This is a genomic window from Rahnella variigena (genome assembly GCF_003610915.1).
GTDB classification, from domain to species: domain Bacteria; phylum Pseudomonadota; class Gammaproteobacteria; order Enterobacterales; family Enterobacteriaceae; genus Rahnella; species Rahnella variigena.
The window spans coordinates 2,188,909-3,111,654 of sequence record NZ_NSDJ01000001.1 but is presented as its reverse complement, the minus strand read 5'-3'; the positions used below and the strand labels follow the sequence as shown (position 1 = coordinate 3,111,654).

Genomic DNA, 922,746 nt, shown 5'->3' with positions numbered 1-922,746 from the left:
CCCCTTATTGATCGGCGTAATTTCCATCAGATCAGAAGGGTTTGTTTTCAGGCCAGCACCGACGTCAGAACAGTAACAGAGATAAAGTCAGCGCCTGCAGCGACTCCGGGACGTAATTCGACTACACTGGTAGCCACTTTCCTCACAGGATGCAGTAACCATGAAAAGACTGACTCAACAAGATATGACGGAAAGCGAGCAGCGTGAGCTGAAAACTCTGCTGGATAAAGCCCGTAAAGCACAGGGCCGTGAGCTGACGAATTCGGAAAATAACCGGATTAAAGATGATTACATCGATACATTGATGGCAGAAAAAGAAAAAGTGGCTGCTAAAGCCCGTGCTGAAAAGCGTCGTAATAAAGCCGTTCCAAGTACCTCCGCAACCTATGACTGGACAGCCCGCACCCATCCGCGCGGCCGCCGTTAAGTATTAATGCAGCCTCTGCGTTCCTCACGCAGAGGCCACAGCGTTAAGCCTGACCTGCTAATAACGTAAAACCGTGTGTCCCGTCCTTCTCCAGTTGCGCAACTAAACCATATTCCCAGTCGAGATAATCCTGCATGGCCTGCGGGCTGACATTCGTTCCTTCATACGGACGCTTATAGCGATCCTGTGCATTGTCCAGATACGCCGATTCACCGCGTTCAAGAGGCAACCCGGCTGCAATCCAGCCTACGGTTCCCTTCTCCAGCAGATAAACTTCTTTACCCGTCAGTGCGGCCACTTCGGTGACAGCGTAACGTGCCAGTAACCCGCTGGTGCAGGTGATCACCCAGCGCTGTTTTTCAGGCTGTGCAGCGATAATCTGCGGGATGTTAGCGCGTGTGGTCCAGACAGCACCGGGAATACGGCGGTTCAGGAAGTTGACACTGGTGGTCAGATCAAGCACGCCGGTGTTTTCGTCACTCAGCCAGTTTAGCAGTTGCTCGGGTTTAACCGACTCAACCGCCGGAGCGGGCGCCACCTGTGCCTGCCAGTCGCCTTGCTCATTCAGATCATCCGGCTGAACATCGGCCACATACACTTCCCAGTTCATCTGCGCCAGCCAGGAAGCCGCCATTCTTGCGCGTACACCGTCATTATCTACCAGCACGATGCGGGCACCGCGCACGCTCGCCGTGTGATCGGTTTCCTGAACCAGCTGACCGCCAGGGACGTGGCGTGATCCAGCCAGATGACCGGCGCGGTATTCCTCAGCGGTACGCACATCAAACAGATACAGCGTGCGTGAATCATCCCGCTGCCAGTCATGAACTTGTGACAACGTCACAGAGCGCACGCCTGCCCGAATAGCCAGAGCCTGCGCACCTTTCAGGGCAAAAGTTCTTGCGCTTTCGCTGAGCTCAGGAAAATGCGCCAGCTGATTATGCGCCAGAGACTGACCTGCCAGCGTCCATCCAATTGTCCCGTTACGTAAGGCGGTCACCGGCTGGGTCACTCCGGCATTGATCAGCGACTGCGTGCCGATGATACTGCGGGTGCGTCCGGCGCAGTTGATCACGATATGTGTCTTTTCGTCCGGCACCACATCGCGCAGACGCAGCGCCAGTTCGCCGCCCGGAACGCTGACGCCACCGGGAATGCTCATGGCCTGAAACTCGTCAAAGCGGCGGACATCCAGCACTACAATGTTTGCGCCCTGCTGTTGCAGCGCCTGCACCTGTTCTGCGGTCAGCGATGGCGTTTGGTAATGATGTTCCACCCATTCGCCAAAGGCTTTACTTGCCGCATTCACGTCAATAAAGATTTCGCCGCCAGCTTCGCGCCATCCCGCCAGATCGCCAGCCAGCAAAGCGATATCCTGATAACCCAGCGACTTCAGAAATTCAGCAGCACGCACCGCTTTACGCTCACCACGGGCCTCATCGTAAAACTCACCATTGTCGTACAACGTGATCGCTGTGCGACGATTTGGAATACGATCCAGCACGTCCAGTTCCAGCTTCGACAGTGAAAGATTAGCGGCAAACAGCGGATGTCCGGTGGCAAATGCCGCTTCCTCGCGCACATCAATCAGTGCCACTTCCTGCCCTTCGCGAAGGGCTTCATGCAGCCCGGAAAAATGGCGCAATGGCCACGCATGCAAATCAGTCATGAGTTTTCTCTTTGGACAGATCCCATATATTGGGAAGACAGGAACCGGAATAGCCGGAGATAAAGGTTTTCTCAGTGCCATCAGGCAGATAGACCGCCCGCGATACCGCACCAATATTGTCGCCGTAAACATGAATACTGACCGATACCCGGTCGCTGTAGACATTGCTCACCTGATGAATATCCAGCACATCCGGCGCAATTTTCTCGACATCACCCGCTTGCAGGGTGACGGGTTTGCCCTCCGGTTGCAGTGAGCCATCGGGATGACGCGCGTAGTTCTGACTGATTTCCGCGCCCCGCAGCATGCCAATCAGTCCCCAGACCCGATGGTCATGAATCGGCGTTTTTTGCCCCGGCCCCCAGACAAAGCTGACGACGGAAAAGCGCGAAAGCGGATCGGCATACAACAAATATTGCTGATAATGCTCAGGATGCGGTTGTGCAAACTCGTCGGGCAGCCAGCTGTCATGGCGGATAAGTTCGCCCAGCAGACGACTTCCCTGCGCCAGAATTTCTGTCTGCCCGTGCGGTTCCTGCACCAGCCGCGTGAAATCCGCCAGGAATTGCCGCAGCGGCGCGACCTGTAATGTTGTCATGGCTTTCCTCTTCTCTTTATCTCATCAGAGACAACTCAGCACCGTTATCACCACAGGCTAGCACCGGCGAAACACAACCAAAATTCATTTTATGGATAAGCTAATATGCAAATCACACATAAAATTGTGCATCAGGATCCAGCTTCCCGCTTAAAATTGATTTATTCTGCCTGACTGACCAATGACGATATCGGGCAAGAAAATGCCTGTAGAAATGGCCAATTAAGCGAGCCAATTACATAAAGAGTGCTGATGAAAATTGAAGACCTGACTGCTTTTGTGGCAGTGATACGCCTGCAATCCACCCGCCTCGCTGCCGATGAACTGGGGCTGACGCAACCGGCCATTACCCGCCGGGTACAGAATTTCGAAGAATCGCTGGGCATTGCGCTTCTCAACCGCCAGACCAAACCGCTGAAACCTACGCTGATGGGCAACCGTGTTTATCAGCAATGCCGTCATATTTTGCGCGAAGTGGATGCCCTGACCGATCTGGTTGCCGCCGACAGCCCGCCGTCCGGCCTGTTGCGTCTTGCGGTACCACAAAGCCTGAGCGAAAGCAGTCTGCTGCCTGCACTGAAAAAACTCTCATCGCAGTTTCCGGAGATCCAGCCACGTTTGTCGAGCGGCTGGGGCGAGGAGCTGTTATTGCGCGTGCAGAGCCAGGAGCTTGAAGCCGCTGTCGTGCTGTTTCCGCTCAGTAAACAGTTTCCGGAAGGTGTGGAAAATCAACCGCTGGGCGCGGTGGATCTGGTGGTTGTCGGACCGAAGGATCCGCAGGCTTTGCCGCAGAGACTGGAAGATTGCTATCAGCGCGGATGGATCCTGAATCCGCAGGGGTGTGGTTTTCGTGCCGCGTTACAACGTGCGCTGACCGAGCAAGGGTTGCCGCTGCTGATTAATCTCGAAGCGTTTGGAACGACGTTGCAGTTATCACTGATTGCCGAAGGTCGCGGACTGGGACTGATGCCCCGCGCTCTGGTTGAACACCACGCGCTGCGCGATCAGCTGGAATTGTATGCCCTGAAAGATTTCGCCCCGCGCAGTCAGCTGTGGCTTATCTATCCGAATGTCCCGGCCAGTCAGATCCCTGCAATCGATGCGTTTGCGGCAGCGATTGCAGAAGGATTAGATTTGGCAGACGTGCATAAGCCTTCAACCTGCTAAGCGGATTCCCTTTCCACCAGCGCCGGAGGCACAATGATGTTTTGTGCTTCAAGATTTTGTCCGCCGATCCGCAGCAGCAGACGCCTTGCCGTGGCATGACCAATTTCACGGGCTGAGTTGGCAATCGACGTCAGCGGCGGTTCGGTCAGTTCAGACTCAGGCGCGTCTTCCATGCCGATCAGGGCGATTTTCTGTTGATAAAAACTGTCTACCGCCCCGCCGCCGACTTCAGCGCCGGTGCGCAACACGCCAAAGTAGGCGCCCAGAGCAACAGACGATTTATGGCAAACAATGGCGCTGATTTTCGGGTAGTGCGACAGCAAGGTTTCTGCTGCATCGGCCGCACATTTTTGCTGATAATCGCACTCGATAATCCATTCACTGCGAAACGGCAGCCCGTACTGTAATAACGTGGCACAGAAACCGCCGAGACGTTCGGCGCGGGTTAACGAATGGCTTTCGCCGCCAAGATAAGCAATTTGTTTGTGACCATGTTTGATCAGGTATTCGGTGGCCATTTTTGCGGCCAGCATATTATCGGGGCGCACCACATCGATACCTTCAATACCGCCGGAACGCGCGGCACACACCAGCGGCACGCCCTGCTCTTCAGCTCTTTCTTTCAGCCCTGCGACTGAGTTCACCCCACCGGCTATCACAATACCGTCCACGCCATGCGTAAGTAAGGTTTCAAAACAGCGCATCAGCCCTTTGCCGGTTGAACCGCTTTGCAGCAGAAATAACACTTTCCCCTGCGCTTCAAACATTTCGCTCAGACCCGCGGTCATTTCGGCATAAAACGGCTCACAGATATCACGCACAATCAGCCCGACAACCCCGGATTCACCGCCCCGCAGCGTACTGGCCTGACGGTTACGCACGAAACCCAGTTCATCCACAGCGCGGTTCACCCGCTCTGCCGTGGTTTGAGAGATCCGCCCTTTTCCGCTGAGCACCAGCGAAACGGTAGTGACCGAAACACCGGCATGTTGCGCCACATCGATAATGGTTATTTTTTTATGATTCATCAGACATTGTCGTTCATATCAAACTCCATGAAACGGGATCCTTTCCCGTCCGCTGCATTGCCCGCGGAATTCTACCGCAGGAAAAATTAGCGTGGTCAGACAGTTATACCTAATTTGACGTAATGAGTAAAACGTTTAACCTCAACTTTACCAGCGCTGTGCGGGCATGATCGAATAATGTGAGGTACAACACGTATTATTTAGGTAAAACGTTTTATCTTAGCCGCCGTCACCACACAGCCTAATAAAACAACTCAGGGAGCGGGTATGCCTGCCACTAAAAAACAAAAAATTACACTTTGGGAATTTTTCCAAAGCTTAGGGAAAACCTTCATGTTGCCGGTCGCCTTGCTGTCCTTCTGCGGCATCATGCTGGGTATCGGCAGTTCATTAAGCAGTCACGACGTGGTTACGTTGTTGCCTGCTTTAGGTAATCCCATTCTCCAGCTGATTTTCGTCTGGATGAGCAAAGTCGGTTCGTTCGCGTTCAGCTTCCTGCCGGTGATGTTCGCTATCGCTATCCCGCTGGGCATGGCGCGTGAAAACAAAGGTGTCGCCGCGTTCTCCGGCTTCGTCGGTTTCGCAGTGCTGAACCTGGCGATCAACTTCTTCCTCACTGCTAACGGCACGTTGCCGACAGTGGATCCGGCGGTTCTGAAAGCCAACAACATTCAGATGATCCTCGGGATCCAGTCTATCGACACCGGTATTCTGGGCGCGGTCATCGTCGGTATCATCGTTTACATCCTGCATGAACGTTACAACACCATCCGTCTGCCGGATGCACTGGCGTTCTTCGGCGGTACCCGTTTCGTCCCTATCGTGACGACCGTGGTGCTGGGTCTGGTTGGTTTGATTATCCCGCTGATTTGGCCTTTCTTCGCCGCAGGGATCAACGGTCTTGGCCGTCTGATCCAGGGCGCGGGCGTGTTTGGTCCGATGATCTTCGGTTCCGGTGAACGTCTGCTGTTACCTTTCGGTCTGCATCACATTCTGGTTGCGCTGATCCGCTTCACTGAAGCAGGCGGCACGCTAGATGTTTGTGGTCGCGAAGTAAGCGGCGCACTGACTATCTTCCAGGCGCAGCTTTCCTGCCCGACCACTCACGGTTTCTCTGAAAGCGCGACGCAGTTCCTGTCTCAGGGTAAAATGCCAGCCTTCCTCGGCGGCTTACCGGGTGCGGCACTGGCGATGTACCACTGCGCGAAACCAGAAAACCGTCATAAAATTAAAGGCCTGCTGATTTCCGGCGTAGTAGCTTGTGTGGTTGGCGGTACGACTGAACCGATCGAATTCCTGTTCCTGTTCGTGGCACCGGTTCTGTATGTTATCCACGCACTGCTGACCGGTCTGGGCTTCACGATCATGTCGGTTCTGGGTGTAACCATCGGTAATACTGATGGCAACATCATCGATTTCGTGGTCTTCGGTATCCTGCACGGTACAGCGACCAAATGGTATCTGGTGCCGCTGGTGGCTGCTATCTGGTTCGCGGCTTACTACGCAATCTTCCGCTTCTCCATCATGCGCTTTAACATTAAAACGCCGGGTCGTGAATCTGAGAATATGCCAGCCGCAGCAGCCGTACCGTCTTCCAGCAAATCTGGCTACAACGTGCCGGTTATTCTGAGCGCGCTGGGCGGTGCCGGTAACATCGTTTCACTGGATAACTGCATCACGCGTCTGCGTCTTTCGGTTGCGGATATGTCACTGGTTGACGATGCTACGCTGAAAGCTAACCGTGCGATTGGTGTCGTGCATCTTAACGAGCACAACCTGCAAGTGGTTATCGGCCCGCAGGTGCAGTCGGTGAAAGATGAGCTGGATTACCTGATCCGCACCGCGGCCAGTCACAGCGCACCGGAACCGGTCACCGCGTAAAATTCTGATTAACAGGGCGACTTATGTCGCCCTTTTCTGCTTTATTCAGGGAGTGAAACGAATGTCCTCAGCTTCTTTTGATTTCGATACCGTGACCGATCGTCATGGCACCTGGTGTACTCAGTGGGATTATGTCGCCGACCGTTTTGGCAGCGCCGACCTGTTGCCCTTTACCATCTCAGACATGGATTTCCCCGCCGCGCCGTGCATTCTTGATGCGCTGCAAAAACGCCTGCAACACGGCGTTCTCGGTTACAGCCGCTGGCATCATGACGATTTCCTCGGCGCGGTGGCGCACTGGTATCAGCAGCGTTTTAACAGCCAGATTGACACTGACATGGTGGTGTATGGCCCGTCAGTGATTTATATGGTTGCGCAACTTATCCGCCAGTGGAGCCAGCCGGGTGACGGCGTGGTGACATTTACGCCCGCCTATGACGCATTCTTCAAAGTAGTGGATGGCAATCAGCGCCAGATGCTGGCCTGTCCGCTGATCAAAAACGGTAACGACTGGTCGCTGAATGCTGAACATCTGGAAAGCCTGCTGGCGCAACCGGCCTGCTCCTTGCTGTTACTGTGCAGCCCGCACAATCCGACCGGTAAAGTCTGGACGCGCGAAGAACTGACGCTGATCGCTGAGCTGTGTGAACGTCACAACGTGCGGGTGATCAGTGATGAAATCCACATGGATATGGTCTGGGGCGAAAATCAGCATACGCCGTGGAATGAAGTTGCGCGCGGTGAATGGGCATTACTGACGTCAGGCTCGAAAAGCTTCAACATCCCTGCGCTGACCGGCGCTTACGGGCTGATCAGCCACAAGGCACAGCGCGAAACTTACCTGCATCAGCTGAAAGCCTGCGACGGGTTATCGTCTCCGGCGGTGCTGGCGGTTCACGCCCACGTGGCAGCGTATCACCACGGTGAACCCTGGCTGGATGCGTTACGTGAATACCTGCAAGCCAACCTGCTTTACGTCGCAGACCAGCTGAATGCCGCATTCCCGCAGCTGAACTGGCAACCACCGCAGTCTACCTATCTGGCGTGGATTGATTTACGTCCGCTGGGACTTGAGGATAAACAGCTGCAAAAAGAGCTGATCGAACAACAAAAAGTCGCGATCATGCCGGGTTATACCTACGGCGAAGAAGGCAACGGCTTCCTGCGCCTGAACGTTGGCTGCCCGCGTTCGAAGGTGGAAGCCGGTGTACAGGCTTTGATCCGCGCAATAAAAAACTTGCAGCAATAACCGTGCAGCTCCCTCCCCTGCGAAGGGGAGGGTTGGGGTGGGGTATCACAAGAGAAACAACGGGTTAAGTGACCCCACAGGCAATGGTCTGGTCTGTGAAACCCCCTCCTGACCTCCCCCTACGAAGGGGGAGGAGCTTAGTTGCGCAACAACATTTCATTCAGGGTGATTCTACAGTTATAATACCCCGCACATTTCAATAATAATGAGTGCACACCATGATCGACACACGCCTTCCCCTGACCGATATTCACCGCCACCTTGATGGCAACATCCGCGCTCAAACCATTCTTGATTTAGGCCGTCAGTTTAATCTGACCTTGCCTGCCAATGAACTCGAAGCCCTGCGCCCGCACGTGCAGGTGATGCATACCGAGCCGGATCTGGTGAGTTTTCTGCAAAAACTCGACTGGGGCGTCAAAGTGCTGGGCGATCTGGATGCCTGCCGCCGTATTGCTAAAGAGAACGTTGAAGATGCCGCGCGTGCCGGTCTGCATTACACCGAACTGCGTTTCTCCCCTTACTACATGGCGATGAACCACAAACTGCCGGTGGCGGGCGTGGTGGAAGCGGTGATTGAAGGGATCCGTGAGGGTCAGCAACATCATGATATCGATGTGCGTCTGATCGGCATTCTGAGCCGTACTTTTGGTGAAGACGCCTGTCTGCAGGAACTGGAAGGTCTGCTGGCGCACCGCGATAGCATTACCGCGCTGGATCTGGCCGGTGATGAACTGGGCTTCCCCGGCAGCTTGTTCCTCAGCCACTTTAACCGCGCACGTGACGCGGGCTGGCGCATTACCGTTCATGCCGGTGAAGCGGCAGGTCCGGAAAGCATCTGGCAGGCTATCCGTGAACTGGGTGCAGAACGTATCGGCCACGGCGTGAAAGCGGCGCAAGACCCTGAACTGATGGACTTCCTGGCGAAGCATCAGATTGGTATCGAATCCTGTCTGACTTCTAACATTCAGACCAGCACCGTCGGCTCTTTCGAAAACCACCCGCTGGCAGTATTCCTGCGCCACGGCGTGCTGGCGTCTATCAATACCGATGACCCGGCGGTTCAGGGTATTGAGATTGCCAACGAATATAACGTTGCCGCGCCAGCTGCTGGTCTGACTCAGGAAGAAATCCGTCAGGCGCAAAAGAATGGCCTGACTATGGCGTTCCTGACTGAAACTGAGAAACAGGCAATTCGCGATAAAGTGTCCGCGTAACTGTTTTTTAAGCAATAAAAAGGGCGGGACATATTCCCGCCCTTTTCTTTTTTATTCAGTGTTAAACCGGCTTAACTTCTTCTTTCTTCACTACCGCTTCAGCTTCTTCACGCGCCACACGTTTGGCATAACGCGAAGCCAGCACCGCGCAGACCATCAGCTGGATCTGATGGAAAATCATCAGTGGCAACACCATCGCGCCCACAGCCGCCGCCGGGAACAGCACATTCGCCATCGGAATACCGTTCGCCAGACTTTTCTTCGAGCCGCAGAACACAATAGTGATTTCATCTTTGGTATTGAAACCAAACAGACGGGCCACGTAGGTGTTGATAATCAGCACAATCGTCAGCAGCACAATTGAACAACCGAGGATCGCCAGCAGTGACCATCCGTCGATCTGATGCCATATCCCTTCAACCACGGCAGCGCTAAATGCCACATAAACCACCAGCAGTATCGAAGAACGGTCAGTAATATTGACGATTTTTTTATGACGCTGCACCCACGCACCAATCAGCGGACGGCACAGATGCCCGATAATAAACGGCACCATCAGCTGTAAAACGATAGATCCGATGGCGTGCAAGGTGTCACTGGTGCCGCCCTGCGTGTGCATCAGCAAGCCAACCAGCACCGGCGAGAGGAATACGCCGAGAATACTGGATGCCGACGCGCTGCAAATCGCCGCCGGAATATTACCGCCCGCCACTGAGGTATAAGCAATCGCCGACTGCACGGTCGCTGGCAGTGCGCAAAGATACAGGAAACCGTAATACAACGTCGGCGTCAAAATACCCACCGGCACCAGCCATTTCATGCCCAGACCCAGGAGCGGGAACAGCGCGAAGGTGCTGAGGAACACCACCAGATGCAAGCGCCAGTGGCTGATCCCCGCCATAATGGCTTCACGGGAAAGCTTCGCCCCATGCATAAAGAACAGCAGCGCGATAGCGGCCGTGGTCAGGTAGCCGAAGAAGGTTTTATAAATCCCTTCACACGGGAAAAATGAAGCGATGACGACGACACAGACCAGGATCAGCAAAAATTTGTCGATTTTCAGACGTTGTAACCAGGACATGAACCTTCCTTGCAAAGTGAATAACAAATGAAAAATAAAAGTGCCACGAAAGTGACACTTCATAAACGCAGACGACTTATTAGTTCTTAATGACTTTCAGCGTCGCCTGTTGTTCTGAGGACTGGATCCCCAGTTCGATCATTTCCATGACGCGGATAGCATCTGCGGCCGGTACCGGATTATCGCCCTGTCCGTTAATCGCATCGCGCACACCGGCATAATAGGCCGGATAATTGCCCGGAATGGTCTGCAGTGATTTCTCAGCCAACACGCCATCGTGACTCAGCGTAATCACGCCATCTCGTTTGTCGAATCCCCAGTCAGCTTGTGGTAAACGTTCACCGGCCTTCAGTCGATCCTCCTGTGGATCCAGACCAAATTTCACGTAGCTGCCCTTTTCCCCCTGCACGATAAAGCGCGCTGTTTCTGCCACTGCATACACGGTGCTGTGCAGCACGACGCGACGGCGCGGATACGTCAGCACCGCGTTAAAATAATCCACCGCTTTGCCGCCGGGACGCAGCACGGCCAGATCAGCCTGCAAGGTTTCCGGCACACCGAACAGTTGCAGCGCCTGATCCAGCAGATGCGAACCCAGATCAAACCAGATACCGCTGCCCGGTGCATCGCTTTCACGCCAGCGTTCCTGCACCTGTGGTTTATAGCGGTCGTAATGGGATTCGAAATACACAACCTCGCCGAGCGCGCCTTCTTCAATCAGCGTTTTAACCGTGAGGAAATCGGAATCCCAGCGACGGTTATGGAACACCGACAGTATTTTGCCTTTTTCACGTGCCAGCGCATCCAGCTCGCGGGCTTCTGCCAGCGTGACGGTAAAAGGCTTATCCACGATCACATGTTTACCGGCTTCCAGCGCCAGCTTAGCCAGAGGGAAATGCGTGGTATTAGGCGTCGGGATCACCACCAGATCGATGGAAGCATCAGCAAACAGCTTTTCCGGCGAATCGACTACCGCCACATTGGGCCAGTCGGCATGGACTTTACCGGCATCGCTGCTGGAAACCACGGCAAGTTCCAGACCGGGCGTACCGTCGATCAGCGGGGAATGAAAAGTTTTACTGGCGAAACCGTAGCCGATGAGGCCTACGCGGAGGGTCTGGGTCATATGATTTCCTTTATTTAACGGTCTTGCCCGTCAGGACGCTAATCATCTGATTTGACACCAGCTTACAAAGCTGGACAAGAGAAATTTTTCGTGGGCTTGCTGCCCACACAGGCCAGAGAATTGGGTTCGCCGCCCAAACGGGCCTTAAGGTCAAGGTCAAGGTCGTGGGCTCGCCGCCCACACTGGCCTTAGGGGGGGCTTATCGCCGCCACCCCTAAGAACCCCGGGCTCTTTCACTGCGCGTTATCACAGGTACGACGGACATGTTCTGGTGCATCAGTGAGTGGCGCAAATCCAGGTGCTTCGCACTTCCTTCTCTCGGTCTTCAAGCCATAGGTCTTGAAGCCGCTCCGTTCAGCTGAATTTTGAGGACGCCAATCCATTTTTATAAAAGATGAATAACAGTCTGCCGTTGATTTTCAGATCATGCGGGCGATTCAGAAATCTTGCTGAACGGAGCGGCCTGGAGACCAAAGGCTCCAGGACCGAGTGAAGGCACCGCGCAGCGGCAAGATTTCCAGCCTGTCACTGCGGTAACTGAAACATAGCCAGCGAGCGGAGCGCGCAGTTAAAAAAACGCAGGATTCCAAAGGGTTTCGTTTAAAACCCTTTGGGCCCGTGTGGGCGGCGAGCCCACGGTCTTGACCTTAAGGCCCGTGTGGGCGGCGAGCCCAAGGTCTTAACCTTAGGGAAGGCAAGTCAGATCATCGGCAGGTTCAAATGATTCCGTTCTGCGCACGCCTGCGCCTGATCATACCCCGCATCCGCATGGCGCATCACTCCCGTCGCCGGGTCATTCCACAGCACGCGTTCAAGGCGGGCAGCCGCTTCTTTGGTGCCGTCGGCCACGATCACCATACCGGCATGTTGCGAGAAGCCCATACCCACGCCGCCGCCGTGATGCAGACTCACCCACGTTGCGCCACCCGCGGTATTAAGCAAGGCGTTAAGCAGCGGCCAGTCGGAAACCGCATCCGAGCCGTCTTTCATGGCTTCAGTTTCCCGGTTTGGCGAGGCTACAGAACCGGTATCCAGATGATCACGGCCAATCACCACCGGCGCTTTCAGTTCGCCGTTGCGTACCATTTCATTGAACGCCAGACCGGCAATGTGACGCTCGCCCAGCCCAAGCCAGCAAATACGTGCCGGTAATCCCTGGAAGGCAATCCGCTCACGCGCCATATCCAGCCAGTTGATAAGATTGGCGTTATCCGGGAATAACTCTTTCAGTTTGGCGTCGGTTTTATAGATATCTTCCGGATCCCCGGAAAGCGCTACCCAGCGGAACGGGCCTTTACCTTCACAGAACAGCGGACGAATGTAAGCCGGTACAAAACCCGGGAAATCAAAGGCATTAGCAACGCCTTCGTCTTTAGCGACCTGACGGATATTGTTGCCGTAATCCACGGTCGGAATACCCATCGCATGGAAATCCAGCATCGCCTGAACGTGTTTAGCCATCGACGCGCGCGCGGCTTTTACCACAGACTGCGGGTCTGACTGACGTGACTCCTGCCATTTCTCCAGGCTCCAGCCTTCCGGCAAATAGCCGTTCAGCGGGTCATGGGCAGAAGTCTGGTCAGTGACGATATCCGGGCGCAAACCGCCGTCTTTGGCACGTGCCACCAGCTCTGGCATGATTTCAGCGGCATTACCCAGCAGGCCAACAGAAATGGCTTTCTTCTCAGCGCAGGCTTTTTCAATCATCGCCAGCGCTTCATCAATGCTGTGCGCTTTGTAATCGAGATAACGGGTGCGCAGACGGAAATCAATGCGCGATTCCTGACATTCAATCGCCAGCACGCAGGCACCGGCCAGCACGCCCGCCAGTGGCTGAGCACCGCCCATGCCGCCCAGACCGGCAGTGAGGATCCATTTGCCACGCAGGTCGCTGTTGTAATGCTGACGCCCTGCTTCCGCAAAGGTTTCATATGTACCCTGCACGATGCCCTGCGCACCGATGTAAATCCAGGAACCGGCGGTCATCTGGCCGTACATCATCAGACCGGCTTTATCCAGCTCGTGGAAGTGATCCCAGTTCGCCCAGTGCGGCACAATGTTGGAGTTGGCAATCAGCACACGTGGTGCGTCAGTGTGGGTGCGGAAAACACCCACCGGTTTGCCGGACTGCACCAGCAGGGTTTCGTCTTCGCGTAGCTTGCGCAGACTTTCGAGAATGCCTTCAAACGCAGGCCAGTTACGCGCTGCTTTACCAATCCCGCCATACACCACCAGATCTTCCGGGCGCTCAGCGACATCCGGGTCCAGATTGTTCTGGATCATGCGGTACGCCGCTTCAATCAGCCAGTTCTGGCAGCTCAGTTCTGTGCCATGTGGCGCACGGACAACACGGGCAACCGCCGTTTTTTGTGGAGCGTTCATTGTCGTTTCCTCTAAAATTCAGATTCGGATTCAGAAATAGTTTCAGGCAAAGCTTGGCAGCAGCGCTTCAATCGCAGCCGGCCAGTGTTCACGGGAAGCCCACTGACGCATCATTTCCACGTCCGGCGCCATCAGGCGGTCTTTCTCCAGGAACGCCACGTTCTGGCGGATGGCTTTCATCTCATTTTCCAGCGTGGCCGAACTTTGCAGCGGACGGTGGAAGTCGATCCCCTGAGCCGCCGCCATCGCTTCAATGCCCACCACGACGCTGGTGTTAAAGCACATGTCACCCAGGCGGCGTGCGGCGTAGGTCGCCATAGAAACATGATCTTCCTGATTCGCCGAAGTCGGCAGGCTGTCCACGCTGCCCGGATGTGCCAGTGATTTGTTTTCTGATGCCAGCGCAGCGGCCGTCACCTGCGCAATCATAAAGCCGGAGTTCACCCCGCCGTCGTTGACCAGGAAAGGCGGCAGACCGGAAAGTCCCGTATCCAGCAGCAGTGCCATGCGGCGTTCGGAGATCGCACCGATTTCGGCAACAGCCAGTGCGATGATGTCAGCGGCGAACGCCACCGGCTCGGCATGGAAGTTACCGCCGGAAATCACATCCCCGTTTTCAGAAAACACCAGCGGGTTATCGGACGCCGCATTGGCTTCGATACGCAGAATGCGCGCGGCATGGTGCAGGTTATCGAGGCAGGCGCCCATGACCTGCGGTACGCAGCGGATGGAATACGGATCCTGAACACGGCTACAATCCGCATGAGAAGTGACAATGTCACTGCCGGTCAGCAAGGTCATCAGAGCCGCCGCCACGGCGATTTGCCCGGCCTGTCCGCGGGCTTCATGAATACGCGAGTCCAGCGGTCTGACTGAACCTTTGATGGCTTCCAGCGACAGCGCACCCGCCACCAGCCCTGCGGAGAAGACACGCTCGGCTTCGAACAAACCGGACAGCGCCAGCGAGGTCGAAACCTGCGTACCATTGAGCAGCGCCAGCCCCTCTTTCGGACCCAGTTCGAAAGGCTTCAGACCGGCGGTGGCCAGCCCTTGCGTGGCTGACATTCTTTCACCTTTTGCTGTCACCTGACCTTCACCAATCAGCATCAGGGAAAGATGCGCCAGCGGCGCTAAGTCACCGGAAGCCCCGACGGAACCCTTCTCAGGAATGCACGGATAAACGCCAGCGTTAAACAGCGCAATCAGCGCATCAATCACTTCGATGCGGATACCGGAATGCCCGCGTGACAGGCTCAGCACTTTGGTCGCCATCACCAGACGCACCACATTGTCAGCCAGATCCTTGCCGATACCCACACTGTGCGACAGCACCAGATTGCGTTGCAGTTCCGCCAGACGCTCTGCCGGAATACGCGTTTGCGCCAGCTTGCCGAAACCGGTGTTAATGCCGTACACCACTTTGCCAGACTCCACGATGCGGGTGACCGTCTCCTGCGATGCCAGCACGCCTGCACGCGCCTCCTCAGCCAGTTCAAGGCGAACATTGCCCTGATAAATCCTGCGCAACATCGGCAAGTCAACGTGACCCGGTTGCAGGCGGCAAAGGGTGAATTCAGTGGATGAAGAAGCCATAATCTATTCCTGTATAGACAAGTGAAACGGGAAGTAAACCCGGCTAAGAACGCTGTCCGCCGGGTGTTTATGTATTCATGACAATGCTAAAAACTAAGGTACAGAAACGTGTTCCGGTGCAATCATCGATGCCCACAACAACAGGCACCCGTCCACTTGTTCAACGGGTTTCAGAGTCAGTGACTCCCTACGATGTTCTGCCGGTTCAGACCAGTAATAACCCTCACCCGCCCGGATCAGCGTGCCATCCTGACGTTGCCATATCCCGCTGATGACATAAATTACCCCGCCTTTCTCAAGGCTGAAGTACAGGCTTTCCCTGACAGGCACGACCCGCGCGGCGCAAACTGTACGGCGTGTCATCACGTTGAAATCTGTCGTCACACCGCCCGTCAGACGGGCGCTGAGCGCGATATCCCCGCTAAATGAAAAGGGTTCGCCGGTAACAGTGAGAGCATGGTCGATGTCCGGCAATGCCTGTAAATACACGCCATCACCGCTGAGCAAAGTAATGGAGCGGTCAATACCCGGAAAGGCCGAAAACGGGCCGTCCTGCGCGACAGTGGCAATGCTGATGCGCCAGTCAAAATCACTTTTACCCGGCGGATAGCTGATGATTTCGCGGGTCTCACCACCGCCGTTGCGCCACGGGCTGACCGGCAGACTGTCAAAGGTGAAATGCTGCCAGCCGGTCATACAGCGTCCTCCGCCAGCTGATCCAGCAGGTGCAGAAAGTCCGCAGCCGCAGCCTGTTGTTGCTCATGCTGCCCGTCTGTAATGCGCGCGATACCGCCGACATAGACATCGCGGATTTGCCCGGCATTACCGGCAAACAACCAGCGGTTAAACAGCTCGCCGTCTTTTGCCGCAGCCAGATAAGGACTGTTGCCGTCGAGTACCAGCCAGTCAGCGCGATACCCTGCCGAAAGCTGTCCGATGGCTGCCCCGCAGGCCTGTGCACCGCCCTGCAATGCCTGGCTATACAACACGTCCCCCACTGAATTTTGTGCAGGAGTGGTCAGGCGGTTGCGGCGCTGGTCACGCAAACGTTGCCCGTATTCAAACCAGCGCAGTTCTTCCACCACATTGAGTGATACATGGCTGTCAGAACCAATACCCCAGCGGCCAGCGTGAGTCAGATAATCCACACCAGGGAAAATCCCGTCGCCAAGATTCGCTTCAGTGGTCGGACACAGCCCTGCCACCGCCCCACTTTTTGCCATGCTCGCCAGTTCAAAGCGGTCAGCGTGAGTGGCGTGGATCAGGCACCAGCGGGCATCAATATCCAGATTGTCATAAAGCCAGCTGATCGGGCGCTGACCGCTCCAGCCCAGACAGTCATTCACTTCTTTTTGCTGCTCAGCGATGTGGATATGCACAGGCACATTTTTGTCACCGGCGTTCAGCACCTGTTGCATTTGCTCAAGCGTCACAGCGCGCAGGGAATGGAAACACAGCCCCTGATTTTGCAGCGGATTGCCGTTCAGTTGTTTGCGGATAATTTCCTGTTGCTTCAGATAACAGTCTGCATCCTGTATGAAACGTTTTTGCCCTGCCTGCGCGGGCTGAGCGCCAAATCCGGCATAACTGTAAAGTACCGGCAACATCGTCAGGCCGATGCCCACCTGTGTGGCGGCGTGGCTCAGATGCGCGGTCATTTCACCGCGATCGGCATAGGGCTGCCCGTTGATGTCGTTATGCAGATAGTGGAATTCAGCCACCTGCGTATAGCCGCCCTTGAGCATTTCGATGTACAGCTGGCGGGCAATCACACCGACCTGTTCGGGTGTAAGACGCTGCACCATGCGATACATCAGATCACGCCAGGTCCAGAAACTGTCCTGCGGATCGCCGGCAACTTCTGCCAGCCCGGCCATCACCCGCTGAAACGCATGGGAATGCAGATTAGGCATTCCCGGCACAACCGGGCCGCTGAGGCGCTGGCAGCCCTGCGGATCACTGTCAGGCGTTACAGCAGAAAGGTATCCGGTAACATCTACGTCCAGACGCACATTGTGTGCCCAGCCCCGGGCAAGTAAGGCGCGAGAAGCAAAATAAGCAGGCATAACAGCGTTCCAGGTCAGCAAGAAAAACATAAGCGCAATTTTCCTGAGACAATTGCGAAACCTTTAAGCAACTTGTCTATACATATACATATGCCTGATTGCGCTGTAAACTTGCAACTGTCCTTTTTTTATAAAATTAGTTTTCCGTCACGCCCTCTTTGTTTAATTTCCTCCGGGGGAAACTAACGTGCAGACTGGTAAAACGTTCACGGCACGCCCGTACATTTGCTCGTTGAGATAAAAGTGGGCTGAGATAAGAGTCGGGTGAGATAAAAATTGAGGGAGAGAAAAAGTTGAGTGAGGTAAATGACATGCCGGAGACCACGCCACTATCGCAGACGGGTACCGCGCAAGAGGAAGTGTCCCGGCAGACATTGTCCGAACTGGCGGGCGCCATGAGCGATACGCCCGCGCCGATTTATCAGCGGGTGAAACAGGCAATCATCAGTCAGATCCGTGCCGGTGTCTGGAAACCGCACCAGCGCGTGCCTTCTGAAAGTGAACTGGTGAACGAGCTTGGCGTCAGCCGCATGACCATCAACCGCGCCCTGCGGGAGCTGACCAGCGAAGGATTTTTGATCCGCATGCAGGGGGTCGGCACCTTTGTTGCTGAAGCCAAGGCTTATACCCCGATGCTGGAAGTGCATAACATTGCCGATGAAATCGCCCGGCGGGGGCATCAGCATGACAGCAGGATCCTGGTGTGTGAGGCCAGGCTGGCCGATGCCGATCAGGCGCTTCAGCTGGGGATCGCGACCGGTGCCCTGCTGTTTTATTCGCAAATTGTGCATTACGAAAACAATGTACCGGTACAAATCGAAGACCGGTTTGTGAATCCCGAAACTGCGCCAGACTATTTGCAGCAGGTGCTGAACAAGCAGTCGCCTTATACCTATCTGATGGAAATCGCGCCGCTGACTGCAGGTGAACATCGCGTGGAAGCGATCAGCGCCAGCGATGAACAACGCGAATTGTTGCAACTGGGCGAACATGAGCCCTGCCTCCTGATCCACCGCCGTACCTGGAGCGGCAGCCGCGTGGTCACCTCAGCACGCCTGATTTATCCGGGTTCCCGCTATCAGTTATTCGGCCGTTTCTCCAGCCACGGCTGACCCCGGCACACCTTAATAGCGGCGTTGAGCGCCGCTATCTCTTCATACAAACCTTCATCCAAATCTTCATTCAAATTTTGGAAGACATCTCGTAATAAGAAAAAACTATTGCTGGCTGCCTTGCCGCTTTGTGGGTTATGCGTTAGGTTGACTTTAGTTGTCTATACAAGATGAATTCAGCCTGGAGTCTTTGTCATGCCGATAGCCCTCTCCCCACAATTTTCCTCCGCCCCCCCCTCTGACTGCGAAAGTGTATGGCGCGGTGCCACGCTGGTGACTATGCAGGACGGACATTACAACCTGATCGAAAACGGCGTAATTGCGGTTACCGGCGGAAAAATCGTCTGGACCGGCAGCGCCGACCATTGCCCGGATTTTCCCGGCGCAAAAGTGCATGAATTTGAGGGCGGCATCATCACGCCCGGCTTTGTCGATTGTCATACGCATCTGGTGTTCGGCGGAGATCGCAGCGCAGAGTTTGAACAGCGGCTGAACGGTGTAAGTTATGCCGACATCGCGGCAGCTGGCGGGGGGATTTTATCGACCGTCAACGCCACCCGTGAAGCCAGCGAAGACCAGCTGCTGGCGCAGGCGCTGTTTCGCTTACAGCCGCTGCTGGCAGAGGGCGTGACCTGCGTTGAGATTAAATCCGGTTACGGACTGAGCGTAGAAAGTGAGCTCAAAATGTTGCGGGTGATCCGCAGATTAGGCGATATGTTGCCGGTCGACGTGAAATCAACCTGTCTGGCAGCTCATGCCCTGCCGCCAGAATTCAAAGGGCGTGCCGATGACTACATTGATCTCATCTGCGATACGCTGTTACCGGTCGTCGCCAGTGAAAATCTGGCCGATGCGGTGGATGCGTTTTGTGAGCATCTGGCCTTTTCTGCGCCACAGGTTGAGCGGGTATTTATCGCCGCGCAGGCTTTGGGTTTGCCGGTGAAATTACACGCCGAACAATTGTCTTCGCTGCACGGCAGCGCACTGGCGGCACGGCACCATGCGTTATCCGCCGATCATCTGGAATACGCCACACCCGAAGATGCACAGGCAATGGCTGCCAGCGGCACCGTGGCTGTTTTACTGCCCGGTGCCTATTATTTACTGCGCGAGACACAATGTCCGCCGGTTAATGAGTTTCGCAAACATCACGTGCCTATGGCGCTGGCCAGTGATGCCAATCCGGGGACATCCCCTGCACTTTCTCTGCGTCTGATGCTGAACATGGGCTGTACCTTGTTCCGCCTGACGCCTGAAGAAGCGCTGGCAGGGATCACCTGCCACGGCGCGCGGGCGCTCGGGTTACAGGATACGCACGGCACGCTGGAAGCCGGAAAAGTCGCTGATTTCATACACTGGCCGCTGTCGCGTCCTGCTGAGCTGGTTTACTGGCTGGGCGGTCAGTTGCCCTGCACCGTTGTCTTTCGTGGAGAAGTCCGGGGAGAGTTTCGTTCATGAGCCTGTCAACTGACACTGTTATCGCCGAACCTTACCAGTTTACGCAAGGTACCGCGCCATTACTGATCAGCATTCCCCACGCCGGAACGCACCTGACGCCAGAGGTCGCCAGCGGTCTCAGTGATGCGGCACTTCCGCTTTCAGATACCGACTGGCATATTCCGCAGTTGTACGACTTTGCGCGGGCGCTCGGTGCCAGCATTCTGGTCGGTCAGTATTCGCGTTTTGTTATCGACCTGAACCGGCCTTCAGACGATAAACCGCTGTATACCACTGCCACGACGGGCTTATATCCCGATACGCTGTTTGATGGCCGCGCTACGTTCAAACCGGGTATGACGCCAGCAGATACCCGGCGCCAGCAATATCTTGAACAGATCTGGCAGCCGTATCACCAGAAAATCCAGTCAGAACTGGCGCGCATGAAGCAGGAATTCGGCTACGCGCTGCTGTTTGACGCGCATTCCATTGCATCAGTCATCCCCCGTCTTTTCGACGGTCAGCTTCCCGATTTAAATCTCGGCACCAACAGCGCCGCCAGCTGTTCACCGGCGCTGAGTGAAATCCTCGAACGCACCTGTAACCAGCAATCGCGGTTCAGTCATGTCCTGAATGGCCGGTTTAAAGGGGGCTACATCACCCGTGCTTACGGTCAGCCGGACCTGGATATTCACGCCGTTCAGCTGGAACTGGCGCAGGTGAATTACATGGAGGAGATCGAGCCATTCGCTTTTGCGCCTGATAAGGCAGCTGAATTACAGGTGTTGTTGAAGCGGTTGCTCGAGGGGATGGTGAGATGGGGGGAGGATGCTTATAAACAGGGCGCTGTTTAATTTCGCTTTTCGCTGACCACTAAGGGCAAGGTCGTGGGCTCGCCGCCCACACGGGCCCAAAGGGTTTTAAACGAAACCCTTTGGAATCCTGCGTTTTTTTAACTGCGCGCTCCGCTCGCTGGCTATGTTTCAGTTACCGCAGTGACAGGCTGGAAATCTTGCCGCTGCGCGGTGCCTTCACTCGGTCCTGGAGCCTTTGGTCTCCAGGCCGCTCCGTTCAGCAAGATTTCTGAATCGCCCGCACGATCTTAAAGTCAACGGCAGACTATTTTTCATCTTTTAGAAAAGTGGATTGGCGTGCTCAAAAATGGCACCGAATGAATGGTTCGAGACCAGAGGCTCGACACCTGAAATTCGGGGATCGCGCAGCGATGACATTTTGCGCCACTCACTGATGCCCCAGAACATGTCCGTCGTTCCAGCGATAGCGCGCAGTTTAAGACGAGGGAGATCCAAGAGGGGCCCGTCATGGCCCCTTTTGGGCGGTTTCGGCGCAGCGCGATAAGTGATCTCTGCTATTGAGAAACCGAAATCATCTCGATCCAACCACCGCTGCAAACGTTCTGTAAGCGAGAAAAGCCTCGCGCCAGCGCCCCCCCCTAAGGCCCGGTCTGGCATTACTTAAAGTCCGCATACGGCACTAACGGCTCCGGCGGCATATCCAGATCCCCCTGCCAGCCGCTCATCGAATATCTCGCGTACAGCAGGAAATGGCTTGGTGTGTAATCTTTAGCCTGCTGAATATCGATACCGCCGCCGACCGTCCAGTGAGAGCTGACACGGCGCTCAAGCAGTGCCTGCACGGTATATCCGAAGCCAGAACCGCTGCTGCCGGTTTCGATGGCGCTTTTATCCGGTAACGAATCCGGGATCAGATTTTGTATCGGATAACGCTTTTGGTCACTGGTCGAAGAGCGCGACCAGGAAACCGAACCGCCCAGCTGCCATGACCAGTTCTCAGTACGCTGGCGATAATTAACCGGCACGGAAACCGAGAAATATTGCTGCGGACTGTAATAGCCGCCCTGTCCCAACGTATAGCCGCTGAGATCTTTCTGGTAATGCCAGACCATCGAACTCAGACCAACGGTCGCGCGGCGGTTATCCTCATTGATGACTTTGTAGTAATACCCGCCCATCAGGCGCTCACGGGTGTTGTCTTCGACATTTTTACCCGTCAGCTGATGCGCACTCAGATCAGCCCAGATGCCGTTTGCCAGCCCCTGATCGTAGCTCAAACCCAGACTGCCACCGGTGGCGATAACGCCGCCCCAGGTGGTGCCTGTACCCGGATCTTTTGCGCCGGCAAACGAGAGTAACGAGCTGGAGACCGGACGCCGCGAAACGGTGGTCGTCCAGCCAATCTGGTCCCAGTCGCCGCTGTAAGCCAGTCCGCCGACCCAGTTGACCACCTGGAAGCCGAGCGGCGTGGTGCCCAGATCCCCTTTCCATTTGTCATTTTCCCAGCCCGCGCCCAGGCTGAGACCATTGGCTGTCTGGCTGCGATAACTGCGGCAGTTTTGATCGCTACAGGTACCGAAGCTCGCCTCATAGTTGCCGTTTTCATTGTCGAACGTTCCGGCATCCATACGCACCCAGTCAGCACGCAGGAATCCGCGTCCCTGATAAACCGGCATATCGGCCTGGAACATGGTGGTGTTCGCAGTGAGATCGGATTTACCCGGCGTCCCGCTTGAGGTCCAGGAATCCGTATCCACGGTAAAATTCACGTCCTGCTGGCGGTACAAATCATGCGCGTCAGAACGGATGCCGCGTTTAAGCCAGTCATCCCCCGCATTGTTTCGCGTCAGCCGCGTATAACCGTCGTTGTCCTGCGGCAATTTATCGGTGATGCCGCTGGCGACCATCGCCTGTTCATAATCCTCTCGCGCCAGCTGCGGCTGACCGAGCTGTTGTTCAACATTGGCAGCGTTACGATAGATCAACGCCTTATCCTGTCCTGCGGGTTGTGATGCGGCGGCAGCTTTCAGCGGTTGTAACAACGATGCCGCTCTGCTGGTTTCACCGACATCCAGCCACGCCATCGCCACACGACGCTGCTGATTGAGGCTCAGGCCCTGAAGACTGGCCTGCTGTAATTCCTGTTTTACCTGCGCGGTATTTCCCGCAGCCAGCGAGGCATCAATTGCAGTGAGCGTTTTGTCCAGCCGGATGCGCTGCGCCATTTCGCGCATATTCTCGTCCCATCTGGCTTCCGGCAAGGTGTGCAGATGACGCAGTGCCGCATCATCGCGGTCTGAACCAGAGAGATACAGCGAATAGGCGTAAACCTGTTGCGGGTCGGAAGGATGCTTCGCCGCAAACTGTGCGAAAACAGCATCGGCTTTGGCCGGTTCGCCTGCTTCCCTCAGCGTTTCAGCGTAGTGATATGTGGCCCAGACATCATCCGGATTGAATTTCAGCACGTCGGCATAACGGTTCGCTGCCTGATTCCAGTTGCGTTCGGCGGCGTATTTTTCCGCCTGCGCAGTGACAATGTCACTTTGTAAACCGCGCTGTTTGTCACTGAGTTTTGCCCGTGACGCCGCCGGTAATGAATTGATGTAATCAAGAGCTTTTTGCGGCGACTGTCGCTGATAAATGTTTGCCAGTCCGCGCTGGGCGCTGCTGTTATCACGCTCCAGCATCAGCGCACGGCGATAAGCCTGTTCGGCTTGTGGATCGTTTTTACGTGCCACCGCCACATCACCCAGCCCGACGGGTGCCCACGGGTCGCGCGGATCAAGGCGCTGCGCCTGCTGATAAGCCGCTACGGCCTGCTCGAGCTGACCGGCCTTCAGCGCCTTATCGCCCTGATCGACTTTCAGCCAGTAGCTGTTGGTCTGGATCAGGCTGTTCCATTTTCCGGCATTATAGCCATCGGTTTCTGCGGCTTTAGCGCGCTGGAACATCGTCAGTGCCTGCTGGCGGTTACCGGCGCGGGAATAGGCCAGCCCCATCGCGCCCAGCACTTCGGCATCATTTGGCGTAGCCTGTAAAGCCTGTTTCAGCGGTGCGATCGCGCCGGTTGAACCGCCTTTGTCGATTTGCGCCAGACCGCGGATACGTGCCTGATAACGCGGATCGGCCAGTAACCCCTGCTGACGCTGGAGTTCCTGCTGTGCCGCAATCACCTGCGGACCGGTATCAAAGGTAGCAATAAACTGCTGCAGGGCGTCGACGCTGGCATTACCTGCCGGCTGGTCTTTAATGCGCGCCAGCCATAAATCGGCGGCGGGTGAACGCCCTTCATTGGTGGCTGCAACCTGTTTGATCAGCCCCACTGCTCTGGCGTCATCACCCTGCTCAAAGGCCATCTGCGCCAGTTGCAGACGCAGCTGAACATCGCCCGGATACTGGTTATTCAGCGCCTGAAGCTGCGCCTGAGCGCGGGCTTTTTGCCCCGGGAGGCGGGCGATCAGTTGCCAGTATTCAACGGCCAGATCCAGCGTCGGCGGCTGGCCGCCAAAGAGTTCGTCGTACTGCGCTTTGGCTTCATCCAGCCGCCCTGCCGTAGCCAGCAGACGCGTCTGTTGCAACTTTTGCTGCATCTCCGGCGAGGCGATTTTCAGGCTGAGTTCTGCCTGCCGGTAATCGTCGGAGCCGGGCGCCACCTGTTTGATTTTTTCCAGTTGCTGCTGCGCTTTGGCCTGATCGCCTTCACGCAGAAGCAAACGCAAACGGGCCGAAAGCACTTTAGGATTTTGCGGATCCATCAGTTCGAGGCGGAACAGCGACTGGCGCACTAAATCATCCTGATGGCTGGCCTCCCCGACCCGCACCTGTTCAAGCAGCCACTGTTCGGGAGAAACCACCGGCGCTGAAATCGCCGGCGCAGCCAGCACAGCCAGCCCTAACGTCAGGGCCAGCCGGTTGAGAGGAAAACGCATTCTGTGACAGGTGTTCACGTGCTTATTCCTGGTCATCATCAGACAGACGACGACGCGCAAGATAACGCAGGCCGGTCCACAACAGAATCGCTGCCAGCAACACCACGATCACCGCCATCACCGCCAGCAGCACCGGATGAGTCGCCAGCGCATTCCACACACGTTCCCACCATGGCAGATGACCGACGTAGTAAGTGTCGCCCACTCTCAGGCTGCTGACGCCGGAATCACGCACCACGCTGACCGATCCGAAGACCTGCGCGCGTTGTTTAGTGTCCTGCATCGAGGTGTTGAGCATTTCAAAGCCTTGCGGGCTGTTCGCCATCAGCGCCACGACGCTGCGCTGGTCAAAATACGGTGACTGCATACCGACGACTGCGGCTATCGGGCCCTGCGCCGTGATTTGCGCACGGGTATCCACCTGAGCGTCACTCGCCGGTGCCGTATTGTCCGGCAGCGGAGTCTGGCGGATGGGCGTATTCACGGCGTCGCGTGCTGCGGTGATCAGCAAATTGGCTTTTTTGTCATCGCGCATACTGTCGTCACGCAGACTTTCCGGCAGACTGCCGATCACCAGTAAATCCGCATCGGTCGATTTGGCTTTAGCAGTATCTTCCGTCAGCCCCACGCCGAGCGCCGGATACCCGGTGAGCGCGCCAATATTGCCCATCGCATCAAGCAGCGTAGTCAGCTGCACCGGCTGCGGTTGCCCCTGAACCAGCACCAGCGTCTGGGACAAATCGGCCATGCGGCTGAACGGGAAACCAGCATTGGCGAACGCACGTAAATCCGGCATCGCCATAAAGTGACGGTAACCGGAGAAGTCGATGGTTGAACTGTCGTCAATCACCACATGATTTGGCACCGTGGTGTAGGTTTCGCAGCGACCTTCCGTGCCGCTGGCCAGCAGCGAGGTGTAGTCGAAATCAAAGCGCATCTGGTTCACGGCACCGAGTTTCAGCGCCGGAATGTTCAGGTCTTTGCTGCCATCGAGCAGTCCCTGCAACAGGGAAAGATGCAGCAGTTGTGAATCCTGATCGTGACCGGTTTTCAGCGTCAGATCCTGCACAAACTGGTTATTCAGGCTGATGCTCAGGCGCGAGGTATTTTTCAGCTGCGGCGACGTATAACGATATTTCAGCCGCATATCGATACCGGTGCTGTTGATGAGGAACAAGTCCGGCGGCAGATTGATATTGAGCGTAATCGGGTTCGGCTGAATACCGTCTGACTGCAACTGTTCGGCGTACTGTTTCAGTTCACCAAAGTTCATCGGGCGGTCGGTGCGCACCCAGTTTGGCGCATCGTACGGCTGACGTGGCTGAGCCTGGTCAACATTATCCACGCCGATGGCTTCACCACGGAACAGGATGTTGCCCTGCGCGATGCCTTTCACCGCCGTCAGCAGATCCTTATCGTCACGCCCTAAAATCAGCAGCATTTTCACGTAAGGATTATCCGGGCGGCTGACCATCTGCACCACCGGCCCTTTCACCTGCGGCAACGCTTTGAGGAAATCCGGGCGCTTGTCATTGGTGGCAAACACAATGGCATGACTGTCCGGCATCTGGTTATACAGCGTCGGGAACGACTGACCGCGCCACTGCGCTTTGGTCCCGAACCAGGAGGCAAGAATTGCCGCCGCCTGTTGCTGGGTGGCGTCCGGCGACCCGGCAAAGACCATCGGCAAATCCAGCGGACGACTTTCACGCGCATCAAAGAACGGCACCGGGAAATGCGCCAGATCGTTGCTCAGCGGCAGTTTTTGGTATTGCAGACTCAGCGAACTGCCCTTGCCGATCTCCAGCCACAGCGTGGTATTGGCCGGGTTCTCACAAACATTCTGGTAATGGCCGATAAATTCCAGACGGATGCGGTTGAAGTCTGTGACATAGCGCGGATCAATCGCCATCTGTAAGTGGTTTTTCTTGCCGAGCTGATCTTTGTCGATCACTTCAACGCCCATCAGCTGGTCATTGAGATACACCTTAAGATGCGACTGTACCGGGATCAGCGACGGTGACGGTGTGAATTCCAGATTCAGCATCGCCTGTGTGACCACTTCATCACTGCGCACACCGAATTCAATCTGACCGTTAGGCTGAATGCCGCGCAGGGTAATCGCACCCGGCGTCGGCGCCACATCCGCAAACGGCAGCGTGACACTGCGCACCGGCGCGCCCGGAATGATCATCGGATCGACTGCCGGTGCAACCACCGGTAATGTCACCTGCGTCTGAGCCGACGGCGTGATATTGTCCGCAGAAACTTCGGGAACGGGTTGATTGCCTGCACTGGCTGGAGCTGGCGCACCGAAGGCCGGAGCCACTGAACCCACCGCCAATGACATCAGGGCGGATGCCATCAAAATTGTTAGAGGAAGTCTTTTCATTATTTGGTCATCATCAGGTTGGGTTCATCAGGCTGAACGGACAGCGGCGGATTTCGCGGCGCGAAAGACAGCAGCCAGCCGCCAAACGAGCGGGTGCGGGAGGCCAGCGGACGGAAGCGTTGCGGCGCAATATCCAGCATCCGCAGGTAGCCGCGGATACCGAGTCCCAGCACTTCACGCAGGCTTTCCATCGGTTTGTCTTCAGGGAAACTGTCTTCGCGCAATACCCAGCTGTCAGCCCGGGCAAAAGTACATTGAATGAAATCGATATGTTGTTGCGTGGTGAGCGGCAGAAGCTGCATTCCCATGCTGTTACCAAACACACGACTGATTTGCATCGGGAAAGTGTATTCCTGCTGACCGCGGTGCAACAGCAACGTGACGTTGTCACCGGCTGTAAACTGGCTGGCACTTTCTGTTTCCAGCCCGACGCCGTTGTCCGAATAATCCTGCACGGTACACACATAAATGTGGCCGTCCGGTTTTATCAGCGAGGCTGGCATTCTGGCTTCGACACGATGCGCCTGACGCACCTGTTTCGATTCAAACGCCACCGCAATCGCCCCGCCGAGAATAATCATGTTGTAAATCACCCAGGCCATACTCACCACCACGGTCAGGATTTCATCGGGGCGACCATAAATAATGCGGTAAATGCCGAAGAATAATCCGGCCAGGTTAAGCAGCATCAGAATCTGATACGGGCGGCTGATTTTCCAGTCAACGTAGGCGTGTTTGTTCAGGCCACCTTTGGCGGTGACGTTAAATTTACCGGCGTGCGGATTAAACAGCGCCACGGTAGTGGGTCGTGCGATATACCACGCCAGCACGGTTTCGTAGATTTCATTCCAGAAAGAATGGCGGTATTTCCCCTGCACGCGGGAGTTAGTCAGGCTGGCGTGGATCATGTGCGGCAGGACATACAGCGCTATCGCCATCGCCGGGGCATAAATGATGTAGGCGTGTAATAACAGAAACGCCAGCGGCGCGGTCAGGAAGATAAGCCGCGGGATCCCCGCCAGGAAGTGCATCATGGCGTTGGCATAACACAGCCGTTGTGCCAGTTTCAGCCCTTTGCCAAACAGCGGATTATCAAGGCGGAAAATCTGCACCATTCCGCGCGCCCAGCGGATACGCTGACTGACGTGGGCGGAAAGGCTTTCAGTCGCCAGCCCCGCCGCCTGCGGAATACGGATATAGGCTGAACTGTAGCCGTGTCGGTGCATACGCAGCGAGGTATGGGCATCTTCGGTGACGGTTTCCACCGCGATACCACCGATTTCATCGAGCACATCACGGCGTAACACCGCGCAGGAACCGCAGAAGAAGCTGGCATCCCACAGGTCGTTGCCGTCCTGCACCAGCCCGTAAAACAACTCGCCTTCGTTCGGCGTGCGGCGCATACGTCCCAGATTTCGCTCAAACGGATCCGGCGAGAAAAAGTGATGCGGCGTCTGCATCATGCTGAGTTTTTTATCTTTGAAGAACCAGCCGACGGTCAGTTGCAGGAAAGAACGGGTCGGTACGTGGTCGCAGTCAAAAATCGCCACCAGCTGGCTTTTTGCCTGTTTCAGGGCGTTATTGATGTTACCGGCTTTGGCATGCTCATGGGTTTCACGCGCAATATATTTGATGCCAATTTCATGAGCAAAATCGGCGAACTCCTGCCGGTTGCCGTCATCAAGCAGGTAAATAGTCAGTTTTTCACGGGGCCAGTCCAGGCCGAGCGCCGCATACAACGTCGGTTTTACTACGCTGAGGTCTTCGTTATAAGTGGGGATCATCAGATCAACCGTCGGCCAGGTCGAGACATCCTCAGGCATCGGCACCGGTTTACGGTTAAGCGGCCAGATGGTCTGGATATAACCGAGCACCAGCACGGTCCAGGAGTAGGTTTCCGCGCCCAGCAGCAGTAAACCGCAAATCAGGCTTAGCGGATCTTCCCAGTTCAGGGTTGAGGTATAGCGCCACCATAAATAGCGGCAGGAAATGGTCAGTGACAGAACAATCATCATCAGCGCCGGGAAACGCCCCGGAATGCGCCTGATAATCATCGCAATGCTCCACAGCAGCACCACGAAAATAAACTGGGCAATATAACCAAATGGCTGGGAAATGCAGAACATAGCCAGCGTAACCGCCACCAGCCCCACCATCAGCATCAGAATGCGCCTGCCGGCGCGGTTCATTTTTCCGATACGACGTGTGATACGGGTTTCGAGCGGACTTTGCGTCACCCGTTTTGGCAACGATTCCAGCCAGAGATGGATCCTTTCCCGCAGCCGTTGCGGCCACCGGCTATAAACGATGCCGCCACGGGTTTTTCCTGCCGGGATAATGATCATTAACCACAGACTCTGAACGAGATAACGCAGCGGATCGGCAATACGCACCCGCGAAGGCGAAATTTGCGGATACCAGCGGGTTCTCTGCGCACCGACACGCTGCCAGGCAGGTGATTCAAAACGCAGAAACAGCCAGCACAGCGCCACACAAACAATCATCATGCCGGAAGCAATGCGTGAAGATTTTGCCTGCCGGTAACGGCGGTAACGGTGCTGCAATTCCTGCATGACGGGCGGCACAAAAAACAGGTTCAACAGGCCGTTCATTTTGCCGGACTCCGCACCGCTTGCGGCTGACGAAGATTGAGCAGGAACCAGTTTGCCAGCGTATTCATTTCACGGGCGATCTTGCTGTTATCTTTCCATTCCCCGACCGGTTGTTTCGCCGCCAGCGATTCCGCCATGGCTTCATCACGATGTAAAATCACCGGGATCAATGCTGGCAAGGTTTCTTGCCATAACAGCAAAATATCTTGCTGTAACTGGCTGGAGGGAACGAACTGATTGAGCAGATAGCGCCCGTTTGGCGCTAAGGCGTGCTGGTGTAAACGAAGATGCGACTGGGTATCGGCGTGCAGAAGTACCACCGTGCTGTCGGCCAGCGACTGCGCAGGCAGAGGATCAGCCGCCGGAGAATCAATCAGGATCCAATCATAGACGCCGGTATTTTTGAGCTGCGTGAGCGCTTTTTGCCAGTCGAAATCGGCCTCACTGACATCGTCAGCTGAAACATGACCGTAAGGCAGAAAGTCGAGACGTGCGTGGTAACGCATCGCTGATTGTTGCCAGGCTTCTCCGGCTTTATGCGCGGAACACCAGCCGCGCGACTGAGCGTAAGGCATACCAAAATGCAACCGCAGCACGTTTTCAGGCGAAAAGTCGATCACCAGCACTTTTTCATTCAGTTGTGCGAGCCCCCAGGCCAGCGCTGCGGTCACCGAGGTGGCACCGGTACCGCCACGAAACCCCTGTAACGCGATGACAGCCATATTATTTTTTCTCCGCGCCGTGTTCAGCGAATTGCGCCAACTCAGCCAATAATGGCCAGCGGGACATTAGTTGCGGAATTTTTTCTTTACGGGCTATATCTACGTAATGTAATTCTGACAAAGCAAAAAGGTGACTCAGCGCATAAAAATCATCATCACTGGACGGTTCGGATTCTTCTGAGTCTGCAATATTGGCCGCCACCGTTTCTCTCCCTGCTTCAATCCAAATGCTGATACTTCAGCACAGCCAAAAATTGCCCATCATGATTAGGCATTTTAGTATCAAACATTATTGTGAAGAATTATGATTATTTAATGTAGCAATGATAGAATTTATTATACTCACATTTATCAGTGTGTCCCAGCAGACTTTTAATCAAAACCGAACAGAAGCAGATTAACAATATGGCACTCTCCTTTTCATTGGGTATGAAGCAATTCTGGAATGGTTTAGGCCAGATGCAGGCTCAGGGGCTTTACTGGGTCAACACCGACAGTCAGGAAGCGGCATATCGTTTGAGTGGTCAGGTACTTGAAGCTCAGCGGGGAGAAATCCCTGTCAGCCTGTTTTTTCCACAGCACAATTTAATTTGCTCTGATGATAAAAATAGACTAGCTGATGACAATATCCTTCTCACACATTTGCATAAATACCCCAGGCAAACGTTTTATTATCAGCACGCGGAAGGAAAAAAAGCGTTACTGGGATTGCCCGCCGATATTAATCGCCTGCCTGCCCCCCCTGCTTCTTTAATGATTTTATTACTTCCTGCCGTGCGCTGTCAGGAAGTAAAAGATAAACAACTTTCCCGCTGGCTGAGTGAAATTCAGTCAGGCGCTAATAGTAAAGGGGCGACGCTGCTTATTATCTGCTTCGGCGATGGCATTAATGCGGTTAAATCCCGCTTACATTTATTCCACCACAATATATATGGCCTTGCAGATTTAAAAACCGATGTGAACCCAAACCAGTGGGGCATCTCCTGGTGGCATGACAGTCTGGGTGCTGAAGCAAATACGCTTTATCCTCTCATCCCGCGCACGAACGGTTGGGAGATCCAGAAAGACGCCTTATCTTCAGCTTCAGCCCAAACCGGTGATGATCAGTGGATGTTGCTGGCAGAGCGTTCGGTGCTGGAAGGTGCGCCTGCACTTTCCGAGCGCTGGTTCCTGTTCGATGGCAACGACGCGCTGACCGAAAGAGCCACGCACGCCCGTTCTGCCACCGTTATTTTTGCGCTGGCGGGTAACGATGAAGTGGAAGTGCTCGCACGGCAGATCCACCTTTTGCGCATTCAGCGCGGCAATGGTTTGAAAATTGTGGTGCGCGAGATGAATTCTTCCCTGCGCTATGTCGACCAGCGTCTGTTGCAGGCCTGCGGTGCCAATCTGGTGGTGCCGCACGCTGCACGTCTTTCCAACTTTCTGACCTTGCTGGATGACCTGCAAAATCTGACATTCACCCGTCATGTCCCGCAGGACATCGACGTGCTGCTGGACAGCCGTTTACCCACGCATCATAAGGGATATCTGCCGCTGCCGGTGTTCTGCGACGTGATGCGCGATATCTGGGATCACGCCGCGCTGGCGACCGAATCACGCGGGATTTTAATTTCACTGCGCCCTGCCGCCGGGATCAGCCCGCAGCAGGCGATGTCGCTTTGTTCGCTGCGCCGCGACGGCGATATTCTGACCGTGACAGAACGTCATCTGTATTTGTTCCTGTCGAACTGTCAGGTCAGTGATGTCGAAAACGTTCTGGCCTTCCTGTTTAATCTGCCGGTGAAAGAAGTCTTTAGCAGTCAGACTTTCTGGAGTCACGAGCTGGATATTCAGACAGAAGTTCGCCGTCTGGCCGCCAAACCGCCGATGGCAAATCCCGTGTCAGAAGCACAGCCTTTTGTGGCGCATAAATCTGAACCTTTGAAACGTGCGCCCGTTCATCAGCCCGTTCCCATCACGCTGGCCGTGAGCGATACGCCCGTTATTAACACGCCGGAGTAAGAGAAATGGACATTCAGGACATTATCGAAATTTTCATTCTGGCGGCGGTGATTTTTCTCCCGCTGGGATATGCCCTGCGCAGCCGGTTGCCGCGCTGGAAAAACCGCTTTGCGACGCGATTTCTTTCGCCGCGTTATTTAACCCCCATGACCATCAGCAGCATCAATAAGAACCGCAAACGCTCCGCGACTTTGCCTGAAAATTCTGCGGCTACAGGGAAATCCAAAACTTCACTATGAACGAATCGCACTCTTCTTCTCCGCGCTTGCGGATCTGGCAATCCTGGCGCGGTCTTGGTGCCTGGAACTACTATTTCTTATTGAAATTTGTTCTGCTTTCACAGGGTTATCTGAATTTTGACGCGCTGAGCAATCTGGTTTTTGCGGCCGTATTATTATTCCCGCTTCGCTCCCTGCGTCTGCATCGCTGGCGACAATGGGTTGCCCTGCCGTTCGGCCTTGCGCTGCTTTATCATGATACCTGGCTGCCGGGCTGGCGTTCCATTGTCAATCAGGGAGCTGACGTCGCAGGTTTCAGCGTCAGTTATCTGCTTGAACTGGCTGACCGTTTCATCAACTGGCAGTGGATTGCAGTCGGTTTCGCCCTGCTGGTCGGTTATCTGTTTATTTCACAGTGGTTACGCCTGACGACATTCACGGTGATAGCCCTGTTATGGGTGAATCTCAGCGGTGTGATCACGCCGTTGTTTACGCATACACCGGCACCGGTTATGGCGCAAAATACCGCGGCGGCTCCGGCACAAGTCGCGCCATCCGGTACCGATAATACCGTCACGGGTCCGCCGACCAATGCCAACCTGAATGCGTATCTGGATCAGTTCTACCAAAACGAACGCCGCAAGGCGACGAAGTTTCCTGATGCCCTGCCAGCCGATGCTCAGCCTTTCGATCTGCTGGTGATCAATATCTGTTCGCTGGCCTGGGCTGATCTGGACGCGGTGAATCTTTCGAATTCGCCGCTGTGGTCGCGTTTTGATTTTGTGTTCAGTAATTTCAACTCCGCCACCGCATACAGTGGCCCGGCTTCGATTCGCTTGCTGCGTGCGAGCTGCGGTCAGCCATCCCACCACGATTTGTACCAGCCAGCCGGTCAGCAATGTTACCTGTTTGACGATCTGGCGCGTCTGGGCTTTACCTCGCAGCTGGCGATGGATCACACCGGCGTGTTCGGTAATTACATCGGCAATCTGCGTGATGACGCGGATATGAAAGCCCCGCTGATGTCACAGGCTGGTCTGGGTTATGAACTGACCTCTTTCGACGGTTCACCCATTTTCAATGACGGGCAGCTGTTCTCACGCTGGCTTGAGAATCAGGAAAAAGCCGGCACCGCACGGACAGCAACCTTCTTCAACCTGATCCCGCTGCATGACGGCAACCGTTACGTCGGCAGCAATAAAGGTGCGGACTACCATAACCGCGCACAGACACTGCTGAACCAGCTGAACACCTTTATGGATCAGCTGGATAAATCGGGTCGTAAAGTGATGCTGGTGGTGGTGCCTGAACATGGCGCGGCGCTGGTGGGCGATAAAATGCAGATTTCCGGCCTGCGTGATATCCCGAGTCCGGGTATCACTCACATCCCGGTCGGCGTGAAGTTCTTTGGTATGCAGGCACCGCATGCGCCGTCGCCGATGAAAATCGAAGGCCAGAGCAGCTATCAGGCGATTTCAGAAATGGTCGCCCGCGCAGTCGATGGCAAAGTCTTTACCACACCGACCATGGACTGGAAAAACTTCGCGTCGAACCTGCCGCAAACGCCGCTGGTGTCTGAAAATGAGAACTCGGTGGTAATGGAATATCAGGGGAAAATCTATATTCGCCTGAATGGCGGGGGATGGGTGCCGTATCCGAGCTAATGCTATTTTGTGGGCTTGCCGCCCACACGGGCAAAACCTTGGGTTGGCACCCAAACTGGCCTCTAGGTCAAGACCGTGGGCGTCGGCCCACACCGACTTTGGGCAAGGTCAAGTTCAACACCTTGGGTTGGCACCCAAACTGGCCTTAAGGTCAAGACCGTGGGCTCGCCGCCCACACTGGCCCAAAGGGTTTTAAACGAAACCCTTTGGAATCCTGCGTTTTTTTAACTGCGCGCTCTGCTCGCTGGCTATGTTTCAGGTACCACAGTGATAGCCGCAAAATCCCGCCGCTGCGCGGTTCCCTCCCTTCGGGTTGCAACCCGCGTAAAAAGACACGCGGTTTTCCACCTCTCGTCCGGCGGTATTTTGGAACCGGCCTCAGGCCTTTACTTCACAACCTTACTTGTTCTGTTTTGTTTTTAAAAGCCAAGGGCGGTTCAGAAATCTTGCTGAACGGAGCGGCTTCGAGACCTTTGGCTCGAAGACCGAGAGAAGGCACCGCGCAGCGGCAAGATTTCCAGCCTGTCGCAGTGGCACCTGAAACATAGTGTCCAGCGATAGCGCGAAGTGAAAAAAGCGCGGAGTCCAGAGGCCCGCGCGTTACCGGGTCTCTGGTCGGTGTGGGCCGACGCCCACGACCTTGACCTTAAGGCCAGTTTGGGTGGCAACCCAAGGTTTTGATTTAAAAGCCGCCTGTGTCCGGCATTGACACTATCACTCCGCAAATAACTGGTCATACACATGCTGTAAATGCCTTGCCATCCTTGCTTTCGCCCCCGCGCCATCTTTCGCCAGAATCGCGTCCAGGATCCCCTGATGGTCGGCATTCATTTCACGGGCGAAATCGACTTCGGTGTAATGGCTTTCTAAGCGCATAAACCGGCGTGAGCGGCGTTTATCCCACAGGTAGCCCATCATATCGTGCAGCACTTCATTGCCGGTCATCTCACTGATCATCAGATGGAACCGGCGGTCAGCTTCGAGGAATGCGTCGTTGTTGGCATTCAGCTTATTCAGCTCATCGGCAATTTCTTTCAATTTCACACGCTGCTCTTCAGTACCGTTAATCGCTGCCAGTTCCGCCGTCATCGCTTCATAAACCTGTCGCGCTTTCACCAGCGACTGCAGGCTGAATTCTTCTTCATGACTGACCGTCTGCTGTGCGGATGGCGTTGCCTGTGGCAGCGGGTCGCTGACGTATACGCCGTTGCCGGTGCGGATTTCCACCCAGCCGGTGATCTCCAGTGCAATCAATGCTTCGCGGATAGAAGAACGGCTGACGCCCAGCTGTTTGGACAGGTCGCGCTCGGACGGGATCATCGCCCCCGGCGCGAACTGACCGGTGTTGATGCAGTTAATCAGTACGTTTGAAATCTGGCGATACAGCCGTTCCACTTTCAGGGTTGGTAATTCCATTATTGTCTCCGTGTTCTTGCTGAATCGCAGATCTGTTATCCAGGTCACATTAATCATCGGTTTGATACTGAATCATATGTTGGTCTGATGGCCTGACCAGCAGACCACCTGACCAGACCGCGCATTAAGATTGAACTTATCACCGGCCATGCGTCAACTACATTCAGAGAGTCAGTTAACAATTTTAAGGAAAACACATGGAACAGACATGGCGTTGGTACGGCCCGAACGATCCGGTTTCGCTTGATGATGTGCGTCAGGCTGGCGCAACTGGCGTGGTCACTGCCCTGCACCATATTCCTAACGGTGAAGTGTGGCCGGTAGAAGAAATTAAAAAGCGTAAGGCGATCATTGAAGCCAAAGGTCTGGTGTGGTCAGTTGTCGAAAGCATTCCGGTACATGAGGAAATCAAAACCCGCAGCGGAGATGTTGAGAAGCACATTGCGAACTATCAGCAATCTATTCGTAATCTGGCGGAATGTGGGATTTATACGGTCTGCTATAACTTCATGCCGGTTCTGGACTGGACGCGTACCGATCTGGGTTATCTGCTTCCGGACGGTTCACGCGCCCTGCGCTTCGACCACATCGCTTTCGCGGCCTTTGAATTGCATTTGCTCAAACGTGAAGGCGCGACGTCGTATTACAGCGCTGAAGAACAGAAACAAGCGGCAGAATATTTTGCGGCGATGACGCAGGCAGAGAAAGACCAGCTGGTGTCAAACATCATCGCCGGTCTGCCCGGTGCAGAAGAAGGTTATACGCTGGATCAGTTCCGTGCCCGTCTGGCGACGTACGACGGTATCGATAAGGCCAAACTGCGTGAAAACATGGCGCACTTCCTGCGCAGTATTGTGCCAGTGGCGGAGCAATGCGGATTAAGTCTGGCGGTTCATCCGGATGATCCCCCGCGCCCTATCCTCGGTCTGCCGCGCATTATCTCCACCATTGAAGATATGCAATGGCTGAAAGAAACCGTCGACAGTATCCATAACGGTTTCTGCTTCTGCACCGGTTCTTACGGCGTACGTGAGGATAATGACCTGGTGAAAATGATGACCGATTACGCCGATCGCGTTCACTTCATCCACCTGCGCGCCACGTTGCGCGAAGAAGTTCCGGGCAGCTTCCATGAAGCCGACCATCTGGACGGTGATGTGGATATGGTCGCAGTCATCAAAGCCATTCTGACCGAAGAGCAAACCCGCCGCCGCGCAGGTAATTTGCGCGCTATCCCGATGCGCCCTGATCACGGCCATCAGATGCTGGATGACTTGCACAAGAAAACCAATCCGGGGTATTCGGCGATTGGACGTCTGCGGGGACTGGCGGAACTGCGGGGTGTAGAGCGGGCGTTGAAACAGAGCTTCTTTGCCGAGTAAACTCGCTGGATATATTAACTTCCGACTGAGATAATTTCGGTTTCTTAATAACGGTTATCACTCGGCCTTTCGCGCTGAAACCGACCAAGAGGGAAAATGCTTTTTCCCTCTTGGATCTTCCTTCGCTTTTTCAACAAGCGCTTCCGCTCGGTGGCTATGTTTCAGTTACCGCAGTGACAGGCTGTAAAGCTTGCCGCTGCGCGGTGCCTTCATTTCGGGATTGCAGCCTCAGGTCTGCAACCTCTCATTCAGCAAGATTTCTGAATCGCCCGCACGCTCTTAAAATCAACGGCAGATCGTCTCTTTTATCTTTTAGAAAAGTGGATTGGCGTGCTTAAAATCCAGCTGAACGGAGCGGCTTCGAGACCTGTGGCTCGAAGACCGAGAGAAGGCAGTGCGAAGCACCTGGATTTTCGCCACTTACCAATGCGCCAGAACATGTCCGTCATACCCGCGACAGCGCGCAGTGAAAAAAGCGCGGAGTCCAGAGGCCCGCGCGTTACCGGGTCTCTGGTCGGTGTGGGCCGACGCCCACGACCTTGACCTTGACCTTAAGGCCAGTTTGAGTGGCAACCCAAGGTGTTGTTGACCTTAAACGGCCGCCCCTTTTGCAGCGGCCCACTCTGCAAAACTCAAAAATGATACGCCACCGCGTTTTCCTGCTCCGGCCACGGATGTGACTTGTACGGTTTAGCCGGATAGTTAATCTCAACACTTCTGCGGCGGAAATCACTTGGGCTGACCCCTACCCGTTTGCGGAATACCCGCGAGAAATACAACTGATCGTCATATCCCACCACACGGCCAATCGTCGCTATAGATTCCTGAGTCGTCTGTAATAACAGTTTGGCGCGGATCACCCGCTGATCTTCACGCCAGCGCAGGATGTTGATCCCCACCTGCTCACGGAAAAGATGTGCCAGCCGTGACGGCGACAGGCAAACATGACGCGCCACTTCGTCGATACGCAACTCTCCGGCCAGATTTCCGGTGATGAACTGGCAGGCTTCGATAACGCGCGGATCCATAATTTTTTGCGGACTCTGCGGATCTTCTTCCATTGCGCGCAGCAACAGACGCTCCAGCAGATTCATCCCTAACTCTTCGCAGAAACGACGGCCTGATTTTTGAGTTTGCTCGATATTGGCAAACAGGCGGTCGAATTCCAGTAATAAGGTGTTATTCGGTAAGGAGAGACGCCCGACGTCGCGGGTTTTGGTGTGCCACTCCAGCCAGTCTGCCCAGTAGGCACGCGGGCGGAAATACACCCAGCGGTGATACCAGGAATCGGCGTTAGCGGAACGGCTGTAGAGATGACGGGCTTTCGGCGGGAATAACAACAGATCACCGGGGTTGCAGTAGAACGTATCTTCGCCGTCAAAAACTTTACCCTGCCCTTTTACGGTCAGGTTGAGAATGTAACCTTTCATGCCACCCGGACGGTCAATGGCAAAGTCCAGTGGCCCGTCAGCAAGGATCGGTGTCATACCGGCGACCAGATAGGCGTTGAAACTGTAACCCGGTAACAGCGGGTTTTGCTGCTGATCCTGAATCATACGGTGATACATCGAACCTCCCAAAACTTCACGTGGCTATGGACTTTTTATCTATTCTAATCGCCGATGAAAACGCTGCCAATAAATGTTACTTTTTTGTGAACAACCACGCGTTTTTGCGGCATTTAACCGGTCTGAGCGTTAAATGCCGCGGGTAGTAAGCTGTGAAAGCGTTATCACAAAACCGGTTTAAACGGTCTTTTTGGCTTTCTGTTTGTAACGGTCGAAGATAACCGCCGCCAGCAGGATCAGACCACGTACCACATACTGCGAGAACGGAGATATATTCAGCAGGTTCATGGCATTTTCCACGGTACCCAGGATCAGGATCCCCGATACCACGTAGGAAATCTTACCGATGCCGCCTTTCAGCGAAACGCCACCCAGCACGCAGGCGGAGATGACGATCAGCTCAAAGCCCAGCGACGTCATTGGCTGACCGCTGGTCATACGTGAAGCCAGAATGATCCCCGCCGCCGCCGATACCAGACCGGACAGTACGAAGATAATGATTTTAGTGCGCACCACCGGCACACCGGCCAGACGCGCGGCATCTTCATTACCCCCAATCGCCAGCGTGTTTCGGCCAAACGTGGTTTTGTTAAGCAGCAGACCAAAGATAATCAGACAGCCGACCGTCAGCCAGATTGGTGCGGGCAGTCCCAGCCAGTTGGCGTAGCCGAGTGCGAAGAAGCGTTCGTCTTCGATGCCCACTGCTTTACCGTCAGAAATGATGTACGCCAGACCGCGCACAATCTGCATGGTGGCAAGCGTGGTGATCAGCGCGTTAATTTTCAGGCGGGCGATAACAAAACCGTTGAGCAAACCGGTCAGCATCCCAAGCAGTAAACCGGCAGCGACGCCAATCCACAGGCTTTCAGTCATGTTGATGACCACCGCGGTTGTCACGCCCGCACAGGCGATGACGGAGGCGACGGACAAGTCAAAGTCACCGGAAGCCAGACAGAACAGCATCCCGCAGGCCACCATGCCGGACATCGAAATAGCCAGTCCCAGCCCTTTCATGTTGATGAAAGAACTGAAGTTCGGCACGAAAATCGAACAGGCGAGAAACAGTACGGCGAACACCACTAACATGCCGTAGCTGTCCCAGATACGCATCAGGCCTTGTCCGCTGCGCGATGCAGCTGAAGGTTGATCCGGTTTGGCTGAATTGGTTGTCATACTCGACATAATATTTTTGCTCCTCAGTCAGGCAGCGTCAGGGGCAGAATCAAGGTCTAGTGTCCGCAACATGGCGAGCCCCAGCGCTTTTTCTTCGGTGGCTTCATCGTGGGACAGTTCGCCGGAGACAGCGCCTTCGCGCATCACCACAATTCTGTCCGCCAGACCCAGCACTTCCGGTAAATCACTGGACGCAAACAGCACCGCAATGCCTTGTTTCGCCAGTGAATAAATCACGTTGTAAATTTCATGCTTGGCGCCGACGTCAATCCCGCGCGTCGGTTCGTCGAGCAAAATGACTTTCATGTCTTCCGACAACCAGCGCCCCAAAATGGCTTTTTGCTGATTACCGCCGGAAAGGTTCATGATCAGCTGCTGATCGCTCGGCGTTTTGATATTCAGCGCCTCGATGTGCTTGCGCGCATTTTTCGCTTCCCAGGCGTTGTTGATCAGGCAACCCGCTTTCACCGTTTTCCGGCGGGCGCTGATGTTGATGTTGTCACGTACCGAGTGAACAGGAATGATGCCGTCGGCTTTGCGGTCTTCAGGACACAGCATGATGCCCTGGCGGATCGCGTCTGCCGGTTTGCGGATGTTCATCACTTTGCCATCGAGCCGCAGTGTGCCGCCGGTGACGCGCGTGCCGCCGAATAACCCCTTCATCAGCTCACTGCGACCGGCGCCTACCAGCCCGAACAGGCCGACGATTTCTCCCTGACGCACGCTCAGGCAGATCGGCGTTTTCACGCCCGGTGCTTTGACCTGATCCAGCTGCAAACGTATTTCGCCGTGCGGACGCGGCGCGTAGCCGTAAATGTCGTCCAGATTACGGCCGACCATCGCCTGCACCAGCTTGCTGTTATCCACCTGTGTCATGTCGTCAAAGGTACGCACATAGCGGCCGTCTTTGAAAACGGTGACAGCGTCACTTAATGCAAAAATCTCTTCCATACGGTGTGAGACATACAAAATCACACGCCCTTCTGCCCGCAACTCACGGATGACACGGAATAATTGTTCGATTTCACGTGCTGAAAGTGAACTGGTCGGCTCATCGAAAGCAATGATTTTGGCGTTACGCGCCAGCGCTTTAGCGATTTCCACCATCTGCCACTGGCCGATGGAGAGATATTTCAGCGGGGTATCGGGATCGATATCCAGCCCGAGGTGTTCGAGCTGAATTTTGGTTTCATAGCGCAGCAATTTGCGGTTCACAAAACCGTGTTTGCTGGGCAACTGTCCGAGATAAATGTTCTCTGCCACCGTCATTTCCGGCACCAGATGCAATTCCTGATAAATGATCGCCACACCGGCATCGAGCGCATCGGTGGTGTTATTGAAAGCGACCTGCTGCCCTCTGATATGAATATTGCCCTGTGAAGGCTGATAGTTGCCGCTGAGGATTTTCAGAAGCGTCGATTTACCCGCGCCGTTTTCGCCCATCAGCGCATGGATCTGCCCGGCATAACAATTGAAAGAAATCCCGTCCAGCGCTTTCACACCTGGAAAAGTTTTGCCAATGTCATGGAATTCCAGATACGGCGTGGCCGCATCAAACTCCGTCAGTGACGGTGTCAGCAAAGGCGTCTTGTTTGAAGATTGCTGAGTCATAGGGGCTACCTGGAAATTAAGTAAAGTTGAATGCACGCCACTGCACAGCAGAAAACAGTTCGTAAAACTTCCTGTCGTCCACTCTGCAGCAGCGTTATCTAATGCTCGTTTAACTCGCTATTCCTCTAAATCATTCGGGTTGCAGGAAGGCGGCAAGTTCGTGAATCCCCGGGAGCTTACATAAGTAAGTGACCGGGGTGAGCGAACGCAGCCAACGCATCTGCAGCCCGAAGGATGACGAGGAAATTACATTAAGCCTTTCTTCTTCAGTTCTTCTTTGAAGTTGTCGCGGGTGATCAGGACAACATCAGTGACTTCGGTGAATTTCGGTGGTTCAACGCCTTTGGTGACCCATTCGTTCAGCATCTGGATACTTTTATAACCGTGGATATCCGGGCTAGGTAACAGGGAACCGTAGAAGCCGGTTTGCGCGCTTTTTGACAGCTCATTCACGGCGTCCACACCGTTGATACCGATACCGATCACATTAGCGGCTTTGAATCCCTGACCTTCTGTTGCACGCACACCGCCGAGAACGGTGTTGTCGTTCATACCGATGATCAGCCAGTTCTTCACTTCAGGATGTTGGACTAACAGGGAGTTACCGGCATCCAGTGCGCCAGGAATATCGTTGGATTTGGTCGGAACTTTATAGATTTGTTTTTCCGGAAAACCGGCAGCTTTCAGCGCGTCCATTGAACCGGAAGTACGGCGGCGTGCAGTGTCCAGCTCATCAGCGGTAATCGCCATCACGCCGGTATCTGCGACTTTCCAGCCACGTTTTTGCATTTCTTTATACAGTTCCTGTCCCTGACGTTCGCCGATTTTGGTGGCGGCCATCATCACTAATGGCACCTCTTCCATTGGCTTGCCTTTGGCATTCACGAACTGGTCATCCACCTGGATAACTTTCATGTCATAGCTGCGCGCTTTCGCCATGATGGCAGGCCCCAGACGCGGATCCGGCGTACAGATAACAAAACCTTTCGCACCGTTTGCCGCCAGACTGTCGATGGCATTCAGCGTTTTTTCACCGTCTGGCACAGCAATTTTGATGACCTCAAAGTTCAGATCCTTACCGGCTTTATCTGCAAAGCGCCATTCAGTCTGGAACCACGGCTCTTCGGGCTGTTTAACCAGGAAACCCAGCTTTGGATTTTCGGCTGCCATAGCTGAATGTGACATAACGGCTGCTAACCCTACCGCCGCTAATGCCTTAGTGAATTTATGCATGATGTTCTCCGACTTTTATTGTTGTTTTTCACAATCGCAGTCTCATATCTGTTGGTTTGCCGCAATCATGAAAACGTTATCAGTAGCGTAAAGAAACAAAGTGAAAGTGCGGCGAAGTCCGGTATGTAGCGGATTTACGTCACACTCTCTTGTAAGACGGGTTAAGTTTTAGCGGTAATTTTGCAGCGGAATGTAGAGCGCTATCACACGGCGGGAAAACAGCAGGTTTGTACATAGATATAGCGATTTTAGCCAAACGCTAACATTTGACCAACCTCACAGAAACATCATTGGGAGCAGATTTGTGCATACTTCCAGCTAACGCCTCCTCACTCACTTTTTTGCATCCTCCTACTGTTAGAGCAATTCGATTCGCCGCCGTAATGACTACGGCAAACCTGAAGGAGTGAGAAAGAATGACGCAAGGTGCGATTGCTCTTGGTCTTGATTTTGGCAGCGATTCTGTCCGGGCACTGGCTGTGGATTGTCAGACCGGTGCGGAGATGGAAACTGACGTGGTTTATTATCCGCGCTGGACTGAAGGCCGTTACTGTGACGCGGCAATAAACCAGTTCCGCCACCATCCGCTCGACTATATAGAAGCGATGGAGCAGGCAATCAAAAACGTCGTGCAACGTCTGGGCAGTGAACGGGCGGCGCGCGTGGTAGGGATCGGTGTGGATTCCACCGGTTCCACGCCTGCTCCTGTAGATAATGAAGGCAACATTCTGGCGCTGACGCCTGAGTTCGCCGAAAACCCGAACGCCATGTTCGTGTTATGGAAAGATCACACGGCAATAGAAGAAGCCGAAGAAATTAACCGCCTGTGCCGCAGCGGTGAGTTCCCCGACTATTCCAGCTATATCGGCGGCGTTTACTCCTCTGAATGGTTCTGGGCAAAAATCCTGCATGTTTCCCGCGCGGACGCTGCCGTTAAAACAGCCGCGGCTTCCTGGGTTGAACTGTGCGACTGGGTGCCTGCCCTGCTTTCCGGTACCACCGCGCCGGACAAAGTGGTGCGTGGCCGTTGCAGCGCCGGACACAAAATGCTCTGGCATCCGTCATGGGGCGGTTTGCCGCCAAAAGATTTCTTCGCTGCTCTCGATCCTTTGCTGGTCGAAAACCTGCCGTATCCGCTGTTTACTGACACCGTTACCGCTGAACAGGCAGTTGGTACGCTGACCTCTGAATGGGCAGAACGCCTTGGTCTGCCTGCTTCCGTGGTGCTTTCCGGCGGTGCATTCGACTGCCATATGGGCGCAGTCGGCGCGGGCGCACAGCCTTATACGCTGGTGAAAGTGATCGGGACTTCCACCTGCGACATTCTGATCGCCGACAAAGAGCGTGTAAACGACCGCGCGATTGCCGGGATCTGCGGTCAGGTCGAAGGCAGCGTGGTGCCGGACATGATTGGGATGGAAGCCGGACAATCCGCTTTCGGTGATATGTATGCCTGGTTTAGCCGTCTGCTGAGCTGGCCGCTGATTCAGGCCGCCAAAGTGCATCCTGAAATGGCACCGCAACTGACCAGCCTGCAAAAAAATCTGCTGTCCGATCTCACCGCAGCGTGGGCGGCCAGTCCGAAACTCGATCATCTGCCGCTGGTGCTCGACTGGTTCAACGGTCGCCGTACGCCGTTTGCCAATCAGCGTCTGAAAGGCGTCATCACCGATATCAATCTGGGCACGCAAGCGCCGGAACTGTTCGGGGGCTTTATCGCTGCCACCGCCTTTGGCGCACGCGCCATCATGGAATGTTTCGAACAGCAGGATATTCCGGTGGAGAACGTCCTCACGCTCGGCGGTATCGCACGTAAATCACCGGTCATCATGCAGGTTTGCGCCGACGCGATGAACCGTCCGCTGCAAATCGTCGCCTCCGATCAGTGTTGCGCGCTGGGTGCGGCAATTTTTGCTGCCGTCGCCGCCGGGGAATTCAGCGACGTTCCGGCCGCACAGGAAAAAATGGCCTGCAGCATAGAACGTACGCTGCTGCCGGATCCACAGCGCGTCGAACAATATCAGCGCCTGTATGAACGTTATCAGCAATGGTGTGCCACCACTGAACCGCTGTTTGCAGCGAAACCGGCACATTAATGTCTGTCTCATAAATTGCTATTTCACACCTACGATATTCAGGAGTAATAAATGGACGCGTTTAAACATCTCGAAGTGTGGTTCGCCATTGGCAGTCAGCATCTGTACGGACCGGAAGCATTGCGTCAGGTAAAAGAGAACGCCGAGAAGGTGGTCAGTAGCCTGAACAGCGAAGCCGGTTTGCCGGTTAAACTGGTGCTTAAACCGCTGGTCACCACGCCGGATGAAATCACGGCGCTGTGCCGCGACGCCAACTACGACAATGCCTGCGTGGGGATCATCACCTGGCTGCACACCTTCTCTCCGGCCAAAATGTGGATCGCGGGCTTAAGCATTCTGCATAAGCCACTGTTGCAGTTCCATACACAGTTCAACGCTGAAATTCCGTGGGACACCATGGACATGGACTTCATGAACCTGAACCAGACCGCACACGGCGGCCGCGAGTTTGGCTTCATTGGTGCCCGTATGCGTCAGCAACACACTGTGGTCGCGGGTCACTGGCAGGATGGCGAATCACATCGCCGAATCGCCCAATGGATGCGCGTCGCTGCCGCGAAAAACGAAAGTCAGCATCTGAAAGTGGCGCGCTTTGGCGACAACATGCGTGAAGTTGCCGTGACAGAAGGTGACAAAGTGGCCGCACAAATCCAGTTCGGCTACAGCATCAATGCTTACGGCATTGGCGATTTGGTCAGCGTCATCAACGAAGTCAGCAAAGGCGATATCGACACGCTGGTGGAAGAATACGAAGCCACTTATCGCCTGACCGATGCGGTTAAACTTAACGGCGAACGTCGTGAAAACCTGCTGGATGCGGCGAAAATCGAACTGGGGATGACGCATTTCCTGGAGCACGGTAAATTCGGCGCATTCACCACCAACTTTGAAGATCTGCACGGCATGAAACAGTTGCCGGGGCTGGCGGTACAGCGTCTGATGCAAAAAGGCTACGGCTTTGGCGGCGAAGGCGACTGGAAAACTGCGGCACTGCTGCGCATCATGAAAGTGATGGCCAGCGGCCTGAAAGGTGGCACGTCGTTCATGGAAGATTACACCTACCACTTCAAGCCGGGTAATGACCTGGTAGTCGGTTCACACATGCTGGAAGTGTGCCCGTCGATTGCTAAAGAAGAAAAACCGTTACTCGATGCGCAATATCTCGGCATAGGTGGCAAAGCGGATCCGGCGCGTCTGATCTTCTCCACGCCGGCAGGCCCTGCGGTTAACGCCAGCGTCATCGACATGGGCGACCGTTTCCGTCTGCTGGTCAATCTGGTGGATACCGTCGAGCAACCGCATCCGTTGCCAAAACTGCCCGTCGCCCGGGCTATCTGGAAAGCCCAGCCTTCACTGGCGACAGCGGCAGAAGCCTGGATCCTTGGCGGCGGCGCGCACCATACCGTGTTCTCACAGGCACTGGATATTGATGCGCTGCGGTTATATGCGGAGCTGAGCAATATTGAATTGCTGGTGATTGATAACGAGACGACGCTGCCGGACTTTAAGAATCAGATCCGGTGGAATGAGGTGTATTACAAACTTTGCAGTCGTTGATTTGCTTGCTCCTCCACTTCAAAGAGCCTTTTTTCTTTGCTCCTCCCCCTGCGAAGGGGGAGGCCGGGAGGGGGTTTTAAAGCCAAACACTCTGTAAAAGCAAACTTCAACTCTTTGATTTTTCGTTAATACCCCACCCCAACCCTCCCCTTCGCAGGGGAGGGAGTCGCCCCAGCCAGTCTTCACAATTCTTACGCATCCTCGACAAGAACGAACAGAAACTGTCATTTCCCCGTCACATTCCCCCTTTACGCTCACCCCCACAAATAAATCCCAAAGAGGATAGTACCAACCATGATCATTCCAGCTCATACCGGCGGGAATGCGCCTGCGCGCATGTCTTCTCCCCCTGCCATCGCTATTCATCAGGTGTCCCATTACTTTGGGAGCAACCCGGTACTCAATCATGTCAATTTATCCGTGCCGGAAGGTACGATCCTCGCCCTGCTTGGCCCTTCGGGCTGCGGGAAAAGCACGCTGCTGAAAATGCTGGCGGGGCTACTCCATCCCGCGTCGGGGCAAATCAGTTTTGATGGCGAAATCGTCGCCAGCGGGAAACTCAGCGTGCCGCCGGAAAAACGCAATCTCGGGATGGCGTTTCAGGATTACGCCCTGTGGCCGCACATGAACGTGCGCCAGAACGTGGCGTTTCCGTTGCAAATGCGCGGGATCCGTGGCGCAGCTCAACACGAGAAAGTAATGGCCGCGCTGGAGCGCGTCGGGCTGGCGGATTTTGTCTCGCGCCGCCCTTCTGAACTTTCCGGTGGTCAGCAGCAGCGCGTGGCGCTGGCACGGGCGATTGTCGCCGAGCCGCGTATTTTGCTTTTCGATGAACCACTGTCAAATCTTGACCGCGACCTGCGCGAAAGCCTGTGCGAAGAAATGGCGACATTGTTGCGCCAGCTCGGCACCACGGCGGTGTATGTCACCCACGATCAGCACGAAGCTCATGCACTCGCTCACCGCATTGCGCGCATGGACAAAGGCGCCATCGCCAGCATCGACCAGATTGACCCTTCCGTTGTTTCACCTTTTGTTGCTTAACCTTTGATGGAATGAAAATGATGAACCCCACACACAACACACAGACAAAAACGTTTTCCCGTACCAAAACAGGCGTAATGACAGCAATGACTCTTTCTCTCGCAATGGCAGCCGGCAGTGCTCAGGCACTGACGCTCTACACCGCCGGGCCGGGTTCACTGGCAAAAAAACTGGCAGCAGGCTATGAAAAACAAACCGGCGTAAAAGTCGATGTGTTCCAGGCAACAACCGGCAAAGTCATGGCGCGGCTGGAAGCCGAACAGGCTAATCCGCGCGCGGACGTCTTAATTTCAGCGTCCTGGGATACCGCAACCGACCTCGAGCAACGTGGCTGGCTGCTGGAATATCAAAGCCCGAATGCAGAACAGGTTCCGGCACAATTCAAAACGCCGTATTACGTCGCGCAGGGTATTTCCGCGCTGGGTATCGTGTGGAACACCAAAAGCGGTACTACCGAACCAAAAGACTGGGGCGATTTAGCCAAACCGGAATTCAAAGACAAAGTCACCACGCCGGATCCGTCGCTTTCTGGTGCTTCTTTAGATTTGCTGATCGGGTTACAAAATGCGCATGCACAGCAGGCCTGGAAGCTGTTTGAAGATTTGAAAGCCAACGGCATGATTATCGCTGGTCCGAATGCGCAGGCGCTGACGCCGGTCTTGCAGGGGGCAAAAGCCGCGGTATTCGGCGCAGTGGATTATGTGTCTTATGGCAGCGTGCAGGACGGCGAATCAGTCAAAGTGATTTTCCCAAGCAGCGGCACGGTTATCGCGCCGCGTCCGATGATGATCCTCAAATCCAGCCAGCAGCAGAAAGAAGCCAAAGCATTCATAGATTACGCGCTCTCGCCTGAAGGCCAGAAACTGGTCGCCGATGCGTGGCTGATGCCAGCACGCACGGACATTGATGCCAAACGCCCATTGTTTAAAACATTGAAATTGCTGCCAGAAGCCTCACAGGCTTCAGCATCCCGTAAAGACGTTCTCGAGCGTTTTGCGAAGCTGTTCGGCCAGCAATAATCCTTTCACGGGCTGTCGCTAAAACAGCCCGCTTCTGAGATTTGATCAATGAATAGAAACGCTTTTTTACCGGGCGTAACGGGCATCGCGCTGCTGTTACTGGTCGCGGTGCCGGTGGCATTTGTGGTCTTGCAGGCGGTTTTTCCGCATCTGGATACCGGCAGTTATTCGGCGCCATTCAGCACTTTTACCCGCGTTTTTGCCGAACCTTCGTTGCAGGCACTGTTTGCCACCACGCTGAAAGTCGGACTGGGCGTGGCGTTATGCAGCGCGCTGATCGGCGTGCCTCTGGGCGCGCTGCGCGGATTATTCGCCCTGCCCGGCGCCGTTCTGTGGGATGTGGTTTTTCTGATCCCTTTTTTAATACCGCCTTATATCGCTGCGCTGTCGTGGATGCTGGCGCTGCAAACCAACGGTTACGTACAGCAATTGCTGCCGTGGCTGCATCTGAATGATTTTCTGTTTTCACTGCCGGGTATGGTGGCAGTGATGACGCTCAACGTTTTTCCGGTGGTCTATTTTGCTGTCTCGCGCAGCATGGCCGCCAGCGGCAGCCGTCTGGCGGATGTGGCGCGTATTCATGGCGCAGGCCCCTGGCGGGCATTTATCCGCATCACGTTGCCGATGGCCTTACCGGCCATGGCCTCCAGTCTGCTGCTGGCGTTTACCCTGTCGATAGAAGAATACGGCGTGCCCGGCGCGTTAGGTTCGCGAAGCGGCATTCTGATGCTGACGACCGGTATCGAACAGCGTCTTGCCGACTGGCCGATTGATATGCCGGGAGCTGCGGTGCTATCGCTGCTGCTGGTGGCGATCGCACTTTGCGCTTACAGCGTACAACGCGCGGTGCTGGCCGGTAAAAATGTCGAGAGCATGACCGGCAAACCGGCTGATGTGACACAGAAATCGCTGGCAGGCTGGACGTTGCCGGTGATGGCGTTATTTACCGTCGTGGCGTTTATTGCGGTGGCGCTGCCGATTGTCTCCACACTGGTGACGGCATTTTCCGGCACCCTTTCCGGCGGACTGACGCTTTCCAATTTCACATTACGGCACTTTGGCAATCTGTTTGCTGCGCATAGCGATGCGCTCGGTGCGCTGTCGACCAGTCTCAGTCTGGCGCTGGGCACGGCGCTGATCGCCGGTGCGACGGGATTTCTGGCGTCATGGCTGGTGGTGGCACGCAAAATTCGCGGGGCGGCGTTGATTGACGGACTTTCGCTTTTTCCGGCAACGCTGCCGGGTATCGTGGTGGGTGTCGGGCTGATCCTGGCCTGGAATCGCAGTTTCTGGCCCGTGACGCCGTATAACACCTGGGGGATCCTGCTGTTGTCATATTGCTGTCTGCTGCTGCCTTATCCGGTGCGTTATGTCAGCGCGGCGCTAAAGCAGATTGGCGGTAATCTCGATGCGGCGGCACGGGTACACGGCGCGACTGCCGCGCAGGCATTGCGGATGATCCTGCTGCCGCTGGTGTTCCCGAGTTTACTGGCGTCAATGATGATGGTATTTGCGGTAGCGTCGCGTGAACTGGTGACGTCGCTGTTACTGTCACCGGCAGGTGTGCAGACGGTTTCCGTGTATGTCTGGCGGCAGTTTGAACAGGGTTCGGTGGGCGACGGGATGGCGATGGCGTCGATTGCCGTACTGCTGAGCCTGACGCTGATGTTAATCGCATTCAGGCTACAGCAGCGTCAGACGTCTTAACTTTCCCGCTGCGCTTCACGGCGCGGGCGGTCGCCAGACGGGATTAGCAAACCGGCGGCGACCGCCAGCACTGAAACCACCGCCGACACCACGAATACCCAGTGCAGCGAAGCGGCCACGCTGTCGGTCAGCATATTCAGCTGTCCAGCGTCCATCGCGCTGCGCGTGGCTTTTTCCATCAGTTGCTGAACCGGATCGTTCACCTGCGGCAGCCGGTATTCCAGATTAAGATTCAGCGTCGCGCCCAATACCGCCGTGCCGATGGCTGAGCCAAGCATCCGCGTGAACAGCGTCGACGCGGTAGCAATGCCGCGGATCGCCGGTTCTGCGCTGTTCTGCACTGAAACGATAAATGTGGTGTTAGAAAGCCCCATGCCTGCGCCGATAGAAAACGCCGCGATGCGCGCCATCCACAATCCCGACGACGGCGAAAGCAATAAAAGCGCCAGACTTCCGCCCACCAGCAGCAATCCCCCCGTCACCGCCGTGGTCCGATACGACGTTGCCTGCATCATGCGGCTGCTGAACATGCTTGCCAGCGGCCAGCCGATGGACATCAGCGCCAGCGTGGTGCCCGCCTCCAGCGGTGTTCCGCCGAGAACGCCCTGAACGTAAGTCGGCAGGAACGCGCTGATCCCCATCATGGTCGCGCCGATAATCAGACCACCGACATTACCGGCAATAATTACTTTGCTGTCCCACAGCGCCAGCGGGAACAGCGGTTCAGGCGTTTTACGCTCCTGACGCACCAGTAATCCGCCGTTGACAACAGCAAACGCCAGCAACGCCAGCGCCCAGTAGCCCAGAGCTTCGGCCTGTAACAGCGCCAGTAATAAGGAAGCGACGGCGAGCGTGAGATAAGTGGTTCCGGCAAGATCCAGCTGATGCGGTTTACGCTGACCGTCCGGCGGCAGGTATTTGATCAGGATCGCCATTGCCACCAGGCCGATAGGCACGTTCACCCAAAACACCACCGCCCACGGAAAATGGGAAACAATAAACGCCCCCATCAGCGGGCCGACTATCGCCGACACGCCCCAAACGCTGGACAAATACCCCTGCGCTTTCGCCCTTTCCTGCGGACCGTAGACATTGGCAATCAGCGTCGTGGCAATGGGCGTAATGGCGCCAGCGCCCAGCCCCTGCAACGCACGAAAACCGATCATCCAGCCCAGCGACGGCGCGAAGCCGCACAGAACCGAACCAATAAGAAACAAGGTGGTGCCGATGAAAAACATTTTCCGGCAGCCGTACAAATCCGCCAGCCGCCCGTAAATGGGCACCGTAATCGCCTGCGTCAGAAGATAGACGGCGAATACCCAGCCAAGCAGTGAAAAACCACCGAGATCGCCGATGATGGTCGGCATCGCGGTCGCGACAATGGTCACTTCTACCGCGGCCATAAACATCGACAACATGCAGGCAATGAGGATCAGCGGACGGTGGGAAGATTTAACAGCAGATGTTTGGACTTCAGAATGATTGACGGCCATGTTCTTTGTTTTCTTAAGAATTGTGTTGATGAATGCACTCAGGCAGATTTCAAATTATAGACGTAAAAAAGGCTCCGGGTTTTGCACTCAGAGCCTCCGAACTGGCAAAATTTTGTGACAACGTCACCGTCAGGCGTGGGTCATTGTTTTGAGATTGAAGCTGGACAGGTCGATATACCTGGCCATATCGCGGCTTTCAGCGCGGGGTAAATACGGAATTTCCCCCAGAAGCGGTGCTGAAATATTGGCGCTTATCGCGTCAATCGTTTCCTGATAGTGAGCCAGGCACGGATTAATGCGATTTGCCACCCAGCCAATCAACGGTAAACCATCAGCAATAATTGCCTGCGCTGTTAATAATGCATGGCTGACGCAACCTTCCTGAATACCGACCACTAATACCACCGGCATATTTTGCTGGCGTACCCAGTCAGAATAAAAAAGATGCGGAGTAATCAATGTTCTCCAGCCATCACATCCTTCAACAACCACTGAATCCGCCTCTTCACGCATGAAATTAAGACCATTGGTCATTATTTCAAACACATTCCCGGGGATCTGGCTGGCATAAATATCTTCATCCGCCAACGCCAGAGGGGTTATTTTATTAAAAGGATAAGAAATAGAAGATGACTGCTGGAGAGTTACCGCATCTTTATTTCGAACCCCGTCGGCCAACTCCTGGCTGCCTGTTGCAATAGGTTTATAGCCTAAAACGCAGCGGTCCTGCGCGGCTAAGGCCTGAAGCAAGGCACGTGTGACAATGGTTTTACCTACACGGGCGTCCGTACCCGTGACGAAAAAGTGCGTTAACATGGAATTCAGGCTCCGGGATCTCTCCGTCTTATTGAAAGATAGTCGCCGGTAAGAAAACACCACCAGAGACAAAGTATCGACAGAAAGTCTAGGCGATGCGAGATGAGAGCAGTTTGCGTTAGCGCAATGTTTTGTCGACTCGGTGAGCAAAAATGCCGGAAGGCTTATAGCTATTTTATTAAGATAAACAACCTAACGTTATATAAAACTTAGCCTTGCAGTAATTTTATTATCAGGGAGCCGCTGTATAACGCGTCTTTGACTAATGCCGCACCGGGCATAGTTCCCTGATTATAGAATTGCGTCGATTCGAGTTTGATATTCTCGCTATATGCAGGAAGTGACTGCTGCTGAATACAGGACATTATCGCGGGATGGAGAATATCCTGAGATAAATTAAGCGGCGAGCCGATCAGCACTTTTTCCGGATTAAACAGATTCACCATGATCGCGAGAATTCGCCCTACGCTCTGACCGACACTGATAATCACATCGCGCGCCAGTTGATCGCCACGGTTAGCGGCGTCGCATACGGCCTCAATGGTCAGCGAAACCCCATGCAGTAAGCTGGCTGGAACCGGTACCGTCAGACGCTGACGTACAAGTTCGAGAATACTGTCCGTGCTGGCCACCGTCTCCAGACACCCATGATTGCCGCAATAACACCGCCTGCCGTAAGGATCCACCTGCGTATGACCAATTTCCGCCACACTGCTGCTACCCGCATGCAGAACGCGTCCGCTGGTGATAACGCCCACACCGACATTGTGATCAATCACTACCTGAACGACGTTTTTACAGCCACGGGAGGCGCCATAAAGCGACTCCGCCAGCGTCCACGCACCGATATCGTGCTGCACATAAACCGGCAGACCGGTATGTACGGAAAGCGTGTCGCCAAGCGGCATATCAAACACGTCATGGTAAAACGGCATACGGTGAACAATGCCCCTGCGTGCATCTATCATCCCCGGCAGGGTAATGGCGATGGCGGTAAGGCGTTCGAGTTTGCGCTGATGACGGATAAAGAACTGATCGATTTCAGAGATAATACGTTTGAGCAGCGGTTCCGGAGCCTGAACCGGCAATGGCAGCACTTCTTCCACTACCAGTTTACTGCTCAAATCCCGCAAACCTAAGGTCACGGTTCCGGGACTGATACGGGCAGAAAGGTAGTGCCAGGCCTGCGTATCCAGCGCCAGACCAATGGCCGGACGCCCGCGACTGCCGGGATCCTGAAACTCCGTTTCCAGCACCAGATGAGCCTGTAACAACTCGCGGACAATCTTGGTGATACTGGCCGGAGCCAGCTGTGCTTTTTTCGAAAGCTCGATACGCGAAATGGGACCAAACTGATCTATCAGGCGGTACACAGCACCGACATTGGTTTGTTTAATCTGGTCGATATGTCCTGGTTGCCCGTCGGGGATCACTCAAGGAGCTCCTGTTATTTTCGCGCTTCAAAATAAAGATTAGGGGTATGTTGGAGTTTTTGTTATATGTCGTCAACTATTTGATTCGTTATGTGATTTGGTGCACAAATTGCGTGAAAACACCCTCAGAATTGACTGGAAAAACAGCATGTTCTCAATAAGAAATCCGTCAGTCATCGTGGAGCAACAATGCCATAAACGCGCGGGTCGCCGCCGTAAGAGGACGAGTCGCATGATTCACCAGCCATAATTGCGTCGTGCCATGCAAATTGCCGAAGCGCAGATAGCGCACGCCTTCCACCTGAATCCGCAAATAAGACGCCGGTAAAATCGATACGCCCAGCCCTGCCGCCACCAGCCCGATGATCGTCAGTGGTTCCCCGACTTCCTGGGTGATAAACGGCGTAATGCCCTGCGCTTTCAACTGCCCGAGAATATCGTCGTACAGCGATGTACCGACATCTTTAGAGAAGAACACAAATGGCTGATCGGCCAGATGCTGAAACGTCAGTTCGCCCTCGGCCAGCGCATTAAGCGGATGGTCTTTATGGACTACCGCAATCAGGGGTTCAGTCAGTACCAGATGATGTTCCAGTTCCGGCGGCAGCTCGCCGTTGCGCATCATCCCCAGATCCAGTTTTCCTTCCAGCAGCGGTTCGATTTGCTGTTTGCTGTTGAGCTGTTCGATGCGGATATTCACGTCAGGATACGTCAGGCGAAACCGATGCAACGTACTTGAAACCCGGCGTAAAAACGGCGCCGAAGACGTCAGCCCGAGTGTCAGATTCCCGGATTCCCCGCGGTGAATACGCGCCGCCTGCGCCGAGGCCTCATCCACACGTTGTAAAATCTGACGCGCTTCTGACAGAAACACCTGACCCGCCTGCGTCAGCCGCACGGTGCGGTTACTGCGATAAAACAGTGCCGCGCCGACATGCGCTTCCAGCGCCTGAATTTGCTGGCTCAGCGGCGGCTGGGAAATATGCAAACGCTCCGCCGCCCGGCCAAAATGCAGTTCATCCGCAACCGCGATGAAATAACGTAAATGACGCAGCTCAATGTGACTCATAACGATGTCCGGTTGTTCCTGATTGATACTTTAAACATATCGTTTTCGATTGATTAATATATTAGACAATACAACGACTACTGTTAAAATTTTCATACATTTTAAAATTTAGTTTTACAGCCCATCGTATTAAGGATTTCCAGTGAAAACCTCCCGGCGGATTTCCGCTGCACCTGCTCAAGATTCTGTTAATGACGACGAATTAAATCCTGACTCGCCTGTCGCCCGCTCCGGTCTGAAAACTCCTTTTATCAAACGTGGTACGCCGCAATTTATCCGCGTTACGCTGGCTCTGTTTTCTGCGGGTCTGGCGACATTTGCGTTGCTGTATTGCGTGCAGCCGATTTTGCCGGTGTTGTCTCATGATTTCGGCGTATCACCGGCCACCAGCAGCCTGTCGCTGTCGTTATCGACCGGTCTGATGGCAATTGGGCTGTTGTTTACCGGGCCGGTTTCTGACGCCGTCGGGCGAAAATCGGTGATGGTGGTGGCGTTACTGCTCGCCGCAGGCTGCACGCTGGTTTGTTCCTTTATGCAGAGCTGGGACGGCATTCTCATCATGCGCGCGCTGATCGGTTTATCGCTCAGCGGCGTGGCAGCGGTAGCAATGACTTATCTGAGTGAGGAAATCCACCCGAGCGTAGTCGCCTTCTCGATGGGTTTATACATCAGCGGGAACTCGATCGGCGGCATGAGTGGCCGTTTAGTCAGCGGCGTGCTGACCGATTTCTTTTCATGGCGTATCGCCGTCGCGGTCGTCGGTTTCTTCGCCCTCGCCGCCGCGATTATGTTCTGGCGCATTCTGCCGCCTTCTAAGCATTTTCGCGCCAGCTCGCTCAAGCCCCGCAAACTGCTGATCAACTTCAAGCTGCACTGGCGTGACAGCGGTTTACCGTTACTTTTCGCCGAAGGTTTCCTGCTGATGGGCAGTTTCGTGACCATGTTCAACTACATCGGTTATCGTCTGCTTTCATCGCCTTATAACCTGAGCCAGGCCATTGTCGGGATACTTTCCATCGTCTATCTGATGGGGACTTACAGTTCGCCCAAGGCAGGCGTACTGACCGGCGTCTATGGCCGCGGCCCTGTTCTGATCGGCTCGACAGCCATCATGCTGCTGGGAATTTTGATCACCGCTTTTTCGCCGGTATGGCTGATTTTCATCGGCATGATCCTGGTCACCGGCGGGTTCTTCGCTGCGCACTCTGTGGCCAGCGGCTGGATTGGCCGTCGTGCGCGCCGTGCTAAAGGTCAGGCTTCGTCTTTATATCTGTTCAGCTACTACGCGGGATCGAGCGTCGCCGGGACGCTGGGCGGCTTCTTCTGGCATGCGTACGGATGGTACGGGATTACCGGGTTTATCAGTCTGATGCTGATTGTTGGCGTGGGTGTTGGGTTCCGGTTGATGCGGCTTTCTGAGGCAAAAGCCGCTTAATGCCATTTTGTGTGCAGAGGCCGCTGCAAAGGGGCGGTTTTTAAATCCACTTCGACTTCAAAATCAAAATCAATACCTTGGGCTCGCCGTCCAAACTGGCCCAAAGGTCAACACCTTGGGTTGCCACCCAAACTGGCCCTAAGGTCAACACCTTGGGTTGCCACCCAAACTGGCCCTAAGGTCAACACCTTGGGTTGCCACCCAAACTGGCCCTAAGAGGCGCCTATCGCCGCGCCTCTTAGGAATCTCCGGCTCTTTTACTGCGCGCTCCGCTCGCTGGCCATGTTTCAGGGACCACTGTGACAGGCTGGAAATCTTGCCGCTTTGCGGTTCCTTCACTCGGTCCTGGAGCCTCTGGTCTCCAGGCCGCTCCGTTCAGCAAGATTTCTGAATCGCCCGCACGATCTTAAATTCAACATCAAACTGATGTTTATCTTTTAGAAAAGTGGATTGGCGTGCTCAAAAATGGCACCGAATGAACGGTTCGAGACCTATGGCTCGAAACCTGAAATTCGGGAATCGCGTAGCGATGACATTTTGCGCCACTCACCAATGCACCAGAACATGTCCGTCATACCCGCGACAGCGCGCAGTGAAAAAAGCGCGGAGTCCAGAGGCCCGCGCGTTACCGGGTCTCTGGTCGGTGTGGGCCGACGCCCACGGTGTTGACCTTGAACTTGAAGTTGAAGTTGAAGTTGAAGTTGAAGTGGAATTTAAAAGCCGCCCCATTGCCACGGCTCTGGCAAAAAAAGCTTTGTTACAACGCTGGGCAGGAAATGTTCTGTGATGTAGCACGGGAGGAATTGACGCACATCGGCGCAAATGATAATTGTTATCATGTAAATTCATACCGTCAGGCAGGTTGTAATGGCACCGAATACAAAGTCCGCAGCAGCGTCCTGCTGCATCGTCGGCGGCGGTCCCGCAGGATTAATGCTGGGATATCTTCTGGCACGTAAGGGAATTGACGTCACCGTGCTGGAAAAACACAGCGACTTTTTGCGTGATTTTCGTGGCGACACCATCCATCCTTCAACGCTCGACATCATCTGGCAACTGGGATTTCTTGATGAATTCCTCGCCCTGCCGCATCAGCGTGCGGAAAAGCTGTACGGCGAAATCAATGGCAAAGAAACCACGCTGGCAGATTTCAGCCATTTACCCACGCAGTGCAAATTCATCGCGTTTATGCCGCAGTGGGATTTCCTTAATTTCATCGCAAGCAAGGCCGCACAACTGCCGAACTTTCATCTGATCCACAACGCGCAGGTGCTGTCGTTGCGGGAAGATAAATGTCAGGTTTCCGGTGTTCTTGCAGAAGTGAACGGCGAAACGCAGCATTTCGACGCTGATTTAGTGGTGGGTTGTGATGGCCGTAATTCCATCGTGCGTGAACAGGCCGGGATGGAAATCCGCCGTTATGGTGCACCGCGTGACGTGCTGTGGCTGAAAATCAACAAGCGCCCAGACGATCCGCAGTGGTCGATGGGACATCGTGGCCCGAAGAAAAACTTCATCATGATCGACCGCGGCGATTACTGGCAGTGCGGTTATTCGATCCCGAAAGACAGCCTGGATGGACTCAAAGCACAAGGCATCGCGCCTTTTCTCGACCTGCTGGCGGAAGTGTCACCATTTGAGCGCCCGCGTTTAGCCGACGATATTCTCAGCTGGGACGACGTCCGCCTGCTGGTGATCCGCATCGACCGCCTGAAAGAGTGGTCAAAACCGGGGCTATTGTGCATCGGCGACGCAGCCCATGCGATGTCACCGATTGGCGGCGTCGGGGTGAATCTGGCGATTCAGGATGCGGTTGCGACGGCGAATATCATTACGGAACCGCTGAAAGCCGGACGTCTTACGCTGCGGCATTTGAAGCGCATCCAGCGCCGCCGGACGTTCCCGACGTGGGCGACGCAGGCTTTACAGATTATGATCAGTAAAGCAGGACAGAAACAAAGGAAGCGCGCCCCTTCACGGCTGGAAATGTGGCTGCGCGGGCGGAAATTTATACCATTCCTTTTTGGACGCCTCATCGGAGTCGGGTTTTATCGGGAAATCCCGAAGCTTTGATTTTGGGTTAGCCATCCGAACTGGCCTTAAGATCTAGGTCTAGGTCAACACCTTGGGTTGCCACCCAAACTGGCCCTAAGAGGCGCCTATCGCCGCGCCTCTTAGGAATCTCCGGCTCTTTCACTGCGCGCTACCGCTCGCTGGCTATGTTTCAGGTATCGCAGTGACAGGCTGGAAATCTTGCCGCTGCGCGGTTCCTTCATTTCGGGATTGCAGCCTTGGGTCTGCAACCTCTCATTCAGCAAGCTTTCTGAAACGCCCGCACGATCTTAAATTCAACGGCAGACTGTTTTTCATCTTTTAAAAAGGTTGACTGGCGTGATCAAAAATGGCACCGAATGAACGGTTCGAGACCTATGGCTCGAAGCCTGAAATTCGGGAATCGTGCAGCGATGACATTTTGCGCCACTCACCAATGCGCCGGAACATGTCCGTCGTACCTGCGACAGCGCGCAGTTAAGAGCCCGGGGGGTCTTGGGGGGTGGCGGCGACAGGCCGCCCCCAAGTCGGTGTGGGCCGACGCCCACGGTCTTGAACTTGAAGTTGAAGTTGAAGTTGAAGTTGAAGTTGAAGATTGTTTGGTACGCCCCCGTGATCCCCATCAATCATCACAAATTTAAATATCCCCCCGCCTTTCATCACCCATAATTGATGAGCGTCATTACGCCCGTACCGTTATTTCGGCAAAGTTCCCGCCTTTCACTTGGATCCACATTTAATCTCGGGGAATACAATCATGCTGGAATTACTGATCGGACTGGTGGTCGCCGTGTTTGTCGGGCGCTATATCATCAAAGGCTATTCGCCCACCGGCGTCCTGATGGTCGGTGGTTTGTTGCTGCTGATTATCAGCGCAATCATGGGTCACAGTATCCTGCCGGAAGGCACTAAGAGTACCGGCTGGAACGCGACGGATATCGTCGAGTACGTCAAAATTCTGCTGATGAGCCGTGGTGGCGATCTCGGCATGATGATCATGATGCTGTGCGGTTTCGCGGCCTATATGACCCATATCGGCGCCAATGATGTGGTAGTTAAGCTGGCGTCGCGTCCGTTACAGATGATCAACTCGCCTTACATTTTGATGGTTGCGGCTTATATTCTGGCGTGCCTGATGTCTCTGGCAGTGTCTTCGGCGACCGGTCTGGGCGTGTTGCTGATGGCTACCCTGTTCCCGATTATGGTTAACGTCGGCATCAGTCGCGGTGCGGCGGCGGCGATTTGTGCTTCCCCTGCGGCGATTATTCTTTCTCCGACTTCAGGTGATGTCGTGCTGGCCGCGCAGGCCGCGAATATGCCGCTGGTGGATTTCGCCTTTAAAGTCACCCTGCCGATTTCCATAGCGGCCATTGTGGCAATGGCGGTCGCGCACTTCTTCTGGCAACGTTATCTGGATAAACGCGATACCACCACGCAGCTGGATGCCGTTGATTCCAATGCAGACGATGTGGTCGAAACGAATGCCCCCGCTTTCTACGCCATTTTGCCTTTCACGCCGATTATCGGTGTGCTGATTTTCGACGGTAAATGGGGCCCGAATCTGCATATCATCACCATCCTGGTGATTTGTATGTTGCTGACCGCCATTATAGAAACGCTGCGTAACCGTAACGGCAAAGCCGTCTTCGCCGGTCTGGACGTCGCTTATCGCGGCATGGCGGATGCCTTCGCCAACGTGGTGATGCTGCTGGTCGCGGCCGGCGTATTCGCGCAAGGACTGAGCACCGTCGGATTCATCAGCAGCCTGATCGGACTGGCGCAAAACTTTGGTTCAGGCAGCATTGTGATGATGCTGGTTCTGGTGGTGATCACCGTGCTTGCCGCCATGACAACCGGTTCCGGTAATGCCTCGTTCTATGCGTTCGTCGAACTCATCCCGAAACTGGCGGCAAAAATGGGCATTAACCCGGAATACCTGGTCATCCCGATGTTGCAGGCGTCTAACCTCGGCCGCACTATTTCTCCGGTTTCCGGCGTCGTGGTAGCCGTGGCCGGTATGGCAAAAATCTCGCCTTTCGAAGTGGTTAAACGTACCTCCGTTCCCGTGCTGGTCGGTCTGATCGTGGTGATCGTCGCCACCGAAATTCTGGTGCCGGTGCATTAAACCTCCCCGATTTTAATACCTGAAACATTCAGGCTGTATCAAGGCGGCAACTGAGTAAGTCCCCGGGAGCATACAAAAGTATGTGACCGGGGTGAGTGAAGACAGCCAACGCAGAGACGGCGTGAAGGATTAAGGTATTGATCACATAAATACGATAACGAGAATGCCTCTCACGGGTTAAGCTACTGCGCCTTGAAGGTCGGGGAACTCTCCCCGTGCTGATTTGATGGCGAAACCAGCGTGAGAAAAGCTTTTATGTCGAATAATCCGGGCTATAAACGTATTGGCGGGTGGTTACTGGCCCCGATGGCGTATCTGATTGTGACGCTGCTGAGCGTCGTATTAATGCTATTTTTGTTTTCAATGGCATTATTTGTGCCGGAATCGCGTGAATACTTATTCACCAACTCGCAGGCATTTACCCTGCAATGGTATTTCTCCGTGGTGACCACGCTGGCGATGGGGGCATTTACCGTCGCGGTATTGTGGCAATTCTGTAAGCGCGCAAGAGCCTTACCGAAAATGTATATTATCTGGTTATTATGTACGGTGCTTCTGGCGGTAAAAGCCTTTGCATTCTCGCCAGTTACTGATGATTTGGCCGTGCGTAACTTATTGTTACCTTTATTGGCCGCCGCCGTCTTTGTGCCTTATTTCAAGCGCTCATTGCGGGTAAAAGAAACCTTCACGGAATAACCCTGAGGTTTTTAATGTTTATTATGTCCGGGCAATTGTCATGACCTCTTATTTATTACTTTTTGTCGGCACTGTGCTGGTAAATAACTTCGTACTGGTTAAGTTTCTTGGCCTGTGCCCATTTATGGGCGTTTCCAAGAAACTGGAATCCGCTATTGGTATGGGGCTGGCGACCACGTTCGTCATCACCCTGTCGAATATCTGCTCGTGGATCGTCAACACTTTCATACTGATGCCGCTGGGACTGGTGTATCTGCGCACCATGGCCTTTATTCTGGTGATCGCAGTTGTGGTGCAGTTCACCGAAATGGTGGTGCGTAAAACCAGTCCGTCACTGTATCGCCTGCTGGGTATCTTCCTGCCGCTGATTACTACCAACTGCGCCGTGCTCGGCGTGGCGCTGCTGAACATCAACCAGCAGTTCAACTTTATGCAGTCCGCGCTGTACGGATTTGCCGCATCGCTCGGTTTCTCGCTGGTGATGGTGCTGTTCGCCGCCATTCGTGAACGTCTGGTGGTGGCTGACGTCCCTGCTCCGTTCAAAGGTTCTTCGATTGCGCTGGTCACGGCTGGCCTGATGTCATTAGCCTTTATGGGCTTCACAGGTCTGGTGAAATTCTAATGTTTGAATTATGGGAAGCGATTGGCGCGCTGACCGCTCTGGCGCTGGTTTTTGGCCTGCTGCTGGGCTACGCCTCGCGTCGTTTTGCGGTCGAAGGCAATCCGGTTGTCGATCAGATCGATGAGATCCTGCCACAAAGCCAGTGCGCGCAATGTGGATATCCCGGCTGTAAGCCTTACGCTGAAGCGGTTGCCAATGGCGACAGCATCAATAAATGTGTGCCGGGCGGCGAAGCGGTGATGCTCAAACTGGCGACCCTGCTTAACGTCGAACCGCAGCCAATGGGCGAAGACGCCGCTGCGGCAGTACCAGTACGCAAAGTCGCCTACATCGACGAGAGCAACTGTATCGGCTGCACCAAGTGCATTCAGGCTTGTCCGGTTGATGCCATTGTCGGTGCCACCCGCGCCGTGCATACCGTGATTACCGATTTATGCACCGGCTGTGACCTGTGCGTCGCACCGTGCCCGACGGACTGCATCGAAATGCTGCCAATAAAAACCACCACCGCAAACTGGAAATGGGATTTACAGTCCATTCCGGTTCAGGTCATCCATGCGGAGTAACATGTTTAATCTGTTTGCCGCGCTCAAAAAAGACAAAGTCTGGGACTTCGACGGCGGTATTCATCCGCCGGAAATGAAGAATCAGTCGAGCCACGTTCCGCTGCGCAACGTGCCGCTGCCTGAGCGCTTTATCATTCCTCTTCAGCAACACCTTGGCCCAGAAGGCGAGCTGTGCGTGAAAGCTGGCGACCGCGTATTAAAAGGTCAGCCGCTGACCACAGGTCGTGGCCGCACCGTGCCGGTTCATGCGCCGACATCCGGCGTAATCACCGCCATCGAGCCGCATATCACCGCGCATCCTTCCGGCCTGAAAGAACTGTGTGTGCTGATTGAAGCCGACGGCCAGGACACCTGGTGCGAGCGTGAATTCATTGCCGATTATCGCCAGCTTTCTGCCGATGAACTGAATCAGCGCATCAGTCAGGCCGGTATCGCCGGACTGGGCGGCGCAGGTTTCCCGACCGCCAGCAAACTGGCAGGCGGCCTGACGTCTACCCGCACGCTTATTCTCAATGCTGCCGAATGCGAACCTTACATCACCGCCGATGACCGGCTGATGCAGGAGCACGCAGCGGAAATCCTCGAAGGGACGCGTATTCTGTGCCACATGCTGCAACCGGAACGCGTGCTGATCGGTATCGAAGACAATAAACCGGAAGCCATTACCGCCTTTAAACACGCTATCAAAGCTGAACAGGCTGAAGGTGTGCGCATTGAACTGCGGGTAATCCCAACCAAATACCCTTCCGGTGGTGCCAAACAGCTGACCAAAATCCTGACCGGCCTTGAAGTGCCGAAAGGCCATCACTCGTCGTCCATCGGCGTGCTGATGCAAAACGTCGGCACCGTATTTGCTATCAAACGCGCGATTATCGACGGCGAACCACTGATAGAACGCGTGGTCACGCTGACCGGCGAAGCGATGGCAAAACCCGGCAACGTCTGGGCGCGTCTGGGCACACCGATTGAACATCTGATGCGTGAAGGCGCATTGCAGCCGCAGGGCGACAAAAAGATGGTGATTATGGGCGGCCCGCTGATGGGCTTTACCCTGCCATCGCTGAATGTCCCGGTGGTCAAAATTTCCAACTGTCTGCTGGCACCGTCTCAATCCGAACTGGGTGAACCGGAACCGGAAGAAGCCTGTATCCGCTGCAGCCTTTGCGCCGAATCCTGTCCGGCCGGTTTACTGCCGCAACAGCTTTACTGGTTCAGCAAAGGCGAAGAACACGAGAAAGCGCGTAAGCATAATCTCTTCGACTGTATCGAATGCGGTGCCTGTGCGTACGTCTGCCCGAGCAATATTCCGCTGGTGCAGTATTACCGTCAGGAAAAGGCCGAAATCCGCGCCATCGATGCAGAGACTGCCCGCGCCACCGAAGCCAAGGCACGTTTTGAAGCCAAACAGGCGCGCATGGAACGCGAGAAGTTAGCGCGTGAAGAGAAACACCAGAAAGCGGCAGTGAAACTGGACGAAGCACCGGCAACAGAAGCGCCATCTGCTGAAACAGCGGCACAGCAGCCTGCCGAAGCCGATCCGCGTAAAGCGGCGCTTGCTGCGGCTATTGCTCGTGCGAAAGCGAAAAAAGCCGCCGCTGAGCAGGAAATCCCGGTGGCTTCTGAGCCGGTGCCTGAGACTCCGCCTTCTGCGGAAGACGACCGCAAAGCCGCCGTGGCTGCGGCTATCGCCCGTGTGAAAGCGAAGAAAGCCGGCAACAGCGGCGTTGTGGTCGAAGCGAAAGAAAGCGAACTGGCCGTTGCCCCGCAGGCGCCGGCAGAGGATGATCGCAAAGCCGCTGTCGCCGCGGCCATTGCCCGTGTGAAAGCCAAAAAGGCCGCTGCGGCACAACCTGCAAATGGCGAAGAAAACGTGACAGCGTCACCTGCCGAGCCCTCCGCAGACGATAAACGCAAGGCCGCTGTTGCCGCGGCGATTGCCCGTGCTAAAGCAAAAAAAGCTGCTGCACTGAGTGAAGCGCAGGACGCTGAACCGGAAGAAAAAGAAACATCACAACAAGAAAGCGATCCACGCAAAGCCGCTGTGGCTGCTGCGATCGCACGAGTTAAGGCCCGTAAAGCCGCTCAGACAATGTCGAACGAGGAATAAATGGCCTTCAGGATCGCAAGTTCACCTTTTACGCATAACCGCCAGAACACCAGCACCATCATGATGATGGTAATTCTGGCGTGTATTCCCGGCCTGATCGCTCAGGTCTGGTTTTTTGGCTACGGCACGCTGGTTCAGCTGACGCTGGCTATCGTGATTGCCCTGCTGGCGGAAGGCGCGGTTTTACAGCTGCGCAAACAGCCGGTAAAAAAACGTCTGGGCGATAACAGCGCCCTGCTGACTGCGGTTTTGCTGGGCGTCAGCCTGCCGCCGCTGGGTCCGTGGTGGATGGTGGTTCTCGGCACGATTTTCGCCATCATCATTGCCAAACAGCTTTATGGCGGTCTGGGTCAGAATCCGTTTAACCCGGCCATGGTAGGTTACGTTGTTTTGCTGATTTCGTTCCCGGTGCAGATGACCACCTGGCTGCCGCCGGATGTTTTACAGCATCATCACGTCGGATTCACCGACACGCTGCTGACCATTTTCACAGGGCATAACAGTCAGGATCTGACCGCGTATCAGCTGAATATGAACGTTGATGGCGTCACGCAGGCGACACCGCTGGATGCGTTTAAAACCGGTCTGCGTTCCGGTCATACAGCCGATCAGATCCTCGGAACCCCGCTGTTCAGCGGCACGCTGGCCGGTCTGGGCTGGCAGTGGATTAACCTCGGCTTCCTGGCCGGTGGCCTGTTCCTGATGTGGCGCAAAATCATCAGCTGGCACATTCCGGTTGCCATGCTGGGTATGCTGGCCTTCTGCGCGGGTATCGCGTGGGGTCTGGCACCAGAAAGCTATTCCTCGCCGCTGGTCGGGCTGTTCTCCGGTGCGACCATGCTGGGCGCGTTCTTTATCGCGACCGACCCGGTTACGGCATCTACCACGCCGAAAGGCCGCCTGATTTTTGGTGCGCTGATTGGTTTGCTGGTATGGCTTATCCGCAGTTACGGCGGTTATCCGGATGGCATCGCTTTTGCGGTTTTACTGGCGAATATCACCGTGCCATTGATTGATCACTACACACAACCACGTGTTTACGGGCATCGCTGAGGAAGAATTATGTTAGCTACAATGCGACGCCACGGCCTGATCCTGGCTTTTTTTGGCGCACTGATGACCGGCATGACAGCGCTGGTCAATCTGATGACCAAACCGACGATTGAACATCAGGCGCTGTTACAGCAAAAATCCCTGTTTGATCAGGTGATCCCGGCCAGCGTCTACGATAACGACATGCAGAATGAATGTTACAACGTCACCGATGAATCACTCGGCACCGCCACCCCGCACCGCATGTATCTGGCGCGCAAAAATGGTCAGCCGGTGGCGGCTGTGGTAGAAACCACCGCGCCTGACGGCTATTCCGGGGCGATTCAGTTACTGGTTGCCGCTGATTTTCATGGGAAAGTGTATGGTTCCCGCGTGCTGGAACAGCATGAAACACCGGGACTGGGTGACAAAATCGAAGTGCGCATTTCCGACTGGATCAAACATTTTGCCAATCAGACCATTAACGGTCCGACCGACGAACGCTGGGCGGTGAAGAAAGATGGCGGTATGTTTGATCAGTTCACGGGTGCGACGATCACGCCGCGCGCCGTTGTGCGTTCAGTAAAACGCACTGCATTATTTATCGGGACGGTACCGTCTCAGCTTTCCCACCTCACCCCTTGTGGAGCCCGTGATGAGTGAAGCCAAAAAGATAATCGTTCAGGGTCTGTGGACCAATAACTCCTCGCTGGTTCAGCTGCTGGGGCTTTGTCCGCTGCTGGCCGTGACGTCCACCGCCACCAACGCCCTGGGTTTAGGTCTGGCGACCACGCTGGTGCTGACCTGTACCAACGCCATGATTTCCGCGTTTCGTAAGTGGATCCCAGATGAAATCCGCATCCCGATTTACGTGCTGATTATTGCCTCGGTGGTGAGTACCGTGCAGATGCTGATCAATGCGTACGCGTTCGGTCTGTATCAGGCGCTGGGGATTTTTATCCCGCTGATCGTCACCAACTGTATTGTGGTCGGACGCGCCGAAGCCTGCGCGGCCAGCAGCCCTGTCCATCTGGCTGCCCTCGACGGTGCCATGACGGGTCTGGGCGCGACCTGTGCGATGTTTGTGCTTGGTTCGATGCGTGAAATTCTCGGCAGTGGCGTGTTGTTCAACGGCGCAGATCTGCTGCTCGGCAGCTGGGCGAAAGTGCTGCGCGTGGAAGTGCTGCATCTGGACAACCCGTTCCTGCTGGCGATGTTACCGCCGGGCGCATTTATCGGCCTCGGCCTGCTGCTGGCCGCCAAATACCTGATTGATCAGCGCATGAAAGCGCGCAAAGCCGTGCAGCATGTCGCGGCTGAAGAAAGTCTGCCAAAGGGAAGTGTTCATGAATAAGGAAAAGCGCATCGAAATTCTCAGCCGTTTGCGGGATAACAACCCGCATCCGACCACTGAACTGGTGTACACCACCCCGTTCGAGCTGCTGATTTCGGTTCTGCTTTCCGCGCAAGCCACGGATGTCAGCGTAAATAAGGCGACAGCAAAGTTATATCCGGTCGCCAACACCCCTGCATCCGTTCTGGCGCTTGGCGTGGACGGCGTGAAGGAATACATCAAGACCATCGGCCTGTTTAATGCTAAAGCCGAAAACGTGATCAAAACCTGTCGTATCCTGCTGGAAAAGCACAACGGCGAAGTGCCGGAAGATCGCGCTGCTCTGGAAGCCCTGCCGGGCGTAGGCCGTAAAACCGCCAACGTGGTACTGAACACCGCTTTTGGCTGGCCGACCATCGCCGTCGATACGCACATTTTCCGCGTCTGCAACCGGACGAAGTTTGCACCGGGGAAAACTGTCGATGACGTCGAAGAGAAATTACTGAAAGTGGTGCCCGCCGAGTTCAAGCTCGACTGCCATCACTGGCTGATCCTGCATGGTCGCTACACCTGTATTGCGCGCAAGCCGCGGTGCGGGAGTTGTCTGATTGAAGATTTGTGTGAGAGTAAAGAGAAGGTTTATGCGGAGTGAAAGGGCTTCCCTTTGAATCCCTTTAAATGGCTTTAAAAGCTTTAAATAGAATTGAGTAAATTTCGGTTTTTCAATTACGGTTATCACATGGCCTTTCGTGCCGAAACCGACCAGAGGGGAAAGGCTTTTCCCCTCTGAACTCCCCTCGCTTTTTCAAACACGTGATCCGCGCGCTGGCTATGTTTCAGCAACCACAGCGACAGGCTGGAAATCTTGCCGCTGCGCGGTTCCTTCGTTTCGGGATTGCAGCCTATGGTCTGCAACCTCTCATTCAGCAAGCTTTCTGAATCGCCCGCAGGATCTTAAATTCAAAAAGCAGAAGGAATTTATCTTTTAAAAATATGGATTGGCAACTCGGTCTGCTCCCTCCCCTGCGAAGGGGAGGGTTGGGGTGGGGTATTAAATAAAAATCAAAGAGTTAAAGTTTGCTTTGACTGCTATTTTATCTGCTAAACCCCCTCCCGACCTCCCCCTTCGCAGGGGGAGGAGAAAGTCAAAATCAAATAAATGATTTCGCCTGCTTCAGCACCACATCACACGCTTTAGTTTTTACTTTCTCTTTTACCTGCGTCAGGCCGCTGCCGAGATTGTTCAGATCCACACTCTGATCTTTACCGGTTTTCAGTAAACCGCCCAGCCCTTGCTGATAATCCTGACTTTCTGCGCCGGAAGCACTCTGGATCCCCAGTTTGTTCAGCAACTGGTCTTTCACGTTTTCAGTGCTGGCTTTGGAAAGCACATTATTTTTCACGCAGTATTGCAACACACCCGCCGCGTTGGATGCGCTGGTCGAGGTCAGGGCGCTGTCGCCGCCGCTGAGCAGGGATGTCAGCGAAGAGGTGGTACCCGTTGAACCGGTTTTGCTGGTGCCATTCAGTCCGTCGCTGGCAGCCTGCTGCAGTTGTCCCAGAAGATTATTTGAGGCCTGTGCGCCTGCAGAAAGTAAAATTCCCGCAGAGGCCATCGCCAGAATAACCGCTTTCAAAGTTTTCATGTCTTACTCCATCCATTTCACATAAGTATTGCGGCAAATCTTGGGCTTAAAGTTTCATGACATCAATAGGAATACCGGAGAGAAACGGCCGGAAATGTTTATTTCGCGGACTTCTGCATTTGCTGCTGCGCCAGCCAGGCACCCGCTGCGGTGAAGAAATGCTGCGCCAGCGGCGTTGCTCTTCCCCCTTCGGCGACCACCAGCGCGGCGTGGCGGCTCATCGGGGTGATATCCAGCGGACAACGTTTCAGCGCAGGATGCATTTCATCAATCAGATGCCCGCGCGGTACCAGCGCGCAGCCGATACCGACAAAAACGCCCTGCATCAGCTGGAAAATAGAGGTACTTTCCAGCGTCGGATGCAATTCCAGCCCGGACTGGCGGAAGAAATTATCCAGATAACGCCGGAAATAACGGCTCGGTTCAGACAGACATAACGGCAATGCAATCGCCTGTTCGGCAGTCATCAGTTCAATGTCCTGCAACTGCGGGAAATGGTCCGGGTGATACACCACGTCAACACCGCCATCGTCGAGCGGCACCAGCTGGAAACGCAGCTCATTTAGCGTCGAGAACTCAAAGAAACCGATCCCCACATCTACCGAATGACTGCTCAGCGCTTCAATCAGCTGATCGGCGCTGACTTCCGAAACACGGTAATCCAGCCCCGGATGCGCTTCGCTGACAGCTTTGATCAGTTGCGCCAGTGACACGCTGCATTGCGGCATGACGCCGATACGCAAGGTGCCGCTCATGCCCTGTTTCAGCGATTCAACTTCCAGTTTCAGGCCTTCATAGACGGCGACGATTTCACGCGCCCAGCTGAGGACGCGCAGCCCTTCAGCGGTAAACCCCTCAAAGTTATTACCGCGATTGATCAGATTAAGGTCGAGTTCTTTTTCGAGGTTCTTGAGACGCATCGACAGCGTCGGCTGGCTGACAAAGCTGGCTTCCGCCGCCCTGCCAAAATGCCGTTCACGCTCGAGGTTACAGAGATAGATAAGTTGTTTGATATCCAATTGAGTGTCTGATTCAGCCGGTAGTTTTGCCTGATTGAGTGTTGCCTATTATAAGCCAAAGTCATGGGTATGACGCAGCGGATTAAAACCGGCTAAGGCATCCTGACGCTGTTTACGGGCACGGCGGGCCAGAGCATACGCCGGATCGCCATTGAAACCGTGGAATCCGCCCGGATAGATGCTGAATTCTACCGGCACGCCAGCGCGGATTAACCGGCGGGCATACTCAATATTCTCATCCAGGAATAAATCAATCGAACCGACACCCATCCAGACCGGAGGTAATCCGCCGAGATCTTCCGCGCGGGCAGCGGCTGCGTAGCAGGAAATTTCAGGCAAACCCGCCTCATGCCCGAGATACGCGTGCCAGCCGAAACGGTTGTCCTGACGCGTCCACGAAAACTCGCCGGTGACCGGATTGGGGTTGGGATCGGTGACGGTACGGTCGTCGAGCATCGGGTACATCAGGTTCTGAAACGCCAGCTTTGGGCCACCACGGTCGCGGGTCAGCAATGCCAGCGACGCTGCCAGACCGGCACCCGCGCTGTCGCCCATGACGCCGATATGCGAAGGGTCAATGCCAAGTTCATCTGCCTGTGCGGTCATCCAGACCAGCGCGGCATAGCAGTCTTCCAGCGGACCGGGGAAAGGCGTTTCCGGCGCGAGCCGGTAATCTACCGAGACAATCACGCAATCCTGCTGCGCCGCCGTCGGGCGCGTCAGTGGCATCGACTGTTCCGGACTGCCGAGCACATAGCCGCCACCGTGAATATGCAGGATGCCCATCCGCCCTTTCCGTTGATGCTGCGGCGAAATCACCACCACACGCACTGCGGGCGAATCTTCACCTGCTGAAATGTGATGTTGAGTCACCGTCACCGGCAATCCGTCATCATGTAACAGACTTTCCAGTGCCGCCGCCTGACGCTGCTCACGCATGGCGGGTAAATCGGAGGCTTCAAGCACGCGATCCGGCATATCTGCCAGCAACGGGCGCAGCTCGGGGTCAACAAGATGGGCAGTTTTCATTGCGGGAACCCTGTGAGAAATTATTTATCCCGTTATTTATAACGCCATCCGCCGGTTTTAAAAAGTCTGAATCGTTATGGCTTATACCTGATTAGGTTCAGTATTTACTGTTGATCAGAATACAAAAAAGGGGCCGAAGCCCCTTCCGTCATTTAGCAAAGTGCGATTATTTATTGCTTTGTTTGGTCGCAAAACCTTTGTTCAGTTTGCGCCAGTACACCAGCCAGGTGATCAGCGCACAAACCACGTAAAACACCAGGAAGACTTTCATCGCGCCAGCCGGTGAACCGGTCATCGCCAGTGAAGTACCGAACGCTTTAGGAATAAAGAACCCGCCAATCGCGCCGATTGAAGAGATAAAACCGAGCGCCGCAGCAGTATCCGTCACCGCTTCACGCAATGCTTCATCATCACTAGCACCGCGTGCTTTAGCCTGATCGGTAGTCAGTTTACGGAAGATCACCGCAATCATCTGGTAGGTGGAACCACTGCCCAGACCGGCCGTCAGGAACAGCACCATGAATACGGCGAAGAACGCCGGGAAGTTACCGCCCACGCCGCCAACCGGCAGGGTCAGGAACAGCAGACCTGCAAAAATCGCCATCACAATGTAGTTCACCAGCGTCACGCGGATACCGCCGAGACGGTCAGACAACATGCCGCCCGCAGAACGCGCCAGCGCACCGAAGAACGGGCCGAAGAAAGCGAATTGCAGAATGTTTACTTCAGGGAACTGAGTTTTAGTCAGCATGGCAAAACCGGCAGAGAAACCGATAAAAGAGCCGAACGTAGCCAGATACAACACGCTCATGATCCACAGGTGGCCGCGCTTGAGCACCGGCAACTGCTGGCGGATTGACGCTTTAGATGACGCCAGATCATTCATGCCGAACCATGCTGCAATCGTACCGATCAGCAGGAAAGGCACCCAGATCCACGCCGCATTTTGCAGCCACATGTCTGAACCGTTCGCCAGCGTTTGTTTGTCACTGAACGCCGCGAAAACGCCAAGGGAAATCACCAGCGGAGCAACCAGTTGCATCACGCTCACGCCCAGATTACCCAGACCGCCATTAATACCCAGTGCGCCGCCCTGCTTCGCTTTAGGGAAGAAGAAGCTGATGTTGGACATGCTCGAGGCGAAGTTTGCACCACCGAAGCCGCACAACAGCGCGATGATCAGGAAGACGTTATAAGAGGTGCTGGTATCCTGCACCGCAAAGCCCAGCCATGCACATGGCAGGATCAGGAAAACGGTGCTGATTGCTGTCCAGCGACGACCGCCAAACAGCGGGATCATAAAGGAGTAAGGTACGCGCAGCAGTGCGCCGGAAACTGACGGGATCGCTGTCAGCATGAACAGCTGATCGGTGGTGAAGTTAAAACCGACTTTGTTCAGATTGACAGAAACCAGGCTGAACAGCATCCAGACACAAAAACCCAGCAGCAAACAGGGAACAGAAATCCACAAATTTCGGCTGGCCACTTTATGCCCGGTCTTTTCCCAAAATTCCGGATCTTCCGGACGCCAGTCCTGCAAAAGGCGGGACGGTTTTTCCGCCGGTGAAGCTGATGTATGTGACATGTTTACCTCGGGTGGCAACGCATTGTTGTTGTAATGATTAAGTTATGTCGCACACACTAGGTAGAGCCCCGCCTCCCGATGTTGATACAAATCAACGCAACAGCAGGTGGATCATGGCCAGAAAATGACCACAAATCCTTTATGAGTATTCGGCGAGTTTCCAATAAACTGCTAATATTCATAAAGTTGGTAAAGAGTTCCCTGCCCCATTTTTACCGGCAAGACCCACATGGAAATAAAGGAGTAATCATAAAGAGGTATAGGGAAACGCCCTGTGATCATAAAAAATGCCCACTCCGTACAGGACTGTGGCGATCCACACTTTTAACTATCCCGATAAATTCCAGGAATTCGATTCATGCTTAAACGTGTTCTGCCTTCTCTTTCGCTGGTCAGCCAGACAACATTACTGATGTTGCTGCTCGGCCTGCTGGGTATTGGCGGAATGAGTATGGCAGCGTGGATGGCGGGTAGTATCGAAGGCAACGCCCACGCGATTAATAAAGCCGGCTCGCTGCGTATGCAAAGCTACCGGTTGTTGTCCGAAGTGCCGCTCGAAGGGAAAAACACCGCGTATATTCGCCAGATTGAAGCCGACCAGAACAGTGTCGATTTGCTGCAGGCGGTAGAGCGCGAAAACCTGCAACCGCAGTTCCAGGCACTGCGTAATTACTGGCAAACAACGCTGCGGGATCAGATTCTGACCGCGAAGCATCCGCAGGACGTCTCGGCCAATATCGCGGTCTTCGTGGGTCAGCTTGATGTGCTGGTCGCCGAACTGGAACATAAAACTGAATACCACTTACAGCAGATTTCGCTTATCCAGCGCGGTCTGGTCGCTGTAACGCTTCTGCTGCTGGCGCTGACCATCTGGTTTCTGCGCCGTCATTTGCTGGCCCCGTGGAGAAGTCTGCTCTCACAGGCCAGTGCCATCACCGCCGGTGATTTCAGCCATCGTTATCAGCGCAAACGGGTTGCCAATGGTGATGCACATAATGAAATGGATATTCTCGGCGACTCGCTGAACAGCATGTCCCTGGCGCTGGCGGAGTTGGTCGATAATCTGGCGCAGCGTGTGGCGGAGAAAACCGCTGATTTACAGCAGAAAAATCAGATGCTGGATTATCTGTATCGCGTGAGCCGTCAGCTTCACACCAGCGAGCCGCTCGAAGCGCGAATGGAACCGGTGCTGAAAGAATTGCAGTCGCTGACTCCGCTGAGTGGCGTGCAACTGCGGCAATACGAAAATAACAGCGCCGAAGTGTTCAACGAATTCAGCAATGCTTCACCACGTCAGCCTGTCAGTCCGAAAGTCGGGGAACATGCGAATGACGGTGGCGAGTCTTTGAGCTGGAGTCTGCGTGATGAGCGTGAAAATTACGGCGTGTTACTGGCGCAACTGCCGCCGGGCAAGAATCTGAATGATGCACATCAGCAGCTGATAAGTACCTTGCTTGAGCAACTGACCAGCACGCTGATGCTGGCGCGTCAGGCCGAACATCAGCAACAGCTGATGCTGATGGAAGAACGTTCGGCAATTGCCCGCGAGCTGCATGATTCGCTGGCGCAGTCGCTTTCCTGCCTGAAAATTCAGGTCGCCTGTCTGCAAATGCACGCTGCTGCTTTCAGCGAAGAAGATCAGAATGTGCTGCAACAAATGCGCGATGAACTGAGTACGGCTTATCGTCAGTTGCGTGAATTGCTGACCACGTTCCGCCTGACGCTCAATACTCCCGGCCTGCGGGCTGCGCTGCAACATACGGTCGATGAATTCTCACGCCGCATGGGACTGACGATAGATTTTGATTACCAGATCCCGCCGCGTTCCGTGCCGGCCAATCAGGGCATTCACCTGCTGCATATCGCCCGTGAAGCGCTGAACAATGCCTATAAGCACGCTAACGCCACGCAGGTTTCGCTTTCACTGCATTGCGTCGACGGTGAAATCACGCTGCGCATTTGCGATAACGGCGAAGGTATTTCGCCGAATGTTGAACGACAAAATCATTATGGTCTGATCATCATGCAGGATCGCGCCAGCACCTTACACGGTAAATGTCGGGTTGCCCGACGCCCGGACGGCGGCACAGAAGTGACAGTCCGTTTTCGTCCGGAAGCACTGCCCATTAATCCCCAGGAGCAAGTATGAACGACATGACCCCTTCCACTATTTTGCTGATTGACGATCATCCGATGCTGCGCAATGGCGTCAAACAGCTGATTGCGCTGGATACCAGCCTGAAGGTGATTGGCGAAGCCAGCAACGGCGAACAGGGAGTGGAACTGGCGAAACAGCTCGATCCCGACCTGATCTTGCTTGATCTGAACATGCCGGGCATGAACGGCCTTGATACGCTCGACAGTATGCGTCAGACCTCGCTTTCCGGCCGCATTGTGGTGTTCAGCGTATCGAATCATGAAGATGACGTGGTGACGGCACTTAAACGCGGCGCAGACGGCTATTTACTCAAAGATATGGAGCCGGAGGATTTGCTGACGGCGTTGCACAACGCCGCCGCCGGAAAAATGGTACTGAGTGAAGCCCTGACGCCAGTGCTGGCCGCCAGCCTGCGGGAAAGCCGCCCGAGCGGCGACCGCGATATCCAGTCTCTGACGCCGCGCGAGCGCGACATCATCAAACTGATCGCAGAAGGTTTGCCGAATAAGATGATCGCCCGCCGTCTGAATATCACCGAAAGTACGGTGAAAGTTCACGTCAAACATCTGCTGAAAAAAATGAAGCTAAAATCCCGCGTCGAAGCCGCAGTGTGGGTATTGCAGAGTAATGTGCTTTGACAGTCGTTAGCCTTTAAAAACCCCCTCCCAACCTCCCCCTTCGCGCAGGGGGAGGAGCAAAAGCAATTCGCCTTTCTGCCTTAGCTAAAAATTCAGCCCCGCATCGTCACCGTACTGCGGTTGTGCGGTCAGCGGCGGGGAGACAGTGAGCGTAATCCAGTTCGATGTCACTTTCTGGGATTTGCTGTCTTCGACCGTGACGGAAAGCCGGTAGCTGTTGGTCGCACCCGGCGAGTTATCCCACGGCGGCACAATCACACTCCAGCCATCAGGGTTACGGTTATTCGCCGGTGGCGTCAGGCTCAGTGCCTGCGTGTCACCCTGCCAGCTCAGCGCCACGATGGAATTCATCGCACGTAATTGCAGTTTGAGCGGCACTGTTTCGCCCGGCTGTAATGACCACGGCGGCGTGGCTAAAAACACCGATAACGTTTTGCGCTGCTTAAATTCCATCACCGGCATGTTATTGCGATCGACCATATCCATCCGGCTGCCGCGCAGCGATCGCGCTGCCGCCACATTCTGCGGTGACAACTGCTGAGCCAGCGGCACGCCCAGCCGGTAGTTCAGCGTCAGTTTAACCAGATCCTGATTATCGCCGTCCTGCCCCGCCTGATGCTCCGCCATCACCGTCACCAGCGGAACCGGCGTGTAATTGAGTCCGAACGACACCGCCGACGGATTGCTCTGGCGCGTTCCGTTACCAAATAAATCGACCTGATCGCCAAAATACTGTTCGTAACTGAGCGACGCACCCAGCTGGCGATAAAACGGCAAATACCCTTTGGTGGAGATGTCATAACCGCGAGCCTGACGGCGCAACTGCGTCGACGTAATGCTGTCGGCTTTCCAGGAGGACAACGGCTGATAATAGTTGGTCGAGAATCGCAGATAGTCTGTCCAGGCTTCCGCACCCAGACTGCCCCGCGTCAGCTGACGGTCAAAATCATTATCGATAAACGCGTTGTAGCCCAGCATCCACGGGCCGGTATTGATGCGCTGCCCTAAACCGAAGTTACCGACCGTGGCGTCAGCCGCGCTTTGCAGACCGATCTGACTGTAGACCAGATTGTTTTCAGAATTGTATAACGGGCTGAAAAGCTGACCGGAGCTGCCATCAAGATTATGGCCGGTCACATCCAGCGTGGTACTGACCGTGCCCAGCGGCGAAAGCAAGCTGCTGGTTTCTTTCTGCACCAGTTTGGCGGCCTGAGTCAGCGCCAGCGTTTCGGCCTGTATGCGCAGCGGATCGTCGCTGTCAGTGGTGGTGGTTCCCAGTTCTTTCAGGGTGGTTGCCAGCTGTTTTTCAGTGGCACTCGGGCCGGTATCATTCTTTATGTACTGGCTGCCCAGACTCGGCAGAACATTAGTCTGCGGCGCAGTGCCGGTATTAAACGTTGAATGATTATCGCTGGCCGGCAGGAAACCGGTAAGTTTATAGCTGAGGCCGCCGTATTCGGCAGGGTCTGCCGTCAGCGCACTGGCGCTTACAGCATAGAGAGCAGTTCCCCCTGCGAGAATGGCAGGGACCGCGCAACGCTTCAATAAATCAGAAAAAAAATCTGTGACGTTTGTCATGCCTTACACATTTTGCAGGTAATATTCGATCTTACCTCACGAGCAGCATAATTCAACCTTCATGCCACAAAAGGTCACACAACCCTTCTCCTTAAGTGAAATCATTTGAATTCATTTCCTTGATGAATACATGGATGATGTGTCATCAGATCACAAAATCTCATCTAAAATTACATCGAAATAATCAATTCACACACATTTCATAACATTTTTAACACACTAACCATTTATCTTTACAGTCTGTTTTCATTTATCCTTAGCAGGTTAACGATTTCTGATGCCACCCGACTGCTTTAGCAGAGCGTATCTCAAATCATAATGGCGTTTTTCCGTGGAAGTTTTATCCGCCGGTAACAGGCAGGACCAACGCCATTTATAGCCAGTTGTTGCAACACATAGCCCTTCTAAAAAACAGGGAACATAAATGAGCAAAAAAACATTGCCCGGTGTGACACGCCGGCAGATTCTCTCGTTCACGGCAGCCTCAGCGGTATTGGGCGCAGCCAAAGCCGCAAACGCAGTCACGCTCAAAGGTACGCCCGTGTGGAGCCCCTTCGATGCGAGTCCGCCACCGCAAATTGACATCGATGGCTGGGCGTTCTTCACCGACGCTGAAGCCGCCGCAATGGAAGCCATCGTTGACCGGCTGGTGCCTGCCGATAATCTGAGTGTGGGCGGCAAAGATGCCGGTTGCGCTGTGTTTATCGACCGCCAGCTGGCTGGTTTCTACGGCACCTACGCCCGCCTTTATATGGAAGGGCCTTTCCAGGAAGGCACGCCGGAGCAAGGCGATCAGTCTCCGCTGGTTCCCCAGCAACGCTACCGTCTTGGCCTGGCCGCACTGGATAAATATACCCAGTCTCAGCATCAGAAGTTGTTCAAAGACCTGCCCGGTGACCAGCAGGACCAAATCCTGTCCGGTCTGGAAAACGGAAAAATAGCCCTCGATGGGATCGATTCCAAACTGTTCTTCGCCATTGCGCTGAAAAACACCATGGAAGGATTCTTTGCCGATCCGATTTATGGCGGTAACCGCAATATGGTGTCGTGGAAAATGCTGGGCTTCCCTGGCGCACGCTACGACTACCGTGAATATGTCGGCAAACATAACCAGAAACTCGATCTGGAACCGCTGAGTATTTCGGGCGGCGACGCATGGAAAATGAAAAGCTAAGGGCAGAACAACATTATGGCAAAGAAATTACCTAAAACTGATGTGGTGGTGATCGGGCTCGGCTGGGCCGGTTCAATCATCGCCAATGAATTATGCGACGAAGGCCTCAACGTAGTGGCGATTGAGCGCGGCCCGTGGCGCGATACCGCCCGTGATTTCAACGTAGCCACCGTCACCGACGAATTGCGCTACAACAGCCGTCAGGAACTGATGCTGCGCACCCGCCAGAACACCATCACTATCCGTAACAATCCGGCGCAAACTGCCCTGCCAATGCGCGAATGGGGTTCTTTCCATCCGGGCAACGGCACCGGCGGCGCAGGCAACCACTGGGCGGGGATCACCTTCCGTTTCCAGCCGGATGAATTCCGTCTTAAAAGCCATCTGACCGAACGTTACGGCGCTAACGCTATCCCGGAAGAACTGGTGTTGCAGGACTGGGGCACCGACTGGGATGAAATGGAACCGCATTACGCGTCTTTCGAACGCCTTGCCGGGGTTTCCGGGAAAGCCAGCAATGTGAAAGGCGAACATCATGATGGCGGTAACCCGTATGAAGGGATGCGCTCGATTGAATATCCGACCCGTCCGATGGATCAGCCTTATGGTCCGACGCTGTTTGCTGAAGCCGCGCGCAACATGGGATACAAAGCGTTCCCTGTACCCTCTTCGCTGATTTCCGAGCCTTACACCAACCCGCTCGGCGTGAAAATGGGGCCGTGTACTTACTGCGGTTTCTGCACTAACTACGGCTGCGCAAACTACTCGAAAGCCAGCGCCATCACCACCGTTTTACCGGCGCTGATCCGCAAAGAGAATTTCGAAGCCCGCACCAACTGTGAAGTGATGCAGGTGCTGACCGATTCCACCGGCAAACGCGCCACCGGCGTGGTTTACATCGATTCTTCCGGCGACGAGTGGGAACAGCCAGCAGATCTGGTGATTGTCAGCGCATTCACCTTTGAAAACGTGCGTCTGATGCTGCTTTCCGGTATCGGCAAACCGTACGATCCGGTGACGTTAAGCGGCACCACGGGTCGTAATTATGCTTATCAGACCGCCAACGGCGTGCAGCTGTTCTTTGATGACAAAAACTTCAACCCGTTCATCGGCGCAGGCGCGGTCGGTATGGGCATTGATGATTTTAACAATGACAACTTTGACCACAGCGGTCTGGGTTTCTTCGGCGGCGGCAGTATCCGCGTGACGCCAATCGGTGGCGCGCCAATCGGTTACCGCCCTGTTCCGCCTGGAACGCCGAAATGGGGCAGCGAGTGGAAAAAAGCCACGGTCGCTAACTACCTCAGTTCTATGTCGATCGGTTGTGAGGCCAGCAGTTACACCACTAAAACCAACTATCTGTCGCTCGATCCAAACTATAAGGATCGTCTGGGTCGTCCGCTGCTGCGTGTGACCTTCGACTTCCCGGAAAATGACCTGAAGATGGCCGCGTATTGCACCGGTAAAGTCGCTGAAATCGCCAAGGCAATGAACCCGCGCCAGCTGGTTGCTAACCCGATGAAAGGTCACTGGAACGGTACACCGTATCAGTCTTCCCACGTGGTCGGCGGTTTTGTGATGGGCGCGGATCCTTCCACCAGTTCCGTCAACAAACACCTGCAAGTCTGGGATGTACCTAACCTGTTTGTGGTCGGCGCTTCCGCCTTCCCGCAAAACCCGGGTTACAACCCGACCGGCACCGTTGGCGCGCTGGCGTTTAAAGCTGCCCATGCCATCCGTAACTTCTATCTGAAAAAACCGGGAGAGATGATCGCATGAAGAAATTAACGTCATTCTCACTCGGATTACTGGCACTGAGCGTTCCCGGTCTGGCACATGCCGCGGGTGACGGCTCTTTCGATCAGGTAGAACGCGGGCGTTATCTGGCCACCGTGGGCGACTGCGCGGCCTGTCATACGGCCTCAACGCCGGATGCCAAACCTTTCGCCGGTGGCGTGCCGATTGAAACGCCATTTGGCCGTCTGGTCGGCGCAAACATCACGCCGGATCCGGAAACGGGTATCGGTAAATGGAGCTTCGACGACTTCCAGCGCGCGATGTCCGAAGGCATCGGTCACGGCGGAAAACGTCTGTATGGTGCGATGCCGTTCACGGCGTACACCAAAGTCACCCGTGACGATAACGCCGCCATCTGGGCTTATCTGCAAACCCTGCAACCGGTGCATCACGAAGTCGAAACCAACCAGCTGCCGTTCCCGTTCAACGTCCGTACCAGTCTGATGGGCTGGAACTGGCTGAACTTCAACAAAGGCGAATTCAAACCGCAGATGGATAAGTCTGCTGAATGGAATCGCGGCGCCTATATTGTTGAAGGCCTGGGACACTGCGGAACCTGCCACACGCCGAAAAATATGATCGGCGGCGATAAAGACAGCGAGTTCCTGCAGGGCGCCGTGGTGGAAAACTGGGTTGCTCCGGACATCACTACCAATAAACACACCGGTATCGGCAACTGGACGCAGGAAGATCTGATGCAGTATCTGAAGACCGGTTCTAACCGCTTCGATATGGCATCAGGCCCGATGGCTGAAGAAGTAACGAATTCTTCACAGCACTGGACGGATGCGGATCTCAAAGCCGTGGCGGTTTATCTGAAAGACAGTGGTCACGACAGCGGGAATAAAGCCCCTGCGCCGGTGAAAGCGGAAGATAACGCCATGATGGCCGGGAAGCACATCTATGCTGACCGTTGTTCTGCGTGCCATACGCCGGACGGCAAAGGTCAGGATGGACTGTTCCCGCGTCTGGCTGATTCCGCGCTGATTAATCAGACCAATGCCACATCGCTTATCCGCGTAGTGCTGACGGGAAGCCGTCCGGTCGCAACGGACAGCAAACCAACGGCGCCGTCTATGCCTTCGTTTGATGCCAACATGAGTGACGCCGATGTGGCGAACGTGCTGACGTATATCCGTAACAGCTGGGGAAATGCCGCTGCGCCGGTGTCAGCCTCAGACGTGAAAGACCTGCGTGCAGAACTGAAGAAATAAGCAGGAAACTGCGCATTCAGCATGATCTGAAAATGAGAAAGGCCGCGCAAGCGGCCTTTCTTTTTACAAGCATCACGGATAAATCAGTGCCTGGAAGGCATCTGCATAATCTGCACTAACAGATGATCGTTATTCTGACTTAATTGCACCAGATGTTTGCATTCCACTTTAATCGCAGTGAGCTGTTCTTCGGTCAGTGAGTACGGCAGGTTAATATCAATGCTGTACATATTTTGCTGCTCTGCCAGTTCAATCAGCCGGACGATATTGGTTTCATCGCTGACCTGCGTGGATACCACCTGTAAAGCCAGTGCGCGTAAGGCTTCCTGCCGGGAATTTTCTTTTTTAGAGCGGGATTTCAGTACCATGCCGAAGAACGGCATCACACCGTAAATCGCGTCAACAAAGCTCCATTTCTTTTTGCAGGATGCGGACAAATACTCCATATAGTCAAAGGTCGCTTTTTGACTGCGCGCATCAGGTACCAGGCGGTTTTCATTCATCCCCTATTCCTCTTCCTGGTCAGGGTCAATCAATTAGGTAAATCAATCTGTAACGATGAAGATATTCACCTATATAATGGCATAATTCACCGATACTTTGCCAGTCGGTTCGGGTGCTTAAGTTTGAGCAATTATTGCCTGATCAGACAAAATTTATCATTTCAGAATTTATCGAAAGTATTTCGCGTATATGGAATTTACGCCGCAAAACTGACATGTTCTATTACGCTCGCAGGATGGCGTCGCCAGCCGGGTCACGCTATCCTAATCACCGGATTTCTTAAAGCAGCAAGCCAATGAATAAAATCGTTTTTGTAGAAGATGATGTAGAAGTCGGCAACCTGATCGCCGCCTATCTGGGTAAACACGATATTGATGTTCTGGTTGAGCCGCGTGGCGATACAGCGCAGGCGCGCATTGAGAAAGAAAAACCCGATCTTGTCCTGCTGGACATCATGCTTCCCGGCAAAGACGGCATGACGTTGTGCCGCGATTTACGGCCGATATTTCCGGGGCCCATCGTATTGCTGACCTCGCTCGACAGCGACATGAACCACATCTTATCGCTGGAAATGGGCGCTAACGATTACATCCTGAAAACGACGCCACCGGCAGTGCTTCTGGCGCGTTTGCGCCTGCATTTACGCCAGAGTCCGGCGCAGACCCTGCAGAGCGAACAGCCGGTTCAGACCCTGAAAAGCGGCAATGCCCTGCACTTTGGCCAGTTATGTATCGATCCGGTGAACCGCGAAGTCACGCTGGTGGATGAAACTATAGTGCTTTCCACTTCCGACTTTGATTTGCTGTGGGAACTGGCGACCCACGCAGGCCGCATTATGGATCGCGAAGCTTTGCTGAAAAATCTGCGTGGCGTCAGCTATGACGGGCTGGATCGCAGTATCGATGTGGCGATTTCCCGCCTGCGTCGCAAGTTATATGACAACACACTTGAGCCCTTCCGCATTAAAACCGTGCGTAACAAAGGCTATCTGTTTGCCCCTAATGCCTGGGAGTCACTGCAGGAATGAAAAAGCTTTTCATCCAGTTCTTTTTGTTACTGCTGGTCTGCTTTATGGTCATGGCGATGCTGGTCGGGCTGGTCTATAAAGTGACCGCGGAGAAAACCGGCCGGCAGTCCATGAACGACCTGATGAAAAGTTCGCTCTATTTAATGCGCAGTGAGCTGAGGGAAATCCCGATCAAAGACTGGAATAAGACCATTAATACGCTGGATCTGAATCTGTCTTTCAAACTGCACATTGAACCTCTGGGCAAACGCAAACTCAGTCCGCTGCTCGATCAGCGCCTGAAAGACGGCGAAATTGTCGCGCTCGATGATGAATATACGTTTATCCAGCGGGTGCCGCGCAGCCATTACGTGCTGGTGGTCGGTCCGATCCCGTATCTGTTTTACATGCACGAGATGCGCGTGCTTGATCTCGTTCTGCTGATGTTCATCGGCCTGTCGCTCGCTTTACCCGTTTTCCTGTGGATGCGTCCGCACTGGCAGGATTTGCTGCGTCTGGAGAACTCGGCGCTGCGCCTGGGTAACGGGCATCTTGACGAGCGCATTGATTTTGATTCGACCTCCAGCCTGAACCGTCTGGGTGTGGCATTTAATCAGATGGCGGACAATATCAGCACGCTGGTGGCCAGTAAAAAACTGCTGATCGACGGCATTGCGCATGAGCTTCGTACACCGCTGGTTCGCCTGCGTTACCGGCTGGCGATCAGCGAAAATTTACCCGAGGCGGAGCAAATCGCCATCAACCGGGATATCGGGCAGCTTGAAGCGCTGATCGATGAACTGCTCACGTATGCGCGCCTTGACCGGCCGCAGGTGACGCTGAATCTTGAAAAAGTGAATCTGGCAGAATGGCTGGAAGACAAAGTCGATGATTTCCGCATGATCACCGAGCGCACGATCCTGTATGACGCGCCGCAAAACAGCGATTTCGGCGGCGTGGATTTACGCCTGATGGAGCGCGTGCTGGATAATCTGGTCAATAACGGGCTGCGTTATTCACAGGAAACCCTGCGCGTCAGCCTGTGGCTGGACGGTGAACTGGCCAGCCTGCAAGTCGAAGACGACGGGCCGGGCATTCCGCAGGAAGAACGTCAGCGGATCTTCGAACCTTTCGTGCGTCTGGACCCAAGCCGCGATCGCGCTACCGGCGGCTGCGGGCTGGGGCTGGCTATCGTACATTCCATCGCCGTGGCCTATCAGGGACGCATCGCCGTTGACAGCAGCCCGCTGGGCGGTGCCAGTCTGCGTTTCAGCTGGCCGGTAAAACCGACATTTAATCTGGCTGTTGAGCAGCCTAATAACGAAAATCAGGAAGGGAGCCACAATGACCATCGCTTATAAAAAACTACACGACACCTTCGCCCGCCTCTCCCGCTTTGGCCACTTATCGGCAATTGCAGGCTGGGACGCCGCCGCCATGATGCCACCGGAAGGCGGACAAGCCCGTTCGGAAGCACTGGCCGAACTGAGCGTGCTGACGCATCAGATCCTCACCGCGAAACAGGTTGGTGAATGGCTGGAGCAGGCGGGCGGCGAACAGCTCAACGACGTGGAGCAGGCAAACCTGCGTGAGATGCGTCGTCATTACCAGCAGGCCGCCCTGTTGCCGGAAAGTCTGGTGCAGGCAAAATCACTGGCAGGCGCGCGTTGCGAGCAGGCATGGCGCATTCAGCGCAAAAGCAATGACTGGGAAGGTTTCGCTGATAACCTGAAAGAAGTGGTGAAACTGAGCCGTCAGGAAGCGCAGCTGCGTTCAGAAGCCGCGGGCATCAGCCGCTACGATGCCCTGCTCGATTTGTACGAACCGGGTATGACCTCGCAGAAACTCGACGTGCTGTTTGGCGATTTGAAAACCTGGTTGCCGGATTTGTTGCAGACCGTGGTCGAAAAGCAAAAATCTGAAACCCGCATCGCGCCGCAGGGTCCGTTCGACATCGAAAAACAGCGCCAGCTCGGGCTGAAAGTGATGGAACGTCTGGGCTTTAACTTTGGCGCCGGTCGTCTGGATGTCAGCGCGCACCCGTTCTGTGGCGGCGTGCCGCAGGATGTGCGTATCACCACGCGCTATAACGAAGATGAATTCCTCAGCGCCATGATGGGTGTGATCCATGAAACGGGTCATGCGCGTTATGAGCAGAATCTGCCGAAAGAATGGCTCGGTCAGCCGGTTTCAAACGCACGCTCAATGGGCGTGCATGAATCTCAAAGCCTGCTGTTTGAGATGCAATTAGGTTGCAGCGAGCCGTTCCTGAAGTCAGTTTACCCGCTGGTAATCGAGCAATTCGGCCATCGCGAAGGGCTGGATGAAAGCAACTTTATGAAACTGAACCAGCGCGTTCAGCCTGGTTTCATCCGTGTTGACGCCGATGAACTGAGCTATCCGGCTCACGTGATTTTGCGTTATGAAATCGAAAAAGCACTGATGGAAGGTGACGTTGAAGTTGACGATATTCCGGCCTTGTGGAACAGCAAGATGAAGGAATATCTGGGCATCAATACCGTCGGGAACTACCGCGACGGTTGTATGCAGGATATTCACTGGACCGACGGCGGATTTGGTTATTTCCCGACGTATACGCTGGGTGCCATGTATGCCGCACAACTGTTCCAGACGGCCAACAAAGCGATCCCTACGTTGCAGGACGATATTGTACGCGGCGACCTGACGGCGTTGTTCCAGTGGTTGCAGCAAAATATCTGGCAACACGGCAGCCGTTTCTCAACCGATCAGCTGATCAAAAATGCCACGGGCGAAACGCTGAATCCTGCGTTCTTCCGCGCGCATCTCGAAAATCGCTATTTGTAATTCATCTGTAATTCAGCTGTAAAAAACACCTCCTTTTCGCAAAGGAGGTGTTCTTCAACGACCTGCTACCTGACCACTTCATTCCGCGACGTGATATTTCAGCCGGTATTCGCCAGAGCCAACCTCTGCGGTAAACCCTTCTGCATTACGGATAAATTTCACGCCATCGGCTTCCAGTAAAGTTTCAGCGCCCGTCAGCACCAGAGTGGCTGAGGTATTTGCCGGAACATTCACGCAAAGACTCACGTCCTGACCACTGACTTCCCAGCGCACACCTATAGCGCCGTAAACCGACTGATAGCGGGTTTCCAGCCAGTTCAGGCCACCGCCGGTCAGCGGTTTGATGACGAAATGCTTGAATCCGGGCTGTTCCTCGTCCGCTTCAATTCCCGCCGCCACACGGTAAAGCCATTCGCCCACTGCGCCGTAAGCATAGTGATTGAAGGAATTCATGTCGGCACTCCACATACTGCCGTCCGGTTTAATGCCATCCCAGTGTTCCCAGATGGTGGTGGCACCGGCTTTCACCTGATACAACCATGACGGGAAATCGTCTTTCAGCAGCAAATTCCACGCTTCTTTGACGCGGCCATTCTGGCTGAGTGCATGGCAGAAATACGGCGTACCGACAAAACCGGTGACCAGATGGCCGTCGTGTTCTTCGAGCAGTTCAACCAGCGTATCAGTCGTTTTCTGGCGAAACGCCTCGGGTACCAGATTGAAATACAGCGCCAGAATATGAGCGGTTTGCGTTCTGGCCGTCAGCCCCCCGGACGGTGTGAAGAATTCCTCCTGAAAACGCCCGACAATCGCCTGATGCAGGGCAATGTAATGCTCATAGTCTGCGTTGCGTTTCAGCACTTTGGCGGTTTTGGCGAACAATTGCGTGGAGTAAGCGTAATACGCCGTACAGGTCAGGTCGTTTGGCGTAGCACCGAAGTAACTGCCCTCTTTTGCATCCAGCGCCACCCAGTCGCCGAACTGCAATTTGTAGCGCCAGATATGGTTTTCGGCATGGTCAGTCATGAAATCAATCCAGCCTTTCATGCTGGCGTACTGATTTTCCAGCACGTTGGTATCGCCATACATCAGGTACATCGTCCACGGATTGATCACCGCCGCATCCGCCCACGCCGATGCGGAATGAGTTCCACCTTCCGACAGCAAACGGTCTTTGCCACAATAGCCGGTAAGGATATCCGGGATAACGTGCGGCACGCCGCCTTCCGGTGTCTGGTCATAACGAAGATCGGTCAGCCATTTGGCGAAGAAATTGCGGGTTTGCATCAGATAGCTCGCCGTGCGGCAAAAAATCTGTGCATCGCCCGTCCAGCCCAGCCTTTCGTCACGCTGCGGGCAGTCCGTCGGCACATCAACAAAGTTACCTTTCAGGCCCCACAAAATGTTGTGATGCAACTGATTTAATTCAGGATTTGAGCAGGCGAAATAGCCGGTCTGTTCCATTGCGGAATGCAAAACAATCGCAGTGAAATTATTCAGATCCAGCGGTGCCGGATACTCCTCTACTTTCACAAAACGGAATCCCTGCCAGGTGAAATGCGGATGCCAGGTTTCTTCGCCCTCACCTTTGAGAACATACTCAGTGCGCTGCGTGGCTGAACGCAGGTTATCAAGATACACATTGCCCTGCGCATCCAGCACTTCAAAGTGGCGCAGCACCACTTTATCGCCCGCTTTACCCCGGACCGTAAACTCCACCCAACCGCTGAGATTCTGACCAAAATCCATGACCGTATCACCCTGCGGCGTGGTGATAAGCGCAACCGGTTTAAGTTCTTCCATTTTTCTGACCGTGTTACTTCCCTGCGCGACCAGCGTGGATTTTTCATGCGCCACACGACTGACCGGCCGCCAGGCATTGTCAGAGAAACCTTTCGCGCACCAGCCGGGTATTTCCCGGCGCGCATCATAAATTTCGCCGTCATAGATTTCTGAAAAAAGAATGGCGGAGTCGTGGCATTTCCAGCTTTCATCACTGACCACAACCTCCTGAGAACCGTCTTTGTAATTGATGACCAGTTGCGAAATAAAGGCAGTTTGCTCGCCGTAATAGTTACGATGACGGCTGAACCCCATATCGCCTTTGTACCAGCCTGCACCTGCAATGGCGCCAATGACGTTTTCACCCTTTTCCAGATGGCTGGTCAGATTATAGGTCTGATAAAGTAAGTGATTGTGATAACTCGTCCAGCCCGGCGTCAGGGCATCTTCTCCGACTTTCTGGCCATTAAGATGTAATTCATAAAGCCCGAGCGCGCTGACATGAATAAAGGCTGACTGAATATCTTCACTACAGTTGAGGACAAACGATTTTCTCAGTAATGTGCCCGCGGACTGATCTTTATCTGCCGGTGTTTCAGCAGAAATAAAATCAGCCTGCCATTCATGAGAATAAAGCACCCCTGATATCATCTCTGCGGGAGAACTCCAGTTACTGGTCTCGCCATAATTATCACGCACCTGCACACGAATAAAATAATGCTGGGAAGAGGTAAGCATTAATTCCATTAACGGAACATTATTTGAACAATCACTTTCCTGCCATTCGCCGCGAAGCAGAACATTATCAAAACTCTGTTGATGGCTAATCTGAATCCGATACGCCGTTTGCCGGACGTTTCTGTTGTGGCTTTCAATCTCCCAACCCAATACAGGAAGTTCCTGCACGCCTGATAATGCGGATTCCTGATTCAGTGTAAGTCTGGTTACTGCGAGCATAATTCGTGACTCCTTTCGTAATTTCGGTGAAATAGATAACTAAATTTGTTTAACAGCGGATGCCGGATATTCAGGCGTTGTATCTTTTATGAGCACTTCGGCCTCACTGTTAAATTCGTTTCGTTGTTTACTGTGAAAACAGATCCAGCCGATCAATAATCCGGAAGCCACTGTCGCGGATAACAGGGTATAAAGCACCTGCGGTCCGGCTTCCAGTAACAGCGGCGTAATAAAGGCCAGCACACCGCATAACAACCGGGAGATAGCGACAATAATACCTTGCGCCGTAGACCTCAGCATGGTTGGGAACGATTCCTGTGACCAGACTTTCATGATTCCTTCGAAAGCCAGTCCGCTGCCTATAGCAGTAAAGAATAGACAACAAAACCAGGAGGCAGGTGAGAAATTAAATAATACCGGCAGGAAGAATCCGCCCGCGAAACAAATAGCCCCCAGAATAAATGCGGGAATACGTTTCGGCGTATCAACAAAGCGCATAAACATGATCCCGGCGAATACACCGACCGGCATGGTCAGCAGATTCCACAGCGAATTTTGTTCAACGGAAATACCCACCACATTTACCGCGATATAGGTGCCAAACAGACCACCGGTATTCGCGGCAAGATTGGTGAAAGCATAAAACAAACACAGCGCAATAAACGGCCACAAATATTTTCCGTGGATGAGATCTTTAAATGAGGCTTTCTGAGCCCGCACCGTCACAATGCCTGCACGCCTTTCGTTTTTCGCGATCAGCCATAATGGGGATTCCGGGATGGTCCAGCGCAACGCCAGCAAAACGACGGCCACGGCGCAGACATGCAGATACATGATCTGCGCACCGGGCCGCCCCCAACCCCCTACGACGGCAGAAATTGCCATCGTGCTGCCAATCCCTAAGAACCACAGTAGATTCGACAGGCCGATAATCTTGCCGCGGTTTTTGTCTGTTGCCGCTTCGGCAATTGTCGCCAGAGAAACGGGTAAATCTGCACCAGTGGCCAGCCCGACCAGCAATGTTCCCGCCAGCAGCAGCGCAAAAGTGTCGCCGAATGCCAGAAACAACGTGCCGATAATGATCATTATCATGGTGGCAATAAACACTTTGCGTCTGCCGTAACAATCGCCCAGCCTTCCGCCCGTCAATGCCCCCAGCGCAATGCTCAGCGTGAGTATTCCTGAAAGTATTCCTATCTGAACTACCGTGGTGCCGATCGTTTTCTGATAAATAACCAGAGCCGTTCCGTTTGAAACTATAGCAGCAGAATCAATATATGACGCCATGCCGGAAACCACCCCGACGTACCAGGGATTAGGTTGTTTAGTGGTTGACATAATAATGTCCTTCAGAGGTGTACGTGAATTAAATGATCCTTGAGAGGTCCTTTCTGTTTACTGTTATTATGGTTTGATATTATTACTTTGAACTATTGCTTTAAATTGTTTCTTTAAATTACTGCTTTAGATTAACGGAACAGGTTATTAATGCGTGGTTGAAATAACACTGTTACTGACTCTCGTCCGTTCCTGAGAGGGTGTTCTTTGAAACTGTTTTTTGTACGCTTCCGTCAGGCGGGATGTGGTGGAAAATCCACACAGCGTGGCTATTTTCCCTATGCTTAAATCCGAGGTGCGTAACAACTCCTGCGTTTTTAATAAACGGTAGCGCTGCTGGAACCTTTCCGGTGTAAAGCCGGTGATCTCCTTTATAAACCTGAACATGGTTCTTTTAGCGACACCACTTTCTTCGCATAAATAATCCCAGTTAATCGTGCAGGTATAATTTTCGCGCAGATGATTCAGAAGATGGCGCTTCCCAGATTCTGTCTCACTGGCACGACATTCTTTACGCATGGCACACTGGTAAAGCATCACTATCATCGATAATAAATAAGACTCTGCGGTCGCAAAGTAGGCGTTATCATATCGGGCATCAGATTGCCGGGTGATTTTATCCGTCAGTTCAATCACTCTGGCCAATTCTTCATCCGATAATCCCGTACGACGTTTCTTCATCGACCCGGTATATTCTTTGATCCCCGCCGTCAGTTCAGCGATGTTATTGATAAAATGAAAAGGTCGTTCTTTATGTAGCAGAATATTGATTATTGACAACTTATTAGTAGATTCATAACAGTGAACATCGTGTGCGCTGACGATAAAAAAGTCGCCTTTATGAATAAACTCCACCTGATCGTTGATGATATGAAAGCCGCTGCCATTTCGGACAATAACCAGTTCATCAAATTCATGCACGTGTACATCTTCCATCGACTGTCGGTTCATATCGAATAAACTGAAAGCATGATGTTCTGATAGAAAGAAATCACTGACCTTGAGTATTTTCATGCATTCACCGAGTTAATGATTAATATAATTCACTGTAACTTTATCGGGTCATTTAAATATATCGTGTCGATGAAAAGATTAGACCGTAATAATTATGACAAGTCTATACGATGCACTGGCACTGTGGCGTAAGCGCCCGTGACATTTGTTTCATTTTTGTATCAGAAATCTCATTTCAGGATCGACAGACGTAAAAAAGCGCAGAAAATCTGCGCTGTGTAAAACGTAGTGCAACGGTTCACAAACCGTTATGTCTGATGCAACCGGTGCTTATGCCCTTTCATCAGGCTCAGCGACGCAGAAAAAGCGGCACCTTCATCCCCGGCCATAATGGCTTCGTAAATCCTCTTATGTTCATTCAGACACATGCCCCCTTCTTTTGAGGAATACTCAAAAAACCATTTGAATATAGTGGTCAGCACGTTGCCGAACGGCACATAAAAACAGTTACCGGAGGCAATAAAGATCATCCGGTGAAATTTGGTATCGATATCCACCCACTGCTCAGCATCAAAATTTTCAGCGACATGACACATCTGTCGGTAGATCCGCGAAAGTTCGATGCGCTGTTCTTTGCTGGCATTCACGGCGGCCAGCGCGGTAGCGTGCGGTTCAATGGCTTTGCGAAATTCCAGAAACTGGTGATAGATTTCTTCTGTCGCTTCCATGCCCTGCATCCATTCCAGCAACTGCGGATCCAGCATGTTCCACTGTGCGCGCTCTTTAACCCGGGTGCCGATTTTAGGCCGCGACTCCAGCAGCCCTTTGGATGTCAGCAGTTTCAATGCCTCGCGCAGTGCGGTACGGCTGACGCCAAACTGTTCGCCCAGCTCGATTTCACTTGGCAAAATGGCTCCCGACGCCAGTTCGCCCGACAGGATTTTACGTGCAATATCACGTGCGATATGGGTATTCAGGCCACGGGTCATGCCTGCGGCGGTTTCAAACTGCAACGTCATGCTCTTCCCTTTTTACTGTGCAGATTGCCGACATCATAGTTCAGGCGACGGCACGCTGCATGCTGCCGTCGCACTAAGACACCCAAACTGTGCGCTACGGCGCCATCTGACCGCCATTAATGTCTAATATCTGGCCGGTGATGTAACCGCTACAGGCGTGCGAGGCGAAAAACAGGTAAGACGGTGCCAGCTCTTCCGACGAACCGAAACGTCCCATCGCAATAGAGCCGGCGATTTTCTCACGCACTTCTGCACTTTTATCCGCGTGGAACACGGTGTCGATAGTGCCCGGCGCGATAACATTGAAACGGATATTGTCTTTAGTGAATTCCTTCACCCAGTTACGGTGAACGTTGTGCAGCCAGGCTTTTGAGGCCGCGTACAGACTCGCTCCCGGCCCGCCGCCTTCACGTCCTGCAATGGAACCGGTGCTGATCACCGACGTAGTTTTGCCGCTTTGTTTCGCCGCATGACGTAAATGCGGAATGGCGAATTTTGTGACCATCAGCGCCGAACGGGCATTCAAATCCATCACATGGTCATAAAAATCGTCGTCGATGTTTTCCAGCCCCTGACGCCCGCCAAGACCGCCGGCGTTATTAATCAGTACATCTATTCCGCCAAAACGTTCGACAAAGTTCGCCACCAGCGCTTCGCATTCGGCAGATTTCGTGACATCCGCGCCAAAGTACGCCACTTCGCCGCCATTTTTAGCGATGTCAGCCGCCAGTTCATCGAGGCTGGCATCATGACGATGGCCGTTAATCCCAACCTTTGCGCCCGCCGCCGCAAATGCCTGCGCCGCCGCCAGACCGATGCCTTTAGTTGAACCGGTAATCAAAACACGCTGACCTTTCAAATCGTTAAACATAATGACTCCTTTATGATTCAGGGATGTTCAGAGGTGAGACGGATTGCCACGCCACGCTGAACGCGTCTTCCGCTGCCGGTGCGGCACGGTTACTGATGCAAACGTTCAATGTGCGATTATTGGCAAAGAAAATATTCAGTTCGGTTTGCTCATCGTCATGGCTCACCACGATAATGCGTTCGGCCTTACCGCGCGCATCAACAGACGTTTCGGTGGCTTCGTCGAAAAAACCGTGGGTTTCAAATACGCTGGCAAAAATGGCATTCGTGCCGTGAGTACGCAGCAGTAATGCCGGTTCGCAGCGCAGGTTGAAATGTGGGTCGTTCGCACCGGTACGGGCGACAATCAGTTCGCCGCCTTCAGGGAAAGCGCTGACCAGCGTGCGGTAACTGTCGCCATCGAGCCAGCTGAACAGTGCCGAATCCCCCGCGGCGATTTCAGCGCGCCCGCAATCCCATAAGTGCTGATAACCGTGATCTTTGCCCAGGGGTTTCAGCTCGCCGGGCACCTCCAGGGCAGCGTCTGTACGGACAAACTGACCGAGATGATGCAGCGAATAATCGTAACGATGTGGCTGTGCGCTGGTCAGGCGGAAAACGTCCACCATCAGCGGTGATGAAAGTTCCGGCAGGCTGAGCATCAGCACCGTCCGTTGCTGGTCGACTCCCGGCGTGTAGTTTTTCAGCCGGGCGCTCATACCCTGTTTTTCCGGATTATCCGTCACGAAGAAATGCAGTTCGCCCCAGCGTTTTTCAGCCTCAAGGCTGTCTCCATGATTCTGGCTTTGCCCGTCCACCACCACTGTATTGTGCGCGACGGTTTGTTTGCAGTAGCTGTTATTTTCAGGGATGTATCGTCCGCCGAATTTCGGCTCGACGTTTACCCAGCGGCCAAAACCGTAATCACGCAGGAACTCACGTCCGCGGCTGAACAGGCTAAGATGCAGGCCGTCAAAGTGTCCGTGATTGAGTGCCGAATGCAGGCGCGGAATACTGCCGTGCTGGCCGTACCACATCAGCGCCATATCCTGATTTTCTGTATTGCTCCGCAAAATTCCGATGCCGCCCTGCGTCCCTTCGGGGCCATCACGCAACTGGACGCTGCCCCACTTCACAGGCCGCGCGGGCGATTGCTGCAACGCGGCGGATAATTCCAGCGCGGCGGCGCTGACCCAAACGGTGTGCTGTTGTTGGGCGACGGCAATCCACTGCAGATTGTGGCCGTAACGGGAATAACAGACGCTGGCGGCGATCACCGCGCCATCATCACGGATATTGATGGTTTTCGAGGAATCATTCAGCGCAGGCCAGGTTCCGTCGGGGAAAGCGGTCTGCATCAGGGCTTCACAAGTTTTCCTGATGATCTGCCCGCGGAACGTATAAATCTCCAGTTCCGGCTGGCGACGTTCGATGGTCTCACTCAGCAACAGCAGCGGGCGCAGCGCAAAACGGTGATAATACGGGCCTTCGATGTAATATCCGTCCGGCGAGAAAAGCTGGTTCAGCTGGGCAAAAAAACCGCCACTTTCACTGTCGCCTTGCAGTCCGTATAGCGCCTTTTCCACCAGCACTGAATCGCCCAGCACGTAACCGCTGATTGCCGCCGCCGCCACCGACCAGATGCCGTGGTTGTGCACGATATCGAAATCTTTGGTATGCCGGTTCAGCGCGTCATCCGCCATCACCTGAAACAAGTTTGTTTCAATATTTTCCCGCTGAGCCTCGCTGAGCGCCGGGACCAGGCAGTGATAGCCTTCGACGGCGTACAGCCAGAACATGTTTTCATTCAGCGTCTGATGGAATAAACGGCCTGGCGAATTACTGTCTTTGCTGATGGCACTGCCCAGCGACGGATAAATCGCGGCATAACCGTTCAGCAGCGCCAGCGCATAATCCAGGTAACGCGGCTCACCGGTAATCAGATATAAACGCCCGGCCAGATTGATCGCCTGGTAGTTTTGTTTGTGCTGCGTATGCTCAGGCCCGCCCGCTTCGCCGTGACCGGGAATATTCAGCGGTTGCGCGAGCATTTGTTCCAGTGTGACGATGTGCGCACGCAGCGCCGCGCCCAAAGGGGAATCCGCGTTAATCTGTTCACGCAGTTTCTCCGCTTCACTGACGCTTATCAGCAACGGCTGCCAGTCATTCATTTTTTATCCTCCGGCGCCTGTGGCGCGACGTACCCCGTCGCAAAGGAAGGCAGTGAAAGCAGCCAGGTTTCTCTTTCAGCTTCCATGACTGCACCGCGGGTAACGTCTTCGTGATAGCCGCCGGAAGCGGGTTTCACCGCTCGCGGCAGAGTGAATGTTGCGCTGCGAATTTGCTGCTCGTAGCGTTTTTCACCGGTGGCATTATCCGCCCAGGAAAGTAACGGCACCGGACGAACGCGGATCTGATCAAGTGATTTGTACGGCCAAGGCAGCGCCGGATCGGTAAAGCGCGCCATGAAATCCAGCGATTTGAGCACACTGCCCCCCTGCGACGTGCGGTAATGCCACAGGTCGATACCATTTTTCTGCGCCAGCACCGCCATCATGCTGATCGCCTGCAAATTGAAATAGCTGTAATGAAACGATCGCGTCCGCGCCAGTTCAGCGGGCTGCGTGCCATCGGGTTTCAGCTGCACATCCAGCTTACTTTTCATCAGCTTCGCCATCTCGCCAATCACCGCTTTATCGCCCAGATACCACGCAATACCGGAAACCTGCGTCACATACCAGTTACCGTGATTGTTCTCCGTGCGTCCTTCCTTTTTAGCGATTTTGCTGCCCTGCAACCACGTCAGATAATCCTGCATCCACGCGCGCATTTGCTGTTCGTCGTTGCCGGTCCACGCCGGATTACCCCGTAACAGAACCAGAGAATCCACAATCCGGGTGGAGAAATAGCGGCCATCCAGCACTCCGGCATTGCGCCCGGGCGAGATACCCGGCACGCCCTGCGCGTAATTCAGATTCGGGTTCATTCGCGTTTGTGGGGTGATAAACCAGGTGCGCAGCAGGCTGGCGGCTTTATCCGCGTATTTCTGTTCGCCGGAAAAATACCAGGCCAGCGTCAGGTTCTGCACCCGGGCGGTAAAATCAGCCAGCCGCACGCCATCACTCTGATCATTTTTGCTGGCGGGATTCACATGACCGTCTTTACGGATCCACGGCAGGCCATCGGGTTTGCTGTCATCCGGCCACCAGTACGCGCTCAGGCTGAGATAATCATGTTTCGAACCGCCCGGCGGCGTCATACCTTTGTCGGTCACGCTCAGTTCAGGCTTTTTCAGCGCGGAATCCGCCGCCGCCAGCAGATGCTGATACGCGTCGGTGGTTTGTGGCGCGGCATTGTGGTCACGCAGTTGCTGGCGGACAACGGCCATCTGCGCCGGATTCAGAAACGCCGGTTCAGCGGCCAGTACGCCCGCAGAACCCGTCATCAGCCCCAGCAGCAGCGTTGCGCCGGTCGTGATTCTGTTCACGGTTCTTTTCACCTTTTTGCCCTGCATTAACTTCATGTTTTCTCCCGGCTCCGCGCCATTGCCCCGATGAGATCTCACGCTTTAGTCATACTAATAAAGCAATGAACGTTCAGTTTCGCCAGTCAGAATTGACTTAAATATCCACATTACGCCTGACAAGTGACCGGAATCACAATTTGATAACAAACTAAGCATTTCTTATTTGTCCGACTTTTAATTTCATTTACCTCTTCTACGCTTGCTCAATACATAACCAAAAACATCTCACCCTACAAACGAGAGAGTCACGACAATGGATATCAACGTTCTGGTCATGATCGGTTACTTCGTCTTAATGATTGCCATCAGTTATGCGTTCAAAAAGATGGCATCCGGCTCGTCCAGCCACTATTTTCGCGGCGGCGGGCGAATGCTCTGGTGGATGGTCGGCGCGACCGCCTTTATGATCCAGTTCAGCGCCTGGACGTTTACCGGTGCGGCCGGACAGGCTTACCGCTACGGGTTCAATGTCGTCAGCGTGTTCGCCGGTAACGTGTTCGGCTATCTGGTCGCCTGGTGGTGGTTTGCCGCCCGCTTGCGTCAGTTACGGGTTGATACTGCCACAGAGGCGATTAACCATCGCTTTGGCAAAGGTAACGAACAATTTTTCACCTGGATGATTATCCCGCTGAGTATCCTCAGTGCGGGCGTGTGGCTGAACAGTCTGGCCGTGTTTGCCAGTGCAGTATTCCAGCATGACATTACACTGACGTTATGGGTGACGGGCATCGTGGTGCTGGTGATTTCGCTGCTGAGCGGCGCATGGGGCGTGGTGGCGAGTGACTTTGTGCAGACGCTGGTAGTGGCGATTATCTCCATTGCCTGCGCGGTGGTGGCGTTGTTTAAAGTCGGTGGCCCGGTGAAGCTGGTGACAGAATTCCCTTCCGGCTTCTTTACCGGTCCGGATGTCGGCCCGCATTATATTTCACTGCTGGTAGCCTGCTTCCTGTTCTTCTTTATCAAGAACGTGCAGAGCATCAATAACCTGCAAGATTCCTACCGTTTCCTGAATGCCAAAGACAGCTTTAATGCCAAAAAAGCAGCGCTGTTTGCGCTGGTACTGATGCTGGTGGGCACGATTATCTGGTTCATCCCGCCGTGGGCGGTGGCGATCCTTTATCCTGACGCGGCTACGGCACATCCGGAACTGGGCAAAAACGCCACCGATGCGGTGTATCTGATTTTCGCTGAACGCGCGATGCCAGTGGGCACCGTCGGTCTGCTGATGGCCGGCTTGTTCGCCGCAACAATGTCTTCGATGGACTGCGCGCTGAACCGCAACTCGGGGATTTTCGTGCGCAGCTTCTGGACGCCAATCATTAACCGTAACAGCGAGCGCAGCGATAAATACCAGCTGCGCGTGGGTCAGATTGCCTGCGTGGTGAATGGCGTGCTGGTCATTTTAGTGGCGCAATACATGCACACCATGCAGACCGTCAGCCTGTTCGACCTGATGATGAAAGTCGGCACGCTGATGCAGGCACCCATTGTCGTGCCCCTGTTCCTCGGCGTTTTTATCCGTAAAACGCCTGACTGGGCGGCGTGGGTCACCGTGTTGTTTGGTTTATGCGTGTCTTACGTGGTCGCGAACCTGTTCACCGCGCCGGACGTCGCCCGTCTGCTGGGCATCACACTGACCAAACGCGAACTGCTGGACGTCGCCATCATGTGGAACATTTTTGCCCATCTGGTGTTTACAGGCGGCTTCTTCTGCCTGACGACGCTATTTTATCGCGAGAACGCCTCGGCGAGAAATACCCAGCGTCAGCAATTCTTCACTGATATGGAAACGACGGTCTATGCCGACCACGAACAGGATGAGTTTGACCGGTTACAGCGCGATAAAATCGGCCGCATTTCGATGTACATGGGTGCGGGTTTACTGCTGATGGTGCTGGTGCCGAATCCGCTGTGGGGACGTATTTTATTCCTGTTGTGCGCCCTGTCCATTCTGCTTTTCGGCTGGATTTTACATCGCAGCGCAGAGAAAGGAATGAAAGCGGCACAGGCTGAAAAAGCATTGAAGAGGAATGTGGCGACGTCACAGAGATAGGGTTATCGGGTCAAAAATACAAATGCAGGATTTCCCCCGGAACTCCTGCATTTTTACTCACAACGTGATTTAAAGCAGTCCGCGCTGTTTTAACGTAATGCGCGTGGCGTCGTTCAGATCATATCGGCCTAAGTCTTCCTGGCGTACCCACGCAAAAGCTTCAAATTCATCGTTCAGGGTAATGGCAGTATTCTTCGCATGACAATGGAAGATCAGGTAAATCATATAGATTTCCTCTTTCCGTCCATCCGGATAGGTTTTGATGCGAATGTCATCGCGGAACGTCCAGGGTGTGATATGCGTCAGTTCCAGCGCTTCACCGAGCTCTTCCCGCACTTCGCGCAGCAAGGCCTGTTCTATGGTTTCTCCCGTTTCAACGCCTCCCCCTGACAACGCCCACTGACCGGGAAACACACCACGGCCGGATGGCATTTTGCACAGCAGATACGTTCCTTCATGTTCTATCAACGGACAGACGATGGTTCTCTGGCGCACAGTGACTTTCCTTAGTTCCGGTTTATCATCGAGCCAGAAAGTACCATAAATCACCGTTTCTGCCCGCGATACCGATCATAAAAAACCCGCTTTATCAGCGGGTTTTAATGTCAGACAAAAAAGAGAGCACCGGATTTACTTCGGAAGTTCTGTTACCTGTTTCACTTCAGTTTTGCTGATCTGCTGTTTCACACCGTTTGCATCGGTGTATTCCAGCAAGCCGGAATCGGCTTCTTTTGGTTTGCCGTCACTGATGATGGTTCGCGCATCATTCGTCTGGATGGCATAACTTGTGCGTGTACAGCCCGACAGCGCAGCGACACATAACACAGCTGCTAAGGGTAAAAGTAATGTCCTATTCATGATCTTCATGATCTTCTCCTTTCGTTATACGTTTCCGGATAAATCAGTTATCCAGTTCGCTCATGTTTTTAACCTGATCGCGATTAATCTGCTCGGTCTTACCGGTTTCCGCATTGGTATAGGACACCAGACCTGTATCGTCATCTACCTGAGGTTTTCCGTCCGTCACGATGGTTTTTCCGTCCGTCGTTTTAATAGCCTGGTTCGATGCACAGCCCGCCACAAACAAAATTGAAACGGCGGCCAGCGATGCGGCGATTAGGTTATTCCTCTTCATACATTTCCTCCTGAAAGGGTTCTGACTTAACAATTAGCTTAGTAAGTATAGTCACTCTTTCGGGAGGCCTTGAAAAATAGGACAAACGGAAGTTTTTTGACTGTTTTATCAGCGACCTTTAAGGCGCTCGATGGCCAGTTGCAGCGCATCATTAGGCTCGCCAATGGCATCAACCGCCTCTTCCTGAGCGCGACCCAGCCATAATGCCAGTCGCTCACGGCTAATTTCCTGGCCGTTTTGCGCAAACATCAGACAGCACTCACCCACCATACGGCAGGCTTCCTCAAAGGCCATTTTTGAATTTTCCACCGCCACTCCCTTCAACACCCAAAAAAAGACACACATTGTTTAACGGCAGAGTCAGGAAAAAGTTGCCCTTTTTTACCCAACCTTTACCATAATGCTTTCTGAGTTGTTGTTTACGGATGAGTACCCATTCCCCCCTCTGATGACTGACAACTGTCCCGATTCAGCTAAAAACCGCTTAAGAATATTCTGCATTAGTATCCATTATTCCTAAAAATACCTGTACAACTTTGTGCATCTTGTATAACTTTATAGTCACACAAGTAATCATTAACTACGCACACATTAACAAGAGGATATGTCATGCGTCAGAACAAGCACGATGGATTGTCTCCGGAGACCTCCCCTTCTTTATATGGTCAGGGTTTTTCTAAAGAGGAAACAATGGGACGCGTTGTGGTTGAAATTCTGGAAGCAGGCAAGAACCTTAATCGCAAGGCGTTGTGTTCAAAACTGTTGAATCGTGTTGAATCCGCTGGCAGCGAAGAAGAGGAAAAGCACTATATGAAGCTAATCCGTCTGGTTCTTGAGCGTGACTCATGATTTGTTGAGATTTAAGTAAAGATTGGCTTCATAGAATTTCGGTTTGACATATTATGCGGGCTTGATTAATTCATAGCCTACCAATACTTTATTCCCGATGTTGTTGTTCCTGGTGGTTTGAAGTAATAACTCTGAACCTGAAGCTAATCTGCCCAAGACCTTTGGTCAGCGTATATTCAGAGGCTGATAATATGTATAGAAGTAATGAAGAAAAGTTAACGGACAAGCTGATTGGTGAGGCAGTAATATCCTTACTTAAATCTAAAAGTCCAATTTCAATCGACAGACTCATTAAGCAGTTACAGTTTATGGCTGTAAATGCTGAGAACTTAACTCGAAAAAGCGCCCTGGAGCAGATCATAAATGAGATGCGCCACGATCAGGCTGATAAGCGTGCGCGTGTCAGTTATGAAGTACGGGACGTCGACAATGTACGACACTTTTTCAATACTGAAGGGCCGTCCGATGACCAGAAAAAACATTGATACATCAAACGAGTGTGCCGTGAGCCACAACGACTCGATGGTATCAAACTCATCTCAGTCGATGACAGACGCAGTCAATCAAACAGGGATTTTTCAACAATTTTCTAACGTGAGCGAACTCTACTCCAGTGAAGCCGAAGTTCTGGGTGCCGCAATTCGTCTGATTCTGGCGAAGAAAGGTACGGTGACCCATAAAGCCATCATCATGCATCTGATCAATCAGCTTGAAACCACATCAGATGTTGTGCAACTGGATATTCTGCGCGGCGCACTGGAAATGGTCGTGGGCATGACGCCCGATGATGCCGGGTTCTGATTCCTTAACAAGGGTCTACTCTATTATTCGCTTCGCGCTCAGTCTTAGTAGTCACAGACGGGCGCGGAATCTTTCAAATAACAGGTTCTGAAGAACAAACGCGGAGGGTATTAAAATGCAAGATGTGTCTTATACTCATGTAACATTGGCTGATTATATTCTGGCAGAAGACCCTGAACTTTTGGTTGAAAACGAAACGGTCATCCGTCTTTATCAAAACTTAAAAAAACAAAAAGAAGTAGTTACTCATAAAGATATTATTCTTTGTCTGATTCAGAAGATTGAGCAGGAAAGTGATGCAGGTAAGCAGGATGTCTACCTGGAAGCACTTGAATATGTCGTCTACCGCACACCTGATGATGATATTTTATAAATTAACAGCAACGTATTATGAAATGAGCCCGGCAAATATCATTTGCCGGGCTCATTCATTTATAACTTATGCGCTGCTGACAAGTTCTCAGAGAGCCTGATTGCCCGACTGGTATTCATAGGTGACTTCCGGCCAGGTAATTACCGGCGTCCCCTTCAGTCTTGGCTCAGCAAACAATTCGCCCTGGAAATTACACACTCCTGCCGCATCCAGCCACATCCACTCTTCTGGTTTTTCAACACCTGTTGCGATGACTGAGACTTCTAACGAAGAGCAGAATCTGATAATTGCCTGAACGACGGCCTGTTTAGGTCCACTGGTATGGATGTCACAAATCATATTGCGATCAATCATAATTTTGTCTGGCTGGCATTGAGTCAGCAGCAGCAATCCGGCGGAACCTGCCCCGAAATCGTCAATTGCCAGACGCATTCCTGAAGCTTTCAGCTGTTTCATCGCGTTAGAAAACTTGTCTTCACGGGTAATGACGCCGTTCTCGGTGATGGCCACCACAATCTGTTCAGGAACCAGGCCACTCGCGGTGATGTCATTAACCAGAGACTCCACAGCATCTGGCACCATCACCAGTGTCATAGGCAAAAGCTTGATAGAAAGCGTTTTGTCGCTGATCCCCATTTTCTGCGCCATAGCAAAAGCCAGCTTTTTGGATTTGAGATCTGCCTCGTAGATTGTTGTTCCGGACAGCCGGGAGTAATACTCCATCGCTGAACCGCCTTCCGGCCCGCGTATTGTCGCTTCATAAGAGATTATCTCGCGACTCAGCGGATCGACTATCGGCTGGAATGCAAAATTGTAGTCCTGCATTTCAGGAAAGATAAATTCTACTTCTGGTTTCAGGGACTCATCAGCGATGAAAGACCAGGAATCCGCCGGAAGGATTTCGAGATAATTTTCCTTCTCACGAGCCTGCACAAAGGTACATAAAAATTGCAGCGCCCTGTCTTCGTAAGTGAGCTGATATTTAGACGTTCCTTTATCAAGCACTGCCTGAAGCACCTCATCTTCGTGATGATGTCTGAGGTCAAAAAGCTCCATACCGACATTGCCGAAACGGCGTGACTGCGCATAGTCGCGCATCAGAACCACCACGTTGTGATGCCGCTGATCTTTACAAATCTCACTGTAAAGGGCATCCACTGCCTCTTCCGCCCCTTCCAGCAGCTGGAAGAAGTGCATCCCGTCAAAAAGCAGGATCCCGGTAATGCCTAAAAGTTCGTTGTTTACTTTGGCTTGCGACACCATTTCGACCAGTGAACCAGACTGTACATGTTCACTAATGTGGCTGCGGTAAACGAGGGTTAAAAGCATCGGGCTGTTCCAAAAGGATCTGGTTAAGACCATCAGGGTAGCAGAAATTTTGTGTATGGAAATATCCGAACAGATCATTTTACCTTATGTTTCAGGGTAAAATTGGCGGCAAAGCCCTTCAAAGCTAGCAATTTTAAGGATGGGGAAGATTTGTAAATCTCACTTTATTTGACCGGCAAATATTTTGCCTTTCTTTTGCTGCTCCTTTTCGCAATCAGCTTAGACGAGGGACAGCTATAAAACGCGCTGACATTCGGCGGCGTAATCCGTATCATACGCGCCACAACGCCGTCCGGGCGGAAGACATGAGCAGCGGGCAGACAGAAATGTAAAATGCTGAACTCGCGCTATGTCGGCCAGCCCCTTCTGGTGCCCCTTTTTGAGTCAGAGTTATTATTAATGTCAGAAATTCAATCAGTTGATAAAAAAGCTCAGTACAATCTGAACAAATTACAGAAGCGCCTGCGCCGTGACGTGGGGAAAGCGATCGCCGATTTCGGCATGATCGAAGAAGGTGACCGCATTATGGTATGTCTTTCCGGCGGGAAGGATAGCTATACCATGCTGGAAATCTTGCGCAATCTGCAACAAAGCGCACCGGTGAACTTCTCACTTATCGCGGTTAATCTGGATCAGAAGCAGCCAGGCTTCCCGGCGCACATCCTGCCGGAATATCTGGAAACGCTGGGCGTGGAATACAAGATTGTCACTGAAGACACCTATTCCATCGTTAAAGATAAAATTCCGGAAGGCAAAACGACTTGTTCTCTGTGCTCACGTCTGCGTCGCGGGATTTTGTACCGCACCGCCACCGAACTGGGCTGTACCAAAATTGCACTCGGCCATCACCGCGATGACATTCTGCAAACCCTGTTCCTCAATATGTTCTATGGCGGCAAGCTGAAAGGCATGCCACCAAAACTGATGAGTGATGACGGCAAACACATCGTGATCCGCCCGCTGGCGTACTGCCGCGAGAAAGATATCGAGCGTTTCGCGATTGCGCGCGAGTACCCGATCATCCCATGTAACCTGTGCGGTTCGCAGCCTAACCTGCAACGTCAGGTTATCGGCGACATGCTCAAAGACTGGGATAAAAAATATCCGGGACGCATCGAAACCATGTTCAGCGCGATGCAAAACGTGGTGCCTTCCCATCTCAATGACATGAATCTTTTTGATTTCAAAGGAATTAAACACGGTGGTGAAGTGATTGACGGCGGAGATCTGGCCTTTGATCGCGAAGATATTCCGATGCAGCCTGTCGGCTGGCAACCGGAGGACGATGAAACCGTTGCGCCGGTTGAACGTCTGAATGTGTTAGAAATTAAATAATTTCCACGTCTGCGCTTTGCATCTCGTAAGCCCGCTTAAAAGCGGGCTTTTCTATTTTCAGATTTTAAGACCAGAGCTTCAGGTTTTCAGGCCAGCGTAAAAGTATCAGTCCAGTTGTAGTTGGTCATGACCAGTTTCACCGGCAGACAGAGTGAACCAAAGTTTTTGTTCTGGTTCTGCAGGAAGAATTCCCGCAAAGACGACGGCAAATATTGCGCACCGTATCGCATGAGCGTGCTGTGCCAGAAGATTTGGGGGATCTCGGTATTTGGGAACCGCTCACGTATTTTACCCGCCCATTGCGTGCTGAGAAGGTGTTCCACCAAGGACTGACGAACTCGCAAACTTTCCTCATCCGGAAATCCCGCCAGCAGCAACTGATCCGGCAATGCAATCAGTCGCAAATCGCTGATACGCATAATATGTCCACGACAATACTGATTGAAAATCTCAGTCAGTTCGCCAGCATTTTCCGCATCTTCAGGGCGGTCGTACAGCGCCTGCGTCACAGCAAAGAAAGTAAAATGCATACCCTCCACCGGTGCGACATCCGCCAACACATCGCCCTGCGCCGCCGCTGCGATATCCGCCAGCAATCCGCTCATCGACGGGCCTGCGCGGTTGCCGCTGGTGATAGCCAGACGGTGAGGATGATAAAAAGGTTCCGTTCTCACCGCGCCCGTTTCCGGATGCTCATTCCATATAGTCAGCGTTTTACTGTTGGTATTTTGATATGCCTGTTGAATCATTTCCCGGGTATGCAAAGCAAACTCCTGTTTTGTCCCAAAGTGAGCGCAATCCGGCGAAAGTGCCTGATGATGCCCTTCACAGAGGAGAAACCTCAAAAAGATTGAGCGAAATCAACATTAGAATCGCGGAATCGGTGCAATATCTATTTCGCAGGTGAATGCAACGTCAAGCGATGGGCGTTGTGCTCCATATTGTCTTATTTCCAAATTTTTAGAATTAATGCATAGCACAATTTAATTCGAACGACGCCGGTCTTATGACCGGCTTTTTTTTGCTTTTTTTCAGCCAGTTAGCGCTTTATAACCAGCGACTTTTCTTCATCCACAACGCTACGCCACCGCCTAATGCCACCAGACAGGCGCAGAAAATCCCGAAACCAAAGGGTGACGTGTTTCCCGGAATGCCGCCTAAGTTAACGCCAAACAGGCCGGTCAGGAATGTCGCGGGCAGGAAAACCATCGCCAGCAAAGACATGGTGTAGGTGCGGCGGTTCAGGGAGTCAGCCATCAGTGAGCTGATTTCATCCGACAACACCGCCGTGCGCGCAATGCTGGCATCAAGATCATCCAGCCCGCGCCCCAGGCGGTCGGAGATTTCCTGCATCAGACGGCGGTCATCGTCATTCATCCACGGCAGACGTTCACTGGCAAGACGGGAAAACACATCGCGTTGCGGCGCCATATAACGGCGCAAAACGATCAGTTGTTTACGCAGCAACGCCATCTGACCGCGCTCCGGAACCTGCTGTTCCATCAGATCATCTTCGATATCGATGATTTTATCGTGCAAATCTTCGATAAAATTACTGGTCTGATCGGTCAGCGCATCGCAAATCTCAACCAGCCAGCGTCCGGTATTCTTAGGCCCGCTGCCGGATTTCATATCACCAATCATTTCCTCCATCGAAAACACCTTACGGTGACGGGTGGAGACGATCATTTTATCGGTGAGATAAACGCGAATAGTGACCAGCTGATCGGGACGCGAATCCGCATTGAGATTAATGCTGCGCAAGGTGATTAGCGTGCCTTCGCCCACGCGCACTACTTTTGGACGTACGCTGTCACCGGCCAGCGCCTGACGGACGGTATCGGGCAGCACCGGCGTGTTATTAATCCACTGCTCACTGGCGGGCAGCGTGTAATCCAGATGCAGCCAGCAGGGTTTTTCTTCGCTGGCGACGCACTGCGGGCTGATATTATTCACCCCGCCCTGACCGTCCATCTGCAAGGCGTAGACCGCATCTGAAACCTGTAATTCTTTTCCCTTAATAACTTCCACGACATTCCTCGCTTTTTCTGCGTTATCTTTTTAAGTCTAGCGTTAAGTGACTGAAATTCAAAAAGTCAGTTCAGGTGAAATTCACTCTCCTGAAACATTGCAAGATCATGCCACCGGATTTGGAAAAAAGTGTTAAGGCTAATAGGTTTAGTGTTTCGTGATATAGCAGAATATTTCTATCCGCCCGGCGCCTGCATTTCTGCCAGTTCCGGCATCACACTGCGCATCATTTCAAGAAATTTACGTAACCGGGCCGGATAATAGCTGGAATACGGATACACCAGATACACCGGCAATGGCAATGCGTTCCAGCCGGGCAATACGCGCTGCAAACGCCCTGCTTCAAGGTCTTCTTTCACCACCCATGCGGAGACAATACCCGCCCCCAGTCCGGATAGCGCGGCCTTACGCACCGCGTATAAACTGTCCGTCGCCAGACGCGGCACGATGGGAGAACTTTCCATATGTCCGTCATTATCACGACGCAGCGTAACGTCGTTACGATAAAAAGTACTCAGGGAAATCCAGGGTAAGTCTTTTAGCTCACTGAACTGTCTGACCGGATGTTGCTGCAATAATCCCGGAGTCGCGACCACAATGCGCGGAACTTCCGCCAGCAGGATGGCCACCATAGAAGGATCCGGCACATTCCCGACCTGGATCGCACAATCAATATCTTCAGCGATAAAATCCGGCGTGCGGTCGTTGAGCATCCAGTCCACCGAAAGATTCGGATAACGCTGCAAATAACGGGTTAACGGTGCGATAAGCTGATCCTGTCCGAACGCGTGCGGCGCACGTACACGCAAAATGCCGACCGGTTCATCCCCTGCACCGCTTAGTTGATCTTCCAGCGCTGCCCAGCGCTCCAGCACGAGTTTTGCCTGTTCATAGCAGCGCTCACCGTCGTCGGTAAGTTTCATGGCGTGCGTGGTGCGCAGAATAAGCTTCGCGCCAAGCAGGCGTTCGAGTGATTGCAAACGGCGGCTGACCGTCGGCTGGCTGGTGCTCAGTTGTACGGCGGCGGCGGAAAGGCTGCCGCTTTCGACAATGCGCACAAAAGTTTGCATCAGGTCGATACGATCAATGCCGCTGGTGACGGTCGCCGGGATAGATGTGTTCATACGCCTCACGTATAACTGTTTTACATTTATGCAGGCTACCACTTATAACCAGTTCCGTGAAGAATGCTTTCAGCGCGCACCACCTCACAAACTCATTCATCAGGAAATTACGTTATGTCAGAACTCACCAGTACATCAGACGTTAGCGGCTCAGCACTTTCCGGCAAGATCATATTTACTCTGGCTGCCGGTGCCGGACTGAGCGTCGCTTCGATTTATTACAGTCAGCCGATGCTCGGGATCATGGGTGGCAATCTGAACGCCAGCACCACATCAGTCGGTTTGATCCCGACGCTGACACAGGCCGGTTATGCGCTGGGCATTTTGTTTCTCATTCCCCTGGGCGACCGTCATGACCGCCGCACGATTATCCTGCTGAAAAGTATTTTACTGGCTGTCGCCCTGCTGCTTTGCGGGTTTGTGCCGGGTATTCACGGGCTGCTGGTGGCGAGTCTGGTCACCGGCATTGGCGCAACCATGGCGCAGGATATCGTCCCCGCCTCAGCGCACCTTGCGCCACCCGCGCAGCGCGGTAAAACCGTCGGTACGGTGATGACCGGTCTGCTGGTCGGGATCCTGCTCTCGCGGGTGTTGAGCGGTTTTGTCGCCGAGTATTTTGGCTGGCGGGTGATGTATCAGCTGGCGGCACTCAGCGTGGCACTGATTGGCGTGGCACTGTGGCGGGTTCTGCCGCGTTTCACACCGGATACGCGCATCAGTTATGCCGGTCTGTTGCATTCGATGTTTGGCCTGTGGAAGAACTACAAAACGCTGCGCCATGCGGCACTGGCTCAGGGTTTGCTATCGGTGGCATTCAGTGCCTTCTGGTCCACGCTGGCGATTATGCTGAATGAACAGTTCCATCTGGGCAGCGCAGTAGCCGGTGCGTTCGGACTGGCGGGCGCTGCCGGTGCATTAGCGGCGCCACTGGCCGGTGCGTTAGCCGATAAGAAAGGCCCTGCACGTGTGACTCAGATGGGTTCCGCGCTGGTGATGATGTCTTTCGCAGCGATGTTCCTGCTGCCACTGTTGTCGCCACACGCTCAGCTGGCGCTGATTGTGCTGAGCGCTGTCGGTTTTGACTTAGGTATTCAGGCCACGCTGGTTGCGCATCAGACACTGGTCTACGGCCTTGAGCCGGCGGCACGTGGCAGACTGAACGCCCTGCTGTTCACCGTAGTGTTTATCGGTATGTCAGCGGGCGCGGCGCTCGGCAGTAAAGCGCTGGAAGCCGGCGGCTGGTCAGGCGTGGTGCTGCTGGCGACCGTCGCCGCGGGTGCCGCGTTACTGGTTCGTCTGATCAGCCGCAAAAGCTGAGCAGTGAGATAAAATAAAAGCGCCCGCTGTTATGTGCAGCGGGCGCTTTTTATGACGGAAATTTACCCTGACTTTAACCCCGAATATTAGCTACTCCGGATATCTGTCAGTGCTTCAGGGTGTACATTTCCTGACTGTAAGCGACGTCTTCCGGATTGGTGATCGGGTATCCTTTCACCCACGGTTTAATCAGGCGCCCGTTGGTGTACTGATAAATCGGCGCAATCGGCGCTTCTGTGGCGATGATCTGCTCGGCTTTATTGTAATCGTCATTTCGGCGTGCTTCGCTGGTTTCACGACTGGCATCGGCAATGACTTTGTCGTAATCCGCACTGCTGAATTTGCTGATATTGCCGTTGTGCGTGGAGGTCAGCAGCGAAAGAAACGTCGAGGCTTCGTTGTAATCTCCGACCCATGAAGCGCGAATGACATCAAAATTGCCGGTATTACGGCTGTCGATATACGTTTTCCATTCCTGATTCACCAGCTTCACGTCCGCACCCAGCGTCTTTTTCCACATTGATGCGACGGCGATGGCAATCTTCTGATGGCTTTCAGACGTGTTGTACAGCAGCGTCAGATGCAACGGTTTTGACGGGCCATAACCTGCCGCCGCCAGCAGGCTTTTGGCCTGTGCATTCAGCTCTTCCTGCGAATACTGTTGCAGCTCACTTTCGGCCGGTTTGAAACCACTGGTGACATCGGGTGTAAAACGCCACGCCGGTTTTTCGCCTGTGCCCAGTACTTTTTCCGCGATGATTTTACGGTCAATACTCAGGGAAAGCGCCTTGCGAACGCGCGCGTCGTCTGTCGGTGCGCGCTTCGTGTTGAAAGCGTAATAGTAAGTGCCAAGCTGATATGGCGTGTAAACCTGGCCCGGTAAATCATGCATCAGCTTTTTGTACTGGTCTTTTGGGAAGGATTCGGTGATATCAATATCGTTGGCCAGATAACGCTTGGTCGCGTTGGATTCTTTGTTGATCGGCACGAAAGTGACTTTGGTCAGCACGGTGTGCGCGTGATCCCAGTAATGCGGATTGGGCTCCAGCACCAGTTTTTCGTTCACCACGCGGTCTTTCAGCACATACGCGCCGTTACCGACCAGATTGCCCGGTTTAGTCCAGTCATCGCCAAACTTTTCTACCGTAGCTTTATGCACAGGGAACAGGCTGAAGTTCGCCAGCAGGCTGACAAAATACGGTACGGGTTTATCCAGCGTGACACGTAAAAGCGTCGGGCTGACGGCGGTCACGCCCAGTTTATCCACCGGCATTTTTCCGGCGATGATGGCATCGGCGTTAGAAATTCCGGCCAGCGCAGCGAACCAGGCACCGGTCGCGGAACCTTTAGGATCGACCAGACGCTGCCAGCTGTAGACGAAATCCTGCGCCGTGACCGGATCACCGTTCGACCATTTGGCATCTTTGCGCAGGGTGAAAAGGAAGACCTGGTTGTTCTGGTTTTGCCAGCTTTCGGCGACGCCCGGAATACTTTTACCGGTTGCGTCCTGATTTACCAGCCCTTCGAACAAATCGCGGGCGACCTGCGCCTCAGGTAAACCCACCACTTTGGCAGGATCAAGCGAAGCGGGTTCGTCTTTAATGTGACGGACAATTTCCTGTTTTGCGGCGAGTTGGGTACCGGTGGGAACCTGAGCGGCGTTAGCCTGACCGAAAGTCAGCGCCACCAGCGCAGCGCATACGGAATAAGATAAAAGCGGAAATGATTTTCCCTGCGGCATAAATTCTCCTGAACGGACAAAGGGCTGCGCCCTGAAACATTCAGGAGTTTTATCATTACCTGCCGTAATCCCCTATAAGAAATCATTACAGATTTGCCTTCGCGCACAAAACCGCATTATCTGGGGATAAAATTCAGGCAGAACCGGCAATATCAATGCCGCCGCAATGAAATTTCAGTGCGGGTTCGACATCCTGCGCCAGCCAGGTCGGGCCATCGAGATCGACAAATTTTGCACCAGCGGTCAGCGGAAGTGCCGCTCGAATCGCGCGCGAAGTGCATAACATGCAGCCAAGCATGATATCGAATCCCGTTTCACGCGCCGCCTGCGCCAGCTGAAGTGCGCCAGTCAGACCGCCCGTTTTGTCCAGCTTAATGTTGATCATGTCATAACGATTTTTCAGGGCAGGCAAACCCTCCACGGTATGACAGCTTTCATCAGCACAAATCGGCAGAGGATGGATGAAGTTTTCCAGCGCGGAATCTTCACCTGCCGGAAGTGGCTGTTCGAGCATCAGAATGCCCAGATCGGCTAGCAGCTGACAACGTGCCGCGAGTCCGTCGCTTTGCCAGGCTTCGTTGGCATCGACAATTAACGAAGCATTCGGAACGGCGGCGCGAACAGCCACCAGACGTTCGGCGATCAGACGATCGTCGAGTTTTATTTTCAGCAATGTTGCGCCCTGCTTTTGCAGCGCCAGCGCGGCTTGTGCCATTGCTTCCGGCGTGCCAATGCTCACAGTCTGCGCCATGCTGATTGAAGCCAGGGGTTCGGTAGCAGTCAGTTGCCATAAATTCAGGCCGCGGGTCTGAGATTCCAGATTCCACAGCGCGCAGTCGAGCGCGTTTCTCGCAGCGCCTGCCGGCAGCAGATGTTGCAGCTGTTCGCGACTGGCGCCCCGCTCAATGGCTGTTATCACGCTGGCGATTTGTGCCATCACGGAGCTTTCGCTTTCGTCATAACGCGGATACGGCGTGCATTCGCCAATGCCGCGAATACCATTTTCTTCGATTTCAACTGCCACAACGCGGGCTTCGGTGCGGGTTCCGCGGGAGATCACAAACGGCGTATGTAACGGCCAGGCTTCCGGATAAAAGCGAACACTTCTCATAGCGTCTCCAATAGTGAAATGCGCCTTGCGGGATACAATCAATAGATACAAGTAATTAACAAATATTCTATATCCAACATAGCATTGTTACCCTAAACTGAAAGCCGTTTGACTCCAATGGACATAGGAAATAATCATGACCCAGACAGTACACTTTCAGAGCAACCCGGTAACCGTTGCGGGCAAAATCCCACAAAAAGGCGACGTCGCCAAGCCTTTCAGCCTGGTCGCAAAAGACCTTTCTGATGTCAGCCTGAGCAGCTTCGCAGGCAAACGTAAAGTCCTGAACATTTTCCCAAGCATTGATACCGGCGTTTGCGCCACCTCCGTGCGTAAATTCAACCAGCTGGCGGGTGAAATCGAGAACACAGTCGTGCTGTGCATCTCTTCTGATCTGCCATTCGCGCAGTCGCGTTTCTGCGGTGCGGAAGGCCTGTCTAACGTTGTTACGCTGTCTACCCTGCGTGGCGGTGATTTCAAATCTGACTACGGCGTGGGTATCACCGATGGCGCATTGTCTGGTCTGACTGCCCGTGCGGTTGTGGTTCTGGATGGTCAGGACAACGTGCTGTACAGCGAACTGGTGAACGAAATCACCACTGAACCTGATTATGAATCTGCGCTGGCTGTGCTGAAGTAATTTCTGCTTTCACAGGCAACAGATGAAAAAAAAGCAACGGCGCTAACCGTTGCTTTTTTATTGGGCGCAGTTCCTGAGAAGAAAATTACTCTTCGCTTTCGCCCGTTTCACCGCGACGGCTGCTGAGCCCGTATTCACGCAGTTTATTGGCGATGGCCGTATGCGATACGCCCAGACGCTTCGCCAGTTTACGTGTGCTCGGATAAGTGCGGTAAAGACGGGTCAGCACGGAACGTTCGAAACGTTTGCTGATATCGTCGAGTGAACCGTTCAGCGCTTCTTCACCAATCGTCACTTCTGCGTCAAAGTCCGGCAGAACGATATCCTGCGGTCGCAGTTCGCCGCCTTCCAGCTGCGTCAGTGCGCGGTAAATCGCATTTTTGAGCTGACGGACGTTGCCCGGCCAGCCGTAATGCGTCAGGTAATTCGCCAGCTGGGACGACAGTTTTGGCCGCGGCATTCCCTGCTCATCGGAGAAACGCGCCACAAACAGTTCGGTCAGCGGCATCACATCGGCAGGACGCTCGCGCAGCGGCGGCAGCGTCAGGCTCAGCACGTTCAGGCGGTAATACAAATCCTCCCTGAACTCGCCACGCTGCACCAGTTCCACCAGGTTTTTCTGGGTGGCGCACATGACGCGAACATCTACTTTCACTTCATGCTCTTCGCCCACACGGCGGAACGTGCCGTCATTGAGGAAACGCAGCAGTTTAATCTGCATTCTCGGTGACATTTCACCAATTTCATCCAGCAGCACCGAACCGCCATTAGCCTGTTCGAAGAAGCCTTTTTTACCTTCCAGTGCATTCGGATAGGCACCGGCGGCATAGCCAAACAATTCGCTTTCCACCACGTCATCTGGCAGCGACGCACAGTTAAGGCCAAGGAATGGCTTTTTACCGCGTGCGCTGCGCACATGACAGGCGTGAGCCAGCAAATCTTTACCGGTGCCGGTATCGCCGACAATCAGCAGCGGCGCGTCCAGCATCGCGAGTTTGCGCGCCTGATCCAGTACATGACGCATTTTGGTGCTGACCGCGACGATGTGGTCGAATTCACTGTCGTCGTTAACCGTTAAGTCCTGCAACTGACGGCCCATGCGGGCAGCTGATTTGAGCATCACCACTGCTCCGGCAATTCCGCCTTTACCATCCTCATCGTCTATATGGATAGGCGTGAGATCCATCAGGAAATCCTGGCTGCGGATCACAATACGTTCTGAGTGCGGCTGTGCATTTTCGCTTTCCAGCCAGCGCGTGACGTTGTAACCGGTGATCAGGTTCGCCGCCGTCACGTTGCGGATTTTATCTTCATCGAGTTCAAATAAAGCCATCGCAGCCGGGTTGGCCTGCTCGACTTTGCCCTTCATATCAATGGAAAAAACCGGTTCCGGCATGGAAACCAGTAAAGCGCGTAATGCCCGATGTTCGCGTTCGGAAGGCATGAACGTGACGGTGCGGACATCCGTCACGCCTTCGATACGGCGAATTTCAGCCATCAGGGCGCGAAAAGTGTCAAAATCCAGTTGGGAAAAATTCAGGTAAATGCGGCCAATCGAGGCAATCTCGATACCACGTAAATCAATACTGCGTAAAACCAGTAAATCGAGGAGTTCACGGGTGAGACCCAGGCGGTCTTCGCAAAAAACTTCCAGACGCATCAGTGTTGACCTTTTTCTGCCGGTGCGGAAATCGCTACAGGCATAATACTCTTTCATGTACACGGGAAGAAGAGACTGTCACGAAAAGTTGACAAAATAATTCTCCGAATGAAATCCATTTGCCATAAATTTCAGGCAGACGTTGTGCTTTTACAGACGTTTATTCTGGCGTTGAAACCTGATTGTCATTCATCGCGATTTCGCCATTACGCCCTTTTTCTGCTACTATCGCGCTTCTGATTTCATCGCCAAATGGTTCCCGACTATGAAGTTCGTCTCCTTTAATATCAATGGATTGCGCGCCCGCCCGCATCAACTTGCGGCAATTATCGAACAACACCAGCCTGACGTGATCGGTTTGCAGGAAACCAAAGTCCATGACGACATGTTCCCGCTGGAAGATGTCAGTCAGTACGGTTATCACGTGTTTTATCACGGCCAGAAAGGCCATTACGGCGTTGCCATGCTGACGAAGCAGGAACCGGTGGCTGTACGCCGTGGTTTCCCGGGTGATGACGAAGAGTCTCAGCGCCGTATCATCATGACCGACATCCAAACGCCACAGGGCATTCTGACCGTGATCAACGGTTACTTCCCGCAGGGCGAAAGTCGCGACCATCCGACCAAGTTCCCGGCCAAAGAGAAGTTTTATCGCGATTTGCAGGATTACCTGACCACCAGTTTGTCCGTGAATAATCCGGTAGTGGTGATGGGTGACGTGAATATCAGCCCGACCGATCTGGATATCGGTATCGGTGAAGACAGCCGTAAACGCTGGTTGCGCACCGGCAAATGTTCTTTCCTGCCGGAAGAGCGTGAATGGATGGAACGCCTGAAAGGCTGGGGTCTGATTGACACTTTCCGCGCCGCGAACCCTGAAACTGCCGATAAATTCTCATGGTTTGATTACCGTTCACGCGGCTTCGATGAGAACCGTGGTCTGCGTATAGATCTTATCATGGCGAGTACGCCGCTGGCGGCACGTTGCACTGAGACTGGCATCGATTACGACATTCGCGGCATGGAAAAGCCGTCTGACCATGCGCCAATCTGGGCGACGTTTGACCTGAAATAACGACCATGAAGATGATTGACGTGGTCGCCGCCCTGATTGAGTGCGAGGGCAAATTGCTGCTGGCCCGTCGGGATGCGTCCAGCGATCAGGCTGGTTTATGGGAATTCCCCGGCGGGAAAGTGGAAACCGGAGAAAGTCAGCCCTCTGCTCTGGTGCGCGAGTTGCAGGAAGAATTGGGTATCAAGGCCACGGTGGAAGAATTCATCACCACCAGCGAATCACAGCAACCCGCCAGGCTGATTCGTTTGCACGGCTGGCGGGTCAGCGGATTTACGGGGACGATTACGTTACGGTGTCACTCTGAAATCCACTGGGTTGCGCCCGACGACGTGCTGTCGTTTGATCTGGCACCTGCGGATATTCCGTTGATCGAGGCGTATCTGGCGAAATTCGCCGTGTAGCTGTATCAACCCTTCAAACAAAAAGGCGCGAAACTGGAAACAGTCCGCGCCTTTTCTTTGTCAGAAGTATTGAGAAATCAGAAGCCTTGAGAAAATCAGAGGTCTTGAGAAAATCAAAAGCTTTAAGAAAGTCTTATTTCTTCAACACTTCCCATTTGAGTGCATTGGTACCAACCACATTCGGGTCGCGTGAGCATTGCAACACTACGCTGTCCGCCGTCACTACCGCGCCTTCGCTGTAACTCTGGTTATTGTAGATGCAGCAGTTATGGCAGGTCGGCGCACTGTTATTGTTGCTGCTGCCGCTGTTTTCCCAGATTTGCGGCGGCAACGGCACCACGATATCTGCGCCGTTACCGATATTACTGCGGTTTGCCATCGCCGGTGCAGACAGCAGCGCGGAACCGGCCAGTAACACCATCAGCACATTTCTCACCAGTACATTATTCATCACTGTTTGCTTCCTTCCCTTTAGTGCTCGCTTTACGGCGTTTGGGGGCGCTTTTGCCTTTCGCCGCAGCGGCCGCCGGTTTGGAAGGCAGACTGCGGAATGCCGAAGACACCCGGTTCGTTTTGGCCTGCATGATGAGATTCTGCAACGTCGCGACCAGCGGTTGCATGAAATCCTGATAACGGCAGCTCTTTTCACTGATACGCGTCAGCGTTGATTCCCAGTCGGCGGTCATATCTGGCCGCCCTGCAATATCCGGCAGCGAGTGGATCAGTGCGCGTCCGGTATCGCTGGAATGAATATAGCGCCCTTTCTTGTATAAAAATTCACGACGGAACAGCAGCTCGATAATCCCGGCACGCGTGGCTTCTGTGCCCAGACCGTCCGTCGCACGCAGGATTTTTTTCAGTTCTTTATCCTGCACAAAACGCGCAATCCCGGTCATGGCAGAAAGCAGTGTGGCATCGGTAAACGGTCGTGGTGGCTGAGTTTGTCGCTCAACCACTTCCCCGCGCTCGCATAACAGTTCGTCACCTTTGGCGACCACCGGCAGCGGCGTGCCTTCGTTTTCTTCGTCGCGTTCTTTACTGCCCAGCAAAGTACGCCAGCCCGCTTCCGCCAGGAAACGCGCCTTGGCGATAAATTTTCCGCCCGCGATATCCAGATCGATAACGCATTTGCGATACACCGCATCCGGGCAAAACTGCATCAGATACTGACGTGCCACCAGACCGTAAATTTTGCGTTCGTCTTCGGTAAGATTCACGTTACTGCTGCGCGCAGTCGGGATAATCGCATGGTGAGCATCAACCTTTTTGTCGTCCCAGCACCGGTTGCGTATATCGGTATCCACCACCGGTTGCGGCATCAGATCCGGCCGGTGAACGCCGATGGCGTTGATGACAGAATGACGACCGGCAAAATGCTCCTCTGGTAGATATCGGCTATCCGAACGAGGATACGTAATCAATTTGTGCGTTTCATACAATTTCTGACAGATATCAAGAATTTGCTGAGCACTCAGACCAAAGGCTTTCGAACCTTCAATCTGCAATGTCGAAAGCGAAAACGGCAGCGGAGCAATATCATTCTCACGTTTATCATTATAGCCGGTGACCATCGCCGGTTGTCCGGCAATACGCGCCACCACGTGGTCGGCCAGCGGACGATGCAACAAACGCCCTTCTTCATCCTGATACGGCTCGCAGGAATCGCTCGGCTGCCACAGCGCTATAAAACGCTCGTCGGCAGGCGTGACGATATGCGCTTTCACTTCAAAGAAATCTTTCGGCACGAAGTTTTCGATGTCTTCGTCGCGGCGCACCACCAGCCCGAGAACCGGAGTTTGCACACGCCCGACGGACAGCACGCCGTTATAGCCCGCGTTGCGGCCAAGAATGGTATAAGCGCGGGTCATGTTGATGCCGTAAAGCCAGTCCGCGCGGGCACGGGCCAGCGCAGAAACACACAGCGGAATAAAATCGCGGTTGTCACGCAGGCGGTCAATGGCACGTTCGACGGCTTGCGGGTTGAGATCGTTTATCAGACAGCGCTGGGTCGCGTGACGTTTTTCCGGCGTCAGTTCCAGATAATCCAGCACTTCATCCACCAGTAACTGCCCTTCACGATCCGGGTCACCGGCGTGGACGACCTGCGTCGCCTCCAGCAACAGGCGTTTAATGACATTGAGTTGTTTGGCGACGGAAGAACGCGGCTGAAGCTGCCACTTTTCAGGAATAATAGGTAAATCTGCCAGCGACCAGCGCGCAAAGCGGCTGTCGTAAGCGTCGGGCTGAGCCTGTTCGAGTAAGTGGCCGACGCACCAGGTAACAACCTGATCGTTGCCGCAGGCAATATACCCGTCGCCGCGGCGATGAGGTTTTGGCAGGACATCCGCAATGGCGCGGGCAAGGCTGGGTTTTTCCGCAATGAACAAACGCATCAGGCCGTACCTGCCTGCAGGGTGATCGCTGTAAAAATTTCCATTATCCCATCCTTCATTTCACTACGTCCTCATCATGCAGAGGTGGCTATGTTAGCCGCTGGCGGCGCAATTAGTAAGACGGATAGAAGGATCCGCAGCGATGGTCGCTCAAATAGGCAGCAAAAACCGGTTTTATCGGAAAAGGCCGATGTAAACCGGTTAATTTACGAACGGATGAATTTTTAAAAATGGCTCACAAAAGGTGTGCTGTCAGCCGGGATGACCTGCAAATTCGCTTTCAGTTGCGGTGTGCCGAGATACAGGAAACCGACAATTTTATCGTTTTCAACGCACTTGAAAGCCTTGCGCACATCCGCATGTTCAGTCCATGCGCCGGTACGCCAGATGCCGTTGAAACCCTGCGCCAGCGCCGCCATCTGCATGGCGTGAACAGCGCAACCGGCGGAAAGCAACTGTTCCCACTGCGGCACTTTCGGGCTTTCTTTACAGGCCGCGATAACGGTAATGATTTGCGGCGCACGCAATGGCGCCTGCGTGGCTTTCTCGATGGCTTTTTCATCCGCACCATCTTTAATGGCGGCAGCACGCAACACTTCACTAAAACGGGTCAGCCCGTCGTTCTCTGCAATCACGAAACGCCAAGGTTGCAAGGCACCGTGGTCTGGCGCGCGCATACCGGCGTTGATGATGTTTTGCAGCGCCTCGCCAGCCGGCGCAGGAGCAGCCAGACGGGAAGCGGAACGGCGGTTAAGTAACAAGTCCAAAGCGTCCATTTTAATCTCCTGAGAATAATTGCTATTTACCTTACGTTAACATAGCCGCTACGCCTTTTTCCAACGCATCAGGCGCTTTCAAATAATGCGTCGTTGCCAAATCCTGACATGATTTAAAGCTGACTTTTTTCCGGCGTGTCATTAGGATAGCGATACTTAACTGTCTTGTTGGAGAGACCATGCGCACATTGTGGCGAATTATCGCCGGTTTTTTTAAGTGGACCTGGCGTCTTCTTAATTTCGTCAGAGAATTCATTCTCAACGTTTTCCTTATTCTGATCATTCTGGCTGGCGTGGGCATCTGGTACGCCGTGCAGGACAAACCCGTCGACACCACCAAAGGCGCGCTGCTGGTTGACCTGAGTGGTTCCGTGGTGGATAAGCCTTCGGTGAATAATAAAGTCCGTCAGTGGGGCCGCGAATTACTGGGCACGTCGAGCAGCCGTTTGCAGGAGAATTCCCTGTTTGATCTGGTCGATACCCTGCGCGCCGCAAAAGATGACAAAAACGTCACCGGCATTGTTTTGCAGCTGACCGATTTCACCGGCACTGACCAGGCTTCTATGCAATATATTGGCAAGGCGCTGCGTGAGTTCCGTGACGCGGGCAAACCGGTTTACGCCATCGGCGACAGCTATAACCAGTCGCAATATTATCTGGCGAGCTACGCCAACAAAATCTACATGTCGCCACAAGGCGCGGTGGACTTGCACGGTTTTGCGACCAACAATCTGTATTACAAATCCCTGCTTGAGAAGCTGAAAGTCACGACCAACATTTTCCGCGTCGGAACCTATAAATCCGCCGTTGAACCGCTGATCCGTGACGATATGTCCCCTGCAGCACGCGAAGCAGACAGTCGCTGGGTGGGTGGATTGTGGACCAACTATCTCAATACCGTGTCGGCAAACCGTCAGATCACACCTGAGCAATTGTTCCCTGGCGCAGCAGGTGTATTAGCGGGTATGCAGGCAACCGGCGGCGATATGGCGCAATACGCGCTGAAAGCAAAACTGGTGGATGCGCTGGCTTCCCGTACCGAAGCGGATAACGAGATGGTGAAAGCCTTTGGCTGGAATAAAGACACCAAAGACTTTAACTACACCAGCATCTACGATTATTCGCCGAAACCAAAACCGGACAATAACGAGCCACAAATCGCGGTAATCTTCGCGACCGGTGCGATCAATGACGGTGAAGAACAACCGGGTGCAGTCGGTGGCGACACGACCGCGCAGCAAATTCGTGATGCCCGTCTGGATCCGAAAGTGAAAGCGATTGTCTTACGCGTTAACAGCCCGGGCGGCAGCGTCAGTGCCTCTGAAGTGATCCGCTCTGAACTGGCTGCTGCGAAAGCCGCAGGCAAACCAGTGGTGGTTTCCATGGGCGGTATGGCGGCATCCGGCGGTTACTGGATTTCAACGCCAGCGAACTACATCATCGCCAGCCCGAGCACCCTCACCGGTTCCATCGGTATCTTTGGCGTGATCAACACCTATCAGAACACGCTGGACTACGCCGGCGTTCACACTGACGGCGTGGCAACATCGCCGCTGGCGGATATTGCCTCCACCAAAGCGCTGCCACCTGAGTTCTCGCAGATGATGCAGCTGAACATCGAGAATGGTTATAAAACCTTCCTAGGTCTGGTTGCCGACTCACGCCACAAAACGCCTGAAGAAATCGACCAGATTGCGCAAGGCCACGTTTGGATTGGTTCTGACGCCAAGGCCAACGGCCTGGTGGATGAGCTGGGTGATTTCGATGACGCCGTGAAAAAAGCCGCTGATCTGGCGAAGCTGCCGAAATGGCAACTGAACTGGTATGTCAGCGAGCCAAGCCTGAGCGACCTGGTGTTCTCACAAGTGAGTGCATCCGTTCATGCCATGCTGCCAGCAGCGATTCAGGCTTATCTGCCTGCGCCGGTGGGCAAAATGGCGATGGAGCTGAAATCCCAGGCTGACCTGTTTAGCAACATGAATGACCCGCAAAACCGTTACGCACTTTGCCTGACCTGTGGTGATGTGAAGTAACGTTCCGTTTTGGGATTAAGCGGAATAAAGTCGGATAAAGATCCACCCTAATTCACTGCCCGGAGTGCTCACTGAGAACTCCGGGCTTTTTTATGGTGGGACACCCGTCGCGAAGCCTTTATACTTAGCGCAGTTGCTTTCACCTTTCTAAAAAAGAACATCGTCGATGACTAAAAAATCTATTTACGTTGCCTACACCGGCGGCACAATCGGTATGCAGCGTTCTGAACAAGGTTACATTCCGGTTTCCGGACATTTACAGCGTCAGCTGGCACTAATGCCTGAATTCCATCGTCCTGAAATGCCTGAATTCACCATTCAGGAATATGCGCCACTGATGGATTCTTCCGACATGACGCCGGAAGACTGGCAGCATATCGCCGATGATATTCAGGCGCATTACGACGAGTACGACGGTTTCGTCATCCTGCATGGCACGGATACCATGGCGTTCACCGCTTCTGCGCTGTCTTTCATGCTGGAAAATCTCAGCAAGCCGGTGATTGTGACAGGGTCACAAATCCCGCTAGAAGCGTTGCGTTCCGACGGGCAGATCAACCTGCTGAACTCGCTTTACATCGCGGCGAACCATCCGGTCAACGAAGTCACCCTGTTCTTCAACAACCGTCTGTATCGCGGGAACCGCAGCACCAAAGCACACGCAGATGGTTTTGATGCCTTTGCCTCACCGAACCTTTCGCCGCTGCTGGAAGCCGGGATCCACATCCGCCGCCTTTCTACGCCGTCGCTGCCTGTTGCTCCCGCCGCAAAGCTGAAAGTTCATCACATCACCCCGCAGCCTATCGGCGTGGTAACGATTTATCCGGGCATTTCCGCAGAAGTTGTGCAGAACTTCCTGATGCAACCGGTGAAAGCCCTGATCCTGCGCTCTTACGGTGTCGGTAACGCGCCTCAAAAAGGCGATTTGCTGAAAGTGCTGAAAGACGCGTCTGAACGCGGCATCGTGGTGGTTAATCTGACGCAATGCATCTCAGGGCGCGTCAATATGGGCGGCTATGCGACCGGTAATGCGCTGGCGCATTCCGGCGTGATCAGCGGGTTTGATATGACCGTCGAAGCGGCGCTGACCAAATTGCATTATCTGCTCAGCCAGACACACACTCCGGAAGAAATCCGCGAACTGATGCAGCAGAACCTGCGTGGCGAACTGACCGAATAAATAAGGGACGATATGAAATCTGCTTTATTGCTGGTCGATCTGCAAAATGACTTTTGTCGCGGCGGCGCGCTGGCGGTCACGGACGGCGATGATACGGTGGCGGTGGCTAATCAGATGATGGCGTGGTGTAAAAGCCATGGCATCCCGGTGCTGGCATCACAGGACTGGCATCCTGCCGGCCATCGCAGTTTTGCCACTAACTCGCACGCAGAGGCCTGGACATCGGGCGAACTGAACGGGCTGCCGCAAGTCTGGTGGCCGGTTCACTGTGTTCAGCAGGAACCCGGGGCTGAGTTTCATCCTGCCCTGAACCTGCCGCTGGTAGACTTCGTCGTACAAAAAGGCACAAATCCGGACATCGACAGTTACAGCGCCTTTTACGATAACGGGCACCGCGCAGCAACTGTGCTAAACGACTGGCTGAAAGCGGCGCATGTAACGCATCTGTACGTGATGGGACTGGCCACCGATTACTGCGTAAAATTCACTGTGCTCGACGCACTGGAACTGGGCTATCAGGTGACGTTGCTGACCGATGGTTGTCGTGGCGTGAACTTACAGCCGGAAGACAGCGCACAAGCGGTTGAAGCGATGCGGGCTGCAGGGGTGAAGGTCAGTACGTCCGTAGCGGTAACGGCGTGAATTTTGTCGTCCTGCTAAAGGATTAGCAGGACGATAAAGAACAGCGAAATCTTTAACCCGCCCGCCACTTCAAAGCAGAAAACTACTCAGCGCAAAAATAACCAGTAATCCCCCACCTGCTATATTCACGACCTTTTTCAGGGTAACGGTGTTTATCTTATTCGCAGAGAAAATAAGAGCCCTGCTGACAGCGATAAGCCAGACGGACATCACCGCAATATGCACGGTCGCCAGAATCATATAATGACTGATTTCACCCTGGCTGCCGGCAAATTGCGACACCACGGTGAGATAAAACATAATGGCTTTTGGGTTGAGTACATTCGCGAGCCAGGCATCTTTTAATGTTACCGCTGACCCGCTGCTGTCGAACACTATTTCACGCGCATTGAGGCCACTGCGGATAAGCTGGATCCCCAGCCAGAGCAGATAGGCCGTGCCTGCAATTTTCAGCATTGTGAATAGCATCGGGGATGCCACCAGCAAAGAGGTAATGCCCAGCCCGATAAGAATTGCATGGGTATAAATGCCGAGAGCGGTTCCGGTGAGCGTCTTAAAAAGCCCTTTCCGTCCGCCTGACAGCGCACTGTTCATGGCAAGCGTAAAACTTGCGCCGGGAGAGAGTGCAACGGGAAGTAGTGCGGGGATAAAACCAGCTAAATTGATGTCCATATTGGGATAAAATTGAGCGTTTATTCCTTTATTATCTGAAGGTAACATCAATTTCAAAAGGCGCTTTGTCGCGCCCTTTTTTATTCTGCTGAAGCAGTCGTTACTCAGGTTTCAGCTTTATCAGCGTTTCCTGCGCAAACTGCTGTTTCAGTTCCTGCTTACTTTTGGTGACGATCTGCCCGTCAGTGCCGATGCTCATGTGCTGGGCATCGACGTTGTGACGTGACTGATACAACATCACGGCCTGCAGGCTGTGGTCTTTCTGTTCCGGCGTCAGCGCCACGCCATCTGGCCACTTGCCGAGTTCAACGGCCTGCACCAGGCGTGCATAGATTTCCGGTGTCATTACATCAATGAGTTGATTAATTTCCATCTGACTGAGCCCTCAGCTCCACGCTATTATTCAAACGGTTTTGAATAATAGCTGAATCGATTTTGTCGGGTAAATTACATCGTACTTTTAAGGCACTCTACCCGGCGGTTATGTCACCACTCTGACCATCAGTAAATCGCATTGAGGCCGAATTCACACAGTAACGTTCGCCTGTCGGCTTAGGACCATCCGGGAAAACGTGCCCCAGATGCGCTTCACACCCTGAGCAGCGTATCTCAACGCGCTGCTTATTATGAGCTTTATCAGTGAGATATTTAATCGCATCAGGTTGTACTGGCTGATAAAAACTTGGCCAGCCGCAGCCGGAATCGTATTTAGTATCGGAATAAAACAACGCGGTTCCACAGACTACGCAATGATAAATGCCTTCACGGCGGTTGTGCAGTAACTTTCCGGAGAAAGGAGGTTCTGTTCCGTGATCTTGCGTGACATAACGTTGAATTTCAGTGAGTTGCTCGGGTGCAGGGGAAGATTTGGTTATGATGCTCATGTTTATCGTTCTCTGACGAATATAAAAATCAACTAAAATAACAGTTTATAATAACAAAAAATTAACAACAGGTCTGCCCCTTTTGGCCTAAACTGTATGGCATCAGCGTTACCTGACTCGCAACTTGTGATGGCGATCACACTCCTGATCTTCCGGTACTTTATATTCAGTTTTTCGCCCCCATGTGGTTGTAAGCCGATTAAGAAAACGGAACGTGCAATAAGCGAGCAATAGTAGGTCGTCGCTTTGACTTACAGCAATAATTGACACGATTCCGCTTGACGCTCAGCAAGGTTTTTGTAATTTTACAACCAACCTTTTATTCACTAAAAAAATAGCTGGTGGAATATATGACTATCAAAGTAGGTATCAACGGTTTTGGCCGTATCGGTCGCATTGTTTTCCGTGCTGCTCAAGAACGTTCTGACATCGAGATCGTAGCAATCAACGATCTGTTAGACGCGGACTACATGGCATACATGCTGAAGTACGACTCAACTCATGGTCGTTTCAACGGTACTGTTGAAGTTAAAGACGGTCACCTGGTTGTTAACGGCAAAACCATCCGTGTTACCGCTGAGCGTGACCCAGCTAACCTGAAATGGAACGAAGTTAACGTTGACGTTGTAGCTGAAGCTACTGGTCTGTTCCTGGATGATGCGACTGCTCGTAAGCACATCACTGCAGGCGCTAAGAAAGTTGTTCTGACTGGTCCTTCTAAAGACAACACCCCAATGTTCGTTATGGGCGTTAACCATAAAGAATACGCAGGTCAGGAAATCGTTTCTAACGCATCTTGCACCACTAACTGCCTGGCACCACTGGCTAAAGTTATCAACGACAACTTCGGTATCGTTGAAGCGCTGATGACCACTGTGCATGCAACTACCGCAACTCAGAAAACTGTTGATGGCCCGTCTCACAAAGACTGGCGCGGCGGCCGCGGCGCATCCCAGAACATCATCCCTTCTTCTACCGGTGCTGCTAAAGCAGTAGGTAAAGTAATCCCAGCTCTGAACGGTAAACTGACTGGTATGGCGTTCCGCGTTCCTACCCCTAACGTTTCTGTTGTTGACCTGACTGCACGTCTGGAAAAACCAGCGTCTTACAAAGAAATCTGCGCAGTAATCAAAGCAGCTTCTGAATCAGGCGACCTGAAAGGCGTTCTGGGTTACACCGAAGACGACGTAGTATCTACCGACTTCAATGGCGAAAAACTGACTTCCGTATTCGATGCGAAAGCAGGTATCGCTCTGAACGACAACTTTGTGAAACTGGTTTCCTGGTACGACAACGAAACTGGCTACTCCAACAAAGTATTGGATCTGATCGCTCACGTTTCCAAATAATTGGCAATGTGAATGAACTGATTGAAGGGCGACGCAAGTCGCCCTTTTGCTTTCTGTCGGATGCACTTTTTTATCAGCACATGAGTGCGATCAAACAGAGGGATTGGGTTCATGTGTAGTCTTGGTTCAAAATCTTAGAAGTTTTAACCCTGACAGGACTTTAGATAATGACAGAACAACTCTTTTCTCTTCCAGTCGTAAACCAGATCACTACCTCCGTCAGCCAGCGTCTTATCGACGAACTGCCGGTGCTCGTTGTTACCCATCCAAAAGTTCGTGCTGCAATTGCCCTGCAAGGCGCGCATCTGCTGTCATGGCAGCCTGAAGGTGAAGAACCTGTGCTTTGGATGAGCAGCGCCAGTGCGTTTAAAGAAGGCGTCGCTATTCGTGGCGGTATTCCAATTTGCTGGCCATGGTTCGGTCCGGCAGGTAAACCCTCACATGGTTTCGCCCGTAACATGCCATGGGAACTGACGGATCATCAGGAAACTGACGAAGGCGTTGTTCTGACCTTAACGCTGAAAAGTTCTCCTGAGACACTGGCTCTGTGGCCGCACGAATTTACGCTGACCGCACGCTTCACGCTCGGCGCAACCTGCCATATCGAACTGGAATCTACCGGTGATTTCGACGCTAACAGCGCCCTTCACACTTATTTCAATATCGGTGATATTGCCAGTGTGTCTGTCAAAGGTCTTGGCAACAGCTTTATCGATAAAGTCGATGGCGCAAAAGCTAAGCAGACCGAAGGTGATTTGACCTTCACTGGCCAGACTGACCGTATCTATACCCAGCCGCAGGCTACCAGTGAAATCGTCGATCCGGTGCTGAAACGCACGCTGGTTGTTGCACACGAAAACAACTCTGACGTTGTTGCCTGGAACCCAGGTTCTGAATTGTCTGTCAGCATGGCGGATATGCCAGACGACGGCTACAAAACCATGGTCTGCGTTGAAACTGCGCAGGTTTCAGACAAACACATTTCTACACATGCTGCACCAGCGCGCCTGGCGGTGACGTTCTCCATCCGCAAATAATCGCTTTGAGATTGCAGCATAGATGACAAAGGGGCCAAAAGGCCCCTTTTTGCTGTCTGATGCAGGATGATATGAATGGGAGATTTCAGACCATATCCAGCGGCGTTTTATGATCAGGGGCGGTGAAAGCGGCGTTAATTTGCGCTATTTCCTCCTGAGACAAATCGAGCGTCATCGCTGCGGCATTCTGTTTTACATGCTGCGGTTGCACGGCCTTTGGGATCGCAATCACGTTACCCGAGCGGATCACCCAGGCCAGCGCAATCTGTGAACTGCTGACGCCACGCTCCTGCGCGATGTTCTGCATCACCGGTGACGTCAGCACGTCGTGGCGTAACTTTCCCGCCTGAGCCAAAGGACAATAGGCCATCACCGGCACACTGTGTTCTTCGCACCACGGCAGCAAATCGAATTCAATACCGCGCGCAGCCGCGTGATACAGCACCTGATTCGTCATACATTGTTCGCCACCGGGAATTTTCCACAGCGCCTGCATGTCGTCAGTATCAAGATTGGAGACTCCCCAGCGGCGGATTTTGCCTGATTTTTGTAATTTCTCCATCGCGGAAACCGTGTCATGTAGCGGTATCGAACCACGCCAGTGCAACAGGTAAAGGTCTATACAATCGGTTTGCAATCTTTTGAGGCTTTGCTCACAAGCTGTTATGGCTTTCGCGCCACCGGCGTTGTGCGGATAGACTTTGGATACCAGAAACACATCATCCCGCCGCCCTGCTATCGCTTCGCCGACCACTCTTTCCGCGCCACCGTCTGCATACATTTCTGCGGTGTCGATCAGCGTCATACCGGCATCCAGCCCTTGTCTTAACGCATTCACTTCAGCGCGAATATCACTGCTTCGCTCCCCCATATACCAGGTGCCTTGTCCGATTGCGGGTACAGTTTTCCCGTATGGGAATTGCACGGTTTTCGCTTTCATCTGTTTCCTCCGGTCGGGTCGTGAGTCTTTTTGTCGATATAGTTAATGAGCCATAAATGTGCAAATGGGGCGAAACGCCCCATTGATGTGCAATGTCAGCACCGTAGCGGTGCATTGCATCAGAAGGTGTAAGTGACACCTGTCCAGACAATCGCCGAATATGACTTATCGACCATCGGGCTGTCTTTAACTTCATCCGCTAAACGAATATAGCGACCAGTGAAGAATGCCTGCCAGTCACGGGTGAAATTATAACGAGCAGAAAGCTCAGCGTATGGGCTAAAACTATCATCAGCAGAATAGCTGCTCAGACCGCTGCGACGTGATTCACCTTTAGTCACACCATAGTAATAGTCATTCTGATTGCTGCTGTTGAACATCACACCGAACCCAGGCACCAGCGCCCAGTTATCCTGATGGATTGGATACAGATAAGCAGCGTCCGCGACCAGACCATTACTGTTGTTCAGTACATCACCATTGAAGGTCGCGCGCAGCGTACCCCAGTCTTCAATATGTGAATACGCAAGACCAGCGTATAACGTGCCGCGACGTTTGTTCAGATGTTTCATCTGATGATCATCGCTGTCATCCGGGTCAAACCCAAATGGAACGTATGTCGTCGTAACACTGAACTTATTCCTGTCGTCTTTCCACAGGTAGTAACCCGCAGTCAGTGATTTGAAATAGAAATCATCACCCTCATAAGACACCAGCGGTACCGGATAAACTTTGTTGTCATATCCACGATACGGGTTGACGTCACCCAATGCTGATGCGCCAAGTGACCAGGTGCCAGCCACGGCTGCATGGCTGCAAAGCACTGCCGCGCCCACGATGGACAGTGTTTTAAGGTTTGAAATTTTCATTGTCTTAATTCCATTAAGTAAAAAATCGTCGCTAGTGTAAATGAACGTTAAACATTGCGCTTAGCATTTACAGTTTTTCAGAATGTCCTGAACCGGTTTCATTACGTAAAACAGAGGCGATCGCATAATTTATCTGCAAAATATGAAATAAAAATGACTAAAGAAACAACATCCGCGCTGCAAAGCACGCCCTGTAAGGCTTTCCAGAGCATTGCCGACAACTGAGTCATTGATATGGCTTAAAAAACGCCCAACCCATAGAGGAAATTTTCTTAATGCCAAACTACGCTTATAAATAGATGAAAGACTTAGTCTGAACGGTTGCCCGTCCCACCGGGTCTGACAGTTAACAAATCATCGTGACTGTCGGCTTTGAAGGGTTCTGCAAGTTGGCATAAGGGTTGCTGTAATTCAGGTGGGAGATCTTTCTTCCGGGAGCGCTGAAAAAGCTCTCATTAACCTGTGCTATATCCAACTCATTGGAATTGCGGTCAAACAGCGGTTCCAAGGACGAAGGGTAAAATAACGAAGGACGGGCATCGTATGAACATATTTGACCACTATCGCCAGCGCTATGAGGCTGCCAAGGACGAAGAGTTCACACTGCAGGAATTTCTTACCATTGCACGGCAAGATCGCAGTGCTTATGTCAATGCGGCGGAACGTCTGTTGATGGCAATCGGTGAACCAGTGATGGTAGATACCGCGCTTGAACCACGCCTGTCGCGTTTATTCTCGAACCGTGTTGTTGCACGTTACCCTGCATTTGAAGAGTTTTACGGCATGGAAGAGGCTATCGAACAGATTGTCTCCTACCTGAAACACGCCGCGCAGGGCCTGGAAGAAAAGAAACAAATCCTCTATTTACTGGGCCCGGTGGGTGGCGGTAAATCGTCACTGGCCGAACGGCTGAAATCCCTGATGCAACGTGTACCGATTTATGTGCTGAGCGCCAATGGCGAACGCAGCCCGGTAAACGATCATCCTTTGTGTCTGTTTAACCCGCAGGAAGATGCGCATATTCTCGAAAAAGAATACAACATCCCTCCGCGCTATCTCGGCACCATCATGTCGCCATGGGCGGCAAAACGTCTGCATGAATTTGGCGGTGACATCACCAAGTTTAAAGTGGTGAAAGTCTGGCCGTCTATTCTGGAACAAATTGCCATCGCCAAAACGGAACCGGGCGATGAAAACAATCAGGATATCTCTGCGCTGGTCGGGAAAGTGGATATTCGTAAACTGGAAAACCACGCCCAAAACGATCCTGACGCTTATGGTTATTCCGGTGCGCTGTGCCGTGCAAACCAGGGTGTGATGGAATTCGTCGAGATGTTCAAAGCCCCGATAAAAGTGCTGCACCCGTTACTGACTGCAACGCAGGAAGGTAACTATAACGGTACCGAAGGGATCTCCGCCCTGCCGTTCAACGGCATTATTCTGGCGCACTCCAACGAATCTGAGTGGGTGACGTTCCGTAACAATAAGAATAATGAAGCGTTCCTTGACCGTGTGTACATCGTGAAAGTGCCTTACTGCCTGCGCGTGTCTGAAGAGATGAAAATCTACGACAAACTGCTCAGCAACAGTGAACTTTCCCATGCTCCGTGCGCGCCGGGAACTCTGGAAACACTCGCGCGCTTCTCGATTTTATCGCGGCTGAAAACACCTGAAAACTCCAGCAGCTATTCCAAAATGCGGGTTTACGACGGTGAAAGCCTGAAAGATACCGATCCGAAAGCCAAGTCCTATCAGGAATACCGCGACTATGCGGGTGTGGACGAAGGGATGAACGGGCTGTCGACGCGTTTCGCGTTTAAAATTCTGTCCCGCGTTTTCAACTTTGACCATGCAGAAGTGGCCGCCAACCCGGTTCATCTGTTCTATGTTCTGGAACAGCAAATCGAGCGCGAACAGTTCCCGCAGGACATCGCTGAAAAATACCTGGAGCACCTGAAAGGCTATCTGATCCCGAAATACGCTGAGTTCATCGGCAAAGAGATCCAGACGGCTTATCTGGAATCCTATTCAGAATACGGACAAAACATTTTCGACCGTTATGTGACGTACGCTGATTTCTGGATACAGGATCAGGAATATCGCGACCCGGATACCGGACAACTGTTCGACCGTGAATCGCTGAATGCTGAGCTGGAGAAAATTGAAAAACCGGCCGGTATCAGCAATCCAAAAGATTTCCGCAACGAAATTGTCAACTTCGTGCTGCGTGCCCGCGCTAACAATAGCGGCCGCAATCCAAACTGGACCAGTTACGAAAAACTGCGCACGGTCATTGAGAAAAAAATGTTCTCAAATACCGAGGAATTACTGCCGGTTATCTCGTTTAACGCCAAGACGTCGACCGATGAACAGAAGAAACATGATGATTTTGTCGACAGAATGATGGAGAAAGGATATACACGCAAACAAGTTCGCTTGCTGTGTGAATGGTACCTGCGCGTAAGAAAATCCTCGTAACAGAGGATCGTTGGCAACGTCGTTTGGGGGAAATATGACGTATTTCATTGACCGTCGACTGAATGGCAAAAACAAAAGCGCGGTGAACCGCCAGCGCTTTTTGCGCCGCTATAAGTCGCAAATCAAACAGTCGATTGCTGAGGCCATCAACAAGCGTTCGGTTACCGACGTGGACAGCGGGGAGTCGGTTTCGATCCCCAATGCTGATATCAACGAACCCATGTTCCATCAGGGTCGCGGTGGCTTACGCCACCGTGTTCACCCCGGCAATGACCACTTTGTGCAGAATGACCGCATCGAACGACCGCAAGGGGGCGGTGGCGGCGGCAGTGGTCAGGGAGAAGCCAGTCAGGACGGTGAAGGCGAAGATGAGTTTTCATTCCAGATCTCCAAAGACGAGTATCTCGATCTGCTGTTTGAGGATCTGGCGCTGCCAAACCTGCGTAAAAACCAGCATAAACAGCTGAACGAATTCAAAACCCACCGCTCCGGTTATACGTCTAATGGCGTACCGGCGAATATCAGTGTGGTGCGCTCTTTGCAAAACTCGCTGGCCCGCCGCACGGCGATGACCGCGGGTAAAAAACGGGAGCTGCGTGAGCTGGAATCGACGCTGACCGAGGTCGAGCACAGCGAACCGGCACAGTTACTCGAAGAAGAACGGTTGCGTAAAGAAATCGCCGAGTTGCGGGCGAAAATCGCCAAAACACCGTTCATTGATACCTTCGATTTACGCTATCGCAACTATGAGCGTCGCCCCGAGCCATCAAGCCAGGCGGTGATGTTTTGTCTGATGGATGTCTCCGGTTCGATGGATCAGGCGACCAAAGACATGGCCAAACGTTTCTATATCCTGCTCTATTTGTTCCTGAGCAGAACCTATAAAAACGTCGATGTGGTCTATATCCGTCACCATACACAAGCCAAAGAAGTGGATGAACAGGAGTTCTTCTACTCACAGGAAACCGGCGGGACTATCGTTTCAAGCGCACTGAAACTGATGGATGACGTCATAAAGGAACGTTACGATCCGGCGCAGTGGAACATTTATGCGGCGCAGGCTTCCGATGGTGATAACTGGGCTGACGACTCCCCTCTGTGCCACCAACTTCTGGCACAGAAGATTTTACCGCTGGTGCGTTATTACAGTTATATCGAAATCACCCGCCGCGCCCACCAGACGCTGTGGCGTGAATACGAAGTGTTGCAGGAGAAATTCGATAATTTCGCCATGCAGCATATCCGCGAACAGGAAGATATTTATCCGGTGTTCAGGGAGCTGTTCCATAAGCAGGTTCAGGATCACTAATCTTTAGCTTTTTAAAACAGCGGATTGTTTATTAATGACCCGCTGTTTTTTTATCTCTTATAAAATCTCATCAGACTTGGGGTATTTTTTGAAATACCGTCTAAACTTCAGAAGAGCAAAGCAATTACTTACCTCTACAAAAGGACGCTGTATATGAAAAAAATTACTTTAGCTACTACCCTGTTGATCTCTGCGTTTTCTTTCAGTACTTTCAGTGCATTGGCTGCCGATCAGGTATCCAAAGAAGAAGTCGCCCACTATAAACTGGTAAAAATCGGCAACATTCAGGTGGCTGAATCAGGCGGGAAAGTCGGTTCTCCAAGCGAGTTGCACGAAGAGTTATCAAAGTTAGCGGATGAGAAAGGCGGTAAATATTACCATATCATCGCTGCCGGCCAGAAAGGCCCGAACTTTGAAGCGATAGCCACAGTATATAAAGACGCAGAGAAATAATAACTGCTCAGAAATAACAAAACCACGCCAGAGTGCGTGGTTTTTTTTGCGCAAAAACCTGCACGTCACACAGAAAATATCCCATAAAAAAAGCCAGAGGAATAATCCCTCTGGCTTTCTTGCATTATTTCCCAAACGGGAAATTACATGCCGTACACCAGGTTTACAGACGTCACGGTATCGGTTTTATCCGGCGCGCTGGCTGGTGGTTTGGTGTTATAGGTTACGTCATACGCCACTTTCAGGGAGAAGTGGGAGTTGATCGCAACGGTCAGCGCAGTTTCAGAGTTCAGCGTGGTTTCATCGTTCGCTAAAACTGAAACGCCCTGCGTGAAGCGCGCAGTGTCGCTGATCTGATAACCGTAAGTGCCTGAAGCATAAGCCAGGGCACGGGTGGTATTACCGCCCTGCTGAAATTCATCATGACGAACACCCGGACCCGCTTCCAGGTTCAGCGTGTGAACCGGACCGCTCCAGATCTGACGACCATAACCCAATGTACCGACAGTACGTGAACGGTAACCGTTATAACGGTCGCTCAGCCAGCTACCCTGACCGAAAACATAGTTCGCGTTATCAAGGTTATAACGGGTACGGCCACCGGCCTGGTACTTCTCGGATGAACGCACACCGGAAGAAGAAGTATTACGCGCAGAACCCCACAGGCTGTAAGCCGTGTTGGTATCAAACCAGGTCATGGTGGTATCAGCATTCAGCGTGGAGTTGCTGGTGTTACCAGTTTGCGCACTGTAACCCGCCTGAACGTTACCCTCGAAAGGCTTTTTCGCCTGAGCAGGGTCATCTAACGCAGTGAAGATGGTGGTGTCTGCAAGGCTTGAGATACTGAACAGCGCTGCACCACAGACGATGGCACAAGCTGGTAGACGACGTACAACCCGAAAAAACATTTTGTTTCCCCAATAAGACTTAAGGCAAATAACGACATTAAAACCACACGATGTATGCCATTAATTAGGATCCGTTAATCAAGCCTGGCAACTCCATTTCGATGGCACATGCATACACATATTTCTACCGCAACAAATATAACGCACTCAGCCCAGGATATCTTAATAAAGCGGCTTTTTTAGATAGTTCCGAATGACATATATTTCCTGCAATAGAAATATACGGAATCATTACATTTCCCTTCATTGATCTCTTATTTTCAACGCCGGTCAGTAATTACTCATCGTGTGCCACTCTTTACTTCTTTCCTGCCGCTTTGGTTCGAAATGTTGCGAGCCGGCAGCGTACAGATTTCCGCCGAACTCTTCGCTGAATCTTGTCCTTTTGAGCGATGCGGGGTAGTTTTATCCTGATAACGTCTTATTTTTGCCTCGGGTTCCTCGAAGGCAGCCTTCAGGAGGAGTGGTCATGGCTTTACAAAAAGAGATTATTCAGGCTCTGCACGTTAAACCGCATATCGATGCCGCACAGGAAATCCGTGTTAGCGTCGATTTTCTCAAAAGTTATCTGCTGGCCCATCCGTTCATCAGGACACTGGTGTTGGGTATCAGCGGCGGGCAGGATTCTACTCTCACCGGCAAACTTTGCCAAATGGCAATTAGCGAATTACGCGCAGAAACTCACGAAGCCGATTATCAGTTCATCGCTGTCCGTTTGCCGTATGGCGTGCAGGCTGATGAATCCGACTGTCAGGATGCCATCGCGTTTATCCAGCCTGATCAGGTTCTGACTGTCAATATTAAGAATGCCGTACTGGCAAGCGAAGCGACATTGCGCGAAATTGGTATTGAGCTAAGTGATTTCATTAAAGGTAATGAAAAAGCCCGCGAACGCATGAAAGCGCAGTACAGCATTGCCGGAATGAAAAAAGGTGTGGTGGTCGGAACCGACCATGCGGCAGAAGCCGTGACCGGATTCTTCACCAAATACGGCGATGGCGGTACTGACATTAACCCGATTTTCCGTCTGAACAAACGTCAGGGTAAAGCGTTGCTTAAAGAGCTCGGTTGCCCGGAACATTTGTATACCAAAGCCCCGACGGCGGATCTGGAAGAGAACCGCCCTGCTTTGCCGGATGAAGTTGCTCTTGGCGTGACCTACGAGCTGATCGACGATTATCTCGAAGGCAAAAAAGTCGACGATAAATATGCCACGATTATCGAAGGCTGGTATCTGCGTACAGAACACAAACGCCAGCCACCGGTCACGGTGTTTGATGATTTCTGGAAGAAAAAATAATCTTTCCGGTATCTCTGCGTTAACGGACACTGACAGGTGTCCGTTTTTTTTCACAAGTCCTTCCCGCACGATTATCACAAGCTACTTTCCATTCTTTAACTAAATCATTACCCTTAGCCTCCCTTCGGATGACTGACAGTGATGTTTTCAATGCAAAAATTCCTTTTCCTGCTGCTGAGCCTGGTACTGCTTGGCCCTCTGGGTATCGACCTTTACCTTCCGGCGATCCCGGCGATTGCTCTGGGTCTGAACAGCACCGAGGCGGTCATTCAGTCCTCAATTTCACTTTTCATTCTGGTGATGGGCCTCGGCCAGCTGGTTGCCGGGCCGCTGGTTGATAAATTCGGACGCCGTCCCATCGCCATCATCGGCGTGGTGATTTATCTGGCAGGCGCGATCGTCGCCGCTACAGCCATCGCACCGTGGATGTTTCTGCTCTCGCGCGTCATTCAGGGGCTGGCAGTCTGTTGTACATCGGTGGTGATTTTCAGCGGGGTTCGTGACCGGATGAGCGGCAACGATGCCGCCCGCGCGTACGGTTTTCTCAATGGCACGCTCAACATCATCCCGGCTCTGGCGCCGCTGATTGGCGGACTGATTGCCCAATATTATGGCTGGCGTGCGCCGTTCTGGGCGCTGGCGGGGTATACGCTGGCAGTTATGCTGCTGGTCATTTTCAAATTGCCAGAAACCCGTCCCGAAGGAACGCAAAACAATACCGGACTGCCGTTCCGTCAGTACGCTCGTATCTTGTTTAATGCCCGCTTTATCACTTTCGCACTGGTTAATGCCGGCGCAATGGGTATGGCACTGACGTACGTTTCGCTGGCACCGACGGTACTGATGAATATTGCCGGCCTGACCCCACTGGAATTCTCCCTGGTGTTCGGTGCAAATGGATTCTGGATCATGGGGATGAGTTTTATCGCTAACCGGATTATCCGCAAAGTGGGACGTCCGGTATGCCTGAAAACGGGTGGGATTCTGATGTTTATCGGCTGTCTCGGACTGATTGCCGGGATAACGCTGGTTCCGCCTGCTGAACAGACCGCAACCTGGTTGTATATGTTGCCGGTGGCCAGCGCCTGCGCCGGTCTGGCGTTCCTGATGGGGCCTGCAACCAGCTATGCGCTGGAACCGTTCTCTGCCGAAGCAGGTATGGCTTCCGCACTGGTCGGTTCGGTGCAGATGGCCGGTGGCGCGTTGCTGGGGTTTATTGCGATGGCGTTGCCGTTGCAGCCAAAGCTGAGTCTGGCGCTGGTGATGCTGGCGGGAGGATGTCTGGCGATGCTGGCACGTCGCGCCAGTAAGAAATCGACGGGCCGTCTGACCCGTCTGGAACAATAAACGGTCTCTTTAATCGATTGTCGTCACCGGTACGCGGGGTGCCAGCGCACTCAGCAGCTCATAGCCCAGCGTACCGCATGCCGTCGCCACATCATCTACCGGCAAATGATTGCCCCATAACTCGACCGGTGAACCGATTTTCGCCTGCGGACACGGCGTAAGATCAACAGCCAGCATATCCATGGATACCGTCCCCACCGTCGTTGTGCGCACGCCATCCACCCACACAGGCGTTCCGGACGGCGCATGGCGCGGATAACCATCAGCATAGCCACAGGCGACCACCCCTACGCGCTCCGGGCCGCTCACGTGATAACGGCCGCCATAGCCCACGCGGTCACCCGCTTTAAGTTCCTGCACGGCAATCAACTCGCTTTTTAACGTCATCACCGGTTGCAGACCGGTATCAGCGATATCTTTCCACTCACCGCTTGGCGACGCACCATAAACAATAATGCCAGGGCGCACCCAGTCATAATGGGTTTGCGGATGCCACAAGGTCGCCGCCGAGTTCGCCAGACACCGTGGCCCGCGGATATTTTGTCCGGCCAGATTAATCGCCGCCATCTGGGCATCAACACCTTCAACACTGTCGGCGGTGGCAAAATGGCTCATCAGGGTGAGTTCGCCTGCCTGTTTCAGTTCACGCAGTTGTTGCCACACAGCACCCGCCCGCTCAGGGGAAAATCCCAGACGGTTCATGCCGCTGTTCACTTTCAGGTAGATATCAACCGGCTGAGTCAGTTGTGCTTCAGCCAGTGCTTTAATTTGCCAGTCACTGTGTACGGCAGTCGTCAGGCGATATTTATCAACGATCATTAAATCCTGAGGAGTGAAAAACCCTTCAAGCAGCAAAATCGGCCCCTGCCAGCCGGCTTCACGCAGCAAAATAGCTTCGTTGAAATCAAGTAATGCAAAGCCATCCGTGGAGGACAAACTGCGCCAGATGCGCGAAATTCCGTGGCCGTAACCATTGGCTTTGACAACAGTCCAGACCTTGCTGTCAGGAGCAAACGCACGAATGATGTTCAGATTTTGGGTTAATGCAGAAAGAGATAATGTGGCAGAAATCGGGCGAGGCATACCGGCTCCGGTAATTAGCAAAGTAATGCCCATGCAGCGTCAGGCACTGCATGGGAAATAATGTCAGCAGACTCAGCCTACCGGATGCATTTTATGCGGCCCCGCAGGACGCGCGATAAAATCCGGGCTGTAACGCTCAACCGATAAATCATCAGACGGAATGGCCGGCGTCACGCCCGACATAATATCTGACAGCAATTGCCCTGAGCCACAGGCCATCGTCCAGCCCAGTGTGCCGTGGCCGGTGTTCAGATACAGATTTTTGATGCGCGTGCGTCCGACAATCGGCGTACCGTCCGGTGTCATCGGGCGAAGACCGGTCCAGAACGTCGCCTGTCCGACATTTCCGCCATTCGGATAGAGATCTCTTACAACCATTTCCAGCGTTTCACGTCGCGCCTGTGCCAGTTTCAGATTGAAGCCGACTATTTCCGCCATGCCACCGACACGAATACGGTTATCAAAACGGGTGATGCCAATTTTGTAGGTTTCATCGAGTACAGTTGAAACCGGCGCGGAAGCAGGATCGGTAATCGGGATGGTCAGGGAATATCCCTTCAGCGGATAGACCGGGATGGACACAAGGTCGCGCAACAACGCTGTGGAATAGGATCCAAATGCCACCACATAAGCATCAGCTTTCACCACCTGATCGCCGCACTGCACGCCGGTGATTTCGCCGTTTCCTACATGCAGCTTATCCACCGTGCGGTTAAATTCGAAGACAACGCCCGCCTGACGCGCCATGTCCGCCAGCTTGCGGGTAAACATCTGGCAGTCGCCGGTTTCATCATTCGGCAAACGCAGACCGCCGGTCAGCTTGTGTGCGACCTGCGCCAGCGCAGGTTCTGCGGTGGCCAGCTGACTGGACTCCAGCAGCTGATACGGCACACCTGCATCGTCAAGAACAGCAATATCTTTGGATGCACTTTCAAACTGCTGCGCGGTACGGAAAAGTTGTAACGTTCCGCCCTGACGACCTTCATACTGAATGCCGGTATCGTCACGCAGTGCCTTCATGCAGTCACGACTGTATTCCGCCAGACGCACCATACGACTTTTGTTGGTCTGATAATGGTTCATGTCGCAGTTGCGCAGCATCTGCCACATCCATTTGAGCTGGAACTGCGTGCCGTCCAGACGGATTGCCAGCGGTGCATGTTTCTGGAACATCCATTTTACCGCTTTCACCGGAACACCCGGAGCCGCCCACGGTGCGGCATAACCCGGAGAGATCTGGCCTGCATTTCCCGCGCTGGTTTCCTCAGCCGGACCGGACTGACGATCAATGACCGTAACCTGATGACCCGCCTTTGCCAGATACCATGCACTGGCGACACCGACCACACCACTGCCTAAAATGACCACACGCATATCAACTCCACTCCACACCCAAACAAAGCATAATATTCTGATGACAGGAAATTAACCTGACTGAGAAAAATCACCAACACAGTCACTCATAACCGTGAGGTCTTTCACAATTATTTATCGTTCATGACGGCATTTATTTCAATAGGGTGAAATAAATAACGATATCTCGCAACATTTCATCCATCGGGAAAGAAAATTATGGTCTTATGATAGCAATGACTGCACTGATGTCACGAATCAGGGGGCGCATCAAAGCCGGTTTATGGAAAGGTTTTTATTCTTCAATAAAGCCATTAAACCAGAATAAAAAACCACAAAAATTCACAGTAGTGATATTACCTCACGGATTGAGAATTTTTGCGATTCAGGGCGAGTGGGTTTTTATAAAGGGGTGAAAAACGAGACATGGGACTGATAACACGGATGCCACTCTCATCAGCGGCATTTTATGACACAAACCTGGCTGATAAGGGAAATTGACAGCCATCAGCCATGAGGATATAGAGTTAATCAGGAAGGGATCCATGGTGTTTATCTAACAGCACACTCAGATTGAGCTACGATTATCAATGGACGTGCGAAATCTTAAGAAAAGGTTGTGAATCAAACACTCTGTAGCGTCCATAACTGAATGAGGGTGCGGCTTATGACAACAGTGACCCAGAAGCAAAAAACTGAGGACAAACGTCTCAGCGACGGACCGGACTGGACGTTTGAGTTATTGCAGACCTATCTTGCGGAGATCGACCGGGTGGCCAAGTCTTACCGGCTTGAAACCTATCCCCATCAGATCGAAATCATCACCTCCGAACAAATGATGGATGCCTACTCCAGCATCGGCATGCCGATTAATTACACTCACTGGTCGTTCGGTAAGAAATTCATTGAAACTGAGCAACTTTATAAACACGGACAACAGGGTCTGGCGTATGAAATCGTCATCAACTCTAATCCGTGTATCGCCTATCTGATGGAAGAAAACACCATCACGATGCAGGCGCTGGTCATGGCTCATGCCTGTTACGGCCACAACTCTTTCTTTAAAAATAACTACCTGTTTAAAAGCTGGACTGACGCCAGTTCGATCGTCGATTACCTGTTATTCGCCAAACGTTATATCAGCGAATGTGAAGAACGCTACGGGGTCGATGAGGTTGAACGGTTGCTCGATTCCTGTCATGCGTTGATGAATTACGGCGTCGATCGCTACAAACGTCCGCAAAAAATCTCCTTGCAGGAGGAACTGGCGCGGCAGAAAAGCCGTGAGGAATATCTGCAAAGCCAGGTAAACACGCTGTGGAAAACGTTGCCGCGCAAGGACAGCGTTGATGCACCTGAACAGGCGCGACGCTTCCCTTCTGAGCCGCAGGAAAACCTGCTGTATTTCATGGAAAAAAATGCGCCTCTGCTTGAGTCCTGGCAGAGGGAGATTTTGCGTATCGTGCGTAAAATCAGCCAGTACTTTTATCCGCAGAAACAGACTCAGGTGATGAATGAAGGCTGGGCGACGTTCTGGCATTACACCATACTTAATCATCTTTATGATGAAGGAAAAGTCACCGACCGTTTCATTCTGGAGTTTCTGCACAGCCACACCAATGTGGTGTATCAGCCGCCTTATAACAGCCCGTATTACAGCGGTATCAACCCGTATGCGCTGGGCTTTGCGATGATGCAAGATATCAAACGTATCTGTCAGGAACCGACGGAGGAAGATCGTTACTGGTTCCCGGATATCGCGGGTTCAGACTGGCTGGAAACACTGCATTTTGCGATGCGTGATTTCAAAGATGAAAGCTTTATCAGCCAGTTCCTGTCGCCGAAAGTGATGCGTGATTTCCGGTTATTTACCGTGCTGGATGACGACCATAATAACTATCTGGAAATCGCGGCGATTCATAATGAGGAAGGTTATCGTGCCATTCGTCAGGAGTTATCGGCGCAGTATAACCTGAGTAATCACGAGCCCAACATTCAGGTCTGGAATGTCGATTTGCGCGGTGACCGCTCGCTCACGCTTCGTTATATCCCGCAAGATCGCGCACCGCTCGATAAGAGCCGCCGTGAAGTGATGAAACATGTTCATCGTCTGTGGGGCTTCGATGTCTTTATCGAGCAGCTCAACGAAGACGGCAGCGTTGAATTACTCGAACGCTGCCCGCCGCGTCCGACTCCGCTATAAACCTCCCATATTCAGACATTAAAAAAGGGCGCTAAGCGCCCTGTATTTATTGTTGCTTCCCGAAATCATTCGAATTGTATCAAGGCGGCAACTGAGTGCGTCCCCGGGAGCATACATTAGTATGTGACCGGGGTTCATGAAGGCAGTCAACGATGAGACAGTTTGAAGGATGAAGGGAATTAACGGTGTTTTTGTTCGGTCAGATCACCCGGCATCGCGCTCTGCATGCTGTGCCAGATTTCACCACTCTGACGGCCATAATTACGCACGCAATCGACAATCTGCTCGTAGCTTTTCTCGTGGCAGATATCAGACAACTTTTTATAGAAAGTGATCGCCAGTTTACGCGCTTCAGGATTGGAGAAGTAATAACGTCCGACGCGGGTATAAAGACCTCGCAGTCCGTTGATAATCAGACCGTAAATCGGGTTGCCGGAGGCAAATGCCAGACCACGGAAAATGCCGTAATCGAGCGCCGTAAAGGCTTCGGCATGATCTTCAACTTCCGCCGCTTTAGCCAGTACCTGCTGGGTTTCTTCAGGATTGGTTCGCATCGCTTTACGGATAAAGATTGTTGCGATGTTGGTACGCACGGACAGCAAATTATCAATGAGCTGTGGAACACTGTCGTGATCGAGACGCGCCAGAGTTTCCAGAATATTCAGACCCGACGTTTCCCAAAAATTGTTCACCTTGGTCGGTTTTCCATGCTGAATTGTCAACCAGCCATCCCGGGCAAGCCGCTGTAACACCTCACGCAATGTGGTTCGGGTCACGCCAATGAGTTCGGAAAGTTCTCTCTCTGCAGGCAAAATTGAGCCCGGAGGGAAGCGGCTGTTCCAGATACTTTCGATGATATACTCTTCGGCAAAACCGGCAGGACTTTGTGCCTTAATAACCATGTGTTTGTCGTTCCGTGTGGGGCTTTTATCAGGGATATAGTTCAGCTCATCATACCAGATGAAAAACGCCTGTTATAGCCGTCAGTCAGAACAAATGTTGAAACTGTGCAGGGGTTTGCAGAATTTCACATTTCTTAATGGCTTATAGGATTGTTCGTTCCGGTGAAAAATTTCTGTCAGACAATTACACTGACCTATGCTTTTGATACCACTATAAATTACAGATAAAGGAGAACTGGGGAATATGGAAACAAGCTACAGTCGCGCATTTATAAAAAACTTTTTAGGGCAGTCCCCTAACTGGTACAAAATTACCATTCTGGCCTTTCTGATTATTAACCCGTTGATTTTCTTTTTGGTCAGTCCGTTTTTAGCCGGATGGTTGCTGATCATCGAGTTCATTTTTACCCTGGGCATGGCGCTCAAATGTTATCCACTTCAGCCTGGCGGTTTGCTGGCTATCGAAGCGGTCATGATTGGCATGACCAGCGCAGAGCGTATCCGTGAAGAGATTTCGGCCAATCTGGAAGTGCTCCTGCTGCTGATTTTTATGGTGGCGGGCATCTATTTTATGAAGCAACTGCTGCTGACCGTATTTACCAAGCTGCTGCTGAATCTCAGAAATAAAATTGCGCTGTCACTGGCCTTTTGTTTTGCTGCCGCTTTCCTTTCTGCCTTCCTCGATGCCCTGACCGTTATTGCTGTGGTGATCAGCGTTTCAGTCGGTTTCTATTCGATTTACCACAACGTCGCCTCTAATCAGAGTGAAAACACGGATGTAACCGACGACAGCTCGTTTACAGGCAATCAGCAACATCAGGCCGTTCTTGAGCAGTTTCGGTCCTTCTTACGCAGCCTGATGATGCATGCCGGCGTGGGTACCGCGCTCGGCGGCGTGATGACCATGGTGGGCGAGCCGCAGAACCTGATCATCGCTAAAAGTGCAGACTGGCAGTTTGTCGACTTTCTGATCCGCATGTCTCCGGTCACCGTCCCGGTGTTCATCTGCGGTTTCATTGTCTGCGCGCTGGTGGAGCGTTTCCGTTTGTTTGGTTATGGCGCAAAACTGCCGCATCCGGTTTATGAAGTTCTTAAAAAGTACGATCAGAAAAACAGTGAAAACATTACGAAGCAAGACCGCATTAAGCTGGCGGTACAGGTCGTCATTGGTGTATGGCTGATTATTGCCCTGGCTTTCCATCTGGCAGAAGTCGGACTGATCGGTCTTTCAGTGATTATCTTTGCCACCGCATTTTGTGGCGTCACTGATGAACATGCGATTGGTAAAGCATTCCAGGATTCTCTGCCCTTCACCGCCCTGCTGACCGTCTTTTTTGCTATCGTTGCCGTGATTGTCGAACAGCATCTGTTCACTCCAATCATTCACTTTGTGCTTCAGTCAGCGCCATCAAACCAGCTGTCATTATTCTATCTTTTCAACGGATTGCTTTCTTCAGTGTCTGATAACGTTTTTGTCGGCACTGTTTACATCAATGAAGCAAAATCTGCACTGGTTAATGGCGTGATTGACCTGAAGCAATTTGAATTGCTGGCGGTCGCGATTAATACCGGCACAAACCTGCCGTCGGTTGCCACGCCCAATGGTCAGGCGGCGTTCCTGTTCCTGCTGACTTCCGCCCTCGCCCCGCTTATCCGTCTTTCATACGGCAGAATGGTGTGGATGGCGCTACCTTACACGGTGGTCATGACGCTGGTGGGTTTGCTGTGCGTGCAATATCTGCTGCCGGATATGACGCAGTGGTTTACGGATATGGGATGGCTGAGCTTGCCACCCGCCAGTGAAGTTCTCATGCCTCACTGAGACACCGACTTCGTGTAGGTCATTCTCTGGCTGCTCCATAGTCCAGAAAATTATCGAAATTAAAGTCGAATTGTCCGGTTTATATTAATTATTTACCTATTATTTATTCTGACAGGCTGGCAGCAGGGAGCAATTGGTTTACACTGCGTATCAGTAGCTAACTGCAGGGAAAATTTTCTATGTTGCAATATCTTAACCGCTGTTCACAAGGCCGCGGTGCATGGCTTCTGATGGCTCTGACAGCTCTGATTCTTGAGCTGGTTGCGTTGTATTTTCAGCACGTGATGCTTCTTAAACCTTGCGTCATGTGTATTTATGAACGCTGTGCGTTGATGGGTATTTTGGCTGCCGGGCTGGTCGGGGCGATTGCACCTTCCACCTGGTTACGTTATGCCGGTATACTTATCTGGATTTACAGTGCTTACGAAGGGATCCGTTTGTCATGGGAACACACCATGATCCAGCTGCATCCTTCTCCGTTCGCGACCTGTGATTTTGCTGCCCGCTTCCCGACCTGGCTGCCACTGGACAAATGGTTCCCGTGGATGTTTATTGCCAGCGGTGATTGCGCGGAAAAACAGTGGGAATTCTTGTCACTCGGTATGCCGCAGTGGCTGGTGGTCATTTTCAGCGTGTTTATGGTCATTGCGATTCTGGTGCTGCTGGCACAGTTCGTAAAACCTAAACGACGTGACTTGTTCGGTCGTTAATTTCAGTAAACTGAATTCATAAAGGCGCCTCCCGGCGCCTTTTCTATGACCTTCAGTATCATCATGCAGGGAATGCAGACTTTTTAATCAGAATGATTTACATGACTAATTTGGAATCTGCAATGAAAAATCTCCCTGTCGGGCTGGTCTGGATAATCTCCGTCGGAGCCTGTCTCCTTTTCTGGGTCGTAGTCGGTTTTATTTTTTATGGCTTGTTCAGATAAAGCTACGCTGACGGCCTGTCCTGGCGAGAATCAGCTGGCAGGTTCGCTCATTACACTGTGCAAAAAAAGACCTGGATTTGTAAAAACCTCAATGAGTTCTATGCTACGAGGGCAAAAAGGTTCATCAGAGGAACAGATATGGTTGTAAAAGGGTTTTCAAAAGGGTTTTTCATCGCGATTCTTTTAATCGTTACTTTGGCTTTTTTTGATGTATTGAGGCCTTATTATTCTTCCGTACTATGGGCAATTATTCTTGCGGTGATTTTCAATCCGCTGAAAAACCGGCTTAAACAATTTGTCGGTGATCGCAACGGTGTCGTTTCTTTATTAACCGTCTTGATTATTTGTTTGATTGTATTCACACCGCTGGCAATTATTACTTCTTCGCTGGCGATCGAATTCAATGCGGTATACACCAAGCTTCAGGCGAATGATTCCCAGTTGCCGGCAATGCTGACCGATACCATCCACCATTTACCACGATGGGCCAGACATTTTCTTGCAGAGCATAATCTGGACAGCACAACTGAAATTCAGAAAAAGCTTTCTGATGTCGCGCTGCAAGGCAGCCAGTATCTGGCAGGTAGTGTTTTTGTCATTGGTAAGAGCACGTTCGGCTTTGTTGTCGGTTTCGGCATCATGCTGTACATCCTGTTCTTCCTGCTGAAAGATGGCGCTTATCTGGTCAATCTGACGCTGGAAGCCCTGCCGCTTTCCCGCCACGTTAAACATCATTTGTTTATGAAGTTTGCGGCGGTATCCCGTGCGACAGTTAAAGGTACGGTGGTGGTGGCAATCGTTCAGGGTGCACTGGGCGGGCTGGCATTTTACATCGCGGGTGTGGATGGCAGCCTTCTTTGGGGCGCGCTGATGGCCTTCCTGTCAATCATCCCTGCGGTTGGATCAGCCATTATTTGGGTACCGGCTGCCATCTATTTCTTCGCTTCAGGAATGTTGTGGCAGGGGATCTTTATCGTGGTCTTCTTCGTGGTGGTTATCGGTATCGTGGATAACGTTTTACGCCCGCTGCTGGTTGGCAAAGATACCAAAATGCCGGATTACCTGATCCTTATCACCACGCTGGGTGGCATGGAAGTTTATGGCATTAATGGCTTTGTGATTGGTCCGTTGATTGCGGCATTGTTTATCGCCTGCTGGAACATCCTTTCCGGGCGTGACCATCGTAACAATACCGATGAGATTGACGAAGATTTCATTGAGGAAGGTAAAAATCACCCGGAGACATGATACGCAGGGCATTTTCTCTAAATGCCCAATCCGCGCATCGTTATCGTCGGTCTGAGTTTAACGGGCGGTTGCTACAAACCGCCCAGTTTTACCAAATATGATTATGCAGTTTTCAGAACCTGGCGTAGAAATAAATGGCAACTTACACTATCGATCTGCAGGGGTAATAAATGAAAAATATCATTTTAGGTATGATCGCAAAAATCTCCCGTATGGAAGCAGACACTAAACAGCTTACCGCTCAGGTTGAGGCGCAGTCACTCCTTCTCGGGGCTATTTTCATCACTGTTGGGAAAAATGGCGGGCCGCAGGAAATCATCGAAAGCGTTAATAAAGCCATTAACTCTGTGCTCGACTCCGATGACGAAGTCCTTAAATCCGACGCCAAAATTTTGTTTGAACAGTTTCAGGCACTGATTGAAATGACGCGATTTATCGACAAGGCCGATCCGGAGCTGGATTCCGAAGCGCTGAATGCGCTGGGTGCTGTCCGGCCTGATTCAGAGATCTGATATCAAATCCTGGAATAAAAAAAACCCCGGCATTTGCCGGGGCTTTTTCATTTCATATCCTGAAAGAGAAGCGAGCTTATCTCGCCCAGCTTGGCTTATTCATAATGTGATCCTGCCAGTCTTCGACGTCGTCTTCGCGCACAGCGATGTAACGCACGGAGATCTGCGCCGTATGCATGGCAGATTTGGATGCTTTATTCAGCAGCGGATGCCACGGGAGCAAAGGCTTGCCCTCGCCTATCAGACGATATGCGCAGGTAGGCGGTAACCAGTCGAAAGTGGTCAGGTTTTCACGCGTCAGTTTGATGCAGTCTTCTTCAAGCGTAAAACGACGTTCGTAGTTGCGGCACTGACAGGATTTAATATTGAGCTGGTTACAGGCGACGTTGGTGAAGTAAATCTCGTCCGTATCTTCATCAATCAGCTTATGCAGGCAACATTGTCCGCAGCCGTCGCACAATGCTTCCCATTCTTCGTCAGTCATTTCAGACAGCGTTTTTTGCTGCCAAAAAGCGGGTTCAGTCATGATGTGCATCCGGTATAAATAAAATGAGGGTGCTTATATAGACGCTTTAGCCGTCAGATGCAAGTAAAGCCGCCGGAAAGCTGTTCCGGCGACATCATTGCGTTGCGCTAAATCACGCGGGTAGTCACTTGCTTACCATTGAGTGTAGCTAAGATTTCATCGCCAGCGTGGAGCGGCCCGACACCATGAGGTGTACCGGTCAAAATTATGTCACCTGCCCGCAAAGTGAAGAAACGGCTCATATAGGCAATCAGCGGCAAAAGCGGTGTCAGCATGTTACGGGTATTGCCTGACTGACGCGTTTGCCCATTGATCTCCAGCAGCAACTCAGCCTGCTGCGCATCGCCAAATTCGCTGACCGGAATAAACCCGCTGATGGGACAGGATCCGTCAAACCCTTTGGCTTTTTCCCAGGGTTGTCCGGACTCTTTAAACCGGGTCTGCAAATCCCGCAACGTGAGATCCAGTGCCAGCCCGTAACCGGCGATGGCATTCGCAACGCGATCTTCTGTTGCCTGTTTCAGCGGAGTGCCGATCAGTACCGCCAGTTCGACTTCATGATGTACAGCGCCGAAATCCTTCGGGATAGCGACAGGCTGACGGATATCGCAAAGCGCCGTTTCCGGTTTGATGAACACGACCGGCTCAGCCGATCGCTGACCGCCCATCTCTTTGATATGGTCGGCGTAGTTATTGCCGACACACACCACTTTGTTCACCGGAAAATCGAGTAATGCGCCATGCCAGTCTCTGTGTTGGTACATACAGCCACTCCTTGATATGAGGAATATCAGCCGCTGAACGGATTACGAGGTGCCGGCGCTAAAGGTGCTGAAGACGCCGGTGCTGCCTCGCCGGAAACTACCGGTGTTTGCGCACCCGCCACGCCATCTGCCATCATGCCGATACTCAGCGCGAAATAGGTTGAACGGTTCCAGTGCATGATCGTACGGAAATTATCGTAAACTAGGAAAGCCCGACCTTGCGTATCATCCGGAGTGATAATCCATGCGCGGGTGGCCGTGGATGTCAGCGGGCTGCCATCTGCTTGCGTCACGCCAAGTTGCTGCCAGTATCGGGCCGGATGCATCTGGTTATTCTTTAATCCTGCCAGATTACCGTCAAAGTTAGCGGGCAGTTTTACTTCCTGACCCCAACCCTGGTCGCCCTTCCAGCCTTCTTTAGATAAATAATTGGCCGTTGAGGCAAAGACATCGTCGGTATTTTTCCAGATATCGATTTTGCCGTCGCCATTACCGTCAGCGCCGTAGGTCAGATAAGAGCTTGGCATAAACTGCGACTGCCCCATCGCACCGGCCCAGGAACCTTTCATCATGTCGCTGGTGGCTTTACCTGAATCAACGATTTTCAGCGCCGACATAAATTCTTTGGTAAAGAACGCTTCACGACGACCTTCGAAGGCCAGCGTCGCCAGCGCAGAGAACACATCTTCTTTCCCCTGAATCTTGCCGAAGCTGCTCTCCATCGCCCACAGCGCCACAATGTACTGCGGCTGTACGCCATAACGGTCGCTGGCTTTTGTCAGCGCAGGCAAATTGTTCTGCAACTGCTCTTGTCCCTGTTTGATTTTCCATTCAGGCAGCACGCGGGTCAGATAATCGTCGAGAGTAATTTTCTTCTCTAACTGATTGCGGTCAGAATTAATCACGCGGTCGACGAAATGAATATTCGCAAAGGTGCTGTCGATAGTCTGCTGGCTGATCCCCTGAGAGAGCGCTTGCGCTTTGAGTTGCTCCACATAAGCCGGGAATTCAGCGGGGTCCCGTCCCTGTTCTGCCAGAGACGTTTTGCCTGAAGGCGCTGCCGGTGCGGCAGCAGCAGGCTGTGTTGCCGCAGTGGATGGCGTGGTGGTTTGCCCTGAGGTGACTTTTTGCGCTGCACAACCGCTGAGGATGATCAGCGGTGTTAACACGGCCAGTGCCGACAATTTCATCAATTTCTTCCTTTTGACTTCTGCAAGTGATTCATCGTTCTAAGCTTTGAGCACTACAACGATGAATGCAAGTCATGACGTCCGAAAGTTCGAGGATTGCCGAAACAAATGTCTGGAATGCGTTATTTACTGGCGTCGTTCAGATGAACATTCAATAAACTTTCTACCGGAGGTGGAACCTGCAGATAATAACCCTGCTCTTCAAGAGACTGACGTACTTTGACAATATCCGCAGTGGCGAGTTTTTCACGGTTGGCCAGATTTAGCATCATTGAGAACTGAGGCACGCCAAAACCTTTGAGTAATTCTTCAGGCACACGGGAAAAATCGTCTTTTTTTTCGACATACAGATAAGTCTGGTCACGTTTAGTACTTCTATAGATCACACAAAGCATTTTTTTAACTCTATTTTATTGAAACGGTGGCTTGCCTAGATATAACTGTAACTATAACATGCTTATCGTACATCGGAATATCGCCCCCCGAGTGGTATTCCGGGGATTTAGAGTTGCTGAGACTGAGTCAGGATAGATGTCACAATCGCCAATAGAACTAAAAGGCAGCAGTTTTACCTTATCGGTTGTTCATTTACATAGTTCACAACCAGAGGTTATTTATCAGGCATTACAGGAAAAAGTGGAGCAAGCTCCGGCCTTTTTGAAAAATGCCCCTGTTGTTATCAACGTTGCTTCACTCACAGGTGCAGCAAACTGGAAAGACATTCAACAGGCTGTCGCTTCTGCAGGCTTTCGCGTTGTTGGCATCAGTGGTTGTAAAGACGAAGCGCAAAAACGCGCACTTTCCCGCACCGGTTTACCGCTGCTCAGTGAAGGTCGTGCCCAGCGTATCGCTGCTGAACCACCGGTTCCTGTCGTGCCCGACAATGCCCCGGCCAAGACACGCATTGTCAGTACCCCGGTCAGATCCGGCCAACAAATTTATGCCCGTAACAGCGACCTCATCGTGACCAGCAGTGTCAGCGCAGGTGCGGAACTGATTGCCGATGGCAATATCCACATCTACGGCATGATGCGAGGCAGAGCACTGGCAGGCGCCGCAGGCGATGCAAATTGTCAGATTTTTTGCACGCAATTAGGCGCTGAACTAGTCTCTATCGCAGGGCAATACTGGTTGAGTGATCAAATCCCGGCCGATTATCTCGGTCAGGCAGCACGCCTCAGCCTGATAAATAATGTGTTAACCATACAACCTTTAAACTAAGCCCTTTTGACAAGGAATCCTTTCATGGCACGCATCATAGTTGTTACATCGGGTAAAGGGGGCGTTGGCAAGACCACTTCAAGCGCGGCCATTGCTACCGGTTTAGCTCAAAAAGGCAAAAAGACCGTTGTTATCGATTTCGATATCGGTCTGCGTAATCTCGATTTGATTATGGGCTGTGAGCGCCGGGTGGTTTATGATTTCGTTAACGTGATCCAGGGTGATGCCACGCTGAATCAGGCGCTTATTAAAGATAAACGCACTGAAAACCTGTTTATTCTTCCGGCCTCCCAGACGCGCGATAAAGATGCGCTGACTCGTGAAGGCGTGGAGAAAATCCTGAACGATTTAGCCGAGATGGAATTCGATTTCGTTGTGTGTGACTCCCCGGCGGGTATCGAAACCGGCGCGCTGATGGCATTGTATTTCGCCGACGAAGCCGTGATCACCACGAACCCGGAAGTCTCTTCCGTTCGCGACTCCGACCGTATTCTGGGTATTTTGTCATCAAAATCCCGTCGTGCGGAACAAGGACTGGAGCCTATCAAAGAACATCTGCTTCTTACCCGTTATAACCCGGGCCGTGTCAGCCGTGGTGACATGCTGAGCATGGAAGATGTGCTGGAAATCCTGCGCATTCCACTGATCGGGGTTATCCCTGAAGATCAGTCTGTACTGCGTGCGTCCAACCAGGGCGAGCCGGTCATTCTGGATCAGGAATCCGATGCAGGGAAAGCGTATGACGATACCGTCAGCCGTCTGCTTGGGGAAGAACGTGCATTCCGTTTCATTGAGGAAGAGAAGAAGAGTTTCCTGAAACGCCTTTTTGGGGGATAAACCATGGCATTGTTAGATTTCTTTCTGTCCCGCAAAAAATCGACAGCCAATATAGCCAAGGAACGGCTACAGATCATCGTAGCCGAACGGCGTCGAGGGGATAGTGAACCGTCGTATCTGCCTGAACTGAAACGCGATATTCTCGCGGTCATCTGTAAGTACATTAAGATTGACCCGGAAATGTTACAGGTTCAGTTCGAGCAAAAAGGTGACGATATTTCCGTACTGGAACTTAACGTCACCCTGCCAGAGTCGGAAGAAGCGCCTAAATGACAGCAGTCCATTTAGCCTGTTTACAGGTGCTTTTTTCAGCATAGCGCCCTCTGTTTCCTCAGAGGGCCACTGCCTTTTTCACATTCCTTTCTGTTATTTTTATTTTTCCTTTATATAACCACTGTATATAAACACACCCCGAGAATTCATTTCCCGTCTTTTTCCATTTATTCCTCAAAATTTTGATTAAGACTCATCTCATTCATGCTGGAATTTAATATCCATAGACTGCTTTAAATCGGCATAATTTATGACAATCTGTTATCCGCTAACTTGTTATTCACAGTTGTCTTGTCAGCAAAGAATAAAAAAAGAGCGGGATATTAGCCCGCTCTTTTTTATTCACTCTTGGATTGACTATGCCTTCATAACGAAGGGATCAATAATTGCTCAGAATTTCATTCAGCCTTTCAGCTAACAATTTCCCGCGCCAGCCACTGATTAATTCCGGCTGAGATTCTTTATCTTTTAACTTCCAGTGATGGGTCAGCAGCTGGTTAATCTGACGACGTGACGCCAGTAATTCAACGCTGAGTTTGCTCTCTTCGCTCACAGCCTGGATCAGTGCCTTGATATCTTTGAAGACTTTACGATAACCGGGCTGGTCGATAAGGTTCGAAATCGGTGCCGGCAGTTCAGATTCATCCAGCGCATTGGATTCTTCCACCAGCGCCAGCAGTGTGCGTCCGTGATAGCGGATTTCCGGACCACTCAGGCCCAGCGCTTCCAGTTCGCCCAGTGAGGTCGGCTGATAGCGGGCGACCTGCCACAGATTTTCCTCGCGGACCACAAAGTTAACCGCCAGGTCACGCTGACGCGCCTGATTAAGACGCCAGGCAGCTAACAATTTCAGGCAGCCTAACTGGCGCGGACGCAGCTGGAATGCATTGCCGATTTCCAGATAGGCCAGCTCAGGTTGCAGCACTTCACTGCGACGACGGCAGAGCGCCAGACACTCGTCCAGAGCCGCATCCATCCACCCTGCTTCTTCGGTTTCACGCATCAGTTGATCGGCCAGCGGCAACAGATACCACACGTCAGCAGCAGCATACACACACTGTTTTTCGCTCAGCGGACGGGCAATCCAGTCAGTGCGCGATTCACTTTTATCCAGCTCTACGCCGGTCGTTTCCGCCACCAGACGGGCAAAACCACAGGAAAGCGGACGCCCGCTAAACGCGGCCAGGATCTGCGTATCAATCAGAGGTGAAGGCATAACACCAAAAGCATTCAGAAAAACTTCGAGGTCTTCACTGCCCGCATGGAGGAATTTGATGACATCAGGATTAACCAGCAAATCAATGAAAGGCTGCCATGCGGTGATCGGTAAAGGATCGATAAGGGTGAGCTGTTCGCCGTCAAAAAGCTGGATCAAACCCAGTTGAGGATAATAAGTACGGGTACGAACAAATTCGGTATCCAGCGCAATTTTGCTGTGCGCTTTGGCCTGAAGGCAAACCTGCTCCAGCGCGTCATTGGTGGTGATCAACTGATAATTCAAATCTTAATTCTCTTAATCATTACTACGTTATAACGTGATAACGCCGGACATCGCCGGCGTTAAGAATCTGACAATCACTGAACAAACGTGTGAACCGCTATGCTGCATCCTGCTTCGGATCGACTTTTGGTTTTGCCTGTTCATCGCGAAGTTCCCGTCTGAGGATTTTACCGACATTTGACTTCGGTAATTCATCACGGAACTCAACAATCTTAGGTACTTTGTAACCGGTTAATAACCGGCGACAGTGTGCCAGGAGTTCTTCGCTGGTCAGTGAAGAGTCTTTTTTCACCACGCAAATTTTGACAATTTCACCCGACGACTCATTCGGCACACCAATGGCGGCAACTTCGAGAACTTTGTCGTGTTGTGAAACTACCTCTTCAATTTCGTTAGGGTAAACATTGAAACCGGAAACCAGGATCATGTCTTTTTTACGGTCAACAATCCGTAGGAAGCCCTGCTCGTCCACTGTAACGATATCGCCCGTCGATAACCAGCCATCTTTTAGCACCTCATCGGTTGCCGACGGCCGCTGCCAGTAACCCAGCATGACCTGAGGACCACGTACCCACAACTCGCCCGGCTCGCCCGGCGCAACGTCGTGACCGTTATCATCCACCAGACGTACCTCTGTCGACGGCACTGGCAAACCGATGCTGCCACTGTAATGTTTCAAATCGTACGGGTTTCCGGCCACCAGCGGGGAACACTCCGTCAGACCGTAACCTTCCAGCAAATGTTTACCCGTTAGTTTTTCCCATTTGTCCGCCACAGATTTTTGCACGGACATCCCGCCACCTACAGAAAGACGCAGCGTGGAGAAATCGAGTTCGCGAAAGTCTTCGTTATTGAGCAGCGCATTAAACAGGGTATTTACCCCGCTGATGGCGGTAAACGGATATTTGGCCAGCTCTTTGACCATACCTGATACGTCGCGCGGATTGGTGATAAGCAAGCTCTTACCGCCCAGGTCGAGGAACAGCAGGCAGTTCACCGTCAGGGCAAAGATGTGGTATAGCGGAAGTGCTGTCACCACCAGCTCATGTCCCGGCTGCAATAGGGGTGCGTACGCCGCTTTTGCCTGTTCAAGATTCGCCTGCATGTTTCGGTGCGTCAGCATCGCGCCCTTCGCCACACCGGTAGTTCCGCCGGTATATTGCAGAAATGCCAGGTCGTCATTAATGATGTCGGGTTTGATGTATTGCAGACGACGCCCGCGCTGTAATGCGGTACGGAAGGAGATCGCGTTCGGAAGGTGATATTTTGGCACCAGCCGTTTGATGTATTTCACCACAAAGTTGACCAGCGTGCCTTTCGCGGCAGAAAGCTGATCGCCCATGCGGGTCAGAATGACGTGCTTGACCTGCGTTTTGTACACCACTTTTTCCAGCGTATGGGCAAAGTTGGAGACAATGACAATTGCACTGGCGCCGCTGTCATTCAGCTGATGCTCAAGCTCACGCGGCGTATACAGCGGGTTAACATTAACCACGACCATGCCAGCGCGCAAGACGCCGAACAGCGCAATCGGGTATTGCAATAAATTCGGCATCATCAGTGCAACACGATCGCCCTTCTGCAGACCCAGTTCGTTTTGCAGATAAGCAGCGAAAGCCCGGCTGCGTTCTTCAAGCTTGCGGTAGGTCATCGCCTCGCCCATGTTGATGAATGCCACACTGTCAGCGTAACGCAGCGCGGAATTTTCAAACATTTCGACCAGCGAACTGTAGCGGTCAGGGTCGATGTTCTCAGGAACATCTGCCGGATATCGTTTTAGCCAAACCTTTTCCAAGGTATCACTCCTGAAATCATGTTCTGTTGCCGTCTCTATTCGACGAGTTTTATCACGTCTTTAACAATATTTTAACTCAGCTTACCAGTTGCGTTTCAAACAATGTCGAGGTTGAGAGGCGGGTCACTTTTTCTGCGCCCTTGCTTTGCCAAACCATCCATGGCTTAAAAGAAAAAGGCGGCAATTAAGCCGCCTTAACAACTACAACAACTACTGCTGTTACTGCTTTGATGGCGGCGGCACGGGATGTGCCGGAGCCGGTTTCATTGCCGCCGGTGGGTGCCCGCCAGAATGTGGCGGTGGTGATCCATGCGGCGACGGAGGTCTATTCGGTGACGACGCTTTCGACCCGTGCGGGTGCCGTGTTATACCAACCGGGCCCCCAGCCGGGTCCAAACCCGCGCCCCCATGAATCATAAGGGCCGCCGTAGCCATAACCCCACGGACCAATCGGCTGCGGAGGCATTACAACCTGTTGCTGTATACGCCAGCGTTTATAGCTGTTGACGTTAACGGTGACAAAGTCATAGGAAGTCTGGCCAATTTTGCCTTTCTCCACACCGGCAATCGGCCCGACGACTGTCACCAGCTGATTGCGATAATCGACAGGATCCACAAAGCCGTTGATGTAAGCCATGATCCGCCCGCGCGACGCTGCGCCTAAGACCGGCCTTGCGCCTTCATCGAGCGGTACCGTGGCAATTTCCAGGCGGGTTTTGTTTTGCAAATTGGTCACAGAGACCACTTTGCCGCCAAAACGCGACTCCTGACCGACATAAAGACCCGGTGCGCCCTGCACTGCCTGTAAATTCATCTGCGGGGTGGCCGTGGTACCGCGAATTTCATCCGGCACCGTGACACAACCCGATAACACCAAAGCACTCAGTGCAACCGCACTCAGCGCCATTTTTTTACCCGTTTCACCCGATAACTGCTGAATTACAGACCACTTACGCATTGCGATGACTCCTGTGCAAACTCTTCATTTTGACCATTTTTCAGAGCACAAGTTGCCTGACTTTACCGTCATTTACCGTCCTGGCAGCTTTTTCCACGTCACTTCATTGCGCAGATAAGTGGGTTCGGCCTCTTCCGGATTAACACGGATGCCATTTTCCCAGAGCTGGAGTGCCAGCGGCAGCATATCTTCCGCATGAGGCAGTAACATTTTGCCATCAAATAATTCAGCGACCGGAGATTCACCCAACAGATGAGGATAAGTCTCCCAACCGGTTCCCACCGTCGCAAAACGGCCAGATAATTCAGCGGCGCGCGCCAGAAGTTGTTCTGGTTTGATGACCTTCTCGGTCTCTTCACCACTCCAGACGCCCTGCGCATTGCGGCTGAATTCACCCCAGTAGACTTCACCCATGCGGGCATCAATGGCTGCGAGAACGTTATCAGCACCGGTCAGGCGATACGCGCCCTGCGCCATCGTCTGTAACGTAGACACTGGCAGCAAAGGCAATTCCGCGCCCAGCGACAATCCCTGAGCCATACCAATGCCGATACGCACGCCGGTAAAACTGCCCGGTCCGCGACCAAAAGCCAGCGCGTCGAGCTGAGTCAGGGAAAGTCCTGCTTCGGCGAGAATTTGCTGAACCATCGGCAAAATGCGCTGCGTGTGCTCGCGGGCACACAGTTCAAAATGAGCGAGCGTTTCGCCCTGATTATAAAGCGCAACCGAACAGGCTTCTGTCGCCGTATCAATTGCTAAAATTCGCGTGGACATGCCAGACCTCAGGCGGGGAAATTAATAAGTTGTACCCTATATACTTCGGGTTGCAGAAAGGCGACAAACTCGAGCATCCCACGGAACTTAGATAACTAAGTGACTGGGGTGATTGAGCGCAGTCAACGCATCTGCAATTTGAAATATGACGGGTATAAGAGCCTTTTTCGGGGCGGCATCTTAGCATAAACAAAGGGCTATTTCTGCTCTTCGACATCCTGTAAAAAGCGGATCGCTTGTGCCAGGTCACGCGTGCGCGGGGTTGGCGGCAAACTATTAAGGAAAACTTCGCCATAAGGACGCATCACCAGCCGGTTATCGCAAATCACCATAACACCCCGGTCAGAGGTATCACGGATCAAACGCCCGACGCCCTGTTTCAGCGTAATGACCGCATCAGGTAATTGTACGTCATTGAACGGGTCTCCGCCGCGCAAGCGACAGTCTTCAATACGGGCTTTGAGCAGCGGATCGTCAGGTGACGTGAACGGCAGTTTATCGATGATGACGCAAGACAGCGCATCGCCCCGCACATCCACGCCTTCCCAAAAACTGCTGGTCGCCACCAGCAAGGCGTTACCTGCTTCGACAAACTGCGCGAGAAGCTGGCCTTTACTGGTTTCGCCCTGCAATAAAACCGGCAACGTCAGGCTGGCCCTGAATTCCTCAGCCAGTTCGCGCATCATTTTGTGTGACGTACACAGGAAGAAGCAGCGGCCTTTGTTGGCTTCAATCAGCGGACGCAACATACGCGCCAGCTGCTTCGAACTGCCGTTGACATTCGATTCAGGCAGAAAACGCGGCACGCATAACAGCGCCTGTTTGGCGTAATCAAACGGACTTGGCAGCAGTAATGTTTCTGCCTCATCCAGCCCGAGACGTTCGGTAAAATGATGCAGCTGATCGTTCACCGAAAGCGTGGCAGAAGTGAAAATCCACGCGCCGGGTTTCTCTTTCATCATTTCGCTGAATTTATCGGTTACCGACAACGGTGTCAGCGCCAGCACGAAATGGCGTGAGTTACATTCATACCAGTAACTGTAGCCGGGAATGGACACATCCTTCAGACGTTTCAGGCGATTGCGGTAAAGCGTGGCGCGTTCGAAAGCAGCATCGAGCAGCGCAGAACGCCCGAGCGACAATTTCACCACGTCATAGCAAAGTTCCAGCGCGTCATCGAGTAATAACAGCGCACGCTGGATAGCGGGCTGGTTAAGCACATCGCGCAGATTACCTCGAAAACCCGGCTCGCCGAGCGCCAGACGAAAATCCATCGTGCTCTGGCTCAGACGATCAGCACTTTTTTGTAACTGCACGGAATCACGGACTTCCGTGCGGTAAGCGATCGTGATGTCTTTCGCCATATCCAGCAGCTGACGGCTGGTCACCTGCTGCCCAAAATACTGGCTGGCGATATCAGGGATCTGATGGGCTTCGTCGAAAATCATGACATCCGCTTCGGGAATAAGCTCACCAAAGCCGCTCTCTTTCACCACCATATCCGCCATAAACAGGTGATGGTTAACCACCACCACATCGGCGTCCATAGCCTTACGGCGGGCCTTTACGACAAAGCATTCTTTATACAGCGGACAGTCACTGCCGAGGCAATTGTCGTTGGTGCTGGTCACCAGTGGCCAGACAAAACTGTCTTCCGGCACCACGTTGCAGGTGCTGATATCGCCTTCTTCCGTGCTGCTCGACCAGTGACGCAGATGTGCCAGTTCGCTGAGCGCCTGGCTGGCGAGATCGCCGCCGGAGAGTGATTGCTGTTCCAGACGTTCCAGGCACAAATAGTTTGATCGCCCTTTCAGCAGCGCCAGACGACCTTTGAAATTCAGTGCGCTGGCGACTTTAGGCAAATCGCGGGAATACAGCTGATCCTGTAAGTTTTTCGAACCAGTGGAGATAATGACTTTTTTGCCGGAACGCAGTGCCGGAGCAAGATACGCATAAGTTTTACCGGTACCTGTACCGGCTTCGACCACCAGCCCCTGCTTACCGGTGATGGCTTTGCTGACAGCCTGCGCCATCAGACGCTGAGGTTCACGCGGTTTAAAACCTTCAATTTTCTGCGCCAGTGCGCCGTCTGTTGCGAAATCGTCTGTCACTCTGTCTCTCTACCTGTACGGATCAGCAGTGATTATGCCAATCCCTTGGCTTCACTACCACCGTCATCTGCCAATCCAACGCATTCATCCTTTGTGATACCCTTAGCGCCATCATAAGTATGTGACTAACCGGAGTTAAAAAATGACCATCGAACGTATTCGCCCTGAGCCACGGATGTCCGACATCGTTATCCATAACGACACCATTTATTACACCGCGGTACCGGAAAATCTGGACGCGAATGCGAAAGATCAAACGGCGGAAACGCTGGCGATTATCGACGCAGCGCTGACTGAAGCGGGCTCAGACAAAAGCAAAATTCTGGATGCCACGCTGTTTCTGGTGAATAAAGAAGATTTCCCGGCCATGAACGAAGCCTGGGACGCGTGGGTATCGCCGGGCAATGCACCCGTACGTTGCACCGTGCAGGCCAACCTGATGAATCCGAAATACAAAATTGAAATCAAGATTATCGCTGCACGTTAATCACTGATTTTCGGACATAAAAAAACCTCCCGCGGGAGGTTTTTTTATTATCAGCGTAATGCTTTATTACGCTTTTGCACCCGCTACAGCTTCTTTAGCGAGTTCGGTGATTCGTGCATAATCACCGCTTTCCAGTGCATCAGCCGGCACCAGCCACGATCCACCGATACACAACACGCTTTTCAGCGCCAGATAATCACGGTAGTTCGCCGGTGAAATACCGCCAGTCGGGCAGAAACGCACCTGCGGGAATGGCCCTGCGATAGCCTGCAACGCTTTCACGCCGCCGTTAGCTTCCGCCGGGAAGAATTTAAATTCACGCAGACCAGCATCCAGACCCATCATCAGTTCTGAAACAGTGCAGATACCCGGGATCAGCGGGATTGAACCGGCATTCGCAGCCTTAAGCAATGCATCGGTCAGACCCGGGCTAATCGCGAACTGCGCACCGGCTTCGGTCACTTCGGCCAGTTGTTCAGGATTGAGCACAGTCCCTGCGCCAATAATGGCTTCCGGCACTTCTTTGGCAATCGCACGGATCGCATCCATCGCACACGGGGTACGTAAGGTGACTTCCAGAACGCGCACGCCACCGGCAACCAGCGCTTTGGCCAGCGGAACGGCATGTTCCAGTTTATTGATAACAATCACAGGAACGACCGGCCCTGAGGTCAGAATTTGTTCCGCGCTTGTTTTCCAGTTTTTCATCTTGCTCTCCATTCATGCCCGCAGGCACCGTTGTGATTGATGGCGCGCCCCTGCCACAGGGACCAGTGATTTTTTCACAACGAAAAAATCACTGGAAACCGACCACACCCGATTGGACGATACTACCCTCCCCGTCATGTCTGAAGCCGCTGCGGCGTTGGCTACATTTGTTCACCCGAATCACTGACTCATGTCAGCTCATCGGGACTCACTCACTTGCCGCCTTGCTGCAACCTCAAACATTTTGGGGAGTAATGACTCAATAAATTATTCGTTATTCGAACTCATTCCAGGAACGGCCGTCGCGGGTAATCATCGCCACAGAAGCCACAGGCCCCCATGTCCCGGACTGATACGGTTTTGGTGCTTCGCTTTCTGCAGCCCATGCGTTCATGATGGAGTCGACCCATTTCCAGGCTTCTTCCACTTCGTCACGACGCACGAACAGCGCCTGGATGCCACGCATGGTTTCCAGCAGCAGACGCTCGTAAGCATCTGCAATATGTTGCTCATTGAAGGTTTCAGTGAAGCTCAGATCCAGCTTGGTAGTTTGCAGACGGTGTTTGTGCTCCAGACCCGGTACTTTGTTCAGTACTTCGATCTCGATACCTTCATCCGGTTGCAGACGAATCGTCAGTTTGTTCTGCGGCAGCTGCTGGTACGAATCACGGAACAGGTTCAGTGCCGGGCTCTTGAAATACACCACAACTTCTGAACATTTGGTCGGCAGACGTTTACCGGTACGCAGGTAGAACGGCACGCCCGCCCACTGCCAGTTATCGATATCCACGCGGATAGACACGAACGTTTCGGTGCTGCTGGTTTTCTTCGCGCCTTCTTCTTCAAGATAGCCAGGGACTTTCTTGCCCTGCACGAAGCCGGCAGTGTACTGACCGCGTACGGTGTTTTCACGTACGTTAGACTGATCGATACGGCGCAGTGAGCGCAGTACTTTCACTTTCTCATCACGGATACGGTCGGTACTCAGATCAGCCGGTGGAGACATGGCGATCATGGTCAGAATTTGCAGCAAGTGGTTCTGGATCATGTCACGCATCTGACCCGCATCATCGAAGTAACCCCAGCGGCCTTCGATACCCACTTCTTCAGCAACGGTGATCTGCACATGATCGATAGTGCGGTTATCCCAGTTGCTGGCGAACAGGTTATTGGCGAAACGCAGTGCCAGCAGGTTCAGTACCGTTTCTTTACCCAGATAATGGTCGATACGATAAACCTGAGATTCTGCGAAATATTCGGCAACCTGATCGTTAATCACCTGAGACGACTCCAGCGAGTGGCCGAGAGGTTTTTCCATCACGACGCGCGCAGGCTCTTTGTTCAGCCCGGCTTCGCCCAGACCGCGGCAAATAGCCCCGAAGTGGCTTGGCGCAATCGCAAAGTAGTTAATGGTGGCACGATTTTTCTGGTCGAGCATCTTGCCCAACACTTTGAAATGCTTCAGATCATTGACATCAAGGTTACAGAAATCAAGACGGGCACTGAGTTTGTCCCACAGTTCCGGATCAATTTTTTCTTTCATGAAGGTGGTCAGTGCTTCTTTAACCACTTCGGTATAGGCCGCTTTGTCCCATTCCGCACGTCCGACACCGATAATGCGGGTATCCGGGTGAATGTGACCCGCTTTCTCTAACTGATACAGGGAAGGCAACAGCTTACGGCGCGCAAGATCGCCTTTCGCACCGAAAATTACCAGATCACAAGCCTGGGCTGTCTGAGTTACCGCCATGTTCTTCTCCTCAATGCAGGAATACCTGACATATTTCTGGTTGCTTCGCCGGAGCTGCAACTCGAATTATCCCGGGTACATATTGTAATTTTATTTCAGCAACAATGTACTCTGATTGCCCGTGAGCCGTAAACCATGATCTGACAAGGTAATAACTCTGCGGAAAACCTTATTTTTATCATAAGTCTCTCAGGTGCTGTTAAAACCCACAACATCCTGTAATTTTATGACAAAACTGAACAGAATTTACCATACTGAAAGTTAGATCTCGGTCAAACTCTGACAAAAAAAGCCGTAAATTCGCCTGGCTGACGCTGCCAACGGCATTAAGCGCGTAGTATATTTTCATCAAATCAGTCCGATTTCCTCTTTTCAAAGAAATCGTTGAAACCTATGAGTGGCATGCTTATGAATACGTTGGAAAAAATCCAGACTCACCTTGACATTCTGAGCAAGTCAGAACGCAAAGTTGCTGAAGTTATCCTGGCATCGCCGCATGTTGCTATTCACTCCAGTATTGCCACCCTCGCCCGCATGGCCGACGTCAGTGAACCTACTGTAAACCGTTTTTGCCGTCGTCTCGACACAAAAGGGTTTCCGGATTTTAAACTGCATCTGGCACAAAGTCTGGCAAATGGTACACCTTATGTGAACCGTAACGTGGATGAAAGCGACAGCGTCAGCGCTTACACCAGTAAAATTTTCGAGTCCGCCATGGCCAGCCTTGACCAGGTGAAGAATACCCTGGATATCGCCGCCATCAATCGTGCCGTCGATTTACTCACACAGGCTAAGAAAATTTCCTTCTTTGGCCTGGGCGCTTCCGCCGCGGTCGCCCATGATGCCATGAACAAGTTTTTCCGCTTTAACATTCCCGTGGTTTACTTCGACGATATCGTCATGCAGCGGATGAGTTGTATGAACTCCAGCGAAGGCGACGTGGTGGTACTGATTTCGCACACCGGACGCACCAAAAATCTGGTCGAACTTGCCCAACTCGCCCGTGAAAACGATGCCACGGTGATTGCGATCACTTCTTTTAATACACCTCTGGCCCATGAAGCGACGCTGGCTTTGTTACTGGATGTTCCCGAAGACACCGACGTTTATATGCCGATGGTTTCGCGAATTGCCCAGCTCACGTTGATCGACGTGCTGGCAACCGGTTTTACTCTGCGCCGTGGCGCAAAATTCAGAGATAACCTGAAGCGGGTCAAAGAAGCGTTGAAAGAATCGCGCTTTGATAAAGGGACAGTCGTCCCGACCCTGCATGAGTGAGCGTGTTCAACAGGCAAAGGCATAAATCATTCAACAAACGAATGAATAAAGCACCATTGATTTAATAGGGAGTCTGGCCGGAAATCTTCGCGCAACGTGCGCAAGACGAAAGCCAGACATAAGGCCAGCGGGTCACACAGGTGAAACTCTTTTGTATTACAATTACACCTCCGGCAAAGTGGACTCGTTGTTTTTTGCATTACCATGTTTCATCAGTTAACGGAGTTAGGCATGTCCAGAAGGCTCAGAAGAACGAAGATCGTTACCACCCTCGGTCCGGCAACTGACCGCGACAATAATCTTGAGAAGATCATTGCAGCGGGCGCAAACGTTGTACGTATGAATTTCTCTCACGGAACTGCTGAAGATCACATCCTTCGCGCTAACAAAGTGCGTGAAATCGCCGCCCGCCTTGGCCGCCATGTCGCCATTCTCGGTGACCTGCAAGGTCCTAAAATCCGCGTTTCTACCTTTAAAGAAGGCAAAGTCTTCCTCAATATTGGCGACAAATTCCTGCTCGATGCCAACATGAGCAAAGGTGAAGGCGATAAAGAAAAAGTCGGTATCGACTATAAAGGTCTGCCTGCTGACGTCGTACCGGGCGACATCCTGTTGCTCGATGATGGTCGCGTGCAGCTCAAAGTGCTCGAAGTTCAGGGCATGAAAGTGTTTACCGAAGTCACCGTTGGTGGCCCGTTGTCTAACAACAAAGGCATCAACAAACTGGGCGGTGGTCTTTCTGCTGAAGCCCTGACTGAAAAAGATAAAGCAGACATTATTACTGCGGCCAAAATGGACGTAGATTATCTGGCAGTTTCATTCCCACGCACCGGCGAAGATCTTAACTATGCGCGCCGTCTGGCCCGTGATGCAGGCTGTAACGCGCAGATCGTGTCTAAAGTTGAACGCGCTGAAGCCGTTGCCACCGACGCCGCAATGGACGACATCATTCTGGCTTCCGACGTAGTGATGGTCGCCCGTGGCGATCTGGGTGTGGAAATTGGTGACCCTGAACTGGTCGGTATCCAGAAGAAACTGATCCGCCGTGCCCGTCAGCTGAACCGTGCAGTGATCACTGCGACTCAGATGATGGAATCGATGATCACCAACCCGATGCCAACCCGTGCTGAAGTGATGGACGTGGCGAACGCCGTACTCGATGGCACCGATGCGGTCATGCTTTCAGCAGAAACCGCCGCAGGTCAGTATCCGTCAGAAACGGTTGCGGCAATGGCACGCGTTTGTCTGGGTGCTGAGAAAATCCCAAGCATTAACGTATCCAAACACCGTCTGGACGTGGAATTCGATAACATCGAAGAAGCCATTGCGATGTCAGCGATGTATGCGGCCAACCACCTGAAAGGGGTGACGGCGATCATTTCCATGACGGAATCGGGCCGTACTGCTCTGATGTTGTCCCGTATCAGTTCTGGCCTGCCAATCTTTGCCATGTCCCGTCATGAGCACACCCTGAATCTGACTGCCATTTACCGTGGCGTTACGCCGGTCTTCTTCGACAGCGTGAACGACGGCGTAGCGGCGGCTCAGGACGCGGTAAATCTGCTGCGTGATAAAGGTTATCTGTTGTCAGGTGATCTGGTGATTATCACGCAGGGCGACGTCATGAGCACCATCGGTACCACCAATACCAGCCGTGTGCTGCGTGTTGATTAAACTCAATATGTAATTAAATATGTATTAAGGGCCGATCATTATGATCGGCCTTTTTATTTTCTCTTCTGTATGATTTTCCCCTGAAACAGCCTGGTTACTTACCCGTCTTAATTTGATCATTATTTTGCCATCTGGGCGAAATAATTTGCTGCCCTGCTCTGACAAAAAATTTTTTAAACGAAATAGGCCCTCATTTAGTGTGTATTAATATAACTTTTTATATTGATAGAAACGGTTATTTGCGCGCATAAACGAATAACAAATACAGAATGCTCCCATGTGAACAAATCTTTTTATGACCAAATCGACTGATAAATGTGACTTGCATCACATTAAACAAGCTTAACTGAAGCAATCATCCAAATGTTCAATGCCGTAGTTGAATGATAATGATTTGCATTTATAATGATTCTCATTCGTTAAAACCTTGTATAAGTCCGCACTAAGGAAATCAAACAAGACGTAAACGCTGTTATTTGCGATAAGAAAACAGATAAAACTACACACCTGACAGGCGTGGCCTTAAGCCCTGCCTGCTAATACACACGTTCACTGAAATCTCCTGACTTTACCGGGTGGCCTCCCCTTGCCCGTAGTAAAGGGAACGGAAAAACAGAAAGGGTCCAAGATGAGCCAGATAAATAATTGGGAAATAATGCAGGACAGCACCAAAGACCTCGTCATCACTCAGGCTAAAATAAGTGAAAATAAGGGTTATATATTCAATCAAAATAGCACGCCGGAATGGCAGGCCCAGATTGAACAAGGGATTGAATTAATTAAATCTCACATTAACCACACGGAAAAACCTTTTTCCGGTGTATCTCCCGCTGAATTAGCAGAACAATTTCGACATATTGATCTGACCAAACCCCTTGCAGGAACACGTCTGGCCCTGGAAGAACTGGATGATTTATATCTTCAGCACGCGGTTTATTTTCATCACCCGAAATACCTCGCACATCTGAACTGTCCGACGGTGATTCCGTCCCAGCTGGCAGAGCTTTTTATCAGCGCGATTAACTCCTCCGTAGACACCTGGGACCAAAGCGCAGGTGGCACGTTAATCGAGCAAAAAGTCATCGACTGGACTCTCGCCCGTATAGGTTTTGGCGCACAGTCCGACGGTATTTTCACCAGCGGCGGTACGCAATCCAACCTGATGGCGATGCTGCTGGCGCGTGACAGTCACTGCAAACGTACCCGTCCGCAACACAGCATTAAATATCAAGGTCTGCCGCCGGAAGCTAACCGCTGGCGTATTTTCAGTTCTCAGGTCAGCCATTTCAGCATTCAGAAATCCGCTGCCCTGCTCGGCCTGGGTTATGACGCCGTGGTGCCGGTGGCTTGTGACAGCGCATTCCGTATGGACATAAACGCGCTTAAAGCCGAAATCGAGCGCTGCCACGCAGAAGGGCTGATCCCGATCGCCGTGGTGGCCACTGCCGGGACCACCGACTTTGGCAGTATCGACCCGCTGAATGAAATTGCTGAAATCTGCTGCAAAGAAAAAATCTGGATGCATGCCGACGCCGCTTACGGTTGCGGATTACTGGTATCGCCTCAGCATCGTCAGCGCATCGAAGGCATTCATCTGGCGGATTCCGTCACCGTGGATTATCACAAATCCTTCTTCCAGCCGGTCAGCTGCAGCGCGTTCCTGGTTAACGATCACAGCCATCTGGAGCATGTTACTCACCACGCCGAATACCTGAATCCGTTGAGTGCAAAACTCGAAGGCACACCGAACCTGGTCAACAAAAGTATTCAGACCACCAAACGTTTTGATGCCCTCAAAATGTGGCTGACGCTGCGCATCATGGGCCAGCAGGCGCTGGGTGAATCCTTTGATGTGCTGCTGGAACGCGCCACTGAAACCCATCAGATGATGGAACAGAACCCGAACATTGAAGTGCTGCATAAACCGGAGATCAGCACGCTGGTGTTCCGTTTCGTGCCGCGTATGTCCATGAATCATGAGCAGATTGACGCGATTAATGCCGGTATCCGTAAAGCGATTTTCCGCGACGGCAGCGCCGTGATTGCCGGTACCAAAGTGCATGACCGTCAGTATCTGAAATTCACCTTGCTGAACCCGACCACCACCACGGAAGACGTTGCCGATGTGCTCAGTCTGATCACGCATTACGGCAAAGAACTGACTGCCACTGCGCTGAGCGCCGCCAAAAACCGGTAAAAGGAGCCGCACCATGAATATGAATTCAACCGAACAAATGTATGATTTTATCGCCGTGGGCATCGGCCCGTTTAACCTCGGCCTGGCCTGTCTGACTGAACCCGTGAAAGAGCTGAAAGGTCTGTTTTTAGATCAGAATGACAGCTTCGACTGGCACACTGGCATGATGCTGGAAAGTGCGCATTTGCAGACGCCGTTTATGGCCGACCTGGTCACGCTCGCCGATCCGACCAGTCCTTACAGCTTTCTGAATTACCTGAAACTGCAGGGAAAACTCTACTCATTCTACATCCGTGAAGATTTCTTCATGATGCGCAAAGAGTTCAACCAGTATTGCCAGTGGGCGTGCAGCCAGCTAACCAGCCTGCAATTTTCCACACGTGTGGAACTGGTGACCTGGGACGCAACGCGCGAATGCTATCTGGTTCAGACGCGCTCGACCAAAAGCAACGAGAATCAGATTTACCGCACTAAACGACTGGTGCTGGGCACCGGCCCGTCGCCGTGGATGCCAGCCTGCGCCCGTGATGCGGGCAACAACGTGCATCACTCTTCGGCCTATCTGCCGAACAAAGAACAGGTACAGAATTCCAAATCCATCACCGTCGTCGGCAGCGGTCAGAGCGCAGCGGAAATTTACTATGACCTGCTCTCTGATATCGATAAGCATGATTACCATCTGACATGGGTGACCCGTGCACCGCGTTTCTATCCACTCGAATACAGCAAACTGACGCTGGAAATGACCTCGCCGGAATACATCGACTATTTCCACGATTTACCGATGGCCAAACGCGATCAGCTCAACCGTGAACAGAAGTGCCTGTATAAAGGCATAAATATCAGTCTGATCAACGATATCTACGATCTGATGTACATCAAGCGCCTCGACGGCCCGCTGAACGTTGATTTGTACACCCATTCAGAACTGACATCGCTGACCCGCAACCGCCATGGTGAACTGGAGATGAACCTGCTGCACCACGAACAGCAGCAGGAATACCGGCACCGCACGGAGTCAGTGATCCTCGCCACCGGATACGGCTATCAGCCGCCGCAGTTTGTCGAAGGCATTTACAACCGCATTCAGTGGGATGATGCCGGTCGTTACGCCGTCAACCGCAATTACAGTATTGATGCCCATAACCAGATTTTCGTACAAAACGCCGAGCTGCATACCCACGGTTTCGTCACACCGGATCTGGGCATGGCATGCTACCGCAACAGTACGATTATCCGCGAAATGCTGGGGCGCGAAGTGTATCCGGTGGAGAAATCCATCGCCTTCCAGACCTTTTGCACCCGTAACCTTGCCGGAAACTAACGGAGAATTTACCGATGACTGATGCTATTCCCAGTTCCGTATTTTCCTGCCAGCGTGCCGCAGGAAAACTGTCCTTTCGCCCTCTTGCGCTGGAAAAAGATGCCGCCATTTTGCATGGCTGGATGATTCAGCCCTACGCGCATTTTTGGGGGATGCAAAACAGTACCGTCGCCGAAGTGGATGCGTTTTACCGCGACCTGACAGCGGGAAACCCACGAGCCGCGCTGATGGGTGAAATCGACGGCCAGCCGCAGTTCCTGATTGAATGCTATCCGGTTCAGGACGATCCGCTGCGTGAACATTACGACGTTCAGCCCGGCGATATGGGCATGCATATCCTGCTTTCTCCCGCTGACAAACCTGTCGCGGGTTTCAGCTGGCAGGTATTTTCCGCAGTCATGGAATACCTGTTCAGCCAGCCGGACGTAAAACGCGTGGTGGTCGAACCCGATGTGCGCAACGAGAAAATTCACAAGCTGAACAAGCGCGCCGGTTTCCGTTATCAGAAACAAGTTCAGCTGACACACAAAACGGCATGGCTGGCATTTTGCCAGCGTGAAGATTTTATTCAGGCCAGCAAGAAGGAAAAAAACAGTATGACGCCATCCACTATGCAAACAGGCCAGCATCTGCAACCTGAAGTCTGGGCAAAAGCCAATGCCCTGCTGCTGCGCAAATGTTTGTCCGAACTCACGCACGAGCGCCTGCTCGCCCCGCAGGCATTGGAAACTACCGGCACCTGGACGGACTATCAGCTGGCAGTACCGGCCTCGGAAATCGAATACCGTTTCCGCGCGCGCCAGTTGCCGTTAAATGACTGGATGATTGATCTCGACAGCATTCAGCGCCTGGATAATCTCAGTCCGCAGCCGCTGGATGCCGTGAAATTCATCATTGAATTCGCTGAACAAATCGGCATTTCTCAAGCCATGCTGCCGACCTATCTGGAAGAAATCAGCAGTACGCTTTACAGCAGCGCCTACAAACTGGTGAATAACCACACGACGGCAAAACAGCTGTCAGAAGCCGATTTCCAGACCGTTGAAACCAGCATGACCGAAGGCCATCCGAGCTTCATCGCCAACAACGGTCGCATCGGTTTTGATGCCGGTGATTATGTGCGTTACGCGCCGGAAGCAGCCAATCCGCTGCAACTGGTCTGGGTAGCGGTTCACCATGACAAAGCACATTTCGCCAGTGTTGAAGGTTTGCCGTATGAAAAACTGATCGCCGAGGAACTGGGCGACGCGCAGATTTGTACCTTCACGCAGAAGCTGGTCGATATGGGCGTGGATCCGAAAAATTACTATTTCATGCCTGTTCATCCGTGGCAGTGGCAGAATAAATTGCTGACCGTTTTCGCCCCGGATATTGCCCGTCAGTTCCTGATTTATCTCGGTGAAGGCAATGATGAATATCTGGCACAGCAGTCAATCCGCACCTTCTATAACGCCAGTCGTCCCAAAGCGCGATACGTCAAAACCGCTCTGTCGATTCTGAATATGGGCTTTATGCGCGGGCTGTCGCCGTATTACATGGCGACCACGCCGGGCATAAACGAATGGCTGGCGGAACTGGTGGAAAACGATTCCTATCTGCAATCCACCGGTTTCAGCATTTTGCAGGAAGTCGCTTCTATTGGTTATCACAATCATTACTTCGAAGAAGCGATTAAAGGCGACAGCGCGTACAAGAAAATGTTTGCCGCCTTGTGGCGTGAAAATCCGGTTGCGCAGTTAAAGCCGAATCAGCGACTGATGACCATGGCCGCCCTGCTTCACACCGACAAACATGGCGATGCGCTGATTGTCGAGATGATCAAATCCTCCGGCCTGGCGACCGGTGACTGGCTGAAACGCTATATGCACGCCTACCTCAGCCCGCTGCTGCACTGTTTCTATCAGTACGATCTGGTGTTCATGCCGCACGGCGAAAACCTGATCCTGCGTTTTGAAAACAATATTCCGGTGAATGCTTTCATGAAGGATATCGCCGAAGAAATTGCGGTAATGAATCCCGAAGCTAACCTGCCGGAGAAAGCCAAACGTCTGGCCGTCGATGTGCCGGAAGACCTGAAAATTTTGTCGATCTTCACCGACGTCTTTGCCGGCGTATTCCGCTTCATCGCCCGTATTCTGGAAGAGAACGGCAATTATCCGGCCGGTCAGTTCTGGCAGGTGGTGGCGGAAGTGGTGCGTGATTACCAGATTCAGTATCCGGAACTGGCCGGGAAATTTGCGCGCTATGACATGTTTGACGCCGAGTTCACGCACTCGTGCCTGAACCGTCTGCAACTGGCGAATAACCAGCAGATGATCAACCTGTCAGATCCGGCGCAGAATCTGAAATTCGCCGGTACGCTGGAAAACCCGATTGCGGCGTACGCTAACCGCTACTGAGCAACACTTTAAAGTGATGAAGCTTTAATGTGATGAAATTTTAATGCGACAAATAGTTGCGCGGCTTTTACAGGCCGCGCTTTTTTGATTTTGAGTACCGGAGAGTGAATGTTATGTCGTCCGTTTCTGAACCCGCCTCACGGCTGAATTCCCGCCAGTGGCTGTTCCCGCTGTCGCTGGTGCTTTTCGAGTTCGCCACCTATATCGCCCACGATATGATCCAGCCAGGCATGTTGCAGGTAATCAGTGATTTCAGCGCCAGCGCCGACTGGGTATCCACCTCACTGACCGCGTATCTGTGTGGCGGAATTCTGCTGCAATGGCTGCTGGGTCCGCTTTCCGACCGCCTCGGACGCAGGCCGGTATTACTCGCGGGCGTGGCCTTTTTCACCGTTACCTGCCTGCTGACCGTTTTCACCCAAAGCATCGGGCAGTTTATTCTGATGCGGTTTTTGCAAGGGATGAGCCTGTGCTTTATCGGTGCCGTTGGTTACGCCGCGATCCAGGAAGCGTTCAGCGAAACGCTGAGTGTCAAACTGATGGCACTGATGGCGAACATCACGCTGATCGCCCCGCTGCTCGGGCCACTGGCGGGTGCGGCGTTCATTCATTATGCACCGTGGAAAGCCATGTTTGCGCTGTTTTCCATCATCTCCGCTCTGGCGTTCTGGGGCTTGTGGCGCAGTATGCCGGAAACCGCTTCCGGTCGTGATGGCCGCTTTTCAATGCGCAGACTGCTGGCCGATTACCGTGAAGTGTTCTCCAATAAAGGCGTGGTGATGGGCTCACTCGCCATCGGATTGATCACCCTGCCGTTGCTGGCATGGGTCGCACAGTCGCCTGTTTTGCTTATCCAGGACGCAGGTATGACGCCATTACAATATGGCTGGTTGCAGGTTCCGGTATTCACCGGCCTGATTATTGGCAATATCACCCTGAGCAGAATCAGCGGCAAAGTGAATATCCGCACACCGGTCTGGCTCGGGATTGTACCGATAATTCTCGGTTTGTCGGTCAGTGCGTTCGCGGCATTGTTTATGGCGCATGCCTGGTTCTGGATGACTGCCGGGCTGAGTCTTTACGCGCTGGGTACCGGACTGGTGAATGCGGGTCTGTATCGCCTGACACTATTTTCCAGTCTGACAGGAAAAGGCACCGTTGCGGCGGCACTAGGGCTGATGACTATCGTGGTGTTTACAGCCGGAATTGAAATCGCTAAACAGCTGTATTTTGCATTGGGTAACGGCATTTTCATGCTCGCAGGCCTTATCGCTGGCGTGGCTGGCACAATGTTGATTGCGGCATTTTTAAAGCACTCATCGAAAAAAGCATAAAAAAAAGCTGAGGTGTGAGCCTCAGCTTATTTTCAAATCCAGACGGTCATTTCTTCGGATACAGCTCTTTACGCGAATACGGCTCAGGCTCACCCGGCTTGCGGGTTTTAAGCAGTTTGAGGATCCAGGTGTACTGTTCCGGATTCGGGCCAACCAGAATTTCCACTTCCTCGTTCATGCGTCGCGCAATGTAGTTATCATCCGCAGTGGCCAGATCGTCCATCGGCGGTCGGACGTAAATATCCAGACGCTGTTCACGACCGTTATACACCGGGAATAACGGGACAATGGCGGCGCGGCAGACTTTCATCAGACGCCCCACTGCAGGCAATGTCGCCTTGTAGGTCGCGAAGAAGTCCACGAACTCGCTGTGTTCCGCACCGTGATCCTGATCCGGCAGATAATAGCCCCAGTACCCCTGACGCACAGAACTGATGAACGGTTTAATGCCGTCATTACGTGCGTGCATACGACCACCAAAACGACGACGTACGGTGTTCCACAGATAATCGGTCAGCGGGTTTTTCTGGTTGTGGAACATCGCGGCCATCGGCTGACCGCCAGCGGCCATCAGCATCGCAGGAATATCTACAGCCCACCCATGCGGCACCAGAAAAATCACGTTCTGCCCCTTCGCCTTCATCTCATCGATAATTTCTTTGCCATGCCAGTGTACGCGCTGCATGACGTTTTCCGGATTACGGATTGCCAGTTCAGCCATCATCACCATCGCCTGCGGCGCGGTGGCAAACATTTCATCAATGATGTGTTCGCGTTCAGCTTCCGGAGTTTCAGGCAGGCAATACAACAGATTGATTTGAGCACGACGTCGGGCGCCTTTGGCAAACTTACCTGCCAGACGCCCCAGACTGCCTAACACCGGATCACGGACTTTCGCGGGTAAACAGGCCATAGTAGCCATCGCACCGACGCCCAGCCAGACGCCCCAGTAACGCGGATGGTAGAAGGCTTTCTGAAATTGCGGAATAAATTCTACGGAAGATCGTTTTTCTTTTTCTGGCTGCATGCTCAGGCTCTTATATCAAATTCTGGCTTAATGATAAGTGCCGTGAGTTATTTTGCAATAAATCACGGCAGCTAATCATTAAAACCTAAGCGGTCAGTCCAGCTTCAGTTGAGGAACAACCTGACGAACGGTGGCCAGATAAGTCGCACGGTCTTTACCGGTCAGCCCTTCGGTACGTGGCAATTTCGCGGTCAGCGGATTCACGGCCAGCTGGTTGATCCACATTTCAAAATGCAGATGCGGGCCGGTGGAACGACCGGTGTTGCCGGAAAGGGCGATGCGGTCACCGCGTTTAATTTTCTGACCTGGTTTGACCAGAATTTTGCGCAGGTGCATATAACGGGTCATGTACTGACGACCGTGGCGGATCGCCACATAGTTACCTGCCGCCCCGCCATTCTTGGCAACCACCACTTCGCCGTCACCGACAGCCAGAACCGGCGTGCCGACAGGTACTGCGAAATCGACGCCACGGTGCGGCGCAATGCGGCCGGTAACCGGGTTCAGACGACGCGGATTAAAGTTGGAAGAAACGCGATATTGTTTACCGGTAGGGAAACGCAGGAAACCTTTAGCCAGCCCGCTGCCTGAGCGGTCGTAAAACTTACCGTCTTCCGCGCGAACTGCGTAATAATCTTTACCGCCAGTGCGCATACGCACGGCCTGTAATTCGCTTTGTTCGTTTTTGCCATCCAGCACTTCGTGGGACATCAGAACCGCAAAATCATCGCCTTTCTGTAACTTACGGAAATCGAGTTGCCATTGCAGCGCTTTGATAACAGCACTGACTTCACCGCTGCTTAGCCCTGCGGCTCTGGCGCTGGTGACAAAACTCCCGTTCAGCGAACCCTTAATCACCGTGTCTTTCCATTCCCCTTTCAGGGTTTCCAGAGAAGCTTTGAAGGTGCTGCCGGAACGGTCAAAGGTATAGGTTTCGCGGCGCGATTTTTCCCAGGTCAGACGCTGTAAATCCCCGGCATCATTCAGTGTCCAGGAAATCTGCTGACCGACTTTCAAATTACGTAAATCACGGTTGGCGTCAGACAGCGCGGCAATTTCTGACATATCAATGCCGTACTGATTCAGAATGCTGCTGAGGGTATCGCCGGTCGAAACCACATATTCATGGACGCCCGCTTCATTGGCCGTTTTGTCGTCAAGATCATCCTGCGGGATGTCATCGTCAGCCGGTGGGGTCTGATCGATAGGTTCGCTGGCTTCGGGAAGCAAAGAACGTAATTGCTGATTATCGAGGGTGATATTTTTAACCAGCGGTCTGGTATCAGAAAGGTCATTGTCCGGGTGGTAAGCTAACGGTTTCCATACGGCCACAGCCAGTGTGACGACGGTAAGAGACCCCAGCATAATGCGGTGGGGCCGTGGAAGGTTGCTATACGCCAGAGCGATAGATCGGGCTATCAGCTGCACTTAAATTCTGTCCTTTTAGCTTACTTCAGGCAGCTCAGGTACTGGTTCGCCAGCTGTGACAAAAAGTTCACATAGCTGTCCGCATCCAGTTCAATGCCGCTCCCCAGCGGATCCAATGTGCCCATACGCACTTTTGTTCCCTGGGCAACAGCCGTTATGACGGCCGGCCTGAATTGTGGCTCAGCAAAAATGCAGGTCGCTTTTTGCTCAACCAACTGTGTTCGAATGAGATGTAATCGCTGTGCGCCGGGTTGAATTTCAGGGTTGATCGTAAAGTGACCAAGTGGCGAGAGGCCGAAGTGTTTTTCAAAGTAGCCATAAGCGTCGTGAAAAACAAAATATCCCTTACCCTGCACAGGCTGCAGCATAGTACCAATATTTTTGTCAGTTTTTGTCAACCCATCTTCAAAACGTGCCAAATTTGCATCTAATTGTTGCTTTTTCTGCGGAACTAGCTCCACAAGTTTGTCATGGATCACAATTGCGGCTTCACGGGCGATTTCAGGTGATAACCAGACATGCATATTGTACTCACCGTGATGGTGCTCATCCCCGTCGTTCTCATGGGCATGATCGTGGTCATGCTCATCCTCACCGCCTTTCATCAGCAACGGTTTGACGGCCGGTAATGTCGCAATTTCTACCTGACGGTTTGGCGGTAACTGTGCGGCGGATTTGGTCATGAAGGCTTCCATTTCGGGCCCAACCCATACCACAAGATCGGCGCTGCGCAGGCGTGCAATATCGGAAGGACGCAGGGCAAAATCATGCGGTGATGCGCCGTCAGGCAGCAAGACCTCTGTTGGCATGACGCCGTCGGCAATCGCTGATGCAATGAATCCCAGCGGGCGTACGGAGGCCACTACGTCGGCCTGCGCGCTGAAAACCGCACCTGAAGTCAATATTGCGGCTGCCAGAAACATCCGTTTAACGCTTTTTTTCTGTATCATGCTGAGTGAACTCATCTTCGTGTGGGGGAAACTGGTTATTTTTCGCGAAACGCAATATTATAACATCCGATTTGTTCTGCAAGACCCTATGACATGCCCACATTAGCTACGCTCCAAAATATATCAGTGACTTTCGGTTCCCGACGCGTGCTGTCTAACATCTCGCTGAGCCTTCAACCGGGGAAAATCCTGACCCTTCTCGGCCCGAATGGGGCGGGGAAATCCACATTAGTCCGTGTAGTGCTTGGCCTGATTGCGCCCACTGAAGGCGTCATGACCCGCGAACCGGGCTTGCGTATCGGCTACGTTCCGCAAAAAATTCACCTTGATCCGACCATGCCGCTCACCGTCAGTCGCTTTATGCGTCTCAAACCTGGCGTGAAGAAAAGCGATATTCTGCCTGCGCTAAAACGCGTTCAGGCCGCGCATCTGCTGGATCAACCGATGCAAAAGTTATCGGGTGGCGAAAACCAGCGTGTCCTTTTAGCGCGGGCATTAATGAACAGCCCGCAGTTACTTGTACTGGATGAACCCACGCAGGGTGTTGACGTCAACGGACAACTGGCGCTTTACAATCTGATCGACAGCCTGCGCTGCGAGCTGGGTTGTGCGGTACTGATGGTGTCGCATGATTTGCATCTGGTGATGGCGAAAACCGATGAAGTGCTGTGCCTGAATCAACATATCTGCTGTTCCGGTTCACCTGAAGTGGTGTCGACGCACCCCGAATTTATTGCGATGTTCGGCAACCGTGGTGCAGAGCAACTGGCAATTTACCGTCACAACCACAATCATCGTCATGATTTAAAGGGAAAGATTATTTTGCGTAATACCGGAGGTCGTGACGCATGATTGCGCTGTTATTACCGGGCTGGCTGGCCGGTGTTTTGCTGGCTATTGCTGCGGGACCGCTGGGTTCATTTGTGGTCTGGCGACGGATGTCATATTTCGGCGATACGCTGGCACACGCCTCACTGCTGGGCGTTGCGTTCGGTTTGCTGCTCAATATCAATCCTTTTTATACTGTTATCGCCGTCACCTTATTACTTGCCGTATTGCTGGTGGCGCTGGAGCGTAAACCGCATCTCGCCGTCGATACGCTGCTGGGGATTATGGCGCACAGCGCCCTGTCGCTCGGGCTGGTTGTGGTGAGCCTGATGTCAGGTGTTCGTGTTGATCTGATGGCGTATCTGTTCGGTGATTTGCTGTCTGTGACTTACAGCGACATCTGGATGATTGGCATCGGTGTTACGGTAGTGATTGCCGTGCTGTGCTGGCAATGGCGCGCCTTGCTGTCGATGACCATCAGCCCTGAACTGGCCCATGTAGATGGCGTGAATCTGCAGCGTTCCAGGGTTGTTCTGATGCTGGTGACCGCGCTGACGATTGGTCTGGCGATGAAATTCGTCGGTGCGCTGATCATTACCTCTCTGCTGATTATCCCTGCGGCAACGGCACGCCGTTTTGCTAAAACGCCCGAACAGATGGCAATGGTGGCAGTTGCAATTGGCATTATTGCCGTTACCGGCGGCCTGACATTTTCAGCATTTTACGATACGCCGGCAGGCCCTTCTGTCGTGCTCTGTGCCGCCGCGCTGTTTATGCTCAGTCTCAGCAAAAAACAGATTGCCTGACCGCCACATCAGAAAGAAAAACGGACGCCCTGAGCGTCCGTTTTTTTAAGCCTCTTTTTCCTGCTCTTTTTCCTGCTCTTTTTCCCGCGCTTCACGTTCTTCCCTTGCGGCCTCCTGTCTCGCTTTACGCCAGCTCAGCACCGGTGAAACGGTCAGCCCGTGAATGACTACGCTGGTCACAATGACGGTAAAGGCAATATTGGTCATATAGTTGGCCTCTGCCCCGTGTAAACCGTGCGTCCAGGCGTAAGCGATGTAGTTCATACTGCCGATACCACGAATACCAAACCAGCCAATCATCAGCCGCCGTCCCTTCGGCACATGCACGCCAAGCGTGGTGATATACACCGCCAGCGGCCGGATCACGATAAACAGCAACGCAGCAATCAGCAGACCCATCGGTTCCCAGTGCTCGGCCAGCGTGATACCGAGCACCATGACGATACCCGCCGCAAAGATACGTTCAATCGTATCGCCAAAAGAGAGTGCATCACCGACCATCAGCCCGATAGAATTGCGCGGCATTTCGGCCTGCATGGAGTGGCGCTGATGCGGATTGACCATCACTTCCGCCGGTGGCGGCCGCGAGCCTTCTTCCACATCGTCTGGCGGATGCAGGGAAACAACGCGCACTTCTGCGCTGCGAAGCCCGACACCGGCGGCAAAGGCGGCGAGAAAACCGGAAGCATCCAGACTCTGCGCAGCGGCGTAACTTAGTGCGATCAGCGACAGTGCCAGAAAATCACTGGGTGCGACCGTTCGCTGACGGCTGTGAAAACGCGTGGCACTCAGCCCGACCAGCTTACCCATTGCATAACCAATCGCCAGCCCGCCCAGTAATGCCCAGACAACATCACGCCACGCCCAGTGCCAGATGGCCTGCGAAGACAGTCCTTCATTCGCGGTAAACAGCATCAGCGCCAGCATCAGGATCGGCAGTGCGGAGCCATCATTCATGCCTGCTTCGCTGGAAAGCGCAACGCGTAAACCATCGTCATCGTTAGCATCATTCACCGCAATCATGCTGGCGAGCACCGGATCCGTTGGCGCGATAATAGCACCCAGCGCCAGTGCCAGCGGCCAGGAAATACCGGTGATGTAATGCGCAATCCCTGCGACACACAAAACAGTAAGCAGCATAGCCGGAAACGCCAGCAACACGCCTACGCGCCAGCTTTGCGCGCGAAAAGGTAACCTCAGTTTGAGCCCGGTAATAAACAGAGACGCCGCCATGGCGATTTCAGTGAAATGAGCGGTGAGCGTGGAATAGGCCACCAGATCGATATGCAGTAAATCCAGAACCCAGGGGCCACAGACAATTCCCGCCGCCAGATATAAACCAAAAGTCGTCACCGGGCCGCGGGAAATCCACCCCGACGCCAGTGACATGATCAATAGCAGTCCTCCGACTGCCGCTGTCCAACCTAAAAATCCCATGCGTATTCCATACTAAATATCAATCTATTAAGCATAGTACATATGAGCAGATGAATGATTTTTCAGATAAATATCATCGGGCACAAATGGCGAGGCGCGACCGTGACCGGTACGCTAAAATTGATTTTTATCCGTAAACAAGACGAGAAACGACGTGATCAAATACAGCGTGCTTTACCCGAACATTAAAGGCGGAACCTTCGACCATGATTATTACCGCGATGTGCATTTACCGCTGATCAAACGCCGCATGGGCGAGTATTGCCATTCTTATGCCATCGACAAAATGCCCGAGGGCGCACCGGCAGAGACCCCATTCATTGCTGCCTGCCATATCTATTGCCACTCAATGGAAGACTTCGAGAAAGGCATGAAAGATAATGCTGCAGATTTCGTTGCGGATGTGGCGAACTTTACCAATATCGGACCGGTGAAGATGATTTTCGACGTTGTTGTCTGAAGTTGTTGTCTGAATAAGTCACCCTGCTCTTCTGATAAAAAAGGCGATTACCCGAAAGGTTAATCGCCTTTTTTATCGCCCTTCAGCTGCGGCAAAACATCCTGCCTGCTGCGTTATTTGTTCAATAGCTTTTTGATCGCCGGGCTGGGTTCACGTTTAATCGTATGCAAAAATTCCTGCACTCTGTCATTGACGGCATAGTCGGCAGTCACACCAAAATCCTGCACTATCGCCCACTTTTCAAATAATGCTTCATCACTGTTGCGCATGAACCAAAGCATTCTGACAGCAGTAACGGCCACTTGTGGGATTTGCGTCACCGTGCCGTTGATCCACTTATTTAACGTGCTGCGCGGCAGTCCCAACAGGATACACAACGCGGGCTGATCAATATCCAGCCTCCGGACATAGTCCAGGAACTCATTTGCGTTATCTGCCATTCACTTATCTCCAATTTCTTTAACCCTGCATATTGTACAAGAATCCCGTAGAGAATTCATCCTGTCGCTATTCGCTACGAAAATTCTTAGGTTTTTACATTCCAGATACGCCATTTCGTGTCCACTAGCGACAAATAAGCGCGCTAAGTGAAACAAATTCATGTAGCGCTATAACTTTACGTTTCTTGACATAAGTCAAACGTTAGGTGAATGCGTGAAGCAAGTCACATTCACCGCATGTATGATTTTGGTAAGGAGACAAAAATAGCGTTCTGATAACGCTTCTTATTTGTCGCTAACAGATACTTATTTTATGGCCGGAAAAAACAGATGAATTCTTCAAGCAGTCGTAACACTCAAATAATTTCAGTTTTCGCAGCAGGGCAAACCAGCAAAACCGAACTTGCTAATATTTTCGGTGTTTCGCTCTCGACAATCCGGCGTGTATTAACGTCTGCTGCGCTGGCTGGTGTAGTTATAGGTACGGCTGTTGCACCAAATAATGCAGAAGCTGCTTTATCAGGGGCTGATAAAGCAGCAGCAGATAACTATTTTTCAACCAATCCTGAAATTGCACAGTTCAAACCAGAATTGATCACAAGAGTTTATGAGTCTGATACGCTGCAACAGGCTAATGATGCTCTGAAAGGAAATAGCTATTACACCGGTTATGACAATGGAGACAGAGTTGTACAGGTCTTGCCAATCAAACCGACTCAGGATGATGCTCAAAAACCACAAACCCCACTCGCTCCCATTGCCCCGGTTGAGCCAGTTGTCACTCCATCAGATGCGCAATCCACCCATACTGATAGTCAGCTGACTGATGAACCACCTGTTCTAAATACACCAGCCAAAACAACATCACTTGCCGAAAAATTAGCCTCCCGCTCAGGGTACGACCAGTTACAAGACGTGAAGATCAACAGCATCAAAACAGCACAAACAACACGTGATGAAGGTCAGGATCTGAAAACAGAACAGGCGAATTCAGCAGCGGCTTTTGCTCTAGGTCGCGCTGATGCTGCGCATAAAAATGCAATGGACAATGAAGCGGTATTAGACGCAAAGATTGACCAGAATAAAGATGACCAGCAAGGCATCGATGGCAAGCAGGATAACGATATCAAAGCCGCTTCAATGGGCGTTAATTACGCCCGCCAGCAGATTGATAAAGAAACTTCCGCACGTCTGGTGAGCGATAATAACCTGCAAGCTCAGATCGATGGCGCTGCAATGCAGCAGGCAAACAGAGATCGTACTGCTCAACAGCATATTTCTCCGGTAGCTGCCGTAGATGGCACTAATGGTCAAACAGGTCCAGTAGGTGCAGATGGAGCGAAAGGTGCTGACGGCAAAGATGGTAAAGATGGTGCTAAAGGCGATACCGGCGCTGCGGGTCAAAATGGCAGAGACCTCACTCAAGATCACTATTCACGCATGAATGCTGCCGCCACCTTGGCTGCTTCTCACGTCGAACAGGACGAAATCGATCAAAATAAATCTGCTTTAAGTGATGTAAAGGGGACGGCTGAACAAGCTGCTAATGATGCAAAAACAGCACAAGACACAGCGGAAGGTGCGGCTAAGCAGTTACAGATGGTTCAGAGTGATAAATACCAGCGCATGGTGCAGGCCAAGACCCAGGCTGAGATCGATGCATCGGCTCATGCCACACAACAGAAAGTTGCTCAACAACAGCAAGCAGCAGAGAAGAAGTCTGCAATGGCCGCTAAGCAACAAAAAATCGAGAGCGTGTATTACGGGGAGCAGATCCAAACCCTGGCACAAACACAGCAGGAACAGCAAGGCGAAATCTTAGCTGAATCTCACAGCCGAGCGGTGGCAGATGCACAAACCCTGGGGCAGGCAAATGACTATACCAACAAGAAATTCAACGACCTGAAATCTGAGGTTGATGGCAATAAGAAAGAAGCCGCCGCAGGTTCTGCTTCTGCCATGGCACAGGCCAACATTCCTCAGGTGCAGGAATCTCAGCAATTCGCGGTCGGTGCCGGTGTCGGTGGCTACGATTCACAGAATGCAATTTCCGTCGGTGCATCATTCCATGCAAGCCGCGCTACCATCGTGAAAATGTCAGTTTCAGACGATTCACAAAGTAACTTCGGTTACGGCGCTGGCGTGAGTGTTGGCTGGTAAAAATTCAGGGGGGACTCGTCCCCCATCTTTCCAATACGGGTAAATCAAAATGAAAAAACTTTTAGTCATTGCTGCGCTGACCGTCCTTGCAGGCTGCTCCACTCAGGCCTCCAGAATGGCGGACTGTCAGTCACAAGGCGTTTCAAAAGATACGTGTTACATGGCAGAGCAAAATCGTCAGACGTCTATTCAGAGCGTGGCGCTGAAGCAGGCGATGGAAAACTCGGCGAAGCAGTATGCACAGGCAACCAAAAAAGTCGTTCACGCCCGCATTAAAGGGATTGATGTCAAAATCTTTCCCGCTGACAAGCAGGGATATATCGAAGGGACTGCAGCATACCTTGATGAAGATAACGCGGATGCTCAGGTCTATCGCAAAGGTGTTTTCACAGCGATTTATTACAAGCGCACCCATAAGCTGGTTTTGATGCGTGACGGCCAAATTTACGGAAGGATGCCGATATGAAGAAACGCCACACCGATCAGTTCAAACATCTGCCACCGGAGCAGCAATTTACCTGTCTGAAAATGCTTCAGCGCGTTGAAGAAACCCCGCTGGATCACGGCATTACTGGCGTTGCCGTATCGGTCATGATGAAAGACGGTCATACCGCCACTCTCAGTAAATTCATCGCGCAACCCGATGAAGTCTCAATTCTGGTCAGTTGGGAAAAAGAAAGAGAATAATGCACTCTGACTACGTTTTATATCTCCCCCTTCTCTCCCGCCAGTCCCGCACTTCTGTTCTAGTATATAGAGGTGCGAAACCCACCTTCTCTGCACCTTTGCCCTAATTAATTGATGAGCCTGTTCAAAAATTTGCGTTTGTAACTCACGTCTTATGCGCGGACGATGAACACTCTTGCTCATGACAACCGCCGTGCAGGCGCAGGAGTCAATGTGGGATTTTTAAGCGAATTTTTCGCCCGTATTACCGGCTCTAAACCAGCGCGTGATACGGAAAAAACATCACCTCAACAGGAGTTAAAAATGGCAAAAGTACTGGTTCTCTACCACTCTATGTACGGTCATATTGAAACGATGGCGCAGAGCGTTGCCGAAGGCGCACGCAGCGTTCCCGGGGTTGAAGTCACGATAAAACGCGTCCCAGAAACGATGCCTGAAGAAGCCTTTAAGGCTGCCGGTGGCAAAACCGGTCAGACGGCAGAAGTTGCGTCTCCCGCAGAACTTGGCGATTACGATGCCATTATTTTCGGTACACCAACCCGCTTTGGTAACATGACTGGCCAGATGCGTACTTTCCTCGACCAGACCGGCGGCCTGTGGGCCAAAGGCGCACTGGCCGGTAAAGTCGCCAGCGTATTCAGCTCCACCGGTACCGGAGGCGGTCAGGAAATGACCATCACCTCCACCTGGACCACCCTCGCCCATCACGGCATGATCATCGTTCCCATCGGTTACACCACACCTGAATTGTTCGACATTTCACAGGTTCGCGGCGGCACACCTTATGGCGCCACCACTATCGCCGGTGGCGATGGCTCACGTCAGCCAAGCGCAGAAGAACTGCGCATTGCCGTGCATCAGGGCAAACACGTGGCGACCATCGTCAGTAAGCTGGTCAGCTAGATAACCGCGTAAAATAAGGCGCAGAATTCTGCGCCTTAAATTCCCATCACCAGTAAGTCCAGCGCTGCAACAACATCCGCCCGATGAATATCTGCATTTAACACCGGTTCATGACGTAATTGCGTCGCACTTACGCTGGTCAGGAGATTAGTCATAAGCACGTATTGATGATTTTGGATCCTGATAAGGGGATGAAGATGCCTGATGGGTTTCAGGTTGCTAAGTGCAGTTAGCGGCACAACGATCCGCTCATTAAGTCTTTCAAATAAGGGATTCTGAATATCCATAAAATAGGGATAAAGATTTTTACCTTCTCCCTGATTTTCGTACACATCAAATTGCGCCATTACAACACTCCACGTCCCTGAGAGAAGAGTCCTGCCTTTTCAGTAAAGGCGTTGCAGGAATCCATTGCTTGCTGATTTTCCTCTAAGAAAAGTTTCCTTTGCTTCTCTTTCACCGCTTCTCCTAACGCTTTATCAAACGTTGCTGAAAGATTAATGCCGAACACTTTGGCCTGTTCTAGTAAATCGGCACTCAGCGTGACATTCGTTCGTTTTTTATTTCCTGTTACTGATGACATAACACCCTCCTCATACACACCTGAGATGCGCATTAGAGTGTCACACAATGAAGTCATAAACTATTAAATCCTTTTCTGCGACCAAAAAAAACGGCCCTTGCGGACCGTTTTGTCAATGGCGGAGATTACGCCGGTATTGCTTATTTGCCACGCGACGCAATAATGTTTTCAGCGACATTGCGCGGTGCCTCGGCATAGTGATTGAACTCCATGCTGTAGGTTGCACGACCTTGCGACATCGACCGCAAAACGGTGGAGTAGCCAAACATTTCGGAAAGCGGCACTTCGGCTTTAATAATTTTACCGCCGCCGCCCGCGATTTCTTCCATGCCCTGCACTGTACCGCGACGCGAGGACAAATCGCCCATCACGCCACCGGCGTACTCCTCCGGCGTTTCCACTTCGACTTTCATCATCGGCTCGAGGATCACCGGATCTGCACGTTTAGCCGCTTCTTTGAAACCAAAGATCGCCGCCATTTTGAACGCCATTTCCGAGGAATCGACCTCGTGGTATGACCCGAAGGTCAGTGTCACTTTCACATCGACCACCGGATAACCGGCCAGAATGCCGTTGTTCAGCGCCTCCGTGACCCCTTTCTCTACCGCAGGGATATAGTCGCGCGGCACTACGCCACCTTTTGTAGCATCGACAAACTCAAAGCCAGTGCCTGCCGGCAAGGGTTCGAGCGTGAAGACCACGTGGCCATACTGACCTTTACCGCCGGACTGACGTACAAATTTCCCTTCCACATCTTTCACCGTTTTACGCACCGTTTCACGGTACGTTACCTGCGGTTTACCGATGTTGGCTTCCACACCGAACTCACGTTTCATGCGGTCGACAATGATTTCCAGATGCAATTCGCCCATCCCGGAAATAATTGTCTGGCCGGATTCCTCGTCGGTACGGATGCGGAATGACGGATCCTCTGATGCCAGCCGTGACAACGCGATCCCCATTTTTTCCTGGTCGGCTTTAGTCTTCGGCTCGATAGCCTGCGAAATCACCGGATCCGGGAACTCCATGCGTACCAGCGTAATGATGTCGGTCGGATCGCACAGCGTTTCACCGGTCGTCACATCTTTCAGCCCGACACAGGCAGCGATATCACCGGCACGGATTTCATCAATTTCGATACGGTCATTCGCGTGCATCTGCACAATACGCCCGATACGCTCTTTCTTACCGCGCACCGGGTTATACACGCTGTCGCCTTTTTTCAGCACGCCGGAATAAACTCGGACAAACGTCAGCTGGCCGACATACGGGTCAGTCATCAGTTTGAACGCCAGCGCCGAGAACTTCTCGTTGTCATCGGAATGACGGAACACTTCGTTACCGTCTTCGTCAGTGCCCGCTACCGGTGGAATATCCAGCGGAGACGGCATCAGTTCGATCACGGCATCAAGCATGCGCTGTACGCCTTTATTCTTGAACGCACTGCCACACAGCATCGGCTGGATTTCACCGGCAATGGTGCGCAGACGCAGACCTTCGGTAATTTCATCCTCGGTCAGCGTGCCTTCTTCGAGATATTTATCCATCAGCGCATCGTTGGCTTCAGCAGCGGCCGACACCATTTTTTCTCGCCATTCTTCCGCCAGCGCCTGAAGTTCTGCCGGGATCGCTTCATAGGTAAAGGTCATCCCTTGTGTCGCGTCGTCCCACAAAATGGCGCGCATTTTGCGCAAATCCACCACGCCGGTAAAATGCTCTTCTTTACCGATCGGAATGACAATCGGCACCGGATTGGCTTTCAGGCGATCGACCATCATCTGGCGAACACGGAAGAAATCTGCGCCCTGACGGTCCATTTTGTTAACGAAAGCCAGACGCGGCACTTTGTATTTATTGGCCTGACGCCAGACGGTTTCAGACTGTGGCTGCACACCGCCGACGGCGTCGTACACCATTACCGCACCGTCGAGTACGCGCATGGAACGTTCCACTTCAATGGTGAAATCCACGTGCCCCGGAGTGTCGATAATATTAATGCGATGCTCATCGAATGAGTGATCCATCCCGCGCCAGAAACAGGTGACAGCAGCGGACGTAATGGTAATGCCGCGCTCCTGTTCCTGAGCCATCCAGTCTGTGGTCGCACCGCCGTCATGCACTTCTCCCAGCTTATGATTCATACCGGTATAGAAAAGAATACGCTCGGTGGTGGTGGTTTTACCTGCGTCGATGTGTGCTGAGATACCGATATTGCGGTAGCGCTCGATTGGCGTTTTGCGAGCCATATGACGTCCTTACTGGTTGATGGCTAAGTTGGCGGAGAGTGGTTATCACGTCCCGTCACAAAGTAATGAGTACTAAACTTCTTAATGCGGAGAGTATACTACAATTGTACGTGTATATTCGTACAATAATTTTATTCTATCGATGAAATTGGTGAGAGGCCATCGCGTTGTACAGCAGCAGAGGGATAGGCTATATTGCGCGGCCGTTGATTTTTGTACTTTAAGAGGATAGTCCGATGATAGCCAACCACCCTGAGCGCGGGCAGATCCGCCTCGAAAATGTTCTGACTGCGCTGGGCAATCCGCTACGTCTGGCAGTGGTGCGCACGCTGGCAAAAGGCGGCGAGCATCCTTGCGGAACCTTATTGCAGGGACTGTCGAAATCGACACTGACTCACCACTGGCGCGTATTGCGGGACAGCGGCGTGATCTGGCAGCGCCCGGATGGCCGCGCCAATTTGCTTTCACTGCGCCGCGAAGATCTGGACGCCCGCTTCCCCGGCCTGCTCGATTCGCTGCTCAGCGCCATCGAATCTGACGGCATTACGCTGGAATCCACCCAGAAACATATTTCTGAGCAACATCTTTAATGCGCAGATAATCACTGCACCGTTAATTGCGATTTCACCAGCGCACAAAACGTATTGATTATAGCCGATGAATGGCTGTCCTCCCGCCGCGCGAGATACAGCGGCGCACTGAGTTGCGTGGCGGCATCCAGTGGCAGAAATACCACGCCATCGCCGCCGAGGCGGGTCATGGATTCAGGCACAATCGAGATCCCCAGCCCCGCGCCGACCAGACTCAGGCACGATGTTAACCGCGGCGCTTCCTGCACGATGTGCGGGCTAAAACCGGCACGGACATACGCTGCCAGTATGGCGTCATACAATCCCTGCCCGGCACGACGACGGTACAACACAAAAGGCTCGTTGCTCAGTTCTTCGAGTTTGAGCGGCCTGGCGGAAGTCCGCGATGCCAGTTTGTGTCCGGCCGGAACCGCCACCCACATCGGTTCTTCCAGCACTTTTTCCATTTCTAATTCGGGCATATCTTTGACCCGCATACGCACAAATGCGACATCCAGCTCGCCCGCCACCACAGACGCCAGTAACTCACCGCTGCCGCTTTCCTCCAGCTGCGTGCTGACCGCCGGATAAATCTCCCGGTAGCGGCGCAACAGTGCGGGCACAAAGGTATGCAGCGCGGCCGAGCTGGTGAAACCGATGCGCACGCGCCCTTGTTCTCCCTGTGCGGCACGATGCATCGCGGCGCTGAGCTGAGCGGCCCTCGCCAGCACCGCACGGGCTTCCTGCAATAACACCTCGCCCGCTTCGGTCGGGATCACCCCGCGCGGCAAACGTTGTAACAAAGGCACGCCAAACTCCTGTTCCAGCCCCTGAAGCAGGCGTGTCAGCGGCGGTTGCTGGATAAACAGCAGTTCTGCGGCGCGGGTAATGCTGCCCGCTTCCACCACAGTGACGAACGCATTCAGACGTTTCAGTTCAATCATATCCATACCCTCAGGGTATCTTTTATCATTATTAAAGGCATTAGACATCATGGCACATCCACGCGCATGATCCTTAACAGAATTTACGCCTCTGGCGGCTTTGAATTATATTTGAGGGAGAGAGTGAAAATGTCGGCACAAACGCAGGATAAATTAATGCTGGATACAGAAGATGGGACAGCGCCGCAACCTGATTGCGGACAACTGTTTAAAGGCTTTTTCATTCTTGGCCTGACCGGTTTCGGCGGCGTGCTGCCGATGGCGCGGCACATGCTGGTGGATAAACGCCGCTGGCTGACCGGCGATCAGTTCACCGAACTGCTGGGTCTGTGTCAGTTTTTACCGGGCGGCAATATCATTAATTTATCCGTCGCGCTGGGAATGGAGTTTCGCGGGCTGCGCGGTGCGCTTTCAGCCATTCTCGGCCTGATCCTGGCACCGACGATTTGCGTGGTGCTGCTCGGACTGGTGTATGCACGCTATCAGAATGAACCGCTGGTGGAACATTTGTTTGCGGGGATGGCAGCAGCGGCGGCCGGTTTGCTGCTCTCGACCGGCCTCAAGATGCTGGCACCTTTGCGGGGAAAATGGCTGCAACTGGCGCTGGTCGCCGCAGGCGTCATTGCCATCGCAGGATTTCGCATCCCGATGCTGCAGGTGATGCTGGTGCTGGCTCCGGTCAGTATTTTCATCTGCGCCAGGAGTAAATTCTGATGGCCGTTTTACTCTCACTCGCCCTGCTGTTTACTGAGCTTTCCCTGCTGGCATTCGGCGGCGGTAATACCATTCTGCCGGAGATGCAACGTGCTGTGGTGCAGGTGCATCACTGGATGAGCGCGCAGGAATTCAGTGCATTGTTCGCGCTGGCGCAAGCCGCTCCCGGACCGAATATGATGATCGTGCCGCTGATTGGCTGGCAGGTTGCGGGATGGTCCGGTCTGCTGGTGTCTTCGCTGGCAAAATTTGGTCCGTCTTCCGTGGTGACGCTGATCGTGATGGGGGGCTGGAAGCGTTATAAAGACCGTCCGTGGCGTCAGGTTATTCAGCGCGGACTGGTGCCGGTCACCGTCGGGCTGGTGGTGTCGAGCGGACTGTTGATCGCCAAAGCTTCAGCCACCACGCTGTCACTTGCGGGTGTGATCGCCCTGTGTACCGTACTGGCACTTAATAAGCGGATCCACCCGTTATGGGTACTGGCAGTCGGCGCGTTACTGGGAATGGTGCTTGGCTGATAGCATTTGAGAACCTGATCGCAATATCAGTCAGGTAAATAGGTTATTCCTTAAGCATTAAGTTTCTATATTTATCAATTCTTTATAGACACAAAATAATTAAGGATGATGATGAAAATCAAACCTCTGAACCTGGCTGTTTCTGCCCTTCTGTTTTCCACACCGGCTGCTTTTGCTGATACCGATCAGCCCGAACTGAGTCAGCGGGAAGTGACATTGCTGACCATTGATGGCCTGCAATTTAAAGATCTCAATCACTCCGGCAAACTCGAACCTTATGAGGACTGGCGACTGACGCCGGAAGAACGCGCGGCGGATCTGGTAAAACGTATGACGCTGGAGGAAAAAGCCGGGGTGATGATGCACGGCTCCGCACCGACGGCCAACAGTCCGATCGGCGCCGGGACTCACTATGATATGGCGGCGGCGGAAAAGATGATTTCCGGCGCGAAGGTCAACAGTCTGATCACCCGGTTGTCAGCGGAAGACCCTGCGGTGATGGCAGAAGAGAACAATAAACTGCAGCAGATTGCTGAAAAATCACGACTCGGTATTCCGGTCACCATCAGCAGTGATCCACGCAACTCGTTTGAATATCTGACTGGCGCGAGCACGGCTTCCGGCAAATTCACACAGTGGCCGGAAACATTAGGGCTGGCAGCAATTGGCAATGAAAAACTCACCCGCCGCTACGCCGATATCGTCCGTCAGGAATATCTGGCCGTCGGCATTCGCGAGGCACTTTCTCCGCAGGCCGATCTTGCAACAGAACCGCGCTGGGCGCGGATCAGTGGTACTTTCGGTGAAGACCCGACGCGGGTGCATAACATGGTGCGCGGCTACATCGAAGGGATGCAAAATGGCAGCGATGGCCTGAATCAGGGCAGCGTGATTTCGGTGGTGAAGCACTGGGTCGGCTACGGCGCGGCGGAAAACGGCTACGACAGCCACAACGTTTACGGCAAAAACGCGGTGTTCCCGGGCAATAATCTCAAAGAGCACATCTATCCGTTTACCGGCGCTTTCGAAGCCAATGTCGCCAGCGTCATGCCCACCTATTCCATTTTGAAAAATGCATCCTTTGAAGGCAAACCGCTGGAACAGGTTGGTGCCGGATTCAGCCATCAGTTACTGACGGATATCCTGCGTGGTCAGTATGGTTTCAAAGGGGTGATCCTCAGCGACTGGCTAATCACCAGCAATTGCGAAGACGAATGCCTGAACGGTTCGCCGGAAGGCAAAGAACCGGTCCCTGGCGGTATGTCCTGGGGCGTTGAAAACCTGACGCCACAGCAGCGTTTCGTAAAAGCGGTGAAGGCCGGTGTGGATCAGTTTGGCGGCGTGACTGACTCCCAACTCCTGGTGAATGCGGTCAAAGAAAAACAGCTGACGCAGCAACGGCTGGATGAATCCGTGGTGCGCATCTTAGAACAGAAATTCCGCACCGGACTGTTTGAAAATCCGTTTGTGGATCCTCAGAAAGCGGTGAAAACCGTCGGACGCGCAGACTGGCAGAAAGAAGCCGATGCGGCGCAACGTCACTCCCTTGTTTTACTGCAAAATACCGGTGACCTGTTACCGCTGAAAAAAGGCAAAAAAGTGTGGCTGTATGGTATCGAACCGAAAGCCGCACAGGCCGCAGGTTTCACCGTGGTTGATGCGCCTGAAAAAGCCGATGTCGCGTTGATCCGCGCTCATGCACCTTATGAACAACCGCATAAACAATGGTTCTTCGGTAAACGCCACCATGAAGGTTCACTGGCCTTTACCGATGACAATGCCGATTATCAGGCCATCGTAAAAGCCAGCAAAGCGGTACCCACGGTGGTCACGGTGTACCTCGACCGCCCTGCCATTCTGACCAACGTGAATGACAAAGCAAAAGCGGTGATCGGTAATTTCGGGGTCAGCGATGCGGTGCTGTTTAGCCGTCTGACCAGCAGCGAAGCGTATACCGGCAAACTGCCGTTCGAGCTGCCGTCATCGATGGAAGCCGTGCTTAAACAACAGTCGGATATGCCGCATGACAGCGAAAACCCGCTGTTTGACATTGGCTTTGGTCTGGCGCGTTAACGCCCGCGTTTAGCTGACTACCCTCGCCAGCACAAAACCGTCCCAGCCTTTGCTGCCGACGGTTTGCAGCGCGGTGGCAGATAAGCGGGGTTCCTGCTCAATCATCTCAATAAAGCGGCGAACGCCTTGTACACGGGCGTCGTCGCTATGCGGATCGACAACCGCGCCGTCCCTCACTGCATTATTTCCCGATCTCGGTCGTGAACTTTTTCGATTTTAATAAACTCACTCTTAAAGCTAATCCGTAACTGCGGTTTTGTCTGCGTTTTCAAGGGAATTCTTCAGATTTAGCGATGCGGCAGGCACATCCGATATCCATTGCCTGAGTAAGGTTGTTCGTAAAACAATCAAAAAGCCCCTGCTTTTCATCATGATAAACCTGCGCCAGTTCACACTTTTAGAAGAAACCCCCCATGAATTTGTAAAATAATAATGATAACAATTATCATTAAGTTTAACATTCGTCTCGTTTTCGTTAAGCCATACCGCGTTATTGCACCACGTCTTTCGCGCGGAACCCTGTTGGCTTTTTGGGTCTATTTCACACGCATCAATTAATCACCTGATGATTTATCAGGTTATTTATAGGGAATATGAATATGTTGTTGGCTTTCCCCCTCAAACGCTCGGTGCTTATGTGCGCCATGGCGCTGGCCGTTCCGGCTGCATCAATGGCTGCCGAAGATACGGTGGTTGTCAAAGCCGCACCTGCTGATACCGCAGATGCCCCGACGCAGGGTTACAGTGCAAAAACCAGTAAAAGCGCGACCAAAACGGATCAGCCGCTGATCACTACCGGTCAGGCCGTGTCTGTCGTGACCCGTCAGCAAATGACCGACCAGAACGCCACCACGGTGAACGCTGCACTGAACTATACGCCCGGCGTCTTCACCAACTTTGCCGGTGGCGCAACGCGTTATGACACAATTTCCCTGCGCGGTTTCCACGGCGGTGACGTCAACAACACCTTCCTTGATGGCCTGCGTATTCTCAGCGATGGCGCAACTTACAACTCCATTCAGGTTGATCCGTGGTTCCTCGAACGTATTGATGTGGTGAAAGGCCCGTCTTCTGCGCTTTACGGCCAGAGCATTCCCGGCGGTGTGGTGATGGAAACCACCAAGCGCCCGCAGTTTGCTGAAGAAGGTCACTTCCAGCTTTCCGGTGGTACACAAAACACCAAAGGCGGCGCGTTCGATTACACTAACGCGATCAACGATCAGCTGGCATTCCGCCTGACCGGTATGACCCGCAGCAGCGACACGCAGTACGATCACCAGCGAGAAGAGCGTTACGCGATTTCTCCGCAATTACTGTGGACGCCGGATGAAAACACCTCCCTTTTACTGCGGGCTTATCTGCAAAAAGATCCGTCCGGCGGTTATCACGCCGCAGTGCCTGCCGACGGCAGCCTGTACGGTCAGAAACTGAGCCGTGGTTTCTTCGATGGCGAAACCACCCGCAACCAGTTCAAACGCTGGGAGCAGATCTACAGCTACGAATTCCAGCACGCGTTTAACGACGTATGGTCATTCCGCCAGAACGCCAACTACACCCATTCCAATACCGAACTGGATCAGGTGTATCAGGCTGGCTGGAACGCAGACCGTACGCTGATGAATCGCTACTATTCCGGTGAGAAATCGTCTCTGGATACGTTTGCTATCGACAACCAGCTGGAAGCCGATTTCGCCACTGGCGAACTGGCACATAAAGTGGTTCTTGGCTTTGATTATTCCCACTTTATCAACGACGTGAAATCTGATGGTGCCACCGCTGAGCCACTTAACCCGTACACCGGTGTGGGCGGCGATGCCCTGGATTATTACAGCCATTCACGCGGTAAAAACCGTTATGAGCAGATGGGCACTTATCTGCAAGATGAAATGAGCTGGAACAAGTGGTATCTGACCCTGTCAGGCCGTTACGACACGCTGAAAACCTCCAGCCGCAGCTACGAAAGCATTTACGGCACGCAGAGCAACAGCGAACGTAAAGACGAACACTTCAGCAGCCGCGCTTCCCTGCTGTACGCCTTCGACAGCGGGATTTCTCCGTACGTTAGCTACAGCCAGGCGATGACCCCATCTGCCCTGCCGGGCGCTGATGGCACCCTGCTGAAACCGATGCAGAGCGAGCAATACGAAGCCGGTATCAAATACCAGCCGGTCGGCACGTCCGATATGTACAGCGCGGCGTTGTATGATCTGACGCAAAAAGACGTGGGTAACCGCGTGGTGGTCGGCAGCTATTACGAGCCGGCAGGGAAAATCCGCTCACAAGGTCTGGAGCTGGAAGCCAAGAAACAGGTTACCGAACGCTTCAACGTGATGGCCGGTTATACCTATAACAAAGTGCGTATCCGTGATGCCGCCGAAAACAACGGCAACACGCCGTATGTGACGCCAAAACAAATGGCGTCCATCTGGGGTCAGTACAACACGCCGATTGGTGTGGATATGGGTGCGGGCGTGCGCTACATCGGCACACAATGGGCGGATAACGAAAACACCCGTCATATGCCTTCCGCCACGCTGGTTGATGCATCACTGCGTATGAATCTGGTGCAGTTTAATCCGCAGCTGAAAGGCGCGTATGTGCAGCTGAATGCCAACAACCTGTTCGACAAGAAATATGTCGCAGCCTGTTACGGCACCAGCTACTGCTACTGGGGTCAGGAACGTACTGTGGTTGCTACAGTAGGTTATGATTTCTGATAGATTTTTTCAGCTCCTCCCCCTGCGAAGGGGGAGGCTGGGAGGGGGTTTTAAGGGCTAACACCTTGTTTAAGAAAACCTTAACTTTTTGATTTAGAACTTAATACCCCACCCCAACCCTCCCCTTCGCAGGGGAGGGAGCGATTCTGAGAGTTTATTCTTCCGGCAAATTCAGCCGCGCTTTCACCGTCTTCCGCGCATTTCCCAGCAACGCATCCGAAGCTTCACGATCCGGTTCGCAACGTGCCAGCGACAAGCTGCCCATCAGCTCTGCACTGACTGATATCGCCGTGGTGTGCGGATCCTCAACGCCCATCTCTGTCAGCTGACGTAAAATCATCCCACGGATCCGTTCGATTCCCCGCGCAAACTCCGCCTGGCAAGCTGCCGGCATACGGGGTGTTTCCGAGGCCAGCGCTGAAACCGGGCAGCCCTGCGCACGGTTATCACGGTGCCATGGCGACAGATAGAAATCGATATACCCCGCCAGTTGCTGCTGTGCGGTCAGCCCCTGATTATCTTTATCCCAGCGCGCCATCACCTGATTAAACATCTGTGTGATAGCCGCTTCGATCAGGGCATCTTTCGAGGCAAAGTGCGCATAGAACCCGCCGTGCGTCAGCCCGGCTTTACTCATCACGCCAGCCACGCTGACCTGCAACGGCCCTTTGGCGCGGATAGCTTTCGCCGCTTCTTTCACGATCCGCTCGCGGATTTTAGGTTTATGTTCACTTTCATAGCGCATAGTCAGGCCCTGATCATCAGAAAATTGCCGTCATAGTTTACCTGACCGCATCGGTTAACGAAACGCGGGCATCCACCGATAATCCCGGACGCAGCGCCGCTAAATCCGGCTGACCGGCATCGAGACGAATACGCACCGGCACCCGTTGAACAATTTTGGTGAAGTTACCGGTGCCCGGCTCAAACGGCAGCAGCGCAAATGTCGAACCGGAACCCGGCGCGAGGCTGTCGACTTCACCGCGAAACGTCACACCCGGCAGCGCATCGACATGGACATCCGCCCGTTGTCCCGGTTGCATTCTGCCGGTCTGCGTCTCTTTAAAATTGGCTGTCACATAAATTCCCTGCTCCGGCACCAGCGTCATCAGCCGCTGACCGGGCGTGACATAATCGCCCACCTGCACCTGACGATTTCCCGCCACGCCATCCACGGCTGCAAAAATCGTGGTGTGATTGAGATCCTGTTGCGCCAGATCTTCCGCCGCCTGCGCTTTCACGACTGCCGCATTCGCCAGCGCCAGCGCGGCTTCAATCTCAGCGCGTTTTGCATGTGTGACTGCCGCCTGATTTTGCGCCACATCCAGCATGGCAGCGGCGTGTGCCGAGGTCTGTTCAGCGGTCACGGCGGTGGTTTTATAGCGGTCGGCATCATTACGTGACGTCGCGCCGCTGACCGCCAGCGACTGATAACGCTGCTGTTCGGCTTCGGCATGCTGCTGCTCGGCGCGGGAGGAACGGATTGCCGTGCGTGCCGCGTCAATCTGAGTCAGTGCCAGCTGTTCCTGCGCCTGCTGGCTGAGCAATGCCGCCTGCTGTTGGGCGACCTGCGCCCGCGCATCTTGAAGATCGCCGCGTGCCGCATTCAGGCGTGCTGTAAATTCCTCGCTGTCGATCATGACCAGTTTATCCCCTGCATGAACCTGCTGGTTGTGCCGCACCAGTACCTTTGCCACAAACCCCTTCACTTTTGGCGCGACGGTGGTCGCATCAGCCGTCAGATAGGCATCGTCGGTTGATTCCGATGCAGGCGCGGCCAGCAACCAGGCAGCACCGCCAAGGGCAACAGCCAGCGCAATGCCGCTAACCACAAAGATCCGCTTTGAACGTTTACCGGATTTTTTTGCCGGAACCGCGATCCCTTCACCTGCTGTGGTTTCATTCATTTTTATTCTCGCTCATTGCATGATGGTCATCATATTAATATGATACTCATCATACAAACAAGCCCCGGAATCTCACAAAAATGTCTGCCACTCTGACACCATCCGCAACGCTCTCGCCTGCGGATTACCCGACCTCACGCAAGTTTCTGATTTTCAGTATTATGGCGTTCGGCATGTTCCTGGCGCTGATCGACATTCAGATCGTCGCCGCCTCGTTAAACGATGTGCAGGCCGGGCTGTCTGCCGGACCCGATGAGATCAGCTGGGTACAAACGTCCTACCTGATCGCCGAACTGGTGATGATCCCTTTCTCAGCGTTTCTGACGCAGGCGCTTTCCACCCGCTGGCTGTTCAGTGCCTCTGCCGCCTTGTTCACGCTCAGCAGTATCGGTTGCGGATTGTCGTGGAATATTGAATCGATGATCTTCTTCCGCGCTTTGCAGGGCTTTACCGGCGGCGCGATGGTACCGACTGTTTTCGCCACCGGTTTTGCCATGTTTCAGGGTAAACAGCAGGCACTGATCCCGGCGATCCTTGGCATGGTCAGCGTGCTAGCGCCGACGCTCGGGCCGACGGTCGGCGGCGTGGTCACGCAGTTACTCGACTGGCGGTGGATTTTCTTCATCAACATCCTGCCCGGCATTCTGGTGGCGACCGGTGCGGTACTGTTCATTCATGTTGATAAGGCTGATTATTCGATGCTTAAACGCATTGACTGGGTGCATTTATTGTCGATGGCGATAGCCCTTGGCTGTCTGGAATACGTGCTGGAAGAAGGTCCGCGCAAGAACTGGTTCAGCGATCCACAGATCCAGATATCAGCCTGGTTCTCGCTGGTGGCTTTTGTCCTGTTCCTCGAACGCTCCTTTTATTCCAAAAACCCCATCGTGCGCCTGACGCCTTTTCGCGACCCAACGTTCACCTTCGCCTGTCTGTTCAATCTGGTAGTCGGGTTCGGGCTGTATGCCTCTACCTATCTGACCCCGGTGTTCCTTGGCCGCATCCGCGATTTCAACAGCCTGGAAATCGGGACGACGGTGTTTGTGGTCGGCGTCGGGCAGTTTTTCAGCACGATTATTGCCGCCAGATTAATCAACCGCGTTGACCGCCGGTTGCTGATCGCCGTGGGATTATCCGGTTTCGCACTGAGTCTGTGGCTGACCACGGCTGTCACCACATTCTGGGGATCGGAACAGTTTTTCTGGCCGCAGGTCGTGCGGGGATTATTTATCATGTTGTGCATCGTACCGAGCGTGAACATGGCGCTGACCGCGTTTCAGGGGCCGGAACTGCGTTACGCATCCGGTTTGTTTAACCTGATGCGCAATCTGGGTGGCGCGATTGGTATTGCTACCGTGAATACCTGGTTGCAGGACTGGACACGGGTACATGCTGCGCGTTTCGGTGAAAGTCTCGGACAATATAGCGACAGCGCGCAGGAAGTGATTGGTTCGCTGGCGCAAAGGATCGGTCATCTCATGCCCGACACCGCGCAGGCCTTACTGATGGCGAAAGGTTTGTTCGGCGCCAAAGTGGCCGCGCAGTCTCTTACCCTGGCCTTTAACGATATTTTTCAGGTGATGGCCTGGATGTTCCTGGCGGCCCTGATCATGGTGCCGTTTTGCCGTAAATGAGCAGACGAATGTAAATAAATGTGGAGCCTGCGTCAAAAAATGCGTTTAGCTGAGGGAACTTTTCCAACAAGGTGAGAAAGCTTTGGCCTGTTTGAAATAAATCCTTATAATTAGCGGCCCTGAAATGCGATTCGTTACACATACTGAGTCCCTTTCAAGTGCTATGTGCAAGTACACTATCTTTCCGGCCGGTTTAGACTGCGTCGGGGGGGAATTAACATCCTGACAACAACTGCCAGTGTGGCATTAACGACCAACGAAAATATGAAAATGAGCATTCGCGCAATCCTTACCCTGGTTTTGGCAGTTGCTGCATATAGCCAGGCGTCTTTTGCTGTGGTCTACCCTCTTCCGGCCAATAACGGTCGTCTGGTCGGTGAAAACATCACAGTCACTGTTCCTCAGGGCAGCAGCCTGCCACTGGAACATTTCGCAGCGCAATACCAGATGGGTTTGAGCAACATGCTCGAAGCCAACCCTGGCGTTGACCCGTTCCTGCCAACTCCTGGCACCGTGCTGACCATTCCTCAGCAACTGATCCTGCCGGATACTCCGCACGATGGCATCGTGATCAACAGTGCTGAAATGCGTTTGTATTACTACCCTAAAGGCACCAACACCGTAGTAGTTCTGCCAATCGGTATCGGTGAGTTGGGCAAAGACACCCCGATGAACTGGGTAACGACCGTTCAGCGTAAAAAAGCCGGCCCGACCTGGACGCCAACCGCGAAAATGCATGAAGAATATGCTGCACGTGGCGAATTCCTGCCAGCCGTCTTCCCTGCTGGTCCGGACAACCCGATGGGCCTGTACGCGCTGTACGTGGGTCGTCTGTATGCCGTTCACGGCACCAACGCCAACTTCGGTATTGGTCTGCGCGTGAGCCACGGTTGTGTGCGTCTGCGTGATGCTGACATCAAATGGTTGTACGACAACGTGCCGCAAGGTACTCGCGTTCAGTTCATCAACGAACCGGTGAAAGCCACCATTGAGCCAGACGGCAAACGTTACATTGAGATCCACAACCCGCTGTCCTCTAACCAGGAAGAGTTTGATTCCCAGCAACCGCTGCCAATCACTCTGACCGGCAGCGCAAGCAGCGTTGCGATGGATCCTGCGGTTAACCAGACTGTGGTTCAGCGCGCGATCGAGATGCGTTCCGGTATGCCGGTTCAGGTCAACTGATAGCGTCTTTGATGTCTTTGTGAAAAAGCTCCGATCTTCGGGGCTTTTTTTTTGCATAGTGCCGATGCAAAGGGCGGCGGCTCAGTTGCACTGAAAAGCTGTGCCGAGAAAGTTTCGGTTTCTCAATTGCACTGAAAGCCGCAAAATCCCGCCGCTGCGCGGTTCCCTTCGTTCGGGTTACAACCCGCGCACAAAGACGCGCGGTTTTCCACCTCTCCTCCGGCGGAATTTTGGAACCGGCCTCAGACTTTTACTTCACAACCTCACTCACTTCATTCTTTAAAAAGCCGCGGGCGATTCAGAAAGTTTGCTGAACGGAGCGGCCTGGAGACCAGAGGCTCCAGGACCGAGTGAAGGAACCGCAAAGCGGCTAGCTTTCCAGCCTGTCACTGCGGCAGCTGAAACATAGCCAGCGAGCAGAGCGCGCAGTAAAAGAGCCCGGGATTCTTAAGGGTGGTGGCGATAAGCCACCCTTAAGGCCAGTTTGGGTGGCAACCCAAGGTATTGACCTTGAAGTTGAAGTTGAAGTTGAAGTTAACCCCCAGTCTCACCACCAACCCGGTGCCTGTCATTAAACCGTCACAACTCTCCCTTAACCTTCCGGTAACAAAAAATATCTATATGTGTTTTTTTATTTCCGACGGTTTATAAAAAGGAGTTTTGACAATGCAACAATCTGTATCTCTGATCGCCCGTGCAGTGACTGCCGCCCTGCTGCTTTCCGCCTCTGCCGCCTCCCTCGCCGCTGAAACTGACACGCTGACTGACCGCGCCGCGAAAGGCGTGCTGACAGAACCGGGTGGCGCACGCCGCCTGAGCGGTGATCAGACCGCCGCGCTGAAAGCATCGCTGTCCGACAAAACGGTGAAAAACGTCATTTTGCTGATTGGCGACGGCATGGGTGATTCTGAAATTACCTCTGCGCGTAACTATGCCGAAGGTGCAGGCGGCTATTTCAAAGGCATTGATGCCCTGCCGCTGACTGGCCAGTACACACATTATTCTCTGGACAAGAAAACGCAGAAACCGAGTTATGTGACTGACTCCGCCGCTTCCGCCACTGCCTGGACAACTGGCGTCAAAAGCTATAACGGTGCGATTGGCGTGGATGTAAACGGTAAGGATCACCAGACCATTCTCGAAATTGCCAAAGCGGCGGGTAAAGCCACCGGCAACGTTTCTACCGCTGAATTGCAGGATGCCACACCGGCAGCGCAAATCGCCCATGTCACCTCGCGCAAATGCTACGGCCCGGAAGAAACAGCAGAGAAATGCGCCAGCAACGCCCTGGAAAACGGCGGACGCGGTTCCATCACTGAACAATTGTTGCAGGCTCGTTCGGATGTCACGCTGGGCGGCGGCAGAAAGTCATTCAGTCAGCTGGCGAAAGCCGGTGAGTTCCAGGGGAAATCACTGAAAGACCAGGCGCTGGCGCAGGGTTATGTCTGGGTAGAGAACGCTGAACAGCTGAGCGCAATCACGCAGGCAGACCAGAAGAAACCGGTGCTGGGCCTGTTTTCCGAAGGCAACATGCCGGTTCGCTGGCAGGGGCCGAAAGCCACTTATCACGGTAATATAGATAAACCTGCCGTGACCTGTGAAGCCAATCCGCAACGCACCGCAGATATCCCGACGCTGGCGGCGATGACAGAAAAAGCCATCGACCTGCTGAAAACCAATCAGAACGGTTTCTTCCTGCAAGTTGAAGGCGCATCAATTGATAAGCAGGATCACGCCGCCAACCCATGCGGACAGTTTGGTGAAACGGTCGATCTGGATGAGGCCGTACAGAAAGCGCTGGAGTTCGCCCGTCAGGATGGCAACACGCTGGTTATCGTCACCGCCGACCACGCCCATTCCAGCCAAATAATCGAAACCGACGCCAAAGCACCGGGCCTGACGCAGACGCTGACCACCAAAGACGGCGCGCCGATGACCATCAGCTACGGCAACTCCGAAGATGATTCGCAGGGACATACCGGGACTCAACTGCGCATAGCCGCGTTCGGGCCGCATGCGGGGAATGTGGTCGGTCTGACAGATCAGACAGATTTGTTCTATACGATGCGGGATGCCATGGCGATCAAGTAATGTAGGATAGCCGCTGCATTTGGGCGGCTTTTCAAAAGCCTAAAATTCTAAAACCTTGGGTTGTTATCCAAACGGGCCTTAGGGTCAAGACCTTGGGTTGCCACCCAAACTGGCCTTAGGCTCAAGGTCGTGGGCTCGCCGCCCACACTGGCCCAAAGGTCAACACCTTGGGTTGCCACCCAAACGGGCCTCAAGAGGCGCCTATCGCCGCGCCTCTTAAGGATCTCCGGCTCTTTTACTGCGCGCTCCGCTCGCTGGCTATGTTTCAGGTATCGCACCGACAGGCTGGAAATCTTGCCGCTGCGCGGTTCCTTCTCTCGGTCCTGGAGCCTCTGGTCTCCAGGCCGCTCCGTTCAGCAAGATTTCTGAATCGCCCGCACGATCTTAAATTCAAAAACGGAATGGATTTATCTTTTAGATGAGTTGATTGGCGTGCTCAAAATTCAGCTGAACGGAGCGGCTTCGAGACAAGAGGCTCGAAGACCGAGAGAAGGCAGTGCGAAGCACCTGGATTTGCGCCACGCACGATTGCATCAGAACATGTCCGTCATACCCGCGACAGCGCGCAGTGAAAAAAGCGCGGAGTCCAGAGGCCCGCGCGTTACCGGGTCTCTGGTCGGTGTGGGCCGACGCCCACGGTCTTGACCTTAAGGCCAGTTTGGATGACAACCCAAAGTCTTGGCCAGTTTGGGTGGCAACCCAAAGTCTTGGCCAGTTTGGATGGCAACCCAATGCCTAAACCTTAGTGCAATAAATTATCCAGTCTGTCGTCATCAATCCCGTCCGGCTCCAGATGTGCCGTGACATCCGCTGACTTGAACAGTTTGCTTACCGCCATTTCAGCGGCATCACCGATATCGTGGCCGATATCCACCGTCAGTGCGCCATCAACCTCAACGTGAAACTCGACAAATACGCGGTCGCCGCCGTTGCGGGTGCGAATGTCATGCACGCCGCGTACACCTTCGACACTTAATACTGCCGCTTTCACGCGCTTACGGTCATCGGCACTCAGTTCCCTGTCCAGCAGTTGTTTCAGCGCATCCGCCGCCATACCGCGGGCGTTCCAAAGCATGTAGAAGGAAATCAGCAGTGCGCCGATGGAGTCGGAACGCGTCCAGCCGAAATAGCGTTCGAAAATCAGCGCCAGAAGAACAGCGATATTCACCGCGACATCCGTCACGTAGTGCGCGCGGTCAGCAGCAATCGCCGTCGAGCCGGTGCGTTTCACCACGTACGTTTGCATCAGCACTAAACCGGTGGCCGCCAGAGAGCTGCCGATGATGACCCAAATCCCGAGACCAAGCTGCGCCAGAGGTTCCGGGTTAATGATACGGCCGATGGATTCACCGCCCAACACCAGCCCCGCCGCACCCAGCAGCAAAGCCTGAACAAAGGCGGCAACGGCTTCGGCTTTGCCGTGCCCGTAGCGATGGCCTTTATCTGCTGGCCGGATGGCGTAACGCACACCGATTAACGTCACCATCGACGCAAGCACATCGACCAGACCGTCGGCTGCTGACGTCAGCAACGCAATCGAACCGGTGGCAGCCCATGCCCAGACTTTTACGCAGACCAGAACCAGCGCCACACATAGGGAAACCAGCGAGGCAATACGTGTCAGCCCTTTGTAGGACGGTGCTGGACGGCTCATGGTTTGCTCCTGCGGAGCAGATATTTTTGGGAAGTGATCACAAGAATTTCCTGAAGCAAAGAATCAAATTTATTTGATAAATACAAATACCAGGTCAGCAGTATAACCCATTTCGTTATTTTAAGACCTTCCCTATGGTTTGGATCTTCGTGCTCTCACTGAGGTTTATTGACCTATATTTACTTGCATTTACATCAATACAATCTAGCTTAAAACAAGATTTCTTTGTTCCGGCGCGCGCGCACCGATAATCAGATGAGCATTATGACAAACGAAAAAAATAACCAGCCTTCCGCGTCTGAAGACGCACACTCAGAACTCGATTCCAGCCAGGTCAAATCAGGAGAAGGTTACAAGCAAGACACCAAAGACCAGAAAGGGTCCGATAAAGAGTCCGATAACGATAATCAGGATAACGATGAAAAGCGCAAAGGTCCGGGCAAGAAGCCGCTGATCATCCTCGGAATTGTCGTGGTGGTGATGGTGGTCGTGTCACTGGTCTGGTGGCTGATGACCAAAGATCAGATAAGCACCGATGACGCCTTCACCGAAGGCGATGCCGTGACCATCGCGCCGAAAATCGCCGGTTATGTGACGAATCTGGCGGTGAAAGATAACCAGTTCGTCAAAAAAGGCGATCTGCTGGTAGAAATCGACCCGCGTGATGCCACCGCACAACGCGATCAGGCACAGGCGCAGCTCGGTCTGGCCGTCGCCCAGTTGCATCAGGCTCAGGCGCAGTACGACCTGGCGAAAGTGCAGTATCCGGCGCAGCTGGCGCAGGCTAAAGCTCAGCAAACCCGTGCGGAAGCCAATTTGCTGAATGCTACCGCTGATTTCCGCCGCCAGCGCGGTGTGGATCCACGTGCCACCACCCAACAAAATATTGATACGTCCAATGCGCAGGTGCGTTCTGCAACGGCCGATCTTGAAAATGCCAAAGCGCAGGTTCAGGTTGCCGCTCAGGTGCAGCTGAACATTCGTCAGGCTGAAACTAACGTTGAGGCACGCCAGCAACAGGTTGAGCAGGCAAAAGCTCAGCTGGAAACCGCGACGCTGAATCTTTCCTATGCGCAGGTTCGGGCACCGTTCGACGGCTATGTCACCAAACGTAATGTGCAGGTCGGCACGCTGGTTCAGGCCGGTACTTCTCTGTTCTCCGTGGTGTCGAAAGATATCTGGATCGCGGCGAACTATAAGGAATCGCAGCTCGAACGTATGCGTCCCGGCAACAAAGTGGAAATCACCGTTGATGCCTTCCCTGACATCAAACTTCACGGCCACGTTGACAGTATTCAGCAAGGCACCGGCTCGCGCTTCTCGGCCTTCCCGGCTGAAAATGCCACCGGTAACTATGTGAAAATCGTTCAGCGCGTGCCGGTGAAAATCGTCATCGACAGCGGGCTGGATGAAAATCATCACCTGCCGCTGGGTCTGTCAGTCGAACCGACGGTGACCGTCGAATGAATGAAGATCGCAGCTACTGGAAACCCAAGGCCAATCCGTGGGCAGTTGCCGCCGTTGTAACCATTGCGGTGTTCATGGAAATCCTGGACACCACCATCGTTAACGTGGCGCTGCCGCATGTCGCCGGATCGCTGTCTTCCAGTTATGACGAATCCACCTGGGTGCTGACGTCCTATCTGGTGGCGAACGGCATCGTGCTGCCGATTTCGGCGTTTCTCAGCCGCGTCATGGGGCGTAAAACTTACTTCCTGATTTGTATCGGCATGTTCACCGTCTGCTCCTTCCTGTGCGGGGTCGCCACCGAACTGTGGCAGATGATTCTGTTCCGCATCCTGCAAGGCTTTTTCGGCGGCGGTTTGCAGCCGATTCAGCAATCGGTTCTGCTTGATTACTTTAAGCCGGAAGATCGCGGTAAGGCGTTTGGTCTGTCTTCCATTGCCATCATCGTCGCGCCAGTTGTCGGCCCGACGCTGGGCGGTTACATCACCGATAACTTCAGCTGGCGCTGGGTGTTTCTGATCAACATTCCGGTGGGCATTATCGCCCTGCTGGCGATTTATCAGCTGCTGGAAGACCCACCGTGGGAACGTAAGGCCAAAGGCAAGCTCAGCATCGATTACATCGGTATCGGGCTGATTGCACTGGGCTTAGGGTGCCTGCAGGTCATGATGGACCGCGGTGAGGATGACGACTGGTTTAAGTCTGGCTTTATCGTGACGTTCGCTGTGCTGGCCGCTACCGGGATTGTCGGGGCGATTTACTGGCTGCTGTACGCCAAAAAGCCGGTGGTCGATTTGCGCTGTATGAAAGATAAAAACTTCGCAGTGGCCGGTTTGCTGATGGCCGGGATGGCGATGATTCTGTACGGCAGTTCGGTGGTTATTCCGCAACTCGCGCAGCAACAGCTGGGGTATACCGCCACGCTTTCCGGGCTGGTGATGTCGCCGGGCGCGATACTGATTGTGTTGTCGATACCGCTGGTGCTGAAACTGATGCCCATCGTGCAGACGCGTTACATCATTGCGTTTGGTTTCTTCCTGCTGGCCGCCTCGTTTATCTATTCGGCGACGCTGACGCCAGATGTCGATTTCACCACGCTGGTGATGTATCGCAGTGCGCAGTCCCTCGGCCTGGGTTTCCTGTTCGTACCGCTGACCACTATTGCGTTCATTACCATTCCGCAAAGGATGAATGCCGACGCAGCGGCGCTGTTTACCATGTTCCGTAACGTCGCGGGGTCGATTGGTATTTCGCTGGCAACCGCCGGTGTGACTGAGCGGACGCAGGCGCACAGCGCCCATATGGCGCACAACATGTCGCCGCTCAATGAACAGTTTAATCAGGCGGTCAGTAAAAGCGCTGAGGCTATTCGTGATTTTGCCCACATCGTCGGCGACCCGATGCAGCTGGCGACCGTGCGCATGTATCAGGAGATGATTTCGCAATCGCGCATTCTGGCCTACATCGATGTGTTCGGTTATTGCGCCATCGTCGCCGTTATTTTGATCCCGTTTTGTTTCCTGCTTTCGCCAGTTAAGAGCGAAGGTAATGCCGGAGCACATTAAGTTGATTACGACCCGGAAGTTTAAAAAGACTCATGTTATTGCCCTGTCGGCCATTGCGGTTGCACTGGCCGGTTGCTCCGTTGGCCCGGATTATCAGAAGCCAAACCCGGTGACGCCGACGGCGTACAACGATATGACGCAGCCGAAAGACAAAGACGGCGCATCGATTGCGCTGCCTTCTGAGCCGAACCCGTTGTGGTGGAAAGCGTTTAACGATCCGCAACTCGACAGTCTGATCACCCGCGCTATTGCCGGGAATATTTCCCTGCAACAGGCAGTATTGCGTATCGCCGGTGCCCGTGAGCAGGTGAAACAGGCTGAAGGCGCATGGCTGCCGTCAGTTCAGGGCAGCGCAAAAATGACGCGTCAGCAGCTCGGCCTGAAAGGTATTCTCGATTCCAGCGGCGCATCCCAGCAGCTCAACGAACTCGGTCCGGAAGCGTCCGGCGCCATTGATACCGCCACCCGACCTGTGAATTTATATCAGGGCAGTTTCGACGCCAGCTGGGAGCTGGATTTATTTGGCGGCACACGCCGTCAGGTCGAAGCCGCAAATGCGCAGACTCAGTCTTCTATCGAACAGCGCAACGATGCGCTGGTCTCGCTGCAAGCCGAAGTTGCCCGCGCTTATCTGCAACTGCGTGGCGCGCAAAGCGTGACGGCCGCCATACAGACGCAAATCGACGTGGCGCAGCAAACTTTAGATCTGACGCAAAACCGTCAGCAGAACGGGTTGTCGCCGCAATTAGATGTGGAGAATGCCCGTGCGCAGTTAGGTTCGCTGCGCGCTCAGCTGCCGCAATATCAGGCTCAGGAACGTCAGGCGATGAACGGATTGGCGGTTTTACTCGGTCAGACACCGGGTTCGCTGGATGCCGAACTTTCCGCGCCGAAACCGATGCCTGCCCTGCCCGCAGCCGTACCGGTCGGCGTGCCGTCACAGCTGGCACGCCGTCGCCCGGACGTGCGTAAAGCCGAAGCAGATTTACACGCAGCAACCGCCAATATCGGGGTTTCCGTCGCACAGCTATTCCCGAGTATTTCGCTGACCGGTCAGTTCGGTATGCGTAATACTGACGTGAGTTATCTCGATAACTGGAGCAGCCATTTCTACTCGTTTGGTCCGCAGATTTCCCTGCCGATTTTCCAGGGCGGACGTCTGGTGTCCAGCGTGCATCTTTCCCGTGCGCAACAGGCCAATGCAGCGCTGAATTACCGTCAGACCGTGCTGACGGCGTTGCAGGATGTCGATAATGCGCTGGTGAATTACCGCACCGATCAGGATCAGGTCAGCGGTTTAGATCAGACCACCGAAGCGTTGCAGACCGCTTTTGATCTGGCGAGCGACAGCTACCGTCAGGGGCTTTCGACCTTCATCAACGTGCTGGATGCCCAGCGCCAGCTGGCACAGGCGCATCAGCAATCCGCTGAAGCGAAAGTGAAAACCAGCACCGATCTGGTGTCATTGTATAAAGCGCTGGGCGGTGGCTGGGAACCGTACCAGAACGTTGATTTGCCGACCTATACCGTGTTTGGTCCGGCGGCGACGCCAGATGTGAAAGTACAAACCACGTCCGGCGTGACACCGTAACGCCGGTGTTATACAAAAGGATTAATGCGAAGAGATAAAATCAGACGGCGTGGACGGGGCAGGCAATGAAAAATCTGTCAGGATAACCGTTACAAAGTGATTCATCTTTTAAGATTCCCGGTCAGCGCTTTTCTATCAGACTGCGCTATTCTGTTCAGACACTGAAATCATCCTGCCTGCGGGCAGGATTTTCGTCTGAATAACAATCGGGTAAAACAATGAACTCCATTTCCAACGAAGATAAAAAACCCAGCTGTGATTCAGTGATCAACAGCGTGGCCTACCGCGACGGTAAGCGATTGCAGGATGTGACGGTCGAAGACATCAGCGAAGTACTAAAAGAACCGGATACGTTTGTCTGGCTGGGATTATGGCAACCTGAAGATGCCTACATGCGCAGCATTCAGGAAGAATTCGGCCTGCACGATCTGGCGATTGAAGATGCACTGACCGCCCATCAGCGCCCAAAGATCGAGCAATACGGCGAATCCCTTTTTATCGTCACGCACACTGCGCAGAAAGTAAATGAAACCATCGAGTACGGCGAGACACATCTTTTTCTTGGCAAAAACTTCCTGATCACCGTGCGTCACGGCGCGTCATCCAGTTACAAAGAAATTCGTAAACATGCCGAAGAACGCCCGGAAATGATGAGTAAAGGGCCGGCTTATGCGCTGTATTGCGTGCTCGATTCCATCGTCGATAACTATCTGGAAATTTTGCATCAGTACACCGGTCAGTTTGATGCCATCGAAAAAATGATGTTCCAGAACACTTTCAATCAGCAGGCGGTACAACAGGTGTACAGCCTGCGACGCGATCTGCTGTCACTGCGCAACGCCGCCGTGCCGATGGAAGATATCTGTAATCAGCTCAGCCATCATTATGAAGAGCTGATGCCCAAAAGCCTGCGCGCCTATATCCGCGACGTACAGGACCATGCCAATCAGGTGGTCCGCACCACCGACGACGTGCGCGAAATGCTGTCCAACGCCATGCATGTCAATCTGGCACTGGTGTCCGTGCATCAGAATGAAGTGGTGCAACGCCTGGCAGGCTGGGGCGCGATCCTGGCAATCCCCACGGTGATTTTCAGTCTGTACGGCATGAACTTCAAAAACATGCCGGAACTGGACGACTGGTGGGGATATCCGCTGACACTCGGCGTCACCGTGGTTGGTTGCGGATGGCTTTACTGGAAACTGAAAAAATCCGGCTGGCTTTAAAATCAAGACCTTGGGCTCGCCGCCCACACGAGCTCAAAGGTCAAGACCTTGGGTTGCCACCCAAACTGGCCTCAAGGGGCGCCTGTCGCCGCACCCCTTGAGAATCCCGGGCTCTTTTACTGCGCGCTTCGCTCGCTGGCCATGTTTCAGGTACCTCTGTTACAGGCTGGAAATCTTGCCGCTGCGCGGTGCCTTCATTTCGGGATTGCAGCCGATGGTCTGCAACCTCTCATTCAGCAAGCTTTCTGAATCGCCCGCACGATCTTAAATTCAAAGACAGACTGTTTTTCATCTTTTAGAAAAGTTGATTGGCGTGATCAAAATTCAGCTGAACGGAGCGGCTTCGAGACCATAGGCTCGAAGACCGAGAGAAGGCAGTGCGAAGCACCTGGATTTGCGCCACTCACCAATGTGCTGGAACATGTCCATCGTCCCAGCGATAGCGCGCAGTGAAAGAGCCCGGGGGTCTTGGGGGGTGGCGGCGATAGGCCGCCCCCCAAGTCGGTGTGGGCCGATGCCCACGGTGTTGACCTTGACGTTAAAAACGGGCGCGGGTAGCCAACCCCGCACATTTCACTCTTCCATCGGAGCAACCCTCTCTGCCGGTTTCTCCAAAATCATCGTCTGCGTCTGACTCAAACTGATCCCCGCTGCCCGCAGCATTTTGAGGATTTCGTACAGCAAATCGCTGCGCGTGCCGCTGACCATGCGCGGGCTGTTCACATAGCCGGTCACGCTCAGCACAATCCCGGTCGGGCCCAGTTCTTTGAAACTTACCGAGGCCGGTGGATTTTCCAGAATAGATTCGTGCAGGTTGTAGGCTTCCAGCAGCAAGGTCTTAACCTGTTCAGGGTCGATATCCAGCGGGAATGTCAGTGCGATAGTCGCCACGCCCTGCGCGTTGCCCATGGTGGCGTTACGCACGTTCTGCGATATCAGCTGGGAGTTCGGCACAATCACGGTGGATTTATCACTCAGCTGAATTTCAGTAGCGCGGACATTAATACGACGGATGTCCCCTTCTACACCGCTGATGCTGATCAAATCCCCTACTTTCACCGGACGCTCGGTCAGCAGGATCAGACCGGAGATAAAGTTCTTCACAATTTCCTGCAAACCGAAACCGATACCGACCGACAACGCACTGACGATCCACGCCAGTTTGTTCCACTCAATACCCAGCGACGACAGCGTCAGCAGGATGATCAGCACATAACCCACGTTGGTGAACAGCGTCACCAGCGAGGCGCGCATTCCTCGGTCCATCATAGTTTTCGGCAGGAAATCGTTATCCAGCCAGCGGCGTGCGGAGCGCAGAATATACCAGCCGACCACCAGACACAGCACCGCGTTAACCGCGTGCGCCGGAATGATGTTCATGCTTTCGAGGCCCTTTCCGCCCCAGATATCGACCACTTTTGCCAGCAATTCCAGCGGCGTCGTGGTACCGAACGTACCGTTAAGCAGCGCAATCGCGGCCATCAGCAGCAGCGCGGTTTTACCGATTGCCGAGAATAATGTGGCAGCCAGAGACAGATGGCGGTCATTGACGCTCAGCGTGCCTTTGAGGATTTTGCCGCTGTGCGTGGTCGGTGAAAACACGCTTTCGCAGAGATCAACAACGAAGTGGATCAGCAGGTACAGGCAGCTGACCACCAGACCAATCCATAGCAGCTCGAAGGTCACGAAACGCGCCAGCGGGATGTAACCGATCAGCAACGCCATCAGAATGACAAAAGCAGTCAGGCTGATCACCAGATGAATAAGCCCTGCCAGCGTGGATCGCGCTTCGGTCTGCTCGCCTTCTGCCTTCATTCTGCGGCGCATACGGTTCACGCGAACCGGTGCAATCAGACAGTTGAGCGCCACCAATAACGCCGCTAATCCGTTGCCAAATAAGGTGGCAGAGACGCTGGCACCGACCAGGTTATTCAGTTGTTCAATAATGCCGAACAGGAAAATAAAGCCCGCCAGCAAAACCGGGAATGATGCCAGCGTTTTCGCCAGCGGATCCGCAATTCCCGGCAGACGCCATGACGGATGGTTATTGGAAAGTAACGCAATACCCAGCCCGGCGATCACCGCAGAGAAATAGGTCAGCTCGACCAGTTGTTCGGCGAATTCTGTCACCCACGGCGAAGTATCCGGCAGCCGGGTGAAAATATAGCCCAGCAGCTGAACGCTGATCCCCAGCGTAAACGTGGTGCTCAGCGTGGTGAAACAAGCCAGGAAACTGCGACGGAAACGCCCCTGCGGCAGCCAGCGCGGCAGGATCCAGTTCATCGGTTTATCCAGCACGCGGCGGCCAAACACACCAATCACCAGCGCCAGGAACAGATAAATGCCGGTGCCGACGCGCCAGTCATCACTCCACGCCTGCGTCCAGGCATCTTTAACCTGCGAACCAAAATCATCAAAACGTGCCGCATCATCATCGTTTGGTGTAATCAGCGGTGCCCAGAAATTGCTGCCAAGAATGCTGCCGGTATTGAGCGCAATCTGGGTTTTCAGTGCGTCACGACGTAAGCCAGCGATTTGCGAAGACAGATTTTGTGCGCCAACGGCAATCGCTTTGGTCTGCTCGAGTTGTGTGGTCATCAGCGTTTTGCTGGCGTTAAGCTTATTGCGCTGGCTGATCACCTGCGGAGTTTCAGTGAGCGTGCCCGGCGCAGGTGCCGGGCCAAGAACGTCCAGCTGTGCCTGCACCTGCGCCAGCTGAGGGGTCAGCGCGGCAGTCAGCTTGTCGGCATCTTCTGCCAGTTTCTGTGCGGCATCGGTCAGGCCGGTATATTTCTTATCCGTTTTCGCCGATGAAACCTGCTGTTTCAGCTGATCCAGACGCTTTTGTAACGCCGGTAAGGCGGTGGTGACATTCACTTTTACCGGTTGTTCTGCTGTGTCAGGCTGACCGGTACTGTCGTCCGCGTAACTGTGTACAGGCGTCAGGAATAAACATGACAACAATGCCAGCAGCAGCGGCACTCTTAACATTTTTTGCATAGAAGGATGATTCCGGGAGCTCGAAAAATTATTTTTTTAGAAATGCGGGAGAAGAATACTCTTTCTTATTAAGAAGAATAGTAGGGATTGTCTGTTTGTTTCACTGTCTGAAAACGGACAGCCCGCAGAAAGGGCTGCCCTTTTTCAGATTAGTCGTTTTTACCCAGCATCTGGCGGAGGATCGCCGCGGAATCCGCCGGTTGCAGAGCCAGAATGCCTGAATACAGACTGATGGAAATTTCACAGACTTTTTCGCGATCGACATCCGGTTTGGTCAGGTCGCTGAACATCTGCAATTGCTCGCCGTACATATTCGCCAGCGCCTCACGCACCGGCGCCATCATCTGCACCACTTTTTCGGTGCTGACGGCCTGAGGCTGCGTCGTCTGCCCGCTGCCAGTCGCCAGCAGTAAATCATTCATGGTGTTGAGATCTTTATGGAACAATGCCGGTGGCAGAACCTCCGCAGTATTAATCCCGCCGCTGACCTGCGGATAAAGGAATTTAAAGCAGCTGCCGTCTTTGCGCGCCTGCAACGTCTGCATTTCTTCCAGATTGACCTGCATCGCCTCGTTCACATTGGCGTCCGGCGCATGGGTAATACGCTGCGAGAGCAGTACGGACACCATCGGTTTCACGGTGTCGATCGCGTCCTGCTGCGATTTTCCCTCTTTCTTCATGTTCAGAATATTGCTGCGGATTTGCGCGTAAAGCGCCGGTTCCTGCATTTTGATGGTGTTATACAGCGGCAGAGCTTCCAGCGCCTGGTCGATCTTCTGCTCTTCGCTGTTGCCTGCCAGACGCGGTTTGATCACACCGCCCCATAAAATATTGCCGCCGACAATCAGCACCAGAAATAGAACGACCGCCGGGATGCGCCCGATTTTGCCTCTTTTGTGTAACGCTCCAAGCAGCGAGCCAACCACCACGCCGCCGATGCCCCACACCATCACTTCTGTCCAGTTCATAATCCGTTGCCTTCAGAAAAATTTAGTGACTTCCAATTTGTGCGACCGCATCACGGCTGGCGTCAATACGCGCCTGCCCGTGCAGTTCTGTCAGTTTGCCCGTCCGCATTTCCAGCAGGCGGTCAGCGTGTTCAAAATAGTGATCATCATGACTGATTGCCAGCACGGTTTTCCCCATATCACGCAATTGTGGCAACAGCTCACGGTAGAACGTCCGGCGGAACTGCGGATCCTGATCGGCTGCCCATTCGTCGAGCAGCAGAAAGTCTCGCCCTTCTGCCGCCGCCAGCAGCAACGCCACGCGCTTACGTTGCCCCTGTGACAGTTGCAGGTTAGTGACTTCGTTGCCGCTGAACTGGAGTTTTTCTTTCATTTTCAGTCGTTGCAGCCAGTCTTCCACGACCAGCGGATCCGGCTGTCCGCCTTGCGGGCCAATCAGCTGTCCAAACAGATGGAAATCAGTAAAGACTGCCGAGAAGATCTGCCGATACTGTTCAGCATTTTCTGCCGTAACCGGCACGCCATCGAGCAGGATCTGCCCGGAACGCGGCTGATACAGGCCGGTCAGCAACATCGCCATGGTGGATTTTCCGCTGCCGTTGCCGCCAATCAGAAAGACCAGTTCTCCGCGGGTAATGGTCAGATTCAACGGACCTACGCCAAAACCGGCGCCCTCTGATTTGCCTTCATAACTGAACACCAGGTCGCGTAACTCCAGCGTCTGCCACTGTTTTGCAGCAATGGCTGGCGTAAACGCCTCATTATATTCCGCCAGTTTCAGCGATTTCAGTTTGCCAAACGCCACCTGCGCGCTGAGCAGCGTCGGCAGTGCGCCGACCGCCTGCAACATCGGTGTACGCAGGAATAACAACGTCAGGGAATAGGTCGCCGCCACTTCGGTATTAGACCAGCCCATGCCGTTGGCCATGAAGAACACCAGGCCAATTGCGCCCAGCATCATGATATTCGACCAGTTCACGGCGCTCAGATGGAAAGTATCCGCGCGGATAATGTGGTGGCGATACTCTTCAGCATCTTTGCGGTAAACCTCGTCGAACAGATGACGCGCCCGCTCGCGGTTCAGCGCCAGCTCTTTGCGCCCTTCAATCACTTTCTGGTAATCGGTTTGCAGTTTGTCTTCCGCCTCGCGCACTTTCGCCAGATGGCGGTAAACGTGAGACACCAGCTTAAAGCCGCCAAAAATAGTGATCACCAGCCAGATAACCGTTACCAGCAACATTTCCGGCGACAACCACGCCAGATATCCGGCGCAACCAATGGTCAGGATAATCCCCTGCACCAGTTCCGGCAGGCGCACGAACGCCAGTGTGATATTGCGGATGTCACTGCCAAGGCTCGCAAGCAGTTGTGCATTACCGATCTGCTCGATGCGCTCAATATCGGTGTCTAAAATACGTTTGATGAATTGTCCGCGCAGGCGGTAAATGAAGTGGTGCCCCAGCACGGTCAGGGCCAGCTGGGAACCCAGCGTCACGGCCATCAGCAGCAGTAACAGCCCGAGAAATTCCGGCAGAACGATTAAAGAAGCCTGTGTGGTTTGAATCAGTTTCAGATTGATAAACGCGATCAGGCCAATGCCCAGAACGGCGCTGAGCAAACTCAGCGCCATCACCCCTAAAAACGGCCAACGGTATTGCTTAAAAACAACGCGTAACAACTCCATGAATTTTTCTCGTTCTGAATGCAGGAAAATGATGCTGCACGCAGTTTAATGACACATCTTGTCATATCAAGAACAATTCTCATTTTCCCGATCATCCGGTCGGATCACCATGCGCTCAAACTTGCCCGCCACCACCAGATAGCCAAACATGCCGAGTAAACCGTGTGCGCCAACAAACCACAACGCGAGGTTAAAGGAACCGGTCGCTGCCACGATATAACCGATTACTACCGGCGTAATAATCCCGGCCACATTGCCCAGACAGTTAAACACCCCGCCGCTCAGTCCGATCATTTTCTCCGGTGCCGTATCGGACATCACCGCCCAGCCAATCGCTGATAAACCTTTGCCAAAGAACGCCAGCGTCATTAGCGCAATCACCGCCGCATCAGTGGAAACAAAGTTCGCCATCGCCAGCATGGCGGCAAAAAACATACCCAGCACAAACGGTGTTTTACGCGCTTTTGACGGACTGACGCCGCGGCGGATCATGTAATCCGACATCACACCGCCCAGCACACCGCCGGTAAAGCCACAAATCGCCGGTAACGCGACTACCCAGCCGGCCTGCATGACCGTCATCCCGCGCCCTTTGATCAGGTAAATCGGGAACCAGGTCATAAAGAAGTAACTCATCGAGGTAATGCAGTACTGACCGATATAAATGCCCCACAGCGTGCGACTCTGGAAAAGTTGCATCACTTCACGGAAGGTGAATTTCTGGCGCGAAGCACGGCGGTTGAGTTCGAGATCCACCAGCGCACCGTTGCCGCGGATGTATTCGAGTTCGGCAGGTTTGATGTGCGGACTGCTGTGCGGTTCTTTATAAAAGGCGAACCATAAAATCCCGGCGAACAGCCCGACCGCGCCCATCCACAGGAACACATGTTCCCAGCCGAGCGCGTGAGTCAGCCACGCCATGATCGGCGTGAATACGCCAATCGCCATGTATTGCGCGGAGTTAAACAGTGATGTCGCCGTGCCGCGTTCATTGGTCGGGAACCAGCAGGCGACAATGCGTGCATTAGCGGGAAATGCCGGAGACTCCACCAGACCGAGCATAAAGCGCAGGAAGAACAGCATGATAGCCGCCGAAATCCCGCTGACGCCGAACCAGCCAACGGTACCCTGTAACATCGTAAACACTGACCACAGTATCAGGCTGCAACCATAGACCCGCCGTGCGCCGAATTTATCCAGCAGCCAGCCACCGGGGATCTGCCCGATCATATATGCCCAGGCAAACGCCGAAAAAACCATGCCGAGCATCACCGGATCGAGGTTCAGCACCCGCGACACTTCCGTACCGGCAATCGACAGCGTGGCGCGGTCGGCGTAGTTAATCACCGTGATGGCAAAAATCATTCCAAGGACCACGTAACGGAAATGACCCGGTTTCACCGCCTCTGCAGCCGATTCGCGGATCAGCGGTTTGGCGTTATCTGACACATCTGTAGGGGACGTCATGTTTTCTCTCCAGACTTATGAGTGCATTCCTTGCTTTTTGTGACCGGTGACACAGTTTTTGCCGTTCCGGTCACGCCATTTAGATCTAAAAAATCCAAATTAATTAACAGAGTAGAAACATTTAACGATACGGTCTAAGTTAAAAAGACAATGGAACAAGTCAAAAATTGAATGATTGAATTAAACCAGTTGCGCTGTTTTGTGGCGGTCGCGGAGGAATTACATTTCGGACGCGCGGCGAAAAGATTGTTTATGACGCAGCCTCCGCTGAGCCGTCAGATCCAGTTACTTGAACATGCGCTTGGCGCGTGTTTGCTGGAAAGAACCAACCGGCACGTCAGCCTGACGGCCTCGGGAAAGACGTTTTTGCGCGATGCAAAACTGATCCTCGAGTTCACCGGACAAGCACAGGAAACTGTAAAACGCGTCGAGAAAGGGGAAATCGGGAGGCTGATGCTGGGGTTCACTGCCGTCAGCGGCTACTGGCAAATTCCGCAGATTATTGCGCTGGCGGCGCAGGAACTGCCGGAAATTACGCTGGTGCTCAAAGAGATGGTGTCTTCCGCGCAGCTTCAGGCGCTGGCGGCGCGCACGCTGGATATCGGCTTTGTGCGCCAGCCGGTGGCGTTATTTCCCCTCGCCTATCAGTGTGTGCTGCGCGAGCCATTATGCGTGGCGCTTCCCGCGGCCTCCGTTCTTGCGGCGAAAACGCGTATCCGTCTGCGCGACTTTGCTGGTCAGCCGTTCATTATGTATTCCGCCACTGAAGGCAAATACTTTTACGATTGCGTGGCCGGGCTGTTTGCTCAGGCCAACGTCGTGCCACATTACGTGCAACATTGCAGCCAGACCCACACCATTCTCGGGCTGGTACGCGCCGGTCTCGGGCTGGCGATTGTGCCGGAAAGCGCCCGCCAGCTTGGCTTTCCTGATATTGAGTTCCGCCCGCTCAGCCACCCCGATGCCTTCGCGGAGATTTACATGGCCTGGCGGCAGGACAGCGAAACTCCGGCGCTGGCCGCTTTCCGGCAACTGGTGACGGCACACAGCACCGCAAGTGGCGCTATCGCAAGAAAAAAGCTGACAGGCCGCCGCACCCTTCCTAAACTGAGGTAATGGATAAAGAACAAGAACTTCGCCGAAGTAAACGTAACGCGCTGGGGCTGCTGCTGATTGCCGCCGCCCTGTTTGTCATCACCCTTTTCCTGCCACCCAACTTCTGGGTTTCCGGGCTGAAAGCCATTTCCGAGGCCGCGATGGTCGGCGCAATGGCCGACTGGTTTGCGGTCGTGGCACTGTTTCGCCGTGTGCCGGTGCCGTTCGTCGCCTCACACACGGCGATCATCCCTAAAAACAAAGACAAAATTGCCGATAATCTGGCGGTTTTCGTGCAGGAGAAATTCCTCGCCCCCGCGACGCTCATCACGCTTATCCGCCAGCATGATCCGGCACGGATGCTGACCGACTGGCTGAATGCGCCCGATAACGCGCAGCGGTTTGCGAAATATGCCGTGAAGATGATCCGCGGATTTCTGGATGTCACCGACGATCAGCGCATCGCGCAGCTTATGCGCCGCGCGCTGTATCGGGTAATCGACAAAATCGACCTGTCAGCCTCAATTGCCACCCTGCTGGAAAGCCTGACTAAAAACGGACGCCATCAGGAGCTGCTGGATCAGGCGATGGATCAGCTGGAAATCTTGCTGGCAAAAGACAGCACGCGGCAGTTTATTTCTGCGCAGATTGTCGGCTGGATGAAACGGGAACATCCGCTGACCGCCAAACTGCTGCCGACCGGCTGGCTGGGACGCAACGGCGCGGACTTAGTGTCCAATGCAGTGAATTCAGTGCTCGACGATATGGGCAATGATAAAACCCACGCCTTCCGTAAAGGGTTTGACCGCTCGGTGCAGAACTTTATCTGGAAGCTGCAAAATGACCCCGCGACGGCGCAGAAAGCCGAAGACATCAAGCAATACCTGAAAGATGACGAGAAGCTGAATGCTTACGTGTTGCAACTGTGGGGCGATATGCGTAACTGGCTGAAAGACGATTTAGAAAGCGAAGATTCACGGGTGTTCGCCAAAGTCACCGAATCCGGGCAATGGCTGGGCAATGCGCTGGCACAAGATGAAAAACTGCGCCTCTCGCTGAATCAGCAGATGGAAACTATTGCGGAAAAAGTCGCACCGGAGTTTGCCGAATTCCTGACGCGTCATATCAGCGACACGGTAAAAGGCTGGGATCCGCGTGATATGTCGCGGCAAATTGAGCTGAACATCGGCAAGGATTTGCAGTTTATCCGCATCAACGGCACGCTCGTCGGCGCCTTTATCGGTCTTGCGCTGTATCTGCTTTCGCAACTGCCAGTGGCGCTCCCGTGGGTGATGGCGCGGATTTAACACCCGCAAAACTACCTTAGCGTTAGCCCTAATCCCCTTCCGGCCTCCCCTTCACAGGGGAGGCACCAGCCAGCAATTACTTCACAGATTTACTGAATGCATCTACCGCCAGAATAGCGTTCGCTACGTCTTCGGCAGAAAGAGTGTGGTTGAGGTTACCCAGCGTATCGCCCTCGCCGCCTGCCAGCGCGCCGACTTTCACCAGGTTGGCAAAAGATTCGTTTTCCAGATGCATTTCTTTCAACGTGGTTGGCATTTTGATGGAACGGTAGAAGCGAACGTATTTCGCGATCTCTTCGTCAGGACGCTGTTCGAGTACCATTTGGGTCAGCGTACCGTACGCCACTTTTTCGCCATGGGTCAGATGATGAATGTCACCTGAAATCGCGGTAAAACCGTTGTGGATGGCATGTGCGCCCGCCAGACCGGCATTCTCAAAGCCCAGACCGGAAAGCAGTGTATTGGCTTCCACGACCGCTTCTACCGCCGGTGTCACCAGTTTCTGCTCAACCGCGGTATAGGCGCTGTAACCGTAAGTCAGCAGAGTTTTCTCGCACGCTTCTGCTATCGCCATACCGGCAATTGTCGGGTCGCCGCCCACCATTGAATGAGAATGTGAACGCAGCACAGCCTGCGCCTCAACAAACGTCGCCAGACCGTCGGCAATACCGGAAGCAAACAGGCGTACCGGCGCCTGTGCGCAGACATGGGTATCAACCAGTACCAGATCCGGGTTTTTGTTGTAGAAGCGATAAGATTCGAAAACGCCTTCATCCGAATAGATAACGGATAGTGCGCTGCACGGCGCATCAGTGGAAGCCACGGTCGGCACAATCACCACATTTTGCTTCAGTTCATCGGCAATGGCTTTTACGGTATCGAGTGTTTTACCGCCGCCGAGGCCGACCACCACCTTTGTTCCCGCATCGCGGGCGATGGCGGCAAGACGGGTAATTTCGTTGGCCGAGGCTTCTCCGTTAAAGCGTTCATAATGGAATTCAACGTCGGCTTTTTTCAGTGACGCGTTAACGCGACCACCGATAATTCCCCAAACGACATCATCAGCTATCAGGAATGATTTTCCGCCCAGAGCAGGCAGATAATCCCCTAATTCATCCAGAACACCGCTGCCCTGAACGTATTTCCTTGGCGAAGAGAAGATAAATTTACTCATGATAAAAACCTCTTTTCGTTGATAATGCATACGTGAATAACTACCCCGAGGGTAACGCAGCGCGGCAGGAAGCCCAACCCTTTTAATTCACATTAACAGCATGACTCGCAAAGAAATTTTTCAAATAATGAAGATGATTCAAATATTGAGGGAAATAATTCTCCGATCACGTAATACCCCAAAATGATTATATAAACCGGCATGATTTCCTCACAAAACTCATTCCGTCGAGTGTTAGCTTTCATCTATTGAATACATCAATAAAAGCGACTTCCGCTTATCAGCCAGTCACGTATTATTCACTTCATTGGCAGCACGTCGTAAGCAGTGGTCATTAGCCAGCTCGCTGTTAGCCATTCCATTAATATTTCGAACATTAATAAGGGAACAGCATGTATAACTTTCAGCGCTACAATGCCAAAGAACTGGCGCTTGCCTATATGAGCAGCAAACCACACGATTTTTCGCCAAATGAATTTTTACAGCAGTTGAAAGAAGTCGAAAAATCTTTCGATGCTGCGCTGAGAAATCCTCAGCAACAGCCGCAGAACGGAATGCTGGTGAAGGCGTTTTGATTGCCATCCTGGCCTTCATCAGTTGAGTACCGTGCGTTATCCTTGCTTTACCCGTTAAAGCATTTTGCAAGATCCTGTGTCTGGTTCACCTGCAAAAAATAATAATGTAGAAAAGCAAAAGCCCCGAATTATGGACTGACCCCATAAAGTTGGACAGTTCATGTTAAGCGGCTTTCAGGGCCTGGGTTCGGTATTCTACCGGACTCAGGCCTTTTAATTTCAGGCTTATTCTTTCGTTGTTGTAGTAATGGATATACCCCTCTATCGCCTCCCTCAGTTCCCTGAGACTCCCGAACTGGCTCAGGTAAAAACACTCCGATTTCAGCGTACCGAAGAAGTTCTCCATTACAGCATTATCCAGGCAGTTTCCTTTACGCGACATACTTTGCGTTATGCCCTCTGCCTTTAATTTTGCCTGATAGGCTGCCATTCGATACTGCCAACCCTGATCCGAGTGCAACAACGGGGCATCTTCTGGACTGAGCTTTGCGAACGCATCACGCAGCATGGTATTCACCATTTCCATCACCGGTCTTTCCGACAGGCTGTATGAGATGATTTCCCGGTTAAAAAGATCGAGAACCGGTGACAGGTACAACTTTTTACCCTGTATCGAGAACTCTGTAACATCCGTAACCCACTTTTCGTTGGCTTTTGATGCACTGAAGTCCCGACTCAGGAGGTTGGAGGCTGCCTTGCCCGCTTCCCCTTTCCAGGCGCGATATTTCTTCACCCTGATAAGCGACCGGAGCGACACCTCTGCCATCAGCCGCTGTACTGTTTTATGGTTCACCAGCAGCCCCTGCTTTCTCAGTGAGAGCGTGATCCTGCGGTAACCATAACGCCCTTTATGATGGTGGTATATCTCTCTGATTTTGTCTTTCAGTCCGGCATGCCTGTCCACTCGCTTCAGCGCGTTCATATTGTGATACCACGTACTGCGGGACATCCCCGCTGCACGCAGAAGGTCACTAAGCGCATAATTACGCCTTAGCTCACTGATTATTGCGGCTTTTTGCCGTTTTTCTCGCTTTGAACTAAGGCCTTTAGCTTTTTTAGGTAGGCATTCTCTGCACGCAGGTAACGGAGCTCAGCCCGCAGCTCTTCGGGAGATAACTTTTCCAGCGCCTCATCGGTAAGTGGGGATGCTTTTTTGGGTTTTGTCATGCCTTTGCTCCGGCCGGGTTTTATGCTCAGAAGTCCATTCTCACCAGCGTCTTTGTAGACATTAACCCAGTGCCGGACGACGGTCTCGTTTGAGATATTAAACCGTGCGGCAGCTTCGCGCATTGAAAGTTCTTCACCGAGAACAGTCCGGACAACAGCAATCCGGAATGCCGGAGAATGGCGGTCATTTTTCCAGGTAATGCCATCAATACCGTGTAATTGCCAGGCTCTGACCCAGCGACGAACGGATGTTCTTTCGACACCAAAACGTTCTGCGGTCCGTTGTGTCCCGTCATTGCCGTAGAGGTAATGGCTGACCACAGCCACTCTGGTTTCGAGGGTATATTTTGGCTTCGCCATAAAAAACTGCACCTTACTCAGTTGGGTGTCCAACTTTTGGGGTGCAGTCCAATTATCGGGGCTTTTTGTATTTATTAATCACCGCTCCCCTAAATCATTCAGGTTGCAGGAAGGCGGCAAACGAACGAATCCCGATGAGCTGACTAAAGTCAGTGATTCGGGTGAGCGAATGCAGCCAGCGCACCTGCGGCCTGAAGGATGACGGGGACTATTTCGTCATTTTTCGATCGTCTATGTACTTGCGTTTTTCCGGCGCGGGCGGGAAATACTGATACAGCCAGGTTTCTGACAAGGCGGTCTGTCCGTTGCGCAGGAACATACGCAACTCAACCGGTGCGACAGAATCGCTGTCCGGATACCAGTCGAACAGAATGCGATAACCATCGAACGGCTGCACATACAGAATCTCGATATTTTTGATTTTCCCGTGAGAGACGTTGATGACCGGCTCGATGCCTTTATCCGCAAAAGCTTTCAGCTCGCCGCCAACGAAATCGATGGCAAAACGGCGCGCCCAGACCTGCGGATAGTTTTCGCCTGGTGCCCAGCCTTCCGGGAAACCGCCCATACCGGTACGGGTCGCCAGCACATTGGCCAGCGGGCTGCGGTGCGGCGGCTCAGAACTCCAGTACAGTTTGTAGCTGAAGCTGAACTCAGCGCCGGATTTCACCGGTTTTTCCGGCTGCCAGAAGCACACCACGTTATCCAGCGTTTCGCCGGTCGTCGGGATTTCCATCAGGTTAACCGCGCCCTTCCCCCAGTCTCCGACCGGTTCGACCCATAAACTCGGGCGTTTGTTATACCAGCCAATGACGTCCTGATAATTGTCGAAATCATGGTCAAGCTGCAACAAACCAAACCCTTTCGGGCTGTTATCGCTGAATGCGTTGAACTGCAAACTCTGCGGGTTATTCAGCGGACGACAAATCCATTCGCCGTTACCGGTCCACATTTCCAGTCGATCTGAGTCGTGAATTTGCGGATGGATCGTATCGCAACGCCCGCGTTCACTGGTGCCACAGCTGAACATACTGGTCATCGGAGAAATACCCAGCTGTTTGATGTCCTCGCGGGCATGCAGGTGGTTTTCGATTTCCATCACCACGCGGGTCGGTTCGCAGTGGATCACGAATTTATAGGCCCCCGTGATGCTCATGCCGTCCAGCAGCGCATAAACGGTGAACGTCGTATCGCCGGGTTTCGGAGTATCAAACCAGAATGCGGTGAAATCCGGGAATTCCTCCGGCTGATCCGTGAAGGTATCCACCGCCACACCGCGCGCTGACAGGCCGTACTGGTAGGTATCATCCACCGCACGGAAATAACTGGCGCCGAGGAAAGACACCACGTCGCGACGCGTCAGTTCCGGCGCTTTGTTGACTTTAAAACCGGCGAATCCGAGGTTTGAGAAGCCTTCCAGCTGCTTTGTATCCACACCTGCATCGTGATAGTTGAACAGTTCAGGGCGGAAATGAATCTCACGCGCCATATGTTTCACCGGATCCACGGAATACATGCGCACACGGCGCTTAAAGCCCATGCCGACGTGGAATAATTCCACATCCAGCTGGCGGTCCGGCAGACCATTCCACAGTGAATGCGCATGATCGTACTGAATGGCGTTGTAAGCCTGCGGCGTCAGTTCAGCCAGCGTTTTAGGCAAGGGTTGAGGCGCGCCACCGTAGGGCTTGTCCGCCAAATCTTTCGCCATTTTTTTCAGCGCATTGAAATCAAACGGCAATTCGCCGCCGTCTGCCACATTCGCCTCTGCCGCTTCTGCGGAACGGGTGAACAGTGTGGACATTGCCGGCACACCACACCAGGCGGCGAGTGCCATAGATGCTTTAATAAATGCTCTTCGTTCCATGCCAGAATCGTTTCCTGTACTGGGCAAAAAATCTGGGGCTTCGTCACAAAAACGCAGTCCCCGCGTATTCAGAATTTTCGACCCTAAGGCTAACGTAAAATTCACAAGCCGAGTACAAGAAATTGAATGCATTCAGCTAATATTTCGCTTGAAAAAGTGAGCGCTTATGACTGTGCTCATCCCCCGTATGGCAAGGGCTGAGAGGGTTTTTGGAAACAAGGGATTGAGCCGTAAAGAATACCCTGTTTAAGGGAAACAACTGCAGAGGACTTTAGGAGCATTCTGTTAGCGCAAAGTTAAAACCTTTTATGTGACAGTGTCACTCATTAATTTCCCACACTGTCTTATAGATGTTATAAATTTGTAAAGCCAAAATTCCTCACAGCGGAGTTAACGCATGTCAGATGAACTTATTCAGAAGAAGGCTCGGGCGCTGTACGCTCAGCTCACCGGCGAGATTTCACTTTCCTGTTCGCTTCATATTAACGGCGCAGGAAATCTGCCGTCTTATTATCCGGTCACCCCGCTTATTACCGCATCATTGGCATTAGCCGGAATGGGGCTGTCGCGGTTACTGGCGCTCAGACATGGCGGACATGAAACCGTAACCGTCGACCGCCGGCTGGCGTCCCTTTGGTGTAAAACCAGCATCAGGCCAGAAGGCTGGGAAATTCCTCCCGCCTGGGACAGTCTGGCGGGTGACTACGCGACAGCAGATGGCTGGATCCGTTTGCATACCAATGCACCTGCGCACCGCAAAGTGGTGGAAACGCTGCTCGGAAAAGCACAAAGCCGCGAAGCACTGGCACAGCGGGTCATTATGTGGAAAAAGGCTGAACTGGAACAGGCCGTGGTGCAGGCGGGAGGATGCGCCGCGCAGATGCTCAGCCCGGAACAATGGCAGCAGCATGTTCAGGGAAAATCCCTGCACAATGAGCCGTTGTTTCAGCGCTCCTTAACACCGGCAGCCATGCTGCCGCAATGGGCATTATCCCGTGAAAAACCGCTGGCAGGCATTAAGGTTCTGGATCTGACGCGGATCATCGCCGGGCCGGTCGCCACACGTTTTCTGGCCGGACTGGGTGCCGATGTGTTGCGTATCGATCCCTTTGGCTGGGATGAAACCAGTCAGGAAGCCGATGTCACTTTGGGTAAACATTGTGCGCGGCTCAATTTGCATAACCCGCAGGACCGGCACCGGTTCGAAGAATTATTGCGTGACGCAGATGTGATTGTTCATGGCTACCGTGCCGGTGCGCTGCACAAACTCGGCTATGGCAGCGAGCAGCGTCGTGCTATTGCGCCGGGTCTGGTGGATGTCTGTCTGAACGCCTATGGCTGGAGCGGGCCGTGGCGCGAGCGCCGCGGTTTCGACAGTCTGGTGCAGATGAGTTGTGGCATTGCGCAACAGGGAATGAAGCTGTCTGGGAGCAATAAACCGGTGCCTCTGCCGGTTCAGGCGCTTGATCACACCACAGGTTATCTGATGGCCGCAGCCGTTTTGCAAGGTTTAGCGCAACGGGTGGAGACCGGTCAGGGCAGCGAATTCCGCCTGTCGCTGGCACGTACCGCCCGGGAACTGATGGAAAATGGCGCATCCGCCGCCAGCGACGAACCGCTGATTGGATCCGCAGAACAAGCCGACTTCTCTACGGAGGCGGAAATCACCGTCTGGGGTAATGCCCGGCGTTTGCTTGCGCCAGTCTGGCTGGAAAACACGTCGCTGCAATGGGGTTTACCGGCTTCACCGCTCGGTTCCTCCCCCGCTGGCTGGCAGTCAATGTGAGGATTTCACGGTAATAATGAAAACGCCGCCTTGCGATATTGCAGCGGCGTTTTGCCGATCATTTTCTTAAAACGGGTGATAAAATACGGCGCGTCAGAAAAGCCGCATTGCAGCCCGATCTCTTCAACCGAACGGTCGGTTGACCGCAGCAGTTCACAGGCGCGTTTTACCCGCCGCGTGGCGAGATAATCCTGAATAGAGCCGCCCGTTTCCTGTCCGAATACCCGTGATATATAGCTTTCTGAAAGACCCAGCGCAGCCGAAAGGTCTGCCAGTGAAAACTTCTGCACGTAATTTTCTTCGATCCATTGCATCACTTTCGAGGCCGTCGTGCGACTGATGGTTTTCGGCTGCCCGTCTTCCGCAGGCATAAATACCATCAGTTGCAGGATAAGCATGGCGATTTCTTCCCATTGATCCGCCTGCGATTCGGGCAACTGATTAAACTGTTCGAGGATCACTTCTATATGGCTGGCATGATCGCTCAGATCAAAAATCGGCGCGGGACGGTCGGCATCCCACAGACTGGCGAATCGCCTGCGGCGCTGCGGGAATGATTGCAGACAGCCATCCAGCAACTGATGATCGAGATGAATGGTGGTGCGCAAATACGCGTTCTTCTCGTCCGCTTCCACAAAAACTTTATGCAGTTTGAATGGCGGGAAGACAAACATCCGACCCGGCCGTAGCGTGTATTGCTGATTATCGACAATCACAATGCCGTAGCCCTGACTGACAAAAAGTAATTCCAGGCACTGATGCCAGTGAAAATAATTGGCGCTGCCGCGGCTCATCCGGTTAAAAGAGACCTGACGTTCGTTAAGGGCAATACGTTCGAGATAATCAGATGCGGGCATTTGGGTGTTTCCTCGCAGTGTATTTTTGCGTCTTTTTTCTTCAGGACAACAAAACACAATTTTCAGTCAGCTTTTTATAATTTAAGCCCTTTTACCCGCCATTTAATAACCACAATTTTAAAAATCACGCCATTCTGTGAAGCAGTTAACAATCAGCACTTCTCACTTCTCTATATTTCAATCTCGGCGCAGAGAATTGAAATAATATTTCAAATTAATAAACCCTTATTTTCTGGTTCCCATTCAGTCACCGGGAGAACTTTGATGACCCTGAATATTGTGAATATCGATAATCCGTTGCGTACCCGCGACGATGTGCAGCAACTGCTTAATGAACTTCTCTCGGCGGTGTCGCCTTATACAGAAGAAGGTAAAAGCGGCATTGATCTGGGAAACTCCACCACGCATTACGGTAAAGAGGTCGCCAAAATGGAGGCGCTGTCGCGCATGCTGTGGGGGATTTTCCCGCTGCTGGCCGGTGGCGGCGAATGTGCAGATCTGCCGTTCTACCTGAATGCCATTCGCCTGGGTACCGACCCGCAGCATCCGCAGTACTGGGGGAAAGTCCGCGATTTCGATCAGCGCTGTGTAGAAATGGCCGCCTTCGGTGTCGGGCTGACGCTCCTTAATAAGCAACTCTTGCAGCATTTCACCCCGCAGGAACAGCAGAACCTGGCGGCGTGGCTGGATCAGGGGCGTGATGCGACCATTCCCAATAACAACTGGAATTTCTTCCCGATCATGGTGCAGATGGGCTTTAAGAAGAGCGGTCTGCCCTGGGATCAGGCTGCCGCAGGCGCCCGTTTTGAACTGATGGAAAGTTATTATCTTGGCGATGGCTGGTATTCCGATGGTCCGGGTCGTCCGCGTGATTACTACATTTCAATGGCGTTTCATTATTACGGGCTGCTTTACGCACAAAATATGGCGGATGCGGATGCTCCGCGTGCCGCCATGCTTCGTGAACGTGCGCAGCGTTTCGCTCAGGATTTCATCACCATGTTCTCCGCAGAGGGTGCGGCCGTGCCTTTCGGCCGCAGCCTGACCTATCGCTTCGCCGAAGCGGCTTTCTGGAGCGCCGCCGCGTACAGCAAACTGGACGTTTTCACGCCGGGCATCATTAAAGGTGTGATCCTGCGTCATCTGCGGCACTGGCTGAAAGAGCCTATTTTTGACCGTGACGGCGTTCTCAGTATTGGTTATCACACGCCAAATCTGGTGATGGCCGAAGACTATAACGCGCCGGGTTCTCCTTACTGGGCGTGCAAACTGTTTCTGGTGCTGGCCCTGCCACAGGACGATGCGTTCTGGCAGGCCGACGAAGCACCACTGCCGGGACTATCCCGCGCTCACTGCATTCCTCATGCCAGTCAGATCCTGACCCGCGATGCCGAAGGTGAGCATGTGGTGATGCTGACCTCCGGGCAGCTTGAGCTGAATAACTTTGTAAATACCGAAGCCAAGTACACCAAATTCGCCTATTCCAGCCAGTTCGGTTTCACACTCGATCGTGGCCGTTACGGGCTGAATCACGCCGGTTGTGATTCGATGCTGATGTTCTCTGAAGGCGACGGATATTTTCGCGGACGTCGCGACTGTGCCGAAACCCGCATCACCGGCTCGATGATTTATTCCCGCTGGCTGCCGTGGCATGACGTTTGCGTCCGCACCTGGCTTATTCCTTGCGGCGACTGGCATCTGCGGGTTCATCACATCGAAAATCAGCGTCCGCTTGATACAGCCGAAGGCGGATTTGCGGTCATTCAGGAACCTTCCACGCAAGCTGAATTCACCGGCGATCGCCGTGCGATAACGGTCACAGCACGTAACGGCATCAGCCGGATTGTCAGCCTGGAAAGTCACGCTGTGCGGGAAGCCGGTGTGGTGATCACACCGCCGAACAGCAGCATTATGTTTGCCGAAACGGCGGTCATTCCGGTGTTGCAAAACAGCCTTCCCGCAGGTTCACACTGGCTGATCACCGCCGTATGTGCGTCGGCAAGCAGTGATATCAGCAACAAAGACGTGCCGGAAGTCAGTCTGGAGGGCGCGCAACTGCGCTGGCAGTCTCCCGGCCACAGCGGCCAGATAACGTTAGGTTAACCGTCAGAGTCCGTTTCAGGAGTCACTATGAAAGCCATAAAAACTGCCAGTAAAACGGCTTACTATAAAATGAGCAGCTTTATATTCCTGTATTTCTTCACCTGGTCTTCCAGCTTCGGGTTGTATGCCCTGTGGCTGGGCCAAAAGGCCGGCCTGGACAGCGTCAGTATCGGCACGGTGTTTGCCATCAACGGCGTGTTCGCGGTGATCATGAAGCCGGTTTATGGCTACATCATGGACAAAATCGGCATGAGCAAATCCCTGCTCTATTTTGTCGTGCTGGTTTCCGCGCTGATGGCGCCGTTCTTTATTTACGTTTATCAGCCCCTGCTGGAAAGCCATCTGATGTTTGGGATTATCGCCGGTGCCCTGTATCTGAGCCTTGGCTGGTACGCCGGTGTGGCGGCTTCGGAGTCCTACGCCGACCGCTTCAGTCGCCTGTATCACATGGAATTCGGTCAGGTGCGGATGTGGGGCTCGCTCGGCTGGGCGCTGGCGGCCTCGTTTTCCGGCGTGCTGTTTAATCTGTCTCCGGCCTGGAACTTCGGTCTGAGCAGCGCCACCTCGCTGGTGATGTTAGCGGTTCTGCTGTCGCTGAAAATTGGTGATGAAGAACTCAAAAATAATGACGTGATTTCTGCGCAAAAGATTGTGTTCGGTGACGTTATTCTGCTGCTCAAAAACCGCAAATTCTGGATGTTCTCAATGTATGTCGCGGGTGTGGCGTGGATGATGTTTGTCGCTGAACAGCAGTTCTCACGCTATTTCGTCACCTTCTTCGACACCAAAGAGCAAGGCAACGCCTGGTACGGGTATCTCAGCACCTTGCAGTCCGGAATGGAATTCCTGATGATGATGGTGATCCCTTTCCTGGTGAACTATTTCGGTGCCAAGAAAGGCCTGCTGTTTGTCGGGGCGCTGGTGGGATTACGGTTGATCGCTTCCGGACTGACCAGCGATCCGCTGCTTATCTCGATTATCAAACCGTTCTACGGGCTGGAAATCGCCCTGCTGCTGGTATCCGTATTCAAATATATCGCTGAGCATTTCAGCAAACGCGTCAACGCCACCATGTACCTGCTGGGTTATCAGGCAATGATTTATGTTGGCTCAATCGTGGTTGCCCCGCCTGCCGGTTACTTCTATGACCGCATTGGTTTCGAACACACGTATCTGGTGATGGGCGGCATTGCACTGTGCTTCACGCTGATTTCTGCTTTCACGTTATCTGCCTGTCACAGCCTGCGTTCCGGCACGCCAGCCCCCGCAGAACCTGCCGAAAACAACGGCGAACTCGCGCCGCTGAAATGACCGACTGAAATCCATCCAATGACTCTAAAACATTTATTGCTCTGCAAAAGGGAGACGTTATGACGCTTAACATCACGAAAGAAAAGTTACTGCCCGTTGAACTGAACCAGCTGGACAGAATTGCTTTCGCGCAAAAATTAGAGCGGGCACGCCAGGTGGTGCTCAGTAAAATTTCCCGCAATCTGGATAAGTTTGGCGATAAGTTTCCGGCAGAAACCTGCGAAAACGGCCACTACAAACTGACGGAAAATGTGGAATGGACCACCAGTTTTTGGACCGGACAGCTGTGGCTGGCGTATGAGATGACCGGCGACGACCGTTACCGGCTGGCGGCAGAAAAACAGGTGACGTCATTTGGTAACCGCATCGCTAACCGCATTGATACCGCCACGCACGATCTCGGATTTCTCTACAGTTTGTCCTGCGTCAGCGCCTTTAAACTGACGGGCAATCGTCAGGCACGCGGATTTGCCCTGCTGGCGGCCGAAGCCCTGATGGAGCGCTTCAATAGCAAAGCAAAAATCATTCAGGCATGGGGGGATTTAAAGGATCCGGAACAGGCCGGGCGCATGATTATTGACTGCAATATGAACCTGCCATTGCTGTACTGGGCAAGTGAACAAACCGGTGAACCTCGCTTTGCCGACGCGGCGCGAGCCCATGCGGAGCAGGCTGCGAAGTATATTGTGCGACCGGACGCGTCGACGTATCACACGTATTACATGGATACCGTGACCGGTGAGCCGCGTTTTGGCAACACTCATCAGGGTTATGCCGATGATTCCTGCTGGTCTCGCGGTCAGGCCTGGGGCATTTACGGATTCCTTCTCAGCTACCGTTATACCGGTGATGAAGAACAGGTCGAGCTGTCACGCTGCCTGGCACATTATTTCCTTAACCGTCTGCCGGAAGATGATGTGTGTCACTGGGATTTGGCGCTGCTGGGCACCGATGCCGTTCGCGACAGTTCAGCCGCTGCCATTGCGGTGTGCGGCCTGCTGAGTCTGGCAACGACCCTGCCCGCCACGGACGTCAAACGCGCCTGTTATGAGGAAATGGCGCTTCGCATCATGGATTCACTGACTGAGAATTATCTGACCGGTGAGCAGGAAGATTGTGACGGACTGCTTAAGCATTCTGTGTATCACATGGCAAGCGGCAAAGGCGTGGATGAGTGTTGCAGCTGGGGCGATTATTTTTATGTTGAAGCCCTGACGCGCCTGACCCAGTGCTGGCAATCCTACTGGTAATCACAGTGACGCAGCGCTGACACGCTGCGTCCGCTTTTGTTGCCATTTTTCATTCGTGAATTGTTTTTAAGCATAAGCAGCATCATCATCTCCCTGCGAAGTGTTACAGAGTGTTACTGTAACACGCCTGTTATTAAGCCTTTCTTCTATGTCCTTACATCCATTAAGAATAATCCGAATTAGTTTCCTTTTTTTGTTCAGTTACAAAGTTAATCCTGACATAAACCAAATTAATCAAAAACCTCCCTGTCTGTGGGTGGTTGAAAATAACACTTCCAACCGGTCAACTTTCATGCAAAAAGTAGAACCAGCGCGCATTCTTTGCGCTTTGTGCTGACACCAAAGAATCCAATCATTATGCAGAACAAGGACGTCCTACGAGGACTTACTATGCAAACGATAATCTTGGATCCATGCCGGTATACCCGTCTGGGCTTGCAACAATTACTCACCAGCGAACAGGAGATCAGTTACGCCAGCAGTTTTGACCAGCTACAGGCCGGATGCGTCAGACTCAAACCCTCTGTGGTGTTTATTAATGAGGATTGCATGTTGTCTCAGTCGCATAACAAAGAGCGGCTGGGTGAACTGATTACTGACTGCCCGGAAACATTATTTTTTATCTTCATGTCGCGTACGCGTATCCATTTTGAAGAATATATTTTTGTTCGTAAGAACGTGATTATCACCTCGAAATCAATTAAGGCAGCAACACTCCGGCAGTTACTGAATCATCCGTCACTGCCGCAGGCACAGGATCCGGCAAGTTGTGCGGCGCTGGATATCAGACCAGTGATGCTCAGCCGTTCAGAATCCGCCATGTTAAGAATGTGGATGTCAGGTAACGGAACGATTGAAATATCCGATAAGTTGCAAATCAAAACAAAAACGGTGTCTTCATATAAAGGAAATATTAAGCGGAAAATAAAGTCACCGAATAAACATATTATTTATCACGTTGTTCGTTTGTGTGATCAACTCACCAACGGAATATACGTGAATTAGCCCCTCTCCGGTCCCCGCTACAGGCTGTGTCTTGACGTAGCCTGTAGCGAACGCAATAAATCTGCAAAAATGCGATCTGCGCCACAAATATAAACTGAATCCCTCCGCTTAAATGCCGATGAATCTTATTGGCGCTTTCTTTTCGTCACGGCAGGACTTGCCCGCTGGCAAAGTCTACATCGCTGTTACTTACCGTCCGGAACCGACGGTATGCAGGATCAACAGAGCGGAATAAAATAATATGGATACTCCTACCCTTTCAGATTCCAGAACGTCTTTCATCAGCAATATTCGACTGATTACCCTGATTAGCCTGATCCTCACCGGGATCCTGTTTCTTTTCGCCGTTTCCATCGGTACATCCAGCTTCTTTCTTAAGCAAAGCAATGCCGCACTCGCGAATGCCACGCAGGAACTGCAAATTCGTCTGGCGCTTTCTAACAGTTCTAACCATCTGCGCACGGCGCGTTTGTTACTGATCCAGGCCGCGGCTGCTGCCCGTGTCGGCGATCAGGATGTGTTTAATCAGAACCTGACTGACGCCGCCAGCCGGATTAAACAGTCGCAGTCTTCTTTTGAGAGCTATATCAACCGCCCGAATAAAACAGAAAAGGATCTGGCGCTCGATGAGCCGCTGAAAAAAGCTTACAACGATTATCTGACTAAAGGCATGGCGCCGATGCTGGAATCGGCCAAACAGGCGCATTTTGAAGAAGTCATTTCTCAGGAAGCGGAGACCGTGCGCAACCTCGATCTGGCCAACAACATACCGTTACTGGCTGCCATCGCCTATCGCACCGAGACCGCCAACGCCATTAATGACAAAGCCCAGCGTAACGCCGTTCTCGGTTATACGCTGATGGCGGGCGGTTTCCTGCTGGCGCTGGTCCTGACCTTCATCACCTATCTGGTGATGCGCAAAGTGATCATTAATCCGCTGAACCGTCTGGTGACGCGTATTCAGAAAATCTCTGAAGGCGACCTGACTCAACCAGGTCAGAGCAATGGCCGCAATGAAATCGGTGTGCTGAGCAGCAATGTTGAGCAGATGCAGCACTCTCTGGCGTCCACGGTGCTGACCGTGCGTGAAGGTGCCGTGTCAATTTATCAGGGTTCAACGGAAATCGCTTCCGGTAATACCGATCTTTCCTCCCGCACCGAGCAGCAGGCCGCCGCGCTGGAAGAAACCGCCGCCAGCATGGAACAACTGACCGCAACCGTGAAACAGAACTCGGAAAATGCCCATCACGCCAGCAAACTGGCCGCTGATGCTTCGCGCAAAGCGCAAAAAGGCGGCAGCATTGTGGAAGATGTGGTGACGACGATGGATAAAATTTCGCGCAGCTCATCCAAAATTGCTGAAATCACCAACGTGATTAACAGTATTGCTTTCCAGACCAATATTCTGGCGCTGAATGCTGCGGTGGAAGCCGCACGCGCGGGCGAACAGGGCCGTGGATTTGCCGTTGTCGCCAGCGAAGTGCGCAGTCTGGCGCAGAGAAGTGCCCAGGCCGCGAAAGAAATTGAAACGCTGATTGAAGAATCGGTCGATTACGTGGGCGAAGGCTGCATTCTGGTCGGCGACGCAGGCGATACAATGTCTGAAATCGTCACCGCCGTCGGTCACGTTACGGATATCATGGGTGAAATCGCTTCCGCCTCTGACGAACAAAGCCGCGGGATCAGTCAGGTCAGCCAGGCTGTGTCAGAAATGGACGGCGTCACTCAACAAAACGCCTCACTGGTGCAGGAAGCCTCTGCGGCGGCGGCATCGCTGGAAGAACAGGCTGCTCGTCTGACTCAGGCCGTGGCGGTATTTCGTCTTGAGGGCACCACTCAACGTGCTCCGGCAAAGCGCCAGCCACCGGCACGCACCCTTTCCGCCCCGGACTCGCGTTCATCCAAACAGGCCAGCGAACAGCCTAACTGGGAAACGTTCTGATCCCGCAACATCGCCGTAAAAGACAGCCTTAAAAACAAAAACACCGGCGGCATTTGCCCCGGTGTTTTTTTATGCCGACAACCTGTTTGCAGGCGAAGTCTATTCGGTGCCTTCACGCGGTTCGACGAATGTACCGTCTTTGCTGTCACCTTCATTGAAGAACCAGATGCCCGCCGGATAATCTTCCAGCGACACCAGATACATGATGCCTTCGTAAAACTCTTCAACGGCTAATACTTTACCCGGACGGCGCGGTCCGCCGTCGGTTTTCACTGTCACAAGATCATTAACTTTCATCAGGTTATCCCATGGTTTTCAATTAAGTTTATTGTAGTACAGACCGCCACACAAAAGCAGGTGGCGAAGGGAAAGTTAGCCTGAAAAGAAGAAAATAACCCTACGGCACTAATTTGCATTTCCTTAACATATTGCGGCCAGAATCCTGACTTTGATATCCACTATACTGACAGCGTGCTCACCCCCGAGGGAGTACAACAATGAATGTCATAAGAAATATTTTTGCCCGCCACTATGCGGGCTTTTTTTTGTTCTTTTGCCAGCACCTTCCGGCAAAGCAGTTATTGCAGAGCAAACTCCGCCTTCTCCATCTGCATCTGCATCTGCATCTGCAAATGACATCCTGACACAGGATCCATAAGCCAGATCGACAAACTACAGACGTAAAAAAACCCGCGCATGCGGGTTTTTGTTATCTTTACGTTTATCGCTGAAACAGCGGTAAAGCAAGATTAGATAGCGGTAACGTTAGCCGCAGACGGACCTTTAGCACCGTTCTCGATAGTGAACTGTACGTTCTGGCCTTCAGCCAGGGTCTTGAAACCTTGATCCTGGATAGCGGAGAAGTGTACGAACACATCTTTGCTGCCGTCAGCAGGAGTGATGAAGCCAAAGCCTTTAGACTCGTTAAACCACTTAACCTGACCTTTCATCATTGACATAGGAATTACCTTTTAAAAATAAATTTCGCCACCATGGGCATGTTATAGCCGGATTTCAGTCGTTACTTATGGAGGCACTAAGAAGGAAATTCGTCAGAGCAGGGTTATCATGGATAACGCTTTAAATTGGAACAACTTTACTCAGGATGTCGTGCATAAATAGGTCTGTACCACAGGCCGGTATGTATTTACTCATGACTGCCCTTTAATAGCAACTCTTTTTAATGCAATGGTGAGGTAAACCCCAAAAATAGTCGAAATACGTACCAGATAGTACAATCATTGAGCAGTTATCAGGCTATTTTTCAACAGGTTGGGAAGTATCGGCCTCAAGAACCGCTCCGCAATGCGCGCAAAATTTTGCATCAATTTCATGTCTGGAATGCAGACAAATCTGACAGGAACGCGCCGCACGTCCTTTTTCCAACTCTTGTGACATATAAGCGGTCAAAATCCCGGTAGGAACGGCGATGATGGAATACCCCAGCAGAATAAGCACCGATGCCAGCATTCGTCCCAGGGCGGTATGCGGCGTGATATCACCGTAACCGACCGTGGTGAGCGTGACGACCGCCCAGTAAACTGAGGTCCCCAGTGAGCTAAACCCGTCATTCCCCCCTTCTACCGCAAACATCAGTCCGCCAAATAAACACAAGATGATCGCCACAAAGCCGAAGAAGATGCCCAGTTTACGTCGCGCGCGCATCAGGCTGCGCCACAAGATCCCGGCATCACTCATATAGCGCAGCAATTTGAGCACCCGAAGTACGCGCAGGACCCTCAGCAGACGTATCAGCACCATCAGATTCGCTGACAAAGTAAGCGACGGCATCAGCCAGATGATGTACATCGGCAACACAGTACAAAGGTCGACAATCCCGAAAAAGCTCAACGGGTAGCGAGTTTTTCGTGGTGAGGAAATCAACCGCAGCAAGTATTCAACCGTGAACACGGCGGTGAACACCACTTCCATCAGGCCGAGCTGTAACAATATCTTCGGCGAATTGGGGAAGAGATCGCTGGCGCTCGACTCAATGAACAAAGAAAGAACGCTCAGCATCGAGATAACAATCCAAAACGTTTCCATGCGGCGACCGCTGCGTGTGCGGTGATCAAATAAAAGGGCATAACATCTGCGTCGTGCTGACGCGAAACAGCGGTAATCCTGAGACATAAACGACACCGGCAAAAATAGTTAGGGCAAGAATAGACGCTTTTAGACGCCGCGCCTATGGGTGAGAAAATCCAAAAAAAACGCCGGTCACATATTGTCTTTAAAAGACCCGGTGACCGGCGTTTTACAGCACGATTGACGCGTGCTGGATTAATCCATGAGCTCTGAAACTGCATTACGGACATAAGCCGTAATTTGCGCGACATCTTCTGCGTCAGCACTGCCGCCGCCGATTGACCGCACGGTGTTCTCCAGATGGCCAATATCCTGTTCGACTTTCTTCGCAATCTGCACTTTAACAATCGTGTCGACAGAAGAAATAAAAGCCCGCATCACGGCTTTCAGGGCGAAAATCTCACCGAAAGAATCGTACGCAGGTTTGTCCGCAGCGGTTGGTTGCGCTGCACGTGGCGGCAGGTCTTTCAGCCTGTCCACATGTTCAATCATCAGATCCATGTCTCTGATGAGTTCATCAAAACTCTTAGCCACTGGTTTTCCTTCGCCCGGCGAAAGGCAGCAGGATACCACCGCGCTTTCAAGCCGAGAAGTCACAGAAACGTGTAAAGAGTAAATTTCGCCACAATGCGCCTGCCCTGCTGATTTAACTCAATATTCAGGACAGACGCATTAGGTCGCTATTTAACCAATATTGCTATTCAACGCGTAATAAATGCTCTTCAGCGTGCAATACACGCTATCCAATGCGCAATCCACGCGTTTCAATGCGCAATAAGGGTTAACCGGCGTTTTTCAGTGAAGCCATATCAACAACAAAGCGGTATTTCACGTCGCTTTTCAGCATACGTTCGTAAGCGCCGTTGATATCCTGCATGTCGATCATTTCCACATCACAGGAAATGTCATGCTCAGCACAGAAATCCAGCATTTCCTGAGTTTCCGCGATACCGCCGATCAGGGAGCCGGCAACGGTTTTGCGGCCCATGACAAGTTTACCGCTGTGCAGCGCAGGTTCGATTGGCTCGATCAGGCCAACCAGAATATGCGTACCATCGCGTTTCAGGGTTTCCAGGTACGGATTCAGGTCGTGCGGGTTCGGTACCGTGTCCAGAATAAAGTCGAAGTGACTTTTCACTGCGGCCATTTGTTCTGCATCGGTAGACAACACCACGTGGTCAGCGCCCAGACGGTAAGCTTCCTGCTCTTTGCCTTTAGAACGGGTGAACAACGTCACATCCGCACCCAGCGCTTTAGCGAATTTCAGGCCCATGTGACCTAAACCCCCTAAACCAACAACCGCGACTTTATGGCCTTTACCTACTTTCCAGTGCTTAAGCGGAGAGTAAGTGGTGATACCGGCACACAGCAGCGGTGCGGCAGATTTGATATCCAGCTTTTCAGAAACGCGCAGTACGAATTTTTCTGAAACAACGATTTCTTCAGAATAACCGCCATAAGTCATCATGTTGTCATGACGATCAAGGCTGTTATAGGTCATGGTAGCGCCTTCTTCACAGTACTGTTCCAGGCTTTCTGCGCAGGACTCACAGTGCTGACAAGAATCGACCATACAACCGACACCGACGGTATCGCCGACATTGAAGCCTTTTACTTTCGCGCCAATGTGTTTAACGCGACCGATAATTTCATGGCCCGGAACCATCGGATAAATGCTCTGATGCCATTCGTTACGAGCCTGGTGGATGTCTGAGTGACACACGCCACAGTAAAGAATGTCGATCACAACGTCGGTATCACGCGGGTCACGGCGAACAAAGTTATGAGGCGCGAGAGGCGCATCCGCTGAATGTGCAGCGAAACCACGAACGTTAAGCGTCATTTTTTTCTCCTGGTAGGCAAACGGAATACTTCATGCCCGCACGAACTGCAGGCACCAGGAAATTATGCGGGTTTTAGATGACAAACAGATATAACGATTCTCGCTATTGCTTGCCTGAATCTGTTTTTTTCAGGATTTTTTGAAAGGATTGTACAGTGACTAAACAGTGGCGCCCTGCAGGCAAAGCGCCATGTTTTCAGAAAGGATTAAATCAGACCCGCTTCTTTCAGTTCGCTTTTCATATACGCGTAATAGATAGGTGCGGCCACGACGCCGGGGATACCAAACGCAGCTTCAAAGACCAGCATAGCCAGCAGAACTTCCCAGGACTTCGCCTTAATACGGCTGCCGACAATACGCGCATTCAGGAAGTATTCCACCTTGTGAATAATGATCAGATACGCCAGAACCAGCGCGCCGACCCACAATGAAAGGGAAAGACCAACGATGAAAATCAGCGTGTTAGAAATAAGATTACCGATCACCGGTAGCAATCCGCACACGAACGTCACCACCACCAGCGTTTTTGCCAGCGGCAGATGAATGCCGAACAACGGTAAAATCCCGAACAGAAAAATACCGGACAAAACGGTGTTGATCAGCGAAATCTGGAACTGAGCAAACACAATATTGCGGAAGGCTTCACCCAGCAAACGCATCCGCTGCAACAGTTCCTTTTTCAGCGGCGCATGATGTTCACCGTGATTCGGTTGCTGAAGCGAAATAATCGCGCCGAGGATCATGCCGATAATCATCGTCAGAAAAACATGTGCCGCGTTCTTGCCGAAAGCCTGAATCATCACAATATGCTCGCGTAACCATTGCAGGAAACTGCGCTGTAACTCTTCAATATTGGCGGGCAGATAATGCAGCAATACCGGCGACAGACGGCTCTGTGCGTCGGAAAGCAAACGCGACACCATGGCGTTAAAGGCCACCGGATTTTTCATATCTTCCATCAGAAAATCGGCAATACCGGCAATCGCCACCGTCAGGAAACTGACGACCAGCGTACCGATAACCGCGACCACAACCCAGCGGGCACGTTCTCCGCTGATGATTTTCTGAAAGTACGGCGTCAGGGCGTTGATGAGTTCAAACACTAAAAAACCGGCAATAAAACATGCCAGTAAATGAAGAGGAAGAATCAGTAACAGCCCGCCCATCACAATCAACACACTGAGCCAGCGAATTTGATTCGATCTCATAATCTGCATTACCTGTTTCCTTAAAATCTCTGTGTAGCGGGCTGTGCCCTGCAATCATCCTTATCATAGCACTGAACAATACACCGCCCTTCTACGCAAGCGTAAACCCGCAAGAAAATTTTGACAGTCACGCTGGGTTCTCTATGATCGGAGCGTATTAATAGATAAAGAAAATCCTACATTCTGGTGAACAACAATGTCTGAACTCATCCGCGAAAAGCTCACACTCCCTGAAGGTCACGATAAATTGCTGCTGCACTCCTGCTGTGCGCCCTGTTCAGGTGAAGTGATGGAAGCCATTCAGGCGTCAGGTATCGATTATACAATCTATTTCTACAACCCGAATATTCACCCGCAGAAAGAATATATGCTGCGCAAAGAAGAAAATATGCGTTTCGCTGAGCAGCATGGCATTCCATTTATTGATGCAGATTACGACACCGATAATTGGTTTGAGCGCGCTAAAGGAATGGAAAATGCGCCTGAGCGCGGCGAGCGTTGCACCATGTGTTTTGATATGCGCTTTGAACGCACGGCGCTTTATGCCTGGGAAAATGGTTTCAGTGCCATTACCAGTTGTCTGGGTATTTCGCGCTGGAAAGATATGAAACAAATTACCGGCTGCGGCGAACGTGCGGCCGCGCCTTATCCGGGCATGGTGTACTGGGATTATAACTGGCGTAAAAAAGGCGGTTCAGCGCGAATGATTGAAATCAGCAAGCGCGAGCGTTTTTATCAGCAGGAATACTGCGGATGCGTTTACTCCTTACGTGACAGCAACTTACACCGTAAATCGCAGGGGCGCGGACTCATCAAACTCGGCGTGAAATATTACGGCGACGAGGACGACGAATAACCGCTTTTCTCTTTCCTGTCCTTCCTGCAAACCCGGCCTCAGCGCCGGGTTTATTATTCTGCTATTTCTCCCCTCATCTGTCAGATACACCAGATAAAAATCTTCCGTCAGTTATTTATATTGCAGGATTAATTCACTGCATTATTTAACCATTCCCCTGTGAGATTTTTCGCATTTTTTCCATCTTGCGTTCAGCCATCACGCTTGTTACTTTCCGCTTCACGCATTTTTATGCGAATTAGATCTATGTAATTACACAGGGTTATTACCGGTGTATTCACCAGGCAGAGAACCATCAAAAATATAAAACAAACACAACAACATTGAGGGACACACCATGTGGGTTTTAATTGGTATTCCGATCGTCGTGCTGGGATTCGCACTGCGGTTTAATCCATTATTAGTGGTCACCGTCGCCGGTATTTCAACCGGGCTGGCGGGCGGTATGCACACCGTTGAGATTATCAGCGCTTTCGGCAAAGCCTTTACCGATAACCGTTATATGGGCCTGATCTGGCTGACGCTTCCTGTGATTGCCATTCTTGAGCGCAGCGGCCTCAAGGAACAGGCGCGGCATCTGATTTCGAAAGTCCACGCTGCCACCACAGGCCGTGTGCTGATGTTGTATTTCTTCCTGCGCCAGATGACCGCTGCGCTGGGACTCAATTCTCTTGGCGGCCACGCGCAGATGGTTCGCCCGCTGATTGCACCGATGGCAGAAGCGGCGGCTACCACCAAATACGGTGATTTACCCAATGATGTGCGCCAGAAAATCCGTGCTCACGCCGCGGCGGCGGATAACGTTGCGGTATTTTTCGGTGAGGATATCTTCATCGCCGTGCAATCCATCCTGCTGATCAAAGGTTTTCTTGAGCAATACGGTATTAACGTCGAGCCACTGCATCTTTCGGTCTGGGCAATCCCGACGGCCATCGCTGCGCTGATTATCCACTTTATTCGTTTGTGGCTGCTTGACCGCTCGCTGGCAAAACGTTTTGACGTTCATCACGGGAGCGCAGCGAAATGATCAGCTTACAAACCGTTTATATCCTTGCAGGACTGATGTTTTGCGCTTACGCCTTCTTTAACCTGCGCGATAAAAGCAACGCACGCCGTTACGTAAACGCGCTGTTTTGGGGCATTTACGGCATTACCTTCCTGTTTGGCGGCGAGTTACCGCATTTCGTCACCGGTTGCATGGCGATATTACTGGCCATTATTGCCGGTACCGGAAAACTCGGTAAAGGCAAAACAGATAACGATCAGCCGGAAATGGTAGAAAAACGTGAGGCGGGTGCGAAGCGTTTTGGCAACAAACTGTTTATTCCCGCCCTGCTGATCCCGATTGTGACCCTGATTGGCACCCTGACGCTGAAATATACGCCGCTGGTGGAAGCCAAAAACGTCACGCTGATTTCACTGGTGATCGGCACGCTGGTGGCGTTTATTGCTGCGCTGATCATGCTGCGCGATTCGCCGGTTAAGGCGATTAAAGCCGGCGGTCAGACGATGGATACCGTGGGCTGGGCGGCCATTTTGCCGCAAATGCTGGCCGCACTCGGCGCGTTGTTTGCACTGGCGGGCGTCGGCGGCGTGGTGTCTGAACTGGTGAAAAACATTATTCCGCTGGGATCTCCGCTGGCAATTGTTGTCGCTTATACCTTCGGCATGGCGCTGTTCACCATGATTATGGGTAACGGGTTCGCCGCATTCCCGGTGATGACAGCGGGTATCGGCTTGCCGCTCATCGTTAATCAGCTGGGCGGAAACCCCGCGATTATGGGCGCTATCGGGATGTTGTCCGGTTTTTGCGGAACACTGATGACGCCAATGGCTGCGAATTTCAACATCGTTCCGGCGGCGTTACTTGAATTGCAGGATAAAAATGGCGTGATCAAGGCACAGTGGAAAACCGGCGTATTGCTGTTGCTGGTCAACACCGCCTTTATGTATCTCTTTGTGTTCCGTTTCTGATAAGGGAAAAGATGACAACGCAACCGACGACGACCCTGACGCCTGAAATGGCGTCCCGTTTTGCCTCGCTGGCGCTCAACCATTTAACACGCGAGTATCCCAATAAACTGATGCACGCCATGAGCAGCGCGGCGGATGCGCAGACTCCGCGTCAGCTGCATCCGATATTTTACGGCAGCTACGACTGGCATTCCTGCGTTCATGGTTACTGGCTGTTATTGCGCTTACTGAATCGCTTTCCTGATCTGCCGGAAGCCGGAAAAATCATCAGCGTGGTGAACGAGCATTTCACCGCCGAAAACGTCGCGGGTGAGATGGCGTATCTGCAACAGCCGCAAAATAACGGGTTTGAGCGTCCTTACGGCTGGGCGTGGTTTCTGGCGCTCACTCAGCAGTTGCATGAAATGGTATTGCCGCAGGCCGCTGGATGGGCCAAAACGCTGGCGCCGATGAGTCGCTTCTTTGAGAAAAGCTTCACTGACTTTCTGCCAAAAGCCACGTATCCGCTGCGCGTTGGCAGTCACTTTAATACCGCCTTTGCTCTGGCATTGACGCTCGATTATGCGCGCAGCGTTAAACATTCTGTGCTGGCATCAACCATCGAAGAAACGGCACTGCGCTGGCATCTTGACGATGTGCATTGTCAGGCGTGGGAACCGGGCGGTGATGAATTCCTTTCCCCTTCACTGATGGAAGCCGAACTGATGCGCCGCGTGTTACCTCGCGACGCCTTTGTCACCTGGTTCGGGCGTTTCCTGCCGGAACTGGCACACAGCCAGCCCGCGACGTTGTTCACACCGGCGACCGTGACTGACCGCAATGATGGCAAAATCGGCCATCTCGACGGACTCAATCTCAGCCGGGCCTGGTGTCAGCGTTCGCTGGCGTCGGCGTTACCTGCGGGTGATCCGCGTGCGGCGCTCCTGCGCCAGACCGCCGAAGCGCATTTGCACAGCGCACTGGATCACCTCGACAGCACCTATATGGGGGAACACTGGCTGGCGACTTTCGCGCTGTTAGCCCTGGAAGCCTGACTGACCTTTCCTCCGTTCAGCGCACAATCCCGCGTGCTGAACGGAGGAAGAATTCATTGAAGTGGCACAGCAACGGATATTCAACACTCAGACGTCCGATCTCCAGTCTCACTTTTTCGACCGCCGCCTGCTGGTGATAAAGCAGGTCATACAGATAATGGATCACCTCGCGCACAGCGGGTTCCGCCTGCCTGAAGGCTCCGGCCTGTTCATTAATTCCTTGCGGCGATGCGCGGTTCCCACCCGCCTGAACATAAGGCGGCACATCCTGCACAACGCAGGATCCGGCCAGCAAGCGGGCTCCCGTGCCAATAATGCAAAACTGATGCACCGCGCACATGGCTTCAATGCAAGTGTCATCTCCCAGCACAACGTGTCCGGCCAGTCCGCTGTTCTCGCCCATAAACGTGGCATTCCCTACCAGACAGTCATGGCCGATATGCACACCGCGCTCGAAAGTATTGTCATCACCGATACGGGTCAATCCCCCGCCCTGTGCGGTTCCCCGGTGCAATGTCGCGTGACGGCCGATCCTGTTGCGATTGCCAATTTCGAGCCAGGCAGGTTCTCCTGCATATTTCAGATCCTGACTGATTTCGCCAATCGAAGATCCCATGCCGATCTGGTTATCTGACCCGATTTTCGTATTGCCGTTGATGACCGTATGCGAAGAAATAATGGTCCCTTCACCGATTTGCACACCGGCGGAAATAATACAAAAAGGCCCGATAACCACCCGCGGGCCGATAATGACATCCGATTCGATGATACTGCTGGCCGCGATGGTGGCCGAAGATGAAATCAACACAAACGTCCTTCTGACAGCCGGTAAGCCGCCAGTGGTGAATTAAACGTGTCAGGAGTAATCAGGGAAGGTCAAAATGAGCGGAAGAAACGCGCTCAGAAAGGCTTAAACGAAACGGTTTCTTATTGAACAGCGTCGCGCTATACCGCACAGGATAAGGGGTCTGGAGGAGAAAACTGGCTAACTATATTTTATTTATTTTCTGAACCTTTTCTAAAAACCCATCACGTTAAACATTTATGACACTCCCGTTAAGGCTTTCTTAAGCTTGAACTAATATGATTCCTGCCATTCATTTCTGCACGTTATGTTTGCCTCGCATTACGTTGGCTTTTTCACCCCTTTTGGGAGTTTGCATTGCGCTATTTATTGCCAAAAATCAGCTATTTCAAGCTGACCTTGCTCTTAACGCTGTACTTCACTTTTGTGGTCAACCTGCCGATTTTGCTGCACTTTTACCGCATTCTCCATGCGTTGCCGGCTTATAACCTGGCTTTTGCCCTGAGCATTCCTGTCGCCCTGTTTGCTGCGCTGAACTTTGTGTTCACCCCTTTTAGCTTCCGGCCGTTGCTTAAGCCCTTCTTCATCATTGTGCTGCCGCTCAGCGCCCTCGCCAGTTTTGCCATGATGACCTTTCAGGTCGTTTTCGACCGAAGCATGATTGAAAACATTATCGAGACACAATCAGCTGAGGCGACGTCGTATCTCAATCTGAAGGTGGTGCTGTGGTTTGTGTTTACCGGCATCCTGCCCGCTATTCTGTTATTCGTAACGCCGGTAAGCTATGAAAAGACCCGCCTGCGCCGTCTCGGTGTGCGTCTGATGTCGATGGTGATTTCACTGCTGGTAGTGGCGTCGATCGCCGGTGTTTTCTATAAAGATTATGCGTCTGTGGGGCGTAACAACCGCACGCTCAATCTGGAAATCGTCCCGACTAACTATCTGTACAGCGCTTTCCAGTACATGAATCACCGTTATTTCACGCCGAAAATACCGTTCCAGACGATTGGCAACGATGCAAAACTGGTACAACAGCCTGGTCAGAAACCGAATCTGGTCTTCCTGGTGGTAGGCGAAACTGCACGGGCGCAAAACCAGTCGTGGAACGGTTATGGCAAACCGACTAATCAATACACGCAGGCCATTGCGGATGTGGTGAATTTCAGCAAAATGACGTCATGCGGCACAGCGACAGCGATTTCCGTGCCGTGCATGTTCTCTAATATGAAACGCACCAGCTACGACGCTAACCGCGCCCGAAACAGCGAAGGCTTGCTGGATATCCTGCATAAAGCTGGCGTTTCCGTTTTCTGGAAAGATAACGACGAAGGCTGTAAAGGTGTCTGTGACCGCGTGCCAAACGTCATTATCCCCATTAAAAATGACGGCAAATATTGTGACGGCGACACCTGCTACGACATGGCGCTAATGCAAAATATCGATGAGGATATTAAAAACGACGGGAAAAACACCCTGATTGCCCTGCACCTGATTGGCAGTCACGGGCCGACGTATTCCAGACGTTATCCGCCGGAATTCCGTAAGTTCACGCCTGACTGTCCGCGCAGCGACATTGAAAACTGCACACAGGAACAGCTGGTGAATACCTACGATAACACCCTGCTCTACACCGATTATCTGGTGTCTCAGGTCATTGAAAAAGCAAAGCAGTATCAGGACAAATACAATGTGGCGGTGATTTACCTTTCTGATCACGGTGAATCGCTGGGCGAAAACGGTCTGTATCTGCATGGCACGCCATACAGCGTGGCACCTGCGCAGCAGACACATGTTCCGATGCTGTTCTGGCTTTCCGATAATTATGCGAAAGCGCAGGGAATCGACATGCAATGCCTGAAAGACAATGCGGCGGACAAAGATGTCTCACAGGACAATCTGTTCCACACCGTGCTCAGCGCGATGAATGTACAGACGTCGGAGCGTGACTCTCAGCTCGATATTCTTGCCGCCTGTAAAGCGTCTCGCTGACCGGGACAGCGTTATGAAACGGTTTGCTGCCAGATTTCACGGCAGCAAACTGCACTCCTGCAGAATACTTTTCGCCAGCGCACTGACCGTCTGATCATAGCGCTGCGTTTCATCATCCAGCACCATATACAGCGACGTTTGCCTGACGGTTCTGGCTGACAGCATCAGGCGGCTGAGCAATCCGTTTTTCAGCGCGTTATCCACACTTTCCAGCGGCAGCCAGCCGTAACCGACACCCACTGTAATTGCTTCCAGCGCCGCACCGACCGTGGTGAATGTCCAGTGTGCCACCGTGCCTGCCGGATGTTTATCTTCAGGCGGCGCGTGACGGTCAGCGACGCTGATCAGCGGGAAACGCGCCAGATCCTGAGCGGTCAGCGGAGCGGGCAAAGACAACAGCGGATGATCGCTTTTCGCCACCGGAACAAAGTCCACATCCAGCAGAAAACGGCCATGGATTGCGTTTTCAGGCGCGAGCGTGGTGATGTACAAATCGGCCGATTGTTCGCTGAGTTGTGCAAGACTTTCCCCGCGCAAAATCTCAGTCAGATGCACCCGCGTATCCGGGAACTGCGACTGAAAGTATTTAAGCGCGCGGAACAGCCTGTTTTTGGGAAACACGCTGTCGACCACCAGACTCAGCTCAGTGCGCACACCGTCTTTCAGCCCGGCAGCCCTGTGTTCAAGCTGTAAAAATGCCGATATCAGCGGTGTTGCCTGCGCCAGTAAAGCGCGCCCCTGTTCGGTCAGCGTCGCCTTTCTGCCGTTAATTTCCAGCAAGGGTAAACCGATGCGTTCCTGTAAGCCGCTCAGGGCATAACTGACCGAAGACTGACTGCGGTTGAGCACCGTTGCCGCCTGCGCGTAACTGCCTTGTTCAATCACCGTTTGTAACACCACCCATTGCTCCAGAGTGGTTCTTGGCAACGCCATATCGTGATCCCTTCAGAATAAAAACACATCTATATTTTAGATGATTTCAATCTGAAATCAGCGTTTTTTTATCAGTTTTTTAAGATGTAATATTCTTCTCAACGAAACGAAATGTTTCATTCCAATACTGAGTTAAGGAGAAATATCATGAGCACATTTGATAAACATGACCTGAGCGGTTTCGTTGGCAAACATGTGGTTTACACCTACGACAACGGCTGGAATTATGAAATCTACGTCAAAAACGCGCACACCCTGGATTACCGTATTCACAGTGGCCTGGTCGGCAACCGTTGGGTGAAAGATCAGAAAGCGTATATCGTGCGGGTAGCATCTGATGTGTACAAAATTTCCTGGACTGAACCGACCGGGACTGACGTCAGCCTGATTGTGAATCTGGGCGATAACGTGTTCCACGGCACCATTTTCTTCCCACGCTGGGTGATGAATAATCCGGAAAAAACCGTCTGCTTCCAGAACGACCACATTCCGCTGATGAATTCTTACCGTGATGCGGGTCCGGCATATCCGACTGAAGTGATCGACGAATTCGCGACCATTACCTTCGTGCGTGATTGCGGTGCGGATAATGACACTGTGATCGACTGCGCTGCGAGCGAACTGCCAGCCAATTTCCCGGATAATCTGCGTTAATCACGCCGTTCTGCAATACCAATAAAAAACCGCAGCCCGTTCATTCAGGCTGCGGTTTTTCATTATTGAAACGGAAAACAGAGGAAATCAGCGTGACAGCGTTTTCAGCAATGCCGCGTTAAATTTTTCCGGTTCTTCCATCTGCGGCGCATGGCCGAGGCCTTTAAATTCGATCAGTTTCGCATGAGGGATCAGTTTCGTGACCTGTTTACCCAGCACGTTGTAGTGACCGATTTTGGCTTTTACCGCAGGCGGCGCAATGTCGCTGCCAATCGCTGTAGTATCGGCAGTGCCGATCATCAGCGTGGTCGGCACGCGCAGATTTTTGAACTCGTAAAAGACCGGCTGCGTGAAAATCATGTCGTAAATCAACGCAGAGTTCCAGGCCACCAGTTTATGTCCCGGCCCGTTATTCAGCCCTGCCAGCATATCGACCCAGCGGTCGTATTCCGGTTTCCACTTATTCACGTAATAGGTTTTGAGTTCATACTGTTTAATGCTGTCCGCCGAGGTTTTCAGCTCACGGTCGTACCACTGATCCACGGTACGATAAGGCACGCCCTTGGCTTTCCAGTCTTCCAGACCAATCGGATTCACCAGCACCAGTTTCGATACTTCCGGTGCAAACATCAGGCTGTATCGCGTCGCCAGCATACCGCCGGTGGAATGCCCGACCATCACGGCTTTGGTTATTTTCAGGCTTTTCAGCAACTCATGGGTATTGGTCGCCAGTTGCTGAAAACTGTACTGGTAATGGGAAGGTTTGGTCGATGAACAGAACCCGACCTGATCAGGCGCGATCACCCGATAACCTTTACTCACCAGCGCCGAAATGGTGTCGCCCCAGGTCGCGGCACAAAAATTCTTACCGTGCATCAGCACGACAGTCTGACCATTTTTATGCCCGGTGGCCGGTACGTCCAGATAGCCCATTTGCAGCGGAGCACCCTGGGAATTAAAAGAGAATTGTTTCAGCGGAAAAGGATAGTCAAAACCCTGTAGTTGCGGCCCGTAGCTCGGCGCATCAGCAGCAAATGCTGAGCCGGAAAAGACTGCACCTGAAAAGGAAAAAGACAACACAGCGGCAGAAAGAAGCACTTTAAAACGGGGAAGCATCGGATAGTCCTGGTGTCGGTGACTGACAGACGGCGTAAAGTCTTATGCTACAAACTTTATGCCGCCAGTAAAACCCGATAACACTCAAACCGCACAAACTGACGCAGACTTGAGATCCAGCTCAAAACGGTAAATCAGACCGCCCGGTTCACTGGAATAACGGCACCGCAGTGCTTCAGCCGGGATAACACGCTGACCCTATTTGATAGACACAAAAAATAGTTAAACAATGAATCATTCATGATTTGCATCAAAAGACAGGCTTATCAATGGCGTGAAATTAACCTTCTTATCCAGCTGTAACAATGGTTAACACCATTATGGGTTATATTAACAGAACAAAACTTCTTGCTCCGTCTCTCACTGGTGGATATCTCTTTGGGCTCAAACTGGTTAAACCGACCCTCTATGCGGATTTGCCTCGCGCTGCTTGCGTTCACGTTGGTCGCGGCAGTCGGGATACTGGCTATCTCGTGGCAAACCTCGCAGGGATTACGGCGCGATGTGAGCGCCAGCCTGCAACAATCAGTGAGACTGGTGGACATGACGCTGGATAATGCCGCGATCGCCGCCGGCGCGGTGGAAAATCTGATTGGTGCACCTTGTGATCAGCCGACCATTCAGGCGCTGCGCTGGCAGGTCGCCAAAGTTCCCAACGTGCGCACCGTCAATTTATATCGCCAGCATAAGGTTTATTGCGCCTCTTTATTCGGTGAACGAGACGATACGATTTCCACTCAAAATTACGTCGATGGAAAACTGATGCTGATGAGCGGCAATATAGTGACGCCCGATCACCCGCTGATTGCCTATCGTCATGATGTTAACGGCAGTGGCGTACTGGTCGGGGTCGATGGTTATTTCCTGCATAATATTCTGCAATTGCTCAGTACCCACGCGTATCTGATCCTGCAAGTCGGCGACAAGTGGATGGACAGCCAGGGCAAAATTCATACTTCTGAAATCTGGCCTGATGGCGAAAAGATGTCGCTGAAATCCTCGTTTTATCCTTATGAAATGCAACTGGTGATCCGCCCGAGCGATCACTGGCGTTATATTTTTGACTACGCCACTGTCAGCCTGATCCTGTTCCCGCTGATCAGCATCTTCATTGCTTTTATGACCTATGCGCTGCTTGGCCGGTTGGGTGGTCCGGTTGCGGCACTGAAAAACGCGCTGGGGAAAAAACAATTTATCCCTTACTTGCAGCCGGTCGTGGATGGAACAAACCATGAAATCACCGGCGCTGAAGTTTTGATGCGCTGGCAGCATCCGCAGATGGGGCTGATCCCGCCATATCAGTTCATCCCTCTGGCAGAAGAAAGCGGGCTGATTGTGCCGATGACCCGCCAGATGATGGCGCAGGTGCGCGATCAGTTCGGCCCGCTGGCCGCTCAGTTGCCGAAAAATTTCCATTTCGGGTTCAATATCTGCGCCAGCCACTTTAAAGACCTGACGCTGGTCGAAGACTGCAAAGCTTTTATTGACGCCTTCCGGGAGAACCCGATCAATCTGGTTCTGGAACTGACAGAGCGCGAGCTCATAGAGCCTTCAGAAACCACCCACAGCCTGTTCAGTGCCTTGCGCCGTATGGGCGTGCTGATCGCCATGGATGACTTTGGTACCGGCCATTCCAGCCTGGCTTACCTGCAAAAATTCCACATCGACATTTTGAAAATCGACCAGAGTTTCATAGGCCGGATCGGCACCGATGCGCTGGCCGGACATATTGTCGATAACGTTATTGATCTGGCCAAACGCCTGCAAATGGTCATCGTGGCGGAAGGTATAGAAACGCAAAAACAGGTGGATTATCTCGCCCCCTATCGCCTCGAATACCTGCAAGGCTACTTTTTTGGAAAGCCTGTTGATCCGTCTGAATTTATCGATAAGTGGATCAGGCATTAACCCTTCCCCGCGCCCGCTGTACGTTTCGATGCGGCGGGCACGTTGCGCGCTCTGTGACTAGAATAATAACGTGAGCTACGTCTGATTAGACGTGTGCACATTTTGCTTAAAATCTCATGATGTGTAACATCCATTCAGAATTGTCCCGATACGCTGCTAACCTGTTGAAGTTACTTGTATTGGTGTAGTCTGAGGCAAACCCTGCTGATAAATCGAATGATCACTTTGCGAGCAAGATGATGATTAAGTGGCCGTGGAAAGCGAATGAACTGAAAATTGAGAAATCAGACGCGTGGAATGACGCTCTGAATATCCCGCTGTTGTCCTCCCTGAACGAGCAAGAGCAACAACGTCTGATTCAGGTCGCCAGCCAGCTTTTGCATCAGAAACGACTGGTTCCTTTGCAGGGAATTGTGCTGACTGAACAGATGCAGGCACGCATTGCGTTACTTTTTGCGCTGCCGGTGATGGAACTTGGTGCCTCGTGGCTCGATGGTTTTCATGAAATTTTGCTCTACCCTTCCCCTTTTGTTGTCGATTCTCCGTGGCAGGATGAAAACGGACTGGTTCATGCCGGAACGCAAATTCACGCTGGTCAGAGCTGGGATCAGGGCCCGATCGTGCTGAACTGGCAGGATATTGAAGACTCGTTTGATAACTCCGGTTTTAACCTGATCATCCACGAAGCCGCGCATAAACTTGATATGCGAAACGGTGGCGAAGTGAGCGGCATCCCGCCGATTCCTTTACGCGAAGTGGTGGCCTGGGAGCATGATTTACAGGCGGCGATGCAGAATTTGCAGGATGAAATTGACACCGTTGGCGAAGAAGCGGCCAGCATGGATGCCTACGCAGCGACCGATCCGGCAGAGTGTTTTGCCGTACTTTCTGAATATTTCTTTAGTGCCCCAGAATTGCTTTCGGAGCGTTTTCCGCTGGTATACGGTCATTTCACCCGTTTTTATCAACAGGACCCGCTGGCAAGGCAACTTCGCGGACAGCGTTGTGATTGTTAAAAGGCAGAATTAAACGGTTTTCCTTGTCAAAAAAGTGAAGTTTTATGGCTATATTGATTAGTTGCTGAGCAGTCGCACTGCTTTTCAGGAAATTGCCGTTGACACTCCACAGCCCTCTGGATATTATGCGCCCCGTTCACACGATTCCTCTGTAGTTCAGTCGGTAGAACGGCGGACTGTTAATCCGTATGTCACTGGTTCGAGTCCAGTCAGAGGAGCCAAATTAGAAAAGCCCGCTTAAGGAAACTTAAGCGGGCTTTTTGCTTTCTGTGGATTTGACAGTCCGTTAAGAAAGCTTTTATTTTTTCGTGGGTTCCCAGACGCACGGAACCCCGCAAACTATTTCAATAAATTTGCATAGAGCCGCAGCGCCCTCTTCAATTGTGTTATAGGGTTCTGAACCATAAATTTCGTTTTTACCCTTAAACCGACTACGTTGTTCTGGGAAAACCTCCACAGAAGTGAAACGCCTCAGACTATCTGGGCTAGTACGGATACGGAACCCACCATTTTTATCGCGTTGAAGCATATGCACACCAGTTGTATTGTTACCTTTCGTGTTCGCAAGATTAATCATTATCGGTCCCAACTGTGATAGCTTTATTAATTAACAAACTCGGAGTTGCTTACTGTTTACAGCCCGCATTTTTTGAGTGATAAAAAGGTTTAGGGTCAACAGCCTCTCGGCTGGCCTTTTCGAAGATTTTGTTGTTGTCGATTTCTTCATAATCTGTAATTTTATCAGGGTCACTGTAAAACTTCATGTAACTAACACTAATCTTTCCATTACTCGCGTATTGAACAATGTCTATTTCTTCCAAATTATCCCGACTACGAAAAATAGTGTTTGTAAGAACTGGAGTAGTGGCTGCGTTAGAATTATATACCGGATAAAGTACACCACCCATAATCAACCCTTTCTCTGTAATGCGCATAGGAGACGGAGAGACATCTTTACAAGTGAAAGGCTTAGACAGGTCTATAGCGCTATCGAACATGCCAGCATGGGCGGGAATATACAGAGCCAACAGGGTACAGCTGATAAGAATAACTTTAGTAATAGGGTTCTTCATTCAATATTCTCTTCTTAACATAAAACATGTTAAAAATTGACGCATAGATAAAAGGCTTTAGGATAAAGATATCAATGTGACTTTTACCAGATGACTGCTTTAAAAGGCCTGTATTGTAGCAAGAAAAATATTCTGAACCCTCTATTTTTGATAACTCTGAACATTTATAGGCACAGAAAAAACCCAAATAAAAAGCCCTTCCGGGCTTTTTATTCATCATCAGCTCAAACCGCTTATTACCACATCAAATCATCTGGCACTTTGAAATCTGCATACGGATCATCTTCGTCCTGCTCTTCCTGACTCAGTGCGCTGTTTAATACAATGCTGTTGGCATCACGCTGCGCGATTTTATCCGCTACGCTGGCAGGGATAATGGCGTATTCGCTCTCGCCGCTCTTTTCAGAAACCAGACGCGCAATAGCGAGACGACCGCTGATCAGCTGCGCCTGAGTGGTTTTATCCACGGCGATGCGTTTAATCAGTTTGTCGTCGGTGAAGTTGAAATCGATATTGCCTTTCGAAATGACGATTTTATTCATTTCAATCAGCTGTTTTACCTGAGCTTTATACTCTTTAGACAGCGCCGCCTGCTTTTGTTCTTCGCTCAGCTGTTTATCACGCTCCAGCTGCGCTTTTTTATTTTCTTCCACAGCCGCACGGGCTTCACGTGCCTGAACGCGTGATTTTTTTGCCGTTCTCTGCACTTTGTCCATCTTTTTGCTGCTGACTAATCCCGCTTTCAGCAACTGTTCTTGTAAGGTGAGTTTTGACATCGTTGTTTCTAAATCCGTTGAAAAATTTCAGCGATTATAACCGTAATTTTTAAGCCTATACAGGCCGGAGAACCTGAATGCTGAGTGACAGGTTCTTAGTCGTCGAATTGTGCCCGATAAAAAGCCCGCCTCAGAAAACTCCAGCGGGCTTGGGCTTACCGGTTCTGCTTATCCCTTAGCGAAGTTCGCCTGAATGCGCTGTTGCAGATAGTCTTCGGCACTGATGGCCGGATACTTCGCCTGCGGCCCCAGAATTTCTACGTCTTTATTGGCCTGACAGAAAAACGCCAGGCTGTAGCGCGCGCCCTGATACTCACCGGGCAGCGGGCTTCTGACGCGATGGAAGTTAGATGGTAACTGATCGTCGCTCCAGCGCATCAGCATGTCGCCGATGTTGCAGGTGATCACCTCTTCGCGCGGCTCGATGCTGGTCCATTGCTGGCTTTCGCTGTCTTTGCCCGGACAAACCTGCAATCCGCCCTGACCGGGACGCTGGAAAAGCAGCGTCAGGCAGTCGAAATCCGTATGCGCACCGGCGCGCCACATGCCCTGCTCCGACTGTTCGGTGGCATAGTAGTGCAGCATACGCAGCGTACTCTGGTAGGTTTGCTCGTCCGGATTGTGCGCCTGCTCGAAAAAGTGTTCCGGGAAGCCCAGTTTCAGCGCGAAACAGGAAAGCAATTTCATGCCCAGTTGCCAGCATTGCGATTCAAAACTCAGCATGGTGTCTTTGAACGCTGGCAGTTCCTGTTCGCCTGGCCACAGTTTGTCCATCAGCGGGCGGGTGATCTGATAGGACTCTTTCTGATCCGGCGTTTTGGTTGACGGCCGCACCTGCGATTTATTCTCCCAGCCAGCGTTACGCGCCAGCGGATACTGCGCTTTTACCGCGTCGGGCAGCGAGAAGAAATCTTCCGTCATGCTGAATGCCTGACGGATATCGCTCAGTGCGATGCCGTGATTGCTCACCTGGAAGAAACCGATTTCAACGGCTGCTTTCCACAGTTCATCGGCGATCTCACTTTTACGGTTTTCGAAATCTGACAGGTCTATGCAACGGACTTCACGGGCAAACGTCTCTTCGCCCATCGCGCCCATTCCGGCTTCTTTTTCCAGTTCCTGTAATGCATAACCTGCTGTTTGAGCTGACTGTGTTTGAGTTGATTGCGTCATTATTCTTATCCTTCTTAATCAATGGGGTTAGCGCGCAGCGCGCTGTTGCAGGGTACGGACAGCAGACATCGCGTCATGGCGCATGGCGTCCAGATCCAGACCGGGGATGACATCGTTTTCGACGATCACGCGGCCATTGATCATCAGCGCCTTCAGTGAGGCGCGACCGCCACAGGCCACCGGGCCGATTGCCATGTCGTGCAGGCCGAAATAACGCGGGTCGTCGAGCCGGTAAATGGCGATATCCGCCAGCATGCCGACCTGCACGGTGCCGCTCTGTTGCAGACCGAGGATCTGCGCCCCGCCCGCGCTGCCCCAGCGAACCACATCTTCGATGGATGCCGCATCGCCGCCGCCTTCAAAAGTGCCGCCGTTATAGCGCGGTATCGCCAGCATGCCTTTCCGGGCGCGCTGTAACAGCCACGCGGCATGCGCTTCACTTTGCATGTCGGCGGCTTCGTTGGATGCCGCGCCGTCTACGCCCAGCGAAACCAGCACGCCCGCCTGTTCCAGCGCCAGCAGGTCGGCGATGCCGCTGCCCAGACGTCCGTTGCTTTGCGGACAATGCGCAATGCCGGTGCGGGTCTGTCCCAGCATGGCGATCTCCTGCGGCAGTAACTTAACCAGATGCGCAAACCAGACGTCGTCCCCCAGCCAGTCGTGTTCGGCGCAAAACTGCACCGGCGTCATGTCGAATCTGTCACGCGCTGCATCGAGATAATCCACCGTTTCCGACAGATGGCTGTGCAGGCGGATCCCCAGACTGCGCGCCAGTTTGGCCATTTCGCGCAACTGCGCGCCGGGCGCAGAATGCAGCAAGGTAGTCGGTGCCATGACCACGCGGCGCAGCGACGTCGGTTTCGGATCGTGATAACGCCCCACCAGCCGTTCCATGTCCGCCATGTAATCATCGAAATTTTCCGGTCGCAGCGCCTGCGGTAAATCTTTCTCAATCGCCCGCCCCTGCGTTGCGCCACCACGGCATAAGACAATGCGCATTCCCAGCGCTTCCCCTTCGCTGAACAGAATTTCCGAGGTATCGAACGCCATATCCGGCCAGTAAAGGTAATTGTGATCCGCCACCGTCGCGCAACCGGAACGCAGCAACTCTGTCAGGCCGATACGTACCGCGAGACGGAATGTGGATTCATCGAACGTGGCGCGAAAGCGATAAGGCGTGGCGCTTAACCACGCGGTCAGGCTTTTGTTCAGCCCCTGAGGTTCGCCTTTCAGTAATGACTGAAACAGATGATGGTGAGTGTTGACCCACGCCGGATACACCACGCAGTCGCGGGCATCAACCAGCCGTTCGTCCGGCAATGCCGTCAGGGAGCCCATCGCCTCAATCACGCCATGACGCACACGGATATCCGGCCCGGCGTGACGCGCCCCGTCGCCCGGAAGCCCGGTCAGAATGGCGTGAGCATTTTTAATCAGTAAAGAGTCAGATGACATCGCAACGCTCCTCATGGTTTAACCTGCATGTGCTCAACAAATTCGGTGGTATACGCCTGCTTCCAGTCGGTATCTGCGTTTAGCAGTTTGGCATTGACCATGAAATCACGGGTTTTCTGCCAGCGCGCTTCAGTCATGGTGCCCCAGCCCTGCGTCGCCGCATCGCCGCCATCAATCAGGTGATGCTCTTTGATTTGCTGAACGCCCCAGGCCAGCAGGTCGTCAGTCATCTTCGGGTTATCCTTTTTGATCAGCGCGTTACCGGCTGCCGGGTTTTGCAGATAACTCACCCAGCCTTCCATCGATGCCTGCACAAATTTCGCCATTGCCTCTTTGCGGCTGCTGATAAGATCAGGACGGGTGATCAGAATGCCGCCATAAGGCGGATAGCCGTGCTCCGAGAACAGGAAGAAATTGGATTTCACACCTGCCTTTTGCGCCTGAAACACTTCAGAGCTGACGTACGCCTGCTGCGCCACGTTATCGTCCGCGACAAAAGGCTGAATGTTGAAGGTGTACGGGCGAACCTGAGAATCGCTGAGCTGATAGCGTGCTTTAAGCCACGGCCACCAGGTCGATTGCCCGGAGCTGGAAACCAGAATAGTTTTATCTTTCAGGCCGTCGAGGGACGTCACGGAGGCGTGGGTCAGTAACCCCTGCGGGTCGAACTGGAAGGGAGCTGCGATGGCTTTGGCCTGAAAACCGCGCTGCACCGATTCGAGCAACTGGAGGTCATAACCGATGATCACGTCAGCGCGTTTTGATAACAGCAGCTGCATGCCGTTAATCTGCGGGCCGCCGGACTGAATGCTGACATCCAGCCCGTAACGTTTGTAAATGCCCGTCGCCAGCGCCTGATAATAGCCGCCCTGTTCAGCCTGCGCGTACCAGGAAGTCAGCAGCGCGATTTTCTCATCGGCCTGCGCCGACAGTGAGAAAACGCCAGTGATCAGCGTGCTCAGCACGCAGCAAGACAGGGGAATGCGGGAAATTGACTTCATTGCTCCTCTCCTAATCATCGCCGGAGGGAGGATAAGCAAACGCGGCTCAGCCCCCCTTACCGGCTCAAAATGAACCGCGAAATGGTTGCTGAGCAATGTCCCGCGCAGTTGCCTGCACTGACCGCTTCTACTCACTTTTAACTATACAAAAACGATGCCAACTTCGCAGATGCGCTTTCCCTGCGCCTTGTCGGGATAATTACGTCTCACGCCCTGCAACCTTTGATTCATCACAGAGCGTGAGGCACCAAAAGCGTGCAATCAGTGCCGTTCACGCCCCGCCGTTTGGATCTGGCTGAATAACATCTCCAGTTGTTTGAGCATCATCGAAGCGGCCAGAGAAAGCTGCCGTGAAGGGGCAACGCACAGGGACAGCGTGAAGGTTTTTAATTGCGGATCGGTCAGCGGAATAAACTGCAACTCGTCGCTTTCCACTTCATCCATGATATCGAGCCAGCACAGAATGCCGATGCCCATTTTCTCTTTAATCAGCGAACGGATCATGTGGATGTTATTGGACACCGCGACTTCGCGAACCCTGTCACCGTTGATATTCATCAGCGCCTGTACCGGTTCGGCCAGCATCAGCGGTGCGGCGGGCAGGATAAACGGATATTCCATACACTGATTGAAACGCACGCCGCTTCTGTCGCCCAGCGGATGCCCTTTGGGCACCACAATGCCCAGCTCAATTTCGGCGAAAGCGCGCACCTGCAACTCACGGGAACTTTGCGGATTCAGCATCAGTCCGAAGTCAGCATCGCCGGACATCAGCGCCTGCTGAATATCCACGTTATTCATAGTGGTCAGCGTGAACGAAATATTCGGATAATCGACGTGCACTTTTTTGAGCATCGACGAGAAAAATTGCCGGTTGATGGCATCAATGGTGGCAATCCGTACGTGCCCGCGCCGCAACCCGCGCAGATCGTCGAGCTGTTCCAGAACACGCGAAAAATCCTTTTTCCAGTTATTGGCAGAATGCAGCAACAGCTCCCCCGCCGCCGTCAGCCGTAAACCTGTGGGATGACGTTCAAACAGCGGCATCGCCAGTTCCTTTTCAACCCGCAATATCTGCCGGTCAATTGATGATGCGGCAACATGCAGGGTTTCGGACGCCTTACGAAACGATCCCTGACGGGCAACCTCGGTGAAGTACAGCAGAAATCGGGAGAATGCGAACATAGGGAGTGCTCTCTTTTATGCAACGGGATGTGCGAATCAAAGCGCTGGACGCAACAGTTTTATAACAATAACGTAGCTTTCAATGCAACGGGAACAATCGTTTCACCGCTTAACAGCCCGGCTCTGCGCAGTAATGTACTTAAGACAGCGGGTTATGCGGTGAACGGATCGATGCCCCCTTTTATGAATGATTCATCAGAGAAAATACGGTAAATGACGATGAAAGATGCCGGATTAATTCCTGTCATAATTAAAACTGTGAAGTTAAATGGTGCGGGAAATATTTCCTTGCAGCTTATTTCGCAGGAAGGAAATCTATTACCGCCTTATTCTCCCGGCGCACACATTGACGTTTTTATTCCGGAACTCGGTCCGCGGCAATATTCTCTTTGCGGTGAAAACGGCAACGGGGAGTATTACGAAATCTGCGTGAAACTGGCGGAAAACTCCACCGGCGGCTCGCACTTTATTCATCATCATTTCCGCCCCGGCGACAGCCTGACCATTTCGGCGCCGCGCAATCATTTCCCTTTGCCCGACGCCGGTAAATATCTCTTCTTTGCCGGTGGTATCGGCATCACGCCGCTGCTGGCAATGGCGGAATATATTGCAAATCAACAGATTGAATTTGAACTGCATTACTTTGTTTCAGACAGTGAACACATCGCGTTTCTGCCGCGCTTAACTGCGCCCGCCTTAGCGAAAAATGTCTTTATACATGACAGCAGCGCAAACGATTCCCTGCGCCATAACACGCCGCTGAGTTTATGTCAGCCGGATGAGAATACGCGGGTAGTGGCCTGTGGCCCGGACGGATTTATTCAGCGCCTTGAAGACATTATGCGCACCCATCACTGGCAGGAAAATCAATTATCTTTCGAGCGGTTCAGTAATGCGAATATTGATAAGGATGCAGAAAATCAGGCATTTCATATCCAGCTTAACTCCACCGGGCAACGTTATTTAGTCGGCCCGAAACAGAGCATTGCTGAAGTCTTATTAAGCGCCAGAGTCGATATTATGCTGTCGTGCGAACAGGGTATTTGCGGTTCCTGTATTACTGACGTGATCGACGGTATTCCCGATCACCGCGACTGCGTGCTGACAGATGAAGAGAAAGCGGAGAACACGTAAATAACACTGTGCTGTTCGCGCTCCAAAAGTCCCGTTCTGGTTCTCGACCTGTAATGTCAACACGGAGCGACACAATGAACCTACCTGATACCGCCACACCGCTGAACGGCATTGCTAACGTTCGTCTGCCCGCGTGGCTGCTTCCCGCCGGATGGCCTTTGCAGGCTGGCGAACCGGTTACGGCAGATCTGCGTTTTGACGCAGGCAAAATTGCATCCGTGACGCCTTATCAGCCAGATCAAAATGATTTGTGGAACGCGCACGGCACACTGGCGCTGCCGGGGCTGATTGAACCCCACGCACATCTCGATAAAACCTTCACCATTGCCCGCAGCCGCCCGTCGACACCCGGTCTGCTGGCGGCGATTGAAACCCTGCATCAGGATCGTCAGCACTGGACGGCGGATGATTTGCGTCAGCGTGCCCGCAAGGGACTGGCGTGGGCAGCGGCGAATGGTGTGACCCGTTTACGCACCCACATTGACTGGTTCGACGTGGCTCCGCCGCTGGCCTGGCTGGAGCTGGGCGAGATGCCGCACACGAGCGTCACACTGGAACGGGTGGCACTGGCACCGCTGAGCTTTTTCGCCGACGCCGGCGCGGCTGACCGCATTGCCCGCGCAGTCGCAGAAAGCGGAAAGCATTGTCTGCTCGGTGGATTTATTCACTCCTCAAACTGGGATCCGGCGGCAATGCGCAATCTGATGCAAAGTGCCTCACGCTGGAAACTGAATCTGGATTTGCATATCGACGAAGAGCTTTCGCCGGTGGCGCACGGCCTGAGCTGGCTGGCTGATTACCTGTCACAAACTGATTTCAGCGGCCACATCTGTTGCAGCCACGGCTGTGCGCTGGCTTCGGGCAGTGAACAACAGGCGCAGGAGATTCTGAGTTTGCTGGCGGCGCAGCGCGTCACGCTGATTGCGCTGCCGATGACCAACCTGCTGTTACAGGATGCCGTCACCGGCCGCACGCCGCGCCAGCGCGGCATCACCCTGCTGAAAGAAGCGCAGACGGCGGGCGTTCCGCTGCTGCTCGGCTGCGATAACGTACAGGACGCTTTTTGTCCGGCGGGCAGTTATGACCCTCTGGATACGCTGACCTGCGCCCTGTTCGCACTTCAGCTTGATAACGTTTTTGATCAGCAGTCACGGCTTATTTGCGATGTCGCCGCCCTGACCGGTGAGGCGCCAGCCGCCCTGCCGCTTTCCCCAGGCAGCGATGCCAGTCTGGTTATCTTTCCGGGCAGCGACAGCCTGACCTGGCCTTTACACAGCGCAGCCCGCCTGGTTATCCGCCACGGCAGGCTGACCCACCAACGCACCTGGAATCAGGAGTTATCCCATGAGTCTTGAAGCGGGAGCGGGCAAACCGCTCGCCAGATATGCCGCATGGCGTCGCGCCGGTGATTTCGTTTTTCTCTCCGGCATCATTCCCGTCAACCCGCAGACAGCAACTATCGTGCGTGGTTTTCAGGATATCCCCGCCGAAGCGCGGCTGCTGCTGGGCGAAACCGGCGAATTCTCCACTGACGCCAAACAGGGGCCGATCCTCGCCCAGAGCTGGTATGTGCTGGAAAGCATCCGCCACACCATTGAAGACGCGGGCGGGCAAATGAGCGATGTGATCAAACTGGTGCAGTATTTTCGCAATCTCGATCACTTCCCGTATTACAGCCGGGTCAGAAAACTTTTTTATCCCGGACAACCGCCGGTTTCCACCGTGGTGCAGGTCAGTGAAATGCTGCCAGATGCCGGGGTGCTGATTGAAGTCGAAGCCACCGCCTGGTTACCGCAATCCCGCTCAACCCAATAACGTCAGACCCGAGGCACAGCATGATTAACGGTTATATTCCTGCAAATCGTTTTCTCCCTTTTCTGAGCTGGACGGCCATCGCTGCCCTGCCTGATAAAGCCAATACGGTGATCGTCCTGCCGACCGGCGCGATTGAGCAACACGGCCCGCATCTGCCGTGTTCGGTGGACAGCGTGATCTCCTCCGGTGTGGCGGGTCATGCGCTGGCGCGGCTGGCGCAAGATATTCCGGCTTACGCCATTCCACCGATCACCTACGGCAAATCTGACGAACACCTGAATTTCCCCGGTACGCTGACCTTAACCGGCGACACGCTGTTGCAGACGATTTTAGAAATTGCCGAATCGCTGTACCGCGCCGGGTTCCGCAAGCTGCTGATGATTAACGGTCATGGCGGGCAACCGCAGGTGCTGCAAATGGCCTCGCGGGAAATGCGCCTGCGTCACGGCGACATGATCATGATCCCGCACGACGTGTTCCGCGTGCCGAATGTCGAAAACCAGTTCCTGAGTCCGCTGGAGCAAAAAATGGCGATGCACGCCGGTCACAGCGAAACCGCGGTGATGCTGGCGCTGGCACCGGAATGTGTCCACATCGAACACGCGGTCGCTAATTATCCGCCGGAGTTCCCGTGCCCGACGCTGTCATCAGGCCGCCCTGCCGCCGCCTGGGCTTCCTATGATTTTGGCCCGAGTGGCGTGATCGGCGACCCGACCGGCGCGACCGCTGAACAGGGTCATGCAATTCTTGATTCGCTGGCGGCGAGCTGGGCGCAGGCGATCACCGAAATCCATCACATGCAATGGAAAGCACGCAGTGAGCCCACCTGGGGAAAACACCACTGGAACGGCTTTGTGCAAACCAGCTTCACTCCTCCTTCGTCTTCTCTGGCCTCTGAATAAAGGAATTCTCACGATGAAAACACAGCGTCCCTTCACTTACAGCCTGCTGGCCATGCTGCTGGCCGGGGTTTCCACCTCCGGCATGGCGGAAGAGAAATTTACCTTTCTGACCAACTGGTACGCGCAGGCGGAGCATGGTGGTTTTTACGAGGCGCAGGCCAAAGGGTTGTACAAAACTGCCGGGCTGGATGTCAGCATCAAAATGGGCGGCCCGCAGGTTAACGTGATGCAACTGATGGCCGCCGGACAGGCTGACTGTACGCTCGGCGACAACGGTCAGGCGCTGGAAACCTGGCAGGCAGGCGTACATGCGGTGACTGTGGCAACAGTGTTCCAGCATTCGCCGACGGTGTTTATCAGCCATGACAAAGTGGAGAAAGGTCAGGCGCTGAAAGACAAAACCTTCCTGCTGGCGACCGAGGCTTATACCTCTTTCTGGCCGTGGGCGAAGAGTGAACTGGGGCTGGGGAGCGCCAAAATCCGCCCTTACACCTTCAGCGTGCAGCCCTTCCTGGCGGACAATAATCTGGTGCAACAGGGGTATGTCACCTCCGAGCCTTTCTCGATCGAAAAAGGCGGCAAACCGTTCTACGTCTACATGCTCAGCGACTGGGGTTATCCGCCGTACGGCAACTCGATTATCTGCATGGCGGATACCGTTAAAAAACGTCCGGCAGCGGTGGCGGCTTTCGTGAAAGCCTCGATGCAGGGCTGGAAAGAATATTTGCAGGATCCGACCGCGGGCAACCAGCTAATTACCCAGGCCAACCCGCGTATGGGAGCCGACCAGATTGCCTTCGGTATCGCGCAGATGAAGAAGTATGAGCTGGTGACCGGCGGCGACGCGCAAACCAGCGGTATCGGTATCATCACGGAACCACGTCTGAAAAAGACCTGGGACATGCTGGTGAAAAACAAACTGATCGACGCGGATAAAGTGCCGTTTGAGCAGACTTATACCCTCGACATGATCAAAGACGCGAAGGTAATGCCATGAATTCAGCCCCCAAACTGACCGTGATGAGCGATGTCCGCTCCGCAAATCCTCCGCCGGTTCCGGCTATCGAAGTGCTGTCGGCGGAGAAAATTTACAGCAACGGCACGCGCGCTCTATTGCCGGTCAATCTGACCATCAATCAGGGCGAATTCGTCACCCTGCTCGGCCCGTCGGGATGTGGCAAAAGTACACTGCTGAAAATGGTCGCCGGGCTGACGGAACCCAGCGACGGCAAGCTGGTGCTGTGGCGGCGCGACAGCCGGGAAAAAACACAGGTGCCGCTGTCGTTCGTGTTTCAGGAAGCCACGCTGATGCCGTGGAGCAATGTGCAAAATAACGTGCGCCTGCCGCTGGATCTCGCCGGTGTTCCCCGCGCCGAAGCCAACACCCGCGTCAGTGAGGCGCTGGAACTGGTCGGTCTGGGTAAATTTGCCAGCGTCCTGCCACGCGAATTGTCGGGCGGTATGCAGATGCGCGTGTCGATTGCCCGCGGCCTGGTGACGCGTCCGAAACTGCTGCTGATGGATGAACCCTTTGGCGCACTGGATGAAATCACCCGCAACAAGCTCGACAGCGATCTGCTGCGCCTGTGGCGGGAACAGGGGCTGACGGTGGTGTTCGTCACCCACTCGATCCACGAAGCGGTGTTTCTTTCGCAGCGGGTGATCATGATGGCTGCCCGTCCGGGGCGCGTGGTGGAAGATATCGCCATTACCGAACCCTTCCCGCGCAGCGAAGATTTCCGCGTCAGTCCGGCGTTTTCACGCTATGCGAAGCAGTTACAAGACAGCCTGCTGCAAGCCAGCCAATCGGGTATGGAGTAACGGTATGCAAACTCAAAAAGCTTCTCCGTGGATCAACAACCCCACGTTTCGCAAAGTGCTGTATCCGGCGGTGGTCGCCGTGGTGGTGATTTTACTGTGGCAGGGTTGGGTGAGCTATTTCAAAATCCCCCAGTTTCTGGTGCCTTCACCGGTGGTGATGCTGCAAAGCCTGTGGACCAATCTGGGTTCGCTGATGATGTCGCTGCTGTTTACGCTGAAAATCACCCTGATCTCGTTTTTGCTCTCGATCGTCATCGGTTCGTTAGTGGCTTTCGTGCTGGTGCAGAACCGTTTTGTGGAAACCGCACTGTTCCCGTACATCGTGTTTTTGCAGGTGACGCCGATCGTGGCCATCGCGCCGCTGATCATCATCTGGGTCAAGGACACCACGCTGTCGCTGGTGGTGTGTTCGACACTGATGGCGGTGTTCCCGATTATTTCAAATACCACGCAGGGACTGCGCAGCGTATCACCGGGCCTGCTGAGTTATTTCCAGCTGAACCACGCCAGCCGCCTGCAAATTCTTATCCGTTTACGCATTCCTTCTGCCCTGCCGTATTTTTTCGGCGCGCTGCGCATTTCCAGCGGCTTGTCGCTGATCGGTGCCGTAGTGGCTGAATTCGTGGCGGGCACCGGCGGCAATAACACCGGTCTGGCCTATCAGATATTGCAGGCGGGATATCAGCTGGACATTCCGCTGATGTTTGCCGCGCTGCTGCTCATTTCACTCACCGGTATCGCCCTGTTTGGCGTGATGTCGTGGATTTCGAAACGCGTCCTCAGCGCGTGGCATGAAAGCGAAGCCGTGCAATCTCATTAATCTCATTTAATTCAGGCAGGAAGAATATGAACAGTGAACAACGTCAGCACGCGCTTGCCCTGATTCAGCAGGCGCTTCCCGATCTCGACTGGACTTTGCAGGCGACGAAGGTCAAACGCCTTTCGCGCGATTTTCACTGGTTCAGTCCCGTTCTCAAACAGCAACTGGAAGATAAACAGGCCGATGCGGTGGTCAGGCCGCGCAGCGAAGAAGAGCTGATTTTGCTGGTGAAAGCCTGCGTTCAGCACCGGTTACCGCTGATTTTGCGCGGTGGCGCGACCGGCAACTACGGCCAGCTGGTGCCGCTGGAAGGTGGCATTCTGGTGGATATGACCGGCTTTAATCAGGTCTGCGAAATGGCTGACGGCGTGGTGCGTGCCCAGGCGGGGATCCGGCTGGCGGAGATTGAAACCCTGACCCGTCCGGCAGGCTGGGAGCTGCGCTGTATGCCCTCCACTTACCGGCTCGCCAGCCTCGGCGGCCTGTACGGCGGCGGTTTCGGCGGTATTGGTTCCATCAACTACGGCCCGCTCGGCGCGCCGGGCAATGTGCTTAGCGTTAAAGTCATGACCATGGAAGCCGAACCGCGCATTCTGCACGTTCCTGCCCCGCAGGCGCTGCTGCTGCATCACGCTTACGGCAGCAACGGCATTGTTCTCGAGGTTGAACTGGCGCTGGCACCGGTTCATCAGTGGATTGAACGGCTGGACGTTTTCGATGATTTTACCGATGCACTGGATTACGCCAATGCCTTTGCCCGATCACCGGGGCTGGTCAAACGCCAGCTGGCGCTGTTCGCCGCGCCGATCCCGTCATACTTCAGCCATCTGAACGGACATTATCAGGCCAGCCAGCACGCGGTAATCAGCGTGATTGCGCAGGAAAGCGAAGGTTTTTGCGCCCCTCTGCTGGAAAAGTACCGCGGCCACAGTGCCGTGCGTCAGTCCGCCGGAGAAGCGCGCGAGGCCAATGCGTCGCTGATGGAATATTGCTGGAACCACACCACCTTGCACGCGCTGAAAATCGACAGCACCCTGACCTATTTACAGACGGCGTTTAATTATACGAATTATCGCCAGCAGATTATCGATATGGCGAATTTATTTGGCGATGAAGTTATGTCGCATATTGAATTCCTGCGTGACAATGACGGAAATATAACCGCCAGCGGTTTACAATTAGTGCGTTATTCCACTGAAGAAAGATTGAACGAAATAATGATGACCTTCCGTGATAATGACGTAAAAATAAATAACCCGCATGTTTATCAAATTGAAGATGGCAAACAGGGAGAAATTAAACCTGACGTCGTTTCAGTTAAAAAGTGCCTTGATCCCAGTGGGTTACTCAACCCCGGCAAACTCCGCGGCTGGGATGTCCGCGACACCCTGATATTAGATAACGATCCTCTGTTATTGAATGAATGAATGAATGAATGAAAAAAAACCCGCTTAACAACATTAAGCGGGCTTTTTGCTTTCAAACGATTATTTCAGATCAAAGTTCAGATCAAAGCTCGAATCTGTCCAGATTCATCACTTTGGTCCACGCCGCGACAAAGTCTTTCACGAACTTCTCTTTGGCGTCACTGCTGGCGTAAACCTCAGCGTTGGCACGTAATATGGCATTCGAGCCAAACACCAGATCGGCACGCGTGGCGGCGAATCTGACTTCTCCGCTGACGCGATCACGCCCTTCGAAACGTTCACCGGTGCTATCCGTTGGTTTCCATTCGGTACGCATATCCAGCAGATTCGCGAAGAAATCAGTGTTCAGTTCACCGGTTTTTTCCGAGAAGACGCCCAGATTGCTGCCGTCGTAGTTAGCCCCCAGCGCACGTAATCCGCCCACCAGCACCGTTAATTCCGGCACGGTCAGGGTCAGTTGCTGCGCCTTGTCGATCAGCAGATTCTCCGTCGAGGTATTGGCTGATTCACCGCGGTAGTTTCGGAAACCGTCCGCTTTTGGTTTCAGCAATTCGAACGACTCAACATCCGTCTGATCCTGACGCGCATCCACACGACCTGGCGTGAATGGCACTTCGATATCAACGCCAGCCGCTTTCGCCGCCTTTTCAACACCGACCACACCCGCCAGCACGATCACATCCGCCAGTGACACTTTCTGCAATGACTGCTGGATAGATTCCAGAGCCGGCAGCACGCGGGCTGCAACGGCATTCACGTCCCAGTCTCTTTGCGGGCGCAGCGCCAGACGCGCACCGTTTGCGCCCCCGCGTTTGTCGCCGCCACGGAAGGTTGACGCCGACGCCCACGCCACTGACACCAGTTCACTGACGCTCAGATCCGACGCGGCAATTTTCTCTTTCAGTTGCGCGATATCCGCACCTGTCGGGTGATACACCGGAACCGGCAACGGATCCTGCCAGATGAGATCTTCTTTCGGCACTTCCGGTCCGATATAACGGGCTTTTGGCCCCATATCGCGGTGGGTCAGTTTGTACCATGCGCGGGCAAATGCTTCGTTAAAGGCCTGAGGATCGCCGTGGAAACGACGGGAAATCTTCTCGAATTCCGGGTCAAAACGTAGCGTCAGGTCAGTCACCAGCATGGTCGGTTTGCGTTTTTTCGACGTATCGAACGGATCAGGAATAATATCCGGCGCATCGGCGGCTTCGAACTGAATCGCACCCGCCGGACTGCGGGTCTGCACCCACTCGTATTTAAACAGGTTCTCGAAGAAGTAATTGCTCCACTGCGTCGGGGTCTGCGACCAGATCACTTCCAGACCGGAGGTGATGGCATCCGCGCCGACGCCGCTGCCGTGGCTGCTTTTCCAGCCCAGACCTTGTGATTCAATCGGTGCGGTTTCAGGGTCAACACCCACCTGATCGGCAGGACCTGCGCCGTGCGTTTTACCGAGTGTGTGACCACCGGCAATCAGCGCGACGATCTCTTCATCGTTCATGCCCATATTGCCGAACGTGGCACGAATGGCCGGCGCAGCGGAAGCCGGATCACCACTGTGGTTCGGGCCTTCCGGGTTGACGTAAATCAGCCCCATTTCCGTAGCGCCCAGCGGCGATTTCGCCAGTTCCTCAGGATGACGATGTTCCAGCCAGGTGGTTTCATCGCCCCAGTTGATATCCTGATCCGGTTCCCAGACGTCTTCACGCCCGGCACCAAAACCGAAGGTGCGGAAACCGGAGTTTTCCAGCGCCACGTTACCCGCCAGAATATACAAATCGGCCCAGGAAATTTTCTGACCGTATTTTTGTTTCACCGGCCACAACAGTCGGCGTGCTTTATCCAGACTGACGTTATCCGGCCAGGAGTTGAGTGGTGCGAAACGTTGCTGGCCGCGACCTGAACCGCCGCGCCCGTCAATGGAGCGATAAGTTCCTGCGCTGTGCCATGCAAGACGAATGAACAGACCGATATAACTGCCCCAGTCCGCCGGCCACCAGGGCTGCGAAGCAGTGAGCACCCCTTTGAGGTCGGCTTTTAATGCGGAGTAATCCAGTTTGGCGAATTCTTTGCGGTAATCAAAAGTTTCGCCCAACGGGTTTGAGCGATTTGAGTGCTGGTTCAGCAGGTCAACCCTGAGCTGGTTAGGCCACCAGTCACGATTATTGGTCCCGCCGCCAGAGGCTTTATTGGTGTTTCCTTCATGGAAAGGACATTTACCGGTACCGGCTTCTCTGTCTGCTTCAACAATTGGCTTTGCGTCGTTTGCTTCTTCATCAATAGAACTGCTCATGCTCACACTCCTGTTATGTAGTCTCATTGCTACTCTATACGCGGATTTAAACAACTCACATCTGAATCACCCTATGTATTTGATAGACTTTGCCTTAGGACTTATGTGCGATTTTTGCGTGTTTAATCATCAAAATGCTTTTTGCTCTGATTATAGAATAGCCACTTAATCGCCGGGGCTTCTTTGCGAGTGTCGCAAAATGAAAAAAGCCCGCTGAGTTTCCAAAGGCGGACTTTTGTTTTCTTAAAACTTTCTTCAGCGGTTATTCACGCCAGCCCATCGCAGGCGCAACGTGTTTGAGAATCGATTCAATCACATGCACGTTGTAATCCACGCCGAGCTGATTCGGCACGGTGAGCAATAACGTATCGGCTTCGGCAATCGCTTCATCCTTTTTGAGCTGTTCGATCAAAAACTCAGGAGAAGCCGCGTAGCTGCGTCCGAAAATTGCCCGTGTCTTCTCGTCGAGGAAACCGACCTTATCGCCGTCATTACTGCTGCCGCCGAAATAAGCACGGTCGCGGTCATCCATCAGGGCAAAAATGCTGCGACTGACCGATACCCGTGGCGTACGGGTGTGTCCCGCTTCGGCCCAGGCTTCGCGATAGGCGCGAATTTGTTTCGCCTGCTGAATATGGAATGGCTCGCCGGTTTCGTCATCTTTCAGCGTCGAGCTTTGCAGATTCATCCCCAGTTTCGCCGCCCATACGGCAGTGGCGTTCGAACCCGCGCCCCACCAGATACGATCACGCAAGCCTTCAGAATGCGGTTCCAGACGCAACATTCCCGGTGGATTTGGAAACATCGGTTGCGGATTCGGTTTCGCAAAACCTTCGCCACGCAGCGCATCCAGCAGCACTTCAGTGTGACGCCGCGCCATATCCGCTTCCGTTTCCCCTTCTGCCGGCTGGTAGCCAAAATAGCGCCAGCCGTCGATCACCTGTTCCGGCGAACCCCGGCTGATACCCAGCTGTAAACGCCCGCCGGAGATCAGATCTGCCGCGCTGGCGCTTTCCGCCATATACAGCGGATTTTCGTAACGCATATCAATAACGCCGGTGCCGATCTCAATCTTGTTGGTCTTCGCGCCGACCGCTGCCAGCAGCGGGAACGGTGAAGCGAGCTGACGGGCAAAATGATGCACGCGGAAATACGCGCCGTCCGCGCCCAGTTCTTCGGCTGCGACAGCCAGATCGATAGATTGCAGCAACGCATCCGCCGCCGAGCGGGTGCCTGACTGAGGCGATGGTGTCCAGTGACCAAATGATAAAAATCCAATATTTTTCATCGTAAATGCATCCTCAAAGTGCGCAAAGCGATGTGCCAGCCCGCTCGTTTGAGGACTGGCGCAATGATACGTTTACTTTACGCGCCTCAGGATGAGAATAAATATCAGTTGTTTAACAAAGCGGTTCAGTTTATTTGAAGGACATGGGTCATTTTTGCTTATTTTTTAGTAACCTGAACAAAAACTCTCCCATCGAAACGCAGAAGTAAAAAAACCGTTGCTCCCGACTTCATCCCCCGTTATTATGCGCCCCGTTCACACGATTCCTCTGTAGTTCAGTCGGTAGAACGGCGGACTGTTAATCCGTATGTCACTGGTTCGAGTCCAGTCAGAGGAGCCATATTAGAGAAGCCCGCCTAAGGAAACTTAGGCGGGCTTTTTGTGTTTGGGAGATTGAGGTCGCAGGGGAATGGCGTTAAAAACGTATAGACGCGATTATTCATAAATTTTTTCGCCGATTATAAATATCGATAACAATCATTCATTACAATAGAACCTGTTTAAAAAACGAGAAAATTTAGTTGCAAATCAATAAAATAATTAATTAGTAGTTATTTTTGACACCAAATGATTAAATTGTATTTATGAACCTATTTTACATTTTTTATTTAAGGGTTCTGATGGTAAATAGAGGGTGCGATAATAACATTAGCTCCAAATTTTTCAGGGTATTAATCTTATCGAATTCAGCTTTAACTATAATGATTGGAATGCTACGTTTTTTGGCCTCCTCAAGTTCCCAACGAACCCACTTTGAAGAAAATATTGAATTTGAAGCAATTAAAATAATTAAATTTGCTTGCAATAACATGAACTCGACATGGCGCTGTTTATCTTTAGCAGTATTATGCAACAGATCAATATAGCAATGACCAACGGTTGATAGAACATCAGATATAGACTCTAATAGTTCTTTATCAATATAATCATCTCTGGTCGTATAGCTCACAAAAATATTCATACTACTTACCAAAGTGTACATAGAAAAGCCATCCAACAACCTCAATGAAGGCAAATGCATAGTAAAGAACCATTGAATGATTAAATGCTGCTTTACGCCAGGTTACATCAAGATTCTCAGAAGGATAGTTTTCAATAGAGTTCCGAGTAGCTAATGCAAGCAACTTTTTATTCATAGCAATGCGAGTTTTTCTCTGAAAATAATATGCAGAAAAATCAGCAATCCAGAAACCAAAACATAGAATGAATGTAATATAAAAATAGGAGTGATCGAGTTTACCATCGGTAAGCTTTGCTAATACAGCTAACGTGGCGCCTATAAGTCCTACGCATATTTTTTTGAACTCAAAACAACTTTTACTCATTTGAAGCGTTGCTTCATGGAGTTGATTGATGATTACCCAATCAAGTTCGTCCTCACAAGATTTCTTATACTCTTCCATTTATTTTAACCTTCTTTCCTAATATTGGTAAAAGCGTCATAAGACTACAGAAGTGAAATTACCTTTGTACAAAAATTGTTTCATAAATGAAACATGAGTTTTATAGAGAGTTAGTTCCCCTTACACCTCACCATACGATTACCTAAGCTAGCGCTATCGCAAAAATTATTCAACAGATTACTGCTAACCAATTGAATTAATGCAGGTAATATCAATGATTCTAACGTAGAAACTAAGACATCTGTACCCTTCAATTTAAACACCAGAATGTTGACCACATCTTCAGCTGATACAAAACCAACATTCAGCCCTCTTAATCTATCCCCTAACCAAAGCCCACTGTCTGACGAGAGGGCTTAATCCCAAAGCAATAATGTCCGCTGATATTGAAAATTGCGCGATGAAAAGATCCTTGAAGGGTGTGATGCAGAAAGCCCCGGTGATGCAGGATGAAATATTTGGTTCCTACCCTCTGCACTTACTTCAAAAGTAAGTGCATTTATTGAATTCTTAGAAGCTGAGATACAAGCCACACGCCAAGCAATTGTCCTGCCCGGATTTCATGCCCTTATAAACATTACACAATCTTATGTATCTAGCCATTTCCGACTGAAATCCTGGCATTGAGAGTCTGAATCGTCGTCACCCCCGCTACAAACCTGCCTGTCGGCTGCTTGAATTCGGTCAGTCACTCGTCCGTTCTCTCCATAAGAAATGTCATTTTCAGTAATGGCGAAAAAATATTTTTAATCATTAATTTCAATTAATTAAAAACATCACACTGACTGATGCTGGTGAGAAAAACACGACACCCTGCGACATAACCCATTGAGATTTCATTGACTTGCCACTTGCAGCACTGCACATCTCCTCTTTTTTCGCTGCCAGATAATTCTTAATATTTTTTTATGGGTTGATTGATCTTCTTTGCTTTGTTGCTATTGTTGATTAAGTCAGCAATGACGCGCAGCGAAAACAATAATTAGCTCTCATTATGGAACACATACTCATATGAACATTTGACTGTGTTTTTTAAAAAAGGCGTGCCTGCATGTCAGGACATGTCGCTGATAATAATCATTCCACTTTGCCCCTTTGAAATATTAAGGTCTCGCAGACTATTGCCCGAAGTTATTTATGGCAGATACTGTGACACCCTGCTCCCAATATCAGGCTGAAAAAGTTTGGTTTCTGTTTATTCAACAAACTAACTTAACAATGATTCAATCATTGTATGGATCCTGATGGCATTCTTTCTCAATGCCATTTGCGCAGCCTTATGTCTGAATTTTATTGGGTGCCGATGATATGACTACACAAACTTATACAGCAGATGAAAAAAGTATTATTAAAAATGTTATCAACCAGTATGGAAATAAAGGGGTTTTTATTATTGAACCCGGCAACACTGAGTTGGTGAATTTTTATGATATCCAGCTAAAACTTTCCGGTTTGACATCGGGTCGCTCCCCCCAATTTACGCAATGCTGGCAGGAAACCAAACGACTTAAACGCAGTGCCGGCCTGCTGAGCCAGGCAGCCACTGACACCGTCAGGCCGGTATACAGCATTGTGCGCGTTGATACTGTGGACGGGAAAAACTACCGTACCGATGCCGTTGGCTCACTGCCCGTTTCTGCCACCAATGTGACACAAACGCTGGGATTATTTGACGGCGAGGCCAGCAATACCGGTGCGGTGAAATATACCCAGAACTTCGTTAACGCGTCAGACTGCGTGATCAGCGCAGACGGCGTATATCCGGGTGTAGCCGGTTCCCCGGTGACGGTAATTTACACTTTCGCGCAAACCATTAATAATCAAACCTTTTACGGCGCGGAAATCATTACTACCCAGAGTTACCCGAAAGAAATATTCAATGACTCCCCGCGAACGATTAAAAATCCCAACGAAATTAAAATCTGCTTAACGCGCGACGAGCCTGACTGCGATTACCGGCAAACCAGTTCATGGGACGGCATCGTCAGCGTCCCGATTAAAGGCTACGTCACCTACGGCGGGGATATCGATGTCAGCGGCGGCAAACCGGTCAACGGAATGAGCAGTATCTACCTGATACGCACCCGCGCCGGCGGCGACCCGATCCTGCCCTACGCAGGCTTTGATTTCTTCGATGCTAAAAACTCTTCTGTTGCCGGTAACAAAATCAACTGGGATCTTAACTGGTTAAAGTTTAATAAGGTCAACTTTGATTCCGGCGAAATGGTTTATTATGTTTTCAAGCTCATTATTAATGTTTCAGGCAAAAGCATCGCGGCATTTATCACCAACGCGCCCAAAAACATTGTTCCCGGCCAAATGTTTTTAAATACCGTGACTATTAAGCCGATGAAAATCGTTTACGGCTGCCTGCACGAAAACACCAAAATAATGATGCATGACGGCAGTGAGAAAGTGATCTCAGCGATCAGAACCGGCGAAAGCGTCAAAACAATAAATAACGGGTCGCTGAGGGTAGAAAACATCACCACCGGTCAGGAAAAGCATTGTATTAAAATCTCTGCGCGGGATCGGAATAATAATACACTCAACGTCATTACCAGCCCCGGTCATCCATTTATCACCCCTGTGGGCATTATTATTGCCCGACAACTTAAATTAGCGGACAAACTGCTCACCCTCACGGGCGAGGCTGAAATAACTGACATTCAGCCACAGAACGATGAAGCGACGGTATATAACCTGCAACTGTCTGCTGAAAAGACAGATGAAAATACCCTGTACGCCAATCATATTTTGGTGGGTGATATCCAGATGCAAAGATTGCATGAAGATAAATATCATCAACAGCCCGTGAATATCCTGAGCCAGCTCCCCGAAGAATGGCATGAAGATTATCAAAACCATCTCAACGCAACGGGTGAGTAACATCATGTATCAGGGATATCCGGACTTCCAAAATATGATAACGACTGCCACGCAGCGGTTTATCGGCAGTTATCTGCAGAATGATGCTTATTACCTTTATCCTGAATCTCTCGGTATTCAGGCGGCTGACCCGTTGCCCTTCTCTCTGGATATTGTCCGCAGCAGCAGTGCAGACAGTATTTATGGCTGGCTGAATTTCACGACTGAACTTCAGTATGCCAGCGGAGAAAGCCTGGCAGAATTTAAGCAACAGCACCCGGATAAAGCGGTGAATATTCTGCCACTGGTCGCGGGCAGCCTGGGGTTTGACGTGCCGGTTGAATATCACAGTGCCCTGCGGGAACAGAGCTTTGATGCGACCTGGTATTCGGCACAATACATCCAGTTTATTATTTTGCTGAATTCAGACAGTACTCAGCTGATCGAAAATACCCTGCTGGATAAAACGGTCGGATTTAATGCGCGGGTGGACGGCTTTGTTCAGGGCGTGTCTCCGCGCCTGCCTTATTCCGTCGAATTTGATCCCCATGCGCTGATGCTGACGTTAACCCGCGATGTGCCGGGCAAACCCACGGCTGACGGCAGTCAGGTCGCGTTCAGCTACGACCAGCTGACCCAATATCTGTACCAGAATATCCGCCTGCTGCCGCTGACTGTCAGCCCCGCACTGCCGGATAACGATCCCGCCGCGATCCGGCTTTTCTGTCAGGCATTCCTTGACCGGCTATACGAGCAAACCGGTTCACCCTGTGCGGGTCCGGCGAATAACAATACGGCCATGATCTGCCTGCAAGCCCAGCCGCAAAGCGGGCGGGTGATATTCAACCTTGATACCGAAATGCTTGCCCTGCGTCCGTTATCCTTTTTGCTCGATCCCTTCGCCGCTGCGCAACAAATCGCAAAAACTGCGCCGGATACCATTATCCACCGTTCCACCACGCCGCCATTACCGGAAGGCAAACGGGCGATCGACGTTTTCTATACCGCCCCGACCGGGCTGGACAGCAGTGTCTCTGTGGATATTCAGCTCACCTTACCGGCGGGTGATATTTATCCGCAGAAACAGACCCAGACCCAGATACTGACGCCGGATCAGAGCCGTTTGTCGTTTAGCTTTTTTACCAGTTCCCTGGCTGCGAGCCCCTTTTTCTACCAAATCCGCGTTAACTATTCGCAGGGAGGAAAATGGCACAGGCGGGAGAGTGATGCACTGCCCTGCAATGACGCTTTCCTGGTGCTCGATCCCGCTGCCTTGCCGTGTCAGTTTCTGACTATCAGCCTCGATGAAGGCTTTGCCCTGCAAAGTACGCTTCACGGAACCTGTCATTCTGACGGCTGGCCGCTGGAGTTCGTGTTAACCGCAAAAACGCCCGTTTTCAGCTATCCGGTTATCGGCAATACCTTTGCCGACGTGGAAGCCCGCGCGTTATCAGGATCCGGCGTGGTCCCGCTACCCGCGCCGGTGACGCTGACCACCACTATCGGAGCCTACAGTTTCCCGCAGTTCGGATCACAACAGGCGCGGATAACGGTCAATTTGCCGGAAGGCATAACCGCGGCAACATTCGAATTTGAACCGCAAATTCCAATACACATCACGCCCCGGAGCTTCACTCATCAGCAAAACACATTCGACTACAAGTGGACGGTCACTTCTGTTTTTGCCTGCGGATATCGCTACAGAAGCGAAGGAGACCCGTGGTCGGCTGTGGTGACCGGCGATCAGACGATTGATTATAAAGGTGAAAAATGAACACTGACGCGAACAACCCGCAACACATGTTGCAGAACTTCTTCCTGCTTGGACGGGCCTTTGCCTTTCACGACCAGACGCGGCCACCGCAGGACTACACCTATGGCAGTTTTATCCCGCAGGTTGTACAGGACACGCCCGCAGGGCAAATCAGCGCACTGCATTTACTGACCAGCCCCGGCGGCGGAATGGCAACTTTTATCGCGCCGAATCAGCCCGTCGATACCGCGGCGCTGGAAGCCTATATCAGAGCGCATTTCATCCCGTCGCCGGGTGAAATAAACCTGATACAGGCCGATGTCAGTCAGTCACTGTTTTTGCGCTTTATCCGCCAGCCTGAAACGGACAGCTATGACGTTGAGTTCGAGGAATCCCGTATGGCGCTGACCCATGCGGAAAGCGCACAACTGGAGAGTGCGATCAAAGGGGACAAAAACCGGGTGTATCTGCTACCCCGCAGCCAGTTCAGTGTCAGCAGTCGTGCGGCGGCCAGGCTGGAAACGGACTGGGTGGCATTTTTAACACTGGCGTTCAATGAAGATGCGCGCCAGCCGGATGCTGTCGCCCTGCTGCTAAATCAGCAAATTGATGCCGGGGTGATCACCATGCCGGAGCAGTTTGATAATACCCCGTCGGAACAGACACAGGATCTGGTGAGAAATTCGCTGGTCAGCACGGCCTCCCTGCTGGTCTGTAATACGCTGCGTAATATCCATTCCGTGGATGAGATCCCCAACCACATCAGCTATGACGTCAGTTACAGCAACAGCGTGCCGCAACAATATCTACTGGCACAACAACAGGATATCGCTGAGCTGCTGGGCAAGTTACCCGCCGGTAACATCATCAGTTTTACCCCGACGCCATTGCCTGAACCCAGCCGCCCGGACAAACCGGTGGTTACCCGCGAATGTCACGTCAGCCTCGGTTTCACCCCGTCCGGCTTCAACATCATGTCGGTTGATTTGTGTTACGGCGATGAGCAGACGCCGATGCCGTGGCCCAACTTCACACCGGTCACGCTTAAAACCACATCGGACATCAGCACAATCACGCTCAGGGTGAAATTTTCTGACTACAGCGATTACGAGACGCAGCTTCGCTGGCAGGACGATATCGCGCTTACGCCGCAGGAACTGGGTTTTTACAGCGTCCTGTTTGAAGCCGAATCCCTGAAAAAAGACTTCAAATCAATCAAAGGCACGGCCACGTATCAGCCTGCCGGTGTGGCAAAACGACAATCTTTTAACCTCGCCTTTTCCGGTCAATCGCAGTGGCAGGCCAACTGGTGGATCAACACGCATTTTGCCGGTCTGAACGGCGAAATTGAGTACAGCTGGATCGGAGATTTGAAAAATACATTGTTTCCCAAAACCTACGACTCTGGCCGCCTGAAGGCCACCGTCAGCCCCGTCAAACTGCAATACAACAAGTGATATAAACAAGAGGAACACCCTATGTTAACTACCGCTTTGCAGCAGTCGATCAAAATCCCTACTGATAAGTATCTGGGCGAAACTGAGTATATCTGTACCTGTTACGGCGACAGCCTCGACAAGAACACGTATTACGTGGTGCCAGAAATTCCGGTATTTGTCGCCAGGGATGACAAAAGCCCCAGCTTTATGTTTTACAAGTATCGCGGCGAAGATATGCAAGGCGGTTATACCCAGTTTACCGTGATGTTGCCGCTGCCTTCCGAAGACCTGCAAATCAAAATCCGCGCGGAACTGTACGGCAATATTCAGGGCCAGCTGACGGCGAAATCGACGCTGATTGTCACCTATGTGAAAGCTGAACAGGCCTCGGTGGCGGATCCTGAAAACCAGACCAAGAAAGCGGCTATGGACACGGCGCTGAAAAATACCGGTCTGAATGCTGAGCAGGCCAGCAAGTTTGTCTCGCTGTACGACAGCAGCAAAGGCAATGATCAGTTCCTGCCGGAGTTGTTGCCGGAAGAAGCGCAAAAAATCAATCTGTTACAGCCGTCGTACACCTCGGCGCAGGCCACGTTAATTCTTGATGATAATGAGAAATTCTATCGTCAGATCCCGACCCCATTATCGCCATCTGGTCTGGGCGATAACCGTACCGTGTTCGGCCTGACGCTGACCGGCGAAGGCGCCACCCTGTTTGAAAATGTGCTGACCGGCACGGATAAGAACTCCAGCGTGGGCGTTCGTTTTAACTTCAATCTGGATGCCTCCCTGCCCGCAGCCAAAGTCACGGTCAGCTACGACAGCGAGATCACCAAGTCCGTCACGCAAACTATTTCTTACCATACGTGGTCGGCGGATGAGAAAAAAATTGAGCGGGAATACATCGAAAAAGGCGCGATCAAAATTGATGTCCAGGTCGGGCTGACCGCAGCAGAAATGGGCATGACACCCGATCAGTACATTAAATGGAAAGAAGGCCTGACGGCGTGGGGACAGAAGCAGGTTGAGCAAATCCTGAGCAGTCAGACCGGGCTGGACATGAGTCTGGATATGCTTAATGACGCAGGCAACTTTGGGAAATTCCAGGAAAGCCTGAGCCAGACCAAAAGCTTTACCCGCGTTTATGACGAAAACTCGGTCGTGTCGTTTGCTATTGCGCCGCAGACCCAGTTGCCGTCTATTCAGTCCATCGTGGGTGAAGACAATCTCAAAGAATATTTCAAAGAGTACGACCTTAACGATCCTTTCTATCAATACATACAGCCTGAATTTTTTGTCACCCAGGATTTGTCCACCTATAACATTGCCAATATTGTCGTGACCGCCATCTACGACAAAGACAATCAAAGCACCCTGCAGTTTAGCCCTAAAGATATGGATCCGAAAAAAACCGGCAAATGGTATATCAAGCCTGAACTGGGTCGCGCCTTTAAATACTCCTATACCGTCAATTTCAGCGGGTTACAGGCTAAACCCTATCATTCTGGCGAGATCCAGAGCGACCGGGATCTGATTATCACCATCAATACCGCCCAATGCGGCGTAGTGTTTGCCGACATTTCCACTCTGCTCGATCCGCAGGGATGGAAAGTCTTCAGTCAGGTGGTGGTTAAAACCCAATATTCCGATCCGGATAAAGGCGTCGAACTTAAAACCAGCAGCCAGGTGATCAGCGCAAGCGTGCCACCTAAGCCTTTCATTTATCCGATCGGCACCGCCGTGGAAAAACCCATTTATTACTCCGCCGACTACTATGCCATCGATGGCGACAGCCTGACTTACATTCCCACTGGGGTTGAGACCAGTCCGCAGTTACCGGGCTACGGGCTGATACATGGCAACCAGATCCTGATCGCTAACGCCCTGCCGAAACAGCAGAAGTACACCATCATCTTCAAATATACGCAGAAGGAGGTGTCGCTGATCACCTTTGAAATGACGGTCAAATACCCGAAATGGGACTTCAGCGAAACGCAAAGCCTGGTGGTGACCGAATTTGACAGCAAGTCGCTGACCCAGTCCCTGACCTTCGATCTCATGCAGGCAGAAAGTGGTAATGAGCCGGAGATAACCTATACCTCGACCCTGTACTACGGCGATCAGGGCGAAGAAAAAACCATCGACAAGACGGTGTCGAATACCACCTCAATCGTGGTGGTGAGTTTCTGATGCTCTGAAAAACGCAGGGCAAGAAGTCTTTGCCCTGCCTTTACTTTCGCAACGCAGGATTGTCGCTATGAACAGCCAGATCGTAGTGCAAAACATTTGTTTTATCCGTGCCGACCCGGACAGCGCTCTGTATTTTTACTGCGCCGCTGCGCCGTGCATCAAAGTGACGCACGACAATCAGCCCGCCGTTCAGCTACAGATTTTCAGAAACAGCCGCGAACCGGCCACCGTTTACTATGCCACCTTGTCATTGCAGACCTTGTTGTCCAGCAGCCCGGAGGCCGCGCGCGCGGCGGCCGATGCCAGCCCGGACATCCCGCGCGATGCCATTCTTTTACCGTTGCAGGCGATTTCGTGCAGTGCCACGCTGGATATTCCCGGCTTCATCAGCGGGCAGACCAGCAAGACGGCGTTAAACGACCAGCAAAATTGTTATCTGCTGGCCAGATTGTCTGAGCAAGCGGATATCGCCCTGCTGGCGAAGCTGATGGAAACGCCGGAAGCGACACCGGTCGCGGTCAGTTACAAAATCGATTATCTGCAACAGTTACCCCCTGCCAGCTTTGAACTGGAGGCGAGCTGGGACAAGGTTTATGAATTCCTGCAGGAATCATTCGGCTTCAGCCTGCTGGTTTTTTCAGTGGATATCGAGAAAACCTCGTCGCGTCTTATCAGCGAAAAAGTGGTGACCATCAAAGTCAGGGAAACCGATCCCGACGGGCATATCGCCCAGGCGGGTGCTGAACTGACGCAGATCCTGCTGAGTGAGTTTTTCACCCCGGTGTTTGCCGATGTGCCTGCGCAAACCCAGCCCCGCGCGGGTTTTTATCTGCAACGGGTGTCGGTTAAAGACATTGAGCAACGTCGTTTAAGCGGCAAGCTGAGCGAAACCACAGTAGTGCAACGCTCACTTTATCCGCAGGCGTTGTTCGGTGAACTGGTCAAAGGCACCGACTATCAGCCTGGTCGGGTGATCAGCCAGAGTGATTTACAGGATGATTTCTTTGCCAGCCGTAAGGTGCAAATCAGCTTACTGACGCCCGAACTGGACAGCAATGTTCAGCTGGTGATGGCGCGCCTGCGTTATGGCGAAAATATTCAGCAATTTACTTTTCGCAACGGCGATGTGCAGCCAAAGCATTTCAAGGCACCGAGCATTCTCGACCCCAAAACCGGGAAAATGCTCTGGCCGGTCGGGTACGATTTTACCGTCTATTTTAATCAGCCATTCGGCGGTGTGAATTCAGTCAGCTCCGGCGAGCTGTACACCGAACTGGACGATATTTACCTCGATCTGGATTCAGTCTATGCCCGCTATGATTTTCTCATCGCGGCAGCCAGCCAGTTTGACTGGAACTGGTATCAGTCCGTGCTGGTGACCCTGCGCTGTCGTCATATGCTGCTGCCTGCCTCCGTCGTCTCGAAAAGTTTTCAGATAACCGCCGGTTCGCCGCCGGTGCATTATCCGGTCACGCTGCCCAATCCCGATTTGTATCTGTTTGAGGTCATCAAGGATTACAGCAGCGCCGTCAATTCTCCTCACATACCGGCGAAGATGAATGAGCCGACCAGCCAGACTGTTTCCCTGTTCTCCAGCCTGTATCACCAGCGGGTGTTAATGCTTTCTGCCACCCTCGACTGGCAGGAGGTCGGGGAAGTGATCGTCTCGGCCAGTTATGCCTGGTCGGCAACTGACAGCAACGCCACCCTGCAACAAGTTTTTAAATTTACCGAATCCGACGCCGCCGCTCAGTGTTTTAGCGCAGATCAGCCCGACCCTGCACGACTCAGCGTCGATCTCGATATCTGGTTCATTTACCAGCCGGGACAAGGTAAAGACAAACCCGAGCACATCCAGACCACCACCGTTCAAGACAGTATCGATATCGCCAACCTCAATTAAGGAAACGCCATGTTATTACTCAGAGAAAGAACCCAAACCATCAATAACATTACCTTCTTTGCCGATGATTCTGATGACTCACAGTTCTGGTATTTACCCGGTGACATTCACATCGCGCAGAATGATAAAAAGCCGGTCTTTTCATTGATCAAATACACCGGTGACGGCAGCAGTCAGCAAGGCGGATACATCAATTTTGAAGTGGATACGTCCATTGAAGAAGATGTGCTCGACAGCGCATTTAAAGAGTATCTCAGCAAGCTCAAGGTTAAGCCGGTGAACCCCCGCAAGGCTCAGGTTCCTTTCGATAAAGGCACGGTGAATTTCTTTGTTCTGGGCGCAGAAGGCACCAATGGCGAGCTGATCAGCGCCCAAAGTCCCAGCCTGTTTGGCAAGAACAGCGCCATCTTCAGCGCCAAACTGACACCGGAACAGGCGGTCATTCTGGAAGCCGCCTTTAATCAGGCGCAGGCACCGGCGGCGGTAGCCTACAACCTGAGTTTTACCGGCATCACGCCTGCTTTAAAAGTGGAAGTGGAAGCCAAATTTGAAAGCCTTTATAAAGAATTCGATCTTAAATTTGGCGCTAACATTCCGATCCCGGTAGAAACGCCTGCCAGTTTCTGGCTCGGTTTTGACAGCGTCATCAAGAAGTTGCAACAGGATCAGAAACTGGTGATCAAAATCACCGAAAGTATGCCGGGTGATCAGGCGGAAAAGGAAAAAGAATGGGCGTTGCAGTTCGTCAAAGAAGAGATCCTCAAAAGCTTCTTCACTGCCTCGCTCAGCCTTAACGATGACAGCAATACCCAGGCAAAATCCGCCAGTTCTTCCATTCTGGATTCTCTGATCGCCAGCGATAAGAAAGAAGACGGAGAAGAAGGCGGTAAAGGTGGCCTGTTCCCCAGCGGCTCGCTGGAGATAAAAATGGTGCGCATCGAAGAAACCAAAGCACTGAACTTTAACTACATCTCATCGAAAGCCATCAGCCAGTCAGCCGTGCCCCAAAATTTTATTGGCAGCGATATCCTGCACGCCAAAAAAGAGGCGCCCTACTTTATTGAAGTCAACGTCAACGATCCGTTCTTCCAGAAAATTGATTTCACCGTACTGGGGCCGGACGGCTTTGATGAATATGGCATTAAAGCCGCGACTTTTAAAATCGGCTACAACAAACAGGTTTACACCGCTCCGGCGTTCACCGCCGATGACGGCACCTGGAACCAGAACATTTCCCGCAGCAGCAACGTCAACGAATTGTTTGATATCCAGAGTGAGTTTGTTTTCAAATCCGCCGCCACCTCCGGCTGGGAAGGAAGCAGCAGTTACCAGCCAAAATCGCAATCGGCTTCAACCTTGCTGAACCTCGACCCCGCCGCCGTGCTGACATTCAACGAAATCTCCATTTTACTCGACAAGAAGTTCTCGTGGGAAAACTGTAATCAGGTGATCGTCGAACTGACCTATCTCGACGACAAGCAGAGCAAAAAAAGCAAAAAGTACACCTTCAGCGAGGATAAAAAAGACCCGCAGACCTTCAGATACCGCTGCCTGACCGAGAAGCCCTGGCTGGTTAATTACAAGATTACGTACTTCCTGGTCGGCGGTAAAACCTCGACGCTCGAAGGCAGTGAAAACCCGGTGGGCATCGTTATTCCGGCTGTGGCGTAAGCGGCTGACGATGACCGAACTCAATACCGTACTCCCGGTGGCATGGAACGCCCTGGTGGATGCGCTTTGCCGGGCAGCGCCTCATTTGCGGGCAACGCTGGCACCGGAGATCGCCCGTTTTAGTCAGGCGCGGCTGACCTCCGGCGGCTTGTCTGCGGCATTCAATACCAGCCTGCTGGCCTATAACGGCTGCCCGCTGGAATTCACGGTCGCGACCTCAAAACCGCATGCGCTGGCCTGCACGCTGGATCCTTTTCTGCCGCGCTTTACCGAAAACCGCCGGATGGCGGCTTTCTCCCGGCATGTGCAGCATATCGTTGCCGGTTCGCCGCAGGATAACGTTGAAGCCTGTTTTGCCGCGATGGAGGAAATACAAAGCCGCAGCACGCAGCCGTTGCGGTTTGGCTCCTGGCTGGGGCGAAAATATTCTCCTGACGGTGTGAAAACCAAGGTGTATTCGGAAGTGCATGGCGATGCGTTGGATGAAGTCAGCTTGCCCGGCGCGGTGGAAAAGTTTTCTGCCGCTGCCTGCCGGCGGGCAGGTTTGTCATTACTGATGGTCGGCTATTACCCGCAGCAGGCTGATGCGCCGCGTGAGTATTATTTTCAGTGGCACAGCGCACGCATCACCCACGCGGATATTGCCACCGTGATGCGTTTTTTCGAATGCGGATCCCTGTTACCGGCGCTGACGTCCTTACTGGAAAAGGCACTGGCACAAACTCTGAACGGACAGACTTTTCCGCCAACCACCTACGGTTTTAGTCTGTCCTGCGGTCAGGATGGCGCGCCGGAAAGCGTGACGCTGTTTGTGATGGCCGCGAGCTTCTTTGGTGACAACTCGCGGGTATTCCCCGGCGTACAGGCGTTGCTGCGGCAAAACGATCACACCCTGCCTTTGTTCCAGCAGGTGATGACCGGTGAAATTCCCGTGCAGTTCAACGTAGTGGGTTTTTCGGTGGACAGGCAACACCGCAGCGGACTCAGTTGCACCTTCAGTCCGCAGAATTCGCGTTTTAACGTCCTGTCGTTAAAACCGACCTCTTCCACCGCGCAACCCGACAGTCCCGGTCTGAAGACGCTGCTGGCGCAACAGTGCGCCAGTGGTGCCTTTGCGTCACATGTCAGAACCCCCGACGGGCGCTGGCATCAGGACGAAAATGCGTTTGTCACGGCGCAGGTATTACGCACGCTGGCATACACCCCGCAGACGGCAGCGTGTATCGAAAAGGCGCTCGATTTTTTAACTGCCTGCGAAATCCGTCCGTCTCACTTCAGTTTCTGGCCGCCGGACGCTCATCCCCAATGGATGAAGAACCAGAAAATCTGCGCCGATATTGATGACACGGCCATCATCACCGAGCTGCTTTATAAGTTTGGTCGAATTTCACGGATGCAGGTCAGGCAAACGCTGGCGCAGATGAACAGTTATCAGGTGAGACAGGTTGATCCCCGACTGGCGGCCGGACAGCACCAGTGGGCGGAGTGTCAGAGTTTTTACACCTGGATGCAGGATGACAACAACATCAGCCAGCTTGATTGCTGCGTTAACACTAATGCGCTGATTTTGCTGCATCGGCTTGCGGACGACGGCGGTGTCATGCCGCCTGCCTGTACGCGCATTCTCAACATGCTGAGTCAGGCGGTGCAATGGAGCGGTGATGATTTCGACAGGCTCAGTTTGCTGACGCCTTATTACGCCCATCCCGGCGAATGGCACGCCACCTTGATCTACGCCAGACAAGCCGGCGTTCCGCAGCTCACGCCGGTGATCAATGCACTGGCCCGCTGGCAATTACCTGCCGGTCAGCCGGAAAGCCCGCTTTACCGCCGGCACGACGGGCGATACCTGTGGACGTCACCCAATCTGAACCACTTCAGAACGCTGGCTCAAACCGAATATGCTGAGGAAAAAGATGAATATATTTCTTAATAACCTGGTGACGCTGAACCAAATTATCCTGCAAAACGCCCGCGAACAATTTCCGGATATCAGCGAAAAGCACTTACGCTATCGGGCGGTACAGGCCGTGCAGGCAGACGATCTGGCCGCCAAAGTCTGCACAGAAGTCGTTTCAGGAGAAACACGCTACGAGATTGCCACCAGCACCGACGGCACAAGCTGGAAGATGATGCTGAATTTCACGCTGAGTCGCCAGGTACCTCAAATCCCCTACGTTGTGCTGAGCTACAGCACCTTCGGTAATCCCGAAGAGATGATCTTCGATAAAGTACTTAAGGCCGGAACGGACAATACCTATGAGGCAGAACTGGAGCTGAATGAGTTATCACAACGTGATGCCCTGTTGCGCGCCCTGTCGGATTTTGATGCGCAGACCACGCTGGTGATTGCCATCACCACCGATCACAGCATTATCAATACCATTACCGACCCAAAAGTTTTCTACTTTGCACAAAACTACTATCCGTATATTTATCAGGGCATTCTGCCGCCGCCAGCACGCTTGCAACTGACGCTCCTGCCGCTGGTTTATCACAACGTGGCGTACAACTATTATCAGGATTATGTCCTGAAAAGTTACCTGTACTATCTGCCCGATACCTTCGAGGTGGGGCTTGGGACTGACCTTAAACCCATGCTGTCGTTTTCATTCTCAGCACCGGAAAACGCCACCAGCCTGGATCAGGTTACCGTGTCGCTGGATTATTTTTTACTGCCAAAGGTTAATCAGGACCGCATCGCCAATGCCCGGGATCAGTTTTTGCAAAAACAGTCAGACGGCAAACTGGTGCCGTTTGCCAACGCCGATACGCTGACGTTGCAGCTGGAACTCCCCGTAGGCAAGACCGAGGAGAAAAATGCGCTGATCAACCTGCAAAGCGGGATTGCCGATTCATTCACCCTGCCCGTCAGTCAGTTTGTGACAATCTGGGACGCGCTGTTTTCTAAATCTCAGCAAAGCTTGTTACTCAAAGGGGAAGTGGAGGTTCAGTTCACGGGATTTAATCCTGACAAACTGCCGATGAAAATTGCGTTAGACGACAAATACAAAGATAAACCGCTCGATTTTATTACCCAGTCGGCACCGGTAGATATCTCCAATACGCTGACCTTTAAAAGTGATCCGAAAGCTTACAGTTCATCCGGACCGCGGCCTATCGCCCGTATGCTGGTCAATATCAGCAACCAGACATTTGAGTTAAATGAAGCCAGTCCGGACCATGACGTCACGGTGAAAGTCCCGGTTATTGACCTCATCCTTCATCCGGATAAAAAGACGGTTTATAAATACGATGTGCAAATCCGCTACGTCGACGGCAGTAAAACGGACCTTAATAACCAAACCTCAACTTTTGAGATTATTTATGTTCCGTGAATTTATCCGATATAAACGCCGGTAAATAAAGACATTCAAAAATCCGGTTAATAACAACCTGCTCAGGAGTCATGCCTATGCGAAAAAGCTGACGTGAAACTCACGACGTTAACCCTGTTACCTAACGTTTAACGTTCAGAGAATATTCAGTTTTGTAATCTATCTGTATCCAATTTATGAGAAATGACAATGCAGACATTCTGCATCGTCACCACAAAAACACTCTGTTATCGAGGTTCTGATGAAACACAAATATATGTTCGTTATTGCCGCAGGTATGTTGGTATCCGCACAAGGTTTTGCGAAAGTGAATGATGTGCCAAAAGGCGCGCTGGTTGTCCGTTACGGTGCCGCCAATACGGATGCGAATTACGCCACTCAGGATGGTTATCCGGGTAGATTACAAAACGTTTCAGCACTCTGTACGAAAACCGTTTCCGGCGTTGATAAGGCCAAAGTCGAAGCCTTAATTGCCACAGATCCCGGTCATCCGGTCGGCCTGAAACAGGCTGGTGGAACAAACGCATCCACACTGGTGAATAAAAATGCCACCGTCTCCACCGATCCGCTGCCAAATAGCCCTAACCACTGTCTGATCAGTAATATTGAACTGAAGAATATTAAAGGTGCATGGCAAATGTTTGCGCTGAATTAAGTCAATAATAAAAACCCCGCACAACATAAGGCGGGGTTTTTATAAATCAATTTTTCATAAAATCAAACGTGCGCAATCTTCTTCGCATCCAGCGCTTTATGGATCGCCGCTTCCAGCTCGTTAATTTCGAATTTGGCCACGTAGCCGTCGGCACCGACTTTGCGCACGTGATCTTCGTTGGCGCTGCCGGATAATGAGGAGTGGATAATCACCGGGATATTTTTCAGGAACTCATCACGCTTGATATTGAGCGTCAGCGTAAAACCGTCCATTTCCGGCATTTCCAGATCGGTAAGAACGAAGGAAATTTTATCGGCGATTGGCAGCCCTTCTGCTTTGCACTCTTCGGCCAGTTTGCGGATTTTATTCCAGGCTTCCAGACCGGTCACGTGCATCTGCGCCGGGATCTCCATCATGTTCAGGCCTTTTTCCAGCATCTGACGCGCGACTTTCGAGTCTTCCGCGACAATCGCCACCGTGCCCGGTTTCAGTTTGAACGCGCTGGTTTTCTTCTTGTCCATGTCGATATTGCTGTTCGGAATGATGTCATGCAGGATCTGCTCGACGTCGAGTACCAGCGCCAGACGGGTGCTGGATTTATCGCTATCCAGACGCGCGATACTGGTGATGTTGCGGCTCTTGACGCCGGATTCGGCAGCCAGCACCTGACTCCATTCGAGACGCACGATATCGTCCACTGATTCCACAGCAAACGCCTGCGTGCTGCGGGCATATTCCGTGACCAGCAAAATGTTCAGCCCGGTTTTCGGCACGCAGCCGACCACCGCGGGCAAATCAATCACAGGAATAATTTCACCACGAATATTCGCCATGCCCATCATCGGCGATGACATGCCTGCGGCTTTGGTCAGTGCCGGCATCGGCACGATTTCGCGCAATTTAAAGACGTTGATACCAAAGAGTTCAGATTGTTCGTCTTCCGGCGAGGTTCCAAGACGGAACAGCAAAAGCTCAAACCGGTTTGATGAAGTGAGATTAGTTCTCTCATCAATTTCTTTCTGAAAATTATCCATACTTTCCCCATGCCTGTCGTTATTCGTTTTTATCGGTGTTTGCGCTGTGCGTCGTTCGGAAAATAAGGAATTCCGTTCTCTTTTTGTCTCAGAGGGACGTTGTATTTATCGGCTGGTTTGGGGAAATTCTTTAGCGCGGCGGGAAAATTGAGCGGGGAAAACACCCCGGCATCGTTAAAATGCCGGGGCTGAACAGGGTTAACCGCCGATTTTCACCAGCGTTCTGCCCTGAATTTTATTATTCAGAAAATCTTCGGCATACGCCGGTGCCTGCTCCAGCGTAATCTCCGTCGCAGCCTGCTGATAGAAGCTTTCAGGCAGCGTACTCGCCAGACGTTCCCACACTGCCGCACGGTGTTCAGCGGGCACAGAGACGGAATCCACGCCCTGTAAACGCACGTTACGCAGAATAAACGGCATCACGGTGGTTGGCAGACCAAAGCCCCCCGCCAGACCGCAGGCCGCCACGCAGCCGCCGTAATTGGTTTGTGCCAGCACTTTAGCCAGCACTTTGTCACCTACAGTATCGATGGCACCGGCCCACAGCTGTTTTTCCAGCGGACGGGTTTCGGCAAACTCATCGCGGGACAGAATTTCGCTGGCACCCAGTTTGCGCAGGTAATCATGCGTGGATCCACGTCCGGTCACGGCCGTGACAGTGTAACCGAGGGTATGCAGCAGTGCCACGGCGGTACTGCCGACGCCACCGCTGGCACCGGTCACCAGCACGGTGCCGCTTTCCGGCGTCACGCCTGCGTCTTCAAGCGCCATCACGCATAACATGGCGGTGAAACCGGCGGTGCCGATGATCATTGCATTGCGTGCAGGCAGCGTTTCCGGCAGTGCGACCAGCCAGTCACCTTTGACGCAGGCCTGTTCTGCCAGTCCGCCCCAGTGGTTTTCGCCCACGCCCCAGCCGGTGAGGATCACCGCTTGTCCCGCCGAATATCGTGGATCGTTACTGCGTTTTACATGGCCGGTGAAATCAATGCCCGGCACCATCGGGAACTGGCGGATGATTTTGCCTTTGCCGGTGATCGCCAGCGCATCTTTGTAATTGAGCCCTGACCAGCTGATATCCACCAGCACGTCACCCGCGGCCATTTCCGGCAGTGCGATGTCTTTCACTTCGGCCAGAGTGGCTTTGTCTTGTTGTTCGAGAACCAATGCTTTCATTTCATTTCCTTTATCAGTTCAAAGATTTCTTATGGTTTTGTCGAAACCTACGCCCCTTTTTTCTGTGAGACAACCCCCGCCGATCCCCTGCAAAGCAAAAAGCCCGCTCGGGACTACCGGAGCGGGCTCGCATAAAAGCATTAGTATGTTGTAACTATTTTTCGTTCACTGTCTCGCGGCGGGTTTCCTGCACGCTGTAACGGTTGATTTTAAACGGAATGTCCAGCCGCTCGCGCAGGGTTTGCGCCTCTGACGGATGCCAGTAACCCCGCGCCGCCAGCACCGGCAGAACCAGCCGGGTGATATCGTCCAGCGCTTCCGTCAGCACCGGTCCGCTGATGATAAAGCCGCTGGCACCGCCCTCTTCCACCCAGCGGATCAGGCGGTCAGCCACCTGTTCCGGCGTACCGAAGAATTCACCGCGCGGCAGCGTGGTCTGATAGGCGATTTCACGCAGCGTGAGGTTCTCTTCCCGCGCCAGTTTCTTGATGCTGTCAGTGGTCGAACGGAAGGTGTTTTGTCCTAAATCACCCAGTTCCGGGAACGCACCGTCCGGCGGATACTGGCTGAAATCATGATGGTCGAAGAAGCGCCCGAGATACGCCAGCGCGTCATCGAGCGAAAGCAGGGAAAGCAGATACTGATATTTTGCCTCGGCCTCTTCTTCGGTTTTACCGACTATCGGGCTGATGCCGGGGAAAATCCCGACCGGATGACGACCATTTTTCGCGACCTGCGCCTGCAATTTTGCAGCGTATTCCTGCGCTTCTTCCAGCGTGCGGGCGTTAGTGAATACCGCATCGGCAGATTTGCCTGCCAGCGCGATACCGGCATCAGACGCACCGGCCTGGAATATCACCGGCTGTCCCTGTGGCGAGCGCTGAATATTCAGCGGCCCTTCCACCGAGAAGAACTGTCCCTGATGATTCAGTTTGTGCAGCTTCGCCGCATCAAAAAACACGCCGCTTTCACGGTCACGCACAAACGCGCCGTCTTCCCACGAATCCCACAACCCCTGCACCACATTGATATATTCTTCCGCAATCTGATAACGCAGCGCGTGTTCAGGATGATCTTTGCCGAAATTTTTCGCGGAACCGGCCAGCGGTGATGTCACCACATTCCAGCCCGCACGTCCCTGACTGATATTGTCGATGGACGCCAGCTGACGCGCCACCGTGAACGGGTCGCTGTAAGACGTTGAAATGGTGCCTGCCAGACCAATGCTGTGCGTGGCTGATGCCAGTGCAGAAAGCAGTGCCACCGGCTCGAAACGGTTCAGAAAGTGTGGCAGCGATTTTTCGTTGATGTGCAGACCGTCGGCGACAAACAGAAAATCAAATCCTGCAGCTTCAGCGCGCAAGGCTAAATCGCGGAAGTACGGAAAATTCACACTGGCATCGGCAGGCGCTTTTTCATGTCGCCACGAATTCATATGTCCGCCCGCACCGTGCAGCATCAGACCCAGCTTTATACTTTTTGAATTGCCTGAATGACTTGAATGGCTCATGAAAACTCCTTAATGCTGGCCTGCCAGCAATTCGATGGACTTCAGACGCACCGCGGCATCTGTCAGTGGGGTGTGGATCACAAATTCATTCACGCAAAGACGGCGCTGAATATCGCGCAGTTGCTGATGGATATCGCCGGGCGTGCCGTGCAACACGCTGAGCTTCTGCTGCTCAATCTGGTAGTGCGTTGCGCCCGCCTGTTGTACAAAGGCCTCCGCCTGTTCGCGGGTGCCCACCGTGACGTGCCGGTCGCCCACCGTGACCCGAAAATTATGTTGCTCAGCCACCAGCGCTTCCGCCCGTTCGCGGGTTTCTGCTGCCAGCACCGCCAGACTGACCAGCGCCTGCCCTTGTCCGGCAGAATATTCGTGAAAGGCCAGCACGGATTCCGTCATCACCTGTTCCGAGGTATTGATAAAACCGGCGAACACAAAATTCCAGCCGAGCGATGCGGCCAGCCGCGCGCTTTCCGGGCTGGCACCCAGCAGAAATCGCTGCGGACTGACGGGCGGACTCGGCAACGCACGGGCTTCAGTACCAGCCAGATGGTCATCCAGATGAGTCAGATAATGCGTCAGTTGCTGTAACTGCGCGGGAAATCCGGGCGCGGAATCTGCCGGTGTATGACCGCGCAGGGCTTTGGTAGAAAGCGGCAATCCGCCGGGCGCTTTGCCGATGCCGATATCCACGCGATCCGGCGCCAGCGAGGCCAGCAGATGGAAATTCTCGGCCACTTTATACGGGCTGTAATGTTGCAGCATCACGCCGCCTGAACCGATCCGCAGCCGGGATGTACGCGCCAGCAGCCAGGCAATCAGCACTTCCGGCGAGCTGCCTGCCAGCCTTTCGGTGTCGTGATGCTCAGAAACCCACAGGCGGTGATAACCCAGCGCTTCGGCTTTTTGCGCAAAAGTGAGCGTCGCTTCCAGTGCCTGCGCCGCTGTCTGCCCGTCGTTGATCGGGCTTTGATCTAATAAACTCAGTCGGTAATTCACCTGGGCATCCCTTTTATTCATTGTGACAAAAAGAGTTCCATGAAATACGACCAAAGCTAAATAATAAAAACACGTTTCTATAGTCAGTAATTTGCTATGCACTCGTGTGTGCAAAATGACTATAAATTATAGCGACTGAGTATTTAGTTATTTCCCTCGCTCTGGCTAGCATGAAATGAACCGCTACATTTGGGTAACAATCATTTTCAGACAATAAGGTTATTTCGCCATGAGCATTTCACTTGCCGAAGACACGAAAAACATCGCACCTGACAATTTATCAGCAGACAATTCATCAGCAAACATTTCATCAGCAGACAATCCATCAGGATTAGAAGAACAACTCATCGCCTGGCGCCGTGAATTACATCAGCATCCGGAATTATCCAATCAGGAGTTTGTTACCACGCAAAAAATCACCCAATGGCTGAATGCAGCCGGGATCCGCATTTTATCCCTCGGGTTGAAAACCGGCGTGGTGGCGGAAATCGGACCTGAACACGGTCCGGTGGTGGCGATTCGCGGTGACATTGATGCCCTGCCGATTGAAGAAACGTCCGGCGTGCCGTTCAGTTCGCAACAACCCGGTGTAATGCACGCCTGCGGACACGATTTCCATACCTCGGTTATTCTGGGTGCTGCCCATCTGCTTAAAGCACGTGAAGACCAGCTACCGGGCCGCGTGCGGTTGTTTTTCCAGCCAGCGGAAGAACGGTTCGGCGGCGCGTCGCAGCTGATTAAAGCCGGTGCGCTGGAAAATGTGGATGCTATTTTCGGTCTGCACAATGCGCCGGAATTGCCGGTCGGCACTTTCTCCACCAAAGGCGGCGCGTTCTACGCCAATGTTGACCGCTTCCAGATAACCGTGACCGGCAAAGGCGCGCACGCCGCGCATCCGGAAGAAGGCGTCGACAGTATCGTCACCGCCAGCCACATTGTGACCGCGCTGCAAACGGTGGTCAGCCGCAATGTCAGCGCGCAGGAAGCGGCGGTGGTCAGCGTCACCCGCATTGAAGGCGGCAATACCTGGAACGTGTTACCACAAACCGTTGAACTCGAAGGCACGGTTCGCACGCACAACAGCGAAATCCGTGAGCAAATTCCGCAGCGCATCCGCAAAGTCATCGCGGGTGTCGCAGAAGCGCTGGGCGCAAAAGCCGAATTGCACTGGTTTGGCGGGCCACCGGCAGTAGTCAATACGCCGCGCTGGGCCGAGTTCAGCCTGAAAGCAGCGGATGAATTTGGCTATAAAACCGAAGTCGCGCAGGCACAAATGGGCGGTGAGGATTTTGCGTTTTACCTGCATCACGTACCGGGTGCGTTTGTCAGCATCGGCTCGGCCAGTGATTTCGGTTTGCATCATCCGCAATTTAATCCCGACGAATCGGCTATTTATCCGGCGGCAGAATATTTCCAGCAACTGGCTGAAAAAGCACTGGATGAATTAACCAGGGAAAAATAAAGTCTGTTCGTATATTGGCGAAGATACGCCCGGCTATTCCGGGCGTTTACCTCTTTGACTTAAAAGAAAGGCTTAAATGAAATCTGTAATATTTATAAATTTGTCAGCAACAGGACTGCCCGTCGGCAAAATCATTGTTATTTAAACATTAACGTTGCGAATTTTATTGGGATTATCCATTTACCATATCAATATGATTTTTATGATTCATCATCGCGACTCTGGCACGTATTTTACTTTCAAGCTGGTCAATTATTTTATCGTTGTCAAAACGTTCTTTCTGACGTACGCCTCCTTCATAAAAACTGCTTTTATTATGACCTCCGGCAACGCCTAAGGTTGATACCAATGCTTCACCCGGACCATTCACGACACACCCAATAATTGACACATCCATCGGAAGGGTAATATCTTCAAGGCGTTGTTCCAGTTCATTAACGGTTTTAATCACATCAAATTCCTGCCGGGAACAGGTTGGACAGGCTATAAAGTTAATACCACGGGAGCGAATACGCAGGGATTTTAAAATATCGAATCCTACCTTCACTTCTTCGACAGGGTCAGCGGCGAGAGAGACACGCAGAGTATCGCCAATCCCTTCTGACAGCAGCATACCAAGTCCAATCGCCGATTTTACGGAACCACTGCGCAATCCGCCTGCTTCAGTGATCCCCAGATGCAGAGGTTGCACAATTTGTGCCGCCAGCAAACGGTATGACTGTACCGCCAGAAAAACATCTGACGCTTTTACACTGATTTTAAACATATCAAAATTCAGACGATCCAGAATATCTACGTGACGCATCGCAGATTCCAGCAAGGCTTCCGGTGTGGGTTCGCCATACTTTTCCTGAATATCTTTTTCCAGTGAACCGCCATTGATGCCGATACGGATAGGAATATTTTTGTCACGTGCGCAGTCAACGACTGAGCGAATACGGGCTTCATTACCAATATTACCGGGATTTATTCTCAGGCAATCAGCACCGTATTTTGCGACCTGCAACGCTATACGATAGTCAAAATGAATATCTGCAATCAGGGGAACATTCACCTGTTCCTTAATCATTCTGAATGCCTCCGCCGCATCCATAGTTGGGACTGATACACGAACAATGTCTGCGCCTGCTTTTTCAAGAGCATTAATCTGACTCACCGTGGCATTCACATCATTCGTATTGGTATTCGTCATTGACTGTACCGTTATTGGCGAATCTCCGCCGACAGGCACTTTGCCCACATAAAGTAATGTTGATTTACGTCGTACGATTGGACTTTTTTGAGCATCGCTCATGGATATATCCTTATAAATAAAAATCAGGAAAACTTAAAAATCACTTCCAAATGAAAGTTTATTCTACGTGCTTCAGGGGATCCCCTTACACCGATAAATATGAATATTTTAAGGTGAATCTCAAAAATAACATGTGCCTCTTTATTTTTTCTTTTTTGAAAAACTCAGCCCAAAAGGTATCAATAATGTTGCTGGCCTTTATCACTTATGTTTCGTCGAAGCCCTTTGCGTATGGCATTTCTATTTTCTCTCTTTGATTATTTAATTTTGTTGTTTTACATCCCTGTAACACTCGGGAATAGTGAAAGCGTCACTTCACGGTCATCACCCCTTAAAATAAGAATGCAGGGTAAAAATAATAATGATGAAACATAGCGCAACCATCACAGCCACCGCCATCGCGGCAATATTAAGTTTTTCATCAGCGGCATACGCCGCGCCAGGTATTGATCTGATTGCCAATGAAACCCCCATTAATACGCCGAAAAGCCCGGAAGCCGTGGCAAAAATCCCGGCGAACTTTAAGTTTGTCGAACCGGGCACGCTGACCGTGGCACTCGCGGTTCTTGGGAGCGCCCCGCCGTTCGGGCTGTATGCCCGCGATAACAAAACCGTGATCGGCAGCGAAGCCGATATCGCCCGTCTGGTGGCGGACGGTTTAGGCCTGAAACTCAAAGTGGTGCCGGCTTCATGGGAAGACTGGCCGCTGGGTGTGACGTCGGGGAAATATGACGCTGCCATCTACAACATCACCGTCACTAAAGATCGCAAAACCAAGTTTGATTTCGCGACCTATCGTCAGGACACGCTGGGCTTTTACGTGAAAAGCGACAGCAAAATCACATCCATTACTTCTGCGCCGGATATCGCCGGTAAACGCATCATCGTCGGTTCCGGCACCAATCAGGAAGCCGTGTTGCTTGCCTGGGACAAAGAGAATCAGGCTAAGGGATTACCGGCACTGAAACCGCAATATGTCACCGATGACGCTGCTGCCACGCTGGCGATCCAGTCCGGTCGCGCCGATGCCACTTTCGGGCCTAACGTCACCGGTGCGTATAAAGCGCTGCTGACTGGCAAAACCAAACTGGTCGGCACGGTGCCGGGCGGCTGGCCGAAAACCGCCAATATCGCAGTGACGCTGAAAAAAGGTAACGGACTGGTGGATGCCGTGCAGGCGTCGCTGAACAGCGCCATTGCCAGCGGGGCTTATATCAAAGTTCTGGACCGCTGGGGTGAGAGCGTCGAAAAAATCGATCATTCAGAAATTAACCCGCCTGGACTGGGCGATTAATCAGAGGACGCCACGATGAGCGAAGACGTATTTATCCAGACCGTAGCGGAAGATCCGCTGATTGCGCCGGTGATTCAGGGTTTATTCGGCGAATACCGTGAACGTTACGGCGACTATTTTGCCAGCAAGGAACCTGAGGATGACAGCGTGTTCGCCCGGCCCGACGGCGCATTTATTGTCCTGCTGCGAAACGGAGCGCCCATTGCGATGGGCGCGTATAAGCGTTACGACGCCGAAACCGCCGAGCTAAAACGCATCTGGACGCACCGCTCGCTGCGCCGTCAGGGGCTGGCACAGAAAATTTTGCATGAACTGGAACGCCGCGCTGCCGCTTACGGTTACCGGCAGGTGTTTCTCACCACCGGTTTCCGCCAGCCGGAAGCGGTCGGGTTGTACTTATCTCACGGTTATCAGCCGCAGTTCGATACGCGACTGGATCCGGAAGTCTATTCCCGGCCTCCTTATGACGGTCGTCTGCCGTTTACCAAGAAACTGACCGCCGACGTTCCGGTGTCGTAATCAGCAGCAAACAGAAAGAGAAAGACTATGAGCGAAAATGCCCTTTCATCTGTGAATCATCCCCCGCTGAAAGTGGTGCCGGCGCGTTATCCGTGGCGGCTGGCCGGTGCCGTCTTTTCAGCGTTTATTCTGCTCGGGATTATTCAGTCGATTGCGACAAATTCCCGCTGGGAATGGGGCGTGTTCCGGCAATGGTTTTTTGATCCCGTGATTTTATCGGGTCTGGGCAAAACGCTGTTACTCACCCTGCTGGGCACCCTGTTTGGCGTCATTTTCGGCACGGCTCTCGCCCTCGCCCGCCTGTCGAAATCTTATCTGCTGAATGCGCTGGCCTGGGGCTATATCTGGCTGTTCCGCTCATTGCCGCTGTTGCTGGTATTAATCATCCTCTACAACTTTTCCTATCTGTACGACAACCTGTCGCTGGGCATTCCGTTCACTACAATCTCCTTTTTCAGCACCCCGACGGTGGATTTGCTGGATCAGTTTTCGGTTGCCGTTCTCGGCCTTTCGCTGGTGCAGTCCGCCTATACCGCAGAAATTATCCGTGGCGGGATTTTAGGCGTTGAGCACGGGCAGCATGAAGCCGCCGCCGCGCTGGGATTACCGGCTTACCGTCGCACCTTCCGCATTATTTTGCCGCAGGCGCTGCGCTCCATTCTGCCGACCGGATTTAATGAAGTGATCAGCCTGGCGAAAGGCACGTCGATTGTTTATGTGCTGTCGATGCCGGAACTGTTTTATACCGTGCAGGTGATTTACAACCGCACGCAGCAGGTCATTCCGTTGCTGATGGTGGCGACGATCTGGTATCTGCTGATCACCACCGTGCTGTCTGTTTTGCAGTATTACGTCGAACGTTATTTCTCCCGCGGCACCGTTCGTCAGGTCGCGCCGACTCCGTTGCAGCGTCTGCGTCAGTGGCGCGTTGCCCGTCCTCATTAAAGGGAAAATCCTATGTCCGAAGCCTTTGATTTATTCGTTAACCGCCCGGCAGATGCTCCCGCAGAACGGCAATTTGTGCCTAAACCGCACAGCGCAACCGTCGGGCGCATCGACATCAGCAATCTGAGTAAATATTACGGCGCACATAAGGCGCTGGATAACGTCAGTCTTAGCATAGAACCGGGCACGGTGACGGTGATCCTCGGCCCTTCCGGCTCGGGAAAATCCACCCTGCTGCGCACCATTAATCATCTGGAACGCGTAGATGAAGGTTTTATCCAGATTGATGGCGATTACATTGGTTACCGGCGCAAAGGCGACACGCTGTATGAACTGAAAGAACACGCCATTCTCAAGCAACGTACTCACGTCGGGTATGTGTTCCAGAATTTCAATTTATTCCCGCACATGACCGTGCTGGATAACATTATCGAAGCGCCGGTGGTTCACGGATTGCTAAGCCGCAAACAGGCCATCGCCCGTGCGTATGAATTGCTCGACACCGTCGGCCTGCGTGAAAAAGCACTGGCATGGCCCCGACATCTGTCAGGCGGACAGCAACAACGCATCGCCATTGCCCGCGCGCTGGCACTCAATCCGAAAGTGATGTTATTTGATGAACCCACATCAGCGCTGGATCCCGAACTGGTCGGCGAGGTGCTGGATGTGATCAGGAAACTGGCTCAGTCAGGCGTCACGCTGGTGGTAGTGACGCATGAAATAGGCTTTGCGCGTCAGGTGGCCGATCAGGTGGTGTTTATGGTGGATGGTGCAGTGGTGGAAACCGGCAGCGCGGCGCAGGTGCTCGACCGTCCACGTCATGCGCGTACCCGCAGGTTTCTGGAAAAAGTGCTGTAAATACGGGTTGCTGGTGATGTGAAGAGATGAAAGCCCGGACAGTCCAGTCGCCGGGCTTTTTACTGAAACATGGGAGGAATTAAGAGTACGCGTGCAGCGTATGTTTACACAGTTCTGAACGCACGCAATCCTCTTTGCCAAACTGAATGATGCCAACCATCTCGTCTTCTTCGAAGCGGGACATTGCATCGCTGAGCCCCGATACTACGCCGCGTGGTAAATCGCACTGGGTAATATCACCGTTAACGATCACCGTCACGTTTTCACCGAGACGGGTCAGGAACATTTTCATCTGACTGGCCGTGACATTCTGGGCTTCATCCAGAATAACCACTGCATTTTCAAAAGTTCGCCCGCGCATATAAGCGAATGGCGCAATTTCAACTTTGCCTATTTCCGGTCGCAAGCAATATTGCAGGAATGATGAACCCAGTCGACGTAATAAGATGTCGTAAACCGGACGGAAATAAGGCGCGAACTTCTCAGAAATATCGCCGGGTAAGAAACCGAGATCTTCATCGGCCTGCAATACCGGACGTGTCACTATAATTCTGTCGATTTCTTTATGAATTAATGCCTCTGCCGCTTTCGCAGCGCTGATAAATGTTTTGCCGCAGCCCGCTTCGCCGGTGGCAAAAATTAACTGCTTATTCTCTATGGCTGATAAGTAATGACCTTGAGCTTCAGTACGCGCTTCGATGACGGAAGTATCGCGACTGTCGCGAGCCATTCCGATCGATTCCAAACCGCCCATCTGTACCAGTGACGTCACAGACTCTTCCTCGCGCTGGCGGTGACTGCGTGAATCATTACGAATAACACGTTTTGCTTCACGACGAGCTTTGATCACTGCTTTCTGTCTTCCCATAGTGGCACCTTACAGTTTGATTCACTTAACGCTAAGGCATAATGCCCGCACGATTATGTTTCACTAACAAATGAGGTTTTGGTCTCCTTTTAGACCAAGTAGAGCCAATGAATAACGTGAAGAGGAAAATAAACCAAAGCGATTGGATAATAATCTCCTGGTTGTTTTCTGTTCACGAGGAGGCATTGCCAATGTCGTCAATAATGACAAACCGCTGACCCATAAAATGAGATATCCAGGATAAAAGCCAGTGATATTCACATCATTTTTATCAACAATTGAGGGGTCATTTAAAGAACAGGGTTGAGGTTGCGTGGATGATGATTGTTGTAAAAAGCGGCAGGAATAAACTGAAAATGATGACGTCAATATTGGAGAGACGGTGGCCTTGCCCTCGTTTGCATTTAAGCGACAACAACGAGTCAGGCAGTGAAGCATGTTATTTTCATTCACCAGCCCAAACATGGACTTTACCATTCGCGCTCCCCGCAGTGTTATTAACGGCACCTGCCGTACACCTTGTGAAAACCTGTCTTGTACATCTTAAAAACTATCGCTTTATAATTTCAGTATAATGACAGCTGAAATATTTGCGTTACCAAAATGTAAAAAAGTTTGTGGCTGGCGTCAATAGGATCACGCGGTCCTTTTCAGATCCTCCGCAAGCACGCTGAATTTTACTCAGCTCAGCAGATTGTTTTTCTTTTCATTGATGAAGTAACTGTTAATGCCATCTGCCAGCGCACGGGCCATTTTCTCCTGAAAGACCGGTTCGCCGAGCAGTTTTTCTTCCTGTTTATTGGTGATGAACGAGGTCTCCACCAGCACCGAGGGAATGCGTGGAGATTTTAAAACCGCAAAACCTGCCTGCTCCGGATGCGGGCTGTGCATGTGATGGACTTTGACGATATTCGCCGCCAGATGCGTGCCAAAATTCATGCTGCGATGAATGGTTTCGTGCTGGTCGAGATCAAACAGCGTTTCTTTAAGATATTGATCGTCGGTCTTAAAATCGTTGTCGTACAGCACGTCTGCACTGTTTTCACTTTGTGATAAATACCGCGCCATCGCGCTGCCTGCTCCGTGCTCTGACAGGGCAAAAACCGACGCGCCCGACACCTGATCGTTAGTAAACCCGTCGGCGTGGATGGAAATAAACAGGTCCGCCTGGTGCTGATGCGCCAGACTGACGCGGTGATACAACGGGATAAACACGTCGTCCTGACGCGTCAGCACTGCATGAATACCGTACTGTTTATCCAGCAACGTTTGCAACCGTCTGGCGATGTGCAACACCACGTGTTTTTCGTAAGTGCCTTCATTGCCGATCGCACCCGGATCCTTACCGCCGTGACCGGGATCGATCATCACCAGCAGCGGTTTCTCAGCGCGCGGCGTGGTGGTGGTGACTGGGATTGTCTGCGGCAAATTCTGCGCGGCATTCTGTTCAGTGATCGAGACTTTCAGCACGCCATTCTCCGTACTGCGCGTAATCACTGGTTTACCCTTCACCTGCAAAACAATACGCGCCACGTCCGGGCTGAAATGGGCAAGACGCCCTTCTGCCACCCACGGGAATTTCTGCCGCACCACGGTCAGCGCATGTTCCAGTTCTGGGGGAAAAGACGTCACCGGCATGTCGATCACCACCCGCTCCGGCGCGCTAAGCGTAAACACGCGACAACGCTTATCGGCTGCGGGTAATTCAACGTGGATCTGACTGGCATCCGACGTCATGGTAATACGTACCGCCTTTTGCGCAGCGTAAAGCCGCGGCGCCGTCAGCGACAGTCCTATACCGAAAATCAGCAGTTTTCTGCGGGAATGGTTGATGGTCATAGCAATCTCAGAACTGGCATCGTGATAAATCATTTACGCGATTTATCATCATGACATTACTGAGATTTTCAGGAATTAAGCGGAGTATTAACAGGTCGTGAATTGCGTAACCAGCCGTAAAAAGCATTTCAGGATTGAGTTCCTCCCCCTTCGCAGCGGGAGGAGCTCAATTATGCTTCGATCAAAGATTGTCCGAGGTAGTGACTTTCATCTTTATTGCCCGGCAGCGTGAAGAAAAAGCCGCCGCCATTCGGGCGGATGTATTCTTCCAGCGCTTCACCGTTCAGGCGTTTTTGCACCGTCAGGAAGCCTTTTTCCAGATCATGCTGATAACAGACAAAAATCAGCCCCATTTCCAGCTGGCCGGAATTGGTCACGCCCAGCGAATAGCTGTAACCACGACGCAGCATCAGATTGTCGTCGGTTTCTTTAGTGCGCGGATTAGCCAGCCTGATATGCGCGTCCAGCGGGATCACTTTGCCTTCCGGGTCTTGGGTGTAATCGGGCACATCGTGCTCTTTTTCCATGCCCAGTGGCGCGCCGGTGGCTTTATGGCGACCAAAAATGGATTGCTGTTCCTGCAACGGCGTGCGGTCCCAGAATTCCACTTTGAACGGGATCAGACGTGTCACCTGATAGCTGCCACCCGTTGTCCAGGCTGGCTCTGCCTGATCTGGCGTCACCCAGATGGCTTTATCCATCAGCGGCTTGTCTCTGGAATCCGGATTGGCCGTGCCGTCTTTAAAGCCCAGCAGGTTAATCGGCGTCTCTTTGCCCTGACTGCGCGCGGCATGAGAAGAGATAAAGCCGTCACGACGCCAGCGCACGCTGAGCAAATCCGGCGTGTATTTAATGATGTCGCGCAATGCGTGAACCACGGTATCGCTGTTGTTGGCGCAGATTTGCAATGACAGGTCACCGTGACACAGTTTCGCATCAAGGGAATCATTCGGAAAACGCGTCATGCGGCTTAATTTCAGCGGCTTATGCGGCGCCAGTCCGAAACGTTCATCAAACAGTGATTCGCCGACGGACAATGTCATGGTCAGGTTATCGGGATAAATTTCAGCGCCCATCACTCCGGAATCCATCGGCGGGAATTTCGGATCCAGTGACGGCGCGGTGCCACCGGTAGTCAGAAATGCAAAACGGGAATCCAGCAGACGGAATAAACGCTCCAGATCAGCTTTGTTGGTGGCCAGCACGTCAAAGGACACCAGCATCATCGAGGCCTGCTGCGGCGTTAAAATTCCCGCCTGATGTTCGCCATAATACGGTTGCTTGCCCCAGCGTTCGTCGGGGGAAACGGTGCCTGGCGTGAACTCTTTTTTTGCTCCGGGTGCTTTCTCAGCCTGCGCAGTCGCTGCACCGCCCAGGGCAAATGCCCCGCCTAACAATCCCACGCCTTTTAACAAGCTGCGGCGTGAAGAAGAAACGTCGTCCTGATTATTGTTTTTGTGACTCATTGCTATGCCTCGGTGTAACGCTCCTCCCCCTGCGAAGGGGGAGGTTGGGAGGGGGTATTAATAACAAAACTGGGGGTTAGGCACACTTTAGCCGCTGAATTTTACTTTAATACCCCACCCCAACCCTCCCCTTCGCAGGGGAGGGAGCTTAAGAGTATCAATCTAAACCAAGCACACCGCGCAGTTTAGCCAGATCTTCAGCCAGCGTGGTGATCGGGCCTTTCATGGCGTTACGGTCGGCATCGGATAGTTTTTCGTAGTTCTCGTAACCGTCTTTGGTTTTGTATTTATCCAGCAGAGAATCGACAGTTTTGAAGTTTGCGTCGATTTTATCCAGCAGCGGCTTGTCGGCTTTTTCCAGCAGCGGACGCAGCAGGTTTACGATTTTCTGCGCGCCGTCGAGGTTAGCGCGGAAATCCCACAGGTCGGTGCGGCTGTAACGGTCTTCTTCACCGCTGATTTTGCTGGCTGCCACTTCTTCGATAAGCCCTGCTGCACCGCCGACCACTTTACTAGGCGGGAAGGTCAGGTCAGTGATACGTTTTTGCAGATCAACCGTGTCGGTATACAGCTTGTCAGCAAAAGGCTCCGCGCCTTTAGTGGTTTTATCTGCGAAGAGGATTTTCTCCAGACGGTGGAAACCGGTGAAGTTTGGATCTTCCGCTTTTTTCTCGAAATCGTCTTCACGGGCATCAATGCTGCCGTCCAGATCTGAGAACAATTCCGCGATGGGCTCGATGCGCTCATAGTAAACGCGGGTCGATGCGTAAAGAGACTGCGCTTTCGCCAGGTCGCCTTTCTTAATAGCATCGGTGAACGCTTTGGTGTGGGAAACCAGTTCGCCAACCTGCTGAGTCACATACACTTTATATTCTGCAATCGGCCCGACCAGCGCCATCGCGTCCGGTTTAGCGGAAGCCGCCGCGCCTTCTGCGGTCACGGTCAGTTTGCCCTTCGGATTGCTCAGCAGGCCGCAGGTCATGTCATATTCGCCCGGCTCCAGATTGGCGGTCATTTTCTGAGTGAAGCCCGGCGCGACGTTTTCACGCTCTTCCACCACCATCACGCCTTTCAGAATTTCCCATTCCAGGTTCTTCTGGCTGTCGTTGTGGATAACAAACTGTGTTTTACCGGCCGGGACGCTCAGCGCCATCGGTTCACACTGTTTATCGTTGACAGTAATTTTGACCTGACGAACGTCGGCTGCCAGTACGTTTGCGCTCAGCGCAAAAGCCGGCAGAGACAGCAGTGCAATCTGTAAAGCTTTACGGCGAAAATGTGGCATGTACAACTCCATGGCAAAGGCAAGGTGATGAGAAGTGGATGAAATCAACGTTGTGTTTTTTGCCCGGCAGAGGCCGGGGCGGCCACAGAGGATTTTCCCTGAGGCATGAAAAAGAAGAACAGCGCCGGGATCAGGTACAGGAAATAGACCAGCACTTCGCTCACACTTGGCGCTTCCTGATAACCAAACATCCCTTCCAGCAAGGTGCCGAACAGGGAATGCGTGGAGAGCGTATTACTCAAATCAAACGCAATGTCCTGTAAACCGTTCCACAATCCCGCTTCGTGGAATGCGCGGATCGCACCTGCCGCCAGACCGGCCGCAACGAAGAGGATAAACAGGCTGGTCCATTTGAAAAATTTTGCCAGATGCAGTTTCACACCGCCGTAGTAGATGAGGAAACCCAGCACGATTGCCGCGCCCAGCCCGAGCATGGCGCCGATGGGTGCAGCTATTCCCACGTCTTGCTGGAAAGCCGCCAGCAGGAAAAACACCGATTCCAGGCCTTCACGCGCGACGGCAAAGAACACCATAGCCACCAGCGCCCAGCCCTGCCCGCGCCCGGAACTGAGCGCATTATCAATTGCGCCTTCCAGATGCACCTTGATGGAACGCGACACTTTGCGCATCCAGAACACCATGTAAGTCAGAATGCATACCGCGACCACGGCGACGATGCCTTCAAATATTTCCTGCTGCTTTTGCGGAAATTCACCGGTGGTGGCGTTGATGAACAGCCCCAGCGCCAGACATAACGCCGCAGCAACGAACACGCCAATCCAGACCACACCGAGCCACTGCCCGCGTTGCGTCCGTTTTAAATAGCTGGCGATCAGGCTGACAATCAGCGCCGCTTCCAGCCCTTCGCGAAACATAATGAGAAACGGAACGAACATAGCGATAACTCCTGACCCCATGAATCGGCAAAAACTGTAAGGGCTCTGTAAAGAAAAGTAAAAAGAAACGATAGTGATTATCATTCTTGCCAAAAGAAATACAAGAGGTAACCGACCCTTTTTTGCAGGCGTCCGTGGAAATGCGCATGAAATGACAGAGCGGGATTTTCTTTAATGAAACGTCTGATGAAACACGTGATGAGAAGCGTGATGAGAAGTGTGGCGGGAGAGTCTGATAAACGGGGTCAGACGACCCCGTTCGGCATTGTTGTAACGGCTAAAAAATCGTTACGGCAAAATGTGTTACGGCTATAAAGGCCGCGTGTTAAATGGTGTTGTATTCTGCTTCCGCCGTCGTGAAACGCTCTTCCACCGCAGCAGAAGGTTTGCGTCCCATCAGGCTGACAATCCAGATTGCCAGCGAAGCAAAGATAAAGCCCGGAATGATTTCGTACAGTTCAGTCCAGCCATATTGTTTCCACAAGATAACCGTGACCGCACCGACGATCATGCCCGCGAGTGCGCCGTTACGCGTCATACGTTTCCACATCACCGAAATCAGGATAACCGGACCAAACGCCGCACCGAAACCAGCCCACGCGTAACTCACCAGACCCAGCACCCGGTTTTCAGGATTGGCTGCCAGCGCAATCGCTACCAGCGCAACCACCAGCACCATCAGACGACCAATCCAGACCAGTTCACGCTGACTCGCGCCTTTACGCAGGAACGCTTTGTACAAGTCTTCTGTGATCGCACTGGAACACACCAGCAGCTGGCAGCTCAGGGTACTCATCACCGCAGCCAGAATGGCGGACAGCAAAATACCGGCGATCCACGGGTTGAACAGGATTTTCGCCAGTTCGATGAACACGCGCTCACCATTTTGGGTCACGTTGCCCGCTTCACCCGGATTATTGCTGAAGTATGCAATCCCGAAGAAGCCCACTGCGATAGTGCCGGCCAGACAAAAGATCATCCAGGTCATACTGATGCGACGTGCGCTGCGGATAGTGTGATGAGAATCGGCGGCCATGAAACGCGCCAGAATGTGCGGCTGACCAAAATAGCCCAGCCCCCAGCCCAGCAGTGACAAAATCGCCACCAGATTCATGCCTTTAAACATATCGGTGTACTCAGGGTTTTTGGCCTTGATAACCATCATTGAGGTATCAATACCGCCCACGGCGAGGATAACGATCACCGGCGTGAGGATCAGCGCGAAAATCATCAGGCTGGCCTGCACGGTATCTGTCCAGCTGACCGCCAGAAAACCGCCGATAAAGGTATAAATGATGGTCGCTGCCGCACCGGCCCACAGCGCCGTCTGATACGTCATGCCAAAGGTGCTTTCAAACAGACGCGCACCGGCCACGATGCCGGAAGCGCAATAAATGGTGAAGAACACCAAAATCACGATTGCCGAGATAATACGCAGCAGCTTGCTGGAATCTTCAAAACGGTGGGTGAAGTAATCCGGCAGCGTCAGTGCGTTATTGTTGGCTTCGGTATGCACACGTAAGCGCCCCGCCACCAGTTTCCAGTTCAGATACGCGCCGATCGTCAGACCAATCGCAATCCAGCTTTCGGAAATTCCGGAAATAAAAATCGCGCCCGGTAACCCCATTAACAGCCAGCCGCTCATATCAGAAGCACCGGCTGAAAGCGCGGTCACCACGCTGCCTAAACTGCGTCCACCCAGAATATAATCATCAAAGTTTTTGGTTCGTAAATACGCGATGAGTCCTATCAAAATCATCCCGAAAATATAAACACAAAACGTCACCAGCATCGGTGTGTTCATTGTCATTCCATTCTCCACTTTCTTCTTATTTGCGATGTTGTCCGGCACCTGTCTGTCCTGACGCCTTTCTTAGGAAAGACGGTCAAAAGCCTGCCGGGGCGAGATGATGGCTGAAACCGGCAAAGGTTTCAGCATTACTCTCCATATTTTTATCGTTACGCGTCATTAGTCAGCGTCTTAAGTAGGGTTGTTATTCAAAAATCCTGTCGTGCCGGATACTGGTTCAGCGGCAACGACTTTTCAATTGTTTTAACAATTTCGATACTTAAAATTCACTCTCCATCACAGTTATTTTGTATCCGGGTTGCACGTTGCAACTGCGTAAGTTGCACCTGCTGCACCCCTTCTGTTTAGCGTAATATCAGTCAGACAGGCTTTTCCAGACGCCGCATTTTGTTAAAAATGCCAAATAAATCACATCAGGCATACTTCGTGCATTAACAGGGTTGCACAAGGTTGCAACATAGAAGATATTGCTTGCCATAAAGATAATGAATTCACCTGAACCTTTTCATATGGAGTGGTTGCGCATGGGTATGACAACGATGGGCGTGAAGCTGGACGAGAGCACACGCGACAGGCTAAAAGAGGCGGCGCTTAAAATTGACCGCACGCCGCACTGGCTGATTAAGCAGTCGATTTTTTCTTATCTGGAACGTCTGGAAAATGGTGATGCTTTGCCGGAGATCCCGGCGCTGAACGGCGCAACTGCCGGCGAAAGCGACGAGGCTGCCTTACCGGCGGTTCAGGAAACGCATCAGCCGTTCCTTGATTTTGCCGAGCAGATTTTACCGCAGTCGGTCAGCCGTTCCGCCATTACCGCCGCCTATCGTCGTCCCGAGCCTGAAGCGGTTTCTATGCTGCTGGAGCAGGCCCGTTTACCTGCCCCGCTTGGCGACGCTGCGCTGAAACTGGCCGCCGACATCGCCACAAAACTGCGTAACCAGAAGAGTGCAAACGGTCGCGCCGGGATGGTGCAAAGCCTGTTGCAGGAATTCTCCCTGTCTTCTCAGGAAGGCGTGGCGCTGATGTGTCTCGCCGAAGCCTTATTGCGTATTCCGGACAAACCAACGCGTGACGCGTTAATCCGCGACAAAATCAGCAATGGCAACTGGCATTCTCATCTGGGCCGCAGCCCGTCGCTGTTCGTCAACGCCGCCACCTGGGGTTTGCTGTTCACCGGTAAACTGGTGGCGACACATAACGAAGCCAGCCTGTCGACATCCCTCAACCGCATTATCGGTAAAAGTGGTGAGCCGCTGATCCGCAAAGGCGTGGATATGGCGATGCGTCTGATGGGCGAACAGTTCGTGACCGGTGAAACCATCGCTGAAGCGCTGGCGAACGCGCGCAAACACGAAGAGAAAGGCTTCCGTTATTCCTACGATATGCTGGGTGAAGCCGCGCTGACGGAAAAAGATGCGCAGGCGTATTTACAGTCTTATCAGCAGGCCATTAATGCCATCGGTAAAGCATCTAACGGTCGCGGCATTTATGAAGGCCCCGGAATTTCCATCAAACTTTCCGCCCTGCATCCGCGTTACAGCCGCGCGCAGTACGAACGTGTGATGGACGAGTTATACCCGCGCCTGCTTTCCCTGACCTTGCTGGCGCGCAGTTACGACATCGGCATTAACATTGACGCCGAAGAAGCAGACCGTCTGGAAATCTCCCTCGACCTGCTGGAAAAACTCTGCTTCGAACCGGAGCTGGCGGGCTGGAACGGCATCGGCTTTGTGATCCAGGCTTACCAGAAACGTTGCCCGATGGTGATTGATTATCTGACCAATCTGGCGCAGCGCAGCCGTCGTCGCCTGATGATCCGTCTGGTTAAAGGCGCGTACTGGGACAGCGAAATCAAGCGTGCGCAGGTTGAAGGTCTGGAAGATTATCCGGTCTATACCCGCAAGGTTTACACCGACGTTTCTTATCTGGCCTGCGCCCGTAAATTGCTGGCGGTGCCAAACCTGATTTATCCGCAGTTTGCGACGCACAACGCCCACACCGTGGCGGCTATTTATCAGCTGGCGGGTAACAACTATTATCCGGGTCAGTATGAATTCCAGTGCCTGCACGGCATGGGTGAACCCCTGTACGAGCAGGTTGTGGGTAAGATTTCCGAGGGCAAACTGAACCGCCCTTGCCGTATTTATGCGCCGGTCGGCACACATGAAACGCTGCTGGCCTATCTGGTGCGTCGTCTGCTGGAAAATGGCGCGAATACTTCATTCGTTAACCGTATCGCCGATGCCACATTGCCGATTGAAGAACTGGTTGCCGATCCGGTGCTGGCCGTTGAAGCGCTGGCCGCCAGCGAAGGTCAGGTCGGATTGCCGCACCCGCGTATTCCCCTGCCGCGTAATCTTTACGGCAGTTCTTATGGTACAGCACGCGTGAATTCCGCCGGTCTGGATATGTCCAGCGAGCACCGTCTGGCTTCCCTTTCCAGCGCCCTGCTGCAAAGCGCCAGCCATCCGGTAAAAGCCCAGCCGATTATTGATGCACAAACTGACGACGGCGAGTTCCTGCCGGTGCGCAACCCGGCGCAAAACAGCGACATCGTCGGGTACGTGCGCGAAGCAACGGAGGCCGAAATCAGCCGTGCGCTGGACGCTTCTGCTGCCGCCGGTGCCATCTGGTTTGCGACGCCTCCCGAAGAGCGTGCCGCAATCCTGCAACGCGGTGCAGAACTGATGGAAGCTCAGCTGCAAAACCTGCTAGGCGTACTGGTGCGTGAGGCCGGAAAGACCTTTAATAACGCCATCGCCGAAGTTCGTGAAGCCGTGGACTTCCTGCATTATTACGCCGGTCAGATCCGTGAAGATTTCGCTAACGACACCCACCGTCCGCTGGGCCCCGTCGTGTGTATCAGCCCGTGGAACTTCCCGCTGGCCATTTTCACCGGTCAGATTGCGGCGGCACTTGCTGCCGGTAACAGCGTGCTGGCGAAACCGGCGGAACAGACGCCGCTGATTGCTGCATTAGCCGTGGGCATTCTGCATGAAGCCGGGGTTCCGGCTGGCGTACTGCAACTGCTGCCGGGTCAGGGTGAAACCGTCGGTTCGCAACTGGTGAATGACGAACGCGTGCGCGGCGTGCTGTTTACCGGCTCGACAGATGTCGCAGGTATCCTGCAACGCAACATTGCCGGTCGTCTTGATCCGCAGGGGCGTCCGACGCCGCTTATCGCCGAAACTGGTGGTCTGAATGCAATGATTGTCGACTCCTCCGCACTGACCGAACAGGTGGTGACGGATGTGGTTGCCTCGGCATTCGACAGTGCCGGTCAGCGTTGTTCCGCCCTGCGCGTATTGTGTATTCAGGACGACGTAGCCGATCACACGCTGCAAATGCTGCGCGGTGCGATGGCGGAATGCCGCATGGGTAATCCGGAACGTCTGTGTACCGATATCGGGCCGGTGATCGACGCCGAAGCCAAAGCGGGTATCGAAAAACACATCGATGCGATGCGCGCCAAAGGCCGCACCGTGTATCAGGCGGCGCAGGAATTTGCCGCCGATCAGCAGGAATGGCCGCACGGCACCTTTGTGAAACCTACGCTTATCGAGCTGGAAAGTTTCGATGAGATGAAGAAAGAAATTTTCGGACCGGTACTGCACGTGGTGCGTTATGCCCGTCAGGATCTGGATAAGCTGATCGGTCAGATTAATGCGGCCGGTTACGGCCTGACGCTGGGTATTCATACCCGCATCGATGAAACCATTCATCGTGTCACGCAGCAGGCGCACGTCGGCAATATGTACGTGAACCGCAATATGGTCGGCGCAGTGGTTGGCGTGCAGCCGTTCGGTGGCGAAGGATTGTCGGGCACCGGCCCGAAAGCCGGGGGGCCGCTGTATCTGTATCGCCTGCTGAGCAGCCGTCCGCAGGATGCCGTGCAGCAAACGTTGCTGCGTCAGGACAGAGAGCTGCCGCTGGATACGTCCGTACGTGAAGCGTTGCTGGCACCGCACCGTGCCCTGCAACAATGGGCAACGGAGCAGAAACACTGCGAGGAGTTAGTGGCAGTTTGCGAGCGGTTCGCGCACACCAGTCAGGGCGGCACATTGCGCACCCTGCCGGGGCCGACCGGCGAACGCAACACTTACGCATTGCTGCCGCGTGAACGTGTTCTGGCGCTGGCCGATAATCAGGAAGATGCGCTGACCCAGCTCGCAGCAGTAACAGCTACCGGTTGCCGCATTCTGTGGCCGGATGCGCCGCTGCAACGCGACCTGTTCAATACTCTGCCGAAAGCCGTGCAGGAACGCGTTGATTTCACCAAAGACTGGCAGAACGACGCGCTGGTGTTTGATGCGGTGGTTTATCACGGTGACGCCGATCAGCTGCGCGAACTGTGCCAGACCATCGCCCAGCGTTCCGGGCCGATTATCTCGGTACAGGGTTTTGCGCGTGGGGAAGACAACATCCTGCTGGAACGTCTGCTGCATGAGCGTTCATTAAGCGTGAACACGGCGGCGGCGGGCGGGAATGCCAGCCTGATGACCATCGGCTAACCACGGGTAAACATCAGGAAAAACTGACGTGCTCCTTCCGCTGATTATTGCGGCAGGAGCACGATTTTTTAGTACCGCAACTGCGTTCTGAGCCCTGTTCCGGTGCGATTTGCCAGCCGGTAATGGTGTAAACCGAAAGGCGCTCGATCAGTCCGACCGGTAAAATATCCAATGAAACAGTAACAGATAACCGGATATTTACTCCTTGCTCACCGTATCAAGATACAGCTGACTGCCCGCCACGTTCTGACTCGCGCCCTTCACGTTGTCACGGATTGCCACCAGCAATTTGCTCTGCAACGCCACCACGAACGGTGAACTTTTTTGCAGCTCACGCTGTAAATCGGCATACAGCGCTTTGCGTTTTTCCGGGTCAGATTCTGCCGCAGCAGCGCGTGTCTGTTTGCTGATTTCCGGGATCACCCACTGAATACGCTGAGCCAGCGTTTTCGGGCCATCCGGCACGTTATACGCAAAGGTGCTGGCATTGGTGTTCGGATCGAGATAATCCGCGCCCCAGTAGGTGAAGATGGACTGGAATTTGTGCGCCCGCATACGGGTCAGCACGTCGCTTTCTACCAGCGGATGTACCACTAAATTGATGTCGGCTTTGGCAAAACTGGCCTGCAATGCCTGCGCGATATCAGAATATGGCGGCTGGTTAATGACGATTAGATCTATTTTAGTGCCCGGCGCGATACCGCCTTTGCTGAGAATGGCTTTGGCTTTCGCCACATCATATTTGAATGGCTGGTCATCAATGGCACCGGCCAGACCGTCTGGCAGGAAGGTCTGATGAATACCGTACTGGCCTTTGAGCAGGTCAGTCGAAATCCCCTGATAATCCACCAGCCAGCGGGCGGCTTCCCACAATGCCGGATTTGCCAGCGCTGGTTGTGTGGTATCGCCGACGTTAAACGCCAGATAGAACACTTTCGCCGCCGGGAACTGCGCGACATGCACGCCCTTCTCTTTTTGCAGCGAGCTGAACTGGTCTGCACCCAGATCATACGCGACGTCCGCATCTCCGTTCAGCACCAGCAACCGGCGGGTGGACGGGTCGCCGACGTTTTTAAACAGCACGTTTTCCAGTTTAGCTAAAGGCTTCGCATTCTGATTTCGCTTCAGGATTAACGCCTCATGAGGCACATAGTTACGCACCTCAAACGGACCGCTGCCTGCTGAACGCGAACGCAGCCAGCTGTTGCCGAAATCGTTCTGTTCGGCATGTTCTTTCAGCAGTTTACTGTCCACGATACCGGCGACAGGCGCGGATAAGATACTCAGCACTAACCCGCTGCCGATATCGGCAGGCCAGCTGAGCTGCACTTTATCGTCGCTCAGTTTTTTCAGATTGCCGTCGACGTTCTCCGGCGTCCAGCCCAGTTCCCCCAAAATAAATGACGGGCTTTTATTGAGTTTGACCACGCGGGTAAACGAGTAAATCACGTCGTCTGCCGTCAGCGGATTACCGCTGGCAAATTTCTGGCCGGGCTTAAGGGTAAAGATCAGGCTGTGTCCGTCCGGCCCCGGCTGCCAGCTGGCGGCAGCATCAGGATCCAGCTTATCAGGATGCTGACGGTCAGACGCCACCAGTTGCTGATACAGATTGACCAGATTGCCGGAGCTGACCGTTTCAAAACTTTCAGCCGGATCCAGGCTGATAATACCTTCGAGCGAACCGGCTACCACCAGCGTATCCGCAGGCGTTGCGGCGTCCACGCGGGTAACCGCCATCATGAGCAAAAATAACAGGGAAGGAACACGGACTTTCATTGAGGTCATACTCCACAGGTGAAAAAAGCAATTTTTTCGAGTGTAGAGTGTCGGCGGCACCGCCAGAACCATGAAATAACGCTATGTATTTCAGGAAAATAGATTAAGACGCAGGATTAAGAAAACAGAACCGGGAATGGAGGATTGTACGAACGGGATATGTGGCGCACCGCAATGCGCCCTGCTTTACTGATAGTTAACGATCACCTGATTGCTCACCACCCGCAGCGGCGTATTCAGCGCACCGGAACCGGGCACGAAATACACGAATCTCAGCGGAGAAATAGCGGCCTGACCATAAAAGGATTTCGTCATTCCGCCTTCAGCATCCAGCATCACGCAGTGATTTTGCGTATTACACAACTGCACCTGCAAGCCCGCCGGTCTTGCGCCTAAAAGCTCAACCTTCCAGCTGACACTGGTGATGGTCGCTGAAACCTGCTGTCTGACCGGCGCGGTGCGGGTCGCAGCCAGTGCCGCCGAGGACATCATCACGCCACGATTTTGCAGCGTGACGCCGTGGCGGGTGTCAGACCATGAGCCTGTCGCGGCCATCGCAGACAGACTCAGTGTTCCCAGCAGCAACATCACCAGGCGGCGCATATTATTCCCCGCCGATGGTGGCAGTCATACGGATCTGACGGCTGTCGGTCATTTCCAGATTCGACATCACCACGATATTTGGCAGCGAACGGCGCAGGAAGCGCGACAACAGCGGACGCAGCGCATGATTGACCAGCAGAACCGGCGGTGCGCCGAGCATATCCTGACGCTGTAACGCGGCTTCGGATTGGGTCAGCAACCGTTCTGCCAGCCCCGGCTCGAGGCCACCCCCGCTTTGCAATGCCTGTAACAGCAGGCGTTCCAGCGAGGTATCGAGGCCAATGACCTGCACTTCGCCATTACCAGGGAACCATTGCTGAGTGATGGCTCGTCCCAGCGCAACACGGACCACGGACGTCAGTTCGTTCGGATCCGGCTGATTCGGCGCGTACTCCGCCAGCGTTTCAACGATGGTACGCATGTCGCGGATAGAGACCCGCTCGGAGAGCAGATTCTGCAACACTTTATGCATGTTGGTCAGGGAAATGACGCCCGGAATGAAATCTTCCGTCAGCTTCGGCATTTCTTTGGTGACGCGCTCCATCAGTTCCTGCGTTTCCTGACGGCCAAACAGTTCTTTAGCGTGCAGGCTGATCAGGTGATTGAGGTGCGTCGCGACTACGGTACTGGCTTCCACCACGGTGAAGCCCTGAATTTGTGCCTGTTCACGCATGGCGGGTTCAATCCACACCGCCGCCAGCCCGAATGCCGGATCCACCGTCGGTTCGCCCGGCAGTTCGCCAATCGCGCTGCCCGGGTTAATTGCCATCCAGCGCCCCGGATGTGCGGTGCCGGTGCCAATTTCCACGCCTTTCATCAGAATGCGATAGCCCGCAGGCGGCAGTTCGAGGTTGTCGCGGATATGAATGACCGGCGGCAGATAGCCCATTTCCTGCGCGAATTTCTTACGGATACTGCGGATACGTCCCAGCAGCTCGCCGTTCTGCGCAAAATCCACCATCGGGATGAGGCGGTAACCGACTTCCATCCCCAGCGGATCCTCAAGCTGGACGTCCTGCCAGCTGGCTTCCACCATCTGTTTGCCGCTTTCAGCCGCCGCCGGAACCGCCTCTTTCGCCTGAGGTTTTTTCTGTTCCTGTCCGCGCGTCCACCACGCCAGTGCTAACAGACCGGCAGTGAACATCAGAAACACCAGGTTTGGCATTCCCGGCACCATACCGAGCAAGCCCAGAACACCGGCGCTCAGCATCATTACGCGCGGGTTGCGGAACAGCTGGGTGACCATCTGCTCGCCGACGTCTTCGTTGGTACCGACGCGGGTGACGATAACACCGGCAGCAGTGGAGATAACCAGCGCAGGGATCTGCGCGACCAGACCGTCACCGATGGTCAGCAGGGTGTAGCTTTCCGCCGCATGACCGAGATCCATTCCGTGTTGCAGCACACCGACCAGCAGGCCGCCGACCACGTTAATGATCATGATCATCAGACCGGCAACGGCGTCACCGCGCACGAATTTACTCGCACCGTCCATCGAACCGTAGAAGTCCGCTTCCTGCGTCACGTCGCTGCGGCGTTTTTTCGCTTCGTCTTCACCAATCAGACCGGCGTTAAGATCCGCGTCGATTGCCATCTGTTTACCCGGCATCCCGTCGAGCACGAAACGCGCACCCACTTCGGCGATACGTCCGGCACCTTTGGTGATAACCATGAAGTTAATCAGCACAAGGATGATAAACACCACAATACCGATAGCGAAGTTACCGCCGACTAAGAAGTGGCCGAAGGCTTCGATGACCCGTCCTGCTGCCGCGCCGCCGGTGTGACCTTCCATTAAGATCACACGCGTCGAGGCCACGTTCAGCGACAGACGTAATAAGGTGGAAAACAGCAGAATGGTCGGGAACGCGGCGAAGTCCAGCGTACGCTGGGTGAACATCGCCACCAGCAGCACCATGATGGAAAGTGCAATGTTGAAGGTAAACAGCAAGTCGAGGATGAACGGTGGCAACGGCAGCACCATCATCGACAGGATGATCAGGATAAGAATGGGGCCTGCCAGCACCTGCCATTGTCCGGACTTAAAGTTGGCGGGTAAACGCAGTATCGCGGCCAGATTAGCCATGGGTATCACTCTCTCCTGCTGCAAAATCCAGGCCGTCAGGCACTGGCAAATGTTGAGGTTTTTTCGGGATCAGACCACCTTCACGCTTCCAGCGTTTGAGCTGATAAACCCAGGCCAGCACTTCCGCCACAGCCGCATATAATGCCGCCGGGATCTGCTGACCAATGTCACTATGCCGGTAAAGCGCACGTGCCAGAGGCGGCGCTTCCAGCATCGGGATTTTGTGTTCGGCACCGAGTTCTTTAATGCGCAGCGCCACTTCACCTGCACCTTTCGCCAGAACCTTCGGCGCACTCATTTTGTTTTCGCTGTACTGCAACGCCACGGCGTAGTGCGTCGGGTTGGTGACAATCACGTCAGCTTTCGGCACATCGGCCATCATGCGGCGTTTTGCCATGGCACGTTGCTGCTGACGGATACGCCCTTTCACGTGCGGGTCGCCTTCCTGACTTTTATGTTCGTCGCGGATATCCTGCTTACTCATGCGCAGTTTTTTCAGGTTGCTCCAGATTTGCCAGAACACGTCGAATCCGACCATCGGCGTCAGTCCGAGTACCACCATCAGCCCGCAGAACACCACCATGTTCAGTGCTTCACCGAGCGCCGGGATGGTCGGTTGCGCCAGCAGGCGCATCATGTCCGGCCATTTATGCCACAAATACAATCCGGCGACGGTGCCTACCAGTAACGCTTTGAGAATGGCTTTCAGCAGCTCGGCCAGCACCTGTCCGGAGAATAAACGTTTAAAACCGGCAATCGGATCCATCCGGCTGAATTTGAATTCAAAGGATTTACCGCTGAACATCAGGCCGCCGAGCAGTAACGGCGCAGCAAGGGCGATCAAAATCAGACCGCCGATCACCGGCAGTAACGCCCAGACCGCACGTCCTAGCAACGTCGCCATCTGCTGCAAAACCTGACGGTCATCGCTGACCATGCCGTGATCGAATTTCAGCCCCTGAGAAATCATCACGCCAAGCTGGCGAGCCATCGATTCACCGGACATCCACAGCAACGTTAAACCGCCGCCGAGCATCAGAACGGAAGTCAGTTCGCGCGAGCGCGGGATTTGCCCTTCTTCACGTGCTTTTTCAAGCCTGTGTGCGGTGGGGGCCTCACTTTTTTCGAGATCGCTTTCTTCAGCCACCGGCGGTTCCTGTCAGCATTTACCCGGCGCATAAAAACGCGACAGGCACAATTTCAGGCTTAGCATGACAAACATCAGCAGGTTTGATGGGGAGAACAAAGGGAGGTTTTGAGGTCTTTTCCCTAAATCAAACGGGACGGCGTGCCTGGTTCAGGAAAGTGAAAATAGCGTAGGGTGCTGAGTCGTCGCCGGTAAAATTTACATTTGGCTATTTTGTGACAATCACGAAAATATCATCGCGCCGGACGCTTATGATTTACCCGCCAGTCAGACGGGGCACGCCTAATAGGAATAATCCTGGGATCCTCTAAGATTGATAAACAAAACAATTAATTATGGGGCCTGTTTAAATAACTTTTAAATTAAACAACGCAGGCAGAAAAACTAATTTCATGCATAATGATTTCCTTATTACATTATATTTTTGGGATCTAAATCCCGAAATTTAATTACATAAGCCGGCGAATAATACATAGTCTGAATAATTCATTTGCTGAATGTATAATCTAATGCTTAAATAGCTCACCATCGCGTATGAAGCACAACAACCTGTAAAATAAAAGAATTGCTCAAAGGATTAGGACAATGGCAGGGAGAAAATATCTCACTCATTTGGAAATTGAGAAACTGGTCGCCGCAACTGCGGTCGGAAAGAACGCAGTCAGAGATAAATGCATGTTATTAATGTGTTTCATTCATGGCCTTCGCGTCAGTGAATTAACAAAGTTACGGGTAAACGACATTGAGCTGGCAACGAATATAATTCACATATCCCGGCTGAAAAATGGTTTTTCGGTTCATCACCCGTTACAAATCCGCGAGGTAAAGGCAATTAAAGACTGGCTGAAAGTCCGTTCGCAATATCTTGATTCAGACACTGAGTGGTTATTTCTCTCACGACACGGTGGTCAGATCTCCCGCCAGCAGATCTACCGTTTAATACGCAACTATGGAAAACAAGCCGGTATCAATGTCAATGTTCATCCTCATATGCTCCGCCATGCCTGCGGGTTTGCGCTGGCAGATAAAGGATGTGACACCCGGCTGATTCAGGATTATCTCGGCCACAGAAATATTCAAAATACCGTTATTTATACGGCAAGTAATGCAGAGCGGTTCAGGGCCATCAATATTTAGCCGTATTGATCTGCGCCCCAAACGGAAATGCCCGCTTTAATTATGAAGGGGCATTTCCTCCCGCCCGTCGGCCTCTCCCCTTCACGGCCTGTTCATCACCTTTTTGAAGACATTTTTTAAGACCTGTTTTTTAGCACATGTTTTTCAACATCAGGAACAGCTCGGAATCGGTTTTCACTCCCAGCTTACGCATCGCATTGCATTTGTGCGCACTGATGGTTTTGATGCTCAGCTGCTTAGCTTGCGCAATTTCACGCAGGTCCATGCCGTTATAAAGATGTCGCAACACCTCAGTTTCGCTTCGCGTGATCCGTGCGGAAACCTGAATGTTTTGCTCAGTCAGACGCACCAGGTCGCAACAGATCCGCGGGCTTAAAACGCGCTTTCGGGCAAATGCCTGTCTGAAATAATCCTCTGTGTCGCTTAGCGATTCACCGCGTGCAATCAGACTGATATTGCGCTGGTTTACCAGCTTTCGCAGTTCGTTGCCGTTATGGCAAAGCGTATAGACCACCATATTCAAACGGGGAAATTGCTCACTGAGATTTAGCAGAATATCCAGCCCCTGGTGCAGGTTTTCCTGCGCGCTTTGCAGATCCGTCACCAGAATATCCACGGACTGATACATCAGGGCCTCTGATATTTTCTCCAGACATGTCTCTTTCACGCGGATATCGCAGCCGCTATCAATGGACTTAATCAGTGATGACAGTCCGGAGAGCGTCAGCGGCTGACTGTCCATCAGCGCCACGGCGCGGGTCGATGTATGAGTATGATGCATAACTCTCTTGCTCCTTGCTGCCGGGCGTCATTTCCCGGCACCGTTCCATTTGCGGATGCCCTTTTGCCACCGGGATTAATGGCTGGCAGCCGGTCCAATCTTCGCCATCCATGTGCCCTGGGCAAAGAGTTCACTGTCATTGTGAAAACCCAGTTTCATCATCGCATTACGCTTATGCGTGCTCACCGTGCGGATATCGCGATGCAGCGTCTGTGCGACGCTCGAAACGCTCATGCCCGAGAAAAGACAGGTCAGCACCTCCAGTTCACGGGCGGTGAGTGCCGGGTTTTTCATCGCGGTGGTCGTCACCAGCCTCTTTGCTTTCGGGCTCAGCCACTGTTCCCCGCCGGCCATCACGTCAAAAACACATTGCACCAGGGCCAGCTCCGGCTCGTGTTTAAGTAACACACCGTTGGCCGGAGAGGACGCCAGCAGTTCCAGCACGCGGTGATCGCTGAAATCAGTACAGATGATGATTTTCATCTCCGGATGTGAATCTTGCAGATGAGCCAGCAACCGCAGGCCATCAAGCACCGATTCCTTTTCGCCGCAGATGTCCATGATAAGCAGTGCCGGCAGTGAGCGGGCAATGGCTGCCGGAATTCCCGCAAGGCGTTGTACATAATTGACGGATTTTGTGATGCCGCAGGAACCGGTCAGTACACGCTTCATGCCCAGAGCAGTAACGGGACAAGCATCCATAATCAGTACGCCTTCCGCCGGTAAATTTGGGCGGAAAGCGTCAGGGGTAACATGACCCGGCGTGAGGTTTTCGACACTGTTCATCATAGCTTCCTTGTTTTTTCAGTCACATTCCCGACAGGGACATAATCCGGTACAAAATCCTTATTTTCCTCAGTTGCTGAGCGTTCGGCTTACTGGTAGGTAAACGTGACTTGCACGCTGCCGACAATCGTCCCCGGCGTCACCTTCCCCTGCGCGCTGTACGCACGGGCACGCATATCGAACGTGGTACTGCGGGTGGCGGTGTCAATGTTCTGAACTTTCTGCGCCGCGTTTCCCAGTGCCGTACCGTCGCTGGTTTGCAGCTGAATTTGCACCTGCGTGGCGCTGCCGGTGTTGGCGTACATGTCGCTCTCAGTCTCATCCGGTGTCCCGTTCACGGTCATGGTGGCTTCGGAGGTCGAGGCCGGACACGCCGTCAGCGCAATCGAGAAAGGTTTCCAGTCTGATGATGAGCCGGCCTCTGCCATCGACGAGGCCAGAATCTTCTGCCCCAGATCCACATTCATTCCGCCGGAAGGCAAGCTGATCGTGCACGGCGACGCTTTAATATTGCCGGTGATATTCAGCATGGTGTCCGCGCTGGCGGGTTGCCACAGCGTGCTGACCGTCAGCCCCAGCCCAAGCGCCAGAAACAGCGCTGGTGCTTTTCCCTTAGTGATTACAAATGCCGTTAAGCCTTTCATCATGGTGATATTCCCTTACCGGTCACGTCCCGGAATTACTGTATTTCTGCGCGGATAGTCGCGGTGGCGGTGAAATCACCGGTGCCCGGCTCTTTACCACTGGTGTTAATCGGAAATAAATTAATCTGCGACGTGCCCACCTGAGAGGCGTAATCCATCGTCAGCGGTAAGCGGCCGCTGAGCGGTGCCACGGTGGCGCCCGCGCTGTCCTGGATCCTGACGCCCACATCGGCGTTAGTCGTCGAGAGTGCGGTCGGATCGTTGGCATCCGGCGTTCCCTGGAAAGAGAGGCTGACATTGACGCCTTCAGAAATATTGGTGCAGGCCACGTTGAAATTGACGTTTTTCGGCGAGAAGTTTTTCGCCATCTGGCCTTTGGTGGCGATATCGCCCGACAAGATGTCGCCAAACGGTACCGTGATCACGCCACCGCCATTGATAACGCACGACTGTGGCACCGTCACTGTGCCGCTCATCCAGACGGTAGAGACAGGAACGGCCGACTGCGTCGTCGCATCAGAAGCGATATACACATCCACGACTTTGGTCAGCGGAATGGTTTGAACACCGACAAAAGGCCGGCGGAAGTAGAGTGAAATGGTGCCGCGTGCGCCGGTGGCATAAGGATATCGGGCGCAGCTGGTGGCGGTATTCTGGTTGCTGACACTGGTGAACGGCGTCGATTTATAATCGCCAAATCCCCCGGCGATATAAACCTGACTGGCCACGGCCAGAAACTCGTTAATACTGTAATAATTCAGGTTACCGTCGGTGTACGCCAGCCCGGTATCCGGTACTTTTGCGGTCACGTAACCCCCGACGTAGCTGCCGGTGCAGGAACAGGTCACATTGTAGTTACCGCTGAGGTTCCACTGATAGGCGTTGGTGACGATCTTCCCGGCCGTGTTTTGGGTCGGGTCGGTTAACAAATAACTCATGTTGAACGTATAGGATTTTGTCCCGTCCGTCGGGGCGCAGTCACCTGCCTGCGCATTGGCGCTCAACATGCCACCGGCCAGCATCAGGCCGAACAATGCGCCCTTCTTACCCGCGGACACGTGGCGGAGGATTGGCTGGCGTGGTGAAGTCACGTCTGTTGATAATTGATTCATACGATCGGTCATGTCCATGTTCCGCCTTACCGGCAGTCTCCGTTAATAAGTTGAATACCCGACGTGGCCGGTTGTTCAGGCAGGCGATAGTTCACCTGACAGGACTGCGCCGCTGAATTACCCCATTTCACTGTCAGCGTGCCGCTGTCGGACATGCCTGACAGATAAACCTGCCCGCCGTCCCCGACAATGCTGCTGTTCTCCTTGTCCCCGTTGTTCACGCCTGCGGTGGCACCAAATGGCACCGGCTCGCCGTTGGCGCGGGTCAGTGTCATCAGCACGCGCTGGCCGACGTTCGGATCAAAGTCTGCACGCACCACCGCGCCACGCGTCGGGATCACCGTGGTGCTGGTCAGTGTCATATCGACGTTGTCCGGCAAGGTTGAGGTATCAAGGGAAATCTGGTTACGGCGGTACGCCGTGGCGTAAGGCACCACCGCGTAGCCGCGCCAGTCGGTTTTAACCCCGGTATTGCTGGCGATGCTGACATCGTCGGCGCCCGGCGCTTTCACCAGCACCACCGTTTCACTCAGCGGTTGCGAGAAGGTGACGCCATTTTCGTGCAGTAAAATGCCGCCCTGCAGACCGTAATCCATACGGCGCTGGCTGCGGTCGTAGCCGTAACCGGCATTCACTTCGCCGTATCCGCCTTTATAGTCGGCGCTGGCATAGCCGTTCGCACCCTGCCCCTGCGTGGTGTAACCCTGACTGATGTTGTAATTCAAATTGTCGTCACGCAGTGCCGTGCCGCTCAACCCGACGTTATGCGAAGTGTTACCGTTTTTACTGCTGTTGAGGTTATAGGTGGCGTAACTGCCCGGCAGCCATTTGCTCAACGGCACGCTGATGTTGACGGCCACAATCTGATCGGTGTAATAGGTCCGGTTGCCGTTGCTGTCCGTACCATTGCGGTTATAGGTGTAGTTAACCCCCCAGGAAATGCCTTCCCAGGTGTTGTTGTAACCCACGCTGCCCGACTGAGTTGACCGGTTGTTATTCCAGTATTCTTCTTTCACCAGACTCAGCGAAAGCGCACCGCCCTTTTCCCACAAGTTCTGGCTCAGGGTCAGTTCAGCGCGGCTTTTCTTGTGATCGCTGTAATATCCGCTGCCGCCGGAGTAGCTTTCCAGCGCTTCCTGCAAGGTGTAAAAACCGGCAGTGGAATAGCGGTAGCTGGCCAGGCTGAAGTTGGTGCCTGACTCAACAAAGCTTTTGCCGTAACGCAGACGGTAAGACTGACCGCTGTCTTTTGGCGCGTCTTCCTGTTTGGTCCAGGCCTGCGTCACATCAGCGGAAAGCGCACCGATGCTGCCGAGGTTTTGACCCAGCCCCATCGCCACCGACTGGTATTTGCTGGCCGCCTGCAAGCCGCCATACACCGTCGCACCGTGCGATAAACCATAAATCGCGGTGCCCTGAGTGAATGGCGTCTTTTCGACGTTATCGTTATACGAGCGGTACTGACCGCTGGTGAAGCTGTATTTCAGATGTCCTTCGCGCTGAAGCACTGGCACCGACGCGAAAGGCACCACCATGTTTCGCTCACTGCCATCGGCTTCTTTAATCGTCACATTCAGGTCGCCGCTGCCCGCTGTCGGATAGAGATCTGAAATGGCAAAAGGCCCGGCAGGCACGTAACTCTGGTAGATGACATATCCGTTCTGGCGGATGGTCACCTGCGCATTACTGTTGGCAATGCCACGCACCACCGGCGAATAGCCTTTCATGCTGTCCGGCAACATGTCGTCGTCGGAGGCCAGCTGTAAACCGCGAAACGGCACCGTATCGAACACTTCGGTCGGCGAGTTACTGTCGCCTAACGTCAGCTGACTCCGCAGCGTCTGGATATCACGTTGCAAATAGGTGTTGATGGAATCCCAGTGGTCAGTGCCTTTGCTGTCGCGGTTCCAGGTGGAATAGTTACGCAAACGCCAGACACCCAGATTCGCCCCGGAACGCAGATTCAGGTAATAGGTATTGCTGTTACGCGTGTCGTTTTCCCGCGCTTCAGTGTTCGCGCCGCTGAAGCTGTAGTTCATCAGCAACGCAGGAATGCCCGGATCCCATTTATCGGGAGACACGTAACCGCGTGCCTGCGAATTCAGCGCCGCCTGGGGAATGCTCAGATCCAGCCGTTGCTGATCGAAGCGGAAAGCAGCAGAGGATTGCGCTATCGCGCCGGTGAAATTGGCACACTCGTCTGTCGCCTGGATGCCGGGGAACATGCCAATCTTCACGCCCATATCCCGCAGCAGTTCGCCGCTCAGACAGGGCTGCAGGCTTTGCTTACCGGCTGCATCCGTCGTCAGGGTAAATTTTACGTCGCGGGTATCGACCTCTGACCCATTCAGATAAATATCAACACGATAAGTGCCTGGCGGCTGTAAATCCCCCTCTTCGAAAATCGACAGATCCGCATTTCCCTGTGCCGGATTATCGATTTCCAGTAAGGCCGGGTTGAAATATTCCGCTGCGCTGGCCAGATGCGTTCCGCCCATTAACATTGCTATCTGGCACGACACCAGCCAGGCAAGCCGGGAACGCGTAAAGCCGGTCGAATTATGACTTTTCGTACTGTTCTTCATTGTGTTAATTCCATGTTGCAACGCAGCCAGAATTTCTGGCGCTACTCCCTCGCCTTCCTTGTTTACCGCCGTGACAGACTTCTGCTGGTCATTAATTCAGGTCAGAGACTGGCAATAAAAGGTTTGCTGGTGCCGCCGTAATCGTTGATGAATTGCCAGCTCAGTGATCCGCCGGTGACACCAGCCGGTAAGTCAAAACTGGCATCAGACTGCGGTGCGACCATGGTGACGTTCTTCATCGCGCTGCCATTGATTTTCACGTTGAAGAAAGTGATGTAATGCGCCGACGGATTGGTCACCTGAATGCGGTTACCGGTGCGTTTCCATGTCAGCGTTTTTGCGGACTCTTCCAGCGTACTTTTCACACCTGACGGGCGAAAAATCAGCTTGATGCGCGTTTTCACGGCAATCTGCAGGGTGTTTTCCCGCTTCTCGGCAGAAGGAATCGATTTGATATTCAGCCAGTACAGCGACTCTTTGGTCTCAGGCAAATCACCGCCCGCACGCACTACGCGCAGAATGTTTTGCTGATTACCGTCAAGGCGGAATAAAGGTGGCGTCACGATGAACGGCGCTTTGTCAGCCGGTGCTGTTTTGCCGTTTTCAGCGCCATCCACCCAGGACTGGATCAGATAAGGCGTTTTATCGGGGTTACTGATATTGATGGAGGATTCTTTCTTGCCGCCGTCATAGATGAGACGCGTGCCGCCGACCACGACACCCGCCTGTGCGGCCATGCCGAAGGTCATTAATAATGCTGCCACCGCTGTAGCGCGCCATGTTTTCATGGTGTCCCTGCCTGTCTTAACCATTCAAATAGACCAGGGGCATGCACTCCCCTGGTCTGACTTAATTCAACTGAAGCGAATCAAAAGGCTTATTGATAAACCACGGTGAACTGAGTCACGCCGTTTGCATCACCCACAGTGACTGAGTCAGTCAGGGAGATATAACGGGCGCTGAAGTCCAGGTTGTTAGGACCGGTGCTGACCAGCGGATAAACAGAGGAGTCTTCGTACAACGGAACCACTTTGTTCTGGTTGTCAGAAATCTGAATACCTACGCCTGAAGCAGTGCTGTCACCGGCAGTCAGCGCCAGCACGGTGTTGTCACCAGAAACCTGAGTACCGTCGAAACGCACGGTCGCACCGGTCACGGTGTCAGGGCAGTCGGTCAGAACTAAAGTGAATTTTTTGGCAGCGGCCAGTGAACCCGCAACAGGGAACGCGGTACGGGCGATATTGCCCAGGAAGACATCCTGGTTTTGAGAAGCAGTATCGATCGTACAAGCCGCATCTGTGATAGTGCCAGTGAAGTTAACGGCGCCATCTGCTGCAAAAGCAGAAGAAGCGAATACAGAAGAGGCGATCAGGGCAACAGCAAGAAGATTCTTTTTCACGAAATTTTTCCTATTAACATAATGCACATCGAAACACCTTTCCCGGTGTCCGAATTAGTTTTGACAAAACCATCTGTCATTCCTTTATTTAGTTCATGAGGTTCCACCCCACTTAATAAGCCGCCGGACGGGTTTAACCCCGAAACCCAAACGATTCATTTTGAACTAAAGTGACTCCTTTGGTTTATTATGCTAAATAGAGAATTCAGTGCAGAATATAATTCTTTTAAATGAGGATTCTATGAGATTAAACTAAAGCATTGACAGGCTGAGTGAGTATGGCGTGAGAAATCAAGCGAAGAGGATATAAGAAAAAACCGAGAGACTTCCGGTGTGCTGAAATAACAAATTAACTTGTAAGTAATTGAATTTTATATAGTTTTAATAAACTTCTGCGGAGGGGTGCACTCAGTATTGACAGAAATTTACCGGCTGATTAGAGTATGCTCCAATTTAGTTCAAAATGACTCCATTGAAACAATTAATTACAGGTTAACTACCAGACTTCTTTAAATCTTTTGGCGTTGCTCGCCGTATATAAAACCGTGTTCTGAATATTACGATGACCTAAATAATCCTGAATTAAGCGGGTATCAATCCCTCTGTCTGCCAGCGCAAAGCCACAGCCGTGTCTTAACATATGCGGATGGGCGTTAATAGTCAGATTAGCGGCCTGACTATAATTTCTAATTAACCAGTAAATGCGCTGTCGTGATAATTTTGAACCGCGATTAGAAAGAAACAACCAGTCGGAATCCGCACCACGGTATTGCTTTCTTTTATTCATCCACAGCATTAACGATTTCCTTTCCCGCATATAGAGAGGATGAACGGTAGAGAAGCCATTTTTTAACCGGTGGATGTAGATATTATTGCCTTCCATGTCGATATCCGAGAGCCGCCAGCTGCTGATTTCACTGACCCGGCAACCGTGGATAAAACACATCCAGATCAGGCAATAATCCCGTTCTGCGTGCCTCCCGCGCAACGTAGCCTCAAGCAGTTTCTCAACCTCAGACGGAGTCAGGTATTTACGATTTTTCATAGTGCCTCTTCATGTTCATGGTGTCCCGGATAAGTATTGATTTCAGTGGCACTCATCATTCAACACTTTTCCGTAAATGGAATTAGTGATCGCCTGCTGCACAGCGGTTCATTAATTCATCGTTTAATAACAGGGGTTTTTAATATCCCTGTGTGTTTTAAGCCCTCCTTAAAGTGATGCGTATAAAGTCAATTCACTCATTTTCAATATACGTCCTAAACCAAACGCCATCAAATAAAAGAAAATAAAAACCAAAGCTTTATGATTATCACCACTGACAATTAAGTTTATATCATATTCGCCATAACGGAGGCGCAATTTAAAATAATTCACGGTTTTTAAACTATTGTGAATTATATTTAACCTGTCGCGGACGTGGCAATCAGCATGGCGTATTTTCGCATTAACTCTTTAATCCCCTCTCAATTCGGGGGCTACGGAGGCGTTTTATCCTGCCTGTGGCAGGAATTTTTTACAAGGAAATTTCTGAGGCTTTTTACACATTTTCAAAGCGGGAGAGGATTTTATTTCAGGGGTATAGCTGAACATCCGAAAGTTGTGCCAAATATTCGGTGATCTGGCAACCACAAGTCATTTTTTTACCGGCTACGGCGGGGATAAGTAAAGCAGGAACAACCTGAGGTTGCATAAAAGCAAAAAAAACAGGACGCAATGCGTCCTGTTTTGGCCAGGCTGAAGATAACGGGGGATCAGGCGGAAAGACCACCGTCCAGAATGAGACTTTGTCCGGTCATGTACGTGCTGTCTTCACTGACCAGCCACGCCACCGCGCCTGCCACTTCGTCCACCTTTCCGAAACGTTTCATCGGAATGGTTTTACGCAGCGCCACCAGCTTATCTTTAGGCATATCAGCGAGAATTTCGGTGTCGATATAACCGGGCAGCAGGCAGTTAACCCGAACGTTAAAGCGCCCCAGCTCTACCGATAACGTCCGCGCCAGGCCGATCATCGCTGCCTTACTCGCCGCATAAGCGCTCTGGCCACTGTTACCCTTTATGCCCGTCACCGACGACATCATTACCACCGAACCACCGCCCTGCATCATCATCGGTTCAAGTAACTGCCTGTTCCAGTAGAAGATGGCGTTTAAGTTGGTGTCCATGACTTTGCGCCAGTTATCCGCGTTCTGGTGAATATGCAGTGCATCAAGGGTGATACCCGCATTATGCACCACTGCACGCGGCGCGCCGTAGCGTGCCAGCAGGTCAGTGGCCAGACGCATAACTGCCTGCTCATCACGCCCGTCGCACTGATGACTTTCGACCCGGCCGGGCAATCCCGCACAGGCCAGTTCCACCTCACGGGCGGCGCTTTCGCCCTGACACCAGGTAAACACCACATTCCATTCTTTCGCCAGACGCTGCACGGCGGCGCGTCCGATCCCCCGGCTGCCACCGGTGATTAAAATCCATTGATTTTCCATGACTTCTTTCATGGCTTAGTGGCTTTTTCGCTGAGATACTGGCACAGCTCACGCACCGTAATGTTCACGTTATCGACGAACAAATCAGCTTCGATGGTGACGCCAAACTCTTTCTTCGCCAGCACCATCAGTTCAACGTAATCCAGGCTGTCGAGTTTGAGCTGATATAACGGCATGTCCGGGGTGAGATCTTCCTGTTCCAGATCCTTCGCGTCACACAGCATCTCGCAAACCTTGCTGTAAACCTCATCATAATTCGCCATGTTTTATTCCTTTAAGTGAGTCAGTTGTCTTTGTTTTTTATGAAAAATCAGTGTGTCATTCAGTCAGCGGTCCGGTTTTAAGCGTGACTGCGACGGACATCAGCGGTTCACCGTCCTGCCATGCCTGAATGCCTGCCAGCAGCACCAGTCCGCGCTGTTTGTCGCCCATGATCAGCGTCGGCCGGATGGCGTAATGTATCGCGCCGAAATACTGTCCCTGCTCTGTCTGGGTCAGTAATTGCGGGGAAAAATGCGTTTCATGATGCGTCTGCACCACCTGTACCCGGGTAAACACGTCACCCAGGCTGGTCGCCTGAACCGACGGTAAAAGATTGTGCACGGTTTCAAGCGTCTGCGGAGCGTTCACCAGCTGGCGAAACAGCACCGCGTCGAGAAAGCTCCACGCCGGAACCACCGGGCTGCCGACAGCCAGAAACTGTGTATGCAGCGTTGCCATTTCCTGCGCGCCCAGCGTATTCATCTGCGTGACCGGCGGTAACACCAGCGCGTCCGTCGCAGTCAGTTTGCTGCTGATGCTGGCCTGCTGTGTCTGCACACGACGCAAACTGGCGCTCAGCTGCACACCATCATCACGCAGCGTTTCGCGCACCGGCAGCTGATACAGCGTGTCGCACAACACCGGTTCGCGCAGACGGCTGGTGAACATCAGCCCGTCTGCCGTAAACCCGTGCTTTTCACGCGAGGTACTCAGCGCCGATTTCATATCCAGCATCGCGCGCATTCCGTGAACGCATAATCCGGTCAGACCAAGACGCTGCGCCTCTGCCGCGTCAAAATGGATCGGATTGTAATCACCGGAAAATGCCGCCCAGCGTTCGGCATCCGACAGGCTGTAACGCAGAGTGTCAGCCGCCAGCATTATTTCCCCCTTCCGATCACCAGCGCCGCGTTCGCCCCGCCGAAGCCGAAACTCAGGTTCAGCGTGGTATTCAGTACCGCCGGACGATGCACGTTGGGGACGTAATCCAGATCGCACGCCGGATCGGGCGCATCAAGATGGCAGGTTGCGGGCATGATCTGATGCTCAAGCGCCTGCAGACAGACGATGGATTCAAAACTCCCTGCTGCCGCGATCAGATGTCCGGTATAGGATTTGGTACTGGAGCATGGCGTGGCGTAAGCCGCCGTTTCGCCCAGCGCAATCTTGATCGCTTCGGTTTCGTTGAGATCGTTGAGCTGTGTAGAGGTGCCGTGCGCATTGATATAATCCAGATCGCTGGCAGCAATACCGGCCTGCGCCAGCGCATGGCGGATGGTTTGCACCCGCGCAATTTTGTCTTCAGCGGGTGCGGTAAAATCAAAGGCATCGGAGAAATTGCCGTAACCCAGGATCTCACCGAGAATGTTTGCGCCGCGCGCAAGGGCAGATTCCCGCTCTTCCAGACACAGCACCGCCGCACCCTCGCTGAGCACAAAACCGTTGCGATGCAGGCTGAACGGGCAACAGGCGCGGGTGATTTCTTCCTGTTCACTGGCCAGCGCGCCCAGCACGTCAATATTCCATACTGCCGAATCAGAGCGCAGTGATTCCCCCGCGCCCGCCAGCATCATGCTGGCCCGGCCATTGCGGATCAGTTCGAACGCATCGCCGACCGCGATGGTTCCGGTCGCACAGGCCGCGACCGGCGTGTTCTGATAGCCACGCAACCCCCACAGCAGACTCACAGCCGCCGTGGCGGAATTCGGCATGGAGAAAAAGCAGCCAAAAGGAGATCCCATACCGGTACGCAGATAGTCTTCGTAATGCAGCTGGGTTTCATCCTGCCCCGCCCAGCCGGTGCCAATAATGACGCCGCAGTCGCGCAAATCGTAATGTTGCTCCGGCTTGTCATCGCCAAACGCCATCTGCATGGCTTCCCGCGCGGATGCCAGTGTCAGCCGGGCATAACGCGGCAGGCGGCGACGGATCGCCGCGGGCACGCCTTTGAACGAAGGTTCATGATCAATCAGGCCGTAAAAACGCGATTTAATCCCGGCAGCTGATTTGTCGCAGTAGCGGTAGCCGGGGGTGTAATCCATGATCGCGGCCCAGCTTTCGGCGGAGTTCATTCCCAGCGGGGTCACCGCACCGTAACCGGTCACGACCACCCGACGCGGCGTGTCTGCCGTCTGTAAAACATCCTTTTGCATGCTTTATCCTTGTTGACTCAATGTGTTGTCTTCCCCGCCACCCAGCGCCAGCCAGAGTTTCATCGTGGAATACAGATAGTTATATTGCGTGGTGACCAGCGTGTTCTGGCTGTCGAGCAAGGTGTTCTGCGCGTCGAGCAGCGTCTGATACACCACCGAACCGTGGCGATACTGGCTTTCCACCAGTGCCAGCCGCTGCTGACTTAATGCCAGATCTTGCAGCTGCCGCTGTTTTTCCTGCTGATAGGTAAGCCGCTGCGACATGGCATTGTCGATATCCTGCAACGCGCTGTACGACGCGCTGCGGAACTGAATCGCCGCGGTTTGCACATCCAGACCGGATTGTTCAACGGTCAGCCGCACTTTGTTCCATTCGATAAACGGCAGGTCGAGCGCAGAGCCGAGCGTTCTGGCCGGATTGCTGAACCATTGCTGAAACACAGAAGCCCCGGCATTCAGCGACGCATTCAGCGTCAGCGACGGATAAAAGCTCAGCCGTGCGACGTCCGAACCGGCCAGCGCCGCACGCAGATTCAGCTCAGCCGACTGCACGTCCGGCCTTCTGGCGATCACTTCAAGCGGTAAACGCTGCGCCACCGGCACGCTCTGATGAATATCCAGCGACTGACGCTCCGCAGGGTATTGCCCCGGCGGGCGGCTGAGTAAAATCGCCAGTGCATTTCGGTTTTCATCGCGCTGTTGATACAAATCGCGCAGATTGTTTTCGCGGCTCAGCACCGTTTGCTGTGCCTGCAAATAATCCAGCTGACCGAGATCACCGGCTTTCCAGCGTGACGTCACCATCGCCAGGGTTTCACGGGCAATCGCCAGACTTTGCTGCAAATTACTGATCTGCTGATTCAGGCTGGCAATCTGCCAGTAAAGCTGTGAGGTAGTGCCGATGAGCGTCAGCGCCGTGGCCTGCAAATCCTGCTGCGAGGCTTTTGCCAGCCACTCGGACTGCTCGCGGGTGCGCGCCAGTTTCCCCCACAGATCCAGCTCATAAGAGGCCGACAGTGAGTTTGCGTAACTTTCGACCGGCGTGGTCTCGCGGCGCATATTTTTGGTGTTGCTGGCCGATGCACTGGCGGAAAAATCAGGGGTCAGATTCAGATCTGAGATCCCCGCCGTCAGCAGCGCCTGCCGCAGTTTTATGCCCGCCAGCGCCAGATCGTTATTGCTTTGCAACGCGGAAACAATCAGCCGTGACAGCTGCGGGTCATCAAAGTTATCCCACCAGTGCGGGGAAAATTTCGCCACGCCTTCGCCGGTATCCTGCACGCGCCAGGTTTGCGGAACTGAGAGCATCGGCCGCTGGTATTCGCTTTTCAGCGCCTGACCACAGCCGGTCATCAGTAACGTCATCACCGCCATTGAGAGTAAATTCAGTTTGTTCATTCGCGTGCCAGCGCCTCTGTCGGATGCAAACGCGCGGCGTTGCGTGCCGGGAAAAAGCCGAAGCCGAGCCCGATAAGCGCCGAGAAACCGCAGGCTAAAAGGATCGGCGGCCAGGTGAAAATCATGGTGAATTCCTGCGTAACCTGAGAAAAAATCAGCCCTGCCACGCCGGATCCGACAATGCCGATCAGACCGCCTAGGGTACAAATCACCACCGCCTCAATCAGGAACTGACGCATGATGTCCGCCGGACGTGCGCCAACCGACAGACGAATGCCGATCTCGTGCGTTCTTTCCGTCACCGACACCAGCATGATGTTCATCACGCCCACACCGCCCACCAGCAGCGAAATCCCGGCAATCGCGGTGATCAGCAGCGTCATGGATTCCGACGTTTTACGGATGGTTTTCGTCAGCTGGTCGTTGGTCATGGTGAAGAAATCGCGTTTGCCATGCGCCGAATCCAGCAGTTGCTCAACGTTACGCTGGGCGACATCCGTCGGATAACCGTCGGCAATGCGCAGGGTGATGGATTGCAGCGGCGTATCCCCCGACATGCGCTCCAGTAAGGAGGTGTAAGGGATCCACGCGCCGAGCTGCTCGCCGATATACTTCGGCCCTTTTTTATCCGCCACGCCGATCACCCGGTAAGGCACGCCGGAAAGCTGGATAATTTCACCCAGCGGATCCTGTCCGGGAAACAGCGTACTGCGCACATTTGGGTCGATAATCACTACCGGCTCGCGGTCGTCGAGATCGCGCGGGGTAAAACGGTTTCCGGCAATAAAGTTAAGCCCCTGTACGCGAAAGAATCCGTTACTGACGCCCGACAACGACACCAGCACCTGCTTACCGCCGCGGATTGCCATCACAGTTTTGCTCACTACCGGCGACAGGCTGTCGATGTACGGCTGTCTGCCGAGCAAATCCACGTCTTCCAGCGTCAGGGAACGTTCAAAATCAGGACGCGGTTTATCCCAGCCCAGACCGGGCTGAATTTCGATGGTGCTGGTACCAAGCTGGCTTATCTGGCTGAGAATGCTCTGCCGTGCGCCCTCGCCCACCGCCATCGAGGACACCACCGAAGAGATGCCGATAATGATGCCGAGCATGGAAAGAAAGGCGCGGATCCGGTGTCCGAGCAGGGAACGCCACGCCATGCGCACCGCTTCTTTCAGACTCTGCCAGAGCGGCGTGCGTCCGGTAGCGGCAATGGCCGGTAATCCCTGAGATTTGCCCTGCTGCATCACCGGATTGATGCGGTCTGCGACAATCTCGCCGTCGTGGATTTCGACAATACGCTGACACTGTTCGGCGATACTGCGGTCGTGGGTGACGATAATCAGCGTATGCCCGGCCTGATGCAGGCCATGCAAAATCGCCATCAGCTCCTGACCGCTGGTGCTGTCCAGCGCGCCGGTCGGCTCATCGGCCAGGATCACCGGCGCACCGTTCATCAGTGCCCGCGCAATACTGACACGTTGCTGTTGCCCGCCGGAAAGCTGCGCGGGCCGGTAATTCATGCGGTTGCCAAGCCCTAACCGGTTGAGTAAATGTTCCGCCCGTGCCTGACGCTCAGCCGCGGGCATGTCGGTATACAGCGCCGGAATGGTGACGTTTTCGAGGGCCGTGAGATACGGCATCAGGTGATAGCGCTGAAAAATAAAGCCCAGATACTGGCTGCGCAATTGCGCCAGCTGTTCGCTGGTCGCCACATGCGCAGGCACATCCATAATGCGCATTTCGCCTTCCGACGGCTTATCCAGACAACCTAGAATGTTCATCAGCGTCGATTTACCCGAACCGGACGCGCCAATAATCGCCAGCATTTCCCCGGCATTGACGCGCAGGGAAATATCTTTGAGCACGGTGACGGCAGCGTTGCCCTCACCAAAACGGCGGGAGATATGCGAAAGTTCGATGACCGGAGAATTAGCCATTTGCCGTCTCTGCCTCATTTTGCATCATCACCACGTGCTCTCCTTCGCGCAGCCCGTCTTTCACTTCGACAAACTGACGGTCATTAATGCCCGCACGGATCACCCGTTGTTCGGTCTTGTCGCCGTTCACCACCTGCACCTGATACCGGTCATCGCCCAGTGGCTGACCCAGTGCCATCACCGGCAGACGCAGCACATTTTTAGCCTGTTCGGTGATGATAAATACCTGCGCGGTCATTGAGGTGCGCAGCAGATGATCGGGATTCGGCACGCTGAACACGCCGTTGTAATAGACGGCAGAAGGTTGCTGAGTCTGGCTGCTGGTGCTTTCATCCTGTAAAGCGTCGTTTGGCGCGTCCTGCAAGGTGCCCATGACGCTCTGATAACGATGTTTGGGATCGGCGACCACGTAAAACCACAGCGGCTGACCAGGATGCACTTTCAGGATATCGGTTTCTGAAATACGGGTCTGCACCGTCATGGTATCGACGTTGGCCAGCACCAGAATGGTTGGCGCAGTCTGCGAGGAGACCACGGTTTGCCCTTCTTTGGTGACGATGCCGAGCACCTGCCCGTCCACCGGTGCCAGGATCCGCGTATAGCCCAGATTGGCTTTCGCCGTTTCCAGCGCCATCTGCGCCTGCACAATCTGCGCTTCATTGACTTTGATCTGCGCTTTCTGGGTATCGACTTTAGCCTGCGCCTGCTCGAGATTACTTTTGGTGCCTGATCCGTCGCGATCCATCTGTAACTGACGTTTCAGCTCCAGCTGATATTGCGTCAGCGTATACAGCGACGCCTGTTTTTGCGCCACGGCACTGTCGAGTTCCGCCTCGGATTTACGCAGTTCGCTCTGTTGCAGCGTCGGGTCGATTTCGGCCAGTAACTGGCCTTTGGTGACCCGGTCGCCCGCACGGACATACAGTTTTTTCAACTGACCGTTGACCTGCGCACCGACGTTGACCTGCGCGGAAGGTTTGAGGATACCGGTCGCCAGTACGGTTTTTTCGATATCCCCGCGACCGATGGCCTGTGAGACCAGCGGCGCGGCGGTGCCGGACATCATGCTGTGTACGCCGTACGCAGCAGCGACCAGCAGGATCAACACCACAAGGATCAGCGTATAAAATGCCTTGCGGTGTCCGGCGGCGATGTGTCTGATTGAGAAACTCACACCGGTTCTCCTTGCGGGGTGATAGCGGAAATCACAGCGCCCGTTGTCGCGGCTACGCGGCCATTTCTCATCACACAGACCCGGTCAAACAAGGCCAGCGCGGTTTCGCTGTGCGTTACGGTGATCAGGGTTTTTCCGTATTCACGGCAATGGCTGATCAGGGCTTGCATCACCTGCTGCGCCGTCTCTTCATCGAGATTGGCCGTCGGCTCATCCAGCACCATCACCGGACAATCGCTGTACATCGCACGCGCCAGCATCAGACGCTGACGTTGCCCCAGCGACAGCGCGGGATGGCTTTCGCGGATCAGCGCGTTTTGTTTGCCTGGCAGACGGTCGATCACCTCCGTCAGGTTCAGCCCGCGCAGCGACTTATCGATACGCAACTGCTTCTGCGCGTCGTGTTCACGATCAAACAGCGTGATGTTTTGCAGAACGCTGGTATTGAACAGGATGTCCTCCTGACTTTGCAGGAAAAACAGCTTCTGTGCCTGACGGCTGCTGACCGGCTGTCCGTCGGCCAGGATTTCTCCGCCCTGAGGTTCGATAAGTCCGGTAATGACTTTCAGCAGCGTACTTTTCCCCGCGCCCGACTCACCGACAATCGCCAGCGTTTCGCCATGACGCACCGTCACCGACACGTGATCCAGCACCGGTTTACCGGGATCGTAAGCAAACTGAAGTTCCCGGTAGCTGAGCTCCTGGCTGAAACGGACAGGCGGCAGTAAGTCACCGGCGGCCTCTTCCCTGACCGGCGGGAACAGATCGGCGGCACGGGTATCAATCACGTGCAGCTGATTCTTTTGCAGCACAGAGAAGAAAATCTGCGTGATGTAAGCGGTAAAAATCTGACGCACAAAGCTGTAGGCAAAGAATTCACCCAGTGAAATCCGGTTATCTTTCAGCAACGGCAGCGCCAGCAGCATAAAGAACACCATCTCGAGGCTGCCAATCAGCTGATACAGGCTACTTTTCACCTGCTCGTACACTTTCTGTTTCTGGCGGCAGTCAAACAGCGACAGTGCATATCCGGCGAATGCCGCCTGACGCTGGCTGTTCAGTCCGGCGGATTTGAGCGTGGCGAAACCCTGAATAGTTTCCAGCAGGAAGTCGCTTTGTTCCGCACTCTTTACCTGAACCTGCTGGGTGTAATAGCGGTCGCGGAAAATCGCCCAGACACTGACCAGCCCCATCAGCGTGACGCCGATGGCGGAAATGCCGGCCAGCAGCGGGCTGATATAGCACATCACCGCCAGCGCAATCACGCCGACGACCCAGTCCACGCGCAGGCCGTTGTCCAGCTCAATTTTTTGCGCCGCTGCCATCTGCCAGTTGGAGAAACGGCTGTAGATTTCACCGGGGCTGCGTTTCTCAAAGAAAGAAAGCGTGTTGCTCAGCAACCGGGCAAAACCGCTGACGCTTTGCATCACGACAAAACGTTTGATAAACCGCTCGGTTACGCTGCGCACAATAAATGCCAGCAGCGTCGAGACCACGAAGGCCAGCAGGTAATAGAAATACGGGAATTCGGTTTTGCCGCCGGAAGAGAAAACGTTGTTGATTGCCGAGCTGACCATCACCGGCATGATGAACAAGGTCAGTGACACCAGAAATGCCAGCAACATCAGCTTGTAAATGCCGGGGATCGCTGCCGTTTGTTTCAGGCTCATGCATTCGAGTGCGCGGAAACGACGCGTGCGCGGTTGTTTTTCTGCCGGTTGCGCAGTGCGCGGCGCCTCCTGATCGAGCACCACCGCGTAACCACTGATTTCAGATCTGAGCGCGGCAACCGGCAGAAGCTGTTCGCCAATCGCCGGATTCATCACGCAGACATAGCTCCCCTGACGATAGGCCAGCAGGACATAGTGACTGGCACCGTAGTGCAAAATGGCGGGTAAAGGCAGTTCTGCCAGCTCATCGAAATCAAACGCCACCGGATACGCCGGGATCGCCAGCTCAGATAAGATGTCGCACAGGGTCGACAGCGCGGTGCCGTGGGACGATGTCGGGAAACGTTCGCGTAACACGTCCAGCGGCGCGCTGATGCCCTGAGTTTCCGCCAGCATAGAAACACAGGCCAGCGCGCATTCGTTCGTTTCTGCCTGATAAACCAGCTTAGGAATAATATTATCCATAATCGATACCTTAAAACGCCCTGTTCTTTTCAGTAATATCGCTGCGCTGTTGCGGATGGGTTTTCACTCATTAATAAAAAATAACGAATGTGAATGCCACAGCATCCAGTCGGTTGAGTGTTCACGAATACTTTGTTCAATAATACGCGGCATTTTTTCTTTTAATTCTTTTGCACTGACCGGGTCATGAATAACGATATTCAGCCCCTTGTCATAATAAAGATGATAAAAAATCACCTTCGCAGACATCATTCGTGCCAGCCGGATAATACCGCTGTGTAAACTGGCGGGACGACCAAATATCCGGCAGGATAATTTTTCTGCTTTGTCTTTACTGGCGAACTGCGTGAAATCAGGTGTGATATCCGGGAATAAAATAATATTCCGCTGGTTATCGGCGGCCTCCATGACCGACGTCATCAGATTCCCGGCAATATTTTTATTATCTTCATGTATCGAACAATAGGTCAGATCGACGCCACCCAGTTGCCGTTCCGCTGCGGAATGCGCATCCGCGCTGCGCGAGGTAATGACCGTTGCTTTACCCGGAAACGCCGCGGCACCGACCATGGTACTGAGTACGTCCGACACCATGTGTAATGGCGCGAGGATCACCGGCTGACCGGCGCGTTGCAGCGGCTCGACCACCGCATTGAGCCGGGCCGAACAGTCGGCCAGCTCACGTAATGCACGGCGATTCTGTCCGTAGGTCACCGCCTGAATCAGCAGCTGCCGCCGCTGGGTCAGCCAGATATAATCAAATTTCTTATTGTCATTCATCAGACACTGACGGTTAGACTGCGCGACCGCCGCCCGTAATTTCACATCGCGGCCTGTCAGCCCTAAAAAGCGGCTGACGTGGGACAAAGCAAAAATAACGCGATAATGCATGTGCCGGAATAATAAACAATGCGCCCTGTAGCCAGTAAGCCGGAGTTTATACAAAAACCACTGACATCTGACGGTGAGGTTTTTCCAAAACAGCGCGCACCACAGGGCAACGAATTTCATTATTTCTCCGGCGCCTGATCATTCTTCAAAATAGAGAGTAATTTGTCAGAGAATGACGGAAAATCACGATCCTGAATCGCTACCCATTTTTTGCCCACAATAAAGGTCGGCGTAGCATTAATGTCGTAATACTGTGAAACGCGTGTCATATAATCGAGCAGGTCTTTGACTTCTGCCGACTGACTGACTTTATGGTATTCGTCTACATCAATCTTATTCTCTGCCAGCCACGCATCTCGTTTTGCAGGATCACCCAAATCGATGTGATTTTTCATGACCGCGTCATAGGCGCTCTCACGGTGGGCTTCTTCAATGCCCATCACCTGCAATGTGGCAAATACCGGTGCAAAGCGCGCCAGTCCGCCCTGATTATCCAGGCTGAAATGCAGGCGAACCAGTTTCTTACCCGCTGGCATACGTTTTTCCAGCGCCTCAACATTCTTTTCGTTTAATGCACAGTAATGACAACCGTATGAGAAGATTTCAATAATATCTTCACCATCCGTAATCGGACTTTTGGCTAATTTATCCGCCGACAGCGATGTCAGTACCTGTTGTCCGTCATCGCTGGTTTGGTTGCGCACAAGGTAATGGATCCAGGCTGTCGTAATCAGCGCTGAAATAACCGCGACAAAAACGGTATACGCCAGAATGGGCAGAATTCTTTTTTTCATGGGAGGCTTTTCATCCTGAAATAATAATACGCGACGCTCACCGGGGAAATATCAGGCGGGCGTTGTATATGAAATACAACGCCCTGTCAGAAAAACAGTAAAACTATTTATTCTGATTTAATAAGAAACGGATGTTTCTCAGCCTACGTTACCGCAGTTGATGATTGCTGCAGCGGTGAAGGTTTTAGTCACAACGCCATTTTTGTCAGTACAGGTTTTCACTGCGTTACAAACAGTTGCATCACCCACCAGGTTTAATTCAAAGCTGTTTACGCAAGTCGTGGTACCGCCAACAATTGCGCTTGCTTCATTCATGTTGATCTTTTTCATCTGTGATATCCTTATTTAGTTAGAATTAATATAACAATAGTCTGGAGATATTATTCACTGACCTGTTTCCAGTGACTCCCCGCACAGAGAAAACATGATAAAAACATGTCCCCCTGCACTCCGAAATAATCCCCTTGAATATAAACATTCAGGATTTCATTATCGGATGCGGCGCATTGTAGCGGCGGTTTTTTAATTGGGCAATACACCTGAAATGACATGAAGCGAGCAAACTCAACCGTTCGGTTACACAGGTCACAGGAGTTTTCTGATATAAAATTAAGATAAAGCGCACCGGATAAATTCAGCCGTGCCCGATGCCAGATCTGCCTGATTTATGATGCAGGATATTTCTCAGAAAATATTAAGAATAAAGGATCCTGAGACGGCAAAAAATTTTAAAAATAATTTGAGGGAAACGTTATGCAAAGGGTTTGCGCGGACACAGGGAGGAAAAACGAGGAAATGAAGCCAACATCCCATCCGCTCCCTGTCACAGAAAACGGATGGGCACAACACGTTCTTCATCAGAAACCTAATGAATCCAGCAGATCATCAACCTGTTCTTGCGAGGCCACCACGCCGACACCATTCGCGTCGAGTTGCGGGCCGTTCAGCAGGCTGTCAGTTTCGCGTTTCTGCTTAACCTGTTGTTCTGGAATATTTTCCATCAGCACCATCAACAGCTGATTTTCAATTTCCTGAACCACGGTCATCATGCGTTTGATCACCTGGCCGGTCAGATCCTGGAAGTCCTGCGCCATCATGATTTCCATCAGCTGAGCATTGGTAAAGCTGGTGTGCTCAGGGATCTCTTTCAGGTAGCTGCGGGTGTCTGTCACCAGCTCGCGTGCATCCGATAATTCAATCGGATTCTCAAACCATTCATCCCAGCGCTTATCAAGTTTCTTCGCGGCAGATTCAAGTTTGTTCTGACGAGGTTGCGCGGCTTCCACACAGTTCAGGGCGCGCTCGGCGGCCTGCGCTGTCATGGTGACCACATAATCGAGACGATCGCGTGCATCCGGGATCGCTTCAGCTGCCTGAGCAATGGCCTGATCCAGGCCAAGTTCACGCATACTGTCACGCAACATACGGGTCAGTTGCCCAATGCGGGCGATGATATCGCCCGCGGTTGCTGCATCATTTGCAGGCATTGGTATCTCTGCCATAGGTGTGCTCCTACATGCCCAGTTTTTCGAATATTTTGCCCAGCTTTTCTTCCAGCGTGGCGGCGGTAAATGGTTTCACGACATAACCACTGGCACCGGCCTGCGCGGCGGCAACGATGTTTTCTTTCTTCGCTTCTGCCGTCACCATCAGCACCGGCAATTTAGCCAGCGCGCCATCAGCACGGATGGTTTTGAGCAGATCCAGACCGTCCATGTTTGGCATGTTCCAGTCGGATACCACGAAGTCAAAACCGCCAGCACGCAGTTTGTTCAGCGCATCAACGCCGTCTTCCGCTTCTTCAACGTTGTTGAAGCCCAGCTCTTTCAGCAGGTTACGCACGATACGACGCATGGTAGAGAAGTCGTCTACTACCAGGAATCTCAGATTTGGATCGGCCATGTTTTATCTACTCCTAAGGTTTGCTACCCAGCACAAGGCTGAAAAATTAAATACGTAATGCCTGACCGGCTGATATTTGTGCCAGCATCCGCTGACTGATTTGGCTGAGATCCACCACTTCGTTTACGCCGCCGGTGGCGATAGCCTCGCGAGGCATACCGAAAACCACACAGCTGGCTTCGTTTTGTGCAAGGGTGTAAGCCCCTGCGCGGTGCATCTCGAGCATGCCGGCAGCGCCGTCATTGCCCATTCCCGTCAGGATCACCCCGACGGCATTGCGTCCGGCGAACTGCGCCACCGAACGGAATAACACGTCAACCGACGGCCGATGGCGGTTCACTGCCGGACCGTCGTTCAACTTAACCTGATAGTTGGCGCCACTGCGCGCCAGTTCCATATGCCGGTCGCCCGGCGCGATATAGGCGTGCCCCGGCAAAACGCGTTCGCCGTCTTCGGCCTCTTTCACGGTGATCTGACACAGCTTGTTCAGACGTTCCGCAAACGAGCGGGTAAAACCCGGTGGCATATGTTGTGTAATCATCAGCGCCGGACAGGTCGGCGGCAGCGGTTGCAGCACGTGGCGGATAGCCTCGGTGCCACCGGTCGATGACCCAATCGCAATGAGCTTTTCACTGCTCAGCAGCGGCGTATGGCTGAGAATGCGCGGCTGTTCGGTATTGACGCTTTTATTCAGACGCGCTTTTGACGCGGTACGAATTTTATCGGCAATCATTTCGCTGTAAGCCAGCATGCCTTCGCGGATCCCCAGCTGCGGTTTGGTGACGAAATCAATCGCCCCCAGCTCCAGCGCACGCAGGGTGATTTCCGAGCCTTTACCGGTCAGCGACGACACCATGACCACCGGCATCGGGCGCAGGCGCATCAGCTTTTCCAGAAAATCCAGTCCGTCCATACGCGGCATTTCAACATCCAGCGTCAGTACGTCAGGGTTGAATTTTTTGATGAGATCACGCGCCACCAGCGGATCCGGCGCAGTCGCCACCATTTCCATATCCGGATGGCTGTTAATGATTTCAGTCATCAGCTGACGCATTAACGCCGAATCATCGACGCTCAACACTCTGATTTTATTCATTACCTCTCCTTGGCGAGGCCGTAGACGGTCTGACCGCGCAAATAAAATTCCCGGCTGATTTGGCTGAAGTTCTCGGAGTGTCCGGCAAACATCAGACCGCCCGGTTTAAGTAACGGAACAAACCGGCGTAAAATTTTCTCCTGTGTTTCTTTATCGAAATAAATCATCACATTACGGCAAAAAATCGCATCAAAAGGACCGTTTAGCTGCCACTGGTTCGCCAGCAAATTCAGTTGCTGGAAAGCCACCATCTGCGCCAGCTCGGGACGCACACGCACCAGGCCGCTGTGAGGACCGGTGCCTTTGAGGAAAAATTTCTGTAACTGTTGCGGGCTGAGCGTGCGCAACTCTTCCAGCCGGTAAACGCCCGCCGTAGCTTTTTCCAGCACCTGCGTATCAATGTCACTGGCCTGAATACGGCAGCTCGCCATGCGCGGACCCAGCGCTTCACTGAGCGTCATGGCGATGGAATACGGCTCTTCACCTGTCGACGCCGCCGTGCTCCACACACTGTAATTATTCGGGCGTGAACGGGCATGCTCCGCCAGGATCGGGAAGTGGTGTGCTTCACGGAAAAACGCCGTCAGGTTGGTGGTCAGTGCGTTAATAAACGCCTGCCATTCCGGGCTGTTGCTGTCGTTTTCCAGCAATGCCATATAACTGCCAAAGTCGTTCAGCCCGAGGATACGCAACCGCCGGACCAGGCGGTTGTAGACCATTTCGCGTTTATGGTCTGCCAGCACAATTCCTGCACGTTGATAGATAAGTTCACTTATCCGGCGAAAATGGGTATCTGACAGCGGTAAACGCTGGATCATCTGTGCCATGATCGAAGTGTTATCAGCACTCATTGGCGAGCCTGGTTGATTCATGGTGCAGCTCCATTAAAGGGACAGGTGGTGTAACGGGTACCCAATTCACTCTTCATCCGCTGACTGTTCATCAGATGGCCTTATCAGAAGGTTTCCCAGTTATCCGCAGAACCTGCTCGCGCGGGCGCCGCAATTAACGCGGGTTGAGCCACCTGGCGTGGTGTAAAGCCCTGCGCCGGACCGTTGTGGCGCGGCTGAGCACTCCCGGCGGAGGCAAGACGGAACACCGAGACCGCGCGGGTCAGGTTTTCAGACTCCGCTTCCAGCGTATGTGTGGAAGAAGCGGCCTGCTGAACCAGCGTGGCGTTCTGCTGCGTCACCTGATCCATCTGCGTGACGGCTATAGAAACCTGTTCGATGCCGCGACTTTGCTCGTCAGAGGCTGAGGCGATTTCGCCCATGATGTCGGTCACGCGGGTCACGGCGCGAACGATGTCATCCATGGTGTTACCGGCGGATTCCACCAGCACGGAACCCTGGCTGACGCGGCTGACAGATTCATCAATCAGCGCTTTGATTTCTTTCGCGGCCTGTGCGCTGCGCTGCGCGAGGCTGCGCACTTCACCGGCTACCACCGCAAATCCGCGACCCTGCTCACCGGCACGGGCGGCTTCAACGGCGGCGTTCAGCGCCAGAATGTTGGTCTGGAACGCAATGCCATCAATCACGCTGGTAATGGCACTGATTTTTTTCGAGCTGCCCGCGATGTCATTCATGGTCTTCACCACATTGCCGGTCAGTTCACCGCCTTTTTCTGCGGTATTTGAGGCATCACGCGCCAGCTGTGTCGCCTGACGGGCGTTCTCGGCGTTCTGCTTCACGGTGGCGGTCAGCTGTTCCATACTGGCGGCCGTTTCTTCCAGCGCAGAGGCTTGTTGTTCGGTACGCGAAGACAAATCGGTATTGCCCGCAGCGATGCCTTTCAGGCCAGCGAACATGGTGTCAGCGCCGTGGCGTACGGTACGCACCGTTTCTGCCAGCGAGGTCTGCATCTGTTGCAGGCTTTCGAGCATCACTTTGATTTCGTAGCGCCCTTCCGCCACGATCGGCGCAGAAATATCGCCGGAACCGATACGGTCAAAATGGGCACGCATGGTGGTCAGCGGACGGAACAGGATCCGGCGGGTAACGACCAGCGCCAGTGCGGTCAGCGCCAGCAACAACAGGGTGATCACCGTGGTATTGATCATCACGCTCTGATAAGACGCCGCAGTCTGGGTCTGTGCCTGCTGGAAACGGCCACTGACATAGGCGACATAATTGCCAACTTCCTGCTGGAACTGATCCTGATATTTTTGCGTCGGACTGGCGAGAAACGCCTCCATGTCACCGCGCGATAACGAATCAATCAGCACCTGCAACATTCCGTGCAGTGCTTCGTAGCTGGCTTTGTTAACGGTGGTCAGCTCGGAAGCCTTTTCGGTTCTGCGTGGCAGAGCCAGGAAAGCAGCGTAAGAATCTTCAGCACTTTTCAGGCTGTTTTTCGCGTCAACCATCAGTTGCGTCACGGTTTCCTGAGGCTGTTTCAGCGCCAGACGCGTGGCCGCGCGGTTTAGTGTGTTGCGGGTTTGCAGCAGATATGACCAGCTCTGGTTCAGCGCGTCACGCTGCTCAGCAGTATTCGATATCTGCTCAAAATTCATTTTATCCGTGTGGGCGGCATAAAGTGATAAGCCACTGCTCACCAGTTGCATCACAAAAAATACGATCAATAACAAAAACATGCAGGTGGACACACGGATGTGCTTAAACATGGATAACCTCGTTAGGTGTCAGCCCTGACCGGCACCTTATTTCTTAATACCCTTGTTATTCAGGTCTGCAGAGTCGTTGGCTGTGCTGAGTCCCCGAATCACTTACTGAAGTAAGCTCCTCGGGGTTTCCTCGTTTGCCGCCTTTCTGCAAACCTGACTATTTTGGGTAGCGATGTTGATGTACGTGCTTAGAAGGTTTCCCAGTTCTCAGTTAAATCTGTACTTTGTGCTCCACCTTTTCCGGCTTTAGAACCTGAAAGGTTCGGAGTCAACAGAGGCAGCCTTGCCGAAGAGGCCGGGTTCTGGCGCACGTTGTTATTTGTGGTCTGACTCAGCGTAAACACGGCCACAGATTGCGTCAGCAGGCTGGCCTGCTCTTCCAGTGCCGCCGAAGCGGAAGCGGATTCTTCAACCAGTGAGGCGTTCTGCTGCGTCACCCGATCCATTTCAGTAATAGCTTGTGCGACCTGCTCGATCCCGCGGCTCTGTTCATCAGATGCCGAGGTGATTTCGCCCATAATGTCAGTCACACGTGTGACGGCATTCACCATGTCATTCATGGTTTCGCCGGCACTTTCTGCCAGTACTGAACCGGTATTAATGCGGCTGACAGAATCGTCAATCAGCCCTTTAATTTCTTTTGCTGCCTGCGCGCTGCGTTGCGCCAGGGTACGCACTTCACCTGCGACAACCGCAAATCCACGTCCCTGCTCACCTGCACGGGCGGCTTCAACCGCGGCGTTCAGTGCCAGAATGTTGGTCTGGAAGGCAATTCCGTCGATCACACCGGTGATGTCGGTAATTTTCTTCGAGCTGCTGGCGATGTCATTCATGGTATCAACCACGTTTGCCACCACTTTGCCGCCCTTCTGCGCGGTTTCTGACGCGCTCAGTGCCAGCTGGCTGGCCTGACGGGCGTTTTCGGCGTTCTGTTTCACGGTCGCGGTCAGCTGTTCCATGCTGGCGGCAGTTTCTTCCAGCGCCGATGCCTGTTCTTCGGTACGGGAAGATAAATCACTGTTACCCGCCGAAATTTCGCTCGCACCGCTGTAAATAGCATCAGCACCGTGACGCACGCCGGTAACCGTGCGGATCAGTTCGTCCTGCATGTACCTGAGACTATCGGCAAGCTGGCCGATTTCATTACGGCTTTTCACGACTATTTCATGCGTGAGATCACCGGTCGCAATTTTGCGGATGGTCTCAACGATATTTTTCAGAGGATGGATCAGGATCCGCTGCACGCCGGTCCAGGCCAGAATGATGAAGACCAGCAAGACAATCAGGACACTGCCGAGCATCCACATCGCGTGTTTAAAGGAGTTTTCGCTCACTTTCACCGCGTCGTTGTACAGGTGATCGTTCTGGTCGATATAGGTCACGAACGCTTTTTCGAAGTTGTCCTGATACTGCTGTGTAGGCTGTTCGAAGAAGTCGTTGATGCGGCCAAGACCAATCAGCTCAATCAGTTCAGAAAGCGCATCATGCAGAACCTGATACTGCTTTTTGGCATCGGCGGCGAACTGCGGATTCTGGCTCGCATCCACCGGGATTTTTTGATAGTTGGCGAAATGCTGATCGGCGATTTGCAGATCTTTCGTCGCCGTATCAATCAGCTCTTTCACCGTGGCACCGCTGCCCATCTGGTTAGCGTCGAGCATGAAACGGATACCCGCCCGGTTGAGCGTGTTACGGGTCTGCAGCAGATAAATCCAGCTGGCGTTAAATTCTGCCTGCTGTAAGCGGATCTGCTGAGACGTGGTGAAGTTGTCTTTGTCTGTCTTCAACGATTTAAAGAACAGGCCACCGGATACCAACTGTAAAGCACCGAAGACCACCAGTAAGATCACGATCCCCGTGACCACTTTCATACGGTTAAACATGTTGTTCCTTTTTGAATTGGATTTATCTTTAATAGTTATCGGCAGAAAGTGAGGGAACTTTATGTGATGAGGATCGGATTTTTTCGGGGAGACGCGAGGGGTCAGGCAACAGTGGCGACAAAACTCTTCAACAGCGCGATGCGTTGAGCGTCAGGGTTCACCAGCAGATCGTTATGGATGGTCAGCACCACGCCTTTGAGTAATTCGGTGGTGTTGTCGATTTGGGACAGATTTTTGAGTTTTTCGATATCATTGCCGATTTCGCGCCCTTTCAGGGAAAGACGCTTATTCGCCAGACCGGTCGCCAGTTCGGACGTCAGCAAAGTCACCAGACGCATTGCGCCTTGCGGACTGGAAGCCAGATGATGGATATAATATTTAAGCAGTAACGGCACGAAATCAGGGGTTGCCCCCAATTCCGCACTCGCCATGTTCAGCAGATCAATCATGTGCGCAGGCACACGGCTTTCCACTGCTTTGCGTTGTATCTGCAACTGCTTTTTGATAGCAGGCACAGACTGATAAGGGATCACCGCGACGTTGTCGCAGGTTTTACACACGCCCGCGATGATATTTTTCACCATACCGCTGCCGTCATCGAACGGTACATCGCGCAGCTGAAAACTCACCGTGCGGAAAGCCTCACAGACGTTACACACCGCCTTTTTCTCGTCTCCGACTTTATAAATAATCATATTCTTCCTTAATGATGAACGCTGATAAAAACACTGGTAGGCTCTGTAAAGTACCACTTGATGTACCAGGGTACTCCGGCACTACTGACAGTGATGATATGGACATCAATACTGCTGTCAAAATGGTAGGGACGAATCTGATAATTATCTCCAGATGCCCTGCCGATTAGGGCAGCCACTTCATAGGGTGAGATGTCGCCCGTACTCAACAAATTCTTAAGCTGAATCCCGCGTCGTGCCTCAAACTCAATATTTCCATTCTTTAAACATTCGATCACCTTCCATTTGATCTCTCTGAAACTCATGTGGCCTCAATGTACGCCAGTTGTCGTACTTAATCAAATTATCATTTGGCTTCCCGTTTGTTTTCGTTAAGCCCCGTCCCGCAGGGCTATAACGCCATAAGCAGTAAAATGATGCGCAAGAAAAATGATTATTTTTCAGGCAAATGGAAGATGTTACGCAAAACAGCGCGACACATTCTGCAACGCTGATTTTTAAAGTCAGTACGGCTCGCACGTTACCGTTTTACGCCGACCCTTATCGTTAAAGAGCAAATAACTCATCAGCGCCAGGATCCACACACCCGCCGCGCCATAGATCAGAATGACGGCAAAGCCATCCGTCAGCACCTGAGCAATCTGCGCAGTTTGTAATCCTTCAACCACCGATCCGCCTGCGATACGCTCTGCCAGCGAAGACAAATCTCCCGCTGCCGGCATAACTTTTTTCAGGCTGGCGGCAATTCCTGCCACCAGCAGGCTTCCCATCAGGGCAATGTTGACAGCCAGCGTGATCAGCCGCGCACTGATATCAATACCCGACGCCATTCCCGCACGGTTCGCTGCGACGGAACCGGTGGTAGTGTTCGTGACCGGCGTATTGGTCAGCCCGAGCGCCATGCCAGCCAGCAGTGCGCCCGGCAATAAACTCAGATGATGAACGACGGCGATTTGCATCAGGATAAAGCCCGCGCCGATGGTGAATAACCCGAACGGGATAAGGCGGGACGCGCCAAAACGTGCGGTCAGTTTTTCACCGACCGGTGGCATCAGCAACGTGGGCAACGTGTAGGCCAGCAATGCCAGACCGGTCGTGACGCTGCCATAACCCAGTCCGCTCTGGTAATACACCGGCAGATAAATCATCAGTGGCCAGAAGCTGAAATTCATGCCCACTGAGCCCATCAGCGCACCGGAAAATGCGCGGACGCGGAATACCGAGAAATCAAACATCGGATGCGGATGACGTTTTTCAATCCAGATAAACATCGCCGCACTGAGGGCGGTTACCAGCAGAACGGTACGCGCGATGACGCTGCCCCAGCCCAGGCTGCTGCCCTGAGTAATTAGAAACGTTGCGCCCATGACCGTGACCGACAGCGTGATCAATCCGCCGAGATCCAATTTTTTGGCCTGTCCGTCACGGGATTCCACCACGTTTTTCTGCGCCAGAATCAGGGTCAATATGGCGATAAAGACATGAATCAGAAACACCCAGCGCCAGTTAAGCCACGCGACCAACATGCCGCCTATGATCGGGCCAAATCCCAGGCCGAAACCAAACGTAATCCCCCATGCGGCAAATGCCTGACTGCGCGCTTTTCCTTGCGGAAATTGCGAAGACAAAATCGCAATCAGACACGTCAGCATTGCGCCACCGCTCAGTCCCTGTGCGAAACGCGCGGCGATAAGCCATTGCGAACTTGTGGCAAGACCACACATCAGCGAAGTCAGCCCGAAGGCGATAATACTGATAATAAAAACCCGTTTCCGTCCATAGCGGTCCGCCAGCGTACCGGTCGCCATCAGCACCGTGGTACAGGCCAGCGTATAGGCGTTCATGATCCACTGAAGTTCGCGGAAGCTGGCATGAAGTTCCTGTTCAAGTACCGGTGATAAAACGGGAACGCTGGAAATCTCCAGCCCGGACATCAGTGCAGCGAGACAGACGGCCATCAGCGCCAGTGTGTTCTTCATGCTTAAATCCTGCGATGAGTTAAAGACACACAGCATGAAAGATTGGCGGCACAGTAGAAATCAGCCCGTGTGCCATGTATCGTCAAGATTATGCCAACCTGATGGTTTTCCCTGTATGCAAAAAGCTGCTCTGACACTGATGTCTTCCCCGCGCAACCCCGCTCCGCGTAACCGGCGGCTGGTACTGCTGGCCTATGAATGTCTGTGTACCTTCGAATTCGGCACTGCCGTCGAAGCCTTTGGCCGCGCCGATGAAATCACCGGCGAGCCGTTGTACGACTTAGCCGTCGCATCGGTCGAGGAAGGGACGTTCGGCGCACAAGGCGGCGTGCGGCTGGTGGTCGATGGCGGGCTGGAACTGCTGGAAGATGCCGGAACGATTGTGATCCCCGGCTGGCGAAGCATCCACGAACCGGCCTCTGACCGGCTGATTACGGCGCTGCAAAAAGCGCACAGCAACGGCACGCGGATTGTATCGATCTGCGCGGGGAGTTTCGTGCTCGGCGCTGCCGGTTTACTGGACGGCAAACGCGCCACTGCGCACTGGAACAGCACCGATGTTCTGGCACAAAGATTCCCGAAAGTGCAGGTTGAGCATGGCATGATTTATGTCGATGAAGGCAGCATCATCACCTCTGCCGGTGGTGCGGCGGGCGTCGATTTGTGTCTGCATCTGATCCGCCGCGATTACGGTATTGAAGTGGCGAATCGCACGGCACGCCGGATGGTGACACCGCCATTGCGTGAAGGAAATCAGGCACAGCTGATCCAGCAACCCGTTCCGAGGCATCCGGCAAAAACGCTCGCCCCGCTGCTTGATGATTTGCGCAGCCATCTCAATACGCCCATGGTCATTGATCAGCTAGCTGCACAAGCCGGAATGAGCCGCCGCACCTTCCTGCGTCGTTTCCATGATGCAACCGGCACCACGCCCGGCGAATGGATGCTGAGCGTGCGGCTGGAAAAAGCCTGCGCCCTGCTGGAAAACGGCACACTGAGTATTGACCGCGTCGCCGAACAGGCCGGTTTTGGATCGCCGGAAACGTTGCGTCACCATTTTCGCCAGCGGCTGGGGACGACACCAACACAATGGCGTAAAGGGTTTGTTGAGCGGGATTTGGTGGGGTGAATTTTGCGTTCAGAGGCTGGCTTTACGGCAGTAAATTGTCAGCCCAACCGTGACCCGCATAAATGCGCAGCGTTTATTATTAATATAATGGCTGAATATTATTGATTATCATTCATATTAGAAATGCAACCGGTTAATAACCTTTACTCTTTTTTAATACAACACAGAAAAACCTCAATTTTCACATAGTTCAACCCAGACTAAACCATTTACTTTAATAACTAATAATAGTGAGTGGTCGGATTTGTAAAAGTATCAACAGGCCAGAATATATGATTTCACTTCTTTATTATCAACATGAGTTATCATGAAAAAATTTATTATTTCGGTTCTTGCTGTTACTGCATTGTCAGGCTGTGCTCAACAGACATTCAAATTAAATGATGGTATTGCAGAGCAACCCGCTCATGTCACCAGACAAGCTTTCTTCGTTAATGGCATTGGACAAGAACATACCATAGACGCAGCAAAAATTTGTGGTAGCGCAAATAAAGTTGTTCGTACTGAAGTTCAGGAATCAGGGATGGATGTATTCCTGCGCATTGTCACTTTAGGAATATACACACCTCGCGAAGCAAGAGTTTATTGCACGAAATAATAACTCCTGATGATTTTTTATAAATGCCTGCTGTCATTAATAATGATGAACAGCAGGCATCCTTTAATCAAATTTTATTATCCATTAATTTTACAACGCATGTTCTCAGTCATCAGAACGCGCCCACCGGCATTGACCTGCGATTTTGAGGTGCCTGTACGGCAGTGAACATTACCTGCTCTGTATGGGCTGGCTGTGGGGTTTTCTAAGCTGCCTGTACGGCAGTGAACCGACGGCTAACGCCGTGCCTTTACTGTAGACGTTTCTAAGCTGCCTATGCGGCAGTGAACGCACCAACCTCACAGCAGGTGGATGATGTAATTTTCTAAGCTGCCTATGCGGCAGTGAACCCCGCCACTCACATCTACTATTTTCGCTTCAATTTCTAAGCTGCCTATGCGGCAGTGAACGTCAAACCCTGCCGGTTTCGCTTCTACTGAAGTTTCTAAGCTGCCTATGCGGCAGTGAACGCTTGACCACGGTGAATTGTCTATCCCAAACATTTCTAAGCTGCCTATGCGGCAGTGAACTCCGGGCACGTTCTCAACCACGTAAAACTCAGTTTCTAAGCTGCCTATGCGGCAGTGAACAGTACGTTTTCTTTCAGCGCCTCAAAGAGCACTTTCTAAGCTGCCTATGCGGCAGTGAACTTAAATAACGTTCTCAATGAATTATTAAAAATTTTCTAAGCTGCCTATGCGGCAGTGAACAGCTCGCAGTGGTCACATGAAAGGCCGTAGTATTTCTAAGCTGCCTATGCGGCAGTGAACATAACGCCGCGGCTGATGACCGTAGCGCTCCATTTCTAAGCTGCCTATGCGGCAGTGAACCGACAGTGTTTGCAGAGCGATCGGCGTGTCCTTTTCTAAGCTGCCTATGCGGCAGTGAACAGCGGTAATAGCTCGCCATCGATGGGAACGCGTTTCTAAGCTGCCTATGCGGCAGTGAACTGATCAATTTCCCGCTGAGTTCTTTTCATATCTTTCTAAGCTGCCTATGCGGCAGTGAACCGCAGCGTTCAGCGCTTTGTCGATATTCTGGATTTCTAAGCTGCCTATGCGGCAGTGAACCTCACGCAGGCGGCCCCCTTTATAGATAGTGCTTTCTAAGCTGCCTATGCGGCAGTGAACAACTGAAGTGCCTGGGCAACATTTTTGTGACTTTTCTAAGCTGCCTATGCGGCAGTGAACCTCAATACCAAGTTGGCGACTGGCGTTCTTCATTTCTAAGCTGCCTATGCGGCAGTGAACATTTAGGTTTTCAAGTTTACGCATTGAACTGTAAAAGATTATCTCTGTTTAGGCAGAAATACCCTCTTTTTCCTCAAGCTTTTACCCACTATTAAAATCAATGAGTTAGAAACAGCCCCAAAAAGAGGGTTATTTCTGAGATGCCATTAATACCCCATCCCGACCTTCCCCTTCGCAGGGGAAGGAGCAAGACAGATCTCCCTTTAGCATCTGATTTTGCAAGATAATCAGAACGAGGGTTTTATTCGTTCTGGACTGGCGTGATCAAAAATCTTGCTGAACGGAGCGGCCTGAAGACCGGAGGCTTCAGGACCGAGTGAAGGCACCGCAACGCGGCAAGATTTTGCGCCACGCACAGGAGCCGCGAAACATGTCCATCGTGCCTGCGGCAGCGCGCAGTGAAAAGAGCGTGGAGTCCAGAGGCCCGCGCGACTGCGGGTCTCTGGGCCAGTGTGGGCGGCGAACCCACGACCTTGACCTTAAACCTGAACCAGAGCTTGCCCTCAAAACCACGGCACGGTCGCCACCGCACTCAACCCGTATGCCCCAAACACCCCTTCAACAGGTTCTGTTAACAACGCCCCACGCCGAATAAACAGTCTGAATGCCTCACCGGTCGAGAGACTTTTCACGTGAAAAAACGGCAGTGAAGTGATTTGCGATTTGCTGTCGGGGATACGCTCAAGAGCTTCCTCTTCGCTTAACCGGCCTCTTTTCACAGAGCGGCGGCGCAGTCTTTCAGCGCTGCTTTTCACCTGCACACGGCTAAAGCAGCAATGTTGAGCATCCGCAGGGACATCGCGGATTTCGCTGATAGCCACATGGTCATTCAGCCCCTTCATCCATAAGGTCTTGCCGAAGACTGTCAGCCTCGCGGCCGTACCGTGCAAGCGGATGATGTCGCCCGGTTTCTGCCTGTAATGCGGAAAACTGATGCCAATTTTACCCGCAGCATGTTGCCCCAGCGCGCGATGCAATTTGGCAAACAGCGCCGCCATCAGCAGATCGCTGCCAAATTCCGGATCGGGCAGAACGCGGATTTCCTGATAACTCTCCATGCTCGCCCCTTACTCGCCTTTCTCGCCGAAGACGCCGCCACGGATCAGCGTCGCCATCACGTAATGCTGTTGCTCTGTGTCTGGCTTTTTGTCTTTCGTCACCCAGTTATCCAGCAGGGTGTAAAAATCCATTTTTTGCTTTGGCTGGCGATAGGCTTTGCCTTTGCTGGTTACAGAGCCATAAGGTTCGACGGCAATCGGGCCGAGTTCAAGTTCTGCCGCATCGGGATACCAGTCATCGATTGTACGCAGCGCATTGCCGATTTTCTGTGAATGCAGCGCCGCAATGCCGCCCGCCTGATAGAGGATTTTGCTTTTCTTGCTTTCACGGCTTGAGTCTAAAACCAGTTCCTGTGAAGGGAATACTTCCTGACCTTCCCCTAAACGGACAAAAGCTTCAACGGTCAGTAACACAGATTCTTTGCCACTCAGCCCCTGCTCAATCACTGCCGCCAGTTCAGCCAGACTGCCGGTGGGCTGACTGAACTGGCGCAGATTGTATCCGTCCGCCTCAAATTCCCAGCGCTGATTATTGTGCGTGACATGAACGGAAATGCCTTCCGCGCCGATACGGTTGCGCCAGAGAAAACGCCCGTTCGCCAGGTTTTCCGCATAACGTGCGGCCAGTGTGCCAAAACCCTGTTCAGTGCGATAACCATCAATCACGGCGGTCAGCGCAGCCTGATAATCCTGATCGTTACACACCGACGGCGACGACTGATTGCCCAGCACGCGCAGGGTAAAGCGCAGCTTCAGGGTATCAGCATCGAACGGCAGCGCCGCGACATCAACACGTTGCAGGTTAGGTTTTTGGATTTCGGCATCCAGTTTGGTGGGATCAGTGGAAGCGGCATTTTTCATGCGATTGGAAATGGTGCCACGCACGGCTTTTTCCTGAATTTCGATCGGTTGCCATTTTCCAGCGTCGTTTGAATCCTTCCAGTTACCGGCAAACATCTGCGCATCTGAGTTTGCCAGTTTGCGTTCAAAGGCGAGGACTGATGCGGTTTTTACGGTGGTTTTGGTCATTGTGCTTTCCTTGTTTCAATGATTAGAAATCGGAGTGATCTTGTTCAGTTAAGTCGGCTTCCTGCAACGGTTTAGCGTGGCTGCAGATGTAGTGTTCAGTGCCGGCGGGGTAACGCCAGATAAGCTGATGAATATCGGTGACACGGTGCGGACTGCGCCATTCACCGACGCCATAAGCAGCTTCGACAAAGCGGAACGGCGTTGAGGGATCACGGGTTTTTGCCACGTCGCCGGGCGCATATAGCGGCGAAATCGGGGTGAATCCCACCATCAGCGGCACCAGATAACCTTTCGCGAGTTTCGGCTGGTATTGCCATTGCACAGAGTCATCCTCCTGCTGTTCAGCACGGAAAGTAATCGTCGAGAAATCCAGCCACGCGTCGATCATTTCCGCCTGCGGATCCTGCGTCTGGCGTTCGGTAAAGTGCTGCGCCAGCAGTTCTGAGCGGTCAACCAGCGCGAAACCCGGCAATGCGCGATACATCTCACGACGGGTGATGTTTTGTAATTCATCGCCATTCTGCGGCAGCGCCATTACCCGTACCGGTTTCATGGCGGTCACCGTACCGCCCGCCAGCCGCTGAGCAACACACAACGTGTGCAGATGTTGTTCCAGTTCTCTGGCTCCTGTGTCGCCATGCGCAATGCTCCCTTCACACTCTGCAAACAGCGTAACGGTCATGTGCATCCGCCCTTCTTCATTGAATGGCGCAGTTTTCGCTTCTCTGGTCAGCGGAATTCGCGTCAGCGCAAAGTAATGGTCACCCCGTTCGCTGGCCTGATAGGCCTGAACCTGATGCTTATGACACACCACGCCGCAGCCAGTGAATCGCAGCCCGTGGCTTTGCTGAACCTGCCGCGAAAGTGCATGGGTAAATCCCAGAAAATGCGTGATCGCCGGAAAACCGTAGGTCAGACCAGAAATCGCATTGGCGTTTTCGACCTGAATATGAGGCAGAACAATCAGATAACTCATTGCCAGTTCTCCTGCTGAGCGGCATCAAATTCCCGCAGACGTCTGCGCATTAACACCGACCATTCGCGGAATTCGACTGCACCAACATTCAGCTTTTCGTCCTGTTTCAGACGGGTATTCAGCCAGTGGGCAAAATCCTCAGCAATCTCACTGATCCACTCGCCGCCTTCACGCCGGAGTTTAAAATCAGGGTCGGTGCGCTGACGTAACGGATCGAGCCAGAGCTGGTGTGCCGCTTTCAGAACGCAGTCTTCCTGCTGGCTCCAGCCCTGAAGATCTGTCAGTGACTGAATCTCAGCGGCATAGCTGAAGATCATGCCGATCAGTTCATCCACGTATTCGGCGCGCTGCTGGCGGATTTCCATTGTGTTATCGCGTTCATACACCGTGTGCAGATAACGACGCAGATCAGAGACGACACGGGTGACTTTGGGGGACACCGCCGTCAGAAAGGTTTTATGTGAGACCGGTGGCTTAAGGGATTGCTGCCACTGCGGCGGCGCACAGCGCAGAAGATGATTTTTGCCGCCACGAGCACTATTCAGGTAGGAGATATTTTGCGGCTTGGTGCCTCCCATATTTTGCACCGCGAGATCAGGAAAATACTGAACGGCTTCAGGATGGCCGTGCCCTTCACGTCGCGCTTTGCGGGCAGCCACCGAGGCTTCGCTGTAACGTGCATGGCTGATGCGCAGATACAAAGCATGAGCCAGTGAAGAAGAATACAGCGGACTAAGCAGGTGGTATTCGCCCGCGTCGGAAACGGGGAAATAAAGCTGTTTAGCGAGCTGATGCGTCGAGAGCGTTTTATCCGACAGCGCCTGCATAAACCCGCTGCCCCATTGCTGTGCCTGCATCTCATTTTCCGCTAACGCCGTCAGCGCCGAAAAGTCACCGCGTTTGAGGCTGGCGAGCAGAGAATCACCTTCATGTTCCGCAAGAATAAATTTCGCCACATCAGCATTTGCGGAGCTGTTAAAGACAATGTCTACGTCAGGAGACCCCAGACTCGCAGTAGCTAAATAGTTTGAAACTGTATATTGCTCAATACTGTAGACACTGTTTCCTTTCGCATCACCGTGAAAATATTTTACAGCATGTGTTGCTTGACTAACTTTTTCCGCCCGAAAAGCAACTTCAGTCAGCCAGGTCCGGACTTCATATTTCTTTTCAAGCTCGCGACGTTGTTCAAAAAGCTGTTGTTCAAGCCCGGCTTTCTCTTCCGCGCTGGCTACAGAGAGTTGTTTTTCAGCGGCCTTATTGAAGGTTTCCAGTTTGAGCTGGTAGCGGTCGTTGATGTAACCGGTAATAAACTGACTTAATCCATGTGTTTCCATGTTCTCTCCTTGATTAATCGAGTGCACCAAACACCCCTAACGCTTCGTGCCAGTGCCACCGTTTGTTTTCGTCGTCGGCTAAACAGATTTCTCCAAACGTTTTACTGACGCGGTCAAGTTCCCAGCCGAAACTGTCTGCCAGTTCCTGATAGAGCGTTTCGCAGTTCATCTCCATCCACGGACTGACACCTTCGGCATATTCCTGATCAATGGCCTTAAATCCGCTGCTATCCTTCCAGCCTTCAGTTCCCTCATCCGGTTGTCGAAAACGCGGCTCGTCGCCCTCTTCCTCCAGCCACAAATAATATTGCTGATCGGGTGCTGACTGGCGGAAGGGGTTTCTCTGTTGTAATTCGCCGCACCAGTCGGCGTGATCACGCCACCAGCGGGCGGCATAGTTGTCGCCGCAGGGCTTTCTCCCAAGTAACTCCGGCCATAATCGTCCGTGTTCCATATCGTTCATGCTCAGCAGAGGATCCGCTGTTTCCCGCTCTTGTATACGCGGAATGGCGCTGAGAGTTTCGTATTCTTCCGGCCGCAGTAAGTCATGCAGATCGTGGCTGGCAAAGGCATTCCCGCCGCTTTCAAAACCCGGTTTGCAGTAGGCAGGCGTCTTCTTTCTCAGTGCCTTGACGTTTTTATGCAGGATATGAATATTGGGTGTTTGCGGGACTGACTGACGATGGCGCTGAACACGTCCGGCGAGCTGGATAAGCGAACGCATGGAACTGGGCTCAGCGATGGCCCAGTCGTAATCATGATCTCTTCCGATTTCCGCAACAGAAGTCGCGAGCACGACAAAAATATGCTGCTTTTCCGGATGCGCGGCCAAAGCCTTACGCACTTCTTTCACCTGCCAGACAGCGTCTTCGTCATGGCGGGTCAGCATCACATCAAGACGGTTTTCGATATGAGCCCGCATCGCCAGCGGATACTGGCTGTGATAGACGCAATAATGCAGTTGTAAATTTGCCGGAGACGGCGTTGTCATCAGACGTTTTGCCACCGCGACCAGCGGATCGATGTTAGCCATACGGACAATACCGACGGTGAGTTTTTTGCCTTTGTGATGCGCATTGTGCAGTTCCAGTAACGACTGATGAACCCGCGCGGACACCGCATTGACTACATCATTCTCACGGGCGCTTTCCGGTGACACCGTGACCAGCGATGCCTGCCGCAGCGGGCTGGCCTGTTGCAATAAAGACACCCGTTTTGCCACAAATTCGCGGTGCTGTTGTCCGTAAGATTTGCCGGTCATATGCTGACCTTCCGCGACATTAAATTCATCAAACCACGCGCAGCACACGTTCACCGGCAAACCGGGCTGGCCGCAGGCTTGCTGATACGCTTTTCGCCCTGCGACATACGCACTGAATAATGCCTGCACCAGCGCCGGTGCCAGCGTCGCCGATGAAAGCAACACCCGTGAACCCAGCATTCCCGCCCAGTTCACTAACCGGCACAATGCAGGCAAATCAGCCATATCAAAATCATCGGGTTCGTCGAGAACCAGATCAGAAGTCAGCAGCCTGAGCATCGGGGCAATCTGATGACCGCCGCGCAGACTTTCACAGGCAGGCATCAGATGGTCGATCGTCGTCACCAGAACCGGCGCGCTGATGAGTTTCAGGAGAGCGTCTTTACCTTTGAGCCACTGCCCTAACCTGCCGGTATCAGGCGAACCGTCGTAACGCACATACTGATGCTCAGCAAAGAGTTCATCCGCAGACTGGCTGCCGGTATTCTTTATGTCGGCGGTATCGTGATGAAGCTGATGCAACTGCTTTACCGCCTGCGAGCCGATCAGCACTGCCAGATCTTCTTTATCGAGATGCAGTTTCTCGCCCAGTGCGTCACCGGTCTGTAAAGTCAGCGTCCGCAGACCCAGCGCGACAGAGAAACGACAGCCACGTTTTTCATCCGCCAGCCCGTACATGATCCGCGCATTCGCCAGCGTTTTCCCGCAACCGGTCGAGGCCATATTGACGCCGAAAAATCCCTGCTGACGGGCGTTTTCCTGCAGTCCGCAGGTTAAGTCGAATGCTTTATCCTGCCAGCGAAACGTCTCCTGCTGAGCGCGTTTTTTAAATCCTTTATGCCGTGTGATGGCCGGTAACGTATCCCGCAGATACGGCAGACTGCGTGCCAGCAACCATGCGTTCTGGCTGACGCCAATATTGTGCTCATCAAGATGTTGTCTGGTGCCGGTGTTGGCAATGGGCAAAAACGCCGGATCCTGCCAGCCCGCTGTCGCATCCAGCGAAGAGTACAAATGGTCAGCCAGCATCAGTACCAGCCGTGCGAGATGGCGGGTAAAACGGTGTTCAGGTGCGATATGAGGCGAAGTAAACAGCGGCAGTTGCAGCGCGCGTGCGGCAAATTTGTGCGCTTTGCTGCGCCATATCGCGCTTTGCATCGGCGTACCGTGCGGGAACTGCCAGACAGCGCGTTGTTCTTTTGCCGTCCACGGCGCATCCATATTGGTGGAGTTCCAGCACGGCGCAAATTGCTTATCCTGCCAGTGCTGAATATCCGAAAGTTGCGGCGGATTGGTGTAGTTGTCGTTTCGACGCGGATACACCGGCAGGCGGTGATGTGAAACAATCAGCCAGGCCACCAGACGCGCAACCGGCGGCAGACCTTCCAGCGGGCTGTTATAACTATGGCTGACATTATTGCGGGCCAGGTTTTGTATCATGGCGTATTCGTCTTCAGCACTGACATGCTGCAAACGGGTCAGCCATTGTTCATCGGTCTGCTGGCCGACATATGCCTGAAATAAACGAACAGACACCCATTCGTGCCTGAACGGTTCAAAGCCTTTCCCCTTCCCGCTGAGTTTATTCTGGAACAACTGACTGGCTTTGCCAAAATCATGAAAAAGCCCGGCGATAGCAGCAAGTAATCCGATAGTCTGCATACTGTGAAAAGCATTTTCGCTGCCGGACTTTACTATATCCCGCTGCGTCGTATTAGTGGGTACCGAGCCTTTATCATTAAACTTACGAATATTTCCGACAACCCAAAGCACTTCTGTCTGATTATTTGATTTGATCCAGTGACAGGCCACCGCCGTATTTCTGCGCGCCGTTCTCTTGAGTATTCGCCTTAATGTATTCAGCCCTTCCATGGTTATCGCCGTTTGCCACGTCCGCTCGCCCTTGCGCTCAGCAAACTGATCGATGATCCGCCGCGTTTCGGTCAGCGCTTTTTTATTACATTCGGATACCAGTAATATATTCATGGTTGCTGGCTTATTTCATGTGCAACGTTCTGCACCGTTTCAATCATAATGTCGAGCGCATCCGCACGCTGGAAATTGCTCAGACAACGCTGACGAAATTCCTGCTCATCTTCGCCGTTCATGGCAGCAATAAAAGCCTGTGGCAGGATCAGTGCATCTTTAATTAAGTCGGCGACATCAAATACCAGGCCGCCGCGCCGTGTTTTGCCATGCATGACCGCCAGACCGTGCGGCAGGCCAATAACCCAGACCGCCGTTGCAGCCAGCCCGTACGCCAGATAGTTGCCGTGATCGAGATAACGATTAGCGACGTCAACACCGCCGCCGCGTTTTGCCCGCGTAAAGTCTCCATAGCGCGCTGCCGTCGCGGCCAGCTTATATAAAGCTTTTGTCAGCACGGCTTCCTGCCCCATCAATTCGCCCGTGTTCTGGCACTGCGACAGGCTTTGCTCAAACCGTTGCAACAGGGATTCTGTACGGGCGGTATCCAGCTGGAAAGCGTCTTCACGTGCCAGCGTTGCGCTTAACCAGTGTTTACGAATTTGCTCACTGCGCACTTTCTGAAACGCCACTGCGGCTGCCAGTCGTTTCTGTTCATCGAACCAAAAGCTAACCCATTGCTGAAGATATTCCGTCGGACGGTATTCACTCTGAGACGTCAGCCAGGAGACATTCACTTCAACTTCATTCGCCGAATAAAGTGGCGTTCCGCCGCCGCCACAGAACCCGACCAGCACACCCGCACGGGCAAACTCACGCATCGCCGCCTGCGTTACCGACGTTCCGGTTCCCAGCATCACGACAGTGGTATTGGCGATGGGGATATTCCAGTACAGCGACTGTTTCCCTTCTTCCGTGACATATTCAACCCGCCCGCCATTAACCAACACACGGCAATATTGCAGGTAATAAATATTCGAACGTTTGGAGTGGAGAATCGTTTTTAGCTCTGCAGGCATCAATGCGTTAGTCATTTTGAATTCCCTTCAATTTTAATAACGGGATTAAAATAAACCTATTTACGGAAACATCAACGCATTAATATATTCATATTTTGTATGTTCTTAGAGGTGATATTTTCAATTAACATCCCGGGCAATGTATTAGTGGATTAATTAACTTGTTCGATTAAATGTATCTATGACGAGAGAATGGGGATTTTTCTGCCTGTGCGGCAGTTAACTGAATAACAGTCAGACTTCTGACCTTCTTGTTTTTCTAAGCTGCCTGTACGGCAGTGAACCAAATAAAAAGGGCGGGTTAAGGCCTAATGCCATTCTAAGTTGCCTGCCCCATCCTGAATGGCGTTGACGCATTTAACTCATGCACTGAGGAAAACGTGATGACTTTCTCCAGTCTATAAAATTTTGTTGGTTATTCAAATCCATGTTTGATAATTTTCTTTGAATAAAAGCATTAATGCTAGGTTTTCCATCCCTTGTTTCAAGTATCTGTGCACAATATATTCGATATGAACATCCAGTAAAACCTAACTCGAAACGAATGACCCGGCGGCGGGTGTCGCCAATAACGAGACTGGCTCCAGCCCCGCCACCAGACCCTCCCATCAAACTCATACTTGGTATATCCCTGATCGGAAGTTCCCACTCAAAGCCGTTACGTGCGATCCAATGTTTTACATCACGTTCATGAGCATTTTTAAGTGTGGCAGGAAACCCCTTCGTATTCCTTGCAAATGCGTAGCGATACTCTTCCCACCAGGTTTTAAATGTTTGCGATTTTGGGTTTGCTTTGTATAAATCTTTATTATTAGGATTAGTTCCTACGTGGATCCATTTGTCTGTATTAGTATCTAACTTGTACCAATCTACTGTTTCAATCCATTGTAAATCTGGACAATCAATACCTTCGCCAGAAAATGCGCCCATAGAGCGTGACTGAACTTTCAACTTTGCGACCAGATCAAAGTTATGTCCTATTTTTCCAGAATCTCGTATTGACTTAATATTGCGTAATTCAAGTTTGTCTACTGTCATTATTGCTTTCATATATCTCCATTATTGAATGCCAGGTGTTTACTCCTGGTGTGTGAGCGGTTGGACAAGTCCGGGGTCACTGCCCGGATGCGTCAGTCTGGTTATAGATAATTTGCGACAGATTCTGTTGCTAAATCAGTCTCTTCGGTAAATGATCCCTCTGAGGTCGCGCAAGTGGCTTTGCCTATGCCCGTACTCCCGTAAATTCAAAAGCTTAATGATATTTACCTGTGTTTCTAAGCTGCCTGTACGGCAATGAACGGATGATGGCGAACATGTAACACCGGCGGCCCTTTCTAAGCTGCCTGTCCGGCAGTGAACGAGGAGAGCCAACTGCTGTCGCTTCCCCTTGATTTCTAAGCTGCCTGTCCGGCAGTGAACCCATTTCACCATTACTTCTGTTTGAAGTCCTCTTTCTAAGCTGCCTGTCCGGCAGTGAACAGTTGGGTTTTTAGGGTTACGCTTTGAAGTGCAAAAGATTATCCCTGTTTGGGGAGAAATACCCTCTTTTTTTGATGGGTGATTCGGAGATTTAAAATCAATGTGTTAGAGATATCTCAGAAAAGAGGGTTAGCTGAGGATAATTAAGCTAACATTGCCTAAAAAGAGACGAACCGCTACAACACGATTGCCAATGAGAAAGACCGCCTATGGTAAGCAATGAGGACATCATTGACTGGTACAATGAACGCTTTAATCAGCCCCGTTTCTTTTCTAAAAAACGCTGGCCTGTCACTATTAATACAAGTCTTTCTACCGGCGATTATGTGTGGGCGTGTGAAACAGGTGACGACATCATGAAAGAGTATTTTGATAAATTCAAAGTAGATCCCGCTAACTTTGATTTCGAGAAATACTGGCCAGCAGAAGCATCAGGATTTTCAATCTTTGCATTTTGTTCATGTGGCAGTGATTACGAAGAACCTGTCCCTTTAACTCTTCAGATGCTTGCTGATTCCGCACGAGCGGGTAAATGGCTTTTTGACTGACTCAAATCTCTAAAGCATTCTTCAGACGGTTTTAAATGTTACAGTTATTTTTAGCTCACTAACTGGCAGTGAACAGTGAATTCAGCGTTAGTGCTGATAACGACCTTATCCATAGTTCGTGCTCCTAAATATTCATTTTTAGGCGTAAAATCACATAATGCGCAGGGATTTTAAATAAGAGGGAGTTTATTAAATGGCGTCAGTACCATTATCAAATCCGGGTTCTAATATAGTGACAGATCATATGAGGGAGGCCAGGCAGAAAGGAATGTCACGGAATATGGCAACAGCTGGGACATATTATTGGTTTTATCAAAAAGTTCGCAACGGCGGGCCGTGGGATTATAAACAGAAAAAAAGTGAATGGCAGGCGTTTGGAAACTTTCATTATGGCGCAATAGGCACGGCGGCTGGCATTCCTTCAGAAATACTTCTAATGGGAGCTGGATTCGCGCAAGGCCGCGCAGGCACATCAGAACCCAAGTGGGGGAAATGGCATGAAAAACCTCCATATGGTGACGATCCCACAGATCAGCGAAACATTAGGGAGGGCATAGCGTATGCAATTCAAAGCGGCTATTAAGCTGGGTCACTACTTTTTAACGGCTTATTTGTTGGTCATGGTGGGTGGTTATTACCTGCTTAATCAACAGGACGACACGCCAGATGAATTAAGAGCCGTATCGCAACTAAATAGCGATCACTGGCTTTATATGACTGAGCGCAATATCGGCGGCGCAACGGTGCCGATCACTTATCGTTATTACGTTCATGAAAAAATAAATGCCAGCGATCAGGAAATAGCAAAGCAGTTAAGAGAGCTTGATCCATTAATATCAGGAATGGGTGAAATAAAGGATATTCAGATTAATAATGATAACAGGCTGACAGTTTCTTATAGCGGCAGGTTTATCACCATTGATGACGATGTGGATCGGATAACATTTCAGGTTCAAAAATAAAATATCAGATAGTAAGAAGGCCCGCCGCGCGGGCTTATTTCCTTCTGAAACAGAGTGAAATTCACTCAGTGTTCCTGCCACAATTACCACAATTTCCTCCGGTATTCCCGTGCGGAACATCTGAGGAAAGAGCTCGCGCAACTCTCTAAGCTGCCTGTCCGGCAGTGAACGGTTGGGTTTTCAGGTTTACGCTTTGAACGGCAAGAGGTTATCCCTGCTTGGGCAGAAATACCCTCTTTTTTTATTAGCTTGCGCGCACTACTTAAATCAATGAGTTAGAGAAGGTGCAAAAAAGGGTCAGTTCGGAGTTGTCATTAATACCCCATCCCAGCCTTCCCCTTCGCAGGGGAAGGAGCCGTTCTTAGTTTTATTTTATTTCGGTGTACCGGCTCGGCCAGATGGTTTCGGCTTTTACGCCAATCGCTTCAGCGATCAGTCTTTCACCTTTCGGCCATTTGCGGGTTAAGGCATTTGATAGCGTCGAAGAGCTTAAACCTGCGCGGCGTGAGACTGCCGCCATTGTGGTGCCCTTCTTTTTGATTGCCGCAATGATATCGGCCTGATGCCAGTCTTTGTTCATGCGATCACCTCACCGGAGGCATACAGCGAGCAGCGCAGCATCTCGAACCGTTCCCACAAGATATACGTGATGATCTCTTTTATCTTTCTGTCATGCAGCGTCATCAGGGTGAAATTCAGCGCCATGCACTGATCGCAAAGTTCATCGGGTTCGAGATCGGCGTAGTCAAATAAGCCGTCGTCCATCGGGATCCCCAAATTCTTGCGGTGCTCGGGAATGGGTTGCGATAACGTCGCTTCAAGGTATTCGAGCTCGTTTTGCAGCATGATGCAAAGTCTGTCCTGCGAACCTCTGTTTTGCGGGTTCACCAGCGCATTCGCCAGCAAACGGCAGCGATCGGTGAGCGTCCATGAATCGGGGGATGTTTCAGAATTATTAGTGATAGTCATTTGTTGATTTCCAGAGAGCCGTATCACGCGCTACCACCCAAATTCCTACATTTGGTGGTAACCCAGACGAGGGTAGGAATCGATGTACTGGAGTTTTCGATCAGCCCGAAAGCTGCCTCGTCTGAGTCACCATTGATAATAACAGAAGTGTTTTAAATCCACTTTCAATGATGAAACAAAACGTAGCGCATGTGAAATGCACTATCTAGCACATCAGGTTCCTACACCCGACTGCGGATTTTGCCGCAGCGAGCAGACAATAACTGGATATCCACACATTAAAAATGGGCAAATCGCGGAGATGAGATACTGCTTCCAAGGAGTTTTATCGTTTGCAGTAAGTTGCAAGCGGCTGCCTGTACGGCAGTGAACAATTAATCCTTGGTTACGGCGATGCGGTGATCTTTCTAAGCTGCCTGTACGGCAGTGAACCTTTCAACTCTACTTAAAACGGCGCTGAGAGCTTTCTAAGCTGCCTGTACGGCAGTGAACCGCACTGTTTTTTTAACGTCAGCTGCTGTGATTTTCTAAGCTGCCTGTACGGCAGTGAACATCTGGATGGATTTGACTGGTATGAATCATTATTTCTAAGCTGCCTGTACGGCAGTGAACGCGAAGGAACCGAGCATCTTTGGACTCGTTCGTTTCTAAGCTGCCTGTACGGCAGTGAACTATTGCTGGTGTTACTTACGCATGGTCAATCTTTTCTAAGCTGCCTGTACGGCAGTGAACACTCTACGGCCATCTGGTTCGTGCGTGAGGTTTTTCTAAGCTGCCTGTACGGCAGTGAACACTCCATGGTTTCTTCGCGGCTCAGTCCCTCTTTTCTAAGCTGCCTGTACGGCAGTGAACAGCAAATTCCTGCATCACGTTCACACCCTGATTTTCTAAGCTGCCTGTACGGCAGTGAACAGTTGGGTTTTCAGGGTTACGCATTGAAGTGCAAAAGATTATCCCTGTTTGGGGAGAAATACCCTCTTTTTTTGAGAGGTTTAGTGAGTATTTTAAATCAATGAGTTAGCGGAGGCGCAAAAAAAAGGGTCAGTTCGGAAATGCCATTAATACCCCATCCCGGCCTTCCCCTTCGCAGGGGAAGGAGCAAGACAACACCCTTCCGCATTGGATTTTGGGAAAGAATCAGAACGAAGGTTTTATTCGATCGGGAATGGCGTGATTAAAAATCTTGCTGAACGGAGCGGCCTGAAGACCGTAGGCTTCAGGACCGAGAGAAGGCACCGCAACGCGGCAAGATTTTGCGCCACACGCGGCGGTGACAGAACATGTCCGTCATACCTGCGATAGCGCGCAGTGAAAAGAGCGTGGAGTCCAGAGGCCCGCGCGACTGCGGGTCTCTGGGCCAGTGTGGGCGGCGAGCCCACGACCTTGACTTTAAAGACTTAAATTTTCGTCACGCTATCAACCAGCGCCATTTCCTCACTACTCAACAACTTCTCAATATCCACCAGAATCAACATCCGGTCGCCGAGCGAACCCAGCCCCGTCAGGTATTCCGTCGACATGGTCACCGCGAATTCCGGCGCCGGACGGATCTGATCCTGGCTCAGAGAAAGCACGTCGGATACGCCGTCTACCACGATCCCGACGACGCGGTTTTCGAAGTTCAGCACGATCACCACGGTGTTTTCATTGTAAATCACATCTTCCTGCGCGAACTTCACACGCAGGTCGAGGATAGGCACGATAACGCCGCGCAGGTTGGTGACACCTTTAATAAACGCAGGCGTGTTAGCAATGCGGGTTACCTGATCGTAACCGCGGATTTCCTGCACTTTCAGGATATCAATGCCGTATTCTTCGTCGCCTAAAGTAAAGATCAGAAATTCCTGACCTACTGTTTCACCCGCAATTTTTGCCACGGTTGCAAGTCCTGCCATGTTGTTCACCTTTGCTTTTATCTTTTAATCGGCCTGAGTTTTTCACACCCGGCGACATTGCGGTCACCGGAAGCGTTGCTGGTTATGCGGCAGAGACGCCCGTTGCCAGTTTGTCGCGGTTCAGCGACTGCAAGGCAGACACATCCACGATCAATGCCACACTGCCGTCGCCCAATATGGTGGCGGCGGAAATGCCAGGCACTTTGCGATAGTTACTTTCCAGGTTTTTCACCACCACCTGATGCTGACCAATCAGCTGATCAACCAGCAAGGCGTAGCGACGGCCTGCACTTTGTAAAATCACAACAATGGCCTGTGTGGCTTCGGTTTTGGCCTCTTTCACATCGAAGACGTTATAGAGCTCAACCAGCGGCAGGTATTCACCACGCACCTGCAGAACACGCTCGCCACCGGCCAGCGGATGCAAATCTTCAGCCAGCGGTTGCAGCGATTCCATGACGGCATTCAGCGGCAGAATAAAGACTTCTTCGCCCACTTTAACGGACATGCCGTCGAGAATGGCCAGCGTCAGCGGCAACAGAATACGGATGGTCGTCCCTTTCCCCTGCTGGGAATGGATTTCAACATGGCCGCCCATTTCCTGAATGTTACGTTTCACGACGTCCATGCCGACGCCGCGACCGGAAACATCCGTGACTTTTTCTGCGGTCGAGAACCCGGCAGCGAAGATCAACATGCCGACTTCTTCATCGCTCATGTTTTCGCTGACGTTCATGCCCTGCGACGCGGCTTTCGCCAGAATACGTTCGCGGTTCAGACCGGCACCGTCATCGATGACCTCGATGCAGATATTCCCGCCCTGATGTTCAGCAGAAAGCGTCAGGTTACCGGTTGGCTCTTTGCCGTTGGCAATACGCACTTCCGGTGTTTCCACACCGTGATCCAGACTGTTACGCACCAGGTGCGTTAACGGGTCGATGATGCGTTCGATCAGGCTCTTATCCAGTTCGGTAGAGCTGCCGAGCAGGGTCAGTTCGATTTGCTTATTCAGTTTGCTGGCGAGATCGCGCACCAGACGCGGGAAGCGGCTGAACACGAATTCCATCGGCATCATACGAATCGACATTACCGATTCCTGCAAATCACGGGCGTTGCGCTCAAGCTGTCCCATGCTGTTGAGCAGGTCGCTGTGAACCACCGGATCCAGCAAATCGGAACGTTGCGCCAGCATCGACTGAGTGATCACCAGTTCGCCGACCAGGTTGATCAGCTGATCCACTTTTTCGACGGCGACACGAATACTGGTCGATTCAGCGGCTTTTGGCGCACGGGCTTTCGCCGGTTCGCTGTTCGGCACGGCAGTCAGAACCGGTGCCGGACGCACGGCGACGGCGGCGCTTTCAGTGACAGCCGGGGCTGGCGCAGGTGCGGATTCAGCAACCGCAGGCACAGCAGCCTGTGTGAAACTGATTTGCTCCGGTTCCAGCACAAAACATAGCACTGCAATAATGTCGTCTTCGGTCACCGTGGTGATAAGCGTGGCTTCCACGCTGTCTGCGGTCTGAACCGGATCTTTGATTTCGCCAAGATTGCCCAGCTCTTCGAGCATGACAGGCACTTCCTGCGTTTTCAGACCGGACAGGCGGACACGCATCCCGCCTTTCGCCGCAGGCGTTGCTGCCGCGACGGGCGCGGCCGCTGCGGGTTCATCTTCCACCACGTGAAGTTCCGGCGCAGGCTCGCGCTGTTCCTGCGCGTCGAGGGCCAGTTGTCTCAGGGCTGCACAGATATATTCAAAGCTTTCTGCATCAGGATCCCGGGAGGATTTATAGGCGTCGAGTTGCTCCTGCATAATGTCTTTTGTTTCCAGAAACAGGTTGATGATGTCGGTGCTCAGGCTCATTTCAGCGCGACGCGCACCGTCGAGCAGGTTTTCCAGTAAGTGGGTCGTTTCCTGCAAAACCGTAAATCCAAACGTTGCCGCCCCGCCTTTGATTGAGTGCGCTGCGCGGAAAATCGCATTGAGCTGCTCAACATCTGGCGCCTGCGGATCAAGTAACAACAGATGTTGTTCCATGTCCGCCAGCAGCTCGTCTGCTTCATCAAAAAATGTCTGATAAAAATCAGTAATATCCATGCTCACGTGATCACCTCTGCTGTGAATCGCGGCTTGTTAATGTGTCGCAGGTGCCGTGCCTGCCGCGACAGCCGGAGCTGCCGTCGCAGGTTGAGCGCCTGCCGGTGGTGTCACTGGCGTCTGCGTCTCAATCCCGGGTATTGATGGTGCCTGTAATTGTGATGTTGCTGGTGCTGCTGATGAATCAGGTACCGCAGGTGCAGCCGGAGCCGGGCTCATTTTTGGCGCCAGCGCGGGTGCCGTCTGACGTCCCGGCACAGCTTTTTGCAGTTCGCCGGCGTCACTGATAGTGATCGCTTCACCCTCGCTGTTTTCACGTTCAATCGCTTCTTCAGCATGTTTGTTCAGAACTAAAATGCTGATACGCCGGTTAATCGCGTCACCCGCCGGATGGTTTTTTAGCTGCATGGTGGATCCCATGCCCATCACGCGCAGAACTTTGCCTTCACTGAGTCCGCCGATAATCATTTCGCGCCGCGAGGCATTTGCGCGATCTGTCGAAAGCTCCCAGTTGCTGTACCCGCGTTCGCCCTGCGCATACGGCATATCGTCCGTATGTCCCGCAAGACTGATTTTATTCGGAAAATCATCCAGCACCGGTCCGATAGCGCGCAGAATATCGCGCATATACGGCTCGACAATCGCGCTGCCCAGCTGGAACATCGGACGATTTTTGCTATCAATAATCTGGATGCGCAAACCCTGTTCGGTCAGATTAATCATCAGATGCGGACGCAAATCTTTCAGCCGCGGGTCAGACGCCAGCATGTCTTCGAGTTTCTGCTGCAACCGTTGTAAATCACCGGCCTCACGTTTGCTCTCGCCCTGCGACTGATCCATTTTGTGCACTTCGCCGTCCTGCACGGTCGGGTCTTCCCCGCCGCCCGGGATCGGGCTGGTCGCATCACTGCTGCGCGGCCCGCCGGTTATCGCCACCGCCAGCGGTGTACGAAAGTATTCGGCAATTTGCACCAGTTCTTTAGGGCTGGAGATCGAAATCAGCCACATCACCAGGAAGAAAGCCATCATCGCTGTCATAAAGTCAGCGTAAGCAATCTTCCACGAACCGCCGTGATGCCCTCCGCCGTGCTTGTTCTTTTTCTTGCGGACAACAACGATTGGATGGCTTTGATGCTTCATACTTTTTCTTCTTCAGTTTGTTTCTGAGCCGGCGACTTAACCTGGCGAACGTGCTCCTCCAGTTCAATGAAGGAAGGACGCTCGGAGGTGTACAACGTCTTACGGCCAAACTCGACCGCGATTTGTGGCGCATAGCCATTGATGCTGGAAAGCAATGTCACTTTGATGCATTGCATCATCTTGGCGTTTTCCGCGCTTTTCTGGCGCAGAACGCTGGCAAGCGGAGAAATAAACCCGTATGCCAGAAGGATACCGAGGAAGGTCCCGACCATCGCATGTGCAATCAGCGCACCGAGCTCAGCCGCCGGACGATCCGCCGCCGCCAGGGTATGAACGATGCCCATGACCGCCGCGACGATACCGAACGCCGGGAGTGAATCACCGACCAGCGCCAGGCTGTTGGCAGGCACTTCGCTTTCGTGCTCGTAGGTTTCGATTTCTTCATCCATCAATGCTTCGATTTCAAAAGCATTCATGTTGCCGCTCACCATCAGGCGCAGATAATCCGTCAGATATTCGACTAAATGCTTATCGGCAAGGATGCGCGGATAATTAGCGAAAATGTCGCTTTCGTTGGGATTGTCGATGTCATTTTCCAGCGACAGCATCCCCTGCTGACGTGATTTCGCCAGTAAGCGGTACAGCAACGCCATCAGATCCATGTACAACGCTTTGTTGTATTTCGATGCGCGGAACAACTGAGGCAGCGCGCGCATTGTGGATTTAATCGCTTTTCCGTTGTTACCCACGAAAAAGGCACCGATGCCTGCACCGCCGATGATGAGTAATTCTGCGGGTTGGTATAACGCGCCCAGTTCACCGCCGACGAGCATGAAACCGCCGAACACTGAGCCCAACACCACGATGTAACCTATTATCACTAGCACGATGAATCCTTAATTCGATGTGGTTTTAGGGCGAGGAAAAGCGCGACGCCATGATTCTGCCAAGGTTTATGCCGCTAAGAGGTGCATAAACGGTGCCAGTAATGACTGAGATATTCGGGGGGAAATTGATGAGCGGCGTTACCACCGCTCAGAACGACTTACTGCAACCCAATCATCTCAGACAGCGCGCTTGACCTGTTCGTCCAGCTCTTGAGATGTTATATCGGCAACCTGCGGGGAAAGTTTACGTTTTTTTACTGCTCGGGATGGGGGCTGGCAAAGACTGCAAACAAACCCGTGACGGGGCTGGTGTGCATGGGTAATAAATGAACCGTCACAGCAGTTACACGCAGAGAGTTGCAACATGCCGCTGTCGACAAAACGGACCAGTGTCCACGCACGTGTCAGCGCGAGGATCGGCGCTTCACCGGGTTGTTCAGGACATTGTTCAAGATACAGACGGTAAGCTTTAATCACCGCTTCCACCCCATTACAATGCCCGCTCTTTAAGAGGAAAGAGTACGCGTTGTAAAACATGGAAGAATGAATGTTTTGTTCCCAGGTCATAAACCAGTCAGTAGAGAACGGCAACATTCCTTTCGGCGGAGGACTTCCACGCAGTTCTTTGTACAGTTTGATCAGCCGGCCACGACTTAATTGCGTTTCGCTTTCCAGCATCTGTAGCCGTGCACCCAGCGTAATCAGTTCCATGGCAAGCTGAATGTCGCGCGCTTCCTGAACGATACTTTTTTCTGCCGGTTTGGTTAACCCATCTTTCCCAGACATAGCTACGCCCTTTTCTTCATCGCGCCGCTGTCTTTCGCAGCCAGACCTTTGAGCAAATGACTCGACAACAGAATGCCGGTATGGATTTGCTGCAGGTCATCCACGCGCGATTCTTGTGTCAGACGTTCAATTGTTTTGCTGTCATCAAAGCGGAACTGACACAAAAGCTGGTTCGTTTCAGCTAATTTCACCATCTGTGGCAACGTGAGCTGGCCAAGTGTGTCTGCCATGACGTCATCAATTCCCAACCGGAACATCGCTGAGGCTTTTTCGTCGTTAATCAAACGCTGCGCCAACAGTAAATATGACAGGTTGATATCATATATGTGCTTAAGCAATTCGGACATTCTGTTCTACCCCATTACCGATGCCACTTTTAAAGGTGGCTGATTGATAGACATATTCCATGCAGCGAGAGTTTCACCCGGCGTGACAGGAGTATTTTTTACTATCAAAACAATTGGATCATTGGCTGCTTAATAAATCCCACAATGAAAGTTAGATTTATCCCGCGGTATTTACTTCACCGCCAATACAAAGTTGTTCCTGATGTAAACTAAATTAATTGTGACAATTGCACTGCTAAGTATTAGTGAAACACTTTAATTTTGGTGTACTGGCAGGGTCCGTTGCTGTGATGGCGTGTCATTCAGTGAAACGCTTTTACATACATTATTAGGAATTATCTTACTACGACGCAACTCTAACCCCGTTCCCTTTACACATACAATCTTGCCGTGGACGAATTTTGAATAAAGTGTGACACACATCACACTTTTGAAATTTATTTTGTCTCCAAAAGTGCAATTTATCGTGAGAATTTGCGCAGATTTAAGTCAAAAGTAAAAAACCATCTAAAAAGCTGTCTTCAAACTGTCTTTTTTCGCCATTTTTAGATCATTTTGTACAAAGACCACCTAAAGCCAAATGATTAGCACACGCAGCAATTAATCATAGTTCATGCAGTGTTATATGCTGCAAATTTCAAATAGCGTGATCATTGTGCTAATAATGCGCAACCCAGTCAGGGCGGGGCGTTTCGGGGAGTTATCTTAAGAAATGGTGTTTAAAATAAGGACGAATTGTTCTGAAATCGTGAGCAACCACGTGGTTTCAAAAGTAAAAAGACAATGATCGTAATAATTTGTTACTGCGCAGGAGGAATCATCCAGTCATCAGACCAGATTGATAAGGAGAAGTGATGAAACAGCGGATTTTTGCCGTGCTTACCTATCGGCAACTGTTCAGAAAAACTTTAATGATTGGGCTTAAAAAAGTGGTTTGTGCGGTGCAAGCGTAAATTAACAGCTCAAGAATAGGATTTTTATTACCTAACCAGCATCCCACGCCAGAATTCCCCCATGAAATACGCATAAGACACATTTTTAACGGAGATAATTAAAGGTATAAGTGAATAACCGGAGGAACGGAAGGTCATTAACTTGTCTTATTAGTGAAATATACGACTGCGGATACTTTTGAAGGGTGATTACTTTCATTCAAAGTAACGGGGAATGTCATTGTGTGTTAATCCAGCTGAATAAAAAAAGCCTGCCGATATTTCAGGCAGGCCATAACTTATTATTATTCAAAAACGATTTAACGATTAAAAAGGCATAGATTGCGGGTCCGGATACTGATACTCAAAACCGAGTTCTTTGCAGATCCGCTCGCCATCCACGATTTTGCCCTTTCCTGCTGAACCTTCTTCAGCAAAGGTTGGCGGTTGCAGCCCCATTTGTCTTGCCAGTGCCGGATAGTAATCCGCTTTCGCCGGATGCTTCGGTGCACATAAGTTAAAGGTATGCCCGCCTTTTGGCCGGCTGAGCAATAACGCAATTGCCGCCACTACGTCATCCTGATGCACCAGATTGACCCCGTGTTGACCGCCTTTCACCTGGCTCTTACCGGCCATGAAACGGCCAGGATGGCGATCTCCGCCTACCAGACCCGCCAGACGCAGTACATCGACGGACGTATTCGGCAGTCCGTGGAACCAGTTCTCCAGCTCTTTAAGGACTTTGCCACTGGCAGTCACCGGCTCGAGAGGAGAGTCTTCCCGCACCACGCCCTCTCTTTCGCCGTATACCGACGTCGAACTGGTGAAAATAATCCGTTTCACGTTATGCGCCAGCGCACTGTCGGTTAACTGCTGCACCGCCTGGAAATAAAGTTCACTGCCCTCCACGGTCCGGCGCGCGGGCAGAGTGATAATCAGGGCATCCACATTAAGAAGACGATCGAGATCTTCCGCTTCGCATTCCATTTCTGGTGTGAAAATCAGCGGGAAGCATTCGATCCCCACCATTCTTGCAGCGTCCACGCCATCCAGCGTCGTTTTGCTGCCCACGACATCGTAGCCTTTTGCAGCCAGCGCCATCGCCAGTGGCATTCCCAGCCAGCCCAGTCCGATAATCGAAACCTTCTTCATACTTTGCTCCATTTGTTCAGAGGCACCTGGTATCACGTCACCAACTGCTGATATCTTCCTTTATACTAGCAAAGGTCGCCTTTTCCCCGTTCAGTCTGCGTAAGGTTTTCTTCGTGTCTGTTAACAGATTATTCAAAAATCAGATGAAAACCCTGCGGCTGATAAGAAAAACTCATCATCGGAAAAAAAGGTTGCGCTGTTGCTGCCCGATAGTTTAGTTTTATTGGCAACGAATTTGATATGTGTGGCGAATGATTCAAACTGAATCACGCGGCATCTGAATCACTGAATTGAGACACTGACATGACAAACGTTCTGATTAACCACCATCATCACCATCACCCTGACTAGTCTTTCAGGCGATTGGTGCTGGGAGACTGTTTAGATCTTCCAGTGGCGCAGAACGCAGAGATAGCCCCCGGAAGATTTCTTCCGGGGGCTTTTTTTTTGGCCTGACGGATTGAAATTAAAGAATTTTAAACAAAACGATTTATATAAATAATTGAGAAACTGAGGTCATCATGCTGGATAAAACACGTTTACGGATAGCAATGCAGAAGTCGGGTCGCCTGAGCGATGAATCACGCGAATTACTGGCGCGCTGTGGCATCAAAATCAACCTGCAGGAACAGCGTCTGATCGCTTTCGCTGAGAACATGCCCATCGACATTTTGCGTGTCCGTGATGACGATATCCCGGGACTGGTGATGGACGGTGTGGTGGATCTGGGGATCATCGGCGAAAACGTACTCGAAGAAGAGCTGCTGAGCCGTCGCGCTCAGGGCGAAGACCCACGTTACTTTACCCTGCGTCGCCTGGATTTCGGCGGCTGCCGCTTGTCTCTGGCAACGCCGCTGGACACCGAATATACCGGTCCGCAAAGTCTGCAAAATGCCCGTATCGCGACGTCTTATCCGCACCTGCTCAAGCAATACCTCGATAAAAAAGGCGTCGATTTCAAATCTTGTCTGCTGAACGGTTCTGTTGAAGTCGCACCGCGTGCCGGTCTGTCTGATGCGATTTGCGACCTGGTGTCTACCGGCGCAACGCTGGAAGCCAACGGCTTGCGCGAAGTTGAAGTGATTTACCGCTCCAAAGCCTGTCTGATCCAGCGCGATGGCGAAATGCCGCAAGAGAAACAACTGCTGATCGACAAAATGATGACCCGTATTCAGGGCGTTATTCAGGCTCGCGAATCCAAATACATTATGTTGCACGCGCCGAGTGAGCGTCTGGACGAAATCGTTGCCCTGCTGCCGGGTGCTGAGCGTCCGACGATTCTGCCGCTGGCAGGCGATCAGCAGCGCGTGGCCATGCACATGGTCAGCAGCGAAACGTTATTCTGGGAAACCATGGAGAAACTGAAAGCGCTGGGCGCCAGCTCAATTCTGGTTCTGCCAATCGAAAAAATGATGGAGTAAGCCATGAAGCCTGACGCGTTCACTACCCCGATTGACTGGCAGCAATGCGACGAACAACAGCGTCGCGAGCTGCTGACACGCCCGGCAATTTCGGCGTCCGACCGTATTACCGAATCTGTCAGTGAAATTCTGCGCCGTGTGCGCAGTGAAGGTGACAGTGCGCTGCGCGAGTTTTGCGCCCGCTTTGATAAGACTGAAGTTCAGGAATTGCGCGTCACCGCACAGCAAATCGAGGCAGCATCCGCGCGTTTAGGTGATGACGTTAAACAGGCGATGGCCCACGCCGTACGCAATATCAATACCTTCCATCAGGCGCAAAAACTGGCGGTGGTGGATATCGAAACTCAGCCGGGCGTACGCTGCCAGCAACTGACCCGCCCTATTCAGTCAGTCGGGCTGTATATTCCGGGCGGTTCTGCGCCGCTGGTATCGACCGTATTAATGTTAGCCACGCCGGCGCGTATTGCCGGATGCCAGAAAGTGGTGCTGTGTTCTCCTCCACCGATTGCCGATGAAATTCTGTATGCCGCGCAACTTTGCGGTGTGGAAGATGTGTATCAGCTAGGCGGTGCGCAGGCGATTGCCGCGCTGGCCTTCGGCACCGAAACCGTGCCACGTGTGGCGAAAATCTTCGGACCAGGTAATGCCTATGTGACCGAAGCCAAACGTCAGGTCAGTCAGAGCCTGGACGGCGCGGCGATTGATATGCCTGCCGGTCCATCAGAAGTGCTGGTGATTGCCGACAGCGGTGCCACACCTGATTTCGTCGCCTCTGATTTACTTTCACAGGCTGAACACGGCCCGGATTCTCAGGTGATTTTGCTGACACCTGATTTGAAAATGGCACAGGCCGTTGGCGAAGCCGTTGAGCGTCAGTTGCTGACACTATCCCGCAGCGAGATCGCCCGTCAGGCGCTGGCGAGCAGCCGTCTGATTGTGGCGAAAGACCTCGCGCAATGTATCGACATCAGCAATGCCTACGGTCCGGAGCACCTGATCCTGCAAACCCGCGAGCCGGAACAGCTTGTCGACAGGATTACCAGCGCCGGTTCGGTCTTTCTCGGTGACTGGTCACCGGAATCTGCGGGCGATTACGCCTCCGGTACCAACCACGTCTTGCCGACTTACGGTTACACCGCGACCTGTTCCAGTCTCGGGCTGGCCGATTTCCAGAAACGCATGACCGTTCAGCAGTTAACACCTGAAGGTTTGCTCGGTCTGGCAAATACCATTGAAACCCTGGCGCAGGCTGAACAGCTGACCGCACACAAAAATGCCGTGACTTTGCGCGTTAACGCTTTAAAGGAGCAACGCTGATGAGCAACGAAAACAACCTCAGCGTTCAGGCGCTGGCACGTAAGAATGTGCAGGAACTGACGCCGTATCAGTCCGCCCGCCGTCTGGGGGGGAACGGTGATGTCTGGCTGAATGCCAACGAATATGCCATCGCACCACAGTTCGAACTGACACAGCAGACTTTTAACCGTTATCCGGAATGTCAGCCTGCGCTGGTCATCAACCGTTATGCAGCTTATGCGGGTGTGGATCCGGAACAGGTGCTGGTCAGTCGCGGCGCAGACGAAGGCATCGAGCTTTTGATCCGCGCATTCTGCGAACCGGGCAAAGACGCCATCCTTTATTGTCCGCCAACCTACGGCATGTACAGCGTGAGTGCCGAAACCATTGGCGTTGAAGGCCGCACGGTGGCCGCGAAAGCCGACTGGTCTCTGGATATTCCTGCCATTGAAGCCGCCCTCGACGGGGTGAAACTGGTGTATGTGTGCAGCCCGAATAATCCGACCGGCAACATTATCGACCCGGATGAAATCCGCGCCGTACTGGAAATGACCCGTGGCCGCGCGATTCTCGCCGTCGATGAGGCTTATATCGAATTCTGCCCGCAGGCGACAGTTTCCGGCTGGTTGCAGGAATACCCACACCTGGCCATTTTGCGCACGCTGTCTAAAGCCTTCGCACTTGCCGGTCTGCGCTGCGGCTTCACGATCGCCAACAGCGAGCTGATTGGCTTATTAATGAAAGTCATCGCGCCTTATCCTTTATCTACGCCGGTCGCCGATATTGCGGCACAGGCGCTGAGCCCGGAAGGACTGGCGATTATGCGTCAGCGCGTGGCCGACGTGACAGAGAACCGCGAGTGGTTACTGGAAGAACTGGAAAAATGCGCCTGCGTTGAAGAGGTTTTTGCCAGCGACACGAACTATGTGCTTGCCCGTTTCTCTGCTTCAAGTGCAGTATTTAAAAACCTCTGGGATCAGGGCATTATCCTGCGTGACCAGAATAAGCAACCGGGACTTTCCGGCTGCCTGCGAATTACCATTGGTACGCGTAACGAGTTGCAACGCGTGATTGACGCACTGCAACCGTTACCGGGCGCGACCGCCACGACCATCAACGATAATCAAAATAGCCCCCGCAAGGAGCACATGTGAGCCAGAGCCCGTTATTGCAAAAAACACTGTTTATCGACCGCGACGGTACGCTGATTTCTGAGCCACCGGAAGATTTCCAGGTGGACCGTCTGGATAAACTGGCTCTCGAGCCGGGCGTTATTCCGGCACTGCTGGCGCTGCAAGACGCCGGTTTCAAACTGGTGATGATCACCAATCAGGACGGTCTGGGTACCGCCAGTTTCCCTCAGGAAACCTTCGATCCGCCGCACAACCTGATGATGCAAATCCTGACCTCGCAGGGCATCGTTTTTGATGAAGTTCTGATCTGCCCTCATCTTCCGGCCGATCACTGTGATTGCCGTAAACCGAAAACCAAACTGGTGACCGGTTATCTGGAAAGCGGCGTGCTGGACACGGCAAACAGCTATGTGATTGGTGATCGTGATACCGATATTCAGCTGGCAGCCAATATGGGCATCACCGGGCTGCGTTATCAGCGCGATACCCTGAACTGGGCAGCCATTGCGGAGCAGCTGACTAAACGTGACCGCCATGCGAAAGTTAACCGCGTGACGCGTGAAACGGCGATTGATGTCGATGTCTGGCTGGATCGTGAAGGCGAAAGCAAAATCCGCACCGGTGTGGGCTTCTTCGACCATATGCTGGATCAGATTGCCACGCACGGCGGTTTCCGTATGAACATCGAAGTGAAAGGCGATTTGTATATCGACGATCACCACACGGTAGAAGATACCGCACTGGCGCTGGGCGAAGCGTTGAACAAAGCGCTGGGCGATAAACGTGGCATTGGCCGTTTCGGATTCGTGCTACCTATGGATGAATGTCTGGCACGCTGTGCGCTGGATATCTCCGGCCGTCCGCACCTGGAATACAAAGCAGAATTTAACTATCAGCGCGTCGGTGACCTGAGCACGGAAATGGTCGAACACTTCTTCCGTTCCCTGTCCTACGCGATGGCCTGTACCCTGCATCTGCGCACCAAGGGCAAGAACGATCACCACCGCGTCGAAAGCCTGTTCAAAGCCTTTGGCCGCACACTGCGCCAGGCAATTCGCGTCGATGGCAATACCCTGCCGAGTTCGAAAGGAGTGCTGTGATGAATGTCGTTATCCTTGATACCGGCTGTGCCAACCTCTCTTCCGTAAAATACGCGGTGCAACGTCTGGGCTACGAGCCGACGGTAAGCCGTGAAGCGGAAATTGTGTTGCAGGCAGACAAGTTATTTCTGCCGGGCGTCGGTACCGCACAGGCTGCAATGGAACAACTTGAACAGCGCGAGCTGATCGAACTCATCAAAGCCTGCACGCAACCGGTGCTGGGTATTTGTCTGGGGATGCAACTGCTGGCTTCTTCGAGTGAAGAAAATGGCGGGATTGATACGCTGGGCATTATCGAAACGCCGGTAACACGTATGCAGGATATGGGGCTGCCACTGCCGCACATGGGCTGGAATCAGGTTATTGCCAACGCCGACAGCCATCTTTTCCGTGGTATCGACGACAACGCCTATTTCTATTTCGTCCATGGATTTGCCATGCCGGTATGCGAAAACACCATCGCGCAGACACTATACGGTGAGCCCTTCAGCGCAGCCGTACAAAAAGATAACTTCTTCGGCGTGCAGTTTCATCCAGAGCGCTCCGGTGCCGCTGGTGCACAGTTGCTGAAAAACTTTCTGGAGATGTAAACAGCATGATTATTCCCGCTTTAGATTTGATCGACGGCAGCGTGGTGCGTTTGCATCAGGGTGATTACGGTCAGCAGCGTGACTACGGCAATGATCCGCTGCCACGGTTGCAGGATTATCAGCAACAAGGCGCGCAGGGTCTGCATCTGGTGGATCTGACTGGCGCAAAGGATCCGGCAGCGCGTCAGATCCCTTTGCTGACCAAACTGCTGGCCGGTGTTTCCGTGCCGGTGCAGGTCGGTGGCGGTATCCGCACCGAACAAGACGTTGAGGCTTTGCTCAGCGCCGGTGCAACCCGCGTGGTGGTCGGTTCAACAGCGGTAAAAGATACGCAGACCGTACAGGGCTGGTTCACCCGTTTCGGCGCAGATGCGCTGGTTCTGGCACTTGATGTACGCATCGATCCAGAAGGCACTAAAAATGTCGCCATCAGCGGCTGGCAGGAAAACTCCAACGCCACGCTGGAACAGGTCGTCGAGCGATATCTGCCGTTCGGCCTGAAACATGTACTTTGCACCGATATTTCCCGTGACGGCACGCTGGCGGGTTCTAACGTTGAACTTTATCGTGAAGTGACCGCACGTTATCCGCAGGTAGCATTTCAGGCATCCGGCGGCATCGGCTCGCTTGATGATATTGCGGCATTACGCGACAGCGGCGTAAAAGGTGTCATTGTCGGGCGCGCATTGCTCGACGGTAAATTTACTGCGACGGAGGCAATTTCATGCTGGCAAAACGGATAATCCCCTGCCTCGACGTTAAAGACGGTCAGGTTGTTAAAGGCGTGCAGTTCCGCAATCACGAAATTATCGGCGACATCGTGCCTTTAGCGCAGCGTTACGCTGAGGAAGGCGCAGACGAACTGGTGTTTTACGACATTACGGCGTCCAGCGACGGTCGCGTGGTAGACAAAAGCTGGGTATCACGCGTGGCGGAAGTCATCGATATCCCCTTCTGTGTCGCGGGCGGCATCAAGAGCCTCGAAGATGCAGGCCAGATTTTGCAGTTTGGTGCAGACAAGATTTCCATTAATTCACCCGCACTGGCTGACCCGACATTGATCAGCCGCCTCGCCGACCGCTATGGTGTACAGTGTATCGTTGTCGGTATTGATACGTGGCACGATGCGGCGACCGGTACCTATCAGGTGCATCAGTTTACCGGCGACGAAGCGCGTACCAAAGTCACTACCTGGCAGACAATTGACTGGGTGAGAGAAGTTCAGGAACGCGGCGCAGGTGAAATTGTACTGAATATGATGAATCAGGACGGCGTGCGTAACGGTTACGACCTTGCGCAACTTAAGATGATCCGCGAAGTGTGTCACGTTCCGCTGATCGCCTCCGGCGGTGCCGGCACCATGCCACACTTCCTCGATGCCTTCCGCGAAGCACAGGTTGACGGCGCACTGGCCGCCTCCGTGTTCCACAAACAAATTATTAATATTGGTGAGCTGAAAAGCTACTTAGCCGAAAATGGCGTGGAGATCCGCTTGTGAGTAATCAGGACGTAAAAACCGGTCTGTTAACCGGTGAACAGATCAGCCAGCTCGACTGGGCAAAAGTGGATAATCTGATGCCGGCCATCATACAGCACGCGGTGTCGGGTGAAGTACTGATGCTCGGTTATATGAATCAGGAAGCGCTAAGCGTTACCCAGTCCTCCGGTAAAGTCACCTTTTATTCCCGCACCAAAGAACGTCTTTGGACCAAAGGTGAAACGTCAGAGAACTATCTGAATGTGGTCAGCATCACGCCAGATTGTGATAACGACACGTTGCTGGTTCTGGTAAATCCGGTGGGTCCGACCTGCCACAAAGGGAATAACAGCTGCTTCCATCCCGCCGAAACCGACTGGGCGTTTTTGTATCAGCTGGAAGAACTGCTGGCATCGCGCAAAACTGCCGATCCGGAAAGCTCTTATACCGCCAAACTGTACGCCAGCGGGACCAAACGTATCGCGCAGAAAGTCGGTGAAGAAGGCGTGGAAACTGCGCTAGCAGCCACCGTCAATGACCGCTTCGAACTGAAAAACGAAGCCTCTGATCTTATTTATCACCTGCTGGTATTACTGCAGGATCAGGATCTGAACCTGAGCACCGTGATCGAAAATCTGCGTCAGCGTCATAAGAAATAACAGCAGGCTTTAACGCTAAAAAAGTCCAGACGTAAAAAAGCCGCCTTTGCTGAAGAGCATTGGCGGCTTTTTGTATTTACTTTTATCAAGAACGTAGTGAGTAAGATCTGGCCATGTTACGCGTCAACACAATCGTTGCACCAATGATAATCCCAATCAAAGCACCAAAAATCAAAGTTAAGCTTTTTTTAGGACTATCTCTATGTATTGGAAGATCTGGCTTCATTACATACCTAAGTGCATAAGTAGAATCAGGCTTAGACTTTAACGCACTAATTGCTAACAATGTCTGACGGGCTTGATAATAAGAAGCATCAAAAGGCAATGGTCGTGTTGCTTCATTTTTAATGGTGGCAGAGAGAGCATCGCTACCCAGAACAAAAAGAGTATCTTCGGATAGTGTTTCAGCCTGCTGAACCAGAGTATCTTTAATTTTTGCCTGTTGGGCCACCAGCAGTGCTTGATTTAACATTTTCAATCGGAGGTCTTTCTTCTCCTGAGCAACCTTCTCCTGAGTTGCTAAATCCTCTTTAAGGTCTTCAATTTTAGAGTTGATACTAGTTTGCAAGTCATTATCAAGTTCCGTGACTACCCGCTTGTTAATTTGCTGTATGTAAGTAGTGAGGGTTTTTTGCGCCTCTCCAGCTGTTTTTGCGGTATAACTGATTTTGAGTGGAACCGGTTGATCTTTAACCGCTGGAGCTATTACAAGCTTTTCTGGGTCAGCCTGATTACCAAGTTGTTCTGATAACGCTGAAATTGCTGCATTGAACCGACCAAAAAAACGTTGCTGAACATCGATAACTGTCGGTGCGTTTGCGGAGTTCTGGCTATAAAGTACGCTCATGGCGTTGTTGTAGTTTGCAATTTGTCCTGAATCTGGGTAGGTAACAATTGCATCTGAAGTCCATTTCTCTTTAGCAACATATAAATAGCCTATCGCTAAAAGAATAGTCAAAACCATGGCAAAAATTATTATCATTTTTCCACGCCAAAGTTGCATCAGAACATCGATGAGATCGACCTCTTCATTGTGCTTTACAGAATGATTTTTCATCATGTTGCTATCTTGATTCATATTTACCCTAAAAAATAACAGTCACATTTGCCAAGAAATTATGCGTTAGTGGATTATAGACAGATTTCATCAGAAAAATTATATGGAAAAAATATTTTTCGTAAGATTTCACTGAAAAAGATATAGGGAGTATTAAGGGGGGGTGCGGAAAAAACGCCCCTTATCGGGGCGTTAAAATTAAGAGGCTTAAATTAATCCAACCATTCGGTATGGAATACACCATCTTTGTCGGTACGTTTGTAAGTATGCGCACCAAAGTAGTCACGCTGTGCCTGGATCAGGTTCGCTGGCAGAACCGCTGAGCGGTAGCTGTCATAGTAGTTGATTGCAGCAGAGAAGGTTGGTGTCGGGATACCGTTCTGAACGGCATAAGACACAACGTCACGCAGCGCTTGCTGATATTCATCAGCAATGTTTTTGAAGTACGGAGCCAGCAGCAGGTTAGCGATGGATGCATTTTCAGCATACGCATCGGTGATTTTCTGCAGGAACTGCGCGCGGATGATACAACCAGCACGGAAGATCTTCGCGATTTCGCCGTAGTTCAGATCCCAGTTGTTCTCGTCTGAAGCAGCTTTGAGTTGTGAGAAGCCCTGAGCGTAAGAAACCAGTTTACCCAGATACAGAGCACGACGTACTTTCTCAATGAACTCAGCTTTGTCACCAGAGAAAGGTTTAACCGCCGGGCCAGACAATACTTTAGAGGCCGCAACGCGCTGATCTTTCAGGGAAGAAAGATAACGGGCAAATACGGACTCAGTGATCAGGGTCAGTGGTTCGCCCAGATCCAGCGAGCTCTGGCTGGTCCATTTACCGGTGCCTTTGTTCGCTGCTTCGTCGAGGATCACATCAACCAGATATTTACCTTCTTCGTCTTTCTTAGTGAAGATATCTTTGGTGATGTCGATCAGGTAGCTGCTCAGCTCGCCTTTGTTCCAGTCAGCAAAAGTGGTTGCCAGCTCTTCGTTGCTCAGATCCAGAGACTGTTTCAACAGAGAATACGCTTCTGCGATAAGTTGCATGTCGCCGTATTCGATACCGTTATGAACCATCTTAACGTAATGACCTGCACCATCTGAACCGATGTAAGCTACGCAAGCGTCGCCATCTTCAGCACGCGCAGCGATTTTCTCGAGAATCGGAGCCACCAGTGCGTACGCTTCTTTCTGACCGCCAGGCATGATGGATGGGCCTTTCAATGCGCCCTCTTCACCACCAGAAACACCGGTACCGATGAAGTTAAACCCTTGCTCAGACAGTTCGCGGTTACGACGAATGGTGTCTTTATAATAAGTGTTACCGCCATCGATCAGTATGTCGCCTTTATCCAGGTGAGGAGTCAGGGATGCGATGGTTTTATCAGTTGCTTCACCGGCTTTCACCATCAGCAAGATACGACGAGGCTTTTCCAGCGAGTCAACAAACTCTTCGACGGTGTAGTGCGGGACCAGATTTTTACCCGGGTTTTCGGCGATGACTTCATCAGTCTTGTCACCAGAACGGTTAAAAATGGAAACGGAATAACCACGGCTTTCTATGTTGAGCGCGAGGTTACGGCCCATGACCGCCATACCGACAACGCCGATTTGTTGTTTGGACATTAGCAACTCCTGTCTGAAATAGTTGATCGCCCAGTTTTTAGTCTAAACCCCTGTTAACAGTAAGTTTAACTGCACCGGGCTATACAAATGAACACAAGCATTGTACATGAGAATGACAACGGGGAAACCTATTGCTACATTCAGAAAGTGCTCTGAGCAACCTGATTGAAAGCTCCTGGCTGCATCTTTAACACAATTAAATGAATCGTCAGATAAAGAAATTTAAAAAAAACATGCCAAGATACTACTAATTAGTCAATTTGTTTTGCATTTTTGACTTGAGAAATGAAGATTCTTAAACCATCTTCGAGTGAAGTTATTTCATAGCCCCCTATTACAGAAAATAACCGACTATTGTCTAAGATATTTGTCAGAATAATTTCTCTTTGAACATTCAAATACTCTAAACACATTTCAGTTTTCATTTCTTTGAATACTGCATTAATCACATCTATTGTTGCAACACCAGAACCAGAACCAATATTAAAAACGGTATAATTAACATCACGGAACTGAAACAAACGAAAAAATAAATTAACAAAATCATCTATGTAAATATAATCTCGGATCTCTTTTCCAGTCCCCCAGACTTGGATTTTTTTATTTTCTCTAATCTTGCCAATTAAAACTGCAATCAATCCTTGATTCGAATGTATTTTTTGGTACTTTCCGAAAGGGTTGGAAGGCCTAATAATAAGATGTTCTTTATTGATACTCTTCCCATATTGAGAAATGAACCTTTCTAATTCAACTTTACTTTTCCCATAAGAACAGACAGGGCTCAATCGATCACTTTCTTTATGCGGGAGGTCGCTATTTTCGTAAACCCGACCACCGGAAGAAAAATATATAACTCGTTCCACTGCAGAGAAAATTAATTTTAATGCACTTTTATTCTCATCTATGAGTAAATCATAATTTTCAGCCGGCGTATTTACAGGGATATTATTTATTAGATATATTGCCGATTGGATATTGTATGTTTTTAAAATATCTATTTTATCTTCTAAATTGGATAACTCACCCTGAATAAATGTCAGTTTTGGTGATTCAAGATGGGGCTTAGTTCGGCCATATACAACAACATCATAAGATTCCATCAGAAATTTTTCGATCAAATTGAGGGCAATAAAACTTGAGCCACCAAATATTAATACTCTCTTATCCATCACAACCTCAACAAAAATGACACCTAATTATTATTCAATCGAAATGCCGTTATATCTATAACGTTAAAATGCTTTTAATATTTTTGCAGGAATACCACCGATCACTACATTATCAGGAAAGGATCGATTCACAACCGAATTTGAAGCAACAACTACATTATCACCCAGAGAAACACCTGACAGTACTTTGACATTGTCTCCAAGCCATACATTACGACCTAATATGGTTTTTCCTCTTGTCATTAAGGGTCTATTTTTAGGTAAAACCTCATTGTACTGTGGACCAAATGAATGGTCATGGTCGGTAACTAACACATCACTTCCAATTAGGCATCCATTGCCGATGCGAACCTCAACCATCGCTGAAACATGTACATTTTGGCTTAATGACACATCATCTCCTATAATAAGAGTAGCATGGTCTATACAATCTAACCAAGTCTGATTCCCTAAAATTACATGATTACCTATGGAAATATTTTTAGTTCCTACAATCGAAATATTTCTACCTACAACAAGACCACGAGTTGAGAAAGCAGCACTATAAAATTTGTTCCTCATTTTTAAATACACATAAAAGACTAATTTTAATAAAAAAATCATTGGCCGTTCACGTAAAAGTGAATTCACTTAATTCATCTCCTGGAAATTATTTTTTTTATTTTACAAACGGTAAGCATCACGTAATAAGGCAAAATACCATAGTTTTTTTTAATGATGCCATCAGCATTGGTAACATCAAACGTAAAGCCTTGATCCGTTGAAACAGTCTTGTAGTACCAGGGCGTTACGAAGTCAAGAAACATTTTCCATTTGATTCTACGAAATGTTTTATTGGTCAACTCAGAAGATTTAACTTTTGCTCTCAACATATTGAGATATCGATTACAAAAACAATCGAAGAGGTTATAACCGCCCTTCCCGGATACAGAAATATTTTCAAAAATTACATAATCGCAAATCAAATAATTTTCCTTTATACAATTTAGCAGTATAGAGGTGTGAGGGAACATGGAGTCTAAATTTTCGCGTTCATGCGGAACTAAATCAAAATCTTTTTTCCAAATGCTAAATGCTGAACTCCATGTATTTTGGAAATGCGTTTTTGAGAAAAAATCATCTTTACTACTGCAAAGCTTATTTACATTAAATCCAAGCGTGCCATTTGAGAAAAATATGGTAGGCATATCATTTATATTCTCTTGTACTAATTTAATCATAAATGAAAACTGCCCTTTAACAAAACAGCTATAGTCATTATGCAATTTTAATAAACTTCCAGAAGCTTCCCTCAGAGATACAATAGAGTTGTAAAACCCTAATAAAGGATTTTTTACATGTTTAACTCTGTACCCATTAGCTTGCAAACTCTCACAATAAATTCTGATATTATCATTGTCTGAATTATCAGAGATAACTATTTCATACAATGACACATCGACACCGTCATTAATTATTGATTCGACTGTTGCAGTTAAATGCTTCAGACGATCTTTAGTGGGTATACAAATTGATATTAGAGGATTCATATTATTTATGACAAAGTTTTAATGGTTTTTTTGGATTTAGATATAAAATAGAAAAATAGCGTAACGACCATGACTTCTATTAAAATTGAAGCAACTGATACACCCCATATTGAGAAAGCCGCAGAACTTATAAAGAGCACTGGAAATCCTACAATTCCAGAAATAATGTAGGTTATGCTAAATTGTCGGGACATGCCTTTGGGAAGCATGATTTGTATCCCTAATAAGTTAGCTATCGCCACAATGGGTGGGATCCATACCAATATTTTAAGCAAGTTGGAAACGTCATGCATATTCTGTCCATAAAATATTGTGATGATTTTATCAGAAAAAATCATCACACCTAGACTAAGGATAAATAAGGGAATTACAAAATATTGAAACGTCTTTTTTATTAGTGCCAATGCGGCATTTTCCTCTGATTGCATAAGTTTGCTTAATCGCGGGTATAATGCCTGAGAAACAGGGTTAATTAAAGATTGTAGAGCAAGCCTTATTTTATCGGCTGCAGAAAAAATACCAACACTGGCAACCCCAGAAGTCATTCCCAAAATTATTGGAATACTTGTCGTATATAAACTGACAAATGATGTTGATATGAAAATGTCCCAACTGTCTTTTAATTCGTGCAAAACGTCAAACTTATCAATTTTTTTAAAATCTGCCAGGCCTTTAATCTGACTATGGCACATTGCTATAACAGCAGCGATTACAGGTATCAAACCTTGAATTAAAATTGCCAGATATAAATCTTCAGATGACTTTACAAATAAAAAAACGAGTATGATGCCTGCAATTCTAGAAACAAAGTTACAAACAGCTATCCATACCATTTTTTCGTATGCCTGATATAACCAGATAGGAAAAAAAACACTTCCCCAAACACTTAAATATGCAACATTTAAATACCCAGTGTAGTCCTGGTATTTTGGAATACATAAGAGCGCTAGGTTCAACAGAACAATACCAATTAGAGCTAAAAAGGTTTTAGCTGCTAATACCGAGCTAAATGTTTTTGACACATAATTAAAACTATCTAAATTGACTGCAATTTTTCTTGTAGCAGAAAGATTGAAACCGTATTCAGTTAAGATTATAAAATATTGTGACACAGTTAAAATAAGAATATACACGCCAAATACTTCAACCCCTAACACTCTAACTAAATATGGAATAATTAAAAGTGGCAATATATAATTTACAGCCTGAATACTAAACAATGAGAATATATTCTTAATCAGCAATCGATCCAATTCTTTACCCTCACTTTTAAAGTTTATAATTATTTTTTAGCGTGAGATAACGAATCATACTTCTAACATGCCAAAAAAAACTCTTCGAAAATAATTTACGGTTGGAATGCGCTGCTAAATGGACAGCTTTGATATCTGGGTAATACACTACACTATGTTTACACAAAACTTTTGCGCGTAAACATATATCAATATCCTCGCAGTACATGAAGTAATTGCTATCAAAACCATTGATTTCATCATACAATTTTGCGTTGAACATCAAAAAAGAACCTGAAGCCCAGTCCACAGCTGTTGCTCTAATGATTTTAGACTTATCCAGAATGCTTGGATTATTTCCAGTTAAGTATGATTTAACAAAATCAGTGAGGGTCGGGAAATTTCTAACCGCATTATCATATTCATTGCATTCAGCATTTTTGTATAAATTGACCGTAGAAAGATGGGTTTTATCTAGTTTCATCTTTTCTACAAGATTATAAATAGATTCAGGATCAACTATGACGTCAGGATTCAGTACTAAGAACCAGTCATCTTCTGAAGGTGAATTATTAAAAGCAGTTTGGAAAATAATATTATTGTTCTCACCAAACCCTAATTTTTTATCATTTGCAATATAGTATATATCGTGGGTATCACACCACTCTTTGAATCCATCCTCTTTTACATTATCTATCAAATAAACTTTAAAGGTTTTGGATAGTTGTTGGAGACTTTTTAACTTTTTTATAAGATCAAAATGATTATGTGACACAACGGATATTACTATACTCACTTGCTAATCCCTTTATTTATTGCTCTTTCTGCATAATTGAGCCATTTGGAATATTGTTCATGCAACAATCGCATACGTTCAGTAGTATTGATAGAGTTATTAGCATAGCCAGATAGTAGCATAGTAACCACATCGACAATCGATTCATTACTATTAGCGTCGTTCACTATTACTATACTTTCTGACATTACTGCTTTTAATGTTACTGCCGATGGTATTGGTGTTGATACAATTTCACAACCAGCGACAAATGCTTCCAAATTAGGGAGCCCTAACCCTTCCCATTTAGAAAGACATATAAATACTTTTGTTCTATTCAGTAATTTTAAGAATTGCTCTCTATTACAATTATTGATGGTATTATTATTTGTAATCTGTTGTCGAGAGGCATTGATGACTTTCACGTTCCAACCTTTTCTCTCAATCAGATTCATCACTTCTAATGTTTTTTGAGGATCTTTATATTGTCCATCTCTGATAATACCTAAAACGTCGATGGTTTTAGATGTGTCATGATTGCTATCCATCGTAAAGGGAACAAATGACAACCCTTCAATGTCGGTATTATGCTCAGGAATGATTCTTGAACAAAGAATTTGATTCGTAAATATTAGGTTTTTCGATAGCAGGTAATTCTTCCAAAAAAGCTTACCTATAAATTTAATTCTTGCCGGATAGAAATCAACTTCTACGTCCTGGACAAGGGAAAATTTACTTTTTTTTATAAAATTGAAGACTGATGTCAGATGATGGGTTGCAATGTAATTTTTATAGAACAAAGCCCGAAATGAAGTAATTAAATAATCGTATATATTTGCAAATGAATTTATTTTACCCCGGCGCGGTTTTCTCAAAATAACGCTACTGGGTTTTACACTCCGAAAACCAGATATGCAATACACCAGATACCCCTGAGACTCGAGATATTTTGCCAATTCAAGAGAAACAAGATTGCCTCCTGATAGAGCAAATCTTGGAATCGCGATATAAATAGTCACTTAAGTTAACCTTTCAAATATTTTAAATCGCGAAATCTCAGACACATATAGAAACGGTGTAGACCGAAATATAATGCAACGAAACTTTTTTCAAAAATAGAACTTGAATAAACAATTTTTTTAGAGTTAATCATCTCGTTATATCTTGTTCTTAAGCTTTCTGAGTTCGAGTTCAGGGTTGATAGGCTTAAATCATGTTCAAATGAATAGTCCATGACAAAAACAGTTGCATCATTATTTCTCACAAACTTCATAATATCGTCATCAGTACAGTAATTCCTGAGTTTATTATTATACCGGAAGTTGTTTTTCTTTATAAAATTCAACGAGATTATCATTCCACTGTTTATTGCTGAAATATGTTTGTTCGACACCAGCCCTTTTGGCGGGGTATCATAATAAAAACCTTTGAGGTATAAAATTTTGGTGGGGCTTACTATTTTGTTCTTGAACGTTACTACAGGCAATATTATGTCGGGAAGCGTTTGTTTAATTGATTCTTCGAAAACATCGAAATAATCACCATTAAAACTGGAGTCTTGATCGAATATCATTAGATAGTCTTCATCAGTACTTTGTTCAATAATGGTATTATAAATTTTTGATAACGCGATATTATCGGGAGTTTCAATATAAACAGACTCCAAACCGAGATTCTCTAAAGTCAGTTGCGCGTTTCCAATATAATTCTTATTATAATCTTTGTTGCTATTATCCCAAAATACGACACGGTAATCCTTTACTCTCGCATCTTTTCTTTCAAAGGAAGATACTAATGCTTTGAAAGTTTCACATTTTGTTATTATTTCGTTATACAAAACGACAAGGACTATATTTTTCATTTGATTCACTTGTTTTTACTTTGAGGACAGTTGTACACCAACCAAATAAAGAAGGATGTCATTATCTTTTCAGAGAAAAAAATTGGCCCCTTCAAAATAAAACTAAAAATTAACATTGTGAATAATATATATAGATACGACTTGGAAAAATTACTGTTAGTATCAATCAATGACAGATAAGCTTTTACAAAATGAATTGTATAGCTAATTATATATATCAATCCCGCAGTACCAAAAGCAATAAAACTTAGCAATATTCCCGAATCAGTTTTATACATAAACTGATAGGGTTCACTGAGACTAGGTTGCGCCCAAAACCCGAAACCAGTAAGAGGGGGTACGTTCCAAGGTATAAATAAATAGCTATCAATAAGTTCATTTGTTGATGCTGTTTGGAAAGACCCTGTATCAATGAAATTATAGATAGGTTCAAAAACAAAATGGGTAAATACACCAAATTGTTCCGTCCCCATAATAGCCACCGCAAAAATCACCCCAAGAATAGTTAGAGTTATTACATTTAAGAAGTAAAAGAGCTTGCGCTGATAGCAAATAAATGCAAATGATAAAATGGTGAACACTAATATAAACCCGCTCCTTCCCGCTATTAATGAAAGGATCACAATTACAGTTGCAAGTATTAAAAATTTATAATTGATTCTGATTTTCCGTGATTCGCACCATGGAAGAAAAAGAAACAATAAAAGTCCATACGCGATGGATGTATCGTAAATCGAAAGCCCGGCCAACCCTGTTGCTCTAAAATGCCCCATATCAGCAAGCATTTTCCATTCATCTGTTAGTTCTATTATAGAATCAAAGAAACTGCGGAAAGACGGTAACCCCATCTGCAATATAGTTACTAACAACTGAACAACTAATGCAAAAAACACAGCGTTTCTTATTGTATTGCAATAATCATTATTTCTATTAGAAATATCAATTGCTAGATTTCTAATTATGAGACAGCAACCAAAAGGAATTAATATGGCTTTTACTACATAACGCATCAAAACAAATATATAATCATTATTTTGACTAAAGAAATAACCTACTAGCACTAACAGTAGGAATACAGCCCACCACCTTATTTCATTAATAATTAATTTTGGTATTTTACGACCAAGCAAAGCTTGCAAAAAACCCATTAATGCAAAAAAAAGCGGAGGGTAAATTTTTACCCCCGCCAAAATATAACTTCCGGAGAATAGGCTGAACGTTACAACTATATTTAATAAGAATTTTTTAGCCAACATAATTATTATTTTCTTGTTCAATTACAGACTAAGCAACAAACGTCCTGATGCCCCGGAATTTCATATTAAACTTCCCAAATATTTCAAAGAAATATCTTTTCCAGATATTACTAATTTTTCTAATTTAGGCCATTGAATAGCAATTGTTGGGTCATTCCAAATAATTCCACCCTCAGCACCTGGATTATAATAATTTGTAGTTTTGTATAAAAACTCAGCGTTTTCACTCAGAGTCATAAAACCGTGTGCAAAACCTTCAGGGATCCAAAGCTGGCGCTTATTTTCTGCTGACAAATTAACACCAACCCATTTACCAAAAGTTGGTGAACCTTTTCGGATATCTACAGCGACATCGAATACTTCGCCTACAGCGCAGCGAACTAACTTTGCTTGTGCAAAAGGCGGTAACTGGAAATGTAATCCCCTAAGAACTCCTTGCGTCGAGCGGGAATGGTTATCTTGAATAAAATTCACTTCGTACCCAACGGCCTCATCGAAAGCTTTCTTATTAAAGCTTTCATAAAAAAAACCTCGCTCGTCGCCAAATACTTTTGGTTCGAAAATCAATACACCTGGAATTTCAGTTTCAATAACATTCATACATCAATGACCTTTAATCATTTTAAGCAAATATTGGCCGTAATTATTTTTCACTAACGGGGCTGCTAATTTTCTGATCTGTTCTGCGTCGATAAAACCTTTCCGGAACGCAATTTCTTCCGGGCACGCTACTTTCAATCCCTGACGAAGTTCAATAGTTTGAATGAAATTACTGGCCTCAATCAAACTCTGATGTGTACCTGTATCCAGCCATGCATAACCACGTCCCATCATGGCAACAGACAGACGGCCTTCCTCAAGATAAATTCTATTGATATCGGTGATTTCATATTCACCGCGCTCAGAAGGTTTTAATCCTTTAGCCATTTTTACGACGCTATTGTCATAGAAGTACAAACCTGTAACGGCATAATTGCTTTTTGGTTCTAAAGGTTTTTCTTCCAAGGAAATAGCTTTGCCTTCTTTATCAAACTCTACAACACCGTAGCGCTCTGGATCATGTACATGATAGGCAAAAACCGTTGCACCAGATTCTTTGGCAACAGCCGCTTCTAATTGTTTCTGCAAATCATGACCGTAGAAAATGTTATCTCCTAATACGAGAGCACAATCATCGTCACCAATAAACTCTTCGCCAATAACAAAAGCCTGAGCCAGACCATCCGGGGTTTCTTGAACTTTATATTGCAGGTTCAACCCCCACTGGCTACCGTCTCCCAGCAATTGTTCAAAACGAGGTGTATCCTGCGGGGTACTGATAATCAATATATCCCGAATACCAGCCAGCATGAGTGTGCTGATCGGGTAATAAATCATAGGCTTGTCATAAATAGGTAAGAGTTGTTTACTCACTGCCATTGTTACAGGATATAAACGTGTACCAGATCCGCCTGCGAGAATAATTCCTTTACGAGTAGTCATATTAAGCTCTCAATTTTTTAATCTGCCCCTTGAGGCAGTACAATCATTTTATAGGCCTGAAGGTGTGAATAACTCTGCAAGCATGCGTTTAACGCCGATATCCCAGGATGGCAAGGTTAAATTAAAGGTGTCCTGGAATTTACGGTTATCGAGCCTGGAGTTATTTGGGCGACGTGCGGGTGTTGGATACGCGCTTGTGGCAACAGGTAGCGTTTTCTTTATGGCCAGTTTAAAGTCGTTACTCTTAGCTTCAGCGAAAACCAAATTGGCGTAGTCAAACCAGGTTGTTGAACCTGAAGCTACCAGATGGTAAAGACCGGCGACTTCGGGCTTGCTAAGTGCTGTTCTGATTGCATGAGCAGTACAATCGGCAAGCAGTTCTGCACCTGTAGGTGCGCCAAACTGATCATTGATGATTGACAGTTCTTCTCTGTCTTTAGCAAGTCGAAGCATAGTCTTAGCAAAGTTGTTGCCTTTACCGGCATACACCCAACTTGTGCGAAAAATCAGATGTTTCGGGCAATATTTCTGCACGGCCACTTCTCCGGCAAGTTTCGTCTCACCGTACGTATTTAACGGCCCGGTTGCATCATCCTCAGACCATGGGGTTACGCCATCACCAGGAAAAACGTAATCTGTGGAATAATGGACTAACCAAGCGCCGATGGCAGCAGCGTTGACAATCACATCAGGTTTAATACGGCGGACTGTTTCTGCAACGCCTTCAGGATTACTGAAATCTCCGCAATATTCTTGCGTATGTACGTCAAGCGCAATAACCTTTCCCAACGGTGCGAGTGCTCGCTGTAATTCCCAGCCTACCTGACCCGTTTTACCGAACAGAAGAATATTCATTATTTGCGCTCTCCATAATTCTGCTCAACCCAGGTCTTGTAGGCTCCGCTTTTTACGTTGTTCACCCACAACTGATTATCTAAGTACCACTGAACAGTTTTGCGGATACCGCTTTCAAAGGTTTCGACCGGTTTCCAGCCAAGTGCATGATTAATTTTCTCTGCATCAATCGCATAACGACGGTCATGACCCGGGCGGTCAGTCACATACGTGATCTGTTCGCGATAGGATTTTTCTTTAGGAACCAGTTCATCCAGCAGATCACAAATAGTCAGAACCACATCGAAGTTTTTCTTCTCATTATGTCCTCCGATATTATATGTCTCGCCAACTTCGCCGTTAGTCACCACGGTATAAAGCGCGCGAGCATGATCCTCTACATATAACCAGTCGCGAATCTGATCGCCCTTACCGTAAATCGGCAAACTCTTTCCTTCTAAAGCATTTAAGATCACTAAAGGAATGAGTTTCTCCGGGAAATGATACGGCCCGTAATTGTTAGAACAGTTGGTGACAATGCAAGGGAGGCCGTACGTGCGCTGCCAGGCGCGAACCAGATGGTCGCTTGATGCCTTCGATGCGGAATAAGGGCTACTTGGTGCGTAAGGCGTTTTTTCAGTAAACAGAGGAAGTTTTTCCTCAGCATTCCACTCATCCGGATGAGGCAAGTCTCCATAAACTTCATCGGTGGAGATATGATGAAAACGAAATGCCTCTTTTTTATTGCCCGTCAGCTGTGACCAATAAGCACGCGTCGCTTCAAGTAAGGTATAAGTCCCTACAATATTGGTTTCAATAAATTCAGCCGGCCCCGTAATTGAACGGTCAACATGACTTTCGGCAGCCAGATGCATAACGGCATCAGGTTGGTGCAATGCAAAAATCTGATCAATTGCCTCTTTATTGCAGATATCAGCCTGGACGAAAGCATAACGATCATTTTGAGCGATCATGGAAACAGACTCAAGATTACCTGCGTAGGTCAGTTTATCCACGTTAATCACGCTATCTTGAGTATTATTTATAATATGTCGAACTACCGCAGACCCAATGAATCCGGCACCGCCTGTCACTAATATCTTCATTTAACTGTCTCTCTTTATACATATCAAATCTGAATTTTTGACTTTGAAATTCCGCTATTAGCTATTATTTTCTTTCAGCGTTCCTGCCTTAGCCAGCTTATTTATAAACAACACAAAAGCGCCAAAACAAGCAATAAACAAAATGAGAACACCAAGCTGGTTATAATTCATCATATCAGCGAAGATGCCTACTGCAGAGAATGATATTGCTATGGCCAACACAACACCCAACGCAGTTGAATGAGTAAAACCATATTTCAATAATATGTGGTGTAAATGCTCACGATCGGGCTTGAAGGGACTGTCACCTCGTCTGACCCTTGAAATCATAACGCGAATCATATCCATCAATGGCACGGCAATAATCCATAATGCTGTTACCGGATGTAATATCGCTGATGCACCTTGTGTTGCCAGAATAATTAACCAGATTACCGTAAACCCAATTAAGGTACTGCCAGCATCCCCCATGAACACCTTGAATTTGCGCCCCCATGGAATTCCAAGGTTAAGAAGAATATAAGGAACACAGGCGATCGTTAAGCAATAACACCATTGAGCCAGTTCGTTTTTGTCGTGTAAACTGAATGCTATTCCTAAAGACGCAAAACTGACGCAAGATAAAGCGCCTAATAAGCCATCAATTCCGTCGACCATATTGAAAGCATTAATCGCACACATTACTGCAAAAATTGTGATTACATATCCCAGCACACCTAAACCAATCGGATACCCCAGAAATATATCACCTAATGATGCAAGGTGCAGTCCGCTGAACATCATGACTATAGCTACAAATGCCTGGAGAACTATACGAGGAGTTACTGGCAGATCATATCTGTCATCTAACACACCGACAAAAAGCAGCAGACTTACTGATGTAATGTAATAATAGAAGTCAGGAAACCATAAAGGTTGTAAAAAATATATTACCCAAATAGAAATATAGATAGATACACCACCCACCAATGGGATATGGCCATTATGGTGTTTCCTTGCATTTGGTTTATCAACCAAACCCACCCGTCGCGCAACTTTACGTGCAATAAATAACGAAGCTAAAGCACTGAAAAATATTATAATATATTCTTGCATGACCGCACCATGTTCTATAAATTGATATAAAGACTGCTAATTCATTTCGCAAGTGTCATGTTAATTTTCCTACAATTAACCTGCACACTTTTCAACGGTCGTACTTCATTTCCTTTGAGAAGTGTTTCATTTTAATTTTATATATCCCTGACTGTTATTGTTGGCCGTTTTAAAAATAACTTTTAAGAGCAATTCAAGTGAGCAAATATTGAGTGAAAGCTGAGTCTACTGAATGTCATATGTGATATCCGTCACAACTTCTAGCCTCTCTCATCCACATCTGAACCTCTCAGTGACAAACAACCACGCTACCGCCCCTGGCTCAAAAGCTACCAATACACTTACCTCATTACCGACCAGTGAAGGCTTCCTCAACTTATGCCATTCTCCGGGTTTCAGTACTTCTGCCCGTTCTAACTGGCATAATTCTTACCCTATTCTGGGTTTGCCACAAGATTGCATAATCCGAAAAACTCTAAAAATACTCTGATACTGGCGAGCAGGCTAAAAAACAACCAATCCTGTTTGTAAATCGGTTATACCAACTCGACATTTTGATTAGAGCCCTGACTCAACGACACACCTCAGTGAGTCAATTCTCCAATCATAAGGGCGCTTTCTTAATCGGAAAATTGATTAAAGTTAACCCTGTTAAATCTATCAATATTAATTTGTAAAACAGTGTTCAAACTTGAGTTATATAGCCTAGCGCAATGTGTATGACAACGCAGCATTAATCCTAAAATTTTATAGGTAAAATTCTGATCAATCCCCTTGAATGATTAGATAACAACCAGTATTTAATAATCATTTAAAGTGCAATGATCATTATTACTGTGCCTGGCAGTTAACCCTTCTCTTTTCATTGTAGAATTTTCGGGACAAGACGTTGATGGCTTCATTTGGCAATCTAACCATACTGGGCATGTGTTTCCAGATAACTGCTGAATATGTAAGCATCTATTTTAACTCAATAAAAAAGCACCATCGCTGGTGCTTTTTTTGTTGAACTGGTTGCAGGATTACTCTTCAGCAAACTCTTTCAGCCAGGCTTTAAACGCTTCACCCTGTGAGTTATGGCGAATACCATACTCTACGAAAGCTTTCATATAACCAAGTTTATCGCCACAGTCGTGTGAACGGCCGGTCATGGAGAAGGCTTCTACGGTTTGCTTTTTCATCAGCATCGCGATGGCATCGGTCAGCTGGATTTCGTTACCGGCACCGTATGGCGTCACTGCCAGCAGTGGCCAGATGGCTTCGGAAAGAACATAACGGCCGACAACCGCGAGGTTTGATGGCGCATCTTTAAGCTCTGGTTTCTCAACGATAGCCGTCATTGGCGCGCTTTCGCCCGGCTCAACCTCTACACCGTTACAGTTAACGATGCCGTATTTAGAAACGTCTTTCTCCGGCACTTCTTCAACCATGACCTGGCTGTTGCCAGTTTCCTGGAAGCGGCGAAGCATCGCAGCAAGGTTGTCTTTACGCAGATCGCTGGTGGAATCGTCCATCAGAACGTCAGGCAGAATAACCGCGAATGGCGAATTGCCAATCAGAGGTTTTGCACACAGAACAGCGTGGCCGAGACCTTTTGACTGACCCTGACGCACGTTCATGATTGTCACGCCCTTCGGGCAGATAGACTGCACTTCTTCCAGCAACTGGCGCTTAACGCGAGATTCCAGCATGCTTTCCAGTTCGAATGACGTGTCGAAGTGGTTTTCGATCGCGTTTTTAGAAGAATGCGTGACCAGAATGATCTCTTTAATGCCCGCTGCAGCACATTCATTAACGATGTACTGGATTAAAGGCTTATCGACGATAGGCAGCATTTCTTTTGGAATGGCCTTCGTCGCTGGCAACATACGTGTGCCCAGACCGGCAACAGGGATAACAGCTTTTAACATTGTAAAGGATACTCCTTGAAACCTATTAGTGTGTAAATCCAGTCAGTTAGAATTCAAACATGTCAGGGAATTCACCGGACTGAAATTGTAAATACAAATTTTTTTCCGCAACGCCATTTCTTCCCTGAGTATAGTCCCTGCCATTTACTTTAGGGAGGCAATACTGCTGACTTTAGGACGCCAGCACGATTCTCTGTATTTGATTACGATACCAGTAAGCCGCACGAAACGGTAAGGTAAAGACCTAATTTTAGGAATGTTAAACCTATTCGGTGATTTTATAATCATAAATTGCTGCTTTCGAAAACATCAGCGTCTGTCCATTGAGCGTTGCCCCGGACCTCCCCTGCTCTGTTGAACGGTTTTGCCTAGCCCACTGTTTTAGATTTGAAATTTCATGCCCTGACGCCCATTATTCTACGTGCGGCAAACGCCGCGTAACTAAAGGTGAAAAACGCTATATGGAATGGATCGCCGATCCGTCGATTTGGGCCGGGCTGGCTACCCTGGTTATTCTTGAAATTGTTCTGGGGATAGACAATCTCATCTTTATTGCCATTCTGGCGGAGAAACTTCCGCGCAGCCAGCGTGATAAAGCCCGCGTCACAGGGCTGATGCTGGCGCTCGTCATGCGTTTGCTGCTCCTTGCTTCAATCTCATGGTTATCGACACTCACCCGCCCGCTCATTACGGTGCTGGGTCACCCGTTCAGTGCGCGTGACATGATTATGCTCGTCGGCGGCATATTCCTGTTGTTCAAGGCAACGATGGAATTGAATGAACGCCTCGAGGGTAAGGATGAGGAGCAAAGCCAGCAGCAACGCGGGGCTAAATTCTGGCCTGTTGTCGCTCAAATTGTGGTGCTGGATGCGGTATTTTCCCTCGACTCGGTGATTACCGCTGTCGGTATGGTTGACCATCTGGCCGTCATGATGGCTGCTGTATGTATAGCAATCGGGCTGATGCTGCTGGCGAGTAAGCCACTGACCCGTTTCGTCAATGCGCACCCGACTATTGTTATCTTGTGTCTGAGTTTCCTGCTGATGATTGGGTTTAGCCTGGTAGCTGAAGGCTTTGGCTATGCGATCCCGAAAGGCTATCTGTATGCGGCAATCGGTTTCTCGGTCATTATCGAAGGCCTGAATCAGCTGGCGCAGTTTAACCGCAAACGCTTTTTGTCATCACGTCGCTCTCTGCGTGAGCGTACTGCTGAAACCGTTTTACGCGTACTTCGTGGCAAACATGAAGAAGCCGAACTTGATACGCATTCCTCAAATATGATTGCTGACAGTGCAGGCGAAGAGGATGCCATCTTCAATCAGCAGGAACGCCATATGATTGAGCGCGTTCTGGGCCTCGGGCAGCGTACCGTCAGCAGCGTGATGACTTCCCGGCACGACGTCGATAATCTTGAACTCAATGACCCGGTTGATTTGCTTAAGCAGCAAATAGCGGAAAACCAGCACACGCGAATTCTGGTGACCGAAGACAGCTCTACCGATGAACCGCTGGGCGTGGTGCATGTTGTTGACTTGCTGAAACAACAACTCCTGCAAAATGAGTTAGATCTTAAGGCACTTATCCGCCAGCCGCTGATTTTCCCTGAGCAGCTTTCCCTGCTGATGGCGCTTGAGCAGTTCCGCCTGGCCAAAACTCACTTTGCATTTGTCGTCGATGAGTTCGGTTCAGTTGAAGGCATTGTGACCCTGACTGACGTGATGGAAACAATCGCCGGTAATCTGCCTGAATCTGATGAAACGCCGGATGCGCGCCACGATATTTCGCAACAGGAAGACGGCACATGGATTGCCAACGGCTATATGCCGCTGGAAGATCTGGTGATGTACATCGCCCTGCCGGTTGATGAAAAACGCGAATATCACACGCTGGCAGGATTACTGATGGAGCATACTCAGAGCATCCCTCAGGTCGGCGCGCAAATCCACATCGATAACTATCTGTTTGAACCGCTTGAGGTCAGCAGTCACCGTATTCTGAAAGTGAGAATTACGCCGCTCAAAACCGACATGGATGATGATTACGAAGTGTGACCTGCCGTAGAGCTCGGCATTAAAAACAAAAAAGGGACGCTGATGAGGCGTCCCTTTTTACTGAGTCGTACAAATTGAGGTACAGAAAGATTATTTATTTAATAACTTCTGCACATCGTCTTTTTCATTGCTGTCTTTGCGTTTATCCACCCAGTTCTGAATGGCGCTACGGGCACTCTGTTCCACCGTCCGGCGCAGTATCTGATCGACCTGAAGCTGATAACCCAGTTGCGCCCACGGCCCGTACACTCGCAACGGGATATCCGTGGTTTTAAGGGTGTTAATCAGATTGCCGTCGCCTTTCCAGCCACCGGTAACGCGGATCAACAGATTCATGTCTACCTTTTCGCCGGCGAGATCAACAGATCCATCACCTTTTGCATAAACCATGGGTGACTGGCCTTCCAGATCATTCAGTGTCAGTGTGCCGTTTTTCAGCTGACCCTGCGCTTTCAGTGTATCAATCTGGCTGTAATGCTCATACTTATCAAGCCCCTGAACGCTGCTGGTATTACGGCTGATTGCCTGCTGGATAAGCTGCTGAATATTAAGTCCGTTCAGGTGCGCATTGGTCATAGCAAGTTCAGCATTGCCCTGCCAGTTACGCGCAAAATCTTCTGCCGAGAGCCCTTTTCCGTTCACGTCCCCTTTCATAGAGAAGCTGCCGGTCAGCGCTTTCGGCAATCCGTAAGCAGTCAGCAGATCAGCCAGCTCAATATTATTCACATCCGGCGTCATGTGAACCTTAATACTTTTGCCGGTTACATCCATATCACCCGGCAGGGAAAAGCTTCCCGATCCGAGATTGCCACTGAACGTCGGCAGCGCAACGTTACCCAGCCGGTTATTGGCATTCAGTGCCAGATTTTGAATCTTCATCCCGCGATAGGTTAAATCCGCTACTTTCAGTGCCAGATTCGCATTGAAATTCCGCAAAATGCTCAGGCCGTTCGGCTGCTCATCGACATCACGCGCAATGACCGGCGCGGAGGTGATTGACTGGGTGCTCTGAGCCGCCTGCTCAGCAGTTTTAGGCTGCCAGCCGGAAAGCGCATCCAGATCGAGTTTGTCAGCGTTTAAATTGAGCTGATAGTTGCCGATATCGCCACCCATCGTGGCAGAAGCAGTCCCTGAAATCTGATTATCATTCGCCGTTAACGCCAGCTGGGTGAGTTCCAGTGAGTCACTATCGCGCTGATAACTGGCCTGCATCGAACCATTACCCTGAACACCTTTCACAGGGATGTCAGCGCCACTCAGCTGATAAGTGAATTTACTGATCTTAGCCGAAAAAGCCTGCGGATAATGCTGCATATCCACGTTTGCATTCATGGTGAATGCAAGGTCGCGCTGATTGCGGTTTATGCGGCTTGAAAGCTGAATGGTGGCCTGACGGTTGTCGTTTTTATCAATTTCCATGTTGATATCACGAACATTTATCTGATCATCATCGCCGCGCTGCCAGATAAGCAGACTGTCTGCAATGGTGATTTTGTCGATATCAAACTTCCAGCCAGCTTCAAGTTCAGAAGCTCCGGGAGCGACAGGCGTTGGCATTGAAGGCGCAACAGGTGCATCGGGCTGATTCTCTTCAGTTTCAGGCGTCAGACGTATTACTGCGTTTTTCAGCAGTACCTGTTTCACCGCCAGCTGATGAGAAATAAGAGGCCAGAGTTTAACGTCCAGCCGCATGTTTTCAGCACTGACAACCGGTTCCTTAGCCCCCGGTGCGGTAAGCGACGTCTGACCGGCAATAATGCTCAACTGTGGCCAGACGTGCCAGCGCAGCGATCCGTTGATGGCCAGCTGATATCCGCTTTTCACCTCAACCCGTTCCACCATGTACTGGCGGAAATCATTGGGATTGATCAGAAATACCAGCGAAGTCATGCCGGCAATGATAACCACCAGTAAAATCACCAGTGTTGTCAGTAGTCTTCTCATGCCTTCCTCACGTTTTTATCCGTATGCGGATAAAAAACTGAATCAGTCTTCATCAATACGACTGGCAATTGCGCTTTGCTGGTCGCGGTATTTCGCATCCTGACGGCTGTTATAAGGACGTGCAGCAGAACCGGATAACGGTTCAAAGCTCAGCGCACCGATCAGCATTCCCGGGCGAAGCGCCAGCGGGAGCTTACCCGAATTATAGAACTCGAGAACAATCCGCCCTTTCCAGCCCGGATCAATACGATGTGCGGTTACGTGTACCATCAGCCCGAGACGCGCCAGTGAAGAGCGCCCGTCCAGCCAACCGACCAGATCGTCAGGAATGGTGACCGACTCATAAGTAACCGCCAGCGCCAGTTCGCCAGGATGCAGGAAGAATGCTTCGCCTTCCGGCAAAACAATTTCATCGCTCATCACTTTATCCAACGCGGCGCTGACTTCGTCTTTCGGGCCACTCAGGTCGATATAACCCGCGTTATGGCCGAGGAAAACGCGGAAGCCGTTACCCAGACGCACATCTACGGTCGCACCGTTAATTCGTTCAACCGGCGGACGGGGTGAAATGCCTAATTTGCCGCTGTCGAGCCAGGCTTCTATATCTCGGTCGCAAAGTCTCATCGTATCTCCGGTATGTTTTCTGCAGATGGTCGGCGATTAATTGAAGAACTGACTGATTTTCGCCTTGAGAATATCAATCGCAATCCGGTTTTTGCCGCCGCGCGGCACAATGATGTCTGCGTATTGTTTTGAGGGTTCGATAAATTGCAGGAACATCGGGCGTACGGTCTTCTGATATTGCGCCATCACAGAATCCATAGAGCGGCCACGTTCGTTGACGTCACGTTTCATGCGGCGCATCAGACAGATATCCAGCGGGGTATCAACGAAGATGGAGAAATTCATTTCGTCACGCAAACGCGCATCGGTCAGGAGAAGGATCCCTTCCAGAATGATCACTTTCTTCGGTTTTAGTGTCACCGTCTCAGGCAGACGAGTGTGCTCAATGAAGCTGTAGCTCGGCAATTCAATCGCCTGACCAGACTTCATGGCTTGTAAATGCTGGAACAGTAAATTGTGATCCATCGCACTTGGATGGTCGTAGTTGGTTTTGACCCGCTCTTCCATGGTCATGTGGCTTTGGTCTTTATAGTAGCAATCTTCCGGGATAACCCCGATGTGCTCATCACCAACCTGATCACGAAGTTCACGGTATAACGTACTGGCGATGAGGCTTTTTCCCGAAGCAGATGCGCCAGCGATACCCACGATGACACACTGATGGAATTTGTCAGACATAAAATTAAAGACCTGATTTGGAAGTTGGAAGGCAAGCACAGACGTGTGCTTTGAACGCGCCAATTATAAGTACAAGACACTGCCTGATGCCAGCGTTAAGGCTGTGTAATCGCTGACATCCGGCAATAATTCACTGAGTTGGGAGATTAAACCGCTCTGAAAGCAATTTCTGTCGGGATAGCGTCACCTCTCCAGAACAATTGCGACGCAATTTTTGCCGCCAGTTCGCGGTAAATTGCAGTGAATTCACTTTCAGGATTAGAGACGACTGTCGGCTCGCCACGATCTAAATCTTCGCGCAGTGAAATATGCAGCGGCAATTGCGCCAGTAATTCACAGCGATACTTCTCGGCCAGACGCTGCGCGCCACCGGTGCCGAAAATCGGTTCGTGATGTCCGCAGTTGCTGCATACGTGCATACTCATGTTCTCGACAATGCCCAGAACCGGCACATGCACTTTCTCAAACATGACGATGCCTTTCATGGCATCCAGCAGCGCGATGTCCTGCGGCGTCGTCACCACCACCGCACCTGTGACCGGAATATTCTGCGACAACGTCAGCTGAATATCACCAGTGCCCGGCGGCAGGTCGATCACCAGATAATCGAGGTCTGGCCACAGCGTATCGGAAAGCATCTGCATCAGCGCTTTACTGGCCATCGGGCCGCGCCACACCATAGCGTTTTCGTCGGTAACCAGATAACCAATGGAATTGGTCGCCAGTCCGTGCGCCATAATCGGCGACATGTGCACACCATCCGGTGACGTCGGACGCTCTTCTTCCGTACCCAGCATATTCGGGACTGACGGACCGTAAATATCGGCATCCAGAATACCGACTTTTCCGCCCTCAGCGGCCAGTGCCAGCGCCAGATTCACGGCAGTCGTCGATTTCCCAACCCCGCCCTTACCCGAGCTGACAGCCAGAATATTGCGCACACCTTTAATACCCGGCTGATCGTTAGCGCGTTTCATGGTGGCGATATCGTGACGCAGGTTCCACTGTATAGCCGTAGCGCCGGTGACCCGCAGCAATTCTCCGCTGGTTTCATCTTTCAGCACATCGAAACCGCTGTTCCAGGCAAACGGCAGCGTCAGGTCAATATGTAAAACACCGTCCATCAGCACGCAGTGATGCAATGCTTTTATCGCGGGTAAATCTTTTTGTAATGTGGAATGGCGAAAGGTGGCCAGTACGCCGGTCACTAGTGCGCGCAGCCCTGCGGGTGTGGTCTGCTGTGGGGATTGAGATGTCATCCCGGCTCCTTGAAAACTGGTTATCAGACTATTTATCTATGCATAAGCATAACAGAACACACGTAAGGAGATCCCCCCGTTTGTTTACGCGGGGCGGCGCTTTCGGTTAACATCAATGCCCCTGATTTCAACTACAGAAAGCAAGCTCTTACTATGGCTCAAGTCGCGAAAAAAATTTTGGTAACCTGTGCACTTCCGTACGCCAACGGATCCATCCATCTCGGTCACATGCTCGAGCACATCCAGGCTGACGTCTGGGTCCGTTACCAGCGAATGCGCGGCAATGAAGTGCATTTCATCTGTGCGGACGATGCGCACGGCACCCCGATCATGCTGAAAGCGCAGCAGCTCGGTATCAAGCCGGAAGAGATGATTGCCGAAATGAGCCAGGAGCATCAGAAAGATTTCGCCGGCTTCGGTATCAGCTACGACAACTATCACTCCACGCACAGCGACGAAAACCGTGAGCTGTCCGAGCTGATTTATGGTCGCCTGAAAGAAAACGGCTTCATTAAAAACCGCACCATTTCTCAGTTGTACGATCCGGAGAAAGGCATGTTCCTGCCTGACCGTTTCGTCAAAGGCACCTGCCCGAAATGTAAATCGCCAGATCAGTACGGCGATAACTGTGAAGTGTGTGGCGCAACCTACAGCCCGACTGAACTGATCGACCCGAAATCTGTGGTTTCCGGTGCGACGCCGGTGCTGCGTGATTCTGAGCATTACTTCTTTGATTTGCCGGAATTCAGCGCAATGTTGCAGGCGTGGACCCGCTCCGGTGCGCTGCAGGAACAAGTGGCGAACAAAATGCAGGAGTGGTTCGAACACGGTCTGCAACAGTGGGATATCTCCCGCGATGCGCCGTACTTCGGTTTTGAAATTCCTGATGCGCCGGGCAAATATTTCTACGTCTGGCTGGACGCGCCAATCGGCTATATGGGTTCTTTCAAAAACCTGTGTGACCGTCGCAGCGACCTGAATTTCGACGAGTTCTGGAAAAAAGATTCGACTACCGAGCTGTATCACTTCATCGGTAAAGACATCGTTTATTTCCACAGTCTGTTCTGGCCGGCGATGCTGGAAGGCAGCGGTTTCCGCAAGCCAACCAACCTGTTCGTACACGGTTACGTCACCGTGAATGGCGCGAAGATGTCCAAATCGCGCGGCACGTTCATCAAGGCCAGCACCTATCTGAATCATCTGGATGCCGACTGCCTGCGTTACTACTACACCGCAAAACTGTCTTCACGCATCGACGATATCGACCTGAATCTGGAAGATTTCGTGCAGCGCGTTAACGCAGACATCGTGAACAAAGTGGTTAACCTGGCGTCACGCAATGCCGGTTTCATTGCCAAACGTTTTGACGGCAAACTGGCTGACAAACTGGCCGATGAAGCGCTGTACAAAACCTTCACCGATGCCGCTGAAAGCATCGCGCAGGCGTATGACAGCCGTGAATCAGGTCGCGCAATCCGTGAAATCATGGCGCTGGCTGACCTGGCCAACCGCTATGTCGATGAGCAGGCACCGTGGGTAGTTGCAAAACAGGAAGGCCGCGACGCTGACCTGCAAGCCATCTGCTCAATGGGCATCAATCTGTTCCGCGTGCTGATGACTTACCTGAAACCAGTTCTGCCTTCACTGTCAGAGCGCACTGAAGCCTTCCTGAACACCACGCTGGACTGGGACGCTATTGCTCAACCGCTGCTGTCGCATCAGCTGAATCCGTTCAAAGCGCTTTTTAACCGTATTGAGCTGGATAAAGTGACTGCGATGGTTGATGCGTCGAAAGAAGATATTGCGGCTGCGAAAGCTCCGGCAACCGGTCCGCTGGCGGATGATCCGATTCAGGAAACCATCACTTTTGATGATTTTGCCAAAGTGGATATGCGTATCGCGCTGATTAAAAGCGCTGATTTCGTGGAAGGGTCAGACAAACTGCTGCGACTGCAACTGGATCTGGGCGGCGAAACCCGTCAGATTTTCTCCGGTATCCGTTCTGCCTATCCTGATCCGAAAGCACTGGAAGGCCGTCTGACCATCATGGTCGCCAACCTTGCACCACGTAAAATGCGCTTCGGCATCTCTGAAGGAATGGTGATGGCGGCGGGCCCTGGCGGAAAAGACATCTTCCTGCTCAGCCCGGATTCCGGCGCACAGCCTGGTATGCAGGTGAAGTAAAACTCATGACTGCTCCTCCCCCTGCGAAGGGGGAGGTTGGGAGGGGGTTTTACAGACAAAATAAAGAGTTGGAGAAAACTTCAGCTTATTTTTTTTGACCTTAATACCCCACCCCGGCCCTCCCCTTCGCAGGGGAGGGAGCAAAATCACTTCGGCCAGTTCGGCCATATGGCTTTCGGATACTCCCTGTCGATATCCGATTTCGCCAGCCCGATATCCTTCAGTTGATCCGCACTCAGCGAATGCAAAATCTTGCGGCTGACGCGGCGCTCATTCCAGCCATGTACCACTGCAAACAACTGTTTTAGCCAACCGCCCTTTCTCACCGGCATCTGTACTGCCCGTTCATGCACCGCGATATCTGCACAAACCCTTGTCTCACATCCGGCAAACTGCCGTTCTTCAATGATATTTTTCATATTCTGCTCCCGTTGACGACCTGACATCAGGATCTAACAACGGGCAAAAACATTACAGATTCAGTTTTTTTGTATTTCAACCATACAGATCTGGATCTGATGACAGATTCAGCGTTAGATTGTGTTCATCTGTACTGCTTTCTTTGCGCAGGCGTTGAGGAAAAGATAATGAATCGTTACGAAAATCTGGCAAATGTCCTGAGTGATCGCATTGAACAAGGGCTGTATCCGGCGGGTATCCGTCTGCCTTCAGTGCGGGTGTTAAGCAGTGAACATGGCGTCAGCGTCAGTACAGTTCAGCAGGCGTATCGCGTGCTGGAAGAAAAACAGCTGGTGGAAGCCCGCCCGAAATCGGGTTACTTCGTGAAAGATGCCCGCATTCAGGCTGCCCTTCCGGCGGTGTGCCGCCCGACGCAACGTCCGGTAGATATTTCCCAGTGGGATCAGGTACTGGAGCTGATCACTTCCCCGCATCGTCCCGGTGTGATTCAGTTAGGCCGCGGCTCTCCGGATGTCACTGCCGCCACGCTCAAACCGCTCAGCCGTCTGATGGGGCGCGCCGGACAGCATCAGAATCTCAGCGCGTTTCATTACGACAGCATTTACGGCTCCGAAGACTTACGCGAACAAATCGCCCGTCTGATGATTGACAGCGGCAGCCATATGGATGCCAGCAACATCCTGATCACCACCGGTTGTCATGAAGCCCTGTCTATCGCCATCCGTTCAGTATGTGAACACGGCGATATCGTGGCGGTGGACTCCCCGAGTTTTCACGGCGCGATGCAGACTCTGAAGGGCTTTGGCATGAAAGCGCTGGAAATCCCTACCGATCCGGTTACCGGAATCAGTCTGGAAGCACTGGAGATGGCGCTGGAGCAGTGGCCGATTAAAGCCATACAGCTGACGCCCAACTGTAATAATCCGCTCGGTTATAACATGCCGGATGACCGTAAAAAAAGCCTGTTGCGTCTGGCGCAACGCTACGATATCGCGATTATTGAAGACGATGTTTACGGTGAACTGGCCTATCAGTATCCGCGCCCGGCGACCATTACCTCGTTTGATGAAGATGGCCGCGTGCTGCTGTGCAGTTCGTTTTCCAAAACGCTGGCGCCCGGTTTGCGCGTCGGCTGGATTGCGCCGGGCCGTTATCATGACCGCGCCCTGCACATGAAATACATCACCACCGGCGCATCAGCCACGCTGCCACAAATCGCCATCGCGGATTTCATCAAACAGGGGCATTATCTGCAACACATGCGCCGCATGCGTAATCAGTACCAGCGCAACCTGTGTACCATGACTGACTGGGTGATGAAATATTTCCCATGTGGCACGCGTGTCAGCCGTCCGCAGGGAGGATTTCTGTTGTGGATCGAACTTGACGAACGCGTGGATACCCAGCGCCTGAACCGGCTGCTGGAAGAACATTTAGTGCAAATCGCCATCGGTTCGATATTCTCTGCCTCGGGCAAATATCGCAATTGTCTGCGCATCAACTATGCCCAGACGCTGACGGCGAAAACCGAGCGCGCCGTTCAGCAGGTTGGCCTGACCATTTCACAGATGCTGGAAAACTGCTAAACGCTATCCGGAGAGCCTTTTATCGTGCAGATAGAACCGTTACCGCCACTCAACACGCTGGTGGCATTTGAATGCGTGGCGCGTTATTGCAGTTTTTCAAGGGCAGCGGACGAGCTGAATCTCACCCAAAGCGCCATCAGCCGGCAGATTATCCAGCTGGAAGAAATGCTGGGTTGTAAGCTTTTCCAGCGTGCGCAACGCAAAACCACGCTGACACCGCGCGGGGAAACCTATGCACAGCAGGTGCGAAAGCTGCTGGGGGATATTTCACAATCCACCGCTGAGGTGATGGGCTGGAACGGTTTGCCGCAGGTCACGCTGGCCTGCACCAGCGCCATGAGTGGCCTGTGGCTTTCATCCCGTCTCTCGTCTTTGCGCCAGCTTCTGCCGGACCTGCAAATCCGCATGAAGATTTCCGACAGTTTTTCAGACCTCAAGTCATCAGAATTCGATCTGGCTATCTTCTATCTGCGCGAGCCGCCGCCTGGTTATCACGTACAGGCGTTGTTCGATGAAGTGTGCTATCCGATGTGTTCACCGGAATTTCTCAAACGCCTGCCGCCTGATGCCAGCGCGGCGGATTTACTCGAACAAACCTTGCTTATACAGGATGACCCGCAGCGCGAATGGACCGGCTGGCGTGACTGGTTTGCCTCACAGGATGTGAGTTTCGTGACGCCGCGCAGAACCTGGCGCGCCAATAACTATCCGTTTCTGGTGCAGTCAGCAGTGCTCGGAGATGGAGTTTTGCTGGGCTGGGAAGGACTGGTGCAGGATTACGTTAACAGCGGCCAGCTGGTTGCGGCGCATCCCGGCAAACTGGCTGCTGCCGGAAAATGCTACATGCTGACGCCTCAGGACAGGTTCCTGAAACCTGTCGTGCATAAAGTGATTAACTGGCTGAAACAGCCTTAATAAACTCCCTCCCCTGCGAAGGGGAGGGCTGGGGTGGGGTATTCAGGTCAAATAAATAAGTTGAAGTTTGCTTTGGCAAAGATTTAGTTTGTGAAACCCCCTCCCAGCCTCCCCCTTCGCAGGGGGAGGAGCCAAATAATAATAATCTTATATGTTAATTATATATCAGCCGGCGGGATTTTATTTTTCTCCAGATATCTGCGTTTTCTCGCAGAATTCATACCAATTAATGTAAACAACAGCCAGCATGACTGTGAAATACAGGATGCAAGGTTAAAATCATGGCTTAATGAATACAGGCCAAACACACCGCCGATTATATTAAGATAGGCGTAACTGTTAGCATCAACCGCTAGCCTGCGCATTTGAACCAGCGCATAAGCCAGAAGGTAGCAAAACACGCCAATTAAGCCGACAACCGTATGCATTTCCACCGGCCACTTCCCTTTCCAGACATTGATAGCTCAGAAAAATAAAGCTTTTCAGGGTGTTCTGCCGCGAATTTTTCGCATACCCTCATGATAAATTCTCATGCAAGTTCAACAGGGGGTTTTGATATAAATCATCAAGGCAATCCATTGCGCCAATTAGACACACCCGGGGTATTTCGCCTGCACCTATAAAATTCCAGCACGTACTATGGAGATAATTAATGAAAGATAATAATTCCCCTTTGACGAAATTAATGCAGGATGCACAACTTAGCCGTCGCGGCTTTATTACCAGCGCTTCCGCTGTGGGTATTACCAGTGCCTTAGGTTTTTCACCGTTCTCTGCTTTCGCGGCGGAACCGAAAAAAGGCGGTGTATTAAAACTGGGTATGTCAGGGGGAAATACCAGCGATACGCTCGACCCGACATTATTCAGCGACTGGGTGCCCTTAAATCAGGCATATATGCTGATGAACGGCCTGGTGGAAATTGATGAAAATAACAAAGCCACACCGGAACTGTTCTCCGCCTGGGAAGCCAAACCGGGTGCCGCCGAATGGGTGTTTACCGTTCGCGATGGCGTGACGTTCCATAACGGCAAAAAACTCGATGCCGGGGACATTCTCTACTCCATCAACTTGCATCGCGGCGACAAATCAAAAAGTGCCATCAAAAGCCAGCTGGCACCGATTACCGGCCTGACTAAACAGGGCGATAACCAGATCCTCATTACCCTTGACAGCGGTAACGCCGACCTGCCGTATCTGCTGGCGGATTACCATCTGGTGGTGGTTCCGGACGGCTTTACCGACTGGTCGCACCCGATTGGTACCGGCGGTTATGTCTTTGATCAGTACGAACCGGGCGTGCGATCGCTGTTCAAACGCAACCCGAACTACTGGAAACCGGACCGCGCCTTTGTCGATGCCGTAGAAGTGCTGGTCATCAATGACCCGACCGCACGCACCAACGCCATGATTTCCGGTCAGGTTCATGCGATTAACCGCGTCGATTTTAAAACTGTCGATTTCCTCAAACGCAGCCCGGCGCTCAACATTGTGCGTTCTTCCGGCGGCCAGCACTTCACCTTCCTGATGGATTGCAGCGTCGCACCGTACAACAACAACGACGTGCGCATGGCGATTAAACACGGTATCGACCGTCAGAAGATCCTCGACACCGTTCTGCGTGGCTACGGTTCGCTGGGTAACGATCATCCGATCCCCAAAACCGACCGCTTCTTCAACCACAGTCTGGAACAGCGCGTTTACGATCCGGATAAATCACAGTTCTATCTGAAAAAGGCCGGTCTGGCCGATCTCAAGATCGAGCTGTCTTCCTCTGACGCCGCCTTTGCCGGTGCGCTCGATGCTGCCGCCCTGTTCCAGGGACAGGCGCAGAAAGGCGGCATTCAGGTCAACATCAAGCGCCAGCCTGCCGACAGCTACTGGGACGATGTGTGGATGAAAGCGCCTTTCAGCATGGGTTACTGGGGCGGACGTCCGACGGCTGACCAGATGTTCTCCACCGCTTATCAGTCCACCGCAAAATGGAACGACACGCACTGGAAAGATGAGAAGTTTGATGCCCTGCTGTTGCAGGCACGCTCACTGCTTGATGAAGGCAAACGTGCGGAAATCTATGGGGAACTGCAAAGTATCGTGCGTGATAACGGCGGCGCGATGATCCCGCTGTTTGGCGATTATCTCGACGCGGCCAGCAAAAAAGTCGGCGGTATCAAGCCGCACCCGATGTTCAACTTTATGGGTGGTCGTCTGGCCGAGCGCGTCTGGCTGGAGGCATGATGAAAAAACGGATTTTACAGCGGGTTCTGTTGGGCATTATCACGCTGTGGCTGGTTTCTGTGCTGATTTTTATCGGCACGGAAATGCTGCCTGGTGATGTCGCAACGGCCATTTTAGGCCAGAGCGCCACGCCTGAAACCGTTGCCGCATTGCGCCTGCAACTCGGGCTGGATGAACCGTCGATGCTGCGCTACCTGCACTGGCTGGCGGGTATCATGCACGGCGACTTAGGGCATTCACTGGCGAACGGGCGCGCCATCAGTGACGAACTGCTGCCGCGTCTGGCAAACACGTTGTTCCTCGCCGGATACGCGGCAGTGATCGCCATTCCGCTGGCAGTAGGTCTGGGTATCGCATCGGCTATCTGGCGCGGTTCTGTTTTTGACCGGCTGGCAAATACGCTGACGCTTATCAGCATTTCGGTGCCGGAGTTTTTCGTCGGTTACATTCTGGTGATTGCCTTTGCCATCCGCCTGACGTGGTTCCCCAGTCTGTCGATGGTCGACAGCAGTTCGTCGTTTATTGACCGTCTTTACGTCTGCACCCTGCCGATGCTCACCCTGACGCTGGTGGTACTGGCGCACATGCTGCGCATGACGCGTGCCTCGGTGACGGCAGTCATGGCCAGCCCGTATATCGAAAGCGCCGTGCTCAAGGGCATTCCCCGCTGGCGCATTGTGGTTTTTCACGCCCTGCCAAACGCCCTTGCGCCCATCATCAACGTGGTGGCGTTTAACCTCGCGTATCTGGTTGTCGGCGTGATCCTGGTGGAAGTGGTGTTTGTCTATCCGGGCATCGGGCAATACATGGTAGACGCGGTAACCAAGCGCGACCTGCCGGTGGTTCAGGCCTGCGGTCTGCTGTTTGGCGGCACCTATATTTTCCTCAACACCACCGCCGACTTACTGGCGATCTGGTGCAATCCACGCCTGCGCCATGCGCGCTAAAAGAGGGAACTCATGAACCGATATTTCATTAACATCCCGCTCTCGGCCTGGATTGGTATTGTGATTATTGCAGTGAACCTGCTGGCGGCTATTTTTGCGCCATGGCTCGCTCCGCACAGCGAAACCGAACAGGTCGGCGATATCTGGCTGCTGCCTTCCGCCGCCACGCCGTTTGGTACTGACAGTCTCGGGCGCGACATGCTTTCCCGCATTCTGTTCGGTGCGCGCACCACCATTGCTATCGCGCTGACCATCACTTTCAGTTCATTTATCATCGGCATCGTCACCGGATTTACGGCGGCGATTTACGGTAAATGGGTCGATGTGGTGCTCTCACGCATCGTTGATACCGTGATGTCGATTCCGGTGCTGATTTTCGCGCTGATCGTGTTGTCCGTTATGGGTACGTCCATTCCGGTGCTGGTATTGACCATCGCCCTGCTCGATGCCACACGCGTGTTTCGTCTGGCAAGGCTGGTGGCGCAGGCGATTGTCTGTCAGGAATACGTCGAAGCAGCCCGTCTGCGAGGTGAAGGTTTACGCTGGGTGTTGTTCAAAGAAATTCTGCCCAACGCCCTGCCACCGCTGCTGGCTGAGTTTGGTATGCGTTTCTGCTTTACCTTCCTGTTTATCGCGGGTTTAAGCTTCTTAGGTCTGGGCATTCAGCCGCCGTATGCCGACTGGGGCAGCATGGTGCGCGACAATGCGCAGGCGATTAACTTTGGTCAGTTCGCGCCGTTGTATCCGGCGGCGGCGATTGCCCTGCTGACGATTGGCGTCAATCTGGTGGTCGACTGGCTGCTGGCGCGTAACAGCCTGCCGCATGGAGATGAAGCATGACACGCACGATTTTAGAAATGCGCGGGCTGCGCATCGAAACCCTCGACGGTTCACCGCTGGTGCAGGATATTTGGCTCAAACTGGCGGCGGGTGAAGTGCTCGGCCTGATTGGCGAATCCGGTGCGGGCAAATCCACTATTGGTCTGGCAGCGTTAGGCTATGCGCGTCAGGGCTGCCGGATTGCCGGTGGCGAAGTCTTTTTGGATGGCACTGACATTGTTTCTCAGCCTTCCAGCGTAAAGCGTGAATGGCGCGGCAGGCGCGTGGCATATGTGGCACAAAGCGCAGCCGCCTCGTTTAATCCGGCGCTGACCATCGAAAAACAGGTCTGCGAAGGCCCCATTCGCCACGGTCTGATGAACAAAGAAGAGAGTCGTCAGTGGGCGATTTCACTGTTCCGCTCGCTGGATTTACCGGATCCGGAAAACATCGGTAAACGCTATCCGCATCAGCTTTCCGGCGGACAGCTCCAGCGCGCAATGGCTGCAATGGCGATGTCCTGTAAACCCGATTTGCTGATCATGGATGAGCCAACCACCGCGCTGGACGTCACCACGCAGATTGAAGTGCTGGTGATGCTGCGCAAACTGGTGCGCGAATTCAACACCGCCGCGCTATACATCACCCACGATCTGGCCGTTGTCGCCCAGCTTGCTGACCGGATTATGGTGCTTCGTCACGGCAAAGAAGTGGAAACCGGCGACACGCAAACCATTCTGGAAAATCCACAACAGGAATATACCCGCAGGCTGGTTGCGGAGCGCGAACAGGCACTGACGCCGCTGGCAGAAGGCCATGAAACTGCCGGACAGCCGCTGCTGACGATGCGTAAGCTGAGTACCGGCTACAATGGTAAACGGGTGGTGAACGATGTCAGCCTGCAACTGCCGCGCGGAAAAACGCTGGCGATTATCGGCGAATCAGGCAGCGGCAAAAGTACGCTGGCACGGGCGCTGGTCGGATTGCTGCCCGACACTGAAGGCACGGTGGATTTCGACGGCGTGTCGCTTTCGCACAATTTTCACCAGCGCAATAAAGAAACACTGCGCCGTATGCAGATGATTTATCAGTTACCTGACGTGGCGCTCAATCCTCGCCAGACGCTGCTGGACATCATCGGACGCCCGCTGACCTTTTACTTTGGGATGAACAAAAAGCAGGTTCGCGAACGTGTGGAAGAGTTACTGCGCCTGACTGAACTGCCGGTCAAACTGATCGACCGTCGTCCCGGTGAACTGTCCGGCGGGCAGAAGCAGCGCGTCTGTATCGCCCGCGCACTGGCTTCGCAGCCGGAACTGATCATCTGCGATGAAGCCACCTCAGCCCTCGATCCGCTGGTAGCGGAAGAAGTGCTGAATCTGCTGCGCCGCTTACAGCAACAGATGGGGCTGTCGTATCTGTTTATCACCCATGATCTCGGCACGGTAAAACGTATCGCCCACCAGGTAGCGGTGATGTATCAGGGTCAGGTGGTCGCCAGCGGCGATACTGACGTGGTCTTCAGCGCGCCAATGCACAGCTATACCGAAAAACTACTGACCTCCGTACCGGAAATGCGCACCAGCTGGCTAGACGAGGTTCTCGCCCTGCGTGGCACGGCGCTTCCTGCGGCAGCCATTCCTTCGACAGGAGTTTTATGAGCACCAAACGCATCGTGACCGAATTCCCTCACGCCGTCACCGTGACCGAACATCTGTGGATCCCGCTCAGCGACGGCACGCGCCTCGCCGCACGTTTATGGCTGCCGGATGACGCCGAACGCCAGCCGGTGCCGGCTATTCTCGAATACATTCCCTACCGCAAACGCGACGGCACCCGCACCCGCGATGAACCGATGCACGGCTTTTTCGCCGGAAATGGTTACGCAGTCGTACGTGTGGATATGCGCGGCAGCGGCGAATCCGACGGATTGCTGGCCGACGAATATCTGTTGCAGGAACAGGATGACGCACTGGAAGTCATTCAGTGGATCACAGAACAACCCTGGTGCAGCGGCAACGTCGGCATGATGGGGAAATCCTGGGGCGGATTTAACGGTTTGCAGGTTGCCGCCCGCCGCCCCGCCGCGCTGAAAGCCATCATCACGGTTTGTTCAACGGATGACCGTTACCGCGACGATATTCATTACAAAGGCGGCTGCCTGCTCAATGATAACCTCTGGTGGGGCGGCATTATGCTGGCGTACCAGAGCCGCCCTTCCGACCCTGCGCTGGTCGGCGATAGCTGGTACAAAGACTGGCTGAACCGTCTGGAAAACATGCCGTTCTTCCCGGCGCTGTGGATGGAGCATCCGCTGCGTGATGCATACTGGCAACACGGTTCCGTGTGCGAAGACTGGTCTGCGATCCAGTGTCCGGTGATGGCGATCGGCGGCTGGGCAGACGCTTACAGCAATGCCGTATTCCGTCTGATGGATAATTTACAGGTTCCGCGCCGCGCCATTCTCGGCCCGTGGGCACATATCTATCCGCAGGACGGCACGCCGGAACCGGCGATTGGCTTCTTACAGGAAGCCGTGCGCTGGTGGGATCACTGGCTGAAAGGCGCAGACAACGGCGCGATGGAAGGCCCGATGATCCAGACCTGGTTGCAGGACAGCCAGCCGCCATCGGCGATGCGTCCGGTCAGTCGTGGCAAATGGGTGGGGTTTGATCGCGGCACCGCCAGCAATATCAATCACAGCCCGCGCTGGCTGACACGCGGACAGCTCAATACCCAGCCCGACGCTGACGCGGGCGTTATCAATATCTGTTCGCCGCAGAATCACGGTCTGATGGCAGGTGAATGGATGGGCGCGGGCGTGCCCGGTGAAATGCCGCCGGATCAGCGTGTCGATGACGGCATGGCAGAAATCTTCGACGGCGAACCGCTGGCCGAACCGCTGACCATTTTCGGTTTCCCGGAGTTTACCGTCGAACTGAGCAGCGATAAACCGGCGGCGATGCTGTACGTCCGGCTGTCAGACGTTGCGCCGGACGGCTCAGTAAACCGCGTCACCCACGGCTGGCTGAACCTTTCCCATCTGCAAGGTCACGACAAATGTGTACCGCTGATCCCCGGTCAGAAAGTCAAAGTACCGGTTCAGCTCGATGGTATTGCGCACCGCTTTGCCACCGGTCACCGGATGCGTATCTCGCTGGCGACCACCTTCTGGCCGATGATCTGGCCGATGGCAGAAGCGGCGACGCTGACGTTAGATTTGCACAGCGCGCAGCTCAGCCTGCCGGTGTGTGAGCAGCCGGTTTCAATTGCAGGTCCGATCAAAGAACCGCAAAGCGCGCCGCTGACGCCGCAAACCGTGCTGTCGCCAGGCCGCGTGGATCGCAACATCACTTACGATTTCCTCACCGACACCTGGACCAGCGTGACCAACGGCGTGGGTGGCGTTTTCGGTGAAGGCGTTTACCGCTTCGATGATATCGACACGACGGTCGATCACAATCTGCGCCGCGAGCTGACGGTCAGCAACAGCGATCCGCTTTCCGCCCGTTATCTGCTGACGCAGACCATGAAGATGGGACGTGAAGGCTGGTGGATGGAAGCTGAAATCACCCTCGAATTGCGCAGCGACCTGACGCATTTTATCATCAGCGGCGATATGGTGGTCAGCCTGAACGGCGAGGAAGAGTTCACCAAATACTGGCACGAGAGGATTGCGAGGTAAGTTTTTTTGCTCCCGCAAACTGTGGTTTAACCTTGCTCCTCCACCTGCGAAGGGGGAGGTTGGGAGGGGGTTTTAAGGACTGACACCTCGTGTGAGAAAACTTCAACTTATTGATTTCGCTTTAATACCCCACCCCAACCCTCCCCTTCGCAGGGGAGGGAGCCGATCTTAGTTGTATTTAATTTCGGTGTAACGGCTCGGCCAGATGGTTTCGGCTTTTACTCCGATGGCTTCCGCTATCAACCTTTCACCTTTCGGCCATTTACGGATTAACGCATTCGAGAGCGTCGATGAGCTTAAACCAGCGCGGCGTGAAACCGCCGCCATCGTGGTGCCCTTCTTTTTTATTGCCGCAATAATGTCAGCCTGATGCCAGTCTTTGTTCATGCAGCAAACGACAGCGATCGGTGAGCGTCCATGAATCTGGGGATGTTTCGTTTGTAAGAGTAATATCCATTTGAACAGAACCTAATATTAGATTGCGTATCACGCTACCACTTAAGTTCCTGCGCTAAGGTGGTAACTCAGGCGGGGGTAGGAATATCGGTTACCCTTTCCGACCAGCCCTAAAGCTGCCCCACCCGAGTTACCAAAACAATATACGGTAATAAATTGTTATTTTCTGGTAATACAAAGCGATGGCGAAATTAAAACTTCCGCCATGAGGGTTCAGGTTCCTACACCCGACTGCGGATTTTGCCGCAGCGAGCAGACAATAACTGGATATCCACACATAGAAAATGGGCAAAATGCTGGGATGAGATACTGCTTCCAGAGAGTTTTTATGGTTTGCAGTGAGTTGCACGCGGCTGCCTGTGCGGCAGTGAACCGATCTGCAAACCTTGCCTGAATCGCCACCACTTTCTAAGCTGCCTGTACGGCAGTGAACAAAGGGCCTGAAGTCGATCAGTATCTTGCAGCTTTCTAAGCTGCCTGTACGGCAGTGAACTGAGAGACGAAAACGGATCTACATTAAGTATGTTTCTAAGCTGCCTGTACGGCAGTGAACGGGTTCGTCGCCCTCTGGTATTACAGTCAGACTTTCTAAGCTGCCTGTACGGCAGTGAACCAGCTCGGATGGTGACTGAAACGAGCATAGAATTTCTAAGCTGCCTGTACGGCAGTGAACGCTCAGCGCCCGGGCGTTGTAAGTCTGTGTCTTTTCTAAGCTGCCTGTACGGCAGTGAACCCGAAGGATTGCATGTCAGTGCGGGTCATGAATTTCTAAGCTGCCTGTACGGCAGTGAACTTACAATCCCGATGGGACTGCCGCCGGGGTATTTTCTAAGCTGCCTGTACGGCAGTGAACAAACTCATCGACGTTAATGGAACGCAGACGGCTTTCTAAGCTGCCTGTACGGCAGTGAACAGTTGAGTTTTAATGTTTATGCTTTGAACTGCAAGAGATTATCCCTGTTTTGCCAAAAAAACCCTCTTTTTTGTGTGGCTCGTGTGATTCATTAAAATCAAAGAGTTAGAGACAGCTCGAAAAAAAGGGTTATGACTGAAATGCCATTAATACCCCACCCCAGCCCTCCCCTTCGCAGGTGAGGGAGCAGATCGAGATTTGCCCTTTTCCGTGCGAAATGGAGGGAGTTGCCCGAATTCTGTATCAGATTTCAGGAATGATCGCCGTAATATCCCGGCTCTCCAGCACCCGTCCGTCCTGCGCTCGGATTTCCAGTTTGCGCAGTGGCTGGCCGTTTTCATTGTCCACAAGCTGCGTACAGGCTTCGCCTTCCTCAAACAGGTATTCACTTCCCCACTGCCCCAGCGCGACCAGCACCGGTTGCAGCGCCAGCCCCTTTTCGGTCAGCACGTAATCCTGATACGCCGAACCATCGGCCGCCGGTTCAATTTTCAAAATGCCTTCGGCCACCAGCGCTTTCAGGCGTGCGCTGAGAATATTTTTTGCCGCACCCAGACTGCGCTGGAACTCGCTGAAACGCGAAATGCCACGCATGGCGTCGCGGACAATCAGCAGCGTCCACCAGTCACCAATGAGATCCAATGCGCGGCCAGCCGGACAAGGCGTGTTTTCCAGACGTGTTCGTTTCATGGCACCTCCTGCTTAAAGAATCTGGTTGCATTATAAAACCACCAGTGCTAAAAATCATCTGGTTTCATTATTAAACCACTTAATCAACCCAGAGGTTCTTATGTCAGATTCCATTCGTTCTCAGTCTTTGGCGTTAATCACCGGCGCATCCACCGGTATTGGTGCGACATACGCCGATCGTCTCGCTAAACGCGGCTATGATCTAATTCTTGTGGCACGTGATACACAGCGCCTGAATGCGCTGGCTGAAAAGCTGCAACAGGACACCGGCGTGAAAGTGACTGTGTTACCCGCAGACTTAACCCGCAGCGAAGACCTGTCACGGGTAGAAGATTTTATCCGCGCGACGCCGCAAATTTCCCTGCTGATCAATAACGCCGGGGCGTCACTCAAAGCCGGTTTTGAGAACAGTGATGCCGATGCCATCGAGAATCTGATCACCCTGAACGTCACCTCAGTGGCACGCCTTTCCCGCGTGGCGTTTGATGGCCTGATCAAGCATAAAGACGGCGCTATTATCAATATAGCCTCGGTAATGGCGCTGACGCCGGAGCTGCAATCTGCTGTGTATTCCGCGACGAAAGCTTTTGTGCTGACCTTCAGCCAGACGCTGCAATTTGAAATGGCAGAACGCGGTTTGTACGTTCAGGCCGTATTACCTGCCGCAACGCGTACAGAAATCTGGGAACGGTCGGGTAAAAATATTGATGAAGTACCAGGGGTAATGGAAGTCGGTGAACTGGTGGATGCTGCCTTGCTGGGCTTCGACCGCAAAGAAAAAATCACTATTCCGCCATTGCAGGACCAAAAACAGTGGGATGACTTTGATGCCCTGCGCGGCGCGATGGTGCCGAACTTCCTGCAAGCTCACGCGGCACCACGTTACAAAGCCTGACAGTGAGACATTGACCAGTAACATAAATTTACTGGTCAATGTTGATTCGCTTTGCAAATATGTTAATTCGACAACTTTGTGAAGTGAATACGATGACCGAATATGTAATTGCTGCACCCGAAGTTCCGTCTCTCGCCATCGAAGGCCAGAGCGCCCGTTTTCCATTGCGCCGCGTGTACTGCGTTGGCCGTAACTATTCCGAGCACGCCCGCGAAATGGGTCATGATCCGGATCGCGAGCCGCCGTTCTTCTTTGGCAAACCCGCTGATGCCGTTATCCCTGCCAGCGGTAACGTGCCTTATCCGACACTGACCGAAGATCTGCATTACGAAGTGGAACTGGTCGTCGCGATTGCCAAAGGCGGCAAAAATATCACGGCTGAAGATGCGCTGTCGCATGTCTGGGGTTATACCGTCGGCGTGGATCTGACCCGTCGCGATATTCAGGCGCAGGCCAAGAAACAAGGTCGTCCGTGGGATTTCGCCAAAGGTTTTGATGATTCCGCACCGGCGAACCCGCTGCTGCCCGTCAGTCAGACCGGTCATCCTGCCAGCGGTAAAATCTGGCTGGATGTGAACGGGGAGAAACGTCAGCGCGGTGATTTACGTGATCAGATCTGGCAGGTGGCAGATGTCATCAGTTATCTCTCGCAGGCCGTTGAACTCAAACCTGGCGATCTGATTTACACCGGCACACCGGCAGGCGTTGGCGCTGTGGTGCGCGGTGATGTGATTACCGGTGGTATCGAAGGCCTGAGCGATTTCAGCTTCACCATCGTGTGATTCATTCAGGACGTCTGGCTTCAGGCGTCCTTCTCTCCGATTTTTCTCTGATTCTCTTCCTCGATAATCGGGATTAACTCCTCAAAGGCACAGGCGCTTGAAGGGTCGAAAAGCGACAGCGTTTCAATCTGACTGAGTAAAATCACTTTGCGAAATTTCAGCGCATTCACCGGATCCGACACCGGCGTAATGCCGTGTTCCTGATAATAACGGGCATAGTTATGCTCGACGCGCAGCTCCAGCGTGTCTTTATCGCGATACCCGCTGACCATCGGGATCACCACCACATTGTCCGACGAACTGGTTTCACATCGCGCGGTATGCACCATGCCAATATAGACGCGCCGCGACTGTAAGGTGATAAACACCATATCGCCCTCTTCCATGCACTGATACAAAAGCCCTTCCACACCGTTGGCGCGGGTGAGTTGTTTGTACAACTGTTTGCGTCCGGCGGTATTAAGCCGCAAGCCCGGCGACCAGGTGGTGCGCACCAGACACAGCATCACGGAAACACCGAGCATAATGACGACCGGCGCCTGAATGCCTAAGAAACTCCAGTTGATGAAATCTCTGTGGTAATGCACATCCTGATGCAAATGCGGGATGGCAGGCAGCCAGTTCACGACTTCTGAAATCCCCCACAGCGCCATATAAACCAGCGCAATCACCAGTACGCCCTGCAGGACAAAAATGCAGCCGTATAACGCCACAAGAAAATAGACGTCCCAGCCGAAGGTACGTTTGAGTTTGAAGCGCGATGAGATGTCGCGGGTGGTGTACCAGTACCCGCAAACCATTAACACCATGAAAACCGCTGTCGCCATTACAGCACGCTCATGCGTTTGACGTGCCGGTCAAAGTCTTCACGCATATCCTGATTTGCCGGATTCACCGAGGCGGTACCGTTTTCATCAATTAAAATACGCTCCCCCTCCTCAATCGTATCTTCCATGTCCGCTGCACTGAACAGCCCGAGGAATTTTTCCGGGCTGGAGAAAATCTGTAACATAATCTTAAACATAGGTTTGCCTCTTTTAACTAAAGAGTAAGCCTAGTCAAAGATGAGAGATACTTTCACGCTTTCGGATTTTTTACAGGCAACATAATTTTTAGTGCTGCATGTAACGAAAAAGGGCCACCTTGCGGCAGCCCTTTGCTGAAAATCTCTGAAGTAAGTTAATTACTTCGCATCCAGACTTTCATGATGTGCTTCTTCGTGAGCGGCCTGCTCAGCATGGACTTCCGCCGCGCGTTTGCGCAGGCCAATCCAGCCCAGAACCAGCAGGATAATCAGTACCGGGATCGTCGCCACGGTGTAGGTGCCGTTCGGATAGTCAAACGCCATCAGGATAAGCACGCCCGCCAGAAATGCCAGCGTCAGCCACGAGGTGACCGGTGCCCACGGCATTTTGAAGGAGACGTCTTTCGCACGGCCTTCTTTGATAGCCTTACGCAGCTTCATCTGACATACGATGATGAAAGCCCATGAACTGAGGATGCCGAGTGACGCGACGTTCAGGACAATTTCAAATACCTGCGATGGCACGTAGTAGTTGAGTACCACGCCGATGACATAAATACCCACAGTGACCAGAATACCGGCGTAAGGCACCTGCTGTGCGCTCATCTTCGACATGAATTTCGGCGCAGAACCGCCCATCGACAGGGAACGCAGAATACGACCGGTGGAATACAAGCCGGAGTTCAGACTCGACAGCGCCGCAGTCAGTACCACGATATTCATGATCGTGCCGATATAAGGCACGCCCAGCTTACTGAAGAAGGTCACAAACGGGCTTTGCCCTGCCTGATACGCATTCCACGGTAACAGCAGAACCAGCAACGCCACGGAACCGACGTAGAATAACGCGATACGCCAGATAACGCTGTTGATGGCTTTTGGCAGCACTTTTTCAGGATTTTTGGTTTCGCCTGCCGCCGTACCGACCAGTTCGATAGCCGCGAACGCGAAGACCACGCCCTGCACCAGAACCAGCGCCGGTAACAACCCGTGCGGGAAGATACCGCCGTTATCGGTGATCAGATGGAAACCGGTGGTATTGCCGTCCAGCTGTTTGCCGGTGCCGAGGAACACCACGCCGACAACCAGGAACAGGGCAATCGCCGCGACTTTGATCAGCGCAAACCAAAACTCCATCTCAGCGAACCACTTCACGCCGATCATGTTCATGGTGGCGACAATCGCCAGTGCGCCCAGCGCAAACATCCATTGCGGGACATCACCGAAGGTTCCCCAATAGTGCATGTAAAGAGCCACTGCGGTGATATCGACAATGCCGGTCATCGCCCAGTTGAGGAAGTACATCCAGCCTGCAACGTAAGAGGCTTTTTCGCCCAGGAACTCGCGGGCATAAGAGACAAAGCTGCCGCTGGTCGGACGGTGTAAAACCAGTTCACCCAGTGCTCGTAAAATAAAGAATGAGAAAATACCACACACCGCATACACGATTGCCAGCGCCGGGCCAGCCATCTGTAAACGCGCGCCCGCGCCGAGAAATAAACCGGTGCCGATAGAACCACCAATGGCAATCATCTGAACCTGACGATTGCCCATACTTTTGTGATACCCGTGTTCGTGCGAGTCCAGCCAGCGTCTTTTCGCCGCGTGCTTCGCCTCTGCCGATTTTTTATGAGACTTCATTCGATCTTGTTCTCCAAAAATAACCTTCACCTGACGTCGGGTGCTGCAAGCAAACGATTGCAAGCCTCAACGTTTATGGGGTTTACCCACTGTAGTTTTTTTAGCCGGAACTGTTTTGGTGCAATAACGGCGAAGGATGCTACCTTTTCTCATTAACCGTGGCAAAAAAAACCGTCATAAAAAATTGTGAACAGTCATATTTCGCGTAACGAATTTTGAGCATGCGTGCGGTTATGGGGTTTCTTTAGGCGAACATTCTTTTCTCACCCGCTCAATATTGATCGACAGATACATGATCTCTTCCGTCGTCAGATCCCGCTGATATTGCGCGGCAAGGTAATCGCCGATTTTCTCCGAGCACTGCCAGGCTTGCGGATAGTTCTCTTTCACGGCCACATGCAGGGTCATGTCGTCATCCGCTACGACGGTGCGGCTGAGCATGCGCTGTGCGAAGAATTTCAGATGGGTGACGAAGCGCTGATAACTCAGCGATTCTTCGTCATATTCGATACGCAGCTGGTATTTCACCAGATTGAGGATTTCCTGCATCACGCGGGTGATTTGCGCCACTTCCGGCATTTCGCCATTAAGCTGAGCGTTCACCAGATGCAGTGCGATAAACCCGGCTTCATCCACCGGAAGGCGCACACCAAGTCGCGAATAAATAATCTCCAGCGCCTCCAGTCCCAGCGCATACTCTTTCGGATAAAGGCGGCGGGTTTCCCACAGTAACGCGTTGCTGATCGGCACGCCCTTTTTCTGTCGCTCAATGGCGAAGTTACAGTGGTCAGTGAGCGCAATGTATAAATTTTCCTGCAATTTCCCCAGCCGGCCGCGCGCCAGCGTAATGATCTGGTCGCAGGTGGTCATCACTTCCATCGGAATATGCGAGAGCAGTTCTGTCAGATGCGCGACCAGTTCGTCGCTCTGTAATGCGAAGATTTTCTCGATCTTACTGTCATCGAGTTCGTCTCCGGTTTTCTTCATAAACGCCAGCCCGCGGCCCATGACGACCTGTTCCCGCTGCTGATCGTTGACGACAACCACCACGTTATTATTTAGAATTTTGGCGATTTTCATTGTTATTCCCTGAAAAGAAAAACCCGACCGTTCCTAAGAAAGATCAGGTTTTGTCTGCCGCAGCACTTCATCTCTGCCCGATAATTTTATCAGGTTAGATCATCTGCTCAACGTATGTAACTGAAAAACCGTGACGATGATCGCTGCGGTCAGACGTAAAATTTGCACTCAGAACGTGACGATGGCTTTCAATCCTGTCACCCACGCATCCTGCGTTTCTTTCACCCCGCCCGGACGGTACCAGTATTGCAAATCCGGTTGCAGAATCAGCCACGAACGGACTTTTATCTGATAGTACAAATCAGCGTTCACCGAGTGCCCGGACAGTGGCGTATACAGCGGGTTACCGTAATCATCCACCTGATAAATCGTATTCAGGTTTTCCTGATTCTGGCGGTAATGATTACTCATTTTAATATACGTCATACCAAATCCCAGCCAGTCGTCAGGACGCGCATCAAACAACCCGCGATAGCGCATGGAAGCAGCTTGCGAATGATGGATGGCGTTGCTGCGCTGATCCCCCAGCCCGAGGCTGTATGACACGCTCATGCCACGGTTTGGATCGTCGCCACGTTGTGTCACCTGCTGGTTGAAACCGGTGTACATAAACCAGGTGCTGCTGTGTTTGCGATAACCTTCGGGATCTGTTGCGCCCACGCTCTGCGTTTTCCCTTCCGATAAATCTGTTTGCGGCGAGTTGGTATACAGCAAACCAACGTTATAAATGCCCGGCAAACCATTCACTTTGGTTTTCAGTTCCGCTTCCATCGGCAACAGAATGCCACGTGCGCCTTTCAGCGAACCGCTCCAGGCGTATTTGCGGTCAGAGGCATCGGGGTTTTGTTCCATAATACCGGTTTTCAGCGTCAGTTCTGGCGTCAGCTTGTACTGGAAAGTGGTGCCCCAGTAATGTTTATTCCAGTTATACCAGGTCATCGAGTTCGCCGATTTACCGCCACACTGGCTCAGCAGCTGGAAATCACACGGGATAATCTGATCGAAATCCTGATTTTTGTTCATCATACCGATGCGCCAGTGCAGTTTGCGGTCATCGAAACTACGGCTAAACGTCAGCCAGCCCAGACGGGTTATCGACTGTCCGCCCCAGCTTTCCTGGGCGAGATCGTTAAACCCGACACGCGGATCCTGCGTACGTTTGGACGTCAGGTTGTCATCGTGGTTACGGTTAACAATGTTACCTTCAATGGCCGCGTCAGGAATGCCGGTGTACATCTCCAGATCCTGGGTAAACGTCAGCGAGAACTGATCGATATACGCCAGATGTTTATCATGGTTATAACCGCCGCCTGCGTTATAAGACGACTCGCTCAGATAACCAAGCTGATAATGAAATCCATGGTCTTCAATAATCGGGCGAATACCCAGCATATCGCCGAACATACCTTCGCCGGGCGCCTCAAAACCTAATACAGTGCCATTCCAGTTATCCGCAGCCTGTGCTGAATGAATACCTGCGACTGAAATACATAGCGCCAGAAAACTGTTTTTCAGCAGCCGGTAATTATTTTTTAAAATATATGTAGGTGTTGCAGAAGTCTGAGAAATTTTCATCTTTATATTTCCGTTTTATTATTTTAAATCATCATTATTATTTTTGGTCAATACAAGGGCGAACAGGCGGCTTATAAATTTATAAGCCGCATCAGTTGTTTATTATTAGAGGCGAAAATCAGATCAGGATTTTAAAGCCGTGCCGTTCGAATTAATTACTTCTTTATACCAGAAGAAACTTTTCTTACGGCGACGCTCCAGCGTGCCATTCCCCTGGTCATCACGGTCAACGTAGATATAACCATAGCGTTTGGAGAACTCGGCTTTCGAGGCGCTGACCAGATCAATCGGCCCCCAGCTGGTGTAGCCCATCACTTCCACGCCGTCTTCAATGGCTTCACGCACCTGAACCAGATGGTCATTGATATATTCAATGCGGTAATCATCGTTGATGCTGCCGTCTGCTTCGACTTTATCACGCGCGCCTAATCCGTTTTCCACAATAAATAATGGCTTCTGGTAACGGTCATAAAGTTCATTCATTAAGAAGCGCAAACCTACCGGGTCAATCTGCCAGCCCCATTCGGAACTTTGCAGATGCGGGTTAGGCACCATATTTAATATGTTGGCGCGCGCTTTAATATTTTGCTCTTCGTCAGTGGTTACACAACCGGTCATATAATAACTGAATGAAATAAAGTCGACCGTTTCTTTCAACGCCTCTTTATCTTCAGCCGTAATATTAATTTCCATGCCACGATCTTTGAAGAAGCGCTTCATGTAGGCCGGGTATGCACCGCGCACCTGTACATCGCCGAAGAATAACCAGTCGCGGTTTTGCTGCAAGGTTTCCATCATATCAGCCGGTTTACAAGTCAGCGGATACAACATTCCGCCGAGCAGCATATTGCCGATTTTGCCGTCAGGAATGATCTCGTGGCAGGCTTTTACCGCTTTGGCGCTGGCCACCAGCTGATGATGAATGGCCTGATAAATTTCCTGTTTGCTGCTGTCTTCCGGCAAACCGACGCCGGTGAACGGCGCATGCAGCGACATGTTGATTTCGTTGAACGTCAGCCAGTGTTTCACCTTATTTTTGTAACGGCTGAACACCGTACGGGCGTAGTTTTCAAAGAAACCGATGGTGTCGCGACTGCCCCAGCCACCGTGTTTTTTCACGATGCCATACGGCATTTCATAGTGAGAAAGCGTCACCAGCGGTGTGATCCCGTATTTTGCCATTTCATCAAACAGGCGGTCATAAAAGGCCAGACCGGCTTCGTTTGGTTGCAATTCATCACCCTGCGGGAAAATACGCGTCCAGGCAATTGAGGTACGCAGCACGGTGAAGCCCATTTCGGCGAACAATTTCATGTCTTCCGGATAACGATGATAGAAATCAATCGCCACATCTTTCACGCCGAAATCGCCTTCAGTACGTTCCTGCACCGGACCAAAAACGCCTTGCGGTTGCAGGTCAGATGTTGATAAGCCTTTACCGTCAGTCAGATATGCACCTTCCACCTGATTGGCTGCGACTGCGCCGCCCCATAAGAAACCGTCTGGGAATTGCTTGTTCATGTGAACCTCCTGGCTCTGGTCGTTATCGTAATAAAGTGAGTAATGGCGCTTGTTCGCTGGTGTCCTGACCAACACTTGCCGGGATGACATCAAGATAGTCATCGCTGTTGGTGACCAGCACCGGCGTGGTCAGGTCATAACCGGCATCGGAAATGCCCTGCATATCGAATTCCAGCAACAAATCGCCCTGCTTCACCACCGCATCAACGGCGATGCGTGGCGTAAAGAATTTGCCGTCCAGCTTCACCGTATCGATGCCGACGTGGATCAGAATTTCTGCACCCTCGTCAGATTCAATCCCTATGGCGTGATGGGTTTTGAAGAGGGAAACCACGGTGCCATTTACCGGCGATACAACCCGCCCCACTGCTGGCACCACCGCCACGCCTTTGCCCAGCAGACCGCTGGCGAACGTCGGATCGTTAACCTGATCGAGTGCGATACAGGTACCGGTCATCGGGCTGGCAATCAGGGTTTTACCGCGTGGTGCCTGAACGGCCTCCGCTTTGGCCTTTTCGGTGATTTCCGGCGTTGCCGCTTCTTCTTTCATGCCGAAGAAATAGGTTGCAAATGCGGCAAACACGAGGGCAATCAGCGTCCCGGCAATGGCGGCGGTCACCGTTTTATCAAAGCCGGTTGGCGGAATAATTTGCGTGAATGTGAAGATGCTGGCGAAACCGAAGGAATACGCCGTGGTCTGAAAATACCCGAGGATCGCCGCACCCAGTGCGCCACCGGCGCAACCGAAAATAAACGGACGACGACGCGGCAGGTTGATGCCGTAAACCGCGGGTTCGGTAATCCCGAAAATCCCCGCGCTGATGGCTGAACCCGCCAGCGCTTTTGTCCGCGCATCTCTTACGCGCAGCATCACGCCAATCACCGCCCCGACCTGCCCCATCACGGCCGGCAATAACAGCGGCAGCATGGTATCGTGACCGAGAATACTGAAGTTGTTGATCATCAGCGGCACCAGCCCCCAGTGCAGACCGAAAATCACACACACCTGCCACAGTGCGCCCATAAAGGCACCGGCAATCATCGGGCTGATGTGATACACAAACTGATAGCCGTTAGCCAGTTGCTGGCTGGCCCAGGTGGCGACGGGTCCGATAATCAGGAAGGTCAGCGGCACTACAACCATCAGGCAAATAAGCGGCGTGATAAAGTTACGCAGCGCCGAAGGCAAGATTTTCATGGCCCGTTTTTCCAGCCAGCTTGATACCCACGCAGCCAGGATCACCGGGATCACCGATGAGGCGTAATTGATAAACACCAGCGGAATACCGAAGAAATGCTCGCCCTGAGCACCAGGTTGCTGTGCCTCAAATGCGGCGATCATCAGCGGATGCACCATCGCGCCGCCAATCATCATGGTAACGAACGGATTACCGCCGAATTTTTTACCGGCGGTGAAACCGATCACCAGCGGGAAGAAGTAAAACATGGCATCACTGGCGGCGAACCAGACTTTGTAGGTACCGCTTTCCGGCACCATCCAGCCGCACGCCAGCGCCAGTGCCAGAAAACCTTTCAGGATCCCCGACGCGGCCATGATGCCGATAAACGGGGTAAAAATGCCGGAGATAACGTCAATCGCCCGGGCAAATAAACTGCCCTTATCACCGCTGTCATCGTCGCCGCTGTCGGAAAGCGCACTGCCTTTCACCAGCGCTTCATAAACCGCACCAACGTGGTTGCCGATAACAACCTGAAACTGGCCGCCGCTCTCGACGACCATGATGACACCCGGGTTTTCTTTTAATCCGGCAGCGTCGGCTTTACTCGTATCTTTTAATTTAAAACGTAATCGGGTGGCACAATGCACCACGCTGTTGACGTTGTCTTTTCCGCCCACTCCGCGGAGAATTTCATCGGCTAATGTACTGTATTCCATGGTGTTATCTCATCAGAGTAATGGCGTCGTGCACGACATTGCCGGTGTATTTCAAAGGGGCGGCCTGCCCCTGAATTCAGGCCAAAAAAAAACCTAAACTTCCGGCCTTTTCGCAATATGCGAAAAAACGAGAAGTTTAGGTTTTGCCTGTCAGACAGTAACAATCCTGCTTTCTGAAAAGGATTCTCTGGCGAATCGTCAGAAGAAACAAGTCGTAATATCCGCCGGATGATGAAACTGTGATCGGCTTCAGAATTTGTGCGAAAAGCAGATGCCTGACCGGATCACCTTCAATCTGATCCTGCTCACAAACCGGAAACAAAATTAAATAACGTAAAATGCATATTCGTTTCCTCAATTGTTTACGCGCAGTCCATTCTCAATACTTCTTTTTATATTTCGTCTTTTAAGGCGTTATCCCTGCGTTCCCATCCGGAAAATCAAGGAGATATAAAATGACTCACCTGTATCAGGATGCTTCACAGCCCGTCGCTACCCGCGTCGCCGACCTGCTCGCCCGCATGACGCCCGCTGAGAAATATGCCCAGATGCACGCGTTCTGGCTGATCCTCGACAGCAACGGGAAGCATAAAGAACGGTCCGATCTTAGCGATGATTTTGCCGGGCATAAACAGACTCTGGCGCTGGAGGAGCAACTGGCGCTGGGCGCGGGACAAATCACGCGCCCACTGGGAACGCACGTGGTCAGCCCGCAAGAAGGCGTGCGCGCACTGAACCGGCTGCAAAAAATGCTGGTTGAAGAAACACGGTTGGGCATTCCGGCGATGTTCCACGAAGAGTGTCTGGTCGGCCTGTTGTGCAAAGATGCCACGCTGTTTCCCTCTTCCCTGAGTTATGCCTCGACGTGGGATCCGCAACTGATGGAGCAAATTGCAGGCGCTATCCGCGATGAAGCGCAAAGCGTTGGTTGTCATCAGGGCCTGGCGCCGGTGCTGGATGTTTCCCGCGATGTCCGCTGGGGACGAACTGAGGAAACCTTTGGCGAAGATCCCTATCTGGTCGGCGTCATGGCGACGGCTTACGTGCGCGGTTTGCAGGGCGAAAAGCGTGACCTGCTGGCAACGCTGAAACATTACGTCGGGCATTCTTTCAGCGAAGGGGCGCGCAACCATGCGCCGGTGCATCTCGGTTTCCGCGAGCTGAATGACACCTTCCTGCTGCCGTTTGAAATGGCGGTAAAGCTGGCGAATGCCGGTTCGGTGATGCCGGCTTATCACGACATCGACGGCCAGCCTTGCCACAGCGATCACTTCCTGCTGACCGAAGTTTTGCGCGAACAGTGGGGATTCGATGGCCTGATTGTCGCCGATTACGGCGGCGTCAGCCTGCTACATCAGCATCACGGCGTCAGCCATGACGACGCGGAATCCGCCGCGCTGGCGTTTAATGCCGGTCTGGATATCGAATTGCCGAAAGGTGACTGCGCGCAGCATCTGGCCGATGCTGTTTCACGTGGCCTGATTGATATGGCGAAAATTGACGAGATCGTCGCCCGCGTGCTGACTGAAAAATTCCGCCTCGGGCTGTTTGAACAGCCTTACGTACGTGATCCGCAGCCACAAATGCAACAACCCGCCACGCGGGAACTGGCCTGGAAAGCCGCTGTCCGTTCCATCACCTTGCTGGAGAATAATGGCATCCTGCCGCTGAAACCCAAATCCGGGCAGAAAATTGCAGTGATCGGCCCGACGGCAGACGATCCGCTGGCCTTGCTCAGCGGTTACAGCTTCCCCGTGCATCTGATCATCAGCGAAATGGATGCGCAGACGGAACAGGTCACCACGCCGTTACAGGCCTTGCATGACACTTACGGAGAGCAAAATATCCGTTATGCCAAAGGGTGCCATATTCTCGAGAAACGCACCGCCGGTGCGCCGGTCTTCCCCGGCGATACCGGTTCAGCCATGCAAAAGTCGCCGGTATCACGAAGTACCGCGCTTATCCCACAGGCCGTGAAACTGGCGCAGGAAAGTGATGTCGCGTTTGTGTTTGTCGGCGATCTGGCCGGATTATTCCAGAGCGGCACGGTCGGTGAAGGTTCTGATACGGACAGCCTGCAATTACCGGGCGTTCAGCAACAGTTGCTGGAAGAGATTGTCGCGACCGGCAAACCGACCATTGTGGTGATGACCGGCGGTCGTCCGTATTCACTTAGCGGACTGGAGGAGAAAGTCGCCGGATTCCTGATGGCGTTTGCGCCCGGTCAGGAAGGCGGACGTGCAATTGCCGATATCGTCAGCGGTAAAGAAGCACCGTCCGGCAGGCTGGTGGTTTCCGTGCCGAAAAGCGCCGGTGCCATGCCGTATTATTACAATCACAAACTGAAAAGTGGCGGCACGCCGATTGCGTTCCACTTTGGCGCAAAATACCCGTTTGGCTACGGGCTAAGCGGCACCACGTTCCGCTATCACGATCTGCAACTCAATCAGCAACCGGTCGCTATCGAAAATGGCGATATTGCAGTACAAATCAAAGTCACCAATACCGGAAATCAGACGGGCAGCGAGGTGGTGCAGGTTTATCTGCGTGACTGCGTGGCATCACTGGTGCGCCCGGTGAAGGAACTCAAGGCTTTTGAGCGCGTAACGCTGGACGCCGGACAAACCGCAACGCTGAGTTTCAGCATCCCGACCGACATGCTGAATTTTACCAGTCACGCGGGTAAGCGCATCGTCGAACCGGGTTCTGTTGAAGTTCAGGTGGGCTCTTCAAGCGCCGATATTCATGCAACAGGAAAGGTGATTCTGGCGGGTGAAGTGCGCGAGTTGCCACGTCACTGGCGGATGGTCAGCCGTTGTGAAGTCAGTCAGTAATTTCTGCTGGCTGAAATAAGCAAAACGGACGCTCAGGGCGTCCGTTTTTATGCGTGCAAAATCGTTTACTCAGATTCTCTGGTGATCCCGAAGTGCTTATACGCATGATTGGTCGCCATACGCCCGCGCGGTGTGCGCTGAATAAAGCCTTGCTGGATCAGGAACGGTTCGATGACGTCTTCAATCGTCTCGCGCTCTTCACCAATTGCCGCGGCTAAGTTATCCAGCCCGACCGGCCCGCCGGTGAACTTATCGATAATCGCCAGCAACAGTTTGCGGTCCATGTAATCGAAGCCTTCGGCATCGACATCCAGCATGTCCAGCGCGCCGTTAGCTACATCACCGTTAATGGTGCCATCGCCTTTGACTTCCGCGAAGTCACGCACACGGCGCAACAGGCGGTTAGCGATACGCGGCGTACCGCGTGAACGGCGGGCTATCTGATGCGCGCCCTCTTCCGACAATTCCAGCCCGAGACAAGACGCACTACGCCCGACAATATGCTGCAAATCCGCCACCTGATAGAACTCCAGACGTTGCACGATACCAAAACGGTCACGCAGTGGTGACGTCAGGGAACCGGCGCGGGTGGTGGCACCAATCAGGGTAAACGGGGGTAAATCGAGTTTGATAGAACGCGCTGCCGGACCTTCACCAATCATGATATCCAGCTGATAATCTTCCATTGCCGGATACAAAATTTCTTCAACAACCGGCGACAGACGGTGGATTTCATCAATGAACAGCACGTCGTGCGGCTCAAGATTGGTCAGCATCGCGGCCAGATCACCGGCTTTTTCCAGCACCGGGCCCGAGGTCGTGCGCAGATTCACGCCCATTTCGTTGGCGACGATATTGGCCAGCGTGGTTTTACCCAGCCCAGGCGGGCCGAAAATCAACAGGTGATCGAGCGCATCTTTGCGTTGCTTGGCCGCCTGAATAAAGATTTCCATTTGCGAACGCACATGCGGTTGCCCGACGTATTCGCTGAGCAACTTCGGGCGTATCGCACGGTCAATGACTTCTTCTTCACTGAAGACTTCGGAAGAAATCAGGCGGTCAGCTTCAATCATCGTTTACCTCACAGCGCTGCGCGCAACGCTTCTCTAATCAACGTTTCAGATTCCGCACCCGGCCTGGCCACTTTGCTGATCATGCGGCTGGCTTCCGGTGGTTTGTATCCGAGGGATATCAGGGCTGCAACGGCTTCGCCTTCGGCATCAGATTCTTTAGCTTTCGACGCCGATGCAGGTAGCGTGATATCAGTATGATTGTTAAATAGATCACCGTTTAATCCTTTAAACCGGTCTTTCATTTCAACGACCAGGCGTTCTGCGGTTTTCTTACCGACGCCGGGTAATTTGATTAATGCGGTGATTTCTTCCTTTTCTACCGCACTGACAAACTGCTGTGCCGACATGCCTGACAGAATGGCCAGCGCCAGCTTAGGCCCCACGCCGTTCACTTTGATCAGTTCACGGAACAGTGCCCGCTCTTGTTTATCGTTAAATCCGTAGAGCAGTTGCGCATCTTCACGGACGATAAATTGCGTGAAGATGATAGCTTCCTGACCCAGCTCCGGCAATTCGTAAAAACAGGTCATCGGCATATGCACTTCATAGCCCACGCCGTTGGTTTCAAGCAGCACCAAAGGGGGCTGTTTTTCCAGAATAATGCCTCGTAGTCTGCCTATCACGTTCATTTTCCTTATCAGGTCAAAAGCAGCGATGTTTATATCATAAAAAAGGCTGGATGAATATCCAGCCTAATGGACTTGCGGCGTCTATCGCATACGTCCGCGAGCCATCTGCAATTTGTCCGAGCTCAGACGAATAGCGTTCTGGCTCATGTGGCAATGCGTAATCGCAATTGCCAGCGCATCGGCGGCATCCGCCTGGGGATTGGCCGGTAATTTCAGGATTGAACGCACCATATGCTGAACCTGCGATTTTTCAGCCGCACCGGTACCCACGACGGTCTGTTTCACCTGCCTCGCCGCGTATTCAAACACCGGCAAATCCTGATTCACCGCTGCCACGATCGCCGCGCCACGTGCCTGCCCGAGCTTTAACGCCGAGTCGGCATTCTTCGCCATAAAGACGGATTCGATGGCAAAAAAATCAGGCTGAAATTGCGTAATGATTTCCGACACACCGGCATAAATCAGTTTCAGACGTCCCGGCATATCATCCACCACCGTGCGGATACACCCGCTGCCGAGATAGCTGAGCTGACGCCCTGTCTGGCGGATAATGCCATAGCCGGTAATACGCGAACCGGGGTCGATCCCCAGAATAATAGCCATAGCCAGTCAACGCCTTGTGTTGTCGTTTTTTTGGAAAGTTGGGGGAGAGTATAAACTGCTGAGGCACAACAGGATAGCCAGCCGGTGGTAGCCACCGGCGGCACTGAGATTACAGAGTTTCTGCGATCTCGTCGGAGATTTCACCGTTGTGGTAAACCTCCTGCACATCGTCACAATCTTCCAGCATGTCGATCAGGCGCAACAGTTTAGGTGCAGTTTCTGCATCCATGTCGGCTTTGGTCGATGGGATCATGGTGACTTCAGCGGAATCAGCTTTGTAACCGGCAGCTTCCAGCGCATCTTTCACTTCGCCCAGATTTTCCCAGGCAGTGAAGACATCGATAGCGCCGTCATCGTAAGAAATGATGTCTTCAGCGCCCGCTTCAAGCGCGGCTTCCATCAGCACGTCTTCGTCCAGGCCAGGAGCGAAAGTGATCACGCCTTTTTTGGAGAACAGGTAAGCCACGGAACCGTCGGTACCCAGATTGCCACCGGTTTTGGTGAAGGCATGACGCACTTCTGCCACGGTACGGTTGCGGTTATCACTCAGACATTCAACCATGATGGCTGAGCCACCCGGACCGTAACCTTCATAAATGATGGTTTCCATGTTGGTGTCTTCGTCACCGCCCACGCCACGTGCGATAGCACGGTTGAGGGTGTCGCGGGTCATGTTGTTCGACAGCGCTTTATCAATCGCCGCGCGCAGACGTGGGTTTGAACCCGCATCGCCGCCGCCCAGACGTGCCGCTGTCACCAGCTCACGAATGATTTTTGTGAAAATTTTGCCGCGTTTAGAATCTTGCGCCGCTTTGCGGTGCTTGGTGTTGGCCCACTTACTGTGACCTGCCATAAATATCTCCAAAAAGTCTTAAGTCTTAACAGACCGAATAGTTTACAAATTCTTCAATCGCCTGCTGGTTGCTCGGAGACACCGTCAGCGCAGCCGCTGCGGATTTATCGAGCCACCGGTACGCATGATGTTCAGTAAGAACCACATCACGCTCGTCGGGTAACGCCAGACAGAACCAATGTTCTTTGTTACGGGTCACGCCGGGAGCATAGCGATGGCGCAAATGCGCAAATATTTCAAAGTCCTCGCAGCGCTGGCAATCCTGCAGAGTCAGGTTTTCACCTGCAATGTCGATACCGACCTCTTCCATGACTTCACGCTGCGTGGTTTGATTCGGGGATTCCCCGCCTTCCAGACTGCCGGTCACCGACTGCCAGAAATTTGGGTCATCCTTTCGTTGGAGCATCAGCACCCTGCCGGTGTTTCTGGCGTAGATGACGCACAGTATCGACTCAGGACGCTTATAGCTCATTAGTTATTCTCTGTATTTGTGTCTGGCGTCACTTCTTTTTTCGCCACCACTGCGATGCCCAGTTCCAGCAGTGAAGCCGGGTTGGCAAAGCTTGGCGCTTCGGTCATCAGACACGCAGCCGCGGTAGTTTTCGGGAAGGCGATCACGTCACGGATATTGTCGGTACCGGTCAGCAACATCACCAGGCGATCCAGACCAAATGCCAGACCCGCATGCGGAGGCGTACCGTATTTCAGGGCATCGAGCAGGAAGCCGAATTTCTCGCGCTGTTCGTGCTCGTTAATACCCAGAATGCTGAACACGGTTTGCTGCATTTCGCTGCGGTGAATACGCACAGAACCGCCGCCCACTTCGTAGCCGTTGATCACCATGTCGTAGGCGTTTGCGATAGCGGAAACCGGGTTCGCCGCCAGTTCTTCTGCCGTCATGTCTTTTGGCGCAGTGAACGGGTGGTGCATGGCGCTCAGGCCGCCTTCGTCGGTGTCTTCAAACATCGGGAAGTCAATAACCCACAGCGGTGCCCACATGTCTTCTTTGGTGATTTTCAGGTCACGGCCAACTTTCAGACGCAGTGCGCCAATCGCGTCAGTCACAATCTTCGCGCTGGCTGCGCCGAAGAAGATCATGTCGCCATCTTGCGCGCCGGTACGTTCGATCAGGGCTGCCAGCAGTTCTTCGTTAAGGAATTTCGCGACCGGGCTCTGGATACCTTCCAGACCTTTTGCCACTTCATTAACTTTGATGTATGCCAGACCTTTCGCGCCGTAGATTTCGATGAATTTTGCGTATTCGTCGATTTGCTTACGGCTCAGGGATGCACCGCCCGGAACACGCAGCGCAGCCACGCGGCCTTTCGGATCGTTAGCCGGATCAGCAAAGACTTTAAACTCGATGTTTTTCATCAGGTCAGCCACATCGACCATTTCCATCGGGTTACGCAGGTCCGGTTTGTCAGAACCGAAACGACGCATAGCCTCTGCAAAAGTCATGATCGGGAAATCGCCCAGATCCACGCCTTTCACTTCCTGCCACAGTTCGCGGGCCAGTTTTTCCATCACTTCACGCACTTGTTCAGCGCTCATGAAGGAGGTTTCCACGTCGATCTGGGTGAATTCAGGCTGGCGGTCAGCACGTAAATCTTCGTCACGGAAGCATTTAACAATCTGATAGTAACGGTCGAAACCGGACATCATCAGCAGCTGTTTGAACAGCTGAGGAGACTGCGGCAAGGCGTAGAACTTGCCTTTATGCACACGGCTCGGCACCAGATAGTCACGCGCTCCTTCCGGCGTGGCTTTGGTGAGCATCGGGGTTTCGATGTCGAGGAAGTCATGGCTGTCCATGAAACGGCGCACGAAGCTGGTAATTTTTGCACGGGCTTTCAGGCGGTTAGCCATTTCAGGACGACGCAGATCCAGATAGCGGTATTTCAGACGCGCCTCTTCAGTGTTGACGTGGTTGGAATCCAGCGGCAGCGATTCAGAACGGTTGATGATGTTCAGATTGCTGGCGAACACTTCCACTTCACCGGTCGCCATGTCTTTGTTGAACTGGCTTTCAGGACGCGCACGCACAGTACCGGTCAGCTGAATACAGAATTCGTTACGCAGTTCAGACGCCAGTTTGTAGGCTTCCGCCTGATCCGGGTCGAAGAAAACCTGAACGATGCCTTCGCGGTCACGCATATCGATGAAAATCAAACCACCCAAATCGCGGCGACGGTTAACCCAGCCACACAATGTTACTTCCTGGCCCACATTGGACGCATTCAGTTTTCCACAATATACAGTACGCATAACGGTATCCTTTTGATCCCACTACCCGGCCTCATGGCGCACAGGCACAGAAACGGTTATTGACTCTGGTCGTTCGCCGCAAAACTCAGCAGCGCTCGGAATGGGTTTTATTCAGGTCGAAAAAAGGCGGCTATTATAAAGGAATTTCCGGCGAAGGATAAGTACGAACACGTCAACGCTGACGCGGAAATTCATTCGTGTTGCAAGCTACACATAATTTAACAAAATTATCTCATTTCAGTCTGCCCGTTAGAATAGACTCGCGCCATCCCCTTTGTACACGCAGTAAATAATTCCTTTCTCTCATTACCCTATTGAAAACCGGGAGCTACACATGAAACTTGACCCAAAAACTACCGCACTGGTACTGATCGACTTACAGAAAGGGATTTTACCGTTCGCTGGGGGCCCGCACACCGCACAGCAGGTGCTGGATAATGCCACTGAACTGGCAAACCGTTTTCGTAAACTGGGCGCGCCGGTCGTCATGGTTCGCGTGGGCTGGTCAGATTCTTTTGACGAAGCGCTGAAACAACCGGTTGATATCCCTGCGGCTGCGCCGGAAGGCGGTTTACCTGCAAGCTGGTGGGAATTTCCTGAACAGCTGGGCGTCACCGACAGCGATCTGCTGGTGATTAAGCGCCAGTGGGGCGCGTTCTATGGCACCGATCTGGATCTGCAACTGCGTCGTCGTGGCATCAAAAGCATCGTGCTGGCGGGTATCTCCACTAACATCGGCGTGGAATCCACCGCGCGTAACGCCTGGGAACACGGCTATGAACTGGTCATTGCTGAAGACGCCTGCAGCGCGCACAACAATGACCATCATCAGTCCAGCGTGCAATTTATCTTCCCGCGTATCAGTCGCGTACGTTCAACTGCCGAAGTGCTTGCCGCTCTGCCGGAGTAACGTTACCCTGAATTTCTTGCCTGAACGCCGCCCGCTGAGGCGGCGTTTTATTTGGGAATTCCGGCTCAGAAAACAGGGAGCATGATTATGTATATTGGTTTACCGCAATGGCACCACAACGCCTGGGCAAAAATCGGTTTGCGTGATCTGGCCGATTACGCGCGGTATTTCAATTGCGTCGAAGGCAATACCACCTTTTACGCCCTGCCCAAACAGGAAGTGGTAATGCGCTGGCGCGACATGACGCCGGAATCTTTCCGTTTTTGTTTCAAATTCCCATCTGATATCAGCCATAAAGCGGCACTGACGAATTGTCAGGAAAACGTCGATTTGTTTTACCGCACGCTCGAACCGCTCGGTGAGCGCATTGGTCAGCTCTGGCTGCAACTTCCTGCCACGTTTGCTCCCGTTCACCTCGACCGACTGTGGCAATTTCTGGATGCCCTTCCCGCGGGTTTCGATTACGGCGTTGAAGTGCGCCATCAAGATTTTTTCAACAAAGGCGAGGAAGAACGTGCGCTGAATCAGGGCTTACATCAGCGTGGAATTAACCGCGCCATTCTCGACAGCCGTCCGGTTCACAGTTCGAAGTCCACAACTGAAGCAGTCCTCGAAGCTAAACGCAAAAAACCGATTCTGCCGTTGCACGCGCTGGCGACATCATCCCGGCCCATTGTGCGTTTTATCGGTGGCGACAGTCTGGACGCTAACCGTCCGCTGTTCGGACAGTGGATTAAAAAACTCGACGACTGGCAATCACAGGGATTATCACCGTATCTGTTTATTCATACGCCTGACTGTACCGATGCCCCGCAGCAGGCGCGCAGCCTGTGGCAGGATTTGCACCGGCAAATGCCCTCTGTTCAGCCCGCACCTGACTGGCCGGAACAGGACACCTTGTTCTGAGAATATTCAGGATTTTCTGACGACAGTCTTACGGCAGCCCGTTATCATAGCAGCGTAGCGGAAGGCATTAGTTCCGCCAGAAAACAGGGATTAACCAAGGAAGTCATCATGATTAGCGCGTTATATGTCGTGCTTGCTGCCATACTTTTGATCAAACTCTCTTTCGATGTTGTACGCCTGCGGATGCAATACCGCATTGCCACCGGCGACGGCGGTTCCTACGAATTACAAACCGCCATCCGTGTCCACGGTAACGCCGTAGAATATCTGCCGATTGGCTGTTTACTGCTGCTGTTTATGGAAATGAACGGTTCACCCATCTGGACAGTCCATGCCTGCGGTTTGTTGTTGATTCTGGGCCGGTTATTCCATTATTACGGGCTGAAGAACCGCGAATTTGCCTGGCGCCGCAACGGCATGGCCGCCACGTATATCTCGCTGGTGCTGATGGTCCTGGTGAATATTATCTATCTGCCATGGTCACAATTTTTGAACTTCGACTGATCACCCCGCTTTCCCCGGGCTGTTTTGATGCTGTTTTGAAACAACTCCCGAGCGCGCAGGTATCTGCCTGCGCCAGTATCTGCTAAAATCTGCCCTCAACTTTTTACCCACACTCTTTTTGGCCTGACTCACCGCTATGGCAAACCACGATACGCTGTTTTCTGCACCAATAGATAAGCTGGGCGACTGGACGTTCGATGAACGCGTTGCTGAAGTTTTCCCTGACATGATCCAACGCTCAGTTCCGGGCTATTCCAACATTATTTCGATGATTGGTATGCTCGCCGAGCGCTTCGTTCAGCCCGACTCGAATGTCTACGATCTGGGCTGCTCGCTGGGTGCTGCCACGCTGTCGATGCGTCGCAACATCAAGGTTCCGGGCTGCGAAATCATTGCTGTCGATAACTCCCCCGCCATGGTGGAACGCTGCCGCCGCCACATTGATGCTTTCCGTGCCGATACCCCGGTTAACGTGATTGAATCCGACATTCTGGATATCGAGCTGAAAAATGCCTCGATGGTGGTACTTAACTTTACGCTGCAATTCCTTGAACCGGCTGACCGCCAGCGCTTGCTGAATCAGGTATATCAGGGTATGCGTCCGGGTGCTGCGCTGGTACTGTCTGAAAAATTCAGCTTTGAAGATAAAGACGTCGGCGAACTGCTGTTCAATATGCATCACGATTTTAAACGTGCGAACGGCTACAGCGAGCTGGAAATCAGCCAGAAACGCAGCATGCTCGAAAATGTGATGCTGACCGATTCGGTTGAAACCCACAAAGCCCGCCTGCACCAGGCCGGATTCCAGCACACAGAAGTCTGGTTCCAGTGCTTTAACTTCGGTTCACTTATCGCGCTGAAAGCCGGAGAAGCAGAATGATTGATTTCGGTGATTTTTATCGCGTTATCGCCAAAGGGCCGCTGAGCCCGTGGCTCAATACCCTGCCATCACAACTGACTGCATGGCAGAAAGAATCGCTACACGGCAAGTTCAAACTGTGGTTTAACTCCGTCGATCGTTTGCCACTGTTGCAGCCAGAACGTCTGGATTTACTGCACAGTGTCAGCGCTAATATGGAAGTGCCTTTGCCAGCCGGTCAGCGCGAAGGGATTGAAAATCTGCTGCGCAATATGATGCCGTGGCGTAAAGGGCCATTTTCGCTGTACGACGTTGAAATCAATACCGAATGGCGTTCTGACTGGAAATGGGATCGCGTTCTGCCGCATATCTCTTCGCTGGCAGGCCGCACTATTCTTGATGTCGGCTGCGGCAGCGGATACCACATGTGGCGCATGATTGGCGCAGGCGCGCATCTGGCCGTGGGTATCGACCCGATGCAGCTGTTCCTGTGTCAGTTCGAGGCCGTGCGTAAATTGCTGGGCGGCGATCAGCGCGCGCACCTTTTGCCGTTGGGTATCGAACAATTACCTGAGCTTAACGCGTTCGATACGGTGTTCTCGATGGGCGTTTTGTACCACCGTCGTTCGCCGCTGGATCACCTTCTGCAGCTGAAAAATCAGCTGGTCAGCGGGGGCGAACTGGTGCTGGAAACCTTAGTGATTGAAGGCGACAGCGAGCAGGTACTGGTACCGGGCGACCGTTACGCGCAGATGGGGAATATCTATTTCATCCCTTCTGCAGCAGCACTGAAAAACTGGCTGATCAAATGCGGCTTCGTTGATGTACGCATTGCGGATGTCAGCGTCACAACGCTGGAAGAACAGCGCCGTACCGACTGGATGACCAGTGAATCACTGGCTGAATTCCTCGACCCGAACGACCCGACCAAAACTATCGAAGGCTATCCGGCACCACGTCGCGCCCTGCTTATCGCCCGCAAGCCCTAACTCCCTCTTCCTCCGCCAGACATCCTCAGGTCTGGCGGAATTTATTGCTCACACTTTACCCTCACTTTCAGCCACATGGCTCTGTACATCGCGCCGTAAAAAGGTCTAACCTTTATTGAGGGTATCTGTTTGTTATGACAGAGATCGTCGCTAACGTATTGGGAGGAAGTATGAAATTCCCTAAAGGCAGCATCGTTAAACACAGATCCGGAGATATCAAAGGTCGCATCATGAATACCTTCGAATCACAGACAGGCACCGTGTCCTATTTCGTTTCCTGGGAAGATGGCAGCAGCAGTCTGCATAAAGAGGACGAATTACACTGGGCCAATATTGATGTCGCGATCAGGATAAAAAACTTCTACGAAAAGTAGCGGTTCCCCTCTTCTGTCAAAGCCCTTTGTAAAGCTTCGCGTTTTGACGTTATAACATTGGATTGATTGATAGTTTTTCGTGTATAAATTCGGCCAACCAATTTATCCGTACGCGATTATTTCGCGGAGAAATCAATGCGCAGAAGAATTCGTTTCCTCATGGACCGCGCCGTCATTGTTTTAGGTCTTTTTGTCATGTGTCTGGTCGTTAAAGCAGGGATGTTTGGCGTGGCATTGCTGACCTGGGGCTGAGTCCAAACTTTAAGAGTCACTCACTGTGAAATTTTCTAGTTATCACTGAGTAAAACGCATACTTTGATGACAGTACTGTCCCTGTTTTCCTAATTGAGGACACACATTAAAGGGCGCTTTATGAGTTCAGACTGGTCAATGTTTCCGTCAGGCAAAGATTGTTTCTGCTATCGACTATCTGCGCATTTGAACATTCCGCTTTGAGTAGGCTATACCTGAGCTCTAAGGAAAGTGACAACAGTTGTGCGAAAGAGATGGCAGTACGTTGTTTAACAACTTTATAAACACCCGCTGAAGCGGGTGTTGTAAATTCTGGATACAGATTTAGAAAATTCTGCTCTGGACTTTTCTTCCTATAGAAATCATCTTCGCTTCAAAAAAATGATAGGTGAAAGCTGATAAAAGACATGAAATTAAAAATGCTAAGCTTGCCAATATATAGTATAAAAAAACATGCCCTGTCATATCAAACTTGAGCATAAATCTACCAAATAAGTACCAGACGACCCCATGTAAGAGATATAAACTAAAGCTAATCTCCCCTAGTCTTCTTGCTCCTTTAGTTCCCAGTGCAAGAAAAGGGTTCCCACCAATACAAACAGAAAAGAAAAAGCAGGCATACACCAGTGAAGCTTCTAGTGAAATAGAATCCTGTTTAATGAAAAGGAACCCGCTAATAACGAGAAGCAATGAACTTATCATGCTCATTTTTATTTTATGAACTTCAAATTTAATTTTACTTTTCAATTCATAAGTTAGAGCACCCATTGCAAACATCGCTAATAGCGCCACTGATAATTTATCTATATCCTTTAGAAAATAAAAAGTAATAAATATGACCGCAAAAATCACAGCGATAGAATTTTTTTTGTTAACAAATAGTGATAAGGCTGGAAGTGAAAAATAGAACATCCATTCATAAGGTAGTGTCCACATCACGCCTGCGTTCAGTAAACGCGTATCTTTAAATCCGAAAATATCAGGCCTTATGTCCGTTAACCCCATATCAAACCAATGATAGGTAGAACGCTCCGAAAAAAAGGTTGTTTCATTACGCACGCCAAACTTGTAGGCGAGCAACCAACATAATATTGCAGAAACAAGAAACATCGGCCCGATTCTAAATAGTCTGCCAATGAGAACCTTAAACCAGTTTGTATCGTCATTCGAGCATCTCCCCCAAAAAAGATATGCTGAAATCATAAAAAATATACATACTGCAAAGTTCCCGATGAATGCATCAAGGTCATGTCCGCTAGGATATAGCCATAAGCCAGATTTTATAAAATTTATTGTCAGAGAAAAATGATGCATTGCTACAAAAGCAGCCAAAAAATATCTTAACGCGTCTATATTATAATTTCTACCAACGTGCTTTACATCTCCATCTAAAAAACTAAAACATTTAAAATTAAATATAAACACTGGTAATGCCACTGCAACAATCATCCATAATATATGATAGTTATTGTCAAGCATTTCCCCACCACTTTATCGTCATCATTACGGTTTCCTGAAATTATTTTTAATTGAACTCAATGCTATAATTCTCAAACATTCAAAAAAATCACATTTTGTTACAGACGTTTCGGGTATATCCACAAAGGATCTTATAACCTTTTCTTTGTGATAATGTAAATCCCTAGTTTTTAGTTTTATTGTTAATTAAAACATAATTCTGATCAAACCTTCAAATACCCTCTGTATTTTATGATTAATTTGTGAATCATCTCACCCCACGGCTGTGCCGATAACAACCTTCGCACAGGAGCAAAGTAATTTTTCGCACAAAAAAAGCCCCGCCAAAGTGACGGGGCCTGGTACTTGCGCAGGGCGACGCAATAAGGGTCGTGTGACCCGGTTAAACTTTTGAGTTATTACGCCACGCCGAGCGGGATATTTCATCGTCGAACTGCAATGTTCTTTTCATTGCGGCAACAATATCGCCGTCCACGCAATAACGACTGAATTCATCAAAGTCCGTGTCAGAACTCATCGTGACACCGGCTTTGCGGTAACGCATAGAAGAAGGCACCTGACGTCCGGCCGAGCTGTGCAATTCAGTCAGCCCGATATCCACAAACTTTTGCAGATTGGTCAGTCGCACGCCCGCGCCAGCCATAATGATTGGACCACGCGTCAGCTGGTTGAGTTCCCGAAGCATCGGTAAACCTACTTCTGCATTTTGTTGCTGTCCGGAAGTCAGAATGCGCGCCACCCCTAACTGAGTCAACTGCTCTAACGCAATCTTCGGATTGAGACACATATCGAACGCGCGATGGAATGTCACGGCCATATCGCCGCACAGCGCCATGACTTCCCACATTCTTGGCATATCGATATGCCCTTCCGCATCCAGCATACCTACGACCAGTCCCGGAAAACCGAGATCACGAATGCAGGCGATGTCACTTTTCAGCACATCAAATTCGCTCTGGCTGTAGCAAAAGTCACCACCCCTCGGGCGTACAATCGGATGTACCGGGATTGTCACTTTTTCCCTCGCCAGTTTGAGGGTACCGTAACTCGGCGTAATCCCACCGTCAGCCTGACTCGCGCATAATTCGACGCGATCGGCTCCGGCCAGTTCTGCTGTCAACGCACAGTCTACGCTGTAACAACACACTTCTAATTTAGTCATGTGATCTCTCCTGATTACGGCATTATGCTACAACACTTGTCTGTAACCGGCCATGTCGCGTAGGCTTTGAGATGAGCATCCCCGCCCAACCTGCTTGCTTAGGAAAGCTAACTATGACACTCAATTTTGATTTATGGGTAGACCGCAGTCACAGTGATAGCGTTAAGTGGAATAAATACAATAATCAGGATGTCATTCCACTTTGGGTCGCCGATACCGACTTCACTTCTCCGCCTCAGGTTATCAAAGAGTTGCAGCAACGCGTGGCAGAAGGCGTGTTCGGTTATGGATTTACGCCGCCGGAACTGATTGATTTAGTGGTAAAACGTCTGGCAGAACGCTACGGCTGGACTATTAACCCCGAATGGATTGTCTGGCTGCCCGGACTGGTTTGCGGATTAAACGTCGCCGTGCGCGCCAACGTGAGTCAGCATGAGACCAGCCTGATGCCCACGCCGATTTACCCACCGTTTATGCAGGCGGCGCAATCCGAAGGGCGTCAGTTTAAATCGGTTAATGTAATTGAGCAGAATCAGCGTTGGGTGGCCGATTTCGCCGCTGCCGAAAATCAAATGGATGGCAGCGAAAAGTTGCTGATGCTATGCAATCCGTATAATCCGGGCGGAACAGTCTATCGCCGCGAAGAGTTGCTGGAACAACAGGAGTTCGCCCGACGCCACAATTTAGTGGTGTGCTGCGATGAAATTCACTGCGACCTGATCCTCGAGCCGGGGCTGAAACATATTCCGTTTGCCTCGCTCAATGCCGATGCAGAACAGCGCTCCATTACCCTGTTGTCGCCGTCGAAAACCTTTAATCTGGCCGGTCTCGGCGCCTCAATGGCCATCATCCCTAATCCTCAGTTACGGAAAAACTTTCTCGACACCAGCGAGGGCATCGTTCCGCACGTCAATATTCTGGCCTACGTTGCTGCGACCGCTGCTTACCGTGACGGAGAAGAATGGCTCAGCGCACAACTCGACTATTTGCGCGTAAACCGGGAATTAGTGACAGCCAGAATCAACGCCATGCCGGGATTACGCATGCTGCCACCAGAAGGCACGTATCTCGGCTGGATTGATGCCAGCGCATTGCCGGTTCAGGATCCGTACCGGTTCTTTGTAGAAGCTGGCGTCGGATTTTCCGGCGGCGCAGCATTTGGTGCTCCCGGTTTTGTGCGCATCAATTTCGGTTGCCAGCGGGCATTGCTGGAAAAGGCAATGGACCGCATGGAATCCGCCTTGCAGTCGCTCGAACGTTAACCTTCAGCCTTCTCGCTGGCAACAATATCGCGCAAGCTGTGGGGATGGAATTTGATGGTCACGGACCCGTCGGTGATCGCCAGCGTCGGGTTAGGCAACCGCTCATTCTCACCCTTTGGCGCACTTTGTTTCAGTTTTATACCGGGCGTCATCAGCGCTTCGTCGGCAATCAGTGCCAGCGCCCGCGTATACAATTCGTCCTCGTGACCTTCAAGGACAATCTCAATATGCTCCCAGCCTTCATGCGGATAGCGCTTATCGCCGGGATAAGGTAACTCGACCAGATCGATACTCAGCGGCCCGACAACCAGCGGCTCGTTGAGAGTAAACAGGCAAATCGGCCTGCCGTTAATCATCGTTTCATTAAGCAGTTGCCCGCATTTTTCCAGCCCGGCGCGCCACCGGTCCGCTGTCGTATTCTGGTGACAGCGCACTGAAATATGATCCGCATGAAACTCGCCCAGATTGATCTGCAATTTTGCGGCAAACGCCGTCAATACGCTGACAAACCGCGGCATATCGTCGACTAAATCCTGTAACTCAGGCACTTGGTTCATGGCAGGTATCCTATCTCATTTCAGTTTGCTTATCTTCAGGGTCGGGTAATTTACACAGCCTTTCATCCGGTTGCCAGAGACGCGCCGCAGAATCGCGTTTTCATTGCCGTCAGGCGTGCGGCGATACTGACGCCGCAGGGCTAATATGATATAAACACGCATCATTTTAGGTTCATCCGCATTGGGATGAACAGCAAACAACTCCATTCCTAAATAAAGGTACTTCGGTGAATATTCAGTCACTTCTTTCAGAAAAAGTCAGCCAGGCGCTGATCGCAGCAGGCGCATCCGCCGACAGCGAAGCGCAAGTCCGTCAGTCCGCCAAAGCGCAGTTCGGCGACTATCAGGCAAATGGCGTAATGTCCGTGGCAAAAAAACTGGGTATGCCACCACGACAACTGGCAGAGAAAGTGGTTGAACTGTTAGATCTGAACGGTATCGCAAATAAAGTCGAAATCGCCGGTCCGGGATTCATCAACATTTTCCTCGATCCTGCGTTTGTTGGCGCGCATGTTGACAGCGCACTGAACGACGAAAAGCTGGGCATCACGCCGGTTGAGCCGCAAACCATCGTTATCGACTATTCCGCGCCAAACGTGGCGAAGGAAATGCACGTCGGCCATATCCGTTCCACCATCATCGGTGACGCCGCCGTGCGCACCAATGAATTCCTTGGTCATAAAGTGATCCGCGCTAACCACGTCGGCGACTGGGGCACGCAGTTCGGGATGCTGATTGCCTATCTGGAAAAAGTGCAAAACGAAAATGCCGGTGACATGAATCTGGCGGACCTGGAAGAATTTTACCGCGCTGCGAAGAAAAACTACGACGAAGACGAAGCCTTCGCCGAGCGCGCACGTGGTTACGTGGTTAAATTGCAAGGCGGCGACGAATACTGCCTGCAAATGTGGCGCAAACTGGTCGACGTGACCATGAAGCAAAACCAGCTGACGTATAACCGCCTGAACGTGACCCTGACAGAAGATGATGTGATGGGTGAAAGCCTGTACAACAACATGCTGCCTGGCATTGTCTCCGACCTGCAGGCCAAAGGGCTGGCAGTCGACAGCGAAGGCGCTGTGGTCGTTTATCTTGATGAATACAAAAACAAAGATGGCGACCCGATGGGCGTTATCATCCGTAAAAAAGATGGCGGCTATCTGTACACCACCACCGACATCGCCTGCGCGAAATACCGCTACGAAACACTCGGTGCCGACCGCGTTCTGTATTACATCGATTCCCGTCAGCACCAGCATCTGATGCAGGCGTGGACCATTGCGCGTAAAGCCGGTTACGTGCCGGATTCTGTGGCGCTGGAACACCATATGTTCGGCATGATGCTGGGCAAAGACGGCAAGCCGTTCAAAACCCGCTCCGGCGGCACAGTGAAACTGTCTGATCTGCTGGATGAAGCAATTGATCGTGCGCGTAAGCTGATCACCGAAAAAAATCCGGAAATGAAAGACGCTGCTGAACTGGAAAAACTGGTGAATGCTGTCGGTATCGGCGCAATCAAATACGCTGACCTGTCAAAAAGCCGTACCACTGATTACGTCTTCGACTGGGACAACATGCTGGCGTTCGAAGGTAACACTGCGCCATACATGCAATATGCTTATACCCGTGTGGCTTCCATCTTCAAACGTGCAGAAATCGACGTGAACAGCCTGACCCAGCCTGTTGTGCTGAGCGAAGAGCGTGAAGCCGCGCTGGCAACCCGCCTGTTGCAGTTCGAAGAAGTGCTGACTGTCGTCGCCCGTGAGGGCACGCCACACACCATGTGTGCATATCTGTACGACGTGGCAGGCCTGTTCTCCAGCTTCTACGAGCATTGCCCTATCCTGAACGCAGAAGATGAAACCAGCCGCAACAGCCGCCTGAAACTGGCATTGCTGACACAACGCACGCTGAAAACTGGTCTGGATACGCTGGGTATCGAAACTGTAGAACGTATGTAATTCGCAGTATTTCGATATTAAAAAAGGGCGCTTATGCGCCCTTTTGTGTTTCCGGAATCTAATCCAATCAATCCAGACGTCTCGCAAATTCTTTCACGCGGAAGCCCAGCAGTCCGAGTACGGCAAAATACGCCACCACGCCCACCGCGACCACCGCTGCCAGACGCGCCAGACGATATGCCATACCGCCCACGTCCCACGCTGGCATCACATACATCATGCCCAGCAGTGCCGCGGACATCGCTATCACTGCCACAAACAGTTTGATCAAGAACGTTCTCCAGCCCGGTTGAGGCTGAAAGATATCCTGCTTGCGCAATTGCCAGTACAGCAGCGAAGCATTCAGGCAAGCTGCCAGACCAATCGACAGGGAAAGTCCCGCGTGTTTCAGCGGTCCGATAAAGGCCAGGTTCATCACCTGCGTCATCAGCAAGGTAATGATGGCAATTTTCACCGGTGTTTTGATGTCCTGACGGGAATAGAAGCCCGGTGCCAGCACTTTCACGACGATAAGACCCATCAGGCCGACGGAATACGCCACCAGCGCACGTTGCGTCATCGAGGCATCAAACGCACTGAATTTACCGTACTGGAACAAGGCGACCGTCAATGGTTTCGCCAGAATGCCCAGTGCGACAGAGCTTGGCAGCGCCAGCAGGAAGCACAGACGCAAGCCCCAGTCCATCAGGCGGTTGTATTCGCCATGATTACCGCTGGAGAAACTGCGTGCCAGTGACGGCAGCAGTATGGTGCCCAGCGCCACGCCCAGCACGCCGGAAGGAAACTCCATCAGGCGGTCAGCGTAATACATCCATGAAACGGAACCGGACACCAGGAATGACGCGAAGATCGTGTTGATGATCAGGGAAATCTGGCTGACGGAAACGCCCAAAATAGCGGGTCCCATCTGACGCATCACGCGCCACACACCGGCATCTTTCAGATTCAGACGTGGCAACACCAGCATGCCGATTTTCTTCAGATGCGGCAGCTGATAACCGAGTTGCAGCAAACCACCAGCCACCACCGCCCAGGCCAGCGCCAGCACCGGCGGATGGAAGTACGGAGCGGCAAACAACGCAAAACCGATCATGCTGACGTTCAGGAACGTCGGCGCAAACGCCGGTATCGAGAAACGGTTCCAGGTATTGAGTATCGCACCGACCAGCGATGCCAGTGAAATCAGCAGGATATACGGGAAAGTAATACGCAGCAGCGAACTGGTTAGCGCAAATTTATCCGGTGAATCAACAAAGCCCGGCGCCGTAATATAAATCACCCACGGCGCGGCAATCATGCCCAGAACGGTGACAATCGCCAGAACCAGCGTCAGTAAGCCGGAAACGTAAGCGATAAAGGTGCGGGTGGCTTCTTCGCCCTGCTGCGTTTTGTACTCAGCCAGGATCGGCACGAAAGCCTGAGAAAATGCCCCTTCGGCAAAAATACGGCGCAGCAGGTTGGGGAGTTTAAACGCCACAAAAAAGGCGTCTGTGACCATTCCGGCGCCAAATACACGTGCCACAATGGCATCGCGGGCAAAACCTAATACACGTGAAAACATCGTCATGGAACTGACGGCTGCCAAAGATTTAAGTAGATTCATGTCACTTTTCTTGTTTACCGGTTAGCTGATAAATGAGTCAGTTAAACAACCACGCCTGCATCAGCAGGCGTGAAAGATGAACCGGCATGGCTCAAAGATGCGCTTAGTCTACGCATCCGCCATGCAATAGCCACCGGCAGTTGTTTTATGTTGTTATAGAGTGTTAACCGCGCCATCCCGCACGGCTTCTCCGTTAAGCACTCAGGTTAAGAATTCAGAATTTTCTCGATCATCGCCTGCGCATAAATTGCCTGCTCACCGCTGGTTTCCGGCGCAGTTTGATTGCTCACACAATCGACAAAGTGTTCAATCGCTCCGACAAATCCGCGCTGCGCCAGCGTACTTTGCCAGCCCGGCACCGGCAGTTGCGTCAGAATATCCTGCTGTTCCGCGCGCCAAATTTGCATATTGTCCAGCTGATACACCGCGCCTTCCGTTACCGCCTGAACACTCTCACGGGCAGTTCCCGCACGGCGGTGCATGGATGTCGTCACCAGCGTTTCGCCGCACAGGAAATGGTGTTCGCCGTAGAGCATCTGGTCTGCTTCGTTAATCTGAAGCAGACCGCTTTCCAGAGTGGCATTTCCACCCGCCAGCCACAGTGCGGTATCAACCACGTGCAGATAATCGTCCAGCAAGGTGAAACGCAGATCGTTTGGTCCGACGCTGTTGGTCCGGTGTTTATCCATGCGTAATGACGCCGCATCCTGCATGTTCTCTTTGAGCTGGCGATACAACGGCGCGAAACGGCGGTTAAAACCGACCATCAGCGCTTTGCCTGCCTTGTGCGCCTGTTCTACCAGCTGTTCAGCCTGATCAAGTTCTGCCGCCAGTGGTTTATCGACATACACATGCACGCCCTGCGCCAGCAACTGCACGACCACCTCGAAATGGCTGGCGGTGCTGCTGTGAACGAAAACCGCATCACACTGACTGGCCAGTTCATCTATACGGGAAAAACAGGCCATACGGTAACTGTCACAAACGGCCTGTGCTTTTTGCTGATTCGGAGAAAATCCGCCTGCCAGCGTCCAGTTTTCAGCGTGGCTCAGCACTGGCAGATACGCTTTCTGCGCAATTCCGCCAAGCCCGATTACACCAATTCGTAATTTACTCACAACCCGCTCCTTTTAATCAGCCAGGTGTTGCAACAAATTTTCCAGACGCTGTTTCAGCTCAGCGACTTCTGCTTCCAGCGTTTCTACTCGCGCAGTCAGATCTGCACTTTCAGGCGCTGAACTGAATAATGTCTCTTCAGCGGCACCGGCCACGTTGCTGACTTCTCCGCTAAAAAGATGCATAAACCGGCTCTCGCGTTTACCCGGTTCGCGGGCCAGACGCACACAGAACGGGCCGTCTTCACGGTTCGTCAGTTCAGTCAGGGTTTGTTCTACTTCGGCAACATCAGAGAAATCATGCAAACGGTTAGTGCGGGTTCGCAGTTCACCGGGCGTTTGTGCGCCGCGCAGCAACAGCGTGGTGACCACCGCCACTTCCTGCGGGGAAAATTTGAGATTACCGAATTCGGAATTACAGAAACGATGCTCGTACTTCATGGTGCGCGAGCCGCTCAGGGTGCGGATTATGTGCTTGCGCAGCAGTAAATCCAGCGTCTGCTGCACCTCACTCTCGCTCAGTTCCATGACCGGTTCGCGGTTAGTTTTCTGATTGCAGGCCGTGGTCAGGCCGTTGAGGGTCATCGGATATTGTTCTGGCGTGGTGAGTTGTTTTTCAAGCAAACAGCCCACGACACGGGCCTCCCGGGCGCTGAGTTCGTGTTTCATACTGCTCTCCTTATCGGGACGGGGGTGTCCATTCTTGCCAGGTTAATGCTGTCAGCACGTGATCCTGCCACTTGCCGTCGATCAGCAAATAGTCCTTCGCATAACCTTCACGTTCAAAACCGAGACGCTCCAGTAACTGACCGCTGCGTTTATTGTGCGGCATGTAATTCGCCATGATGCGGTGCATCTTTTGCTGGCGTTGCATATAGCGGATAAGCGTCTGCAACGCTTCCTGCATCAGGCCTTTGCCCTGCCATTCCTGACCGAGCGAATATCCCAGGAAACAGGCATGAAAAGAGCCACGCAGTACGTTGCTGAAATTCGCCACACCCATCACCCTGTTTTCATCGGGATCGAGCAAAATAAAGTAATAGGCGCTGCCCTGCTTTTGCATCTCGGTAATCAGCCCCAGACGCGCCTGCCATCCGGAGGGATAACAATGGCTTTCATCCCTGACCGGCTCCCAGGGTTTCAGAAACGCACGATTCTCGGCGTAGTATTCAGCCAGCCGGTGCGCATCACGGTCATGAACCAGGCGCAGAACCATCCGGTCAGTGGTAAGCCGCACCTTTGGCACGGCAGATTTGTAGCCAAACATCCCTTCCCTCCACATCCCGCATGGGTCGATAAATAGAATTTATAGGAAACGACAGATCATCGCTAATTCTGCCAGTCAGAACGCGGCTTGACGATAAAAAAATATTATCAATAGCGCCCTATCTAAATGCCTGTTTCCGGTTCAGACTGGGAGCATCTTTTCTCCTTTCTGTATCTGCCGGACAGGATACAAATAATCGCTCATGGTGAAGCATGTCTCTGGTATCACAAGCTCGGAGCTTGGGTAAGTATTTTCTGTTATTAGACAACGCGCTGGTTATTTTAGGCTTTTTCGTGGTTTTTCCGTTGATCTCGATCCGATTTGTCGATCAGCTTGGCTGGGCAGCGATGGCCGTTGGTCTGGCGCTTGGCGTTCGTCAGCTTACACAACAGGGATTAGGCATTTTTGGCGGAGCGATTGCTGACCGGTTCGGCGCAAAACCGATGATTATCACTGGCATGTTATTACGTGCGGCGGGCTTCGCCACCATGGCGATGGCCGATCAGCCGGGGATCCTGGTCGGCTCCTGTATTCTCTCCGGCCTCGGCGGCACGTTGTTTGATCCGCCACGTACCGCGCTGGTGATTAAACTGACCCGTCCCCACGAGCGCAGCCGTTTCTTCTCCCTGATGATGATGCAGGACAGTGCAGGTGCTGTGATTGGCGCACTGATCGGCAGCTGGCTGTTGCAGTACGACTTTCATTACGTCTGCTGGGCCGGAGCAGCCATTTTCTGTCTTGCCGCAGCCTGTAACGCCTGGCTGTTACCTGCTTACCGTATTTCCACCATGCGTACCCCGATGCGCGAAGGCATGATGCGCGTGTTGCGCGACCGCCGTTTTCTGGCTTATGTCCTGACGCTCACCGGCTATTACATGCTGACCGTGCAGGTCATGCTGATGCTGCCTATCGCGGTCAATGATGTCGCGGGCAGTCCGTCGGCGGTGAAATGGATGTATGCCATTGAAGCCGTGCTGTCACTGGCATTTTTATATCCGATTGCCCGCTGGAGCGAAAAACGCTTCCGCCTCGAGCAGCGCCTGATGTTTGGATTGCTGATCATGACACTCAGCCTGTTACCGGTCGGACTGGTTACCTCAATCAATCCGTTATTATTGCTGATCGGCTTCTTCTATATCGGTTCCATCATTGCCGAACCGGCGCGTGAAACCCTCAGCGCATCACTGGCGGATTCCCGCGCACGCGGCAGTTATATGGGCTTCAGCCGTCTCGGGCTGGCACTCGGCGGCGTGATTGGTTACACCGGAGGCGGCTGGATGTACGACACCGGCCGGGCGCTGCAACTGCCTCAGTTACCATGGTTTCTGCTCGCCGTTGTCGGCTTTATCACCCTCACCGGTTTGTACTGGCAATTCAATCTCCGCCGCATCGAACCGGCCATGCTCAGCGGGGGCTGATCTCTTACTCATTTTTTTAATACCCAAAATGACTGGCGTTGTAACAAGGCGGCAAGCGAGTGAACCCCGATGAGCTGTCAAAGGTCAGTGATTCGGGTAAACGAGCGTAGCCAACACAGTGACAGCGACAAGCATGACGGGCAGGTTTGATCTCATCAGCATCTATATCCATACTGAATCATAGCGTTAGATAAAATCCGAACCTACATCCGGCAGTTTTCATGCACCCTACAGGTCACCGCCGGCGACAACAGGAGCCACGAACTATGAGACTTTACGTTTACGAACATTGCCCTTTCTGCGTGAAAGCACGCATGATTTTCGGTTTGAAGAACATCCCGGTTGAGATCAAAGTACTGCTCAATGACGACGAAAAGACGCCGGTTTCGATGGTGGGCAAAAAGATGGTGCCTGTCCTGCAAAAAGCCGATGGCGGCTTCATGCCTGAGAGCATGGATATCGTGCATTACATCGACAAAAGCGACGGCAAGCCGCTGCTGACCGGTCCGCTGAATGCGTCAATTGCCGCGTGGTTGCGTCAGGTTTCTGAATATACCGGACGTCTGTTGTTGCCGCGTTTTGCCTCCGCACCATTGGAAGAATTTTCCACGCCTGAAGCGCGTAAATACTTCTCCGATAAAAAACAGGCCGCCAGCGGCAGTTTCGCAGAGCATCTGCAACATTCCGAAGGTCTGGTGAAGAAGATCAGTCAGGATTTGCGCGCACTCGACAAATTGATCGTCGAGCCGAATGCGGTGAACGGCGAGCTTTCCGAGGATGATATTAATCTGTGGCCGCTGCTGCGTTCGCTGACAATTGTACAAGGCATTGACTGGCCTTCGCGCGTGCAGGACTATCGCGACAACATGGCGAAGCAAACGCAGGTCAATCTGTTAACCCGCCTCGCGAGCTAAGCCCGTCATACTTAGCTGCCGGAAGTGCGCTTCCGGCAATTTTCCCTTTTCTTCCCTGCCTCCGGCACTTAGGCTAATCAGCGTTGTCTGATTGGAGCCATGACGCTTTCGGGTCATGCTGACAAAATAGCATTTACGTAGTGAGGGAAGAATGACAAAGCGATTTCTGGGTGCCGCAGTCCTGATATGTGCCAGTTTACTGGCCGGTTGTAATCAGCTGACGCAGTACACCATCAGCGAGCAGCAGGTGAATGATTACCTGCAAAAGAACAACAACTTCGAGAAACAGTTGGGTGTTCCCGGACTGGTAGATGCAAAACTGATCCTGACCAATCTCAGCAGCCAGATTGGTCGCGCAGAACCCGGCATCGTGACCCTGACAGGCGACGCGCATGTTGATATCTCTTCATTATTTGGCCCGCAAAAAGCCGATATGCGCCTGACCCTGAAAGCGCATCCGACGTATGACCGTGAGAAAGGCGCCATTTTCCTGCGTGATATGCAGGTGGTGGATTACACCATCAAGCCGGAAAAAATGGATAACGTGATGAAAGGCCTGATGCCTTATCTGAACAATTCACTGAACACCTATTTCAATCAGCGTCCGGCTTATGTGCTCAATGGCGATCACAGCAAAGGCGAAGCGATGGCGAAGAAACTGGCGAAAGGGATAGAAGTGAAACCGGGGCAGTTAGTGATACCATTTACTGATTAGTCTGCGTAAACCAATAATAAAAAGCCCGGCGTGTGGACTGACCCCATAAAGTTGGACAGTTCATGTTAAGCGGCTTTCAGGGCCTGGGTTCGGTATTCTACCGGACTCAGGCCTTTTAATTTCAGGCTTATTCTTTCGTTGTTGTAGTAATGGATATATCCCTCTATCGCCTCCCTCAGTTCCCTGAGACTCCCGAACTGGCTCAGGTAAAAACACTCCGATTTCAGCGTACCGAAGAAGTTCTCCATTACAGCATTATCCAGGCAGTTTCCTTTACGCGACATACTTTGCGTTATGCCCTCTGCCTTTAATTTTGCCTGATAGGCTGCCATTCGATACTGCCAACCCTGATCCGAGTGCAACAACGGGGCATCTTCTGGACTGAGCTTTGCGAACGCATCACGCAGCATGGTATTCACCATTTCCATCACCGGTCTTTCCGACAGGCTGTATGAGATGATTTCCCGGTTAAAAAGATCGAGAACCGGTGACAGGTACAACTTTTTACCCTGTATCGAGAACTCTGTAACATCCGTAACCCACTTTTCGTTGGCTTTTGATGCACTGAAGTCCCGACTCAGGATGTTGGAGGCTGCCTTGCCCGCTTCCCCTTTCCAGGCGCGATATTTCTTCACCCTGATAAGCGACCGGAGCGACACCTCTGCCATCAGCCGCTGTACTGTTTTATGGTTCACCAGCAGCCCCTGCTTTCTCAGTGAGAGCGTGATCCTGCGGTAACCATAACGCCCTTTATGATGGTGGTATATCTCTCTGATTTTGTCTTTCAGTCCGGCATGCCTGTCCACTCGCTTCAGCGCGTTCATATTGTGATACCACGTACTGCGGGACATCCCCGCTGCACGCAGAAGGTCACTAAGCGCATAATTACGCCTTAGCTCACTGATTATTGCGGCTTTTTGCCGTTTTTCTCGCTTTGAACTAAGGCCTTTAGCTTTTTTAGGTAGGCATTCTCTGCACGCAGGTAACGGAGCTCAGCCCGCAGCTCTTCGGGAGATAACTTTTCCAGCGCCTCATCGGTAAGTGGGGATGCTTTTTTGGGTTTTGTCATGCCTTTTCTCCGGCCGGGTTTTATGCTCAGAAGTCCATTCTCACCAGCGTCTTTATAGACATTAACCCAGTGCCGGACGACGGTCTCGTTTGAGATATTAAACCGTGCGGCAGCTTCGCGCATTGAAAGTTCTTCACCGAGAACAGTCCGGACAACAGCAATCCGGAATGCCGGAGAATGGCGGTCATTTTTCCAGGTAATGCCATCAATACCGTGTAATTGCCAGGCTCTGACCCAGCGACGAACGGATGTTCTTTCGACACCAAAACGTTCTGCGGTCCGTTGTGTCCCGTCATTGCCGTAGAGGTAATGGCTGACCACAGCCATTCTGGTTTCGAGGGTATATTTTGGCTTCGCCATAAAAAACTGCACCTTACTCAGTTGGGTGTCCAACTTTTGGGGTGCAGTCCAGTGATTGCTCACCGCCGGGCTTTTTTACGTTCAGTCGTCCGGATTACTGGTCGTCTTCTTCAGCGTCGTCCAGATCCGGCGGCAACTGTTCTTCGAGTTCGTCACGCATCGCCTGCAAGGCTTCACGACTGATTTCAGACAGTGTGCGGTAGAAGCCGCTGGTGGCATGGGCTTCGACTTTACCGAGGAATTTGCCGCACCACGGGAACAGGTATTCATCGAACAGCGTGATCTGCGCGCTGACTTCATCTTCCTTCGATTGATCTTCCAGCCAGGAAGCCGCCAGCAACATACCGCCAAAATGATCGGCAGGCGTTTCCCCCAAAGGCATTCCGCGCTGTTGCAGGAATGTACGCACATCCATTTCATTTGCACCGTCAACATAATCGCTGCGGAACGGCGAAACCGCGCATTCTGAGCCGACAAAAAGACGGTTAAATTCAGCGGCCAGTGCTTCAGGATTGGCGCTTTCCTGCAAACGGACCAGTAAAGCATCCTGTTCCAGCGGCCAGTGTTCGCGCAGCTTGCCGTCCTGAATCAGACCAAACAGCGGAACCAGTAACGGATCCTGCGGCTGACGGTAAAACAAGGTGCCCAGCACGCGGCAGACAATCGAAAATTCATTCATAACAGTAACCTGATAAGACAATGAAAAGGGTTAATCACCCGCAATTTGGTCGCGACAATGTCACAGTTCGCTTAATTCAGCAATGGGCGCACGTCCACGTGTTTCAAGAAAATCGAGAAAACGACGCGGGCTGACGTTAAGGATACGGTCCTCAGGGAAATCAATTTCACGCAGGATACGTTCGCAATGTTCAAAACCGCCCAGCGAGTAAGCAATGTGCGAATCTGATCCCAGCGCCAGCCAGCCACCGGCTTCTTTGACTGCCAGCGCAATAGCGCGGCAGTTAGGCTCGCTGCCCACGCGGGAATGAATAAATGAGGAGTTATTCAGCTCCAGCGCGACGTTATATTTCGCGGCAGCGGCTGCCACGGCCGGAATATCAATCGGGTATTTCGGGTTACCGGGATGCGAAATAATATGCACTTCACCGCCCGCCATTGCCGCAATGACCGCCGCAGTATGGGTTTCTTTATCAACCGGTTGCATCACCGGCTCATGGAAACCAGCAATAATGACGTCAATTTCTTTGAGCATCGGGCCGGTACAGTCGATATCACCGTTGATGTTTTTGATATTCGATTCAATGCCGCGCAGGATGCCGATTCCGTTCACCAGACGCGGCCAGACCCGCATATTCATAAAGTGCCAGTAGTGCGGTGCATCGGCCATATCAGGGCCATGATCGGTGATGGCAAACAGCTTAATGCCCTTTTCCGCTGCCTCATCAATGTAATCATGTAACGTGCTGTAGGCGTGTGTGCTGGCAACAGTATGCATATGTAAATCAACCGGGTACGGCATGTGCTCTCCTTGAAGTCTTCCGCTGCGGCGAAATAACCGCAGCATTTATAATGTTAGCAGATGAATGTCAGTAACCCCGACCGAGATCGACGCGTCCTTTAGGCTCGCGCCCCGCTTCTATCGCCAGAATATTGCTGACGATGCTGTCCATGGCTTCTTCCGGCAGCGTATCAGCAGCGACGTGCGGCGTAATACTCACGCGCGGATGCGACCAGAACGGGTGCATACCCGGCAGCGGCTCTTCGACGAAAACGTCAAGCGCGGCAGCCGCTATTTGTCCGCTGTCGAGCGCTCGCAGCAAATCGCCTTCCACCAGATGTCCGCCCCGGCCAAGGTTAATCAGATACGCATTATGCGAAAGATTTGTGAACAGTTGATGATTGAGAATACCGGCGGTGTGTGGCGTATTTGGCAACAGATTAATCAGCACCTTGCAGCCACTGGCAAAAGTCGCCAGTTGATCGTCGCCATAGAAACTCTGTACGCCTTCCTGCGACTTGGCGCTGCGGCTCCAGCTGCGCACGGTAAACTGCATATCCACCAGCGCCTGCGCCACGCTGCTGCCGAGTACGCCGGCACCGAGAATACCGATGGTGAATTCACTGCGGGAATGCGGCGAAAGCGGACGCCACTGTTTTTGTTGCTGGAACAGCTGATACTCGTCCATCCGCCGGAAATAACGCAGGACGCTGGCGAGCGCATATTCCTGCATCTGTAATGCCATGCCGGTATCTTCCAGGCGCAGTAATGGCACACCGGCAGGCAATGTGCCCGGCTGACGCTGTTCCTGCGTGAGAATGGCATCGACGCCCGCCCCCAGCGCGAAAATTCCTTTTAGCGCAGTGCGCGGCGCGAGCATAGCGTAAGGCGGTCGCCAGACCAGGGCGTAATCTGCCGGTTCATGATCATTAGCATTCCACGCGCGCACGTTGGCCTGCGGTAATCTTTTCGTTATTCCGTCAATCCAGGGTTTTGCATCAGATGTAGGGTGGTAAAAAATAATGTTCATCGGGGAAACCTCCTGTGAGCGGATAGATTTCCCTGAATATCATCGGGATGCAACCCTGTGACGCAAAAAAGAACAAGCCCCGAAGAACGGGGCTTGTTAAATGATGTGCTGTGATGACAAAAATCAGGCCACAGAAGGCTCGCGGTGGATCATCCGGCGCAGCAGCGGAATAAGAATGAGCAGCACAACACCTGTCGCAACAGAACCCCAGCCCAGTGCGTTAAACACCTGACTGTATCCCGGATTAGTCAATACCGGCGTACTGCCGGCATTTTGCGGCATCAGTCCGGAAATGTAGCTTGCCAGCACCGACGCCACGCCGGTCACCATCATCCAGCAGCCCATCATCACGCCCTGATAACGCGGCGGCGCCAGTTTGCCGATCATCGCGTAACCGATAGGGGAAATCAGCAGTTCACCGATACTTTGCAATACATAGCTGATGGCAATCCATTTGAACGCCACCAGCCCGTCGCCGCCCGCCAGATGAATACCCAACGGCAGAACCAGCATCCCCAACCCCATACAGAACAAGGAAGCCGAAAACTGCGCCGGAATATCAATGTTCCAGCCGCGCTGACGCAGACGGTTAAACCACAGCGCCATCAGCGGCCCGCCGATGACGATCACCACGGTATTAATGTTCTGGATCCACTGCGGCGCCACGCGGATACCGTACACATTCAGGTTGATGTTATTTTCGGAGAACAGCATCAGCCCCATCGGCGCAAGCTGATACAACATCCAGAACACCAGTGAGCCCAGCGCCAGCAGCAGATAGGCTTTCATGCGGCGACGCTCACCGGCATTACGATGGCGGAATGTGACCAGCGTCATTAGCGCGAAAATCACAATACCCAGCGCCACCACGAAGTAACTGCTGAATTCTGCATGAGTCAGCAACATACGGATCACCGGCACCAGCACGATCAGAATGGCAATACCCACCGCCAGCCGGCGCAACCACTGACTGCGGCTGACCTCTTTGAGCGGTGTACTGATGTCAGCCAGAATTGACCAGCGGGAAAGTGTCACGACAATCGCCGCCACATTACCCAGTGTGGCAAACAGGAACAGCGCGCGATAGTTTTCACTCAGCTGGAAATAACCTGCCACTGCGAAACCAATAAAGAAGCCGAGGTTCATCCCGGCGTAGTTCCAGAGGAAGGCCGATTCGCGACGGTCATCATCTGGTGCAAAGCGCTGTGTCAGCATCATGTTCAGACAGGTAACGTTCAGCCCGCTGCCGGTCAGGAACATCGCCAGCCCCCAGTACAACCCCGTCACGCCTTCCATCGCAATCAGCGCGCAACCAAACACCTGTAACACCATGCCGAGCACGAACAGATTACGGTTGCTGAGATAACGTCCGCCAAGATAGCCGCCGAACATATGCAGCCCGTAGTTGAATGCGCCGAACACGCCCATGATGGCGTTGGCGTTATCTTCACTGAAACCGAGTTTCTTGGTGGCGTATAACACCAGCGTGGAATACAGCACCGCAAAGCCGAGCGTCGCGAATGTCTGAACGAAGAATAATGTGCCCGCCCCGGCAGGTATTGCCGTCCGGTGTTGCGACGTCGTCGCGTTATTTGACTGACTCAAGAATAACCCCTGCCCTTATGTGGTAAACAAACTCTGCTTCAATCGGTGACTTGTACAGTTCTTATGCGAAGCATTTTTTAACAGTGCATTGTTATACCGCTACCACCAGCGATTACCACAACATATCTTGCTATTTCGCCGTAACAAAAAGTGTTTGCGGGATAATTGTGCTTTTATGCAAAATCCCTAATTACTTATGCATTCTGATAAGCAATTTTAATCACGTCCGGCAACCAGATAACCGTTGTTCATCCTTCACGCGCTTTTTGCTCTGTAAATCATCAGATTGCTCTAAGTTTGTCTAATCGGCACGGATCCTGCAAAAGAGGGTTGACGCTGAGCTCACTTTTCCCTACATTAGCGCCGGTCAGCAGCACTGCGGTGCAGCCGACGACTGGAGAGGTGTCTGAGTGGCTGAAGGAGCACGCCTGGAAAGTGTGTATATGAGCAATCGTATCGAGGGTTCGAACCCCTCTCTCTCCACCACATTAAAGAAAAAAGGTCCTGATGAAAATCAGGACCTTTTTTTTGCTTCAGACAATCCGTACAGGCAACTCAGATAATCGTATAGCCGCCGTCGACGATAAGATTTTCGCCGGTGATCATCCCGGCTTTATCGCTGACCAGATAGGCTACCGCGCCGGCAATTTCATCCGGCATCGCAAATCGACCGGCGGGAATTTTTGCCGTCATGGCCACTGCTCTTTCACCCTGCCAGTAGCGTTTACCTAATTCCGTTTCCACCACCGTCGGTGAAATCGTATTAACGGTAATGCCAAATTGCCCCCACTCCGCCGCCAGCACTTTTGACGCGATCACCAGACCGGCCTTGCTGGTGCAATACGCCGCATGATTCTCCAGCGCAATAACACTCGCCTGTGAAGCGATATTCACAATGCGCCCGTATTGCTGAGCAATCATGTATTTTCCGGCAGCCTGCGAAAGAAAATAGGGTGCGGTAAGATTCACTAACAATGTGGCATCCCAGCTCTCTTTTTTCACCTCAGAAGCCGCTTCGAGAATGCCTATTCCGGCGTTGTTCACCAGAATATCAATCCGTCCGTAACGGCCGATAACCTGCTCAATTAGCGCGGGAATGGCGGCAATGTCCGACAAGTCAGCCGCGATACCGAACCCGTCGCCGGTCATTCTTTCCGCCTGCACGACAACCTGTGGATCCTTATCCACCATCACGACGGTTGCGCCGAGCTGGATCATCAGTTCAGTGATCGCCAGTCCGATCCCTGCCGATGCCCCTGTCACGACGGCAATTTTGCCTTTGATGCCAAAAAATTCGTTGATGTTCATTTTTCTTCCTTCAGTGAGAGAGAGGTCAGGTCCGTTTCTGTCTTTACCGGAACCCGTGCGGGCTGTGGATTGCGGATAAACCAGGTCAGAACACCGCCGATGAAATAGAGCGCCGAGTAGCAGATCACCACCGTTTTGATATCGAACGAGGCACTGAACAGCACCGTAGCGATAGCCGGACCAATGAAATTGCCGATACCACCGCCGAGATTCTGCACGGAGATCGCCGCGCCTTTATGCTCAGGTGCCAGCATCGGGAAAATCGCGCCCATCGGCACAAAAGAGGTAATCGTGAAGGCCAGCAGCAGCCCGAAGAAAATGGCCATACCAAGATTTGCCGGGAAATATAAAGGCATGAAATAAAACAGCAGAGTAGTGATAGTGCAACCGAAGAAGCCAACCCAGCGCATCTGGAACAGCCAGCCAATACGGTCACCGATAATCCCCCACAGCACATTGGTCACCGGCTGAACCAGGAAAAATATTCCCCAGATGCGCATCCATTGCTCAGGGGTAAAACCGACGTTTTGTGAGGTGTAGTGCAGCGGCATAAAGATAGGAAATCCAAACAACGCGAGGTTACAGAGAATGCGGATAATCAGCGCCAGACAAATATCTCTGTTGGCAAATATCAGGGTAACACCACGGCTGATTTCCAGCAGTTTCGCCGCGCCCGGCATCGCCGTTTTATTTTGCGAGGGCAGTTCTTTCAGCGTTAACAACGCAATTGCGCCCCCGACAATCACCCATGCCAGTGACATCCACAACGTGGTGAGGAACCCCCACAATGGAATGGTCACGCTCGGAAGAAACGACGCAATGATGCCGTAACCGATGGTGAACATCGACCAGATCCATCCCGTCGCCGACGCCAGCCTGTGTGAAGGTGTTCTTTGCACTACCAGCACATAGAACGCGTAGAAGAACAGCGGATAGGCGAAACCGCGCAGCGCATAGAACACCAGAATCAGTGGATAGTTTTTGGCAGCGAGTCCGAAGTGGATAAACAGCACATGGAACACGACCCACCAGACTACGCCCAGCGCCATAATTTTGCGCGGGCCGTAAATCTCGCTGATGCCACCGGACAGCCAGCTGGCAATGGCGGCAGTGATGGCATAAACGGTGAATACCATTGCGCTTTGCGAAACGTTAAATCCGATATCAATGATGTATTTCGATAAAAAGGCCAGTTCGACGCCATCGCCGGTCATAAATATAGCAATGGCGATATAACCCCAGAAAAGTTTGACGGGCATTCCAAAGACAACTTTCGACATTTCTGACGAGTTTTCAAAGGCAGGTGATGAGGTTGAAGTCATTTCCGCTGTATCCTGATTTAAAATAATTGTTAGGAAGGGACGCGGATTGAGTATAAAAAACAGGCTGAACGATACCTTTCCCTGCCTGCCAGCAGTTCCCGAAAATGGCGCTGAGGGTTAACGACTATTGAGGTGCTTCACAGAGTGGAGATTCAGCAGACTGATGCTGCATAGAGTCTGAGCGGCTGGCACAAAACGCCGAAAATTTTCTTGACCCTTCGCGGCTGTCTCCCTATAGTAGCGCCCCGTTGCAACGTATGCGCTGTAACGAACACGGTGAGGTGTCTGAGTGGCTGAAGGAGCACGCCTGGAAAGTGTGTATACGAGAAATCGTATCGAGGGTTCGAACCCCTCTCTCACCGCCAAATTAAAGAAAAAGGGTCCTGATGAAAATCAGGACCCTTTTTCTTTTGGTGAAGATCATGTACTCAGCGGATAAACCGGCCTCTTTTTGCATTCAGTGGCTGATTTCTCCATCGCCCGGCGAGCCATTCAAATTCCTGATAAGTATTATCCGATTTCAGTTCTTCCCGCAGAGCTTTAATTAAAGGCTCAGCAATGTTCCAGGTGTCGATCACGGTCGAATAAGAAGTGCGTTTAATCATATCTTCATCATAAATACCGCTCTGAATGGTCACCGCAACACGCTCATAAAAATTAAGGATGTATTGGAACTTACTACACTCACGGATTTCATCTTCAGTAAGCGGTGAAGCTTCCGGTGGAAATACAAATGAGCGGAAAGACTTTCCTGAACTATGTACCTTTTTCAGTACTTTCAATGACTGGGCATAGCGGGTATCTGTTCGACTTTCAAAAAGAAAAACAGCTGTCTGAGTTCTTTTTGCAATACGGACGTTATAAACAATCGTGCCTATAGCGACAAAGACGCCGATAAGCAGAATGATATTGCTGATGAGTTGCAGTTCTAACGCGTCAAATTTCATGATTTTCATCCATGAAAAAGGCGGGATTCCCCGCCTTATTTAGATCAGTTTCTTTTAAAACCAATCGTATTCGTCATACATCATGTTCATATGATCCTCCCTGAGCCGTTTTTATAACGTTTTCACGTTACAAAAACATGCAATGAATTCAACATCATGCCGAATCAGATGAGCATAAAGTACGCACAAGGTCGCTAACTTGCAATACTGTATGAACAATTCAGGAAGACATCTCGCAAAAAATCACATCTTCACTAGCATCAGCCCTGCCCTTAATCCTAATGCAACATTCGGATTGGGAAACAGCACGACTTCCTGGTCTGCTTCGACCTGGTAGGTTTTGCCGCTTTCCTGCGCGATAACAAAACCTTTGCTGAACGCCGTAAAGTTCAGGGCATCTGCCGGGACAAACAGCTCAAAATCTTCCTGTGAGCGGATCACATCCTGCACCACGCGATAATGCACCAGCGGCGCGGCGGCTTCACGGATGGGCAACGGTTCACCGCTGACCAGCGTTTCCAGCGCGCGGCGGATACCGGTGAATTGCGTATGATCGTTACTGCCAAAGGGCAGCGCCTTGCCCAGTTCCAGCGTGCAGCTGTCGGCCTGAAAAACATCACTGCTGAAATGCGTAAAAGTACCGCCCGGCGACCGGTGATGCACCAGCGCATCCAGCCCGGCGGCATCAAGCCACGCCAACATCGCTTCGCTTTTCGGGCGCGCCTGAAGCGGCAATAAACCAAAACGGACATGTTGTGATCCGCGGATTGCCGTGTGCAAATCATAATGGTATCGCTGCGTGGTATCCGCAGCGGCAGCACTGCGGTAAAACAGTGCCATCACCTGTTCGAGTTCCTGCGCCCGGCGGCTTTCATCATTCGGCGTATAACGCGCATGACGCCCGCCGAACATGCGGTTCATGTCCGCATCGACAAACCGCTTATTAATGCGCATGGAAGGCGGATTGCCCAGTAATACCAGCAACCTGACCCGCAGCTGCCGTTGGCCTGAAAGCAACTCGCTGACCAGCTGATTCAGCAACTCAACCGGCGCGGTTTCATTGCCGTGGATACCGGCGGAAATGACCACAGCTGCTTCGCAGGGCTGACGCGGTGACAGCTCGAGAATGCCCTCGCCGCGCCACTGCCAGTCCAGCGTTTCGGTTTGTCCGGCAGGCTCTGTCAGAGCATCGCCGGAAAGCGTCGTCGCCAGTAAATCAAACATATCTCACTCCTTTGAGGTTCAGCGCTGGAACGGATAAATCGCACCCAGCCCCAGAATATTGGTCAGTTCGTCAAGCGCAGTACGCACTTCGGTCAGAAGCTGCGGATCGGCCAGATCTTTCGCCTGCATCCGGTCACGGTAATGCGTATCCACCCAGGTATTGAGCCGGGTAAACTGACTGTCGCTCACCAGAGAGGCCACGTTCACGGCGTTCAGCTCGTTGCGATTTAGCGCCACCCGCAGGCGCAGACACGCCGGACCACCGCCGTTACGCATACTTTCCCGCAGATCAAACACTTCAATCTGGTCGACGGGCCCGCCGCTGTCTTTCAGCGCCGACAAATACGCCCACACACCCGCGTGCTGGCGAGACTCTTCCGGCACCACCAGCATCATTTTCCCGTCCGTTTTGCTCAGTAACTGGCTGTTAAACAGATAGGTCGCCACCGCATCATCGAGCGATACTTTTGATTGCGGCACTTCAATCGGCTGAAAATCCAGCTCAAGCGCCGCCATTTTTTTGCGGATTTCGTCCAGCGCTTTACCTGAATTCACAAACGCCTGTTCATGATGGAAAAGCACGTTGGCGTTGCTGACAGAAATTACGTCGTTATGAAAAACGCCGCTGTCGATGGCGTGCGGATTTTGCTGGATAAACACCGTTCGCTTTTCGTCAAGCTGATGTAAACGCGCCACGGCGTCACTGGCCAAACGGGTCTGACGTGCCGGATAACGTACCGGTTCATTCCCGTCCTTCACCAGCCCGTCACGGCCATAAACAAACACCTGCACGCCGGGTTTATCGTATGCACCGCATAAACGGTTGTGATTGGCCGCGCCCTCGTCTCCGAGCGCCGCCACCTGAGGCAGCGCGTCGTGATGGGCAAAATATTTATCCGCGTGGAATGTGGCACGCAAAATCGCAGATGTAGTTTCAGCCTCAATCGCGCGGTGGAATTTATTGTTCAGGTTGGCGACGGTGAAATGCACGCGCCCGTCGGCGCTGTCCGCCGAAGGCGAAACGGTTGCCGCATTCGCGACCCACATGGCAGATGCCGAACTCAGCGATGACAGCAAACGTGGCGAATACGCCTGAGCTTTGGTCAGCACCTCACGGTCACTGCCACCAAAACCCATTTTACGCAATGTGCTCAGATGCGGACGCTCATGCGGAGGCAAAATCCCTTGCGCAAAACCCAGGTCAGCCAGCGCTTTCATTTTCAGCAGACCCTGTTTCGCCGCCAGACGCGGATTGGCGACTGCATTCTGATTTTTGGTCGAGGCTTCGTTGCCAAACGACAGCCCCGCATAATGGTGCGTTGGCCCGACTAATCCGTCGAAATTTGCTTCACATCCAGACATTCCTGTCTCCTCAGGTTGTACGGAAATCAATACCAGGCGACAACGTCGCAGGGAGTTCCAGCTTGTCTGTTTCCAGCGAGGCCATCGGCCAGGCGCAATAATCCGCCGCATAATAAGCACTTGGACGGTGGTTGCCTGAAGCGCCGATGCCACCGAAAGGCGCGTTGCTAGATGCGCCGGTCAGCGGTTTGTTCCAGTTAACAATGCCTGCCCTTGCTTCCAATAATAGCTGCTCAAACTGATCCCGCTCAGCGGAGATCAGTCCGGTCGCCAGGCCGAAGCGTGTCTGATTGGCGAGGGCAATGGCGTGATCGAAATCGCTGTAGCGGTAAATGCTCAGTAAAGGACCAAAGTATTCTTCATCAGGAATACCTGCCACGCCGGTCAGATCGATGATCCCCGGCGTCAGCACGGTATTAAGCGGATCCGGACGTGTCAGCAACAGCAAGGGCTTTCCGCCCAGCGCCAGCAGTTCGTCCTGCGCTTTCAGCATATTGCGAGCCGCGGCGTCAGAAATAACGCCACCCATAAATGGCTGCGGATCGTCATTCCAGCCGCCCACACGCAACTGCATGGTCACATCCAGCAAACGGGCGATAAACGCATCACCCGCCGCGCCCTCTTTCACCAGCAGGCGGCGCGCACAGGTACAACGCTGTCCGGCAGAAATAAAGGCCGACTGAATGGTCAGGTTAACCGCCGCATCAATGTCTTCTGCCGGCTCGACAATCAGCGCATTGTTGCCGCCCATTTCCAGCGCCAGAATTTTTTCAGGCTGACCGGCCAGTTGTCGATGCAACTGGTAACCGGTGCCCGCGCTGCCGGTGAACAGCAGGCCGTCAATATTGCCGCAGGCCGCCAGTGCCTCGCCGGTGCTGCGTCCGCCCTGTACCAGATTCAGTACGCCGTCCGGCAGCCCGGCCTGTTGCCACAACTTCACCGTTTCTTCGGCGGTTTTCGGCGTCAGTTCACTCGGTTTGAACACCAGCGTATTACCCGCCAGCAAGGCCGGAACAATATGTCCGTTCGGCAGATGTCCGGGGAAGTTATACGGGCCGAAAACGGCCAGCACGCCGTGTGGCCGGTGGCGCAGAACCGCTTCGCCGTCGGGCATAGCGGTGTATTTTTCGCCGGTACGTTGCTGATTAGCTTCCAGTGAAATCGCCACTTTGCCAATCATTGCCTGAATTTCGGTCAGCGTTTCCCAGCGCGGTTTGCTGGTTTCCTGGCTGATGATCTCTGCCAGCCGGGTTTTGTGTTCAGTCAGTAAATCTGCGAAACGTTGAATCACCTCAGCGCGTTCGGCCACGGTTTTACGCGCCCATGCCGGGAATGCCGTGCGCGCTGCCGTACAGGCGGCTTCGACATCTTCTGCATTGGCGCTCAGCGCCGACCACAGCACCGTGTTATCCGCCGGATTGGTTTTGTTAAGCTGCGCGCCTTGTCCGCTGCGCCACTGGCCCTGAATAAAAAGTGCAGGTTGCATCATGCGAGACTTTCCTTTTTGAGAATTTGGGTTGCGGGATTAACGGAGCTGCCGGGAAAAAGCGCCACGGCGCGCAGCGTATCGCCTTCGCGCAGGCCGAGTATTTCAGCCTCTGCGGCGTTAAGTGACAGGTTTTCCGGGGTTTCACCTCCCGGAACCAGCAGGGCACGGAAGTTCTGATACTGCTCATTAGCGACCAGATACAGCGGCTCATCGTCACCGCTGCGTTCTTCCGCCAGCCGCACCGGCAACAGGCGGCTTTCTTTCACCGCGCGTAACTGATCGATTTCGCCCTCGAGCGTCGGACCGGCATCGAAAATATCCACGTAACCCTCGTAGCGCAGCCCTTCGCCTTCCAGCACGGCTCGCGCCGGTGCGGTTTGCGGATGCACTTCGCCGATCACTTCACGGGCTTCATGACTGAGCAGTTCGGTATATAAAGGATGTTTCGGCATCAGTTCGGCGATAAAGGATTTCTGCCCCATGCCGGTCAGACGATCGGCTTCGGCGAATTCCATACCAAAGAAGTGCCGCCCGACGCTGTCCCAGAACGGTGAATGACCATTGTCGTCGGAGACTCCGCGCATTTCAGCGATCACCTTGCGCGAAAAGTATTCGCGGAACGCCGCGAGAAACAGGAAACGGACTTTTGCCAGCAGCTGACCGTTTTTACCGTTGCGGTAATCCGCATCAAGAAACAGCGTGCAAAGCTCGGTATAACCGGTGTGATCGTTGCTGAGAAACAACGTCGGCACCGGTTTGTAAATGTTCAGGCTTTTGGAGGCATGGACCAGTGTACCGAGGCGAAAGTTGTACCACGGCTCACTGAGTCCGACTGCCACTTCAATGGCGCTGACGCCGACCACTTTTTTCTTTTCGGTGTCTTCGAGCACGAACAGATAGCCCTGTTCGCCTTTATCCAGACGACCTTCCCAGGTCGCCACTGAGCGCTCAATGCGCCCGCGTAAATGCGCTTCATCCTTGGGCAAAGACGTTAAACCGATGCCGGTTTTGCCTGATAACTGCAGAATATCGGCGAGATCGCCGGGCCGCACAGGTCTAATCAACATCATGATGCTCTACCTCATTTTACCCAATTAATCACACGCACAGGCGCGCGACAGCTCGCTCAAGGCGGTTCAGCCCTTCTTCAATATCGGCGCCCGGAATGATCAGCGATGGCGCAAAGCGCAGCACGTTAGGTCCGGCAATCAGCGCAATCAGCCCTTCTTCCGCCGCCAGCGTATTCAGCTGTTTGGCCTGATCTTTATAACGCGCATTCATCACTGCGCCGATCAGCAAACCCTGGCCGCGCACTTCGCTGAATACCTGATAACGGTCGTTAATGCGTTTAAGCCCGGCGATAAACCAGTCATGCCGTTTAGTGACTCCGGCTAACACCTCAGGCGTGTTAATCAGCTCAAACACCTTGCCTGCTACCGCCGTCGCCAGCGGGTTACCGCCATAAGTGGTGCCGTGCGTACCCGGCTGGAATAACGCGGCATAACGGTCGGTGGTCAGCATCGCACCAATCGGGAAACCGCCGCCCAGCGCCTTGGCACTGGTCAGAATGTCCGGCACCACGCCGTAATGCTGATAGGCATACAGCTCGCCGGTACGCCCGACGCCGGTCTGCACTTCATCGAAAATCAGCACCGCCTGATGCTTGTCACATAACTCGCGCAGACCTTGCAGGAATCCGGCATCTGCGGGTACCACACCGCCCTCGCCCTGAATGGGCTCAACAATCACTGCGCAGGTGCGGGAAGAAATATGGCTGGCGACAGCGGCCAGATCGTTAAACGGCAGATGGGTAATCGCCTGCGGTAAGGGCGCAAAATCTTCGGAATATTTCGGCTGACCGCCGGTCGTTACGGTAAACAGCGTGCGGCCATGGAAGGCGTTTTTGAAGGCGATGATTTCGTTCTTTTCGCCACCGGCTTTATTGCCGTACAGCCTGGCCAGTTTGAGCGCCGCCTCGTTGGCTTCCGCGCCGGAGTTACAGAAAAAGACTTTGTCAGCAAAGGTGGCGTCGATCAGTTGCTTCGCCAGACGCAACACCGGTTCGTTGGTGTAACCATTGCCCAGATGCCACACTTTATCCGCCTGTTCGTGCAGTGTTTTACGGATTTCCGGGTGCGCATGGCCCAGCGCATTCACGGCAATGCCGCCCGCAAAGTCGACATAATCTTTGCCCGCCTGATCCCACAGCCAGGATCCTTCACCACGCACGGGAATAAACGCCGCAGGGGCATATACCGGCACCATCCAGTCATCAAAGTTCTGGCGGCTGACGTTTTGTGGTTGCTGTTGGTGTTCCATATAAACCTCTTAATGTAAGGCCAGTGACTGGCTGAATTCAGGGTGCAGGAGCCTGCCCCCCATACCGGCAGGAATTCTGGTTATTAGTTTGTTATTTAAAAGTTAATAAATAATCTCACTCAGTCACATCATAGAGTGCAGTCTTCATGCCAGCAAAGAGAAAAAGTGAATAGAAAAAGTGACATCGAGAAAAAACAACCACTTAATACCGGCTGTTATTCACTTTAATTGCATAATAAATGAATAAAAGAAAAAATCCCCTTTTGCAGCAACGGGTGATGAAGAATGACTATGCAGGGAAATAATTTCATTTCGGGCACAATGTTTTATGCAGGATTGTGATCCCGCGCGTATCGGTCCTGGCTGATTCAGGCGCACCGCCCGATGAAGGTGCAATGTCGCACCGTTCTGGCGCATCTGTTCCCCGTGACGCTGTTCACACTCTGCGCAAATAAAAAACAGTGCCCCGCCTTCCTTTCTGAAAAATCCGCGTATAGATTTTACAATGTGTCTTATATGTAAATTATTTGATCTAAATTTGTTTCATTGTTATCGGTAACGTCTGCCACCCAGCCGGACTCTGGTTGAATTGCTGGATTTAATTAACCTTATTTTTACATTTAAATCCATAGACATTAACAATTAAGGGCTTTGATCACATTCCGTTCACGACCACGCGAAAAGCGCTTTCCCGTTAAGTTAATCTCTGAATGTGGAATAAATGACCACTGCCCGTTCCCCTACACAAGAACAGAACATCATAAGAAAGGTACCGACATGAAATTTAACCTCGCATTAGTCAGTGCATGTGTGGTTTCAGCATGCATGTTATTCACAACACCGTCATTCGCCGCCAAGCCTTACGACATCGCTGTCGTCGCCAAAGTCACCGGCATTCCCTGGTTCACCCGCATGGAAGTCGGCGTAAAAGAAGCCGCGCAAAAACTCGACGTTAACGCCTATCAGGTGGGCGCTTCCACGCCGGATCCTGCCCAGCAGGTCAAAGTGATTGAAGATCTGATTGCCAAAAAAGTCGACGCCATTATCGTGGTACCCAACGACGCTAAAGTGCTGGAACCGGTGCTGAAAAAAGCGCGTGACCAGGGCATCGTGGTGTTAACACATGAATCACCAGATCAGCAGATTGGTCAGTGGGATATCGAAACCATCGACAGCCAGAAATATGCGCAAGCGAATATGGATGAGCTGGCGAAAGATATGGGCGGCAAAGGCGGTTATGCCATTTATGTCGGTTCCCTGACCGTGCCATTGCATAACGCCTGGGCAGATGCGGCGATTAAATATCAGAAAGAAAAATACCCGGATATGCATGAAGTGACTTCACGTCTGCCGGTGGCAGAAAACATCGATAAGTCTTACTCCACCACGCTCGATTTAATGAAAACCTATCCTGATCTGAAAGGGATTATCGGTTTCGGTTCCCTCGGCCCGATTGGTGCCGGTCAGGCCGTTCAGCAGAAACGTGCGAAAAACAAAATTGCCGTTGTCGGTATCGCTATGCCTGCTCAGGCTGCGCCATACCTGATGCGCGGTGATGTGAAGAAAGTGCTGCTGTGGGATCCGAAAGATGCCGGTTACGCCTTAGTTACCGTCGCCGACCAGCTGTTGCAGGGTAAAGAAGTGACCAAAGACCTGAGCATCGAAGGGTTAGGCAAAGCCGATGTGGATATGGATAAACACGTGATTCGTTTTAATAAAATTCTGGAAGTGACACCAGAGAATGCGAAATCACTCGGCTTCTGATTTAGCTTTTTAATTCTTTTATTTATCGGATATTTACCGGAGATACATTTATCTCCAGCGCCACACCAGGCAAATAGAAACAGATACGGCGATGTTTGCAGTGCCGTATCTGAATTTCTAATCAGACATTGAAACTTAAACCCTAAATAATTCGGGTTGTGGGAAGGCGGCAAATGAGTGAATCCCGATGAGCTTACATAAGTCAGTGATTCGGGTGAGCGAGTGCAGCAACGCATCCACAGCACGAAGTATGAAGGGTATGTTGTAAGGATTGCGATGAATACTCTCAGCACGTCCCCTGCCCCTGCTGAGGCCTTTATCAGCCTCGAAAAAATCAGTAAAAAATTCCCCGGTGTATTAGCGCTGGATAATGTCAGCCTGACGCTGAATAAAGGCGAAGTGCATTGTCTTGCCGGTCAGAATGGTTGCGGAAAAAGCACCATCATTAAAGTGATTTCCGGCGTGTATCAGCCGGAAAAAGGCGCGGCGATTACGCTCGACGGAAAACTCTTTCATACCCTGACGCCGCAACTTTCTTCTTATTACGGTATTCAGGTTATTTATCAGGACTTGTCTTTATTCCCGAATTTATCGGTTGCCGAAAATATTGCCATTCACAGTTATTTACCGGGCGGTGATTTTTGGGTACATCGCGAGGCAATGCGCAAAAAAGCTGTCGCGGCGATGCAACGGGTCGGAGTTTCTCTCGATCCGGACCGTAAAGTCGAAAAACTCTCGATCGCAGACCGTCAGTTAGTGGCAATATGCCGCGCAATCGCCGCTGACGCCAGCCTGGTTATCATGGATGAACCGACCGCATCGCTGACCCGCACCGAAGTAAACGGCCTGCTGCGGGTGGTCAATGAGCTGAAAGCTGCGGGCATCTGCGTGGTTTTTGTCAGCCACCGTCTCGATGAGGTGATGGAAGTTGCCGACCGTATCAGCGTGATGCGCGACGGCAAACTGGTCGGCACCTATCCGGCCAGTGAACTCGACAGCAATGAGCTGGCATTCCTGATGACCGGACAGCGCTTTACCTACAGTCATCTGCCGCACCGCGCGCCCGCCGACGTGACGCCGCTGCTGGAAGTCAGCCATCTGAGCCGCAAAGGCCAGTATCAGGATATTTCGCTGTCACTGCGCCAGGGCGAGATCACTTCAATTATCGGCCTGCTCGGTTCGGGGCGCACCGAGCTATGTCTGAGCCTGTTTGGCATGAGCCAGCCGGACAGCGGTGAAATCCGCGTTAACGGCAATGCGGTTAAATTTCACAGCAACCGCGACGCCATCCACCACGGTATCGCTTATGTGTCAGAAGACCGTCTGACGCAGGGGCTGATCATGGAGCAATCCATTTACGACAACACGCTGGTGTCGATTTTCGACAAGCTGCACACCGGCACCGGATTGATGGATCACCGTAAAGCGGCGTCCGTGGTGAAAGACCTGATCCGTGACCTGAACATTAAAGTTTCCGACAGCGGCTTACCCGTAAAGACGCTTTCCGGCGGTAATGCGCAACGTATCGCCATCGCAAAATGGGTGGCGACCCAGCCACATATCCTGATCCTCGATTCTCCAACCGTCGGTGTGGATATTGCCAACAAAGAAGGGATTTACCGCATCGCCCGCGATCTGGCGGAGTCCGGCATGGCGGTGCTGATGATTTGCGATGAAATTCCGGAAGCTTATTACAACAGTCACCGCGTGCTGGTGATGCGTAAAGGCGAACTGGTGGCGGAATTCGCGCCGCACCAGAGCAGCGAAGCGCAGATTGCGGAGGCGATCAATGGATAACAAATCTCTCTCGAAACTGTTTTCTCAGCACGAATTCTGGCTGGGATTACTGGTGCTGCTTTTGGTGATTGGCCTGAGCGTCAGCACCCAGGAATTTATGACGCTCGGCAACCTGACGGACGTCGCCACCAGTTATGCCATTCTCGGCATTCTGGCCTGCGGCCTGTTTGTGGTACTGATCGCCGGTGGCATCGACATCTCTTTCCCGGCGGTGACCTCCATCGGTCAGTACGTGATGGCGAGCTACATCATCCACCATGGCGGCAGTTTCCCGCTGGCGTTTGCCATGTCGATGGGCACCGGTTTGCTGCTCGGGCTGGTCAACGGTTTTCTGGTGTACTGGCTGCGCGTTCCGGCCATCATCATTACGATTGCCACGCTGAACCTGTTCTACGGGTTGCTGGTGTACCTGACCAACGGCACCTGGCTGTACGGCTTCCCCGACTGGTTTATGAACGGCATTAACTGGTTTTCCTTTACCGCTGCCGACGGTTATGACTATGGCCTGACATTGCCGTTGCTCAGCCTGCTGGGCGTCATCATCGCCACCGGCGTGCTGATGAACCGCACCCGCGTCGGTCGTCAGATTTACGCCATGGGCAGCAACCGTGACGCCGCGTCGCGCCTTGGTCTGAACATCCTGCGATTGCATTTTTACGTCTACGGATTTATGGGATTACTGGCGGGTATCGCTGCCGTGGTTCAGGCGCAAATCACTCAGTCTGTCGCACCGAATTCCCTGCTCGGTTATGAGCTGACGGTGCTGGCAGCGGTGGTGTTAGGCGGCACCAGCATGACCGGCGGTCGCGGCTCGCTCACCGGCACCATTCTCGGTGTGATGCTGCTGGCCTTCCTGCAAAACGGCCTGACCCTGTTGAGTATTTCGTCTTACTGGCATCAGGTTTTCAGCGGCGTGATCATTCTGGTCAGCATCAGCAGCACCGCGTGGAATGAAAAACGCAAACTGGCAAAGGGGATGTGACATGACAACCTTAAACCGATTCTTCCCCGGCGACCGCATCATCCGTTTGCAGTTGCTGATCATCGTTGCCGTGGCCGTGTTGTTCTCTTTCACGCTGGGCGGCAGTTTTTACAGCATCGGCAATTTCCAGTCGATTTCCTCGCAGTTGCCGATTCTGGGCATGCTGGCACTGGGGATGGGCATCACCATGCTCACTGGCGGCATCAACCTTTCAGTGATTGCCGGAGCTAACGCCTGCTCGCTGGCGATGGCCGCCATTCTGGTGGCGCACCCGGATCAGCCGCAATATTTCGTGCTGGCGATGCTCGCCGGTCTGGCCGTTGCAGTGGTGACTGGCGTGCTCAACGGCGCGCTGATTGCGTATGTCGGTGTCTCGCCGATTCTGGCAACGCTCGGCACCATGACGCTGATTGCCGGACTGAACATTCTGCTGACCAACGGTGCGGTGATTTCCGGCTTCCCGGCGGCGATTCAGTATCTCAGTAACGGCAGTCTGCTGGGCATTCCGGTCGCTCTGCTGTTATTCCTGCTGGTGGCGCTGCTGTTATGGGTTTTGCTGGAGCACACCACGCTCGGGCGCAGCCTGTATCTGATGGGGTCCAACGAACAGGCCACACGCTTCAGCGGCGTCAACACCCACAAAGTGACTATCGCAGTGTACGTGCTTTCCGCCCTGCTCGGCTGGGGCGCGGCACTGCTGATGATGTCCAAATTTAACTCGGCGAAAGCAGGCTACGGCGACTCGTATTTGCTGGTGACTATTCTGGCTTCGGTGCTCGGCGGGATTAACCCCGACGGCGGTTTCGGTCGGGTCATCGGGCTGGTACTGGCACTGATCGTCCTGCAAATGCTGGAAAGCGGCCTGAACCTGATGGGCGTCAGCAGTTACCTGACAATGGCTCTCTGGGGCGGCGTCCTGATCCTGTTTATCGCTCTGCAAAACAGAAAATCTTAAGCGAAAGCTTTTTACCGAAGGGAAAGAACATGGCGAGTTATTTTATTGGAGTTGACGTAGGAACCGGCAGCGCCCGCGCGGGCGTCTTCGACATGACCGGCCGTATGGTCGGCCAGGCCAGCCGTGAAATCACGTTGTACCGCCCGAAAGCCGATTTCGTCGAACAGTCTTCCGATGAGATCTGGCAGTCCGTTTGCAACGCCGTGAAAGACGCGGTGAATCAGGCAGACATCAACCCGATTCAGGTGAAAGGTATCGGGTTCGACGCCACCTGTTCGCTGGTGGTACTGGATAAAGAAGGCAAACCGCTGACCGTCAGTCCTTCCGGGCGCAGCGAGCAGAACATTATCGTGTGGATGGATCACCGCGCTATTACTCAGGCCGAGCGTATCAATGCCACCGGTCACCGCGTGCTGGAATTCGTCGGCGGGATTATTTCACCGGAAATGCAGACGCCGAAATTGCTGTGGCTGAAACAGCATATGCCAACCACCTGGAACAACGTCGGTCACCTGTTTGACCTGCCAGATTTCCTGACCTGGCGCGCCACGCAGGACACCACCCGCTCGCTGTGTTCCACCGTCTGCAAATGGACCTATATCGGCCATGAAGACCGCTGGGATCCGAGCTATTTCCGCCAGATCGGGCTGGAAGATTTGCTGGAAAACAACGCGGCGAAAATTGGCAGTGAAGTGAAAACCATGGGGGAACCGCTCGGACACGGTCTGACCCAGCGCGCCGCTGCAGAAATGGGTCTGATGGCTGGCACGGCAGTCAGCGTTTCGATTATTGATGCCCACGCAGGCAGCCTCGGTATTCTCGGTGCCAGCGGTGCATCCGGTGAATCAGCTGATTTCGACAACCGCATCGCGCTGATTGGCGGCACGTCTACGGCGCATATGGCGATGTCGCGCAGCGCACGTTATATCGGCGGCATCTGGGGGCCTTATTACTCAGCCATTCTGCCGGACTACTGGCTGAATGAAGGCGGGCAATCTACCACCGGCGCGCTGATAGACCACGTGATCCAGTCGCATCCCTGTTATCAGGACCTGCTCAAACAGGGCAAAGACAGCGGCAAAACCATTTACGAAATGCTCAACGGCATTCTGCGAAAAATGGCCGGTGAACCGGAGAATATCGCCTTCCTCACCAAAGACATTCATATGCTGCCGTATTTCCACGGCAACCGTTCACCGCGCGCCAATCCGACGCTGACCGGTACGCTGACCGGTCTGAAACTGTCGCGCACGCCGGAAGACATGGCCCTGCATTATCTGGCGACCATTCAGGCGCTGGCCCTCGGCACCCGTCACATTATCGAGACCATGAACCAGAGCGGTTACCGCATTGATACCATGATGGCCAGCGGCGGCGGCACCAAAAACCCGGTGTTTGTGCAGGAACATTCCAACGCCACCGGCTGCGCGATGTTATTGCCGGAAGAAAGCGAAGCGATGTTGCTTGGCAGCGCCATGATGGGCACCGTCGCGGCAGGCGCATACGATTCTTTGCCGGAAGCGATGGCCGCCATGAGCCGTATCGGCAAAACCGTTACGCCGCAAACCAATAAAATCAAAGAGTATTACGACCGTAAATATCGCGTATTCCATGAGATGTACCACGACAGCATGAAATACCGTCGCCTGATGCAGGGGGAAACTGAATGAATGCGGAAGAGGAATTTACCCTGGCGTGTCAGGGCTGGCAGACCTACAGCCAGGAACTGCTGGCATTGCAGCATAATCTCGATGCGGATGTCTGGCAGCAGTTACTGACGCTGGTGACGGGCTGCAAGGGCAAGGTTGCCGTCACCGGCGTGGGCACATCGGGCATTGCAGCGCGGAAAATCGCGCATATGCTGGCCTGCGTTGAACAGCCTGCGGTATATTTGAGTGCTACCGATGCGGCCCACGGTGACTTAGGTTTTATGCGCAGCAATGATCTGATGATTTTGATTTCCCGCGGCGGCAACTCTGAAGAGCTGACGCGCCTGCTACCTACACTGAAAGCTAAAGGCGTGGCAATCATCAGCGTGACGGAGAATCCGGATTCGGCGATTGCCCGCGCCGCCACGCTGGTGGTGAAAACGCACATTCAGCGCGAAATCGACCCGCTCAATATGCTGGCCACAACGTCTATCGTGCTGGTGCTGGCGGTGTTCGATGCATTATGCGGCAACATTATGCTGCGCAACGGTTTCGACCAGCAGCGTTTGCTGAAAGTCCATCCGGGCGGAAATGTCGGCAAGACGTTGCGGGAGAAGGATGTTTGAAATCGGGATAATAGGGTTTCCGTTAATAAATGTTTATCCATAATAACTTTCTGAAAATCTCGTTAAATAGCGTTCGATAATTGTTTATTAAAGTTCGAAGGCATAACGTAACTCCTCATTTATAAAGGGAGTTTCTACGATGGACACGATTGAAGAACTAAATGGAACCTATTTCTACGATGGAACCTCCAATCTTACTGCCTGCGAACTATTTTTCTGGATTATGGTTGATGAGACACTTGATCATTTCGGTGTAAATGATGTAGTAGGTGTTTCACTCCTATACTCAGGGAAAAATAATATCGATGTGCCAGGTAAACCCTCCGATGCCACTCCGGGGACATCAAGGGCTTCAAAAACTATCAGAAAATATCTTCGTGGAAAAATGATGTCCATAAAGTTACCAACGATAATAGGTTACTTCCCACCTAAGATGAAAATTGTGATGGTTAAAAAATTATCAACCTTTATTGGCCGCACAATCCCAGTACTGGGAGCATTTCTGATTGCTTACGATGTCTCAAGTATTGCCTGTAAATCTGTCAATAAATACAACATCATTGCCCATCCCCAAGATCGGATATTTTAAGGTGGTATTATGAGTATTGAGGAGAAGGTGGTGGCCTTTTTTAAGCGAGAAATACCGGACCAAAAGGTACTGTTCAGTTCTAAAAGAATTTCTATCGAGATCGACTCAGCACTGCAGGATTTCGAAGATGAACCTTACTATCTGGTTGAAATAATTGAGCGATTTGGCGATGAATTCAGTATTGATATGAGCACTCTTGATTGGAATGCTTATTTTCCCTATTTAGAAATCGGCATTTTGGACTGGATTCTCAGAAAAAAAGATAAATGGATAAAGAAGCCGGATTTAACAGTTCAGATGTTCATTAACTCTGCTGAGGCGGGACAATGGCTTTATGATTAGTGAAAAGAGGGGGATAATCCCCTCTCATCTTCAGGCTGTTACACGTTCATTCCATGCATCGGTGAACTGTACGTTTCCGTCACAATATTTCCATGTAATCCTTTCATATCGCAGTTCAATATTTTCCATATGATTGGTTTTCTCACAAGTTTTAACGTTGTACATCACCGGACTGATAGCGACGACTTTCACGTTCTCCAGCAACATATTGAAATATTCTACTTCCTGTCCAGCATCATTTATCCGATACCACTTATATTCTGCCGATTTTAAAGTCTGGCCTTGAGCTACAGCTTTATAAAAGTATGGGGACGAACTATCGAACTCTTTTTCAAATGTCAGCGGTGCATGGATCCTCGTGCCGGTTATTTTTCCGGTATTATTATCTGTCGGAATATGAAGCCCGTGATTAAATGAAACGACCTCAATACTTCCTTCGCGATCACGTACATCCACAGAACCTTTAATGTCTGCACCACCGTCATCCTTGAGCCATAAGTAAACGGGTATTGCCATGGTTTTAAATCCCTTATTAGAGTGAGGGATTACAATATTCCTTTACCTGGCATCAGACAATTAGCGAACCCGCTACTCCCCGGAAGGTTAACTCCCCTTTTCCATCCCGATTTCTTCCGCCACCAGCGCCGCCAGAATCGAGATGGCGCGGGCGGTGTGCGGCCCCCATTCGAATGAGGTGTTCAGACGCAAACAGTGGCGGAATCGTTCATCGACCGAGAACATGGTGCCGGGCGCGACGCTGACGCCTTTTGCCAGTGCGCGCTGATAAACCCGTGCCGCATCCACGTTATCGCCCAAATCCAGCCACAGGAAATAGCCTCCCGCTGGTTGCGAAACTGAAACCTGCGGCGGGAATTCCCGGATAATGGCGTGGCGCATCGCCAGCTGCCGTTGTTCGAGCTGACGCCGTAAACGTCGCAAATGCGTGTCGTAGCCGCCCTGCTGCGCGCCCTGCAAATAATCCGCTAATGCCAGCTGAACCGGTACGCTGGCCGATAATGTGCTCATCAGTTGCAGACGCTGTATACGTTCGGCATAAGCCCCCGCCGCCACCCAGCCGACACGAAATCCCGGCGCCAGACATTTTGAAAAAGACGAACAGTGCAGAATTTCACTGCGATAATCTGACGCTTTAAGCGGCACCGTCCTTTCGCTGCCGAAATACAGTTCGCTGTAAACGTCATCCTCAATCAGCGCCACCTTGTGCGCCTGCAAAATGCCCACCAGCCGTGCCTTATTTTCCGGTGGCAGGCTGCATCCGAGCGGGTTCTGAAAACTCGACATCAGCCAGCAGGCTTTGACCGGATAGATCTCCAGCGCCTTCTCCAGTGCATCAGGATCCATGCCGTAACGCACATCCGTCGGAATGGCGATGGCTTTTAATTTGCGGCGCTCAATGGCCTGCAATACGCCATAAAAAGCGGGCGATTCAATGGCGACCCAGTCACCCGGTTCTGTCACCACCTGCAAACTTAATCCAAGCGATTCCATTGCCCCCGACGTAATCACAATTTCATCAGGTGCCACTTCAATACCGTTTTGTGCGTAGCGCTGCGCAATACTGCGGCGCAGCTCTTCATTACCTGGCGGCAGATTAGCAATGGCGCTGTGTGGTGACATCCGGCGGACGGCGCTGGCCAGCGAACGCGCCAGCCGTGGCTGCGGAAAAAGCGTCGGATCAGGAAACGCGGAACCCAGCGGCACCACGGCGGGATCTTGCCCGGCTTTGAGGATATCGAAAATAGCGTCGTTGACGTCCACCTGCTCGGCGGCGTGCAGACGTTCATCAGGTGAATGACGCACCGGGCGCTGTGTGCCTGCCGCCACGTAATAACCCGATTGCGGGCGGGAAACAATCACGCCCTGACTTTCCAGCAGCTGATAAGCCTGTAATACCGTCATCAGGCTCAGGCCCGACTGTTTACAGGTATCGCGCAACGAAGGCAGACGGTCGCCGGGCAGCCAGACCTGCGTATCTATTTGTCGGCGTAAGGTACGCGCCAGCGTTTCATAACGGGATTCGGCCATAATTCATCTGCACTGTTATAGGAATTGTTAATCAAATGATAACTATTATGCCTGTTTTTAGCTTTTATCTGTGAAGTAAACTGCTCATCAACCGTCATCAATGTTTACCAGTGAGGTCTGGCGGCGAAACATTCACCATGTTAATGTGTGAATACACCGCATTACTCAGATTTATCTGACCTCCCGTTCATGCCTGTTCGTGCAACCTTACGCTTTCTAAACATTTTCTCCACGATTGCCGGATAAATGACATTTTGGCTTTCACTCTTTTACATCTTCCTCGCATTACTATTCATTGGAATGAGTAGACTTGTTTACGTCGAAACAAAACGGGCGACGTGCCTGAATATTCAATGAGGAATTTAATTATGCGTAAACTTACCGCAATGATTGTGGCTTCAACTCTGGCTCTGAGCTCTGCTTCTTTCGCGTTTGCTGCTGAGACAACCGCTGCTCCTGCCACTGACGCCACTACCGCGCCACACGGCAAAATGATGCACCATAAAGGCCCGCATCATATGAACCCGTTTGCCGGTCTGAACCTGACTGAGCAGCAGAAAACTCAGATGAAAGAGATCATGAAAGACAGCGGCCCGCGTCCTGACCGCGCTGCAATGAAAGCACAGATGGATCAGATGCACAGCCTGGTGGCGTCTGACAGCTTCGATGAATCAAAAGTGAAATCGCAGATTGATACCATCACCAAAGCGCAGTCCGACCGTATGCTGGAACGCGCACGTGCTGAGAACAAAATGTATAACCTGCTGACGCCAGAGCAGAAAAAACAGTTCAATGAGAACTACCAGAAACGCGCTGCCAAAATGGAGCAGATGCGTGACCACAAACCAGGTGAAGCAAAACCCGCTGCCGCTGAATAATAGCGTCTGATAACCTGCCTGACCGGCCCCTCACGGGCCGGTTTTTTTTTTGCATTCTTTCTTCTGCGCCACAACTTTGATGTCATCCGACCAGCCTTCTCTGCCTAAAGCGTCAACCCCATCACAATTTCATCTTTAACTTCAAACTTTTCCGTTTAAAAACACTATTTTTAAACGGAATTTTCACAATATTGCAACCTGATGCACGTCTGCGCATCGTACCTCTACATCACACTCTCTGCATAAAAATAGTGGCCTGCCTGAGCAGGACCATTCATAAGGAGTTGTACATCATGAAAAGCGTCAAGTCCGGGATTACCTGGCTGGTGGTGGCGTTAATCGGGGCTTTTGCCTTTGGGATGCTGGCACTGAGCCGCGGCGAACACGTTAATGCCCTGTGGCTGGTGGTCGCCGCTATTGCCTGTTACAGCATTGCATACCGATTTTACAGCCTGTTTATCGCTGAAAAAGTCTTCGAACTCGATGACAAACGCATGACTCCGGCTGAGCGTCACAATGACGGGCTGGATTACGTGCCGACCAACAAATGGGTATTGTTCGGCCACCATTTCGCGGCCATCGCCGGAGCCGGTCCGCTGGTCGGCCCGATCCTTGCCGCACAAATGGGCTTCCTGCCAGGCACTATCTGGATTTTAGTGGGTGTGATGCTGGCGGGCGCAGTGCAGGATTTCCTGATCTTGTTCATCTCCACCCGCCGCGACGGGCGTTCATTAGGTGAAATGGCAAAACAGGAACTGGGCGATTTTGCCGGAGTGATCACTATGCTCGGCGCGCTGGGCGTGATGATCATCATTCTTTCCGCACTGGCGCTGGTGGTGGTCAAAGCACTCGCCGACAGTCCGTGGGGACTGTTCACCATCGCCGCCACCATCCCGATCGCCCTGTTTATGGGCATCTACATGCGTTTTCTGCGTCCGGGAAAAATTGCTGAAGTGTCGGTGATGGGTTTCGTGCTGATGATGCTGGCGATTGTGTACGGCGGCAACGTAGCGGCAGATCCCTACTGGGGTCCGTTCTTTACGCTGCACGGTACCACGCTAACCTGGGTGCTGGTGATTTACGGTTTTATTGCCTCGGTATTGCCGGTCTGGCTGCTGCTGGCGCCGCGCGATTATCTCTCGACGTTTCTGAAAATCGGCGTGATTGCCGGTCTGGCGGTGGGTATCGTCTTCGCCATGCCGGAAATGAAAATGCCTGCCGTCTCACGCTTTATTGACGGCAGCGGTCCGGTATTCTCCGGCAGCCTGTTCCCGTTCCTGTTTATCACTATTGCCTGCGGGTCGATTTCCGGTTTCCATGCACTGGTTTCCAGCGGCACGACGCCGAAACTGATTGAGCGCGAAAGCCATATCCGTTTTATCGGTTACGGCGCAATGCTGATGGAGTCGTTTGTGGCGATCATGGCGCTGATCTGTGCGTCTGTTATCGATCCGGGCGTATATTTCGCGATGAACTCACCGGCGGCGCTGATTGGCACCACGGTGGAAAGCGCTTCACAGGTGATTAACGGCTGGGGCTTTGTCATCACGCCGGACGTTCTGACGCAAATCGCCAGGGACGTCGGCGAGCAGTCGATTCTTTCCCGTGCCGGTGGCGCACCGACCTTTGCGGTCGGCATGGCGCACATCATCACCGAGGTGTTCAACAGCCGCGCCATGATGGCCTTCTGGTATCACTTCGCCATCCTGTTTGAAGCCTTATTTATTCTGACTGCCGTCGATGCCGGTACCCGCGCCTGCCGTTTTATGGTGCAGGATCTTGTGGGCGTCGCCGTTCCGTCGCTGGCGAATAACCGCTCATGGATCGGCACATTTGCCGGTACTACGGTCGCGGTCGCTGGCTGGGGTTTCTTCGTGTATCAGGGCGTGGTGGATCCGCTTGGCGGCATCAATACACTGTGGCCGCTGTTTGGTATCGGTAACCAGATGCTGGCCTCAATGGCGCTGATTCTGGGTACGGTAGTGCTTTTCAAAATGAAGAAACAGCGTTACGCGTGGGTGACGATTTTGCCGACCATCTGGCTGTTCATCACCTCGATGACCGCAGGCTGGCAGAAGATTTTTCACGAAAAACCGTCGATTGGTTTTCTGGCGCAGGCGAAGAAATTCAACGCAGGCATCGACAGTGGTGAAATCATCAAACCGGCGAAAACGCTGGCGGATATGCACACTATCGTGCTGAACAATCAGATTAACGCCATCCTGTGCGGCTTTTTCATGCTAGTGGCGGTGACCATGCTGATTTCCGCCTTCTTTGTTATCCGCCGCGCGCTTAAATCCGCTACGCCAACCGTGCATGAAACTGCCGTGGTTAACCGTCGCGAGGCCCGCCATGTCTGAATCACGCGCATTATTTAAGACGCCACGGTTAGGCGCATTTCAGGTGACACGCTGTCAGCCGTTATTTGTGCCACAACCGAAACCACACAACGTTGCCGGGTGGCTGAAACTGGCCATAAAGCGCACCGCGCAGAGCTTCCGGCTGATGGTTGGCGTGCAGGATTATCAGAATTATGTCCGGCATATGCAGGTAAGGCATCCGGGCCGCGCGCCCATGACGGAGCGTGAATTCCACCGCCGTTGTCTGGAGGCGAGATTCCCGAGCGAGGGCGGTAAAATGGGCAAATGCCCTTGCTGACCCCCACTTTATCCTCCCCGGTTGACTGACGGTTTTAGTGTTTTGCTCCTTCCTCTCACCTGAGGAAGGAGTTACTTATGCGCTCCTGCCTTATAGTCAGAATGGCCGGAGGCTAGTCGGGTCAGCGGGGGCGCTGACAATGACTTAAAATAGAATGTCTTTTATTTTTTTTAATGTTCCCGGTGATGGCTGCCCGACACCTCACAGTAAAATGTGTTGCCTTGTGATTTTCGCGCCACAGCCTCTGGTGATAATTTGACCGCAACAGTTTTATATCGGTTTAATTTTAACTTCTGAGGACTACGTCATGATTGGTGCAGCACAAGCCAGAGATATCGTGTTAATGGAGCACGGTATCATACTTGCAATTGTAGGTATGTCGGCGTGGGGCGGGCTTGTCCGCTATATCATGCTGAGAAAAAGTAAGCCGTTCATAGAAGAGCTGAAAGCCTGTTTTCTGCAGATTGTTGTTTCTTGTTTCACCGGGATGTTGGTAAGTATTTTCGTTCTTTCGCGGGATGCAAGCGATGACCGGTTAATGATCGTCGCCGGTTTGGGCGGGGTATTTGCCGGCCCACTCCTTACGCTGATTGGCAAGAAAATCGCTGGCTATATCGATAATTACAGTCCTGCACCCAAATAAGCGCGTTCATTTCTTCCCCGGCAAAGTGTCTGCGCCGGAGATTTTTTTGCCAGAATCAACAGAAAGCTAACGCCCCGTCTGACTCCCCCTGATTTCACCGCCGTTGTCTGGAGACGAGATTCCCGGGCGAAGGCGGTAAAACGGGCAAATGCCCTTGCTGAAAAAAACGGCTCCCTCTGAAAAGGGGGAGCCGTTTTTTTCAGGGACGCCATTCAGGGACGCGGTAAACGGTACAAACAATGTTCCCGCAGCCAGTGTCCTTCTTCCAGCGCCGGATGCATGAAGTTCTCTTTGGGATCGCATGTCATGCCGAGCTTCTTCATCACCGCCTGAGAACGCACATTTGGCAGCGCTGTGAACGCCACTATTTCGCTTAAACCCAACGGGTTAAATCCTGCATCCAGTGCGGCGCGGGCGGCTTCGGTGCAATAACCCTTTCCCCACGCATCCACTTTTAACCGCCAGGCAATTTCCACGCACGGAACAAAAGGGAGATCATACCCCGGCGTATGCAGCCCGACAAAACCGATAAACTCCCCCGACTCACGCAACTCAACTGCCCATATCCCCCAGCCGCGTTCATTGATCAAATTCTGACAGCGCATCAGCATTTCGTCACTTTTCTCGCGGGTCATGGTGGCGGGGAAAAACTCCATGACCTGCGGGTCTGCATTCATTTCTGCAAATGCCTCAGCATCGCTGTCCTGCCACTGACGCAGGATCAGGCGCGGCGTGGTGACGGCCAGCGGCGGAACAGCCACAGGAACAGTAAAAGCTTCCATCTGTAACTCCTTGTTTATGGCGGGATCTCAGGGAGATCAGCTCAGCAATTTCGTACTGATTATTTTGAATTTACGTGGCGCTATTGAAACAGGCAAGATTTCCTATTAAAGCTATTCATATCAATTATGAACGAGCAGGAATTGCCAAAGGAAGCACCAACATGATTTTTCACCGCTATCACGGGCTGGGTAATGATTATCTGGTCTGTCATCAGAGCGTAGCCGCCCTTCTCAGTAATGAGCAAATTCAGCGACTCTGCGACCGCCATTATGGCATCGGGTCCGACGGTTTGCTGATTGACCATGACGACGCCGACATTCCTTCCCTGCGCATTATCAATCCCGACGGTTCAGAGGCCGAAAAAAGCGGCAACGGCCTGCGGATTTACGCCCGCTATCTGTTTGATATTGGCCGCGTAGCGCACGAACCGTTTCAGGTGAATACCCCCGGCGGGCAGGTGCGTTGCGAAGTGACCGAAGGTGCGCATCAGGTGATTGTCGATATGGGTCAGGCAAAGTTTTCTCCGGCGGCGTTACCTGCCAGCGTTGAAGGTGACGAAGCCCTTGCATTACCACTGGTCGCGGGCGGACATAACCTCAGTGCAACGCTGGTGTCGATGGGCAATCCGCACTGCGTGATCCGGGTGGATGAACTGGATTTAGAGCTGGTGAAACAACTGGGTTCTGAAATCGAAACACTGGCGATTTTCCCGAAGCGTACCAACGTGCAGTTCGTTCAGGTGCTGGACAGAAACAACATCAATATCGGCATCTGGGAACGTGGCGCAGGCTATACGCTGGCCTCCGGCAGCAGCAGTTGTGCGGCCGCCAGCGCGATGCGCAAACTGGCGCTGGTGGATGAAAATGTTACGGTGCATATGCCGGGTGGGAAACTTGCCATCAGTTTCAGCGGTGATTTTCAGGTCAACATGCGCGGTCCGGTGCAGAAAATTGCCACCATCACCCTCGATAACGACTGTTTCTGGGATATGACCGCGTAACCTATTCGCCTGATGAATGCTTTATCCCCTTCTCTTCCAGAGCCCTCTTTTAATTACGGCAGCACGACTGCCGTAATTTTAAACACCTCATCATAAATAAAACTCATACCTGCATAATGATTTTATGGCAGACAGCGCGCTTTACAGCCCCTAAGTTGGTTATCAGGAAGCACAACAATGAATAACCAACTCATTGTTTAATAAATAAAATAATCTTAATAAAAACCCTTCACGACCGTGCTTCGTGCTAAGCCGGTCAGTGAAATTTTGTCCAAAGTTTTAATCCGATCACATATTAATAAAAAAAACAGAGAGCGTACCCTATGAGCAACGACACCATCGTGGACGTGAAAGCGTGGATAGACGAACGCCCGATATCGAAATATCAATGGGTGGTTTTATCCCTGTGTTTCATCATCATCATGTTCGACGGTTATGACGCCGCAGTGATGGGCTTCATCGCCCCGGCGCTGATCGAAGACTGGGGTATCAGCCGCGCGGAAATGGGCCCGATCCTCGGTGCTGCGATGTTTGGCGTGGCTATCGGCGCGCTGATTGCCGGACCGAACGCGGATCGCTTTGGCCGCAAACGGGTGCTGATGTGGTCGATTCTGTGCTTCGCATTGTTCAGCCTGCTGAGCACCTTTGCCCGCACGCCGATGGAAATGGCGATCCTGCGTTTTCTCACCGGCCTTGGTTTGGGCGCGGTGATGCCCAATACCGTGACGCTGGTGTCGGAATACATGCCCGAACGCCGCCGCAGCCTGATGATCACCGTGATGTACAGCGGCTTTAACGTCGGTTCCGGCGCAGGAGGTTTTGTCGCCGCGGGTTTACTGCCGCACTACGGCTGGAAATCAGTCATTTTCGCGGGCGGGATTGTGCCCCTGCTGATGCTGCCCTTGCTGCTGTGGATCCTGCCGGAATCGGCGATGTACATGGTGGTGCGTAAAGTGGCGAAGGAAAAAATCGCCAAAGTGCTGACCCGCGCGGGTGGCGTATTCAGCGAAGGCACCAGGTTTGTGCTGAAAGCGCCGGTGATCCAGAAAAAAGCCAAGGTCTTCCAGCTTTTCACCAACGGCTACGCCAAAGGCACGATTGTGCTGTGGGTCACTTATTTCATGGGGCTGTTCGTGATTTATCTGCTCAACGGCTGGCTGCCAACCATTATGCGTAACGGCGGTTTCTCACTGGAACGCGCAGCTATCGTCGCCGGTTTGTTCCAGTTAGGCGGCACTTTCGGCGGGCTGATGGTCGGCGGGCTAATGGACAGATTCATCGCCAAACGGGTGATTGCCGGTTTCTACATGATGGGCGTGGTCAGCCTGTTATCACAGGGTATCGGTAACTTCGGCCCGGATATTCTTGCCCTGCTGGTCTTCATCAGCGGCGTGTGTATTAACGGCGCACAAACCGGTTTGCAGGCATTTTCTCCGGCCTTTTATCCAACGGAAATGCGTGCCACCGGGGTCTGCTGGATGCACGGAATCGGCCGCAGCGGCGCGATTATCAGTTCGTCGATGGGCGGCGTCCTGCTGGGCGTTTTCTCCGGCCAAAACATGATCTTTATTATTCTGGCGTTGCCTGCATTGCTTGCGGGGCTGAGCATTCTTTTACACCGCGCGGCGCACCCGGCCGAGATGATCAAAGGCGTTGATATTACTGACATCCCGGAGTTGTCGCGCACCATGAATATCCGCTAGTCTCTGGATTAGCCACCTTATAATTAGAAACCTATTGAGCAATATATTCATCAACCTGTTCATCTACCTGTTCATAAATAGAAATAGAACGCGGCACGACCTTCGCGCCGCGATTACCCTACAAAAGCACTGAGGATTTAAGATGGCGAAAATCATAGGCGGTTTAGCAGTTTCACATACCCCGACCATCGGCTTTGCGGTTGACCATAACAAGCAGGAAGAAAGCGCCTGGGCGCCAATTTTCGAAAGCTTTGCACCGATGCAAAAATGGCTGGATGAGAAAAAACCGGACGTGCTGGTTTACATTTTCAACGACCACGTGACCTCGTTTTTCTTCGATCACTATTCCGCCTTTACGCTGGGTATCGACGAGCAGTATGAAGTGGCCGATGAAGGTGGCGGCCCGCGTGACCTGCCTGCGGTCAAAGGCCATGCGGCACTGTCGCAGCATATCGGGGCCAGCCTGATGGCGGACGAATTCGATATGTCTTTCTTCCAGGATAAACCTTTGGATCACGGTTTGTTCTCGCCGCTTTCCGCTCTTCTCCCGCATGAAGGCGGCTGGCCGACACAAATCGTTCCGCTGCAAATCGGCGTATTGCAGTTCCCTATTCCGACTGCCCGCCGCTGCTACAAACTCGGTCAGGCGCTGCGCCGTGCAATTGAAAGTTTCCCGGAAGATCTGAACGTAGCGATTGTCGCCACCGGCGGCGTGTCGCATCAGGTTCACGGCGAACGTTGCGGGTTTAACAATCCGGACTGGGATGAGCAGTTTATCGATATGATCGTCAACGACCCGGAACGTCTGACCGAAATGACGCTGGCAGAATTTGCCACGCTGGGCGGCATGGAAGGCGCGGAAGTCATTATGTGGCTGGTGATGCGCGGCGCGCTGTCGGCCAATGTGAAGAAACTGCATCAGGCCTATTACCTGCCGTCGATGACCGGCATCGCCACGCTGATCCTCGAAAATCAGTCACGTGAAGCGCCGTACGACGTGCAGCAGCGCCAGCGTGACAAAATCGCGCAGCAAATGGCGGGCGTCGAAAAACTGCCGGGCACCTATCCGTTCACTCAGGCGCGAAGCCTGAAAGCGCTGCGCATTAACCGGTTCCTGCACCGTCTGATCCAGCCTGCATGGCGCGAGCGTTTCCTTACCGATCAGAAGGCTATGTTTGCTGAAAACAAACTGACGGACGAGGAACAAAAGCTGCTGCGTGAACTCGACTGGCGCGGCATGATCCATTACGGCGTCAGCTTCTTCCTGCTGGAAAAACTCGGCGCGGTAGTCGGCGTCTCCAACTTACATATTTATTCCGCGATGCGTGGCGAAACGCTGGAAGAATTCCAGAAAACCCGCAATCAACAAGTTCTCTATTCAGTAGCAGGTAAAGCGAAAGCATGACGATTTTTGAGCAACCCAAGATCGACACACATCATCACGTGTTTGATCCGGCGCGCTTCCCGTACCTTCCGGACACGCCTTATCGTCCGGAAGGGCACGAGATTGGCACCACCGATTATTACCGCGCCGTGATGCAGGCGTATAACATCCGCCACTCGCTGATTGTCGGCCCGACGTCGGGTTACAACACTGACAGTACGTGTTTGCTGGATGCGCTGGAAAAGGGCAACGGCCGCTTCAAAGGTATCGCCGTCGTCCCGTTTGATATCAGCACTGAGCGGCTTGCCAGCCTGAAACAGGCCGGTGTGGTCGGCATTGCGATGAATGTTGCGATGCTCGGCACAGAGCCTTTTTTGCATCTCGGCAGCCTGATGGGGCGTCTTGCCGAACTGGATATGTTCGCTGCCATTCAGGTGCAAAACGATCAGCTTCTGGCATTGTTGCCGCTGATCAACCGCAGCAAAACGCGGCTGCTGATTGATCACTCCGGACGCCCTGACATCACGCAGGGCCTGCAACAACCGGCGTTTCAGGCACTTCTCGGCCTCGCTGACCAGCAAAGAACCTGGATAAAACTGTCGGGCCTGGCGAAATTCAGCCACCAACCCTTCCCTTATCAGGACGGGCACGCTTATCAGCATGCGCTGCTCAATGCGTTCGGCGCAGAACATTGCATGTGGGGTTCCGACTGGCCGTTTCTGCGGGCGGAGCACCGGATGGATCTCGGCACGCTGCTGATGCTGGTTGAACAATTATTCCCTGACGAAAAAATTCGTCAGCAGATTTTGTGGCAGACGCCGAAAGATTTGTTTGGATTTACGGATTACTGAAGAAAGGAAAGACCATGAATTACAAAATTGCCGTCTTTAACGGCCCGAATCTCAATCTGCTGGGCACCCGTGAACCGGAAACCTACGGCCACGACACGCTGGCGACCATCGAAAAGTTATGTCATCAGACCGGCGAAAGCTGCGGCGCAACCATCGAATTCTTCCAGACCAATCACGAAGGCGATCTGATTGACCGTATTCAGGCCTGCCGTGGAAAAGTAGATGCGATTGTGCTGAACGCCGCTGCGTGGACGCACACCTCCGTCGCCATCCGCGATGCCGTGACCGCCGTCAGCCTGCCGCTGTATGAAGTGCATATCACCAACGTGCATAAACGCGACGCCTTCCGCCATCACTCATTTCTTTCCGATGTTTCCGTCGGTGTGATCTGCGGGTTCGGTATTCAGGGCTACGAATACGCGATCAGACAGGCAGTGGTGAATTTGAATAAGTGATTAACACCCTCAACTGCGCAGGGGATGGAGCAAAGGCAAAAGCCCGAAGTATGGCACAATCGGCTCCCTCCCCAGCGAAGGGGAGGGTTGGGGTGGGGTATTACAGCAAAATCAAGAGGTTGACCTTTTCGCAGGCAGTGGTTTTGTCATTAAAACCCCCTCCCCGCCTCCCCCTTCGCAGGGGGAGGCGCTAAAGCAAAAGCCCAAAGCGTGGCTCAATCGACTCCCTCCCGGTGAAGAAGAGGAGTAAAGGCAAAATCCGGCGTAGTGGATTACTGAGCACAAACCTTCCGGATTTCTGCCACCAGTGCTTGTGCCGCCGGTGACAGCAAACTCCCGGCGCGGAATGTCAGGCCGATAGCGCGGTGCGTATCGGCCAGATCCAGCGGCAATTTGACCAGTTCACCGGACTCAAGCTCGTGCTCCAGCTGGCGGGCGGACACCGCTGCCAGCATGTCAGAACCCAGCAACAGCCCGCGTACAATTCCCAGATCACCGCTTTCAACCACCGGGTCGGGCGGCGGCATATTCATGGCGGCAAAACTGTTGTCCAGCAGGCGTCGGGCGGGCGTTTCAGCGCGGGGCAATACCCAGCGGGCCTCGCGCAACTGCGCCTGCGTCACTGCGCCGCTCAGCAACGGATGTCCCTTTCTTGCCAGTATCACCATGCTTTCGGTGAACAGGGTTTCGGTCGCCATATCCGCCGCGTAATCACTGGAGCGCAGCGCGCCAAAAATGAAATCCACTTCGCCGGAACGCAGTTCCGATGCCAGTGCGCTGAACGCACTTTCGTTGGTCACCACTTTTACGCCACTGTAGCGCTGCGTCAGACCGATAATCGCCTGCGGCAGTAACCGCGTGCGCCCGAGTGGCAACGCCCCGACCTGCACCGTACCTTCCAGCACACCGCGGCGGGCGGCAATATCAGCGGGAATGTGCCGCAGTTCGTTGAGCGCGCGGCGCAGGTTCGGCACGATATCCTGCCCGGCCAGCGACGGCATCATACCGTGCGGCGTGCGTTCGAGCAGCGCCAGACCGGCGCCGTTTTCCAGCACTTTCAGGGCGGCACTGACCGCGGGCTGGCTGAGACCAAGCAACGTCGCGACCGTCTGCATATGCCGCGTCTTGCACAGCGAGATAAAAATTTGTAAACGCCGGACGTTAAACAGATACAGCGGTTCGGTATCACCGCGCCTTTGCCCGCTTTTGCCCTGTAATTTCGCCAGTTGCGAGGGGATCTGATGCAGCTCGGCAATCGCCCTCCGCGCACGTGGCAGCACGCATTTACCGAAATCGGTCAGCAACATGCCGTTGGCATGACGTTCAAACAGCGGGACGTCGAGCGCCTGTTCCAGATCGCGGATCGCCCGCGTGACCGCTGACTGCGTGCGGTAAAGTTCATCGGCCGCGCGGGATACGCTTCCCTGATCGACAACCTGACAAAATGCCCGTATTTGCATCAGGTTACTCAGCATCTCAGACTCTGCCATCCCCTTCTCCTGTCAGTTTCTTTCAGTGACATCCCTCAGCACTATAACCTAAATAATTCACGTTACGGGAAGGCGGCAAGCGAGAGCACCCGATGAGCTTACATAAGTAAGTGATTCGGGAGATTGAGCGCAGCCAACGCATCCGCAATGTGAAGTATGACGGTTATATAAATAAAATGCATACCTCCTGCGCTCAAATGAATTACCCGTCACGTGCGCAGGCTGACAGCATGGAACTCAGACATTTTGAGAACAATAAAACCAAGGACACCCTCATGACTCAGCCAAAAAAAGATGATTCTAAAAGTGCATTAGTCGTCAGCGCCCACTCCGCCGATTTCGTCTGGCGTGCGGGCGGTGCCATCGCCAAACATACCCAGGCCGGTTATGCCGTCCACATCGTTTGTCTGTCTTTCGGCGAGCGCGGTGAATCCGCCAAACTGTGGCGTAAAGGCAACATGACGGAAGACATCGTGAAAGCGTCGCGTCGCGAAGAAGCCATGGCGGCCGCTGAAATTCTCGGTGCCACCGTTGAGTTTTTCGATATGGGCGATTATCCGCTGCGTGCCGATAAAGAATCGCTGTTCCGCCTGGCCGATGTTTACCGCCGCGTGCAGCCGCATTTCGTGCTGACCCATTCGCTGAAAGATCCGTACAACTACGATCATCCGATGGCGACACATCTGGCGCAGGAAGCGCGGATTATCGCGCAGGCCGAAGGCTATAAACCGGGTGAAACCATCGTCGGCGCGCCGCCGGTTTACTGTTTTGAACCACATCAGCCGGAACAGTGCGACTGGAAACCCGATGTTCTGCTCGATATCACCGACGTCTGGGACAAGAAATATCAGGCTATCCAGTGCATGGCCGGTCAGGAACATTTGTGGGAGTACTACACCCGCGTCGCCCAGCAGCGCGGCGTGCAGGCCAAACGAAATGTCGGGATCACCAGCGCCAAAAACATCGTTTACGGCGAAGGCTATCAGAGCATCTTCCCGCGCGTGACGGAGGATTTAGCATGAGTCTGGTCGGCAAAAAAGGCGTCGTGGTTCGCCATATTCCACGGGCAAATAAAGCGGACGTGACTGCTCTCGCAGCCTTTGGCGTCGCCACCGTACATGAAGCGCAAGGTCGCAAGGGTTTGCTGGAGGCAGGCATTCGTCCGATTCAACAGGATTGTGCGATTTCAGGCAGCGCGGTCACCGTGCTGACCGCGCCGGGCGATAACTGGATGTTCCACGTCGCCGTCGAACAATGTCAGCCGGGCGATATTCTGGTTGTGGCGCCAACTTCACCCTGTTGCGACGGCTTCTTCGGCGATTTATTGGCAACGTCGCTGAAAGCACGTGGCGTTGTCGGACTGGTTGCCGATCTCGGCGTGCGTGATACCAAAACTTTGCGCGATATGGGATTCCGCGTCTGGTCGCGTGCGGTTCATGCACAGGGCACCATCAAGGAAACGCTCGGCTCCGTGAACGTGCCGGTGGTCTGTGCGGGACAGCTGGTGTATCCGGGCGATGCCATCGTGGCCGATGATGACGGCGTGGTGGTCGTTCGCCGCGAAGAGGTCGCGCAAGTGGCGCAGGCCAGCCGTGAGCGTGAAGCGCTGGAAGAAAGTAAACGCGCAAGAATGGCAGACGGCGAACTCGGGCTGGATATCTACAATATGCGCCCGCGTCTGGCAGAAAAAGGCCTGAAGTATTTCGATTCCACCGAAGAATTAGAGCAAGCCGAAAAGCGCTGAGGAGCCGATATGCCGCAGACCCGAATTCCCTGCCTGCTGATGCGCGGCGGCACGTCCAAAGGCGCATTCTTTCTGGCGGATGATTTACCGGCAGACCAGACTTTACGCGATAACGTGCTGCTGGCGGTGATGGGTTCACCCGATCCTCGCCAGATTGACGGTCTCGGCGGCGCAGATCCGCTGACCAGCAAAGTGGCCATTGTCCGCCCTTCGGCGCGACCTGATGCCGACGTCGATTACCTTTTTGCGCAGGTGAATGTTGATAAAGCGGTGGTAGATTACGGTCAAAACTGCGGCAATATTCTGGCCGCCGTCGGCCCGTTCGCCCTCGAACGCCAGCTGGTCAGCGCGATCGAAGGGATGACCCCGGTGCGGATCTTCATGGAAAATACCGGCCAGATTGCGACCGCTCATGTGCCTGTAGAAGACGGTCAGGTTTGCTATCAGGGTGATTTGCGCATTGACGGCGTACCGGGCACTGCGGCCAAAATCAGCGTGGAATTTGCCGATATCGCCGGTTCCAGTTGCGGCACACTGCTGCCGACGGGTAACGCCCGCGACACATTCGACGGTATCGACGTTACCTGTATCGACAACGGCATGCCGGTTATTCTGCTGCGTGCCGCCGATTTCGGGCGCAGTGGTTATGAGACCCGCGAACAGCTGGATGCTGATACAGAACTGAAAAAAAGCCTCGAGTCGATCCGTTTACAGGCGGGCCCGAAAATGAATCTCGGCGATGTCTCGCAGCGTACCGTGCCGAAAATGACCCTGATTGCCGAACCGCGAAACGGTGGTGCTATCTCCAGCCGTACGTTTATCCCACACCGATGTCACGCGTCAATTGGCGTTCTCGGCGCGGTCAGCGTCGCCAGCGCCTGCCTGATCCCCGGCAGCATTACCGAAGGGCTGGCACATGCGCCATCAGGCAACACGCCGTTAATCAGCGTGGAACATCCGACCGGCGAATTCAGCGTGGAATTACAACTCGACCCGACAAAAACCGGTGCAGAGCGCCTGAAAGGTTGCGCACTGTTACGCACCGCCCGCCTGATTTTTGAAGGCCGCGTCGCGATCCCTGCCAGCATCTGGGACGGCAATCAGGACAATCATCAGGAATCCCATCATGAATAACGTGACCCGCATTACCTTAATTGGCCTTGGCGAAGTCGGCACTATTCTGGCAACGGACCTGAAAAAGCAACATCCGGCGCTGGACGTTGCGGCGTTTGATAAGCAGACCGATTCCCCCGTTATCCGTCAGCGAGCCCGTGACGCGGGAGTGAGCTTTGCGCTGTCTGTCGAAGACGCCGTGAAAAACAGTCAGATCATATTTTCAGCCGTGACCGCCGCCGAAGCGCTGAAAGTGGCCGGTGCCGTCGCCCGGCACCTCGCCCCCGGACAGTTCTTTCTCGATCTGAATTCCGTTTCACCCCACACCAAACGCGAGGCGATGGCGCTGATTGAACAGGCAGGCGGCAATTATATCGACGTCGCTGTGATGGCGCCCTATCCGCCCGCACGCCTGAAAACCCCGCTGCTGCTTGGTGGCACGCATGTTTACGCCATCAGCGAATGGCTGAATGAAACCGGATTTAACAGCAACGTTCACAGCAACACCGTCGGAGAAGCCTCGGCGATCAAAATGTGCCGCAGCGTGATGATCAAAGGTCTGGAAGCGCTGACCGCCGAATGCCTGAGTGCCGCGCGCCAGTACGGCGTCGAACAAGAAGTACTGGCTTCGCTGCATGCCAGTTTCCCCTCACTCGGCTGGAACGCGCAGTTTCCGCACTATCTCATCAGCCGGATTGCGGAACATGGCAAACGCCGCGCCGAGGAAATGCGTGAAGTGGTGAAAACGCTCGAAGATGTCGGCGTCGCACCGAATATGAGCTCCGGTACGGTGCTGGCCCAACAGTGGATGGTGGATGCGCTGGGCTCGAAAGGGATCAGGTATACGGATCTGGAGCCGTTTGACTGGGGGAAAACAGTGGATCTTTTACGAAAATAAGTTGTCCCTTTCTCACCTGACCGGAGGAAAAAACCGGTCAACTCCCTCCCCTGCGAAGGGGAGGGTTGGGGTGGGGTATTACAGAGAAATCATAGCGTTGAAGTTTGCTTTGGCACGTTTTTACCCGGCGGATACTTCAACAATTGTTTCGCCATTAATACCCCCTCCCCGCCTCCCCCTTCGCAGGGGGAGGAGCTAGAAACTACACCCGCTCCGGCATAACCCGATGACACCTCGCTACCACCCCACCTGCCCCGCAGACAAGCTCCTGCGGCATCTGACAGCCGTCACCGGCCAGCGGACAGCGTTCGCGAAAATAACAGCCCATCGGCAGATTACGGTTACTGGGAAGCTCGCCCTTTTTATCAACGATCCCCTCATCCAGAGCGCGTCCGGCACGGGGAACCGAATCGAGCAGCAACCGGGTGTACGGATGCTGCGGCTCGGACAGCACTTTTTCCGCCGCGCCCAGTTCAACTATTTGCCCCAGATACATCACGGCCACGCGGTCACTCATGTGGCGCACAACGGACACGTTATGGGAAATCAGCACGTAGGTCAGATTACGCTGGCGTTGCAGTTCAACCAGCAGATTGAGAATTTGCGCCTGCACTGAAATATCCAGCGCTGACGTCGGTTCATCCAGCACGATGATGTCTGGTTCGGAAGACAGCGCGCGGGCAATGGAAATACGCTGACGCTGGCCGCCGGAAAATTCATGCGGAAGACGGTCGAGGTATTCTTTGCGAATACCCACCTGTTCCGCCAATGTGACAGCCAGTTCACGACGTTCGCGGCTGCTGTTGTGTTTCTGCACATATACCGGCTCAGTGATGATTCGCCAGACCGGCAGGCGCGGATCAAGCGACGATTGTGGATCCTGAAATACCATCTGCATACCGGAACCAAACCAGGAATTATCATGGCGGGCACGGTGAATTTCTCCGCTGCTCGGTTTTTGTAATCCCATCAGCAATTGTGCCAGCGTGCTTTTTCCGCAACCGGATTCGCCAACAATCCCTAACGTCTCGCCGCGGATAATATTGAGATCAAGCCCGTTCAGCGCATGGACATAACCGGTAGGTTTACCGCGCCAGTTATAACTGGCCGGGAACCGCACGCGCACATCCTGCAACTCGACCAATGCTTCAGCAATCATCAGGAATGCTCCTCAATGCGTTGAATGTTGATTTCAGCGGCATGACGCTGCGGATGCCAGCAGGCGACGGACTGCAGCGGAAACTGAGTCAGCGGTGACAACACAGGTGTTATCAGACAACGCTCGTCTGCGTGATTGCAGCGCCCGCGAAATGCACAGCCTTGCGGCAGTTTTGCCAGATTCGGCACCGTGCCGGGAATGGCTTTCAGCAGGCTACGTGGCTCACCATTCTCCGGCGCGGCCTGCAATAAGCCGATGGAATACGGATGCGACGGCGTGTCGATCACGTCAGCCGTGTTGCCGCTTTCAATCACATGCCCGGCGTACATCACATAAACACGGTCGCAAAGCTGCGACACCACCGCCATATCATGGGTGATGAATAACACGGCGGTACCACTGGCGCGGGCCTTACGCTGAAGCAAGCGTAATACCTGACGCTGCACGGTAACGTCCAGTGCGGTCGTCGGTTCGTCGGCGATGATCAGTTCCGGCTCGCAGGAAAAAGCCATTGCGATTAATACCCGCTGGCGCATCCCGCCGGAAAGCTCGAACGGATAGCGCGACATCACCTGTTCTGCATCGGCAATCTGCATGTCATCAAGCAGCCCGATGGCTTTTTGCCATGCCTGCGCCTTGCTGAGTTTCTGATGCAGGCAGATGACTTCGCACATCTGACGGCCAATTTTGCGTGTCGGGTTCAGGGCATTCATTGGCTCCTGAAAAATCATCGCCACGCGAGCGCCACGTAAGGCGCGCATCTGTTCTTCACTGGCATGAACCACATCGGTGCCGAGCATGTGTAACGCGCCGCCCGTGACAGTGAAGCCATCGGGTGGCAGCAGGCGCATCGCCATCATCGCCGTGACCGATTTGCCTGAGCCGGATTCGCCCACCACGCCGACGATTTCGCCGGCGTTCACAGACAGCGAAACCTGATTCAGTGCGCTGACTTCGCCGCCGTACACCGGAAAGACCAGTTGCAGATTGTCGATTTTCAGTACCGGCGCCTGGGTTTGTTCAGTCATTTCAGCGCCCTCTGCTTTTAGGATCCAGCAGGTCGCGCAGACCATCGCCGAACAGGTTAAAACCGGTGGCCGTGATCAGTATCGCCACGCCCGGAAACGCCGAATACCACCACTGGTCGAGAATATAATTGCGGCCATTAGACACCATCGCGCCCCATTCTGCGGTCGGTTGTTGCGCGCCAAGGCCGATGAAGCCGAGCGTCGCGGCCATCAGAATCGAGGTACCGATATCCAGAGAAGCCTGCACTACTAACGGCGGCATTACGTTTCGTAAAACGTGCCAGGTAATCAGATGCCAGCGCGATGCGCCGAACGTCCGCGTGGCCTGCATATACGCCTGATGCCGTAACATCAGCGTCTGCCCGCGCGCCAGCCGCACATAAAAAGGAATACGCACCACGGCGATTGCCAGCATGGCGTTAAATAAACTCGGCCCGAGCGCGGCAGCCAGTGCCATCGTTAAGACCAGTGACGGTACCGACAGCATGATGTCCATGCAGCGCATGATCAGCGCGTCCACCACGCCGCCGACCACGCCGGAGAAACAACCGAGCAGCGAGCCAGTCGTGCCCGCGATAATGACCACCGCCAGCCCTGCGGCCACCGACTGCTGGCTGCCAATCAGGACGCGGCTGAACAGGTCCCTTCCGACTTCATCAGTACCAAACCAGTGCAGCGCGGAAGGCGCCTGCAACCGGTCGGTGAGGCTGATGGCATTCGGGTCATGCGGCACCAGCCACGGCGAAAAAATCATGATAAACAACACGATCAACATGATCGCCAGCCCAAGCATGGTCAGCGGACTGCGGCTCAGTAAATGGAATGTGCGCCGCCAGTTGGCGAAACGCGGTTTGATGTCCGGTGCCACAATCTCGGCACGATGGTTATTGATGCCCGGTTCAATCACTGACATGCCTCACCCCTCACGGCCAATGCGCGGATCGATCCACACATACAGTAAATCCACACATAAATTGACGATGACGTACGCGAACGACACCACCACCGCAAAGCCCATCACCGCCGGGAAATCCAGCGCCTGAATCGAGTTCACCACGTACGCGCCCATGCCCGGCCAGGCAAATACGGTTTCGGTCAGTACCGCGCCGTAGAGTAAATCACCCATCGCCAGCCCGAGCACGGTGACCGACGGGATCAGCGCATTCGGCAACGCGTGGCTCAGGATCACACGCCAGCGGGAAAGCCCGTTAGCGCGTGCCGTGCGGATGTAGTCTTCGCTCAGTTGCTCAAGCATCGCCGAGCGAATTTGCCGCGCCACGATACCCATGTGGACAAACGCCAGCGTCAGCGCAGGCATCGCCAGATGTTGCAGACTGTTCCAGAACGCATCCCAGTTACCGGTCAGCAGGGAATCGAGGACATAAAAACCGGTGATATTGGCCGGCGGATCCATCCAGTCATCCAGCCTTCCGCCGCCCGGCAGCAGGTTCAGATGACCGTAGAACAGGATGATAACGCCCAGCCCCAGCCAGAATGCAGGCGTGGATATCCCCAGCACGGAAAGCAAACGCACAAGATGATCCGGGAATTTATTGCGATACACCGCAGATAACACGCCAAGCGGAATACCGAGCACAATCGCCAGAAACAGCGCACTGACCGCCAGTTCAAGCGTCGCCGGGAAGAACGCTTTCAGGTCTTCCAGCACCGGACGACCGGTACGGATAGACGTGCCTAAATCGCCGTGCAGCAAATCACTGACGTAGCGGAAAAACTGCACGTACAGCGGCTGATTCAGCCCCAGTTGCTCACGGATATGTTCGACCATTTCATTGCTTGCACGGTCGCCCGCCAGCAGGCGCGCCGGGTCACCCGGGATCATATGCGAGATGATAAAAGTGATTACGCAAACGCCCGCCATCACCAAAATCAAACCCCAGCATCTTTGTCGAATCAGAGTCCAAAAAGTCATCCTACCCCCCAGCCAATCCCCTAAATAATCCGGCCTGCAGGAAGGCGGCAAGCTCACAAGTCCCCGGGAGCATGGATATACCCTGTGACCGGGGCGAATGAGCGCAGCCAACGCATCTGCAGTTCGAAGTATGACGGGGATTTATTTTTTACTCATTTGTGAAACGTTAAACACCTGCTCCAGCATCGGGTTGAAAACAAAGCCTTTAACGTCTTTGTTCATCGCCACCTGATAGTTTTTCTGGAACAGGTAAACGTATGCCGCTTCATCAATGACGATTTTCTGCGCCTGCTGGTAGTAGTCAGTGCGCTGTTTCTGATCCGTGACTAACACAGCTTTTTTCAGCAATGCATCCACATCAGGGTTGGAGTAGAAGGAACGGTTACCCGGCAGGCCTTTTTTGTCGGACTCAAACCAGTAGTTCATAAACATGTACGGGTCGGCGAAATCCGGGCTCCAGTTACCAATCGAAATATCGTAATCGCCCTGCCCGATACGATCTCGCATGGTGGCGTTAGCCAGCTTTTCCAGCTTCACGTTAATACCGGCCTGACCGAGGCTGGCCTGCACGGCAAGCGCGATGGATTCCCAGTTCGGATCGTTGTCGGAATACAGGAAGTCCAGCGTTTGTGGCTTGTCTTTGACTTTCTCAAGGTCAGTTTTAGCCTGCGTCAGATCTAAGGTGTATTGCTTCGCTGTCGGGTCGAAGCCCCACATACCCTCAGGGATTGGCCCGCGCATTTGCTTAGCATTACCGCCGAGAATGCCTTTCACCATGCCCTGATAATCCACGGCAGAAGAAATTGCGCGGCGTAAATCCACCTGATTCAGCGGCGCTTTGGCGTTATTGAGATACAAATAGGTCACGCGCAATGAAGGGAATTCTTCAACCGCGACTTTGTCTTCTTTCTTCAGCGCAGCTAGCTGGTCCATCGGCAGGGAATCGGCGATATCCAGATCCCCGCGCGACAGTTGCAGGCGGCGGGTAGCACTTTCACCGATAATTTTCACGGTCACACGTTTGAACGCCGGTTTCGTGCCGTTGTAATGCGGATTCGGCACCAGCACCAGTTGCTGACCTTTCTGCCAGCGATCGAGTTTATAAGGGCCGGAGCCGGCAGTATGACCCGCCAGCCACACCTTGCCTTCATCACCAGGATTGGCTTTGGCAATTGCCGGATTCACGATGCCTGCGCCGTCATTTGCCAGCGTATAGAGGAATGGCGCGAACGGCGTTTTCAGCGTAAAGGTCACCGTCATCGGATCGACCACCGTAACCGTCATGTCTTTCGGGAAAGCTTCCGACGGCCCCTGACCGATCTTCATCAGACGCTCGAACGACCATTTCACCGCGTCAGCATTGACGTCGGAACCGTCATCAAATTTAGCGCCCGGTTTGAGTTTGAACGTCCAGACCAGTTGGTCCGGTGACGATGTCCAGCTCGCCGCCAGATCCCCTTCCACCTGCGTCGAGCCTTTGCCGTCTTCGGTTTTATACTGCACCAGGCGCTGATACGCCGGATACGTGACTGTCCAGTCGTTGTTGTCGATAGTCACCGCAGGATCCAGCGTTTGCGGATCCGCCGCTTTACCAATCACCAGCATGTCTTTTGGCACGGCAGCCTGCGCGGCAAAGCTTAAGCCTGACAAGGCGAGAAAAATGGCACCGGCGACCTGTGTTTTCGTATTTTTGCGGAACGTGTTGATTGCTGTGTTGCTCATCGGAGAACTCCTGGCTCTGTCAAAAAGTGATAAGAGACGTGCAATAATTACGCGGCATTCACCGGCGGATAACAGCCGAACCGCTCTTCCAACAACGGATACGTTTTGGCATCCGGTAATTCAAAGTGCCACCACTCGCTGGTGATCCCCTTAAAGCCGCCCGCTGCCATGACGGCGTTGAGCAACAGACGGTTACGCTGAATTTGCGGCGGTAAATCGGGATAAAACGGGTGCGAAACTTCAGTCATTTCATCAAAGTCCGCGCCCATATTCACCACGTCACCCTGCTCATCCAGCAAGGTCAGATCCACCGCCACACCGCGGCTGTGGTGCGAACCGAGTTTGATATCCACGACATAATCCGGATTGGGAAACGCCGCCCACAAACAGGCCTGCGCCGCCTGTGGCCGGTAAGCGTCATAGATTTTAAACGTGAATCCGGCCAGCTTCGCTACGTCGTTACAACGCCTCAGCGCGGCGGCCGCATCGGGATGTAACAGGCAGCGGGATTCGCGATAAATCGGCTGACCGGTCAGGTTATCGGCAGTGGCGTATTTCAGGTCGATCACCGCATCGGGCAGAATTTCAGCCAGATCGACCAGGGCAACATCAGGTGTTTTCGTATTCATCAATAAATCTTTCCGCTGGGTTAGAAGTTCAGGATTCAAATTGTCCAAGCTGTTTTTGCAGGATCCGGTTGCTGGCCAGACGCTGTTCCACCTCATTGCCGCGCAGTTCGAGCACCGCGGAACACAGCAGATTGAACAGGCAGCTTAGCGGCGCCATCGAATCCCAGAACTGGCCTGTATCTGTTTTCACCTGCAACAAATCCACCGGATAATCGCGCGCCCACGGACAATAAATGTCGGTGATCAGCGCCACGTTCAGCCCGCGTTCGCAGGCCGCTTCGCAATAGGTTTGTGCCATCTTCGAATACGCGCGGGTATCGGTGACCACCAGATACGGCTGTGCGAATTCTGAATTCAGGGATTCGACGTAGGTGCCCGAAAGTCCGTCAGCGAAATACACTTTTGGCCGTAAATACTCGAGATAGCTGGAAAAGTTATTCGCGATACCCCGCACCGACTGAATGCCGAGAATAAACACTGCCTCCGCATCGGCCAGACGGCGGCTGACCAGGGCAAAACTGTCCGTCTGCGCCAGCTGGTACACGTGATTAATGGCTTCCAGCTCGAGCGCCAGTGACTGTTGCAGCTTTTCCTGTTGCGGCTGTTTACTGCGTTCGCGATACGCGCCAAGACGATCGGTGACCACCCACGGCTGATAAGAGGTGCCGCTTTGCAGACGCAACGTTTGCTTGAAATGATCCAGATTGCGATAACCGAGGCTGCGCAGATAACGCCCGACAGAAATCCCGCTGGTCGCCGCGCTTCGCGCAATGCTGTCCGCAGTTTCAAAAGGGATCTGCGACAGATTGGCCAGCAAATAACTGGCAATGCGTTTACCCGTTGGTGTCTGCACGGCGAACGAAGCTTCAAGTTGCTCGATCACATCCTGCGCTGGCTGCATCGGTTAATCCTTTGTTGTTTTATTGTCAAAAAACTAGCTGCTGTTAGCAAAATAACAATGCACGGGGTGTGCCAGTTTCCAAAAATGAGTGAAATTTGTGCAGCAGATCTGAATTTATGACGTTTTTATGGCGGGTATCTGGCAAAAAACGTGCAGAAGTTCGGCCAGAATCAAACTTGTCGATAACGGCTGCACAACAATCAGGCAACTTGTGTTTGCTTTTAGTGCAATCCGTCAGTGAAATGGCACGGAGAGGGGAATAACTGGCAGAGGTTTTCATCACTTTGTGTTAATACTCAACAAGTTGAATATTAAGACAGCAGTTGGGCAACTTTTTGCGTTAACCCTTTGACATGCTTCGGGGCAGTCGCTATTATTCGCCCCGTTCAAACGATTCCTCTGTAGTTCAGTCGGTAGAACGGCGGACTGTTAATCCGTATGTCACTGGTTCGAGTCCAGTCAGAGGAGCCAAATTAGAAAAGCCCGCTTAAGGAAACTTAAGCGGGCTTTTTGCTTTCTGATTGCATGCCCGAAACGGTTAGCGTAATACCCCGCCCTTACATAGCAAATCCGAAATGGCTGCCGTCCGGCAGATCGATTTCCAAACGTAGCTTGCCACCAGCCGCTTCTACATACCGCTTCAACGTCGATAATTTCAGGTCACGGCCCGGCTTTTCTATACCCGCAACCGTCGGCTGTTTAATGCCCAACGTTTCAGCCATCTCACATTGTGTTTTGTTCATTCTTTCACGCAGTTCGGCCAGCTCAATAGTAATCAAAATATCGGCGGCCATTGCCTGTGCCTGCGCGGCGACCTCAGGTTTTACCGATGCCAGTAACTGTTCAAGGGTTCTGCTCATTAAGGTAATTCCTTTTCTATTATCGTATTCAGGTGCCGGGAAAATTCATTATCGGCAACCGGTATCATGACATCATAAAATCGTTTTTCATTTCCGGCTTTGTGTCCAGCGCAAAGCAATATACCTCTGCGTAAAGGGTCAAAAGCAAAAAACGCCCAGATGGGTTCGCCTTTACTCTGTATACGCAGTTCTTTCATATTACGATGACAGGAGTTATTCACTGTATCCGCGTAAGGCCTGGATAATGCAGGGCCTTTGTCTTTTAAGACGATCGCCAAAGCCAGTACACTCGCCTGCTCAACATCATCGAGACCATCAAACCAGCCATCAAATCTTTCTGTCGTATTAATTATCCACACAGCGACTCCTTGTCGATTATAGGTTAAATGCTATATAGGTCAAATGCTATAATCGAAAAGTACTGCCCGGAGGGTATCGTCACAAGGCGGAAGGTATAAATACGGAAGACGTCTTCCAGAAATTCGAGCGATGAAGACAAAATTCGGACGGAGAAGATAATAAGAATGGGTGCCTGAGGCCAACATGCTTCGTCAACAACCAAAAAGGTGGGGCGAACCCCACCTTACGGTTAGCTCTTAATTTCGTAGCTTAAGACTGCCGCAATCTCTGTCATACCCTGTTTGATATGTAACTCGCAGAGCGAATCACGCACCATCCAGGTCCAGGCCAGCAATGTGAAACAAACCACGATGAGTCCGTGTAACACAAGCTTTCGCGACATCTTGCCCTCCGTTGCATTTCTGCTTTTAAGAGGCTATCCTGCAGTTGCTTAGACGTGCAGGGATAGCCCCGGGTTGATTGAAAAATCCCCTGGGGCTTTCGTCTTATTACGCCTTGAACAACTATTATTTCTTTCTGCTCAAGCCAAATAAGCCTCAAGCACCCGCACGCATTCTAGCAGCTCCCGCTGTACAAAATCCCATCAACCTGGCTGCACTTTGTCCTAATTTAAACCAGAATCCCCCCCTGCGCTTTCTGCAATATATCCTTATCATCAATCCGCATTAGACATCTAAACGGCTATCCCTTAGGATCGCACCACCCGGGATAACGACCTCACATAACGATGAAAATTAAACATTTACCTCTTGATCAAAATATTAATGGCTGGGCGGCACTGCGCGGGAACATACCCCGTCATCCTGCTTTACGTGGCGCAGTGACGGCTGACTGGCTGGTGATCGGCGCTGGTTTCGCCGGACTGGCGTTTGCACGTCGTATCGCAGAGCTTCGTCCGCATGAGCAAGTCGTGGTGCTTGAGGCGCTGGACGTCGCCGATAACGCCTCGGCGCGCAATTCAGGCTTTGTGATTGATTTACCGCATACCGTCGGCAGCACATCGGCTGAGCTGGAACACGCCAATGCGTACCGGCGTCTGTTGCAGTACGGTCTGCATCATCTGAAAGAGACCGTCGATACGCATGATATTGCGTGCGACTGGCTGAATTCGGGGAAATACCATTGCGCCGTCAGCGAGCAGTTTGACGGTGAAATCACGCATTATCAGCAGGAACTCACTACGCTCGGCGAAAGCTTTGAGCTGCTGGACAGAGCCGCACTACGCCAGCGTCTGGGAACAGATTTCTACCGCAGCGCGGTGTACACGCCCAACTGTATTCTGGTGAATCCGGCTGCGCTGATCAGCGGTCTGGTGGCAACGCTGCCCCCGAACGTCACGGTTTATGCTAACTCGCCCGCGTTGCAGATTGACACACAGGGCAGTATCCGCGCAGAAACGCCGCATGGCGAAGTGCGCGCGGGTAAACTGATGCTGGCGATCAACGGTGCGGCACGCGGGTTACCCTTGTTCAAAGGCAACGTTTTTGCCATGTCGACCTTTGCCACATTGACCGAACCGCTCACGCCGGAACAACGCGCACGTATTGGCGATATAGCGCCGTGGGGCTCGACACCGGTGAATGCGCTGGCGGGCGCAACGTTGCGTTATACCGCTGACCACCGTTTCCTGATCCGCGAACACGTTAACTTTACGCCGGGTCTGGTGACCAGTGCGGTCGAAACTGGCCGTCATGCTCGCCGCCATCAGGAATTATTTGCCCGCATTTATCCGCAGTTGCAGGACGTCAATATGGCCTACACCTGGTCGGGGCTGATCAGTATTACGCGTAACGGCGCGCCGGTTTGGGGGAATATTGGACCGAACGTGTATTCGTCGGCGGGCTGCAATGGCTCGGGTAGTTCCAAGCAAAGCGCGTTCGGGCGATTGCTGGCAGAGTATGCGCTGGGAGAAGATAATCCGCTGCTGGCCGATATGCAGGGCATCGGGCGCGCCAGTTATCTGCCGCCGCGCCCGTTCCTGGATGCCGGAGTGAAAGGCTTTATGGCGCGTGAACGCTGGCGCTCACACACTGAAATGTAAACCCAGAACCTGCCGGTCGCCATACGCTGACGACCGGCTTTGTTAATGACGCTTATCCACGCGCGCCACAACGCGATCTCCCAGCCACTGAATGCCACACACCATCACAATAAGAACGACGATCACTTCAATCATCACTACCGTTTCAAACCGCTGATAGCCGTAACGGATTGCCAGGTCGCCCAGTCCGCCAGCGCCGATAGCTCCCGCCATCGCCGAAGCACCAATCAGCGCCACCAGCGTGACGACAAATCCGGACAATATCCCCGGCAACGCTTCAGGGATCAGCACATCCCAGACAATACGCAATTTGCTGGCTCCCATCGCGCGAACCGCGTCAATCAGACCGCGATCGACATCCCGCAACGAAACTTCAGCCACACGGGCGAAATACGGCGTTGCCGTGATCGACAACGGCACAATCGCCGCCCAGGTACCGAGAGACGTACCGACCAGAAAACGGGTAACCGGGATCAGTGCTACCAGCAAAATGATAAATGGCAGCGAACGGAATCCGTTAATGACCAGCCCGAGCGAGCGGTTAACCCAGCGATTTTCGGCAATTCCGCCGGGACTGCTCATCACCAGAATCAGACCCAGCGGCAAACCGGCGATCAGCGAAAACAGCCCGGAAATTGCGGTCATCAATAACGTTTCTTCGATGGCGTTAATCAGCAAATCAATCATTACCGGAGACATAACCTGTCAGCTCCACAGTGGCCTGGTGCTGTTGCAGCCAGTCTAAAACAACCTGCTCAGACGCCGAATCGTTCGCCGGCACTGAGAAGAAGAAACGCACGACGGCGTAATGCTGGATATGATCGACACCGCCCTGAATCAGCCGGAATTTGCCCGGTAAAGCGGTCGCCATCTGCGTGAGGATTTCGCCCTGCCTGCCCTGTTCGGCATACTGAACGCTGTAAATCGCCTCGCCCTGACGTACCGGTGACAAGCGTTCGGCCAGCGCTTCCGGCAGTTGTGGCAGCAAACCCTGCAACAACGTTCGGGTCAGCGGGGATTGCGGATGCGCAAACACCTGCCACACCGGCCCTTCCTCGATAATTTCGCCGACATTAATCACTGCCACGCGATGCGCGATTTTTTTGATCACTTCCATCTCATGTGTGATCAGCAAAATGGTGATACCGAGTTTCTGATTAAGCGATTGCAGCAGTGCCAGAATCGAACGTGTCGTTTCAGGATCCAGCGCCGACGTCGCTTCATCGCAGAGCAAAAGCGCCGGATTGGCCGCCAGCGCACGGGCTATACCGACACGCTGTTTCTGCCCGCCGGATAAAGCCGCCGGATAGTTTTTAGCTTTGTCCTCCAGCCCCACCAGCGCCAGCAATTCGGCGACGCGCGCCTGACGCCGTGCCTTATCGTATCCGGCAATTTTCAGCGGCAGCGCGACGTTTTGCTCAACGGTTTTGGCTGAGAGCAAATTAAAGTGCTGAAATACCATTCCGACGCGACTGCGCACAGCCTGCAAGGCTTTTTCGCTGAGGCCGGTAATCGGACGCCCTTCGATTTCAATCACGCCTTCATCAGGCTGCTCGAGGCCGTTAAGGCAGCGGATCAGCGTCGATTTACCCGCTCCGCTTCGTCCGATAATGCCGAGGATTTCGCCCCGCCGGACCGTCAGCGAAACCTCTTTCAGCGCCTGCGTCGTACCAAACTGGCGGCTGACGCGGTGCAGACGGACGACATTCTCCGTGCCTGTGTGCGCCACGTCCCTGCCGGTATCTGTGAACAGCCCGGCGTTCACCGGGCGGGCATCGTGGTTATCTGAAGGCGTCGCGGTGAATTGCACGCCAGTTTCAGAGAGGATCGTCATGCTTTACATCCTTACCAGGCCGTCACGCCGGTGCCTTTATAAACCTTATCAAACTCCTGTTTGACGGCATCATTCTGGTAAGCACTGACCAGCGTTTTCACCCATGGCGCATTAACATTTTCTGTCTTCACCGCGATGAAGTTATTGTAAGGGTTGCCTTTTACCGGCTCCTGCGCGATACGGTCCGCAGGCGTCAGGCCACTTTTCAGCGCCCAGTCGGTGTTGACGATTGCCGCATCCAAATCAGGTACGGAACGGCCAATAATGCCGGAATCCAGCTCTTTGATGACCACGTGGCGCGGGTTCTCAGTGATGTCCGCGGTTGTCGCGAAAATACCGGCACCGGGTTTGAGCTTAATGACGCCAGATTGCTGGAGCAGGATCAGGCCGCGCGCTTCGTTCGACGGATCGTTCGGCACACCAATCACCGAGCCTTCTTTCAGTTCGTCGGCTGATTTTACTTTTTTGGAATATAAACCGATTGGCCACACGGCGGTGTCGCCCACGCGCACGATATTGTAGTGATTTACTTTGATCTGATTGTCGAGGAAAGGCTGATGCTGGAAGGCGTTGGCATCCACTTCCCCGTTTTGCAGCGCTTCGTTCGGCTGATTGTAATCATTGAATATAACTGGTTTGACGGTCAGCCCTTTCGCTGCCGCCTGTTTAACCACTTCGCGCCAGACATCTTCATCTTCCCCGCTGATAATGCCGACTTTAATGGTCGTTTTGTCGGCGGCATGTGCTGCGCTCAGCGGCGCCAGAACGCTGGCGGAAAAAATGGCGGCTGAAGTCGCGGCCAGCAAAAATGCACGGTTAATACGGGTCTTCGAGTTGTTAAATGTCTTGCGCATAGAGTATCCCCAAAAGTGTGATGAGAGGCCTGCACACGGCTGTGTTTCAGTGCAGGAATTTGGCGAGTATACCCATCGGCTTATTTCTTTATAATATTGTTTTAGCGATAGTTATTCTGAAAATGAATAACTAAAATGGGATAGTAAATCGATAAAAAAGCTTTAGACGCAAGGACTGAATATTGGCAATAAAAAACCCGCCGAGGCGGGTTTTCATGTTCAGCAGAAAGGCATCACAAGCGCGTTTTAAGATTGCGGCTCTTCTACCGGCTGAACTTCCAGAGACACCATCCCGATGCCCAGTTTACGTGGCTGGAAGCCGCCGCTGGTGCCTTCGGTGGGCTCGGTCGGTGCCGGTGGCGTGATGACAATACTCTGCGCCGCTTCAGGATTAGTAAACTGCACTTTCACGATGCCGTCCTGATCGCCGAAGGTGACAAACTGTTCCTGATCGCCCACGCGGACGGAGACCGGTTTATCAATGTTATTGCCGTAAGCACGTGCGCGGATCACCACGTCAAATGTGGTTGGCAGCGGTTTGACGTAATCGATTTTCACCGAAGGTGCCAGATTAGCATCCGACCAGCGTCCCCAGTTTTCTACTGTCGAAACACCGGTGATCGCTTTCACCTGCTCAGGTAAGCCCGGCACCATAAAGGCAATGGACGGAGACTGGTATCGCGTCGCTTCATCATCAATATTCAGGGTTTTCAGCGTTTGCTGATAAATGGCATTGCTGCCCGACGTGTCTTTTGCGAAATCGACTTTCCCTTTAAAGGTAGCACCGGTGACCTGCACGATAGACGGCTTCGCTCCGAGGTTACCGGACGCCACGCACAGACCGGTGTTCAGCGACAACTCCGGTGCCCAGACGCGCCCCATTTCGTAACATTTATCCACCCAGACAAAGTTGTCACTGGTCGCCAGCCCCGCCAGTTGTTTTTTCAGCGGCGTGGAAAGATAAACGTCAAACATGGGTTCAATTTTGTCGCCGGTGACCTTCAGGATAAACGGCGTTTTGATGGTCATGCCGGAGAATGTGAAGGTATTGTCTTTAGTGTTCACTGCGTAATTTTTAATGCTGTTCGGGAAGCCCCACTGTTTGATAACCGCCGGTTTCCAGGCATTCACTTTGTCATCAATGTTGAGGAACTGCGCGGTCATCGAGGTGGCCGAAATACCGCTGCGCCCGAGGCCGATAAAATTATCACCGCCCATGATATCGAGCACGGTAGCGCCGTTATCCAGCGTGCTGCGTTTCGCCGCATTCTGATCGCCAGCTGCCGGATGACGTCCGTCCATCACGAAGAACAGGTCTTTACGGTTCTGTTTAGTGAGAATGTTATACGCGGTATTGTTCATCGCCAGATGATCGGATGACACGACAATGATGGTGTTATCGTAATAACCGGATTTTTTAATTTTATCGATAAAGGCCGCAATCAGTTCCTGACTACAGGAAACCGCGCTCAATGACTGGTTAGCCTTACCGTTCACTTTATATTCATTGCGGGTACAACCGCGCGAAATAAAGCCGTCCGGATGGTGAGTATCGACGGTCAGCGTAAACAGCGAGAAAGGCTTACCTTCCTTGCTCAGCGTCACGAATTTTTTGTAAACCTCTTCCAGCAACGTATCGTCATACCAGCCCCAGTCATTTTTATAAGACGGGTCAGCGACGGTCGGACGCAATTCGTTGTAACCATAAAGATGATCGAAGCCGTGAGATTTCAGGAAGGTGCCTTTACCGGCAAACGCCAGTTCTGCGCCCTGATAGAAATAGTTAGTGTATCCCGCGCCTTTCAGCACATCACCAATACAGACGTTTTCGGGATAGAAGGTCGCCAGCGCGCTCGAGGCATTGCCATCGAAAGGCGCAAAAAGTGGTATACCACATTGTGAAGCGACCATGCCAGCGATGGTATAACCGGTACCCGGCACCTGTTTAGTATTCGTAAAATCAATACTTTGTGCTTTATGCTGGCTTAATTCAGTCGTCAGCCCGGGGAACACTTTGTCGTCAAAATAGGTCCGTTCGAGGCTTTCGCCATAGATGTAAACCAGATTTGGTTTTTTCGCGCCTTTAACGATTTTTTCCGGCACTTTGTAATAAGTATCGAAATCGGCGCCATGACCGGAGATCTGCGTTTTCACCAGGCGGGAGATATTCTGGAATGCCTGAGTTGAACCGACTGAGAACACGGCAAGCACTACGGCCAGCACGCTGTACATGACGCTGCTGTTTTTGGCCCGGCGCTGTTTGAGCCCCCATGCCAGTAATGCGAAAACAGCAATCAGTCCGGTCAGTAAGCCAATGAATGGCAGGATATATTTATTCAGCCCTGCGCCCTTCAGGCTGCTGGTGACGGTATATAAGACCGCATCGGTGATACCTTCACCCGTGAAGTAATTGCTGCCAATCAGAATGACATTCAGGATGACGTAGAGGCCGAGGAAAAACAGCACCAGCGAAAACCAGACGCGGCTGGCCGACGCCCTTGTGACGTACAGGAAAATTGAGGAAAGAAATAAAATAAATGAAATTATCTCAGAAGCCATTTCAGCACCCTGTCTGATTAAAACAATAAACTCTGCGACCCTTCTCTGCCGTTTTACGGGCAGCGCCGACGGTTCAACTCATCGAGCGAATGACTGATTTGTCATTCACTTCATCCTTGAGACAGGAAAATGTCATGCCAAAAACGGATAGCGCTATATAGCCTGTTGCCCCTGAGAGGGTCAACGCCTTAACACTGCGTCAGGTCACTGATTTGTCCTAAAAAACTGACTTTTTACAAACTATTGACGACGGGCTGCGGATGATAACTCAGAAATTTAACGGCGCCGTCACTTTTCGGTAAGAATTGCATGATAGCCGATTAGTATGAGCGAAATGTGGAGGGGGATTGAAAATGCGAAAAATAGTTGGCGGGAAATCCCGCGATACACAGTATTGCGGGCTTTGATAATGAAAAATCAGATTCCTCCCAGATAGGCTTTACGCACTTCCTGATTATGCAAAAGTTCATCCCCCGTACCGCTGAGGCGGATCTGCCCGTTAACCATGACGTATCCGCGGTCAGAAAGCTTCAGTGCGTGATGCGCATTTTGTTCAACCAGAAAGATAGTCATCCCGCTTTGCGCCAGTTCGCGCAGGGTCTGGAAGATCTGTTTTACGATGATGGGCGCCAGCCCCAGACTGGGCTCGTCGAGCAACAGCAATTTGGGACGGCTCATCAGCGCACGGGCAATTGCCAGCATTTGCTGTTCACCGCCGGACATAGTCATCGCCCGTTGCTTTCGCCGCTCTTTGAGACGCGGAAAGAGGTCAAACATAGTTTGCAGATCTTCCGCGGCATATTTATTACCGATGGGAATGGTGCCCATCAGCAGATTTTCCTCAACGGTCATGTCCGGAAAAACCCGCCGCCCTTCCGGCGACTGCGCAATACCCGCCGAGGCCACAAAGTGCGTCGATTTACGGCTGATATCTTCGCCACGAAATAAAATCTGTCCGCTCTGCACGCGGGGCTGACCAAATATCGACATCAGCAAGGTGGATTTTCCGGCTCCGTTCGCGCCAATCAGCGCCACGGTTTCTCCCTGATTCACCTGCAGCGAAACCTGCTGCAACGCCTGAATCGCCCCGTAATACACATTCACATCGTGGAACTCCAGCATCGCGTCACTCATAAGCTGACCTCGTCGTCTTCATCAGCACCGAGATAGGCGGCAATGACTTTCTCATCATTTTGAATAGCCTGAGGCAAGCCCTCGGCAATTACATCGCCGTGGTCGAGCACGATAATATGGTCGGAAATTTCCATCACCATGCCCATATCGTGTTCAATCAGCAGGACGGTAATGTCGTGGTGATCGCGCAGAAAACGGATGATTTTACTCAGCGTTCGCGTCTCTACCGGATTAAGACCGGCAGCCGGTTCATCGAGGCAAATCATCTCCGGCGCGGTACACATCGCCCGCGCAATTTCCAGACGCCGTTGCTGACCGTAAGACATCTCGCCCGCCAGCCGGTTGGCGCAATCCACCAGTTCGACGACTTCCAGCCAGTAAAATGCCCGGTCCAGCGCCTGATTTTCCGCACGGCGATAGGCGGGAGTATTGAGCACACCCGCGATCAGATTGCGGTTGGTTTGCATGTGTTGCGCGACCAGCAAGTTTTCAATCACCGACATTTCACGAAACAACCGGATATTCTGGAAAGTACGCGCCAGCCCGGCGCGGTTCACCAGATGTGTTCCGCCAAACATTTTGTAGAAAATCCGTTTCCCCAGCTGTGCCGGTTTTATCCAGTCATCCGGCTGGAATTTCTGGCCGAGCACCTGAATGACGTTGGTCGTGCGACGGCGGGTATTAAGCAGAATATTGCCGCCAGACGCTTTATAGAAACCAGTCAGACAATTAAATACCGTCGTTTTCCCTGCGCCGTTCGGGCCGATCAGCGCGGTAATCGAGCCGCGTTTTACCGCCAGATTGACATCGTTGAGCGCCTTAATGCCGCCAAAATGCATACGTAAATGCTCGACGCTCAAAATATTGTTATCCGCTAACGCTTCGCTCATGGCGCGACTCCTTTACGCACGGCAAACCCGCTGCGGCTGATGCGGATTAACCCGCGCGGTCTCCAGATCATCATCACCACCATTAACACCCCGAACAACAGCACGCGGTATTCGGCAAAACTGCGCAGCAGTTCCGGCGCGACGGTCAGCACAAATGCCGCAAGCACCACGCCGATGGTCGAGCCCATCCCGCCCAGCACCACAATGGCGAGGATCAGTGCAGATTCGAAGAAGGTGAAAGACGTGGGGTTAACGAATCCCTGATAGGTGGCGAAAAATACGCCCGCGATACCGGCAGTAGAAGCGCCGAGGGTAAACGCCGAAAGTTTAACCAGCACATGATTAAGCCCCATTGCGCGGCAGGCGATTTCATCTTCGCGCAGCGCTTCCCACGCGCGGCCAATCGGCATGCGGGTCAGGCGGTGTTTGATAAACAGCACCAGCAACACCACCAGAACCAGCACCGCGTAGATGAAAATAAATTTCATATTCGGGTTGTAAGTCAGATGGAAAAACTCGTGGAACGGCACGCCGCCCTCTTTCGCCCGTCGGCCAAACTCCAGACCGAAAAACGTCGGAGGTGGCGCGGAAACACCATTCGGGCCGCCGGTGAACGACAACCAGTTAGTCAGCACCAGCCGGATGATTTCGCCGAAGCCGAGCGTCACAATCGCCAGATAATCGCCATGCATACGCAGCACCGGAAAGCCCAGCAACGCGCCCGCCAGCGCGGCCATCACGGCGGCGAGCGGCAGCATCGACCAGAATCCGAGGCCGAGATACTGGTACCCCAGCGCCAGCCCGTAGGCGCCGATGGCGTAAAAGGCTACGTATCCCAGATCCAAAAGCCCTGCCAGACCGACCACGATATTCAGCCCGAGGCCAAGCAGCACGTAAATCAGCCCCAGAATAGCGACGGTCAGAATGTATTTCGTGGCGACAAACGGAAAGAAAATCGCCAGCACAATCAGCAGAGGCAATATCCAGTGCAGATTGCTTTTGTGACCCGGCGGACGAACGTATACACCCGCGCTGTCGGATTCGAAGCGCGCACGCATTTTCTGTCCGGCTGCGGTTTCCAGAAAAGCGCTAAGCAAAAAACGTCCGAGCATGACAGCGGCGATAATCCAGATCAGACGCTGGGAATGAAAGTTAAAGCTATAGCCGTCCAGCACCACGCCGACCACAGGTCCGAAAATAATCAACGCCACCAGTCCGGCGAAAATGGCATCCAGCAGGCAGCGTTTAAGCGAAAAACCGCGGTTCACAGCAGTTTGTGTCGTCATTTTATTTCCCTCACACTTTCGTCACGACCGGACGGCCCAGCAGGCCCTGAGGGCGGAAAATGAGGATCACCACCAGCAATCCAAAAGAGAACACGTCTTTGTAATCGGAATTCACCATGCCCGAGAACTGCGCTTCAGCGATACCCAGTATCAGGCCGCCGAGCATCGCGCCCGGTAACGAGCCGATCCCGCCGAGTACCGCTGCGGTAAAGGCTTTGATGCCGATGATAAATCCGGCATAGAAATCAAAAGTGCCGTAGTTCATGGTGACCAGTACGCCTGCCAGCCCCGCCATCGCCGCGCCGATCATAAAGACCAGCGAGATAATGCGGTCGGTGTTGATGCCGAGAATTGAGGCCATTTTTCTGTCCTGCTGTACCGCACGACACATTCGACCGAGTTTGGTGTTGCTGATAATCCACGACAAAACCAACATGCCGACAAGAGACGCCACCAGAATGAACAGTTTGGTGTAGGTCATCTGGACAAAGCTGTCTCCGATATGAAACCGCAGCGCGCCATCAAACATCGTAGGGATACCCTGCTGTCGCGGTCCCTGACTGATTTGTGCGTAGTTCTGCAAAATCAGCGACATGCCGATAGCAGAAATCAGCGGCGCAAGGCGCGTGGAATTTCGCAATGGTTTATAGGCAATGCGCTCAATCGCCCAGCCGTAAACGCCGGTCACCACGATGGTGAACACCAGTGTGCCGAGGATCAGCAGCGGAAAAGAGTGCAGACCGAAGAAAGAAAGCAGCGCCAGCGCGATAGCGCAGAGGTAAGCCGAAATCATATACACTTCGCCGTGAGCAAAGTTGATCATGCCGATGATGCCGTAAACCATGGTGTAGCCGATGGCGATGAGACCGTAGACAGCACCGAGCGTAATGCCATTAAACAGTTGTTGCAGGAAGAATGAATCCATAAATACGCAGTCTCTTTTTGTGACCGCGCCTGGCTAAGGGCGCGGTCTGACACAGATTAGAACTGGCAAATCAAAATGAGTTATTCCTTAACTTCCTGATATTTGCCTTTGTCATCCCACTTATAAACCACGTAATCGGAGACTTTCAGGTCGCCTTTGCTGTCCCAGGCTTTTTTGCCCATGACGGTATCGACACTGTTGGCTTTAAGCCACGCGCTGGCTTTGGCGGAATCGCTGCCGCCGGTGGCTTTGAAGGCGGCGGCAATGGCCTGTACAGAGGCGTAGGAATAGAGGGTGTAACCTTCCGGCTCGAATTTATTAGCGCGGAATTTATCGATGACGGCTTTGCCGTCCGGGATCAGACGCGGGTCTTTGCCGAAGGTCATCAGAATGCCATTGGTGTATTGCGGACCGCCGGCAGCGGTGACCATTTCTTCGTTGACGATACAGTCACCGGAGAAGAACGTCGCCTGAACGCCCTGCTCACGCATCTGGCGAACTAACGGACCGGCTTCCGGATGGCAGCCGCCAAAGAACACCACATCTGGTTTCTGCGCACTGATTTTGGTAACCAGCGCATTAAAGTCTTTTTCGCCGCGCGACAGACCTTCATACATCACTTCTTTCACGCCGCGTTTGTTAAGCGCTGCTTTGGTGGCATCCGCCAGCCCCTGTCCGTAGGTATCTTTGTCGTGAATGATGACCACTTTTTTGGCTTTCAGCTTGTCGATGATGTAATCGCTGGCTACCAGACCCTGCTGGTCATCGCGCCCACACATACGGAACATATCGCTCATGCCGCGTTCAGTGATCTGCGGGTTAGTTGAGCCCGGCGTGATGGCGATAATCCCGGCGTCGTTATACACCTCAGACGCAGGCATGGTAGAGGATGAGCAGAAATGTCCGACCACTGCTTGCACTTTATCCTGATCTACCAGCCGGTTAGCCACCGCGACCGCTTGTTTTGGCTCGCAGGCATCATCGCCCTGAACCAGTTTGATTTTCTCGCCGTTGATCCCGCCTGCGGCATTAATGTCTTCGGCGGCCTGAGTCGCGCCATGCCAGTACTGATCACCATAAGTGGCATTCGGACCGGTGAACGGACCGGCCACGCCAATCACAATATCCGCACGCGCGGAGAAGGCCGTGACCAGACAACCTGCCAGTAAAAGAGAGAGAGGACTTTTCATAAATTTCATCGACATCATCATGATCCTTAGGACTGAGTTTATGCAAACGGGTTATGGGCAACGCATGCAGCAAAAACACCAACGCAAAGTCGTAATCTGAAAATCTGAAATTTAAAGCACAAGCCAATGGAGGGAAGATCCCGTTTGTCCACCGCTGGCGGACAACATCAAAGGTAAGAAACTTAAGCAAAATATCTGCCAGTGTTACCCGAGGTCTGTGAATGTTACGGTTATGTGAGTATAGATAGCGCCTGTCAGGCGTTGCGGGGAACTCGCAGAAACAACGACGGGATCACATCGCACCGCACTGGTGCTGAAAAGAATAGGAAAATAACGATACCGGAACGCCCTGCACCAAAATGTAACGTTAAGTTCCCCAGGGATAATCCGTGGTTATATTTTTTCTTTGCTTCTTTCGGCAGGTTGTTTTGTAATGCGGGCAGATGATTGCAACGGGAAGCTACTGAACAATGAAGAAATTATCCTGCCTGACGGCAATTGTGCTGGCCATGGGATTATCGGGCTGTGCCAGTGATTATGTGATCAACACCAAAGCCGGCGATCAGCTTTTCGCCCACGGCGAACCTGAGCGTGACCGCGATACCGGCATGACCAGCTACACCGACATGAACGGCGATTATCACCTGATGAACACCAATGATATTGCGGGCATTGTGAAGAAGTAGGCGTGACGGACAGCAATTGCATTTATCTGAAAGCCCGACCGATGAATTACACGGCGGGCTGAATAAAACAGTCATGCTATGGGTACCTGAACGGCCCGTAATAACACGACTGTTTTGAGGATAAAATTACTCAGTAATAAAACGCGAAACAGACGAAGCCAGATTTTGTGCCTGATCCCGCAGCGCATTAGCAGCAGCAGAAGACTCTTCCACAAGGGCCGCGTTTTGCTGAGTCACGCTGTCCATTTCCACTATGGCTTGCCCTACCTGAGATATTCCCCTGTTCTGTTCATCCGATGCCTGAGTAATTTCATTAAGTATTTCGGTAACGTTAGCCACTTTAGTCACAATGTCATGCATGGTGGTTCCCGCCTGTTCTACCAGCTCTGACCCTGCATTAATTCGCTCTACCGATTCACCAATTAAACCTTCTATCTCTTTTGCAGCCTGAGCGCTGCGCTGCGCCAGACTTCTCACTTCACTTGCCACCACAGCAAATCCCCGCCCCTGTTCTCCTGCACGCGCCGCTTCAACGGCCGCATTGAGAGCCAGAATATTGGTCTGAAAAGCGATGCTGTTAATTACCGTTGTAATGTCAGCAATTTTTGCTGAGCTCGCCGTGATTTCATTCATCGTTTTCACCACATGAGAGACCAGTTGCCCGCCTTTGTTCGCCGTTTCCGAAGTACTGCCTGCCAGTTGGCTGGTGTGATGAATATTGTCCACGTTCTGTTTAACCGTTGCCGTTAACTGCTCCATGCTGGCCGCTGTTTCTTCAAGCGCAGCAGCCTGTTCCTCAGTACGTGCGGATAAATCATTATTTCCTGCCGCAATTTCTGCGGAGGCATGGCTCACCTGCGTCACGCCGGCACGAATATCACCGATGATACGGCGAAGATCGGTGTTCATCTCATCGACGGCTTGCATTAGTTCGCCCAGTTCATCACGACGCGTGGTATTGAGATGAGCTCTTAAATCACCGCGTGCTATCTGTCGCGCAACCTCAAGCGTGTCAGCCAGAGGCTTCACAATCTGGCGGGAAATGATCAGCGCAATGCCAATACTTAACAAGACGGCGGCACCCAAAAGTGAAGTCATCCATATTACTGCCTTTCTGATATCGTCATGAGCCGCGCTCAGTTCCGATTCAAAGATATTGTCACTCAGGGTCGTCAGCTTGCCGCCTGCTTTTGCAAGCAACTGAGTCGCTTCCTGCTCAGCAATATAGGAACGCAGGTAATCACTGGCACTCTCCTTTTTAGCCGAGACCGAGCGCTCAACTTCTTCAAGCGCGCTGACATCCGGCGGATTTAGCTGGGATTTGACGGCATTCATTTGCTGAATCGATTCAACCATAAAGCCTGTTAAAGCGTTAAGTGACTCATCAGTATTCTCAAACTGGAGAAGTTTCACACGCGTCGCCACACCGTCGATGTGACGGACGATATCAGCTAATGCTGTCGCAGTGACAGCGCGTGTCGGATCTTGTGCATAGGACTGCGCCAAGCTTTTGATTGTAGATTCTTCACGGGTCAGCACAAAACGACTCACAACAAGATCACGTTGCTGTGTCTCGCGGACAGTTTGAGCACGTTTATCACGATACGCCTTCATGACTTCTGACATTTCATTAAGCATCTTCAGGTGCTCTGTGTCCCATTGAAGCGATCTGAGACTTTCAATTTTCTTATCAACCTGCTGCAAGTTCATCTCATTCATCGCGATGTATTTTTCATCATGCGTTTTCACGTATTCCAGTCTTTCCGCTTTTGCCATAGCAAACTGGTCAGTTATTACTTTTAGCTGGCTTATTTTGTCTGCCCGGATGGAAATATCATTCAGATTTTTAATACCGCATAAAGTAACCGCAATACTTAGCAATAAGATAAGTCCGAAACCAAATGCTAATTTTTTCCCGACTTTTAGATTTTCAAAATATTTCATAAACATTTTTATGGCTCTCCATTATTTTTATAAAAACAGTTGTATGTGAAGCACATGGAGTATCGGCAGGCTATAAAAATTAATTAATGAAAAACTCATTTTCTTAAGTTACATAAGTCGGTAATTTAACAGCAATAAAACCTTATTCTTTGTATGAAAACTTATTTGCTTAAACCTTGCGTATTAATGGTGAAGTGATTCACTTTAAGAAAGTATTATTTTAATGTGCTGCTGTTATTAAATAATGAAGATGTGGTCTGCGCATATAGCGCGCAACATCAGGTTCAGCAGCGTGGACATAAAGAAAAACCGGGCGAAGGCCCGGTTTCTTATGTTTTGAACACCGTTCTCAAACCCAAAATCATTTGAGTCGCAGCAAGGTGCTTTGAAGGATGAGGGGGATTACAGCCCGTTTTCAGCAATATCCATGGCGAAATAGGTCAGGATAATATCTGCACCCGCACGTTTGATCGCGCCCAGGCTTTCACGCACCACGGCGCGCTCATCAATGGCACCGGCTTGTGCCGCGAACTTGATCATCGCGTATTCGCCGCTGACCTGATACGCCGCCAGTGGCAAACGGGAGGCTTCACGGATATCGCGGATCACATCCAGATACGCGCCAGCCGGTTTCACCATCAGTGCATCGGCGCCTTCGTGCTCATCCATCAGTGATTCGCGCACGGCTTCGCGGCGGTTCATCGGGTTCATCTGATATTGCTTGCGGTTGCCTTTCAGTACGCTGCCGCCCGCTTCACGGAATGGCCCGTACATTGAAGACGCAAACTTGGTGGAATACGCCATGATCGAGGTGTCGATGAAACCGGCTTCGTCCAGCGCGCTGCGAATGGCCTGTACCTGACCGTCCTGTGCAGCGGATGGCGCAATGAAATCTGCACCTGCGGCAGCGGCAACTACGGCCTGTTTGCCGAGGTTAATCAGCGTCGCGTCGTTGTCCACACCGTGGTCATGCAGCACGCCGCAATGGCCGTGCGAGGTGTATTCACAGAAACAGGTGTCGGACATGACGATCATTTCAGGCACGGTGTCTTTACAGATACGTGCCATACGCGCGACCAGACCGTTTTCGTTCCAGGTGTCGCTGCCAGTGGCATCCATATGATGCGAAATACCAAAAGTCATGACCGAGCGGATACCGGCGCGGGCATAACGTTCGATTTCAAACGCCAGGCGGGATTCGGGAATGCGCAGCACGCCGGGCATAGCTTCGATCGGTACGTATTCAGAGGTCTCTTCTTCTACGAAAATCGGCAGTACCAGATCGTTGACGCTAAATTCAGTTTCCTGAAAAAGAGTGCGCAGGGATTCGGACTGTCTCAGGCGGCGAAGGCGTGAGCTCGGGAACTGATTCGACATGAAAACTCCTAAAAATTAGTCTGTTGCACTGAAATTTTTTAAGAAACAGGAGTGCAGACAGTTCAGACGGCAGGAGGCATGGCAGCGCCGTCAGACGATGGAGGCAGCATTTTATAATAACTTTTAAACAAATGATGAACTTTCCGTGAGGAGATGTAACAGAGGCCGCATTTTTGGAAAGACGATCCCGGAACAGGGATCGCCTGAAGGAAGGATTTAACCGAGCTTGATCTCGCGATCTGCTGAGGCAATCGTAGACGGACGGTGGGCGATGAATATCCGCGTTATATCCAGTTCGCTGATCGCCTGATTGATGCGCATTTCGTTGTCCAGATCCAGATGGCTTGTGGCCTCATCGAGGAACAGAATTGCCGGACGACGGTACAGCGCACGCGCAATCAGCAACCGCTGTTTCTGCCCGCCGGACAAACTGCCGCCCAGTTCGCTGATCAGCGTTTCGTAACCCATCGGCATACGTTCGATGTCGTCGTGAATGTTACAACGGCGGGCGCAGTCGATAATCCGCGCTTCGTCTTTCTGTTCATCAAAGCTGGCGATGTTCTCGCCGATGGAACCGGCGAACAACGTATCATCCTGTAACACACAGGCGATGCAGCTGCGGTAATTGTTCAGCCCGGCGGTGGTGATGTCCATGCCGTTGATCAGAATGCGGCCTTCAGTTGGCGTCAGCAGACCGGTCATGATTTTCATCAGGGTGGTTTTGCCCTGCCCTGAAGGTCCGGTGATTGCCACACTTTCCCCTGCCGCGACCGAGAGATTCAGGCCGTTGATCAGCGGCGCGGAAAGGCTGTCGTACTGAAACACCAGATCCCGGACATCCAGCGACGCCGCTTCGCCCGCCCGCAGCAATTCACGCTCCGGCAGCGATTTTTCGGTGTCGGTCAGCGCGATATCCGCGATACGGTCGCGGTGCAGGGAAAGCATCCGCAGTTGCAACACCATATTCAGCAGATTGGCCGCACGTTCGGAAAACTGCCCGCGATAGGTATTGAACGCCACGAACATCCCGAGCGTCATATGGCCGTCGATGACCTGCGTCGCGCCGAGCCACAGCAGCGCCACCTGATCGAGTGTGGCAATCAGTGTGTTACCGCCGGTAAACATCATTTCAAACTTGGTTTTACGCACTGTCGCATTGGCGTTATCAATGTTCAGATTCAGCCAAAAATTGGCGCGTGCTTTCGATAAACCGAGTGCTTTCAGCGTGCTGATGCCGTACAGCGTTTCCATAAAGTGCGAACCGGCACGGGCACCTTTGACGATTTGTTCCTCCGAAACCTGACGATAGGCGTTGTATGTGGTCAGACGGAACACCACGTAAATCGCTGTAAAACCAAGGATGACCCAGATCAGCCAGCCGCCGTACAGCACCATCATCACGATCAATCCGACCGACATAATGCCGTCGATAATACTGTTGACGACGTTGGTGGTCAGCGTGGTACGCAGTGTATCAAGCGAGGTAAACCGCGACTGGATGTCACCGAGTTTGCGTTTCTCAAAGTAATCGAGCGGCAGTTTCATCAGATGATCAAACAGACGCGCTTTCCACTGCACGTCAATCAGCGTACTCATCACCAGCGACGTCCAGGCGCGCAGCATACTGACGCCGGTACGGAAAATAATGAAGAACAGCAAACCGAGGCAAATCAGGGTCAGTAAATCGGGGTCTTTCGCCGGGATCACGTGGTCCATCACCAGTTGCATCCCCACCGGCAGCAGCAGGTTGACCGATTCGATCATCAGCGACAGGCAGAAGATTTTGGTGAGCGCCGGGATCAGCCCGCTGACATTGCCCATCATTTTGCGCAGATTGAGCCGCACACGCGGCTTTTCAGAGGTAAAACCATTGTCCGGCCACAGCTCGAGCGCCACGCCGGTGAAATGCTCTGAGACTTCGCGCATACCCAGCGAGCGACGCCCGAAAGCCGGATCGTGAATAATCACTTTGCCCTGCTTAACGCCGACCAGTACCACGAAATGGTTGAGATCCCAGTGCAAAATGCACGGCGTTTTCAGCGCGTTCAGCTCATCAATATCCAGCTTGAGGGCGCGGGATTTCATCTCATTCGCTGCGGCGATATCCATCAGCGTGCGCAGCGTCGCACCGCGCGAGGAAATGCCGTAATGCTGGCGCAGACTCTGCAAATCGACGTGTTTACCGTGATAGCCAAAGACCATCGCCAGACTGGCCAGCCCGCATTCGGCAGCTTCGGTTTGAATAATCTGCGGCACCCGGTGGCGCCAGCTAAAGTGCAGGCGGTCAGCCAGCTCCCGTACGTTATCGAGATTCATTAATTGGCCCCACCACGCTTTTCTTCATGCTGTAATACGGAGACAACATCCACTGATACAGCGGCCTTTTCTCCAGGAATAATGTTGATTCAGCTTTCATACCGCTGGATAAATTCAGCGTCTCGCCGTGCCAGTCCATCGCTTTTTTATCCAGTGAAACAATCACTTTGTAATACGGCCCGCTGACCGTGCCGTTGGCCGTTCGCGGCGCGCTGGCGTAGGAATTCAGCTCCTGTTCAGAAACGGGTGCAGAGGAAATCGATTCCACCTTGCCGGGGAACTGGCCATATTTTTCAAACGGATAGGCTTCGTAGCGAATATTAATGTGCTCACCGGCTTTCACGTAAGGCACGCTTTCGTTAGGCAGCCAGGCGACTAGGAAGAACGGGGAATTACTGGCAGGCACCAGTTGCGCGAGGCTGTCTCCGGCGTTGACCATCTGTCCGGGCGTGACGCTCAGCGAGGAAATTTTTCCGGAGGTCGGTGCGGTGATCAGCAAGGAACCTTTGGCATCGGCCTGAGCCAGCTGACGCTCGAGGTCGTTACGCTGGTAGCCGTACTGCGAAATCTGATTATCAAACTCGGCGGCGCGGGTCACCAGTTCGCTGCGCAGATTGGTGATTTGCAGCGCTTCCTGAATCGCCTGAGTGTTCAGACTCTGAAACGACGTCTGCTGCTGATAAAACAGGTAACGCTGATTGTTCAGCTGGTCGGTATTGATGAGACCTTTCTTCTGATAAGCGCCGTAGTTCTGCATACTTTTCTTCATGGCATCCAGCCCTTCCTGAGCGGAAGCCACCATGCTTTGCGAAACCTGATGCGCTTTCTCATATTGCTCTAACTGCTGTTGCAGGTTTTGCAGCGTCTCCTGCTTATTGTGCTCAAGCTGAGCAACGATCGAATCAATTTGCTCTCGTTGTTTTTTGATGGCGGCAAGCGTGGTAGTGCTGACGTTACCCGCCTGCGTCACACGGCTGACGTCAATTTCATACAGCGGCTGGCCTTTTTTGACCGGTTTGCCGGTATCGACATACAGTTTGGTGATCACGCCCTGTTCCGGGCTGAACAAATTAATACTGTGTGGCTGGGTGATAATTTCACCGCTGACATTAATACGCCGGGTGTAATTGGTGAAGATTAGGAATATCAGTAAAGAAATAATAAAAACAGCGGTCAGTGACGTCACAATCCATATGGGCCAGCCGGCGAGTAATAACGCCTTACCCGTCCAGTGGTTTTGCTGATGTTCATTGACCTCTTTACGAAAGAGCATATTTTTTGTTCCGGAAAAACTGGCTGTAAAAACAGAATCTTTGAAAGATAGCAGCCATAAAACCTCCTGCCACCGCGATTACTCTGAAACATCGCAGGCAGGTATTTCCGCATAGCGACTGTTACTCCGTCATATTAATTTACCTTTTGACGCAGATCTGACGCATAAATAATCCCCCGCCTGAGTAAGCGATTATTTTTTATACGTGAAATTAATAGATCAGATTTTATTAACTCTTAATTTAATTTAAAAACAATGAGTTATGCATAATATTTCACATAGGAGATTATTCCTAGTCAAATTCCGCCGCCAGTGCTCTAGGCTTAATCCCTGTGAAGACATTGCGTAGAAATTATCTCCATAGCATTACTCAATGTTTTCATCGCCCCCGGTTTTTTAGGGGACTTGCTTTAACAGATTAAAAGGAAGGCCTAAGATGAAACAATTAACAGAACATGATATTGAAATGGTTAATGGTGCAGGTTGGTCGGAAGATGTGAATAAAGTTGCCGATCGCCTATCAAACTTTGGTCAGGACGCGGTAAGTGACACCAGTAATGCGGTGAACAAAGCGTATACACAAATTTCCGATGGTCTTGCTAAAGCACAGAACTATCTGACAACCTAGTTTATAAATAGCTTTCGCTTTAAAGAAAGTGGTTTTATAAGCAACTCAGTCAGAGTAATACAAGCCCCTGCTCACGCGGGGGCTTTTTTTATCATTGGAAAATATCAGTGAGAATCAAACACCCGCTTTCGTTTTATCGCTCTTCACCATGCTGTTTTTCAACTTGCCGATAAGCTCACGGCGAAAATCACCCAGTTTTGGCTTATCGCCATCCAGCCAGGGTAATGGACGGCAGAGTTCCATGGTTTTGATACCCAGACGGGCAGTCAGCAATCCGGCACCAATACCTTGTGCCGCACGGGCTGAAAGACGCGCCGCCAGATCCTGCGACATCCAGTCCATACCGACTTCACGCACCAGCTCGGACGCGCCGGCAAATGCCATATTCAGCAGCACCAGGCGGAACAAACGGATGCGGCTGTAATAACCCAGTTCAATGCCGTACAGCACGGCGATGCGGTTGACCAGACGCAGATTGCGCCAGGCGATAAAGGCCATATCCACCAGCGCCAGCGGGCTGACGGCGATCATCAGCGCCGATTCGGCTGCCGAATGGCTGATTTCACGCCGTGCCTGTGCGTCGAGCACCGGCTGAACTAATCGCGCGTAAAGCTCGACCACCTCACGGTCATTCTGCGTTTCGTGCAATGACGCCTTCCAGCGTTGTAACGCCGGATGGCTGTTATCCAGTCCGGCCTGCGCTGCCAGTTTTTCGCAAAATGCGCGCCCCTGCCCTAAACCATGACTGTGCATTAATTCACGTGCCTCATCACGCTCATCGGCGCGCTGACGCAGGCGGTACAAGCGCCGCCATTCGGTAGCCACCGAACCGACACCGGCGAGGATAATCAGCCCGACCGCCGTGCATGCGCCGAGTGCCACCCAGTCCTGCTGGATCCACGCCTCGTGAACCCATTGCACGCCCTGCGCGACCACGCTGATCCCCAGCACCGCCACGCCCAACCGCACAATTTTACCCCACAAACTGCGGCGCGGTTTCAGCGCACGGTTAAGCACCGCTTCGGCTTCGCCTTCTTCCTGCTGTTCGTCGGTTTCAGCAGTGACCGGAATAAAACGTTCTGAAATCTGTTCGTCAAACGCCAGTGCCGGTTTGATTACCGGATCGGCCGGGGCTTTTAATTCCGTTTCAAAATCGATACGCGGTCTTATTGGTTCGCTCATCGCATTTTATCTCCCAGTAAAAACTCCATCACCGCGTCCAGACGGATGTGCGACAACGGCGTATCCACGCTCATTTCACGCGGACGAAATTCGTCAAAATGGAATCCCTGTTTTTGCCAGAACGCATGTCCCGGCAGACGCGCAGGCACCTCGCCGGGGAACACCGTCAGCGGCGCGCCATCCTGCAACCGGTGGCCTTTCAGCGCGGGCAAGCTTTGCCCCTGATATTCCACCATGCCAGTTTCCGTCGCCTGAACCGACGCCAGACCGGCGCAGTCCATGCTGATGCCTTCGAAAGCGGCGTTCTGCCAGGCTTCCTGCACCAGTTGCTGCAACAGAGACACCAGACTGGCGTGCTGATCGCCGGTGATGTGGTCGGCTTTAGTGGCGGCAAACATCAGTTTGTCGATGCACGGATTAAACAAACGGCGGAACAACGTGCGTTTGCCGTAATGGAAACTTTGCATCAGTTGCGTCAGCGCGAGGCGCATATCGTTGAAAGCCTGCGGACCGCTGTTGAGCGGTTGCAGACAATCCACCAGCACAATCTGGCGGTCAAATTTCACAAAGTGATCTTTGTAAAAACCCTTCACGATGTGCTGGCAGTAATAGTCGAAACGCGCACGCAGCATACCGAGATTGCTGGTTTTATCCGCCTGCGCCAGTTGCGCATCGGAATAGCGGTTTAGCTCCGGCCACGGGAAGAATTGCAGCGCGGGCGCACCGGCCATATCTCCCGGCAGAACAAAACGTCCCGGCTGGATAAAGTGCAAACCTTCGGTTTTGCAGCGCACCAGATAATCGGTGTAGGCCTGTGAAATCATGCCCAGCAGATTTTCATCCGCCGGTGCCAGCGGATCGCATTGTTCGCACAGCGTCAGCCACGGCTTCGCCCATTCTGCACGATCACCCTGCAAAAGCCCCGCCATCTGGCGTGACCAGTCGAGATAGTTTTGTTCCAGCATCGGCAAATCCAGCAGCCATTCACCGGGATAATCCACAATCTCCAGATACAACGTGGAGGTATCTTTGAAGTGACGCAGCAGGGAATCGTTGGAACGGTAACGCAATGCCAGGCGAATTTCGCTGACACCACGGGTTGGCGTTGGCCACGCGGGTGGCGTGCCATAAAGCGACGCAAGCCCTTCATCATAGGCAAAGCGCGACACGCCCAGATCACGCTGGGGAACGCGCTTCACGCCGAGCAGACGTTCCTCACGGGCAGCCGAAAACAGCGGTAAACGTGCGCCGCTGTGCATATGTAAAAGCTGGTTAACGAAGGCGGTGATGAAAGCGGTTTTTCCGCTGCGGCTTAAACCGGTGACGGCCAGCCGCAGATGCCTGTCCATGCCGCGATTGATCAGTGAATTAAACTCATCTTGTAGTCTTTTCATTGCTCTCCCTGGCGTAGCGCCCAAACAGCGCGGTAAGAATACGTTTGAATAACGGTTCTAATAATAGTGCTAAAACATACCGAAGTGGCCCTTTTCCCACCACGCCCAGCACGCGTGCTGCCAGTCCGGCAGGACCGAAAGTGAGCGCCAGCGTCAACGCGATGTTCAGTATTTTCGAAAACAGGCTGCGCTTACCCGGCAGCGAGGAATTCAGGTAACGGGTCATAAAGATTCCTTAAGCGGGAGGTGAGAAAGAAAATAGCAGCCGGAGCAACGTCCGGCAGCCAGAGGCAAAGTGGTTGATAAGAATTGCAGGTAAAGAATTAAAGCTGACGGAACCGGCTGCGTACGCCAAAAGTTTCCGAGGTGACGTAGCGCTCTACCTGACGTAAACGCTGTTCGCTGGCCTTCAGTTCGCGGTCAGCTTCTTCCAGCAAGTTACGCGGCGAGGGTGCATTTTCATCTTCATATTCGCTGGCCGGTACCGGATCCAGCACGTAGCTGAGAATAATGTACGCCACGACGGTGAACATGAATAAACCGAAGAAAATCGACAGCACGGCCATGATTCGCAGCAGTTTTACCGGCACGCCCAGATAGTGCGCCAGCCCGGCCAGTACGCCTTTAATCACGCCCTCTTCCGGCACGCGATAGAGTTTTTTCTCAGACAGACGGGTCGCCATTATGATTGCCTCCAGCCCGGATGTTCGGCGTCGAGAATTTCTTCCAGCGCCTGAATACGTTCGCGCATACGTTGCGCTTCATGGGTCAGACTGGTGAGATTTTGCATCTCATGCTGACTAAGCTGACTGCCATTTTGCTGGCGATTGCTGTAGTGAAGCCACAACCAGACGGGCGCCACGAATAAAACAAAAATGGTCAGCGGAATAGCTAAAAACAGGAAGCTCATTGTCTCTCCTTATGAGTCTTTTTTATTACCGGTTACGGCGTTTATCCTGCAACAACCTGCCTGCGAACAGGCAGGTTTAATGGCAAACATTATGCGTCCTGGTTGCCGTTCATTTTAGCTTTCAGGGCAGCAATCTGTGCGCTAATTTCATCGTCAGCTTTCAGTTCAGCAAATTGCTGATCCAGCGATTTCTTTTTGCCAATGCTGACGCTTTCAGCTTCCGCTTCCATATGGTCGATGCGGCGTTCGAACTGCTCAAAACGCGCCATCGCTTCATCAATTTTACCGCTGTCGAGCTGACGACGAACGTCACGTGAAGAGGCCGCAGCCTGATGACGTAAGGTCAGCGCCTGCTGACGCGCACGGGTTTCGGTCAGTTTGCTTTCCAGCTCGCCAATTTCTGACTTCATACGATCCAGCGTTTCTTCTACGACAGTCACTTCGTTTTTCAGCGTAGTCACCAGCTCGGACAGTTTTTGCTTTTCAATCAGCGCCGCACGGGCAAGATCGTCTTTATCTTTGCGCAGCGCCAGTTCGGCTTTGTCCTGCCATTCATTTTGCTGGGCTTCACCCTGATCGATACGACGGATCAGCTGTTTCTTTTCTGCCAGCGCACGGGCGGAGGTCGAACGCAGTTCCACCAGCGTGTCTTCCATTTCCTGAATCATCAGACGAACCAGTTTTTGCGGATCTTCAGCTTTATCCAGCAAAGTGTTGATGTTGGCGTTAATGATGTCAGCGAAGCGAGAAAAAATACCCATAATCGAAATTCCTCTTTGTTTCTGTTTGGTTTCCGGCCAAATGATTACCGGTCAAATCCGCAGAAAACTTTTCAACTGCGGCGATAAACCTATATCAGGATCCGTGCCAACTTTTTAAAAACATTATCTCTCTGAATAAATTGAATTTTTTAATTGCGTCTCTGCTATGCTTGTTTTTAGAGATGATTATTTTCACTAAGAGTTAGTGTGTTTCACCACACAAGGAATGCCAAATGACGGATAACACAGACAATTTGCTCGGCGAAGCCAACGCCTTTATTGAAGTGCTGGAACAGGTCTCACAACTGGCGAAGCTGAACAAGCCGGTGCTGGTCACCGGCGAACGCGGCAGTGGTAAAGAACTGATCGCGCACCGTCTGCATTATCTGTCGCCCCGCTGGCAGGGGCCGTTTATTTCGCTCAACTGTGCGGCGCTCAATGAAAACCTGCTCGATTCCGAGCTGTTCGGCCACGAAGCGGGCGCATTTACCGGCGCGCAGAAACGCCACCTCGGGCGGTTTGAACGTGCGGACGGCGGCACGTTATTTCTCGATGAACTGGCGACCGCGCCAATGCTGGTGCAGGAAAAACTGCTGCGCGTGATTGAATACGGCCATCTGGAGCGCGTCGGCGGCAGCCAGCCGTTGCAGGTGGATGTGCGTCTGGTGTGCGCAACTAACGATGATTTACCGCAACTGGCGGCAGAAGGTAAGTTCCGCGCCGACCTGCTCGACCGGCTGGCATTTGATGTGGTGCAGTTGCCGCCGCTGCGCGAACGTCAGCAGGACATCATGTTGCTGGCGGAACATTTCGCCATTCAAATGTGCCGGGAACTTTCGCTGCCTTTATTCCCCGGGTTTACGGAATATGCGCGTGAGACGCTGATGGCCTACCGCTGGCCGGGCAATATCCGCGAGCTGAAAAACGTCGTCGAACGCTCGATGTACCGCCATGGCACCAGCGATTTTCCGCTCGATAACATTATCCTGAATCCGTTTGCACAGCGCACTTCTGCTACGGAGCCCGCAGATACCCGTCAGCACGACAATCTGCCGGCGTTACCGTTAGATCTCAAACAGTGGGTGACGGAGCAGGAAAAAAATCTGATTGAACAGGCTTTACGGCAGGCGCGGTTTAATCAGCGCAAGGCAGCCGAGCTGCTGAACGTGACGTATCATCAGTTGCGCGGGATGTTAAAGAAGCATGGGATACAGGTGAACGCGCAGGAAGTCCCTGAATGACAGGCAAAAAAAAAGCCAGCACCCGAGCTGGCTAAGTAATACTGGAAGCAATGTGAGCAATGTCGTACCTCGCGATTAGCGCCCTAACGGGTCGCCTCTCGTCCGGTGAAAAGAATGATAATGGTTCTCAGTATCGTCTGTAAAGCACTTTGTTGAGAATATTTCTCATTACCACAATGACGTTATGGCTACTTATTGAACACCCTTAACGTCATTAAGGACTACCATTCTGGGAATGGATCGGCCATCGCCACCCAGCTTTCGATGCCTTCCGCCATCTGTTCTTCGCTTAACAGGCACGCATCCAGGCGCCGTATAATCTCTTCTTTATTCAGATGCTGACCGATAAATACCAGCTCCTGACGCATATCGCCGAACGGCTCCACCCATTTTTCCATAATATGTTCGCGGGTCTCCTCGTCCTGAGGCCAGTCACTTTCCGGCAGCGCCCGCCAGAAAATCCCCGCCATACCATAACGCGCAATTCCGCCCGCCTGACTCCATTGCCCGGCAAAACGCGGACGCGTCGCCAGCCAGAAGAAACCTTTCGACCGCAGTAAAGTGCCGCCGCCCCAGTCGCCATGCACCACGCGGTAAAACTTATCCGGATCAAACGGCCTGCGCGCGGTGTAGACAAAGCTGCTGATGCCGTACTCTTCGGTTTCCGGTATGTGCTCGCCACGCAGCTCTTTCAGCCATCCCGGCGCAAGTTGCGCCTTAGCAAAATCAAAACGGTGCGTATTCAGCACGGCATCAACCGGCAGGCTGCCGGGACAAATCGGGATGATATGCGCATCGGGGTTCAGACTCCGCAGCAGCGCAATCACTTCGCGCTGCTGCTGGCTGTCGAGCAGATCGGTTTTGCTGACCAGCAGTACATTACAGAATTCAATCTGGTCGATGAGTAAATCCGTCACGCTGCGCGTATCGTCATCACCCAGACTTTCACCGGCTTCCTGCACGCTGCGCGCTTCCTGATATTGCTGCATAAAGTTGACGCCATCCACTACGGTCACCAGCGTATCGAGGCGCGCAAACTGCGACAGGCTTTCGCCATTTTCATCCTCAAAGGTGAAGGTTTCTGCCACCGGCAGCGGTTCCGAAATCCCGCTTGATTCAATCAGCAGATAATCAAAACGTCCGGCCTGCGCCAGCTCACGCACGGAAATCAGCAAATCTTCCCGCAGAGTGCAGCAGATGCAACCGTTGCTCATTTCCACCAGTTTTTCCTGCTGGCGGTCGAGGGTAATTTCACTGGCCACCAGCGCGGCGTCAATGTTCACCTCGCTCATGTCATTGACGATCACCGCCACGCGTAATCCCTGGCGGTTATTCAGAATATGGTTGAGAACGGTCGTTTTACCGGCGCCGAGAAAGCCGGACAACACGGTAACGGGGAGTAAGGACATCGTTAACCTCTTTTCGAAGGACAGTGCAGGAATACTTCGCCTGCGATTATTGTTATAATATAACATAACAATGGCAATCCAAATTCAAGGGTTTTATTTTCAACGCCACTTTTTTGTCGAAAACGAACGGTTTTTGCGCGAAGTGCCGCAGGACTACACGCTGATTTGCTCAATGGATTGGGGTACCTCGCAGAGTACGGTACACTTAGGCTATTGCACCTTAACTTTGAAGCCTTTATGCGTCGTCTAACTTTGTGGATGCTTTTACTGAGCGGCTTGTCCACAGCAGTTTTTGCTGAGACTGCCCCAACACACGCCAGCCCGACGGCAGTCACTGCGCCGGTGAAAGATATTCGCCAGAGCGGCTTTGTCTATTGCGTGAATGGCATGGTCAATACCTTTAACCCGCAAAAAGCCAGCAGCGGGCTGATTATCGACACACTTGCCGCGCAGTTATATGACCGTCTGCTGGACGTTGACCCGTATACCTATCGCCTGATCCCCGAACTGGCGCAAAGCTGGGAAGTGCTGGATGACGGTGCGACCTACCGTTTCCATTTGCGCAAAGACGTGCCTTTCCAGAAAACCGGCTGGTTTACGCCGTCGCGCAAAATGAACGCTGACGACGTGTTATTCAGCTTCCAGCGCATCGTGGATCCGAAAAATCACTATCACGCGGTGAACGGCGAGGAATATCCGTATTTCGACAGCCTGCAATTTGCCCGCGCAGTGAAAAGCATCAAAAAACTCGACGACTACACGGTCGAGTTTCGTCTCAATAATCCTGACGCTTCTTTCCTCTGGCATCTTGCAACGCACTACGCGCCGGTGCTTTCGGCGGAATATGCGGCGAATCTCACCAAATCCGGTAATGAAGAAGAAATTGATCGCCAGCCGGTAGGCACAGGCCCGTTCCAGCTGGGGGAATACCGCACGGGTCAGTACGTGCGTCTGGCACGTAACGGGCAATACTGGAAAGGCACGCCGCGTATGTCGCAGGTGGTGATTGATATGGGCGTCGGCGGCACCGGACGTTTGTCAAAATTACTGACCGGCGAATGTGATGTGCTGGCGTATCCTGCGGCCAGCCAGCTGTCGATTTTGCGTGAAGATCCGCGTTTGCGTCTTTCCCTGCGTCCGGGTATGAACGTCGCGTATCTGGCCTTCAATACCAATAAAGCGCCGCTTAACGATCCGCGTATCCGCCAGGCGGTTGCGCTGTCTATCAATAATCAGCGTCTGATGCAGTCGATTTATTACGGCACGGCAGAAACCGCCGCATCGATTTTGCCGCGTGCGTCGTGGGCTTATGACAGCAATGCTCAGGTCACGGAATACAATCCTGAAAAAGCGAAGCAAATACTGAAAGATCTCGGTCAGGAGAAACTCAATCTGCATTTGTGGGTACCGACTGCGTCCCAGTCATTTAACCCAAGTCCGCTAAAAACTGCCGAACTGATCCAGGCCGATTTAGCGCAGGTCGGGATTAAAGTGACCATTGTGCCGGTCGAAGGGCGTTTCCAGGAAGCGAAGCTGATGGAAATGAACCACGATTTGACGCTCACAGGCTGGTCAACAGACAGTAACGATCCCGACAGTTTCTTCCGCCCGATGCTCAGTTGTGCGGCGATCCACTCGCAGACAAACTATGCTCACTGGTGTAACCCTGAATTTGATGAATTGCTGCGTCAGGGGCTTTTGTCACAGCAACTTTCACAGCGCATTGAGTTTTATCAGCAGGCGCAAAAAATCCTTGAGCAGCAACTGCCGGTGTTGCCGCTGGCCTCTTCCCTGCGGCTTCAGGCTTACCGTTACGACATCAAAGGACTGGTACTGAGCCCGTTTGGCAACTCCTCGTTTGCTGGCGTATTCCGTGAAGATGAGAAAAGCCGCGAGGATGAAAAAAGTCGTGATGAAGGAAGGAAAGCCCCATGATTATCTTCACGTTACGTCGCATATTGCTGCTGATCGCCACGCTGTTCTTACTCAGCCTGGTGGCGTTCAGCCTGAGCTATTTTACGCCCAACGCGCCGTTGCGCGGTGCGTCATTATGGGATGCTTACCGTTTCTATTTTATGGGCATCTGCCAGTTTGATTTTGGCGTGTCGAGTATTAACGGCGAAAGTATTACCTATCAGCTCAAAGCCGTATTCCCGGCGACCATGGAACTGTGCGTGCTGGCTTTTGCGCTGGCGTTAATAGTGGGAATTCCGCTGGGTATTCTGGCGGGTGTCATGCGCGGGAAATGGCCGGATGTGGCGATCAGCAGCCTTGCCCTGCTCGGCTTTTCCATTCCGGTATTCTGGCTGGCCGTATTGCTGATGCTGTTCTTCTCGATGCAACTCGGCTGGTTGCCGGTATCCGGTCGCCTTGATTTACTCTATCAGCTGAAAACCGTTACCGGCCTGACGCTGGTGGATGCGTGGCTGTCAGATTCACCTTATCGCCATGAGATGATCATGAGTGCCATCCGCCATATGATTTTGCCGATTGCTGCGCTGGCCGTTGCGCCGACGACGGAAGTTATCCGTCTGATGCGAATTTCCACCGACGATGTGCTGGCGAAAAACTACGTGAAAGCCGCCGCCACGCGCGGTTTGTCACGGTTTACGATTATCCGCCGTCATGTACTGCACAACGCGCTGCCGCCAATCATTCCTAAGCTCGGTCTGCAATTTTCAACCATGCTGACGCTGGCGATGATCACTGAAGTGGTCTTTAACTGGCCGGGGATTGGCCGCTGGCTGATTAATGCTATCCGCCAGCAGGACTACGCCGCGATTTCCGCAGGCGTGATGGTGGTCGGATCGCTGGTGATTGTGGTTAACGTGCTTTCTGACATTCTCGGTGCATTGATGAATCCATTGAAACATAAGGAATGGTATGCCCTTCGATAATGTATACCGCGAAAAACAAGTACCCAGTCCGCTGCGCCACACGTGGGGGATTTTCTATCGCGACACGCTGTCAATGATCGGCTTTTATGGCGTGCTCGGATTGTTGTTTTTGTGTATTTTCGGCCATCTGCTGGCGCCTTACGCGCTCGACCAGCAATTTCTCGGCTACCAGTTGCTGCCGCCTTCATGGTCGCGCTACGGCAACGTGTCATTCTTCCTCGGCACGGACGATCTGGGGCGAGATTTACTCAGCCGGATGTTAACAGGTGCGGCACCGACTATCGGTGGTGCGCTGGTGATTACCCTCGCGGCCTCGCTGTGTGGCGTTATTATTGGCGTGCTGGCGGGGATCACCCGCGGGCTGAAATCAGCCATTCTTAACCATATTCTGGATACGCTGCTTTCGATCCCTTCCCTGCTGCTGGCGATTGTAGTGGTGGCCTTTATCGGCCCGAAACTCGAGCACGCGATGCTGGCCGTCTGGCTGGCGCTGTTGCCACGCATTTCACGCACCATTTACAGCGCGGTACATGACGAGCTGGAAAAAGAATATGTGGTTGCGGTACGTCTTGACGGCGCATCGACGTGGCAGATTCTGCGTTATGCCGTATTGCCCAATATTGTGGCGGTGCTGGCAACGGAATTTACCCGCGCCTTGTCGATGGCGATTCTGGATATCGCCGCGTTAGGCTTTCTGGATTTGGGCGCACAATTACCTTCTCCGGAATGGGGAGCGATGCTCGGCGATTCACTTGAACTGGTGTATGTCGCGCCGTGGACCGTCATGCTGCCGGGTGCCGCCATTCTCATCAGCGTGTTGCTGATCAACCTGCTGGGTGACGGTGTGCGTCGGGCGATTAATGCGGGAGTGGAATAATGCCTTTACTCGATATCCGCAATCTGACCATTGAATTTATGACTGCCGACGGGCCGGTCAAAGCGGTTGACCGCGTCAGCATGACGCTGAATGCCGGTGAAATCCGCGGGCTGGTGGGTGAATCTGGTTCAGGCAAAAGCCTGATTGCCAAAGCTATCTGCGGCGTAACCAAAGATAACTGGCGCGTGACGGCAGACCGTATGCGCTTTGATAACATCGACCTGTTGCAGCTGTCGCCACGCGAGCGCCGCAAACTGGTCGGGCAAAACGTGTCGATGATTTTTCAGGAGCCACAATCCTGTCTCGATCCTTCAGAGAGTATTGGCCGTCAGTTAATTCAGGCGATCCCCGGCTGGACCTATAAAGGCCGCTGGTATCAGCGCTGGAAGTGGCGTAAAAAACGCGCCATTGAGCTGCTGCACCGCGTGGGGATTAAAGATCACAAAGACATTATGGCCAGTTATCCGTACGAACTGACTGAAGGTGAATGCCAGAAAGTGATGATCGCCATCGCCCTGGCGAATCAGCCGCGTTTACTGATTGCCGATGAGCCCACAAATGCCATGGAGCCGACCACACAGGCGCAGATTTTCCGCCTGCTGTCCCGGCTGAATCAGAACAATAACACCACGATTTTGCTGATCAGCCACGACCTGCAAATGATGAGTAAATGGGCGAACCGCATAAACGTGTTGTATTGCGGTCAGACCGTTGAGAGCGCGGTGTGTGAAGAACTGCTGTCTGCACCGCATCATCCTTACACGCAGGCACTGATCCGCGCGATGCCTGATTTTGGCCGTTCCCTGCCACATAAAAGCCGGCTGAATACGCTGCCGGGGGCGATTCCTTCTCTGGAACATCTGCCGATCGGCTGTCGTCTGGGGCCACGCTGCCCTTACGCGCAGAAAAAATGCATCGAAACGCCGCGTCTGCGTCTGGCAAAAACACATGCTTACGCCTGCCACTTCCCGCTGAACATGGAGGAGCAATAATGGGCGAAACCCTGCTCGAAGTCCGTAATCTGAGCAAAACGTTCCGTTATCGCACCGGTTTGTTCCGCAGGATGAATCTGGATGCGGTGAAACCGGTCAGCTTTACCCTGCGTGAAAAACAAACGCTGGCGATCATCGGTGAAAACGGCTCAGGGAAATCGACACTGGCGAAAATGCTCTCCGGCATGGTTGAACCAAGCGGCGGCGAAATTCTGATTGATGATCATCCCCTGGCGTTTCGCGATTACCGTTTCCGCAGCCAGCAAATCCGTATGATTTTTCAGGATCCCAGCACATCGCTCAATCCACGTCAGCGAATTGGTCAGTTGCTCGAAGCGCCATTACGCCTCAACAGTGAAATGGACGCGCAGCAGCGTGAACAACGCATCAACCAGACCCTGCGGCTGGTCGGTATGCTGCCGGACCACGCGAATTATTATCCGCACATGCTGGCGTCCGGTCAGAAGCAGAGCGTTGCCCTGGCGCGCGCACTGATCCTGCAACCCAAAGTGATTGTTGCCGATGAAGCGCTGGCGTCTCTGGATATGTCCATGCGTTCGCAAATCATCAACATGATGCTTGAGCTGCAGGAAAAACAAGGCATCTCATACATCTATGTCACCCAGCACCTTGGCATGATGAAACACATCAGTGATCAGGTTTTGGTGATGCATGAAGGTGAAGTGGTCGAGCGCGGCAATACTGCCGAAGTGCTGGCCGCACCGCTGCATGACCTGACAAAAAGGCTGATCGCCAGTCACTTTGGTGAAGCACTCACGGCAGATGCCTGGCGGCGCGATGGAAATTAGTGCGTAGCAGAAGCAGCGATTAACAGACTGAATACCCAACGGTGCCTTAAACGGGCGCCGTTTTTTATCTTTGCAATCGGGTAAATTGCCGATGAAATTCGCGACCAAACCCGTTCCTCTGGCATATTTGCCGTTTTCTATTCCTTTTAGATATGATTTATCGCTTAACATTATTTTATATCGACAACAGTATCGGCAAGGATAGGGTCTGATAATTTGCCTGGATGCCAGGCTTGAAGCAAAGGACCCGTTCATGGAACAACAACGCAAGGCCGCGCACAGCGGCTGGTATCATGAAACACAATCCAGCCAGTATGGTCACCTGCCGCTTGATCCCCATGCTGCGTTAGTTCAGGATCGCTTTCTGCTCGGGCTGGATAATCAGCTTGATCCGACACTTCGCCAGCTGCTCAACGAACGCCAGAAACTTCTGCGTGCTTCCCGCGCCTGCTACGAGTTGCTTTTCCCGGATAATCTCAGCGTATCGCGTACAGAAACGCTTTCTTTATATGACCGTCTGAGCAGTGCGCTGACCGTTGCGCAGGTGACCGGCGTACAATCACTTTGTAGCCACTACGCCGCCCGCCTCGCCCCGCTCTCCAGCCCTGATGCCTCCCGTGAAAGTAATATCCGCCAGACTCATATCACTCAGTTCGCCCGGTTACTCGCCACTCAGCCTACGCTTATCACGCCGTCCATGCTGGATCAGCTCAGCCACGTCGGATTCAGTACGCGGGATATTGTGACATTTACGCAGCTGATCGGTTTTGTCAGTTATCAGGCGCGAGTGCTGGCCGTTGTGAATGGTCTGCGCGGGCGTGCCGCCGCCGTGCTCCCCGGCTTCCCTGCGCCTGAAGGCTGCGAGCAGAAAGGATTTTCTCTGGCCATGCTGCAATGGAAATCAAGGCTGCCGGAAGTGGCACCAGAAACTGCCAGCAAGCATCAGCAGGATGTTCTGGATTTGATCGCGCCCGATGCGCGGTCTTCATCTTTTTATACGCTGCTGGTGCATGACGCCGACGCGCTGAGTGAATTCTCAGCCGTCTTTAATCACGTGATGCAGGCCGGTGAGCGCCCGAAAGCGGCCTGGCGTGAACTGTCTGCTGTGGCGACCTCGCAGTTAAATGGCTGCCTGTATTGCGCAGGGATCCACGGTCGTCTGTATCTGGAAGCTAACGGCAACAAAGCCATTATCGGTTCCCTGTTCGAAGAAAATCATCGCGACGATGCAGTTGATGCATTGTCGAAAACGCTGTCCGACAGAAAAGAAGCCGCACTGCTGGATGCCGTTATTACGCTGACCCGCACACCGGAACGTTTTGATGCACGCCAGTTGCACGGATTATCAGATGCCGGTTATTCGGCAACACAATCTCTGGATATCCTGCTGACTGCCGCGCTGTTCAGCTGGTCAAACCGTCTGATCCAGACGCTGGGAGATACCCTGAACCGGTAAGCCCAGTCCGCGATTCCCTTCATGCTGTTCCGTTTCAGTCCGGCAGGATTTTCCCCTGCCGGACAAGCCAAATGTAAATACCCCCGCCCCCTAACCGCCACAAGTCGTACTAATCTTATTTTCAATCGGAAATTTAGTGTTAAAACGGGATGCAGATCACACTAGACTATGCATCGTTCTGAATACCTGCGCAGCGTTGTTTTTCCGTTTCATAAAACCCCGTAAATGGCGTCACAATCCAGACGTATTCACTGTTTATTCACCGCTGAATGGGTGAATAATCCAGTTAAGACTTTTTCAGAAAAACAATAACAATTTTAGAATGTGGAATATTATTTATACAACATATTCACATCGTCTATTTAGAAAACATAAACGTTAATTCTGCATAACATTTCGAACACAGTTTAATCAGGCCGGATAAGTTAAATGTAACGGCATATGTCAAACTCCTTGCCTCATTTACGAAGATAGTGAACATTACCAGCCGTCATCCCATCTTATAACAATGCAAAGGGTGCTTATTTCGCGCCACTTATGCGTTTCTGCTCTATCACAGGCAGAAGGAATAAACAGAGGTACGAGTGTCAACTGCAAACAAAACACCCAATAATGAAAGCGTGAGTCTGAACGCCTTCAAACAGCCAAAAGCGTTTTATCTGATCTTCTCCATCGAATTGTGGGAACGTTTCGGTTATTACGGCCTGCAAGGGATCATGGCGGTTTACCTGGTCAAAATGCTTGGCCTGAGTGAAGCTGACTCCATCACCCTGTTCTCCTCTTTCAGTGCGCTGGTTTACGGCTTCGTGGCCATCGGCGGCTGGTTAGGGGATAAAGTTCTGGGCTCAAAACGCGTGATCGTGCTCGGCGCGATAGTTCTGGCGTTAGGTTATTCCTTCGTTGCCTATTCCGGCCACGAAGTGTTCTGGGTTTATCTGGGTATGGCGACTATCGCCGTCGGTAGTGGCTTGTTTAAAGCAAATCCATCCTCATTGCTTTCTACCTGCTACGAAAAAGATGACCCGCGTCTTGATGGCGCTTTTACCATGTATTACATGTCGGTCAATATCGGCTCATTCTTCTCCATGCTGGCAACGCCATGGCTTGCCGCGCAGTATGGCTGGAGCGTCGCGTTCTCTCTGAGCGTAGTCGGTATGCTGATCACCATCGTGAACTTCATGTTCTGCCGCAAATGGGTAAAACGTCAGGGTTCTAAACCAGACTTTGCCCCGCTGCAGTTCAAAAAGCTGCTGATGGTTCTGGTCGGTGTGGTTGCACTGGTCTTCCTGTCCAGCTGGTTGCTGCATAACCAAACTATCGCACGTATGGTTCTGGGCGTGGTTTCTGTGGGTATCATTATTGTCTTTGCGAAAGAAACCTTCTCTATGAAGGGTATTGCCCGTCGTAAGATGATTGTGGCGTTCCTGCTGATGATGGAAGCCGTCGTGTTCTTCGTGCTGTACAGCCAGATGCCGACGTCCCTGAACTTCTTTGCTATTCACAACGTCGGCCATGACCTGCTGGGTATCAGCTTCCAGCCTGAGCAGTTCCAGGCTCTGAACCCGTTCTGGATCATGGTTGCCAGCCCGATTCTGGCCGCTGTTTACACCAAAGTAGGCGACCGTATGCCTATGCCGCACAAGTTTGCCATTGGTATGGTGTTGTGTTCAGGCGCGTTCCTGGTTCTGCCATGGGGTGCAAGTCTGGCTAATGAACAGGGTATCGTTTCTGTTAACTGGCTGGTGCTGAGCTATGCACTGCAAAGTATCGGTGAGCTGATGATTTCCGGTCTGGGTCTGGCGATGGTTGCACAGCTGGTACCGCAGCGTCTGATGGGCTTCATCATGGGCGCATGGTTCCTGACTACCGCAGCAGCGGCGATTATCGCGGGCTATGTGGCGAACCTGACGGCAGTGCCTTCAGACATTGAAGACGCGCACGCCTCTCTGGCAATTTACAGCCACGTGTTCCTGCAGATTGGTATTGCGACCGCTGTGATTGCTGTGCTGATGCTGGTCACTGCATCTAAGCTGCACCGCATGACGCTGGATCGCGACACTGACGAAAAGCAACCTGAACTGGCTTCTGCTGCTCAGTAAACGCAGAACGTCTTTTCGATGGTTGACGAACGCCTCCTCCGGGAGGCGTTTTTTTTGGCCATGTTTTTATGACCGCGCTTTTATGGACAAAAGTTATTCCAGGATTCACCTCAAGATTCACCCGAGCCTCAAGATTCACCCGAGATAGTAACGCCCTTTCCCGCTCTGTTTTGCACGGTACATGGCGGCATCAGCGCGCGCCATCAGCGTATCAGGTAACAACGGCTGACGCGCACGCCCCACCGCCACGCCAATACTGGCTGACAGCGAAACCGGTACCCCGGACACGTGTTCTACACTACGGAAAGCGTTCATCAGACTGATACAAATCCGGCTGACGTCGCTTTCCGTATTCACTAAATGGCCCAGCAGGACGGTAAACTCATCCCCCGCCAGCCGTGCAACCACGTCCTGTGAACGCAGATTATCGCGCAAGGTATGTCCGAAAAACTTCAGGATCAGATCGCCAAATTCGTGCCCGTAGGTGTCGTTGTAAGCTTTAAAGTTATCAATGTCTAAAAAAAGTAAGGCTATGTCTTTGTCTGCTTTTTCTTGTTGTCTGGCCGCATAAATCAGGGATTGCTGGAATGCCCGCCGGTTAGGAAGTCCGGTCAGCGAATCATGATTGGCCTCGAATTCCAGCTGTGCCTGCAGTTCTTTAATCTCGCTGATGTCTGTCGAAAGGCCATAGTAGCCATGACCGCTGTCATCACAGGGGATAAGCGTGGTGTGCAAAACGCCCCCTTTTCCGTTACGGGAATAACCCGGTAACTCAATGTCATAACTGACGGCGACGCCTTGCAACACCTGGCGAATATAGGGCTCGATTTGCTGGTACGTCTCATGCCCCACCAAATCCTTCACCTGCCGCCCACGCACTTTATCTTCGGCCACGCCGTACCAGCTGGCATGAAAGTGGTTCACAAAAATGTATTCTTCATTCGCATCAACATGGCAAATCAGTGCCGGAATGTTGTCGGTAATCGCCCGCAGCCGGTTCTTACTTTCCGTCAGTTCCCGCTCGCGGTTCAGCCGTTGTGCAATTTCCTGATGCAACTGATCCATCGCAACCTGCAGTTCATTGGTGCGGGCAGCCACCCGACGTTCCAGATCGCCCTGCAACGAATACAACGTTTGTTCTATGTTTTTACGCTCAGTGATGTCGCTGATCACCACAATATAGTGGTGCGCCTCGCCGGTTGCGTTACGCACCAGAGAAGCGGTTAGCGTCACCCACAGCGTGCTGCCATTGGATCGCTGAAGCAGTTTCTCTACGCTAAAACTGTTGATTTCACCCGAGAGCAAACGCGGGATCAAAATATTTTCTGCATAGAGATCTTCAGGATGGGTTACGTCATGAAGCAGGCAACTGCGGAGCTGGTATTCGCCATAGCCCAGCATGTTACATACCTGAGGATTAATACGCAGCCAGCGCCAGTCAAGCCCGACCAGAGAAAAACCGACGGCGGCATGAGCAAATGTCTGCTCAAATAAGGCTTCGCTTTTCGCCAGATTATCCTCTACGCGCGCCGTGTACTGCCGGTTTTCCAGATGAAAAATGTAGCTTTGCACCAGCGCGGTCATGTCCAGCAGCGTTTGCCCGTCTTCCTCGCTCCACTCTCTCGTCCGGTCATCAATCAGGCACAGCGCGCCCAGTGCAACGCCCTGCTGGGAATGCAGGGCACAACCGGCATAAAACACGATATGCGGCGCGCCGGTAACCAGGGGATTATCGTGAAACCGCAAATCCAGCCGGGCATCTCTGACAACCAGAGGGCCGGATTCAAGAATGGTATGACCGCAGAATGAGGTATCGCGCGGGGACTGATTAATATCAATGCCGGTATGGGACAAAAACCACTGCCGCTCGGCGTCAATCAGTGAAACAACGACGGCTTTGGCCTGAAACTGGCGCGCAGCCATGCGGGTGATACGGTCGATCTCCTCAATTCTGGGGGAATCTAAGATGCCCAGAGAAGCCAGTATCGCAAGCCGAGCCTGTTCATCAACTGCCTGTTGAGGGACTAACATAATGTACTCTCAGTGATGACGGGTGAATATGTCATCAAGTCTACTGCGTTTAAAAGGAAAACCGGTTCTCATTCCGCCTTTGCCGGGCAAAAATCAGAATAGTGACAGATCACAAAAAACGTATTCAATTAACAGGATTTGCACAAATAGCAGCAAATCAACGGTTAAAGCGAACTTACCCAATTCACGTGCGTGGCATCGACCTGATCAGATTGTTCTGCGTCACGACGGTATTTCTGCCGCATTTCTGACGGCGTGGCGCCATAGAACTCAAGGAAGTAACGGCGGAGCGCACCCGGTTCAAGCCCGCACTGACGGGCGATGACGGCCAGGCTCTGATCAGACATTGATGATGTACGCAGCAAACGTTTTGCGAGTAACAGACGGCGGCTGCGGATGAACTGAGCAATGCCACCCAGTGGCTCAAATAGCCGGTACAAACCCGAGCGCGAGATGGCAAAGTTTTTACACAGCACATCGACACTCACCGGCTGACTGAGGTGTTTTTCGATGTACAGACAAATGCGCTCCAGACGAGCACTTTGCTCAAACGGATGCTCAACTTTCTTGCCCGCAACCAGATGCAGAGTTTGCAGGAAAACAGACGCCGCACCCTCGCCGGTGCTCAGAACCTCCTGATCGGTCATCTGATCAAACACCTGTACCATCGTGGCAAAATGATTGCGCAGAATGATGTTGACCGGCGACGTTGCTGGAATGCGCTTGCCGTGCAGGGACGCGATATCGACATTAAAATGCAGGCTGTGTTTGGGCATAATAATGTACTGGTAGGAGCCAAGACGCGGTTTCTGATCACCCGGATAAACGTGAATTTTGATCGGCTGCGACATATCCTGAATCAGGATATCGCCCTGAGTCAGCGTGAAACGCTCACCAAAACACTGGCATTCCATTCCGCCGATGATAATGATGAAAATGACGATGTGATCGGGCATGGAAAACAGATTGCCATACTGACGGTTAATGTCGTGCTCGCTGACGGTCAGAACGCCGCCGATCACACGCCCGAAATTGTATCCGGTGACACCCCAGTCAAATTCATCCCTGTGACGATCGGGCAGCTCAAGCTTGAAGCCTGCACTGGACATCCCGTCTTCCCATTCATAGAAACGGGTCTCGAAATCCTGATAGATATTGGCACCGTCTACTATCTTTCGTGAAGATGAATCGCTCATTTTCTCACCGAAAATTAAGATAATTCCGAAACGATAATCTACCTCCTACTGATAAATCAATGCGTAGCAGCAATTGGCAATACTTTTTTCCGGGATTCTTATATTTTCGAAGGCGGTATAACTGGCGCAAAGTTTTGTAAAATCAGGGAGTAAAGGTCGCTAATCGGCCAATTGATATGTCAGGTTATCCGCGATAATTATTTTGGGATCGGTTAATATCGTGTTGAAGATCCTCGCTTTCGTGATTTGCTATTCTTAAAAAAACACGATCCATTTTCACCCAACCGTCGCCAGGAAATGCCCATGGAAAAAAGAAAGGTCCTGGATGAAGGACGTCAGCTCAAGCGTATGAATGCGGAAACCCGCAGGCAATCGCACATGCACAAATGGTTTGCCATCGTGGCCGCCCTCGATTGCGTTCTGGTTATTTTTTATGATCAGGACATGCGTAATATCGTTTTCTCAGCCGGCGTTTGCATCGTCTGTACTGTCCTGTGGCTTAAAGGCCGCAAACAATCCCGCAGTTATCGTCGTGAATGGGATCAAAAATTCGGCACTAAAAAACATCCCTGATCGTTTTCCCTGCCCCTTTGTCTCGTTTAAGCATTCCCACCATAAAGAAATTCCTAAATTTGATAAAAGTGTTTCTGTCCTGTGCGGATAATCAGTCAAAATAACCTCAGGCATACCCGCAAATAACAAATTATAAAATTTATGCATCTCGACGTTTACACGTTATTTATATTTGAGCTTTTTATTCTCATCCTGCTCACTGCCGTCATGCTGTTCGCATGGATCGGGGGTCGCAGAGATCCGACACTCGGGCTCACTGCCCTGATGCTGGCATTTTCTACCGCAGGCACTTTGCTCAGCAGTATGCGTTCAGGGGTGAGCGAAATTGTTCCCGTGGTCTTCAGTAACATGATGATTTTGCTCTGTTACGGAATGATGTGGGCCGCATTAAGAATGTTTACTGGCCGCAGGGTATTACTGCCGGTAGTCTTCTCCGGGCCCCTTATCTGGCTCCTGCTCTGTCTGTACCCGGCCTTTTACCACAGTCTGGAGCAGAGGATTTTCCTGACCTCATTGTTAACGGCGGCTTATACCCTGCTGACGACACTGGAGCTTTGGCATGCGCGCAGGCAACTGCATGTGACTTACTGGCCCGCGCTGGGGCTGAGTTTTTTCCACGCCTGTTTCTATCTGGCGCGTCCTTTCTTTGATAACGGCTTGCCGTATGCTGAGATGGCGGGCGGTCATAGCAGCGGTTTCTTCGCTATACTGATTTTTGAAGCGATTTTGTACGCTATCTGCCTGTCTTTCATTATTTTGGCCATGGTGTATGAGCGCGGTCAGCTGGGTTATAAACAGGCCTCGTTGTCTGATCCGCTGACAGGCGTGGGCAACCGCAGGGCGTTTCTTGAGCGCGGTAATGAGCTTATCCGCAAGCGTAAGAACAATACTTTTCCTGTGCAGCTGATTTTATTTGATCTGGATAATTTCAAACGGATCAACGACCAGTATGGCCATGCCGGCGGCGATTCGGCCCTGGTATTCTTTTGCAATGTGGTGAATTCTTCCCTGGAGCAAAAAGATATTTTTGCCCGTATTGGCGGAGAAGAATTTGCCTGCCTGACTACCCGCCCGAGGGAACAGGCAATACGCATGGCAGAGAATATTCGTTCTCAGCTGGCGCAGAATTCGCAGCATAATATTCCTATGACGGTCAGCGTAGGAATGGCTTTTAGTGAACCCGATCAGGACTCAATCTCGCATTTATTAATCCAGGCAGATCATGCTTTGTATCGGGCTAAATCTGCCGGTAAAAACCGCATTGAGCTGAGTTGATCGTTATTCACCCGAACAAAATATCGAATACCTTACTTAGGGCATGATAACCGATTGAATTTTAGAATTTAAAAACAACGGTAATATTCTCATCCAATTGTGAGTAATAATTGCAAAAACAACCTGATGAGTTACCGGCTTAAACATTGCGCCACATCACACTCATATTCTGCTCGGGGTAGTTAATTCATGCTTACTGATATTGCGATATGCCAGGCAGTTCTTGATGCGCTTCCCGAGGCAACGGTGCTGAAAGACGACAGCCGTAAGTTGGTATTTCTCAATCAGAAAGCCAGTGAGTTTTATGGGCGTCCGCGTGAAGAGTTGATTGGTCAGGATGTTTCCTTTTTTACCGAACCCGAACAGGCTGCCCGTCAGCGAGAACGTGATATCGAAGTGCTGGAAACCGGTGAAAAAACAGTTAACGAAGAAACGCTGGTAGATCCTTCAGGAAAGCGGCGCAATGTGCTGGTGCGTAAGTCACGCGTCACGCTTGAGACACGGCATTTTATTCTGACCTCCATTATGGATATCTCCCTGCTGCGCAGTTCCGAAGCACAAATCCGTTATCTTGCCCGCCATGATGTCCTGACCGGTCTGCCTAACCGCACGGCGTTAAGTGAAGAACTCAGCCAGATTGCGGCGCAGCGGATGTATCGCCCTGAACCCTACGCGCTTATCCTGCTTAATCTTAATGATTTCAATTACATCAACGATACCTATGGTTATCAGGCCGGTGATGCGATTTTGTGTGAATTCGGCCAACGGTTGCGTAATGAAGTCGGTAGCAGCGGAACGGTTTCACGCATCGGCGGCGATGAGTTCTCTATTATTTTGCGTAATAATCCGACCAGCGAAATAGCCAACAATCTGGCGCTGGAAATTCTGGTGATGATGCGCCAGCCTTTCACGCTGACGCGCGCTAACCCGATGATGACGATTTCTTTCGGTATCGTGATGTTTGGCGCTGAAAATATTACTGCCGGTGAAATTATGCGCCGCGGGAATACCGCGCTGCTGGAAGCCAAGCAACGCGGCAAGAATATGTTCTCGTTTTATTCTGAATTGCTGGATGCCAGCAGCGTCAGTAAACGCATTATGGTGAAAGCGCTGGCAGAATCGCTGGCCAAAGAAGGCGATCTTTCCTGCGTATATCAGCCGATTTTGCGCAGTCGTGATGAAAAGGTCGTTTGCGTGGAAGCGCTCGCCCGCTGGAATCACGGGGTGCTCGGGCAGGTCTCGCCGGTGCAGTTTATTGCTCTGGCAGAAGAAACCGGACTGGTGATACAGCTCGGAGAAATCGTTCTGCGCCAGGCCTGCCGCGATATTAAGAACTTCGGCCAGTTGAATCTGGCGATTAACGTCTCCGCAGTACAACTGGGAGAACCCGATTTCGGGCCGCGAATTCTGGCCGTTCTTGCAGAAGAGAACTTCCCGCCTTCACGTCTGGAACTCGAGCTGACAGAAACATCAGTGATGAACGCCAATGCCACCAGTCTCAGTCATCTGGCGAAACTGCGCAAAGCCGGTGTGAAAATTTCGCTCGATGATTTCGGTACGGGTTATTCCAGTCTCAGTTTGCTGAAAGATATCTCGGTGGACAGCGTAAAAATCGACCGTTCGTTTGTGCAGTACGTCACAGAAGTGAACGATACCGCCGCCATCGTTTCTGCCGTCTCCCAGCTCGGCAATAAAATGCATCTCAATGTGATCGCCGAAGGTGTGGAAAACCAGCTTCAAAAATCCTTTTTAGTATCAGCGGGTTGCTCGCATCTGCAGGGATATCTTTTCTCAAGGCCGGTACCGGTTGAGGTATTATCAACGTTACTGACGACTGAAATGAATATGTCAGCCAGTATCTGAAACGCTGATACATAAGCTTCATAGATAACTCAAAACACCTTATTAATTCATTCAATTGGCGCTCGTCCCTGTTTTACTGACATGATCCGAGGCTGATAAATCACGCCGTTTAAGGAAATACATCATGTCATCGTTTTCAGGTATCTGGGTCCCGCTGGTCACACCTTTCCATGAGGGTGAGATCGACTTTACTGCACTGAAATCTCTGTGCACCCGGCTGCTCAAACGGGGCGTTGATGGCGTTGTCGTCTGCGGAACCACCGGCGAAGCGCCGATGCTCACCAAAGAAGAACAGCTTCAGGTTCTGGATGCCGTGCTGGAAGTGGTACCCGGCCATCAGATCATTATGGGGCTTTCCGGCACCCACATGCCGGTTATCCGCGAAATGCAGGATGCGATCCTTCAGCGCCCTGTCGCAGGCCTTCTGATCCCCGCACCTTATTATATCCGCCCTTCTCAGGCCGCGCTGGTGGCCTGGTTTACTGAAATTGCCGACCATTCAACGGTGCCGGTGGTGCTTTACAATATTCCTTACCGTACCGGCGTGCAGATGGAGCTGGAAACATTCCGCCAGCTGGCTAAACATCCGCAAATCAGTGCAGTCAAAGATTGCGGCGGCAGCATTGATCTGACGCTTTCACTGCTCGCTGACGGGGAACTGGATGTGCTGTGCGGTGAAGACGTGCAGATTTTCTCGACGCTGAGTCTGGGCGGCGCCGGTGCCATTGCCGCTTCTTCGCATATTTTCCCGGAAGAGTTTGTTCAGCTTATCCGTCAGTTCAAAGCGCAGGATATCGCAGCGGCGCGTAAAACATTTTTCGGCCTGCTGCCAATGATCCGACTGATGTTCTCTGCGCCGAATCCGGCGGCGATTAAATACGCCTTATCGCTCGATGGCCTGATGAAAAATGAGCTGCGTTCACCGATGCTCCCTGCGCCGGAAAATGTTGAAGTGGCCGTCCGTGATTTCCTGAATCAGCATTCGCGTTAAGAGCACAAGGTACAGCAGAATATGAGCAGTCAGGCTCACTGTCACAATTAAAACACTGACATTTGCTCCCGCCGGTTCTAGGATAGAAGCAGTTTTTATATAGCCGAATCGCTGTCCCGTGAAACGCTTGTGTTTTATGGGATCAGGCGGGTTGCTCATCCAATGGAGTGTTTATGAAACTGTATTATAAATCCGGTGCCTGTTCCCTCTCCCCGCACATCGTCCTTCGTGAAGCAGGTCTGGACTTCAGCATTGAAAAAGTTGATCTGGCGACCAAGAAAACCGAAACCGGTGATGACTTCCTCGCAGTGAACCCGAAAGGGCAGATCCCGACACTGTTGCTCAATGATGGCAGCATTCTCACCGAAGGCGTGGCTATCGTGCAGTATCTGGCCGATCAGAAGCCTGATCGTCAGCTGATGCCGGAACAAGGTACGCTGGCTCGCTATCATGCGCTGGAATGGCTGAACTATATTGCGACTGAGCTGCATAAAGGCTTCTCTCCGCTGTTCAATCCAAAAACGCCGGATGATTTCAAAGCCGTGACCCGCGAAGCACTGAGCAAAAAATTTGCTTACGTGAATGAATCACTGAAAGACAATCAGTTCCTGCTGGGTGCCCGTTTCAGCGTGGCGGATGCATATCTGTTCACCGTGATGGGTTGGGCAAAAGCACTGAAGTTTGACCTGAGCGCACTGACCGAACTCAATGCGTATCTGGATCGTGTGGCTGCTCGCCCTGCCGTTGATGCTGCGCTGACGGCGGAAGGCCTGAAGTAATTTCCTGCGCCTGACAGGTCTGTACAGACAGACATAAATAAAAAACGCTCCGGCTCTTAAAGCACGGGGCGTTTTTTATGGCGGTAAAATCTAGAGTTTGACCGCCGGGAAATGGTGCTCTGGTTTGACCATTTTGTCCTGCGCCGCCACGATTTGCAGCTCATACTCACCCATCGCGTGAGTGGTCAGCATCACTTCGTAAACCGCCGCAGTGACGTGTTCCAGCGCTTTATCCAGCGCTTCGCCTTTGAGCAGATTGACCAGCAGCAAACCGCTGGTCAGGTCACCGACACCGACCGGCTGACGCACGCCAAAATCAACCAGCGGGCGGTCGATATGCCAGGCTTCATCCGCGGTTACCAGCAGCATTTCAAAGCGATCGCTGTGATAACCGGCACGGCTTAAATGTTTCACCAGCACAATTTTCGGGCCTTTGCTGATAAGTTCACGCGCCGTCGCCACCGCTTCTTCAACACTTGCCACCGCATGGCCGCTGAGTAATTCCAGCTCCAGCAGGTTCGGGGCAATAATGTCGCAGTTAACCAGCGCCTGATTGCAATGGAACTCGGCAACGCCCGGTGCCACGATACAGCCCTTTTCAGGATGCCCCATGACCGGGTCGCAAAAATACCAGGCATCCGGATTCGCCGCTTTCACCAGGCGGACAATCTCCAGAATGCTCTGTCCCTGCTCCGGCGAGCCTATATAGCCGCTTAGCACCGCATCACAATCCTTCAGACGGTCAATCTCCGCAATCCCCTGCGCGATTTCCGTCAGATGCGTGGCAGGCATCACACAGCCGGTCCAGTGGCCATACTGAGTATGATTGGAGAACTGAACGGTATTCAGCGGCCAAACGTTTGCGCCCATACGACGCATAGGGAATTCCGCCGCGCTGTTACCCGCGTGACCAAAAACCGTGTGTGACTGGATAGAAAGAATGCTTTTCATGAGGAATTTCCGATTGCAACGTCATCGGGAGATGGCGGAATAACTGATATCAGTGAACAAAAACGGGAGGCCATTCGGCCCCCCGTTATGCTTGCCTAAAACTTATGCCCAGAGCAACAGGGTGTAGTTCTTTTTACCGCGACGCAGCAAGGTATAACGACCAAACAGACGATCGCTGTCAGTGAAGTTGTATTCAGTGTCAGTCTGTTTTTCGCCGTTTACGGAAACCGCGTTGGAAGAAATCATGGTACGCGCCTGACCTTTCGACGGCGCCATACCTGCAATCACCAGAGCCTGTTGCAGGTCTGTATCGCGTGGTACTTCAAACAGTTCCAGGCCGTCCTGCGCCAGCTGACCGAAATCGACTTCTGTCATTTCACTCAGGGAACCGGAGAACAGGCTCTGCGTGATACGTTTCGCTGCCGCCAGACCTTCTGCGCCGTGAACCATACCGGTTACTTCTTCCGCCAGAACGTACTGCGCGCGAGGCGCTTTGCCGCTGGTTTTGTCTTCTTCTTCCAGCGCATTGATGTCTTCAATGCTCATGAAAGTGAAGAACTTCAGGAAGCGGTAAACGTCGGCATCCGCTGTGTTGATCCAGAACTGGTAGAATTTGTACGGGCTGGTTTTCTTAGGATCCAGCCAGACTGCGCCGCCTTCGGTCTTACCGAATTTGGTGCCATCAGATTTGGTGATCAGCGGAACGGTCAGGCCGAACACTTGTTTCTGGTGCAGACGACGGGTCAGGTCGATACCTGAGGTGATGTTGCCCCACTGGTCGGAACCACCGATTTGCAGCTCAACTTTGTGCAGATCGTAAAGGGACGCAAAATCATAACCCTGCAGCAGGTTGTAAGAGAATTCGGTAAAGGAGATGCCGCTGTCATCGCGGTTCAGACGCTGTTTCACCGCTTCTTTGTTGATCATCTGGTTAACAGAGAAGTGTTTACCGATATCACGCAGGAAGGTCAGCACGTTCATGCCGCCGAACCAGTCGTAGTTGTTCGCGGTGATTGCGCTGTTATCGCCACAGCTGAAATCCAGGAACGGAGAAACCTGCTGACGGATTTTTTCCACCCACTCATTCACGGTTTCATTGGTGTTCAGCTTACGCTCGGTCGCTTTAAAGCTCGGATCACCAATAAGACCGGTTGCGCCACCCACCAGCGCCACAGGCTTGTGGCCGTTCAGCTGGAAGCGTTTCAGGCAAAGCAAAGGCACCAGATGTCCCAAATGCAAGCTGTCTGCGGTAGGATCGAAACCGCAATAGAGTGCAATTGGCCCTTGCGCCAGTCGCTCTGCTAACGCTTCTTCATCCGTTACCTGGGCAATGAGGCCCCGCTCTTGCAGTTGTTTAATCAGGTTGCTGCTCGCCATCAAAGACTCCGTTTGTTTGTACTTAGAAATATGTACTGAATGTGTGCAGATTCATGTCTGACATCATGCCGCGCATGTGCCCTTTCTCTCACCTTTCGGGGAACGACATAGAATAAAGCGCTCGTCGCCCGAGCGCTAGGGAATCGCGTGTTTTTTCGTGGTTAAGGTGCGAGGCGGTCTATTTTCCAGCCAGTTTCTGTCTCAGCTTCATCACGCTGATAAATGAACCGGTCGTGCAGACGATGTTCACCGCCCTGCCAGAATTCCATTGAATCCACTTTGACGCGAAAACCACCCCAGAAACTTGGCAACGGCACTTCACCATTACTGAATTTCTGTTTCAGTTCGAGGAATTTACTTTCCAGCACGCCACGCGCCGAAATGCGGGTGGATTGCTGAGAAACCCATGCGCCAATCTGGCTGTCTTTCGGACGACTGGTGAAGTATTTCATGACTTCCAGCGTGGATAAACGCTCTGCCTGACCGAGAACGTTGACTTGTCTGTCGAGCATATGCCAGGGGAATAACAGGCTGATACGGGAATTGCCCGCCAGCTGCTGCGCCTTACGGCTGCCGAGGTTGGTGTAAAACACCAGCCCTTTTTCATCATAATGTTTGAGCAGCACTATGCGCTGGAAAGGCTGTCCGTTTTCATCCACCGTCGCGACAACCATCGCCGTCGGATCGGCCAGACGGGCATCACACGCCTGTTTCAGCCAGCGCTCAAACAGCGGCAGCGGTTCCGGCGTTAAATCAGCGCGACGTAATCCGCCCCGGGTGTATTCACGGCGCGAGTCCGCAATATCAAATTCTTTATTATCAGCCATATGGATCAATTGCGTATCAAAGGAAGGTAGACGCATTGTGCACCCGCCGCGTCAGGATCTCAACGTTCCTGACGCGGGGTTTGAAAAGAGAAATTATGAAAAAAGAAGCTACCCAAAGTAATTCGAGATGCAAAAAGGCGGCAAGTGAGGGGATCCCCGGAGCATAGATAACTCTGTGACCGGGGTGAGCAAACGCAGCCAACGCATTTGCAGTTCAAAGTATGACGGGTAGGTTTATTTTTGAATGCAATCGTCGATGATGACGTTTTCACCACGCTGGACGAAAGCCTGATTACCTTTCGACCAGAACGTGTAACGGCCATCGCTGTATTTGGTGCCGGAAGCTGCCTCAACTTGTTTCAGTTTCAACTGCTCGCCGTCCATCACCATATTGACCTGCTGTGCCGGTTTATCCAGCGTGACGGTCAGCGGCAATGTCCCGCACTGATAGTGCAGTTCCTGCGTCGGGCTTTCGGTCTGGTGACTGAACTGGCTACATCCGGCCAGCGTTAATCCTGCAAGAGAAGCGATGATCGCCTTTTTCATTCTGAACTCCCTGAGTGTTCTCGGTTTATCTGTTATGTACCATGACAGGTTGCACAACACATTGAGATAAAACCGAGAACGCGTCAGGCGCGGGTTGAAACCACCGGATAAATCGCCCCGAGCAAAGTTTCGCGGCTGGCACCTGTGACGGAAGGCAGATTACCCGACTGACCCGATAAGGTTCTGAACGCCAGCCAGGCAAACGCCAGTGCTTCCATATCATCACCGCTGATCCCGCAGGAATCCGTGGTACACACTTCCGTGCCCGGCAGCATGGCTGACATGCGCGTCATTAGCAGGGGATTACGCGCACCACCGCCACAGACCATCAGACGGTCGCATCCGCCAGCTAATTGAACCTGCTCGGCGATACTGACTGCCGTGAGTTCAGCCAGCGTGGCCTGCACATCGGCCGGAGAAGTTTCGGCTGAACGCGCCAGCTGCTTTTCCAGCCACGCCATATTGAAGTATTCACGACCGGTGCTTTTTGGTGCCGGTTCAGCAAAGTACGGGTCGGACAACATTTGCTGCAACAGACGTAAATTCACCCGTCCCTCATTCGCCCACTCCGCGCCTTTATCATAAGGCTGCGCTTTATGACGCCAGATCCACGCATCCATCAGCATATTGCCCGGCCCGGTGTCGTAGCCGCGCACCGGCTGTCCCGGCAGTAGCATTGAAAGATTCGCAATGCCGCCGATATTAAGGATCATTCTGCGCTCAGCCGGATCAGACAGCAGGGCCTGATGGAAGGCCGGAACCAGCGGCGCACCCTGCCCGCCCCACGCCATATCGCGACGGCGGAAATCTCCGACAGTAGTAATGCCGGTCATGGCAGCAATGCGGTTGTTATCGCCCAGTTGCATAGAAAACGTGGTATCGCCTTTAGGCTGATGCCAGACCGTTTGCCCGTGGCAGCCAATCGCGGTGACTTCTTCCGGTGAAATATCGGCACTTTTCAGCAGCCCTAAAATGGCCTCACCAAATAATATCCCCAGCTGAGTATCGAGCTTGCCGACCTCTTCCAGCGTCACCTGCTGTCCCTGACACATGCCAAGAATGGCGTTTTTCAATGCAATGGGAATGGGATGCGAGTAGCTGGCCTGTTGCGCGACCAGACGCTCGTCGATAGCAGCCAGCACAACATCCACGCCATCAAGACTGGTGCCGGACATCACGCCGATATAACGACCTGACTTCATAGATAACATCCTCAACTCCCGGAAAACATCCGACAAAAAGTAATAGTGACAGAGTAATCGGTATAGGAAGCATTGCGCCATGAGTTACTCAGTTTTATTACACCCTGTGATGGCTTCGTGTTTTTCTTGTTAAGAATTTTATTTTTTAAAAACAGACTGGCGATAAATCGGCCAATAACAACATTCAGGGTGAAGATATTTGATCGCACTCACTGCTGTCTAAAACTTAAACCTGCGTTTATTATTAGTTGAACACGCCTCCTGTATACTTGGAGAAAGTGAAGTAACTATGGTATACGACCACCCTCGACACTGATGTTGAACTGTGTACTGTTTTTTCTCTGTTGTTGTGGCTAGTCTGAAAGCCGTACAGCAGCATAAAAAAGGAGCTATTTATGATTAAGCGTTTACTCGTCGTCGCACTTGCTGGCATTTCTCTTACTGGCTGCGTCAGCGATAACTCACTGTCTGGCGACGTTTACTCCTCGTCTCAGGCGAAACAAATTCAACAAGTGACTTACGGGACTATCGTTTCTACACGTGCGGTACAAATCCAGGGTGGCGATGATTCAAACATCGTCGGCGCACTTGGTGGTGCAGTACTGGGTGGTTTCCTGGGTAACACGGTTGGCGGCGGTACGGGTCGTAGTCTGGCAACGGCTGCGGGCGCAGTTGCCGGTGGCGTCGCAGGTCAGGGCGTGCAGAGTTCTCTTAACCGTTCTAACGGTGTAGAACTGCAAATCCGTCGTGATGACGGCACAACCATTCAGGTTGTTCAGAAAGCTGGCGCGACCAAATTCAGCGTAGGTCAGCGTGTCAGCATGGCGAGCAGCGGCAGCACCATTACCGTTTCCCCAAGCGCCTGATGCGTTCTGCTAGCAACTAACTGAAGCGCAAACAAAAAACCGAAGCCACTGGCTTCGGTTTTTTTTGTGTAGAGCAAATATGACGCTGTGTGACAAAAATAGATAAAAACCTGTTCTTATGATTTGCTTTGCAATGCAGCAATATTTTTTTCCAGCCGGGATAACATCCCGCCCAGTTGTTCGATTTCTGAAGAAGACATGCCAGACAAAATTTCTTTGCGCGTGGAATCAATAACCGACTCCATTTCATTGATGATTGGCGCGGCTTCTTCAGTCAGCTTGATGCGCTTAGCACGGCGATCGCTCGCACAAGTCTGACGGGTAATCAGTTTCTTTTCTTCCAGTTGATCCAGTGTACGCACCAGAGACGGCTGCTCAATTCCGATGGCTTTTGCCAGCTGAATTTGAGACTGCTCCGGAGGCAACATGTTGATATTGTGCAGTGTTACCCAGTGTGTTTGCGTGAGTTCCAACGGCTTTAACCGATCGTCAATCAACGCACGCCAGGCACGAACTAATCGTGCTAGATCTGACCCCAGATTCGATTCCAATTATCCCCTCCTTATAATTAGCATGCTAAGATAACTCCCCAGAGTTTAGCTTAGTTTTAGGAACTTTAATCGAGAAATTACAATTCTATATATAATGGTAGGTACTATTGCATCCGGGAGCGGAATCCCCGCTTTCAGATTTAATCTTGTTTATAACACAATCACCGGCAGAGATTAATATTGTGAATGCGCAAATGTTTCACTCAGGCTTCCCGCTACCGGATCTGGTCCTGGGTGCCTCACTTTATTTCCCCCCGATGTTCAAAGCGCTTTTACTGGGGCTGGTATTCTGGCTTCTGATACACCGACTGCTGCGCGACTGGATTTATTCTGGTGAAGTCTGGCATCCCACCCTGATGGATTTATCTCTTTTCGTTATCTCTATTTGTGCCGCACTGATACTTATGGTGAACCTCTGAAATGAAATTCAAGACCCTCAAATATTTCTCGACAGTGCTGGTTTTCGCCGTCGCAATTTGCGCCGGTTGGTGGATGTGGAATTATTATATGCAGTCGCCGTGGACGCGGGATGGCAAAGTACGCGCCGAAATTGTGGATATCACACCGGAAGTCTCCGGGCGGATCACAGCAATAAATATCCACGACAATCAGTTTGTTAAAAGTGGCGATCCCCTGTTCAGTCTCGATCCTGTGCCGTTTAAAATCGCCGTCGCTAATGCCGAAGCTGAAGTGGCGAAAGCGGCAGCTGATTTAGCCAAAGCCAATCATGAAGCCCAACGACGTCGCGGCCTCGGCACCAACGTTATTTCCGCTGAATCCTTAGATGAATCAAATATCAGCGCCAAAGCGATGCAGGCACAATATCAGGCTGCGCAGGCGTCATTAGAACAGGCGAAGTGGAATCTGAGCAAAACCACTATTGTCGCGCCGACTGACGGTTATATCACCAATCTGCAAACCCGCAGAGGTAACTATGCTACCACCGGTACGCCGCTGGTCGGGCTGGTGGATATCCATTCGTTTTATGTTCTCGGATATTTCGAAGAAACCAAACTCAAAAATATTCGCGAAGGAAATATGGCGGATATTACCCTCTTTAACGGCAATATTCCGTTGCAGGGTCGCGTCGAAAGTATTGGCCGTGCGATTTATGACCAGAGCCTGGATACCCAGGAAGATTTACTGATGAACGTAAAACCGAATGTACCCTGGGTTCGTCTTGCGCAGAGAATACCGGTGAGAATTAAGCTTGAAAATGTACCAGAGCATGTTGTTCTGGTGGCCGGAACGACCTGTACGATTTCCGTGCGTAATTAAGGTTTCGTCGTGAATCTTTCCTGGCTCGAATGGAAAAACACCCCGTGGGGAAAAGCCACCGGCGGCCAATGGCGGTATGCCTTGCGCAACTCCATTGCGATGATACTCGCGCTGTATATTGCGTTTGAATTCCAGATGGACGAACCTTACTGGGCGCTGACATCCGCCGCCGTGGTCAGTTTCCCGACCGTGGGCGGCGTCATCAGTAAAAGTATCGGCAGGATTATTGGCAGCTTGCTGGGTGCCATGGGCGCGGTATTTATTGCCGGACATTGTCTGAACGAGCCGTGGCTGTTCACTTTCGCCATCGCAGCCTGGCTGGGGATTTGTACTTATGTCTCCAATCATTATCAGAACAACGTTTCTTACGCGTTTGCTCTGGCGGGATATACAGCAGCCATCATTGCGTTCTCAACGGTAGACGTCAAAGATCCGACGCAGATTTTTGATATCGCTCAGGCTCGTGTGGGAGAAGTCGTCACCGGTATTTTGTGCGGTGGTTTTATGATGATGGTGCTGCCCAGCACCTCGGACGGCGACGCACTGCTCACCTCATTGCGTAAAATGCATACCCAGTTACTGGAACATGCGCAGCTGTTATGGCGCACAGAAATCTCCGACCAGATCCGCACCTCGCACGAAGGATTGATCGGGCAAATCCTGACCATGAATCTGTTACGCATTCAGGCCGTCTGGAGCCATTACCGCCTGCGTCGTCAGAATAATGTGCTCAATTATCTGCTTCATCAGCAGTTGCGCATGACCAGTTATATTTCCAGCTTGCGCCGCATGTTGCTTAACTGGCCAACTCCGCCGGAAAACCTGACTGAAGTGCTGAGCGTTTTGCTTGATGAATTGCGCAAGCCCGATACTGATAAATACAAACTGTCGAAAATTCTCCAGCATATTAAACCTCATGACACCTCGGATTTTCGTCATCAGGCATTCTGGCAGCGGTTACGTGACTTTTGCTGGCTGTATCTGCGCAGTGAACGCTGGCTGCGCCGTGTGGAAAACGCCAATGTGGCGGAAGCTGAAACACTCCAGCCGCCCAAAATCAGCCATCTGGCGCAACACACCGACACGCTGGAAGCCGCGTATAACGGACTGCGCACCTTTTTGTGTATTGTGATTGGCTGCGCTTTCTGGATGGGCACACAGTGGGATTCAGGCGCGGGTGCGGTGGCGCTGACCGCTGTCAGTTGCGTGCTTTATTCTTCGACGGCCTCCCCTATCAGCAGCGTCACTCTGTTAATTAAATCGCTGGGCTTACTGTTTGTCGGCTGTTTTCTGCTCAAGTTCGGGCTGATGGTTCAGATCGACAACTTTTGGGTATTCTGCGCTTTCTTCCTGCCGATGCTGGTCACGATGCAGATGATGAAATTGCAGTACAAACGTTACGCCGGTTTGTGGGGACAAATGATTGTCTTCATGGGATCGTTTTTAGCGGTCACTAACCCGCCGGATTTCGACTATCAGTCATTTATGAACGACGGCGTGGCCAAGATTGCCGGTGTGATGCTGGCGGGTATCGCGTTTCAGGTCCTGAGGCCAAGTTCGGATAAACGTAAAAGTCGCCGCATCATCCGCGCCCTGCGCCGTGATTTTATGGATCAGCTCAGCCGCAAACCTTCGCTAAGCCATTTCCAGTTTGAATCGCTGATTTACCACCGGATGAATCAGCTCAGTCAAAGTAAAGATCAGCTCTCCCGCACCTGGCTGCTGCGCTGGGGCGTAGTGCTGCTCAATTGCAGCCACATTGTCTGGCAGTTACGTGAATGGGAAACCCGTTCGGATCCGCTTTCCGCGGTGCGTGACGTGTGTATTCATTGCCTGAAAGGCGTCATGACAGAACGCGGGGTCAGCCACGAAAATCTGGATGCTACGCTGACGGAGCTACTGCGGATGAGCAATTCACTGGCGCATCACCCTGAACCGGCGGCGCGGGAACTTGCAGGGGTAATCTGGCGTCTCTATTGCTCGCTTTCTCAATTGCAGCAAGCCATTTCTTCGGATGAGGGTCCTGCAGCGCCGGTGGTCACTGCCACCAAACCTGCCTGACCTTTCTGTGCTTAATGCTTCAGGCTGCGGATATGCAGCCTGAAGCAGAAGCGATTAAGGAACGTCGTAGCCCAGAGCAGCTTTACGAATGCGGAACCATTGCTGACGGGTCATGTCCAGTGACAATGATTTACAGGCTGATTTCACACGTTCAATTTTACCCGAACCGATAATCGGCAGAGGCTGAGATGGCAGACGCATCACCCAGGCGTAAACCACCTGTTCGATCGTATCGGCACCGATTTCGTTTGCCACCGCCTGAAGTTCGTCGCGCAGCGGCTGGAACTCTGCGTCGCTGAACAAACGACCGCCACCCAGGCAGGACCACGCCATCGGCTTAATACGCAATTGCTGGCAGAGATCTAAGGTGCCATCGAGGATCGCCGGCTGATGGATCGGGGAAATTTCCACCTGATTCGTCGCCAGCTGGAACGGCAGGCGTGACTGCAACAGGCTGAACTGAGCCGGAGTAAAGTTAGAAACGCCGAAATGTTTTACTTTGCCGCTTTTATGCATTTGCGTGAATGCCTCAGCCACTTCATCGGCATCCATCAGCGGATCCGGGCGATGGATCAGCAGCAAATCCAGATAATCGGTATGCAGATTACTTAGCGATTTCTCGGCACGTTCCACGATGTACTTTGTATCTGTAATGTAGTGACCGATTTTGTTATCAGGATTGGCCCGTGTTGCTATGCCACATTTACTGACCAGTTGCATTTTTTCGCGAAGGGAAGGCTTGAGTCGCAGAGCCTCGCCGAACGCGGCTTCGCACTGATAATCTCCGTAAATATCCGCATGATCGGCCGTGGTGATGCCCAGCTCAATATGCTGTTCCATGAAGGCCAGAATCTGTTGCGGCGTCATGTTCCATTCCATCAGACGCCAGTAACCGCAAATCAATTTTGAGAATACCGGGCCTTGAGGAGAAATCAGGGTACGCGCTTCCATTTTGAATCCCTTAAGTTTTTGATTTTCGACCGACAGAATACACAACGCCTGCGGCGCTGTATTGATGCGGGGCGTAAGAATTACAAAGAAGCAGACAGCCGTCACGACGCTGGCGGCCGGGATGAAAAATCAGAACAATTCCGGTTGTTCCGGCAAAGGTTCGTCGGGTTGCTTTCCGGCCCGCTGCTGACGTAAAAGACGCTGCTGGCATAACCGCAGAACATGGCGCTTTTCCGTATCCGTCATTTTCATCCAGCCGAAACGTTCCTCACGGCTGCGCAGGCAACCGCGACAATAACCGCGTTCATCGGCCTGACATATGCCACGGCACGGACTGGGGATTTCGAAAAACTCAAGTTGCTGGGCCACGCGTCCTCCGTAAATAACGGTGAACTTTTATTCAAGACGTTTTCTGTTCATCCTGCAAGAGGATCTGCAAAAAGGCACAGGGCGCGTAGTCAGGCAGAGGCCAGATACGATAGAAAGAGGCATTGCGAAACGATCGTGTAGCGGGAATTATGTTCCTTAATGCCATAACGATCAGTCCATTAAATCCGGAGTTATTGAAATGACCAAGCTTTTCACCCCCATTGTTGTCGGCAAAAATACATTGCCTAACCGTGTTTTTATGGCGCCCCTTACCCGCCTGCGCAGCATCGAACCGGGTGACATCCCTACCCCGCTGATGGGCGAATATTACGCGCAGCGCCACAGTTCCGGCCTGATCATTACCGAAGCTACTCAGGTTTCCTTCCAGGCGAAAGGCTATGCCGGTGCGCCGGGTCTGCACACGCCAGAACAAGTGGCTGCGTGGAAAAAAATCGTCGCAGGTGTGCATCAGAAAAATGGCCACATTGCGGTTCAGCTTTGGCACACGGGCCGAATTTCTCATAACAGCGTTCAGCCGGATAACCAGACGCCGGTTGCGCCTTCTGCTGTGAATCCTGAAACCCGCACCAGCCTGCGCGATGAGCAAGGCCACGCCATTCGTGTCGATTGCCCGACACCGCGCGCGCTTGAACTGAGCGAAATCCCGGGGATCATCAACGATTTCCGCCACGCGGCAGAATGTTCTGCAGAGGCTGGTTTTGATTACATTGAGCTGCATGCGGCGCACGGTTACCTGTTGCACCAGTTCATGTCTCCGGCATCTAACCTGCGTGAAGACGAATACGGCGGCAGCATTGAAAACCGTACCCGCCTGACGCTGGAAGTGGTCGATGCCGCTATCGGCGCTATCGGCGCAGACCGTGTGGGTATCCGTATTTCACCAATGGGTCCGTTTAACGGGCTGGATAACGGTGAAGATCAGGAGCAGGCAGCTATCTATCTGCTGGATGAGCTGAACAAACGTAAACTCGCTTATCTGCATATTTCTGAACCTGACTGGGCAGGCGGTAAACCTTACTCGGCTGAATTCCGTGCGGTGATCCGCGCTCATTATCAGGGCGTGATTGTCGGGGCCGGCGCTTATACCGCTGAGAAAGGCGAAGAACTTATCGAAAAAGGTTACATCGACGCCGTGGCTTTCGGTCGCAGCTATATCGCTAACCCGGATCTGGTTGAACGCCTGAGATCCCACGCTCCGCTTAACGATCCACAACCAGAAACCTTTTACGGCGGCGGTGCTCAGGGTTACACCGACTACCCGACGCTGTAATGATTAAAAAAGAGTAACACCATCCTTGCAGCAGAAGAGGCCCTCCTTCTGCTGCTTTTTTTGTTCAGGCCTTCAGCAACCGAGCGTCGTTTTACAGACAAAATGGTCTCTATCAGTTAGGCTTGAACCGATAATTCTCATCCTGCAAATAAAGAGGAACCTATGCGTTTACTCCATACCATGCTTCGTGTTGGCGATCTGCAACGCGCAATCAGCTTCTATACCGATGTGTTAGGCATGCGCCTGCTGCGCACCAGCGAAAACACTGAATACAAATACTCCCTGGCATTCGTCGGTTACACCGATGAAAGCGAAGGCGCAGTCATTGAACTGACCTACAACTGGGGCGTTGACAGCTACGACATCGGCACCGCTTACGGGCACATCGCTCTGGGTGTCGATAACGTGGCACAAACCTGTGATGACATCCGTAATGCGGGTGGCAAAGTGACCCGTGAAGCCGGTCCGGTTAAAGGCGGCTCCACCATTATCGCATTCGTTGAAGATCCGGACGGTTACAAAATCGAGCTGATCGAATCCAAACATGCGGGCCAGGGTCTGGGCAACTGATCCCCCTGAATGCTGAAAGGGGCGCAAATGCGCCCTTTTTTATTGCCCAATTTTTGCCGCAGCCCTGCAACGAACGGCAAAATTTGTCATAATGCGCGCTGAATTCGATGAAGATAAGAAACTAATGGCCGAGAATAGTGACATTAACGCCCTGAGAGGCCGTTTTCGTGGTTTTTATCCGGTAGTCATTGATGTTGAAACTGCCGGATTTAATGCCCAAACCGATGCGCTGCTGGAAATTGCAGCAATCACATTGAAGATGGATGAGGACGGCTGGCTGCAAAGCGATGAGACCGTGCATTTCCACGTAGAACCTTTTGAAGGTTCGGTACTGGTGCCGGAAGCGCTGGCGTTTAACGGTATCGATCCGACCAACCCGTTGCGCGGCGCAGTCAGTGAATATGAAGCCCTGCACGAGATTTTTAAAGTCATCCGCAAAGGGATGAAAGAGCAAAACTGTAACCGCGCAATCATCGTGGCGCATAACGCGAATTTCGATCACAGTTTTCTGATGGCGGCAGCCGAGCGCGCCGGGCTGAAACGTAACCCGTTCCACCCTTTCGCCACATTTGATACTGCGGCGTTAAGCGGACTGGTGCTCGGGCAAACGGTGCTGGCAAAAGCCTGTATCAGCGCGGGAATGGTGTTTGACAGCAGTCAGGCTCACTCTGCACTGTATGACACAGAACGCACTGCTGAGCTGTTCTGTGAGCTGGTGAACCGCTGGAAGCGTCTTGGCGGCTGGCCGTTGCCCCTGACTGCAGAAGAAGCGGAAGACGAAGCCGCGCAGCAGGAAAATCAGCAGTAATCCGTACGGCTGGCTGGATCCAGACATAAAAAAGAGCGACGCAATGTCGCTCTTTTTGTTTTCACCCTCCTCAAAGGACGGCGGCCTTCTTAGAATTACTCTTCAGAAGATTTGTATTTTTCAGCAGTTTCTTTAATCAGCTGCTGCAGTTCGCCGCGCTGGAACATCTCAACCACGATGTCACAACCGCCGACCAGTTCGCCATCAACCCACAACTGCGGGAAAGTTGGCCAGTTAGCAAACTTTGGCATTTCTGCGCGGATATCCGGGTTCTGCAAAATATCAACATAAGCAAAACGTTCGCCACAGGCTGAAAGCGCCTGAACAGCCTGAGCGGAAAAACCGCAGCTTGGCAGCTTTGGAGAACCTTTCATGTAAAGCAGGATCGGGTTTTCAGAAACTTGCTTCTGAATTTTTTCAATAGTTGGAGTAGTCATTTCTTGCTTCCTCAAGCCGGTACAGGCTGTCACGGTCATTACTCATCACGCGCGGCACCCAAAAACGGTGCGCAAACACAATACTTTCTATTGTAACGACGCCAGCCATCAGATAAAAACGCCATTTTTTGTGGGGTCTTTCTCAATACTGGCATTTTATTAAACAATTTTTGGCGGCTGCGCTGAACATCACATATTTAAAGATTCATCGAGAATAACATTTTTGCCGTTCGACGATAATGTCAGATTTGCCAAATCGCATTCTTTATCTCAAATATTAACCTGATGAAAAACGGTTATTTTTTTGACTAAAAATGGCGGATATTTCGACATAAAAAAAGCTATTAACTTTTTCTCACAATATGATCTAGAATCGAGTCAATTCGTGCTTTTTTGTCGGGTTCTTTTAGGCAATACTCTGACATCCCTGATGTTTAACCCAACCACTCATGGTAACGAAGCTATGCGCTTACTGTTCACGCTTTTTGTGCTGCTCTTTACCCAGCTGTTTCTTAATATGGCTCATGCGTCGCCACAGACCCGCGTCTCTGCCGATCAGCGAAAGAGTCATGTTAATTCCCTGACGCCGGAAGAAAGGCGAAAGCGAAAAACAGTGGCTGCGAAAACCAGTAAAAAAACAAAAGTCGCACCGGTGACAGAGAAAAAGACTCAGGAAAAAACATCAAAATCGAAGAAGGTCAGCAGCACCGAACTGGTCAGGCGCAAGACAACTTCTGAGAAAAGCGTTAAAACAACCCGGGCCGAAAGCAAAAAAGAAAAAACACTCAGGACAACGCGGGCCGAGAAAAAGACAGATAAAGCCACTAAATCACGAGCGCTTGCCAAAAACAGCAGTGAAAAAGTCAGCAAGAAAGAAGCGTATGGCCGACACCGTAAAGGTAAAAAATTACGCGAAGAAGACACCAAACCTATTACGCTGAGTGCGACACATAAAAAACGCTATCAGCACGCACAACAAACGGCGATGACTAAGCTGATGCACCAGGTCGGCAAACCTTATCGCTGGGGAGGAACTTCTCCGAATACCGGTTTTGATTGCAGCGGTCTGGTCTATTACGCTTATAAAGATTTGATCCGCATTAAAATGCCGCGCACGGCAAACGAGATGTACCACCTGCGCGATGCAGCGCCGGTGAAACGCGGCGAACTTGAAAGCGGTGATCTGGTGTTCTTCAGAATCAACAACCGCGGCGCAGCGGATCATGTGGGTGTTTATGTTGGCAACGGCAAATTCATTCAGTCGCCAAGAACCGGTGAAGACATCAAAATCACCTCACTGGGCGATGATTACTGGCAAGACCACTATGTTGGCGCACGTCGGGTAATGACCCCAAAAACAATCCGATAATAAACAATTCGTTAAGTCTGAAGTTTCGCTAATCAGCCATTGAATAGCACTTAACGAAGAGTTTCTGCAGGGAAGAGTATCGGCGGTAACGGTCACTGCGTAAAATTGAAAAGGGCGATTCCTGTGAAAGGTATCGCCCTTTTTTGTTGCGTCTCACTACTGTCTTAGTGCCAGATTAGTTCATCACTGCCGTGAAGCTGAAAGCGATAATCATGAGCAAAGCGCATACCGTGGTGATCAACGATAATTTCAGGTTGCTGTCCATCAAACCCCCTTTCGGATCAAGTTGTGGCGTTTCTTTTAGCCACACTAAATGTGTGCCAACGCATTTTCGCATAATTCACTTTTAAAATCTTCTGCTGAATGAAAATGTGAACATGACAATTTTACTTCCACTTTCATGCATTATAAGAGAAAATTGTCGGTTAACACGCCTGTGTGCCGGTCGATTTCACCCGAGAGCATTTCACGCCTCATTCTGAAGAATCCACCCAATGATTACACTGCCCTTTTAGATGTCCGCAGTGTAATCAGCGCAAGCAAACGATTAACATAATGCTAACGTGCTGAAGCACGGAAGTTCAGGAGTCATTCTTTACATGGCAACGATTAAAGATGTCGCAAAGCGCGCTGGCGTTTCCACTACAACCGTGTCGCACGTCATCAATAAAACACGTTTCGTCGCCGAAGAAACCAGGGAAGCGGTGCTGCTTGCCATTAAAGAGCTACATTATTCGCCGAGTGCCGTAGCCCGTAGTCTTAAAGTGAATAACACCAAGACGATTGGTCTGCTGGCAACCTCCAGTGAAGCGCCCTATTTCGCCGAGGTGATTGAAGCCGTCGAGAACAGCTGCTTCTCCAAAGGCTATACGCTGATCTTGTGTAACTCGCACAATAATCTGGAAAAACAACAGGCCTATCTGCAAATGCTGGCGCAAAAACGCGTCGATGGTCTGCTGGTCATGTGCGCGGAATACCCTGATGAATTACTTAATATGCTTGAAGAGTATCGTTCGATTCCGATGGTGGTCATGGACTGGGGCGAAGCGCGCAAAAACTTCACCGACAGCATTATCGACAATGCTTTCGAAGGCGGATATATGGCCGGACGCTATCTGATCGAACGCGGGCATCGTGATATTGGCGTGATCCCGGGACAACTGGCGCGTAACACCGGCGGCGGTCGTTTCCAGGGTTTTGTCAAAGCGCTGACGGAAGCCAATATCCCGCTTCGCGAAGAATGGGTGGTTCAGGGCGATTTCGAGCCGGAGTCAGGTTATCAGGCGATGCATAAGATTCTGATGCAGAAACAACGCCCCACCGCCGTCTTCTGCGGGGGTGATGTCATGGCGATGGGCGCAATTTGCGCCGCTGATGAACTCGGATTGCGCGTCCCGCAAGATATTTCGGTGATTGGTTACGATAACGTGCGTAATGCGCGGTACTTCTCTCCGGCACTGACGACCGTCCATCAGCCGAAAGAACGGTTGGGTGAGATGGCCTTTACTATGTTGCTCGACCGCATCGTCAGCAAACGTGAAGAATCACAGACCATCGAGGTGCATCCGAAACTGGTTGAGCGTCGTTCGGTGGCCGATGGCCCGTACCGTGACTATCGCCGTTAATGTTTGCCTTTAATCTTTTATAACGCCTGCTTTTGCAGGCGTTTTATTTCTCAGTCCCGCAACCATTCACGGTTCATCGTTTCTGTATCACCCATATATTCCAGCAACCACGCCAGTGAAGGTGACGGATTACTCTGGTCCCACGTCAGGCAACACGGGCTGTCAGGGAAGGTATTCTCCAGCGCCAGAACCTGCAATGTCTGCTGCTCAATGCGATGGCTCACGCGATGTACCGGCATCATTCCCACACATAAACCTTCACTCAGACATTCAAGCGCGCAGGTCCAGTCCGGCACAACCAGACGCCGCTGGTTATCGAGTGTCCAGGTATCACGCTTGGGCAACGTCCGCGAGGTATCTTCAAGACACAATGCGGGATAAGGCCTGAGCTGGTCATCACTGAGCGCACCCGGTAACTGCGCCAGCGGATGCTGCGGGCTGACCACGCAGTGCCAGTCCATAAACCCCATGTCGCGAAAACTGAAACGACCACCAACCGGTATCGCCCGCGTCGCACCGATTGCCACATCAGCACGTCCGTCAACCAGTGCGTCCCACACACCATTAAACACTTCGGAATGAATAATCAGTTCCGTATCAGGAAAATGACGATAGAAATCCAGCACCAGACGCCGGGTTCTTGCCGGTTTAACAATTCTGTCGACAGCAATACGTAACTCGCCCCGCCAGCCGTTGGCAACCTGCTGACACTGGCGTCGTGTAGCTATCATTTTTTTTATCAGAACCCGCGCTTCATCAACGAAAACTTTGCCCGCTGGCGTTAAAACGACGTCGCGGTGTCGACGTTCAAACAAGGGCACCGCCAGCCATTGTTCGAGCTGACGAACGGTATAGCTGATGGCAGAAGGCACCCGATGTAGATCCTGTGCCGCCGCACTGAAGCTTCCGGTTCTTGCCACCGCATCAACGACTTCCAGAGCGTATTCTGACCACATATTTTAGCCTTCAATATTTTTGATAGCAGAGTGCAAATATTAACGTTTCACAACGCTGTTATCAAAGCGTTAAAATCTGCCTCCGAACAGATCCCTGCATCAAATCATCTGCAATAAATAAATTAACGAGATAATAATGAAACCCTCCTTTGGATTTATGCTCTATCTGGCTGGCCTGAGCATGCTCGGCTTTTTAGCCACAGATATGTACCTTCCTGCGTTCAGCGCAATGCAAACTAGCCTGATGACCAGTCCGGGAATGATCAGCGCCAGCCTGAGTATTTTTCTCGGCGGATTCGCCATCGGACAATTGCTGTGGGGACCGCTGTCAGACCGCATTGGCCGCAAACCGGTTTTACTGCTCGGTCTGACACTGTTTGCCGTCGGCTGCCTGGGCGTGATTTGGGTCGAGAACGTGCGCGCCCTTCTGGCGCTGCGTTTCTTACAGGCCATGGGCGTCTGTGCCGCCGCAGTGACCTGGCAGGCAATCGTGGTGGACCGTTTTTCAGCGGATGTCGCTAAAAAAACCTTCGCCAGCATTATGCCTTTAGTGGCACTTTCGCCGGCGCTGGCTCCTTTGCTTGGCGCCTGGGTGCTCAATCATTTTGACTGGGAAGCGATATTTGCCCTGCTGACTGCGGTCGCCGCCCTGTTGCTTATCGCCACCTTCACGCTGCGGGAAAATAAGCCGGCAGAACACAAATCTGACGAAAAAGCGGGCTTTGGCACGTTGCTGAAGTCGCGCGTTTACAGCGGTAATGTCATGATTTACGCTGCCTGTTCCGCCGGTTTCTTTGCCTGGCTGACAGGTTCACCGTTTATTCTGAGTGATATGGGTTATTCGCCGGGCGTGATTGGCCTGAGCTATGTTCCGCAGACCATCGCTTTCCTGCTCGGTGGTTTCGGCTGCCGGTTGCTTATCAGTAAGGTAGATGGGAATAAAATTTTACCCTGGCTGCTGACAGGATATGGTCTGAGTGTTACGGGTCTGTTCTGTGTCGCCATGTTCACTGATGCCGGGTTGGTGAGCTTGTTGATCCCGTTCTGTTTCATGGCTCTGGTGAATGGCGCAATCTATCCAATTGTTGTGGCAAATGCATTAATGCCATTTCCTGCTAATACAGGGAAAGCGGCTGCGTTGCAAAATACCCTGCAATTGGGATTGTGTTTCCTCGCCAGTTTGCTGGTTTCCGCATTTATTGCGCAACCATTAATAGCGACAGTCACCACCATGCTGTCTACACTATTGTTGGTAGTTTTGGGCCGGTGGATGTCTGTGCGGCACAAAAATCCGCAATATACAGAGCAAAAGTCGGAGCAGGAAGCCTGAGTAAGCCTTGAAAGTTAATCGTTATAATGACCATAAGTTACAATCACTTACTGGTCATTTTCATTCGTGACGATTAACTATTGAGAATGCCTGCCGGCGAGCCTATACTCAACAAAACCCAATAAAATAGCATTTTTACAAAACTTTTATTACATACTTAAACCGGACGCGCGGAATGCGTCACACTATTTTTTCTAGTACGTTTTTCAAGGATGATTTTCCTGCGTGACTTGTGCCCGCAGGCGTTCTTCTAAATTTCCTCTGTTGGTGTCGGATATCGGACGAGGCGCTAGTCGTCTGTTCTCATAAAGACCTGCAAAAAATAGCCTTTGCTTTTCCCGGCAGGTTAATAAGTCAGAAGAGAAAGTGATGGAGAAGCTATGAGTTCATCGTGTATAGAAGACCTAAGCATTCAGGATAATCAGTGGTATCGGATAGCCAGTGAAATGCTGGCGATGGCAGACATCCAGGTAAATGGTAATCGCCCTTTCGACCTTAAAGTAAAAAACACTGACTTTTTTAAGCGTGTTTTACAGGAAGGTTCTCTGGGTCTGGGTGAAAGCTATATGGATGGTTGGTGGGAATGTGACCGCCTTGATATTTTTTTCCAGCGTGTTCTCCGTGCAGGTTTGGAAAATAAACTCCCCCACCATTTTAAAGACACTCTGCGGGTAGCCGCGGCACGCCTTACCAATTTGCAATCGCGTAAACGTGCATGGATTGTCGGCAAAGAGCATTATGATTTGGGCAACGATTTATTCACGCTGATGCTCGACCCGTATATGCAATATTCCTGTGGCTACTGGAAAGAAGCAACAACGCTGGAAGAAGCGCAGGAAGCAAAACTCAAAATGATCTGCGATAAACTGCAATTAAAACCGGGGCAGCGTTTGCTCGATATTGGTTGCGGCTGGGGTGGATTGTCAGAGTTTGCGGCACGCAATTATGGTGTCAGTGTCGTTGGTGTCACTATTTCCGCAGAACAACAAAAGCTCGCGCAAAAAAGATGTGAAGGACTGGATGTCACGATCCTCCTACAGGATTACCGTGACCTCAACGATCAGTTTGACCGGATTGTCTCGGTCGGGATGTTCGAGCATGTCGGTCCGAAGAATTACCAGACATACTTTAATGTCGCCAAACGTAATATCAAACCTGACGGCATTTTCCTGCTGCACACTATTGGTTCTAACAAAACAGATCTTAACGTCGACCCGTGGATTGATAAATATATCTTCCCGAACGGCTGCCTGCCTTCTGTTCAGCAAATTGCGCAAACCAGCGAATCTTTGTTTGTCATGGAAGACTGGCACAATATCGGCGCGGATTATGACCGTACACTGATGGCGTGGCATGAACGTTTCCAGAAACACTGGCCTGAACTGGCAGAAAAATATGGCGATCGTTTCCACCGCATGTTCACGTATTATCTCAATGCCTGCGCAGGGGCATTCAGGGCTCGTGATATTCAGCTCTGGCAAGTGGTATTCAGTCCTGAAGGCGTTGACGGCGGAATGCGCGTTCCACGTTAACCCTCATTAACAGCAACTAAACGACATAAAAAACCGGACCTGAAAGTCCGGTTTTTCTTTTTTGCAGTCTCTGGAAAATATTTGGCTGAAAATGATGTTATTCAGACTTCTCGATCATGGCTTGCGCGGTAGCAATTGCAGCTTCACGGCTGGCCAGAACGCGTTCGACCGTATCGACAATTGCCTGAGTCTGCGGGTCGATTTCGATATTGATTTTATCCCCCAAACGTTTAGTCCCCAGCGTGGTACGTTGCAACGTTTCCGGAATTAGATGTACGCAGAAACGAGTACGGGTAACTTCGCCGACGGTCAGACTAATACCATCAATGCCGATATAACCTTTATGTAATACATACTTCATCAGATCTTCATGTGGCATACGGAACCAGATCTGCCGGTTATTTTCAGATGTCAAAATCTTCGCCACTTCCGCGGTACAAATAATATGTCCCGACATCAGATGGCCGCCGATTTCATCATTGAAACGCGCAGCACGTTCCAGATTCACAGAGTCGCCGACGTTGAGATCATCCAAATTGGTCAGACGAAGCGTTTCTTTGATCAGGTCGAAGCTGACCAGGTCACCATTGACCTCTGTCACCGTCAGGCAGCAGCCATTATGAGAAACAGAAGCACCCAGTTGCAGATTGTCGAGCATATCTTCCGGCATGCGAACAACGTGGGTTCTGAAATTAGGTTTTTCGTCGATCGATACGACGGTTCCGGTTCCTTGAACAATTCCGGTAAACATAGCCTTTCCTCAATTCATAAGTCTGTTGTATTAAAAACGACACTGTTGTCAGTTTGCCGCAGATTTAATGGAAAGCCAAATCCTCACGGGCAGAAATAGCACGGTCTGCTTTCATTTCATTATTTAACCGCTCGTTAACAGCTTTGTTTGCTTAAAAATACCGACAATGTACAATCTTCGGACTATTTCCCACTCTTTATGGCCACCCTTCGTGGCGTTTTTTATTCAATATAATCAACAAAAAAAGGTGTATCTGTGCAGAAGTACCTTGCAGAGGCGCGGATTTTATTAGCGCTTGCCATTCCGGTCATCCTTGCGCAAATCGCTCAGACTTCCATGGGCGTTGTCGACACCATAATGGCCGGTTCGGTCAGTGCCACGGACATGGCCGCCGTCGCCGTCGGGACCTCCATCTGGTTGCCCGCGATCTTATTCGGACATGGTTTGTTACTGTCCCTGACGCCCACCATCGCGCATTTAAACGGTGCCGGTCGTCGCGACAAAATTGGTCATCAGGTTCAGCAGGGATTCTGGCTGGCCTCCGGCGTGTCCGTGCTGGTCATCGCCGTACTCTATCACTGCGACCATATCCTCGGCCTGATGCACAATATTGATCCGGAGCTGAAAGAAAAGGCTGTCGGTTATTTGCATGCCATCATGTGGGGCGCACCTGGTTACTTGTTCTTCCAGGTGCTGCGCGACCAGTGCGAAGGCTTGTCCAAAACCAAGCCGGGGATGGTATTTGGCTTTATCGGTTTACTGGTGAATATTCCCGTTAACTATATTTTCATCTACGGTAAATTCGGCGCGCCTGCCCTTGGCGGTGTCGGCTGCGGCGTCGCCACGGGAACCGTCTACTGGGTAATGTTCTTTATGATGCGATTTTATGTCCGTCATAACCGTGCCCTGCGTGACACTCAGCCTGTTTCGCGTTTTGCCAAACCCGACTGGGCGACACTACGCCGTCTTTCACAACTGGGCCTGCCGATTGCGCTTGCATTGTTCTTCGAAGTCACGCTGTTCGCTATCGTGGCCCTGCTGGTTTCTCCGCTGGGGATCGTGGCCGTGGCCAGCCATCAGATAGCCCTTAACGTCGGCTCACTAATGTTTGTCGTACCGCTTTCACTCGGTGTGGCAGCGACGATTCGGGTGGGTTCAAAGCTTGGGGAATCTTCCGTTGAAGGTGCGAAAGTCGCCGCTTATACCAGTATCGTGACCGGTATTCTCATGGCCTGTTGTACCGCGACGACGGCAATTTTGTTCCGTGAACACATTGCCGCGCTGTATAACGACAGTCCCGAAGTGGTGATGCTGGCCTCGCACCTGTTGATTTTTGCGGCGTTGTTCCAGATTTCAGACGCCATCCAGGTGATTGGCAGCGGTATTTTGCGTGGCTATAAAGATACACGCTCTATCTTCTATATCACGTTCATCGCCTATTGGGTGCTGGGACTGCCGGTCGGATACATGCTGGGCCTTACCGATTTGCTGGTGCCGAGAATGGGACCAAGTGGTTTCTGGTGCGGATTTATTCTGGGACTGACCTTTGCGGCGCTAATGATGACCCTGCGCATGCGCTGGTTGCAGAAGCAACCGTCCTACACTATTTTGCAAAAAGCCGGTCGCTGATCCTCTGCTCTCACCCACGCGATGAAATTTTCACCTGGAAGCGCGTGGTGTTTAGGGTCTGCATAGTGGCTGTTATGCCTAAAAAAACAACGCAATGCGCATTAGCTCGACAGTCACGCACAATATGACAGGAAAATGTCTTTTTTCCCTTGCCAGTGTTCAGAGAGGTCGTTAATATTCGTCCCCGTCGCCAACACTGGCTGACAGACAGAAAAACGATGCGTCCGTAGCTCAGTTGGTTAGAGCACCACCTTGACATGGTGGGGGTCGGTGGTTCGAGTCCACTCGGACGCACCAATTTTCTCGCAGTACCGTTGCATGATGTGCGTCCGTAGCTCAGTTGGTTAGAGCACCACCTTGACATGGTGGGGGTCGGTGGTTCGAGTCCACTCGGACGCACCAAAGCAACGTTCTCTCTTGCCTCTCTGATGTAAACCTGATTCACCTCCCAACACTAAAATCCCTGAACTGTTCTGCCTGATGTTTTTCAGTGATCTTCAACGACATCTGTTTGTATTTTTTTACGATTATTTGTTACTTGTGTCATTTGCGAACGCTCGGTGAAAAAAATGTTGTGACCTGCAGACTGATACGCTGCCCGCATTGGTTGAATTCAAAACAACGTTCCGATATCTCTCCTAAGCTTGCGCAACATCACGTTTTTTATTTGGTTTCCCACCCCGTTCCCCTCTATAATACGCATCGTCTCTTCGATTGAATGGTTTCAGCCCCTTGATCTGTCGATATCGCCCTAATAAAAGCGTGACTACTCCAGTAGCGATGATAAATCGCACAAATCGCTATGCTTTGGCTGAACTTACTACACCATTCCTTTCACAGTCTTCTACGCTTAGTAATGATTTGATTCAACCAGGCACCATCTCAATTCCGCGCGGGCAGCTCTGCTGTCAGGCAAACACTTTTCCATTCCATCACAACTTGTAGATAAAATCGTCATGAAAAAGACCAAAATTGTTTGTACCATCGGCCCGAAAACCGAATCCGAAGAAATGCTGACCAAACTGCTTGATGCAGGCATGAACGTTATGCGTCTGAACTTCTCCCACGGTGATTATGAAGAGCACGGTCAGCGCATCCAAAATATCCGCAACGTGATGGCGAAGACCGGTCACAAAGCGGCAATTCTGCTGGACACCAAAGGTCCTGAAATCCGCACCATGAAACTGGAAGGCGGCAAAGACGCTTCTCTGGTTGCGGGTCAGACTTATACCTTCACCACTGATCAAAGCGTTATCGGTAACACTCAGCGCGTGGCTGTGACCTATCAGGGCTTCGCAGCTGACCTGAAAATCGGCAATACCATTCTGGTCGATGACGGCCTGATCGGTATGGAAGTGACTAACGTCACTGAAACCGAAGTGACCTGTAAAGTGCTGAACAACGGCGACCTGGGCGAGAACAAAGGCGTTAACCTGCCAGGCGTTTCTATCGCCCTGCCAGCGCTGGCAGAAAAAGACAAACGTGACCTGATCTTCGGTTGTGAGCAAGGCGTTGACTTCGTCGCGGCTTCCTTCATCCGTAAACGTTCTGACGTTCTGGAAATCCGCGAACACCTGAAAGCACACGGTGGCGAGCACATCCAGATCATCTCCAAAATTGAAAACCAGGAAGGCCTGAACAACTTCGACGAAATCCTCGAAGCTTCTGACGGCATCATGGTTGCCCGTGGCGACCTGGGCGTTGAAATCCCGGTTGAAGAAGTTATCTTTGCGCAGAAGATGATGATTGAGAAATGTAACCGCGCCCGCAAAGTGGTTATCACCGCTACGCAAATGCTCGATTCCATGATCAAAAACCCGCGCCCTACCCGCGCTGAAGCAGGCGACGTGGCTAACGCCATCATCGACGGCACCGATGCTGTCATGCTGTCTGGTGAAAGTGCGAAAGGTAAATACCCGCTGGAAGCTGTGACTATCATGGCCACCATTTGTGACCGTACTGACCGCGTAATGCAAAGCCGCATTGATGGTCAGAACGACAACCGCAAACTGCGTATTACTGAAGCCGTTTGCCGCGGTGCGGTAGAAACTGCTGAGAAACTGGATGCGCCACTTATCGTTGTTGCAACCAGCGGTGGTAAATCTGCTAAAGCTGTGCGTAAATACTTCCCGCATGCCACTATCCTGGCTCTGACCACCAATGAAATCACAGCACGTCAGTTAATCCTGACCAAAGGTGTTGTGACTCAGTTGGTGAAAGAAATTGCCTCTACTGATGATTTCTACCGTATCGGTAAAGAAGCCGCTATCGAAAGTGGTCTGGCTCAGAAAGGCGACATCGTAGTGATGGTTTCTGGCGCACTGGTTCAGAGCGGCACAACAAATACTTCATCGGTGCATGTTGTTTAATTAAAAACGTGACCAGGAGCATTAATGAACGCCGCGAAATGTGGCGTTTATTTATTCAAAAAGTATCTTGTTTCATAAAAAGTGCGAAAAGCGGTCGTAGCAAAATTGGGATAAGTCCCATGGAATACAGCTGTTTTCGCAGCAATTTTTAACTTTTTCGAAAAAAAAGATGCTTCTTTGAGCGAACGATCAAAATATAGCGTTTACCGACAAAAAATTATTCTCATTAGAAAATAGTTTGTGTAATACTTGTAACGCTACATGGAGATTAACTTAATCTAGAGGGTTTTATAATGAATCGCACTAAACTGGTACTGGGCGCTGTAATCCTGGCTTCAACTATGCTGGCTGGTTGTTCAAGCAATGCTAAAATCGACCAACTGTCTTCAGACGTTTCTACTCTGAACTCTAAAGTTGACCAACTGAGCAACGACGTGAACGCAATGCGTTCTGACGTTCAAGCAGCTAAAGACGATGCAGCTCGCGCTAACCAACGTCTTGACAACCAAGCTCACGCTTACAAGAAGTAATATTTACTTCTCTAGTTCAATGGCGCACTCAGTGCGCCATTTTTTTTGCCTGCAATTTGTCCTCCCCTACCTTCTTTCAACGCACCTAACCTTCATCAACACTCATCCGTAAAACACTCTCTATGGCCCCCCGAACGACTGACATAAAAAAAGGAGCCATGATGGCTCCTTCAGTGAAGATCGCTTCTGAAACGTTTTTGTAACGTTTACTGCGTGCTTGCGGTTGTCACGTCAGATTGTTGTGCCGAAGCTGCCGTCTGCGGCTCATTAACAGGTGGTGGCGTATCTGTTGCCTTATCACCCACACTCACCACGACAGGCATACCTGAGCGGCGGGTAATCGCCTCTTTCACCATTGCAGCATTAGTCTCATCGTTCCTGATGAATTTCTTCATTGCTGCAGTCAGCGGAATCGGTTTGGTCTGCGGGTCATCCTTTTCGGTGTGCGATAAAGGTTGATGCACTTCGATATAACGCTTACCGTCGGGCTCCACGTCATACTTGATTGGCTGATTCACAATCTGCACGCGGGTCCCTTTAGGAACTGAGTTAAACAGCGCTTCGATATCGTCCGGACGCAGACGAATACAGCCGGAACTCACGCGCATACCAATACCAAAGTTGGCATTGGTACCGTGGATCAGATACTGCCCTGTTCCGGCCGACAGACGCATCGCAAAAAGTCCCATCGGGTTATCCGGACCAGCAGGTACCATTCCCGGCAACGTAATGCCGTCTTTCAGATACGCTTTGCGGATGTTGGCCGTCGGCGTCCACGTAGGGTTAGGGATTTTCTGGCTGACTGAGGTGACCATTTCCGGCGTGTTACGACCCAGCTGGCCAATACCAATCGGATAGACGATGACTTTATCCTCGCCTTTCGGATAGTAGTACAGACGCAGTTCTGCCAGATTCACCACGATACCTTCACGTTTCGTGTCAGGTAACAGCATTTGTGAAGGGATAGTCAGTACGGTTCCCGCTTTCGGCAGATAAGGATCCGTGCCGGGATTGGCTTCCAGCATGGCGATCAGGCCAATCTGGTATTTCGCTGCCACGTCTTCCAGTGGTTTGCCGTCATTCGGCACCACATAAGTCGTGTTTTCGCCAATCAGGCGGCTATTATCCGGCGGCAAAGGGTATTCTGCTGCACTTGCGGTCATGGAATGCGTTGCCATAAACGTGCCAACTAACATTGCCAGAAGGGGTAATGCGCGTCTCATACTCAGTCCTTTTTCGGCCTGCGCTCAGACAATCTGAGGCAAGACATTATCTCGTCTGGTAATACTAGCAGCGCAGAATCTTGTGGCAATCAAACCACAGAAAATCAGAAAGTTACCGAAAGAGAGTCAGGCGAAAATGGCAAAGATAGTGAATTGAAAAATCAGACTAAAAACGAATTGCGAAAGGCAGAACGGAGAATTTGCTTTGCTCATTAGCAGACAATTCCTAATGAGCAAAGCAGCACTGCGGGGCTGATTTAAGACAGCTCAGCAGCCTTAGCACGAATCGAGCGGATCATCGCTTCTAACCCTTGCGAGCGTGAAGGCGTCAGATGCTGGCTCAGTTCCAGCTCCGTGAAGAACGGACGCACATCCAGCTCTACCACATCACGCGGAGTCAGACCCTGATACAGGCTGAACACGATCGCCACCAGACCTTTCACGATGGCAGCATCACTGTCACCCTCAAAGGTCAGCGCACCGTTTTCATCAGTACGCATCACAATCCATACCTGGCTCTGGCAACCGGAAATCAGGTTTTCATCCTGACGATGTTCTTCCGCCAAAGCCGGTAACTGGCCACCCAGTTCGATCACGTACAGATATTTCTCTTCCCAGTTCGGGCACCGGGAAAAGTTTTTGACTAACTTATTTTTATCGGGCAAAGCCATAACAACATCCTGATCAAGGCTGGCGGGATTACCCCAACAGCCGGTGAATACGTTGCAGTCCTGCGACCAGTCGGTCGACTTCTTCACGGGTATTGTACATCGCGAGCGATGCGCGGCACATAGCCGGTACACCGTAGAAGGACATTAACGGCATCGCACAGTGATGACCGGTGCGAATGGCAATACCGTATTGATCAAGGAAGCTGCCGACATCATAGGCGTGGTGTTTACCCAGATTGAACGCAATCACTCCTGCACGCGTCGCCGGGCCATAGATCTGAATATCCGGCACCTGCTCCATCGCTTTCAGCGCGTAAGCCATCAGCTCCTGTTCATAAGCGTGGATATTCTCCAGACCCAGTTCAGTCACATATTCAATGGCGGCGCCCAGCCCCATGATACCGCCGGTATTTGGAGTACCCGCTTCAAAGCGCCACGGAGCCGCGGCAAAGGTCGTCCCTTCGGTCAAGCTGACATGCTTGATCATTGAGCCGCCGCCTTCCCACGGTGGCATTTGCTCCAGCAACGCTTTGCGACCGTACAGAATGCCGATACCGGTAGGTCCGTAAAGTTTGTGCCCGGACCAGACATAGAAATCACAACCCAGCGCCTGAACGTCAACCGCGTGATGCATCACCGCCTGCGCGCCATCCACCAGAACGGTCAGCCCTGCTGCTTTCGCCTGAGGAATGATTTTTTCGATCGGGTTAACGGTGCCCAGCACGTTAGAAACATGCGCCAGCGTCAGCAATTTAGTGCGCGGCGTGATCAGGGATTCAAGCTGCGATAAATCCAGCTCTCCCTGCGGCGTCAGGTGCCAGACATCAATATGCAGATCACGTTCTTTCGCCAGCATCTGCCATGGCACGATGTTCGCGTGGTGTTCCATTTCGGTCAGAATGATATGGTCGCCGGGCTGTAAAAACTCACGCCCCCAGGTATTGGCGACCAGGTTAATGGCTTCCGTGGAACCTTTCACGAAGACAATTTCTTCTGCCGACGCAGCATTCATGAATTGTGCGGCCTGCGTGCGGACGTTTTCCATCTGCTCGGTGGCTTCCGCGCTCATGGTGTGAATGCCGCGGTGAACCGCAGCATAACCTTGCTCGAAGAAAGACATTTCACGTTGAATGACCTGACGCGGTTTCTGTGCGCTGGCCGCGCTATCAAGGTAGGCCAGCGGCTGGCCGTTAACTTCACGGCTCAGCACAGGGAAATCGCTACGTACTCTTTCCAGTGGAAAACTCATTACTTACCTCGATTTAGCCGGCCTGCAATACGGGCAATCACGACTTCACGCAGGGTTTCATTCTCAATGGCTTCCGTCAGTTCAGCGGCAAAAGCAAAGATGATCATTTGCTGTGCATCCTGACCGCTGATCCCACGGGTACGCAGATAGAAAAGCTGTTCGTCGTCGATACGACCCACAGTAGCACCGTGGCTGCACTTCACATCATCGGCATAAATTTCCAGCTGCGGTTTGGTATCAACCTCAGTGTGTTTGCCCAGCAACAAGTTGTTGTTGGTCATTTTGCCGTCGGTTTTCAGTGCGTGCTGCGCCACTTTGATCATGCCGTTGAAAATCGCTTTAGCACGATCGTTCACGATCACTTTATGCAACTGGTTGCTGTTGCAATAACCTTTGTTGTGTTCCAGATAAGTACGGGTATCAGCAATCTCAGAATCAACCGGCAGAACCAGGCTGTTAATGTTGAGCTCGCTGTTTTCACCGTTAAGCTGAGCACTGGTGTTATTACGGGTCAGACCCGCTCCCAGCAGGAAGCTATGGCTGGCAACACGTGCATCGCGACCGATAACCAGATCGTTATGCGAGAAGTGGAAACTTGCCTGACTTTCAAAGGCCAGTTTGTAATGCGTGAAATCGGCATTATCGCCCACATTCACCGTCATACGTGCTCCGGTGAAATGGCCGTGATCGTTCAGGCTGAGATAATGTTCGATCACTTCTGCATTCGCACCGCCCTCAATCGCCAGATGATAGCGATGATGTACGGTGTTCATTTCGCGTGACTGGTCACGACCGCTGCTCAGATGTAAAAGATACAGCGGCTTCTCGGCCTGCTTGCCCGCGGGCAAACGTACAGATAGGGAATCTTGCGCCAGGCTTTCGGTCAGGTGCAAAAACACTTCTGACTGAATCGGATCAGGCAACGTCTGTTGCGCCGCCGGGCTCAGTTTTTCAATTTCAAAAGCACCGGTATCAGAATCACTGAGATCCGCATCGAAACGGCCATCAATGAATACCAGACGGTAGCAATCCACTGGCAGCGCCAGCGATTTAACCTGTTCAACAGTCAGTGCCTGTTGCTGCGGAGCAAAGAACTGATTACCCAGCAGTGAAGAGACCGGAGTGTACTTCCAGTCTTCCAGTTTTGCGTGCGGGAAACCCAGGCGCAGCACCTGTTGCCAGTGTGCATGAGCGTGAGTGGATTGTTCACCGCCACGGCTTTCAAAAAGACGGTAAAGCTGCTGCATGGCGTGCGAACTGCCCGCCGCAGGTGCATTACTCTTCGTCGGTAAGCCAGCCATAACCCTGCTCCTCTAACTGTTTAACCAAGGTGAAATCGCCGGATTTAACAATGCGGCCCTGATACAGAACGTGCACGTAGTCAGGCTTGATGTAGTCGAGGATACGCTGGTAGTGGGTCACGATAACGAATGAACGTTTGCCGTCACGCAGTGTGTTAACACCGTCAGAAACGATTTTCAGGGCATCGATATCCAGACCGGAGTCGGTTTCATCCAGGATGCACAGGTTTGGCTCAAGGGCTGCCATTTGCAGAATGTCGTTACGCTTTTTCTCACCGCCGGAGAAGCCAACGTTCACTGAACGGGTCAGCAAATCAGCAGGCATTTTCAGCATTTCGATTTTTTCTTCGATGAAATCAGCGAAGTCAAAACGGTCCATCGGTTCCTGTCCGCGGTATTTACGCACAGCATTTACCGCAGTTTGCAGGAAGAAATGGTTAGTCACACCGGGAATTTCCACCGGATACTGGAAAGCCATAAAGACGCCTTCACCAGCGCGGTCTTCCGGAGCGAGTTCCAGCAAATCTTTACCGTTGAAGATTACGGAGCCGTCGGTGACTTCGTAATCTTCGCGGCCAGCCAGTGTCGCGGAGAGCGTACTTTTACCTGAGCCGTTCGGGCCCATGATGGCGTGTACTTCACCCGGTTTGATCTCCAGATCAAGGCCTTTCAGAATTTCCTTTTCTTCGACACGGACCTTCAAATTCTTAATGCTTAACATACGTATCCTTGAGTTTGCGCCTGCGCGCTCTTAATTCTGTTTATGCTTTGACTGTGCTGAACTAAAACCTGCCCGGTGCTGACGTCACACCACGCTACACCGGGAGGAAAAAACGTCGGCGAATTAACCGACGCTATGTTCAAGACTGATGGCCAGCAGTTTCTGTGCTTCGACAGCGAACTCCAGCGGCAGCTCGGAAAAGACATCTTTACAGAAACCGTTAACAATCATGGAAATCGCGTCATCTTCGCTGATACCACGTTGCAGACAGTAGAACAGCTGGTCATCGCCGATTTTTGACGTTGTGGCTTCATGTTCCAGCTGCGCGGTATTGTTACGCACTTCCACATACGGGAAGGTATGCGCTGCGCTGTCGGCGCCAATCAGCATTGAGTCACACTGGGTAAAGTTACGCGCGTTTTCTGCACTTGGCAGGATCTTCACCAGACCGCGGTAGCTGTTCTGGCTGTGACCCGCAGAGATACCTTTGGAGATAATGGTCGACTTGGTATTTTTACCAATGTGGATCATTTTGGTGCCGGTATCTGCCTGCTGTTTGCCGCTGGTCAGTGCAACCGAGAAGAATTCACCAATAGAGTTATCACCTTTGAGGATAACGCTTGGGTATTTCCAGGTGATCGCTGAGCCGGTTTCAGACTGCGTCCAGGACATTTTCGAACCCGCGCCTTCGCACAATGCGCGTTTGGTCACGAAGTTCAGAATGCCGCCGCTGCTGTCTTTGCTGCCGGAGAACCAGTTCTGGACGGTGGAATATTTCACTTCCGCATCTTTGTGCAGAATCACTTCCACCACCGCAGCGTGCAGCTGGTAGGTATCACGAACTGGCGCCGAACACCCTTCGATGTAACTCACGTAACTGCCTTCATCGGCAATCAGAATAGTACGTTCAAACTGGCCGGTTTTCGCCGCGTTGATACGGAAATAAGTCGACAGTTCCATCGGGCAACGCACGCCTTTTGGCACATAAACAAAGGTACCATCAGAAGCAACGGCAGCATTCAGTGCGGCGAAGAAGTTATCCTGCGCAGGCACCACTGTACCGAGGTATTTGCGCACCAGATCAGGATATTCGTGAATGGCTTCGCCGAATGAGCAGAAAATAACGCCTGATTCCGCCAGCTTTTCACGGTAAGTCGTGGAGACAGAAACGGAGTCGAAAATTGCATCGACCGCCACTTCTTTGCCTTCACGAACCGGAACACCCAGCTGCTCAAAAGCTTTTTCTACTTCACTGGTGAGGTAGTTTTTATTGTCAAGAGCGCCATCAAGCGCAGGAATGCTGTGCGAATTTTCCGGAGGCTGCTGCGTAGCGCCAGGCTGAGAACCGCAGGTATCATCGCAGCTGCCACATGATGGCGCGGAATAATAGCTGTAATCCTGGTAATCAAGAGGCGTGTAATACGCTTTGAGCCAGTGCGGTTCTTCCATTTTCAACCAGGCATGATAAGCCTGCAGACGGAACTCCAGCATCCACTCAGGCTCATTACGCTTCGCGGAAATGGCACGCACCACATCTTCGTTGATGCCTGATGCTAATTCATCGGTTGCAAGCTGGGTAAAGAACCCTTCTTTATAGTTCGTTCCCTCGCCGACCCAAGACTGCACATCATCTGGAATTTCTACGTTGCTTCGTGACATGTTGGTTACATCGCTTTGTTTACAATAATCTTAAAAACTGAAAGCCGTTTCTTACAGGCCGAAACTTTCGCCACACCCGCAGGCATGCTGAGCTTTAGGATTATTGAATTTAAATATCTGATTCAGTCCTTCACGGACAAAATCTACCTCAGTTCCGTCGATGAAAGGCATGGCCTTCAGCGGAACAAACAGCAAAGCGCCGTCATGTTCAAACACCAGATCATCACTGGCTGGTTGTTTGGTTAAATCCAGAACGTAGCCAAAGCCGGCACAGCCCGATTGTTTCACCGAGAGCTGGAGACCTTTGACCTCAGGATCCTGCGCCATCAGAGTATTAATCTGTTTTGCGGCAGAATCAGTCAGGCTCACACCTTGCCATACGTTGTCGTCTAAAGAGAAAGAGCCGACAGTTTCAGTTTGCATCTGTCTTACCTCGTAATTTTACGGTCATAGACAAGACCTATTGTCTCTATTCTAGTGATAACAGGTACCACTTCAACCTCTTGTTTTAAGAGGGTATAGCGATTGCCCATGAGGAAAGTCGCTCAATGTGCATCGGGTTAACACCTGGTCGCTGGCGGGTCTTGAACACCGCAACCATCAACTGATTGAATAAATTGTCAATTTTTTGTTAAAAATTAAAATTAACCTTATAAACATTGCGGGTTAATAGCTTTCATTGTGTCTATTATAAAACATTCATCGGAAATGCCTATTTATGAATTCGCCACAACCGAAAAAATTAAAGCTCTTTTTGCTTATCTGCTTTCGCACAACAAAATGAAAAAAAACCGATGAAAACGTTGATCCGGTCATTTTTTGCCAATATGATGGTCATTCTTTGATAATGATTATCATTCAGATAACCCGGAATACTGAGAATGGTTCAATCGGTAAATGCGTGGTTGCAAGGCAAGATCGACGAATACAAATCGAATGTCCGCGATGCCACAGTAGATTTCTACATGGCTGATGCGGCCTTACGACGTCCTGATGCACATTTATGTCAGCTCAAACGCTTCAACAACATTTGTCTGGAAATGGCTAACCTGTGCCTGCAAAACGGCGATGATCACAGCTATCTGCATGCGCTCTGCAAATTGCACAACCGCCTGATTCTGGAAATCAACAGTGTTGTCCGCTGTGAGCTCTTTCGTGTTCAGAGTTATCATTTTGCGCGGCATACGTTAAAACTCATTTGTCAGTATTATGCCATGATGGGCATCTGGGAAAAAGCAACGGCATTTCAAACTGACTTTGCGAAACGCGTCCCTTTCCAGCTTTGACTTACTTTCAATGTGTTACACCAATTTTAAGACAAATAAAAAAGGCGGACACATGATTAATGTATCCGCCCTTCCCTGAAACACGACTCAAGATAACTGATGAATCAAGATAACTGACAGAGCCTGTTTCAGTGATCAATCACCATCGTGGTCAACCTCGACACGCAGCAAAGATTTCCTTTCTCATCAAAAATTTCGATTTGCCAGACCTGGCTGCGGCGCCCGGCGCGCAATGCACGACACACACCGCGCACATGTCCCTCGCGTGCTGAATGCATGTGGCTGGCGTTAATCTCCACGCCGACCACCGTCTGGCTGCCTTCGCAGCACAAATAGCCTGCCATCGATCCCATGGTTTCCGCCAGAACCACCGATGCCCCGCCATGCAGCAGGCCAAAAGGTTGTGTCGTGCGGCTATCCACGGGCATGGTCGCCTCAAGAAAATCTTCGCCCAACTGGGTAAATTCTATTCCCACGTGCCCAACCATACATCCCTGACTGCGCTGATTCAGGGCATCCAGCGTGGTACTGCGTTTCCAGAGTGACATAATGCTTCCTTAATGGTCAGGGAATGATTTCCAGCAAAGCCTGTAAGGGATGGCGAACACCGTTCCCCTCAATACGTTTGACCTGACTGCGGCATGAATAACCGGTTGCCAGACAGCGCTGGCGCGGCAACCGCTGCAAAGAGGTATGCCAGGAAAGCTCGTAAATCCCCAGAGAGTTCTCAAGATTTTTAGTTTCATGGCCGTACGTTCCGGCCATTCCGCAGCAGCCGACACTGACATTTTCCAGCTTCGCGCCATAGCGGGCAAAAATATCACCCCATTGCTTGCCGCTGTTTGGCAACGCCGTACTTTCCGTACAGTGACCAAACAGATACCAGGATTCGCCGCTTTGCTGCTGTGCCGGGCGTTCAGCCAGCCACACATCAAGCCATTCATGCACCAGTTGTACCTGGAATGAGCCACGCGACTCGCCCAGGATCTCCTTATATTCATCGCGATAACACAGCACCAGCGCCGGGTCGACGCCGACCATCGGCATTCCTAATTGCGAAACACGGTTGAGGAACAACGACGTTTTCTTCGCTGTTTTCGCAAAACGAGTGAGGAAGCCTTTAATGTGCTGCGCTTTACCGTTCGGAGAGAATGGCAACAGAACAGGTTTGAGGCCAAGCTTCTCAATCAGCCGGACAAAATCAGCCACCACCTGCGCATCATAGAAACTGGTGAACGGATCCTGAACTACCAGCACGTATTCGCCACGCTGCGCGGGAGAAATGGCTTCAAGTTGCTCCAGCGTCATCGTACTGGCGCGATGTCCAAGTAGCTGCTCACGCAATGTCGGGGAAGAGAGTAAAGGCAAATCTACCATGCCAATACTTTTCCGGCTCATTTCACGCACCCAGGGTTGTTTGAGGAAGAAATTAAACAACTTCGGTGCTTTTGCCATAAGCGGTGCGTAGCTTTCCACGCCGGCCACAAAGTGATCACGAGCAGGACGCAGATATCGTGTGTGATAAAGCTGCAGGAACCGCGATCGGAATCCGGGAACATCAATTTTAATCGGACACTGTGTGGAACAGGCTTTACAGGCCAGACAGCCTGACATCGCCTCTTTCACTTCATGCGAAAAATCATATTCGCCTTTATTGGCGTGCCAGGTGTTACGCGTGCGATCAATCAGGGTACGGAAACTTAGCCCTTTTTCAGGCAGCGCATTTTCCAGCGCCAGCGGATCAACGCCCTGTTCTGACAGCAGGCGCAACCATTCGCGCACCAGACCTGCACGACCTTTAGGCGAATGAATGCGGCTGCCGGTGATTTTCATCGACGGGCACATCGGGCTTTTCACATCGAAATTGAAACATAACCCGTTGCCGTTACATTCCATCGCACCGCGGAATGACTGACGAACTTCCAGCGGAATACGGCGATCCAGTGTGCCGCGTTTCGCCGCATCCACTTTCATCATCGGTTCATCGCAATCCAGCGGCGCACAGATCTTACCTGGGTTGAGGCGGTTGTCCGGGTCGAACACGGTTTTGATCCGGCGTAACTCATGGAACAATTCTTCACCAAAGAAAGCCGGACTGTATTCGGCACGGAAACCCTTTCCATGCTCGCCCCACAGCAGCCCGCCATATTTTGCCGTCAGTGCGACGACTTCATCGGAAATTTGCTTGAGCAACATTTCCTGCTGCGGATCGCACATATCCAGCGCCGGACGTACGTGTAATACACCCGCATCCACGTGACCAAACATTCCGTAGCTCAGATGATGGCTGTCGAGCAGCGCCCGAAATTCGACGATGTAATCCGCCAGATGCTGAGGCGGAACACAAGTGTCTTCGGCAAATGGCAAGGGTTTAGCCTGCCCTTTGGCATTGCCCAGCAGCCCGACGGCTTTTTTACGCATGTTATAGATGCGCTCTATACCAGGCAGATCGGCGCAAATCTGATAACCAATCACACCGCCTTCTTTGTCACTCATCAACCCGTCAAGACGCTCACACAATGCGCTCACCTGGTTTTCGATGAGATCAGCATCATCGCCAGCGAACTCAACAATGTTAAGCCCCTGCATATCTTTGCCTTCAACATCCGTGATGTAGTCACGCACGCTGTGCCAGACAATATCCTCACGTGCCAGATTCAGCACTTTTGAGTCAACGGTTTCTACTGAAAGAGCTTTCGCTTCCACCATAAAAGGTGCGTTGCGCAGGGCCGAGTTGAAAGAGTCATACTTGATGTTGACCAGACGACGCACTTTCGGGATTGGCGTGATGTTCAGACGGGCTTCAGTAATAAAGGCCAGCGAGCCTTCTGATCCGGTCAGAATTCGTGTCAGATTAAAGGTTTGCAGGTCATCACTCAGCACATGACGCAAATCGTATCCGGTCAGGAAACGGTTAAGTTTTGGGAATTTCTCTATTACCAGCGCACGGTTGTCGCGGCAACTGTCGAGCACCGTGCGATAAATCCGCCCGATAACCGAATCTTCTTCACCCAGTTTATCTGCAAGCTCTGTCGGGATCGCCGTGGTATCCAGCATGTCGCCGCCAAGCACAATGGCCCGGACACCAAGCACGTGATCTGAGGTTTTACCGTACACCAGCGAGCCCTGCCCGGAGGCATCGGTATTGATCATCCCGCCGAGCGTGGCGCGGTTACTGGTCGAGAGTTCCGGCGAGAAGAAATACCCCAACGGGCGCAGATAATCATTGAGCTGATCTTTAATCACACCGGCTTCAACTTTTACCCATCCCTGCTTTGTATTGATATCGAGAATGCGGTTCATATGACGGGACATATCAACCACAATGCCACGGTTCAGCGACTGACCGTTGGTACCGGTACCGCCACCGCGCGGAGTGAATACCAGCGTTTTAAAACGTTCCTGCCCTGCAAGACGGGCAATCAGTGCCACGTCTGACGTGGCGATCGGGAATAAGACAGCATCCGGCAACAACTGATAGACGCTGTTATCTGTCGCCATCGTCAGCCGGTCTGCATAAGTAGTTGTGACATCACCCGTAAAACCATTCTTTTTTAACGCTTCCAAAAAATCGAGCACCAGCTGGATGACACCCGGCGCCTGAGAAATCTGTGGGATCATTGAATTATGACTCTGTCTTTGTTGTATGCCTGGCGGGCCCGAGGCGACCTGCCGGATCTGACTTGCAGATCCACCTGTTATTTACCCAGAATAAAAACTAACATACTTCGTTTTTCCGCGCTCCGTCTGGTTGCCGTTTGTTGCATTACTTTCATGATGAATCGCAAAAATCGCGTATCAGCACAACGCGTTGCAACTAATCTTGCGGCGAGCTATCCAAAAGCAGCCGGATGTTCCATGCTTATTTCAGATTGGCTGGATTTTGAACACACAGATCATGAACACATGGGATCATGAGCACACTGAATTTTGAATACCCCGGATTTAATATCCGGGTTTGAAATACAAAGTATGGAGGCACAGGGTTCGTGCCTTACTTGGTTTATCACATTGAGAAACATGAATGAATCTCCCAATTAAACGTTACGATTTACCCCAGATTATGTTTGGGGTGTTGTTTATTGCACTGATGACCATCGCCAGTATCTGGATCGTTCAGCCTTTTATTCTTGGGTTTGTCTGGGCAGGCATGGTGGTTATCGCGACATGGCCGCTGATGATTAAGCTCCAGCGGCTGCTTTGGGGACGCCGTTTCCTTGCCGTCATCATCATGACTTTGTTACTGATTTTATTATTTGTTTTGCCTATTGCGATGCTGGTCAGCAGCGCAATTGAAAATGGCGCGCCTCTGGTAGAAATCGCCAGCCACCCTTCCTCACTGCATATGCCTGATTTCCACTGGCTTAATTCCATTCCGCTAGTGGGTCATAAACTGTATACCGGCTGGCACGCGCTGATTAATGGCGGCGGGAATGCGCTGGTGACCAAGGTTCAGCCGTATGTCGGACAAACAGCCGCGTGGTTTGTCACTCAGGCCGGTCATCTTGGACGGTTTATTGTCCACTGTTCGCTGATGCTGTTGTTCAGTGCCTTGTTGTACAGCCGTGGCGAACAAGTTGCTTTAGGGATCCGCCACTTTGCCATTCGTCTGGCCGCAGAACGCGGTGACGCTGCCGTTATTCTCGCCGGTCAGGCCATACGAGCTGTGGCTTTAGGCGTGGTCGTAACCGCCATTGTGCAGTCAATTCTTGGCGGTATCGGGCTGGCGATTGCGGGCATCCCTTATGCTACCGTGCTGACGGTAGTGATGTTCGTTTGCTGCGTTGCGCAAATCGGCCCATTGCTGATACTGATACCGGCAATCATCTGGCTTTACTGGTCCGGCGACAATACCTGGGGCACCGTGCTTCTGGTCTGGAGCTGCGTGGTCGGGTCCCTTGATAACGTGCTGCGTCCGGTTCTGATCCGCATGGGTGCAGATTTACCTATGTTGCTGATTCTCTCTGGTGTTATCGGGGGATTGTTTGCCTTCGGTATGATCGGGCTGTTCATCGGACCGGTGGTACTGGCCGTATCGTATCGCCTGATTTCCCTCTGGGTACATGAAGCCCCTGAACCAGAGATGGATCCGGAAGAAGCCTTAAAAGCACTGGATGAATAAACTCTTCATTAAGTAACTTTCTGACGGCGTTGCCCATAAAATTGAATGTGGCAGCGCCGTTATTTTATTCCTTTCCTCTCCCCCTATTTTACGTCCCATCCGTTCCTCAATAACTGCCCTCACTAAATAGTATGAGAATAAACTCTATTAGGAGGATTCTTACAGACTAAATACCTTGAGAAACTTAGTATTATTAACAGTTCGGATTTCAACTCACTGATTTATATACAGGCTTTCCCCTGAGCCGGTATACCCCAAATTGCTGTGTGTAGTCTTTGCCTGTCTCCTATGACGGGCCTTTTTTTTATTTATTGTCCGCTAACTTCATTCTCCGGTAACCTTTTATTATTACCTGATAAAACTGCCGGCCAAAAACCTTCGTTTTCTGTTTCCTCCTTACTGAAATAAGTATTTTCCAGTTCCTTTGCACAAAAATGAAAAGGCCATCACCCGTGAGTGACAGCCTTTATTTTATGATTTAGGAATTGCTTTATGAATCGATTTACTTTTCCGCTAACGCCAGCCAGGTTTGTACAACTGTATCCGGATTCAGCGACAGACTGTCGATTCCCTCATCCATCAGCCATTGCGCAAAATCCTGATGATCTGAGGGTCCCTGCCCGCAGATGCCGACATACTTGCCCTGCTTTTTCGCGGCTTTGATTGCCATCGACAGCAACGCTTTGACGGCGTCATTTCGCTCATCAAAGAGTTCAGAAACCACACCGGAATCACGATCCAGCCCCAGAGCAAGCTGAGTCATGTCATTCGAGCCAATCGAGAATCCATCAAAGTGTTCGAGGAACTGATCCGCCAGTAAAGCATTCGACGGAATTTCGCACATCATGATAACTTTCAACCCGTTTTCGCCGCGCTTCAGTCCCTGATTTGCCAGTTCGGCGACCACGGCTTCCGCCTGCGCCACCGTGCGTACAAACGGAATCATCACCTCAACGTTAGTGAGATCCATGTCATTACGCACGCGTTTCATTGCCTCGCACTCCAGTGCAAAACAATCGCGGAAGTTGTCTGATACATAACGGCCAGCACCGCGGAAACCGAGCATGGGGTTTTCTTCATGCGGTTCATACTTCTCGCCGCCTACCAGATTGGCATACTCGTTTGATTTGAAATCAGACAAACGGACAATGACGCGTTTTGGCCAGAAAGCCGCGCCGAGCGTCGCGATCCCCTCCGTCAGGCGCGCCACATAATATTCGCGCGGGCTGTCATAGCCCTGGATCATCTTATTGATGGTTTCCTGCAATTCAGCCGGCTGCTGGTCAAACTCCAGCAAGGCTTTTGGGTGCACGCCAATCATGCGGTTGATGATAAATTCCAGACGCGCCAGTCCGACACCTTCATTCGGTAAGCAGGCGAAATCAAAAGCACGATCCGGATTACCGATATTCATCATGATTTTCAGCGGTAATTTTGGCAGCTCATCGATTTCAGAACTTTGTACACTGAAATCCAGTTCATCCTGATACACATATCCGGTATCACCTTCTGAACAGGAAACCGTGACTTTCTGATTTTCGGTGAGTTTCTCGGTGGCGTCTCCGCAACCGACAACAGCAGGGATGCCCAGTTCACGGGCAATAATCGCAGCGTGACAGGTACGACCGCCGCGGTTAGTCACGATGGCTGATGCCTTTTTCATGATCGGCTCCCAATCGGGATCCGTCATATCGGTCACCAGGATATCGCCTGCCTTAACGTGATGCATTTCGCTGATATCGTGGATGATCTTAACGGGCCCCGCACCGATGCGGTGACCGATTGCACGTCCTTCCACCAGCACTTTGCTGCTGCCATTAAGCTGGTAACGTTCCATCACCTGACCGTTTGAACGTACGGTCTCAGGACGCGCCTGAACAATATAGAGTTTGCCGTTATGACCATCTTTAGCCCATTCGATATCCATCGGGCGGCCATAATGTTTTTCGATCAGTATCGCCTGACGCGCCAGCGCCTGCACTTCTTCATCCGTCAGGGAGAATCGGGTGCTCAGTTCGGCTGGCACATCTTCAATCTGGACTTGCTTGCCGTGCTCCTGGCTTGGTGCATAAACCATGCGGATTTTCTTTGAGCCCATGGTGCGACGAACAATCGACGGTTTTTTCTTGTCGAGCGTCGGCTTATGTACATAGAACTCGTCGGGATTCACCGCCCCCTGCACCACCATTTCGCCCAGGCCGTAGGCAGAAGTGATAAAGACCACCTGATCAAAACCCGATTCAGTATCGATAGTAAACATCACGCCAGCTGCGGCGAGGTCTGAACGCACCATACGCTGGACACCGGCAGATAACGCCACACCGCGGTGGTCGTAGCCCTGATGCACACGATAAGAAATGGCGCGGTCGTTGAAGAGAGAAGCATAAACATGTTTCACGGCAGTCATGATTGCATCAAATCCCTGAACGTTCAGGAAAGTTTCCTGCTGCCCGGCAAAAGACGCATCGGGCATATCTTCGGCCGTTGCCGATGAACGCACAGCGAAAGAAGCCTCCGGCTCGCCTTCAGAAAGCTGCTGATAAGCCTCGCGGATAGCCTGCTCGAGTTCTGGCTGGAATGGCGTCTCAATGATCCACTGACGGATTTGCGTGCCCGCTTTGGTCAGTTGTGCGATGTCGTCCACATCCGTTTTATCCAGCAATTCATGGATACGGTGGTTTACGCCGCTCTGATCGAGAAAATCATTAAATGCCTGAGACGTCGTTGCAAAACCGTTCGGAACGGAAACACCCAAATCAGACAAATTGGTGATCATTTCCCCGAGGGATGCGTTCTTGCCCCCGACTTTATCAACGTCGTTCATACCCAGTTGGTTGTACCAGATAACATTGCGTAAATCGGGATCGAGATGAGCCATGAAACAATCCTTTATTATTTATTTACAGTAATAGTCAACAGGAGTGTAAAACCGGTTATTCAACGGTTGCCTGAAACACTTTTTGTGTCATTAAACAACGCTGTCTTTTTGAGACTAGCATAATGATCCATAGAAGATGGACAGGTGAATCGTTCCAGCAAATCAAACTATTTTTGTTTAGGAAAAATCCAGCATCAGTATTTTTGTTACTGAGGGGAAATGAGCATTATTCCTTATGAATCATGAAGAAGTTATCTCTGTCTCCGGTCTGTGATTCATGCTAACAGGGCTGCTGAAGTTGTGCTGAAGCAAATCAAAAACCTGCGAGGGATCGCGAAAAATTTAAAATGGCATTTCATTTATTACAGCCATTTTGCGCAGTATCTCGCAGCAATGAAGATAAGATGGAAATGCGGAGGAATTACTCTTTTTATTTCCTTCAATTCTGGTTATTACTTAATAAGCCCCAAAAGATTGGCGCGAATAAATAAAATGAAGTGATTTAATTCAGGAGTCATTTGTGGACAGATGCGTGTTTTACATTTCGGATGGTACTGCGATTACAGCAGAGGTTTTGGGCCATGCAGTGCTTTCACAATTCCCGGTCAATGCGACCACTTACTCGTTACCTTTTGTAGAAAGTGAAGAACGTGCGAGAGCTGTCTGCAAACAGATCAATGAAATTTTTGAGAAAACCGGAGCCCGTCCGCTGGTGTTTTACTCGATTATTTCCCCGAACATCCGCGATATCATTCAGGGCAGTGAAGGATTCTGCCAGGATATAGTGCAGTCGCTGGTGGCGCCTCTGCAAAATGAGCTGGGTGTTGACCCCACGCCCATTGCCAACAGAACGCACGGTCTGACGGCCAGCAACATCACCAAGTACGATGCGCGTATTGCCGCTATTGATTACACGCTGGCACACGACGATGGTATTTCCCTGCGTAATCTCGATCAGGCACAGGTGATTTTACTGGGCGTCTCGCGCTGCGGTAAAACTCCGACCAGCCTGTATCTTGCGCTTCAGTTTGGGATCCGGGCGGCTAACTACCCTTTTACTGCTGACGATATGGACAACATCCAGTTGCCAGCAGCACTAAAACCGCATATGCATAAACTTTTTGGCCTGACGATTGATCCGGAGCGTCTGACCGCTATCCGGCAAGAGCGCGTTGAAAACAGCCGTTATGCCTCCTTACGCCAGTGCAGGATGGAAGTGTCGGAAGTTGAGGCGTTGTTTCGCAAGAACAAAATACGCTATCTCAACAGTACGAATTATTCCGTTGAGGAGATATCAGCGAAGATTATGGACAGCTTCGGTATGAGCCGTCGTATGTTCTGAATCCATTTCCTGATTTGGGTGGCATATCCTGCTGACAGTGGTTGAATTCATCTGTTTTTGGGTTATTGTGATCGACATCACTTCCCGGTATTCCTGCCGCAGAGAAGAAACAAATTTTCGAGAGCACCATGTCACAAACAGATGAACTGCGTACGACGCGCATCGACAGCCTGATTACGCCTCAGGCACTGGCAGACAAATTGCCAATTTCCCCGTCGGTCGCACAACACGTGATGGAATCACGTAAACGGATTGAAAAAATTGTCAGTGGCGAAGATCAGCGCTTGCTGGTTGTCGTTGGTCCTTGTTCTATCCACGATATTGAAGCGGCGATTGATTACGCGGGAAAACTGCGCGTATTACGTGACAAGTATCAGAATCGCCTTGAAATCGTGATGCGCACGTATTTTGAGAAGCCGCGTACCGTTGTCGGCTGGAAAGGATTAATTTCTGATCCTGAGCTTAACGGGTCGTGCCGTGTTAATGACGGTATCGAGCTGGCGCGCAAAGTCCTGCTTGCCGTCAATGAGCTGGGTATTCCGACTGCCACCGAATTTCTGGATATGGTGATCGGACAGTATATCGCTGACCTCATCAGCTGGGGCGCGATAGGCGCACGCACCACAGAAAGCCAGATCCACCGTGAAATGGCGTCAGCACTGTCGTGCCCTGTTGGCTTTAAAAATGGTACCGACGGCAATACGCGTATCGCCATTGATGCCATTCGTTCTTCACGTACCAGCCACATGTTCCTGTCACCGGATAAAAGCGGTCAGATGACTATTTATCGCACCGCAGGCAACCCTTATGGCCACGTGATCATGCGTGGCGGTAAAAAGCCCAACTATCATGCAGAGGATCTGGAGCAGGCTTGCCAGAATCTGGCTGAGTTTGATTTACCACAGCGTCTGGTGGTCGACTTCAGCCACGGTAACTGTCAGAAACAGCACCGCCGTCAGCTGGAAGTAGCAGAAGATATTTGCCAGCAGATCCGCAGTGGTTCTTCAGCGATTGCCGGAATTATGGCGGAAAGTTTCCTGATTGAAGGCACTCAGGCGATTCATCCTGGTAAGCCGCTGGTTTACGGCAAATCAGTGACTGACCCTTGCCTGAGCTGGGAAGATACTGAAACCCTGTTGTCGATGCTGGCTGAGGCCACTGACAGCCGGTTCTGATCACTTTCTGGCAACCTTTCAAAGGGCAACTTCGTTGCCCTTTTTTATGCCTGCGGTTCGCCGCGCCTTCCTGCCCCCTGCGCTTTTCACTCTGTAAATACTGCACTATCCCTCTCACATTAAAGGGTTACCTGGCAAAAATTACATTCCATCAACAAAAATTTTCTTGATGTGTTCTTGCAATGATTTGATAATGATTATCAAATTGATATTAATTCCCATTACCAAGTATAAGTTAACGGGCTACTGACCCGAGTTTTATTACAAATCATTCACATAACATCGCGAGTTTTTACCAGCCAGCGGGCGGGTGACTTAGGCTAACGAGGAGACGGCAATGCATTCAGTTCACTATCAGGATTATTTACAGGCTAAAGACGCGAACCCGGGTAAATATGCCCGCGATCTGGCGGAAATTTTGGGTATCAGTGAGGCAGAATTAACTGCATTACGTGTTTCCCATGATGCCGCACGACTTGATGTTGATGCCCGCACATTGCTGGCTGCTCTGGAAAATGTCGGTGGAACAAAATCGATTACCCGCAACGATTTTGCCGTTCATGAACAACAAGGTCGTTATGAAAACCAGCATCTGAGTGGTCATGCTGGCCTGATTCTGAACCCGCGCGCGCTGGATTTGCGCCTGTTCCTGCAACACTGGCAGCATATTTTCAGTATGTCTGAAACCACGGCTCGTGGCGTTCGCCACAGTATTCAGTTTTTTGATGCTCACGGCGATGCAGTGCATAAAGTCTATAACACCGATGAAACCGATATGGCGGCTTGGGACGCGCTGATTGCGCAGTACAAAACCGACGTCAATCCGCCATTGCAGATTGAAGCTGCGCCATCGACTCCGGCCCGGAAAGCGGCTGATGCCAGTGCTATCGATGCAGACTGGCGCGCTATGACTGACGTTCATCAGTTCTTCCAGTTGCTGAAACGCCATGACATCACCCGTCAGCAGGCCTTTGAAGCAGTCGGCGATGACCTGGCATGGCGCGTGGAAAATGGTTCCCTGACCCGTTTGCTGAATATCGCCAAAGAAGACCAAAACGAAATTATGATTTTCGTGGGCAACCGTGGCTGTGTGCAGATCTTCACCGGCCAGATTGAAAAAGTGATGCCACACGGTGAGTGGATCAACGTGTTCAATGAACGCTTCACGCTGCATCTGGTGGAAAGCGCCATCACACAAAGCTGGATAACCCGTAAGCCAACCAAAGACGGTTTCGTCACCAGTCTGGAATTGTTTGCTGCCGATGGTACTCAGATTGCCCAGCTTTACGGACAGCGTACCGAAGGCACGCCGGAACAGACTCAGTGGCGCGAGCAGCTGGCACAACTCAGTGGCGAAGGCGTTGCAGCATGAGACTCTCTCTGAAAGCCCTGTTCGCTGCCAGCACTTTGCTGGCAGCACCTTTGCTACATGCGGCTGAAAAACTGGTCACTATCGGCGGAGATGTCACTGAAATTGTTTACGCCCTCGGCGCTGGCAATGAACTGGTGGCGCGAGACAGCACCAGTCTGCGTCCGAAGGCAGTTCTGGCGCTGCCGGATGTGGGTTATATGCGCCAGCTGAATACCGAAGGCATTTTATCAATGCATCCTTCAATGGTACTGAGCAGTGAACTGGCAGAGCCTTCGCTGGTGTTGCAACAGTTATCACAAAATGGCGTGAAAGTTGTCCGTGTGCCGGGTACCCCTTCTATCAATACCGTTCCTGAGAAAATTGAAGTAATCGCCGCGGCCCTCAACCGTCAGGCTGAAGGGGAGAAACTGATCACCACTTATCGTTCACAGCTTTCGGCCATACGTCATGATGCGCTGCCGGTGAAAATGTTGTTTGTGATGAGCCACGGTGGCATGTCTTCTATGGCGGCGGGACAAAATACTGCGGCAGATGCGATGATCACCTCCGTTGGCGCAAAAAATGCCATGCAGGGATTCAGCCGCTACCGCCCGCTTTCTCAGGAAGGGGTGATTGCAAGTGCGCCGGATATTCTTCTGCTGACCGCAGACGGTGTCAAAACGCTCGGCGGGCTGGATCAGGTGTGGAAATTACCGGGTGTAGCGATGACGCCTGCGGGCAAGAACAAACGCGTTTTAGTGCTGGATGATATGTCGCTGCTGGGCTTTGGTCTGCAAACTCCGGCCGTGATGGCGCAACTTCGTCAGGCGGCGGAACAAGCGAAATGAGCAGCATGAGCCCCCCAATGCCATCACGACGCCGCTCGCCGGTTTGGGCGCTGATCGGACTCGGCGGTGCTCTGCTGGTACTGGCTATTCTGGCGGCCAATACCGGCGCGATGGCATTGTCGCTCAGGACGTTAATTTCGCGTCCTTTTGACGATGACCTTTGGCAGGTCTGGCTGAGCATACGCTTGCCAAGAGTGTTACTGGCTGTGGTGGTCGGCTGTGCGCTCGCCAGCTCCGGTACGGTAATGCAGGGGCTTTTTCGCAATCCCCTCGCAGATCCTGGACTGCTTGGGATCAGCAGCGGTGCAGCGCTGGCGGTTGCACTGACGATTGTCATGCCGCTCGCCCTGCCGCCGCTTCTGGCTCTCTACAGCCATATGATCAGCGCCTTCTTCGGCAGTCTGGCGATTTCAGCTATTGTCTTCACCCTGAGCCGTTTCGGGCATGGCGGGTTATCGCGTTTATTACTGGCGGGGATCGCCATCAATGCACTGTGCGGCGCAGCCGTAGGCGTGCTGACTTATGTCAGTGATGATCAGCAGTTGCGTCAGTTCTCGCTCTGGAGCATGGGCAGTCTGGGACAAGCACAATGGCCGACACTGGCCGTTGCTTCTTCGCTGATCCTGCCTGCCTGCATTGCCGCGTTGTTCATGGCACGCCGTCTGAACATTCTGCAACTGGGGGAGGAAGATGCGCATTATCTGGGCGTGAATGTCCGCCGTACCCAGTTGCAGTTGTTGCTGCTGAGCGCATTGCTGGTCGGTGCCGCGGTGGCGGTTTCGGGCGTTATCGGTTTTATCGGGCTGGTTATCCCGCATCTTTTACGAATGCGTATTGGTGCCGATCACCGCTGGCTGTTGCCCGGTTCAGCCATGGCCGGAGCCTGCCTGTTATTACTGGCGGACACGCTCGCGCGTACACTGGTTGCCCCCGCAGAAATGCCGGTGGGACTGCTGACCAGTTTGATCGGCGGTCCGTATTTTCTCTGGCTGATCCTGCGTCCGGGAGTGCCACGCAATGTCTGATATTTCCTCATTTATGATGGCTGAAAACCTGACGTATTCTGTCAACGGCCGGCGTTTGATTGATGACGTTTCGATGAGTCTGGAAAGCGGCGAGATGGTGGCGCTGATCGGGCCAAACGGTGCCGGTAAATCGACCCTGATGCGGATGTTGACCGGTTATCTGTCACCCCAGTCGGGACAATGTTCGATGATGGGCAAACCGCTGAACGACTGGCAGCCACAAGAACTGGCACGCACACGTGCGGTAATGCGCCAGAACAGTACGCTGGCTTTCGGATTTAGTGTCCGCGAAGTGCTGACACTTGGGCGTTCGCCCCACGGCCAGCAAAATATGCAGCGCGCGCTGGCAGAGGTGATGGCGCAGACAGGCTGTCTGAATCTGGCTGAGCGAGACTATCGCCAGCTATCCGGCGGCGAACAACAGCGCGTTCAGCTGGCACGGGTATTAATCCAGTTGTGGCAACCTGAGCCTGCCCCGCGCTGGCTGTTTCTGGATGAACCGACTTCAGCGCTCGATTTATATCATCAGCAACATGCGCTGCGCCTGTTACGTCATCTGACCCAACAGACACCGCTTGCCGTGTGTTGTGTCCTGCACGATCTAAATCTTGCCGCATTGTATGCCGACCGGATTATCTTGCTGCACAGCGGGAAAGTGGTCGCCAGCGGGACACCAGCTCAGGTGCTGAGCGAAGAAACCCTGAGTCGCTGGTATCAGGCCGATGTAAACGTCTGTCCGCATCCGGACACCGCGTTGCCTCAGGTTTTCCTGCGCCAGTAAGTGCCCTGCAGAAAGGAAAAAGCCACAAGGCATGTTGCTTTGTGGCTTTTTTGTCAGCTCGAGCAGGATATTTCCAGATGCTTTCCCCAGTCCGGCGGCAGTGCCGCCATCGCGTCATATTGCGGCGCGTCACTGTATGGATCGCGCAACGCCTGATGCAGTTGAGTCAGCACACTGATGTCATCTTTTTCGGCACGTTCAATGGCCTGCTGCGCCAGGTAATTCCTTAATATAATTCTCGGATTACACTGTTTCATCGCGTCCTGGCGCGTCGCGTCAGCCACTTCCTCCGTCAGCAGACGCTGGCGATAAGCCTGATACCAGCTGTCGAAAGCCTCACGATCAATAAATTCATCCCGCAGCGGCGAGCGGGCCTGTTGTTGCTCAGTATGACTTAACAACCTGAAGGTTTGAGTGAAGTCCCTGCCCTCTTTCGCCATCAGGCTCAGCAGACCGGTCAGCAGGTCGTTGTCCTGTTTATTCTCGGTAAAGAAGCCCAGCTTTCCTCGCATCAGTGTACCGTACGCTTTCATCAGCGCCGGTTCATACTCACCGAGCGCCGCCTGTAACTGTTCCGTAGTCATCAGACCGGACAGCGTCTGCGCCAACCGGTGTAGATTCCAGTAGGCTACGGCAGGTTGATTATCGTAGCTGTAACGCCCCTGATGGTCAGAATGATTACAGATGTAACCCGGCTGATAATCATCCAGAAAGCCGAACGGACCATAGTCGATAGTCAGCCCGAGAATAGACATATTGTCGGTATTCATCACACCATGAGCGAATCCAACGCTTTGCCATTGCGCCATCAAACTGGCGGTGCGTTCCACCACTTCCGTAAACCAGCGCTGATAACGCAAAGATTCAACCGGTTCACTTTCCAGCAATTCCGGCCAATGATGAGCAATGACATAATCTGCCAGTTGCTTCACCTGTTCCGGCTGTTTACGGTAATAGAAATGCTCGAAATGCCCGAAACGAATATGGCTTTCAGCCACGCGGATCAGCATCGCACCGCGCTCCGGCTGTTCGCGAAATACAGGCTCATCGCTTGTTGCAATCGTCAATGCGCGGGTGGTTGGAATCGATAAATGATGCAGCGCTTCTGAAGCCAGAAACTCACGGACGACGGACCGTAATACTGCGCGACCATCACCCATGCGCGAATACGGCGTCAGTCCGGCGCCCTTCAGGTGCCAGTCAAAACGCTTTCCGCCAGGCAAAACCTGTTCGCCAAGCAGAATGCCACGCCCGTCACCCAGCTGCCCAGCCCAGACACCAAACTGATGCCCGCTGTAGACCTGCGCCAAAGGCTGCATGCCCGGAAAGAATTTCTCACCGCACCAGTATTCGCGGTGGTCAGCGCCGAAAAGAGATTCATCCAGCCCCAGCGCCTGCGCCAGCGACTCGCTATGGTAAAGCAGACGCGCACCTTTTAGTGGCGTCGGTTGCAGCGCGGTGTAAAAACCGGGCAGTTGGTCTGCATAATGGTGTTCGAATTGTGGCATAAATCCCCCTTTTCTTTAGTGTAGGTCTGCTCCGTCGTGATTAACACGGAGTAAATGCAGGGAGATTACCGACGCCCGGGATGAAAAATCCCGATACAGCAGGTGCTGACCGGGATCCTGAATATCAAGACGGCAGTGACGATGAGTGAAATTGAACAGGCCGGTTAAGCAGGCTGTCCATCTCAGCGGGATCAACGCCTGGCCACAACAGGCCTTTTACGCCCTTTATATCCTTTTTATGCAATGCATCGAAATACTCCTGACTGTCCAGCCCGTCCACCACAATATTGCGGCAAAAACGGTTTACATTGCGGATTAATGCCGGCATCACGATCGTAAAATGTTCACCCTCATAAAGTTGCCAGAAGAGGTTTTTATCCAGTTTCACCCACTGAAAAAGATGGTCGAAAATCGGCGCCATCGTAATATTCCCGGAGCCAAAGTTCTCCAGCCACAAGGTAAAATCTTGCTTCAGTGTGACCAGTTGGTTGTTGTTTCTGCCCTGAGAAAGCTGCGGAAATGATTCACTCAGATTGAGATGAATAAAAGGGTGTGCTTTAAAAGCCTCACGGAGATTTTCATCCGCGAGTAATAAAGCCACCTGCTTTTCTTCAACACTGATATTCAAAATAACCTGATTATCGTTAAACCATTGGGCATGCTGATCCGCCCAGACTTGCTGTTCATTGAGAAAACGCAGTAATTGCGGTGGTGTGAGAAGGTTTAACACCAGTTCTGTGGGCATAACCAGCTTGCTGTCTGCACTGGAAAAGCGGCAAATTAATTCTACGGCAAGCAATTTCCCTTCAATGGTGTAGACCGGCTGACACAGATAGCTACTGTTAAAGGCCGTATCGAATTGTATTTTCATTTTTATCCAAAACATCAACGGCACTGCTAATTGATTAATAACCTTTTTGACTATCAATCAGATCATAAAGATGCCGGAGCCCCGAGGCGTAACCGAAACGTCAGAGAAATTGATATCAAGAAAGAGCCAGCCCGGTTATCAGTAAAAAGCGACCAGGGTGCTGATAACTGCGTAATAAAGCGTTGCAAGATGTGATTCCCCTTTCTCACCTTCTAATTTGAGGGGTATGTCAGTCAATACAGGGGGTTCAGACTAATCTTATCGTCAGCAGGGAAAACACGCAACGTGCAGCGTGAGCGCTATCAGACATATTTAGACAAATTAACGGTCACTCATTGCGCTATTGTCCGGGGGGAGTCGTATTCAAATATTTTAGTTAATGGTTATAGTGTCTTAAGAGATATGGCGCAAGCCATCCGCCTGCAATTGAAGTATCTACTCCAGACTCTGTCACTCCTCTAATCCAGTAAAAAAACCAGAGGTTATTATAAAATGTCAGTCGCGTTATGGTTAAAAGAAACGGTTCTGAAAAACCGTACAATCAGTTTGCATCCCTTACGTCATGACCATGCAGATGCACTGGCTGAAGCCGCTGCCGATGGCGAATTATGGGAGCTGTGGTTTACCTCCGTCCCGCGCCCGGATACGGTTGGAAAGTATATTGATGATGCCCTGAGTGAACAGGCGGCAGGACGCGCTTTGCCGTTCGTTGTTGTCCATAACGAAACCCGGAAAGTCATCGGCACGACGCGATTTTCCAACGCCGATGTAAAAAATCACCGGCTGGAAATTGGGTTTACCTGGTATGCGCAACGTTTCCAGCGAACCTCTGTGAATACCGAATGTAAGGCACTGATGCTGGAGTATGCGTTTGAACAACTTCAGGCGATTGCCGTCGAATTCAGGACTCACTGGCATAATCATAAATCACGTGCAGCAATTACCCGCCTGGGGGCTAAACAGGATGGCGTCTTACGCAATCACAGCAAAAATGCTGACGGCAGCTATCGTGACACCGTGGTGTTTTCCATCATTGACCATGAATGGCTGATGGTGAAGAGAAGCCTGCAACACAAGCTGAGCCGTGGCTGAAATACGTCCCGGAAACGCACAAGAAGGGCCATCTCCGGGATTCAAACCTACTGAATACAACGCACCAGCCAGGATTGCAGTTCGGTCAGTTCTGCCCGCATCGCGGGATTCTGCTCAATGATTTCCTGGCCGGTTTGCCCCACATCCTGCGCATGATAGCGCGTACCGACCAGCGCATCGGCTAAGGCCAGTAACGGCGCAGGGTTCAGGCTGTCTGTGAAAATCTGCGCCCGGCTGATACTGCCTTTTTCAACGTCAAAGTGAATATCCACGCCGCCCCAGACAAAACGCTCGTTCAGCAGATGGCTGAACGCCGGTGCCTTGCCAAAATTCCATTCCCAGCTGCTTTGTTTAGCAAACCGCTCCGCGAAGCCCGGAATATCAGGGAAGACATCCGGTGAGATGATTTCCGGTTCCACACTTGACCCGTACCAGTCAAAGAAAGCGGCAGTAACGGCTTCGCAAATCTGCTCGTGGTTGATGTCCGGTACAAATTCACTAAGATTCGCCACCCTTGAGCGCACTGACGTAATTCCCTTCGCCTGCAGCTTTTTGACATCAGGATTGAGATAGTTTGCCAGACGGCTCAGATCAGCGTTAAGCAGCAATGTGCCGTGGTGAAACCCGCGATCTGCTGTTTCACGGTAAGCGGACCCCGAGATTTTCCGCTCCCCTTCTGCGGTCTGAACCACCAGATCGTTGCGACCGGAAGCGCTGGCATCTATCCCCAAACGTTTTAAGGCATCGAGGATAATGTTGGTCGAGACACTTTTATCATATTCCGGTTTGCCTGCCATAAACGTAAAGCAGGTATTGCCCAGATCATGAAACACCGCACCACCGCCGCTGCTGCGGCGCGCCAGGCGAATGCCGTCTTCTTCCATTCTCCGGGTATTACATTCTTTCCAGGGATTTTGCGCCTGCCCGATCACCACCGTTTCGGCATTCCGCCAGAGGAATAACACCCGCTGAGTGGTCATTTCGCGGAAAATGCAATCTTCTACGGCAAGGTTGAACCAGGGATCGTAAGAATCGGAAAGTAACAGTCTGAGAGGTTTCATCGCATATTCATCCTGAATGAGTCTGCTCTGATAATAACAGCAAAAAACAGGATGAAATACGCAGTGAAATCAGGGGGAATGGGTTTTATACCGTATCAGATACGACGAGCCTGCCAGTACACTTTGCGCCAGTAGACGTTATCGAGCGAAGAACGCGTGACGCCCTGACTGGTTGAGGCGTGAATAAACTGGTCTGCGGTATCGTAAATCCCGACGTGCAAGCCGTTCTCCCCGCTGCCGGTTTTAAAGAAAACCAGATCGCCGGGAAGCAGTTCATCACGGGAAACTTTTGTGCCAATTTTCGTTTGATCGGCCGTCGTTCTTGGCAAAACTACACCAAAACGATCGCGATAAGTACGAAAAACAAAGCCCGAGCAATCCACGCCGCTGGGTTGTAAACCGCCATAGCGATAAGGCGCACCGTGCCATTGACTGAGCTGGTCATTTAGCTCGGCAACCACGGTAATAGAATCAGCAAACCGGCCACTTGGCGGTGGCGCGTGGCTGCTGCAACCGTTAAGAATTAACGCGGCAACAGCCAGCAGGGAATACATGGATACGGACGACCAGCGCATAGTGCATTCCTTCCTCAATAGCGTCACGGCATCACCGGAACACGAGGGTTTGCGCGGGCCGGATAAGTCGCCGTTATCTAAGAACTAATAGAATTTAGCGCTATTTTATCCGTCATCCAATCTTTTGTGATGATTTTTATCGTTTCAGAATAAATTCATTGAGACTTTTTGACAGGTTTACTGTGGATCAGGCAAACACCGGACAAGATAAGTAAACCGCCCAGCGTTTTGGTTAAGCTGATGCTTTCATTGAACCAGGGCAAGGTGACCGCCGCGATATACACCAGCGCATAACTCAGACTCAGCAAGGTATAAGCGCGGTTGAGCGGCAGATGCCGTAAGGCAAAGAACCAGCAGCCCATCGAGAATACATACCCGCATAACCCCAAAAACACGGCAGTCAGTGCGCTTAAATGGCTAAGAATAAACGAGGTGTCAATGGCAGACAGAGCAATCCACGGGATCTGCACCATCCCCCATTTCATCAGCAACTGCGCTGCTGTTACCAGTAAGACGCTGCCCCCGCCCCACAAATAGCCTTTCATAAGCTGACACTCATCAGTGCAATCCCTGACATGATTAACGCGACGCCACACCAGTGGCGCCCGTCGACGTGTTCATGGAAAAACCAGCGGGCACACAATGTGATCAGGACGAAATTCAGACTGAGCATCGGATACGCCAGACTCAGCGGCAGCAGTTGTAACACCCGCAGCCACAAGAGCATGCCGATGCCAAGCAAAAGCACCGCCAGCCCGAGCCAGCGCAGAACGCACGCCATACCGTCAGCGGACACCTGAGCGGCCTGCTTCTGACAAAGCTGGCCGGCACAGGTGATCACACTGACTGCCAGCACCAGAAGGAATCCGGTCATGGCAGTTTTTTGTAGAACAGTATCGCCTGACGATCAAACTTCACTGTTTGGTCAGCAGCCGGCATTGTTGATTTCACATGCGCATTGCGGTCAAGTCTGAGGATCACAGAAACATTTCCTTCCTGACGGGCTTTCTGCAGCCATGCCGGGAAGCCAGCCGCATCAATAAAGTTATCTTTAGCATCAGGATAACTTAATCCGTATTGCAGCTCGCCTTTTTCATCAAACATCAGAATATCACTGCGCTTCAGCGACCAGGCAACCGCAGTGGCTACGCCGACATTATCTGCCAGGATAAAACGGCTGTCCTGCAACAGGTCGTTGTGCTGTTGTAAAAAGTCCTGAGGTTGTTTTGAATCTATAATTTTCTGCGGCATAGCCTGCCCGACCAGCAGCGCCAATACCAGCGGACAGATAGCGCCCCAGTACCAACGTTTTTTCACATCGGTCAGTGACATTGCCCCTGCCAGCGCCCACACGGCAAAACAGAGAATACCAATCAGAGCGCGGGGCATCTCCGTACGGGTAAAGACCGCTTTAACGTGGAGCGGCAGAATGCCGGATATCACCAGTACGGCGACCGCCATCAGAACACCAAAAATGATGTTAATGACGCCATTCGCTTTCAGTGCGCGTAACTTCCCTGACTGACGGATTTGTTCAAGATGATCGGCCATCAGCAAGGCAACCGGCGCTATGCACGGCAGAATGTAAGTCGGCAGTTTTCCTTTGGCGATGCTGAAGAAGATCAGCGGCATAATCGCCCAGCTCAGCAGGAAGAACAGCTCCGGGCGCATGACGCGCTGAGTCCAGCCCTCGCGCAGTGCTCCCGGCAACAGACCGAGCCACGGCAGAACGCCCAGACAGAGCACAGGCAAATAGAACCAGAACGGCGCTTTATGTTGGGCATCCGATTCTGCAAATCGCTGAATATGCTCGACCCAGAAGAAGTAATTCCAGAAATCAGGTTCATGCCGCGCAATCGCCAGCACCCACGGCAGACTGAGAACCACAGCACTGAGAATCGCCAGCGGTCCCCAGCCAAACAGGGTTTTGAAACGCTTTTCACGCCAGACAATCGGCAGAACTGCAATCACCGGCAGCGCCAGCGCCAGAAACCCTTTGGTCATAAAGCCCATACCGCAGGCCAGTCCAAGCGCTATCCAGCTCATGGCTTTTTGCGGTGTACGCGAAACCCGCAGGCAGAACCAGGTCGCCACCATAGCCGCAGTCATCCAAAGCGTGATCATCGGATCAAGAACGCTGTAGGTACCGATACTGAACACCAGCAGGGTGGAAAGGTAGATCAACACGGCAGTGTAAGCGGTCTGACGATTACGCCACATCAGATTTGCCAGCCAGAACACCAGAATGGCGCTCAGCATAGTGCTGAATACTGAACCAAAACGCACCGCAAAGTTGCTTTCACCGAAAATCATCTGGCTGATATTGTTAAACCAGTAACCTGCCACCGGTTTTTCAAAATAGCGCAATCCGAGCAGATGAGGCACAACCCAGTCGCCGCGCTGAAGCATTTCGCGGCTGATTTCGGCATATCGGGTTTCATCAGGTTGCCATAACAGGCGGGTATTAAGAGGAACAAGGTAAACGAGCGCGAAGAACACCAGGATCATGGTGCTCCATACGCCTTTAATTGTTTTCGACATCAGGAGAAACCTTCTTGCTGACAGCCTAACCAACCTTCCCGACCCGGGAAACTGGCGCGAACCACTTTGCCTTTTGGCAACGTACTGAGATCTTGCGGCAGTAACTCGCCCAGCGCGCAAAACCGGATACCCTGTGCAGCAGCACGGGTCAGTAACTCGTCAAATTGCGTTGCCAGCGACATTCCTTCAACTTCAGCGTGGATGGTATACACCGGCACGCCGGTATCCTTGGCGATAGCATCAAGAATAAAATCGTTGAAGTTATCCGCCGTAATTTCGCCGCCCGCCACTTCATCGTAAGTCGGCAGCGTCACCGGAATTTGTACGGTTCCCGGGGATCCATTTTCCAGAACCGGCAGGAAAGGATGGGTTCCGCGGCAATCACTGTTGTAATAGAAATGAAAGCGCTCTTTCACTTCTATGACGCGTTCATCCGCACGCCAGCCTGCCACTGCCGAACATTCGACGTCATGACCCAGGCTTTTTTCCAGTGCATCCAGCCCCAGCCGGATTTGTTCTTCCAGCTGTTTCTCTGACCATTTCCCGACTTTCGCCTGCCAGCCCTGATGATCCCAGGCGTGCAGTCCGACTTCGTGGCCCCGTTTTGCGGTTTCTTTCATCAGATACCCGAGGTCACGGGCGATGGGTTTACCCGGCCAGGCGGTACCCGCCAGCAGGATATCCCAGCCATAAAGGGAGGCCGCGTTAGAGCGCAGCATTTTCCACAGAAAGCGCGGTTTTAGCAGGCGCCACAAGTGGCGCCCCATGTTATCCGGGCCAACGCTGAAGAAGAAACTGGCGGTAATTTTATGTTTTGCAAGGGTTTGCAGAAGCTGAGGGACACCCTCCCGGGTGCCGCTCCAGGTATCCACATCAATGCGCAGACCCACTTTCTTCATGTCTGGCACCGTATCAGGCTTTGTCAGCGTCAGTGTTTACAGAACGCAGGAAGAAATCCAGCGTGTCGGCGACGGTTTTATCCATGCCAATTTCAGGTTTCCAGTCCAGCAGACGACGGGCATTTTTGATGCTCGGCGTACGGTGCTCAACGTCCTGGTAGCCTTTACCGTAGTAAGTGCTGCTTTCGACCAGATTGAAACCGGCAAACGGCGGGAACTGGGCGCGAAGCGGGTGTGCCTCAAAGCTTTTGAGTAGCATTTCTGCCAGCTGACGGATGCTTGCTTCGTTCGTCGGGTTACCGATGTTGATGATCTGACCGTCACACAAGTTGTCGCGGTTCTCGATGATGCGGAACAACGCTTCGATACCGTCGTTGATGTCGGTGAAGCAACGTTTCTGCTCGCCGCCATCGACCAGTTTGATCGGTGAACCTTCGACCAGATTCAGGATCAGCTGAGTGATCGCACGGGAGCTGCCGATACGCGCAGCATCCAGGTTATCCAGACGTGGCCCCATCCAGTTAAACGGACGGAACAGTGTGAATTTCAGGCCTTCTTTCGCGCCATATGCCCAAATAACACGGTCGAGCAGCTGTTTAGAAACAGAGTAAATCCAGCGCTGTTTGTTAATCGGGCCAACGATCAGACGGGAATGGTCCTCATCGAATTCTTTGTCATCACACATACCGTAAACTTCAGAGGTCGACGGGAAGATGATGCGTTTTTTGTATTTCACACAGTCGCGAACGATTTTCAGGTTTTCTTCGAAATCCAGTTCGAACACACGCAGCGGGTTACGGGTATATTCAATTGGCGTGGCGATAGCCACCAGCGGCAGAACGACATCACATTTTTTAATGTGATATTCGATCCACTCAGAATGGATGCTGATATCGCCTTCAACGAAGTGGAAATGCGGGTTATCCATGAAGCGGCTGACCGCGTCAGAGCTGATATCCAGACCATAAATTTCATAACGGTCTTCACGCAGCAGGCGTTCACTCAGGTGGTTACCGATGAAACCGTTCACACCCAGAATCAGCACGCGTGTACGACGCTTCATGACGGCGGTTGGCAATGTCGCCACGCGCATATCCGGCATGATACCCAGCTCAAGCGCCAGACGGGAACCCTGAACATACAGGCCGTTTTCACTCTGCCCTGCCAGAATTTCCAGTGCGCCTTCGCCACAGGCGATAGTCAGCGGATCAGAAGAAAGTACGGTGCCTGGTTGTTTGTCATGCTGAGTATCCAGCGGACGGGCGCGCCAGACGGTCAGTTTACGCTGACCCAGATAAGAGAATGCACCCGGGTATGGTTCGGTCACCGCACGGATCAGGTTGTTAATTTCAGTGGCAGATTTATGCCAGTGAATTTCACCATCAGCAGCAGTGCGACGGCCAAAGTAGCTTGCCTGAGACTCGTCTTGCGGAGTCAGCGTGATCTTACCGGCTTTCATTTCCGGCAGAACATCTGTCAGAAGCGCTTTAGCGGCATCACGGACTTTAGCGTGTAATTTCAGTGCAGTGTCATCGGCAGCGATGGCGACTTTACGCTGCCCCACGATATCACCCGCATCAGGCCGTTTAACCATTTTATGCAGGGTAACGCCGGTTTCGGTTTCGCCATTCAGCAGCGCCCAGTTAACCGGTGCGCGACCACGGTAGCGTGGCAGTAATGAACCATGCAGATTAAAACCGCCGCGTGGCGCCAGAGATAAAATCTCTTCGCTCAGCATGTTGCGATAGTAGAAAGAGAAAATGACATCAGGCTGTAAAGCACGGATGCGGTCGACCCACAATGGATGGTTAACATCTTCCGGGGCATAAACCGGCAGATTCAGTTCAGCACCCTGACGGGCAACAGATGAAAAGAACTGGTTTTCATTCGGGGCATCGGTATGCGTAAAGACTGCCTGTACGTCATAACCGGCATCAACCAGAGCCTGTAAACCAACACAACCAATATCATGGTAGGCAAATACAATCGCTTTCATCACTCTTCTTCCTGACTGTTATCTTCGGAACGAACGCCGACGACTTTTTGAACAAAATAACGGGGACGCGCACGGACATCATTGTAGATACGCCCGATGTATTCACCGAGTAACCCCATGCCCACAAACTGCGCACCGATAAACATGAATAACAATGCAAATAACGTAAATACGCCGTCCGCAGCCCAGGCAGGACCGTTGATGAGGCGCATTAAAATCAGAAACACCGCCAGCACAAAACCGAAAATGGCGATCGCGCTGCCCACCACACTAAGCATTCTCAGCGGCGTCGTTGTCAGGCAGGTGATTAGGTCATACATCAGGTTGATGAGTTTCATCAGGCTGTATTTGGAATCACCGAATTCGCGCTCAGAATGCTGAACCGGGATTTCAATCGTTTTGCGCGCGAAGGTGTTTGCCAGAATCGGGATAAAGGTACTGCGCTCATGGCAATGCAGCATGGCTTCGATAATATGGCGGCGGTAGGCACGTAACATGCAACCGTAATCGCCCATCGATTTGCCGGTAGCGCGCTGGATCATCATGTTGATCATTTTCGAGGCTGATTTACGGAACCAGGAATCGCGGCGGTTTGCACGTACCGTGCCGACAACGTCATAGCCTTCATCGGCCGTGGCGACCAGACGCGGGATTTCTTCCGGTGGATTTTGCAGGTCAGCATCAAGCGTAATGACCAGATCACCCGTCACATGGCTAAAACCGGCCATAATGGCGGAATGCTGGCCGTAATTACGGTTGAGCAAAACGGCAATAACATGGCTGTCCGGTTGTTCTGCAGCGGCAGCGAGCATGTCACCGGAGCTGTCAGAACTGCCGTCATCCACAAGAATGATTTCGTACTGTTGGGTTAATTGCTTACAGGCTGCCTGCGTACGAGATAACAACGCCGGCAAGCTTTCTTCTTCGTTGTAGACCGGGATAACCACCGAGACTTTACGGATTGGTACGTATTGCGCCACTACTGCGCCTCCAGAAGGGAAAAAAGAGCCGCGACAACACGGTCCACATCACTGTCCTGCATATCAGGGAACAGTGGCAGGCTGCACAAACGTGCCGAATTCCATTCGCTGTTTGGCAGGCTCAGATGCGGATAACGCTCGCGGTAATATTTTTGAGTATGAGCTGCGCGGAAATGCAAACCAGTTCCGATCCCCTGCTCTTTCAGGCGTTCCATCAGAGCGTCACGGCTGATACCGCAACGTTCTTCATCCACGCGGATCATGAATAAGTGCCACGCATGAAGGTGCGGGTAAGCCGGTACATTCATTGGCAAATAAGGTGAGCCCTGTAATTTATCCAGATATCGCTGTGCCAGTTCGGTACGGCGCGCATTGATCTCATGCAGGCGTTTAAGCTGGACGACGGCAATAGAAGCGTGAATATCGGAAAGATTGTATTTAAAACCGGGCTCGACAACCTCAGCCTGGGGTTTGCGCCCCAGTACCTGACGGTCAAATGCATCAACGGCCAGACCGTGGAATTTCAACGCGCGGACTTTATTCGCCAGCTCATCGTCATCCGTGGCTATCAGGCCACCTTCGGCGCAGGTCATATTTTTGATGGCGTGGAAGGAGAAGATTGCCGTTCCCTGCGCGCCAATCCAGCGGTCACGGTAACGGGTACCTGCCGCGTGCGCAGCATCTTCCACCACCGGAATACCGTGTTCATTGGCGACAGCGTAAATCGGGTCAAGGTCTAAAGGCGCGCCCGCGTAATGCACCGGGATAATCGCTTTAGTTTTCGGCGTGATGGCGGCAGCGATGGATTCTGCACTTACCATCAGGGTGTCCGGGTCAACATCGATCATGACCGGCTCTGCACCCAGCAGAACAATCATATTGAGGGTCGAAACCCAGGTCTGGGAAGGGGTAATCACTTCATCGCCGGGGCCTATGCCCAGCGCCATCAACGTAACATGCATGCCACCGGTTGCGGAACTGACTGCGATAGCATGTTTACAACCGAAAGCGGCAGAGAAATCCTGTTCCAGCTGGTTTGTTTGCGGTCCGGTGGTTATCCACCCTGAGCGCAAAACCTGCCCCACAGCCGCAATCTCTTCTTCGCCCATAGACGGACGGGAGAAAGGCAAAAAGTTTTCCATTACGCTATCCCGAAAGGTAATTAATTGATACCAACTTTAGACCGCATTTATTTAACAACAGGTAAACACTGTCATGAATTTATGAATCTTATGATGTCGGTTTAATCTTAATTTAACCTTAAGGATTTTCCAGTTTAGTGAAGCTAAATAGAAACTAAACCAGAAGAAAAGAAATTATCTTAATACCAAAAAACGCCTTGAAAACAATGCATTGAATTGTATTTAATGTAATACTAAAAAATGAACTTTATTTAGAAATAGAAAACACTGTTCTTTTTATGAACAGAAAATGGGCATTCAAAAACCTAACAGCTGATAATAAAATAGTTACCACGCTATTGATAAAGTAATACATTACGCCATCGCGGCCATTATCCACTGACGACCAGCCAGTTCATATCCCTGAAATGCCACTTTATAAACTGCAGAAAGTGATTCCGGCTGCATAACATCAGAACATTTCCCCGCTGAAATGACTTTACCCGCCGTCATCAGCCAGACCTCATGTGCATAATGCAAAGTATGATTAAGATCGTGGTCACTTATCACGACTGAACGCCCTGCTGCGCAGAATTCCGTGAGCAACTGATCCAGCGCCTGCTGCTGCGCCACGTCAAGACTGTTCATCGGTTCGTCGAGAAATAAAAGACGGCTGTCGGGATTAACGTCAGGCCACACCTGCAATAAGACCGCCGCGAGGCGAACCCGCTGCCATTCACCACCTGAAAGATGTGTGACCGGACGGGCAAGTTTATCGTCAAGATGCAGCGCAGCAGACAACCGTGCAATTGTGCGCTCCAGCACCTCAGGATCAGAGTTTTGTGGCTGATGAAGTGACAGATATTGGAAAACCGGCATCAGGGATGCCGGTGTCAGTTGCTGGCAAAGCCAGGCGCGCAGACGAGCCAGACGCGGGCCTGATAATTCAGCTAACCTTTGTCCGTCGATACAGACCTCACCTTTTCCGGCCGACATACCTGCCAGCCGGTTCAGTAAGGTGCTCTTTCCTGCCCCGTTCGGCCCGATAATATGTATCCGGCTTCCGGGCGAGATGTGAGAACTAAACGCCTGAAGGCGCCCTTCAACCGCAATTTCGCGACATTCCAGCATCTGCGCTTCCATAACTTAGTTATTTTGCCAGAGCTGCTTTAATAATTTCCATGAGAATAGGATCTTCCGGCGACATGTCCGGTGCGAAACGCTGAACAACGGTGCCATCGCGACCGATCAGGAATTTCTCAAAGTTCCACAAGATGTCATCGGGTTTTAAAGGCTGACGGCCTTTGCTCGCAAGACGCTCGTAGAAAGCACTGTCTTCTGGTTTTACCGCCGCAGGACGGGCAGCAATCATCGCCGAATACAGCGGGTGGCGGTTGTCGCCATTGACGTTGATTTTGCTGAACATAGGAAATTTCACGCCAAAGTTCGTGGTACAGAAGGTTTTGATTTCCTCTTCTGTACCCGGTTCCTGCGCGCCAAACTCATTACACGGGAAGCCCAGAACCTCAAATCCCTGGTCGTGCCAGGCCTGATAAATATTCTCCAGACTTTCATATTGTTTGGTCAGGCCACATTGTGACGCTACGTTAACGACCAGCAATACAGAACCTTTATAAGCACCCAGCGTTGTGGTTTCGCCATCAATGGTTTTCAGGGAGATGTCAAAAATGTCATTACTCATCGTTTTTATCCTGATAGTTGCAGGTAGGTAAAGGGAGAGCATAGACGACCCGCCGTAAATAATCAGCGGATTTGTCCGACTCTGATCAGAAGCCAGATGAAGACCGGAGCCCCCAGCGTGGCGGTAACTACACCGACCGGTAATTCAGCGGCATACAGACCCATTCTTGATACCACGTCAGCGAGAAGTAACACGCTGGCGCCGCCAAGCGCACAGGCTGGCAGTAAACGCCGCTGATCGGTGATACCCGCAAGGCGCAGAATATGCGGGATAACCAGCCCAATAAAGCCGATAACGCCGGATAATGCCACGCTCAGCCCGACAATCCAGCCTACCGCGAGAACGAGCACATAGCGCCAGGTTGTCAGAGATATCCCCAGTTGTTGCGCCTGTACGATACCCAATGACAGCAGATTAAGGGCGTTGCCCTGAAAAACCAGCCACAATAATACCGGCAACAACAGCATTGCCAGCCAGATCTGGTTCCAGTCAATACCGCCGAACCCGCCCATCATCCAGTACATCAGCTGGCGCAAATCAAGATTACTGCTGAAGTAAATGGCCCAGGTCATTAAAGCGCTACAGACGATACCAATCGCCACGCCGACCAGCAGCATACGGGCGTTAGTTAACCGTCGTTTACGGGAAATCGTTAACAGGAAAAATGTGACAATCAGTGCCCCTGCAATCGCCGCCAGACTCATCACCCAGACAGGTAAAATGCCTTGGCCGAGCATGACACACAATACCAGCGCCACACCGGCACCATTGGCAACGCCGAGCAATCCGGGTTCGGCGAGCGGGTTTTCGAATAATGACTGCATGACTGCGCCAGCAACCGCGAGACTGGCACCGACTAAAATCACCGCGATAGCCCGGGGTAAGCGCAGTTGCCAGACAAAAAGTCGCGCCTCACTGCCCAGCCACTGATTGGGCCATAACCAGTTTTCACCCGCACTCAGGCTGAATACGCAGATCATTACCAGCAACAGGCTCAGCCCGACCAGCCAGCGGCGGTCACGGCGTTCCCGTTGTTGTTCAAGAGCAGAATAGGTCTGCGAAATGGGCATGTAAGGCTGTTTCCTGAGACTCACCGTGGATGACTATCCTACCGATATTAGTCAGTTAGCTCTGGTGAGTGAACAGGATAATGATAAAAACAGGAAACAAAAAAGCCGGTGACAAGGCACCGGCCTGAAAAGTCTTCATTGAAACGCGAGAATTAGTGGCCCTGATGGCCATCTGGCGGGATTGGCTGGCCGTTCCCGTGATTGTCATTATGCCCGCCCTGATGATCACGATTATCATGATGAACACCATTGTCACGATGATTGCCGCTGTTCGGGTGGCCCTGATCGTGTGGCGGATTGTGTGGCGGATTGCTATGACCACGCTGCGGCGGTTTGGGATCCCAGCGGTTGCCATGCCAGTACATACCATGCTCATTGCGCTCACCATAATGATGGCCCTGATGGTCATGCCACCACTGCGGCGGACGCCAGTCGTAACCATCCCAGTAATAGCCACGCTGGTCCTGATCCCCGAGATGAACCGATACGCCGGGTACGTTAACGTCAACAGAAACATTTGCCTGCGCGATCACAGGCAATGCCAGTGCACAACAAAGCAATAAAAGTGATTTTTTCATAAGAGTCACGCCTTCTTTATTTTTTATGACGCGTTTTTTATATCAGGCAGGAAAGACAGAGAATATAAGAGTGCGGCGTATTTTCGGATAACTTGCTGTGACCTTACAATAAAAATACAAACATATCCTGTTTGAAATACATCAACAGGATGAAGATTATTAACTATTCAATTCTTATTACGATACTAACAAATCTTAACGCAAGCCTGACGATAATCCGTCTGCCGTTTATTTATAATAAAATTGTTTATTCCAATAAAGGACATTCTTATGCGTCGTATTCTCGCTTTCTTTGGTGTTGCTCTGGTTGTCGTAAGCCTCAGTGGCTGTATCTTCCCGGGGCCTTATGGTCACGGTGGCGGCCATGGCGGTGGTCATCCGCATTATTACTGGCGCTAACATTAATTAAGAATTTTCATCATTGCATTTGTTTATTTACTGACTGCGAATCTGAATATAAACATTTGCCAATGCGTTTAACATCAAGGGGCTTCGGCCCCTTTTTTGTTTTATGCAACCATTGTATTTATTGCGGCTGATATAAAAAGTTGAATAAAACAGCACTGATAAAAAAGTCAGCTCTTAATTAACAACCTGTAAGGTGGAGATAATATTTCGCCTTGATCTGGCGTTAGATTTAATCTATCAGACGATTCCTGAAACAACTACCCCATTAACGAAATCTTTTCACTTCCTGCGCAATTTAACGCAAATTATTTCCTCTCAGAGAACCGTAAATTCAGCCCAAAAAAAAGGCCGCTTTCGCGGCCTTTTTGATGTTTTCACTTATTCTTTCGGAGTGGCATTCTCTACACGACTTTTCAATTTCTGTCCCGGACGGAAAGTCACCACACGACGCGCCGTGATCGGAATATCTTCGCCGGTTTTCGGGTTACGTCCCGGACGTTGGTTTTTGTCACGCAGATCAAAGTTGCCAAAGCCAGACAGTTTTACTTGCTCGCCATTTTCCAAAGCACGACGTACTTCTTCGAAAAATATCTCAACAAGGTCTTTGGCATCCCGTTTGCTCAGCCCGAGCTTCTCAAACAGGTGTTCTGACATTTCAGCTTTAGTAAGCGCCATAGGTTCAATCCCTCAAGGATGCTTGGAATCGCTGTTTTAGAGCCTCTACACATTTTGCAACGGTAGCGGCGATCTCCTCTTCTTCCAGTGTACGGCCGGTATCCTGCAACACCAGACTGATAGCCAGGCTCTTGTAACCTTCAGCTACGCCCTTGCCACGGTACACATCAAACAAGTTTACGCCAACTACCTGATTTGCGCCAACTTTCTTGCACTCTGCCAAAATATCGTCTGCGGGCACATTTTCGGCCACTACCACAGCGATGTCACGACGGTTCGCCGGGAAGCGAGAAATCTCTTTCGCATCAGGCAGTACGCGGTCTGCGACCTTGTTCCATAACAATTCGAAGACCACGGTACGACCATTAAGATCGAGTTTACGTTCCAGCTCAGGGTGTACTACACCAATGAAACCAATACGTTCGCCGCGTAAATAAATCGCCGCGCTTTGCCCAGGATGCAGCGCAGGATTTGCTTCAACCTTGAACTGTACGTCGTTCATTTTGCCGGTAAGCTCAAGAATAGCCTCAAGATCACCTTTCAAATCGTAGTAGTCAACTGCCTGACGCGCCAGATCCCAATGCTCTTCATTTTTAGTACCCGAGATCACACCAGACAGCATGACGTCCTGACGGATACCCAAATCGGCTTGTGTATCAGGGACAAAGCGCAGGCCGCTTTCAAATAAACGCACGCGACTTTGCTGACGATTTTGGTTATTTACTACCGCAGTCAGCAGGCCAGACCACAGGGAAAGACGCATTGCCGACATTTCCACCGAAATCGGGCTTGGCAAAATCAGCGCTTCTTCACCAGGGTGCAGGAGAGCCTGAACTTTTGGATCCACAAAACTGTAGGTGATCGCTTCCTGGAATCCACGGTCAACCAGCAGATTTTTCACACGTTTAAGCGACAAATTCGCTTCACGGTGTTTAGTCATCACCAGACTGGCTTTCACTGGCACATCAGGAATGTTGTTGTAGCCGTAAACACGGGCCACTTCTTCCACCAGGTCTTCTTCGATTTGCATATCGAAACGCCAGCTTGGTGCGACAGCCACCCAGTGGTCGGCTTTATGCTCAACCTGACAGCCCAGACGGGTCAGAATATCGGTTACCTGTGCGTCTTCTACATGGTGGCCAATCAGGCGATCCAGTTTTTCACGACGCAATGTGATGGTAGCCGCTTTTGGCAGATGCTCTTCTGAAGTCGCGTTGATGACCGGACCGGCTTCACCACCACAAATACTCAGCAGCAACGCAGTTGCGCGCTCAATGGCTTTGAATTGCAGCTCTGGATCCACACCACGTTCATAGCGATGTGAAGCGTCTGTGTGCAGACCCTGACGGCGTGCACGGCCAGTAATTGAGAGCGGAGCAAAGAACGCAGATTCCAGCAGGACATCCTGCGTTTCATCATTCACACCTGAATGTTCGCCACCAAAGATACCGGCCATCGCCAGCGCTTTCTCGTGGTCAGCGATGACCAGCGTGTCTTCCGCCAGTTTCGCTTTGGTGCCATCAAGCAACGTTAATGCTTCGTCTTTCTGCGCCATGCGCACAACAATGCCACCGCTGATGCGATTCAGATCGAACGCATGCATTGGCTGACCGAGTTCCAGCAGCACGAAGTTGGTAATATCCACAACAGCGTCGATAGAACGGATACCACAGCGGCGCAGTTTTTCACGCATCCACAACGGCGTAGCGGCCTTAACATTGATGCCTTTAACCACACGGCCCAGATAACGCGGACACGCCTGAGGCGCCTGCACATCAATGGAGATTGTGGCGTCAACGGTAGCTTTCACCGGATTGATTTCCGGCTCGACCAGCGGCAGCTGATTAATCACCGCAACATCACGTGCCACGCCCAGGATACCCAGACAGTCAGCACGGTTTGGCGTCACGCTGATTTCGATAATGGTGTCATCGAGCTTCAGGAATTCACGGATATCAGTCCCGACTGGCGCATCAAGCGGCAGCTCAATGATACCGTCGTGATCTTCCGAAATACCCAGCTCAGAGAAAGAACACAACATGCCTTCTGAAGGCTCGCCACGCAGCTTGGCGGCTTTGATTTTGAAATCACCCGGCAATACCGCGCCGACAGTCGCGACGGCAACTTTAAGGCCCTGACGGCAGTTTGGTGCGCCGCAAACGATATCGAGCAGGCGATCGCCACCGACATTCACTTTAGTCACACGCAGTTTGTCTGCGTTAGGGTGCTGACCACATTCGACAACTTCACCGACAACCACGCCATTAAATGCGCCGGAAACCGGATCAACGCCATCGACTTCAAGGCCAGCCATGGTGATTTGGTCTGATAATGCTTCGCTGCTGATGGCTGGGTTTACCCACTCACGCAACCAGAGTTCACTGAATTTCATGTGATATTCCCGCCTTACTTAAACTGTTTGAGGAAACGCAGATCATTTTCGAAGAATGCACGCAGGTCAGTCACGCCATAGCGCAACATAGTCAGACGTTCCATTCCCATTCCGAAGGCAAAACCGGAATACACTTCTGGGTCAATGCCGACGTTGCGCAGAACATTCGGATGCACCATGCCGCAACCCAGTACTTCCAGCCACTTGCCATTTTTACCCATTACATCCACTTCCGCAGAAGGTTCTGTGAACGGGAAATAGGAAGGACGGAAACGAATCTGCAAATCAGCTTCAAAGAAGTTGTTCAGGAAATCGTGCAGCGTGCCTTTCAGGTTGGAGAAGCTGATGTCTTTATCAACAATCAGGCCTTCCATCTGATGGAACATCGGGGTGTGAGTCTGGTCGTAATCGTTACGATAAACGCGGCCCGGCGCGATGATACGAATCGGCGGCTGCTGATCTTTCATCGTCCGGATCTGAACACCGGAAGTCTGTGTGCGCAGCAAACGCTTGGCATCAAACCAGAATGTATCGTGATCAGCACGTGCCGGATGGTGTCCCGGAATATTCAGTGCATCGAAGTTATGATAGTCATCTTCGATTTCAGGGCCGGTTTCCACGGTAAAGCCTAATTCACCGAAGAAGGTTTCAATGCGGTCGATAGTACGGGTCACCGGGTGCAGACCACCGTTTTCGATGCGGCGACCAGGCAGGGAAACGTCAATCGTTTCTTCAGCCAGACGCGCATTCAATTCAGCAGACTCCAGCGTATTTTTACGCGCGTTCAGGGCTTCCTGAACCTGCGCTTTCGCTTCATTGATGACCGCACCCGCTGCCGGGCGTTCTTCCGCAGGTAATTCACGGAGTGTTGTCATCTGGAGTGTCAGGTGGCCTTTCTTACCCAGATATTCGACACGCACGTTATCCAGCGCGGCGATGTCCTGAGCACTCTCTACGGCTGCCTTGGCATTGGCAACCAGCTCTGCGAGATGTGGCATTGCTTTCCTCTTCTTCTGGCCAATATGGCCCGATGTAAAATAACCGTGATTAATCAGGGGCGCGATTTTGACCCTGAACCTTAGTGTATAAAGCACAGATACAAAAAAGCCTCCACGAGGGAGGCTTAGGCGCTACTTTTCATTTCTTCTCTTACGCGCGAAAGCCTTCCTGAGTCAGGCGCTAAAGTAAAAAAAGAAACGGAAAATAGCAGGATTCATGCTTGCGTTACCTTATCGGTTGTAAATTTTGTGCTGACGTTCTGATGACACTACAGAGGGTATTAAACAACGAAACAGAATGTTTTTAAACACAAAATATAAAAGAGGGAGCAAGCTCCCTCTTTCACCTGACTTACGCCAGTGCTGCTTTCGCTTTCTCAACCAGAGCGGCAAATACCACTTTGTCGAAGACTGCGATGTCAGCCAAGATCTTACGGTCAATTTCAATAGAAGCTTTTTTCAAGCCGTTAATGAATTTGCTGTAAGACATGTCGTTCTGACGAGCTGCTGCGTTGATACGCGCGATCCACAGCTGACGGAACTGACGTTTCTTTTGACGACGGTCACGGTAGGCGTATTGACCAGCTTTGATAACAGCCTGGAATGCAACACGATATACGCGAGAACGGGCACCGTAGTAACCTTTCGCCTGTTTTAAGATTTTCTTGTGACGTGCACGTGCAATCACACCACGTTTTACGCGAGCCATATGCTCTCCTGAGTTTTATATTCTAAATGAAAAAGTGTATTTATGCGTACGGCAGACATGCAGAGACCAGACCCAAATCGTTCTTGGATACCAGGCCTTTTGGACGCAAGTGACGTTTACGCTTAGTAGCTTTTTTGGTCAGAATATGACGCAGGTTTGCGTGCTTACGCTTAAAACCACCGTTGGCGGTTTTTTTGAAGCGTTTAGCGGCGCCGCGTACTGTTTTGATCTTTGGCATTTTAAATTCCACTTCGCATTGTTATTAACATGAATCAGAAAGGCGAATCCAGCATGCGCGGTGCGAACACCGCGCAGCAGGATTACTTGGAAGCCTTACTGTTTCTTCTTAGGTGCGAGCACCATGATCATCTGACGACCTTCGATCTTCGTAGGGAAGGATTCGACAACGGCCAGTTCAGAATCTTCACACAGGTCTTTACGGACGCGGTTAAGCACTTCCATACCGATCTGTTGGTGCGCCATTTCACGCCCACGGAAACGCAGGGTGATTTTGGCTTTATCGCCATCTTCCAGAAAGCGAATCAGGTTGCGTAGTTTGACCTGATAGTCGCCATCATCGGTACCAGGTCGGAATTTGATTTCCTTAACCTGAATAACTTTTTGTTTCTTTTTCTGCTCTTTAGTCGACTTGCTCTTCTCGTAGAGGAATTTGCCGTAATCCATGATTCGACAAACTGGCGGCTCGGCATTCGGACTGATTTCTACTAAATCGACGCCCGCTTCCTCAGCTTTTTCAAGAGCTTCATTCAGACTGACAATACCAATCTGCTCGCCATCGACGCCTGTGAGGCGAACTTCTTGCGCGCGAATCTCTTTGTTAATGCGATTAGGACGCGCCGGTTGAACTCGTTTTCCGCCTTTAATACTTTATTCCTCCAGTTGATGAAGACTTCTGCTGCGGATTTCCGCCAGCAGTTTGTCAACGACTTCGCTAACATCCATGCTTCCTAAGTCTTTGCCGCGGCGGGTACGAACAGCAACTTTGCCTGCTTCGACCTCTTTATCGCCACAAACTAACATGTAAGGAACACGGCGTAGCGTGTGTTCGCGAATTTTAAAGCCAATCTTCTCATTTCTCAAGTCGGCTTTAACGCGAATGCCTGCATCTTGCAGTTTTTTAGTTAATTCTTCGACATAGGTAGCTTGTGAATCAGTGATATTCATGATCACTACCTGGACCGGAGCTATCCATGTTGGGAAGAAGCCAGCGTATTCTTCAGTCAGAATACCGATGAAACGCTCCATTGAACCCAGGATAGCACGGTGAATCATTACCGGGACCTGACGGTCGTTGCTTTCGCCAATATAAGAGGCGTTCAAGCGACCAGGTAATGAAAAGTCGAGCTGCACGGTACCACACTGCCACGCACGATCCAAACAATCGTGCAAGGTAAATTCAATTTTCGGACCGTAGAACGCCCCTTCACCAGGCTGATATTCGAACGGAATGTCGTTTTCAGTCAGCGCGGCTGCCAGATCATCCTCAGCACGAGTCCACATTTCGTCAGTACCAATGCGCTTCTCAGGACGAGTGGACAATTTCACCACAATCTTTTCGAAGCCAAAAGTGCTGTACATGTCGTAAACCATACGGATACAGCTGTTCACTTCATCACGTACCTGCTCTTCAGTACAGAAGATGTGGGCATCGTCCTGAGTGAAGCCACGAACGCGCATCAGACCATGCAATGCACCTGACGGCTCATTACGATGGCAGCTGCCGAACTCCGCCATACGCAGCGGCAGATCGCGGTAGGATTTCAGACCCTGGTTAAAGATCTGAACGTGACCCGGGCAGTTCATAGGTTTGATGCAGTATTCACGGTTTTCAGAAGAAGTAGTGAACATTGCTTCTTTGTAGTTTTCCCAGTGACCTGTTTTTTCCCACAGCACGCGGTCCATCATGAACGGACCTTTCACTTCCTGATAGTCGTATGACTTCAGTTTCATGCGCACGAAGGCTTCCAGCTCACGGAAAATAGTCCAGCCATCGTTGTGCCAGAACACCATACCTGGCGCTTCTTCCTGCATGTGATACAGGTCGAGTTGCTTACCAATTTTACGGTGGTCTCGTTTACCGGCTTCTTCCAGACGCTGAATATAGGCATTGAGTTGCTTTTTATCTGCCCATGCGGTGCCGTAGATACGTTGCAGCATCTTGTTGTCGCTGTTACCACGCCAGTAAGCACCGGATGTTTTCTGCAGTTTGAAATGATGGCAGAAACGCATGTTCGGTACGTGCGGACCACGGCACATGTCGACGTATTCTTCATGGTGGTACAAGCCCGGACGATCATCATGACTGATGTTTTCATCCAGAATGGCCACTTTGTATTCTTCGCCACGGCTTGCAAAGGTATCGCGCGCTTCCTGCCAGCTGACTTTCTTTTTAATAACGTCGTAATTCTTTTCAGCCAGTTCGTGCATGCGCTTTTCAAGCAGTTCGATGTCTTCCTGAGTCAACGTGCGATCTAAATCGACGTCGTAGTAGAAGCCATTATCGATAACCGGACCGATAGCCATTTTAGTGTCTGGCCACAATTGCTTGATGGCATGACCCAAAAGGTGCGCACAAGAGTGGCGCAAAATTTCAAGACCGGCTTCGTCTTTAGCGGTGATGATCGCCAGTTGTGCATCGGTTTCAATCAAATCAGTTGCATCAACCAGTTCGCCGTTAACGCGACCCGCGATACAGGCTTTCGCCAGACCCGGACCGATATCAAGCGCAACATCAAGAGGAGAAACGGGGCGATCAAAAACGCGCTGGCTTCCATCAGGAAGAGTAATGACAGGCATGTTAATTCCTTAATCTACAGTGGTGCCCCACACGACAGAGCACATCTAGAAAAATATTTGAGTGTGATTTCATGTAGTTATCCACGCTATCCAGCTTTACTTTGCCAAATATAGACACCCTGAAATACATCACGTAAATGTATCGGGATGCGACGTGAAAACAGGCAACGAGTTTAACACCCGTAAAGTGCGAATTTCCAGCAACCTGTGTTGCTTAATGTGGATATTTTTCGTGTAATCCCCTCCTGCAAGATAAGCTATTCAGAGAAACATGAGATAAGGGAAGCATATGTCTGAAGTCAGGCTGTTATTTGAAGCAATAGGTTTGGGCCTGGTGGTACTCCTTCCGCTGGCAAATCCCCTGACTACCGTGGCGCTGTTGCTCGGCCTTTCAGGGAAAATGACCACGCAGGAAAGAAACCAGCAATCGCTAATGGCCTCTGTATATGTCTTCATCATCATGATGGTGGCGTATTACGCAGGCCAGCTGGTTATGAACACGTTTGGGATTTCAATTCCCGGTCTAAGAATTGCAGGGGGTCTGATCGTCACTTTTATCGGTTTCAGAATGCTTTTCCCACAACCCCATGTGGAAGAAAGAGTATTAATTGAGAATAAAACCGAGGAAATGAGGAAACAGGAATCGCCAAATATCGCCTTCGTTCCGCTGGCGATGCCAAGCACGGCGGGCCCGGGTACGATTGCGATGATCATCAGCAGCGCGTCTACCGTACGGGATTCTGATTTCCCGCACTGGGTTATTACCGTTGCACCGGTGATTATTTTCTTTTTAGTCGGACTGATTTTATGGTTAACGCTGCGCAGTTCAGGTGCGATTATGCGCCTGGTCGGCAAGAGCGGGATTGAAGCGATTTCACGTCTGATGGGATTCTTACTGGTGTGTATGGGGGTTCAGTTTGTGATTAACGGGATCCTTGAAATCATCAAAACATTACCGCCAGCAGCCTGAACTGCTGGCGGTAACATCAACGCTTATCGCATGGCAAGATAAGCGTTGTTCACCTTCCACAAATAACGCGGCGCCTGAGGTGCCGGATGGTTTTTCTGCACATGCTGGGAAAATTCAGCAGGCGTCATCAGATTAATCTTCGCAATGGCGTAGGTTTTATCTTTCGCAAACGTTCTTAGCAATGCCCCTGCCCCGTTCACATAGGCTAATGTGGTCGCATAACGACGGGTTTCAGGGTTGTTAATGCCCGACAGCTGTTGCTGCAGGATACTCAGATACGCCGTTCCCAGATCAATGTTCACCGCCGGATCTTTCAAATCACGTGGCGTAGGCTGACCGTAACGTCCTTTCATCCGGTAGGCATCGCGTCCTGCCGTTGAGGCCTTTAGCTGCATTAACCCAATCGCATTCGATTTGCTGACAACGGTTGGGTTATATCCAGATTCGACCTGAATGATAGCTTTAACAAGTGTTTCGTCGACGCCGTAAGTATTTGCCGCCTGGTGAATAACATCACCATAAGGCCCCGGGTGCATTAATGAAGCATCGCGCTGAGGTAGCGGTGATGGATTCAAAAAACGCGTAGTTTGAACCGGTGTTTCTTTAGCGCAACCCGCCAGTAATAGCGCGGCCATCAAATAAAGAATGTTTGGTTTCACGTTATCTCTCTCGCGACTGGGACGAGATGTAGCATATACATCTTCTTTCCACACCTGAATATATTTTTAGTCTATTATTATTATTGTTTTGTTAAACAAGGGGGTTAGGAACATGTCGATAAGACAATTCCGCATATAAAACCTCTTTTATGTCACATATTCTGAAAATAACAGATTCATTGATTACGCTCTCAGTCCGTCAACATCGTAAATTGCATAAATTAACGTCATCATCTGATTCAGCCGTGCGCCGGATCGGGTTTTTGAAACAGAGAAAACGCTAACTTAATGAATTATCGGGCCAGTCAGAAGGGGTAATACCATGTGGCAAGCCGTCAATCGTTTGTTGAGTGAACACCTTGGCAGTGCTGAAATCCGCGAACGTGTTGAACTGCCGGGAGGTGAAATCCATCCGGCCTGGCGGCTGAGCTATGGCGACAGGGATGTATTTGTGAAATGCAATGCGCGCGAGATGTTGCCTATTTTTGCCGCAGAAGCCGATCAACTCGCCCTGCTTGCGCGTAGTCAGACCGTCCGGGTGCCGGAAGTTTACGGAGTGGGCAGTGACCGTGATTACAGCTTTCTTCTGCTTGAATACATTCCGCAAAAACCGCTGGATGCGCATAATGCGTATGTTTTAGGGCAACAACTTGCCGCTTTGCACCAATGGAGTGAACAGCTGCAATTTGGTCTTGATTTCGATAATGAACTCGCGACACTCCCGCAACCTAATAGCTGGCAACGGCGTTGGGCCACGTTTTTTGCTGAGCAGCGGATTGGCTGGCAGTTACAACTGGCGGCAGAGAAAGGCATGACATTCGGTAATATTGAAGATATCACCGCATTAGTACATGCGCGTTTACAGAATCATCAGCCGCAGCCGTCTCTATTACATGGCGATTTATGGCCGCATAACTGCGGGTTATCTGATAATGGTCCCGTTATTTTCGACCCAGCTTGTTACTGGGGCGACAGAGAATGTGATCTGGCCATGTTGCCGTTGTATCCCAATGTTCCACCTCAGTTATATGATGGCTATCAGAGTAAAACGCCTTTACCGGACGGCTTCATTTCAAGGCAGCCTCTCTACCAGTTATATTATTTACTTAACCGCAGTAATTTATTCGGCGGTCAACATCTGGTGGTGGCTCAACGTGCGGTAGAGAGATTGCTACACGATGACATCAATTAACGCAGTGCTCTTTTAGCGTAAAAAATAAGGCCGGAATACGTGAATATTCAGGCCTTATTTAAATATCTTACATCGTCATCAACCTATCACTCAACAACGGAATGTTATGAATATGTTGTATGAGCTATCCGGCAATTAACCCTAATAATTTCAAAATGAAATATCCGATAACTGCAATAATGATCGGCAAAATATACAACGGAAAATACTGCACCAAAATGGTGTGCCGGGGTATCACAATGCGTTCTTCAATCTGAGGACGAGTCCGCCCTTCTGCGCCCTTCGCCTGCTCAAGGATAAGCTGATCCTGGATCCCCTCGCGAACATGTTTCACCTGACGGGACATTCTTGCGCCGGATGCCTGAAGTGCCAGCCCCACAAAGATTAGCCAGTAGATGATGAAGAACATGATATTCGCACTTGTCACGCCCTGTCCGAGTGACGGCACCGGCGAGTTGTACCAAAAAACGTTCAAAAATGAAGTGTTAAACTTAATCATATCAACCATAACGTGGACAAAGTCCAGCATAACGGCGTTGATGCCCTGCTCAGTTTTAGTATGCTCATTGATAAAGGTTAGCAATGAGATCAGCGTCGAAAGCAGCGCAGGGATAAAAATAATCCATCCTGCAATCCGTTTAAACACTGCCACACGTCCGGCCTGTTGGTACGTCATGAATTCCCCTTGTTAGGATACCTTAAGCAATAGCTAAGTTTACCCACAGAAAGGTTTTTCCGCCCAATGTTTTAATCAGTTAGCACCTCTTCAGTGCCAGCAACAATGCCATATGTCCGTATAACGGATTTCGTCCGCGCGAAAGCCAATGCTAAAGTGAGGATCTATTCACTGTTAGGGAGTCCGCTTTCATGGCTTATGTCCGCCCTGTTAATGCAGCAATTTTCGATATGGATGGTCTGTTAATTGATTCTGAACTGTTGTGGGTTCAGGCAGAACTGGACGTTTTCAGCAGCCTTGGCGTCGATATTTCTCAGCGACATTTGCTGCCCGACACGCTTGGGTTGCGTATCGATCAGGTTGTCAGAATGTGGTATCAGGTTTTGCCGTGGCAGGGACCGGGTCAGGAGGAAGTCGCTTCGATGGTCATTGCCCGTACCATTGAACTGGTAGAACAAACCCGGCCATTGTTACCTGGCGTTAATCACGCGCTGGAATTGTGCCGTGATCAGGGGCTGAAAATTGGCCTGGCCTCAGCGTCACCTTTATTCATGCTTGATACCGTGCTGGAAATGTTCAATCTGCAATCCTATTTCCAGGTTCGCGTATCTGCCGAGAAACTGCCTTACAGCAAACCCCATCCCGAAGTTTACCTGCTGGCTGCCGGCGAGTTAGCGGTCGACCCGCTGAACTGCGTCACGCTGGAAGACTCCTTTAATGGCATGATCGCTACCAAAGCCGCGCGTATGCGTTCGATTGTTGTGCCAGACCATGAATACAGCGCGGATCCCCGCTGGGCGCTGGCGGATGTCAAACTCTCTTCGCTTGAAGAATTACGTGTGGCACACATCAGTTAAAATTTATGCGCAGTCGCTCATGCTGCTGCGCATCCTTCCTGTTTAGCTTTCTTCTTTACTGATGACCTCTGCCACAATTGTCAAATCTGCGTTTAATTTCGCAAACCTTGAACTGACTCATAAAATAAATAAAACGATATTTCATTTTTATTGAATTCGCATACCAATGAACCTATTCTTTCTGCAACAAGGACGAGCCGGGAGCTCTCCTGCTTCTGTACGCTGTCACTGCCACGCAACGGTCAGACTCGCCCGGTAAGTCCTCCTTAACCGATATCCAACGAGAGGCACCGACATGCAAGTTCGTCAAAGCATTCACAGCGACCACGCAAAAACGCTTGATACCGCTGAATTACGCCGCGAATTTCTCATCGAGAAAATCTTTGAAAAAAATGCCTACACCATGACCTACAGCCATATTGACCGCATCATTGTCGGCGGCGTCATGCCTGCTGAAAAAACGGTATCCGTGGGCGATGAAGTCGGCAAACAACTTGGCGTGAGCTATTTCCTCGAACGTCGCGAACTGGGCGTGATCAACATTGGCGGGCCTGGCCTTATTGTGGTTGATGGCACGACGTATGAAATTGGTCATGAAGAAGCGCTGTATGTCGGCAAGGGAGCAAAACTTGTTGAATTCAGTAGCGTTAATGCGACTACACCTGCCAAGTTTTACTATAACAGCGCCCCTGCACATACCACTTTTCCAAACAAAAAGATCACGCTGGCGGAGGCCTCACCACAAACTATCGGCGACGCAGCGACCAGCAACCGCCGCACTATCAACAAATTTATCGTGCCGGACGTACTGGAAACCTGCCAGCTGACCATGGGACTGACCAAGCTTGAAGAAGGTAGCCTGTGGAATACCATGCCTTGCCACACCCACGAGCGCCGCATGGAAGTCTATTTCTACTTCAACATGGAAGCGGAAACTGCGGTATTCCACATGATGGGGCAGCCGCAGGAAACCCGTCATTTATTAGTGCATAACGAGCAGGCGGTGATTTCCCCAAGCTGGTCGATTCATGCGGGCGTAGGGACCAAAAATTACACCTTCATCTGGGGTATGGTGGGAGAAAATCAGGTATTCGACGATATGGATCACGTCAAAGTCAGCGAACTGCGCTAACTTTCTGGCTCTGTCACCGCAGGCGGAGCCACTCAATTTTTATGGCGAACATGCCGTTGCAAAAGAGACTCTGAATATGATCCTCGATTCATTTGAATTAAACGGCAAAGTCGCCATCGTGACCGGTTGTAACACCGGACTTGGCCAGGGCATGGCGTTGGGTCTCGCTCAGGCGGGTTGCGATATTGTGGGTATCAACCAGTCCGCGCCAGAAGAGACAGAACAAAAGATTATCGCCACCGGCCGCCGCTTTCTCGATGTACGCGCCGACCTTAGCAGTATTATAGAAATCCCGAAGCTTATCGAAAAAGCCGTCTCTGAATTCGGCCATATCGACATCCTGGTGAATAACGCTGGGATTATCCGCCGCGAAGATGCTATTGAGTTCAGCGAAAAAAACTGGGACGACGTAATGAATGTGAACAGTAAGACGCTGTTCTTTATGTCTCAGGCAGTAGCGAAGCAGTTCATTAAACAAGGCAATGGCGGCAAAATCATTAATATTGCCTCAATGTTGTCGTATCAGGGCGGGATCCGCGTTCCTTCCTATACCGCATCTAAAAGCGCAGTCATGGGGATTACCCGGCTGATGGCTAACGAATGGGCAAAGCATAAGGTTAATGTCAATGCGATCGCGCCGGGTTACATGTCCACAAACAACACCGAGCAACTTCGCGCAGATGGCGATCGCAGCAAAGAAATTCTCGACAGGATCCCGGCCGGACGCTGGGGTTTACCGGAAGATGTCATGGGGCCTGTAGTGTTTCTTGCCTCAAAAGCCTCCGATTACGTCAACGGTTACACGATTGCGGTAGATGGCGGCTGGCTGGCGAGATAACTGCTCAGAACGTGACAATCAAATGGCGTATTTTTATACGCCTTTTTCTTTTTAATCAGTCCGTTGACAATTAGTTACAGGGTGTCTCTTCCAAGATTGTGACAGTTTCACTTATACTGGATAAAATAACAGTTATCCAGTTCGGACGCGTCATGACGGCGGAAGGCCATCTCATTTTCTCAATAGCCTGTGCGGTATTTGCCAAAAAGGCGCAGCTCTCTCCAGAGCTGGCGCACGGCGACTGGTGGCATATTATTCCAGGGTCCCTGCTTACCTGTTTATTGCCCGACATCGACCATCCGAAATCCGTGCTGGGTCAGCGTCTGAAGTGGCTTTCCCATCCAATCGCCCGGGCATTCGGTCACCGCGGTTTTACCCACAGTTTACTGGCTGTGGCGGGCGGTATCTTCCTTTTGCGCACGCATTTTCCGCACGACTGGGTCATTCCGGTAGACGCTTTCCACGCCATGATCATTGGTTATCTGAGCCACATTCTTGCGGATATGCTGACGCCAGCTGGCGTTCCCCTGCTGTGGCCCTGTCGCTGGCGCTTTCGTCTGCCGATCATCAACAGTCAAAAAGGCAATCAACTGGAACGGACGTTGTGTCTGATGCTGGTCGGGTTAACGCTGTTCTGGCCCGACTGGACGCCCATCATTGGTGCAATCAATCCTGATATTTTTAATCACATCCTGAAATTGTTCATCTGACCTGCATGAAATACGCGCAATTTGGCGATATTTGATACGAATTAACCCAAAAAGTTATAAAGCATTCTTTTTGGATATAAATGTTCAGGTGTCCAAACTGATATTCTTCTCACCATTGCTTTGGGATGGTGCAAACCCTGTCGGGGACACCCGTTTTAAATATCATAACTATAAGTCTGGAGTTCGGTATGAATCTTCCGCTCGTTCTTAACGTAGTGGTTTTCGTTGTTCTCCTGTTGCTGCTGGCGCAAACCCGCCACAAGCAATGGAGTCTGGCAAAAAAAGTATTACTCGGTCTGGCCATGGGTGTTGTATTTGGTCTGGCTTTACAGCTGATCTACGGTTCCGACGATCCGGTACTGAAAACCTCTATTACCTGGTTCAACATTGTTGGTAACGGCTACGTCCAATTGCTGCAAATGATTGTCATGCCGCTGGTCTTCGTTTCGATTCTGAGTGCGGTAGCAAAACTGCATAACGCGTCTTCGCTGGGCAAAATCAGTTTCCTGACCATCGGTACCCTGCTGTTCACCACGCTGATTGCCTCGCTGGTGGGTATCTTTGTTACCGGCCTGTTTGGTCTGACCGCTGAGGGTCTGGTACAAGGTACGCAGGAAACCGCGCGTCTGACTGCGATTCAGTCAAACTATGTAGGTAAAGTGGCTGACCTGAGCGTGCCTCAGTTAATCCTTTCCTTTATTCCTAAGAACCCGTTTGCTGACCTGACTGGCGCAAGTCCGACGTCAATCATCAGCGTCGTTATCTTTGCTGCTTTCGTGGGTGTTGCCGCGTTGCAGCTGGTAAAAGATGACGCAGAAAAAGGCCCTCGTGTTCTGGTCTTCATCGATACCCTGCAGGCATGGGTGATGAAACTGGTACGTCTGGTCATGAAACTGACCCCGTATGGTGTTCTGGCGCTGATGACCAAAGTGGTTGCCGGTTCCAACATTCAGGACATCATTAAACTCGGCAGCTTCGTTGTCGCGTCTTATCTGGGTCTGGGGATTATGTTTGTGGTTCATGCCGTACTGCTTTCTTTCACTGGCGTGAATCCTGCGAAATTCTTCCGTAAAGTCTGGCCGGTGCTGACCTTCGCGTTCACCAGTCGTTCCAGTGCGGCAACCATTCCGCTGAGTGTTGAAGCGCAAACACGTCGTCTGGGTATTCCGGAATCTATCGCAAGCTTTGCCGCTTCCTTTGGTGCCACTATCGGCCAGAACGGTTGTGCAGGTCTGTACCCGACAATGCTGGCCGTGATGGTTGCACCAACCGTCGGTATTAACCCGTTTGATCCAGTATGGATTGCGACGCTGGTTGGTATCGTGACACTGAGCTCTGCCGGTGTGGCGGGTGTCGGTGGCGGTGCGACCTTTGCTGCGCTGATCGTATTACCTGCTATGGGTCTGCCGGTCACGCTGGTGGCACTGCTTATCTCCGTCGAGCCATTGATTGATATGGGTCGTACTGCGCTTAACGTCAGCGGTTCAATGACTGCCGGTACGATTACCAGCCAGTTACTGAAACAGACCGACAAAGAAGTGATGAATTCAGAAGAAACAGCAGAACTGGCACACCGCTAAGTTCAGATTGCTGAAAACAAAAAACCGAAGCCATTGGCTTCGGTTTTTTTATGCCTACATTTCCGCATTTACTCAGAAAGGATAATCGTGGAATCCGATCTGCTCAGAGATATTGCGCGCGGCGGTATGCAGCATTTCGACGTAATGGCTTTTGCTTTCTTCAGAGAAACGGATAGTCGGGAAGGAAATGCTCAACCCGGCAATCACAACCCCAAAGCGGTCAAAGACAGGAACAGCGATACAACGCAGACCTTGTTCCTGTTCTTCATTATCTTCGCCATAACCTTGCTCACGCACCTGCACCAATGCACTCTGCAAATCAGCTGCATTCATGATGGTGTTTTCGGTACTGCGGGTGAATTCAATTTCCTGCAACAGCGTACTGACTTCCGCTTTGTCGCCCCACGCCAGCAGCACTTTACCAATCGCCGTGGTATGCAGGGGATTGCGGCGACCAATGCGTGAATGCATACGCAGGTTGTACATGGAATCAATTTTATGGATGTAGACGATGCCGTCTTCATCCAGCGCGCCAAGGTGAATAGTTTCACGGGTCAGGCGGGACAATTCGCGCATCTGAATATCAGCGCTGCGGATAAGATCGACGTTTTGCAGTGCCTTAGCACCCAGCTCAAACAATTTCAGAGTCAGTGAATATTTCTCTGACTCACCTTCCTGTGCAACATAGCCGAGTGACTTCATAGTCTGAAGGAAACGGTATACCGTGCTTTTAGACATCATAACGCGTTGAGAAAGTTCAGTAATACCAATCTCACGTTCTTCGCCCAGCGCCTGTAAAATACCAAAAACTTTCAGGACAGAAGAGACGGAATCGGGTTGCTTATCAAGATCTGCGATAGCCATAGGGTGAGTTACCTGCTCGCGTTGGTTTTGTTTCAAAAAAAATAGAACGTGGTTTTTATTATAGTGGTAAGCCTTGTACAGAAGCAATCAACCCATTGATTGAGAATGTAAGAACTGTTAAGCCAGTTTCATTCCCGGCAGAGGGATAAATAATTCATTTCATCATGTGACAATTGTCACTTTAAGTTGATTAGCGTAGTAATATTCCCCTTACTGATGACTACGCACTGACAGAACTCATGACTCCAACACCCACTGATGGCTTACCTCTTCCACAACGATACGGCGCGATCCTGGCGATTGCGCTGGGGATCACCGTTTCTGTGCTTGACGGGGCGATCGCAAATGTCGCACTCCCGACGATTGCCAATGATTTCCATGCCAGTCCGGCGACGTCAATCTGGGTGGTGAATGCCTACCAGCTGGCGATTACCATTTCGCTGCTTTCTCTGGCATCGCTTGGCGATATTTTCGGCTACCGCCGCATTTATCAGACCGGGCTGTTGGTGTTTAGTATCACCTCACTTTTTTGCGCCCTCTCAGATTCCCTGCTGACACTGACGGTCGCCCGCGTTTTACAAGGTTTTGGCGCCGCCGCGATCATGAGTGTGAACACCGCGCTTATCCGGATTATTTATCCTCAGCGATTCTTAGGGCGCGGCGTAGGCATCAATGCGCTGATTGTGGCCGTGTCTGCTGCTGCCGGACCGACCATCGCTGCGGGCATCCTTTCTGTCGCGTCCTGGCAATGGCTGTTTGCCATCAACGTGCCGATCGGTATTGTTGCTCTGATTCTGGGTCTGAAGTTTCTGCCGGCGAACTCCACACGCAGTCAGGGGCAGCGTTTTGATATTACCAGCAGCGTGATGAACGCTCTGACCTTTGGTTTACTGATCAGCGCCATCAGCGGGTTTGCGCAAGGAATGAATCATATGCTGATCCTCGGCGAAGTCATTGCCCTTCTGGTCATTGGCTGGTTCTTTGTTCGGCGTCAGCTGACGAGACCCTTCCCGCTGCTGCCGGTTGATTTGCTGCGTATTCCGATTTTCAGTATGTCGCTCGGGACATCCCTGTGCTCTTTCAGCGCACAGATGCTGGCATTTGTTTCCCTGCCCTTCTTCCTGCAAAACACACTGGGTCTGAATTCAGTTGAAACCGGCCTTCTGCTGACGCCGTGGCCGCTGGCGACGATGGTGATGGCGCCGATTGCAGGCCGTCTGGTGGAGCGTTTCCATCCGGGAATGCTGGGCGGAATTGGTCTGGTGGTCTTTTCATTCGGGCTATTTTCACTTTCATTACTGCCACCCGAGCCTTCGCATCTGAACATTATCTGGCGCATGTTACTCTGCGGAGCCGGTTTCGGGTTATTTCAGTCACCCAATAACCACACAATTATCAGCTCAGCACCGCACAATCGCAGTGGCGGAGCCAGTGGCCTGTTGGGTACAGCGCGCCTTCTGGGACAAACTACCGGCGCGGCAATGGTCGCACTGATGTTTAACCTGTTCCCTCAGCACGGTACGCACGCTTCTTTGATCCTCGCCGGAACTCTCGCAGGCACCGGCGCTCTGGTCAGTCTGCTGCGAATGACGCAAAAAACCAGCAGTCAGCGTGAAGCAGAAAACGCTAAGCTGTAAAATTCAGGCATGAAAAAGCCCGGCTATAATGGCCGGGCTTTTATTAACCAATCATCGCCAGAGGCTGATTATTGGCTTCTTATTTGCTTCTTATTTAATGTATGCACCGCTGCGCAATGCTTCAATACGCTTATCCAGCGGCGGGTGAGACATAAACAACTCGCTGAATGATTTCGATTTACCGTTGATGCAGAACGCCATCATGCTTCCCGCTTCCTGCGGCTCATGACTGGTTTTCAGACGCTGCAATGCAGCAATCATTTTCTCACGACCTACCAGTTTTGCAGAACCCGCATCGGCATGGAATTCACGGTGACGCGAGAACCACATGGTGATGATGCTGGCCAGAATACCGAACACCAGTTCCAGCACGGTTGCCACGGCGAAATAAATCAACGGGTTACCGTTACTGCTCTCTTCGCCATCACGGTTACCGGAAAGGAAACCAGAAGCCACCTGCGCGATAATACGTGAAATGAAGATAACGAAGGTGTTCACCACACCCTGGATAAGGGTCATGGTCACCATATCGCCATTCGCAATGTGGCTGATTTCGTGCGCGATAACCGCTTCGGCTTCGTCCTGACTCATGCTTTGCAGCAATCCGGTGCTGACAGCTACCAGAGAGGCATCGCGGCGCGCGCCTGTCGCGAACGCATTAATATCTGGCGCGTGATAAATCGCGACCTGTGGCATACCAATGCCCGCCTGCTGAGACTGACGACGAACAGTTTCCATCAACCAACGTTCAGTTTCATTACGAGGTTGCTCGATAACTTCACCACCCACCGAGCGCAACGCCATCCATTTAGACATCAGCAACGAGACAATTGCACCACCGAAGCCAAACAGCCCGGCCATGATCATCAATCCCGGCACGCTGCTGTGCTGAATGCCAGTCAGGCTAAGCACCAGCCCGAATACCAGCATAACGGCCAGGTTAGTCAGCAGGAACAACGCTATACGCATCATAAAATTTTACTTCCTCATTGTTACTTCATTGTTATTGGCAGAGTTTAACCACCGGCACATAGCACACCCGGCTGTACTGATCCTATGGGCTTCTTACTAAGATTCAAGAGCCCGTGCGTTCTGAAGGTCTAAAATCACAATACTTTACATTTTGAAGCGTTTTATTTCACAGACAAGCCTGAAATTTAGAAGATTTTTCATAATTCACGCATAAAAAAAGCGCACCGGAGTGCGCTTCTTATTTGTCCAACTGCGTGCTTATTTCGCAGCAGTCTGGTCGGCCTGAGCCTTTTCCAGTTTGCCGAGATCAACAGCAATATGGTCAGCTTCATCGAGATAAGGATCCGGAGCAACGTAGTCTTTCGGCAAATCGTCGAGAGATTTAAGCGGCTTCTTACCTTCACGTTTGAAGCGTTCATTCAGACGGCTAAGACGCAGGGCATCATCCTCTTTATCTTCTTTATCACGCTGCGCGTAATTCAGAGAGGCGATGTTACGTTTGTCTTTCAGCGCCTTGTAATGAGCAATGTCTTGCTGGATGTACTGGAACTCTGGATCTTTCGCAATACGGGCTTCATGGTCTTTCAGCAATTCAGGCAGGAACGGTTTCATGTCGCCTAATTTGGTGTAAGTTGCCGCATTAATGCTATCCCACGGAAGTGCGTTATCTTCGAACTTCTCGCCGGTTTCAATCGATTCAATACCGGTTGGCATCAGAATGTCCGGGGTCACCCCTTTACGCTGAGTACTGCCACCATTGATACGATAAAACTTCTGGATAGTGTATTGCACGGAACCGAGTGCAGGCCATTCCGGGCGCAGCATCTGGTCATAAATACGGTTCAGCGAACGGTATTGCTGAACGGTACCTTTACCGAAGGTTGGCTCACCGACAATCAGCGCACGACCATAATCCTGCATTGCAGCTGCAAAGATTTCGGAAGCGGAAGCACTGAAGCGATCAACCAGTACCACCAGCGGGCCTTTATAGTAAACGACGCCATCGGTATCGCTGTCCTGACGGATGCGGCCGTTGTTATCGCGAACCTGAACCACCGGGCCACTTGGAATAAACAGACCAGACAGCGAAACCGCTTCAGTCAGAGCACCACCACCGTTAGTACGGAGATCGATAACCAGACTGTTGACGTTCTGCTTCGCCATTTTCTGCAACTGAACTTTAACGTCATCCGTCAGGCCAACGTAGAAACCAGGAATGTCCATCACAGCGACTTTTTGAGCGCCAACATTCTTAATGGTCATTTTAACTGCGCGGTCTTCCAGACGGATTTTCTCGCGAGTCAGCGTGATCACGTGGTTTTTAGCATTCTTGCCAGCCGGCAAGATTTGCAGACGGACTTTGCTGCCTTTCGGCCCTTTGATGAGCGCGACGACGTCGTCAAGACGCCAGCCAATCACATCGACAATTGGCGTTTGTTTTCCTGCCTGAACCTGGCCCACACCGACAATACGGTCACCGACTGCGATAGCTTTGCTTTTGGCCGCCGGGCCGCCAGCTACCATCGAATTGATGACTGTGTAATCGTCGTCACCCTGCAATACCGCGCCAATACCTTCCAGAGACAGGCTCATTTCGGTATTAAACTGCTCGGTGCTGCGGGGGGAGAGATAGTTGGTGTGCGGATCGATTTCATGCGCGAAGGCATTCATCACCAGCTGGAAAACATCTTCGCTGTTACTTTGTGTCAGGCGTTTCATCGCAAAATGATAACGCTTGGAGAGCACGTCACGGATTTCCTGATCGTTTTTGCCAGTCAGTTTGAGGTTCAGCTCGTCATATTTGACTTTCGCATCCCACAATTTGTCCAGCTCAGCGCGGTCTTTCGGCCACGGTGCTTTAGTGCGATCAAGTTCAATCGTGTCGTTGCCCGTGAAATCCATCGGGCGCTCAAGCACTTTCAACGCATAGTCATAGCGTTCAAAGCGGCGTTTTTGAGCCAGATTGAAAAGAGCATATGGCGTGGTTAACTGACCGGTTTTCAGTTCCTCACCCAAGGTTGCACGTTTATCAGTAAACTGTGCGACATCGGAAGCCATTAATACGTTATGGCCATAATCGAGCATGTTGAGGTAACGGTCGAAGATTTTCGCTGAGAAATCTGCATTAAGGTCGAACTGACGATAATGTGAACGGGTAAGGCGAGCAGTAACACGCTCGCTCACCGTTGCATCCTGAGGATCCTGAGTTAAATTAGGAAGTTGAGCGAGAGTCACCGGTGCACTCTCGTTCGCTGCAAAGCTGGTGTTCACCAGCCCTGCTCCTGCCATTAACAGACCCGCAATAACGCTTAATCTGACAAATTTGTTCATGCCTGAGTTGGCCTCCGTATCAGAACTGCAAGTGTTCTGCGCGCACGATCATCGCCAGACCCGAAGAGAGTTGAACGCGTACACCGTCTTTGGCAATTTCCAAAACGGTTGCATCCATTGCACTCTGTCCTGCTCTGACTTTGATTTCCTGGCCAATTTGCAGTTTTGAAATGTCTGTTACTGGCACCTGACGCGGTTCACGTTTTTCCTCACGCGGTGGGCGAGGTGTACGTGGTTTGCGATTTTCCTGACCAGCTACAGCAGCGGGCGCATTTTCACGACGCGGCGCGGGTTTTTTACCTGCCGGACGTGGACGACGTGGCTCAGTGGTTTCACCGGCTTCACGACGTTTAGCCTGTTGTTCTGCACGTTGTGCCTGAACGCGGGCTTTTGCTTCTTCCAACTGTTTACGGGCATGTTCAACGTGCTGCTCTTCGAGAACGCCACATGAATTACCATCAAGGTCAACGCGTTCCGCGCCAACTTTGACGCCGTACAGATAGCGCCAGCTTGAGGTATACAGACGCAGAGCAGAGCGTAACTGAGTTTTGCTCAGATTCTCTTCACCTTGCACGCGCTCGACCAAATCCGCAAAGATACCGATCTTTAATGGGCGTGCTTCGCCTTCGGCGGTAAAACAGAGCGGGAACCGCTCAGCCAAAAAGGCGATGACTTCTTTACTACTGTTCAACTTAGGTTGATTTTCCATGAAATTTCCTGATTACAACGGGTTTGCCAACCGGCGCAGGCATGAACAGGCGTCATTATAATGACGCCGTTATTAAATGCCACGTTATCCGACGATCAACTTACGATCAGATTGACATATTTTTCAGCATCGCAGTTTTCGAGATGCTGGCAAAGCCCGCTGACTAACTCTGTCAGCCCCTGTTCATCGGCTTCGTCGAAGCGTTGATAAACGGTGCTATCAATGTCTAATACGCCGATCACTTTGCCATTTACTGTTACTGGCAGAACGATTTCGGCATTACTTGCTGCGTCACAGGCGATATGGCCCGGGAAGGCATGAACATCACCCACACGTTGCACAGTATTTTCCGCCACTGCCGTACCGCAAACACCTTTTCCTACCGGAATACGCACGCAGGCAATTTTACCCTGGAATGGCCCCAGCACCAGCGTTGTGCCATCCATCAGATAAAAACCTACCCAGTTAACGCCTTCAAGACGTTCAAAAAGTAAGGCACTCGCATTCGACAGAGTCGCAATAAAATTGTTTTCTCCGGCGATCAACGCGCTCAAATCACGTTTTAATTCCGTGTAGAATGCTTCTTTATTCATGTAGTAACCAATAATAACCTAAGGGCACTGAGCCGTTCTGTTGTGCTTAACCCCTATAAAATAAGCATTAAATGCCCATATGAACAAGGTTAATCCTGTGTGACATCAAAAAGACTCACCTACAATAACTGTTTGCCGACCGCATAATACGTTATTTTGTCAAAAAAACCTGGCTGATCTTGGCCTGATGGCCTCGCCTGACCCCTTCGCGGGATGCGTAATTGTAACAACAGGTATTCTTTACTATTTCAGGCACTATGAAAATACACACAATTTCAGCCCAGATACCACAGATTCGCTATCAGCGATGCAGCGAGTGTGACACGCTTTTCACACTTCCGTCGCTGCAACGCACGCAGACAGCTCATTGTCCGCGTTGTAACGCGAAAGTTGAAAAAGGCAGGGTTTGTTCCCTGCCGCGACTGATCACGATGGCTATCAGCATATTATTGCTGATGCCGTTCGCGTATACCGAACCGCTGATCAGCATTCGTCTGCTGGGGACTCGCATTGACGCCAGTTTGCTTGAAGGTATCTGGCAGATGTCGCAACAGGGGGATCCCGTGACCGCCAGCATGGTGGCCTTTTGTACCATCGGTGCGCCGCTGACACTCGCAGTATCCATTCTTTATTTGCATTTTGGCAGCAAACTTGGGATGAATCTGAAACCAGTGCTGCTGATGCTCGATCGCCTCAAAGACTGGGTGATGCTGGATATTTATCTGGTCGGAATGGCCGTCGCCAGTATCAAGGTTAAAGAGTATGCAGACATCAACGTCGGTATTGCGCTGGCCGCCTATCTGATGATGACGCTGATGGTCACGCTGACCATGATTAATCTCAACATCGAGCAGTTATGGGAAGAATTCTACCCGCAACGTCAGCCAAAAGGATTGCCCTCTTCATTGCGGCTGTGCCTGGCCTGTAAATTCACCGGTATACCGGATGAGCGCGGACGCTGCCCGCGCTGCCATGTTCCGATGCGTCTACGCTATAAGCACAGTTTGCAGAAAACCTGGGCCGCTCTGATTGCCGCCATTGTCTTTTTAATCCCGGCCAATTTACTGCCCATTTCCATCATCTATGCCAACGGGCAACAGCTGAAGGACACTATATTTTCCGGTGTTGTGTCGCTCGCCACATCGGGGAACGTACCGATCGCCGCCATTGTATTTATCGCTAGCGTGCTGGTGCCATTTACCAAAGTGATCGTGATGCTGACGCTGCTTCTCAGCATTCATTTCAAAGCGATTCAGGGACTGAAAACACGTATCCGCCTTTTCCGTCTGGTGCACTGGATAGGACGCTGGTCGATGCTGGATTTGTTTGTTATTTCATTAATGATGTCGCTGGTTAACCGTGACCAGCTTTTGTCTTTTACGATGGGACCGGCCGCCTTTTACTTCGGCGCAGCCGTAATTCTGACCGTTCTTGCCGTTGAATGGCTTGATAGCCGCTTGATTTGGGATGCACATGCAACAGGAAACGCCGAATACACCGACTGAAGCACGTATTAAACACAGACGCCGGATTTCGCCGTTCTGGCTTCTGCCGTTTATCGCTTTACTGATCGCCGGATGGTTGATTTACAGCAACTATCAGGAACGTGGGAACACTGTGACTATCGATTTCCAGTCAGCGGCAGGTATTGTCGCTGGCCGTACGCCGGTGCGTTATCAGGGCGTGGAAGTTGGCACGGTGGAATCCATCAGCCTGACGAAAGACCTGCGCACTATTCAGGTGAAAGTCAGTATTAAAAGTGACTTGTCTGACGCCCTGCGTGAAGGCACACAGTTCTGGCTGGTCACTCCGAAAGCGTCACTTGCCGGCGTTTCGGGACTTGATGCGCTGGTGGGCGGTAACTACATCGGCATGATGCCAGGGCCGGGAAAAGAGAAAGACCATTTTGTGGCGCTCGATACACAGCCTAAATTCCGCCTCAATACCGGCGAACTGATGGTCCATCTGCATGCCAAAGATCTGGGTTCGCTGAACACCGGTTCGCTGGTTTATTACCGTAAAATTCCGGTCGGTAAGGTTTACGATTACGATATTGAAAGTGGCAATGAAGGCGTAACCATCGACGTACTGGTCGACAAACGCTTTGCTAATCTGGTCAAAGAAAATACGCGTTTCTGGAACGTTTCAGGCTTTAAGGCAGATTTGAGTCTGAGCGGAGCGAAAGTTCAGATGGAAAGTCTGGCAGCACTGGTGAATGGCGCGATCGCTATGGATTCCCCGAATGACGGGAAACAGGCAAAAGCCGATCAGTCATACGTGCTCTATCCGGATCTGGCGCAAAGCCAGCGTGGTGTGGAAATCAATCTGGATTTACCCGATGGTAACGGGCTATCCGAAGACCAGACACCACTGATGTATCAGGGCTTACAAGTCGGTACGCTGACCAAAATCACGTTACAGCCGGATAATAAAGTCACCGGTAAACTGACGGTCGATCCTTCAGTGCTCGACATGATGCGTACCGGCACGCGCATTGAAATGAACAGTCCGAAAATCAGCCTCAATAATGCCAATCTCAGCCAGTTGCTAACCGGTAATACGCTGGAACTGATCCCCGGCGACGGTGAGCCGCAAAAGCATTTTGTGGTGCTCGACAGTAATCAGCGATTGTTGCAGAACCCTGACATACTCAAAGTTCAGCTGATTGCACCGCAGAGTTACGGTATTGATGCGGGACAGCCCATTAAACTTTACGGCCTCAACGTCGGTACAATTATTGACCGGACGCTAACAGATGAAGGCATTGTGTTTAATGTTGCTATCAAGCCGGAATATAAAAACTTGCTGCATAAAGACAGCAAGTTTGTGGTCAACAGCCGGGTTGATGTGAAACTGGGTGTCGATGGTATGGAAGTCCTTGGTGCCAGCGCTCAGGAATGGGTCGATGGTGGTGTGCGTATTATTCCAGGCACCAAAGGCGCACCTGCACAAAAATATCCGCTTTACAGTAATGCCGAAAAAGCTGCCGAAGGCATTCAGGGCGAGCAACCGGGCGCCACGCTAACACTGACAGCTAAAAGCCTGCCTGATGTTCAGACAGGTTCAGTCGTGCTTTACCGGAAGTTCCAGGTAGGCCAGATAGTCAATGTCCGTCCTAAAGCCAATGAATTTGAAGTTGATGTATATATTCAGCCGCAATATCGCAACCTGCTGACAGAGAAGACGATTTTCTGGGCAGAAGGTGGCGCAAAAGTGCAGCTCAACGGCAACGGGCTGACCGTTCAGGCCTCACCGCTGGATCGCGCGCTTAAAGGCGCTATCAGCTTCGATAATCTTGATGGCGTCACCGCCAGCAAAGGGGCGAAGCGTGTTCTGTATGATTCAGAAACTTCGGCACGCGCAGTTGGCAGCCAGATAACGCTGAATACTTATGATGCCAGTAAGCTTTCCGCCGGCATGCCTATTCGTTATCTGGGCATCACCATCGGTCAGGTGGAGTCGCTGAAACTGGATCCGCAACTGAATCAGGTTTCCGCCAAAGCCGTGTTGTATCCGGAATATGTTGAAAACTTTGCCCGCCGCGGAACCCGGTTCTCAATCGTTTCACCGGAAATTTCGGCCGGTGGCGTCAGCAATCTCGATACGCTTCTCCAGCCCTACATTAACGTAGAAGCAGGCAAAGGCGCGCCAGCGCGCAACTTTGATTTGCAGGACTCCACCATCACCGACTCGCGCTACACGGATGGTCTGGGTATCGTGGTCGATGCCGCCGAAGTCGGTTCATTACAAATCGGCACGCCGGTGCTGTTCCGCGGAATTGAAGTCGGTACCGTATCTGGCTTCTATCTGGGCGCCATGGCGGACCGCGTGAATGTGACGCTTCGGATCAGTAAAAAATATCAATATCTGGTGCGGGAAAACTCCGTGTTCTGGCTGGCCTCTGGCTACGACCTGCAATTCGGTCTGACCGGTGGCGTGTTCAAAAGCGGCACATTCCAGCAATTTATTCGCGGAGGTATCGCCTTTGCGACGCCGCCAACCACGCCACTGGCGCCGAAAGCCGCCAACGGTAATCATTTCCTGCTCAATCCTGAAGCACCAAAAGACTGGCAGAAATGGGGAACGGCAATCCCGAGAAATTAACCGATATTATGTTGATCAGGGCCACCTTCGGGTGGCCTTTTCTTTATCAGGCAACGCGCGCAGCCCTCTTATCAAATGTAAATATGATAAACTCCGCGGCAGAAAATCTTCTTCAGCTCTGGAACCACACCTTTGTCAAAGCTCACTACCGCCACCACTTTTACTGATAAATTACCCGCCGCTTTTCTGGAAGCCACACGCGCAATCATGCCCGCTGAACTGAGCATGGACGATTTTATTGCAGCCTGCCAGCGCCCTCTCCGCCCCAGTCTGCGGGTGAATACCCTGAAAATAAGCGTGACGGATTTCCTTGAGCTTGCCGGCAATTATCAGTGGGATTTGGAGCCTGTGCCGTGGTGTGCGGAAGGTTTCTGGATAAACCGCAACGTCCTGGACGATACACGTCTGGGCAATGCCTTATCGCATCTGGCCGGCCTTTTCTATATTCAGGAAGCCAGTTCCATGTTGCCGGTCACGGCGTTATTTGCCAACGATACCCAACCGGTTCTGGTGATGGATGTGGCTGCTGCACCCGGCTCTAAAACCACGCAAATCGCGGCGCTGATGGAAAATCAGGGTGGCATTATTGCCAATGAATATTCCGCCAGCCGCGTCAAAGTCCTGCACGCAAATATCAGCCGCTGTGGCGTCAGTAATACAGCGCTGACTCACTTTGACGGACGCGTATTTGGTGCTGCTCTGCCTGAAACGTTTGACGCTATCCTGCTGGACGCGCCCTGCTCCGGCGAAGGCGTTATCCGTAAAGACCCTGACGCCATGAGCAACTGGTCTGAAAACAGCGTGACTGAAATTGCCTCAACTCAGCGTGAACTGATCGACAGCGCATTTCATGCGCTTAAACCTGGCGGTGTTTTGGTCTACTCCACCTGCACCCTTAACGCACAGGAAAACCAGCAAGTCTGCCAGTGGTTACTCGATACCTACAGGGATGCGGTTGAAGTGGAGTCGCTGGCAGAGTTATTCACAGACGCCGGTAAAGCCGTCACACCGGAAGGCTATTTGCACGTATTTCCGCAGGTTTATGACAGCGAAGGTTTCTTTGTCGCGCGCTTTCGTAAAACAGATTCTGTTCCGCGTCTGCCAGTCCCGGGATATAAAGTGGGGCGTTTCCCGTTCTCGCCACTTTCCCGTCAGGACAGCGCCGAAATTATCAAGGCTGCGGGTCTTTCAGGGCTTTCCTGGCCTGAGAAACAATACACATTATGGCAACGTGATAAAGAAATCTGGCTGTTCCCTGCCGTGCTGGAACCTGTTTTTGGCAAAGTCCGTTTTTCCCGTATCGGTGTGCGGCTGGCGGAGCGTTTTCCGAAAGGATTTCGCTGGCAGCATGAAGCCGTGGTGGCTTTCAGCGCCACAGATGCCAAAAACCGCTTTGAGATAAATGATGAACTGGCGCAAAGCTGGTTCCGTGGCGTCGATATCTATCCGGACGACACGCCACCCGCTGATGAATGTCTGGTGACCTGGCTTGGCCAGCCATTGGGATTGGCAAAACGCATCGGTAGTCGTATTAAAAACAGCCTGCCGCGCGAACTGGTGAGAGACGGTGCGATACGTCCGCAGACATTGCCGAACGATTAATCAGACTTAACTTTCCCGCAATCTTCTGTGCCAGAGGAGCATTCCGACGGCGCAGAATATGCTGCTTAACCGTCATTAATACCGATAAAAACACCTGATAACGGCATTTCCGTGAATACTGTGCAACTGAACTTTTAGGTGAAATCACGGTGCCAAAGTGTATATAACAATTAGCAGAAGAGCATTTTATGCTTCATATATCGGATAGCGACTTATATTATCAAGAAAGGTTTATTGAATTATAAGTAGGAATAATCCTATCGTGGCATGTATTATTGCCATCAAGATAACATTGTCAGTGATATATCATTTTCAGATATAAATCTTAATGCCTGATGTTGAGTAAAGACCTGCCAGTCGGAGAAGTATCATGTCGGATGAAATGAAACTCGAATCAGCAGATGGGCTGCTTTTGCAGCAAATGGCCAGTCTGCGAGACATTATCGATAACAATTCTGACTGGATCTGGGAAGTCGATGCGCAGGGGCGTTATGTTTTCTCCTCCAACAAATGTATCGAGTTCCTGGGCGTTCCGCCTGAAAAAGTATTAGGTAAAACCCCTTTCGATTTCATGCCTCCGGATGAAGCCCGCCGCGTTGGCGAGCAATTTGCTGCCATCGTTGAGCGTCGTGCCCCTTTCGGTGGATTACTGAACCGTAATATCCGCCCGGACGGCACTGAAGTCATTCTCGAAACCAGCGGTGTTCCGCTCTTTGATGATGACGGGAATTTCCGTGGCTATCGCGGGATTGATCGCAATCTGACCAGCCTCGATCAGGCGCCGGGTCAGCGTCTCTTCCAGCTTGAAACGATCTATTCCAATGCGCCGGTTGGCCTGTGTTTCATTGATTTGCAGATGCGCTACGTCACGGTCAATGACGCAATGGCCACTATTATCGGCCTGCAACCCTATGAAGCGATCGGCCGCAAAGTCGGCGTTTTCCTGCCAGGGCTTTCCCCTCTGCTAAATAACGCGCTGGAACTGGCCCAGCGTAACGAAACAACCCCCGATCGTGAGTTTTCCGTTCCCGGAAAAAATCAGGTTTTCTTCGTGCGTATTAAAGCGGCCTATGACGGACAGAATCATCTGAATGGCCTCTCCGTCGCGATGACCGACATTACCAGCCTCAAACGAATGGAAAGAGCCCTGCGCGAAAGCCAGGAGCATTATCGCAACATGGTTGAGCTTAACCCGCAAATCCCGTGGACAGCCGATCCGCGCGGGATGCTCAATGATGTCAGTTCACGCTTTCAACGGATAACCGGCATGACCCGGCAGGATATCCTGGCCGACAAGTGGATCCAGAGTATGCATGTGGAAGACCGCCGCGCCGCCGTTCAGACCTGGGAACAGTGCCTGAAAACAGGCGCGCCGCTGGATATTGAAGTCCGCTTTTGTCACGTAGATCGCGGCTGGAACTGGATGCGTATCCGCGCCGCGGCAAGCTACGCCACCGATGGCTCGATTCAACGCTGGTACGGTACCGCTGAAGACGTTCATGAGCGCAAATTGCTGGAACTGAAACTGGTCAAAGCCAACCGTCGGCTGGAGATCCAGGCACGCACAGATTCACTGACCAAACTGCCTAATCGACGTGAGTTCAAAAAAGTGCTAAGCCATGAATATATGCGCGCCAAACGGAACCGCACGCCGCTGACCGTAGTGATGATCGACATAGACTACTTCAAACACTTTAACGACCATTACGGCCATCTTTCCGGTGATGCCTGCCTGCGTTTAGTAGCGCGCACCTTGCGCAAATCACTCAAACGCAGCACTGACGTCGTGACACGTTTTGGCGGTGAAGAGTTCGCTGCCATTCTGCCGGATACTGACCTGAAAGGCGCATGGATTGTCGCACAACACATTATGGAATCGATTGAATCGCTGGGCATCAAGCATAGCTTCAGTGAATTTAACCGCGTCACCATCAGTCAGGGGATTGCGACTTATATGCCGGACCAGGATCCCGGCATTGAAGATCAGTCAGATATCGTCAGTGCCGCAGATGAGGCCTTGTATCTGTCCAAAAATAATGGCCGCAACCAGATTAACGCGATGCCTGTGTCAGTAAGATTTAATCAGCTTTAATCCTTTTCCGAGCCGCTGCATTTAGCATAAGGCGGCTCCCGGCATTTTAACACCGCCCACCCGGTTCAAAATCCTGCCTCTTCTCGTCATCCATAAAAAAGAATATCCGCAAAAATTCGGGTGGCGCTTTTTGTGCTGTCGACTATTCTCAAATAAGGCAGACCAACTGGTCATACCTGATGTCATTGAAATGGCTTACTTCACTCTGGCGAGGAGTATCAGATGGGAAAATCGATTATCCGGATTGGCAGTTACGAAATTGACGATGCACATCTTTCAACGCCTGAAGCAAAAGGCGGCGATAAGGTGCATATTCCGTGCAAATCAGACCCTGATTTGTGCATGCAGCTTGATGCCTGGGATGACCACACCAGCGTTCCGGCAGTCCTCGATGGCCGTCATTCTGTGTTGTATAAAGAAAAGTACGACGAACAGAAAGATGAGTGGATCATGCGACTGGAGTAACACAGCGTGGCGAACGGAAGTGAGTTCGCCACGCCGCTTGCGGTCGGACGGCGTGAGTCACTGTTGAGGTTGAGTTTTTTTGACCAGAGAGATACCCCGCCCGGCAAAAAAGCGCGCGAAAGTTTCCACAGGTAACGTGACATCCTGTTGGGTAGAAACATTGTGACCTGAAGGATTATGAAAGGTCACAGTCTGAGAATCCGCTCGCGTTACCAGCACCAGATGACCGCCTTTTTGCGGGGGTGTGGAGTCCGGGATACGAACCGAAGGATGCACCGAAGCAATAAAAAACCGGTGTTCCTGCAGTTGACCGGCTATTTCTTGTGCCGAGATATCTACCTTCACCTGAGCTTCAAGCCCCAACTCCTGCCGGACATATTCAACAAAAGGCGCGTAGATCAGTCCCTTTATGTTGTCACCCTCGCGAATATATGCCCCGTAGGACAAGCTGCGGTAGGTCAGTTTCAAAACAGGCACTACTTTGCCTGAAACAGCGGCCAACACCATTTTCAGGCAACACATCCCGCAAACATGGTTTGCCCACTCAATAAATTCCTGCTGATCAGATGCGCCGGACTGAGGCCACAAACTGATATCACTGAGTTTGATATCTCCGGCAATAATCCCGGCCGCACAGTCAGGATCTTCCCACTGGTTAAAATAAGGGACTGCGGAAGAAGCAGAAAACGAACGCTGATTAACGGACATGACGTATTCCTGGTCGAACACTGAAAACATCAGGTTGATCATTTCACTGACGAATGAAAAGGCCTGATTTCTGCATCAGGCCTCTGGAAAGGTTTAGAACTTTTCAACCATCCGGAACTTCATGAGTAACAGAGGCATAGTCGGTTCAAACATTTCATATTCCTCAAAGAAACGCTGGTGCTCTTTGCGCCAATATGCCAGCGTCCGGTCACCTTCTCCTTCTTCCCAGGCATGTTGTTCTGTTACCTGATCAAAAGGCACTTGTTTCACTTCGGTCAGTTGCACGGCACACACCGGATTATTGCGGCCATCAACTACCACAAAGATTTCGCCCGGCTCAGGTTCAGGATCATCATCAAGATTTGAACAGGTGGCGGTTTTTGTGCCAGCAATAACGCGCTTAGCCAGTTCGTCAGCTGACGATTCAGTATCACCAAACGACCAGCGCTCTGCGTCCCTGTATTTGAGTGGGATCTGCGGAATCATAATTTATCCTTTCAATTGAGATAGTTCACTGCCATTACAGTTAAACATTAGCACAAAAAAACCCGCCGCAGCGGGTTTTGCAAGCCGGAAAAGTGTCTTAAGGTTTGCAGTTTTCCGGCATTGTCGCCGGCCACTGACGCGCGCTACCGGCGCCGTATAAGACGCTAATACCACATTCCTTATCAACACGCGCCAGAGGTTTACCCGTTTTGTCGATCATCATCGACATGGCCTGTGTGGAAACGACCGCCACTCCGCTGTCAAACGGCGACGCAGCGCTAAACACCGGTACCACCGCGAAGTTGCCCTGCGCATCGACATAACCATACTTACCGTCAGTTTTGGCGAAAGCCAGCCCGTCGACAGGCAAACCTAAATCAGCATAAGAGACGCCATCAGTCTGTTTACCCTGCCCGTTAATCCAGGTTTTTGTCCCATCAGCACGCGTCAGTACGGCATGATCATCGACCATCTGACTGGCGTGGCCCTGAACCGTAAGAACCAGTTTACCGGTATTATCGACATAACGTGTAGCAGGCTCGTTGTCCTGCGGATCATAGGACACGGACCAGCCGCTCGCTGGCGGCATGCTCCACTGCCCTTCCGGCATGGCTGCCACGCGCACACCTTTGTCATCAATCAGCTCATAGCCTGCTGGCGTTGAGCGCAAGGCCCGCCCTCGCACAAAAGCAGAACTCCGGCTTTCACCCACAGGTTGAATTTGCCATTCGCCTTGCGCAGACAGATATCCTTGCTGAGGCTGGCGCGATAATTTGACCCAGTCGCCGAGCGCACTGATACGTGTTTGCTGCTCATGAAGCTGAATATTACCTTTAGCATCCAGAAGCCAGGACTGACCGGCAGCAGAAGTAGCCAGAATACGTCCGTCACTAAACTGATTTACGGTGAGTCCGGCGACAGGTGCAATTCTTGGTTGCGCGTCATTGCCTGTGATTTCTGCCAGAACAGCCGATTCAGATTGTCCGTCGGTTGCAGGTTGCGTCAGTAACCAGAGGGCGGAGTTAATGCGGCGGGCCTCAGCATATTTCGGCGGCACAACCACTTTACCCTGACTGTCGAGTATCCCCCACAGCCCCTCCGGTGATTTGAATGCGGCCAGACCCTCTGAGTAATCGCCTACATCCTGATACGCCGGTTGCAGGACTGTCTTCTGACTGATGACGTCGTAGATGCCCCACAACGCCCCCTCGGCTGCCGTTTCACGATAGCGGAACCAGCCATTGCCGAGGGATTCAATCTCAAACACGTTCGGCAAATCATAATGCTTACCGGCGTGATCAAGTGCGGTCAGTTTTCCATTCAGATAGTCCAGAGCGTAACCCTGCACAAAAGGAGAAATATTATCTTCAGTCAGCGGGATAATAACCTTGCCCTGCACATCCACCACGCCAGTGCCATCGGCTGTTCTCACGATGAACTGACCGATGTTATTGCTGCTGTCAGCAGGTTCAATATCCTGCCATTTAGTATCAAGCTGAAGGGAGCCATCCGGGCGCAGGAAACCCGCGCCATTTTTGCTGCCAGTATTACCAGGGCGCACCAGCGCAAGTGCCTGTGGCGCTGAAGCTGAAGGGGCATCAATACTGGCAGTCAGAGGTTCGATACGGCTGCCTTCCAGAGTGCTGATACTCTTCTGATTCAGCAATGCCTTGCCTGTGGCATCAACCACATTCACCACATCACCTTGATCATTGCGCAGCCACAAACGGTGATCGATAACTTCAGCACTGGAAATTTGCGCCAGCCAGCCAACATTCTGAGTCCCGCCTATGACTCCGCCAGAAGGAGCAACAATGGCATTCACTTTTTTCTGCTCACCTTTGGTCGTTATCAGGAACTCACCGGTAATCTGCTCCCAGGGCTCACTGCCTGCAGGCAGCGTAATGGGTTGTTTTCGCCCCGGCACATATAAAGTCAGAGAGTCTTTGCTGGCAGGATTTAAAACATAATCCCCTGAAACCCGAAGTGCTGCCGCTCCGGCTTCATTGAAAGTGGCAATCACAGCGGCAGAATTATTCAGCAATTTGATGCCATCGACCGTTTTCGCCAGCCAGAAGGCGCCCGTTTCCTCGCTGACAGTAAGATATTTCTGCTCGTCCTGACTTCCGTCAGTGCGGATTAAAGTAATTCCATCCGCTTTTTTCGCCAGTGCGACAGAAGGATTACGGGGATCCAAGGTGATGGACGTGTACTGTGGCTGAACACGCCAGGTCAGATTCCCATCCACAATGCCATAGCCTTTTGTGGCATCGACCGCAATGAACAGATCATCGGAACCAAACGGCTCAACCACTTCCATTTTGTCCGTCGCCACATGGCGTACACCGTCTGGTGAAAGAAGTACGCTGTTAAACGTCAGGCTGAGGCGGGCTGGGACGCCATTACTCAGGACAGCATCATCAACCAAATCATCAAGTGCTTTACCAACCTGAATACCTTTACGATCAATAATCTGGGATTTTCCGTCCACCTTCACAACGGCCAGACCGGCTTCTGTAAAGGGTTGTACGCTGTCAAAGGAAGGCTGAATCATCCAGTTGCCGGTCAGATCGATATAGCCCCATTTTCCCTGCTGCATGGCGGCAGCGGCACCGAAGTGGTAATCCCCGACCTGCTCAAAAACAGGTTTGATGACGAGCTGCCCCTGATTATCCAGAAACCCCCAGCGCTCATCCGTTGCGTCAGCTGCGGATAAAAGTACGGCAGCACGCCCTTCACGCACATCGCGGATACACAAATTTTGCACTAAAGGCAGCGCCGCGCGTAGCTGGATATCGGCCCTGGAAGCGGGCAATGGCGCCGAACATCCCGGTGCTGATTCAGCCATTACAGGTTCAGCCGCAACAGCCGAGGCAGTCAGCGTCAAAAAGGCCAATGTGCTACCGGTGTTCAATGCGCAGCGGAGTGCGTGACGTAGCCTTAAAGGTTTGCTGACAATCATTAATTACCCCCGGAACCGCAAGTGGGTGCTTTCGCAGGCCAAAGATAAGCACCTTTCGCATCCACGATGACGCGCTGATTACAACGCACCTGAATTTTTGCCTGTACATTCCCGTCGGCATTCAGCAAATTCACCACACCCTTGCCACCAGCCCACGCACGCTTCTCACTAAAATCGGTTGCCCAGTCAAATTTAGGCAAAACAGCGAAACGGCCCGTGGTATTGATATATCCCAGCAGGTTGCCGTACGTTGATTTTTTCACGGCGGTCGCAAAATTATTGCTCATCGCACCCACCTGATCGAAGTAAGCACCGATCAACTTCTTGCCTTGCTGATCGACAAAACCATAAAGGCCTTTTTGATCACGCATAGGAATAACACCCGAACTGGCTTTGTCGGCCTGCAGGCTGTCAAGCCCGGCGAAGCGCTGGATTTCATTGCCATCGTTGTCATACAGAACGGTTTCACCTTTCTCGTCATCATTCATGACAAGGCGCATCATCGAATTAAGCGGTTGTGCCTGTTCGAAGCCCTCTGCCGAAGCGCCATGGTCATTTATCAGCATAGTTCGCCCGTCGCTGACAGCACGGCTTAGATTCAGAGGTGCGATGAAATTAAATTCAGCCGTGTAAAGCGGCTGAATTTGCCAGTAGCCCTGGCTGTCAATCGCGCCGTAATGTGGCGCGAAACTCAATTTTATCCAGTCACCTTCTACAGAAATCGATGAAGCGTTAATGGCTTTACTGACCGGGGAACGCCCGGCGTTGTCCAGTAAGGCCACGCCCCCTTCGGAAGGTTGAACCAGCCAATGGTTCTGCCCGACAGCTTGCGGTCTGGCGAGTAAATCCGTCGCTAACGCCTGCCCGCTTTGGGCACTATAAAGACTGTAATGGCTGGCGAGTGCACCACGTTCTCCAGGCTGATCGTTATCAGAAAGAGTAAACGCATCCTGACCAATATATTGGAATTTACCGCTTCGCTCCGCATCCGGGGCTATCGCCCAGGAGCCATTAGCGCTGAGAACGCCCCATCCTTCATCCGTTTTAGCCAGAGCATAACCTTCGCTGAAGGCATCGATTTCAGTGAACTGTGGTGCCACCTTAATACTTTTGCTCGCGATATCCCACAAGCCCCAGCGCTGCGCTTCTTTTTCACCCTCGGTGTAATAAATCAATCCTGAGGATAAACGCTGAGCATTTTTCTGAATGTCTGCCGGTACCTCGATTGCATTACCGTTTCGGTCAATCAGATGTTTAACATCTGTATTATTGGCATTCTCTACAGCCCAGGTGTAATCACCCTCGAACGGAGTGATCTGGGTATACACCGGCTGAATAACCCACTTACCTGAAGCATCGACAGCACCCGTTTTTTTAGTTTGAGTGTGGATGATAAGCGGCGCCTGAGAACCGGAGATTTCTACTGAAGCCCATTGAGGATCAGACAAAACATTACCTTGCGAGGTAAGAATCGCAGGCGGTTTGCTGGCATCCGCGGGGGTCAGAACCGCCCATGGGAGACTGTGTGCCACATCGCCGTTTGTTTCTGGCAGTGCAGTGACATCATCTGTGATCGCCACTGTACCCAATGGCCGCAGCTGGTAGTCTTTGAGAGCAGTAAGGGTGGCATCATTGAGAAGCGCTACACCATTGTTGTCATAAATCTGCGCGACTTGTGGTGCCTTGCCTTCAGTTTGCATAACCCAGAGATGATTTCCCTGCTGCAGCACTTGCGGCTTATTCACTTTCAGCGAAACAATCTGATTATCTGCACCGATGATAACAATGCCTTTGCTACCCGTACCCAGCGTTGCTTTTCCCCAGACCAGAATGTTTTCAGACTGATCAGCAGGAATATCCTGCACTTTCTCCAGCTTGCTGCTGAGTAACTGTTTATTGTTATCATTCCCCGTCACCAGCCAGCTGCCGGAAGCAAGCGGTCGAACAGATTTGTATTGCTCTTTATTTAACGCAACACCCTGACGATCCACAAATGACCAAAGATTCTTGGTTTTTACCGCAACTACGTCACCATTAAGTTGTGGTTCATCCCGCGTTTTAAGCACCATCGGGTTTATCGCCCAGTCACCGTTCTCATCGAGATAGCCCCAATAACCTTCTTCTGAAGAATCACGTTTTTTGGCGGGGATTAACCCTGACTGTGGCAAATCGAGCGCCATAACATCATCAGGTAAAGAAAGAGAGCGATCGGTGGAAGCATTCCACAACGCAGGTGACACCTGCGTTTGGACACTTGCCAGGGCCTGACCGCCGGCAAAACCACGGCTGTCGAGTGCAACGGCGAATGGCAGCGTTTTAATCACTGCGCCTTTTTTGTCTATGAGCGCCAGACGATTATCTGTCACCACTAAGGCAGTCCCTTGGGCATTAAAATCTGTAGCATGCGTAAAGCGCGGCTCGATAACCCAGTGGCCTTTTTTATCGATATATCCGAACTGGTCGCCTTTTTTCACCGCAGCCAGGTCGTTAACAAAACCCCGCGCTTCGCTGAAATCAGGTTTGATGACCATGTGCCCGGTGGTATCCACGTAGCCCCACTGTGGTTCACGCGAAAGGCCGACCTGAACAGGCGAAAGCCCTTGCTGGAAAGGTAGCTGACAGTCTTTGGCGGTTTTTGCATTGCCACATGCCCGTAACTGCGCGTCGTCCGCATGTGCCGGCATAGTAAAAAAAGCATTCAGAACCAGGGTTAACGCACTGAAATTTCTGATGTATTTAAATTTTTCGGAGCAATTCATCCGATGCCCTTATAACTGGATAAAATAGGAAAGTGTTGCGCGCGCTTTTTCTTCATCACCCGCAAAATGGGCGTGTGAGACGGTAATAAATCCGATAATAATCAATTTCAAACGCGCGCACATGTTATACGCCTATAGGGTGTCAGCTTGTGAAAGAAAAAGCAGCTAATTTATTACTCTGTAACGAATGAATACACTTCATCACTGCACCGAAAGGTACTCTACAGATGTTACCATCCGATTTGATTCAGCACATTCCGCTAACCTCATAATTACATTTTTACTTCTTTCTTAAAAATAGGATCATTTTTGGTTACAGGCATAAAAATGGCGAATTATTAATCTCTGAAAGATTCTTATAACTTTTGATTAAAGTCATTATTTCCCCAGCTTTTGTCTGGTTTTATAGATAAATGAGCGTTGTGTGACCAATATCACTCCCGGTCTCGGTGACGTAAAACCTGGTAGTGTTCGGTTACAGCGTATTTCAGGTGCTTTATCTAATTGGGGAAAAGTCATGCCTATTGTTCGAGCCAGACTGAGTTTGTTTGGTGGCGACACTGTCGTCATACGTTGTTCAGAAAAATGTCACATACACCTGATGTGTGAAAGTGAAGTTGAGCGAAAAGGACGTCACTCTGGTTTCGGCGATATTTTGACAGTTAATGATCAGAATACGGCTTATGTAGGGATCCCCTACAAAGGTGTCTGGAATGTCCTCATCGATTCCAAATGCGACTCTCTGGAGCATTCAATCAGCTACCTGCCAGCCTGATCACCTTCTTATAAAAAAACCTCCATCTCTTATAATATTTTGCTCAGGCGATTGGAAAACCATTTGCCTGATCTTAAGACCTCGCAATCCAACGTTTTGCAGCTCATGAAGTTACAGACATCAGGGAATACCGTCCACGGTCAAAGTTGATTCTTGCGTAACGTCACGTAATAAACTTTAGCGCGTTACATCAGTTACATAGCGTTATTGAATTGAACATTCCACATATCTGAAAACCTCTTTCCAGGCCTGATTAATTGATTGCAAGCGGTGATTCCCCATTGCATTCTGTCTGATGTAACGACGTGGCGCCGGTCAGTTCACCGGATTTTCTTCAGGCAAAAACAGATATCTAAAAATGAATAATAAATCACTTTGCACCATCGCTGACGTAGCCGACCTTATTCCTGAGCTGCGTAAAGTTCGCCAACACTTGCACCAACACCCGGAGCTCTCCAATGAAGAATCAGCAACGGCTGCGCTCGTGGCTGAAAGATTAGCATCTCTCGGCTTTCAGGTGACGACGGGCATTGGCGGCTTCGGCGTCGTCGGCACAATGACACTTGGCAACGGTTCACGCAGTATCGGGATTCGTGCCGATATGGACGCCTTGCCGATAACTGAACAAACAGGTGTGAGTTACGCCAGTCAGAATCCAGGCAAAATGCATGCGTGCGGACATGACGGACACACAACGATGCTGCTTGGTGCAGCCGAACAGCTGGCGCGCAGCAAAAACTTCTCGGGAACCGTACATCTTATTTTCCAGCCTGCAGAAGAAATCGGTTTCAACAGCGGCGCTGAACGCATGCTGGCTGAACAACTTTTTGAGCGATTCCCGTGTGATGCCGTTTACGGCTTACATAATCACCCGGGCTATCCGGTCGGGAAAATGATGTTCCGATCAGGGCCGTTTATGGCTGCCTGCGACACCGTCAATATCACTATCCATGGAAAAGGCGGTCATGCCGCCCGCCCTCACATGACCGTTGACCCCATTCTGGTTGCCGGCAGTCTGGTTGTTGCCTTGCAGTCGGTCATTTCACGCAACATCGACCCAAATGAAACGGCAGTGGTCACTATCGGTTCATTGCACTCCGGCCATGCGGCGAATGTCATCCCGGAAACAGCCCGTCTGGAAATGAGCGTCCGCTCGTTTGATCCACAAGTACGTAAAATCCTCGAACAGCGCATTTGTCAGCTGGTGGATAATCATGCAGCCGGATACGGCGCAAGAGCAGAAATTGAATATGTGCCAGGCTACCCGGTGCTGGTGAATCATGATAAGGAAACCGCGTTTGCAACCGAAGTGGCAAAAGAACTGCTGGGCGAAGAAAATGTGATTGATAATCTGCCACCCATTTCAGGCAGTGAAGATTTTGCCTATTTCCTGCAGCAAAAGCCGGGGTGCTTCCTTCGTTTGGGTAACGGGGACAGCGCCGTTTTGCACAATCCGGCTTACAACTTTAATGATGAAAGCCTGAGCTTCGGCGCAGCCTACTGGACTCGCCTGGTTGAGCGTTATCTGGCAGATTAACGACCTCACAGCTTAGCGGCAAAATCCGAACCAGCGCATGCCTAAGTGGAAGTGATTCGCATGCGCTGCGTTATAATCCGGACCAATAGAGTTTCCAAAAAACGGACAGCTCTCTGTGAACAATGTATGAATATACTGCGCTTCAGTGCCAGTCTGAGGCCACTGCTTTAACACGGTTAAATGTCGGCCATCCGCCAGCTCAAAACCCGCGATATCAAGAGCTTCAGCCGTCGCATGTTCACTGAGCCGTGCATCGGGTTTATTGTAAACGTTCCGGCAGGCATAACTGCCCAGATGGTCAATTTTCACCAGCCGTGAACCTAACTCCTGAGAAGCCAAGGGCTTCGCCACCTGCCCGACAAACATCGCACTGCTAAGGGCAAGGCGACAGCTCGCCAGATAGCTAGAACTCAGTGCAACATCCCCAAAACCCCGAACACGAACGGGATCAGTCAGCGGACACTTTCCTCCCATATTCCCTGCATTACTGAACTGGATAGCGCCTTCAGTTTGAGCACGTTCAAGTGCGGCCAGACATTCGTGAGGATTATTATCCAGCTTTCTTAATTTGTACCGGGTAATCAGATTCGGAGGGTCAGTGATAACCAGCGGGGTGAAAGGATTATATTCAGAAGGCACATGGCGGTTTAACCACGGACTGCAGAAATACGCTGCAGCTAAAATCACAATCAGGCTAACCCAATATCGCATAATGCTCCTTACCCGGTTGTGCCGCAGCAGTCCCTTGATTTATCGAGAGTAATATTATGAGTATAGCGCCTGAGTAAATAATGTTCTGACAGAGTTACAAGTAGGGAAAGAAACTTACGAAGGTTTGACATAAATCGACATTGAGTTTGTTATTTTAACTCCCGAAGACTAAGTTTCTTCTCCTGTGTCCACTGTGAACTGTCCTTCATAGTGAGTAAGACCCTCGCATTACCCCTTTCAGCCCGCCCCGAGCGGGCTTTTTTTTAACTGAAATCTGGGAGCGCTCTTCAGCAATGCCTTGCCCGGTTATTCCACCCGCCTGACATCCGGATGCCTTTCACTGGCCGCCTCATGAAAAATATCCCCCAACCAGCCGGGAATCTCATCCTCAGTCATCTCATCAGGAATGATGATGTCATAAAGTCTGGAAAACTTTCTCTCTGCCAAATCCGCACGGAAGACTTGCCATCCACCGGAAGTCTTTTTAACAGCAAGGTGGCGACCAAAAACATTATAAATCAGCATAGGGTTCGCCCTGTCAGGTCATGCAAATAGAGTATGAAAGCATCATAGCTACAATGGTGAGAGAAAGTCTAAATTAGGGATACTGAAGGTAAGTGAAAATCGGCTAATTGACTGTTTGGATTGCAATTTTTTGATTTGAAAAACAGGCAAAAAAAAGACCGAATACTATTTAATTCCAATTAAATCAATTAGTTAATAATAAAACTGGCGATAGAATGGCGATTAGTCGTTCTTTGCGGATTCACATACTCTGTTAAGGCATATTTGGATGTATGAAAATTTAATCAGCAGACACAATGGCAGTTAAAGCTGCGCAATGCACATAGCTCTATCCATTGTCTCAAGATGCGGTGGCTCTAGGAACGGACATGTAAGCTTGGCACTAACACTGAAATTATTAGTAGAGAAATTATGCTGAGTGATGCCATTTAAGCACAATTCAATAATTTGCTGTAAACATCATTACTCGTGTTTCATTGAAGTGATAGACGTAATTGTAAAGGTTCGCTATCATAGAAAGGCTCTTTAGCGTTGGACGTTTTTTCGTCTAGTCGGGCGATTAGCCAGACTCTAACTTATTGAACAGGTTTATGATTGCGATACATCCAACATCGCATCATAAACTCACCTCCCTTGGGGTCGGTTCATTTATGATGCGATGTTGGATGTATCGCAGCTTCTAGTAAAGGGCAGTAAGGGAGGGGGAACTCTCCCTTTTTTACGAGTAAAACCATGAAGATAGTTGAATTTTTATCAAATAAAACCGGAAAAAACATACAAGCGCTGATTCGACTCATCGACCAAGCCCCGCGTATGTATAAGGTATATAAAATCCCCAAAAGAAGTGTCGGATTTAGAGTAATCGCGCAACCATCAAAAGAAATTAAAGAGCTGCAAAGATTTACAGTGGAAATGTTGGAAAAAATTCTTCCAGTCCATGAAAAAGCTATGGCGTATCAAAAAGGTAAGGACATCAGGTCTAATGCCCTATTACATGTTAAAAATGATTATATTTTAAAAATGGATTTCGAGGATTTCTTTAATAGTATTAATCCTGAGGTTTTCCACAAAAGCCTAGAAATAGATGAGATATCTATAAATAATACTGAATTGTATTTTCTGACCAGACTCCTTTTTTGGAATCCAAGTAAGAGAAAAAATGGGAAGTTAATTCTTAGTGTAGGTGCGCCATCATCACCCATAATTTCTAATTATATTATGCACAGATTCGATTGCGCCATAGAAGAATTCTGTAATTCAAATGCCATTATGTATAGCAGATATGCAGATGATATGACATTTTCCACTTCTAAAAAAAATCACTTATTCTCAATTCCTGAAATTGTAAGAAAAACACTTAGAAACAAATATTACAAAAGAATAAGCATAAAGCAATCGAAAACTATTTTTAGCTCAAAGGCACATAATAGGCATATAACGGGCGTAACGTTAAATAATGAAGGTAAGATATCTATAGGAAGGTCACGGAAAAGAATGCTGTCATCATTAATATTCAAAGCATCCAAGAATGCAATTGATGATGAAAGTTTATCATCCCTGACAGGCCAACTAGGGCAAGCCTTTTATATCGACAATTTTTTTAAAGAGTCGATGATAAAGAAATACGGTGAGTCATTAATTAAATCAATTTTAGGTAAAAAAAATGAGAAAGCATAGATCAATCAAAGTATTACAGAATGACGCGCTCTCAAAGAACAGTATGAAATCGCAGTATCAACTTTATTTATATTACAAAAATGGTAAATTCGTTGAGCAAGATCTCGATGAAGCAAGTAAATATTTTGAGATGCTTGTTAATAATTTCAAAACAACAAAAATCAAATTAAAAAACATTAGACTAATTAATTTCAGAGGCTTTTCTGATTTATCAATAGATTTATCAAGCGACTACATTGTCATTGCAGCGAATAACGGATATGGTAAGACAGGTATTCTTGAGTCAATTTACAATTGCCTTACATGGTTGATAAAAAATTTCAAAGGAAATGGAGCGAATGGGCAATTTATCAAACCTGAAGACATTCGAGCAAAAGAAGGGGTTGATTCTGCATCGATAGTACTTGATGTTAGTTTAATGCAAGGTACTCTTGAAAATTCGACTTATTCGATTAATCTCAGCAAGATAAATGCTGATGCTGAAGAAAGGCAAGATAGTTTTTATCAGGAATTTAAATCCTTAGCAGACCTATATAGGGATCTGGGAAACTTAGGTCATAACATCCCTGTATTCGCTTTCTATTCTGTTGAGAGAGGGAATGTTATAAAAAAAAGCGATTTTAAAAAACAATTAGATTATACAAATATAGATTTTGCTTCTAATGACTATGCTGTTAATGTTTCAACCGCACCGAAATTTGAAGCTTTCTTGGCATGGCTACTTAATGAAACAACAAGAAAAACAATGAGTTATGCAGTAAATCCACATATTAAAGAATTAGAAAACAATATATATACTCTAGAAGTGCTGAGTAATTTAACCTCTACAGACCCAGCGATCAAACAAAAAATTGATGAGTTAACCAAAACTATAAATAGAGCAAAATCCACACAGAGTTATAATGAAAAATTAGAATTCACTGAAAAAGTGAACATGGTATTTTCTGCAATTTACACATTCATGCCTGAAATAAAAAATCTCTCATTTGAGTATGATGAACATAATAAATCCATTGAACTTTATTGCATAAAAAACGAATGTAAGATCAGCGTATCGCAATTATCCCAAGGTGAAAAAACGATGCTTTCTCTTGTCTGCGATATATCTTTAAGGCTGATATCAGCAAATAATGATAGTGAGTATCCATTCAACGGTAATGGCGTAATTATAATTGATGAAATAGACTTACATCTTCATCCTATCTGGCAACAGACTATTCTTTTAAGACTTCAGGAAACATTCCCTAATATCCAGTTTGTAATTAGCACACACAGTTCTAATGTTTTAACCACTGTAAGCAATGAGTGTATTAGACAAATCTCAGCATCGAAAACTGGTACTAGTGGGAATTATGATGTTGAAGTACCTTATTTCTCACTAGGTGCGGAAACATCCGTATTGCAGGAAAAAATTCAGGGTGTTCCTTCTAGACCTGGAAGTGTTGATATTGTTAAGAAACTTAATACTTATAAAGAATTGGTAGCGAATGATATGTGGGATACACCGGAGGCTGAAGAGCTTTTTTCTGATCTTTGTCAATGGGCAGAAGGACGAGACCCAGTTATAACTAAGTTACGCCTTGACGTATCGCTCAGAAAGAAAAGGAGGGGCAAGAATTGAGAGGGTTCAGAAAAAATAATAATAGCAATGACATTTTGTCTAGCTACTTACGTACTCATCCTGAGGCAAAATGGAAAGATGACTTCAGGAATGAAGTATCAGCAGAAGAATTGAATGCTATTTATGATGAAATATATACAGACCAAAAGGGCATTTGTGCTTATTGTGAGATAACACTAAAATGGCCGACTGATGCATTTACTAATGATTTCAGAGTAGAACACTTTCATCCTGAAAATTGTGGGGATGACAATCGTCACAATTATTCCCTTGATTGGAATAATTTACTAGGCTGCTGCCATGGAGGAACTCAGCAGACGGCAAGAAGTTATAGCAATAAGTCTTTTGGGAAGCATAATCACAGCTGCGATGCGCCGAAAGCTAACAAAATACTAGACGATGTCATTTTAAATCCCCTATTAGATTTACCTGTCGATAAAACTTTTTTTTCCTTTAATGAAGATGGGAATATTTCTGTTAGTACGAATTGCCCTGAAAATATGAGGAATAAAGCTCAATCAACTATTAATGAGTTAAATCTTGACTGTGACAGATTATGTGAATTTAGAAAGACTATAATTGATAAACTAAGGGAAGAAATTGAAAGTGAAGTTAATGATGTGGAGGATGCAGACGCTTTAGAAAGAATAACACTTCAACTTAGACAAGAATTATTGTCCTCAATAAACAGAAATGAGTTCCACTCTACGATTGATTGGTATTTAGCAGTTTAACTCCGCGCGTGGGCATATCAAATCCCACGCTATAGCTATAAATTAAGATTGCATTGCTTCATATTAATACGGACACGTCTTAAATGGTTATGCCTTTTAAAATTAAATAAAAAATTCTTCTTCAACCTTCTATAATGCATTTTTCAAAATTACCACCACAAAACCTTTTGCTATCACTTCATTGACTGAACATTCAAACTCACCGTCATGACCAACAATACGTAATTTGTTGCCTGGTCTACGGGAGACTGCATAGACGTCCAATGTTCCATCAATATCTAGCAACCAAGATCCATTGGATAACTCATTAACCCCCATTTCAATCAGCCAAGATGACTTGCCACTACGCACAAAGTTCAAATTATTGAGGTTCACGCCATCCGGGATAAACGACTCATCAATATAGCAAAAACCATCATCATCAAGTTTTCCGGCCAGAAGTATTTTCTTACTGATCATCGGTATTCCTGCGGCGACGGTTTCCTCTTGAGGGGCTATGCCTATCTCGCCTGTAGCCAACCATTCAAGCGAGGCACCGGTATCTAATGCGCAGGTAATCACTACGTCGCCAGGAAAATATTCTCTTCTGACCCACGTACTGATCGTACCTGATGAAATGTTTAAATGCTCACCAAGTTCTTTTTGCGTCTTGAAACCATAGGCTTCAATAATTCTATTCAAAACAGCTCGGCCGCCAGACGAAAGCATTTTCTGCAGAAGAGCGTGACCAGAAGATGAAGTGACTCTTTTTGTGATTTTATGGCATTCATTTTTTGAAAATGCAAACTCACCGGTAACTAACCATTTTAAGTCAGCCCCTGTGTCCAATGCACATTTGATAATTGCATTGCCTGGAACACTCTTGCGTTGAACCCAGGCACTAACATTATTTGAAGGAACATCCAGACAGCTGGCTAAAGCTCGTTGAGAAGTAACCCCATAAGAGGAGGAAAGACGTTCAACGATATGCGCAGCACTGTCTTTAGTTTCAGGCATAGATCCACCAAGGCGAGCACGAAAGTGATTTACATGAGCACATTTGTGATCTAAAGTGAAAACACGCCATATGTTACACAGTAGAACTCAAACTGCTTAAAAGGAGATTTTGCTTTATGTCTGAACAGAATGCAATTCAAGTAGCCGTTGATAAGACTGCCGTTTCTAAGGAATTGTTAAACTCTGTAGTATCCCAGTTGCTACCGGCTTTAGAATCAGCCCTGTCTGCGACCATTGTGAACTCAATAAGTTTGCAACTGACCACACTCGCTAACTCCCCGACAATCTCTAAAAAAGATTTTGCTGCAATTAACGGCATCAGCTCCGCAGTCCTCGAAAAGTGGATCGCGAACGGTGTTGTACTTCTTGCCCCAACCCCTTCAACCACAATCACCCAGCAGCGCAAAAACCGTAAAACAGGTCAAATGCAAACTGTTGTTATGGAACGTCATGGCAATGCCCTGATCAATCTTGAGGCCTGGCGTGAGAAAAACCGCCAGCAAGCCATCAAGTGCCGTTACATAAATCGTTGAGTCAGATTATTCAAACTAGCAGGGACTAACAATGTTTGATTATCGCGTTTCCAAACACGCTCACTTTGACGATGCATGTAAGGCATTTGTGAATCGTCATAACCTTACCGAACTTGCCGCGCTGATGGGCACTAAACCCCAAATCCTGCGCAATAAGTTCAACCCTGAACAACCTCATAAGCTAACCTGTGAGGAAGTTCTTTTAATCACTGATTTGACTGAGGATGCAGCCCTTCTCGATGGCATGCTTGCACAGATAAATTGCCTGCCGTCAGTTCCGATCAATGAGATTGCTACTTCTAATCTTTCTACCTACGCATTACAGGCAACCGCCGCCGTAGGTTCTATTGCAGCTGATGCAGTTAAAGGTGGTGCGGTTAGCTCTCAGCGTCGTATGTCCTTACTCGAAGGTGTTAATGCCGGTATTCGCCATCTATCGCTGATCGGTTTAGTTGTTCAAGGCCGAGTACAGGCATCCCCTGCCCTGGCATCTGCAGTTGGTGCTATTGCAAGCGTCACGACAAATGGGCTGATGTAAATATGGCTGTTTCTATTGCTCCATTTTTAAAACAGCAAAGTCCTTCTCGTCATTTCGACCATGGTTGCATTGAATTGCCAGGTGGAAAGCGTTGGAACCCTTCAATGTCACAAGCCACTGCCCCGCAGGCCGTGAGAAATTCAAAACCGCTTTTAAAGCGTCTGTTTAGTTGAGGTGATTATGTCTTTAGTGAATGAAGAACATATTCAAATAGGCAAGAAACATCTTTCCAGAATTAAAGAGATGTTTGAATTTAGAAAGAACGTAGCGCAGGAAACATTTGATACTCAGCCGCTGCATATGCGTAGAACAATCTGTTTTCATGCTGGCTTATCTCGTCGCCATCTTGAGATGAAGTTTGCTGAATTAACGCCGACGGAAAGGCATCAAGTAGTTGCGGCGCTAAATTCTTTGCTTGGTTTAACTGAATCACTGCCGAAATTTATCAGTGAAGATGACTGCAAGATAAACATTAAACACTAACCCAAATCCAAATTAACTGGCGTCAACCCGCCGGGCATTCTTTTGCCCAAAACAGGAGTTCTTATATGAAAAATATGATTGATAACACCCGTCAGAATATTGTTGGTTTGCCGGTTATGGGCATTGATTTAGCTTCACCAGAACGCGATTACACCTCGGTTCCTGATTTATCGTTGATGCTGAATACTGCTCGTAATGAAGAACGCGCCAATCGAGCGGTTGTATTTGCTGGCCGCCTGGAAGCGATTGCCAGTTTTATCCTCAAACGTGAAATGACAGGGATTGAAGCTGCGGAGGCACTACGCATTGAGGCTAACCGAATTCAAAGTGAAGCGGAGGCGTAACAATGGCTGATGTGATCGACACCGCTCAGGAACGCGCTGACCTCATTCTTTCCGCCCAAATCCAAGCCGCCCGCGCAACTGTTGCGGGCATTTCCGCAATGTTCTGCATCGACTGTGACCGCCCAATACCGAAGGAACGCCGAGCAGCTCTGCCAGGGGTTGAGCTTTGTGTCTATTGCAAGGAACTCGCTGAGTTGAACGCCAGACATTACCGGAGAAAACAATGATCTATTTCTCAATAGTTCTTCTTCTCCTTGGCGTGAACGCAGCCCGCTATTTCTTCTCTGATATTAAAGGTGGCATGTGATGGTAATTGATAACCGCTGTTTTAATGCGGAAGCAATGAACGCAATTACTATTTCAGGCGGGAAAGATTCGCTGGCTCAGTGGCTGTTGGCTCGTGAAGCTGGTGTGTTGTATACGGCTGTCTTTGCAGATACTGGTCATGAGCATCCGCAAACTCTGGATTATTTATCTTACCTGGAGGGAAAGCTGGGAACGGTGAAAAGAGTCAAAGCTAATTTTGCCGATCGCATTTCTCAAAAGAGAAAGTTTATTTCTGAAAAATGGCCTGTATCTCTTACTGAGGAATGCGGATTTACTTTTGAACAGGCCAAAAAAATAATCGACACTGCACTAAAAACGCTTCATCCAACGGGCAATCCGTTCTTAGACCTGTGCATGTGGAAGGGGCGTTTTCCTTCATCAAAAGCGCGTTTTTGTTCAATTGAACTTAAACATGACCCTGTGCGAGACCAGTTTGTTAACCCATTACTCACTCAATTTGGCGAAGTCGTTTTATGGCAGGGGGTTCGTGCTCAGGAGTCCCCGGAGCGTGCTTCATTAGCTGAATGGGAATCTGGTTTTGACCTGGGTAAAGGACTGAATATTTATCGCCCGATCCTTAACTGGACGCATGATGATGTCTTTGCCCTGGCAAAGCGACACGGAATAAAACCCAATCCACTTTATCAACAGGGCTGCAATCGGGTTGGTTGCATGCCATGCGTGAATGTTGTTAAAGCTGAGTTGGCTCAGATTTTCCTACGCTGGCCTGAACAAATGAAGCGTCTTTCAGAATGGGAGGAGATTGTCGCAGCCTGTTCACGCAGAGGAAATGCAGTATTTTTTCATGCTGGACACGATCCTAAAAAGGCAACAAAGAACGGCACTGATGTCAGTCTAAAATCGCATGGTATTCATACCTATAAAGATTGGGCTTTGACAACTCGTGGCGGGAATCAATTTGATTTGCTGCTGTGTGCAACTGACCAAACTCTCTGTAACAGCGTTTATGCCGGTGTGTGCGAGTGAGTTTAAGTCGCTTCACTCCACAGATTAAAACGCCCGAAGCTTGGGCGTTTCCCTGGAACAAACCACGCCAGGCCGTTTCTGGGCTGGAAAGACCGCTTACCCGTGATGAATATGATCAGGGGCAAGCTGTTTTAATCAGAGTAAAAAACCTCTCTACCGACCTGCGGGAAATTTTCACAGGCCGTCATGCGTATCTGCTGAAAACCCAGGGTATCCACGCTGCCAATAAATATCTGGTATATACCCTTGGTCGCAGCATCCTTCCCCGCGTCGAAGCGGTCAATGCCGCTTATGCGATGAATGTTAAAGCTTCCATGAAATTCATGTCTCAGGCAGACACTTATCACGGCCTGCCGAGCATGAGCGATAAACCGCTGCGGCGGTTCGCGCAGGACATTGCCGGACAACTCAAAGAAATCTTTGAAGATCGTTGTTATCAGCTGCTTGCTCAATACAACGGGGATAATTCGATTCTTTTTGAGGATGATATCCAGTGCGAGCTGTACAGCGAAATCGCAGGTATGGCACAGGCTTTCAATGTCACCCCGATATACTGGACAAGATTTTGCAAAGGCAAGCTGGATGCCGTTTCCGCTATCGCCTCCATGTCGCGCCTGGTTAATCCGGATTGGTGGTTACGCCAGTTTAAAGGCCAGCGCACACGCTGGCGTGAATCCTTGCTGATCGCCATCGGCAAGGTGAACCGTGACGCCTCCCCGTATGCCAGTAAGCAGGCTATCCGTGAAGTACGTGCGCGCCGTCTGTCGAATCTCGACTATCTGAAAAGCTGCTACCTGGAAAACATCGAAACCGGCGAGCGTTTCAGTCTGATCGACAAAGTGATGGCGAGTATTTCAAACCCTGAAATCCGCCGCATGGAGTTAATGAGTACGATCGCCGGCACCGAAAAATATGCCGCTGCAAATGGCGACGTCGGGATGTTTCTGACCATCACCACGCCTTCCAAATATCACCCGACCCGCATGGTGGGCAAGGGTGATAAAAAACGCGTTCAGCGAAATCACGCCTGGGACAAAGAAGCCTATACCCCAAAAGATGCGCAGCGTTATCTGTGCGGGATCTGGAGCAAAATGCGCACCGCGTTCAAAGATAGCGGCCTGTCCGTTTACGGGATGCGCGTTGTTGAGCCTCACCACGACGCGACCCCGCACTGGCACATGATGTTATTCACCAAGCCCGCCATGCGTCAGCGGGTGATCGATATCATGCGCAAATATGCCATGAAAGAAGACGGTGATGAACGCGGCGCAGCTAAAAACCGGTTTGACTGTAAGCACCTGAACCGTGGAGGCGCGGCTGGCTACATCGCCAAATACATCGCAAAAAACATCGACGGTTATGCACTGGAAGGCGAGCGCGACCACGAAACCGGCGAGTTGCTGACGGACTCCGCTGCTGCTGTCACCGCCTGGGCTGCTACCTGGCGGATCCCTCAATTTCATCCTATCGGCCTGCCTACCATGGGTTCATACCGTGAGTGCCGCCGCATCCGTTCCATCAGTCTGACTGAAACCTTTGACGAAGAAGTGGAAGCTGTCCGTGCTGCTGCTGATGCCGGTGATTTTATGGCGTACATGTCAGCCCAGGGCGGCGCAAATGTGCCTCGCGACGATCAGACTGTGCGCGTAGCCCGCCGCGTAGCTGACGAGCTGAACGCATACGATGAAGAAGTGAAAAAGGTTGTGGGTATTTTCGCGCCTCACCTCGGCGACTCCCGCGTTTATGAAACCCGTACAACTCAATGGCGCATCGTTTCTTCCGCCGTTGACGTTGAGGTTTTGACCTCAAAAAGCGCCCACGGCGCGCCTCGGAGTCCTGTCAATAACTGTGGGTTAGGTGGAAAGAAACAGGCTGCAAATAGGCGCGATAGCAAGACTGGGAGCGACCTTACAACGTCTAATTCTGACAACCTGCGAGTTATTGACTGGACAGACACAGCCGCCGTGAGGGCGATTGTGGTGCGTTTAAGGGAGGAAACACCGAGAGTCAGCAAGGCGCAGCGAAGTTTTGACCCAACAAAGGGTCGCGATGTTGCCCCATCAGCAAGATTAACGCCTGAAGAACGGGCGCGATTGCCTCAGATTGAACAAGAATTGCTTAAATACGATATCAAAGCTCAAAGATGGGAGCTGGAAGCGTTAACCAGGGGAGCCAAAATGAGTTTTGGTGATGTTGTGATCCATCATCCCCCTCTTATGGACTGGCAGGAATTTTATGACGATTAGGACTGTTTAAACATTCATCTAAGCTATTGGTTAAAAAGTAACATTCAGTTTTTATTGGAATTTGTTAAGGAATGGTAATATTATACTGTATAAATAAACAGTGCATTGGAGTGAGTAATGGAATCCTCTCATGAGCTAAAGATGGCTTTGATAAAAATCCGGCTTATGGCTGACATAGCACAGTCAGGCCAGTGCAAAAATGACGACTACGCGCTGGTGATGGAAATGATCTCTGATATGGCCGACAGCGTTCTGGATGAAGCAGATACGCCGTCAGTGCCATTCTCTGTTTACGACGATGAAGAATAGCCAGGATTGCGGGCGATCTCTCTTTGTAAGCTCTGCATGCAGTGAGTGCATGATTTTGCATTGTGATCGCCCTGCTCTTTTCTCCCCGCGACACCAGTGCTGGCGTGGATCACAGTGGATCACGCAACTGCATCAAAAGCGCCCCATAAAGCGGGCAGGCGTGGCGGGGATAGCATTGCGCGCTTTTACTCCAATTGTCTCTTTTTCTTGTGAGCATTTATCATAAGATTTACTATAGGGTTACACATGCTTACATGAATTTGGGGAATTTCTTGATGTTAGATGGCATGGAGAAAGATCGAAACTATAATTTGCAAAAAATCATTGTTAATGAAACCTCTAAATATACGCATGATTTTCAGTTAATCTATGCAACATCAGGAATCGACACTGAATACGAAGGAACGAACCTCACTGTTGGAAAATATTTCAATCCTGACTCAAGATCCTTAGTTATACTCTAACTCCTGAGGGGGTAAGCCCCCCTTAACATTAATTTTCATGAGGCACACTATGACCGATACAGAAAATAATTTAGATGGGAAAAATATATCATATATAATGGATATTCTTCTGAAAGATTACCGTTCAGAAGCAACACAAAAAAGTGCGAATTTTTTAATCATTACTTCCTGTATTGGGATATTATTTTCAAGTGGGTATATCACTATCGGAGATGGTGATATTAGCGGGATAAGTTATAAGCTTAATGCCGGTTCAAATCTTCACTTAATTTTAGGCATAGTTATCGCTTATTCATTGGCTTTATTTTCATTTTCATTTTTCCTTGACCGACAAAAATATAAATACACAACTATAAATGCAATGGAAAAAATCGCTGAAATAAACAACCTCCTAATCACTGGGAGTACCATTCGCTTCCAAAAAATAAATTTAATTCATGATGAAATCATTACCATTTTGGAGAAAAGAAAAAAATTCATTGATAATCGCTCAGATTCCAGCGAGCAATTACCAGAGGATAACTATGATATATTAAGTGTTGAATATGATCGACTCATCAAAAACAAACTTAGTAATGATTCGATAGTACACCTGTTCAAAATGCACACTAAATATAAAAACACAGATTCATTGATGATATTATTTTATGCGGCATTACCGATAATAATTGGGGTTTACAGTCTATTATCCTTATATAATTAAGGCTATTTACTTATTAGTCAGCTGATATTTACTAAACATCATAACAATTTCTCCATCTAAAGCATTTATCTCCTTCATCCTCTCCTGCAGCGGCGTCAGCTCATTCCTAACGAACACCTGCGCCGCCTTCTCCACATCCCCAAACCCTCCGGCATTATCAGGTATGATCCCCATCATCTGCGGTGGAACGCGGTGAGCGCTCAGCAGGTCATCACGGCTTGATTTCTTGATATTGAAGAAATCATCCTTGGTGGCGACCTCACTTAGCGGCAGGATCTGAATGCCGTCTTTCTTGCCGTTCGGCGCGTACATGAACAGGTTGCGAAAGTTTCCCAGGCCTTTGGTGTCCCTCATTGCCTTACGCATTGAATCGATATCACTGCTGCTCTGGGCGGCGTCGGTCATATACAAGATGTAGCCGGCGTGTGCACCGTTTTGGTAATACTTCCGGCGGAACAGTGTTGCGGCCTCGTTCAGCCAGGCAGAGTTAAGCGCGCTCAGGTATTCCGGCAGGCCGTAAATCTCCTGGTTAATATCCGGTTCAATCAGATGAAAGATGCTGCCTGCTGCGAACTGGTGCGGTTCCTTCCAACCTTGTACAAACCAATATGTCCCCTCTTCCACTCCGCGACGAACATACTTAGCTGGCACAGCCTCAAATCGCAGCGGTTCGCCGAGCTGGTTGCGGATCAGTTCCAGATACGCATTCCCGAACACCAGATAATCCAGCGCGAATTTGCTGAACTCCTGCTGGCTCAGGAGCGGATGCGGGATAAATGTCGAAGCGAGGATATTGCGCTTCACGTAAATCGGGGAGCTGTGATGAACGGCGGCGCGCAGGCTGCGGGCAAGCCCGTCGAAACTGACAGGCGGCTCATACCAGCGGCCATTACCTGTGCACTCGATGTAATCCAGAATCTCGCGGCGGTCTAAAACCGGCGTCGGATCACCGAAGCTGAATACCTCCGCGCCCTGCTGGCTTTCAGTGGTCGTGGTCTGTGTGGTTTTACGATATTTGCGCTTGCTCATTTAGTAGAACTCCAGAATGTTCGGGCTTTGTCCGCCGTTGGCGGCGGTCAGCGGTTCGTTTAACAGGGCGTGCATGATTGCCCACGCAACGTCGGCGTGGCTGGCCTCTTCACTGCGGCTGGCTTCGTAGGTTGAACGGTTGCCGCTGGCGGTCATCGTTTTGCGGATCGCCATAAACGAGGCTGTGATGTCGGTATGGCCGGTGTCATATTCCAGGCGGCCGGAGCTGATGGTGTCTTTTGCTTTGAGTACCAGTGCGGTTTTCACCTCGGGGCTGTAACGGATCTCACGCGCCGCCGGAAAGAACTGCTGAACAAGCTGGAATACACCCTGCCCGATGCCAGTCGCATCGATACCGATGTACTCCACTGCATAACGATTGGTGAGTTCTTCGATACTTTTGGCCTGCGCGGCAAAGTCCATACCCTTCCATTGGTGACGCTCGAGCACGCGGAACTTGCCGCCAGACACTACCGGCGGAGCAATTACCGCGCAGCCTGCGCTGTCGCCGGTGTGCGACGGGTCGTAACCAATCCAGACGGGACGATAGGCAAATGGCCGCTTAAGATACGGGTCGAAGTCTTCCCACTCGTCCAGGCTGTCCACCATGCAGCCCTGCAACTCGGCGAACGGGAACACAGACGCCTGATCATCCACGAACTCACACATCAGCAGGTTTTCATATTCGGCTGGGCTGTATTCCAGTTGCAGCTGTTCCAGGTCGAACAGGTTACAGCCTCCTGAAAGTGCGTCTTCTACCGTCACAATCTGCCGCCACTGGCCGTCATCGCACAGAACGCCCTTTGACAGGTGCGCATGCGTCAGATCCAGGTCAATCCTGTCGGCTTTATTGCGACGGCCTTTGTTGAACAGTTCACCCGACCAGAACGGATAGGCGCTGTGTGCAAGGCTCGACGGCGTGGAAAAATAGGTGCTTCGCCATTTCTTATGTAGTGACATGCCGGAAGCCACTTTGCGCAGCTCCTGAAACTTAGGGATCCAGAAGTATTCATCCAGGTAAAGATTGCCGGTATAGCTCTGCGCAGTACGGACGTTAGTCCCAAGGAAAATCAGCCGTGCGCCGTTCGGCAACACAATCGGGTCGCCTTTTAAATCGACATCCACCTGTCTCGCAAAGTCGATGATGTAGTTCTTAAAGACGTGCGCCTGCGCCTTACTGGCTGACAGGAAAATCTGATTACGGCCGGTGGTCAGCGCATCAATCAACGCTTCCCGGGCAAAGTAGAAGGTTGCACCAATCTGGCGGGACTTGAGGATGTTGCGGATACGGTGCTGAAGCCCTGCCTGATGCCAGCCGCGCTGATACTCGAACGACGTTTCAATGAAGATATCGCCGAGCTTTTCGATGGCCTCATCGCTGAAAACATTCTTTTCGGGTGCCTTGCGTTCGCCCTTGTTGCGGTTCGCGACGTTCGGATTTAAATCAGCCTCGCTGCCGGTGTGGTTGTAACGGTTTACCCTTGCCAGGCGTTCAATCTGTCGGCCTAACAGGTCGATCTCTTTGTAATCTTTCCCCTCCTTCACATCTTTCATGACGAGCTGAATAAGCCGCGCTTCCATGCTGGTTTCCACGCGGGAAATGGGCGCGATCGCTTCCCACTGATCGCGAGTTTTCCAGCTCTGCACGGTCGGCGTTTTTTGGCTCAGCATCTCCCCGATTTGCCGCACAGAAAAACCCTGCCAGTAAAGCAGTGCCGCCTGTCGGCGCGGGTCGCTGATGATGGTGGAGTTTGAAATATTCATGCCGCCACGTTACCGGCCAGACAACCGTTTTTCGCGCTGCCCACGTTGTGCCATCGGGCAACAACCCGCATCGGCTGGCAGCCTGCGGTGACTGTCTGGAAACTAACTCCCGTTCTCAACACTCATTACCGGAGTCAGTCACATGGCAAAGAAAGTATCGAAATGGTTCCGCATCGGGGTCGAAGGCGACACCTGCGACGGCCGCGAAATTGATGCTAACGACATCAAGCAAATGGCGGAGACATACAGCGCGAAAGCCTATGGCGCCCGCGTCAATCTGGAGCACATCAAAGGCGTATTGCCGACCAGCGATTTCCGCCGCTATGGCGACGTGATCCAGCTTAAAGCCGAACAGATTGATGACGCGGCTGAACCGCTGCTGCATGACAAATGGGCGCTGTACGCAATGATCAGCCCGACCGCGGATTTAACGCAGATGGTCGGCGACGGGCAGAAGGTTTACACCTCGATGGAGATCAAACGCAACTTCGCCAACTCAAATAAATCCTACCTGGTCGGTCTGGCCGTCACCGACGACCCCGCAAGCCTCGGCACTGAAATGCTGGAGTTCAGCCGTACCGCAAAACAGAACCCGCTCGCCGGTCGCAAAACCGATCCGGACAGCCTCTTCACCGTCGCCACCGAAGCACTGATTGAGTTTGAAGATGCACCGGATACAGCCCCTTCTCTTTTCGCCCTGGTGAAACAAAAACTTTCACGTAAGCAGGCGTCCGACGATGCCTGTCTGGCCGATGTTCATGAAGCCGTCAGCGAGGTCGCTCAATACGCTCAGACTGAACTGGATAAGCATGAAACCAGCCTGACCGACCTGCTGAGCCGCGTCGATATCCTGGAAAAATCCACCGCTGCCGAACATGAAGCCCTCAATGAATTGAAAGGCAAGTTGGCGCAGACACCGGCGCAGAACTTTAACCAGCGCCCGCACGCCACCGGCGGCACAGGCGCTGACGAGACAGTGACCGACTGCTGATCCGACACATTTAATTCACCCTTAGGAAATAAGTCATGAAAAAAGAAACGCGCTTTAAATTTAATGCGTTCCTGTCTCAGCTCGCCAAACTCAACAACGTTGACGTCGGTACGCTGGACAAGAAATTTAACGTCGAGCCGTCCGTCACGCAGACGCTGATGACCCGATTACAGGAATCCTCAGAGTTTCTGACCCGTATCAACATCATTCCGGTGGACGAAATGATGGGCGCGAAAGTTGGCGTCGGCGTCACCGGCACGATTGCCAGTACCACCAACACTGACGCGGGTGACGAGCGTGAAACCGCTGATTTCACCAAGCTCGATCAGGAAGGCTATCACTGCACCAAAACCAACTACGACTTCCACTGGATGTACAGCAAGCTGGATTTGTGGGCGCGCTATAACGATTTTCAGACCCGTTTGCGTGACGCCATTATCAAGCGTCAGGCGCTGGATCGCATCCTGGTCGGCTTTAATGGCGTTTCACGCGCACCGACGTCTAACCGGGTTCAGAATCCGCTGTTGCAGGATGTCGGCGTGGGCTGGTTGCAAAAATACCGCCTGAATGCCCCAACCAAAGTGATGGGCATGATTGTCGCCGAAGACGGCACCGTGACCAATGAGGCGGTGAAAGTCGGTGGCGAAGGTGAGTACAAAAACCTCGACGCGCTGGTCTTTGATGCGGTGAATGAACTGATCGACCCAATCTATCAGGACGACACCGAACTGGTGGTTATCTGTGGCCGCAAGCTGCTCGCGGATAAGTATTTCCCGCTGATCAACAAACAACAGCCAAACACTGAGGCGATGGCCGCCGACCTGATTGTCAGCCAGAAACGCATCGGCAATCTGCCCGCCGTTCGCGTGCCCGGCTTCCCTGCTAACGCCATGCTGATTACCCGTCTGGATAACCTGTCCATTTACTGGCAGGACGGCACGCACCGCCGCCACGTTGAGGAAGTGCCGAAGCGTGACCGTATCGAAAACTACGAATCCATTAACGAGGATTACGTGGTGGAAGATTACGGCTGCGGCTGCCTGATCGAGAACATCGAAGTGACCGCCGGAGAAGACGACGCTGCTGAAAAGGCCGAACTCAGTAAATTCACCTCGGCGATCGTTGATGCTATCAAAACTGCATCCGGTACCACCGCACCGGCAGCTCAGGAGTAAGTTATGACCAGCCCTGCCCGACGCCACTTGTTGCGGCAGTCAGCGATCGAAGCCGCGCAGCAGGATACCGGCCTGCTGCGTCATGCCACCGGCTATGAACTGCTGCTGCAACAGCTTAATGCTGACCAGAAAGCCCTGAAGAAGGCCTATTCCGCTGAGAAAAAGGCAGAACTCAAACGCAAGATGCTGCCCGAATATGCGCCGTGGGTGGCGGGCGTTCTCGCTGAGGGTAAAGGCGCTCAGGACGCCATCCTGATGACCATCATGATCTGGCGTATTGATGCCGGTGATTATGCCGGTGCGCTGGAAATCGCCCGTTATGCGCTGCATTACAAGCTGGCGATGCCGTTCGGCAAACGCCCTGCCGGTTATGCGCTGGCGGAGGAAATCGCCGACATGAGCACCCGCGCTCATGCTGCCGGTGAGCCGGTCAGTCTCGATGTACTGATGACCACGATGGAACTGACGGAAAGCCAGGACATGCCGGATCAGGTACGCGCCAAGCTGCACAAAATCACCGGCTACCTGTATCGCGATGCGGAGAAACTGCCGCTCGCCCTGCAACACCTGAAACGCGCCTTCCAGCTAAACAGCAACTGCGGCGTCAAAAAGGATATTGAGCGGTTGGAATCAGCCATCAAAAAGGCTGCCAGCAGCTAAACAGAACGCGCCCCGCGCCGGACGGCACGCCAGCCGCGACAGGTCTGTGACCTCGTTCAACGCTGGCGTCCACCGTCCCCTATTCAGAGGTCACTATGTCCCTTGTTGTACCTGCACCAAAGCCGGACGCCACGACGGAACCCGCGATTAAAAACACGCACTTCTGGCCGGATATCAATCCGGTGGAGTTACGCGACACGCTGCGCCTGGAAGGAACAGTGACCGCCAAACGGCTGCGCGCCGTGATTAAGTACGCGCTGACCGAAGTGAACGCTGAGCTTTACAACTACCGCGTCGCACAGCTGGCACAGGGATACAAAACTCTCGCTGATGTCCCGGCTGACCAGATTGATGACGAAAGTATCAAAGTCTGTGCCTACCTGCGGGCGGTTTCATCCATTACGGCAGCCATTCTTGCGGAACGATATCCGAACAGTGATACCACCGATGCTGGCAGTAAAAAGGCGGAGATTGTCGAAAGTACGGTTGATGAACTGTGGCGTGATGGCCGCAATGCGATCAGCGATGTCGCTGGCGTGTCGCACTGTGTGATCGGGCTGCTCTGATGAAAGTCTATGCCGAACAGGGCGACACCGTGGATTCGCTCTGCTGGCGTTACTACGGGCGCACCGAATCGGTGATGGAACAGGTTTACGCGGCTAACGTTGGCTTAGCCGCTCGCGGGGCAATTTTGCCCCATGGCTACGCGGTGGAGCTGCCGGATATTACTCAGGCCGCAGTCAGCGAAACCGTCTCACTTTGGGACTGATGACCATGGAGCGCATCACCTCGTTTATTTGTTATTGCGTCGCGGCCTTTCTTGCGTGGCTCGGCGCAATGTCGCCGCAGGATATTGCCTTTTTAGTCGGTGCCGCCGTCGGCGTCGCGACCTTCCTGGTGAACTGGTACTACCGGCGCAAAACTTACCGCCTGCTGAAAGCTATGGGCGTCAGAGGAGACATAAATGCAGCCATCAATCGTTAGACGCTGCGCCGTCGCCGCAGTACTTGCGATTGCCGCGCTGCTGCCGCAAACGCCGACGTTGAAAACCTCCGCCGCCGGTCTGGCACTGATTGCCGATGCCGAAGGCTGCCGCCTGTCCGCCTATCAGTGCAGCGCGGGCGTCTGGACAAACGGCATCGGGCACACCGCAGGTGTGAAGCCGCAGACCCAAATCAGCGAACGTCAGGCCGCCGTGAATCTGGTGGAAGATGTGATGCGGGTGGAGAAAGGCATTGCGCGCTGTATGCCGGTTGCCATGCCGCAGCCGGTGTATGACGCCGTGGTGTCCTTTGCGTTTAACGTCGGCGTGACGGCGGCGTGTAAATCCACCCTGGCGTTTTTCATCAACAAGGGGGAATGGCGAAAAGCCTGCGAACAGCTGCCGCGCTGGGTGTTTGTGAACGGCGTGCGCGTCACCGGCCTGGAACGCCGCCGCGCGAATGAGCTGGCCTACTGCCTGCGGGGTGTCTGATGCGGTTGATGATTGTTTTACTGCTGAGTGCCTGCGCACTGGCGGGGCTGCAAACCTGGCGTATCGGCGGCCTGACTGATAAGTCAGACCAGGCGCAGCGTATTATCGGCACGCTGTCCGCCGGTATTGAAAGCCGCGACAACGCTATTCACCGCCTGAATGAAAACGCCGTGACGCGGGAACGCCAGGAACAAAGCCTGCGTGCGCAGCTCACGCAGGCCGGTCAGCGGGCGCGGGATCGGGAATACACAATTCAAAGGTTACTCAATGAAAATCAGGAAATGCGTGATTGGTATAGCGCTCGCCTGCCTGACGGCATTGGCCGGATGCACGCCCGTCCCGCCTTTGCCAGCGCCGCAGATTATTTACGTTGGCTGTCCGGCGGTGACGAGCTGCCCGATACCGGCAAGCTCACCCGTCACTAACGGCGATTTAAGCAGTGATGTCAGAAACCTGGAGGCCGCGCTGACAGCCTGCGGCCTCCAGGTGGAAGCGGTCAAACAATGCCAGGAGGAACACCGTGTTAAAACCCGCACAGTTGCGAAAAGCGTTAACTGACGCCGTGCCGGTGCTGCAAACCAGCCCCGACACATTGCGGATGTTTGTGGATAATGGTCGCATCGTTTCCACGTTAGCCAGTTCGCTGTCGTTTGAATATCAGTATCAGGTGGAGTTGCTGGTCACCGACTTTGCACAGGACAGCGATCTGATCATGGTGCCGATTCTGGCCTGGCTGCGTGAGCATCAGCCGGACATCATGGCGACACCCGATAAACAGCAGACGGGCTATAAATTCAAAGCCGATATGCTCAATGATGGCAGCTACGATATTGCCGTATATTTGCAGCTTACCGAGCGCGTGATCGTCAAACAGATTGATGCCGGTCTGCACGTTGAACACTATCCGGAACCACCCCTGCCGGAGCCGGTGGAAAGGCCGCGTGAACTGTATCTGCACGGCGAGTTAGTGAGCCAGTGGCATGAGTGAGTTGTCAGCATTTGATACCCGGCTGGCGGGGCTGATTGCCGCGCTCTCACCGCAAAGTCGGAAGGCGATGGCGGCGGCCATTGCGAAGCGTCTGCGTAAACATCAGCAGCAGCGCATTAAGCAGCAGATCACGCCAGAAGGACAGCCATTCACACCGCGACGTCCGCAGCCGTTGCGGGCAAAGAAAGGCCGTATTAAGCGGGAGATGTTTGCCCGATTGCGCACTGCTAAATATATGAAAGCCAAAGGCACCGCTGACGACGCCGTGGTGGAATTCACCGGCCAGGTTCAGCGCATGGCGAAGGTGCATCAGTACGGGCTGCGGGATCGTCCGTCTGTCCGTGCTAAAGAAATGCAGTATCCGGCGCGCCCGTTGTTAGGACTAGATGCGGAAGATATGAAAATTGTGGAAGAAGAATTGCTATTATGTATTAGTTTTAGATAACACCATGCACAAAATAGCTAGACTTAGACTGACATACTGTTTATCTTTTTAAAGATAGTGCAACATAAACTTAAAAACTAATTAAGAGATAACATGGATACTTTTAATAAAATTTTACTTGAGCACATAGATAGCCTTGCCAATGAGAAGCCTGAACTAGCTGACAATATTGACGTCGAAAAAATAATTAATAACTTAATTCCAAAAATGGCAGCTAGCGTAAAAAAATCTTTTATTGATTCGACTAACACAATGCTTAGAGAACATCGTTCTCTTTCAGAAGATTTTGTTGCGAGAAATATCTCAAGATGGGCAGAAGCTTTCGATTTGCTCGAAACACTCATAGTGATATGTACTGAGTCCGGAGAAGAATTCAATAGCACTTATAGGCCACAAGCTGTATCTGAAGATGATTTAGTTTTTGATTTAGTCGTTCGACATCATGCCAGAGCTTGTCATATCGCCAATGAAATATTGTGTCTCCTAAAAAATGGATTTGCAGATGCTGCGCATGCTAGATGGCGAGCACTCCATGAAGTAGCAGCTACAGCCATGTTTATAGCAAAGCATGGAAAAGAGTGTGCTGAGCGCTTTTACCACCATGAAGTTGTTGACTCATACAATGGCATGATTGAACACAAAAAGTACGAGCACCGGTTACAAGAAAAAGGTCCAACTGAAGAAGAATTAGCTGAGTGTAAGGTTCAATTTGATCAATTAATAATAAAATATGGTAAAAAATATGCGGATAATTATGGATGGGCATCATTTATTTTTCCAAACCATACTAAAGTAGGGTTTGGAGCTATTGAGAAAGATGTTCAGTTAGAACACATGCGCCCTTATTATAAGTGGGCGAGTCAGAATGTACACACTGGATCTAAAGCAATGAGAAATAGGCTTGGTCTATGTGAAACTGAAGAAGATATCTTACTAGTTGGTCAAAGTAATTCAGGAATGACTGATCCAGCTCATGCGACTGCTATTAGTTTGATGCAAATTACTGTGGCGCTATTATCTTTAAAACCAACTATAGACCACGTGGTAATTTCAGAGATAATAAAAGATTACTCAGATGAGATTGGGAATACTTTCCTTAAAATTGATAAAACGAACTAAAGCATAGGGTTGTATTTTCTTTATTATTACCCGCTATTAAATAATTTTTAGCGTTACTTGCTTACTCCCCGCTTCTCGCTAAAACCAAACTGTAAAATTTGATGATATTTATTCTAACACGAAATGTATCAGCTCAAGTTTAGCTAATACCGACTTGTCAGTGCTCTCCACGTTGTGCCACCAGCCATCAACCCGCTTCAAATTGTATGCCGCCTGACAGGGCGGCATTCTTTTATCCATGAATACATCCATCCCAAACAACGACATTCCGCGCCTGCTGCGCAATCTGATCCGCATTGGCACCGTTGCCGAGGTGGATTTAGTTGCGGGCACCTGTCGCGTGAACACCGGCGGCAACGTCACCGACTGGCTGCACTGGCTGACTTCCCGCGCAGGGCGCTCCCGTTCCTGGTGGGCACCGTCCATCGGCGAGCAGGTTTTGCTGTTCTGCCTGGGTGGCGAACTCGACACCGCCTTTGTGATGCCCGCCGTTTTTTCTGATGAATTTCCTGCGCCGTCGGCATCAGCCGATGCCATGCACGTCACTTTCCCTGACGGCGCGGTGATCGAGTACGAACCAAAAACCGGCGCACTGCTGGCAACCGGCATCAAATCCGCCACGGTAAACGCCTCGGACAAGGTGGCTGTCACTGCTCCGCTGATTACCTGCACGGCGAAAACGCGCATCACTCTCGACACGCCGGAAGTGGTCTGCACTAACAAACTCACCACCGCCACCATCGAGATAAAAAAAGGCGGCACCATGACCGGCAACCTCACCCATTCAGGCGGGAGCATCACGTCAAACGGCATCGTTGTTCATACCCATAAACACAGCGGCGTCCAGACGGGCGGCAGCAGCACCGGCGCACCGACAACATAAAGAGGATTGTATGAGTAAGAATCTAAGAGTTTTTCTGTCTGTTTTCGCTGCAACGACAGCAGGCGTCATGCTGGCAAACGGGACGCCTGGCTGGTGGTTGGTTGGTGTTATTGGCCTCTATTTATTGTTCAAAAATGACTAACGCAAAATACATCGGGCTGGCTCGCGATACGGGGCGCAGCGTCGAAGACCTTGCGCATATCCAGCAGTCGGTCAGCGACATTTTGCGCACGCCCGTCGGTTCCCGCGTCATGCGTCGCGACTATGGTTCGCTGCTGTCTGAGCTGACTGACCGCCCGCAGAATGCGGCGCTGCGCCTGCAAATCATGGCGGCCTGTTACAGCGCGATCCTTAAATGGGAACCGCGCGTCAGCCTGACCGGCATCAACTTTGAAACAACCTACGACGGCAAAGCCGTGGTTGAACTCACCGGCACCCGCAAAGACACCTCTGCCGCCATTTCCTTAACCCTTCCAGTGAGCTGACTTATGGCAACGATTGATCTCAGCCAGTTACCCGCCCCCGACGTGGTGGAGGTGCTGGACTATGAAATTCTGCTGGCGGAGCGCAAAGCCACGCTGGTATCGCTTTACCCCGAAGACCAGCAGGCCGCCATCGCCCGCACGCTGACGCTGGAGCCCGAGCCGATTGTGAAACTGCTGGAGGAGAACGCCTACCGCGAAGTGATCCTGCGTCAGCGGGTTAACGAGGCGGCGCAGGCCGTGATGCTGGCCTATGCCACCGGCGCAGACCTGGACAACATCGCGGCGACGTTCAGCGTGGAACGCCTGACGATCACGCCTGCGGATACGGTCAGCGTGCCCGCCGTGGCGGCGGTGATGGAAAGCGATGCGGATTTGCGTATCCGTGCGCAGCAGGCGTTTGAAGGGCTGAGCGTGGCGGGTCCGGTCGGCGCGTATGAGTATCACGGGCGCTCGGCTGACGGGCGGGTGGCGGATATTTCGGTGATCAGTCCGTCGCCTGCCTGCGTGACGATTTCCGTGCTGGCAAAGACCGGCAACGGCACCGCGCCCGCAGACCTGCTGGCGAAAGTACAGGCCGCGCTCAATGATGAAAACGTGCGCCCCGTGGCTGACCGCGTGACCGTCCAGTCTGCCACCGTGGTCAGTTACACCATTGACGCCGTGCTGTATTTGTTCCCTGGTCCGGAAGCCGAACCCATCCGCGAAGCCGCCGAAGCCAAACTTATCGCCTACACCACCGCGCAGCATCGTTTAGGCCGCGACATCCGGCTGTCCGCCATTTATGCCGCGCTGCACGTTGAAGGCGTGCAGCGGGTGGAGCTGAAAAGCCCCGCCGCTGACATCGAGCTGGACAAAACGCAGGCGTCATTCTGCACCGCGTACACCCTGAAAGTGGGCGGTTACGATGAGTGATCGCCTGCTGCCCGTCGGTTCCTCTGTGCTGGAAGTCGCCGCCGCCGATGCCTGCGCGGAGCTTGAAAACGTGCCGGTGCCGCTGCGGCAGCTCTGGGATCCGCTGACTTGCCCGGTGAAGTTCTTGCCCTATCTGGCCTGGGCGCTGTCGGTTGACCGCTGGGATGAAAACTGGCCGGTTGCCACTAAGCGGCGCGTGATTCAGTCGGCCTGGTTCATTCACTGCCATAAGGGAACCATCGGTGCCATCCGGCGCGTGGTGGAGCCGCTCGGCTACCTGATTAACGTGACCGAGTGGTGGGAAACGAATGACGAGCCAGGCACGTTTCGCCTGGACATCGGCGTACTGGAAACCGGCATCACCGAAGAAATGTATAACGAGATGGAAAGGCTGATTGCTGACGCCAAGCCTGCCAGCCGCCATCTGATCGGGCTGACCATCACCCAGGATATTAAGGGCGATGTTTACATTGGCGCAGCGCAATACCTTGGCGAACTGCTGACCGTTTACCCCGCATAAGAGGACGTTATGAGCACATTTAAATCCGTTGTCACCACGCTCGGGCAGTCGCGCATTGCGGCAGCCATTGCAGCGGGGACTGACATCAATATTACGCAGCTTGCCGTCGGTGATGGTAACGGCAAGGCGACCACGCCCGTCGCCACGCAGACCAAACTGGTTAAAGAGGTGTACCGCACGCCGCTCAATTCCTTAAAACTGGATCCGACTCATGGTAACTGGGTGATTGCTGAGGCGGTGATTTCTGCCAGCGTCGGCGGCTTCTGGATGCGTGAAATGGGGCTGTTTGCTGACGACGGCGCGCTGATTGCCGTCTGCAACATGGCGGACACGTACAAGCCAACTTTGGCGGAAGGTTCAGGCCGCACGCAGACGTTGCGCATGGTGATTGCCGTCAGCAACACCGAAGCGATCAGCCTGCTGATCGACGACTCGGTGATTATGGCAACGGAGCAGTATGTGAATGACCTGCTGGCGGCGCATGAAAAATCCCGTAACCATCCCGACGGTACGCTGACAGCAAAAGGTTTTGTGCAGCTTAACAGCTCGGTCAGCAGTACCAGCGAAACGCTGGCGGCGACGCCAAAGGCGGTGAAGACCGCCAACGACAATGCCAACACCCGCGTCCCTTCCACCCGCAAGGTCAATAATAAGGCGCTGAGTGCTGATATCACTTTGGCGGCGGCGGACGTCGGGGCAATGAGCAATCTGATGCTGGCAACGGACACGACCAAGGTTAAGCGTTTGGATGACCCGTCCATTATTGACGTCACTAATCCCGTCAGTATTTCTGCCACGTTTGAAGATCATCCTCTGGGTGCGACCTACGTCGTTGCCGGTCAGTTGCACAACTGGCGGCGCTACTGGGCGGCGGGTGCGGCGGCCTATCAGCGCCTGATTAATAACGACGGACAGATTTTTGAGCGCATCGGTTCATACACCGCAGCGGGCGGCTGGAAATGGTTCCTCAGCGACAGCGGTTATCCGTTCGGCTGGCGGAAGATTCTGGACAGCGGCAGCATGACGCTGACGGATTTGACGCGGCTGGGCGTCGCCCGATCGGGTGAGAACGCGGATATTACCGGCCTCAGCAAACTTACCGACATTGCGTCCAGCGTTAAAATGGCGGCTAACCTGGAGGTCGCCAGTTCGATCCAGGCTAATTATCGCGTCGGTATCATGAGACCGAATGACTATGAAGCTTACATGTCCTTCACCAGCCGCGTCGGCAAGATATCCGCCGCAAATCTTCCCTCTGCGCTGACCTCAATGGGGAATATGTATTTCCGTTTGCCGAATACGCTGACCGATACAGATCCGCACGCTGGGCGTGCGCTGGGTGGCCTGTCCGCTGCCATTTATCCCGCTGGTGAAGGCGTGATGCGTATGGATGCCAGGGATGAAACCGGCACCATTAAAGCCCGTATCGTCTGCGACGGACAAACTGACAGCGTACAAATCGCAAACGGCGTTTTACGGCCTGAGTCAGGTATTACCCTTTCCTCAACGAATGCGAATTCAGTGATCCGCGGGCGTAACGATGCCGTCATTCTGCGCGACCATAACAACGGCAATGTCACCTTGTCAGCCAGTCTGAAGGATGCAGGTTCAGGCACCGGCGGGACGTTGTATCTGGGATATAACAGGGATACGGCCAACATCTACACGTCGGCGGTTTCCATTGATTCGCCACTGACCATCAATGACACCATGAAGGTCGTTAAAGATGCCACTTTTGCCAGTGCCATGACGGTGGTGGGTGGGCTGACATTAAACACGGCGCTGCCTGTTTCCAGTGGTGGCACCGGTGCGAAAACTGCCACAGACGCATTAAAAAACCTGGGCGGACTGCCTAGCAATGGCACAGCCGTCGCGGCGACGAAACTCGCCACCGCACGCAAGATTTCCGGTGTGGCGTTTGATGGCACCAAAGATATCAACCTCGCTGCCGCTGATGTAAATGCCGTCCCTGCCGCTGGTGGCAACGTGGGGTATCTGAACAACGCGACTCACTACAGCATCAAGCCAGATGTGTGGGAGGGTGTGGGAGGGTTTGCTAATCAGTATGCCCAACCGAATGCCCCGTTCATCGTTCCCTACGGATATAAGGCACCACGGGATGTCAGCTCATATGCGCCGATTGTTAAAGGGGTGATTCAAACCACGAGTTATGGCTATGGCACTGCCATCAGTTTTGGGGCGCTCACCAGCGGCGGGCAGAAATTTGCGACCGCCGTTATTCATGCAATTGGTGATAGTGGGCTTTCTGCATCCTGGTTGTTCGATCCAATGGACGGGAGTTTTAGCTGTCCTGGCGCGGTGTATGGTTCAGTCCTGCGTGCGACGAATCCCCCGAATCCAGGTTCGGGTCAGGGAACGCATATCGGGTGGAATGAAAGTGGCAGCCAGGGCGAATCCGTCTTTATCAATAATAAGGGGGGCGGTTCTGGTGGATTTACATTCCGGACGGTCAACGTCAATAACACTCAGCAAACGGGATACGTCAGATTTTCCGGTGTCGGTGACTTAAATGCTCAGGGCAACATCAATACTGATACCGGTGGCGTTTTTGAGAGGGGGCAGCGGGTTTACAGCCCCAACAACCGGCAGCCGGTCAATACCAATACCGCCAACCTCGGCGGGGGCTGGTGGCGATGCGGTGACACCGGCATGATTAAGCAGTGGGGCGTCGTCAATAAAGGGAGTCGCGGATGGTCTACGGTGAATTTTCCCATTCCTTTCCCGAATACCTGCGTCAACGTTCAGGTAACGGCGATCAATGGCGGCGGCGGGACGTTCAACGACAACTTTGGTACGGCACAGATTATTAATAACATCGGTTTCACCTGCGGCCAGGACAGCGGCGGCAGTTACTGGGAAGCCACTGGCTGGTAAGGGGATAAAATGAGCAACTATTACAGCGCAATCACGTCAAGTCTTTATGTATACAGCCCGCTCACTAACGGCTTTTATCCGCGTGAACTGCGGGAAGTGTACGACGATGCGGGAAGCTGGCCTGATGATGGCATTGCGGTAAGTGATGTCGTTTACCGTGAATACCAAACCCTTCCCCCGCCGGAAGGGAAAGTGCGGGTTGCGGGCACCGACGGGCTGCCCGCCTGGGCAGATATCCCCGCCCCGTCAGTTGCGGAACTGAAAGCCGAAGCCACCGCCACGCTGTCAGCCCTGATGGCAAAGGCAAACGCGGCTATCGCGCCTTTACAGGATGCCGTCGATATTGACGACGCGACGGAGGCGGAACGGGCAAGCCTGACCGCCTGGAAAAAATACCGCATTGCCCTGAACCGGCTGGATTTATCAGCAGCGCCGGATATTGCCTGGCCTGCTTATCCTTTTTAATCATGCTCCGATTAATTATGAGGAGTTAACTCATAAAAGGAGGGATTAAATGGTTATAGATACAGGCATGCGTGGCAATCCGATAAGTACAGACAATGAAGTTGGTAAGTCACATTCTAAAAAGGACATCTCGGCACAGATACATGATATTCAAGAGAAAATTTCAACTGTTCTCGAGCGTATTGCAGAGGGAGGCCTTTCAAAAGAAGAGCAAGCACTGCTGAAAGAGCAATTAGAGGCACTTTATCAACAACTTGCGCAGTTACTGCAAAAACAAATGGAAGAAGGGGGTGATAAAAAAACATATAGCTCGGGGGAAACGGATAAAAAAATATCCGTGACCCCAAAACTGACAAAGATTGATGTCTTCGCCTGACATGTTCTGAAGGTTTATTACCTCAGCCGTCTCCCTGTTATCGGCGGGGAGACGGCCACGTTGTGCCATTTCCCACACTCCGATCCTGCCGTGCCTGCGCGTACACAACACGCGATGATTGACGTCACCCCAATCACAGGAAAAACACCATGGCTGATTATCATCACGGTGTGCGCGTTGTTGAAATCAATGACGGCACCCGCGTTATTTCCACCGTTTCCACCGCCATCATCGGGATGGTCTGCACCGCAGAAGATGCGGACGCCGACGCGTTCCCGCTCGATACGCCGGTGCTTATCACCAACGTACTGACCGCCGCAGGCAAGGCCGGTAAAACCGGCACGCTCCGCGCCTCCCTGATGGCAATCGCCAACCAGGCTAAACCGGTTGTCGTCGTTGTCCGCGTCGCAGAGGGCGAAACCGACGCGGAAACCACCTCCAACATCATCGGCGGGTCAGATGAAACCGGCATGTATACCGGCATGAAAGCCCTGCTGTCTGCGCAAACTGAACTCGGCGTAAAGCCGCGCATTCTCGGCGTACCAGGGCTTGATAATCAGGAGGTCGCCACGGCGCTCGCCGCCGTCTGTCAGCAGCTGCGCGCATTTGGCTACGTCAGTGCATACGGCTGCAAAACCGTGTCCGATGCCATCAAGTACCGCGACAATTTCAGCCAGCGTGAGCTGATGGTTGTCTGGCCTGATTTCGTGTCCTGGAACAGCACCACCAATGCCAGCGATATCGCGCCCGCGACGGCTTACGCGCTCGGCCTGCGTGCCAAAATCGACGCAGAAACCGGCTGGCATAAAACGCTTTCTAACGTCGGTATCAACGGTGTCACCGGCCTGTCTGCCAGCGTGTACTGGGATTTGCAGACCACCGGCACCGATGCCGACCTGCTGAATCAGGCGTGCGTGACCACGCTTATCCGCAAAGACGGCTTTAAGTTTTGGGGGCAGCGCACCTGCTCTGACGATCCGCTGTTCCTGTTTGAGAACTATACCCGCACCGCGCAGGTGCTGGCGGACACCATGGCAGAAGCGCACCTGTGGGCGATGGACAGGCCAATGACCCCGACGCTTATCAAAGACATGATTGCGGGCATTAACGCCAAGCTGCGCGAAATGAAATCTGCCGGTCTGATCATTGATGGTTCCTGCTGGTACGACCCCGAAGCCAACACCGTCGACACCCTGAAAGCAGGCAAGCTGTTTATTGATTACGACTATACGCCGGTGCCGCCGCTGGAAGATTTAACCCTGCGTCAGCGCATTACCGATCAGTACCTGGCGACGTTCGCCACCTCCGTTAACAGCTAAGAGGCGCTAAAACATGGCACTGCCTAAGAAACTGAAATACCTGAACCTGTTTAACGACGGGAACAGCTACCTCGGCATGGTCAGCGCGCTGACGCTGCCGAAACTCACCCGCAAGCTTGAGAACTATCGCGGCGGCGGCATGACCGGTTCGGCCTCCATTGATTTCGGCCTGGACGACGACGCGCTGACCTTTGAGTGGACGGTGGGCGGGCTGGATGAACTGGTGCTGAAACAGTGGGGCGCGGTGGATGCCGTGCCGCTGCGCTTTGCCGGTTCCTTCCAGCGTGACGACACCGGCGACACCTCCGCCGTGGAGGTCACCCTGCGCGGACGCCATAAAGAAATGGATTTCGGCGAGTACAAACAGGGTGAGAACACAGAAACCAAAATCACCACCCAATGCACCTATTTCAAACTCACGATTGACGGCAAAGACGTGATTGAAGTCGATACCGTGAACATGGTGGAAATCGTCGGCGGCGTTGACCGTGTGGCGGAACACCGCAAAAACATCGGCCTGTAACCCTTAACCCGCGCCGGACTCCGGCGCAAAACCTCACCTTTGAATAAGAGACACCGCTATGTCAGAACAGAATGAAAACATCGTTATCCTGGAAGAACCGATCAAGCGTGGCGACACCCTGATCACGCAGATTGAAATCATCAAGCCGAACGCCGGACACCTGCGCGGGATTGGCCTGGCGGCGCTGGCGAATGCCGACGTTGACGCGCTGACCGTGATCCTGCCGCGCATTACCGTCCCGAACCTGACCACCCAGGACTGCAAAAGCCTGCACCTGCCCGACCTGATTGCCATGGCGGGCAAGGTGATTGGTTTTTTATCGCCGAAATCGGAACAGTAAAACTTCCTGCGGCACTGACCGTTGATGACCTGATGGCGGATATTGCGGTGATTTTTCACTGGCCGCCGTCAGAACTGAACCCGATGACGCTGACCGAGCTGCTGGTGTGGCGTCATAAGGCCATGCAGCGCAGCGGAGCCACCGACAGTGAGTAACTTAAAGTTAGAGGTGTTGTTAAAGGCGGTTGACCAGGCGACCCGCCCGTTTAAAGCGGTGCAAAACGCCAGTAAGGCGCTGGCCGGAGATATCCGCAATTCACAGAACACGCTCAAAGACCTGAACGCCCAGGCCGGAAAGATTGACGGTTTTCGCAAATCCAGCGCGCAGCTGGGCGTGACCAGCCAGAAACTGAAAGACGCCAAAGCGGAAGCGGCGGCGCTGGCTATCCAGTTCAAAAACACCGCCAACCCGACCCGCGCCCAGGCGCAGGCGATGGAATCCGCGAAGCGCACCGCCGCGCAGTTGCAGACCCAGTTCAACGGGCTGCGGCAGTCGGTGCAGCGTCAGCGCACGGAACTCAGCCAGGCGGGCATCAGCACGCGCACGCTGTCTGACTCTGAGCGCCGCCTGAAAACCTCCATCAGTGAAACCACCGCACAGCTCAACCGGCAGCGTGAATCCCTGGCACGCGTCAGCGCGCAGCAGGCCAAACTCAACGCGGTGAAAGGCCGGTATCAGGCGGGTAAACAATTCGCCGGTAGCGTGACGGGTGCGGGGGCTGCGGGCGTCGGGATCGCGACGGCGGGCACGGTAGCCGGTGCCGGGATGCTCAAGCCCGGATATGACTTTGCCCTGAAAAACTCAGAGTTACAGGCGACGTTAGGATTAGAAAAAGACTCTGCCGATATGACCGCGCTGCGCACCCAGGCGCGGCAGCTCGGCGACAACACCGCCGCCTCTGCGGATGATGCCGCCGCCGCGCAAATCATTGTCGCCAAATCCGGCGCGGACAAGGACGGCATTCTGGCGGCGACGCCGACCATCCTGAATTTGTCCCTGGCAAACAAGCGCACCATGGAGGAAAACGCCACCCTGCTGATGGGCGTGAAATCTGCGTTTGGCATGACTAATGACACTGTGGCGCACATCGGCGACGTGCTTTCTGCAGCAATGAATAAGTCTGCCGCCACCTTTGACGGGCTGTCAGACACCATGACCTATGCCGCGCCGGTGGCAAAACAGGCCGGTATCAGCGTCGAAGAAACTGCCGCGATGGCTGCCGCCCTGGCGGATGCCAAAATCACCGGTTCAATGGCGGGTACGGGCAGTCGCGCTGTCATTACCCGCCTGCAGGCACCCACGGGCACCGCCGCTGCCGCACTGGGTGAGCTGAAGGTGAAAACGGCGGACAAGAAAGGCAACATGCGCCCGTTGTTTACCATTCTGAAAGAAATGCAAAAGAGCTTTGAGAAAAATAAGCTTGGTGATGCACAGCGGGCGCAGTACATGAAAGCCGTCTTTGGCGAGGAAGCTAGTTCGGCGGCGATGGTGCTGATGGATGGGGCAACGTCGGGCAAGCTCGACAAACTTACCCAGGCATTCAAGACCTCGGACGGAAAAACCAAGGCGCTGGTGGAGGTGATGCAGAACAACCTCGGCGGCGACTTTAAGGAATTTCAGTCTGCCTATGAGGCCGTCGGCACAGACCTGTTCGATCAGCAGGATTCATCCCTGCGCAAACTGGTACAGACCGCCACCGGCTACGTGCTGAAACTCGATAAGTGGATTGTGAACAATAAAGCCCTGGCGACGACGCTCGGCAAAATTGCGGGCGGTGCGCTGCTGATTACCGGCGCGCTCGGCGTGTTTGGCCTGGTGGCGGGTCCGGTTATCGGTGGCATCAATCTGATCGTTGCCGCTGCCAGTATGCTCTGGACAATCCTCGGCACAGTCGGCAGCGCAATTATCACCGCGATTGGCGGACTGACCTGGCCTGTAGTTGCCGTCGCGGCGGCGATTGTCGCCGGTGCGCTGCTTATCCGCAAATACTGGGAACCGATCAGCGCTTTCTTTGCGGGCGTGATTGAAGGACTGGGCATTGCGTTCGCGCCGGTGAAAGAACTCTTTGCGCCGCTTAAACCTGTTTTTGACTGGCTGGGCGACAAACTAAAAATGGTCTGGCAGTGGTTCAAAGACCTGATTGAACCGGTCAAATCCACGCAGGAAACGCTGAATAACTGCAAGGACACCGGCGTGATGTTCGGGCAGGCCATCGCCAACGCGCTGACCGCGCCGTTACAGGCGTTTAATAAACTGCGTTCGGGCGTGGACTGGCTGCTGGAAAAGCTCGGCATCATCAAGGATGAATCCGCAGATATTGATAAAACGGCGGACAAGGCTGACCGGCGTTCGAAACAATCCGGCGACGGGGATCCGCAAGCGCATCCGCTGGATAATCCCGCCCCGATTACCCCGCCGTCGGGCGGTCTGCTGGGCGGCGGTTACACGCCGGTATCCGTCGGCGGCGGGCGCAGCTATATCGACCGCAGCACCCACAATTACACCATTGCCGCCGGTGCCGGTTTAGGCGTCCAGGATACCAGCCGCCAGATCCGCGCCGAGCTGGAAGCCCGTGACCGCGCCCGCGCCGCACAGCAACGTTCCCGCATGGATAATGATTAAGGAGATATCCGCATGATGTTAACGCTCGGGCTGTTTGTGTTTCAGTTGCAGACCGTCCCTTACCAAAGTTTGCAGCGGGACGTCGATTACCGCTGGCCTGCAAATAACCGCATTGGCCTGCGCCCGCTGCCGCAGTTCCTCGGCGTGAATGAGGAGAAAATTACCCTGTCCGGCGTGCTGATGCCGGAAATCACCGGCGGAAAATTGTCGCTGATGGCACTCAACCTGATGGCCGACGAGGGCAAGGCGTGGCCTCTGCTGGAAGGCAGCGGCACCATATACGGGATGTTCGTGGTGAACAGCGTCAGCGAAACCCACACGGAACATTTCTCAAACGGTGCCGCCCGCCGGATTGAATTCACGCTGACGCTGACCCGTGTGGATGAGTCACTGGCGGCGATGTTCGGCGATATGAAAGCCCAGGCCGACGGGCTGCTCAATCAGGCCGGTGGTTTAACCGGTCAGCTGGGAGGGCTGCTGTGATTACAGATATGACCATTGGCGCCGGTGCGCTGTTTGCGCCGGACTTCACGGTGACCGTCGGCGGCAAAGACATCACCTGGGACGTCAGCAACCGGCTGATCTCGCTGACGCTCACCGATAATCGTGGCTTTGAGGCTGACCAGCTCGACATTGAGCTGAGCGACACCGACGGCCTGCTGGACATGCCGCCACGCGGCGCGGTGATTAATATCGCGCTCGGCTGGAAAGGTCAGGCACTGACGAACAAAGGCGACTTTACCGTGGATGAGGTGGAGCATCGCGGCACGCCGGACACGCTGACCATCCGCGCCCGAAGTGCGGACTATCGCGGCAGCCTGAACTCCCGCCGCGACAACTCCTATCACGACACGACGCTGGAAGCGGTGGTGTCTGCCGTGGCGGCGCGCAACAACCTCAAGCTCGCGATTGCGGAACCTTTCAGGGGCGTGCCGGTATCGCACATCGACCAGACCCAGGAAACAGACGCGAAATTTATCACGCGTCTGGCGGAGCTGAACGGCGCGGTTGTCGCCATCAAGGCGGGAAGGCTGCTGTTTATAAAGCCTGGGGCAGCAAAGACGGCGAGCGGGAAGCCCATCCCGCAGATGACGATTATCCGCAGCGACGGCGACGGGCACACGTTTAATATCGCTGACCGTGGAGCCTATACCGGCGTATCGGCAAGCTGGCTGCATACTAAAGACCCGAAGCCGAAAAAAGTGAAGGTACAGCGGAAACCTAAAGTGCAGTACCTGCGCGCCCTGCAACATCCGAAGGCAAAGAAGACCAGCGCGAAGGTGCAGAAAACGCCGGAGGCTAAGGAAGGGGATTATCTGGCGGGCAATGATGAAAACGTGTTTGCCCTCACCACCATCTACGCCACGCAAAAGGCCGCCATGCGGGCAGCCCAGGCAAAGTGGGACAAACTCCAGCGCGGTGTCGCGGAGTTCTCGATCTCTCTGGCTCGCGGGCGGGCTGACTTATTCCCTGAAACGCCGGTTGCCGTGTCCGGATTTAAATCCGTGATCGACGCCCAGCCCTGGATAATCAGCAAGGTGACGCACAGCCTGGGCGGCAGTGGCTTTGTGACGACGCTGAATTTGGAGGTGTTGCTGTCGGATGTGAGTTATGAGGCGACGGAAAACAGCTAACCTGAGCCACTCACATCAGAAGAATTCCATTTCATCGTATGGGCTTTCTTTGCAGGAACGGAGTCGGCTTTCAAGATCACCACAATGAACCTCTAACTGATGGCCATCCGGATCGAGAAAGTAAATTGACTCCCCTTCGCTCTTATTGCTTTTCCACTCGATAGCACCGGCATGCTGTATTTTCTCTCGAAATGACGGCATGTCGGCTGATTCGATAGTAAAGGCGTAATGAGTGTAATCCGTCTTAGGGTCAATGGGAGTGTCTAAGGATAAGCATAACCACAGGTCACCAAGTGACAGGTAAGCCCCTCCCGCCCATTTAGCCCGAGGCATAAAACCAAGAACATCTACATAGAAACTAAAACTCCGCGGTAAATGACTGACCGCGAGAGTGAGGTGATTCAATCCGGATAGCATAACTCCCCCTTTTATTTGATTGAGTTCTCTTGAATTACCAAGATTTTGAAGAGTGTAAATTACTGTAATTTAGGATGTATGCTGAACGCGATAACATACAATGACCGCATATGATTAAAAATGATTACATGGTGATTATTATGATGCACTGCCCGAAATGCCAGCACGCAGCACACGCCCGTTCAAGTCGTTATCTGAGCATCAATACCAAAGAACGCTATCACCAGTGTCAGAACATTAATTGCAGTTGTACCTTCAAAACGCATGAGTCCATTGCGGACATCATTGTTGAACCTGGAACGGTACATGCCGTGCAGTTGCATCCGGATAAGCACAGCCAACAATCTCTGCAAATTCATTAAAAATAAACCCGCGAAAGCGGGTTTTTACAAGAATGTTTACCAGCTGAGTTGCTCTCCACTGGCTTTGAGATTTTGTTTGTACATCATATCCAAAGTCGCATAAGTGCACATATCAACAGCACCTTCGCAATAGTCTCCGATCACCTTATCCAATATTTGTTTATTTTTGGCTTTGGTCAGATTCTTAAAAGCGGTCAGATTTTGCTTTTCCATCATACGAAGCGTTGTTGGCTGGCACATATCAACGGCACCATCACAGTAATCGGCCTTCACCCTCGCCTTGATGTATTCTATTACTTCTTGTTTTTGCGCTTCGGAACCATCGAATTCCATTGGGTTAATAAACGCAGCACTCGCGGCAAACGGAAGCACTAAAGCGGCAAATCCCAGAACAAACTTCATCATTAAGTCCTTATAGTGAGAGCAAACTGTTAAGAGCAATCTTAACAATCTGAAATCAAAATTTCACCGTTTCTCCTGATCCCATTCCAAAAGTTACTTGCTTAGACAAACTGTCTATGTGCTGACTATGCATGTATACGACTGAATAAATCAAACATTTACACTGGTTTTATATACAGTAAAATTCATATTCTCAAAAAGGAGGATGTGATGAGTGTGAGAAAGCTGTCTACCGGTAAATGGTTATGTGAGTGTTACCCGAACGGGCGGGAAGGTAAGCGATGCCGTAGGCAGTTTGATTCCAAGGGTGAAGCCTTAGCCTTTGAGACTTACACCATGGATCAGGCGAATAACAAACCTTGGCTGGGCGAGAAGGAAGACCGGCGGAAGCTGAGCGAACTGGTCGAACTCTGGTACAGCCTGCACGGCTGCTCTCTGAATGATAAAAAGGGACGTCTGGGCAAACTAAGGATTATCAGCGCGGGAATGGGTGACCCGATAGCCAGCATGATCACACCGAAGGACTGGGCACACTATCGTGATCAGCGACTGAGAGGTGAAATTGATAACGGCTACAGTACCAGCCTGGCAACCCGTAAAGTTTCCACCGGTACGGTGAATTGTGAACATGCTTTTCTGCGGGCGGTGTTCAATGAGCTGAAACGCCTGGGGGAATGGTCGTTACCTAACCCGCTGGAAAACATCCGCGAGTTCGACCAGCCGGAACGTGAAATGGCATGGCTGACTCAGGAACAAATTCTGCAGCTCATGGCAGCATGTGAGCAGCATGGAAATGACGAATTAACGCTTATCGTTAAAGTCTGCCTTTCAACCGGCGCACGCTGGAACGAGGCGGCAAAAATCAAAAGCTCGCAGATTTCTCCCTATAAACTCACCTTCATCAATACCAAAGGTAAAAAGAACCGTACCGTTCCCCTCGCCCGCCCTCTCTATGACGAATTGATCGCCCGTAAAGGCACTCCCTTCTCACCCTGCTATAAGCAGTTTTATCGGGTGATCAGGCTGGCCGGCATCGAACTGCCGGAAGGTCAGATGACGCACGTCCTACGCCATACCTTCGCCAGTCACTTTATGATGGCCGGTGGCAACATCATCGTGCTGCAGCGCATCCTCGGGCACTCAGATATCCGGGTCACTATGCGATACGCGCACTTTGCCCCGGATCACCTGGAAGACGCTATCCACCTGAATCCGCTGGCTCAAATCAGTGGCGATAAAATGGCGATGGAGAATCCAAATGAGTAACATTGAAGGTAAGTGAAAACAGCCTAAGTTATTGTTTTTACTATAAGTGATTGTTTTGAAAAACAGTCAAAAAAAAGACCGAATACGATTCCTATATTCGGTCTAGGGAAATGGCTCTTGGGAGAGAGCCGTGCGCTAAAAGTTGGCATTAATGCAGGCGGTTAAGCCGTACAACTTAAAGAATAGACGACAGATGACTAATTTCCACTCAGTTTGAAACATAGTGATAATAACAATGAGGCATTATTTTCATTGTGTGACAACATACGCAAAACATGGGATTAACATCAGCCATTTACCCGCAGCACGGCGCTTCAGCAGAGCGATTCAGCTTTGGCGATAAAAGGTGTCAGACTCATTTTTTGTCCGGGATTCTGCGGGTCATCCAGCCAGATTTTCTCCAGGGGCACCGCCTGAACCTGATGGTTTTTAACCTGCTCTTTTGCCACGTCATTCAGAGGATATTGCGCCAGCGTACTGTCGTTAATCACATACAGCGCATTGCCAGGACGGCATTGCAGCATGACTTCTTCACGGGTGAAGGCCCAGTCCTTACCGTATTGCAGGCGGCTGATGGTCTCCAGTTGCGGTGCGGCAAAACTGCTGGCAGATAAGGTAAGCAGCACGCAGGCTAGCAGTGTTTTCCTCATGATTTTTCCTCGATGATATTAAATTCTTTGTAATCTTCAGATGACCGTTTCAGCGCGGGGCAAGTGTCGCGAACCAACTCACCAGCAATATAACGCTAAGCGCCAGCCCCCATTCAAGCCAGGTCATGGTGATAAAACGGCTCTGCGCCCTCTGCGGGTCTTTACCCATAAGGGGCACCAGCCGGTAACGGTTATAGACAGCCACTGCCGCCATCATCGCGACCAGTATCACTTTGACCACCAGCAGACACTGATAAAGCGATGTCATATCGGTGGGCCAGCGCTGCAAAACAATGGCGGTATTGATGACACCGGTGATGATCACCAGCGAGACCGCGGCATGTCCCCAGACAGAAAAACGGATAAGCGTCACAATCGCGTAGGGTCTTGCAGAGGGCTCGCGGGCATACAACATGCAGGTCAGTAAAGGCAGTAAAGACCCGAACCAGTAGGCTGCGCTGAGCAAATGCACCACATGGTTAGTCCGCTGTGCCAGTCCCAGTAAGCCCTGATGCATGGCCGCATGGCCAATCAAAGCCTGAGTGATCAGTAAACCCAGCGAGCACAGAAACAGCAGGACATGACGTCCGGGCATCCACTCCATTAACAGAACCAGTAACAGCACAGCGGTCAGTAATAAGTGCCAGCTCCAGACTTCGCCAAATGCGGTGGTTAATACCAGTATCCACACGTTAATGTTGAGGATATCGTCCCAGCCATTGCCCATCAGCGCTGCCTGAATAGCCAGCATTCCGACAGAAGTGACTGCTGCAAGCAGCCCGGACCAAACCATCAGCGTCTGATTTTTACGCTGTAAAATGGCCGAAAATCCGTCAGGCGCCAGCAATGAGCAAAATACGCTCAGTCCGAAGATTTGCATTAATGACACAAAATGCACGAACCGACACAGGACGAAAAGTGCTGTAAGGCTCATGGCTTATTTAACAGTGAAACTGTACTGACCGTTTGTTTTATGACCATCAACGGAAACCACATTCCACGTCACGACATATTTCCCGGCGGCAAGCGCATCGGTAAGGGGCAGCACGGCCTGCGTATTATCGTTCGCAGCCAGGGTCATTTTCCCGGTTTTCACCGTTTTCTGGCTGGCATCTTTCAGGGTAATTTTACTGAAATTTGGCTCGATACCTTCACTGAAACCCAGCGATAATTCGGTCGGACTGGCTGTAAGAACCGCATCCGCCGCCGGAGTTTCCGTTTTGAGGTGAGCATGAGCAGAAGCCTGCTGTGAGATAAATCCGCTCAGCAAAACGGCTGAGACTGCCAGGGCACGGCAAAGAGAAGTGGTTTTATTGAACACGATAATTTCCTTGGCTTGCTTGATGATGAATTTATAACGCCGACACTTTAGCGCAAACGCGCTTAAAACGTTTGTCATAAAAACATAAAAAACGCAGAGGCCGAAGCACTCTGCGTTGTTTGCAAGCTCACACAACTGAAAATTAACCAGCCGGAGCTTGGGCCACCATATTTTTGAGATCTTTATCCACGAAGAACAAACCGTTGCCGGTATTGCTTACCAGCGCCAGTTTATCCAGAACAGATTTGAACAACGTTTCTTCTTCATGCTGCTCTGCAACGTACCATTGCAGGAAGTTGAAGGAAGAATAATCTTTCAGCGTCATGGACAAATCTGCCAGTTCGTTGATTTTCTGAGTGATCAGTTGTTCGTGTTCGTAAGTCTGCTTGAACAAATCGGTCAGCGATTCGAAAGACACCGGCGGAGCAGCAATGGCGCCCAGCAGTGGCAGAGCACCTGTATCGCTGACATATTTGAACAGACGATGCATGTGATCCATTTCTTCCATTGAATGCTGTTTCAGGAATGCGGCAGCACCTTCGTAGCCTTTATCGCTGCACCATGCACTCATCTGCAAATATAAATTGGCAGAATAAAACTCGAGGTTCAGCTGTTCGTTAAGCTGATCAATCATTTCTTTTTTAAGCATGGTACGGCTCCGGATTTAAATTACGGCAGGTGGGCTGAATTATTTATCCGCATTATGCCCGCATCAACACAAAATAAAAACACCCGATTCACATTAATATTCAACGAAATAACAAATACATTTAAAATAATGATTTATAAAAGTATTTTATTTACATGAATATACAATAATGATAATCATTAACATATAGATGGATATTAAAAAGAATCATTCTTATTCAGAATATTAATTAGCGAGTTCTTATTGAAGTTAATTATCACTTCAGATTTGTGAATGGTTCTTATTTACTCTTAATATTAACCTGCCAATTCTCTTCTTAGGGATAGTGTAAAAGTAAAATCACAACATTCACGATGGCGTCTGCCTCGGGTACAATGAGGCAAAACGGATCACCAGGAAGCAGCAATGAGTATCAATCTGGCTGAAATCAGCAAAGACGAAATGGATCGCATTAACGTCGATCTTGCCGCCTCAGCGGTGGCTTTCAAAGAACGCTACAACATGCCGGTTGTCGCGGAGATAGCAGAACGCGAGCAGCCTGCGCATTTGCGCACTTATTTTCGTGAACGGGTGATGTTTTATCGCGGGGAATCACATAAGTTCTCCCGCTTACCTTACGAGCCTAAGCAAAAGTAAGCGGGAAAGCAGGAAACGTTAGCGCCGGGCGGCGAAACGCTGGTTGGTGCGGATTAACTGATCGAGAATGCCCGGCTCATCAAAAGAATGCCCTGCACCTTCGATAATGTGCAATTCTGCTTCCGGCCAGGCCTGCGCCAGATCCCAGGCGTTTTGCACCTGACAGGCCATATCGTAGCGGCCGTGAACAATCACTGCCGGAATATGGCGGATGCGTTCCACATTTTTCAGCAACTGGTCATCAGTTTCTAAAAAGCCCATATACGTGAAGTAGTGATTTTCAATGCGGGCAAAAGCCAGCGCGAAATTATCTTCGCCAAACGATGCCGCTCCTTCCGCTGGCATCAACGTCACGGTCTCCCCTTCCCACAAACTCCAGATCTTAGCCGCTTCAAGCTGAACAGCGCGGTCATCGGAGGTCAGACGGGCCCGATAGGAAGCAATTACGTCTTTGCGTTCTTCCTCAGACAGGATCGACAAAATACGCTGCCATTTCTCAGGGAAGAAACGGGAGGCGCCGTCCTGGTAATACCAGGTCAGTTCCTGTTTGCGCAGAGTGAAAATGCCCCGCAGGACCATCTCGCTGACGTGCTCAGGGTGAGTCTGGGCGTATGCCAGCGCCAGCGTCGAGCCCCACGAACCACCAAATACCAGCCATTTATCGACACCGGCCATTTTGCGCAAACGTTCAATATCATCGACCAGATGCCAGGTTGTATTATTGTCGAGACTGGCATGAGGTTTAGAGCGTCCGCAGCCACGCTGGTCAAACAGCATGACGTCATAATCTTTAGGATCGAACAACTGACGGTGAACCGATGAACAGCCGCCGCCAGGCCCGCCATGAAGAAATACTGCCGGTTTGCCCGCCGGGTTTCCGCTGCGCTCCCAGTAAATCTGGTGACCATCGCCCGTATCAAGCATGCCACTGGCATAGGCTTCCAGCGGTGGATACAACCCTTTTAATTTTGGCATGACATTTCCTGTTCTATTCGGCCAGTGTATTGATAAATGTGCTTACATCTTAATAACAGCGCATTGGCCCACTTACAACAAGTGGTTATCTCCAAAAACCGTTGTTTTGTATGCCGTTCGCATACTTATCGCGCAATTTGATTGCATCACATGCCAGCTGATGAAATATCACTCCTCTGTAAAGTATTGTGGGAAACGCGAAGGTGCTTGCAACTGACCCGAATTAAGCAGTAAATAGGTGAGCAACCCAATCCACCCGCTTTAAGAGAGGCAATTATGAGTAAAGGAATGGATAGCAAAAAGAATGCGAAGAAAAAGCCATTGAAAACACCGGCCGAAAAAAAGGCTGATAAAAAAGCCAAGAAAGCTTCTGCTTAACAATGTACTTCGTAGATCAAACCCGCCGAGAGCGGGTTTTTTTATGTCCCCGTCATACTTCAAATTGCAGGTGCGTTGGCTGCGTTTACTCACCCGAATCACTGACCCATGTCAGCTCATCGGGATTCGCTCAGTTGCCGCCTGCCTGCCATTCGAATTATTTAGGGGAAAGCCTGATACTCAGTTTTTCGTCGCCAGCGACAGTACAAAAGCGTATTCCAGCGCGATATCTTCATAGGCTTTAAAGCGGCCGGATTTACCACCGTGCCCGGAATCCATATCGGTGTGCATCAGCAACTGGTTATCATCGGTTTTAAGCTCGCGTAATTTCGCCACCCATTTTGCCGGCTCCCAGTATTGCACCTGCGAATCATGTAAACCGGTGGTGACCAGCATATGCGGATAGGCCTGCGCGCGGACCTGATCGTACGGGCTGTATTGCAGCATATAGTCATAACTGGCTTTGTCGTTCGGATTGCCCCACTCGTCGTATTCACCGGTTGTCAGCGGAATCGACTCATCCAGCATAGTTGTCACGACATCAACGAACGGAACCTGCGCCACGATGCCGTGATACAACTCCGGCGCCTGATTAATGATTGCGCCCATCAGTAAGCCGCCCGCACTCCCTCCCATCGCATACACCTGTCCGGCATCGCCGTAGCCTTCAGCCACCAGCTCTTTGGTCACATCGATGAAATCATGGAAAGTGTTGAGTTTATTGAACAGCTTACCGTCGTCGTACCATTGCTGCCCCAGCTCTGCCCCGCCGCGAATATGCGCCAGTGCAAAAACAAAACCGCGATCCAGCAAGCTCAGGCGACTGCCGCTGAATGCCGGATCCATGCTGCTGCCATAAGAACCGTAGCCGTACACCAGCAACGGATTTTCATTCGGCTTAAACAACTCACGACGATACACCAGCGACACCGGCACTTTCACACCATCGCGCGCCGTAACCCAGACACGTTCGCTGCGATAATTGTCTGCATCGAAATCTTTTACTTCCTGCTGTTTAAGCAAGGTACGTTCATGCGTATCGAGATCCAGTTCAAACAACGAGCTCGGCATGGTCATCGAGGAATAGCCATAACGCAGTAAGGACGTATCCGGTTCCGGATTGTATGCCAGCCAGGTGGTATACGTCGGATCGTCGAACGCCAGTGATTTTTCCTCACCGGATTTCCAGTGGATCTGACGCAACTGCGTGAGACCCTGATGACGTTCTTCCACCACCAGCCAGTCACGGAACAGACTGAAGCCTTCCAGCATCACTTCAATGCGCGGTGCAATCAGCGTCTGCCAGTTGGCTTCCACGCCATCTTCACTCTTATAAAGTCCGAAGTTTTTGCCATCTTTATTGGAACGGATGTAGAAATGCCCAAGGTAATGATCGAGGGCGTATTCATGATCTTTACGACGTGAAAGAAATACCTGCGGTTTGGCCTGCGGATCATCGGCATCCAGCAGCAGGATCTCGGAAGTCGTGGTGCTGTCGAGGTGGATCAGAATGTATTTTTCAGACGTGGTTTTATCCAGTCCGACGTAAAACGTGTCGTCTTTTTCTTCGTACACCAGCTTGTCGGTTTTCGGATCCGTGCCGACCACGTGGCGATAAACCTGATACGGCAGTAACGTTTTCTTGTGTTTGCGCACGTAATACAGCGTCTGAGAATCGTTAGCCCATTCGCTGCTGCCGGAGGTGTTTTTTAACAGATCGTCTGTCCAGGTTTCGTCATCAAGTTTTTTGATACGGATATCGTACTGACGGCGGGAAAGAAAATCTTCCGCCACGGCCATGAGTCGATTATCAGGACTGATATCCAGACCACCCAGCGTGTAAAACTCACTGTCTTTGGCGCGCTCATTGCCATCAATCAGTGTACTCCAGTTTTCTTGTCCGGAGGCAGGCTGGCGCAGATAGATGGCGTATTCGTTGCCCGGCTCATAACGGGTCTGATAGCGATAACCGTGTTTCACGTAAGGAACGGAATGATCCTGCTGCGCAATGCGCGCCACCATTTCGCCGTACAGCGTTTCACGCAATGCCTGCTGTGGCTGCATGGCCTGTTCAGTAAATTCATTTTCAGCCGTGAGATAGGCCAGAACCTGAGGATCGGCGCGGTCATCGTCACGCAGCCAGTAATAATTATCGACACGGTCATCACCGTGAATACTCAGGGTTTGCGGGCGTTTTTCAGCCTTTGGAGGTGTCATCATCTCGGGATCTCTTTGTCCTCTTTGCGGTGTGACAAGAGTGACAGGTTTAGACAGGGAAACCAAGAGACGTCAATGCGGGGAAATAATGCGTCCGCTAAGGAGTTAACGGACGCAGTCGGTGCTTATAACGGCGCGCTGTAGCTGATTTCGCCAATCTGACAGTTGAGGGTCACCTGATAGGTTTTATCGGTGTGATCACCACGCACTTTCAGCGGGATATCCCATTTCGCATTACTGCCGCTGATGCTGTCGGTCACCACCCACGCGACCGGCGTGGAAGTGCCGAGCACTTTTTTATCCGCATCCCAGCGCGGAATACGATTTTGCAGGAAATCACGTTTTACCAGCGCGGCCACGTCATCTTTGGTGGCCATGGCGCACGGTGTCACCGTTGCCGTTCTCACTTCGGGTTCATCAGCCTGTGCGACCTGGCTCAGGCTGCTCATTCCTGCAACGGCCATCACAACGCCCAAGATTAACTTTTTCATCGTTCGTCTTCCCAGTCTTTGTCGTTCATCCAGTTGACCTTGCCGGAGCCGTGGACCTTAAAAATAATAGCCCCACTAATGGCAAGGTCATCGCTTGCGTTAGATAATATAATCCTCAACAAGGCAATAACACAACATTAACAATATGACGTTCGATTCAAAGATAAGCCGTTAACGTAAAATTATCAGCGCAAAGCCTTTATCGTAAAATGATGGCCTTACAGTTTTTGCCTTTGATTTTCCCTTCCTGCAAACGCTGCAATGCTTTCTTCGCGCTTTTCTGGCGGATCGCCACATAGGCGTGAACCGGGAACATATCGATTTTACCGACTTCAGCAGCGGTTAGTCCTGCATCGCCTGTCAGCGCACCGAGAATGTCGCCGGGACGGATTTTGGCTTTGCGGCCGCCATCAATACACAATGTCGCCATTTCAGGATCCAGCGCCACCGGCGTTGCGGCCAGCGCCTGAGCAGCAGGCTGCCAGGTGAAACGCTGACGGGTATAATCTTCCAGCGCGGTCACACGCGGCATTTCCTGCGGCGTCACCAGGCTGACGGCCAGACCGCTCGTTCCTGCACGGCCGGTACGCCCCACGCGGTGAACGTGAACTTCCGGATCGAAAGACAGCTCGTAGTTGATCACCAGTCCCAGCTGTTTAATGTCCAGCCCGCGCGCGGCCACGTCTGTCGCTACCAGCACACGGCAACTGCCGTTGGAGAAACGTACCAGCACGCGATCGCGATCACGCTGTTCAAGGTCGCCATTCAGCGCCAGCGCGCTGATGCCTTTCGCTTTCAGGTCATCACAAACATCCTGACAGTCACGCTTGGTATTACAGAACACCACGCAGGACGTTGGCTGATACTGATACAGCACCGCAGCCAGCAGGGATAAACGCTGTTGCTTACCGGCTTCAATGAAGATTTGCTGAATATCGGCAATGTCATCTTCACCTTCGATTTCAACCTTCAGCGGCTGACGCTGGAATTTGGAACTGATGCGCTCAATGCCGTCCGGATAGGTCGCGGAGAACAGCAACGTCTGGCGGTCCTGCGGCGTATAGCTGACGACATCCTCGATATCTTCACTAAAGCCCATGTCCAGCATGCGGTCAGCTTCATCCAGCACCAGCACTTTCAGCTCGTCGAGCTTGAGCGTGCCTTTACGCAGGTGTTCCTGAATACGGCCCGGCGTACCCACCACAATGTGCGGCGGATGGACCAGGGATTCGAGCTGGGGCCCGATCGCCTGGCCGCCACACAGGGTCAGAATTTTGATGTTCTGGGTAAATCGCGCCAGACGACGTAACTCTTTACTGACCTGATCGGCCAGTTCACGAGTCGGACACAGCACCAGCGCCTGAGCAACAAACTGTGAAACGGTAATGCTGTTCAGCAAACCAATACCAAAGGCGGCCGTTTTACCGCTGCCGGTTTTGGCTTTAGCGCGAACGTCCTGACCTTGCAGAATAGCAGGCAAAGAGGCTTCCTGAATCGGGGTCATTTCGGTGTAACCCAGTTCATTCAGGTTGGAAAGTTGCTCAGCGGGCAATGTCAGGGCAGAAAAGGAATGCGTGCTCAAGGCGATAACTCTTTATGTGAGGCAAAAATCGGGGCAGCGGCAGGAAGCCTGACGCCATGGTTTGGCTAAATGATAACAGAGACGCTCACCGGCTGCCTTAAACAGCAGAAAACAGGCTGAAAAAAATCCTGTAAAACACATTTTTGTTGCACAGAGAATTTTACCTGACGTGCCGCGCAATCGTTTTCGTCGCCGTTTATTTCAGATATACTGCGCGCCGAAATTCCTGTTTTCACTCATCACAGATCTGGGTACGAAGCTATGTTAACCATTGGTACTGCACTGCGCACCGGCGCCACCCGCGTCATGTTATTAGGCTCTGGCGAGCTGGGTAAAGAAGTGACCATCGAATGTCAGCGTCTTGGCCTGGAAGTGATCGCCGTTGACCGCTACGCCGATGCACCGGCGATGCAGGTCGCTCATCGCAGTCATGTGATTAACATGCTTGACGGCGACGCGTTGAAAGCAGTTATCGAAAGTGAACGCCCTGATTTTATCGTGCCTGAAATCGAAGCCATCGCAACCAGCATGCTGGTTGAGCTGGAAAAACAGGGCCACAACGTGGTGCCTTGCGCCGAAGCGACCCGGCTCACCATGAACCGCGAAGGCATTCGCCGTCTGGCCGCTGAAACCCTGGAATTACCGACATCGACGTATCAGTTCGCTGATAATGAAGCGGCTTTCCGTCAGGCCGTCGATGCCATCGGTTATCCGTGCATTATCAAGCCGGTCATGAGTTCTTCCGGTAAAGGCCAGAGCCTGATCCGCAGCGCCGATCAGTTGCAGACCGCATGGGATTACGCGCAGCAAGGCGGCCGTGCAGGCGGCGGACGCGTGATTGTTGAAGGACTGGTGAAGTTTGATTTCGAAATCACTTTACTGACCATCAGCGCTGTTGATGGCATTCATTTCTGCGCGCCAATCGGACACCGTCAGGAAGACGGCGATTACCGCGAATCCTGGCAGCCACAGCAGATGACTGAGCTGGCATTGCAGCGTGCAAAAGACATCGCGGAGAAAGTGGTGAAAGCGCTGGGCGGCAAAGGCCTGTTCGGCGTTGAGCTGTTCGTGTGCGGCGATGACGTGATTTTCAGCGAAGTCTCCCCTCGCCCGCACGACACCGGTATGGTGACGCTGATTTCTCAGGATCTGTCCGAGTTTGCGCTGCATGTGCGCGCGTTCCTCGGCCTGCCTGTGGGTAAAATCCGCCAGTTCGGCCCTTCTGCATCTGCCGTGATTCTGCCGGAACTGACCAGCAATAACGTCACGTTCAGCGGTCTGGAAAATGCGCTGACGGGCTACAATCAGGTTCGTCTGTTCGGCAAGCCGGAAATCAGCGGTAAGCGTCGTCTGGGCGTGGCGCTGGCGATTGCAGACAATGTTGAAGACGCCGTGGAACAGGCGAAAAAAGCGGCCGCTGCGGTGGTTGTTAAAGGCTAGACGATTCAGAATGCTGAGACGAAAAAAAACCGGACGCCTGAAAAGGGTCCGGTTTTTCTTTGTCATGACGTAAGCAGTGACGCAAACCGTCAGTCAGTTTTATTCGTCTTCGTCATCAAAAATGACGGTTACGCGGTCGCCTTTATGCGTTTCGCGAATTTCTTCTGCAACGGTCGCAATGGCTTCGCCGCTGCTCATGCCGTTTTCCATTAACTGGCGGATACGATCGGCGGCCTGTTCTTGTTCATGATGTGATAATGAAGGCATACCTGTCAGCATGGGAGTGTCCTGTTGTACTGGTGATAAATAAAGCCCGCGAAAGGCGGGGTTGCACAGTATACGCCTAAATAAGGCAAATCGCCTGCGCTGCTTTCAGCCCCTCAGTTCTGTGTTAGGATCGGCCTAAAATACGTCATCGCGCCAGAGAAGCTTATACCAGCCATGCAAGCCACCCAGTCCGTTGTTTTTCACTCCTTACCTTATCAGCCAGATGCACTGACAGAGCGCTTCACACCGCTTTCCGCCCTGCCCTGGGCGATGCTTTTACACTCAGGTGCAGCACAGCATCAGCATAACCGTTTCGATATTCTGGTGGCGGATCCGCTGATAACATTGACCACCCGTGGCGGGCTGACGCAGATTGAAAAAAATGGCGTGGAACAATGCCGGCAGGACGATCCCTTCGCCTTGCTTGAAGAGCAGCTGACTGCTTGCGGATTACACGCAGAAAGCTCGCCTGACTTTCCGTTTCTCGGCGGCGCTCTCGGGCTGTTCGGCTATGATTTAGGGCGTCGCGTTGAGGATCTGCCGCAAATCGCGATACGCGATATTGAGTTGCCCGATATGGCTGTCGGGATTTATAACTGGGCGCTGATCGCCGATCATCATTTGCAGCGTTTGACATTGATTTGTCATGGCGATATTTCTGCACGTTTACACTGGCTTGATGAGCATCAGAAAATCCGCTCTGCATCAGCGCCTTTCCGGCTGAATGCGCCGTGGCAGGCGAATATGAGCCGCGAAGAATACGGTCAAAAGTTCAGGCAGATTCAGGAATATATCCGCGACGGCGATTGTTATCAGATCAATCTGGCGCAACGCTTTTCAACGGATTACAGCGGCGATGAATGGCAGGCTTTTCTGCGTCTGAATCAGGCCAACCGCGCGCCTTTTTCTGCGTTTTTACGTCTGCCGGAAAACACCGTTCTCAGTCTGTCGCCGGAGCGTTTTATCTGGCTTAAAGAAAACCAGATCCAGACGCGGCCAATTAAAGGTACCCTCCCACGCTGTGAAGATCCGACAGAAGATGCGCGACAGGCAGAAAGGCTGGCAGGATCGGAGAAAGATCGTGCCGAGAACCTGATGATTGTCGATTTGCTGCGTAATGATATCGGGCGCGTCGCCGTACCTGGCAGCGTGCGCGTGCCGGAACTGTTTGTGGTTGAACCGTTCCCGGCGGTGCATCATCTGGTCAGCACCATCACTGCGCAGTTACCGCAAGATTGCCATCCTGCGGCCTTGTTACGCGCCTGTTTCCCCGGCGGTTCCATTACCGGCGCACCGAAAGTGCGTGCAATGGAAATCATCGAAGAGCTCGAGCCACATCGCCGCAACGGCTATTGTGGCAGCATCGCATATATCAGCTGTTGCGGCACCATGGACAGCAACATCACCATCCGCACGTTACTCACGTCGCAGGGAAAAATTCATTGCTGGGCAGGCGGCGGGATTGTGGCGGACAGTGAGGAACAGGCAGAATATCAGGAAACCTTTGATAAGATTGCCCGTATTCTGCCTCAGTTAGGAGAAGCATCATCGTGACTTTGCTGGAACAACATGCGCCAATTCAGACACTTTCCCCCGCCGTGGAAGATTTCATATTGCGCTTTCAGTTGCAGCAACCTCGCCAGCCCGCACCGGCGCTGCGCGGAACCCGTCACGCTGCGGTGCTGATCCCGATCATTTGCCGCCCTGAACCTACGCTGTTACTGACACGACGCTCCGACCAGCTGCGCAAACACGCGGGACAAGTCGCCTTTCCCGGCGGCGCGGCGGATGCTTGTGATGCGTCGATTATCGCCACGGCCTTGCGTGAAGCGCAGGAAGAAGTCGCCATTCCGCCTGAACAGGTTTATGTATTAGGCACACTTTCGCCGCAGGATAGCAGCAGCGGTTTCCGGGTCACACCGGTAGTGGGGCTGTTACCCGTCGATGTGCCGCTGCATCCGGCTGAAGAAGAAGTCGCCGAGTTGTTTGAAATGCCGCTGCGTGAAGCTTTTGATCTGGCACGTTATCACCCTCTGGATATTCATCGCCGGGGCATTCATCACCGCGTTTATTTGTCCTGGTATCAGCAGCAATTTGTCTGGGGTCTCACCGCCGCTATCATCCGTCAGCTCGCCGGACAGGTCGAAGTCTGAGCGCTCTGATTACATAGCGATCACACTTTTGCATCAAATAAGTTTATTTCATGCGAAAAATGAAACTTTTGCCTCTCAGCCCTTTTAAACTATAAGTCTATCCATAAGAACAAGAGAGCCGTCCATAAAGACGAAATCTCGCTGTCGTTCATTTATGGAAGCCAGGGATCCCGTTCCCTGCCGCAATCTATTACAGGAGTATTCGACGTGATTAGCGTTTTCGACATGTTCAAGGTCGGGATTGGCCCTTCCAGTTCCCATACTTTGGGCCCGATGAAAGCCGGTAAACAGTTCGCTGATGACCTGCTGGAAAAGGGCATGATGCCTGCCGTTACGCGTGTCGCCGTGGACGTTTTTGGTTCTTTGTCTCTGACAGGCAAAGGCCACCACACAGATATCGCCATTATTTTAGGCCTGGCCGGTAATCAGCCAGACACCGTCGACATTGACGGAATTCCCCACTTTATCCGCGACGTTGAGCAACGTGAGCGTCTGCCGCTGGGCACCACTCAGCATGAAGTAGATTTCCCGCGTGATACCGGCATGGTGTTCCGCGGTGAGAATTTGCCACGCCATGAGAACGCCATGCAAATCCATGCGTTTGCTGGCGATAAAATGATTTACAGCAAAACGTATTATTCCGTCGGCGGCGGTTTTATTGTCGATGACGAACACTTCGGTCAGCCGGTTCTCGACGAAGTCACCGTGCCTTACAGCTTTAATTCGGCCAGTGAAATGCTGGCGAAATGTAAGGAAACCGGCCTGTCATTATCCGGGCTGGTGATGAAGAACGAGCTGGCGCAACACAGTAAGCAGGAGATCGACCAGTATTTCGAGAAGATCTGGCACACCATGCAAGCGTGTATCGATCGCGGTCTGAATACTGAAGGCGTGTTGCCGGGGCCGCTGCGGGTACCGCGCCGTGCATCTGCCCTGCGCCGGATGCTGGTGTCAAACGACAAGCTTTCCAGTGATCCGATGAACGTGATCGACTGGGTGAATATGTTTGCGCTGGCGGTTAACGAAGAAAATGCGGCTGGCGGACGCGTAGTGACTGCGCCAACCAACGGTGCGTGCGGCATTGTGCCGGCGGTACTGGCCTATTATGACCAGTTTATTCAGTCGGTCAGCCCTGACATTTACCTGCGCTATTTCCTGACCTCCGGCGCTATCGGCATTTTGTATAAAATGAATGCGTCGATTTCTGGTGCAGAAGTCGGTTGTCAGGGCGAAGTGGGCGTAGCCTGTTCGATGGCGGCAGCAGGTCTGACGGAATTGCTGGGCGGCAGCCCTGAGCAGGTGTGTGTCGCTGCCGAAATTGGTATGGAACACAACCTCGGTCTGACTTGTGATCCGGTAGCCGGACAGGTTCAGGTGCCGTGCATTGAGCGTAATGCCATTGCATCGGTGAAAGCGATTAACGCTGCCCGGATGGCACTGCGCCGCACCAGCGAGCCAAGAGTGTCTCTGGATAAAGTGATCGAAACCATGTACGAAACCGGTAAAGATATGAATTCAAAATACCGTGAAACGTCGCGTGGTGGTCTGGCGATTAAGGTTCAGTGCGACTGATTTTACTTTCGCATTGGTAGTTTCCTGCGGTTCTTCAGCTGAAGCGTTTTTAGCCGGGTTACCGCAGGAAATACCATCTGGACCAAAGCTGGCAGCAATAAAACCTTCGTTAATGACAACCTGTTGTATTATCGAAACATAATGGATGTGTCACTTGCATTATACCCCGCCGGTACGGCATGCTGTTTTCCGCCTGATTTTCCCGATCGTTGAGTCTCTTAATACAGAAAAATACAGGCCAGGTTCCTCGGGGAAAATATAAGTGACAACGTCACTTAGGCTGACTTTCTTTAATTTCCACTCAGAAACTGAGTGTATTTTCCGCAACTCAGGCTGAGCATCCGACGATTTACAGCTACTATCAATAAAAACACACTGGCTGTTACGCATCGGTAAACCTTTAAAAAAATAATTTGAGCCTGCAATTAACACGGGATAAAAAGGATTAGAACGATGCTGTTCTCCCAGACCGGACTTGCGAAGTATCGCTACTATCGCATTGCGCTTGCCTGCGCGATGGGGATATGTACTTTGCTTCTGACTCTTGGCATTCGTATTTACGAACAAGCACAGGTCATCGCAGAAGACCAGCAACGTGTCGCGCTGCACACCGTTCAGAAGCTGGAAAAACTACTCGAACCGGCGTCACCTGCCGGAAAATCAACGCCTCTGGATCAGACGCTTGGCTGCAGCGTCCTGCAATCGTTACTTCAGCAAAAAGTCGCCCGGCTGCAGACATTACGCTCTATCAGCCTGGTCAGTGACGGTAAAATCACCTGTTCAAGTCTGGTCGGTGCGCTGGATCTCAGCCTCAACGACATTTTGCCGTCATTTTCTCAGGGCCTGACGCAACTTGAACTGCGGGCTTCGAAATGGAGCCGTGTCGATACCCCGACACTGGTTCTCTGGAATCCCTCAACACCGGATAACCGTAACGGCGAACTGTTTGTTTATAATATTGGCATATTGTCGAATTTCCTGCTCGAACCGCAACCGCCCTATGCCAGCCATATCGTTTTGAACGTTGGTAAGCAATATCTCGAGTATGGCAAAAAGGACATCATCAGCAGCGACGATCTTCCGTACCCTCCTCTGCTGAGTGAGAGATCGCAAAAATATGATTTCTCTGTCTCCATCTTCGGAGAAAAAGCCAGCGAACTGGCCTGGAATGAACTCCCCTCACATTTACCGCTTTCGGTGTTAATCAGTTTACTGACGGCCACCGCGGTTTATCTGCTTTCCGGCAGCAGGATCAGTCTGGCCTATCCGATCAGCCACGGCATTTCACACCGCGAATTTAAGGTCTATTGCCAGCCGATTATTAACAGCGATGACGGCCGCTGTATCGGTGTGGAAACGCTGATGCGCTGGAAAAACCGCAGGCAGGAATGGGTGTCGCCTGATGTATTTATTCCGCTGGCAGAACAGCACGGGTTAATCATCTCACTTACCCGCTATCTGATTAAAACCGTTGCCGATAATCTGGCGGTCTTCCCGGCGACTCCAGGCTTTTATGTCAGCATTAACGTAGCAGCGCAGCATTTCAATAATATGGAAATTGTGGATGATATCCGCAAGCTGTGGCTTCCGGCTCAGCCTTCTGTCTCACTGATGCTTGAACTGACCGAGCGCACGCGTCTTCAGGAACTGCGTGCCGCGGAAATTTCGCAGCTCAAGGAAATGGGAATTCTGCTGGCTATTGATGATTTTGGTACCGGCCACAGTTCACTGAGTTATCTCAAAACCCTGAATCCGGATGTGCTGAAGATTGACCAGGCATTCACAGCATCCATCGGAACCGATGCCATCAACGCGACGGTCACGGACACCATTATTACGCTGGCGCAGCGGCTGAATTTAAAGCTGATTGCTGAAGGGGTGGAAACCCGCGAACAGGTTGATTATCTGCGTAAACGCAGAGTGGATTCTTTGCAGGGCTACTACTTTGCACGCCCGATGCCGGTAGAAGTTTTCCCCGTCTGGCTGGAGCGTTATCAGAAATCGAACCAAAATATGGAACCTCAGGACGTTCAGGGTTCCGTCTGACCCCAAGTATTCACACCATTTCAGGCATAAAAAACGGCGACCGGAGTCGCCGTTTTACCTTCAGGCATTGCGCCAGATTTAGTGGCTTTCGTCCCACTGATCTTCTGACTTAATCCGGGTGATGCGGACACGCTCGATGCGATAGTCTGTCACCTCAAGGATCTCAAAGTGCAGCGACGCCATTTCAATCACTTCACCGGCAACCGGCATCTGGCCTGATTTCGACAGCAGCAATCCGGCCAGCGAAGCAAAATCATCATCCGCATTTACCAGATTGTTCACGTCGAGAACTTGCTGAAGAAGGTGTAAGTCTGTCCCGCCTTTCGCAATCCATGACTCACCGTCAGCAATCACATCCGGCATTTCATCTTCGTCCGGGAACTCACCGGCAATGGCTTCCAGCACGTCCAGCGGCGTGACAAGCCCCTGAATCACACCAAACTCATTGTTTACGACCACCAGACGCCCCCTGGCTTTACGTAATACCGCCAGCAGATTGATCACATCCATGGTTTCCGGCACCACAATCGGCGGCGTTTTTTCGGCGAAAGCCACGATGTTTTCGCCGTTCTCCAGCGCCACCAGCAGGTCTTTCGCACGTACTACACCGATGACATCATCCAGAGAATGACGGCAGATCGGGAACAAACTGTGCGGCGTATCCAGCAGCTGACTGCGGATTTCAGCCGGTGACTTTTCGCAGTCCACCCATGAAATCTCGGTGCGCGGCGTCATAATAGTGCGCAATGTCCGCGATGCCAGCGTCAGAACGCCCGTTATCATATGGCGCTCTTCTTCTGCAAAAGCTTCTGATGCAGGCAGTACATCACCGACTGGCTCATCTTCATTCTGATGCTGACGTTTCCCGCCCATCAGGCGCTGAATGGCCTCGGCGGTGCGCTCACGCATCGGACGATTAGACTGGCTTTTCAGGAAGTTACGGCGTGCAATCTGGTTGAACAGTTCAATCAGAATGGAGAAGCCGATCGCCGCGTACAGGTAGCCCTTAGGAATATGGAAGCCAAAACCTTCCGCTATCAGGCTCAGACCAATCATCAGCAGGAAGCTGAGACACAGCACCACTACCGTCGGATGATTGTTCACAAAACGCGTCAGCGATTTAGACGCCAGCAGCATCACACCCATGGCGATCACCACGGCGGTCATCATCACAGCCAGATTATTCACCATACCGACTGCAGTTATCACGGCATCCAGCGAGAAGACGGCGTCGAGCACCACAATCTGCGCCACAACCGACCAGAAACTGGCATAGCCGCGGTTCGGTGTTCCCTGTTCGTCATGCCCTTCCAGCCGCTCATGCAGCTCGGTGGTGGCTTTAAATAACAGGAACAGACCACCGACCAGCAGGATCAGATCCCGCCCGGAGAAGCTGAACTGCGCAATGCTGAACAGCGGCGTGGTCAGTTTAACCATCCACGAAATCAGCGACAGCAGGCCCAGACGCATAATCAGCGCCAGCGAAAGGCCGATAATACGGGCCTTATCGCGCTGCTTAGGCGGCAGTTTATCCGCAAGAATGGCAATAAAAACAAGGTTGTCGATACCCAGAACAATTTCCAGGACAACAAGCGTCAGCAAACCGACCCAAATTGAAGGGTCCATCAAAAATTCCATGTCAGACTCCGCAATGAGTTAAAGAAAAATGACGCAAAGAAACGCGTGACGTCCGGCGGTCAGAAGACATGCCAGAGGCGGTCACGATAAAAATCTCAGATGAAAGCGGTTTCAGTGCGGCAGTAATCAGGCCCAGTGGGGCGTATTTGCCGGTAAGAATGAGGTGATAGTGCGAAGAATAGTGACGTCGGTGACAGTCCATAGGGAGGGCTGAGGCCCGGTACTCCTGTTCAATGATTCGGAAAATCACTCTATCAGGAATGATTATTTGAATAAAGTGTGATTTTTTACGATCCGCATCATTTTGAAACATCTATGCTGTTTTAATGTGCAATGTGAAAACGTATTCACAATACGTCGTTCAATAACGGACAACCGTCACAAAAATTATTTTTTCGCACACTAAAATAAATCACGTCGCACAACCTGTTGAGGTTCTGCAATTTTACTGTTTTGCAGTCTTATCAGAAATTAAGGAACGTTAGTACGCAGGGAATGCCCTGTCCGCCTCAGGAATAAAAACGGGCGGATATCATCAGCACCATTACTTATGTGCATAACTCTTTTCAAGAGTTAACAGAGGAGGTAGCGAGTGAGTATTGCTATTATCATCGGCACGCACGGGTCAGCAGCTGAGCAGCTGCTGAAAACAGCGGAAATGATTTTAGGTGAACAAGATAATGTCGCCTATATCGATTTCGTTCCCGGCGAGAACGCCGAAACCCTGATCGAAAAGTACACGGCAAAGTTGGGTAGTTTAGACACCAGCAGCGGCGTCCTTTTCCTGGTCGACACCTGGGGGGGCAGCCCGTTCAATGCCGCCAGCCGTATTGTTGTCGATAAAGAAAATTACGAAGTTGTCACCGGTGTCAATATCCCAATGCTGGCAGAGACTTTCATGGCTCGCGATGACAACCCTTCTTTCGCAGAACTGGTTGCCATTGCAGTAGAAACAGGTCGTATCGGCGTGAAAGCGCTTAAAGCCCCTGAACCTGCTGCCCAGGCCCCTGCTGCCGCACCTGCGCCAAAAGCAGCCGCCCCGGCTAAACCTGCCGGTCCGAACGACCATATGAAGATCGGCCTTGCCCGTATCGATGACCGTTTGATTCATGGTCAGGTCGCGACCCGCTGGACCAAAGAAACCAACGTAACCCGCATTATTGTTGTCAGCGACGAAGTGGCTGCCGATACCGTGCGTAAAACGTTGCTGACTCAGGTTGCTCCTCCTGGTGTTACTGCACACGTTGTTGACGTCGCAAAAGCCATCCGTGTCTGGGATAACCCAAAATACGCTGGCGATCGCGTGATGTTGTTATTCACTAACCCGACTGACGTTCTGCGTTTAGTTGAGGGTGGCGTGAAAATCACCTCCGTAAACATCGGTGGTATGGCTTTCCGCCAGGGTAAAACTCAGGTGAATAACGCAGTGTCTGTCGACGAAAAAGATATCGAAGCGTTCAAGAAATTGAATGAAAAAGGTATCGAACTTGAAGTGCGTAAAGTTTCTACAGACTCTCGCCTCAAGATGATGGATCTCATTAATAAGATGAATTAATAAGCACATCGCAAATGTGCAGATTCCCTCAACGTTATCTGCCTGATGTGCCTGTTTATACTCAGCGTCCTTTGGTCATAGGAGAAGTGCAATGGAGATCACCACACTACAAATTGTGCTGATATTTATTGTTGCATGTATTGCCGGGATGGGTTCGATCCTGGATGAATTTCAGTTTCACCGCCCGTTAGTTGCCTGTACTTTGATTGGTTTTGTTCTTGGTGATGTTAAAACCGGGATCATCATCGGCGGTACGTTGGAAATGATTGCACTTGGCTGGATGAACATCGGTGCTGCTGTTGCGCCGGATGCCGCCCTCGCCTCTATCATCTCTACCATTCTGGTTATCGCAGGCGGACAGTCTGTCGGTGCCGGTATCGCACTGGCTATCCCGCTGGCGGCTGCCGGTCAGGTATTAACCATTATCGTTCGTACTATCACTGTTGCCTTCCAGCACGCAGCGGATAAAGCGGCTGAGAAAGGTAACCTGAACGCCATTACCTGGATCCACGTTTCCGCGCTGATCCTCCAGGCAATGCGTATCGCAATCCCTGCTGTGATTGTTGCTGTGTCTGTGGGTACTGCGATTGTTCACGACCTGCTGGCTTCAATCCCTGAAGTGGTCACCAACGGTCTGAACATTGCCGGTGGTATGATCGTTGTGGTTGGTTACGCCATGGTTATCAACATGATGCGTGCTGGCTACCTGATGCCATTCTTCTACCTTGGTTTCGTTACTGCCGCATTCACCAACTTCAACCTGGTTGCACTGGGTGTGATTGGTGTGGTGATGGCTGTTCTTTACATCCAGTTGAGCCCGAAATACAACAAGTCTGCGCAGGCAGCGGCTGCACCGGGTGTTAACGATCTCGACAACGAATTGGATTAAGGGTGAAGGACATGGTTGATCAAACTGCAGTTAAAAAACTCACGGCCAGCGATATTCGCGGTGTGTTTATGCGCTCCAACCTTTTCCAGGGGTCATGGAACTTCGAACGTATGCAGGCTCTGGGCTTCTGCTTCTGTATGGTGCCTGCCATCCGTCGTCTCTACCCTGAAAATAACGACGATCGCAAAGCGGCTATCAAACGCCATCTGGAATTCTTTAACACCCATCCTTACGTTGCAGCCCCTGTACTGGGTGTTACGCTGGCGATGGAAGAACAGCGTGCCAACGGCGCACCTATTGACGACGCGGCCATCAACGGCCTTAAAGTCGGTCTGATGGGGCCTCTGGCTGGTGTGGGTGACCCGATCTTCTGGGGTACTGTTCGTCCGGTGTTTGCTGCACTGGGTGCGGGTATCGCGATGACCGGTAGCCTGCTGGGGCCGTTGCTGTTCTTCATTCTGTTTAACCTTGTACGTCTGCTGACCCGCTACTACGGCGTGTCTTATGGCTACAAAAAAGGTGTCGATATCGTTAACGATATGGGCGGCGGTTTCCTGCAGAAACTGACCGAGGGGGCGTCAATTCTCGGCCTCTTTGTCATGGGCGCCCTGGTTAACAAGTGGACGCACGTTAACATTCCACTGGTGGTATCAAAAATCACCGACCAGACAGGCCATACCACGGTCACCACTGTCCAGACGATTCTGGATCAGCTGATGCCAGGCCTGGTGCCATTACTGCTGACCTTCGGTTGTATGTGGCTGCTGCGTAAGAAAGTGAACGCCTTGTGGATCATCGTTGGCTTCTTCGCCATCGGTATCTTCGGTTACTGGATTGGCCTGTTAGGTCTCTGATAACCACTCAACCGGGGGGTCATTCCCCCGGTTTTTTTATGACCTGATTTTGCTGTTTTTGATTTGCCTTTTGTGGCCGTAAGCTGGAGTTTTCATGTCTGTTACCGATATTGTCCTCGCGCTCTTCATCCTCCTGTTGCTGGCCTACGCCATCTACGATGAGTTCATCATGGGAACTAAAAATGGTGAAACGCGCCTGCGTGTGAATCTAAGACGCCGCAATAAACTGGATTCCATTATTTTCATCGGTCTGCTGGCGATCCTGCTTTATAACAATATCCATGCTAATGGTACTGTCGTAACGAATTATCTGTTAATTGGTCTTGGCCTGATTGCTTTCTACCTCTCGTTCATCCGCTGGCCAAAGATGCTGTTCAAACCGAAGGGTTTTTATTTTGCCAATACCTTCATCACTTATGACAGGATCCGTAGCATGAACCTTTCAGAAGATGGTGTCCTGGTATTTGAACTAGAACAGAAAAAGTTATTAATTCGCGTTAACGAACTTGATGATCTGGAAAGGATCTACAAGTTAATGGTTGAAAATCAATAAGTTAAAAAACTAACACAAGACTATCAGTTATAGCCATAGGTATATTTATGGCTTTACTGCTTAAGCTTATCTCTAATATTCCCGCACTAACCTGATTGTTATTTAACCCTATATTTAAAATCCCTTTTATCTGCAAAGATTAATTCACTCCCGAATATAAAACCCCTTATTTATTTGGTGTTGTTCTGCATAAAAATATCATGATAAGGTTGCGCCGTTATTTGGGGGGTATACTCGTGAACTTATCCGCAACGCTTATTTTGGCTTTTGGCATGTCGATGGATGCCTTTGCCGCGTCCATTGGTAAAGGTGCTGTCCTTCATCGCCCTTGCCTGCGTGAAGCTCTCCGTACTGGCCTGATTTTCGGTGTAATAGAAGCAATTACACCGCTAATTGGCTGGGGGCTGGGCTTATTTGCCAGTCAATACATCATGCAATGGAGTCATTGGGTCGCCTTTATCCTGCTGTCCATTCTTGGCACACGAATGATTGTTGAAGGGCTGAAAGATAAACCGGATGACGTCCACACAACTGCAACACGCCATAGTTTCTGGATCCTGGCTGCCACGGCGGTTGGCACAAGTCTGGATGCGCTGGCAATTGGCGTAGGATTAGCGTTACTGGAAGTGAACATCATCCAGACCGCGCTCTTTATCGGTATGGCAACCCTGCTGATGTCCACGTTGGGAATTATGGTCGGGCGCTTTATCGGCCCGCTTTTAGGCAAGTGGGCCGAAGTTTTAGGGGGCGTGGTGCTGATCGGAACAGGACTGAATATCTTGCTCGAGCATCTGGGCTATTTAAGCTAAGGCGCGCTGATGTATTCTGATGAGAAAATCTGTTTCACACTCAAAGGCCGTCTGAGCTTTTAAGTCAACCATCACTTCCTCTGTTGCTCGCCATGCAAAAGGCGTCATTTGCAACAAATCAAATGCCTGTGCGCCCGAAAGACTCATGTTATACGCCAGCGCTTCGGTGCTGATCCGCTCAAAACCATCCAGTTGCTCATCCAGGTCGGCATGCAATTGTACATCCTGATAAATCAGCCCCTTCAGCTGGTATAAGTGACGCGGCCCCGGCGCGACTGTCACCACCAAACCACCGGGTTTGATGGCCCGGTAAAGCTCCTGAGCCTTACACGGCGCATAAATGCGAATGACCGCGTCCAGAGAGCTGTCGGCAAAGGGCAAGCGGTGGCTGGAAGCCACACAAAATGACACGTCGTGATAGCGTTTGGCAGCATAACGGATAGCCACTTTAGCCACGTCCAGACCATAGACTTTCAGCGCGCGGTGCTGCATTAACCGGTCCGCGAAAGCCGCGGTGTAATACCCTTCCCCGCAGCCGATATCCAGTAATGCCTGGGCATCTTCCGGAATGACTTCATCGAGGATATCCGACAGACGGTCCCGTAAAGGCTGATAATGACCAGCATCAAGAAATGCACGACGGGATATCATCATTTCCGGACTGTCACCTGGTTGCTTCGAGCGTTTGTGCTGTACGGGCATCAGATTCACGTAACCCTCTTTGGCATGATCAAACTGATGATTGGCCGGGCAACACCATTGCTGACCTGTCAGCGTAAGCGGCTGGAAACAAAGCGGGCACTGATACGTCATGAAGAAAACCTGCAAGGAAAGTCTGAGGAGGCGAAAGTTCGCAATAGAGGTAAGTCTAAAGAAGGCGCACTGAGGTTGCAACTGCTGGAAAATCCGCATAAAAGGCAGCTACACTGAAGCGATATCATTTTCCTGACCGAGACACGAGATGAGTGACAGCTCAGTTTTACTCAGCCATATCCCCGGCATTTTACATGGCTTCGGCGATAAAGAATCCTTGCTCCCTGCTCATCTGAAAGCCTTTGAAGCCACACGACCGGAAAAGAAACAGGTTCATGGCACCCGGATTGTGGATGTAACTCAGCCCGGACAGGATTGCGGCGAAGCTGACGGGTTTATCACCTCCGTACCCGGTATTCTGCTGGCCGTCTTTACCGCGGACTGCCTGCCGGTGATTTTTTGCCGCAAAGATGGCAAGGAAGTGGCCGCGGTTCACGCGGGCTGGCGGGGACTTATCGACGGTATTCTGGAGGAAATGGCGCAACTGATTAATCAGTCGGGTGATACCCGTGACTGGGTTGTGGCCATCGGTCCTGCAGCGCAGTCTTGCTGTTACGAAGTCAGTCAGGAGCTTGTGGATACATTTATGCAACAACTCGACTTCCCCCCTGCCCTGATTTCGCCGCGTCATCGTCACCTTGATCTGGCTGCGATTGCAGAAGCTAAACTACAGGCTTTGGGATTTGCAGGAATTGACCACGCTGGCAGCTGCACGATTTGTACAACGGCAGGGAGTACAACGGAGGGGACAGCATTCAAATACACCAGCTTCCGGCGTAACAGTCATCAGCGGGCAAAAGACCCTTCACATCCGGGCATCAGCGGGCGAAATCAGCAATCTGGCATTATGATCTTGCGATAGAGTGATCTTGCAATAACAGCTCAACATGCTGAAAAAAGACACAAAAAAACCCGCCTTGGCGGGTTTTTTTACAGCTGACGCTGCTTAGATTGCAGTTACGTTAACTGCTGACGGGCCTTTCTGGCCGTCTTGGATTTCGAACTCTACGTTCTGGCCTTCAGCCAGAGTTTTGAAGCCGTTACCCTGGATTGCAGAGAAGTGTACGAACACGTCTTTGCTACCGTCAGCAGGAGTAATGAAACCGAAACCTTTAGACTCGTTGAACCACTTAACTTGACCTTTGATCTTTGCCATCTTGAGTATTTCCTTTGGATTGTTTAAACCGCCCGTAGGCGTTACATAGACAAACTAGAGTCGTTACTGCTTGAGGCACTAAGATTAGAATCGGCAGAGAAGCGGTATTCAACGTGAACGTCTTTACTCAGAACTTCTATACTGAAAATGCCACACATATACAGAACTGTACCTCGTTTTACCCAGATGCGTTATCACATACTCTGAATTCGATGGCAAGCCATTTTTAATCAGTGATGGACATGTCGCACATATTTGAGCCGGTTAAAGGCACTTCGTGTTCAGTTATGCTGAAATATGTTGATAGACATGCTTTTTTCTGCTTTGCAGTTTCACCTGCATATCAAACAAAACAATAACGACCTGTTTTTGATTATTGATCATTTAATGCAGAACAGTAAGCGTAAAACACACCTTTATTTGAATTTTTATTGTCAAGATCGGCCAAAACCTTTTCCTGATGGCCTGATAAGGCGTGGTAAAGCAACACCCCGGGTCAGGTCAGGTTCGGGTGACAGCGGGTCTGTCGGGCAAGGTGCTCACTTGTACAACAGAACGGGCAACCGGTTAAAGACATAGCCAGACAATATGACTGGTTATGCAATAATCAATTACGCCAGGGAAGGATAAAATGGTGCAAAACAAAACGCAGACCGCAATAAATGCACCTAAACTGTGCGCCTTCGGCGTGTAGCCGATAATACATAACATCACTCAACGCCTTCGGCGTTTCAATTCTAAATCCCTCGCTCTTCTAATACAGTTTTCTTATCATCTCGTTTTTGACATTATAATGAATTAAAGTTTGCGAGTTGGTTAAATTGGTATAACACTTGCGCAAACTTTTAAAAATCACTTATTCATATAAAAAATATCGTTATAAAAATTTATTATTAAATACCGTGATCGGAATCTCAAATCATCATTATCGTGCTCTGGGAAAACGGGCGCGCAATGGGTGCTGCGACGGCATGACTGGCAAGGACCTTACGACAGCGCAATCAGCACAATGCACTATATATCAAGAAATTTCAGGGATAACGCTCCATCAGCCGATTTTTACGTTTACCGATACGAATAATTATTCCACGCGCAAAATATCTGATAAGGGAACATTATCCTTCCATGGATATCAATTAACATATCAATAACCCCTTCATTTTGTAAGTCATCATAAATGCAAAGCTTTAATTGATAATACTTCTCATTTAACAAGCCCTAAATTGCACTTTATAATCCCTCTGCAACGGGAAAATGATATTCAATCTTTAGAAATGCTCGCACCAATTTTTAAGGGTTTAAATTCCATTTCAGGCGAGTCACTTTGAGATATAGCTTCCGCTAATTCGTTTAATGGTTGATCCAGCGAATCATCAGCTAATTCAAAAACCCCCCAGTGGATCGGCACGGCTTTCTGACAACGTAGTTGCGAAAAGACCGTCACAGCCTGCTGCGGATCCATATGCTGCGCGCTCATGAACCATCTTGGTGCATAGGCGCCGATGGGAATGGCGGCTAAATCGAACGGCCCCAGACGCTGACCGATCAGTTCAAATTGATTGCTATAACCACTGTCCCCGGAAAAATAGAAGCGCAAATCAGTGTTTCTGACGACCCAGCCACACCACAGGGACTGATTGCGATCCCAAAATGTGCGCATACTCCAGTGGCGCGCTGGCACGGCTGAAAAAGTCAGATCACCAAACTGATGTTCCTGCCACCAGTCAAGTTCTTCGATATACCGCGCTCCGCGCCGCTCAAGCCAAGGTTTCATGCCCAAAGGCACCATAAACTGCACGTCAGGGAAACGTCGCAACAGCTTGCGCACAGTCGCGCGATCAAGATGGTCATAGTGATTATGGGAAAATAACACGACGTCAATAGGTGGCAGTTTTTCAACCGGTGCAGCAACGGGCGTTTTACGCTTAGGCCCGTAGAAGCTCAGCGGCGAGGCGCGAGCCGACAACGCGGGATCCATAAGAACGTAACGTCCCGCCACGCGCAGCAATAAACAGGCGTGACCTAAAAACCATACACGATCATCTGTTCCGCTAAAATCCGCCTCCTGCCACCACTGGCTGATGAAATGTTGGTAGCCTTTCTCTGGCGGTGCAGGCAATTGCTGGGCTTTACGTTCCTTTCTCCAGCGTTTGAAATCCCCCTCCTGCCGGTTCTGCGGTTCAACATTGGTAAAACCGTCAGGCGTATGATGAGATTTTGAAGGATCGTAATAGGGATTTTTACCAGGCATAGGACTCCACGGGAAAGCTTTCCTGTTAGAACGAAAATGTGAACACATCATTTTAAGTAGCATATTTGTTAATCACACTACAGGGAGAAAGTGAAAAAATATGTGCCAATTCAGCAGCTATCAACGGTTAAGAAAATCTTAATAACTGTGTGTTTTACTGAGGACGTTCAAAAAGGAGAAAATTTATGACCAGGAACACCAATCAACGCCGACGCTCATTTACTGCGCGACTGACGCATATCATGCAGATTCAGACCCAGTACGGCCGCCTGTGGCTCAGCTCACGCTTTCGCCGAATCAAAGTCCCTGCTTCACTCAAAGTCATCGCCTTCGCCATTCTGACGCTGATGGTTCTGGCGATAACCGGGACAATGTTGCTGGTACTTGACCTGATCAGCCTGATTTCAGGGCTGCTGAAGCGCCCTTTCCGCCGGGGAAATGTTTACCGGCGCCAGCTGATGAGAAAGCCTGTATAAAACAAAACCGTGTCGGTTTAACGACACGGTTTGAGATTACGGGAATGTATTCCTGATTTTCAGGCAGGCATACCGCAAAGTTTGGTCAGATTTCTGGCGCCGATCATGAGGGTTGCAACATAGGATTGTCTGCGGGTGACGACTTCGACCGCTACACGCGCATCTTTATACTTAATGAGATAGGTTGAAGGCCAGCCCTGCCGGCGTTTGCCGTAGGCTTTTTCATGACTGTCGATAGCTGCATGAGCAACCACCAGATGGGAAAGAGTTTTATCACCTTTAATGATGCGCTTCATAATGGACTCCGCCTTAGACACAACTGTCAAAATGAGGAAACATTAATCACTTGATACGCATCGCTTTATGCGACGCTTATTCGAATCACTTCTTTGCAAAACTTTGTCACAATCTGAGTATCTCTGCGCTTTTGCTTATGCGCAAGTCTTACTAAGCAGGAAACATACCATAGCGGCACGAAGAGGCCGTTTGCTCTGCGCCTGCCACTGGCCATGAGGACTGCTTATCTCAGCCAGCCAGAGGGGATCGCTCTGCAACTCTTTAAAATTGATGCTGATTTTGTTGGCGCAAATAATCGGCCACGCGTCGGAGGGGTTGTTGCAATAATCTTTGCCCTTCATACCGCCGTAGGGATACCACTTCTCAGGTTCCTCTCCCGTCAGTAAAGCAATGTTGTGGTTTACTTCGCTATCGTTTTCTTCCGACCATTTGATCATCAGTTCATCCATCCAGCAGGGCACATGCGTGGAGACTACCGGAAGAATAAGACAGATTTATGAAGGAGTAACAAAAGCAAAAACCCGCCGAAGCGGGTTTACGATGTAAAATTATCGTTCAGGAATAAAACCACGCAGACTGAGAGCAGAATCATCCTCTGCTTCAACAGGAGGCGCTTTGCCTCGTGCCTGTGCAGCGAGAACCTTGAGCAACTCGGTTTGCTGGCGTTGTTGCTCAGCTATCTCGTGCAACAAAGCGATGTGTTCATTTGCCCTGACACTGGCCCGGCTGATAAAAAACCACACCAGCAAAAATAACAAAGCTGAGAGTGCGAACAGCACCAATGAAGCCAGGCTGTTTTGGCCCATTGCGAAATCAAACATTGACTACCCTACCACTGAATGTTCAGAGCCTTCATCTTACCATCACCGGCTGATCAGGGAAGTCATTCACAAATCCATTAACGAAAAAACAGGCTTTTCTTACTGCCGGGCTGGTGGCAGACAGAATTTCTGGCAGAGATCCCCTAAAAAGGGATAAATGAAGTGATCGCACAAACGCCCAGATCAAAGTTCCCGCCCTGATCGCAATAGCTGTTAAGCGCAAGCAGGTAAAGACCTATGCAGATGAGCAGGAAAAGAACGAACATCACGATCCTCCTGACATTGAAAACAGGCTTTTTCAATTTGATGGCAGGTCTCTTTTGGTTTAAACAGCGTCTATCAGGGCTCAAGGCGACGTCCAACGGATGAATGAACAGACACACATACTACGATGAAAATCTTAAACAACGATATAACAAAGCGTCGGCTTTTAACGGGCAAACATCCTGCAATAATCACATACGTAAATCATAAATAAAAATGTATTCACTTTATCTATATATACTAACCAGGCAAGAGTTGACCTGCGTCAAATAAAACCAATTATTCATTCTGCCTTTAAAAATAACATCTCCCTTTCGAATTTCTTAAAAATGAATTTTGCAGACCCTGTAATAATACATTACATATTGAAATTATAGAAACCGGAGGAAGCCATTAACTTCATGAAAGACCATATCTCAACATAATTCCAATATGATAAATAACCGCCTGAACTGAAAGAACGCATCCTGGCTCGCATCAGACCAGGTTTAATCAGCCTGTTCTGCTTACCCATAAAAGACATTTATTTAGAAACTATGAAGCAACAATTAAAATATTAATAGAAATGCAAAACTAAAAACACGTCAATTATTAAATATAAATTTTCAAATTTGATGAACTTTCACTGGAACTTCCTTGTTGAATTAAACCATGCATTAAAATATCATCCCGCCGTCGAACAGTTCTTCTGTCTCTTCTGTAATATAAATGAAAGCATAATAGCTGAATTATTTTCAGCTTACTCATGCTGACTATTTTTTGTTGAGGGATTAATAAATGCATGCATGGAATAAAAAGTTCTTCGTTTCTAAAATAGCGCTGGCCTGCGCTGTTGCAGTTACAGCACCTGCGGCGATATCAGCTGATATATCTGGCACCGTATATGACACGTTCTATCATGACTCTACTCTGGCGGGTCATATCGGCTATCGTGGATATGCAGATGATGACGGTGCAGATAACGGCTACGTTGGCGGAGACATCTACTCTTCAATCAATAACGCTGTAGTCAATGGTGTTATTTCCACTCACTATCTGGGCTTTGATAACAACAGTAGCAACACGCTGAATATTACCAACACCACTGTCAACGGCATGATCACTTCTGAGTGTATGTCGACCGATTGCGGCGATGCGCGTAATGATTATGATCAGTCACCTTTGCAACTGACCATTGATAATTCCACTATTAACGATACTTACGAACACTTCGATTACGACGTAACCGATGCTAATAATGTGCGTGATCATGAAACCCTGAATACCTACGATATGGGTGTTGCGGTGACATTGGATCAGGAAAGTGACATCGTTATTAAGAATAACTCTCACGTCGCTGGCATTGCGCTGACCCAAGGCTACGAGTGGGCTGATACTGACGTTAATAACGGCAATACGTTTGATAATACGCTGACAGTTAATGACTCCGCGCTGACTTCTGGTTCTTACACAGAATTGCAGACCACCGGTTTCTACGGCCAGTCCGATAAGCCAAGCGATTACGGCAATAATAGTGCCGCAGGTACCCCGGCCGATGACGTTGCATTATCTGTTGTTGCAAGTGCAACAGCTGATAACGCAATGAAAACCAATGCCGTATTCAATAATTCAACTATTACCGGTGACGTGGCTTTTGTCAGCACCTTCGACGAAAACTATTACGTCGGTGGTTATGACAGCAATGCAGATGGTGTGCTGGATACCAATGGCTGGGATGACACAGACGAACTGAACCTGACACTGGACAATGGCAGCAAATGGGTTGGCGCAGCCACTTCAGATGTTCAGATGGATTCAGCACTGTATAACCGCAGCACCAACAGCATCTGGCCGGGTTCTGTTTTCAGCAGCACCAATGGCTATCTGGTTGGCGATGATGTTTATCAAAGCGGTCTGTTTAATGTCGCGCTGAACAACGGTTCCGAGTGGGACACAACCAAATCATCAAACATTGATGATCTGACCGTCAATAACGGTTCTCAGGTGAATGTTGCTGAATCTGAACTATTGGCAGATCATATATCTCTGACCAATGCGTCAACCCTGAAAATTTCCGCACATGGCGATGTTAAGACTGATGTATTGAGCCTGAACTCAGGCAGTCAGGCATCATTAACCGAAGAAACTGCGTCTCTTTACGCCAACACCATCACAGTGGGCAGCGGTTCTGAACTGAACTTAGGTCTGGGTCAGGTTGATACGCATAATATGGTTCTGACTGATAACGGTACTTTCGATATCGGTAGCCGTGAATATGTTCTTAACTCTGACATGAACAACGCACGCGACAAAACTGCCGCCGACTATGTTTATGATCAGGGCACTATCGGTATCAATTCTGACGGTCATCTGTCCGTCAATGGCGTGACCAACGGTAATTATCAGGTACGTATTGATAACGCGACAGGCGAAGGCCAGGTTGCTGATTATGAGAATAAAGAGCTGATCCGCATCTACGGCGGCAATGCGACCTTTACTCATGCTAACACCGCTGATCTGGGCGCCTATCAATATCAGGCTGAGCAGTATGACGATACTGTAGTGCTGGCTAAACAAGGCATTACCTCTACCGCCAATGCAGCACTGAGCCTGCCTTCTTCCAATGCAGCAACCTGGCATATGGAACAAGACACCTTAGAAAACCGCATGAACAGTTCACGTCACACCCAGGGCAATGACAAAGGTGGTGTGTGGGTTAACTACTTTGGCGGTCAGCAAAATGGTGACAACGGCGTAATTGATTACGATCAGGACGTTAATGGCATTATGGTTGGTCTGGATAAAGTCACCGAAGGCGGTGGCGAACGCCAGTGGCTGGTCGGTATGGCAGCAAGCTTCGCCAAATCAAGCCTGTCTATGGATGATGCGGATGCGGATACTGACAGCCAGTCAGCACGCGTTTACTCCAGCCTGAACTTCAACAATGGCGCATTCTTTGATTCTTCTCTGAGCTACAGCCATTTCAGCAACTCTACTGACAGCACCATGAGCAACGGTCAGCAAGTATCAGGTGACAGCACTACTGATGCATGGGGCTTTGGTCTGAAACTGGGTTACGACTGGAAATTCGCTCCACAGGCTTATCTGACTCCATACGCAAGCATTACTGGTGTGTTTATTGGCGATGACGATTACAGCATGACCAACAACATGCATGTTAGCGATCAGGCTTATGACAGCATGCGTTATGAGTTGGGGGGTAACCTGGGTTATACCTTCGATCTGGGTGCAGATCAGGCAATCAGTCCTTACGCAACTCTGGCGTATGTGTATGAAGATGCTGAAAACGATGCAAACATCAACGGCGACCGTATCGATAACGGCGTTGATGGTTCTGCTGTCCGCCTTGGTTTAGGGGGTCAGTTCGACATGAACAAAAACTTCACGGTTTACACAGGTGTCAACTACCTCGGCGGCAGCGATGTTGACCAGCCTTGGGCAGCAAACCTGGGTATGAAATACCGCTGGTAATTTGCCTGTCTGATAACACTCTTCAGTAATGTATTGGCCCCTTTACGGGGCCAATTTTTTTTGACATCTTCAGGGCTGTGGTGATTAGGAATCTGCTGCAATGACATTTGCTAAAAAATAACTTCTACTATGCTGATCAATATCCTGAATAGTTCAGGAGCAGATATTTAGGGAGTTTCAGAATGGGTATCGTTAAGACGATTATTGTACTGGCTGTGATTTACGCTATTTTTCTATTTTCAGGATACGGCGTGACGGTCGGAAGCAGCGAGAATGCAGCGGGATTAGGCCTGAAATGCCAGTACTTAACGGCCAGAGGGATTGTCAGCTCTCAGTACATTCATTCTGACAGCGGAGTCATTGGTGTCGCGAACTGTCCGATCTTCAAAAAAGTCGGCGAAGTGGTCGATAATAAATAAGACACTTTTTTGGCTTGTCATGCCCGTTAGCACGGGCATGACAATAATTCTTAGCTGTCGTGCTTAGTGAATTTCAGTTCAATCAATGAAATCGCTTTTTCAATTGCACGTTTAGTTACCGGATCGGCACCTGCCGGATGCTTGCTGAAATCAATGCTTTTCAGCTGATGGGACATCTTTTCGCGTACTTCTGCTGGCGCAATAATTTCAATCACATCCAGAATTTGCTTAATCACCAGCTGGCATGCAACCAGATCAGATTCGATTTCTTGTTCTCTGTTTAAAGATTCGGACATGAGCTGCTCCTTCCATTACGTCATTCATAAAAATTATGGTCGCGAGGATATCATGCCCTTTATTGAAATTCTCTTTTCTGCCATTTCTGCCCTTACCCTTCTTTTCAACCGGACAAATATGCAGCAAACGCGCGCTATTACATTTTTTTACGGACACATTAGTTCTATGCTTAATCTGATGACAAAGAAGGAGACGCGCTATGTTCGCTCTAGTTTTGACCATTTGTTATCTGGGCGGAGGATGTGAAGACCTGGTGGTAGATGCCTTTAATACTCAGAAACAATGCACCGTTGCAATGCATCAGCAGGGCTTGCGGCAGGCCGGCTGCTATCCTATCGAAGATTTTATTGATGGCTATTGGATCCCGGCGCACGAAAACGCTGATTTCTAATCCACTGTGTTGCCTTTCACAGAGTAATAACAAAAGTCTCATAAAGATTGCTAAAGTAACCGAACAAAGGTATGAATACCCTGTTACTCATTGATATTTAACCATATTGACAGGGCAGGAAATGGCAATGACGATACGTAAAACTTATGGAAGCTTTAAAAAAATACCTCTCGCGCTTCTTCTCTCCACCACCTTTATGGCCTCTTACACCACTTACGCTGCGACCGTTCCCGCAGGTGTAGAGCTGGCGGCCAAACAGGAAATTACCCGCAACAATGGCAGTGAACCCGCTTCTCTTGATCCGCATAAAGTGGAAAGCGATGTGGAGTTCAACATCCTCAGCGATTTGTTTGCCGGATTAGTCACTACCGACAGCAAGGGTGATGCACAGCCTTCCCTGGCTGGTAGCTGGGAAACTAAAGATAACAAAACCTGGGTTTTCCATTTACGTCCCGGCATTGTCTGGTCTGATGGCTCACCGATTACCGCGCAAGATGTGGTCTTCAGCTGGCAACGCCTGATCGACCCGAAAACAGCCTCACCTTATGAAAGCTATCTCGGCAGCATGCATGTGCTGAACGCCGCTGATATCATTGACGGCAAAAAGCCCGCCGATCAGTTAGGGATCAAAGCGCTCGATAAACAAACGCTGGAAATTACTCTCGATCAGCCGCTTTCCTACTTCCTCGGCATGCTGGCACACCCTTCCCTTTCGCCGATCAGCCAGGTAGATGTTGAAAAATACGGGGATAAGTGGACTCAACCTGGAAATCTGGTCAGCAGCGGTCCTTTCAAGCTCGATACCTGGACAGTCAACGAGCGCATCACCGCCGTACGCAACCCGAACTACTGGGATAACTCGCATACCGTCATTAACAAAGTGACGTATTTGCCGATCGCTTCAGGCACTGCGGATGTTAACCGCTATAAAGCCGGTGAAATCGACATCACCTATACCGTACCTTCTCCGTTGTTTGCCTCGCTGAAAAAAGAGTTGGGCTCGCAGGTTCACGTCAGCCCTTATCTCGCCGTCTATTACTATGCGATGAACACGCAAAAGCCGCCGTTTAACGATGTGCGCGTGCGTAAAGCGCTGAATCTGGCCATTGATAAGTCGATCATTGCCGATAAAGTGTTAGGTCAGGGGCAAACCCCGGCATGGCATTTATCACCAGATAACACGGGGGGTTTTACTTTCGCTAAACCAAAAGAAGCCAGCCTGACGCAGGAACAGCGTAACGCAGAAGCCAAAAAGCTGCTGACCGAAGCCGGTTTTGGTCCCGACCATCCGCTGAAATTCAATCTGCTGTACAACACTTCTGAATCGCATCAGCGCATTGCGATTGCCGCCGCGTCAATGTGGAAAAAGAATCTCGGTGTGGATGCTGTTTTACAGAATCAGGAATGGAAAACAATGCTTGATACCATGCATCAGGGGACGTATGAAGTCGTGCGTTATGCCTGGATTGCTGACTATAACGAGCCTTCGACTTTCCTGAATACGCTGCGCACAGGCAACAGCGAGAACACACCGAAGTTCAGTAATGCAGCCTATGATCAGGCACTGAATGATGCCCTGAAAGCCACGGATAAAGCCGACGTTGGCAAAGCCTATCAGCAGGCGGAGCAGGTACTGACTGAACAATCTCCGGTTATTCCGCTGTATCACTATGTCAGCGCACGTCTGGTTAAACCGTATGTGGGTGGTTTCAACGACAGCCTGCTTAATTACATTTACACCAAAGACTTGTACGTAATTAAACACTAATGCTGCCTGCCTTTCCTTACGGCGTTTGACTGCGTAAGGAAAGGCACTTCAAATCCCTCGAGCCCTCACCTTCTTTCCGCTAACCCACTTGCCACACGCCACTCAGATGGTAGATTGTACGTAAATCACACAAACGGGAGCTGTTATGAAATTCTCGGAAAGTGAGATCCAACCGCTTTGGGACGAAGTTGCACGTATTATCGGTGATGGCGTGATCCAGATGCGCCACAGAGGTGAGCCGTTGAGTGCCGATGCGCTGATTGGGTATCTCGATGAACAACTGGTCACGGCGACCGGCGTCCAGCGCCGTATCTTGCTCGGTGCAGCGATTAATCTGCTCAAAGCTGATCGTCGCTCCTGATATCAAGACAAACAAAAGCCCCGCAACCTTTCGGGTAACGAGTCGTTTATCCATCATCAGCCTGCCGTTATTTAGATTGCGCCGCTCGCCCCTGAGCAAATAAGAAAATGCGCTGCGTAATGTCATCTGCGCCGAGAATGTTTCCCTTCTGTTCCAGACTGGCTTTGGCATAAGCCATATCATGCGCCTGATCAACCATGCTGATCACCCGGTCACGAGTGGTTTTATCCACGATCCCCAGTAAGGTCGTCAGAATGGCCTGATAGGCATTTGAGGCATAAGTCAGTTGTCTTTCACGTTGTTCCAGCGCGTCAATGCGAACCATCAGGGCCTGCAATTGCTCTTGATGCGTCATAGCGGCATCCTTCTTCACGGGTGGAAAATAACCGGAAACAGCGAAGTAGAAAGATCTTCGCCGGTTACTGACGTTAAGTTTAGCAGAGTTAAAGAAAGTAAAATGTTGCCCGCTGCTGGCAGGCAATATAAACCGTTGTTCAATGAGCCATTAAACGCCTGTGCAGTTGTAACTGTTGTTTAACTCAAACGACCCGCGGCACGGGGCTTCTCACCACGTGATGCGTAACAGCGGCAGTACCTGCTTACAGATAGCAAAATGACAGCTGGATACCTGATGTGACATTTTCTGCCACAGCATTATTTGTTCATTTTGGGAGAGATCAGGTGAAAAATACAGTTCTGGGTTTAGCAATGGCAGGTACACTTTTAGTCAGTTCACTGGCGCAGGCAGAAGGCTGTCTGAAAGGTGCGGTGGTAGGCGGAGTTGCAGGTCATCTGAAGCATCACGCTGTCATCGGGGCTGTGGCAGGATGCGCCATCGGGCATCATCTGGCGGCTCAGGCAAAGAAACAGCAAGCTGCTACCGGTAAATAACTCAGTCAGGGCAAACAATGCCCTGACTGAGCAAAACGTTATTCAGGTACGACAACCACGCGGTTACGCCCTTCCTGCTTGGCTTTGTATAACGCCTCATCGGCTCGTTTCAGTGACGTCTCCGGTTCGCCCATTTGCTGATTCCAGTAAGAAACACCTAATGAAATCGTAATCGGGCGGATCCCCGGCAGCACCAATATTTCCACATTCTGCCGCAGACGTTCAGCAATCATTTCTGCTTCTGCCAGCGTCGTGTCAGGCAGCAACACCAGAAACTCTTCCCCGCCCACGCGGCACAGAATGTCACTTTCACGGGCGTTATGCCGGATTTGCTCGGCCAGTGTTCTGATCACTTCATCACCGGTGTCATGCCCGTAAGAATCATTGATCGTCTTGAAGTGGTCGATATCCAACGTAATCGCAGAAAACTGCTGACGCATTTGCACTACCGATTCCAGAGCCATCGCCAGCCCGCGCCGGTTGAACAGACCCGTCATCGGGTCGGTCTGCGTTTCGAATTTAAGTTTGCCGATTTTCTTCTGCAATAAATTAATGCCAATCAGCAAAGCACGCTTGAGCTGGTTCGACTCGAAATACCAGGAAGGGATTTCACGGATGTTGCTGGAAATATCAGGTTTATCCATTTCGTTAGCACTGCGCGCCAGTAACCAGAGCGGGCGGGCTATCATTCTGGAGAACAGCCAGACACAAAGCAGCGTCAACAGCGCCAGCGGCGTCAGATGTTTCAGTACTTTGACCATCAGCCCTTCCAGTGGCTTAAGCGTCGAATTAGTCGGCCGCTGAGTAATAATTTCCCAGCCCGACGAAGGAACAACGGCGTAACCGGCCAGCATGTTCTGCCCCGCCAGATTAGTGACCATCAGGCTGCCATTGGATTCTTTTCTGACAGCTTCAGTCAGCGGACGGGGCTTCACCACTTCTCCGATGCGATAGGCATCAGGGTGATAGAGAATACGGCGCTCTTTATCCAGCACCGCAATATAAGAACCGTCGCGATAATAATGCTCGCCAAGCAGCTCATTCAAAATGCTCTTCTGGCGCAGGTAAATAGTGCCTGCGATGTACCCGAGGTATTTACCTTCAGCGGTAAAAATCGGAGTCGAAATCACGACCACCAGATTCTGCGCGACAGAGGTATAAGGTTTACTGATCAGCGGCCGGCGTTCTTCCAGTGCTTCAAGCGCACCCGGCGTTTTCAGGATATGACCGACCAGTTGCAAACTGTCAGGAGACGTCGCCAGGATTTTGCCTTGTGCATTGGTTAGCACGACAGAATTAAAACTGTCGGTCTGGTATTTCAGACGCGCGGTTTCAGATTGCAGAACGGCAGGATCGTCAAAATTTCTCGCCGCGATCACACTGCTGTAGGCAAGCTGTTTCTGCATACTTTTTAGAAACTGTTCGGTGCTGGCGGCCAGTTTCGTCGCGTAAACGCGGTTCTCTTCGAGCGTATTGTCGATAAGTAACTGGCGCTGAACACGATAGCTGGCATAAAAGCTGTTGGCGAGCGTCACAAAGGCGCTCATCACGGCTAAAATCAGGATCAGGCGTCGCAGATCAATACGGAACAGAGAGCTTGAAAGGAGTGAGCGCAACAAAAAGTCATTCCTGTGGTAAAAAGTGGCTCATATGTAACACCGCTGCCCCCGATGCACAATAAGGCCGAAAAAATAAACTATTATCCGTCTGAATCCCCAACAAAAAATTGTACTTAGCCTCAACAGACTTAACTCAAATTATTGATATTGAAATTTTTTATGTAAGCATTGCCCTTGTTCAGAGACATTTATCAGTTAATCGCGGACAAAAAAAACGGAGGCATTAAGCCTCCGCTGATTCTTCAACAATTTGGCAATTACATATTTGCGATCATGTCGTCGGCGAACTCGCTACATTTACGCAGCTTAGCGCCTTCCATCAGACGTTCGAAATCGTAAGTCACGGTTTTGTTAGCGATAGCGCCTTCCATGCCTTTGACGATCAGGTCTGCGGCTTCGAACCATTCCATATGACGCAGCATCATTTCTGCGGACAGGATGATTGAACCCGGGTTCACTTTGTCCTGACCAGCGTATTTCGGTGCAGTACCGTGCGTCGCTTCAAACAGCGCGCAATCAGAACCGATGTTTGCGCCCGGTGCGATACCGATGCCGCCAACCTGCGCCGCCAGGGCGTCGGAGATGTAGTCACCGTTCAGGTTCATACAAGCGATAACGTCGTATTCAGCAGGACGCAGCAGGATTTGTTGCAGGAACGCATCCGCGATCACGTCTTTAATGATGATGTCTTTGCCGTTGTTCGGGTTCTTGATTTTCACCCACGGGCCGCCGTCGATCAGCTCACCGCCGAACTCTTCGCGCGCCAGCTGGTAGCCCCAATCCTTGAAGGCACCTTCGGTGAACTTCATGATGTTGCCTTTATGAACCAGAGTCAGTGAATCACGATCGTTGGTGATGGTGTATTCAATCGCAGCGCGAACCAGACGTTTGGTGCCTTCTTCGGAGCAAGGTTTGATACCGATACCACAATCTTGTGGGAAACGGATTTTCTTCACGCCCATTTCGTCTTGCAGGAACTTGATCACTTTATCTGCTTCAGCAGAACCGGCTTTCCACTCGATACCCGCATAAATATCTTCGGAGTTTTCACGGAAGATAACCATGTCGGTGTCTTCAGGACGTTTAACCGGGCTTGGAGTGCCGGTGTAATAACGAACCGGACGCAGACAGATATACAGGTCGAGTTGCTGGCGAAGTGCCACGTTCAGGGAGCGAATGCCGCCGCCAACCGGAGTTGTCAGTGGGCCTTTGATAGCAACACGGTAATCACGGATAAGGTCCAGAGTTTCTTCTGGCAGCCACACGTCCTTGCCGTACAGTTCTACGGATTTCTCGCCGGTGTAGATTTCCATCCAGGAGATTTTACGCTCGCCTTTATAGGCTTTCTGAACAGCCGCATCAACGACTTTGATCATGGCAGGCGTTACGTCAACACCGATGCCATCACCTTCGATAAATGGGATAACAGGATTATTAGGAATGACCAGTTTACCCTGAGCGTCTACTGTAATCTTTTTACCTTCAGCCGGAACAACTACTTTGCTTTCCATTAACCTCTCCTTCGAGCGCATTTTTGTTAAAAATTTGTAAGATGCCGGACGATATTACTCGAATATTTCTCGCTAGCCAATCCGAAACATTTTTCAAGTATAATGCGCTAATTCTCTCCAACTTCAATGCCTATGAACCCGCTATCTTTTAAAAATCACAACGTTAAACGTTTCAGCAAAAGGCCTGCCAGAGAACAATCTGCCCCAAAAGGGCCGGGAAAGGTGATTCTTTTCAATAAACCGTTTGATGTACTGCCACAATTCACTGATGAGGCCGGTCGGGCAACGCTTAAAGATTACATTTCTTTAACAGACGTTTATGCCGCAGGTCGTCTGGATCGCGACAGCGAAGGTTTACTGGTGCTGACCAACGATGGCAAACTGCAGGCTGCGCTGACTCAGCCGGGCAAACGTACCGGCAAAGTTTATTATGTTCAGGTCGAGGGCGAACCCGATGACGCCGCAGTAAAATCATTGCGCGAGGGCATCACACTGAAAGACGGGCCGACATTGCCTGCGGGTGCGGAGATTGTCGATGAGCCGGAATGGCTTTGGGCGCGAAATCCGCCAATCCGCGAGCGCAAATCTATCCCGACGGCGTGGCTGAAAATCACGTTATACGAGGGAAGAAACCGTCAGGTACGCCGCATGACGGCCCATGTGGGATTCCCGACGCTGCGCCTGATCCGCTTCAGTATGGGCGAATTCACCCTCGGCGACTTACAACCCGGCCAATGGAAGGAAATTCCGCATGTTTAAACCGCACGTTACTGTCGCCTGCATCGTTCAGGCACAGGGAAAGTTTCTGGTTGTCGAAGAAACCATTCACGGCAAAGTCACCTGGAATCAGCCTGCCGGTCATCTCGAAGCCGATGAAACCTTGGTCAGTGCAGCAAAACGTGAGCTGTATGAAGAAACAGGGATCCGTGCGGAGCCACAATTTTTCCTGGGTTTGCACCAATGGCAGGCACCAGACGCCACGCCGTTTCTGCGTTTCGCCTTTGTGATTGACCTGCCAGAAATGCTGGAAACCGCACCGCAGGATGCTGATATTGACCGTTGCCGCTGGGTGACTGCCGAGGAAATTATCGGTTCTGCGCAACTGCGCTCGCCGCTGGTGGCGGAAAGCATTCGCTGTTATCAGCAATCACCGCGTTATCCTCTGGAAATTCTGCACAATTTCAATCTGCCGGAATAACCCTCCCCTTCCGGTTGTTGCTACGCGGTTAATCAGCGATGCAGCAACCGGCCTGACGTGATAAAATTTTGCGCTTCACGATGTAGCTCGCGTGAAATCTTAGTAAAGCAGTTCCTCTCTGTTCGGTTTCTGTGGTGTTCGGTTTTTTGTGATGTTTTGGATGCGCGCGGCCTTCATCCTCGTGCGACAAGCATCAGAATAAACACCGTCAGTACCGGGCAATTAATTCATGTGTTTCGGGACTATTATGTCTGACAACAGCCAGAAAAAAGTGATCGTCGGGATGTCCGGCGGTGTCGATTCCTCTGTCTCTGCGTACCTTCTGCAACAGCAGGGTTATCAGGTTGAGGGCCTCTTCATGAAAAATTGGGAAGAGGATGACGACGAAGAATACTGCACAGCAGCCACTGACCTTGCGGATGCGCAAGCCGTTTGTGACAAGCTGGGTATTGAACTGCACACCGTGAATTTCGCGGCGGAATACTGGGACAATGTGTTCGAATTATTCCTTGAGGAATATAAAGCCGGACGCACACCAAATCCGGATATCCTGTGCAATAAAGAAATCAAATTCAAAGCCTTCCTGGAATTTGCAGCTGAAGATCTGGGCGCGGATTATATCGCGACCGGTCACTACGTCCGCCGCCAGGATATCGACGGTGTCAGCCATTTGCTGCGCGGCGTTGATGGCAACAAAGATCAGAGCTATTTCCTCTACACGCTCGGTCACGAGCAGGTCGCACAAAGCCTGTTCCCGGTCGGTGAGCTGGAAAAACCTGAAGTTCGTCGTATCGCCGAAGAACTGGATTTAATCACTGCGAAGAAAAAAGACTCTACCGGCATTTGCTTTATCGGTGAGCGTAAATTCCGTGACTTCCTTGGCCGCTATTTACCGGCACAACCGGGCGTGATTAAAAGCGTGGACGGTCAGGTGATGGGACAACATCAGGGGCTGATGTATCACACACTCGGCCAGCGTAAAGGTCTGGGCATCGGCGGCCAGAAAGACGGCAGCGAAGAGCCGTGGTACACGGTGGAAAAGGATGTGGAGAACAACATTCTTTACGTCGCACAAGGACATGAGCATCCGCGCCTGATGAACGTTGGTCTGATTGCCCAACAACTGCATTGGGTCGATCGCAAAACGCTGACCGCCCCGCTGACGTGCACCGTGAAAACCCGTTACCGTCAGGAAGATATTCCGTGCGTGGTGACTCCGCTCGGTGAAGACCGCATCGAAGTGCGTTTCGATGCACCGGTTGCGGCGGTCACGCCGGGTCAGTCTGCAGTATTTTATCAGGGTGAAATCTGTCTGGGAGGCGGGATCATTGAACAGCGCCTGCCGCTTCAGGCCTGATACGCGGTAAATATATCGTTGAATACGGGACGCTTTCGGGCGTCCCGCTTTATTTCTGTCCGTCTGTGATGCCCTGTACTGATTCCGAACTGTGTTTAGAGGCAGTTTTATGGCATGATCTGTCGCCATGAATTTGGGCTATTTCATTGTCACTGCGTCTCATCGTTTCAAAACGCTTACAGGAGTAAACGTGGCTAAAAATTATTACGACATTACGCTGGCTTTGGCGGGGATCTGTCAGGCAGCACGCCTGGTTCAGCAACTGGCACACGAAGGCCAATGCTCGCAGGAAGAAATGTCAGTGTCACTGCGCAGCCTGCTGGAGATGAATCCGGCGTCAACGCTGGCGGTTTACGGTAATAATGAAGCCAATTTGAAGATGGGACTGGAGACGCTGCTGGGTGTGCTGAATGCCAACCGTCAGGGGCCGGGCGCTGAGTTAACGCGTTACGCATTAAGCCTGATGGTGCTTGAACGCAAGCTGTACGCCAATAAAGCCGCCATGAATCAGCTCGGTGAACGTATCGATCAGCTTGACCGCCAGCTGGCGCATTTTGAGCTGGAATCTGAAACGATGATCAGCTCCCTGGCCTCGATTTATGTCGATGTGGTCAGCCCGGCCGGTCCGCGCATTCAGGTCACAGGTTCACCAGCCATTTTACAAAACCCGCAGGTTCAGGCAAAAGTCCGCGCCATCTTACTGGCCGGTATCCGTTCTGCAGTGCTTTGGCACCAGGTCGGCGGTGGCCGCCTGCAATTGATGTTTTCCCGTAATCGCTTGTTTGAACAGGCGAAGAATATTCTCGCTCATTGTTAATAAGATCCCAGGAGTTGCTACCGATGGAATTATCCTCACTGACCGCCGTTTCCCCCGTTGATGGACGCTACGGTGATAAAGTCAGCGCGCTGCGTACTATTTTCAGCGAATTTGGCCTGCTGAAATTCCGTGTGCAGGTTGAAGTACGTTGGCTGCAAAAACTGGCAGCCTGTGCAGAAATCAAGGAAGTTCCTGCTTTTGATGCCGACGCAAACGCTTTCCTCGACCAGATTGTGGCCAATTTTGATGTTAATGACGCTCAGCGCATTAAAGACATCGAAAAAACCACCAACCATGACGTCAAAGCGGTTGAGTATTTCCTGAAAGAAAAAGTGGCGGCCATCCCTGCCCTGCACGCAGTGTCTGAATTCATTCACTTCGCCTGCACCTCCGAAGACATCAATAACCTTTCCCACGCGCTGATGCTGCAAACCGCACGTCAGGACGTTGTACTGCCTTACTGGAAGCAGATTATTGATGCCGTGAAAGATCTGGCGCACAAGTACCGCGATATACCGCTGCTGTCCCGTACTCACGGTCAGCCGGCGACGCCATCCACTATCGGTAAAGAGCTGGCTAACGTCGCTTACCGTATGGATCGCCAGTTTAAGCAGCTGCAAAACGTCGAAATCCTCGGCAAAATCAACGGCGCAGTGGGCAACTACAACGCTCACATCGTGGCGTACCCTGAAGTGAACTGGCACCAGTTCAGTGAAGAATTCGTGACGTCTCTGGGCATCACCTGGAACCCGTACACCACGCAGATCGAGCCGCATGACTACATCGCCGAACTGTTTGACTGTGTGGCGCGTTTTAACACTATCCTGATCGACTTTGACCGCGACATCTGGGGTTACATTGCCCTGAACCACTTCAAACAGCGCACTATCGCGGGCGAGATCGGTTCATCCACCATGCCGCACAAAGTCAACCCGATCGACTTCGAGAACTCCGAAGGCAACCTGGGTCTGTCCAACGCCGTATTGCAACATCTTGCCAGCAAACTGCCAGTTTCCCGCTGGCAGCGTGACCTGACCGACTCCACCGTGCTGCGTAACCTCGGCGTGGGTCTGGGCTATGCGCTGATCGCGTATCAGGCAACCATGAAAGGCGTCAGCAAGCTGGAAGTCAACGAAGCCAATCTGGCCAACGAACTGGATCACAACTGGGAAGTGCTGGCTGAGCCAATCCAGACCGTGATGCGCCGTTACGGTATCGAAAAGCCTTACGAGAAGCTGAAAGAGCTGACCCGCGGCAAACGTGTTGATGCGGCGGGTATGCAGGCGTTTATCGATTCTCTGGAGTTACCGGAAGAAGAGAAAGTCCGCCTGAAAGCCATGACTCCGGGCAACTACATCGGTCGCGCCACCACCATGGTTGATGAACTGAAGTAAGTTTTTGGGGTGTAGATCATGAGGCGGCCTGCGGGTCGCCTTTTTTATGCGCTTTCTGCCAAAAGCCGTTTATAATTCGTTTAGGTTCTGTTGAGGTTTAAGCACATCCGCGTTGACCTCAGGTTGATTAAAATGTTTCTGAATCAATTACAATTGCACTCAGAATATGTAAACCCTTTTGCGTGCTGTCAGGATAAGGAATCACCATGCGAATTTTAGTCATTGAAGATAATGCACTGCTCCGTCATCACCTTTCAGTTCAGTTGCGGGAAATGGGCCATCAGGTGGATGCGGCGGAAGATGCCAAAGAAGCCGACTATTTTTTGCATGAACATGCGCCGGACATAGCGATTGTCGATCTCGGTTTGCCGGGCGAAGATGGGTTGAGCCTGATCCGCCGCTGGCGCAGCCATCAGACCAATCTGCCCATTCTGGTGCTGACCGCCCGTGAAAGCTGGCAGGATAAAGTCGCTGTGCTGGAAGCCGGTGCCGACGATTACGTTACGAAGCCTTTCCATCTGGAAGAAGTGCTGGCGCGTATGCAGGCACTGATGCGCCGTAACAGCGGCCTCGCCTCTCAGGTCATTACACTTCAACCTTTCCAGATTGATTTGTCCCGCCGCGAGCTCACCGTTAACGAACAACCGATTAAACTGACGGCGTTCGAATATACGATTATCGAGACGCTGATCCGCAACGCCGGGAAAGTCGTCAGCAAAGACTCCCTGATGCTTCAGCTTTATCCCGATGCCGAACTGCGCGAAAGCCATACCGTGGATGTACTGATGGGACGGTTGCGTAAAAAATTACAGGCTGAACATCCGGTTGATGTGATCACGACCGTTCGCGGTCAGGGTTATCGTTTCGACATCCGCCCGTAAGGGTATGTTTCTCACCACGAAAGGACGCGCCATGAAAGGACGCACCAGGAAACCCTTCTCCCTTCGCGTCCGTTTTATGATGGCGACCGCGGCAGTTGTTCTTGCGCTGTCGCTGGCCTACGGGCTGGTGGCGGTCGTCGGATATATGGTGAGTTTCGATAAAACAGCCTACCGTTTGCTACGCGGCGAAAGTAATCTCTTTTTCAGCCTGGCTCAGTGGCGCGACAACAAGCTGAGCATCAACGTTCCCCCTGATCTCGACCTCAACACGCCGACGCTGGTGTTTATTTACGACGCCAACGGAAAATTGCTGTGGGCTGAGCGCCGCATTCCCGAGCTGGAAGCGCATATCGATAAAGCGTGGATGAATAAACCGGGCTTCTACGAGCTGGATACCGACACGCAAATCAGCAGCGAAGTGCTGGGCAATAACCCAAAAGCACAGGATAAACTGAAGGACTACGACGAAACCGACGCCAACGCGATGACCCACTCCATTGCGGTCAACACCTATAACGCGACGGCGCGCCTGCCGACACTTAACATTGTTGTGGTGGATACCATACCGCAGGAATTGCAACGTTCAGATCTGGTGTGGGAATGGTTCAGTTATGTTCTGCTGGCAAACCTACTGTTAGTCGTACCGCTGTTATGGCTGGCCGCGTACTGGAGTCTGCGCCCAATCAAAGAGGTCATTCATCAGGTCGCCCAGCTGGAATCTCATGAACGGGAATTGCTGGATGAAAACCCGCCCCGTGAGCTGCGCGGGCTGGTGCGTAACCTGAATATTTTGCTGCACGGCGAACGTGGCCGCTATGATCGTTATCGCACTACGCTGGCGGATCTGACGCACAGCCTGAAAACCCCGCTGGCGGTTTTGCAATCCACCCTGCGCGCTCTGCGTAATGGCAAGCAGATGACCATCGAAGAAGCGGAGCCAGTGATGCTTGAACAAATCAGCCGCATTTCACAGCAAATTGGTTACTACCTACATCGCGCCACATTACGCTCTGAACAGAACCTGTTGATCCGCGAAGTGCATTCCGTGCCGGCGATCCTTGACGGATTATGCTCAGCGCTGAACAAAGTGTATCAGCGCAAAGGCGTAGTGATCACCGTCGATATTTCGCCGGAAATCACCTTTGTCGGAGAGAAGAATGATTTCATGGAAGTCATGGGTAATGTGATTGATAACGCCTGCAAGTACTGTCTGGAATTTGTCGAAATCAGCGCGGTACATACCGAACATGAACTGGTGATTTTGATTGAAGATGATGGCCCGGGGATCCCCGAGAGCAAGCGTGAGGTGATTTTCCAGCGCGGTCAGCGTGCGGATACATTGCGCCCCGGACAGGGTCTGGGACTTTCACTGGCCAACGACATTATTGAACAATACGACGGCAAAATTATCATCAGCGACAGCCCGCTGGGCGGCGCGAGTATGCGTGTCTGTTTCGGCCTGCAACAAGGCATCGAACTGGAGTAATGTTTACCCGACCATTTTGCCAGCATATTTCGGTGCAATCTTAACCATAGTTCGAAATTTGCTGGCAATTGCCCAACTCAGCCGCAACACCTTCCGTTATAATCATTTACAGACAGCCCTCTTCTTTATCCACCCTCCTTTTAATGCAAGGGAAATACTATGGATTACCAACTCGACCTAGACTGGAATGATTTCCTGCAGCGTTACTGGCAAAAACGTCCTGTCGTGCTAAAACGCGGCTTTAAAAATTTTGTGGATCCTATCTCGCCTGACGAACTGGCAGGACTGGCGATGGAAAATGAGGTGGACAGCCGTCTGGTGAGCAATCACGACGGCAAATGGAATGTCAGCCACGGGCCGTTTGAAAGTTACGATCATCTGGGCGAAACCGGCTGGTCGGTGCTGGTTCAGGCAGTCGATCACTGGCACGAACCGTCTTCACATCTGATGACACCGTTCCGCCATATCCCGGACTGGCGCATGGATGACCTGATGATTTCCTTCTCGGTTCCGGGCGGCGGCGTGGGTCCGCATCTGGATCAGTACGACGTCTTTATTATTCAGGGAACCGGCCGCCGTCGCTGGCGTGTGGGCGAAAAAGTCGCCATGAAACAACACTGCCCGCATCCGGATTTGCTGCAGGTTGAACCGTTCGATGCGATTATTGATGAAGAGCTGGAGCCGGGCGATATCGTTTATATTCCGCCAGGTTTCCCGCACGACGGCTATTCGCTGGAGAACTCACTAAATTATTCAGTCGGTTTCCGTGCGCCAAACGCCCGCGAAATGGTCAGTGGTTTTGCGGATTACGTGCTCTCCCGCGAACTCGGCAGTCACCGTTACAGCGATCCGGAACTGATTGAACGTGAAAATCCCGCCGAAGTGCAACCGGCTGAGCTGGATAAGCTGCGCGGCATGATGCTGGATCTGATCAGTAATCCGGCGCATTTCAACAGCTGGTTTGGCGAATTCATTTCCCAGTCGCGTCATGAGCTGGATCTGGCACCGCCGGAACCGCCTTATCAGGCAGGTGAAATTTATGAACTGCTGGAATCCGGTGAAACGCTGGAACGTCTGGGCGGTCTGCGCGTGCTGCGTGTGGGCGATACCTGTTACGTCAACGGTGAAGCGATGACCACGGAACATATCGGCGCAGTGGATGCCATTGCCCGTCACAAAACCGTGACCAAAGAAATGCTGGGTGATGCGCTGGACGATCCTTCATTCCTTGCGCTGCTGTCAGCGCTGGTGAACGGCGGTTACTGGTACTTTAACGACTAATATTAAGAACTATTTAATCTTATTATTAATACAGAATGCTCCGGCATTCTGTATTAATTAAAAAACTTAATATTTTAGTTATTAATGGCTCACCCGCAACTAATAGTAAATTGATATTAGTCAACATCTCTCTCAACCCTTATAATCAGGAAAGATATTTCATTACCAACAATTGGTTATCAAAGGTCAGGCATGCTCTTCACAAAGTTGTTTACAAAAAAAAATGAGTTAACTAAATCCCATACTGTTGCCAGTTACCCTCTCCCGAAATCAGAAGTAAAAAAAACTGAGCTTCACATAAGCCGAAATCTCTCAGCTGAAATAACGCGAAGATTATACGATACAATTAATAAGAATATAGATCGAGATATCCGCAGGTTTGGTAAGTCTGCCATGAATTCGAGTATGCTGGCCGACCTCTCCCGAATGAATTATTATATTGATAATAAAAAAATATCCATTCCGGGTAATGAGACTCAATCTAAAATTAATTTTTCCACTCAGATCATTGAACCCAAAAATCAATGGATTCAGGAACATATTGGTTCGCTGTCTTCTTTCCTGCATCAGGGTATTTTTCCTGATTTTTTTGGCGCTGTGGATAACTGGAAGGCCAGTGATGGCAGCAAGTGGGAGATCGCTATGGTTTCTCTGGATAGAAATAGAACCGATACACGCTTTTATATCTCAAGCACCGGCATGATTAAGTTAATTTCTCAGGCGAATATTTCAAACATTATACTCAGAAATAACGACATTATCATGGTGGATAAAAAACGTAGCCTGTTTAACTTACAGCTCTCGTTCCGGGCAGTAGCCATGCCAGAAAAATGTTTGATCACTACACAAGGTAATGCCGCGGACGGTTGCCGGATGGAGCTCCACGGAATGGAGCTCCTTGAATAATAAACACAATGCTGTCGGGCTTTTACGGCCCGATGAAGTTATCTAAGCCGCAGCAATCGTCTGAAAGGATTAAGGTTCAGAGATTTGGTATGCATACTTATTTTCACGGATACCAAATAAAGATATATTTAGACAGGTTAGCTGTTATAACCAGAGTAAAGGAGTAACACGAGGATAATAAAGAATAATCTAACCAGCCTTATATTGTTTAAAGTTATAACTCAAAGGCTGACCAGGATTTATTTAGATCTTTCCGCCGTCAGTTCCGCAATACGCATAATCACGGAGACCGCTTTTTCCATTCCTTCGAGCGTCACAAATTCGTGTTTACCGTGGAAGTTATAGCCGCCGGTGAAGATATTCGGGCATGGCAAACCACGGAACGAAAGTTGCGCGCCATCAGTACCGCCGCGGATAGGCTTCATGATTGGTTCGATATCGCAATCTTTCATCGCCTGCTGCGCCAGCGCAATAATGTGCGGATGCTGTGCCACTTTGTCGCGCATGTTGTAGTAGTGATCGTCCAGCGTCACTTCGATATAGCAATCGCGATGCAGCCCTTTGCCGACCAGATGCGCGACATCAATAATTTTTTGTTTACGGGCTTCAAACTGCGTTTTGTCGAAATCACGAATGATGTAATGCATTTCCGCGCGCTCAACGTTGCCCTTGATGGTCGTCAGATGGTAGAAACCTTCGTAACCTTCTGTATGCTCGGGCGTTTCATCCGCAGGAAGCTCGTTGTGAAAACGTGTTGCCAGTGACAACGCATTCACCATCACCCCTTTGGCGCTGCCCGGATGCACGTTATTACCGACAATTTTAATCGTGGCCGACGCGGCGTTGAAGTTCTCAAACTCCAGCTCCCCCACTCCGCCACCGTCGACGGTGTAGGACCACTGCGCGCCGAATGCAGGAATATCAAAACTCTGCGCGCCTTTGCCGATTTCTTCGTCTGGCGTGAAGGCGATACGCACCGGCCCGTGCGGAATATTGCTGTTCTTCAGACGCACCATCGCGGTAATAATTTCTGCGATACCGGATTTATCATCTGACCCGAGCAAGGTTTTGCCGTCGGTGGTAATGATCGTGTGGCCGAGAAGCTGATGTAACACGGGGAACATTACCAGTGATAAAATTTCGTCGCCATTTCCCAGTGCAATATCGCCGCCGCGATAATTTTCCACAATTTGCGGATTAACGTGTTTAGCCGTGAAATCAGGCGCGGTATCCAGATGGGAAATGAAACCAATCACCGGTACCTTCCAGGCCACGTTACCCGGCAAGGTTGCCATCACGCAGCCTTTATCGCTGAGAGTGACATCTGAAAATCCCAGTTCTGTCAGTTCATTACGCAGGGCTTGCGCCAGCTTGAGTTGCCCGTCGGTGCTGGGCGTGTGTCTGACATTGGGTTTAGATTGGGTATCGAAAGAAACATAATGAAGAAAACGATCAAGCAACTTATTCATTTGGGTATCCTCTGGCGGCTGGCTTTTATTATGCGCAGCATGAAAACCGTGAATATTGCGTCAGGTCAGTTTTCGCCAAGTTTAACGAGATATGTCTGCGGGACAGGCGCAATTTTTCGCTTTACGGCCATTAAGTCGAAAAAAAAGCCCGGTCTACGACCAGGCTTCGTCTTTCTTCGTCAGAAATTTATGCACAAATTCCGGCACGACCTGACTCGCCAGACCGTAATGCTTCATATCAAACTCGCTTTCTACCTGGCTGGGCTCAAGATTCAGTTCAACCGCACAGGCACCGCCAATACGCGCTTCATGAACAAATCCGGCAGCCGGATAAACATGGCCTGACGTGCCAATCGCCACGAAGAAGTCGGCTTTCGCCAATGCGTCGTAAATCTCGTCCATGCCAAATGGCATTTCACCGAACCAGACAATGTGCGGACGCAGCGGTGCGGGGAACTGGCAGCAATGACAGCGGTCGTCGACACTCAGATCGCCAGGCCACTCCAGCACTTGCCCGGACTGCGTGCAGCGTACTTTCAGCAATTCACCGTGCATATGAATCACACGAGAACTCCCGGCGCGCTCGTGCAGATTGTCGATGTTCTGCGTCACCAGCAGGAAGTTATCGCCGAGCGCTTCTTCCAGCGTGGCCAGTGCATAATGCGCGGCATTCGGTTTGAGATCGTCTGCCTGCAACTGGCGGCGGCGTTCGTTGTAAAAACGCTGCACCAGTTGCGGGTCGCGGCGATAACCTTCCGGCGTCGCCACATCCTCAACACGGTGTTCTTCCCACAAACCGTCTGCGGCGCGGAAGGTACGGATACCGGATTCAGCTGAAATCCCGGCACCGGTCAGCACCACCACAAACGGCTTTTTCAGTGAAGCCGCAGCCATCGAATCACGGTGGAAAATATTCGACCGGAACCGCTGATGGCGAATGCGCTTGTTTTTGCGAAACCGACACAGACGATGACGTGTGCGCATGAAGTGCTCCTTACTCTCTCTGTGTCTGATTAAAACTGCATCAACACTGCATTAATAAAAACATTACTGACCGCCGCTGAGTACGCGGGCAGGATCAATACGGCTTGCGCGACGTGCCGGATACCAGCTCGCCAGCAGGCTCAGGATCAGGGCGGTGACCAGCACGCCCGCAACATCCAGCCAGTGAACTTCAGATGGCAGGAAGTCGATGAAATAAATATCGCCCGACAGGAACTGATGCCCGGTGAGTTTTTGCAAAAAGTTGACGATGTTGGTCAGCTGGAAAGCCGCAATCACGCCAATCACCACACCCGCCACGCTGCCCACCAGCCCTGCCAGTAAACCGTACCAGATGAAGACCGCACGGATAAGCCCGTCTTTTGCGCCCAGTGTGCGCAAAATCGCAATATCGCTGCTTTTATCTTTCACTGCCATCACCAGCGTAGACACAATGTTGAAACAGGCTACGCCGATCACCAGCACCATCGCCATATACATGATGGCGCGGACCATCTGGATATCGCGGTACATATAGCCGTATGTGCCGATCCAACTACTAATGTAGACGTAAGCCTGCGTCACTTCACCCGCATCATGGACTAATTTTTGCGCCGCAAAGACATCATTCACTTTAATATCAATGCCGGTCACGCTGCTGCCCATATCCTGATATTGCTGCGCATCGGCCAGCGGCACCATGCCCAGACTGTGGTCAAGCTGTCCGCTGAGCTGCAAAATCCCGGCGACCTGCAAACGGATGCGTTTTGGCTGTAACAGTTTCATTTCCGGGTCACTGTTAGGGATCATCACCGTCACCCAGTCGCCCTGCTTCACACCCACGGCATCGGCGACGCCTTTACCGAGGATCAGCTGTTGCTGACCGGCTTTAAAGTTCTGCCATGCATTGTTTTGTACAAATTTCGGCGCGGCACTGACTCGCGGTTCGCTCTGCGGATCCACACCTTTCAGCTGGATGGCACGCAGTTTGGCACCGTGCTCAATCAGGCCATTGAACTGGATATACGGCGCGGCGGCCACAATGCCCGGCACTTTTTCCACACGATCCAGAACGCCCTGCCAGTTGTTAAACGGCTGATTCACCGGGCGGATTTCACCGTGTGGCACCACCGCCAGCACGCGCTCTTTCAGTTCACGCTCGAACCCGTTCATGGCGCTCAGGCCGACGATCAATACCGCTACACCGAGCGCGATACCTAACGTTGAAATCACCGAAATCAGCGACACCATGCCGCTGCGGCGACGCCCGCGACTAAAGCGCAGGCCAATCAATAATGAAAACGGAATGCCAGACATTACTTCGCTCCCAGCAACATCGATTCCTGCTGCAGCTTGCCGTCACGCATTTCCAGCTGACGCGTCAGACGGTTGGCCAGTTGCAGGTCATGAGTCACCACCAGAAACGCGGTGCCCTGACGCACATTCAGTTCGCCGAGCAGCTCAAAAATGCTGTCTGCGTTGCGCTGGTCGAGGTTACCGGTCGGTTCATCGGCCAGCACCAGCGAAGGGTTATTCACCAGCGCACGGGCAATCGCCACACGCTGACGTTCGCCGCCGGAAAGCTCGGAAGGACGGTGATTGCTGCGGTGTTGCAGCCCAACCGCCTCAAGCATCGCCAGCGCGCGCTCCTGGACTTCGGCAGATTTCTTTTTGCCGATCAGCAGCGGCATTGCCACGTTTTCCAGTGCGGTGAAATCCGGCAGCAAATGGTGGAACTGATAAATGAAGCCCAGCTCGCGGTTACGCAATTCGGATTTCGCCGAGGAAGACATGCTGTTCAGCGACTGACCTTTGAAAATCACTTCACCAGACGTCGGGGAATCCAGGCCGCCCAGCAGATGCAGCAATGTGCTTTTACCGGAACCGGACGTTCCGACAATCGCCATCATCTCGCCCGGCTGCATGGCGAAGCTCACGTCACGCAGCACGTCGGTGTGCATCTTGCCTTCCTGATAAGTCTTACAGAGGTTTTCACACTGCAATAATAAAGAATTACTCATAACGTAAAGCCTCTGCGGGATGGGTGGCAGCAGCGCGCCAGGAAGGATAAAGCGTAGATAATAAGGCGATTGCCATGGCGACCAGCGCAATGACAACGACCTGAACCGGTTCAATATCGACCGGCAGCGACGCGCCATCAAGCATCAGCCCAATAGCCGGCATAATGGTATTCAGCTGAGTGGCCAGTACCACGCCGAGCACAGCACCGAGCAACGCGCCTATCACACCGGCACTGGCGCCCTGCACCATAAACAGCGCCATAATCTGGCGGCGGCTTAAGCCCTGCGTTTGCAAAATTGCCACTTCGGCTTGTTTCTCCATCACCAGTAAGCCCAGTGACGTAATAATGTTAAACGCGGCGACGGCGACGATCAGACTCAGCAGCAGCCCCATCATATTTTTTTCCATGCGCACGGCCTGGAACAACTCACCGCGACGTTCGCGCCAGTCTTTCCAGCTGGCTCCGTCCGGCAGCTTTTGCGTACTCAGGCTGTCGACGTCCAGCGGTTTATCGAGGAACAGACGCCAGCCGGTCACGTTGCCTTTCGGATATAGCATCAGACGTGAGGCGTCCTGAATGTTCACCAGCATCTGGTAACCATCCACTTCACTGTTGGCGGAGAACGTCCCGATCACATTGAACAGACGCTGGCTTGGCACACGACCGACCGGCGTAAACTGGCTGACGCTGGTGACCATCAGACGCAGCTGATCACCGCGACGCACTTTGAGTTGCTGCGCCAGCTGATCGCCCAGAATGATGTTGTACTGACCGGGTTGAAGTTCCTGCTGTGCAACCCCAATTAAGTATTTCGCGAGCGGATCATGCTGAGTGGGATCCACACCGAGCATCACGCCCACGGCAACGCTGCCGGGACTTTGCAGCACGACATCACCGGTGGTGAGCGGCACGGCGCGGTTAACACTTTTCAGCGCTGACACCTGATCATGGGTGATTTTCTGTGGATCAAGCGATCCGGCCGGTGTGGTGATTAACGCCTGAGGCATCAGACCCAGAATGTTACCTTCCAGATCTTTCTCAAAACCGTTCATCACAGACAATACGGTTACCAGCGCCATCACCCCAAGGGTGATACCAATGGTGGATAACCAGGAGACAAACCGCCCGAAGCGGTCCGAAGCACGCCCGCGCATGTAGCGCAGACCTATAAATAACGCGACAGGTTGATACATAACATCCGTTTTAAGTGCTTGGCCGCAAATAAGTGCGTGGCGCAGACTAAAGTGATCAAGGATAATAAAGGCTAGCACCGCTTTATGGAACCACTAACCCAAAGTAATCGGTTTAACTTTGTGACTCTGTTGACGCTTTTATACCGTCAACGGGTTGACCCCGATGACACCAGCGAAGCAAGATACGGTCTGCAAATTGGCCTCCGACAGCCGCCAAAACGAGAACTCAAAACAGCCTATGTCTCAAGATTATCGTTATTCGTTGCCTGAACGTCCGGGCGACACCCGCCTGTTAGGCCAGCTTACGGGCTCCGCCTGCGCGCTGGAATGCGCCCAAATCAGTGAACGCCATACCGGCCCCGTGCTGCTGATCGCACCTGATATGCAGAATGCCCTGCGCCTGCGCGATGAAATCCAGCAGTTTACTGAAAACAAAGTCCTGAGCATTTCCGACTGGGAAACCCTGCCTTACGACAGTTTTTCTCCGCATCAGGAAATCATTTCTTCGCGCCTTTCCAGTTTGTATCAGCTTCCGACTATGGAACGCGGCATCATCATTCTGCCGGTGAATACGCTGATGCAGCGCGTCTGCCCGCACGAGTTCCTGCACGGTCACGCGCTGGTGATGAAAAAAGGCCAGCAACTTTCCCGCGATAAGCTGCGTGCGCAGCTGGAACAAGCCGGTTACCGCAGCGTCGATCAGGTGATGGAACACGGTGAGTTTGCCACCCGTGGCGCCCTGCTCGATTTGTATCCGATGGGCAGCGAAGAACCTTACCGCATTGATTTCTTTGATGATGAAATCGACAGTCTGCGTATCTTTGACGTGGATACCCAGCGCACGCTGACCGAAGTCGATCACATCAATCTGCTGCCCGCACATGAATTCCCGACCGACAAAAATGCCATCGAACTGTTCCGCAGCCAGTGGCGCGAGAAGTTCGAAGTGCGTCGCGACGCTGAGCATGTGTATCAGCAGGTCAGCAAAGGCACCTTCCCGGCCGGTATCGAATACTGGCAGCCGCTGTTTTTCAGTCAGCCACTGACCACGCTGTTCAGCTATCTGCCGGAAAATACCCTGCTGCTGAACACCGGCGACCTTGAAGCCGCCGCCGAACGTTTCTGGCAGGATGCCTGTCAGCGTTACGAGAGCCGTCGCGTCGATCCGATGCGTCCGCTGCTTGAACCGGAAAACCTGTGGTTGCGCGTTGATTCGTTATTTGCCGAACTCAAAGAGTGGCCGCGCGTGCAACTGCGCACCGATTCGCTGCCGAAGAAAGCCGCGAACACTAACCTGAGCTACGAAAAGCTGCCTGATTTATCCGTTCAGCCGCAGAATAAAACGCCGATGGATAACCTGCGTCGCTTCAATGAATCCTTCACTGGCAGTCTGGTCTTCTCGGTAGAAAGTGAAGGCCGCCGCGAAACCTTGCAGGATTTGCTGGCACGCATCAAGCTGATGCCGACGCTGATTACCCGCATCGAAGAAGCCGATACTGCCGGTCGTTACATCATGATTGGCGCATGTGAACGCGGTTTTCTGGATGCGGATAAACAGCTGGCGCTGATCTGTGAAAGCGACCTGCTTGGTGAACGTGTGGCGCGTCGCCGTCAGGACAGCCGCCGGTCGATTAATACCGATACGCTGATCCGCAACCTCGCTGAACTGCGCCCCGGTCAGCCGGTGGTACACGTCGAGCACGGCGTCGGTCGTTATCTCGGGCTGACCACGCTGGAAACCGGCGGTATTACTGCCGAATACCTGATCCTGACTTACGCCGGTGAAGACAAACTCTATGTGCCGGTGTCATCCCTGCATCTGATCAGCCGTTATGCCGGGGGTGCCGACGAAAGCGCGCCACTGCATAAACTGGGGGGGAAGCCTGGTCGAAAGCACGGCAGAAAGCCGCAGAGAAAGTACGCGACGTTGCCGCCGAACTGCTGGATATCTATGCCCAGCGCGAAGCCAAAAGTGGTTTCGCCTTTAAGCATGACAAAGAACAGTATCAGCTGTTCTGTCAGGCTTTCCCGTTTGAAACCACGCCGGATCAGGCTCAGGCGATTAATGCGGTACTGACCGACATGACACAACCACTGGCGATGGATCGTCTGGTCTGTGGCGACGTAGGTTTCGGGAAAACCGAAGTGGCGATGCGCGCAGCTTTCCTCGCCGTTTCCAACAACAAGCAGGTGGCCGTTCTGGTGCCGACCACGCTGCTGGCACAACAGCACTTCGATAACTTCCGCGACCGTTTCGCCAGCTGGCCGGTGCGCATCGAAATGATGTCGCGTTTCCGCAGCGCCAAAGAGCAAAATGTGGTGCTGGAAGATGCCGTTGAAGGCAAAGTCGATATTATTATCGGTACGCACAAACTGCTGCAAAGCGACCTGCGCTGGAAAGATCTCGGTCTGCTGATCGTCGATGAAGAACACCGTTTCGGTGTGCGCCATAAAGAACGAATCAAAGCCATGCGTGCCGATGTGGATATCCTGACACTGACCGCAACGCCTATCCCGCGTACGCTGAATATGGCGATGAGCGGTATGCGCGATCTGTCGATTATTGCCACACCGCCCGCACGTCGTATGGCGGTCAAAACCTTCGTGCGCGAGTACGACAGCCTGGTGGTTCGCGAGGCGATACTGCGTGAAATTCTGCGCGGCGGGCAGGTTTATTATCTTTATAACGACGTTGAGAATATCGAAAAAGCCTCGCAGCGTCTGGCCGAACTGGTGCCGGAAGCGCGCATTGCTATCGGGCACGGGCAGATGCGTGAACGCGACCTTGAGCGCGTGATGAATGATTTCCATCATCAGCGTTTTAACGTACTGGTGTGTACCACCATCATCGAAACCGGTATCGATATCCCGACGGCAAACACCATCATCATTGAGCGTGCCGATCACTTTGGTCTGGCGCAGCTGCATCAGCTGCGTGGCCGCGTCGGGCGTTCACATCATCAGGCCTATGCCTATCTGCTGACACCACCGCCGAAAGCCATGTCTGTTGATGCGCATAAACGTCTGGAGGCCATCGCCTCGCTGGAAGACCTGGGTGCCGGTTTCGCGCTGGCGACGCATGACCTGGAAATTCGTGGTGCAGGTGAACTGCTCGGTGAAGGCCAGAGCGGTCAGATGACCAGCATCGGTTTCTCGCTGTATATGGAATTGCTGGAAAACGCCGTCGAAGCGCTGAAGGAAGGCCGCGAGCCGTCGCTGGAGGATTTAACCACCAGCCAGACGGAAGTCGAAATGCGCATGCCTGCGCTGCTGCCGGAAGATTTCATCCCTGACGTCAATACCCGCCTGTCATTATACAAACGCATCGCCAGCGCCAAGACCGAAGGTGAACTGGACGAGTTGCGCGTGGAGCTGATCGACCGCTTCGGCACGTTGCCGGACGCTGCGCGCAATCTGTTGCAGATTGCCGTGCTACGCCTGAAAGCTAAAGAGCTGGGCATCCGGCGTATCGAAGGCAACGAGCGCGGTGGCTTTATCGAATTCGGTGATAAGAACCGTGTCGATCCGGGCTTCCTGATCGGTCTGCTGCAAAAACAGCCGCAGGTGTATCGTCTCGACGGTCCGACCAAGCTGAAGTTTATGTTGGATCTGACTGACCGCCCAAAACGCCTGAAATTTGTCGGTGACATGCTGAGTGAGTTTACAGAACATCTGATCTGATTCTGACGAAGCAAAAGAAAAGCCCGGTGAACTCATCATTCACCGGGCTTTTTTACAGGCTCATCAGGCTGATTAATCAGTGTTTGCGCAACGCTTTCACCTGTTCCGCCGTAATATCCCCCGGCAGGCCGCCGAAGGTCACGCGCAGATAATTCACCATCTCAGCAATTTGCGCATCGTTCAGCCGATCCGCAAAACCAGGCATCGACTGCATGCTTTCACCGTTCGGGAAATCCTGCGCCGGTAAACCATCAAGCACGGAAACGATCAGGTTACGACCATCCGGCTGGCGCAAGGTGGCGTTGTTTTGCATCGCCACCGCGACGTGCGGTTTGCCGGAACCATCGGCCATATGGCAACCGGAACACTGATCCAGATAAGTGATACGTCCGGCGTCATTACCGCCCTGTCCGGTACTGACCGGCACCGCCGCCGGCGGTTTGTCGCCCAGCAGGTACGTGACGATCGCACGGTGATCGGCGTCGGTCAGATGACGGGTGCTGAGATCGACAACCTTATGCATCTCGTCAAAGGCAGATCCCTGAGGCGCAATGCCAGTCGCGAGGAAACGGCTCAGATCTGCCGGGTTCCAGCCACGTTGCGCCAGCGCCTCCGGGATGATCGCTGGTGCGGTAATGCGTCCGAGCGTGCCGCCTTTCAGGTTACTGTCGGTATCCATCTGCCCCAGTTTGCCGCGTGGTGTATGACATTCGCCGCAGTGACCGAGCACATCCGTCAGGTATTGACCGCGCTGCCAGTCGGCAGAATTCCCCTGAGAACTGGCTGGCATCGGATCGCTGGTACGGAATAACAGGTTCCAGCCGATCATCGCCATACGCTGGTTGAACGGGAATGGCATTTCGTTTTCCGGCACCGGCTGATCCACCGCCGGACGCGTCATCAGAAACGCATACATATCGTCTGAATCTTTGCGGGTGACACCTTTGTACGAGGTGTAAGGCATCGCCGGATACAGATGACGTCCGCCCGGCGCCACGCCTTTGGTCAGCGCCAGATAGAAATCGTCCGACGTCCAGCGGCCAATGCCGTCGTCCGCAGAAGGCGTCAGATTGCTGCCAAAGATTTTGCCAAACGGCGTTTCCAGCGGATAGCCACCCGCCAGCGGCGCACCGCCGGAAGCGGTATGACATGCCGCGCAGTCAGACGCCTGAACCAGATAACGACCGCGTTCAATCTGCGCCGTATCCGCAGTGACTTTCTGCACCGGCGCATCCAGCGTGCGGTTTTCCCGCCACCAGAGAACGGCGGTCACGATAATGATCACCACCAGCAGCGCGAGGAAAAGACGTTTTTTCATCACGCATGCTCCCGGATCAGACCTGGGGTTTTCATCACTACATCGCGTACCGCTTCGTAATACCGCACGTAGCCGGTACAGCGGCAGATGTGATTTTCCAGCGCGCCGTTAATCGCCGCTTCGAGATCAGCCAGCGGGATCGGGTGTTTTTCCAGCCGCTCAAGCAACAGCGTTGCCGCATTCACAAAACCCGGCGTGCAGTAACCGCACTGGAAACTGTAATGTTCCAGAAACGCCTGCTGAACCGGAGAAAGGTGGACTTCGCCTTTGTCATCGGTTTTCGCGTGCCCTTCGACGGTACGCACTTTTTTGCCGTTGAAGAAATGGGCGCCGGTGATGCAGGTCCGCACTTCTTCGCTGGTGCCGCTTTCATGGTCGACGATCGCCACGCAGGCGTGACAAATCCCCTGACCGCAGCCCAGACGGCAACCGGTCAGCGCCACATACTCGTGCAGGAAATCAATCATCATCAGGCCTTCAGGAACCTCCAGCGGGCCGTATTGTTGATTGTTGATGGTCAGCGTCATTGGCTGAGTTTTGATGCTCATTGTAAAACCTCACGAATATTTTCAGCACGAACAGGCAAATCACGGAAACGGTGGCCGGTGGCTTCGGCAATGGCGTTCACCAGCGCAGCGACGACCGGGATCATCACCACTTCAGCCATGCCTTTCGGCGGATCGGTTTCCGACAGCGCAGGCAGGATATCGCTGGTCTGTTTCCAGACCGCCACATCACTGGCACGCGGCAAATGGTAACGGTTGAAGTTCCACGTTCCGTTGCCCGGCCCGTCTTCGTACAGCGGTAAATATTCGTGTAATGCGTGACCGATACCCATCGCCAGCCCGCCCTGTAGCTGACCGGAAACCAGCTCAGGTACGATCAGATTGCCGCACTCCATAATGGAATGATGCGTCAGGAGTTCGACCTTGCCGGTGGCAATGTCGACTGCGATTTCGGCCAGCGTACCGACCGCGCTGTAGTAGGTCACAGAAGCGTTGTTACGCTGAGTTGGCGGGTAATACACCGCGTCACGCGCCAGGGTCTGGAATTGATCCGCACCGTGACGTACTGACATGCCATCCACCGGAATGCGCTGACGCACATTATTGAGGGTAAAATCGGCTTCTGCCCATTGCCAGCGGTTGAATACGTGAACGGCTGCGCCGGTCATGCCTTTCATTTCGTACACTTTTTTCGCCAGCATTTCGAGGCTGAGAATTTGCATTCCGTTAGCGGTCAGACCACCTTCCACCCAGCGGGCATCTTCTTTGCGCACGATATAAGGGGCAGCCTGTCCGCCACCAATGCCGGTTTGCCAGATAGCCATCGCCGCCGGCCAGATGCCGTTGTCGAAGATCAGACGCGCTGCTTCGCGGGTGCTGTGAGAGAAGTAATAGGCCGAGTTACTGGCGCTGGATGGCGAGCAGTAAGAAGGCGACCAGCGCGGATTAGTTTGCAGTTTGTCCTGCTCTTCCTGCGACATAATGTACGGATCGCCGCTGGTTTCCACCGGCAATACCGACCAGTCTGTCACCGAGAAATGCGCCTGTTCAGCCGGTTTCCCCAGCCATTCAGCGCACAGAACGGACTGCGACGTCGACATCCCCGTGCCCATTTCCGCGCCACTGTGCCACAGGCTGATTTCGCCTTTTTCACTGAGTTCCACGCGGGCAAAAGAGGTTTCCGCGCCGGTGCCGAAATCTTTCTGCACGCAACCAAAACCGACGCCATAACGTTTACCCGGATTCTGAATTTCGTATTCGGCTTTACGCTTTTTACGCTCTGTCCATAACGGATGAACAGCGGCTTTTTCCAGCACTTCATCGGCACGAATTGCGCCCGCCGGAATGGCGCCCTGAGTATTTTTCATGCCTGATTTCAGAACGTTGCGCATACGAAACGCAATCGGATCCAGCTTCAGTGCAGCAGCCAGTTCATCCATCATCATTTCAGTGGCGGCCATACTTTGCAGCGTACCGTAGCCGCGTGCTGAACCGGCATCAAGCGCGCGCGAGGCCAGACCGACCGCAGATAAATCACTTTTCGGGAAGTAGTAAATCGACTGTGCCGCTGTTGCGCCAACCATCACCACCGACGGCGTGAAGTTGCTGCGCCCGCCGCCGTCTGCGGTCATTGCCGCATGGAATGACTGCAACATGCCGGTTTCACGGTTCACGGCAATGTCGTAATTCATATCAAACGCATGGCGTTTGAGCGCTGACTGGAACTGTTCAAAGCGGTCGTTAGCCAGACGCACCGGCGTGCCGTCACCGTACATCGCCGCGACGGCACCGTAATACGGGAAGTTGTAGTGATCTTTCGAGCCGTAACCCACGGTGTAGCACGGGTGCATAATCAGCGTTTTCACCGTGCGATGTGATTTCGCCATCATGCGCGGCATCTCATCCGCCACTTCCTGCGGCGACTGCGTTGGCACCACCATATGCAGCGTTTGTGTCGCAGCATCGTACCAGCCGTTGGCGTTATCCGGCTCAAGCGCGGAAGTATCAACGGATTGCGTGGTAAAACGGCGCGACATCACCAGCCAGTCCTGCGGCGGCGATTTCAGTTCATCAGCCATTTCACCCGCGTAGAACATGCCCTGCTCGTCCAGCTTGCCGCCCTCGCGGCCTTCCGGCCAGACCGGCAGGTGTTTGCGCATCCCGACCGGGAAGACCGGCATATCTTTCAGGCTGGAGAATTTATCGTCTTCATAGGCATTTTCTCCCCCGACGCGCACGAAGCGGAACGTGCCCCACGGGTCGCGTTCCAGCGGCCCGGTTTTCTCGCCGTAGCGCACCACGCCCTCTTTGAATTTCAATGCATTTTTGGCGAAACGGAATTTGGCAAAATCCTGATAAACCAGGATCGCCACGGCTTGTCCCAGATAGGCAGGTGTTTTGCCTTCCGGCAGCAGCATGTCTTCACCGTAAAAGGCCGGGAAAGCCAGCCCGTCGCGCGCCAGCACGTCGGCCGTTACCAGCTGATCGGGCTGAAGTTCGTCGCCAAGCAGTGAGAGATCCAGACCGGTGTAAATTTTATCGGCTTCAGTTACCCGCAGGATAAAGGCATGCGCCTGTTTCTGCGGCCAGTGCGGCATGTCTTTGGCTCGGATATCGCGGGCAAAAACTTTCTGCCCCATGACTTTCGCTTTGCCATCGATACGGAAACGGACGCGTTTGTTTTGTGCATCCCACTGGGGTGATTGCAGAATTTTTTCTTCGAACAGTGCGGCATAAGCCCGACTGTGCAACGGCGCGAGATAAACGGAGACGCCAGCGATCACCGCGCCTTTCACAAAGCGCCGCCTGGACGGATTGAAATTGCTCATAAATTCCTTTGATTCTTTTATGTCTTTTTATTGTTCAGCACTTTCTAATATTCTGAAAATCCTGTTTTTCGCGGGCGATTATAGGTACGCAAAACCTTATAAGCTATGATGAGAAACACATTTTTAATATCTTGTTCACAAATGAGCGCAAAAAAGTGCGATAATTCGTTTCTGTTGCGCAAACAATAACCAGAAGGGATAGAGGCGAAATGGCCGGAATTATTTTGCTCGCAGCAGGGTCAGGAAAGCGATTTTCTGCCGCCGGTGGCGAGGGAAACAAGCTCAATGCCGTTCTGAGTCAAACAGCAGAAAATCCTGTCACGGTATTTGAAACCACGCTGAATCAGTTAACCGGCAGCGGTTTATCAGTCCATGTGGTCACCCGTCCGGAAAATGTGCAGGTTCAGGCCAGTTGCGCACGTAAAGCCGTGCCTTTTACCCTCGTCAGCAGTGCCGGAACCGGTGAATCCATTGCTGCCGGCGTACGCGATACGCTGGAATGGGACGGCTGGCTGATTCATCTGGCAGATATGCCCTTTGTTCCCGCAGACGTTTTCATCGCAGTTGCCGCAAACCTGCAACAGGCGCAGGTGGTACGGCCTTACTGGCAAAATGAGCCGGGCCATCCGGTCGGTTTTTCCCGGCCGATGCGTGAGGGACTTTTGCAGTTGCGCGGCGATCATGGCGCGCGGGATCTTTTGCGCGGACGCGACGTTTTACGACTGAATTTTAACAATCCGGCAGTGATCGCCGATATCGATCTGCCGGAGCAACTCCCCGAATCCTCGCTTTTTCAGAACGGACAACCGCATGCAGCATCTTGATAATCAGGTTATTTCTCAGGCGACGGAATGGCTGGCGCACCAGCCGGTCTGGCTTTGTACGGTGCTGAACACTTACGGTTCTTCCCCGCGAGCGCCCGGTGCATTGATGGTGGCAACAGCCGGGGGGCATTTTTGCGGTTCGCTTTCCGGTGGCTGTGTCGAAGAGGATTTCCTGCAACGCATTGCTGCGGGTGAATATCAACAAGCCAGCCAGATTGTGCGCTACGGAGAAGGCGGTCTGACGCCAAATATTGCCCTGCCGTGCGGTGGTTCGCTGGATGTGCTGATCGAGTATTTGCCGTCATCGCAAGGTAATGTGGATTATCTGCAAAGAATGGGCATGGCGCTGGCGGGACATTACGCCCTGACCAAGTCACTTACCCTGCCCGCAGCCTGCGATCATCTGGAACTGACGAATTATCATAATACGACTCAGGTGATGCGCAATGATGATTGCATCACCCTGCATCTGGCCGCCCCACCGCGTCTGCTGATTGCCGGATTGTCGAGTGTCGCGCTTTACTGCGCGGATTTTGCCTGCGCGCTGGGATTTGAAGTGGTGGTATGTGAGTGTCGCGAGGACGTGCTGGAAAACTTTCTGCCGTCGCTGAAAGCAGATATTCGTCTGGAAAAACAGTTTCCTGCTAAATATCTCGAGCAAAAAAGCTGTCATGCGAATACCGCCATTGTTGCGCTGACCCATGACCCGAGAATGGATGATCTGACCCTGATGGAAGCGGTGAATACCCCGGCATTTTATATCGGTGCGATGGGTTCACAGCGCAACAGCGCACGCCGCCGTGAGCGTCTGCAAACCATCGCTGATTTCACGGCAGATGATTTTTCCCGTCTGCACGCGCCGGTAGGCTTGCCAATTGGCAGCAAAACCCCGGCTGAAATCGCGCTGGCCGTCATGGCCGATATCGTTAAACATAAAAATGGAGTAAAGCAGTTCAGCACGACGGACTGAATGCACCGTTGATTGCATAAAAAAGCCTGAGGTTTACGCCTCAGGCTTTTTTGTACAGACTAACCGGTTGATTACGAACGGGTAAGCTGCAACTGACCGCTTTTATCCAGCGGGATTTGTGTGCCCGGATCGTGGTCCATACGAACTTTCCCTTGCTGATCGCCTATTTTGTAGGTCACATCATAACCGAGGGTTTTATCTTCTTTGTCATACACGGTTTTACAGCGCTGCTGCTGAGTCGTGTAAGTATCGTTATCCTGCATGCTGCTTTGTACGCGGTTACCTGCATAACCGCCACCCAGCGCACCGGCTACCGTCGCCACGTCGCGTCCGCGGCCACCACCAAACTGGTGACCCAGAACCCCTCCCGCCACCGCACCCAGTACGGAACCGGTGATCTGATGCTCATCCTGCACAGGGCGACGATGAGTGACAGTGACGTTACGGCATTCCTGACGCGGAGTTTTCGTGGTCTCTTTGATTGGCGTCGCGCTGACAACCTGCGCATATTGCGGGCCAGACGAAAAGACGTTCATGCTCGCAACGCCAGCAATGCCCAACGCCGCAGCCACACCAATTCCGACCCCAGCTAACATTGACTTGTTCACAGGACTTCCTCCGAAAATGTTACCACGCAATTCGCCCTCTTAAGGACGCTCCTCAGCGGACAACAACACATCTGAGGTCCGGCGTGCGTGAAACGCCGTCTGTAAACTTATTGTCAATAGTGCATACCAAAACGTAAGCAAACAATAAGACGAAATCTGTAAGTGAGGAAAATGGCCTGCCTGAGGGGCGTTTCGGAGGATTCTTAGCTGACAAAGTAATAGTGACGTGATCTTGTGCTGTGTGAGTATCTGTAACGTATTAAATATTGCATCAGAAATAAAAAAGCCTGTAATAAACAGGCTTTTAGGTACGAAACGATTCAGCTGACGTTCAAAAAAACGTCGCTGAACGGAATCAGTGCAGTTTAAGACGCGGGCGGATCACGCGGTTAATGCCACCGACCAGCATCATCAGACCGGTTTTGATGTAACCGTGCAATGCAATCTGATGCATACGATACAGGGAAATATAAACCAGTCGCGCCAGACGCCCTTCGACCATCATAGAACCGCGCATCAGGTTACCCATCAGGCTGCCGACAGTACTGAAGCGTGAAAGGGAAACCAGTGAACCGTGGTCTTTATAAACGTAAGGTTTCAGGCTCTGCCCTTTGCGCTGCGCCATGATGTTTGCAAAGCAGCGGGAGGCCATCTGGTGTGCTGACTGAGCACGCGGGGGTACAAAACCGCCGGACGGCTGCGGACAGGACGCGCAGTCACCAATCGCATAGATGTTCGGGTCGCGCGTGGTTTGCAACGTCGGTTCCACCACCAGCTGGTTAATACGGTTGGTTTCCAGACCGGCGATCTCTTTCATGAAATCAGGGGCTTTAATCCCCGCCGCCCAGACCATAAGATCGGCGTCAATGAATTCGCCGGACTTGGTGTTCAGGCCGTTTTTATCCGCGCTGGTAACCATGGTTTGCGTCAGAACGCGCACGCCCAGTTTGGTCAGCTCATTGTGTGCAGCCGCAGAAATACGCGGTGGCAACGCCGGCAGAATACGTTCACCCGCTTCCACCAGCGTGACGTTCAGCGCTTCGCTGTCCAGACCTTCAAAACCGTAGCTGTGCAGCTGTTTGACCGCATTGTGCAGCTCAGCAGACAGCTCAACGCCGGTCGCACCGCCACCGACAATCGCGATGTTCACTTTCTTCTGCTTATCGGAACTGGCAGAGAACTTGAGGAACAGGTTCAGCATTTCGTTATGGAAACGGTGCGCCTGATGCGGGTTATCCAGGAAGATGCAGTTGTCTTTCACGCCCGGCGTACCGAAGTCGTTAGAGGTACTGCCCAGCGCCATTACCAGAGTGTCGTACGCAATATCGCGCACCGGCACCAGTATTTCGCCGTTCTCGTCGCAGATTTCAGCCAGTTTGATGGTCTGATTTTCGCGATCGATATCAGTCAGTGAGCCAATCTGGAAGGTAAAGCCGTGATTGCGGGCATGAGCCAGATAGCTCAGCGCATCCACGCCGTCATCCAGGCTGCCGGTCGCCACTTCGTGCAACAGGGGTTTCCACAAATGGCTATGGTTGCGATCGACCAGAATGATCTCCGCTTTTTTCTTACGGCCAAGTTTATGGCCCAGGCTGGTTGCCAGTTCCAGACCGCCGGCGCCACCGCCGATAATCACAATTTTCTTCATTGGTGATGTCAAAATGACCCCCTCAAATGTGAACCAATTGTTATATAAGAGTAAAAATATTATCCTTATATTACATAGGGTTGCTTAAGTTAAATCGGTATCTGAGACGGAGGATATCACGCGTGGTGATTTGGTCATACCAAAATTGATATAGGTCAATTTAATTTCATTTGCCTAATTTGACTTAGGGAAATGGCACGTATTTTGACGGATTTAAATCAGCAGGTTAGAGGAAGAACAGGCGGAAAAATGATTTCATCGCGCGGAATGAACCAAATAAAAAAACCACTGCTTTCGGGCAGTGGTTTTTAAATATTGCAGAAATGAAATGTTAAATCAGGCGATGTTTTTGAACGCTTTGATCCGCTGAAGATGGGTCGAGATGTCCTTGAACTTATGGCTCTGATGTTCATCCCATTCAACCGGGTAATAGTGATGAAGTTTCTCAGCAGTTTGCTTGCTGTCGAGCACACCGTCTTCGCGGGATAAAATCACCAGACAACGGTCGCGGTTCTTCTCGCGAAAATCACTGATGCATTTCGTAGCGATGTCTTCGTATTCTTCGGGACGGTCGATTTTCCCTGTCATATTATCCTGCGGCGATAAGTTCGGATTGAACATCACCTGGCGGATACCGCACAGGAAACCGATACGTTCAGCCCAGAACCCGCCGAGCCCGACACCGCAAATCAGCGGATTTTTGTCGGTGGTTTCATGCAGCACTTTATCGACTTCTTTCAGCAAATGTTGCATGTCGTGGCGCGGATGCAGCGTGCTGTAGCTGATGAAACGGACGTCGGGATCAATAAACTGTAGCTGCAACACTTTCTCGTGGTTACCGGGACTGGTTGAATCGAAGCCATGCAAATAGATAATCATCGTTTACCTCATCCTGAATGTGCGTTGAAACCCTCACGCGGTCTGAAAAACGTTACCGGGCAGTTTCTTTATGTTCCTGCCAGCGGGCGTCGAGCGCGGTCAGTTCACGGTTTGCGTCTTTCCAGCGACTTGAATTTTGCAGGTCCTGACGGGCCTGTTTTCCACTGTACAGTCCGCGATGATACAACTGCGCAACACGTTCAGCTTTGACCGGAGACAGGTTATCCAGCACGCTCACTGCGCCCTGACGGTTATTACAGGCCAGGATCATATCGCAACCGGCATCCAGAGAAGCCTGAGCACGTTCCGGATAGCTGCCCATAATCGCGGCACCTTCCATCGAAATATCATCGGAGAAAATCACACCGGTGAAATTCAGTTCTTTGCGCAAAATTTCCTGTAGCCAGTAAGGTGAACCGCTGGCCGGACGCGGGTCAGCCTGGGTATAAATCACGTGGGCTGGCATGACGGCATCCAGCAATTTACGTTCATTAAGCTGGCGGAAGATTGCCATGTCGTGCCCGCGGATGACCTCCAGCGGGCGATCGTCACGCGGCGTTTCTTTATGAGAATCCGCACCGACCGCGCCATGTCCCGGGAAATGCTTACCGGTGGTTTTCATCCCTGCGGCATGCATGCCGAGAATAAACTGCTCTGCCATATCCAGCGCTTTCTGCGGTTCGGCGTGGAACGAACGCTCGCCAATGGCCGCGCTGATATGACCGATATCCAGAACTGGCGCAAAACTGATATCGATATCCATAGCAATCATTTCTGACGCCATCAGCCAGCCGCCTTCCTGTGCCAGGCGCTTCGCTTCATGCGGCGCATTCAGGGCCGCAAAAGACTGCGCGGCAGGCAGACGGGTGAAGCCTTCACGGAAACGCTGCACGCGTCCGCCTTCCTGATCCACCGCCAGCACCAGCCGGTCGTGGGACGCGGCGCGGATCTGGCGGATCAGTTCATGCAACTGATCAACGTCATGATAATTTCGGGTGAATAAAATCAGTCCGCCGACCAGCGGATGCTGCAAAATTTCACGTTCTTCGGCATCCAGCTCAAAGCCAACGACATCCAGCATTACAGGTCCCAACAAAATGGACGCTCCTTTTTATTTTTCAGACGATTATCACGGCCGCAACGGTTGCGCCCATTCACGGTATTTATGCTCGCCGGTCTGCTGCCAGCGCACTTCAAACCACATCAGCATCAGGTAATCGACCCAGGGGATCCAGCGGTTAACCTGCTGCTGCAAAAGAGAAATATCCTGATAGCCGCCCGCGTTGATGTACTCACGCAGAAAAACATGTTGCTGCGGCGTGCTCCAGCCATTGCCGCGAACAATCGCGGCCAGCTCCAGGGCAACATCCGCATCCGCCGCGTACTCCCAGTCAATCAACCGCAGGCCGTCTGGCGTATGCAATACATTTCCTGCGTGGATATCCATATGCACCAGCGCCAGTTTCAGCGGCGCGGGCTGTATCTGCGACATCATCTTGCGATGTAAACGCAGCCAGCGCGGCGTGAGTCTGCGCCGGTCGATATGTTGCCAGTAACGTGCAAACTGATGCTGCAAATCCAGCCGGTAGCCTGAAGGCGGTAACTGGTGCAGCCTGACCAGCGTCCGGCTCAGTGCTTGCTGTGTGGCGGGCATCGCGAAGGTCTGTTCAGTCGGCGGCGTGCCCTCTATCCAGTCAACAATCAGCCATGGCGGCGAATAAAGTCTGACACACGGGCCTGATTTTTGCCGCGCGACATGCCGCAAAATCGCAGATTCGCGTCGCCGGTCAGCGCCTGCAATCCGCTTATCAAAAGACTGATGTCGCGCCAGTAAATCACCGGCAGGCGAACAGATTTTCCAGCTTTCCCCCGTCAGTCCGGCGACCGGTAATAAACGAAATCCGGCGGTTTTCACCGCCGGATAATGTTTTTCGATCAGCTGTTGGAGTTCTGATTGCAGAAACTCAGCGTTAATTCTGGACTGCGCCACGGCCTGACCAGACGATTTCGCCACTTGGTGCGGTAATCAGACGCATCGACATGGTTGGGGCTTTAACATCACCGCTCACGGTGCTGTAAAGCACATACTGGGCCTTCACGATGTTTGCCAGACCGATGGCTTTGCTGACCGACGCCAGGCTGTCATCCGGCGATAATCCCAGTGACTGTTTGGCAGAAGACACCTGATCTGCCGGAACCACCTGGAAAGTGGTGTTATTCGCCAGCGCATTGCGCAGGGCATCCGTCGCCTTGGCCATTTGCAGTGAGCCGTTAGTGCTGTTTTTAACGCTATCCACCAGCAACACGCTGCCGGACTGCACACCATCAGATTTCAGCATTTTTGCCAGCATCGGCTGAACGGTCGCCGTCCAGTCGATATTCGCGAATTTTGGCGGCTGTGGAACCGGCTGAACCGGTGGCTGCTCTGGCACTGGCGGATTGACCGGCGGCAGTGGCTGTTGCGGTTGCTGTGGTTGTTCTGGCTGCTGGGTCTGTTGCTGGTTTGGCAAAGTACAACCGCCAAGGATCAATGCGGCCATCGCCACAATGAGAAAATACTTTTTCATCAACCTTCTCCGTACGGGAATTTAGAGATAAAGGTACATGCGCACACTGTACGCATCGAGATTGCCATTAAGTGAACTGATGTCAACGCTGCTGTTGGCTGGCACGGTGACGGTCCGGGATTCGGCAATCGGTAATAAATCCAGTCCCTGCTTATCATACCAATAGAAACGGTAATGCAGGGTGACAGGATGTGGCTGGTTATTATCCAGTGTACTGGTGGCTTTTTTCTGCCCACCGGAATCAGACACTGATGGCGAACTCGGGATAATACCCGCCGTCAGAACGGGGGACTCCATGACCACTCTTTGCTGATTATTGAGCGCAATGCCTGGCTTGCTGCTGCAGGCTGTCAACAAAATTACCGGCAATAATGCCATCAGGAAACGCATGTTTACCCTTACTGACGTGACAGCAATGGACCCAATGCACGGCCACCGACCAGATGCATATGGATATGATAAACCTCCTGACCCGCGTCGCGGTTGCAGTTGACGATCAGGCGGTAACCGCTTTCGGCAATCCCTTCCTGTTCAGCAATTTTAGCCGCAACCGTCATCATCCGGCCCAGCGCAGCTTCGTGCGTGGTATCAACGTCATTCATTGTCGGGATCAGGATATTCGGGATGATCAGAATATGGCTTGGCGCCTGAGGAGATATATCGCGGAATGCAGTCACCAGTTCGTCCTGGTAAACCACATCTGCGGGAATTTCACGGCGAATAATTTTGCTGAAAATTGTCTCTTCGGCCATCTTAACTGTCCTTAACAAAGTAAAAAGCGTTGTACGCAGTATGGGTTAGAATTTCCATTCCTTTCAACCTGATTACGCTTTTTGATGATTAATTGACGCAGAAAGCGCCAGCGGCAGGCAGCGGCAACCGTTCCTGCAAATTGCAGGCATGAAAAAAGGAGGCCGAAGCCTCCTCTCTCAGAACCCGACATTGCTCACCATTAATGGTTACGCATGTACTCGTCCATATCAGTTTTCAGGTTGTCAGACTTGGTACCGAAAATTGCCTGAACACCAGAACCTGCAACCACCACACCTGCCGCACCCAGTTTTTTCAGGCCAGCCTGATCAACTTTGGAGACGTCCGCTACGCTGACGCGCAGACGGGTAATACAGGCATCGAGGTTAGTAATGTTGTCTTTACCGCCGAAAGCCTGAACCAGAGAAGCGGACATTTCAGAACCGCCCTGCGTTGTGGTTTCGCTGGTAGAGTCTTCACGGCCAGGGGTTTTCAGATCCAGTTTCGCAATCAGGAAACGGAAGATGCTGTAGTAAACCACTGCATACACCGCACCCACGATTGGGAACAGCCAGATTTTGCTGCTGTTGCCGCTCAGTACGATGAAGTCAATCAGACCGTGCGAGAAGCTGGTACCGTCACGCATACCCAACAGGATACAGATTGGGAATGCCAGACCGGCCAGGATCGCGTGGATCACATACAGGATCGGCGCAACGAACATGAAGGAGAATTCGATTGGCTCGGTGATACCGGTCAGGAACGCAGTCAGTGCAGCGGAAATCATGATGCCGCCGACTTTTGCACGGTTCTCAGGTTTTGCTGAGTGCCAGATAGCGATAGCCGCCGCTGGAAGACCGTACATTTTGAACAGGAAGCCACCGGACAGTTTGCCCGCAGTCGGGTCACCCGCCATGTAACGTGGGATATCGCCGTGGAATACCTGACCCGCAGAGTTCACGTACTCACCGATTTGCATCTGGAATGGAACGTTCCAGATATGGTGCAGACCAAACGGAACCAGCGCACGTTCTACAACGCCGTAGATACCGAATGCCACAACCGGGTTCTGATAAGCAGCCCATTGTGAGAAGGTCTGGATACCTGTACCGATTGGCGGCCAGATGAAGGACAGAACCACACCCAGGATAATCGCTGCCATACCAGAGATGATTGGCACAAAACGTTTACCGGCGAAGAAGCCCAGGTATTCTGGCAACTTGATGCGGTAGAAACGGTTGAACATGTATGCCGCAATCGCACCGGAGATAATACCACCCAGTACGCCGGTATCCGCCAGATGCTTGGCTGCAATTTCTTCAGCAGGCAAATGCAGAACCAGTGGTGCAACAACTGCCATGGTTTTCACCATGATGCCGTATGCCACAACGGACGCCAGTGCAGAAACACCGTCGTTGTTGGTGAAGCCTAACGCCACACCGATAGCAAAGATCAGAGGCATGTTAGCGAAGACGGAACCACCGGCTTCGGCCATAACATGGGAAACGATCACTGGCAGCCAGCTAAAGTTTGCAGAACCGACACCAAGCAGGATACCTGCGATTGGCAGTACGGATACTGGCAGCATTAGCGATTTACCGACCTTTTGAAGGTTTGCAAACGCGTTCTTAAACATAATTGAGTGTGCTCCTGAGTAATGATGCTTTTTGATACTTCATGCGGTTTAGCCTGATAACTAACCGCTTTGCAAAAGGTCGTACCGCCCTTTGCTATCGGGTGTCTGAGCACCCCTTTTAATTTTTACGCAGGGTAAAATAATTCCCTTTGTTAATGTTTGATGGCAGTCACGTTTTTCTGAAAAATGCAGTGAGAGCGTTTAAAAAAGCCCCGATTTACAACATTTAATCCGAAATAAACGCCGGTGACCCCGCAAAAAACGGGGCCACGATACCTCATTCTGGTGATTAATTACGAGGTGTAAAATAAATCTGGCGTATATGACTAAGCCTAAGGTTAGATCAGGGAGGAAGTATCGATGTGAAATAATCGTGAAAAGTTTGCAGTGGTCGCTTCTGCCAGCTGTTCCACACTCACACCTTTGAGCACGGCCATGTAATCGGCAACGTCCCGTACATAAGCAGGCTGGTTCTCTTTACCACGATGTGGCACGGGTGCCAGATACGGCGAGTCAGTTTCCACCAGCAAACGATCCAGCGGTACATAACGGGCCACTTCACGCAACGCTTCAGCGTTACGGAAAGTCACAATCCCTGAGAACGAGATAAAGAACCCCAGATCCAGCAGGAATTTTGCCGTCGGCAGATCCTCGGTGAAGCAATGCAAAACACCACCGCACTCCCCTGCGTTCTCTGCTTTGAGAATATCCAGCGTATCCTGACGGGCATCACGTGTATGGACGATCACCGGTTTGTTCAGCTCGCGGCCAATGCGGATGTGCTCGCGGAATGAATCCTGTTGCAGTTTCAGCTGATGCGCTTCTTTCTGATAAAAATAATCCAGACCGGTTTCACCCATCGCCACCACTTTCGGGCTGGCGGCAAGCTCACGCAGTTCTGCGAAATCATAGCCATCGTCAATATTCAGCGGATGCACACCGCAGGAAAATGCAACGTCGGGACGGTCGCCAATCAGCTGTGTCATCGCACGATAACCGGGCAATGTGGTCGCCACCGCCAGCATAAATTTCACGTCACGTTCACGGGCTTTTTCCAGCACGTTATCCACGCCGGAGTGCAGCTCATTGTAATCAAGGCTGTCGAGATGACAGTGGGAATCGACTAAAAACATAGTATTTAACTCATGACAAATAAGGGGTTCAGCGGGAAAGCGCGGAACTGAAAATCGACGCAGAAACCGTGCCCTGAAGCATCTGTTCCCACTCAAGAAGTTGTTCGGTCAGCAGTAACTCACGGTTAACACCGACGATAGAAAGCAGCTGATGGCGGCAATGCATCCAGGCACTCACCGATTGCTGTAAAGCCACGCTGGACTGCGCACCGGCGAGCAACGCAATTAACGGCTGCTGATCGTGGTTGATGATGAACTGCCCCGCCTGTTGCTGCCATTTAATGGCATCAAGAAGTAACGTCGCCAGCCAGTACAGACGTTCCGGCGCATCATCATGATTAAGCTGCGGCAACAGGGAAAGCATATCCTGTTGCTGACATTGCGTATAAAGCTGCTGGCATAATGCCACGCGTTGCTTCCAGCGTTCCGGCTGCAACAGTTCAATGGCTGACAACGGCGCACCGTTGGTCAGACGCAATGCGGTTTTGATCGAGACAGGATCAGCACTGAGCTGACGGTTAATCCACTGCACTGCCAGCGCTTCTTCCGGTACCGGCAGATGCCAGTAGAAACAGCGGCTGCGGATCGTTGCCAGTAACGCCGAAGGTTCGCGGCATCCGAGCAGGAAATAGGTGCCCGCCGGGGGTTCTTCCAGCGTTTTCAGCAAGGCATTCGCTGCGGCTTCGGTCAGCAATTCCGTTTGCGGGATCCAGACAACTTTCGAACCGCCCTGCTGGGAATAATTGTAGAGCGTTTCGATGAGCTGACGCACCGGATCAATGCCCAGCGAGTTTTTGCCTTTTTCAGGTTGCAGGATATGCCAGTCAGGATGGTTGCCGGCAATCATCAGCTGACAGCTGTGGCATGAACCACAACTCTTTTCGCCGTCCTTGTGCTGGCACAGCAGCCAGCGGCTCAGACCATATACCAGCGCCTCATCCCCGATCCCCGCTGCGGCATGCATCAGCACCGCATGATGCCCGCGGCCTGTCAGATATTGCCCTGTCAGCTGGCGATAAGGGGCGCTGAGCCACGGATACCAGTTCATGAATGCTCCCGGGTTGCCTGCTCGTCAAACCAGCTTTTCAGTGTCTGTTCGATCGATGACTTTACTTCTTCAATAGTCTGCGAGGCATCGATGGTTTTAATGCGACTGTCAGCGGCGGCAAGCTCCAGATAACGGGCGCGCGTACGTTCAAAGAAAGGCAAGGCTTCCTGCTCGATACGATCCAGTTCACCACGGGCACGGGCACGTTGCAGGCCGATGGCCGGAGGTAAATCCAGATACAACGTCAGGTCAGGGCGGAAATCACCCAGAACGGTATCGCGTAAAGAGGTCATTAGTTTGGCATCAATCCCCCGTCCGCCGCCCTGATAAGCTTGCGAGGAGAGATCGTGCCGGTCACCCACCACCCATGCGCCACGCGCCAGAGCGGGTAAAATCACCGTCTCAACCAGCTGGACACGGGCAGCGTAAAGCATCAGCACTTCGGCTTTGACCGTCGGTTTTTCGCCATCTACGCCACGCTTAAATAAATCGCGTAATTTCTCCGCCAGCGGCGTACCGCCCGGCTCACGGGTAAACACAATTTCTTCTACGCCGTGCTGGCGCAATGCATCCACCACCACGTTATGAGCAGTGGTTTTTCCCGCCCCTTCCAGGCCTTCAATCACAATGAAGTTACTTTTCATTCTTGTTCTTAAGAGCCTCTATATACACACGAACCGCCTTGTTGTGGTTCTCAAGGTTAGTGCTGAAAGTATGCCCGCCTTTGCCGTCAGCAACAAAATAAAGATACGGCGTTTTTGCGGGATGTGCCGCAGCCTGAAGTGAGGCTTCGCTCGGCATCGCAATTGGAGAAGGCGGCAGGCCGGTGATCACATAAGTATTGTAAGGGGTCGGCGTTTCTAAATCTTTCTTCGTAATATTGCCGGTGTATTTATCACCCATACCATAGATGACGGTCGGGTCTGTTTGCAGACGCATGCCGATCCGCAGACGATTGATGAACACAGACGCCACTTCAGGACGCTCATCTTTTACGGCCGTCTCTTTTTCAATAATCGACGCCATAGTGACCATGTCTTCAGGCGTTTTATATGGCAGCGAATCAGCGCGGCCTTTCCAGATATCCGCAACGGTTTTTTCCATGCGCACATGGGCGCGTTTGAGCAGAGATAAATCCGTCATGCCCGCAGTGTAATGGTAAGTATCGGGATACAACCAGCCTTCGGCATTTTTGGTATCGGTCATGCCTAAGGCAGCGGCGATCTCTTCACCGCTTTTGCCGCTAAGTTCATGCCTGAGATACTCTGAAGTATCTAAAACCTTCATCCAGTCGCTGAGCTTAAAACCCTCGACAAAACGAATGCTAAATTGGGCTTCTTTGCCACTTTTCAGCAACTCCAGCATCTGGCGAACGGTCATGCCTTTTTCCAGACGGTAGGTACCGGCTTTAAACTCACTCAGTTCGGGCTCTAAACGTAATAACCATGGGAACCACGGATTGGGCTTCATCAGCTTCTTGTCGATGAGCAGCGTTTCCAGAACCACACGCCCGGTACCGGCAGGCAGGGTGAAGATCGTTTCACTGCTGACATTGATCGGGCGGTCCGCAAACTGTTTCACTTTCTGGTAGGCAAACGTCGCCAGTCCTGCAAGGATCAGGACAATAATGGCGAAGATTTTGGTCTTTTTGTTTGTCATTGTTTATTCACTTTTTTAACAGTTCTGGAGCAAAAAATTGTACAAATCTCGGGATAAATAATGCCATCCGCACGCCTGTGCCACGGGTAAAACCGGCATCAGCGCATTACAAATCAGCACCTCATCGGCATCAAACAATACCTCGGCGGGTTCACTGACAATGTGCAACGCCCAGGGCGACGAGTTTTCAATGAGCCGGATAATGTGCTGACGCATAACGCCATCCACCCCCGACTGTGATAAATCCGGTGTAAATACCTGATTTCCCTTCCGCCAGAATAAATTAGCCGCACAGCATTCCACCAGGCAACCTGAGGTGTCAACCACCAGAGCCTCGTGGGCGTCCGTCTGGTCAAGATGCAGGCGGATCATCACCTGCTCAAGACGGTTGAGGTGTTTTATGCCCGCCAGCAGCGGATTTCTACTCAACGTCACCGGGCTCAGGGCAAGTTTTACACCGTGTTGCCGTAACGCGTGATAATGTGCCGGATAAGCGGACACTGATACAATCCGGGTCGGTTCAGAGCATCCTGCCGAACTGTAGCCTCGTCCCCCCTGCCCGCGTGTCACAACGGCTTTAACGACAGCCTCTTCCTGTTGTCCTGCGGCCTGAATCATTTCGCGTTCTAAAGCAGCCCAGTCCACGCCATCAATATGCAAAACAGACACCGCGCGCTGCATCCGCGCAATGTGTTCTGGAAGAAGCTGGATTTCACCGCGCAACACCCTGGCCGTAGTGAAGCAACCGTCGCCAAATTGCACAGACCGGTCTGCCGCTGGCAATGTTGTCGCCGCCGCACCGTTAATCCACATGGTTACTTCCTCCTGACTTCAGGGTTAGCGTTCTCCGACCGCTGAGACTGCGTGAGCAGGCTTCTGGCAGCAAGTGGAGCATTCTTACTTTATCGTACCGGCAGGCCGAAATGGCGGGAAGACTCTTTCCGTTGAGCTGCCGTTTGATTCCACTTTACCGCATAGCAAATGCTTTTATTCAGACAGCAAAAAGGCCCGATTAACGGGCCTTTCTCAATAATACACAGTCGCAATCACATCTTGCGGAATACCAGGGAACCGTTAGTTCCGCCGAATCCGAAGGAGTTGCACAGTGAATATTGCATGTCTTTTACCTGACGCGCTTCGTGCGGCACAAAGTCCAGATCGCACCCTTCGTCTGGATTGTCCAGATTCAGGGTCGGTGGAACGGCCTGATCACGCAATGCGAGTAAAGTGAAGATAGACTCCACCGCCCCCGCCGCACCTAACAGGTGGCCGGTCATAGACTTGGTTGAACTGACCAGCACTTTGTGAGAATCCGCACCAAAGACAGATTTAACCGCCTGCGCTTCGGCTTTGTCACCCGCCGGGGTAGAAGTCCCGTGCGCGTTGATATAGCCAATTTGCGACGCAGAAATGCCTGCATCACGCAAAGCGTTTTCCATCGCCAGCGCGGCACCTGCACCGTCTTCCGGTGGAGAGGTCATATGGTAAGCATCGCTGCTCATACCAAAGCCGACGATTTCGGCATAAATTTTTGCACCGCGTTTGCGGGCATGTTCGTACTCTTCCAGCACCATAATCCCGGCACCGTCACCCAGTACGAAACCATCACGATCTTTATCCCACGGGCGGCTTGCGGCCTGCGGATTATCGTTGCGCGTGGATAGTGCGCGTGCTGCACCGAAACCACCGACACCCAGCGGGGTGCTGGCTTTTTCTGCGCCGCCTGCCAGCATCACGTCAGCATCGTTATAGGCGATGATACGGGCTGCATGACCAATATTATGCACACCAGAAGTACAGGCTGTAGCAATAGAAATACTCGGCCCACGCAACCCGAACATGATACTCAGATGACCGGCAATCATGTTAACGATGGTTGATGGAACGAAAAAAGGACTAATTTTGCGAGGTCCGCCGTTAACCAATGACGTATGGTTTTCTTCAATCAGACCAAGTCCGCCGATGCCAGAACCAATCGCCGCACCAATGCGTGTCGCGTTCTCAGCAGTCACTTCAAGCCCGGAGTCTTGCATCGCCTGAATACCGGCAGTAATACCATACTGAATAAAGGCGTCCATCTTGCGGGCATCTTTGCGCGGGATGTAGTCTTCACAGTTAAAATCTTTTACTAAGCCAGCAAAACGCGTTGCATAGGCACTAGTATCAAAATGGTCGATCAGGCTGATGCCACTCTGACCGGCAAGGAGAGCGTTCCAAGTGGACTCTACAGTATTGCCGACAGGAGACAGCATGCCCAGTCCAGTCACTACAACTCGACGCTTAGACACGTGTGTCCTCCAGGGAGGGAAAAAAGTAGTAATACCGTGGGATATAAAAAACTTAGGCGGTCAAATGACCGCCTAACTATCTAAACTTAAAGCATGTACGCTTACTGTTGGCTAGCGTTGATAAAATCAATTGCTGCCTGAACAGTAGTGATTTTTTCAGCTTCTTCGTCAGGGATCTCGGTATCAAACTCTTCTTCCAGAGCCATAACCAGCTCAACGGTGTCGAGAGAATCAGCGCCAAGGTCGTCTACGAAAGATGCAGCATTCACTACTTCTTCCTGTTTAACACCCAGCTGTTCAACGATGATTTTCTTAACGCGTTCTTCGATAGTGCTCATACTCTTAAATTTCCTATCAAAACTCGCTTTCGCGATGGTTTTCGTAGTGTATAAAATGTTGAAAAAGATGCAACTAAATCCAGGCTGGTCAAACCACGAATTTGCTCTATTTTGCGGTTTTTACCGCAAAAAACGCAAATAATTTCGTAATTTTTAAATCATATACATGCCGCCATTGACATGTAATGTTTCACCCGTGATATAGCCGGCCTCGTCAGAGGCTAAAAAAGCAACGGCGCTGGCAATTTCTTTGGCATCGCCCAACCGGTTGGCTGGAACTGATGACAAAATGCCTGCGCGTTGATCATCTGTCAACGCCCTTGTCATATCCGTCTCAATAAAGCCGGGAGCGACGACGTTGACAGTAATGCCACGTGAAGCAACTTCACGTGCCAAAGACTTACTAAAACCAATCAAGCCAGCTTTAGCCGCCGCGTAGTTCGCCTGCCCTGCGTTACCCATGGTGCCAACAACGGAACCAATTGTAATAATCCGTCCACACCGTTTCTTCATCATAGCTCGCATGACAGCTTTTGAAAGCCGAAACACAGAAGTCAGATTCGTATCCAGGATATCCTGCCACTCATCATCCTTCATACGCATGAGAAGGTTATCACGGGTAATGCCGGCATTATTAACTAAAATATCAATTTCGCCAAATTCAGCTCGAATTGTCGCCAATACTTGCTCAATAGATGCAGAATCAACCACATTGAGCATAATACCTTTGCCATTTTCGCCTAAATATTCGCTGATCGCTTCAGCACCTTTCTCGCTGGTCGCTGTGCCGATCACTTTCGCGCCGCCTGCTACCAGTTTCTCTGCAATAGCGCGGCCAATACCACGACTGGCACCAGTAACAAGTGCAATTTTGCCTTCGAAGGTCATACTCATCCTCTTATTACTGCTCTAACGCCGCTGCCAGGCTTGCCGTGTCATTCACAGCGGACGCCGTCAGGGTGTCAACAATACGTTTTGTCAGACCGGTCAACACTTTACCCGGCCCCACTTCTAAAAGCTGCTCAACGCCCTGTGCTGCCATAAATTCGACAGACTCAGTCCAGCGCACCGGGCTGTACAGCTGGCGTACCAGCGCACTGCGGATGGCTTCAGGAGACGTTTCAATTTTCACATCAACGTTGTTCACCACGGAATACTGAGGTGCGCTGAATGTGACATTTTCAAGTGCAACGGCAAGTTTATCCGCAGCAGGCTTCATCAGAGCACAATGCGATGGCACGCTGACTGGCAGTGGCAGAGCGCGTTTTGCACCTGCTTCTTTACAGGCCGCACCGGCGCGTTCTACCGCTTCTTTGTTACCCGCGATCACAACCTGACCTGGCGAGTTAAAGTTAACCGGAGAGACAACCTGACCCTGAGCTGACTCTTCACAGGCTTTGGCAATCGCGGCGTTGTCCAGACCGATAATAGCGTACATCGCGCCAGTACCCGCCGGAACCGCTTCCTGCATCAGTTTGCCGCGCAGTTCAACCAGTGAAATCGCCTGTTTGAAATCCAGCACACCGGCACAAACCAGAGCAGAGTATTCACCCAGGCTATGACCCGCCATCAGAACAGGCTGAGCGCCGTTCTGCTGCTGCCATACACGCCAGATAGCGACGGAAGCGGCCAGCAACGCAGGCTGTGTCTGCCAGGTTTTATTCAGTTCTTCAGCAGGCCCCTGTTGCACCAGCTGCCATAAATCATATCCCAGCGCCGAAGAAGCTTCGGCAAATGTTTCTTCAACCACCGGATGCGCAGCGGCTAGATCAGCCAGCATACCGAGCGTCTGAGAACCCTGACCAGGGAAAACAACTGCAATTTTTGTCATTTTTATCATCCTGTTAAATCAAAAACGTACCAGCGCCGAGCCCCAGGTAAAGCCACCGCCAAATGCTTCGAGCAACACTAATTGCCCGCGCTGAATTCTGCCGTCACGCACTGCTTCGTCAAATGCTGCAGGCACAGAGGCCGCAGAGGTATTGCCATGACGATCGAGCGTAACCACGACTTTGTCCATTCCCATACCCAGCTTTTTCGCTGTCGCACTGATAATGCGCAGGTTCGCCTGATGCGGAACCAGCCAGTCGAGTGCAGTACGGTCGAGATTATTTGCGGTCAGTGTTTCATCAACAATGTGCGCCAGTTCAGTCACAGCGACTTTGAAGACTTCATTACCCGCCATGGTGACATAAGCAGGTTTTTCCGGCTCTGTCTGGCTTGGGTAGGCCAGCGTCAGCAGGTTGCCATAATGACCATCGGCATGCATATGCGTAGAAATGATGCCCTGCTCTTCTGATGCGCCCAGCAATACCGCGCCCGCGCCATCACCGAACAGAATAACCGTACCGCGATCTTCAGGATCGAGTTTACGCGACAACACATCAGAGCCGATCACCAGTGCATATTTCACTGCACCGTTTTTGATGTATTGATCGGCAACGCTCAGTGCGTATGTAAAACCTGCACAAGCGGCGGCCAGATCGAATGCTGCAGAATCCTTGATGCCCAGCATGTTCTGCACCTGGCAGGCTGAACTCGGGAATGCATGTGAAGATGAGGTTGTTGCAACAATGATCAAACCCACGTCGCTTGCGCTGACGCCAGCCATTTCAAGTGCTTTTTCTGCTGCGTGCAGGCCCATTGTGGCCACAGTCTCATCCGGTGCAGCGATACGACGTTCACGAATACCTGTGCGGGTGACAATCCACTCGTCGGAGGTATCCACCATTTTTTCTAAGTCGGCATTAGTCCGAACTTGCACGGGCAAATAGCTCCCCGTACCGAGAATTTTTGTATACATGTACGATCAGTCACTCTTGGGTAATACAGCTTCAAGGCGCGCGGCAATCCGCTGAGGGACCTGCCGCTGCACCGCCTGCACAGCCTGTTCGATAGCAACAGCAAACGCACGCTGGTTTGCTCCACCGTGGCTTTTAATAACGATGCCCCGTAATCCTAACAAACATGCGCCATTATACTGGTCGGGGTTGAGGTGGCTAAAACGCTTTAGCAACTTCTTCTGGACTATCCGTCCCAACCATTTCAACCACCAGGCTTTCTTGCCACCCTCACCGGAGGATTTTAACAGTGACAAAAACATCCTTATTACGCCTTCCATGGTCTTGAGCGTAACATTGCCCACGAAGCCGTCACACACCATCACATCTGTCTTACCGGTCAGAAGGTCATTGCCTTCAAGATAGCCGATATAGTTGATTAGTGCGGTATTTTTTAAAATAGCGGCGGCTTCGCGGATATTATCCAGCCCTTTGCTTTCCTCTTCACCGATATTGAGTAAGGCGACGCGGGGGTTACTGATACCCACCACCTGCTCCGCCATTACTGCACCCATCACGGCAAACTGGACCAACATTGTGCTGTCACACTCAACGTTCGCCCCCAAATCCAGCACCACAGTTTTACTACGTTGCTGATTGGGCAGGACGCTCATCAGCGCCGGGCGCTCAATGCCATCCAGTGGCTTGACCACCATTTTGGCTAATCCCATCAGAGCGCCGGTATTCCCGGCACTGACACACGCTTGTGCATCTCCGCTTTTGATCAGTTCCAACGCCACACGCATTGAGCTTCCTTTACTGGCACGTATAGCTTGCGACGCGCGCATGTCGCTGGCTATAACTGATTCAGCAGGAATTATCCGAATTCGTTCTGTTAAAGAAGGATCGGCTTTGGCTAAGAAAGGTGTGATTGCGTCGGGATCGCCGACCAGAAGAAGATCTAATTCAGAATTAGAGATCAGTGCCTGCAATGAAGCAGGCACTGTGACGGAAGGACCGAAATCTCCGCCCATTACATCTAACGCGATGGTTAGACGAGTCAAGGTATCGCCTTGCCAGCACTTATCACGTGAATAAGTTGCAGGCAATTATCAGCCGATTACCTTGCGACCGCGGTAGAAACCGTCGGCAGTGATGTGGTGACGCAGGTGAGTTTCACCAGAAGTCTTGTCCACAGACAGAGTGGAAGTGGTCAGAGCGTCATGTGAACGACGCATGCCACGTTTAGAACGGGTTGGTTTATTCTGTTGTACGGCCATGGACCTTACTCCTTAAGTACTTTTCTTTAAACTCGCTAATACGGCAAATGGATTAGGTTTCTCCGCCTCTTCAGGCAGTTTGCCAAATACCATGTCCGCGTCGGACACTTCACAGTGTTCAGATTCATGTACCGGAACGACAGGCAGTGAAAGAATAATTTCGTCTTCAATCATTGCCAGCAAATCGACTTCGCCAAAATCATCGACTTCGATAGGCTCGTACGCTTCCGGTAATGCCTCAGCCTGTTCATCATTCTGGACAGGGCTAAAACAATATGTTGTGTGAACCTGATGTTCAAACGTCTTACCGCATCTCTGGCATTCCAGAGTCACAGCAACATCGGAGTGGCCGGTAATCACAGCCAGGCGCTGATTGTCGATATTAAACGACAATGAGGTTTGTATATCAGAATCCACACTGACCACTGATTGGGCAACACGCGTAACCTGATCTGCAGTATAGACACCTGTATAGTCTAAACGCTTCTGGGCAGTGCGGACCGCATCAAGGGTCAGGGGTAATTTTACTTTTTGCATAGGGCGCGCATATTAACTTTGTAACGACAGAGAGTCAAAGAAAAAGGCCTCAAAACCGCACCTTTCACCAATATTCGCTTCCGCAGCGGACGACAGTTTAAAATGTGTGATTCAATAACGCTACGCTTTGTGAAAAAAAATTATGATTATGTCTGCACCAGATTTACTTTTAGCCTCGACCTCGGTCTACCGGAAAGCCTTGCTGGAGAAAACCGGGCTGAAATTTACCTGCGCTTCACCCGATATTGATGAAACCCCTTTTCCCGATGAAAATCCGGCAGAACTGGTGCAGCGGCTGGCACAATCCAAAGCTGACGCGCTCGCCACTGCTTACCCGCATCATCTGATCATTGGCTCCGATCAGGTTTGCTTTATCGATGGAAAAATCACCGGAAAACCGCACACTTTCGATAATGCATTCCGTCAGTTACGGGCAGCCAGCGGCAAAGTGGTTACGTTCTATACCGGCCTGAGTCTCTATAACAGCGATGCAAAAACAGCGCAGACGTTATGCGAAACGTTTGACGTCACCTTTCGGCCATTGACCGATGAAGAAATTACCGGATATTTACATCGCGAAGAGCCGTACGACTGCGCGGGTAGCTTTAAATGCGAAGGTTTGGGGATTACGCTTTTCGACAGTCTGACGGGGCGCGACCCAAACACGCTAATCGGGCTGCCACTTATTGCCCTGCTCTCCTTACTGCGCGAACACGGCATCAATCCGTTACTTGAAAGCCGTTAATTGAGAGGCATAAAAAAGGCGCAGCCAGTGCGCCTCTATATAAGCTGATCTTTTTAACGAGCGGTTACTTTACCGCGTAAAATTTTCAGGCAGTTACGCAGTTTGGCATCCATAGGAGCCTCAATGCGCATGGTTTCACCGCTAGCCGGATGTTCAAAACGTAGCGCAGCCGCATGCAGGAAAAGACGGTTCAGACCCGTTCCTGACAGTTTTGCATCGAAGTCACGCTCACCATAACGATCATCAAAAGCAATCGGATGACCAGCGTGCAGCGCATGAACACGGATCTGGTGCGTTCTGCCTGTCACCGGGCTGGCTTTCACCAGCGTTGCAAATTCATAGCGCTCTTCAATTTTGAAACGTGTTTCAGAAGGTTTTCCTTCCGCATTCACCCTGACAACACGCTCACCGCTTTGCAGGATATTTTTCAGCAGCGGAGCCTGCACCACTTTGCAATGCGAAGGCCATTCACCGCGCACCAGCGCCAGGTAATCCTTCTGCATACTTTTAACGCGCAATTGCTCATGCAGTGATCTCAGGGCGGAACGCTTCTTGGCGACCAGCAAAACGCCGGAAGTATCACGGTCAAGACGGTGAACCAGTTCAAGGAAGCGCGCTTCCGGACGCAGGGCTCGCAGACCTTCGATCACGCCAAAGCTCAGACCGCTGCCACCGTGGACGGCAGTACCGGAAGGTTTGTTCAGGATCAGTAAATGGTCGTCTTCATATAAGATGCAATCTGCTAAAGCCGCGACTTTATCCAGCTTCGCAGAAACCGGCGCTTCATCACGCTCTGCCACGCGAACCGGCGGGACACGCACTTCATCACCGGCAAGTAATTTGTATTCAGGCTTAATTCTTTTCTTATTAACCCGCACCTCACCTTTACGCACGATGCGATAGATCATGCTCTTCGGCACGCCCTTAAGGATTTTAAGTAAGAAGTTGTCGATGCGCTGACCGGCTTCGTCTTCGGAGATGGGGATTAATTGTACAGTTGGATTCTCAGTTTTCATGGCTCGCGATTCTAAATATCCGGCACGGTTCGCGCCACTGATTTTTATGTGCTTAACTCTTACTTTACCAGTAACTGCCGAGGAAAACCCTTCTATACCCCTTGTTTTTACAGAAAGCGAAAGTTCAGACAATGCGGCACATCTCTCATTGAGGTAAATATCTTACCCGCATGGGAAAAGTCACCTTGCTATCACAGTGCCTGCAATGGAATAATGAAACTACTTTCGGCGTTGTTTCTCTTAAGTTAGGGAAAACGCAGGAATTATAGATTTGCCTGATCGCGCAAAAACGCAGCAATGGCGTAAGACGTAATGTGAAATCAAGCAATTAGCGGGCTGCGGGTTGCAGCTTGGCCGGCATACGGAATGAGATCTGTTAACCTAAATTCAGAAGCTATTCCCCTAATAAAAGTGCTGCTTTCATAACGCTGGTGTCTTTAATACAGCAAAAGCAGACTTACCGAAATAATGCGCCCCTATGCAAGCGACAACCGTGAGGTTGACGATTTGCGAGAAGACTCGGGGCCAACGGTTTACCCGGTCATGAGGTCATTTTGCCCGCAGCTCTGTCAATAATGGAATAATAATGAGTAAGTTACGATGAAAAGAATGTTGATTAACGCGACTCAGCAAGAAGAGTTGCGCGTTGCCCTTGTAGATGGACAGCGGCTGTATGATTTGGATATTGAAAGTCCGGGCCATGAGCAGAAAAAAGCGAACATTTACAAAGGTAAAATCACCCGCATTGAACCTAGTCTGGAAGCGGCATTCGTAGATTACGGCGCAGAACGACACGGTTTCCTCCCTCTGAAAGAAATTTCCCGTGAATATTTCCCTAGCAACTATTCTTCCCACGGCCGCCCAAACATCAAAGATGTGTTGCGCGAAGGTCAGGAAGTTATCGTTCAGGTTGATAAAGAAGAACGTGGAAATAAAGGCGCAGCACTGACGACGTTTATCAGTCTGGCCGGTAGCTATCTGGTTCTGATGCCTAACAATCCACGCGCTGGGGGAATTTCCCGCCGTATTGAAGGTGATGACCGTACTGAGCTGAAAGAAGCGCTGTCTTCTCTGCAACTGCCTGATGGCATGGGTCTTATTGTGCGTACGGCCGGTGTCGGCAAATCCGCAGAAGCCCTGCAATGGGACCTGACTTTCCGTCTCAAACATTGGGATGCAATCAAGAAAGCTGCTGAAGGCCGCCCTGCCCCATTCCTGATCCATCAGGAAAGTAACGTTATCGTTCGTGCATTCCGTGACTATCTGCGTCCGGATATCGGCGAAATCCTTATCGATAACCCGAAAATCCTCGACCTGGCAAAAGAGCATATCGCCGCTCTGGGCCGTCCTGATTTCAGCAGCAAAATTAAACCGTACGTCGGTGAAATTCCGCTGTTCAGTCACTACCAGATCGAATCGCAAATCGAATCCGCTTTCCAGCGTGAAGTCCGTCTGCCTTCCGGCGGTTCAATTGTTATCGACAGCACTGAAGCGTTGACCGCTATCGACATCAACTCCGCGCGTGCAACCCGCGGCGGCGATATCGAAGAAACAGCATTCAACACTAACCTTGAAGCGGCAGACGAAATTGCCCGCCAGTTACGCCTGCGTGACCTGGGTGGCCTGATCGTTATCGACTTCATCGATATGACGCCAGTTCGCCATCAGCGCGAAGTAGAAAACCGTTTGCGTGACGCCGTTCGTCAGGACCGCGCCCGCATCCAGATTGGTCGTATTTCCCGTTTCGGCTTACTGGAAATGTCCCGTCAGCGTCTGAGCCCGTCACTGGGTGAATCAACGCACCATATCTGCCCGCGTTGTGCAGGTACCGGTACCGTCCGTGACAACGAATCTCTGTCACTGTCGATTCTGCGTCTGATTGAAGAAGAAGCGCTGAAAGAAAACACCAAAGAAGTGCATGCCATCGTTCCGGTGCCAATTGCTTCTTACCTGCTGAACGAAAAACGTGAATCGGTGAATGCCATCGAAAAACGTCAGGGTGGCGTGCGTGCAGTGATCGTACCTAACGATCAGATGCAAACTCCGCACTACCACGTTCTGCGTGTACGTAAAGGTGAAGAAATCTCTGCACTGAGCTACTTGCTGCCTCAGATCCACGAAGCAGAAATGCTGCAACCTTCTGAAGAGTTGCCGGCTGAACGTCGTCGTCCTGAGCAACCGGCACTGGCTGCATTCGCGCTGCAAAGCGAAGCACCTCCTTCCAGCTTCGAGCAGGCTACTGTGACTGAAGAACCTGTCAAAACCAGAACAGCCACAGTGAATGCTCCGGCAGCCCCTGTTGTTGAAAAATCCGGTTTTGTCAGCCGTCTGCTAAGCGGGTTGAAGAGCTTGTTCGCACCGGAGCCACAACAGGAAGTTAAACCTGTTGAAGCACCAAAAGAGACTACGGAAGCAACTGAAACCGAAAACCGTCGTAATAACGAACGCCGCAACCAGCGTCGTCAGGGCGGACGCCGTGAGCGTAACGGTGAACGTGGCGAGCGCAATGACCGCGGTAATCGTGGTGAGCGTGGCGAAGGTCGTGACAACAATCGTGATAATCGTGGCGAAGGCCGTGATAACCGCGAAAATAATCGCGAACAACGTGACGATCAGCGTCGTGGCCGTCGTAACCAGGAACCGGTTGTTACTGAAACACGTAACGAAGAAGTGGAAACTGCTGCTCGCGAAGAACAGCAGCAACAACCTCGTCGTGAGCGTTCGCGTCGCCGTTCTGAAGACAAACGTAAACCACAAACTGAAGAGAAAATTCAGGATGCGGTTGCTGTTGAGCAAGTTGTTGTCGCACCGGTTGTTACTGATGAAACTGAACAGGAAGATCGTCAGCCAGCACAGCGCCGTCAGCGTCGCCAGCTGAATCAGAAAATCCGCTTCGAATCTGAAGAAGTTGATCACGAAGAAGAAGCTGCGGCTCAGTTGCTGATCACCGGCACTCGTCCGGCAGCACCAGCGCCAGCCGTGGTTACGCAAGAATCTTCTGATGCAGAACCAGCAAACGCAGCAGACAACGAAGATAATCAGAATGACAACGCCCGTGAAAATGGAATGCCGCGTCGTTCACGTCGTTCTCCGCGTCACCTGCGTGTCAGCGGACAGCGTCGTCGTCGTTACCGTGACGAGCGTTACCCGACTCAGTCGCCAATGCCAATGGCAGGTGCGTTCGTTTCTCCGGAAATGGCGTCTGGCAAGGTTTGGATCACCTATCCGGTGGCTCAATCTTCTGAATATCAGTCTTCTGAATATCAGTCCCATGAGCAGCAGAACACTGAAACAGAAGCACCTGAAGTACTGACTCAGCAAGTTGAGATTGCCCAGGCGAATACGCCGGTCATTTCTGAAACTGCAGCGGTTGCACCTCAGCCAGTAGCTCAGTCAGAAACAGTGGTTGACGCTACTCAGCAAGAAGCAGCTACAGATGCTGCCCCTGCAGAAGCAGCACAGCCTGTTGCTGACGAACCTGTATTGGTTGAACCTGCAACAGCTGAACCTGTTGAAGAAACGCCTGTTGTCGAAGTGGCACCTGAAGCGCACGAGCCAGCCGTCGTTGAACCGACAGCCGTGCTTGCTGAACCTGAACTTCAGGCACCTGCGCCAGTCGCTGAACCTGAAGTGAAAGTGGAAGAGAAAGCAGAACCGGTTGCGGAAGTAAAACCTGCCGTGGAGGCTGCCCCCGTTGCGCAAGCTCCGGCAGTGACTGAAGCTGCGGTTGTTGCACCTCGCTTCAAGCATTTCGCGACAGCGCCTATGACGAAAGCACCAGCACCTAGCTATGTGCCTGAACCCGCGCGTAAAAGTGACTGGGTTCGCCCTGAGTTCAACTTTGATGGCAAAGGTTCTGCCGGTGGCCATGCTGCAGTAACTACTGCCACGGCTCCTGCCACTAAGCCGGAGATGCCAGCAGAGTAATTCCGCTGAGCTGACAGTGTCACAAAACTAAAAACCCGCCTCGGCGGGTTTTTTTATTGGCGAGTTATCTGCCCCATGAAAATCAGGCCAGACTTTTCAGACGACGGATCGTCAGTTCCTCAAGTTTCCCTTCCAGGCTTCTGGCGAAATGCTGGAAATGCTCGGTCTTGTTGTGCTGGTTCAACGCATCTTCTGATGCCCAGCGCTCATAGAAAACAAAAGTGCCGTCGTTATCCAGATCCTGATGCAGCTCATATTGCAGGCATCCCACTTCCTGCCGGCTTGGCTCAATTACGTCAAGCAATGCTTCTGTCACTTTTGCCCTGAATTCTTTTTTCGCGACAATTGTGGCAACAACTCTGATTTCCATTATGGTTCTCCCGTTATTTTGTCATGCTCAGGCACACACCATGAAGCACGGTGACTAAAATCTCCCTCCACTATGAACCTTTCGATACATTGATTTCAATACGAACTTTATTTAACAGATGCAACACAACGGTTTTACGCTTATTCTTGTTCCCCGCCGTTAATGCTCCCATTACCGCACCTGATCCCAACATCTTGTCTCTCAATGCCGGAGTTTTGCCTGATGACCGCAACACCGCAAGTTTTGAAAATCCGCCGCCCAGATGACTGGCATATTCACCTTCGTGATGACGAAATGCTCAGCACGGTGTTACCTTTCACCAGTGAAGTCTTTGGTCGCGCGATTGTCATGCCAAACCTGACGCCACCTGTAACGACTGTCGCTGCGGCAATCGCCTATCGGGAACGTATTCTGGCCGCGCTGCCTGCCGGGCATAAATTTACCCCGCTGATGACCTGCTATCTGACCGATTCTCTGGATCCGGAAGAAATTGCCCGCGGGTTCGAGCAAGGTGTTTTCACTGCGGCAAAACTGTATCCGGCCAATGCGACCACCAACTCCCAGCATGGGGTTTCGGATGTCAAAACGATTTATCCTGTGCTCGAGCGTATGCAAAAAATCGGCATGCCTTTGCTGATCCACGGCGAAGTCACTCACAGCCATGTTGATATTTTTGATCGGGAAGCTCGTTTCATCGATGAAGTGATGGATCCGGTTCGCCGTCAGTTCCCTGAGCTGAAAATTGTCTTCGAGCACATCACGACCAAAGAAGCGGCTCAGTATGTTCTTTCCGGTAATCAATATCTGGGCGCTACCATCACGCCACAGCATCTGATGTTTAACCGCAACCATATGCTGGTAGGCGGAGTTCGTCCGCATCTGTTCTGTCTGCCGATTCTTAAACGCAACGTTCATCAGGAAGCACTGCGTGAAGTCATCGCCAGCGGTGCTGACCGTTTCTTCCTGGGCACAGATTCCGCGCCACACACTAAAGACCGTAAAGAATCTAGCTGTGGCTGTGCTGGTTGCTTTAATGCACCACTCGCGCTGTCCGCTTATGCCACCGTCTTTGAAGAGATGAATGCGCTGCAGCATTTCGAAGCATTCTGCTCTCTTAATGGTCCGCGTTTCTATGGTTTGCCGCTCAATGAAGATTTCATCGAACTGACGCGCACGCCGGTGACGCAGCCGGAAGAAATTGCTTTAGGTAACGAATCTGTTGTGCCATTCCTCGCGGGACAAACCCTGAACTGGAAAGTGACATCGTACTAAATACGATTTCTCTGCACGGTAGCTTGCGCTGATCATGATTTGACTGTATAAATATACAGTCAAATCTATTCAGGAGGTCCTATGCGTGTTGAAGTCACAATCGATAAAACCAAGCCTCTGCCTGTTGGCGCGCTGGACGCGTTATCGGGTGAATTGAGTAAGAGAATTAACAAACAGTTTACTGATCGCGAAAATAAAGTTCAGGTCCGTTATGCGGGAGCAAATAGCCTGTCCGTATTGGGCGGAGCTAAAACTGATCGCGATCTGATCGAAGAAATTTTGCAGGAAACCTGGGAAAGTGCCGACGACTGGTTTTCAAATCAGAACGATGAGTAACACTATGAAATGTCTGCAAACCTATTCATTTTCTCTGCCCTATTTATAATAATCAGGTTTATTAAAACCACGCCGTAAGGCTATTTCTGTATTTCACCGGGCGTCGCAGTCCGGTTTTTTATTCCATTGGAATGCATAAATCATACTTCCCCCAAAAAATAATTTTGGTTAATCTTCGGACTATTCTGCTGAATTATTAATCGCCACAAATTATTTACAATTTAATACTCTCAAATCTCACCATAAATCGATTTAACTGTTTATACTGAACAAGCTCACCTGATAATGAGCCGCATTGATCCTCAGATAGTCACTCACGTTAGTCACTACAATTTAAGGGGTCTATATGGACAGAAATGATGAAGTTATTCAGACACACCCGCTTGTTGGTTGGGATATCAGTACCGTCGACTCTTATGACGCCATGATGATACGTCTTCATTACCTGTCTTCAAAAGACCAGACACCCGAGGATGCTCAGGTAGACAGAACCTTGTGGTTAACTACCGACGTTGCCCGACAACTGATCAACATTCTCGAAGCCGGCATTGAAAAGATAGAATCTAACGAGTACGAATACAGTGATCACCGAAAACATTGATTTTAATCTGCCAGCCTGAGGCACCAGCGATTTCATCCTGGTGCCTTTTTCTTTGCCTCTGCCCTGCTTGCCTTCACCGTCGTAAACTCTCTATCATGCCTGTAGCCTATTTGTTAAAAACTCACCTCAGGAATTTTTAAATATGGATTACGATCTCATTATCGTCGGCAGCGGTTCAGTCGGTTCTGCGGCGGGCTACTACGCCACCCGTGCCGGATTGAAGGTGCTGATGATAGACAGTTCAATGCCGCCCCATCAGGCAGGCAGCCATCACGGTGAAACCCGTCTGATCCGCCATGCTTATGGTGAAGGCGCGCGTTATGTACCTATGCTGCTTAGGGCACAAACGCTGTGGAATGAACTGGCAGAACTGAGCGGCGATAAGATTTTTCATCGCAGCGGCGTGCTCAACATCGGTCCTGAAAATTCTGAATTCATCGGTAATGTAAAACACAGCGCACAAACCTATCACCTGAACACACAGAACCTGAGCGCCGCGGATATCCGTGATAAATGGCCTTTATTCACGTTACCTGACGGTTATTCAGGCGTGTTTGAGCCTGACTCCGGTTATCTGCAATGTGAAATGGCCGTCACCGCATATATCCGTCTGGCCCGAGAAGCCGGATGCGCGCAGTTGTTTAATTGCCCGGTTGAAAGTATTCAATGGCATGAGAACAGCGTTGAGGTGACTACGGCGGATGGCGTCTACAGTGCGGCAAAAATGCTGGTATCTGCGGGCACCTGGGTCACCAGGATTCTGCCTGAAGTGCCGGTTAAACCTCTGCGCAAAGTTTTCGCCTGGTTCCATGCGGATGGCCGTTATAGTGAGGAAAACCACTTCCCTGCATTTACCCTTGAAACACAGCAAGGCGATCAGTACTACGGTTTCCCCTCAGTCAAAGATGCCCTGAAACTAGGAAAACACAATGGGGGCCAGTGGATCACAGAACCAGAGGAACGGTCACCCTTCGGCAAAATCAGTCAGGATGGTACCGAGTCCTTCAATTTTTTCCGACATTTCCTGCCCGGAGTTGGGGTCAGTCTGCGCGGTGCATCATGCACTTACGATATGACTGAAGATGAAGACTTCATTATAGATACACTGCCTGACCACAAAAATACGCTGGTTATTTCAGGGTTAAGCGGGCACGGCTTCAAATTTGCCAGCGTATTAGGTGAAATAGTTACTTACTTCGCTAACAATCATCCTATTCCTTTTGATCTTAAACCCTTTTCTCTCTCAAGATTCAGTTAATGTAAAAATGTTTCAACCATCGTTGATATTTAACGATGGTTGTCATTATATTTCTGTAAGGAATATTTCTAATTTCGCTTTGAACGAGATCAATAGTCTGGTATTTCCGAATTGACAGCATTATAGAAAAAAAACTATGCTAGCCGCAGAAATCACAGGAGTGGTTTCCATCGCGTAATGACACGCATGACAAGGACGTGACATGAAAATCTCAATTATTGAACCCTGTGGCTTTACCCGATTAGGAATTTTCTCGTATCTGGCTGAGAATAATAATCTCCAGATTATTGATGCAGTGAATGTTTCACAGGCGTTAGACTCTATCCCTGAATTTCAGCCAGACATTATCTTAGTTAACATGACGAAGTATTGTCACAACTCCGAATTGTCTCAGGAATTAAAAAACTTCTTCGAGTTTCGACACGGCGCAAGTATATACTGTTATATCGATGCGAATTATCCTGATTGTGATACTCCGATTGCGGTTACCCGCGAAGTATTTATTCTCAACAAACAGTCACTGACGTCATTATTACGAGAGATAGCTTTAGACCCGCAGTCGTTTATGCCCGTTAATAATTTCAAGATCCCCAGAACCTTGTTTAGCGATCAGGAGATTCTGGTGATGAGTTACTGGATGTCGGAAATGCCTAACTACCGCATCGCCAGAAAATTGAATATCAGTAGCCGAACGGTTTATGTCCACAAGCGTCATCTGGCGCAAAAAATAAAAGTCCGTAACCGTCTGGAGTTCTGCTTCGTTTATAATCTCATCAAGTATATGTTCTGGCCGATCGATGATATTTCCGCAACACCCGTCAGTCGTCAGATTAAAGATGACCTTCAGCAGATTTACAAAATCTACAGTTAAGCCAACAAAGCTAATTAATATCCTGTTCAGTCAGGGTATTAAGTGGCTTTGTCATCGCTATTTCTCCGCTTCAAACCTTCCACTTTACCCGTCGTGCTTTAAACTCCATGCCACAGGCAGGTTGCACTCCGCCCGCGGAGGGATACAATAAACTCAACGTTAGCAGACTAATTTTGAGTGGCCTCACAATATGATTGAACACACATCTGACGATGCAACTCCGGCGGTGATCACTGAAACGCTGCTGTCGGTTATCCGGCTGATGCGTAAACAAGTAGACGCCGCCATGTCCGCTCAGGGGCTTTCTCTTGCACGCGAAAAACTGCTGACAGCGATTGCCCAGGAAGGGACCTGCCGTCCGGCTGAGCTGGCCAACGTGCTTCAGCAATCTCCCCGTACGATCACAGATGCAATAGATGCGATGGACAGAGATGGTTTACTGGTGCGTCGTCGCCATCCTACTGACCGCCGTTCGCAATTGCTTGAGCTGACAGAAGCCGGCAAACAGGCACTGGCGCAGGTAAAAAAACCCAAGCAGGAAGCCATCGACAGATTGTTTGACGGGCTTGATCTAGCCGCCCGTCAGCAATTACTGATATCGCTGCAAAGCATCGAAATTCTCGCGCAGCGAATAGAAGAGCAGAACTGAAATTAGCGTTTCAGCGGTCCGTCGCCCAGCAGGACGGCAATTTTGTGTCCAGCAGCGGTCGGCTCCAGTGCAATTTTCAGCACAATGGTCAGCGGTACTGACAGCAGCATTCCCACCGGCCCCATCAGCCATCCCCAAAAAATCAACGATACAAATACCACCAGCGTCGAAAGCCCAAGCCCGCGGCCAAGAATTTTCGGATCAATAATGCTGCCGAACAGCAGATTGATCAGGATATATCCTCCGGTCAGAATCAGACCTTCACTGAAGCCATTGAACAAAAATGCCTGAATGATGGGAGGAATTGCCGCGATAAAGGAACCAATGTTGGGGATATAATTGAGTGCAAAAGCCAGCATCCCCCAGAGAAACGCAAACCTGATCCCCATAACGGCCAGCAACGCCCACACCGCCAGCCCGGTCACGACGCTGATCAACGTTTTGATCACCAGATAACGGGTTACGCTGTCGAGCGCACGCTGAACATTCGCCATGCCCTTGCCCGGATCTTCGGACAACTGCTGCACCTTATAAGGCAGTTGCGGAACTTCGAGCAGCATAAAGGCGACGGTCATCAGCAGTAAAAATAAACCCGCCATGGCATTAGACAGATAGCTGATAAGCTTGCTGACCAGATTGAGCATGAAGGCCGGATCAATATAGCCGGCCAGTTGTTCAGGTGTTAATGAAAATTCTGACCAGTGGAACCAGGCATCAATTTCTATCAGCTTTGCTGCAATCAGCCCGCGATATTGCGGTAATGTGCGGGCAAACTCATTCAGGGTCATCAGCAACTTGGTGGTCAGAAACACCATCAGGCATACCGTCAGTGTCGCAACCAGTAATACCGCGAGTGCCCGGGGCACCCGCCATTTTCCCAGTAAGACAATCAGTGGATTGAGGACGAAAGCCAGAAACAGCGCCAGAATGAATGGCACAATGATATCTGCTGCCGATTTAATGCCCGCAAATATCACCACCAGCATCGCCATCATCACGACGATCCTCAGGCCCTGAGTTGTCACCATTGTCTTACGCAAATTTCTTTCCCTCATGCCTTTAGCGGGATTTCGTCCACTCACGTAAACGCTGAATATGAACATACAGCGCGGGGATAAACAGGATCCCCACCGTCGTGGACAGCAACATGCCGCTAAACACTGTGACACCGATAATATGACGGCTCATGGCTCCCGCTCCTGACGCCATTACCAGAGGTAACACGCCGAGAATGAAGGAAATGGCCGTCATCATAACAGCACGAAAACGCTGTTTCGCCCCTTCCTGCGCGGCTTCGCGGACGGTTGCCCCTTCTTCCCTGCGCGCTTTGGAGAACTCGACGATCAATATGGCGTTTTTCGCGGCCAGCCCGATGAGCAACACCATGCCAATTTGAGCATAGACATCGTTACTTAATCCCGCTAAATGCAGGCCGCCGATAGCGCCAAATATCGCAAAAATAACCGAAATCATGACCACCAGCGGAATGCTCCAGCTCTCGTATTGTGCCACCAGGAACAGATAGGCAAACAGAAGTGCCGCGGCATAAATAAGGATTGCCTGCCCTCCGGCCTGAATTTCCTGCAATGACATTCCGCTCCATTCATAGCCATAGCCTGCCGGTAACTTTTCACTGAGGATATTTTCCATTTGCGCCATCGCCTCACCGGAACTGACGCCCGGCGCCGCCGCCCCGCTCACCGCCAGCGACGGGAACTGGTTATATTGCGTAATAAAGGGCGCGCCCAGTGAAGGTGTCAGCTCCACCATTTTCCCAAGGCTTACCAGTGAACCGTTATCACTGCGCACAGTGAGTGTCGAAATCTGGTCCGCACGCTGGCGATCTTCCATTTCATTTTGCATCTGCACGTTAAACAAACGGTTGTTCTTGATGAAATCGCTGACATTCACACCGCCCAGAGACGTCTGTAATGTCGAGAAAATTCGGCCAACGGGCACCTGCATCATGGCGGCACGATCGCGATCCACGCTTAAGGCAATTTCCGGTACGGAGGCGCTGAAGGTAGTGAAGACACGGCTCAGCTGCGGATTTTGATTGGCCGCCTGTATTATCGTTCGTCCAATTTCTGCCAGTTCCTGCGGGGATTGCCCCTGCAATGCCTGAAGGCGTAAATCCAGTCCGGAAGCGGTTCCCAGCCCGGAAATCGCCGGCGGATTTATCGCCATGATCATCGCAGAAGGAATGCCCGCCATTGCCGGTTGCAGACGACCGATCACCTGATCCACTGCGCTGCGCTCACCCCAGGGTTTGAGCAATACAATGCCGAACGCAGTATTGGGCGCACTTCCGCCGCTCATCAGGCTAAAACCGCTGATAGCGATCACATCTTCCACCGCAGGATCCTTCTCCAGAAGGGTCTGCATCTGGTCCAGCACGGCGTCAGTCCGGTTCAGGGATGCACCATCTGGTAACTGCACATTCACGAAGAAGTAACCCTGATCTTCATCCGGCAGAAAAGATTTTGGCAGGCTGTTGTAGCCCCACACGCAGGCGCCGGTAATGACCAGCACCGTCGCTACGCTGGTCAGGGCATGTTTACTCAGACCCGCAGCGGTTTTGACATACTTATCACGCACGCTGTCCAGCCCCTGATTAAAGAGGTGGAAAATGCGGGCGGGTTTCTCAGGGCGCGGTTTGAGCAACGTCGCGCACAGTGCCGGCGTCAGCGTCAGCGCATTGATACTGGAAAGCACCACTGCAGCCGACAATGTAACGGCAAACTGACGATACAGGGCGCCGGTAATGCCAGGTAAAACCGCAATCGGGACAAATACCGCCAGCAGAACCACGGTCGTCGCAATTACCGGGCCCGCAATTTGCTTCAGGGCTTTGCGGGTAGCGGCAACGCGTCCGAGAGACGGGTCTTCCATCATCAAACGCTCGACGTTTTCTACCACCACAATGGCATCATCGACCACCACCGTCAGGGCCAGAATAATGGCAAACAAACTCAGCGTGTTGGCGGAATAGCCAAAGGCGTACAGCACAGCAAATGTGCCGAGCAACGAAACCGGAATGGTCAGCGCGACGATGAATGTCGCTCGCAAGCTTTGCAGGAACAAATACACAATTGTCAGAACAACGATAAAAGTCAGCACCAGTGAAACAGCGATTTCATCCAGCGTAGCGCTCACAAAACGGGTTGAGTCGAATTTAATTTCATAGGTGAGGTCGTGAGGGAAATTGCGCGCCTGACGCGTCATCTCTTCACGCACCGCATTGGCCACATTCAGCGCATTCGCTCCCGGCGCGGGATATACAGACAGGAACGCAGATGGCGTCTGATTCAGTGTGGCATTGACCTGATAATCCTGCGCGCCCAGTTCAATTCGCGCGACGTCCCGCAGACGAACCGTTCCGCCATTGGCATTCTTGCGCACAATGATATTGCCGAACTCTTCCGGCGAACTCAGCCGTCCGGCACCGCTAATGGTCAGGGTTTGCTGCTGCATTGATGGACTAGGTGACGCGCCAATCTGTCCGGCAGCGGCCTGTACGTTTTGCTCGCGGATAGCCGTGCTGATTTCAATGCTGCTGACATCCAGCGCTTCCATTTTGTTCGGATCCAGCCAGATCCGCATACTGTAATCACGCGAACCGAAAACCCGCACATCACCTACGCCATCAATACGCGCCAGCGCATCGCGCAATTGAATGCTGGCAAAGTTACTGATAAATAATTTGTCGTGCGTATTTTTTGGTGAAAGCAGGCTGATCCCCATCAGAATATTAGACGCCTGTTTACGCACCGATACACCCGTGCTTAGCACTTCCGGCGGAAGACGCGAGCTGACCTGAGAAATACGGTTCTGGACTTCCACGGCCGCGGTGTCCGGATCGGTGCCACTGGCAAAGGTAATGGTCAGCGTGTAACTGCCGTTATTGCCGCTGTTCGATGACATATACAACATATTACTGACGCCATTGACCTGCGCTTCAATAGGCGCAGCGACGGATTCCGCCACATCGCGCGCGCTGGCACCGGGATAGGTGGCGCTGACCGAAACCACCGGTGGCGTAATATCAGGATACTGCTCGACCGGGATCACCTTGAGTGCAACGGCACCCAACAGTGCCGTCACCAGCGCGATCACCACCGCAAAACGGGGTCTTTTGATAAATTGCTGAAGCATCGTTGTTCCTTAACCTTTCTTAGCTGCGGCGGCTGAGACGTCAGAAGCGTCCCGTACACTGACCTTCATGCCTGGCTGAATCTGTTGCAGGCCTTCCGTCACGACACTTTCGCCGCCCTGCAATCCTTCAGCCACGAAATAGCCGTGAGAAGTTTGTGCGCCAAGCCGGACAGGACGCGCCTCGATGCGCTGTTCAGCATTCACCAGCAGAACAAAATATCCTGTCGCATTTTGCTGCAGAGCCTGCGCCGGCAATACCGGCAGCTGATCCCCTGTGCGCGGCTGGGCGGTGACATTGACTGTTCCGCCCGGCAATAAACGATGCTCAGGATTGGCGACCGTCAGCCTGACCGGCAACGTTCCTGTCTGTGCTTCGATGCGGTTACCCAGTGACTCAAACACCGGCGTTTTCATATAGGGTGAACCATCCGATAAGCGCAGGGACAAAGCCATATGGGTATCAGAAAATGCCTGTCCGAGGTCACCGCTGGTATGCGTCGCGCTGAGAACATCCCGCTCGTTGACCGAAATCACCACGCGGATGGGATCAAGTTGCACAATTTCCGTCATTACACCGCTGGCCGGGCTGACCAGACTGCCGGTATGAAAATGACTCACGCCGATGCGCCCCGAAATGGGCGCGGTGATACGGGTGTAACTGAGCTGAAGTTCCTGCGTTTTCAATGCAGCCTGCGCTTGCGCCACGGCAGCGCGGGCGGTATCACGTGCGGCGAGCACGGTATCGACATCGGACTGACTTACCGTACGCGCATCTCCCAGACGCTGAATACGGTTCAGATGTGTCTGGGCGTGGCGCGCAGTGGCATTGGCACTGTCCAGTTGGGCCTTTGCCTGAGCAACCGCAGCCTGATGCAGGGCCGGTTCGATTTCATACAGCAGATCCCCGGCATTCACGAACTGCCCTTCTTCAAAGGCGCGGCGGGCAATAAATCCTTCCGTCCGGCTGGTAATATTCACCGCCTGAACGGCCTCAAGTCGCCCGAGATAAGTGCGGCCAACGCCGTCAGCCTGGGTTTCGATAGTGGCAGCGGTTACTACCGGCAGGGGCTGCGCAGCCTGAACGACCTGCGGGGCGATGAATAATGTCAGCAGTACCGGAATGGCGGCAAAACGTTTTGTTGCAGTGAACCGTTTTGTTGCAGTAAACCGTTTTGTTGCAGTAAACATAGTGTCACTCTCCATGTGATGCCGGATGCCGCTCTCTTTGAATTCAGGGAAAGAAACCTCATCAGGAAACATCAAATATAAGACAATAAAAATATTCCTAATTGGAATTAAAAAGGATTATAAATATCATCCTATTGCATAAGCTGATCTCGATCAGGTCTGAACAAAACCCTAAAAGTCTTTACGCTTTCTTTAAGAAACATTGAGTCTTTACGACATAAACACTGCGTTATTCCAGATCCTCATTCATTCAAAAAAACTGAAACCAAAAACATCCGATATTATTAATCACTGTTGTAATCATTATTTTTACTCAAATTTTTAGAAGAAAAGCAAACTTTACTTTCGATGACAAAAACTGACAAACCCTTGCCAGCTCTGCCTTGTACTCAAAAACCCGTACCGCCGTGCAGATAAAACGAAAGCACTGAATAAGATCATGATAAGAACATCAAAAATAATGAAAGAGTAAAATTAATCGTCTTTTTTGGAAATAATAGTTTGCCAGAATGTTTCTAAATGTTTAATTTCCACAAAAATCCTTAGTCGAGATTGCCTGTTTATGTTGTGGAAAAATACGCCCGTCCGGTTTGGTCATATTTCAGTAATCCTTCACTGGATTATTGCACTGGCCGTTTACGGATTATTTGCACTGGGATTGTGGATGGTCGGACTGGGTTATTACGACACCTGGTATCACCGAGCGCCGGAAATACATAAAAGCATTGGCGTGCTGGTGTTTATTGCCATGGTATTTCGTCTGGCCTGGCGCTTTATTTCACCGCCGCCTGCGCCTCTTGAAAGCTATAGCGCGAAAACCCGGATCGGCGCGTGGCTTGCTCATGTTCTGTTATTTATCGGGTTGTTCGGCATTCTTATAAGCGGCTATCTCATTTCGACCGCTGAAGGCCAGGCCGTCAGCGTCTTCGGCTGGTTTGAACTTCCCGCGACGCTGTTCGGATTGAATCAGCAGGCGGACATTGCAGGCACCCTGCATCTGTGGCTGGCGTGGGGCATTGTGATTGTCTCAGGGTTCCACGCGCTTGCAGCGCTTAAACATCATTTTATTGACCGCGACAGCACCCTGACACGCATGCTGGGGCGCTGATCCGGTTAACGTTCTGCTCTTTACTTATGTTGTTCACATTATGGATAAACGGAGAATAACCATGTTGAAAAAAACCACTCTGGGACTGACGCTGGCATCCCTGTTACTGGCCGCGGGTTCTGCCACCGCAGCAAATTACAAAATTGATAAAGAAGGTCAGCACGCCTTTATCGAATTTCGTATCAAACATTTAGGTTACAGCTGGCTCTACGGCAGCTTTAACGATTTTGACGGCGGATTCACTTTCGACGAGAAAGACCCAGCGGCGGATAAAGTGAATGTGACCATCAACACCACCAGCGTATTTACCAATCATGCCGAACGTGACAAACATCTGCGCAGCGCTGAATTCCTAAATGTCGGCAAACATCCGCAGGCAACGTTCAAATCAACGTCAGTGAAAAAAGAAGGTGAGGATCTGGAAGTTACCGGTGATTTCACTCTCAACGGCGTCACCAAACCGCTGACCCTTCAGGCCAAATTGCTCGGTCAGGGCAAGGATCCGTGGGGCGGCTATCGTGCAGGCTTTGAAGCCGCAGGCACTATCGCGCTGAAAGATTACGGCATCACCACCGATCTGGGTCCTGCGTCTCAGAATGTGGAGCTGATTATTTCCGTGGAAGGTGTGCAGGAGAAGTAATTCACTGGGCCAAAAAAGCCCTGAACAGCGAATGCCGTTCAGGGCTTTTTGTCATTCAGACGCCAGTCAGTCGTTTTCCGGAGCAGGAATATGCATGGTGGTTTGCAACAGGCCTTTGGACTTATTGAAAATCTTGATGCCGTTTTCACGGCCAGCGCGCAGCGCACGCTGTTCTTCCACCGGCAATTTCAGTTCGGTCATACAGATTTCGCTGCAACAACCGTCAAACTTCGCCGCACACGTCGGGCACTGAATAAACAACAGATGGCAGCCGTCATTTTTACAGTTGGTGTGGTTGTCGCACGCTTCGCCACACTGGTGGCAATGCGCGATCACGTCATCAGAAATACGCTCACCCATGCGTTCATCAAAGACAAAGTTTTTGCCTTTAAATTTGACCGGTAAGCCCTGCTCTTTTGCACGGCGCGCATATTCAATAATGCCGCCTTCAACGTGATACACATTCTTAAAACCGTTATGCAGCATATAGGCGCTGGCTTTTTCACAGCGGATCCCACCCGTGCAATACATCACGATTTTTTTGTCTTTGTCTTCTTTAAGCATATCAACGGCCATTGGCAGCTGATCGCGGAAGGTATCCGATGGCACTTCTATCGCTTTGTCAAAATGCCCCACTTCATATTCGTAGTGGTTACGCATATCAACAAACAGCGTGTCCGGATCGTCAATCATGGCGTTGACCTGTTCGGCTTTCAGGTACTCACCCACGTTAGAAGGATCGAAAGTATCATCATCAATCCCGTCCGCCACGATACGGTCACGCACTTTAAGACGCAGCACCCAGAAGGATTTACCGTCGTCTTCCAGCGCCACGTTCAGACGAATTTGATCCAGCGCCGGATGGCTGGAAAACAGCTCGGTTTTAAACGCCTCAAACTTGCTCTGCGGAACGCTGATTTGCGCGTTAATCCCTTCTTTTGCCACGTAAATACGACCAAACACGTTAAGACGCGTCAGGCTGACATACAAAGCATCACGGAAGGTTTTCGGATCTTCGAGCTGGAAATACTTATAAAAAGAAACGGTGGTGCGCGGCTCTGTTTCAGCCAACATGCGCGCCCTGAGTTCCTCATTAGAAATACGGTTATGTAACACTGGCATGGTGTACGTTCCTGTCTTTCAGGGGAATTTAACTATTGGATACCGAATAGCTACTTTTGAAGCGGCAAGATTATACATTAAAGCAACAACGAGGACATCTTCCGTTGCAAATTCGTCATAAGAAAAACACCTGCTGTTCATTGCCCATGTTTTAAATGCGATAACCTATTCTTAGATGTCACCCATCCTTGGGAACTCTTCACTACGCTGAATTTTAAGGGGCATGAAATATGAGTAAGCTTTTTGAACCAATTACCTTAGGCGAGCTGACGCTGGAAAACCGCATTGTGATCGCGCCAATGTGCCAGTATTCCTCCGATGAGGGGAAAGCTACTGCATGGCATCACGCCCATCTGGGGCAGTTATCCTTCTCCGGTGCCGGTCTGCTCATCCTTGAAGCCACTGCCGTTGAAGCCGCAGGACGTATCTCTGCCGAGGATTTGGGGTTATGGGACGATGCCACTGAAGCAGCAATGAAAGATCTGATTACCGGCCTGCGCGCCAACAGCAAAATGCCGCTGGGTCTGCAACTGGGACATGCCGGTCGCAAAGCCTCCTGCGCTGCGCCGTGGAACGGTGGCGCGCAAATCCCACAATCTGCTGGCGGCTGGCAAACGGTCGCACCTTCCGCTATTGCTTTCACAGAGGGCACTGAAGCACCTGAGGCGATGTCTCTGGCGCGTATTGATGAGCTGAAAAAAGCGTACGTTGAGACTGTCCGCCGCGCGGATCGTCTGGGCTTAGACCTGCTCGAACTGCACGGTGCGCACGGTTATCTGCTGCATCAGTTCCTGTCACCGCTGTCAAACCAGCGCACAGATCAGTACGGTGGCTCACTGGAAAACCGTATGAGATTGCTGCTGGAAATCTTCCAGGAAATACGTGCCGAATTCCCGGCTGAAAAACCGATTGGTGTGCGTATCTCTGCCACTGACTGGGTGGAAGGTGGCTGGGACCTGGAACAATCCATTGAACTGGCTAAAGCGCTGGACAAGCTGGGTTGCAGCTATATTCACGTCTCCAGCGGCGGCCTGAGTCCGCAGCAGAAAATCGCCGTTGGCCCGAACTATCAGGTGCCTTTCGCTGACGGCATCAAGCGTTATGTGAACATGCCAGTGATCGCCGTAGGACTTATCACCGAACCGGAGCAGGCTGAAGCCATTATCGGCACCGGTCAGGCTGATATGATTGCCCTCGCTCGTGGCATTTTATATAACCCGCGCTGGCCGTGGCATGCTGCCGCGAAACTGGGCGCCAAAGTTTCGGCGCCGAAACAGTACTGGCGCAGTGAGCCTCACGGGCTGAAAGGTCTGTTCCATTCGGAATAACCCCACAGTCGCAAAAGCACAACAGGCAGCCTTCAGGGCTGCCTGTTTCATTGACAAAACCGTTTCTCTGCTGATATTTGATGCGATGTATACCATGGCAAAACGGATGAGTAGATAAAAACCAAATTGTTTTCCATTCACCCAATCCATAAGTAAAATGAGGTATTAGTGCCGTGAATTTTCACGTCATACAAAAAAAATGCCACAATGTTTCACTTTACTGCAAATAATTACGAACAACTTTTATTCCCATCGAAATATGGACGTATTTCCGTGGCAGGCTGCTGCACTAGACAGAGCTTATAAACTTTCTACTTCGATCCATTGACGCAGAGAATCTATGACTCAGGTACCGACCTTTAACCGATCGTTGCTTCACCCACGCTACTGGATCACCTGGCTTGGTCTGGGCTTGCTGTATGCGCTGGTATTATTACCTTATCCGGTCATTTATCGAATTGGCACCGGACTGGGCCGCTTCTCTATGCGTTTTCTCAAACACCGCTATAAAATTGCGCGGCGTAATATCGAATTATGTTTCCCGGACATGCACCCGGAACAGCGTGAAGATATGGTGGTTAAAAACTTTGAATCCGTGGGAATGGGCTTATTTGAAACCGGTATGGCCTGGTTCTGGCCGGACTGGCGTATAGAGCGCTGGTTCAAAGTCAGCGGTCTGGAGCATATCCAGCACGCACGTGACAACAAACAGGGCGTGTTGCTGATAGGCGTACATTTCCTGACGCTGGAGCTGGGCGCCCGCATTTTCGGCATTCACAACCCGGGCGTGGGCGTTTACCGTCCGCACGACAATAAGCTGATGGACTGGATCCAGACCAAAGGACGTATGCGTTCGAACAAAGGGATGCTTGATCGCAAAGACCTCAAAGGTATGATCCGTAGTCTCAAGCAGGGCGACATCATCTGGTATGCGCCCGATCACGACTATGGCCCGCGTGCCAGCGTATTCGTTCCTTTCTTTGCCGTGGATAAAGCCGCAACGACCACCGGCACCTACCTGCTGGCGCGGATGGGCAAACCGGCCATTATCCCGTTCACTCCGCGCCGTCTGCCGGGTGGAAAAGGCTATGAGATGATCATTCATCCTCAGGTGGCTGACTTCCCGCTGGATGATGAAGTGGTCGCCGCGACGTATATGAATAAAGTGGTTGAGAACGAAATCCGCCAGGCGCCGGAGCAATATATGTGGCTGCACCGCCGCTTCAAAACGCGCCCGCAAGGGGAACCGTCGCTCTATAAAGCCCTCAGGGATTAACGTACCAAACCGGCGGACTCAGGTTCTGCCGGTTTTTTGATTTGCTTCGACAGTTTTTTTGACAGACATCTTCAAAGTTATCAGATTTTATCCCATCCCGTTTAGGCCAATACTCTCTGCATAATTCCTCCACGTGATTACTCCGCTGATCTTGGAGCCGCGTGACCCCCTGCCTGCACCCGGGCATGTTACCTTCAAAAGGAACACATTATGTTGGCTAAACTGAACGCTTCTTTTACCCGCGCCATTGATCATCAGGATTTTGGTAAGCTGCTGTTACGTCTGACTTTTGGCATTCTCATTTTATTTCATGGCGTAGCTAAAATAGAAAACGGTGTCGGCTGGATTGCCCAGATGTTGCAGGCTGACGGTCTGCCTGGTTTTATCGCCTATGGCGCTTACATTGGCGAAGTGATTGCGCCGGTTCTGATTATCCTGGGTATTTTCACCCGCCCTGCTGCGCTGGTAATGGCCTTCAATATTTTAGTCGCTGTGTTCCTGGTCGTCGCCGGCAAGTTCTTTACCACCACAGAAGTCGGAGCCTGGGGTCTGGAAGGTGAAGCCATGTACTTCTTCGGCGGTCTGGTGATCATGTTCCTGGGCAGTGGCCGTTACTCCGTTATGAAAAACGAAGCCTTGCGTTAATCGGTCTTTTTTTGCGTCATCCTGGATGTTATTAAATCTGTGTCTGTCGCGGTCAGCTTCGTTGCTGGCCGTTTTTTTTTGCATTTTTCACCCTCCGTTTGATCTTCTTCACTCCCCGATTTTTTTAAACCTGTATTTTAGTTCTTACTGTTACAGTTCATTAACATCATTGAAGTGAATGATAATTAGGCGCATAATTATCATGCCAATTGATTGTTACTTGTGCTCTGTCTTGTTTCCGTCTGTCATTCCAGAGCGAACCTGACCTCATTTTTCGGTATTTTATGACTCCGGCACCTGAACCTGAAATCGCACCAGATCCTATAAACTGGAAACGTAATCTGTATGTTGCCTGGATTGGCTGCTTCCTGACCGGTGCCGCATTCAGCCTGATCATGCCGTTCCTGCCCTTGTATATAGAAACCCTCGGTGTTACCGGCCATGAATCCCTGAATATGTGGTCGGGGCTGGTTTTCAGTATTACCTTTCTGTTTTCTGCTATCGCCTCGCCTTTCTGGGGCGGACTCGCGGACCGTAAAGGCCGTAAAATCATGCTGCTGCGTTCCGCGCTGGGCATGGCGATTGTTATGGTGCTGATGGGCTTCGCACAAAATATCTGGCAATTTCTGATCCTTCGCGCGCTGCTCGGGCTTCTTGGCGGATTCGTCCCTAATGCCAATGCGCTGATCGCCACCCAAATTCCGCGCAATAAAAGCGGCTGGGCGCTGGGCACGTTATCTACCGGTGCGGTCAGTGGCGCACTGATCGGCCCGCTGGTCGGGGGGTTGCTCGCCGACAGCTACGGTTTGCGTCCGGTGTTCTTCATCACCGCCTGCGTGTTATTCCTGTGTTTTCTGATGACGCTGTATTTCATCCGCGAGCAGTTCGTGCCGGTGAACAAAAAGGACATGCTCAACCGTAAGCAAGTTTTTGCTTCGCTGAAAAACCCCAAGCTGGTGTTATGTCTTTTCGTCACTACGTTGATTATTCAGATTGCGACCGGCTCAATTGCGCCGATTCTGACGTTATATGTGCGTGAACTGGCGGGAAATACGCAAAATCTGGCGTTCATCAGTGGGATGATTGCGTCGGTACCTGGCGTGGCCGCGCTGATGAGTGCGCCCCGTTTGGGCAAACTCGGCGACCGGATTGGCCCGGAGCGAATTCTGGTGGCGATGCTGGCGCTGTCAGTGTTACTCCTGATCCCCATGGCTTTTGTCCAGACGCCATTACAACTCGGTATTTTGCGCTTTCTGCTGGGTGCCTGCGATGGCGCACTGCTTCCCGCCGTGCAGACGCTGCTGATTTATAACTGTACCAATCAGGTTGCCGGACGCGTGTTTAGCTACAATCAGTCTTTCCGCGATGTCGGGAACGTCACCGGTCCTTTACTGGGCGCGGCAGTATCCGCCAGTTACGGCTTCCGTACGGTATTTTTCGTCACAGCGATGGTCGTACTGTTCAATGCGGGATATTCGTACTGGTGCCTGCAACGCCGGCCTAAGCAGGCTATGGCGGACTAGCGCCTGGCTGGCGTCGCAAAGCTTGTACTGACGCAAGTTTCTAGACGCTCCAGTCACGCTGAGCCAGAACCACGCGATAACCATCGATATCCTCAAAGGTTTTACCGCATTCATCCCAGTAAGGATTAAACGATGGCGCGGCGATAAAACCCGCTTTTGACATCAGCTCACACTGACTACGCCATTCCTCGTTATCCGGAATATAAAACACCAGGAGATTGTCCTGCGTCGGCGCCCGCCCCACCGATGTGCCGTGGTGATGCGTGAACTCCAGATGATAATGGTGATGCGGATGCCCTACCAGCACACCATCAAAGCCCTGATGATCGCTAAAACGGCCGATCTCCCCGAAACCCAGCCCCTCACAATACATTCGCGCTAACGGCTCGAGATTATCCGTCGGACGCGCCACCCGCATAACTGCCTGTCGTGAAACCATTTGTACCGTCTCTCTTTTTATCCGATGAAAATCACCAGCAAGAAATTGAGAATAGCAGAAAAAAATCCGACTGATTTGGTCTGAAAACTTGCATCCTGCCAGTTATCGACAACAATCATTTAATCAGGTTTTTCACTGTCAGATGGTCGTTACTTGTTCATTAATAACGCTATTTGCTGCACCCCTATTTCCCTTTCAATCCAGGAGACAACAATGAGCATGTACGCAACGCTTGAAGAAGCTATTGATGCCGCCCGCGAAGAATTTCTCGAAGCTGCGCAAGACAGGATCCATGGTGATGAGGAGCCCATTCCGGATCAGTTCAACCTGCAAAAATACATCATGCAGGATGGCGATATCATGTGGCAGGCAGAATTTTTCACCGGTGAAGGCGAAGCTGTCGACGCACTGACTTTCCGCAGCGGCGCGGCAGCGCAGGCTATCTTTGACGAGGACTATGATCAGATAGAACTTGAAGAAGAGTGGGATGACGAAGCCACGTTATATGAATGGGATGAAGGCGAATTCCAGCACGAGCCGCAGCTTGATACCGAAGAAGGTGAAGCCGCAGCGGAAGAATGGGATGATGAAGACGAATATCCCGGCCGCGATATCGATTAAGGGCGCGGATTAAGACTCATTCATAAGGCCCGTGGCGGGCATCAATCGGCAACATAAAAGTGTCGACAATCATTGATAAAGGGACGTCAATGACGGTGACGTAACGCCACGGGCTGTCACGCAAATCCCACTGCACGCCGGGATAATACTGATTGCCATGTCCCTGCCCCGGAACGGTACGGCTGATAATACTGCCACATCCGGCAAGCAGAGTGGTCAGTAACGCCAGCACACATCCACGTAAAACAACCCGTTTAATCACTCACACAACCTGTCGAATCAAATCAAAAGAAGCACGCTTTTTAGCGCAAAATTGCGCTCTGAGCTTAGCACGCGCGTGACACTTTCAATGTTAAGGGGAGGTAAAATTTATACTGTAATCCGCTAAAGATTACCTGTCTTCACGCATAAAGAAAACGGGCAGTATGTTTGCACATACTGCCCGTTTTTAGCCCTGCACTGTCAGTCAGGCGGGTTTTACTTCCAGCGTCTGCGTAACAGGGAACGCCTGTACGTTACGAGGCAGCTGGTTGTAGTATGCACCCCATGCCTGCTGATCCGGTTGCGTCCACACCGCAGAGTGTAAACGTGCCATCAGCACCGGATCACTGAGCAGAATCAGACGATCCGCTTTACCCAGATCCTTCGGACCAGTTTTCAGCGCATGTTCCAGATGAGCACGACGACCGTTTTCAACGGCATCGCGCAGCAGGTGGCGGGACGTTGCCATCGCCGTTGCCAGTGCGTTGAAGCCCGGATCAAATACCGCGTGCATGAAGCCATTCTGCAGCTTACGTTCGCGGTTCAGCGTCAGGTATTCTTCAGTCGCCACCAGTTCACGCGGAGGATTGTACTCTTCCGGGATCAGGAACAGTTTGGCTCGTTTACTCTTAATCCCGAGCGTTGCACGGCTCGACAACACCGAAACAATCGGCGACAAGATCAGAGAGAAGACGATTGGCGCCAGCCACCACAGGAAACGCAAGTCCAGCCATGCCATACCGGCAGCCCAGACAGCACCCAGCAACAGCTGAGATCCATGACGCTTGAAGGCTTCGCCCCATGGCGTGTCATCATCATCACGCTGCGGTGAGTTCCAGACCACTTCCCAGCCAAGGAACGCGCTGACCACGAAAACGGTGTGGAACAGCATACGTACCGGCGCAAGCAGTACCGAGAACAACATCTCGAGGAACATCGAAACCAGCAGACGGAATGCACCGCCAAACTCTTTCGCGCCCTTTGCCCAGATCAGCACAATACTCAGCAGCTTCGGCAGGAACAGCAAGACCATGGTGGTCGAGAACAGGGCTATCGCCAGTTCAGGACGCCACTGCGGCCACACCGGGAACAACTGACGTGGTTGCAGGAAGTATTGCGGTTCCATCAGCGTATGAACGACCTGCAATGCGGTAGACAACGCGAGGAAAGTAAACCACAACGGAGCAGAAAGATAAGACATCACGCCCGTCAGGAATACCGCACGGTGAACCGGGTGCATCCCCTTAACCAGGAAAAGACGGAAGTTCATCAGGTTACCGTGACACCAGCGGCGGTCGCGTTTCAGCTCATCCAGCAGGTTTGGTGGTAACTCTTCGTAACTGCCCGGCAAATCATAGGCAATCCACACGCCCCAGCCTGCACGGCGCATCAGCGCGGCTTCCACAAAGTCATGAGACATGATGGAACCGGCAAATGAGCCTTCGCCTGGCAATGGCGCCAGCGCACAGTGTTCGATGAACGGCTTCACGCGGATAATTGCGTTGTGGCCCCAGTAGTGAGATTCGCCCAGCTGCCAGAAGTGCAGACCGGCGGTGAACAGCGGGCCGTAAACGCGGGTCGCAAACTGCTGGCAACGCGCATACAGCGTATCCATACCTGACGCTTTTGGCGCAGACTGAATAATACCGGCGTTCGGGTTAGCATCCATCAGACGGGCCAGGCCGGTCAGGCATTCACCGCTCATGACGCTGTCGGCATCGAGAATAACCATGTAGGCATATTCCCCGCCCCAGCGACGGCACCAGTCATCAATGTTTCCGCTTTTACGCTTCACACGACGGCGGCGACGGCGATAGAAAATACGCCCGTGACCTTCGACGTCACGGCACACTTCCATCCAGGCTTTTTGTTCCGCTACGCAGATATCCGGATCGTAACTGTCGCTGAGCACGTAAATATCGAACTGATCCAGGTCACCCGTGGCTTTGACTGATTCATACGTTGCACGAAGACCCGCGAAAACGCGCTCCACGTCTTCGTTACAAATAGGCATGATTAGCGCAGTACGGTTGTTCGGATTCAGCGGCTCATTGCCTTTAGTCGATGCCGTAATGCTGTATTTGTCACGACCGATGAGCAATTGCAAAAAGCCCATCAGTGCGGTCCAGAAACCGGCCGAAACCCAGCAGAACAGAATCGCAAACAGCACCAGAATCCCGGTCTGTAAGACATAAGGCAGCAATTGCAGAACCGACTGTTGCCAGTCCTGATTCAGCATATCGCTTGGGTCGATGAGCGCCCAGCCCTGATAAGGCAGGATAGTTTTCATGTACCAGGTAGCGATCGCCGTTTGAACCAGCATCAGGATAAGCAGGATATAACGACGAACAGAACCGGCATGACGCCAGCGCTTTTCCGACTCAGGCATTTCTGAGGCACGATGGCGGGAAGCCGCACTGCGCCCCATCAGGTTATCCCAGAAACGACCGACCGGGTTGGTGCGCCAGACATCAGGGAACATGCTGGAACGTTTAACCGGCGGCATCGCGCGGGCGATGGTACGGCCTTCGTTATCGACTTCGTCCAGAGTGCCCTTCTCCCGGGCATCTGGCCAGCTTGCGCTGACACGTGCTTTGACTGACACCAAAGGGGCATCAGGATCCGCAGCATCAACGATGGCCGACACATCACCGCCTAAGCGGTGATGGACGGTTGCAAAAGCCTGCTCTTCAGCAACGGGAAGCTGCTGAGTGAGCGCCGCTTTCTGTTCATCAGTAAGCGGCAAAGCTTCTACATAATCTTGAGTAGAGTGCGTTGACTTATTCATTTGCAGGCAGCTGATAGCTCCAGGTTTCACTCAGAGTTTTGTCGCCATTGGCCAGAGAAGCGCGCATTTCGATCGCTTTCTTCGGATCCTTCACTTTAAGGCGCAGCGTCAGACGCCAGCCTTTAGTGACAGGATTATAGCGGACGGAGTTTTCAACCAGATCACCGTTGTCACCAACGCTGACCTGAGACGCCACCGGCGTATCGCTCTTCAGTGCTTTCAGATTCGGACCGACGAAATCAATCAGGAAAGCAACACTGCCATCTGGCTCACGGATCAGGTTCGACTGTTTCACATCACCCGTAGAACGCATTGTCCGTTCAACCCACGCCAGATCAGGAGAATGTAATTTCTCCTCTTCACGGGTGAAGTGTAGACGATAGTTCAGACTCAGCGGTTTGCCTGCATCAGGCAATTGCTCCGGCGTCCAGAAAGCAACGATGTTGTCATTGGTTTCATCAGCCGTCGGAATTTCGACCAGCTCAACTTTACCTTTGCCCCAGTCGCCTTTGGTCTCAACCCAACCGCTCGGACGCAAGTCGTAACGATCGTCCAAATCTTCGAAGTTGGAGAAGCTGCGACCACGTTGCAGCAGACCGAAGCCTTTCGGGTTTTCCATTGAGAACTGGCTGACCGCAAGGTGTTTCGGATTGTTCAGCGGACGCCAGATCCATTCACCGTTACCGGCGTGAATCGACAGACCGTTGGAATCATGCAGCGCCGGACGGTAGTTCAGTACCGGTGAAGGCTGATTTGCGCCAAACAGGAACATACTGGTTAATGGTGCCACACCCAGCTTGCCCACTTTGTCGCGCAGATAAACCTGAGACTGCACATCCACCGTCGCTTCTTTGCCTGGATAAACGTCCAGACGATAAGCACCAGTTGCACGTGGAGAATCCAGCAACGCATAAATGACTAAATGTTTTTCATCCGGATTTGGACGCTCGATCCAGAATTCACGGAAACGCGGGAATTCTTCGCCGGAAGCCAGTGCCGTGTCGATTGCCAGACCACGCGCGGATAAGCCATAAACCTGACCTTTACCGATGACGCGGAAGTAGCTGGCACCCAGCACACTCATAATTTCATCATCTTTGTCGGCTTTATTGATCGGGTAAAGCACTTTAAAGCCGGCAAAGCCGAGGTTTTTCACTGAGTCAGCGTCATGTTTGACGTTGCCAAAGTTGAAGTAGTCCGGGCTGTATTTGATTTCTTTAACTGAGTTCGCCGTCACTTCGTTGATTTTAACCGGCGTATCGAAGTACATACCCTGATGATAAAACTCAAGCTTGAACGGCGTATTCAGGTTTTTCCAGTACGCTTTATCATGATTGAATTGAATTTGTTGGTAATCTGCGAATTTGAGATCGCGGAACTGAGACGGAAGATTGCTTTTCGGCGCTTCGTAACCTTTATCGGCTAATGCCTTCGCTTGTTTGGCAACATCATCTATAGAAAAAGCCCAGGCAGATGAGGTGAACATGGTCATCAACACTGCGGCACTTAGCAAACGGACTTTGATCATACGTGACCCTATGGAAAAATTTTTATCCGACACCTTGTCTCCTTTACGCGCGCTTAACTCGTTAACTGTAACTATTTTAAGGGAAGTGTCAGGTTTCCGACAACTTGAGCAGTCGATGGTTCAGCCATTGATGAACCGTTTAAGCGCGACAGGGTACAAGGATATCAATTCGTTGAAACTCCGGCTATGGAAACTTGTCCTATAACAAAGCATGTTTTAAGGTTAGAAACTAAACTAATGTCAACGAAGGTCATTTTTGCTTACGGGTAAAATTAGGCCTAAAGACAAATCACGCTCTAAAATTAGGATGAGCTCTCTACCACGGATACGTAATGAAAGAACAAAAACCTCAACGTGAGTTCTTCTTAGACTCCATCCGCGCATATTTGATGCTGCTGGGTATTCCTTTCCATATATCATTGATTTACTCCAGCCATATCTGGGCGGTAAACAGTGCAATACCTTCTCACGGCCTGACAATATTCAATGATGTCATTCACGCCTTCCGGATGCAGGTATTCTTTGTTATCTCAGGGTATTTTTCTTATATGCTCTATGAGCGCTACAATCCCCAGCAATGGCTGAAGGTACGTCTGGAGCGTGTCGCCATCCCGCTGGCGGCGGCCTTCCCGCTCATCACTATTCCGCAGTTGTATTTCCTGATGAAATTTACCGATAAATTCTCCGGCTGGGACAGCATGGGTTTTTATCAGAAAATTAATGCCACCGTCTGGGAACTGGTCTCGCATTTATGGTTCCTGTTAACGTTAGTTATTCTTACCAGTATTTGTTTTTACCTGTTCAAATTCATTAAAGAAATTAAGAGTAGTCGTATTCAAATTATTAAAAGCCGTACAAACAGCTTAGGAAAACTCTCAATTATATTTTTGTTCATCGGATTAATTTACGCGGCATTTAACAGAAGCCTGTATCTTTTTGCGCCCGAACTACTGTCGAACGGTGCTTTTAATTTCATCGTTATGCAGACGTTGTTTTATCTGCCATTTTTCATCATCGGTGCGTTTGCTTATAAATTCTCCTGGCTGAAAGAGTTGTTCCTGAAACCTTCGGCCACGGCGGGCGTGGTCAGCATCTTCCTGTTCGTGGCTTACATGTTCAATCAGCATGTGAATACCCCGCAGCTGTATTCGATGGAAATTGATGCCATCATCACTACCCTGCTGGGCATCCTGATGGTTAACGTGGTGTTCTCGTTCAGCCATTATCTGCTGAATTTCCAGGCGCCATGGATAACCTATCTGGTGAATTCATCGCTGTTCATCTATCTGATCCACCATCCGTTAACGCTGATTTACGGTGCATTTATTACGCCGAAAATTCACAGCGACTGGCTGGGCTTCTTCCTGGGACTGGTGTTTGTGTTCGGTATCGCGTTCTTCCTTTATGAGGTTCACAAACGCATCCCGATCCTGCGTTTCCTGTTCTCAGGTAAACCGCAGCATCCGGCAAAGAAAAACGCATCTGAGCCAACGCCTCCCCAAAATCAGGCATCCTGATCCCTTTTGCGGAGCGGACATAAAAAAAGGCGGCCCTGCTGATGCAGAGCCGCCTTTTCAATTGCTGAGCCGGCGCTTTATCAGGGCGCTGTCTGAATCGACGGGATCACTGACATCCCCACCTTCAGACGACGGGCATCAGGCTGATGCGCATCCAGCACAATTTTCACCGCCAGCCGCTGCACAACTTTAGTGTAATTCCCTGTCGCGTTATCAGGAGAAATCGGCGAAAACGTCACGCCGGTAGCAGGAGAGATGCTGTCCACTTTGCCTTTCAGCACCACGCCCGGCAGCGCATCGACTTTAATTTCTACCGGCTGCCCGGTATGCACATCACCCAGTTGAGTTTCCAGGTAGTTCGCCACAATATACGCGTCCCTGAGTGGCACAATCGCCAGAACGCGTGTGCCTGCGCTGACATATCCGCCAATACGCAAAGAGCGCTGGCCGACGATGCCATCCACTGGCGCAGTAATTTCAGTATAAGAAAGGTTCAGTTGAGCCTGCGCCAGCGCTGTCGCCGCTGAATCGATTCCGGCTTTTGCCTGCGCCTGCTGTGCTTTCAGGACATCCACCTGCTTTTCAGCACCCAGTGCCGCGGCTATATCACTTTGCTGCGACGCCAGTTTCGCACGTAAATTGGCATCGGATTCGTCACGTGCATCGGCAGTGCCAGAGCCATTTTGCAGCAGTCTTTTGTAGCGATCCGCACTCTGGCGCGCATAGGCAATGCTTGCAGCATCCGAATTCACCAGTGCCTGCGCCTGCAAAATAGTTTGTTGCTGCTTAGCCAGTTGTGCAGTCAGGCTGAGCATCTGCGCATTGGCTGTTTCCAGATTAGCTTCCGCAGTCTGCACGGCATTGCGGTAATCCCGGTCGTCTATTTTTGCCAGCACATCCCCCGCCTTCACGCTCTGGTTGTCCTGCACATAGACCTCGGCGATAGTGCCAGAAATCCGCGGAGCGACCAGCGTGGAATCAGCAGAAACAAAGGCATCATCGGTAACAGGCCGTGAGTTGCCGCTGAGGATCCAGAAAGCGACGACCGCCAGAATAATCACCACCACAACGGCAATCAGCCAGCTCAGGCGAACGGATGAGGTTTTAGTCATGATTCTTTTCTCTCGTTTTTTTTATAGTGAATTCAAATAGTCAGGTGATGCTGCATTCAGGGGCGTCTAACCAGCGACTGAGGCGGATAAGTTCGTTTCGGCAAAACGGCGGCCAGCAAAACCAGAAACAGTGCCAGCCCGATGATGACCATATAGGTGTCAGATATCCCCAGCACCAGCGCCTGTCGCTTCACGCCTTTGGAAAACTGAGCAAGGACCTCTGTCGAAATCGCTGCACCTGTGCTGTTCAGCGGCGCTAAAAAAGTGCTGTCACCGGCATAAGGCTGGGACAGCAGATAACTCACACTGCCGGCATGATTAAGTAAAATGTTGGAATGGAATTGTTCACGATGGCTGACAAAAACGGCCACAAGGGAGCCGCCCATGACACTGCCCAGCCCGCGGGTAGTGTTGAACATCGCTGACGCAAAAGGCCCTTCCTGAGGCTGAACCACGCTGGTGGCGCTCATCAGAATTGGCAGCACCGCCATCGGTTGTCCGAAAGCCTGCATTATCTGGATCAAATAAAAGTTTTCGCGCGACCAGACACCGGTGATCTGCATTCCCAGAAAACAGGACAAACCCACCAGTCCTAACCCGCAAGCCAGCACCCAGCGGCTGTCTATCCAGCGCATGGTCAGCACGAAGGCCACCAGCGGTGCGAGCAATAATTGCGGCAAACCTATTGTCAGCGCCAGCGGCCCGACCTGCACCGCGCGGAATCCGCCAGCTTGCTCCATATAGCTGGCAGGCAATGCCGAGCCGGATAAGAAGAGAAACATCAGCGCGAAGAGCGTGATCAGGCCATGTGCCAGATTATGCCGACGCAACATCTGTAATTTGAAAAGAGGCAACGGATGGTGCCATTCGTTTACCAGGAAAAGTATCAGCAAACCAAGTGCGCCAAAAAACATCAGCGTGATAAGAGGAGAGTTGAACCAGTCCAACCTCTCACCCTGCTGCAGCGCCAGCACTAACAAAGTAATTCCGGCGGGCCCGGTCAGCATTCCCACGGTATCCATCTGTTTAAACCGTTCAAGCCGCAACGGATCCTGCGGCAGACCGTAAGCAACCATGGCTAAGGCCAGAAGACACGGCGGGATCACCTGCCAGAATACCCATTCCCAGCCAACGTAATCCGTCCAGATTGCCGCCAGTGAAGTGGCCATATTGGGTCCGAATGTCGCCGTCAGCGCATAGGCACTCAGCCCGAATAACTTGAGGTGCGGTGGCATAAAACGCAGTGCCGCAGTCATCAGCAACGGCGGCAACGCACCGCCAAAAATCCCCTGCACAGCACGCAGTGCGATAAATACGGGCAAATTGGGGGAATAAGGCAGAACCGCAGCCAGAACCAGAAAGCCCGTCGTGACAAACAGAGTGAAACGACGCAGCGAAAACGTCATAGCAAACCACGGTGCCAGCATCATGGCTGATACTTCCGCAGCCTGATAAGCACCAATCAGCCAGGAACCCTGATCCGAACTGATACTCAATGCGCCACGCACATCCGCGAGCGCGATATCAGTGACACGGTCGTTAAGACCTGAACACAGCGAGGCGATTAATACGCCGATTAGCCCGATCACCAGCCTCAGGGTGAAAGGCTGCGGAACAGGCATCGTGGCGGCAGGTGCCGCCGTGACTGACTGATTCATAGATTCATCAACTCGTTAACTTCACCGCTTTATGGGTGCGGTGAGAGGAAAAGGCAGGTTTTGTACCGTATGAGGTTCAAACATCGGGTGGATCACATATATTTCGATGCAATGCACCACATTGCGATACAAGTAGAAATACTATAATACGGTGCAGTGTATTGCAATGTGATTAAAAATTGTTTTTCATCTGATGAGCTATTACATTGACCACTCAGGATCCAGATTGGGATCACCGGTGGGTGAAAAGGAAAAATGATGGCTCAGGACATTCCGGCAGACGAAGAACGCAGCAGTGGGATCCAGGTTATTTCGCGCGCAGCGACCATTCTCAATGCACTGGGAAAACACCCGCAGGGCATGAGTCTTGGCGCAATTGCCAATGAGGTAGACCTGCCCCGTTCGACCGTACAACGCATCGTCGCAGCGCTGGCCGAAGAAGGTTTAGTGCGCTCAGAAGGCAGCGGTGGCGTGCGTTTAGGCCCGACGCTGCTGAAACTGGTTTCCACCGTGCATACTGATGTGATTGCCATCGCCTCCCCTTTCCTGCGTCAGCTTTGCGATATCACGCAGGAAACTGTTTCACTTGGGCGTGCGAGTGGGCGCCAGATTGCCAATATTCACAGCATCGTGGCTGAGCGGGAATTACGCGTCGTTCCCCGGGTCGGTTTGAATCTGCCGATATACAGCACGTCCGGCGGCCGCGCCCTGCTGTCGCTGAAAACGGATGAAGAAATCCGCATTCTGGTGGGCGAGGTTCTGGAACCGGCAACCGAAAATACTGTACGCACATTTGATTCCCTGCTGGAAAGAGTTGCCGCTGTGCGTGAAAGCGGAATCGCGATGGAAGAAGGCGAAACGGTCAGCGGCGTCACCACCCTTGCCGTGGCAATAGATACCATTCTGGGGCGGTATTCCGTCTCCGTACTTTTCCCGACGGCCCGACGCGTAGCCAAAGAAGCACAAATCCGCGAAGCCTTGCTGGAGTGCAAAACCGCCCTGATTGGTGAAATCGGCAAGCTGGGAGAGAACAAATAACAGCGCTAAAAATGTATAAAGGAGTTCCCGTGTTTGATGTCATTTTGTTAGCTGTGGACGGATCAAAGCAGTCGCCTTTTGTCACAAATCTTGCCTGTCAGCTGGCTAAAGGCCAGCCTTCTACCGTTTATGTTACCTGTTGTATTGATGAGTCTTATGCTCTGGAAGACAACGGAGATGAACCAGGTGAAATTGTTGATTATCCGCCGGCAGAAGCAGAGCAAAACACCGCCCGGGCTGTCGTTGGTCAGGCCATGGCAACGCTAAAGCAGGCGGGTATCCGTGCCAAAGGTAATCTGATTGTCGGGCCTGCGGGTGAAGCGCTGGTGGCAGAGGCCGCAAGGATCAATGCTTCCGTGATTGTTATCGGCCACCGCCAGCTTTCCGCTTTTGGTCGCATGATGAAAGGCTCGGTCAGCGCCGACGTGATCGAAGGTTCGCCCTGCCCGGTGCTGGTTGAAGTCCGGGGCAATTAAGCCTGTAGTTATAAACCTATAGTTAGAAACCTGTAGTTAGAAACTTGTAATGATTAACTCATCGTTATAAAAGCAAAAAGCGCCAGACGGCGCTTTTCATTATTCACAAAGAAAATAAGTGCTTAGCAAAAGTATTACTTGGTATTTATCAGCCCCATCGATTTTGCCCATTCACTGATATGATCCCGGTAAAAGAAAGTGATATCCAGTTCCAGCGAGCTTTCTTTCGACGGGGTTACTGAGCCTAAACATGGATATTCCTGTGGCCGGTATTCAAAGAGAAAATCATCCATTTCCTCATCGGTCAGCAGTTTATCCCCCTCCATATCATCTTGATAAAAATAGGCATTCAGCATCCAGACCCGGTACTCATAATCATTTTTAATAAATTGCATAGGGATAATCTCGGTAAAAGACCTATTGCGTACCTGAAAAAATTCTCCCTAAAGTGCAGTTATCAAGTGCAGCTATGACATCAGGCACGCGTCGCGTTCGAGCCATCCATTGCTGATTTCATATAACAAGAAATTAACATATCAGTGGCCTTTGGCAAGCAGCAATTACTCTGAAAAATTCATTTCATGAACATTTAGTTATTAAATAGCAGGATTTTTAAATTAAATATAATTTAAACAAATAGATTAAATTTTATTATTAATGACGTGATTAATTCAGAAGAAACATTTCAATAAAAAGAGGAGAATTGCGAGAAGAAGTGAGAGGAACAGAACTGACATTGGGGATGCCTTCGCATCGCCACTGCCAACCCTGTTCCCTAAATTTGTTTTACTGCGTTAACCTGACTGTCTGATACCTGTTACCAGCGTCCCGGAGGCGGACCTTCGCGCCAGTGCCCCGGAGGACCATCGCGCCAGTAGCCTGGTGGAGGGCCTTCATGCCAGTGCTCGTGATGCCAGTAATGCGGCGGCGGCGGCGGAGCTGGCTCGTAATACACCCAGTGACCACGCCCTTCATCACGATAATGATGATCCCACCAGCCTGGCGGACGCCAGTCACCTCCATCCCAGTAGTACCCGCGGTTGTCACGATCGCCGATGTGCAGTGACAGGCCAGGCATATTAACTCCGAGCTCGACGTCTGCCTGTGCGATAGCTGGCAAAGTTAGCAAAACGGCGAGAACTAAAATCAATTTTTTCATTGAGAACCTCACGACCTGCTTATCAGGTGGTGACAAAGTACCGCCAGCTATCTTCCTGTTCTATAGGAATTTATCCCAAAAAAAATGCCTTAACGCTACCCTTACATTTGCGTCAAAACGCCACTGCGGATAACCGGTTGCAACGCTATGTCAGCAAAGGATATTCAGCAAAAAATCGGCAAAGAGAAAGAAATGACAGATACAAAAAAACCGCCGAAGCGGTTTTCTGTTTGCTGCATAGTTGTACAAAATCAGATTTTGCAACCTTCGCAGTCACTTTCGTCCTGAACGGCTTCAGGCACTTCCGCTGCTTTTTCAGCCGCTTTGACTTCAGCGGTTTCCAGTGCAGCATCAATGTCAAAATCAAAAATATCGTCGCTCATTCTCATCACCTTAATTGTTCGAAATCGGCCTAAGTATAACGACCCGCCTCGGTTGATGCCGGTTTTTTTGTGCCCTGAAGGCGTGCTTAAGGCTACAGACACGCCACAAAAACCCGCAGGATTTGCATAAACACCTTTCGGAAACCATAGTTATAGTGAATATAACGGTGTCACGGAGACACTTTTTGCTGAAAAATACGAGGAGAACCGGATGACGACGTCAAACATCAAAGCCTGGGCAAATACCCGTGAAACGTCTCACGAAATCGCTGAGGCTATTTTCGAACTGGCTAAAAACGACGAGAAGCTGGCGCAGAAAATTTGGGAAGAAGGAAACGATGAGGTTCTGCCTATCGCCTTCGCTAAAACCAAGGACGACTATCTGTTCTGGGGCGAAGAGAAAATCGACCGGAAAAACGTCTGATTACGTCAGGCCTATACTGGTAAGAGTATACCGGTAACAGGAAGCCCTGAGTCCCGCTCAGGGTTTTCGCATGAATATCCCACAGTCTTCAGCTGTCGAAACCAAATCCCATTTTATGCGCCCACTCAAAGATTTGCTCTTTGTAAAAGAAGCGCGGCTCACAGACGCCCGGCTCTCCCGGCGTCTGGATCATGACAGCTACACACGGATAAGCCACCGGGCGCGCATCAAAGATAAAGTCATCCACTTCCTGATCGGCAAACTCAGAGGTCTCGCCTACCGCACTCGCCTGGAATATTTCATCCATAATCCATTTACGGTATTCAAATTCATTGTTGATAAATTTCATCATGCACCTCTGTTCGGCTTTAACTCTACATGCGGACAGTGCCAGGTAAAATCAACCGTGTAAGGCATCACCGCCACAGCAGGGGCATACTTCGGCGCGGGAAACTGACATTTCAGCGCTGCCGTCGCTGTCCCATTCAACGCGTAAAGGTTTGCCATTATCACATTCAGCTTTAATGAAGCGATCAAAATGCGTCGCCTGCCCGGTCATCGTTTCAGTCAGCAGCAATTCGTCCCCGGCATAAATGCGTGCGGTCGCCTGAGCATCTTGTTTCTCGCCCGAAATGATTTTGTGCAGATGATGAATAGTCAGTTTGATACGTTCCACAGTCGCTCCTGTCACGGCTCAACATCTTTTTCGCTTGTCGGATTCATTCACGAAAATGATGCCCAGCCGCTATTTTATCAGAGCATGCAGGGTAACGTCATGGCCTGTGGCCATGTTTACACGCGGAATTAATGAGCTAACTGTGCTGTTCCGGTGGGATCCGGCAACTGTTGTTGTTCGAGACGAGCCAGATCGTACACATCGTAAAAATCGACAAAACCTTTATGGCTGACGATCGACTGAATGCGATTTTTGATCCGTGCGCTTACGCTGTCGGAACTGAGGATTTGTTGCACGGCATCCGAAGATAATTCTCGGCTGAAATACCATTCACCGTTGTAGCAGACGCGTAAGTCCAGCACGCCGATATCTTCATAGCGATAAACCGGTTTGATTTCCAGCAGTAACATTGCCGACATGAAGACCAGAAACGCGGTGAACCCGATGAACCAACCGATGCCCATGTAAGGTGAAACGTACATCACGATGCCCACAGCGATATACCCCACCAGCATGGCCAGACATAACCAGGGGTGATTCACAAAAAATTCTGCGTTAATGCGTGGTTTCCCGTCGCGCCCTTCCTGATGGTTGATACGATCAATTTCACTGTTTAATACACTTTTGATTACGTCCATCTCATTTCCTCATTGCGTCACGACTATAATGCAATCTGATAGGTGAATTTTATCATGACAACTGTTATAGCGCGTAGAGCAGTTGCCGGGAGTTAAACGGCAAACTGTTATAGTTTGGCATTTGCGTCATCCCAAAAGGAACCCACTCTCTGCATGTCAGATAAAAGGAGATCATCGTGGCATTACTAATCGTAGAAAGACCGGCGAAAAAGCTGGTGAGCTACCGGGTTGTTGGCCCTTATAAGGAGTCAATCCATCACGGCTTTCAGCACCTGACAAAATGGGTTGCACGGCACCATCAGCCGCAAAAAGAATGGCTGACGTGGTTTCACGATAACCCGGATACAACGCCTGCGGAAGCTTTGCGTGCTGATCCTTCGGTGTGCGTTGCGGATAACTTTATTCTTGATGATGCCGAAGGGTTGACGTTGCAAACGCTGCCCGGTGGCACTTATGCGGCATACCACACCACGATAACAGATGAGAATTTCGAGAAAGCCTGGCGTGAGTTTTACAGCCAGCTGCTCGCCAGCAGTCATTACCGTCCGGATGGTAAGGCCTGTTTTGAGCACTATCTCAGTGATGGCTCAAAAAATGGCATCTGGGAAGTGGTGCTGTATCAGTCGGTGGAGAAAATCCCGCCGATACGTTAGATGCTTAAACCAGCAACGGGATGTCAGACTGGTCGCAAAAATCGATATAAGCCTGTGGTGGCTCAGCGTCGCTGACCACCACATTAAAACGGGCAAGAGGTGCGATTGCAGCCGGTCGCACCTGATCGAACTTGCTGCTGTCAGCCACCAGAATGCTTTGCGCAGAACGTTCAATAGCCTGATGTTTCATCAGCAGCTCATCAAAGTTGAAGCACGTCACGCCATGCTCAATGCTCACACCGGCTGCGGAAATGAACGCTTTCGAGGGCCGGATAAAATCCAGTTCACTGCTGCGTCCTATCGGCGTGAAGATACTGTTGCTGGATTTGAACGCTCCGCCGCACAAAATAACCTCGCAGTGCGGTTTTTCCTGCAACGCCAGAAACGTATTCAGGGAATAGCAAATAGCGGTAAATACACAGTCTTCGGCAATTTTTTCAATCACATAAGGCATAGTCGTGCCGCAATCGAAAAATACAGTATCGTTATTCTGGATGAGGCTGGCAGCACGCGAAGCAAGTCGTCGCTTTTCTTCTATCTGCCGCATTTTCTGTTCACTGACAAAATAATGCGTGGCCGGGCTATTTTTGGGATCCATAACGATGTAACCGCCCAGCAAAATGACCGGAGCGGGGGCGGAATTCAGGTCACGGCGGATCGTCATTTCGGAAACATCGAGCAGCAACGACGCTTCTTTCAGATGAATTTTGTCGGTTTTTTTTAAAGCCAGTAACAGACGCTGGATCCTGTCTTCACGCTTACTTTCCATGATGTTATCTCACGCCCTTACCGTTTCGCAGCCGCTCACTATACCGTTGCCCGGCACTCACCGCAAACCCCTGCAACGCCTCAATTTATTGCAACTGACGCAGCGTCAGATAGCCGTCAAAAACCGCACCGGTATCAATGTAAAACTGATTAGCAAACTGCATCGCGGATTCCACCGGCGTATGGCCGAAATAGAACTCGTCAGCACCGGAAATGGGTTTGTAACGCCCTGCCAGAGCGAAGTTAACGCGATCCCGGTTCCAGATAATCTCATACCCATCCAGAGGCTTGCCGAAAACATAATCATCGGAAATATAATCTGCGTGAGCGACCACAATAAGCTTGCCTTCACGGGTGGTCAGTTCAAGAACGTGTGGCAACTTATCAGCCTGAAGAATAAGTGATTTTGCTTCCTCCTGTTTGTCGCCTTCCAGTGCATAAAACCAGTCGCCACCGTTGCGCAGCCAGCGGGGGATATTTTCTTCATTCACTGCATCAATAGCCATTTGTTCATGATTGCCCCGGACACAGGAAAACCAGGACTCATTCAACAGTCTCAGGCATCCCACACTGTCAGGCCCGCGGTCGGCGAGATCTCCGACTGACAGCAATAAATCCCGATGCGGGTCGAAAGCTACTCTCGCCAGCTGCTCTTCAAGCAGGCTCAGGCAGCCGTGTATATCCCCGACGATATAAATATGTCTGTAAACCGAACCATCGATACGCTGGTATAAAGCGGAAGTCATATGAAGCAAGGATCCATAGAAGAAGTGAATCTTTTAAGTGTAACGCAGGAAGGTGAAGTGAGAAGCAGGGAAGTGAAATGAACAGTATGAAGAAAACCGGCGGTCACTTTTCCCAAGGCATCAGCGGTTTGTGGGCTCTCTACACTGAGTTGGCGCTGAAATCCACTGATAATTAAATTATCGTTAAGTAACTGGCGCCTTTTTGTGCTAGACTACTGCCCGCTCTAAGTAAAACCGGAGGTTTTATGAGTTCCACAGTTGTAAGCGCTCAAGACGAGTGTCCGTTGTGCCAAAGCACTAATAAGACGTCGGTCAATATGTCCGCAAAAATTGTTACTGTGACCTGCACATCTTGTGGCCGGTACAGTATCTTCCGTAAAACCATGGAAGAGATCTCAATTGACCGTAAGAAACGCGTTGCCCTGCAGGCGTTTTTCACCAGCCAGCCTAACTACCACCTGCCTTTATCTATCAGGGCACTGAGCAATACTGAATCACCGGGTGAATTCTGACCCTAAAAACGCCCCTCGGGGCTGTTTTACTATCTGATTTTCTTCATTCTTTTTACCCATAACCAACATTCTGTTCAGAAATAAAACTCTGACTGCGGCTCTTTGCGCGAAGGATGTTATTGAAGAAACACTTAAGGCCCCCTGTTGCAGGTGGCCTTTTTTATTGCGCCGATTTTGTGGCAACAGATTTGTGGCAACAGAATGTGTTGTATCAGAGGGATGCAGCGGGAAGTGCCTGAATTGCAGACATAAAAAAACCACCCGAAGGTGGCTATAACGACATTACTACTATATTGCTTTTGATTATTCTTTGCATTTTCCCATGGTACCCGGGACGAGACTTGAACTCGTACAGCCTAAGGCCGAGGGATTTTAAATCCCTTGTGTCTACCGATTCCACCACCCGGGCTCCGGGAAAATTGGAGGCGCGTTCCGGAGTCGAACCGGACTAGGCGGATTTGCAATCCGCTACATAACCGCTTTGTTAACGCGCCTTAAATCTTATTACTTGTCTTGCACTTAAACCAATTCACGAACCAGTTTAATAAAATTTGGAGCGGGAAACGAGACTCGAACTCGCGACCCCGACCTTGGCAAGGTCGTGCTCTACCAACTGAGCTATTCCCGCTTTAATCAGAACGTACTGATTTTTTTAACTAATCTTCTGGCATAAGACCGGCTGCCTTCCGATGCGTTGCATTCTACTGACCTGACGGATTGAGTCAATAAAATTATCGCTTCTGGCGATCGTTTGACGTTTTTTACGTCAGTTTGATCAGGGTTCCAGCAAATCGTGGCGCGCAGCGTTGAGATATTGGAACATTGACCAGAAAGTCAGCACCGCAGCAATGTACAACGCCACGACACCCACGCCCACAACAATCGCATCCGGACGCCATAATAACGCGACCAGCGACAGCATTTGCGCTGTGGTTTTCACTTTACCAATCCACGATACCGCCACACTGCTGCGTTTACCAATTTCAGCCATCCATTCACGCAATGCTGAAATGATAATTTCACGGGCAATCATGGTCGCAGCAGGTAACGTAATCCACCAGGAGTGGAAATACTCCGCCACCAGCACCAGCGCAATCGCCACCATCACTTTGTCGGCGACGGGATCAAGAAACGCACCGAAGCGGGTCGTCTGCTTCAGACGACGTGCCAGATAACCATCAAACCAGTCAGTCGCGGCGGCAAAAACGAAGATCAACGCACAAGCCAGCGGTGCCCATGGATAAGGCAGGTAAAAGGCCAGCACGAAGAACGGTATCAGTACAACGCGAAACAGGGTAAGGCACGTAGGTATATTAAATTGCATAGCGAAGGTAACTGTTTGTCCGGTGTGGATATTATGAGTATGTTGCTACAACGCCCTTAGTGTTTCAACGCATTATGAATCTTTTCTGCCAATGCGATAGAAATACCCGGTACCTGTGCAATTTCCTCTACGCTGGCATTCAGTAATGGCTGAATGCCTCCCATGTATTTCAGTAAAACCTGACGCCGTTTCGGCCCGACGCCTTCGATTTCTTCCAGTGCGCTGGTGGTGCGGACTTTAGCGCGTCTCTGCCGGTGACCTGTAATGGCGTGATTATGTGAATCATCGCGAATATGCTGAATAACATGCAGAGCCGGAGAATCTGCCGGTAACGCAATCCCCTCGCCTTCTGGCACAAAGAACAGCGTTTCCAGTCCGGCTTTGCGATCCGCACCCTTGGCGATACCAATCAGCAACGGTTTGGATTTATCCCACTCCACATTCAGTGAATTGAACACATCCAGCGCCATGCCAAGCTGCCCTTTACCGCCATCGATAAAGATGACATCCGGGATTTTATTATCATCCAGCGCTTTACCATAGCGGCGCTGCAACACCTGTGCCATCGCAGCGTAGTCATCGCCGGGCGTAATACCGGTGATGTTATAGCGCCGGTATTCAGAACGCACCGGACCATTGCCATCGAAAACCACACAAGATGCGACCGTCTGCTCGCCCATAGTATGGCTGATGTCGAAGCATTCCATGCGGTTAATTTCAGCAAGGTGCAGGGTTTTTGCCAGCTCCGCCAGCCGCTGATGGATTGTCGACTGCTGCGCCAGCTTGGTCGTCAGGGCTGTTGAAGCATTGGTGCGCGCCAGTTTCAGATAACGTGCTCGATCGCCGCGCGGTTTACTCTGTATTTGCACTTTGCGCCCAGCCAGCTCGCTAAGCGATTCGGCCAGCAGATCTTTTTCCGCCAGACTGAAGTCCAGCAAGATTTCACCGGGAAGTGTCCGCTGCTGGCTGCCCTGCAGATAAAATTGCCCGACAAACGTTTGTACCACTTCACCAAGATCAGTACCGCCCGGCACTTTCGGATAATAGCTGCGGCTGCCCAGCACTTTGCCCTGCCGTATAAACAATACGTGCAGACAGGCCATACCGGATTCGAAGGCCACGCCGATGACATCCAGATCTTCACTGTTACCGGACACGAACTGACGTTCGGTTACGCGGCGCACGGCCTGGATCTGATCTCTTATCCGACCGGCATCTTCGAATCGAAGCGATTTGCTGGCTTCTTCCATGCGGTTAACAAGCTGGGTGACCACCTGCTGATCTTTACCGGACAAGAACAGGCGAACATAGTCCACCTGGTCTTTATAATCTTCTTCACTCACCAGTCCTTTGACGCACGGCCCCAGGCAACGACCAATCTGATATTGCAGACAAGGACGCGAGCGGTTGCTGTAAACACTGTTTTCGCACTGGCGGATCGGGAAAAGTTTTTGCAGCAACGCCAGGGTTTCACGCACGGCATAAGAGTTCGGGAAAGGCCCGAAATACTCGCCTTTGGCGTGTTTTGCACCGCGGTGGACCGTAATTCTTGGATGATTATCCGCGCTGAGGAAAATCAGCGGGTAAGACTTATCATCACGTAACAAGACGTTGTAACGTGGCTGATACAGCTTGATGTAGTTATGCTCGAGGAGCAGCGCTTCCGTTTCCGTATGCGTAACGGTGACATCGATTTGCGCAATATTTTTGACCAGAGTTTCTGTCTTGCGGCTGGAAACCTGGACACGGAAATAGCTCGAAAGACGTTTTTTAAGGTCTTTGGCTTTACCTACGTAGATTACGGTGCCGCTGGCGTCATACATCCTGTAGACGCCGGGCTGGCTGGTGACCGTTTTCAGAAAGGCCTTGGGGTCGAAACGCTCATCACTCACTGCCTGATAAAGTCTCCGTGTTGAACAAACCGTGTCGAATAGCCAAATGGGTTAACTCAACATCGCCGCTGATATTTAATTTACTAAACATCCTATAACGATAACTGTTAACGGTCTTCGGACTCAAGTTCAGTTGTTCTGAAATTTCATTCACTTTTTGTCCCTTGGTAATCATCAGCATGATTTGTAATTCACGCTCAGATAAGGAATCAAACGGTGTTTCAGACTGCGGTTCTATCTGGCTCAGTGCCATTTGCTGTGCAATATCAGACGCAATATAACGCTGACCAGAATCGACCAGACGAATCGCATTGACCACTTCCTGTGGTGCAGCACCTTTGCTCAGATAACCTGACGCCCCCGCCTGCATCACTTTGGCCGGCAACGGGTTTTCAGTATAAATCGTTAACATGATGATCTTGATATCCGGGGAGAAACGGACGATTTTTTTCGTCGCTTCCAGCCCACCAATACCTGGCATGTTCATATCCATCAGGACAATATCAACATCATTGGTACGACACCATTTGACGGCATCTTCACCGCATTGCGCCTCACCAACAACTTTGATGCCTTTGATATCTTCAAGAATGCGTCGGATCCCTGCGCGCACCAGTTCGTGGTCATCAACAAGAAGAACGCTAATCAAAGAGAATTCTCCAAAAAATAAGGGCAACACACCGTCAGGGTCTTCAGGCCAGTCTTACGTATTCCAACGCGGCGAACATTAATATTGTTCTCAGACAGCGTATAAATGAAGAGAAGGTGGCAATTAGAGGCCAGCATCAACTAACTCGTCCCACTGCATGTCAAGGCAGTGTTTTTAAATCAGGAAGACACAGTTATTTATTATAGCCCGCGTATTTTACTCTAACATGCCTTCCTGACCAAGGAGTGTCTGCAAAAAACTACTTTGCTGAATGTAAATGAGAAATGCCATCACCTGTATTAATAATTTATAAAAAAGTCTTTTTAATCAAGGCTCAACTGGCAGACTTTCTCCTGTCTTTTTTTCAGCAAAAAAATAATGCCAGCTGTCTTCTGGGGCTTAAAATCCATTGTTAGCAAGGCTGGCTATTTAACCGCCAGCAAACCTCATTCATATATATCTGATATGGCCGATGATTATTTGCGATCGCACGAATTGCTGATGGATTATATGAATAAATCTGCACGTGGAGATGAAATGTTCTCAACCGGCAATAATGTTTAGTATTCTTTACTCTGTGTACAAAAGCGCTATATGTTTATATCCAATTAACGCATTGCCAGCGCCGACACCGGCGATGCACTAAAACCTGCCAACTATGCTAAAATGCCGCCACTTTCCACCCGGCGCGAACGGGTGAGTTCATTTTTAGCCCCACTTTTCTGCCCTTTAGAATTCGGCGTGCTGCCTGGCAGCCAGCCTGAGGAGATATAAATAATGAGTAATTGCGATTTTACGACTGAAGCGAACGTTGAAACACTGGCGACCGAAGTTGCCTGCCTGAAAGCCACACTGACCCTGATCCTCAAAGCCATCGGTCAGGCTGATGCGGGTAAAGTCATGCTGAACATGGAGCGTTTTGTTGCGCAGATGGAAGACGAGCAACAGGCTGAAGTCTTCAAAAACTCCCTGCAACAAATTAAGTTCGCATACCGCCAGTAATGTATTCAGGAGTCTGTCGTCCGACAGGCTCTGCCTTTCCCCCGGTAATCCCCTTCACTTTCTGCCCCCATTTTCTGCTGCAACTTTCTGCTATAATCAGACCCTGAATTCATTTAACGAGGATCACAGCATGAGCGACGAAAAGAACAAAGAAAACAAAAGCAAAGCCGATGATGTCCATGTCAGTGACGGCCTGGGAGAACTGCTGGAAGTTTCGGAACAACTGACTGAAGAAGAAATTCAGAAAGCGGCAGAAGAAGCGAAACAAGCCGTTGCAGATGCCAAGAACCAAAAACATCATTGATCCATGCAGCACAATTTCCTTGCTCCTCACCAGTCGATAGCGCCCCTGGCTATCGATTACCAGCATGGCGACAGTGAGCCCGCGCACAGCCACAGCTGTTCACAACTGATTCATACTTTATCCGGCGTGGTGGAAGTGCATACCACGCTCGGAACCTGGATAGTGCCACCCGGACGCGGCGTCTGGTTGCCCGCTTACGTCGAGCACAGCCTGCGTTTTATCGGTGGCGTCAAAGCCCGCACCCTGTTTGTTGAGCCTCTGGCCCGTGCAGATTTGCCCGCACAATGTCAGGTGGTGCAAATCTCGCCCTTGCTGCGCGAACTAATCCTCACCTCGCTGACCGTGCCGGTCGATTACCTCCCCGGCGGTCGCGACGAACGCATTATGGAGCTTTTGCTTGACGAATTACGTCTGTTGCCGAGCTTACCGCTTCATCTTCCGGAACCGAAAGAGCCGGAGCTTCTGATACTGACTCAGCAGATCCGGGCAGACTTGTGTTCATCCTGGGAGCTGGAAGACGTCGCACAACGTCTGGGGATCAGCAGCCGCACCCTCTCGCGCCGTTTTCAGCGTGAAACAGGATTACGTTTTAGTGACTGGGTACGTCAGGCGAAATTACTCGAAGCACTGAATCAGCTGGCGGCTGGCGTGTCAGTGATTGATGTGGCGCTGGCACTCGGCTATGACAGCCCGAGTGCCTTTAGTGCGATGTTCCGCCGTTTACTGGGCGTTTCACCCAGCGAATACTTTAATCAAACAAACTAATCAGACAAGTTAATAAGCCATATTAATCTGCCATAATCGCGCTGGCTGCATTAAACAACGCCTGCAAAGACGCGCTGGAAACATCGCTGTCGATCCCCACGCCGTAACAGGTTTCCCCCGGACGCCCCTGACAGCTCAGATAGGCCACCGCACGGCTGTGACTCTGATGCCCCAGCGTATGCTCATGATAATCGCCGATCTCCAGTTGCACGTCGAAACTGCGACGCAATGCATCAGCTGCGCCGGAAAGCAGACCATTGCCGCTGCCAGTAATATGCTGTTCTTCATTGCGATAACGGATCCGCGCGCTGAAATGACAGACGTTTTGTTCATCACTGCGGATGTCATAACCCAGCAGTTTGATCGCCGGTTGTTCAGTTAAACCATAACGCTGGCGGAACAGACGCCAGATATCACTGGTGCTCATTTCTTTGCCATGCGTATCGGTCTCGCGCTGCACGGCTTTGCTGAAGTCAATCTGCAAGCCACGTGGCAATTTCAGACCGTGGTTTTGCTCAAGCAGCCACGCCGCCCCGCTTTTCCCTGACTGACTGTTGACGCGAATGACCGCTTCGTAGCTGCAACCGACATCGGCAGGATCCAGCGGCAGGTACGGCACGCGCCAGTACGGGCTATCTGAGGATTTCTGTGCCGCAAAACCTTTCTTGATAGCGTCCTGATGCGAACCGGAAAACGCTGTAAAGACCAGTTCCCCCGCATACGGATGGCGCGGATGCACCGGCAACTGATTGCACTCTTCCACCGCTTCCACAATGGCCTGCAAATTACTGAAATCCAGTTCAGGCGCGACACCTTGTGTATAAAGATTCAGCGCCAGCGTGACGAGATCCACGTTACCGGTACGTTCACCGTTTCCGAACAAACACCCTTCCACGCGATCTGCACCCGCCAGCATGGCCAGTTCGGCGCACGCCACACCGGTCCCGCGGTCATTGTGCGGATGCACGCTGATGGAGACCTGCTGGCGGCGGCTGAAATGACGGCAGAACCATTCAATCTGATCGGCATAAATATTCGGTGTACTGACTTCCACAGTGGCCGGTAAATTAATGATCATCGGTCTTTGCGCGCCCGGCTCCCAGACATCCGCCACGGCTTCACACACTTCCAGCGCAAACTCCAGTTCTGTAAAACAGAAAGTTTCCGGTGAATATTCGAACGTCCAGTCGGTTTGCGAATATTGTTCGCAAAGCTGGCGGATCTGCTGCGCGCCGCGCACGGCCAGTTCGCGGGTTGCAGCCTGGTCCTGATTGAAAACAACTTCGCGGAAAACCGGCGCGGTGGCGTTGTATAAATGCACGATAGCGCGTGGCACGTCTTTCAGAGCTTCAAAGGTGCGCGCAATCAGATCAGGACGCGATGGCGTCAGAACCTGGATCACCACGTCATCAGGGATCAGCTTGTCTTCAATCAGCCCGCGAACAAAATCAAAATCGGTTTGCGATGCCGACGGGAATGCGACTTCAATCTGCTTAAAACCACACTTGATCAGCAAATCGAAAAACTGACGTTTACGCGCATTATCCATGGGTTCCGCCAGCGCCTGATTACCGTCGCGCAAATCACTTGAGCACCATTGTGGTGCCGCACTGAGCACATTTCCCGGCCACTGCCGGTCAGGCAAATTGACCTGCGGGAAGGGGCGATATTTCTGCGACGGGTCGTTTAACATACGATTCTCCTTGAGGTTTAGAGGCAGCTGCGATGCGCCGGTAGGTTCATACTACGCAAACGATAACTTCCTGCGCCTGACTAACTGACAGCCACCCTCGCAAAACGGACAAAAGAAAATGATAAATGAATCAAAGTCACGCTATAGTGCATAACTAAACGCGTCCAGCTCGGCGATCAGAGGTCGTACAGAATGAAAAGGGTTCTGAATCCAAACGAAAATAAACGGCTTGCGGCGCTGCAAAAACTCAAGATTGCGGACAGCAACCCGGATGAAGTCCTTGATCTGATTACCCGTCTCACTCAGCAGATTTTTGATATTCCAATTTGCATCATTACTCTGGTTGACCAGCATCGTCAGTGGTTTAAATCTAAAACCAATACCGCGCTGTGTTATACCGCACGGGATATCGCCTTTTGCGATTACACTATTCGCTCTTCGTCGGTGATGGTGGTGAATGACGCTACTCTGGATCCCCGTTTTAACGAGAACCCGCTGGTCACTGGTGAAGAAGGGATGCGCTTTTACGCAGGTGCCCCGCTAATTACCCGTGAAGGTTTTGCCGTCGGCAGCTTATGCCTGGCAGATAAGAATCCCCGCGATTTTTCCGTTCAGGAAACAGAAATGCTCTCGGATCTGGCGGCGATTGTCATCGACATTATCGAATCCCGCAGCAGCATGAGTTTTGTTGATATCGTTACGCGATTGCCTAACCGCCAGCGTCTGATGGAAGACATCGCGCAACTGATCAAAGCGCCGGACAATACCGCTTATCTGCTGATAATGATCGACACGCTGGATACGCTCTACGCCTATGACATTGGCCGTGCCATTGGTATCCCAAAAGTCGAAAATATCCTCAAAGATATCGGCTCATTCCTGCGCAGTGAACTCAACGAAAATGACAAAGTGTACAGCCTGATGCTGGGTCGCTTTGCACTCATCAAGCGCATTGATGAGCAGGAAGAAATCTTCACTCAGCTGGAAAATGCGGCGACAAGAATTCAGAAAAGTATCACCAGCGACATTCCGATAAATGTCCGCCTGCATGCCGGTTATACGGTGTTTTCGCCAACCTCTGACTGCGCTGAAAACATCATGCGGCAGGGGATGTCCTCATTGCATGAAGCCATCAGCAAAAACCAGCTGGTGATGCCCTATCATCAGGAATCGGATGTTATCCAGCGGCGCGCCTTTAACCTGCTGAATGATCTGATGGCGACCGTTGCCTCCTGCAAAGATTTCCATCTGCTGTATCAGCCGAAAATTCGCCTGGCCGATAAAAAATTCCAGGGCGTTGAAGCGCTGATCCGCTGGCAGCATCCGACTCTCGGCGTGATTTCGCCGTCCGAATTTATTCCTCTGGCTGAAAAAACACCGCTGATTACTCCGCTGACCAACTGGGTGATCACCCAGGCCGTGATGCAAATTGCCGAATGGCAAAAACGCGGCGCACAAATTCAGGTATCGATTAACCTGACCGCCAATAATCTGGTAGAACAGGATCTGGTGCAGCGCATTCACAACGCGCTGATTCTGCATCAGGTATCGCCCTCGATGCTGGAAATCGAATGTCTGGAAACTCAGACGCTGGCGAATAATCCGCACGCCGTGGCCTCGCTGGATGCACTACGCAATATGGGGATCAGCATCGCGCTGGACGATTTCGGCTCCGGTTACAGTAATCTGAATTACCTGCAAAAGATCCCGGCTGATACGCTGAAACTGGACCAGTCACTGATTAAGGGCATCAGCAATGACAACAAAAGCAAAGTCATTGTGAAGTCGATGATAGAAATGGCGCATGCGCTCAGTTATCAGGTGGTGGCGGAAGGGGTTGAAGACAACGATACCCTGTTGTGTCTGGAAGAGCTTCAGTGCGATTCGGTGCAGGGTTTCTATTTCTCACGTCCGCTGAAGCACGATCAGATTCTTGAGTGGTCCAGGCCGTACATCTGAAAATGCAGACGAATGGCTGACAATAAAAAACCCGCTTTCGCGGGTTTTTTATTTTATTACTTATTAGTGCTGCCCTCAGGCCGGATATTGTAGGTTCCGAAGAAACTACGGTCGGTTTCCAGACTGATGTTTTTCCCGTTCGCATCGACCGTGATCGAGCCGGTGGTTTTGGTCAGCGCACAGGCAATCCGCACTTCAATCTTGCGCATACCGTTTGGCACATTCAAATCCACATATTGATTGAAATGCAGAGTGGCGATTGTCTTTCCGTCCAGAATCACCAGCAGCGGGCAGGTCTTCTCAAACGGCACCATTGAAGATTGTTCTAACCGATGCAAACGGATATGCGTTTGCCCTTCTGGCGCAACCGCGCTGGCATTGGCGTAGGTTGATTTAACCTGAAGCGTCGGTTCATAAGGATTACTCGCACACCCGGCTAAAAATAAAGCAGCCAAGGCCACCAGTGTTTTTTTCATCGTTATCTCCCTGAGTTTATGAACGAATGATAGCAGCGTGCGCGCAACGGGCAACAAAAAACCTGTACCGGCAACCGGTGAAGTGTCCGGACTTCTTAAAAGTCGTGCTGATTTGTGACATCCGTATAAAAAACCATCACCCGAATTGCTAATAGTTATCAGGTCGTATTTGATATTCTTAATCAGATTTATCCGATCAGATGTTCAACTCAGTGTCAGGAATGATTATGTACAGTTACACACTCATCGCTCCCGCAGGGATAGTTAAGGCATACGAAGACGAATTTCGTGAAAAAGGGATTGAGCTGCTGGTTGCCAAACAGAACCGTTCCGAAACGGTCGTTTTACGCAGCAGTCAGTTTTCTGAAGAACGTACTTTTATCACCCATGTTCATCTGCTGATTTTCAGCTTGTGCATGCGGGTGCAAAAACAGCTAAAGAATGGTAAGACTCCCAATACGACTATTATGTATTGATATACTCCTGCATCACCTCGCCCTAACATATTCTGGCCTCATTCAGGGGCCTGACTCCTCCATAATCATTCAGTCATTACAGCCGTTAAGGCTTGTGTGAATAATCCCAACTTGCTGGTTAATTTAAAAACAAAACTTCATCGATTTTTTTAAGAACAAAAACCTTCTGAGAACAAAAGGCGTTCTTTTATCTCTGGCTTATATTTTCTGGCGGAGAACGTATTACGTAATACTGAAAGAAGAATTAAAACTGCAGGAGATAATGCAAGGGCTTGCGAATTGTTGGTGGGTCGTGGCGGGTTCGAACCGCCGACCAATTGATTAAGAGTCAACTGCTCTACCGACTGAGCTAACGACCCAACGGGACGAATTATTCTCCTCTATCCTGATGATGTCAAACGCTTACCCTTACTTTTTTTACCGTCTTTCCGGTAAATATTTGTGAAGCTCATCACACCAAAAAAAGGTATTATTCTTCCCCTTCAGCTCACACCTGATTAATTAACACTCAGTTATCCACTATGTAAAAATTACGATACATTTACCCTGGCTGGCATTTTTCATGTCGGTTATAACATATTCGAAATTAACATTATTATTACAATCACTCACTCCGGCTGTCGTTCCAGCTGAGATGATATAAGAGCCTCAGAGCTCGAATAATTGCCGTAAATGAATGCGATATGGCGGAGTTCATACGCAGAAAACAAAAAACAGGAATCTATACAACATGCAAGAAGAGTCAAAAATCCTCGCCCGGCCGGAGGAAGAGAGCGCTGAAGGTCTGCGGCGAAATCTCTCCAACCGCCATATCCAGCTTATCGCCATCGGTGGCGCTATCGGTACCGGCCTGTTTATGGGCTCAGGCAAAACCATCAGCCTCGCCGGTCCGTCCATCATCTTCGTCTACATGATCATCGGCTTTATGCTGTTTTTCGTCATGCGTGCGATGGGCGAACTCTTACTGTCCAACCTCGAATACAAATCTTTCAGCGATTTTGCCGCCGACCTGCTGGGTCCGTGGGCCGGCTATTTCACCGGCTGGACCTACTGGTTCTGCTGGGTGGTGACCGGCATCGCAGATGTCGTGGCAATTACCGCCTACGCACAATTCTGGTTCCCCGGCCTCTCGCAATGGATCGCCTCCCTGCTCTGCGTTCTGGTGCTGCTCAGCCTGAATCTTGCCACGGTGAAAATGTTCGGTGAGATGGAATTCTGGTTTGCGATGATCAAAATCGTCGCCATTGTCGGGCTGATTATTGCCGGACTGGTGATGGTGCTGACACACTTCCAGACTCCAGCAGGCACCGTCGCCTCCTTCAGCAATCTATGGAATGACGGCGGATTCTTCCCGAAAGGCGTCAGCGGCTTCTTTGCCGGTTTCCAGATAGCAGTGTTCGCGTTTGTCGGAATCGAGCTGGTGGGCACTACTGCCGCCGAAACCAAAGATCCGCAGAAGTCCCTGCCGCGCGCGATTAATGCCATTCCGCTGCGCATCATCATGTTCTACGTTTTCTCGCTGATCATGATTATGTCCGTCACACCGTGGAGCCACGTAGTTGCGGATAAAAGCCCGTTCGTTGAACTGTTCGTGCTGGCCGGTCTCCCCGCGGCGGCGAGCATTATCAACTTTGTGGTGCTGACTTCGGCGGCCTCTTCCGCTAACAGCGGCGTGTTCTCCACCAGCCGCATGTTGTTTGGACTGGCACAGGAAGGCAATGCGCCGAAAGCGTTCGGTAAACTCTCTTCCCGCGCGGTGCCGTCAAACGGCCTGACCTTCTCCTGCATCTGCCTGCTCGGCGGTGTGGTGCTGATTTACCTGATCCCAAACGTGGTGACGGTCTTCACGCTGGTCACGACCGTTTCGGCGATTCTGTTTATGTTCGTCTGGACCATCATTCTTTGCTCTTATCTGGTCTATCGCCGTCAACGCCCTCAACTGCACGAAGCATCCATCTACAAAATGCCACTCGGTAAACTGATGTGCTGGGTCTGTATGGCATTCTTTGCCTTCGTTCTGGTGCTGCTGACCTTACAGGATGACACCCGTCAGGCGCTTCTCGTCACGCCGTTGTGGTTTGTGGTGCTGGGGATTGGTTACTGGTTGCGCTGCCGCAGCCGCAAAGTCTGAATGATTGATATAAGACGGGATTGAAAGAAGAGCCACCTGGCTAATGCCCGTCACTTAAACACGTTTATGAATACAAATTCATTTCTGTGCTTCTAAGTAACGAAGGAATCAGACTTGTAGTGCTGTTTGCTTCATTGAAGGCCCGAATTCACGGGCCTCATTTCCTTAAATGACTGGCATCAGACTCAGGCCTCTTTTTCCTCATAAACCTACGCAACATATAAACGAACAAACCATAACTCGTCAGTGTAAGAAAGGTTGTAATTGCAAATACCAATGCAGGACCATATTCCGCGTCAGGCGAGACAAATCGGTCATAATCGATGCAACAAAGGAACAGCGCGAAAAGGCCAATCACTGAAACCACCTTCAAAATTCTGAGTGCTATCCCTTTCGCTATACTCGCAATGTGCTGAGAACCCCCCTTCCCTACTAAACTTTTTATTTGAATTAAATTCATACCCACAGAATACACAACAATTGCCACGATAATATTGATAACCAGAACTGCATAGTCAGAGATGGCATAAACATCTTCTGGCGTAGGATTATTATTGAAAAACCTAGCAATCAGAAATGCTGTATTTTCATTTAATATTGCTGTATCACCATAGATAAAAAAGTAAATTTTCGAACTGATAAAGAATAGAGTCAGGAACCCCAAAACCCGCAGTCCTTTAAGGACATATGCTGCCATTGGCGATCACCTCAATTGTTCCATATGCCATTAAGTGCTTCATACAGGGGACTTCTACCATGGTTGTCCGCAATAAAGCGTCTCTCAGCATTGCGAAATCACACTGATGAGCCAGTGTGATACATCCTTCAGATATTTGCCCAGGGTGCAACCTGAAACCGCCGCGTCCCACGCCTTCAATCATAGTCCCATCATCTGTTAACATATCGTCTCGATATAAAGCAAACCATTCACTGTGGTCAACGTGATAATAGAATGTGCTTTTATAAGTATCCACGCCCCAGGCTCTTATTCTATTTTTGATACTACCCTTTGGCCTTTCAACAATGTAATAATTTCCTGCGGGAAGAGGGCCGCTGCCAGCAACTCTTCCGCAGCCCCCACGATTTCGATAGGCACCCTCGCCAGAAAACGCCAGGAATGTACCCACGCCCGGGAAAGTCAAAGGAGAATAATCCGCATTATTGATCACAAACTTCCCTTGCAAAGCCATTATATTCATCCAATAATTTCACTTAGCTGGCAATATTACATCCCTAAAAAGATAAATAGTAGGAGTTTCGTGCATAGACATTTCGCAAGACGCATTCTGCCGATTGAGCAACTTACTTAATTAATTTAACTGTTCACTGAATACACCCTGCGGCGTATACAGCGCATCTCTTGTAAAGGATGTGCAACCACTCATTAAATATCCCTCCCCTATTGGGCACCACTAATCACGCTTGGATCTCAATAATAAACTTCTTAAAATTCTGCTTTTACTACCCAATTAATTGCCGGCGAAAATATACAGGTATAAGGTAGCACCTCATTCATTAAAATGGATTTATGAAAATGCCTATTCCAGCTTACATGTGGATTTATGATGATGGTGGTGCTGCGATTAAAGGTTCTGTAGACGTGAATGGCCGAGAGGGTAGCATTGAGATCCTCGGATTTAACCACGGATTGAATATTCCTGTTGATACCCGTAGCGGAAATATTACAGGCACCCGGTCTCATTCACCGATGATGTTTGAAAAGGAGTTCGATTCGTCGAGTCCATATCTTTATAAGGCTGTCGCTAAAGGACAGACCTTGAAGTCTGCTGAGATACGCTGGTATCGAATCAATGATGCAGGCCAAGAGGAGGTTTATTTTATTATGACAATTGAAGGCGTCAAAATTACCGGCGTGAATCCAGGCATGCCAAACGCTAAAATTGCCGGAAATTCACAGATTAATCACATGGAATCAGTGTCGATGATGTATAACAAGATTACATGGCATTACGTAGATGGGAATGTAAAGTACACCGATGAATGGAATGACCGTTCATAAAAAAATGGGGTTCAAGCCTGATGCCAACCGTTTAATTAAGCCATTTATGAATACAAATTCATTTCTGTGCTTCTAAGTAACGAAGGAATCAGACTTGTAGTACTGTTTGCTTCATTGAAGGCCCGAATTCACGGGCCTCATTTCCATAAGTGACTGGTATCCGCCACACGGCTCCTTTCACTTTATTGCGGATTACTCCACTTCAAGCGCCTGCCAGAACTGATCCAGCATTTTTCTGGCGGACGGTCTGGCGGATGCCACTTTCACCGGCAGTTCTGGCGGCATACCGGGTTTCATTTCGCCGAGATCAAACACAAAGGTGTAATCCGGTTCCTGTCCCATGCGTAAATCGCTGACCAGAATGTGGCCGCCCTGCTCTTTTACGCTGAAGAAACCGTGGCTGAACCAGGCGACGCGCGCCAGAAACGCATTATCTTTATGCGCCTCGTATAACGCTTCGCCGCGCGGATAAAAGCGAAAACGGATCGGTGAATCCGGATGCAACAGCGAGGTGAATCCTTCGCCGTAGCTGTCCTTATTCATCACCACCACGCGCCATACCAGTGAATTGAGCGGCGTCGGCGTGACCAGCACCTGCGTGCTTTCGATATTCTGGCGTTGTAATTCCTCGCCAACATGCCGCGTCACCTGGTGTTGCTCGAAAGCGGTACAGGCCAGATACAGACAACTCACCCCCAGCAGCACGTTATTCCACGTGATCCCGCGCTGTTGCTCGCGGTACAGCGCCAGCCCGACGCCGATGATCAGCGGTAAGGTATACAGCGGATCGACGATGAAAATGCTGCCGACCGCAAACGGATAGTTTGTGAAAGGTAATCCGAGCTGCGTACCGTAAACGGTCATTAAGTCCAGCAGCGGATGGGTGATCAGCGCCAGCCAGACCGCGCCCCACCAGTGTTTGAAATGCCGCCCGCCGCTGAGCAGTTTTGCCATCAGCCAGGCCAGCAGCGGTGAAATCAACGTCAGATACAACAGCGCATGAGTTTCAGTGCGGTGCATCGTCATATTACTGATGGCGTCACCGTGATCGTAAAACACATCCAGATCGGGCAACGTACCGCAGACTGCACCGGCCAGCGCGGATTTCCACACCGGCGCGCGTTTGCCCATCACCGCGATACCGACCGCCGCGCCCAATACAAACTGAGAAACCGAATCCATCCTGACCTCTTTAAGCCCGAAGCTGAATGCCTTCGGTAATAATGTGCTGCACGTTATTCACCGTCTGTTCAAAAAACTCAGGATCGCTGAGCGTTTTACCGGTGATAGCCTCAACCTGTACGCCAAAGTCCGCATAATGCTGGGTGGTTGCCCACAGCATAAAAATCAGCTGCATCGGATCAACCGGTGCGATCAGCTCATCTTTGATCCAGCCGCGAATAACATCCGATTTATCTTCCACCAGCGTTTTCAGGCTGCCGCCCAGTTCCTGTTTCAGTAACGGCGCGCCCTGCACCATCTCCAGACAAAACAGCCGCGATGCCTGCGGATGGTCACGGGATACACACAGTTTCAGGCGGATATATTCGCGTATCGCTTCCAGCGGATGCTGATCAGACTGCAATGCTTTTAGCGGCGCCAGCCAGATATCCAGCAGCCCTTTCAGTACCGCAATATACAAATCTTCTTTTGACGGGAAGTAATACAGCAGGTTGGTTTTGGACACATCGGCGCGCTCGGCAACCTGATCCAGACTGGTGCCATGAATGCCGTACAACGAAAAGAATTCCAGCGCTGCCGCCATGATATTGCCACGCTTGGCAGCGACCGCCCGCGAGCGACGCGTCGGGGTTTTCGCCGCCGTATGACGGGATTTTTTCTCTCCGGCGGCAGGCTGCGGAGGTTCGACCAATGGCTTCACAACGTCTCCCTGAGACAAACAGCAAGGCTGAAATCATAGCAAATGGCGCTACAGGCGACTATCGCTATGCACCCCGATGATGGAAGTAACACTGACAACATTAATACGTAACCACTAAGGATTATAAATTTAACAATTTTGCACCATTTATGCTCAATCCTGCCTGATAAACGTGCAGTTATTTTTGACCAGATGGTCTGAAACAGACCGTTTGCTCCACCAAAATTTCGGACTTGTTTTTAACCTGCTGATAATCATCATGATTTAAAAACTGGCATCCGCTTTGCAATAACCTTTCCGTCAGGAGATTTCAGCACGGTGCAATTCGGAACCCGCAGGACGCACTCAAGCCGCGCAGAGATTTTCGCAAGCCCTTGTTTTGGTACTTATTATTTTCAATCGAGGTGAGCTATGAAAATCGGTGTCTTTATTCCTATCGGCAACAACGGCTGGTTAATTTCAGAAACTGCGCCGCAGTACAAACCGACCTTCGAACTGAACAAAACTATCGTGCAGAAAGCGGAGCACTACCATTTCGATTTCGCGCTGTCGATGATCAAACTGCGCGGCTTCGGTGGCAAAACCGAATTTTGGGAACACAACATGGAGTCATTCACGCTGATGGCCGGTCTTGCCGCCGTGACCTCCCGCATCCAGCTTTACGCCACCGCCGCCACGCTCGTGATGCCTCCGGCGATCGTGGCGCGCATGGCTGCCACTATCGACTCAATCTCTAATGGCCGTTTCGGCGTGAATGTCGTCACCGGCTGGCAGAAACCAGAATACGAACAAATGGGCATGTGGCCGGGCGACGACTATTTCACCCGCCGCTATGACTACCTGACCGAATACGTCAGCGTTCTGCGCGACCTGTGGGGCACCGGCCACTGCACGCTCGACGGCGAGTTCTTCAAAATGGACGACTGCCGCGTCAGCCCCCGTCCGCAGAGCGAAATGAAAGTGATCTGCGCAGGCCAGAGCGATGCCGGCATGGCGTTCTCCGCCAAACACGCCGACTTCAACTTCTGCTTCGGTAAAGGCGTTAACACGCCGACCGCCTTTGCGCCAACCGCTGCGCGCATGAAAACGGCGGCAGAAGCTGAAAACCGCGACGTGTCCTCTTATGTCCTGTTTATGGTGATTGCCGACGAAACCGATGCCGCTGCCCGTGCCAAATGGGAGTTATATAAAGACGGTGCCGATGCCGATGCGCTGGCGTGGCTCACCGATCAGAGCAGCAAAGACACCAAATCCGGAGCCGATACCAACGTCCGCCAGATGGCTGATCCAACTTCTGCGGTCAATATCAACATGGGCACACTGGTGGGTTCTTACGCCAGCGTCGCCAGAATGCTCGATGAAATCGACACCGTGCCTGGCGCAGGCGGCGTGCTGCTGACCTTTGATGATTTTGTGCAAGGCATTGAAAACTTCGGCCGTTACATCCAGCCATTAATGAAAACCCGCCAGCACATCGGCACTGAGCAGAAAGAGGTCGCATGATGAACGTCGTTGAGAATCAAACTGTGGTCCGCCGTGAACCCCAAAATACCGGCGAGGAAACGATCCTCACAGCACGTCCTGAAGCCATTGCTTTCACGCCGCAACAAACGGCGCTGATCGTGGTGGATATGCAAAACGCCTATGCCTCACAGGGCGGTTATCTGGATCTGGCGGGCTTTGACGTTTCCGCCACCGCGCCGGTGATTGCCAATATCAAAGTGGCGATTGCTGCCGCCCGTGCCGCCGGTATCAAAGTGATTTTCTTCCAGAACGGCTGGGACAACCAGTATGTCGAAGCTGGCGGTGCCGGTTCGCCGAACTTCCATAAATCCAACGCACTGAAAACTATGCGCAAGCGCCCGGAACTGATGGGTAAACTGCTGGCGAAAGGCGACTGGGATTATGAACTGGTCGACGAACTTCAGCCGCAACCTGGCGACATTGTGTTGCCCAAACCGCGCTACAGCGGCTTCTTCAATACCCAGCTCGACAGCCTGCTGCGCAGTTACGGTATTCATCATCTGGTCTTCACCGGCATCGCCACCAACGTGTGCGTCGAATCCACGCTGCGCGACGGGTTCTTTCTGGAATATTTCGGCGTAGTGCTGGAAGACGCCACCCATCAGGCCGGACCGGAATTCGCGCAAAAAGCCGCGATTTATAACATCGAAACCTTCTTTGGCTGGGTCTCCAGCGTGCGCAATTTCTGCGACGCCGTAGGCTACAACACTGAACAAAACGCGGCCTGACCGCTTTCTGAAAAGGACGATTAACCATGCCTAAAAGCGCCATTATTCCGGCTGGCAGCGGCGTTCCGCTGGCACCTTTTGTTCCGGGCACTCTCGCCGATGGCGTGGTGTATGTTTCCGGCACCCTGCCGTTTGATAAAGATAATAACGTGGTGCATGTCGGCGATGCCGCCGCGCAAACCCGTCATGTGCTGGAGATCATCAAAAGCGTGATCGAAACCGCAGGCGGCACCATGGATGACGTCACCATGAACTCGATTTTCATCACCGACTGGGCAAATTACGGCGCAGTGAATCAGGTGTATGCCGAATATTTTCCGGGAGAAAAACCAGCACGTTTCTGCATTCAGTGCGGGCTGGTGAAACCGGATGCGCTGATCGAAATCGCGTCCATCGCCCATATCGGCAAATAATCCGTGCGATGGAACCTGTCCTGAACTCCCTGAGGTAGCAGCATGTATTACAAGATACTGGGTAAGAAAAATGCTGATGCAGAAACCGTCGTACTTTCTTCCGGCCTCGGCGGTTCCGGCGGCTTCTGGCAGCCACAGCTGGCGATGCTCGCGGAACATTTTCGCGTAGTGGTTTACGATCAGCACGGTACCGGCATCAGTCAGGGCACGGTGCCCGCCGGTTACCGCATGGAAGACATGGCCGATGAGCTGGCAGGCATGCTCAACGAGCTGGAAATCAGCCGCTGTCATCTGGTCGGTCACGCTCTCGGCGGCATTATCGGCCTGCATCTTGCCCTGCGATATCCGGCATTGCTGCAAAGTCTGGTGGTGATTAACGGCTGGACGAAGCTCGACAGCCAGACGCGGCGCTGTTTTGAAGTGCGGCAGAATCTGCTGCTCAACAGCGGCGTGGATGCCTATGTGCAGGCGCAACCGCTGTTTCTGTATCCGGGTGACTGGCTTTCTGAACATGAGGCGTTATTGCAGGAAGAGCGCCAGCATCAGGTGGCGCATTTTCAGGGGATGGAAAACCTGCTGCACCGTTTGCAGGCGCTGATGGATTCGGACCTGACGGACAGCCTGGGTCAGGTGATTGCCCCGACGCTGGCCTTCAGCGCTAAAGACGATTTGCTGGTGCCGTGGTCGCGGTCGGTGGATCTGGCTTCCCGCCTGCCCCAGGGCGAACACACACAAATGCTGTACGGCGGCCATGCCATGAGCGTGACCGACCCGGAAACCTTTAACCCGATTTTACTGGACTGGCTGCGGCGGCATTCAGCGCAAGCGCCCGCTACGCCGTCCGGTCACCTGCCCACGGAGACATCATGGCCGAAGCATTAACCGCCAACGCACTGGCGACTTTATTCACCGAAGCCCGCACCCACAATGGCTGGCTGGATAAACCGGTGACCGGCGAACAGCTGAGAACGATTTACGAACTGGCGCGCATGGGCCCGACCTCGGCCAACTGCAGCCCGGTGCGCATCGTGTTTATACAGAGTCAGGAAGCGAAAGAAAAACTGGCTCCTGCGCTTTCGGGCGGCAATCTGAAAAAAACGATGACCGCACCGGTGACGGCGATCATTGCCTGGGACCCGGAATTCTACGAATTGCTGCCCGAACTGTATCCGTCCGGCGATGCCCGTTCGTGGTTCACCTCCAGCCCGCAACTGGCGCAGGATACGGCGTTTCGCAACAGCAGTTTGCAGGCCGCGTATCTGATCATGGCCTGTCGCTCGCTCGGCCTGGACACCGGCGCAATGTCCGGTTTTGACAATGTCAGGGTCGATGAAACGTTTCTGGCGCAGGAAGGCTGGAAATCTAATTTTCTGATCAACATCGGTTACGGCGACAGCAGCAAAGTGTATCCCCGTGCGCCGCGCCTTGATTTCAACCGCGCCTGCCGTGTGCTGTAAGCATCACTGAATAAATTCTGAGGACATGACCATGCAATCCACCCTGAACGCCACATTGTCTGCGACCGATATGCCCGTCGTTGAGAAACAAGTCGCTGTTGAAAAACAAGCCACTGTCGAGAAACAAGCCGCCGTTGAGAAACAAGCCGCTGTGGAGAAACAAGCCGCCGTTGAAAAACAAGAGTATCGCGATGCGATGGCGCGGCTTGGTTCTGCCGTCAATATCATCACTACCGACGGCCCCGGCGGACGTGCAGGTTTCACCGCCTCTGCAGTGTGCAGCGTGACCGATACGCCGCCGACATTGCTGGTGTGCCTGAACCGCTCAGCATCCGTGCATTCAGCGTTTACGCAAAATCAGGTGCTGTGCGTAAACACGCTGGCTGATTGTCATGAGTCACTGTCCAATTTATTCGGCGGAAAAACGCCAATGGAACAACGCTTTGATGCCGCCGAATGGGCGCGTCTCGCCACGGGTTCGCCCATCCTCACCGACGCGCTGGTGTCGTTTGACTGCAAAGTCACACAAATCACCCGCGTCGGCACCCATGACATCCTGATTTGTGAAGCCGTTGCATTGCGACGCAACGACGACAGCCACGGACTGGTGTATTTCGACCGGCGCTATCACCCGCTGATGCGTCAGATAGCCTGATAACTCAATCCTCTCAACTTAGTAAGGGTCGTGCATGGCAAATACCTGGTTTCCACAATGGCGTAAAAGAGAAGGCAATCTGGATGGCGCGGTGATCGCACCGGATGAACGACTGCCGTTCGGATCGACAGTGATCATGGGGCTGCAACATACGGTGGCAATGTTTGGTGCCACCGTCTTAATGCCCTTGCTGATGGGTTTTGACGCCAACATGGCGATTTTGATGTCGGGCATCGGTACCCTGCTGTTCTTCCTGGTCGTCGGCGGGCGTGTGCCCAGTTATCTCGGTTCCAGCGCTGCGTTTGTCGGGCTGGTGATCGCGGTGACCGGCTACAGCGGCCACGGCGCCAACCCGAATATCGGCGTGGCGCTGGGCGGTATTATTGCCTGCGGCGTGGTTTATACGCTGATCGGTTTTGTGGTGATGGCGGTCGGCACGCGCTGGATTGAACGCCTGATGCCGCCGGTCGTCACCGGTGCGGTGGTGATGGCGATCGGCCTGAACCTCGCGCCGATTGCCATTAACAGCGTATCGGCTTCTTCATTCGACAGCTGGATGGCGGTGATGACCGTGCTGTGTATCGGCTCAGTGGCGGTGTTCACCCGCGGTCTGGTGCAGCGTCTTTTGCTGCTGCTCGGGCTGGTGGCGGCATATCTGATTTACATGGTGATCACTAACGGACTCGGACTCGGTACTCCGGTGGATTTCAGCGCTGTGGCACAAGCGCCATGGTTTGGCGTGCCGGCCATCACCACGCCGGTATTCAGCTCTCACGCCATGCTGATGATTGCACCGGTGGCGGTGATTCTGGTGGCGGAAAACCTCGGCCACATTAAAGCGGTGGCTGGCATGACCGGCAAAAACCTGGATCCCTACATGGGTCGCGCCTTTGTCGGTGACGGTCTGGCGACCTTACTTTCCGCCTCGGCGGGCGGTACCGGCGTCACCACCTACGCAGAAAACATCGGCGTGATGGCCGTGACTAAAATCTACTCCACGCTGATTTTTGTCGCCGCCGCCCTCGTTGCCATCGTGTTGGGCTTCTCGCCCAAATTTGGTGCACTGATCCACACCATTCCGGGGCCGGTACTCGGTGGCGCGTCGATTGTGGTGTTTGGATTAATCGCCGTGGCCGGTGCGCGTATCTGGGTACAAAATCAGGTGGATCTGGGACTTAACGGCAATCTGATCATGGTGGCGGTCACGCTGGTACTGGGCGCAGGCAACTTTACCCTGAGCCTGGGCGGTTTCAGCATGGGCGGCATTGGCACGGCGACCTTCGGTGCGATTTTGCTGAATGCCTTCCTGAGCCGCAGCAAACAGGTAAAAACACAGCCTGAAATAAAAACTGGCACAGAAGCTGCATTAAAAGATCACTGACGACCTCAGTTTCTCCTTAGCTCATCATTTTTGATGATCGCCAGCGGTTATCCGGTCCACCCGTCCGGATTAGCCGCTGGTTTTTTTCTTTCTGCCTCCCGCCCATTTTCCCTAATGCCGTTTCCAGCTAACGATTGCAAAATTCCTTCGTTCACCTCCCCCTTAAATTGGTTTGTTATGGGCTCAGCACTTTCGTTCTAAGAACGCATAAGTCATTCACCTGCCATCACACCAAATAAGAAAAAGGGTTTAACGATGAAGAACATTCGCCGGATTAACGCGGTTACCCGCGCACTGGCTTTAGGGGCACTTCTCACCAGCACGTTTTCCGCCATCGCCGCTGACGGCACACCGGTTCAGGGCGGCACCCTGATTTATCTCGAGCAACAAGCGCACACCAACCTGTATCCGCCCGCAGGCGGCTTCTATCCCAACGGCGGCATACTGAATCAGATCACCGATAAACTGACCTATCAGAATCCGAAGACGCTGGAGATTGAGCCTTGGATCGCCGAATCCTGGTCTTTCAATGCCGATAAAACCGAATACACATTCAAGCTGCGTCCGGGCGTGACCTTCTCCGACGGCACGCCGCTGGACGCCAGCGCGGTCGCAAAAAACTTTGATACTTACGGTCTGGGCAATAAAGAGCATCACCTGCCGGTTTCCGAAGTCATCAACAATTACGACCACAGCGAAGTGGTTGATCCGCTGACCGTGAAGTTCTATTTCAAAAAATCCTCGCCGGGTTTCCTGCAGGGCACCGCGACGATTGGCTCCGGTCTGGTGTCGCTGAGCACGCTGGATCGTAACTTTGATGCCCTGGGCGACGCCACGCATATCATCGGTTCCGGCCCGTTTGTGGTCAGCAAAGAAACGCTGGGACGTGAAGTCGATCTGACGGCGCGGAAGGATTACAACTGGGGGCCGAAAAATCTCAAACAGCAGGGTCGCGCCAATCTTGACGGCATCAAAGTGATCGTCACCGGCGAAGACAGCGTGCGTATCGGCGCGCTGCTGGCGGGTCAGGCTGATTTCATCCGTCAGGTTCAGGCCTATGACGAGAAACAGGCCAAAGACCAGAACTTCCCGATTTATGCCGCGCCGACCAAAGGCGTTAACGACAGCATTTCGTTCCGCCCGGACAACGCGCTGGTGTCGGATCTGAAAGTGCGTCAGGCGCTGCTGCACGCCACCAACAGCAAACAGGTTGTCGACACGCTGTTCTCGCCAAACTATCCGCAGGCCACGTCTGTGATTGCCAAAACGGCGGCCGGTTATGTCGATCTGAGTAACAAACTGACTTACGACCCGACGCTGTCCAAAAAGCTGCTGGATGAAGCGGGCTGGAAACCGGGCCCGAACGGCATTCGTCAGAAAGACGGCAAAACGCTGTCGCTGACTATTTATGAATCCCTGCCACAGCCGCAGAACAAAGAAGTGTTGCAGCTGGTGTCCCAGCAATGGAGCCAGGTCGGCGCGAAGCTGAATATTCTGGCGGGCGATGCGGGCAGCCGCGTGGCGGATAACCTCGATCCCGAGAAAACCCCGGCCAACGTGGTGGAAGTCGGACGTGCCGATCCGGACGTGATCAAAAGCTCCTTCTACCCGACTAACCGCGATGCGCTGCTGCAAAAAGGTGGCCTGAGCAGCAAAGTGAAAAGCTTCCGCGACGACAAACTTAACGATCTGCTGACTGCAATCTCTGCCGAAGTCGATCCGAAAAAACGTCTGGCACTGACCGGCGACGTGCAGAACTACCTGCTCGATCAGGCATACGTGATTCCCATTTTCGAAGAGCCGCAGGTGTTTGCCGGTGCGCCATATTTCAAAGGCGTGAGCTTTGAAGCGGTCGGGCGTCCGAGCTTCTACGGCGCATGGCTGGAAAAGCATTAACAGACGGGAGTCAATCATGAGCCGATACGTAAGCGGTCGATTCGGGCAGGCATTGCTGGTGCTGTGGGCGGCGTTTACCGTCTCCTTCATCCTGCTGCAGGTGCTCCCCGGCGACGCGATTCTGATTAAATTCCAGAACCCGGACATGGGATTAAGCCCGGCGCAGATTGCCGATATGCGCGCTGCGTACGGCGCCGATGTGCCGGTCTGGCAACAATATCTGCATACGCTGGGTAATTTCCTGCGCGGGGATCTGGGCTATTCGATTCAGGCTGGCGTACCGGTCACCGAATTACTCAGCAGCAACTTTCCGCCGACGCTGCGTCTGGCACTGATTGGTTTCGCACTGGCCGCCGTGGTGGCCTTTGCGCTGGCATTTCTTTCCAGCCTGCTGCATTTCGGCTGGCTGAAAAATGCCTTACAGGCAGTGCCGTCGCTGTTTATTTCCATTCCCACCTTCTGGCTGGGCATCGCGCTGATTCAGTTCTTTTCGTTCCACCTGCGCTGGATCCCGGTGATCAATCCGGGCGAATGGGTCGGGCTGATTTTGCCGATTATCACGCTGGCGGTGCCGATTTCCGCGCCGCTGGCGCAGATCCTCATCCGCAGCATTGATCAGGTGCAAACACAACCGTTCGTCGCCGTCGCCCGTGCCAAAGGCGCCAGCCGCAGCGGCGTATTGTGGCGACATGTGGCGCGCAACGCCCTGCTTCCGGCGCTTACCATTGCCGGTTTGCTGTTTGGCGAACTGATTGCGGGAGCACTGATCACCGAAACTGTCTTCGGTCTTAACGGCCTCGGACAACTGACCCAGCAGGCAGTCAATAATCAGGATGTCGCGGTATTGCAGGCGATTGTGGTGATTTCCGCCGCCGCCTTTGTCGGCATCAATTTACTGGTCGATTTGCTGTATCCGCTTCTCGATCCGCGCCTTAAAGCTTCTGCTTCTAAAAACTCACGGGGAGCCACCGCATGAGCAGCTTACCGCTTGGCAAAAGCACGCTTTCATTACCGCTCACACAGCGCCGCCGCTGGAAACCGGCCCGCCTGCAACCGGGATTAATCCTTGCGTGGCTGGTGATGGCGACCGTCATTTTGTGGGCGATTGCGCCTGGTTTATTTACGGATTACAGCGGCACCGAAGGGATTGCGGGTGCACAGCGTCTTGCGCCGCAGGCCGGACACTGGCTGGGCACGGATCAGCTTGGCCGCGATGTGTACGCGCGTATTGTCTACGGCGCATCGCATTCACTTTCCGGCGCGCTGGTCGCCGTGGCGCTCGGGCTGGTATTCGGTACCGCACTTGGTCTCGCAGCCGGTGCCAGCGGCGGTCTGGTGGATGCCATTGTCATGCGCATCAACGACGTATTGCTGTCCATCCCCGGCCTGCTGCTGTCGCTGAGCGTGATTATTTTGCTTGGTTTCGGCACGGTTCATGCGGCGATTGCCGTCGGTGTGACGTCGGTTGCTAACTTCGCCAGACTGGCACGTGCTGAAGTGGTGCTGGTGCGTCACAGCGATTACGTCGAAGCCGCTTATGGCAGCGGCGGTTCTTTCTTCTCTGTTTTGTGGCGACACATTTTGCCCAACTCGCTGACCTCGGTGATTGCCTTTTCCGCACTGCAATTCGGCAGCGCGATCCTGGCGATTTCCACCCTGAGTTTTCTCGGTTACGGCACACCGCCGCCGACGCCGGAATGGGGTTTACTGATTGCCGAAGGCCGTAACTACATTTCCACCGCCTGGTGGCTGACCACATTCCCCGGCGTGGTCGTGGTGTTAGTGGTGCTTTCGGCCAACCGCATCAGCCAGTCATTACGCAGGAGAACGCGATGAACGCACAGGCCACTTTTACGCATGAGGCTCCGCCGGTTCTCGAACTGGAAAACGTGTCAATTGCCTACGACGGCAAACCGGTGGTGCATAACGTATCGTTTACGATTAACGCCGGAGAAGTGCTGGCGCTGGTCGGCGAATCCGGCTCAGGGAAAACCACCACCGCACAGGCGATTATTGGCCTGCTGGCGGAAAACGGCCATATCGAACAGGGCGAAATTCGCCTGAACGGCACGGACATCAGCCAGTGGTCGCAGCGCCGTCTGGATGCCCTGCGCGGCGCGCGCATCAGCCTGATACCGCAGGATCCGACCAGTTCGCTGGATCCGGTGAAAACCATCGGTTCGCAGGTGGCGGAAATTCTTGATATCCATCAGCGACTGCCGCGTGTGCAGCGCGACGCCCGCGTGGTGGAGCTGCTTTCCCGCGTTGGCCTGTCACATCCTGAGCAGCGGGCTAAACAGTATCCGCATGAACTTTCCGGCGGCATGAAACAGCGCGTTTTAATTGCCATCGCAATTGCGCTGCAACCGGCGCTGATCATCGCCGATGAGCCAACCAGCGCACTGGATGTCACGGTGCAAAAACGCATTCTGGATCTGATCGACGAACTGCGCCGTGAATTCGGTACGGCCGTGTTGCTGGTGACGCATGACCTGGCGATTGCCGCTGAACGCGCCGACCGGTTACTGGTATTCCGTCACGGCAAAGTGCAGGAACAGGGCATCACCCGCGAGGTGCTGGATGCGCCGAAAAGTGATTACACCCGCCAGCTGTTCGCCGATGTCCCTGCCCTTTCCGGCCGTCACCGTGCGCAACTTCGCACGGCGGAATCTCCGGTGCTGGTGGTCGAAAACATCACCCATGATTTCACGCTGGGGGGCAAAAACCAGGCGGCGTTCCGCGCTGTAGATCATGTGTCATTTAGTATTCCGCGCGGTACCACGCATTCGCTGGTCGGCGAATCCGGCTCCGGCAAAACCACGCTGGCGCGCATTCTGCTCGGTTTTCAGAAACCGGACAGCGGACGCGTGCTGATTGACGGCGAAGACATCACGCGCCTGAAAGGCGAAGCCCTGCGTCAGCTGCGCAGGAAAATCCAGCTGGTGTATCAGAACCCGTTCGCTTCACTCGATCCGTCACAAACGCTGTTCAAAGTGATCGAAGAACCGCTGCTGAATTTCGAAAAGATTCCCGCTGCCGTGCGCCGTGAACGGGTGCTGGATATCGCCCGCCGCGTGGCGCTGCCGGAAGAATTACTCAGCCGCAAACCGCGTGAACTGTCCGGCGGACAGCGCCAGCGGGTGGCGATTGCGCGCGCATTAATTTTAGAGCCGAAAGTGCTGATCCTTGATGAAGCGACGTCGGCGCTCGACGTCACCGTGCAGGCGCAAATCCTGACGTTGCTTTCACAGTTACAGGATTCACTCGGCCTGACCTATTTGTTTATCTCGCACGATCTGGCAACCGTCCGGCAAATCTCGCACAGCGTCTCGGTGTTAAACCGGGGACAGCAGGTGGATTCCGGCGACGTGGAAGACGTTTTTGCCCTGCCTTCCAGCGATTACACCCGCCAGCTGATTGACGCCATACCCGGCCGCCATCGCGCCGCCTGAACCCGTACATGAAAGCCCGTACAGAAAAAAAGAGGGACATTATGAGCAGTAAACGTCTTGGATTCTTCACCCGCCTGCTGGACAACACCAGCGCGCAGGAACGTTACCGGCTGGCGACCGAGCAAATTATTCACGCCGAACAGTTAGGCTTTGATTCCGCGTGGGTCGCGCAGCACCATTTTCACGAGGCCGAAGGCGGCCTGCCTGCGCCGCTGGTTTTCCTCGCGCAGGTGGCAGCGCATACCCGCTTTATCCGTCTCGGCACCGGCGTGATCACGCTGCCGATGGAAAACGCATTGCGCGTTGCCGAAGACACCGCCGTGCTGGATTTACTCTCCGGCGGACGGCTTGAAATCGGTTTAGGCTCGGGCGGTACGCCGACGTCATTCCCGCCGTTCGGGCTGGAAAGTCAGGATCGCGGCAAGGCCTTTGGCAACAATCTGCAAACCCTGCTCACCGCCTGGCGCGGCGAACCGCTGGCAGGCACCGATAACCGTTTATATCCGGCCGCTCCGCAACTGGCGAACCGTATCTGGCAGGCGACGTTCTCGGTGGACGGCGGCGCACGTGCCGGTAAATCCGGTGACGGCCTGATGCTTTCGCGCACCCAGCCACGTCCGCAAGATGCGCCAGATTTACGTCTCGATGAACTGCAAAACCCGATTATCGATGCCTATCTGGATGCACTGCCGGAAGGCGTGACGCCGCGCATCATGGGATCGCGTACCGCATTCGTCACTGAAAACGGCGATGAAGCTCGTGAACTGGCGCAAAAAGGCTTACGCCGTCAGGCCGAAAACCACCGCGCCAGCGGGCAGATTGTGAAAGGCGATACGCTGGACGATTACATCCGCGCCTTCGACGTGCATCTCGGCACGGCGGCGCAGGTCACCGCGACGTTGCAGGCCGATACCGCCCTGGCACGTGTCACCGATCTGGCGTTTCAGGTGCATTCCATCGATCCGCCGCACCCTTACATTTTACGTTCTATCGAACTGATTGCCCGTCACGTTGCGCCCGCCCTCGGCTGGGTTCGCCGCACGCCGCAACGCCGTGTTTCCACCTCCACTGCCGACTCCTCATTCTCAAGGGAAGCCCTATGACTACCTATTCGACCGACCTGCTGGAAAAGCTGGCTGACATCGCCCCGGACTCGGCGCTGAAACAGGCTCGCGACACACGTGATGCCGCAACCCGTCACGCACAGGGCAGCTATGACGCGCTGTTTACCGAACAGGATGGCGTAGATTTTTCACTGGCTGAACGCCTGCGTTTAGCGCAAAACGTCGCGCGCTGGCATGGCGATTCGCAACTGACTAACCACTATTCCGAACGTTTGCAGGATTTGCCCGACATCGACGAAACTGCCCGTCTCGACGCTGCGCTGACGCACGGTGAACGCCTGAGTTTCAAACCTGCCAGCGCGACGCCGGCGCATTTGCAGGCACTGAAAAAAGCGGGCTGGTCGGCAGATGCGATTGTCACACTGTCGCAACTGATCGCTTTCGTCAGTTTCCAGAGCCGTGTGCTGCGCAGCTACCGGCTGATTGGCGGCAAGCCGGTAGAGAACGGCAGCAATAAACCGGTCGGTGCCGCATTCTGGCGCACCGAACCGAATACCCACAGCGGACGCGATGCACCACAGGCCTTTACCCAGGAAGAACTGGGCTGGGAGCCGTGGATACCGGCGAAAAAGCTGGAAGAATTTGATGAAGCCCAGCAGGCGATCCTGGCGAAATTCGGTCATACGGATTCCGACTATTTCCGCCTGTTAGGCCGCAATCTGCCGGTGCTCGAACAGCGCACGCTGACCGACAAAGGAATTTTCTACACCTCCGGCGGGCTGCCGCGCAAAGAGCGCGAACTCGCCGCCACCGTCGCCAGCAAAATCAACGGCTGTATTTACTGCGCATCGGTGCATTCGCGCAAAGCCAGCCAGCTTTCCAAACAGACGGAAGATATCCAGCGCCTGATCGACACCCCGCCGGGTGGCATTCTCAGCAAAGAACAATCTCCGCGCTGGCAGGCCGAAATTGATTTCGCCGCCGCGCTTTCCGCTACCCCACCGGTCGCCACTGAGCAGCACATTGCGGCGCTGCGCGAACAGGGTTTAGACGAACTTGAGATTGTCGATCTGGCGCAGTCTGCGGCGTTCTTCGCCTGGGCAAACCGTCTGATGTTAACGCTGGGAGAACCGTTTAATGACTGAAGCTCAACATCCGCAGCCCGTTCGCCCGCAGCTTGATCACGTGGTGATCAACGTCGCCGAACAGCTGAATCAGGCCGAACAGCAGTTCCGCCGCCTGGGATTCCATCTCACGACGCGTGGTCATCACTCGCTGGGATCCAGTAATCATCTGGCGATTTTCGGTGAAAACTATCTGGAACTGCTCGGCTATGAGCCGGGCAACGCGCACACCCGCAAAGACCTGTGGCAGGCGCCGCTTGGCCTGACCGGTCTGGTGTGGAAAACGCAGAATTCATCGGCGGTGTACGAACATCTGCAACAGCAAAACATTGCGGGTTCCGCACCGGCAGAATTCTTCCGCCCTGTGGCGCTCAACGATGGCACCTCGCCGAATGCGCGTTTCCGTACCGTACCGCTGGCCACTGGCCGCGTACCGAATGGCCGCAGTTTCTTCTGTCATCATCTGACGCCGGAACTGGTGTGGCGTAACGAATGGCAAAACCACCCGAACGCCGTTGCCGATATCACCGGCTTTGTGATTTCTGCGGCACATCCGCAGGACGCCGCAAAGGTCTATGGCGAGTTGTTTGGTGCCGCTGCACTGGAGATCAGACCGCAGGAAGTGATCCTGCGCGCGGGTCGCGCCACCGTCCGGTTTGTCACGCCGGAGCAAGCCACCGCTGAATTCGGCATTGTGCCGGAAGGCGAAAACGGCAGCGCACGGATGGTCGGACTGGAATTCGCCACCCGTTCGCTGGAGGCCGTACGGAATAGTTTGCGGGTGGGGGAAATTACATTCAGGGATGACGTTGATCTCGTGTCTGTCCGGGCAGCGGACGGGCTAGGGGTCGCGCTTAAATTCAGCGAGGAATGATCTGCTTTTAGCTCCTCCCCCTGCGAAGGGGGAGGCCGGGAGAGGGTTTTAAGTATTAACGCAAATGCCTGCGCGGTGACTTAACCCGCTGATTTGTCTTTAATACCCCACCCCAACCCTCCCCTTCGCAGGGGAGGGAGTCGATCGAGTTTCCGCTGAAGACTTTAGATCTTTTCGCTCTTAGTTATCACTTTTATTTTGTTGCTTAAATTCCCTGATATGTTAAAACTCTGCTACTGCGAGTCTTAGACGGCTAAACGTCTAAATACCCATCCGTCTATTTAATAAGGCCGAACGCCCAGTGACCACCTCCCTCCTTGAGATGCGCGATATCTCGATTTCATTTGCCGGTTTTCCTGCCCTGCGCCAGGTGGATTTCACGCTGGAAGGCGGCTCCGTCCATGCGTTAGTCGGCGCGAATGGCGCGGGGAAATCGACACTGATGGCGGTGCTTTCCGGCACGCATGAACATTACACCGGGCAGATCACTATCGACGGCAAAACCGCAAATATCCGCCTGCCGCATCATGCCCGCGAGCACGGGATTCATCTGGTGCAGCAGGAAGTGGACGTCGCGCTGGTGCCGACGCTGAACGTTGCCGAAAACATCATGCTCGACCGCCTTTCTGAACCGGGTCATCTGCATCACTGGCCGCAGCTTTACCGTCAGGCACAGTTACTGACCGAACAGCTTGGGCTGAACATCAACCTGCGGGCTCGCATCGAGAGCTGCACGCTGGCGGAAAAACAGCTGATTTTGCTGGCGCGGGCGTTATCGCATAAATGCCGGTTCCTGATCCTCGATGAGCCGACCGCCCCGCTCGATCAGGCGGAAAGTGCGCGTCTGTTCGCACTGGTACGCAAGCTGAAAGCCGCCGGAATGGCGATTGTGTTTATCTCGCACCGTATCCATGAACTGCGTGATATCTGCGACCGCATGACGGTGCTGCGCGACGGGCGTCTGGTCAGCGATGACAGCATGGACGGCCTGAGCAACGAGCACATTATCGAGAAAATGATCGGCCATCAGCTCGACGATATCTATCCACCGCGCCGTCCGCCGCACAGCGGTGAAACGCTGCTAAGCATTCACGGCATGCACGATAAAGACAAACTGCGCGATATCTCGCTGCGCCTGCATCGTGGCGAAATCCTCGGCATTGCCGGGCTGGCGGGTGCCGGAAAAACTGAACTGTGCAAGGCGCTGTTTGGCGCGACGCCGAGTCAGGTGGAAAGCGGTGAACTGAATGGCAAACCGTGGAAGCCGAAAGAGCCGCACCTTTCTGTCGAACAGGGGCTGGCGTTAGTGCCGGAAGAACGGCGCAAGGAAGGGATTTTCATTGATGAAAATATCCCGATGAACCTGAGTGTGACTGCCGATGACACTTTTTCGCGCTGGAGTATTTTCAACGCGCGCCAGTCACTGTCATGGGCAAAAGACATTATCAGCCGCTTAGGCATTCGCGCTTCCGGGCCAATGCAGAAGCTGGCACGGCTTTCCGGCGGCAACCAGCAAAAGGTCGCTATCGGAAAATGGCTGCGCAGCGAGAGTCAGGTGTTGATTTTCGACGAACCGACCAAAGGCGTAGACATCAAAGCCAAAACGGACGTGTTCAGGCTGATCGACGGCCTGGCGCAACAGGGAAAAGGCATTATTTATGCTTCCGGTGAGTTCGCCGAACTGGTCGGTTTATGCGACCGCATTCTGGTGTTGTGGGATGGCCGCATTGTGGCCGAACTCGACGCCGCTAACGTCGACGAAGAAACCTTATTAGTCTATTCAACCGGAGGAACACCCGCGTGAACAAAGCCGTGGTGAGTAAAGAAAGCGTGCCCGCAGCGAGTCAGCCGTGGCGTCATCAGCTGTTCGAGTTTTTGTATAAATGGGGCATGTTGCTGACCGTGGTATTGCTGATTGCCGGTTTTGGTGTGGCATCAGATAACTTCCTTGAGCCGTCGAATATCATCAACATTTTGCGTTCGATTGCCATCGTGACGGTGATTGCTATCGGCGTATCGATTTCACTGGCGGTCGGCGGCTTCGATTTATCCGTCGGGTCAACGGCGTCACTCGCCAATGCGCTGGTGATTTCGATGTTCGTCTGGCACGGTTTCGGCACCACCGAAGCGATACTGATCACGCTGGCGCTTTGTACGCTGGTCGGCCTGTTCAACGCTTTCCTTATCGTCATCCTGAAGATCCCTGACATGCTCGCCACCCTCGCCAGCCTGTTTGTGATTCAGGGCGCAGCGATGACCTACAGCTACGGCGGTTCGATCACTGAAAACATGTTACTGCCGAGCGGTGACATGGCCGAAGGCACGGTGCCCGCGGTGTTCAGCCTGCTCGGTCAGGTGCCGGTGATTGTCATCGTGATGGCCGTCGTGACCATTGCGGTACAACTGTTTATGTCGCTGACCAAACATGGCCGCCGCATGTACGCCATCGGCGGCAACCCGCTGGCCGCACGTCTGGCGGGGATCCGCACCGCACGTTACCGCGTGATTGCCTATGTGATGTCATCCGTTCTGGCCGGGGCTGGGGGTATTTTGCTGGCCTCACGTATCGGGTCTTCGCAGGTGAATGCCGGAGGCGGTTACCTGATGGACGCCGTTGCCGCCGCCTACATCGGTTTCTCGCTGGCAGGTTCCGGTAAACCGAATGCGCTGGGAACCCTGCTGGGCGCAGTCATTCTGGGCGTGCTGTCGAACGGACTGGTGATGTTGTCGGTGCCGTATTACGCGATGGATATCATCAAAGGGCTGGTGCTGGCGGTGGCGCTGGCGCTGACGTACATTCAGAAGAGATAGCAGAGGCCGCTGCTATATTTCGGCTTTTTTAAGGTCAACACCGTGGGTTGCCACCCACACTGGCTTAAAGGTCAAGGTCGTGGGCTCGCCGCCCACACCCACAAAACCTTGGGTTGCCACCCAAACTGGCCTCAAGGGGCGCCTGTCGCCGCACCCCTTGAGAATCCCGGGCTCTTACACTGCGCGCTTCGCTCGCTGGCTATGTTTCAGCAACCACCGCGACAGGCTGGAAATCTTGCCGCTGCGCGGTACCTTCATTTCGGGATTGCAGCCTTAGGTCTGCAACCTCTCATTCAGCAAGCTTTCTGAAACGCCCGCAGCATCTTAAATTCAAGGGCAGACAGTTTTTAGATTTCAAAATCAGTCAGGTTGTGAATTAAGAGCCTGAGGCCGGTTCCAAAATACCGCCGGACGAGAGGTGGAAAACCGCGCATCTTTTTGCGCGGGTTGTAACCCGATGGGAGGGAACCGCGCAGCGGCGGGATTTTGCGGCTATCACTGCGGCTGATGAAACATAGTCAGCGAGCGGAGCGTGCAGTGAAAGAGCCCGGGGGGTCTTGGGGGGCGGCGGCGATAGGCCGCCCCCCAAGTCGGTGTGGGCCGACGCCCACGGTTTTGACTTTAAAACATTTCACATCAGAACCTTATACATCACGCTCGTCGATTCCAGCATCCCTTCCGTTGACATCGCATAATGCGGGATCGTCCCGCTCAGGGCGAAGCCCAGATTTTCATACAACGTCTGTGCCGGACTGCCCGTCACCGTATCCAGCACCAGCAGGGTTTTGCCTTCTTCGCGTGCCAGCGCTTCGACCGACGTCATCAGCTGACGGGCGATCCCTTTACGGCGGCCGTCGGGGTGAACCATCAGTTTCACCACGTCACCGCGATGGATGCCGTTGGCGGGCTGATCGACCACCAGTTGCACAGTACCGGCAATTTTCCCTGCCACCCGCGCCACCAGCAGACGCTTTTCACCACGCTCAAAAGCCGGCAAAAGCTTTTGCCAGAAGGCCTGCGCCTGCACAAAACCAAAAGGCAAAATGAATCCGATACTTGCGCCGAGTGCGACGGATTGCATCAGCGTCTCCGCCAGCGCATCCAGATCCTCCGGCGTCAGCACGCCGCCCTGCACTTCGCTGATCACCACTTCTTCATTGCTGTTTTGCATGGGAATAGCCCTTTTCATCAGAGGTTAAGGACGTGAAATAACGATGACGTAACGGGCATCCTGCGGGCCGGGTACGTGAAAAGATGACGTGCCGTGAAGATGAAAACGCAGACAGTCTCCCGCTTCCAGCCGGTAACAGCGGCCATCGAGCGTGAATTCCAGCACGCCTTCCAGCATCCAGATATGCTGTTCGAGACCGTCAACCGGCGGGGAATCATACGAAATGGTCGCGCCTGATTTCAGCAAACCGGAAATCAGCTCAGCACGAAAACCGGGCGCAGGCGCGGATACCGAACGACGCTCAAAACCGGTTTCGCGATCATTCCAGACGGGTTGCTGCGCGCGGCGTATAAGCTCCGGCGGGTTATCTTCCAGCGCCATCAGCAAACGTGAAGTGGTCAGCCCGTAAGCCGCGCTCAGTTTGCCCAGCAAAGAAGCGGTCGGACTGGTTTCTGCCCGTTCCACCCGTGAAAGCGTGGCGCGGCTGATACCGGTCAGTTGCGCCAGTTGTTCAAGTGACCAGCCCTGCCCGATACGCAATTCTGCCAGACGCTCAGCCAGACGCAGATCGTGACTTTCCTGCCCTTCTTCCATTTCCTTACCCTGCGGTTAAATCTCAATATCGGGAAAATATCTCTGATATGAGAACATTGCAAGTTAAAATAATGTAGGAGAAAAGTATTAGGCAAGTTGTACAAAAATAATAAAGTTGTACAGCTTTGCAATCTGGCGCTAGAGTTAGCATTGGTTAGTGCGAATATTTTGGAATTCATTATGTCTCTTTACAGCATCGGCGAAGTTGCCCGAATTTGTGGTATCAACCCGGTCACGCTGCGTGCCTGGCAACGCCGTTACGGCTTGCTAAAACCGCAGCGCACCGAAGGCGGCCATCGTCTGTTTAATGATGATGACCTTGATACCATCCGCACTATTTTGGGCTGGATTAATCGCGGGATCCCGGTCGGCCAGGTGAAATCTCTGCTCGAAGGCAAAGTTGATGCACTGCCGGGCGGCTGGTCGCAGTCAGAACATAGTTTGCTGACCGCATTGCAGGATGGCCGCAGCAATAAAGTCCGTCAGTTGATGACGGAACTCGGTCGCGAATATCCGGCGGCGTCGTTTGTGAATAACGTGCTCAGACCATTGCGCTCGCGCCTCAGTGCAGGGGATCCGCGCCTGCTGATGTTACGCAGCCAGCTTGACGGTCTGATCATCGAACACGCGGTGATGTGTATGGGTGCCGCCCGTAAACGTCCCGGCAATCCGGCGACGCTGGTTGGCTGGGGACATCTGGACAGCACCGAGCTGTGGCTTGAAGCCATTGTGCGCTGCGAGGAAGGGATGCAGATCGACATCATGCCGGTCCCGCTCGATGACCCGCACCTTGAAAATCTCAGTGGTTCGCAAATCCTGTTATGGGCTGAAGGCAAACTGACGCAAATTCAGCGACAGCGCCTGCTGAACTGGGTTGAACAGGGGCTGTCGATACTTCTTCTGGGCAGTGCTTCCCTGCTGCTGGGCTCACAAGACAGCGAAGACGAAAACGATAATGTCGAAAGTCTTCACGGTGAAGACACGCCTCCGGTTCTGCAGATAGTGCCAGTGCGTAATGGAAGGAAAAAATAATGATTACACATTTTCCTGAACCCGCGATACCCGCTGATGTTCTGACCCGGCTTTGCGAATTTTACAGCCATCTGGATGTAAGCCTGCTGCCGCAGCTTTCGCGTATTTATCATCCGCATGTGGTGTTTATTGATCCGGTGTCGCATTACGACGGCGTGGATGCGCTCGAACGCTATTTCGCGCAGTTGCTCAAAAAAGTGAATTACTGTCGCTTTGACATTCAGCCTCCGCTGACCAGTGGCGCTGAAGCGTCGCTGTTCTGGCGGATGGAGTTTTCGCATCCGGCACTGAAAAAAGGTCAGGCTATGTTTCTTAATGGCGCCAGCCATCTGCGCCTGTCAGATAACCGGATTGCCTATCAGCGCGATTATTACGATCTCGGTGCGATGTTGTATGAGCATGTTCCGGTGCTCGGCGGCGCTGTCCGCGCGGTTAAAGCAAGGTTGAAATAATGCGCCGCGTCCTGATCACCGGTGCCAGTTCGGGTATCGGAAAACAGCTGGCTCAGGACTATGCCGCAGAAGGCTGGGAAGTCGTCGCCTGCGGACGTGATGCTGAAAAACTCATTGCGGTCGCCGCCGCCAGTCCGCTGATTATCCCGCTACGTTTTGATATCACCGATTTAACAGAAACCCGTCAGGCGTTGCAGGACGTGCAGGCCGATCTGGTGATCCTTTGCGCCGGCACCTGCGAATATCTTGATGACGGCGTGGTTGAGGCTGAAAAAATCGTCCGCGTGATGAACACCAATTTCATCGGCCCGGTGAATTGTCTCGATGCCCTGCTGCCGCGCCTGGCTCCCGGCAGCCGCGTGGCGCTGGTCGGCTCCGTGGCCTGGCTTTTGCCTTTTTCACGCAGCGAAGCTTACGGTGCCTCGAAAGCCGCGCTGGCCTTTTTCGCCCGTTCTCTGGCGGTGGATCTGGCCAAACGTCAGATTCATATTTCCCTGATCCAGCCAGGATTTGTCGAAACGCCGCTGACAGCACGCAATGATTTTCCGATGCCGATGATGGTGACGGTGGTGCAGGCATCAAAACATATCCGTAAAAAACTGGCGCACGGCGCCAGCGAAATTGCCTTCCCTCCTCTCTTTGCCCGTTTGCTGAAAACTACCGCGCTGCTGCCGGTCGGTCTGCAAAAATGGTTATGCCGGAAAATGGTGAAATAAAATGACGACTAAAGTGGCTATCGTTGGCAGCGGGATTTCAGGGCTGAGTTGTGCCTGGTTACTGGCAAAGAACCAGCCGGACTGCGAAATTACCGTCTTTGAGGCATCGGCAACGTTAGGGGGCCACACCGCCACGCAGGATGTGATTTCAGACGGCCAGGAATACGCCATCGATACCGGTTTTATTGTCTATAACACCCGCACGTATCCGCATTTTATCGCCCTGCTCAAAGAGCTGGGCATCGAAGGTCAGCCGACGGAAATGAGTTTTTCTGTGCGTAATCCGCTCAGCAAATTCGAATACAACGGGCATTCGCTCAACAGCCTGTTTGCCCAGCGTCGCAACCTTTTCCGGCCGCGGTTCTGGCAGTTCATTTTCGAAATATTGCGCTTTAACAAATTGTGTAAGGCACGCCTGCTCAATCCGCATAATGACGAAGACACACTGGCCGATTTGCTGGATCAAAATGGATTTTCGCCGTTCTTCGCCCTGCACTATGTGCTGCCGATGGGCGCGGCAATCTGGTCCTCTTCTCTCGGAGATATGGCGAATTTCCCGCTGTCGATGTTTCTGCGCTTTTTCAATAACCACGGGCTGCTGGATGTCACTAACCGTCCGCAGTGGATGGTGGTGCCGGGCGGTTCGCGGGAATATATCCGCCGGATGCAGGAGAAACTCCCCGCCAGCGTAAAACTGCTGACCAGTACACCGGTCACTGGCGTTGTCCGCACATCTGGCGGCGTGACGCTGTATTCAGCACAGGGTGAAGAACAGTTTGATCAGGTAGTTTTTGCCTGCCATTCCGATCAGGCGCTGAGCATTCTGGGTGAGAACGCAACGGACGCAGAAAAAAGCATTCTCGGCGCGCTGCCTTATCAGGCCAATGACGTCATTTTGCATACCGACACGCATCTGCTGCCGCGCGAGAAACGCGCCTGGGCGAGCTGGAATTATCAGTTGCCCAATACGCTCCATCCAGCGGAGCGTGCTGATATGCGCGATGCCAGTCCGGCGCACAGCCGCCGTGCCAGCGTGACCTATAACATGAATATTTTGCAGGGGCTGAACGCGCCGCAGACGTTTTGTGTTTCCCTCAATCCGCTGACGCCGATTGATGAGAGCAAAGTGTTGTTCCGCGCCACTTATATGCATCCGGTTCTGAATCTGGCCAGCCACCATGCGCAGCAGGAGCGTTACCGGATCAACGGCCACCACAACACCTGGTTTTGCGGTGCTTACTGGTACAACGGTTTTCATGAAGACGGTGTTAACAGCGCACGCGACGTGGCGGAACAACTGAGTCTGCGGTTATTCACTGCACAGGCAGAACGCGGGCAGGAAAAACGGGAGGCGTCATGAACAGCCAGCTGTATGTTGGCACGGTGCGCCATCGCCGGTTTACGCCCGTTGAGCACCGTTTTGACTATGACATTTTCATGCCGCTGATTGATCTCGATGAACTGGACGCGTTACCCGCTCTGGGTATCCGGCTGGAAAAATTTTCTCCAGCCAGTTTTCGCCGTAAAGATTATCTCGGCGGTGGCGATATCAAAACCAAAGCCCAGGCGAGAATTGCCGAGCTGACCGGCGAACGCCCCGAAGGACGCGTGATGCTGCTCTGTCAGCTGTGTTATTTCGGCTGCTATTTCAATCCGGTCAACTTCTACTACCTTTATGATCAAAGTGGGATTTTGCGCTGGATGCTGGCCGAAGTGCGTAATACGCCCTGGAATGAACGCCACACCTACGCGGTGCTCCCTGACGGTTCGCAGCCTGTGCCGAAAGCCTTCCATGTGTCGCCCTTCAATCCGATGGACATGGTCTATCACTGGCGCCTGACACCTCCTGGAAAACAGTTACACATCACTATCGAAAATCACCGCAAAGAACGGGAATTCGATGCTGCCCTTTCTCTGACCGCCCGCCCGCTGACCCGCGAGGCGCTGCGTCAGCAATTGTGGCGGCTGCCCCTGATGACCGCAAAGACCGCGCTGACCATATACTGGCAGGCGCTGAAACTGTGGCTGAAACGGGCCCCCATTTATTCTCATCCTCCCGTTGATAAGGACTGACCATGAGCCAACCTGAAGTGCAGCTCGCCCGCGAAGGGGCGAACAACAGGCGCAGCAAGGCCGCACGCGCATTGATTCTGAGCGTGCTCAGGCAGCTGAAAGGAGCCGGTCTGACCCTGCGGGAGCCGGGCGAAGACGCCATTTTCTTTGGTGATCACACAGCGCCTTTGCAGGGTGAAATCGAAGTTCATCGTCTGCGCGCTTATCGCCGGGTTTTACTGGGCGGCAGCATTGCGGCGGGTGAAAGCTTTATTGATGGCGACTGGACCACACCAAACCTGACGACGGTGTTACAGCTGCTGGCGGAGAACCTGAAACTGGTGGACAAGCTCGAAGCACGCCTGAGCTGGCTCAGCACGCCCGCCAATAACCTGATCCACTTTTTCCGTCGCAACAGCCCTTCTCAGGCACGAAAAAATATCTCCGCGCATTACGATTTGGGCAACGATTTTTATCAGGGCTTTCTCGATGAGAAAATGCTCTATTCCTCCGCCTGGTATCAGGAACCGCAAATGACGCTGGAACAGGCGCAGGAAGCCAAAATGCGCCGTCTTTGCGAACAGCTGCAACTGCATGCGGGAGATCATCTGCTTGAAATCGGTACCGGCTGGGGCGCGATGGCAGAATTTGCCGCACGTGAGTACGGCTGTCAGGTGACGACCACTACCATTTCCCGCGAGCAATATCGCTTTGCCTGCGAGCGTATTGAAAAAGCCGGGCTGAGCGACCGCGTGACGGTGTTGTGTGAAGACTACCGCTCGTTGCGCGGCCAGTTCGACAAACTGGTGTCGATTGAAATGATCGAAGCGGTCGGAAAGCGTTATCTCTCCACCTTTTTCAAACGCTGTAATGCCCTGCTTAAACCACAGGGACGCATGGCTATCCAGGCGATCACGATTGCCGATCAGCGTTACGCGTCTTACAGCCGCAAAGTCGATTTCATCCAGCGTTATGTGTTTCCCGGCGGCTTTCTGCCGTCCATCACCGCCATGAATGACACCATGACGCGCTGCACCAGTCTGGTGGTGCGTGATTTATTTGATATCGGTTCCGATTACGCCCGCACCCTGCATGAATGGCGCGAGCGTGTGCAGCGTTACTGGAATACGCAAACCGGTGAAGGGCAGGACGAGCATTTCCGCCGCCTGTGGCTGTTTTATCTGTGCTATTGCGAGGCCGGTTTCCGCGCCCGCACCATCAGCACCGTACAACTGACCGCCGAGCGACGCGGATGATGTCCCTGCGCTTCTGGTTGCTGGCAGCAGGCTTCGACGTCTGGTGGACGCTGGCAGTCTGGGGGCGCGACCGTTTTATTATTTTTCTGCTGATCAGCAGTTTTCTGATGCTGGCGTTCACCCCGTCGCGCCGCCGTTTGTGGGTCGCGGTGGCCTGTACGCTGGGCATTATGATGGATTCGCTGTGGTGCATTCTGGGTCTGTTTGAGTTTACTGATTCTGCCGCCGTGCCAGCATGGATGATGGCGCTGTGGCTGGGTTTCAGCGCCTGGTGGCTGTGGCTGCTGGGGGTTTTACGCCTGAAAGTGTACTGGTTAATTCCGCTCGGTGCCGTCAGCGGCCCGCTGGCTTATTTTATCGGCATGCACCTGGGTGCGATGCAACTTCAGGCTACGCCGTTGTACGTCTGGCTGGCGCTGGCCGCGGGCTGGGCACTGTTTTTACCGCTGATCAGCCTGCCGGTTTTGCTTAACCAACATTCCCTGCGGAGAAGCTGATGAAAGCACTTTTAACCGCCGCGCTGCTGATGTTCTCCTCCCCGCTTTTCGCCGCTGTGCCGTGGGAACAGTGGAAACCTGTCGGGCACGCCACGCTCAGCTGGGGGCCGTTTGAGGTTTACAACTCGCAGTTGCTGACCCCTGACGGCACATATCAGCCCCAAAAATGGCCACTGGCGTTAGACATTGATTATCTGCGCAGTATTGATCGCGAGGAACTGACCAAAGCCACAGAAGAACAGTGGCAGGCACTCGGATTGCTGGCACAGGCGCAAAAAAATGGCTGGCTGGACGCCGTTGAAAATACCTGGCCGGACGTCAGTAATGGCAGTGAAATCATTTTTGTCGCCACAGAAAACGGCGGACAGTTTTACAGCCGTGCGGCCAACAGCGTGATGATAAATCCGGCGGGCAACGCATTCACCCCGGCTTTTCGTGATGCGTTCCTGGCCATCTGGCTCTCCCCTGAAACGCAATATCCGGATTTACGCAGCAAACTGACCGGTGTTACCGCATCGGATTGACATCCCTCTGACCGGAGGCTTTATGACTGTTTTTCGCCAAGGTTTTTTTGCGTTACTGATGGGCTGCATTGTGGTCCTCAGCGGCTGTAAAGCCAACATCGAGGATTACGCCCAGGCTCAGCCGAAGCTGGATATTTTTACCTGGTTCGCCGGTGACAGCGTGGCGTACGGCATGGTGCAGGATCACAGCAATAAACAGACGCGACGTTTTACCGTGAAAATTCGTGGTGACGTGGCAGGCGATACGCTGACGCTGCATGAAGATTTTGTGTATGACGACGGCGAGAAGCAAACCCGCGTCTGGCACATCCGCAAACTCGCTGACGGCAGCTATACCGGCACGGCGGGCGATATTATCGGTACCGCCACCGGTCATTCCGCCGGTAACGCGTTTAACTGGAAATACGTCATGGATGTGAAATCAGGCGGCAGCACCTACCGGCTGACCTTCGATGACTGGATTTATCAGCAGGATGAACAGCACCTGTTCAACGTCACCTCACTGACAAAATTCGGCGTGGAAGTGGCGCGGATGTCGATCTTCTTTGAGAAATAATAGGTAAGTTCGATCTGCTTCCTCCCCTGCGAAGGGGAGGACGGTTAAACCTTCACTTCCTTAATCACCGATTTTTTTCGCCCGAACACAAATTTCCCCAGCGTCACCAGCAGGACTGCGCAAAGGATCACGCCTAACGCTACCCATTCGACCGGTGACAGGGATTCGCCGGCAAAGGTGATCCCCAGCAGAACCGCCACAATGGGATTCACATAGGCATAGCTGGTGGCGACGGCGGGACGCACGGTTTTCAGTAAGAACATATAGGCGCTGATAGCGATCATAGAGCCAAAAACCACCAGATAACCGAGCGCCAGAAAACCGTGCAGCGACGGCGTCGCGGTCAGATGTTCGCCGGTTACGCGGCTGGCAACCAGCAACACCACACCGGCGATGATCATTTCCGCTGCTCCGGCCATCAGGCCTGCTGGCAGCGGCAGGCGCGAACTCCACACCGAACCGAATGCCCAGCTTAATGAGGCGAGCAGGATCAGCGCCGCGCCCCACGGGTTCCCTTCCAGATTACTGCCGGTATTGAGCAGCACAATCCCGAACAGGCCGATGGCGACACCGGTCCATTCCAGACGGCTGTTGGGCATTCCCCACAGGCGGCTGAAACACAGGGTAAACAGCGGAACGGTCGCCACCATCACGGCGGCAATGCCGGACGGCACCTGCATATGTTCCGCCACCGTCACCAGACCATTGCCGACCGAGAGCAGCAAAATGCCCACGGCACCGGCGGCCATCCACTGCTTCAGCGTCGGGACTTTATGCCCGCGCAGCAGCAGAAATGTGAATAAAATGCATCCGGCGACAAAGAAACGCAGACCGGCCATCATCAGCGGCGGCCAGCTTTCCACGCCGACGCGGATAACGAAATACGTAGAACCCCAGATAAAATACAACGCAAACAGTGCAGCAATTAATGGCAGCAGAGAACGGGTGACAGAACCAGTCATAGGAAGAACTTATTAGCGTGATAATGAAGGCCAACAGTTAACGCTATTGGCCTGATTTCCGGCAAGGGAATCTGTGCGATCGCGTGAAAATGTTGCTAAAAAGTTTCTGCATATGACAAAAAATTCGCTGACGGCAACGATAATGTAGTCACAGCATGAATAGTCTGTTGCAGGGGTAACGAAACGATTTATAATTCGTCGTTCAAATTTCTGAGGTATTGCACATGAATTCGCTTGGCAAAAAATTATTTATCGCGCTGTTTGGTCTGATGGCGATGGGCGCAATTGGCGGCGTAATGGTTGCCGGTTATGCGGTGGTGATCCAGGACGACGCTAAACCTGTCAGCGATAACGACGCCCCTTCTGTTGTCCCTGCGCCGTCTTCTGCATCAACGAACTGATTCGTCTGCTGATCGCTGCTGCCAGCGTTGTAACCACAGGCTCCAGCGTTCAAACAGCATATCCACGCAAATCGCCAGCAGCGCCACAATCACCGCGCCCTGCAACACGTAAGCCGTATTAAAGCCGCTCAGGCCGATAATAATCGGTGAGCCGAGGCTTAAGGTGCCGACCGATGAGGCAATCGCCGCCGTCCCGATATTGATAATCACCGACGTGCGGATGCCGGAAATAATCACCGGCGCGGCCAGCGGAATTTCCACTTTTCGCAACATCTGCCAGCGGCTCATGCCCACGCCTTGCGCAATCTCACGCGCCGACGCAGGCACGGATTCAATCCCGGCAATCGTGCCCTGCAAAATTGGCAACAGCCCGTAAAGCACCAGCGCGATAATCGCCGGTTTTTCGCTGAATCCCATCACCGGCACCGCAACCGCCAGCACGGCGACCGGCGGAAATGTCTGCCCCATCGCCACCAGCGTTTCCACCAGTGAGCGGAATTCCTTGCCCGCCGGACGCGTCACGCCTACACCGGCCGCCACACCTATCACCACCGCGATCAGGCTGGAAATACCGACCAGTAATAAATGTGCTTCCACCAGCGAGGCGAAACTTTCCTGCTGATATACCGGCCTGCTGAGCTCAGGGAACATCCAGTGAAACAGGCCGCCAAGCGAGGTCATGCCGAAAATCAGCGCCAGCAGTAAAGCGAATAACCAAATCAGAGGATCTGCGAATATCCGTTTCATGCGTCATTCCTCTCAGTGGTCAGATCGGCGAAATGCAGCACGCCGAGCGGCTGGCCCTGTTCATCGACCACCGGCAATTGCTGAACCCGTTGCGCGACAAATTTTGACAGCGCCTGACTCAGGCTCATCGAATCCATCAGCGGCGGCTGGCTGCCGGAATACGGCTCGCCGCGCCGCGTCAGTGAACCGACTTCGCGCAGTGACAGCAACCGGATCCCCATATCGCTGCCACCAAAGAAATCGCGCACGAACGGCGTTGCTGGCCGGGTCAGTAATTCCAGCGGTGTGCCCTGCTGCACCACTTGTCCGTCGTTGAGCAGCACGATGCGGTCGGCCAGTGCCAGCGCCTCATCAATATCGTGCGTTACCAGCACAATGGTGCGGTGGGTGATTTTGTGGATGCGCGCCACTTCTTCCTGCAACGTGGCGCGGGTCACCGGATCGAGCGCACCGAAAGGTTCGTCCATCAGCAATACTTCCGGGTCTGAAGCCAGCGCACGCGCCACACCGACGCGCTGCTGTTGCCCGCCGGAAAGCTGATGCGGATAACGATGCCGGAACTGTTTCGGATCCAGATTGAGCAATTCGAGCAACTCCGTCACACGGTCGCGGATTTTCGCCTTCGGCCACTTCAGTAACTGCGGCACGGTGGCGATGTTCTCTTCCACCGTCCAGTGCGGGAACAGGCCAATCGACTGAATGGCGTAGCCCATCCGGCGACGCAAATCCTGCGCACGGAATTTCTCTATCGGTTCACCGGCAAATAAAATCTCACCGCGATCGTGTTCCACCAGCCGGTTGATCATTTTGAGCGTGGTGGATTTTCCCGAACCGGACGTGCCAATCAGAACCGTGAATTCGCCTTTGGCCATTTCCAGCGTGAGATCGCGCACGACCGCTTTTCCGGCAAAGTGTTTGCTAACCTGCTTGAAATGAATCATCTGCGTGTGGTTTCCAGAATTGAGACTGCAAATTTAAAGAGACTGTCGACGACCACCGCCATCAGCACCGCCGGGATCACCCCGAGCAGGACCAGATCCAGCGCGCTGCTGAGTAAGCCCTGGAACATGATCGCGCCCAGTCCGCCAGCGCCAATCAGCGCGGCGACCATCGCCATGCCGACCGTTTGCACCGCTACAATGCGCACGCCGGTCAGGATAACCGGCAAGGCAATCGGCATCTGCACACGTAAAAACACCTGAGCGCGGTTCATGCCCATGCCACGGGCGGATTCAATGACCGCTTCCGGCACCGATTCCAGCCCGGCAATCACGCCGCGCACCAGCGGCAACAGCGAATACAGCACAAGTGCGATAATCGCCGGAGCCAGGCCGATGCCGCTGATGCCGTGCTCTGCCAGCCACGGCAGCGCTTTTGCCAGCCCGGCCAGCGGCGCGAGCAGCAGACCAAACAGCGCAATCGACGGCACGGTCTGGATAATATTGAGCACCGACAATACCGGCCCGCGCCAGCGGGGTTTACGGTGACACAGCAACCCGACCGGCAGGCCGATCAATACCGCAGGCACCAGCGTGCCAGACAAAATGCCGAGATGCTGCCACAGCGCGTCGTTGAACACGTCGGAACGGTTGTCGTATTCCTTGAGCAGCGAAAGTTCGGCAAGCTGACCGTACGCCAGCAGCAAAACCACCGGTACGATCATCTGCACATTAAGCAAAATGCGCAGGCTGTGATTGCGGGTAAAACGGGAAATAGCGTCGGAGGCGATCAGCAGACAAAGCGCCGCGCCCGCCCAGAAACCGCCGCCCAGCGAGGTGCGCGCGATACTGTCTTCATCGCCACCGGCAAGCTGAACCGCAGTGTGACCGGCCAGCCAGACCAGCGCGGTCAGCAGGATTTCAGCCAGTAACATCACCACTAAATGATGGCGGCCATAAAGATTCAGAAAAGCGCAGACCAGCAGTAAAACGGCAGGCAACAGCAGTAAGGCAGAATAGCCATTCAGCAGGCTCGTCAGCGAAATACCTTTGCCGGAGACCAGCCGGTTAGGCGCGTGGCTGACGAAGGCCAGTCCGAAACCGGCCAGCAACAGCAGCAAAACCAGCGTCAGCAGGACGCGGTTTTTAACGGGTGAGTGATAAGTCAAAACATTACCTGATATCAAAGAGCACGACCCGAAGGCCGTGCTCAGGGCGTCACTGCCCGGTTATTTTTTAACGAAACCTTTTTCCTGCAAATACTTCGCCGCCACTTTTTTCGCATCCTGACCATCAACCGCGATTTTCGCGTTCAGGCCCTGCAATGTTTTGGTATCGAGCGAAGCAAACACCGGTTTGAGCAAATCAGGAATATTCGGATGCGCTTTCAGCGCTGCCTCGCGGATGACTGGCGCAGGTGCGTAAATTGGCTGCACGCCTTTCGGGTCTTCCAGCGTTTGCAGGCCAAGCGCCGCTACCGGACCGTCGGTGCCGTAGGCCATCGCCGCGTTCACACCGGAGGTTTTTTCCGCTGCCGCTTTGATGGTCACCGCCGTATCACCGCCCGCCAGTGACAACAACTGCGCCTGATTCAGTTTAAAACCGTAAGCATTTTCAAACGCAGGTAAAGCATCCGGACGCTCAATAAATTCTGCCGAGGCCGCCAGTTTAAACTCGCCGCCGCTGCTGATGTATTTGCCCAAATCACCCAGCGATTTCAGGTTGTGCGCACTCGCCACGTCCTGACGCACCGCGATAGTCCAGGTATTGTTAGCCGGAGACGGATCCAGCCAGACGATTTTGTTCTGGTCGTAATCCAGCTTTTTAACTTTATCGAAACCGGCCTGAGCATTTTTCCACGCCGGATCTTTATCGTCGGAGAAGAAAAACGCGCCATTACCGGTGTATTCCGGATAGATATCGATCTCACCGGCGGTGATCGCGCCGCGCACCACTTTGGTCGTTCCCAGCTGTAGTTTATTGGTGGTATGAATACCGTTGGCTTCCAGCACCTGAATAATAATGTTACCGAGCAGCGAACCTTCGGTATCAATTTTCGAGCCGACACGTACGGCATCATCAGCGGCCTGTGCGCTGAAACTTATCGCAGAAACCAGCGCCAGCGCTGCCACGGAAAATCCCCGTACTCGCCCAGTTGTTACAGTCATGCTCTATCCTCTTATCGGGTTATGTTGGTTTTGTCGCCTGGCGACGGCTCAGTCTTTGAGCTTTCATCTGTATAAACAAGCTGCTAACAAGAATAGTCCAATTTCGCGCAGGGGAATGGAGGGTATGCCATAAAAACAGGCGTCGGTAGCGGAGTAAAATACCGAAATGTTCGAAGCTTATCCGTGAAATCGCTGAAACATGATTGTCTGTTTCCCCGAAAGAAAATGCTCACTCCTTCCTCTTAGATCACTTTGTTTTAACTTATAGCCATTTGTTTTCACTCAACGTCTAATCAGGACTTGTGACGGGCATCACCTCGCCTCTATGCTGGTTTTTTTGTCAAAAAGCGTAAACACAATAATGTCTGATTCAATTGCGGCCTCTCCCGCCGCCTCTTCAGGGGATTACAGCGCAGATCCTGCGTCTGACCAGCCGGTGGTGATTCGTTCCGCTGCCGATATTACTCAGTTAGTGAACCGCGGCGCGGCGAAAATCAGCGACGCGCGCATCGTGATTGCTATTGCACTGGGCGGCGTTTTCCTCGACGCCTACGACCTCGGCGCACTGGCCTTCGGGATGAAAGATATCACCCGCCAGTTTGGTCTGACACCTTCCGGCGCGGGCTTTGTAGCATCGGCGATTACCTTCGGGGCAATTGTCGGCGCATTGTTCGGTGGCTATCTGACCGACAAAATCGGCCGTTACCGCGTGTTCATGGCTGACATGTTCTTCTTCGTGATTGCCGCGCTTGCCTGTGCCTTTGCGCCAAATGAATGGGTGCTCGGTGGCTCGCGCTTTGTGATGGGATTAGGCGTCGGCATCGATTTACCGGTGGCGATGGCGTTCCTTGCGGAGTTCTCAAAACTTCAGGGGCGCGGCAATAAAGCCTCGCGCGTGGCGATGTGGTGCCCGACATGGTACGCGGCGATCAGCGTTTCCTATCTGCTGGTGCTGCTGCTTTATGCGGTGCTGCCAGCCACGCATACCGACTGGTTGGGGCGTCTGATCCTCGGTTTCGGCGCAGTGCCTGCAATTCTGATTATTGCTATCCGCCACCGCTATATGAATGAATCTCCGGTCTGGGCGGCGAATCAGGGCGACCTGCAAAGCGCGGCGGCGATCCTGCGAAAATCCTATAACATTAATGCGGTCGTCGCGGACGATGCGGATAAAACCCCGCAGGTGAAAGTACGCAAAGCCGCATGGCGCAACTACGGCACGCTGTTGCAGGGTATTTATCTGCGCCGCACCGTGCTGGCGACGGTCACCGCCGTTGCCTCATCATTTGCCTATAACGCCGTGGCGTTCGGGCTGCCGGTGATTTTATCCAGCTTCCTGCAACAGTCGATGATCAGCACTATTCTGTTCTCACTCGGCCTGAACCTGTGTTTCGCCTTCGTCGGCGGCCTGATTGCGGTACGGTATGTGTCGAAATTTGGCGCATGGAAAATGACTTACGCCGGTTACGCCTGCCAGCTGGTGGCAATGATCGGCCTGGCCGTCGTTGGCCGTCCGGCAGACGGCGGTGAAGCGGCGATTTCCATCGCCATGCTGGCGTTATTCCTGTTCGGTCAGGGTTTCGGGCCCGGCTCACACACCATGACGTTTGCTTCACTGAGCTACCCGACGTCGCTGCGCGGCATGGGTGTCGGTTTCAACCAGACGCTGATGCGCGCCAGCTCCACCCTTTCCCTGTTCCTGTTCCCGGTGCTTTCCGCTGCGCTCGGCACCGGCGTGTTCTGGGTGATCGCGTTAGCGCCACTGGCGGGATTGATCGTGCTGACAGCGGTACGGTGGGAACCGTCGGGATATGATGTTGATGCTGAGGATTTTCAGCAGGAAATTAAACCGGGGGCAGCGGTTTAATCGCTGCTAACGTCAACACCTTGGGTTGCCACCCAAACTGGGCTTAAGGTCAAGACCGTGGGCGTCGGCCCACACCGACTTGGGGGGCGGCCTATCGCCGCCACCCCCCAAGCCCCCCCGGGCTCTTTCACTGCGCGCTGTCGCAGGCACGACGGACATATTTCCCGGCAATAGTGAGTGGCGTAAAATGTCATCGCTTCGCGATTCCCTCATTTCAGGTGTCGAGCCTTGGGTCTCGAACCATTCATTCGGTGCCATCTTGAGCACGCCAATCAATTTTTCTAAAAGAAAAACCCATTCGATTTTTGAATTTAAGACCGTGTTTTGAATTTAAGACCGTGTTTTGAATTTAAGATCGTGCGGGCGATTCAGAAAGCTTGCTGAGTGAGAGGTTGCAGACCAGAGGCTGCAATCCCGTAACGAAGGCACCGCGAAGCGGCAAGATTTCCAGCCTGTCACTGCGATACCTGAAACATAGCCAGCGAGCGAAGCGCGCAGTGTAAGAGCCCGGGATTCTCAAGGGGTGCGGCGACAGGCGCCCCTTGAGGCCAGTTTGGGTGGCAACCCAAGGTTTTGTGGGTGTGGGCGGCGAGCCCACGGTCTTGATCTTAAAGCCAAGTTTGAGCGGCAACCTCAAAGCATCAAATCACCGCGCTTCTCGGCGCAAACACAAACCCGATATCGTTCTCGATCATCGCGGCCACCAGTTCAAATCCACCGTTTGGCTTAGCCTGGGCGAATTCCAGTTCGCTGGTAAACACCGGGCTGACCCAAAACTGATTCACCGGATCGCCGTAAATCTTCGGCAAACGCATTTTGTCGGCAGGGCCGCAGAGTGCGGAGGAAATGACGTGGCCTTCGAAACCGAGCGGTGCCATGGGTGACATCAGCGTGTGACCTTCGCCGAGCCAGCTCAGTGTGGTCCAGGGAACCTGCGCGTAGCCGGATAATGCACTCGCCATCTGCACGGCGTTTTCTTCGGTGACGTATTCTTTGCCAACTGAAAAGGCCAGCTCGATGCGGCGGTGCTTTTCTGCTTCATCGTTGAAAATAATGTCGATTTGCGGCATCGGGCGGATACTCATGCCGACGGTGAAGAAGTAATAGTTTTCTTCGTCTTCATGCTGGGAAATCGCCATCGGCGGCCAGTTGCCCTGATTGATCAGATAATACTTCAGCGACGGGCCAAAGCGGTCTTCGTAGGATTCCAGCAGTTTACGCTGGATTTTTGGCCACGGATTAGTGAACTCATTTTGCCAGTCACGCCAGAAAAGACGGGTCTTTTCCGCCAGTTCACATTGTGTGTTGGTCGAGGCAGAACCCAGCGGGAAAGTCAGCGGATTCTGTTTAATGCAGCCGGCGGAATAACACACCGAATGATCGATATACAAACTCCAGCCGGGGATCACCGCCAGCAACAATCCCTGATACCACAACGCCGCGCCGTCATCGCTTTCATTCCACAGGATCTGAATTTGTGCCGGATCCAGCGGCGCTTCGCCTTCCAGATTCCGGCAATATTGCGCCGCCAGCATCGGGGCCATCCCCTGCTCCATCGCGTCCGTGTCATCGTTTACCGGCGCGGGCACCAGATTGCGTACCCAACAGGCACGCATTTTCGGAAAACGGTCGCGCAAATCTTCACGCGCAAAAATGTAGAAATACACCACGCGGTTATCCTGCTCGACCAGCGCGGTCAGGGTTTGTTTGTCGTTACTGACTTCAGCAACTATGTCGGACTGGCGCATATGACCTCAACATTATCAGGAAGCTTATTATTCCCTGTGATGGTCAGTGTAGAACGGATAAGCCAGCCCGATAACGGGCAATATTCCCAAAAATCCCCGATAAATCATTAAAACAGGCGCTTTCTTGTCAAAATATCGACATCAGCGGCAATACATGCGGAACAGTTGTGCCAGATGCGCGGCCATTGGTGTCAGCGTGGTATCACGCCGCTGAATGAGATAGAACGTTGCTTTCGGCAGCGGCAGATCTAAATCTAGCGCCACCAGGCTCTGGCCGATCACCGGATCGTTAATCACATCAACGGACAGAACGCTGAGAAAGTCTGTTTTCGCAATCAGGCTGGTGCAAGACATAAAGGTTTCGCAAATCACGCTGATATTCGGCTCCGCATCCATTTCATTGAACACTTCGCTGAGCAGTTTGTAATAGCTGCCTCGCGGCGTCGGCATGGTCCAGTCGCAATGTCGCAACTCTTGCATCGACCGGGCGTTTTGCATCGGATGACCGCGTCTTGCCACCACGCGGTACTCTTTATCCATAAGCTTTTCATATAACAGTTCGTTATCAAAGGGTCCCTGATAATAGGTATTCACCGTGAAATCCAGCTCGCCCTGACGCAGTTCGGGGATCATCGATACCAGTTGTCCTTCAGCGATCCGCACCTTCACATCGGGGAATTCGCGGTGAAAACGGTCCACGACTTCCGGCATGATGGTACGCGCGATACTGGCACCGACACCTAGATTCACCCTGCCGCTGGTACCACCGAGACGCTGCGAAATATCTTCCTGTGCGACACGTAGCTCTTCCAGAATCAGGCTTGCACGCTTAAAAAACGCCTCACCGCAGTCAGTGAGCGTCACGCCCTGACGACGGCGGATAAACAACCGCGCGCCTAATCCTTCCTCAAGTTCTTTAATCGATTTGGTCAGCGCAGGCTGTGACAAATTCATCGTCCGGCTGGCGGCACGAATACTGCCCTGACGCGCAACCGACACAAATGCCCGTAACTGATGCATTTTAATTTGTGATGGCATGAGATTCTTTGATAACCCCTGATTATCACTAAGAAGATTTTGGCATCTTATATGCCCTGATTGCTTTATGTACATTGAAAATCATCTAAGGCCGCCTTTCGTCGCTTTCTGCGCGCTGGCCTGCACTTCCCAAAGCATTGATTTCCTCCTTTCTGCCGCTGCGCGGAAAGCCTGCATGTCTGTACAAAAAGAGAGTCCGTGATGGTTAATGAGATTTCTGAACGTGTAGAAAAGCTGTTCCCTTCCCTGCAAACGCAACGTCGTGACCTGCATAAATACGCCGAATCTGGCTGGCTTGAATTTCGCACCTCCACGCTGGTGGCGGAACGTCTGGAAAAGCTCGGCTATTCGCTGCAACTGGGCAAAGAAGTGATAGATGCTGATTCACGTATGGGTTTGCCTTCTGACGCCGTGCTGGCTCAACAGGAGCAACGCGCGCTGGAGCAAGGCGCGATTGCCCGCTGGATGCCGCATTTCTCCGGCGGTTTTACCGGTATTGTCGCCACGCTGGAAACCGGGCGCCCCGGTCCGGTGATGGGGTTTCGGGTGGATATGGACGCACTGGATTTAAACGAAGTGCTGGAAGACCAGCACCGTCCGTTCCGCGAAGGATTTGCTTCTGCCAATAACGGCATGATGCACGCCTGCGGGCACGACGGTCATACGACCATTGGCCTCGGACTGGCGGAAGTGCTGATGCAGGTTCGCGACCAGTTGTGCGGCACCCTCAAACTGATTTTCCAGCCTGCCGAAGAAGGTACACGTGGCGCGAAATCAATGGTTGAGGCTGGCGTGGTGGACGATGTGGAATATTTCACCGCCGTGCATATTGGCACCGGCGTACCCGCGAATCACATCGTCTGCGGTAACGATACGTTTATGGCCACCACCAAACTCGACGTGCGTTTCACCGGCGTCGCTTCTCATGCGGGCGGCAAGCCGGAAGACGGCCGCAACGCCCTGCTCGCCGCAGCGCAGGCAACCCTCGGTTTACACGCGATACCGCGTCACAGCGGCGGTGATTCACGCATCAATGTCGGCGTTTTACAGGCTGGTACCGGGCGCAATGTGGTGCCTTCCAGCGCCACGATGAAAGTAGAAACACGCGGCACCACCAATGAGGTGAACGAATTCATTTACCAGCAGGCGCTGAAAGTGATTTCCGGCGCAGCCGAAATGCATCAGGTGAAATTCGACATCACACTCATGGGCGCGGCGCAAAGCAGCACGCCAACGCCAGCCTGGGTGAATTACATCCACCGGCAGGCGGAAAAACTCGGCGAATTCGAACAGATCATTGACCGACAGGAAGGCGCGGCCGGTTCGGAAGATGCCACGTACATGATGGAACGCGTGAAATCCCGCGGCGGTGAAGCCTCTTATGTGATTTTCGGTACCGATCTGAGCGCAGGTCATCACAATGAACTGTTTGATTTCGATGAAAAAGTGATGATGCAGGGCATCAAAACGCTGGCAGCACTGGCGCTGAATATCGCTGAATTCAAAGGAGATAACTGATGGCTGATCAACAGAATATCGTCAATTTTATCAACGACTTTATCGATAACCAGCAGCCCGCGCTGTCAGAAATCAGCGATGCCATCTGGGATCATCCTGAAACCCGCTTTGTCGAATCTTTCTCTTCTGCATTACTGGCCGACAAACTCGACGCCAGCGGATTTACTGTTGAACGCTGCGTCGGTGGCATGGAAACGGCATTTATCGCCAGCTTCGGCAGCGGCAAACCGGTGATCGCCCTGCTCGGCGAATTCGATGCGCTGGCCGGTTTAAGCCAGAAAGCCGGTTGCGATGTGGCTCAGCCATTGATTGAAAACGGCAACGGCCACGGTTGCGGCCATAATCTGCTGGGGACGGCGGCACTCGGCGGCGCGCTGGCAGTGAAAGCCTGGATGGAACGTGAAAACATTCAGGGCACGGTGCGTTTTTACGGCTGTCCGGGCGAAGAAGGCGGGTCCGGCAAGACCTTTATGGCGCGCGAAGGGTTGTTCGATGACGTCGATGCCGCGCTGACCTGGCATCCGGAAACCTACAGCGGCATGTTCAGCAATCAGACGCTGGCCAATATTCAGGCGTCGTTCAGCTTTAAAGGCGTGTCCTCACACGCCGCCGCCGCGCCACATCTGGGTCGCAGCGCGCTGGATGCCCTGACGCTGATGAATACCGGCGCGAACTTCCTCCGTGAGCACATCATTCAGGAAGCGCGGCTGCATTACGCGATCACCAACGCGGGCGGGATTTCGCCAAACGTGGTGCAGGCCGACGCCGAAGTGCTGTATCTGGTACGCGCGCCGCAGATGGATCAGGCGCAGGCGATTTTCGACCGCGTAGTGGATATTGCCAAAGGTGCGGCGCTGATGACCGGCACAAAAATGTCGATGCGCTTTGATAAAGCCTGTTCCAACTACGTGCCTAACCGCACGCTGGAAAGTGCCATGTATCAGTACGTTCAGGCTTTCGGCACACCGCATTATACCGACGAAGAGCGGGCGTTTGCGGCGTCGATTCATGCCACGCTGACGGAACAGGATATTGATAATAATCTTCTGAATATCTCCCGCACCAGCGGCGCAGAAGGCATCGAATTCGCCGAAACCCTGCGCCATTCCCCGCTGACAGACTCTGTTGCTCCGTATGCCCCGAACGGCAATATCCTCTACGGTTCGACGGACGTCGGTGATGTCAGCTGGCTGGTTCCCACGGCGCAATGCTTCAGCCCGTGTTTTGCCGTCGGATCCCCGCTGCATACCTGGCAGATTGTGTCACAGGGGCGTACCTCCATCGCCCATAAAGGCATGTGTCTGGCGGCAAAAGTCATGTCCTCAACCGCGATAGAACTGCTCACTCAGCCGGATTTAGTGGCGGCTTGTCAGAAAGAGCGCGATGTACAGCGCGCACGACGCCCGTATCAGTGCCCGATCCCGGCTGGTGTGAAACCTTCGCCATTGAAATAAATCACTGGTGTCAGTTAATGAAATAAACCGCTCATTCGCGCCCCGTTCCGGCACGGATGAGCGGCATAAATATAAAAAAGAAAAACACGACAGAGGGTTAACAGATGAGTATTCAGGCGCAAGACTCCGGACAGAGCCCTGGAGGATTTCTCCAGTGGGTGGAACGTATCGGTAATAAAATTCCCAACCCGTTTTTATTATTTGTTTATCTGATTGCTTTGCTGATGGTCGCCAGTGCGGTGATTTCATGGTTCAACATTACGGCCGTGAACCCGACTAACGGCGAGATTATCCGCGTTAAAAATTTGCTGAGCGTGGAAGGTATTCAGTGGATTTTGCCGAACGTCATCAAAAACTTCAGCGGATTTACCCCGCTGGGGTCGATTCTGGCGCTGGTGATCGGTGCCGGACTGGCGGAACGTGTCGGGCTGCTGCAAAGCCTGATGTACAAAATGGCTTCCAAAGTGAATGCCCGGTACGCCAGTTATATGGTGATTTTTATCGCCTTCTTCAGCCATATTTCCTCGGACGCCGCACTGGTGGTCATGCCGCCGTTGGGCGCACTGATTTTTCTGGCCGTCGGGCGTCATCCGGTCGCGGGTTTGCTGGCGGCGATTGCCGGTGTTGGCTGCGGATTTACCGCCAATCTGCTGATTGTGACTACCGATGTGTTGTTATCCGGGCTGAGCACCGAAGCGGCGAAAGCCATTAACCCGGCGGTCCAGGTCAGCGTGATCGACAACTGGTACTTTATGGCCGCGTCGGTGATTTTGCTGACCATTGTCGGCGCTATCCTTACCGATAAATTTGTGGAACCGCGCCTGCCGGTGTATCAGGGTGCGCGTAATGAAGAGATGAAAAAGCTGACACCGGAGCAGAACCGCGGGCTGATGGCCAGCGGCATTGCGGCACTGGTGTTCATCGGACTGGTGGCATTACTGGTGGTACCGGAAGCCGCACCGCTGCGTAACCCGAAAACCGGCGGCATCATTCCATCGCCGTTTATTCAGGGCATCGTGCCGCTGATTATTTTGTTCTTCTTCGTGATTTCAGTGCCTTACGGCATGGTGACGAAGCAAATCCGCAGCGCCAGCGACGTACCGGATTTGCTTGTGGATCCGATGAAATCAATGGCCGGTTTTATTGTGATGGTGTTTCCGCTCTCCCAGTTTGTGGCGTTCTTCAACTGGAGCAATATGGGAAAATTCATGGCAATCGGGCTGACGGATGTGCTGGAAAACTTAGGCATGACTGGTATTCCGGCGTTTCTCGGGCTGATTTTTCTGTCGGCACTGCTGTGTATGTTCATCGCCAGCGGCTCAGCCATCTGGTCGATTCTGGCTCCGATTTTCGTGCCGATGTTCATGCTGCTTGGCTTCCATCCGGCCTTTGCTCAGATTGTTTTCCGTGTGGCGGATTCTTCGGTTATCCCGCTCGCGCCGATGTCGCCGTTCGTGCCGCTGTTCCTCGGATTCCTTCAGCGGTACAACAAAGAGGCGAAGCTTGGCACCTACTATTCGCTGGTGCTGCCGTATCCGATTGTATTTTTTGTGGTGTGGTTGCTGATGCTGGTGGGCTGGTATTTGCTCGGTTTGCCGATTGGTCCGGGCGTTTATCCGCATCTTTAACGATCAGGTAATGGTCAGTTCAGCCGTCCCATCCGGCGCATGGCGCGGTGCCATGAGCCGTTTCTCACCGCCCAGCGCAATACGCCAGCGATGCGACGGGTGGCAAAACGAATGCTTCTGCGTTTAGACGGGGAAAGGGAAATCCCCAGTTGTGTGACCGCCCAGTCGGGTAAAAGCTCGATACCCGCCTGAATCATCAGGCTGCCGACAGGCTTTGCCAGACGGCTTGGCGCGGGCGCATTCTGCAATAATCTCACCACTTCCAGCGTACGCTCATCGCAGCGTAACTGCGGGCGCATCGCCTGCAAATACTCGTCTACCGCAGCCACACTGTCCGGCACGTTTACAGCACCCAGACTTTCTGCCACGCAGGCAAATTCCTGATAATAGCGGTTCTGATCGCTCACACTGAGCGCAGGATTTCGATAACGCAGATGCGATTGCAGGAAGCTGTACGCCTCGGCTACGTGCACCCAGACCAGTAAATCCGGGTCGCTGGCGGCATAAGGCGTGCCGTAAGCATCGGTTCCGGTGACGCGTAAATGGATGGATTTTACTTTTTCGATCAAGGCATTGGCATCATGAACCGGCGCAAAGGTGGTGGCGGAAATAAACTGACTGGTACGCCGCAGACGGCCAAGCATGTCTTCACGAAATGAGGAATGATCCCAGACACCGGCGAGCGCCAGCGGATGAAGCATTTGCAGCAGCAAGGCACTGACGCCACCGCAAAGCATCGAGGAAAAGTCACCGTGAATTCGCCAGGTGATGCTTTCCGGGCCAAAAAGCCCCGGATCACCTGCCGGTTTCTCGAAGTCTATACCGCCCAACGCCAGGCCCGAAATACTCAGCACCTGACGTTCTATTCTCTTTCTTAACAATTGTCTAAAACTCAGCGTTTAGTGTGCGGCTTTACTGGCAACCGTGGCTTTCGTCAGCTCCGGCCACAGATTCATGACCACGTCGATCAGGCGGTTAAGTTCAGCGGAACTTGCGCCGTCACGTGCCTGAACGGAGAAGCCCTGAATGGTACAGGCGAGGTATTTCGCCAGCAGCGCGCTGTCCGTTACCGCGGTCAGATCGCCGCTCTCTTTCTTCTTCTCGAAGTATTCAAACAAAGTGCGTTCCTGCGAGAGGTGGCGCGCACGCAGCATTTCGGCAATATCCGCAGAAGATGAAGACATCCCGGATGATGCGCTGATCATGAAACAGCCGCTTGGCGTGTCGCAGTCGGTAAACAGCTCAACGATGGCGCGCAGGTAACGCCCGACCGTATCTTCGACGGACAAATCTGTTCTGCTCAATAAACATGAGCTCTTTTCGTAAAAGTTTTTCAGATAGTGTTCAACGGCTGCACGAAAGAGCCCTTCTTTGTTTCCGAATTCGGCATACAAAGTCGGTGCCTTCGCACCGGTTGCTTCGACCAAATCAGCTAATGAAGTGGCCTCGTAACCATGGCGCCAGAATAAATTCAGAGCCTTGCTCAGAGCAGTTCCACGGTCGAACTGTTTTGGGCGACCGCGACTTTTCCGGACCAAAGCCGTCTGTTCAGTGCTCATACACCCTCCTTCCATCACCATTGTGATTATGGTTATTAAAATAGTTATAGAAATAACTTAACGATCATTATTAAAAATAGTTGCGCACAAGTCCAGCGGAGTTTATTATTTAATTATCGAGCGATAAGAAAATCACTCAAACCCGCAAAGTTGCACAGCTATAAACGCTTTAACAAGCAACAAACCCAGGACGTAACATCATGAGTAACTTCAAAATCCTTCTTGCAGTTCTGGCATTAACCGCTGTACCGGTTGCCAATGTTGCCGCACAGCAGGTTATCATGATGCCAGCACTGAGTCAGGAAGTGAGAATGGTCAATGTGACCGGTGACAGTAACTTCTGTAACCCGGCTACCTGCGCGAACAAAAAAGTCGCACAGGGCCGAATTTCCACTTCTCCGACTCAGCCACCTGCACCTTCGACCTCTGGTCATCAGCCCGCTTCTGTTTACTACTAGCTTTTAACTACAAGCTTTTGTTTACACCCAAGCGTGGCGCCTGATGAAAGAGAGTCAGGGCAGGAATAACGGTAAGGCGGCTCAGGTCGCCTTATCTTTTTCGTAACCGCCCCCTGTTTTATCACCCTCTCCGGTCAGAGCCAACCATTAACTTAGCGATCATTAAAGATTCATTTAGCGAAATTATGGATATGGCTGTCTCATTCCTTTCCGGCGATCTAGTTTAAAAACATAAATTTAACAAAACAAAAACAACAGCCCTTCTGAGTGTGACCTGAGTCACAGCACAATTAGTTAACGCTCATTAAAAAAACATCTTGCACAAATCCGCTACACCCCTTACCATTTACTTATCGAACGTTAACTAATAGATAACGTTGACCTGAAACTCAGGCGCCTTATTCCTTATTAACGACTAGGGCACTGCCGAAAAAATTAACGAACAGGAATGACCATCATGAAAACTATCGCAATGACCATCGCTGCCCTGACGCTGGCTACCGCTTCTTTCTCCACACTTGCAGCGACTGAAGTTCAGTCTGCACCAGCGGGTGAACAAACTATCGGTACTGTCAGCGCTTCTTCAAATGGTGACCTGAGCACGCTGCAGTCAAAACTGAATGCGAAAGCCACTGAAGCTGGTGCAAGCTCTTACCGCATCATCGGTGCTTCCGGTGAAAACCACATGTACGGTACTGCTGAGCTGTACAAATAAGAGATGAAGATGCGTTAGCAGATTGTTCCGCACAATTAGTTAACGATTAATAAATAAATGAGTTGCACAGAATGTGATCCAGGTCTAAGATTTAATTATCGAACGTTAATTAACAACGTCTGACCGAATCATCACCTGCTGATAAACAGATTAAAAGGAAGACCATCATGAAAAAAATCACAATGACATTAGCTGCAATCGCCCTTGCTACCGCTTCTTTCTCCACCCTGGCAGCGACTGAAGTTCAGTCTGCACCGGCGGGTCAACAATCAATCGGTGTAGTAAGTGCTTCTTCAAGCAATGATTTATCCAGCCTGCAGAACAAACTGAATGCAAAAGCTAACGAAGCTGGCGCAAGTTCATACCGCATCATCGGTGCTTCTGGTGACAACCATCTGCACGGTACTGCTGAGCTGTACAAATAAGTAAGAAGTTTTGCGTTAAGGGTAAACGACATTTAGTTAACGATTAATAAGCTAGATGTTCGATCGGACAGAAGACCGCTTTGCAAATTAAATGAACGTTGATGACAACGCCTGGCAAAGCGCAATAAACGAATTGAGGAAACCATCATGAAAAACATTACTATGACTCTCGCCGCTATCGCACTGGCAACCGCTTCATTCTCCACCCTGGCTGCGACTGAAGTTCAGTCCGCTCCGGCTGGTCAGCAGGCAATTGGTGTTGTCAGCGCAACTTCAGGTAACAGCCTGAGCAGCCTGCAGGACAAACTGAGCGCTAAAGCCAGCGAAGCCGGTGCAAGTTCTTACCGTATCATCGGTGCTTCTGGTGACAATCACCTGTACGGCACGGCTGAACTGTATAAATAAGCACAGCGGTATGCGTCAGAGCAGTAAGCAGAAGAGGCGGCGTTTGCCGCCTTTTTCGTGCCTGCGATTCACCAAAACCACATTTGTTACGGCGCATCACGCAAAACATATATCCGCTTTCTTGCTCACAGCCCCTGCCGTCATATAAAGGTGTTGGCGTGAGGTATATTTAGGTATAAAATTTTATACACAAGGAAAGTGACGGTGACTAAAAATATCGACTGGAGGGGAAGTTCACTCAAAGATTTGCGCAATTTTCCTGTTGATGTCAAAAAGCGGGCGGGCTATGAACTTGAGCTGATCCAGCAAGGCCTGCCTCCGACACAATGGAAGTCCGTCAATGACTGGGGGGCCGGCGTGGTTGAAATCAAAATGGATGCCTTTGCCGGCACATTTAGGGTTGTTTATATCGCAAAATTTGAAGATGCAATTTACATCCTTCATTGCTTTGCGAAAAAGACTCAACAAACCAGTCTGACCGATATTGCCATCATAAAAACACGGTACGCTGAGATCGTCAGAGAACGTGAAAGGAGACAAAATGAAAGAGAACATTGATGTTGCTTCGCGCCATATCACGCCAGCTGACGGTAATGTCTTTGCCGATTTAGGATTTTGTGAAGAACAAGCGCAACATTTACATGCGGATTCGCAAGCTAAAATCGCACAGACCATTGCCCTGAAAGAACAACTGATGACTGAAATTGGCAACTGGATAGCACTGCAAAATATGCGTCAAGGTGATGCAGCTAAAGTGCTCCAGGTTTCACGCCCGCGGGTTTCCGACGTAGTGAATAAAAAAACAGATAAATTTACGCTGGATGCTCTGATTCTGATGCTGAGTCTGGCTGGCAAACAGGTGAAACTGGTGGTCGAATAATCACTATCACAAAATAGAAAAGGCAGGGATCTCTCCCTGCCTTCTTCGTATTGCCCTGAAACCAGACGGTCAGTTAGCCGAGCTTTTCAGCTGGTTGTCCTGCTGATGTTGCTCCAGCGCCAGTTCGATCAGGCGGGTGATCAAATCGCTGTAACCTAGTCCACTGGCTGCCCAGAGTTTGGGATACATACTGATATTAGTGAACCCCGGCAGCGTGTTGATTTCATTGATGATCACCTCACCTTGTTCGGTCAGGAATACATCCACGCGCGCCATACCCCGGGACTCCAGCACCTGAAATGCCTGTAAAGCGATAGCGCGTATCCGGTCGTGCGTTTCCTGCGGCAAGTCCGCCGGAACAGCAATGGAAGCGCCGGATTCATTGATGTACTTAGTGTCGTAAGAATAAAACTCGTCGTGCAGGATGACTTCTCCGCACACGCTTGCCTGCGGATAATCATTGCCCAGCACAGCACATTCAATTTCGCGGCCTTTAATGGCGGATTCGACCAGCACTTTATGGTCGAAACTGAACGCTTCATCCAGCGCGCGCTGATATCCCGCTTCATCGCTGACTTTACTGACGCCGACGGATGAGCCCTGATTGGCAGGCTTGATAAACAGCGGCAGACCGAGTTGTTGCGAGACTGCGGCAAACGTATGTTTCTGGCGGTTGGCACGGGTCAGGCAGACAAACGGGGCGACAGATAAACCGGCATCACGCAACAAACGTTTGGTGACGTCTTTATCCATACTGACCGCAGAACCCAACACGCCCGAGCCCACGAAAGCGATATTTGCCATGCGCAGTAATCCCTGCAACGAACCATCTTCGCCCAGCGTGCCGTGAACAATCGGGAAAATCACATCGACCTGTGAAAGTGCGCTGGCGCTGTGCGTTTCGATTAACTGATTTTCCGTTTGACCCGGGATCAGTGCGACCTGATTATTCGAGCGGTTCAGGGCAATCAGCGAAGGGTTCTCAGCATTGATCAGGTAATTGCTGGCATCATTGATATGCCATTCCCCTTTCTTATCGATACCGAGTAATGTCACATCAAAACGTTGCTTATCAATAGCATCCACGATATTTTTCGCCGACTGCAATGACACTTCGTGCTCTGCCGATTTACCACCAAAAATGATACCAACCCGTAATTTACTCACCTGCTGCTCCTTGTCGTCCGCCTCAGCAGACGGCGAATTTTCTATAAACAAACGTGCTCAAAACAGCCTTGCCTAATCAACAACAAACAGTTTCGCACCTACCGGCGTGGAGGAACGGTGTGCTTCGGCATTGTCCGCCACCTGATAACTCATGCCCGGCGACAGCGTAAATTTACGACCATCTTCCAGACGGGTATGAAGCTCTCCTTCCAGACAAAACAGTACATGGCCTTTACTGCACCAGTGATCTGCCTCATAACCTGCCGAATATTCAACAATACGCACCCGGATATCGCCGAATTTTTGCGTACGCCACAGCGCCATGCCGGTGTCTCCCGGATGTTGTGTCGGCGTTACGTCGCTCCAGTCAGTCGTGCAAAACGGAATCGCATCAAGCTTCATGAGTTTCTCAGTGTCGGGAATTTGAAGGAAAGCCAGCATAAAAGTGAGCGGTAAATTTATCAATCGCTTGCTGAAAACAATTCATTAACAGCCTGCCGCAAAGTTACGTAAAGCCGATTGTTCTTAGAGACAGACTACAGCCCGCGTCTGGCGGGGCCTTTGAAAATGCGGGTCGGGCACGCTAAACGGTTGTGTTGCATGAGGTGTCTGTGGGACAGAGGTCACGTTTTTTCGTCTATGCTTAATGTTCTGTTGAGAAAGAACGCAGTAAGGCGGACGCACCTCAATTCCAACGTGCCGTTGTTTTCGACGACACGCCACAAAACAAGGAGCAACACATGCCATATCAAACGATAAATCCGTTCAATAACAAACTCATCAAAGAATATCAGACCCATAATGACAAACAGGTTGAAGAAGCGCTTTCCACAGCACATGCCCTGTATAAGTCTGACTGGGCGCAAGGCGATATTAAGCAACGTGTTAAAGTGCTGCATAAACTTTCAGAACTGATGGCTTCACGTGTCGATGAACTGGCAGAAGTGGTCAGTACGGAGATGGGGAAACTCATCGGTCAGAGCCGTGGCGAAGTGCAGATTTGCGCCGATATTGCGAAATTCTATGCTGAAAAGGCGGAGGAATTTCTCAAACCTGTGCCGTATAAATCCGATCTCGGTGAAGCCTGGGTCGAGCATCATCCTATTGGTGTGATCATGGCCGTCGAGCCGTGGAACTTCCCGTTCTATCAGCTGATGCGCGTGCTGGCGCCAAACCTGGCTTCCGGTAACAGCGTAATCGTGAAACACGCCAGTATCGTTCCTCATTGTGCAGAAACCTTTGAGAAACTGGTTGCAGAAGCAGGCGCGCCAAAAGGTGCCTATACCAATCTGTTTATTTCACAAGATCAGGTGGCCTCCATTATTGATGACGACCGTGTTCAGGGCGTTGCGCTGACAGGTTCGGAAAAAGCAGGTGCTATTGTGGCTGCACGCGCCGCCGGTAAGCTGAAGAAATCGACTCTTGAGCTGGGCGGTAACGACGTGTTTGCCGTACTTGATGATGCCGATATCGATAAAGCTGCCAAAGCGGGTGCTCAGGCACGTGTATCAAATGCCGGTCAGGTCTGTACCGCCGCCAAGCGTTTCATTATTCACGAGAAAGTCGCCGATGAATTCCTGAAAAAATTCACCGAACACTTTAAAGCGCTGAAAATGGGTGACCCGCTGGATAAATCCACCACGCTGGGGCCGTTGTCCTCCGCAGATGCGGTGAAAACCCTGAGCAAACAGGTAGATGACGCCGTGAAGCACGGTGCGAAACTGCACTTTGGCGGCAAGAAGGTGAGCGATAATCCGGGGAATTTCTTTGAGCCGACCATACTGACGCACATTACCCGCGATAATCCGGCGTACTTCGAAGAGTTCTTTGGCCCGGTCGCACAGGTGTACGTGGTGAAAAATGATGAAGAGCTGGTGAAACTCGCCAATGATTCTCATTACGGCCTTGGCGGTTCAGTGTTTACCAAAGATATGAACCGCGCCCGTAAGCTGGCAAGTCAGATTGAAACCGGGATGGTGTACGTCAACTCACCGACAGATACCGCAGCCGAACTGCCTTTTGGCGGTGTGAAACGCTCCGGTTTTGGTCGCGAACTGTCTGATTTAGGTATCAAAGAGTTTGTGAACCAGAAACTGGTGGTCCTTGCCGCTAAGTCCTGATGCTTCTTATCCCCCTGCGAAGGGGGATTTTTTCCTCTCTCCGCACTTCTCCTTTCTCCCTCATTTACCAAGCCTTGACCCACGACAAAGCGCGCTCAAGCACCGCCTCTCTATAATCAGGGCCGTTTGTCTTCCCACTGGTAAATCACATGGCTTATGAACTCAATCTGGACTGGCCGGAATTTTTAGAAAAATACTGGCAAAAAAAACCTGTTGTTATTAAAAAAGCGTTCTCTAATTTTGTCGATCCTATCTCTCCGGACGAGTTAGCCGGTTTAGCGATGGAGCCGGAAGTGGACAGCCGTCTGGTGAGCCATAAAAATGGGGAATGGCAGGCAAGCAACGGGCCCTTCGAACATTTTGACGGGTTGGGTGAAACCGGCTGGTCATTACTGGCGCAGGCAGTGAATCACTGGCATCTGCCCGCCGCTGAACTGGTGAAACCTTTCCGCGTATTGCCGGACTGGCGTTTAGATGACCTGATGATTTCCTATTCCGTGCCCGGCGGCGGTGTCGGCCCGCATATCGACCAGTACGACGTATTTATCATTCAGGGTATGGGCAGCCGTCGCTGGCGTGTAGGCGATGCTTTGCCGATGCGTCAGTTCTGTCCGCATCCGGCGTTACTGCATGTCGATCCCTTCACGCCAATCATTGATGAAGATCTCGAACCGGGTGATATTCTGTACATTCCGCCGGGCTTCCCACATGACGGTTTTACGCATGAAACCGCTCTCAACTATTCCGTCGGTTTCCGCGGTCCTAACTCGCGCGATTTCATCAGCAGCTTTGCTGACTATGCGCTGGAAAACGATCTGGGCGGCAATCATTACAGCGATCCGGATTTGACGCTGCGTGAACACGTCGGGAAAGTGGAAGAGTATGAGCTTGAACGTGTGCGCCAGATGATGGTTGAACTGCTCAGTCAGCCGGAAGATTTCAAACAGTGGTTTGGTCGTTTCGCCACCACGCCGCGCCACGAGCTGGATATCGCCCCGGCGGAGCCGCCTTATGAAGCGCAGGAAATTGTGGATGCGCTGATGCAGGGCGATAGCCTGACCCGCTTAAGCGGGCTGCGCGTACTGAATGTCGGTGAACGTTTCTTTGTGAACAGCGAACCACTGGAAACTGCTCAGCATGAAGCCGCCGATGCGCTGTGCCGTTTCACTCTGATCAGTCAGAAAGAGCTGGGCAATGCGTTGCAGGATCCTGAATTTGTTGTCCTGTTAACGGATCTGGTCAATCAGGGCTACTGGTATTTCGACGAGTAATCCTTCGCTAATAAATAAGAGAGCAAAAGGCGGCCTCCCTGCGGATACCGCCTTTTTTAAGCGCTTTATTTGCCGGAGGTAATGAATTAAGGACGGTAAAGCTCCACCGGCGGCTTCATTTTTCGCTCTTCCGGCTCAAACAAATCAATCTCTTCACCGTGAATATATTTGGCGCGCAACATCGCAGAAATCTTATCCATCGTCATGACAATGGCGACCAGGATCAATGTGATAAACATCACCACATCCCAGTTCCATAAACGCATATTTTCCGCATACACCAGACCGATCCCGCCCGCGCCGACAAAACCAAGAACAGCGGCAGAACGTGTATTAGATTCAATCTGATACAACGACAGTGCGAGGAATGTCGGGAAAGATTGGGTGAAAATGCCGAAACGGTGCGTCTGTAACGGAGAAGCTCCCAGTGCCCGTAAACCGCGGCTCGGCGAGCGTTCCACGGCTTCGTGTCCTTCGGCGTACAGTTTGCCGAGTAAGCCTAAATCCTGCATCACAATCGCCAGCACGCCGGCCAGTGGCCCCATGCCGACAGCACGGACAAAAATAAGCCCCCAGATCGCCATATCCAGCCCGCGCAGCACGTCCAGAAGTCGGCGAATAATCATGGAAACCGGTCTGAGTAGCGGCGTAGACATTACATTGCGCGCCGCCAGAAAGGACAGTGGCAGAGCAAGGAAAGACGCAGTGATTGTGCCCGCAAAAACGATCGCCAGCGTGATCGCAATCTGCGTGAAATAATACTTAAAAGGCCATTCGGAAACATTATGCCAGACGAACATGCGCAGGAAATATCGTCCGACTTCACGGGTGCCGCGCACCACTTCGCTCCACGGAATACCGAAATAGCTGAAGAAATAGACGTAGTACAACGCAATGACGACAGCCAGTATCGCGAGGTAACGCAGATAGCGGCGCTGTGCGGCAAACAAATGTCCGTGCTGCTGCTTCAGGCTGCTGACAACATGAGGTTCAAGCGCATCAGTTAACATCAGAAAGTGCCCTCCACGACGCGTTTGCGCAATTTACCTGATAGAAAATCCATCGCCGACACCACCAGAATAATCAGCAATAAGGTCATACTGACCTGGTCATAACGGTCCAGTTTGATTGACGTCATCAGTTCCTGCCCGATGCCCCCCGCCCCGACTAAACCGAGGATCGTGGACTGGCGGAAGTTGATTTCGAGGCGCATAAAACTGTACGACAGAAAGATAGGTTTAACCTGCGGCCACATAGCAAAGCGCATGCGCTGCAAGCGCCCCGCTCCGCAGGCTCGCAGACCGCGCACCGGTTTGTCCGATGCGGTTTCAATGGATTCGTAGAAGAGTTTGGTCAGACTGCCGACGGTGTGTAAAGTCAGCGCGATAAAGCCCGGAATAGCGCCGACGCCAAAGGCCATGACGCACATCACCGCCCACGCCAGCTCCGGCATAGTACGCAGGAAAGCCACAAAAGTGCGGATACTAAATTTAACCCATTTTGGCGAATCCGTATTACCCGCGGCGAGAAACGCCAGAATAACCGCCAGCGCGGTCGATAATATCGTCGAGGATAACGCCAGCTGAATAGTTTCCCAGATCAGTGGCAACTGAATATTAAGACGATATCCCCAATACGCCAGTGAACCTTCTGTATGACCGTCAGCAAATAATAATGACCAGTGTAATACCGGCACCGTCTGACCAATATAATCAAAGAAGCTCGGTGCGGAGATAATAATCGTTTTTAAATTAAGTTCGGAAACATTGCCTGACCACAGATATAACAACAGCATCAGCCCTGACCAGATCAGCGCCTCACGCTTTTGTTTTCCCCGGATCTGCTGGTAATAACGATTGAAGTCTTTGTTCAAAATAATATTTCCGATTTGCGATAATCATTATTCCTCCCCATGCGAAGGGGGAGGTCAGGAGGGGGTATTAAAAAAACAATAATGGTGAAAGCTTTCGCTTCCTGAGTTGCCATTAATACCCCACCCCAACCCTCCCCTTCGCAGGGGAGGGAGTTACGGGTTAGCGACCGCCTTTAGTCAGCTCACGCTTCATATCAATAATCTGCTGATATTCCGCCAGGGACGTTTCGCCGATATGTTGTTTACCGCCGACGGCTTTCACGAAGCAGGCGTGGTCATCTTTGTCCAGTTTCTTAATGGCAGAAACCAGTCTGGCTTTAAACGCCGGTGGCAGATCGCTGCGCACTAAGATCGGGCCGTTAGGGATCAGCGGAGATTCCCAAATGATACGGATTTTCTTCATCAGATCCGGATGGTCCATGCGGATCATACGGTTGAATGCGCCGGAGGTATAACCGGTTTCACGGTCGCCGATCATTGATGCCCAGGTCACTGCGCCTTCAAACTGACCGTTCAGCACGCCAAGAATATCTTGCTCATGGCCGCCGGAGAAGGTGACGCTGGAGAAGAAGTTGTTGTACTTGTTGTCTGTCGTGCCGCCAAATTCTTTCTTGAAAGTCTGGTTTGGGATCAGATAGCCGGACGTGGAATCCGGGTCAGCGAAGCCAAATGATTTACCTTTCAGGTCAGACAATTTCTGGTACGGGCTGTCGGCTTTCACCACAACCACCGAGTGATAACCCCGGGATTTATCGGTGTCGTCGATAACGATACCGACCAGGTCTACGGCTTTCGGGTTATTAATATAGACTGAGGCGAAAGACGATGGCGACATGCTTAATACCATGTCTACTTTCTTACCTAATAATCCCTGAATAACACCGGAGTAATCAGAGGAATTACGCAGTTTGGTATCCACGTTTAATTCTTTATCGAAGAAATCTTTTACACACTGATTATCGCCGATTTGCTGAGTGGCATTCTGACCGCCCAGAATACCCAAATTCAATTCTTTAGGCGCATCTTCTGCCATGCTGTGCATCGCGGTAAAAGAACCTGCTACGAAAACTGCCAGACGTAATAACTTCTTCATGTATTGATGACCTTGTGTAGATTGAGAGAAAGTAGAAATAAGCACTGCAAAATAAATAACGTTATTGTTTAACTGTTTATGGCTTCGTGTTCTTCACCGTATAACTGTTGCAAAATACCGTCAGTTAACTGATCCGGATGACCGTCGAAAATAATTTGCCCTTTAGCGATACCGATAACCCGGGTGCAATAATCTTTCACCAGTTCGACCGAGTGCAGGTTGACCATCACGGCTATATTTTCTTCACTGACTTTTTTCAGCGCATTCATGATGCGCAACGTATTTTTCGGATCCAGCGACGCAACAGGTTCATCGGCCAGCAGAATTTTCGGGTTCTGCATCAGGGCACGACAAATCGCCACACGTTGCATCTGACCACCGGAGAGATTTTCAGCACGCTGCAACGCATGCGGCAGCATATGCAGCCACTCGAGCAGAGAAATCGCGCGGGCACGGTCTTCGTCGTCAAACTGGTTGAAGAAAGATTTGAATGTTGAGGTATGACTCAGACGGCCCAGCAACACGTTAGTCAGCACATCCAGACGAGGAACCAGACAAAAATCCTGGAAAATCATCCCGCAACCCGAGCGCCAGCGACGCAACGCTTTGCCGGTCAGCCCGGCCAATTGCTGTTGTTCACCATTTTCGTAATGACACACTACGCTGCCATCGGTAAGCGGAATGGTACCGTTGAGTACGTGTAACAGAGTGGATTTACCTGCGCCGGACCGGCCAATCACCGCCACGAACTCACCCGCGTGCAGATCAAAATTGATGTCATTCAGGACGCGCTGACCTGATTTATAAGATTTCACCAGGCCTTTCACGTCCAGAACTTTGTTCAAATGCTGTGGCCCGGCCTGAGGATATTCAGCCTGTGCCAGCTTAAGTTGAGCTTGCGCCATGATGCTGTCTCTCGGTTGCTTTCATAATCTGGCGTTCATTAAGCGCGAGTTATATGACACATCAATGACGATTTAATGGACAGCACATGACAAAAATGCAACAGATTAAGTGAAATTACCTAACGGATATCCCGAATGGGGTTTAACTTAATAAGTATCATTTAAGTCTATGATTAGATGGCAACGCATTTAAAAAGGAAGATGAAATGGATAATCAGTCACTCATCGCCACGCTCAAAGAGATTGCTGGCAGCCGTCATGTTCTGACCGGAGACAGCAACACTGAGCGCTACCGCAAAGGATTTCGTTCAGGTGGCGGCAAAGCACTGGCCGTGGTATTTCCCCAAACGCTGCTGCAACAATGGCAATTGCTCAAAGCCTGTATCGCCGCCGATAAGATTGTCATTATGCAGGCCGCTAATACCGGGCTGACCGAAGGCTCAACGCCCAGCGGTGATGATTATGACCGCGATATCGTCATTTTCAGTACCCTCAAACTTGATCAAATTCAGTTGCTCGACGGTGGCCATCAGGTAATCGGCTTCCCCGGCAGTACGCTCTATAAGCTGGAGAAAATCCTCAAACCTTATAACCGTGAACCGCATTCGGTAATTGGCTCGTCGTGCATCGGTGCATCGGTTGTCGGAGGGATTTGCAACAACTCCGGCGGATCGCTGGTGAAACGCGGTCCGGCCTATACCGAAATGGCGCTTTATGCGCAGATCGACGCACAGGGTGAATTACGTCTGATTAACCATCTGGGTATTAATCTTGGCGAAACGCCGGAAGAAATACTGACGCGTCTGGAAAAAGCTGATTATCTGGAAAGTGACATACTGCACGATCAGCGTCTGGCATCTGACCATGATTATGCTGCGCGGGTGCGTGAAGTGGACGCTGATACGCCATCGCGTTTTAATGCCGATGAGCGGCGTCTGTTTGAAGCCTCGGGTTGTGCGGGAAAACTGGCCGTGTTCGCCGTGCGTCTGGATACTTTTCCGGCTGAAACTCAGCAGCAGGTATTTTATATTGGCACCAATGACACGGCAGTGCTGACTGAATTACGCCGTCAGATCCTGCGTGATTTTGCGAACCTGCCGGTGGCCGGTGAATACATGCATCGCGATATTTTCGATATCACTGAAGTCTACGGCAAAGACACTTTCATGATGATCGATAAGCTTGGTACCGACAAAATGCCGGACATGTTTACCGCGAAAGGGAAATTTGATGCGCATGCCAGTAAAGTCCCTTTCCTGCCGAAAAACTTCAGCGACCGCGTAATGCAATGCCTGAGCAAAGCCCTGCCGAATCACCTTCCACCTCGCATGAAGCAGTACCGTGACCGGTTTGAACATCACTTACTGCTGAAAATGTCCGGCCCTGGAATTGATGAGGCACGTACATTTCTGACGCGTTTCTTCAGTGATGGTCAGGGTGATTTCTTTATCTGCTCGGCTGACGAAGGCAAAAAAGCTTTCCTGCACCGTTTCGCCGCTGCAGGTGCTGCGGTGCGTTATCACGCGGTACATGAAAAAGAAGTGGAGGATATTCTGGCGCTGGATATTGCACTGCGCCGTAATGACCGCGACTGGTTCGAAACATTGCCGGAAGATATCGACAATCAGCTGGTGGCAAAACTGTATTACGGCCATTTCATGTGCCACGTTTTCCATCAGGATTACATCGTCAAAAAAGGCGCGAACAGCAAGGCACTGAAACACCGGATGCTTGAATTGCTCGACGCCAAAGGCGCGGAATATCCGGCAGAGCATAACGTCGGACATCTGTATCTGGCAAAACCGCATCTGAAAGAGTTCTACCGGCAGGCCGACCCGACCAACAGCTTCAATCCGGGGATCGGGAAAACCAGTAAGATGAAAAACTGGCAGGAATAATGTCCTTCAAAAGGCAAATGGCGTAGTCGGCGCAGGCAGTTTGTTCCCGGACAGCGCGGCGGCTCTGCAGCGTACATAAAGTACGTGAGGAAGCCGAGCACTGCCCGGGGGCAAAATGGCAAGTAAGATAGCCATTACGTTAGAATAATTGTGTTCCGTAACCCCACATAATCACCGTCAAAGCCAGAAGTAACTCTAATACCAGAACGCCCATTGCCAGCGTTGAACTGGAGAACAGGAATCCTTCGCGACGGTCGATATTCAGGAAGTTAGGAATGCCGAGATACAAAAGATATCCGCTATAACACAGCCCGATGATGCCGACGAACAGGCATAACCAGACCATCGGATAAAGCGCAACAAGACCGCTGAGGAACATCGGCGTGGCAACATAACCGGCAAACACGATACAGCTGTTGAGTGTCGGGCGGCTGTCATAACGACGTGCCATCCAGTAGATTATGCGCCCCATGAGTGCGACAGCGGCGAGCATCAGAACATAGAAGATAACGGCGATATACGACGCGGTGAACATGGAAACCATCAGCGTCTGACCGTCACCGAAATTCCAGCCCAACTGTGTTGTACCGATAAACGAACAGACAACCGGGATCAACGCCATCAAAAGAACATGGTGGGAATACACATGTGAAACGGTTTCCCGCTCACGCTGGATTTGCTGCAGTTCGGGACCAGGATGGGATAAAAGTCCCCAGACATGATTTGCCATGAAACACCCCCTTGTACGCCGAAAGCCGCCAGCGGCGTGCAGTGATAGACCTTCGGAAATGCCCGTCACACAAGGGCACAAGGAAGGTGGCGACCTGTCTATATTATAGCCGTTATTGCCAGTTTTGCTGCTGCGCTCAACTTATCGTAATCAGCGTTTGACCGCAGCAGGCACCTCTTAATGGATAAAGCGAGCGGCTGTAAAAGTTGCACCTACCAGTACCAGCATCATGCTAATAATCCAGCGAGTCTGTTGGATCATAAGGTCATAAAACATCTTCTGCATGGCGCTTAATGAGGCTTCAATCTTTACAAAGCGCGCATCCACCTGTTCAAACCGTTTGTCGATTTGTTCAAACCGTTTGTCGACTTGTTCAAACCGTTTGTCGATATGCACCAGTCGATCGTCAATCCTAAGAAGATGCCCGTCGATGCGGGAGATGTTCTGTTCAGTTTTTCCTACACGCACACCGATATCTGTTACCGCTTCAGTGAGCGTGACCATCTGATACTCCAGTTTGCCGACCCGCAGATTAGTGTCGGTGACCACTTCCGTCAGCTGAGTGACCTGCTGCTCCACCTTCCCTACACGAAGATTCAGTCCGGCAATTTCCTCACCGTTTTTGATCCCTTGTTTTTCGATATTATTGATCTGATTTTGCATGAGCTTTTCCATGAGCAATTTTCCTTTGTATTCTTCCGGCCAGGCAGAGGCACCGGGAAAGTAGAGCATCGGATTGACGGGCGAGATATCCATTGTGCTGAGCTGAAACATGGCTGTTGTCCCTCACATGAGCTTATGAGCTTTCCCTGTTTAGAAACTCTTAATCTGGGGGGATTTTGCGCTGTATAAATAACCATATCAAATCAATTTACTTCTCGTTTCACATGCCACTGCTTATGTATCTATGCTTCGAAATCTTACATTTAGATGATGAATAAAAACCAACAAAAAGAGCCCCTTACGAGGCTCTTTAAACTTTATTACTTACGTTAGCTTTCGTTTACTGCTGTTCGGGATTATGTAACGCTGCAGCACCCTGCTGAGATTTACGCGCTTTTGCTACGTCGTCTTTGCTAACCGCCGGCGCCTGATTTCCCCATGCGTTACGGATATACGTACTGACATCCGCCATCTGCTGATCGGTCAGTTTCCAGCCGAACTCAGGCATGTCCGCACTGGTCGGATTGCTTGCCGTGGCCGCCCCCTGCCCGCCGTTCATCAGCACGTGCAGAATGTTGGTCGGCCGGGTGGCCTGAACGCCGTTATTACCCTTCAGGGCAGGGATCATGTTGCGTACCCCTTCACCGGAATTCTGATGGCATGCCGCGCAGTTATCGGCGTAGAGTTCTTTGCCGTTGGCCATCGCGGAATTAGCGGCTAAAGGCGCGGAATTATCTTTGCTGCCCGGCAAGCTTTTCAGGTAAACCGCGATAGCATGCAGATCTGAATCCGACAAATGCTGCAGTGAATTCGTGACCGCTTCCGCCATCGGACCGGCAGCCACGGTACGCGAGTTCGCTCCGGTTTTCAGGTACTGCACCACTTCGTCATTGCTCCAGTCGCCAATGCCCTGACGGGTATTACCGGTGATTTCCGGCGCGAACCAGCCCTGCAATTCTCCGCCCTGCAGATGTACGCCAAAGTTATCACCGCCCAGAGGATTTTTTGCAGTATGGCACGATGTACAGTGCCCCAGCCCTTCCACCAGATACGCGCCGCGATTCCATTCTGCCGACTGCGACGGATCGGCTTTGAACGGTGCTGTATCCAGGAACAGCAGGTTCCAGCCGAACATCATCAGACGGATGTTATACGGAAACGGCAAATCCGTTTTCGGGCCGTCATAATGCACGGCAGGCACGGTATTCAGATACGCTTTGATGTCTTTCAGGTCCTGATCGCTGACCTTGGCGTAAACGTTGTAAGGCATCGCCGGATACAGATTCTCGCCGTTGATCCCTTTGCCGTTGCGCACCGCATTAATGAACTGCTGATCGGTCCATCCGCCAATGCCCGTTTCTTTATCCGGCGTAATGTTAGTGGCGTAAATCGTGCCGAACGGCGTGTTCAGCCCGTAGCCGCCCGCAAAAGGTTTACCGCCGCCTGGCGCGGTATGACAGGCCACACAGTCCCCTGCCAGTGCCAGATATTTGCCGCGCTCAATGGCGGTTTTGCCGGTCATGGCTGCCGCAGCCGGAGCCTGAAAATCGCCAGACTGGCTGGCGTTGTGCCAGGTTTTAAAACCGACAAAACCCAGCCCGCCGATGACAACCACGCCCGCGATAATTGCTAATGTCTTTTTCACGCTCATGCTTAAACCCTCACCAGCGGACCAGGAGATTTCAGATACTGGGTTTTGATGGCTTCAGCTGCCCATAAGGTCAGCGCACCCACGGTACCGGTCGGGTTATATCCGCCATTATTAGCAAAGGCTGAAGCGCCGCAGACAAAGACGTTATGCACATCCCAGCTTTGCAGATAGCGGTTTACCGCGCTGGTTTTCGGATCGTCGCCCATGCAGGCGCCACCGGTGGTATGCGAGGAAAGGTTATCCATCGGTGAGAACGGTTTGGTGGTCGGTTCCTGACGGACAACGGTTTTTGCGCCCATCGCGTGCGCAATCTCAACCGAGCGGTCGGCCATAAATTTCGCTGAGCGTTTGTCGTTTTCGATCCAGTCAAAGGTCACGCGCAGCAGCGGCTGGCCGTGGCGATCTTTATATTCCGGATCTAAATCAAGGAACACATCGCGGTGCGGGTAGCTGTTGCCCATGCAATAGACGTTGTTGTAGTTCTGATAGCTTTGTTTGACGGCTTTCTTCCAGTCAGCCCCCCAGCGCGGAGTGCCCGGCGGTACGTTATTGGAATAGCCAATCGGACGTCCGTTGGTGGAATGGACCAGCGCCACACCGCCGCCGATAAAATCGTGGTGGGTATGATCGAAGTTGTCGCCGTTGAAATCGTCAATCGCCTGAGACAGCGCACCGGCACCGATAAACGGATTCATCATTTCATCTTCAAAGAAGAAACCTGCACCGGAAACGGTCTGATAAGCATAGTTACGGCCTACAACGCCTTCGCCGGTTTTATGGTCGTAAGGTTTACCGATGCCGGAAAGCAGCATCAGGCGCACGTTGTCCATCTGGTAAGCCGAAATCACCACGATGTCCGCGGGTTGTTCCCATACTACGCCGTCGCTGCCGATAAAAGTCACTCCGGTAGCGGTTTTGCCGTCGGCGGCTTTGTTCACGCGCAACACTTCAGATTCGGTGATTACCGTGAAATTGGGGCGCTGCATGACGGCTGGTAAGATACAGGCATTCGGACTACTTTTTGACCAGTTGCCGCAGCCGAAGAATTCGCAGTAACCGCAATAAGTACACGGCGCCATGTTAATACCCAGCGGATTGGTATAAGCATCAGACGTGTTACCCGCAGGCACGGCAAACGGGTGATAGCCCATCTCGCGGGTGGCTTTATCAAAGATCATCGACAGCTGGGTGCGTTTGAGCGGCGGCAGCGGATAATCGCGGCTGCGCGGCCCTTCGAAGACATTCCCGCCTTCAATTTTTTCACCCTTGATGTTGCCCGCTTTCCCGGACGTACCCGCGTAGCGTTCGAATTTGTCGTAGAACGGTTCGACGTCATCATAGGTCACGCCCCAATCCTGCACCTGCATACCTTCGAGGAATTTGTTCTTGCCGTAACGTTCTACTGTCTGGCTGTAGCTCTGGAAATCGTACGGCAGGAAGCGCCAGGTCATGCCATTCCAGTGCGTACCCGCACCGCCGACATTCATACCAAACTGATAGGTATTAAATTCACGCAGCGGTAACGCTTGCTGGATCGGGTTATTACGGAATGTCAGGGTTTCCACCGCCGTCGGCTGCATGATCGCGCGGCGGCTGACAAAGCGCAGCTCATCGGTATCAATAGTGGTGGGGAAATCGTTGCTGGTGTCGCGCCATGAACCGCGCTCAATTGCCACCACATTCAGTCCTGCCAGCGTCAGCTCATTCGCCATCAGCGAACCTGCCCAACCCAGGCCGACGATGACAGCATCGACCTTTTCACGTTTATTACTCATACGACATTTACTCCTGCAAAAATCAATTCAATCAATGACCGTTCGTGGGCGGTTTTTATGATTTTTCGTATTGGGACAACATGCTGACCGGCTCGATATGTAAGTCTTCGCCACGGCGGTCGATGACATCCCGGAAGTCATAACGCGCACCGGGGAAACCGAGCATTTTCCAGCCCGCCATATCTTTGTTGCCGCCATATAACGGGTCGGAGAAGAATCCCTCACGCATGTTCTGCACTAACATGTTGAAGAACAGCTGGCCGTTGACGCCCGCCAGCGGAATTTCGCCGGATTCCACGCGACGCAGTAAATCGTCCTGTTGTTCGCCGGAAAGCTCGGTGAAGTTTTTCCCGTTATTGCGCGATTTCGCGACGTTATTCAGCGCCGTCAGCCCCAGTTTGTAACGTTCGGCTGGCGTGTCTTTATATTGCGGTCCGGCCTGCGGCAACCCGTCCTGAATCACCGGCCCGAGACGATAGGTAGTTACCGCTTTGCCGAAATCGCCGCTCAGTTGACGATCCAGAAACACCGCGCAACCGGCCTCTTTACCGCCGATACTGAGTTCATCTGCCGGAATGATACGGTCGGCCAGGGTTTCCACCAGGCTGACTTCTTCGGGCGTGAAAAATGTCCATTCACCGGCGACCACCGGTTTTGGCGGACGAACCGAATGGATAATCCACGGCATACCACCGGAGAAGATTTTGGCTTTAACCTTCAGCGCAGTGCTGAATAACAGCACCGCCATAGAGGTCAGAAAATGTCTGCGTTTCACGATAAAACTCCTTTTAGCGGGGTCTGACGGGGAAGTACCCACATCTGCGGTGGGCTTTTATTTTGTGACGGAGATTATACGAAGATGTTAGGCGAAAGTAAGATATTTTGTACCAACTGGTACATACTTTATTTGTTTTAAATCAAGGTATTATTTATTTGGTAGTGAGTTCGTACACTAACTAACAATTTTTTACAGGCGAAAAGCCCTGCATACTGGAAAGAAATTCATTAACGTAGTGACACGCATTACTCAGGAGAATCACATGCGCATCACCTGTTTACACACGGCGGACAGCAATATTGCGGTATTTGACCATACAGCGCGGGAGCTTGGGCTAACTCAGCATCAGTTTCTCCATGTCTCACGGCCTGATTTACTGGCCGCAGCCGAAAAGGCAGGCGGACTGACTGAGGATATTCGTCAGCAAACTGCCGATGTGTTGCTGGCATTGAGTGAAAATGCCGACCGCGTTTTACTGACCTGCTCGACGCTGGGTTCAGCCGCAACGCTTGCCAGCGAAACAGCCACGGTGCCGGTTTTGCGAGTCGATCAGGCGCTGGCGCAACAGGCCATGAAAACGGCGGGCAATGTGGTCGTGCTGTGTGCAGTCGAAACGACCCTGGAGCCGACGCAACAGTTATTCACGCAGGTGGAAAAGCATCCGCAGGCACAGTTTGAAATCCGTCTGGTAACCGGCGCATGGGAAAAGTTTAAGCAGGGTGATCTGGCGGGATACTTACAGGCCATCGCGGCAGCGGCTGATGCGCAATATTTGAAAGGTGCGGTCTGTGTGGTGCTGGCACAGGCATCAATGACCGGCGCGGCGCAGCTGACACAAACGGGCAAACCGCTCACCAGCCCCGAATGTGGCTTACGCGCGGCGCTGGCCTGAAAAAACAGCGAGCAAAAAGCAAAAACGCAGGCAGAAGCTATACTGATAAGGAATATCATTGGCTTAGCCGGACGGCTGATGATGACTGAAAAGTATGTTAAGGAGAAAACATGAAAATTATTCTGTGGATCATCGCCATCATCTTTATCGTCGGCCTGCTGACCCTCACAGGTGTCTTTAAACTGATTTTCTGATCATCAGTTCATTCCCTGCAAACAAAAAGTCCGGCACATGGCCGGACTTTTTCATTTATCAGCAATGACTGAAATATCCAAATAATTCGGATTGCAATAAGGCGGCAAGCGAACGAATCCCGATGAGCTGACATTAGTCAGTGATTCGGGTGAGTGAACGTCGCCAACGCCATTGCGGTCCGAAGTATGCAGGATATTTTTAGTCGTCTGCTTCTTCGACGGAAGGCTGCGTCTTCTGCTGCTCTTTCTGCTTACGATAGTTCTTCGCAATTTGTGGAACGGGCACAGTTTTACCGGTTTCCATCCAGGTGCGCAGACGGTTGGCGTCGGCAAATGCGGTGTATTTTCCGAAAGCATCCATCACGACCAGGGTAACCGGTTTACCGTTGATGGTGGTGCGCATCGCCAGACAATGCCCTGCATCATCGGTGTAACCGGTCTTGGTCAGCTGGATATTCCAGGACGGGTTTATGATCAGATGATTGGTATTACGAAATGGCAAGGCATACGCCGGATGGCTGAAGACCGCGGTTTTTTCGGCTGTGGTGCTCAGCTGGCCGATCAGCGGATAACGCTGGGAAGCCAGCAGCAGACGGGTCAAATCGCGTGCAGTCGAGACGTTATGCGGCGATAAACCGGTCGGTTCCACATAATGCGTGTGGGTCATTCCCAGCGATTTCGCTTTGGCATTCATGGCTTTAATGAATGCTGAGTAACCGCCAGGATAATGCGCCGCGAGACTGGCTGCTGCACGGTTTTCCGAAGACATCAGCGCCAGCTGAATCATTTGACGACGGGTAATTTCGCTGTTGATTTTCACGCGGGAGAAAACGCCGCGCATTTCAGGCGTATTACTGATATCGACGTTAATCACTTCGTCGAGTGGCAGATTCGCATCCAGCGTGACCATAGCGGTCATCAGCTTTGTCAGGGAGGCAATCGGCCTCACCTCATCAGGATTTCGGGAATAAATCACTTCATGGCTTTTAAGATCCACCACCATGGCGCTGCCGGAAGCAATTTGAACAATCGGGGCGACGGCCTGCTCTTGCTTTGCAGCGAAGGCGGCAGGTGCAGACAACATGCCTGTATTTAAGGCTAATAAGCTCAGAACCAGAAGACGGATTTTCACATGCATTGCTCTGTATTTAGAAAGTTGTCATTGAGTTATGTCGAAACAGCGGGCGGAATTATAAGGGACGCGAATAGTCTTAGCACCCGCATTTTTCAATTCTATTTGTCACAAAGTCTGTCACCAGCGCCCGCCAACCGTGGAACGGCGAGTAAGTGAACACTTGCGTAAGATTAGCCTGAAATGAAAAAGGGACGGTTAAAAGCGTCCCTCCGGATTCTGTCGTCTCTCTGCCCCTGGAAAGACATCATGGCATCACCGGTTGATGCGTTCGGCAATTTCCTTCGACGTCTTCAGCACGCGCACTTCAGTAAATAACTCTGTCGCTTCTTCGTACTCTTTGCGCAAGTAGCTCAGCCACTGTTTGATACGCGCAACGTGATACAAACCGGTGTCGCCCTGCTTTTCCAGACGGGTGTATTTCTGCAACAGCGTCATCACATCCGGCCACGGCATACGCGGTTCGTTGTACTTCACCACGCGGCTGAGGTTCGGGATATTCAACGCACCACGCCCCAGCATTACCGCATCGCAACCGGTGGTTTGCAGACAGGCCTGACCGCTTTCGTAATCCCAGATTTCGCCGTTAGCAATCACCGGAATACTCAGCCGCTGACGGATTTCACCAATCGCGGCCCAGTTAATGCGCTCCGGCTTGTAACCGTCTTCTTTGGTTCGCCCGTGAACGGTCAGTTCGGTGGCACCGGCCTGCTGTACTGCATCAGCAATTTCAAAACTGCGCTCGAGGGAATCCCAGCCAAGACGTACTTTCACGGTCACCGGCAAATGCGCGGGAACGGCGGCGCGCATGGCTTTCGCACCCTGATAAATCAGCTCAGGATCTTTAAGTAGCGTGGCTCCGCCGCCGCTGCCGTTGACCATTTTCGACGGGCAACCACAGTTGAGATCCACTCCGTAAGAGCCGAGCTCAACGGCAAAAGCGGCGTTTTCAGCCAGCCATTGCGGATATTGTCCAAGCAGTTGAACACGCACCCGCGTACCGGAGGGCGTACGGCTGTCGTGATGTAATTCGGGGCACAGGCGATGGAAAACTTTGGCGGGCAGCAGCTGATCGACCACACGCACAAACTCAGTGATGCACAAATCGTAGTCGTTCACTTCAGTGAGAAGTTCACGAACCAGAGGATCAAGCACACCTTCCATCGGAGCCAGTAATACGCGCATCGTTGTTCAACCTTTAAAAATGACGCGCAAGATTACCGCATGGCCCGCCGCCGGGCAATTACCCTTGTGACAAATCGCGGCTCAGGTGTTCCGGCGCATTGCCGCTGGCCTGCCGGGCTTTTACCGAGCGCCAGGCAATCCACACAGCCAGGAACGCCGGTATGGCAAACAGCAGGAACATCCAGAATGCCGCGTTGGCCGCACCGGCATCTCCCTGACTCACGCCCGCGAAGTTAGCGACAGTGCCCGCCAGTGCCGCGCCGAGCGCTGACGCAAAAGACTGCACGACAGTTATTGATGCACCGGCTTTTTCGCGGTCGTCCTCCGGAGCCTGTTGCAGCACGCGGGTCAGCAGATGCGGCCAGCCAAGACCGATGCCGAAACCGGCCAGCGTCAGCCCGAGAACCACACCACTGATATTTAGCCACGGCAGACCAAACGCGACGGGTACGGTAAACAACAATAAAAGCAAACCGGCAGCCAGTATCACCGGCCCGCAGACAATGGCGTTGTCGGCACGGCGACCTGTCCAGCCGGAGCTCGCGACTTCGCTTAATGTCCAGCCCGCTGCCGCGGCTGCCGTGATATAACCGGCCGCCAGCGGCGCCTGACCATGCAAATGTTGCAGCATATAAGGGACAAACAGTTCGCAGCCGAGGCCGATAATCAGCAGACTCATCACCAGATACAGCCCGTAAAGCGGAGAAGAACGGCGTAATGCATCGCGCGGCAGCAGCCTGACATCAGCGGTAAATTCGCGGTGACGCAGAATTAACATCATCACCACCGCAATCACGAATCCGAGCAGGTTAATCAGGCCTTCGGAGGACAAACTCCCCGCAGAAACCACCAGCACCGAGCCGGTCAGCAACGCCAGCTGCATCAACGGTAACGGCTCGTCGGCCTGTTTTTCACGCTGCGCTTTTGGCAAAATCCGCCATACCCACAGCCCGAACAAAGACGTCACCGGCAGCAGCAAACCAAATGCCCAACGCCAGGCGTGCAGTTCCGCAAAAATCCCGCCCACTGCCGGGCCGATCAGCGTCGCAATCCCCCACATGGCAGAAATCAGCGCCATTGCCCGCGGCCAGAGAGATTCTTTAAACAGCAGATTGATCATCGCGTAAGAAAGCGCAAACAGGAATCCGCCGCCCAGCCCCTGCAACGCCCTTCCGAGCAGCAACACCGGCATATTCGGTGCGGCGGTACAAATCGCGGCACCGGCGATAAAAATACCGGTCGCCATCAGATAACTGCCGCGGGGTCCGGCGGTCCGCATCAGACGGGCGGAAAGTGCCGAGCCCAGTATGGAGCACACGACGTACAGTGTAGTGTTCCACGCATACCACGCCAGCCCGCCGATATCCTGCACGACAGAGGGCAAAATGGTGATCACGATGTAACTGTTGGTGGCGTAAAGCGCGACACCGGCACTGAGGGTGATGGCGCTCCCGCGGTTCTCTGCACTGAATAAGTCCGCCCAACCGTTCTGACTTCCCGACATTTCTCTGCATCCCTTTGGTTTGTGCTTTCCACACATTGAAGCGTGATGTGGTTATGGTATGATTAAAACAAGAAATAACTTGGAATATGTTTTACGTAATCTAGAACCCGCCGAGGTAATATGTCAAGCAATGACTTGGAAAATAAAAATGACGTCAGACAAAGTGTGGCAGAGCGCCTGCTGACGCTTCTGAAAACGCGCGGGGAATTACAGGCCAGTGATGCCGGTCACCTTTTGGGCACCACCGGAGAAGCCGCACGACAACAGTTCGTGAAGCTGGCAAAAGAAGGTCTGGTGGAAGCCAAAGCCGTTTCCCAGGGTGTCGGCCGCCCGTCACAATACTGGCAGCTGACCGCCGCAGGCCATGCGCGATTCCCCGATGCGCACGCCGATCTCACCGTACAACTTTTGCAGCTGATCCGCACCTCTCTGGGCGATTCAGCGCTGGATCAGCTGATCACTTCGCGGGAAAAAATCACGCAGGAAAACTACCACCAGGCGATGCTCGGGGCGGTGTCGATGGAAGAAAAATTGCAAAGGCTGACGGATATCCGTACCCGTGAAGGTTATATGGCGGACTGGACATTACAGGAAGATGGCAGTTATCTGTTTATCGAAAATCACTGCCCGATTTGTGCCGCCGCCGCTACCTGTCAGGGATTTTGCCGGGCAGAACGCGATGTGTTCAGCGAAGTGCTGGATGCTGATGTGCAACGCACCGAGCATATTTTACAGGGCGCACGGCGTTGTGCCTATGTGATCCGATAAACCGGATCAGCTAGATTGCAGACGAAAAAAAACCGCCGGTGAAGGCGGTTTGATTGCACAACAGTGATAACAATTACTTGTTGCCGCTGCCTGCATTGCCGGTGCGACGCTGACCTGCATGAGCAGGACGCGAACGTGCCGGACGGTTTTCAGCTGAACCGCGGTTTTCTGAACCACGATTTTCTGAGGTACCGCTGCGCTGACCATTTCCGCCCTGACGCGGAGCGCCGGAACGTGGAGCACCAGAGCGCGGTGCGCCCGGACGCTGGCCCTGACGTGGCGCGCCACGACCACCGCCGCCGCTGCCCTGACGACCATTAATGATCGGCTCAGCTTTGATGCTCGGGTCTGGCTCGTAACCTTCCAGCGCGATGCGTGGAATTTCACGTTTCAGCAGACGTTCGATATCACGCAGCAGTTTGTGTTCGTCAACGCACACCAGAGAAATCGCTTCGCCGGTGGCTTCCGCACGACCGGTACGGCCGATACGGTGAACGTAATCTTCCGGTACGTTTGGCAGCTCGTAGTTCACCACGTGCGGCAGCTGGTCGATATCCAGACCACGCGCAGCGATGTCAGTCGCGACCAGAACACGGATAGAACCGGCTTTGAAATCGGCCAGTGCGCGGGTACGTGCGCCCTGACTTTTGTTACCGTGAATAGCGGCGGCAGTGATGCCGTCTTTATTCAGCTGCTCAGCCAGATGGTTTGCGCCATGTTTGGTACGGTTGAAGACCAGCACCTGTTTCCAGTCGCCTTCGCCGATCATCTGAGACAGCAATTCTCTTTTACGTTTCTTATCAACAAAGTGAACGCTTTGTTCAATTTGCGCAGAAGCGGTGTTGCGACGGGCTACTTCGACAGAAGCAGGGTTGGTCAGCAACTTGCTCGCCAGACCTTTAATCTCATCAGAGAAGGTCGCGGAGAACAGCAGGTTCTGACGCCTGGCAGGCAGTTTCGCCAGCACGCGACGGATGTCATGAATGAAGCCCATGTCCAGCATGCGGTCGGCTTCGTCCAGCACCAGAATTTCAACCTGAGATAAATCAACAGCACGCTGATGTTCAAGATCCAGCAAACGACCAGGCGTTGCGATCAAAACATCCACACCACCGCGCAGTTTCATCATCTGCGGGTTGATGCTCACACCACCAAATACCACCAGCGAACGCAGGGTCAGGTATTTGCTGTAAGCCTGTACGTTTTCACCAATCTGCGCCGCCAGCTCACGGGTTGGGGTCAGGATCAGCGCACGAACCGGGCGACGTCCTTTGAATTGCGCGTTGGTATGGCTGAGCATATTGAGCAGCGGCAGGGTAAAACCAGCGGTTTTACCGGTACCGGTCTGCGCACTCGCCATCAGGTCACGACCTTCCAGCACGACAGGAATAGCCTGACGCTGAATAGGCGTAGGTTCGCGATAGCCCTGTTCTTCAACAGCACGCAAAATTTCGGCACTTAAGCCGAGGGAATCAAATGACATATAAGGAAAAGCTCCAGTCCACTCTAACCCGAACGGGGTTCGGTGCAGTTTCAAGAGTGGATGATCAGACGAGGCAAATGAGGCATTACCACGAGGATTCGGCACAAACTGCAGTGCGCCAGTTGGGTCGATTCTACCACAGAACGCCGCCGTGCGTGAATTTATCTCCTGCAGGCCTGTAACGGGCGGTTACAGAGGCTGACTCCGGCGGCGCTTTCAGGCGGCATAATCTGTCGTGATAATCCCAAATGTTGACACAGGATAATCAATTATAAATCTGATGAATGGGTTCCCACTTTTTGCGTCCCCCTTCACAGATTTGATTGCTATGCTTCGTTTCTCACACTCCTCTGTCCATAAGGCTCGCTCGCTGCAACATGGAAACCTGGAAAGTAAATTTAATCTCCGTCTGGCTGGGCTGTTTTTTCACCGGCATGGCGATGAGTCAGATCCTGCCTTTTTTACCGCTTTACATCGAACAGCTTGGCGTCACATCTCATGAATCACTGAGCCTGTGGTCAGGACTGGTGTTCAGCGGTACGTTTCTGGTTTCGGCCATCGTTGCGCCGCTGTGGGGCAGCCTTGCGGATCGTAAAGGCCGCAAGCTGATGTTGCTGCGCGCCGCACTGGGTATGGCAATTGTCATGATGTTGCAGGGTTTCGCCACCAACGTCTGGCAGCTTTTCATTCTGCGTACGCTGATGGGGCTGACGTCCGGGTATATACCCAATGCGATGGCGCTGGTCGCCTCGCAGGTGCCCCGGGATAAAAGCGGCTGGGCGCTGGGCACCTTGTCTACCGGTCAGGTATCTGGTGTCATTATCGGCCCGCTGCTCGGCGGTTTTATGGCTGACCATCTCGGCCTGCGCACGGTATTTTTCGTCACCAGCGCCATGTTGTTTATCAGCTTCCTGATCACATTATTTCTGATCAAAGAACGCGTAGTGCCGGTGACCAAAGCCAACCGGCTGAGTGGTAAAGCGGTATTCACCACACTGCCTTATCCGTGGCTCATCGTCAGCCTGTTCGTTACCACCATGATGATTCAACTGGCGAACGGTTCCATCAGCCCGATCCTGACGCTGTTTATCCGCGAGATTTCGTCTGACACCAGCAACATCGCGTTTATCAGCGGCGTGATTGCCGCGGTACCCGGCGTTTCCGCGCTGATGGCCGCCCCGAAACTCGGTAAGCTCGGCGACCGCATTGGCGCGCACCGCATTCTTATCGCCGCACTGGTCTTTTGCTTCATTCTGTTCTGCCTGATGGCGCTGATTAATACACCGACCCAGCTGGGTATTTTGCGTTTCATGCTAGGTTTCGGTGATGGCGCGCTGATGCCTGCGGTTCAGGCGCTGCTGGTGAAATACAGCAGTGATCAGGTCACCGGCCGGATATTTGGATACAACCAGTCGTTTATGTATCTCGGGAACGTGATCGGGCCGCTGATTGGCTCGAGCGCCTCAGCCCTGCTCGGCTTCCGGTGGGTGTTTATCGTGACGGCGATTCTGGTGCTGTTTAACACCGTGCAGGTGTGGTGGAGTTTTCGGCGTGTACCGACGGGGCGGGTCAGAGTTTGATGTGCTCCTCCCCCTGCGAAGGGGGAGGACGGGAGGGGGTTTTAAGGGCTGACACCATTATCCCTGCACACTTCAGCATTCATTTTTTGACCTTTATACCCCACCCCAACCCTCCCCTTCGCAGGGGAGGGAGCTAATAAACCTCACCAGCCGGCATAAAAAAAGGGACACTTCTCAGTGCCCCTCTCAAACGTTTGCAATCAAAAACCGTTACCGGCGGTTGCCGAAAATCCGCAACAGCATCAGGAACAGGTTGATGAAATCGAGATACAACGTCAGTGCGCCAACAATGGAGTATTTACGGAAGTTATCGCGATCATCAGCAGACAACTGCGCACCCATGTTTTTCAGCTTCTGTGTGTCATACGCGGTCAGACCGACGAAGATCAGCACACCGGCGTAAGAAATGATGTTCGCGAGGCCGGAGCTTTTCAGCCACATGTTCACCAGCGATGCCAGCACCAGGCCGATCAGCGCCATGAACAACATACTGCCGATACCGGTCAGGTCACGCTTGGTCACGTATCCGTAAACGCTCATCGCGCCAAACATACCGGCGGCGACAATGAAGGTACCGAAAATCGAATCACCGGTGTAGACCAGGAAAATACTGGAAAGCGTCAGCCCGGTCAGCGCGGAATACAGCATGAACAAACCGGTGGCGACCGTGCCACTCAGGCGATTCACCATGCCAGAAATCACGAAGACCAGCGCCAGCTGCGCGATGATCAAACCGAAGAAAGTAATCTGGCTGGAGAAAACAAAACTCATGATTTTCTCAGAGCCGGAGGCGTACCAGGCCACAAATGCGGTCAGCAGCAAACCACAGAACATCCAGCCATACACTTGCGCCATGTACGCCTGAATGCCGGTATTCGCGCGTTCAACAATTGAACCGTTACTGCGTGGATATCGATCCATGATGATTACCCTTTTGCATGGAGGACAAAAAATGAGGCCAGAACAGCCTCCCGATTTTTTAAGCGTATCACAGATAGAGAGAAAAGCATGGAAGGTCTGCGTGCGGTTGAGATGCGATTTACCAGCGCGCCGCGGCCTGTTTATCGCTGTCACGGGCATCAACCCAGCGGTCGCCCTCTTCCGTGGCCTCACGCTTCCAGAACGGTGCGCGGGTTTTCAGATGATCCATAATGAATTCATTGGCTTCAAAAGCCATGCCACGATGCGCGCTGGTCACGCCGACAAACACGATTTCATCCCCCGGATACATCGGACCCACGCGGTGATAAACCGACACGCGTTGCAGCGGCCAGCGGGAACGGGCTTCAGCAACAATTTCTGCCAGCGCTTTTTCGGTCATGCCCGGATAATGTTCCAGCGTTAACGCGCTGACATGATTACCCAGATTGTGATTGCGCACTTTGCCGGTAAACGTCACCACAGCACCGTCGGCGTCAGATTGCGCCAGCCAGTTGTACTCATCACCCACGCTGAACGGCGCGGCATCCACAACAATTTTCGTCTCGCTCATCTCAGCCCCCGGTGACCGGTGGGAAGAAGGCCACTTCATCGCCCGCCGTGAGCGGATGCGCCATCGTGGTCAGCGTCTGGTTAACCGCCACCAGTAACTTTCCGGATTCCAGCGCCAGTGCCCAGCGGTCACCGCGCGCCGTAAGCGAAGTCCGTAACTCTTCCACCGTTGAGAAATCCGACGGAAGTTGCAGGCTCGAGGTGCCGGTCAGTTCGCGTACCTGCGCGAAGAAAAGAACGTCGATCATATTTCCACCTTACCTTCCACCTTAAAGTCTCCGGATTTGCCGCCGGTTTTTTCCAGCAGGCGGATCGGGCCGATCACCATATCTTTCTGCACCGCTTTACACATATCGTAAATAGTCAGCGCCGCCACGGAAGCCGCCGTCAGCGCTTCCATTTCCACGCCGGTTTTTCCACTCAGACGGCAGCGGGATTCGATGCGCACGCGGTTATGTTCCGGCTGCGCGTCGAGATTTACTTCCACTTTGGTCAGCAACAGCGGATGACACAGCGGGATTAAATCCCAGGTCTTTTTCGCCGCCTGAATGCCAGCGATACGCGCCGTAGCGAACACATCACCTTTATGGTGGTTGCCGTTAATGATCATCGCCAGCGTACCGGCCGCCATTTCAACAAAGGCTTCGGCTCGCGCTTCGCGAACCGTTTCGGCTTTACCGGAGACATCCACCATGTGCGCGTCGCCGGAAGCATTAATGTGAGTGAGTTCAGACATACTTATTTCTTCAAATGTGGAGTGAAATTGCACGGTCCCTGACGGGCGTCGAGCTGCGCTTCAATGATGTTGTCCCAGGCGGTCTGGCAGGCGCGGGTCGAGCCGGGCATGGCGAAAATTACCGTCTGGTTGGCGATGCCGCCAATGGCGCGCGACTGAATGGTCGAGGTACCGATATCTTCAAACGACACCATGCGGAACAACTCGCCAAAGCCTTCGATTTCGCGGTCAAACAGCGGTTTCAGCGCTTCCGGCGTATTGTTGCCGGCGTTAAAACCGGTACCACCGTTGATCAGAATCGCCTGGATTTTTTCATCCGCTATCCACGCAGAAACCACGGCGCGGATGCTGTAAATGTTCTCTTTGACGATTTGCTGTGCGACGACGTGATGCCCGCTTTCGGTCACGGCCTCTTTCAGGTAATGCCCGGATGTGTCTTCAGCGTCGGTGCGGCGGTCGGAAACCGTCATGATCGCCACAGATAAAGGCAAAAACTCTTTACTGGCTTTGCTCATCAGTTTGCTCCTTAAACGATTAATGCCGGACTCAGCCGCCGATAAACGACAGGTTCTGGGTAATTCCGGTATTGCCTTCATGCAGGAAGTGAGTTTGTTTTTTGCGGCTCAGACCGCCCTGAATGCGGTCCATCAGATCGTCCTGCTGCATGTCGTGGGCTAATAAATCACGCAGAGGGATGCCCTGCTCGCCGAAAAGACACAAATGCAGATTGCCGATGGCAGACACGCGCAGCCGGTTACAGCTGGCGCAGAAGTCTTTTTCGTACGGCATGATCAATCCGATTTCACCGAGATAATCCGGATGGCTGAAAACCTGCGCGGGGCCGTCGCTGCGGGAGCGAACTTGTAACTGCCAGCCCTGACGCACCAGCTGTTCGCGAAGCACTTCGCCCGACACGTGATGTTTGCGGAACAGATCGCCGCCGTCGCCGGTTTCCATCAGTTCGATGAAACGTAGCTGGATCGGACGGGTTTTGATCCAGTCGAGGAACGTGTTCAGGCTGGCGTGATTCACATCGCGCATCAGCACGGTGTTAACTTTCACCTTGCTGAAACCGGCGTCAAAAGCCGCGTCGATTCCGGCCATCACATCGTGGAATTTATCCTGACCGGTGATGGCGTGAAACTGGCGGGCGTCGAGACTGTCGACGCTGACGTTGATGTTGGTCAGACCGGCATCGCGCCATTTATCGATATCACGCGCCATGCGATAACCGTTAGTGGTCACCGCGAGGGTTTTGATGGAAGGATTTTCGCGCACTGCGGCAATGATCTCGCAGAAGTCGCGGCGCAGCGACGGTTCTCCACCGGTCAGGCGCACTTTTTCTGTCCCTAAGTGAGCGAACGCGCGGCTGACCCGACGGATTTCATCGAGCGAGAGAAAACTTTTATTGCTGTGTCCGTGCGGCTTGTAGCCATCCGGCAGACAATAGGTGCAACGAAAATTGCACACGTCTGTGATCGACAGCCGCAAGTAATAAAACTTGCGGGCAAAAGCATCAGTAAGTTGAAGCACCTTAACACCTTTCCAGATACGGGAGATGCGGGCATTTCTGCCATACACCCTGGTGACTTTCGTCACGGCCAGGGCTCCATATTGTTTCTGTGGGAACGACGTCAGAAAGGCAACTTAGGAACCAGGGCTAGGAGTTGATTCATCCGATCCATAGCGGAGCGATGATGAATACGGGGGTAACGGGGCATATTCTAACGCCGCAAAGTCCGGATCGCCAAGATGGTTTTTCGTTATGCATTTTGATATATAACGATTTTTCACGACAAAAGACTGCATTTTCAAGGCTAAAAGCGTTTGATTTTGAATACGCTGAGTCTGCAAATGTCGTGCCCTTAAGTGATAACATCTTGTTGCAAAGTTAGGTAAAATCCCCGCAGAAAATTGATTTATATCGCCACTCCCCATTGAAAGGAAAACCATGCGTAACCGAACATTAGCAGACCTCGACCGGGTGGTGGCGTTAGGCGGAGGTCACGGGCTTGGCCGCGTGATGTCCTCCCTCTCCTCTCTCGGCCCGCGTCTGACCGGCATCGTGACCACCACGGATAACGGCGGTTCGACCGGCCGCATACGTCGTTCCGTGGGTGGCATTGCCTGGGGCGATATGCGCAATTGCCTGAATCAGCTGATTACCGAACCGAGTCTGGCCTCCGCGATGTTTGAATATCGCTTCAGCGGTCAGGGAGAACTCGACGGGCATAATCTGGGGAATCTGATGCTGCGTGCGCTCGATCACCTGACCGTGCGTCCGCTTGAAGCGATCAATCTGGTGCGCAGCCTGCTGAAAGTGGATGCCGAACTGATCCCGATGTCAGAACAGCCGGTCGATCTGGCCGCCATTGATGCCAACGGTGAAACGGTTCATGGAGAAGTGAATGTCGATAAACTGACGCAGATCCCGCGGGAACTGCGGCTTGAACCTCAGGTGCCGGCCACGCGCGAAGCGTTGCAGGCAATTGCAGAAGCTAATCTGATCCTGATTGGCCCCGGCAGTTTCTTCACCAGCCTGATGCCGCTGTTGCTGATGAATGACCTCACCACTGCGCTGCGTCGCAGCCGTGCGCACATTGTGTATATCGGCAATCTGGGGAAAGAACTCAGCGTCGCCGCGGCTTCTCTGACGCTGGATAACAAACTGGATATGATCGAAGCGCGCATTGGTCGCCGTGCAGATGCCGCGATTGTGGGGCCGAAAGTGACAGTTGGTGGAAGCGCGGCTGAACATCTGATTATTCAGAGCCCGCTCGAAGCCAGCGATGTGCCCTATCGCCATGACCGCGATATGTTGCGGGCGGCCATCGAAGAAGCGCTGCAAAAGATGCTCTGATTTACTGAATAGCAGAAACACGAAAGGCCGCGCGATGCGGCCTTTTTTGCGTCCGGAAACTGAATTTACTGCCAGTCAGCCAGGATCTCATTGGTGGTTTTCACGGTAACCGGATTGCCCGGCACGGATAACTCACGCCACACTTCATTATGCTGACCGATCAGTTGCTGCGCCGTCACATGCGTGCGGTCGCCGGTGGTATGCGCGTCCGATGCGACGGTCACGGCATAGCCTTTGCTGGCGGCAACTTTGATGGTGGTATCAACGCAGTAATCCGTTGCACAACCACAGACCGTAAAACGGGTCGCGTTCAGTTCCTGCAATACCGATTCGAGCGTAGTGCGATAGAAAGAATCACAGGCGGTTTTGGTGACAGAAATTGCCCCTTCCGGCTGATGAAGTTCAGGTAACACTTGCCAGAATTCACTGCCTTCGGTCATTTCACCTTCAGCGTGCTGAATGAAAATAACGCGCCCTGCCCGGTCAATCAGCTGATTAATGCGCTCAGCCCGTCCGCTGCGGTCATAACGCGGGGAGATGAACACTCCGTTTTGCATATCGATCACGATAAGAACCTGTTGCTCTGACACGATCCTTCCCCTCAAATGAACAGAATGAAATGCGCGTAAATTACTTTTTCACCAGCGGATGGTTATTCCACGGGCTGTCGGCAGCCGGTTTGGCGGTACTGACTTTTGGCTTTTGCGGAGCCTGTGCTGAGAGCGGTGTGCGGCGCTTGCTGCGTGTCATGTCCGGGCGCAGATGACCTTCGATGAAATCCAGATACAGCGTTTCCACTTCCTTGCGCGCCCACGGCGTACGGCGCAAGAATTTAAGGCTGGATTTCACACTCGGGTCACTTTTAAAGCAGTTGATATTCACCTGCGAGGCCAGCGCCGGCCAGCCAAAGTTATCCACCAGCGTTGTCAGCAGTTTTTCCAGCGTGACGCCGTGCAGCGGATCTTTCGCTGCGCCAGGATTTTGTGGTGTGTCAGTCATTGGCTCGCTCTTCGTTAAAATGTCTGGGTCATGATTTTTAAGCCGCGCAGTCTACCACCCTTCTCGTTATGAAATCGCAATAAACTGCTCGCGCAAGGCATGCAGTTCGTCGCGGGTATTGGCTGCTTCTTCGAATTCCAGATTCTGCGCGTGCGCATACATCTTGCTTTCCAGCTCTTTGATGCGTTGCTCCAGCGCTTTCGGCGTAAGCGATTTGAAGGTCTGCGCCGCTTCTGCATCGCGTTTGTCTTTGTTCTTTTTGGTCTTAGGCTGACCGAGTTGCAGGATGTCGGAGATCTTCTTGTTCAGCCCCATCGGCGTGATGCCGTTTTCGAGGTTATACGCTTCCTGTTTGGCGCGGCGACGTTCGGTTTCTTCAATGGCGCGGGCCATCGAGTTGGTAATTTTATCACCGTAGAGAATCGCTTTACCGTTGAGGTTACGCGCCGCACGGCCAATGGTCTGGATCAGCGAGCGTTCAGAACGCAGGAAGCCTTCTTTGTCGGCATCCAGAATGGCCACCAGCGACACTTCCGGCATATCCAGCCCTTCTCGCAGTAAGTTGATACCGACCAGCACATCGAATTCACCCAGACGTAAATCGCGGATGATCTCCACACGCTCGACGGTATCGATGTCAGAGTGCAGGTAACGTACTTTCTCGCCGTGTTCTTCAAGATACTCGGTCAGGTCTTCCGCCATACGCTTGGTCAGCGTAGTGACCAGCACACGCTCGTTAACCGCCACACGTTTACGAATTTCAGACAGCAAGTCGTCCACCTGGGTGGTCACCGGACGCACTTCGATGATCGGGTCCAGCAGACCGGTCGGACGCACCACCTGATCGACCACATCATCACCGGATTTCTCCAGTTCGTATTTACCCGGCGTGGCCGAGACATAAATACTTTGCGGCGCCAGCGCTTCGAATTCCTCAAAGCGCATCGGGCGGTTATCCAGCGCGGAAGGCAGACGGAAACCGTATTCAACCAGCGTTTCTTTACGCGAGCGGTCGCCTTTGTACATCCCGCCGATTTGCGGGATGGTCACGTGGGATTCATCAACAATCAGCAAACCGTCGGCAGGCAGGTAATCGAACAGCGTCGGAGGTGCCTCGCCCGGCCCGCGCCCTGAAAGGTAGCGCGAGTAGTTTTCGATACCGGAGCAATAACCCAGCTCGTTCATCATTTCGAGATCAAACTGCGTGCGCTGGCTGATACGCTGTTCTTCCAGCAGTTTGTTATTGGCCAGCAGCACTTTACGGCGATCCGCCAGTTCGACTTTGATTTCTTCCATCGCCTGCACGATGCGTTCACGTGGGGTCACGTAGTGCGTTTTTGGGTAGATGGTGAAACGCGGCACTTCGTGCTGAACCTGACCGGTCAGCGGATCAAACAGCGACAGACGTTCGACTTCCTGATCGAACAGTTCAATGCGTAGCGCCAGATCGTCAGATTCTGCCGGGAACACGTCAATGACTTCCCCGCGCACGCGGAAAGTACTGCGCTGGAAAGCCTGATCGTTACGGGAATATTGCAGCTCCGCCAGACGACGCAGAATGGCTCGCTGATCGATGATCATCCCTTTGGTCAGATGCAGCATCATTTTCAGATACAAGTCCGGATCACCCAGACCGTAGATGGCAGAAACTGACGCTACCACGATGACATCCCGGCGTTCCAGCAGGGCTTTAGTCGCGGAAAGACGCATTTGCTCAATGTGTTCGTTCACTGAGGCGTCTTTTTCAATAAAAGTGTCTGAGCTCGGGACATAGGCCTCGGGCTGATAGTAATCGTAGTAGGAGACAAAATATTCCACCGCGTTTTCCGGAAAGAACTCTTTCATCTCGCCATAAAGCTGCGCCGCGAGCGTTTTGTTCGGGGCGAGCACCATCGTCGGACGGTTCAGGTCAGCAATCACATTCGCCACGGTAAAAGTTTTGCCTGAACCGGTCACCCCGAGCAACGTCTGGTGCGCCAGCCCGTTCTCCAGCCCTTCTTCCAGGCGGCGTATCGCCTCAGGCTGATCGCCTGAAGGTTTAAATTCGGAATGCAGTTTGAACTCTTTACTCATGACGGGCTACCTGACTGAAATGGAAATGCACAAGGCCGTACGGGCTGAACCGGTGAACAGTTCGGGGAAAAATAGTATGAAAGACTTGGCAATTTTTGCCAGTCCAAATTTTACCGCTGTTATAATACTGTATATAAAACCAGCTTCCAATCGATAAAATCAGCACCTCTTTTAACATCTTGCTGCCACTGCACTTTTTTAGGTTATGGCAAATGAGAAATCTCACCATCAGTTGACATTTTTATCCCGATATTTACCGCTACTCACTTTCTGACCACAGCTTGACGAAGATTGACACAACTGTGACGAACGAATTACGCCTGTATTGCTTTTAACTAACTCATTGATATAAAACCACATCATCAAAAAGCTGCGAATACGGGCAAACTGAGCGCAAGCCGCGTCCTGACTCGTCTGTAGCAACTTTTCTTACTCTCATGCACAAGGTTATCCACAGGAATAGTGGATAAGTCTCAGTACACCAGGCGCGGCGGGAGTTGGTAAAAAACCATTTTTTGCTCCGTCAGCGCCTGAGAGCTCTTTTTTAGTTATTTTTTATCTTTTTTATCTCCTTATTTATGCCTATTTCGCCTGGATTTCCGAGCGGATGTTCCTTGCAAAACCCAAAAGTGCATCTGATCAGGATTTTCCAGCTTCTCAACGGCGCAAACCTTGCACCAAAATTAGTGAAACCGGCACTGCCAAAGTGCAGTTTACTTTTACAACGGCTCACGCCGAATCTCCAAATCCTGACAATACTCATGAATAATCCTAAATCATCCGTACGTGGCCTGTTAACAGCCACGTAACGTCTCTTTTTATCACTCCCTGGTAAAACTTGGCCTGAGAGTTGCAAATTCACTCTTTGAAGAGATTTCGTGAAGGATTCCCCTGTAGAACGCGCATACAGCGGAACATAAATGTCAGAAACATGACAGTGGCCGTCAAAATGCAGTCCGGTGAAAAGCGCCATGAGGGAGGTATGTCTGATGTTAAGTGTAAAATCCGTTAATCAGTACTATGGGCAAAAACATATTCTTTGGGACATCAATCTCGAACTGTACCGCGGGCAATGCACCTGCCTGATCGGGCGAAATGGCGTGGGCAAAACGACGCTGATCAATTGCATCATGGGGCATCTTCCGGTGAAAAGCGGCGCAATTTCCTGGCAATCGCGTGATGAAGAGCCGCAAAGTCTGCTGAATCTGCCTGTGGAAAGCCGCGCACAGATGGGTATCGGTTATGTACCTCAGGGGCGGCAGATTTTTTCGCAGATGAGTGTCGATGAAAACCTGCAAATCGCCATGATGGCGAGCCGGAATAAGACGCGTCGCGTGCCTGAAGAAGTCTATGACCTGTTTCCGGCGTTAAAAGAGATGGGCACGCGTAAGGCGGGAGAGCTTGATGAAAGCCAGCAGCAACAGCTGGCCATCAGCCGGGCGCTGGTTCAGGAGCCCGAATTACTGATACTGGATGAACCGACCGAGCACACCAGCGCATCGATGGCGGCGAACATGGGCAATATTATTCACCGCCTGAACCGGGATCTGGGTCTGACATTATTGCTGGTCGGCCACAAACTGCCGTTCATCCGCAGCGTCGCCGACCGGTTCTGTCTGGTCGATGGCGGCCGCGATGTCGCACAAGGCACGCTGGCACAGCTCGACGATCAGTTAATCAAAAACTATCTGACGGTCTGATGTTTCACGCCGTGAGACGGTCAAGATCCAGATATTGTCCCAGATTAACGTCCAGTCCGGCGCTCAGGTACGGGATCTCGCCCAGCAGCGGCGCAGGCAGCATACGCGTGAGCGTATCCATATACGCCTGATGATGCTTCCCCGTTTCCTGCACGTCGTTGGCTATCCAGCCCGCCAGATGCAATCCGCTTTGTGCGATCGCCTGCGCCGTCAGCACCGCGTGGTTAATGCAGCCGAGGCGCATTCCCACCACTAACACCACCGGCAACTGCTCGGCGATAACCCAGTCAGCAAAGGTATAATCCGCGGTCAGTGGCGTATACCAGCCGCCCGCGCCTTCCACAATCACCCAGTCCGCCAGCGGTTCCAGATGACGTAAACCTGCGGATAACACCTGCGGGTCAACCGGACGCTTTTCCAGTTCGCTGACGATGTGCGGTGAGGTCGGTTCGATAAAAGTGCAGGGATTCACTTCGTCATAACGCAGACCCACGGTGCTGTAAGCCTGCAACGCCAGAGCATCGCTGTTACGTGGCCCTTCGGCGGTCATTTCACTGCCAGATGCCACCGGTTTGTATCCGGCGGTTGTGTGTCCGGCACATGCGGCAGCCTGCAAGAATGCGGTGGTCGCGACGGTTTTTCCGACTTCAGTGTCGGTGCCGGTAATGAAGTATTTTTGTTTCATGAAAAGCCTGGGGTTGGTTGGCTCCCTCCCCACATTGAAATCAGGTTTTGCTCCTCCCCCTGCGAAGGGGGAGGTCGGGAGGGGGTTTTAAAGACGACTCCAGAGTTGCCATTAATACCCCACCCCAGCCCTCCCCTTCGCTGGGGAGGGAGCAGACCGCGCCTGTTTCAAGCCTGGGAGGAGCTTTGTTAACGTGGGATAAGTTCTTCGACCTGCAAAATGCCGTAGACCAGCCGGTAGTTGAGGGGCAGGATGCCGTCGCGCCGGACGTAGTGTTTTTCCAGCAATTGCAGACGTTCGCGTCCTCCCAGACCGCCGAGGCGGCCGTTTTTGATGTGCGTCGCGCCGATGCCTTTCAGCGAGCGCATCAGTGACATCACATCGGGGAATTCGGCCACGTGGTCGCTGAAGGTTACTTCGTGTCGATACGGTGCGCAGGCTTCGGCTATTTTGTCCGGCGTCAGAAACTGGTTCACGTGACGGCGGCCATCGACTTTCATCCATGCCGCAGCCAGTTCGTTAAGCGAACCTTCTGCCAGCGTGGAAAACAGCACCAGCCCGCCGTTGCGGGTAACGCGGTGCATTTCTTCCAGCGCGCGCGGTAACGCGTTACACCACTGCACCGCCAGATTGCTGAAACAAATGTCGACAGAATTGTCGGCGAACGGCAAACGTTCTATGTCGCCCGGCACATATTCATCGGCGGAATCCAGCTCACGGGCACGGTCTAACATGCCGTCGGAGAGATCCAGCGCAATAACCTTTTTGCCCTGCGCCTTCCAGTGACGGCTAAAATGTCCGGTGCCGCAACCCGCATCGACGACCAGATTACCGGCGTCTTTAAGATACGGCGCTGCGAGCGCCAGTAATTCCTCGCCTACATCACGCTGCAACTGTGCGGCGTTTTCATAACTGATGGCGGCGCGACTGAACGCGTCGGCCACCGCTTGTTTGTTCACTAATTCAGTGACTGCACCCATGAAGGGACTCCAGCAAAAAATCGATATCTTCCGGCTCATGCGCCGCCGTCAGGGTGATACGCAACCGCGCACTGCCCGGCGGCACCGTCGGCGGACGGATGGCGCTGATCCACAACCCGCGTTCACGCAACGCCGAAGCCAGATCCAGCGCTGGCTGATTCTCACCCACAATAACGGGCTGAATAGCGGTCTGTGAACCGGTCAGCTGATAGGGTAAACCGGCGGCTCCCGCGCGAAAACGGGCAATATTGGCCGCCAGTTTATCACGCAAGTCGTCGTCCTGCCGGACTCGTGCCAGCGCAGCCTGTAACGCACACACCTGTGCGGCGGGCATCGCCGTGCTGTAAATCAGATGACGGGCGAACTGCAACAGATAATTCGCAGTCGCATCATCACACAGCACTGCCGCCCCGCTGCAGCCGAACGCTTTTCCGAATGTGACGACCAGCAGCTCAGGCCGCACGCCCTGCTGCCAGCAACTTCCGCGTCCTTCTTCGCCGGTCACGCCCACGCCGTGCGCATCATCCACCATCAGCCAGCTGCCGTGCGTTTTCGACAAATTATGCAGCTCAGCCAATGGCGCAGCGTCACCGTCCATACTGAATACGCCTTCTGTAACCACCAGCGTTTCACCGCTGAACGGCTTTTCCAGCAGACGCTGCAGGGAATCCGGCTGATTGTGATGAAAACGCCGTAATTGCGAAGGCGCATGTGCCGCGGCTTCCAGTAAAGACGCATGACTGAGTTTATCGGCCAGCACGCGATCCTCAGCCTGCATCAGCGCGGCAAGGATCGCCTGATTGGCGGCAAAACCGGAGATAAACAGCAACGCACGCGGATAACCCTGCCAGTCCGCCAGTTGCTGCTCAAACTCGGCGTGCGCCAGACTGTAACCGGTGACGTGACCGGACCCGCCGCTGCCGACGCCATATTTCTCCGCGCCCTGCTGCCACGCGGCAATCACATCGCGGTTCTGGCTCAGGCCGAGATAATCGTTGCCCGAAAAATTCAGATAACGTCGCTCATTCTGCGTCAGAAAACGCACGCTGCCGCCCTCGTTTGGCTGGCGCACACGAAATGCCGCCACCTGTTTACGCGCCGCGACCGCTTCGTTGATCCGCGTTTGCCAGCTCACCGGTTATACCGCCGCGTTGTAGAACTGATCGGTATCAGCATGAATCAGTTGTTCGGCCAGCGCGGCCTGCTGCTGGTTGTCGCCCATTTCTGTTTCGAAGGACTGAGGATTCAGCCCCAGTTTGCCAAACAGAATTAAGTCTTTATCTTCCGCCGGGTTCGGCGTGGTCAGCAGTTTGCAGCCGTAGAAAATCGAGTTAGCACCGGCCATAAAGCACATCGCCTGCGTCTGCTCGCTCATCTGCTCGCGACCTGCGGAAAGGCGCACGTAAGATTGCGGCATCATGATGCGCGCCACGGCAATGGTGCGGATAAAATCGAAAGGATCCACATCGTCGTTATCAGCCAGCGGCGTGCCTTTGACTTTCACCAGCATGTTGATTGGCACGCTTTCCGGCGGTACCGGCAGATTCGCCAGTTGCATCAGCAAACCCGCGCGATCTTTAACGGTTTCACCCAGACCGACAATTCCGCCGGAACAGACTTTAATGCCCGCACCGCGCACTTCCGCCAGCGTATCCAGACGTTCCTGATAGCTGCGGGTGGTAATGATGCTGCCGTAAAATTCCGGTGAGGTATCAAGGTTATGGTTGTAGAAATCCAGACCGGCGTGCGCCAGACGCTGCGCCTGCGTGGTGTTCAGCGTGCCGAGCGTCATGCAGGTTTCCATGCCCATTTCCTTCACACCCTGAACCATTTGTTCGAGATACGGCATGTCACGGTCGTGCGGATTTTTCCACGCGGCGCCCATGCAGAAACGGGTCGAACCGGCGGCTTTTGCCTGACGGGCAGATTCCAGCACCTGTTCCACTTGCATCAGACGTTCAGATTCCAGTCCGGTTTTGTAACGGGAACTCTGTGGGCAGTATTTACAGTCTTCCGGACAGGCACCGGTTTTAATCGACAGCAAGGTGCTGACCTGCACCTGACGCGGGTCAAAATGCTGACGGTGAATTTGCTGAGCTTCGAACATCAGCTCGAGGAATGGCTTATCGAACAAGGCCTGCGTTTTTTCCAGCGTCCAGTGGGACATGACGACATCTCCAAATAATGCAATCAGAATGATTTTGGGGTTAATATTTTATGATTAGTAAACCATTTTTAATTTGTTTTGGTTTACCGTCAACGTTAAAATTATTTTTTAGTTTACAACTTAGCTCCCCCAGGACTCATTTATGACCCCCGCCGATATTGAATTCGATCAGCGCCACATCTGGCATCCGTACACTTCGATGACCAAACCGCTGCCCGCGTATGCCGTGGAATCGGCGTCCGGCGTGATGTTGCAACTCGCCGATGGACGTCAGCTGGTTGACGGCATGTCATCCTGGTGGGCAGCGATCCACGGATACAATCACCCGCAGCTCAATCAGGCCGCAGTCGAACAAATCGGCAAAATGTCACATGTGATGTTTGGCGGGATCACGCATCCGTCAGCAATTGCGCTGTCGCGCCGTCTGGTGGAAATGACGCCTGCCGGACTGGAATGCGTGTTTCTGGCGGATTCGGGTTCGGTTGCCGTAGAAGTGGCGCTGAAAATGGCGATGCAATACTGGCAGGCGCGCGGCGAAAAACGTCAGACCTTGCTGACGCTGCGCAACGGCTATCACGGCGATACCTTTGGCGCGATGTCAGTGTGCGATCCGCAAAATTCGATGCACAGTTTGTATCAGGGATATCTGCCGCAGCATCTGTTCGCCGATGCGCCGCAAAGCCGCTTTGACGGCGAATGGGATGAAACGGATATCGCGCCGTTCGCCAGAATGCTCGACGAGAACCACAGCAAAATCGCGGCCGTCATTCTGGAACCGGTGGTTCAGGGCGCGGGTGGAATGCGGATCTACCATCCGTTGTATCTCAAACGCGTGCGCAAGTTATGCGACGAATACGGCGTGCTGCTGATTGCCGATGAAATTGCCACCGGGTTTGGCCGTACCGGCAAGCTGTTTGCCTGCGATCACGCCGGGATTTCGCCGGATATTCTGTGTCTCGGCAAAGCGCTGACCGGAGGCTATATGACGCTTTCGGCTACCTTAACCACGCGTCACGTCGCTGAAGTGATAAGTAATGGCGAGGCGGGATGTTTCATGCATGGCCCGACCTTTATGGGCAATCCGCTGGCCTGCGCGGTCGCCAATGCCAGCCTGCGGTTGTTAGCCGAAAACCGCTGGCAGGCACAGGTTCTGAATATTGCAAAACAACTGAAAACCGAATTACAGCCACTCGCGGAACATCCGGCCGTCGCCGACGTGCGGGTGCTGGGCGCAATTGGGGTGGTAGAGATGCGCCAGCCGGTGAATATGGCGCAGTTGCAGAAACACTTCGTTGAGCAAGGCGTGTGGATCCGTCCGTTCGGCAAGCTGATTTACCTGATGCCGCCGTACATCATTTCGGCAGAAGAGTTGAGCAAACTGACCGGTGCCATCGCCAGCGCACTGGCTGCGCTGTACTGATCAGTTTGCGCTGACTAACCGGTGTGACGTCGATAACAGCGCGCTCAGCTTTTCCCGGCTGAGCCGCGCTTCTTCATTGAGAAAATCAATCGCTACTTTTAGTGCGGGCGTCGGATTTTCCGGATACAGCAACGTATAAGACGCGCCGCTCGCCACGCACAGCGGGAACGGTGCGACAATCCGCCCCGCCTGCAAATCGTCCTCAATTAATGTCAGATCGCCAATCGCCACGCCATATCCCTGCAACGCAGAATTAATGGCCAAATCCAGCGTATCAAAATGCTGGGATTTGGCTGAAGGCAGCCCCTGAACACCCTCTTCCCGCAGCCATAACAACCAGTCACGACGATCCCGCGTCGGGTGCAACAGTGTTTTATCCTCAAGATCTGCCACCGCAGTTTGCCCTTTATGACGCGGCAAAAAATCAGGCACACAGACCGGTGTCAGCACTTCATCAAACAAATGATGTGCGCGACGCGATGATTCCGGCGGACGGCCAAAGACTACGGCAGCATCAAAATGCTCACTGCTGAAATCCACGCCGTGGGCGATGGATGCCGTCAGTTCAATCTGCATATCCGGGCGATCATTTTGCAGCTGGATAACGCGCGGCAACAGCCAGCGCATCGAACAGGTCGGGCATTTAATGCGCAGCGTATCAGGGTGCGAACCGACGCGTTTCAGGGCTTCCCCCATCAGTGCCAGCGCCTGTTGTACCGGCGGTAAAAGTTGTGCCCCGCGCGGGGTCAGCGTCAGCCCTCTGGCCTGACGCAAAAACAACGGATAGCCCAGCGTGGACTCAAGCCCGGTTATCTGGCGGCTGACCGCGCCCTGCGTGATATGCAACAACGAGGCGGCATGGGTCAGATTTAGCGTCTGCGCTACAACCACAAACGTTTTCAGCACGTTGAGCGAAGGCAAATTCAGGTACGGCAGTTCAGGCGAAAAGCTCACAGTTACCTCGTTGTAAACGTCATTAAGCCATGACTTCAGATCATAACGAGTATGACAAACTTTCCATTGTCGGCACAGGGGAACTGTTGCTTAATCATTCAAACCTGTTTTACCTTCTTATGGCCGCCCGGCCTGTATTTTTTGGGGAAATGCTATGAAGAGCGCCATGTCGCCGCAGTCTAAATTACCGGACGTCGGCACCACTATTTTTACCGTCATCGGCCAGCTCAGCGCCGAGCATAATGCCCTGAATTTATCGCAAGGTGCGCCGAACTTTTCCTGTCAGCCCGCGCTGATCGAAAGTGTCACCAAAGCCATGCGTGAAGGTCATAACCAGTACGCGCCGATGAGCGGCGTGGCGGCCTTACGTCATGCGCTTTCTGCCAAAGCCGAAGCACTTTACGGCTGCAAATATGACGCCGACAGTGAAGTGACCGTGGTTGCCAGCGCCAGCGAAGGCCTGTATTCCGCCATCAGCGCACTGGTTCATGCGGGCGATGAGGTGATTTATTTCGAACCGTCTTTTGACAGCTACGCGCCGATTGTCCGTTTGCAGGGCGCGAAGCCTGTTGCGATCGGCCTGTCGATGGACGATTTCAGCATCGACTGGGATCAGGTAGCAAGTGCGATCAACAGCCGTACGCGGATGATCATCATCAACAGCCCGCACAACCCGACCGGCGCCATTTTCACGGATTTCGATATCGAACGTCTGACCGCACTGACCAAAGACACCGGCATCGTGATTTTGTCCGACGAAGTGTATGAGCATGTAGTGTTCGACGGCGAGCGCCATGAAAGTATGGCCTGCCATCCGCAACTGGCAGAGCGCAGTGTGATTGTGTCGTCGTTCGGCAAAACTTATCACGTCACCGGCTGGCGTGTGGGCTATTGTCTGGCACCGGCCGAACTGATGAGTGAAATCCGTAAAGTGCATCAGTTTATGATGTTCTCCGCGGATACGCCGATGCAGGTGGCTTTCGCCGAAGCACTGGCTGATCCGCAAAGTTATTTAGGTCTGGCGGATTTTTATCAGCAAAAGCGCGACCTGCTGGCCGAAGCGCTCAGTGAATCCCGCTTTGAATTACTGCCAAGCCGTGGCAGCTTCTTTATGCTGGCGCGTTTTAGTCATTTCAGCCCGCTGACCGACGACGAATTTGTGCTGAGCCTGATCCGCGATCATCAGATTGCCACCATCCCGCTCTCGGCTTTTTATAGCAATAACAAACCCACCGGGCTTATCCGCCTGAGTTTCGCCAAAGACAACGACACGTTGTACGAAGGCGCACGCCGCCTGTGTCGCGTCTGAGCCTTTGCATTTATCTACATCACGCTGGGGAATTGTGAATAATGAAAAAGTTAAAAATCGCATTGCTGTTAGGTTGTGCCGTGGCTTCTTTCTCCGCATTGGCGGACGGTTCTACACTCAAATTTGGTCTGGAAGCGCAATATCCGCCTTTTGAATCCAAAAGTGCGACCGGTGAGTTACAAGGTTTTGATATCGATCTGGGCAACGCCGTCTGCGCCGCCGCCAGCGTGAAATGCGAATGGTTTGATACCTCATTCGACGGCCTGATTGCGGCATTGCAGGCGCGTAAATTTGATGCGATCAACTCCGCCATGAACGTGACAGAAAAACGTCGTCAGGCGATTGATTTCACCAACGTGATTTACCGCGTGCCGAGTAAACTGATTGCGAAGAAAGACTCCGGTCTGTTGCCAACGGTTGATTCGCTGAAAGGCAAACATATCGGCGTGTTGCAGGGTTCGATTCAGGAAAGCTACGCGCAGGCACACTGGGCACCGAAAGGCGTAGATATCGTCTCTTATCAGGATCAGAACCAGGTTTATCTGGATCTGTCCTCCGGTCGCCTTGATGGCACTTTAGTACTGGCGCCAGCCGGTCAGAGCGGTTTCCTGTCGCGTCCGGACGGTAAAGATTATGGCTTTGTCGGCGACGCCGTGCGGGATGACAAAATCCTCGGCAGCGGTA

Annotated in this window: 844 protein-coding genes, 11 tRNA genes, 1 other RNA gene, 2 pseudogenes, 3 CRISPR repeat arrays, 1 riboswitch and 2 other annotated features (1 of these 864 only partly in view); of the genes and pseudogenes, 402 read left to right on the top strand and 456 right to left on the bottom strand. The window is 52.0% G+C overall.

Annotation, left to right across the window (positions count from 1 at the left end):
• The first annotated feature begins 160 nt into the window (after positions 1 to 160).
• Positions 161 to 427 (top strand): YjbD family protein, encoded by a 267-nt coding sequence (locus CKQ54_RS14420; protein ID WP_015697358.1) that lies wholly within the window; start codon positions 161 to 163, stop codon positions 425 to 427.
• Between the two features lie 43 nt (positions 428 to 470).
• On the opposite strand, the gene CKQ54_RS14415 is transcribed toward CKQ54_RS14420, so the two are convergent.
• Together CKQ54_RS14415 and CKQ54_RS14410 are read right to left on the bottom strand one after the other, a co-directional pair.
• Positions 471 to 2,096 (bottom strand): rhodanese-like domain-containing protein, encoded by a 1,626-nt coding sequence (locus CKQ54_RS14415; protein ID WP_120163884.1) that lies wholly within the window; start codon positions 2,094 to 2,096, stop codon positions 471 to 473.
• Positions 2,089 to 2,694 carry a cysteine dioxygenase family protein gene (locus CKQ54_RS14410; RefSeq protein ID WP_120163882.1) on the bottom strand — a complete coding sequence of 202 codons (606 nt, stop codon included), beginning with the start codon at positions 2,692 to 2,694 and terminating at the stop codon, positions 2,089 to 2,091. The genes CKQ54_RS14415 and CKQ54_RS14410 overlap by 8 nt, the downstream gene beginning before the upstream one ends.
• 252 nt (positions 2,695 to 2,946) lie before the next feature.
• Here CKQ54_RS14410 and CKQ54_RS14405 point away from each other — a divergent pair, with 252 nt between their 5' ends.
• Entirely contained in the window at positions 2,947 to 3,861 is a 915-nt protein-coding gene (locus CKQ54_RS14405; RefSeq protein ID WP_112287017.1) for a LysR family transcriptional regulator, read from the top strand.
• On the opposite strand, the gene malI is transcribed toward CKQ54_RS14405, so the two are convergent.
• The gene (gene malI / locus CKQ54_RS14400) at positions 3,858 to 4,889 is read right to left on the bottom strand and encodes a Mal regulon transcriptional regulator MalI (protein ID WP_112287016.1); all 1,032 of its coding nucleotides are present in this window, start codon (positions 4,887 to 4,889) and stop codon (positions 3,858 to 3,860) included. The genes CKQ54_RS14405 and malI overlap by 4 nt on opposite strands.
• A 267-nt stretch (positions 4,890 to 5,156) precedes the next feature.
• On the opposite strand from malI, the gene malX reads away from it, so the two are divergent.
• The 3 genes from malX to add all read left to right on the top strand — a co-directional run bounded on the left by malX (position 5,157) and on the right by add (position 9,236).
• On the top strand, positions 5,157 to 6,770 hold the full coding sequence (gene malX / locus CKQ54_RS14395; RefSeq protein WP_120163881.1) for a maltose/glucose-specific PTS transporter subunit IIBC: 1,614 nt from the start codon (positions 5,157 to 5,159) through the stop codon (positions 6,768 to 6,770).
• Between the two features lie 61 nt (positions 6,771 to 6,831).
• Positions 6,832 to 8,019 carry a MalY/PatB family protein gene (locus CKQ54_RS14390; RefSeq protein ID WP_120163880.1) on the top strand — a complete coding sequence of 396 codons (1,188 nt, stop codon included), beginning with the start codon at positions 6,832 to 6,834 and terminating at the stop codon, positions 8,017 to 8,019.
• 218 nt (positions 8,020 to 8,237) lie between these two features.
• Positions 8,238 to 9,236: an adenosine deaminase gene (add, locus tag CKQ54_RS14385; RefSeq protein WP_120163878.1), complete on the top strand. Its 999-nt coding sequence runs from the start codon at positions 8,238 to 8,240 to the stop codon at positions 9,234 to 9,236.
• 61 nt (positions 9,237 to 9,297) lie between these two features.
• Here the strand turns inward: add and CKQ54_RS14380 are convergent, their stop codons facing one another.
• The 6 genes from CKQ54_RS14380 to CKQ54_RS14355 form a co-directional block, all read right to left on the bottom strand.
• A complete protein-coding gene (locus CKQ54_RS14380; protein WP_120163877.1) occupies positions 9,298 to 10,317 on the bottom strand; it encodes a bile acid:sodium symporter family protein in 1,020 nt (339 codons plus the stop codon).
• 79 nt (positions 10,318 to 10,396) lie between these two features.
• Positions 10,397 to 11,443, bottom strand: coding sequence for an oxidoreductase (locus CKQ54_RS14375; protein WP_120163876.1), 1,047 nt, complete (start codon positions 11,441 to 11,443; stop codon positions 10,397 to 10,399).
• A 699-nt stretch (positions 11,444 to 12,142) separates the two neighbouring features.
• The gene (hutU, locus tag CKQ54_RS14370; protein WP_120163874.1) at positions 12,143 to 13,825 is read right to left on the bottom strand and encodes a urocanate hydratase; all 1,683 of its coding nucleotides are present in this window, start codon (positions 13,823 to 13,825) and stop codon (positions 12,143 to 12,145) included.
• A 42-nt stretch (positions 13,826 to 13,867) separates the two neighbouring features.
• The gene (gene hutH, locus CKQ54_RS14365) at positions 13,868 to 15,418 is read right to left on the bottom strand and encodes a histidine ammonia-lyase (RefSeq protein WP_120163873.1); all 1,551 of its coding nucleotides are present in this window, start codon (positions 15,416 to 15,418) and stop codon (positions 13,868 to 13,870) included.
• 93 nt (positions 15,419 to 15,511) lie between these two features.
• Positions 15,512 to 16,114, bottom strand: a complete 603-nt coding sequence (locus tag CKQ54_RS14360; RefSeq protein ID WP_120163872.1) for a HutD/Ves family protein — start codon at positions 16,112 to 16,114, stop codon at positions 15,512 to 15,514.
• Positions 16,111 to 17,484, bottom strand: coding sequence for a formimidoylglutamate deiminase (locus CKQ54_RS14355; protein ID WP_120163898.1), 1,374 nt, complete (start codon positions 17,482 to 17,484; stop codon positions 16,111 to 16,113). The genes CKQ54_RS14360 and CKQ54_RS14355 overlap by 4 nt, the downstream gene beginning before the upstream one ends.
• A 311-nt stretch (positions 17,485 to 17,795) precedes the next feature.
• On the opposite strand from CKQ54_RS14355, the gene hutC reads away from it, so the two are divergent.
• The 3 genes from hutC to hutG all read left to right on the top strand — a co-directional run bounded on the left by hutC (position 17,796) and on the right by hutG (position 20,887).
• Entirely contained in the window at positions 17,796 to 18,596 is an 801-nt protein-coding gene (gene hutC, locus CKQ54_RS14350) for a histidine utilization repressor (protein WP_120163871.1), read from the top strand.
• A gap of 195 nt (positions 18,597 to 18,791) precedes the next feature.
• Entirely contained in the window at positions 18,792 to 20,054 is a 1,263-nt protein-coding gene (gene hutI, locus CKQ54_RS14345) for an imidazolonepropionase (RefSeq protein WP_120163869.1), read from the top strand.
• The gene (gene hutG / locus CKQ54_RS14340; protein WP_120163868.1) at positions 20,051 to 20,887 is read left to right on the top strand and encodes an N-formylglutamate deformylase; all 837 of its coding nucleotides are present in this window, start codon (positions 20,051 to 20,053) and stop codon (positions 20,885 to 20,887) included. Before hutI ends, hutG begins: the two co-directional genes overlap by 4 nt.
• 279 nt (positions 20,888 to 21,166) lie before the next feature.
• Here the strand turns inward: hutG and CKQ54_RS25525 are convergent, their stop codons facing one another.
• The 6 genes from CKQ54_RS25525 to bcsR all read right to left on the bottom strand — a co-directional run bounded on the left by CKQ54_RS25525 (position 21,167) and on the right by bcsR (position 30,705).
• Complete coding sequence (locus CKQ54_RS25525; protein WP_167459637.1) at positions 21,167 to 21,343, bottom strand: hypothetical protein; 177 nt, start codon at positions 21,341 to 21,343, stop codon at positions 21,167 to 21,169.
• 161 nt (positions 21,344 to 21,504) lie between these two features.
• Entirely contained in the window at positions 21,505 to 24,777 is a 3,273-nt protein-coding gene (locus CKQ54_RS14330) for a cellulose biosynthesis protein BcsC (protein WP_120163866.1), read from the bottom strand.
• Between the two features lie 22 nt (positions 24,778 to 24,799).
• Positions 24,800 to 27,127: a cellulose biosynthesis cyclic di-GMP-binding regulatory protein BcsB gene (bcsB, locus tag CKQ54_RS14325; RefSeq protein ID WP_425272787.1), complete on the bottom strand. Its 2,328-nt coding sequence runs from the start codon at positions 27,125 to 27,127 to the stop codon at positions 24,800 to 24,802.
• A gap of 41 nt (positions 27,128 to 27,168) precedes the next feature.
• Positions 27,169 to 29,781 carry a UDP-forming cellulose synthase catalytic subunit gene (gene bcsA, locus CKQ54_RS14320; protein ID WP_120163864.1) on the bottom strand — a complete coding sequence of 871 codons (2,613 nt, stop codon included), beginning with the start codon at positions 29,779 to 29,781 and terminating at the stop codon, positions 27,169 to 27,171.
• The gene (bcsQ, locus tag CKQ54_RS14315) at positions 29,778 to 30,503 is read right to left on the bottom strand and encodes a cellulose biosynthesis protein BcsQ (RefSeq protein WP_120163863.1); all 726 of its coding nucleotides are present in this window, start codon (positions 30,501 to 30,503) and stop codon (positions 29,778 to 29,780) included. Before bcsQ ends, bcsA begins: the two co-directional genes overlap by 4 nt.
• Before the next feature lies 1 nt (position 30,504).
• On the bottom strand, positions 30,505 to 30,705 hold the full coding sequence (gene bcsR / locus CKQ54_RS14310; protein ID WP_120163862.1) for a cellulose biosynthesis protein BcsR: 201 nt from the start codon (positions 30,703 to 30,705) through the stop codon (positions 30,505 to 30,507).
• A 203-nt stretch (positions 30,706 to 30,908) separates the two neighbouring features.
• Here bcsR and bcsE point away from each other — a divergent pair, with 203 nt between their 5' ends.
• The 3 genes from bcsE to bcsG are packed head-to-tail and all read left to right on the top strand — an operon-like array spanning position 30,909 to position 34,389.
• On the top strand, positions 30,909 to 32,507 hold the full coding sequence (gene bcsE / locus CKQ54_RS14305) for a cellulose biosynthesis protein BcsE (protein ID WP_120163861.1): 1,599 nt from the start codon (positions 30,909 to 30,911) through the stop codon (positions 32,505 to 32,507).
• Positions 32,508 to 32,512: 5 nt separating this feature from the next.
• A complete protein-coding gene (bcsF, locus tag CKQ54_RS14300; RefSeq protein ID WP_120163860.1) occupies positions 32,513 to 32,746 on the top strand; it encodes a cellulose biosynthesis protein BcsF in 234 nt (77 codons plus the stop codon).
• Positions 32,743 to 34,389: a cellulose biosynthesis protein BcsG gene (bcsG, locus tag CKQ54_RS14295; protein ID WP_120163859.1), complete on the top strand. Its 1,647-nt coding sequence runs from the start codon at positions 32,743 to 32,745 to the stop codon at positions 34,387 to 34,389. The genes bcsF and bcsG overlap by 4 nt, the downstream gene beginning before the upstream one ends.
• A gap of 714 nt (positions 34,390 to 35,103) precedes the next feature.
• Here the strand turns inward: bcsG and CKQ54_RS14290 are convergent.
• The gene (locus CKQ54_RS14290) at positions 35,104 to 35,805 is read right to left on the bottom strand and encodes a FadR/GntR family transcriptional regulator (protein WP_120164120.1); all 702 of its coding nucleotides are present in this window, start codon (positions 35,803 to 35,805) and stop codon (positions 35,104 to 35,106) included.
• Positions 35,806 to 36,002: 197 nt separating this feature from the next.
• On the opposite strand from CKQ54_RS14290, the gene uxuA reads away from it, so the two are divergent.
• Positions 36,003 to 37,187, top strand: coding sequence for a mannonate dehydratase (uxuA, locus tag CKQ54_RS14285; RefSeq protein WP_112292001.1), 1,185 nt, complete (start codon positions 36,003 to 36,005; stop codon positions 37,185 to 37,187).
• Between the two features lie 632 nt (positions 37,188 to 37,819).
• Here uxuA and araC read toward each other — a convergent pair.
• The 4 genes from araC to CKQ54_RS14265 all read right to left on the bottom strand — a co-directional run bounded on the left by araC (position 37,820) and on the right by CKQ54_RS14265 (position 42,772).
• Positions 37,820 to 38,755: an arabinose operon transcriptional regulator AraC gene (araC, locus tag CKQ54_RS14280; protein ID WP_095922099.1), complete on the bottom strand. Its 936-nt coding sequence runs from the start codon at positions 38,753 to 38,755 to the stop codon at positions 37,820 to 37,822.
• A gap of 177 nt (positions 38,756 to 38,932) precedes the next feature.
• A complete protein-coding gene (gene araH / locus CKQ54_RS14275) occupies positions 38,933 to 39,937 on the bottom strand; it encodes an L-arabinose ABC transporter permease AraH (RefSeq protein WP_120164009.1) in 1,005 nt (334 codons plus the stop codon).
• An 18-nt stretch (positions 39,938 to 39,955) separates the two neighbouring features.
• Entirely contained in the window at positions 39,956 to 41,539 is a 1,584-nt protein-coding gene (gene araG / locus CKQ54_RS14270) for an L-arabinose ABC transporter ATP-binding protein AraG (protein ID WP_120164008.1), read from the bottom strand.
• A gap of 246 nt (positions 41,540 to 41,785) precedes the next feature.
• Positions 41,786 to 42,772 (bottom strand): arabinose ABC transporter substrate-binding protein, encoded by a 987-nt coding sequence (locus tag CKQ54_RS14265; protein WP_112288541.1) that lies wholly within the window; start codon positions 42,770 to 42,772, stop codon positions 41,786 to 41,788.
• 416 nt (positions 42,773 to 43,188) lie between these two features.
• Here CKQ54_RS14265 and CKQ54_RS14260 point away from each other — a divergent pair, with 416 nt between their 5' ends.
• The 5 genes from CKQ54_RS14260 (at position 43,189) to CKQ54_RS14240 (ending at position 50,195) form a co-directional block, all read left to right on the top strand.
• The gene (locus CKQ54_RS14260; protein ID WP_120164007.1) at positions 43,189 to 44,868 is read left to right on the top strand and encodes a ribulokinase; all 1,680 of its coding nucleotides are present in this window, start codon (positions 43,189 to 43,191) and stop codon (positions 44,866 to 44,868) included.
• A gap of 51 nt (positions 44,869 to 44,919) precedes the next feature.
• Positions 44,920 to 46,425: an L-arabinose isomerase gene (araA, locus tag CKQ54_RS14255; protein ID WP_120164006.1), complete on the top strand. Its 1,506-nt coding sequence runs from the start codon at positions 44,920 to 44,922 to the stop codon at positions 46,423 to 46,425.
• 294 nt (positions 46,426 to 46,719) lie between these two features.
• Positions 46,720 to 47,469 (top strand): ABC transporter ATP-binding protein, encoded by a 750-nt coding sequence (locus CKQ54_RS14250; RefSeq protein WP_120164005.1) that lies wholly within the window; start codon positions 46,720 to 46,722, stop codon positions 47,467 to 47,469.
• Between the two features lie 77 nt (positions 47,470 to 47,546).
• On the top strand, positions 47,547 to 48,488 hold the full coding sequence (locus CKQ54_RS14245; RefSeq protein WP_208644626.1) for an ABC transporter substrate-binding protein: 942 nt from the start codon (positions 47,547 to 47,549) through the stop codon (positions 48,486 to 48,488).
• A gap of 48 nt (positions 48,489 to 48,536) precedes the next feature.
• Positions 48,537 to 50,195 (top strand): ABC transporter permease, encoded by a 1,659-nt coding sequence (locus tag CKQ54_RS14240; RefSeq protein WP_120164003.1) that lies wholly within the window; start codon positions 48,537 to 48,539, stop codon positions 50,193 to 50,195.
• Here the strand turns inward: CKQ54_RS14240 and CKQ54_RS14235 are convergent.
• From CKQ54_RS14235 to CKQ54_RS14220, 4 genes are all read right to left on the bottom strand, one after another.
• Positions 50,192 to 51,688, bottom strand: coding sequence for an MDR family MFS transporter (locus CKQ54_RS14235; RefSeq protein ID WP_120164002.1), 1,497 nt, complete (start codon positions 51,686 to 51,688; stop codon positions 50,192 to 50,194). The two genes, CKQ54_RS14240 and CKQ54_RS14235, sit on opposite strands and share 4 nt — an antisense overlap.
• Before the next feature lie 129 nt (positions 51,689 to 51,817).
• Positions 51,818 to 52,504 (bottom strand): dethiobiotin synthase, encoded by a 687-nt coding sequence (bioD, locus tag CKQ54_RS14230; RefSeq protein ID WP_120164001.1) that lies wholly within the window; start codon positions 52,502 to 52,504, stop codon positions 51,818 to 51,820.
• Between the two features lie 209 nt (positions 52,505 to 52,713).
• Positions 52,714 to 53,937 carry a sugar metabolism global transcriptional regulator Mlc gene (gene mlc, locus CKQ54_RS14225; RefSeq protein ID WP_112290476.1) on the bottom strand — a complete coding sequence of 408 codons (1,224 nt, stop codon included), beginning with the start codon at positions 53,935 to 53,937 and terminating at the stop codon, positions 52,714 to 52,716.
• Positions 53,938 to 54,106: 169 nt separating this feature from the next.
• Positions 54,107 to 55,006, bottom strand: coding sequence for a LysR family transcriptional regulator (locus CKQ54_RS14220; protein WP_120164000.1), 900 nt, complete (start codon positions 55,004 to 55,006; stop codon positions 54,107 to 54,109).
• A 142-nt stretch (positions 55,007 to 55,148) separates the two neighbouring features.
• Between CKQ54_RS14220 and CKQ54_RS14215 the strand changes: the two genes are divergently transcribed.
• The 12 genes from CKQ54_RS14215 to nth all read left to right on the top strand — a co-directional run bounded on the left by CKQ54_RS14215 (position 55,149) and on the right by nth (position 67,626).
• A complete protein-coding gene (locus tag CKQ54_RS14215) occupies positions 55,149 to 56,441 on the top strand; it encodes an MFS transporter (protein ID WP_120163999.1) in 1,293 nt (430 codons plus the stop codon).
• Positions 56,442 to 57,084: 643 nt separating this feature from the next.
• Entirely contained in the window at positions 57,085 to 57,228 is a 144-nt protein-coding gene (locus CKQ54_RS25520; protein ID WP_167459636.1) for a hypothetical protein, read from the top strand.
• 80 nt (positions 57,229 to 57,308) lie between these two features.
• Positions 57,309 to 58,514, top strand: coding sequence for an FAD-dependent oxidoreductase (locus CKQ54_RS14205; RefSeq protein WP_120163997.1), 1,206 nt, complete (start codon positions 57,309 to 57,311; stop codon positions 58,512 to 58,514).
• 736 nt (positions 58,515 to 59,250) lie between these two features.
• Positions 59,251 to 60,618, top strand: a complete 1,368-nt coding sequence (dcuC, locus tag CKQ54_RS14200; protein ID WP_120163996.1) for an anaerobic C4-dicarboxylate transporter DcuC — start codon at positions 59,251 to 59,253, stop codon at positions 60,616 to 60,618.
• Between the two features lie 255 nt (positions 60,619 to 60,873).
• Positions 60,874 to 61,314, top strand: a complete 441-nt coding sequence (locus tag CKQ54_RS14195; protein WP_112291513.1) for a DUF2569 domain-containing protein — start codon at positions 60,874 to 60,876, stop codon at positions 61,312 to 61,314.
• Positions 61,315 to 61,354: 40 nt separating this feature from the next.
• Positions 61,355 to 61,936 carry an electron transport complex subunit RsxA gene (rsxA, locus tag CKQ54_RS14190; protein WP_095922116.1) on the top strand — a complete coding sequence of 194 codons (582 nt, stop codon included), beginning with the start codon at positions 61,355 to 61,357 and terminating at the stop codon, positions 61,934 to 61,936.
• Positions 61,936 to 62,502 carry an electron transport complex subunit RsxB gene (gene rsxB, locus CKQ54_RS14185; RefSeq protein WP_120163995.1) on the top strand — a complete coding sequence of 189 codons (567 nt, stop codon included), beginning with the start codon at positions 61,936 to 61,938 and terminating at the stop codon, positions 62,500 to 62,502. Before rsxA ends, rsxB begins: the two co-directional genes overlap by 1 nt.
• 1 nt (position 62,503) lies before the next feature.
• A complete protein-coding gene (gene rsxC / locus CKQ54_RS14180) occupies positions 62,504 to 64,609 on the top strand; it encodes an electron transport complex subunit RsxC (protein WP_120163994.1) in 2,106 nt (701 codons plus the stop codon).
• Entirely contained in the window at positions 64,610 to 65,662 is a 1,053-nt protein-coding gene (gene rsxD / locus CKQ54_RS14175; protein ID WP_112291518.1) for an electron transport complex subunit RsxD, read from the top strand.
• A gap of 9 nt (positions 65,663 to 65,671) precedes the next feature.
• Positions 65,672 to 66,304 (top strand): electron transport complex subunit RsxG, encoded by a 633-nt coding sequence (gene rsxG / locus CKQ54_RS14170; protein ID WP_120163993.1) that lies wholly within the window; start codon positions 65,672 to 65,674, stop codon positions 66,302 to 66,304.
• Positions 66,297 to 66,995, top strand: a complete 699-nt coding sequence (locus CKQ54_RS14165; protein ID WP_112291522.1) for an electron transport complex subunit E — start codon at positions 66,297 to 66,299, stop codon at positions 66,993 to 66,995. The genes rsxG and CKQ54_RS14165 overlap by 8 nt, the downstream gene beginning before the upstream one ends.
• Positions 66,988 to 67,626, top strand: a complete 639-nt coding sequence (gene nth / locus CKQ54_RS14160; RefSeq protein WP_120163992.1) for an endonuclease III — start codon at positions 66,988 to 66,990, stop codon at positions 67,624 to 67,626. The genes CKQ54_RS14165 and nth overlap by 8 nt, the downstream gene beginning before the upstream one ends.
• Before the next feature lie 499 nt (positions 67,627 to 68,125).
• Here the strand turns inward: nth and CKQ54_RS14155 are convergent, their stop codons facing one another.
• The 4 genes from CKQ54_RS14155 to CKQ54_RS14140 all read right to left on the bottom strand — a co-directional run bounded on the left by CKQ54_RS14155 (position 68,126) and on the right by CKQ54_RS14140 (position 72,253).
• Positions 68,126 to 68,620 (bottom strand): YjjA family protein, encoded by a 495-nt coding sequence (locus CKQ54_RS14155; protein ID WP_120162887.1) that lies wholly within the window; start codon positions 68,618 to 68,620, stop codon positions 68,126 to 68,128.
• Positions 68,621 to 68,718: 98 nt separating this feature from the next.
• On the bottom strand, positions 68,719 to 69,639 hold the full coding sequence (locus CKQ54_RS14150) for a LysR family transcriptional regulator (protein WP_120162886.1): 921 nt from the start codon (positions 69,637 to 69,639) through the stop codon (positions 68,719 to 68,721).
• Between the two features lie 48 nt (positions 69,640 to 69,687).
• Positions 69,688 to 70,668: an alpha/beta hydrolase gene (locus CKQ54_RS14145; RefSeq protein WP_120162885.1), complete on the bottom strand. Its 981-nt coding sequence runs from the start codon at positions 70,666 to 70,668 to the stop codon at positions 69,688 to 69,690.
• A gap of 166 nt (positions 70,669 to 70,834) precedes the next feature.
• Entirely contained in the window at positions 70,835 to 72,253 is a 1,419-nt protein-coding gene (locus CKQ54_RS14140; protein WP_120162884.1) for a NarK family nitrate/nitrite MFS transporter, read from the bottom strand.
• Between the two features lie 358 nt (positions 72,254 to 72,611).
• Here CKQ54_RS14140 and narX point away from each other — a divergent pair, with 358 nt between their 5' ends.
• The gene (gene narX, locus CKQ54_RS14135; RefSeq protein ID WP_120162883.1) at positions 72,612 to 74,402 is read left to right on the top strand and encodes a nitrate/nitrite two-component system sensor histidine kinase NarX; all 1,791 of its coding nucleotides are present in this window, start codon (positions 72,612 to 72,614) and stop codon (positions 74,400 to 74,402) included.
• A complete protein-coding gene (gene narL / locus CKQ54_RS14130; protein WP_112290142.1) occupies positions 74,399 to 75,049 on the top strand; it encodes a two-component system response regulator NarL in 651 nt (216 codons plus the stop codon). Before narX ends, narL begins: the two co-directional genes overlap by 4 nt.
• A gap of 84 nt (positions 75,050 to 75,133) precedes the next feature.
• On the opposite strand, the gene CKQ54_RS14125 is transcribed toward narL, so the two are convergent.
• On the bottom strand, positions 75,134 to 76,627 hold the full coding sequence (locus CKQ54_RS14125; protein WP_120162882.1) for a YchO/YchP family invasin: 1,494 nt from the start codon (positions 76,625 to 76,627) through the stop codon (positions 75,134 to 75,136).
• Positions 76,628 to 77,051: 424 nt separating this feature from the next.
• On the opposite strand from CKQ54_RS14125, the gene CKQ54_RS14120 reads away from it, so the two are divergent.
• The 3 genes from CKQ54_RS14120 to CKQ54_RS14110 are packed head-to-tail and all read left to right on the top strand — an operon-like array spanning position 77,052 to position 80,812.
• Positions 77,052 to 77,801 carry a gluconate 2-dehydrogenase subunit 3 family protein gene (locus CKQ54_RS14120; protein WP_112290138.1) on the top strand — a complete coding sequence of 250 codons (750 nt, stop codon included), beginning with the start codon at positions 77,052 to 77,054 and terminating at the stop codon, positions 77,799 to 77,801.
• 15 nt (positions 77,802 to 77,816) lie between these two features.
• Positions 77,817 to 79,580, top strand: a complete 1,764-nt coding sequence (locus CKQ54_RS14115; RefSeq protein WP_112290136.1) for a GMC family oxidoreductase — start codon at positions 77,817 to 77,819, stop codon at positions 79,578 to 79,580.
• Positions 79,577 to 80,812, top strand: a complete 1,236-nt coding sequence (locus tag CKQ54_RS14110; RefSeq protein ID WP_120162881.1) for a c-type cytochrome — start codon at positions 79,577 to 79,579, stop codon at positions 80,810 to 80,812. Before CKQ54_RS14115 ends, CKQ54_RS14110 begins: the two co-directional genes overlap by 4 nt.
• An 83-nt stretch (positions 80,813 to 80,895) precedes the next feature.
• On the opposite strand, the gene CKQ54_RS14105 is transcribed toward CKQ54_RS14110, so the two are convergent.
• Positions 80,896 to 81,315, bottom strand: a complete 420-nt coding sequence (locus CKQ54_RS14105) for a hypothetical protein (protein ID WP_112290134.1) — start codon at positions 81,313 to 81,315, stop codon at positions 80,896 to 80,898.
• A 296-nt stretch (positions 81,316 to 81,611) separates the two neighbouring features.
• Between CKQ54_RS14105 and rstA the strand changes: the two genes are divergently transcribed.
• Genes rstA through CKQ54_RS14090 form a run of 3 tightly spaced genes read left to right on the top strand, consistent with a single transcriptional unit; the run spans position 81,612 to position 85,148 of the window.
• Positions 81,612 to 82,343, top strand: a complete 732-nt coding sequence (gene rstA, locus CKQ54_RS14100; RefSeq protein ID WP_120162880.1) for a two-component system response regulator RstA — start codon at positions 81,612 to 81,614, stop codon at positions 82,341 to 82,343.
• Positions 82,340 to 83,683, top strand: a complete 1,344-nt coding sequence (gene rstB, locus CKQ54_RS14095) for a two-component system sensor histidine kinase RstB (RefSeq protein WP_120162879.1) — start codon at positions 82,340 to 82,342, stop codon at positions 83,681 to 83,683. The genes rstA and rstB overlap by 4 nt, the downstream gene beginning before the upstream one ends.
• Positions 83,667 to 85,148 carry a carboxypeptidase M32 gene (locus CKQ54_RS14090; protein WP_112290129.1) on the top strand — a complete coding sequence of 494 codons (1,482 nt, stop codon included), beginning with the start codon at positions 83,667 to 83,669 and terminating at the stop codon, positions 85,146 to 85,148. The genes rstB and CKQ54_RS14090 overlap by 17 nt, the downstream gene beginning before the upstream one ends.
• A 78-nt stretch (positions 85,149 to 85,226) precedes the next feature.
• Here CKQ54_RS14090 and CKQ54_RS14085 read toward each other — a convergent pair whose 3' ends face one another.
• The 7 genes from CKQ54_RS14085 to CKQ54_RS14055 all read right to left on the bottom strand — a co-directional run bounded on the left by CKQ54_RS14085 (position 85,227) and on the right by CKQ54_RS14055 (position 95,492).
• Positions 85,227 to 87,887 carry an alpha-L-rhamnosidase gene (locus CKQ54_RS14085; protein WP_120162878.1) on the bottom strand — a complete coding sequence of 887 codons (2,661 nt, stop codon included), beginning with the start codon at positions 87,885 to 87,887 and terminating at the stop codon, positions 85,227 to 85,229.
• Positions 87,888 to 87,926: 39 nt separating this feature from the next.
• Complete coding sequence (locus CKQ54_RS14080; RefSeq protein ID WP_120162877.1) at positions 87,927 to 89,225, bottom strand: MFS transporter; 1,299 nt, start codon at positions 89,223 to 89,225, stop codon at positions 87,927 to 87,929.
• A 147-nt stretch (positions 89,226 to 89,372) separates the two neighbouring features.
• Positions 89,373 to 90,239 carry a helix-turn-helix domain-containing protein gene (locus CKQ54_RS14075; RefSeq protein WP_120162876.1) on the bottom strand — a complete coding sequence of 289 codons (867 nt, stop codon included), beginning with the start codon at positions 90,237 to 90,239 and terminating at the stop codon, positions 89,373 to 89,375.
• Positions 90,240 to 90,487: 248 nt separating this feature from the next.
• Entirely contained in the window at positions 90,488 to 91,198 is a 711-nt protein-coding gene (locus tag CKQ54_RS14070) for a FadR/GntR family transcriptional regulator (protein WP_120162875.1), read from the bottom strand.
• 94 nt (positions 91,199 to 91,292) lie between these two features.
• The gene (locus tag CKQ54_RS14065) at positions 91,293 to 92,069 is read right to left on the bottom strand and encodes an SDR family NAD(P)-dependent oxidoreductase (protein ID WP_120162874.1); all 777 of its coding nucleotides are present in this window, start codon (positions 92,067 to 92,069) and stop codon (positions 91,293 to 91,295) included.
• Positions 92,070 to 92,079: 10 nt separating this feature from the next.
• Positions 92,080 to 94,218 carry a heparinase II/III domain-containing protein gene (locus CKQ54_RS14060; protein WP_120162873.1) on the bottom strand — a complete coding sequence of 713 codons (2,139 nt, stop codon included), beginning with the start codon at positions 94,216 to 94,218 and terminating at the stop codon, positions 92,080 to 92,082.
• On the bottom strand, positions 94,215 to 95,492 hold the full coding sequence (locus CKQ54_RS14055) for an alginate lyase family protein (RefSeq protein WP_244220265.1): 1,278 nt from the start codon (positions 95,490 to 95,492) through the stop codon (positions 94,215 to 94,217). The genes CKQ54_RS14060 and CKQ54_RS14055 overlap by 4 nt, the downstream gene beginning before the upstream one ends.
• Positions 95,493 to 95,826: 334 nt before the next feature.
• Here CKQ54_RS14055 and CKQ54_RS14050 point away from each other — a divergent pair, with 334 nt between their 5' ends.
• A complete protein-coding gene (locus CKQ54_RS14050) occupies positions 95,827 to 97,626 on the top strand; it encodes a sodium:solute symporter family transporter (RefSeq protein WP_120162872.1) in 1,800 nt (599 codons plus the stop codon).
• 69 nt (positions 97,627 to 97,695) lie between these two features.
• Here the strand turns inward: CKQ54_RS14050 and nudI are convergent, their stop codons facing one another.
• From nudI to CKQ54_RS14030, 4 genes are all read right to left on the bottom strand, one after another.
• On the bottom strand, positions 97,696 to 98,121 hold the full coding sequence (gene nudI / locus CKQ54_RS14045; RefSeq protein WP_120162871.1) for a nucleoside triphosphatase NudI: 426 nt from the start codon (positions 98,119 to 98,121) through the stop codon (positions 97,696 to 97,698).
• A 135-nt stretch (positions 98,122 to 98,256) separates the two neighbouring features.
• Positions 98,257 to 98,484, bottom strand: a complete 228-nt coding sequence (locus tag CKQ54_RS14040; protein WP_112290154.1) for a YgdI/YgdR family lipoprotein — start codon at positions 98,482 to 98,484, stop codon at positions 98,257 to 98,259.
• 43 nt (positions 98,485 to 98,527) lie between these two features.
• On the bottom strand, positions 98,528 to 98,761 hold the full coding sequence (locus CKQ54_RS14035; RefSeq protein WP_120162870.1) for a YgdI/YgdR family lipoprotein: 234 nt from the start codon (positions 98,759 to 98,761) through the stop codon (positions 98,528 to 98,530).
• Between the two features lie 108 nt (positions 98,762 to 98,869).
• Entirely contained in the window at positions 98,870 to 99,070 is a 201-nt protein-coding gene (locus tag CKQ54_RS14030) for a hypothetical protein (protein WP_232829945.1), read from the bottom strand.
• Between the two features lie 300 nt (positions 99,071 to 99,370).
• Between CKQ54_RS14030 and ycgZ the strand changes: the two genes are divergently transcribed.
• The 4 genes from ycgZ to CKQ54_RS14010 all read left to right on the top strand — a co-directional run bounded on the left by ycgZ (position 99,371) and on the right by CKQ54_RS14010 (position 100,784).
• Complete coding sequence (gene ycgZ / locus CKQ54_RS14025) at positions 99,371 to 99,610, top strand: regulatory protein YcgZ (protein WP_120162869.1); 240 nt, start codon at positions 99,371 to 99,373, stop codon at positions 99,608 to 99,610.
• A gap of 191 nt (positions 99,611 to 99,801) precedes the next feature.
• Positions 99,802 to 100,095 (top strand): hypothetical protein, encoded by a 294-nt coding sequence (locus CKQ54_RS14020; RefSeq protein WP_112290113.1) that lies wholly within the window; start codon positions 99,802 to 99,804, stop codon positions 100,093 to 100,095.
• Positions 100,076 to 100,411: a biofilm/acid-resistance regulator YmgB/AriR gene (locus CKQ54_RS14015; protein WP_341868547.1), complete on the top strand. Its 336-nt coding sequence runs from the start codon at positions 100,076 to 100,078 to the stop codon at positions 100,409 to 100,411. The genes CKQ54_RS14020 and CKQ54_RS14015 overlap by 20 nt, the downstream gene beginning before the upstream one ends.
• A 115-nt stretch (positions 100,412 to 100,526) precedes the next feature.
• Entirely contained in the window at positions 100,527 to 100,784 is a 258-nt protein-coding gene (locus CKQ54_RS14010; protein ID WP_112290109.1) for a biofilm development regulator YmgB/AriR family protein, read from the top strand.
• Between the two features lie 87 nt (positions 100,785 to 100,871).
• Here the strand turns inward: CKQ54_RS14010 and CKQ54_RS14005 are convergent, their stop codons facing one another.
• Positions 100,872 to 102,113: a diguanylate phosphodiesterase gene (locus CKQ54_RS14005; protein WP_120162892.1), complete on the bottom strand. Its 1,242-nt coding sequence runs from the start codon at positions 102,111 to 102,113 to the stop codon at positions 100,872 to 100,874.
• 399 nt (positions 102,114 to 102,512) lie between these two features.
• Here CKQ54_RS14005 and ttcA point away from each other — a divergent pair, with 399 nt between their 5' ends.
• Positions 102,513 to 103,448 (top strand): tRNA 2-thiocytidine(32) synthetase TtcA, encoded by a 936-nt coding sequence (ttcA, locus tag CKQ54_RS14000; protein ID WP_120162891.1) that lies wholly within the window; start codon positions 102,513 to 102,515, stop codon positions 103,446 to 103,448.
• Positions 103,449 to 103,534: 86 nt separating this feature from the next.
• On the opposite strand, the gene CKQ54_RS13995 is transcribed toward ttcA, so the two are convergent.
• The 3 genes from CKQ54_RS13995 to CKQ54_RS13985 all read right to left on the bottom strand — a co-directional run bounded on the left by CKQ54_RS13995 (position 103,535) and on the right by CKQ54_RS13985 (position 106,603).
• On the bottom strand, positions 103,535 to 104,197 hold the full coding sequence (locus tag CKQ54_RS13995; RefSeq protein ID WP_244220213.1) for a hypothetical protein: 663 nt from the start codon (positions 104,195 to 104,197) through the stop codon (positions 103,535 to 103,537).
• Positions 104,198 to 104,495: 298 nt separating this feature from the next.
• Positions 104,496 to 105,479 (bottom strand): zinc transporter ZntB, encoded by a 984-nt coding sequence (zntB, locus tag CKQ54_RS13990; protein WP_120162866.1) that lies wholly within the window; start codon positions 105,477 to 105,479, stop codon positions 104,496 to 104,498.
• Positions 105,480 to 105,655: 176 nt separating this feature from the next.
• Positions 105,656 to 106,603 carry a LysR family transcriptional regulator gene (locus CKQ54_RS13985; protein ID WP_120162865.1) on the bottom strand — a complete coding sequence of 316 codons (948 nt, stop codon included), beginning with the start codon at positions 106,601 to 106,603 and terminating at the stop codon, positions 105,656 to 105,658.
• A gap of 114 nt (positions 106,604 to 106,717) precedes the next feature.
• On the opposite strand from CKQ54_RS13985, the gene CKQ54_RS13980 reads away from it, so the two are divergent.
• Positions 106,718 to 107,920 (top strand): MFS transporter, encoded by a 1,203-nt coding sequence (locus CKQ54_RS13980; protein ID WP_120162864.1) that lies wholly within the window; start codon positions 106,718 to 106,720, stop codon positions 107,918 to 107,920.
• Between the two features lie 106 nt (positions 107,921 to 108,026).
• Here the strand turns inward: CKQ54_RS13980 and CKQ54_RS13975 are convergent, their stop codons facing one another.
• Together CKQ54_RS13975 and ycjG are read right to left on the bottom strand one after the other, a co-directional pair.
• Positions 108,027 to 109,661 (bottom strand): ABC transporter substrate-binding protein, encoded by a 1,635-nt coding sequence (locus tag CKQ54_RS13975; RefSeq protein WP_120162863.1) that lies wholly within the window; start codon positions 109,659 to 109,661, stop codon positions 108,027 to 108,029.
• Between the two features lie 133 nt (positions 109,662 to 109,794).
• Entirely contained in the window at positions 109,795 to 110,772 is a 978-nt protein-coding gene (gene ycjG, locus CKQ54_RS13970; protein ID WP_112288480.1) for an L-Ala-D/L-Glu epimerase, read from the bottom strand.
• Positions 110,773 to 110,908: 136 nt separating this feature from the next.
• Between ycjG and tpx the strand changes: the two genes are divergently transcribed.
• Complete coding sequence (tpx, locus tag CKQ54_RS13965; protein WP_120162862.1) at positions 110,909 to 111,412, top strand: thiol peroxidase; 504 nt, start codon at positions 110,909 to 110,911, stop codon at positions 111,410 to 111,412.
• An 85-nt stretch (positions 111,413 to 111,497) separates the two neighbouring features.
• Here the strand turns inward: tpx and tyrR are convergent, their stop codons facing one another.
• Positions 111,498 to 113,072 (bottom strand): transcriptional regulator TyrR, encoded by a 1,575-nt coding sequence (gene tyrR / locus CKQ54_RS13960; RefSeq protein WP_120162861.1) that lies wholly within the window; start codon positions 113,070 to 113,072, stop codon positions 111,498 to 111,500.
• Positions 113,073 to 113,337: 265 nt separating this feature from the next.
• On the opposite strand from tyrR, the gene xthA reads away from it, so the two are divergent.
• Together xthA and CKQ54_RS13950 are read left to right on the top strand one after the other, a co-directional pair.
• Positions 113,338 to 114,147, top strand: coding sequence for an exodeoxyribonuclease III (gene xthA, locus CKQ54_RS13955; RefSeq protein WP_120162860.1), 810 nt, complete (start codon positions 113,338 to 113,340; stop codon positions 114,145 to 114,147).
• Between the two features lie 5 nt (positions 114,148 to 114,152).
• Positions 114,153 to 114,548 (top strand): pyrimidine (deoxy)nucleoside triphosphate diphosphatase, encoded by a 396-nt coding sequence (locus CKQ54_RS13950; RefSeq protein ID WP_120162859.1) that lies wholly within the window; start codon positions 114,153 to 114,155, stop codon positions 114,546 to 114,548.
• A 133-nt stretch (positions 114,549 to 114,681) separates the two neighbouring features.
• Here CKQ54_RS13950 and CKQ54_RS13945 read toward each other — a convergent pair whose 3' ends face one another.
• The 3 genes from CKQ54_RS13945 to CKQ54_RS13935 all read right to left on the bottom strand — a co-directional run bounded on the left by CKQ54_RS13945 (position 114,682) and on the right by CKQ54_RS13935 (position 117,717).
• Positions 114,682 to 114,999 carry a DUF1496 domain-containing protein gene (locus CKQ54_RS13945; protein WP_120162858.1) on the bottom strand — a complete coding sequence of 106 codons (318 nt, stop codon included), beginning with the start codon at positions 114,997 to 114,999 and terminating at the stop codon, positions 114,682 to 114,684.
• Complete coding sequence (locus tag CKQ54_RS13940; protein WP_165353129.1) at positions 114,992 to 116,941, bottom strand: DNA topoisomerase III; 1,950 nt, start codon at positions 116,939 to 116,941, stop codon at positions 114,992 to 114,994. The genes CKQ54_RS13945 and CKQ54_RS13940 overlap by 8 nt, the downstream gene beginning before the upstream one ends.
• A 224-nt stretch (positions 116,942 to 117,165) precedes the next feature.
• Positions 117,166 to 117,717 (bottom strand): NAD(P)H nitroreductase, encoded by a 552-nt coding sequence (locus CKQ54_RS13935; protein WP_120162857.1) that lies wholly within the window; start codon positions 117,715 to 117,717, stop codon positions 117,166 to 117,168.
• Between the two features lie 179 nt (positions 117,718 to 117,896).
• Between CKQ54_RS13935 and sppA the strand changes: the two genes are divergently transcribed.
• The 3 genes from sppA to pncA all read left to right on the top strand — a co-directional run bounded on the left by sppA (position 117,897) and on the right by pncA (position 121,572).
• Complete coding sequence (sppA, locus tag CKQ54_RS13930) at positions 117,897 to 119,750, top strand: signal peptide peptidase SppA (RefSeq protein ID WP_120162856.1); 1,854 nt, start codon at positions 117,897 to 117,899, stop codon at positions 119,748 to 119,750.
• 166 nt (positions 119,751 to 119,916) lie between these two features.
• On the top strand, positions 119,917 to 120,930 hold the full coding sequence (gene ansA / locus CKQ54_RS13925; protein ID WP_120162855.1) for an asparaginase: 1,014 nt from the start codon (positions 119,917 to 119,919) through the stop codon (positions 120,928 to 120,930).
• A gap of 12 nt (positions 120,931 to 120,942) precedes the next feature.
• Positions 120,943 to 121,572: a bifunctional nicotinamidase/pyrazinamidase gene (gene pncA, locus CKQ54_RS13920; RefSeq protein WP_120162854.1), complete on the top strand. Its 630-nt coding sequence runs from the start codon at positions 120,943 to 120,945 to the stop codon at positions 121,570 to 121,572.
• A gap of 69 nt (positions 121,573 to 121,641) precedes the next feature.
• On the opposite strand, the gene CKQ54_RS13915 is transcribed toward pncA, so the two are convergent.
• The 3 genes from CKQ54_RS13915 to msrB all read right to left on the bottom strand — a co-directional run bounded on the left by CKQ54_RS13915 (position 121,642) and on the right by msrB (position 123,128).
• A complete protein-coding gene (locus CKQ54_RS13915; protein ID WP_120162853.1) occupies positions 121,642 to 122,244 on the bottom strand; it encodes a LysE family translocator in 603 nt (200 codons plus the stop codon).
• Positions 122,245 to 122,344: 100 nt separating this feature from the next.
• Complete coding sequence (locus CKQ54_RS13910; RefSeq protein WP_112288468.1) at positions 122,345 to 122,617, bottom strand: YeaC family protein; 273 nt, start codon at positions 122,615 to 122,617, stop codon at positions 122,345 to 122,347.
• Positions 122,618 to 122,714: 97 nt separating this feature from the next.
• Positions 122,715 to 123,128 carry a peptide-methionine (R)-S-oxide reductase MsrB gene (msrB, locus tag CKQ54_RS13905; RefSeq protein WP_120162852.1) on the bottom strand — a complete coding sequence of 138 codons (414 nt, stop codon included), beginning with the start codon at positions 123,126 to 123,128 and terminating at the stop codon, positions 122,715 to 122,717.
• 350 nt (positions 123,129 to 123,478) lie between these two features.
• Here msrB and gapA point away from each other — a divergent pair, with 350 nt between their 5' ends.
• Both gapA and CKQ54_RS13895 read left to right on the top strand, forming a co-directional pair.
• A complete protein-coding gene (gapA, locus tag CKQ54_RS13900) occupies positions 123,479 to 124,477 on the top strand; it encodes a glyceraldehyde-3-phosphate dehydrogenase (RefSeq protein ID WP_165353128.1) in 999 nt (332 codons plus the stop codon).
• 167 nt (positions 124,478 to 124,644) lie between these two features.
• The gene (locus CKQ54_RS13895; protein ID WP_120162851.1) at positions 124,645 to 125,514 is read left to right on the top strand and encodes a D-hexose-6-phosphate mutarotase; all 870 of its coding nucleotides are present in this window, start codon (positions 124,645 to 124,647) and stop codon (positions 125,512 to 125,514) included.
• A gap of 85 nt (positions 125,515 to 125,599) precedes the next feature.
• On the opposite strand, the gene CKQ54_RS13890 is transcribed toward CKQ54_RS13895, so the two are convergent.
• Both CKQ54_RS13890 and CKQ54_RS13885 read right to left on the bottom strand, forming a co-directional pair.
• Positions 125,600 to 126,454, bottom strand: a complete 855-nt coding sequence (locus CKQ54_RS13890; RefSeq protein WP_120162850.1) for an aldo/keto reductase — start codon at positions 126,452 to 126,454, stop codon at positions 125,600 to 125,602.
• A 119-nt stretch (positions 126,455 to 126,573) separates the two neighbouring features.
• On the bottom strand, positions 126,574 to 127,323 hold the full coding sequence (locus tag CKQ54_RS13885) for a MipA/OmpV family protein (protein ID WP_112288463.1): 750 nt from the start codon (positions 127,321 to 127,323) through the stop codon (positions 126,574 to 126,576).
• Between the two features lie 543 nt (positions 127,324 to 127,866).
• Between CKQ54_RS13885 and yeaG the strand changes: the two genes are divergently transcribed.
• The 3 genes from yeaG (at position 127,867) to CKQ54_RS13870 (ending at position 131,563) form a co-directional block, all read left to right on the top strand.
• Positions 127,867 to 129,801: a protein kinase YeaG gene (gene yeaG / locus CKQ54_RS13880; protein ID WP_015697208.1), complete on the top strand. Its 1,935-nt coding sequence runs from the start codon at positions 127,867 to 127,869 to the stop codon at positions 129,799 to 129,801.
• Positions 129,802 to 129,835: 34 nt separating this feature from the next.
• Complete coding sequence (locus CKQ54_RS13875) at positions 129,836 to 131,110, top strand: YeaH/YhbH family protein (RefSeq protein WP_120162849.1); 1,275 nt, start codon at positions 129,836 to 129,838, stop codon at positions 131,108 to 131,110.
• A 153-nt stretch (positions 131,111 to 131,263) separates the two neighbouring features.
• Positions 131,264 to 131,563, top strand: a complete 300-nt coding sequence (locus CKQ54_RS13870) for a YdgH/BhsA/McbA family protein (RefSeq protein ID WP_120162848.1) — start codon at positions 131,264 to 131,266, stop codon at positions 131,561 to 131,563.
• Between the two features lie 143 nt (positions 131,564 to 131,706).
• Here CKQ54_RS13870 and CKQ54_RS13865 read toward each other — a convergent pair whose 3' ends face one another.
• Complete coding sequence (locus CKQ54_RS13865; RefSeq protein ID WP_112288460.1) at positions 131,707 to 132,471, bottom strand: DUF481 domain-containing protein; 765 nt, start codon at positions 132,469 to 132,471, stop codon at positions 131,707 to 131,709.
• A gap of 469 nt (positions 132,472 to 132,940) precedes the next feature.
• Between CKQ54_RS13865 and nadE the strand changes: the two genes are divergently transcribed.
• Together nadE and CKQ54_RS13855 are read left to right on the top strand one after the other, a co-directional pair.
• The gene (nadE, locus tag CKQ54_RS13860; protein ID WP_112288459.1) at positions 132,941 to 133,771 is read left to right on the top strand and encodes an ammonia-dependent NAD(+) synthetase; all 831 of its coding nucleotides are present in this window, start codon (positions 132,941 to 132,943) and stop codon (positions 133,769 to 133,771) included.
• A gap of 150 nt (positions 133,772 to 133,921) precedes the next feature.
• On the top strand, positions 133,922 to 135,118 hold the full coding sequence (locus CKQ54_RS13855; RefSeq protein ID WP_120162890.1) for a multidrug effflux MFS transporter: 1,197 nt from the start codon (positions 133,922 to 133,924) through the stop codon (positions 135,116 to 135,118).
• A gap of 9 nt (positions 135,119 to 135,127) precedes the next feature.
• On the opposite strand, the gene dadX is transcribed toward CKQ54_RS13855, so the two are convergent.
• A complete protein-coding gene (gene dadX / locus CKQ54_RS13850; protein ID WP_120162847.1) occupies positions 135,128 to 136,201 on the bottom strand; it encodes a catabolic alanine racemase DadX in 1,074 nt (357 codons plus the stop codon).
• Positions 136,202 to 136,273: 72 nt separating this feature from the next.
• Positions 136,274 to 137,575 carry a D-amino acid dehydrogenase gene (locus tag CKQ54_RS13845; RefSeq protein ID WP_120162846.1) on the bottom strand — a complete coding sequence of 434 codons (1,302 nt, stop codon included), beginning with the start codon at positions 137,573 to 137,575 and terminating at the stop codon, positions 136,274 to 136,276.
• 646 nt (positions 137,576 to 138,221) lie between these two features.
• On the opposite strand from CKQ54_RS13845, the gene CKQ54_RS13835 reads away from it, so the two are divergent.
• The gene (locus tag CKQ54_RS13835) at positions 138,222 to 139,757 is read left to right on the top strand and encodes a SpoVR family protein (RefSeq protein ID WP_112288456.1); all 1,536 of its coding nucleotides are present in this window, start codon (positions 138,222 to 138,224) and stop codon (positions 139,755 to 139,757) included.
• 179 nt (positions 139,758 to 139,936) lie between these two features.
• Here the strand turns inward: CKQ54_RS13835 and fadR are convergent, their stop codons facing one another.
• Entirely contained in the window at positions 139,937 to 140,659 is a 723-nt protein-coding gene (gene fadR / locus CKQ54_RS13830; RefSeq protein ID WP_120162844.1) for a fatty acid metabolism transcriptional regulator FadR, read from the bottom strand.
• A gap of 244 nt (positions 140,660 to 140,903) precedes the next feature.
• Between fadR and nhaB the strand changes: the two genes are divergently transcribed.
• From nhaB to iraP, 4 genes are all read left to right on the top strand, one after another.
• Entirely contained in the window at positions 140,904 to 142,481 is a 1,578-nt protein-coding gene (gene nhaB, locus CKQ54_RS13825; RefSeq protein WP_120162843.1) for a sodium/proton antiporter NhaB, read from the top strand.
• 179 nt (positions 142,482 to 142,660) lie between these two features.
• Positions 142,661 to 143,191: a disulfide bond formation protein DsbB gene (gene dsbB, locus CKQ54_RS13820; RefSeq protein ID WP_120162842.1), complete on the top strand. Its 531-nt coding sequence runs from the start codon at positions 142,661 to 142,663 to the stop codon at positions 143,189 to 143,191.
• A gap of 362 nt (positions 143,192 to 143,553) precedes the next feature.
• Entirely contained in the window at positions 143,554 to 144,663 is a 1,110-nt protein-coding gene (locus CKQ54_RS13815; RefSeq protein ID WP_112288452.1) for an AI-2E family transporter, read from the top strand.
• 170 nt (positions 144,664 to 144,833) lie between these two features.
• Positions 144,834 to 145,175, top strand: a complete 342-nt coding sequence (gene iraP / locus CKQ54_RS13810; RefSeq protein ID WP_112288451.1) for an anti-adapter protein IraP — start codon at positions 144,834 to 144,836, stop codon at positions 145,173 to 145,175.
• Positions 145,176 to 145,251: 76 nt separating this feature from the next.
• Here iraP and CKQ54_RS13805 read toward each other — a convergent pair whose 3' ends face one another.
• From CKQ54_RS13805 to CKQ54_RS13790, 4 genes are all read right to left on the bottom strand, one after another.
• Positions 145,252 to 145,701, bottom strand: coding sequence for a YcgN family cysteine cluster protein (locus tag CKQ54_RS13805; RefSeq protein WP_120162841.1), 450 nt, complete (start codon positions 145,699 to 145,701; stop codon positions 145,252 to 145,254).
• 107 nt (positions 145,702 to 145,808) lie between these two features.
• Positions 145,809 to 146,465 carry a fumarylacetoacetate hydrolase family protein gene (locus tag CKQ54_RS13800; RefSeq protein WP_120162840.1) on the bottom strand — a complete coding sequence of 219 codons (657 nt, stop codon included), beginning with the start codon at positions 146,463 to 146,465 and terminating at the stop codon, positions 145,809 to 145,811.
• A gap of 26 nt (positions 146,466 to 146,491) precedes the next feature.
• Positions 146,492 to 147,655, bottom strand: coding sequence for a lytic murein transglycosylase (locus CKQ54_RS13795; RefSeq protein WP_120162839.1), 1,164 nt, complete (start codon positions 147,653 to 147,655; stop codon positions 146,492 to 146,494).
• Positions 147,656 to 147,777: 122 nt separating this feature from the next.
• Positions 147,778 to 148,050: a YcgL domain-containing protein gene (locus CKQ54_RS13790; RefSeq protein ID WP_112290036.1), complete on the bottom strand. Its 273-nt coding sequence runs from the start codon at positions 148,048 to 148,050 to the stop codon at positions 147,778 to 147,780.
• A 136-nt stretch (positions 148,051 to 148,186) separates the two neighbouring features.
• Here CKQ54_RS13790 and minC point away from each other — a divergent pair, with 136 nt between their 5' ends.
• From minC to minE, 3 genes are read left to right on the top strand one after another with little or no spacing between them, the layout of a single operon-like run.
• The gene (gene minC, locus CKQ54_RS13785; RefSeq protein WP_112290035.1) at positions 148,187 to 148,876 is read left to right on the top strand and encodes a septum site-determining protein MinC; all 690 of its coding nucleotides are present in this window, start codon (positions 148,187 to 148,189) and stop codon (positions 148,874 to 148,876) included.
• Between the two features lie 24 nt (positions 148,877 to 148,900).
• Positions 148,901 to 149,713 (top strand): septum site-determining protein MinD, encoded by an 813-nt coding sequence (minD, locus tag CKQ54_RS13780; RefSeq protein ID WP_013575324.1) that lies wholly within the window; start codon positions 148,901 to 148,903, stop codon positions 149,711 to 149,713.
• A 3-nt stretch (positions 149,714 to 149,716) separates the two neighbouring features.
• Positions 149,717 to 149,986: a cell division topological specificity factor MinE gene (minE, locus tag CKQ54_RS13775; RefSeq protein WP_112290033.1), complete on the top strand. Its 270-nt coding sequence runs from the start codon at positions 149,717 to 149,719 to the stop codon at positions 149,984 to 149,986.
• A gap of 379 nt (positions 149,987 to 150,365) precedes the next feature.
• On the opposite strand, the gene rnd is transcribed toward minE, so the two are convergent.
• From rnd to yoaA, 5 genes are all read right to left on the bottom strand, one after another.
• Positions 150,366 to 151,487, bottom strand: coding sequence for a ribonuclease D (rnd, locus tag CKQ54_RS13770; protein ID WP_120162838.1), 1,122 nt, complete (start codon positions 151,485 to 151,487; stop codon positions 150,366 to 150,368).
• Positions 151,488 to 151,584: 97 nt separating this feature from the next.
• Positions 151,585 to 153,282 carry a long-chain-fatty-acid--CoA ligase FadD gene (gene fadD, locus CKQ54_RS13765; RefSeq protein WP_112290029.1) on the bottom strand — a complete coding sequence of 566 codons (1,698 nt, stop codon included), beginning with the start codon at positions 153,280 to 153,282 and terminating at the stop codon, positions 151,585 to 151,587.
• Between the two features lie 325 nt (positions 153,283 to 153,607).
• Complete coding sequence (locus CKQ54_RS13760) at positions 153,608 to 154,240, bottom strand: Slp family lipoprotein (protein ID WP_120162837.1); 633 nt, start codon at positions 154,238 to 154,240, stop codon at positions 153,608 to 153,610.
• 72 nt (positions 154,241 to 154,312) lie between these two features.
• The gene (gene tsaB / locus CKQ54_RS13755) at positions 154,313 to 155,014 is read right to left on the bottom strand and encodes a tRNA (adenosine(37)-N6)-threonylcarbamoyltransferase complex dimerization subunit type 1 TsaB (protein ID WP_120162836.1); all 702 of its coding nucleotides are present in this window, start codon (positions 155,012 to 155,014) and stop codon (positions 154,313 to 154,315) included.
• A gap of 197 nt (positions 155,015 to 155,211) precedes the next feature.
• Positions 155,212 to 157,125, bottom strand: coding sequence for a DNA repair helicase YoaA (gene yoaA, locus CKQ54_RS13750; protein ID WP_120162835.1), 1,914 nt, complete (start codon positions 157,123 to 157,125; stop codon positions 155,212 to 155,214).
• Positions 157,126 to 157,267: 142 nt separating this feature from the next.
• Between yoaA and CKQ54_RS13745 the strand changes: the two genes are divergently transcribed.
• Positions 157,268 to 157,612, top strand: a complete 345-nt coding sequence (locus tag CKQ54_RS13745; protein WP_112290022.1) for a RidA family protein — start codon at positions 157,268 to 157,270, stop codon at positions 157,610 to 157,612.
• Positions 157,613 to 157,678: 66 nt separating this feature from the next.
• Here the strand turns inward: CKQ54_RS13745 and CKQ54_RS13740 are convergent, their stop codons facing one another.
• Positions 157,679 to 158,320, bottom strand: coding sequence for a bifunctional 4-hydroxy-2-oxoglutarate aldolase/2-dehydro-3-deoxy-phosphogluconate aldolase (locus CKQ54_RS13740; RefSeq protein ID WP_112290021.1), 642 nt, complete (start codon positions 158,318 to 158,320; stop codon positions 157,679 to 157,681).
• Positions 158,321 to 158,594: 274 nt separating this feature from the next.
• A complete protein-coding gene (gene zwf, locus CKQ54_RS13735) occupies positions 158,595 to 160,070 on the bottom strand; it encodes a glucose-6-phosphate dehydrogenase (RefSeq protein ID WP_112290019.1) in 1,476 nt (491 codons plus the stop codon).
• A gap of 408 nt (positions 160,071 to 160,478) precedes the next feature.
• On the opposite strand from zwf, the gene CKQ54_RS13730 reads away from it, so the two are divergent.
• The 6 genes from CKQ54_RS13730 (at position 160,479) to CKQ54_RS13705 (ending at position 170,276) form a co-directional block, all read left to right on the top strand.
• Positions 160,479 to 161,348: a MurR/RpiR family transcriptional regulator gene (locus CKQ54_RS13730; RefSeq protein WP_112290018.1), complete on the top strand. Its 870-nt coding sequence runs from the start codon at positions 160,479 to 160,481 to the stop codon at positions 161,346 to 161,348.
• 231 nt (positions 161,349 to 161,579) lie between these two features.
• Positions 161,580 to 163,022: a pyruvate kinase gene (gene pyk, locus CKQ54_RS13725; RefSeq protein ID WP_112290017.1), complete on the top strand. Its 1,443-nt coding sequence runs from the start codon at positions 161,580 to 161,582 to the stop codon at positions 163,020 to 163,022.
• Positions 163,023 to 163,650: 628 nt separating this feature from the next.
• Positions 163,651 to 165,219, top strand: coding sequence for a pyridoxal phosphate-dependent decarboxylase family protein (locus tag CKQ54_RS13720; RefSeq protein WP_120162834.1), 1,569 nt, complete (start codon positions 163,651 to 163,653; stop codon positions 165,217 to 165,219).
• Between the two features lie 19 nt (positions 165,220 to 165,238).
• A complete protein-coding gene (locus CKQ54_RS13715) occupies positions 165,239 to 166,543 on the top strand; it encodes a lysine N(6)-hydroxylase/L-ornithine N(5)-oxygenase family protein (RefSeq protein WP_208644623.1) in 1,305 nt (434 codons plus the stop codon).
• A gap of 14 nt (positions 166,544 to 166,557) precedes the next feature.
• The gene (locus CKQ54_RS13710; RefSeq protein ID WP_120162832.1) at positions 166,558 to 168,942 is read left to right on the top strand and encodes a GNAT family N-acetyltransferase; all 2,385 of its coding nucleotides are present in this window, start codon (positions 166,558 to 166,560) and stop codon (positions 168,940 to 168,942) included.
• A 113-nt stretch (positions 168,943 to 169,055) separates the two neighbouring features.
• Positions 169,056 to 170,276 carry an MFS transporter gene (locus tag CKQ54_RS13705; RefSeq protein WP_120162831.1) on the top strand — a complete coding sequence of 407 codons (1,221 nt, stop codon included), beginning with the start codon at positions 169,056 to 169,058 and terminating at the stop codon, positions 170,274 to 170,276.
• Between the two features lie 46 nt (positions 170,277 to 170,322).
• Here the strand turns inward: CKQ54_RS13705 and lpxM are convergent, their stop codons facing one another.
• From lpxM to znuA, 3 genes are all read right to left on the bottom strand, one after another.
• Positions 170,323 to 171,303: a lauroyl-Kdo(2)-lipid IV(A) myristoyltransferase gene (lpxM, locus tag CKQ54_RS13700; RefSeq protein ID WP_120162830.1), complete on the bottom strand. Its 981-nt coding sequence runs from the start codon at positions 171,301 to 171,303 to the stop codon at positions 170,323 to 170,325.
• 93 nt (positions 171,304 to 171,396) lie between these two features.
• A complete protein-coding gene (mepM, locus tag CKQ54_RS13695; protein WP_120162829.1) occupies positions 171,397 to 172,731 on the bottom strand; it encodes a murein DD-endopeptidase MepM in 1,335 nt (444 codons plus the stop codon).
• Between the two features lie 20 nt (positions 172,732 to 172,751).
• Complete coding sequence (gene znuA, locus CKQ54_RS13690) at positions 172,752 to 173,681, bottom strand: zinc ABC transporter substrate-binding protein ZnuA (protein ID WP_120162889.1); 930 nt, start codon at positions 173,679 to 173,681, stop codon at positions 172,752 to 172,754.
• A gap of 93 nt (positions 173,682 to 173,774) precedes the next feature.
• On the opposite strand from znuA, the gene znuC reads away from it, so the two are divergent.
• Together znuC and znuB are read left to right on the top strand one after the other, a co-directional pair.
• Positions 173,775 to 174,533, top strand: coding sequence for a zinc ABC transporter ATP-binding protein ZnuC (znuC, locus tag CKQ54_RS13685; protein WP_120162828.1), 759 nt, complete (start codon positions 173,775 to 173,777; stop codon positions 174,531 to 174,533).
• Complete coding sequence (gene znuB, locus CKQ54_RS13680; RefSeq protein WP_112290003.1) at positions 174,530 to 175,315, top strand: zinc ABC transporter permease subunit ZnuB; 786 nt, start codon at positions 174,530 to 174,532, stop codon at positions 175,313 to 175,315. Before znuC ends, znuB begins: the two co-directional genes overlap by 4 nt.
• Before the next feature lie 45 nt (positions 175,316 to 175,360).
• Here znuB and CKQ54_RS13675 read toward each other — a convergent pair whose 3' ends face one another.
• Positions 175,361 to 176,752 (bottom strand): cation:proton antiporter, encoded by a 1,392-nt coding sequence (locus CKQ54_RS13675; protein ID WP_120162827.1) that lies wholly within the window; start codon positions 176,750 to 176,752, stop codon positions 175,361 to 175,363.
• A gap of 154 nt (positions 176,753 to 176,906) precedes the next feature.
• Here CKQ54_RS13675 and CKQ54_RS13670 point away from each other — a divergent pair, with 154 nt between their 5' ends.
• Positions 176,907 to 177,212, top strand: coding sequence for an EthD family reductase (locus CKQ54_RS13670; protein ID WP_120162826.1), 306 nt, complete (start codon positions 176,907 to 176,909; stop codon positions 177,210 to 177,212).
• A gap of 113 nt (positions 177,213 to 177,325) precedes the next feature.
• Here CKQ54_RS13670 and CKQ54_RS13665 read toward each other — a convergent pair whose 3' ends face one another.
• Positions 177,326 to 177,652 carry a hypothetical protein gene (locus tag CKQ54_RS13665; RefSeq protein WP_112289999.1) on the bottom strand — a complete coding sequence of 109 codons (327 nt, stop codon included), beginning with the start codon at positions 177,650 to 177,652 and terminating at the stop codon, positions 177,326 to 177,328.
• A 330-nt stretch (positions 177,653 to 177,982) separates the two neighbouring features.
• On the opposite strand from CKQ54_RS13665, the gene CKQ54_RS26000 reads away from it, so the two are divergent.
• The 4 genes from CKQ54_RS26000 (at position 177,983) to wrbA (ending at position 181,402) form a co-directional block, all read left to right on the top strand.
• Positions 177,983 to 179,812: a YadA-like family protein gene (locus tag CKQ54_RS26000; protein WP_279630512.1), complete on the top strand. Its 1,830-nt coding sequence runs from the start codon at positions 177,983 to 177,985 to the stop codon at positions 179,810 to 179,812.
• A 49-nt stretch (positions 179,813 to 179,861) separates the two neighbouring features.
• A complete protein-coding gene (locus CKQ54_RS13655) occupies positions 179,862 to 180,278 on the top strand; it encodes a hypothetical protein (protein ID WP_120162825.1) in 417 nt (138 codons plus the stop codon).
• Entirely contained in the window at positions 180,275 to 180,499 is a 225-nt protein-coding gene (locus CKQ54_RS13650; RefSeq protein ID WP_120162824.1) for a hypothetical protein, read from the top strand. The genes CKQ54_RS13655 and CKQ54_RS13650 overlap by 4 nt, the downstream gene beginning before the upstream one ends.
• Before the next feature lie 303 nt (positions 180,500 to 180,802).
• Positions 180,803 to 181,402 carry an NAD(P)H:quinone oxidoreductase gene (gene wrbA, locus CKQ54_RS13645; RefSeq protein ID WP_015689874.1) on the top strand — a complete coding sequence of 200 codons (600 nt, stop codon included), beginning with the start codon at positions 180,803 to 180,805 and terminating at the stop codon, positions 181,400 to 181,402.
• 35 nt (positions 181,403 to 181,437) lie between these two features.
• Here the strand turns inward: wrbA and CKQ54_RS13640 are convergent, their stop codons facing one another.
• From CKQ54_RS13640 to fusA, 3 genes are all read right to left on the bottom strand, one after another.
• On the bottom strand, positions 181,438 to 181,749 hold the full coding sequence (locus CKQ54_RS13640; RefSeq protein ID WP_095921782.1) for a CcdB family protein: 312 nt from the start codon (positions 181,747 to 181,749) through the stop codon (positions 181,438 to 181,440).
• Positions 181,749 to 181,985, bottom strand: a complete 237-nt coding sequence (locus CKQ54_RS13635; protein WP_095921781.1) for a type II toxin-antitoxin system CcdA family antitoxin — start codon at positions 181,983 to 181,985, stop codon at positions 181,749 to 181,751. The genes CKQ54_RS13640 and CKQ54_RS13635 overlap by 1 nt, the downstream gene beginning before the upstream one ends.
• Before the next feature lie 140 nt (positions 181,986 to 182,125).
• The gene (gene fusA, locus CKQ54_RS13630) at positions 182,126 to 184,231 is read right to left on the bottom strand and encodes an elongation factor G (protein ID WP_112289992.1); all 2,106 of its coding nucleotides are present in this window, start codon (positions 184,229 to 184,231) and stop codon (positions 182,126 to 182,128) included.
• Positions 184,232 to 184,467: 236 nt separating this feature from the next.
• On the opposite strand from fusA, the gene CKQ54_RS13625 reads away from it, so the two are divergent.
• A complete protein-coding gene (locus CKQ54_RS13625) occupies positions 184,468 to 184,821 on the top strand; it encodes an ArsR/SmtB family transcription factor (protein WP_112289990.1) in 354 nt (117 codons plus the stop codon).
• An 11-nt stretch (positions 184,822 to 184,832) separates the two neighbouring features.
• Here CKQ54_RS13625 and CKQ54_RS13620 read toward each other — a convergent pair whose 3' ends face one another.
• Positions 184,833 to 185,750 carry a LysR family transcriptional regulator gene (locus CKQ54_RS13620; RefSeq protein ID WP_181955545.1) on the bottom strand — a complete coding sequence of 306 codons (918 nt, stop codon included), beginning with the start codon at positions 185,748 to 185,750 and terminating at the stop codon, positions 184,833 to 184,835.
• Between the two features lie 150 nt (positions 185,751 to 185,900).
• Between CKQ54_RS13620 and CKQ54_RS13615 the strand changes: the two genes are divergently transcribed.
• From CKQ54_RS13615 to CKQ54_RS13605, 3 genes are all read left to right on the top strand, one after another.
• Positions 185,901 to 186,458 carry a chromate transporter gene (locus CKQ54_RS13615; RefSeq protein ID WP_208644622.1) on the top strand — a complete coding sequence of 186 codons (558 nt, stop codon included), beginning with the start codon at positions 185,901 to 185,903 and terminating at the stop codon, positions 186,456 to 186,458.
• Complete coding sequence (locus CKQ54_RS13610) at positions 186,458 to 186,976, top strand: chromate transporter (RefSeq protein ID WP_120162821.1); 519 nt, start codon at positions 186,458 to 186,460, stop codon at positions 186,974 to 186,976. Before CKQ54_RS13615 ends, CKQ54_RS13610 begins: the two co-directional genes overlap by 1 nt.
• A 111-nt stretch (positions 186,977 to 187,087) precedes the next feature.
• On the top strand, positions 187,088 to 189,049 hold the full coding sequence (locus CKQ54_RS13605; protein WP_120162820.1) for a glycoside hydrolase family 3 protein: 1,962 nt from the start codon (positions 187,088 to 187,090) through the stop codon (positions 189,047 to 189,049).
• A 9-nt stretch (positions 189,050 to 189,058) separates the two neighbouring features.
• Here the strand turns inward: CKQ54_RS13605 and CKQ54_RS13600 are convergent.
• Positions 189,059 to 189,238 (bottom strand): annotated as a pseudogene (locus CKQ54_RS13600) (methyltransferase); the annotation flags it as partial.
• Between the two features lie 410 nt (positions 189,239 to 189,648).
• Here CKQ54_RS13600 and CKQ54_RS13595 point away from each other — a divergent pair.
• Positions 189,649 to 191,766: a TonB-dependent siderophore receptor gene (locus CKQ54_RS13595; RefSeq protein ID WP_112289984.1), complete on the top strand. Its 2,118-nt coding sequence runs from the start codon at positions 189,649 to 189,651 to the stop codon at positions 191,764 to 191,766.
• Between the two features lie 154 nt (positions 191,767 to 191,920).
• On the opposite strand, the gene CKQ54_RS13590 is transcribed toward CKQ54_RS13595, so the two are convergent.
• Complete coding sequence (locus CKQ54_RS13590) at positions 191,921 to 192,511, bottom strand: TetR/AcrR family transcriptional regulator (protein WP_120164021.1); 591 nt, start codon at positions 192,509 to 192,511, stop codon at positions 191,921 to 191,923.
• 37 nt (positions 192,512 to 192,548) lie between these two features.
• On the bottom strand, positions 192,549 to 193,673 hold the full coding sequence (locus tag CKQ54_RS13585) for an HlyD family secretion protein (RefSeq protein WP_120164022.1): 1,125 nt from the start codon (positions 193,671 to 193,673) through the stop codon (positions 192,549 to 192,551).
• An 80-nt stretch (positions 193,674 to 193,753) separates the two neighbouring features.
• Here CKQ54_RS13585 and CKQ54_RS13580 point away from each other — a divergent pair, with 80 nt between their 5' ends.
• From CKQ54_RS13580 to phoA, 3 genes are all read left to right on the top strand, one after another.
• A complete protein-coding gene (locus CKQ54_RS13580; RefSeq protein ID WP_120164023.1) occupies positions 193,754 to 195,307 on the top strand; it encodes a DHA2 family efflux MFS transporter permease subunit in 1,554 nt (517 codons plus the stop codon).
• Between the two features lie 264 nt (positions 195,308 to 195,571).
• Positions 195,572 to 196,492 carry a L,D-transpeptidase family protein gene (locus CKQ54_RS13575; RefSeq protein ID WP_112289982.1) on the top strand — a complete coding sequence of 307 codons (921 nt, stop codon included), beginning with the start codon at positions 195,572 to 195,574 and terminating at the stop codon, positions 196,490 to 196,492.
• A gap of 666 nt (positions 196,493 to 197,158) precedes the next feature.
• The gene (phoA, locus tag CKQ54_RS13570) at positions 197,159 to 198,583 is read left to right on the top strand and encodes an alkaline phosphatase (RefSeq protein WP_120164024.1); all 1,425 of its coding nucleotides are present in this window, start codon (positions 197,159 to 197,161) and stop codon (positions 198,581 to 198,583) included.
• 742 nt (positions 198,584 to 199,325) lie between these two features.
• On the opposite strand, the gene CKQ54_RS13560 is transcribed toward phoA, so the two are convergent.
• Complete coding sequence (locus CKQ54_RS13560) at positions 199,326 to 200,237, bottom strand: cation diffusion facilitator family transporter (protein WP_120164026.1); 912 nt, start codon at positions 200,235 to 200,237, stop codon at positions 199,326 to 199,328.
• Between the two features lie 264 nt (positions 200,238 to 200,501).
• Between CKQ54_RS13560 and CKQ54_RS13555 the strand changes: the two genes are divergently transcribed.
• The 4 genes from CKQ54_RS13555 to corA all read left to right on the top strand — a co-directional run bounded on the left by CKQ54_RS13555 (position 200,502) and on the right by corA (position 206,086).
• A complete protein-coding gene (locus tag CKQ54_RS13555; RefSeq protein ID WP_112290239.1) occupies positions 200,502 to 201,704 on the top strand; it encodes an HlyD family secretion protein in 1,203 nt (400 codons plus the stop codon).
• A complete protein-coding gene (locus tag CKQ54_RS13550) occupies positions 201,701 to 203,269 on the top strand; it encodes a DHA2 family efflux MFS transporter permease subunit (RefSeq protein ID WP_112290238.1) in 1,569 nt (522 codons plus the stop codon). Before CKQ54_RS13555 ends, CKQ54_RS13550 begins: the two co-directional genes overlap by 4 nt.
• A 4-nt stretch (positions 203,270 to 203,273) precedes the next feature.
• Positions 203,274 to 204,860, top strand: coding sequence for an efflux transporter outer membrane subunit (locus CKQ54_RS13545; protein ID WP_482822415.1), 1,587 nt, complete (start codon positions 203,274 to 203,276; stop codon positions 204,858 to 204,860).
• A gap of 218 nt (positions 204,861 to 205,078) precedes the next feature.
• Complete coding sequence (corA, locus tag CKQ54_RS13540; RefSeq protein WP_120164028.1) at positions 205,079 to 206,086, top strand: magnesium/cobalt transporter CorA; 1,008 nt, start codon at positions 205,079 to 205,081, stop codon at positions 206,084 to 206,086.
• A 573-nt stretch (positions 206,087 to 206,659) separates the two neighbouring features.
• Here corA and CKQ54_RS13525 read toward each other — a convergent pair.
• From CKQ54_RS13525 to CKQ54_RS13510, 4 genes are all read right to left on the bottom strand, one after another.
• Positions 206,660 to 209,086, bottom strand: a complete 2,427-nt coding sequence (locus CKQ54_RS13525; RefSeq protein WP_120164031.1) for a DUF3772 domain-containing protein — start codon at positions 209,084 to 209,086, stop codon at positions 206,660 to 206,662.
• Positions 209,087 to 209,235: 149 nt separating this feature from the next.
• Entirely contained in the window at positions 209,236 to 210,054 is an 819-nt protein-coding gene (locus CKQ54_RS13520) for a hypothetical protein (RefSeq protein WP_120164032.1), read from the bottom strand.
• A gap of 22 nt (positions 210,055 to 210,076) precedes the next feature.
• A complete protein-coding gene (locus CKQ54_RS13515) occupies positions 210,077 to 211,738 on the bottom strand; it encodes a multidrug ABC transporter permease/ATP-binding protein (RefSeq protein WP_120164033.1) in 1,662 nt (553 codons plus the stop codon).
• A 66-nt stretch (positions 211,739 to 211,804) separates the two neighbouring features.
• Entirely contained in the window at positions 211,805 to 213,205 is a 1,401-nt protein-coding gene (locus CKQ54_RS13510) for an MFS transporter (protein ID WP_120164034.1), read from the bottom strand.
• Positions 213,206 to 213,376: 171 nt separating this feature from the next.
• On the opposite strand from CKQ54_RS13510, the gene CKQ54_RS13505 reads away from it, so the two are divergent.
• Together CKQ54_RS13505 and CKQ54_RS13500 are read left to right on the top strand one after the other, a co-directional pair.
• Positions 213,377 to 214,321: a LysR substrate-binding domain-containing protein gene (locus tag CKQ54_RS13505; RefSeq protein ID WP_120164035.1), complete on the top strand. Its 945-nt coding sequence runs from the start codon at positions 213,377 to 213,379 to the stop codon at positions 214,319 to 214,321.
• Positions 214,321 to 215,607, top strand: a complete 1,287-nt coding sequence (locus tag CKQ54_RS13500) for a DUF445 domain-containing protein (RefSeq protein ID WP_120164036.1) — start codon at positions 214,321 to 214,323, stop codon at positions 215,605 to 215,607. Before CKQ54_RS13505 ends, CKQ54_RS13500 begins: the two co-directional genes overlap by 1 nt.
• 76 nt (positions 215,608 to 215,683) lie before the next feature.
• Here the strand turns inward: CKQ54_RS13500 and CKQ54_RS13495 are convergent, their stop codons facing one another.
• Positions 215,684 to 216,781, bottom strand: coding sequence for a glycerol dehydrogenase (locus tag CKQ54_RS13495; RefSeq protein ID WP_120164037.1), 1,098 nt, complete (start codon positions 216,779 to 216,781; stop codon positions 215,684 to 215,686).
• A 392-nt stretch (positions 216,782 to 217,173) separates the two neighbouring features.
• Here CKQ54_RS13495 and CKQ54_RS13490 point away from each other — a divergent pair, with 392 nt between their 5' ends.
• Positions 217,174 to 217,356: a hypothetical protein gene (locus tag CKQ54_RS13490; protein ID WP_112289272.1), complete on the top strand. Its 183-nt coding sequence runs from the start codon at positions 217,174 to 217,176 to the stop codon at positions 217,354 to 217,356.
• 163 nt (positions 217,357 to 217,519) lie between these two features.
• On the opposite strand, the gene CKQ54_RS13485 is transcribed toward CKQ54_RS13490, so the two are convergent.
• Together CKQ54_RS13485 and CKQ54_RS13480 are read right to left on the bottom strand one after the other, a co-directional pair.
• Positions 217,520 to 218,883 (bottom strand): IS3 family transposase gene (locus CKQ54_RS13485; RefSeq protein ID WP_120349679.1). Its coding sequence is split into 2 segments (ribosomal slippage): positions 217,520 to 218,394 and positions 218,394 to 218,883, totalling 1,365 coding nucleotides; the frame shifts between segments, so codons are not numbered across the junction.
• Positions 218,884 to 219,091: 208 nt separating this feature from the next.
• On the bottom strand, positions 219,092 to 220,750 hold the full coding sequence (locus CKQ54_RS13480; protein WP_112289271.1) for a glucan biosynthesis protein D: 1,659 nt from the start codon (positions 220,748 to 220,750) through the stop codon (positions 219,092 to 219,094).
• A gap of 397 nt (positions 220,751 to 221,147) precedes the next feature.
• Between CKQ54_RS13480 and CKQ54_RS13475 the strand changes: the two genes are divergently transcribed.
• Entirely contained in the window at positions 221,148 to 222,536 is a 1,389-nt protein-coding gene (locus tag CKQ54_RS13475) for a CoA transferase (protein ID WP_120163417.1), read from the top strand.
• A gap of 5 nt (positions 222,537 to 222,541) precedes the next feature.
• On the opposite strand, the gene CKQ54_RS13470 is transcribed toward CKQ54_RS13475, so the two are convergent.
• Complete coding sequence (locus tag CKQ54_RS13470) at positions 222,542 to 223,393, bottom strand: AraC family transcriptional regulator (protein WP_120163418.1); 852 nt, start codon at positions 223,391 to 223,393, stop codon at positions 222,542 to 222,544.
• Between the two features lie 264 nt (positions 223,394 to 223,657).
• On the opposite strand from CKQ54_RS13470, the gene CKQ54_RS13465 reads away from it, so the two are divergent.
• From CKQ54_RS13465 to CKQ54_RS13445, 5 genes are all read left to right on the top strand, one after another.
• Positions 223,658 to 225,496, top strand: coding sequence for a DUF2264 domain-containing protein (locus CKQ54_RS13465; RefSeq protein WP_120163419.1), 1,839 nt, complete (start codon positions 223,658 to 223,660; stop codon positions 225,494 to 225,496).
• A gap of 27 nt (positions 225,497 to 225,523) precedes the next feature.
• Positions 225,524 to 226,807: an oligosaccharide MFS transporter gene (locus CKQ54_RS13460; RefSeq protein ID WP_120163420.1), complete on the top strand. Its 1,284-nt coding sequence runs from the start codon at positions 225,524 to 225,526 to the stop codon at positions 226,805 to 226,807.
• 59 nt (positions 226,808 to 226,866) lie between these two features.
• Positions 226,867 to 228,057, top strand: a complete 1,191-nt coding sequence (locus CKQ54_RS13455; RefSeq protein WP_120163421.1) for a glycoside hydrolase family 88 protein — start codon at positions 226,867 to 226,869, stop codon at positions 228,055 to 228,057.
• Between the two features lie 390 nt (positions 228,058 to 228,447).
• On the top strand, positions 228,448 to 229,062 hold the full coding sequence (gene rcsA, locus CKQ54_RS13450) for a transcriptional regulator RcsA (RefSeq protein ID WP_120163422.1): 615 nt from the start codon (positions 228,448 to 228,450) through the stop codon (positions 229,060 to 229,062).
• A 241-nt stretch (positions 229,063 to 229,303) separates the two neighbouring features.
• Positions 229,304 to 231,004 (top strand): methyl-accepting chemotaxis protein, encoded by a 1,701-nt coding sequence (locus CKQ54_RS13445; RefSeq protein WP_120163423.1) that lies wholly within the window; start codon positions 229,304 to 229,306, stop codon positions 231,002 to 231,004.
• 99 nt (positions 231,005 to 231,103) lie between these two features.
• Here the strand turns inward: CKQ54_RS13445 and dsrB are convergent, their stop codons facing one another.
• From dsrB to CKQ54_RS13415, 7 genes are all read right to left on the bottom strand, one after another.
• Positions 231,104 to 231,301 carry a protein DsrB gene (gene dsrB, locus CKQ54_RS13440; RefSeq protein WP_112289263.1) on the bottom strand — a complete coding sequence of 66 codons (198 nt, stop codon included), beginning with the start codon at positions 231,299 to 231,301 and terminating at the stop codon, positions 231,104 to 231,106.
• A 207-nt stretch (positions 231,302 to 231,508) separates the two neighbouring features.
• A complete protein-coding gene (locus CKQ54_RS25995; RefSeq protein ID WP_279630511.1) occupies positions 231,509 to 231,643 on the bottom strand; it encodes a hypothetical protein in 135 nt (44 codons plus the stop codon).
• A gap of 110 nt (positions 231,644 to 231,753) precedes the next feature.
• Positions 231,754 to 231,963, bottom strand: coding sequence for a transcription antiterminator/RNA stability regulator CspE (cspE, locus tag CKQ54_RS13435; protein ID WP_013575246.1), 210 nt, complete (start codon positions 231,961 to 231,963; stop codon positions 231,754 to 231,756).
• Between the two features lie 298 nt (positions 231,964 to 232,261).
• Positions 232,262 to 233,050, bottom strand: a complete 789-nt coding sequence (locus CKQ54_RS13430; protein WP_244220212.1) for an ion transporter — start codon at positions 233,048 to 233,050, stop codon at positions 232,262 to 232,264.
• Between the two features lie 237 nt (positions 233,051 to 233,287).
• Positions 233,288 to 233,626, bottom strand: a complete 339-nt coding sequence (locus tag CKQ54_RS13425) for a hypothetical protein (RefSeq protein WP_112289261.1) — start codon at positions 233,624 to 233,626, stop codon at positions 233,288 to 233,290.
• A gap of 247 nt (positions 233,627 to 233,873) precedes the next feature.
• On the bottom strand, positions 233,874 to 234,935 hold the full coding sequence (locus CKQ54_RS13420) for an NAD(P)-dependent alcohol dehydrogenase (RefSeq protein ID WP_112289260.1): 1,062 nt from the start codon (positions 234,933 to 234,935) through the stop codon (positions 233,874 to 233,876).
• A 206-nt stretch (positions 234,936 to 235,141) separates the two neighbouring features.
• Positions 235,142 to 236,152 (bottom strand): AI-2E family transporter, encoded by a 1,011-nt coding sequence (locus tag CKQ54_RS13415; protein ID WP_112289259.1) that lies wholly within the window; start codon positions 236,150 to 236,152, stop codon positions 235,142 to 235,144.
• A gap of 187 nt (positions 236,153 to 236,339) precedes the next feature.
• On the opposite strand from CKQ54_RS13415, the gene CKQ54_RS13410 reads away from it, so the two are divergent.
• The 4 genes from CKQ54_RS13410 (at position 236,340) to CKQ54_RS13395 (ending at position 240,007) form a co-directional block, all read left to right on the top strand.
• On the top strand, positions 236,340 to 236,999 hold the full coding sequence (locus CKQ54_RS13410; protein ID WP_120163425.1) for an epoxyqueuosine reductase QueH: 660 nt from the start codon (positions 236,340 to 236,342) through the stop codon (positions 236,997 to 236,999).
• A 337-nt stretch (positions 237,000 to 237,336) separates the two neighbouring features.
• Positions 237,337 to 238,026, top strand: coding sequence for a DUF969 domain-containing protein (locus CKQ54_RS13405; RefSeq protein ID WP_112289257.1), 690 nt, complete (start codon positions 237,337 to 237,339; stop codon positions 238,024 to 238,026).
• The gene (locus CKQ54_RS13400; protein ID WP_120163426.1) at positions 238,023 to 238,973 is read left to right on the top strand and encodes a DUF979 domain-containing protein; all 951 of its coding nucleotides are present in this window, start codon (positions 238,023 to 238,025) and stop codon (positions 238,971 to 238,973) included. The genes CKQ54_RS13405 and CKQ54_RS13400 overlap by 4 nt, the downstream gene beginning before the upstream one ends.
• Before the next feature lie 11 nt (positions 238,974 to 238,984).
• Positions 238,985 to 240,007, top strand: coding sequence for a DUF2891 domain-containing protein (locus CKQ54_RS13395; RefSeq protein ID WP_120163427.1), 1,023 nt, complete (start codon positions 238,985 to 238,987; stop codon positions 240,005 to 240,007).
• 16 nt (positions 240,008 to 240,023) lie between these two features.
• Here CKQ54_RS13395 and lpxA read toward each other — a convergent pair whose 3' ends face one another.
• Positions 240,024 to 240,812 (bottom strand): acyl-ACP--UDP-N-acetylglucosamine O-acyltransferase, encoded by a 789-nt coding sequence (gene lpxA / locus CKQ54_RS13390; protein ID WP_208644619.1) that lies wholly within the window; start codon positions 240,810 to 240,812, stop codon positions 240,024 to 240,026.
• Positions 240,813 to 241,169: 357 nt separating this feature from the next.
• Between lpxA and CKQ54_RS13385 the strand changes: the two genes are divergently transcribed.
• Positions 241,170 to 242,801 (top strand): phosphoethanolamine transferase, encoded by a 1,632-nt coding sequence (locus CKQ54_RS13385; RefSeq protein ID WP_120163429.1) that lies wholly within the window; start codon positions 241,170 to 241,172, stop codon positions 242,799 to 242,801.
• Between the two features lie 36 nt (positions 242,802 to 242,837).
• Here the strand turns inward: CKQ54_RS13385 and CKQ54_RS13380 are convergent, their stop codons facing one another.
• A complete protein-coding gene (locus CKQ54_RS13380; RefSeq protein ID WP_120163430.1) occupies positions 242,838 to 243,734 on the bottom strand; it encodes a LysR family transcriptional regulator in 897 nt (298 codons plus the stop codon).
• A 144-nt stretch (positions 243,735 to 243,878) separates the two neighbouring features.
• Here CKQ54_RS13380 and CKQ54_RS13375 point away from each other — a divergent pair, with 144 nt between their 5' ends.
• Complete coding sequence (locus CKQ54_RS13375; RefSeq protein ID WP_167459668.1) at positions 243,879 to 244,388, top strand: phenolic acid decarboxylase; 510 nt, start codon at positions 243,879 to 243,881, stop codon at positions 244,386 to 244,388.
• Between the two features lie 87 nt (positions 244,389 to 244,475).
• Here the strand turns inward: CKQ54_RS13375 and CKQ54_RS13370 are convergent, their stop codons facing one another.
• Positions 244,476 to 245,504: an alpha/beta fold hydrolase gene (locus CKQ54_RS13370; RefSeq protein ID WP_120163432.1), complete on the bottom strand. Its 1,029-nt coding sequence runs from the start codon at positions 245,502 to 245,504 to the stop codon at positions 244,476 to 244,478.
• A gap of 348 nt (positions 245,505 to 245,852) precedes the next feature.
• On the opposite strand from CKQ54_RS13370, the gene CKQ54_RS13365 reads away from it, so the two are divergent.
• The 3 genes from CKQ54_RS13365 (at position 245,853) to CKQ54_RS13355 (ending at position 248,649) form a co-directional block, all read left to right on the top strand.
• The gene (locus tag CKQ54_RS13365; RefSeq protein ID WP_244220211.1) at positions 245,853 to 247,412 is read left to right on the top strand and encodes an EAL domain-containing protein; all 1,560 of its coding nucleotides are present in this window, start codon (positions 245,853 to 245,855) and stop codon (positions 247,410 to 247,412) included.
• 239 nt (positions 247,413 to 247,651) lie between these two features.
• Positions 247,652 to 248,428: a DgsA anti-repressor MtfA gene (gene mtfA, locus CKQ54_RS13360; RefSeq protein ID WP_120163434.1), complete on the top strand. Its 777-nt coding sequence runs from the start codon at positions 247,652 to 247,654 to the stop codon at positions 248,426 to 248,428.
• Between the two features lie 145 nt (positions 248,429 to 248,573).
• Positions 248,574 to 248,649 (top strand) — tRNA-Asn (locus tag CKQ54_RS13355).
• A gap of 405 nt (positions 248,650 to 249,054) precedes the next feature.
• Here CKQ54_RS13355 and CKQ54_RS13345 read toward each other — a convergent pair.
• The 6 genes from CKQ54_RS13345 to CKQ54_RS13320 form a co-directional block, all read right to left on the bottom strand.
• Positions 249,055 to 249,501, bottom strand: coding sequence for a hypothetical protein (locus CKQ54_RS13345; protein WP_120163436.1), 447 nt, complete (start codon positions 249,499 to 249,501; stop codon positions 249,055 to 249,057).
• Between the two features lie 236 nt (positions 249,502 to 249,737).
• On the bottom strand, positions 249,738 to 250,277 hold the full coding sequence (locus tag CKQ54_RS13340; protein WP_112289242.1) for a DUF2058 domain-containing protein: 540 nt from the start codon (positions 250,275 to 250,277) through the stop codon (positions 249,738 to 249,740).
• A gap of 168 nt (positions 250,278 to 250,445) precedes the next feature.
• Positions 250,446 to 251,450 carry an isopenicillin N synthase family dioxygenase gene (locus CKQ54_RS13335; protein ID WP_120163437.1) on the bottom strand — a complete coding sequence of 335 codons (1,005 nt, stop codon included), beginning with the start codon at positions 251,448 to 251,450 and terminating at the stop codon, positions 250,446 to 250,448.
• Positions 251,451 to 251,477: 27 nt separating this feature from the next.
• Entirely contained in the window at positions 251,478 to 252,905 is a 1,428-nt protein-coding gene (locus tag CKQ54_RS13330) for an amidohydrolase family protein (protein ID WP_120163438.1), read from the bottom strand.
• 11 nt (positions 252,906 to 252,916) lie between these two features.
• Positions 252,917 to 253,906 (bottom strand): ABC transporter substrate-binding protein, encoded by a 990-nt coding sequence (locus CKQ54_RS13325; protein WP_120163439.1) that lies wholly within the window; start codon positions 253,904 to 253,906, stop codon positions 252,917 to 252,919.
• Positions 253,907 to 254,167: 261 nt separating this feature from the next.
• On the bottom strand, positions 254,168 to 255,091 hold the full coding sequence (locus CKQ54_RS13320) for a LysR family transcriptional regulator (RefSeq protein ID WP_120163440.1): 924 nt from the start codon (positions 255,089 to 255,091) through the stop codon (positions 254,168 to 254,170).
• 213 nt (positions 255,092 to 255,304) lie between these two features.
• Between CKQ54_RS13320 and CKQ54_RS13315 the strand changes: the two genes are divergently transcribed.
• The 8 genes from CKQ54_RS13315 to CKQ54_RS13280 all read left to right on the top strand — a co-directional run bounded on the left by CKQ54_RS13315 (position 255,305) and on the right by CKQ54_RS13280 (position 263,010).
• Positions 255,305 to 256,225, top strand: coding sequence for a PDR/VanB family oxidoreductase (locus tag CKQ54_RS13315; RefSeq protein ID WP_120163441.1), 921 nt, complete (start codon positions 255,305 to 255,307; stop codon positions 256,223 to 256,225).
• A 74-nt stretch (positions 256,226 to 256,299) separates the two neighbouring features.
• Positions 256,300 to 257,580, top strand: a complete 1,281-nt coding sequence (locus CKQ54_RS13310) for an amidohydrolase family protein (protein WP_120163442.1) — start codon at positions 256,300 to 256,302, stop codon at positions 257,578 to 257,580.
• The gene (locus tag CKQ54_RS13305; protein WP_112289235.1) at positions 257,570 to 258,040 is read left to right on the top strand and encodes a RidA family protein; all 471 of its coding nucleotides are present in this window, start codon (positions 257,570 to 257,572) and stop codon (positions 258,038 to 258,040) included. The genes CKQ54_RS13310 and CKQ54_RS13305 overlap by 11 nt, the downstream gene beginning before the upstream one ends.
• Positions 258,041 to 258,060: 20 nt before the next feature.
• Positions 258,061 to 258,942 (top strand): creatininase family protein, encoded by an 882-nt coding sequence (locus CKQ54_RS13300; protein WP_120163443.1) that lies wholly within the window; start codon positions 258,061 to 258,063, stop codon positions 258,940 to 258,942.
• A gap of 52 nt (positions 258,943 to 258,994) precedes the next feature.
• A complete protein-coding gene (locus tag CKQ54_RS13295) occupies positions 258,995 to 259,939 on the top strand; it encodes an ABC transporter substrate-binding protein (protein WP_244220263.1) in 945 nt (314 codons plus the stop codon).
• Positions 259,936 to 260,763 carry an ABC transporter ATP-binding protein gene (locus tag CKQ54_RS13290; RefSeq protein WP_120163445.1) on the top strand — a complete coding sequence of 276 codons (828 nt, stop codon included), beginning with the start codon at positions 259,936 to 259,938 and terminating at the stop codon, positions 260,761 to 260,763. The genes CKQ54_RS13295 and CKQ54_RS13290 overlap by 4 nt, the downstream gene beginning before the upstream one ends.
• A gap of 4 nt (positions 260,764 to 260,767) precedes the next feature.
• Positions 260,768 to 261,583 (top strand): ABC transporter permease, encoded by an 816-nt coding sequence (locus tag CKQ54_RS13285; protein ID WP_120163446.1) that lies wholly within the window; start codon positions 260,768 to 260,770, stop codon positions 261,581 to 261,583.
• Between the two features lie 26 nt (positions 261,584 to 261,609).
• A complete protein-coding gene (locus CKQ54_RS13280) occupies positions 261,610 to 263,010 on the top strand; it encodes an FAD-binding oxidoreductase (protein ID WP_120163447.1) in 1,401 nt (466 codons plus the stop codon).
• A gap of 82 nt (positions 263,011 to 263,092) precedes the next feature.
• Here CKQ54_RS13280 and katG read toward each other — a convergent pair whose 3' ends face one another.
• A complete protein-coding gene (katG, locus tag CKQ54_RS13275; RefSeq protein WP_244220210.1) occupies positions 263,093 to 265,303 on the bottom strand; it encodes a catalase/peroxidase HPI in 2,211 nt (736 codons plus the stop codon).
• A 262-nt stretch (positions 265,304 to 265,565) separates the two neighbouring features.
• On the bottom strand, positions 265,566 to 266,591 hold the full coding sequence (locus CKQ54_RS13270; protein WP_120163448.1) for an LLM class flavin-dependent oxidoreductase: 1,026 nt from the start codon (positions 266,589 to 266,591) through the stop codon (positions 265,566 to 265,568).
• 264 nt (positions 266,592 to 266,855) lie between these two features.
• Between CKQ54_RS13270 and CKQ54_RS13265 the strand changes: the two genes are divergently transcribed.
• Positions 266,856 to 266,931 (top strand) — tRNA-Asn (locus CKQ54_RS13265).
• A 264-nt stretch (positions 266,932 to 267,195) separates the two neighbouring features.
• Here CKQ54_RS13265 and CKQ54_RS13260 read toward each other — a convergent pair.
• Entirely contained in the window at positions 267,196 to 267,540 is a 345-nt protein-coding gene (locus tag CKQ54_RS13260; RefSeq protein ID WP_244220209.1) for a TIR domain-containing protein, read from the bottom strand.
• A 13-nt stretch (positions 267,541 to 267,553) separates the two neighbouring features.
• Positions 267,554 to 267,994, bottom strand: a complete 441-nt coding sequence (locus CKQ54_RS13255) for a hypothetical protein (protein WP_120163450.1) — start codon at positions 267,992 to 267,994, stop codon at positions 267,554 to 267,556.
• A gap of 1,416 nt (positions 267,995 to 269,410) precedes the next feature.
• On the opposite strand from CKQ54_RS13255, the gene CKQ54_RS13250 reads away from it, so the two are divergent.
• The 9 genes from CKQ54_RS13250 (at position 269,411) to CKQ54_RS13210 (ending at position 283,811) form a co-directional block, all read left to right on the top strand.
• A complete protein-coding gene (locus CKQ54_RS13250) occupies positions 269,411 to 270,883 on the top strand; it encodes a Hint domain-containing protein (RefSeq protein WP_244220208.1) in 1,473 nt (490 codons plus the stop codon).
• Entirely contained in the window at positions 270,843 to 272,636 is a 1,794-nt protein-coding gene (locus CKQ54_RS13245) for a hypothetical protein (protein WP_244220207.1), read from the top strand. Before CKQ54_RS13250 ends, CKQ54_RS13245 begins: the two co-directional genes overlap by 41 nt.
• Complete coding sequence (locus CKQ54_RS13240; protein ID WP_120163451.1) at positions 272,633 to 274,072, top strand: hypothetical protein; 1,440 nt, start codon at positions 272,633 to 272,635, stop codon at positions 274,070 to 274,072. Before CKQ54_RS13245 ends, CKQ54_RS13240 begins: the two co-directional genes overlap by 4 nt.
• 21 nt (positions 274,073 to 274,093) lie before the next feature.
• Positions 274,094 to 276,244, top strand: a complete 2,151-nt coding sequence (locus tag CKQ54_RS13235; protein ID WP_120163452.1) for a hypothetical protein — start codon at positions 274,094 to 274,096, stop codon at positions 276,242 to 276,244.
• 67 nt (positions 276,245 to 276,311) lie between these two features.
• Entirely contained in the window at positions 276,312 to 278,147 is a 1,836-nt protein-coding gene (locus tag CKQ54_RS13230) for a hypothetical protein (protein WP_120163453.1), read from the top strand.
• A 9-nt stretch (positions 278,148 to 278,156) separates the two neighbouring features.
• On the top strand, positions 278,157 to 279,818 hold the full coding sequence (locus CKQ54_RS13225) for a hypothetical protein (RefSeq protein WP_120163454.1): 1,662 nt from the start codon (positions 278,157 to 278,159) through the stop codon (positions 279,816 to 279,818).
• Positions 279,778 to 281,751 carry a hypothetical protein gene (locus CKQ54_RS13220; protein ID WP_244220206.1) on the top strand — a complete coding sequence of 658 codons (1,974 nt, stop codon included), beginning with the start codon at positions 279,778 to 279,780 and terminating at the stop codon, positions 281,749 to 281,751. The genes CKQ54_RS13225 and CKQ54_RS13220 overlap by 41 nt, the downstream gene beginning before the upstream one ends.
• The gene (locus tag CKQ54_RS13215) at positions 281,735 to 283,156 is read left to right on the top strand and encodes a hypothetical protein (RefSeq protein WP_120163456.1); all 1,422 of its coding nucleotides are present in this window, start codon (positions 281,735 to 281,737) and stop codon (positions 283,154 to 283,156) included. Before CKQ54_RS13220 ends, CKQ54_RS13215 begins: the two co-directional genes overlap by 17 nt.
• A gap of 241 nt (positions 283,157 to 283,397) precedes the next feature.
• On the top strand, positions 283,398 to 283,811 hold the full coding sequence (locus CKQ54_RS13210; protein ID WP_120163457.1) for a hypothetical protein: 414 nt from the start codon (positions 283,398 to 283,400) through the stop codon (positions 283,809 to 283,811).
• 62 nt (positions 283,812 to 283,873) lie between these two features.
• Here the strand turns inward: CKQ54_RS13210 and CKQ54_RS13205 are convergent, their stop codons facing one another.
• From CKQ54_RS13205 to CKQ54_RS13190, 4 genes are all read right to left on the bottom strand, one after another.
• On the bottom strand, positions 283,874 to 284,845 hold the full coding sequence (locus CKQ54_RS13205) for a chemotaxis protein (RefSeq protein ID WP_120163458.1): 972 nt from the start codon (positions 284,843 to 284,845) through the stop codon (positions 283,874 to 283,876).
• Between the two features lie 198 nt (positions 284,846 to 285,043).
• Positions 285,044 to 286,021, bottom strand: a complete 978-nt coding sequence (gene acuI, locus CKQ54_RS13200) for an acrylyl-CoA reductase (NADPH) (protein ID WP_120163459.1) — start codon at positions 286,019 to 286,021, stop codon at positions 285,044 to 285,046.
• Between the two features lie 154 nt (positions 286,022 to 286,175).
• Positions 286,176 to 287,531 carry an LLM class flavin-dependent oxidoreductase gene (locus CKQ54_RS13195; RefSeq protein ID WP_120163460.1) on the bottom strand — a complete coding sequence of 452 codons (1,356 nt, stop codon included), beginning with the start codon at positions 287,529 to 287,531 and terminating at the stop codon, positions 286,176 to 286,178.
• 9 nt (positions 287,532 to 287,540) lie between these two features.
• Positions 287,541 to 288,527, bottom strand: coding sequence for an MsnO8 family LLM class oxidoreductase (locus CKQ54_RS13190; RefSeq protein ID WP_120163470.1), 987 nt, complete (start codon positions 288,525 to 288,527; stop codon positions 287,541 to 287,543).
• Between the two features lie 229 nt (positions 288,528 to 288,756).
• Between CKQ54_RS13190 and CKQ54_RS13185 the strand changes: the two genes are divergently transcribed.
• Entirely contained in the window at positions 288,757 to 289,989 is a 1,233-nt protein-coding gene (locus CKQ54_RS13185) for a M20 peptidase aminoacylase family protein (RefSeq protein ID WP_120163461.1), read from the top strand.
• 172 nt (positions 289,990 to 290,161) lie between these two features.
• On the opposite strand, the gene ispG is transcribed toward CKQ54_RS13185, so the two are convergent.
• Positions 290,162 to 291,283, bottom strand: coding sequence for a flavodoxin-dependent (E)-4-hydroxy-3-methylbut-2-enyl-diphosphate synthase (gene ispG / locus CKQ54_RS13180; protein WP_112289214.1), 1,122 nt, complete (start codon positions 291,281 to 291,283; stop codon positions 290,162 to 290,164).
• 364 nt (positions 291,284 to 291,647) lie between these two features.
• On the opposite strand from ispG, the gene CKQ54_RS13170 reads away from it, so the two are divergent.
• Genes CKQ54_RS13170 through CKQ54_RS25660 form a run of 4 tightly spaced genes read left to right on the top strand, consistent with a single transcriptional unit; the run spans position 291,648 to position 294,899 of the window.
• Entirely contained in the window at positions 291,648 to 292,577 is a 930-nt protein-coding gene (locus CKQ54_RS13170) for an ABC transporter substrate-binding protein (RefSeq protein WP_181955548.1), read from the top strand.
• Positions 292,578 to 292,592: 15 nt separating this feature from the next.
• Positions 292,593 to 293,096 (top strand): GNAT family N-acetyltransferase, encoded by a 504-nt coding sequence (locus CKQ54_RS13165; protein ID WP_112289212.1) that lies wholly within the window; start codon positions 292,593 to 292,595, stop codon positions 293,094 to 293,096.
• A gap of 27 nt (positions 293,097 to 293,123) precedes the next feature.
• Positions 293,124 to 294,041 carry an amino acid ABC transporter permease gene (locus tag CKQ54_RS25665; protein ID WP_120163464.1) on the top strand — a complete coding sequence of 306 codons (918 nt, stop codon included), beginning with the start codon at positions 293,124 to 293,126 and terminating at the stop codon, positions 294,039 to 294,041.
• 12 nt (positions 294,042 to 294,053) lie between these two features.
• Positions 294,054 to 294,899, top strand: coding sequence for an amino acid ABC transporter ATP-binding protein (locus CKQ54_RS25660; protein WP_244220205.1), 846 nt, complete (start codon positions 294,054 to 294,056; stop codon positions 294,897 to 294,899).
• A 79-nt stretch (positions 294,900 to 294,978) separates the two neighbouring features.
• Here CKQ54_RS25660 and phoH read toward each other — a convergent pair whose 3' ends face one another.
• The 7 genes from phoH to putP all read right to left on the bottom strand — a co-directional run bounded on the left by phoH (position 294,979) and on the right by putP (position 303,063).
• Positions 294,979 to 295,767, bottom strand: a complete 789-nt coding sequence (phoH, locus tag CKQ54_RS13150) for a phosphate starvation-inducible protein PhoH (protein WP_112289210.1) — start codon at positions 295,765 to 295,767, stop codon at positions 294,979 to 294,981.
• Positions 295,768 to 295,830: 63 nt separating this feature from the next.
• A complete protein-coding gene (locus CKQ54_RS13145) occupies positions 295,831 to 296,244 on the bottom strand; it encodes a hypothetical protein (RefSeq protein WP_120163465.1) in 414 nt (137 codons plus the stop codon).
• A 204-nt stretch (positions 296,245 to 296,448) separates the two neighbouring features.
• On the bottom strand, positions 296,449 to 297,504 hold the full coding sequence (locus tag CKQ54_RS13140) for an N-acetylmuramoyl-L-alanine amidase (protein ID WP_279630528.1): 1,056 nt from the start codon (positions 297,502 to 297,504) through the stop codon (positions 296,449 to 296,451).
• Positions 297,505 to 297,776: 272 nt separating this feature from the next.
• Positions 297,777 to 299,072, bottom strand: a complete 1,296-nt coding sequence (gene efeB, locus CKQ54_RS13135) for an iron uptake transporter deferrochelatase/peroxidase subunit (RefSeq protein WP_120163466.1) — start codon at positions 299,070 to 299,072, stop codon at positions 297,777 to 297,779.
• A 157-nt stretch (positions 299,073 to 299,229) separates the two neighbouring features.
• On the bottom strand, positions 299,230 to 300,357 hold the full coding sequence (efeO, locus tag CKQ54_RS13130; RefSeq protein ID WP_165353144.1) for an iron uptake system protein EfeO: 1,128 nt from the start codon (positions 300,355 to 300,357) through the stop codon (positions 299,230 to 299,232).
• A gap of 44 nt (positions 300,358 to 300,401) precedes the next feature.
• Positions 300,402 to 301,253: an iron uptake transporter permease EfeU gene (gene efeU / locus CKQ54_RS13125; RefSeq protein WP_120162753.1), complete on the bottom strand. Its 852-nt coding sequence runs from the start codon at positions 301,251 to 301,253 to the stop codon at positions 300,402 to 300,404.
• 325 nt (positions 301,254 to 301,578) lie between these two features.
• Positions 301,579 to 303,063, bottom strand: coding sequence for a sodium/proline symporter PutP (gene putP, locus CKQ54_RS13120; RefSeq protein ID WP_120162752.1), 1,485 nt, complete (start codon positions 303,061 to 303,063; stop codon positions 301,579 to 301,581).
• Between the two features lie 524 nt (positions 303,064 to 303,587).
• On the opposite strand from putP, the gene putA reads away from it, so the two are divergent.
• Positions 303,588 to 307,574, top strand: a complete 3,987-nt coding sequence (putA, locus tag CKQ54_RS13115; protein WP_120162751.1) for a trifunctional transcriptional regulator/proline dehydrogenase/L-glutamate gamma-semialdehyde dehydrogenase — start codon at positions 303,588 to 303,590, stop codon at positions 307,572 to 307,574.
• 198 nt (positions 307,575 to 307,772) lie between these two features.
• On the opposite strand, the gene CKQ54_RS13110 is transcribed toward putA, so the two are convergent.
• From CKQ54_RS13110 to flhB, 4 genes are all read right to left on the bottom strand, one after another.
• On the bottom strand, positions 307,773 to 309,350 hold the full coding sequence (locus tag CKQ54_RS13110; protein WP_120162750.1) for an ABC transporter substrate-binding protein: 1,578 nt from the start codon (positions 309,348 to 309,350) through the stop codon (positions 307,773 to 307,775).
• A 186-nt stretch (positions 309,351 to 309,536) separates the two neighbouring features.
• Positions 309,537 to 309,953, bottom strand: a complete 417-nt coding sequence (locus CKQ54_RS13105; RefSeq protein ID WP_120162749.1) for a flagellar protein FlhE — start codon at positions 309,951 to 309,953, stop codon at positions 309,537 to 309,539.
• Between the two features lies 1 nt (position 309,954).
• On the bottom strand, positions 309,955 to 312,039 hold the full coding sequence (gene flhA / locus CKQ54_RS13100; RefSeq protein ID WP_112287876.1) for a flagellar biosynthesis protein FlhA: 2,085 nt from the start codon (positions 312,037 to 312,039) through the stop codon (positions 309,955 to 309,957).
• Positions 312,032 to 313,186 (bottom strand): flagellar biosynthesis protein FlhB, encoded by a 1,155-nt coding sequence (gene flhB, locus CKQ54_RS13095; RefSeq protein ID WP_120162748.1) that lies wholly within the window; start codon positions 313,184 to 313,186, stop codon positions 312,032 to 312,034. The genes flhA and flhB overlap by 8 nt, the downstream gene beginning before the upstream one ends.
• Positions 313,187 to 313,771: 585 nt before the next feature.
• Between flhB and CKQ54_RS13090 the strand changes: the two genes are divergently transcribed.
• The gene (locus CKQ54_RS13090) at positions 313,772 to 314,323 is read left to right on the top strand and encodes a tyrosine-type DNA invertase (protein WP_112287875.1); all 552 of its coding nucleotides are present in this window, start codon (positions 313,772 to 313,774) and stop codon (positions 314,321 to 314,323) included.
• Between the two features lie 130 nt (positions 314,324 to 314,453).
• On the opposite strand, the gene CKQ54_RS13085 is transcribed toward CKQ54_RS13090, so the two are convergent.
• The 27 genes from CKQ54_RS13085 to CKQ54_RS12950 all read right to left on the bottom strand — a co-directional run bounded on the left by CKQ54_RS13085 (position 314,454) and on the right by CKQ54_RS12950 (position 345,047).
• Complete coding sequence (locus CKQ54_RS13085) at positions 314,454 to 315,104, bottom strand: helix-turn-helix transcriptional regulator (protein WP_112287873.1); 651 nt, start codon at positions 315,102 to 315,104, stop codon at positions 314,454 to 314,456.
• Between the two features lie 75 nt (positions 315,105 to 315,179).
• Positions 315,180 to 315,893 carry a response regulator transcription factor gene (locus CKQ54_RS13080; protein WP_232829840.1) on the bottom strand — a complete coding sequence of 238 codons (714 nt, stop codon included), beginning with the start codon at positions 315,891 to 315,893 and terminating at the stop codon, positions 315,180 to 315,182.
• An 86-nt stretch (positions 315,894 to 315,979) separates the two neighbouring features.
• Complete coding sequence (locus tag CKQ54_RS13075; RefSeq protein WP_120162747.1) at positions 315,980 to 316,537, bottom strand: fimbrial protein; 558 nt, start codon at positions 316,535 to 316,537, stop codon at positions 315,980 to 315,982.
• A gap of 32 nt (positions 316,538 to 316,569) precedes the next feature.
• Positions 316,570 to 317,658, bottom strand: coding sequence for a fimbrial protein (locus CKQ54_RS13070; protein WP_167459635.1), 1,089 nt, complete (start codon positions 317,656 to 317,658; stop codon positions 316,570 to 316,572).
• Between the two features lie 14 nt (positions 317,659 to 317,672).
• Complete coding sequence (locus CKQ54_RS13065; RefSeq protein WP_120162745.1) at positions 317,673 to 320,231, bottom strand: fimbria/pilus outer membrane usher protein; 2,559 nt, start codon at positions 320,229 to 320,231, stop codon at positions 317,673 to 317,675.
• A 101-nt stretch (positions 320,232 to 320,332) separates the two neighbouring features.
• The gene (locus CKQ54_RS13060; protein ID WP_120162744.1) at positions 320,333 to 321,019 is read right to left on the bottom strand and encodes a fimbrial biogenesis chaperone; all 687 of its coding nucleotides are present in this window, start codon (positions 321,017 to 321,019) and stop codon (positions 320,333 to 320,335) included.
• 89 nt (positions 321,020 to 321,108) lie between these two features.
• Positions 321,109 to 321,630 (bottom strand): fimbrial protein, encoded by a 522-nt coding sequence (locus CKQ54_RS13055; protein WP_120162743.1) that lies wholly within the window; start codon positions 321,628 to 321,630, stop codon positions 321,109 to 321,111.
• Positions 321,631 to 322,126: 496 nt separating this feature from the next.
• The gene (locus CKQ54_RS13050; protein ID WP_095922315.1) at positions 322,127 to 322,675 is read right to left on the bottom strand and encodes a tyrosine-type DNA invertase; all 549 of its coding nucleotides are present in this window, start codon (positions 322,673 to 322,675) and stop codon (positions 322,127 to 322,129) included.
• Positions 322,676 to 323,385: 710 nt separating this feature from the next.
• Complete coding sequence (locus CKQ54_RS13045) at positions 323,386 to 324,120, bottom strand: SDR family NAD(P)-dependent oxidoreductase (protein ID WP_120162758.1); 735 nt, start codon at positions 324,118 to 324,120, stop codon at positions 323,386 to 323,388.
• Between the two features lie 8 nt (positions 324,121 to 324,128).
• Positions 324,129 to 324,383 carry an acyl carrier protein gene (locus CKQ54_RS13040; protein WP_112287865.1) on the bottom strand — a complete coding sequence of 85 codons (255 nt, stop codon included), beginning with the start codon at positions 324,381 to 324,383 and terminating at the stop codon, positions 324,129 to 324,131.
• A 55-nt stretch (positions 324,384 to 324,438) separates the two neighbouring features.
• The gene (locus CKQ54_RS13035; RefSeq protein WP_120162742.1) at positions 324,439 to 325,263 is read right to left on the bottom strand and encodes a MaoC/PaaZ C-terminal domain-containing protein; all 825 of its coding nucleotides are present in this window, start codon (positions 325,261 to 325,263) and stop codon (positions 324,439 to 324,441) included.
• Complete coding sequence (locus CKQ54_RS13030; protein WP_120162741.1) at positions 325,263 to 326,534, bottom strand: beta-ketoacyl-[acyl-carrier-protein] synthase family protein; 1,272 nt, start codon at positions 326,532 to 326,534, stop codon at positions 325,263 to 325,265. The genes CKQ54_RS13035 and CKQ54_RS13030 overlap by 1 nt, the downstream gene beginning before the upstream one ends.
• 3 nt (positions 326,535 to 326,537) lie before the next feature.
• Positions 326,538 to 327,932: an efflux transporter outer membrane subunit gene (locus tag CKQ54_RS13025; protein ID WP_120162740.1), complete on the bottom strand. Its 1,395-nt coding sequence runs from the start codon at positions 327,930 to 327,932 to the stop codon at positions 326,538 to 326,540.
• Positions 327,929 to 329,872: a MacB family efflux pump subunit gene (locus tag CKQ54_RS13020; RefSeq protein ID WP_120162739.1), complete on the bottom strand. Its 1,944-nt coding sequence runs from the start codon at positions 329,870 to 329,872 to the stop codon at positions 327,929 to 327,931. The genes CKQ54_RS13025 and CKQ54_RS13020 overlap by 4 nt, the downstream gene beginning before the upstream one ends.
• The gene (locus CKQ54_RS13015; protein WP_474088924.1) at positions 329,865 to 331,034 is read right to left on the bottom strand and encodes an efflux RND transporter periplasmic adaptor subunit; all 1,170 of its coding nucleotides are present in this window, start codon (positions 331,032 to 331,034) and stop codon (positions 329,865 to 329,867) included. The genes CKQ54_RS13020 and CKQ54_RS13015 overlap by 8 nt, the downstream gene beginning before the upstream one ends.
• An 8-nt stretch (positions 331,035 to 331,042) precedes the next feature.
• Positions 331,043 to 333,181 carry a peptidase domain-containing ABC transporter gene (locus CKQ54_RS13010; protein WP_120162738.1) on the bottom strand — a complete coding sequence of 713 codons (2,139 nt, stop codon included), beginning with the start codon at positions 333,179 to 333,181 and terminating at the stop codon, positions 331,043 to 331,045.
• Positions 333,182 to 333,244: 63 nt separating this feature from the next.
• The gene (locus tag CKQ54_RS13005; protein ID WP_120162737.1) at positions 333,245 to 334,192 is read right to left on the bottom strand and encodes a lysophospholipid acyltransferase family protein; all 948 of its coding nucleotides are present in this window, start codon (positions 334,190 to 334,192) and stop codon (positions 333,245 to 333,247) included.
• Entirely contained in the window at positions 334,192 to 334,866 is a 675-nt protein-coding gene (locus tag CKQ54_RS13000) for a DsbA family protein (RefSeq protein ID WP_120162736.1), read from the bottom strand. Before CKQ54_RS13000 ends, CKQ54_RS13005 begins: the two co-directional genes overlap by 1 nt.
• Before the next feature lie 138 nt (positions 334,867 to 335,004).
• The gene (locus tag CKQ54_RS12995; protein ID WP_095922324.1) at positions 335,005 to 335,196 is read right to left on the bottom strand and encodes a DUF4762 family protein; all 192 of its coding nucleotides are present in this window, start codon (positions 335,194 to 335,196) and stop codon (positions 335,005 to 335,007) included.
• Between the two features lie 527 nt (positions 335,197 to 335,723).
• Positions 335,724 to 336,368: a protein phosphatase CheZ gene (cheZ, locus tag CKQ54_RS12990; RefSeq protein ID WP_112291593.1), complete on the bottom strand. Its 645-nt coding sequence runs from the start codon at positions 336,366 to 336,368 to the stop codon at positions 335,724 to 335,726.
• Positions 336,369 to 336,378: 10 nt separating this feature from the next.
• Complete coding sequence (gene cheY / locus CKQ54_RS12985; RefSeq protein WP_104922338.1) at positions 336,379 to 336,768, bottom strand: chemotaxis response regulator CheY; 390 nt, start codon at positions 336,766 to 336,768, stop codon at positions 336,379 to 336,381.
• A 46-nt stretch (positions 336,769 to 336,814) separates the two neighbouring features.
• A complete protein-coding gene (locus CKQ54_RS12980) occupies positions 336,815 to 337,864 on the bottom strand; it encodes a protein-glutamate methylesterase/protein-glutamine glutaminase (protein WP_120131073.1) in 1,050 nt (349 codons plus the stop codon).
• A complete protein-coding gene (cheR, locus tag CKQ54_RS12975; RefSeq protein ID WP_101078653.1) occupies positions 337,864 to 338,736 on the bottom strand; it encodes a protein-glutamate O-methyltransferase CheR in 873 nt (290 codons plus the stop codon). The genes CKQ54_RS12980 and cheR overlap by 1 nt, the downstream gene beginning before the upstream one ends.
• A gap of 83 nt (positions 338,737 to 338,819) precedes the next feature.
• Positions 338,820 to 340,490, bottom strand: a complete 1,671-nt coding sequence (locus CKQ54_RS12970) for a methyl-accepting chemotaxis protein (protein ID WP_120162735.1) — start codon at positions 340,488 to 340,490, stop codon at positions 338,820 to 338,822.
• Between the two features lie 188 nt (positions 340,491 to 340,678).
• On the bottom strand, positions 340,679 to 342,373 hold the full coding sequence (locus tag CKQ54_RS12965) for a methyl-accepting chemotaxis protein (protein WP_120162734.1): 1,695 nt from the start codon (positions 342,371 to 342,373) through the stop codon (positions 340,679 to 340,681).
• A 101-nt stretch (positions 342,374 to 342,474) separates the two neighbouring features.
• The gene (locus CKQ54_RS12960) at positions 342,475 to 343,068 is read right to left on the bottom strand and encodes a hypothetical protein (protein WP_120162733.1); all 594 of its coding nucleotides are present in this window, start codon (positions 343,066 to 343,068) and stop codon (positions 342,475 to 342,477) included.
• A gap of 503 nt (positions 343,069 to 343,571) precedes the next feature.
• Positions 343,572 to 345,047, bottom strand: a complete 1,476-nt coding sequence (locus tag CKQ54_RS12950; protein ID WP_120162731.1) for an MFS transporter — start codon at positions 345,045 to 345,047, stop codon at positions 343,572 to 343,574.
• A 115-nt stretch (positions 345,048 to 345,162) separates the two neighbouring features.
• Between CKQ54_RS12950 and CKQ54_RS12945 the strand changes: the two genes are divergently transcribed.
• Together CKQ54_RS12945 and CKQ54_RS12940 are read left to right on the top strand one after the other, a co-directional pair.
• The gene (locus CKQ54_RS12945) at positions 345,163 to 346,176 is read left to right on the top strand and encodes a helix-turn-helix domain-containing protein (protein WP_120162730.1); all 1,014 of its coding nucleotides are present in this window, start codon (positions 345,163 to 345,165) and stop codon (positions 346,174 to 346,176) included.
• 307 nt (positions 346,177 to 346,483) lie between these two features.
• Positions 346,484 to 346,774, top strand: coding sequence for a Bor family protein (locus tag CKQ54_RS12940; RefSeq protein WP_120162729.1), 291 nt, complete (start codon positions 346,484 to 346,486; stop codon positions 346,772 to 346,774).
• A gap of 202 nt (positions 346,775 to 346,976) precedes the next feature.
• A CRISPR array of direct repeats spans positions 346,977 to 348,024; the repeat unit is 28 nt; unit sequence TTTCTAAGCTGCCTATGCGGCAGTGAAC.
• Between the two features lie 503 nt (positions 348,025 to 348,527).
• On the opposite strand, the gene cas6f is transcribed toward CKQ54_RS12940, so the two are convergent.
• The 7 genes from cas6f to CKQ54_RS12905 form a co-directional block, all read right to left on the bottom strand.
• On the bottom strand, positions 348,528 to 349,082 hold the full coding sequence (gene cas6f / locus CKQ54_RS12935; RefSeq protein WP_120162728.1) for a type I-F CRISPR-associated endoribonuclease Cas6/Csy4: 555 nt from the start codon (positions 349,080 to 349,082) through the stop codon (positions 348,528 to 348,530).
• 9 nt (positions 349,083 to 349,091) lie between these two features.
• Complete coding sequence (csy3, locus tag CKQ54_RS12930; protein ID WP_120162727.1) at positions 349,092 to 350,111, bottom strand: type I-F CRISPR-associated protein Csy3; 1,020 nt, start codon at positions 350,109 to 350,111, stop codon at positions 349,092 to 349,094.
• Positions 350,112 to 350,133: 22 nt separating this feature from the next.
• A complete protein-coding gene (gene csy2 / locus CKQ54_RS12925) occupies positions 350,134 to 351,087 on the bottom strand; it encodes a type I-F CRISPR-associated protein Csy2 (RefSeq protein WP_120162726.1) in 954 nt (317 codons plus the stop codon).
• The gene (gene csy1 / locus CKQ54_RS12920; RefSeq protein WP_120162725.1) at positions 351,084 to 352,424 is read right to left on the bottom strand and encodes a type I-F CRISPR-associated protein Csy1; all 1,341 of its coding nucleotides are present in this window, start codon (positions 352,422 to 352,424) and stop codon (positions 351,084 to 351,086) included. Before csy1 ends, csy2 begins: the two co-directional genes overlap by 4 nt.
• Positions 352,425 to 352,437: 13 nt before the next feature.
• Entirely contained in the window at positions 352,438 to 355,671 is a 3,234-nt protein-coding gene (gene cas3f, locus CKQ54_RS12915) for a type I-F CRISPR-associated helicase Cas3f (protein ID WP_120162724.1), read from the bottom strand.
• Positions 355,668 to 356,645 (bottom strand): type I-F CRISPR-associated endonuclease Cas1f, encoded by a 978-nt coding sequence (gene cas1f / locus CKQ54_RS12910; protein WP_120162723.1) that lies wholly within the window; start codon positions 356,643 to 356,645, stop codon positions 355,668 to 355,670. The genes cas3f and cas1f overlap by 4 nt, the downstream gene beginning before the upstream one ends.
• 342 nt (positions 356,646 to 356,987) lie before the next feature.
• The gene (locus CKQ54_RS12905) at positions 356,988 to 357,680 is read right to left on the bottom strand and encodes a hypothetical protein (RefSeq protein ID WP_120162722.1); all 693 of its coding nucleotides are present in this window, start codon (positions 357,678 to 357,680) and stop codon (positions 356,988 to 356,990) included.
• Positions 357,681 to 358,318: 638 nt separating this feature from the next.
• On the opposite strand from CKQ54_RS12905, the gene CKQ54_RS12900 reads away from it, so the two are divergent.
• From CKQ54_RS12900 to CKQ54_RS12890, 3 genes are all read left to right on the top strand, one after another.
• On the top strand, positions 358,319 to 358,657 hold the full coding sequence (locus tag CKQ54_RS12900) for a DUF1493 family protein (protein WP_120162721.1): 339 nt from the start codon (positions 358,319 to 358,321) through the stop codon (positions 358,655 to 358,657).
• A gap of 280 nt (positions 358,658 to 358,937) precedes the next feature.
• Positions 358,938 to 359,240, top strand: a complete 303-nt coding sequence (locus CKQ54_RS12895; RefSeq protein WP_244220204.1) for a polymorphic toxin type 44 domain-containing protein — start codon at positions 358,938 to 358,940, stop codon at positions 359,238 to 359,240.
• On the top strand, positions 359,218 to 359,619 hold the full coding sequence (locus CKQ54_RS12890) for a hypothetical protein (RefSeq protein ID WP_120162719.1): 402 nt from the start codon (positions 359,218 to 359,220) through the stop codon (positions 359,617 to 359,619). Before CKQ54_RS12895 ends, CKQ54_RS12890 begins: the two co-directional genes overlap by 23 nt.
• Positions 359,620 to 359,986: 367 nt before the next feature.
• On the opposite strand, the gene CKQ54_RS12885 is transcribed toward CKQ54_RS12890, so the two are convergent.
• The 9 genes from CKQ54_RS12885 to CKQ54_RS12845 form a co-directional block, all read right to left on the bottom strand.
• On the bottom strand, positions 359,987 to 360,199 hold the full coding sequence (locus CKQ54_RS12885) for a helix-turn-helix domain-containing protein (RefSeq protein WP_120162718.1): 213 nt from the start codon (positions 360,197 to 360,199) through the stop codon (positions 359,987 to 359,989).
• Positions 360,196 to 360,588, bottom strand: coding sequence for a hypothetical protein (locus CKQ54_RS25655; RefSeq protein ID WP_120162717.1), 393 nt, complete (start codon positions 360,586 to 360,588; stop codon positions 360,196 to 360,198). Before CKQ54_RS25655 ends, CKQ54_RS12885 begins: the two co-directional genes overlap by 4 nt.
• Positions 360,589 to 360,992: 404 nt before the next feature.
• Positions 360,993 to 361,500: direct repeats of the CRISPR family, unit length 28 nt; unit sequence TTTCTAAGCTGCCTGTACGGCAGTGAAC.
• 485 nt (positions 361,501 to 361,985) lie between these two features.
• Entirely contained in the window at positions 361,986 to 362,483 is a 498-nt protein-coding gene (gene cheW / locus CKQ54_RS12875) for a chemotaxis protein CheW (protein ID WP_013575095.1), read from the bottom strand.
• 82 nt (positions 362,484 to 362,565) lie between these two features.
• On the bottom strand, positions 362,566 to 364,581 hold the full coding sequence (gene cheA, locus CKQ54_RS12870) for a chemotaxis protein CheA (protein WP_208644617.1): 2,016 nt from the start codon (positions 364,579 to 364,581) through the stop codon (positions 362,566 to 362,568).
• Between the two features lie 36 nt (positions 364,582 to 364,617).
• A complete protein-coding gene (gene motB, locus CKQ54_RS12865; RefSeq protein ID WP_120162715.1) occupies positions 364,618 to 365,721 on the bottom strand; it encodes a flagellar motor protein MotB in 1,104 nt (367 codons plus the stop codon).
• Positions 365,718 to 366,608, bottom strand: coding sequence for a flagellar motor stator protein MotA (gene motA / locus CKQ54_RS12860; RefSeq protein ID WP_120162714.1), 891 nt, complete (start codon positions 366,606 to 366,608; stop codon positions 365,718 to 365,720). The genes motB and motA overlap by 4 nt, the downstream gene beginning before the upstream one ends.
• 177 nt (positions 366,609 to 366,785) lie before the next feature.
• Positions 366,786 to 367,394 (bottom strand): flagellar transcriptional regulator FlhC, encoded by a 609-nt coding sequence (flhC, locus tag CKQ54_RS12855; RefSeq protein ID WP_112291020.1) that lies wholly within the window; start codon positions 367,392 to 367,394, stop codon positions 366,786 to 366,788.
• Between the two features lie 2 nt (positions 367,395 to 367,396).
• Positions 367,397 to 367,741 (bottom strand): flagellar transcriptional regulator FlhD, encoded by a 345-nt coding sequence (gene flhD, locus CKQ54_RS12850; protein WP_101078669.1) that lies wholly within the window; start codon positions 367,739 to 367,741, stop codon positions 367,397 to 367,399.
• A 1,259-nt stretch (positions 367,742 to 369,000) separates the two neighbouring features.
• Positions 369,001 to 369,825 (bottom strand): SDR family oxidoreductase, encoded by an 825-nt coding sequence (locus CKQ54_RS12845; protein ID WP_120162713.1) that lies wholly within the window; start codon positions 369,823 to 369,825, stop codon positions 369,001 to 369,003.
• A gap of 326 nt (positions 369,826 to 370,151) precedes the next feature.
• Positions 370,152 to 370,273 (top strand) — a sequence feature (His leader region).
• Between the two features lie 73 nt (positions 370,274 to 370,346).
• Between CKQ54_RS12845 and hisG the strand changes: the two genes are divergently transcribed.
• Genes hisG through hisIE form a run of 8 tightly spaced genes read left to right on the top strand, consistent with a single transcriptional unit; the run spans position 370,347 to position 377,501 of the window.
• Positions 370,347 to 371,246, top strand: a complete 900-nt coding sequence (gene hisG, locus CKQ54_RS12840) for an ATP phosphoribosyltransferase (protein ID WP_013575087.1) — start codon at positions 370,347 to 370,349, stop codon at positions 371,244 to 371,246.
• A gap of 3 nt (positions 371,247 to 371,249) precedes the next feature.
• Entirely contained in the window at positions 371,250 to 372,563 is a 1,314-nt protein-coding gene (gene hisD, locus CKQ54_RS12835; protein ID WP_120162712.1) for a histidinol dehydrogenase, read from the top strand.
• Complete coding sequence (gene hisC / locus CKQ54_RS12830) at positions 372,563 to 373,696, top strand: histidinol-phosphate transaminase (protein WP_120162711.1); 1,134 nt, start codon at positions 372,563 to 372,565, stop codon at positions 373,694 to 373,696. Before hisD ends, hisC begins: the two co-directional genes overlap by 1 nt.
• Before the next feature lie 14 nt (positions 373,697 to 373,710).
• Positions 373,711 to 374,775: a bifunctional histidinol-phosphatase/imidazoleglycerol-phosphate dehydratase HisB gene (gene hisB / locus CKQ54_RS12825; RefSeq protein WP_425272811.1), complete on the top strand. Its 1,065-nt coding sequence runs from the start codon at positions 373,711 to 373,713 to the stop codon at positions 374,773 to 374,775.
• Entirely contained in the window at positions 374,775 to 375,365 is a 591-nt protein-coding gene (gene hisH, locus CKQ54_RS12820) for an imidazole glycerol phosphate synthase subunit HisH (protein WP_120162709.1), read from the top strand. Before hisB ends, hisH begins: the two co-directional genes overlap by 1 nt.
• A 5-nt stretch (positions 375,366 to 375,370) precedes the next feature.
• On the top strand, positions 375,371 to 376,108 hold the full coding sequence (hisA, locus tag CKQ54_RS12815; RefSeq protein WP_120162708.1) for a 1-(5-phosphoribosyl)-5-[(5-phosphoribosylamino)methylideneamino]imidazole-4-carboxamide isomerase: 738 nt from the start codon (positions 375,371 to 375,373) through the stop codon (positions 376,106 to 376,108).
• Positions 376,090 to 376,863, top strand: coding sequence for an imidazole glycerol phosphate synthase subunit HisF (gene hisF, locus CKQ54_RS12810; protein ID WP_120162707.1), 774 nt, complete (start codon positions 376,090 to 376,092; stop codon positions 376,861 to 376,863). Before hisA ends, hisF begins: the two co-directional genes overlap by 19 nt.
• A gap of 23 nt (positions 376,864 to 376,886) precedes the next feature.
• Positions 376,887 to 377,501, top strand: a complete 615-nt coding sequence (gene hisIE / locus CKQ54_RS12805; protein WP_120162757.1) for a bifunctional phosphoribosyl-AMP cyclohydrolase/phosphoribosyl-ATP diphosphatase HisIE — start codon at positions 376,887 to 376,889, stop codon at positions 377,499 to 377,501.
• An 85-nt stretch (positions 377,502 to 377,586) separates the two neighbouring features.
• Here hisIE and wzzB read toward each other — a convergent pair whose 3' ends face one another.
• The 16 genes from wzzB to galU all read right to left on the bottom strand — a co-directional run bounded on the left by wzzB (position 377,587) and on the right by galU (position 394,429).
• A complete protein-coding gene (gene wzzB, locus CKQ54_RS12800) occupies positions 377,587 to 378,579 on the bottom strand; it encodes an LPS O-antigen chain length determinant protein WzzB (RefSeq protein WP_120162706.1) in 993 nt (330 codons plus the stop codon).
• Positions 378,580 to 378,770: 191 nt separating this feature from the next.
• Positions 378,771 to 380,180, bottom strand: a complete 1,410-nt coding sequence (gndA, locus tag CKQ54_RS12795; protein WP_120162705.1) for an NADP-dependent phosphogluconate dehydrogenase — start codon at positions 380,178 to 380,180, stop codon at positions 378,771 to 378,773.
• Positions 380,181 to 380,431: 251 nt separating this feature from the next.
• Positions 380,432 to 381,349 (bottom strand): NAD-dependent epimerase/dehydratase family protein, encoded by a 918-nt coding sequence (locus tag CKQ54_RS12790; protein ID WP_120162704.1) that lies wholly within the window; start codon positions 381,347 to 381,349, stop codon positions 380,432 to 380,434.
• Positions 381,350 to 381,412: 63 nt separating this feature from the next.
• Positions 381,413 to 381,979: a DapH/DapD/GlmU-related protein gene (locus CKQ54_RS12785; protein WP_244220203.1), complete on the bottom strand. Its 567-nt coding sequence runs from the start codon at positions 381,977 to 381,979 to the stop codon at positions 381,413 to 381,415.
• A gap of 5 nt (positions 381,980 to 381,984) precedes the next feature.
• The gene (locus CKQ54_RS12780) at positions 381,985 to 382,878 is read right to left on the bottom strand and encodes a glycosyltransferase family 2 protein (RefSeq protein WP_120162703.1); all 894 of its coding nucleotides are present in this window, start codon (positions 382,876 to 382,878) and stop codon (positions 381,985 to 381,987) included.
• Positions 382,879 to 382,883: 5 nt separating this feature from the next.
• Positions 382,884 to 384,131 carry a flippase gene (locus CKQ54_RS12775; protein ID WP_120162702.1) on the bottom strand — a complete coding sequence of 416 codons (1,248 nt, stop codon included), beginning with the start codon at positions 384,129 to 384,131 and terminating at the stop codon, positions 382,884 to 382,886.
• 16 nt (positions 384,132 to 384,147) lie between these two features.
• Positions 384,148 to 384,906, bottom strand: coding sequence for a glycosyltransferase family 2 protein (locus tag CKQ54_RS12770; RefSeq protein WP_120162701.1), 759 nt, complete (start codon positions 384,904 to 384,906; stop codon positions 384,148 to 384,150).
• A complete protein-coding gene (locus CKQ54_RS12765; RefSeq protein ID WP_120349678.1) occupies positions 384,903 to 385,904 on the bottom strand; it encodes a glycosyltransferase in 1,002 nt (333 codons plus the stop codon). The genes CKQ54_RS12770 and CKQ54_RS12765 overlap by 4 nt, the downstream gene beginning before the upstream one ends.
• 5 nt (positions 385,905 to 385,909) lie before the next feature.
• Positions 385,910 to 386,746: a glycosyltransferase gene (locus tag CKQ54_RS12760; protein ID WP_120162755.1), complete on the bottom strand. Its 837-nt coding sequence runs from the start codon at positions 386,744 to 386,746 to the stop codon at positions 385,910 to 385,912.
• A 5-nt stretch (positions 386,747 to 386,751) separates the two neighbouring features.
• Positions 386,752 to 388,002, bottom strand: a complete 1,251-nt coding sequence (locus CKQ54_RS12755; protein ID WP_120162699.1) for a hypothetical protein — start codon at positions 388,000 to 388,002, stop codon at positions 386,752 to 386,754.
• 60 nt (positions 388,003 to 388,062) lie between these two features.
• Positions 388,063 to 388,602 carry a dTDP-4-dehydrorhamnose 3,5-epimerase gene (gene rfbC, locus CKQ54_RS12750; RefSeq protein WP_120162698.1) on the bottom strand — a complete coding sequence of 180 codons (540 nt, stop codon included), beginning with the start codon at positions 388,600 to 388,602 and terminating at the stop codon, positions 388,063 to 388,065.
• A 3-nt stretch (positions 388,603 to 388,605) separates the two neighbouring features.
• Entirely contained in the window at positions 388,606 to 389,484 is an 879-nt protein-coding gene (rfbA, locus tag CKQ54_RS12745) for a glucose-1-phosphate thymidylyltransferase RfbA (RefSeq protein ID WP_120162697.1), read from the bottom strand.
• Between the two features lie 48 nt (positions 389,485 to 389,532).
• Positions 389,533 to 390,339 carry a dTDP-4-dehydrorhamnose reductase gene (rfbD, locus tag CKQ54_RS12740; protein ID WP_120162696.1) on the bottom strand — a complete coding sequence of 269 codons (807 nt, stop codon included), beginning with the start codon at positions 390,337 to 390,339 and terminating at the stop codon, positions 389,533 to 389,535.
• Positions 390,339 to 391,424, bottom strand: coding sequence for a dTDP-glucose 4,6-dehydratase (rfbB, locus tag CKQ54_RS12735; protein ID WP_120162695.1), 1,086 nt, complete (start codon positions 391,422 to 391,424; stop codon positions 390,339 to 390,341). The genes rfbD and rfbB overlap by 1 nt, the downstream gene beginning before the upstream one ends.
• 57 nt (positions 391,425 to 391,481) lie before the next feature.
• The gene (gene wecA / locus CKQ54_RS12730; protein WP_120162694.1) at positions 391,482 to 392,519 is read right to left on the bottom strand and encodes a UDP-N-acetylglucosamine--undecaprenyl-phosphate N-acetylglucosaminephosphotransferase; all 1,038 of its coding nucleotides are present in this window, start codon (positions 392,517 to 392,519) and stop codon (positions 391,482 to 391,484) included.
• 1,022 nt (positions 392,520 to 393,541) lie between these two features.
• Positions 393,542 to 394,429 carry a UTP--glucose-1-phosphate uridylyltransferase GalU gene (gene galU / locus CKQ54_RS12725; RefSeq protein ID WP_112290982.1) on the bottom strand — a complete coding sequence of 296 codons (888 nt, stop codon included), beginning with the start codon at positions 394,427 to 394,429 and terminating at the stop codon, positions 393,542 to 393,544.
• Positions 394,430 to 394,890: 461 nt separating this feature from the next.
• Between galU and CKQ54_RS12720 the strand changes: the two genes are divergently transcribed.
• On the top strand, positions 394,891 to 396,480 hold the full coding sequence (locus CKQ54_RS12720) for a TerC family protein (RefSeq protein ID WP_120162693.1): 1,590 nt from the start codon (positions 394,891 to 394,893) through the stop codon (positions 396,478 to 396,480).
• A 90-nt stretch (positions 396,481 to 396,570) separates the two neighbouring features.
• On the opposite strand, the gene asmA is transcribed toward CKQ54_RS12720, so the two are convergent.
• The 4 genes from asmA to apbC form a co-directional block, all read right to left on the bottom strand.
• Positions 396,571 to 398,424 (bottom strand): outer membrane assembly protein AsmA, encoded by a 1,854-nt coding sequence (asmA, locus tag CKQ54_RS12715; protein ID WP_120162692.1) that lies wholly within the window; start codon positions 398,422 to 398,424, stop codon positions 396,571 to 396,573.
• Positions 398,425 to 398,466: 42 nt separating this feature from the next.
• The gene (gene dcd / locus CKQ54_RS12710; protein WP_112290978.1) at positions 398,467 to 399,048 is read right to left on the bottom strand and encodes a dCTP deaminase; all 582 of its coding nucleotides are present in this window, start codon (positions 399,046 to 399,048) and stop codon (positions 398,467 to 398,469) included.
• Positions 399,049 to 399,084: 36 nt separating this feature from the next.
• On the bottom strand, positions 399,085 to 399,726 hold the full coding sequence (gene udk, locus CKQ54_RS12705; RefSeq protein WP_013575064.1) for a uridine kinase: 642 nt from the start codon (positions 399,724 to 399,726) through the stop codon (positions 399,085 to 399,087).
• A gap of 146 nt (positions 399,727 to 399,872) precedes the next feature.
• Entirely contained in the window at positions 399,873 to 400,985 is a 1,113-nt protein-coding gene (gene apbC / locus CKQ54_RS12700; RefSeq protein ID WP_120162691.1) for an iron-sulfur cluster carrier protein ApbC, read from the bottom strand.
• 111 nt (positions 400,986 to 401,096) lie between these two features.
• Here apbC and metG point away from each other — a divergent pair, with 111 nt between their 5' ends.
• Positions 401,097 to 403,169, top strand: coding sequence for a methionine--tRNA ligase (gene metG / locus CKQ54_RS12695; RefSeq protein ID WP_279630527.1), 2,073 nt, complete (start codon positions 401,097 to 401,099; stop codon positions 403,167 to 403,169).
• A gap of 146 nt (positions 403,170 to 403,315) precedes the next feature.
• On the opposite strand, the gene CKQ54_RS12690 is transcribed toward metG, so the two are convergent.
• The gene (locus CKQ54_RS12690; RefSeq protein WP_120162689.1) at positions 403,316 to 403,588 is read right to left on the bottom strand and encodes a DUF1127 domain-containing protein; all 273 of its coding nucleotides are present in this window, start codon (positions 403,586 to 403,588) and stop codon (positions 403,316 to 403,318) included.
• 168 nt (positions 403,589 to 403,756) lie between these two features.
• Here CKQ54_RS12690 and CKQ54_RS12685 point away from each other — a divergent pair, with 168 nt between their 5' ends.
• Positions 403,757 to 405,175: an aminotransferase-like domain-containing protein gene (locus CKQ54_RS12685; protein ID WP_112291991.1), complete on the top strand. Its 1,419-nt coding sequence runs from the start codon at positions 403,757 to 403,759 to the stop codon at positions 405,173 to 405,175.
• Between the two features lie 24 nt (positions 405,176 to 405,199).
• Entirely contained in the window at positions 405,200 to 406,090 is an 891-nt protein-coding gene (locus CKQ54_RS12680; RefSeq protein WP_120162688.1) for a LysR substrate-binding domain-containing protein, read from the top strand.
• Positions 406,091 to 406,248: 158 nt separating this feature from the next.
• On the opposite strand, the gene CKQ54_RS12675 is transcribed toward CKQ54_RS12680, so the two are convergent.
• Positions 406,249 to 406,524 (bottom strand): CBU_0592 family membrane protein, encoded by a 276-nt coding sequence (locus CKQ54_RS12675; protein ID WP_120133507.1) that lies wholly within the window; start codon positions 406,522 to 406,524, stop codon positions 406,249 to 406,251.
• Positions 406,525 to 406,742: 218 nt separating this feature from the next.
• Here CKQ54_RS12675 and CKQ54_RS12670 point away from each other — a divergent pair, with 218 nt between their 5' ends.
• From CKQ54_RS12670 to CKQ54_RS12650, 5 genes are read left to right on the top strand one after another with little or no spacing between them, the layout of a single operon-like run.
• The gene (locus tag CKQ54_RS12670; protein ID WP_120162687.1) at positions 406,743 to 408,326 is read left to right on the top strand and encodes an ABC transporter substrate-binding protein; all 1,584 of its coding nucleotides are present in this window, start codon (positions 406,743 to 406,745) and stop codon (positions 408,324 to 408,326) included.
• The gene (locus CKQ54_RS12665; RefSeq protein ID WP_120162686.1) at positions 408,326 to 409,273 is read left to right on the top strand and encodes an ABC transporter permease; all 948 of its coding nucleotides are present in this window, start codon (positions 408,326 to 408,328) and stop codon (positions 409,271 to 409,273) included. The genes CKQ54_RS12670 and CKQ54_RS12665 overlap by 1 nt, the downstream gene beginning before the upstream one ends.
• A 12-nt stretch (positions 409,274 to 409,285) precedes the next feature.
• Positions 409,286 to 410,113: an ABC transporter permease gene (locus tag CKQ54_RS12660; RefSeq protein WP_120162685.1), complete on the top strand. Its 828-nt coding sequence runs from the start codon at positions 409,286 to 409,288 to the stop codon at positions 410,111 to 410,113.
• Positions 410,110 to 411,753, top strand: a complete 1,644-nt coding sequence (locus CKQ54_RS12655) for an ABC transporter ATP-binding protein (protein WP_120162684.1) — start codon at positions 410,110 to 410,112, stop codon at positions 411,751 to 411,753. The genes CKQ54_RS12660 and CKQ54_RS12655 overlap by 4 nt, the downstream gene beginning before the upstream one ends.
• Positions 411,750 to 413,777: a CocE/NonD family hydrolase gene (locus CKQ54_RS12650; protein WP_120162683.1), complete on the top strand. Its 2,028-nt coding sequence runs from the start codon at positions 411,750 to 411,752 to the stop codon at positions 413,775 to 413,777. Before CKQ54_RS12655 ends, CKQ54_RS12650 begins: the two co-directional genes overlap by 4 nt.
• Positions 413,778 to 413,945: 168 nt before the next feature.
• Here CKQ54_RS12650 and CKQ54_RS12645 read toward each other — a convergent pair whose 3' ends face one another.
• Positions 413,946 to 414,164, bottom strand: coding sequence for a helix-turn-helix domain-containing protein (locus CKQ54_RS12645; protein WP_120162682.1), 219 nt, complete (start codon positions 414,162 to 414,164; stop codon positions 413,946 to 413,948).
• Between the two features lie 474 nt (positions 414,165 to 414,638).
• Positions 414,639 to 415,146: a CRISPR direct-repeat array (repeat unit 28 nt; unit sequence TTTCTAAGCTGCCTGTACGGCAGTGAAC).
• Between the two features lie 243 nt (positions 415,147 to 415,389).
• Positions 415,390 to 415,836: a winged helix-turn-helix transcriptional regulator gene (locus CKQ54_RS12640; protein WP_120162681.1), complete on the bottom strand. Its 447-nt coding sequence runs from the start codon at positions 415,834 to 415,836 to the stop codon at positions 415,390 to 415,392.
• A gap of 100 nt (positions 415,837 to 415,936) precedes the next feature.
• On the opposite strand from CKQ54_RS12640, the gene CKQ54_RS12635 reads away from it, so the two are divergent.
• On the top strand, positions 415,937 to 416,731 hold the full coding sequence (locus CKQ54_RS12635; protein ID WP_120162680.1) for an SDR family NAD(P)-dependent oxidoreductase: 795 nt from the start codon (positions 415,937 to 415,939) through the stop codon (positions 416,729 to 416,731).
• 92 nt (positions 416,732 to 416,823) lie between these two features.
• Positions 416,824 to 417,513, top strand: coding sequence for a fumarylacetoacetate hydrolase family protein (locus CKQ54_RS12630; protein ID WP_120162679.1), 690 nt, complete (start codon positions 416,824 to 416,826; stop codon positions 417,511 to 417,513).
• A 20-nt stretch (positions 417,514 to 417,533) separates the two neighbouring features.
• On the opposite strand, the gene CKQ54_RS12625 is transcribed toward CKQ54_RS12630, so the two are convergent.
• The 7 genes from CKQ54_RS12625 to bglF all read right to left on the bottom strand — a co-directional run bounded on the left by CKQ54_RS12625 (position 417,534) and on the right by bglF (position 426,251).
• Positions 417,534 to 418,340, bottom strand: coding sequence for a hypothetical protein (locus CKQ54_RS12625; protein WP_120162678.1), 807 nt, complete (start codon positions 418,338 to 418,340; stop codon positions 417,534 to 417,536).
• Positions 418,340 to 418,537 (bottom strand): hypothetical protein, encoded by a 198-nt coding sequence (locus CKQ54_RS12620; RefSeq protein ID WP_112288224.1) that lies wholly within the window; start codon positions 418,535 to 418,537, stop codon positions 418,340 to 418,342. Before CKQ54_RS12620 ends, CKQ54_RS12625 begins: the two co-directional genes overlap by 1 nt.
• Positions 418,538 to 418,696: 159 nt before the next feature.
• Positions 418,697 to 420,178 carry an L-asparagine permease gene (ansP, locus tag CKQ54_RS12615; RefSeq protein ID WP_120162677.1) on the bottom strand — a complete coding sequence of 494 codons (1,482 nt, stop codon included), beginning with the start codon at positions 420,176 to 420,178 and terminating at the stop codon, positions 418,697 to 418,699.
• Between the two features lie 231 nt (positions 420,179 to 420,409).
• Complete coding sequence (gene bglG / locus CKQ54_RS12610; RefSeq protein WP_120162676.1) at positions 420,410 to 421,258, bottom strand: transcriptional antiterminator BglG; 849 nt, start codon at positions 421,256 to 421,258, stop codon at positions 420,410 to 420,412.
• A gap of 168 nt (positions 421,259 to 421,426) precedes the next feature.
• Positions 421,427 to 422,662 (bottom strand): carbohydrate porin, encoded by a 1,236-nt coding sequence (locus CKQ54_RS12605; RefSeq protein ID WP_244220260.1) that lies wholly within the window; start codon positions 422,660 to 422,662, stop codon positions 421,427 to 421,429.
• A gap of 294 nt (positions 422,663 to 422,956) precedes the next feature.
• Complete coding sequence (locus CKQ54_RS12600) at positions 422,957 to 424,354, bottom strand: glycoside hydrolase family 1 protein (RefSeq protein ID WP_120162674.1); 1,398 nt, start codon at positions 424,352 to 424,354, stop codon at positions 422,957 to 422,959.
• 22 nt (positions 424,355 to 424,376) lie between these two features.
• Positions 424,377 to 426,251, bottom strand: coding sequence for a PTS beta-glucoside transporter subunit IIABC (gene bglF, locus CKQ54_RS12595; protein WP_120162673.1), 1,875 nt, complete (start codon positions 426,249 to 426,251; stop codon positions 424,377 to 424,379).
• Between the two features lie 455 nt (positions 426,252 to 426,706).
• Between bglF and CKQ54_RS12590 the strand changes: the two genes are divergently transcribed.
• Positions 426,707 to 429,085: a glycoside hydrolase family 3 N-terminal domain-containing protein gene (locus CKQ54_RS12590; RefSeq protein WP_120162672.1), complete on the top strand. Its 2,379-nt coding sequence runs from the start codon at positions 426,707 to 426,709 to the stop codon at positions 429,083 to 429,085.
• A 65-nt stretch (positions 429,086 to 429,150) separates the two neighbouring features.
• Here the strand turns inward: CKQ54_RS12590 and ruvB are convergent, their stop codons facing one another.
• The 6 genes from ruvB to aspS form a co-directional block, all read right to left on the bottom strand.
• Positions 429,151 to 430,158, bottom strand: a complete 1,008-nt coding sequence (gene ruvB, locus CKQ54_RS12585; RefSeq protein WP_120162671.1) for a Holliday junction branch migration DNA helicase RuvB — start codon at positions 430,156 to 430,158, stop codon at positions 429,151 to 429,153.
• 8 nt (positions 430,159 to 430,166) lie between these two features.
• Positions 430,167 to 430,781: a Holliday junction branch migration protein RuvA gene (ruvA, locus tag CKQ54_RS12580; RefSeq protein WP_120162754.1), complete on the bottom strand. Its 615-nt coding sequence runs from the start codon at positions 430,779 to 430,781 to the stop codon at positions 430,167 to 430,169.
• A gap of 87 nt (positions 430,782 to 430,868) precedes the next feature.
• Positions 430,869 to 431,390, bottom strand: coding sequence for a crossover junction endodeoxyribonuclease RuvC (gene ruvC, locus CKQ54_RS12575; RefSeq protein ID WP_015696865.1), 522 nt, complete (start codon positions 431,388 to 431,390; stop codon positions 430,869 to 430,871).
• Between the two features lie 109 nt (positions 431,391 to 431,499).
• Positions 431,500 to 432,243, bottom strand: a complete 744-nt coding sequence (locus tag CKQ54_RS12570) for a YebC/PmpR family DNA-binding transcriptional regulator (protein WP_013575035.1) — start codon at positions 432,241 to 432,243, stop codon at positions 431,500 to 431,502.
• A 25-nt stretch (positions 432,244 to 432,268) separates the two neighbouring features.
• Entirely contained in the window at positions 432,269 to 432,715 is a 447-nt protein-coding gene (gene nudB / locus CKQ54_RS12565) for a dihydroneopterin triphosphate diphosphatase (RefSeq protein ID WP_120162670.1), read from the bottom strand.
• Positions 432,715 to 434,511, bottom strand: a complete 1,797-nt coding sequence (gene aspS / locus CKQ54_RS12560) for an aspartate--tRNA ligase (RefSeq protein ID WP_112288233.1) — start codon at positions 434,509 to 434,511, stop codon at positions 432,715 to 432,717. Before aspS ends, nudB begins: the two co-directional genes overlap by 1 nt.
• Positions 434,512 to 434,845: 334 nt before the next feature.
• On the opposite strand from aspS, the gene CKQ54_RS12555 reads away from it, so the two are divergent.
• From CKQ54_RS12555 to CKQ54_RS12530, 6 genes are all read left to right on the top strand, one after another.
• Entirely contained in the window at positions 434,846 to 435,421 is a 576-nt protein-coding gene (locus CKQ54_RS12555) for a hydrolase (RefSeq protein ID WP_120162669.1), read from the top strand.
• Positions 435,422 to 435,508: 87 nt separating this feature from the next.
• Positions 435,509 to 436,327, top strand: coding sequence for a DUF72 domain-containing protein (locus CKQ54_RS12550; RefSeq protein ID WP_120162668.1), 819 nt, complete (start codon positions 435,509 to 435,511; stop codon positions 436,325 to 436,327).
• 108 nt (positions 436,328 to 436,435) lie between these two features.
• The gene (locus tag CKQ54_RS12545; RefSeq protein ID WP_120162667.1) at positions 436,436 to 436,831 is read left to right on the top strand and encodes an MAPEG family protein; all 396 of its coding nucleotides are present in this window, start codon (positions 436,436 to 436,438) and stop codon (positions 436,829 to 436,831) included.
• Positions 436,832 to 436,967: 136 nt separating this feature from the next.
• Positions 436,968 to 437,711, top strand: coding sequence for a carboxy-S-adenosyl-L-methionine synthase CmoA (gene cmoA, locus CKQ54_RS12540; protein WP_120162666.1), 744 nt, complete (start codon positions 436,968 to 436,970; stop codon positions 437,709 to 437,711).
• Positions 437,708 to 438,679 carry a tRNA 5-methoxyuridine(34)/uridine 5-oxyacetic acid(34) synthase CmoB gene (gene cmoB / locus CKQ54_RS12535; protein ID WP_112288238.1) on the top strand — a complete coding sequence of 324 codons (972 nt, stop codon included), beginning with the start codon at positions 437,708 to 437,710 and terminating at the stop codon, positions 438,677 to 438,679. The genes cmoA and cmoB overlap by 4 nt, the downstream gene beginning before the upstream one ends.
• Before the next feature lie 170 nt (positions 438,680 to 438,849).
• Positions 438,850 to 439,053, top strand: a complete 204-nt coding sequence (locus CKQ54_RS12530; protein ID WP_112288239.1) for a hypothetical protein — start codon at positions 438,850 to 438,852, stop codon at positions 439,051 to 439,053.
• A 576-nt stretch (positions 439,054 to 439,629) separates the two neighbouring features.
• Here the strand turns inward: CKQ54_RS12530 and CKQ54_RS12525 are convergent.
• Together CKQ54_RS12525 and cutC are read right to left on the bottom strand one after the other, a co-directional pair.
• Positions 439,630 to 440,784 (bottom strand): acyltransferase family protein, encoded by a 1,155-nt coding sequence (locus CKQ54_RS12525; RefSeq protein ID WP_120162665.1) that lies wholly within the window; start codon positions 440,782 to 440,784, stop codon positions 439,630 to 439,632.
• 382 nt (positions 440,785 to 441,166) lie between these two features.
• The gene (gene cutC / locus CKQ54_RS12520; RefSeq protein ID WP_120162664.1) at positions 441,167 to 441,946 is read right to left on the bottom strand and encodes a copper homeostasis protein CutC; all 780 of its coding nucleotides are present in this window, start codon (positions 441,944 to 441,946) and stop codon (positions 441,167 to 441,169) included.
• A 113-nt stretch (positions 441,947 to 442,059) separates the two neighbouring features.
• On the opposite strand from cutC, the gene CKQ54_RS12515 reads away from it, so the two are divergent.
• Entirely contained in the window at positions 442,060 to 443,208 is a 1,149-nt protein-coding gene (locus tag CKQ54_RS12515) for a MalY/PatB family protein (RefSeq protein WP_120162663.1), read from the top strand.
• On the opposite strand, the gene CKQ54_RS12510 is transcribed toward CKQ54_RS12515, so the two are convergent.
• The gene (locus CKQ54_RS12510; RefSeq protein ID WP_120162662.1) at positions 443,205 to 443,765 is read right to left on the bottom strand and encodes a VOC family protein; all 561 of its coding nucleotides are present in this window, start codon (positions 443,763 to 443,765) and stop codon (positions 443,205 to 443,207) included. The two genes, CKQ54_RS12515 and CKQ54_RS12510, sit on opposite strands and share 4 nt — an antisense overlap.
• A gap of 15 nt (positions 443,766 to 443,780) precedes the next feature.
• Positions 443,781 to 444,008, bottom strand: coding sequence for a hypothetical protein (locus CKQ54_RS12505; RefSeq protein ID WP_147412493.1), 228 nt, complete (start codon positions 444,006 to 444,008; stop codon positions 443,781 to 443,783).
• Here CKQ54_RS12505 and argS point away from each other — a divergent pair.
• Positions 443,993 to 445,726 carry an arginine--tRNA ligase gene (gene argS, locus CKQ54_RS12500; RefSeq protein ID WP_120162661.1) on the top strand — a complete coding sequence of 578 codons (1,734 nt, stop codon included), beginning with the start codon at positions 443,993 to 443,995 and terminating at the stop codon, positions 445,724 to 445,726. The genes CKQ54_RS12505 and argS overlap by 16 nt on opposite strands.
• Before the next feature lie 67 nt (positions 445,727 to 445,793).
• Here the strand turns inward: argS and murJ are convergent, their stop codons facing one another.
• From murJ to rimJ, 4 genes are all read right to left on the bottom strand, one after another.
• On the bottom strand, positions 445,794 to 447,329 hold the full coding sequence (gene murJ, locus CKQ54_RS12495) for a murein biosynthesis integral membrane protein MurJ (protein ID WP_112288245.1): 1,536 nt from the start codon (positions 447,327 to 447,329) through the stop codon (positions 445,794 to 445,796).
• A gap of 206 nt (positions 447,330 to 447,535) precedes the next feature.
• Positions 447,536 to 448,447: a Gfo/Idh/MocA family protein gene (locus tag CKQ54_RS12490; RefSeq protein WP_120162660.1), complete on the bottom strand. Its 912-nt coding sequence runs from the start codon at positions 448,445 to 448,447 to the stop codon at positions 447,536 to 447,538.
• 12 nt (positions 448,448 to 448,459) lie between these two features.
• Complete coding sequence (locus CKQ54_RS12485; protein ID WP_120162659.1) at positions 448,460 to 449,113, bottom strand: YceH family protein; 654 nt, start codon at positions 449,111 to 449,113, stop codon at positions 448,460 to 448,462.
• Between the two features lie 10 nt (positions 449,114 to 449,123).
• The gene (gene rimJ / locus CKQ54_RS12480; protein WP_013575017.1) at positions 449,124 to 449,711 is read right to left on the bottom strand and encodes a ribosomal protein S5-alanine N-acetyltransferase; all 588 of its coding nucleotides are present in this window, start codon (positions 449,709 to 449,711) and stop codon (positions 449,124 to 449,126) included.
• Between the two features lie 212 nt (positions 449,712 to 449,923).
• Here rimJ and mdtH point away from each other — a divergent pair, with 212 nt between their 5' ends.
• The 3 genes from mdtH (at position 449,924) to CKQ54_RS12465 (ending at position 452,758) form a co-directional block, all read left to right on the top strand.
• Positions 449,924 to 451,129 carry a multidrug efflux MFS transporter MdtH gene (gene mdtH / locus CKQ54_RS12475; protein ID WP_120162658.1) on the top strand — a complete coding sequence of 402 codons (1,206 nt, stop codon included), beginning with the start codon at positions 449,924 to 449,926 and terminating at the stop codon, positions 451,127 to 451,129.
• Between the two features lie 266 nt (positions 451,130 to 451,395).
• Positions 451,396 to 452,043 carry a glutaredoxin 2 gene (gene grxB / locus CKQ54_RS12470; RefSeq protein WP_120162657.1) on the top strand — a complete coding sequence of 216 codons (648 nt, stop codon included), beginning with the start codon at positions 451,396 to 451,398 and terminating at the stop codon, positions 452,041 to 452,043.
• Between the two features lie 151 nt (positions 452,044 to 452,194).
• Positions 452,195 to 452,758, top strand: a complete 564-nt coding sequence (locus CKQ54_RS12465) for a lipoprotein (RefSeq protein ID WP_120162656.1) — start codon at positions 452,195 to 452,197, stop codon at positions 452,756 to 452,758.
• Positions 452,759 to 452,823: 65 nt separating this feature from the next.
• Here the strand turns inward: CKQ54_RS12465 and CKQ54_RS12460 are convergent.
• From CKQ54_RS12460 to CKQ54_RS12435, 5 genes are all read right to left on the bottom strand, one after another.
• Positions 452,824 to 454,187 (bottom strand): IS3 family transposase gene (locus CKQ54_RS12460; RefSeq protein WP_120349677.1). Its coding sequence is split into 2 segments (ribosomal slippage): positions 452,824 to 453,698 and positions 453,698 to 454,187, totalling 1,365 coding nucleotides; the frame shifts between segments, so codons are not numbered across the junction.
• A 94-nt stretch (positions 454,188 to 454,281) separates the two neighbouring features.
• Positions 454,282 to 454,866 (bottom strand): TorD/DmsD family molecular chaperone, encoded by a 585-nt coding sequence (locus tag CKQ54_RS12450; protein WP_120161876.1) that lies wholly within the window; start codon positions 454,864 to 454,866, stop codon positions 454,282 to 454,284.
• Positions 454,867 to 454,926: 60 nt separating this feature from the next.
• Positions 454,927 to 455,667 (bottom strand): phosphatase, encoded by a 741-nt coding sequence (locus tag CKQ54_RS12445; RefSeq protein WP_120161875.1) that lies wholly within the window; start codon positions 455,665 to 455,667, stop codon positions 454,927 to 454,929.
• A gap of 67 nt (positions 455,668 to 455,734) precedes the next feature.
• Positions 455,735 to 456,676, bottom strand: a complete 942-nt coding sequence (ghrA, locus tag CKQ54_RS12440; protein WP_120161874.1) for a glyoxylate/hydroxypyruvate reductase GhrA — start codon at positions 456,674 to 456,676, stop codon at positions 455,735 to 455,737.
• Between the two features lie 123 nt (positions 456,677 to 456,799).
• Entirely contained in the window at positions 456,800 to 458,281 is a 1,482-nt protein-coding gene (locus CKQ54_RS12435; RefSeq protein ID WP_120161873.1) for a peptide MFS transporter, read from the bottom strand.
• A 396-nt stretch (positions 458,282 to 458,677) separates the two neighbouring features.
• On the opposite strand from CKQ54_RS12435, the gene CKQ54_RS12430 reads away from it, so the two are divergent.
• Positions 458,678 to 458,767: transfer RNA gene (locus tag CKQ54_RS12430), tRNA-Ser, on the top strand.
• A 69-nt stretch (positions 458,768 to 458,836) separates the two neighbouring features.
• Here the strand turns inward: CKQ54_RS12430 and CKQ54_RS12425 are convergent.
• A complete protein-coding gene (locus tag CKQ54_RS12425) occupies positions 458,837 to 459,589 on the bottom strand; it encodes a GolD/DthD family dehydrogenase (protein ID WP_120161872.1) in 753 nt (250 codons plus the stop codon).
• Complete coding sequence (locus CKQ54_RS12420; protein WP_120161871.1) at positions 459,586 to 460,911, bottom strand: MFS transporter; 1,326 nt, start codon at positions 460,909 to 460,911, stop codon at positions 459,586 to 459,588. The genes CKQ54_RS12425 and CKQ54_RS12420 overlap by 4 nt, the downstream gene beginning before the upstream one ends.
• Before the next feature lie 275 nt (positions 460,912 to 461,186).
• On the opposite strand from CKQ54_RS12420, the gene CKQ54_RS12415 reads away from it, so the two are divergent.
• A tRNA-Ser gene (locus tag CKQ54_RS12415) sits at positions 461,187 to 461,276 on the top strand.
• Between the two features lie 63 nt (positions 461,277 to 461,339).
• Here the strand turns inward: CKQ54_RS12415 and CKQ54_RS12410 are convergent.
• The 6 genes from CKQ54_RS12410 to CKQ54_RS12385 form a co-directional block, all read right to left on the bottom strand.
• On the bottom strand, positions 461,340 to 461,858 hold the full coding sequence (locus CKQ54_RS12410) for a DUF4760 domain-containing protein (RefSeq protein WP_120161884.1): 519 nt from the start codon (positions 461,856 to 461,858) through the stop codon (positions 461,340 to 461,342).
• Positions 461,859 to 462,101: 243 nt separating this feature from the next.
• Positions 462,102 to 463,082, bottom strand: coding sequence for a succinylglutamate desuccinylase (astE, locus tag CKQ54_RS12405; protein ID WP_120161870.1), 981 nt, complete (start codon positions 463,080 to 463,082; stop codon positions 462,102 to 462,104).
• Between the two features lie 18 nt (positions 463,083 to 463,100).
• Positions 463,101 to 464,444, bottom strand: coding sequence for an N-succinylarginine dihydrolase (gene astB, locus CKQ54_RS12400; RefSeq protein WP_120161869.1), 1,344 nt, complete (start codon positions 464,442 to 464,444; stop codon positions 463,101 to 463,103).
• 10 nt (positions 464,445 to 464,454) lie between these two features.
• Positions 464,455 to 465,933: a succinylglutamate-semialdehyde dehydrogenase gene (gene astD / locus CKQ54_RS12395; protein WP_120161868.1), complete on the bottom strand. Its 1,479-nt coding sequence runs from the start codon at positions 465,931 to 465,933 to the stop codon at positions 464,455 to 464,457.
• Positions 465,930 to 467,003, bottom strand: coding sequence for an arginine N-succinyltransferase (gene astA, locus CKQ54_RS12390; RefSeq protein ID WP_120161867.1), 1,074 nt, complete (start codon positions 467,001 to 467,003; stop codon positions 465,930 to 465,932). Before astA ends, astD begins: the two co-directional genes overlap by 4 nt.
• Before the next feature lie 28 nt (positions 467,004 to 467,031).
• Positions 467,032 to 468,252: an aspartate aminotransferase family protein gene (locus CKQ54_RS12385; protein ID WP_120161866.1), complete on the bottom strand. Its 1,221-nt coding sequence runs from the start codon at positions 468,250 to 468,252 to the stop codon at positions 467,032 to 467,034.
• Between the two features lie 777 nt (positions 468,253 to 469,029).
• Here CKQ54_RS12385 and CKQ54_RS12380 point away from each other — a divergent pair.
• The 8 genes from CKQ54_RS12380 to CKQ54_RS12345 all read left to right on the top strand — a co-directional run bounded on the left by CKQ54_RS12380 (position 469,030) and on the right by CKQ54_RS12345 (position 476,956).
• On the top strand, positions 469,030 to 470,016 hold the full coding sequence (locus tag CKQ54_RS12380) for an autoinducer 2 ABC transporter substrate-binding protein (protein ID WP_112288262.1): 987 nt from the start codon (positions 469,030 to 469,032) through the stop codon (positions 470,014 to 470,016).
• A gap of 276 nt (positions 470,017 to 470,292) precedes the next feature.
• Positions 470,293 to 471,813: a sugar ABC transporter ATP-binding protein gene (locus CKQ54_RS12375; RefSeq protein ID WP_120161865.1), complete on the top strand. Its 1,521-nt coding sequence runs from the start codon at positions 470,293 to 470,295 to the stop codon at positions 471,811 to 471,813.
• Positions 471,806 to 472,795 (top strand): ABC transporter permease, encoded by a 990-nt coding sequence (locus CKQ54_RS12370; RefSeq protein WP_120161864.1) that lies wholly within the window; start codon positions 471,806 to 471,808, stop codon positions 472,793 to 472,795. Before CKQ54_RS12375 ends, CKQ54_RS12370 begins: the two co-directional genes overlap by 8 nt.
• A gap of 1 nt (position 472,796) precedes the next feature.
• Positions 472,797 to 473,750: an ABC transporter permease gene (locus CKQ54_RS12365; RefSeq protein ID WP_120161863.1), complete on the top strand. Its 954-nt coding sequence runs from the start codon at positions 472,797 to 472,799 to the stop codon at positions 473,748 to 473,750.
• Between the two features lie 29 nt (positions 473,751 to 473,779).
• Positions 473,780 to 475,420: an FGGY-family carbohydrate kinase gene (locus tag CKQ54_RS12360; RefSeq protein ID WP_120161862.1), complete on the top strand. Its 1,641-nt coding sequence runs from the start codon at positions 473,780 to 473,782 to the stop codon at positions 475,418 to 475,420.
• Positions 475,417 to 476,025, top strand: a complete 609-nt coding sequence (locus CKQ54_RS12355; RefSeq protein WP_120161861.1) for a KpsF/GutQ family sugar-phosphate isomerase — start codon at positions 475,417 to 475,419, stop codon at positions 476,023 to 476,025. The genes CKQ54_RS12360 and CKQ54_RS12355 overlap by 4 nt, the downstream gene beginning before the upstream one ends.
• Positions 476,026 to 476,164: 139 nt before the next feature.
• The gene (locus tag CKQ54_RS12350; RefSeq protein ID WP_120161860.1) at positions 476,165 to 476,614 is read left to right on the top strand and encodes an STM2901 family protein; all 450 of its coding nucleotides are present in this window, start codon (positions 476,165 to 476,167) and stop codon (positions 476,612 to 476,614) included.
• A 9-nt stretch (positions 476,615 to 476,623) separates the two neighbouring features.
• Positions 476,624 to 476,956 (top strand): DUF1493 family protein, encoded by a 333-nt coding sequence (locus CKQ54_RS12345; RefSeq protein WP_120161859.1) that lies wholly within the window; start codon positions 476,624 to 476,626, stop codon positions 476,954 to 476,956.
• Positions 476,957 to 476,986: 30 nt separating this feature from the next.
• On the opposite strand, the gene CKQ54_RS12340 is transcribed toward CKQ54_RS12345, so the two are convergent.
• The gene (locus CKQ54_RS12340) at positions 476,987 to 477,472 is read right to left on the bottom strand and encodes an Hcp family type VI secretion system effector (protein WP_120161858.1); all 486 of its coding nucleotides are present in this window, start codon (positions 477,470 to 477,472) and stop codon (positions 476,987 to 476,989) included.
• Positions 477,473 to 477,559: 87 nt separating this feature from the next.
• Entirely contained in the window at positions 477,560 to 479,002 is a 1,443-nt protein-coding gene (locus tag CKQ54_RS12335) for an aminotransferase-like domain-containing protein (RefSeq protein WP_120161857.1), read from the bottom strand.
• Between the two features lie 368 nt (positions 479,003 to 479,370).
• Here CKQ54_RS12335 and spy point away from each other — a divergent pair, with 368 nt between their 5' ends.
• The 4 genes from spy (at position 479,371) to CKQ54_RS12315 (ending at position 483,181) form a co-directional block, all read left to right on the top strand.
• Positions 479,371 to 479,880, top strand: coding sequence for an ATP-independent periplasmic protein-refolding chaperone Spy (spy, locus tag CKQ54_RS12330; protein WP_120161856.1), 510 nt, complete (start codon positions 479,371 to 479,373; stop codon positions 479,878 to 479,880).
• 293 nt (positions 479,881 to 480,173) lie between these two features.
• Positions 480,174 to 482,240 carry a carbon starvation CstA family protein gene (locus tag CKQ54_RS12325; protein WP_120161855.1) on the top strand — a complete coding sequence of 689 codons (2,067 nt, stop codon included), beginning with the start codon at positions 480,174 to 480,176 and terminating at the stop codon, positions 482,238 to 482,240.
• A complete protein-coding gene (locus CKQ54_RS12320) occupies positions 482,233 to 482,538 on the top strand; it encodes a YbdD/YjiX family protein (RefSeq protein WP_120161854.1) in 306 nt (101 codons plus the stop codon). The genes CKQ54_RS12325 and CKQ54_RS12320 overlap by 8 nt, the downstream gene beginning before the upstream one ends.
• Positions 482,539 to 482,845: 307 nt before the next feature.
• On the top strand, positions 482,846 to 483,181 hold the full coding sequence (locus CKQ54_RS12315; RefSeq protein ID WP_112288275.1) for a phage holin family protein: 336 nt from the start codon (positions 482,846 to 482,848) through the stop codon (positions 483,179 to 483,181).
• 212 nt (positions 483,182 to 483,393) lie between these two features.
• Here the strand turns inward: CKQ54_RS12315 and CKQ54_RS12310 are convergent, their stop codons facing one another.
• Entirely contained in the window at positions 483,394 to 483,963 is a 570-nt protein-coding gene (locus CKQ54_RS12310; protein WP_120161853.1) for a GNAT family N-acetyltransferase, read from the bottom strand.
• A gap of 161 nt (positions 483,964 to 484,124) precedes the next feature.
• Here CKQ54_RS12310 and dapF point away from each other — a divergent pair, with 161 nt between their 5' ends.
• The 5 genes from dapF (at position 484,125) to aroQ (ending at position 489,357) form a co-directional block, all read left to right on the top strand.
• On the top strand, positions 484,125 to 484,964 hold the full coding sequence (gene dapF, locus CKQ54_RS12305) for a diaminopimelate epimerase (protein ID WP_120161852.1): 840 nt from the start codon (positions 484,125 to 484,127) through the stop codon (positions 484,962 to 484,964).
• Between the two features lie 323 nt (positions 484,965 to 485,287).
• A complete protein-coding gene (locus CKQ54_RS12300; protein WP_120161851.1) occupies positions 485,288 to 486,667 on the top strand; it encodes an MFS transporter in 1,380 nt (459 codons plus the stop codon).
• 142 nt (positions 486,668 to 486,809) lie between these two features.
• Positions 486,810 to 488,072 (top strand): gallate dioxygenase, encoded by a 1,263-nt coding sequence (locus CKQ54_RS12295; RefSeq protein ID WP_120161850.1) that lies wholly within the window; start codon positions 486,810 to 486,812, stop codon positions 488,070 to 488,072.
• The gene (locus tag CKQ54_RS12290; RefSeq protein ID WP_120161849.1) at positions 488,069 to 488,902 is read left to right on the top strand and encodes an amidohydrolase family protein; all 834 of its coding nucleotides are present in this window, start codon (positions 488,069 to 488,071) and stop codon (positions 488,900 to 488,902) included. The genes CKQ54_RS12295 and CKQ54_RS12290 overlap by 4 nt, the downstream gene beginning before the upstream one ends.
• A 14-nt stretch (positions 488,903 to 488,916) precedes the next feature.
• Positions 488,917 to 489,357: a type II 3-dehydroquinate dehydratase gene (gene aroQ / locus CKQ54_RS12285; protein ID WP_120161848.1), complete on the top strand. Its 441-nt coding sequence runs from the start codon at positions 488,917 to 488,919 to the stop codon at positions 489,355 to 489,357.
• Between the two features lie 272 nt (positions 489,358 to 489,629).
• On the opposite strand, the gene CKQ54_RS12280 is transcribed toward aroQ, so the two are convergent.
• Entirely contained in the window at positions 489,630 to 490,847 is a 1,218-nt protein-coding gene (locus tag CKQ54_RS12280; RefSeq protein WP_120161847.1) for a LysR family transcriptional regulator, read from the bottom strand.
• 275 nt (positions 490,848 to 491,122) lie between these two features.
• Between CKQ54_RS12280 and galB the strand changes: the two genes are divergently transcribed.
• From galB to CKQ54_RS12260, 4 genes are read left to right on the top strand one after another with little or no spacing between them, the layout of a single operon-like run.
• Positions 491,123 to 491,869, top strand: coding sequence for a 4-oxalmesaconate hydratase (gene galB, locus CKQ54_RS12275; protein WP_120161883.1), 747 nt, complete (start codon positions 491,123 to 491,125; stop codon positions 491,867 to 491,869).
• On the top strand, positions 491,866 to 492,591 hold the full coding sequence (locus tag CKQ54_RS12270) for a 4-carboxy-4-hydroxy-2-oxoadipate aldolase/oxaloacetate decarboxylase (protein WP_120161846.1): 726 nt from the start codon (positions 491,866 to 491,868) through the stop codon (positions 492,589 to 492,591). The genes galB and CKQ54_RS12270 overlap by 4 nt, the downstream gene beginning before the upstream one ends.
• Before the next feature lie 9 nt (positions 492,592 to 492,600).
• Positions 492,601 to 493,725, top strand: coding sequence for a 4-oxalomesaconate tautomerase (locus CKQ54_RS12265; protein ID WP_120161845.1), 1,125 nt, complete (start codon positions 492,601 to 492,603; stop codon positions 493,723 to 493,725).
• A complete protein-coding gene (locus CKQ54_RS12260; protein WP_120161844.1) occupies positions 493,718 to 494,602 on the top strand; it encodes an NAD(P)-dependent oxidoreductase in 885 nt (294 codons plus the stop codon). The genes CKQ54_RS12265 and CKQ54_RS12260 overlap by 8 nt, the downstream gene beginning before the upstream one ends.
• A gap of 202 nt (positions 494,603 to 494,804) precedes the next feature.
• Here the strand turns inward: CKQ54_RS12260 and CKQ54_RS12255 are convergent, their stop codons facing one another.
• The 7 genes from CKQ54_RS12255 to CKQ54_RS12225 all read right to left on the bottom strand — a co-directional run bounded on the left by CKQ54_RS12255 (position 494,805) and on the right by CKQ54_RS12225 (position 501,974).
• Positions 494,805 to 495,761, bottom strand: a complete 957-nt coding sequence (locus CKQ54_RS12255; protein WP_120161843.1) for an oligopeptide/dipeptide ABC transporter ATP-binding protein — start codon at positions 495,759 to 495,761, stop codon at positions 494,805 to 494,807.
• Complete coding sequence (locus CKQ54_RS12250; RefSeq protein WP_120161842.1) at positions 495,761 to 496,789, bottom strand: ABC transporter ATP-binding protein; 1,029 nt, start codon at positions 496,787 to 496,789, stop codon at positions 495,761 to 495,763. The genes CKQ54_RS12255 and CKQ54_RS12250 overlap by 1 nt, the downstream gene beginning before the upstream one ends.
• 1 nt (position 496,790) lies before the next feature.
• Positions 496,791 to 497,702 (bottom strand): D,D-dipeptide ABC transporter permease, encoded by a 912-nt coding sequence (gene ddpC, locus CKQ54_RS12245; protein ID WP_120161841.1) that lies wholly within the window; start codon positions 497,700 to 497,702, stop codon positions 496,791 to 496,793.
• Positions 497,703 to 497,705: 3 nt separating this feature from the next.
• Entirely contained in the window at positions 497,706 to 498,722 is a 1,017-nt protein-coding gene (locus CKQ54_RS12240) for an ABC transporter permease (protein ID WP_120161840.1), read from the bottom strand.
• A 141-nt stretch (positions 498,723 to 498,863) separates the two neighbouring features.
• Positions 498,864 to 500,444 (bottom strand): ABC transporter substrate-binding protein, encoded by a 1,581-nt coding sequence (locus CKQ54_RS12235; RefSeq protein ID WP_120161839.1) that lies wholly within the window; start codon positions 500,442 to 500,444, stop codon positions 498,864 to 498,866.
• A 47-nt stretch (positions 500,445 to 500,491) separates the two neighbouring features.
• Positions 500,492 to 501,073 (bottom strand): D-alanyl-D-alanine dipeptidase, encoded by a 582-nt coding sequence (gene ddpX, locus CKQ54_RS12230; protein WP_120161838.1) that lies wholly within the window; start codon positions 501,071 to 501,073, stop codon positions 500,492 to 500,494.
• Between the two features lie 28 nt (positions 501,074 to 501,101).
• The gene (locus CKQ54_RS12225) at positions 501,102 to 501,974 is read right to left on the bottom strand and encodes a MurR/RpiR family transcriptional regulator (protein ID WP_120161837.1); all 873 of its coding nucleotides are present in this window, start codon (positions 501,972 to 501,974) and stop codon (positions 501,102 to 501,104) included.
• A gap of 395 nt (positions 501,975 to 502,369) precedes the next feature.
• Here CKQ54_RS12225 and CKQ54_RS12220 point away from each other — a divergent pair.
• Positions 502,370 to 502,445 (top strand) — tRNA-Asn (locus CKQ54_RS12220).
• Between the two features lie 86 nt (positions 502,446 to 502,531).
• Here CKQ54_RS12220 and CKQ54_RS12215 read toward each other — a convergent pair.
• The 3 genes from CKQ54_RS12215 to CKQ54_RS12205 all read right to left on the bottom strand — a co-directional run bounded on the left by CKQ54_RS12215 (position 502,532) and on the right by CKQ54_RS12205 (position 503,576).
• The gene (locus CKQ54_RS12215; RefSeq protein ID WP_120161836.1) at positions 502,532 to 502,834 is read right to left on the bottom strand and encodes a helix-turn-helix domain-containing protein; all 303 of its coding nucleotides are present in this window, start codon (positions 502,832 to 502,834) and stop codon (positions 502,532 to 502,534) included.
• A complete protein-coding gene (locus CKQ54_RS12210; RefSeq protein WP_120161835.1) occupies positions 502,834 to 503,193 on the bottom strand; it encodes a type II toxin-antitoxin system RelE/ParE family toxin in 360 nt (119 codons plus the stop codon). The genes CKQ54_RS12215 and CKQ54_RS12210 overlap by 1 nt, the downstream gene beginning before the upstream one ends.
• Before the next feature lie 230 nt (positions 503,194 to 503,423).
• Positions 503,424 to 503,576 carry a Hok/Gef family protein gene (locus CKQ54_RS12205; protein WP_112290661.1) on the bottom strand — a complete coding sequence of 51 codons (153 nt, stop codon included), beginning with the start codon at positions 503,574 to 503,576 and terminating at the stop codon, positions 503,424 to 503,426.
• Positions 503,577 to 503,921: 345 nt separating this feature from the next.
• On the opposite strand from CKQ54_RS12205, the gene CKQ54_RS12200 reads away from it, so the two are divergent.
• Positions 503,922 to 505,235: an NAD(P)/FAD-dependent oxidoreductase gene (locus CKQ54_RS12200; RefSeq protein ID WP_120161834.1), complete on the top strand. Its 1,314-nt coding sequence runs from the start codon at positions 503,922 to 503,924 to the stop codon at positions 505,233 to 505,235.
• Positions 505,236 to 505,277: 42 nt separating this feature from the next.
• Here CKQ54_RS12200 and CKQ54_RS12195 read toward each other — a convergent pair whose 3' ends face one another.
• From CKQ54_RS12195 to CKQ54_RS12155, 9 genes are all read right to left on the bottom strand, one after another.
• Positions 505,278 to 505,934 (bottom strand): methionine ABC transporter permease, encoded by a 657-nt coding sequence (locus tag CKQ54_RS12195; protein ID WP_120161833.1) that lies wholly within the window; start codon positions 505,932 to 505,934, stop codon positions 505,278 to 505,280.
• Positions 505,915 to 507,069, bottom strand: a complete 1,155-nt coding sequence (locus tag CKQ54_RS12190) for a methionine ABC transporter ATP-binding protein (protein WP_120161832.1) — start codon at positions 507,067 to 507,069, stop codon at positions 505,915 to 505,917. Before CKQ54_RS12190 ends, CKQ54_RS12195 begins: the two co-directional genes overlap by 20 nt.
• A gap of 11 nt (positions 507,070 to 507,080) precedes the next feature.
• Entirely contained in the window at positions 507,081 to 507,923 is an 843-nt protein-coding gene (locus CKQ54_RS12185; protein ID WP_120161831.1) for a MetQ/NlpA family ABC transporter substrate-binding protein, read from the bottom strand.
• A 246-nt stretch (positions 507,924 to 508,169) separates the two neighbouring features.
• Complete coding sequence (opgB, locus tag CKQ54_RS12180) at positions 508,170 to 510,482, bottom strand: phosphatidylglycerol--membrane-oligosaccharide glycerophosphotransferase (RefSeq protein ID WP_120161830.1); 2,313 nt, start codon at positions 510,480 to 510,482, stop codon at positions 508,170 to 508,172.
• Between the two features lie 417 nt (positions 510,483 to 510,899).
• On the bottom strand, positions 510,900 to 511,616 hold the full coding sequence (locus CKQ54_RS12175) for an ABC transporter ATP-binding protein (RefSeq protein WP_120161829.1): 717 nt from the start codon (positions 511,614 to 511,616) through the stop codon (positions 510,900 to 510,902).
• Positions 511,613 to 512,506 carry an ABC transporter ATP-binding protein gene (locus CKQ54_RS12170; protein ID WP_120161828.1) on the bottom strand — a complete coding sequence of 298 codons (894 nt, stop codon included), beginning with the start codon at positions 512,504 to 512,506 and terminating at the stop codon, positions 511,613 to 511,615. Before CKQ54_RS12170 ends, CKQ54_RS12175 begins: the two co-directional genes overlap by 4 nt.
• Positions 512,503 to 513,792 carry a high-affinity branched-chain amino acid ABC transporter permease LivM gene (gene livM / locus CKQ54_RS12165; RefSeq protein WP_120161827.1) on the bottom strand — a complete coding sequence of 430 codons (1,290 nt, stop codon included), beginning with the start codon at positions 513,790 to 513,792 and terminating at the stop codon, positions 512,503 to 512,505. The genes CKQ54_RS12170 and livM overlap by 4 nt, the downstream gene beginning before the upstream one ends.
• A 10-nt stretch (positions 513,793 to 513,802) precedes the next feature.
• On the bottom strand, positions 513,803 to 514,717 hold the full coding sequence (locus CKQ54_RS12160; protein WP_120161826.1) for an ABC transporter permease subunit: 915 nt from the start codon (positions 514,715 to 514,717) through the stop codon (positions 513,803 to 513,805).
• An 80-nt stretch (positions 514,718 to 514,797) separates the two neighbouring features.
• The gene (locus CKQ54_RS12155; protein WP_120161825.1) at positions 514,798 to 515,922 is read right to left on the bottom strand and encodes a branched-chain amino acid ABC transporter substrate-binding protein; all 1,125 of its coding nucleotides are present in this window, start codon (positions 515,920 to 515,922) and stop codon (positions 514,798 to 514,800) included.
• Positions 515,923 to 516,377: 455 nt separating this feature from the next.
• Here CKQ54_RS12155 and CKQ54_RS12150 point away from each other — a divergent pair, with 455 nt between their 5' ends.
• A complete protein-coding gene (locus CKQ54_RS12150) occupies positions 516,378 to 516,593 on the top strand; it encodes a YgdI/YgdR family lipoprotein (protein ID WP_112290675.1) in 216 nt (71 codons plus the stop codon).
• Positions 516,594 to 516,719: 126 nt separating this feature from the next.
• On the opposite strand, the gene CKQ54_RS12145 is transcribed toward CKQ54_RS12150, so the two are convergent.
• The 4 genes from CKQ54_RS12145 to CKQ54_RS12130 all read right to left on the bottom strand — a co-directional run bounded on the left by CKQ54_RS12145 (position 516,720) and on the right by CKQ54_RS12130 (position 523,503).
• Positions 516,720 to 518,549: a methyl-accepting chemotaxis protein gene (locus tag CKQ54_RS12145; protein WP_120161824.1), complete on the bottom strand. Its 1,830-nt coding sequence runs from the start codon at positions 518,547 to 518,549 to the stop codon at positions 516,720 to 516,722.
• A gap of 390 nt (positions 518,550 to 518,939) precedes the next feature.
• Positions 518,940 to 519,914: a porphobilinogen synthase gene (hemB, locus tag CKQ54_RS12140; RefSeq protein ID WP_112290678.1), complete on the bottom strand. Its 975-nt coding sequence runs from the start codon at positions 519,912 to 519,914 to the stop codon at positions 518,940 to 518,942.
• Positions 519,915 to 520,130: 216 nt separating this feature from the next.
• Positions 520,131 to 522,230: a peptidase domain-containing ABC transporter gene (locus CKQ54_RS12135; RefSeq protein ID WP_120161823.1), complete on the bottom strand. Its 2,100-nt coding sequence runs from the start codon at positions 522,228 to 522,230 to the stop codon at positions 520,131 to 520,133.
• Complete coding sequence (locus CKQ54_RS12130; RefSeq protein WP_120161822.1) at positions 522,217 to 523,503, bottom strand: HlyD family secretion protein; 1,287 nt, start codon at positions 523,501 to 523,503, stop codon at positions 522,217 to 522,219. The genes CKQ54_RS12135 and CKQ54_RS12130 overlap by 14 nt, the downstream gene beginning before the upstream one ends.
• A gap of 436 nt (positions 523,504 to 523,939) precedes the next feature.
• Here CKQ54_RS12130 and CKQ54_RS12125 point away from each other — a divergent pair, with 436 nt between their 5' ends.
• The gene (locus tag CKQ54_RS12125; RefSeq protein ID WP_120161821.1) at positions 523,940 to 524,131 is read left to right on the top strand and encodes a chemotaxis protein; all 192 of its coding nucleotides are present in this window, start codon (positions 523,940 to 523,942) and stop codon (positions 524,129 to 524,131) included.
• A 114-nt stretch (positions 524,132 to 524,245) separates the two neighbouring features.
• Here CKQ54_RS12125 and CKQ54_RS12120 read toward each other — a convergent pair whose 3' ends face one another.
• The 6 genes from CKQ54_RS12120 to pspA form a co-directional block, all read right to left on the bottom strand.
• Positions 524,246 to 525,313 carry a YcjF family protein gene (locus CKQ54_RS12120; RefSeq protein WP_120161820.1) on the bottom strand — a complete coding sequence of 356 codons (1,068 nt, stop codon included), beginning with the start codon at positions 525,311 to 525,313 and terminating at the stop codon, positions 524,246 to 524,248.
• On the bottom strand, positions 525,310 to 526,707 hold the full coding sequence (locus tag CKQ54_RS12115) for a YcjX family GTP-binding protein (protein WP_120161819.1): 1,398 nt from the start codon (positions 526,705 to 526,707) through the stop codon (positions 525,310 to 525,312). Before CKQ54_RS12115 ends, CKQ54_RS12120 begins: the two co-directional genes overlap by 4 nt.
• Positions 526,688 to 526,933 (bottom strand): phage shock protein PspD, encoded by a 246-nt coding sequence (locus CKQ54_RS12110; RefSeq protein WP_120161818.1) that lies wholly within the window; start codon positions 526,931 to 526,933, stop codon positions 526,688 to 526,690. The genes CKQ54_RS12115 and CKQ54_RS12110 overlap by 20 nt, the downstream gene beginning before the upstream one ends.
• 97 nt (positions 526,934 to 527,030) lie before the next feature.
• Positions 527,031 to 527,390, bottom strand: a complete 360-nt coding sequence (pspC, locus tag CKQ54_RS12105; protein ID WP_120161817.1) for an envelope stress response membrane protein PspC — start codon at positions 527,388 to 527,390, stop codon at positions 527,031 to 527,033.
• The gene (gene pspB / locus CKQ54_RS12100; protein WP_013576050.1) at positions 527,390 to 527,617 is read right to left on the bottom strand and encodes an envelope stress response membrane protein PspB; all 228 of its coding nucleotides are present in this window, start codon (positions 527,615 to 527,617) and stop codon (positions 527,390 to 527,392) included. The genes pspC and pspB overlap by 1 nt, the downstream gene beginning before the upstream one ends.
• A gap of 89 nt (positions 527,618 to 527,706) precedes the next feature.
• Positions 527,707 to 528,378, bottom strand: a complete 672-nt coding sequence (gene pspA / locus CKQ54_RS12095; RefSeq protein WP_112287897.1) for a phage shock protein PspA — start codon at positions 528,376 to 528,378, stop codon at positions 527,707 to 527,709.
• 233 nt (positions 528,379 to 528,611) lie between these two features.
• Between pspA and pspF the strand changes: the two genes are divergently transcribed.
• Complete coding sequence (pspF, locus tag CKQ54_RS12090; protein ID WP_120161816.1) at positions 528,612 to 529,619, top strand: phage shock protein operon transcriptional activator; 1,008 nt, start codon at positions 528,612 to 528,614, stop codon at positions 529,617 to 529,619.
• Positions 529,620 to 529,840: 221 nt separating this feature from the next.
• Here pspF and zigA read toward each other — a convergent pair whose 3' ends face one another.
• Complete coding sequence (gene zigA, locus CKQ54_RS12085) at positions 529,841 to 531,028, bottom strand: zinc metallochaperone GTPase ZigA (RefSeq protein WP_120161815.1); 1,188 nt, start codon at positions 531,026 to 531,028, stop codon at positions 529,841 to 529,843.
• 237 nt (positions 531,029 to 531,265) lie between these two features.
• Between zigA and sapA the strand changes: the two genes are divergently transcribed.
• From sapA to dtpA, 7 genes are all read left to right on the top strand, one after another.
• The gene (gene sapA, locus CKQ54_RS12080; protein ID WP_120161814.1) at positions 531,266 to 532,963 is read left to right on the top strand and encodes an ABC transporter substrate-binding protein SapA; all 1,698 of its coding nucleotides are present in this window, start codon (positions 531,266 to 531,268) and stop codon (positions 532,961 to 532,963) included.
• Positions 532,960 to 533,925, top strand: coding sequence for a putrescine export ABC transporter permease SapB (gene sapB / locus CKQ54_RS12075; protein WP_120161813.1), 966 nt, complete (start codon positions 532,960 to 532,962; stop codon positions 533,923 to 533,925). The genes sapA and sapB overlap by 4 nt, the downstream gene beginning before the upstream one ends.
• Entirely contained in the window at positions 533,912 to 534,802 is an 891-nt protein-coding gene (gene sapC / locus CKQ54_RS12070) for a putrescine export ABC transporter permease SapC (RefSeq protein WP_112287903.1), read from the top strand. Before sapB ends, sapC begins: the two co-directional genes overlap by 14 nt.
• Positions 534,802 to 535,794 carry a putrescine export ABC transporter ATP-binding protein SapD gene (gene sapD, locus CKQ54_RS12065; protein ID WP_120161812.1) on the top strand — a complete coding sequence of 331 codons (993 nt, stop codon included), beginning with the start codon at positions 534,802 to 534,804 and terminating at the stop codon, positions 535,792 to 535,794. The genes sapC and sapD overlap by 1 nt, the downstream gene beginning before the upstream one ends.
• A complete protein-coding gene (gene sapF, locus CKQ54_RS12060) occupies positions 535,794 to 536,603 on the top strand; it encodes a putrescine export ABC transporter ATP-binding protein SapF (protein WP_112287907.1) in 810 nt (269 codons plus the stop codon). The genes sapD and sapF overlap by 1 nt, the downstream gene beginning before the upstream one ends.
• A 253-nt stretch (positions 536,604 to 536,856) precedes the next feature.
• Positions 536,857 to 538,059 (top strand): CMD domain-containing protein, encoded by a 1,203-nt coding sequence (locus CKQ54_RS12055; RefSeq protein ID WP_120161811.1) that lies wholly within the window; start codon positions 536,857 to 536,859, stop codon positions 538,057 to 538,059.
• Positions 538,060 to 538,643: 584 nt separating this feature from the next.
• Positions 538,644 to 540,158, top strand: coding sequence for a dipeptide/tripeptide permease DtpA (gene dtpA, locus CKQ54_RS12050; RefSeq protein WP_112287910.1), 1,515 nt, complete (start codon positions 538,644 to 538,646; stop codon positions 540,156 to 540,158).
• A 135-nt stretch (positions 540,159 to 540,293) separates the two neighbouring features.
• On the opposite strand, the gene CKQ54_RS12045 is transcribed toward dtpA, so the two are convergent.
• Both CKQ54_RS12045 and CKQ54_RS12040 read right to left on the bottom strand, forming a co-directional pair.
• Positions 540,294 to 542,189: a diguanylate cyclase domain-containing protein gene (locus CKQ54_RS12045; protein ID WP_120161810.1), complete on the bottom strand. Its 1,896-nt coding sequence runs from the start codon at positions 542,187 to 542,189 to the stop codon at positions 540,294 to 540,296.
• A gap of 164 nt (positions 542,190 to 542,353) precedes the next feature.
• A complete protein-coding gene (locus CKQ54_RS12040; protein WP_120161809.1) occupies positions 542,354 to 543,385 on the bottom strand; it encodes a helix-turn-helix domain-containing protein in 1,032 nt (343 codons plus the stop codon).
• 303 nt (positions 543,386 to 543,688) lie between these two features.
• Between CKQ54_RS12040 and CKQ54_RS12035 the strand changes: the two genes are divergently transcribed.
• The 5 genes from CKQ54_RS12035 to gstA all read left to right on the top strand — a co-directional run bounded on the left by CKQ54_RS12035 (position 543,689) and on the right by gstA (position 548,866).
• A complete protein-coding gene (locus tag CKQ54_RS12035) occupies positions 543,689 to 543,958 on the top strand; it encodes a hypothetical protein (protein WP_112287915.1) in 270 nt (89 codons plus the stop codon).
• Positions 543,959 to 544,222: 264 nt separating this feature from the next.
• Positions 544,223 to 545,233 carry a diguanylate cyclase gene (locus CKQ54_RS12030; protein WP_167459634.1) on the top strand — a complete coding sequence of 337 codons (1,011 nt, stop codon included), beginning with the start codon at positions 544,223 to 544,225 and terminating at the stop codon, positions 545,231 to 545,233.
• A gap of 189 nt (positions 545,234 to 545,422) precedes the next feature.
• Positions 545,423 to 547,096: a putative bifunctional diguanylate cyclase/phosphodiesterase gene (locus CKQ54_RS12025; protein WP_120161807.1), complete on the top strand. Its 1,674-nt coding sequence runs from the start codon at positions 545,423 to 545,425 to the stop codon at positions 547,094 to 547,096.
• 124 nt (positions 547,097 to 547,220) lie between these two features.
• Entirely contained in the window at positions 547,221 to 548,087 is an 867-nt protein-coding gene (gene dapA / locus CKQ54_RS12020; RefSeq protein ID WP_120161806.1) for a 4-hydroxy-tetrahydrodipicolinate synthase, read from the top strand.
• A gap of 173 nt (positions 548,088 to 548,260) precedes the next feature.
• Positions 548,261 to 548,866 carry a glutathione transferase GstA gene (gstA, locus tag CKQ54_RS12015; protein ID WP_112287921.1) on the top strand — a complete coding sequence of 202 codons (606 nt, stop codon included), beginning with the start codon at positions 548,261 to 548,263 and terminating at the stop codon, positions 548,864 to 548,866.
• Positions 548,867 to 548,956: 90 nt separating this feature from the next.
• On the opposite strand, the gene pdxY is transcribed toward gstA, so the two are convergent.
• From pdxY to anmK, 5 genes are all read right to left on the bottom strand, one after another.
• The gene (gene pdxY, locus CKQ54_RS12010) at positions 548,957 to 549,817 is read right to left on the bottom strand and encodes a pyridoxal kinase PdxY (protein WP_120161805.1); all 861 of its coding nucleotides are present in this window, start codon (positions 549,815 to 549,817) and stop codon (positions 548,957 to 548,959) included.
• Between the two features lie 102 nt (positions 549,818 to 549,919).
• A complete protein-coding gene (gene tyrS / locus CKQ54_RS12005; RefSeq protein ID WP_120161804.1) occupies positions 549,920 to 551,194 on the bottom strand; it encodes a tyrosine--tRNA ligase in 1,275 nt (424 codons plus the stop codon).
• 161 nt (positions 551,195 to 551,355) lie between these two features.
• On the bottom strand, positions 551,356 to 552,021 hold the full coding sequence (pdxH, locus tag CKQ54_RS12000) for a pyridoxamine 5'-phosphate oxidase (RefSeq protein WP_112288004.1): 666 nt from the start codon (positions 552,019 to 552,021) through the stop codon (positions 551,356 to 551,358).
• A 234-nt stretch (positions 552,022 to 552,255) separates the two neighbouring features.
• Positions 552,256 to 552,567: an MliC family protein gene (locus CKQ54_RS11995; protein ID WP_112287925.1), complete on the bottom strand. Its 312-nt coding sequence runs from the start codon at positions 552,565 to 552,567 to the stop codon at positions 552,256 to 552,258.
• Between the two features lie 83 nt (positions 552,568 to 552,650).
• Entirely contained in the window at positions 552,651 to 553,769 is a 1,119-nt protein-coding gene (gene anmK / locus CKQ54_RS11990; RefSeq protein ID WP_120161803.1) for an anhydro-N-acetylmuramic acid kinase, read from the bottom strand.
• A 395-nt stretch (positions 553,770 to 554,164) separates the two neighbouring features.
• Here anmK and CKQ54_RS11985 point away from each other — a divergent pair, with 395 nt between their 5' ends.
• Positions 554,165 to 554,635, top strand: a complete 471-nt coding sequence (locus CKQ54_RS11985; protein WP_112287927.1) for an outer membrane lipoprotein — start codon at positions 554,165 to 554,167, stop codon at positions 554,633 to 554,635.
• 116 nt (positions 554,636 to 554,751) lie between these two features.
• Here the strand turns inward: CKQ54_RS11985 and slyA are convergent, their stop codons facing one another.
• Positions 554,752 to 555,186 (bottom strand): transcriptional regulator SlyA, encoded by a 435-nt coding sequence (gene slyA / locus CKQ54_RS11980; RefSeq protein ID WP_112287928.1) that lies wholly within the window; start codon positions 555,184 to 555,186, stop codon positions 554,752 to 554,754.
• A gap of 194 nt (positions 555,187 to 555,380) precedes the next feature.
• Here slyA and CKQ54_RS11975 point away from each other — a divergent pair, with 194 nt between their 5' ends.
• From CKQ54_RS11975 to CKQ54_RS11965, 3 genes are read left to right on the top strand one after another with little or no spacing between them, the layout of a single operon-like run.
• Positions 555,381 to 555,605 (top strand): DUF1656 domain-containing protein, encoded by a 225-nt coding sequence (locus CKQ54_RS11975; protein WP_112288005.1) that lies wholly within the window; start codon positions 555,381 to 555,383, stop codon positions 555,603 to 555,605.
• Position 555,606: 1 nt separating this feature from the next.
• Positions 555,607 to 556,464, top strand: coding sequence for an efflux RND transporter periplasmic adaptor subunit (locus CKQ54_RS11970; protein ID WP_120161802.1), 858 nt, complete (start codon positions 555,607 to 555,609; stop codon positions 556,462 to 556,464).
• A 9-nt stretch (positions 556,465 to 556,473) separates the two neighbouring features.
• Positions 556,474 to 558,525, top strand: a complete 2,052-nt coding sequence (locus CKQ54_RS11965; RefSeq protein WP_120161801.1) for an FUSC family protein — start codon at positions 556,474 to 556,476, stop codon at positions 558,523 to 558,525.
• A gap of 54 nt (positions 558,526 to 558,579) precedes the next feature.
• Here the strand turns inward: CKQ54_RS11965 and CKQ54_RS11960 are convergent, their stop codons facing one another.
• Positions 558,580 to 559,476, bottom strand: coding sequence for an aldo/keto reductase (locus CKQ54_RS11960; RefSeq protein WP_120161800.1), 897 nt, complete (start codon positions 559,474 to 559,476; stop codon positions 558,580 to 558,582).
• 129 nt (positions 559,477 to 559,605) lie between these two features.
• Positions 559,606 to 559,845, bottom strand: coding sequence for a DUF1289 domain-containing protein (locus CKQ54_RS11955; RefSeq protein WP_112287932.1), 240 nt, complete (start codon positions 559,843 to 559,845; stop codon positions 559,606 to 559,608).
• 193 nt (positions 559,846 to 560,038) lie between these two features.
• Between CKQ54_RS11955 and nemA the strand changes: the two genes are divergently transcribed.
• From nemA to rnt, 3 genes are all read left to right on the top strand, one after another.
• Positions 560,039 to 561,136 carry an alkene reductase gene (nemA, locus tag CKQ54_RS11950; RefSeq protein WP_112288006.1) on the top strand — a complete coding sequence of 366 codons (1,098 nt, stop codon included), beginning with the start codon at positions 560,039 to 560,041 and terminating at the stop codon, positions 561,134 to 561,136.
• Positions 561,137 to 561,298: 162 nt separating this feature from the next.
• Positions 561,299 to 561,706 (top strand): lactoylglutathione lyase, encoded by a 408-nt coding sequence (gene gloA / locus CKQ54_RS11945; protein WP_112287933.1) that lies wholly within the window; start codon positions 561,299 to 561,301, stop codon positions 561,704 to 561,706.
• Between the two features lie 91 nt (positions 561,707 to 561,797).
• On the top strand, positions 561,798 to 562,514 hold the full coding sequence (gene rnt, locus CKQ54_RS11940; RefSeq protein WP_120161799.1) for a ribonuclease T: 717 nt from the start codon (positions 561,798 to 561,800) through the stop codon (positions 562,512 to 562,514).
• 95 nt (positions 562,515 to 562,609) lie between these two features.
• Here rnt and CKQ54_RS11935 read toward each other — a convergent pair whose 3' ends face one another.
• Positions 562,610 to 562,951, bottom strand: coding sequence for a Grx4 family monothiol glutaredoxin (locus tag CKQ54_RS11935; RefSeq protein WP_015697793.1), 342 nt, complete (start codon positions 562,949 to 562,951; stop codon positions 562,610 to 562,612).
• Complete coding sequence (locus CKQ54_RS25990) at positions 562,932 to 563,060, bottom strand: hypothetical protein (RefSeq protein WP_279630510.1); 129 nt, start codon at positions 563,058 to 563,060, stop codon at positions 562,932 to 562,934. Before CKQ54_RS25990 ends, CKQ54_RS11935 begins: the two co-directional genes overlap by 20 nt.
• A gap of 354 nt (positions 563,061 to 563,414) precedes the next feature.
• Between CKQ54_RS25990 and CKQ54_RS11930 the strand changes: the two genes are divergently transcribed.
• Positions 563,415 to 564,320 carry a C40 family peptidase gene (locus tag CKQ54_RS11930; protein ID WP_120161798.1) on the top strand — a complete coding sequence of 302 codons (906 nt, stop codon included), beginning with the start codon at positions 563,415 to 563,417 and terminating at the stop codon, positions 564,318 to 564,320.
• Between the two features lie 175 nt (positions 564,321 to 564,495).
• On the opposite strand, the gene cydH is transcribed toward CKQ54_RS11930, so the two are convergent.
• Positions 564,496 to 564,585: a cytochrome bd-I oxidase subunit CydH gene (gene cydH / locus CKQ54_RS26095; protein WP_122095584.1), complete on the bottom strand. Its 90-nt coding sequence runs from the start codon at positions 564,583 to 564,585 to the stop codon at positions 564,496 to 564,498.
• 334 nt (positions 564,586 to 564,919) lie between these two features.
• On the opposite strand from cydH, the gene purR reads away from it, so the two are divergent.
• Complete coding sequence (gene purR, locus CKQ54_RS11920) at positions 564,920 to 565,945, top strand: HTH-type transcriptional repressor PurR (RefSeq protein WP_112287937.1); 1,026 nt, start codon at positions 564,920 to 564,922, stop codon at positions 565,943 to 565,945.
• 50 nt (positions 565,946 to 565,995) lie between these two features.
• Here the strand turns inward: purR and punR are convergent, their stop codons facing one another.
• Positions 565,996 to 566,901 carry a DNA-binding transcriptional activator PunR gene (punR, locus tag CKQ54_RS11915; protein WP_120161797.1) on the bottom strand — a complete coding sequence of 302 codons (906 nt, stop codon included), beginning with the start codon at positions 566,899 to 566,901 and terminating at the stop codon, positions 565,996 to 565,998.
• Positions 566,902 to 567,037: 136 nt separating this feature from the next.
• Here punR and punC point away from each other — a divergent pair, with 136 nt between their 5' ends.
• Together punC and cfa are read left to right on the top strand one after the other, a co-directional pair.
• The gene (punC, locus tag CKQ54_RS11910; RefSeq protein ID WP_120161796.1) at positions 567,038 to 568,231 is read left to right on the top strand and encodes a purine nucleoside transporter PunC; all 1,194 of its coding nucleotides are present in this window, start codon (positions 567,038 to 567,040) and stop codon (positions 568,229 to 568,231) included.
• A gap of 380 nt (positions 568,232 to 568,611) precedes the next feature.
• Positions 568,612 to 569,763 (top strand): cyclopropane fatty acyl phospholipid synthase, encoded by a 1,152-nt coding sequence (gene cfa, locus CKQ54_RS11905; RefSeq protein ID WP_120161795.1) that lies wholly within the window; start codon positions 568,612 to 568,614, stop codon positions 569,761 to 569,763.
• Positions 569,764 to 569,860: 97 nt separating this feature from the next.
• Here cfa and CKQ54_RS11900 read toward each other — a convergent pair whose 3' ends face one another.
• Positions 569,861 to 570,514 (bottom strand): riboflavin synthase subunit alpha, encoded by a 654-nt coding sequence (locus tag CKQ54_RS11900; RefSeq protein WP_120161794.1) that lies wholly within the window; start codon positions 570,512 to 570,514, stop codon positions 569,861 to 569,863.
• A 255-nt stretch (positions 570,515 to 570,769) separates the two neighbouring features.
• Between CKQ54_RS11900 and CKQ54_RS11895 the strand changes: the two genes are divergently transcribed.
• The 5 genes from CKQ54_RS11895 (at position 570,770) to CKQ54_RS11875 (ending at position 575,042) form a co-directional block, all read left to right on the top strand.
• Positions 570,770 to 572,143 carry an MATE family efflux transporter gene (locus tag CKQ54_RS11895; protein WP_120161793.1) on the top strand — a complete coding sequence of 458 codons (1,374 nt, stop codon included), beginning with the start codon at positions 570,770 to 570,772 and terminating at the stop codon, positions 572,141 to 572,143.
• 220 nt (positions 572,144 to 572,363) lie between these two features.
• Positions 572,364 to 572,440, top strand: a tRNA-Val gene (locus tag CKQ54_RS11890).
• Between the two features lie 28 nt (positions 572,441 to 572,468).
• A tRNA-Val gene (locus tag CKQ54_RS11885) sits at positions 572,469 to 572,545 on the top strand.
• Positions 572,546 to 573,099: 554 nt separating this feature from the next.
• Positions 573,100 to 574,512, top strand: a complete 1,413-nt coding sequence (gene pykF, locus CKQ54_RS11880; RefSeq protein ID WP_112287943.1) for a pyruvate kinase PykF — start codon at positions 573,100 to 573,102, stop codon at positions 574,510 to 574,512.
• A gap of 293 nt (positions 574,513 to 574,805) precedes the next feature.
• Entirely contained in the window at positions 574,806 to 575,042 is a 237-nt protein-coding gene (locus CKQ54_RS11875; RefSeq protein WP_056773575.1) for a major outer membrane lipoprotein, read from the top strand.
• A gap of 206 nt (positions 575,043 to 575,248) precedes the next feature.
• Here CKQ54_RS11875 and CKQ54_RS11870 read toward each other — a convergent pair whose 3' ends face one another.
• The 7 genes from CKQ54_RS11870 to sufA form a co-directional block, all read right to left on the bottom strand.
• Positions 575,249 to 576,265: a L,D-transpeptidase family protein gene (locus CKQ54_RS11870; protein WP_120161792.1), complete on the bottom strand. Its 1,017-nt coding sequence runs from the start codon at positions 576,263 to 576,265 to the stop codon at positions 575,249 to 575,251.
• A 257-nt stretch (positions 576,266 to 576,522) separates the two neighbouring features.
• Positions 576,523 to 576,936, bottom strand: a complete 414-nt coding sequence (sufE, locus tag CKQ54_RS11865; RefSeq protein WP_120161791.1) for a cysteine desulfuration protein SufE — start codon at positions 576,934 to 576,936, stop codon at positions 576,523 to 576,525.
• Positions 576,937 to 576,964: 28 nt separating this feature from the next.
• Complete coding sequence (gene sufS, locus CKQ54_RS11860) at positions 576,965 to 578,185, bottom strand: cysteine desulfurase SufS (protein ID WP_120161790.1); 1,221 nt, start codon at positions 578,183 to 578,185, stop codon at positions 576,965 to 576,967.
• Positions 578,185 to 579,486, bottom strand: coding sequence for a Fe-S cluster assembly protein SufD (gene sufD / locus CKQ54_RS11855; protein WP_120161789.1), 1,302 nt, complete (start codon positions 579,484 to 579,486; stop codon positions 578,185 to 578,187). The genes sufS and sufD overlap by 1 nt, the downstream gene beginning before the upstream one ends.
• A complete protein-coding gene (gene sufC, locus CKQ54_RS11850) occupies positions 579,461 to 580,207 on the bottom strand; it encodes a Fe-S cluster assembly ATPase SufC (protein WP_112287948.1) in 747 nt (248 codons plus the stop codon). The genes sufD and sufC overlap by 26 nt, the downstream gene beginning before the upstream one ends.
• Positions 580,208 to 580,330: 123 nt before the next feature.
• Entirely contained in the window at positions 580,331 to 581,866 is a 1,536-nt protein-coding gene (sufB, locus tag CKQ54_RS11845; RefSeq protein ID WP_120161788.1) for a Fe-S cluster assembly protein SufB, read from the bottom strand.
• A 51-nt stretch (positions 581,867 to 581,917) separates the two neighbouring features.
• A complete protein-coding gene (gene sufA / locus CKQ54_RS11840; RefSeq protein WP_112287949.1) occupies positions 581,918 to 582,289 on the bottom strand; it encodes a Fe-S cluster assembly scaffold SufA in 372 nt (123 codons plus the stop codon).
• 458 nt (positions 582,290 to 582,747) lie between these two features.
• On the opposite strand from sufA, the gene CKQ54_RS11835 reads away from it, so the two are divergent.
• Positions 582,748 to 583,152, top strand: a complete 405-nt coding sequence (locus tag CKQ54_RS11835) for a hypothetical protein (protein ID WP_120161787.1) — start codon at positions 582,748 to 582,750, stop codon at positions 583,150 to 583,152.
• 128 nt (positions 583,153 to 583,280) lie between these two features.
• On the opposite strand, the gene CKQ54_RS11830 is transcribed toward CKQ54_RS11835, so the two are convergent.
• Together CKQ54_RS11830 and ydiJ are read right to left on the bottom strand one after the other, a co-directional pair.
• On the bottom strand, positions 583,281 to 583,700 hold the full coding sequence (locus tag CKQ54_RS11830) for a hotdog fold thioesterase (RefSeq protein WP_120161786.1): 420 nt from the start codon (positions 583,698 to 583,700) through the stop codon (positions 583,281 to 583,283).
• A gap of 16 nt (positions 583,701 to 583,716) precedes the next feature.
• A complete protein-coding gene (ydiJ, locus tag CKQ54_RS11825) occupies positions 583,717 to 586,773 on the bottom strand; it encodes a D-2-hydroxyglutarate dehydrogenase YdiJ (protein ID WP_120161785.1) in 3,057 nt (1,018 codons plus the stop codon).
• A 403-nt stretch (positions 586,774 to 587,176) separates the two neighbouring features.
• Between ydiJ and ydiK the strand changes: the two genes are divergently transcribed.
• Together ydiK and rprA are read left to right on the top strand one after the other, a co-directional pair.
• Entirely contained in the window at positions 587,177 to 588,274 is a 1,098-nt protein-coding gene (ydiK, locus tag CKQ54_RS11820; protein WP_112287953.1) for an AI-2E family transporter YdiK, read from the top strand.
• 196 nt (positions 588,275 to 588,470) lie between these two features.
• An RNA gene (gene rprA / locus CKQ54_RS11815) (antisense sRNA RprA) lies at positions 588,471 to 588,581 on the top strand.
• 195 nt (positions 588,582 to 588,776) lie between these two features.
• Here rprA and ppsA read toward each other — a convergent pair.
• Positions 588,777 to 591,152 carry a phosphoenolpyruvate synthase gene (ppsA, locus tag CKQ54_RS11810; RefSeq protein ID WP_120161784.1) on the bottom strand — a complete coding sequence of 792 codons (2,376 nt, stop codon included), beginning with the start codon at positions 591,150 to 591,152 and terminating at the stop codon, positions 588,777 to 588,779.
• A gap of 520 nt (positions 591,153 to 591,672) precedes the next feature.
• Between ppsA and ppsR the strand changes: the two genes are divergently transcribed.
• From ppsR to CKQ54_RS11780, 6 genes are all read left to right on the top strand, one after another.
• Positions 591,673 to 592,494: a posphoenolpyruvate synthetase regulatory kinase/phosphorylase PpsR gene (gene ppsR, locus CKQ54_RS11805; RefSeq protein ID WP_112287956.1), complete on the top strand. Its 822-nt coding sequence runs from the start codon at positions 591,673 to 591,675 to the stop codon at positions 592,492 to 592,494.
• A 128-nt stretch (positions 592,495 to 592,622) separates the two neighbouring features.
• The gene (locus tag CKQ54_RS11800) at positions 592,623 to 593,669 is read left to right on the top strand and encodes a 3-deoxy-7-phosphoheptulonate synthase (RefSeq protein ID WP_120161783.1); all 1,047 of its coding nucleotides are present in this window, start codon (positions 592,623 to 592,625) and stop codon (positions 593,667 to 593,669) included.
• A gap of 337 nt (positions 593,670 to 594,006) precedes the next feature.
• On the top strand, positions 594,007 to 595,041 hold the full coding sequence (locus CKQ54_RS11795; RefSeq protein ID WP_120161782.1) for a hemin-degrading factor: 1,035 nt from the start codon (positions 594,007 to 594,009) through the stop codon (positions 595,039 to 595,041).
• Positions 595,038 to 595,868: a heme/hemin ABC transporter substrate-binding protein gene (locus CKQ54_RS11790; protein ID WP_120161781.1), complete on the top strand. Its 831-nt coding sequence runs from the start codon at positions 595,038 to 595,040 to the stop codon at positions 595,866 to 595,868. The genes CKQ54_RS11795 and CKQ54_RS11790 overlap by 4 nt, the downstream gene beginning before the upstream one ends.
• The gene (locus tag CKQ54_RS11785; RefSeq protein WP_167459633.1) at positions 595,865 to 596,893 is read left to right on the top strand and encodes a FecCD family ABC transporter permease; all 1,029 of its coding nucleotides are present in this window, start codon (positions 595,865 to 595,867) and stop codon (positions 596,891 to 596,893) included. Before CKQ54_RS11790 ends, CKQ54_RS11785 begins: the two co-directional genes overlap by 4 nt.
• A complete protein-coding gene (locus CKQ54_RS11780) occupies positions 596,886 to 597,674 on the top strand; it encodes a heme ABC transporter ATP-binding protein (RefSeq protein WP_120161780.1) in 789 nt (262 codons plus the stop codon). Before CKQ54_RS11785 ends, CKQ54_RS11780 begins: the two co-directional genes overlap by 8 nt.
• A gap of 53 nt (positions 597,675 to 597,727) precedes the next feature.
• Here CKQ54_RS11780 and CKQ54_RS11775 read toward each other — a convergent pair whose 3' ends face one another.
• Together CKQ54_RS11775 and CKQ54_RS11770 are read right to left on the bottom strand one after the other, a co-directional pair.
• Positions 597,728 to 599,182 (bottom strand): protein adenylyltransferase SelO, encoded by a 1,455-nt coding sequence (locus CKQ54_RS11775; protein ID WP_120161779.1) that lies wholly within the window; start codon positions 599,180 to 599,182, stop codon positions 597,728 to 597,730.
• A gap of 124 nt (positions 599,183 to 599,306) precedes the next feature.
• Positions 599,307 to 600,110 carry an EAL domain-containing protein gene (locus CKQ54_RS11770; protein ID WP_244220202.1) on the bottom strand — a complete coding sequence of 268 codons (804 nt, stop codon included), beginning with the start codon at positions 600,108 to 600,110 and terminating at the stop codon, positions 599,307 to 599,309.
• Positions 600,111 to 600,545: 435 nt separating this feature from the next.
• Between CKQ54_RS11770 and CKQ54_RS11765 the strand changes: the two genes are divergently transcribed.
• On the top strand, positions 600,546 to 601,145 hold the full coding sequence (locus tag CKQ54_RS11765) for a GNAT family N-acetyltransferase (protein ID WP_120161777.1): 600 nt from the start codon (positions 600,546 to 600,548) through the stop codon (positions 601,143 to 601,145).
• A 47-nt stretch (positions 601,146 to 601,192) separates the two neighbouring features.
• Here CKQ54_RS11765 and lplA read toward each other — a convergent pair whose 3' ends face one another.
• The 13 genes from lplA to CKQ54_RS11700 form a co-directional block, all read right to left on the bottom strand.
• Positions 601,193 to 602,206: a lipoate--protein ligase gene (gene lplA / locus CKQ54_RS11760; protein WP_120161776.1), complete on the bottom strand. Its 1,014-nt coding sequence runs from the start codon at positions 602,204 to 602,206 to the stop codon at positions 601,193 to 601,195.
• 95 nt (positions 602,207 to 602,301) lie between these two features.
• A complete protein-coding gene (locus tag CKQ54_RS11755; RefSeq protein WP_082465713.1) occupies positions 602,302 to 602,781 on the bottom strand; it encodes an NlpC/P60 family protein in 480 nt (159 codons plus the stop codon).
• A gap of 155 nt (positions 602,782 to 602,936) precedes the next feature.
• Complete coding sequence (gene arnF, locus CKQ54_RS11750; RefSeq protein WP_120161775.1) at positions 602,937 to 603,326, bottom strand: 4-amino-4-deoxy-L-arabinose-phosphoundecaprenol flippase subunit ArnF; 390 nt, start codon at positions 603,324 to 603,326, stop codon at positions 602,937 to 602,939.
• Positions 603,323 to 603,655 (bottom strand): 4-amino-4-deoxy-L-arabinose-phosphoundecaprenol flippase subunit ArnE, encoded by a 333-nt coding sequence (arnE, locus tag CKQ54_RS11745; protein WP_120161774.1) that lies wholly within the window; start codon positions 603,653 to 603,655, stop codon positions 603,323 to 603,325. The genes arnF and arnE overlap by 4 nt, the downstream gene beginning before the upstream one ends.
• A complete protein-coding gene (arnT, locus tag CKQ54_RS11740) occupies positions 603,652 to 605,322 on the bottom strand; it encodes a lipid IV(A) 4-amino-4-deoxy-L-arabinosyltransferase (protein ID WP_120161773.1) in 1,671 nt (556 codons plus the stop codon). The genes arnE and arnT overlap by 4 nt, the downstream gene beginning before the upstream one ends.
• The gene (gene arnD, locus CKQ54_RS11735) at positions 605,322 to 606,221 is read right to left on the bottom strand and encodes a 4-deoxy-4-formamido-L-arabinose-phosphoundecaprenol deformylase (protein ID WP_120161772.1); all 900 of its coding nucleotides are present in this window, start codon (positions 606,219 to 606,221) and stop codon (positions 605,322 to 605,324) included. The genes arnT and arnD overlap by 1 nt, the downstream gene beginning before the upstream one ends.
• 13 nt (positions 606,222 to 606,234) lie before the next feature.
• Positions 606,235 to 608,217 (bottom strand): bifunctional UDP-4-amino-4-deoxy-L-arabinose formyltransferase/UDP-glucuronic acid oxidase ArnA, encoded by a 1,983-nt coding sequence (arnA, locus tag CKQ54_RS11730; protein ID WP_112287969.1) that lies wholly within the window; start codon positions 608,215 to 608,217, stop codon positions 606,235 to 606,237.
• Entirely contained in the window at positions 608,217 to 609,197 is a 981-nt protein-coding gene (gene arnC / locus CKQ54_RS11725) for an undecaprenyl-phosphate 4-deoxy-4-formamido-L-arabinose transferase (protein WP_120161771.1), read from the bottom strand. The genes arnA and arnC overlap by 1 nt, the downstream gene beginning before the upstream one ends.
• Positions 609,197 to 610,339: a UDP-4-amino-4-deoxy-L-arabinose aminotransferase gene (gene arnB / locus CKQ54_RS11720; protein WP_120161770.1), complete on the bottom strand. Its 1,143-nt coding sequence runs from the start codon at positions 610,337 to 610,339 to the stop codon at positions 609,197 to 609,199. The genes arnC and arnB overlap by 1 nt, the downstream gene beginning before the upstream one ends.
• 354 nt (positions 610,340 to 610,693) lie before the next feature.
• Entirely contained in the window at positions 610,694 to 611,449 is a 756-nt protein-coding gene (btuD, locus tag CKQ54_RS11715; protein WP_120161881.1) for a vitamin B12 ABC transporter ATP-binding protein BtuD, read from the bottom strand.
• Between the two features lie 19 nt (positions 611,450 to 611,468).
• On the bottom strand, positions 611,469 to 612,020 hold the full coding sequence (locus CKQ54_RS11710) for a glutathione peroxidase (protein WP_120161769.1): 552 nt from the start codon (positions 612,018 to 612,020) through the stop codon (positions 611,469 to 611,471).
• Positions 612,021 to 612,082: 62 nt separating this feature from the next.
• Positions 612,083 to 613,090 (bottom strand): vitamin B12 ABC transporter permease BtuC, encoded by a 1,008-nt coding sequence (btuC, locus tag CKQ54_RS11705; protein WP_120161768.1) that lies wholly within the window; start codon positions 613,088 to 613,090, stop codon positions 612,083 to 612,085.
• A 152-nt stretch (positions 613,091 to 613,242) separates the two neighbouring features.
• Positions 613,243 to 613,668, bottom strand: a complete 426-nt coding sequence (locus CKQ54_RS11700) for a DUF2502 domain-containing protein (protein WP_120161767.1) — start codon at positions 613,666 to 613,668, stop codon at positions 613,243 to 613,245.
• 270 nt (positions 613,669 to 613,938) lie between these two features.
• Here CKQ54_RS11700 and CKQ54_RS25985 point away from each other — a divergent pair, with 270 nt between their 5' ends.
• A complete protein-coding gene (locus CKQ54_RS25985) occupies positions 613,939 to 614,067 on the top strand; it encodes a hypothetical protein (protein ID WP_274388744.1) in 129 nt (42 codons plus the stop codon).
• A gap of 387 nt (positions 614,068 to 614,454) precedes the next feature.
• Here the strand turns inward: CKQ54_RS25985 and ihfA are convergent, their stop codons facing one another.
• From ihfA to thrS, 8 genes are all read right to left on the bottom strand, one after another.
• Positions 614,455 to 614,751 carry an integration host factor subunit alpha gene (ihfA, locus tag CKQ54_RS11695; protein ID WP_004089944.1) on the bottom strand — a complete coding sequence of 99 codons (297 nt, stop codon included), beginning with the start codon at positions 614,749 to 614,751 and terminating at the stop codon, positions 614,455 to 614,457.
• 4 nt (positions 614,752 to 614,755) lie between these two features.
• Positions 614,756 to 617,143: a phenylalanine--tRNA ligase subunit beta gene (gene pheT / locus CKQ54_RS11690; protein WP_120161766.1), complete on the bottom strand. Its 2,388-nt coding sequence runs from the start codon at positions 617,141 to 617,143 to the stop codon at positions 614,756 to 614,758.
• A 14-nt stretch (positions 617,144 to 617,157) separates the two neighbouring features.
• Positions 617,158 to 618,141, bottom strand: a complete 984-nt coding sequence (gene pheS / locus CKQ54_RS11685) for a phenylalanine--tRNA ligase subunit alpha (protein ID WP_112287976.1) — start codon at positions 618,139 to 618,141, stop codon at positions 617,158 to 617,160.
• A 99-nt stretch (positions 618,142 to 618,240) separates the two neighbouring features.
• Positions 618,241 to 618,365, bottom strand: a sequence feature (Phe leader region).
• Positions 618,316 to 618,360: a pheST operon leader peptide PheM gene (gene pheM, locus CKQ54_RS25500; protein WP_134389264.1), complete on the bottom strand. Its 45-nt coding sequence runs from the start codon at positions 618,358 to 618,360 to the stop codon at positions 618,316 to 618,318. (Overlaps the previous feature by 45 nt.)
• Before the next feature lie 128 nt (positions 618,366 to 618,493).
• Positions 618,494 to 618,850: a 50S ribosomal protein L20 gene (gene rplT / locus CKQ54_RS11675; RefSeq protein WP_056773451.1), complete on the bottom strand. Its 357-nt coding sequence runs from the start codon at positions 618,848 to 618,850 to the stop codon at positions 618,494 to 618,496.
• 40 nt (positions 618,851 to 618,890) lie between these two features.
• Complete coding sequence (gene rpmI / locus CKQ54_RS11670; protein ID WP_013576135.1) at positions 618,891 to 619,088, bottom strand: 50S ribosomal protein L35; 198 nt, start codon at positions 619,086 to 619,088, stop codon at positions 618,891 to 618,893.
• Between the two features lie 95 nt (positions 619,089 to 619,183).
• Positions 619,184 to 619,735: a translation initiation factor IF-3 gene (gene infC, locus CKQ54_RS11665; RefSeq protein WP_013576136.1), complete on the bottom strand. Its 552-nt coding sequence runs from the start codon at positions 619,733 to 619,735 to the stop codon at positions 619,184 to 619,186.
• A gap of 3 nt (positions 619,736 to 619,738) precedes the next feature.
• On the bottom strand, positions 619,739 to 621,667 hold the full coding sequence (thrS, locus tag CKQ54_RS11660) for a threonine--tRNA ligase (protein WP_120161765.1): 1,929 nt from the start codon (positions 621,665 to 621,667) through the stop codon (positions 619,739 to 619,741).
• Positions 621,668 to 621,956: 289 nt separating this feature from the next.
• On the opposite strand from thrS, the gene CKQ54_RS11655 reads away from it, so the two are divergent.
• Complete coding sequence (locus tag CKQ54_RS11655) at positions 621,957 to 622,637, top strand: MarC family NAAT transporter (RefSeq protein WP_120161764.1); 681 nt, start codon at positions 621,957 to 621,959, stop codon at positions 622,635 to 622,637.
• 23 nt (positions 622,638 to 622,660) lie between these two features.
• Here CKQ54_RS11655 and CKQ54_RS11650 read toward each other — a convergent pair whose 3' ends face one another.
• On the bottom strand, positions 622,661 to 623,296 hold the full coding sequence (locus CKQ54_RS11650; RefSeq protein WP_112287978.1) for a transglycosylase SLT domain-containing protein: 636 nt from the start codon (positions 623,294 to 623,296) through the stop codon (positions 622,661 to 622,663).
• Between the two features lie 322 nt (positions 623,297 to 623,618).
• Between CKQ54_RS11650 and CKQ54_RS11645 the strand changes: the two genes are divergently transcribed.
• Positions 623,619 to 624,488 carry a fructosamine kinase family protein gene (locus CKQ54_RS11645; protein WP_120161763.1) on the top strand — a complete coding sequence of 290 codons (870 nt, stop codon included), beginning with the start codon at positions 623,619 to 623,621 and terminating at the stop codon, positions 624,486 to 624,488.
• A 124-nt stretch (positions 624,489 to 624,612) separates the two neighbouring features.
• On the opposite strand, the gene CKQ54_RS11640 is transcribed toward CKQ54_RS11645, so the two are convergent.
• Positions 624,613 to 625,164 (bottom strand): YniB family protein, encoded by a 552-nt coding sequence (locus tag CKQ54_RS11640; RefSeq protein WP_120161762.1) that lies wholly within the window; start codon positions 625,162 to 625,164, stop codon positions 624,613 to 624,615.
• 191 nt (positions 625,165 to 625,355) lie between these two features.
• Between CKQ54_RS11640 and hxpB the strand changes: the two genes are divergently transcribed.
• The 5 genes from hxpB to CKQ54_RS11615 all read left to right on the top strand — a co-directional run bounded on the left by hxpB (position 625,356) and on the right by CKQ54_RS11615 (position 630,281).
• Positions 625,356 to 626,021 (top strand): hexitol phosphatase HxpB, encoded by a 666-nt coding sequence (hxpB, locus tag CKQ54_RS11635; protein WP_120161761.1) that lies wholly within the window; start codon positions 625,356 to 625,358, stop codon positions 626,019 to 626,021.
• A gap of 295 nt (positions 626,022 to 626,316) precedes the next feature.
• Entirely contained in the window at positions 626,317 to 627,153 is an 837-nt protein-coding gene (gene kduI / locus CKQ54_RS11630) for a 5-dehydro-4-deoxy-D-glucuronate isomerase (protein ID WP_112287982.1), read from the top strand.
• A gap of 76 nt (positions 627,154 to 627,229) precedes the next feature.
• Positions 627,230 to 627,991, top strand: a complete 762-nt coding sequence (gene kduD / locus CKQ54_RS11625) for a 2-dehydro-3-deoxy-D-gluconate 5-dehydrogenase KduD (protein WP_120161760.1) — start codon at positions 627,230 to 627,232, stop codon at positions 627,989 to 627,991.
• Between the two features lie 152 nt (positions 627,992 to 628,143).
• A complete protein-coding gene (locus CKQ54_RS11620; protein ID WP_120161759.1) occupies positions 628,144 to 628,701 on the top strand; it encodes a metal-dependent hydrolase in 558 nt (185 codons plus the stop codon).
• A gap of 188 nt (positions 628,702 to 628,889) precedes the next feature.
• Entirely contained in the window at positions 628,890 to 630,281 is a 1,392-nt protein-coding gene (locus CKQ54_RS11615; protein ID WP_112287985.1) for an L-cystine transporter, read from the top strand.
• Between the two features lie 72 nt (positions 630,282 to 630,353).
• On the opposite strand, the gene kdgR is transcribed toward CKQ54_RS11615, so the two are convergent.
• Positions 630,354 to 631,145: a DNA-binding transcriptional regulator KdgR gene (kdgR, locus tag CKQ54_RS11610; protein WP_120161758.1), complete on the bottom strand. Its 792-nt coding sequence runs from the start codon at positions 631,143 to 631,145 to the stop codon at positions 630,354 to 630,356.
• 239 nt (positions 631,146 to 631,384) lie between these two features.
• Here kdgR and CKQ54_RS11605 point away from each other — a divergent pair, with 239 nt between their 5' ends.
• On the top strand, positions 631,385 to 632,782 hold the full coding sequence (locus CKQ54_RS11605; protein ID WP_120161757.1) for an MFS transporter: 1,398 nt from the start codon (positions 631,385 to 631,387) through the stop codon (positions 632,780 to 632,782).
• Positions 632,783 to 632,872: 90 nt separating this feature from the next.
• Here the strand turns inward: CKQ54_RS11605 and htpX are convergent, their stop codons facing one another.
• The 4 genes from htpX to CKQ54_RS11585 all read right to left on the bottom strand — a co-directional run bounded on the left by htpX (position 632,873) and on the right by CKQ54_RS11585 (position 637,387).
• Positions 632,873 to 633,754: a protease HtpX gene (gene htpX, locus CKQ54_RS11600; protein WP_112287988.1), complete on the bottom strand. Its 882-nt coding sequence runs from the start codon at positions 633,752 to 633,754 to the stop codon at positions 632,873 to 632,875.
• A gap of 258 nt (positions 633,755 to 634,012) precedes the next feature.
• Positions 634,013 to 636,085 carry a carboxy terminal-processing peptidase gene (gene prc / locus CKQ54_RS11595; protein ID WP_120161756.1) on the bottom strand — a complete coding sequence of 691 codons (2,073 nt, stop codon included), beginning with the start codon at positions 636,083 to 636,085 and terminating at the stop codon, positions 634,013 to 634,015.
• A gap of 19 nt (positions 636,086 to 636,104) precedes the next feature.
• On the bottom strand, positions 636,105 to 636,794 hold the full coding sequence (gene proQ, locus CKQ54_RS11590) for an RNA chaperone ProQ (RefSeq protein WP_112287990.1): 690 nt from the start codon (positions 636,792 to 636,794) through the stop codon (positions 636,105 to 636,107).
• A gap of 95 nt (positions 636,795 to 636,889) precedes the next feature.
• Positions 636,890 to 637,387 (bottom strand): GAF domain-containing protein, encoded by a 498-nt coding sequence (locus CKQ54_RS11585; RefSeq protein ID WP_112287991.1) that lies wholly within the window; start codon positions 637,385 to 637,387, stop codon positions 636,890 to 636,892.
• Positions 637,388 to 637,644: 257 nt separating this feature from the next.
• Here CKQ54_RS11585 and yebS point away from each other — a divergent pair, with 257 nt between their 5' ends.
• From yebS to CKQ54_RS11560, 5 genes are all read left to right on the top strand, one after another.
• A complete protein-coding gene (gene yebS / locus CKQ54_RS11580; RefSeq protein WP_112287992.1) occupies positions 637,645 to 638,892 on the top strand; it encodes a membrane integrity lipid transport subunit YebS in 1,248 nt (415 codons plus the stop codon).
• Entirely contained in the window at positions 638,861 to 641,491 is a 2,631-nt protein-coding gene (locus CKQ54_RS11575; RefSeq protein ID WP_120161755.1) for a PqiB family protein, read from the top strand. Before yebS ends, CKQ54_RS11575 begins: the two co-directional genes overlap by 32 nt.
• 207 nt (positions 641,492 to 641,698) lie before the next feature.
• Entirely contained in the window at positions 641,699 to 643,093 is a 1,395-nt protein-coding gene (gene rsmF / locus CKQ54_RS11570; RefSeq protein WP_167459666.1) for a 16S rRNA (cytosine(1407)-C(5))-methyltransferase RsmF, read from the top strand.
• Between the two features lie 370 nt (positions 643,094 to 643,463).
• On the top strand, positions 643,464 to 645,185 hold the full coding sequence (locus CKQ54_RS11565) for a sensor domain-containing diguanylate cyclase (RefSeq protein ID WP_120161754.1): 1,722 nt from the start codon (positions 643,464 to 643,466) through the stop codon (positions 645,183 to 645,185).
• 222 nt (positions 645,186 to 645,407) lie between these two features.
• The gene (locus CKQ54_RS11560; RefSeq protein WP_112287995.1) at positions 645,408 to 645,650 is read left to right on the top strand and encodes a YebV family protein; all 243 of its coding nucleotides are present in this window, start codon (positions 645,408 to 645,410) and stop codon (positions 645,648 to 645,650) included.
• Positions 645,651 to 645,707: 57 nt separating this feature from the next.
• On the opposite strand, the gene CKQ54_RS11555 is transcribed toward CKQ54_RS11560, so the two are convergent.
• From CKQ54_RS11555 to CKQ54_RS11540, 4 genes are all read right to left on the bottom strand, one after another.
• Complete coding sequence (locus CKQ54_RS11555) at positions 645,708 to 646,358, bottom strand: C39 family peptidase (RefSeq protein WP_244220201.1); 651 nt, start codon at positions 646,356 to 646,358, stop codon at positions 645,708 to 645,710.
• 93 nt (positions 646,359 to 646,451) lie between these two features.
• Positions 646,452 to 646,844, bottom strand: coding sequence for an ASCH domain-containing protein (locus CKQ54_RS11550; protein WP_120161753.1), 393 nt, complete (start codon positions 646,842 to 646,844; stop codon positions 646,452 to 646,454).
• A 97-nt stretch (positions 646,845 to 646,941) separates the two neighbouring features.
• Positions 646,942 to 649,692 (bottom strand): WG repeat-containing protein, encoded by a 2,751-nt coding sequence (locus tag CKQ54_RS11545; RefSeq protein ID WP_244220200.1) that lies wholly within the window; start codon positions 649,690 to 649,692, stop codon positions 646,942 to 646,944.
• 113 nt (positions 649,693 to 649,805) lie between these two features.
• Entirely contained in the window at positions 649,806 to 652,490 is a 2,685-nt protein-coding gene (locus tag CKQ54_RS11540) for a WG repeat-containing protein (protein WP_244220199.1), read from the bottom strand.
• Positions 652,491 to 653,082: 592 nt separating this feature from the next.
• On the opposite strand from CKQ54_RS11540, the gene CKQ54_RS11535 reads away from it, so the two are divergent.
• Positions 653,083 to 653,340 carry a DUF1883 domain-containing protein gene (locus tag CKQ54_RS11535; protein WP_120161750.1) on the top strand — a complete coding sequence of 86 codons (258 nt, stop codon included), beginning with the start codon at positions 653,083 to 653,085 and terminating at the stop codon, positions 653,338 to 653,340.
• A 358-nt stretch (positions 653,341 to 653,698) separates the two neighbouring features.
• On the top strand, positions 653,699 to 654,877 hold the full coding sequence (locus CKQ54_RS11530) for a M20 aminoacylase family protein (RefSeq protein ID WP_120161749.1): 1,179 nt from the start codon (positions 653,699 to 653,701) through the stop codon (positions 654,875 to 654,877).
• Positions 654,878 to 654,889: 12 nt separating this feature from the next.
• Here the strand turns inward: CKQ54_RS11530 and CKQ54_RS11525 are convergent, their stop codons facing one another.
• Entirely contained in the window at positions 654,890 to 655,588 is a 699-nt protein-coding gene (locus tag CKQ54_RS11525) for an extensin-like domain-containing protein (protein ID WP_120161748.1), read from the bottom strand.
• Between the two features lie 306 nt (positions 655,589 to 655,894).
• Positions 655,895 to 656,113 (bottom strand): DUF7661 family protein, encoded by a 219-nt coding sequence (locus CKQ54_RS11520; RefSeq protein WP_120161747.1) that lies wholly within the window; start codon positions 656,111 to 656,113, stop codon positions 655,895 to 655,897.
• A gap of 732 nt (positions 656,114 to 656,845) precedes the next feature.
• Here CKQ54_RS11520 and CKQ54_RS11515 point away from each other — a divergent pair.
• From CKQ54_RS11515 to ptuB, 3 genes are read left to right on the top strand one after another with little or no spacing between them, the layout of a single operon-like run.
• Complete coding sequence (locus CKQ54_RS11515) at positions 656,846 to 657,790, top strand: retron St85 family RNA-directed DNA polymerase (protein WP_120161746.1); 945 nt, start codon at positions 656,846 to 656,848, stop codon at positions 657,788 to 657,790.
• A complete protein-coding gene (gene ptuA / locus CKQ54_RS11510) occupies positions 657,777 to 659,411 on the top strand; it encodes a retron Ec78 anti-phage system effector ATPase PtuA (protein WP_120161745.1) in 1,635 nt (544 codons plus the stop codon). Before CKQ54_RS11515 ends, ptuA begins: the two co-directional genes overlap by 14 nt.
• On the top strand, positions 659,408 to 660,145 hold the full coding sequence (gene ptuB / locus CKQ54_RS11505; protein WP_167459631.1) for a retron Ec78 anti-phage system effector HNH endonuclease PtuB: 738 nt from the start codon (positions 659,408 to 659,410) through the stop codon (positions 660,143 to 660,145). Before ptuA ends, ptuB begins: the two co-directional genes overlap by 4 nt.
• Before the next feature lie 129 nt (positions 660,146 to 660,274).
• Here the strand turns inward: ptuB and CKQ54_RS11500 are convergent, their stop codons facing one another.
• On the bottom strand, positions 660,275 to 661,141 hold the full coding sequence (locus CKQ54_RS11500; RefSeq protein ID WP_120161743.1) for a helix-turn-helix domain-containing protein: 867 nt from the start codon (positions 661,139 to 661,141) through the stop codon (positions 660,275 to 660,277).
• 116 nt (positions 661,142 to 661,257) lie between these two features.
• Here CKQ54_RS11500 and CKQ54_RS11495 point away from each other — a divergent pair, with 116 nt between their 5' ends.
• The 10 genes from CKQ54_RS11495 (at position 661,258) to CKQ54_RS11455 (ending at position 668,075) form a co-directional block, all read left to right on the top strand.
• Positions 661,258 to 661,674 (top strand): hypothetical protein, encoded by a 417-nt coding sequence (locus tag CKQ54_RS11495; protein ID WP_120161742.1) that lies wholly within the window; start codon positions 661,258 to 661,260, stop codon positions 661,672 to 661,674.
• 31 nt (positions 661,675 to 661,705) lie between these two features.
• Positions 661,706 to 662,212 carry a phage regulatory CII family protein gene (locus CKQ54_RS11490; RefSeq protein WP_120161741.1) on the top strand — a complete coding sequence of 169 codons (507 nt, stop codon included), beginning with the start codon at positions 661,706 to 661,708 and terminating at the stop codon, positions 662,210 to 662,212.
• A 2-nt stretch (positions 662,213 to 662,214) separates the two neighbouring features.
• Positions 662,215 to 662,385, top strand: coding sequence for a phage filamentation protein Fil family protein (locus tag CKQ54_RS11485; protein WP_120161740.1), 171 nt, complete (start codon positions 662,215 to 662,217; stop codon positions 662,383 to 662,385).
• Between the two features lie 7 nt (positions 662,386 to 662,392).
• On the top strand, positions 662,393 to 662,695 hold the full coding sequence (locus tag CKQ54_RS11480; RefSeq protein ID WP_120161739.1) for a hypothetical protein: 303 nt from the start codon (positions 662,393 to 662,395) through the stop codon (positions 662,693 to 662,695).
• A gap of 65 nt (positions 662,696 to 662,760) precedes the next feature.
• Positions 662,761 to 663,039, top strand: a complete 279-nt coding sequence (locus CKQ54_RS11475; protein WP_244220198.1) for a DUF2732 family protein — start codon at positions 662,761 to 662,763, stop codon at positions 663,037 to 663,039.
• A 2-nt stretch (positions 663,040 to 663,041) separates the two neighbouring features.
• On the top strand, positions 663,042 to 663,266 hold the full coding sequence (locus CKQ54_RS11470) for a TraR/DksA C4-type zinc finger protein (RefSeq protein ID WP_120161738.1): 225 nt from the start codon (positions 663,042 to 663,044) through the stop codon (positions 663,264 to 663,266).
• A gap of 79 nt (positions 663,267 to 663,345) precedes the next feature.
• Complete coding sequence (locus CKQ54_RS11465; protein WP_120161737.1) at positions 663,346 to 664,353, top strand: phosphoadenosine phosphosulfate reductase domain-containing protein; 1,008 nt, start codon at positions 663,346 to 663,348, stop codon at positions 664,351 to 664,353.
• On the top strand, positions 664,350 to 666,599 hold the full coding sequence (locus tag CKQ54_RS11460; RefSeq protein ID WP_120161736.1) for a replication endonuclease: 2,250 nt from the start codon (positions 664,350 to 664,352) through the stop codon (positions 666,597 to 666,599). Before CKQ54_RS11465 ends, CKQ54_RS11460 begins: the two co-directional genes overlap by 4 nt.
• A 165-nt stretch (positions 666,600 to 666,764) precedes the next feature.
• On the top strand, positions 666,765 to 666,908 hold the full coding sequence (locus CKQ54_RS25495; protein WP_167459630.1) for a hypothetical protein: 144 nt from the start codon (positions 666,765 to 666,767) through the stop codon (positions 666,906 to 666,908).
• A gap of 513 nt (positions 666,909 to 667,421) precedes the next feature.
• Positions 667,422 to 668,075, top strand: coding sequence for a hypothetical protein (locus CKQ54_RS11455; RefSeq protein ID WP_120161735.1), 654 nt, complete (start codon positions 667,422 to 667,424; stop codon positions 668,073 to 668,075).
• 6 nt (positions 668,076 to 668,081) lie between these two features.
• Here the strand turns inward: CKQ54_RS11455 and CKQ54_RS11450 are convergent, their stop codons facing one another.
• Genes CKQ54_RS11450 through CKQ54_RS25980 form a run of 3 tightly spaced genes read right to left on the bottom strand, consistent with a single transcriptional unit; the run spans position 668,082 to position 670,987 of the window.
• On the bottom strand, positions 668,082 to 669,104 hold the full coding sequence (locus CKQ54_RS11450) for a phage portal protein (protein ID WP_120161734.1): 1,023 nt from the start codon (positions 669,102 to 669,104) through the stop codon (positions 668,082 to 668,084).
• Complete coding sequence (locus tag CKQ54_RS11445) at positions 669,105 to 670,868, bottom strand: terminase ATPase subunit family protein (protein ID WP_120161733.1); 1,764 nt, start codon at positions 670,866 to 670,868, stop codon at positions 669,105 to 669,107.
• Positions 670,865 to 670,987: a hypothetical protein gene (locus tag CKQ54_RS25980; RefSeq protein ID WP_279630509.1), complete on the bottom strand. Its 123-nt coding sequence runs from the start codon at positions 670,985 to 670,987 to the stop codon at positions 670,865 to 670,867. The genes CKQ54_RS11445 and CKQ54_RS25980 overlap by 4 nt, the downstream gene beginning before the upstream one ends.
• Positions 670,988 to 671,010: 23 nt before the next feature.
• Here CKQ54_RS25980 and CKQ54_RS11440 point away from each other — a divergent pair, with 23 nt between their 5' ends.
• From CKQ54_RS11440 to CKQ54_RS11305, 27 genes are all read left to right on the top strand, one after another.
• Positions 671,011 to 671,859, top strand: a complete 849-nt coding sequence (locus CKQ54_RS11440; protein ID WP_120161732.1) for a GPO family capsid scaffolding protein — start codon at positions 671,011 to 671,013, stop codon at positions 671,857 to 671,859.
• Positions 671,860 to 671,894: 35 nt separating this feature from the next.
• Positions 671,895 to 673,034 carry a phage major capsid protein, P2 family gene (locus CKQ54_RS11435; RefSeq protein WP_120161731.1) on the top strand — a complete coding sequence of 380 codons (1,140 nt, stop codon included), beginning with the start codon at positions 671,895 to 671,897 and terminating at the stop codon, positions 673,032 to 673,034.
• Between the two features lie 3 nt (positions 673,035 to 673,037).
• On the top strand, positions 673,038 to 673,694 hold the full coding sequence (locus CKQ54_RS11430) for a phage terminase small subunit (RefSeq protein WP_120161730.1): 657 nt from the start codon (positions 673,038 to 673,040) through the stop codon (positions 673,692 to 673,694).
• Between the two features lie 95 nt (positions 673,695 to 673,789).
• Positions 673,790 to 674,260, top strand: coding sequence for a head completion/stabilization protein (locus tag CKQ54_RS11425; RefSeq protein ID WP_120161729.1), 471 nt, complete (start codon positions 673,790 to 673,792; stop codon positions 674,258 to 674,260).
• Positions 674,260 to 674,463: a tail protein X gene (locus CKQ54_RS11420; protein ID WP_113876574.1), complete on the top strand. Its 204-nt coding sequence runs from the start codon at positions 674,260 to 674,262 to the stop codon at positions 674,461 to 674,463. Before CKQ54_RS11425 ends, CKQ54_RS11420 begins: the two co-directional genes overlap by 1 nt.
• A gap of 5 nt (positions 674,464 to 674,468) precedes the next feature.
• On the top strand, positions 674,469 to 674,678 hold the full coding sequence (locus tag CKQ54_RS11415; protein ID WP_047609759.1) for a phage holin: 210 nt from the start codon (positions 674,469 to 674,471) through the stop codon (positions 674,676 to 674,678).
• The gene (locus CKQ54_RS11410; RefSeq protein WP_120161728.1) at positions 674,659 to 675,168 is read left to right on the top strand and encodes a lysozyme; all 510 of its coding nucleotides are present in this window, start codon (positions 674,659 to 674,661) and stop codon (positions 675,166 to 675,168) included. The genes CKQ54_RS11415 and CKQ54_RS11410 overlap by 20 nt, the downstream gene beginning before the upstream one ends.
• Positions 675,168 to 675,593, top strand: a complete 426-nt coding sequence (gene lysB, locus CKQ54_RS11405) for an Rz-like lysis system protein LysB (protein ID WP_120161727.1) — start codon at positions 675,168 to 675,170, stop codon at positions 675,591 to 675,593. Before CKQ54_RS11410 ends, lysB begins: the two co-directional genes overlap by 1 nt.
• Positions 675,487 to 675,726 carry an Rz1-like lysis system protein LysC gene (gene lysC / locus CKQ54_RS25775; RefSeq protein ID WP_244220197.1) on the top strand — a complete coding sequence of 80 codons (240 nt, stop codon included), beginning with the start codon at positions 675,487 to 675,489 and terminating at the stop codon, positions 675,724 to 675,726. The genes lysB and lysC overlap by 107 nt, the downstream gene beginning before the upstream one ends.
• Positions 675,689 to 676,156, top strand: a complete 468-nt coding sequence (locus tag CKQ54_RS11395; RefSeq protein WP_120161725.1) for a phage tail protein — start codon at positions 675,689 to 675,691, stop codon at positions 676,154 to 676,156. Before lysC ends, CKQ54_RS11395 begins: the two co-directional genes overlap by 38 nt.
• Positions 676,149 to 676,601, top strand: coding sequence for a phage virion morphogenesis protein (locus tag CKQ54_RS11390; protein WP_120161724.1), 453 nt, complete (start codon positions 676,149 to 676,151; stop codon positions 676,599 to 676,601). Before CKQ54_RS11395 ends, CKQ54_RS11390 begins: the two co-directional genes overlap by 8 nt.
• Before the next feature lie 93 nt (positions 676,602 to 676,694).
• Positions 676,695 to 677,720, top strand: coding sequence for a DUF5677 domain-containing protein (locus CKQ54_RS11385; protein ID WP_120161723.1), 1,026 nt, complete (start codon positions 676,695 to 676,697; stop codon positions 677,718 to 677,720).
• A gap of 238 nt (positions 677,721 to 677,958) precedes the next feature.
• Positions 677,959 to 678,603 carry a phage baseplate assembly protein V gene (locus tag CKQ54_RS11380; RefSeq protein ID WP_120161722.1) on the top strand — a complete coding sequence of 215 codons (645 nt, stop codon included), beginning with the start codon at positions 677,959 to 677,961 and terminating at the stop codon, positions 678,601 to 678,603.
• Between the two features lie 10 nt (positions 678,604 to 678,613).
• Positions 678,614 to 678,745, top strand: coding sequence for a hypothetical protein (locus CKQ54_RS25975; RefSeq protein WP_255563890.1), 132 nt, complete (start codon positions 678,614 to 678,616; stop codon positions 678,743 to 678,745).
• Positions 678,738 to 679,088, top strand: coding sequence for a GPW/gp25 family protein (locus tag CKQ54_RS11375; RefSeq protein ID WP_120161877.1), 351 nt, complete (start codon positions 678,738 to 678,740; stop codon positions 679,086 to 679,088). The genes CKQ54_RS25975 and CKQ54_RS11375 overlap by 8 nt, the downstream gene beginning before the upstream one ends.
• A gap of 3 nt (positions 679,089 to 679,091) precedes the next feature.
• Positions 679,092 to 680,000 carry a baseplate assembly protein gene (locus CKQ54_RS11370; RefSeq protein ID WP_120161721.1) on the top strand — a complete coding sequence of 303 codons (909 nt, stop codon included), beginning with the start codon at positions 679,092 to 679,094 and terminating at the stop codon, positions 679,998 to 680,000.
• Positions 679,993 to 680,520 carry a phage tail protein I gene (locus tag CKQ54_RS11365; protein ID WP_120161720.1) on the top strand — a complete coding sequence of 176 codons (528 nt, stop codon included), beginning with the start codon at positions 679,993 to 679,995 and terminating at the stop codon, positions 680,518 to 680,520. Before CKQ54_RS11370 ends, CKQ54_RS11365 begins: the two co-directional genes overlap by 8 nt.
• 9 nt (positions 680,521 to 680,529) lie before the next feature.
• Complete coding sequence (locus tag CKQ54_RS25770; protein WP_244220196.1) at positions 680,530 to 683,415, top strand: phage tail-collar fiber domain-containing protein; 2,886 nt, start codon at positions 680,530 to 680,532, stop codon at positions 683,413 to 683,415.
• Between the two features lie 9 nt (positions 683,416 to 683,424).
• Positions 683,425 to 683,880, top strand: coding sequence for a tail fiber assembly protein (locus CKQ54_RS11345; RefSeq protein ID WP_120161719.1), 456 nt, complete (start codon positions 683,425 to 683,427; stop codon positions 683,878 to 683,880).
• Positions 683,881 to 683,929: 49 nt separating this feature from the next.
• Complete coding sequence (locus CKQ54_RS11340) at positions 683,930 to 684,256, top strand: hypothetical protein (RefSeq protein WP_120161718.1); 327 nt, start codon at positions 683,930 to 683,932, stop codon at positions 684,254 to 684,256.
• 149 nt (positions 684,257 to 684,405) lie between these two features.
• On the top strand, positions 684,406 to 685,575 hold the full coding sequence (locus CKQ54_RS11335) for a phage tail sheath protein (protein ID WP_120161717.1): 1,170 nt from the start codon (positions 684,406 to 684,408) through the stop codon (positions 685,573 to 685,575).
• Between the two features lie 13 nt (positions 685,576 to 685,588).
• Complete coding sequence (locus tag CKQ54_RS11330; protein ID WP_120161716.1) at positions 685,589 to 686,098, top strand: phage major tail tube protein; 510 nt, start codon at positions 685,589 to 685,591, stop codon at positions 686,096 to 686,098.
• A gap of 58 nt (positions 686,099 to 686,156) precedes the next feature.
• Positions 686,157 to 686,438: a phage tail assembly protein gene (locus CKQ54_RS11325; protein WP_120349675.1), complete on the top strand. Its 282-nt coding sequence runs from the start codon at positions 686,157 to 686,159 to the stop codon at positions 686,436 to 686,438.
• 32 nt (positions 686,439 to 686,470) lie between these two features.
• Entirely contained in the window at positions 686,471 to 686,593 is a 123-nt protein-coding gene (locus CKQ54_RS11320) for a GpE family phage tail protein (RefSeq protein ID WP_113876560.1), read from the top strand.
• The gene (locus tag CKQ54_RS11315) at positions 686,586 to 689,060 is read left to right on the top strand and encodes a phage tail tape measure protein (protein ID WP_120349674.1); all 2,475 of its coding nucleotides are present in this window, start codon (positions 686,586 to 686,588) and stop codon (positions 689,058 to 689,060) included. Before CKQ54_RS11320 ends, CKQ54_RS11315 begins: the two co-directional genes overlap by 8 nt.
• Positions 689,061 to 689,072: 12 nt before the next feature.
• Positions 689,073 to 689,543, top strand: coding sequence for a phage tail protein (locus CKQ54_RS11310; protein ID WP_120160717.1), 471 nt, complete (start codon positions 689,073 to 689,075; stop codon positions 689,541 to 689,543).
• Positions 689,540 to 690,694 carry a phage late control D family protein gene (locus CKQ54_RS11305; protein WP_120160715.1) on the top strand — a complete coding sequence of 385 codons (1,155 nt, stop codon included), beginning with the start codon at positions 689,540 to 689,542 and terminating at the stop codon, positions 690,692 to 690,694. Before CKQ54_RS11310 ends, CKQ54_RS11305 begins: the two co-directional genes overlap by 4 nt.
• Positions 690,695 to 690,709: 15 nt before the next feature.
• On the opposite strand, the gene CKQ54_RS11300 is transcribed toward CKQ54_RS11305, so the two are convergent.
• Entirely contained in the window at positions 690,710 to 691,111 is a 402-nt protein-coding gene (locus tag CKQ54_RS11300; RefSeq protein ID WP_120160713.1) for a fosfomycin resistance glutathione transferase, read from the bottom strand.
• A 140-nt stretch (positions 691,112 to 691,251) separates the two neighbouring features.
• On the opposite strand from CKQ54_RS11300, the gene CKQ54_RS11295 reads away from it, so the two are divergent.
• Positions 691,252 to 691,473, top strand: coding sequence for a DNA-binding transcriptional regulator (locus CKQ54_RS11295; protein ID WP_072071578.1), 222 nt, complete (start codon positions 691,252 to 691,254; stop codon positions 691,471 to 691,473).
• Between the two features lie 36 nt (positions 691,474 to 691,509).
• Here the strand turns inward: CKQ54_RS11295 and CKQ54_RS11290 are convergent, their stop codons facing one another.
• Positions 691,510 to 691,878, bottom strand: coding sequence for a hypothetical protein (locus CKQ54_RS11290; RefSeq protein ID WP_244220195.1), 369 nt, complete (start codon positions 691,876 to 691,878; stop codon positions 691,510 to 691,512).
• Positions 691,879 to 692,085: 207 nt separating this feature from the next.
• Between CKQ54_RS11290 and CKQ54_RS11285 the strand changes: the two genes are divergently transcribed.
• Positions 692,086 to 693,141 (top strand): phage integrase, encoded by a 1,056-nt coding sequence (locus CKQ54_RS11285; RefSeq protein ID WP_120160710.1) that lies wholly within the window; start codon positions 692,086 to 692,088, stop codon positions 693,139 to 693,141.
• A 314-nt stretch (positions 693,142 to 693,455) separates the two neighbouring features.
• On the opposite strand, the gene CKQ54_RS11280 is transcribed toward CKQ54_RS11285, so the two are convergent.
• The 4 genes from CKQ54_RS11280 to ftnA form a co-directional block, all read right to left on the bottom strand.
• Entirely contained in the window at positions 693,456 to 693,794 is a 339-nt protein-coding gene (locus tag CKQ54_RS11280; protein ID WP_244220258.1) for a YebY family protein, read from the bottom strand.
• Between the two features lie 46 nt (positions 693,795 to 693,840).
• Positions 693,841 to 694,725, bottom strand: a complete 885-nt coding sequence (gene copD, locus CKQ54_RS11275; RefSeq protein ID WP_120160706.1) for a copper homeostasis membrane protein CopD — start codon at positions 694,723 to 694,725, stop codon at positions 693,841 to 693,843.
• A 3-nt stretch (positions 694,726 to 694,728) separates the two neighbouring features.
• Positions 694,729 to 695,115 (bottom strand): copper homeostasis periplasmic binding protein CopC, encoded by a 387-nt coding sequence (gene copC, locus CKQ54_RS11270; RefSeq protein WP_374756897.1) that lies wholly within the window; start codon positions 695,113 to 695,115, stop codon positions 694,729 to 694,731.
• A 139-nt stretch (positions 695,116 to 695,254) separates the two neighbouring features.
• Complete coding sequence (ftnA, locus tag CKQ54_RS11265; RefSeq protein ID WP_095921401.1) at positions 695,255 to 695,761, bottom strand: non-heme ferritin; 507 nt, start codon at positions 695,759 to 695,761, stop codon at positions 695,255 to 695,257.
• Positions 695,762 to 696,166: 405 nt separating this feature from the next.
• Here ftnA and CKQ54_RS11260 point away from each other — a divergent pair, with 405 nt between their 5' ends.
• Positions 696,167 to 696,397, top strand: coding sequence for a DNA polymerase III subunit theta (locus CKQ54_RS11260; RefSeq protein ID WP_112291033.1), 231 nt, complete (start codon positions 696,167 to 696,169; stop codon positions 696,395 to 696,397).
• Between the two features lie 18 nt (positions 696,398 to 696,415).
• Here the strand turns inward: CKQ54_RS11260 and pip are convergent, their stop codons facing one another.
• From pip to dbpA, 4 genes are all read right to left on the bottom strand, one after another.
• Entirely contained in the window at positions 696,416 to 697,372 is a 957-nt protein-coding gene (pip, locus tag CKQ54_RS11255) for a prolyl aminopeptidase (RefSeq protein WP_112291035.1), read from the bottom strand.
• Between the two features lie 558 nt (positions 697,373 to 697,930).
• A complete protein-coding gene (locus tag CKQ54_RS11245; protein ID WP_120160700.1) occupies positions 697,931 to 699,970 on the bottom strand; it encodes a S9 family peptidase in 2,040 nt (679 codons plus the stop codon).
• A 122-nt stretch (positions 699,971 to 700,092) separates the two neighbouring features.
• Positions 700,093 to 700,458 (bottom strand): protein YebF, encoded by a 366-nt coding sequence (yebF, locus tag CKQ54_RS11240; protein ID WP_120160698.1) that lies wholly within the window; start codon positions 700,456 to 700,458, stop codon positions 700,093 to 700,095.
• A gap of 199 nt (positions 700,459 to 700,657) precedes the next feature.
• On the bottom strand, positions 700,658 to 702,040 hold the full coding sequence (gene dbpA, locus CKQ54_RS11235; RefSeq protein ID WP_120160697.1) for an ATP-dependent RNA helicase DbpA: 1,383 nt from the start codon (positions 702,038 to 702,040) through the stop codon (positions 700,658 to 700,660).
• A gap of 261 nt (positions 702,041 to 702,301) precedes the next feature.
• Between dbpA and purT the strand changes: the two genes are divergently transcribed.
• Entirely contained in the window at positions 702,302 to 703,480 is a 1,179-nt protein-coding gene (purT, locus tag CKQ54_RS11230; protein ID WP_120160695.1) for a formate-dependent phosphoribosylglycinamide formyltransferase, read from the top strand.
• 99 nt (positions 703,481 to 703,579) lie between these two features.
• Here purT and CKQ54_RS11225 read toward each other — a convergent pair whose 3' ends face one another.
• Complete coding sequence (locus CKQ54_RS11225) at positions 703,580 to 703,759, bottom strand: YoaH family protein (protein WP_112291045.1); 180 nt, start codon at positions 703,757 to 703,759, stop codon at positions 703,580 to 703,582.
• A 162-nt stretch (positions 703,760 to 703,921) separates the two neighbouring features.
• On the opposite strand from CKQ54_RS11225, the gene pabB reads away from it, so the two are divergent.
• The 4 genes from pabB (at position 703,922) to CKQ54_RS11205 (ending at position 709,518) form a co-directional block, all read left to right on the top strand.
• A complete protein-coding gene (pabB, locus tag CKQ54_RS11220) occupies positions 703,922 to 705,301 on the top strand; it encodes an aminodeoxychorismate synthase component 1 (protein WP_120160693.1) in 1,380 nt (459 codons plus the stop codon).
• Entirely contained in the window at positions 705,298 to 705,900 is a 603-nt protein-coding gene (locus CKQ54_RS11215; protein WP_120160691.1) for a CoA pyrophosphatase, read from the top strand. Before pabB ends, CKQ54_RS11215 begins: the two co-directional genes overlap by 4 nt.
• Positions 705,901 to 706,107: 207 nt before the next feature.
• Positions 706,108 to 707,472, top strand: coding sequence for an L-serine ammonia-lyase (locus CKQ54_RS11210; protein WP_120160689.1), 1,365 nt, complete (start codon positions 706,108 to 706,110; stop codon positions 707,470 to 707,472).
• A 453-nt stretch (positions 707,473 to 707,925) separates the two neighbouring features.
• Entirely contained in the window at positions 707,926 to 709,518 is a 1,593-nt protein-coding gene (locus tag CKQ54_RS11205; protein ID WP_120160687.1) for an EAL domain-containing protein, read from the top strand.
• Between the two features lie 78 nt (positions 709,519 to 709,596).
• On the opposite strand, the gene CKQ54_RS11200 is transcribed toward CKQ54_RS11205, so the two are convergent.
• Positions 709,597 to 711,156: a TerC family protein gene (locus CKQ54_RS11200; protein ID WP_120160685.1), complete on the bottom strand. Its 1,560-nt coding sequence runs from the start codon at positions 711,154 to 711,156 to the stop codon at positions 709,597 to 709,599.
• 592 nt (positions 711,157 to 711,748) lie between these two features.
• On the opposite strand from CKQ54_RS11200, the gene manX reads away from it, so the two are divergent.
• The 5 genes from manX to mntP all read left to right on the top strand — a co-directional run bounded on the left by manX (position 711,749) and on the right by mntP (position 715,816).
• Positions 711,749 to 712,711, top strand: a complete 963-nt coding sequence (gene manX / locus CKQ54_RS11190; protein WP_120160684.1) for a PTS mannose transporter subunit IIAB — start codon at positions 711,749 to 711,751, stop codon at positions 712,709 to 712,711.
• Positions 712,712 to 712,802: 91 nt separating this feature from the next.
• The gene (locus tag CKQ54_RS11185) at positions 712,803 to 713,600 is read left to right on the top strand and encodes a PTS mannose/fructose/sorbose transporter subunit IIC (RefSeq protein WP_112291058.1); all 798 of its coding nucleotides are present in this window, start codon (positions 712,803 to 712,805) and stop codon (positions 713,598 to 713,600) included.
• 11 nt (positions 713,601 to 713,611) lie between these two features.
• A complete protein-coding gene (locus tag CKQ54_RS11180) occupies positions 713,612 to 714,454 on the top strand; it encodes a PTS mannose transporter subunit IID (RefSeq protein ID WP_112291060.1) in 843 nt (280 codons plus the stop codon).
• Between the two features lie 94 nt (positions 714,455 to 714,548).
• Entirely contained in the window at positions 714,549 to 715,007 is a 459-nt protein-coding gene (locus CKQ54_RS11175; RefSeq protein ID WP_120160682.1) for a DUF986 family protein, read from the top strand.
• Positions 715,008 to 715,243: 236 nt separating this feature from the next.
• Positions 715,244 to 715,816, top strand: coding sequence for a manganese efflux pump MntP (gene mntP / locus CKQ54_RS11170; protein ID WP_120160680.1), 573 nt, complete (start codon positions 715,244 to 715,246; stop codon positions 715,814 to 715,816).
• Here mntP and rlmA read toward each other — a convergent pair.
• Positions 715,808 to 716,629, bottom strand: a complete 822-nt coding sequence (gene rlmA, locus CKQ54_RS11165) for a 23S rRNA (guanine(745)-N(1))-methyltransferase (RefSeq protein ID WP_120160678.1) — start codon at positions 716,627 to 716,629, stop codon at positions 715,808 to 715,810. The genes mntP and rlmA overlap by 9 nt on opposite strands.
• Positions 716,630 to 716,777: 148 nt before the next feature.
• Here rlmA and pgeF point away from each other — a divergent pair, with 148 nt between their 5' ends.
• Positions 716,778 to 717,491 carry a peptidoglycan editing factor PgeF gene (pgeF, locus tag CKQ54_RS11160; RefSeq protein ID WP_120160677.1) on the top strand — a complete coding sequence of 238 codons (714 nt, stop codon included), beginning with the start codon at positions 716,778 to 716,780 and terminating at the stop codon, positions 717,489 to 717,491.
• 84 nt (positions 717,492 to 717,575) lie between these two features.
• Here pgeF and cspE (CKQ54_RS11155) read toward each other — a convergent pair whose 3' ends face one another.
• The 3 genes from cspE (CKQ54_RS11155) to CKQ54_RS11145 all read right to left on the bottom strand — a co-directional run bounded on the left by cspE (CKQ54_RS11155) (position 717,576) and on the right by CKQ54_RS11145 (position 720,036).
• Positions 717,576 to 717,785 (bottom strand): transcription antiterminator/RNA stability regulator CspE, encoded by a 210-nt coding sequence (gene cspE / locus CKQ54_RS11155; RefSeq protein WP_002221949.1) that lies wholly within the window; start codon positions 717,783 to 717,785, stop codon positions 717,576 to 717,578.
• Positions 717,786 to 717,826: 41 nt separating this feature from the next.
• Positions 717,827 to 717,943 (bottom strand): DUF2627 domain-containing protein, encoded by a 117-nt coding sequence (locus CKQ54_RS11150; protein ID WP_071823629.1) that lies wholly within the window; start codon positions 717,941 to 717,943, stop codon positions 717,827 to 717,829.
• A gap of 1,103 nt (positions 717,944 to 719,046) precedes the next feature.
• On the bottom strand, positions 719,047 to 720,036 hold the full coding sequence (locus tag CKQ54_RS11145) for an MBL fold metallo-hydrolase (RefSeq protein WP_120160675.1): 990 nt from the start codon (positions 720,034 to 720,036) through the stop codon (positions 719,047 to 719,049).
• A gap of 185 nt (positions 720,037 to 720,221) precedes the next feature.
• Between CKQ54_RS11145 and CKQ54_RS11140 the strand changes: the two genes are divergently transcribed.
• Positions 720,222 to 720,512 carry a hypothetical protein gene (locus CKQ54_RS11140; RefSeq protein WP_120160673.1) on the top strand — a complete coding sequence of 97 codons (291 nt, stop codon included), beginning with the start codon at positions 720,222 to 720,224 and terminating at the stop codon, positions 720,510 to 720,512.
• Positions 720,513 to 720,571: 59 nt separating this feature from the next.
• On the opposite strand, the gene CKQ54_RS11135 is transcribed toward CKQ54_RS11140, so the two are convergent.
• The 4 genes from CKQ54_RS11135 to mgrB all read right to left on the bottom strand — a co-directional run bounded on the left by CKQ54_RS11135 (position 720,572) and on the right by mgrB (position 721,896).
• On the bottom strand, positions 720,572 to 720,808 hold the full coding sequence (locus tag CKQ54_RS11135) for a DUF4060 family protein (protein WP_013576199.1): 237 nt from the start codon (positions 720,806 to 720,808) through the stop codon (positions 720,572 to 720,574).
• A gap of 135 nt (positions 720,809 to 720,943) precedes the next feature.
• Positions 720,944 to 721,246, bottom strand: coding sequence for a phage protein NinX family protein (locus tag CKQ54_RS11130; protein ID WP_112291072.1), 303 nt, complete (start codon positions 721,244 to 721,246; stop codon positions 720,944 to 720,946).
• A gap of 111 nt (positions 721,247 to 721,357) precedes the next feature.
• Positions 721,358 to 721,630, bottom strand: coding sequence for a YebO family protein (locus tag CKQ54_RS11125; RefSeq protein WP_120160671.1), 273 nt, complete (start codon positions 721,628 to 721,630; stop codon positions 721,358 to 721,360).
• Between the two features lie 143 nt (positions 721,631 to 721,773).
• Complete coding sequence (gene mgrB / locus CKQ54_RS11120) at positions 721,774 to 721,896, bottom strand: PhoP/PhoQ regulatory lipoprotein MgrB (RefSeq protein ID WP_162940700.1); 123 nt, start codon at positions 721,894 to 721,896, stop codon at positions 721,774 to 721,776.
• Between the two features lie 775 nt (positions 721,897 to 722,671).
• Between mgrB and CKQ54_RS11115 the strand changes: the two genes are divergently transcribed.
• On the top strand, positions 722,672 to 725,365 hold the full coding sequence (locus CKQ54_RS11115; RefSeq protein ID WP_120160668.1) for an autotransporter outer membrane beta-barrel domain-containing protein: 2,694 nt from the start codon (positions 722,672 to 722,674) through the stop codon (positions 725,363 to 725,365).
• 182 nt (positions 725,366 to 725,547) lie between these two features.
• Complete coding sequence (locus tag CKQ54_RS11110; protein WP_112291078.1) at positions 725,548 to 725,784, top strand: YobH family protein; 237 nt, start codon at positions 725,548 to 725,550, stop codon at positions 725,782 to 725,784.
• A gap of 50 nt (positions 725,785 to 725,834) precedes the next feature.
• Here CKQ54_RS11110 and CKQ54_RS11105 read toward each other — a convergent pair whose 3' ends face one another.
• On the bottom strand, positions 725,835 to 726,080 hold the full coding sequence (locus tag CKQ54_RS11105) for a DUF2766 family protein (protein WP_015697897.1): 246 nt from the start codon (positions 726,078 to 726,080) through the stop codon (positions 725,835 to 725,837).
• A 200-nt stretch (positions 726,081 to 726,280) separates the two neighbouring features.
• Here CKQ54_RS11105 and CKQ54_RS11100 point away from each other — a divergent pair, with 200 nt between their 5' ends.
• From CKQ54_RS11100 to CKQ54_RS11090, 3 genes are all read left to right on the top strand, one after another.
• Positions 726,281 to 726,472, top strand: coding sequence for a YdfD/YebW family protein (locus CKQ54_RS11100; RefSeq protein WP_095921376.1), 192 nt, complete (start codon positions 726,281 to 726,283; stop codon positions 726,470 to 726,472).
• Positions 726,473 to 726,599: 127 nt separating this feature from the next.
• Positions 726,600 to 728,240, top strand: a complete 1,641-nt coding sequence (locus CKQ54_RS11095; RefSeq protein WP_120160666.1) for an ABC transporter substrate-binding protein — start codon at positions 726,600 to 726,602, stop codon at positions 728,238 to 728,240.
• 145 nt (positions 728,241 to 728,385) lie between these two features.
• A complete protein-coding gene (locus tag CKQ54_RS11090; RefSeq protein WP_112291082.1) occupies positions 728,386 to 728,601 on the top strand; it encodes a hypothetical protein in 216 nt (71 codons plus the stop codon).
• Positions 728,602 to 728,668: 67 nt separating this feature from the next.
• Here CKQ54_RS11090 and CKQ54_RS11085 read toward each other — a convergent pair whose 3' ends face one another.
• Positions 728,669 to 728,956: a hypothetical protein gene (locus CKQ54_RS11085; RefSeq protein ID WP_112291083.1), complete on the bottom strand. Its 288-nt coding sequence runs from the start codon at positions 728,954 to 728,956 to the stop codon at positions 728,669 to 728,671.
• A gap of 353 nt (positions 728,957 to 729,309) precedes the next feature.
• On the opposite strand from CKQ54_RS11085, the gene CKQ54_RS11080 reads away from it, so the two are divergent.
• On the top strand, positions 729,310 to 729,492 hold the full coding sequence (locus CKQ54_RS11080; RefSeq protein WP_120160664.1) for a hypothetical protein: 183 nt from the start codon (positions 729,310 to 729,312) through the stop codon (positions 729,490 to 729,492).
• Between the two features lie 38 nt (positions 729,493 to 729,530).
• Here CKQ54_RS11080 and CKQ54_RS11075 read toward each other — a convergent pair whose 3' ends face one another.
• Positions 729,531 to 731,039 (bottom strand): sensor domain-containing diguanylate cyclase, encoded by a 1,509-nt coding sequence (locus CKQ54_RS11075; protein WP_120160743.1) that lies wholly within the window; start codon positions 731,037 to 731,039, stop codon positions 729,531 to 729,533.
• Between the two features lie 329 nt (positions 731,040 to 731,368).
• Complete coding sequence (icd, locus tag CKQ54_RS11070) at positions 731,369 to 732,622, bottom strand: NADP-dependent isocitrate dehydrogenase (RefSeq protein ID WP_112291085.1); 1,254 nt, start codon at positions 732,620 to 732,622, stop codon at positions 731,369 to 731,371.
• 132 nt (positions 732,623 to 732,754) lie between these two features.
• Between icd and rluE the strand changes: the two genes are divergently transcribed.
• The 9 genes from rluE (at position 732,755) to CKQ54_RS11025 (ending at position 741,942) form a co-directional block, all read left to right on the top strand.
• Positions 732,755 to 733,381: a 23S rRNA pseudouridine(2457) synthase RluE gene (gene rluE, locus CKQ54_RS11065; protein WP_120160662.1), complete on the top strand. Its 627-nt coding sequence runs from the start codon at positions 732,755 to 732,757 to the stop codon at positions 733,379 to 733,381.
• Positions 733,374 to 733,820 (top strand): NUDIX hydrolase, encoded by a 447-nt coding sequence (locus CKQ54_RS11060; protein ID WP_112291088.1) that lies wholly within the window; start codon positions 733,374 to 733,376, stop codon positions 733,818 to 733,820. The genes rluE and CKQ54_RS11060 overlap by 8 nt, the downstream gene beginning before the upstream one ends.
• A gap of 247 nt (positions 733,821 to 734,067) precedes the next feature.
• Positions 734,068 to 735,177: a tRNA 2-thiouridine(34) synthase MnmA gene (mnmA, locus tag CKQ54_RS11055; protein WP_120160660.1), complete on the top strand. Its 1,110-nt coding sequence runs from the start codon at positions 734,068 to 734,070 to the stop codon at positions 735,175 to 735,177.
• Positions 735,178 to 735,367: 190 nt separating this feature from the next.
• Positions 735,368 to 735,994 carry a high frequency lysogenization protein HflD gene (gene hflD, locus CKQ54_RS11050; protein ID WP_112291091.1) on the top strand — a complete coding sequence of 209 codons (627 nt, stop codon included), beginning with the start codon at positions 735,368 to 735,370 and terminating at the stop codon, positions 735,992 to 735,994.
• A gap of 23 nt (positions 735,995 to 736,017) precedes the next feature.
• Entirely contained in the window at positions 736,018 to 737,388 is a 1,371-nt protein-coding gene (gene purB / locus CKQ54_RS11045) for an adenylosuccinate lyase (RefSeq protein ID WP_120160658.1), read from the top strand.
• A 206-nt stretch (positions 737,389 to 737,594) separates the two neighbouring features.
• On the top strand, positions 737,595 to 738,269 hold the full coding sequence (gene phoP / locus CKQ54_RS11040) for a two-component system response regulator PhoP (RefSeq protein ID WP_095921366.1): 675 nt from the start codon (positions 737,595 to 737,597) through the stop codon (positions 738,267 to 738,269).
• A 31-nt stretch (positions 738,270 to 738,300) separates the two neighbouring features.
• The gene (gene phoQ, locus CKQ54_RS11035) at positions 738,301 to 739,755 is read left to right on the top strand and encodes a two-component system sensor histidine kinase PhoQ (protein ID WP_120160656.1); all 1,455 of its coding nucleotides are present in this window, start codon (positions 738,301 to 738,303) and stop codon (positions 739,753 to 739,755) included.
• A 159-nt stretch (positions 739,756 to 739,914) separates the two neighbouring features.
• Positions 739,915 to 741,036, top strand: a complete 1,122-nt coding sequence (locus tag CKQ54_RS11030; RefSeq protein ID WP_120160654.1) for a ribosomal protein uL16 3-hydroxylase — start codon at positions 739,915 to 739,917, stop codon at positions 741,034 to 741,036.
• 405 nt (positions 741,037 to 741,441) lie between these two features.
• On the top strand, positions 741,442 to 741,942 hold the full coding sequence (locus tag CKQ54_RS11025) for a hypothetical protein (RefSeq protein WP_147412480.1): 501 nt from the start codon (positions 741,442 to 741,444) through the stop codon (positions 741,940 to 741,942).
• A 239-nt stretch (positions 741,943 to 742,181) separates the two neighbouring features.
• Here CKQ54_RS11025 and pepT read toward each other — a convergent pair whose 3' ends face one another.
• From pepT to lolC, 5 genes are all read right to left on the bottom strand, one after another.
• Positions 742,182 to 743,411, bottom strand: coding sequence for a peptidase T (gene pepT, locus CKQ54_RS11020; protein WP_120160651.1), 1,230 nt, complete (start codon positions 743,409 to 743,411; stop codon positions 742,182 to 742,184).
• A gap of 153 nt (positions 743,412 to 743,564) precedes the next feature.
• Positions 743,565 to 744,395 carry a Sir2 family NAD+-dependent deacetylase gene (gene cobB / locus CKQ54_RS11015; protein WP_112291100.1) on the bottom strand — a complete coding sequence of 277 codons (831 nt, stop codon included), beginning with the start codon at positions 744,393 to 744,395 and terminating at the stop codon, positions 743,565 to 743,567.
• A gap of 63 nt (positions 744,396 to 744,458) precedes the next feature.
• Positions 744,459 to 745,709 (bottom strand): lipoprotein-releasing ABC transporter permease subunit LolE, encoded by a 1,251-nt coding sequence (gene lolE, locus CKQ54_RS11010; protein WP_112291102.1) that lies wholly within the window; start codon positions 745,707 to 745,709, stop codon positions 744,459 to 744,461.
• Entirely contained in the window at positions 745,709 to 746,413 is a 705-nt protein-coding gene (lolD, locus tag CKQ54_RS11005; RefSeq protein ID WP_112291103.1) for a lipoprotein-releasing ABC transporter ATP-binding protein LolD, read from the bottom strand. Before lolD ends, lolE begins: the two co-directional genes overlap by 1 nt.
• On the bottom strand, positions 746,406 to 747,608 hold the full coding sequence (lolC, locus tag CKQ54_RS11000) for a lipoprotein-releasing ABC transporter permease subunit LolC (RefSeq protein ID WP_112291105.1): 1,203 nt from the start codon (positions 747,606 to 747,608) through the stop codon (positions 746,406 to 746,408). The genes lolD and lolC overlap by 8 nt, the downstream gene beginning before the upstream one ends.
• 238 nt (positions 747,609 to 747,846) lie before the next feature.
• On the opposite strand from lolC, the pseudogene mfd reads away from it, so the two are divergent.
• Positions 747,847 to 751,289, top strand: a pseudogene (gene mfd, locus CKQ54_RS10995) (transcription-repair coupling factor).
• A 76-nt stretch (positions 751,290 to 751,365) separates the two neighbouring features.
• Here mfd and CKQ54_RS10990 read toward each other — a convergent pair.
• The 3 genes from CKQ54_RS10990 to CKQ54_RS10980 are packed head-to-tail and all read right to left on the bottom strand — an operon-like array spanning position 751,366 to position 755,941.
• On the bottom strand, positions 751,366 to 752,607 hold the full coding sequence (locus CKQ54_RS10990) for a cytochrome c (RefSeq protein ID WP_120160649.1): 1,242 nt from the start codon (positions 752,605 to 752,607) through the stop codon (positions 751,366 to 751,368).
• The gene (locus CKQ54_RS10985; protein ID WP_112291108.1) at positions 752,607 to 753,155 is read right to left on the bottom strand and encodes a (2Fe-2S)-binding protein; all 549 of its coding nucleotides are present in this window, start codon (positions 753,153 to 753,155) and stop codon (positions 752,607 to 752,609) included. Before CKQ54_RS10985 ends, CKQ54_RS10990 begins: the two co-directional genes overlap by 1 nt.
• The gene (locus tag CKQ54_RS10980; RefSeq protein ID WP_120160647.1) at positions 753,152 to 755,941 is read right to left on the bottom strand and encodes a xanthine dehydrogenase family protein molybdopterin-binding subunit; all 2,790 of its coding nucleotides are present in this window, start codon (positions 755,939 to 755,941) and stop codon (positions 753,152 to 753,154) included. Before CKQ54_RS10980 ends, CKQ54_RS10985 begins: the two co-directional genes overlap by 4 nt.
• Before the next feature lie 209 nt (positions 755,942 to 756,150).
• Here CKQ54_RS10980 and CKQ54_RS10975 point away from each other — a divergent pair, with 209 nt between their 5' ends.
• On the top strand, positions 756,151 to 756,765 hold the full coding sequence (locus tag CKQ54_RS10975; protein ID WP_120160645.1) for a nucleotidyltransferase family protein: 615 nt from the start codon (positions 756,151 to 756,153) through the stop codon (positions 756,763 to 756,765).
• Positions 756,752 to 757,735, top strand: coding sequence for an XdhC family protein (locus CKQ54_RS10970; protein WP_120160643.1), 984 nt, complete (start codon positions 756,752 to 756,754; stop codon positions 757,733 to 757,735). The genes CKQ54_RS10975 and CKQ54_RS10970 overlap by 14 nt, the downstream gene beginning before the upstream one ends.
• 71 nt (positions 757,736 to 757,806) lie before the next feature.
• Here CKQ54_RS10970 and CKQ54_RS10965 read toward each other — a convergent pair whose 3' ends face one another.
• The 22 genes from CKQ54_RS10965 to yceD all read right to left on the bottom strand — a co-directional run bounded on the left by CKQ54_RS10965 (position 757,807) and on the right by yceD (position 776,886).
• Positions 757,807 to 758,343, bottom strand: coding sequence for a glycine zipper 2TM domain-containing protein (locus tag CKQ54_RS10965; RefSeq protein ID WP_120160641.1), 537 nt, complete (start codon positions 758,341 to 758,343; stop codon positions 757,807 to 757,809).
• 355 nt (positions 758,344 to 758,698) lie between these two features.
• On the bottom strand, positions 758,699 to 760,003 hold the full coding sequence (locus CKQ54_RS10960; RefSeq protein WP_120160639.1) for an NAD(P)/FAD-dependent oxidoreductase: 1,305 nt from the start codon (positions 760,001 to 760,003) through the stop codon (positions 758,699 to 758,701).
• Between the two features lie 324 nt (positions 760,004 to 760,327).
• Positions 760,328 to 760,870: an alpha/beta hydrolase YcfP gene (gene ycfP, locus CKQ54_RS10955; protein ID WP_112291118.1), complete on the bottom strand. Its 543-nt coding sequence runs from the start codon at positions 760,868 to 760,870 to the stop codon at positions 760,328 to 760,330.
• Positions 760,871 to 760,922: 52 nt separating this feature from the next.
• Entirely contained in the window at positions 760,923 to 761,951 is a 1,029-nt protein-coding gene (gene nagZ, locus CKQ54_RS10950) for a beta-N-acetylhexosaminidase (protein WP_120160637.1), read from the bottom strand.
• 48 nt (positions 761,952 to 761,999) lie between these two features.
• Positions 762,000 to 762,830, bottom strand: coding sequence for a phosphotransferase (locus CKQ54_RS10945; protein ID WP_425272810.1), 831 nt, complete (start codon positions 762,828 to 762,830; stop codon positions 762,000 to 762,002).
• A 10-nt stretch (positions 762,831 to 762,840) separates the two neighbouring features.
• Entirely contained in the window at positions 762,841 to 763,437 is a 597-nt protein-coding gene (gene lpoB, locus CKQ54_RS10940) for a penicillin-binding protein activator LpoB (RefSeq protein ID WP_120160634.1), read from the bottom strand.
• A 21-nt stretch (positions 763,438 to 763,458) separates the two neighbouring features.
• On the bottom strand, positions 763,459 to 763,827 hold the full coding sequence (locus tag CKQ54_RS10935) for a YcfL family putative periplasmic lipoprotein (RefSeq protein ID WP_112291123.1): 369 nt from the start codon (positions 763,825 to 763,827) through the stop codon (positions 763,459 to 763,461).
• Between the two features lie 8 nt (positions 763,828 to 763,835).
• The gene (gene hinT / locus CKQ54_RS10930) at positions 763,836 to 764,189 is read right to left on the bottom strand and encodes a purine nucleoside phosphoramidase (RefSeq protein ID WP_120160632.1); all 354 of its coding nucleotides are present in this window, start codon (positions 764,187 to 764,189) and stop codon (positions 763,836 to 763,838) included.
• A 200-nt stretch (positions 764,190 to 764,389) separates the two neighbouring features.
• Positions 764,390 to 765,823: a PTS glucose transporter subunit IIBC gene (gene ptsG / locus CKQ54_RS10925; RefSeq protein ID WP_120160630.1), complete on the bottom strand. Its 1,434-nt coding sequence runs from the start codon at positions 765,821 to 765,823 to the stop codon at positions 764,390 to 764,392.
• Between the two features lie 338 nt (positions 765,824 to 766,161).
• Complete coding sequence (locus tag CKQ54_RS10920; protein ID WP_120160628.1) at positions 766,162 to 766,956, bottom strand: metal-dependent hydrolase; 795 nt, start codon at positions 766,954 to 766,956, stop codon at positions 766,162 to 766,164.
• Between the two features lie 28 nt (positions 766,957 to 766,984).
• Complete coding sequence (gene holB, locus CKQ54_RS10915; RefSeq protein ID WP_120160626.1) at positions 766,985 to 768,004, bottom strand: DNA polymerase III subunit delta'; 1,020 nt, start codon at positions 768,002 to 768,004, stop codon at positions 766,985 to 766,987.
• Positions 768,001 to 768,648 carry a dTMP kinase gene (tmk, locus tag CKQ54_RS10910; RefSeq protein WP_120160624.1) on the bottom strand — a complete coding sequence of 216 codons (648 nt, stop codon included), beginning with the start codon at positions 768,646 to 768,648 and terminating at the stop codon, positions 768,001 to 768,003. Before tmk ends, holB begins: the two co-directional genes overlap by 4 nt.
• Positions 768,638 to 769,663, bottom strand: coding sequence for an endolytic transglycosylase MltG (mltG, locus tag CKQ54_RS10905; protein WP_120160622.1), 1,026 nt, complete (start codon positions 769,661 to 769,663; stop codon positions 768,638 to 768,640). The genes tmk and mltG overlap by 11 nt, the downstream gene beginning before the upstream one ends.
• 15 nt (positions 769,664 to 769,678) lie before the next feature.
• A complete protein-coding gene (gene pabC / locus CKQ54_RS10900) occupies positions 769,679 to 770,476 on the bottom strand; it encodes an aminodeoxychorismate lyase (RefSeq protein WP_120160620.1) in 798 nt (265 codons plus the stop codon).
• 233 nt (positions 770,477 to 770,709) lie between these two features.
• Positions 770,710 to 771,951, bottom strand: a complete 1,242-nt coding sequence (fabF, locus tag CKQ54_RS10895; protein WP_112291134.1) for a beta-ketoacyl-ACP synthase II — start codon at positions 771,949 to 771,951, stop codon at positions 770,710 to 770,712.
• Positions 771,952 to 772,052: 101 nt separating this feature from the next.
• On the bottom strand, positions 772,053 to 772,289 hold the full coding sequence (acpP, locus tag CKQ54_RS10890; protein WP_015690190.1) for an acyl carrier protein: 237 nt from the start codon (positions 772,287 to 772,289) through the stop codon (positions 772,053 to 772,055).
• A gap of 153 nt (positions 772,290 to 772,442) precedes the next feature.
• Complete coding sequence (gene fabG / locus CKQ54_RS10885) at positions 772,443 to 773,177, bottom strand: 3-oxoacyl-ACP reductase FabG (RefSeq protein WP_112291135.1); 735 nt, start codon at positions 773,175 to 773,177, stop codon at positions 772,443 to 772,445.
• A gap of 13 nt (positions 773,178 to 773,190) precedes the next feature.
• Positions 773,191 to 774,120 (bottom strand): ACP S-malonyltransferase, encoded by a 930-nt coding sequence (gene fabD / locus CKQ54_RS10880; protein ID WP_120160618.1) that lies wholly within the window; start codon positions 774,118 to 774,120, stop codon positions 773,191 to 773,193.
• An 18-nt stretch (positions 774,121 to 774,138) separates the two neighbouring features.
• Positions 774,139 to 775,092 (bottom strand): beta-ketoacyl-ACP synthase III, encoded by a 954-nt coding sequence (locus CKQ54_RS10875; RefSeq protein WP_112291138.1) that lies wholly within the window; start codon positions 775,090 to 775,092, stop codon positions 774,139 to 774,141.
• Positions 775,093 to 775,098: 6 nt separating this feature from the next.
• Entirely contained in the window at positions 775,099 to 776,133 is a 1,035-nt protein-coding gene (gene plsX, locus CKQ54_RS10870; protein ID WP_120160617.1) for a phosphate acyltransferase PlsX, read from the bottom strand.
• A gap of 48 nt (positions 776,134 to 776,181) precedes the next feature.
• A complete protein-coding gene (gene rpmF, locus CKQ54_RS10865) occupies positions 776,182 to 776,349 on the bottom strand; it encodes a 50S ribosomal protein L32 (protein ID WP_013576249.1) in 168 nt (55 codons plus the stop codon).
• A 12-nt stretch (positions 776,350 to 776,361) separates the two neighbouring features.
• On the bottom strand, positions 776,362 to 776,886 hold the full coding sequence (gene yceD, locus CKQ54_RS10860) for a 23S rRNA accumulation protein YceD (protein ID WP_112291141.1): 525 nt from the start codon (positions 776,884 to 776,886) through the stop codon (positions 776,362 to 776,364).
• Between the two features lie 142 nt (positions 776,887 to 777,028).
• On the opposite strand from yceD, the gene CKQ54_RS10855 reads away from it, so the two are divergent.
• The gene (locus tag CKQ54_RS10855; RefSeq protein WP_425272786.1) at positions 777,029 to 777,631 is read left to right on the top strand and encodes a Maf family protein; all 603 of its coding nucleotides are present in this window, start codon (positions 777,029 to 777,031) and stop codon (positions 777,629 to 777,631) included.
• Between the two features lie 53 nt (positions 777,632 to 777,684).
• On the opposite strand, the gene rluC is transcribed toward CKQ54_RS10855, so the two are convergent.
• On the bottom strand, positions 777,685 to 778,647 hold the full coding sequence (rluC, locus tag CKQ54_RS10850; protein WP_120160615.1) for a 23S rRNA pseudouridine(955/2504/2580) synthase RluC: 963 nt from the start codon (positions 778,645 to 778,647) through the stop codon (positions 777,685 to 777,687).
• A 600-nt stretch (positions 778,648 to 779,247) separates the two neighbouring features.
• Between rluC and rne the strand changes: the two genes are divergently transcribed.
• Positions 779,248 to 782,574, top strand: a complete 3,327-nt coding sequence (gene rne / locus CKQ54_RS10840) for a ribonuclease E (protein WP_120160613.1) — start codon at positions 779,248 to 779,250, stop codon at positions 782,572 to 782,574.
• 82 nt (positions 782,575 to 782,656) lie between these two features.
• Here the strand turns inward: rne and CKQ54_RS10835 are convergent, their stop codons facing one another.
• The gene (locus CKQ54_RS10835; RefSeq protein ID WP_112291145.1) at positions 782,657 to 782,944 is read right to left on the bottom strand and encodes a putative quinol monooxygenase; all 288 of its coding nucleotides are present in this window, start codon (positions 782,942 to 782,944) and stop codon (positions 782,657 to 782,659) included.
• 222 nt (positions 782,945 to 783,166) lie between these two features.
• Here CKQ54_RS10835 and pyrC point away from each other — a divergent pair, with 222 nt between their 5' ends.
• The 6 genes from pyrC (at position 783,167) to CKQ54_RS10805 (ending at position 787,931) form a co-directional block, all read left to right on the top strand.
• Positions 783,167 to 784,216 (top strand): dihydroorotase, encoded by a 1,050-nt coding sequence (gene pyrC, locus CKQ54_RS10830; RefSeq protein ID WP_120160611.1) that lies wholly within the window; start codon positions 783,167 to 783,169, stop codon positions 784,214 to 784,216.
• Between the two features lie 81 nt (positions 784,217 to 784,297).
• Positions 784,298 to 784,552 (top strand): DNA damage-inducible protein I, encoded by a 255-nt coding sequence (dinI, locus tag CKQ54_RS10825; RefSeq protein ID WP_112291148.1) that lies wholly within the window; start codon positions 784,298 to 784,300, stop codon positions 784,550 to 784,552.
• 346 nt (positions 784,553 to 784,898) lie between these two features.
• Positions 784,899 to 785,153, top strand: coding sequence for a biofilm formation regulator BssS (bssS, locus tag CKQ54_RS10820; protein WP_013576258.1), 255 nt, complete (start codon positions 784,899 to 784,901; stop codon positions 785,151 to 785,153).
• 142 nt (positions 785,154 to 785,295) lie between these two features.
• Positions 785,296 to 786,411 (top strand): N-methyl-L-tryptophan oxidase, encoded by a 1,116-nt coding sequence (gene solA / locus CKQ54_RS10815; protein ID WP_120160610.1) that lies wholly within the window; start codon positions 785,296 to 785,298, stop codon positions 786,409 to 786,411.
• A gap of 202 nt (positions 786,412 to 786,613) precedes the next feature.
• Positions 786,614 to 787,282, top strand: a complete 669-nt coding sequence (locus tag CKQ54_RS10810; protein ID WP_120160608.1) for a response regulator transcription factor — start codon at positions 786,614 to 786,616, stop codon at positions 787,280 to 787,282.
• 190 nt (positions 787,283 to 787,472) lie between these two features.
• Positions 787,473 to 787,931 (top strand): MarR family winged helix-turn-helix transcriptional regulator, encoded by a 459-nt coding sequence (locus tag CKQ54_RS10805; RefSeq protein ID WP_112291153.1) that lies wholly within the window; start codon positions 787,473 to 787,475, stop codon positions 787,929 to 787,931.
• 2 nt (positions 787,932 to 787,933) lie between these two features.
• Here CKQ54_RS10805 and CKQ54_RS10800 read toward each other — a convergent pair whose 3' ends face one another.
• The 3 genes from CKQ54_RS10800 to CKQ54_RS10790 are packed head-to-tail and all read right to left on the bottom strand — an operon-like array spanning position 787,934 to position 793,274.
• On the bottom strand, positions 787,934 to 788,971 hold the full coding sequence (locus CKQ54_RS10800) for an AI-2E family transporter (RefSeq protein ID WP_120160606.1): 1,038 nt from the start codon (positions 788,969 to 788,971) through the stop codon (positions 787,934 to 787,936).
• Positions 788,972 to 788,990: 19 nt separating this feature from the next.
• Positions 788,991 to 792,086 carry an efflux RND transporter permease subunit gene (locus CKQ54_RS10795; RefSeq protein WP_120160604.1) on the bottom strand — a complete coding sequence of 1,032 codons (3,096 nt, stop codon included), beginning with the start codon at positions 792,084 to 792,086 and terminating at the stop codon, positions 788,991 to 788,993.
• Between the two features lie 9 nt (positions 792,087 to 792,095).
• Positions 792,096 to 793,274: an efflux RND transporter periplasmic adaptor subunit gene (locus CKQ54_RS10790; RefSeq protein WP_120160738.1), complete on the bottom strand. Its 1,179-nt coding sequence runs from the start codon at positions 793,272 to 793,274 to the stop codon at positions 792,096 to 792,098.
• 562 nt (positions 793,275 to 793,836) lie between these two features.
• Between CKQ54_RS10790 and CKQ54_RS10785 the strand changes: the two genes are divergently transcribed.
• On the top strand, positions 793,837 to 794,382 hold the full coding sequence (locus CKQ54_RS10785) for a cytochrome b (RefSeq protein WP_112291157.1): 546 nt from the start codon (positions 793,837 to 793,839) through the stop codon (positions 794,380 to 794,382).
• A 64-nt stretch (positions 794,383 to 794,446) separates the two neighbouring features.
• Positions 794,447 to 795,022, top strand: a complete 576-nt coding sequence (locus tag CKQ54_RS10780; protein WP_120160736.1) for a YceI family protein — start codon at positions 794,447 to 794,449, stop codon at positions 795,020 to 795,022.
• Between the two features lie 66 nt (positions 795,023 to 795,088).
• Here the strand turns inward: CKQ54_RS10780 and trhO are convergent, their stop codons facing one another.
• On the bottom strand, positions 795,089 to 796,144 hold the full coding sequence (trhO, locus tag CKQ54_RS10775; RefSeq protein ID WP_120160602.1) for an oxygen-dependent tRNA uridine(34) hydroxylase TrhO: 1,056 nt from the start codon (positions 796,142 to 796,144) through the stop codon (positions 795,089 to 795,091).
• A 230-nt stretch (positions 796,145 to 796,374) separates the two neighbouring features.
• On the opposite strand from trhO, the gene CKQ54_RS10770 reads away from it, so the two are divergent.
• From CKQ54_RS10770 to mdtG (CKQ54_RS10755), 4 genes are all read left to right on the top strand, one after another.
• The gene (locus CKQ54_RS10770) at positions 796,375 to 797,472 is read left to right on the top strand and encodes an NADH:flavin oxidoreductase/NADH oxidase (protein ID WP_112291160.1); all 1,098 of its coding nucleotides are present in this window, start codon (positions 796,375 to 796,377) and stop codon (positions 797,470 to 797,472) included.
• Between the two features lie 340 nt (positions 797,473 to 797,812).
• Entirely contained in the window at positions 797,813 to 798,748 is a 936-nt protein-coding gene (locus CKQ54_RS10765) for a Kdo(2)-lipid IV(A) acyltransferase (protein ID WP_120160600.1), read from the top strand.
• Positions 798,749 to 798,958: 210 nt separating this feature from the next.
• A complete protein-coding gene (locus CKQ54_RS10760; protein WP_120160598.1) occupies positions 798,959 to 799,393 on the top strand; it encodes a DoxX family protein in 435 nt (144 codons plus the stop codon).
• Between the two features lie 284 nt (positions 799,394 to 799,677).
• Positions 799,678 to 800,916: a multidrug efflux MFS transporter MdtG gene (mdtG, locus tag CKQ54_RS10755; protein ID WP_120160596.1), complete on the top strand. Its 1,239-nt coding sequence runs from the start codon at positions 799,678 to 799,680 to the stop codon at positions 800,914 to 800,916.
• 40 nt (positions 800,917 to 800,956) lie between these two features.
• Here the strand turns inward: mdtG (CKQ54_RS10755) and CKQ54_RS10750 are convergent, their stop codons facing one another.
• Entirely contained in the window at positions 800,957 to 801,355 is a 399-nt protein-coding gene (locus CKQ54_RS10750) for a VOC family protein (RefSeq protein WP_120160594.1), read from the bottom strand.
• A gap of 213 nt (positions 801,356 to 801,568) precedes the next feature.
• Here CKQ54_RS10750 and CKQ54_RS10745 point away from each other — a divergent pair, with 213 nt between their 5' ends.
• Complete coding sequence (locus CKQ54_RS10745; protein ID WP_120160592.1) at positions 801,569 to 801,976, top strand: MysB family protein; 408 nt, start codon at positions 801,569 to 801,571, stop codon at positions 801,974 to 801,976.
• A gap of 16 nt (positions 801,977 to 801,992) precedes the next feature.
• On the opposite strand, the gene CKQ54_RS10740 is transcribed toward CKQ54_RS10745, so the two are convergent.
• The 3 genes from CKQ54_RS10740 to CKQ54_RS10730 form a co-directional block, all read right to left on the bottom strand.
• Complete coding sequence (locus CKQ54_RS10740) at positions 801,993 to 802,238, bottom strand: YceK/YidQ family lipoprotein (protein ID WP_112291169.1); 246 nt, start codon at positions 802,236 to 802,238, stop codon at positions 801,993 to 801,995.
• 204 nt (positions 802,239 to 802,442) lie between these two features.
• Positions 802,443 to 805,025 carry a glucans biosynthesis glucosyltransferase MdoH gene (gene mdoH / locus CKQ54_RS10735; RefSeq protein ID WP_120160590.1) on the bottom strand — a complete coding sequence of 861 codons (2,583 nt, stop codon included), beginning with the start codon at positions 805,023 to 805,025 and terminating at the stop codon, positions 802,443 to 802,445.
• Positions 805,018 to 806,553, bottom strand: a complete 1,536-nt coding sequence (locus CKQ54_RS10730; protein WP_112291240.1) for a glucan biosynthesis protein G — start codon at positions 806,551 to 806,553, stop codon at positions 805,018 to 805,020. The genes mdoH and CKQ54_RS10730 overlap by 8 nt, the downstream gene beginning before the upstream one ends.
• Before the next feature lie 332 nt (positions 806,554 to 806,885).
• Here CKQ54_RS10730 and mdoC point away from each other — a divergent pair, with 332 nt between their 5' ends.
• On the top strand, positions 806,886 to 808,070 hold the full coding sequence (mdoC, locus tag CKQ54_RS10725) for a glucans biosynthesis protein MdoC (RefSeq protein ID WP_120160588.1): 1,185 nt from the start codon (positions 806,886 to 806,888) through the stop codon (positions 808,068 to 808,070).
• An 80-nt stretch (positions 808,071 to 808,150) separates the two neighbouring features.
• Here the strand turns inward: mdoC and CKQ54_RS10720 are convergent, their stop codons facing one another.
• Positions 808,151 to 809,182, bottom strand: a complete 1,032-nt coding sequence (locus CKQ54_RS10720; protein WP_120160586.1) for an HlyD family secretion protein — start codon at positions 809,180 to 809,182, stop codon at positions 808,151 to 808,153.
• Positions 809,183 to 809,238: 56 nt separating this feature from the next.
• The gene (locus CKQ54_RS10715) at positions 809,239 to 810,840 is read right to left on the bottom strand and encodes an MFS transporter (protein WP_120160584.1); all 1,602 of its coding nucleotides are present in this window, start codon (positions 810,838 to 810,840) and stop codon (positions 809,239 to 809,241) included.
• A 258-nt stretch (positions 810,841 to 811,098) separates the two neighbouring features.
• On the opposite strand from CKQ54_RS10715, the gene CKQ54_RS10710 reads away from it, so the two are divergent.
• Both CKQ54_RS10710 and CKQ54_RS10705 read left to right on the top strand, forming a co-directional pair.
• On the top strand, positions 811,099 to 811,878 hold the full coding sequence (locus tag CKQ54_RS10710; protein ID WP_120160582.1) for an IclR family transcriptional regulator: 780 nt from the start codon (positions 811,099 to 811,101) through the stop codon (positions 811,876 to 811,878).
• Between the two features lie 29 nt (positions 811,879 to 811,907).
• Positions 811,908 to 812,354 carry a universal stress protein gene (locus CKQ54_RS10705; protein ID WP_120160581.1) on the top strand — a complete coding sequence of 149 codons (447 nt, stop codon included), beginning with the start codon at positions 811,908 to 811,910 and terminating at the stop codon, positions 812,352 to 812,354.
• Between the two features lie 134 nt (positions 812,355 to 812,488).
• On the opposite strand, the gene CKQ54_RS10700 is transcribed toward CKQ54_RS10705, so the two are convergent.
• The 3 genes from CKQ54_RS10700 to CKQ54_RS25970 all read right to left on the bottom strand — a co-directional run bounded on the left by CKQ54_RS10700 (position 812,489) and on the right by CKQ54_RS25970 (position 813,896).
• The gene (locus tag CKQ54_RS10700) at positions 812,489 to 812,749 is read right to left on the bottom strand and encodes a hypothetical protein (RefSeq protein ID WP_120160579.1); all 261 of its coding nucleotides are present in this window, start codon (positions 812,747 to 812,749) and stop codon (positions 812,489 to 812,491) included.
• Between the two features lie 422 nt (positions 812,750 to 813,171).
• Complete coding sequence (locus CKQ54_RS10695; RefSeq protein WP_120160577.1) at positions 813,172 to 813,513, bottom strand: DUF2502 domain-containing protein; 342 nt, start codon at positions 813,511 to 813,513, stop codon at positions 813,172 to 813,174.
• A gap of 251 nt (positions 813,514 to 813,764) precedes the next feature.
• The gene (locus CKQ54_RS25970; protein WP_013576285.1) at positions 813,765 to 813,896 is read right to left on the bottom strand and encodes a hypothetical protein; all 132 of its coding nucleotides are present in this window, start codon (positions 813,894 to 813,896) and stop codon (positions 813,765 to 813,767) included.
• Between the two features lie 211 nt (positions 813,897 to 814,107).
• Between CKQ54_RS25970 and CKQ54_RS10690 the strand changes: the two genes are divergently transcribed.
• Positions 814,108 to 814,320 (top strand): YccJ family protein, encoded by a 213-nt coding sequence (locus CKQ54_RS10690; protein ID WP_095921306.1) that lies wholly within the window; start codon positions 814,108 to 814,110, stop codon positions 814,318 to 814,320.
• An 88-nt stretch (positions 814,321 to 814,408) separates the two neighbouring features.
• Here CKQ54_RS10690 and CKQ54_RS10685 read toward each other — a convergent pair whose 3' ends face one another.
• From CKQ54_RS10685 to CKQ54_RS10675, 3 genes are all read right to left on the bottom strand, one after another.
• On the bottom strand, positions 814,409 to 814,672 hold the full coding sequence (locus CKQ54_RS10685; RefSeq protein ID WP_232829968.1) for a hypothetical protein: 264 nt from the start codon (positions 814,670 to 814,672) through the stop codon (positions 814,409 to 814,411).
• A 48-nt stretch (positions 814,673 to 814,720) separates the two neighbouring features.
• Positions 814,721 to 814,996, bottom strand: a complete 276-nt coding sequence (locus CKQ54_RS10680) for a hypothetical protein (protein ID WP_120160575.1) — start codon at positions 814,994 to 814,996, stop codon at positions 814,721 to 814,723.
• Positions 814,997 to 815,124: 128 nt separating this feature from the next.
• Entirely contained in the window at positions 815,125 to 815,634 is a 510-nt protein-coding gene (locus CKQ54_RS10675; protein ID WP_120160573.1) for a YlaC family protein, read from the bottom strand.
• 176 nt (positions 815,635 to 815,810) lie between these two features.
• Between CKQ54_RS10675 and CKQ54_RS10670 the strand changes: the two genes are divergently transcribed.
• Positions 815,811 to 816,287, top strand: a complete 477-nt coding sequence (locus CKQ54_RS10670) for a GyrI-like domain-containing protein (RefSeq protein WP_112291188.1) — start codon at positions 815,811 to 815,813, stop codon at positions 816,285 to 816,287.
• A gap of 4 nt (positions 816,288 to 816,291) precedes the next feature.
• Here the strand turns inward: CKQ54_RS10670 and deoR are convergent, their stop codons facing one another.
• Positions 816,292 to 817,056: a DNA-binding transcriptional repressor DeoR gene (gene deoR, locus CKQ54_RS10665; protein WP_120160571.1), complete on the bottom strand. Its 765-nt coding sequence runs from the start codon at positions 817,054 to 817,056 to the stop codon at positions 816,292 to 816,294.
• An 85-nt stretch (positions 817,057 to 817,141) separates the two neighbouring features.
• A complete protein-coding gene (locus CKQ54_RS10660; RefSeq protein WP_120160569.1) occupies positions 817,142 to 817,801 on the bottom strand; it encodes a metallophosphoesterase in 660 nt (219 codons plus the stop codon).
• A gap of 245 nt (positions 817,802 to 818,046) precedes the next feature.
• On the opposite strand from CKQ54_RS10660, the gene CKQ54_RS10655 reads away from it, so the two are divergent.
• The gene (locus CKQ54_RS10655) at positions 818,047 to 818,313 is read left to right on the top strand and encodes a hypothetical protein (RefSeq protein WP_112291193.1); all 267 of its coding nucleotides are present in this window, start codon (positions 818,047 to 818,049) and stop codon (positions 818,311 to 818,313) included.
• 323 nt (positions 818,314 to 818,636) lie between these two features.
• Here the strand turns inward: CKQ54_RS10655 and CKQ54_RS10650 are convergent.
• The 6 genes from CKQ54_RS10650 to uvrY all read right to left on the bottom strand — a co-directional run bounded on the left by CKQ54_RS10650 (position 818,637) and on the right by uvrY (position 822,178).
• Positions 818,637 to 818,722 (bottom strand) — tRNA-Leu (locus tag CKQ54_RS10650).
• Positions 818,723 to 818,733: 11 nt separating this feature from the next.
• Positions 818,734 to 818,807 (bottom strand) — tRNA-Cys (locus tag CKQ54_RS10645).
• Between the two features lie 58 nt (positions 818,808 to 818,865).
• Positions 818,866 to 818,941, bottom strand: a tRNA-Gly gene (locus CKQ54_RS10640).
• A 147-nt stretch (positions 818,942 to 819,088) separates the two neighbouring features.
• A complete protein-coding gene (gene pgsA, locus CKQ54_RS10635) occupies positions 819,089 to 819,637 on the bottom strand; it encodes a CDP-diacylglycerol--glycerol-3-phosphate 3-phosphatidyltransferase (RefSeq protein ID WP_101077248.1) in 549 nt (182 codons plus the stop codon).
• 56 nt (positions 819,638 to 819,693) lie between these two features.
• A complete protein-coding gene (gene uvrC, locus CKQ54_RS10630) occupies positions 819,694 to 821,529 on the bottom strand; it encodes an excinuclease ABC subunit UvrC (RefSeq protein WP_120160568.1) in 1,836 nt (611 codons plus the stop codon).
• Positions 821,522 to 822,178 (bottom strand): UvrY/SirA/GacA family response regulator transcription factor, encoded by a 657-nt coding sequence (uvrY, locus tag CKQ54_RS10625; protein ID WP_013576296.1) that lies wholly within the window; start codon positions 822,176 to 822,178, stop codon positions 821,522 to 821,524. The genes uvrC and uvrY overlap by 8 nt, the downstream gene beginning before the upstream one ends.
• 378 nt (positions 822,179 to 822,556) lie before the next feature.
• On the opposite strand from uvrY, the gene CKQ54_RS10620 reads away from it, so the two are divergent.
• The 4 genes from CKQ54_RS10620 to CKQ54_RS10610 all read left to right on the top strand — a co-directional run bounded on the left by CKQ54_RS10620 (position 822,557) and on the right by CKQ54_RS10610 (position 824,249).
• Positions 822,557 to 822,742, top strand: coding sequence for a hypothetical protein (locus CKQ54_RS10620; RefSeq protein WP_120160566.1), 186 nt, complete (start codon positions 822,557 to 822,559; stop codon positions 822,740 to 822,742).
• A 213-nt stretch (positions 822,743 to 822,955) separates the two neighbouring features.
• Positions 822,956 to 823,180, top strand: a complete 225-nt coding sequence (locus tag CKQ54_RS10615; protein ID WP_015697982.1) for a DUF2594 family protein — start codon at positions 822,956 to 822,958, stop codon at positions 823,178 to 823,180.
• 130 nt (positions 823,181 to 823,310) lie between these two features.
• Positions 823,311 to 823,484, top strand: a complete 174-nt coding sequence (locus CKQ54_RS25490) for a hypothetical protein (RefSeq protein WP_167459629.1) — start codon at positions 823,311 to 823,313, stop codon at positions 823,482 to 823,484.
• Positions 823,485 to 823,487: 3 nt separating this feature from the next.
• Complete coding sequence (locus CKQ54_RS10610) at positions 823,488 to 824,249, top strand: AraC family transcriptional regulator (protein ID WP_120160564.1); 762 nt, start codon at positions 823,488 to 823,490, stop codon at positions 824,247 to 824,249.
• A gap of 22 nt (positions 824,250 to 824,271) precedes the next feature.
• On the opposite strand, the gene leuA is transcribed toward CKQ54_RS10610, so the two are convergent.
• Positions 824,272 to 825,942 carry a 2-isopropylmalate synthase gene (gene leuA, locus CKQ54_RS10605; protein ID WP_120160562.1) on the bottom strand — a complete coding sequence of 557 codons (1,671 nt, stop codon included), beginning with the start codon at positions 825,940 to 825,942 and terminating at the stop codon, positions 824,272 to 824,274.
• Between the two features lie 192 nt (positions 825,943 to 826,134).
• Here leuA and CKQ54_RS10600 point away from each other — a divergent pair, with 192 nt between their 5' ends.
• A complete protein-coding gene (locus tag CKQ54_RS10600; RefSeq protein ID WP_120160561.1) occupies positions 826,135 to 827,901 on the top strand; it encodes a sensor domain-containing phosphodiesterase in 1,767 nt (588 codons plus the stop codon).
• A gap of 56 nt (positions 827,902 to 827,957) precedes the next feature.
• Here the strand turns inward: CKQ54_RS10600 and CKQ54_RS10595 are convergent, their stop codons facing one another.
• Positions 827,958 to 828,377: a hypothetical protein gene (locus CKQ54_RS10595; protein WP_120160559.1), complete on the bottom strand. Its 420-nt coding sequence runs from the start codon at positions 828,375 to 828,377 to the stop codon at positions 827,958 to 827,960.
• 227 nt (positions 828,378 to 828,604) lie between these two features.
• Here CKQ54_RS10595 and CKQ54_RS10590 point away from each other — a divergent pair, with 227 nt between their 5' ends.
• Positions 828,605 to 828,853 carry a hypothetical protein gene (locus CKQ54_RS10590; protein WP_120134601.1) on the top strand — a complete coding sequence of 83 codons (249 nt, stop codon included), beginning with the start codon at positions 828,605 to 828,607 and terminating at the stop codon, positions 828,851 to 828,853.
• A gap of 283 nt (positions 828,854 to 829,136) precedes the next feature.
• Here the strand turns inward: CKQ54_RS10590 and CKQ54_RS10585 are convergent.
• Positions 829,137 to 829,212: transfer RNA gene (locus tag CKQ54_RS10585), tRNA-Lys, on the bottom strand.
• Between the two features lie 371 nt (positions 829,213 to 829,583).
• Between CKQ54_RS10585 and cycA the strand changes: the two genes are divergently transcribed.
• The gene (gene cycA / locus CKQ54_RS10580; protein WP_120160558.1) at positions 829,584 to 830,984 is read left to right on the top strand and encodes a D-serine/D-alanine/glycine transporter; all 1,401 of its coding nucleotides are present in this window, start codon (positions 829,584 to 829,586) and stop codon (positions 830,982 to 830,984) included.
• A gap of 157 nt (positions 830,985 to 831,141) precedes the next feature.
• Here the strand turns inward: cycA and CKQ54_RS10575 are convergent, their stop codons facing one another.
• Entirely contained in the window at positions 831,142 to 831,681 is a 540-nt protein-coding gene (locus CKQ54_RS10575) for a hypothetical protein (RefSeq protein WP_120160556.1), read from the bottom strand.
• Complete coding sequence (locus CKQ54_RS10570; RefSeq protein WP_113878328.1) at positions 831,662 to 832,174, bottom strand: DUF2778 domain-containing protein; 513 nt, start codon at positions 832,172 to 832,174, stop codon at positions 831,662 to 831,664. The genes CKQ54_RS10575 and CKQ54_RS10570 overlap by 20 nt, the downstream gene beginning before the upstream one ends.
• Before the next feature lie 344 nt (positions 832,175 to 832,518).
• On the opposite strand from CKQ54_RS10570, the gene CKQ54_RS10565 reads away from it, so the two are divergent.
• A complete protein-coding gene (locus CKQ54_RS10565) occupies positions 832,519 to 833,004 on the top strand; it encodes an Hcp family type VI secretion system effector (protein ID WP_120160735.1) in 486 nt (161 codons plus the stop codon).
• A 192-nt stretch (positions 833,005 to 833,196) separates the two neighbouring features.
• Here CKQ54_RS10565 and CKQ54_RS10560 read toward each other — a convergent pair whose 3' ends face one another.
• Together CKQ54_RS10560 and rutR are read right to left on the bottom strand one after the other, a co-directional pair.
• Entirely contained in the window at positions 833,197 to 834,186 is a 990-nt protein-coding gene (locus tag CKQ54_RS10560) for a metal-dependent hydrolase (protein ID WP_120160554.1), read from the bottom strand.
• Between the two features lie 10 nt (positions 834,187 to 834,196).
• Positions 834,197 to 834,886: an HTH-type transcriptional regulator RutR gene (gene rutR, locus CKQ54_RS10555; protein WP_120160552.1), complete on the bottom strand. Its 690-nt coding sequence runs from the start codon at positions 834,884 to 834,886 to the stop codon at positions 834,197 to 834,199.
• A gap of 411 nt (positions 834,887 to 835,297) precedes the next feature.
• Between rutR and rutA the strand changes: the two genes are divergently transcribed.
• The 16 genes from rutA (at position 835,298) to CKQ54_RS10475 (ending at position 852,265) form a co-directional block, all read left to right on the top strand.
• Positions 835,298 to 836,389, top strand: coding sequence for a pyrimidine utilization protein A (rutA, locus tag CKQ54_RS10550; protein WP_095921289.1), 1,092 nt, complete (start codon positions 835,298 to 835,300; stop codon positions 836,387 to 836,389).
• Positions 836,386 to 837,138: a pyrimidine utilization protein B gene (rutB, locus tag CKQ54_RS10545; RefSeq protein WP_208644588.1), complete on the top strand. Its 753-nt coding sequence runs from the start codon at positions 836,386 to 836,388 to the stop codon at positions 837,136 to 837,138. The genes rutA and rutB overlap by 4 nt, the downstream gene beginning before the upstream one ends.
• A gap of 26 nt (positions 837,139 to 837,164) precedes the next feature.
• On the top strand, positions 837,165 to 837,551 hold the full coding sequence (gene rutC, locus CKQ54_RS10540) for a pyrimidine utilization protein C (protein ID WP_113878315.1): 387 nt from the start codon (positions 837,165 to 837,167) through the stop codon (positions 837,549 to 837,551).
• Between the two features lie 42 nt (positions 837,552 to 837,593).
• Positions 837,594 to 838,433 carry a pyrimidine utilization protein D gene (gene rutD, locus CKQ54_RS10535; RefSeq protein ID WP_120160550.1) on the top strand — a complete coding sequence of 280 codons (840 nt, stop codon included), beginning with the start codon at positions 837,594 to 837,596 and terminating at the stop codon, positions 838,431 to 838,433.
• Entirely contained in the window at positions 838,418 to 839,008 is a 591-nt protein-coding gene (locus tag CKQ54_RS10530; RefSeq protein WP_120160548.1) for a malonic semialdehyde reductase, read from the top strand. Before rutD ends, CKQ54_RS10530 begins: the two co-directional genes overlap by 16 nt.
• 70 nt (positions 839,009 to 839,078) lie before the next feature.
• Positions 839,079 to 839,663, top strand: a complete 585-nt coding sequence (gene rutF, locus CKQ54_RS10525) for an NADH-dependent FMN reductase RutF (RefSeq protein ID WP_425272809.1) — start codon at positions 839,079 to 839,081, stop codon at positions 839,661 to 839,663.
• Between the two features lie 34 nt (positions 839,664 to 839,697).
• Positions 839,698 to 841,044 carry a pyrimidine utilization transport protein G gene (rutG, locus tag CKQ54_RS10520; RefSeq protein ID WP_112291215.1) on the top strand — a complete coding sequence of 449 codons (1,347 nt, stop codon included), beginning with the start codon at positions 839,698 to 839,700 and terminating at the stop codon, positions 841,042 to 841,044.
• A gap of 255 nt (positions 841,045 to 841,299) precedes the next feature.
• Positions 841,300 to 842,940: a TIGR04028 family ABC transporter substrate-binding protein gene (locus tag CKQ54_RS10515; RefSeq protein ID WP_120160546.1), complete on the top strand. Its 1,641-nt coding sequence runs from the start codon at positions 841,300 to 841,302 to the stop codon at positions 842,938 to 842,940.
• Positions 842,941 to 842,956: 16 nt separating this feature from the next.
• Positions 842,957 to 843,916 (top strand): ABC transporter permease, encoded by a 960-nt coding sequence (locus CKQ54_RS10510; protein ID WP_113878311.1) that lies wholly within the window; start codon positions 842,957 to 842,959, stop codon positions 843,914 to 843,916.
• Positions 843,913 to 844,776 carry an ABC transporter permease gene (locus CKQ54_RS10505; protein ID WP_120160544.1) on the top strand — a complete coding sequence of 288 codons (864 nt, stop codon included), beginning with the start codon at positions 843,913 to 843,915 and terminating at the stop codon, positions 844,774 to 844,776. The genes CKQ54_RS10510 and CKQ54_RS10505 overlap by 4 nt, the downstream gene beginning before the upstream one ends.
• Positions 844,773 to 846,392: a dipeptide ABC transporter ATP-binding protein gene (locus CKQ54_RS10500; protein WP_120160542.1), complete on the top strand. Its 1,620-nt coding sequence runs from the start codon at positions 844,773 to 844,775 to the stop codon at positions 846,390 to 846,392. The genes CKQ54_RS10505 and CKQ54_RS10500 overlap by 4 nt, the downstream gene beginning before the upstream one ends.
• Positions 846,393 to 846,433: 41 nt before the next feature.
• A complete protein-coding gene (locus CKQ54_RS10495) occupies positions 846,434 to 847,495 on the top strand; it encodes a putative FMN-dependent luciferase-like monooxygenase (protein WP_120160540.1) in 1,062 nt (353 codons plus the stop codon).
• On the top strand, positions 847,492 to 848,601 hold the full coding sequence (locus CKQ54_RS10490; protein ID WP_120160538.1) for an alkylhydroperoxidase domain protein: 1,110 nt from the start codon (positions 847,492 to 847,494) through the stop codon (positions 848,599 to 848,601). The genes CKQ54_RS10495 and CKQ54_RS10490 overlap by 4 nt, the downstream gene beginning before the upstream one ends.
• Positions 848,594 to 849,454: a VOC family protein gene (locus CKQ54_RS10485; protein WP_120160536.1), complete on the top strand. Its 861-nt coding sequence runs from the start codon at positions 848,594 to 848,596 to the stop codon at positions 849,452 to 849,454. The genes CKQ54_RS10490 and CKQ54_RS10485 overlap by 8 nt, the downstream gene beginning before the upstream one ends.
• A gap of 322 nt (positions 849,455 to 849,776) precedes the next feature.
• Entirely contained in the window at positions 849,777 to 851,258 is a 1,482-nt protein-coding gene (locus CKQ54_RS10480; protein WP_120160535.1) for a sugar ABC transporter ATP-binding protein, read from the top strand.
• Between the two features lie 8 nt (positions 851,259 to 851,266).
• Positions 851,267 to 852,265 (top strand): ABC transporter permease, encoded by a 999-nt coding sequence (locus CKQ54_RS10475; RefSeq protein ID WP_369964713.1) that lies wholly within the window; start codon positions 851,267 to 851,269, stop codon positions 852,263 to 852,265.
• 631 nt (positions 852,266 to 852,896) lie between these two features.
• On the opposite strand, the gene CKQ54_RS10465 is transcribed toward CKQ54_RS10475, so the two are convergent.
• Both CKQ54_RS10465 and CKQ54_RS10460 read right to left on the bottom strand, forming a co-directional pair.
• Entirely contained in the window at positions 852,897 to 853,436 is a 540-nt protein-coding gene (locus tag CKQ54_RS10465) for a GNAT family N-acetyltransferase (RefSeq protein WP_120160531.1), read from the bottom strand.
• A gap of 24 nt (positions 853,437 to 853,460) precedes the next feature.
• Positions 853,461 to 854,030, bottom strand: a complete 570-nt coding sequence (locus CKQ54_RS10460; RefSeq protein WP_120160529.1) for a helix-turn-helix domain-containing protein — start codon at positions 854,028 to 854,030, stop codon at positions 853,461 to 853,463.
• 180 nt (positions 854,031 to 854,210) lie between these two features.
• Here CKQ54_RS10460 and CKQ54_RS10455 point away from each other — a divergent pair, with 180 nt between their 5' ends.
• Genes CKQ54_RS10455 through CKQ54_RS10415 form a run of 9 tightly spaced genes read left to right on the top strand, consistent with a single transcriptional unit; the run spans position 854,211 to position 861,115 of the window.
• Entirely contained in the window at positions 854,211 to 855,062 is an 852-nt protein-coding gene (locus tag CKQ54_RS10455; RefSeq protein WP_120160528.1) for a MerR family transcriptional regulator, read from the top strand.
• A complete protein-coding gene (locus CKQ54_RS10450) occupies positions 855,062 to 855,514 on the top strand; it encodes a nuclear transport factor 2 family protein (protein WP_112287468.1) in 453 nt (150 codons plus the stop codon). Before CKQ54_RS10455 ends, CKQ54_RS10450 begins: the two co-directional genes overlap by 1 nt.
• Positions 855,514 to 856,230 (top strand): SDR family NAD(P)-dependent oxidoreductase, encoded by a 717-nt coding sequence (locus tag CKQ54_RS10445; protein WP_120160526.1) that lies wholly within the window; start codon positions 855,514 to 855,516, stop codon positions 856,228 to 856,230. The genes CKQ54_RS10450 and CKQ54_RS10445 overlap by 1 nt, the downstream gene beginning before the upstream one ends.
• A gap of 1 nt (position 856,231) precedes the next feature.
• Positions 856,232 to 857,590, top strand: coding sequence for an NAD(P)/FAD-dependent oxidoreductase (locus CKQ54_RS10440; RefSeq protein WP_120160524.1), 1,359 nt, complete (start codon positions 856,232 to 856,234; stop codon positions 857,588 to 857,590).
• Positions 857,587 to 858,303 carry a DUF1365 domain-containing protein gene (locus CKQ54_RS10435; protein WP_112287465.1) on the top strand — a complete coding sequence of 239 codons (717 nt, stop codon included), beginning with the start codon at positions 857,587 to 857,589 and terminating at the stop codon, positions 858,301 to 858,303. The genes CKQ54_RS10440 and CKQ54_RS10435 overlap by 4 nt, the downstream gene beginning before the upstream one ends.
• Before the next feature lie 2 nt (positions 858,304 to 858,305).
• Positions 858,306 to 859,538, top strand: a complete 1,233-nt coding sequence (locus CKQ54_RS10430) for an SAM-dependent methyltransferase (RefSeq protein WP_120160522.1) — start codon at positions 858,306 to 858,308, stop codon at positions 859,536 to 859,538.
• Positions 859,535 to 860,035: a DUF2878 domain-containing protein gene (locus CKQ54_RS10425; protein ID WP_120160520.1), complete on the top strand. Its 501-nt coding sequence runs from the start codon at positions 859,535 to 859,537 to the stop codon at positions 860,033 to 860,035. Before CKQ54_RS10430 ends, CKQ54_RS10425 begins: the two co-directional genes overlap by 4 nt.
• A complete protein-coding gene (locus CKQ54_RS10420) occupies positions 860,035 to 860,559 on the top strand; it encodes a hypothetical protein (protein ID WP_120160518.1) in 525 nt (174 codons plus the stop codon). Before CKQ54_RS10425 ends, CKQ54_RS10420 begins: the two co-directional genes overlap by 1 nt.
• A 22-nt stretch (positions 860,560 to 860,581) precedes the next feature.
• Entirely contained in the window at positions 860,582 to 861,115 is a 534-nt protein-coding gene (locus CKQ54_RS10415; protein ID WP_120160516.1) for a DUF3833 domain-containing protein, read from the top strand.
• Positions 861,116 to 861,159: 44 nt separating this feature from the next.
• On the opposite strand, the gene yedA is transcribed toward CKQ54_RS10415, so the two are convergent.
• Positions 861,160 to 862,077, bottom strand: coding sequence for a drug/metabolite exporter YedA (gene yedA / locus CKQ54_RS10410; protein ID WP_112287460.1), 918 nt, complete (start codon positions 862,075 to 862,077; stop codon positions 861,160 to 861,162).
• Between the two features lie 224 nt (positions 862,078 to 862,301).
• Between yedA and CKQ54_RS26090 the strand changes: the two genes are divergently transcribed.
• A complete protein-coding gene (locus CKQ54_RS26090) occupies positions 862,302 to 862,478 on the top strand; it encodes a hypothetical protein (RefSeq protein ID WP_165353138.1) in 177 nt (58 codons plus the stop codon).
• On the opposite strand, the gene CKQ54_RS10405 is transcribed toward CKQ54_RS26090, so the two are convergent.
• Genes CKQ54_RS10405 through osmF form a run of 4 tightly spaced genes read right to left on the bottom strand, consistent with a single transcriptional unit; the run spans position 862,467 to position 866,331 of the window.
• Positions 862,467 to 863,225: an ABC transporter permease gene (locus CKQ54_RS10405; RefSeq protein WP_120160514.1), complete on the bottom strand. Its 759-nt coding sequence runs from the start codon at positions 863,223 to 863,225 to the stop codon at positions 862,467 to 862,469. The two genes, CKQ54_RS26090 and CKQ54_RS10405, sit on opposite strands and share 12 nt — an antisense overlap.
• Positions 863,222 to 864,166 (bottom strand): ABC transporter ATP-binding protein, encoded by a 945-nt coding sequence (locus CKQ54_RS10400; protein WP_120160512.1) that lies wholly within the window; start codon positions 864,164 to 864,166, stop codon positions 863,222 to 863,224. Before CKQ54_RS10400 ends, CKQ54_RS10405 begins: the two co-directional genes overlap by 4 nt.
• Entirely contained in the window at positions 864,163 to 865,332 is a 1,170-nt protein-coding gene (locus CKQ54_RS10395; RefSeq protein WP_120160510.1) for an ABC transporter permease, read from the bottom strand. Before CKQ54_RS10395 ends, CKQ54_RS10400 begins: the two co-directional genes overlap by 4 nt.
• Positions 865,333 to 865,392: 60 nt before the next feature.
• The gene (gene osmF / locus CKQ54_RS10390) at positions 865,393 to 866,331 is read right to left on the bottom strand and encodes a glycine betaine ABC transporter substrate-binding protein OsmF (RefSeq protein ID WP_120160508.1); all 939 of its coding nucleotides are present in this window, start codon (positions 866,329 to 866,331) and stop codon (positions 865,393 to 865,395) included.
• Positions 866,332 to 866,692: 361 nt separating this feature from the next.
• Here osmF and CKQ54_RS10385 point away from each other — a divergent pair, with 361 nt between their 5' ends.
• Positions 866,693 to 868,198, top strand: a complete 1,506-nt coding sequence (locus tag CKQ54_RS10385) for an MFS transporter (protein WP_120160730.1) — start codon at positions 866,693 to 866,695, stop codon at positions 868,196 to 868,198.
• Positions 868,199 to 868,839: 641 nt separating this feature from the next.
• On the opposite strand, the gene CKQ54_RS10380 is transcribed toward CKQ54_RS10385, so the two are convergent.
• On the bottom strand, positions 868,840 to 869,946 hold the full coding sequence (locus CKQ54_RS10380) for a suppressor of fused domain protein (protein ID WP_120160506.1): 1,107 nt from the start codon (positions 869,944 to 869,946) through the stop codon (positions 868,840 to 868,842).
• 141 nt (positions 869,947 to 870,087) lie between these two features.
• On the bottom strand, positions 870,088 to 870,984 hold the full coding sequence (locus tag CKQ54_RS10375; RefSeq protein ID WP_112290833.1) for a LysR family transcriptional regulator: 897 nt from the start codon (positions 870,982 to 870,984) through the stop codon (positions 870,088 to 870,090).
• 201 nt (positions 870,985 to 871,185) lie between these two features.
• On the opposite strand from CKQ54_RS10375, the gene CKQ54_RS10370 reads away from it, so the two are divergent.
• From CKQ54_RS10370 to abgT, 3 genes are all read left to right on the top strand, one after another.
• Positions 871,186 to 872,502, top strand: a complete 1,317-nt coding sequence (locus CKQ54_RS10370; RefSeq protein WP_120160504.1) for a M20 family metallo-hydrolase — start codon at positions 871,186 to 871,188, stop codon at positions 872,500 to 872,502.
• Entirely contained in the window at positions 872,502 to 873,956 is a 1,455-nt protein-coding gene (locus CKQ54_RS10365) for a M20 family metallopeptidase (RefSeq protein WP_120160502.1), read from the top strand. The genes CKQ54_RS10370 and CKQ54_RS10365 overlap by 1 nt, the downstream gene beginning before the upstream one ends.
• A gap of 104 nt (positions 873,957 to 874,060) precedes the next feature.
• Positions 874,061 to 875,584: a p-aminobenzoyl-glutamate transporter gene (gene abgT, locus CKQ54_RS10360; protein ID WP_113877869.1), complete on the top strand. Its 1,524-nt coding sequence runs from the start codon at positions 874,061 to 874,063 to the stop codon at positions 875,582 to 875,584.
• Between the two features lie 14 nt (positions 875,585 to 875,598).
• On the opposite strand, the gene CKQ54_RS10355 is transcribed toward abgT, so the two are convergent.
• Both CKQ54_RS10355 and CKQ54_RS10350 read right to left on the bottom strand, forming a co-directional pair.
• Complete coding sequence (locus CKQ54_RS10355) at positions 875,599 to 876,438, bottom strand: oxygenase MpaB family protein (RefSeq protein ID WP_425272785.1); 840 nt, start codon at positions 876,436 to 876,438, stop codon at positions 875,599 to 875,601.
• A 45-nt stretch (positions 876,439 to 876,483) separates the two neighbouring features.
• Entirely contained in the window at positions 876,484 to 877,143 is a 660-nt protein-coding gene (locus tag CKQ54_RS10350) for a TetR/AcrR family transcriptional regulator (protein WP_113877871.1), read from the bottom strand.
• Positions 877,144 to 877,343: 200 nt separating this feature from the next.
• Here CKQ54_RS10350 and CKQ54_RS10345 point away from each other — a divergent pair, with 200 nt between their 5' ends.
• The 6 genes from CKQ54_RS10345 to CKQ54_RS10320 all read left to right on the top strand — a co-directional run bounded on the left by CKQ54_RS10345 (position 877,344) and on the right by CKQ54_RS10320 (position 880,026).
• The gene (locus tag CKQ54_RS10345; protein ID WP_120160498.1) at positions 877,344 to 877,601 is read left to right on the top strand and encodes a hypothetical protein; all 258 of its coding nucleotides are present in this window, start codon (positions 877,344 to 877,346) and stop codon (positions 877,599 to 877,601) included.
• Positions 877,602 to 878,058: 457 nt separating this feature from the next.
• Positions 878,059 to 878,316, top strand: a complete 258-nt coding sequence (bhsA, locus tag CKQ54_RS10340; RefSeq protein WP_120160497.1) for a multiple stress resistance protein BhsA — start codon at positions 878,059 to 878,061, stop codon at positions 878,314 to 878,316.
• A 167-nt stretch (positions 878,317 to 878,483) separates the two neighbouring features.
• A complete protein-coding gene (gene bhsA, locus CKQ54_RS10335) occupies positions 878,484 to 878,741 on the top strand; it encodes a multiple stress resistance protein BhsA (protein WP_120160495.1) in 258 nt (85 codons plus the stop codon).
• Positions 878,742 to 878,888: 147 nt separating this feature from the next.
• Positions 878,889 to 879,146, top strand: coding sequence for a multiple stress resistance protein BhsA (gene bhsA, locus CKQ54_RS10330; RefSeq protein ID WP_113877874.1), 258 nt, complete (start codon positions 878,889 to 878,891; stop codon positions 879,144 to 879,146).
• Between the two features lie 204 nt (positions 879,147 to 879,350).
• Positions 879,351 to 879,704, top strand: coding sequence for a type II toxin-antitoxin system RelE/ParE family toxin (locus CKQ54_RS10325; RefSeq protein WP_120160493.1), 354 nt, complete (start codon positions 879,351 to 879,353; stop codon positions 879,702 to 879,704).
• Complete coding sequence (locus CKQ54_RS10320) at positions 879,688 to 880,026, top strand: helix-turn-helix domain-containing protein (protein ID WP_120160491.1); 339 nt, start codon at positions 879,688 to 879,690, stop codon at positions 880,024 to 880,026. The genes CKQ54_RS10325 and CKQ54_RS10320 overlap by 17 nt, the downstream gene beginning before the upstream one ends.
• Positions 880,027 to 880,095: 69 nt before the next feature.
• Here the strand turns inward: CKQ54_RS10320 and ddlA are convergent, their stop codons facing one another.
• Positions 880,096 to 881,193, bottom strand: a complete 1,098-nt coding sequence (gene ddlA / locus CKQ54_RS10315) for a D-alanine--D-alanine ligase (protein ID WP_120160489.1) — start codon at positions 881,191 to 881,193, stop codon at positions 880,096 to 880,098.
• Positions 881,194 to 881,265: 72 nt separating this feature from the next.
• Entirely contained in the window at positions 881,266 to 881,595 is a 330-nt protein-coding gene (locus tag CKQ54_RS10310) for a DHCW motif cupin fold protein (protein ID WP_120160728.1), read from the bottom strand.
• Positions 881,596 to 881,933: 338 nt separating this feature from the next.
• Between CKQ54_RS10310 and CKQ54_RS10305 the strand changes: the two genes are divergently transcribed.
• Complete coding sequence (locus CKQ54_RS10305) at positions 881,934 to 883,313, top strand: NAD-dependent succinate-semialdehyde dehydrogenase (RefSeq protein ID WP_112291363.1); 1,380 nt, start codon at positions 881,934 to 881,936, stop codon at positions 883,311 to 883,313.
• A 149-nt stretch (positions 883,314 to 883,462) separates the two neighbouring features.
• A complete protein-coding gene (locus CKQ54_RS10300) occupies positions 883,463 to 884,584 on the top strand; it encodes a ribosomal protein uL16 3-hydroxylase (protein WP_120160487.1) in 1,122 nt (373 codons plus the stop codon).
• A gap of 86 nt (positions 884,585 to 884,670) precedes the next feature.
• Here the strand turns inward: CKQ54_RS10300 and phnE (CKQ54_RS10295) are convergent, their stop codons facing one another.
• The 4 genes from phnE (CKQ54_RS10295) to phnC all read right to left on the bottom strand — a co-directional run bounded on the left by phnE (CKQ54_RS10295) (position 884,671) and on the right by phnC (position 888,455).
• Positions 884,671 to 885,594, bottom strand: coding sequence for a phosphonate ABC transporter, permease protein PhnE (gene phnE, locus CKQ54_RS10295; RefSeq protein ID WP_112291360.1), 924 nt, complete (start codon positions 885,592 to 885,594; stop codon positions 884,671 to 884,673).
• Entirely contained in the window at positions 885,594 to 886,457 is an 864-nt protein-coding gene (gene phnE, locus CKQ54_RS10290) for a phosphonate ABC transporter, permease protein PhnE (RefSeq protein ID WP_120160485.1), read from the bottom strand. The genes phnE (CKQ54_RS10295) and phnE (CKQ54_RS10290) overlap by 1 nt, the downstream gene beginning before the upstream one ends.
• A gap of 160 nt (positions 886,458 to 886,617) precedes the next feature.
• Entirely contained in the window at positions 886,618 to 887,550 is a 933-nt protein-coding gene (gene phnD / locus CKQ54_RS10285; protein WP_120160483.1) for a phosphonate ABC transporter substrate-binding protein, read from the bottom strand.
• 68 nt (positions 887,551 to 887,618) lie between these two features.
• Positions 887,619 to 888,455 (bottom strand): phosphonate ABC transporter ATP-binding protein, encoded by an 837-nt coding sequence (phnC, locus tag CKQ54_RS10280; RefSeq protein WP_113877880.1) that lies wholly within the window; start codon positions 888,453 to 888,455, stop codon positions 887,619 to 887,621.
• A 206-nt stretch (positions 888,456 to 888,661) separates the two neighbouring features.
• On the opposite strand from phnC, the gene dld reads away from it, so the two are divergent.
• A complete protein-coding gene (dld, locus tag CKQ54_RS10275) occupies positions 888,662 to 890,353 on the top strand; it encodes a D-lactate dehydrogenase (RefSeq protein ID WP_120160481.1) in 1,692 nt (563 codons plus the stop codon).
• 139 nt (positions 890,354 to 890,492) lie between these two features.
• Here the strand turns inward: dld and CKQ54_RS10270 are convergent, their stop codons facing one another.
• The 5 genes from CKQ54_RS10270 to CKQ54_RS10250 form a co-directional block, all read right to left on the bottom strand.
• Positions 890,493 to 891,083: a Yip1 family protein gene (locus tag CKQ54_RS10270; protein ID WP_113877882.1), complete on the bottom strand. Its 591-nt coding sequence runs from the start codon at positions 891,081 to 891,083 to the stop codon at positions 890,493 to 890,495.
• Positions 891,084 to 891,260: 177 nt separating this feature from the next.
• Positions 891,261 to 891,857 (bottom strand): hypothetical protein, encoded by a 597-nt coding sequence (locus CKQ54_RS10265; protein WP_120160479.1) that lies wholly within the window; start codon positions 891,855 to 891,857, stop codon positions 891,261 to 891,263.
• Between the two features lie 229 nt (positions 891,858 to 892,086).
• Positions 892,087 to 893,397 carry a c-type cytochrome gene (locus tag CKQ54_RS10260; RefSeq protein ID WP_120160477.1) on the bottom strand — a complete coding sequence of 437 codons (1,311 nt, stop codon included), beginning with the start codon at positions 893,395 to 893,397 and terminating at the stop codon, positions 892,087 to 892,089.
• A gap of 2 nt (positions 893,398 to 893,399) precedes the next feature.
• Complete coding sequence (locus CKQ54_RS10255; RefSeq protein WP_120160475.1) at positions 893,400 to 895,172, bottom strand: GMC family oxidoreductase; 1,773 nt, start codon at positions 895,170 to 895,172, stop codon at positions 893,400 to 893,402.
• A gap of 55 nt (positions 895,173 to 895,227) precedes the next feature.
• A complete protein-coding gene (locus CKQ54_RS10250) occupies positions 895,228 to 895,947 on the bottom strand; it encodes a gluconate 2-dehydrogenase subunit 3 family protein (RefSeq protein WP_120160473.1) in 720 nt (239 codons plus the stop codon).
• A 265-nt stretch (positions 895,948 to 896,212) separates the two neighbouring features.
• On the opposite strand from CKQ54_RS10250, the gene CKQ54_RS10245 reads away from it, so the two are divergent.
• Entirely contained in the window at positions 896,213 to 896,842 is a 630-nt protein-coding gene (locus CKQ54_RS10245; protein ID WP_120160471.1) for an aspartate/glutamate racemase family protein, read from the top strand.
• A 110-nt stretch (positions 896,843 to 896,952) separates the two neighbouring features.
• Positions 896,953 to 897,036, top strand: a complete 84-nt coding sequence (locus CKQ54_RS26170) for a small membrane protein YohP (RefSeq protein ID WP_019105993.1) — start codon at positions 896,953 to 896,955, stop codon at positions 897,034 to 897,036.
• 199 nt (positions 897,037 to 897,235) lie between these two features.
• Here CKQ54_RS26170 and pbpG read toward each other — a convergent pair whose 3' ends face one another.
• From pbpG to CKQ54_RS10225, 3 genes are all read right to left on the bottom strand, one after another.
• A complete protein-coding gene (pbpG, locus tag CKQ54_RS10235) occupies positions 897,236 to 898,174 on the bottom strand; it encodes a D-alanyl-D-alanine endopeptidase (protein WP_167459627.1) in 939 nt (312 codons plus the stop codon).
• Between the two features lie 249 nt (positions 898,175 to 898,423).
• Positions 898,424 to 899,353 carry a tRNA dihydrouridine(16) synthase DusC gene (dusC, locus tag CKQ54_RS10230; protein WP_112291338.1) on the bottom strand — a complete coding sequence of 310 codons (930 nt, stop codon included), beginning with the start codon at positions 899,351 to 899,353 and terminating at the stop codon, positions 898,424 to 898,426.
• A 58-nt stretch (positions 899,354 to 899,411) separates the two neighbouring features.
• Entirely contained in the window at positions 899,412 to 900,857 is a 1,446-nt protein-coding gene (locus CKQ54_RS10225) for an MFS transporter (RefSeq protein ID WP_120160465.1), read from the bottom strand.
• A 120-nt stretch (positions 900,858 to 900,977) separates the two neighbouring features.
• On the opposite strand from CKQ54_RS10225, the gene CKQ54_RS10220 reads away from it, so the two are divergent.
• Positions 900,978 to 901,625, top strand: a complete 648-nt coding sequence (locus CKQ54_RS10220) for a helix-turn-helix transcriptional regulator (protein WP_120160463.1) — start codon at positions 900,978 to 900,980, stop codon at positions 901,623 to 901,625.
• A 73-nt stretch (positions 901,626 to 901,698) separates the two neighbouring features.
• Here CKQ54_RS10220 and rhlE read toward each other — a convergent pair whose 3' ends face one another.
• Positions 901,699 to 903,108, bottom strand: a complete 1,410-nt coding sequence (gene rhlE / locus CKQ54_RS10215) for an ATP-dependent RNA helicase RhlE (protein ID WP_113877892.1) — start codon at positions 903,106 to 903,108, stop codon at positions 901,699 to 901,701.
• A 377-nt stretch (positions 903,109 to 903,485) separates the two neighbouring features.
• On the opposite strand from rhlE, the gene mdtG (CKQ54_RS10210) reads away from it, so the two are divergent.
• Positions 903,486 to 904,688 carry a multidrug efflux MFS transporter MdtG gene (gene mdtG, locus CKQ54_RS10210; RefSeq protein ID WP_120160461.1) on the top strand — a complete coding sequence of 401 codons (1,203 nt, stop codon included), beginning with the start codon at positions 903,486 to 903,488 and terminating at the stop codon, positions 904,686 to 904,688.
• 210 nt (positions 904,689 to 904,898) lie between these two features.
• On the opposite strand, the gene CKQ54_RS10205 is transcribed toward mdtG (CKQ54_RS10210), so the two are convergent.
• The 6 genes from CKQ54_RS10205 to moaA all read right to left on the bottom strand — a co-directional run bounded on the left by CKQ54_RS10205 (position 904,899) and on the right by moaA (position 908,448).
• Positions 904,899 to 905,609, bottom strand: coding sequence for a Bax inhibitor-1/YccA family protein (locus CKQ54_RS10205; protein WP_013576373.1), 711 nt, complete (start codon positions 905,607 to 905,609; stop codon positions 904,899 to 904,901).
• Positions 905,610 to 905,727: 118 nt separating this feature from the next.
• Positions 905,728 to 906,180, bottom strand: a complete 453-nt coding sequence (gene moaE / locus CKQ54_RS10200; protein WP_120160459.1) for a molybdopterin synthase catalytic subunit MoaE — start codon at positions 906,178 to 906,180, stop codon at positions 905,728 to 905,730.
• A gap of 1 nt (position 906,181) precedes the next feature.
• Positions 906,182 to 906,427 (bottom strand): molybdopterin synthase sulfur carrier subunit, encoded by a 246-nt coding sequence (gene moaD, locus CKQ54_RS10195; protein WP_120160457.1) that lies wholly within the window; start codon positions 906,425 to 906,427, stop codon positions 906,182 to 906,184.
• A complete protein-coding gene (gene moaC, locus CKQ54_RS10190) occupies positions 906,424 to 906,915 on the bottom strand; it encodes a cyclic pyranopterin monophosphate synthase MoaC (RefSeq protein WP_120160456.1) in 492 nt (163 codons plus the stop codon). Before moaC ends, moaD begins: the two co-directional genes overlap by 4 nt.
• A gap of 2 nt (positions 906,916 to 906,917) precedes the next feature.
• On the bottom strand, positions 906,918 to 907,430 hold the full coding sequence (gene moaB, locus CKQ54_RS10185) for a molybdenum cofactor biosynthesis protein B (RefSeq protein WP_112291715.1): 513 nt from the start codon (positions 907,428 to 907,430) through the stop codon (positions 906,918 to 906,920).
• Between the two features lie 31 nt (positions 907,431 to 907,461).
• Positions 907,462 to 908,448 (bottom strand): GTP 3',8-cyclase MoaA, encoded by a 987-nt coding sequence (gene moaA, locus CKQ54_RS10180; protein WP_120160454.1) that lies wholly within the window; start codon positions 908,446 to 908,448, stop codon positions 907,462 to 907,464.
• A riboswitch (molybdenum cofactor riboswitch) is annotated at positions 908,438 to 908,594 on the bottom strand. Its footprint overlaps the gene before it by 11 nt.
• A 272-nt stretch (positions 908,595 to 908,866) precedes the next feature.
• Between moaA and CKQ54_RS10175 the strand changes: the two genes are divergently transcribed.
• Entirely contained in the window at positions 908,867 to 909,775 is a 909-nt protein-coding gene (locus CKQ54_RS10175) for a gluconeogenesis factor YvcK family protein (RefSeq protein WP_120160452.1), read from the top strand.
• A 65-nt stretch (positions 909,776 to 909,840) separates the two neighbouring features.
• Here CKQ54_RS10175 and CKQ54_RS10170 read toward each other — a convergent pair whose 3' ends face one another.
• The 4 genes from CKQ54_RS10170 to CKQ54_RS10155 form a co-directional block, all read right to left on the bottom strand.
• Positions 909,841 to 910,365, bottom strand: a complete 525-nt coding sequence (locus tag CKQ54_RS10170; RefSeq protein ID WP_120160450.1) for an isochorismatase family protein — start codon at positions 910,363 to 910,365, stop codon at positions 909,841 to 909,843.
• Between the two features lie 40 nt (positions 910,366 to 910,405).
• Positions 910,406 to 910,774, bottom strand: a complete 369-nt coding sequence (locus tag CKQ54_RS10165) for a VF530 family protein (RefSeq protein WP_013576381.1) — start codon at positions 910,772 to 910,774, stop codon at positions 910,406 to 910,408.
• A gap of 66 nt (positions 910,775 to 910,840) precedes the next feature.
• A complete protein-coding gene (gene uvrB, locus CKQ54_RS10160) occupies positions 910,841 to 912,847 on the bottom strand; it encodes an excinuclease ABC subunit UvrB (protein ID WP_112291709.1) in 2,007 nt (668 codons plus the stop codon).
• A 544-nt stretch (positions 912,848 to 913,391) separates the two neighbouring features.
• On the bottom strand, positions 913,392 to 913,820 hold the full coding sequence (locus CKQ54_RS10155; protein ID WP_120160448.1) for a hypothetical protein: 429 nt from the start codon (positions 913,818 to 913,820) through the stop codon (positions 913,392 to 913,394).
• Positions 913,821 to 913,836: 16 nt separating this feature from the next.
• Here CKQ54_RS10155 and CKQ54_RS10150 point away from each other — a divergent pair, with 16 nt between their 5' ends.
• Positions 913,837 to 914,547 carry an ABC transporter ATP-binding protein gene (locus tag CKQ54_RS10150; RefSeq protein WP_112291705.1) on the top strand — a complete coding sequence of 237 codons (711 nt, stop codon included), beginning with the start codon at positions 913,837 to 913,839 and terminating at the stop codon, positions 914,545 to 914,547.
• 4 nt (positions 914,548 to 914,551) lie between these two features.
• On the opposite strand, the gene bioD (CKQ54_RS10145) is transcribed toward CKQ54_RS10150, so the two are convergent.
• The 4 genes from bioD (CKQ54_RS10145) to bioB form a co-directional block, all read right to left on the bottom strand.
• The gene (gene bioD / locus CKQ54_RS10145) at positions 914,552 to 915,232 is read right to left on the bottom strand and encodes a dethiobiotin synthase (RefSeq protein WP_112291703.1); all 681 of its coding nucleotides are present in this window, start codon (positions 915,230 to 915,232) and stop codon (positions 914,552 to 914,554) included.
• Between the two features lie 188 nt (positions 915,233 to 915,420).
• On the bottom strand, positions 915,421 to 916,212 hold the full coding sequence (bioC, locus tag CKQ54_RS10140) for a malonyl-ACP O-methyltransferase BioC (RefSeq protein ID WP_120160446.1): 792 nt from the start codon (positions 916,210 to 916,212) through the stop codon (positions 915,421 to 915,423).
• Entirely contained in the window at positions 916,196 to 917,347 is a 1,152-nt protein-coding gene (gene bioF, locus CKQ54_RS10135; protein WP_120160444.1) for an 8-amino-7-oxononanoate synthase, read from the bottom strand. The genes bioC and bioF overlap by 17 nt, the downstream gene beginning before the upstream one ends.
• Positions 917,348 to 917,350: 3 nt before the next feature.
• Positions 917,351 to 918,379: a biotin synthase BioB gene (gene bioB, locus CKQ54_RS10130; RefSeq protein WP_120160443.1), complete on the bottom strand. Its 1,029-nt coding sequence runs from the start codon at positions 918,377 to 918,379 to the stop codon at positions 917,351 to 917,353.
• 142 nt (positions 918,380 to 918,521) lie between these two features.
• Between bioB and bioA the strand changes: the two genes are divergently transcribed.
• Positions 918,522 to 919,799, top strand: a complete 1,278-nt coding sequence (gene bioA / locus CKQ54_RS10125) for an adenosylmethionine--8-amino-7-oxononanoate transaminase (RefSeq protein WP_120160441.1) — start codon at positions 918,522 to 918,524, stop codon at positions 919,797 to 919,799.
• Here the strand turns inward: bioA and CKQ54_RS10120 are convergent, their stop codons facing one another.
• The gene (locus CKQ54_RS10120) at positions 919,800 to 920,753 is read right to left on the bottom strand and encodes a LysR substrate-binding domain-containing protein (protein WP_120160440.1); all 954 of its coding nucleotides are present in this window, start codon (positions 920,751 to 920,753) and stop codon (positions 919,800 to 919,802) included. It lies immediately after the preceding gene.
• Between the two features lie 154 nt (positions 920,754 to 920,907).
• Here CKQ54_RS10120 and CKQ54_RS10115 point away from each other — a divergent pair, with 154 nt between their 5' ends.
• On the top strand, positions 920,908 to 922,062 hold the full coding sequence (locus CKQ54_RS10115) for a methionine aminotransferase (protein ID WP_112291426.1): 1,155 nt from the start codon (positions 920,908 to 920,910) through the stop codon (positions 922,060 to 922,062).
• A gap of 41 nt (positions 922,063 to 922,103) precedes the next feature.
• Positions 922,104 to 922,746 carry the 5' portion of an ABC transporter substrate-binding protein gene (locus tag CKQ54_RS10110; RefSeq protein WP_120160438.1) on the top strand. 137 nt of this gene lie beyond the right edge of the window, so only the first 643 of its 780 coding nucleotides appear in the window; the start codon lies at positions 922,104 to 922,106; the stop codon falls past the right edge of the window.

Bases quoted from the DNA above. Each gene is read 5' to 3' on its own strand.
- CKQ54_RS13555 (WP_112290239.1), top strand. From the start codon at position 200,502: ATGACAAACGAAAAAAATAACCAGCCTTCCGCGTCTGAAGACGCACAC.
- CKQ54_RS13475 (WP_120163417.1), top strand. From the start codon at position 221,148: ATGTCAGATGAACTTATTCAGAAGAAGGCTCGGGCGCTGTACGCTCAG.
- CKQ54_RS10400 (WP_120160512.1), bottom strand. From the start codon at position 864,166: ATGATTCATTTCAAGCAGGTTAGCAAACACTTTGCCGGAAAAGCGGTC.
- wrbA (WP_015689874.1), top strand. From the start codon at position 180,803: ATGGCAAAAGTACTGGTTCTCTACCACTCTATGTACGGTCATATTGAA.
- CKQ54_RS10660 (WP_120160569.1), bottom strand. From the start codon at position 817,801: ATGACTTCCGCTTTATACCAGCGTATCGATGGTTCGGTTTACAGACAT.
- CKQ54_RS11135 (WP_013576199.1), bottom strand. From the start codon at position 720,808: ATGAAGCGCATCATTAAAGGTGATAAAACTCTTTCCCATCTGGTGGTT.
- CKQ54_RS13195 (WP_120163460.1), bottom strand. From the start codon at position 287,531: ATGAGCCATTCAAGTCATTCAGGCAATTCAAAAAGTATAAAGCTGGGT.
- CKQ54_RS13650 (WP_120162824.1), top strand. From the start codon at position 180,275: ATGAAGAAACGCCACACCGATCAGTTCAAACATCTGCCACCGGAGCAG.
- CKQ54_RS11285 (WP_120160710.1), top strand. From the start codon at position 692,086: ATGAGTGTGAGAAAGCTGTCTACCGGTAAATGGTTATGTGAGTGTTAC.
- CKQ54_RS10150 (WP_112291705.1), top strand. From the start codon at position 913,837: ATGTTAAGTGTAAAATCCGTTAATCAGTACTATGGGCAAAAACATATT.
- CKQ54_RS25495 (WP_167459630.1), top strand. From the start codon at position 666,765: ATGGCTGACATAGCACAGTCAGGCCAGTGCAAAAATGACGACTACGCG.
- CKQ54_RS13420 (WP_112289260.1), bottom strand. From the start codon at position 234,935: ATGACGCTTAACGTTCGTGGTTTCGCTGCACATTCAGCGGATGCGCCT.
- bcsQ (WP_120163863.1), bottom strand. From the start codon at position 30,503: ATGGCTGTCATCGCGTTACAGGGGTTTCGTGGCGGTACCGGTGCCACC.
- CKQ54_RS12290 (WP_120161849.1), top strand. From the start codon at position 488,069: ATGACGATTTTTGAGCAACCCAAGATCGACACACATCATCACGTGTTT.
- CKQ54_RS11645 (WP_120161763.1), top strand. From the start codon at position 623,619: ATGTGGCAAGCCGTCAATCGTTTGTTGAGTGAACACCTTGGCAGTGCT.
- CKQ54_RS26090 (WP_165353138.1), top strand. From the start codon at position 862,302: ATGAATTCGCTTGGCAAAAAATTATTTATCGCGCTGTTTGGTCTGATG.
- CKQ54_RS10205 (WP_013576373.1), bottom strand. From the start codon at position 905,609: ATGGATCGATATCCACGCAGTAACGGTTCAATTGTTGAACGCGCGAAT.
- CKQ54_RS10785 (WP_112291157.1), top strand. From the start codon at position 793,837: ATGTTGTGGAAAAATACGCCCGTCCGGTTTGGTCATATTTCAGTAATC.
- CKQ54_RS12660 (WP_120162685.1), top strand. From the start codon at position 409,286: ATGAACCGATATTTCATTAACATCCCGCTCTCGGCCTGGATTGGTATT.
- CKQ54_RS14145 (WP_120162885.1), bottom strand. From the start codon at position 70,668: ATGAAAACTGCCCATCTTGTTGACCCCGAGCTGCGCCCGTTGCTGGCA.
- tyrR (WP_120162861.1), bottom strand. From the start codon at position 113,072: ATGCGTCTGGAAGTTTTTTGCGAAGACCGCCTGGGTCTCACCCGTGAA.
- CKQ54_RS10620 (WP_120160566.1), top strand. From the start codon at position 822,557: ATGCCAGCTGTCTTCTGGGGCTTAAAATCCATTGTTAGCAAGGCTGGC.
- CKQ54_RS13890 (WP_120162850.1), bottom strand. From the start codon at position 126,454: ATGAAAGCGAAAACCGTGCAATTCCCATACGGGAAAACTGTACCCGCA.
- CKQ54_RS10795 (WP_120160604.1), bottom strand. From the start codon at position 792,086: ATGCTTCAGCAATTTATCAAAAGACCCCGTTTTGCGGTGGTGATCGCG.
- CKQ54_RS11175 (WP_120160682.1), top strand. From the start codon at position 714,549: ATGTCTGTTACCGATATTGTCCTCGCGCTCTTCATCCTCCTGTTGCTG.
- CKQ54_RS11335 (WP_120161717.1), top strand. From the start codon at position 684,406: ATGGCTGATTATCATCACGGTGTGCGCGTTGTTGAAATCAATGACGGC.
- CKQ54_RS10270 (WP_113877882.1), bottom strand. From the start codon at position 891,083: ATGGCAAATCATGTCTGGGGACTTTTATCCCATCCTGGTCCCGAACTG.
- CKQ54_RS13310 (WP_120163442.1), top strand. From the start codon at position 256,300: ATGAACCTACCTGATACCGCCACACCGCTGAACGGCATTGCTAACGTT.
- rluC (WP_120160615.1), bottom strand. From the start codon at position 778,647: ATGAAAACTGAGAATCCAACTGTACAATTAATCCCCATCTCCGAAGAC.
- CKQ54_RS13715 (WP_208644623.1), top strand. From the start codon at position 165,239: ATGAATTCAACCGAACAAATGTATGATTTTATCGCCGTGGGCATCGGC.
- CKQ54_RS12315 (WP_112288275.1), top strand. From the start codon at position 482,846: ATGATTGGTGCAGCACAAGCCAGAGATATCGTGTTAATGGAGCACGGT.
- rsmF (WP_167459666.1), top strand. From the start codon at position 641,699: ATGCCCGCTGAACTGAGCATGGACGATTTTATTGCAGCCTGCCAGCGC.
- sapD (WP_120161812.1), top strand. From the start codon at position 534,802: ATGCCTTTACTCGATATCCGCAATCTGACCATTGAATTTATGACTGCC.
- CKQ54_RS13340 (WP_112289242.1), bottom strand. From the start codon at position 250,277: ATGTCAAAACTCACCTTACAAGAACAGTTGCTGAAAGCGGGATTAGTC.
- copD (WP_120160706.1), bottom strand. From the start codon at position 694,725: ATGAGCCTTACAGCACTTTTCGTCCTGTGTCGGTTCGTGCATTTTGTG.
- CKQ54_RS14390 (WP_120163880.1), top strand. From the start codon at position 6,832: ATGTCCTCAGCTTCTTTTGATTTCGATACCGTGACCGATCGTCATGGC.
- wecA (WP_120162694.1), bottom strand. From the start codon at position 392,519: ATGCAAGAATATATTATAATATTTTTCAGTGCTTTAGCTTCGTTATTT.
- CKQ54_RS10385 (WP_120160730.1), top strand. From the start codon at position 866,693: ATGTCTGATTCAATTGCGGCCTCTCCCGCCGCCTCTTCAGGGGATTAC.
- CKQ54_RS12135 (WP_120161823.1), bottom strand. From the start codon at position 522,230: ATGAATCTCGATAACGTACGGGAGCTGGCTGACCGCCTGCACTTTAGC.
- CKQ54_RS11420 (WP_113876574.1), top strand. From the start codon at position 674,260: ATGAAAGTCTATGCCGAACAGGGCGACACCGTGGATTCGCTCTGCTGG.
- CKQ54_RS11100 (WP_095921376.1), top strand. From the start codon at position 726,281: ATGTTCGCTCTAGTTTTGACCATTTGTTATCTGGGCGGAGGATGTGAA.
- CKQ54_RS14205 (WP_120163997.1), top strand. From the start codon at position 57,309: ATGGCACCGAATACAAAGTCCGCAGCAGCGTCCTGCTGCATCGTCGGC.
- CKQ54_RS11075 (WP_120160743.1), bottom strand. From the start codon at position 731,039: ATGAGCGCCTTTGTGACGCTCGCCAACAGCTTTTATGCCAGCTATCGT.
- CKQ54_RS13430 (WP_244220212.1), bottom strand. From the start codon at position 233,050: ATGGAAACGTTTTGGATTGTTATCTCGATGCTGAGCGTTCTTTCTTTG.
- CKQ54_RS12890 (WP_120162719.1), top strand. From the start codon at position 359,218: ATGCAATTCAAAGCGGCTATTAAGCTGGGTCACTACTTTTTAACGGCT.
- galU (WP_112290982.1), bottom strand. From the start codon at position 394,429: ATGTTAAAAGCTGTTATCCCTGTTGCCGGTCTGGGCACACGTATGTTG.
- CKQ54_RS13865 (WP_112288460.1), bottom strand. From the start codon at position 132,471: ATGTTTTTTCGGGTTGTACGTCGTCTACCAGCTTGTGCCATCGTCTGT.
- CKQ54_RS12630 (WP_120162679.1), top strand. From the start codon at position 416,824: ATGACCGAATATGTAATTGCTGCACCCGAAGTTCCGTCTCTCGCCATC.
- CKQ54_RS12760 (WP_120162755.1), bottom strand. From the start codon at position 386,746: ATGAAAAATATAGTCCTTGTCGTTTTGTATAACGAAATAATAACAAAA.
- CKQ54_RS12195 (WP_120161833.1), bottom strand. From the start codon at position 505,934: ATGTCTCCGGTAATGATTGATTTGCTGATTAACGCCATCGAAGAAACG.
- dsrB (WP_112289263.1), bottom strand. From the start codon at position 231,301: ATGAAAGTTAATGATCTTGTGACAGTGAAAACCGACGGCGGACCGCGC.
- CKQ54_RS12375 (WP_120161865.1), top strand. From the start codon at position 470,293: ATGAATACTCTCAGCACGTCCCCTGCCCCTGCTGAGGCCTTTATCAGC.
- CKQ54_RS10165 (WP_013576381.1), bottom strand. From the start codon at position 910,774: ATGACTGACACACCACAAAATCCTGGCGCAGCGAAAGATCCGCTGCAC.
- fabD (WP_120160618.1), bottom strand. From the start codon at position 774,120: ATGACAAAAATTGCAGTTGTTTTCCCTGGTCAGGGTTCTCAGACGCTC.
- CKQ54_RS13525 (WP_120164031.1), bottom strand. From the start codon at position 209,086: ATGCAAAAAATGTTAAGAGTGCCGCTGCTGCTGGCATTGTTGTCATGT.
- CKQ54_RS13255 (WP_120163450.1), bottom strand. From the start codon at position 267,994: ATGGAAGAGTATAAGAAATCTTGTGAGGACGAACTTGATTGGGTAATC.
- pabC (WP_120160620.1), bottom strand. From the start codon at position 770,476: ATGTGGATTAACGGTGCGGCGGCGACAACATTGCCAGCGGCAGACCGG.
- CKQ54_RS10300 (WP_120160487.1), top strand. From the start codon at position 883,463: ATGGCTTATGAACTCAATCTGGACTGGCCGGAATTTTTAGAAAAATAC.
- CKQ54_RS14065 (WP_120162874.1), bottom strand. From the start codon at position 92,069: ATGTTTAACGATTTGAAAGGTCAGCGTGTTTTGATTACCGGTTCAACT.
- araC (WP_095922099.1), bottom strand. From the start codon at position 38,755: ATGTATCACCGTATGATTCAGGATCAGCAGCAAAACCCGCTGTTACCG.
- CKQ54_RS11975 (WP_112288005.1), top strand. From the start codon at position 555,381: ATGTTTCACTCAGGCTTCCCGCTACCGGATCTGGTCCTGGGTGCCTCA.
- CKQ54_RS10595 (WP_120160559.1), bottom strand. From the start codon at position 828,377: ATGAAAAAAACACTGGTGGCCTTGGCTGCTTTATTTTTAGCCGGGTGT.
- CKQ54_RS13875 (WP_120162849.1), top strand. From the start codon at position 129,836: ATGACGTATTTCATTGACCGTCGACTGAATGGCAAAAACAAAAGCGCG.
- CKQ54_RS10835 (WP_112291145.1), bottom strand. From the start codon at position 782,944: ATGGAAATCAGAGTTGTTGCCACAATTGTCGCGAAAAAAGAATTCAGG.
- murJ (WP_112288245.1), bottom strand. From the start codon at position 447,329: ATGAATCTACTTAAATCTTTGGCAGCCGTCAGTTCCATGACGATGTTT.
- CKQ54_RS14085 (WP_120162878.1), bottom strand. From the start codon at position 87,887: ATGCTCGCAGTAACCAGACTTACACTGAATCAGGAATCCGCATTATCA.
- lplA (WP_120161776.1), bottom strand. From the start codon at position 602,206: ATGAAACCTCTCAGACTGTTACTTTCCGATTCTTACGATCCCTGGTTC.
- CKQ54_RS11540 (WP_244220199.1), bottom strand. From the start codon at position 652,490: ATGCCGGCACATGCGGACGACGCGCAGTTACGGGCATGTGGCAATGCA.
- purT (WP_120160695.1), top strand. From the start codon at position 702,302: ATGTTAACCATTGGTACTGCACTGCGCACCGGCGCCACCCGCGTCATG.
- CKQ54_RS13470 (WP_120163418.1), bottom strand. From the start codon at position 223,393: ATGCCCGCATCTGATTATCTCGAACGTATTGCCCTTAACGAACGTCAG.
- rfbA (WP_120162697.1), bottom strand. From the start codon at position 389,484: ATGACTACTCGTAAAGGAATTATTCTCGCAGGCGGATCTGGTACACGT.
- ptsG (WP_120160630.1), bottom strand. From the start codon at position 765,823: ATGTTTAAGAACGCGTTTGCAAACCTTCAAAAGGTCGGTAAATCGCTA.
- rutD (WP_120160550.1), top strand. From the start codon at position 837,594: ATGTATTACAAGATACTGGGTAAGAAAAATGCTGATGCAGAAACCGTC.
- CKQ54_RS25655 (WP_120162717.1), bottom strand. From the start codon at position 360,588: ATGACTATCACTAATAATTCTGAAACATCCCCCGATTCATGGACGCTC.
- tyrS (WP_120161804.1), bottom strand. From the start codon at position 551,194: ATGGCGAGCAGCAACCTGATTAAACAACTGCAAGAGCGGGGCCTCATT.
- lpxM (WP_120162830.1), bottom strand. From the start codon at position 171,303: ATGCAGCCAGAAAAAGAAAAACGATCTTCCGTAGAATTTATTCCGCAA.
- CKQ54_RS13800 (WP_120162840.1), bottom strand. From the start codon at position 146,465: ATGTACCAACACAGAGACTGGCATGGCGCATTACTCGATTTTCCGGTG.
- CKQ54_RS11605 (WP_120161757.1), top strand. From the start codon at position 631,385: ATGACTCCAACACCCACTGATGGCTTACCTCTTCCACAACGATACGGC.
- tmk (WP_120160624.1), bottom strand. From the start codon at position 768,648: ATGAAAAGTAACTTCATTGTGATTGAAGGCCTGGAAGGGGCGGGAAAA.
- CKQ54_RS10490 (WP_120160538.1), top strand. From the start codon at position 847,492: ATGACTACCTATTCGACCGACCTGCTGGAAAAGCTGGCTGACATCGCC.
- bioA (WP_120160441.1), top strand. From the start codon at position 918,522: ATGACCCCCGCCGATATTGAATTCGATCAGCGCCACATCTGGCATCCG.
- CKQ54_RS12655 (WP_120162684.1), top strand. From the start codon at position 410,110: ATGACACGCACGATTTTAGAAATGCGCGGGCTGCGCATCGAAACCCTC.
- CKQ54_RS10970 (WP_120160643.1), top strand. From the start codon at position 756,752: ATGCAGCATCTTGATAATCAGGTTATTTCTCAGGCGACGGAATGGCTG.
- CKQ54_RS10730 (WP_112291240.1), bottom strand. From the start codon at position 806,553: ATGATCAAAGTCCGTTTGCTAAGTGCCGCAGTGTTGATGACCATGTTC.
- abgT (WP_113877869.1), top strand. From the start codon at position 874,061: ATGAGTATTCAGGCGCAAGACTCCGGACAGAGCCCTGGAGGATTTCTC.
- CKQ54_RS13635 (WP_095921781.1), bottom strand. From the start codon at position 181,985: ATGTCATCAGTAACAGGAAATAAAAAACGAACGAATGTCACGCTGAGT.
- CKQ54_RS12200 (WP_120161834.1), top strand. From the start codon at position 503,922: ATGAAAATTAAACATTTACCTCTTGATCAAAATATTAATGGCTGGGCG.
- CKQ54_RS10760 (WP_120160598.1), top strand. From the start codon at position 798,959: ATGTTGGCTAAACTGAACGCTTCTTTTACCCGCGCCATTGATCATCAG.
- CKQ54_RS12125 (WP_120161821.1), top strand. From the start codon at position 523,940: ATGAAACAATTAACAGAACATGATATTGAAATGGTTAATGGTGCAGGT.
- csy1 (WP_120162725.1), bottom strand. From the start codon at position 352,424: ATGGAAACACATGGATTAAGTCAGTTTATTACCGGTTACATCAACGAC.
- rsxB (WP_120163995.1), top strand. From the start codon at position 61,936: ATGTTTGAATTATGGGAAGCGATTGGCGCGCTGACCGCTCTGGCGCTG.
- mgrB (WP_162940700.1), bottom strand. From the start codon at position 721,896: ATGTTCGTTCTTTTCCTGCTCATCTGCATAGGTCTTTACCTGCTTGCG.
- CKQ54_RS12310 (WP_120161853.1), bottom strand. From the start codon at position 483,963: ATGGAAGCTTTTACTGTTCCTGTGGCTGTTCCGCCGCTGGCCGTCACC.
- arnF (WP_120161775.1), bottom strand. From the start codon at position 603,326: ATGAAAGGCTATTTGTGGGGCGGGGGCAGCGTCTTACTGGTAACAGCA.
- CKQ54_RS10405 (WP_120160514.1), bottom strand. From the start codon at position 863,225: ATGAAACGGATATTCGCAGATCCTCTGATTTGGTTATTCGCTTTACTG.
- CKQ54_RS10720 (WP_120160586.1), bottom strand. From the start codon at position 809,182: ATGACTAAAACCTCATCCGTTCGCCTGAGCTGGCTGATTGCCGTTGTG.
- hemB (WP_112290678.1), bottom strand. From the start codon at position 519,914: ATGTCGAATCAGTTCCCGAGCTCACGCCTTCGCCGCCTGAGACAGTCC.
- CKQ54_RS10455 (WP_120160528.1), top strand. From the start codon at position 854,211: ATGTCTCTTTACAGCATCGGCGAAGTTGCCCGAATTTGTGGTATCAAC.
- CKQ54_RS11835 (WP_120161787.1), top strand. From the start codon at position 582,748: ATGGTTCAATCGGTAAATGCGTGGTTGCAAGGCAAGATCGACGAATAC.
- CKQ54_RS12690 (WP_120162689.1), bottom strand. From the start codon at position 403,588: ATGAAAAATATCATTGAAGAACGGCAGTTTGCCGGATGTGAGACAAGG.
- CKQ54_RS12620 (WP_112288224.1), bottom strand. From the start codon at position 418,537: ATGTTTAAGATTATGTTACAGATTTTCTCCAGCCCGGAAAAATTCCTC.
- CKQ54_RS10425 (WP_120160520.1), top strand. From the start codon at position 859,535: ATGATGTCCCTGCGCTTCTGGTTGCTGGCAGCAGGCTTCGACGTCTGG.
- corA (WP_120164028.1), top strand. From the start codon at position 205,079: ATGAACTCCATTTCCAACGAAGATAAAAAACCCAGCTGTGATTCAGTG.
- CKQ54_RS12895 (WP_244220204.1), top strand. From the start codon at position 358,938: ATGGCAACAGCTGGGACATATTATTGGTTTTATCAAAAAGTTCGCAAC.
- CKQ54_RS10875 (WP_112291138.1), bottom strand. From the start codon at position 775,092: ATGTATACAAAAATTCTCGGTACGGGGAGCTATTTGCCCGTGCAAGTT.
- CKQ54_RS12940 (WP_120162729.1), top strand. From the start codon at position 346,484: ATGAAAAAATTTATTATTTCGGTTCTTGCTGTTACTGCATTGTCAGGC.
- CKQ54_RS25970 (WP_013576285.1), bottom strand. From the start codon at position 813,896: ATGAGCGACGATATTTTTGATTTTGACATTGATGCTGCACTGGAAACC.
- CKQ54_RS12550 (WP_120162668.1), top strand. From the start codon at position 435,509: ATGTATATTGGTTTACCGCAATGGCACCACAACGCCTGGGCAAAAATC.
- bhsA (WP_113877874.1), top strand. From the start codon at position 878,889: ATGAAAAACATTACTATGACTCTCGCCGCTATCGCACTGGCAACCGCT.
- CKQ54_RS14250 (WP_120164005.1), top strand. From the start codon at position 46,720: ATGATCATTCCAGCTCATACCGGCGGGAATGCGCCTGCGCGCATGTCT.
- CKQ54_RS10920 (WP_120160628.1), bottom strand. From the start codon at position 766,956: ATGTTTTTAGTCGATTCCCACTGTCATCTCGACAGCCTTGATTACAAT.
- CKQ54_RS11145 (WP_120160675.1), bottom strand. From the start codon at position 720,036: ATGCCTGGTAAAAATCCCTATTACGATCCTTCAAAATCTCATCATACG.
- punR (WP_120161797.1), bottom strand. From the start codon at position 566,901: ATGTGGTCAGAATACGCTCTGGAAGTCGTTGATGCGGTGGCAAGAACC.
- CKQ54_RS14165 (WP_112291522.1), top strand. From the start codon at position 66,297: ATGAGTGAAGCCAAAAAGATAATCGTTCAGGGTCTGTGGACCAATAAC.
- CKQ54_RS12465 (WP_120162656.1), top strand. From the start codon at position 452,195: ATGACAAAGCGATTTCTGGGTGCCGCAGTCCTGATATGTGCCAGTTTA.
- gloA (WP_112287933.1), top strand. From the start codon at position 561,299: ATGCGTTTACTCCATACCATGCTTCGTGTTGGCGATCTGCAACGCGCA.
- CKQ54_RS11875 (WP_056773575.1), top strand. From the start codon at position 574,806: ATGAATCGCACTAAACTGGTACTGGGCGCTGTAATCCTGGCTTCAACT.
- CKQ54_RS25770 (WP_244220196.1), top strand. From the start codon at position 680,530: ATGAGCACATTTAAATCCGTTGTCACCACGCTCGGGCAGTCGCGCATT.
- cspE (WP_013575246.1), bottom strand. From the start codon at position 231,963: ATGTCAATGATGAAAGGTCAGGTTAAGTGGTTTAACGAGTCTAAAGGC.
- efeU (WP_120162753.1), bottom strand. From the start codon at position 301,253: ATGTTCGTTCCGTTTCTCATTATGTTTCGCGAAGGGCTGGAAGCGGCG.
- CKQ54_RS13595 (WP_112289984.1), top strand. From the start codon at position 189,649: ATGTTGTTGGCTTTCCCCCTCAAACGCTCGGTGCTTATGTGCGCCATG.
- CKQ54_RS14110 (WP_120162881.1), top strand. From the start codon at position 79,577: ATGAAGAAATTAACGTCATTCTCACTCGGATTACTGGCACTGAGCGTT.
- CKQ54_RS12670 (WP_120162687.1), top strand. From the start codon at position 406,743: ATGAAAGATAATAATTCCCCTTTGACGAAATTAATGCAGGATGCACAA.
- rstB (WP_120162879.1), top strand. From the start codon at position 82,340: ATGAAAAAGCTTTTCATCCAGTTCTTTTTGTTACTGCTGGTCTGCTTT.
- CKQ54_RS11585 (WP_112287991.1), bottom strand. From the start codon at position 637,387: ATGAATAAAGAAGCATTCTACACGGAATTAAAACGTGATTTGAGCGCG.
- CKQ54_RS13835 (WP_112288456.1), top strand. From the start codon at position 138,222: ATGACAACAGTGACCCAGAAGCAAAAAACTGAGGACAAACGTCTCAGC.
- CKQ54_RS11935 (WP_015697793.1), bottom strand. From the start codon at position 562,951: ATGACTACTCCAACTATTGAAAAAATTCAGAAGCAAGTTTCTGAAAAC.
- efeB (WP_120163466.1), bottom strand. From the start codon at position 299,072: ATGAGTCACAAAAACAATAATCAGGACGACGTTTCTTCTTCACGCCGC.
- yedA (WP_112287460.1), bottom strand. From the start codon at position 862,077: ATGACTGGTTCTGTCACCCGTTCTCTGCTGCCATTAATTGCTGCACTG.
- sufA (WP_112287949.1), bottom strand. From the start codon at position 582,289: ATGCAAACTGAAACTGTCGGCTCTTTCTCTTTAGACGACAACGTATGG.
- CKQ54_RS13050 (WP_095922315.1), bottom strand. From the start codon at position 322,675: ATGAAAAATCGTAAATACCTGACTCCGTCTGAGGTTGAGAAACTGCTT.
- ghrA (WP_120161874.1), bottom strand. From the start codon at position 456,676: ATGAACATTATTTTTTACCACCCTACATCTGATGCAAAACCCTGGATT.
- CKQ54_RS11080 (WP_120160664.1), top strand. From the start codon at position 729,310: ATGGCAGGTACACTTTTAGTCAGTTCACTGGCGCAGGCAGAAGGCTGT.
- CKQ54_RS13320 (WP_120163440.1), bottom strand. From the start codon at position 255,091: ATGTTCGCATTCTCCCGATTTCTGCTGTACTTCACCGAGGTTGCCCGT.
- hisC (WP_120162711.1), top strand. From the start codon at position 372,563: ATGAGCAACGAAAACAACCTCAGCGTTCAGGCGCTGGCACGTAAGAAT.
- CKQ54_RS10685 (WP_232829968.1), bottom strand. From the start codon at position 814,672: ATGATGAAATTTATCAACAATGAATTTGAATACCGTAAATGGATTATG.
- rutC (WP_113878315.1), top strand. From the start codon at position 837,165: ATGCCTAAAAGCGCCATTATTCCGGCTGGCAGCGGCGTTCCGCTGGCA.
- cas3f (WP_120162724.1), bottom strand. From the start codon at position 355,671: ATGAATATATTACTGGTATCCGAATGTAATAAAAAAGCGCTGACCGAA.
- cspE (WP_002221949.1), bottom strand. From the start codon at position 717,785: ATGGCAAAGATCAAAGGTCAAGTTAAGTGGTTCAACGAGTCTAAAGGT.
- pncA (WP_120162854.1), top strand. From the start codon at position 120,943: ATGAAATCTGCTTTATTGCTGGTCGATCTGCAAAATGACTTTTGTCGC.
- CKQ54_RS11380 (WP_120161722.1), top strand. From the start codon at position 677,959: ATGAATACATCCATCCCAAACAACGACATTCCGCGCCTGCTGCGCAAT.
- CKQ54_RS13985 (WP_120162865.1), bottom strand. From the start codon at position 106,603: ATGAACACATCTATCCCGGCGACCGTCACCAGCGGCATTGATCGTATC.
- CKQ54_RS10765 (WP_120160600.1), top strand. From the start codon at position 797,813: ATGACTCAGGTACCGACCTTTAACCGATCGTTGCTTCACCCACGCTAC.
- CKQ54_RS13185 (WP_120163461.1), top strand. From the start codon at position 288,757: ATGAGCATTTCACTTGCCGAAGACACGAAAAACATCGCACCTGACAAT.
- CKQ54_RS13225 (WP_120163454.1), top strand. From the start codon at position 278,157: ATGTTATTACTCAGAGAAAGAACCCAAACCATCAATAACATTACCTTC.
- galB (WP_120161883.1), top strand. From the start codon at position 491,123: ATGACTCAGCCAAAAAAAGATGATTCTAAAAGTGCATTAGTCGTCAGC.
- CKQ54_RS12570 (WP_013575035.1), bottom strand. From the start codon at position 432,243: ATGGCAGGTCACAGTAAGTGGGCCAACACCAAGCACCGCAAAGCGGCG.
- astE (WP_120161870.1), bottom strand. From the start codon at position 463,082: ATGTTTGATTTACTGGCGACGACGCTTTCCGGCGATGCTCTGACAGAG.
- yebS (WP_112287992.1), top strand. From the start codon at position 637,645: ATGAAAATACACACAATTTCAGCCCAGATACCACAGATTCGCTATCAG.
- CKQ54_RS12960 (WP_120162733.1), bottom strand. From the start codon at position 343,068: ATGATTATTTATAAAGTCGGAGACGAGAAAAAGGCGGTGTGTAACGTC.
- prc (WP_120161756.1), bottom strand. From the start codon at position 636,085: ATGAACAAATTTGTCAGATTAAGCGTTATTGCGGGTCTGTTAATGGCA.
- CKQ54_RS12355 (WP_120161861.1), top strand. From the start codon at position 475,417: ATGAATGCGGAAGAGGAATTTACCCTGGCGTGTCAGGGCTGGCAGACC.
- CKQ54_RS12450 (WP_120161876.1), bottom strand. From the start codon at position 454,866: ATGAATGAATTTTCGATTGTCTGCCGCGTGCTGGGCACCTTGTTTTAC.
- nadE (WP_112288459.1), top strand. From the start codon at position 132,941: ATGGCTTTACAAAAAGAGATTATTCAGGCTCTGCACGTTAAACCGCAT.
- rutG (WP_112291215.1), top strand. From the start codon at position 839,698: ATGGCAAATACCTGGTTTCCACAATGGCGTAAAAGAGAAGGCAATCTG.
- CKQ54_RS11130 (WP_112291072.1), bottom strand. From the start codon at position 721,246: ATGATCAAATGGTCGGAAGAAAACGATAGCGAAGTAAACCACAACATT.
- CKQ54_RS11375 (WP_120161877.1), top strand. From the start codon at position 678,738: ATGACTAACGCAAAATACATCGGGCTGGCTCGCGATACGGGGCGCAGC.
- CKQ54_RS10430 (WP_120160522.1), top strand. From the start codon at position 858,306: ATGAGCCAACCTGAAGTGCAGCTCGCCCGCGAAGGGGCGAACAACAGG.
- pbpG (WP_167459627.1), bottom strand. From the start codon at position 898,174: ATGCATGTGAAAATCCGTCTTCTGGTTCTGAGCTTATTAGCCTTAAAT.
- ycfP (WP_112291118.1), bottom strand. From the start codon at position 760,870: ATGATTATCTATTTGCATGGCTTCGATTCAACCAGTCCCGGTAACCAC.
- ispG (WP_112289214.1), bottom strand. From the start codon at position 291,283: ATGAGCGATGCTCAAAAAAGTCCAATCGTACGACGTAAATCAACATTA.
- CKQ54_RS13995 (WP_244220213.1), bottom strand. From the start codon at position 104,197: ATGATTCAACAGGCATATCAAAATACCAACAGTAAAACGCTGACTATA.
- ydiJ (WP_120161785.1), bottom strand. From the start codon at position 586,773: ATGATCCCACAGATTTCTCAGGCGCCGGGTGTCATCCAGCTGGTGCTC.
- CKQ54_RS11150 (WP_071823629.1), bottom strand. From the start codon at position 717,943: ATGTGTGGCATTTTCAGTATAGAAGTTCTGAGTAAAGACGTTCACGTT.
- CKQ54_RS12665 (WP_120162686.1), top strand. From the start codon at position 408,326: ATGAAAAAACGGATTTTACAGCGGGTTCTGTTGGGCATTATCACGCTG.
- CKQ54_RS11450 (WP_120161734.1), bottom strand. From the start codon at position 669,104: ATGAGCAAGCGCAAATATCGTAAAACCACACAGACCACGACCACTGAA.
- CKQ54_RS12950 (WP_120162731.1), bottom strand. From the start codon at position 345,047: ATGAAGAACACACTGGCGCTGATGGCCGTCTGTCTCGCTGCACTGATG.
- nhaB (WP_120162843.1), top strand. From the start codon at position 140,904: ATGGAAACAAGCTACAGTCGCGCATTTATAAAAAACTTTTTAGGGCAG.
- pdxY (WP_120161805.1), bottom strand. From the start codon at position 549,817: ATGAAAAGCATTCTTTCTATCCAGTCACACACGGTTTTTGGTCACGCG.
- CKQ54_RS13170 (WP_181955548.1), top strand. From the start codon at position 291,648: ATGAAACATAGCGCAACCATCACAGCCACCGCCATCGCGGCAATATTA.
- CKQ54_RS11780 (WP_120161780.1), top strand. From the start codon at position 596,886: ATGTCTGATATTTCCTCATTTATGATGGCTGAAAACCTGACGTATTCT.
- CKQ54_RS25660 (WP_244220205.1), top strand. From the start codon at position 294,054: ATGTCCGAAGCCTTTGATTTATTCGTTAACCGCCCGGCAGATGCTCCC.
- CKQ54_RS14090 (WP_112290129.1), top strand. From the start codon at position 83,667: ATGACCATCGCTTATAAAAAACTACACGACACCTTCGCCCGCCTCTCC.
- pheT (WP_120161766.1), bottom strand. From the start codon at position 617,143: ATGAAATTCAGTGAACTCTGGTTGCGTGAGTGGGTAAACCCAGCCATC.
- CKQ54_RS12040 (WP_120161809.1), bottom strand. From the start codon at position 543,385: ATGAGCGATTCATCTTCACGAAAGATAGTAGACGGTGCCAATATCTAT.
- CKQ54_RS13665 (WP_112289999.1), bottom strand. From the start codon at position 177,652: ATGGCAGATAACGCAAATGAGTTCCTGGACTATGTCCGGAGGCTGGAT.
- CKQ54_RS12225 (WP_120161837.1), bottom strand. From the start codon at position 501,974: ATGCAGCCAGCGCAGGATGTGATCGAGCAACTTGAAGCTTCGTTCGCC.
- acuI (WP_120163459.1), bottom strand. From the start codon at position 286,021: ATGAAAGCATTGGTTCTCGAACAACAAGACAAAGCCACTCTGGCCGAA.
- punC (WP_120161796.1), top strand. From the start codon at position 567,038: ATGAAACCCTCCTTTGGATTTATGCTCTATCTGGCTGGCCTGAGCATG.
- CKQ54_RS13675 (WP_120162827.1), bottom strand. From the start codon at position 176,752: ATGGGATTTTTAGGTTGGACAGCGGCAGTCGGAGGACTGCTATTGATC.
- CKQ54_RS12685 (WP_112291991.1), top strand. From the start codon at position 403,757: ATGAATCGTTACGAAAATCTGGCAAATGTCCTGAGTGATCGCATTGAA.
- CKQ54_RS12205 (WP_112290661.1), bottom strand. From the start codon at position 503,576: ATGTCGCGAAAGCTTGTGTTACACGGACTCATCGTGGTTTGTTTCACA.
- CKQ54_RS12190 (WP_120161832.1), bottom strand. From the start codon at position 507,069: ATGACGATCCTCTCTGAAACTGGCGTGCAATTCACCGCGACGCCTTCA.
- CKQ54_RS13950 (WP_120162859.1), top strand. From the start codon at position 114,153: ATGAAGATGATTGACGTGGTCGCCGCCCTGATTGAGTGCGAGGGCAAA.
- CKQ54_RS10495 (WP_120160540.1), top strand. From the start codon at position 846,434: ATGAGCAGTAAACGTCTTGGATTCTTCACCCGCCTGCTGGACAACACC.
- rsxG (WP_120163993.1), top strand. From the start codon at position 65,672: ATGTTAGCTACAATGCGACGCCACGGCCTGATCCTGGCTTTTTTTGGC.
- CKQ54_RS10450 (WP_112287468.1), top strand. From the start codon at position 855,062: ATGATTACACATTTTCCTGAACCCGCGATACCCGCTGATGTTCTGACC.
- CKQ54_RS13000 (WP_120162736.1), bottom strand. From the start codon at position 334,866: ATGAAAAAAAGAATTCTGCCCATTCTGGCGTATACCGTTTTTGTCGCG.
- CKQ54_RS14050 (WP_120162872.1), top strand. From the start codon at position 95,827: ATGGATATCAACGTTCTGGTCATGATCGGTTACTTCGTCTTAATGATT.
- CKQ54_RS13935 (WP_120162857.1), bottom strand. From the start codon at position 117,717: ATGGACGCTTTGGACTTGTTACTTAACCGCCGTTCCGCTTCCCGTCTG.
- gndA (WP_120162705.1), bottom strand. From the start codon at position 380,180: ATGTCCAAACAACAAATCGGCGTTGTCGGTATGGCGGTCATGGGCCGT.
- CKQ54_RS13885 (WP_112288463.1), bottom strand. From the start codon at position 127,323: ATGAAAATTTCAAACCTTAAAACACTGTCCATCGTGGGCGCGGCAGTG.
- CKQ54_RS12995 (WP_095922324.1), bottom strand. From the start codon at position 335,196: ATGAAAAAGATCAACATGAATGAAGCAAGCGCAATTGTTGGCGGTACC.
- bioD (WP_120164001.1), bottom strand. From the start codon at position 52,504: ATGTTAACGCACTTTTTCGTCACGGGTACGGACGCCCGTGTAGGTAAA.
- CKQ54_RS25490 (WP_167459629.1), top strand. From the start codon at position 823,311: ATGAGCGACGAAAAGAACAAAGAAAACAAAAGCAAAGCCGATGATGTC.
- csy3 (WP_120162727.1), bottom strand. From the start codon at position 350,111: ATGACCAAAACCACCGTAAAAACCGCATCAGTCCTCGCCTTTGAACGC.
- astD (WP_120161868.1), bottom strand. From the start codon at position 465,933: ATGATGCAACCTGCACTTTTTATTCAGGGCCAGTGGCGCAGCGGACAA.
- cydH (WP_122095584.1), bottom strand. From the start codon at position 564,585: ATGGACAGCAACCTGAAATTATCGTTGATCACCACGGTATGCGCTTTG.
- CKQ54_RS11140 (WP_120160673.1), top strand. From the start codon at position 720,222: ATGACCAGGAACACCAATCAACGCCGACGCTCATTTACTGCGCGACTG.
- CKQ54_RS13075 (WP_120162747.1), bottom strand. From the start codon at position 316,537: ATGATGAAAGGCTTAACGGCATTTGTAATCACTAAGGGAAAAGCACCA.
- CKQ54_RS13490 (WP_112289272.1), top strand. From the start codon at position 217,174: ATGTATAACTTTCAGCGCTACAATGCCAAAGAACTGGCGCTTGCCTAT.
- CKQ54_RS26170 (WP_019105993.1), top strand. From the start codon at position 896,953: ATGAAAATTATTCTGTGGATCATCGCCATCATCTTTATCGTCGGCCTG.
- acpP (WP_015690190.1), bottom strand. From the start codon at position 772,289: ATGAGCACTATCGAAGAACGCGTTAAGAAAATCATCGTTGAACAGCTG.
- dapF (WP_120161852.1), top strand. From the start codon at position 484,125: ATGATTTTTCACCGCTATCACGGGCTGGGTAATGATTATCTGGTCTGT.
- rnt (WP_120161799.1), top strand. From the start codon at position 561,798: ATGCGCGCTGAATTCGATGAAGATAAGAAACTAATGGCCGAGAATAGT.
- apbC (WP_120162691.1), bottom strand. From the start codon at position 400,985: ATGACATCTCAATCCCCACAGCAGACCACACCCGCAGGGCTGCGCGCA.
- kduI (WP_112287982.1), top strand. From the start codon at position 626,317: ATGCAAGTTCGTCAAAGCATTCACAGCGACCACGCAAAAACGCTTGAT.
- CKQ54_RS11870 (WP_120161792.1), bottom strand. From the start codon at position 576,265: ATGAGACGCGCATTACCCCTTCTGGCAATGTTAGTTGGCACGTTTATG.
- CKQ54_RS11970 (WP_120161802.1), top strand. From the start codon at position 555,607: ATGAAATTCAAGACCCTCAAATATTTCTCGACAGTGCTGGTTTTCGCC.
- rfbD (WP_120162696.1), bottom strand. From the start codon at position 390,339: ATGAATATTCTTCTGTTCGGTAAAACGGGTCAGGTAGGCTGGGAATTA.
- CKQ54_RS13520 (WP_120164032.1), bottom strand. From the start codon at position 210,054: ATGAACTGGACAGAAGTGATGGTGTGGGGCATCGGCGGCGTGGTGGTT.
- CKQ54_RS10770 (WP_112291160.1), top strand. From the start codon at position 796,375: ATGAGTAAGCTTTTTGAACCAATTACCTTAGGCGAGCTGACGCTGGAA.
- kdgR (WP_120161758.1), bottom strand. From the start codon at position 631,145: ATGGCTATCGCAGATCTTGATAAGCAACCCGATTCCGTCTCTTCTGTC.
- CKQ54_RS10615 (WP_015697982.1), top strand. From the start codon at position 822,956: ATGAGTAATTGCGATTTTACGACTGAAGCGAACGTTGAAACACTGGCG.
- btuC (WP_120161768.1), bottom strand. From the start codon at position 613,090: ATGCCCATTTCGCAGACCTATTCTGCTCTTGAACAACAACGGGAACGC.
- CKQ54_RS14015 (WP_341868547.1), top strand. From the start codon at position 100,076: ATGACCAGAAAAAACATTGATACATCAAACGAGTGTGCCGTGAGCCAC.
- CKQ54_RS11700 (WP_120161767.1), bottom strand. From the start codon at position 613,668: ATGAAAAAATCACTTTTATTGCTTTGTTGTGCACTGGCATTGCCTGTG.
- CKQ54_RS13230 (WP_120163453.1), top strand. From the start codon at position 276,312: ATGAACAGCCAGATCGTAGTGCAAAACATTTGTTTTATCCGTGCCGAC.
- CKQ54_RS13140 (WP_279630528.1), bottom strand. From the start codon at position 297,504: ATGACGTCGGATGCCAGTCAGATCCACGTTGAATTACCCGCAGCCGAT.
- CKQ54_RS10445 (WP_120160526.1), top strand. From the start codon at position 855,514: ATGCGCCGCGTCCTGATCACCGGTGCCAGTTCGGGTATCGGAAAACAG.
- CKQ54_RS14220 (WP_120164000.1), bottom strand. From the start codon at position 55,006: ATGAGTCACATTGAGCTGCGTCATTTACGTTATTTCATCGCGGTTGCG.
- bcsB (WP_425272787.1), bottom strand. From the start codon at position 27,127: ATGTCATTGGCGGTGGGTTCAGTGGCTCCGGCCTTCGGTGCGCCAGCT.
- CKQ54_RS11455 (WP_120161735.1), top strand. From the start codon at position 667,422: ATGACCGATACAGAAAATAATTTAGATGGGAAAAATATATCATATATA.
- CKQ54_RS14410 (WP_120163882.1), bottom strand. From the start codon at position 2,694: ATGACAACATTACAGGTCGCGCCGCTGCGGCAATTCCTGGCGGATTTC.
- tsaB (WP_120162836.1), bottom strand. From the start codon at position 155,014: ATGTCCACGCGAATTTTAGCAATTGATACGGCGACAGAAGCCTGTTCG.
- CKQ54_RS12035 (WP_112287915.1), top strand. From the start codon at position 543,689: ATGGAAAAAAGAAAGGTCCTGGATGAAGGACGTCAGCTCAAGCGTATG.
- pspA (WP_112287897.1), bottom strand. From the start codon at position 528,378: ATGGGTATTTTTTCTCGCTTCGCTGACATCATTAACGCCAACATCAAC.
- sufD (WP_120161789.1), bottom strand. From the start codon at position 579,486: ATGGCTGGCTTACCGACGAAGAGTAATGCACCTGCGGCGGGCAGTTCG.
- bhsA (WP_120160497.1), top strand. From the start codon at position 878,059: ATGAAAACTATCGCAATGACCATCGCTGCCCTGACGCTGGCTACCGCT.
- CKQ54_RS13510 (WP_120164034.1), bottom strand. From the start codon at position 213,205: ATGACGTCCCCTACAGATGTGTCAGATAACGCCAAACCGCTGATCCGC.
- CKQ54_RS11495 (WP_120161742.1), top strand. From the start codon at position 661,258: ATGTCTGAACAGAATGCAATTCAAGTAGCCGTTGATAAGACTGCCGTT.
- dusC (WP_112291338.1), bottom strand. From the start codon at position 899,353: ATGCGCGTATTACTGGCTCCGATGGAAGGTGTGCTTGATCCTCTGGTT.
- moaB (WP_112291715.1), bottom strand. From the start codon at position 907,430: ATGAGCAAAGCCAGTAAAGAGTTTTTGCCTTTATCTGTGGCGATCATG.
- CKQ54_RS12625 (WP_120162678.1), bottom strand. From the start codon at position 418,340: ATGGCGACAGCGGTTTTCATGGTGTTAATGGTTTGCGGGTACTGGTAC.
- CKQ54_RS12370 (WP_120161864.1), top strand. From the start codon at position 471,806: ATGGATAACAAATCTCTCTCGAAACTGTTTTCTCAGCACGAATTCTGG.
- CKQ54_RS12790 (WP_120162704.1), bottom strand. From the start codon at position 381,349: ATGGATAAGAGAGTATTAATATTTGGTGGCTCAAGTTTTATTGCCCTC.
- osmF (WP_120160508.1), bottom strand. From the start codon at position 866,331: ATGACTGTAACAACTGGGCGAGTACGGGGATTTTCCGTGGCAGCGCTG.
- sufE (WP_120161791.1), bottom strand. From the start codon at position 576,936: ATGGCTTTGCCCGATAAAAATAAGTTAGTCAAAAACTTTTCCCGGTGC.
- CKQ54_RS12155 (WP_120161825.1), bottom strand. From the start codon at position 515,922: ATGTCGATGAAATTTATGAAAAGTCCTCTCTCTCTTTTACTGGCAGGT.
- hxpB (WP_120161761.1), top strand. From the start codon at position 625,356: ATGGCTTATGTCCGCCCTGTTAATGCAGCAATTTTCGATATGGATGGT.
- rcsA (WP_120163422.1), top strand. From the start codon at position 228,448: ATGCAAACGATAATCTTGGATCCATGCCGGTATACCCGTCTGGGCTTG.
- CKQ54_RS13505 (WP_120164035.1), top strand. From the start codon at position 213,377: ATGATTGAATTAAACCAGTTGCGCTGTTTTGTGGCGGTCGCGGAGGAA.
- dcd (WP_112290978.1), bottom strand. From the start codon at position 399,048: ATGAGACTTTGCGACCGAGATATAGAAGCCTGGCTCGACAGCGGCAAA.
- CKQ54_RS13870 (WP_120162848.1), top strand. From the start codon at position 131,264: ATGAAAAAAATTACTTTAGCTACTACCCTGTTGATCTCTGCGTTTTCT.
- ruvC (WP_015696865.1), bottom strand. From the start codon at position 431,390: ATGGCTATTATTCTGGGGATCGACCCCGGTTCGCGTATTACCGGCTAT.
- ddpC (WP_120161841.1), bottom strand. From the start codon at position 497,702: ATGTCAGTGATTGAACCGGGCATCAATAACCATCGTGCCGAGATTGTG.
- flhA (WP_112287876.1), bottom strand. From the start codon at position 312,039: ATGGCTAATCTGGCCGCGATACTGCGTTTACCCGCCAACTTTAAGTCC.
- bioC (WP_120160446.1), bottom strand. From the start codon at position 916,212: ATGGGTGCAGTCACTGAATTAGTGAACAAACAAGCGGTGGCCGACGCG.
- CKQ54_RS11185 (WP_112291058.1), top strand. From the start codon at position 712,803: ATGGAGATCACCACACTACAAATTGTGCTGATATTTATTGTTGCATGT.
- CKQ54_RS12215 (WP_120161836.1), bottom strand. From the start codon at position 502,834: ATGAGCAGAACCCTTGAACAGTTACTGGCATCGGTAAAACCTGAGGTC.
- CKQ54_RS13035 (WP_120162742.1), bottom strand. From the start codon at position 325,263: ATGCTGGCGGCTGACACTCTGCGTTACAGCCTGTCGGATGCCGAACGC.
- CKQ54_RS13025 (WP_120162740.1), bottom strand. From the start codon at position 327,932: ATGAACAAACTGAATTTACTCTCAATGGCGGTGATGACGTTACTGATG.
- CKQ54_RS14125 (WP_120162882.1), bottom strand. From the start codon at position 76,627: ATGACAAACGTCACAGATTTTTTTTCTGATTTATTGAAGCGTTGCGCG.
- ydiK (WP_112287953.1), top strand. From the start codon at position 587,177: ATGAATCTCCCAATTAAACGTTACGATTTACCCCAGATTATGTTTGGG.
- tpx (WP_120162862.1), top strand. From the start codon at position 110,909: ATGACCCAGACAGTACACTTTCAGAGCAACCCGGTAACCGTTGCGGGC.
- CKQ54_RS13790 (WP_112290036.1), bottom strand. From the start codon at position 148,050: ATGCTTTGTGTGATCTATAGAAGTACTAAACGTGACCAGACTTATCTG.
- pyrC (WP_120160611.1), top strand. From the start codon at position 783,167: ATGACCGCAACACCGCAAGTTTTGAAAATCCGCCGCCCAGATGACTGG.
- CKQ54_RS12160 (WP_120161826.1), bottom strand. From the start codon at position 514,717: ATGGATTCATTCTTCCTGCAACAACTGTTTAATGGCATTACGCTCGGT.
- CKQ54_RS14140 (WP_120162884.1), bottom strand. From the start codon at position 72,253: ATGTCACATACATCAGCTTCACCGGCGGAAAAACCGTCCCGCCTTTTG.
- CKQ54_RS11560 (WP_112287995.1), top strand. From the start codon at position 645,408: ATGGGAAAATCGATTATCCGGATTGGCAGTTACGAAATTGACGATGCA.
- CKQ54_RS10310 (WP_120160728.1), bottom strand. From the start codon at position 881,595: ATGAAGCTTGATGCGATTCCGTTTTGCACGACTGACTGGAGCGACGTA.
- cas1f (WP_120162723.1), bottom strand. From the start codon at position 356,645: ATGACTAACGCATTGATGCCTGCAGAGCTAAAAACGATTCTCCACTCC.
- CKQ54_RS13415 (WP_112289259.1), bottom strand. From the start codon at position 236,152: ATGCAGATTATGAGATCGAATCAAATTCGCTGGCTCAGTGTGTTGATT.
- CKQ54_RS13710 (WP_120162832.1), top strand. From the start codon at position 166,558: ATGACTGATGCTATTCCCAGTTCCGTATTTTCCTGCCAGCGTGCCGCA.
- CKQ54_RS14035 (WP_120162870.1), bottom strand. From the start codon at position 98,761: ATGAAGAGGAATAACCTAATCGCCGCATCGCTGGCCGCCGTTTCAATT.
- CKQ54_RS13010 (WP_120162738.1), bottom strand. From the start codon at position 333,181: ATGGATAATATTATTCCTAAGCTGGTTTATCAGGCAGAAACGAACGAA.
- CKQ54_RS13335 (WP_120163437.1), bottom strand. From the start codon at position 251,450: ATGACGCAATCAACTCAAACACAGTCAGCTCAAACAGCAGGTTATGCA.
- sapB (WP_120161813.1), top strand. From the start codon at position 532,960: ATGATTATCTTCACGTTACGTCGCATATTGCTGCTGATCGCCACGCTG.
- pykF (WP_112287943.1), top strand. From the start codon at position 573,100: ATGAAAAAGACCAAAATTGTTTGTACCATCGGCCCGAAAACCGAATCC.
- narL (WP_112290142.1), top strand. From the start codon at position 74,399: ATGAACGACATGACCCCTTCCACTATTTTGCTGATTGACGATCATCCG.
- astA (WP_120161867.1), bottom strand. From the start codon at position 467,003: ATGATGTTGATTAGACCTGTGCGGCCCGGCGATCTCGCCGATATTCTG.
- sapF (WP_112287907.1), top strand. From the start codon at position 535,794: ATGGGCGAAACCCTGCTCGAAGTCCGTAATCTGAGCAAAACGTTCCGT.
- CKQ54_RS10440 (WP_120160524.1), top strand. From the start codon at position 856,232: ATGACGACTAAAGTGGCTATCGTTGGCAGCGGGATTTCAGGGCTGAGT.
- CKQ54_RS13720 (WP_120162834.1), top strand. From the start codon at position 163,651: ATGAGCCAGATAAATAATTGGGAAATAATGCAGGACAGCACCAAAGAC.
- CKQ54_RS14245 (WP_208644626.1), top strand. From the start codon at position 47,547: ATGACAGCAATGACTCTTTCTCTCGCAATGGCAGCCGGCAGTGCTCAG.
- CKQ54_RS13730 (WP_112290018.1), top strand. From the start codon at position 160,479: ATGAATACGTTGGAAAAAATCCAGACTCACCTTGACATTCTGAGCAAG.
- minD (WP_013575324.1), top strand. From the start codon at position 148,901: ATGGCACGCATCATAGTTGTTACATCGGGTAAAGGGGGCGTTGGCAAG.
- CKQ54_RS11830 (WP_120161786.1), bottom strand. From the start codon at position 583,700: ATGTCACTCTGGAAACGCAGTACCACGCTGGATGCCCTGAATCAGCGC.
- hisH (WP_120162709.1), top strand. From the start codon at position 374,775: ATGAATGTCGTTATCCTTGATACCGGCTGTGCCAACCTCTCTTCCGTA.
- CKQ54_RS11710 (WP_120161769.1), bottom strand. From the start codon at position 612,020: ATGAGTAATGACATTTTTGACATCTCCCTGAAAACCATTGATGGCGAA.
- CKQ54_RS13405 (WP_112289257.1), top strand. From the start codon at position 237,337: ATGTGGGTTTTAATTGGTATTCCGATCGTCGTGCTGGGATTCGCACTG.
- CKQ54_RS10790 (WP_120160738.1), bottom strand. From the start codon at position 793,274: ATGTTTACTGCAACAAAACGGTTTACTGCAACAAAACGGTTCACTGCA.
- CKQ54_RS25995 (WP_279630511.1), bottom strand. From the start codon at position 231,643: ATGTCATTTGCAGATGCAGATGCAGATGCAGATGGAGAAGGCGGAGTT.
- CKQ54_RS11365 (WP_120161720.1), top strand. From the start codon at position 679,993: ATGAGTGATCGCCTGCTGCCCGTCGGTTCCTCTGTGCTGGAAGTCGCC.
- rlmA (WP_120160678.1), bottom strand. From the start codon at position 716,629: ATGACGTATCAGTGCCCGCTTTGTTTCCAGCCGCTTACGCTGACAGGT.
- narX (WP_120162883.1), top strand. From the start codon at position 72,612: ATGCTTAAACGTGTTCTGCCTTCTCTTTCGCTGGTCAGCCAGACAACA.
- CKQ54_RS10465 (WP_120160531.1), bottom strand. From the start codon at position 853,436: ATGCAAAACAGCAATGAAGAAGTGGTGATCAGCGAAGTGCAGGGCGGC.
- ddpX (WP_120161838.1), bottom strand. From the start codon at position 501,073: ATGAATACGAAAACACCTGATGTTGCCCTGGTCGATCTGGCTGAAATT.
- bcsA (WP_120163864.1), bottom strand. From the start codon at position 29,781: ATGAACGGCCTGTTGAACCTGTTTTTTGTGCCGCCCGTCATGCAGGAA.
- hisG (WP_013575087.1), top strand. From the start codon at position 370,347: ATGCTGGATAAAACACGTTTACGGATAGCAATGCAGAAGTCGGGTCGC.
- livM (WP_120161827.1), bottom strand. From the start codon at position 513,792: ATGACGACACAAACTGCTGTGAACCGCGGTTTTTCGCTTAAACGCTGC.
- CKQ54_RS12780 (WP_120162703.1), bottom strand. From the start codon at position 382,878: ATGAATCCTCTAATATCAATTTGTATACCCACTAAAGATCGTCTGAAG.
- pip (WP_112291035.1), bottom strand. From the start codon at position 697,372: ATGCCAAAATTAAAAGGGTTGTATCCACCGCTGGAAGCCTATGCCAGT.
- cheZ (WP_112291593.1), bottom strand. From the start codon at position 336,368: ATGGCAGAGATACCAATGCCTGCAAATGATGCAGCAACCGCGGGCGAT.
- CKQ54_RS12590 (WP_120162672.1), top strand. From the start codon at position 426,707: ATGACTCACCTGTATCAGGATGCTTCACAGCCCGTCGCTACCCGCGTC.
- yebF (WP_120160698.1), bottom strand. From the start codon at position 700,458: ATGAAAAAGTTAATCTTGGGCGTTGTGATGGCCGTTGCAGGAATGAGC.
- CKQ54_RS11480 (WP_120161739.1), top strand. From the start codon at position 662,393: ATGTCTTTAGTGAATGAAGAACATATTCAAATAGGCAAGAAACATCTT.
- CKQ54_RS10515 (WP_120160546.1), top strand. From the start codon at position 841,300: ATGAAGAACATTCGCCGGATTAACGCGGTTACCCGCGCACTGGCTTTA.
- pgeF (WP_120160677.1), top strand. From the start codon at position 716,778: ATGAGTGACAGCTCAGTTTTACTCAGCCATATCCCCGGCATTTTACAT.
- arnD (WP_120161772.1), bottom strand. From the start codon at position 606,221: ATGAAGAAAGTGGGTCTGCGCATTGATGTGGATACCTGGAGCGGCACC.
- CKQ54_RS10115 (WP_112291426.1), top strand. From the start codon at position 920,908: ATGAAGAGCGCCATGTCGCCGCAGTCTAAATTACCGGACGTCGGCACC.
- CKQ54_RS10990 (WP_120160649.1), bottom strand. From the start codon at position 752,607: ATGAAAAAACGTCTTTTCCTCGCGCTGCTGGTGGTGATCATTATCGTG.
- pdxH (WP_112288004.1), bottom strand. From the start codon at position 552,021: ATGGCTGATAATAAAGAATTTGATATTGCGGACTCGCGCCGTGAATAC.
- CKQ54_RS10570 (WP_113878328.1), bottom strand. From the start codon at position 832,174: ATGGCTTTGCAAGGGAAGTTTGTGATCAATAATGCGGATTATTCTCCT.
- CKQ54_RS14380 (WP_120163877.1), bottom strand. From the start codon at position 10,317: ATGTCCTGGTTACAACGTCTGAAAATCGACAAATTTTTGCTGATCCTG.
- ycjG (WP_112288480.1), bottom strand. From the start codon at position 110,772: ATGAGAAGTGTTCGCTTTTATCCGGAAGCCTGGCCGTTACATACGCCG.
- CKQ54_RS13245 (WP_244220207.1), top strand. From the start codon at position 270,843: ATGAAGATTATCAAAACCATCTCAACGCAACGGGTGAGTAACATCATG.
- CKQ54_RS13605 (WP_120162820.1), top strand. From the start codon at position 187,088: ATGAAAATCAAACCTCTGAACCTGGCTGTTTCTGCCCTTCTGTTTTCC.
- ppsA (WP_120161784.1), bottom strand. From the start codon at position 591,152: ATGGCTCATCTCGATCCCGATTTACGCAATGTTATCTGGTACAACCAA.
- CKQ54_RS13910 (WP_112288468.1), bottom strand. From the start codon at position 122,617: ATGGAAATTAATCAACTCATTGATGTAATGACACCGGAAATCTATGCA.
- cheW (WP_013575095.1), bottom strand. From the start codon at position 362,483: ATGGCAGGACTTGCAACCGTGGCAAAAATTGCGGGTGAAACAGTAGGT.
- lolE (WP_112291102.1), bottom strand. From the start codon at position 745,709: ATGTCTGGCATTCCGTTTTCATTATTGATTGGCCTGCGCTTTAGTCGC.
- CKQ54_RS14020 (WP_112290113.1), top strand. From the start codon at position 99,802: ATGTATAGAAGTAATGAAGAAAAGTTAACGGACAAGCTGATTGGTGAG.
- CKQ54_RS13040 (WP_112287865.1), bottom strand. From the start codon at position 324,383: ATGGCGAATTATGATGAGGTTTACAGCAAGGTTTGCGAGATGCTGTGT.
- CKQ54_RS11545 (WP_244220200.1), bottom strand. From the start codon at position 649,692: ATGGCTGAATCAGCACCGGGATGTTCGGCGCCATTGCCCGCTTCCAGG.
- CKQ54_RS14375 (WP_120163876.1), bottom strand. From the start codon at position 11,443: ATGACCCAGACCCTCCGCGTAGGCCTCATCGGCTACGGTTTCGCCAGT.
- minC (WP_112290035.1), top strand. From the start codon at position 148,187: ATGTCACAATCGCCAATAGAACTAAAAGGCAGCAGTTTTACCTTATCG.
- rutF (WP_425272809.1), top strand. From the start codon at position 839,079: ATGCCCGTCGTTGAGAAACAAGTCGCTGTTGAAAAACAAGCCACTGTC.
- CKQ54_RS12120 (WP_120161820.1), bottom strand. From the start codon at position 525,313: ATGAGCGAACCAATAAGACCGCGTATCGATTTTGAAACGGAATTAAAA.
- CKQ54_RS14010 (WP_112290109.1), top strand. From the start codon at position 100,527: ATGCAAGATGTGTCTTATACTCATGTAACATTGGCTGATTATATTCTG.
- CKQ54_RS14240 (WP_120164003.1), top strand. From the start codon at position 48,537: ATGAATAGAAACGCTTTTTTACCGGGCGTAACGGGCATCGCGCTGCTG.
- CKQ54_RS11490 (WP_120161741.1), top strand. From the start codon at position 661,706: ATGTTTGATTATCGCGTTTCCAAACACGCTCACTTTGACGATGCATGT.
- CKQ54_RS10485 (WP_120160536.1), top strand. From the start codon at position 848,594: ATGACTGAAGCTCAACATCCGCAGCCCGTTCGCCCGCAGCTTGATCAC.
- dsbB (WP_120162842.1), top strand. From the start codon at position 142,661: ATGTTGCAATATCTTAACCGCTGTTCACAAGGCCGCGGTGCATGGCTT.
- CKQ54_RS11260 (WP_112291033.1), top strand. From the start codon at position 696,167: ATGAGTATCAATCTGGCTGAAATCAGCAAAGACGAAATGGATCGCATT.
- grxB (WP_120162657.1), top strand. From the start codon at position 451,396: ATGAGACTTTACGTTTACGAACATTGCCCTTTCTGCGTGAAAGCACGC.
- araA (WP_120164006.1), top strand. From the start codon at position 44,920: ATGGACGCGTTTAAACATCTCGAAGTGTGGTTCGCCATTGGCAGTCAG.
- ycgZ (WP_120162869.1), top strand. From the start codon at position 99,371: ATGCGTCAGAACAAGCACGATGGATTGTCTCCGGAGACCTCCCCTTCT.
- arnT (WP_120161773.1), bottom strand. From the start codon at position 605,322: ATGTCGAAAACAATTAAAGGCGTATGGAGCACCATGATCCTGGTGTTC.
- CKQ54_RS12380 (WP_112288262.1), top strand. From the start codon at position 469,030: ATGAAATTTAACCTCGCATTAGTCAGTGCATGTGTGGTTTCAGCATGC.
- sufC (WP_112287948.1), bottom strand. From the start codon at position 580,207: ATGTTAAGCATTAAGAATTTGAAGGTCCGTGTCGAAGAAAAGGAAATT.
- CKQ54_RS13980 (WP_120162864.1), top strand. From the start codon at position 106,718: ATGTCAGAACTCACCAGTACATCAGACGTTAGCGGCTCAGCACTTTCC.
- CKQ54_RS12425 (WP_120161872.1), bottom strand. From the start codon at position 459,589: ATGAACATCAACGAATTTTTTGGCATCAAAGGCAAAATTGCCGTCGTG.
- CKQ54_RS13895 (WP_120162851.1), top strand. From the start codon at position 124,645: ATGACAGAACAACTCTTTTCTCTTCCAGTCGTAAACCAGATCACTACC.
- CKQ54_RS11655 (WP_120161764.1), top strand. From the start codon at position 621,957: ATGTCTGAAGTCAGGCTGTTATTTGAAGCAATAGGTTTGGGCCTGGTG.
- katG (WP_244220210.1), bottom strand. From the start codon at position 265,303: ATGAGCAGTTCTATTGATGAAGAAGCAAACGACGCAAAGCCAATTGTT.
- mdtG (WP_120160461.1), top strand. From the start codon at position 903,486: ATGGAAACCTGGAAAGTAAATTTAATCTCCGTCTGGCTGGGCTGTTTT.
- CKQ54_RS13345 (WP_120163436.1), bottom strand. From the start codon at position 249,501: ATGAAGAACCCTATTACTAAAGTTATTCTTATCAGCTGTACCCTGTTG.
- CKQ54_RS12240 (WP_120161840.1), bottom strand. From the start codon at position 498,722: ATGACTTTTTGGACTCTGATTCGACAAAGATGCTGGGGTTTGATTTTG.
- CKQ54_RS11520 (WP_120161747.1), bottom strand. From the start codon at position 656,113: ATGCTGATTTATAATGTTTTTGGTCGCCACCTTGCTGTTAAAAAGACT.
- CKQ54_RS13165 (WP_112289212.1), top strand. From the start codon at position 292,593: ATGAGCGAAGACGTATTTATCCAGACCGTAGCGGAAGATCCGCTGATT.
- sppA (WP_120162856.1), top strand. From the start codon at position 117,897: ATGCGCACATTGTGGCGAATTATCGCCGGTTTTTTTAAGTGGACCTGG.
- CKQ54_RS12525 (WP_120162665.1), bottom strand. From the start codon at position 440,784: ATGCTTGACAATAACTATCATATATTATGGATGATTGTTGCAGTGGCA.
- CKQ54_RS11500 (WP_120161743.1), bottom strand. From the start codon at position 661,141: ATGCCTGAAACTAAAGACAGTGCTGCGCATATCGTTGAACGTCTTTCC.
- CKQ54_RS12325 (WP_120161855.1), top strand. From the start codon at position 480,174: ATGAAAAGCGTCAAGTCCGGGATTACCTGGCTGGTGGTGGCGTTAATC.
- CKQ54_RS12360 (WP_120161862.1), top strand. From the start codon at position 473,780: ATGGCGAGTTATTTTATTGGAGTTGACGTAGGAACCGGCAGCGCCCGC.
- CKQ54_RS13640 (WP_095921782.1), bottom strand. From the start codon at position 181,749: ATGGCGCAATTTGATGTGTACGAAAATCAGGGAGAAGGTAAAAATCTT.
- CKQ54_RS11180 (WP_112291060.1), top strand. From the start codon at position 713,612: ATGGTTGATCAAACTGCAGTTAAAAAACTCACGGCCAGCGATATTCGC.
- CKQ54_RS13655 (WP_120162825.1), top strand. From the start codon at position 179,862: ATGAAAAAACTTTTAGTCATTGCTGCGCTGACCGTCCTTGCAGGCTGC.
- CKQ54_RS13045 (WP_120162758.1), bottom strand. From the start codon at position 324,120: ATGGAAAATCAATGGATTTTAATCACCGGTGGCAGCCGGGGGATCGGA.
- kduD (WP_120161760.1), top strand. From the start codon at position 627,230: ATGATCCTCGATTCATTTGAATTAAACGGCAAAGTCGCCATCGTGACC.
- CKQ54_RS12485 (WP_120162659.1), bottom strand. From the start codon at position 449,113: ATGAAACACGAACTCAGCGCCCGGGAGGCCCGTGTCGTGGGCTGTTTG.
- CKQ54_RS10505 (WP_120160544.1), top strand. From the start codon at position 843,913: ATGAGCAGCTTACCGCTTGGCAAAAGCACGCTTTCATTACCGCTCACA.
- CKQ54_RS10320 (WP_120160491.1), top strand. From the start codon at position 879,688: ATGAAAGAGAACATTGATGTTGCTTCGCGCCATATCACGCCAGCTGAC.
- CKQ54_RS10610 (WP_120160564.1), top strand. From the start codon at position 823,488: ATGCAGCACAATTTCCTTGCTCCTCACCAGTCGATAGCGCCCCTGGCT.
- ptuA (WP_120161745.1), top strand. From the start codon at position 657,777: ATGAGAAAGCATAGATCAATCAAAGTATTACAGAATGACGCGCTCTCA.
- CKQ54_RS10715 (WP_120160584.1), bottom strand. From the start codon at position 810,840: ATGAATCAGTCAGTCACGGCGGCACCTGCCGCCACGATGCCTGTTCCG.
- uxuA (WP_112292001.1), top strand. From the start codon at position 36,003: ATGGAACAGACATGGCGTTGGTACGGCCCGAACGATCCGGTTTCGCTT.
- mdoC (WP_120160588.1), top strand. From the start codon at position 806,886: ATGAAAGAACAAAAACCTCAACGTGAGTTCTTCTTAGACTCCATCCGC.
- CKQ54_RS12845 (WP_120162713.1), bottom strand. From the start codon at position 369,825: ATGAAGAAGGTTTCGATTATCGGACTGGGCTGGCTGGGAATGCCACTG.
- CKQ54_RS12905 (WP_120162722.1), bottom strand. From the start codon at position 357,680: ATGAAAGCAATAATGACAGTAGACAAACTTGAATTACGCAATATTAAG.
- opgB (WP_120161830.1), bottom strand. From the start codon at position 510,482: ATGGCTTCTGAGATAATTTCATTTATTTTATTTCTTTCCTCAATTTTC.
- CKQ54_RS13330 (WP_120163438.1), bottom strand. From the start codon at position 252,905: ATGTCATCTGACTCTTTACTGATTAAAAATGCTCACGCCATTCTGACC.
- CKQ54_RS11470 (WP_120161738.1), top strand. From the start codon at position 663,042: ATGGCTGATGTGATCGACACCGCTCAGGAACGCGCTGACCTCATTCTT.
- CKQ54_RS11535 (WP_120161750.1), top strand. From the start codon at position 653,083: ATGCCTATTGTTCGAGCCAGACTGAGTTTGTTTGGTGGCGACACTGTC.
- CKQ54_RS12150 (WP_112290675.1), top strand. From the start codon at position 516,378: ATGAAGAAATTATCCTGCCTGACGGCAATTGTGCTGGCCATGGGATTA.
- CKQ54_RS13940 (WP_165353129.1), bottom strand. From the start codon at position 116,941: ATGCGTTTGTTCATTGCGGAAAAACCCAGCCTTGCCCGCGCCATTGCG.
- CKQ54_RS13300 (WP_120163443.1), top strand. From the start codon at position 258,061: ATGATTAACGGTTATATTCCTGCAAATCGTTTTCTCCCTTTTCTGAGC.
- CKQ54_RS10575 (WP_120160556.1), bottom strand. From the start codon at position 831,681: ATGGCAGCATATGTCCTTAAAGGACTGCGGGTTTTGGGGTTCCTGACT.
- CKQ54_RS13085 (WP_112287873.1), bottom strand. From the start codon at position 315,104: ATGCATCATACTCATACATCGACCCGCGCCGTGGCGCTGATGGACAGT.
- CKQ54_RS12545 (WP_120162667.1), top strand. From the start codon at position 436,436: ATGATTAGCGCGTTATATGTCGTGCTTGCTGCCATACTTTTGATCAAA.
- csy2 (WP_120162726.1), bottom strand. From the start codon at position 351,087: ATGAGTTATCTGATTGTTCTGCCTCATATTCAGGTCGAAAACGCCAAT.
- aroQ (WP_120161848.1), top strand. From the start codon at position 488,917: ATGAATTACAAAATTGCCGTCTTTAACGGCCCGAATCTCAATCTGCTG.
- pepT (WP_120160651.1), bottom strand. From the start codon at position 743,411: ATGAATAAGTTGCTTGATCGTTTTCTTCATTATGTTTCTTTCGATACC.
- rne (WP_120160613.1), top strand. From the start codon at position 779,248: ATGAAAAGAATGTTGATTAACGCGACTCAGCAAGAAGAGTTGCGCGTT.
- bioB (WP_120160443.1), bottom strand. From the start codon at position 918,379: ATGTCCCACTGGACGCTGGAAAAAACGCAGGCCTTGTTCGATAAGCCA.
- CKQ54_RS12250 (WP_120161842.1), bottom strand. From the start codon at position 496,789: ATGACTGAACAAACCCAGGCGCCGGTACTGAAAATCGACAATCTGCAA.
- CKQ54_RS11025 (WP_147412480.1), top strand. From the start codon at position 741,442: ATGCTGGCCGACCTCTCCCGAATGAATTATTATATTGATAATAAAAAA.
- CKQ54_RS11790 (WP_120161781.1), top strand. From the start codon at position 595,038: ATGAGACTCTCTCTGAAAGCCCTGTTCGCTGCCAGCACTTTGCTGGCA.
- CKQ54_RS14070 (WP_120162875.1), bottom strand. From the start codon at position 91,198: ATGACGTTGCAGTTTGAAACCGCCGCAGGCATGACCCGTGGCCTGAAT.
- uvrB (WP_112291709.1), bottom strand. From the start codon at position 912,847: ATGAGTAAAGAGTTCAAACTGCATTCCGAATTTAAACCTTCAGGCGAT.
- CKQ54_RS13240 (WP_120163451.1), top strand. From the start codon at position 272,633: ATGAACACTGACGCGAACAACCCGCAACACATGTTGCAGAACTTCTTC.
- CKQ54_RS12300 (WP_120161851.1), top strand. From the start codon at position 485,288: ATGAGCAACGACACCATCGTGGACGTGAAAGCGTGGATAGACGAACGC.
- CKQ54_RS11205 (WP_120160687.1), top strand. From the start codon at position 707,926: ATGCTGTTCTCCCAGACCGGACTTGCGAAGTATCGCTACTATCGCATT.
- CKQ54_RS14265 (WP_112288541.1), bottom strand. From the start codon at position 42,772: ATGCATAAATTCACTAAGGCATTAGCGGCGGTAGGGTTAGCAGCCGTT.
- CKQ54_RS11530 (WP_120161749.1), top strand. From the start codon at position 653,699: ATGAATAATAAATCACTTTGCACCATCGCTGACGTAGCCGACCTTATT.
- ihfA (WP_004089944.1), bottom strand. From the start codon at position 614,751: ATGGCGCTTACTAAAGCTGAAATGTCAGAACACCTGTTTGAGAAGCTC.
- rstA (WP_120162880.1), top strand. From the start codon at position 81,612: ATGAATAAAATCGTTTTTGTAGAAGATGATGTAGAAGTCGGCAACCTG.
- CKQ54_RS14290 (WP_120164120.1), bottom strand. From the start codon at position 35,805: ATGGAATTACCAACCCTGAAAGTGGAACGGCTGTATCGCCAGATTTCA.
- CKQ54_RS14355 (WP_120163898.1), bottom strand. From the start codon at position 17,484: ATGCCTGCTTATTTTGCTTCTCGCGCCTTACTTGCCCGGGGCTGGGCA.
- ansP (WP_120162677.1), bottom strand. From the start codon at position 420,178: ATGAAGTCTCATAAAAAATCGGCAGAGGCGAAGCACGCGGCGAAAAGA.
- CKQ54_RS14235 (WP_120164002.1), bottom strand. From the start codon at position 51,688: ATGGCCGTCAATCATTCTGAAGTCCAAACATCTGCTGTTAAATCTTCC.
- CKQ54_RS13500 (WP_120164036.1), top strand. From the start codon at position 214,321: ATGGATAAAGAACAAGAACTTCGCCGAAGTAAACGTAACGCGCTGGGG.
- CKQ54_RS11550 (WP_120161753.1), bottom strand. From the start codon at position 646,844: ATGATTCCGCAGATCCCACTCAAATACAGGGACGCAGAGCGCTGGTCG.
- CKQ54_RS11440 (WP_120161732.1), top strand. From the start codon at position 671,011: ATGGCAAAGAAAGTATCGAAATGGTTCCGCATCGGGGTCGAAGGCGAC.
- pspC (WP_120161817.1), bottom strand. From the start codon at position 527,390: ATGGCGACCCGTCTGTCTGAGAAAAAACTCTATCGCGTGCCGGAAGAG.
- CKQ54_RS10530 (WP_120160548.1), top strand. From the start codon at position 838,418: ATGGCCGAAGCATTAACCGCCAACGCACTGGCGACTTTATTCACCGAA.
- CKQ54_RS12270 (WP_120161846.1), top strand. From the start codon at position 491,866: ATGAGTCTGGTCGGCAAAAAAGGCGTCGTGGTTCGCCATATTCCACGG.
- CKQ54_RS11795 (WP_120161782.1), top strand. From the start codon at position 594,007: ATGCATTCAGTTCACTATCAGGATTATTTACAGGCTAAAGACGCGAAC.
- CKQ54_RS13480 (WP_112289271.1), bottom strand. From the start codon at position 220,750: ATGGAACGAAGAGCATTTATTAAAGCATCTATGGCACTCGCCGCCTGG.
- znuA (WP_120162889.1), bottom strand. From the start codon at position 173,681: ATGATACAGAAAAAAAGCGTTAAACGGATGTTTCTGGCAGCCGCAATA.
- CKQ54_RS12260 (WP_120161844.1), top strand. From the start codon at position 493,718: ATGAATAACGTGACCCGCATTACCTTAATTGGCCTTGGCGAAGTCGGC.
- btuD (WP_120161881.1), bottom strand. From the start codon at position 611,449: ATGCTGGAATGTCGCGAAATTGCGGTTGAAGGGCGCCTTCAGGCGTTT.
- CKQ54_RS10695 (WP_120160577.1), bottom strand. From the start codon at position 813,513: ATGAAAAAATTGATTTTAGTTCTCGCCGTTTTGCTAACTTTGCCAGCT.
- sufS (WP_120161790.1), bottom strand. From the start codon at position 578,185: ATGAGTTTTCCACTGGAAAGAGTACGTAGCGATTTCCCTGTGCTGAGC.
- gstA (WP_112287921.1), top strand. From the start codon at position 548,261: ATGAAACTGTATTATAAATCCGGTGCCTGTTCCCTCTCCCCGCACATC.
- lysB (WP_120161727.1), top strand. From the start codon at position 675,168: ATGCGGTTGATGATTGTTTTACTGCTGAGTGCCTGCGCACTGGCGGGG.
- CKQ54_RS11090 (WP_112291082.1), top strand. From the start codon at position 728,386: ATGAAATTCTCGGAAAGTGAGATCCAACCGCTTTGGGACGAAGTTGCA.
- cmoB (WP_112288238.1), top strand. From the start codon at position 437,708: ATGATTGATTTCGGTGATTTTTATCGCGTTATCGCCAAAGGGCCGCTG.
- CKQ54_RS12885 (WP_120162718.1), bottom strand. From the start codon at position 360,199: ATGAACAAAGACTGGCATCAGGCCGATATCATTGCGGCAATCAAAAAG.
- putP (WP_120162752.1), bottom strand. From the start codon at position 303,063: ATGACAATGAACACACCGATGCTGGTGACGTTTTGTGTTTATATTTTC.
- CKQ54_RS12530 (WP_112288239.1), top strand. From the start codon at position 438,850: ATGAAATTCCCTAAAGGCAGCATCGTTAAACACAGATCCGGAGATATC.
- CKQ54_RS13515 (WP_120164033.1), bottom strand. From the start codon at position 211,738: ATGGAGTTGTTACGCGTTGTTTTTAAGCAATACCGTTGGCCGTTTTTA.
- ttcA (WP_120162891.1), top strand. From the start codon at position 102,513: ATGTCAGAAATTCAATCAGTTGATAAAAAAGCTCAGTACAATCTGAAC.
- bcsF (WP_120163860.1), top strand. From the start codon at position 32,513: ATGGACATTCAGGACATTATCGAAATTTTCATTCTGGCGGCGGTGATT.
- CKQ54_RS11485 (WP_120161740.1), top strand. From the start codon at position 662,215: ATGGCTGTTTCTATTGCTCCATTTTTAAAACAGCAAAGTCCTTCTCGT.
- mtfA (WP_120163434.1), top strand. From the start codon at position 247,652: ATGATTAAGTGGCCGTGGAAAGCGAATGAACTGAAAATTGAGAAATCA.
- CKQ54_RS12945 (WP_120162730.1), top strand. From the start codon at position 345,163: ATGCAAAAAGCTGCTCTGACACTGATGTCTTCCCCGCGCAACCCCGCT.
- CKQ54_RS13030 (WP_120162741.1), bottom strand. From the start codon at position 326,534: ATGCAAAAGGATGTTTTACAGACGGCAGACACGCCGCGTCGGGTGGTC.
- icd (WP_112291085.1), bottom strand. From the start codon at position 732,622: ATGGAAAGCAAAGTAGTTGTTCCGGCTGAAGGTAAAAAGATTACAGTA.
- CKQ54_RS14260 (WP_120164007.1), top strand. From the start codon at position 43,189: ATGACGCAAGGTGCGATTGCTCTTGGTCTTGATTTTGGCAGCGATTCT.
- CKQ54_RS10700 (WP_120160579.1), bottom strand. From the start codon at position 812,749: ATGCAATTTATTAAAAATGATTATGAGTACCGGGTCTGGATGCTGAAT.
- CKQ54_RS13745 (WP_112290022.1), top strand. From the start codon at position 157,268: ATGACCATCGAACGTATTCGCCCTGAGCCACGGATGTCCGACATCGTT.
- CKQ54_RS13295 (WP_244220263.1), top strand. From the start codon at position 258,995: ATGCTGCTGGCCGGGGTTTCCACCTCCGGCATGGCGGAAGAGAAATTT.
- CKQ54_RS12340 (WP_120161858.1), bottom strand. From the start codon at position 477,472: ATGGCAATACCCGTTTACTTATGGCTCAAGGATGACGGTGGTGCAGAC.
- CKQ54_RS14360 (WP_120163872.1), bottom strand. From the start codon at position 16,114: ATGACCGGCTGGCAGCATTTCACCTTTGACAGTCTGCCGGTCAGCCCG.
- CKQ54_RS12185 (WP_120161831.1), bottom strand. From the start codon at position 507,923: ATGCGCAAGACATTTAACAACTCGAAGACCCGTATTAACCGTGCATTT.
- CKQ54_RS13210 (WP_120163457.1), top strand. From the start codon at position 283,398: ATGAAACACAAATATATGTTCGTTATTGCCGCAGGTATGTTGGTATCC.
- CKQ54_RS11330 (WP_120161716.1), top strand. From the start codon at position 685,589: ATGGCACTGCCTAAGAAACTGAAATACCTGAACCTGTTTAACGACGGG.
- CKQ54_RS12345 (WP_120161859.1), top strand. From the start codon at position 476,624: ATGAGTATTGAGGAGAAGGTGGTGGCCTTTTTTAAGCGAGAAATACCG.
- CKQ54_RS13070 (WP_167459635.1), bottom strand. From the start codon at position 317,658: ATGACCGATCGTATGAATCAATTATCAACAGACGTGACTTCACCACGC.
- CKQ54_RS11775 (WP_120161779.1), bottom strand. From the start codon at position 599,182: ATGCCACAATTCGAACACCATTATGCAGACCAACTGCCCGGTTTTTAC.
- CKQ54_RS13585 (WP_120164022.1), bottom strand. From the start codon at position 193,673: ATGAATGAAACCACAGCAGGTGAAGGGATCGCGGTTCCGGCAAAAAAA.
- CKQ54_RS12335 (WP_120161857.1), bottom strand. From the start codon at position 479,002: ATGGCCGAATCCCGTTATGAAACGCTGGCGCGTACCTTACGCCGACAA.
- hutI (WP_120163869.1), top strand. From the start codon at position 18,792: ATGCCGATAGCCCTCTCCCCACAATTTTCCTCCGCCCCCCCCTCTGAC.
- CKQ54_RS10460 (WP_120160529.1), bottom strand. From the start codon at position 854,030: ATGGAAGAAGGGCAGGAAAGTCACGATCTGCGTCTGGCTGAGCGTCTG.
- araG (WP_120164008.1), bottom strand. From the start codon at position 41,539: ATGACTCAGCAATCTTCAAACAAGACGCCTTTGCTGACACCGTCACTG.
- CKQ54_RS14420 (WP_015697358.1), top strand. From the start codon at position 161: ATGAAAAGACTGACTCAACAAGATATGACGGAAAGCGAGCAGCGTGAG.
- CKQ54_RS12175 (WP_120161829.1), bottom strand. From the start codon at position 511,616: ATGAGTGACGCGATGCTGGAGTTCCACGATGTGAATGTGTATTACGGG.
- CKQ54_RS10220 (WP_120160463.1), top strand. From the start codon at position 900,978: ATGTCAAGCAATGACTTGGAAAATAAAAATGACGTCAGACAAAGTGTG.
- pspF (WP_120161816.1), top strand. From the start codon at position 528,612: ATGACGGATAACACAGACAATTTGCTCGGCGAAGCCAACGCCTTTATT.
- CKQ54_RS10435 (WP_112287465.1), top strand. From the start codon at position 857,587: ATGAACAGCCAGCTGTATGTTGGCACGGTGCGCCATCGCCGGTTTACG.
- mdtH (WP_120162658.1), top strand. From the start codon at position 449,924: ATGTCTCTGGTATCACAAGCTCGGAGCTTGGGTAAGTATTTTCTGTTA.
- bssS (WP_013576258.1), top strand. From the start codon at position 784,899: ATGGACAGAAATGATGAAGTTATTCAGACACACCCGCTTGTTGGTTGG.
- flhC (WP_112291020.1), bottom strand. From the start codon at position 367,394: ATGTCTGGGAAAGATGGGTTAACCAAACCGGCAGAAAAAAGTATCGTT.
- CKQ54_RS12445 (WP_120161875.1), bottom strand. From the start codon at position 455,667: ATGCCGTACCCGGTTGATTTACATATGCATACTGTTGCCAGCACACAC.
- CKQ54_RS12410 (WP_120161884.1), bottom strand. From the start codon at position 461,858: ATGAAATTTGACGCGTTAGAACTGCAACTCATCAGCAATATCATTCTG.
- thrS (WP_120161765.1), bottom strand. From the start codon at position 621,667: ATGCCTGTCATTACTCTTCCTGATGGAAGCCAGCGCGTTTTTGATCGC.
- CKQ54_RS11515 (WP_120161746.1), top strand. From the start codon at position 656,846: ATGAAGATAGTTGAATTTTTATCAAATAAAACCGGAAAAAACATACAA.
- leuA (WP_120160562.1), bottom strand. From the start codon at position 825,942: ATGTTAAACGACCCGTCGCAGAAATATCGCCCCTTCCCGCAGGTCAAT.
- ftnA (WP_095921401.1), bottom strand. From the start codon at position 695,761: ATGCTTAAAAAAGAAATGATTGATCAGCTTAACGAACAGCTGAACCTC.
- CKQ54_RS12970 (WP_120162735.1), bottom strand. From the start codon at position 340,490: ATGTTTAAGCACATCCGTGTGTCCACCTGCATGTTTTTGTTATTGATC.
- CKQ54_RS10565 (WP_120160735.1), top strand. From the start codon at position 832,519: ATGCCTATTCCAGCTTACATGTGGATTTATGATGATGGTGGTGCTGCG.
- CKQ54_RS12420 (WP_120161871.1), bottom strand. From the start codon at position 460,911: ATGACTTCAACCTCATCACCTGCCTTTGAAAACTCGTCAGAAATGTCG.
- rutB (WP_208644588.1), top strand. From the start codon at position 836,386: ATGATGAACGTCGTTGAGAATCAAACTGTGGTCCGCCGTGAACCCCAA.
- msrB (WP_120162852.1), bottom strand. From the start codon at position 123,128: ATGAGCATCATAACCAAATCTTCCCCTGCACCCGAGCAACTCACTGAA.
- CKQ54_RS11435 (WP_120161731.1), top strand. From the start codon at position 671,895: ATGAAAAAAGAAACGCGCTTTAAATTTAATGCGTTCCTGTCTCAGCTC.
- CKQ54_RS12635 (WP_120162680.1), top strand. From the start codon at position 415,937: ATGTCAGATTCCATTCGTTCTCAGTCTTTGGCGTTAATCACCGGCGCA.
- CKQ54_RS11390 (WP_120161724.1), top strand. From the start codon at position 676,149: ATGAGTGAGTTGTCAGCATTTGATACCCGGCTGGCGGGGCTGATTGCC.
- phnD (WP_120160483.1), bottom strand. From the start codon at position 887,550: ATGAAGAAGTTATTACGTCTGGCAGTTTTCGTAGCAGGTTCTTTTACC.
- CKQ54_RS10745 (WP_120160592.1), top strand. From the start codon at position 801,569: ATGAGCATGTACGCAACGCTTGAAGAAGCTATTGATGCCGCCCGCGAA.
- CKQ54_RS11575 (WP_120161755.1), top strand. From the start codon at position 638,861: ATGCAACAGGAAACGCCGAATACACCGACTGAAGCACGTATTAAACAC.
- CKQ54_RS11430 (WP_120161730.1), top strand. From the start codon at position 673,038: ATGACCAGCCCTGCCCGACGCCACTTGTTGCGGCAGTCAGCGATCGAA.
- CKQ54_RS12030 (WP_167459634.1), top strand. From the start codon at position 544,223: ATGCTGGCATTTTCTACCGCAGGCACTTTGCTCAGCAGTATGCGTTCA.
- CKQ54_RS13975 (WP_120162863.1), bottom strand. From the start codon at position 109,661: ATGCCGCAGGGAAAATCATTTCCGCTTTTATCTTATTCCGTATGCGCT.
- CKQ54_RS13290 (WP_120163445.1), top strand. From the start codon at position 259,936: ATGAATTCAGCCCCCAAACTGACCGTGATGAGCGATGTCCGCTCCGCA.
- xthA (WP_120162860.1), top strand. From the start codon at position 113,338: ATGAAGTTCGTCTCCTTTAATATCAATGGATTGCGCGCCCGCCCGCAT.
- CKQ54_RS14415 (WP_120163884.1), bottom strand. From the start codon at position 2,096: ATGACTGATTTGCATGCGTGGCCATTGCGCCATTTTTCCGGGCTGCAT.
- dinI (WP_112291148.1), top strand. From the start codon at position 784,298: ATGCGTGTTGAAGTCACAATCGATAAAACCAAGCCTCTGCCTGTTGGC.
- mdtG (WP_120160596.1), top strand. From the start codon at position 799,678: ATGACTCCGGCACCTGAACCTGAAATCGCACCAGATCCTATAAACTGG.
- CKQ54_RS11125 (WP_120160671.1), bottom strand. From the start codon at position 721,630: ATGTTTGATTTCGCAATGGGCCAAAACAGCCTGGCTTCATTGGTGCTG.
- bcsE (WP_120163861.1), top strand. From the start codon at position 30,909: ATGGCACTCTCCTTTTCATTGGGTATGAAGCAATTCTGGAATGGTTTA.
- spy (WP_120161856.1), top strand. From the start codon at position 479,371: ATGCGTAAACTTACCGCAATGATTGTGGCTTCAACTCTGGCTCTGAGC.
- deoR (WP_120160571.1), bottom strand. From the start codon at position 817,056: ATGGAAAGTAAGCGTGAAGACAGGATCCAGCGTCTGTTACTGGCTTTA.
- CKQ54_RS10590 (WP_120134601.1), top strand. From the start codon at position 828,605: ATGTACAGTTACACACTCATCGCTCCCGCAGGGATAGTTAAGGCATAC.
- mdoH (WP_120160590.1), bottom strand. From the start codon at position 805,025: ATGAATAAGTCAACGCACTCTACTCAAGATTATGTAGAAGCTTTGCCG.
- CKQ54_RS13270 (WP_120163448.1), bottom strand. From the start codon at position 266,591: ATGAAAAATATTGGATTTTTATCATTTGGTCACTGGACACCATCGCCT.
- add (WP_120163878.1), top strand. From the start codon at position 8,238: ATGATCGACACACGCCTTCCCCTGACCGATATTCACCGCCACCTTGAT.
- CKQ54_RS13380 (WP_120163430.1), bottom strand. From the start codon at position 243,734: ATGGCGTTGCCAAGAACCACTCTGGAGCAATGGGTGGTGTTACAAACG.
- CKQ54_RS12130 (WP_120161822.1), bottom strand. From the start codon at position 523,503: ATGCTCTTTCGTAAAGAGGTCAATGAACATCAGCAAAACCACTGGACG.
- CKQ54_RS10255 (WP_120160475.1), bottom strand. From the start codon at position 895,172: ATGAGTAATAAACGTGAAAAGGTCGATGCTGTCATCGTCGGCCTGGGT.
- cheA (WP_208644617.1), bottom strand. From the start codon at position 364,581: ATGGATATTACTGATTTTTATCAGACATTTTTTGATGAAGCAGACGAG.
- CKQ54_RS11085 (WP_112291083.1), bottom strand. From the start codon at position 728,956: ATGACGCATCAAGAGCAATTGCAGGCCCTGATGGTTCGCATTGACGCG.
- iraP (WP_112288451.1), top strand. From the start codon at position 144,834: ATGAAAAATATCATTTTAGGTATGATCGCAAAAATCTCCCGTATGGAA.
- CKQ54_RS11060 (WP_112291088.1), top strand. From the start codon at position 733,374: ATGTTTAAACCGCACGTTACTGTCGCCTGCATCGTTCAGGCACAGGGA.
- hisF (WP_120162707.1), top strand. From the start codon at position 376,090: ATGCTGGCAAAACGGATAATCCCCTGCCTCGACGTTAAAGACGGTCAG.
- phnC (WP_113877880.1), bottom strand. From the start codon at position 888,455: ATGGCGCAAGCTCAACTTAAGCTGGCACAGGCTGAATATCCTCAGGCC.
- CKQ54_RS25990 (WP_279630510.1), bottom strand. From the start codon at position 563,060: ATGGCTGGCGTCGTTACAATAGAAAGTATTGTGTTTGCGCACCGTTTT.
- CKQ54_RS11620 (WP_120161759.1), top strand. From the start codon at position 628,144: ATGACGGCGGAAGGCCATCTCATTTTCTCAATAGCCTGTGCGGTATTT.
- CKQ54_RS10655 (WP_112291193.1), top strand. From the start codon at position 818,047: ATGAGTTCCACAGTTGTAAGCGCTCAAGACGAGTGTCCGTTGTGCCAA.
- CKQ54_RS13005 (WP_120162737.1), bottom strand. From the start codon at position 334,192: ATGAAATTCGTTGCCCTGTGGTGCGCGCTGTTTTGGAAAAACCTCACC.
- CKQ54_RS13915 (WP_120162853.1), bottom strand. From the start codon at position 122,244: ATGGACATCAATTTAGCTGGTTTTATCCCCGCACTACTTCCCGTTGCA.
- CKQ54_RS14055 (WP_244220265.1), bottom strand. From the start codon at position 95,492: ATGACGGGTTCTGCGGGCGTACTGGCCGCTGAACCGGCGTTTCTGAAT.
- CKQ54_RS11615 (WP_112287985.1), top strand. From the start codon at position 628,890: ATGAATCTTCCGCTCGTTCTTAACGTAGTGGTTTTCGTTGTTCTCCTG.
- CKQ54_RS12320 (WP_120161854.1), top strand. From the start codon at position 482,233: ATGTCTGAATCACGCGCATTATTTAAGACGCCACGGTTAGGCGCATTT.
- znuB (WP_112290003.1), top strand. From the start codon at position 174,530: ATGATTGCGCTGTTATTACCGGGCTGGCTGGCCGGTGTTTTGCTGGCT.
- CKQ54_RS13060 (WP_120162744.1), bottom strand. From the start codon at position 321,019: ATGAAAACATGGCGCGCTACAGCGGTGGCAGCATTATTAATGACCTTC.
- htpX (WP_112287988.1), bottom strand. From the start codon at position 633,754: ATGATGCGTATAGCGTTGTTCCTGCTGACTAACCTGGCCGTTATGCTG.
- bhsA (WP_120160495.1), top strand. From the start codon at position 878,484: ATGAAAAAAATCACAATGACATTAGCTGCAATCGCCCTTGCTACCGCT.
- CKQ54_RS13550 (WP_112290238.1), top strand. From the start codon at position 201,701: ATGAATGAAGATCGCAGCTACTGGAAACCCAAGGCCAATCCGTGGGCA.
- CKQ54_RS11325 (WP_120349675.1), top strand. From the start codon at position 686,157: ATGTCAGAACAGAATGAAAACATCGTTATCCTGGAAGAACCGATCAAG.
- wzzB (WP_120162706.1), bottom strand. From the start codon at position 378,579: ATGAATCAAGATAGCAACATGATGAAAAATCATTCTGTAAAGCACAAT.
- CKQ54_RS11800 (WP_120161783.1), top strand. From the start codon at position 592,623: ATGTCACAAACAGATGAACTGCGTACGACGCGCATCGACAGCCTGATT.
- cfa (WP_120161795.1), top strand. From the start codon at position 568,612: ATGAGTTCATCGTGTATAGAAGACCTAAGCATTCAGGATAATCAGTGG.
- lolC (WP_112291105.1), bottom strand. From the start codon at position 747,608: ATGTATCAACCTGTCGCGTTATTTATAGGTCTGCGCTACATGCGCGGG.
- CKQ54_RS12980 (WP_120131073.1), bottom strand. From the start codon at position 337,864: ATGAATAAAATCAGAGTGTTGAGCGTCGATGATTCGGCGTTAATGCGT.
- mltG (WP_120160622.1), bottom strand. From the start codon at position 769,663: ATGACAAACAAAAAGACCAAAATCTTCGCCATTATTGTCCTGATCCTT.
- CKQ54_RS11370 (WP_120161721.1), top strand. From the start codon at position 679,092: ATGGCAACGATTGATCTCAGCCAGTTACCCGCCCCCGACGTGGTGGAG.
- udk (WP_013575064.1), bottom strand. From the start codon at position 399,726: ATGTCTGACAAATTCCATCAGTGTGTCATCGTGGGTATCGCTGGCGCA.
- CKQ54_RS26000 (WP_279630512.1), top strand. From the start codon at position 177,983: ATGAATTCTTCAAGCAGTCGTAACACTCAAATAATTTCAGTTTTCGCA.
- CKQ54_RS10600 (WP_120160561.1), top strand. From the start codon at position 826,135: ATGAAAAGGGTTCTGAATCCAAACGAAAATAAACGGCTTGCGGCGCTG.
- gapA (WP_165353128.1), top strand. From the start codon at position 123,479: ATGACTATCAAAGTAGGTATCAACGGTTTTGGCCGTATCGGTCGCATT.
- zwf (WP_112290019.1), bottom strand. From the start codon at position 160,070: ATGGCGGTAACTCAGACAGCCCAGGCTTGTGATCTGGTAATTTTCGGT.
- CKQ54_RS11225 (WP_112291045.1), bottom strand. From the start codon at position 703,759: ATGCTGACAGGTATGCCTTCATTATCACATCATGAACAAGAACAGGCC.
- CKQ54_RS14080 (WP_120162877.1), bottom strand. From the start codon at position 89,225: ATGTCAACCACTAAACAACCTAATCCCTGGTACGTCGGGGTGGTTTCC.
- CKQ54_RS11525 (WP_120161748.1), bottom strand. From the start codon at position 655,588: ATGCGATATTGGGTTAGCCTGATTGTGATTTTAGCTGCAGCGTATTTC.
- phnE (WP_112291360.1), bottom strand. From the start codon at position 885,594: ATGTTAACTGATGCGCTTGAACCTCATGTTGTCAGCAGCCTGAAGCAG.
- moaE (WP_120160459.1), bottom strand. From the start codon at position 906,180: ATGAGCGAGACGAAAATTGTTGTGGATGCCGCGCCGTTCAGCGTGGGT.
- CKQ54_RS10500 (WP_120160542.1), top strand. From the start codon at position 844,773: ATGAACGCACAGGCCACTTTTACGCATGAGGCTCCGCCGGTTCTCGAA.
- purR (WP_112287937.1), top strand. From the start codon at position 564,920: ATGGCAACGATTAAAGATGTCGCAAAGCGCGCTGGCGTTTCCACTACA.
- CKQ54_RS12265 (WP_120161845.1), top strand. From the start codon at position 492,601: ATGCCGCAGACCCGAATTCCCTGCCTGCTGATGCGCGGCGGCACGTCC.
- cmoA (WP_120162666.1), top strand. From the start codon at position 436,968: ATGGCAAACCACGATACGCTGTTTTCTGCACCAATAGATAAGCTGGGC.
- mnmA (WP_120160660.1), top strand. From the start codon at position 734,068: ATGTCTGACAACAGCCAGAAAAAAGTGATCGTCGGGATGTCCGGCGGT.
- CKQ54_RS13205 (WP_120163458.1), bottom strand. From the start codon at position 284,845: ATGGATAATTTTCAGAAAGAAATTGATGAGAGAACTAATCTCACTTCA.
- CKQ54_RS14195 (WP_112291513.1), top strand. From the start codon at position 60,874: ATGTCGAATAATCCGGGCTATAAACGTATTGGCGGGTGGTTACTGGCC.
- CKQ54_RS13315 (WP_120163441.1), top strand. From the start codon at position 255,305: ATGACGATGAAAGATGCCGGATTAATTCCTGTCATAATTAAAACTGTG.
- CKQ54_RS12045 (WP_120161810.1), bottom strand. From the start codon at position 542,189: ATGTTAGTCCCTCAACAGGCAGTTGATGAACAGGCTCGGCTTGCGATA.
- CKQ54_RS12600 (WP_120162674.1), bottom strand. From the start codon at position 424,354: ATGAACAAGCAATTCCCAGACGGTTTCTTATGGGGCGGCGCAGTCGCA.
- rhlE (WP_113877892.1), bottom strand. From the start codon at position 903,108: ATGTCATTTGATTCCCTCGGCTTAAGTGCCGAAATTTTGCGTGCTGTT.
- CKQ54_RS13560 (WP_120164026.1), bottom strand. From the start codon at position 200,237: ATGAGCCGTCCAGCACCGTCCTACAAAGGGCTGACACGTATTGCCTCG.
- CKQ54_RS11985 (WP_112287927.1), top strand. From the start codon at position 554,165: ATGATTAAGCGTTTACTCGTCGTCGCACTTGCTGGCATTTCTCTTACT.
- CKQ54_RS11385 (WP_120161723.1), top strand. From the start codon at position 676,695: ATGGATACTTTTAATAAAATTTTACTTGAGCACATAGATAGCCTTGCC.
- CKQ54_RS13110 (WP_120162750.1), bottom strand. From the start codon at position 309,350: ATGAAAGTCCGTGTTCCTTCCCTGTTATTTTTGCTCATGATGGCGGTT.
- arnA (WP_112287969.1), bottom strand. From the start codon at position 608,217: ATGAAAGCGATTGTATTTGCCTACCATGATATTGGTTGTGTTGGTTTA.
- sufB (WP_120161788.1), bottom strand. From the start codon at position 581,866: ATGTCACGAAGCAACGTAGAAATTCCAGATGATGTGCAGTCTTGGGTC.
- CKQ54_RS11900 (WP_120161794.1), bottom strand. From the start codon at position 570,514: ATGTTTACCGGAATTGTTCAAGGAACCGGAACCGTCGTATCGATCGAC.
- CKQ54_RS12650 (WP_120162683.1), top strand. From the start codon at position 411,750: ATGAGCACCAAACGCATCGTGACCGAATTCCCTCACGCCGTCACCGTG.
- CKQ54_RS11110 (WP_112291078.1), top strand. From the start codon at position 725,548: ATGGGTATCGTTAAGACGATTATTGTACTGGCTGTGATTTACGCTATT.
- CKQ54_RS10750 (WP_120160594.1), bottom strand. From the start codon at position 801,355: ATGGTTTCACGACAGGCAGTTATGCGGGTGGCGCGTCCGACGGATAAT.
- CKQ54_RS13845 (WP_120162846.1), bottom strand. From the start codon at position 137,575: ATGCGTGTGGTCATTTTAGGCAGTGGTGTGGTCGGTGTCGCCAGTGCA.
- CKQ54_RS11345 (WP_120161719.1), top strand. From the start codon at position 683,425: ATGAGCAACTATTACAGCGCAATCACGTCAAGTCTTTATGTATACAGC.
- CKQ54_RS13370 (WP_120163432.1), bottom strand. From the start codon at position 245,504: ATGCTTCCCCGTTTTAAAGTGCTTCTTTCTGCCGCTGTGTTGTCTTTT.
- CKQ54_RS10810 (WP_120160608.1), top strand. From the start codon at position 786,614: ATGAAAATCTCAATTATTGAACCCTGTGGCTTTACCCGATTAGGAATT.
- CKQ54_RS10175 (WP_120160452.1), top strand. From the start codon at position 908,867: ATGCGTAACCGAACATTAGCAGACCTCGACCGGGTGGTGGCGTTAGGC.
- CKQ54_RS10415 (WP_120160516.1), top strand. From the start codon at position 860,582: ATGACTGTTTTTCGCCAAGGTTTTTTTGCGTTACTGATGGGCTGCATT.
- araH (WP_120164009.1), bottom strand. From the start codon at position 39,937: ATGTCGAGTATGACAACCAATTCAGCCAAACCGGATCAACCTTCAGCT.
- CKQ54_RS13400 (WP_120163426.1), top strand. From the start codon at position 238,023: ATGATCAGCTTACAAACCGTTTATATCCTTGCAGGACTGATGTTTTGC.
- bglG (WP_120162676.1), bottom strand. From the start codon at position 421,258: ATGAAAATCGCCAAAATTCTAAATAATAACGTGGTGGTTGTCGTCAAC.
- CKQ54_RS13305 (WP_112289235.1), top strand. From the start codon at position 257,570: ATGAGTCTTGAAGCGGGAGCGGGCAAACCGCTCGCCAGATATGCCGCA.
- CKQ54_RS25985 (WP_274388744.1), top strand. From the start codon at position 613,939: ATGCGTCGTATTCTCGCTTTCTTTGGTGTTGCTCTGGTTGTCGTAAGC.
- malX (WP_120163881.1), top strand. From the start codon at position 5,157: ATGCCTGCCACTAAAAAACAAAAAATTACACTTTGGGAATTTTTCCAA.
- rplT (WP_056773451.1), bottom strand. From the start codon at position 618,850: ATGGCTCGCGTAAAACGTGGTGTGATTGCACGTGCACGTCACAAGAAA.
- CKQ54_RS11340 (WP_120161718.1), top strand. From the start codon at position 683,930: ATGGTTATAGATACAGGCATGCGTGGCAATCCGATAAGTACAGACAAT.
- CKQ54_RS12115 (WP_120161819.1), bottom strand. From the start codon at position 526,707: ATGAAAAGACTACAAGATGAGTTTAATTCACTGATCAATCGCGGCATG.
- CKQ54_RS12235 (WP_120161839.1), bottom strand. From the start codon at position 500,444: ATGAGCAACACAGCAATCAACACGTTCCGCAAAAATACGAAAACACAG.
- CKQ54_RS11245 (WP_120160700.1), bottom strand. From the start codon at position 699,970: ATGATGACACCTCCAAAGGCTGAAAAACGCCCGCAAACCCTGAGTATT.
- CKQ54_RS11295 (WP_072071578.1), top strand. From the start codon at position 691,252: ATGATGCACTGCCCGAAATGCCAGCACGCAGCACACGCCCGTTCAAGT.
- nagZ (WP_120160637.1), bottom strand. From the start codon at position 761,951: ATGCTGGATGTCGTTGGCTTTGAGCTGGATGCCGAAGAACGTGAAATT.
- CKQ54_RS13215 (WP_120163456.1), top strand. From the start codon at position 281,735: ATGAATATATTTCTTAATAACCTGGTGACGCTGAACCAAATTATCCTG.
- sapA (WP_120161814.1), top strand. From the start codon at position 531,266: ATGCGTCGTCTAACTTTGTGGATGCTTTTACTGAGCGGCTTGTCCACA.
- CKQ54_RS12645 (WP_120162682.1), bottom strand. From the start codon at position 414,164: ATGAACAAAGACTGGCATCAGGCTGACATTATTGCGGCAATAAAAAAG.
- solA (WP_120160610.1), top strand. From the start codon at position 785,296: ATGGATTACGATCTCATTATCGTCGGCAGCGGTTCAGTCGGTTCTGCG.
- CKQ54_RS10675 (WP_120160573.1), bottom strand. From the start codon at position 815,634: ATGGACGTAATCAAAAGTGTATTAAACAGTGAAATTGATCGTATCAAC.
- CKQ54_RS11565 (WP_120161754.1), top strand. From the start codon at position 643,464: ATGTCGGATGAAATGAAACTCGAATCAGCAGATGGGCTGCTTTTGCAG.
- hutH (WP_120163873.1), bottom strand. From the start codon at position 15,418: ATGGCTTCTTCATCCACTGAATTCACCCTTTGCCGCCTGCAACCGGGT.
- fabG (WP_112291135.1), bottom strand. From the start codon at position 773,177: ATGACCTTCGAAGGCAAAATTGCACTTGTTACTGGTGCCAGTCGTGGT.
- arnE (WP_120161774.1), bottom strand. From the start codon at position 603,655: ATGACCGGATTCCTTCTGGTGCTGGCAGTCAGTGTGATCACCTGTGCC.
- CKQ54_RS12385 (WP_120161866.1), bottom strand. From the start codon at position 468,252: ATGGAACACCAACAGCAACCACAAAACGTCAGCCGCCAGAACTTTGAT.
- CKQ54_RS10805 (WP_112291153.1), top strand. From the start codon at position 787,473: ATGATTGAACACACATCTGACGATGCAACTCCGGCGGTGATCACTGAA.
- CKQ54_RS13625 (WP_112289990.1), top strand. From the start codon at position 184,468: ATGATAGCCAACCACCCTGAGCGCGGGCAGATCCGCCTCGAAAATGTT.
- CKQ54_RS13805 (WP_120162841.1), bottom strand. From the start codon at position 145,701: ATGACTGAACCCGCTTTTTGGCAGCAAAAAACGCTGTCTGAAATGACT.
- rutA (WP_095921289.1), top strand. From the start codon at position 835,298: ATGAAAATCGGTGTCTTTATTCCTATCGGCAACAACGGCTGGTTAATT.
- fusA (WP_112289992.1), bottom strand. From the start codon at position 184,231: ATGGCTCGCAAAACGCCAATCGAGCGCTACCGCAATATCGGTATCTCA.
- rsxC (WP_120163994.1), top strand. From the start codon at position 62,504: ATGTTTAATCTGTTTGCCGCGCTCAAAAAAGACAAAGTCTGGGACTTC.
- CKQ54_RS12720 (WP_120162693.1), top strand. From the start codon at position 394,891: ATGGAATGGATCGCCGATCCGTCGATTTGGGCCGGGCTGGCTACCCTG.
- CKQ54_RS13080 (WP_232829840.1), bottom strand. From the start codon at position 315,893: ATGATGAACAGTGTCGAAAACCTCACGCCGGGTCATGTTACCCCTGAC.
- CKQ54_RS13465 (WP_120163419.1), top strand. From the start codon at position 223,658: ATGACCCTGAATATTGTGAATATCGATAATCCGTTGCGTACCCGCGAC.
- CKQ54_RS11200 (WP_120160685.1), bottom strand. From the start codon at position 711,156: ATGGAATTTTTGATGGACCCTTCAATTTGGGTCGGTTTGCTGACGCTT.
- CKQ54_RS13285 (WP_120163446.1), top strand. From the start codon at position 260,768: ATGCAAACTCAAAAAGCTTCTCCGTGGATCAACAACCCCACGTTTCGC.
- CKQ54_RS12280 (WP_120161847.1), bottom strand. From the start codon at position 490,847: ATGGCAGAGTCTGAGATGCTGAGTAACCTGATGCAAATACGGGCATTT.
- CKQ54_RS13945 (WP_120162858.1), bottom strand. From the start codon at position 114,999: ATGAATAATGTACTGGTGAGAAATGTGCTGATGGTGTTACTGGCCGGT.
- astB (WP_120161869.1), bottom strand. From the start codon at position 464,444: ATGTCTGGATGTGAAGCAAATTTCGACGGATTAGTCGGGCCAACGCAC.
- rfbB (WP_120162695.1), bottom strand. From the start codon at position 391,424: ATGAAGATATTAGTGACAGGCGGTGCCGGATTCATTGGGTCTGCGGTA.
- zigA (WP_120161815.1), bottom strand. From the start codon at position 531,028: ATGTCCTTACTCCCCGTTACCGTGTTGTCCGGCTTTCTCGGCGCCGGT.
- CKQ54_RS11465 (WP_120161737.1), top strand. From the start codon at position 663,346: ATGGTAATTGATAACCGCTGTTTTAATGCGGAAGCAATGAACGCAATT.
- minE (WP_112290033.1), top strand. From the start codon at position 149,717: ATGGCATTGTTAGATTTCTTTCTGTCCCGCAAAAAATCGACAGCCAAT.
- CKQ54_RS12055 (WP_120161811.1), top strand. From the start codon at position 536,857: ATGGAACAACAACGCAAGGCCGCGCACAGCGGCTGGTATCATGAAACA.
- CKQ54_RS11115 (WP_120160668.1), top strand. From the start codon at position 722,672: ATGCATGCATGGAATAAAAAGTTCTTCGTTTCTAAAATAGCGCTGGCC.
- CKQ54_RS10265 (WP_120160479.1), bottom strand. From the start codon at position 891,857: ATGTTTCAGCTCAGCACAATGGATATCTCGCCCGTCAATCCGATGCTC.
- CKQ54_RS10480 (WP_120160535.1), top strand. From the start codon at position 849,777: ATGCGCGATATCTCGATTTCATTTGCCGGTTTTCCTGCCCTGCGCCAG.
- CKQ54_RS11755 (WP_082465713.1), bottom strand. From the start codon at position 602,781: ATGCGCTGGTCGTCCGTATCCATGTATTCCCTGCTGGCTGTTGCCGCG.
- putA (WP_120162751.1), top strand. From the start codon at position 303,588: ATGGGTATGACAACGATGGGCGTGAAGCTGGACGAGAGCACACGCGAC.
- CKQ54_RS13460 (WP_120163420.1), top strand. From the start codon at position 225,524: ATGAAAGCCATAAAAACTGCCAGTAAAACGGCTTACTATAAAATGAGC.
- hutC (WP_120163871.1), top strand. From the start codon at position 17,796: ATGCCGGAGACCACGCCACTATCGCAGACGGGTACCGCGCAAGAGGAA.
- CKQ54_RS14075 (WP_120162876.1), bottom strand. From the start codon at position 90,239: ATGAAAATACTCAAGGTCAGTGATTTCTTTCTATCAGAACATCATGCT.
- CKQ54_RS11290 (WP_244220195.1), bottom strand. From the start codon at position 691,878: ATGATGAAGTTTGTTCTGGGATTTGCCGCTTTAGTGCTTCCGTTTGCC.
- CKQ54_RS11765 (WP_120161777.1), top strand. From the start codon at position 600,546: ATGTCAGTCGCGTTATGGTTAAAAGAAACGGTTCTGAAAAACCGTACA.
- CKQ54_RS11555 (WP_244220201.1), bottom strand. From the start codon at position 646,358: ATGTCCGTTAATCAGCGTTCGTTTTCTGCTTCTTCCGCAGTCCCTTAT.
- proQ (WP_112287990.1), bottom strand. From the start codon at position 636,794: ATGGAAAATCAACCTAAGTTGAACAGTAGTAAAGAAGTCATCGCCTTT.
- CKQ54_RS11320 (WP_113876560.1), top strand. From the start codon at position 686,471: ATGGCGGATATTGCGGTGATTTTTCACTGGCCGCCGTCAGAACTGAAC.
- CKQ54_RS12965 (WP_120162734.1), bottom strand. From the start codon at position 342,373: ATGTTTAACCGTATGAAAGTGGTCACGGGGATCGTGATCTTACTGGTG.
- nth (WP_120163992.1), top strand. From the start codon at position 66,988: ATGAATAAGGAAAAGCGCATCGAAATTCTCAGCCGTTTGCGGGATAAC.
- hutG (WP_120163868.1), top strand. From the start codon at position 20,051: ATGAGCCTGTCAACTGACACTGTTATCGCCGAACCTTACCAGTTTACG.
- CKQ54_RS11310 (WP_120160717.1), top strand. From the start codon at position 689,073: ATGATGTTAACGCTCGGGCTGTTTGTGTTTCAGTTGCAGACCGTCCCT.
- CKQ54_RS14115 (WP_112290136.1), top strand. From the start codon at position 77,817: ATGGCAAAGAAATTACCTAAAACTGATGTGGTGGTGATCGGGCTCGGC.
- CKQ54_RS11785 (WP_167459633.1), top strand. From the start codon at position 595,865: ATGAGCAGCATGAGCCCCCCAATGCCATCACGACGCCGCTCGCCGGTT.
- pyk (WP_112290017.1), top strand. From the start codon at position 161,580: ATGTCCAGAAGGCTCAGAAGAACGAAGATCGTTACCACCCTCGGTCCG.
- CKQ54_RS10980 (WP_120160647.1), bottom strand. From the start codon at position 755,941: ATGAGCAATTTCAATCCGTCCAGGCGGCGCTTTGTGAAAGGCGCGGTG.
- CKQ54_RS11030 (WP_120160654.1), top strand. From the start codon at position 739,915: ATGGATTACCAACTCGACCTAGACTGGAATGATTTCCTGCAGCGTTAC.
- CKQ54_RS10350 (WP_113877871.1), bottom strand. From the start codon at position 877,143: ATGAGCACTGAACAGACGGCTTTGGTCCGGAAAAGTCGCGGTCGCCCA.
- znuC (WP_120162828.1), top strand. From the start codon at position 173,775: ATGCCCACATTAGCTACGCTCCAAAATATATCAGTGACTTTCGGTTCC.
- ruvB (WP_120162671.1), bottom strand. From the start codon at position 430,158: ATGATTGAAGCTGACCGCCTGATTTCTTCCGAAGTCTTCAGTGAAGAA.
- lpoB (WP_120160634.1), bottom strand. From the start codon at position 763,437: ATGAAAAAGTATTTTCTCATTGTGGCGATGGCCGCATTGATCCTTGGC.
- CKQ54_RS12365 (WP_120161863.1), top strand. From the start codon at position 472,797: ATGACAACCTTAAACCGATTCTTCCCCGGCGACCGCATCATCCGTTTG.
- anmK (WP_120161803.1), bottom strand. From the start codon at position 553,769: ATGAAGTCAGGTCGTTATATCGGCGTGATGTCCGGCACCAGTCTTGAT.
- phoH (WP_112289210.1), bottom strand. From the start codon at position 295,767: ATGGGAAGACAGAAAGCAGTGATCAAAGCTCGTCGTGAAGCAAAACGT.
- CKQ54_RS10375 (WP_112290833.1), bottom strand. From the start codon at position 870,984: ATGCCATCACAAATTAAAATGCATCAGTTACGGGCATTTGTGTCGGTT.
- CKQ54_RS11995 (WP_112287925.1), bottom strand. From the start codon at position 552,567: ATGAAAAAGGCGATCATCGCTTCTCTTGCAGGATTAACGCTGGCCGGA.
- CKQ54_RS13705 (WP_120162831.1), top strand. From the start codon at position 169,056: ATGTCGTCCGTTTCTGAACCCGCCTCACGGCTGAATTCCCGCCAGTGG.
- CKQ54_RS11300 (WP_120160713.1), bottom strand. From the start codon at position 691,111: ATGCTATCCGGATTGAATCACCTCACTCTCGCGGTCAGTCATTTACCG.
- CKQ54_RS14155 (WP_120162887.1), bottom strand. From the start codon at position 68,620: ATGAAAACTTTGAAAGCGGTTATTCTGGCGATGGCCTCTGCGGGAATT.
- CKQ54_RS13145 (WP_120163465.1), bottom strand. From the start codon at position 296,244: ATGGTAAAGTCCATGTTTGGGCTGGTGAATGAAAATAACATGCTTCAC.
- CKQ54_RS13620 (WP_181955545.1), bottom strand. From the start codon at position 185,750: ATGGATATGATTGAACTGAAACGTCTGAATGCGTTCGTCACTGTGGTG.
- rpmF (WP_013576249.1), bottom strand. From the start codon at position 776,349: ATGGCCGTACAACAGAATAAACCAACCCGTTCTAAACGTGGCATGCGT.
- CKQ54_RS12350 (WP_120161860.1), top strand. From the start codon at position 476,165: ATGGACACGATTGAAGAACTAAATGGAACCTATTTCTACGATGGAACC.
- CKQ54_RS13455 (WP_120163421.1), top strand. From the start codon at position 226,867: ATGACGCTTAACATCACGAAAGAAAAGTTACTGCCCGTTGAACTGAAC.
- CKQ54_RS13795 (WP_120162839.1), bottom strand. From the start codon at position 147,655: ATGAAATTGTCGGCACTGGCCGTGTTAACACCGCTGATCATCCTCAGC.
- rsxD (WP_112291518.1), top strand. From the start codon at position 64,610: ATGGCCTTCAGGATCGCAAGTTCACCTTTTACGCATAACCGCCAGAAC.
- CKQ54_RS13740 (WP_112290021.1), bottom strand. From the start codon at position 158,320: ATGAAAAACTGGAAAACAAGCGCGGAACAAATTCTGACCTCAGGGCCG.
- CKQ54_RS12110 (WP_120161818.1), bottom strand. From the start codon at position 526,933: ATGACCCGTTACCTGAATTCCTCGCTGCCGGGTAAGCGCAGCCTGTTT.
- phoA (WP_120164024.1), top strand. From the start codon at position 197,159: ATGCAACAATCTGTATCTCTGATCGCCCGTGCAGTGACTGCCGCCCTG.
- CKQ54_RS14005 (WP_120162892.1), bottom strand. From the start codon at position 102,113: ATGCTTTTAACCCTCGTTTACCGCAGCCACATTAGTGAACATGTACAG.
- CKQ54_RS10935 (WP_112291123.1), bottom strand. From the start codon at position 763,827: ATGCGTTTCCTGATGGCATTATTGCCGGTAATTTTGTTGACAGCCTGC.
- CKQ54_RS13855 (WP_120162890.1), top strand. From the start codon at position 133,922: ATGCAAAAATTCCTTTTCCTGCTGCTGAGCCTGGTACTGCTTGGCCCT.
- CKQ54_RS10855 (WP_425272786.1), top strand. From the start codon at position 777,029: ATGATTATGTCTGCACCAGATTTACTTTTAGCCTCGACCTCGGTCTAC.
- hutU (WP_120163874.1), bottom strand. From the start codon at position 13,825: ATGAACGCTCCACAAAAAACGGCGGTTGCCCGTGTTGTCCGTGCGCCA.
- flhD (WP_101078669.1), bottom strand. From the start codon at position 367,741: ATGTCCGAATTGCTTAAGCACATATATGATATCAACCTGTCATATTTA.
- CKQ54_RS10510 (WP_113878311.1), top strand. From the start codon at position 842,957: ATGAGCCGATACGTAAGCGGTCGATTCGGGCAGGCATTGCTGGTGCTG.
- pspB (WP_013576050.1), bottom strand. From the start codon at position 527,617: ATGAGCTTCCTGTTTTTAGCTATTCCGCTGACCATTTTTGTTTTATTC.
- holB (WP_120160626.1), bottom strand. From the start codon at position 768,004: ATGAACTGGTATCCGTGGCTCAGCGCCCCTTATCGCCAGCTGACAGGG.
- CKQ54_RS11930 (WP_120161798.1), top strand. From the start codon at position 563,415: ATGCGCTTACTGTTCACGCTTTTTGTGCTGCTCTTTACCCAGCTGTTT.
- CKQ54_RS12170 (WP_120161828.1), bottom strand. From the start codon at position 512,506: ATGAGCGAAGCGTTAGCGGATAACAATATTTTGAGCGTCGAGCATTTA.
- nudB (WP_120162670.1), bottom strand. From the start codon at position 432,715: ATGAGCTATAAGCGTCCTGAGTCGATACTGTGCGTCATCTACGCCAGA.
- dcuC (WP_120163996.1), top strand. From the start codon at position 59,251: ATGCTGGAATTACTGATCGGACTGGTGGTCGCCGTGTTTGTCGGGCGC.
- CKQ54_RS10710 (WP_120160582.1), top strand. From the start codon at position 811,099: ATGGCTCAGGACATTCCGGCAGACGAAGAACGCAGCAGTGGGATCCAG.
- CKQ54_RS25975 (WP_255563890.1), top strand. From the start codon at position 678,614: ATGAGTAAGAATCTAAGAGTTTTTCTGTCTGTTTTCGCTGCAACGACA.
- malI (WP_112287016.1), bottom strand. From the start codon at position 4,889: ATGAATCATAAAAAAATAACCATTATCGATGTGGCGCAACATGCCGGT.
- CKQ54_RS11960 (WP_120161800.1), bottom strand. From the start codon at position 559,476: ATGGAAGCGCGTACCCTGATTTCTCCTCAAGGCCCGGTATTCTCAAAA.
- dapA (WP_120161806.1), top strand. From the start codon at position 547,221: ATGTCATCGTTTTCAGGTATCTGGGTCCCGCTGGTCACACCTTTCCAT.
- CKQ54_RS10345 (WP_120160498.1), top strand. From the start codon at position 877,344: ATGAGTAACTTCAAAATCCTTCTTGCAGTTCTGGCATTAACCGCTGTA.
- hisD (WP_120162712.1), top strand. From the start codon at position 371,250: ATGAAGCCTGACGCGTTCACTACCCCGATTGACTGGCAGCAATGCGAC.
- yeaG (WP_015697208.1), top strand. From the start codon at position 127,867: ATGAACATATTTGACCACTATCGCCAGCGCTATGAGGCTGCCAAGGAC.
- CKQ54_RS10155 (WP_120160448.1), bottom strand. From the start codon at position 913,820: ATGGCGCTTTTCACCGGACTGCATTTTGACGGCCACTGTCATGTTTCT.
- ansA (WP_120162855.1), top strand. From the start codon at position 119,917: ATGACTAAAAAATCTATTTACGTTGCCTACACCGGCGGCACAATCGGT.
- CKQ54_RS12555 (WP_120162669.1), top strand. From the start codon at position 434,846: ATGAAACTTGACCCAAAAACTACCGCACTGGTACTGATCGACTTACAG.
- CKQ54_RS12605 (WP_244220260.1), bottom strand. From the start codon at position 422,662: ATGTTCGGCGATATGCTGGGTATTCGCCCGATTATTGAAGACCATGGA.
- dadX (WP_120162847.1), bottom strand. From the start codon at position 136,201: ATGCCTCGCCCGATTTCTGCCACATTATCTCTTTCTGCATTAACCCAA.
- CKQ54_RS13395 (WP_120163427.1), top strand. From the start codon at position 238,985: ATGACAACGCAACCGACGACGACCCTGACGCCTGAAATGGCGTCCCGT.
- lolD (WP_112291103.1), bottom strand. From the start codon at position 746,413: ATGAGTAATTCTTTATTATTGCAGTGTGAAAACCTCTGTAAGACTTAT.
- CKQ54_RS10260 (WP_120160477.1), bottom strand. From the start codon at position 893,397: ATGAGCGTGAAAAAGACATTAGCAATTATCGCGGGCGTGGTTGTCATC.
- cutC (WP_120162664.1), bottom strand. From the start codon at position 441,946: ATGACTAAATTAGAAGTGTGTTGTTACAGCGTAGACTGTGCGTTGACA.
- cobB (WP_112291100.1), bottom strand. From the start codon at position 744,395: ATGCGCACACGTCATCGTCTGTGTCGGTTTCGCAAAAACAAGCGCATT.
- pheS (WP_112287976.1), bottom strand. From the start codon at position 618,141: ATGCCACATCTCGCAGAGCTGGTTGCCAATGCCAAGGCAGCCGTAGAG.
- yceD (WP_112291141.1), bottom strand. From the start codon at position 776,886: ATGCAAAAAGTAAAATTACCCCTGACCCTTGATGCGGTCCGCACTGCC.
- CKQ54_RS13575 (WP_112289982.1), top strand. From the start codon at position 195,572: ATGAAAATGAGCATTCGCGCAATCCTTACCCTGGTTTTGGCAGTTGCT.
- CKQ54_RS10985 (WP_112291108.1), bottom strand. From the start codon at position 753,155: ATGAGCATCAAAACTCAGCCAATGACGCTGACCATCAACAATCAACAA.
- rfbC (WP_120162698.1), bottom strand. From the start codon at position 388,602: ATGAATGTTATTGAAACTGAAATTCCAGGTGTATTGATTTTCGAACCA.
- CKQ54_RS25665 (WP_120163464.1), top strand. From the start codon at position 293,124: ATGAGCGAAAATGCCCTTTCATCTGTGAATCATCCCCCGCTGAAAGTG.
- CKQ54_RS13410 (WP_120163425.1), top strand. From the start codon at position 236,340: ATGTCTGAACTCATCCGCGAAAAGCTCACACTCCCTGAAGGTCACGAT.
- CKQ54_RS13235 (WP_120163452.1), top strand. From the start codon at position 274,094: ATGTTAACTACCGCTTTGCAGCAGTCGATCAAAATCCCTACTGATAAG.
- CKQ54_RS12025 (WP_120161807.1), top strand. From the start codon at position 545,423: ATGCTTACTGATATTGCGATATGCCAGGCAGTTCTTGATGCGCTTCCC.
- CKQ54_RS11410 (WP_120161728.1), top strand. From the start codon at position 674,659: ATGCAGCCATCAATCGTTAGACGCTGCGCCGTCGCCGCAGTACTTGCG.
- rpmI (WP_013576135.1), bottom strand. From the start codon at position 619,088: ATGCCAAAGATCAAAACAGTACGCGGCGCCGCTAAACGCTTCAAAAAA.
- pgsA (WP_101077248.1), bottom strand. From the start codon at position 819,637: ATGCAATTTAATATACCTACGTGCCTTACCCTGTTTCGCGTTGTACTG.
- CKQ54_RS11425 (WP_120161729.1), top strand. From the start codon at position 673,790: ATGTCCCTTGTTGTACCTGCACCAAAGCCGGACGCCACGACGGAACCC.
- CKQ54_RS11095 (WP_120160666.1), top strand. From the start codon at position 726,600: ATGACGATACGTAAAACTTATGGAAGCTTTAAAAAAATACCTCTCGCG.
- CKQ54_RS13090 (WP_112287875.1), top strand. From the start codon at position 313,772: ATGGCAGGGAGAAAATATCTCACTCATTTGGAAATTGAGAAACTGGTC.
- CKQ54_RS11445 (WP_120161733.1), bottom strand. From the start codon at position 670,868: ATGAATATTTCAAACTCCACCATCATCAGCGACCCGCGCCGACAGGCG.
- cheR (WP_101078653.1), bottom strand. From the start codon at position 338,736: ATGAATCAACCAGGCTCGCCAATGAGTGCTGATAACACTTCGATCATG.
- CKQ54_RS10975 (WP_120160645.1), top strand. From the start codon at position 756,151: ATGGCCGGAATTATTTTGCTCGCAGCAGGGTCAGGAAAGCGATTTTCT.
- bioD (WP_112291703.1), bottom strand. From the start codon at position 915,232: ATGAAACAAAAATACTTCATTACCGGCACCGACACTGAAGTCGGAAAA.
- fadR (WP_120162844.1), bottom strand. From the start codon at position 140,659: ATGGTTATTAAGGCACAAAGTCCTGCCGGTTTTGCCGAAGAGTATATC.
- aspS (WP_112288233.1), bottom strand. From the start codon at position 434,511: ATGCGTACTGTATATTGTGGAAAACTGAATGCGTCCAATGTGGGCCAG.
- phoQ (WP_120160656.1), top strand. From the start codon at position 738,301: ATGAAAGGACGCACCAGGAAACCCTTCTCCCTTCGCGTCCGTTTTATG.
- CKQ54_RS13760 (WP_120162837.1), bottom strand. From the start codon at position 154,240: ATGCGTAAGTGGTCTGTAATTCAGCAGTTATCGGGTGAAACGGGTAAA.
- CKQ54_RS14405 (WP_112287017.1), top strand. From the start codon at position 2,947: ATGAAAATTGAAGACCTGACTGCTTTTGTGGCAGTGATACGCCTGCAA.
- CKQ54_RS10245 (WP_120160471.1), top strand. From the start codon at position 896,213: ATGCGCATCACCTGTTTACACACGGCGGACAGCAATATTGCGGTATTT.
- CKQ54_RS11475 (WP_244220198.1), top strand. From the start codon at position 662,761: ATGAAAAATATGATTGATAACACCCGTCAGAATATTGTTGGTTTGCCG.
- cycA (WP_120160558.1), top strand. From the start codon at position 829,584: ATGCAAGAAGAGTCAAAAATCCTCGCCCGGCCGGAGGAAGAGAGCGCT.
- CKQ54_RS12640 (WP_120162681.1), bottom strand. From the start codon at position 415,836: ATGAAACGAACACGTCTGGAAAACACGCCTTGTCCGGCTGGCCGCGCA.
- trhO (WP_120160602.1), bottom strand. From the start codon at position 796,144: ATGCCAGTGTTACATAACCGTATTTCTAATGAGGAACTCAGGGCGCGC.
- CKQ54_RS13105 (WP_120162749.1), bottom strand. From the start codon at position 309,953: ATGCGCCGCCTGGTGATGTTGCTGCTGGGAACACTGAGTCTGTCTGCG.
- CKQ54_RS11640 (WP_120161762.1), bottom strand. From the start codon at position 625,164: ATGACGTACCAACAGGCCGGACGTGTGGCAGTGTTTAAACGGATTGCA.
- CKQ54_RS13065 (WP_120162745.1), bottom strand. From the start codon at position 320,231: ATGAAGAACAGTACGAAAAGTCATAATTCGACCGGCTTTACGCGTTCC.
- CKQ54_RS10305 (WP_112291363.1), top strand. From the start codon at position 881,934: ATGCCATATCAAACGATAAATCCGTTCAATAACAAACTCATCAAAGAA.
- CKQ54_RS13445 (WP_120163423.1), top strand. From the start codon at position 229,304: ATGGATACTCCTACCCTTTCAGATTCCAGAACGTCTTTCATCAGCAAT.
- CKQ54_RS12510 (WP_120162662.1), bottom strand. From the start codon at position 443,765: ATGAACCAAGTGCCTGAGTTACAGGATTTAGTCGACGATATGCCGCGG.
- CKQ54_RS13280 (WP_120163447.1), top strand. From the start codon at position 261,610: ATGAACAGTGAACAACGTCAGCACGCGCTTGCCCTGATTCAGCAGGCG.
- CKQ54_RS10370 (WP_120160504.1), top strand. From the start codon at position 871,186: ATGGTTAATGAGATTTCTGAACGTGTAGAAAAGCTGTTCCCTTCCCTG.
- dld (WP_120160481.1), top strand. From the start codon at position 888,662: ATGGATAATCAGTCACTCATCGCCACGCTCAAAGAGATTGCTGGCAGC.
- CKQ54_RS13580 (WP_120164023.1), top strand. From the start codon at position 193,754: ATGTCTGCCACTCTGACACCATCCGCAACGCTCTCGCCTGCGGATTAC.
- asmA (WP_120162692.1), bottom strand. From the start codon at position 398,424: ATGAGAAGACTACTGACAACACTGGTGATTTTACTGGTGGTTATCATT.
- CKQ54_RS13590 (WP_120164021.1), bottom strand. From the start codon at position 192,511: ATGCGCTATGAAAGTGAACATAAACCTAAAATCCGCGAGCGGATCGTG.
- CKQ54_RS13325 (WP_120163439.1), bottom strand. From the start codon at position 253,906: ATGAAGTCAATTTCCCGCATTCCCCTGTCTTGCTGCGTGCTGAGCACG.
- CKQ54_RS10365 (WP_120160502.1), top strand. From the start codon at position 872,502: ATGGCTGATCAACAGAATATCGTCAATTTTATCAACGACTTTATCGAT.
- CKQ54_RS12755 (WP_120162699.1), bottom strand. From the start codon at position 388,002: ATGTTGGCTAAAAAATTCTTATTAAATATAGTTGTAACGTTCAGCCTA.
- CKQ54_RS13610 (WP_120162821.1), top strand. From the start codon at position 186,458: ATGGCCGTTTTACTCTCACTCGCCCTGCTGTTTACTGAGCTTTCCCTG.
- rluE (WP_120160662.1), top strand. From the start codon at position 732,755: ATGAACCCGCTATCTTTTAAAAATCACAACGTTAAACGTTTCAGCAAA.
- rsxA (WP_095922116.1), top strand. From the start codon at position 61,355: ATGACCTCTTATTTATTACTTTTTGTCGGCACTGTGCTGGTAAATAAC.
- cheY (WP_104922338.1), bottom strand. From the start codon at position 336,768: ATGGCCGATCCAAATCTGAGATTCCTGGTAGTAGACGACTTCTCTACC.
- CKQ54_RS13495 (WP_120164037.1), bottom strand. From the start codon at position 216,781: ATGAGTAAATTTATCTTCTCTTCGCCAAGGAAATACGTTCAGGGCAGC.
- cas6f (WP_120162728.1), bottom strand. From the start codon at position 349,082: ATGGAGAGTTATCAGGAAATCCGCGTTCTGCCCGATCCGGAATTTGGC.
- CKQ54_RS14330 (WP_120163866.1), bottom strand. From the start codon at position 24,777: ATGCGTTTTCCTCTCAACCGGCTGGCCCTGACGTTAGGGCTGGCTGTG.
- CKQ54_RS14105 (WP_112290134.1), bottom strand. From the start codon at position 81,315: ATGAATGAAAACCGCCTGGTACCTGATGCGCGCAGTCAAAAAGCGACC.
- CKQ54_RS13615 (WP_208644622.1), top strand. From the start codon at position 185,901: ATGCTGGATACAGAAGATGGGACAGCGCCGCAACCTGATTGCGGACAA.
- arnB (WP_120161770.1), bottom strand. From the start codon at position 610,339: ATGGAAAACTTTTTGCCTTTCTCCCGTCCGTCTATGGGCGAAGAAGAG.
- CKQ54_RS10420 (WP_120160518.1), top strand. From the start codon at position 860,035: ATGAAAGCACTTTTAACCGCCGCGCTGCTGATGTTCTCCTCCCCGCTT.
- bcsG (WP_120163859.1), top strand. From the start codon at position 32,743: ATGAACGAATCGCACTCTTCTTCTCCGCGCTTGCGGATCTGGCAATCC.
- hinT (WP_120160632.1), bottom strand. From the start codon at position 764,189: ATGGCCGAAGAGACAATTTTCAGCAAAATTATTCGCCGTGAAATTCCC.
- CKQ54_RS10380 (WP_120160506.1), bottom strand. From the start codon at position 869,946: ATGCGCCAGTCCGACATAGTTGCTGAAGTCAGTAACGACAAACAAACC.
- CKQ54_RS12255 (WP_120161843.1), bottom strand. From the start codon at position 495,761: ATGATTGCTGAAGCATTGGTCGAGTTGCAGGATGTGCGCGTGCGGTTC.
- rimJ (WP_013575017.1), bottom strand. From the start codon at position 449,711: ATGTTTGGCTACAAATCTGCCGTGCCAAAGGTGCGGCTTACCACTGAC.
- CKQ54_RS10560 (WP_120160554.1), bottom strand. From the start codon at position 834,186: ATGGATTCGGTTTCTCAGTTTGTATTGGGCGCGGCGGTCGGTATCGCG.
- CKQ54_RS14040 (WP_112290154.1), bottom strand. From the start codon at position 98,484: ATGAATAGGACATTACTTTTACCCTTAGCAGCTGTGTTATGTGTCGCT.
- CKQ54_RS14120 (WP_112290138.1), top strand. From the start codon at position 77,052: ATGAGCAAAAAAACATTGCCCGGTGTGACACGCCGGCAGATTCTCTCG.
- sapC (WP_112287903.1), top strand. From the start codon at position 533,912: ATGCCCTTCGATAATGTATACCGCGAAAAACAAGTACCCAGTCCGCTG.
- CKQ54_RS11105 (WP_015697897.1), bottom strand. From the start codon at position 726,080: ATGTCCGAATCTTTAAACAGAGAACAAGAAATCGAATCTGATCTGGTT.
- CKQ54_RS12295 (WP_120161850.1), top strand. From the start codon at position 486,810: ATGGCGAAAATCATAGGCGGTTTAGCAGTTTCACATACCCCGACCATC.
- moaC (WP_120160456.1), bottom strand. From the start codon at position 906,915: ATGTCTGAACTCACTCACATTAATGCTTCCGGCGACGCGCACATGGTG.
- CKQ54_RS14060 (WP_120162873.1), bottom strand. From the start codon at position 94,218: ATGAATGACTGGCAGCCGTTGCTGATAAGCGTCAGTGAAGCGGAGAAA.
- CKQ54_RS12900 (WP_120162721.1), top strand. From the start codon at position 358,319: ATGGTAAGCAATGAGGACATCATTGACTGGTACAATGAACGCTTTAAT.
- moaD (WP_120160457.1), bottom strand. From the start codon at position 906,427: ATGATCGACGTTCTTTTCTTCGCGCAGGTACGCGAACTGACCGGCACC.
- CKQ54_RS10690 (WP_095921306.1), top strand. From the start codon at position 814,108: ATGACGACGTCAAACATCAAAGCCTGGGCAAATACCCGTGAAACGTCT.
- pabB (WP_120160693.1), top strand. From the start codon at position 703,922: ATGCAAGCCACCCAGTCCGTTGTTTTTCACTCCTTACCTTATCAGCCA.
- bglF (WP_120162673.1), bottom strand. From the start codon at position 426,251: ATGGAATACAGTACATTAGCCGATGAAATTCTCCGCGGAGTGGGCGGA.
- CKQ54_RS11415 (WP_047609759.1), top strand. From the start codon at position 674,469: ATGGAGCGCATCACCTCGTTTATTTGTTATTGCGTCGCGGCCTTTCTT.
- CKQ54_RS10225 (WP_120160465.1), bottom strand. From the start codon at position 900,857: ATGTCGGGAAGTCAGAACGGTTGGGCGGACTTATTCAGTGCAGAGAAC.
- CKQ54_RS12515 (WP_120162663.1), top strand. From the start codon at position 442,060: ATGACACTCAATTTTGATTTATGGGTAGACCGCAGTCACAGTGATAGC.
- CKQ54_RS13815 (WP_112288452.1), top strand. From the start codon at position 143,554: ATGGTTGTAAAAGGGTTTTCAAAAGGGTTTTTCATCGCGATTCTTTTA.
- hisA (WP_120162708.1), top strand. From the start codon at position 375,371: ATGATTATTCCCGCTTTAGATTTGATCGACGGCAGCGTGGTGCGTTTG.
- motB (WP_120162715.1), bottom strand. From the start codon at position 365,721: ATGAAGCATCAAAGCCATCCAATCGTTGTTGTCCGCAAGAAAAAGAAC.
- CKQ54_RS13020 (WP_120162739.1), bottom strand. From the start codon at position 329,872: ATGGCTAATTCTCCGGTCATCGAACTTTCGCATATCTCCCGCCGTTTT.
- phoP (WP_095921366.1), top strand. From the start codon at position 737,595: ATGCGAATTTTAGTCATTGAAGATAATGCACTGCTCCGTCATCACCTT.
- purB (WP_120160658.1), top strand. From the start codon at position 736,018: ATGGAATTATCCTCACTGACCGCCGTTTCCCCCGTTGATGGACGCTAC.
- efeO (WP_165353144.1), bottom strand. From the start codon at position 300,357: ATGCCACATTTTCGCCGTAAAGCTTTACAGATTGCACTGCTGTCTCTG.